General features: G+C 70.4%; 768 protein-coding genes, 5 tRNA genes, 30 pseudogenes and 1 CRISPR repeat array (1 of these 804 cut by a window edge). Of the genes and pseudogenes, 434 read left to right on the top strand and 369 right to left on the bottom strand.

Annotation, left to right across the window (positions count from 1 at the left end):
- Positions 1-60: the final stretch of an FHA domain-containing protein gene (locus tag ACFVXC_RS04300; RefSeq protein WP_389901256.1), read on the top strand. The gene continues 492 nt to the left of window position 1, outside the view; the window shows 60 of its 552 coding nt (coding positions 493-552); its start codon lies off the left edge, out of view; it ends in the stop codon at positions 58-60.
- A gap of 9 nt (positions 61-69) precedes the next feature.
- Here the strand turns inward: ACFVXC_RS04300 and ACFVXC_RS04295 are convergent, their stop codons facing one another.
- Positions 70-1320, bottom strand: a complete 1251-nt coding sequence (locus ACFVXC_RS04295; RefSeq protein WP_389901255.1) for a M14 family zinc carboxypeptidase — start codon at positions 1318-1320, stop codon at positions 70-72.
- A 202-nt stretch (positions 1321-1522) separates the two neighbouring features.
- Between ACFVXC_RS04295 and ACFVXC_RS04290 the strand changes: the two genes are divergently transcribed.
- Positions 1523-2653, top strand: coding sequence for a cytochrome P450 (locus ACFVXC_RS04290; protein WP_389901253.1), 1131 nt, complete (start codon positions 1523-1525; stop codon positions 2651-2653).
- On the opposite strand, the gene treY is transcribed toward ACFVXC_RS04290, so the two are convergent.
- A complete protein-coding gene (gene treY / locus ACFVXC_RS04285; protein ID WP_389901251.1) occupies positions 2633-5074 on the bottom strand; it encodes a malto-oligosyltrehalose synthase in 2442 nt (813 codons plus the stop codon). The genes ACFVXC_RS04290 and treY overlap by 21 nt on opposite strands.
- Positions 5075-5155: 81 nt before the next feature.
- Here treY and ACFVXC_RS04280 point away from each other — a divergent pair, with 81 nt between their 5' ends.
- Entirely contained in the window at positions 5156-6442 is a 1287-nt protein-coding gene (locus ACFVXC_RS04280; protein ID WP_389901250.1) for an MFS transporter, read from the top strand.
- Here the strand turns inward: ACFVXC_RS04280 and glgX are convergent.
- Positions 6417-8525 carry a glycogen debranching protein GlgX gene (glgX, locus tag ACFVXC_RS04275; protein WP_389901248.1) on the bottom strand — a complete coding sequence of 703 codons (2109 nt, stop codon included), beginning with the start codon at positions 8523-8525 and terminating at the stop codon, positions 6417-6419. The genes ACFVXC_RS04280 and glgX overlap by 26 nt on opposite strands.
- A 160-nt stretch (positions 8526-8685) precedes the next feature.
- On the opposite strand from glgX, the gene ACFVXC_RS04270 reads away from it, so the two are divergent.
- From ACFVXC_RS04270 to ACFVXC_RS04255, 4 genes are all read left to right on the top strand, one after another.
- Positions 8686-9471, top strand: a complete 786-nt coding sequence (locus tag ACFVXC_RS04270) for a Tat pathway signal sequence domain protein (RefSeq protein ID WP_389901246.1) — start codon at positions 8686-8688, stop codon at positions 9469-9471.
- A 64-nt stretch (positions 9472-9535) separates the two neighbouring features.
- Positions 9536-10855: a copper amine oxidase gene (locus ACFVXC_RS04265; RefSeq protein WP_389901244.1), complete on the top strand. Its 1320-nt coding sequence runs from the start codon at positions 9536-9538 to the stop codon at positions 10853-10855.
- Between the two features lie 103 nt (positions 10856-10958).
- Positions 10959-12200, top strand: a complete 1242-nt coding sequence (locus tag ACFVXC_RS04260; RefSeq protein ID WP_389901242.1) for an SAV2148 family HEPN domain-containing protein — start codon at positions 10959-10961, stop codon at positions 12198-12200.
- A gap of 172 nt (positions 12201-12372) precedes the next feature.
- Positions 12373-13128 (top strand): 3'-5' exonuclease, encoded by a 756-nt coding sequence (locus ACFVXC_RS04255; RefSeq protein WP_389901578.1) that lies wholly within the window; start codon positions 12373-12375, stop codon positions 13126-13128.
- 53 nt (positions 13129-13181) lie between these two features.
- Here the strand turns inward: ACFVXC_RS04255 and ACFVXC_RS04250 are convergent, their stop codons facing one another.
- Positions 13182-14036: a phosphotransferase enzyme family protein gene (locus ACFVXC_RS04250; protein ID WP_389901241.1), complete on the bottom strand. Its 855-nt coding sequence runs from the start codon at positions 14034-14036 to the stop codon at positions 13182-13184.
- Between the two features lie 180 nt (positions 14037-14216).
- Here ACFVXC_RS04250 and ACFVXC_RS04245 point away from each other — a divergent pair, with 180 nt between their 5' ends.
- The 3 genes from ACFVXC_RS04245 to ACFVXC_RS04235 are packed head-to-tail and all read left to right on the top strand — an operon-like array spanning position 14217 to position 17268.
- Entirely contained in the window at positions 14217-15140 is a 924-nt protein-coding gene (locus ACFVXC_RS04245; protein ID WP_389901239.1) for a carbohydrate ABC transporter permease, read from the top strand.
- A complete protein-coding gene (locus ACFVXC_RS04240; RefSeq protein WP_389901237.1) occupies positions 15137-15973 on the top strand; it encodes a carbohydrate ABC transporter permease in 837 nt (278 codons plus the stop codon). The genes ACFVXC_RS04245 and ACFVXC_RS04240 overlap by 4 nt, the downstream gene beginning before the upstream one ends.
- The gene (locus tag ACFVXC_RS04235) at positions 15973-17268 is read left to right on the top strand and encodes an ABC transporter substrate-binding protein (RefSeq protein ID WP_389901235.1); all 1296 of its coding nucleotides are present in this window, start codon (positions 15973-15975) and stop codon (positions 17266-17268) included. Before ACFVXC_RS04240 ends, ACFVXC_RS04235 begins: the two co-directional genes overlap by 1 nt.
- Before the next feature lie 124 nt (positions 17269-17392).
- On the opposite strand, the gene ACFVXC_RS04230 is transcribed toward ACFVXC_RS04235, so the two are convergent.
- Positions 17393-18487, bottom strand: a complete 1095-nt coding sequence (locus tag ACFVXC_RS04230) for a hypothetical protein (protein ID WP_389901234.1) — start codon at positions 18485-18487, stop codon at positions 17393-17395.
- A 197-nt stretch (positions 18488-18684) separates the two neighbouring features.
- Between ACFVXC_RS04230 and ACFVXC_RS04225 the strand changes: the two genes are divergently transcribed.
- The 3 genes from ACFVXC_RS04225 to ACFVXC_RS04215 all read left to right on the top strand — a co-directional run bounded on the left by ACFVXC_RS04225 (position 18685) and on the right by ACFVXC_RS04215 (position 21749).
- A complete protein-coding gene (locus ACFVXC_RS04225; protein WP_389901576.1) occupies positions 18685-19092 on the top strand; it encodes a MarR family winged helix-turn-helix transcriptional regulator in 408 nt (135 codons plus the stop codon).
- A 38-nt stretch (positions 19093-19130) separates the two neighbouring features.
- Positions 19131-20351, top strand: a complete 1221-nt coding sequence (gene mgt, locus ACFVXC_RS04220; protein WP_389901233.1) for a macrolide-inactivating glycosyltransferase — start codon at positions 19131-19133, stop codon at positions 20349-20351.
- 345 nt (positions 20352-20696) lie between these two features.
- Positions 20697-21749, top strand: a complete 1053-nt coding sequence (locus ACFVXC_RS04215; protein WP_389901231.1) for a CDP-alcohol phosphatidyltransferase family protein — start codon at positions 20697-20699, stop codon at positions 21747-21749.
- Between the two features lie 120 nt (positions 21750-21869).
- On the opposite strand, the pseudogene ACFVXC_RS04210 reads toward ACFVXC_RS04215, so the two are convergent.
- Positions 21870-22055 (bottom strand): annotated as a pseudogene (locus ACFVXC_RS04210) (hypothetical protein); the annotation flags it as partial.
- Positions 22056-22380: 325 nt separating this feature from the next.
- Between ACFVXC_RS04210 and ACFVXC_RS04205 the strand changes: the two are divergent.
- From ACFVXC_RS04205 to ACFVXC_RS04190, 4 genes are all read left to right on the top strand, one after another.
- Positions 22381-23589 (top strand): S8 family serine peptidase, encoded by a 1209-nt coding sequence (locus ACFVXC_RS04205; protein ID WP_389901229.1) that lies wholly within the window; start codon positions 22381-22383, stop codon positions 23587-23589.
- A gap of 129 nt (positions 23590-23718) precedes the next feature.
- Complete coding sequence (locus tag ACFVXC_RS04200; RefSeq protein ID WP_389901227.1) at positions 23719-24282, top strand: DUF1697 domain-containing protein; 564 nt, start codon at positions 23719-23721, stop codon at positions 24280-24282.
- Complete coding sequence (locus ACFVXC_RS04195) at positions 24275-24658, top strand: DUF4440 domain-containing protein (protein WP_389901226.1); 384 nt, start codon at positions 24275-24277, stop codon at positions 24656-24658. The genes ACFVXC_RS04200 and ACFVXC_RS04195 overlap by 8 nt, the downstream gene beginning before the upstream one ends.
- Positions 24659-24691: 33 nt before the next feature.
- A complete protein-coding gene (locus tag ACFVXC_RS04190; protein WP_389901225.1) occupies positions 24692-25708 on the top strand; it encodes a ketopantoate reductase family protein in 1017 nt (338 codons plus the stop codon).
- A 148-nt stretch (positions 25709-25856) separates the two neighbouring features.
- On the opposite strand, the gene ACFVXC_RS04185 is transcribed toward ACFVXC_RS04190, so the two are convergent.
- The 17 genes from ACFVXC_RS04185 to ACFVXC_RS04105 form a co-directional block, all read right to left on the bottom strand.
- Positions 25857-26369 (bottom strand): GNAT family N-acetyltransferase, encoded by a 513-nt coding sequence (locus tag ACFVXC_RS04185; RefSeq protein ID WP_389901224.1) that lies wholly within the window; start codon positions 26367-26369, stop codon positions 25857-25859.
- Positions 26370-26461: 92 nt separating this feature from the next.
- The gene (locus tag ACFVXC_RS04180; protein WP_389901222.1) at positions 26462-27319 is read right to left on the bottom strand and encodes a hypothetical protein; all 858 of its coding nucleotides are present in this window, start codon (positions 27317-27319) and stop codon (positions 26462-26464) included.
- Positions 27320-27330: 11 nt separating this feature from the next.
- Positions 27331-28110, bottom strand: coding sequence for a sirohydrochlorin chelatase (locus ACFVXC_RS04175; protein WP_389901220.1), 780 nt, complete (start codon positions 28108-28110; stop codon positions 27331-27333).
- Positions 28111-28116: 6 nt separating this feature from the next.
- Positions 28117-29034: an ABC transporter permease gene (locus ACFVXC_RS04170; RefSeq protein ID WP_389901219.1), complete on the bottom strand. Its 918-nt coding sequence runs from the start codon at positions 29032-29034 to the stop codon at positions 28117-28119.
- Positions 29021-29809, bottom strand: a complete 789-nt coding sequence (locus tag ACFVXC_RS04165) for an ABC transporter ATP-binding protein (protein ID WP_389901217.1) — start codon at positions 29807-29809, stop codon at positions 29021-29023. The genes ACFVXC_RS04170 and ACFVXC_RS04165 overlap by 14 nt, the downstream gene beginning before the upstream one ends.
- Before the next feature lie 36 nt (positions 29810-29845).
- Positions 29846-30976 carry an ABC transporter substrate-binding protein gene (locus ACFVXC_RS04160; RefSeq protein ID WP_389901215.1) on the bottom strand — a complete coding sequence of 377 codons (1131 nt, stop codon included), beginning with the start codon at positions 30974-30976 and terminating at the stop codon, positions 29846-29848.
- Between the two features lie 248 nt (positions 30977-31224).
- Positions 31225-32589 carry a sulfate adenylyltransferase subunit 1 gene (locus tag ACFVXC_RS04155; RefSeq protein ID WP_389901213.1) on the bottom strand — a complete coding sequence of 455 codons (1365 nt, stop codon included), beginning with the start codon at positions 32587-32589 and terminating at the stop codon, positions 31225-31227.
- Between the two features lie 2 nt (positions 32590-32591).
- Positions 32592-33530, bottom strand: a complete 939-nt coding sequence (gene cysD, locus ACFVXC_RS04150) for a sulfate adenylyltransferase subunit CysD (protein ID WP_389901211.1) — start codon at positions 33528-33530, stop codon at positions 32592-32594.
- Positions 33527-34129 (bottom strand): adenylyl-sulfate kinase, encoded by a 603-nt coding sequence (gene cysC, locus ACFVXC_RS04145; protein ID WP_389901209.1) that lies wholly within the window; start codon positions 34127-34129, stop codon positions 33527-33529. The genes cysD and cysC overlap by 4 nt, the downstream gene beginning before the upstream one ends.
- Positions 34129-34842 carry a phosphoadenylyl-sulfate reductase gene (locus ACFVXC_RS04140; RefSeq protein WP_389901208.1) on the bottom strand — a complete coding sequence of 238 codons (714 nt, stop codon included), beginning with the start codon at positions 34840-34842 and terminating at the stop codon, positions 34129-34131. The genes cysC and ACFVXC_RS04140 overlap by 1 nt, the downstream gene beginning before the upstream one ends.
- Positions 34839-35018 (bottom strand): hypothetical protein, encoded by a 180-nt coding sequence (locus tag ACFVXC_RS04135; RefSeq protein WP_344518628.1) that lies wholly within the window; start codon positions 35016-35018, stop codon positions 34839-34841. Before ACFVXC_RS04135 ends, ACFVXC_RS04140 begins: the two co-directional genes overlap by 4 nt.
- Positions 35015-36712, bottom strand: coding sequence for a nitrite/sulfite reductase (locus ACFVXC_RS04130; protein ID WP_389901206.1), 1698 nt, complete (start codon positions 36710-36712; stop codon positions 35015-35017). Before ACFVXC_RS04130 ends, ACFVXC_RS04135 begins: the two co-directional genes overlap by 4 nt.
- Before the next feature lie 116 nt (positions 36713-36828).
- Positions 36829-36912: a putative leader peptide gene (locus ACFVXC_RS04125; RefSeq protein WP_323178717.1), complete on the bottom strand. Its 84-nt coding sequence runs from the start codon at positions 36910-36912 to the stop codon at positions 36829-36831.
- Positions 36913-37114: 202 nt separating this feature from the next.
- A complete protein-coding gene (locus tag ACFVXC_RS04120) occupies positions 37115-37675 on the bottom strand; it encodes a GNAT family N-acetyltransferase (RefSeq protein ID WP_389901204.1) in 561 nt (186 codons plus the stop codon).
- 5 nt (positions 37676-37680) lie between these two features.
- Positions 37681-37923 (bottom strand): 4-hydroxythreonine-4-phosphate dehydrogenase PdxA, encoded by a 243-nt coding sequence (locus ACFVXC_RS04115; protein WP_389901202.1) that lies wholly within the window; start codon positions 37921-37923, stop codon positions 37681-37683.
- A 93-nt stretch (positions 37924-38016) separates the two neighbouring features.
- Complete coding sequence (locus ACFVXC_RS04110; RefSeq protein ID WP_389901201.1) at positions 38017-39309, bottom strand: GAF domain-containing protein; 1293 nt, start codon at positions 39307-39309, stop codon at positions 38017-38019.
- Positions 39310-39616: 307 nt separating this feature from the next.
- Entirely contained in the window at positions 39617-41260 is a 1644-nt protein-coding gene (locus ACFVXC_RS04105) for an acyl-CoA dehydrogenase family protein (RefSeq protein WP_389901199.1), read from the bottom strand.
- A gap of 17 nt (positions 41261-41277) precedes the next feature.
- Between ACFVXC_RS04105 and ACFVXC_RS04100 the strand changes: the two genes are divergently transcribed.
- The gene (locus tag ACFVXC_RS04100; RefSeq protein WP_389901197.1) at positions 41278-42420 is read left to right on the top strand and encodes a YihY/virulence factor BrkB family protein; all 1143 of its coding nucleotides are present in this window, start codon (positions 41278-41280) and stop codon (positions 42418-42420) included.
- Here the strand turns inward: ACFVXC_RS04100 and ACFVXC_RS04095 are convergent.
- Complete coding sequence (locus tag ACFVXC_RS04095; RefSeq protein WP_389901195.1) at positions 42380-42991, bottom strand: SDR family oxidoreductase; 612 nt, start codon at positions 42989-42991, stop codon at positions 42380-42382. The two genes, ACFVXC_RS04100 and ACFVXC_RS04095, sit on opposite strands and share 41 nt — an antisense overlap.
- A gap of 205 nt (positions 42992-43196) precedes the next feature.
- Between ACFVXC_RS04095 and ACFVXC_RS04090 the strand changes: the two genes are divergently transcribed.
- Together ACFVXC_RS04090 and ACFVXC_RS04085 are read left to right on the top strand one after the other, a co-directional pair.
- Positions 43197-44132, top strand: coding sequence for an AraC family transcriptional regulator (locus tag ACFVXC_RS04090; RefSeq protein ID WP_389901194.1), 936 nt, complete (start codon positions 43197-43199; stop codon positions 44130-44132).
- Positions 44133-44197: 65 nt separating this feature from the next.
- On the top strand, positions 44198-44926 hold the full coding sequence (locus ACFVXC_RS04085; protein ID WP_389901192.1) for a DUF6597 domain-containing transcriptional factor: 729 nt from the start codon (positions 44198-44200) through the stop codon (positions 44924-44926).
- Here the strand turns inward: ACFVXC_RS04085 and ACFVXC_RS04080 are convergent.
- The gene (locus tag ACFVXC_RS04080) at positions 44898-45314 is read right to left on the bottom strand and encodes a VOC family protein (RefSeq protein WP_389901575.1); all 417 of its coding nucleotides are present in this window, start codon (positions 45312-45314) and stop codon (positions 44898-44900) included. The genes ACFVXC_RS04085 and ACFVXC_RS04080 overlap by 29 nt on opposite strands.
- Before the next feature lie 143 nt (positions 45315-45457).
- Here ACFVXC_RS04080 and ACFVXC_RS04075 point away from each other — a divergent pair, with 143 nt between their 5' ends.
- Positions 45458-45580 (top strand): hypothetical protein, encoded by a 123-nt coding sequence (locus ACFVXC_RS04075; RefSeq protein ID WP_389901190.1) that lies wholly within the window; start codon positions 45458-45460, stop codon positions 45578-45580.
- A gap of 37 nt (positions 45581-45617) precedes the next feature.
- A complete protein-coding gene (locus ACFVXC_RS04070; protein WP_389901188.1) occupies positions 45618-46040 on the top strand; it encodes an NUDIX hydrolase in 423 nt (140 codons plus the stop codon).
- Here the strand turns inward: ACFVXC_RS04070 and ACFVXC_RS04065 are convergent.
- The 6 genes from ACFVXC_RS04065 to ACFVXC_RS04040 form a co-directional block, all read right to left on the bottom strand.
- Positions 46030-46806: a hypothetical protein gene (locus ACFVXC_RS04065; RefSeq protein WP_389901186.1), complete on the bottom strand. Its 777-nt coding sequence runs from the start codon at positions 46804-46806 to the stop codon at positions 46030-46032. The genes ACFVXC_RS04070 and ACFVXC_RS04065 overlap by 11 nt on opposite strands.
- A 41-nt stretch (positions 46807-46847) precedes the next feature.
- Positions 46848-48227, bottom strand: a complete 1380-nt coding sequence (locus ACFVXC_RS04060) for a hypothetical protein (protein WP_389901184.1) — start codon at positions 48225-48227, stop codon at positions 46848-46850.
- Between the two features lie 91 nt (positions 48228-48318).
- Positions 48319-51249 (bottom strand): glycoside hydrolase family 2 TIM barrel-domain containing protein, encoded by a 2931-nt coding sequence (locus ACFVXC_RS04055; protein WP_389901182.1) that lies wholly within the window; start codon positions 51247-51249, stop codon positions 48319-48321.
- 172 nt (positions 51250-51421) lie between these two features.
- Positions 51422-52285 carry an ANTAR domain-containing protein gene (locus ACFVXC_RS04050; RefSeq protein ID WP_389901180.1) on the bottom strand — a complete coding sequence of 288 codons (864 nt, stop codon included), beginning with the start codon at positions 52283-52285 and terminating at the stop codon, positions 51422-51424.
- Between the two features lie 25 nt (positions 52286-52310).
- On the bottom strand, positions 52311-54344 hold the full coding sequence (locus tag ACFVXC_RS04045) for a CheR family methyltransferase (RefSeq protein WP_389901178.1): 2034 nt from the start codon (positions 54342-54344) through the stop codon (positions 52311-52313).
- Complete coding sequence (locus ACFVXC_RS04040; protein WP_389901176.1) at positions 54344-54943, bottom strand: chemotaxis protein CheB; 600 nt, start codon at positions 54941-54943, stop codon at positions 54344-54346. Before ACFVXC_RS04040 ends, ACFVXC_RS04045 begins: the two co-directional genes overlap by 1 nt.
- 173 nt (positions 54944-55116) lie before the next feature.
- Here ACFVXC_RS04040 and ACFVXC_RS04035 point away from each other — a divergent pair, with 173 nt between their 5' ends.
- Positions 55117-57669 (top strand): polysaccharide lyase family 8 super-sandwich domain-containing protein, encoded by a 2553-nt coding sequence (locus tag ACFVXC_RS04035; protein ID WP_389901175.1) that lies wholly within the window; start codon positions 55117-55119, stop codon positions 57667-57669.
- A 16-nt stretch (positions 57670-57685) separates the two neighbouring features.
- On the opposite strand, the gene ACFVXC_RS04030 is transcribed toward ACFVXC_RS04035, so the two are convergent.
- The 3 genes from ACFVXC_RS04030 to ACFVXC_RS04020 form a co-directional block, all read right to left on the bottom strand.
- Entirely contained in the window at positions 57686-57880 is a 195-nt protein-coding gene (locus tag ACFVXC_RS04030) for a ferredoxin (RefSeq protein ID WP_389901173.1), read from the bottom strand.
- Between the two features lie 18 nt (positions 57881-57898).
- On the bottom strand, positions 57899-59125 hold the full coding sequence (locus tag ACFVXC_RS04025) for a cytochrome P450 (RefSeq protein WP_389901171.1): 1227 nt from the start codon (positions 59123-59125) through the stop codon (positions 57899-57901).
- A 135-nt stretch (positions 59126-59260) separates the two neighbouring features.
- A complete protein-coding gene (locus ACFVXC_RS04020; RefSeq protein ID WP_389901169.1) occupies positions 59261-60274 on the bottom strand; it encodes an AraC family transcriptional regulator in 1014 nt (337 codons plus the stop codon).
- A gap of 70 nt (positions 60275-60344) precedes the next feature.
- Between ACFVXC_RS04020 and ACFVXC_RS04015 the strand changes: the two genes are divergently transcribed.
- The 7 genes from ACFVXC_RS04015 to ACFVXC_RS03985 all read left to right on the top strand — a co-directional run bounded on the left by ACFVXC_RS04015 (position 60345) and on the right by ACFVXC_RS03985 (position 70350).
- On the top strand, positions 60345-61919 hold the full coding sequence (locus ACFVXC_RS04015) for a flavin-containing monooxygenase (RefSeq protein WP_389901167.1): 1575 nt from the start codon (positions 60345-60347) through the stop codon (positions 61917-61919).
- A gap of 108 nt (positions 61920-62027) precedes the next feature.
- Positions 62028-62375 carry a CATRA system-associated protein gene (locus ACFVXC_RS04010; protein ID WP_389901165.1) on the top strand — a complete coding sequence of 116 codons (348 nt, stop codon included), beginning with the start codon at positions 62028-62030 and terminating at the stop codon, positions 62373-62375.
- A 43-nt stretch (positions 62376-62418) separates the two neighbouring features.
- On the top strand, positions 62419-63948 hold the full coding sequence (locus tag ACFVXC_RS04005) for a CATRA conflict system CASPASE/TPR repeat-associated protein (RefSeq protein ID WP_389901163.1): 1530 nt from the start codon (positions 62419-62421) through the stop codon (positions 63946-63948).
- Positions 63949-63971: 23 nt separating this feature from the next.
- A complete protein-coding gene (locus tag ACFVXC_RS04000) occupies positions 63972-66698 on the top strand; it encodes a CHAT domain-containing protein (protein ID WP_389901162.1) in 2727 nt (908 codons plus the stop codon).
- A gap of 61 nt (positions 66699-66759) precedes the next feature.
- Entirely contained in the window at positions 66760-67515 is a 756-nt protein-coding gene (locus ACFVXC_RS03995) for an NUDIX hydrolase (RefSeq protein WP_389901160.1), read from the top strand.
- 240 nt (positions 67516-67755) lie between these two features.
- Positions 67756-68898: a ribosome small subunit-dependent GTPase A gene (rsgA, locus tag ACFVXC_RS03990; RefSeq protein ID WP_389901158.1), complete on the top strand. Its 1143-nt coding sequence runs from the start codon at positions 67756-67758 to the stop codon at positions 68896-68898.
- Positions 68899-68997: 99 nt separating this feature from the next.
- Entirely contained in the window at positions 68998-70350 is a 1353-nt protein-coding gene (locus ACFVXC_RS03985; protein ID WP_389901574.1) for a DNA-3-methyladenine glycosylase 2 family protein, read from the top strand.
- 76 nt (positions 70351-70426) lie between these two features.
- On the opposite strand, the gene ACFVXC_RS03980 is transcribed toward ACFVXC_RS03985, so the two are convergent.
- The 3 genes from ACFVXC_RS03980 to ACFVXC_RS03970 all read right to left on the bottom strand — a co-directional run bounded on the left by ACFVXC_RS03980 (position 70427) and on the right by ACFVXC_RS03970 (position 72559).
- Entirely contained in the window at positions 70427-70792 is a 366-nt protein-coding gene (locus ACFVXC_RS03980) for a PPOX class F420-dependent oxidoreductase (RefSeq protein ID WP_389901156.1), read from the bottom strand.
- Positions 70793-71013: 221 nt separating this feature from the next.
- Complete coding sequence (locus tag ACFVXC_RS03975; RefSeq protein WP_389901154.1) at positions 71014-71496, bottom strand: DUF456 domain-containing protein; 483 nt, start codon at positions 71494-71496, stop codon at positions 71014-71016.
- A gap of 79 nt (positions 71497-71575) precedes the next feature.
- Positions 71576-72559 carry a helix-turn-helix transcriptional regulator gene (locus tag ACFVXC_RS03970; protein WP_389901153.1) on the bottom strand — a complete coding sequence of 328 codons (984 nt, stop codon included), beginning with the start codon at positions 72557-72559 and terminating at the stop codon, positions 71576-71578.
- 205 nt (positions 72560-72764) lie between these two features.
- Between ACFVXC_RS03970 and ACFVXC_RS03965 the strand changes: the two genes are divergently transcribed.
- From ACFVXC_RS03965 to ACFVXC_RS03955, 3 genes are all read left to right on the top strand, one after another.
- On the top strand, positions 72765-76529 hold the full coding sequence (locus ACFVXC_RS03965; protein WP_389901151.1) for a S8 family serine peptidase: 3765 nt from the start codon (positions 72765-72767) through the stop codon (positions 76527-76529).
- A 130-nt stretch (positions 76530-76659) separates the two neighbouring features.
- The gene (locus ACFVXC_RS03960) at positions 76660-78111 is read left to right on the top strand and encodes a protein phosphatase 2C domain-containing protein (protein ID WP_389901150.1); all 1452 of its coding nucleotides are present in this window, start codon (positions 76660-76662) and stop codon (positions 78109-78111) included.
- Between the two features lie 73 nt (positions 78112-78184).
- Positions 78185-79927, top strand: a complete 1743-nt coding sequence (locus tag ACFVXC_RS03955; protein WP_389901148.1) for a pyruvate dehydrogenase — start codon at positions 78185-78187, stop codon at positions 79925-79927.
- Between the two features lie 7 nt (positions 79928-79934).
- Here the strand turns inward: ACFVXC_RS03955 and ACFVXC_RS03950 are convergent, their stop codons facing one another.
- Positions 79935-83000 carry an alpha-mannosidase gene (locus ACFVXC_RS03950; protein ID WP_389901147.1) on the bottom strand — a complete coding sequence of 1022 codons (3066 nt, stop codon included), beginning with the start codon at positions 82998-83000 and terminating at the stop codon, positions 79935-79937.
- Positions 83001-83216: 216 nt separating this feature from the next.
- On the opposite strand from ACFVXC_RS03950, the gene ACFVXC_RS03945 reads away from it, so the two are divergent.
- On the top strand, positions 83217-83699 hold the full coding sequence (locus ACFVXC_RS03945) for an ATP-binding protein (protein WP_389901145.1): 483 nt from the start codon (positions 83217-83219) through the stop codon (positions 83697-83699).
- Positions 83700-83738: 39 nt separating this feature from the next.
- On the opposite strand, the gene ACFVXC_RS03940 is transcribed toward ACFVXC_RS03945, so the two are convergent.
- Entirely contained in the window at positions 83739-84797 is a 1059-nt protein-coding gene (locus tag ACFVXC_RS03940; protein ID WP_389901143.1) for a DUF2637 domain-containing protein, read from the bottom strand.
- Between the two features lie 232 nt (positions 84798-85029).
- Positions 85030-85881, bottom strand: a complete 852-nt coding sequence (locus ACFVXC_RS03935; RefSeq protein ID WP_389901141.1) for a (2Fe-2S)-binding protein — start codon at positions 85879-85881, stop codon at positions 85030-85032.
- A 134-nt stretch (positions 85882-86015) separates the two neighbouring features.
- Between ACFVXC_RS03935 and ACFVXC_RS03930 the strand changes: the two genes are divergently transcribed.
- On the top strand, positions 86016-86777 hold the full coding sequence (locus ACFVXC_RS03930) for a GntR family transcriptional regulator (RefSeq protein WP_389901139.1): 762 nt from the start codon (positions 86016-86018) through the stop codon (positions 86775-86777).
- Positions 86778-86912: 135 nt separating this feature from the next.
- Here ACFVXC_RS03930 and ACFVXC_RS03925 read toward each other — a convergent pair whose 3' ends face one another.
- Positions 86913-87674 (bottom strand): hypothetical protein, encoded by a 762-nt coding sequence (locus ACFVXC_RS03925; RefSeq protein ID WP_389901137.1) that lies wholly within the window; start codon positions 87672-87674, stop codon positions 86913-86915.
- A 154-nt stretch (positions 87675-87828) separates the two neighbouring features.
- Positions 87829-89529, bottom strand: a complete 1701-nt coding sequence (locus ACFVXC_RS03920; RefSeq protein WP_389901135.1) for a PucR family transcriptional regulator — start codon at positions 89527-89529, stop codon at positions 87829-87831.
- A 348-nt stretch (positions 89530-89877) separates the two neighbouring features.
- Here ACFVXC_RS03920 and ACFVXC_RS03915 point away from each other — a divergent pair, with 348 nt between their 5' ends.
- From ACFVXC_RS03915 to ACFVXC_RS03890, 6 genes are all read left to right on the top strand, one after another.
- The gene (locus ACFVXC_RS03915) at positions 89878-90768 is read left to right on the top strand and encodes an FAD binding domain-containing protein (RefSeq protein ID WP_389901134.1); all 891 of its coding nucleotides are present in this window, start codon (positions 89878-89880) and stop codon (positions 90766-90768) included.
- Positions 90768-91361: a (2Fe-2S)-binding protein gene (locus ACFVXC_RS03910; RefSeq protein WP_389901132.1), complete on the top strand. Its 594-nt coding sequence runs from the start codon at positions 90768-90770 to the stop codon at positions 91359-91361. The genes ACFVXC_RS03915 and ACFVXC_RS03910 overlap by 1 nt, the downstream gene beginning before the upstream one ends.
- Before the next feature lie 2 nt (positions 91362-91363).
- Positions 91364-93820: a xanthine dehydrogenase family protein molybdopterin-binding subunit gene (locus ACFVXC_RS03905; RefSeq protein WP_389901130.1), complete on the top strand. Its 2457-nt coding sequence runs from the start codon at positions 91364-91366 to the stop codon at positions 93818-93820.
- 278 nt (positions 93821-94098) lie between these two features.
- Complete coding sequence (locus ACFVXC_RS03900; protein ID WP_389901129.1) at positions 94099-95577, top strand: NCS2 family permease; 1479 nt, start codon at positions 94099-94101, stop codon at positions 95575-95577.
- Between the two features lie 36 nt (positions 95578-95613).
- Positions 95614-96771: an XdhC family protein gene (locus ACFVXC_RS03895; RefSeq protein ID WP_389901127.1), complete on the top strand. Its 1158-nt coding sequence runs from the start codon at positions 95614-95616 to the stop codon at positions 96769-96771.
- A gap of 61 nt (positions 96772-96832) precedes the next feature.
- Complete coding sequence (locus ACFVXC_RS03890) at positions 96833-98059, top strand: FAD-dependent monooxygenase (protein WP_389901573.1); 1227 nt, start codon at positions 96833-96835, stop codon at positions 98057-98059.
- 140 nt (positions 98060-98199) lie between these two features.
- On the opposite strand, the gene ACFVXC_RS03885 is transcribed toward ACFVXC_RS03890, so the two are convergent.
- The 3 genes from ACFVXC_RS03885 to ACFVXC_RS03875 all read right to left on the bottom strand — a co-directional run bounded on the left by ACFVXC_RS03885 (position 98200) and on the right by ACFVXC_RS03875 (position 101114).
- Positions 98200-98673 carry an SRPBCC family protein gene (locus tag ACFVXC_RS03885; RefSeq protein WP_389901125.1) on the bottom strand — a complete coding sequence of 158 codons (474 nt, stop codon included), beginning with the start codon at positions 98671-98673 and terminating at the stop codon, positions 98200-98202.
- A gap of 39 nt (positions 98674-98712) precedes the next feature.
- Positions 98713-99516, bottom strand: a complete 804-nt coding sequence (locus ACFVXC_RS03880) for a polysaccharide deacetylase family protein (protein WP_389901124.1) — start codon at positions 99514-99516, stop codon at positions 98713-98715.
- 143 nt (positions 99517-99659) lie between these two features.
- Complete coding sequence (locus tag ACFVXC_RS03875) at positions 99660-101114, bottom strand: aminopeptidase P family protein (RefSeq protein WP_389901123.1); 1455 nt, start codon at positions 101112-101114, stop codon at positions 99660-99662.
- 110 nt (positions 101115-101224) lie between these two features.
- Between ACFVXC_RS03875 and ACFVXC_RS03870 the strand changes: the two genes are divergently transcribed.
- The 6 genes from ACFVXC_RS03870 (at position 101225) to ACFVXC_RS03845 (ending at position 107067) form a co-directional block, all read left to right on the top strand.
- Entirely contained in the window at positions 101225-102403 is a 1179-nt protein-coding gene (locus ACFVXC_RS03870) for an NAD(P)/FAD-dependent oxidoreductase (RefSeq protein WP_389901121.1), read from the top strand.
- Positions 102400-102729 (top strand): (2Fe-2S)-binding protein, encoded by a 330-nt coding sequence (locus ACFVXC_RS03865; protein ID WP_389901119.1) that lies wholly within the window; start codon positions 102400-102402, stop codon positions 102727-102729. The genes ACFVXC_RS03870 and ACFVXC_RS03865 overlap by 4 nt, the downstream gene beginning before the upstream one ends.
- Before the next feature lie 151 nt (positions 102730-102880).
- Positions 102881-104302 carry an NAD(P)/FAD-dependent oxidoreductase gene (locus ACFVXC_RS03860; protein ID WP_389901117.1) on the top strand — a complete coding sequence of 474 codons (1422 nt, stop codon included), beginning with the start codon at positions 102881-102883 and terminating at the stop codon, positions 104300-104302.
- Between the two features lie 42 nt (positions 104303-104344).
- Complete coding sequence (locus ACFVXC_RS03855) at positions 104345-105247, top strand: dihydrodipicolinate synthase family protein (RefSeq protein ID WP_389901115.1); 903 nt, start codon at positions 104345-104347, stop codon at positions 105245-105247.
- A gap of 53 nt (positions 105248-105300) precedes the next feature.
- The gene (locus ACFVXC_RS03850) at positions 105301-106302 is read left to right on the top strand and encodes a proline racemase family protein (RefSeq protein WP_389901113.1); all 1002 of its coding nucleotides are present in this window, start codon (positions 105301-105303) and stop codon (positions 106300-106302) included.
- A gap of 63 nt (positions 106303-106365) precedes the next feature.
- Positions 106366-107067, top strand: coding sequence for a GntR family transcriptional regulator (locus tag ACFVXC_RS03845; RefSeq protein WP_389901111.1), 702 nt, complete (start codon positions 106366-106368; stop codon positions 107065-107067).
- Positions 107068-107086: 19 nt separating this feature from the next.
- Here the strand turns inward: ACFVXC_RS03845 and ACFVXC_RS03840 are convergent, their stop codons facing one another.
- The 9 genes from ACFVXC_RS03840 to ACFVXC_RS03800 all read right to left on the bottom strand — a co-directional run bounded on the left by ACFVXC_RS03840 (position 107087) and on the right by ACFVXC_RS03800 (position 117696).
- Complete coding sequence (locus tag ACFVXC_RS03840; RefSeq protein ID WP_389901109.1) at positions 107087-108109, bottom strand: hypothetical protein; 1023 nt, start codon at positions 108107-108109, stop codon at positions 107087-107089.
- Positions 108106-109857, bottom strand: a complete 1752-nt coding sequence (locus ACFVXC_RS03835; RefSeq protein WP_389901108.1) for a CotH kinase family protein — start codon at positions 109855-109857, stop codon at positions 108106-108108. Before ACFVXC_RS03835 ends, ACFVXC_RS03840 begins: the two co-directional genes overlap by 4 nt.
- Positions 109858-109953: 96 nt before the next feature.
- Positions 109954-110520 (bottom strand): hypothetical protein, encoded by a 567-nt coding sequence (locus ACFVXC_RS03830; RefSeq protein ID WP_389901107.1) that lies wholly within the window; start codon positions 110518-110520, stop codon positions 109954-109956.
- A gap of 34 nt (positions 110521-110554) precedes the next feature.
- Positions 110555-110986, bottom strand: a complete 432-nt coding sequence (locus tag ACFVXC_RS03825; protein ID WP_389901105.1) for a hypothetical protein — start codon at positions 110984-110986, stop codon at positions 110555-110557.
- A gap of 33 nt (positions 110987-111019) precedes the next feature.
- The gene (locus ACFVXC_RS03820; protein WP_389901103.1) at positions 111020-111835 is read right to left on the bottom strand and encodes a hypothetical protein; all 816 of its coding nucleotides are present in this window, start codon (positions 111833-111835) and stop codon (positions 111020-111022) included.
- A 57-nt stretch (positions 111836-111892) separates the two neighbouring features.
- Positions 111893-112492: a hypothetical protein gene (locus ACFVXC_RS03815; protein WP_389901102.1), complete on the bottom strand. Its 600-nt coding sequence runs from the start codon at positions 112490-112492 to the stop codon at positions 111893-111895.
- A gap of 20 nt (positions 112493-112512) precedes the next feature.
- Complete coding sequence (locus ACFVXC_RS03810; RefSeq protein WP_389901100.1) at positions 112513-113913, bottom strand: hypothetical protein; 1401 nt, start codon at positions 113911-113913, stop codon at positions 112513-112515.
- A gap of 186 nt (positions 113914-114099) precedes the next feature.
- Positions 114100-115626, bottom strand: a complete 1527-nt coding sequence (locus ACFVXC_RS03805; protein WP_389901098.1) for a pyridoxal phosphate-dependent decarboxylase family protein — start codon at positions 115624-115626, stop codon at positions 114100-114102.
- Between the two features lie 756 nt (positions 115627-116382).
- Positions 116383-117696: a phytase gene (locus ACFVXC_RS03800; protein WP_389901572.1), complete on the bottom strand. Its 1314-nt coding sequence runs from the start codon at positions 117694-117696 to the stop codon at positions 116383-116385.
- 650 nt (positions 117697-118346) lie between these two features.
- Between ACFVXC_RS03800 and ACFVXC_RS03795 the strand changes: the two genes are divergently transcribed.
- From ACFVXC_RS03795 to ACFVXC_RS03785, 3 genes are read left to right on the top strand one after another with little or no spacing between them, the layout of a single operon-like run.
- On the top strand, positions 118347-118934 hold the full coding sequence (locus ACFVXC_RS03795; RefSeq protein WP_389901096.1) for a hypothetical protein: 588 nt from the start codon (positions 118347-118349) through the stop codon (positions 118932-118934).
- Complete coding sequence (locus ACFVXC_RS03790; RefSeq protein WP_389901094.1) at positions 118931-121120, top strand: bifunctional polysaccharide deacetylase/glycosyltransferase family 2 protein; 2190 nt, start codon at positions 118931-118933, stop codon at positions 121118-121120. The genes ACFVXC_RS03795 and ACFVXC_RS03790 overlap by 4 nt, the downstream gene beginning before the upstream one ends.
- A gap of 2 nt (positions 121121-121122) precedes the next feature.
- Positions 121123-122238 carry an LCP family protein gene (locus tag ACFVXC_RS03785; RefSeq protein WP_389901092.1) on the top strand — a complete coding sequence of 372 codons (1116 nt, stop codon included), beginning with the start codon at positions 121123-121125 and terminating at the stop codon, positions 122236-122238.
- 24 nt (positions 122239-122262) lie between these two features.
- On the opposite strand, the gene ACFVXC_RS03780 is transcribed toward ACFVXC_RS03785, so the two are convergent.
- The 3 genes from ACFVXC_RS03780 to ACFVXC_RS03770 form a co-directional block, all read right to left on the bottom strand.
- On the bottom strand, positions 122263-122397 hold the full coding sequence (locus ACFVXC_RS03780; protein ID WP_389901091.1) for a hypothetical protein: 135 nt from the start codon (positions 122395-122397) through the stop codon (positions 122263-122265).
- A 208-nt stretch (positions 122398-122605) separates the two neighbouring features.
- On the bottom strand, positions 122606-123682 hold the full coding sequence (locus tag ACFVXC_RS03775) for an endonuclease/exonuclease/phosphatase family protein (protein ID WP_389901571.1): 1077 nt from the start codon (positions 123680-123682) through the stop codon (positions 122606-122608).
- Positions 123683-123750: 68 nt separating this feature from the next.
- Positions 123751-124248: a M15 family metallopeptidase gene (locus ACFVXC_RS03770; RefSeq protein WP_389901090.1), complete on the bottom strand. Its 498-nt coding sequence runs from the start codon at positions 124246-124248 to the stop codon at positions 123751-123753.
- 261 nt (positions 124249-124509) lie between these two features.
- Between ACFVXC_RS03770 and ACFVXC_RS03765 the strand changes: the two genes are divergently transcribed.
- From ACFVXC_RS03765 to ACFVXC_RS03750, 4 genes are all read left to right on the top strand, one after another.
- Positions 124510-125193 (top strand): response regulator transcription factor, encoded by a 684-nt coding sequence (locus tag ACFVXC_RS03765; protein WP_389901089.1) that lies wholly within the window; start codon positions 124510-124512, stop codon positions 125191-125193.
- Positions 125186-126304 (top strand): sensor histidine kinase, encoded by a 1119-nt coding sequence (locus ACFVXC_RS03760; protein ID WP_389901087.1) that lies wholly within the window; start codon positions 125186-125188, stop codon positions 126302-126304. The genes ACFVXC_RS03765 and ACFVXC_RS03760 overlap by 8 nt, the downstream gene beginning before the upstream one ends.
- 135 nt (positions 126305-126439) lie before the next feature.
- Positions 126440-127174, top strand: coding sequence for a S1 family peptidase (locus tag ACFVXC_RS03755; RefSeq protein ID WP_389901085.1), 735 nt, complete (start codon positions 126440-126442; stop codon positions 127172-127174).
- Between the two features lie 116 nt (positions 127175-127290).
- Positions 127291-128940 carry a class I adenylate-forming enzyme family protein gene (locus ACFVXC_RS03750; protein WP_389901083.1) on the top strand — a complete coding sequence of 550 codons (1650 nt, stop codon included), beginning with the start codon at positions 127291-127293 and terminating at the stop codon, positions 128938-128940.
- Positions 128941-128986: 46 nt separating this feature from the next.
- On the opposite strand, the pseudogene ACFVXC_RS03745 reads toward ACFVXC_RS03750, so the two are convergent.
- Positions 128987-129157, bottom strand: a pseudogene (locus ACFVXC_RS03745) (CorA family divalent cation transporter); the annotation flags it as partial.
- 226 nt (positions 129158-129383) lie between these two features.
- Here ACFVXC_RS03745 and ACFVXC_RS03740 point away from each other — a divergent pair.
- Positions 129384-129824, top strand: a complete 441-nt coding sequence (locus tag ACFVXC_RS03740) for a hypothetical protein (protein ID WP_135331090.1) — start codon at positions 129384-129386, stop codon at positions 129822-129824.
- Positions 129825-130288: 464 nt separating this feature from the next.
- Positions 130289-131194, top strand: coding sequence for a MerR family transcriptional regulator (locus ACFVXC_RS03735; protein ID WP_389901081.1), 906 nt, complete (start codon positions 130289-130291; stop codon positions 131192-131194).
- A gap of 136 nt (positions 131195-131330) precedes the next feature.
- On the opposite strand, the pseudogene ACFVXC_RS03730 reads toward ACFVXC_RS03735, so the two are convergent.
- Together ACFVXC_RS03730 and ACFVXC_RS03725 are read right to left on the bottom strand one after the other, a co-directional pair.
- Positions 131331-131525, bottom strand: a pseudogene (locus tag ACFVXC_RS03730) (Loki-CTERM sorting domain-containing protein); the annotation flags it as partial.
- 206 nt (positions 131526-131731) lie between these two features.
- Positions 131732-131875: pseudogene (locus tag ACFVXC_RS03725) on the bottom strand (MerR family transcriptional regulator); the annotation flags it as partial.
- Between the two features lie 87 nt (positions 131876-131962).
- Here ACFVXC_RS03725 and ACFVXC_RS03720 point away from each other — a divergent pair.
- From ACFVXC_RS03720 to ACFVXC_RS03695, 6 genes are all read left to right on the top strand, one after another.
- Complete coding sequence (locus ACFVXC_RS03720) at positions 131963-136414, top strand: hypothetical protein (protein WP_389901079.1); 4452 nt, start codon at positions 131963-131965, stop codon at positions 136412-136414.
- A 39-nt stretch (positions 136415-136453) separates the two neighbouring features.
- On the top strand, positions 136454-137293 hold the full coding sequence (locus ACFVXC_RS03715) for a Crp/Fnr family transcriptional regulator (RefSeq protein WP_389901077.1): 840 nt from the start codon (positions 136454-136456) through the stop codon (positions 137291-137293).
- Between the two features lie 85 nt (positions 137294-137378).
- On the top strand, positions 137379-138170 hold the full coding sequence (locus tag ACFVXC_RS03710; RefSeq protein WP_389901075.1) for a hypothetical protein: 792 nt from the start codon (positions 137379-137381) through the stop codon (positions 138168-138170).
- Between the two features lie 268 nt (positions 138171-138438).
- Positions 138439-139182, top strand: coding sequence for a hypothetical protein (locus tag ACFVXC_RS03705; protein WP_389901074.1), 744 nt, complete (start codon positions 138439-138441; stop codon positions 139180-139182).
- A complete protein-coding gene (locus ACFVXC_RS03700; protein ID WP_389901072.1) occupies positions 139179-139487 on the top strand; it encodes a helix-turn-helix domain-containing protein in 309 nt (102 codons plus the stop codon). Before ACFVXC_RS03705 ends, ACFVXC_RS03700 begins: the two co-directional genes overlap by 4 nt.
- Complete coding sequence (locus ACFVXC_RS03695; protein WP_389901070.1) at positions 139484-140620, top strand: hypothetical protein; 1137 nt, start codon at positions 139484-139486, stop codon at positions 140618-140620. The genes ACFVXC_RS03700 and ACFVXC_RS03695 overlap by 4 nt, the downstream gene beginning before the upstream one ends.
- Positions 140621-141032: 412 nt before the next feature.
- Here ACFVXC_RS03695 and ACFVXC_RS03690 read toward each other — a convergent pair whose 3' ends face one another.
- On the bottom strand, positions 141033-142199 hold the full coding sequence (locus ACFVXC_RS03690; RefSeq protein ID WP_389901068.1) for a magnesium and cobalt transport protein CorA: 1167 nt from the start codon (positions 142197-142199) through the stop codon (positions 141033-141035).
- A 138-nt stretch (positions 142200-142337) separates the two neighbouring features.
- On the opposite strand from ACFVXC_RS03690, the gene ACFVXC_RS03685 reads away from it, so the two are divergent.
- Positions 142338-143546, top strand: coding sequence for a winged helix DNA-binding domain-containing protein (locus ACFVXC_RS03685; RefSeq protein ID WP_389901066.1), 1209 nt, complete (start codon positions 142338-142340; stop codon positions 143544-143546).
- Positions 143547-143560: 14 nt separating this feature from the next.
- On the opposite strand, the gene ACFVXC_RS03680 is transcribed toward ACFVXC_RS03685, so the two are convergent.
- Positions 143561-144367 carry a response regulator transcription factor gene (locus ACFVXC_RS03680; protein WP_389901569.1) on the bottom strand — a complete coding sequence of 269 codons (807 nt, stop codon included), beginning with the start codon at positions 144365-144367 and terminating at the stop codon, positions 143561-143563.
- A 193-nt stretch (positions 144368-144560) separates the two neighbouring features.
- On the opposite strand from ACFVXC_RS03680, the gene ACFVXC_RS03675 reads away from it, so the two are divergent.
- Positions 144561-146246, top strand: a complete 1686-nt coding sequence (locus ACFVXC_RS03675) for an AMP-binding protein (protein WP_389901064.1) — start codon at positions 144561-144563, stop codon at positions 146244-146246.
- A gap of 317 nt (positions 146247-146563) precedes the next feature.
- Here ACFVXC_RS03675 and ACFVXC_RS03670 read toward each other — a convergent pair whose 3' ends face one another.
- Entirely contained in the window at positions 146564-147166 is a 603-nt protein-coding gene (locus tag ACFVXC_RS03670) for a hypothetical protein (protein ID WP_389901062.1), read from the bottom strand.
- A 401-nt stretch (positions 147167-147567) separates the two neighbouring features.
- Between ACFVXC_RS03670 and ACFVXC_RS03665 the strand changes: the two genes are divergently transcribed.
- Positions 147568-149193: an AMP-binding protein gene (locus tag ACFVXC_RS03665; RefSeq protein WP_389901061.1), complete on the top strand. Its 1626-nt coding sequence runs from the start codon at positions 147568-147570 to the stop codon at positions 149191-149193.
- On the opposite strand, the gene ACFVXC_RS03660 is transcribed toward ACFVXC_RS03665, so the two are convergent.
- From ACFVXC_RS03660 to ACFVXC_RS03650, 3 genes are all read right to left on the bottom strand, one after another.
- Positions 149171-149725, bottom strand: a complete 555-nt coding sequence (locus ACFVXC_RS03660) for a GNAT family N-acetyltransferase (protein ID WP_389901059.1) — start codon at positions 149723-149725, stop codon at positions 149171-149173. The two genes, ACFVXC_RS03665 and ACFVXC_RS03660, sit on opposite strands and share 23 nt — an antisense overlap.
- Before the next feature lie 104 nt (positions 149726-149829).
- On the bottom strand, positions 149830-150564 hold the full coding sequence (locus ACFVXC_RS03655) for a hypothetical protein (protein WP_389901057.1): 735 nt from the start codon (positions 150562-150564) through the stop codon (positions 149830-149832).
- Between the two features lie 49 nt (positions 150565-150613).
- On the bottom strand, positions 150614-151513 hold the full coding sequence (locus tag ACFVXC_RS03650; RefSeq protein WP_389901056.1) for a serine/threonine-protein kinase: 900 nt from the start codon (positions 151511-151513) through the stop codon (positions 150614-150616).
- Between the two features lie 299 nt (positions 151514-151812).
- Between ACFVXC_RS03650 and gcl the strand changes: the two genes are divergently transcribed.
- Together gcl and ACFVXC_RS03640 are read left to right on the top strand one after the other, a co-directional pair.
- Positions 151813-153609, top strand: a complete 1797-nt coding sequence (gcl, locus tag ACFVXC_RS03645; RefSeq protein ID WP_389901054.1) for a glyoxylate carboligase — start codon at positions 151813-151815, stop codon at positions 153607-153609.
- 72 nt (positions 153610-153681) lie between these two features.
- A complete protein-coding gene (locus tag ACFVXC_RS03640; RefSeq protein WP_389901052.1) occupies positions 153682-154260 on the top strand; it encodes a YdeI family protein in 579 nt (192 codons plus the stop codon).
- A gap of 421 nt (positions 154261-154681) precedes the next feature.
- Here ACFVXC_RS03640 and ACFVXC_RS03635 read toward each other — a convergent pair whose 3' ends face one another.
- The 3 genes from ACFVXC_RS03635 to ACFVXC_RS03625 all read right to left on the bottom strand — a co-directional run bounded on the left by ACFVXC_RS03635 (position 154682) and on the right by ACFVXC_RS03625 (position 158206).
- A complete protein-coding gene (locus ACFVXC_RS03635; protein ID WP_389901050.1) occupies positions 154682-156139 on the bottom strand; it encodes a catalase in 1458 nt (485 codons plus the stop codon).
- Between the two features lie 256 nt (positions 156140-156395).
- A complete protein-coding gene (locus tag ACFVXC_RS03630) occupies positions 156396-157286 on the bottom strand; it encodes a 2-hydroxy-3-oxopropionate reductase (RefSeq protein WP_389901048.1) in 891 nt (296 codons plus the stop codon).
- Between the two features lie 92 nt (positions 157287-157378).
- Positions 157379-158206 carry a TIM barrel protein gene (locus ACFVXC_RS03625; RefSeq protein ID WP_389901046.1) on the bottom strand — a complete coding sequence of 276 codons (828 nt, stop codon included), beginning with the start codon at positions 158204-158206 and terminating at the stop codon, positions 157379-157381.
- A gap of 181 nt (positions 158207-158387) precedes the next feature.
- Between ACFVXC_RS03625 and ACFVXC_RS03620 the strand changes: the two genes are divergently transcribed.
- The 9 genes from ACFVXC_RS03620 (at position 158388) to ACFVXC_RS03580 (ending at position 167215) form a co-directional block, all read left to right on the top strand.
- Entirely contained in the window at positions 158388-158648 is a 261-nt protein-coding gene (locus ACFVXC_RS03620) for a hypothetical protein (protein WP_389901044.1), read from the top strand.
- The gene (locus tag ACFVXC_RS03615; protein WP_389901042.1) at positions 158645-159013 is read left to right on the top strand and encodes a helix-turn-helix domain-containing protein; all 369 of its coding nucleotides are present in this window, start codon (positions 158645-158647) and stop codon (positions 159011-159013) included. Before ACFVXC_RS03620 ends, ACFVXC_RS03615 begins: the two co-directional genes overlap by 4 nt.
- Before the next feature lie 168 nt (positions 159014-159181).
- Complete coding sequence (gene uraD / locus ACFVXC_RS03610) at positions 159182-159700, top strand: 2-oxo-4-hydroxy-4-carboxy-5-ureidoimidazoline decarboxylase (protein ID WP_389901041.1); 519 nt, start codon at positions 159182-159184, stop codon at positions 159698-159700.
- Positions 159700-160107, top strand: a complete 408-nt coding sequence (gene uraH, locus ACFVXC_RS03605; protein ID WP_389901039.1) for a hydroxyisourate hydrolase — start codon at positions 159700-159702, stop codon at positions 160105-160107. The genes uraD and uraH overlap by 1 nt, the downstream gene beginning before the upstream one ends.
- Positions 160108-160112: 5 nt before the next feature.
- Positions 160113-161036 (top strand): factor-independent urate hydroxylase, encoded by a 924-nt coding sequence (gene pucL, locus ACFVXC_RS03600; protein ID WP_389901037.1) that lies wholly within the window; start codon positions 160113-160115, stop codon positions 161034-161036.
- 67 nt (positions 161037-161103) lie between these two features.
- Positions 161104-162516: a nucleobase:cation symporter-2 family protein gene (locus ACFVXC_RS03595; protein ID WP_389901035.1), complete on the top strand. Its 1413-nt coding sequence runs from the start codon at positions 161104-161106 to the stop codon at positions 162514-162516.
- Between the two features lie 48 nt (positions 162517-162564).
- Entirely contained in the window at positions 162565-163953 is a 1389-nt protein-coding gene (locus ACFVXC_RS03590) for an 8-oxoguanine deaminase (RefSeq protein ID WP_389901033.1), read from the top strand.
- A 371-nt stretch (positions 163954-164324) separates the two neighbouring features.
- Positions 164325-165683 carry a nucleobase:cation symporter-2 family protein gene (locus tag ACFVXC_RS03585; RefSeq protein WP_389901568.1) on the top strand — a complete coding sequence of 453 codons (1359 nt, stop codon included), beginning with the start codon at positions 164325-164327 and terminating at the stop codon, positions 165681-165683.
- A 137-nt stretch (positions 165684-165820) separates the two neighbouring features.
- A complete protein-coding gene (locus ACFVXC_RS03580) occupies positions 165821-167215 on the top strand; it encodes a nucleobase:cation symporter-2 family protein (RefSeq protein ID WP_389901032.1) in 1395 nt (464 codons plus the stop codon).
- A gap of 124 nt (positions 167216-167339) precedes the next feature.
- Here ACFVXC_RS03580 and ACFVXC_RS03575 read toward each other — a convergent pair whose 3' ends face one another.
- The 3 genes from ACFVXC_RS03575 to ACFVXC_RS03565 form a co-directional block, all read right to left on the bottom strand.
- Positions 167340-167984, bottom strand: coding sequence for a LysE family translocator (locus tag ACFVXC_RS03575; protein WP_389901030.1), 645 nt, complete (start codon positions 167982-167984; stop codon positions 167340-167342).
- Between the two features lie 129 nt (positions 167985-168113).
- On the bottom strand, positions 168114-168959 hold the full coding sequence (locus ACFVXC_RS03570; RefSeq protein WP_389901028.1) for a chitosanase: 846 nt from the start codon (positions 168957-168959) through the stop codon (positions 168114-168116).
- Between the two features lie 149 nt (positions 168960-169108).
- On the bottom strand, positions 169109-171328 hold the full coding sequence (locus ACFVXC_RS03565; protein ID WP_389901026.1) for an alpha-N-acetylglucosaminidase: 2220 nt from the start codon (positions 171326-171328) through the stop codon (positions 169109-169111).
- Between the two features lie 258 nt (positions 171329-171586).
- On the opposite strand from ACFVXC_RS03565, the pseudogene ACFVXC_RS03560 reads away from it, so the two are divergent.
- Positions 171587-171856: pseudogene (locus ACFVXC_RS03560) on the top strand (winged helix-turn-helix transcriptional regulator); the annotation flags it as partial.
- 79 nt (positions 171857-171935) lie between these two features.
- Here ACFVXC_RS03560 and ACFVXC_RS03555 read toward each other — a convergent pair.
- Complete coding sequence (locus ACFVXC_RS03555; RefSeq protein WP_389901025.1) at positions 171936-172358, bottom strand: hypothetical protein; 423 nt, start codon at positions 172356-172358, stop codon at positions 171936-171938.
- Positions 172359-172925: 567 nt separating this feature from the next.
- Here ACFVXC_RS03555 and ACFVXC_RS03550 point away from each other — a divergent pair.
- Together ACFVXC_RS03550 and proP (ACFVXC_RS03545) are read left to right on the top strand one after the other, a co-directional pair.
- On the top strand, positions 172926-174830 hold the full coding sequence (locus ACFVXC_RS03550; protein ID WP_389901023.1) for an alpha-L-fucosidase: 1905 nt from the start codon (positions 172926-172928) through the stop codon (positions 174828-174830).
- Positions 174831-175030: 200 nt separating this feature from the next.
- Positions 175031-176500 (top strand): glycine betaine/L-proline transporter ProP, encoded by a 1470-nt coding sequence (gene proP / locus ACFVXC_RS03545; protein WP_389901021.1) that lies wholly within the window; start codon positions 175031-175033, stop codon positions 176498-176500.
- Positions 176501-176543: 43 nt separating this feature from the next.
- Here proP (ACFVXC_RS03545) and ACFVXC_RS03540 read toward each other — a convergent pair whose 3' ends face one another.
- From ACFVXC_RS03540 to ACFVXC_RS03530, 3 genes are all read right to left on the bottom strand, one after another.
- Positions 176544-177266 (bottom strand): dienelactone hydrolase family protein, encoded by a 723-nt coding sequence (locus ACFVXC_RS03540; RefSeq protein WP_389901019.1) that lies wholly within the window; start codon positions 177264-177266, stop codon positions 176544-176546.
- A gap of 312 nt (positions 177267-177578) precedes the next feature.
- Positions 177579-178460, bottom strand: a complete 882-nt coding sequence (locus ACFVXC_RS03535) for a hypothetical protein (RefSeq protein ID WP_389901017.1) — start codon at positions 178458-178460, stop codon at positions 177579-177581.
- Between the two features lie 166 nt (positions 178461-178626).
- Complete coding sequence (locus ACFVXC_RS03530; protein WP_389901015.1) at positions 178627-180087, bottom strand: MFS transporter; 1461 nt, start codon at positions 180085-180087, stop codon at positions 178627-178629.
- Positions 180088-180178: 91 nt separating this feature from the next.
- Here ACFVXC_RS03530 and ACFVXC_RS03525 point away from each other — a divergent pair, with 91 nt between their 5' ends.
- A complete protein-coding gene (locus ACFVXC_RS03525; RefSeq protein ID WP_389901014.1) occupies positions 180179-180568 on the top strand; it encodes a winged helix-turn-helix transcriptional regulator in 390 nt (129 codons plus the stop codon).
- Positions 180569-180627: 59 nt separating this feature from the next.
- On the opposite strand, the gene ACFVXC_RS03520 is transcribed toward ACFVXC_RS03525, so the two are convergent.
- The 11 genes from ACFVXC_RS03520 to ACFVXC_RS03470 form a co-directional block, all read right to left on the bottom strand.
- Positions 180628-181440 carry an SAM-dependent methyltransferase gene (locus ACFVXC_RS03520; RefSeq protein ID WP_389901013.1) on the bottom strand — a complete coding sequence of 271 codons (813 nt, stop codon included), beginning with the start codon at positions 181438-181440 and terminating at the stop codon, positions 180628-180630.
- Positions 181441-181555: 115 nt separating this feature from the next.
- Positions 181556-181978 carry an acyl-CoA thioesterase gene (locus tag ACFVXC_RS03515; RefSeq protein ID WP_389901011.1) on the bottom strand — a complete coding sequence of 141 codons (423 nt, stop codon included), beginning with the start codon at positions 181976-181978 and terminating at the stop codon, positions 181556-181558.
- A gap of 74 nt (positions 181979-182052) precedes the next feature.
- Positions 182053-182694 carry a hypothetical protein gene (locus tag ACFVXC_RS03510; RefSeq protein ID WP_389901009.1) on the bottom strand — a complete coding sequence of 214 codons (642 nt, stop codon included), beginning with the start codon at positions 182692-182694 and terminating at the stop codon, positions 182053-182055.
- A 105-nt stretch (positions 182695-182799) separates the two neighbouring features.
- Positions 182800-183705 carry a TIGR03619 family F420-dependent LLM class oxidoreductase gene (locus tag ACFVXC_RS03505; protein WP_389901007.1) on the bottom strand — a complete coding sequence of 302 codons (906 nt, stop codon included), beginning with the start codon at positions 183703-183705 and terminating at the stop codon, positions 182800-182802.
- Positions 183706-183826: 121 nt separating this feature from the next.
- A complete protein-coding gene (locus ACFVXC_RS03500; RefSeq protein WP_389901006.1) occupies positions 183827-184411 on the bottom strand; it encodes a TerD family protein in 585 nt (194 codons plus the stop codon).
- Positions 184412-184465: 54 nt separating this feature from the next.
- The gene (locus tag ACFVXC_RS03495; RefSeq protein ID WP_389901004.1) at positions 184466-185059 is read right to left on the bottom strand and encodes a histidine phosphatase family protein; all 594 of its coding nucleotides are present in this window, start codon (positions 185057-185059) and stop codon (positions 184466-184468) included.
- A gap of 65 nt (positions 185060-185124) precedes the next feature.
- Positions 185125-185910, bottom strand: coding sequence for a hypothetical protein (locus tag ACFVXC_RS03490; RefSeq protein ID WP_389901003.1), 786 nt, complete (start codon positions 185908-185910; stop codon positions 185125-185127).
- Complete coding sequence (locus ACFVXC_RS03485) at positions 185910-187211, bottom strand: VWA domain-containing protein (RefSeq protein WP_389901001.1); 1302 nt, start codon at positions 187209-187211, stop codon at positions 185910-185912. The genes ACFVXC_RS03490 and ACFVXC_RS03485 overlap by 1 nt, the downstream gene beginning before the upstream one ends.
- Positions 187212-187322: 111 nt before the next feature.
- Positions 187323-188549, bottom strand: coding sequence for an FAD-dependent monooxygenase (locus ACFVXC_RS03480; protein WP_389901000.1), 1227 nt, complete (start codon positions 188547-188549; stop codon positions 187323-187325).
- Positions 188550-188584: 35 nt separating this feature from the next.
- Positions 188585-189193 (bottom strand): C39 family peptidase, encoded by a 609-nt coding sequence (locus ACFVXC_RS03475; protein WP_389900998.1) that lies wholly within the window; start codon positions 189191-189193, stop codon positions 188585-188587.
- Between the two features lie 23 nt (positions 189194-189216).
- Positions 189217-190428, bottom strand: a complete 1212-nt coding sequence (locus ACFVXC_RS03470) for a pyridoxal phosphate-dependent aminotransferase (protein ID WP_389900997.1) — start codon at positions 190426-190428, stop codon at positions 189217-189219.
- An 84-nt stretch (positions 190429-190512) separates the two neighbouring features.
- On the opposite strand from ACFVXC_RS03470, the gene ACFVXC_RS03465 reads away from it, so the two are divergent.
- Together ACFVXC_RS03465 and ACFVXC_RS03460 are read left to right on the top strand one after the other, a co-directional pair.
- Positions 190513-191157 (top strand): winged helix-turn-helix transcriptional regulator, encoded by a 645-nt coding sequence (locus tag ACFVXC_RS03465; RefSeq protein ID WP_389900995.1) that lies wholly within the window; start codon positions 190513-190515, stop codon positions 191155-191157.
- A gap of 321 nt (positions 191158-191478) precedes the next feature.
- Complete coding sequence (locus ACFVXC_RS03460) at positions 191479-192384, top strand: HipA family kinase (RefSeq protein ID WP_389901566.1); 906 nt, start codon at positions 191479-191481, stop codon at positions 192382-192384.
- A gap of 107 nt (positions 192385-192491) precedes the next feature.
- Here ACFVXC_RS03460 and aceB read toward each other — a convergent pair whose 3' ends face one another.
- Both aceB and ACFVXC_RS03450 read right to left on the bottom strand, forming a co-directional pair.
- Complete coding sequence (gene aceB, locus ACFVXC_RS03455) at positions 192492-194111, bottom strand: malate synthase A (RefSeq protein WP_389900993.1); 1620 nt, start codon at positions 194109-194111, stop codon at positions 192492-192494.
- A gap of 226 nt (positions 194112-194337) precedes the next feature.
- Positions 194338-194943 (bottom strand): NTP transferase domain-containing protein, encoded by a 606-nt coding sequence (locus ACFVXC_RS03450; RefSeq protein ID WP_389900991.1) that lies wholly within the window; start codon positions 194941-194943, stop codon positions 194338-194340.
- A 212-nt stretch (positions 194944-195155) separates the two neighbouring features.
- Here ACFVXC_RS03450 and ACFVXC_RS03445 point away from each other — a divergent pair, with 212 nt between their 5' ends.
- On the top strand, positions 195156-195494 hold the full coding sequence (locus ACFVXC_RS03445) for a DUF5955 family protein (protein WP_389900990.1): 339 nt from the start codon (positions 195156-195158) through the stop codon (positions 195492-195494).
- A gap of 439 nt (positions 195495-195933) precedes the next feature.
- Here ACFVXC_RS03445 and ACFVXC_RS03440 read toward each other — a convergent pair whose 3' ends face one another.
- A complete protein-coding gene (locus tag ACFVXC_RS03440; protein WP_389900988.1) occupies positions 195934-196644 on the bottom strand; it encodes an ABC transporter ATP-binding protein in 711 nt (236 codons plus the stop codon).
- Entirely contained in the window at positions 196641-197726 is a 1086-nt protein-coding gene (locus tag ACFVXC_RS03435) for an ABC transporter permease (RefSeq protein ID WP_389900986.1), read from the bottom strand. The genes ACFVXC_RS03440 and ACFVXC_RS03435 overlap by 4 nt, the downstream gene beginning before the upstream one ends.
- Positions 197727-198032: 306 nt before the next feature.
- Here ACFVXC_RS03435 and ACFVXC_RS03430 point away from each other — a divergent pair, with 306 nt between their 5' ends.
- The 3 genes from ACFVXC_RS03430 (at position 198033) to ACFVXC_RS03420 (ending at position 200366) form a co-directional block, all read left to right on the top strand.
- A complete protein-coding gene (locus ACFVXC_RS03430; protein WP_389900984.1) occupies positions 198033-199310 on the top strand; it encodes a sensor histidine kinase in 1278 nt (425 codons plus the stop codon).
- Positions 199311-199318: 8 nt separating this feature from the next.
- Positions 199319-199960 (top strand): response regulator, encoded by a 642-nt coding sequence (locus ACFVXC_RS03425; RefSeq protein ID WP_389900983.1) that lies wholly within the window; start codon positions 199319-199321, stop codon positions 199958-199960.
- A gap of 85 nt (positions 199961-200045) precedes the next feature.
- Complete coding sequence (locus tag ACFVXC_RS03420) at positions 200046-200366, top strand: SRPBCC family protein (protein ID WP_389900981.1); 321 nt, start codon at positions 200046-200048, stop codon at positions 200364-200366.
- 158 nt (positions 200367-200524) lie between these two features.
- Here the strand turns inward: ACFVXC_RS03420 and ACFVXC_RS03415 are convergent, their stop codons facing one another.
- Positions 200525-201340 (bottom strand): IclR family transcriptional regulator, encoded by an 816-nt coding sequence (locus ACFVXC_RS03415; protein WP_344525617.1) that lies wholly within the window; start codon positions 201338-201340, stop codon positions 200525-200527.
- Between the two features lie 415 nt (positions 201341-201755).
- Between ACFVXC_RS03415 and allB the strand changes: the two genes are divergently transcribed.
- Positions 201756-203090, top strand: coding sequence for an allantoinase AllB (gene allB, locus ACFVXC_RS03410; protein ID WP_389900980.1), 1335 nt, complete (start codon positions 201756-201758; stop codon positions 203088-203090).
- Between the two features lie 5 nt (positions 203091-203095).
- Positions 203096-204226, top strand: a complete 1131-nt coding sequence (alc, locus tag ACFVXC_RS03405) for an allantoicase (RefSeq protein ID WP_389900978.1) — start codon at positions 203096-203098, stop codon at positions 204224-204226.
- 109 nt (positions 204227-204335) lie between these two features.
- On the opposite strand, the gene ACFVXC_RS03400 is transcribed toward alc, so the two are convergent.
- A complete protein-coding gene (locus ACFVXC_RS03400; protein ID WP_389900976.1) occupies positions 204336-205076 on the bottom strand; it encodes an SDR family NAD(P)-dependent oxidoreductase in 741 nt (246 codons plus the stop codon).
- A 256-nt stretch (positions 205077-205332) separates the two neighbouring features.
- On the opposite strand from ACFVXC_RS03400, the gene ACFVXC_RS03395 reads away from it, so the two are divergent.
- Together ACFVXC_RS03395 and ACFVXC_RS03390 are read left to right on the top strand one after the other, a co-directional pair.
- Positions 205333-205815, top strand: a complete 483-nt coding sequence (locus tag ACFVXC_RS03395) for a hypothetical protein (RefSeq protein ID WP_389900974.1) — start codon at positions 205333-205335, stop codon at positions 205813-205815.
- 92 nt (positions 205816-205907) lie between these two features.
- The gene (locus tag ACFVXC_RS03390) at positions 205908-206327 is read left to right on the top strand and encodes a ribonuclease domain-containing protein (RefSeq protein ID WP_389900973.1); all 420 of its coding nucleotides are present in this window, start codon (positions 205908-205910) and stop codon (positions 206325-206327) included.
- Between the two features lie 54 nt (positions 206328-206381).
- On the opposite strand, the gene ACFVXC_RS03385 is transcribed toward ACFVXC_RS03390, so the two are convergent.
- Complete coding sequence (locus ACFVXC_RS03385) at positions 206382-206588, bottom strand: hypothetical protein (protein WP_389900971.1); 207 nt, start codon at positions 206586-206588, stop codon at positions 206382-206384.
- Positions 206589-206747: 159 nt separating this feature from the next.
- On the opposite strand from ACFVXC_RS03385, the gene ACFVXC_RS03380 reads away from it, so the two are divergent.
- From ACFVXC_RS03380 to ACFVXC_RS03370, 3 genes and pseudogenes are all read left to right on the top strand, one after another.
- Positions 206748-208052: a sensor histidine kinase gene (locus tag ACFVXC_RS03380; protein WP_389900969.1), complete on the top strand. Its 1305-nt coding sequence runs from the start codon at positions 206748-206750 to the stop codon at positions 208050-208052.
- Between the two features lie 10 nt (positions 208053-208062).
- Complete coding sequence (locus ACFVXC_RS03375) at positions 208063-208734, top strand: response regulator (RefSeq protein ID WP_389900967.1); 672 nt, start codon at positions 208063-208065, stop codon at positions 208732-208734.
- A 27-nt stretch (positions 208735-208761) separates the two neighbouring features.
- Positions 208762-208941 (top strand): annotated as a pseudogene (locus tag ACFVXC_RS03370) (NAD-dependent malic enzyme); the annotation flags it as partial.
- A 21-nt stretch (positions 208942-208962) separates the two neighbouring features.
- Here the strand turns inward: ACFVXC_RS03370 and ACFVXC_RS03365 are convergent.
- Positions 208963-209982, bottom strand: a complete 1020-nt coding sequence (locus ACFVXC_RS03365; protein ID WP_389900965.1) for a Gfo/Idh/MocA family oxidoreductase — start codon at positions 209980-209982, stop codon at positions 208963-208965.
- 127 nt (positions 209983-210109) lie between these two features.
- Between ACFVXC_RS03365 and ACFVXC_RS03360 the strand changes: the two genes are divergently transcribed.
- Positions 210110-210859: a GntR family transcriptional regulator gene (locus ACFVXC_RS03360; RefSeq protein ID WP_389901564.1), complete on the top strand. Its 750-nt coding sequence runs from the start codon at positions 210110-210112 to the stop codon at positions 210857-210859.
- 240 nt (positions 210860-211099) lie between these two features.
- Here the strand turns inward: ACFVXC_RS03360 and ACFVXC_RS03355 are convergent, their stop codons facing one another.
- Positions 211100-211270, bottom strand: a complete 171-nt coding sequence (locus ACFVXC_RS03355) for a hydrophobic protein (protein WP_389901562.1) — start codon at positions 211268-211270, stop codon at positions 211100-211102.
- A gap of 213 nt (positions 211271-211483) precedes the next feature.
- On the opposite strand from ACFVXC_RS03355, the gene ACFVXC_RS03350 reads away from it, so the two are divergent.
- The 8 genes from ACFVXC_RS03350 to ACFVXC_RS03315 all read left to right on the top strand — a co-directional run bounded on the left by ACFVXC_RS03350 (position 211484) and on the right by ACFVXC_RS03315 (position 219220).
- Complete coding sequence (locus ACFVXC_RS03350) at positions 211484-211657, top strand: CsbD family protein (RefSeq protein ID WP_389900964.1); 174 nt, start codon at positions 211484-211486, stop codon at positions 211655-211657.
- Between the two features lie 228 nt (positions 211658-211885).
- Positions 211886-212890 carry a sugar ABC transporter substrate-binding protein gene (locus tag ACFVXC_RS03345; RefSeq protein ID WP_389900962.1) on the top strand — a complete coding sequence of 335 codons (1005 nt, stop codon included), beginning with the start codon at positions 211886-211888 and terminating at the stop codon, positions 212888-212890.
- 95 nt (positions 212891-212985) lie between these two features.
- Positions 212986-213999, top strand: coding sequence for a sugar ABC transporter substrate-binding protein (locus ACFVXC_RS03340; RefSeq protein ID WP_389900960.1), 1014 nt, complete (start codon positions 212986-212988; stop codon positions 213997-213999).
- Positions 213996-215066, top strand: coding sequence for an ABC transporter permease (locus ACFVXC_RS03335; RefSeq protein ID WP_389900958.1), 1071 nt, complete (start codon positions 213996-213998; stop codon positions 215064-215066). The genes ACFVXC_RS03340 and ACFVXC_RS03335 overlap by 4 nt, the downstream gene beginning before the upstream one ends.
- Complete coding sequence (locus ACFVXC_RS03330) at positions 215063-215896, top strand: ATP-binding cassette domain-containing protein (protein WP_389900956.1); 834 nt, start codon at positions 215063-215065, stop codon at positions 215894-215896. Before ACFVXC_RS03335 ends, ACFVXC_RS03330 begins: the two co-directional genes overlap by 4 nt.
- A gap of 184 nt (positions 215897-216080) precedes the next feature.
- Positions 216081-217238, top strand: coding sequence for an ROK family glucokinase (locus ACFVXC_RS03325; protein WP_389900954.1), 1158 nt, complete (start codon positions 216081-216083; stop codon positions 217236-217238).
- A 3-nt stretch (positions 217239-217241) separates the two neighbouring features.
- Positions 217242-217853: a sugar kinase gene (locus ACFVXC_RS03320; RefSeq protein WP_389900952.1), complete on the top strand. Its 612-nt coding sequence runs from the start codon at positions 217242-217244 to the stop codon at positions 217851-217853.
- Positions 217854-217906: 53 nt separating this feature from the next.
- Positions 217907-219220, top strand: a complete 1314-nt coding sequence (locus ACFVXC_RS03315) for a molybdopterin-dependent oxidoreductase (RefSeq protein ID WP_389900950.1) — start codon at positions 217907-217909, stop codon at positions 219218-219220.
- A 37-nt stretch (positions 219221-219257) separates the two neighbouring features.
- Here the strand turns inward: ACFVXC_RS03315 and ACFVXC_RS03310 are convergent, their stop codons facing one another.
- The gene (locus tag ACFVXC_RS03310; protein WP_389900948.1) at positions 219258-220196 is read right to left on the bottom strand and encodes an ornithine cyclodeaminase family protein; all 939 of its coding nucleotides are present in this window, start codon (positions 220194-220196) and stop codon (positions 219258-219260) included.
- Between the two features lie 129 nt (positions 220197-220325).
- Between ACFVXC_RS03310 and ACFVXC_RS03305 the strand changes: the two are divergent.
- Positions 220326-220568: pseudogene (locus ACFVXC_RS03305) on the top strand (MarR family transcriptional regulator); the annotation flags it as partial.
- A 34-nt stretch (positions 220569-220602) separates the two neighbouring features.
- Here ACFVXC_RS03305 and ACFVXC_RS03300 read toward each other — a convergent pair.
- Positions 220603-220878, bottom strand: coding sequence for a hypothetical protein (locus ACFVXC_RS03300; RefSeq protein ID WP_389901561.1), 276 nt, complete (start codon positions 220876-220878; stop codon positions 220603-220605).
- A 5-nt stretch (positions 220879-220883) separates the two neighbouring features.
- Positions 220884-221435, bottom strand: a complete 552-nt coding sequence (locus tag ACFVXC_RS03295) for a DUF5994 family protein (RefSeq protein WP_389900946.1) — start codon at positions 221433-221435, stop codon at positions 220884-220886.
- Between the two features lie 534 nt (positions 221436-221969).
- Between ACFVXC_RS03295 and ACFVXC_RS03290 the strand changes: the two genes are divergently transcribed.
- Both ACFVXC_RS03290 and ACFVXC_RS03285 read left to right on the top strand, forming a co-directional pair.
- Positions 221970-222956, top strand: a complete 987-nt coding sequence (locus ACFVXC_RS03290; RefSeq protein WP_389900945.1) for an acyl-CoA desaturase — start codon at positions 221970-221972, stop codon at positions 222954-222956.
- A gap of 74 nt (positions 222957-223030) precedes the next feature.
- The gene (locus tag ACFVXC_RS03285) at positions 223031-223444 is read left to right on the top strand and encodes a DUF5994 family protein (RefSeq protein WP_389900943.1); all 414 of its coding nucleotides are present in this window, start codon (positions 223031-223033) and stop codon (positions 223442-223444) included.
- A 347-nt stretch (positions 223445-223791) separates the two neighbouring features.
- On the opposite strand, the gene ACFVXC_RS03280 is transcribed toward ACFVXC_RS03285, so the two are convergent.
- Together ACFVXC_RS03280 and ACFVXC_RS03275 are read right to left on the bottom strand one after the other, a co-directional pair.
- A complete protein-coding gene (locus ACFVXC_RS03280) occupies positions 223792-224415 on the bottom strand; it encodes an NADPH-dependent F420 reductase (protein WP_389900942.1) in 624 nt (207 codons plus the stop codon).
- 33 nt (positions 224416-224448) lie between these two features.
- The gene (locus ACFVXC_RS03275) at positions 224449-225183 is read right to left on the bottom strand and encodes an SDR family NAD(P)-dependent oxidoreductase (protein WP_389900940.1); all 735 of its coding nucleotides are present in this window, start codon (positions 225181-225183) and stop codon (positions 224449-224451) included.
- 144 nt (positions 225184-225327) lie between these two features.
- Between ACFVXC_RS03275 and ACFVXC_RS03270 the strand changes: the two genes are divergently transcribed.
- The 5 genes and pseudogenes from ACFVXC_RS03270 to ACFVXC_RS03250 all read left to right on the top strand — a co-directional run bounded on the left by ACFVXC_RS03270 (position 225328) and on the right by ACFVXC_RS03250 (position 229524).
- Positions 225328-225939 (top strand): TetR/AcrR family transcriptional regulator, encoded by a 612-nt coding sequence (locus ACFVXC_RS03270; RefSeq protein ID WP_389900938.1) that lies wholly within the window; start codon positions 225328-225330, stop codon positions 225937-225939.
- Between the two features lie 568 nt (positions 225940-226507).
- Positions 226508-226711, top strand: a pseudogene (locus tag ACFVXC_RS03265) (transporter); the annotation flags it as partial.
- A 23-nt stretch (positions 226712-226734) separates the two neighbouring features.
- A complete protein-coding gene (gene pcaC / locus ACFVXC_RS03260) occupies positions 226735-228033 on the top strand; it encodes a 4-carboxymuconolactone decarboxylase (protein WP_389900936.1) in 1299 nt (432 codons plus the stop codon).
- A gap of 33 nt (positions 228034-228066) precedes the next feature.
- Positions 228067-228699, top strand: coding sequence for an MBL fold metallo-hydrolase (locus ACFVXC_RS03255; RefSeq protein ID WP_389901559.1), 633 nt, complete (start codon positions 228067-228069; stop codon positions 228697-228699).
- A 45-nt stretch (positions 228700-228744) separates the two neighbouring features.
- Positions 228745-229524 (top strand): exodeoxyribonuclease III, encoded by a 780-nt coding sequence (locus ACFVXC_RS03250; RefSeq protein WP_389900934.1) that lies wholly within the window; start codon positions 228745-228747, stop codon positions 229522-229524.
- A 69-nt stretch (positions 229525-229593) separates the two neighbouring features.
- Here ACFVXC_RS03250 and ACFVXC_RS03245 read toward each other — a convergent pair whose 3' ends face one another.
- Positions 229594-231378 (bottom strand): SGNH/GDSL hydrolase family protein, encoded by a 1785-nt coding sequence (locus ACFVXC_RS03245; protein ID WP_389900932.1) that lies wholly within the window; start codon positions 231376-231378, stop codon positions 229594-229596.
- A 411-nt stretch (positions 231379-231789) separates the two neighbouring features.
- Here ACFVXC_RS03245 and ACFVXC_RS03240 point away from each other — a divergent pair, with 411 nt between their 5' ends.
- The 5 genes from ACFVXC_RS03240 (at position 231790) to ACFVXC_RS03220 (ending at position 235548) form a co-directional block, all read left to right on the top strand.
- Positions 231790-232230 carry a DUF6278 family protein gene (locus ACFVXC_RS03240; RefSeq protein ID WP_389900930.1) on the top strand — a complete coding sequence of 147 codons (441 nt, stop codon included), beginning with the start codon at positions 231790-231792 and terminating at the stop codon, positions 232228-232230.
- Between the two features lie 132 nt (positions 232231-232362).
- Positions 232363-233106 (top strand): amino acid ABC transporter ATP-binding protein, encoded by a 744-nt coding sequence (locus ACFVXC_RS03235; protein WP_389900928.1) that lies wholly within the window; start codon positions 232363-232365, stop codon positions 233104-233106.
- A 16-nt stretch (positions 233107-233122) separates the two neighbouring features.
- On the top strand, positions 233123-234028 hold the full coding sequence (locus tag ACFVXC_RS03230) for a glutamate ABC transporter substrate-binding protein (protein WP_389901558.1): 906 nt from the start codon (positions 233123-233125) through the stop codon (positions 234026-234028).
- 9 nt (positions 234029-234037) lie between these two features.
- Positions 234038-234682: an amino acid ABC transporter permease gene (locus ACFVXC_RS03225; protein WP_389900926.1), complete on the top strand. Its 645-nt coding sequence runs from the start codon at positions 234038-234040 to the stop codon at positions 234680-234682.
- Complete coding sequence (locus ACFVXC_RS03220; RefSeq protein ID WP_389900925.1) at positions 234679-235548, top strand: amino acid ABC transporter permease; 870 nt, start codon at positions 234679-234681, stop codon at positions 235546-235548. Before ACFVXC_RS03225 ends, ACFVXC_RS03220 begins: the two co-directional genes overlap by 4 nt.
- A 37-nt stretch (positions 235549-235585) precedes the next feature.
- Here ACFVXC_RS03220 and ACFVXC_RS03215 read toward each other — a convergent pair whose 3' ends face one another.
- The 3 genes from ACFVXC_RS03215 to ACFVXC_RS03205 form a co-directional block, all read right to left on the bottom strand.
- A complete protein-coding gene (locus ACFVXC_RS03215; protein WP_389900923.1) occupies positions 235586-237205 on the bottom strand; it encodes an alpha/beta fold hydrolase in 1620 nt (539 codons plus the stop codon).
- A 112-nt stretch (positions 237206-237317) separates the two neighbouring features.
- Complete coding sequence (locus ACFVXC_RS03210) at positions 237318-238526, bottom strand: Ig-like domain-containing protein (RefSeq protein WP_389900921.1); 1209 nt, start codon at positions 238524-238526, stop codon at positions 237318-237320.
- Positions 238527-238671: 145 nt separating this feature from the next.
- Positions 238672-239430 (bottom strand): hypothetical protein, encoded by a 759-nt coding sequence (locus tag ACFVXC_RS03205; RefSeq protein WP_389900919.1) that lies wholly within the window; start codon positions 239428-239430, stop codon positions 238672-238674.
- Between the two features lie 104 nt (positions 239431-239534).
- Here ACFVXC_RS03205 and ggt point away from each other — a divergent pair, with 104 nt between their 5' ends.
- Both ggt and ACFVXC_RS03195 read left to right on the top strand, forming a co-directional pair.
- Positions 239535-241346 (top strand): gamma-glutamyltransferase, encoded by a 1812-nt coding sequence (gene ggt, locus ACFVXC_RS03200; protein WP_389900917.1) that lies wholly within the window; start codon positions 239535-239537, stop codon positions 241344-241346.
- A gap of 106 nt (positions 241347-241452) precedes the next feature.
- Entirely contained in the window at positions 241453-241713 is a 261-nt protein-coding gene (locus ACFVXC_RS03195) for a helix-turn-helix domain-containing protein (RefSeq protein WP_389900916.1), read from the top strand.
- Between the two features lie 42 nt (positions 241714-241755).
- On the opposite strand, the gene ACFVXC_RS03190 is transcribed toward ACFVXC_RS03195, so the two are convergent.
- On the bottom strand, positions 241756-242607 hold the full coding sequence (locus ACFVXC_RS03190) for an NAD(P)H-binding protein (protein ID WP_389900914.1): 852 nt from the start codon (positions 242605-242607) through the stop codon (positions 241756-241758).
- Complete coding sequence (locus ACFVXC_RS03185; protein WP_389900912.1) at positions 242604-243074, bottom strand: nuclear transport factor 2 family protein; 471 nt, start codon at positions 243072-243074, stop codon at positions 242604-242606. The genes ACFVXC_RS03190 and ACFVXC_RS03185 overlap by 4 nt, the downstream gene beginning before the upstream one ends.
- A gap of 142 nt (positions 243075-243216) precedes the next feature.
- Between ACFVXC_RS03185 and ACFVXC_RS03180 the strand changes: the two genes are divergently transcribed.
- From ACFVXC_RS03180 to ACFVXC_RS03155, 6 genes are all read left to right on the top strand, one after another.
- Positions 243217-243828 carry a TetR/AcrR family transcriptional regulator gene (locus ACFVXC_RS03180; protein WP_389901556.1) on the top strand — a complete coding sequence of 204 codons (612 nt, stop codon included), beginning with the start codon at positions 243217-243219 and terminating at the stop codon, positions 243826-243828.
- Between the two features lie 156 nt (positions 243829-243984).
- Complete coding sequence (locus ACFVXC_RS03175) at positions 243985-245739, top strand: hypothetical protein (RefSeq protein WP_389900910.1); 1755 nt, start codon at positions 243985-243987, stop codon at positions 245737-245739.
- 182 nt (positions 245740-245921) lie between these two features.
- Positions 245922-246764, top strand: coding sequence for a nitrilase-related carbon-nitrogen hydrolase (locus ACFVXC_RS03170; protein ID WP_389900908.1), 843 nt, complete (start codon positions 245922-245924; stop codon positions 246762-246764).
- Entirely contained in the window at positions 246761-248044 is a 1284-nt protein-coding gene (locus ACFVXC_RS03165) for an aspartate aminotransferase family protein (protein ID WP_389900906.1), read from the top strand. The genes ACFVXC_RS03170 and ACFVXC_RS03165 overlap by 4 nt, the downstream gene beginning before the upstream one ends.
- Positions 248045-248095: 51 nt before the next feature.
- The gene (hydA, locus tag ACFVXC_RS03160; RefSeq protein ID WP_389900904.1) at positions 248096-249499 is read left to right on the top strand and encodes a dihydropyrimidinase; all 1404 of its coding nucleotides are present in this window, start codon (positions 248096-248098) and stop codon (positions 249497-249499) included.
- Between the two features lie 15 nt (positions 249500-249514).
- The gene (locus ACFVXC_RS03155; protein ID WP_389900902.1) at positions 249515-250531 is read left to right on the top strand and encodes a TIGR03842 family LLM class F420-dependent oxidoreductase; all 1017 of its coding nucleotides are present in this window, start codon (positions 249515-249517) and stop codon (positions 250529-250531) included.
- On the opposite strand, the gene ACFVXC_RS03150 is transcribed toward ACFVXC_RS03155, so the two are convergent.
- From ACFVXC_RS03150 to ACFVXC_RS03140, 3 genes are all read right to left on the bottom strand, one after another.
- Entirely contained in the window at positions 250512-251357 is an 846-nt protein-coding gene (locus tag ACFVXC_RS03150; protein WP_389900900.1) for an endonuclease/exonuclease/phosphatase family protein, read from the bottom strand. The genes ACFVXC_RS03155 and ACFVXC_RS03150 overlap by 20 nt on opposite strands.
- A gap of 49 nt (positions 251358-251406) precedes the next feature.
- On the bottom strand, positions 251407-251952 hold the full coding sequence (locus ACFVXC_RS03145) for a YceI family protein (RefSeq protein ID WP_389900898.1): 546 nt from the start codon (positions 251950-251952) through the stop codon (positions 251407-251409).
- Between the two features lie 254 nt (positions 251953-252206).
- A complete protein-coding gene (locus ACFVXC_RS03140) occupies positions 252207-252677 on the bottom strand; it encodes a carboxymuconolactone decarboxylase family protein (protein WP_389900896.1) in 471 nt (156 codons plus the stop codon).
- A 189-nt stretch (positions 252678-252866) separates the two neighbouring features.
- On the opposite strand from ACFVXC_RS03140, the gene sigJ reads away from it, so the two are divergent.
- The 3 genes from sigJ (at position 252867) to ACFVXC_RS03125 (ending at position 255377) form a co-directional block, all read left to right on the top strand.
- On the top strand, positions 252867-253802 hold the full coding sequence (gene sigJ, locus ACFVXC_RS03135) for an RNA polymerase sigma factor SigJ (RefSeq protein ID WP_389900895.1): 936 nt from the start codon (positions 252867-252869) through the stop codon (positions 253800-253802).
- A 185-nt stretch (positions 253803-253987) separates the two neighbouring features.
- Positions 253988-254143 (top strand): hypothetical protein, encoded by a 156-nt coding sequence (locus ACFVXC_RS03130; RefSeq protein ID WP_389900893.1) that lies wholly within the window; start codon positions 253988-253990, stop codon positions 254141-254143.
- Between the two features lie 178 nt (positions 254144-254321).
- Positions 254322-255377 (top strand): PucR family transcriptional regulator, encoded by a 1056-nt coding sequence (locus ACFVXC_RS03125; RefSeq protein ID WP_389900891.1) that lies wholly within the window; start codon positions 254322-254324, stop codon positions 255375-255377.
- A 16-nt stretch (positions 255378-255393) separates the two neighbouring features.
- Here ACFVXC_RS03125 and ACFVXC_RS03120 read toward each other — a convergent pair whose 3' ends face one another.
- The 3 genes from ACFVXC_RS03120 to ACFVXC_RS03110 form a co-directional block, all read right to left on the bottom strand.
- Positions 255394-256824, bottom strand: coding sequence for a flotillin family protein (locus ACFVXC_RS03120; RefSeq protein WP_389900889.1), 1431 nt, complete (start codon positions 256822-256824; stop codon positions 255394-255396).
- Between the two features lie 85 nt (positions 256825-256909).
- Complete coding sequence (locus tag ACFVXC_RS03115) at positions 256910-257425, bottom strand: hypothetical protein (protein WP_389900887.1); 516 nt, start codon at positions 257423-257425, stop codon at positions 256910-256912.
- 148 nt (positions 257426-257573) lie between these two features.
- Positions 257574-259490 (bottom strand): NAD-binding protein, encoded by a 1917-nt coding sequence (locus ACFVXC_RS03110; protein ID WP_389901554.1) that lies wholly within the window; start codon positions 259488-259490, stop codon positions 257574-257576.
- Positions 259491-259775: 285 nt separating this feature from the next.
- Here ACFVXC_RS03110 and ACFVXC_RS03105 point away from each other — a divergent pair.
- The 3 genes and pseudogenes from ACFVXC_RS03105 to mgtA all read left to right on the top strand — a co-directional run.
- Positions 259776-260231: pseudogene (locus ACFVXC_RS03105) on the top strand (cytosine permease); the annotation flags it as partial.
- A gap of 61 nt (positions 260232-260292) precedes the next feature.
- Positions 260293-260703, top strand: a complete 411-nt coding sequence (locus ACFVXC_RS03100) for an ArsR/SmtB family transcription factor (RefSeq protein WP_389900885.1) — start codon at positions 260293-260295, stop codon at positions 260701-260703.
- On the top strand, positions 260657-263257 hold the full coding sequence (gene mgtA / locus ACFVXC_RS03095) for a magnesium-translocating P-type ATPase (protein WP_389900883.1): 2601 nt from the start codon (positions 260657-260659) through the stop codon (positions 263255-263257). Before ACFVXC_RS03100 ends, mgtA begins: the two co-directional genes overlap by 47 nt.
- 42 nt (positions 263258-263299) lie before the next feature.
- Here mgtA and ACFVXC_RS03090 read toward each other — a convergent pair whose 3' ends face one another.
- Positions 263300-264808: an LCP family protein gene (locus ACFVXC_RS03090; RefSeq protein WP_389900881.1), complete on the bottom strand. Its 1509-nt coding sequence runs from the start codon at positions 264806-264808 to the stop codon at positions 263300-263302.
- A 154-nt stretch (positions 264809-264962) separates the two neighbouring features.
- Between ACFVXC_RS03090 and tatA the strand changes: the two genes are divergently transcribed.
- Complete coding sequence (tatA, locus tag ACFVXC_RS03085) at positions 264963-265205, top strand: Sec-independent protein translocase subunit TatA (RefSeq protein WP_389900880.1); 243 nt, start codon at positions 264963-264965, stop codon at positions 265203-265205.
- A 96-nt stretch (positions 265206-265301) separates the two neighbouring features.
- On the opposite strand, the gene ACFVXC_RS03080 is transcribed toward tatA, so the two are convergent.
- Positions 265302-266345, bottom strand: coding sequence for a carboxymuconolactone decarboxylase family protein (locus ACFVXC_RS03080; RefSeq protein ID WP_389900878.1), 1044 nt, complete (start codon positions 266343-266345; stop codon positions 265302-265304).
- A 257-nt stretch (positions 266346-266602) separates the two neighbouring features.
- On the opposite strand from ACFVXC_RS03080, the gene ACFVXC_RS03075 reads away from it, so the two are divergent.
- From ACFVXC_RS03075 to ACFVXC_RS03065, 3 genes are all read left to right on the top strand, one after another.
- Positions 266603-267790 carry a sensor histidine kinase gene (locus ACFVXC_RS03075; RefSeq protein ID WP_389900876.1) on the top strand — a complete coding sequence of 396 codons (1188 nt, stop codon included), beginning with the start codon at positions 266603-266605 and terminating at the stop codon, positions 267788-267790.
- Positions 267787-268455, top strand: coding sequence for a response regulator (locus tag ACFVXC_RS03070; RefSeq protein WP_389900875.1), 669 nt, complete (start codon positions 267787-267789; stop codon positions 268453-268455). Before ACFVXC_RS03075 ends, ACFVXC_RS03070 begins: the two co-directional genes overlap by 4 nt.
- Positions 268456-268530: 75 nt before the next feature.
- On the top strand, positions 268531-269280 hold the full coding sequence (locus tag ACFVXC_RS03065) for a DUF4232 domain-containing protein (RefSeq protein ID WP_389900874.1): 750 nt from the start codon (positions 268531-268533) through the stop codon (positions 269278-269280).
- Here the strand turns inward: ACFVXC_RS03065 and ACFVXC_RS03060 are convergent.
- Positions 269246-270301 carry a lipoate--protein ligase family protein gene (locus ACFVXC_RS03060; RefSeq protein WP_389900872.1) on the bottom strand — a complete coding sequence of 352 codons (1056 nt, stop codon included), beginning with the start codon at positions 270299-270301 and terminating at the stop codon, positions 269246-269248. The genes ACFVXC_RS03065 and ACFVXC_RS03060 overlap by 35 nt on opposite strands.
- Positions 270302-270508: 207 nt before the next feature.
- On the opposite strand from ACFVXC_RS03060, the gene ACFVXC_RS03055 reads away from it, so the two are divergent.
- Positions 270509-270976: a hypothetical protein gene (locus tag ACFVXC_RS03055; protein WP_389900870.1), complete on the top strand. Its 468-nt coding sequence runs from the start codon at positions 270509-270511 to the stop codon at positions 270974-270976.
- Positions 270973-272235: an arginine deiminase gene (locus ACFVXC_RS03050; RefSeq protein ID WP_389900868.1), complete on the top strand. Its 1263-nt coding sequence runs from the start codon at positions 270973-270975 to the stop codon at positions 272233-272235. The genes ACFVXC_RS03055 and ACFVXC_RS03050 overlap by 4 nt, the downstream gene beginning before the upstream one ends.
- Positions 272236-272517: 282 nt before the next feature.
- Here the strand turns inward: ACFVXC_RS03050 and ACFVXC_RS03045 are convergent, their stop codons facing one another.
- Positions 272518-273612, bottom strand: a complete 1095-nt coding sequence (locus tag ACFVXC_RS03045; RefSeq protein ID WP_389900867.1) for a chemotaxis protein — start codon at positions 273610-273612, stop codon at positions 272518-272520.
- Between the two features lie 264 nt (positions 273613-273876).
- Here ACFVXC_RS03045 and ACFVXC_RS03040 point away from each other — a divergent pair, with 264 nt between their 5' ends.
- Complete coding sequence (locus ACFVXC_RS03040; protein ID WP_389900865.1) at positions 273877-274707, top strand: inositol monophosphatase family protein; 831 nt, start codon at positions 273877-273879, stop codon at positions 274705-274707.
- On the opposite strand, the gene ACFVXC_RS03035 is transcribed toward ACFVXC_RS03040, so the two are convergent.
- Entirely contained in the window at positions 274643-275242 is a 600-nt protein-coding gene (locus tag ACFVXC_RS03035; protein ID WP_389900864.1) for a hypothetical protein, read from the bottom strand. The two genes, ACFVXC_RS03040 and ACFVXC_RS03035, sit on opposite strands and share 65 nt — an antisense overlap.
- Positions 275243-275340: 98 nt before the next feature.
- On the opposite strand from ACFVXC_RS03035, the gene ACFVXC_RS03030 reads away from it, so the two are divergent.
- From ACFVXC_RS03030 to ACFVXC_RS03020, 3 genes are all read left to right on the top strand, one after another.
- Positions 275341-276750 carry a phytoene desaturase family protein gene (locus ACFVXC_RS03030; RefSeq protein WP_389900862.1) on the top strand — a complete coding sequence of 470 codons (1410 nt, stop codon included), beginning with the start codon at positions 275341-275343 and terminating at the stop codon, positions 276748-276750.
- A 202-nt stretch (positions 276751-276952) separates the two neighbouring features.
- Entirely contained in the window at positions 276953-278452 is a 1500-nt protein-coding gene (locus tag ACFVXC_RS03025) for an AlkA N-terminal domain-containing protein (RefSeq protein ID WP_389901553.1), read from the top strand.
- 31 nt (positions 278453-278483) lie between these two features.
- Positions 278484-278984, top strand: coding sequence for a methylated-DNA--[protein]-cysteine S-methyltransferase (locus tag ACFVXC_RS03020; RefSeq protein WP_389900860.1), 501 nt, complete (start codon positions 278484-278486; stop codon positions 278982-278984).
- A 60-nt stretch (positions 278985-279044) separates the two neighbouring features.
- Here the strand turns inward: ACFVXC_RS03020 and ACFVXC_RS03015 are convergent, their stop codons facing one another.
- Positions 279045-279536 (bottom strand): NUDIX domain-containing protein, encoded by a 492-nt coding sequence (locus ACFVXC_RS03015; RefSeq protein ID WP_389900859.1) that lies wholly within the window; start codon positions 279534-279536, stop codon positions 279045-279047.
- Between the two features lie 91 nt (positions 279537-279627).
- Complete coding sequence (locus tag ACFVXC_RS03010) at positions 279628-280689, bottom strand: ADP-ribosylglycohydrolase family protein (RefSeq protein ID WP_389900858.1); 1062 nt, start codon at positions 280687-280689, stop codon at positions 279628-279630.
- Positions 280690-280820: 131 nt separating this feature from the next.
- On the opposite strand from ACFVXC_RS03010, the gene ACFVXC_RS03005 reads away from it, so the two are divergent.
- Both ACFVXC_RS03005 and ACFVXC_RS03000 read left to right on the top strand, forming a co-directional pair.
- Positions 280821-281033, top strand: a complete 213-nt coding sequence (locus ACFVXC_RS03005; RefSeq protein WP_389900857.1) for a hypothetical protein — start codon at positions 280821-280823, stop codon at positions 281031-281033.
- Between the two features lie 189 nt (positions 281034-281222).
- A complete protein-coding gene (locus ACFVXC_RS03000; protein ID WP_389900856.1) occupies positions 281223-282374 on the top strand; it encodes a glycerate kinase in 1152 nt (383 codons plus the stop codon).
- A 123-nt stretch (positions 282375-282497) separates the two neighbouring features.
- Here ACFVXC_RS03000 and ACFVXC_RS02995 read toward each other — a convergent pair whose 3' ends face one another.
- Complete coding sequence (locus ACFVXC_RS02995; protein WP_389900855.1) at positions 282498-283697, bottom strand: PucR family transcriptional regulator; 1200 nt, start codon at positions 283695-283697, stop codon at positions 282498-282500.
- A 259-nt stretch (positions 283698-283956) separates the two neighbouring features.
- On the opposite strand from ACFVXC_RS02995, the gene ACFVXC_RS02990 reads away from it, so the two are divergent.
- From ACFVXC_RS02990 to ACFVXC_RS02970, 5 genes are all read left to right on the top strand, one after another.
- Positions 283957-284769, top strand: coding sequence for an ABC transporter ATP-binding protein (locus ACFVXC_RS02990; protein ID WP_389900853.1), 813 nt, complete (start codon positions 283957-283959; stop codon positions 284767-284769).
- Between the two features lie 53 nt (positions 284770-284822).
- A complete protein-coding gene (locus ACFVXC_RS02985; RefSeq protein WP_389901551.1) occupies positions 284823-285599 on the top strand; it encodes an ABC transporter ATP-binding protein in 777 nt (258 codons plus the stop codon).
- A complete protein-coding gene (locus ACFVXC_RS02980) occupies positions 285596-286486 on the top strand; it encodes a branched-chain amino acid ABC transporter permease (RefSeq protein ID WP_389900851.1) in 891 nt (296 codons plus the stop codon). Before ACFVXC_RS02985 ends, ACFVXC_RS02980 begins: the two co-directional genes overlap by 4 nt.
- Positions 286487-286547: 61 nt before the next feature.
- Positions 286548-287594 carry a branched-chain amino acid ABC transporter permease gene (locus ACFVXC_RS02975; protein WP_389901549.1) on the top strand — a complete coding sequence of 349 codons (1047 nt, stop codon included), beginning with the start codon at positions 286548-286550 and terminating at the stop codon, positions 287592-287594.
- Positions 287591-288883: an ABC transporter substrate-binding protein gene (locus ACFVXC_RS02970; protein ID WP_389900849.1), complete on the top strand. Its 1293-nt coding sequence runs from the start codon at positions 287591-287593 to the stop codon at positions 288881-288883. The genes ACFVXC_RS02975 and ACFVXC_RS02970 overlap by 4 nt, the downstream gene beginning before the upstream one ends.
- 86 nt (positions 288884-288969) lie before the next feature.
- Here ACFVXC_RS02970 and pssA read toward each other — a convergent pair whose 3' ends face one another.
- The 9 genes from pssA to ACFVXC_RS02925 form a co-directional block, all read right to left on the bottom strand.
- Entirely contained in the window at positions 288970-289824 is an 855-nt protein-coding gene (pssA, locus tag ACFVXC_RS02965) for a CDP-diacylglycerol--serine O-phosphatidyltransferase (protein WP_190080876.1), read from the bottom strand.
- On the bottom strand, positions 289811-290467 hold the full coding sequence (locus ACFVXC_RS02960; protein WP_160508247.1) for a phosphatidylserine decarboxylase: 657 nt from the start codon (positions 290465-290467) through the stop codon (positions 289811-289813). Before ACFVXC_RS02960 ends, pssA begins: the two co-directional genes overlap by 14 nt.
- Positions 290468-290636: 169 nt before the next feature.
- A complete protein-coding gene (locus ACFVXC_RS02955; protein ID WP_389900848.1) occupies positions 290637-291842 on the bottom strand; it encodes an acyl-CoA dehydrogenase family protein in 1206 nt (401 codons plus the stop codon).
- Between the two features lie 2 nt (positions 291843-291844).
- A complete protein-coding gene (locus ACFVXC_RS02950; RefSeq protein ID WP_389900846.1) occupies positions 291845-292372 on the bottom strand; it encodes a MaoC family dehydratase in 528 nt (175 codons plus the stop codon).
- A gap of 1 nt (position 292373) precedes the next feature.
- Positions 292374-293339, bottom strand: coding sequence for an HpcH/HpaI aldolase/citrate lyase family protein (locus tag ACFVXC_RS02945; protein WP_389900844.1), 966 nt, complete (start codon positions 293337-293339; stop codon positions 292374-292376).
- Complete coding sequence (locus tag ACFVXC_RS02940) at positions 293336-295363, bottom strand: methylmalonyl-CoA mutase family protein (RefSeq protein WP_389900843.1); 2028 nt, start codon at positions 295361-295363, stop codon at positions 293336-293338. Before ACFVXC_RS02940 ends, ACFVXC_RS02945 begins: the two co-directional genes overlap by 4 nt.
- 17 nt (positions 295364-295380) lie before the next feature.
- Entirely contained in the window at positions 295381-296718 is a 1338-nt protein-coding gene (gene ccrA, locus ACFVXC_RS02935; RefSeq protein WP_389900841.1) for a crotonyl-CoA carboxylase/reductase, read from the bottom strand.
- A gap of 419 nt (positions 296719-297137) precedes the next feature.
- On the bottom strand, positions 297138-297947 hold the full coding sequence (locus ACFVXC_RS02930) for a TetR family transcriptional regulator (RefSeq protein WP_389900839.1): 810 nt from the start codon (positions 297945-297947) through the stop codon (positions 297138-297140).
- Positions 297948-298071: 124 nt separating this feature from the next.
- Positions 298072-299853 carry a 3-hydroxyacyl-CoA dehydrogenase family protein gene (locus ACFVXC_RS02925; RefSeq protein WP_389900838.1) on the bottom strand — a complete coding sequence of 594 codons (1782 nt, stop codon included), beginning with the start codon at positions 299851-299853 and terminating at the stop codon, positions 298072-298074.
- A 349-nt stretch (positions 299854-300202) separates the two neighbouring features.
- Between ACFVXC_RS02925 and ACFVXC_RS02920 the strand changes: the two genes are divergently transcribed.
- Positions 300203-300772 carry an adenylosuccinate lyase gene (locus ACFVXC_RS02920; RefSeq protein WP_389900836.1) on the top strand — a complete coding sequence of 190 codons (570 nt, stop codon included), beginning with the start codon at positions 300203-300205 and terminating at the stop codon, positions 300770-300772.
- A gap of 16 nt (positions 300773-300788) precedes the next feature.
- Here ACFVXC_RS02920 and ACFVXC_RS02915 read toward each other — a convergent pair whose 3' ends face one another.
- Together ACFVXC_RS02915 and ACFVXC_RS02910 are read right to left on the bottom strand one after the other, a co-directional pair.
- Entirely contained in the window at positions 300789-301181 is a 393-nt protein-coding gene (locus ACFVXC_RS02915; RefSeq protein ID WP_389900835.1) for a RidA family protein, read from the bottom strand.
- Positions 301182-301272: 91 nt separating this feature from the next.
- Positions 301273-302316, bottom strand: coding sequence for an Rv2578c family radical SAM protein (locus ACFVXC_RS02910; protein WP_389900833.1), 1044 nt, complete (start codon positions 302314-302316; stop codon positions 301273-301275).
- Between the two features lie 188 nt (positions 302317-302504).
- On the opposite strand from ACFVXC_RS02910, the gene ACFVXC_RS02905 reads away from it, so the two are divergent.
- From ACFVXC_RS02905 to ACFVXC_RS02890, 4 genes are all read left to right on the top strand, one after another.
- Positions 302505-302948: an SRPBCC family protein gene (locus ACFVXC_RS02905; RefSeq protein ID WP_389900831.1), complete on the top strand. Its 444-nt coding sequence runs from the start codon at positions 302505-302507 to the stop codon at positions 302946-302948.
- 231 nt (positions 302949-303179) lie between these two features.
- Positions 303180-305597 (top strand): MFS transporter, encoded by a 2418-nt coding sequence (locus tag ACFVXC_RS02900; RefSeq protein ID WP_389900829.1) that lies wholly within the window; start codon positions 303180-303182, stop codon positions 305595-305597.
- Positions 305598-305760: 163 nt separating this feature from the next.
- Positions 305761-308232, top strand: coding sequence for a SpoIIE family protein phosphatase (locus tag ACFVXC_RS02895; protein WP_389900827.1), 2472 nt, complete (start codon positions 305761-305763; stop codon positions 308230-308232).
- A 145-nt stretch (positions 308233-308377) separates the two neighbouring features.
- The gene (locus ACFVXC_RS02890; protein WP_389900825.1) at positions 308378-309103 is read left to right on the top strand and encodes a class I SAM-dependent methyltransferase; all 726 of its coding nucleotides are present in this window, start codon (positions 308378-308380) and stop codon (positions 309101-309103) included.
- Between the two features lie 260 nt (positions 309104-309363).
- On the opposite strand, the gene ACFVXC_RS02885 is transcribed toward ACFVXC_RS02890, so the two are convergent.
- The gene (locus tag ACFVXC_RS02885; RefSeq protein ID WP_389900823.1) at positions 309364-310308 is read right to left on the bottom strand and encodes a LysR family transcriptional regulator; all 945 of its coding nucleotides are present in this window, start codon (positions 310306-310308) and stop codon (positions 309364-309366) included.
- A 189-nt stretch (positions 310309-310497) separates the two neighbouring features.
- On the opposite strand from ACFVXC_RS02885, the gene ACFVXC_RS02880 reads away from it, so the two are divergent.
- From ACFVXC_RS02880 to ACFVXC_RS02840, 9 genes are all read left to right on the top strand, one after another.
- The gene (locus ACFVXC_RS02880; RefSeq protein ID WP_389901547.1) at positions 310498-311880 is read left to right on the top strand and encodes an MFS transporter; all 1383 of its coding nucleotides are present in this window, start codon (positions 310498-310500) and stop codon (positions 311878-311880) included.
- A gap of 350 nt (positions 311881-312230) precedes the next feature.
- A complete protein-coding gene (locus ACFVXC_RS02875; protein WP_389900821.1) occupies positions 312231-313064 on the top strand; it encodes a M55 family metallopeptidase in 834 nt (277 codons plus the stop codon).
- Positions 313057-314409, top strand: a complete 1353-nt coding sequence (locus ACFVXC_RS02870) for a M20/M25/M40 family metallo-hydrolase (RefSeq protein ID WP_389900819.1) — start codon at positions 313057-313059, stop codon at positions 314407-314409. Before ACFVXC_RS02875 ends, ACFVXC_RS02870 begins: the two co-directional genes overlap by 8 nt.
- 36 nt (positions 314410-314445) lie before the next feature.
- The gene (locus ACFVXC_RS02865; RefSeq protein WP_389901546.1) at positions 314446-316431 is read left to right on the top strand and encodes an LpqB family beta-propeller domain-containing protein; all 1986 of its coding nucleotides are present in this window, start codon (positions 314446-314448) and stop codon (positions 316429-316431) included.
- Positions 316428-317351 carry an LD-carboxypeptidase gene (locus tag ACFVXC_RS02860; protein WP_389900817.1) on the top strand — a complete coding sequence of 308 codons (924 nt, stop codon included), beginning with the start codon at positions 316428-316430 and terminating at the stop codon, positions 317349-317351. Before ACFVXC_RS02865 ends, ACFVXC_RS02860 begins: the two co-directional genes overlap by 4 nt.
- A 337-nt stretch (positions 317352-317688) precedes the next feature.
- A complete protein-coding gene (locus ACFVXC_RS02855) occupies positions 317689-319422 on the top strand; it encodes a CocE/NonD family hydrolase (RefSeq protein WP_389901545.1) in 1734 nt (577 codons plus the stop codon).
- Between the two features lie 142 nt (positions 319423-319564).
- A complete protein-coding gene (locus tag ACFVXC_RS02850) occupies positions 319565-319810 on the top strand; it encodes a hypothetical protein (RefSeq protein ID WP_389900815.1) in 246 nt (81 codons plus the stop codon).
- A 38-nt stretch (positions 319811-319848) separates the two neighbouring features.
- Positions 319849-320406 carry a GNAT family N-acetyltransferase gene (locus tag ACFVXC_RS02845; protein WP_389900813.1) on the top strand — a complete coding sequence of 186 codons (558 nt, stop codon included), beginning with the start codon at positions 319849-319851 and terminating at the stop codon, positions 320404-320406.
- Positions 320407-320488: 82 nt separating this feature from the next.
- The gene (locus ACFVXC_RS02840) at positions 320489-322468 is read left to right on the top strand and encodes a DUF5107 domain-containing protein (protein ID WP_389900811.1); all 1980 of its coding nucleotides are present in this window, start codon (positions 320489-320491) and stop codon (positions 322466-322468) included.
- A 56-nt stretch (positions 322469-322524) separates the two neighbouring features.
- Here ACFVXC_RS02840 and ACFVXC_RS02835 read toward each other — a convergent pair whose 3' ends face one another.
- From ACFVXC_RS02835 to ACFVXC_RS02810, 6 genes are all read right to left on the bottom strand, one after another.
- Positions 322525-323820 carry an amidohydrolase family protein gene (locus ACFVXC_RS02835; RefSeq protein WP_389900809.1) on the bottom strand — a complete coding sequence of 432 codons (1296 nt, stop codon included), beginning with the start codon at positions 323818-323820 and terminating at the stop codon, positions 322525-322527.
- Positions 323821-323864: 44 nt separating this feature from the next.
- Positions 323865-325148, bottom strand: coding sequence for an amidohydrolase family protein (locus ACFVXC_RS02830; protein WP_389900807.1), 1284 nt, complete (start codon positions 325146-325148; stop codon positions 323865-323867).
- Between the two features lie 219 nt (positions 325149-325367).
- Positions 325368-326063 (bottom strand): GntR family transcriptional regulator, encoded by a 696-nt coding sequence (locus ACFVXC_RS02825; RefSeq protein WP_389900805.1) that lies wholly within the window; start codon positions 326061-326063, stop codon positions 325368-325370.
- 63 nt (positions 326064-326126) lie between these two features.
- Entirely contained in the window at positions 326127-326480 is a 354-nt protein-coding gene (locus ACFVXC_RS02820; protein ID WP_389900804.1) for a VOC family protein, read from the bottom strand.
- Between the two features lie 10 nt (positions 326481-326490).
- Positions 326491-327063, bottom strand: coding sequence for a hypothetical protein (locus tag ACFVXC_RS02815; RefSeq protein ID WP_389900803.1), 573 nt, complete (start codon positions 327061-327063; stop codon positions 326491-326493).
- Positions 327064-327090: 27 nt separating this feature from the next.
- Positions 327091-328191 carry an enolase C-terminal domain-like protein gene (locus ACFVXC_RS02810; protein WP_389900801.1) on the bottom strand — a complete coding sequence of 367 codons (1101 nt, stop codon included), beginning with the start codon at positions 328189-328191 and terminating at the stop codon, positions 327091-327093.
- Positions 328192-328515: 324 nt separating this feature from the next.
- On the opposite strand from ACFVXC_RS02810, the gene ACFVXC_RS02805 reads away from it, so the two are divergent.
- Complete coding sequence (locus tag ACFVXC_RS02805; RefSeq protein WP_389900800.1) at positions 328516-330363, top strand: transketolase; 1848 nt, start codon at positions 328516-328518, stop codon at positions 330361-330363.
- A gap of 6 nt (positions 330364-330369) precedes the next feature.
- On the opposite strand, the gene ACFVXC_RS02800 is transcribed toward ACFVXC_RS02805, so the two are convergent.
- The gene (locus ACFVXC_RS02800) at positions 330370-330981 is read right to left on the bottom strand and encodes a hypothetical protein (protein ID WP_389900798.1); all 612 of its coding nucleotides are present in this window, start codon (positions 330979-330981) and stop codon (positions 330370-330372) included.
- 135 nt (positions 330982-331116) lie between these two features.
- Between ACFVXC_RS02800 and ligD (ACFVXC_RS02795) the strand changes: the two genes are divergently transcribed.
- Positions 331117-332079: a non-homologous end-joining DNA ligase gene (gene ligD, locus ACFVXC_RS02795; protein WP_389900796.1), complete on the top strand. Its 963-nt coding sequence runs from the start codon at positions 331117-331119 to the stop codon at positions 332077-332079.
- A 23-nt stretch (positions 332080-332102) separates the two neighbouring features.
- On the opposite strand, the gene ACFVXC_RS02790 is transcribed toward ligD (ACFVXC_RS02795), so the two are convergent.
- The 3 genes from ACFVXC_RS02790 to ACFVXC_RS02780 form a co-directional block, all read right to left on the bottom strand.
- Positions 332103-332273: a hydrophobic protein gene (locus ACFVXC_RS02790; RefSeq protein WP_363312340.1), complete on the bottom strand. Its 171-nt coding sequence runs from the start codon at positions 332271-332273 to the stop codon at positions 332103-332105.
- Positions 332274-332407: 134 nt separating this feature from the next.
- Positions 332408-333217 (bottom strand): class I SAM-dependent methyltransferase, encoded by an 810-nt coding sequence (locus ACFVXC_RS02785; protein WP_389900793.1) that lies wholly within the window; start codon positions 333215-333217, stop codon positions 332408-332410.
- Between the two features lie 86 nt (positions 333218-333303).
- Positions 333304-333444: a hypothetical protein gene (locus tag ACFVXC_RS02780; RefSeq protein ID WP_389900792.1), complete on the bottom strand. Its 141-nt coding sequence runs from the start codon at positions 333442-333444 to the stop codon at positions 333304-333306.
- Between the two features lie 340 nt (positions 333445-333784).
- Between ACFVXC_RS02780 and ACFVXC_RS02775 the strand changes: the two genes are divergently transcribed.
- From ACFVXC_RS02775 to ACFVXC_RS02765, 3 genes are all read left to right on the top strand, one after another.
- Positions 333785-335404, top strand: coding sequence for an ABC-F family ATP-binding cassette domain-containing protein (locus ACFVXC_RS02775; protein ID WP_389900790.1), 1620 nt, complete (start codon positions 333785-333787; stop codon positions 335402-335404).
- Between the two features lie 121 nt (positions 335405-335525).
- On the top strand, positions 335526-336137 hold the full coding sequence (locus tag ACFVXC_RS02770) for a TIGR03086 family metal-binding protein (protein ID WP_389900788.1): 612 nt from the start codon (positions 335526-335528) through the stop codon (positions 336135-336137).
- An 86-nt stretch (positions 336138-336223) separates the two neighbouring features.
- Positions 336224-337174 (top strand): AraC family transcriptional regulator, encoded by a 951-nt coding sequence (locus tag ACFVXC_RS02765; RefSeq protein ID WP_389900787.1) that lies wholly within the window; start codon positions 336224-336226, stop codon positions 337172-337174.
- Between the two features lie 383 nt (positions 337175-337557).
- Here the strand turns inward: ACFVXC_RS02765 and ACFVXC_RS02760 are convergent, their stop codons facing one another.
- Positions 337558-337929, bottom strand: a complete 372-nt coding sequence (locus ACFVXC_RS02760; RefSeq protein WP_389900785.1) for a CBS domain-containing protein — start codon at positions 337927-337929, stop codon at positions 337558-337560.
- Between the two features lie 283 nt (positions 337930-338212).
- Here ACFVXC_RS02760 and ACFVXC_RS02755 point away from each other — a divergent pair, with 283 nt between their 5' ends.
- Positions 338213-339013, top strand: coding sequence for an RNA polymerase sigma factor SigF (locus ACFVXC_RS02755; RefSeq protein WP_389900784.1), 801 nt, complete (start codon positions 338213-338215; stop codon positions 339011-339013).
- Here ACFVXC_RS02755 and ACFVXC_RS02750 read toward each other — a convergent pair.
- Positions 339010-340176, bottom strand: a complete 1167-nt coding sequence (locus ACFVXC_RS02750; RefSeq protein ID WP_389900783.1) for a PAS domain-containing protein — start codon at positions 340174-340176, stop codon at positions 339010-339012. The genes ACFVXC_RS02755 and ACFVXC_RS02750 overlap by 4 nt on opposite strands.
- 100 nt (positions 340177-340276) lie before the next feature.
- Here ACFVXC_RS02750 and ACFVXC_RS02745 point away from each other — a divergent pair, with 100 nt between their 5' ends.
- The 3 genes from ACFVXC_RS02745 (at position 340277) to ACFVXC_RS02735 (ending at position 343766) form a co-directional block, all read left to right on the top strand.
- Positions 340277-341023 carry an ANTAR domain-containing response regulator gene (locus ACFVXC_RS02745; RefSeq protein ID WP_389900782.1) on the top strand — a complete coding sequence of 249 codons (747 nt, stop codon included), beginning with the start codon at positions 340277-340279 and terminating at the stop codon, positions 341021-341023.
- A gap of 26 nt (positions 341024-341049) precedes the next feature.
- Entirely contained in the window at positions 341050-342297 is a 1248-nt protein-coding gene (locus ACFVXC_RS02740; protein ID WP_389900780.1) for an aminotransferase class I/II-fold pyridoxal phosphate-dependent enzyme, read from the top strand.
- 398 nt (positions 342298-342695) lie between these two features.
- Positions 342696-343766: an MBL fold metallo-hydrolase gene (locus tag ACFVXC_RS02735; RefSeq protein WP_389901543.1), complete on the top strand. Its 1071-nt coding sequence runs from the start codon at positions 342696-342698 to the stop codon at positions 343764-343766.
- Positions 343767-343786: 20 nt separating this feature from the next.
- Here the strand turns inward: ACFVXC_RS02735 and ACFVXC_RS02730 are convergent, their stop codons facing one another.
- Both ACFVXC_RS02730 and ACFVXC_RS02725 read right to left on the bottom strand, forming a co-directional pair.
- Complete coding sequence (locus ACFVXC_RS02730; protein ID WP_389900779.1) at positions 343787-344404, bottom strand: DedA family protein; 618 nt, start codon at positions 344402-344404, stop codon at positions 343787-343789.
- Positions 344401-345189: an MBL fold metallo-hydrolase gene (locus ACFVXC_RS02725; RefSeq protein ID WP_389900777.1), complete on the bottom strand. Its 789-nt coding sequence runs from the start codon at positions 345187-345189 to the stop codon at positions 344401-344403. Before ACFVXC_RS02725 ends, ACFVXC_RS02730 begins: the two co-directional genes overlap by 4 nt.
- A gap of 117 nt (positions 345190-345306) precedes the next feature.
- Here ACFVXC_RS02725 and ACFVXC_RS02720 point away from each other — a divergent pair, with 117 nt between their 5' ends.
- Positions 345307-345711, top strand: coding sequence for a hypothetical protein (locus ACFVXC_RS02720; RefSeq protein WP_389901542.1), 405 nt, complete (start codon positions 345307-345309; stop codon positions 345709-345711).
- 78 nt (positions 345712-345789) lie between these two features.
- Positions 345790-347901 (top strand): phage holin family protein, encoded by a 2112-nt coding sequence (locus ACFVXC_RS02715; RefSeq protein WP_389900775.1) that lies wholly within the window; start codon positions 345790-345792, stop codon positions 347899-347901.
- A gap of 97 nt (positions 347902-347998) precedes the next feature.
- Here ACFVXC_RS02715 and ACFVXC_RS02710 read toward each other — a convergent pair whose 3' ends face one another.
- A complete protein-coding gene (locus ACFVXC_RS02710) occupies positions 347999-349630 on the bottom strand; it encodes a DUF6345 domain-containing protein (protein WP_389900774.1) in 1632 nt (543 codons plus the stop codon).
- Positions 349631-349876: 246 nt separating this feature from the next.
- On the opposite strand from ACFVXC_RS02710, the gene ACFVXC_RS02705 reads away from it, so the two are divergent.
- Both ACFVXC_RS02705 and dnaK read left to right on the top strand, forming a co-directional pair.
- Positions 349877-350302 (top strand): OsmC family peroxiredoxin, encoded by a 426-nt coding sequence (locus tag ACFVXC_RS02705; RefSeq protein WP_389900772.1) that lies wholly within the window; start codon positions 349877-349879, stop codon positions 350300-350302.
- Positions 350303-350437: 135 nt separating this feature from the next.
- On the top strand, positions 350438-352309 hold the full coding sequence (dnaK, locus tag ACFVXC_RS02700; protein ID WP_389900771.1) for a molecular chaperone DnaK: 1872 nt from the start codon (positions 350438-350440) through the stop codon (positions 352307-352309).
- A 103-nt stretch (positions 352310-352412) separates the two neighbouring features.
- Here the strand turns inward: dnaK and narI are convergent, their stop codons facing one another.
- From narI to ACFVXC_RS02680, 4 genes are read right to left on the bottom strand one after another with little or no spacing between them, the layout of a single operon-like run.
- Complete coding sequence (gene narI, locus ACFVXC_RS02695) at positions 352413-353135, bottom strand: respiratory nitrate reductase subunit gamma (RefSeq protein ID WP_389900770.1); 723 nt, start codon at positions 353133-353135, stop codon at positions 352413-352415.
- Positions 353135-353704 (bottom strand): nitrate reductase molybdenum cofactor assembly chaperone, encoded by a 570-nt coding sequence (gene narJ, locus ACFVXC_RS02690; protein WP_389900769.1) that lies wholly within the window; start codon positions 353702-353704, stop codon positions 353135-353137. Before narJ ends, narI begins: the two co-directional genes overlap by 1 nt.
- A complete protein-coding gene (narH, locus tag ACFVXC_RS02685; protein WP_389900766.1) occupies positions 353701-355314 on the bottom strand; it encodes a nitrate reductase subunit beta in 1614 nt (537 codons plus the stop codon). The genes narJ and narH overlap by 4 nt, the downstream gene beginning before the upstream one ends.
- Positions 355314-359006, bottom strand: a complete 3693-nt coding sequence (locus ACFVXC_RS02680; RefSeq protein ID WP_389900764.1) for a nitrate reductase subunit alpha — start codon at positions 359004-359006, stop codon at positions 355314-355316. Before ACFVXC_RS02680 ends, narH begins: the two co-directional genes overlap by 1 nt.
- A 256-nt stretch (positions 359007-359262) precedes the next feature.
- On the opposite strand from ACFVXC_RS02680, the gene ACFVXC_RS02675 reads away from it, so the two are divergent.
- Positions 359263-359688: a hypothetical protein gene (locus ACFVXC_RS02675; protein WP_389900762.1), complete on the top strand. Its 426-nt coding sequence runs from the start codon at positions 359263-359265 to the stop codon at positions 359686-359688.
- 3 nt (positions 359689-359691) lie between these two features.
- On the opposite strand, the gene ACFVXC_RS02670 is transcribed toward ACFVXC_RS02675, so the two are convergent.
- Both ACFVXC_RS02670 and ACFVXC_RS02665 read right to left on the bottom strand, forming a co-directional pair.
- Positions 359692-360102, bottom strand: a complete 411-nt coding sequence (locus ACFVXC_RS02670; RefSeq protein ID WP_389900760.1) for a winged helix-turn-helix transcriptional regulator — start codon at positions 360100-360102, stop codon at positions 359692-359694.
- A gap of 20 nt (positions 360103-360122) precedes the next feature.
- Complete coding sequence (locus tag ACFVXC_RS02665) at positions 360123-360944, bottom strand: helix-turn-helix domain-containing protein (RefSeq protein WP_389900758.1); 822 nt, start codon at positions 360942-360944, stop codon at positions 360123-360125.
- Between the two features lie 145 nt (positions 360945-361089).
- Here ACFVXC_RS02665 and ACFVXC_RS02660 point away from each other — a divergent pair, with 145 nt between their 5' ends.
- The 3 genes from ACFVXC_RS02660 to ACFVXC_RS02650 all read left to right on the top strand — a co-directional run bounded on the left by ACFVXC_RS02660 (position 361090) and on the right by ACFVXC_RS02650 (position 363127).
- Complete coding sequence (locus tag ACFVXC_RS02660; protein WP_389900757.1) at positions 361090-361395, top strand: 4a-hydroxytetrahydrobiopterin dehydratase; 306 nt, start codon at positions 361090-361092, stop codon at positions 361393-361395.
- Between the two features lie 6 nt (positions 361396-361401).
- Positions 361402-362175 carry a class I SAM-dependent methyltransferase gene (locus ACFVXC_RS02655; protein WP_389900755.1) on the top strand — a complete coding sequence of 258 codons (774 nt, stop codon included), beginning with the start codon at positions 361402-361404 and terminating at the stop codon, positions 362173-362175.
- 82 nt (positions 362176-362257) lie between these two features.
- Positions 362258-363127, top strand: coding sequence for a class I SAM-dependent methyltransferase (locus ACFVXC_RS02650; RefSeq protein ID WP_389900753.1), 870 nt, complete (start codon positions 362258-362260; stop codon positions 363125-363127).
- A 224-nt stretch (positions 363128-363351) separates the two neighbouring features.
- On the opposite strand, the gene ACFVXC_RS02645 is transcribed toward ACFVXC_RS02650, so the two are convergent.
- Complete coding sequence (locus ACFVXC_RS02645) at positions 363352-364185, bottom strand: aldo/keto reductase (protein ID WP_389900752.1); 834 nt, start codon at positions 364183-364185, stop codon at positions 363352-363354.
- A 287-nt stretch (positions 364186-364472) separates the two neighbouring features.
- Here ACFVXC_RS02645 and ACFVXC_RS02640 point away from each other — a divergent pair, with 287 nt between their 5' ends.
- Entirely contained in the window at positions 364473-365501 is a 1029-nt protein-coding gene (locus tag ACFVXC_RS02640) for a chitinase (RefSeq protein ID WP_389900750.1), read from the top strand.
- A gap of 63 nt (positions 365502-365564) precedes the next feature.
- Here ACFVXC_RS02640 and ACFVXC_RS02635 read toward each other — a convergent pair.
- Positions 365565-365669: pseudogene (locus ACFVXC_RS02635) on the bottom strand (ABC transporter ATP-binding protein); the annotation flags it as partial.
- A gap of 15 nt (positions 365670-365684) precedes the next feature.
- On the opposite strand from ACFVXC_RS02635, the gene ACFVXC_RS02630 reads away from it, so the two are divergent.
- Positions 365685-365918, top strand: coding sequence for a hypothetical protein (locus ACFVXC_RS02630; protein WP_389900748.1), 234 nt, complete (start codon positions 365685-365687; stop codon positions 365916-365918).
- Between the two features lie 728 nt (positions 365919-366646).
- On the opposite strand, the gene ACFVXC_RS02625 is transcribed toward ACFVXC_RS02630, so the two are convergent.
- A complete protein-coding gene (locus ACFVXC_RS02625; RefSeq protein WP_389900746.1) occupies positions 366647-368470 on the bottom strand; it encodes an AMP-dependent synthetase/ligase in 1824 nt (607 codons plus the stop codon).
- A 204-nt stretch (positions 368471-368674) separates the two neighbouring features.
- A complete protein-coding gene (locus ACFVXC_RS02620) occupies positions 368675-370213 on the bottom strand; it encodes an MFS transporter (protein WP_389901540.1) in 1539 nt (512 codons plus the stop codon).
- Positions 370214-370324: 111 nt separating this feature from the next.
- On the opposite strand from ACFVXC_RS02620, the gene ACFVXC_RS02615 reads away from it, so the two are divergent.
- Entirely contained in the window at positions 370325-371335 is a 1011-nt protein-coding gene (locus tag ACFVXC_RS02615) for an Lrp/AsnC family transcriptional regulator (protein WP_389900744.1), read from the top strand.
- Between the two features lie 6 nt (positions 371336-371341).
- On the opposite strand, the gene ACFVXC_RS02610 is transcribed toward ACFVXC_RS02615, so the two are convergent.
- Complete coding sequence (locus ACFVXC_RS02610; RefSeq protein WP_389900743.1) at positions 371342-372217, bottom strand: LysR substrate-binding domain-containing protein; 876 nt, start codon at positions 372215-372217, stop codon at positions 371342-371344.
- A gap of 126 nt (positions 372218-372343) precedes the next feature.
- On the opposite strand from ACFVXC_RS02610, the gene ACFVXC_RS02605 reads away from it, so the two are divergent.
- A complete protein-coding gene (locus ACFVXC_RS02605; protein ID WP_389900741.1) occupies positions 372344-373429 on the top strand; it encodes a bile acid:sodium symporter family protein in 1086 nt (361 codons plus the stop codon).
- Here the strand turns inward: ACFVXC_RS02605 and ACFVXC_RS02600 are convergent.
- The 3 genes from ACFVXC_RS02600 to ACFVXC_RS02590 all read right to left on the bottom strand — a co-directional run bounded on the left by ACFVXC_RS02600 (position 373365) and on the right by ACFVXC_RS02590 (position 377633).
- Entirely contained in the window at positions 373365-374621 is a 1257-nt protein-coding gene (locus ACFVXC_RS02600) for a DUF4185 domain-containing protein (protein WP_389900739.1), read from the bottom strand. The genes ACFVXC_RS02605 and ACFVXC_RS02600 overlap by 65 nt on opposite strands.
- 10 nt (positions 374622-374631) lie before the next feature.
- Positions 374632-376533, bottom strand: coding sequence for an exo-alpha-sialidase (locus ACFVXC_RS02595; protein WP_389900737.1), 1902 nt, complete (start codon positions 376531-376533; stop codon positions 374632-374634).
- A gap of 134 nt (positions 376534-376667) precedes the next feature.
- Complete coding sequence (locus ACFVXC_RS02590; protein ID WP_389900736.1) at positions 376668-377633, bottom strand: zinc-binding alcohol dehydrogenase family protein; 966 nt, start codon at positions 377631-377633, stop codon at positions 376668-376670.
- Between the two features lie 107 nt (positions 377634-377740).
- Between ACFVXC_RS02590 and ACFVXC_RS02585 the strand changes: the two genes are divergently transcribed.
- Positions 377741-378184 carry a MarR family winged helix-turn-helix transcriptional regulator gene (locus ACFVXC_RS02585; protein ID WP_389900735.1) on the top strand — a complete coding sequence of 148 codons (444 nt, stop codon included), beginning with the start codon at positions 377741-377743 and terminating at the stop codon, positions 378182-378184.
- Positions 378185-378296: 112 nt separating this feature from the next.
- On the opposite strand, the gene fdhD is transcribed toward ACFVXC_RS02585, so the two are convergent.
- Genes fdhD through ACFVXC_RS02560 form a run of 5 tightly spaced genes read right to left on the bottom strand, consistent with a single transcriptional unit; the run spans position 378297 to position 384929 of the window.
- Positions 378297-379160, bottom strand: coding sequence for a formate dehydrogenase accessory sulfurtransferase FdhD (gene fdhD / locus ACFVXC_RS02580; protein ID WP_389900733.1), 864 nt, complete (start codon positions 379158-379160; stop codon positions 378297-378299).
- A 5-nt stretch (positions 379161-379165) separates the two neighbouring features.
- A complete protein-coding gene (locus ACFVXC_RS02575; RefSeq protein ID WP_389900732.1) occupies positions 379166-380026 on the bottom strand; it encodes a 2Fe-2S iron-sulfur cluster-binding protein in 861 nt (286 codons plus the stop codon).
- Entirely contained in the window at positions 380023-381993 is a 1971-nt protein-coding gene (locus ACFVXC_RS02570; RefSeq protein ID WP_389900730.1) for an NADH-ubiquinone oxidoreductase-F iron-sulfur binding region domain-containing protein, read from the bottom strand. Before ACFVXC_RS02570 ends, ACFVXC_RS02575 begins: the two co-directional genes overlap by 4 nt.
- Before the next feature lie 13 nt (positions 381994-382006).
- Positions 382007-383929 carry a molybdopterin oxidoreductase family protein gene (locus ACFVXC_RS02565; protein ID WP_389900729.1) on the bottom strand — a complete coding sequence of 641 codons (1923 nt, stop codon included), beginning with the start codon at positions 383927-383929 and terminating at the stop codon, positions 382007-382009.
- 22 nt (positions 383930-383951) lie between these two features.
- Positions 383952-384929: a 2-dehydropantoate 2-reductase gene (locus ACFVXC_RS02560; RefSeq protein WP_389900727.1), complete on the bottom strand. Its 978-nt coding sequence runs from the start codon at positions 384927-384929 to the stop codon at positions 383952-383954.
- Positions 384930-385150: 221 nt separating this feature from the next.
- On the opposite strand from ACFVXC_RS02560, the gene ACFVXC_RS02555 reads away from it, so the two are divergent.
- The 3 genes from ACFVXC_RS02555 to ACFVXC_RS02545 all read left to right on the top strand — a co-directional run bounded on the left by ACFVXC_RS02555 (position 385151) and on the right by ACFVXC_RS02545 (position 388460).
- The gene (locus tag ACFVXC_RS02555; protein ID WP_389900725.1) at positions 385151-386488 is read left to right on the top strand and encodes an OFA family MFS transporter; all 1338 of its coding nucleotides are present in this window, start codon (positions 385151-385153) and stop codon (positions 386486-386488) included.
- A 234-nt stretch (positions 386489-386722) separates the two neighbouring features.
- Complete coding sequence (locus tag ACFVXC_RS02550) at positions 386723-387670, top strand: beta-ketoacyl-ACP synthase III (RefSeq protein WP_389900724.1); 948 nt, start codon at positions 386723-386725, stop codon at positions 387668-387670.
- Positions 387671-387779: 109 nt separating this feature from the next.
- Complete coding sequence (locus ACFVXC_RS02545) at positions 387780-388460, top strand: GntR family transcriptional regulator (protein WP_389900722.1); 681 nt, start codon at positions 387780-387782, stop codon at positions 388458-388460.
- A gap of 4 nt (positions 388461-388464) precedes the next feature.
- Here ACFVXC_RS02545 and ACFVXC_RS02540 read toward each other — a convergent pair whose 3' ends face one another.
- Positions 388465-388881, bottom strand: coding sequence for a PaaI family thioesterase (locus ACFVXC_RS02540; protein WP_389900720.1), 417 nt, complete (start codon positions 388879-388881; stop codon positions 388465-388467).
- A gap of 267 nt (positions 388882-389148) precedes the next feature.
- Between ACFVXC_RS02540 and ACFVXC_RS02535 the strand changes: the two genes are divergently transcribed.
- The 16 genes from ACFVXC_RS02535 (at position 389149) to ACFVXC_RS02460 (ending at position 409393) form a co-directional block, all read left to right on the top strand.
- Positions 389149-390330: an ROK family protein gene (locus ACFVXC_RS02535; protein ID WP_389900718.1), complete on the top strand. Its 1182-nt coding sequence runs from the start codon at positions 389149-389151 to the stop codon at positions 390328-390330.
- Positions 390331-390520: 190 nt separating this feature from the next.
- Complete coding sequence (locus ACFVXC_RS02530) at positions 390521-392038, top strand: sugar ABC transporter ATP-binding protein (RefSeq protein ID WP_389900716.1); 1518 nt, start codon at positions 390521-390523, stop codon at positions 392036-392038.
- Positions 392035-393054 carry an ABC transporter permease gene (locus tag ACFVXC_RS02525; RefSeq protein ID WP_389900715.1) on the top strand — a complete coding sequence of 340 codons (1020 nt, stop codon included), beginning with the start codon at positions 392035-392037 and terminating at the stop codon, positions 393052-393054. The genes ACFVXC_RS02530 and ACFVXC_RS02525 overlap by 4 nt, the downstream gene beginning before the upstream one ends.
- A 26-nt stretch (positions 393055-393080) precedes the next feature.
- The gene (locus tag ACFVXC_RS02520) at positions 393081-394130 is read left to right on the top strand and encodes a substrate-binding domain-containing protein (protein ID WP_389900713.1); all 1050 of its coding nucleotides are present in this window, start codon (positions 393081-393083) and stop codon (positions 394128-394130) included.
- 48 nt (positions 394131-394178) lie between these two features.
- Entirely contained in the window at positions 394179-395396 is a 1218-nt protein-coding gene (locus ACFVXC_RS02515) for a Gfo/Idh/MocA family protein (protein ID WP_389900711.1), read from the top strand.
- 12 nt (positions 395397-395408) lie between these two features.
- Complete coding sequence (locus ACFVXC_RS02510; protein WP_389900709.1) at positions 395409-396410, top strand: sugar phosphate isomerase/epimerase family protein; 1002 nt, start codon at positions 395409-395411, stop codon at positions 396408-396410.
- 376 nt (positions 396411-396786) lie between these two features.
- A complete protein-coding gene (locus tag ACFVXC_RS02505) occupies positions 396787-399279 on the top strand; it encodes a PQQ-dependent sugar dehydrogenase (protein WP_389900707.1) in 2493 nt (830 codons plus the stop codon).
- Positions 399280-399297: 18 nt separating this feature from the next.
- Positions 399298-400668 carry a ThuA domain-containing protein gene (locus ACFVXC_RS02500; protein WP_389900705.1) on the top strand — a complete coding sequence of 457 codons (1371 nt, stop codon included), beginning with the start codon at positions 399298-399300 and terminating at the stop codon, positions 400666-400668.
- Positions 400669-400801: 133 nt separating this feature from the next.
- A complete protein-coding gene (locus ACFVXC_RS02495; protein WP_389900704.1) occupies positions 400802-401971 on the top strand; it encodes an inositol-3-phosphate synthase in 1170 nt (389 codons plus the stop codon).
- A gap of 59 nt (positions 401972-402030) precedes the next feature.
- The gene (locus tag ACFVXC_RS02490) at positions 402031-403086 is read left to right on the top strand and encodes an SCO3242 family prenyltransferase (protein WP_389901539.1); all 1056 of its coding nucleotides are present in this window, start codon (positions 402031-402033) and stop codon (positions 403084-403086) included.
- Positions 403083-404027: a sugar phosphate isomerase/epimerase family protein gene (locus tag ACFVXC_RS02485; RefSeq protein WP_389900702.1), complete on the top strand. Its 945-nt coding sequence runs from the start codon at positions 403083-403085 to the stop codon at positions 404025-404027. Before ACFVXC_RS02490 ends, ACFVXC_RS02485 begins: the two co-directional genes overlap by 4 nt.
- On the top strand, positions 404024-404707 hold the full coding sequence (locus ACFVXC_RS02480) for an EboA domain-containing protein (protein WP_389900700.1): 684 nt from the start codon (positions 404024-404026) through the stop codon (positions 404705-404707). The genes ACFVXC_RS02485 and ACFVXC_RS02480 overlap by 4 nt, the downstream gene beginning before the upstream one ends.
- The gene (locus ACFVXC_RS02475; protein ID WP_389900698.1) at positions 404707-405555 is read left to right on the top strand and encodes a TatD family hydrolase; all 849 of its coding nucleotides are present in this window, start codon (positions 404707-404709) and stop codon (positions 405553-405555) included. The genes ACFVXC_RS02480 and ACFVXC_RS02475 overlap by 1 nt, the downstream gene beginning before the upstream one ends.
- Before the next feature lie 3 nt (positions 405556-405558).
- Positions 405559-406728 (top strand): metabolite traffic protein EboE, encoded by a 1170-nt coding sequence (gene eboE / locus ACFVXC_RS02470; protein ID WP_389900697.1) that lies wholly within the window; start codon positions 405559-405561, stop codon positions 406726-406728.
- Positions 406725-408101 (top strand): alkaline phosphatase family protein, encoded by a 1377-nt coding sequence (locus tag ACFVXC_RS02465; RefSeq protein ID WP_389900695.1) that lies wholly within the window; start codon positions 406725-406727, stop codon positions 408099-408101. The genes eboE and ACFVXC_RS02465 overlap by 4 nt, the downstream gene beginning before the upstream one ends.
- Positions 408102-408235: 134 nt before the next feature.
- A complete protein-coding gene (locus ACFVXC_RS02460; protein ID WP_389900694.1) occupies positions 408236-409393 on the top strand; it encodes a sugar phosphate isomerase/epimerase family protein in 1158 nt (385 codons plus the stop codon).
- A gap of 82 nt (positions 409394-409475) precedes the next feature.
- On the opposite strand, the gene ACFVXC_RS02455 is transcribed toward ACFVXC_RS02460, so the two are convergent.
- The 5 genes from ACFVXC_RS02455 to ACFVXC_RS02435 form a co-directional block, all read right to left on the bottom strand.
- Complete coding sequence (locus tag ACFVXC_RS02455) at positions 409476-410852, bottom strand: OFA family MFS transporter (protein WP_389900693.1); 1377 nt, start codon at positions 410850-410852, stop codon at positions 409476-409478.
- 1 nt (position 410853) lies between these two features.
- The gene (locus tag ACFVXC_RS02450) at positions 410854-412242 is read right to left on the bottom strand and encodes an OFA family MFS transporter (RefSeq protein WP_389900692.1); all 1389 of its coding nucleotides are present in this window, start codon (positions 412240-412242) and stop codon (positions 410854-410856) included.
- A 116-nt stretch (positions 412243-412358) separates the two neighbouring features.
- Positions 412359-414503 (bottom strand): acetate--CoA ligase family protein, encoded by a 2145-nt coding sequence (locus tag ACFVXC_RS02445; protein WP_389900690.1) that lies wholly within the window; start codon positions 414501-414503, stop codon positions 412359-412361.
- Between the two features lie 3 nt (positions 414504-414506).
- Positions 414507-415739: a formyl-CoA transferase gene (frc, locus tag ACFVXC_RS02440; protein WP_389900688.1), complete on the bottom strand. Its 1233-nt coding sequence runs from the start codon at positions 415737-415739 to the stop codon at positions 414507-414509.
- A gap of 12 nt (positions 415740-415751) precedes the next feature.
- The gene (locus ACFVXC_RS02435; protein WP_389900687.1) at positions 415752-417446 is read right to left on the bottom strand and encodes a thiamine pyrophosphate-binding protein; all 1695 of its coding nucleotides are present in this window, start codon (positions 417444-417446) and stop codon (positions 415752-415754) included.
- Positions 417447-417646: 200 nt separating this feature from the next.
- On the opposite strand from ACFVXC_RS02435, the gene sucC reads away from it, so the two are divergent.
- The 4 genes from sucC to ACFVXC_RS02415 all read left to right on the top strand — a co-directional run bounded on the left by sucC (position 417647) and on the right by ACFVXC_RS02415 (position 421768).
- Positions 417647-418786 carry an ADP-forming succinate--CoA ligase subunit beta gene (gene sucC / locus ACFVXC_RS02430; RefSeq protein WP_389900686.1) on the top strand — a complete coding sequence of 380 codons (1140 nt, stop codon included), beginning with the start codon at positions 417647-417649 and terminating at the stop codon, positions 418784-418786.
- Between the two features lie 11 nt (positions 418787-418797).
- Entirely contained in the window at positions 418798-419676 is an 879-nt protein-coding gene (gene sucD / locus ACFVXC_RS02425; protein WP_389900685.1) for a succinate--CoA ligase subunit alpha, read from the top strand.
- A gap of 134 nt (positions 419677-419810) precedes the next feature.
- Positions 419811-421364, top strand: coding sequence for an aldehyde dehydrogenase family protein (locus tag ACFVXC_RS02420; protein WP_389900684.1), 1554 nt, complete (start codon positions 419811-419813; stop codon positions 421362-421364).
- Positions 421365-421683: 319 nt separating this feature from the next.
- A tRNA-Leu gene (locus ACFVXC_RS02415) sits at positions 421684-421768 on the top strand.
- Between the two features lie 93 nt (positions 421769-421861).
- Here ACFVXC_RS02415 and ACFVXC_RS02410 read toward each other — a convergent pair.
- The gene (locus ACFVXC_RS02410) at positions 421862-422629 is read right to left on the bottom strand and encodes an SDR family NAD(P)-dependent oxidoreductase (protein ID WP_389900682.1); all 768 of its coding nucleotides are present in this window, start codon (positions 422627-422629) and stop codon (positions 421862-421864) included.
- A gap of 137 nt (positions 422630-422766) precedes the next feature.
- Here ACFVXC_RS02410 and ACFVXC_RS02405 point away from each other — a divergent pair, with 137 nt between their 5' ends.
- Both ACFVXC_RS02405 and ACFVXC_RS02400 read left to right on the top strand, forming a co-directional pair.
- Positions 422767-423243, top strand: coding sequence for a MarR family winged helix-turn-helix transcriptional regulator (locus ACFVXC_RS02405; RefSeq protein WP_389900680.1), 477 nt, complete (start codon positions 422767-422769; stop codon positions 423241-423243).
- 65 nt (positions 423244-423308) lie between these two features.
- Positions 423309-423440, top strand: a pseudogene (locus ACFVXC_RS02400) (LuxR C-terminal-related transcriptional regulator); the annotation flags it as partial.
- A gap of 21 nt (positions 423441-423461) precedes the next feature.
- Here the strand turns inward: ACFVXC_RS02400 and ACFVXC_RS02395 are convergent.
- Positions 423462-424322 (bottom strand): hypothetical protein, encoded by an 861-nt coding sequence (locus tag ACFVXC_RS02395; RefSeq protein WP_389900678.1) that lies wholly within the window; start codon positions 424320-424322, stop codon positions 423462-423464.
- 155 nt (positions 424323-424477) lie between these two features.
- Here ACFVXC_RS02395 and fes point away from each other — a divergent pair, with 155 nt between their 5' ends.
- Positions 424478-425782 carry an enterochelin esterase gene (fes, locus tag ACFVXC_RS02390; protein WP_389900676.1) on the top strand — a complete coding sequence of 435 codons (1305 nt, stop codon included), beginning with the start codon at positions 424478-424480 and terminating at the stop codon, positions 425780-425782.
- A gap of 133 nt (positions 425783-425915) precedes the next feature.
- Here fes and ACFVXC_RS02385 read toward each other — a convergent pair whose 3' ends face one another.
- From ACFVXC_RS02385 to ACFVXC_RS02350, 8 genes are all read right to left on the bottom strand, one after another.
- Complete coding sequence (locus tag ACFVXC_RS02385; protein WP_389900674.1) at positions 425916-426131, bottom strand: MbtH family NRPS accessory protein; 216 nt, start codon at positions 426129-426131, stop codon at positions 425916-425918.
- Positions 426128-430033, bottom strand: coding sequence for an amino acid adenylation domain-containing protein (locus tag ACFVXC_RS02380; protein WP_389900672.1), 3906 nt, complete (start codon positions 430031-430033; stop codon positions 426128-426130). The genes ACFVXC_RS02385 and ACFVXC_RS02380 overlap by 4 nt, the downstream gene beginning before the upstream one ends.
- The gene (locus ACFVXC_RS02375) at positions 430030-430260 is read right to left on the bottom strand and encodes a phosphopantetheine-binding protein (RefSeq protein ID WP_383271642.1); all 231 of its coding nucleotides are present in this window, start codon (positions 430258-430260) and stop codon (positions 430030-430032) included. The genes ACFVXC_RS02380 and ACFVXC_RS02375 overlap by 4 nt, the downstream gene beginning before the upstream one ends.
- 1 nt (position 430261) lies before the next feature.
- Complete coding sequence (locus tag ACFVXC_RS02370) at positions 430262-430894, bottom strand: isochorismatase family protein (protein WP_389900670.1); 633 nt, start codon at positions 430892-430894, stop codon at positions 430262-430264.
- A gap of 97 nt (positions 430895-430991) precedes the next feature.
- Entirely contained in the window at positions 430992-432647 is a 1656-nt protein-coding gene (locus ACFVXC_RS02365) for a (2,3-dihydroxybenzoyl)adenylate synthase (protein WP_389900668.1), read from the bottom strand.
- Positions 432644-433864: an isochorismate synthase DhbC gene (dhbC, locus tag ACFVXC_RS02360; protein ID WP_389900666.1), complete on the bottom strand. Its 1221-nt coding sequence runs from the start codon at positions 433862-433864 to the stop codon at positions 432644-432646. Before dhbC ends, ACFVXC_RS02365 begins: the two co-directional genes overlap by 4 nt.
- A gap of 39 nt (positions 433865-433903) precedes the next feature.
- Positions 433904-434686, bottom strand: coding sequence for a 2,3-dihydro-2,3-dihydroxybenzoate dehydrogenase (locus ACFVXC_RS02355; RefSeq protein ID WP_389900664.1), 783 nt, complete (start codon positions 434684-434686; stop codon positions 433904-433906).
- Positions 434683-435666 (bottom strand): ABC transporter substrate-binding protein, encoded by a 984-nt coding sequence (locus ACFVXC_RS02350; RefSeq protein WP_389901538.1) that lies wholly within the window; start codon positions 435664-435666, stop codon positions 434683-434685. The genes ACFVXC_RS02355 and ACFVXC_RS02350 overlap by 4 nt, the downstream gene beginning before the upstream one ends.
- 156 nt (positions 435667-435822) lie before the next feature.
- Between ACFVXC_RS02350 and ACFVXC_RS02345 the strand changes: the two genes are divergently transcribed.
- From ACFVXC_RS02345 to ACFVXC_RS02335, 3 genes are all read left to right on the top strand, one after another.
- Positions 435823-436911, top strand: a complete 1089-nt coding sequence (locus ACFVXC_RS02345) for a FecCD family ABC transporter permease (protein WP_389900662.1) — start codon at positions 435823-435825, stop codon at positions 436909-436911.
- Positions 436912-436979: 68 nt separating this feature from the next.
- Positions 436980-438050 carry a FecCD family ABC transporter permease gene (locus ACFVXC_RS02340; protein ID WP_389900660.1) on the top strand — a complete coding sequence of 357 codons (1071 nt, stop codon included), beginning with the start codon at positions 436980-436982 and terminating at the stop codon, positions 438048-438050.
- Between the two features lie 5 nt (positions 438051-438055).
- Positions 438056-438919 carry an ABC transporter ATP-binding protein gene (locus ACFVXC_RS02335; RefSeq protein WP_389900659.1) on the top strand — a complete coding sequence of 288 codons (864 nt, stop codon included), beginning with the start codon at positions 438056-438058 and terminating at the stop codon, positions 438917-438919.
- On the opposite strand, the gene ACFVXC_RS02330 is transcribed toward ACFVXC_RS02335, so the two are convergent.
- The 3 genes from ACFVXC_RS02330 to ACFVXC_RS02320 all read right to left on the bottom strand — a co-directional run bounded on the left by ACFVXC_RS02330 (position 438897) and on the right by ACFVXC_RS02320 (position 442443).
- Entirely contained in the window at positions 438897-440033 is a 1137-nt protein-coding gene (locus tag ACFVXC_RS02330; protein WP_389900657.1) for a M20 family metallopeptidase, read from the bottom strand. The genes ACFVXC_RS02335 and ACFVXC_RS02330 overlap by 23 nt on opposite strands.
- Positions 440034-440095: 62 nt before the next feature.
- Positions 440096-441541 (bottom strand): VWA domain-containing protein, encoded by a 1446-nt coding sequence (locus tag ACFVXC_RS02325; RefSeq protein ID WP_389900655.1) that lies wholly within the window; start codon positions 441539-441541, stop codon positions 440096-440098.
- The gene (locus ACFVXC_RS02320) at positions 441538-442443 is read right to left on the bottom strand and encodes an AAA family ATPase (protein ID WP_389900654.1); all 906 of its coding nucleotides are present in this window, start codon (positions 442441-442443) and stop codon (positions 441538-441540) included. Before ACFVXC_RS02320 ends, ACFVXC_RS02325 begins: the two co-directional genes overlap by 4 nt.
- Before the next feature lie 168 nt (positions 442444-442611).
- Here ACFVXC_RS02320 and ACFVXC_RS02315 point away from each other — a divergent pair, with 168 nt between their 5' ends.
- The 3 genes from ACFVXC_RS02315 to ACFVXC_RS02305 all read left to right on the top strand — a co-directional run bounded on the left by ACFVXC_RS02315 (position 442612) and on the right by ACFVXC_RS02305 (position 444853).
- Positions 442612-443109 (top strand): winged helix-turn-helix transcriptional regulator, encoded by a 498-nt coding sequence (locus tag ACFVXC_RS02315; protein WP_389900652.1) that lies wholly within the window; start codon positions 442612-442614, stop codon positions 443107-443109.
- Between the two features lie 116 nt (positions 443110-443225).
- Positions 443226-443759, top strand: a complete 534-nt coding sequence (locus tag ACFVXC_RS02310) for an SRPBCC family protein (protein WP_389900650.1) — start codon at positions 443226-443228, stop codon at positions 443757-443759.
- Positions 443759-444853 carry an LLM class flavin-dependent oxidoreductase gene (locus ACFVXC_RS02305; RefSeq protein WP_389900648.1) on the top strand — a complete coding sequence of 365 codons (1095 nt, stop codon included), beginning with the start codon at positions 443759-443761 and terminating at the stop codon, positions 444851-444853. Before ACFVXC_RS02310 ends, ACFVXC_RS02305 begins: the two co-directional genes overlap by 1 nt.
- Here the strand turns inward: ACFVXC_RS02305 and ACFVXC_RS02300 are convergent.
- Both ACFVXC_RS02300 and ACFVXC_RS02295 read right to left on the bottom strand, forming a co-directional pair.
- On the bottom strand, positions 444810-445970 hold the full coding sequence (locus tag ACFVXC_RS02300) for a methyltransferase (protein WP_389900646.1): 1161 nt from the start codon (positions 445968-445970) through the stop codon (positions 444810-444812). The two genes, ACFVXC_RS02305 and ACFVXC_RS02300, sit on opposite strands and share 44 nt — an antisense overlap.
- Before the next feature lie 133 nt (positions 445971-446103).
- Positions 446104-446247 carry a hypothetical protein gene (locus tag ACFVXC_RS02295; RefSeq protein ID WP_389900644.1) on the bottom strand — a complete coding sequence of 48 codons (144 nt, stop codon included), beginning with the start codon at positions 446245-446247 and terminating at the stop codon, positions 446104-446106.
- Positions 446248-446406: 159 nt separating this feature from the next.
- On the opposite strand from ACFVXC_RS02295, the gene ACFVXC_RS02290 reads away from it, so the two are divergent.
- Both ACFVXC_RS02290 and ACFVXC_RS02285 read left to right on the top strand, forming a co-directional pair.
- A complete protein-coding gene (locus ACFVXC_RS02290; protein ID WP_389900642.1) occupies positions 446407-448056 on the top strand; it encodes a cytochrome bc complex cytochrome b subunit in 1650 nt (549 codons plus the stop codon).
- Between the two features lie 162 nt (positions 448057-448218).
- Positions 448219-449079, top strand: coding sequence for a metallophosphoesterase family protein (locus tag ACFVXC_RS02285; RefSeq protein WP_389900640.1), 861 nt, complete (start codon positions 448219-448221; stop codon positions 449077-449079).
- Positions 449080-449118: 39 nt separating this feature from the next.
- On the opposite strand, the gene ACFVXC_RS02280 is transcribed toward ACFVXC_RS02285, so the two are convergent.
- The 5 genes from ACFVXC_RS02280 to ACFVXC_RS02260 all read right to left on the bottom strand — a co-directional run bounded on the left by ACFVXC_RS02280 (position 449119) and on the right by ACFVXC_RS02260 (position 455676).
- Entirely contained in the window at positions 449119-451341 is a 2223-nt protein-coding gene (locus ACFVXC_RS02280; RefSeq protein ID WP_389900638.1) for a germacradienol/geosmin synthase, read from the bottom strand.
- A 101-nt stretch (positions 451342-451442) separates the two neighbouring features.
- Positions 451443-453014 carry an AbgT family transporter gene (locus tag ACFVXC_RS02275; protein ID WP_389900636.1) on the bottom strand — a complete coding sequence of 524 codons (1572 nt, stop codon included), beginning with the start codon at positions 453012-453014 and terminating at the stop codon, positions 451443-451445.
- A gap of 66 nt (positions 453015-453080) precedes the next feature.
- Positions 453081-454031, bottom strand: coding sequence for an alpha/beta hydrolase family esterase (locus ACFVXC_RS02270; protein WP_389900635.1), 951 nt, complete (start codon positions 454029-454031; stop codon positions 453081-453083).
- Positions 454032-454132: 101 nt separating this feature from the next.
- Entirely contained in the window at positions 454133-454879 is a 747-nt protein-coding gene (locus tag ACFVXC_RS02265) for a creatininase family protein (RefSeq protein ID WP_389900633.1), read from the bottom strand.
- Between the two features lie 101 nt (positions 454880-454980).
- Complete coding sequence (locus ACFVXC_RS02260; protein ID WP_389900631.1) at positions 454981-455676, bottom strand: FadR/GntR family transcriptional regulator; 696 nt, start codon at positions 455674-455676, stop codon at positions 454981-454983.
- A 218-nt stretch (positions 455677-455894) separates the two neighbouring features.
- On the opposite strand from ACFVXC_RS02260, the gene ACFVXC_RS02255 reads away from it, so the two are divergent.
- From ACFVXC_RS02255 to ACFVXC_RS02230, 6 genes are all read left to right on the top strand, one after another.
- Positions 455895-457154, top strand: coding sequence for an alpha-L-fucosidase (locus ACFVXC_RS02255; protein WP_389901536.1), 1260 nt, complete (start codon positions 455895-455897; stop codon positions 457152-457154).
- 55 nt (positions 457155-457209) lie between these two features.
- Positions 457210-459147, top strand: coding sequence for a beta-N-acetylglucosaminidase domain-containing protein (locus tag ACFVXC_RS02250; RefSeq protein WP_389900629.1), 1938 nt, complete (start codon positions 457210-457212; stop codon positions 459145-459147).
- A 256-nt stretch (positions 459148-459403) separates the two neighbouring features.
- Positions 459404-460297, top strand: coding sequence for a TetR family transcriptional regulator C-terminal domain-containing protein (locus tag ACFVXC_RS02245; RefSeq protein WP_389900627.1), 894 nt, complete (start codon positions 459404-459406; stop codon positions 460295-460297).
- Positions 460298-460345: 48 nt separating this feature from the next.
- Positions 460346-461242: a 3-keto-5-aminohexanoate cleavage protein gene (locus ACFVXC_RS02240; RefSeq protein ID WP_389900625.1), complete on the top strand. Its 897-nt coding sequence runs from the start codon at positions 460346-460348 to the stop codon at positions 461240-461242.
- 33 nt (positions 461243-461275) lie between these two features.
- A complete protein-coding gene (locus tag ACFVXC_RS02235; RefSeq protein ID WP_389900623.1) occupies positions 461276-462268 on the top strand; it encodes a 3-hydroxyacyl-CoA dehydrogenase NAD-binding domain-containing protein in 993 nt (330 codons plus the stop codon).
- A complete protein-coding gene (locus tag ACFVXC_RS02230) occupies positions 462265-462801 on the top strand; it encodes a thioesterase family protein (RefSeq protein WP_389900621.1) in 537 nt (178 codons plus the stop codon). Before ACFVXC_RS02235 ends, ACFVXC_RS02230 begins: the two co-directional genes overlap by 4 nt.
- A gap of 12 nt (positions 462802-462813) precedes the next feature.
- On the opposite strand, the gene ACFVXC_RS02225 is transcribed toward ACFVXC_RS02230, so the two are convergent.
- Complete coding sequence (locus ACFVXC_RS02225; RefSeq protein ID WP_389900620.1) at positions 462814-464097, bottom strand: MFS transporter; 1284 nt, start codon at positions 464095-464097, stop codon at positions 462814-462816.
- A 231-nt stretch (positions 464098-464328) separates the two neighbouring features.
- On the opposite strand from ACFVXC_RS02225, the gene ACFVXC_RS02220 reads away from it, so the two are divergent.
- The 6 genes from ACFVXC_RS02220 to ACFVXC_RS02195 all read left to right on the top strand — a co-directional run bounded on the left by ACFVXC_RS02220 (position 464329) and on the right by ACFVXC_RS02195 (position 470342).
- Entirely contained in the window at positions 464329-465615 is a 1287-nt protein-coding gene (locus tag ACFVXC_RS02220; RefSeq protein WP_389900618.1) for a flavin-containing monooxygenase, read from the top strand.
- A 10-nt stretch (positions 465616-465625) separates the two neighbouring features.
- Positions 465626-466120, top strand: coding sequence for a RidA family protein (locus ACFVXC_RS02215; protein ID WP_389900616.1), 495 nt, complete (start codon positions 465626-465628; stop codon positions 466118-466120).
- On the top strand, positions 466117-466791 hold the full coding sequence (locus ACFVXC_RS02210; RefSeq protein ID WP_389900614.1) for a DUF1028 domain-containing protein: 675 nt from the start codon (positions 466117-466119) through the stop codon (positions 466789-466791). The genes ACFVXC_RS02215 and ACFVXC_RS02210 overlap by 4 nt, the downstream gene beginning before the upstream one ends.
- Positions 466791-467939, top strand: coding sequence for a M20 family metallopeptidase (locus ACFVXC_RS02205; RefSeq protein WP_389900612.1), 1149 nt, complete (start codon positions 466791-466793; stop codon positions 467937-467939). Before ACFVXC_RS02210 ends, ACFVXC_RS02205 begins: the two co-directional genes overlap by 1 nt.
- A 66-nt stretch (positions 467940-468005) precedes the next feature.
- Complete coding sequence (locus tag ACFVXC_RS02200; RefSeq protein WP_389900610.1) at positions 468006-469358, top strand: MFS transporter; 1353 nt, start codon at positions 468006-468008, stop codon at positions 469356-469358.
- A 57-nt stretch (positions 469359-469415) separates the two neighbouring features.
- Complete coding sequence (locus ACFVXC_RS02195) at positions 469416-470342, top strand: LysR substrate-binding domain-containing protein (protein WP_389900609.1); 927 nt, start codon at positions 469416-469418, stop codon at positions 470340-470342.
- A 98-nt stretch (positions 470343-470440) separates the two neighbouring features.
- On the opposite strand, the gene ACFVXC_RS02190 is transcribed toward ACFVXC_RS02195, so the two are convergent.
- Entirely contained in the window at positions 470441-471319 is an 879-nt protein-coding gene (locus ACFVXC_RS02190; RefSeq protein WP_389900607.1) for a hypothetical protein, read from the bottom strand.
- A 139-nt stretch (positions 471320-471458) separates the two neighbouring features.
- Between ACFVXC_RS02190 and ACFVXC_RS02185 the strand changes: the two genes are divergently transcribed.
- Together ACFVXC_RS02185 and ACFVXC_RS02180 are read left to right on the top strand one after the other, a co-directional pair.
- The gene (locus tag ACFVXC_RS02185) at positions 471459-472814 is read left to right on the top strand and encodes a 6-phospho-beta-glucosidase (protein ID WP_389900605.1); all 1356 of its coding nucleotides are present in this window, start codon (positions 471459-471461) and stop codon (positions 472812-472814) included.
- Between the two features lie 178 nt (positions 472815-472992).
- The gene (locus ACFVXC_RS02180; RefSeq protein WP_389900604.1) at positions 472993-473508 is read left to right on the top strand and encodes an FBP domain-containing protein; all 516 of its coding nucleotides are present in this window, start codon (positions 472993-472995) and stop codon (positions 473506-473508) included.
- A gap of 3 nt (positions 473509-473511) precedes the next feature.
- Here ACFVXC_RS02180 and ACFVXC_RS02175 read toward each other — a convergent pair whose 3' ends face one another.
- Positions 473512-473901 carry a (2Fe-2S) ferredoxin domain-containing protein gene (locus ACFVXC_RS02175; protein WP_389900602.1) on the bottom strand — a complete coding sequence of 130 codons (390 nt, stop codon included), beginning with the start codon at positions 473899-473901 and terminating at the stop codon, positions 473512-473514.
- 82 nt (positions 473902-473983) lie between these two features.
- Between ACFVXC_RS02175 and ACFVXC_RS02170 the strand changes: the two genes are divergently transcribed.
- Positions 473984-474421, top strand: coding sequence for a VOC family protein (locus ACFVXC_RS02170; protein WP_389900601.1), 438 nt, complete (start codon positions 473984-473986; stop codon positions 474419-474421).
- Between the two features lie 356 nt (positions 474422-474777).
- Here ACFVXC_RS02170 and ACFVXC_RS02165 read toward each other — a convergent pair whose 3' ends face one another.
- Both ACFVXC_RS02165 and ACFVXC_RS02160 read right to left on the bottom strand, forming a co-directional pair.
- Positions 474778-475521 (bottom strand): GNAT family N-acetyltransferase, encoded by a 744-nt coding sequence (locus ACFVXC_RS02165; protein WP_389900599.1) that lies wholly within the window; start codon positions 475519-475521, stop codon positions 474778-474780.
- A complete protein-coding gene (locus tag ACFVXC_RS02160) occupies positions 475518-476453 on the bottom strand; it encodes an NADP-dependent oxidoreductase (protein WP_389900597.1) in 936 nt (311 codons plus the stop codon). The genes ACFVXC_RS02165 and ACFVXC_RS02160 overlap by 4 nt, the downstream gene beginning before the upstream one ends.
- A 375-nt stretch (positions 476454-476828) precedes the next feature.
- On the opposite strand from ACFVXC_RS02160, the gene ACFVXC_RS02155 reads away from it, so the two are divergent.
- A complete protein-coding gene (locus ACFVXC_RS02155; RefSeq protein ID WP_389900595.1) occupies positions 476829-479444 on the top strand; it encodes a glycoside hydrolase family 3 protein in 2616 nt (871 codons plus the stop codon).
- 95 nt (positions 479445-479539) lie between these two features.
- A complete protein-coding gene (locus ACFVXC_RS02150) occupies positions 479540-480013 on the top strand; it encodes a carboxymuconolactone decarboxylase family protein (protein WP_389900593.1) in 474 nt (157 codons plus the stop codon).
- A 15-nt stretch (positions 480014-480028) separates the two neighbouring features.
- Here ACFVXC_RS02150 and ACFVXC_RS02145 read toward each other — a convergent pair whose 3' ends face one another.
- Positions 480029-480715 (bottom strand): TetR/AcrR family transcriptional regulator, encoded by a 687-nt coding sequence (locus ACFVXC_RS02145; RefSeq protein ID WP_389900591.1) that lies wholly within the window; start codon positions 480713-480715, stop codon positions 480029-480031.
- 9 nt (positions 480716-480724) lie between these two features.
- A complete protein-coding gene (locus tag ACFVXC_RS02140) occupies positions 480725-481975 on the bottom strand; it encodes a serine hydrolase domain-containing protein (protein ID WP_389900589.1) in 1251 nt (416 codons plus the stop codon).
- Positions 481976-482256: 281 nt separating this feature from the next.
- Here ACFVXC_RS02140 and helR point away from each other — a divergent pair, with 281 nt between their 5' ends.
- Together helR and ACFVXC_RS02130 are read left to right on the top strand one after the other, a co-directional pair.
- Positions 482257-484422 (top strand): RNA polymerase recycling motor ATPase HelR, encoded by a 2166-nt coding sequence (gene helR / locus ACFVXC_RS02135; RefSeq protein ID WP_389900587.1) that lies wholly within the window; start codon positions 482257-482259, stop codon positions 484420-484422.
- Positions 484423-484694: 272 nt separating this feature from the next.
- Positions 484695-486752, top strand: coding sequence for a phosphocholine-specific phospholipase C (locus tag ACFVXC_RS02130; protein WP_389900585.1), 2058 nt, complete (start codon positions 484695-484697; stop codon positions 486750-486752).
- A 36-nt stretch (positions 486753-486788) separates the two neighbouring features.
- Here the strand turns inward: ACFVXC_RS02130 and ACFVXC_RS02125 are convergent, their stop codons facing one another.
- The gene (locus tag ACFVXC_RS02125) at positions 486789-488783 is read right to left on the bottom strand and encodes a hypothetical protein (RefSeq protein WP_389900583.1); all 1995 of its coding nucleotides are present in this window, start codon (positions 488781-488783) and stop codon (positions 486789-486791) included.
- 248 nt (positions 488784-489031) lie between these two features.
- Here ACFVXC_RS02125 and ACFVXC_RS02120 point away from each other — a divergent pair, with 248 nt between their 5' ends.
- Positions 489032-489994: a phospholipid scramblase-related protein gene (locus ACFVXC_RS02120; RefSeq protein ID WP_389900581.1), complete on the top strand. Its 963-nt coding sequence runs from the start codon at positions 489032-489034 to the stop codon at positions 489992-489994.
- 100 nt (positions 489995-490094) lie between these two features.
- Here the strand turns inward: ACFVXC_RS02120 and ACFVXC_RS02115 are convergent, their stop codons facing one another.
- Together ACFVXC_RS02115 and ACFVXC_RS02110 are read right to left on the bottom strand one after the other, a co-directional pair.
- The gene (locus tag ACFVXC_RS02115; protein ID WP_389900580.1) at positions 490095-491036 is read right to left on the bottom strand and encodes a hypothetical protein; all 942 of its coding nucleotides are present in this window, start codon (positions 491034-491036) and stop codon (positions 490095-490097) included.
- On the bottom strand, positions 491033-491845 hold the full coding sequence (locus ACFVXC_RS02110; RefSeq protein WP_389900578.1) for a phosphatase PAP2 family protein: 813 nt from the start codon (positions 491843-491845) through the stop codon (positions 491033-491035). Before ACFVXC_RS02110 ends, ACFVXC_RS02115 begins: the two co-directional genes overlap by 4 nt.
- A gap of 190 nt (positions 491846-492035) precedes the next feature.
- Between ACFVXC_RS02110 and ACFVXC_RS02105 the strand changes: the two genes are divergently transcribed.
- The gene (locus ACFVXC_RS02105; protein WP_389900577.1) at positions 492036-492671 is read left to right on the top strand and encodes a TetR/AcrR family transcriptional regulator C-terminal ligand-binding domain-containing protein; all 636 of its coding nucleotides are present in this window, start codon (positions 492036-492038) and stop codon (positions 492669-492671) included.
- Between the two features lie 187 nt (positions 492672-492858).
- On the opposite strand, the gene ACFVXC_RS02100 is transcribed toward ACFVXC_RS02105, so the two are convergent.
- From ACFVXC_RS02100 to ACFVXC_RS02085, 4 genes are all read right to left on the bottom strand, one after another.
- The gene (locus ACFVXC_RS02100) at positions 492859-493881 is read right to left on the bottom strand and encodes a DUF2510 domain-containing protein (protein ID WP_389900575.1); all 1023 of its coding nucleotides are present in this window, start codon (positions 493879-493881) and stop codon (positions 492859-492861) included.
- A gap of 147 nt (positions 493882-494028) precedes the next feature.
- Positions 494029-495207: an anhydro-N-acetylmuramic acid kinase gene (locus tag ACFVXC_RS02095; protein WP_389900573.1), complete on the bottom strand. Its 1179-nt coding sequence runs from the start codon at positions 495205-495207 to the stop codon at positions 494029-494031.
- Between the two features lie 257 nt (positions 495208-495464).
- A complete protein-coding gene (locus ACFVXC_RS02090; RefSeq protein WP_389900571.1) occupies positions 495465-496457 on the bottom strand; it encodes an acyl-CoA dehydrogenase family protein in 993 nt (330 codons plus the stop codon).
- Entirely contained in the window at positions 496457-497611 is a 1155-nt protein-coding gene (locus tag ACFVXC_RS02085) for an acyl-CoA dehydrogenase family protein (protein WP_389900569.1), read from the bottom strand. The genes ACFVXC_RS02090 and ACFVXC_RS02085 overlap by 1 nt, the downstream gene beginning before the upstream one ends.
- 134 nt (positions 497612-497745) lie before the next feature.
- On the opposite strand from ACFVXC_RS02085, the gene ACFVXC_RS02080 reads away from it, so the two are divergent.
- The 4 genes and pseudogenes from ACFVXC_RS02080 (at position 497746) to ACFVXC_RS02065 (ending at position 503274) form a co-directional block, all read left to right on the top strand.
- Positions 497746-498528, top strand: a complete 783-nt coding sequence (locus tag ACFVXC_RS02080) for an SDR family oxidoreductase (protein ID WP_389900568.1) — start codon at positions 497746-497748, stop codon at positions 498526-498528.
- A 153-nt stretch (positions 498529-498681) separates the two neighbouring features.
- Complete coding sequence (locus ACFVXC_RS02075) at positions 498682-499269, top strand: TetR/AcrR family transcriptional regulator (protein WP_389901534.1); 588 nt, start codon at positions 498682-498684, stop codon at positions 499267-499269.
- Positions 499270-499329: 60 nt separating this feature from the next.
- On the top strand, positions 499330-500487 hold the full coding sequence (locus tag ACFVXC_RS02070; protein WP_389900567.1) for an acetyl-CoA C-acetyltransferase: 1158 nt from the start codon (positions 499330-499332) through the stop codon (positions 500485-500487).
- Positions 500488-500626: 139 nt separating this feature from the next.
- Positions 500627-503274: pseudogene (locus ACFVXC_RS02065) on the top strand (ATP-binding protein).
- A gap of 233 nt (positions 503275-503507) precedes the next feature.
- Here the strand turns inward: ACFVXC_RS02065 and ACFVXC_RS02060 are convergent.
- The 4 genes from ACFVXC_RS02060 to ACFVXC_RS02045 are packed head-to-tail and all read right to left on the bottom strand — an operon-like array spanning position 503508 to position 507095.
- A complete protein-coding gene (locus ACFVXC_RS02060) occupies positions 503508-504596 on the bottom strand; it encodes an NAD(P)H-dependent flavin oxidoreductase (RefSeq protein WP_389901532.1) in 1089 nt (362 codons plus the stop codon).
- A gap of 47 nt (positions 504597-504643) precedes the next feature.
- Complete coding sequence (locus ACFVXC_RS02055) at positions 504644-505471, bottom strand: CoA-transferase subunit beta (protein ID WP_389900566.1); 828 nt, start codon at positions 505469-505471, stop codon at positions 504644-504646.
- Positions 505468-506331, bottom strand: a complete 864-nt coding sequence (locus ACFVXC_RS02050) for a CoA transferase subunit A (RefSeq protein WP_389900565.1) — start codon at positions 506329-506331, stop codon at positions 505468-505470. Before ACFVXC_RS02050 ends, ACFVXC_RS02055 begins: the two co-directional genes overlap by 4 nt.
- Positions 506328-507095 carry an enoyl-CoA hydratase family protein gene (locus tag ACFVXC_RS02045; protein WP_389900564.1) on the bottom strand — a complete coding sequence of 256 codons (768 nt, stop codon included), beginning with the start codon at positions 507093-507095 and terminating at the stop codon, positions 506328-506330. The genes ACFVXC_RS02050 and ACFVXC_RS02045 overlap by 4 nt, the downstream gene beginning before the upstream one ends.
- Positions 507096-507162: 67 nt before the next feature.
- Here ACFVXC_RS02045 and ACFVXC_RS02040 point away from each other — a divergent pair, with 67 nt between their 5' ends.
- Together ACFVXC_RS02040 and ACFVXC_RS02035 are read left to right on the top strand one after the other, a co-directional pair.
- Entirely contained in the window at positions 507163-507936 is a 774-nt protein-coding gene (locus ACFVXC_RS02040; protein WP_389900563.1) for an SDR family oxidoreductase, read from the top strand.
- 20 nt (positions 507937-507956) lie between these two features.
- On the top strand, positions 507957-508925 hold the full coding sequence (locus ACFVXC_RS02035) for an SDR family oxidoreductase (protein ID WP_389900561.1): 969 nt from the start codon (positions 507957-507959) through the stop codon (positions 508923-508925).
- Positions 508926-508997: 72 nt separating this feature from the next.
- Here the strand turns inward: ACFVXC_RS02035 and ACFVXC_RS02030 are convergent, their stop codons facing one another.
- Positions 508998-510500, bottom strand: coding sequence for a SulP family inorganic anion transporter (locus ACFVXC_RS02030; RefSeq protein ID WP_389900559.1), 1503 nt, complete (start codon positions 510498-510500; stop codon positions 508998-509000).
- 123 nt (positions 510501-510623) lie between these two features.
- The gene (locus tag ACFVXC_RS02025) at positions 510624-511010 is read right to left on the bottom strand and encodes a hypothetical protein (RefSeq protein WP_389900558.1); all 387 of its coding nucleotides are present in this window, start codon (positions 511008-511010) and stop codon (positions 510624-510626) included.
- Positions 511011-511352: 342 nt separating this feature from the next.
- On the opposite strand from ACFVXC_RS02025, the gene ACFVXC_RS02020 reads away from it, so the two are divergent.
- Positions 511353-512369: an alpha/beta fold hydrolase gene (locus ACFVXC_RS02020; RefSeq protein WP_389900556.1), complete on the top strand. Its 1017-nt coding sequence runs from the start codon at positions 511353-511355 to the stop codon at positions 512367-512369.
- A 93-nt stretch (positions 512370-512462) separates the two neighbouring features.
- On the opposite strand, the gene ACFVXC_RS02015 is transcribed toward ACFVXC_RS02020, so the two are convergent.
- The 7 genes and pseudogenes from ACFVXC_RS02015 to ACFVXC_RS01985 form a co-directional block, all read right to left on the bottom strand.
- Positions 512463-514163, bottom strand: a complete 1701-nt coding sequence (locus ACFVXC_RS02015; RefSeq protein WP_389900554.1) for a serine/threonine-protein kinase — start codon at positions 514161-514163, stop codon at positions 512463-512465.
- An 85-nt stretch (positions 514164-514248) separates the two neighbouring features.
- On the bottom strand, positions 514249-515361 hold the full coding sequence (gene pcaD / locus ACFVXC_RS02010) for a 3-oxoadipate enol-lactonase (RefSeq protein ID WP_389900552.1): 1113 nt from the start codon (positions 515359-515361) through the stop codon (positions 514249-514251).
- Positions 515358-516734, bottom strand: a complete 1377-nt coding sequence (gene pcaB, locus ACFVXC_RS02005) for a 3-carboxy-cis,cis-muconate cycloisomerase (protein WP_389900550.1) — start codon at positions 516732-516734, stop codon at positions 515358-515360. The genes pcaD and pcaB overlap by 4 nt, the downstream gene beginning before the upstream one ends.
- Positions 516731-517285 (bottom strand): protocatechuate 3,4-dioxygenase subunit alpha, encoded by a 555-nt coding sequence (gene pcaG / locus ACFVXC_RS02000; RefSeq protein WP_389900549.1) that lies wholly within the window; start codon positions 517283-517285, stop codon positions 516731-516733. Before pcaG ends, pcaB begins: the two co-directional genes overlap by 4 nt.
- The gene (gene pcaH / locus ACFVXC_RS01995; protein WP_389901530.1) at positions 517285-518055 is read right to left on the bottom strand and encodes a protocatechuate 3,4-dioxygenase subunit beta; all 771 of its coding nucleotides are present in this window, start codon (positions 518053-518055) and stop codon (positions 517285-517287) included. Before pcaH ends, pcaG begins: the two co-directional genes overlap by 1 nt.
- Before the next feature lie 152 nt (positions 518056-518207).
- A pseudogene (locus tag ACFVXC_RS01990) lies at positions 518208-518843 on the bottom strand (CoA transferase subunit B); the annotation flags it as partial.
- Complete coding sequence (locus ACFVXC_RS01985; RefSeq protein ID WP_389900548.1) at positions 518843-519646, bottom strand: CoA transferase subunit A; 804 nt, start codon at positions 519644-519646, stop codon at positions 518843-518845. The pseudogene ACFVXC_RS01990 and the gene ACFVXC_RS01985, both read right to left, overlap by 1 nt.
- Positions 519647-519858: 212 nt before the next feature.
- Here ACFVXC_RS01985 and ACFVXC_RS01980 point away from each other — a divergent pair, with 212 nt between their 5' ends.
- On the top strand, positions 519859-520326 hold the full coding sequence (locus ACFVXC_RS01980; RefSeq protein WP_389900547.1) for a MarR family winged helix-turn-helix transcriptional regulator: 468 nt from the start codon (positions 519859-519861) through the stop codon (positions 520324-520326).
- Between the two features lie 19 nt (positions 520327-520345).
- On the opposite strand, the gene ACFVXC_RS01975 is transcribed toward ACFVXC_RS01980, so the two are convergent.
- Together ACFVXC_RS01975 and ACFVXC_RS01970 are read right to left on the bottom strand one after the other, a co-directional pair.
- Positions 520346-521296, bottom strand: a complete 951-nt coding sequence (locus ACFVXC_RS01975) for a DUF3048 domain-containing protein (RefSeq protein ID WP_389900546.1) — start codon at positions 521294-521296, stop codon at positions 520346-520348.
- Positions 521297-521357: 61 nt separating this feature from the next.
- Entirely contained in the window at positions 521358-523151 is a 1794-nt protein-coding gene (locus ACFVXC_RS01970; protein ID WP_389900544.1) for an FAD-dependent oxidoreductase, read from the bottom strand.
- 429 nt (positions 523152-523580) lie between these two features.
- Between ACFVXC_RS01970 and ACFVXC_RS01965 the strand changes: the two genes are divergently transcribed.
- The 3 genes from ACFVXC_RS01965 to ACFVXC_RS01955 are packed head-to-tail and all read left to right on the top strand — an operon-like array spanning position 523581 to position 526257.
- A complete protein-coding gene (locus ACFVXC_RS01965) occupies positions 523581-524651 on the top strand; it encodes an ABC transporter substrate-binding protein (protein WP_389900543.1) in 1071 nt (356 codons plus the stop codon).
- A complete protein-coding gene (locus tag ACFVXC_RS01960; RefSeq protein WP_389900542.1) occupies positions 524648-525502 on the top strand; it encodes an ABC transporter permease in 855 nt (284 codons plus the stop codon). Before ACFVXC_RS01965 ends, ACFVXC_RS01960 begins: the two co-directional genes overlap by 4 nt.
- Positions 525478-526257: an ABC transporter ATP-binding protein gene (locus ACFVXC_RS01955; protein ID WP_389900540.1), complete on the top strand. Its 780-nt coding sequence runs from the start codon at positions 525478-525480 to the stop codon at positions 526255-526257. Before ACFVXC_RS01960 ends, ACFVXC_RS01955 begins: the two co-directional genes overlap by 25 nt.
- On the opposite strand, the gene ACFVXC_RS01950 is transcribed toward ACFVXC_RS01955, so the two are convergent.
- Positions 526254-527351: an ATP-dependent DNA ligase gene (locus ACFVXC_RS01950; protein WP_389900539.1), complete on the bottom strand. Its 1098-nt coding sequence runs from the start codon at positions 527349-527351 to the stop codon at positions 526254-526256. The two genes, ACFVXC_RS01955 and ACFVXC_RS01950, sit on opposite strands and share 4 nt — an antisense overlap.
- Positions 527352-527424: 73 nt before the next feature.
- Here ACFVXC_RS01950 and ligD (ACFVXC_RS01945) point away from each other — a divergent pair, with 73 nt between their 5' ends.
- The gene (gene ligD / locus ACFVXC_RS01945; protein WP_389900537.1) at positions 527425-528441 is read left to right on the top strand and encodes a non-homologous end-joining DNA ligase; all 1017 of its coding nucleotides are present in this window, start codon (positions 527425-527427) and stop codon (positions 528439-528441) included.
- A gap of 72 nt (positions 528442-528513) precedes the next feature.
- Here the strand turns inward: ligD (ACFVXC_RS01945) and ACFVXC_RS01940 are convergent, their stop codons facing one another.
- On the bottom strand, positions 528514-530718 hold the full coding sequence (locus ACFVXC_RS01940) for an OmpL47-type beta-barrel domain-containing protein (RefSeq protein ID WP_389900535.1): 2205 nt from the start codon (positions 530716-530718) through the stop codon (positions 528514-528516).
- Positions 530715-533129 (bottom strand): ThuA domain-containing protein, encoded by a 2415-nt coding sequence (locus tag ACFVXC_RS01935; protein ID WP_389901528.1) that lies wholly within the window; start codon positions 533127-533129, stop codon positions 530715-530717. Before ACFVXC_RS01935 ends, ACFVXC_RS01940 begins: the two co-directional genes overlap by 4 nt.
- A 416-nt stretch (positions 533130-533545) precedes the next feature.
- Here ACFVXC_RS01935 and ACFVXC_RS01930 point away from each other — a divergent pair, with 416 nt between their 5' ends.
- Positions 533546-534652, top strand: coding sequence for a multicopper oxidase domain-containing protein (locus tag ACFVXC_RS01930; protein ID WP_389900533.1), 1107 nt, complete (start codon positions 533546-533548; stop codon positions 534650-534652).
- 180 nt (positions 534653-534832) lie between these two features.
- On the opposite strand, the gene ACFVXC_RS01925 is transcribed toward ACFVXC_RS01930, so the two are convergent.
- The gene (locus tag ACFVXC_RS01925) at positions 534833-535126 is read right to left on the bottom strand and encodes a hypothetical protein (RefSeq protein ID WP_389900531.1); all 294 of its coding nucleotides are present in this window, start codon (positions 535124-535126) and stop codon (positions 534833-534835) included.
- 738 nt (positions 535127-535864) lie between these two features.
- Between ACFVXC_RS01925 and ACFVXC_RS01920 the strand changes: the two genes are divergently transcribed.
- The 3 genes from ACFVXC_RS01920 (at position 535865) to ACFVXC_RS01910 (ending at position 539297) form a co-directional block, all read left to right on the top strand.
- Positions 535865-537499, top strand: a complete 1635-nt coding sequence (locus tag ACFVXC_RS01920; RefSeq protein ID WP_389900529.1) for a GMC family oxidoreductase — start codon at positions 535865-535867, stop codon at positions 537497-537499.
- 86 nt (positions 537500-537585) lie between these two features.
- On the top strand, positions 537586-538605 hold the full coding sequence (locus ACFVXC_RS01915) for a LacI family DNA-binding transcriptional regulator (RefSeq protein ID WP_389900527.1): 1020 nt from the start codon (positions 537586-537588) through the stop codon (positions 538603-538605).
- A 443-nt stretch (positions 538606-539048) separates the two neighbouring features.
- A complete protein-coding gene (locus ACFVXC_RS01910) occupies positions 539049-539297 on the top strand; it encodes a chaplin (protein ID WP_389900526.1) in 249 nt (82 codons plus the stop codon).
- A 101-nt stretch (positions 539298-539398) separates the two neighbouring features.
- Here the strand turns inward: ACFVXC_RS01910 and ACFVXC_RS01905 are convergent, their stop codons facing one another.
- Positions 539399-540625: a glycoside hydrolase family 64 protein gene (locus ACFVXC_RS01905; RefSeq protein WP_389900525.1), complete on the bottom strand. Its 1227-nt coding sequence runs from the start codon at positions 540623-540625 to the stop codon at positions 539399-539401.
- Positions 540626-540859: 234 nt separating this feature from the next.
- Here ACFVXC_RS01905 and ACFVXC_RS01900 point away from each other — a divergent pair, with 234 nt between their 5' ends.
- Together ACFVXC_RS01900 and ACFVXC_RS01895 are read left to right on the top strand one after the other, a co-directional pair.
- Complete coding sequence (locus tag ACFVXC_RS01900; protein ID WP_389900523.1) at positions 540860-541654, top strand: VOC family protein; 795 nt, start codon at positions 540860-540862, stop codon at positions 541652-541654.
- A gap of 260 nt (positions 541655-541914) precedes the next feature.
- Entirely contained in the window at positions 541915-542154 is a 240-nt protein-coding gene (locus ACFVXC_RS01895; RefSeq protein ID WP_389901526.1) for a WhiB family transcriptional regulator, read from the top strand.
- A gap of 42 nt (positions 542155-542196) precedes the next feature.
- On the opposite strand, the gene ACFVXC_RS01890 is transcribed toward ACFVXC_RS01895, so the two are convergent.
- Positions 542197-544668 carry a hypothetical protein gene (locus ACFVXC_RS01890; RefSeq protein WP_389900522.1) on the bottom strand — a complete coding sequence of 824 codons (2472 nt, stop codon included), beginning with the start codon at positions 544666-544668 and terminating at the stop codon, positions 542197-542199.
- 110 nt (positions 544669-544778) lie between these two features.
- Here ACFVXC_RS01890 and ACFVXC_RS01885 point away from each other — a divergent pair.
- Positions 544779-545515 (top strand): annotated as a pseudogene (locus tag ACFVXC_RS01885) (short-chain dehydrogenase); the annotation flags it as partial.
- Between the two features lie 58 nt (positions 545516-545573).
- On the opposite strand, the gene ACFVXC_RS01880 reads toward ACFVXC_RS01885, so the two are convergent.
- From ACFVXC_RS01880 to ACFVXC_RS01865, 4 genes are all read right to left on the bottom strand, one after another.
- The gene (locus tag ACFVXC_RS01880; RefSeq protein ID WP_389900521.1) at positions 545574-546545 is read right to left on the bottom strand and encodes an acyl-ACP desaturase; all 972 of its coding nucleotides are present in this window, start codon (positions 546543-546545) and stop codon (positions 545574-545576) included.
- Between the two features lie 183 nt (positions 546546-546728).
- Positions 546729-547505: a dimethylargininase gene (gene ddaH / locus ACFVXC_RS01875; RefSeq protein WP_389900519.1), complete on the bottom strand. Its 777-nt coding sequence runs from the start codon at positions 547503-547505 to the stop codon at positions 546729-546731.
- A gap of 76 nt (positions 547506-547581) precedes the next feature.
- Complete coding sequence (locus tag ACFVXC_RS01870; protein ID WP_389900517.1) at positions 547582-549873, bottom strand: ATP-binding cassette domain-containing protein; 2292 nt, start codon at positions 549871-549873, stop codon at positions 547582-547584.
- A 10-nt stretch (positions 549874-549883) separates the two neighbouring features.
- Positions 549884-551515, bottom strand: coding sequence for an ABC-F family ATP-binding cassette domain-containing protein (locus ACFVXC_RS01865; protein ID WP_389900515.1), 1632 nt, complete (start codon positions 551513-551515; stop codon positions 549884-549886).
- Between the two features lie 309 nt (positions 551516-551824).
- On the opposite strand from ACFVXC_RS01865, the gene ACFVXC_RS01860 reads away from it, so the two are divergent.
- Positions 551825-552505, top strand: coding sequence for a GPP34 family phosphoprotein (locus tag ACFVXC_RS01860; RefSeq protein ID WP_389900514.1), 681 nt, complete (start codon positions 551825-551827; stop codon positions 552503-552505).
- 177 nt (positions 552506-552682) lie between these two features.
- On the top strand, positions 552683-552817 hold the full coding sequence (locus ACFVXC_RS01855) for a hypothetical protein (RefSeq protein WP_389900513.1): 135 nt from the start codon (positions 552683-552685) through the stop codon (positions 552815-552817).
- Positions 552818-552835: 18 nt separating this feature from the next.
- On the opposite strand, the gene ACFVXC_RS01850 is transcribed toward ACFVXC_RS01855, so the two are convergent.
- Positions 552836-553252: an SsgA family sporulation/cell division regulator gene (locus ACFVXC_RS01850; protein ID WP_389900511.1), complete on the bottom strand. Its 417-nt coding sequence runs from the start codon at positions 553250-553252 to the stop codon at positions 552836-552838.
- A 186-nt stretch (positions 553253-553438) separates the two neighbouring features.
- On the opposite strand from ACFVXC_RS01850, the gene ACFVXC_RS01845 reads away from it, so the two are divergent.
- Positions 553439-554593 carry a WD40/YVTN/BNR-like repeat-containing protein gene (locus tag ACFVXC_RS01845; RefSeq protein ID WP_389900510.1) on the top strand — a complete coding sequence of 385 codons (1155 nt, stop codon included), beginning with the start codon at positions 553439-553441 and terminating at the stop codon, positions 554591-554593.
- On the opposite strand, the gene ACFVXC_RS01840 is transcribed toward ACFVXC_RS01845, so the two are convergent.
- The gene (locus ACFVXC_RS01840) at positions 554590-554886 is read right to left on the bottom strand and encodes a YciI family protein (RefSeq protein ID WP_389900508.1); all 297 of its coding nucleotides are present in this window, start codon (positions 554884-554886) and stop codon (positions 554590-554592) included. The two genes, ACFVXC_RS01845 and ACFVXC_RS01840, sit on opposite strands and share 4 nt — an antisense overlap.
- 136 nt (positions 554887-555022) lie before the next feature.
- On the opposite strand from ACFVXC_RS01840, the gene ACFVXC_RS01835 reads away from it, so the two are divergent.
- Both ACFVXC_RS01835 and nfi read left to right on the top strand, forming a co-directional pair.
- Positions 555023-555598 (top strand): hypothetical protein, encoded by a 576-nt coding sequence (locus ACFVXC_RS01835; protein WP_389900507.1) that lies wholly within the window; start codon positions 555023-555025, stop codon positions 555596-555598.
- Positions 555595-556293: a deoxyribonuclease V gene (nfi, locus tag ACFVXC_RS01830; protein WP_389900506.1), complete on the top strand. Its 699-nt coding sequence runs from the start codon at positions 555595-555597 to the stop codon at positions 556291-556293. Before ACFVXC_RS01835 ends, nfi begins: the two co-directional genes overlap by 4 nt.
- 31 nt (positions 556294-556324) lie before the next feature.
- Here nfi and ACFVXC_RS01825 read toward each other — a convergent pair whose 3' ends face one another.
- The gene (locus ACFVXC_RS01825; RefSeq protein WP_389900504.1) at positions 556325-557566 is read right to left on the bottom strand and encodes a saccharopine dehydrogenase family protein; all 1242 of its coding nucleotides are present in this window, start codon (positions 557564-557566) and stop codon (positions 556325-556327) included.
- A gap of 185 nt (positions 557567-557751) precedes the next feature.
- Between ACFVXC_RS01825 and ACFVXC_RS01820 the strand changes: the two genes are divergently transcribed.
- The 5 genes from ACFVXC_RS01820 (at position 557752) to ACFVXC_RS01800 (ending at position 564780) form a co-directional block, all read left to right on the top strand.
- Positions 557752-558900: a CaiB/BaiF CoA transferase family protein gene (locus ACFVXC_RS01820; RefSeq protein WP_389900503.1), complete on the top strand. Its 1149-nt coding sequence runs from the start codon at positions 557752-557754 to the stop codon at positions 558898-558900.
- A complete protein-coding gene (locus ACFVXC_RS01815; protein ID WP_389900501.1) occupies positions 558900-559925 on the top strand; it encodes an LLM class F420-dependent oxidoreductase in 1026 nt (341 codons plus the stop codon). The genes ACFVXC_RS01820 and ACFVXC_RS01815 overlap by 1 nt, the downstream gene beginning before the upstream one ends.
- Before the next feature lie 17 nt (positions 559926-559942).
- Positions 559943-561085: an acyl-CoA dehydrogenase family protein gene (locus tag ACFVXC_RS01810; RefSeq protein WP_389900499.1), complete on the top strand. Its 1143-nt coding sequence runs from the start codon at positions 559943-559945 to the stop codon at positions 561083-561085.
- Between the two features lie 47 nt (positions 561086-561132).
- Positions 561133-562353: an acetyl-CoA C-acetyltransferase gene (locus ACFVXC_RS01805; RefSeq protein ID WP_389900498.1), complete on the top strand. Its 1221-nt coding sequence runs from the start codon at positions 561133-561135 to the stop codon at positions 562351-562353.
- A gap of 255 nt (positions 562354-562608) precedes the next feature.
- A complete protein-coding gene (locus ACFVXC_RS01800; protein WP_389900496.1) occupies positions 562609-564780 on the top strand; it encodes a 3-hydroxyacyl-CoA dehydrogenase NAD-binding domain-containing protein in 2172 nt (723 codons plus the stop codon).
- 43 nt (positions 564781-564823) lie between these two features.
- Here the strand turns inward: ACFVXC_RS01800 and ACFVXC_RS01795 are convergent, their stop codons facing one another.
- Positions 564824-565558: a MerR family transcriptional regulator gene (locus ACFVXC_RS01795; RefSeq protein WP_389901525.1), complete on the bottom strand. Its 735-nt coding sequence runs from the start codon at positions 565556-565558 to the stop codon at positions 564824-564826.
- A gap of 167 nt (positions 565559-565725) precedes the next feature.
- Here ACFVXC_RS01795 and ACFVXC_RS01790 point away from each other — a divergent pair, with 167 nt between their 5' ends.
- The 5 genes from ACFVXC_RS01790 to ACFVXC_RS01770 all read left to right on the top strand — a co-directional run bounded on the left by ACFVXC_RS01790 (position 565726) and on the right by ACFVXC_RS01770 (position 571401).
- Entirely contained in the window at positions 565726-567537 is a 1812-nt protein-coding gene (locus tag ACFVXC_RS01790) for an AMP-dependent synthetase/ligase (RefSeq protein ID WP_389900495.1), read from the top strand.
- Positions 567538-567785: 248 nt separating this feature from the next.
- Positions 567786-569243 carry an amino acid permease gene (locus ACFVXC_RS01785; protein WP_389900493.1) on the top strand — a complete coding sequence of 486 codons (1458 nt, stop codon included), beginning with the start codon at positions 567786-567788 and terminating at the stop codon, positions 569241-569243.
- Positions 569244-569311: 68 nt separating this feature from the next.
- Complete coding sequence (locus tag ACFVXC_RS01780) at positions 569312-569791, top strand: Appr-1-p processing protein (RefSeq protein WP_389900492.1); 480 nt, start codon at positions 569312-569314, stop codon at positions 569789-569791.
- Positions 569792-569900: 109 nt separating this feature from the next.
- Positions 569901-570380 (top strand): hypothetical protein, encoded by a 480-nt coding sequence (locus tag ACFVXC_RS01775; RefSeq protein WP_389900490.1) that lies wholly within the window; start codon positions 569901-569903, stop codon positions 570378-570380.
- Positions 570381-570579: 199 nt separating this feature from the next.
- Positions 570580-571401: an alpha/beta fold hydrolase gene (locus tag ACFVXC_RS01770; RefSeq protein WP_389900488.1), complete on the top strand. Its 822-nt coding sequence runs from the start codon at positions 570580-570582 to the stop codon at positions 571399-571401.
- Positions 571402-571470: 69 nt separating this feature from the next.
- On the opposite strand, the gene ACFVXC_RS01765 is transcribed toward ACFVXC_RS01770, so the two are convergent.
- The gene (locus ACFVXC_RS01765; RefSeq protein WP_389900486.1) at positions 571471-572967 is read right to left on the bottom strand and encodes a M1 family metallopeptidase; all 1497 of its coding nucleotides are present in this window, start codon (positions 572965-572967) and stop codon (positions 571471-571473) included.
- Between the two features lie 207 nt (positions 572968-573174).
- Here ACFVXC_RS01765 and ACFVXC_RS01760 point away from each other — a divergent pair, with 207 nt between their 5' ends.
- The 5 genes from ACFVXC_RS01760 (at position 573175) to ACFVXC_RS01740 (ending at position 581672) form a co-directional block, all read left to right on the top strand.
- Positions 573175-575136, top strand: coding sequence for a Xaa-Pro dipeptidyl-peptidase (locus ACFVXC_RS01760; protein ID WP_389900485.1), 1962 nt, complete (start codon positions 573175-573177; stop codon positions 575134-575136).
- Positions 575133-576431, top strand: a complete 1299-nt coding sequence (locus tag ACFVXC_RS01755) for a M14 family metallocarboxypeptidase (RefSeq protein ID WP_389900483.1) — start codon at positions 575133-575135, stop codon at positions 576429-576431. Before ACFVXC_RS01760 ends, ACFVXC_RS01755 begins: the two co-directional genes overlap by 4 nt.
- A 136-nt stretch (positions 576432-576567) precedes the next feature.
- Positions 576568-578232: a BCCT family transporter gene (locus ACFVXC_RS01750; RefSeq protein ID WP_389900481.1), complete on the top strand. Its 1665-nt coding sequence runs from the start codon at positions 576568-576570 to the stop codon at positions 578230-578232.
- A gap of 280 nt (positions 578233-578512) precedes the next feature.
- Positions 578513-579544, top strand: coding sequence for an oxidoreductase (locus tag ACFVXC_RS01745; protein WP_389900480.1), 1032 nt, complete (start codon positions 578513-578515; stop codon positions 579542-579544).
- Between the two features lie 484 nt (positions 579545-580028).
- Entirely contained in the window at positions 580029-581672 is a 1644-nt protein-coding gene (locus tag ACFVXC_RS01740; protein ID WP_389900478.1) for an ABC-F family ATP-binding cassette domain-containing protein, read from the top strand.
- Between the two features lie 30 nt (positions 581673-581702).
- Here ACFVXC_RS01740 and ACFVXC_RS01735 read toward each other — a convergent pair whose 3' ends face one another.
- A complete protein-coding gene (locus ACFVXC_RS01735; RefSeq protein ID WP_389900476.1) occupies positions 581703-584102 on the bottom strand; it encodes a Tex family protein in 2400 nt (799 codons plus the stop codon).
- A 111-nt stretch (positions 584103-584213) separates the two neighbouring features.
- The gene (locus ACFVXC_RS01730; RefSeq protein WP_389900474.1) at positions 584214-585104 is read right to left on the bottom strand and encodes a hypothetical protein; all 891 of its coding nucleotides are present in this window, start codon (positions 585102-585104) and stop codon (positions 584214-584216) included.
- A gap of 201 nt (positions 585105-585305) precedes the next feature.
- On the opposite strand from ACFVXC_RS01730, the gene ACFVXC_RS01725 reads away from it, so the two are divergent.
- Positions 585306-586373, top strand: a complete 1068-nt coding sequence (locus ACFVXC_RS01725) for a GlxA family transcriptional regulator (protein ID WP_389900472.1) — start codon at positions 585306-585308, stop codon at positions 586371-586373.
- 110 nt (positions 586374-586483) lie between these two features.
- Here the strand turns inward: ACFVXC_RS01725 and ACFVXC_RS01720 are convergent, their stop codons facing one another.
- Complete coding sequence (locus ACFVXC_RS01720) at positions 586484-587269, bottom strand: enoyl-CoA hydratase/isomerase family protein (protein WP_389900470.1); 786 nt, start codon at positions 587267-587269, stop codon at positions 586484-586486.
- 103 nt (positions 587270-587372) lie between these two features.
- On the opposite strand from ACFVXC_RS01720, the gene ACFVXC_RS01715 reads away from it, so the two are divergent.
- Positions 587373-588056: an HdeD family acid-resistance protein gene (locus tag ACFVXC_RS01715; protein WP_389900468.1), complete on the top strand. Its 684-nt coding sequence runs from the start codon at positions 587373-587375 to the stop codon at positions 588054-588056.
- Positions 588057-588185: 129 nt separating this feature from the next.
- The gene (locus tag ACFVXC_RS01710) at positions 588186-588677 is read left to right on the top strand and encodes an ATP-binding protein (RefSeq protein WP_389901524.1); all 492 of its coding nucleotides are present in this window, start codon (positions 588186-588188) and stop codon (positions 588675-588677) included.
- 1 nt (position 588678) lies between these two features.
- Here the strand turns inward: ACFVXC_RS01710 and idi are convergent, their stop codons facing one another.
- The 4 genes from idi to ACFVXC_RS01690 all read right to left on the bottom strand — a co-directional run bounded on the left by idi (position 588679) and on the right by ACFVXC_RS01690 (position 591873).
- A complete protein-coding gene (idi, locus tag ACFVXC_RS01705; RefSeq protein ID WP_389900467.1) occupies positions 588679-589272 on the bottom strand; it encodes an isopentenyl-diphosphate Delta-isomerase in 594 nt (197 codons plus the stop codon).
- 91 nt (positions 589273-589363) lie between these two features.
- Positions 589364-590290 carry a cation diffusion facilitator family transporter gene (locus ACFVXC_RS01700; protein WP_389900465.1) on the bottom strand — a complete coding sequence of 309 codons (927 nt, stop codon included), beginning with the start codon at positions 590288-590290 and terminating at the stop codon, positions 589364-589366.
- A 165-nt stretch (positions 590291-590455) separates the two neighbouring features.
- Positions 590456-591439, bottom strand: coding sequence for a UDP-glucose 4-epimerase GalE (galE, locus tag ACFVXC_RS01695; protein WP_389900463.1), 984 nt, complete (start codon positions 591437-591439; stop codon positions 590456-590458).
- Between the two features lie 206 nt (positions 591440-591645).
- Positions 591646-591873, bottom strand: a complete 228-nt coding sequence (locus tag ACFVXC_RS01690; protein WP_389900461.1) for a hypothetical protein — start codon at positions 591871-591873, stop codon at positions 591646-591648.
- Here ACFVXC_RS01690 and ACFVXC_RS01685 point away from each other — a divergent pair.
- From ACFVXC_RS01685 to ACFVXC_RS01595, 19 genes are all read left to right on the top strand, one after another.
- A complete protein-coding gene (locus ACFVXC_RS01685) occupies positions 591763-593511 on the top strand; it encodes a DUF5941 domain-containing protein (protein WP_389901522.1) in 1749 nt (582 codons plus the stop codon). The genes ACFVXC_RS01690 and ACFVXC_RS01685 overlap by 111 nt on opposite strands.
- A complete protein-coding gene (locus ACFVXC_RS01680) occupies positions 593508-594245 on the top strand; it encodes a sugar phosphate nucleotidyltransferase (protein WP_389900459.1) in 738 nt (245 codons plus the stop codon). The genes ACFVXC_RS01685 and ACFVXC_RS01680 overlap by 4 nt, the downstream gene beginning before the upstream one ends.
- Positions 594233-595297 (top strand): iron-containing alcohol dehydrogenase family protein, encoded by a 1065-nt coding sequence (locus ACFVXC_RS01675; protein ID WP_389900457.1) that lies wholly within the window; start codon positions 594233-594235, stop codon positions 595295-595297. Before ACFVXC_RS01680 ends, ACFVXC_RS01675 begins: the two co-directional genes overlap by 13 nt.
- The gene (locus ACFVXC_RS01670; RefSeq protein WP_383264288.1) at positions 595275-596054 is read left to right on the top strand and encodes a CDP-alcohol phosphatidyltransferase family protein; all 780 of its coding nucleotides are present in this window, start codon (positions 595275-595277) and stop codon (positions 596052-596054) included. Before ACFVXC_RS01675 ends, ACFVXC_RS01670 begins: the two co-directional genes overlap by 23 nt.
- 20 nt (positions 596055-596074) lie before the next feature.
- On the top strand, positions 596075-596947 hold the full coding sequence (locus tag ACFVXC_RS01665) for a glycosyltransferase family 2 protein (RefSeq protein WP_389901521.1): 873 nt from the start codon (positions 596075-596077) through the stop codon (positions 596945-596947).
- Positions 596948-597042: 95 nt separating this feature from the next.
- Positions 597043-597990, top strand: coding sequence for an ABC transporter permease (locus ACFVXC_RS01660; protein ID WP_389900455.1), 948 nt, complete (start codon positions 597043-597045; stop codon positions 597988-597990).
- Positions 597983-598777, top strand: coding sequence for an ABC transporter ATP-binding protein (locus tag ACFVXC_RS01655; protein ID WP_389900454.1), 795 nt, complete (start codon positions 597983-597985; stop codon positions 598775-598777). The genes ACFVXC_RS01660 and ACFVXC_RS01655 overlap by 8 nt, the downstream gene beginning before the upstream one ends.
- 332 nt (positions 598778-599109) lie before the next feature.
- On the top strand, positions 599110-600009 hold the full coding sequence (hpnC, locus tag ACFVXC_RS01650; RefSeq protein ID WP_389900452.1) for a squalene synthase HpnC: 900 nt from the start codon (positions 599110-599112) through the stop codon (positions 600007-600009).
- Positions 600006-600956: a presqualene diphosphate synthase HpnD gene (gene hpnD, locus ACFVXC_RS01645; protein WP_389900450.1), complete on the top strand. Its 951-nt coding sequence runs from the start codon at positions 600006-600008 to the stop codon at positions 600954-600956. The genes hpnC and hpnD overlap by 4 nt, the downstream gene beginning before the upstream one ends.
- Positions 600957-601065: 109 nt before the next feature.
- Positions 601066-602478, top strand: a complete 1413-nt coding sequence (gene hpnE / locus ACFVXC_RS01640; RefSeq protein WP_389900449.1) for a hydroxysqualene dehydroxylase HpnE — start codon at positions 601066-601068, stop codon at positions 602476-602478.
- Positions 602475-603605 carry a polyprenyl synthetase family protein gene (locus ACFVXC_RS01635; protein WP_389900448.1) on the top strand — a complete coding sequence of 377 codons (1131 nt, stop codon included), beginning with the start codon at positions 602475-602477 and terminating at the stop codon, positions 603603-603605. The genes hpnE and ACFVXC_RS01635 overlap by 4 nt, the downstream gene beginning before the upstream one ends.
- 101 nt (positions 603606-603706) lie before the next feature.
- On the top strand, positions 603707-605701 hold the full coding sequence (gene shc, locus ACFVXC_RS01630) for a squalene--hopene cyclase (protein WP_389900446.1): 1995 nt from the start codon (positions 603707-603709) through the stop codon (positions 605699-605701).
- Positions 605701-606354 (top strand): 1-hydroxy-2-methyl-2-butenyl 4-diphosphate reductase, encoded by a 654-nt coding sequence (locus ACFVXC_RS01625; protein WP_389900444.1) that lies wholly within the window; start codon positions 605701-605703, stop codon positions 606352-606354. Before shc ends, ACFVXC_RS01625 begins: the two co-directional genes overlap by 1 nt.
- A 5-nt stretch (positions 606355-606359) precedes the next feature.
- Positions 606360-607382 (top strand): adenosyl-hopene transferase HpnH, encoded by a 1023-nt coding sequence (gene hpnH / locus ACFVXC_RS01620; RefSeq protein WP_389900442.1) that lies wholly within the window; start codon positions 606360-606362, stop codon positions 607380-607382.
- Between the two features lie 4 nt (positions 607383-607386).
- Positions 607387-608553 carry a flavodoxin-dependent (E)-4-hydroxy-3-methylbut-2-enyl-diphosphate synthase gene (gene ispG, locus ACFVXC_RS01615; RefSeq protein ID WP_389900440.1) on the top strand — a complete coding sequence of 389 codons (1167 nt, stop codon included), beginning with the start codon at positions 607387-607389 and terminating at the stop codon, positions 608551-608553.
- Positions 608554-608578: 25 nt separating this feature from the next.
- Positions 608579-610459: a 1-deoxy-D-xylulose-5-phosphate synthase gene (dxs, locus tag ACFVXC_RS01610; protein ID WP_389900438.1), complete on the top strand. Its 1881-nt coding sequence runs from the start codon at positions 608579-608581 to the stop codon at positions 610457-610459.
- Positions 610456-611841 carry an aspartate aminotransferase family protein gene (locus ACFVXC_RS01605; RefSeq protein ID WP_389900436.1) on the top strand — a complete coding sequence of 462 codons (1386 nt, stop codon included), beginning with the start codon at positions 610456-610458 and terminating at the stop codon, positions 611839-611841. Before dxs ends, ACFVXC_RS01605 begins: the two co-directional genes overlap by 4 nt.
- A gap of 76 nt (positions 611842-611917) precedes the next feature.
- Positions 611918-612559, top strand: coding sequence for a helix-turn-helix domain-containing protein (locus tag ACFVXC_RS01600; protein WP_389900434.1), 642 nt, complete (start codon positions 611918-611920; stop codon positions 612557-612559).
- A 68-nt stretch (positions 612560-612627) separates the two neighbouring features.
- The gene (locus tag ACFVXC_RS01595) at positions 612628-612744 is read left to right on the top strand and encodes a DUF6126 family protein (protein ID WP_389901519.1); all 117 of its coding nucleotides are present in this window, start codon (positions 612628-612630) and stop codon (positions 612742-612744) included.
- Between the two features lie 22 nt (positions 612745-612766).
- Here ACFVXC_RS01595 and ACFVXC_RS01590 read toward each other — a convergent pair whose 3' ends face one another.
- On the bottom strand, positions 612767-613573 hold the full coding sequence (locus ACFVXC_RS01590) for a tyrosine-protein phosphatase (RefSeq protein ID WP_389900433.1): 807 nt from the start codon (positions 613571-613573) through the stop codon (positions 612767-612769).
- Positions 613574-613868: 295 nt separating this feature from the next.
- On the opposite strand from ACFVXC_RS01590, the gene ACFVXC_RS01585 reads away from it, so the two are divergent.
- Positions 613869-614687 (top strand): SGNH/GDSL hydrolase family protein, encoded by an 819-nt coding sequence (locus ACFVXC_RS01585; RefSeq protein ID WP_389900431.1) that lies wholly within the window; start codon positions 613869-613871, stop codon positions 614685-614687.
- 32 nt (positions 614688-614719) lie between these two features.
- Here the strand turns inward: ACFVXC_RS01585 and ACFVXC_RS01580 are convergent, their stop codons facing one another.
- Positions 614720-615334, bottom strand: coding sequence for a TetR family transcriptional regulator C-terminal domain-containing protein (locus ACFVXC_RS01580; RefSeq protein ID WP_389900429.1), 615 nt, complete (start codon positions 615332-615334; stop codon positions 614720-614722).
- 55 nt (positions 615335-615389) lie between these two features.
- Entirely contained in the window at positions 615390-616583 is a 1194-nt protein-coding gene (locus tag ACFVXC_RS01575) for a Glu/Leu/Phe/Val dehydrogenase dimerization domain-containing protein (RefSeq protein WP_389900428.1), read from the bottom strand.
- Between the two features lie 154 nt (positions 616584-616737).
- Here ACFVXC_RS01575 and ACFVXC_RS01570 point away from each other — a divergent pair, with 154 nt between their 5' ends.
- Positions 616738-617958, top strand: coding sequence for an MBL fold metallo-hydrolase (locus ACFVXC_RS01570; protein ID WP_389900426.1), 1221 nt, complete (start codon positions 616738-616740; stop codon positions 617956-617958).
- 67 nt (positions 617959-618025) lie between these two features.
- Here the strand turns inward: ACFVXC_RS01570 and ACFVXC_RS01565 are convergent, their stop codons facing one another.
- On the bottom strand, positions 618026-619579 hold the full coding sequence (locus ACFVXC_RS01565) for a SpoIIE family protein phosphatase (protein ID WP_389900424.1): 1554 nt from the start codon (positions 619577-619579) through the stop codon (positions 618026-618028).
- A gap of 253 nt (positions 619580-619832) precedes the next feature.
- Complete coding sequence (locus ACFVXC_RS01560) at positions 619833-620381, bottom strand: YciI family protein (protein WP_389900422.1); 549 nt, start codon at positions 620379-620381, stop codon at positions 619833-619835.
- Between the two features lie 299 nt (positions 620382-620680).
- Here ACFVXC_RS01560 and ACFVXC_RS01555 point away from each other — a divergent pair, with 299 nt between their 5' ends.
- The 5 genes from ACFVXC_RS01555 (at position 620681) to ACFVXC_RS01535 (ending at position 624469) form a co-directional block, all read left to right on the top strand.
- Complete coding sequence (locus ACFVXC_RS01555; protein ID WP_389900420.1) at positions 620681-622495, top strand: ATP-binding protein; 1815 nt, start codon at positions 620681-620683, stop codon at positions 622493-622495.
- Between the two features lie 67 nt (positions 622496-622562).
- Positions 622563-622997: a roadblock/LC7 domain-containing protein gene (locus ACFVXC_RS01550; protein ID WP_365855210.1), complete on the top strand. Its 435-nt coding sequence runs from the start codon at positions 622563-622565 to the stop codon at positions 622995-622997.
- A 2-nt stretch (positions 622998-622999) separates the two neighbouring features.
- Positions 623000-623371 carry a DUF742 domain-containing protein gene (locus ACFVXC_RS01545; RefSeq protein WP_389900419.1) on the top strand — a complete coding sequence of 124 codons (372 nt, stop codon included), beginning with the start codon at positions 623000-623002 and terminating at the stop codon, positions 623369-623371.
- Positions 623349-623945 carry an ATP/GTP-binding protein gene (locus ACFVXC_RS01540; RefSeq protein ID WP_389900417.1) on the top strand — a complete coding sequence of 199 codons (597 nt, stop codon included), beginning with the start codon at positions 623349-623351 and terminating at the stop codon, positions 623943-623945. Before ACFVXC_RS01545 ends, ACFVXC_RS01540 begins: the two co-directional genes overlap by 23 nt.
- The gene (locus ACFVXC_RS01535; protein ID WP_389901517.1) at positions 623942-624469 is read left to right on the top strand and encodes a GAF domain-containing protein; all 528 of its coding nucleotides are present in this window, start codon (positions 623942-623944) and stop codon (positions 624467-624469) included. Before ACFVXC_RS01540 ends, ACFVXC_RS01535 begins: the two co-directional genes overlap by 4 nt.
- A gap of 1 nt (position 624470) precedes the next feature.
- Here ACFVXC_RS01535 and ACFVXC_RS01530 read toward each other — a convergent pair whose 3' ends face one another.
- Positions 624471-626375, bottom strand: coding sequence for a DUF2264 domain-containing protein (locus ACFVXC_RS01530; protein WP_389900415.1), 1905 nt, complete (start codon positions 626373-626375; stop codon positions 624471-624473).
- 53 nt (positions 626376-626428) lie between these two features.
- Positions 626429-628855: a polysaccharide lyase 8 family protein gene (locus ACFVXC_RS01525; RefSeq protein WP_389900414.1), complete on the bottom strand. Its 2427-nt coding sequence runs from the start codon at positions 628853-628855 to the stop codon at positions 626429-626431.
- Positions 628856-629127: 272 nt separating this feature from the next.
- On the opposite strand from ACFVXC_RS01525, the gene ACFVXC_RS01520 reads away from it, so the two are divergent.
- The 6 genes from ACFVXC_RS01520 to ACFVXC_RS01495 all read left to right on the top strand — a co-directional run bounded on the left by ACFVXC_RS01520 (position 629128) and on the right by ACFVXC_RS01495 (position 637612).
- Positions 629128-630648 carry a M1 family metallopeptidase gene (locus ACFVXC_RS01520; protein WP_389900412.1) on the top strand — a complete coding sequence of 507 codons (1521 nt, stop codon included), beginning with the start codon at positions 629128-629130 and terminating at the stop codon, positions 630646-630648.
- 26 nt (positions 630649-630674) lie between these two features.
- Entirely contained in the window at positions 630675-632912 is a 2238-nt protein-coding gene (locus ACFVXC_RS01515; protein ID WP_389900410.1) for a right-handed parallel beta-helix repeat-containing protein, read from the top strand.
- 43 nt (positions 632913-632955) lie between these two features.
- Positions 632956-634140 carry a Gfo/Idh/MocA family protein gene (locus ACFVXC_RS01510; RefSeq protein ID WP_389900408.1) on the top strand — a complete coding sequence of 395 codons (1185 nt, stop codon included), beginning with the start codon at positions 632956-632958 and terminating at the stop codon, positions 634138-634140.
- Between the two features lie 147 nt (positions 634141-634287).
- Positions 634288-635316, top strand: coding sequence for an L-threonine 3-dehydrogenase (gene tdh / locus ACFVXC_RS01505; protein WP_389900406.1), 1029 nt, complete (start codon positions 634288-634290; stop codon positions 635314-635316).
- Positions 635317-635371: 55 nt separating this feature from the next.
- A complete protein-coding gene (locus ACFVXC_RS01500; RefSeq protein WP_389900404.1) occupies positions 635372-636580 on the top strand; it encodes a glycine C-acetyltransferase in 1209 nt (402 codons plus the stop codon).
- A 132-nt stretch (positions 636581-636712) separates the two neighbouring features.
- Positions 636713-637612: a LysR family transcriptional regulator gene (locus ACFVXC_RS01495; protein WP_389900402.1), complete on the top strand. Its 900-nt coding sequence runs from the start codon at positions 636713-636715 to the stop codon at positions 637610-637612.
- 87 nt (positions 637613-637699) lie between these two features.
- On the opposite strand, the gene ACFVXC_RS01490 is transcribed toward ACFVXC_RS01495, so the two are convergent.
- The 3 genes from ACFVXC_RS01490 to ACFVXC_RS01480 all read right to left on the bottom strand — a co-directional run bounded on the left by ACFVXC_RS01490 (position 637700) and on the right by ACFVXC_RS01480 (position 640542).
- The gene (locus ACFVXC_RS01490) at positions 637700-638941 is read right to left on the bottom strand and encodes an RICIN domain-containing protein (RefSeq protein WP_389900400.1); all 1242 of its coding nucleotides are present in this window, start codon (positions 638939-638941) and stop codon (positions 637700-637702) included.
- 280 nt (positions 638942-639221) lie between these two features.
- Positions 639222-639770, bottom strand: a complete 549-nt coding sequence (locus tag ACFVXC_RS01485; RefSeq protein ID WP_389900398.1) for a hypothetical protein — start codon at positions 639768-639770, stop codon at positions 639222-639224.
- Between the two features lie 10 nt (positions 639771-639780).
- A complete protein-coding gene (locus ACFVXC_RS01480; protein WP_389900396.1) occupies positions 639781-640542 on the bottom strand; it encodes a sulfite exporter TauE/SafE family protein in 762 nt (253 codons plus the stop codon).
- A gap of 83 nt (positions 640543-640625) precedes the next feature.
- On the opposite strand from ACFVXC_RS01480, the gene ACFVXC_RS01475 reads away from it, so the two are divergent.
- Positions 640626-641555: a LysR family transcriptional regulator gene (locus ACFVXC_RS01475; RefSeq protein ID WP_389900395.1), complete on the top strand. Its 930-nt coding sequence runs from the start codon at positions 640626-640628 to the stop codon at positions 641553-641555.
- A 56-nt stretch (positions 641556-641611) separates the two neighbouring features.
- Here the strand turns inward: ACFVXC_RS01475 and ACFVXC_RS01470 are convergent, their stop codons facing one another.
- Positions 641612-642610, bottom strand: coding sequence for a LacI family DNA-binding transcriptional regulator (locus tag ACFVXC_RS01470; RefSeq protein WP_389900393.1), 999 nt, complete (start codon positions 642608-642610; stop codon positions 641612-641614).
- Positions 642611-642969: 359 nt separating this feature from the next.
- On the opposite strand from ACFVXC_RS01470, the gene ACFVXC_RS01465 reads away from it, so the two are divergent.
- From ACFVXC_RS01465 to ACFVXC_RS01445, 5 genes are all read left to right on the top strand, one after another.
- Positions 642970-643833, top strand: coding sequence for an ABC transporter permease (locus ACFVXC_RS01465; RefSeq protein WP_389900391.1), 864 nt, complete (start codon positions 642970-642972; stop codon positions 643831-643833).
- A gap of 128 nt (positions 643834-643961) precedes the next feature.
- Positions 643962-644990, top strand: a complete 1029-nt coding sequence (locus ACFVXC_RS01460) for an ABC transporter substrate-binding protein (RefSeq protein WP_389900389.1) — start codon at positions 643962-643964, stop codon at positions 644988-644990.
- A 38-nt stretch (positions 644991-645028) separates the two neighbouring features.
- Positions 645029-645856 (top strand): ABC transporter ATP-binding protein, encoded by an 828-nt coding sequence (locus ACFVXC_RS01455; RefSeq protein ID WP_389901516.1) that lies wholly within the window; start codon positions 645029-645031, stop codon positions 645854-645856.
- A gap of 84 nt (positions 645857-645940) precedes the next feature.
- The gene (locus ACFVXC_RS01450) at positions 645941-646504 is read left to right on the top strand and encodes a helix-turn-helix domain-containing protein (RefSeq protein ID WP_389900388.1); all 564 of its coding nucleotides are present in this window, start codon (positions 645941-645943) and stop codon (positions 646502-646504) included.
- Complete coding sequence (locus tag ACFVXC_RS01445) at positions 646501-647040, top strand: GNAT family N-acetyltransferase (protein WP_389900387.1); 540 nt, start codon at positions 646501-646503, stop codon at positions 647038-647040. The genes ACFVXC_RS01450 and ACFVXC_RS01445 overlap by 4 nt, the downstream gene beginning before the upstream one ends.
- A gap of 62 nt (positions 647041-647102) precedes the next feature.
- Here the strand turns inward: ACFVXC_RS01445 and ACFVXC_RS01440 are convergent, their stop codons facing one another.
- Positions 647103-647921, bottom strand: a complete 819-nt coding sequence (locus tag ACFVXC_RS01440) for a sugar phosphate isomerase/epimerase family protein (RefSeq protein ID WP_389900386.1) — start codon at positions 647919-647921, stop codon at positions 647103-647105.
- 82 nt (positions 647922-648003) lie between these two features.
- Complete coding sequence (locus ACFVXC_RS01435; RefSeq protein WP_389900385.1) at positions 648004-651540, bottom strand: ThuA domain-containing protein; 3537 nt, start codon at positions 651538-651540, stop codon at positions 648004-648006.
- A 464-nt stretch (positions 651541-652004) separates the two neighbouring features.
- Here ACFVXC_RS01435 and ACFVXC_RS01430 point away from each other — a divergent pair, with 464 nt between their 5' ends.
- From ACFVXC_RS01430 to ACFVXC_RS01420, 3 genes are all read left to right on the top strand, one after another.
- Positions 652005-652991, top strand: coding sequence for an alpha/beta fold hydrolase (locus ACFVXC_RS01430; RefSeq protein WP_389900384.1), 987 nt, complete (start codon positions 652005-652007; stop codon positions 652989-652991).
- 144 nt (positions 652992-653135) lie between these two features.
- A complete protein-coding gene (locus tag ACFVXC_RS01425) occupies positions 653136-653516 on the top strand; it encodes an MmcQ/YjbR family DNA-binding protein (protein ID WP_389900383.1) in 381 nt (126 codons plus the stop codon).
- A gap of 387 nt (positions 653517-653903) precedes the next feature.
- Entirely contained in the window at positions 653904-655289 is a 1386-nt protein-coding gene (locus ACFVXC_RS01420; protein ID WP_389900382.1) for an MFS transporter, read from the top strand.
- Here ACFVXC_RS01420 and ACFVXC_RS01415 read toward each other — a convergent pair.
- Both ACFVXC_RS01415 and ACFVXC_RS01410 read right to left on the bottom strand, forming a co-directional pair.
- Positions 655240-656169 (bottom strand): transketolase family protein, encoded by a 930-nt coding sequence (locus ACFVXC_RS01415; protein ID WP_389900381.1) that lies wholly within the window; start codon positions 656167-656169, stop codon positions 655240-655242. The two genes, ACFVXC_RS01420 and ACFVXC_RS01415, sit on opposite strands and share 50 nt — an antisense overlap.
- Positions 656170-656290: 121 nt before the next feature.
- A complete protein-coding gene (locus ACFVXC_RS01410; protein ID WP_389900380.1) occupies positions 656291-657019 on the bottom strand; it encodes a transketolase in 729 nt (242 codons plus the stop codon).
- 131 nt (positions 657020-657150) lie between these two features.
- Between ACFVXC_RS01410 and ACFVXC_RS01405 the strand changes: the two genes are divergently transcribed.
- From ACFVXC_RS01405 to ACFVXC_RS01395, 3 genes are all read left to right on the top strand, one after another.
- Positions 657151-657224 (top strand) — tRNA-Pro (locus ACFVXC_RS01405).
- Between the two features lie 1373 nt (positions 657225-658597).
- Positions 658598-660694: a site-specific DNA-methyltransferase gene (locus ACFVXC_RS01400; RefSeq protein ID WP_389900379.1), complete on the top strand. Its 2097-nt coding sequence runs from the start codon at positions 658598-658600 to the stop codon at positions 660692-660694.
- Positions 660694-663252, top strand: coding sequence for a DEAD/DEAH box helicase family protein (locus tag ACFVXC_RS01395; RefSeq protein WP_389900378.1), 2559 nt, complete (start codon positions 660694-660696; stop codon positions 663250-663252). The genes ACFVXC_RS01400 and ACFVXC_RS01395 overlap by 1 nt, the downstream gene beginning before the upstream one ends.
- 300 nt (positions 663253-663552) lie before the next feature.
- Here the strand turns inward: ACFVXC_RS01395 and ACFVXC_RS01390 are convergent, their stop codons facing one another.
- On the bottom strand, positions 663553-664617 hold the full coding sequence (locus ACFVXC_RS01390) for an integrase core domain-containing protein (protein WP_389900377.1): 1065 nt from the start codon (positions 664615-664617) through the stop codon (positions 663553-663555).
- On the opposite strand from ACFVXC_RS01390, the gene ACFVXC_RS01385 reads away from it, so the two are divergent.
- Complete coding sequence (locus tag ACFVXC_RS01385) at positions 664616-666793, top strand: RHS repeat-associated core domain-containing protein (protein ID WP_389900376.1); 2178 nt, start codon at positions 664616-664618, stop codon at positions 666791-666793. The two genes, ACFVXC_RS01390 and ACFVXC_RS01385, sit on opposite strands and share 2 nt — an antisense overlap.
- Entirely contained in the window at positions 666766-667203 is a 438-nt protein-coding gene (locus ACFVXC_RS01380; RefSeq protein ID WP_389900375.1) for a hypothetical protein, read from the top strand. Before ACFVXC_RS01385 ends, ACFVXC_RS01380 begins: the two co-directional genes overlap by 28 nt.
- Positions 667204-667383: 180 nt before the next feature.
- Here ACFVXC_RS01380 and ACFVXC_RS01375 read toward each other — a convergent pair whose 3' ends face one another.
- The 3 genes and pseudogenes from ACFVXC_RS01375 to ACFVXC_RS01365 all read right to left on the bottom strand — a co-directional run.
- Positions 667384-668478 carry an integrase core domain-containing protein gene (locus ACFVXC_RS01375; RefSeq protein ID WP_389900374.1) on the bottom strand — a complete coding sequence of 365 codons (1095 nt, stop codon included), beginning with the start codon at positions 668476-668478 and terminating at the stop codon, positions 667384-667386.
- 104 nt (positions 668479-668582) lie between these two features.
- A pseudogene (locus ACFVXC_RS01370) lies at positions 668583-668645 on the bottom strand (SHOCT domain-containing protein); the annotation flags it as partial.
- Positions 668646-668978: 333 nt separating this feature from the next.
- Positions 668979-669554 (bottom strand): annotated as a pseudogene (locus ACFVXC_RS01365) (transposase family protein); the annotation flags it as partial.
- Positions 669555-669676: 122 nt separating this feature from the next.
- Here ACFVXC_RS01365 and ACFVXC_RS01360 point away from each other — a divergent pair.
- A complete protein-coding gene (locus ACFVXC_RS01360) occupies positions 669677-669985 on the top strand; it encodes a hypothetical protein (RefSeq protein ID WP_389900373.1) in 309 nt (102 codons plus the stop codon).
- 86 nt (positions 669986-670071) lie between these two features.
- On the top strand, positions 670072-670659 hold the full coding sequence (locus ACFVXC_RS01355) for a hypothetical protein (RefSeq protein ID WP_389900372.1): 588 nt from the start codon (positions 670072-670074) through the stop codon (positions 670657-670659).
- Positions 670660-670677: 18 nt separating this feature from the next.
- On the opposite strand, the pseudogene ACFVXC_RS01350 reads toward ACFVXC_RS01355, so the two are convergent.
- Both ACFVXC_RS01350 and ACFVXC_RS01345 read right to left on the bottom strand, forming a co-directional pair.
- Positions 670678-670922 (bottom strand): annotated as a pseudogene (locus ACFVXC_RS01350) (IS5/IS1182 family transposase); the annotation flags it as partial.
- Between the two features lie 261 nt (positions 670923-671183).
- Positions 671184-672221, bottom strand: coding sequence for an aldo/keto reductase (locus tag ACFVXC_RS01345; RefSeq protein ID WP_389900371.1), 1038 nt, complete (start codon positions 672219-672221; stop codon positions 671184-671186).
- Between the two features lie 129 nt (positions 672222-672350).
- Between ACFVXC_RS01345 and ACFVXC_RS01340 the strand changes: the two genes are divergently transcribed.
- Positions 672351-673235 (top strand): sulfurtransferase, encoded by an 885-nt coding sequence (locus tag ACFVXC_RS01340; RefSeq protein ID WP_389900370.1) that lies wholly within the window; start codon positions 672351-672353, stop codon positions 673233-673235.
- Between the two features lie 31 nt (positions 673236-673266).
- Here the strand turns inward: ACFVXC_RS01340 and ACFVXC_RS01335 are convergent, their stop codons facing one another.
- From ACFVXC_RS01335 to ACFVXC_RS01305, 7 genes are all read right to left on the bottom strand, one after another.
- Entirely contained in the window at positions 673267-674280 is a 1014-nt protein-coding gene (locus tag ACFVXC_RS01335; protein WP_389900369.1) for an aldo/keto reductase, read from the bottom strand.
- Positions 674281-674360: 80 nt separating this feature from the next.
- Positions 674361-675728: an NtaA/DmoA family FMN-dependent monooxygenase gene (locus tag ACFVXC_RS01330; RefSeq protein ID WP_389900368.1), complete on the bottom strand. Its 1368-nt coding sequence runs from the start codon at positions 675726-675728 to the stop codon at positions 674361-674363.
- 5 nt (positions 675729-675733) lie between these two features.
- Entirely contained in the window at positions 675734-677182 is a 1449-nt protein-coding gene (locus ACFVXC_RS01325) for an LLM class flavin-dependent oxidoreductase (RefSeq protein ID WP_389900367.1), read from the bottom strand.
- Entirely contained in the window at positions 677182-678897 is a 1716-nt protein-coding gene (locus ACFVXC_RS01320; protein ID WP_389900366.1) for a dipeptide ABC transporter ATP-binding protein, read from the bottom strand. Before ACFVXC_RS01320 ends, ACFVXC_RS01325 begins: the two co-directional genes overlap by 1 nt.
- Positions 678884-679765: an ABC transporter permease gene (locus tag ACFVXC_RS01315; protein WP_389900365.1), complete on the bottom strand. Its 882-nt coding sequence runs from the start codon at positions 679763-679765 to the stop codon at positions 678884-678886. The genes ACFVXC_RS01320 and ACFVXC_RS01315 overlap by 14 nt, the downstream gene beginning before the upstream one ends.
- Position 679766: 1 nt before the next feature.
- Positions 679767-680696, bottom strand: a complete 930-nt coding sequence (locus ACFVXC_RS01310) for an ABC transporter permease (protein ID WP_389900364.1) — start codon at positions 680694-680696, stop codon at positions 679767-679769.
- A 4-nt stretch (positions 680697-680700) separates the two neighbouring features.
- Positions 680701-682323, bottom strand: coding sequence for an ABC transporter substrate-binding protein (locus ACFVXC_RS01305; RefSeq protein WP_389900363.1), 1623 nt, complete (start codon positions 682321-682323; stop codon positions 680701-680703).
- Positions 682324-682720: 397 nt separating this feature from the next.
- On the opposite strand from ACFVXC_RS01305, the gene ACFVXC_RS01300 reads away from it, so the two are divergent.
- The 3 genes from ACFVXC_RS01300 to ACFVXC_RS01290 are packed head-to-tail and all read left to right on the top strand — an operon-like array spanning position 682721 to position 684514.
- Positions 682721-683179 carry a transposase gene (locus ACFVXC_RS01300; RefSeq protein ID WP_389900362.1) on the top strand — a complete coding sequence of 153 codons (459 nt, stop codon included), beginning with the start codon at positions 682721-682723 and terminating at the stop codon, positions 683177-683179.
- 10 nt (positions 683180-683189) lie between these two features.
- Entirely contained in the window at positions 683190-683624 is a 435-nt protein-coding gene (locus ACFVXC_RS01295; RefSeq protein ID WP_389900361.1) for an OsmC family protein, read from the top strand.
- Positions 683621-684514 (top strand): sulfurtransferase, encoded by an 894-nt coding sequence (locus tag ACFVXC_RS01290; RefSeq protein WP_389900360.1) that lies wholly within the window; start codon positions 683621-683623, stop codon positions 684512-684514. Before ACFVXC_RS01295 ends, ACFVXC_RS01290 begins: the two co-directional genes overlap by 4 nt.
- A 523-nt stretch (positions 684515-685037) precedes the next feature.
- Here the strand turns inward: ACFVXC_RS01290 and ACFVXC_RS01285 are convergent.
- Entirely contained in the window at positions 685038-685952 is a 915-nt protein-coding gene (locus tag ACFVXC_RS01285; RefSeq protein ID WP_389900359.1) for an NmrA/HSCARG family protein, read from the bottom strand.
- A gap of 102 nt (positions 685953-686054) precedes the next feature.
- Here ACFVXC_RS01285 and ACFVXC_RS01280 point away from each other — a divergent pair, with 102 nt between their 5' ends.
- A complete protein-coding gene (locus ACFVXC_RS01280; RefSeq protein ID WP_389900358.1) occupies positions 686055-686633 on the top strand; it encodes a TetR/AcrR family transcriptional regulator in 579 nt (192 codons plus the stop codon).
- A gap of 79 nt (positions 686634-686712) precedes the next feature.
- Positions 686713-686898, top strand: coding sequence for a DUF1737 domain-containing protein (locus ACFVXC_RS01275; protein ID WP_389900357.1), 186 nt, complete (start codon positions 686713-686715; stop codon positions 686896-686898).
- Here ACFVXC_RS01275 and ACFVXC_RS01270 read toward each other — a convergent pair.
- The 4 genes from ACFVXC_RS01270 to ACFVXC_RS01255 all read right to left on the bottom strand — a co-directional run bounded on the left by ACFVXC_RS01270 (position 686858) and on the right by ACFVXC_RS01255 (position 690094).
- A complete protein-coding gene (locus tag ACFVXC_RS01270) occupies positions 686858-687358 on the bottom strand; it encodes an FAD-dependent oxidoreductase (RefSeq protein ID WP_389900356.1) in 501 nt (166 codons plus the stop codon). The two genes, ACFVXC_RS01275 and ACFVXC_RS01270, sit on opposite strands and share 41 nt — an antisense overlap.
- Positions 687359-687744: 386 nt before the next feature.
- On the bottom strand, positions 687745-688602 hold the full coding sequence (locus ACFVXC_RS01265) for a biotin-dependent carboxyltransferase family protein (RefSeq protein ID WP_389900355.1): 858 nt from the start codon (positions 688600-688602) through the stop codon (positions 687745-687747).
- Positions 688599-689333: an allophanate hydrolase subunit 1 gene (locus tag ACFVXC_RS01260; RefSeq protein WP_389900354.1), complete on the bottom strand. Its 735-nt coding sequence runs from the start codon at positions 689331-689333 to the stop codon at positions 688599-688601. The genes ACFVXC_RS01265 and ACFVXC_RS01260 overlap by 4 nt, the downstream gene beginning before the upstream one ends.
- Positions 689330-690094, bottom strand: a complete 765-nt coding sequence (locus tag ACFVXC_RS01255; protein WP_389900353.1) for a LamB/YcsF family protein — start codon at positions 690092-690094, stop codon at positions 689330-689332. The genes ACFVXC_RS01260 and ACFVXC_RS01255 overlap by 4 nt, the downstream gene beginning before the upstream one ends.
- A 162-nt stretch (positions 690095-690256) precedes the next feature.
- On the opposite strand from ACFVXC_RS01255, the gene ACFVXC_RS01250 reads away from it, so the two are divergent.
- The 5 genes and pseudogenes from ACFVXC_RS01250 to ACFVXC_RS01230 form a co-directional block, all read left to right on the top strand.
- Positions 690257-690976, top strand: coding sequence for a DUF969 domain-containing protein (locus ACFVXC_RS01250; RefSeq protein WP_389900352.1), 720 nt, complete (start codon positions 690257-690259; stop codon positions 690974-690976).
- Positions 690973-691932, top strand: a complete 960-nt coding sequence (locus ACFVXC_RS01245) for a DUF979 domain-containing protein (protein WP_389900351.1) — start codon at positions 690973-690975, stop codon at positions 691930-691932. Before ACFVXC_RS01250 ends, ACFVXC_RS01245 begins: the two co-directional genes overlap by 4 nt.
- A gap of 22 nt (positions 691933-691954) precedes the next feature.
- Positions 691955-692611, top strand: coding sequence for a pyroglutamyl-peptidase I (gene pcp / locus ACFVXC_RS01240; RefSeq protein ID WP_389900350.1), 657 nt, complete (start codon positions 691955-691957; stop codon positions 692609-692611).
- Between the two features lie 161 nt (positions 692612-692772).
- On the top strand, positions 692773-693756 hold the full coding sequence (locus ACFVXC_RS01235; RefSeq protein WP_389900349.1) for a DUF2891 domain-containing protein: 984 nt from the start codon (positions 692773-692775) through the stop codon (positions 693754-693756).
- A 55-nt stretch (positions 693757-693811) separates the two neighbouring features.
- A pseudogene (locus ACFVXC_RS01230) lies at positions 693812-693946 on the top strand (alpha-ketoglutarate transporter); the annotation flags it as partial.
- Positions 693947-694203: 257 nt separating this feature from the next.
- On the opposite strand, the pseudogene ACFVXC_RS01225 reads toward ACFVXC_RS01230, so the two are convergent.
- Positions 694204-694608 (bottom strand): annotated as a pseudogene (locus tag ACFVXC_RS01225) (hypothetical protein); the annotation flags it as partial.
- A gap of 130 nt (positions 694609-694738) precedes the next feature.
- Between ACFVXC_RS01225 and ACFVXC_RS01220 the strand changes: the two are divergent.
- The 4 genes from ACFVXC_RS01220 (at position 694739) to ACFVXC_RS01205 (ending at position 699939) form a co-directional block, all read left to right on the top strand.
- On the top strand, positions 694739-696070 hold the full coding sequence (locus ACFVXC_RS01220; protein ID WP_389900348.1) for a uracil-xanthine permease family protein: 1332 nt from the start codon (positions 694739-694741) through the stop codon (positions 696068-696070).
- Positions 696067-697392 carry an amidohydrolase family protein gene (locus ACFVXC_RS01215; RefSeq protein ID WP_389900347.1) on the top strand — a complete coding sequence of 442 codons (1326 nt, stop codon included), beginning with the start codon at positions 696067-696069 and terminating at the stop codon, positions 697390-697392. The genes ACFVXC_RS01220 and ACFVXC_RS01215 overlap by 4 nt, the downstream gene beginning before the upstream one ends.
- 215 nt (positions 697393-697607) lie before the next feature.
- Complete coding sequence (locus tag ACFVXC_RS01210; RefSeq protein ID WP_389900346.1) at positions 697608-698594, top strand: isopenicillin N synthase family dioxygenase; 987 nt, start codon at positions 697608-697610, stop codon at positions 698592-698594.
- Positions 698595-698619: 25 nt separating this feature from the next.
- The gene (locus ACFVXC_RS01205; protein ID WP_389900345.1) at positions 698620-699939 is read left to right on the top strand and encodes a nucleobase:cation symporter-2 family protein; all 1320 of its coding nucleotides are present in this window, start codon (positions 698620-698622) and stop codon (positions 699937-699939) included.
- 746 nt (positions 699940-700685) lie between these two features.
- Here ACFVXC_RS01205 and ACFVXC_RS01200 read toward each other — a convergent pair.
- The 3 genes from ACFVXC_RS01200 to ACFVXC_RS01190 all read right to left on the bottom strand — a co-directional run bounded on the left by ACFVXC_RS01200 (position 700686) and on the right by ACFVXC_RS01190 (position 703349).
- Positions 700686-701873, bottom strand: coding sequence for a glycoside hydrolase family 64 protein (locus ACFVXC_RS01200; protein ID WP_389900344.1), 1188 nt, complete (start codon positions 701871-701873; stop codon positions 700686-700688).
- 782 nt (positions 701874-702655) lie between these two features.
- Complete coding sequence (locus ACFVXC_RS01195) at positions 702656-702949, bottom strand: hypothetical protein (RefSeq protein ID WP_389900343.1); 294 nt, start codon at positions 702947-702949, stop codon at positions 702656-702658.
- Positions 702942-703349, bottom strand: coding sequence for a hypothetical protein (locus ACFVXC_RS01190; RefSeq protein WP_389900342.1), 408 nt, complete (start codon positions 703347-703349; stop codon positions 702942-702944). The genes ACFVXC_RS01195 and ACFVXC_RS01190 overlap by 8 nt, the downstream gene beginning before the upstream one ends.
- 134 nt (positions 703350-703483) lie before the next feature.
- Here ACFVXC_RS01190 and ACFVXC_RS01185 point away from each other — a divergent pair, with 134 nt between their 5' ends.
- Complete coding sequence (locus ACFVXC_RS01185; protein ID WP_389900341.1) at positions 703484-704086, top strand: ArsR/SmtB family transcription factor; 603 nt, start codon at positions 703484-703486, stop codon at positions 704084-704086.
- A 90-nt stretch (positions 704087-704176) separates the two neighbouring features.
- Here the strand turns inward: ACFVXC_RS01185 and ACFVXC_RS01180 are convergent, their stop codons facing one another.
- The 12 genes from ACFVXC_RS01180 to ACFVXC_RS01125 all read right to left on the bottom strand — a co-directional run bounded on the left by ACFVXC_RS01180 (position 704177) and on the right by ACFVXC_RS01125 (position 715001).
- Positions 704177-704647, bottom strand: a complete 471-nt coding sequence (locus tag ACFVXC_RS01180; protein WP_389900340.1) for a MarR family winged helix-turn-helix transcriptional regulator — start codon at positions 704645-704647, stop codon at positions 704177-704179.
- A gap of 57 nt (positions 704648-704704) precedes the next feature.
- Positions 704705-705259, bottom strand: a complete 555-nt coding sequence (locus ACFVXC_RS01175) for a hypothetical protein (protein WP_389900339.1) — start codon at positions 705257-705259, stop codon at positions 704705-704707.
- A 98-nt stretch (positions 705260-705357) separates the two neighbouring features.
- Positions 705358-706878 (bottom strand): MFS transporter, encoded by a 1521-nt coding sequence (locus tag ACFVXC_RS01170; protein ID WP_389900338.1) that lies wholly within the window; start codon positions 706876-706878, stop codon positions 705358-705360.
- 245 nt (positions 706879-707123) lie between these two features.
- Positions 707124-708338, bottom strand: coding sequence for a cytochrome P450 (locus tag ACFVXC_RS01165; RefSeq protein ID WP_389900337.1), 1215 nt, complete (start codon positions 708336-708338; stop codon positions 707124-707126).
- Positions 708335-709594 carry an NAD(P)-binding domain-containing protein gene (locus tag ACFVXC_RS01160; protein WP_389900336.1) on the bottom strand — a complete coding sequence of 420 codons (1260 nt, stop codon included), beginning with the start codon at positions 709592-709594 and terminating at the stop codon, positions 708335-708337. Before ACFVXC_RS01160 ends, ACFVXC_RS01165 begins: the two co-directional genes overlap by 4 nt.
- On the bottom strand, positions 709591-710796 hold the full coding sequence (locus ACFVXC_RS01155) for an NAD(P)/FAD-dependent oxidoreductase (RefSeq protein WP_389900335.1): 1206 nt from the start codon (positions 710794-710796) through the stop codon (positions 709591-709593). The genes ACFVXC_RS01160 and ACFVXC_RS01155 overlap by 4 nt, the downstream gene beginning before the upstream one ends.
- On the bottom strand, positions 710793-710987 hold the full coding sequence (locus tag ACFVXC_RS01150) for a ferredoxin (RefSeq protein WP_389900334.1): 195 nt from the start codon (positions 710985-710987) through the stop codon (positions 710793-710795). Before ACFVXC_RS01150 ends, ACFVXC_RS01155 begins: the two co-directional genes overlap by 4 nt.
- Before the next feature lie 140 nt (positions 710988-711127).
- Positions 711128-711898, bottom strand: coding sequence for a TetR/AcrR family transcriptional regulator (locus tag ACFVXC_RS01145; RefSeq protein WP_389900333.1), 771 nt, complete (start codon positions 711896-711898; stop codon positions 711128-711130).
- A gap of 451 nt (positions 711899-712349) precedes the next feature.
- Positions 712350-712793 carry a lasso peptide biosynthesis B2 protein gene (locus ACFVXC_RS01140; protein WP_389900332.1) on the bottom strand — a complete coding sequence of 148 codons (444 nt, stop codon included), beginning with the start codon at positions 712791-712793 and terminating at the stop codon, positions 712350-712352.
- Positions 712790-713053, bottom strand: a complete 264-nt coding sequence (locus tag ACFVXC_RS01135; RefSeq protein ID WP_389900331.1) for a lasso peptide biosynthesis PqqD family chaperone — start codon at positions 713051-713053, stop codon at positions 712790-712792. Before ACFVXC_RS01135 ends, ACFVXC_RS01140 begins: the two co-directional genes overlap by 4 nt.
- The gene (locus ACFVXC_RS01130) at positions 713044-714849 is read right to left on the bottom strand and encodes a lasso peptide isopeptide bond-forming cyclase (RefSeq protein ID WP_389900330.1); all 1806 of its coding nucleotides are present in this window, start codon (positions 714847-714849) and stop codon (positions 713044-713046) included. Before ACFVXC_RS01130 ends, ACFVXC_RS01135 begins: the two co-directional genes overlap by 10 nt.
- 5 nt (positions 714850-714854) lie before the next feature.
- Positions 714855-715001, bottom strand: coding sequence for a lasso RiPP family leader peptide-containing protein (locus tag ACFVXC_RS01125; RefSeq protein ID WP_389900329.1), 147 nt, complete (start codon positions 714999-715001; stop codon positions 714855-714857).
- Positions 715002-715490: 489 nt separating this feature from the next.
- On the opposite strand from ACFVXC_RS01125, the gene ACFVXC_RS01120 reads away from it, so the two are divergent.
- Complete coding sequence (locus tag ACFVXC_RS01120; protein ID WP_389900328.1) at positions 715491-715892, top strand: TM2 domain-containing protein; 402 nt, start codon at positions 715491-715493, stop codon at positions 715890-715892.
- 12 nt (positions 715893-715904) lie between these two features.
- Here ACFVXC_RS01120 and ACFVXC_RS01115 read toward each other — a convergent pair whose 3' ends face one another.
- Positions 715905-716447, bottom strand: a complete 543-nt coding sequence (locus ACFVXC_RS01115) for a DUF1707 domain-containing protein (protein ID WP_389900327.1) — start codon at positions 716445-716447, stop codon at positions 715905-715907.
- A gap of 496 nt (positions 716448-716943) precedes the next feature.
- Between ACFVXC_RS01115 and ACFVXC_RS01110 the strand changes: the two genes are divergently transcribed.
- The 5 genes from ACFVXC_RS01110 (at position 716944) to ACFVXC_RS01090 (ending at position 724089) form a co-directional block, all read left to right on the top strand.
- Positions 716944-718707: a fatty acyl-AMP ligase gene (locus ACFVXC_RS01110; protein WP_389900326.1), complete on the top strand. Its 1764-nt coding sequence runs from the start codon at positions 716944-716946 to the stop codon at positions 718705-718707.
- Complete coding sequence (locus tag ACFVXC_RS01105; protein ID WP_389900325.1) at positions 718704-720389, top strand: acyl-CoA dehydrogenase family protein; 1686 nt, start codon at positions 718704-718706, stop codon at positions 720387-720389. Before ACFVXC_RS01110 ends, ACFVXC_RS01105 begins: the two co-directional genes overlap by 4 nt.
- Complete coding sequence (locus ACFVXC_RS01100) at positions 720386-722071, top strand: acyl-CoA dehydrogenase (protein ID WP_389900324.1); 1686 nt, start codon at positions 720386-720388, stop codon at positions 722069-722071. Before ACFVXC_RS01105 ends, ACFVXC_RS01100 begins: the two co-directional genes overlap by 4 nt.
- Before the next feature lie 92 nt (positions 722072-722163).
- Positions 722164-722445 carry an acyl carrier protein gene (locus tag ACFVXC_RS01095; RefSeq protein WP_389900323.1) on the top strand — a complete coding sequence of 94 codons (282 nt, stop codon included), beginning with the start codon at positions 722164-722166 and terminating at the stop codon, positions 722443-722445.
- Between the two features lie 114 nt (positions 722446-722559).
- Complete coding sequence (locus ACFVXC_RS01090) at positions 722560-724089, top strand: aldehyde dehydrogenase family protein (protein ID WP_389900322.1); 1530 nt, start codon at positions 722560-722562, stop codon at positions 724087-724089.
- Between the two features lie 97 nt (positions 724090-724186).
- On the opposite strand, the gene ACFVXC_RS01085 is transcribed toward ACFVXC_RS01090, so the two are convergent.
- The 3 genes from ACFVXC_RS01085 to ACFVXC_RS01075 are packed head-to-tail and all read right to left on the bottom strand — an operon-like array spanning position 724187 to position 726991.
- A complete protein-coding gene (locus tag ACFVXC_RS01085) occupies positions 724187-725011 on the bottom strand; it encodes a DUF4097 family beta strand repeat-containing protein (RefSeq protein WP_389900321.1) in 825 nt (274 codons plus the stop codon).
- Positions 725012-725033: 22 nt separating this feature from the next.
- A complete protein-coding gene (locus ACFVXC_RS01080; protein ID WP_389900320.1) occupies positions 725034-725711 on the bottom strand; it encodes a response regulator in 678 nt (225 codons plus the stop codon).
- Positions 725712-725716: 5 nt separating this feature from the next.
- On the bottom strand, positions 725717-726991 hold the full coding sequence (locus ACFVXC_RS01075) for a sensor histidine kinase (RefSeq protein ID WP_389900319.1): 1275 nt from the start codon (positions 726989-726991) through the stop codon (positions 725717-725719).
- 183 nt (positions 726992-727174) lie between these two features.
- Here ACFVXC_RS01075 and ACFVXC_RS01070 point away from each other — a divergent pair, with 183 nt between their 5' ends.
- Both ACFVXC_RS01070 and ACFVXC_RS01065 read left to right on the top strand, forming a co-directional pair.
- Positions 727175-729400: an MMPL family transporter gene (locus tag ACFVXC_RS01070; protein ID WP_389900318.1), complete on the top strand. Its 2226-nt coding sequence runs from the start codon at positions 727175-727177 to the stop codon at positions 729398-729400.
- A gap of 88 nt (positions 729401-729488) precedes the next feature.
- Positions 729489-730229 carry a 4'-phosphopantetheinyl transferase family protein gene (locus ACFVXC_RS01065; protein WP_389900317.1) on the top strand — a complete coding sequence of 247 codons (741 nt, stop codon included), beginning with the start codon at positions 729489-729491 and terminating at the stop codon, positions 730227-730229.
- Positions 730230-730336: 107 nt separating this feature from the next.
- On the opposite strand, the gene ACFVXC_RS01060 is transcribed toward ACFVXC_RS01065, so the two are convergent.
- Positions 730337-731602 (bottom strand): helix-turn-helix domain-containing protein, encoded by a 1266-nt coding sequence (locus ACFVXC_RS01060; RefSeq protein ID WP_389900316.1) that lies wholly within the window; start codon positions 731600-731602, stop codon positions 730337-730339.
- A gap of 334 nt (positions 731603-731936) precedes the next feature.
- Here ACFVXC_RS01060 and ACFVXC_RS01055 point away from each other — a divergent pair, with 334 nt between their 5' ends.
- The 12 genes from ACFVXC_RS01055 (at position 731937) to ACFVXC_RS01000 (ending at position 759665) form a co-directional block, all read left to right on the top strand.
- Positions 731937-741236, top strand: coding sequence for an amino acid adenylation domain-containing protein (locus ACFVXC_RS01055; RefSeq protein WP_389900315.1), 9300 nt, complete (start codon positions 731937-731939; stop codon positions 741234-741236).
- A gap of 198 nt (positions 741237-741434) precedes the next feature.
- The gene (locus tag ACFVXC_RS01050; protein ID WP_389900314.1) at positions 741435-742562 is read left to right on the top strand and encodes a TauD/TfdA family dioxygenase; all 1128 of its coding nucleotides are present in this window, start codon (positions 741435-741437) and stop codon (positions 742560-742562) included.
- On the top strand, positions 742559-745735 hold the full coding sequence (locus ACFVXC_RS01045; protein ID WP_389900313.1) for an amino acid adenylation domain-containing protein: 3177 nt from the start codon (positions 742559-742561) through the stop codon (positions 745733-745735). Before ACFVXC_RS01050 ends, ACFVXC_RS01045 begins: the two co-directional genes overlap by 4 nt.
- On the top strand, positions 745732-752262 hold the full coding sequence (locus ACFVXC_RS01040) for an amino acid adenylation domain-containing protein (RefSeq protein WP_389900312.1): 6531 nt from the start codon (positions 745732-745734) through the stop codon (positions 752260-752262). The genes ACFVXC_RS01045 and ACFVXC_RS01040 overlap by 4 nt, the downstream gene beginning before the upstream one ends.
- Positions 752259-753887 (top strand): cyclic peptide export ABC transporter, encoded by a 1629-nt coding sequence (locus ACFVXC_RS01035; protein WP_389900311.1) that lies wholly within the window; start codon positions 752259-752261, stop codon positions 753885-753887. The genes ACFVXC_RS01040 and ACFVXC_RS01035 overlap by 4 nt, the downstream gene beginning before the upstream one ends.
- A gap of 68 nt (positions 753888-753955) precedes the next feature.
- Positions 753956-754156 carry an MbtH family protein gene (locus ACFVXC_RS01030; RefSeq protein WP_389900310.1) on the top strand — a complete coding sequence of 67 codons (201 nt, stop codon included), beginning with the start codon at positions 753956-753958 and terminating at the stop codon, positions 754154-754156.
- A 41-nt stretch (positions 754157-754197) separates the two neighbouring features.
- Entirely contained in the window at positions 754198-755526 is a 1329-nt protein-coding gene (gene lat, locus ACFVXC_RS01025) for an L-lysine 6-transaminase (protein ID WP_389900309.1), read from the top strand.
- A complete protein-coding gene (locus ACFVXC_RS01020) occupies positions 755523-756272 on the top strand; it encodes a thioesterase II family protein (RefSeq protein WP_389900308.1) in 750 nt (249 codons plus the stop codon). Before lat ends, ACFVXC_RS01020 begins: the two co-directional genes overlap by 4 nt.
- Positions 756272-757450 carry an NAD(P)/FAD-dependent oxidoreductase gene (locus tag ACFVXC_RS01015; RefSeq protein ID WP_389900307.1) on the top strand — a complete coding sequence of 393 codons (1179 nt, stop codon included), beginning with the start codon at positions 756272-756274 and terminating at the stop codon, positions 757448-757450. The genes ACFVXC_RS01020 and ACFVXC_RS01015 overlap by 1 nt, the downstream gene beginning before the upstream one ends.
- Entirely contained in the window at positions 757443-758450 is a 1008-nt protein-coding gene (locus ACFVXC_RS01010) for a trypsin-like serine peptidase (protein WP_389900306.1), read from the top strand. Before ACFVXC_RS01015 ends, ACFVXC_RS01010 begins: the two co-directional genes overlap by 8 nt.
- Before the next feature lie 28 nt (positions 758451-758478).
- Entirely contained in the window at positions 758479-759090 is a 612-nt protein-coding gene (locus tag ACFVXC_RS01005; RefSeq protein WP_389900305.1) for a hypothetical protein, read from the top strand.
- 89 nt (positions 759091-759179) lie between these two features.
- Positions 759180-759665, top strand: a complete 486-nt coding sequence (locus ACFVXC_RS01000; protein WP_389900304.1) for a phospholipase — start codon at positions 759180-759182, stop codon at positions 759663-759665.
- A 288-nt stretch (positions 759666-759953) separates the two neighbouring features.
- Here the strand turns inward: ACFVXC_RS01000 and ACFVXC_RS00995 are convergent, their stop codons facing one another.
- The 6 genes from ACFVXC_RS00995 to ACFVXC_RS00970 form a co-directional block, all read right to left on the bottom strand.
- Complete coding sequence (locus ACFVXC_RS00995) at positions 759954-760319, bottom strand: hypothetical protein (protein ID WP_389900303.1); 366 nt, start codon at positions 760317-760319, stop codon at positions 759954-759956.
- Positions 760320-760512: 193 nt separating this feature from the next.
- Complete coding sequence (locus ACFVXC_RS00990) at positions 760513-761238, bottom strand: DUF4097 domain-containing protein (protein WP_389900302.1); 726 nt, start codon at positions 761236-761238, stop codon at positions 760513-760515.
- Between the two features lie 295 nt (positions 761239-761533).
- Positions 761534-761938 carry a nuclear transport factor 2 family protein gene (locus tag ACFVXC_RS00985; protein ID WP_389900301.1) on the bottom strand — a complete coding sequence of 135 codons (405 nt, stop codon included), beginning with the start codon at positions 761936-761938 and terminating at the stop codon, positions 761534-761536.
- Between the two features lie 37 nt (positions 761939-761975).
- Complete coding sequence (locus ACFVXC_RS00980; protein WP_389900300.1) at positions 761976-762833, bottom strand: DUF1684 domain-containing protein; 858 nt, start codon at positions 762831-762833, stop codon at positions 761976-761978.
- A 1060-nt stretch (positions 762834-763893) separates the two neighbouring features.
- Positions 763894-764724, bottom strand: a complete 831-nt coding sequence (locus tag ACFVXC_RS00975) for a PIG-L family deacetylase (protein ID WP_389900299.1) — start codon at positions 764722-764724, stop codon at positions 763894-763896.
- A gap of 363 nt (positions 764725-765087) precedes the next feature.
- Positions 765088-767106 carry a hypothetical protein gene (locus ACFVXC_RS00970; protein WP_389900298.1) on the bottom strand — a complete coding sequence of 673 codons (2019 nt, stop codon included), beginning with the start codon at positions 767104-767106 and terminating at the stop codon, positions 765088-765090.
- Between the two features lie 173 nt (positions 767107-767279).
- On the opposite strand from ACFVXC_RS00970, the gene ACFVXC_RS00965 reads away from it, so the two are divergent.
- Positions 767280-768242 (top strand): phosphotransferase family protein, encoded by a 963-nt coding sequence (locus tag ACFVXC_RS00965; RefSeq protein WP_389900297.1) that lies wholly within the window; start codon positions 767280-767282, stop codon positions 768240-768242.
- A gap of 150 nt (positions 768243-768392) precedes the next feature.
- Here ACFVXC_RS00965 and ACFVXC_RS00960 read toward each other — a convergent pair whose 3' ends face one another.
- Positions 768393-769673: a YeeE/YedE family protein gene (locus ACFVXC_RS00960; RefSeq protein WP_389900296.1), complete on the bottom strand. Its 1281-nt coding sequence runs from the start codon at positions 769671-769673 to the stop codon at positions 768393-768395.
- A 713-nt stretch (positions 769674-770386) separates the two neighbouring features.
- Between ACFVXC_RS00960 and ACFVXC_RS00955 the strand changes: the two genes are divergently transcribed.
- The 5 genes from ACFVXC_RS00955 to ACFVXC_RS00935 all read left to right on the top strand — a co-directional run bounded on the left by ACFVXC_RS00955 (position 770387) and on the right by ACFVXC_RS00935 (position 775552).
- Complete coding sequence (locus ACFVXC_RS00955; RefSeq protein WP_202120919.1) at positions 770387-770539, top strand: hypothetical protein; 153 nt, start codon at positions 770387-770389, stop codon at positions 770537-770539.
- 154 nt (positions 770540-770693) lie between these two features.
- Positions 770694-771920: a hypothetical protein gene (locus ACFVXC_RS00950; RefSeq protein ID WP_389900295.1), complete on the top strand. Its 1227-nt coding sequence runs from the start codon at positions 770694-770696 to the stop codon at positions 771918-771920.
- A 112-nt stretch (positions 771921-772032) separates the two neighbouring features.
- Positions 772033-772581 carry a hypothetical protein gene (locus tag ACFVXC_RS00945; RefSeq protein WP_389900294.1) on the top strand — a complete coding sequence of 183 codons (549 nt, stop codon included), beginning with the start codon at positions 772033-772035 and terminating at the stop codon, positions 772579-772581.
- A complete protein-coding gene (locus ACFVXC_RS00940; protein ID WP_389900293.1) occupies positions 772578-773852 on the top strand; it encodes an MFS transporter in 1275 nt (424 codons plus the stop codon). The genes ACFVXC_RS00945 and ACFVXC_RS00940 overlap by 4 nt, the downstream gene beginning before the upstream one ends.
- A gap of 32 nt (positions 773853-773884) precedes the next feature.
- The gene (locus ACFVXC_RS00935) at positions 773885-775552 is read left to right on the top strand and encodes a flavin-containing monooxygenase (RefSeq protein ID WP_389900292.1); all 1668 of its coding nucleotides are present in this window, start codon (positions 773885-773887) and stop codon (positions 775550-775552) included.
- Positions 775553-775663: 111 nt separating this feature from the next.
- Here the strand turns inward: ACFVXC_RS00935 and ACFVXC_RS00930 are convergent, their stop codons facing one another.
- The 4 genes from ACFVXC_RS00930 to ACFVXC_RS00915 form a co-directional block, all read right to left on the bottom strand.
- Positions 775664-776596 carry a hypothetical protein gene (locus ACFVXC_RS00930; RefSeq protein WP_389900291.1) on the bottom strand — a complete coding sequence of 311 codons (933 nt, stop codon included), beginning with the start codon at positions 776594-776596 and terminating at the stop codon, positions 775664-775666.
- Between the two features lie 35 nt (positions 776597-776631).
- Entirely contained in the window at positions 776632-777999 is a 1368-nt protein-coding gene (locus ACFVXC_RS00925) for a phosphatase PAP2 family protein (protein WP_389900290.1), read from the bottom strand.
- A 282-nt stretch (positions 778000-778281) separates the two neighbouring features.
- Complete coding sequence (locus tag ACFVXC_RS00920) at positions 778282-778941, bottom strand: fasciclin domain-containing protein (protein ID WP_389901514.1); 660 nt, start codon at positions 778939-778941, stop codon at positions 778282-778284.
- Between the two features lie 109 nt (positions 778942-779050).
- On the bottom strand, positions 779051-780739 hold the full coding sequence (locus ACFVXC_RS00915) for a molybdopterin-dependent oxidoreductase (protein ID WP_389900289.1): 1689 nt from the start codon (positions 780737-780739) through the stop codon (positions 779051-779053).
- A gap of 426 nt (positions 780740-781165) precedes the next feature.
- Between ACFVXC_RS00915 and ACFVXC_RS00910 the strand changes: the two genes are divergently transcribed.
- From ACFVXC_RS00910 to proP (ACFVXC_RS00900), 3 genes are all read left to right on the top strand, one after another.
- Entirely contained in the window at positions 781166-782290 is a 1125-nt protein-coding gene (locus ACFVXC_RS00910; protein WP_389900288.1) for an ABC transporter substrate-binding protein, read from the top strand.
- Between the two features lie 104 nt (positions 782291-782394).
- Complete coding sequence (locus ACFVXC_RS00905) at positions 782395-783348, top strand: LysR family transcriptional regulator (RefSeq protein ID WP_389900287.1); 954 nt, start codon at positions 782395-782397, stop codon at positions 783346-783348.
- 221 nt (positions 783349-783569) lie between these two features.
- A complete protein-coding gene (proP, locus tag ACFVXC_RS00900) occupies positions 783570-785114 on the top strand; it encodes a glycine betaine/L-proline transporter ProP (protein ID WP_389900286.1) in 1545 nt (514 codons plus the stop codon).
- Between the two features lie 38 nt (positions 785115-785152).
- Here the strand turns inward: proP (ACFVXC_RS00900) and ACFVXC_RS00895 are convergent, their stop codons facing one another.
- Complete coding sequence (locus ACFVXC_RS00895) at positions 785153-785683, bottom strand: carboxymuconolactone decarboxylase family protein (RefSeq protein ID WP_389900285.1); 531 nt, start codon at positions 785681-785683, stop codon at positions 785153-785155.
- Between the two features lie 274 nt (positions 785684-785957).
- Between ACFVXC_RS00895 and ACFVXC_RS00890 the strand changes: the two genes are divergently transcribed.
- Positions 785958-786728, top strand: coding sequence for a cyclase family protein (locus ACFVXC_RS00890; RefSeq protein ID WP_389901513.1), 771 nt, complete (start codon positions 785958-785960; stop codon positions 786726-786728).
- Entirely contained in the window at positions 786725-788380 is a 1656-nt protein-coding gene (locus tag ACFVXC_RS00885) for a thiamine pyrophosphate-binding protein (RefSeq protein ID WP_389900284.1), read from the top strand. Before ACFVXC_RS00890 ends, ACFVXC_RS00885 begins: the two co-directional genes overlap by 4 nt.
- 233 nt (positions 788381-788613) lie before the next feature.
- Here the strand turns inward: ACFVXC_RS00885 and ACFVXC_RS00880 are convergent, their stop codons facing one another.
- Positions 788614-789066 (bottom strand): winged helix-turn-helix transcriptional regulator, encoded by a 453-nt coding sequence (locus ACFVXC_RS00880; protein ID WP_389900283.1) that lies wholly within the window; start codon positions 789064-789066, stop codon positions 788614-788616.
- A 173-nt stretch (positions 789067-789239) separates the two neighbouring features.
- Here ACFVXC_RS00880 and ACFVXC_RS00875 point away from each other — a divergent pair, with 173 nt between their 5' ends.
- On the top strand, positions 789240-790457 hold the full coding sequence (locus ACFVXC_RS00875; RefSeq protein WP_389900282.1) for an MFS transporter: 1218 nt from the start codon (positions 789240-789242) through the stop codon (positions 790455-790457).
- Here ACFVXC_RS00875 and ACFVXC_RS00870 read toward each other — a convergent pair.
- The 3 genes from ACFVXC_RS00870 to ACFVXC_RS00860 all read right to left on the bottom strand — a co-directional run bounded on the left by ACFVXC_RS00870 (position 790441) and on the right by ACFVXC_RS00860 (position 794155).
- On the bottom strand, positions 790441-791625 hold the full coding sequence (locus ACFVXC_RS00870; protein ID WP_389900281.1) for a hypothetical protein: 1185 nt from the start codon (positions 791623-791625) through the stop codon (positions 790441-790443). The two genes, ACFVXC_RS00875 and ACFVXC_RS00870, sit on opposite strands and share 17 nt — an antisense overlap.
- Positions 791625-792707: a hypothetical protein gene (locus ACFVXC_RS00865; RefSeq protein ID WP_389900280.1), complete on the bottom strand. Its 1083-nt coding sequence runs from the start codon at positions 792705-792707 to the stop codon at positions 791625-791627. The genes ACFVXC_RS00870 and ACFVXC_RS00865 overlap by 1 nt, the downstream gene beginning before the upstream one ends.
- A gap of 272 nt (positions 792708-792979) precedes the next feature.
- Positions 792980-794155 (bottom strand): FAD-dependent oxidoreductase, encoded by a 1176-nt coding sequence (locus tag ACFVXC_RS00860; protein WP_389900279.1) that lies wholly within the window; start codon positions 794153-794155, stop codon positions 792980-792982.
- Positions 794156-794283: 128 nt separating this feature from the next.
- On the opposite strand from ACFVXC_RS00860, the pseudogene ACFVXC_RS00855 reads away from it, so the two are divergent.
- Positions 794284-794487 (top strand): annotated as a pseudogene (locus ACFVXC_RS00855) (FAD-dependent monooxygenase); the annotation flags it as partial.
- Between the two features lie 92 nt (positions 794488-794579).
- Here the strand turns inward: ACFVXC_RS00855 and ACFVXC_RS00850 are convergent.
- Both ACFVXC_RS00850 and ACFVXC_RS00845 read right to left on the bottom strand, forming a co-directional pair.
- Positions 794580-795515 (bottom strand): M56 family metallopeptidase, encoded by a 936-nt coding sequence (locus ACFVXC_RS00850; protein ID WP_389900278.1) that lies wholly within the window; start codon positions 795513-795515, stop codon positions 794580-794582.
- Positions 795512-795883: a BlaI/MecI/CopY family transcriptional regulator gene (locus ACFVXC_RS00845; RefSeq protein ID WP_389900277.1), complete on the bottom strand. Its 372-nt coding sequence runs from the start codon at positions 795881-795883 to the stop codon at positions 795512-795514. Before ACFVXC_RS00845 ends, ACFVXC_RS00850 begins: the two co-directional genes overlap by 4 nt.
- A gap of 99 nt (positions 795884-795982) precedes the next feature.
- Here ACFVXC_RS00845 and ACFVXC_RS00840 point away from each other — a divergent pair, with 99 nt between their 5' ends.
- From ACFVXC_RS00840 to ACFVXC_RS00825, 4 genes are read left to right on the top strand one after another with little or no spacing between them, the layout of a single operon-like run.
- Positions 795983-796588 carry a phosphatase PAP2 family protein gene (locus ACFVXC_RS00840; protein ID WP_389900276.1) on the top strand — a complete coding sequence of 202 codons (606 nt, stop codon included), beginning with the start codon at positions 795983-795985 and terminating at the stop codon, positions 796586-796588.
- Complete coding sequence (locus tag ACFVXC_RS00835; RefSeq protein WP_389900275.1) at positions 796585-797295, top strand: phosphatase PAP2 family protein; 711 nt, start codon at positions 796585-796587, stop codon at positions 797293-797295. Before ACFVXC_RS00840 ends, ACFVXC_RS00835 begins: the two co-directional genes overlap by 4 nt.
- Complete coding sequence (locus ACFVXC_RS00830; RefSeq protein WP_389900274.1) at positions 797270-797932, top strand: response regulator transcription factor; 663 nt, start codon at positions 797270-797272, stop codon at positions 797930-797932. The genes ACFVXC_RS00835 and ACFVXC_RS00830 overlap by 26 nt, the downstream gene beginning before the upstream one ends.
- Positions 797929-799290: a sensor histidine kinase gene (locus tag ACFVXC_RS00825; RefSeq protein WP_389900273.1), complete on the top strand. Its 1362-nt coding sequence runs from the start codon at positions 797929-797931 to the stop codon at positions 799288-799290. Before ACFVXC_RS00830 ends, ACFVXC_RS00825 begins: the two co-directional genes overlap by 4 nt.
- A gap of 16 nt (positions 799291-799306) precedes the next feature.
- On the opposite strand, the gene ACFVXC_RS00820 is transcribed toward ACFVXC_RS00825, so the two are convergent.
- Entirely contained in the window at positions 799307-800134 is an 828-nt protein-coding gene (locus ACFVXC_RS00820) for a hypothetical protein (RefSeq protein WP_389900272.1), read from the bottom strand.
- 92 nt (positions 800135-800226) lie between these two features.
- On the opposite strand from ACFVXC_RS00820, the gene ACFVXC_RS00815 reads away from it, so the two are divergent.
- On the top strand, positions 800227-801282 hold the full coding sequence (locus ACFVXC_RS00815; protein ID WP_389900271.1) for a sodium-dependent transporter: 1056 nt from the start codon (positions 800227-800229) through the stop codon (positions 801280-801282).
- Here ACFVXC_RS00815 and ACFVXC_RS00810 read toward each other — a convergent pair whose 3' ends face one another.
- Entirely contained in the window at positions 801283-802689 is a 1407-nt protein-coding gene (locus ACFVXC_RS00810) for an ATP-binding protein (protein WP_389900270.1), read from the bottom strand.
- A gap of 1 nt (position 802690) precedes the next feature.
- Positions 802691-803385: pseudogene (locus ACFVXC_RS00805) on the bottom strand (response regulator transcription factor).
- 160 nt (positions 803386-803545) lie between these two features.
- Between ACFVXC_RS00805 and ACFVXC_RS00800 the strand changes: the two are divergent.
- Both ACFVXC_RS00800 and ACFVXC_RS00795 read left to right on the top strand, forming a co-directional pair.
- On the top strand, positions 803546-804799 hold the full coding sequence (locus ACFVXC_RS00800; RefSeq protein WP_389900269.1) for a glycosyltransferase family 4 protein: 1254 nt from the start codon (positions 803546-803548) through the stop codon (positions 804797-804799).
- 47 nt (positions 804800-804846) lie between these two features.
- Positions 804847-806325 carry a hypothetical protein gene (locus ACFVXC_RS00795; RefSeq protein ID WP_389900268.1) on the top strand — a complete coding sequence of 493 codons (1479 nt, stop codon included), beginning with the start codon at positions 804847-804849 and terminating at the stop codon, positions 806323-806325.
- Positions 806326-806328: 3 nt separating this feature from the next.
- On the opposite strand, the gene ACFVXC_RS00790 is transcribed toward ACFVXC_RS00795, so the two are convergent.
- A complete protein-coding gene (locus tag ACFVXC_RS00790) occupies positions 806329-807705 on the bottom strand; it encodes a hypothetical protein (RefSeq protein ID WP_389900267.1) in 1377 nt (458 codons plus the stop codon).
- Between the two features lie 113 nt (positions 807706-807818).
- Here ACFVXC_RS00790 and ACFVXC_RS00785 point away from each other — a divergent pair, with 113 nt between their 5' ends.
- Positions 807819-809099: a molybdopterin-dependent oxidoreductase gene (locus ACFVXC_RS00785; RefSeq protein ID WP_389900266.1), complete on the top strand. Its 1281-nt coding sequence runs from the start codon at positions 807819-807821 to the stop codon at positions 809097-809099.
- On the top strand, positions 809099-809578 hold the full coding sequence (locus ACFVXC_RS00780) for a hypothetical protein (protein ID WP_389900265.1): 480 nt from the start codon (positions 809099-809101) through the stop codon (positions 809576-809578). Before ACFVXC_RS00785 ends, ACFVXC_RS00780 begins: the two co-directional genes overlap by 1 nt.
- On the opposite strand, the gene ACFVXC_RS00775 is transcribed toward ACFVXC_RS00780, so the two are convergent.
- From ACFVXC_RS00775 to ACFVXC_RS00765, 3 genes and pseudogenes are all read right to left on the bottom strand, one after another.
- On the bottom strand, positions 809530-810213 hold the full coding sequence (locus ACFVXC_RS00775) for a class I SAM-dependent methyltransferase (protein WP_389900264.1): 684 nt from the start codon (positions 810211-810213) through the stop codon (positions 809530-809532). The two genes, ACFVXC_RS00780 and ACFVXC_RS00775, sit on opposite strands and share 49 nt — an antisense overlap.
- Complete coding sequence (locus tag ACFVXC_RS00770; RefSeq protein WP_389900263.1) at positions 810210-810878, bottom strand: DUF2064 domain-containing protein; 669 nt, start codon at positions 810876-810878, stop codon at positions 810210-810212. Before ACFVXC_RS00770 ends, ACFVXC_RS00775 begins: the two co-directional genes overlap by 4 nt.
- Positions 810879-811258: 380 nt before the next feature.
- Positions 811259-811996 (bottom strand): annotated as a pseudogene (locus tag ACFVXC_RS00765) (glycosyltransferase family 2 protein); the annotation flags it as partial.
- Positions 811997-812120: 124 nt separating this feature from the next.
- Between ACFVXC_RS00765 and ACFVXC_RS00760 the strand changes: the two are divergent.
- Both ACFVXC_RS00760 and ACFVXC_RS00755 read left to right on the top strand, forming a co-directional pair.
- Entirely contained in the window at positions 812121-812921 is an 801-nt protein-coding gene (locus ACFVXC_RS00760) for a response regulator transcription factor (protein ID WP_389900262.1), read from the top strand.
- 5 nt (positions 812922-812926) lie between these two features.
- Positions 812927-814039 (top strand): sensor histidine kinase, encoded by a 1113-nt coding sequence (locus ACFVXC_RS00755; protein ID WP_389900261.1) that lies wholly within the window; start codon positions 812927-812929, stop codon positions 814037-814039.
- A 32-nt stretch (positions 814040-814071) separates the two neighbouring features.
- Here the strand turns inward: ACFVXC_RS00755 and ACFVXC_RS00750 are convergent, their stop codons facing one another.
- The 4 genes from ACFVXC_RS00750 to ACFVXC_RS00735 form a co-directional block, all read right to left on the bottom strand.
- Entirely contained in the window at positions 814072-815121 is a 1050-nt protein-coding gene (locus tag ACFVXC_RS00750; protein ID WP_389900260.1) for an NAD-dependent epimerase/dehydratase family protein, read from the bottom strand.
- A 118-nt stretch (positions 815122-815239) separates the two neighbouring features.
- A complete protein-coding gene (locus ACFVXC_RS00745; RefSeq protein ID WP_389900259.1) occupies positions 815240-816634 on the bottom strand; it encodes a carboxyl transferase domain-containing protein in 1395 nt (464 codons plus the stop codon).
- Entirely contained in the window at positions 816627-818078 is a 1452-nt protein-coding gene (locus ACFVXC_RS00740) for an acyl-CoA synthetase (protein ID WP_389900258.1), read from the bottom strand. Before ACFVXC_RS00740 ends, ACFVXC_RS00745 begins: the two co-directional genes overlap by 8 nt.
- Positions 818079-818134: 56 nt before the next feature.
- On the bottom strand, positions 818135-819388 hold the full coding sequence (locus ACFVXC_RS00735; protein ID WP_389900257.1) for an SLC13 family permease: 1254 nt from the start codon (positions 819386-819388) through the stop codon (positions 818135-818137).
- 223 nt (positions 819389-819611) lie between these two features.
- Between ACFVXC_RS00735 and ACFVXC_RS00730 the strand changes: the two genes are divergently transcribed.
- From ACFVXC_RS00730 to ACFVXC_RS00720, 3 genes are all read left to right on the top strand, one after another.
- Positions 819612-820328, top strand: a complete 717-nt coding sequence (locus tag ACFVXC_RS00730; protein WP_389900256.1) for a FadR/GntR family transcriptional regulator — start codon at positions 819612-819614, stop codon at positions 820326-820328.
- A 93-nt stretch (positions 820329-820421) separates the two neighbouring features.
- A complete protein-coding gene (locus tag ACFVXC_RS00725) occupies positions 820422-821111 on the top strand; it encodes an esterase/lipase family protein (protein WP_389900255.1) in 690 nt (229 codons plus the stop codon).
- Positions 821112-821227: 116 nt separating this feature from the next.
- Complete coding sequence (locus tag ACFVXC_RS00720) at positions 821228-822556, top strand: YhgE/Pip domain-containing protein (protein WP_389900254.1); 1329 nt, start codon at positions 821228-821230, stop codon at positions 822554-822556.
- Positions 822557-822563: 7 nt separating this feature from the next.
- Here the strand turns inward: ACFVXC_RS00720 and ACFVXC_RS00715 are convergent, their stop codons facing one another.
- From ACFVXC_RS00715 to ACFVXC_RS00700, 4 genes and pseudogenes are all read right to left on the bottom strand, one after another.
- Positions 822564-823628: a YncE family protein gene (locus ACFVXC_RS00715; RefSeq protein ID WP_389900253.1), complete on the bottom strand. Its 1065-nt coding sequence runs from the start codon at positions 823626-823628 to the stop codon at positions 822564-822566.
- Between the two features lie 120 nt (positions 823629-823748).
- Positions 823749-824285: an NUDIX hydrolase family protein gene (locus ACFVXC_RS00710; RefSeq protein WP_389900252.1), complete on the bottom strand. Its 537-nt coding sequence runs from the start codon at positions 824283-824285 to the stop codon at positions 823749-823751.
- 15 nt (positions 824286-824300) lie between these two features.
- A pseudogene (locus tag ACFVXC_RS00705) lies at positions 824301-824692 on the bottom strand (iron-siderophore ABC transporter substrate-binding protein); the annotation flags it as partial.
- Between the two features lie 227 nt (positions 824693-824919).
- Positions 824920-825348 (bottom strand): annotated as a pseudogene (locus ACFVXC_RS00700) (ATP-binding cassette domain-containing protein); the annotation flags it as partial.
- Positions 825349-825539: 191 nt separating this feature from the next.
- On the opposite strand from ACFVXC_RS00700, the gene ACFVXC_RS00695 reads away from it, so the two are divergent.
- From ACFVXC_RS00695 to ACFVXC_RS00680, 4 genes are all read left to right on the top strand, one after another.
- The gene (locus tag ACFVXC_RS00695) at positions 825540-826082 is read left to right on the top strand and encodes an FABP family protein (RefSeq protein WP_389900251.1); all 543 of its coding nucleotides are present in this window, start codon (positions 825540-825542) and stop codon (positions 826080-826082) included.
- Between the two features lie 181 nt (positions 826083-826263).
- Positions 826264-826779: a lytic polysaccharide monooxygenase auxiliary activity family 9 protein gene (locus tag ACFVXC_RS00690; protein ID WP_389900250.1), complete on the top strand. Its 516-nt coding sequence runs from the start codon at positions 826264-826266 to the stop codon at positions 826777-826779.
- Positions 826780-826869: 90 nt separating this feature from the next.
- The gene (locus ACFVXC_RS00685) at positions 826870-827949 is read left to right on the top strand and encodes a dihydrodipicolinate reductase (protein WP_389900249.1); all 1080 of its coding nucleotides are present in this window, start codon (positions 826870-826872) and stop codon (positions 827947-827949) included.
- A gap of 14 nt (positions 827950-827963) precedes the next feature.
- A complete protein-coding gene (locus ACFVXC_RS00680; protein ID WP_389901511.1) occupies positions 827964-828443 on the top strand; it encodes a carboxymuconolactone decarboxylase family protein in 480 nt (159 codons plus the stop codon).
- 24 nt (positions 828444-828467) lie between these two features.
- Here ACFVXC_RS00680 and ACFVXC_RS00675 read toward each other — a convergent pair whose 3' ends face one another.
- Positions 828468-830123, bottom strand: a complete 1656-nt coding sequence (locus tag ACFVXC_RS00675) for a GMC oxidoreductase (protein WP_389900248.1) — start codon at positions 830121-830123, stop codon at positions 828468-828470.
- 283 nt (positions 830124-830406) lie between these two features.
- On the opposite strand from ACFVXC_RS00675, the gene ACFVXC_RS00670 reads away from it, so the two are divergent.
- Positions 830407-831069, top strand: a complete 663-nt coding sequence (locus ACFVXC_RS00670) for a winged helix-turn-helix domain-containing protein (RefSeq protein WP_389900247.1) — start codon at positions 830407-830409, stop codon at positions 831067-831069.
- Positions 831066-832328: an MFS transporter gene (locus tag ACFVXC_RS00665; protein WP_389900246.1), complete on the top strand. Its 1263-nt coding sequence runs from the start codon at positions 831066-831068 to the stop codon at positions 832326-832328. Before ACFVXC_RS00670 ends, ACFVXC_RS00665 begins: the two co-directional genes overlap by 4 nt.
- A gap of 162 nt (positions 832329-832490) precedes the next feature.
- Here the strand turns inward: ACFVXC_RS00665 and ACFVXC_RS00660 are convergent, their stop codons facing one another.
- Together ACFVXC_RS00660 and ACFVXC_RS00655 are read right to left on the bottom strand one after the other, a co-directional pair.
- A complete protein-coding gene (locus tag ACFVXC_RS00660; protein WP_389900245.1) occupies positions 832491-833120 on the bottom strand; it encodes a CGNR zinc finger domain-containing protein in 630 nt (209 codons plus the stop codon).
- Positions 833121-833198: 78 nt separating this feature from the next.
- Positions 833199-834323 (bottom strand): NADH:flavin oxidoreductase, encoded by a 1125-nt coding sequence (locus tag ACFVXC_RS00655; RefSeq protein ID WP_389900244.1) that lies wholly within the window; start codon positions 834321-834323, stop codon positions 833199-833201.
- A gap of 246 nt (positions 834324-834569) precedes the next feature.
- Here ACFVXC_RS00655 and ACFVXC_RS00650 point away from each other — a divergent pair, with 246 nt between their 5' ends.
- The 4 genes from ACFVXC_RS00650 to ACFVXC_RS00635 all read left to right on the top strand — a co-directional run bounded on the left by ACFVXC_RS00650 (position 834570) and on the right by ACFVXC_RS00635 (position 840663).
- The gene (locus ACFVXC_RS00650; RefSeq protein WP_389900243.1) at positions 834570-835733 is read left to right on the top strand and encodes a diaminopropionate ammonia-lyase; all 1164 of its coding nucleotides are present in this window, start codon (positions 834570-834572) and stop codon (positions 835731-835733) included.
- Positions 835734-835828: 95 nt separating this feature from the next.
- Positions 835829-838432 (top strand): AAA family ATPase, encoded by a 2604-nt coding sequence (locus ACFVXC_RS00645; RefSeq protein WP_389900242.1) that lies wholly within the window; start codon positions 835829-835831, stop codon positions 838430-838432.
- A gap of 111 nt (positions 838433-838543) precedes the next feature.
- Positions 838544-839947, top strand: a complete 1404-nt coding sequence (locus ACFVXC_RS00640; protein ID WP_389900241.1) for an FAD-binding oxidoreductase — start codon at positions 838544-838546, stop codon at positions 839945-839947.
- Between the two features lie 56 nt (positions 839948-840003).
- On the top strand, positions 840004-840663 hold the full coding sequence (locus tag ACFVXC_RS00635) for a DUF6629 family protein (protein ID WP_389900240.1): 660 nt from the start codon (positions 840004-840006) through the stop codon (positions 840661-840663).
- Here ACFVXC_RS00635 and ACFVXC_RS00630 read toward each other — a convergent pair.
- Together ACFVXC_RS00630 and ACFVXC_RS00625 are read right to left on the bottom strand one after the other, a co-directional pair.
- The gene (locus ACFVXC_RS00630; protein ID WP_389900239.1) at positions 840605-842401 is read right to left on the bottom strand and encodes an acyl-CoA dehydrogenase; all 1797 of its coding nucleotides are present in this window, start codon (positions 842399-842401) and stop codon (positions 840605-840607) included. The two genes, ACFVXC_RS00635 and ACFVXC_RS00630, sit on opposite strands and share 59 nt — an antisense overlap.
- A gap of 75 nt (positions 842402-842476) precedes the next feature.
- Positions 842477-842638 (bottom strand): annotated as a pseudogene (locus ACFVXC_RS00625) (FCD domain-containing protein); the annotation flags it as partial.
- Here ACFVXC_RS00625 and ACFVXC_RS00620 point away from each other — a divergent pair.
- A pseudogene (locus ACFVXC_RS00620) lies at positions 842634-842762 on the top strand (triosephosphate isomerase); the annotation flags it as partial. The pseudogenes ACFVXC_RS00625 and ACFVXC_RS00620 sit on opposite strands and share 5 nt — an antisense overlap.
- A gap of 24 nt (positions 842763-842786) precedes the next feature.
- On the opposite strand, the gene ACFVXC_RS00615 reads toward ACFVXC_RS00620, so the two are convergent.
- From ACFVXC_RS00615 to ACFVXC_RS00555, 13 genes are all read right to left on the bottom strand, one after another.
- A complete protein-coding gene (locus ACFVXC_RS00615; protein WP_389901509.1) occupies positions 842787-843878 on the bottom strand; it encodes a mechanosensitive ion channel family protein in 1092 nt (363 codons plus the stop codon).
- Positions 843879-844040: 162 nt separating this feature from the next.
- Positions 844041-844853 (bottom strand): SAM-dependent methyltransferase, encoded by an 813-nt coding sequence (locus ACFVXC_RS00610; protein ID WP_389900238.1) that lies wholly within the window; start codon positions 844851-844853, stop codon positions 844041-844043.
- An 81-nt stretch (positions 844854-844934) separates the two neighbouring features.
- Positions 844935-845672, bottom strand: coding sequence for an Asp/Glu racemase (locus ACFVXC_RS00605; RefSeq protein ID WP_389901508.1), 738 nt, complete (start codon positions 845670-845672; stop codon positions 844935-844937).
- Between the two features lie 80 nt (positions 845673-845752).
- A complete protein-coding gene (locus ACFVXC_RS00600; RefSeq protein WP_389900237.1) occupies positions 845753-846244 on the bottom strand; it encodes a MarR family winged helix-turn-helix transcriptional regulator in 492 nt (163 codons plus the stop codon).
- A 39-nt stretch (positions 846245-846283) separates the two neighbouring features.
- Positions 846284-847132 carry an alpha/beta fold hydrolase gene (locus ACFVXC_RS00595; RefSeq protein ID WP_389900236.1) on the bottom strand — a complete coding sequence of 283 codons (849 nt, stop codon included), beginning with the start codon at positions 847130-847132 and terminating at the stop codon, positions 846284-846286.
- Entirely contained in the window at positions 847129-847788 is a 660-nt protein-coding gene (locus ACFVXC_RS00590; protein ID WP_389900235.1) for an isochorismatase family protein, read from the bottom strand. The genes ACFVXC_RS00595 and ACFVXC_RS00590 overlap by 4 nt, the downstream gene beginning before the upstream one ends.
- Positions 847785-848495 (bottom strand): SRPBCC family protein, encoded by a 711-nt coding sequence (locus ACFVXC_RS00585; protein WP_389900234.1) that lies wholly within the window; start codon positions 848493-848495, stop codon positions 847785-847787. The genes ACFVXC_RS00590 and ACFVXC_RS00585 overlap by 4 nt, the downstream gene beginning before the upstream one ends.
- Entirely contained in the window at positions 848495-849019 is a 525-nt protein-coding gene (locus ACFVXC_RS00580) for a (2Fe-2S)-binding protein (RefSeq protein WP_389900233.1), read from the bottom strand. Before ACFVXC_RS00580 ends, ACFVXC_RS00585 begins: the two co-directional genes overlap by 1 nt.
- Positions 849016-851376, bottom strand: a complete 2361-nt coding sequence (locus tag ACFVXC_RS00575) for a xanthine dehydrogenase family protein molybdopterin-binding subunit (protein ID WP_389900232.1) — start codon at positions 851374-851376, stop codon at positions 849016-849018. Before ACFVXC_RS00575 ends, ACFVXC_RS00580 begins: the two co-directional genes overlap by 4 nt.
- Positions 851373-852221: an FAD binding domain-containing protein gene (locus ACFVXC_RS00570; protein WP_389900231.1), complete on the bottom strand. Its 849-nt coding sequence runs from the start codon at positions 852219-852221 to the stop codon at positions 851373-851375. The genes ACFVXC_RS00575 and ACFVXC_RS00570 overlap by 4 nt, the downstream gene beginning before the upstream one ends.
- A 76-nt stretch (positions 852222-852297) precedes the next feature.
- Positions 852298-853695 carry an MFS transporter gene (locus ACFVXC_RS00565; protein WP_389900230.1) on the bottom strand — a complete coding sequence of 466 codons (1398 nt, stop codon included), beginning with the start codon at positions 853693-853695 and terminating at the stop codon, positions 852298-852300.
- A gap of 76 nt (positions 853696-853771) precedes the next feature.
- Entirely contained in the window at positions 853772-855043 is a 1272-nt protein-coding gene (locus tag ACFVXC_RS00560; RefSeq protein ID WP_389900229.1) for an FAD-dependent monooxygenase, read from the bottom strand.
- Between the two features lie 49 nt (positions 855044-855092).
- A complete protein-coding gene (locus ACFVXC_RS00555) occupies positions 855093-856124 on the bottom strand; it encodes a hypothetical protein (protein ID WP_389900228.1) in 1032 nt (343 codons plus the stop codon).
- A 508-nt stretch (positions 856125-856632) separates the two neighbouring features.
- Here ACFVXC_RS00555 and ACFVXC_RS00550 point away from each other — a divergent pair.
- From ACFVXC_RS00550 to ACFVXC_RS00525, 6 genes are all read left to right on the top strand, one after another.
- Positions 856633-857769 carry an ROK family protein gene (locus ACFVXC_RS00550; protein ID WP_389900227.1) on the top strand — a complete coding sequence of 379 codons (1137 nt, stop codon included), beginning with the start codon at positions 856633-856635 and terminating at the stop codon, positions 857767-857769.
- Between the two features lie 22 nt (positions 857770-857791).
- On the top strand, positions 857792-859048 hold the full coding sequence (locus ACFVXC_RS00545; protein WP_389900226.1) for an ABC transporter substrate-binding protein: 1257 nt from the start codon (positions 857792-857794) through the stop codon (positions 859046-859048).
- A complete protein-coding gene (locus ACFVXC_RS00540) occupies positions 859045-860013 on the top strand; it encodes a carbohydrate ABC transporter permease (RefSeq protein WP_389900225.1) in 969 nt (322 codons plus the stop codon). The genes ACFVXC_RS00545 and ACFVXC_RS00540 overlap by 4 nt, the downstream gene beginning before the upstream one ends.
- Positions 860006-860872: a carbohydrate ABC transporter permease gene (locus tag ACFVXC_RS00535; protein WP_389900224.1), complete on the top strand. Its 867-nt coding sequence runs from the start codon at positions 860006-860008 to the stop codon at positions 860870-860872. The genes ACFVXC_RS00540 and ACFVXC_RS00535 overlap by 8 nt, the downstream gene beginning before the upstream one ends.
- Positions 860873-860934: 62 nt before the next feature.
- Positions 860935-862023 (top strand): Gfo/Idh/MocA family protein, encoded by a 1089-nt coding sequence (locus ACFVXC_RS00530; RefSeq protein ID WP_389900223.1) that lies wholly within the window; start codon positions 860935-860937, stop codon positions 862021-862023.
- Complete coding sequence (locus ACFVXC_RS00525) at positions 862020-863030, top strand: Gfo/Idh/MocA family protein (RefSeq protein ID WP_389900222.1); 1011 nt, start codon at positions 862020-862022, stop codon at positions 863028-863030. Before ACFVXC_RS00530 ends, ACFVXC_RS00525 begins: the two co-directional genes overlap by 4 nt.
- 21 nt (positions 863031-863051) lie before the next feature.
- Here ACFVXC_RS00525 and ACFVXC_RS00520 read toward each other — a convergent pair whose 3' ends face one another.
- On the bottom strand, positions 863052-864422 hold the full coding sequence (locus tag ACFVXC_RS00520; protein WP_389900221.1) for a CAP domain-containing protein: 1371 nt from the start codon (positions 864420-864422) through the stop codon (positions 863052-863054).
- A gap of 168 nt (positions 864423-864590) precedes the next feature.
- Between ACFVXC_RS00520 and ACFVXC_RS00515 the strand changes: the two genes are divergently transcribed.
- Positions 864591-865958 carry a radical SAM protein gene (locus tag ACFVXC_RS00515; RefSeq protein WP_389900220.1) on the top strand — a complete coding sequence of 456 codons (1368 nt, stop codon included), beginning with the start codon at positions 864591-864593 and terminating at the stop codon, positions 865956-865958.
- Positions 865959-865971: 13 nt separating this feature from the next.
- On the opposite strand, the gene ACFVXC_RS00510 is transcribed toward ACFVXC_RS00515, so the two are convergent.
- Positions 865972-867303 (bottom strand): AMP-binding protein, encoded by a 1332-nt coding sequence (locus ACFVXC_RS00510; RefSeq protein ID WP_389900219.1) that lies wholly within the window; start codon positions 867301-867303, stop codon positions 865972-865974.
- A 214-nt stretch (positions 867304-867517) separates the two neighbouring features.
- Between ACFVXC_RS00510 and ACFVXC_RS00505 the strand changes: the two genes are divergently transcribed.
- On the top strand, positions 867518-868327 hold the full coding sequence (locus ACFVXC_RS00505; protein ID WP_389900218.1) for an SDR family oxidoreductase: 810 nt from the start codon (positions 867518-867520) through the stop codon (positions 868325-868327).
- Positions 868328-868370: 43 nt separating this feature from the next.
- Positions 868371-868925, top strand: a complete 555-nt coding sequence (locus ACFVXC_RS00500; RefSeq protein ID WP_389900217.1) for a GNAT family N-acetyltransferase — start codon at positions 868371-868373, stop codon at positions 868923-868925.
- 29 nt (positions 868926-868954) lie between these two features.
- Here ACFVXC_RS00500 and ACFVXC_RS00495 read toward each other — a convergent pair whose 3' ends face one another.
- Positions 868955-870484 (bottom strand): amino acid permease, encoded by a 1530-nt coding sequence (locus ACFVXC_RS00495; RefSeq protein ID WP_389900216.1) that lies wholly within the window; start codon positions 870482-870484, stop codon positions 868955-868957.
- A gap of 85 nt (positions 870485-870569) precedes the next feature.
- Complete coding sequence (locus ACFVXC_RS00490; protein WP_389900215.1) at positions 870570-871562, bottom strand: hypothetical protein; 993 nt, start codon at positions 871560-871562, stop codon at positions 870570-870572.
- Positions 871563-871804: 242 nt separating this feature from the next.
- Between ACFVXC_RS00490 and ACFVXC_RS00485 the strand changes: the two genes are divergently transcribed.
- The 6 genes from ACFVXC_RS00485 to ACFVXC_RS00460 all read left to right on the top strand — a co-directional run bounded on the left by ACFVXC_RS00485 (position 871805) and on the right by ACFVXC_RS00460 (position 879947).
- Positions 871805-873277, top strand: a complete 1473-nt coding sequence (locus ACFVXC_RS00485; RefSeq protein WP_389900214.1) for an FGGY family carbohydrate kinase — start codon at positions 871805-871807, stop codon at positions 873275-873277.
- The gene (locus tag ACFVXC_RS00480) at positions 873274-874719 is read left to right on the top strand and encodes an FAD-dependent oxidoreductase (protein WP_389900213.1); all 1446 of its coding nucleotides are present in this window, start codon (positions 873274-873276) and stop codon (positions 874717-874719) included. The genes ACFVXC_RS00485 and ACFVXC_RS00480 overlap by 4 nt, the downstream gene beginning before the upstream one ends.
- Positions 874716-875954: an NAD(P)/FAD-dependent oxidoreductase gene (locus ACFVXC_RS00475; protein WP_389900212.1), complete on the top strand. Its 1239-nt coding sequence runs from the start codon at positions 874716-874718 to the stop codon at positions 875952-875954. Before ACFVXC_RS00480 ends, ACFVXC_RS00475 begins: the two co-directional genes overlap by 4 nt.
- A 322-nt stretch (positions 875955-876276) precedes the next feature.
- Positions 876277-877464, top strand: coding sequence for a thiolase family protein (locus ACFVXC_RS00470; protein ID WP_389900211.1), 1188 nt, complete (start codon positions 876277-876279; stop codon positions 877462-877464).
- Positions 877465-877581: 117 nt separating this feature from the next.
- Positions 877582-879141: a long-chain fatty acid--CoA ligase gene (locus ACFVXC_RS00465; RefSeq protein WP_389900210.1), complete on the top strand. Its 1560-nt coding sequence runs from the start codon at positions 877582-877584 to the stop codon at positions 879139-879141.
- A 38-nt stretch (positions 879142-879179) separates the two neighbouring features.
- Complete coding sequence (locus tag ACFVXC_RS00460; RefSeq protein ID WP_389900209.1) at positions 879180-879947, top strand: sulfite exporter TauE/SafE family protein; 768 nt, start codon at positions 879180-879182, stop codon at positions 879945-879947.
- A gap of 25 nt (positions 879948-879972) precedes the next feature.
- Here the strand turns inward: ACFVXC_RS00460 and ACFVXC_RS00455 are convergent, their stop codons facing one another.
- From ACFVXC_RS00455 to ACFVXC_RS00445, 3 genes are all read right to left on the bottom strand, one after another.
- Positions 879973-882075: an MDR family MFS transporter gene (locus ACFVXC_RS00455; RefSeq protein ID WP_389900208.1), complete on the bottom strand. Its 2103-nt coding sequence runs from the start codon at positions 882073-882075 to the stop codon at positions 879973-879975.
- Positions 882076-882240: 165 nt separating this feature from the next.
- Positions 882241-883095 carry a precorrin-6A synthase (deacetylating) gene (gene cobF / locus ACFVXC_RS00450; protein WP_389900207.1) on the bottom strand — a complete coding sequence of 285 codons (855 nt, stop codon included), beginning with the start codon at positions 883093-883095 and terminating at the stop codon, positions 882241-882243.
- 179 nt (positions 883096-883274) lie between these two features.
- The gene (locus tag ACFVXC_RS00445) at positions 883275-883796 is read right to left on the bottom strand and encodes a DUF309 domain-containing protein (protein ID WP_389900206.1); all 522 of its coding nucleotides are present in this window, start codon (positions 883794-883796) and stop codon (positions 883275-883277) included.
- 108 nt (positions 883797-883904) lie between these two features.
- On the opposite strand from ACFVXC_RS00445, the gene ACFVXC_RS00440 reads away from it, so the two are divergent.
- From ACFVXC_RS00440 to ACFVXC_RS00395, 10 genes and pseudogenes are all read left to right on the top strand, one after another.
- Positions 883905-883978 (top strand) — tRNA-Pro (locus ACFVXC_RS00440).
- 676 nt (positions 883979-884654) lie between these two features.
- Positions 884655-884867: direct repeats of the CRISPR family, unit length 29 nt; unit sequence GGGACCATCCCCGCGGGTGCGGGGAGCAC.
- 248 nt (positions 884868-885115) lie between these two features.
- Positions 885116-888031, top strand: a complete 2916-nt coding sequence (gene cas3 / locus ACFVXC_RS00435) for a CRISPR-associated helicase Cas3' (protein ID WP_389900205.1) — start codon at positions 885116-885118, stop codon at positions 888029-888031.
- A gap of 28 nt (positions 888032-888059) precedes the next feature.
- Positions 888060-889724 (top strand): type I-E CRISPR-associated protein Cse1/CasA, encoded by a 1665-nt coding sequence (casA, locus tag ACFVXC_RS00430; RefSeq protein WP_389900204.1) that lies wholly within the window; start codon positions 888060-888062, stop codon positions 889722-889724.
- On the top strand, positions 889721-890416 hold the full coding sequence (casB, locus tag ACFVXC_RS00425; RefSeq protein WP_389900203.1) for a type I-E CRISPR-associated protein Cse2/CasB: 696 nt from the start codon (positions 889721-889723) through the stop codon (positions 890414-890416). Before casA ends, casB begins: the two co-directional genes overlap by 4 nt.
- Positions 890413-891621, top strand: coding sequence for a type I-E CRISPR-associated protein Cas7/Cse4/CasC (gene cas7e / locus ACFVXC_RS00420; protein ID WP_389900202.1), 1209 nt, complete (start codon positions 890413-890415; stop codon positions 891619-891621). Before casB ends, cas7e begins: the two co-directional genes overlap by 4 nt.
- Positions 891618-892358 (top strand): type I-E CRISPR-associated protein Cas5/CasD, encoded by a 741-nt coding sequence (cas5e, locus tag ACFVXC_RS00415; RefSeq protein WP_389900201.1) that lies wholly within the window; start codon positions 891618-891620, stop codon positions 892356-892358. The genes cas7e and cas5e overlap by 4 nt, the downstream gene beginning before the upstream one ends.
- Positions 892358-893149: a type I-E CRISPR-associated protein Cas6/Cse3/CasE gene (gene cas6e, locus ACFVXC_RS00410; RefSeq protein WP_389900200.1), complete on the top strand. Its 792-nt coding sequence runs from the start codon at positions 892358-892360 to the stop codon at positions 893147-893149. The genes cas5e and cas6e overlap by 1 nt, the downstream gene beginning before the upstream one ends.
- 4 nt (positions 893150-893153) lie before the next feature.
- Positions 893154-894137, top strand: a complete 984-nt coding sequence (cas1e, locus tag ACFVXC_RS00405) for a type I-E CRISPR-associated endonuclease Cas1e (protein ID WP_389900199.1) — start codon at positions 893154-893156, stop codon at positions 894135-894137.
- The gene (gene cas2e, locus ACFVXC_RS00400; RefSeq protein WP_389900198.1) at positions 894134-894484 is read left to right on the top strand and encodes a type I-E CRISPR-associated endoribonuclease Cas2e; all 351 of its coding nucleotides are present in this window, start codon (positions 894134-894136) and stop codon (positions 894482-894484) included. Before cas1e ends, cas2e begins: the two co-directional genes overlap by 4 nt.
- Before the next feature lie 1051 nt (positions 894485-895535).
- Positions 895536-896056: pseudogene (locus ACFVXC_RS00395) on the top strand (transposase family protein).
- Between the two features lie 33 nt (positions 896057-896089).
- Here ACFVXC_RS00395 and pip read toward each other — a convergent pair.
- On the bottom strand, positions 896090-897052 hold the full coding sequence (gene pip / locus ACFVXC_RS00390; RefSeq protein WP_389901506.1) for a prolyl aminopeptidase: 963 nt from the start codon (positions 897050-897052) through the stop codon (positions 896090-896092).
- A gap of 609 nt (positions 897053-897661) precedes the next feature.
- Here pip and cutA point away from each other — a divergent pair.
- Positions 897662-897988, top strand: coding sequence for a divalent-cation tolerance protein CutA (gene cutA / locus ACFVXC_RS00385; RefSeq protein WP_389900196.1), 327 nt, complete (start codon positions 897662-897664; stop codon positions 897986-897988).
- A 68-nt stretch (positions 897989-898056) separates the two neighbouring features.
- Here cutA and ACFVXC_RS00380 read toward each other — a convergent pair.
- The 3 pseudogenes from ACFVXC_RS00380 to ACFVXC_RS00370 form a co-directional block, all read right to left on the bottom strand.
- A pseudogene (locus ACFVXC_RS00380) lies at positions 898057-898551 on the bottom strand (transcriptional regulator); the annotation flags it as partial.
- 26 nt (positions 898552-898577) lie between these two features.
- Positions 898578-899673 (bottom strand): annotated as a pseudogene (locus tag ACFVXC_RS00375) (integrase core domain-containing protein).
- Positions 899674-899777: 104 nt separating this feature from the next.
- Positions 899778-900981: pseudogene (locus ACFVXC_RS00370) on the bottom strand (IS110 family transposase).
- A gap of 234 nt (positions 900982-901215) precedes the next feature.
- Here ACFVXC_RS00370 and ACFVXC_RS00365 point away from each other — a divergent pair.
- The 4 genes from ACFVXC_RS00365 to ACFVXC_RS00350 all read left to right on the top strand — a co-directional run bounded on the left by ACFVXC_RS00365 (position 901216) and on the right by ACFVXC_RS00350 (position 905615).
- Positions 901216-902379 (top strand): IS4 family transposase, encoded by a 1164-nt coding sequence (locus ACFVXC_RS00365; protein ID WP_389900194.1) that lies wholly within the window; start codon positions 901216-901218, stop codon positions 902377-902379.
- A gap of 649 nt (positions 902380-903028) precedes the next feature.
- Positions 903029-903100 (top strand) — tRNA-Arg (locus ACFVXC_RS00360).
- Between the two features lie 3 nt (positions 903101-903103).
- Complete coding sequence (locus ACFVXC_RS00355) at positions 903104-905449, top strand: hypothetical protein (RefSeq protein ID WP_389900192.1); 2346 nt, start codon at positions 903104-903106, stop codon at positions 905447-905449.
- Positions 905450-905535: 86 nt separating this feature from the next.
- Positions 905536-905615, top strand: a tRNA-Pro gene (locus tag ACFVXC_RS00350).
- Between the two features lie 788 nt (positions 905616-906403).
- On the opposite strand, the gene ACFVXC_RS00345 is transcribed toward ACFVXC_RS00350, so the two are convergent.
- Entirely contained in the window at positions 906404-908074 is a 1671-nt protein-coding gene (locus ACFVXC_RS00345; protein WP_389900190.1) for a TIGR04141 family sporadically distributed protein, read from the bottom strand.
- Between the two features lie 148 nt (positions 908075-908222).
- On the opposite strand from ACFVXC_RS00345, the gene ACFVXC_RS00340 reads away from it, so the two are divergent.
- Positions 908223-909887, top strand: coding sequence for an N-6 DNA methylase (locus ACFVXC_RS00340; protein ID WP_389900188.1), 1665 nt, complete (start codon positions 908223-908225; stop codon positions 909885-909887).
- Between the two features lie 41 nt (positions 909888-909928).
- Here ACFVXC_RS00340 and ACFVXC_RS00335 read toward each other — a convergent pair whose 3' ends face one another.
- The 8 genes from ACFVXC_RS00335 to ACFVXC_RS00300 form a co-directional block, all read right to left on the bottom strand.
- Positions 909929-912064 (bottom strand): UvrD-helicase domain-containing protein, encoded by a 2136-nt coding sequence (locus tag ACFVXC_RS00335; RefSeq protein ID WP_389900186.1) that lies wholly within the window; start codon positions 912062-912064, stop codon positions 909929-909931.
- A 27-nt stretch (positions 912065-912091) separates the two neighbouring features.
- Positions 912092-913357: an McrC family protein gene (locus tag ACFVXC_RS00330; RefSeq protein ID WP_389900184.1), complete on the bottom strand. Its 1266-nt coding sequence runs from the start codon at positions 913355-913357 to the stop codon at positions 912092-912094.
- On the bottom strand, positions 913354-915159 hold the full coding sequence (locus tag ACFVXC_RS00325) for an AAA family ATPase (protein WP_389900183.1): 1806 nt from the start codon (positions 915157-915159) through the stop codon (positions 913354-913356). The genes ACFVXC_RS00330 and ACFVXC_RS00325 overlap by 4 nt, the downstream gene beginning before the upstream one ends.
- 112 nt (positions 915160-915271) lie before the next feature.
- A complete protein-coding gene (locus ACFVXC_RS00320; protein ID WP_389900181.1) occupies positions 915272-917785 on the bottom strand; it encodes an Hsp70 family protein in 2514 nt (837 codons plus the stop codon).
- 49 nt (positions 917786-917834) lie between these two features.
- A complete protein-coding gene (gene grpE / locus ACFVXC_RS00315) occupies positions 917835-918422 on the bottom strand; it encodes a nucleotide exchange factor GrpE (protein ID WP_389900179.1) in 588 nt (195 codons plus the stop codon).
- Complete coding sequence (locus ACFVXC_RS00310) at positions 918419-918691, bottom strand: hypothetical protein (protein WP_389900177.1); 273 nt, start codon at positions 918689-918691, stop codon at positions 918419-918421. The genes grpE and ACFVXC_RS00310 overlap by 4 nt, the downstream gene beginning before the upstream one ends.
- A complete protein-coding gene (locus ACFVXC_RS00305) occupies positions 918688-920922 on the bottom strand; it encodes a hypothetical protein (RefSeq protein ID WP_389900175.1) in 2235 nt (744 codons plus the stop codon). The genes ACFVXC_RS00310 and ACFVXC_RS00305 overlap by 4 nt, the downstream gene beginning before the upstream one ends.
- 70 nt (positions 920923-920992) lie before the next feature.
- Positions 920993-921439 carry an ATP-binding protein gene (locus tag ACFVXC_RS00300; protein ID WP_389900173.1) on the bottom strand — a complete coding sequence of 149 codons (447 nt, stop codon included), beginning with the start codon at positions 921437-921439 and terminating at the stop codon, positions 920993-920995.
- Positions 921440-921584: 145 nt separating this feature from the next.
- Between ACFVXC_RS00300 and ACFVXC_RS00295 the strand changes: the two genes are divergently transcribed.
- A complete protein-coding gene (locus tag ACFVXC_RS00295) occupies positions 921585-922442 on the top strand; it encodes a Scr1 family TA system antitoxin-like transcriptional regulator (protein ID WP_389900172.1) in 858 nt (285 codons plus the stop codon).
- On the top strand, positions 922439-922630 hold the full coding sequence (locus tag ACFVXC_RS00290) for a DUF397 domain-containing protein (RefSeq protein ID WP_389900170.1): 192 nt from the start codon (positions 922439-922441) through the stop codon (positions 922628-922630). The genes ACFVXC_RS00295 and ACFVXC_RS00290 overlap by 4 nt, the downstream gene beginning before the upstream one ends.
- The last annotated feature ends 116 nt before the right edge of the window (positions 922631-922746 follow it).

Genomic DNA, 922746 nt, shown 5'->3' with positions numbered 1-922746 from the left:
GTCCAGGACGGCGATCAGGTCAGCTTCGGGAAGATGATCTTCCGGCTCTCCGGTTCGTGAAGCGTGCGGTCAATCGCCCCGCACGCGCGCGTGGCGCGCGGCAGCGACCGTCGTCCGTGACTGGTGCTCGACCTGGTGCTCCACCGGCACCCAGCGCGCCTTGAACCGCTCGGCGAACGTGTCGCTCCAGTGCCGCACGAGCCGTTCGAGGCGCGGCGCGGCGCGGTCGCCCGCCGTGTCCAGGACCCGCAGCAGCATGGCGGCGGCCCGCAGCGGAAGGCGGCGCCCGAAGGCGTCGACGCTCCCGATGTACGCCATCGACGTCCCCGCGGGCGGCATCCTGGCCCAGTCGTCGGCGAGCCCCGGCACCAGGTCGAGCGCCCAGCGCGCCGCGCGCAGCAGCGGCCCCTGTGCCTCCGGGAGCCGTGGCAGCGCCTCGCTGAGGATGTCCTCGACCAGGCGCGCGTCGTGCAGCAGCCGCCGCGCGAAGCCGCGCAGTGCAAGCTCGGGGGCGGGGTGGACGGCCGGATCGTCCACGAGGTCGCTCGCCCACATCGGGACCTCGACGATGGCGGTCAGACCGCCGTACCGATGGGCGTGGTGCCAGGTGGTGTGCCGGGCGTCCTCGGGCAGGCTCGGATAGGCGGCCGCCGAACCAGGGCCGGGCAGCACATGCACCCCGGGCCCCGAGACCGGCCAGCCCGCGGCGTCGGACGCCCCCGTCTCCACCGGTATGTGCAGCTCCGCCGCCGACTTGGCGAACGGCTCCGCGAGCCCCGGTATGTCCCGCGTCAACTGCACCCAGCTGCCGCCGAGATCGGTTCCGTGCAGCGACACCTGCAAGTAGGGCCGCAGCTCGTCGATGACGCCGGTCAGGGCGCGGGTCTCGGGCGGCAGCCGGTCGGGCGGAAGGACGGAGGGTGACCACTCCGGCTGCTCGGGTCCCGCGGGGCGGAAGAAGTGACGGTGGTAGTCGAACAGGGTGCGCGGCGAGGGCGTGCGGTGCAGGTTCGCGCCGTCCGGGTCGGCGCACAGGAGGAAGTGCCAGGAGGTGTCGGCACGCAGGTGTTCGTCCCGCAGGGCCCACTCCGCGAGGTGCAGCAGCGTCGAACCACCGGTCGGTTCGTTCGCGTGCGCGCCCGCGACGACCAGGACGGCGCGGCGCGAGTGGCCCACGGACAGCAGGTGCAAGGGTCTTCCGGCGCGCGAGGTGCCCACCTGGCGCAGGGAGCACAGCTCGGGGCGGTGTACCGCCAACCTCCGTGCCGACAGTACGAGTTCGGCCACATTGAGATAGCGCTGCTCCGCCAGTTGACTCACCCCCGTCTTGTCCGCTGAAGCAATCCGCAGTACGCCACGCGGTCGGGCACGTGTCAAGCGTGCGACCCGAGGGATGTCACCCCAGGGCGCCTCCGCCCCGCAGTGTCACCCGAATGGGTGTACGGGAACTGCGCGAGGCGCTGCGCGGTGGTCCCCTGAAACCCCACCTGGTCGCCGGTGCCGAGCCTGAACGGGGTTTGCTGTGTCTCTGAGCCCGGCCCCTCGTGGGCACCGTCTCTCACCCGCTCCGCCGAGCCCGTCCTCGAACGCCGGACGGGCCGGGACCACCCCCAGCCTCCTGGCTCCCGGCGTCGAGCATGACCCCTATCCGCTCTATCGCAGCCTCCGCGAGAGCTTCCCCCTCGTCCGTGACGAGCTCCTCGGGGCCTGGCTGCTCAGCCGGTACTCGGATGTGCGGGCCGCGCTCGGTGACGCCCGGCTCGGCCCGCCGGTGACCGGCCGGCCGGGTCCGGGCCACCGGGGGCTCCTGGAGCCCGTCCTGCGGGCCGCGGCCGAGCGCACCGCCTACGTTCTCGCCCGGCGCGTATCCGGGCGGCGCGAGGTCGACCTCGTCGCCGAGTTCAGCGCGTGGCTGCCCGCGGCTGCCGCCGTCGCGGCGCTCGGGCTGCCCTGGGAGGACGCCGCACGGGTGCGGGAGTGGTGCCGTACGGGGTCCGCGCGTGCCGACGGCGTCCACCCGGATCTCGGCGCGCTGCTGCGCCCCCATGTCGCGCGGCGGCGCGCACGTCCCGGCGCGGACCTGCTCTCCGCGCTGTGCGGCGCCCGGACGGACGGGCAGGCGCTCTCGGACGACACCGTCACCGCTCTCGCCGGGACACTCCTCACCGGCGGCGGCGAGGCCACCGCCCTCGCCCTGGCCTCCTTCCTCGCCAACCTCCTCGACCACCCCGCCCAGTTGGACCTCGTGCGCGCCCGTCCGGGGCTGATACCCGGCGCCTGGGCGGAGTCCCTGCGCCGTGACCCGCCCACCCCCGTCGTACTGCGCCGCGCGAGTGCGCCGATCGCCCTGGGCGGCACCACGTTGCCCACGGGGTCCGTCGTGGCCTGCCTCATCGGCTCGGCGGGGCGCGACCCGTTCCGCTTCGCCGACCCCGACCGCTACGACATCTTCCGCGCGGACCCGGCACACCTCGCGTTCGGCGCGGGAGCGCACTTCTGCCCGGCCGCCACCCTGGCGGGGCTCGCCGCCGAGTGCGGCCTGCGGGCCCTGCTCGACGCCATGCCGGGCCTGCGCCTCGCGCCCGGCTTCAGGCCCGCGCCGCGGGGAATCATTGCGCGGGCGCCACGCCTGCTACTCGTCCGCCCCTGCTGAGTCCTGCGCTGTCCTGACCCGCTCCAGAAGCACCACCGGCATCTCCCCGAAAAGCTCCTCCACGCGCGCGTGCCCCGTGAACTCCCGCCCCCGAGTGAGCAGATCCACCCACCGGCCCTCCGGAAGGGCCAGTTCCGTCGCACGCCAGCCGCCCGCCTCGGCAAGGCGCAAGGAGAGCCGGGTCACCGCCGCGATCACCTCTCCGGAGCGCGCGAAGGCCACGCAGTGCTCCGCGCCGGGGCCAAGCGCCGCAAGGGGCTCGTACGTCGCCGCGTCGCCGAAGAGATCCGGACGGCGCCTGCGCAGCCGCAGCGCGGTCGCCGTGAGGGCCAGCTTCTCCTCGGAGAGGTCCCAGCGCTCTCGGTGCTGCTCCAGGTACTCAAGGACATGCGACTGGAACCGCACGGGCCGCCGGTTGTCCGGGTCCACGAGGGCCCGGTACTCGCTCTCCGTGCCCTGGTAGACGTCGGGCACCCCCGGCATCGTCAGCTGGAGCAGCGTGGCCCCCAGGACGTTCGCCCGCACATGGGGCCGAAGCCCGCCCGCGAACTCCGCGACCGTGTAGAGCGGCGGCCCGCAGGGACCCGCCTCCACGAACGCCGTCACGGCCTTCTCGTACGCCTCGTTCTGTTCGGTCCAGCTCGTGTGCAGGCCAGCCTCGCGCACGTGCTTGAGCAGGGCCTTCTGCAGCCGTTCGTCGTAGGGGAAGCCGAAGCCGACGGCCGTCTGCCAGGCCGCCCAGGCCAGTTGCGGGTCCGGTGCGCTGGTGCCGCCCGCGCGCGCGGTCTGCTCGGTCACCTCGACCAGGAGGTCGGCCCACCGCTGCGGGCACTGCGTGAGGACGGCGATGCCCGCCCGCACATCGGCGCTGCGCTTCGTGTCGTGCGTGGTGAGCACCGTGCCCGCGTACGGCCAGTCGCGCTGCACGCGCGCGCAGTAGGTGTGAAAGGCCTCCGGAGCCACCGCGGGGTGCGCGGGGGAGCCGCCCACCTCGGCCGCCGACAGGAGTGGCGCGTGCCGGTAGAACGCCGTGTCCTCGACCGCCTTGGCCCGCAGCGCCGACGAGGTCTGCGCGAACCGTGCGCGAAAGCCGTCGAGCGCGGGCCCGGAGCCAAGGCGTCCCAGCACCAGATCCCGTACGACATCGACCGCCTCGGCCTCCTCCCGCACCGCGAAGGCCGCCTTCGCCTCGGCGGCGGCCCCCACCGTCAGCACCGAAGCCGGTTCGACGCCCCCGGAGACGTACGGCCGGTAGACGGGAAGCCGTACGAGCAGCTCCAGGAGCGCGGTGCGCAGCGCCCACGGCGCGTGGTCGCGCAGCGCCGGGTCCGGGGCGCAGAGCGCGGTCGCCTCGCGCGTGAGGCGGTCGGTCTCGGCGGCGAGCTCGTGGGTGAGCACCTTGTACGCGGCGCGTCGCACCGTCGCCCCCCAGTCGCCGCCCCGGTCCACCGCGGGGGCGGTGAACCTGCGGTACTGGCCGAGGAGTTCACCCGCCCCCGCCGGGTCCGTGAAGAGGCCGTCGAGGTGACGAAGGGCGTCGTACCCGGTGGTGCCCGCGACGGGCCACGCGGCGGGCAGCTGCTCCCCGTCGCTGAGAATCTTCTCGACGACCGTCCAGCGCCCGTGCGTGGCCTCCTGGAGCCGCTGGAGGTACGCCCCCGGGTCCGCGAGCCCGTCGGGGTGGTCGATCCGCAGCCCCTCCACGACGTCTTCCCGCAGCAGTTCGAGGATCTTCGCGTGGGTCGCGTCGAACACCTCGGGGTCCTCGACGCGTACCCCGATGAGGTCGGAGATGGTGAAGAAGCGCCGGTAGTTGAGCTCTGTGCGGGCAAGGCGCCACCACGCCAGGCGGTACCACTGCGCGTCGAGGAGCCGCGGCAACGGCAGCTCCCCGGTGCCTTCGCGGAGGGGGAACGCGTGCTCGTGGTAGCGCAGCACGTCCCCGTCGACCCGCAGGCGCTCCAGCTCGTCCCCGACCCCGCGCCCGAGCACCGGAAGCAGCACCTGCCCGCCGCCCGCCTCCCAGTCGATGTCGAACCACCGCGCGTAGGGAGAGCCGGGTCCCTCCCTCAGCACCTCCCAGAGGGCGTGGTTGTGGCGCGGCACCGCCGCCATGTGGTTCGGCACGATGTCCACGACAAGGCCGAGACCGTACGTCCGCGCGGTGCGCGAAAGGGCCCGCAGCCCCTCCTCGCCGCCCAGCTCGTCCCGTACGCGCGCGTGGTCCACGACGTCGTAGCCGTGCGTCGAGCCGGGGACGGCATCGAGCACCGGCGACAGATGCAGGTGCGAGACTCCCAGCGAGGCCAGATACGGGACGGCCGCCTCGGCGGCCGCGAACGGAAACTCCGGCTGGAGCTGCAGCCGGTAGGTGGCGGTGGGCGGTGGTGGCACCGCGGGCTCCGAGCGCTCAGGTGTCATGCGAACCTACGTACCCGCCTGACGGGCTTTCGTGCCATCGACTCATGCGTGTGGCCGTGTGGGCGTGGTTAGCGTCGGACGATGGCTGCAAAGGAACAGGCAGGACGGGACGAGCCCGGCGCACGACGGCTTCTGGACACCTACCGCGAAGTGATCGGGCACACCGGAGCGCTCCTTCCGGTGATCTCGTTCCTCGGCAGGCTCCCCGTGGCCATGATCCAGTTCGGCAGCGTCCTGCTCGTCACCGAGACCAGCGGATCGCTCGCCACGGGCGGGGTGGTCGCCTGCGCGCTCGCGCTCGGCCAGGTGACCATGGGCCCCGTCGTCGGCCGCCTCGCCGACCGTCGCGGCCAGCGCACCGTCGTCCTCGGCTTCTCGCTCCTCAACGCCGTGGCGATCGCGGTGTACACGCTCGGAGCCCTCTTCGAGCTGCCCACACCCGTGCTCGTCGCCCTCGCCGTGCTCGCCGGCGCGAGCATCCCGGGGATCGGCCCGCTGGCCCGCGCACGCGCCGTCCCACTGGTCCGCGGCGCGGGCGGTGACGACCGTCTGGTCAACACCGTGCTGTCACTGGAGAGCACCATGGACGAGCTGTCCTTCGTGCTCGGGCCCGCGCTCGTGGGCCTCGCGGCCGTGGCGGGCCACCCGGCGTACGCCTTCGGGGTGGCCGCGCTCCTGGTCGCCGTCTGCGGCTCCGGCTTCGCGCTGCACCCCACGGGGCGGACGGTGCGGGCCACCCGCACGACGACGCGCGCGCGTGGGGGCCGACAACGCCTCCCACGGGAGGTCTTCGTCGTACGCGTCGGGCTCGTCTTCGTCGGCGTCCTGCTCGGCGCCTGTGGAGCGGGCATCACGGCCCTCACCCAGGAGCTGGGCGCTCCGGGCCAGGCGGGCCTCGTCTACGCCGCCATGGGCGTCATGAGCGCCGTCGTGGGGCTCTCCATGGCCGCGCTGCCCGAGCGCTTCGGGCTTCACACGCGCTGGCGCGTGGCGACGGCCGCAGCGGCGCTGCTCTCGCTGCCGCTGGTGTGGACGCACAGCATGACGGGCCTGTACGTCGTGGTGACCGTGTTCGGCGCCGTCTACGCCCCGAATCTGATCACCGGCTTCGCGCTCACCGAGCGCTCCTGCCCGCCGCGGCGGCTCGCCGAGGGGATGACGTTCGCCGCGAGCGCCTTCGTCGGCGGCCAGGCGGTCACGCTCGCCGTGGCGGGACGCCTCGCCGAGTCACACGGCCCCGGCGCGGCGTTCGCACTCGGCAGCGCGGCCGCGGCGGTCGCGTTCCTGGTCGCGCTGATCGCCCGCCCCGCGACGGACGACAGCGCGAACGACGTCTCCTTGGTCACCCAGGGCGCCGCAGGACGGTGAGGCTCCGGTCGGCCAGTGTCAGACGCTCGCCCGCCCCCGCCTTCGGCCCCGAGTCCGGTGGCACGCCCTCCGGCAGCGCGGTGTCCACGATCACCTGCCACTGGCGGCCGTGATTGACCGGAATCACGAACTCCAGCGGCTGCGCCGACGCGTTGAACATCATCAGGAACGAGTCGTCGGAGATCCGCTCGCCGCGCGTACCCGGCTCGGAGATCGCGTTGCCGTTCAGGAACACCGTCAGCGCCCGTGCCTGCGAAGCGTCCCAGTCCTCCCGCGCCATCTCCTCGCCCTCCGGCGTGAACCAGGCGATGTCCGACAGCTCGTCGTGCGTGCCCTCGACCGGGCGGCCGTGGAAGAACCGCCTCCTGCGGAAGACCGGGTGATCGCGCCGCAGCCACGCCATCGCCCGCGTGAACTCCAGCTGGGTGCTCTCGCCCTGTGGCCAGCGCACCCAGGCGATCTCGTTGTCCTGGCAGTAGGCGTTGTTGTTGCCCTGCTGGGTCCGGGCGAACTCGTCGCCGTGGCTGAGCATCGGGACGCCCTGGGAGAGCATCAGCGTCGCGATGAAGTTGCGCATCTGCCGCTCGCGCAGCTCCAGGACGTCCGGGTCGTCGGTCTCGCCCTCGGCTCCGCAGTTCCAGGAGCGGTTGTGGCTCTCGCCGTCCTGGTTGTCCTCGCCGTTGGCCTCGTTGCGCTTCTCGTTGTACGAGACGAGGTCGTGCAGCGTGAAACCGTCGTGGCAGGTGGTGAAGTTGATCGACGCCAAGGGGCGCCGGCCGTCGTCCTGGTAGAGGTCGGACGAGCCGGTCAGCCGGGACGCGAACTCCGCGAGGGTGCGCGGTTCGCCCCGCCACATGTCACGCACCGTGTCGCGGTACATGCCGTTCCACTCGGTCCACAGCGGCGGGAAATTGCCGACCTGATAGCCGCCCTCACCGACGTCCCACGGCTCGGCGATCAGCTTCACCTGGCTCACCACGGGGTCCTGCTGCACGAGGTCGAAGAACGACGAGAGACGGTCCACTTCGTGGAACTGCCGGGCGAGCGTCGCCGCCAGATCGAAGCGGAAGCCGTCCACGTGCATGTCGGTGACCCAGTGCCGCAGCGAGTCCATGATCATTTGAAGCACGTGCGGTGACCGCATCAGGAGGGAGTTGCCGGTCCCCGTGGTGTCCATGTAGTAGCGGGAATCGTCCATGAGGCGGTAGTACGAGCCGTTGTCCAGGCCCTTGTAGGAGAGCGTCGGGCCCAGGTGGTTGCCCTCGGCCGTGTGGTTGTAGACGACGTCGAGGATCACCTCGATGTCCGCCTCGTGCAACGCCTTCACGGCCTGCTTGAACTCCAGGACCTGCTCACCGCGGTCGCCCCAGGAGGCGTACGCGTTGTGGGGCGCGAAGAAGCCGATCGTGTTGTAGCCCCAGTAGTTGTTCAGGCCCATGTCGACCAGGCGGTGGTCGTTCACGAACTGGTGTACCGGCATCAGTTCGAGGGCCGTCACGCCCAGCTGCGTGAGGTGATCGATGACGGCCGGATGCGCGAGCGCCGCGTACGAACCGCGCAACTCCTCGGGAAGATCCGGATGTCGCATGGTCAGGCCCTTCACATGGGCCTCGTAGAGCACGGTTTCGTTGTACGGGGTGCGCGGCGGCCGGTCGTCGCCCCAGTCGAAGTACGGATTGACCACCACGGAGGTCATCATGTGGGGCGCCGAGTCCATGTCGTTGCGCTTGTCGGGGGCGCCGAACCGGTAGCCGTACACCTCCTCGCCCCAGTCGATCCGGCCGCTGACCGCCCTGGCGTACGGATCGAGCAGCAGCTTCGCCGAGTTGCAGCGGTGCCCCCGCGCGGGTTCGTACGGACCGTGCACACGGAAGCCGTACCGCTGGCCCGGCATCACGCCGGGCAGGTACGCGTGCAGCACGAACGCGTCGGACTCACGCAGCTCGACGGCTGTCTCCGAGCCGTCGTCGTGCAACAAACAGAGCTCTACGCGGTCGGCGGCCTCGGAGAAGACCGCGAAGTTCGTACCGGCGCCGTCGTACGTGGCACCGAGTGGATACGCCTGCCCTGGCCACACCTGCATGCATATGACTCTTCCACTACCGCCCCCTCGGCTCGGGGTCACATTGGTCAGAGTCTCCCCGAAAGCGGGGCAACCACGCGGGAGTTGCAGCCGTCTAACCGTCCGACCACACACTCGGTATGCCTTTATATGGGGCTCGTGGGGGAAAAAAGGGGAGCAAGTGGGAGAGATAGTCAGACGTAACCTGGGCAAGGTGGTGGCGGGCACGGCAGTCGCGCTGGCCGCTGCCGCGGTGCTTGTGGGCGTCACACTGCCGGGGGCGGGCGAGTCGGGGGGCCGCCAGGCCAACGCGGCGGCCGCGAAGCAGGACGCGATCGCGAAGGACGGCGTCGTCGAGGCCGCACCCGATGAGGGCGAGAAGGGCATAGGCAGCGACCCGCTGACCGATGCGGAGATCGAGCGCGCCGAGAAGGCCTCGGTGACGGGCGCCCTGCGCTCCAGCGCCAGGGACGTCGAGGGAGACCGCGGCCCGCAGCTCCTTTCGACGAACCTCAGTGAGCAGGAGCCCACCGACGCGGGCGCCGCCGCCCAGCGCAGCGCGGAGGTCGTCTACTACGACTACAAGAAGGACGCGGTCATCACCAAGACGGTCAATGTGGAGACCGGCAAGGTGGAGAACACGACCACCACACAGAACGTGCAGCCGCCGCCCAGCCAGGAGGAGCTCGCCAAGGGCGCCGAGCTGCTGATCGCCGACCCGCTCGGCAAGGGCCTGAAGCAGGACTTCAAGCACGCCACGGGCAAGGCGCTGACCGGCCCCGGACAGCTGCAGCTGAGCGGCATGGTCTTCCGCAAGGAGACCGTCGAGCGCGTGCCGTCCGACCTCACCGCGTGCGGCAAGCACCGGTGCCTCCAGGTCGTCACCAAGGTCAAGAACGGACCGTGGATCGACACCCGGTCCCTCGTCGTCGACCTGAGCACCCGTTCCGTGGGCCGCCTCGGCTGATTCCGGCCGCCCGCGCACGACACCACACTTCTGTTTCTCCTCGGACGAGGGAGTCCACACCGCAATGCACGTCAACAGACTTTCGCGCGCCCGCAGACGGGCCACCACGGCCCTCGCGGCCCTCGCGCTGATCGGCGGCGCCGCCACCGTCGCCTCGCCCGCATCGGCCGCCCCTATGGCGCCCGCCGCCCCCGCGGCGGCAGCGGGCGACTGCAGTGACGCCTACAAGATCGAGCAGACCGTCGACGGCGGTACGACCTGGCGCATGTGCTGGCACTACAACAGCCTCTCCGGCCTGGTCCTCGACAAGATCAGCTACCAGCCCAAGGGGGAGACCAAGCCGATACCCGTCCTGACCAGCGCCCGGCTCGCGCAGGTCCACGTCCCCTACGACGACGGCGAGGCCGAGTACGACGACGTCACCGGCACCGACTTCGGCCAGGCCCTGCAGAACCTGAACCCCGGTGAGTGTCCCGGCGGCACCATCAAGACCGTGAAGGTCCCGCAGCGGGGCAACGTGAAGGGCCTGTGCACCACCACGCGCGCGCGTGGGCACGCGTACCGCCTCAACGACGACCAGAGCACCGGCGGCACCGGCAAGGTCTACACCGGTCAGGGCAAGGACCTGCTCGTCTACACGGTGAACAAGGCCTCCTGGTACGAGTACATCACCGAGTGGCGGTTCTCATCGGACGGCACCATCACCTCCCAGGTCGGCGCGACCGGCAGCCTCTCGCCGTACGACTACGACGGCGGCGACAACCGCGGCTGGCCCATCGGCAAGGGCGACCAGGCCAAGGCCGAGAGCCACGCCCACAACGTCTTCTGGCGGCTCAACTTCGGCCTGGACGGCTCCCCGAAGAGCAAGGTCGAGCAGTACGACTCCAAGGTCACCCCGCCCACCGGCCAGGGCAGCCCCACCACCAAGACCACCCGCACCAAGGTCACCAAGGAGCTCGCCGGTGACCGCAAGGACATGCGCTGGTGGCGCGTGGTCAGCGGGGCGGGCAAGAACAAGGACGGCCACCCGCGCTCGTACGAGATCGTGCCGGGCCCCAGCAACAAGCACGCCGGGCGCCCCTTCACCAAGCACGACGTGTACTTCACCGAGTACAAGAAGTGCGAGCAGTACGCGAGCGACAACCCCGGGTGCCCCAACGGCACACCGACCAGCGTCGACAAGTGGGTGAACGGTCAGTCCCTCACACACCCGGTCACCTGGGTCCACATCGGCTTCCACCACATCGCCCGTGACGAGGACCAGCAGCCGATGCCGGTCCACTGGCAGGGCTTCTCGCTGGCCGCGCGCGACGTGACCGCTATGAGTCCGCTCACTCCGCAGGACCTCGCCGACCAGAACGGCCAGCCCGCGCAGGGTCGTTGAGAATCCACCCTTGCCATCCGGCTGCACCGCCCGCCGCTCCCGGAGTACCCTTCCTTGATCGTTGAACCGGGGGGTGCTCGGGGGAGCGGAAGGGGTGCGCTGGGTGAGCTCGGGAGGGCGGGAACTGCCCCCTGGTGACGAGGGTCACGAGGGGAGTTCCGTGGACGGCCCGCCTGGAGCGGTGTCCCTGGCACGGCCGATGGAGATGGGATCTCAGATCGGACCCGAACTGGACTGGGGCGCCGACGACTGGCGCGAGGTGCGTACGCGCGCCCAGCGCGCCGGGCGGGCCTACATCTGGCTCAATCTCGTGGAGCAGCGGCTGCGCGCGGTCGTGGCGGCTGTTCTGCGTCCCATCTACGAACCCGTGCACGCCGACGACTGGGTGGTCGCCGCCGCCGGACCCGCCGGACAGGAGTGGGTGCAGCGGGCCGTCGCCGTACGCGAAGTGAGCCGCCGCAAGGGGTACTTGCTCGACCCGGCCGACGACAACGTCCTCAGCTTCCTCACGCTGCCCCAGCTCCGCGAGCTGATGGTGCAGCACTGGCCGTGCTTCGAGCCGTACTTCGACGACCGCAGGGACGTCGAACTGGCCCTGGACGAGCTGGAGGTCACCCGGAACGTCGTCTCCCGCAACCGCGCCCTGTCCACCGCCGTGCTCGCCCAGGCGGAGCGCGCGTCGGCGAAGCTCCTGGACATACTCGGCGCGGGCACCGACACGCCGTCCGCGCGCCGGTTGCCGGTCGACGCCGTCGAGTCCCTGGTCGGCGACCGGTACGCCGACGTGGTGGGCGTCCACTCGGACCGGGTGCGCCTGCTGCGGCAGTTCCCGGCCGAGGACATCTTCGGCGGGGCGCGTCGCCTCGACGCGATCGGGATCGGCCTGAACCTCCTGGTCCAGAACTTCTCAGGGCGCCGCCTCGTCCGCCTCGCGGAGTCCGGCTGCCGGGTACGGCTGCTCTTCCTCAACCCGGCGAGCAGCGCGGTCAAGCGCCGGGAGCGCGAACTGGGCCTGAAGCGGGGTGAGCTGAGCCGCAGCGTCGAGATGAACATCCTGCACATGCGCCGGGTGCGGGCCCGTCTCCGCGATCCTGGCGCCTTCGAGATCCAGGTCTTCGACGAGACGCCGCGCTTCACCGCGTATCTGGTCGACGGGGACGGCGCGGACGGCATCGCGGTCGTCCAGTCGTATCTGCGCAGGACGCGGGGGATGGAGGCGCCGGTGCTCGTGCTGCGCGGCGGCCGCCGGGTGGTCAAGACGGACGAGACGGACGAGAGCGGACTCTTCGAGACGTACCGGGAGGAGTTCGAACTGGCCTGGGCGGACTCGCGGCCGGTGTCCTGAGCCGCCGGAGGGCCCTGCCGAGGAGCCGCCCGAGGAGCCGTCCGCGAAGCCGTCCGAGGAGCCGCCCGCGAAGCCGCCCCGGGCGGTAAGCGGAACGCGGGCCCGGGATTGTCAGTGGCGCGTGGGATCGTGGTGGTCAATGGGGGAAAGCACCACAGAGAAGGGGGCGGCCATGGGCTGGCACCGGGAGCTGCTGATCGGGTTCGACCTGGAGACGACCGGGACGGATCCGCACGAGGCACGCATCGTCACGGGCGCGGTGATCGAGGTCAGGGCGGGCGGGACACTGGGCCGCAGGGAATGGCTCGCCGACCCGGGGGTCGAGATCCCGGCGGAGGCCGTGGCGGTGCACGGCATCTCCAACGAACGGGCGGCGGCGGACGGCAGACCGGCCGCTGAGGTCGCCGACGCAATAGCGGCCGTCCTCGTGTCGTACTGGCAGTCGGGCGTCCCGGTCGTCGCCTACAACGCCACCTTCGACCTGACCCTGCTCTCCGCCGAGTTGCGCAGGCACGGCCTGCCGTCGCTGCGCGAGCGCCTGGGCGGCGCGGAACCGGCCCCGGTCATCGACCCGTACACGATCGACCGCTCCGTCGAGCGCTACCGCAAGGGCAAGCGGAACCTCGAAGCGGTCTGCACGGAGTACGGCGTGGTCCTGGAGTCCGCCCACGACGCCACGTCGGACGCCCTGGCCGCGGCCCGCCTGGCCACCGCCATAGCCGACCGCCACCCCAAGCTGGCCGCCTTCGGTCCCGCGGAGCTGCATCGCCGCCAGATCGGCTGGTATGCCGAGTGGGCGGCGGACTTCCAGACGTTCCTCCGGAAGAAGGGGGAGACGGACGCGGTGGTGGACGGCACGTGGCCACTCCGGGACGCGGCCGGCAGCGCAAGGCCCTCCGGCATCAGTTCAAGCCCGTCCGGCGTCTGAGGGGCGGGTCCGGCAGAGCCCTGGTCACGGGAAGGGGCGCGGTGGGGGACTCTTCAGAACGGAAACCACCGCACACCCGGGTCCCCGTCACGCAGTGAGGCCACACGACGGCGGAACTCGTTCAGGGCCTTGGGATTGCTGGGGGAATGCTGCGCGACCCACGCACAGCTGGCCGTCTCCCGGGCCCCCCGGAGCACCGCGCACCCCTCCCACTCCCGCACGTCCCAGCCGTACCGCGCGACGAACCCGTCGTAGGCCTCGGCCGGCAGTCCGTACCGATCCCGTGAAAGCGCCATCACCACGAGATCGTGCTCCCGCAGATCGGCGGAGAAGGTCTCCAGATCCACCAGGACCGGACCGTCCGCGCCCACCAGGACGTTCCGGGGGAGGGCGTCGCCGTGGATGGGGCCAGGGTCCAGCCGGGGGGCGAGCGCGGACGCCGCCGCCTCGAACCCGTCCCTGCGCTCCCGCAGATAGTCCGCGTCCTCGACGTCGATCGCGTCACCGGCAAGCCGCAGCCACCGCTCGACTCCACCGAGGAGCTCACGCCGGGGCAGCTCGAACCCGGGCGCGGGAAGCGCGTGCACCAGGCGGAGGAGGGAGGCGAGGTCACTCGGCTCAGCCGGCCGCACAGCCGCGGGCAGCCGGTGCCACACCGTCACCGGATGCCCGTCCACAAGACGGGGTTCGTCCTCGGCCGCCCGCACCGCGGGCACGCCTGACTCCTCCAGCCATCGCGCGACGCGCAACTCCCGCCGCGCACGGTCGAGAAGCTCCGGCGCCGCACGCCCGACCTTGACCACCGACTCACCGTCGCCGAACACCGCGTTCTCGCCGAGCGCGAGCAGCGCCGCGTCCCGATCGAGACCCACAGCGCTCAGTACGTCCCGTGCCCGCGCCTCGTCCATCCATTGCCTCCCGCACCGCTCGCGCCGTTCGCCACGTTTGCTGGCACAGTCTCCCATTCGCACTGGCCAAGAGGCTGCGAGGCCTGCGTAGCTGCTTGACGTATCCAGATCCCATCAGCACGATGACGGGGGCCGCGTGGGCGGCCAAACCCCGATGAGCCGCCCAAAGGAGCCGATTCCGTGACATTGGCGACCGCAATGAAGCGGTCAACGAGAGGCGCGTCCGCCCGCGGAGGAGCGGACCACGGCGCCTGGTTCCTGGTCCTCCCCGCGCTGATCCCGATCCTGGTCCTCAGCGTGGGTCCGCTCCTCTACGGCATCATGCTCGCGTTCACCGACTCCCAGTCGGGCCGCACCGAACCGACCCAGTGGGTCGGCGCCCTCAACTTCTCGGACCTGCTGCACGACACGCTGTTCTGGGACTCGTTCCGGATCGGCCTGCTGTGGGCGTTCGGCGTCACCGTGCCGCAGTTCTTCCTCGCGATGGGCCTTGCTCTCCTGCTCAACCAGCCGTTGCGGATGCGCTGGCTGGCGCGGGCGCTGGCGATCATCCCCTGGGCGATGCCCGAGGTGGTCGTCGGCATCATGTGGCGGCTCGTCTACCACCCGGACGCGGGCGTACTGAACCAGACGCTCGCCAACCTCGGCCTGGGGGAGGGCAAGGACTGGCTGACCGGGACGGCCACCGCGCTCTTCGCCGTCATCGTCGTCGGCATCTGGGCCGGTATGCCGCAGACCACCGTCGCGCTGCTCGCCGGGTTGCAGAACACCCCGCGCGAGCTGCACGAAGCCGCCGCGATGGACGGCGCGGGCGCCTGGCGCCGCTTCCGCACCGTCACCTGGCCCGCGATCAAGCCGATCGCGCTGGCCATCACGGCGCTCAACTTCATCTGGAACTTCAATTCCTTCGCCCTGGTCTACGTCCTCACCCAGGGCGGACCCGGCGGCCGCACCCGCCTCCCCATGCTCTTCGCCTACGAAGAAGCCTTCCGCTACGGCCAGTTCGGCTATGCCGCGGCCATGGGCTGCGTGATGGTCGCGGTGATCTCCGTGATCCTCGCCTGCTACCTCGTCGGCCGCCTGAAGGGAGGCGACGAGTCATGACACGTACGAAGAAGTCGACGCGCGCCGCGCAGTACGTGGCTCTCGCCGCCTATCTCGTCTTCCTCGCCTTCCCGTTCCTCTGGCTGATCTCCACGGCCTTCAAGCCCGCGCGGGAACTGGGCAGTCTGCACCCCACCTGGATCCCCAAGGACCCGACCCTGGAGAACTTCCGGCAGGCCTTCGACGAGCAGCCGCTGCTCCAGGCCGCCGGCAACTCCCTGGTCGCGGCGCTCAGCGCGTCCCTGATCGCGGTCGTCATCGCGACCCCCATGGCGTACGTCATGGCGCGGCACCGCAATCGCGTCTCGAAGGCGGCGACGGGCTGGGTGGTGATCAGTCAGGCTTTCCCCTTCGTCCTGATCATCATTCCGCTGTTCCTGATCCTGAAGAATCTGCACCTGATCAACTCACTGCTCGGCCTGATCATGGTGTACGTGGTGTGGTCGCTGCCCTTCGCGCTGTGGATGCTCGTCGGGTACGTCCGCGCGGTGCCCACCGAGCTGGAGGAGGCGGCGGCGGTCGACGGCGCGAGCAAGGCGCGCGCGTTCGTCTCGGTCGTCGCGCCACTGCTCGCCCCCGGCATCGTCGCCACGGCGATGTTCGCCTTCATCACCGCATGGAACGAGTTCTTCTTCGCACTCGTCCTGCTCAAGACCCCGGAGAAGCAGACCTTGCCGGTCATCCTCAACCGCTTCATCGGTACGGAGGGCGTCGCGGACCTCGGGCCGCTCGCCGCGGCGGCGTTCCTCGCGACCCTCCCCTCGCTCGTCATCTTCGCGATCATCCAGAAGCGGATCACGGGCGGCATGCTGGCAGGGGCGGTGAAGGCCTGATGCGCGCGGCACCACGTATCGCGACCGCCGCCACCGTGGCCCTCACGCTGCTGCTCACCGGCTGCAGCGGTGACTCGGGTGACGACGACGGGAAGATCACCCTTCAGTTCCAGTCCCTGGCCTGGCAGAAGGAGTCAGTCGACGCCAACAAGGCGCTCGTCAAGGAGTGGAACGCCACTCACCCCGACGTCAAGGTCGAGTACGGCCAGGGAAGCTGGGACAGCGTCCACGACCAGCTGCTCACCTCCTTCGAGGGCGGCGAGGCTCCGGACATCATCCATGACGCGTCGGACGACCTCGCCGACTTCGCGTACGGCGGGTATCTCGCGGACATCGGGGACCTGCTCCCCGACCGGCTCAAGTCCGACATCCCGCGGCGCAGTTGGGAGACCACGACCTTTGACGGCAAGGTCTATGGAGTGCCTTTCCTGCAGGAACCCCGCGTCCTGATCGCCAACGCGAAGTGGCTGAAGAAGTCGGGCGTGCGGATTCCCACGCCCGAGAAGCCGTGGAGCTGGCAGGAGTTCCGGTCGGTCACCAAGGAACTCGGCGACGGCAAGGACGGGAAGTACGGGGTGGCCTGGCCGCTCAAGGAGCCGGTCTCCGCGACGCTCAACCTCTCGCTCTCCACCGGCGGCCGCATGTTCCACCGGGGCGAGGACGGCAAGGTCGGCGTCCGCTTCGACAAGGCCGACGAGGTCATGCCGCGTACGGTCCACGACCAGGTCAACGACGACAAGAGCGCGTCGAGCACGACCCTGGGCATGGGCGGATCCGACACTCTGCCGGGCTTCTTCGGCGGGAAGTACGCGATGGTCCCGCTCGGCTTCTCCTACCGTCAGCAGATCGTCCAGCAGGCGCCCAAGGGCTTCGACTGGCAGGTGCTTCCCGCTCCGGCCGGATCGGAGGGGCTCGCGCAGGGCGTCAGTCCGCAGACGCTGTCCGTCTCCGAGGACAGCCCGCACAAGAAGGAGGCGGCCGAGTTCATCGACTTCTTCCTGCAGCCGGACAACATGGTGAAACTCGCGCGCGGCGACTGGATGCTGCCGACGGGCGAGCAGGCGCTGAAGGATCCGGCCCTGCACACCCAGAAGAACGACTGGGCCGCGGGCACCGCCCTCGCGAAGGACCTCCGTTCGGCACCCGCGCAGTCGGTGCGCGGCTATGCGGAGTGGAAGGACAAGGTGGCGACACCGGCGCTCCAGGAGTACTACAGCGGGGCGATCGGCCTGGCCGAGCTGCGCAAACGGCTGGTGAAGGACGGGAACCTGGTGCTCGCGCGCTACCAGCGCTAGAACCTCCTGCCCGGCCCCCGCGTACGGACCCGTACGCGGGGGGGCGCAGTGTCACACCGTACGGACCCGTACGTGGGGGGCCGCGGTGTCACACCGTACGGACCCGTACGCGGGGGCCGCGGTGTCACACCGCGACCGACTCCTCCATCTCCTCCTCCTGTTCCACCTGCTCCTCCCGCGCCCGCCCGGCATCGGACGACGGAGCCGCCGCCGCCCGCTGCCGCCGTTCCCACAGCGCCGCGATCCCCGTGACCGCGAGGCCCACGAGCAGCCAGGCCGCCAGCGTCCAGACGTGCCCGCCGACACCCTGCCCGCCGAAGTAGAGATGGCCGCGGATGCCCTCGACGAACCCGGCGCCGTTCCAGAAGGCGTGCAGCGAGCCGAAGAAGCCGTTCTGGAGTTCCGGCCTGAAGAGACCGCCGGACGACGTGAAGTTGAGCATGACGAAGAGGACCATCATGGTCAGCGTCGTCCAGCGCTTCAGGAACGTATGCAGTCCGATGCCGATGAAGAGGATGCCGGCCGAGTACAGCCACGCCATGGCCCAGACGCCCCACAGCCCCTGGTGCGCCAGATGGAAGACGGGCCCGGCGAGCGCCGCGCCGATCAGGCTCACGGCGAACGAGACACCGGCGGCGAGCCCCGCACGGGCCCGCATCCGCATCCCGGCCCCGGCGGCGCCGAGCGCCGCCACCGACGCGTACGAGCCGATGCTCACCGCGACGAGCAGGAAGAACAGGCCCTGACCCGTGGGGTCGTCGTCGACGGTCGGCGCGACATCGCTGACCTTCAGCGGGACGCCCTGCTCGGCCGCGACCGGAGTGAAGATCTTCTCGACCGCCATGGCGCTCATGTCGGAGCCCGCGGTGGCCACGATGACCTCGGGGGTCTTGGCGTCGGGGAGGTAGGCCCCCGAGATGTCCATCGACTTGAGCTCGTCGACCGCCTGGGCACGGGAGCCGACGGTCCGTACGTCCAGGGCGTCGCCCGCCTTGTCCTTGACGGTCTGCGCGAGGGCCTGGGTCTGCTCGCCCGAGCCGACGACGGCGATCGGCAGGTCGTGCGGCTCGGGCGTGACGAACGCGCCCATGTAGGCGAGACCCATGCCGAGGCACATCAGCAGGGGTGTCAGCAGGTGGAGCAGGACGTGACGGAGCGGTCCGGAGGCGGGTGCCGGGCCGGCGTGTGCCTTGTGGGCGGGCGCCGAGGTGGCGGTCATCGGGTGACCTCTCGCGATAGATCGGTAGCGGGTAGCGGGTAGCGGGTAGCGGGTAGCGGGTAGCGGGTAGCGGGTGGTGGGCAGTCGTGGATGGTTGGTATATACACACAATCTCAGTGTTGTACTGTACAACCATTCGTGGAGAGGGAGAAATCGTGGCCGACCGAGACGGGTCCATCGAGATCATTCAGCGGGAGATGACGGCATTCGCGCGGCGGGCCCGCGCCACCGCCGCGCGGATGCACCCCGAGCTTTCGCTCGTGTCGTACACGCTCCTGAGTCACCTCGAGTTCGAGGGCGGTTGCCGGGCCACTGATCTGGCGGCGCACTACACGCTGGACAAGTCGACGATCAGCAGGCAGGTGGGTGGGCTGGAGAAGAGCGGACTCGTGGAGCGCCGCCTCGATCCGACCGATCACCGCGTGCATGTGCTGCACCTCACCGACCGGGGCAATGAAGTCCTCTCGCAGGTCACCGACGCGCGCAGGATCGCCTTCCACGAGCGGCTCACGGAGTGGAGCGGGCCGGATCTGGAGAAGTTCGCCGAGTGTCTGCTGCGCTACAACGACGCGGCGTCCCGGAGTGACGCCGGGGATCCCGAATAAGGTTGCACGAGACGTCTCGTCTCGCTTAGGGTCCGGTCATGACCACTCGCCAGCGTGCCCACATCGCCATGTTCTCGATCGCCGCGCACGGGCACGTCAACCCGAGCCTCGAAGTGATCCGTGAACTCGTCGCCCGCGGTCACCGCGTCACGTACGCGATCCCGCGGCTCTTCGCCGAGAAGGTCGCCGAGACCGGCGCCGAGCCCGTCCTCTACGAGACGACCCTGCCGGGCCCGGACGACGACCCCGAGGCCTGGGGGACCGAACTGATCGACAACATCGAGCCCTTCCTCACCGAGGGCATCGAGACGCTGCCCCAGCTGGCGGCGGCGTACGAAGGCGATGAGCCGGACCTCGTCCTGCACGACATCACCTCTTATCCCGCGCGCGTCCTCGCCCGCCGCTGGGGCGTGCCCGAGATCTCGCTCTCCCCGAACCTCGTGGCCTGGGACGGGTACGAGGAAGAGGTCTCGGAGCCGATGTACGCCGAGCTGAAGGAGACCGGGCGCGGACAGGCCTACTACGCGCGCTTCCACGCCTGGCTGGAGGAGAACGGAGTGACCCAGCACCCCGATCCCTTCGTCGGCCGCCCGCCGCGCTCGCTCGTCCTGATACCCAAGGCGCTCCAGCCCAACGCCGACCGGGTCGATGAGACGGTGCACACGTTCGTCGGCGCCTGCCAGGGGGACTGCTCGGCGCAGGGGGACTGGCAGCGTCCGGCCGGGGCGGAGAAGGTGCTGCTCGTCTCGCTCGGCTCGTCCTTCACCAAGCGGCCCGGCTTCTACCGCGAGTGCGCCAAGGCGTTCGGGGATCTGCCCGGGTGGCATGTGGTGCTCCAGATCGGCAAGCACGTCGAGACGAGTGAACTGGGGGATGTCCCCGCGAACGTGGAGGTCCATCGGTGGGTGCCGCAGCTCGCGGTCCTCAAGCAGGCCGATGCCTTCATCACGCACGCCGGTGCGGGCGGCAGCCAGGAGGGGCTCGCCACCGGGACGCCGATGGTCGCGGTGCCGCAGGCCGTCGATCAGTTCGGCAACGCGGACATGCTCCAGGCGCTCGGGGTGGCCCGGCACGTACCGATGGAGGAGGCCACGGCGCGGACCTTGCGGGCGGCGGTGCTCGGACTGGCCGGCGACCCGGAGGTGGCGCGCCGCCTCGCCGAGGTGCGGGCCGGGATGGCGGGGGAGGGTGGCACGAGAATGGCGGCGGACCTGATCGAGGAGGAGCTCGCCAAGGCGCCCGGGCGGATCGGGGCGTGACGCCGGTGGGGGCCTGATGGCGATGGAGGCATGACGGCGAAGGGGGCATGACGGCGAAGGGGGCCTGACGGCGATCGAGGCCTGATGGTGGGTCCGACTGGCCGGGGTGTGACGCGGCGTGACGCTCCGTGAAGTCTTTCTGTTACATCCCGGTCATTTTTGTTACGACCCCGTCATTCGATAACGCTCAGGTAACGCAGGGTGGTTCTGGCATAGGTATTGACTCGTCTTGCCTGTTTGACCATTACCCCCGCCAAAAGGTTGCACGCCCGGGTCCTTGTTACTTGAACCAATATCTTCTTAGCGTTAGATGAACGTTCCGCGAACGCCAGGAAGTTGACCCCCATGCGACGAGACATACCGCCCCTCGACGAGGTGCGCCGTATCACCCAGAAGAAGCGCGACGCTTGGTGGACGGTGGTCCTCGTCGATCCGGTCGCCACGCCGCTCGTACGGTGGACGGCGATGCGGACCCGGATCACGCCCAACCAGATCACCTGGGGCGCGTTCCTGTTGGGGCTCGTCTCCGCGGCGTTCTTCGCGCTGGGTGACTGGCAGTGGCTGGTCGTCGGCGCCGTCGTTTACCACTTCAGCTTCATCCTGGACTGCATGGACGGAAAGGTCGCCCGCCTCACCGGTACCGGTTCGGTGTTCGGCGCATGGCTCGACTTCGTCTTCGACCGCATCCGAGTCATGGCGTGTGCGGTTGCCCTCATGGGCGGGCAGTTCCACCGCACCGGGGATGCCTTCTATATCTGGGCCGCGGTCGCCGTGGTCGCCCTCGACACGCTGCGTTACATCAACGGGCTCGAGATCTTCAAGATCAGGCACACCATGCGCAAGCAGATCAAGGTGCGCATGAGGGCGGCCCGCCGGGCCGAGAACGAAGCCGAGCTGGCCTTCATGGAGGACCTCCTCCGGGAGAACCCCGAGGCCGACATCGAGCAGGACATGCAGAAGACGCGGTCGGAGATGGGTGTTCCGGAAACCCCGGAGGCCCCGGAGACCGAGGGGGCCGAGGGGGCCGCGCCCGCGCCCAAGCGACAGATCATCGACCTGCACCAGGAGTTCCGGGGCAAGTTCCCCGCGTATCTGCGTGCGCGCTCCTTCCTGCTGCGGCACCGGATCCGTACGCACCTGGTGAGCGGCATCGAGTTCCAGATGGGCGTCTTCATGATCGGCCCGCTGTTCGACGTGGTGCTTCCGGCGACCATCGTCTCCGGCGCGCTGCTCCTGGTCTTCGAGCTGGCCATCATCTACAAGCTGCTGCTCTCGACGCGGGACTTCACGCGGACGATCGACTCCTTCGAGGAGCGCAAGGCCCTGGCCGCGACCACCGCCGCGACCGCGACCACGACCGCGACCACGAATTCGACCACGGCTTCGGCGGCGGTGTAGGGGTCACCGGCTTCGCCAAGTGCACCCTCAGACGCCGGACGGGCTGAAGCTCTTCAGCCCGTCCGGCGTCTGAGGGCTTTTGTTCAGTCAGTCGCACACGCTCACGCTCACCGCCCGCACCCGCTCCCCGAGCGGCGCCATCACCGCCGGGAGCAGTGCCCCGCGCATCACCGCAGCGCCGATCAGGGTCGCCGCGCTGATCAGGACCGCCGCCGCGACCCCGACGCCCATCTGCTGCATGAACCGCATGAACCGCATGGGCAGCGTCCCGAAGATCGCGAAGACGGCGGCCGTGATCACGGCCGCCCATCGGTGCCTGACGCTCCATCCGTCGGCGCGAGCGGCTGACCCCTCCTCGTAAGGAAGGGGCCCGACCGTCACAAGCCCCTTACATCTATGACGACTTACGGGATTCAGCCCTGCGGTGTCCGATCTGCCGACGGGGGCCCGATTTGTTATTACAGAAGCTTGTTGAACAAGTCACAGGTGTATGTAGGTATTGATCTGCGCGCGTCAATCAGACATGGTTTCGTCCCAACGCCCGGAGATCTTCCGGATCTCAGGGGGCGTCGCAGTGAAGTTTTGAAACCCCCCACATCCCCCCACAAGCACCACGAGGAGACCCCTCTTCATGGCAAATCACAAGCGTGCCCGCTCGGTGAAGCTCGTCGCGGCGATAGCCACCACGGCCACCGCGGTCGGCGTCACCGTATTCGCCACCTCGTTCGCCGGCGCGGCAACCCCCGCCGAGGGCAAGGTCTACGGAGCCGACGCCAAGGGCGCCGTCTCCGGCAGCTACATCGTCATGCTCGACGAGAAGGCCGACAAGGGCGTCAAGTCCGACCTGGCCAAGGAGTACGGCGGCGAGCTGAAGCGGAACTACTCGTCCGCGATCAACGGCTTCTCGGCCCAGGGCCTCAGCGAGACCGACGCCAAGCGCCTGGCCGCCGACCCGGCCGTCGGCAAGGTCGTCCAGTCCAAGAAGTTCAGCACCAAGGCCACCCAGGAAGACCCGCCGTCGTGGGGCCTCGACCGCATCGACCAGGACGACACCAAGGGCGACGGCAAGTACACGTACCCCGACGCGGCGGGTGAGGGTGCCACGGCGTACGTCATCGACACCGGTGTCCGTGTCAGCCACAAGGACTTCGGCGGTCGCGCCACGTCCGGCTTCGACGCCGTCGACAACGACGACGACGCGGACGACGGCAACGGCCACGGCACGCACGTCGCGGGCACCATCGCCGGTGAGGCGCACGGTGTCGCCAAGAAGGCGAAGATCGTCGCGGTCCGCGTCCTCGACGACCAGGGCTCCGGCACCACCGAGCAGGTCGTCGCGGGTATCGACTGGGTCACCAAGAACCACAAGGGCCCCTCGGTCGCCAACATGAGCCTGGGCGGCGGCGCCGACGAGGCGCTCGACGCGGCGGTCCAGAAGGCGATCGCCTCCGGCGTCACCTTCGCGGTCGCGGCCGGCAACGAGTCCTCGGACGCCGGTCAGGGCTCCCCGTCCCGCGTGAAGGAGGCCATCACGGTCGCCTCCTCCACCAAGGACGACGAGCAGTCGGACTTCTCCAACTTCGGCAAGGTCGTCGACATCTACGCCCCGGGCTCGGACATCACGTCCGACTGGAACACGGGTGACGACGCCACCAACACCATCTCCGGTACGTCGATGGCGACCCCGCACGTCGTGGGTGCCGCCGCCGTCTACCTCGGCGCCCACCCGGACGCCAAGCCGGACGCCGTCTCCAAGGCGCTCACCGACGGAGCGACCGCGGACAAGATCTCCAACCCGAGCCAGGGCACGCCCAACAAGCTGCTCAAGGTCGTCGAGTAGGACCTGTGGGACCCGTAGGACCTGTAGGACCCGTAACACCCGGCTGAGCAACACCCACCGGACCGGCGGCCGCCGCGCCCACCCCCACGGGGCGCGGCGGCCGTCTCGCGGTCGTCCTATGGTGTGCGGATGACGGTCAAGGCATACGCGGTGCTGCTGCGCGGCATCAACGTGGGCGGCAAGAGAAAGCTCCCGATGGGGGAGTTGCGAACTCTCCTCTCCGGTCTCGGATTCGATGACGTACGCACCCATCTGCAGAGCGGCAACGCGGTCTTCACCAGTGCGGCCGCCGACGAGGACGCCCTGGCCGCGCGGGTGAGCGAGGCCATCGAGCGGCATTTCGGCTTCGACGTGGACGTCCTGGTGCGCGACGGCGCGTATTTGAAGGCGGTCGCCGACGCCTGCCCCTTCCCCGCGGCATCGCTCGAAGGCAAGCAGCTGCACGTCACGTACTTCTCCGAGCCGGTCGACGCGTCCCGGCTGGACAAAATCGACCCGGCGGCGTTCCTGCCCGAGGAGTTCCGGCTCGGCGACCGCGCTCTCTATCTCTACGCGCCTGACGGGCTCGGCCGCTCGAAACTGGGCGAGGTCCTCTCGCGCCCCGCCCTGTTCGAGGGCGTCATCGCCACATCCCGCAACTGGAACACCGTCGCCAAGCTGGTGGAGCTGACGCGGGAGCCGCCCCGTGGCTGACCGCACGCCCGCCGTCGAAGCGGCCGTCGAGGCCGAACTGCGGCTGCTCGCCCCCGAAGTGCGTGCGTCGCCCGAGCTGCTCGGGGAGCTGCTGCACCCGGAGTTCACCGAGTTCGGTGTCTCGGGCACCCACTGGGACCGGCCGTCGATCATCACGGCCCTGTCCGCGGACCCGGGCGGGACCGGCCTCTCGATCACGACCTCCCGGATGCGGGGCGTCCAGCTCGCCGACGACATGGTGCACCTGACCTTCGACACCGAGAGCAACGGCCGAAGTGCCCACCGGAGTTCGCTGTGGCGGCTGTGCGACGGCGTCTGGCTGCTCTGGTTCCACCAGGGAACGCCCTTCGGCGAAGTCGCCCCGCCCGAAGTCTGATCTTCCTCGGTGCCGTGTGCGAGGCTCGGCTCCATGCGCTACATCATCGTGGGAGCAGGGGCGATCGGCGGCACCGTGGGCGGACGCCTCGCCGAGAGCGGACATGACGTGGTCCTCGTCGCGCGGGGCGCGCACTACGAGGCGGTACGGGAGAGCGGACTGCGGGTCAGAACGCCCGAAGGGACGGCGACCCACCGGCTCTCCGTCGTCCGGAACCCCGATGAACTCGGCGAGTTGAGGGCGGACGACGTGCTCTTCCTCGCCGTGAAGACACAGGACTGCGAAGCCGCCCTCGACGCCTGGAGCGGGCGTCCGGTGGTGGGCGGCGGGACCGCCGGCGAGGTCCTTCCGCTGGTCTGCGCGCAGAACGGCGTGGAGAGCGAGCGTATGGCGCTGCGCCGCTTCCGTCGGGTGTACGGGATGTGCGTCTGGCTGCCCGCGACCCATGTCGAGCCGGGTTCGGTCTCCGCGGCGGGCGCCCCCTACACGGGCATCCTGCACCTCGGCCGCTATCCGAGGGGCACGGACGACACCGCCCGTCTCATCTCCGCGGACCTGGAGAAGTCGAAGCTGCTCTCGCCCGTAGTGGCGGACGTGATGCGCTGGAAGTACGGGAAGCTGCTCGCCAATCTGGCCAACTCCATCGAGGCGGTCACGGGGCCGCTCGTCGGCAACGAGGCCATCGCGCTCTATCGGCGGGCGCGCGCGGAGGGCGAGGCGGTGCTTGCCGCCGCGGGCATCGAGGCGGTGGGCGAGCAGGAACAGAAGGAGACCCGCGGCGACCGCGTCCGCTTGGAACCCTTCGAGGGCTCGGAACGCGGCGGCGGCTCGTCCTGGCAGAGCCTGAGCCGGGGAACGGGCAGCATCGAGGCGGACTATCTCAACGGCGAGATCGTGCTGCTCGGCCGTCTGCACGGAGTGCCGACGCCGGTGAACGACGTCTTGCGGGCTGTGGCGAACGCGTTCGCGCGGGAGCGCCGCGACGCGGGGTCGATGCCGGTGCCGGAACTCCTCGGTCTGGTGGCGGAGGCGGAGGAGAGGGCGGGCTGACGGGCCAGGCAGATGGCCCGCCAGGAGGGAGGGCGAATGGCCCCGGAAGCTGTCGAAGAGCCGCACCGCGTCGTCGCCGCGCGGAATCGCCCGCAGCACGGGGCCGAACCGGACGGTGCCGAGCGCACCCGCACCACGGGCCTCGACTTCAGCTGAGCTGCACCGAGGTCATCAGAAGCGTGGTGCGGCCGTTGTCCTCCGCGACTGTGCGGCCCTGGGTGAAGCCGAGGCGCTTGAGGACGGTGATGGGCGCGATGTTCTCCGAGTCCACGGTCGCGTGCACCTCGGACAGGGCCAGAGTCTCATGGCCGTACGAGGTGAGCAGTTGACCGAGCTCTGTGCCCAGACCCATCCCCCAGCTGCCACGGAAGAGGCCGCAGACGATCTCGTGCCCGTCGAGCCAGCTCTCGGGGGACGGCTTTATCTCCGCGTGGCCTATATAGCGTCCCTCGTGCCGCACAGCCCAGATCGGGAACTGGCTCTCGGCGTACACGAGGCCGAAGATCCGGCGGAACAGCGCATGGGTCTGCTCCACGCTCTGCGTCCCGTCCCCGAACCAGCGGCCCCTGGCCTCGTCCTGGAGGAGCGAGACGAACTGCTCCTCGTCGGTGGCGGCATAAGGGGACAGGTTCAGGCGCTCGGAACGGAGTACGGGGGTCATCGGCGTGACGGTAGGGCCACGCGCGGTGATTCGGCAACCGGATTGGCGCAGCCCGCCCAATCCGCTCGAAACACTCAACCCTCTCAACCCGCTCAGCCCGTGGGGCGCGGCAGCCCGATGGGGTTGGGGAAGGGAATGAGGTCCGCCGCGAGGATCTCCCGCACCGGACGTTCGAGGGCGGCCAGGAGCGTGTCCGCGTCCCGCGCGGCGAGCGGGCGCAGCAAACGGGCCGACAGACGGTCCGTCGCGTCCTCGACCGACTCCCGCTCCGTGCGGCCGTGTTCGGTGATGTGACCGTCCCCGTCGAGGAGGCCGCGCCCGCGCAGCCGGTCCATCGCGTGCGCCCACTCCTGTTCGCCCCACCCCCGGTCATGCCGGATGGTGTCCGGGTCCACACGGCCCGTGGCGGCGGCGAGCACCACCGCCTCGCAGGCGTCGAGGCCGTGGTCGGCGAGTACGGAGACATGGGCGTCCCCCCTGAATTCGCGTACGCAGGTGACCAGTTGCCACAGCCGCTGCACCGGATCGGCCCGCTCGCTCACGTCACGGTTCGCCGCGAACAGCGGGCGGGACAGCGACGGCGCGTCCTCGACCATGGCCGCGAGGGGCGGACAGAGGGCGATGGCCTGGTCCTCGATGTCCGGCACGAGGGCGCGCAGGGCCCGTGCGGTGCAGGCCGCGCGCTCCTCCACTATCCGCCCGGGCGACGCGTACTGCCAGGCGGAGGGCAGGGCCCGCTCCACCATGGTGGGGGCGAAGACGCCGAGCGAGGCCGTGGCGGGACCCGCCTCGATCGGGCCCATGGGAGCCGTACGGGCCGCGAAGTAGCCCATCCAGAAGCCTTTGAGGCCAAGGGACCTGCCCAGATCGCGGCAGCGCTCCTCGAAGTAGATCACTGCGTGCAGGGGCTCGGTCCGCAGCCAGAGAGTGCGGGATCTGGTGAGGGTCATGACCCCACAAACTAAGCCAGCACGGGAACCCGCGCCATACGCCCGACCACACCGGACTCGGAACATGCCTCGTCGTAGCGCCGCACGAGCAGCCGCGCCAACCCGGCGGAGGGGCCGAGGACTTCGGCCGAGACGTCCGCTTCGGCGGCGCCCCGCGCGATGCGGTCCGGCAGAAAACCGGGCGCGATGACATAGGGCGCCACCGCCACCCTGCCCACACCCAGTTCGCGCAGCTCTCGCACGGCGTCCTCCGTGCGGGGCAGAGATGCGGAGGCGAACGCAGGCCGCACGGCGCACCAACCGGTGTGCCGCCACTCCCGCGCGATTTCAGCGATCACTGCGATCGCCTCCGGGTCCGATGACCCCGCCGAGGCAAGAACGACCCCGGTCGAGGACTTGTCGGCGGGGGTGAGCCCCGCCTCGTAAAGGCGTTGGTCCAGCGCGGTCAGGAGCAGCGGCGAGGGGCCGAGCACCCCCGCCTGCCGGATGCGGAGCCGGGACGGCGCCTGGCTCAGGGCCGCCGGGATGTCCGACTTCGCGTGGAACGCCCGGGTGAGGAGCAGCGGCAGCGCGATCACGTCGCGTATGCCCTCGGCGTCCAGGGACTGAAGGACCTCGGGGACCGAGGGCGAGTTGAAGTCGAGGAAGCCCGTCTCCACCCGCAGCCCCGGCCGCTGCTCCCGCACCCGTCGCACCAGGGCGCGCACCGTCTCGGCATGCCGCGGATCGCGGCTGCCGTGGGCGATGACGAACAGGACGGGACGGACGGTGTGGACGGGGCGGCCGAACATGGTGGGTCAGCTCCTCACGAGGAGTCCGCGGCTGCGCAGGACGCGCCGCTCAAGGGGGCTGAATATCAGCAGGTCGATGGCGATGCCGACGATGAGGATGAGAAGGATCGCGAAGAACACCTGCGCCATGCTGCTGTTCGTGCGGCCCGCCTCAAGGAGCTGGCCGAGCCCCATGCCCAGGTCGGGTGACTGCGCGATGATCTCCGCGGCCATGAGCGAGCGCCACGAGAACGCCCAGCCCTGCTTCAGGCCCGCCAGATAGCCGGGCAGCGCCGCCGGCATCACGATGTGCCAGGTGTGGCGCAGCCCCGTCGCCCCCAGGGTGCGGCCCGCCCGCAGGAAGAGCGGCGGCACCTGGTCGACGCCCGCGACCAGGCCGTTGGCGATCGAGGGGACCGCGCCGAGCAGGATCACCGCGTACATCATCTGGTCGTTGAGCCCGAGCCAGATCACGGCCGGCGGCACCCACGCCACCGACGGCAGCGACTGCAGACCGGACAGGATGGGACCGATCGCGGCCCTGATGAACCGCACCCGGGCCACGATCAGACCCAGCGGCGTACCGATCACGAGCGCCATCAGGAAGCCGAGGAGACCACGCGAGACGGACGTCCAGATGTACTCCAGGAGCGTGCCCTGCAACCAGGCGTCCTGCACCTCGTGCCAGACGTCGGCGGGCGGCGGCAGCTTGTAGGTGTCGGTGGTCTTCGTCCACACCAGGATCTGCCAGACGACCAGGACGAGCAGGACTGCGGTTATCGGCGGCAGGACCTTCTGGACGAAGGTCTGACGGAAGGGCGTGCGCCGGGTCTGGACCGCGTCCAGGGCGTCGAGGCCCGCCTCCAGACCGGCCAGGTCCTGGCCGCTGTCGCTCTTGGCCTTGTCGACATCGGCCTTGTCGACCGGGGTGTCAGTGCTGGCCATGTCGGCGGATCTCCCCACGCAGTTGTTCGGTGATCTCGACGGACAGTTCCGCGACCGCGGAGTCCTCGATACGGCGCGGGTGGGGGATGTCGACCCGCCACTCGTGCGCCACCCGGCCCGGACGCGACGAGAGGAGCACGACGCGCTCGGCGAGGCGGACGGCCTCGCGCACGTTGTGCGTGACGAAGAGGACGGAGACGTCCGTCTCGCGCCAGATACGGGTCAGCTCGTCGTGCAGGACGTCACGTGTGATCGCGTCGAGCGCCGCGAACGGCTCGTCCATCAAGAGGATCTTGCTGTCCTGCGCGAGCGCGCGGGCAAGGGCCACACGCTGGCGCATGCCGCCGGACAGCTCGTGCACCCGCTTGCCGTACGCCCCCTGGAGCCGTACGAGGCCGAGGAGTTCCTCGGCCCGCTCGCGCCGCTCCGTCTTCGCGACGCCGCGCAGCTTCAGGGCGAGCTCGATGTTCTTGCCCGCGGTCAGCCACGGGAACAGCGCGTGCTCCTGGAACATCAGGGCGGGGCGGCCGTCGGTGACGATGTCGCCCGCCGACGGCTTGTCGAGCCCGGCCACCAGATTGAGCAGCGTCGACTTGCCGCAGCCCGAGGCCCCCAGGAGCGTGACGAATTCGCCTTGAGCGACATCGAGCGTGATGTCGTCCAGGACGAGCTGCTGCCCGGCGGGTGTGGCGAAGGACTTCGAGACATGCTCGATCCGGGCCGCGTGCTCGGCCACCGCGGTGTCGTCGGCCGCCTTGGCGAGGGTCGTCGCCATGGTCGTCACCTCCTGGGAACTGGTCGGATGCCGGGGTTACTTGACGCCGAGACCGGCGTCGTCGACGGCGGACTTGCCCTCGGCCTTGAGGACCTTGTTCAGGGGCTTCAGGTCGTAGATGCCCTTGAGGTTCGGCTTGTCCAGGAGGCCGGCCTTGACCGCGTGCTCCGCCTCGGTGTCGAGCGTGGCGGCCAGCGGGTCGTCCGTGGTCTGGATGGACTTCCACGCCGGGTCGATGACCTCGGGCGGCAGCTCCTTGCCGGACGCCTCCTTGAGGGACGCGTTGGCGGAGGCCTTCGCCTTCTCGGGGTTGTCCTTGATCCACTGGTTGGTCTTCACCGAACCGCGCAGGACGGCCTCGACGACCTTCGGGTGCTCCTTGAGGAACGACTGCGACACGATGATGTTCGTGATCACGAACTTCTTGTCCGGCCACAGGTCGGACTCGTCGAGGATGGTCTTGCCGCCCTCGGCGACCAGCTTCGACGCGGTCGGCTCGGGCACCCAGGCACCGTCGATGGAGCCGGACTTGTAGGCGTCAGGGGTGATCTTGTTGTCGGTGCGGACCACCGAGACATCGCCCTTGCCGCTCTCCGCGTCGACCTTCCAGCCCTTTTCCTTGACCCAGTTGAGGAAGGCCACGTCCTGGGTGTTGCCGAGCTGAGGCGTCGCGATCTTCTTGCCCTTGACGTCGTCCAGGGACTTGATCTTCTTGGGGTTGACCACCAGCTTCACGCCACCGGAAGCCGAGCCGCCGATGATGCGCAGGTTCTTGCCCTGGGACTTGGTGTAGCCGTTGATCGAGGGCGACGGGCCGATCCAGCCGATGTCGATGGACTTCGAGTTCAGTGCCTCGATCTCCGAAGGGCCCGCGTTGAACTGCGTGTACTTGGCCTTCGTCGCGCCCAGTTCCTTCTGGAACAGGCCCTCCTGGTCGCCGACCAGGGCGGTGGCGTGCGTGAGGTTCGGGAAGTACCCGATCTTCACCTCGTCGAGGCCCTCGATCTTCTTGGCGCCGGAAGCCACCTCCGCCTTGTCGTTCTCGTCCTTCGAGTCGGATCCGTAGCCGCAGGAGGTGAGCACTACGGCAAGCAGTGGCAGGGCGGTGACGGCGGCAAGGGCACGGCGGCCGCCGGTGGTACGTGGTGCGCGGAAGCTGGCAGGCACGGGAGGTGGTCCCCTCGTTGGCCCGGCTCTCACGCCGTCAGGGCGTGGCCGGGAGATCGGCAGGTTTTCGTCTTCGCAGGTCGAACTCGCTGGGGGCGTGGGCGCGCAAGCGGTGCGCGTGCTTCCGCCCCGTTGGAAGCGTCACGTCGGGACATCGCCCGACCCCGCCCTGTCCGCTGCCGAGGGCACCGCTGCCGACACGGCCGCCCTCCTTCGCGAAGGTCGAGAAATAGTCGATCGAGATCATGTCAGAAGTCCCAACCCTCGTCGTCCGCGACCTTCTTGGCTTCTTCGGCCGTCTCGGCGAACGCGTCGCCCGCCATGCCCGCCGCGAGCGTCGTGCCGTCGGCCGGGTCGATGAGGAGGAAGGAGCCGGTGCGGCGCGAGGCGGCGTACGAGTCGACCGCGATCGGCTCGGCGGTGCGGATGACGACGCGGCCGATGTCGTTGGCGACCAGCTCTCCGGGTGCCGGGTGCTGGGAGAGGTCGTCCAGGGTGAGCCGCGAGGGGATGTCCTTGACGATCGCCTTGACCGTGCGGGTGGTGTGCTTGAGCAGCACCCGCTGACCGACGGCAAGGGCGGTGTCCGCGACATGACAGACCGTCGCCGTGAGGTCCTGCGAGATCGGCGGCTGGTCGCCGCTCGGCACGATCAGATCGCCGCGCGCGATGTCGATGTCGCTCTCCAGGAGCAGCGTCACGGACTGCGGCGTCCAGGCGACGTCCACCGGCTCGCCGAGCAGGTCGATGCCGGCGATCTTCGACGTCTTGCCCGAGGGCAGCACGGTCACGGACTCGCCGACGCGGAAGGTGCCCGCCGCGATCTGTCCCGCGTAGCCCCGGTAGTCGGGGTGCTCGGCGGTCTGCGGACGGATCACGTACTGGACGGGCAGGCGCGCGTGGCAGGAGGTCAGGTCGTGGCTGACCGGGACCGTCTCCAGGTGTTCCAGGACGGTGGGGCCGCCGTACCAGTCCATGTTGGAGGACGGCTCGACGACATTGTCGCCGGCCAGCGCCGAGATCGGGATCGCGGTGATCTCCGGTACGCCCAACTCGCTCGCGTACGCGGTGAATTGCTCGGCGATCTTCGCGAAGACCGTCTCCTCGTACTCCACGAGGTCCATCTTGTTCACGGCGAGCACGACGTGCGGGACGCGCAGCAGCGCAGCGACGGCGGCGTGCCGGCGGGTCTGCTCGATGACGCCGTTGCGGGCGTCCACGAGGACCACGGCGAGGTCCGCCGTCGATGCGCCGGTGACCATGTTCCGGGTGTACTGCACGTGGCCCGGGGTGTCGGCGAGGATGAACCGGCGCCGGGGCGTCGCGAAGTACCGGTACGCCACGTCGATGGTGATGCCCTGCTCGCGCTCGGCCCGCAGGCCGTCGGTGAGCAGCGCCAGGTCGGGGGCCTCGGCGCCGCGGCTTGCGGAGGCGCGCTCCACGGCTTCGAGCTGGTCGGTGAGGACGGACTTGGAGTCGTGCAGGAGCCGTCCCACGAGGGTGGACTTGCCGTCGTCGACGGACCCGGCGGTGGCGAACCGCAGCAGGGTGGTGGCCGACAGCTGCTCGTTGGAGAGCGGCTGCGCCTTGTCGGGTTCGGTGGTGCTGGTCATGTTTAGAAGTACCCCTCGCGCTTGCGGTCTTCCATCGCTGCCTCGGACATCTTGTCGTCGGCGCGGGTGGCGCCGCGCTCGGTCAGTCGCGAAGCGGCGATCTCGGTGATGACGGCGTCCAGCGTGGTGGCGTCGGAGTCGACGGCGCCGGTGCAGGACATGTCGCCGACCGTGCGGTAGCGGACGAGCCGCTTCTGAGTCGTCTCGCTGTCCTTGGGGCCGCCCCATTCACCGGCGGTCAGCCACATGCCCGAGCGCTGGAAGACGTCCCGCTCGTGCGCGAAGTAGATCTCGGGGAGCTCGATGCCCTCGCGGGCGATGTACTGCCACACGTCCAGCTCGGTCCAGTTGGAGATCGGGAAGACGCGGACGTGCTCGCCGGGGGCGTGGCGGCCGTTGTAGAGCTGCCACAGCTCGGGGCGCTGGCGGCGCGGGTCCCACTGCGAGAACTCGTCCCGCAGGGAGAACACCCGCTCCTTGGCGCGCGCCTTCTCCTCGTCCCGTCGCCCGCCGCCGAACACCGCGTCGAACTTCTCGTTCTGGATCTTCTCGGTGAGCGGGACGGTCTGCAGCGGATTGCGGGTGCCGTCGGGGCGCTCGCGCAGCTTGCCCGCGTCGATGTAGTCCTGCACGGAGGCGACGTGCAGACGAAGCCCGTGCTCGGCGACCACACGGTCGCGGTACGCCAGGACCTCGGGGAAGTTGTGCCCGGTGTCGACGTGCAGGAGCGAGAAGGGAATCGCCGCGGGGGCGAAGGCCTTGAGCGCCAGGTGCAGCATGAGGATCGAGTCCTTGCCGCCGGAGAACAGGATCACCGGCCGCTCGAACTCCCCCGCCACCTCGCGGAAGATGTGCACCGCCTCGGACTCCAGGGAGTCCAGGTGGCTGAGGGCGTACGGGCTGTCGGTGCCCTCGCTCACGGTGGCCACGGTGGTCGTCATGCCAGACCCCTTTCGATGAGCAGCGCGCGCAAGGCCGCCGCGGACTCCTGCACGGTCTGGTCCTGGGACTCGATGCGCAGATCGGGTGACTCGGGCGCCTCGTAGGGGTCGTCGACCCCGGTGAGACCGGAGATCTCGCCGGCCGCCTGCTTGGCGTACAGGCCCTTCACGTCGCGTACGGAGCAGACCTCGACCGGCGTGGCCACGTGGACCTCCAGGTAGGGCGTGCCGCCCTTCTGGTGGCGTCCCCGCACCGCCTCACGGCTGTCCGCGAACGGCGCGATCACCGGCACCAGGACCTTCACGCCGTTACGGGCGAGCAGTTCGGCGACGAAGCCGATGCGCTGCACGTTGGTGTGCCGGTCCGCGCGGCTGAAGCCGAGGCCCGCCGAGAGGAACTCGCGGATCTCGTCGCCGTCGAGCACCTCCACCTGGTGGCCCTCACCGCGCAGCTTGTCCGCGAGTTCGTACGCGATGGTGGTCTTGCCCGCGCTGGGCAGCCCTGTGAGCCAGATGGTGGCTCCGGTGCTCACGTGCTTCTCCGATGCGTTCCGGGGACCGGTGGCCTGCTGAGGCCCGGTCCGCTGAGGCTCTGTCATCAATGGATCCCGCACTCGGTCTTGGCGTTGCCCGACCAGCGCCCGGCGCGGGCGTCCTCGCCCTCCAGGAGGCGGCGGGTGCAGGGCGCGCAGCCCACGGAGCCGTAGCCGTCCATGAGGAGGGGGTTGGTGAGGACACCGTGCTCGTCGACGTAGGCGTCCACGTCGTCCTGCGTCCAGCGGGCGATCGGCGAGACCTTGACCTTCTGGCGCTTCTCGTCCCAGCCGACGACCGGGGTATCGGCCCGGGTCGGGGACTCGTCGCGACGCAGGCCCGTCGCCCACGCGGCATACGAAGTCAGGCCCTCCTCAAGGGGCTTGACCTTCCGCATGGCGCAGCACAGGTCCGGGTCGCGGTCGTGCAGCTTCGCGCCGAACTCGGCGTCCTGCTCGGCGACCGACTGCTTCGGCGTGAGCGTGATGACGTTGACGTCCATCACGGCGGCGACCGCGTCGCGGGTGCCGATGGTCTCGGGGAAGTGGTAGCCGGTGTCGAGGAACACGACGTCCACACCGGGGCGGGCCCGCGAGGCGAGATGGGCGACGACGGCGTCCTCCATGGAGGAGGTCACGCAGAAGCGCTCACCGAAGGTGTCGAGCGCCCACCGGAGGATCTCAAGGGCGGACGCGTCTTCCAGATCCCGCCCGGCCTGCTCGGCGAGAGCCTTCAACTCGTCGCCCGTACGCTGCTCCTGAGCCTGAACGGCCGTCATATCTCTTCCCCTCCACCGCTGTTGCGCTGAACTCCCTGGGCGAGCAGCCCGAGGAACTTCAACTGGAAGGCTCGATTGCACGCGGCGCATTCCCACGCGCCGTGACCGGTCTCGTTGGGGCGCAGGTCCTCGTCACCGCAGTAGGGGCAGTGGAAGGGCGCGGCACGCTCGCTCACTTCAGTGCCTCCTCGCTGGCGCGGGCGACCCAGGTGGCGAAGCGCTCGTCGTCCGCGCGCTCCTCCTGGAACCGGGTCAGGACCCGCTCGACGTAGTCGGGCAGCTCGGCCGAAGTGACCTTCAGGCCGCGGACCTTGCGGCCGAACCCGGCCTCCAGGCCCAGCGCGCCACCCAGGTGCACCTGGAAGCCCTCGACCTGGTTGCCCTCGCCGTCCAGGACGAGCTGGCCCTTGAGGCCGATGTCGGCGACCTGGATACGGGCGCAGGCGTTCGGGCAGCCGTTGACGTTGATGGTGATCGGCTGGTCGAACTCCGGGATGCGGCGCTCCAGTTCGTCGATGAGCGAGGCGCCGCGCGCCTTGGTCTCGACGATCGCGAGCTTGCAGAACTCGATGCCGGTGCAGGCCATGGTGCCGCGGCGGAAGGGAGAGGGGGTCACCCGCAGATCAAGGGCTTCGAGCCCCGCCACTAGCGACTCGACCTGCGACTCCTCGACGTCGAGCACGATCATCTTCTGCTCGGCGGTGGTCCGCAGACGGCCCGAGCCGTGGGCTGCGGCGACCTCGGCGATCTTCGTCAGCGTCGTGCCGTCCACACGGCCGACGCGGGGGGCGAAGCCGACGTAGAAGCGGCCGTCCTTCTGCTTGTGCACGCCGAGGTGGTCGCGCCAGGTTCCGGCGGGCTGCTCGGGCGCGGGTCCGTCGACGAGCTCGCGCTTGAGGTACTCGTCCTGAAGGATCTGCCGGAACTTCTCCGGGCCCCAGTCGGCGACGAGGAACTTCAACCGGGCGCGGGTGCGAAGGCGGCGGTAGCCGTAGTCACGGAAGATGCCGATGACGCCGGTCCACACCTCGGGCACCTCGTCCAGCGGTACCCACGCACCGAGCCGCACGCCCAGCTTCGGGTTGGTGGAGAGCCCGCCGCCGACCCAGAGGTCGAAGCCGGGGCCGTGCTCGGGGTGGTCGACCCCGACGAACGCGATGTCGTTGATCTCGTGCGCGACGTCCAGCTGCGGCGATCCGGAGATCGCCGTCTTGAACTTGCGCGGCAGGTTCGAGAACTCCGGGTTGCCGATGAAGCGACGCTGGATCTCGTCGATGGCGGGGGAGCCGTCGATGATCTCGTTCTCGGCGACACCGGCGACGGGCGAACCGAGGATGACGCGGGGCGTGTCACCGCAGGCCTCGGTCGTGGAGAGCCCCACGGCTTCGAGCCGCTCCCAGATCTCGGGTACGTCCTCGATGCGGATCCAGTGGTACTGCACGTTCTGCCGGTCGGTGAGGTCGGCGGTCCCGCGTGCGAACTCCTGCGAGATCTCGCCGATGACGCGCAGCTGCTCGGTGGTGAGCCGCCCGCCGTCGATCCGCACCCGCAGCATGAAGTACTCGTCGTCCAGCTCTTCCGGCTCCAGGATCGCGGTCTTGCCGCCGTCGATGCCCTGCCGACGCTGGGTGTACAGCCCCCACCAGCGCATACGCCCGCGAAGATCGTTCGGGTCGATGGAATCGAACCCGCGCTTGGAGTAGATCGTCTCAATGCGTGTCCGCACATTGAGACCGTCGTCATCCTTCTTGAACTGTTCGTTGCCGTTCAGTGGCGTGAAGTGGCCAACGGCCCACTGGCCCTCACCACGGTGACGGCTCGCCTTGCGCCGGGGCGCGGCAGTCGTGGGTTTTTCAGGGGTGGCAGCCATGGCTATACGTCCTTCAAGGCGGGCTGAGGGCTGGGCTGACCTGCACACTTCGCGCAGGAGGCGCGGCGGTGCGCAATAGGGTGGTCAGGAAAGGGAAGTCGTCGGCGCTGGTGCTGTCAGCTCGCCGGACACATGGCGCTGGACATGCGGCAGAGATCGACGTGGCGTCGACTCACCAAGGCAATTCCAGTGCGATCCATGACGGAAGCGTGTCACGGGACTTTCGGCCCAGTCCACCATTATCCAGAATGTGGACGTGTCGGTCTCGCGATGCGAGATAGTGTGGCTTCGATCACTCATCCCTGGACCAGTGAGGGCGCCCTGAAGGGGCGCGGGGAACTGCGCGCCCAGCCACAACCGGACCCGCAGTCAAATATCGCACCCCCCGCGCGGAGCGCTGCGCTACGCCCCGGGCCAGGGTCCAGGCGTAGGTACGTCCCGCTCCTGCGAGACCTCCGTGTCGAACAGCTTGAAACCGCGCCGCAGGTAATTGTCCATCGCGTGCTCCCCGTCCTTGGAGCAGGTGTGCACCCACACCCGCTTGGTCGAGGGCAGCTCCGGCCACCGCTCGGCCAGGTCCCAGGACCGCCGCACCCCGTACGAGAGCAGGTGCCCGCCGATCCGCCGCCCCCGGAAGGCGGGGATGAGCCCGAAGTACACGACCTCGACGTCACCGTCATCCCGCGCCGCCAGCTCCACATACCCGGCGGGCGTCCCCTTGTCGTACGCGACCCAGGTCTCGACGCCGGGCTTCGTCAGATGCTCCTGCCACTGCGCGTAAGTGAGGGAGAGCCGGTCGATCCAGCGGATGTCGCCGCCGACGGAGGCGTAAAGGAAGCGGCTGAACTCGGGGGAGGGGATCTCGGCCCGGACGATCGTGACGTCGCCGTCGGGAGCGGCGGCCGGCCGCAGATCGCCGGGAGCGGTCTGCTCCAGGGACCAAGTGGTGACAGTGAGGCTCATGCCGGTCAGAGAATCACGGGGCGGGGGTACCGGCCAAGGCGGGTACCCCGAGCCCCTGGGCCTCGGCGTCGCGTCGGCCGCGCCGCCAGACCGAAGGCGGTTCCGTGGGCCGGGGCGCCGACCGGGATCGGGGAGCCGCCCGCGAAGCTGACGCCGCCGTGGAAGCCCATGGGCTTCATCGCGATCTGGCCCTGGTCGTGGTGCATCGTCAGGATTCCGTGTGCATCTTCAGGATCCGTCGAATTCACTCGCCCGCGCCCGCGGGGAGATCGCGCCCCCGGGGAGATCGTGTCCGAGGGGAGTAGCGGCACGCGAAGCCTTCGATGCTCTCGCGACGGCACTCAAGGCTCCGCCGCTCTCCGTGCCTCCCGCACCGCGGGCGCCGTCGAATGCGGCAGCAGGTTCGCCGGGTGCTCGGGCAGGATCACCCGCACGTCCACGTCCTCGGGGAAGCGGTAGGGGCGGTGGGCCAGGAGGTCGCCCAAGTAGCGCCGTACGCGGGAGAGTTCGGCGCGGACCGTCACCGTGCGTGCCGGGTCGCCGAACATGTCATCGGCGAGGCCCGAAGCGCTGCGGCCCTTGCGGTGGGCGCTCAGGAGATAGAGCAGTTCCGCGTGGCGCGGGCTCAGTTCATGTGTCCAGCCGCCCGCGCCACCGCCCTCGACGGTCACCGACCAGCGGCGCGGCCCGCTCACGTCCAGGATGACGCGGGTCGCGGCCAGGGGCTGCGGATCCTCGTCCACCCGCAGCAGCCAGCCGCCGGGCAGTGGCTCCACCGCGCAGGTGCCGAGTGAGGGCAGCCACGTACGGCCCGCCGCCATGGATCTGGGCAGGGCGAGCCGGTCCGTGTGGGGCATTCCCGTGACCGCCGCCGTCCACCCGCGGGTGTCCACCGCGACGGCGCGCCCCTGCAGGCGGGCGAGGACCGGCGCCGCCACCGAACGCAGCCGGTCGAGCGCCGTCACATGGCTCTCCCGCAGCCGGGCCTCGGCGAGCTTCGCCACCGCGTCGACCAGGGCGAGCGTCGCCGGATGCATCGTGTTCAGCGGGCCGCTGATGTCGACCACACCGAGGAGGCGGCCGTCACGGGGATCGATGATGGGCGAGCCCATGCACGTCCACGCGTGATGCGTCTCCACGAAGTGCTCGGCGGAGAACACATGTACGGGTCGGCGTACGACGAGCGGTGTCCCTATCCCGTTCGTGCCGACGACGCCCTCGCTCCAGTCCGCGCCCAGTTCGAAACCGAGCGAGTCCGCCTTGCGCAGCACCGTGGAGTGGCCCTCGCGCCACAGGACCCGGCCATCGGCGTCGCAGACGACCATGATGTGGTGCGCCGCGTCCGCCACCGAGACGAGGGCATCGCGCAGCATCGGCATGATCTCGACCAGCGGCGACGTACGGCGGCGTTCCTCCAGTTCCTCGACGCCGAGCAGCCGGGAGCGGAAGTCGCGGTCCGGATCGACCCCGCCGAGCAGCATGCGCTCCCAGGACTCCTCGATCACCGGACGGGGCGACACGCGCGGCTGCTGCCCGGCGAGCGCCGCGTGACGGACGCTCGCGAGCAGTCGCGCGGCCTGCGTGCGGTCCATGGTCGAGATCCTCGCGAGGTCGAGCGTCGAAGTCGCTTCCATCACTGGGTCCTTCCCGAGCAGATCCAGTGCGTCGGGGGCATCCACCCATCGTGCCCCTTCGGTGCCCGCGAGGGTGCTGATTCAGTGATGAACCGACGTAGTCCGGTGAGAGTGATCAGCCCCAGCCGCAGCCGCAGCCGCCGACTTGCAACCGTCTGCAACCCTCGCGAACAGGCATGCGGCGGCCGAAGCTGAGGTCAACGCCGTTCACGCGGCGTTGACGCTCCTCATCGGGGCTTGAGGGCGGGGGTGACGCCGTGTCGGCGCGGCATCACCCCCGCTACTCCTCCCGCCCACGCCCTCCCGCCTACTGCGTCCCGCCGCCGGGCGCCGCCCGCTCCACCACGGCGGCAAGGTCGAGCGTGTGCGGCAGCGTGCCGAACGCCGAGCCCCAGTCCCCGCCGAGCCGCGAGGCACAGAACGCGTCGGCGACCTCCGCGGGCGCGTACCGAACGAGCAGCGAACCCTGGAGCACCAGCGCCATCCGCTCCACGAGCCGACGGGCCCGCGCCTCGATGCCGTCCAGGTCGGCCAGTTCGGTGAGCAGCGCCTTGATCGCGCCGTCCAGGCGGTGATCGGCGCCGCGCGCGACGCCGACCTCCTGGAGGAAGGCGTTCAGCGCCTGCGGCTCCCGCTGCAACGCACGCAGCACATCAAGGGCCTGTACGTTCCCCGAGCCCTCCCAGATCGAGTTGAGCGGCGACTCGCGAAGCAGCCGCGGCATCCCCGACTCCTCGACGTATCCATTGCCGCCGAGGACTTCGAGGGCCTCCACCACGAGCGGCGTGCAGCGCTTGGTCACCCAGTACTTCGCGGCCGGCACGGCGATCCGCAGGAACGCCCGCTCCTGCTCGCTCCCGTCGTCGTACGCGGCCGCGAGCCGCAGCGCGAGCGTCGTGGCCGCCTCCGACTCCAGGGCCAGGTCCGCCAGTACGTTGCGCATGAGGGGCTTGTCGATGAGCTTGCCGCCGAACGCCTCGCGGTACGTGGCGTGGTGCACCGCCTGTGCCACGGCCTGCCGCATGAGCGCCGCCGAGCCCACGACGCAGTCGAGCCGCGTGGCCGCCACCATGTCGATGATGGTGCGCACCCCGCGCCCCTCGTCGCCGACCCGGCGCGCCCATGTCCCGTCGAACTCGACTTCACTGGACGCATTCGACTTATTTCCCAGTTTGTCCTTCAGGCGCTGAATGGCGAAGGCATTACGGGTGCCGTCGTCGAGTACGCGCGGCACAAGAAAGCACGTAAGTCCCGCATCGGTCTGCCCGAGCACGAGAAAGCCGTCGGACATGGGTGCGGAACAGAACCACTTGTGCCCCGTGAGTTCATAGGCGCCCTCTTCCGCGAGAGCACGCGCACGTGTCGTATTCGCGCGCACATCGCTTCCGCCCTGTTTCTCCGTCATACCCATCCCGAAGAGCACTCCGGCCTTCTGGGACGCGGGCCTGAGCCCTTCGTCGTAGACCACGGAAGTGAGCCGTGGCTCCCACTCGGCGGCGAGCGCGGGATCGGCCCGCAGTGCGGGCACCGCCGCGTGCGTCATCGACACCGGACAGCCGTGCCCCGCCTCGACCTGCGACCACACCAGGAACCCGGCCGCGCGCCGCAGATGGCCCCCGGGTCGCGACCAGGCGGTGGTCAGCCCCGACGACACCGCCTTGCCGAGCAGTCGGTGCCACGCCGGATGGAAGGCGACTTCGTCCACGCGATTCCCATAGCGGTCATGGGTGTGCAGAACGGGCGGATTCTCATTGGCCAGAAACCCCCATTCCCGTGCCTGGGCCGAACCCGCGGTGCGCCCGAGTTCCGAGAGTTGCTCGCGCGCGGTACTGAGAAGAGCGGGATCCAGATGCCGCTCGACTCCCTCGGTGAGGGCGCGGTCCGACGTAAAGACGTCATATCCCACCAGGGGTGGAGCCTGGTTGGTCACTGTGTGGGTGCTGGCTGCCATGCCGCTACGGTAAGGAGGTGCACCAGGCAAAAGAAACACCCGGGAGGCCGAAGGGCCGCTGGAACCGGGCCCGCGCTCTCTACAGCAACGTCTCCAAGCGCAGGACTGCCTGGCTGCTGCTCAAGGACACGGTCAACTCGTGCGTGGAATACCGGATCCTGGGTCTCGCGGCCGAGGCGGCGTTCTTCACTCTGCTCTCCGTGCCGCCGCTGCTCCTCAGCCTGATCGGCCTGCTCGCGTACGTGGACCGGTGGACCGGCGCGAACACCATCGCCAGCGTCGAGAACAACATCCTCGAAGCGTCCCGCACCGTCCTCTCCGACAAGGGCGTCAGCCAGATCGCGCAGCCGATACTGGAGGACGTCATGCGCGTCGGCAGGCCCGACGTCATCTCGATCGGTTTCCTGTTCGCCCTCTGGTCGGGCTCGCGCGCCGTGAACGTCTTCATCGACACGATCACGGTCATGTACGGCCTGGACGGCGCGCGCGGCATCGTGAAGACCCGGCTGCTCGCGTTCGGCCTGTTCATCGTGGCGCTGCTGATCGGTTCGGTGGCGCTGCCGCTGATGGTGGCGGGGCCTGACGCGGTGGTGAAGCTGGTGCCCGGCTCCACGACGGTGGTGCAGGTCCTGTACTGGCCGGTGGTGACGCTGCTTTCGGTGGTGTTCCTGACGACGCTCTACCACGTGTCCGTGCCGGTGAGGTCGCCCTGGGTGGAGGACATGCCCGGTGCGCTCGTCGCCCTCGGGATGTGGGTCCTGGGGAGTTTCCTGCTGCGGATCTACCTGACGAGCACGGTCGAAGGTCCGACGATCTACGGCTCGTTGGCGGCGCCGGTCGCGGTGCTGCTGTGGATCGGCGTATCGGCGTTCGCGGTCCTTGTGGGGGCCGCGGTGAACGCCGCGATCGACCGGGTGTGGCCGTCCGTCGCCACGGCTGCCGCGCGAGCGGCCAATGACCGCATACGGGAGGCGCGGGCGGTGGAGGTGGTGGCCCGCGCTGCCGCCGCGCGGGAGGCTTCCACGGACCCCGACGACCAGGACATGCCGTCCGAGTTCCCCGAGCGGTGGTCGCGGTTCCTGCCCCCGGACGACGTCTCCTCGCGGTTGCGTACGCACGTCAAGAAGCCTGGGGGGAGCGGGGAGACGCCGCCGGAGTAGGGGCCCGGACGGGCTGGAATTCCGGCCCGTCCCGCGTGCGAACGTACCGAATCTCCCGTCCCGTAGCCGCCGAGACCTCGGCCACCGCATCGCGGAACGAGAGCGGCCGCGGCCCCGAGACCTGCACGCCCCGTCCCGCGTAGCCCGAGCCGGGGCGCGGCACCGCCACCACCACATCCGCGATGTCCCGCGAGTCGATGAACGGTTCGAGCACTTCCCTGGCGGGGAACACCAGTTCCCCGGCCCGCATGCCCTCAAGCAGCGGTCCCTCGCTCAGGTTCTGGGCGAACCAACTCGCCCGTACGACAGTCCACTGGGCCCCGGACTCCCGCACCGCCCGCTCGGCGGGCTCCGCCTGGTCCTCGCCCCGCGCGGACAGCAGTACAAGGTGCCGCACCCCCGGTTCCACCGCCCGCCGGGCCGGCGCCCCCACCGCCTCGCCCGCACCGGGCGCGCCGACGTCCGGCAGGTACGCGAGGTACGCCGCGTCCGCGCCCCGCAGCGCGTCGTCCCAGGTCGAGGGGTCGTACCAGTCGAACTTCACCGCCCCCGACCGCGAAGCGGCCCGCACCGTGCGTCCCGCCGCCCGTGCGTCCCGCCGCCCGCGCGGCCTGCGCGACCCGGCGTCCGGTCTTGCCGGAAGCGCCCGTGACCAGGAGTGTCATCTTCTGCGTCGGTGACGCGTTCTTCGTCGTGCGTCCCAGTCAACTGCCGCCCGCCGCAAGGAGCCATCCGCCAGGGGCTCACCCCCCTGCGCGTGCGTCTACGCTTCCGGCATGGACGTACTCGCAGGCTTGCTGGAGGGCCCGCGCGCGCGGGGAGCCTTCATGATCCGCGCGTGTTTCGACCCGCCCTGGTCCGTCCGCATCGCGGACGAGGCGCCCCTCTCGGTCATGATCATGGTGCGTGGCACCGCCTGGATCGTGCCCGACGGCGCCGAACCCCAGCTGATCCGTCCCGGCGACGTCGCCGTCGCGCGCGGCCCCGACCACTACACCGTCGCCGACGAGAAGGACACGCCGCCCAGGGCCGGGATCCAGCCCGGCCAGCGCTGCGTACCCCTCGGCGGCACACCGGTCGGGCAGTACCAGGACCTCGGCCTGCGCACCTGGGGCGAATCGCTCGACGGCGGCGCCGAGATGCTGATCGGCACCTATCCGGCGCGCGGCGAGATCACCGGACGGCTCCTGGACGCGCTGCCCGCGCTCCTGGTGCTGCCCACGGACGTGTGGGACTGCCCGCTCACCCCGCTGCTCGCCGACGAGCTGGCCAAGGACGAGCCGGGGCAGGACGTCGTGCTCGACCGGCTGCTCGACCTGCTGATGATCGCCGCGCTGCGCGCCTGGTTCTCCAGGCCGGAGGCGGAGGCGCCCGCCTGGTACCGGGCGATGGGGGACCCGATCGTCGGACAGGCGATCCGGCTGCTCCAGGACGACCCGGCGCACCCCTGGACGATCGCCGCGCTCGCCGCGAAGGCCGGGGTCTCGCGGGCCGCGCTCGCCCGGCGGTTCACCGAGCTCGTGGGGGAGCCGCCGATGGCGTACCTGACGGGCTGGCGGCTCGCGCTCGCCGCCGACCTGTTGCGGGACGGCGAGCAGACGATCGGCGCGATCGCACGGCGCGTCGGGTACGGCAGCGCGTTCGCCCTGTCCAGCGCCTTCAAGCGCGTGTACGGGGTCAGCCCGCAGGAGCACCGCTCACGGGCCGTGTAGTTCCTGAGCGGTGACTCTTGGCGGTGTCTCTTGGCGGTGTCACCGAGCGGCGTAACCTTGAAGGCGTGTCGTCCGAGACCGTCGAGTACGCGGAGCGGCCGTCCCGTGTCGCGGGAGCGGTCCTGTGGACCCGCACCAGCGGTGGTGAGGCCGACGGCGCCCGCCCCGTCCTCCCCGACGGCTGCATGGATCTGCTGTGGGCCGACGGCACGCTCCTGGTGGCCGGGCCCGACACCCGCGCGCACCGGCCCGAAGCGAAAGCGTCCGCCCGGTACGTGGGCATCCGTTTCTACCCCGGCACCGCCCCCGCCTTCCTCGGCGTGCCCGCGCACGAACTCCGCGACCGGCGTGTCGACCTCGCCGATCTGTGGCCGTCCGCCGCCGCCCGTCGCCTGACCGAGCGCATGGACGCGGCGCGCGATCCGGCCGCCGTCCTGGAGTCCGTCGCCCTTGAGCGCGCGGTCGGGACGGAGCCGCCCGACCCGTTGCTCGCTCATGTCGTGAAGGCGCTGGACGCGGGGCGGTCCGTCGCGGCGACCGCCGAGGAGGTCGGCGTCAACGCCCGCCTCCTGCACCGGCGTTCACTCGCGGCGTTCGGCTACGGACCCAAGACGCTCGCCCGTGTCCTGCGGCTCCAGCGTGCGCTCGCCCTGGCCGGCGGGGGTCTGACGTACGCGGAGACGGCTGCCGTGGCCGGTTTCGCCGACCAGGCCCATCTGGCGCGCGACGTGAAGGAGTTGGCCGGCATGCCGCTGGGGGAACTGCTCAGCCCGCGGCCGGTCCGGACGGCGTAGAGAGCGGCGCGAACAGGTCGACGCCGTTCCCGTCCGGGTCGAGGACGGAGGCGTACCGCTGGCCCCAGAAGGCGTCCCACGGCTTGAGCTCACCGTGATGTCCGGCGTCGACCAGCTCGTCGTACGCCGTGTCGACGCCCGCCGGAGTCTCGCAGTGGAACGCGAGCCCGATGCGGCCCGCGCTCCGCGGGGGCTCCCAGTTCTCGGTGAAGGAGCGGACCGTCTCCTCCGTGTCGAACGCGATGCGCAGACCGCCGGGGAGCGCCGCCTCGACATGCGGCTGATCCTGGGAACCCTCGGGGAACTCCAGGCCGAGGCGGCGGTAGAAGGCGAGCGTCGCGGCCATGTCGGAGACGACGATGCCGATCAGATCGAAGCGGGGTGTGATCTTCGTGTTCATGCCTCGCAGCCTAGGCAGCCGCCCCACGCCCGTCTTGAAGAAAACGGACGCCGCGCCAAACGGACGCCGCGCCACTCCTTGCCGCCGACTCCGGCGTGTCGCTGCTCTGCACCGGCCGCTACCCCCGTGGGATGTACGACCTCAACATCGGTCCGCACCGCTGGGTGGCGCGCGTCCTGGCCTATGGCCTGCTGCTCACGGACGTATATCCGCCCTACCGCCTCGATCAGGGAGAGCTGGAGCCCCTCGGGTGACTGTCCCGGTCCGCGAATCCTCGCTACGGTGGATGCCATGGACTTGCCGAGCGTGCCGAGCGAAAACCGACTCGCGGCTGCTGTAGTGGCGCACCAGGGGCGTGTGCTGCTGGTGCGGCGCAGCGAGACCGAGCGGTTCCTGCCGCGCGTGTGGGGCGTCCCCTGCGGAAAGCTGGAGCCGGGCGAGAGTCCGCTGGACGGCGTGCTGCGGGAGCTGAAAGAGGAGACCGGACTGCTCGGCGAGGTGCTCCGCAAAGTCGGTGAATCGTCCTTCGTCAGCCAGTACCGCGGGCACGAGGTCAAGAACTGGCAGGACAACTTCCTGGTCAGACCGCTGAGTTTCGAGGTGTCTCTGCCGCTGCCCGACCAGGAGCACCGGTGGCTCGCCCCGGCCGACCTCGGCACGGTCGAGATCGACGACTACAACATGGACATCGTGCGGCAGGCGTTCACCGGCTGATCAGTTCCGCCAGCGACTCCAGCTCCGCCAGATACTCGTCCATCTCCATCGGCCGCTTGGCGACCGCCTCCGCGCGGCTGCCGACCTCCGCGCCCGCGTCCGCGAACACGTCCGCGAACACGTCCGTGTAGCGCCGCCGCCCCGCCCCCGTCTCCAGGAACAGGGTCACCGCCGTCCCCTCCGACGCGCACCACGCACGGTGCAGGGCGTGCGACGGCAGACCGTAACCGCTGCCCGTCCCGTACTCCGCCGTCTGCGTGAGCCGCAGCCGCGCAGGTCCGGCGGGCTCAAGGAGCCAGTGGCCCTCAACGTCCGACAGGGACTCCCGGTACCAGGACGCCGCGAGACCGCTCTCACTCTCACCGGAGTCGGACCCCACCGGCTCGCGCAAGGGCTCGTACAGCTCCATGCCGAGTGTCCCCCGCACCACGTAAGAGGCGAGCGCCGAACGGTGGTTGTGGATGTCCTCGCGGCCTGCCGAGCGCGGGCCCGGGTGCCAGACGTGGGCGCGCAGCTTGTGCCGCGGACCCCCGTCGATCAGGAGCAGCTTGTCGAAACCGAGGACGTGGCGGTACGAGAGGAGCGCGCACTCCGAAGGGGCGCCGCCGCTCGCCGCCAGTTCGCGCACCAGGCCGCAGAGGCGCCCGGGGGAGCCGAGTTCGGCGACGACCGCACGCGCCGCCCGCACCAGTCGCTCCTCCGGCAGCGCCGTGTCCAGGGCCCCTTCGAGCAGACGCCGGGCCCTTTCGACGTGCCGACCACCCATGCGGTCACTCTTCCCCTCGGTCGCGAGCGCGCCGCCGGGGATCATCCACCCGGCTGATACATCCATACGGCATGGGCCCGCAGCGCCGAAAGCCCTTGATAGGTCATCCACATCGGGCGGCCGAGATCGTACCCGTCCCAGTTCCAGATCCCGGCGTCCTGCTGGCGCCACACCGCGCCGACCGCCCCCGCCACCAGCGCGTGCCACGCGTCCTCGCGGCCCTCCTCCGAAGCGATCTCCCAGGCGCTCGTCGTGAGCAGCGCGCGCATCATCCAGGCGGCGGTGAAGTGCCGTACGGAGAGCACCTCCTGGCGCCAGGAGTCGACGGGGTGCGGGCGGCGCACCTCCTCCTGGGTGTTGCGCAGATCGGCGCACTCCTCGTGCTCGGGCGCCGGGCAGGCGAGCAGCCAGCGGATGCCGTCCTCGCGGGCCGCGCGGGTGTTGCTGTCCTCGCCGAGTACGCGGGCGGCGCGGTCCAGGGCGACGACCGCCTGCGCGGTGTGCACCGCGGACGGCCGCGTGATCCGGGCGCGCAGGGCGGGGCCCCAGCAGCGCCGGTGCTCTCGCAGGGGATCCGTCACCGTCCGGTCGACCAGCTCGGCCCGCAGGCGTGCGAGGTCGGGGGAGCCCGGCGCCGCGCGCAGCAGGCCGCGCAGCATGGTCGTCACGACGTGGGTCCTGCCGAGCCCGGACGGCTCGATCTCCTCGGTGAAACGCGCCGCGCACTGCGCCGCCTCCTCCGCGAGCCTTTCCGGGTCCGCGCCCGCCCGTGCGAGCGCCCCGAGCACCAGGGCTGTCACCTCGGGGCGCGGCGTCGAGCCCTGGGAGCGCGCGGCCCAGCCGCCGTCGGCCAGGCGCAGCCGCCACAGGGTCTCCACCAGTTCCGATGCGCGCAACCTGCCGTCGGACACGCCGAGTTCGAGCGCGATGTGCAGTCCGTACGCCGTGCCGGTCGCAGTGGGCCGCACCGGTTGCGTCTGCTCGTCGAGTGCGTGCGCCCAGCCGGTGAGGCGGCCGCTCTCCGGGGTGTCGACGGTGGCGAGTTCGGCGATGAGTGTGGCATAGGTGGCGGCGGCGAGCAGCGGGAACGGGCCGGGGGCGGGAGCCGCCCGCGGCGACCTCGGAGCCGGCTGCCGGGTGAGGTCGTCCGCGTCCGCCCTGGCCCGGATCAGCGCGGCGGCGAGCCAGGCGGCGACACCCGTGCCGATGCCGCTGACCGCCGCGATGCCGTAGCGGGCGGTGTCGCCGGAGATCGAGTCCGGCAACACGCCCACCAGGGACTGGAACACCGCGTAGGCCGCCGCCACGCAGCCGAAGCCCCCGATCCACCCCACGAACCTGCCGGGGCGCGCGTCACCCGGCGAGGGAGGAGGAGTGGCCGACGGCCTCAACGGGCTGCGGCCGAGCCGCGGTTGTGACACGGGGTGCTCCCTCCCCCCAGGGTGGCACGTGGTTCGACGGTGACCTCCAGTCTAGTGCTGAGTCACCGGAAAACCCCGGTCAGGGCGAGGTTCACCCGGCCGGCGGCGGCATCGGCGGCACGGGTGGCTCATCCTCGGGCGTGGCATCGCGGTGCGCGAAAGTAAAAGTGAACTGTGCGGGTGCGGCGTGGAGTTCGTACTGCGGCAGGACCCCGGGCCCGCAGGACTGCGAGCCGATGCCGTGCTGGCCGTGATCGAGATGGACCCACACCGTCTCGCCGGGGGCCAGGTCCGTGCGGTGGGTGGCCGCGTCCAGCTGCTCGGTGGTCCAGCGGCGCGCGGTGAACCAGAAGGCGGGCTCGCCGATCACGCGCACGCCCTCACCGCTGAAGCCCGCCCGCAGCTCGGCCCGGCGGACGTCGGCACGGGCGCCGTTCTCCTGGGGGCGCACGTACGGGGTCTGCATCCGGTCGACCGGCATGAAGTGGTGGCCGATGTCGGACGCCGCCGCCGTGTCCGGGTACGCCTCGCCGTTGCCGCCGCCGAACCAGTGCGCGTAGCCGTACGCGGCGGGCAGCCCGAGCCGGATGCCGAGCCGGGGCAGCGGAACCTTCCACTCGCCCTCGGGCACCACGGAGACCGTGAGGCGCAGCCGGGTGCCGTCGGACGTCCAGTGGTAGGTGGTGCGCAGGCCGATGTCGCGCGACGCGGGCGCCACGCGGGTGCGGACGGTGAGCGCTTCGTCGGTCGACTCGACTGCGTCGAGCCGGTGTCGCATCCGATGCAGGCCGAGCTCGCGCCACACCAGGCCGTTGCGCTGTCCGCCCTGCCAGGACGCCCCGTTGTCGTTGTCGGTGGGGGCCCGCCAGATGTCCAGGCGCGGGGCGCTGGACAGGACGATGGTGCTCAGGGTGCGCAGTTCGCCGGTGCGGGCGTCGAAGGTGCCGGGGCCGAGGGTGATGAAGCGGCCGTCACTCAGGGGCCGTTCGCCGACGGCGGCGCGGACGGCGGGGCGCGGCGTCACCGCGAACTCGGCCCGCGCGACTACGTGATCCAGCTTCGTCCAGTTCGTGTCGACGACGCCCACCGCCGCCGTGAGACGCAGGAAGGTCTCGGCGGCGCGGCTCGCGGGCGGCGCGTCCGGCAGCTTCAGTTCGACGGATTCGCCGGGCCCGAGTTCCGGTGGCACGGCAAGCTCTCCGGCATCGGACGCCGCGCCGTCATCGCTGGTGTACGACCACTCGAAGGACAGGTGCGACAGGTCCGCGAAGTCGTGCAGGTTGGTGACCCCGACCGTCCCCGCGTCCGCGTCGTACGCGAAGCCCACCGGCTGGATGACGCGCTTGTACGTCTCGAGCCCCGGTGACGGCATCCGGTCGGGGAAGACCAGGCCGTCGCAGACGAAGTTGCCGTCGTGCAGCTCCTCGCCGAAGTCGCCTCCGTAGGCGTAGCCGAGCTCCGGGTGCGTGAAGCCGTGGTCGATCCACTCCCAGATGAAGCCGCCCTGATTGCGTTCATGGGCGTCGAACAGCGCCTGGTACTCGCTCAGACCGCCGGGGCCGTTGCCCATCGCGTGCCCGTACTCGCAGAGGATGAAGGGGAGCTGGAGCCGTGATGCCGGTCCTTCCGTGTCCTCGCGGCGGCCGATGCGATCGACCTCGGCATGGTCGGCGTACATGCGCGAGTACATGTCGGTGTACGCGCAGGACCGGTCGCCCTCGTAGTGGATGAGGCGCCCGGTGTCCCGTGCGCGGATCCAGCGGGCCATCGCGCTCAGGCCGCGGCCCGCCCCGCACTCGTTGCCGAGGGACCAGATGATCACCGAGGCGTGGTTCTTGTCGCGCTCGACCATGCGGGCCGCTCGGTCCAGGAGGGCGGGCGTCCAGCGGTCGTCGTCGACGGGGTTGTCGCGCCAGCCCTGCTCGGTGAAGCCGTGGGTCTCCAGGTCGCACTCGTCGACGACCCACAGGCCCAGCTCGTCGCAGAGGCCGAGGAAGGCGGGGTGCGGCGGATAGTGGCTGGTGCGGACCGCGTTGATGTTGTGCTGCTTCATCAGCAGGACGTCGGTGCGCATGGTGGCGAGGTCGAGCGCGCGCCCCGTCTCCGGGTGGAACTCGTGCCGGTTCACGCCGCGGAACAGGATCCGGCGGCCGTTGACCTTGATGACCCCGTCCTCGACGGCCACCGTACGAAAGCCGATCCGCAGCGGGACGCGCTCGCCCGCGGTGGCCAGGATCCCGTCGTAGAGGCGGGGCGTCTCGGCCGTCCACGGCTCGACGGCCACCGTCACCGACTCGCCCGTCGCGACATCGACCCCCAGCTCGGGCACGGTGATCCGGCCGTCCACGTCCGAGTCGACCCGCAGTGTCCCGGTCCCCGCGCGATGGTCGTACGAGGCGTGCGTGAAGAAGTCGAGCGCGCAGCTCTCGGGGCGGTGCAGCAGGGTCACGTCCCGGAAGATGCCCGGCAGCCACCACTGGTCCTGGTCCTCCAGGTACGAACCGGACGACCACTGGTGGACGCGGACCGCCAGGACGTTGCCCGAGGGCTTCAGGAGGTGGCCGACCGCGAACTCGTGCGGAAGCCGTGAGCCCTTGAACTCGCCGAGCTCCGTGCCGTTCAGCCAGACGCGGGCACAGGACTCGACGCCGTCGAAGCGCAGGGCGCCGCCCCCGGTCGCGGGCCAGCCGTCCGGCAGGTCGAAGGTGCGCAGGTGGTCGCCGGTCGGGTTCTCCGTGGGTACGCGGGGCGGGTCGACCGGGAACGGATAGACCATGTTGGTGTAGATGGGCGCGCCGTGCCCCTGCAGCACCCAGTGGCCCGGCACCGCCACGGTGTCCCAGGCCCCGGCGTCGAAGCCGTCCGAGGCGAAGGAGTCGTCGGCGGCGTCGGCGGTCGGGGAGAGCCGGAAGCGCCAACTGCCGTTCAGGGAGAGGGAGACGGCATCCGAGCCTGCGTACCACGCGCGGGGCGGGAGGCTGCCGGTGCCGGGGGATACGTCCTCAAGGTAGGGGAGCTCCATGACCTCCATCAGACAGCCCGGAGGCGGGACGTCACAACACGCACGCGGCGGGGGTTGTTGGATTCTCGGCGGGGGAGTTGGACGGATGACGCGGGTACTACGGATTTCGTCGCACATTGCCGATTATCCGGATGCAATCCCGACTGCCGTGAACGGGCCGGTGAGGCGTGGGTTATCGCAGCTTCAGTTCCCCGGAGATGACACGCTGCGCCACCGACTCCAGGGGCACACCCGAGGCGAAGGCCCGTGCCTTGATGAGCGCCAGGGCGTCATTGACCGAACCGCCCGTCTGCTCGGACAGCACGCCCGCGGCCTGGTGCACCGGGGCCCGCAGATCCGAGCCGCCGTAGAGTCCGGGATCCGCGTCCGGCCCTATCAGCACGCCGTCCGCCAGCGCGGCGGCGACCTCGCTGAACTTCCCCGACCTGGCGAGCGCCGACGGGGGATCGAAGACCGTGAGCACCCCTATGCAGCCCGACGACACCTTCAGCGGGAGCGCCGCGACCGAGGTCAGGCCGAGGGCGGCGATGCCGGAGCCGTAACCGGGCCAGCGGGTTTCGAGCACCGGGCCCGACGCGTACACCGCCAGTCGGGCGTGGACCGCGTCGCGTCCGGGGCCCGCCGTCAGGACGTACTCCAGATCCTGGGCGCCGCGTGAGGGCTGGTCCGAAGCGGCGACCGAGAGTTGGCTCAGATCGGGCCCGACGAGCGTGAGCGCGGCGCTGAGCGTTCCGCAGGCCTCCGCCACCCCCGCCATGAACAGGGGGGAGAGGAGGTCGTCTGTGCCTTCCGCCTCCACCAGTCGGCGGGCGTACGCCTGCTGGAGACGGGCCGTGGTGCGATGGCGTTCCGCGATCGCGTGGTGCCGCGTCGCCATCGTCGAGTGGAGCACGCGGCCGGTCTCCACGAAGAGCCGCTCATGGCGCTCGGCGGTCGCCGTCTCCTGCGTGGCGCGCTCGTCCGCTCGGACGGCACGCCGCCGGGCGGTGTCGGCCCGGCCGCCTGGCTCCGGTGAACTGCCCTCCATGGCGCTCATGTCCACCAGCGTACGACCTGCGGGGTCAGCTGCCCCCTGTGTCGGCGACATCTTCCATGAGGAGGACGACGCCGCCGTTGTGTCCGTCGAACGGAGAGCAGATGACCGAACAGTCGATGTTCCGTCCGATGCGGTTCACCGCGGGGATGACCACAGGGCCCGAACGCTTGCCCGACGCGACGCACTGCTGGATGACATCGCGCAGGCGGTCGGTGGGCAGCCCGAAGTCGAGGGCGAAGAAATGCTCGTCGATCACCTCGTCCGGGCGCAGCCCCCACAGGTCGACCGCGCCACGGTTCCAGTTCTTGGTGCGCATGTCGGCGGAGAGCACCACCACCCCGGCCGCGATACTGCTCACCACGCCCTCCAGGAAGGCATGCGCCTCGTCCAGATCAGTGGTGCGCAGCCGCATCTCGTCGTTCATCGTCTCGAGCTCTTCATTGCCCGACTGGAGCTCTTCGTTGGTGGTCTCCAGCTCCTCGTTCGTCGACTGGAGCTCTTCGTTGGTGGTCTCCAGCTCCTCGATGCTCGACTGGAGCTCTTCGTTGGTGGTCTCCAGCTCCTCGTTCGTCGACTGGAGTTCCTCGTACGCCGTCTCCAGGTCCTCACGCACGCGCTTGACCTCGGCCTTGAGGCGGGTGGACTGCGTGACGTCCAGGAACGTGACGTTGATGGCGACCGGCAGACCCGGACCGCCCGGCCCGCTCAGGATCGGCTGGATGTCGATGTCGAAGTACTGCAGATCGTTGCCGAGGCGGCGCTCCGCGCCGCGGACGTGCATCGGACGGCGTTCGTAGATGGCCTGGTCGATCAGGGAACGGAGCTCGGCCGGCCGGTAGGAGATCTCCAGATCCTGGAAGGGCCGCCCCACGTCGTTGGGCGTGAGGCCGAACTGGGCCCGCGCTCCGTGGTTGACCATGATGACGATTCCGTTGCTGTCCAGGGCGATGCTCGCCCCCGGCGACGAGTCCAGGACCAGGTCACGCAGCTGTACCGTCTGTGTGGCCTGCTGCCTCTCCATAGCCATGCCGACCCTGGCCTTCAGCGGGGGTGTCGCGGGGTACGGCGGCCCGTTGCCGCCGGGGCGGCGGCGGAAGACGCGCTGACGGATACTGACCGCCTCGAAGCGATCGGTGTCGTTCAGGAGCATCTCGGCCTTGCCGAGGAAGAGGTGCCCCCCTTCGCGCAGGGCGAAGTGGAAACGGTCGAGGATCTGGGTCTGCGCCTCCACGTTGAAGTACATCAGCGTGTTGCGGCAGACGAGCAGGTCGAGGCGGGAGATCGGGGCGTCACGGGTGATGTCGTGACGGCCGAAGATGACGCGGCGGCGCAGATCCGTCCGGAAGGCGTACTGAGTGCCGTTGCGCTCGAAGTACTTGTCGCGCAGTTCCTTGGACAGCGGCTCCAGAGCCTTCGCGGGGTACTGCCCCGAGCGGGCGTCACGCAGCGCTTCCTCGTCGACGTCCGTGGCGTAGATCTTGACGCGTTTCGTGCACTCCTCGACGCCGATTTCCTCCGCGAGCATTATGGCCAGGGAGTACGCCTCCTCACCGCTGGAACAGCCCGCGCTCCAGATCCGGATCTCCGCCTGCGGGCTGACGGTCTCGAGCAGCCGGGGGAGCACGTCGCGCCGGAGGAGGGCCCAGGCGTCCGGGTCGCGGAACACGGAGGTGACGTTGATCAGGATCGTGTTGAACAGGGCACGGAATTCGTCCGCGTCGGTCTCCAGGAGGTCGCGGTAGTCCGCGAAGCCCTGCACACCGACGTCTCCCATGCGCTTGCGGATGCGGCGGCCGAGGGTGGACCGCTTGTAGCCGGTGAAGTCGAATCCACGTGCGTCACGGATGAACCCGAGCAGACTCTCCAGGCCCGGGTCGACGAGCTGGGCGGGCTGTGCCTCGCGCGCCTGTCCCGTCCCCTGATCCGGCTGACGCTTCTGCTCCGCGTCACCCGTCCGCTCCGCCTCACGCGGCTTTTCCGTCCCGCTGTCCGGTTCCGGACGGCCCTGCGCCCCCGGCTCCGCGTTCTGCCCTGCCTCGGCGCCGGACGACTCACCCATCACTGCCTCTTGTCCTCTACCAGTCCGCGGATGGCCGCGGCGATTTCCTCGATACGGAGTACGAAGTCCACGGCTCCGGTCTCGACCGCGGCCTTGGGCATCCCCGCGAACTGTGCGCTCTGCGGATCCTCGGCGATCACGGTGCCGCCGCGCGACTTGACCGCCTCCACGCCCATGGCGCCGTCCATGCCGGTGCCGGTGATCACACAGGCGATGGCCTGCGGGCCGTACGCTCCGGCCACCGACTCGAAGAGCAGGTCGGCCGAGGGACGTACGAAGTGCACAAGCTTACTGTTCGACAGCGTCAGTATCCCCTCCGGCCCCACCAGGAGGTGCCGGTCGGGCGGCGCCAGATACACGGTCCCCGGCTCGATGCTCTCCTGGTTCTCGGCCAGCTTCACGATGAGTTCCGTGCGCCGGCTGAGGACCTCCGCGAGGAGCGTGCGGTGACGGGGATCGAGGTGCTGGACCACGAGGACGGGCACGGGCAGCTCGGAGCCGAGTGCGCCCAGGATCGTCACGAGACCCTGAATACCCCCGGCGGACGAAGCGATGGCCACGATGGCGAACGGCCCTGGTGTGTGCTCTTCCGACCTCACGCTGTCAAGGGTAGTCGCTGCCGGTCCGATCGGTACCGGGGCGCGGGACGGCGTTGCGCTCAGCCTTGTCGCCGTTCGGGGCGTCTGCTTGACTCCGCCCGCCAGAACGCCAGAACGCCAGAACGCCAGAACGCCAGAACGCCAGAACGCCAACCCAACCGGCGGAGGTCGCCATGGAGATCACCCGCAGACGTCTGCTGTCCGCTCTCTCGGCCGCCGGTCTCCTGTCGGTGCTCCCCGCGCTGCCCGTGAGCGCCGCGGAGGCCACGGCGGACAGCACCCGTCTCCTGGCCAACACCGTGGGGATCTTCGCGGGGACCACCGAGTCCAACGCGCGCCCCGAGACGGCCGCCAAGCTCCTCGCGATCGACAAGACGGCGCGGACGAACCTGAGGTCGATGGACGACGCGGGCGAGGGCGAGCTGTTCGCGGGCCTCGTGCTCGGCACGGACGAGACCAACCTCAACACGGCCTTCAAGCGGCTGTACGAGATCGCCCTCGCCACCCGCGCCCCGGGCACCCTCTCCGGCCTCTACGGCGACACCGCCGTGCAGCACCGGGTGATCGACGGCCTCGGATGGCTGCACGAGCGCTACTACGGCGATCAGTCCAAGGGCTACTACGGCAACTGGTTCCACTGGGAGATCGGCATCTCCCAGCACGTCAGCAAGACCCTCGCGCTCCTCGTCGACGAGGTGCGGAGCTACAAGCCCGACCTCGTCGCCACCTACGTCGCCTCGATGGACGCCTATCTGCGCAACGGCACCGGCGGCGACGTGAACCTCGACTCGCGCTTCCACACCGGCGCCAACCTCGCCGACATCACCACCAACCGCATCCTGCAGGGCGCGCTCATCGGCTCGGCGGCGGGCGAGGCCCGCATCCGCAAGGCGCTCACCGACCAGCTGACGGTCTTCGTCACCATCGACCCCTACGACCTCCGGCACGGGGTGACGGACGGCCATTACGCCGACGGCTCCTTCATCCAGCACGCCTCCGTCGCGTACACGGGATCGTACGGAAAAGGCCTGCTCACCCGCGTCGTGCAGACCCTCAAGATCCTCGACGGCACCGGCTTCGCGCACGGCGAGGAGCTGGTGCCGACGGTCGGACGGTGGGTGCGTGACGGGTTCGCGCCGCTCATCTTCGAGGGCTGGATGATGGAGATCGTCAAGGGGCGCGCGGTGTCGCGCCCCGACAGCGGCTACACGGACGTGGCGGTCGTCGTCGAGGCCGTCGTGGACCTCTCGTCCCTCTCCACCGGCGCCGACGCCACCGCCCTGAAGAGCTATGTGAAGCACATCAGGTCGACCTCGCGCGCCGCGCTCGACCCGACAGGATTCGTCTCGCCGGTCAGCGTCGTGCGCTACGCCGACATCATCGGCGACACCTCCGTGCCGCCCGCCGACCTGAACCCCGCGTCGCGCAGCGTCGCCTTCAACGCCATGGACAAGCACGTCCATCGCCGACCGGGCTACGCCTTCGCGCTCGCGCGCAGTTCCGACAGGATCAGCAAGTACGAGTACATGAGCGGCGAGAACCTCATGCCGTGGTTCCAGGGCGACGGCGCGTACTACCTCTATCTCTCCGGGCATGACCAGACCCAGGCGTACGGCGTCGACTACTTCACCACGGTCTCGCCGTACGGCCTCGCGGGCGTCACCGCCCCGGTCGAGCAGCGCCGGACGATCCCCGAGCTGTACGGGAAGCCGTTCTACGACAACCCCGGCCACCCCCTGAACTTCACCTCCTCCTCCGAGTCGCAGAACACGTACGTCTACTTCCCGCGCGGCACCAACCGGCACTCGGGGGGCGCGGTCCTCGGGGCGTACGGCGCGGTCGGGGCGGTGCAGTCAAGTGACGTCGCCTTCCGCGACCGGGAGCTGCTGCCGGACGACTTCGTGGTCTACCGGGGTGCGACGGCGACGAAGTCGTGGTTCCTGCTCGACGAGGAGATCGTGGTGCTCGCGGCGGGGGTGGGCGACGGCGCGGGGCGTGCCGTGACGACGACGGTCGACGCGCGCGTCGCGGCTCCGGACGACCAGATCTCCGTCACGGGCGAGCTGCGTGACGGCCGCCCGTGGAGCGGCGCGGGCACCGGTGACCTCCGGTGGCTGCGCTACGCCAACGCCACGCGCAGCACCTGCGTCGGCTACGTCTTCCTGGACACCCCCAAGGTGCGGGTCGCCCTGGGCGAGGTCACGCGCAGCCGCCGGATCGTCCGTACCGCGAACCCGGACACGGCGGTGACGCGTACGGTCCTCGGCGTGAGCGTGGACCGGGCCGCCGGGGCCCGGCCGCTCTCCCTGGCCTACGCGCTGGTGCCGAACGCGGGCGAGGCCGGACTGAGGTCGTACCGGGGCGGACAGCCGCTGAAGGTGCTCGCCAACACGGTCCGGCTGCAGGCCGTCAGCCACGCGGGCCTCGGCCTGACCGCCGCGAACACCTTCACGGCAGGCGGTCACGAGGTCGCCGGGCCCGCCGGGCTGCGGATCGAGGGCCCCGCCTCGGTGCTCGTACGGAGCGAGAAGCGGGGCCGGACCACCGTGGCCGTGTCCGATCCGACGATGGACCGCGACAGGGTCGGCGTGCTGCTGCGCGGCCGTTCCCCGCGCCGGGTCGAGGCCGACGAGGGGGTGCGCGTCAGCCGGGTCCACGGCGGGACCCGGATCGACGTCGACACCCACCACGCCTACGGACGCAGCTTCACGGTGACGCTGAGCTAGAGCCTGGACGGCTCGGTCAGGACTCGTCGACGGTGACGGCCTGCACCGGGCAGGCCCGTACGGCCTCACGCACCAGGGGGTCGCCGCCCCCGTCCTCGCGGCCGGGGAGCACCTCGCTGAAGCCGTCGTCGTCCTGGGTGAAGACGCTCGGGGCGGTGAGCGCGCACATCCCCGCACCCACGCACCGCTCCTGTTCGACATGAACCCGCACGCTCGTCTCCTTTCTCGCCTACCAGGTGACGGGGAGTTCGAGCATCCCCTGGATCGTGTCGCCCGGTTTGAACGGGATCTCCCGCGCGGGCACCGCGAGGCGAAGCTCCGGCATGCGCTCGAAGAGCGTCCGCAGGGCGATGTCGATCTCGGCGCGGGCGAGGTTCTGGCCCAGACACTGGTGAATGCCGAACCCGAAGGCCAGGTGGTGGCGGTCGGCTCGGTGGAAGTCCAGTTCCTCCGGTGTCTCGTACGCCGCGTTGTCGCGGTTGATGAGGGAGGTGGAGAAGATGACGCCGTCGTCCGCGCGGATGGTGCTGCCCGCGACATCGATGTCTTCCTTCGCCACGCGTAGCATTCCGTCCGCGATGGACAGGAAGCGCAGCAGCTCCTCGACGGCGGCGGGCATCAGCGTCTGCTCGGAGCGCAGTTCGGCGAGCTGCTCCGGGTGCTGGAGGAGCGTGAACGTGCCAAGGGAGATCATGTTCGCCGTGGTCTCGTGCCCCGCGACCAGCAGGATCGTCGCCAGGCTGACCAGTTCCTCGGGGTCGAGCGCCCCCACCGAGAGCTGCCGGTGGATGAGCTCGTCGAGGAGCCCGTCCCCCGGCTCCCGGCGCTTCTTGTCGATCAACGCGTAGAAATAGGCGTCGAGTTCGTCCCTCGCCCGCTCGGTGTCCTCTGCGAGGGGGCCGCGCAGCAGCCGGCGCGACTGCTCCTCGAAGAATTCGTGGTCGTCGTACGGCACGCCGAGCAGGGCGCAGATCACCATGGAAGGAACCGGCAGCGCGAACGCGCTGACCAGCTCGGCCGGTGACCCCTGTGCCTCCATGGCGTCGATGAGCCGGTCGACCGTCTCCTGGATCCGTGGGCGCAGAGCGGCGATCCGCTTCACCGAGAAGCTGGGGATCAGCATCCGGCGCTGGGTGTTGTGCACGGGGTCGTCGACGCCGAGCAGGGCGACACGGCGGTTGCGTATCTTCGCGAAGCGCTCCGTCGGCGCGGGGAACGCCTCGTTCTCGCGGTCGGTGGAGAGGCGCGGATCGATGAGCAGGTCACGGGCCGTCCCCTGCCCGGTGACCACCCAGACGGAACGTCCGTCGAACAGCCGGACCCGGGAGAGCGGACGGGCCTCGCGGAGTGGTTCGTACGCCTGCGGCGGGTGATAGGGGCACGTGCGGTCCTGTGGGAAGGCGACTGCTTCGGACGCGATTGCTGAGGTGGGTTCGGACGTGACTGATTCCGTCATGGACTTACCTCACAAGCGGAGGGGCTCCCTTTACCTGTCCCATTGGATGCCTGGGGCATCTACTTGGTCCACTCCACAATGAGCCAGATGGCGGCCTGTTCCGGGGGCGAATCTGGCCGGAATCAGACCCTCCGCTCAGCCCGCGGCTGCGTTGTTCCCGCTCCGTACCGCGCGCGGTGTCGCACCCCACCAGCGCCGACAGCAGCGGTTGAGAGCCGACTGCTCGGAGAGGCCGATGAGCAGGGCGATCTGGCCGAGCGGGAGGTCCGTGTCGATGAGATAGCGGCGGGCGGCGCCGCGCCGCTCCTCGTCGACGACCTCGGCGAACGTCGTGCCCGCCGCGCGCAGCCGTCGCTGGAGGGTGCGCGGATGGACGTTCAGGAGGCGGGCGACCGTCCCGATCCCGGGCGGCGACGTGCCGAGCGAACGCGCGACGACGGCGCGGACACCGCTGACGGCGTCCGTCTGCTCCCTGGGCAGTTGCTCGTCCAGGTACGCGAGCGCGAGGCGGCGCAGATGGGCGTTGCCCCCGCCGAGCGGCCGGTCGGCCAGGCTGAGCGGGACGCGCAGCAGGGCTGCCGGACGGTCCGCCTTCACGGGGACGCCGAAGAAGTCCTCGTACACCGAGAGCGGGGCGAGCAGGGGATGCGGCAGCTCGACCGAGCCGAGGCCGTACGGGCCGACCAGGTAGACGATGGCCCGGTGCATGAACCCCAGGGAGAGATCGATGCCCTGGGGCGGCGCCTCGACCCCCTCGCGCACTCCGTAGCGCAGGGCGGCCACCCCCGGGGTGCCGTACGGGTCCGGCTCAAGGCTGAGGCTCAGCGAGCGCGCGTGGACGAACAGATAGCGCGTGGTGCACTCCAGGGCGTCCCCGAGGGTGGCGGAGTTCTGGATGGCGAGCGCGAGGGCGCCGAGCATGCCGAGATCCTGCCGGGTCGCTATGCGCAGGCCGAGATCCGGACAGCCGAGATCCTCGGCGGCGAGCTCAAGTACCGTGGCCATCGCCTCCTCGGGCACCAGGAGGTCGTCCCCGTCGAGGGCGGCCGTGGGGCAGCCCGCCTGCCGGGCATAGGCTTCGGCGTCGCCGCCGAGCTCCGCCACCGTCGCGCGGAAACCGCGAAGACCCGCCGATCTGATCACGGACATGTCGTCCAGGGTCAAAGATCTGTCGTCCCGGGTCAATTCCTGCCGGGTGTGCTTCCGGACACTGAGGAGCATGACGCACACCGCAGACTCCAGCGCCGAAGGTACCGACGGCACCGCCGGTCTCGCTGCGCCGCCCGAGCACATCGACGTCGTGATCGTGGGCGCGGGCCTCTCCGGCGTCGGCGCCGCGTACCGGCTGCAGACCGAGTGCCCCGAGCGCTCGTACGCGATCATCGAGGCCCGGCAGTCCATGGGCGGAACGTGGGACCTGTTCCGCTACCCGGGTGTGCGCTCGGACTCCGACATGTTCACGCTCGGCTACGCCTTCAAGCCCTGGCGAGGCTCGAAGGTGCTCGCCGACGGCCACTCCATCCTGAGCTACATCAAGGACACGGCAGCGGAGTTCGGCATCGACCGCCACATCCGCTACGGGACCAAGGTCGTCGGCGCCGACTGGTCCACCGCGACGGCGCGCTGGACGGTGACGCTGGAGCGCGCCGATGAAGCCGGTGACCGCACCCTGACCACGGTCACCTGCGACTTCCTGTACTCCTGCGCGGGCTACTACAACTACGACCAGGGCCACGCCCCCGAGTTCCCGGGCGCCGAATCCTTCACCGGCACGGTCGTGCACCCGCAGTTCTGGCCCGAGGACCTCGACCACTCGGGCAAGCGCGTGATCGTCATCGGCAGCGGCGCCACCGCCGTCACGCTGGTGCCCGCGATGGCGGAGGGCGCCGCGCACGTCACCATGTTGCAGCGCAGCCCGACCTGGATCGGCTCGCTGCCCTCGCGGGACAGGCTGGCCGACGGCATCCGGGCCGTCCTGCCCGCGAACGCGGCCCACCGGGTGGTGCGGACGAAGAACATCCTCTTCGCCATCGGCCTCTACCAGTTCTGCCGCCGCAGCCCGAAGGCCGCACGGCGACTGCTCACCGGCCTCAACAAGCGCATCGTCAAGGACGACAAGCTGGTCGCCGACCACCTCACGCCGTCCTACGACCCGTGGGACCAGCGACTGTGCGCGGTGCCCGACGCCGACCTGTTCGAGGCCCTGAAGACGGGCGACGCCGAGATCGTCACCGACCACATCGACCGCTTCGTCCCCGAGGGCATCCGGCTGAAGTCCGGCCGCGTCCTGGCGGCCGATGTGGTCGTGACCGCCACCGGACTCCAACTCCTCGCGTTCGGCGGCATCGCCCCGCGCGTCGACGGACGACAGGTGGAACTGAACCGGCAGTTCGTGTGGCGCGGCGCGATGATGACGGGCGTCCCGAACTTCGCCGTCTGCATCGGCTACACCAACGCGTCCTGGACCCTGCGCGCCGACCTCACGTCCCGCCTCGTGTGCAAGGTGCTCAACCACATGCGCGAGCACGACTACGCGGCGGTGGAACCGAGGCCGACGAGCACTCTGAACGAACGCCCGCTGCTCGACCTGGCCTCCGGATACGTCCAGCGCTCCATCGACGCGTTCCCCCGACAGGGCGACCGCAGCCCCTGGAAGGTCCGGCAGAACTACGTGCTTGACGCGGCGTCGACGATGCGCACCAACTTGCGCAGGACACTGGCGCCCACGCCGGTGTCCGCTGTGCGGGGGGCCCGGGTGGCGGCGGCCGAGCAGCCCATCACTTCTCGCCGATAAGTGAGTTGACGCTCTGTCAGGCGATCTGTCAGGCGCTAATATTCATGTCTGAGGTGGGTGCCGGTAGGTTCCCGCGAGCGGGTGCGCGGCTAGTCGGGGGAGAGCTTCGTGAATCCACAGAAGATCATCGAGCGGCTCAGAGAGATCGAGGGCTGGCAGCAGCTCAGCGCGGAAGAGTGGCGCACCGTCGGTGACGTACTGGATCGGCTCGGCGCCGCGCTCCCCGAAGGGGACGACACCGAGATCAGGAGCGCACTCGCTCCGCTTGAGCCCTTGGAGCGAAAAGAGGCGCGCCGCGCGCGGGCCGAGTTGGGTGCGAAGGGTATAGCCATCCCGCCGCAGCAGCGGGAGAGGCGCAATCACCTGATCGAACGGCTCACCGCGGATCTACGCAGTCCGGAAGACCGTGGCCCAGGTGTCCCAGGTGGCCGCGAGGCCCGGGGCACGTCGGAGTGACCGGCTGTGTCCGAGCCGCAGGTCTGCCGGGCGGGCCCGCGGCATGAGCGGAATCACCAAGCCCGCTCTGCTGATCATGGCGTTCGCACCGGCTGATTCAGAAATCGGCAATCACTCGCGTAGTTATCTCGAGTCCCTGTGGCGAGCGTGTCGTTCGCTGGGCATGACCGATTCGATTCCGGGGATCCCGGCACCTGCGGATCACATCGATTTCGGCGCGGCGCACTCGACCACCGCCGAGTTCAAGGTGCTGGCGGCCGCGCGGCGGACGGCAGGCGCCTCCCTCTATTCCGCCTTCGCCTTCGCCGAACATGACGTCGTCGGCGTCGTCGCGCTGCTCGCGCCCAATGACTCGACGGCGGACCTCGCCCAGTGGAGTGACCTCGACGCCGAGTGGAGCGCAGCGGTGGCGGCCGTGGGCCTGCCGCCCCGGCCCTGGGGGATGATCGGCGAATTCCGTGTGTTCGAGGCTCTCTACGGACGCGGGTTCGGGCGGAGAGAGCGGGCGATGTGCGATCTCGTACGTCGGTATGCGCCCCGGACGGGGAGCGAGTCCTGGTGGACCGGCTTCGACCGCACGGAGCAGGGATTCGACGTATGGCGGTCAGCCGACACCGCCGGACAGGAAGGAGCCACCGACCTCTACGTCCTCGCACCCGCCCGCCAGGAGGTCGCCCTCGACGAGTGGGCCTGGGCAGTCGAGGGCGGGCACGGGCTGATGCCGCTCGCACGCTATCTGCTCCAGCTCTCGAAGATCCGCCACCAAGGACGGTTGTACGAGGCCTCGGGCGTGTCACACGCACAGATCGACGAGAGCGACAAGTGGACCGCAGCGCTCCTGCGGGAGCTCAAGTCCGCGACGCGGCGTCCTGTGCGCCTGGAGCGCGTCCTGAAGGCGTCGACGCTGGTCGACGAGGCGCAATTCGGCCCGCAGGGACTGCTGTGGACGATCACACGGCAGCGCCAGCTGAGCGGCAGCCTCTCGACCGCCGTCGCCAACATGCGCCTGCACACTCCGCGAGTCCGCAGACGCGGCACGGGGGCCTCCTGGACCGTGACCGACCTCGCCGAAGCCGAATGGCTCATCAAGCAGGTCGAGGAGGACCGGCTGCATCTGGAAGCCGTGCGTGAGCGGGCGGAGAGCGTGCGTACCGCCGTGTCGGGGCTTGTCGAGCGCGAACTCGCAGTACATCGAGGGTGGTTGACACTCGCCCAGACATCCGTTTTGGGGTCGATCCTCACCGCATTCACAGCGGTGCAGGCGATGGAGTACGAGTTGCCGATACGCGCGGTCCTCCAGTCCCCGGTCATCGCCGCAGTGGCGGCTCTTGCGCTCGCACTCCCCCTGGCCATGTTGCGCTTGGCGGGCGTCGCGCCCACCACCCCCCGATACAGACGGCTCGACTCGGGCGCCACGGGGTTGCTCGGCGCTGCCCTGGGATGGCTGGCCGTCACCGGTTGGGCAACGCGAGGAGGCGGGGAGCCGCCTGCCGCCGCGTGGACGCTCTCCGGAGCCTTCGTGGCCGGTCTGATCACCTTCCTCACGACACACCTCCTGACTCGACCGCGCTAGCTCTCCTGCGAGGAGTTCACCCCATGCCACAGGCCGATGGACATCGCCCGCAGGACCCCAGCTCCATGATCAGGACCTTCGTCGAGGCCCTGGACGTCGAGGACCTGATCATGAGGTTCGAGATCGACTTCGACGCCCCGATGCGCCAGGCGGATGCCACCGGAATGCTGCGCCTGGCCCGGGCGCACACCAAAGACCCGGCGGGCGGCGCCCGAGGCATCGCCCGTCGGGTCGGCGCCCACTGGTGCGAAATAATCCAGGCGGACGTCGGCTACGAGTTACTCTCGGCCCTGCGGCTGATCGAGGCGTCGCAGCCGGACGCCGAACGGCTGTTGGCGTTGCTGGCCGATGGCCCCGCCGACCCTGATGACGCCTTCCCCGCCTACGCCCTCGCCCGCTGGTACGACGGAGCCGGCCGGATCCGTTACCGCCTGGGCAGTTACACCGCCTCCCGCCGTGCCTTCGAAACCGCGGTGCAGGTGGCCCAGAGGTCCCGGCTGTGGTGGGCACTGCCCGACTTGCTCAGCAACTACACACGTGCCGAGTTCGAGGAGCGCGGTCAGGCGGCGCGGGCGAAGGACACGGAAGAGGGCGCACGCAGGGACGTCGACGCGTTCGTCTCGCTGCAGCAGATGCACGACAAGATCGTCGAGCAGGCGAGCGAGCAGGGTGTCGACGTCGAGGCTGTTCCGGACGAGGCGACTCCCCTGAGGCACCGGGAGTTTCTGCGCGGCTACTCCAACAGTCTGCACAACCTCGCCATCGCCCTGAGGCAGGCCGGAGAAAACGAGCGGTCGCTGCGTTTGACCGCGCGCTCCAAGGCCATCTCCGAGGGATTGAACGACATGTACCGCACGGCACAGTCGCTGTTGAACGAGGCCTTCTGCCGCGACCGTCCCGAAGAGCGTTTCGAGGCCCTGCGTGAGTTGGTGCAGGGCCGGACGGAGTTCGAGGGGCCGGGGTGGGAGCGAGGCCGGCGGATCGCCCGTCAGAACCTTGCCCGGCTCGGCGGAGGCCGCGACGGTCTGGCCGACCTGGGGCAGCTTCTGGACGAACTGGAGGACGACGCGGCCGGTGCGGGCCGCCGAGCCGGTCTCGACGTCGACTTCTACGCCTACACCGTGCGCTACTACCGGGAGACGGCTGCCGCCCTCCCCGCGGCCGATCGTCCGCGGGACGTCCTGGACCGCCGTCTGAAGATGGCGGAGTCGGTGCGGGAAGCGATCGCTCTCCCCGTGTACAAACGCGCCTATGCCAACCACGTGCGCCCTGCGTACCTGCGGGCCATCGGTGCGCAGATGGCCCGGGGCAGCCATCGACAGGAGGACCTGGAGAAGATCGTGTCCTTGGTGGAGGAGTCCTCGGGCCGGGAACTCCTGGACCTGCTCGCATCCTCCCGCCCGCCGGTCCTCGGCCGCCCCGCCCACCCGCTGCCCATGGCATCGGACGGATCGCAGGCAGCGGGAGGCCTTCTTGACGGTCGTCGCATGCCTCTGCGGGCACAGCCCCCTGCCGAGGCGGCAAAGGCGAGGGAACGTCGTGAACTGCTCGTAGAGCGGGAGCAGCAGTACGAGGACCACTTCCTCCACCACCCGCTGACATCGGCGACACATGACGAGGACATCGCACATCAGTTGGTGCAGTACACCCTCAACCATCAGGGCTCCTGTGTCGTGCGGTACTTCCGCTTCGGCACGTCGGAAGCGCCCCTGGACGGCGAGGAGACACCCGAGCCCGACTCGCTCGGCATGATGGTCTGCCGCGATGGAGTGCTGACGCTGTTGCCCTCCATCCCCTACGCCGACGTCGCCGGTCTCGCACGCAAGGTCTTCGAGGATCTGGACGACCAGGAATTTCCGGTACCGAGGGAAGACACCTGCCGGGGCATCTGGAACCTGCTGATCAGGCCGGTATGGGAGAGCGCCAACCGGGGCGGCTCACCGGCCCATCTCACTCTGATACCGACCGACGTCATATTCGCGATCCCGCTGCACGTCGCCACCGCACCGGAGGACGACCGGCCGCTCGCCGCACGGGTTCCGCTGTCGCACTCGGTGAGCGTGGCCGCCTTCGTCACCCGTGGCCGCCATCTGCTCAAGAAACAGTTGATGGAGCACGACGACGACCTCGCGGCGCTGATGTCCACCGATGCGCGGGCGACGGGCCGCGAGATCGTCGACGCCGGCTGGTCCGCAAGGCATGTACATGTGGCGGGCGAAGTCCCCGACGCCCTTCTGGGCGAGGTCGAGAACACCTTCGCCGCCGACTGGGACGGACTCGAGCAACTGGTCGCGGTGAAGCCGGAGTTCTTCTTGTACGCCGGGCACGGGGTGTACGTGAACGAGCCCGAGGTCTCCGGCCCGCTGATCCACCTGGGCGAGACGGACATGCTGTCGCAGTTCGACCTCGCCCTGCGCGTCAGCCTGCCGAGGAACAAGCTCACCGTGCTCGGAGCCTGTCTGGCCGGGCAGGGCATGGGGTCCGACGGCGGTGACGTCCTCGGGTTCATGCGTTCGTTGATCATCAGCGGCGCCGGTGCCATCGGCGTGCCGCTGTGGTCCGTGCGCGACACGGCGTTGGCGGCGACGGTGAGTGCCTTGCTCCGCGAGAGCAGAGCGGTGTTGGGATCGTCGTCCACCGGCGTCTTCGACGTGGTGCAGGCATTGCACGACCATTACCGGGAGAGCATGGAGACGTACACGTCGGTGGAGGCCCGGGTCGACCGTCTCCCCATCGCTCTGTACCTGTGACCGACGTGCGTTCGTCCCCCGCCACGGCGGCCCGGACGGGGCGCGCAGACAAGGGGGAGCCATGAGCGCGCACGACCGAGCCGCCAGGAAGAAGGTCGCACTCAGGGACTACGACGCACTGCGTGAGCAGCGCCCGGAGCTCTTCGAGAACCCGCCCGGCGCGGCATGCGAAATCCTGCTCGACCGTGCCGACCAGGAACGGGCATCGGACGAAGCGTCTCGGGCAGCCGTCGCGGCCGGGCTGCCCGAGAGCACCGGAGATATCGGCGTCGTCTATCGCGACCCCTACTTCCGCCTGGTGCGTGACGCCGTACGGTTCGCGCACGACAAGGATCGCAGGCTGGGAACGTACATCCGCATCGTGCCCGTGTCCGTGTCGGGGGGAGCCGCGGTGCTTCCGGTCCTCACCGACGGGCGCGTCGTTCTGCTGCACCACTTCCGTCACGCCGACCGGGCCTGGCACTGGGAGATCCCCCGGGGATTCGGCGCCCCCGGGGAGGACGGTGCCGGTACGGCCGCTCGGGAGGTCCAGGAAGAGCTGGGTGTCCATGTCGCGGACTTCACGTATCTCGGAGCCGTCTCTCCGGACACAGGCCTACGCGCCGGCGTGGACCATCTCTACCTCGCCCGTATCGGGGCGGCGCAGTTGGCGGACAGGCCTGCCCGGGGTGCCAGGGTGGAGGGGATCGACGCGTACCAGGCCGTACCGCAGGGGGAATTCCGGGCCATGGTCGCGGACCGGCGAATCTCCGACGCGTTCACCCTGTCCGCATATGCGCTGGCCATGGCGCAGGGACTGCTGGAAGGCGGCCGGTAATTGGATGGCGTCACGGACGGTGGGTCTCTAAGGTTGGTGTCGTTCGTACGGCGGCCCCAGGGGCGGCCGTGGGTGATTCGATCTGGCTCGGTCCAGGAGGTGTGAACGATGGCTGTCGTCGAGATGGGCACTGCCCGCATCCGGAAGTTCATCAAGTCCACCTCCGTGGCCTCCGGCTGACCTCTCTTTCCCCTCACGCTGACGCGTGGGCGCCGGGGCCACCCCTGTGAAGGGTCCCCCTTGTCCTCCTCCGCATCTCCGCAGGCTTCTTCTCCGTCTGCTTCTCTGTCTTCTTCTTTTCCGTCTTCGCGCCCCCTGACGGCCTATGGCTGGGACGCGGACCGCGAAGCCGAATTCACCCCGTACGCGGCGCAGGGTCTGCTGCCCGGCCGGGTGCTGCGCGTCGACCGTGGTCAGTGCGATGTCGTCACCCCGGTCGGCACGGTGCGTGCCGACACCGAGTTCGTCGTTCCCCGTGACCCGATGAAGGTCGTGTGCACGGGGGACTGGGTCGCCGTCGACCCCGACGGCGGCGATCCCCGGTACGTCCGGACGCTGTTGTCGCGCCGTACCGCCTTCGTGCGCTCCACCTCCTCCAAGCGGTCCGAGGGGCAGATCCTCGCGGCCAACGTCGATCACGCGATCATCGCGATCTCGCTCGCCGTCGAGCTCGACCTCGGCCGGATCGAACGGTTCCTGGCGCTGGCCTGGGAGTCCGGGGCCCAGCCGCTGGTCGTCCTCACCAAGGCCGACCTGGTTCCGGACGCCACCGGCCTGTCCTACCTGGTCGAGGACGTGGAGACGTCGGCCCCCGGCGTCCAGGTGCTCCCGGTCAGCGCCACCACCGGGGAAGGCGTCGACGTCCTGTGCGCCGTCGTCTCCGGCGGTACGTCCGTCCTGCTCGGGCAGTCCGGAGCGGGCAAGTCGACACTGGCCAACGCGCTGGTCGGCGAGGACGTCATGCACGTCAACGCGGCCCGTGACGTGGACGGCAAAGGCCGCCACACCACGACGACCCGCAACCTCCTCGTGCTCCCCGCCGGTGGCGTCCTCATCGATACGCCGGGGCTGCGCGGCGTCGGTCTGTTCGACGCCGAGGCAGGCGTCGGCCAGGTCTTCTCCGAGATCGAGGAGCTTGCGGCCGACTGCCGTTTCCACGACTGCGCCCACACCGCCGAGCCCGGCTGCGCGGTACTCGCGGCCGTCGAGGACGGCACGCTCCCGAGCCGCCGCCTCGACAGCTACCGCAAGCTGATCCGGGAGAACCAGCGCATCGTCGCCAAGACGGACGCGAAGGTCCGGGCGGACATGCGCCGCGAGTGGAAGCTGCGGGGCGCGGAGGGCAAGGCGGCCATGGAGGCCAAGCGGGGCCGCTTCCGCTAGCGGCGCGGCACCACGTCGCGGGGCGTCCGGGCGCCCCGCAACGTGGTGTCCGAATTCCGCCAGCCGAACGTTCCGCGAGGCCGCACACTGGGACATGTGATCGATGAAGAGACCAGGTACGAGGCGGTGCGCAGCCGCGACGCGCGCTTCGACGGAGAGTTCTTCTTCGCCGTCGAGACCACCGGCATCTACTGTCGGCCCAGCTGCCCCGCCGTCACCCCGAAGCGCCAGAACGTCCGCTACTACACCACGGCGGCCGCGGCCCAGGGTTCCGGATTCCGGGCCTGCCGACGCTGCCGTCCGGACGCCGTGCCGGGGTCCGCGGAGTGGAACGTACGCGCGGACGTCGTGGGCCGCGCCATGCGCATGATCGGTGACGGTGTCGTCGACCGGGAGGGTGTCCCCGGTCTCGCCGTGCGGCTCGGCTACAGCTCCCGGCAGGTGCAGCGGCAGCTCACCGCCGAGCTCGGGGCGGGCCCTGTCGCCCTCGCGCGGGCCCAACGGGCGCACACCGCGCGGGTGCTGCTCCAGACCACGGGGCTGCCGATCACGGAGATCGCGTTCGCGGCGGGGTTCGCCAGCGTGCGGCAGTTCAACGACACGATCCGGGCGGTGTACGCGCTGACGCCCACCGCCCTGCGGGACGCCGCGCCGCGCGGCAGGGGCGCGGGGCGGGCCACCCCGGCCGCCGGAGTGCCGCTGCGGCTCGCCTACCGGGGGGCCTACCTGACCGGTGCCGTCTTCGACCTGCTCTCCGACGAGGCCGTCGACGGGGTCGAGCAGGTCAGCGGCGATGTGGGTGCGCGGACCTACCGGCGTACGTTGCGGCTGCCGTACGGCACGGGGATCGTGGCCGTCGAGGAGAGTGATCACGGGGTCGGCGGGTGGCTGGACGCGCGGCTCCATCTGACCGATCTGCGGGACCTCACGACCGCCGTACAGCGCTTGCGGCGCCTCTTCGACCTCGACGCGGATCCGTACGCCGTCGACGAGCGGCTCGGCGCCGATCCACGGCTCGCTCCGCTGGTCGCCGCGCGGCCCGGACTGCGGTCGCCGGGGGCCGCCGATCCCGAGGAGTTCGCGGTGCGGGCGCTGGTGGGGCGTGCGGAGGCTTCCTCGCTGGTGGAGCGGTACGGGAAGGCGCTGGACGCGCCGTGCGGGGCCCTCACCCATGTGTTCCCCGAGCCGGGGGCGCTTGCCGGGGAGCCGGGCCCGTTGGGGGAGTTGGCCGGTGCGCTCGCTGATGGGCGGGTGCGGTTGGACGCGGGGGCGGATCGGGAGGACGCGGAGGCGGGGCTCGCGGGTGTGGCGGGTGTGGGGGAGGGGGTTGTGGCTCTGATTCGGATGCGGGCGTTGGGGGATCCCGATGTGGGATTGCCCGGTGAGCCGGTGCCTGATGGGTGGCGGCCGTGGCGGTCGTACGGGGTGCGGCATTTGCTGACGGCGGGGTAGAAGCGTTTCCCTTCCCCGACCTCGCCCTTCCCCGGCTGTGACATTCGGGGGCTGGGGCGGGTTCGGGGAAGATTCGCTACTCCAAGCCCCAGCTATGGATCCGCCGAGGATGAATCCGGATCAGCTCCTCGCTGAAGTGAGGCCCCAACTGATGCGGCCCCGTGAGGAGTTCCGCATCACCCCGGATATCGACGCCCCGCACCTTCCACGGGCTCTCGCTCACGATGTCGTCGACGACCAGTGACACCTTCGGGTTCCCCTGGAGATTGCGCCACTTCTTGGTGGTGCCCAGCGCATACCCGCCGATCAGGATCGTCCCGTCGTCCTGCGGAAAGAACCCGACAGGATTCGCCTGCGGCTGACCCGTCGCGTCGACGCTGGCCATCCGGCCCAGACGCTGGGACTTGAGGTACGCCCGCTCGGCCTCGCTGAATTCGGTCATGGCGCGAGCCTCGCACGCGGACCCCGTCCCCGCTGCATCGGACCTTGGCCCTAGGGTCGGCAGGCGGCCGGTCCGGGCGGTCGGTCCATGCGGCCGGTCCAGGTGGTCGGTCCAGGCCGCCGGAAGGCCCCAGCGCGGACCGATGGCGGTACGTCTACGTGAACGCGCACTGAGCGGGTGCAGCCGACGCCGCGCCAGGGCCGCGCAGACGCAGTAGGTACTCAACCCCAGATCACGGCCCCCAGCCACGCCCCCGCGATCAACAGGCACGCGAACAACTCGGTCAGCACGCTCCAGCCGCCCGCCCGCATGGCCGTCCGCGTCGCCGTGGCCGCCTCCCCGCGCCCACCCAGCCGCAGCCGCTCCGAGAGGTAGATCCCTCCGACGAATCCCGGGAGCGACCCGATCACCGGCAGCACGCAGAACCCCACCAACGCCCCGGCGCCCGCGTACACGGCTGTCCGGCGCGTGGCGCCGCTCTCCCGGAGCCGCCGCGGCGGCAGCAGCCATCGGACCCCCTGTGCCACGAGGAGCACGACGGAGGCGCCGACCAGGATCCCCCAGGCGACCGGCTCCGGATCCTGCAGCGCCCACCACAGAATCGCGGCCCACACCAGCCACGGTCCCGGCACTCCGGGGACAAGCACTCCGCCGATTCCGAGCAGCAGCACCACTGAGACCAGCAGGAGTTCCCACGCTCCCATCTGTCAAGCGTGCAGGAAACGGGGCAAAACCGCAGGTCGCGCGTCAGTCCTGGCCGCCCCCCCGCCGCATCGACACGGGCTAGCGCGCCACCCAGCCCCGTTCGTACGCGTGCCAGCCCAGCTGGAGGCGCGTCGTCACGCCGGCCAGTTCCATCAGGCGTTTGACCCGGCGCTGCACCGTCCGAAGGCCCAGGTCGAGCTGTTTGGCGACGCTCGCGTCCGTCAGGCCCGCGAGCAGCAGCGACAGGATCTCCAGGTCCGCGCCGTCGGGTCCTTCGGCGGCGTCCTCGGTGACCGAGCGGCCGTCCTCGCCGAGCCGCAGCGGCAGCGCGTCCCGCCACACCGCCTCGAAGAGCCCGCTCAGGGATTCGAGCAGGCCGCTCGCGTGCACCACGAGCGCGGCGGGCTCGGCCCTGCGCGAGGTCAGCGGCACCATCGCGAGCGAGCCGTCGGCGATCACCAGCTTCGTCGGGACACGGTCCACGACGCGCACCTGTTCGTCGCGGCCGATCGCCGTCGACAGTTCGATGAGCCCGGTGGGGAGGGCGAGGACGGAGCGTTCGACCACCACGCGGTAGGTGACGCCGCGGCCCGCGGCCTGCTCCTCCGCGTTGTTCTCCATGCCGGTGACGGCCACGGGGTTGCCGGTCACCAGGGCGCACACCTCGCTGCTCGCGCCCAGCTGGAGCTGGAGGAAGCGCTGCGAGACCGCGCCCGCGCCGGTGACGACCTCGACGAGGTCGTGCACCGCGGGCTCGGCGGCCTGCGCGCGGTACTCCTCGGCGAGCAGCTTCGCCGCGAGTTCGGCCTTGTCCAGTTCGTGCCGCTGCTGGGTCAGGAGCGCGCCGAGCGCGACCCCCGGCGGGGCCGCCACCCACCGGCCCGCCCTGCCCGACGCCTGGGCCGCGAGGCCGTGCAGCTCAAGGCGGCGCAGCGCGCGCACCGTGTCGGGCTCGCCCAGCGAGAGCCGCCGCGCGAGATCGGGCACATCCGCGGCGCCCACCGCCACAAGGGCGCGGTACGCCGATTCGTGTGTCTCGTCCAGACCTATCGCGGCCAGCATGCGGCGACGTCCCTCCCCAAAGATCCGTTCCGACGGCTCCATGGCGGAAAAGAGCCACGGCGTAAACCCGCCCCAGGACATCATCCCCGCACCCCCCGCCTCTCTGCCAAGGTGACGCCACCGCTGCACCAACGGCAGCCGCGAATACGGCCTTTGATCCGATATCGGCTGTGGTTCCGCATGCCCGACAACCTTGGGGAGAGCGATGCGCCCGATATCGCGTACGGCCTTGGGGGCGGCGTCCGCCGCCGTCCTCGCCGTCACCGCGGCCGTCCCGTCCGTGGCCGAGCCACGCACGGCCGCGACGGACACGAGTCCGCTGGTGGGGGGTGCGCCACGGAGTGCGGGGAGCTCCGTCGTCACCCTCGTCACCGGTGACCGCATCCTCGTCACGTCCGACGGCAAGGACCGCGCGGGCGCCAGCGCGCTGCCCGGCGCCGACGGCACGGTGCCGCTGATCCAGACCAGGCAGTCCGGCAAGGACCTGTACGTCTACCCCGAGGGCGCCGTCCACGCGATCGCCGACGGCAAGGTCGACGAGGAGCTGTTCAACGTCACCGGACTGGTCCGCCAGGGCTACGACGACGCGCACGCCGAGAAGCTGCCGCTCATCGCCGTGTACGGCAAGTCCGTCGACGTCACGCGCTCGGTGCCAGCGACCCCGCGCGGCGCGGAGCGCGGGCTCGTCCTCGAACCCGTCGACGGCGTCGCGCTGAAGGCCGACAAGAAGAAGGCCGCGGACTTCTGGGCCGACGTCACGTCGGCCAAGTCCCGTTCGGGGTACGGCATGTCGGGCCTCAAGAAGCTCTGGCTCGACGCCAAGGTCGAGGCCACCCTCGACTGGTCGACGAAGCAGGTGCACGCCCCCGAGGCCTGGGCCGCCGGCTACGACGGCAAGGGCACCAAGGTCGCCGTCCTCGACACCGGCGCCGACGCCGAACACCCCGACCTCAAGGGCCGGATCGGCGCGACCAGGAACTTCACCGACTCCCCGGACAACGAGGACCGCCAGGGCCACGGTACCCACACCACCTCGACCGTCGGCGGCACCGGTGCCGCGAGCGGCGGCAAGAAGAAGGGCGTCGCGCCCGGCACCGAGCTGCTGCACGGCAAGGTCCTCAACGACAGTGGCTCGGGCGCCACGTCGTGGATCATCGCGGGCATGCAGTGGGCCGTCGATGAGAAGGCCGACGTCGTCTCCATGAGCCTCGGCAACCCGGCGCGGACCGACTGCACGGACCCGATGAGCACGGCCACCGAGGAACTCGCGCAGTCCGCCGAGAACACCCTCTTCGTTCTCGCCGCGGGCAACACCGGGCCGAGTCTCAACTCCGTCTCCTCGCCCGGCTGCGCGCCGAGCGTCCTGACGGTCGGCGCCGTCGACCGCGACGACTCGACGGCCTCCTTCTCCAGCAGGGGGCCCGCGTACGGCTCGCACACCCTCAAGCCGGAGATCGCCGCACCCGGAGTCGGCATCTCCGCCGCCGCGGCGGGCGGCAGGGGCGTCTACGCCTACCAGTCCATGAGCGGTACGTCGATGGCCACCCCGCACGTCGCGGGCGCCGCCGCCGTGGTCAAGCAGCGCCACCCGGAGTGGAACGCGCAGCAGATCAAGTCGGCCCTCGTGTCGTCGGCGGACAGCGGCATCCCGGGTGATGTGACCGAGACGGGCGGCGGTCGCCTCGACGTGAAGGCGGCCGTCGACCAGAAGGTGTTCGGCTCGCCCGCCGTGCAGGGCGGCAGTTTCGGCTGGCCCCAGGACAACTCGGACCGTACGACGGTCGACGTCCCGTACACCAACACCACGGGCAAGGCCGTGGAGTTGAAGCTGTCCGTGCAGGGCGTCACCGGCAACGACGGCTCCGCCGTCCGGTCGGACATCGCCAAGCTCGGCGAGCGCTCCGTGAAGGTCGCCGCCGGGGCCACGGTCGAGGTCCCGCTGAAGCTGGACCCCGACGCGAGCCTCAAGCGGGCCCAGTACGGCGACGTGACCGGCCGCGTCCTGGCGAAGGCGAGCGGGGGCGTCGCGGTCTCCACGCCCTTCGCTCTCTACGTACAGCCGGAGACCGTCAGCCTCCGGGTGAAGCTCGTCGACCGCGCGGGAAAGCCCGCCGACGGCGCTTCGTCCGTCGACGTCATCGGCACCGACGACGCCGCCGGTGAGCGGCGCTTCAACGAGGGCGCCAACGACCAGACCTACCAAGTCCGCCCCGGCGCCTACTTCCTGACCGGCTTCATCGCCACACCCGACGCGGACGGCGGCACACTGACCGACTCGCTCACGCACCTGGCCCGGCCGCAGGTCGAGGTCAAGAAGGACACGACCGTCACCCTCGACGCCCGCAAGGCGCACCGCCTGACCGTCAAGACGGACAAGGAGTCCGAAGTGCGGGGCGCCACCCTCGGGTTCGCCCGCAGCTGGGGCACCGACCACTGGCTGCACGCCGGTACCGCCGCGGGGCCGCGCTCCATCCGAGGCTTCTACCAGTCCGTCGAGGGCAAGGCGACCGACGGCACCTTCGAGTCCGGCAGCTACTGGCGCGCGGCGGCACCTCTGCTCTCCGAACTCGCCGTGAAGGGCGGCAAGCCGCTGCACCCCGTCACCGCGTCCACCGGCTCGGCCAACCTCGACGGCACGGGCAGGGCCGCTCTCGTGGACGCCAGGTCCGGTACGCCCGAGGAGCTCGACGCCGCCGGGGTCAAGGGCAAGATCGCCCTGGTCAAGGTCGCGGACGACGGCGCCGCGAGCGCCGTCGCGAGGAACGCCAAGACGGCCGGAGCGGTCGCCGTCATCGCTCACCGCACGGCGCCGGGCCGCTGGTACCCCGCGGTCGGCCTCAGCGGCTCGCCGCTGCCGGTCCTCGGCATCCAGACGGACGAGGCGGCTTCCCTGCTCGGCCAACTGGGCGACGGACCCGTCGAATTGAAGTGGAAGGGAACGGCGAAGAGCCCCTACGTCTACAACCTCGCCTTCCCCGAGACCGGCCAGATCCGCGACGACCGCACCTACCGGGTGCGCGACAAGGACCTCGCCGCGAACGAGGCGACGTACCGCGCGATGGGCACGGCCACGGACTACGTGGATCTGCCGTCCGCCGTCCGTCCCTCGGGGCTGGAGGTGTACTTCGGCGACTTCGAATCGGTCCCGGCCCCCGGCAGGCGCACCGAGTACTACTCGGCGGGCACGACCGGCTGGGGCCACCAGGTGTCGAGCAGCTTCCCGTTCGGGGAGTTCATGATCGACCCGGTGCGGACGTACGAGAAGGGGGAGCGGCGCGGCGAGAAGTGGTACGACGGAGTGCTGACCCCCGCCGCGCCGCGTGACGAGCGGGGCGGGCTCGCTCTCGCGGGGGAGCGGCAGGGCAATCTGATCGGGGTCGCTCCCGGATTCTGGGGCGACGGCGAACACGCGGGGATCCAGGGCGGTTTCGGCGACATCGGCAGTGTCCAGCTGAAGCGGGACGGCGAGATCGTGGGAGAGTCCGGCTGGCCTTCCGGCGTGTTCGAGGTCCCGGCGGCCGAATCGGCGTACGAACTGACCCTCAGCACCCAGAAGATCGGCTCGAAGGTCTGGCAGCGGTCCACGGGCACGCAGACCACGTGGGCGTTCCGCTCGCACCTCGACGAGGAGGCCTACTCGCAGGGCATCCCGATGCTGTTCCCGCGCTATCAGCTGCCGGAGGACGGTATGAAGACCCTTGCCGCCGATGACGGCCTGCGGATCGGGATCACGGCCACGGGACACGCCGGCTACAAGCCCGGCGCGCTCAAGTCGGCGGCGCTGTCCTACTCGTACGACGAGGGCGAGACCTGGACCGAGGCCAAGATGTCCGCCGCCGGGGGGCAGTGGACCGCCACCGTGAACCACGCGGGCGCCTCGGGCAAGCACGTCCGGCTCAGGACCGAACTGACGGATGCGCACGGAAGTTCGGTCACTCAGACGGTGGCTCGCGCCTACGACGTGCGATAAACACACAGACACCGCCGGGCGGTCCTCCCGTGGGGGGTGGGCCCGCCCGGCGGTCCTTCATCACTCTTCCGGCGGCCGGAATTTCCGGATGAACCGTTTTCGTGCGGCCTCCGCGGTGGACAATAGGGGCATGAGCCAGCAGGGGGAGAGGCACGACGGAGCCTCCGGCCAGGAGGACGACTGGTGGGGTCAGCTGTACGACGACTCCGCTCATGACACGGGTCCGGCCGAGGCGGCCGACACCCTCGACGACAGGTTCGCGTCGGCGGTCAGCGCGTCCGCCGGCGAAGGCGGTCCCGTGCCACCGGACGCGGCGCCGCCCCCAGGGGCCAGGAGCGCGCAAGGAGCGCTTCCGCAAGCGCCTGAGCCGCCACCCCCGCCCCGCACCCGCACCCGCCCCGCCACCGCCCCCTGGGAGCCCCCCGCGGCGCCCACGGGCCCCGTGACCTTCCCCGACGCACCCGGGCCACCCGGCGCCGGTGCGCCGCAATCACTCCCCAGCCGCACCACCGCGGTCCCCGAGCCCCGCCTGCCCGACGCGTCCGCAGGGCCGTCCGGCACAGTGCACGAACCTCGGGAAGACGTCGCGTCGCCGCCCGCCGTGAACGCCGTCTCGTACGTGGGCGACGGCCCGCCCACCTACGACGCCGAGCCCACCGTCCTGCCCGCCGCCGACCCCGACGACCTCGGCGATCTGGTCGCCGACACCGTGCTCGACGGCGCCCGGTTCGGCACCTCCACGCTGCGTGCCGTCTCCGTGCGCGGGGACTCCGCGCGGTACCGGGGCGAGCCACGGCGCGACTCGCTGCTCACCGCGCGGTTCGGGACCGGGGAGAGCGCTCTCGTCCTGGTCGCCATGGCCACAGGGGCGCGGGCCACTCCCGGCGCCCATCGCGCCGCCGCCGAGGCCTGCGCCTGGATCGGGCGTGCCGTGGGCCGCAGCCACCAGCGGCTGTCCGAGGACATCAGGGCCGCCCGGCGCGGCGACCTCAAGAGCGGCCTGCACCGGCTCACCGACCGCAGCCTCGGCAAGCTCCGGGCGCACGCAACCGATCTCGGCATCGAGCCCGACGAGTACGCGGCGTCCCTGCGCTGCCTGCTCCTGCCCGCCGACCCCGAGTGCCGCACCCGTGTCTTCTTCGGCGTCGGGAGCGGCGGCCTCTTCCGGCTCAGGGACGGCGCCTGGCAGGACATCGAACCCCGCGTCAGCGACTCCGCCGGTGACACAGGACTCCCCGTCGTCGGGTTCGGTTCCGTGCCGCCCCAGACCCCGGACGGCGACCGGCTGACCATGGACATGGGGATCATCACGCCCCCCAGCCCGTACGAACCAGCCCCCGAGCCCCCGCCCCGCGAGCCCTTCCGCTTCCGCGCCTCCGTAGCCCGCCCGGGTGATGCCCTGCTGCTCTGCAGCGGCGGCCTCGCCGAGCCCCTGAGCGGAGAGTCCGAGCTCGCCGCGCACCTCACGCAGCGGTGGGCCAAGAGCGGTCCGCCGGGCCTCGCGACCTTCCTCGCGGACATCCAGGTCAGGGTCAAGGGGTACGCGGACGACCGAACGGCGGCCGCTGTTTGGGAGGCGTGAGCGCCCGCACTGTGAATTCATGGACCCCAAGGAGTCACAAGAGAGTCAAGGGGACTGAAGGGTTCGGGTAGCCATGGCCAAGCAGAACGTCGCCGAACAGTTCGTCGACATCCTCCACCGCGCCGGTGTGCGCCGCATGTACGGAGTCGTGGGCGACAGCCTCAACCCGGTCGTGGACGCGATCAGGCGCACCAAGGGCATCGAGTGGGTGCAGGTCAGGCACGAGGAGACCGCGGCCTTCGCCGCCGGTGCCGAGGCCCAGATCACCGGGAGCCTCTCCGTCTGCGCCGGATCCTGCGGCCCCGGCAACCTCCACCTGATCAACGGCCTCTACGACGCCCACCGCTCCATGGCACCCGTCCTCGCCCTGGCATCGCACATCCCGTCGAGCGAGATCGGCCTCGGGTTCTTCCAGGAGACCCACCCCGATCGGCTCTTCAAGGACTGCAGCCACTACAGCGAGATGATCTCAAGCCCGAAGCAGATGCCGAGGCTGCTCCACACCGCCATCCAGCACGCGGTCGGGCAGTCCGGCGTCAGTGTCGTGACCCTGCCGGGAGACATCGCCGACGAGCCCGCCCCGGACAAGTCCGCGGAGAGCGCCCTGGTCACCTCGCGCCCCTCCGTACGCCCCGGCGACACCGAGATCGACAAGCTCGCCGCGATGATCGACGAGGCCGACAAGGTCACCCTCTTCTGCGGCAGCGGAACGGCAGGGGCGCACGCCGAGGTCATGGAGTTCGCCGAGAAGATCAAATCCCCGGTGGGCCACGCCCTGCGCGGCAAGGAATGGATCCAGTACGACAATCCCTACGACGTGGGGATGAGCGGCCTGCTCGGCTACGGCGCCGCGTACGAGGCCACCCACGAGTGCGACCTCCTCATCCTGCTCGGCACCGACTTCCCGTACAACGCCTTCTTGCCCGACGACGTCAAGATCGCACAGGTCGACGTGCGGCCCGAACGCCTCGGCCGCCGCTCCAAGCTGGACCTCGCCGTCTGGGGCGACGTACGCGAGACCCTGCGCTGTCTCACCCCGCGCGTCACGCCCAAGAGCAACCGCAAGTTCCTCGACAAGATGCTGAAGAAGCACGCGGACGCGCTCGAAGGCGTCGTCAAGGCCTACACGCGCAAGGTCGAGAAGCACATCCCGATCCACCCCGAGTACGTGGCCTCCGTGGTCGACGATCTCGCCGCGGACGACGCGGTGTTCACCGTCGACACGGGCATGTGCAACGTCTGGGCGGCCCGCTATCTCTCCCCGAACGGCAAGCGCCGCATCATCGGCTCCTTCAGCCACGGCTCGATGGCCAACGCCCTGCCGCAGGCGATCGGCGCCCAGTTCACCGACCGCAAGCGCCAGGTCGTCTCGATGTCGGGCGACGGCGGGTTCTCCATGCTGATGGGCGACTTCCTCACCCTCGTCCAGTACGACCTGCCCGTGAAGGTCGTGCTGTTCAACAACTCCGCCCTGGGAATGGTCGAGTTGGAGATGCTGGTGGCCGGGCTCCCTTCGTTCGGCACGGCCAACCACAACCCCGACTTCGCCGCCGTGGCCCGCGCCGCCGGTGCCTACGGAGTGCGGGTGGAGAAGCCCAAGCAGCTCGCGGGCGCACTGAAGGACGCCTTCGCGCACAAGGGCCCCGCCCTCGTCGACATCGTCACGGACCCGAACGCCCTCTCCATCCCGCCCAAGATCAGCTCCGACATGGTGACCGGCTTCGCGCTCTCCGCCAGCAAGATCGTCCTGGACGGCGGGGTCGGCCGCATGGTCCAGATGGCACGCTCCAACCTGCGGAACGTGCCACGCCCCTGACGGGCGATCAGCCCGATCGGGCCGGTCGCATCCGCAGCGTCAGGATCTGGAACGGACGCAGCGCGAGCACGATCCCCGAGTCGTCGGTATGGGCTGGTTCGAGCGGGCGCTCCAGGAGGTCGGTCACCTCGGCCGCGCTCACCGCGAACGACGTGGTGAGCGAGGCCGCCGCCCGCCCGCCCCGCGACTCGTAGAGCCGCACCACCACATCGCCGCTGCCGTCGTCCGCGAGCTTCACCGACTCCACGGTCACCGCCGGATTGTCGACGCTCACCAGGGACGGCAGGACGGGCGCGGCGGCGACCCGCAGCGGCAGGTTGAGCGCGAGCCCCTCCGCGACCGCGTCACCCGTCGTCGCACCGGGCAGCAGCGCGTACGTGAACCGGTGCGTGCCCAGGTCCGTCTCCGGGTCCGGGCTGTGCGGGGCGCGAAGGAGGGTGAGCCGCACGGTGGTGCCGAGCCCGTCCTCGTGCGGCGCGCGCGTCACGTCATGGCCGTACGTCGAGTCGTTGAGCACCGCCACGCCGTACGCCTCCTCGGCGACCCGCAGCCACCGGTGCGCGCAGATCTCGAAACGTGCCGCGTCCCAGCCGGTGTTGGCGTGCGTGGAGCGGTTCACATGTCCGAACTGGATCTCGGCGCAGGACCGTTCGGCGTGCACGTCCAGCGGGAAAGCGGCCTTGAGCACCTTCTCCGATTCCCGCCAGTCGACCTCCGTGACGACGTCGACACGGCGGCTGCCCGCCGCGAGCCGGATCTCCTGGGTGATCCGCGACTTCCCGAAGGCCCGCACCACACGGACGGCGACCCGCAGCGGCCCGTCCTCGACCAGCTCCACGGACTCGGCGTCCGTCAGATCGGTGTGGGTGTTGCGGTAGTGCTTGTCGAGGTCCCACGCGTCGTAGTGCGTGGGGTGGTCGGGGTGCAGCTGGAGGAGGTTGCCGCGCGAGCCGGGGGACAGGACCTCGCGGTGCGCGTCGATGTCGTGCACGGAGGTCAGCAGCCCGTCCGTGTCGATGGCGACGCGCAGATGCTCGTTCAGCAACTGGATCTCGCCGTCGGCGAGGAGGGCGGTCGCCCCGGTCTCGCGCGTGTACGAGGCGGTCTCTTCGAGTCCCTTGCTCCCCAGGGCCGGGACATCGACGTGCACCAGGGTGCCGTCGTCGGCCGTGACGACCTCGCTGCGCGCGTACGGCGAGGAGTTGAGCGCGGCCGGACCTCCCGGGCCGAGCGAACGGACCGCCGCCGCGGTGAGCTCGTCGAGCTCGGCGAGCACGCGCTCGTACGTGTCGCGGGCCTCGCGGTGCACCCAGGCGATCGACGAGCCCGGCAGGATGTCGTGGAACTGGTGCAGGAGAACGGTCTTCCAGAGCCGGTCGAGGGTGGAGTAGGGGTAGGAGTAGGCGGGGTCGCGCACGGCGGCGGCGGTGCACCACAACTCGGCCTCGCGCAGAGCGTGTTCGGTGCGCCGGTTGCCGCGCTTGGTGGCGGCCTGCGAGGTGTACGTGGCGCGGTGCAGCTCCAGATAGAGCTCGCCGGACCAGACCGGCGCCTGTGCCCCGTACTCCTCCTCGGCCGCGGTGAAGAACGCGGACGGCTTCACGATCTCGACGCGCGGCGAACCCTCCAGGGAGCGCACCCGCCGTGCCTTCTCCAGCATCTCGCGGGTCGGACCGCCGCCGCCGTCGCCCCAGCCGAACGGGACGAGGGAGTGCGACGCACGGCCCTTCTCGGTGAAGTTCCGCTCCGCGTGAGCGAGTTCGGCGCCGTGGATCTGTGAGTTGTAGGTGTCCACCGGTGGGAAGTGGGTGAAGACGCGTGTGCCGTCGATGCCCTCCCACCAGAAGGTGTGGTGCGGCATCTTGTTCGTCTGGTTCCAGCTCAGCTTCTGGGTGAGGAACCAGCGGACGCCCGCGAGCTTCGCCAGCTGCGGGAAGGCCGCCGTATAACCGAAGGAGTCCGGCAGCCAGATCTCCTGCGTCTGCACTCCCAGCTCCTCGCGGAAGAACCGCATCCCGTGTGTGATCTGCCGGGCAAGCGCCTCGCCGCCCGGCATGTTGGCGTCCGACTCCACCCACATGGAACCCACCGGAGACCAGTTGCCGTCCGCGACGGCCTTCTTGATGCGCTCCCAGATGTGCGGCTGGTGCTCCTTGACCCAGGCGTACTGCTGGGCCTGTGAGCAGGCGAACACCAGCTCGGGATAGTCCTTCGCGAGAGCCGTCACATTGGCAAAGGTGCGGGACGCCTTGCGCACCGTCTCGCGCAGTGGCCACAACCAGGCCGAGTCGATATGGGCGTGCCCGGTGGCCGAAACCCGGTGCGCGCTGGCATGCGCGGGACTGGAGAGGACATCCGTCAGCTCGGCACGGGCCGCTGCCGCCGTGCCCGACACGTCGTGCAGATCCAGAGCGTCGAGCGCTCGCTCCAGGGCGCGCAGAATCTCGTGGCGCCGCGGACGGGCGACGTCCAGTTCGTACATCAGCTCGGAAAGGACCTCGATGTCCAGCGTCAACTGCCAAACGTCCTCGTCCAGTACGGCGACGTCGGCAGACGCGAATCGGTAGATGGGACCATCACCCGCGGTCAGGATGTCGCCCAGGGGTGTCGGTTCGAAGTCATGCAGAACGGTCGGATTGGCGGCCGCCTCCAGGAGGAGGTGCACCTGCTCACCTCCCCGCGCGGCAGCTGCCACGGGGATGTGCCGATTGCGGGGGTGAATGCCCTTGAGCGGTACGCCCGAGGCGTCGTACACAAGGCCCTCCGCCTGGAATCCGGGCCCCTCGCCGGTGAAGCCGGGGTCGATGACTACCTCGACATGCCGCCCGCGCCAGGCGTCGGGCACCTGACCGCGCAACCGGAACCAACTGGTTGACCAGGGTTTTCCCCACGCGGTGCCCGTCTCGAAGTCCTCGTACGAGGCGTCGAGGGCTTCGGCGACGGGGACGGGTTCGCCCGGCGCGTGCCAGACGGAGAGGGTGAGCGGCACGCGGTCCGCGTACTGGGCGGGGCGGATGAACTGCCTCAGGGCGCGCTCCAGGCGTCCCTCCACCAGCAGTCGGTCGTCGTGCACGGCGGCTCCTCGGAATGCTCGGACGGGCCCTGCCCGGTGCGGTCGGGCCCGGTCGGGATCATGCGGAAACGGTCCACCGCTTCACTTCCCCACCGGGCCGGGGCGCACCCACTTCAATCGTTGAGGAATGGACATGAGTGCCGCCAACCGGGAGGGGCATGCATTCCGTGTGCGTGTTCGATCAGGGAGGAATTATCTCGTTTGTGGGCGGGGATCATGAAAAGGCAAGTAAGAGGGGGCGGCCCCATTCATCTGGGGGCCTCTTCGCCGAAAGCAGGGGATGAGCCGATCGACAGCAAGCCGGCAGAGCCCCACCGGGCCCAGCTCCGGCGCAGACTGGGGCGGTCCGACCTGCGGGCGGTACCCGAAGTGAGGGGCGCGCTGCGCGAACTGCTCCGGTCCTGGGGGAGGCCCGGAGAATCCGACATAGCCGAATTGCTGACCAGTGAACTGGTCACCAACGCACTGGTGCACACCGACCGGGACGCCATCCTGACGGCGACCGTCCGCCCGGGCAAGCTGCGCGTCGAGGTCAGGGACTTCGTCGGGCGTCGCCCGAAGCTCTGCGTGCCGAACGCCGACGACGACACGCACGGCCGGGGCCTGATGCTCGTACAGAATCTCGCGGACGCGTGGGGCGTAAGGGCACACGGGGTCGGAAAGGTGGTGTGGTTCGAACTGGACGGCGGCCCGGTATGAACCGGACCGCCGGCCAACTCCCGTCCTGCGCCGCTGACATCAGCCGAACTGCTGCTCCAGATCCTTGAGCTTGCGCTCAAGGGAGTCGAGCCGCGGCAGCGCCTGGGTGTCGTCCTCGGCGGTGAGGTCGACGGTGACGGGTTCAGTGCCGTTCCTCACGGCTTGGAGGGAGGGACGGGAACGCAGGGGCAATTGGTCCTGCGCCGATATGGAAGGGTCCGCGGTGACCTGCGTGGCCCCCGCGGCCGGCGCGACGGCCGGCAGGTCGACCTGACGCCCGCCGCCGCGACCCGGGAGACCGCGCTGGCCCCTGCTGATCGCCTTGAGCTGCGCACGCTCCAGCTTCTCCCGGTCCCGCCTGGTGATCCGGGTGCGCTGCTTCTCGCGCCGGTCCTCACGGACCTCCTCGACCGCCTCGTCCAGGGTGCGTACGCCTTCGAGGAGCATCAGCGACCAGGCGCCGAAGGTCTCGCGGGGCGCGCGCAGCCACCGCACGATCCGGATCTGCGGCAACGGCCTCGGTACCAGGCCCTGTTCACGCAGGGCCGCACGGCGCGTCTGCTTCAGCGCGCGGTCGAAGAGCACCGCGGCCGACAGTGACATCCCGGAGAAGAACTGCGGGGCGCCCGCGTGGTCGATGCCCCGGGGCGCGTGCACCCAGTTGAACCAGGCGGCAGCGCCCGCGAACGTCCACACCAGGAGCCGCGAACCGAGCGCCGCGTCACCGTGGCTGGCCTCGCGCACGGCGAGCACGGAGCAGAACATCGCCGCGCCGTCGAGCCCGAACGGGACGAGGTACTCCCAGCCGTCGGTGAGGTTGAGGTTCTGCCTGCCGAAGCCGACCAGGCCGTGGAAGGAGAGTGCGGCGGCGACCGCCGCACAGCAGAACAGCAGAACGTACGAGGCCGTTCCGTAGATGGCTTCCTTGCGCCTGCGGCGCTCCTCGCTGCGTTCCCAGGTCTCGTCGCCGGAGGCATTGGCGGCCGCCTTCTGTCCGGCGCGCTTGCCGCGTGCGAGTACCGCCACCGCCACCAGCATGCCCAGGAGCAGGACGCCGCCCGGAAGCAGCCAGTCCAGCGGTATGTCGGTCAGTCTCATCTGGGGTCCCTTGCGTCGCGGTAGGGCGTTCGGGCGCCATAGTGACCCAATCCCGATGGCCCCCAGTGGGGTTTCCGGGCAAGAGAACGCCAAGGGGGGTGCAAAGGGGTGCGGCGCGCGCCGTTTGCTCGAACGCAGCGCTTTGCAAGGGGATTTGAGTTCGATTAAACGAACGCGAAAGGGTGGTTCAGCGGGGAGGGGCGGGCGGTTTGGGCCCGCCGCGAGGCTCCGGTCAGGCCGCGGCGGCGGCGCTCAGCCGTGCGACGCGGTCCGCGTCGCAGGTGCGCGGGCAGGTCACGCAGGTGTCCTCGGGGCGCAGCGTGTAGAACATGCAGCAGCTCGCGCGATCCCGCGTCGGCAGCGACTCGCCGTTCGGTCCCGTCAGCTCACGGAACCCCGCCGTGCCCACGTACGGCTTGGTGGCACCCGGAAGCAGCCGCTCCAGCTCGACCGTGGCGCGCTCCTCGTCGCCGAGCAGGTGGGCGATGTACCAGAGGCCCTCGACGATCTCGTCCGTGGCCAGGCTCCACAGGGCGCGCGAGCGGCGTCGCATCCGGGGCCCGAAGGCGTCCAGGAGCGGACCGAGGTGCTCGGCGACGGCGTCGCGCACCTCGGCGCGCAGCGCGTCCTCGTCCGGCACGACGCGGGCGCCGGGCAGCGCGGCGGCCGGATCGCCGGGCAGACAGGCGAAGCCGGCGCTGCGGACGGCGAGGCGGCCGAGGGCGCGCTGGTAGGCGACGTTCTGTACGGGGTAGCGGGGCACCCGGCGGTGCAGGAACCACGGCACGGTGATGAGGAGAGTGGCCGGCCAGGCATAGCGGTGCAGGGCGAAGCCGGCGATGACGTCAGGACGCCCCTCCTGCCCGTAGTCCTCGCGCACCTGCGCCTCGTCCCACGCGAGAAACGCGTCGAGGTCGGCCCCGCCCTCCGCGAGCCGGGAGGCGGTGACCCAGCCGCCGCCCTGTGGGGCCTGCTCCTCGTCGCCGAACTCGGTCACGCCCAGTCCGGGGAACACCTCGGTGAGGCGGGCGTAGGCGTCCGCGAGGGCGCTCGGGGCGCGCTCGGCCAAGGTGGGAACGGGCATGGGTGGACCACCGAATCACGATCGATTACAGGTAAGCCTAACCTTACCCACGATGATCGAGGTTTCAACTGCGGGGCTGTCCGCCTATGGTGCCTCTCGTACCTTTCGGACCGAGCGGACTTCGGGGTGGACTCGTGGAGCAGGCCAGAGCGCATGACGCGTACCGCCTCGCCGTCCGTGTGCCGGAGCAGGTGCGGGCCTCATCGGCCCCGCAGGCCCGGGGCGAGCACACGCACGGGGAGCCGGTGGAGCTGCCCGCGCCCCGCAGGACGGTGCGGCGGAACTCGGTCCGCGGACAGATCCTGGACGCCCTGCGGGCCGCACTCGTCGGCGGCGACCTCGCGCCCGGCGAGGTGTACTCCGCGCCCGTGCTCGGCGAGCGGTTCGGGGTCTCGGCGACCCCCGTGCGCGAGGCGATGCAGCAGCTGGCGACCGAGGGGGCCGTGGAGGTCGTACCCAACCGCGGTTTCCGGGTCACCGAGCGCAGCGCGCGCGAGCTGGGGGAGCTGGCGGAGGTGCGGGCGCTCATCGAGGTGCCGGTGATGCTGAGGCTCGCCCGTACGGTGCCCGCGGCGCGGTGGTGCGAGTTGCGGCCGCTCGCGGAGGCGAGCGCGGTGGCGGCGGCGGGCGGCGACCTCGCCCGCTACGCGGAGGCGGACCGGGCCTTTCACGGGGCGGTCCTCGCCCTTTCGGGGAATCAGCAGTTGGTGCAGGTGGCGGATGATCTGCACCGGCGGTCGCAGTGGCCCTTGGTGAGTGGCCCCGTCCATGGCCGCCGGGCGGACCTTGTCGCCGACGCGGCGGAGCACATGGCTCTGCTGGAGGCGCTGGTCGCGAAGGATCTGGCGGTCGTCCAGACCTTGGTACGGGAGCACTTCGCGGGGGCGGGGGGCTGAGGTTCGGGCGTGCCCCCGCGGGGCTCTCCCCGATCCCGCCCCTTCCCGAAACCAGGGGGGCGGCTGTGCCCCCCTGGCCCCCCCCGACAAGATGGCCTCAAACGCCGACCGGGCTGAAATCCGAGGGCCGGAGGCCTACGCCGCCGGAGCCGGTGGCGTCAGATGCTGCGCCAGCCACGACGGCACCCCGCCCATCAGCCGGAACAGGCGAGCGGCCTCAGCCCGAAGCCGCCCGGCCTCCGGCTCGGGCTCCGCATCGGCGAGAGCCGCGAGCGCGGGCGCCGTACCCACCAAGTACCCCAGCTCCTCCCGAATCCGCAGCGACTCCGCGAACCCGTGCCGCGCCTCCGCCAACTCCCCCTCCCGCAGGGCGAGTCCGGCCAGATGCCGCCAGGTGAAGGAGAGGAGCAGGGTGTCACCGTGCGCCGTCGCCCCCGCATGCGCCCGCCGATAGGCGGCCCGCGCCGCCTGGGGCGAGTCCGCGATGTGCTCGGCGATCAGACCCCGGCGGAAGTCGAGAAGAGGGCGCCCCGGAGCGTTCGGGGCAAGCAGCGCCGCCGCCCGCCCGAGCGCCGTACGCGCCTCGTCCGCCCTGTCCCGCACGGCGAGCACCGTGGAGGCGTACGCCAGCTGCCCGCGCTCGCACGCCGCGGCCCCGCGGTCGTCGTCCTGAACCGCCAGCGCCTCCGCCGTACGCAGCCCGTCCTCCGCCTCGGCCCAGCCCTCACCCGTGAACAGGCACCGCTCGACGAGCAGCGAGGTTCTCTGGAGGGCGGGACCCGGCCCCTCTCGCGAGGCGAGCAGCGCGGCCGCGTCGGTCCAGCAGCCGCGCGAGCGCAGCCGCCATACCGCGGTCTGGAGTGGATCGTCCCCTGCAGTCGTTCCGGTACCAGACATGGCGGGATGCGCCACGTTGCCCTCCCCGAGCACGCCATTGAGCTGTTGAGTCGTGGGCGCATCTCAGCATGGATCGGTACATCGGGCCAAGGGGCTGGGTGAAAGAATTCACAAAGGGCGGGCCATGAAAGCGGATCGTCCGAGGTCGTTCGCGTCAGCTCATCCGCAGTGCCAGGAAGAAATCGAGCTTGTCCTCCAGGCGCGAGAGGTCACGACCCGTCAACTGCTCTATACGGCCGACCCGGTAGCGCAACGTGTTGACGTGCAGGTGCAGGCGCGCCGCGCATCGCGTCCAGGAACCGTCGCAGTCGAGGAACGCCTCAAGGGTCGGGATGAGCTCCGCCCGGTGGCGCCGGTCGTAGTCCCGCAGCGGGTCGAGCAGGCGGGCCGTGAACGCCCGGCGCACGTCGTCGGGGACGAAGGGCAGCAGCAGGACGTGCGAGGCCAGCTCCTGGTGGCCCGCCGCGCAGACCCGCCCCGGACGCGCCGCCGCGACCCGGCGGGCGTGCCGTGCCTCCTCCAGCGCGCCGCGCAGGCCCTCCGCCGAGTGCACGGACGCGCTGACGCCCAGCGTGAGACGGCCGTCGCCGTCGAGGCCTGCCGAGAGCGGGTCGCGGACGGACTCCAGGAGGGAGTCGGCGAGCAGGCCCGTCTCCGAGCCGTCGTGCTCCGAGGAGACCGCGGGCAGCGGCACGAGCGCGATCGCCTCGTCACCCGTATGGGCTACCGCGATGCGGTCGGAAGGCTCGGGACCCGCCGACAGGGGGTCGACGAGGATCTCCTCCAGGAGGGACTGGGCCACCGGGCCGCCCTCGATCCCGCCGCCGTCCCACTCGACGCGGGCCACCACGACCTGCCAGTGCGGTGCCGCGCCCAGGCCGGGAAGGAGTACGGGCGCCGCGACCCGCAGACGCGCCGCGATCTCCGCGGGGGCCGCGCCCGTCTGGACCAGTTCGAGGACTTCCTGCGCGAGCCTGCGCCGCACCGTGCGGGCCGCGTCGCGCCGGTCGCGCTCCACCGCGATCAGTTGGGTGACGCCCTGTAGCAGGTCGAGGCGCTCCTCGGGCCAGTCGCCCGCGTCGGCCTCGACCGCGAGGAGCCAGTCCGAGAGGACCGTCTCGCGCACGTCACGCAGGGCCGCCGTGCTCGCCGCGGCCGCCGCGGAAGCCGGACCGCGCCCACTGCTCCGGACGGGGAACAGGGAGTACGTCGTGCCGTCCACCTGGACCCGGTGCGGGCCTCGCCGTCCCGTGCGGGCCGCGGCCAGGTGCTCGGCCGCCAGGCGTGCGCACACCGACCGGGAAAGGGCGGGGCCGCCCGCGCTCGACCCCGCGATGGCGCGGCCGGCGGGGGACAGGACCCAGGCCCGCAGGTCCAGGTCGGAGCCGAGCAGGTCGAGTACGACGTCGGGGCCGCCGCCCGTGGGGCCCGATGTCATCAGGCGGCGGTGCCGGTCCACGACGGCGGCCAGGTCTCCGGCCCGCTCGCCGGAGACCTGGCGGACGACGTGCTCGGTGATCGTCGCGAAGGCCACCGTCTCGTTCACGGCGAACAGCGGAAGGCGGTGCCGCGCGCAGGCCTCGACGATGTCGTCCGGGATGTCGCCGAGCTCGGCCTCGCCCGCGGCGAGCGCCGCGACGCCCGCGCTCGCGAGGATGCGTACGAAGGGTTCGGTGTCGGAGGCGTCGCGGCGCCAGGCCAGGCCCGTCAGGACCAGTTCGCCGCCCGCGAGGTACCGGCTGGGGTCGCGCAGGTCCGTGGTCATCACACCGCGCACGGTGCGGTCGAGCTCTTCCTCACCGCCCAGCAGCCGCAGGCCCAGCGCGTCGGTGTCAAGGAGTGCGCGCAGCCGCATGGTGGTCGCCGCCGATCTTGTCTCGAATGGGATGTACAGACAGTCCAGGTCTGTCGACTCTGTGTCGCTGGACCTCGCCCCGGGCCCTCGTGTCCAGGGATGCCTCCGGTTTCCAGGGGGAATCCGCGAGGTTACTGAGGCCCGTTCTTCATACGAATCTACAAGACGCGCGGCTTGGCCAGCCAACTCCTTCATGGTTTCGGTGACTGACCCCATGGGACGACGGGGCGGTGTACTTGGCCCACTCCGCGTTAACAGCACATGAACGAGCAGTCGAGAGGCCTCCGGTCCGACTTGGCTGGATCTTCTCGAACGTACGACCCTCGATATGAAGAAGAAGAGAGCCTCATGGACTTCCTTCGCCCCGCCAGCTGGGAGGAGGCGCTCGCCGCCAAGGCCGAGCACCCCACCGCTGTGCCGATTGCGGGTGGCACCGATGTGATGGTCGAGATCAACTTCGACCACCGTCGTCCCGAGTACCTGCTTGACCTCAACCGCGTCGCCGAACTGCGCGAGTGGTCGGTGGGCGAGGAGACGGTCCGGCTTGGCGCCTCGGTTCCCTACACCACGATCATGGAGGAGCTGCGCACCGAGCTCCCCGGTCTCGCGCTCGCCTCGCACACGGTCGCATCGCCGCAGATCCGCAACCGCGGCGGCGTCGGCGGCAACCTCGGCACGGCGTCCCCGGCCGGCGACGCCCACCCGGCGCTGCTCGCCGCCGACTGCGAGGTCGAGGTGGAGTCCGTACGCGGCTCGCGCCTCATCCCGATCGACGAGTTCTACACCGGCGTGAAGCGCAACGCGCTCGCCAAGGACGAGCTGATCAAGTCCGTGCACATCAAGAAGGCGGACGGTCCGCAGCAGTACTCGAAGGTCGGCACCCGCAACGCCATGGTCATCGCGGTGTGCGCCTTCGGCATCGCCCTGCACCCCGAGACCCGGACCGTACGGACCGGCATCGGCTCCGCGGCCCCGACCCCGATCCGGGCCAAGGCCGCCGAGGAGTTCCTGAACGCGGCGCTCGACGAGGGCGGCTTCTGGGACAGCAAGAAGATCATCACCCCCTCGATCGCCAAGCAGTTCGCGGAGCTCGCCTCCGGTGCCGCCAACCCGATCGACGACGTCCGCGGCACGGCGAACTACCGCCGCCACGCCGTCGGCATCATGGCCCGCCGCACGCTCGGCTGGACCTGGGAGTCGTACCGCGGCGAGGGCCGCAGCACTGAGGGAGTCGCATAATGCGCGTGAACTTCACGGTCAACGGCCGTCAGCAGGAAGCCGACGACGTCTGGGAGGGCGAGTCCCTTCTCTACGTCCTGCGCGAGCGCATGGGGCTTCCCGGTTCGAAGAACGCCTGCGAGCAGGGCGAGTGCGGTTCCTGCACCGTCCGCCTCGACGGCGTACCGGTGTGTTCGTGTCTGGTCGCCGCCGGACAGGTCCAGGACCGGGAGGTCGTGACCGTCGAGGGCCTGGCGGACTACGCCAAGCACCGCGAGGACGCCCACCCGGGCGGCGCCTGCGGTTCCGTCTGCGGCGGCACCAGCCTTCAGGAGGCCCGCCAGTGGCAGGCCAAGGGCACCGACGGCCAGACCGGCGAGGGCGGTGAACTCTCCACGATCCAGCAGGCGTTCATCGACGCCGGCGCCGTCCAGTGCGGCTTCTGCACCCCGGGTCTGCTCGTCGCGGCCGACGAGCTCCTGGAGCGCAACGTATCGCCGTCGGACGCCGACATCCGCGAGGCGCTCTCCGGCAACCTCTGCCGCTGCACGGGTTACGAGAAGATCCTCGACGCGGTACGCCTGGCGGCCGCCCGTCAGGAAGAGACGGTCTGATCATGGCTGGAACCACCACGGGCACCCCCTCCAAGACCACCGCGGGCGCGCCCTCCAAGACCACCACGGGAACGCCTTCCAAGACCACCACGGGCGCGCCCACCGAAGTCACCCAGAAGCACAACAAGGGCGGTATCGGCGAGTCCACGCTCCGTCCGGACGGCACCCTGAAGGTCACCGGCGAGTTCGCCTACTCCTCGGACATGTGGCACGAGGACATGCTCTGGGGCCAGACGCTGCGCAGCACCGTCGCGCACGCCGAGATCGTGTCGATCGACACCGTCGAGGCGCTCAAGACGCCGGGTGTCTACGCCGTCCTGACGTACGACGACCTGCCGGCCGAGATGAAGAACTACGGCCTGGAGATCCAGGACACCCCGGTCCTCGCCCACGGCAAGGTCCGCCACCACGGTGAGCCGGTCGCCATCGTGGCCGCCGACCACCCGGAGACCGCACGCCGTGCCGCCGCGAAGATCGTGGTCGAGTACAAGGAACTGCCCCTCATCACCGATGAGGCATCGGCCACCGCTCCCGACGCCGTGCTCGTGCACGAGGGCCGCGACGACCACCACATCGGGCACGTCCCGCACCCCAACATCGTGCACCGCCAGCCGATCGTCCGCGGCGACGCCGAAGAGGCCGCCAAGAAGGCCGACTTCGTCGTCAAGGGCGAGTACACCTTCGGCATGCAGGACCAGGCCTTCCTCGGCCCGGAGTCCGGCCTCGCCATCCCGGCCGAGGACGGCGGCGTCGATCTGTACGTCGCCACCCAGTGGCTGCACTCGGACCTCGGTCAGATCGCCCCCGTACTCGGCCTGCCCGAGGACAAGGTGCGCATGACGCTCTCCGGCGTCGGCGGCGCGTTCGGTGGCCGCGAGGACATCTCGATGCAGATCCACGCCTGCCTCCTGGCGCTGCGCACCGGCAAGCCGGTCAAGATCGTCTACAACCGCTTCGAGTCCTTCTTCGGCCATGTGCACCGCCACCCGGCGAAGCTCTACTACGAGCACGGCGCCACCAAGGACGGCAAGCTCACACACATGAAGTGCAAGATCGTCCTGGACGGCGGCGCCTACGCGTCGGCGTCCCCGGCGGTCGTGGGCAACGCCTCGTCCCTCTCGGTCGGTCCGTACGTGATCGAGGACGTCGACATCGAGGCGATCGCCCTCTACTCCAACAACCCGCCGTGCGGCGCGATGCGCGGCTTCGGCGCCGTCCAGGCCTGCTTCGCCTACGAGGCCCAGATGGACAAGCTCGCCGACAAGGTGGGCATGGACCGGGTCGAGTTCCGCCAGCTCAACGCCATGTCGCAGGGCACGCTGCTGCCGACGGGCCAGCCGGTCGACTCGCCGGCCCCGGTCGCCGAGATCCTGCGCCGCGTCAAGGCCCGCCCGATGCCGCCCGAGCGCCAGTGGGAGTCAAGCGAGGGCGCGGACGTCCGCGCGCTGCCCGGCGGTCTCTCCAACACCACGCACGGCGAGGGCGTCGTCCGTGGCGTCGGCTACGCGGTCGGCATCAAGAACGTCGGCTTCTCCGAGGGCTTCGACGACTACTCCACCGCCAAGGTGCGCATGGAGGTCATCAACGGTGAGCCGGTCGCGACCGTGCACACCGCGATGGCGGAGGTCGGCCAGGGCGGCATCACCGTCCACGCGCAGATCGCCCGCACCGAGCTCGGCGTCCAGCAGGTCACCATCCACCCCGCCGACACCCAGGTGGGCAGCGCCGGTTCGACGTCCGCGTCCCGTCAGACGTACGTCACCGGTGGCGCGGTCAAGAACTCCTGTGAGCTCGTCCGCGAGAAGGTCCTGGAGATCGGCCGCCGCAAGTTCGGCTCCTACCACCCCGCGTGGGCCACCGCCGAACTGGTGCTCGAAGGCGGCAAGGTCCTCACCGACGGCGGCGAGGCACTCGCGGACCTCGGCGAACTGCTCGAGGGCGAGACCGTCGAGGTCGAGGCAGAGTGGCGCCACCGGCCCACCGTGGCCTTCGACCTGGAGACCGGCCAGGGCAACGGCCACGTCCAGTACTCGTTCGCCGCGCACCGCGCGGTCGTCGAGGTGGACACCGAGCTCGGCCTGGTCAAGGTGGTCGAGCTGGCCACCGCCCAGGACGTCGGCAAGGCGCTCAACCCGCTCTCCGTGGTCGGCCAGATCCAGGGTGGTACCACCCAGGGCCTCGGCGTCGCGGTGATGGAGGAGATCATCGTCGACCCGAAGACCGCGAAGGTGCGCAACCCCTCCTTCACGGACTACCTCATCCCGACCATCCTCGACACCCCGACCATCCCGGTCGACGTGCTCGAACTGGCCGACCCGAACGCGCCCTACGGCCTTCGCGGCATGGGCGAGGCCCCGACCCTCTCGTCGACCCCGGCCGTCCTCGCGGCGATCCGGAACGCGACGGGTCTGGAGCTGAACAGGACACCGGTACGTCCGGAGCACCTGACCGGTACCTGACCGGCACCTGGTCCCACGATCTCTCCGGGCGGCGCGCGCCTCCCATGGAACGTCACACTTCCCGACGCCCGTGCCGCCCGGAGAACCCCAGTACCGCCCCGCTCGCGGTCTCGCAGCACCCACGCAGCACCCACGCTCTTCGGAGCCCCAGTTCGTCTCGGGCCGTCCCCCGGGTCGTGCGCCCAACGCAGCATCCCAAATCCCGCAGTCTCCACAGGCCCAACCTTGATCGACCAGCCTGTTGCGGGTGCCCCTTTGAACCTTGGGAGTTAGGCACCATGACCCAGCAGTCAACGGAGCCGAAGACCACGGCAGAGGACGCGGGCAACGGCTCACGCGTCCCGGCCGGCAGGTCTTGGCTGGACCGGTATTTCCACATAACCCAGCGAGGATCGACGGTCGGCCGGGAGGTGCGTGGCGGCGTCACCACCTTCATGGCGATGGCCTACATCATCCTTCTCAACCCCGTGATCCTCTCGGTGCCCGACGCCACTGGACACCGCCTCGACGCCGATCAGCTCACCACCGCCACCGTCTTCGCGGCGGCCGCCACCACCATCGTCATGGGGATCATCGGCAATGTGCCGCTGGCCCTCGCGGCGGGGCTCGGTGTCTCCGCCGTCATGGCCTTCCAGGTCGCCCCGGAGATGACCTGGGGCAACGCGATGGCGATGTGCATCATCTACGGCGTCATCATCATCCTGCTGGTCCTCACAGGGCTGCGGACCCTGATCATGGACGCGATTCCCCTGGCGCTGAAGCACGCCATCACCATGGGCATCGGCATGTTCGTCACGCTGATCGGTCTGGTCCAGGCGGGCTTCGTCACCTCCATGCCGTCCAAGTACGGCGACATGGGCTCGAAGCCGATCCAGATGGGCATCGACGACAAGCTCATCGGCTGGCCCGTCCTCTGCTTCGCCGTCACCCTCCTGCTGATCTTCCTGCTCCAGGTCCGCAAGGTCCCGGGCGCGATCCTCATCGGCATCGTCGGCGGCACCGTGTTCGCCGCGATCGTCAACCAGGTCGCGGGCATGAGCCAGAAGGACTGGGGTCTGAACGCCCCCGAACTGAACGGTTCCGTCGTCTCGTCGCCCGACTTCGGACTCTTCGGCGAGGTGTCGTTCAGCGGTATCGGCGACATCGGTGGAATCACCGTGGGTGTCATCGTCTTCACCCTGGTCCTCGCCGGCTTCTTCGACGCCATGGGCACCATCATCGGCATCGGCCAGCAGGCCAACCTCGCCGACAAGGACGGCAAGATGCCGGGCCTGAACAAGGCACTGGCGATCGACGGTGCCGGTGGCGTCGTCGGCGGTCTCGCCGGAGCCTCCGGCCAGACCGTCTTCGTCGAGTCCACCGCGGGTGTCGGCGACGGCGCGCGCACCGGCTTCGCGAGCGTCATCACCGGTCTGGCCTTCACGCTGTGCCTCTTCTTCACCCCGGTGGCCCAGCTCATCCCGACCCAGGTCGCCGCCGCCGCGCTCGTCGTCATCGGCGCGATGATGCTGAGCAACGCCAGGCACATCGACTGGACCGACCAGGCCACCGCCATTCCGGTGTTCCTGACCATGGTCCTGATGCCGTTCACGTACTCCATCACGGTGGGTATCGCGGCCGGTGTCGTCGCCCACGTCCTGATCAAGGCCGTCCAGGGCAGGGTCCGCGAGATCGGCTGGCTGATGTGGGTGCTCGCGCTCGTGTTCCTCGCCTTCTTCGCGCTCCATCCGATCGAGAACTGGATGGGCGTCAAGTAGCCCATCCTGTACACACACACCCGTTAGGAGACGGACATGCTGGACATCGCCGAAGAGCTGGACCGGTGGGTCGAGCAGGGACGCGACTTCGCCGTCGCCACCGTGGTGGCGGTCGGCGGCAGCGCGCCCCGGCAGCCGGGCGCGGCCCTGGCCGTCGACTCCGACGGCACGGCGATCGGCTCCGTCTCCGGCGGGTGTGTGGAAGGTGCCGTCTACGACCTGTGCCAGCAGGCCCTCGAAGACGGCGAAAGCGTCCTGGAACGCTTCGGATACAGCGATGAGGACGCCTTCGCCGTGGGTCTGACCTGCGGCGGCGTCATCGACATCCTCGTCACCCCGGTCCGCGCGGACTCCTGCGTGCGGCCGGTCTTCGCCGCCGCGCTCGCGGCGGCCGCTTCGGGCGAGCCCGCCGCGATCGCCCGGATCACCTCCGGTCCCGCCGAGCTCGTGGGCCGGGCCCTTCTCGTACGTTCCGACGCCGACGCCCCTCATGAGGGCGGGCTCGGCGGACATCCCGAGCTGGATCGCACCGCTGCGGGCGAGGCCCGCGCGATGCTGGACGCGGGGCGCACGGGCACGGTGGAGATCGGCGAGGACGGCTCGCGCTGCGGGCAGCCGCTCACACTCCTCGTCGAGTCGAGCGTCCCGCCGCCCCGCATGATCGTGTTCGGCGCCATCGACTTCGCCTCGGCGCTCGTCAAGATCGGCAAGTTCCTCGGCTACCGCGTCACCGTGTGCGACGCGCGGCCCGTCTTCGCCACGGCGGCGCGCTTCCCCGACGCCGACGAGGTCATCGTCGAGTGGCCGCACAAATACCTGAAGCGGACGGAGGTCGACGGCCGCACCGTCCTGTGCGTCCTGACGCACGACGCCAAGTTCGACGTGCCGCTGCTCGAACTGGCCCTGCGCCTGCCGGTCGCCTACGTGGGCGCGATGGGATCGCGCCGCACGCACGAGGCACGCAACGACCGGCTGCGTGAAGTCGGCGTGAGCGAACTGGAGTTGACCCGCCTGCGCTCACCCATCGGCCTCGATCTCGGCGCCCGTACCCCGGAGGAGACGGCGCTCTCCATCGCCGCGGAGATCGTCGCGAACCGGCGGGGCGGCAGCGGCATCTCGCTGACGGGAGCGCACACGCCGATCCACCATGACGGCTCGCGGCGCCCGGCGGGACGTATCGGATCCGTGGCCTGACGTATCGAGTCTGCTACGTTGCGTTACAAAATGACCACTTTGTGACGCAATGGGAGCATCTGTGAAGGTCGCCTGCGTCGGCGGCGGTCCCGCCGCCCTGTACCTCTCGATCCTGCTCAAGCGGCAGGACCCGTCCCACGACATCACCGTCCATGAACGGAACCCGGCCGGGTCGACCTACGGCTGGGGGGTCACCTACTGGGGCGGCCTCCTTGAGAAGCTCCGCGCCGAAGACCCCGAGTCCGCGCGCGCCATCAGCGAGCACTCGGTGCGCTGGAGCGACGGCATCGCGTACGTGGGCGACCGCACGACGGTCCACCACGGCGACGAGGGCCACGGCATCGGGCGCCACCGGCTGCTCGACATCCTTGCCGGGCGGGCCCGATCCCTGGGCGTGCGCGTGGAGTTCGAGAGTGAGATCACGGACGCGGACCAGCTGCCCGACGCCGATCTCGTCGTCGCGGGCGACGGTGTCAGGAGCGTGCTGCGCGAGCGCCACGCGGGCCACTTCGGCACGGAGGTCGCGGTCGGGCGGAACAAGTACGTCTGGCTCGGCACCACCAAGGTCTTCGACTCCTTCACCTTCGCCTTCGTGGAGACCCCGCACGGCTGGATCTGGTGTTACGGCTACCGCTTCAGCGACGAGCGGAGCACCTGCGTCATCGAGTGCTCCCCGCAGGTCTGGACGGGCCTCGGCCTGCACGAGGCGAGCGAGGCCGACGGACTCGCCCTCCTGGAGCGGCTCTTCGCGGGGCCGTTGGACGGTCACCGCCTGATCGGCCGCGCGCAGGCCGACGGCAGCGCGCAGTGGCTCAACTTCCGTACGCTGACCAACCGGACGTGGCACCGCGGCAACGTGGTCCTGCTCGGCGACGCCGCGCACACCACGCACTACTCGATCGGCGCGGGCACGACGCTCGCCCTGGAGGACTCGATCGCCCTGGCGGGCGCCCTGCGGAGGAGCCCGGCCGGGAGCTCTGGACTCGGCCCCGCCCTCGCGAGCTACGAACGGGAGCGCAGGTCCGCCCTCCTCTCCGTCCAGAGCGCGGCCCGCTACAGCGCCCAGTGGTACGAGAACCTGCCGCGCTACATCGGCCTCGACCCGGCCCAGATGTTCGCGCTCCTCGGCCAGCGACACTCGCCGCTCCTGCCGCACATCCCGCCGCAGTTGTACTACCGGATCGACCGGGCGGCCGAGCAGTTGGAGCCGCTGCGCAGGATGAAGCGGTGGCTGGGGCCGAAAGTGGCGCGGACGCTGCACGGGCGGGCGCGGGCGTCACGGGACTGAGCCGAGGGCTTCGCCGGACCAGCTCCCGGCCGCACGGGACCGGGCCGTCGGCTTCGCGCGTGGTTCGCCTCGATTCCCGTGCGCCTGAACGTGAGTCCGGCCGTGCCGCGTCGATCGCCGCCTTCGGCATCGACCGGCCGTCACGCGCGGGTGCGGGGCAAGGGAGCGGAGAGCAACTCGTCCACCGCCCGCCCGAACATCCACCGTCCGGCCGCCACGAGTACCCCGTCGAAGATCCGTGGCAACCACCGCACGCGCAGATCCTCCCGCCAGGCCACCGTCGAACCGGCCCCCGCCCGCGGGGACACCTCGATCTCCGCCCACCCCGTCACGAACGACCCGCGCTTCTCAAGACGGCACAGGCCCCCGCCTCCGTTCCCGTGCTCGTCCCCGGAGACCGGGCGCCAGGTCACGACCTCCATCACGTCGTCGAACCCGAGACGACCGATCCCGCTGCGGGCGACGAACACCGTCCCCTCTCCACTGGGCGGTGGCGTCCGGACGCGGATCCGCGTCAGCGGGACCACGTCGGCATGCCGCTCCCACGCGGTGAGCCGGCGCCAGACCTCGTCGGTGGGCAGGGATGATTCCCGGTCGATACGGAAGAGAGCCACACGCCGATCCTGCCAGGCCCCGGAGGCGAACAGCGCCTGCTACGGGCGGTAGATCTTCCCCGGCTCCGCCTTGCCCGGCGCGAGCAGCTGGGGCACCGTCACGAAGACGTAGCCGCGCTTCTTCAGCTCGTCGATGATGCCCGGCACCGCGGGCACCGTCCCCTTGTAGATGTCGTGCAGCAGGATGATGCCGTCACGCTGGGTCTGATCGACGACGCGCTTCTGGATCAGGGCGGAGTCGTCGGTCGTGTAGTCCTTGGCGGTCACGCTCCACAGGACCTCCGCGAGGCCCTCCTCGCGCGAGATGTCGTTGACGTCGGGGTTCGTACGTCCCTGCGGCGGGCGCATCAGCGACGGCTTGTGGCCGATCAGCTTCTCTATCGCCTCGTTGGTCCTGCGCAGTTCCCGGTGTGCCTCGTCAGGCGTGATGTCGGTGAGGATCTTGTGCGACCAGGTGTGGCTCGCCACCTCGTGGCCCTCGTCCTCCATGCGCTTCACGAGCTCGGGGTGCTTGGCTATGTGGTTCTTGCCGAGCAGGAAGAAGGTGGCGGGCACCTTCTCCTCCTTGAGGATGTCGAGAAGGCGCGGCGAGTTCTCGCTCGGTCCCGCGTCGAAGGTCAGGGCCACGCACTTGGCCTTGCGGCAGTCGACCGTCCCGAACTTTCCCCGGTCCTCGGCGCTCAGGGGCGCCCCGTCCTTGCGGACGGAACTGGGCGCGGAGGTGTCCACCTTGGTGCATCCCGTCAGGGCGACGGCCATGGCCGCGGTGGCGGCGGCCGTCAAAGACGCGGCTCGACGGAACCCTTTGGCGGAACTTCTCATCTTGTTTTTCGCAGCGGACATGCGTGCACTATACACGGCATGTATATACGGAGTGTATAGAGGGGTGGCCGTGGCCGTGGCCGTGGTCGGGGCGGTGGCGGAGCGCGGACCCGTGCGCCGAGCCCGTGCCCCGGTGTCGCCGCCCGGCCTGGCGGCCGTCCGTCCTAGCGGCCGTCCGTCAGGCCGCTCATCCACTCCTCGACCGCAGCGGCGCCGCGCGGCAGACCCGCCGACAGGTTCTCGTTGCCGTCGGCCGTGACGAGGATGTCGTCCTCGATGCGGACCCCGATGCCCCGGTACTCGGCGGGCACGGTGAGGTCGTCCGGCTGGAAGTACAGGCCGGGTTCGACGGTGAGCACCATGCCCTCTTCGAGTACGCCGCCGACGTACTCCTCGGTGCGCGCCCGGGCGCAGTCGTGGACGTCGAGGCCGAGCATGTGGCCCGTGCCCGCCATGGTGAAGCGGCGTTGCAGGGCGAGCTCGAAGACCCGCTCGGGGTCGCCTTCGAGGAGGCCCCACTCGACGAGCTTGTGCGCGAGGTGCCGCTGCGCGGCGTCGTGGAAGTCGCGGTACGCGGCGCCCGGCTTCACGGCGGCGATGCCCGCCTCCTGGGCCTCGTGCACCGCGTCGTAGATCGCCCGCTGGAGCGGGGTGAAGGTGCCGTTGATGGGGAGCGTGCGCGTGACGTCGGCGGTGTAAAGGGTGTGGGTCTCCACGCCCGCGTCCAGGAGCAGGAGTTCGCCGGGGCGCACGGGGCCGTCGTTCTGCTGCCAGTGCATGATCGTGGCGTGCTCGCCCGCCGCGCAGATCGAGCCGTATCCGATGTGGTTGCCCTCCAGGCGGGCGCGGCGGAAGAAGGTGCCCTCGATCCAGCGCTCCGACGTGGCGACGGCGGTGGCCAACTCCCTTACGACATCGGTGAATCCGCGGACCGTCGCGTCGACTGCCTTGCGCAGCTCGCCGATCTCCCAGTCGTCCTTGACCAGGCGAAGGCCCGAGAGCGCCTCCTCCAGTTCCGCGTCGCGCTCCTCGTCGGTCGTCACGGCCGCATCGAGCGCGGGGTCGTGGCCGCGCACGATGCGGGTCGGCACGCCGGGTGAGGCGGCGAGCTCGGCCGGGGCGTCGCGGACGTCGCGGCAGGGCAGACCGAGGAGCAGCTCGGACTCGGCGAGGCTGCGCCTGCGGCCCATCCAGAGTTCGGCCGTCATGCCGGTCCAGAACTCGTCGCTGTCCCTGCTGTCGCGGGGGAGTTGGTAGAGGTGCGCGTCATGGCCATCGCCGTCGGCGTGCGGTTCGAGGACCAGTGCGCAGTCCCTCGCCTGGTCGCCGGTCATGTGGACGTAGGCGGAGTAGGGGCGGAAGGGGTAATGGTCGTCGTTCGAGCGGGTCTTGAGCTTCCCGGAGGGGATCACCAGGCGCTCGCCCGGGAACAGCGCGGACAGGGCGGCGCGGCGGCGCGCCGCGTGCGGGGCCTGCTCGGCCGGGCGCAGGTCGCGCTGCTCGGTGTCGGCCCAGCCCGTCCGCATCAGGGCGGAGAGCTCGTCGGAGACCTCGGGGTACAGGGCGTTCTTGCGGGCCTCGGACTTGGCGGCCTTCGCGGGCTTGGCGGACTCGGTCATGGGAGTCACCTTCTCTTCCCCGTTCCGGGGCTCGTGGCGGAGTGCTCAGGGGCGGTCCCGTCAGCCTAGGGACCCTTGGCCCATAAGGAAACATGTGACATAGTACTGGCGTGACAAAGCGGCTGACCTGCGATGTTGTGGTAGTCGGCGCCGGGATGGTGGGCGCCGCGTGTGCCCTGTACGCGGCGCGGGCCGGGCTGTCCGTCGTCCTGGTGGACCGCGGGCCCGTGTCCGGCGGCACGACCGGATCCGGCGAGGGGAATCTCCTCGTCTCCGACAAGGAACCAGGACCCGAGCTCGACCTGGCCCTCCTGTCCAACCGGTTGTGGACGGAGCTCACCGCCGAGCCGGGAGTGGGCGCGGGCATCGAGTTCGAGGCCAAGGGCGGCGTCGTCGTGGCGTCGTCCGGGGAAGGGGCCGCGGCGCTGGGGGAGTTCGCCGCCGGGCAGCGCGAAGCCGGGGTCGACGCGCGGGCCGTCGCGGCCGATGAGCTGTACGAACTGGAGCCGCACCTCGCTCCCGGCACGGCGGGCGGCGTCCACTATCCACAGGACTGCCAGGTGATGCCGTCCCTGGCCGCAGCCCAACTGGCGCGGATGGCACGGGTGTTGGGGGCGCGGTCACTCACCGGCCGGACCGTGAGCGCCGTACTGCGGACCGCGAGCGGTGAGGTGCGCGGGGTCCGCACCGACCAGGGCGAGATCCACGCCCCGTACGTCGTGAACGCGGCGGGCACCTGGGGCGGCGACATCGCCGCCCTCGCCGGAGTGCGCCTGCCCGTGCTGCCCCGGCGCGGCTTCGTCCTGGTCACGGAGCCGCTGCCGCGCATGGTCCGGCACAAGGTGTATGCCGCCGACTACGTGGCCGACGTGGCCAGCGGATCCGCCGCCCTCCAGACGTCGCCGGTGGTCGAGGGCACGGCCGCCGGGCCGATCCTGATCGGCGCGAGCCGCGAACGGGTCGGCTTCGACCGGAGCTTCTCGCTGCCGGTCATGCGGGCCCTCGCGGCGGGGGCGACCCGGCTCTTCCCGTTCCTGGAGAGCGTCCACGCGATGCGCGCGTACGTGGGCTTCCGCCCCTACATGCCGGACCACCTCCCCGCCATCGGCCCCGACGCCCGGGTGCCGGGGCTCATCCACGCCTGCGGACACGAGGGCGCGGGGATCGGCCTCGCCGCGGGGACGGGCCACTTGATCGCCCAAGTGCTGAGCGGGGCGGACCCGGATCTCGACCTCGCTCCGTTCCGCCCCGACCGGTTCGCCGACACCGTGCCCGAGGAGTCGCCATGAGCAGACGCACCCCCTTGAACCTGGTCCGCGCCCACCCGGCCCCGCCGCACACCGTCACGTTCGACGGCCGCGAGATCCCGGCCCTGCCGGGACAGACGGTGGCCGCCGCGCTCTGGTCGGCGGGCATCACCGCCTGGCGCACCACGCGCCGGGACGGCGAGCCGAGGGGAGTCTTCTGCGGGATCGGCGTCTGCTTCGACTGCCTGGTGGAGGTCAACGGCCGTGCCAACCAACGGGCTTGCCTGCTGCCGGCGGCACCCGGAGACGAGATCAGGACGCAGAGCGGCAGCGGTCATGGCGACGGGGAGACGGGGGAGCGGCGATGAGTACGTCGCGACTTCGGGCGGGGTCGAACAGCGTGCCCGCAGGAACGGCACACCGGCACGTCCCCTCAGGAGTGCGGGTCGAGCGGGTCGAGCGGATGGACGGGCGGGAAGGCTCATTCGTCCAGGGGCGGATGCGCGGTGATCGGCGGTGATGGCGGGTGCGGAGGCGCCGCGGACGCTCGTTGTGGTCGGTGCTGGGCCCGCCGGGCTCGCTGCTGCGCTTGCCGCGGCTCAGCGGGGTGTGCGGGTCGCGGTGCTGGACTCGGCCGCGCGGGCGGGCGGCCAGTTCTACCGCCGGCCCGCGGGGGCGCTGGGCGCCCGCCGACCACAGGCGCTGCATCACCAGTGGCGGACGTGGGAGCGACTGCGGGACGGGCTCGCGGAACAGATCACGGCGGGCCGCATCACCCATTTGACGGAGCATCATGTCTGGTTCGTGGAGCGGCGGTACGACCCTGCCGCGGGCTTTACCGTGCACGCGCTCCTCGGTCCCGGGCAGCAGGAGTCCGTGGCCGTGCACGCCGACGCCGTGCTCCTCGCGACCGGGGGGTACGAGAAGGTCCTGCCGTTCCCCGGCTGGACCCTGCCCGGTGTGGTCACCGCCGGGGGAGCGCAGGCCATGCTCAAGGGAGGCCTCGTACTTCCGGGGCGTACCGCCGTCGTCGCCGGAACCGGGCCGCTGCTCATGCCCGTCGCCGTCGGGCTCGCCGCGGCCGGCGCCGAGGTGGCCGCCCTGGTCGAGTCCGCCGACCCGAAAGCCTTCGCGCGGCACGCGGCCACCCTCGCCGCCCACCCGGGCAAGCTCGCCGAGGGAGCTGGCTACGCCGCCCGACTGCTGCGCCACCGCGTCCCCCTGGCCGCACGGCACACCGTCGTCGAGGCGCACGGCAAGGACGCGGTCGAGGCGGTGACCATCGTCGCGCTCGACACGGCGGGGCGCGTCAGACCTGGTACCGAGCGGCGCATCCCCTGCGACACCCTCGCCGTCGGCCACGGCATGCTGCCGCACACCGATCTCGCCGAAGGGCTCGGCTGCCGCGTCGACGGCCTGAACGTCGCCGTCGACGCCGAGCAGCGCACCGACGTCCCCGGCGTCTGGGCCGCGGGCGAGACCACCGGCATCGGCGGCGCCGCCCTCTCGCTCGCCGAGGGGCACATCGCCGGACGCTCGGCCGCCGCGCGGCTCCGGGGGAGCGCCCCCGACCCCCGCGCATGGGCATCCGCCGCCAAGTCCCGTACGAGAATGCGGGAGTTCGCCGAGGTGCTCGGTGCCGTGTACGTGCCGCCCGCGCACTGGGCCGAGCAACTCCATGACGACACCCTGGTCTGCCGTTGCGAGGAGGTCCCGGCGTCGGCGGTCCGCGAGGCCGTCGAGGAACTCGGGGCCACCGACACGCGGACCGTGAAACTCCAGACCCGGGCCGGTATGGGCTGGTGCCAGGGCCGGATGTGCTCGGCGGCCGTCGCCGGGCTCGCGGGCTGCGAGGAGCGGTCCGCACGGCGGCCGTTCGCCCGGCCGGTGCCGCTCGGGGTGCTCGCACGCGGCGCCGACGAGGAACAGCCCCCCTCCTGACCTGACCCCACATCCCCGCACCGCAACGAAGGGACCACGCCCATGAACGCGCCCGCCGAACGCTCCCGCCCCTGGCACGGCGTCCTCGTCGCCACCGCGCTCCCGCTGAACGACGACCTCTCCGTCGACTACGGCCGGTTCGCCGAGCACTGCGCCTGGCTCGTCGAGAACGGCTGCGACGGAGTCGTACCCAACGGATCGCTGGGCGAGTACCAGGTGCTCACCCCCGAGGAGCGCGCCAAGGTCGTGGAGAGCGCCGTCACGGCGGTCGGCGGGCAGCGCGTGATGCCCGGCGTCGCCGCCTACGGCTCCGCCGAGGCCCGCCGCTGGGCCGAGCAGGCCAAGGACGCGGGCTGCGCGTCCGTCATGCTCCTTCCGCCCAACGCCTACCGCGCCGACGAGCGCTCGGTGCTCGCGCACTACGCGGAGGTGGCCGAGGCGGGCCTCCCGGTCGTGGCGTACAACAACCCCGTCGACACCAAGGTCGACCTGGTGCCGGAGCTCCTCGCGAAACTACACGCCGAGGGGTACATACACGCCGTCAAGGAGTTCTCCGGAGACGTGCGCCGCGCCTACCGCATCGCTGAACTCGCCCCAGAACTCGACCTGTTGGTGGGAGCCGACGACGTACTGCTCGAACTCGCCGTCGCGGGAGCCAAGGGGTGGATCGCCGGGTACCCGAACATGCTGCCCGCCGCGTGCGTCGAGCTCTACCGCGCCGCCGTGACGGGCGACCTGGGCACGGCGGGCAAGCTCTACCGCCGGCTGCACCCGCTGCTCCGCTGGGACTCCAAGCCCGAGTTCGTCCAGGCCATCAAGTTGTCCATGGACATCGCGGGACGCCACGGCGGCCCCTGCCGCCCCCCACGGGTGCCACTGCTGCCCGAGCAGGAGGAGGCGGTGCGCACCGCCTCCGAACACGCCATCGCCGCCGGACTCGCCTAGCTCCCCCGACACACCCCGCCCCCGCATCCGTACCTGTACGAAAGGCACCGCACATGCGCAGCAAACTGGTCCTGCACGCGGTCGACTCGCACACCGAGGGCATGCCGACGCGGGTGATCACCGGCGGCATCGGCACCGTCCCGGGCGCGACGATGAACGAGCGCAGGCTCCACTTCCGCGAGCACCGCGACGACATCAAGCAGCTCCTGATGAACGAACCACGCGGCCACGCGGCGATGAGCGGCGCGATCCTCCAGCCGCCCACCCGGCCCGACTGCGACTACGGCGTGATCTACATCGAGGTCTCCGGCTATCTGCCGATGTGCGGGCACGGCACCATCGGCGTCGCCACCGTGCTCGTGGAGAGCGGCATGGTCGAGGTCGTCGAGCCGGTCACCACGATCCGCCTTGACACCCCGGCAGGCCTCGTGGTCGCCGAAGTCGCCGTCGAGGGCGGCGCGGCGAAGGCGGTGACGCTGCGGAACGTGCCGTCCTTCTCCGTCGGCATCGACCGCAAGATCACCCTGCCCGACGGCCGTTCGGTGACGTACGACCTGGCCTACGGCGGCAACTTCTACGCGATCCTGCCCCTGGACCAGTTCGGCCTCCCCTTCGAGCGCGACCGCAAGGACGAGATCCTCGCGGCGGGCCTCTCGCTGATGGAGGCGATCAACGCCGAGGACGAGCCGGTCCACCCGCAGGACCCCTCCATCCGCGGCTGCCACCACGTCCACCTCTACGCACCCGGCGCCACCGCCCGCTACTCCCGGCACGCGATGGCCATCCACCCCGGCTGGTTCGACCGCTCGCCGTGCGGCACGGGAACGAGCGCGCGCATGGCCCAGCTGCACGCGCGCGGAGAGCTGCCGCTCGACACGGAGTTCGTCAACGAGTCCTTCATCGGTACGAAGTTCAGCGGGCGGCTGCTCGGCACCACCGATGTCGCGGGCATCCCCGCCGTGCTGCCCAGCTTCACCGGGCGCGCCTGGGTGACCGGCACCGCGCAGTACCTCCTGGACCCGGACGACCCCTTCCCCGCGGGGTTCGTCCTCTAGGGCTCTCGCTGGGATACTCGCGGCACGTGACATTGCACATTGCACCTTGGAGGACCGACCCTCATGGCCGCCCAGCGCAACCGCGCTCCGTCCGCCGCGTCCGCCGCACCTGCCGCCCTGCCGAGCCTGGGCGGGACGCGCAGCAGCTACCGAGAGCGGGTAGCGGACGCGCTCCGTGCCGCGCTCATCGCGGGCGAACTGCGCGCGGGCGAGGTCTACTCGGCCCCCACCCTCGCCGTGCGCTTCGGCGTCTCCGCCACACCCGTGCGCGAGGCCATGCTCGACCTCGCCAAGGAGGGGCTCGTCGACACGGTGCCGAACAAAGGCTTCCGGGTCACCGCGGTCTCCGAGAAGCAGCTCGACGAGTACAAGCACATCCGCGCGCTGATCGAGATCCCCACCACGGCGGAGCTCGCCACATCGGCGGACCCCGCCGCGCTGGAGGCTCTGCGCCCCGTCGCGCAGGAGATCGTCACCGCGGCGGCGGACGGCGACCTCATCGCGTACGTGGAGGCCGACGTCCGCTTCCACCTCGGTCTGCTCAGGCTCTGCGGCAACGACCACCTGGTCGATGTGGTCGGCGACCTGCGCAAGCGCTCACGCCTGTACGGACTCCAGGCACTGGTCGACGCGGGCCGTCTGGAGGCCTCGGCCGAGGAGCACCTGGAGATCCTCGACGCGCTGCTCGCCCGTGACGAGGACGCCGTACGCGCGGTGATGACCCGCCACCTCGGTCACGTGAGGGGCCTGTGGGCGGCCGAGTGACCCAGCTGTGCGGCTCGGCTCAGTGGTTGTTGTCGCCCGGGATCAGGAACAGGTGGATCGACTGGTCCTTGGCGCGGTACCGCGTGCTGCCCGGGCCCTTCTTCGCCCGGTCGGACACGATCACCACGTGGTCGGAGGAGACCCAGGACACGCCCTCCGGGTTGCCGTAGACCCTGCGGCCCTTGCTGTCGGTGGGCAGTCGGTGCACCGTGCCCTCGTCGACCACCTGCCACTTCCTGGGGGAGAGGCGGCCCACCCACAGCGCGGACGACGCCTGCGACAGGACGGCGATCCGCCCGTCGTCGCGCACGGACACACTGCTGTAGTCCTCGAAGGGCAGCGACTCGGGCAGCCGGATCGTGCCCGTGTTGATCCAGCGCTTGCCGCCGTGCCGGAAGACCTGGATGCGGCCGCCGCCCGGCGTCCTGCCCTTCTTGCCGCCCTCGCAGCGGTTTCCCTCGCACAGGGCGAGGAGATAGCCCGTGCCCGAGCGGTCGACCCACTCCAGGCCCTCCATGCCCTTGTTGGCGTCCGCCAGATCGAAGTCGAGGTCCGCGGAGCCGACGGGGCGCAGCTTCGCGTCGTACTCCTGGACGCGGGCGCGATAGCCCTTGGGCTTGACCCGTTCGGCCTCGCTCAGCGTGAAGTAGCGGTCGTGCACCTCGTCGTGGGCGAGATCCTCGTACCCTTTGTTCGCGGCCGAACTGCCCTTGGCCTTCCCCTTGTCGCCGGCCTTGTCACCGGCCTTCTTGCGGCTGAGGACGCCGTTCTCCGGGGCCTTGGGCGACAGCTCGCTGCTGACCCGGATGAGGGAGGGCAGGTTGTCGCAGACGATCAGGAAGGCGCCGTCGCGGTAGAGGACACCGCTCGCCTCCAGGCGCTTGCCCGCGCCGTCGCCGATCAGCTCCTGGATCTTGGCTTCCTTGACCAGCCGCAGCTCGCGCGCCTTCTCGACCTTGGCGTCGGACTTGGTCTTGGGCTTGCTCTTGGCCTTGCTGTTGACCAGGGCCTTGGCCTTCGCCGACTTCTTGGGTGCGGTCATGAGGGCAGTACCTCCATCGCGGCCGGGAACGCCGCCCCGCTGGCGCCGTTCGGATAGGTCTTGCGCAGCTCGGCAAGCTGCTGACGTGCGTGGTCGTAGCGCATGCGCGTGTAGTGCGAGATCCCGAGCGTGAACTGCGAGCCCCGGCTCAGCTCCCACTGGCGGTACGCGGCGCGGTACACCTCGTCGTTGGTGAACTGCCGCCCGGTGAAGGGCTGTCCGTGCTGGCTCGTGGACTCGCCGTACGCGGCGGACGAGACGAGCTGCCACAGGCCGTCGGTCTTCCCGGAGCCCTCCGCGCCGAGCAGTGCGGCGACCCGCTCGGGGCCGAAATCCGTGTCCAGGAGGTATTCGAGGTGGTCGAGGTAGTACTGGCAGAAGTCGTGGTGCCGCAGCAGGTTGGTGAACAGCGGCAGGTGCGACACCTCGTGCGGCGCGTGCGTGATCCGGCAGTAGTTTCGGCTCATCGCGGGCCAGTCGAGCAGGTCCGTGTACTGCCACTGCGTCGAGAAGAAGTCGATGCCCGAGCTGTTGTCGTAGTCCCAAGGGATGAACGTGAAGTACGGGCGGGCCATGAACCCCTTCGGGTCGCTCAGACGCCCCGAGTTGTAGAGGTAGTAGTTCGACGGTGTGGCGAAGTAGTTGTCCCAGCTGCCGAGGAGGACGTTGGCGCCCGCCCAGCGCAGGAACGCGGGCACGTTGAGGACCTGCTCCACCGCGTCGCGGAACGCGTCCGACGCGAAACGGCCCTCACCGCCCGCGAGTTGGACACCGTTGACCGTCCGGACGAGGGCGGCGAGGTCGTCGTACGTACTGGATGAAGGATCGTCCTCGTTCGTCTTCAGGCGGTACGTACGGTCGTCCTCCAGGCTGCCCGCGGTGAAGTACTGCCGGCCGCTGTCGACGCCGTCCGTGCCGGAGCGGTGCTCCAGGGTCGCGCAGCCGACGTCGCCGCAGTAGGCCTTGTAGAGGTTGCCCTCGGAGTTCTTGCCGAAGTGGTCCTTCAGGAACTTCTTGTCGACCTGCTCGATGACCGAGAAGAGCCCCATGTAGCGGTCGTTGATCGAGAACGTCGCGTACGTGTGCTGCGCCGCCGGGATGCCCGCGCGCTCCAGGAGCCGCCAGGCGACGGCCTCGCGCATCTGCGACGGGTCGTTGTACATCGCCTTGAGGTTGACCCGCTCCATGCCGAAGAGCCGGTCCTCGCTCTCGCCGATCTCGAAGTCGATCTTCCAGGACCGCTTGGGTGCGTGGGCCGTCAGGTTGCCGCTGTTGACCATCGAGAACGACGGAGTCGCGAGCAGCGTGTCGTCGGAGGTTCCGCTCTTGGCCAGGGTCAGCCGGGCGCCCTGCGGTGCCTGCGTCACCTCGTCGGCCGTCAGAACGCCGGGCGGCCAGCCGGTGACCTTGACCTGATACATGTCCTGGGCGAAGAACTCCGCCTTGTTCAGGGCCGAGTTGAGCAACTCGTCGACGATCCGCCCGATCGCGGTGAGCTGCCCGTCCGCGCCGAGGAGCACGAGGCTGCCGTCCGCCGAGGGGCCGGACGCGGCCGACTGCTCGGCGAGCAGGAGGTCGTACAGGGCGCTGAACTCGGCCTTCGTCCGCAGTGCGGCATCGGACGGCCCCGCTGTCGCGTTGGCGGCCTCCGCGAGCCGCCGCCCCGTGCCCTTCGGCAGCGCGGAGACGGCGATGACCTGATTCTTGAACGCGTCCCGAAATGTGCCCTTGCCGATGATCCTGTCCACGGCGGCCCTCCTTGGGGTCCCTGGGGTGAACCTTCCTCTCTACGCCCGGTACCGCATGACCGCCAGACCGATATCCGGCCTGGCGGTCGCGGCCCGTCAGACCCCGAGGATCCGGATCGACGGGTGGATGGCCGTGTTCAGGTACAGCTTCTCCTTCTTGCGGTCCTGCTCCAGCTCCATCACGAGCCGGTACCTGTGCACGCCCGGCCTGGCGGTGCTCAGGACCGTGCCGGCCCAGTAGTAGTAGACCGGCGTGTACGGGGACCGCATGCGGTCCGGCATCCCGTAGATCTTCAGCTCGGTGAAGATCTTCCGCTCGGCCACGTCCTCCTCGTCACCCAGTTCGGTGTCGAGGAACGTGATGTTGTTGATCTTCGGCATGGGGGGCCAGGTGCCGTCCGGGCGCTTCTCCATGTCGAGCGGCCGCACGATCCAGTTCAGGACCTGGCCCTGCTTGCAGACCGTTTCCAGGGACGACGTGCCCTGCCCCTTGCCGCCGATGCTGTTGTCCATCATGTACATCGAGTCGCTCAGTGAGCCCGACTCCGCCGCCCGCTCCATGTTGATGAGCGTCACGATGTTCAGCTGGACCGAGTTCAGCTGTCCTGGGTTCTGCTTCTGATGCACGCCGCCGGTCGACTTCTCCTGCACGCTGCTTGTCAACACTCCTCCTTCGCGTACGCCGTCATGCCCGGTCCTAGCCGATGAGGGACGACGACAGGGTGGTGGCGATCGATTCGTCCCTCGTGCCCAGCTTGAACGAGATCTGGTACGTGACGTGGGGCGCGTCCCTCCTCACCGTGCCGGTCCAGTAGGCGACGTCGGTGCCGGGGTAGACCTTCCGCTCCGGGATACAGACGGAGCTGTCGATCTCGATGCCGTCGATGGCGACATACGCCTCGCACTCCAGCGCGAGCGCGTTCCACAGGAGCGTGTCGCCCTTCTTCGCGCGCGTCTGCAGTTCCTCGGTGCCGAAGCCGGTGGATCCCGTGGACTTGGCGGTGTCGTACATGTACAGGTGGCCCTGCATGTTGCCTGCTGCCAGGGCACCCACACAGTCCACAACGGCGGTGATGGAGATGGGCCGCTTCGCGGCGCCTGCCTCCCGCCGCCTGGGCGTGGTGGTCATCTGTTCCTCCTTCTGGCTGAAGTCCGTGCGGGATCAGGAAGTGCCGGGGCGCGTACCCGCCCCCGGAGGGATGGGCAGCATGCCCATGCCCGCCTTGGTGAAGGCGTTCCGCCGGGGCTCTGAAGTGATCTTGAGGGTCGATGGGCAGACCAGGTCGACGGCCTCCCAGCGCAGTTCGCCGTTGAGGCCCACGAGCTTGTGCAGCTGGATCCGCATCACGTACGAGTAGGTGCCGGGCCGTGAGGTGTCGACCGTCGCGGACCAGTACCAGCCGTCGGTGACCAGGTCGGGGGAGCCGTACTCCGCCGGATACATGATCTTCGAGTCGACGGCCTCGCCGTAGATGTCGGTGATCACCGGAGCGGGGTAGGTGTACGCGGCCGTGTTCTCCTCGGTGAGGACCTTGCCGGTGACGTCAAGGATCTTCTGCCCGGACAGCCGGCCGCGCGTGCGCCGCGAGGTCTTGACACGGGCACCGACGGTCTTGCGCACCTGGCTCAGCTGCTCCTGCTGGTCGTTGCCCACGACCGACGACTTGCTCGCGAGGTCCTGCAGATCGGCCAGGGCCTGCTCGTCGGTCTGCCGCGCCCGGTCGGACTCGTAGCCGCGGGGCACGGTCGGCGGGATGGAACCCAGGCTGTACGGAAGCCAGTTGAGCACCTGCTCACTGGCCTGCGATCCGTCCCTCCAGTAGGAACCGTTGATCGCGGTGACGAGCTCGCCGGTCCCCTGGTTGGTGGAGCCCTGCAGCTTCATGTTGTCGAACAGATAGGTGTTGCCTTCGAGTGACTCGGACTCCAGCGCATTGCCGACGTCCACGAGCACGATGATCGCCAATTGTTGGGGCATGTTTCCGCCTTCGTCGCCGCTACTTGATTCCCGGCCCTTGCCGTCGCGCTCCGGCTGCTACTGCTGGCACATCAACGCGGGTGTGTCGACGTACATGACGCTGTTCTCGCCCTCGTACATCTGGAGTTCCAGGCGGTACTGATAGGCCACTCCTGGCGTCAGCCAGTTGGGCACCACGCCTGTCCAGACGTCGAGGTCGAGCTTGTCGCCCTCGACGTGGTTGCCGCCCTGAGTGCCCTGCGCCCGGCCGTGGGTCTGGCTGTGGCGCTGGCTCTGGGACTGACTCTGAGGCCGGCTTTGGGACTGGCCCTGGTACTGGCCCTGCGTCTGGCCCTGCGTCTGACTCGCACCCTGGCCCGAAGCTTGGCTCGCACCCTGGTCCGAAGCCTGGCCCGAGGCCTGGCTCCGGCCGTTGTTCTGGTCCGCGGGCACGAACGAGATGTTCTTGATCTCGACCGGGGTCTGCAGGTCCACGGCCAGGGCGGACCACGAGACGACCTGTCCCGGCCTGACCACGGTGCACAGGTCCGGCGTCCCCTGATGGGCGCTGTCGTGCCCGCCGTCGTCCATCATGCAGAGGTTGCCGTTGAGCAGCGTGCTGCCCGAGAGCGCTCCGATGACGTCGACGACCGCGATGATGTTGACTTGCGGCTTCATCCTCACTCCTCCTGTAGGCGCTAGCCCCGGTCCCGCACCAGCGGGACCTTGCCGACGGCCGTCCGCTCGATCTCGGCCGAGAGGCGGGGCACGAACTTGAGCTGGAAGCTGTATCCGGTCTTCTCGATCGACGCCGGGTTCGCCTCCCCGTGGTTGAAAAGCGAGAGGGCGCGCGGCAGGGCGTTCACGAACGTCTGCTGGACGCCGTAGGGGCCGAGGACCGTGTCCGTCCGGTACGACGCGGCGAGTACGTCGTCGACCGAGGCGAGCAGCGTGATGGTCCTGCTCTCGCGGTGATTCACGAACTGCACCTCGTGCGCCACCGCGTCCAGGTCCACCGCCTCGGCGGCCTTGAGTTCGTCGCGCAGAGCCTCGTAGGCACGGGCGGCGGAGTACTGGCTGTCGTTGATGTGGAGCACGTCACCGGTGCGGCCCGCGAACTCGAACCGCTGGGTCTTCAGGCCGGGGCCCTCGGTCCTGGGCCGCCGGATCATCCGGTCGCCGAGCTTGAGCCGCAGGAGCGGCGCCTCGTGCGCGTGCAGGCGTGTGACGACGAGCTCGCCCTCCTGGCCCTCGGGGACCCAGTGCCCGTTCTCGTCGACGATCTCGATGAAGTGCAGGCCGGGCACCGCGGACAAGTAGGGCGACGCGGCATCCAGCTGCAGGCCGATGGTCTCCGCCTGGGTGGCGGCGAAGTAGCTGAGGATCGCCAGGTTCGGGTAGAGCGCCTGAAGCTCGACCCGCTTGCGCTGCGACAGCACCCCGCTGCCGTACAGGGCGACGCGGAAGCTCTCCCTGGACTCCTTGCGCATGCCCACGCCGAGCTCGCTCAGGATCCCGATGCCCGCGGAGATCCCCATCAGGGCCTTGGGGCCCTTGTAGGAGAACATGTGCTCGAGGACGGGGGCCGTGACGGGCCCCGCGCCGACGTAGTTCACGCCGGGCACGTGCTGCAGCACACCGCCCACCATCGTGCCGCTGCTCCACATCTGGTAGTCGGCCAGCGTGGTGAAGAGCCACTTGGGGTCGGTGCCCATGAGGTGTCCGGCGAGCTGGTACATGCCCATGAAGCGGCCGGCGATCTCGTACGTGTCCTTCAACTCCCGCAGGGAGTAGACGACTTCGAGCGGACGGCCGCCGCTGGTGCCGCCACTGGCCACGATCTCGAACTCGCCGTGGGTCAGGGGCACCACCATGCCGGGGCGTGACTCCATGAAGAAGTCGCGCTGGATGTCCTTGTCCGACAGCGGAATCTGCTGCCACGCCTCGTACGTCTCGGGGGCGCTTACGGTGCCCGCGTTGCGCAGCCGGTCGTGCCAGAGCGGGTTGAGCATCGCCGTGTTCACCATTTGCTGTAGGCGACGCAGTACGACGGCTTCCTGCACCTCGTACGACACCTCGCTGTACGGTGTCTGGCACACCCGTTCGCATTCACGTAATTTCGCGGCGAAGGAAGGCAGTGCCGTTACGGCTTCAATTGATTCCGGAAGTAACTCCCATTCCGGGATGAGCCAGTTGGCCAGTTCGCGGGCGCCGCCTGGCGCCGGTGGGATCGGCGGAACGTGCGTGGCCTGTGGAACTTGCGATGTACTCAACATCCGTCCCCTCTAAGCTGTTTCTGCTCCCGCTTCGCTGCTGAGCAGGTCGTGGCCTGTCCCTCTGATTTCCGAGATCAGCATCCGGAAGTGTTCGCCGGTGATTTCATGGTTCATCATGACCACGCGCAGTGCGGCCACCCCGTCGACGTTCACCTTGGAGATGAAGAAGTTTCCCTGGAGTTTCACGCGGTTGCGTATGGCGATCTGGAGGTGATGGACGTCCTCTTTCCTGACCCCGGCCGGGTGATATCGGAAGCACAGGATGTTCGCTTCCGGACGGTGCACCGCCTCGAAGTCGGGGTCGGCCTTGACGATCCCGTATGCTTCCTCCGTCAATTGGCAGAGATACTCGATCTTCTCCGCGAACAAGGCCGGCCCGTACATGGCCCAGAGCGACCACAGAGTCATGATCATCGGTCGCTTCGTGCACTCGAAGTTCTTGCCGCCGCTGTCGTAGGCGGTGTATATGTCCGGCTCCTCGTCGAACACGTAACTGGCCTGCTGCCGGAACGCGGTGAGGCTCGCCTCCTTGTCCCGGTAGAAGAGCATCGTGCAGGGCGCGGGAACGAACATCATTTTGTGCGCGTCCCAGGTCAGGGAATCCGCCTTGTCGATTCCCCGCAGCTTTTCGCGAAGAGTGTCAGAGACCAGGAGACTCGCTCCGTGGGCGCCGTCGACGTGTAACCAGAGATCCCTCTCCGCGGCCAGCTCCGCGAGTTCGTCGATGGGGTCGAAGGCGCCCACCGACGTGCTGCCTGCCGACGCGACGAGGCAGAACACCTTCAGGTTCTGCCGCTCGGCCGCCTCCAGGGCGGGCCGTGCGTCCGCCATGCAGATCTGGCCCCGGCTGTTCAGCGGCAGCCGCACGAGCTGCGCCTCGCCGATGCCCATCACACCGGCCGCCCGCGCGACGCTGTAGTGCACGTCGGCGCCCACCGCGATGGCGGGTCGCGGCTGGCCCCGCAAGGAGGACCCGCCCTCCGACCAGTAGCCGGGCAGCTTCTGGTTGCGGGCCGCCAGGAGCGCGGTGAGGTTGGCCAGGGAGCCGCCCGACGTGGTCACCATGGTGAACCGGGCGGGATCCCAGCCGATGAACCGGTTGAGTTCATCGGCCATGATCCGCTCCACCGCGTTGGGCAACTGGGCCGCCTCGTAGAACGAGGCCGGCTGGTTGACCACCGAGCTGACGAAGTCGATGACGCCGGCGAGCGGTACGACGCCCGAGAACTGACGGCCCATGTATCCGGGCGAGTGCACCTGGATTCCGGTCCTGATGTACAGGTCGATGATCCCTGCCAGCTTCTCCTCGTCGAACGTCGCGATCTTCTCGCGTTCCGTCGTCATCAGGGCTTTCGCCGCCGCCGACAACGTCGCGGGGTCGATCAGTTCGAGGCCCCTGATGGAGAGATCGGAAAGGTGTTTCTCCAGCTTCGAAAGTGCGGTTTCGGAAGTTTCCCGGAACAGTTGGGCGTCAAACGCTTCTAGCAGTAGCCCGCTCCCTGCGGAAGCGGGGTCGTTCGGCCGAGATTCCGTCACGGGGGTCTCCTTCGTGAAGTCCCTGTGTTGCCCAACGTGAATGTGTGGGGCGGACGCAACCTGCGCAGAATCCTGAGTCTTTGAACCTGCCTGAGGCAGCAGTAAGGACTTCATTTCCGATGGAACGGATCCGGCTGGTCGAACCGGACAGCACCATCTGCGCCGGCGGCGGGCGTTCGGCCGTCACCGCACGGATTCCCTCGAAAGAACAGCCGCTGGTTTACGGCACGGCGCGTACTCCCCGGTATTCGCGCAGCGCCGTCTTGATCGGCGAATCCCCCCTCGTGCCCATCGTGATGCCCCTCGTGGTTCCCCCCACGTGGAGAACCGTAGAGCCAAAAGTTTCTAGTGGGTGACTCTTCCAATGGTCTGTCCAAAAATGGTGACGCAGACCTGATGGGCCGTCAACTGTGCGTGACCTCAACAGGTTTCACACGTACCTCAGATGTCAGGTGGCGTCTTCCTTTTTGGACAGGGGGCAGGTGTGCCGATTCCGGGCCGGGTCAGCGGTGCAAGGGGGAAGAGGCGATGGGAACGAGTCAAAGACGGATGATGGGTGCCATTGTCATGTGCCGGACGAGTGCGCCACATGGCGGCGGAGGGAGCGTCTCATTCCGTGTGGTGGGAATTCAGGCCATGGTCGAATCAGCTTTAATTGGTAGCTATTTCAACTTGAAGAAAGCGTTGTCTGTATCGAGACAAGGAGGGTGGCGACCCCCGTGGGGTCGCCACCCTCCTCGCTCGCCTGCCCGTATGTCAGTCGTCGACGGCGTCGAGCACGTCACCCAGATCCACGAACTTGAAGTCCGTGGAAGGCCTTTCGGGGTCACCGGGCGCGTCGTGACCGTCCTGTACGACGAGCAGTCCGTGCGGGTACGCCGAGCCGAGCGGCTCGTTGAGCACCGCGGCGCCGTCGCATTCCTCGGAGCCGTCGAGCGCGGAGGAGGCGGCGGTGACGCGGAAGCCGCCCTCGTACTCGTTGCGCTCCGAGAGCTCGCGGTCGTAGGCGGCGAACGTGTTGTCGCCCTGGCTGGAGGCCAGCAGGTAGCCGTCGCCGCCGTCCTGGTTCAGCAGCGTCAGGCCCTCGACATCGGCCGTGAGGTGCTTGCCGCCGTAGCCGGGGTCGGCGCCCGCGACGCACTCCTCGGTCGATTCGTCGTACGTGCCCGGCACGCCGAACTCACGGACTTTGTCGACGAGTTGCGGCTTGCCGGTCAGATCCGCCCGCAGCCGCCAGATTCCGACGTCCTCCTGGCCCGCGTACAGCGTGCCGTTGGCCGGATCCACGACCATCCCCTCCACCTGCGGCTGCTCGTCCGGCTCACCGCACGGCGACCACGAAGTGCCGTCCGGCAGACGGAAGTCGGCGGGCAGGTCGAGCGTGCGGACCTTGCGGTAGCCGACCGTGCCGCCGTTCTTCGGCGTCAGTTCGAGAAGTGCGACGCGGGTCCGCTCCCGCTGGCTGACCAGGGCGTAGGACCGGCCCGTCGACCGATCCGTCCACATCGCGAGACCGTACGCGGTGCGCTGTTCGTTGATCTCGTCCTGCGAGGACGAGAAGACGGGTGCCGCGGACGGGTCGGTGACGTCGGTGAGCGGGCCGCCCGCGCGGTCCCGGTCGATGCGGTAGACGCGCAGCCGGTCGCTGCCGCGGTCACTGGTCACCGCCAGGTCCGCGCGGCCCGACGACAGGCGCAGACCGTGCACCAGGTCGACGTTGTTGAAACGGCCGGGCGCGTCATCGGGCTCCGGTGCGGCGGGCGCCGGAACGGACTGCACCTCGCGCGCGTGGAGGTCGTATACGCGAAGGCCACCCTGCTTGGCGGTCGCGACGACCAGACTGCGGTCCGGGTCGGCGGGGTTGCGCCAGATCGCCGGGTCGTCGGCGTCGGCGTCGCCGCCCGCTTCGTCGTCGTGCAGGGAGGGGGTCTCGGCGCGCGGCTCCACGGCGGGAAGTGCCGTGGCCGCGAGGGCGCCGGAGCTCAGGGGGATGGTCGCGGCAAGCGCCGTGACGGCGGCGACGAGGGCGAGTCGGCCGTAAGAAGGCGGATTTCTGCGGGACTTGGCCATGGAGGGGATCCTCTCTGTCATGGATCTGTCATGGACTGCCATGGGCGGTGTTACGGGCGAGTAATGACAGAGAGCACTCTGTGATCTTGCCGTGAAGGGTTCCTGGCAGGTATGGCGTCGCCCAGCGGGCCGTGAGGTGAACGGGCGGTGTCGCCTCCTTCCGGCTCCACGGCTGAAGGCGGCTGGATTGTTGCCCCGTAAACGGCCTGTTGCCGCGCCTTCCGGGTGACCGGCGCCACGGCCCGTTCGGGGGTGCCCGACTCCGTCCGCCCGAGTAGGGTCGGGGGCTGCGTGATGGCTGACGGCCGCACCCTGGCCTCCCGGCCCTTGTGAGGGCCCATGCGTACATGGCCTTCCCGGCCCCACCCGGGAAGGGCGCACCGCATGCGCGCGTACGGGAGATCTCCGTACGCGCAGGGCACCGGGATGCGGCTCCGACGTCTCTCGCGGGCAGTACGTCTCACCAGCAGTGCAGCGGACCTCCGGGCCCGTACCCCCCACACAAAGAGTCGCGCGTGCGCGGCCGCAGATCAGGAGCACCAGTGCAGGGCATCCCCCACATAGCCAGCACACCGCACGACGGGCGATTGTCGTCCATACCCCCGTGCCCGCCGAGCGCGCCCGGACGGGCGCAGCACCCGAGTCGGGACATGACGCAGCGGCAGTATCCGAGCCGGGACGTGCCGCAGCGGGAGCACCCGAGCCGGGACGTGCCGCAGCGGCAGTATCCGAGCCGGGACATGCCGCAGCGGGAGCACCCGAGTCGGGACATGACGCAGCGGCAGTATCCGAGCCGGGACATGACGCAGCGGGAGCACCCGAGTCGGGACATGACGCAGCGGCAGTATCCGAGCCGGGACATGACGCAGCGGGAACACGCGAGCCGGGACGTGCCGCAGCGGGAGCACCCGAGCCGGGACATGACGCAGCGCGTGCCGCACCAGGCGGCGGCGCCTCGGATGCCCCCGGTGGCGCGGCGTCCACAGCCCGCCGCCCCTCAGATCCCCGTATTCATCGACCATTCGGGCTGGCGCAGGCGGACGCTTCAGGGCATGGCGCTGGTCGTCGGTGTCGCCTGCCTCGGGTATCTGCTGTTCGTCGGAGCGCTGATCAGCGGACTCCGGCAGCCGGTCGGCACGCAGCCGCCGAGCATGAACGGAACGGCGACTTCCGGCCCGGACGCCGGACGGCCTCCGGCTGACAGATCCGACCCGCCGGCCGGAGGCCCGAAGCAGTGAGCAGGCGCGCCGAGGGCGTCCGTCGCCCGCCGCGCGGACACTGGCTCGTGCTCCTGCTCGTCCTCCTGGTAGTCGCCGTCACCCTCCTCTTCGAGGGCTGGACGACCCACCAGGTCGACGCCGCGCGCACCAAACCGCTGTGCACCCGGCCGATCCCGCGTCAGGCGGACGACGGTAAGCCGCTGCTGCGCTTCGGCCCCACGGGGGCGGCCGCCACCGCGGCCATGCCCCCGCGGACGGTCGCGCTCACCTTCGACGGCGGGCCCGACCCCGAGTGGACGCCGCGCCTGCTCGACCTGCTGCGCAGGCACCACGCGCACGCGACCTTCTTCGTCTACGGGAAGGACGTGGCCCGGCACCCGAAGCTGATGCGGCGGATCGTTCGCGAGGGCCACGAAGTCGGCTCGTACACCTACAGCGGCGGAGACCTGGGCGTGGCGTCGCCGCTGCGCGCACGCCTCGAACTGTCGCTCACCCAGTCCGCTCTCGCGGGTGCGGCAGGCATCAACACCACCCTGCTGCGGCTGCCGCACACCACGGCCGCCGACACGCTCTGCGGTGCCGAGTGGACGGCCGCGCAGGACGCGGCGGGGCAGGGGTACCTGGTGGTCGCATCGGATCACAAGGACCGCAAGCCGTGGCGAGGCCTTGTGACTCAGCACAGCCAGACCGACCTCGGCTACCGCGAGGCCGAGGACCTGCTGGGGGACCGCGGCGTGAAACGGTTCACCACGGTCAGCGGCGGTCTCGACCGTCCCTCCTTCCTCACCCAGGCCCCGGTCGGCCAGGAGGTCAAGGGTGTGGGCCTGCTCTGGTCGCAGCGGCTCGGGCAGGCGTTCCTCACCGTGATGGTGTGGACGCTGACACTCACGGGCGTGCTCGGCGTCCTGCGGATGCTCCTGTTCATGTTGTTCGCCCGGCTGCATGTGCGCAGGCTCCACCGGTACCGGCCGGGCGCACCACGCCTTCGCGAGGTGCGGGACCCGGTGACGGTCCTGGTGCCCGCGTACAACGAGGAGGCCGGTATCGCCTCCACCGTGTACTCGCTGCTCGCCTCCACGCATCCGCACTTCCAGATCATCGTGATCGACGACGGCTCGACCGACGCCACCGCCGACATCGCCGAGGGCATCGACGATCCGCGGGTGACGGTGATCCGCCAGCCCAACGGCGGCAAGCCGAGTGCCCTCAACACCGGTCTGGGGTACGCCCGGCACGACATCGTCGTCATGGTCGACGCGGACACCATCTTCGAGCCCGAGGCGCTGGCCCGCCTCGTCCAGCCGCTCGCCCACCCGGCGGTCGGCGCGGTCAGCGGCAACACCAAGGTCGGCAACCGGCGCCGACTGCTCGGCAAGTGGCAGCACCTGGAGTATGTGCTCGGCTTCAACCTCGACCGCCGGATGTTCGAAGTCCTGGAGTGCATGCCGACGGTTCCGGGGGCGATCGGCGCCTTCCGCAGGGACGCGCTGATGGGCGTCGGTGGCGTCAGCGACGAGACCCTGGCCGAGGACACCGACCTCACGATGGCGCTCTGGCGGGCCGGATGGCGCGTCGTCTACGCGGAGTCCGCGGTTGCCTGGACCGAAGTGCCCAGTACGCTGCGGCAGTTGTGGCGCCAGCGCTACCGCTGGTGCTACGGCACCCTCCAGTCGATGTGGAAGCACCGCCACGCGGTGACGGAGGTCGGCCCCGGCGGACGCTTCGCCCGCCGCGTGCTGCTCTACGTCACGCTGTTCCAGATCGTGCTTCCGCTGTGCGCTCCGGTCGTGGACATGTTCGCCCTGTACGGGGCGCTGTTCCGGGACCCCGTGGAGGCCGGACTCGTCTGGTTCGCCTTCCTCTCCGTCCAGTTGGTCACCGCCGCGTACGCGCTGCGGCTCGACCGCGAACGGCTGCGCGTGCTGTGGGTGCTGCCGCTCCAGCAGTTCGTCTACCGGCAGTTGATGTACCTCGTGGTCATCCACTCCGTGACCACGGCGCTGCTCGGCACGCGCCTGAAGTGGCACAGCATGCTCCGCACCGGAACCGCGGACCCGTATCTGCTCGATGCGCCGCTGGATGCGCCGCCCGGACGTCTCTCCGAAGAGATGTCCGCAGAGGCGCCCGGCGATCCGGTCGACGAGGGAGCGGGGAACCGGCGAGGGACCGTGCGAGTCGGACCCGGTAATGACCAAGGGAGTTGACCATGGCAGACGCGCTTGACCAACGGGCCGAAGAGGACCCGTACGCGGCCCCGAACAGCTCCTCCACCGCGCGTGAGCGGTTCGCCGACCGCCCGAGCTCCCACTATGGCCCCCGGCGCGCCCACGCCCGGCAGCCGAAGAAGCGAAAGCGGCTGCGGCGGGTGGTACTCCTCCTGCTGGCCTCCGTGATCGTCGCGGCGGGCGGCACCTACGGCTGGGCCGAGACCCGGCTCGACCGTGACGTCGACCTCGGCGCGTACGGGGACCGTCCGCCGCCCGGCGAGGGCACCAACTACCTGGTCGTGGGCTCGGACAGCCGCGACGGGCTCTCCGAGGGCGACGTGCGGGACCTGCACGCCGGAGGAGGCGGCGGACGGCGCACCGACTCGATGATGCTGCTGCACACCGGCGCCAACGGAAGCAGCATGGTCAGCCTGCCGCGCGACTCCTGGGTCACTCTGCCCGGCCGCCTCGACACGACGACGGGCAAGACGAAGAGACCCGAGGGGGACAAACTGAACGCCGCGTTCTCCTACGGCGGCCCCGAACTCCTCGTGCACACCGTCGAGCAGAACACCGGCCTGCGCATCGACCACTACGCGGAGATCGGCTTCGCCGGGTTCGTGAACATCGTCGACGCCATCGGCGGCGTCCGGATGTGCCTGGACAGGGACATCAAGGACAAGAAGTCGGGCGCCGACCTGCGCAAGGGGTGTCACACCCTGAGCGGCAAGCAGGCGCTCGCCTTCGTCCGTCAGCGGCACCAGGAGAGGGAGGGCGATCTGGGCCGGTCGAGGAACCAGCAGAAGTTCCTGTCGACCCTCGCCCACCAGGCCGCCCGCCCCGGCACCCTCTTCGACCCGACGGAGATCGGCCCGGCCATGGAGGCGGGGCTCGACACGCTCATCGTCGACAAGGACATGAGCCTGCGCGACCTCAGCGAGATGTTCCGCGCCGTGCAGAGCGTCTCGGGCGGACACGGCAAGCGGATCAACGTGCCCGTGTCCGGCTTCGGCGTCCCCACGTCCAAGGGCAACGTACTGAAGTGGGACGCGAAGAGGTCGACCCGGCTCTTCGACGACTTGCGGCACGACCGCGTGGTGACGGAGGACGGGTGAGTCGCGCCGGAACGGCACGGCCGCCTACGGCACCCGCTCAACTGCCTTGGTCTCGACCTCGATGAGCGGCGCGTCCCGGGTGAGCTCCCGCAACCCGACGCTGTAGTACGGGCCGCGTGCCTGGGGGCGCCCCGGCGCCCCCAGGCAGCCGACCGTCATGTGAACGGATCAGGCCGCCCGCGCCAAGCGTCCAGACCACCCCGACCATGCCGCGCGCTGGTCGACGCGGTCATCGAGCCGCGGTCCGGTCTCACCTGATACGCCAGATAGGCGTCGGTGACGTCGTTCACGGCCCCGCCGCCACGGCTCCGTCGCCACGGCGCACCTGATGCGGAAGACGGAAGACCGCGCGGCACGGGCGTGCCCCTCACCACCTGATGCCGGCCGCCACCGGCCGGTGATCGCTGCCCGTGGCCGGAAGGACCCACGAGCTGTCCGGCTCCACACCCCGGACCAGGATCTGGTCGATCCGCGCCACCGGGAACCTCGCCGGCCAGCTGAAGCCGAAGCCGTCCCCGGCCGACTCCTGGGCCGAGCGCAGGTGAGAGGTGAGGCCGGTGAACGCGCGGTCGTCCATGGTGCCGTTCAGGTCGCCGAGCAGCACCATCCGCTCGTTGCGCTCGGCGGCGACGGCCTTGGCGAGCGCCTGCACGCCGCGGTTCCGGTCGTCCGTCCCGAAGCCGCTCTTGGGAAGCACCCGCACGGACCCCAGATGGGCCACGTACACCGCCAGCGGACCCCGGTCCGTGGCCACCGTGGTGCGCAGCGCCCGGTTGTCGGCCATCTTGTCCTCGGTCGGCTTGGTGTCCCCCAGCGGCCCGACGTCCTGCCCGGTGTCGACCGGCCGGGTGTCCGACAGCGGCAGCTTGCTCCACAGTCCGACCGTGCCCTGCACCGTGTGGTGCGGATACGCCTTCGCCAGTTCCTTCTCGTACAGCGGCTTCGCCTGTGGGGTGATCTCCTCCAGGGCCAGCAAGTCCGCGCCGGACGCGGCGAGTTCGCGGGCGGTGCCGACCGGGTCGGGGTTGTCGGCGTCGACGTTGTGACTGGCCACGGTGAGATCGCTGCCCGAGGGGTGGGACTTGTCGACGAGCAGCCCGCCGAAGAGGCCCAGCCACACCACGGCCGGTATCAGCAGCGCGAGAACCGCGGAGGCCGAGCGGCGCCACAGTGCCCCGGCGAGGAGCACCGGAACGAACAGACCGAACCACGGCAGGAAGGTCTCCAGCAGGCTGCCGAGGCCCCCGCGGTCCGTGAACTGTGCGTGCAGCAGCATGAGCAGGCCGAGCAGCAGCGCAAGCGCCGCGAGCACCAGGCCGCGCTTCCAGGGCTCCGGTCGGGAGCAGGCGCGGATCGCCCGGCGGATGCCCGTCTGCTCCACGGCGTCGGTCTCCACGGCGTCGGCCTCCACGGCGTCGGCCTCCGCCGTGTGGGCCTTCGCCATGTGGGCCTTCGCCGTGTCGGCCTGCACGATCGTCTGGCCTGGCTCATTGCGCTCACTATCGGTACCGGTCACTTCTGCATCCTCGGGTCCTGGGTGGGGTCGGTGTACATCTGCGGGCAGCCGTCATCGATCGCTTCGGAGCGCAGCTCGTAGTGCCAGGGTTCGTTCCGGTAGATCTGGCAGAGCCCGTAATCGGGGCCGTGTTCGGACAGCCACGCCGTCGCGTTGGAGCGTCCGATGTCGACCGCCTCCCCCGACACGTGAGGGGACGTCTTGGCGGTGGCCACCCACCGGGCTGCCTCGGCTTCGGACCCGTACTTGGTTACCGCCTCGCGAAGAAGCTGGTCCTGGTACTCCGGGGAACGCCAGCCGCTGTTGACTGAGAAGCGGACTCCGTCACCCTCGGCATTCTTCGCGGCCTGGCGGAGGGCCTCCAGTAATTCCGGATCGAGCTTGGCCACGGCCGGAACACCGTCGTCGAAGACCGTCGTGCCGTCGGGAACGGCGCCGTCGGCCTCGCCCAGCGCACCGCCGTCCTCACCCGGAGGGCCTTTCGAAGGCGACACGGCGGGGGAATCCGAGGAAGACGAGGCAGGAGAGGCAGACGAGGAGGACGAGGAATTCTGTGCCTGATAGCCGAGGGTCGCGGCGATCGCCGCTGTGGCGGCTATGAGGCCGGCGACAAGACGCCGTTGAATCCGGGAATTCATTGTCCGTGCTGCTGGCAGGGTGTGATTCATGCCGCCAGTCAAGGCAGAGCGGTGTTGCCGGCTCGTATGGGCTTTTCGATACGCCGACGATATGTACCGGCTCGTAGCATTGAGAGCATGCGTGTGTTGATCGTCGAAGACGAGCCCTTTCTGGCGGAAGCCATTCGCGACGGCCTGCGTCTGGAGGCGATCGCGGCCGACATCGCAGGTGACGGCGGCACAGCCTGGGAACTCCTGAGCGTCAACGCCTACGACATCGCTGTCCTCGACCGCGACATCCCGGGGCCGTCCGGTGACGAGATCGCCCGCCGCATCGTCGACTCGGGCAGCGGCATGCCGATCCTCATGCTCACCGCGGCCGACCGTATCGACGACAAGGCATCCGGGTTCGAGCTCGGTGCCGACGACTACCTCACGAAACCGTTCGAACTCCAAGAACTGGCGCTCCGGATCAGAGCACTCGACCGCAGACGCGCCCACCACAGACCCCCCGTGCGAGAGATCGCGGGTCTGCGGCTCGACCCGTTCCGCCGCGAGGTCTACCGCGACGGCCGCTATGTCGCGCTGACCAGGAAGCAGTTCGCCGTACTCGAAGTCCTCATCGCCGCCGAAGGCGGTGTCGTCAGCGCCGAGGAACTCCTGGAACGCGCGTGGGACACGAACGCCGACCCGTTCACCAACGCCGTGCGCATCACCGTCTCGGCACTGCGCAAACGGCTCGGCGAACCCTGGATCATCGCCACCGTGCCGGGCGTCGGCTACCGCATCGACTCCGGATGTGAGGGAGAGGAGCGTGGATAGGCGGCCTGGTGTGAGCGTCCGCGTCAAACTCACCCTCAGCTACGCCGGGTTCCTCATGCTGGCTGGCGCGCTGCTGATGGCGGCGGTGTGGGTCTTCCTCCTGCGGTACGTCCCCGACCGGGCCATGCTCATCAACCCCGACGACACCCCCGGAGGAGTCTTTCCCGTCAGGTCCCAACTCCTGCGCGTTTTCGCCCCGAGGGCGGCTGCGGTAATGGCGATCCTGCTGGTCCTCGGCCTCGGGGGAGGGTGGCTCCTCGCCGGCCGCATGCTCGCCCCGCTGACCCGCATCACGCGCGCCACCCGCATGGCCACCGCCGGATCACTCTCCCACCGAGTCCGGCTGGCGGACAGGAACGACGAGTTCCGGGAACTCGCCGACGCCTTCGACGCGATGCTCGCCCGGCTCGAATCGCACGTCGCCGGACAGCAGCGATTCGCGGCCAACGCCTCACACGAGTTGCGCACCCCGCTGGCGATCTCGAAGGCACTGCTCGACGTGGCCCGCACCGACCCGGACCACGACACCGGCGAACTCGTCGACCGTCTCCACGCCGTCAACACCCGGGCCATCGACCTCACCGAGGCACTGCTCCTGCTCAGCCGCGCCGACCAGCGGTCCTTCACGCGTGAACACGTCGACCTGTCCCTCATGGCGGAAGAGGCCACCGAGACACTCCTGCCCCTCGCGGAACAACGCGGCGTAACCCTGGACACCAGCGGCGACATCGCCCCCGCGACCGGATCGCAGGCGCTCCTGCTGCAGCTGACCACGAACCTCGTGCACAACGCGATCATCCACAACCTGCCCGAACAGGGCAGCGTGTGGGTCCGTACAGGCGTCAGGACCGGCGGCGTCCGCCCCAGGACCGTGGTGCTCACTGTCGAGAACACCGGTGAGCGGCTCACCCCGGAGATGGCCTCGACACTCACCGAACCGTTCCAGCGCGGCACCGAACGCGTACACGCCGACCACACGGGAGTCGGCCTCGGCCTGGCGATCGTCAACACCATCACCCGCGCACACGACGGAACGCTCACCCTCGCCCCGCGCCCTGCCGGCGGACTCCGTATCACCGTGGAACTACCCGCGACGCCCCCGCACAGTTGAGATCATTCGGAGCCATTCAAACCACCCGGAACCATCTGGGATCACCTAGGACCACCTGGAACCATCTGGTCCTATCGGGTATCTATCCACCAGTACGTAGTACGGCCGGTATCCCGAAGAGAGGAACTGCTCCGGATGGTGCGTCGTCGACTCCGAGTCCTGCTGAGCGCCCTGCTGCTGGTGACAGGCGTGGTGATGTCGTCCGCACCGGCCTCCGCCGTCATCGGCGGGTCGAAGGCCACGTATGCCCCCTGGGCGGTGCGCATGCTTGTCGACGGCAAACCGGCGTGCACAGGGACGGCGGTCACCCGCCGGTGGATCCTCAGCGCATCGCACTGCTTCTTCGAGCAGGGGCAGCCGGTCGCCGCCAAGCGGATCTCGTTCCGCGTCGGCGACCTCGACATGCGCAAGGGCGCCACGGTCCATCCGCTGCCCGGTAAGCGCGCGGGGAGCGCGAAGGCCGACATGCTGCTCATCAAGGTTCCGAAGATGAAGATCCGCCCGGCGCGGCTGTCCACGGCCGCTGTCCACCCCGGCCGGGACGTGCGCCAGTACGGATGGGGCGCCACCTGCACCAGCGATGAGAACACCTGTCAGTCTCCGGTGCTCAAGCAGTCGCACCTGCGGGTCGTACGGCCCGACGACCCCCGATGCGAGGGTCACACGGCACCGGGCGGCTCGGACTTCTGCATGAAGAAGGTGTCAGGGATCCCTGCAGGCGGCGACTCCGGAGGCCCGGTGATGAGCATCGCCCCACGCGGGAAGGAGACCCTCCTCGGTGTCTTCGACGGCTCCGACCGGGAGAAGGTCGCCGAGGCCGGGGAGATCTCCCAGCAACTCGCCTGGATCCGTTCCGTCGTCCGGCGGTAGTACGGGCGCGAGAGCCGACCGCCCGTCCCGAAGCGGGGCATGGTACTCCGGCGGCCGGTGGCCGAAGTTGCCCCCTGTGCGGCCACGGTCTCTGAGCGGCATGTTTGCATATGCCCATGATCATTAACGCGCGGCAAACAAACGCGCAGCAGACATCCGAGCCGCGGACGTACGTGGACCGCGTCCTGGAGCACTGGCACAAGGACGAGGACGTCGAGGCGCTCGTCCAGGGTGCGCAGCGGCTGACTCGGGGAGAGGCTCGGCGGCGGCTCTTCCGGCTGGGGCACGCGCTGCGCGGCCAGGGGCTCGAACCCGGCGATGGAGTGGGGCTGTTCCTGGCCAACCGTGTGGACTCCGTCCTCGTGCAGCTCGCGGTCCATCTCATCGGCTGCCGCGTCGTGTTCCTGCCGCCCGAGCCGGGGCCCGGGGAGCTCGCCGCGCTGGTCGAGCAGTCCCGGGCGCGCGCCGTGGTCACCGACCCGCTCTTCGCCCAGCGGGCCGCCGACGCGGCCAACCGAAGTGTCCATGCGCCTGTGCTGCTCAGCCTCGGGCCCTGTGAGCAGCCGTGCACGGACCTGCTGGCCCTGGAGGCCGAGTGCCCGGCGGTGCGCCCCGAGGGCGTGCCCGCCCCGGGAGCGGACGAGGCCGTCACTGTTCTCTACACCGGCGGCACCCTGGGCCGCCCCAAGCTCGCCGCGCACAGCCACCGCCTCTACGACGCGCTGGTGGGCCTGGTGAAGGACGCCCCGCAGGACTCCCGCCCCGCGGTCTTCCCGGCCATGAACGCGGGCACGGACAGGGTTCTCGCCTCCACCCTGCTCACGCACGGCAGCGGCCACCTCACCGCGGTGCAGGCTCTGGTGACAGGGTCAGTCCTCGTCGTACTGCCCGAGTTCGAGGCGAGTGCGGCGCTGACGGTGCTGCGCGAGGAGCGGATCACCGCCACCATGTTCGTGCCGCCGATGCTGTACGCGCTTCTCGACCACCCGGAGTGCGTGCCGGGCGCTCTCCCCGCACTGCGGCGGATCGCCGTCGGCGGCGCGGCCTCGTCACCGAGCCGGCTGCAGCAGGCGGTCGAGGTCTTCGGTCCGGTGCTCAGCCAGGGCTATGGGCAGTCGGAGGCGCTCGGTATCGCCGTGTTCGGTGCGGACGAACTCGCCTCGAAGGGAGCCGAGCGGCCCGAGCTCTGGCGCAGCTGCGGTCGTGCGATATCCGACACCCGGATCGAGATCCGTGGTGAGGAAGGTGAGGACAGCGCGGCGGCGCTCCCCGTCAGGCAGGTCGGCGAGGTGTGTGTCAGTGGCGAGACGGTGATGCTCGGCTACTTCGAGGATCCGGAGCGCACCGCGCAGGCGCTGCACGACGGCTGGTTGCGCACCGGGGACATGGGCTATCTCGACGCCGAGGGGTACCTCTATCTCGTCGACAGGGCCAAGGACATCATCGTCACCGGCAGCACCAGCGACAACGTCTACTCCAGGGTCCTGGAGGACTTCCTGCTCACGCTGCCCGGCGTACGCAACGCGGCGGCCCTCGGCGTGCCGGACGAGGAGTTCGGGGAGGCCGTACAGATCTTCCTGGCCACGGCCGAGGACACTGACGTGGACCCGGAGGCGGTCGGCGCGGCGGTGACCGCCGAGTTGGGAGAGTTGTACACGCCCCGCAAGACGGTGCTCCTCGACCAGTTGCCGACGACCAAGGTCGGCAAGGTGGACAAGAAGGCGCTGCGCGCGGAGTGGACGAGCGGGGCGATGGCTACGCCGTAGACGCCGCTGTACCAGGCGGCCCGTCCCTTCCCTACAGCCAGTCCCGCTACTTGAAGATGAAGTACAAGCTCACGCACACCACCGCCATCAGCCCGATCGCGAACGGATAGCCGAACGTCCAGTGCGACTCGGGCATCGTCTCGAAGTTCATCCCGTAGACCGTTCCCACCAGCGTGGGCGCGAAGAGAATGGCGGCCCACGAAGAGATCTTCTTGAAGACGTCACTCTCACGCCGCTGACCTGCGGAAATCGGCCAGGGATGTGCTCTGGCCTGCGGCGATCCATCTTCCGGCCCTTGCGCCGTGCTGCCTGTTGCCGCGGCCGATGCTCCCCAGCCGCTCCCCATGGGCTTGTCGTCGATAAAGCCGGCCTGGTGTCGCAGCGCTGTTGGCCGACCGGGGCCCTGGTGCGTGGGTGGCGGCCGGGCAGGCTAGTTTGCCTGGATGAGTCTTCTTGATGATGTGGCTGAGCGCGACGGCTGGCGGTGCTGGGTGTGTGACGAACCGGTCGACCCCGACGAGTCGGTGAACGACCCGCGGGGGCCCAGTGTCGACAGCCGGACCGCCGATCGGAAGGCCAAGGTCGCCGAGCGGCTCGCGCACCGCGGGTGCAATAGCCGCAAGGGTGCGGTCAAGGTGGTCATCGCCTGGCCGGAGCGCCTGTACGTAGTCGAACCCGCGCCGCTGATCGCCGTTGGCGACAGGCTGGAGCGCAAGGGGGGCCGCGAGATGGTGGGCCGTTGTCCGACCCGGAAGGACGCCCAAGAGGCGGCGGATTGGCTGGTGGACCGGTTCTCCCGACTGCTGCCGGGGGTGCCGGTGACCGCCGGCATCGAGGCGGGCGGCGGCCAGTTCCTCGTCATCCTGGCCACCGGCCGCCGCTGACCGGAGGTCACCCCTCAGCCCAAGACGGCCGACGCCGGGGCGCGGTGGCCGGAGCAGGTGAACGGGCCTGCGACGCCCCGCTAACAGCAGTAGCGCAGCAGCAGCGCAGCAGTGCGGGCCGCCACCCGGCGAGGCGGCGGCCCGCACTGCTGGGTTCACGCCTCGGAGGGACCGGGGTTCCAGACGCGAGGACGGGGTGGCGGCCTCGGGCTGTGTTCGCGGCCAGGGGCGAGGGACTGGGGTGCGGTGTTTTCGGCCGGAGTCGTTGCTGCCCGCGGTGGCTGTGAACGCGCCTGCCCTCCTGCGGGTGTCCTGGCAGAGGGCGGACCATCGCTACCCATCGCTACGGAGAAGGGGGTACTTCCCCTTGCACGGATGCCGGGCGGAGTGGCTCGGGTTGCACCTTCCGTAGCGGCATGTGGTCCGGTGGATCACGTCCCGCCCACTGAGGAAGGCCCCTGCTCATGTATTCGTCCTTCATCCCGCAGCGCCAGGTCAAGATCGGTGACGCGGCCGCCTTCGTCGGCACCACACCGCGGGCGATCCGTCACTACCACGAGATCGGCCTGCTCCCCGAGCCCGAGCGGGGCAGCGACGACCGCCGCCGCTACGGCCACGAAGACATGATCCGGCTGCTGTGGATCCGCAAGATGGCCGACGCCGGGATCGCGCTGGACGACATCCGTGACGCCTTCGCCGACACGGCTTCCGCCGGTGCCGACAGCGACGATGGCATCGCGAGCATCCTGGAACGGCTGGAGGAAACCCTCGTCGCCCAGGAAGCGGAACTGCGGCGGCAGCGGACTGCCGTGCAGCGCATGCGTACCGAGGGCAGCAGGATGGGTCTGCTCTCCGACTTCGTCACCAGCCGCCTCAAGAGCCTGCCCAAGGGCTCCCTGCGCCGGGCGGACCTGGACAGCCTGCTGGTCACCGAGCGGATCTTCGGCCCGCTCGGTGCGGCCGTCCAGGCCACCCGTTTTATCGCCCTGGCCACTCACCCGGGTCTGCGGGAGGACTCCGACCGTGTTGATGCCGCCGAGGAGGCACTCGATGACACGATCGCTGTCGATGACCCCCGCGTGGCCCGGGTGGCTGCCGAACGGCACGCCTTCGAGAAAGCGATACAAGCCGTCATCGAGGATTCCGGCCTGGCGGAGAGCGACGACGCGCTCTTCGACTCCTGGGACGCTTTGCACCCCGTTACCGCTGACGAGGGTGAGGACGAGATCGGCCAAAGCTCTGGCGGGCGGCAAGAGTCCATGAGCGCATTCGAAGCCACAGGCAAGATGCCCTACGACTTCTCCCCGGCCCGCCTGCGCTGCATGGAATTGGCCGGAGAACTCGCCGCTCACGAGTCACCCGCTTCCTAGGAGAATCACCCGCTTCCTAAGACATGGCCTGGGCGGCAAGGCGCTCCCTGGTGCCGCGCCTTCTCCCCAGAGGGTCAGAACGGGCTCTCCGGGTCGGCCGCGTACGCGAAGCGGATTGAGAGCCTCGTGCCCGGCGCTAAAGCCAATCCCGCCGCTTGAAGATGAAGTACAGACTCACGCACACCGCCGCCATCAGCAAAATCGCGAACGGATACCCGGCCGCCCACTTCAGCTCGGGCATCGTCTCGAAGTTCATCCCGTAGATCGTCCCCACCAACGTGGGTGCAAACAAGATGGCCGCCCACAACGAGATCTTCTTGAAGCTGTCGTCTGTGCGGGGCTGACCTGCGGAATCTGCCTGGTGACCCGAATTGGCCTGCGGTGATCAGTGTTTCCGGCTCTTTCGCCGTGCTGCCCGTTTGTACGGTCGCTTCTCCCCAGGCGCTCCCCAACGGGGCTTCGTTCTCCCCGAATTCTCCCCAGCGGCGGGCTCCTGCGGGGCGTAGAGCGGGGCGAGACAAGCGTTGGCACAGGGATGGCCGCTAAGTCCTCGGCCCGCGCCAGCTGTGTACGGAGCTTCTCCACCTGCTCGGCCGCATCCTGCTCAGATCTGTGCACGCGCTCCAGCAGGGCCTCTCGCTCGTCCGTCGTGAGCTCTTCGCCGGCGTCGAGGCGGTCGGTGGGTTTGCTCGGCGGTCTTCGCATACGCGCGGTAGTGTCCGCGCACGCGCGCGGCCTATCTGGCCGGGCCGCAGGGGGCAGGGGGGCATGGTGGCACCGCGGCTGGGTGGCGAGACGGACAAGTTCGGCAACCGCTACGAGGGAGCCTGGACGATCAGGCACGCCCTGTACGTACTGCTGGGTTCGGGCACGTCGCTCTGCGTCGAACCGGGCGGGTCGCTGGGTGACGGCGTCGAGTTCGTCTACCGGCACGACCACGGGACGGAGGTGCACCAGGTCAAGCGGCAGAACCGCAACGCGAACAGCTGGAACGTGGCCTCCCTGCACGCCAAAGGAGTGTGGGAGAGCCTGCGTTCGCATGTCGAGGCGGGCCGGACGTTCCACTTTGTCTCCGTACTCCCCGCCCGTGCGCTCGATGAACTCGCCGACCGCGCCCGCCGTTCCGACGATCTCGCCTCCTTCGAGGCCGAGTGGCTGACGGACGCGCTCCGGGGCCCCTTCGACTCCCTCGCCTCGGGAGGCATCTACGGCTCGACCACGACGGCCTGGAAGATGTTGAGAGGGCTCCAGGTGGAGTGGCATGACGAGCGGGACCTCGTGCGTACCAACGCTGTCCTGGCCGAACAGGTCCTCGCCGGAGCACCGGGCCGACTGGCGGCGCTCGCCCTCGGCCAAGTCCTGCTCGACAACTTGGGAACCACCCTCGACGCGGCGGCCCTCGCCGCCCGGCTGGCGCCGTACGGACTGGGGGGTGTCAGGCGGGCCGACAGCGTCGCGGTGGCCGACGCCGTGAGAACTGCGACGCGCCGGTGGACGGCGAGCGTCGAACGTTCGCTGCTTCGGCCCGCAATTCCCCGGCAGGAGGCCGCCTTTCTTGCGGCGGAGGCCAGGGAGGGCACCCGGCGGCTCGTCCTGCTGACCGGCACCGCGGGCGGTGGGAAGAGCGCCGTGCTGCACCAAGCCCTCAAGGCTCTCGATGAGGCAGCCACTCCGGTGCTCGCCTTCCGTCTTGACCGTCTGGAACCCTTCGGCTCCACCCGGGAACTGGGACAGCGTGTCGGGCTGCCCATGTCCCCCGTCGGAGCTCTTGGTGCCGTAGCGGGCGGGCGGCCATGCGTCCTCGTCGTGGACCAGCTCGACGCCGTCAGCATGGCGTCGGGACGCATCCCGGAAGCCTTCGACGCAGTGGCCGACCTGGTGGACGAGGCTGCGGTGCACCCCGGCATGCGGGTGGTCCTGGCCTGCCGTGCGTTCGACGCCGAGGCCGACGCCCGCATCCGCAGGCTCGCCGAGCCGGACCACTGCACACGCGTCACGGTCGGGTCGCTTTCCGACGACCAGGTGGACGCCGCCGTCACCGGAATGGGGCTGGACGTCTCGCGACTGTCTCTGCCGCAACGGGCGTTGCTGTGCTCACCGCTGCATCTTGTCCTCCTGGCGCAGGTCGCGGACAAGGAGGAGGCACTCCTCTTCCGCACCACCCGGCAACTCTTCGACGCCTTCTGGGACACCAAACAGGAGGAGTGTGCCCGGCGTCCGTCCGTGCGTTTCCACGACGCGGTCTCGGCGGTCGCTGCCGCCATGAGCGCGCGTCAGCGGCTATCCGTGCCGCACAGCGTGCTCGACACGGACGACCTCGTCGCCAGTCGGAAGGTGCTGGAGTCGGAGCACGTCTTTGTGCGCGACGGCCATCAACTGGCCTTCTTCCACGAGAGCTTCTTCGACTACGCGTTCGCCCGCGACTGGCTCCGACGAGAAGAGGGCCTGGTCGTCTTCCTTCTCGGTGGGGAGCAGGAATTGTTCCGCCGCGGACAGCTCCGGCAGGTGCTCGATCACCTGCGGGATCTCGACCCTGAACGGTTCGCTGAGGAGGTTGAGGCCCTGCTGACCAACCAGGACATTCGATACCACCTCAAGCACCTGATCCTGGCCGTGCTGCGTGGCCTGGACGCTCCCACCGCCATCGAGTGGGGCGCCGTCGCCCGGGTGCTGGATACGCGCCCGCCCTTCCGCGACCGCCTGGTCGACATGCTCGGCATGCCCGCCTGGTTCTGTCGCGGGGACGACGAGGGTGTCTTCGAGGGCTGGCTCGACAGCGCCGACATGAGAGAACAGGACTGGGCGGCACGGCTGTTGGTCTCGGTTGCCCATGCCCTGCCCGACCGGGTGGCCCGCCTGCTTGAACCGCGCGTCGCTGACCCTGAGTACGGTGCATGGCTGATCCGGATCGTGCCCCACGCCCGCCTCGCCGGCAGCCGGCCCCTCTTCGACCTCTTGCTCGACGGCGTACGAGCGGGCCTCTTCACTGGCGTCGAACAAGCGCTTTGGGGCCCGGCGGGCGACCTGGTGGTCGAAGAGCCTACGTGGGCGGTCGAGCTACTGGGCGCACTGCTGGCGGAACGCCCGGACCCCCTCCGGCTCGACGAGCAGGGCAGAGTGGCGGTACTGCTGCACGGGGACTACGCGGCACTCCAGACGGTGACCGCAGCCGCTGCTGGCGCACCGGAGGCGTTCTGCGCCCGGGTACTGCCGGTCCTGCTGGCCGTCATGCGCCTGACCGCCTACCCGGAACGTGTGGGGTGGCCCGTCCACGACCGCCACTTCTCCTTCCGCTACCCCGGCGACGACCCCGACGACCTGGGCGACGCCCTGCTGCAAGGCACAGCCGAAGCGCTGCGGAGTACGGCAGGCCGGGACGCCGGGCGAGCGCGTCAGCTCGTGGAACCGCTGGTGAAAGAGCCGTACGACGCGGCGCAGTGGCTGCTCTACCAGGCACTGGCTGCAGCTGGGCCAGACCTAGCCCAGTGGTCCGCCGAAATTCTTCTCCAGGGCGGGCGCCGTCTGCTGTCCGGATACGCGGCCAATGTCGCGTGGGGCGCCCGTGAGGTCCTCCGCGCCGTCGGAGGAGCCCTGTCCGACAGTACTTTCGGGCGGCTGGAGCAGTCCCTGCTCCACCTGCGCCTTCCTCCCGACGAAGAGCTCTCGCCCTGGCACGAGTTCACCTTGTTGACATCGCTTCCCGAAGCGAGGCTCTCCGCGCGGGCGACGCGCCGGCTCGGGGAACTTCGCAGGTTGCACGGCGACCGGCGGGAGCCGGACGAACCGGAGGGCGTGACGGGTGGGTTCGTCGGTCCGCCCATCCCGGCGGAAGCGGCCCAGCACATGAATGACGACCAGTGGCTGAGGGCCATGAGGAAGCACAACCGGGACCGAACAGACTGGGCGACCCAAACCGGCGGGCCGCGCGAACTGTCCCACGTGCTGCGGAGCATGACGGCGGCGGACCCCGGTCGGTTCGCGCGGCTCGCCGTGCGTATCGACGCGGGGGTGCACCCGGCCTACGGCGCCTCACTGCTCCTCGGCCTCGGAGAGGCCGAGCCGTACGACGATCCGGAGACCGTCTTCGCGGCCGTGCGCCACTTCGCGGTCACGGGCGGGCCCGAGCAGGACCGGTGGCTGGGGCACGCCCTGCGGAAGTACCTCGACCACGTGCCGTTGGACCTGGTGGAGGCGCTGCTGAGCCGCGCTCTCGACTCGGGAGAGCCGAGCGACGTCGCCCGTCCTTCCGGCGCGGACGAGGACAACGTGACGCGTGACCTGCTCACCGCTGGGATCAACACCGTACGGGGCTGCGCGGCCGCGAGCATGGGCGATCTGCTCGCCCATGACGCGGACGGGTCCCGCGCCGGCCTGATCGTCCCTCACCTGGGCCGACTGGCGGCCGATCCGTCCCTCGACGTCCGGGCGTGCGTGGCCCACGCGTTGGGTGCCGCGATCCGCCGCGACCGCCGGGCGGTTGCCGACGCCTTCGCGGTGCTCGTCCAGGCCCCTGACCATCTGCTGGCGTCGCCGTACGTTGCCCGACTGGCCGTTGCCCTGATGCATGGAGACCCGGCGTCGGCCGGACCGCTGACGGAACGCATGTTGCACTCCTCGGTGGAGCCGGTGCGCCGGGTCGGCGGCCAGATCGCGGCGCTGGCCGCGATGGAGTGGGAGACGCCTGACCTGCTGGCCGAGGTGGTCGGCGGGAGCGACACGGCGCAGCGGCAGGGAGCCGCCGGCGTGTGCGCTCAACGCCTCCTGAACACCGGTGACGAGGCACTTGCCCATCACGCACTCGTGAGGTTCTTCCACGACTCCGATCAGGAAGTGCGGGAGGCCGCCGCCGCGGTGGCCGCCGCGTTGCGCGGCCGACGCCTGAGGCCCCACCGGCGGACACTGGTCGCACTGATCGACTCCCGCGCCTTCGGGGCCGCCCTGCCTCAGCTGATGATCACACTGGAGCAGGCCCCGGACCGGGTCGACGAACTGGTTCTGGCATGCGTGCGGCGCTTCGTCGCGGTGTTCGGCGCCGCTTCGGCCGACATCACCCGCGGGGCGGCGGCCGACGCACGTCATGTCGGCCGCCTGCTGGTCCGTGCGTACGTCCAGGCATCTTCGCCAGCGCGTCGGTCCGAGATCCTCGATTTGCTGGACCGACTGCTGCTCCTCGGGTCCTACGGCTTGGCCGAGGCGATCGACGACTCCGACCGGGGCTGAACGGGACCAGGCCTGCCCGGCCCGTGGGAGGCGTCGGGCGTGCGCCGCCGTGCGCCCCAGCGTGCGTCCGGCGCACCGGCGGACCGGGCGGAAAGGCTCACCGCCGCGGTGAGCGAGTGCTGTGCTGTGCAGATGATGCACGGCTCGAATCCCAACGTCCGCGCGGCCTTCCTCGACACGTTGTCCTCCGAAGCACGCGCGGCCTTCACCCGGCTCGGCACGCGACATCGCTACGCCGTGGGAGACGTACTCATCCACGAGGGCGACCATGCCCAGGAGTTGATGGTCCTCCACGAGGGCTTGGTGAAGGTGACCGCCCGGCTGGACCGTGACCGGGTCCTGCTCAGGGACATCAGGATCGGCGGGGACGTCGTGGGCGAGGTGGCGGCGATGGGCGACGGGCCGCGCTCGGCCACGGTCACTGCCTGCGGCGATGTGATCGCCGCCGTCGTCCCGAAACATGAGCTGGAGACCTTCCTCCTTGCCCGCCCCGAGATGTCGCTGTCGCTCATCCAGATGGTCTGCGGCCGACTGCGTCGATCCGACCGGCTGCGGCTCGAACTCGGCGGATACCCGGTTCCGGTTCGGCTGGCGCGGGTCCTCGTCGAACTTGCGGAGTCGTACGGGCAGCCTGCAGAGACGTTCAGAGGACCCAACTGGAACAAGGTGCGAATCGAGGTGAGTTTGTCCCAGCCGGAGTTCGCCGCTCTCACCGCGTCCACCACGGACACCATTCACAAGGCTCTGGCTCGCCTGCGGCAGCGCAAGATCATCACTACTGGCGACCGGAAGACCTCAGTTGAGGACATGACCTGTCTGCGCAAGCTAGCCCGGATGAGCGGGCCGTCACCGAGGAGCGTGGCAAGTAAGCCGCACTAATGCGGCTCAGGTATTTGCTCCTGCCCCTTCCTCCCATAGTTGGCGTGCACCGCACCCAACCCCCTTTGGAAGGTGGCGAGTTGTCATGAACGAGATCTCACCTCCCTGGCCGCCGGCCGGCCTGCCGCTCCGTCGGCTGTGCCTGGCCGTGGACGTGGAGCAGTACAGCCGTCTCGACACCCTGACGCAGTCGGTCGTCCAGTCCGAGCTGGTCCTGTTGCTGGACGAGGCGGCGGAGCTGACCGGCCTGGACCGGGCAGCCTGGACGCGCCAGCCGCAGGGCGACCTGGAGTTCGCCGTTCTCCCCGAGGCCACGCTGGAGGATGCCGTGCTGGGCCCCTTCGTCCACCATCTCGCGGTCCGCCTCGGGGACCGCAACGCCCGCCCGGCCGCCCAGCGGGTCAGGCTGCGGATGGCCGTGGACACCGGCGTGGTCGCGGATGCCGCCCTCGGCCACGCCGGCCCGGCCCCGGTCGCGGTGGCGCGCTACGTCAACGCGCCCCAGCTCAAAACCGTACTCGCCACCCTTACCGCAGCGGATCTCGCCGTTATCGTGTCGGACCGTTTGTACCAGGACGTCGTGCGGTCCGGGCGTCCGGAGCTCGACCGCGCGCAGTACGTGCGGGTCCATGTGTGGGTGAAGGAGTTCGGTGGTTACGGCTGGATCCGCGTGCCGGGCCAGGCGCCGGACGAGGTGCGGTCGGCCCTGGCGGAGATGCCGGAGCCGAAGTCCTCGCCGGACACCGGTGCTCCGAGTGGGACGCCCCTGTCCCAGTACGTACACCAGGGCGCCGCCGTCGGCCGGGATGTCGTCGGTGGTCTCACTGTCGGCCTGCCCGTGTCTCTTCCGCCGTCCGGCTCCGGGCACACCCGGTGATGGCCCCCTACAAGGCCCCGCCATGGCGCGAGCGGGGGGACAACCAGTGGGCGGACTACGGGGTGAACGTCGGTCACGCCGTGTACGGCGGAGTTCACTTCTACCCGCCCGCCTCGCCGTCCCCGCGCCGGAACGGGACGGCGCACCGAGCTCGAACGACGTGGCACGCGGCTGTGGGGGCGGCCCTGACCGATCTCGCACGGGCCTGCGGCCGAGTCACTGTCGCCCTGGCGTACCTCCGGCCCGACGAGGCCGGAAAGGAGGAGGAATGACATCGACCGGAGCCGGGAGCGTCTTCGCCCGGATCGACCTGACCGTCCTCGGACCGCCCGGTGCCACGCGGCCGTCCCTCATGGTGCACGTCGGCTCCCGTGCGGTCCTGCTCACCCCGGAGGAAAGCAGGAAAGCGCTCTACGGACCGCGAAGGGACGCGACTCTGGGCGCGGCGGTCTGGCGCCAGGCTGTCACCGAGGCCCGCCGCGAGCCGCGGGACGGCGACGACATCGGCCGCCTCCTCGTCGTCTGGCTGGTTCTCCCCGGGCTGTACCGGAACCTGTACCGGATTCTGCGCCTCTGGCGGCAGGTCGACCAGGCTGACCTGGAGGCGGAGGCCGTCCTGGCCGTGCTCGCCGCACTCGACGCGGTAGACCCGGACGATCCGGACACGGGCGGTCGCCTGATCAAAGAGGCGGTGAACCGGATGTGGGCTTACGCGAAGCGCGTCACACGGGAGATCCCCGTCGTCGACATCGGAGCCTTCGCCGAGGCCCGCAACTCCACCGCACCGACGGAGGAACGGCCCCGCCCGCCCGAGGGGTGGGAAGTGCACATCACGCCCCCGCCCCGCCGAGAGGGCCTGTACGCCACCATCCGCTTCGCCGAGCCGCACCCTCGGCGAGGCGGCCGACGGACCGGTACGCGTCTGCCCGACATGGTGTTCCGGGCCCGCCGCCACGAGGAGGCCGACCTCATCGGCACGCTGGTCCTGCGCCCCGCGGGAGCACGGCGGTGAGCGGGCGGTCCGGCCCGCCGCTCGGCTTCGCGGAGGCCCTCGACCTGCCCCTGAGCGTCGACCTGCGCACAGCCGCCCGTGCCTTCGGTATCTGCCCCGCGACGGCGTACAAGCTGATCCGCCTCGGAGCTTTCCCGTGCCCCGTGCTGCGGGTCGGCGGACGTTACCGCATCCCCACCGCATACCTGCTGCGCACGCTCGGCATCGAGGAACGGCCGGTGTACGCCGTCCCTCTAGAGGACGACGCGGCGTCCGCCGCCCGATCCCAAGACAGCCACGCCCACGTATCGGAGGTTCCCGCATGACCACGTCACAGACGTTCCGACAGGAGTCCGAACAGCCCCGGATGTGCTTCGTGGTCGGTCCCATCGGCGACCCGCACGCCGCGCACGACAGCCCCGAGGGCGAGGCGTACGAGCACCACCTCGGCATCTTCGAGCAGGTGATCGCCCCCGCTTGCGAGAAGTTCGGCATCAGCGCCGTGCGTGCGGACGGCATCGCGCACGCCGGTGACATCAACGAGCAGATCTGCCGGCACGTTGTCGAGTCCTACCTGGTCGTCGCGGATGTCAGTGGCGGCAACCCCAACGTGATGTACGAGCTGGGGCTGCGGCACATCACCGGCAAGCCGACGATCCACATCGGGGAGGCCGGGCAACTGCCCTTCGATATCGCGTCGATCAGGACCATCCGCTACCAGCGCACGCGCAGTCACCTGGCAGGAGCGCGCAAGGAGATCGAGGGCGCCCTGGAGGCCGGGCTCCGGGACGGCTTCGAACTCCTCACACCGGCACGGGTGCTGCGCGGACTCCAGTCTGGTGATGGACCGGGCTCCGCCTCGGGGGTTGCTGACGGAGAGAAGGAGGATGACGAGGACTCGTCCGGTCTGCTCGACGACTTCGCCGTGATCGAGGACGGGCTGGACGAGATGACCGCCGATATGGAGGTGATCACGAAGACGATCGAGACGATTGGAGCGCTGACCGAGCAGTCAGGCACCGAGATGCTCGATCTGACCCAGGCGAACGCACCCATGAGCGCACGGCTCGCCGCCGTCGCCCGGTACGCGGAGACGATCAGCGCACCGGCAGGTGAACTGAACACCGCCGCCACTGCGTTCGCGGAGCGGATGGCGACCCTGGACAGCGGGGTGCGGGCCGCGCTTGGGCTCATCGAGATGACCCCGTCCGATGAGCGAGGCGAGGGAGCGGAGGAGTTCCTGGAGCAACTGATGTCCCTGGACGAGGCCGCACAGGACGGCCTGGCGCAGATCGGCTCCTTTGGCACCTCGGCGGGCGCCATGGTCCGGGTGAGCCGGCACCTCCGCAAGCCCGTGAAGGAGATCTCCTCTGGGGTGGAGCAGATGACTTCCGCCATCACGAGGATGGGAGAGTGGGCGGCTAAGGCCCGTGCGCTGACGCATAATGCCACCGGATGACACTGCCTCGCAGGGACCCGGACCTCTTCTGAGGGCCGGGCCCGTGCTGTGGACAGGTACGCTGCCCACTACGAAATCCTCTTGAATTCATCGCTGCACCCATGGGGCTCGTGGTGCTTGGTCGCCCAAGTTCGCGATGTGCTTACGGATTTGACCGCTATTGTGCGGCTGCAGTGTACCTGCGCCTGCCCCTCCGCGCAGTGGCGCGGCCCGCCTCCCCAGATCTCGATACGACGATGACGTCAGTGTCGTTTCCTCGCGGCAGGGGGAAGGAATAGGTCACACAGGGTTCTGAACGATGCGCGGCGGGCAAGGACTGGCGCTGAGTGCCGCACATTCTCCCCAGCGGGCCGAAAGCGATGCCCGGCAACGTTCTCGGCCCCGGAGTTGGCTGAACGTAGTGTGCGCACAGCTACAGCCAATCCCGCCGCTTGAAGATGAAGTACAGACTCACGCACACCGCCGCCATCAGCAAAATCGCGAACGGATACCCGGCCGCCCACTTCAGCTCGGGCATCGTCTCGAAGTTCATCCCATAGATCGTCCCCACCAACGTGGGTGCAAACAGAATCGCCGCCCAAGAAGAGATCTTCTTGATCTCCTCATTCTGCTCGAACCCCGCCTCCGCCAGCGCCCGCATCTCCGCGTTCTGCTGCTGCGTGACGAGTGTGGAGTTGACCGTGAGGATGTCGGCGAGGGCCTGGCGGAAGCCGTCTACGCGTTCGCTGGTGTGCGTGACGTGGTCGGCGACGTCTCGTAGGTAACGCTGGAGTTCCTCGTCGGTGCGGTACTTCGCGAAGCCCGCCATCAGGGAGTGCAGCATGGCCACGAGGGGGCGGGTCGCGCGTTGGAACTCGACCATCTCGCGGGAGAGTTCGTAGATGCGGCGCGATACCGCCGGGTCGCCGCCGAAGACCTCGGTCTCGATCTCGTCGATGTCGTTCTGGACGCCGGCCACGACAGGGGCGTACCCGTCGACCACTGCGTCCAGGATCGCGTAGAGGACCGCCTCCGGGCCGAGCATGAGCAGCTCCGGACTCTCCTCCATGCGGCGGCGTACGGCGGTCAGGTCCGGGGCGGCGCCGTGGCGCACCGTGATGACGAAGTCGGGTCCCACGAACACGTGCAGTTCGCCGAAGTCGACCTCCTCCGGGGCGTCCAGGTAGCGGGCCGCGCGCAGGACGACGAAGAGGGTCTCCCCGTACCGCTCCAGCTTCGGCCGCTGATGGGCCTCCATCGCGTCCTCGACGGCGAGCTCGTGCAGGTCGAACTCGGCAGCCAGGGAGAGCAGTTCGGCCTCTGTGGGGCGGGCCAGGCCGATCCATGCCATGCCGTCCTGCTGATCGCGCAGCTCCCGGAAGGTGTCGGCCAGGGAGGAAGGCGTCGCGACGCGGACCCCGTCCCGGTAGAGCGCGGCCTGTACGACGCTCATGGCGTCCGCCGGGGAGGGGGACGCGGGCGTGGCATCGGGGTTTCGGGAGGCCCCGTTCCCCGAGGCCGAAGCGGTGCTGGCCGGGTCCGTGCGTCGCCAGCCGTGCCTCTTCGCGCCCGGTACGGGCCGGATCCGGCGCTCCGCCATGCTGGCTGCCTCCGAGGTCGAACGTGTGTCTTGGGTAGCTCCGAAGCAGGATATACGTCCCAAAAGTCGCGAGCGTGTCGACATCCTCGGTGCACTTGCGGACCGAGGATGTCCGCAAGCCCCGCTAACGTGCGGAGCATGACGAAGACGACGCGGACGACGGGCATGCGGACGAGTACGCCGGGCACGCCGACGGCGACGGGTGCCCACAAGCGCACCGCCCCCGTACTGGGCACCCGCGCCCTCAATCGCGCCACCCTCGACCGTCAACTCCTCCTCCGCCGCTCGGCCGACCTCTCCGTCGAGGCCGCCGTCGCCCACCTCGTCGGCCTCCAGGCGCAGAACGTGAAGCCGCCCTACTTCGCCCTCGCCGCCCGGCTCGAAGGGTTCGACCCGGAGGATCTGTCCGGGCTCCTTGCCGCGCGCGACCTCGTACGCATCGTCACCATGCGCTCCACCATCCACCTGCACACCGCCGACGACGCCCTCACCCTGCGCCCGCTGGTGCAGGGCGCGCGCGACCGTGAGCTGTACGCCTTCCGCAAGGGTCTTGTCGGCGTGGACCTGGGGGAACTCGCCTCGCTCGCCCGCGCCGCCGTCGACGAGGAGCCCAGGACCATGAAGCAGCTGCGGGAGGTCCTGCTGTCCCGCTGGCCCGACGCCGACCCCCCATCACTCGCCGTCGCCGCACGCTGCTCGCTGCCGCTGGTCCAGGTCACCCCGCGTGGTCTGTGGCGCCGCAGCGGGCAGGTCGCGCTCACCACCGCCGAGCACTGGCTCGGCCGCCCGAGCGAGCCGGTGCCCGCGCCCGACGGCACCGTTCTGCGCTACCTCGCCGCCTTCGGGCCCGCGTCCGTCAAGGACATGCAGACCTGGGCGGGCCTGACGCGGCTGCGGGAGGTCTTCGAGCGGCTGCGGCCCCAACTGCGTACGTTCCGTGACGACAACGGCGTCGAACTCTTCGACCTCCCCGACGCGCCCCGCCCCGACGCGGACACTCCGGCTCCGGTGCGCCTCCTTCCGGAGTACGACAACCTCCTGCTTTCGCACGCCGACCGCGGCCGGGTCGTGCCGCCCGAGTACAAGGGCCGTGCCTGGAAAGGGAACTTCGCCTACAGCGTCTTCCTGGCCGACGGCTTCCTCGCGGGCGTATGGCGCGTCGAGGAGGGCGGGGGAGGAGCCAAGGGTGACAAGGACTCCGCCGTCCTCACCATCGAGCCGTTCGGCACCCTGACCAAGGCGCGGCGCGGCGAACTGACCGACGAGGCCGAGCGGTTGTTGCGCGGCCCGATGAGCCCGGCCACCACCACGTACGACATCCGGTTCGGCACGGTCATCGAGCGCTGAACGGCGTGGGGGCGCTACGGCAGCAGCCCCGCCCTCCGCGCCGCCACCACCGCCTCCAGCCTCGTATGCGCCCCCAGTTTCCGCATGGCCGCCCGCAGATACCCCTTCACCGTCTCCGGGCGCAGCCCGAGCCGCTCCGCGGCCACCGCGTTCGTCACGCCCCCGGCCACGCACGTGAGTACGTCCACCTCGCGCGGTGCCAGGGACACCGAACGCTCACGCCCAGGCGGCAGGGTGGCCGCCGAGGCCAACCGGCCGCACACCGCCAGGATCTCCGCCCGCAGCGCCGGGTCGACGATCCGCGGTGCCAGCTCCCGCAGCACGCCGTGCGCCTCGCGGACCTGCTCCCACGCGGGCCCGGCCCCCGCCTGCGGCTCCCGCGCCGCCACCAGGAGCGCCCGCACCTCGTCACGTACGGCAAGGGCCTGCTCCACGTCCCGGGCCGCCGCCACCGCGGCCGACAGCGCCCGGTCACCCAGCGGCTGGGCCGAGCGCAGGGCCCCGTACAGCACACCTCGCACCCGCCGCCGTACCACCACCGGCACCGCGAGCACCGAGCGCAGGCCCTCCGCGGCCACGGCGCTGTCGTACTCATGGCTGATGTGGCGCGAGTCGTGGTAATCCGTGACCGCGCAGGGGCGCGAGAGCGCGACCGCCTTGCCGCCCAGACCGTTCCCGGACGACACCGCGAGTCCGGACAGCGCACGCGTGCCGGTGCCCGTCAGCTCGCCGATCCTCACGTGCCGCTGCCCTTCGACGAGCCCTCCGAAGGCCACCGGCAGCCCTGTGCCGCGACGCAGCCGCAGCAGCGCGGCCCGCATCTCGACCGCCTCGCTTCCGTCCGCCGTCACGCGTCAGCCCTTCCACTTCGGGATTTTCACTTCGGGACACCCCCGTACGGGGGTGGTGATACCCGCATCACGAATTACACGATGTTACGTAGCGTCCGGCAATGACCCCGGCGAAGAGCCCGGCAGAGGCGCCGGGCACCGGACCGGCGACGAGGAGAGCGCAATGACGACGACGGGCACCAGCGGCACGCACCAGTTCCGGACGGCTCGGGACTTCCTGCTGCGGCATCGTGAGGACTACGCGGCTGCCTACGAGGGGTTCGCCTGGCCGCGGCCCGAGCGGTTCAACTGGGCGCTCGACTGGTTCGACGTCATCGCTCGCGGCAACGACAGGACCGCGCTGCACATCGTCGAGGAGGACGGGCCCACCTCCCTCTTCTCCTTCGCGCATCTGTCCGCCCGCTCCAACCAGGTCGCCAACTGGCTCCGCGCCCAGGGGGTGCGCGCCGGTGACCGTGTCGTCGTGATGCTCGGCAACCAGGTCGAACTGTGGGAGATCGCCCTCGCCGCGATGAAGCTGCGCGCGGTCGTCATCCCGTCGACCCCGCTGCTCGGCCCCGTCGACCTGGGCGACCGGATCCGGCGCGGGCGCGCCCGCCATGTGGTCGTACGCCCCGAGGACACGGCGAAGTTCGATGCCGTGCCCGGCGACTACACGCGCATCGTGGTGGGCGGGAACCAGTCCGGCTGGATCTCCTACGATGCTGTCGCCGACGCCTCTGACGCCTTCGAGCCCGACGGCGTCACCCGCGCGGACGACGCGCTGATGCTCTACTTCACCTCGGGCACCACGGCCCGCCCGAAGCTGGTCGAGCACACCCATGTGTCGTATCCCGTAGGCCACTTGGCGACGATGTACTGGATCGGCCTCAAGCCCGGCGACGTCCATCTCAACATCTCCTCCCCGGGCTGGGCCAAGCACGCCTGGTCCAACCTCTTCGCCCCCTGGAACGCGGAGGCGACCGTCTTCATCCACAACTACACACGCTTCGACGCGAGTCGGCTGATGGCCGAGATGGACCGGGCCGGGGTGACGTCGTTCTGCGCGCCGCCCACGGTGTGGCGCATGCTCATCCAGGCCGACCTGACCCAGCTGCGGACACCGCCGCGCGAGGTCGTGGCGGCCGGTGAGCCGCTGAACCCCGAGGTCATCGACCAGGTGCGGCGCGACTGGGGCGTCACCATCAGGGACGGCTTCGGCCAGACCGAGACCGCCGTGCAGGTCGCCAACTCACCTGGCCAGAAGGTGAAGTCGGGCTCGATGGGGCGGCCCACACCGGGCTTCGCCGTCGAACTCCTCGACCCGGTGACCGGAGAGCCGGGAGCGCTGGAGGGTGAGATCTCCCTCGACCTCGCGGCGAACCCGGTCGGTCTGATGGTCGGCTACCACGGCGACCCCGAGCGCACCGCCGAGGCGATGGCAGGCGGCTACTACCGCACCGGCGACATCGGCTCCCGCGACGCCGACGGGTACCTCACCTATGTGGGGCGGAGCGACGACGTCTTCAAGGCCTCCGACTACAAGATCTCGCCCTTCGAGCTGGAGAGCGTGCTGCTTGAGCACGAGGCGGTGGTGGAGGCCGCGGTCGTGCCCGCGCCGGACGCCCTGCGGCTGGCCGTGCCCAAGGCGTACGTCGTGCTGGCGAAGGGCTGGGAGCCAGGCGCGGAGACGTCGGAGGCGATCTTCGAGTACACCCGGTCGGTACTGGCCCCTTACAAGCGCATCCGGCGCATCGAGTTCACGGAGGAGCTCCCCAAGACCATCTCCGGCAAGATCCGGCGGGTCGATCTGCGGGAGCGGACGGCGGAGGGGACGGGGAGCGAGTGGGTGGAGCGCGCCAAGCGCTGAGGTCCTGCTGAAGCTGAGCGCGGCAAGCGCTGAGGTCCTGCTGGAGCGGAACGCCTGAACTCCGACGTCGTCTTCGCGGCGAGACCCAGCTGACGCGTGGGCGTGTGGCTGGCCCCTCGTGCGCGCTGGAACCGAGCGGTGGTGCCGCGCGCTGGAACCGAGCGGTCGTACCGCTGGCACACGGCTGGACCGGGGGCGTACGAGGCCTGGCCTCCTCTGTTCCCGGCTGTCCTGTGTGTTCGGGGGCTACTGGCCTCAGCCGCGCCGTGGAGGCCGGCTGAGCCGGGCGGGCCGGGAGCGGCCCGCCCGGCGGCGCGTCACTTGGTCGCCGCGAACTTCCAGACGAACGGCTCGCCGTCCTCCTCGGACCAGTGGACCTCCAGGTCCTTCGCGCCCTTGGGGACCAGATAGGTCTCGCACAGGACGTGGGACTCGCCCTGCTTCCAGCCCTCGATGGACGAGGAGTCATCGCAGCCGGGCGCGTCTTCGGCGGCGCCGATGATCAGGGTTCCGCGCCGGCCGTCCGCCCAGACGGTGGTGGAGTCATTCGCGTCCGGGCTCTCCGTGAGGGCCGCGCCGGACTTGTGCGTGTACTTCACGTAGGCGATGGCCGGGACCAGGCCCTTGGCCTCCTTGGGGTCCGACACCATCTTCTTGGTGTCGGCCTCCGTGCCCAGTTCGACCTTCTGCGCGGTGAGCTCGTAGGTGACGGAGGCGTCTCCCTCCTTCACCTTGCCGGTGGCGCTCTCGCCGGTGCCGCGCGCGCCGCCGGACTTGGGCGACGATTCCGCGCTCGCCTTGGCCTTCGGCTTCTCGTCCGTGGAACCCGACGCCTTGTCGTCGCCGCCGCATCCCGTCAGCGCGAGGGCGAGCACGGCCACGGGCGCGGCAGCGCGCAAAGCGGTCTTCCTGTACAGCAAAGTGAACTCCTGGCAGAAATGAGTCAGCCGCGCACCACAAAGTCACCCCGTGGAGCGGCCGTTGAGCGGACAGCATATGAGTCGATCACCCAAGGGGGCGAGGCGGTTCCGCACCGTACACACGAGGTTTGTTCACACTTGCGACGGATACGGGATAAAGCACACGCCACTGGCCGCACGCTGTCGAACCCCGTAGGAGCACGCTGGTTCGGCGTCGCGGTACGCACCTTGACCCCGGCCAACGCCACCGTGCTGGGCGTCGAGACATAGGCGGGTGTCACTGCATGCCGGGACGACCAGGTCGCGCCGCTCTTTCGGACGCGCAAGGCTCGACGCGGCGCTGATCCGCGGGTGACACTTGACGCCGCCCAGTACCGCGAAGGGGAGTTCCAGTGAGTCCGGTGAGTACGAGTCTCCGTGCGGGTGAACTGTCGTATGCCCACGGTGTCAGCAAGACGCCTTTGCTCGGTGACACCATCGGGCGCAATCTCGACCGGGCGATCGAGGCCTGGCCGGAGCGGGACGCGCTGGTGGACGTGGCCGCGGGGAAGCGGTGGACGTACAACGAATTCGGTGCGGCCGTGGAGCGGCTGGCGCGGGGGTTCATGGGGGTCGGGGTCGGCAAGGGCGACCGGGTCGGCATCTGGGCGGTGAACTGTGCCGAGTGGGTGCTCGTGCAGTACGCCACCGCGCGGATCGGCGCGATCATGGTGAACATCAATCCGGCCTACCGCGCGCATGAGTTGGAGTACGTGCTCAAGCAGGCCGGGGTGACGGTTCTGGTCGCCACGCTGTCGCACAAGTCGAGCGACTACCGGGCGCTGGTGGACCAGGTGCGGCCCGGCTGCCCCGAGCTGAGGTCCGTCCACTACATCGAGGACGGCTCGTGGGACGAGTTGCTCGGTGCGGCGGGGGCGGTGGACGCCGGTCAACTGCACGCGCGTGAAGCCGAATTGAGCTGCGACGAGCCGGTCAACATCCAGTACACGTCGGGCACGACCGGATTCCCCAAGGGGGCGACCCTCTCCCACCACAACATCCTCAACAACGGCTACTGGGTGGGCCGTACGGTCGGTTACACGGAGCAGGACCGGGTGTGCCTGCCCGTGCCCTTCTATCACTGCTTCGGGATGGTCATGGGTAACTTGGGTGCTACGTCCCACGGCGCCTGCATCGTCATCCCGGCGCCGTCCTTCGATCCTGTCGCCACGTTGCACGCGGTGGAGCGCGAGCGTTGTACGTCGTTGTACGGGGTGCCGACGATGTTCATCGCGGAGCTGAACCTCTCCGACTTCGCCACGTACGACCTGAGTTCGCTGCGCACCGGCATCATGGCGGGCTCGCCCTGCCCGGTCGAGGTGATGAAGCGGGTGGTCGCCGAGATGCACATGGAGGAGGTCTCCATCTGCTACGGCATGACGGAGACCTCTCCGGTCTCGACGCAGACCCGCCGCACGGACGACCTGGAGCGGCGGACGGGGACGGTGGGCCGGGTGCTGCCGCACATCGAGGTGAAGGTGGTCGATCCCGTCAGCGGCGTGACGCTGCCGCGGGGCGCGTCGGGCGAGCTGTGTACGCGGGGCTACAGCGTGATGCTCGGCTACTGGAACGAGCCTTCGCGTACGACGGAGGTGATCGATGCGGGGCGCTGGATGCACACGGGTGACCTGGCGGTCATGCGGGAGGACGGTTACGTCCAGATCGTCGGGCGCATCAAGGACATGATCATTCGGGGTGGCGAGAACATCTACCCGCGTGAGATCGAGGAGTTTCTGTACGGCCACCCGAAGATCGCGGATGTCCAGGTGGTGGGGGTTCCCGACGAGCGCTACGGGGAGGTGCCGCTGGCGTGCGTGATCCTGCGGGACGCGGATGATCCTCTGACGTCGGAGGAGCTGCGGGCCTTCTGCGAGGGACAGTTGGCGCGCTACAAGATCCCGGCCGGGCTGCGGATCCTGGAGAGCTTTCCCATGACGGTGTCGGGGAAGGTGCGGAAGATCGAACTCAGGGAGCGGTACGGGGTGTAGTTCCGTCGCGGGTGAGCTCGCGGCGCATGGTGACGCGGGGCCAGCGGTCGAGACCCAGTTCGGCCTCGTGAGCGCGGATCTTCCGTAGCCCCGGAGTGAGTTCGGCCTCGTCCAGTACGCGGAAGCCGATGCGGGCGTAGTACGGGGCGTTCCAGGGGACGTTTGCGAAGGTGGTCAGGGTGAGGGCAGCTCGCCCGGCTTCGCGGGCGCGCTCCGCGGTGTGCTCGATCAGGGCCTGACCGATGCGGTGGCGCGCGGCCCGGGGGTGCACGGTGACTTGCTCGATGTGTTCTGCCGCGTCTACGGGTTCGCTGATGAGGTAGGCGACGGGGGCGCCGCCGCTGTCGCCCGTGCCCGGCCCGGTGGCCACCCAGGCTCGGCCCGCGCGCCGGAATTCCTCCAGGAGGTCCGTGCCGGGGGGTGCGTCGTCGGCGATGGCTGCCATGCCCAGGGCGCGGAAGGGTTCGCCCGCGGCGCGCTCGATCTCCTGGAGCGTGGGGAGTTCTGCTCTTGTGGCTGGGCGGATGCGCATGGGGGGAGTATGCCGGTCCGTCCGTCGGCGGCCGATGGCTTTTCTGTCCCGCCGCTCCGTGGCGGTACGCCTCCCACCACGCGTCGGGACCCCGCGGGGCCGCGTCACCCCGCCGACATCAGCTCGTCCGCCGCGCCGTTCACCGGCTGTGGTGTGCCTGTCAGGTCGATGACGAACAGTGGGATGGACAAGGCGTCCGCGCGTGTGCGGGCGGCTTCCTCGTAGCCCGCGAGGCTGAAGCAGACGCAGCTGACGGACTCGGCCATCGCGCTGAGCCATACGCACTCCACGTCACGGAGCGAGGTCGGTTTCACGGACGGCTCGATCAGGGCGATCACGCCTCGCGCCGCCACCCGCACCCCCGATGGCGCCCGCTTGACCGCTCCCCGGATGTCCGCGTACCCGAGCCACCGCAGGTAAAGAGCCGCCACCGTCACCGCGTCCTGCGCCGTACGCACCGGCACGGGCTGGAAGGCGGGCCGCGGCGTCGGAGCCGTCGGGGGTGGGGGTATGTGCGCGGGGGGAGTGGGGGTACTCGGCGCGGCCGGAGGCGGGGGAGCAGCTGACGGCGCCTGCACCGCCCGTACCGGAATCCGCAGCACCGCCCCGCACTCGCACTCCAGCTCAGGCTGTGGCCACTGGTCCCGGCGCCCGCACATCCGGCACCGCACGATCACCCACTCGTCCGCCCACGTCCGGTCCGTCACCGGAGTCACGGTCGCTCCGCGTGCCACCGGCGGTACCACCGGGGCGCCGCACGCGCAGGGGTAGGACGGTGGGGCGTACGCGTGTTGGCGCCGACAGGCCGGGCACCGTACCGGGACGTCGCTGTCCGTCATCACCCTCACCCGTCACCGTTACCGCTCACCGTCACCGCTCACCGGTTCGTCATGTCCATCGTCCATCAAGTGAGCTTGCCGCGGCAGCTAGTTGAGCCAAGAACAGTGCCTTTGCCAGGGTCAAATCCCGGCGGCGGCTGCCCGGCAGGGGGAGGCCCGCCATACGGGCGACGGTGCGCGGCGCGGGCCTCGCCGCGGGGTGCGTGGCGAGGCAGGCGGTGACCAGGGGCAGCAGCTCCTTCGGCAGGTCCGTCAGGTCCGGGTCCGCGCCTGCGGTGGGGAAGGGGTCGCGCCCCGTCGCCGCGAAGGCGACGACCGCTCCGAGCGAGAAGACATCCGAGGGAGGTCTGGCCACTACTCCCTGTGTGGCCAGGAGCTCGGGCGCCGTGTACCCCGCCCTTCCCTCCCCTCCCACGAATCCGACGGCCGTGCCGAAGTCGACGACGCGGGGGCCAGCGGCGGCCATGAGCACGTTCGACGGCCGCAGGCCTCCGTGCGTCAGTCCTGCCCGGTGAATGTCGTCCAGCGCCTCGGCGAGTGCGCTCACCAGGGCGAACAGTTCCGCCGGCCCCGTCCGGGTCGTGGCGAGTGCCGGCCCGTCGGCGGTCCGTACCCGCTCGGCGAGCGTCGGGCCGGGGACGTACTCCGTGGCCAGCCAGGGCGCCGCACCCTGCGGATCCGCGTCGACGAGCGCGGCGGTGCGCCGCCCCCGCACCGCGCCGATCGCGGGGAGCTCGCGGGCGAAGCGCGTACGGAACTCCTGGTCACGGGCCAGGCCGGGGTGCACCACCTTCAGGGCGGCGGCACGCCCCGTTGCGTCGTGCGCGAGGAAGACCCGTCCGAGGCTCCCCTGCCCCAGCAGCCGCCCGACCGCCCAGCGGCCGTACCTTTGCCGGTCCTGTCGGGCGGGCGAGGTGTCCGGTGACGACGTGTCCGGTGAAGTGGCCACGCGCGACCCCCCGATGGTGTGGCCCGAATCCAACGCCGAATCCAACGCCGAGTTCCATGCCGAGTTCCATGCCGAATTCAACGACTGGGACGCGCCCTTCGGGCGGCCCGGTTCCCGGACATCTCTTGACTGTCTCCACCGCCCCCCCCTACATTGCTTCCATATAGCAGAACATACTTTCCACAATGCGGAAACAGAAGCTCACCGCGGGGCGCGACGGGAGCCGGATCCGCCAGCCGTATCCGTCAGCCGAATAGCTGATGAAGCTGTCGAAGCTGTTGTCGAAGCAGGAGAACCCCATGGCCCGTATGACCGCTGTCCGCGCGGCAGTCGAGATCCTCAAGCGCGAGGGCGTCACCAACGCGTTCGGTGTGCCCGGCGCGGCGATCAACCCGTTCTACAAGGCGCTCCAGGAGGGCGGTGGCATCGACCACACGCTCGCCCGGCACGTCGAGGGCGCCTCGCACATGGCCGAGGGATACACCCGGGCCAACCCCGGCAACATCGGTGTCTGCATCGGTACGTCGGGCCCCGCCGGCACCGACATGATCACCGGTCTGTACTCCGCGACCGGTGACTCGATCCCGATCCTCTGCATCACGGGCCAGGCGCCGACGCACCTGCTCCACAAGGAGGACTTCCAGGCCGTCGACATCGCGTCGATCGCCACGCCGGTCACGAAGATGGCCGTCACGGTCCTGGAGGCCGCGCAGGTCCCCGGCGTCTTCCAGCAGGCGTTCCACCTGATGCGCTCGGGCCGCCCCGGCCCGGTCCTCATCGACCTGCCGATCGACGTCCAGCAGACCGAGATCGAGTTCGACCCGGAGACGTACGAGCCGCTGCCGGTCTACAAGCCGTCCGCGACCCGCGCCCAGATCGAGAAGGCGATCACCTTCCTGGTCGAGTCCGAGCGTCCGCTGATCGTCGCGGGCGGCGGCATCATCAACGCCGACGCCTGCGACCTCCTCGTCGAGTTCGCCGAGATCACCAACACCCCGGTCGTCCCGACCCTGATGGGCTGGGGCACCATCCCCGACGACCACGACCTGAACGCGGGCATGGTCGGCCAGCAGACCGGCCACCGCTACGGCAACGCGACGTTCCTTGAGTCGGACTTCGTCCTCGGCATCGGCAACCGCTGGGCCAACCGTCACACCGGCTACAAGCTGGACGTGTACACCCAGGGCCGCAAGTTCGTGCACGTCGACATCGAGCCGACCCAGATCGGCAAGATCTTCGCGCCGGACTACGGAATCGCCTCCGACGCCAAGGCCGCCCTCGAACTCTTCGTCGAGGTGGCCAAGGAGCTCAGGGCCGCGGGCAAGCTGCCCGACCGCTCCCAGTGGGTCGCCTCCCACCTGGAGCGCAAGGAGACGCTCCAGCGCCGCACGCACTTCGACAACATCCCCATGAAGCCGCAGCGCGTCTACGAGGAGATGAACAAGGCCTTCGGCCCGGACACGCGCTACGTCACCACCATCGGCCTCTCGCAGATCGCGGGCGCCCAGATGCTGCACGTCTACAAGCCGCGCCACTGGATCAACTGCGGCCAGGCGGGCCCGCTCGGCTGGACGATCCCGGCCGCCCTCGGTGTCGCCACCGCGGACCGCGACACCCCCGTCGTCGCCCTCTCCGGCGACTACGACTTCCAGTTCATGATCGAGGAACTGGCGGTCGGCGCGCAGCACCGCATCCCGTACGTCCACGTCCTGGTGAACAACGCCTACCTGGGCCTGATCCGCCAGGCCCAGATCGGCCTGGACATCAACTTCCAGGTCAACCTGGAGTTCGAGAACCAGAACAGCCCGGAGCTTGGCGTCTACGGCGTCGACCACGTCAAGGTCGCCGAGGGCCTGGGCTGCAAGGCCATCCGCGTCACCGACCCGAACGACCTTGCCGCCGCCTTCGAGCAGGCCAAGAAGCTGGCGCAGGAGCACCAGGTCCCGGTCGTCGTCGAGGCCATCCTGGAGCGCATCACCAATATCTCCATGAGCCCGACGGCCGACATCAGCGCGGTCAAGGAGTTCGAGGAGATCGCCACGGAGCCGGGCCACGCGCCCACCGCTATCCGGCCGTTGAAGGTCCAAAGCGCCTGACGTAGCCCTGGAGGGGCGGTCCACCCGGTGGGGTGGGCCGCCCCTTTGGCGCGTGCGGATTAGTGTGTGCGGATGGAATCGCTGGAGGGGCTGCGGGTCATGACCTGCGCGGACGTCGCGGAGCTCGACGCCTGGCTGGACGAACACCACGGCAGTGAGCCGGGTGCGTGGCTGCTGATCGCCAAGAAGGCGACGGGCGTGGCATCGGTGACATGGGGCGAAGTCGTCGACGTCGTCCTCTGCCACGGCTGGATCGACGGCCAGCGCAGGTCGCACGACGACGTGTACTTCCTTCAGAAGATCACCCGGCGCCGGCCGCGCGGCCTCTGGTCGAAGGTGAACGTCCAGAAGGCGGAGGCCCTGATCGCCGCCGGCCGCATGCGCGCCGCGGGCCTCGCGGAGGTGACGGCGGCCAAGGCCGACGGGCGCTGGGAGGCGGCCTACGAGTCGCAGCGCAACGCCACGGTGCCGGACGACCTGGCGGCGGCCCTGGCGGCCAGCACGGTGGCCCGTGAGACCTTCGAGGGCCTCACCAAGTCGGACCGATACGTGGTGCTGCACCGTCTGATGACGGCGAAGACGCCAGCCACCCGCGCCGCCAGGCTCGAACGGATGCTGGCCAAGCTGGCGTCGGGCGAGAAGGTGCGCTGAGCGGCGGGGCCGCTCCACGCAACACCGCGCCCGCGCACACAGAAGAGCGCCGAGTACGGGACCGTCCGTACTCGGCGCTCTGGCTCTCTCGGCTCAATGTCCTTGCGGCCATGGAGAGTTGTTGCCGTCCGACCGCGCGCGACTGGCGGAACATGCATACGCGCTGCCGGACGGAGTCGGTGGGGACTCCGAGGGATTCGGCTGGGACCGCGGCGGCTGCGAATGGCTCCGGGGTTCCTCTTCCCTCATGTCGAGAAGAGGGCCGTAGGGCCTTTACCACCGCACTGGCTCGCAGAGCCGCCACGGTCCTCGTCCGGCGCCCGGTTCACCACGGGACCACCCCTCATCCGGGTCCGTGATGGTGCGGGCACAGCACCGATGAGCTGACCTCCCGTCAATTCATCGGTGCGGCTCGGGAGTTCTAGTCCTCGCGCAGGGCGCGGACCGCCTCTTCCACACGCTTGCCGTACTCGGCGTCGGCGGCGTGGAAGTGGGCCAGGTTCTTCTCGATGACGTCGTCACGGCTGACCTGTGAGAGGCCGCCCGCGATGTTCGCCACCAGGCGGGACTGCTCCTCGGCCGACATCAGGCGGTACAGCTCGCCGGCCTGGAAGAAGTGGTCGTCCTTGGTGTGCAGCGGTGCCTCGTGCGTGCCGGTGTGGCCGTTGACGGCGAGCGGCGCGGAGAGGGCCTGGCCGGTCTCGACGGGGCCGTCGTACGAGTTGGGCTCGTAGTTCTTGCGGTCGCGGCCGTACGCGTTGGACGCCATCAGGCCGTCACGGCCGTAGTTGTCCGCGGACGTAGCCTTCGGCGCGTTCACCGCGAGCAGCGTGTGGTTGACGCCCAGGCGGTAGCGGTGCGCGTCCGCGTAGGCGAACAGGCGGCCCTGCAGCATCTTGTCGGGGGAGGGGCCGATGCCCGGAACGAAGTTGTTCGGGGAGAAGGCGGCCTGCTCGACCTCGGCGAAGACGTTGTCGGGGTTGCGGTCAAGGACCAGGCGGCCCACGCGCTGGAGCGGGTAGTCGCTGTGCGGCCACACCTTCGTCAGGTCGAAGGGGTTGAAGCGGTAGTCCGCCGCGTCCGCCGCGGGCATGATCTGCACGTGCAGCGTCCAGGACGGGTTCACGCCGCGCTCGATGGCCTGGAGCAGGTCCGTCTGGTGCGAGTTCGCGTCCTTGCCCGCGAGCTCGGCGCCCTGCTCGGCCGACAGGCTGCGTACGCCCTGGTTCGTCTTGAAGTGGTACTTCACGAAGAAGGCCTCGCCCGCCTCGTTCGTCCACTGGTAGGTGTGCGAGCCGTAGCCGTTCATGTGGCGGTACGACGCGGGGATGCCGCGGTCACCCATCAGCCACGTCACCTGGTGCGTCGCCTCGGGGGCGTGTGCCCAGAAGTCCCAGACGTTGTCCGGCTCCTGCTTGCCCGTGAAGGGGTCGCGCTTCTGGGAGTGGATGAAGTCGGGGAACTTGATCGGGTCCTTGATGAAGAAGACCGGGGTGTTGTTGCCGACGAGGTCGTAGTTGCCGTCCTCGGTGTAGAACTTCAGCGCGAAGCCGCGCGGGTCACGGACCGCGTCCGCGCCGCCGAGGCTGTCGGCCACCGTGGAGAAGCGCAGGAACGTCTCGGTGCGCTTGCCGACGGTGTTCAGGAAGTCGGCCGAGGTGTACGCGGTGACGTCGTCGGTCACCTCGAAGTAGCCGTAGGCACCGGAACCGCGGGCGTGGACGACACGCTCCGGGATGCGCTCGCGGTTGAAGCGCGCGAGCTTCTCGAGGAGGTGCTGGTCCTGGAGGAGAAGCGGGCCACCGACGCCGGCGGTGGCGGAGTTCTGATTGTCGGCGACGGGGGCGCCGGACTCGGTCGTGAGCACACGCTTCGACATGGTGGCGGGGTTGACCTTCCGTACGGACTACTGAAACTGCTGAGGTGACGCGAGCGTAAGTACGCCTGAACAGCCACGTCAACAGTTTGTTGAAGTTTTTGGGTGGGGCTTGTTCGGTTGTTTTTCACTTGTTCGTGCTGAGGCTTGGGTTCCGGACCGCGGCGACGCCTGGGCGCGACAGGACAGGTGTCAGCGCCGCCGCGGCCCGGAAGTTGAGGGAGCTCCCGGAGCCTCGTAAGGCTTCCTGGGGCTCGGCTTAGAGCTCGGCGCCCGAGAGGCGCTCGACGCCGCGAAGCAGCGCGGAGTGGTCGAGGCCGCCGTCGCCCTGCGTGCGCAGCGAGGCGACGAGCTGGGCGACCACGGCGCCGACCGGGAGCGAGGCACCGACATTGCGGGCGGCGTCGGTGACGATGCCCATGTCCTTGTGGTGCAGGTCGATCCGGAATCCGGGCTTGAAGTCGCGCTTGAGGAAGTTGTCCTTCTTGCGGGTCAGGACGGTCGAGCCCGCAAGCCCCCCGTTCAGGACGTCGAGGGCGGCGGTCAGGTCCACCCCGGACTTCTCCAGGAAGACGACTGCCTCGGCGCACGCCTGGATGTTCACGGCGACGATCAGCTGGTTGGCGGCCTTCACGGTCTGCCCCGAGCCGTGCGGACCGCACAGCACGATGGTCTTGCCGAGGGCGTCCAGGAGGGGCTTGGCCTCGTCGAAGTCGGCCTTCTCGCCGCCCACCATGATGGAGAGCACGGCCTCGATGGCGCCGGCCTCGCCACCCGAGACAGGGGCGTCGAGGACGCGGATGCCCTTGTCCTTGGCGGCCTTGGCCAGGTCCACGGAGGTCTGCGGGGTGATCGACGACATGTCGACGATCAACGCGCCGGACCTCGCGTTCTCCAGGATGCCGTTCTCGCCATACGCGATCGCCTCGACCTGCGGGGACGCGGGAACCATCGTCACGATGACGTCGGCGTCCTTGACGGCCTCGGCGATCGACTTCGCGACGGTGCCGCCGGCGGCGGCGAGACGGTCCAGCTTGTCCTGCTCAAGGGTGAAGCCGGTGACGGAGTAACCAGCCTTGATCAGGTTCTCGGACATGGGGGACCCCATGATGCCGAGTCCGATCCACGCGATCTTGGGAAGGTTGCTCATGAGGGAGCCTCTCTTGGAACTCTGCTGCTTCAACGAATCGGGTGCTGGGTGCCGGGTGGAGGGGCGGGAGGATTCCGCCGTGAAGCGGTGGGCTAGTCCGCGCTCGGCAGCCAGCCGAAGGCCTCGGCGCTAGGCCGGTCGCCGGGCTTGTACTCCAGCCCGACGTAGCCCTCGTAACCGGCCTTCCGGAGCTGATCGAGCAGCTCCTCCAGCGGAAGCGCCCCCGTACCCGGGGCCCCGCGGCCGGGGTTGTCGGCGATCTGCACGTGCGCGGTCTGGGCCACGTACCGATCGATGACGGCCGGCAGGTCCTCACCGTTCATGGACAGGTGGTACAGGTCCATGAGGAACTTCGCGTTACCGAGTCCGGTGGCGGAGTTCACCTTGTCCACCACGGCGATCGCCGCGTCCGCGCTGACGATCGGGCAGCGCGGCGACTCGGGCTTGTTCAGGGCCTCGATCAGCAGCACCGCACCCACGCGGTCGGCCTCGCGGGCCGCCAACACCAGGTTCTCCAGGGCGAGTTCGTCCTGGACCGCGGGGGTCACGCCCTCCACCCGGTTGCCGTACAGCGCGTTGAGCGCCTTGCAGCCGAGGGACTTGGCGAAGTCCGCGGCCACCGGGAGGTTCGCGCGGAACTTCTCGCTCTCCTCGCCCGGGATCGACAGGGCGCCGCGGTCCGGTCCCGGCAGCTGGCCCGCGTAGAAGTTCAGACCCACCAGCTCTACGCCGGCGTCCGTGATCGCGGCCCGCAGGGCGTCGAGCTCGGACTGCTCGGGGGTGGGGGCGTCGACCCAGGGCCACCACAGCTCGACCGCCGTGAAGCCCGCCGCGGCGGCAGCCGCGGGGCGCTCCAGGAGCGGGAGTTCCGTGAAGAGGATCGACAGGTTCACATTGAAGCGCTGGTCGGAGTATCCCATGGGGCTTCCGCGCTCCTTCCGTATAGCGGAAGTTAATTTCTGTCTGATGGAAGATTGCCGTCGAGGATCCGCCCTTGTCAAGAGGGGGCTGCCGGAAAATCGCCACGCCCGCCCGTCACCCGGCCACCACCCCTCATCGAGGCGCTGTCGCGCCGCACCTGTTGGTCGATAGGTTGAGCGCGTGCGATTGAGAGTGGAGTTCACGACCGAACCCTTCGACCTGGACGAGGCGCCCGCCCACGCGGTGGTGGCCCGCGACGTCATCCAGGGGGCCGACCTCGACGCCGTGGACGTCGGCCCCTTCGGCAACACCGCGGAAGGAGGCGCCGACGAGGTCCTGACCGCCGTCGACGCGCTGCTGCGCCAGGCCCTGGAGGCGGGCGCGACCCGTGTCTCGCTCCAGGTGAACGTGCTCGGAGAGTCGGGGGAGGTCATCGAATGACCGGACCCGGAGACGACCGCGACCCCTTCGTGGCGGCCGTCAAGCCGCTCGTGGACGCCATGGGCGGCGAAATGGTGCCCCCCGACCAGGCGGGCACCGACGACGTCGTCCTGGCCTGGGAGGGACAGGACGTGATCGCCGTACGCCTGCCGCAGCTCGCCGACTCCCTCGACCACATCCTGCTCGCCCTGGAGCGCAAGCGCGGGATGCCGCTGTCGGACCTTGACCGCAAGGCCAAGCAGGAAGTCGTGCGGATACTCGAGGCGCGCGGCGCCTTCGCCGTGCGTCACGGAGTGGAGACAGTCGCCGGCGCGCTCGGCGTCTCACGCTTCACTGTGTACAACTACCTCAACCGCTCCACCTGACCTGCCAGGTAACCCCCAGGTCAGAGCGCCGCCAAAGGCCACCGTCCGTTAACCGGACGGTGGCCTTTGTTACTCGAAGTTTTCAACAAAGTGTTGACGTGGTGTTTCGGCTGGCGTTAGCTATCCGCAGCCCGTCCAGCACAAGGCCGTATGGCCACGGAGGCACCCGTGACTTCGAGCTCGACGCCGGGCCCAGCCCGGTTCAACGCCTTGCCGGAGAGCGCGGCCACCGCCGCCCTCCACGAGGCCTGCGCCTCATCGGCCTGGGGAAGCAAACTGCTCTCCCAGCGCCCTTTCCCCACCGTCGAAGCCCTCTTCGCCGCAAGTGACGCCGCCATGGCGGAGCTGACCGCCGAGGATCTGGCCGAGGCGATGGCCGGGCATCCGCCGATCGGCCGCCCGAAGCCCGGGGACCCCACGTCGTCCCGCGAACAACGCGGCATGGCGGGGGCCTCCGAGGAACTCAAGGCCGAGATGCTCGAACTGAACCTGGCCTACCAGGACCGGTTCGGACATGTCTTTCTGATCTGCGCCACCGGGGCCACCGGTGAGCAGATGCGCGACGCGATGAAGGCACGGATCGGCAACACGGCCGAGGCGGAGCGCGAAATCGTGCGCACCGAACTCGGGAAGATCAACCGCATCCGGCTGGCCCGTCTCGTAGAAGCAGAAGAGGACAACGACTGATGAGCACTGACACCACCGCCTCGGTGTCCACGCACATCCTGGACACCAGCGTCGGACGCCCCGCCGAGGGCGTCGCCATCTCGCTCACCGCCCGCAGCGGCCGTGACGCCCAGTGGGTGGCGCTCGGCGGCTCCGCGACCGACGCGGACGGGCGCTGCAAAGACCTCCCGGCCCTGCCGGAGGGCACCACACACGTACGACTCGACTTCGAGGTCGAGGCGTACTTCTCCAAAAACCAGCACAGCGACAAGAAGCAAGCCGAGGCGCAGCAGGACGCCCCCCGCGTAAGGGACAGCGGTGCGTTCTTCCCGGAGGTGGCGATCACGTTCGCCGTCAACCCGGGCGAGCACTATCACGTACCGCTGCTGCTCAACCCGTTCGGCTACTCCGTTTACCGAGGGAGCTAGCAGACATGCCCACGATTCTCGGCCAGAACCAGTACGGCAAAGCAGAGAACCGCGTCGTCAAGATCACGCGGGACGGCGACACCCACCACATCAAGGACCTGAACGTCTCGGTCGCGCTCTCCGGCGACATGGAGGACGTCCACTACTCCGGCTCGAACGCCAACGTCCTGCCGACGGACACCACCAAGAACACGGTGTACGCGTTCGCCAAGGAGTACGGCATAGAGTCCGCCGAGCAGTTCGGCATCCACCTGGCCCGGCACTTCGTGACGTCCCAGGAGCCGATCAAGGTCGCGCGGATCCGCATCGAGGAGTACTCCTGGGAGCGCATCGCGACCTCGGACAACAACTCCAAGTTCATCGGCTCGGACGAGGTCAACCACTCCTTCGCCCGCAAGGGCCAGGAGCTGCGCACCACGCAGATCACCTTCGACGGTGAGAACTGGGAGATCATCTCCGGGCTCAAGGACCTCACGGTCATGAACTCCACCAACTCGGAGTTCTGGGGCTACGTCAAGGACAAGTACACGACGCTGAAGGAGGCGTACGACCGCATCCTGTGCACCGACGTCTCCGCCGCCTGGCGTTACAACTGGACCAGCGACGCGGACCGGATGCCCAACTGGGAGAAGTCGTACGCGCAGGCCAAGAAGCACATCCTGCAGGCCTTCGCCGAGACCTACTCCCTCTCGCTGCAGCAGACCCTCTACCAAATGGGTTCGCGTGTCATCAACAGCCGGAGCGAGATAGACGAGATCCGCTTCTCGCTGCCGAACAACCACCACTTCCTGGTGGACCTCGAGCCCTTCGGTCTCAAGAACGACAACGAGGTCTACTTCGCGGCGGACCGCCCCTACGGCCTGATCGAGGCCACGGTTCTCAGGGACGGGATCCAGCCGAAGATCCCGGTCGACATGACCAACCTCTGACGCGGGACGCGCGCCCCCGCCCGTCCGCAGCGGACGGGGGCGCGCCACACCGGAGGGAACAGCAGCAATGGCACAGCCTGCAAAAGGGTCTGAGAAGGGCCCGTGTTCCACCCCATCGGGCATAGCCGACGGCGAGTCAACTCCCGTCTGCCACCCGGTGGATGAGAAGCTCACCCCCTCGCGGCTCGTCCCCGCCGCGCTCCAGCACATCGCCGCCATGTACGCGGGTGTCGTCACTCCGCCGCTGATCATCGGCCAGGCCTGTGGCCTGGACACGGTCGCGCAGACGCGCCTCATCGCCGCGAGCCTGCTGATCGCCGGACTCGCCACGATCCTGCAGACGCTCGGCGTCAAGGGTTTCGTCGGCAACCGGCTCCCCTTCGTGAACGCCGCTTCGTCCGCGGGCATCGCGCCCATCCTCGCCATCGCCGAGAACAGCGCCAAAGGCCACCAACTCACCTCCATCTACGGCGCGGTGATGGTCGCGGGCGTCTTCTGCCTCGCGGTGGGCCCGTTCTTCGGGCGCCTCCTGCGCTTCTTCCCGCCGCTCGTCACCGGCGTCGTCATCACGCTCATCGGCGTGACGCTGATGCCCGTGCCCGTCGCCTGGGCGCAGGGCGGCGACAAGACCGCCGCCGACTTCGGCGCCATGAAGTACCTCGCGCTCGCCGCCTTCACGCTCGCCGTGATCCTCGTCTTCCAGCGCTTCGGACGCGGCTTCCTCAAGCAAGTCGCCCTGCTGCTCGGCCTGTTCATCGGAACGCTCGCCGCGATCCCGTTCGGGATGGCCGACTTCGGCGCCATCAAGTCGGCACCGGTGGCGGCGCTCCCGACGCCCTTCGCCTTCGGGGTCCCGGAGTTCCAGCCCGCCGCGATCCTCTCGCTCTGCATCGTGATGCTGGTCCTGATGACCGAGTCGTCGGCCGGCATGCTCGCCCTCGGCGAGATCTGCGACCGCAGGAGCGACGGCAGGACCATCACCCGCGGCCTGCGCACGGACGGCATCGCGACACTCATCGGCCCGGTCTTCGGCGGTTTCCCCACCTCGGCCTTCGCGCAGAACGTCGGCGTCGTCTCCCTGACACGTGTCCGCAGCCGCTATGTCGTGGCCGTCGCGGGCGGCGCGCTCATCGTGCTCGGTGCCTTCCCGATGCTGGGCGCGGTCGTCAGTCTCGTACCGATGCCGGTCCTCGGCGGCGCGGGCATCGTCCTCTTCGGCTCCATCGCGGTGAGCGGGATCCGTACGCTCTCCGAGGCGGGCCTCGACGACAGCTCCAACATCATCCTGGTGGCCGTCGCGCTCGGAGCGGGCATCATCCCGCTCGCCGCGCCCACCTTCTACGCCGGATTCCCGGCCTGGGCGCAGACCGTCCTCGGCTCCGGAATCAGTGCGGGAGCGCTGACCGCGGTCCTGCTCAACCTGTTCTTCAACCATCTCGGCACCCGCAGCCCCGCGGCCGCGGCACTCAAATCTTCCTAGGGTCATGCCGTGCCCACATCGCCACTCACCGAAGAAGGAAGAAGCACCATGGCAGCACCGGCAGACCTTCAGCGCATCGTCATCGAGAACTGTGCCATCGCGACCGTCGACGCCGACGACACCGAGTACGCATCGGGGTACGTCGTCGTCGCGGGCAACAAGATCGAGTCCATCGGCGCCGGAAAGGCCCCCGAGGGCCTTCAGAACGTCGTACGCCGCGTGGACGGGACCGGTCACCTCGTGACCCCCGGCCTGGTCAACACGCACCACCACTTCTACCAGTGGATCACCCGTGGCCTGGCCACCGACCACAACCTCTTCAACTGGCTCGTCGCGCTCTACCCGACGTGGGCGCGCATCGACGAGCAGATGGTGAAGGCGGCGGCACAGGGTTCGCTCGGCATGATGGCCCGCGGCGGTGTCACCACCGCGATGGACCACCACTACGTCTTCCCGAAGGACTCCGGCGACCTCTCCGGTGCCATCATCGGCGCGGCGAGCGACATGGGGGTGCGCTTCACCCTCGCCCGCGGCTCCATGGACCGCAGCGTCAAGGACGGCGGCCTGCCGCCGGACTTCGCCGTCGAGACCCTCGAAGGCGCGCTCGCCGCGACGGCCGCCACGGTCGACAAGCACCACGACGCCTCCTTCGACGCGATGACCCAGGTCGCCGTCGCCCCTTGCTCGCCGTTCTCGGTATCCACCGAACTCATGAAGCAGGGCGCGGAGTTGGCGCGCGCCAAGGGTGTACGTCTGCACACCCACGGCAGTGAGACCGTCGAGGAGGAGCAGTTCTGCAAGGAACTGTTCGGCATGGGCCCCACCGACTACTTCGAGTCGACGGGCTGGCTCGGTGACGACGTGTGGATGGCGCACTGCGTCCACATGAACGACTCCGACATCGCCGCATTCGCCCGCACGGGTACCGGAGTCGCGCACTGCCCCTCCTCCAACGCCCGCCTGGCGGCCGGCATCGCCCGTGTCCCCGACATGCTCAAGGCGGGTGTCCCGGTCGGCCTCGGTGTCGACGGCACCGCGTCCAACGAGTCCGGCGAACTGCACACCGAGCTGCGTAACGCACTCCTCATCAACCGCCTCGGCGCACACCGCGAAGCGGCCCTGAACGCCCGTCAGGCCCTGCGCCTGGGTACCTTCGGCGGCGCCCAAGTCCTCGGCCGCTCCACGCAGATCGGGTCACTCGAGCCGGGCAAGCTCGCCGACCTGGTCCTCTGGAAGATCGACGGCATCGGGCACTCCTCGATCGCCGACCCGGTGACCGCCATCGTCTTCGGCGCGGCGGCCCCGGTCACGCTCTCCCTCGTCAACGGCCGGCCGATCGTCGAGGACAGCCGCCTGCTGCACGTCGACGAGGACGCCATCGCCCGCTCCGCACGGGACGAGGCACAGCGCCTCGCGCGGATCTCCGCCGAGGCCTGACCCAAGAACTCCGGTCAGGGGGGACGGCCCTTGACCGGACTTGAGCAGCCGAGCGGGTTGCTCAAGTGCCGCCCCGGAACGTGGCCCAAAGCTTCACGTTCCCGGGGCGGTCAGTAATACCTGGGCGCGACCACAACTTCACACCGAGCAAGCCCTTGCACCACGCACCACCTCCCAGAAGCGAAAAGTGCCGGCAATGCCGCCCGTACTGGAAAACAACCGGAGGAGCCACAGTGGCCACTCAGCCCAGGTTCACCAAGCAAGGCACCACCCCAGGCACCACCCCAGACCCATCCGAATCCGACGGCGAAAGCGCCATAGGACAGGTGGACGAAGTCCACCCCGTCGACCAGAAGCTCCCCCCGCTCAAGATGGCGACGACCGGCCTCCAGCACGTGGCGGCCATGTACGCGGGTGTCGTCGCCCCGCCGCTCATCGTGGGCGCGGCGATCGGCCTCTCGCCGAAGGAACTCACTTTCCTGACCGGCGCCTGTCTGTTCACCGCGGGCCTGGCCACCTTCCTCCAGACGCTCGGCATCTGGAAGATCGGCGCCCGTCTGCCCTTCGTCAACGGCGTCACCTTCGCGGGCGTCGCCCCCATGCTCGCGGTCGTCGACTCGACCGACAACAAGGACGACGCGCTACCGATCATCTTCGGCGCGGTCATCGTCGCGGGCGTACTCGGCTTCATCGCGGCGCCGTTCTTCTCGAAGCTGGTCCGCTTCTTCCCGCCGGTGGTGACCGGCACGGTCATCACGCTCATCGGCATCTCGCTCATGCCGGTGGCCTTCGGCTGGGCACAGGGACCAGTACCCACCGCTGACGACTACGGCTCGATGCAGAACCTGGGCCTGGCGGGCATCACGCTCGTGATCGTCCTGCTCCTGCGCCGCTTCACCACGGGCTTCGTCAAGCAGATCGCCGTGCTCCTGGGCCTCGTCGTCGGCACGCTCATCGCGATCCCGTTCGGAGTGACGGACTTCAGCCCGGTCGGCGACGCCGACATCGTCGGCTTCCCGACGCCGTTCCACTTCGGCGCCCCGCAGTTCGCGGCGGCGGCGATCGTCTCCCTCTGTGTCGTCATGGTGGTCTCGATGACCGAGTCCACCGCGGACATGCTGGCGCTCGGCGAGATCGTCGGCCGACCCGCCGACGAGAAGACCATCGCGGCCGGTCTGCGCGCCGACACCCTCGGCTCCGCGCTCAGCCCGCTCTTCAACGGCTTCATGTGCAGCGCGTTCGCGCAGAACATCGGCCTGGTCGCGATGACGAAGATCCGCAGCCGGTACGTCGTCGCCGTGGGCGGCGGTTTCCTGGTCCTGATGGGCCTGTGCCCGATGGCCGCCTCGCTCATCGCCGTCGTACCGCGTCCGGTGCTCGGCGGCGCGGGTGTCGTCCTCTTCGGCTCGGTCGCGGCGAGCGGCATCCAGACCCTGGTCAAGGCCAACCTGGAGCGCGACAACAACGTCCTGATCGTGGCCGTGTCCCTCGCAGTGGGCCTCATCCCGATCGCGGCGCCGGAGTTCTACCACGCGTTCCCGGAGACCGCGAAGATCATCCTCGACTCGGGCATCTCCACGGGCTGTGTCGCGGCCGTGCTGCTCAACCTCGTCTTCAACCACATCGGCAAACGAGGTGAGGACGACGACGTGACCAACCCGATGGAGCCCGGGGGAGAAATCGCTGAACAGAGGGTGCACGAAGAGTCTTCCCCGGCGGGGGCCCACTGACGTAACGTGCGTGGCGCCGCCCGCATCGCGGAAGTTACTTTCCAGTCGGATTAATGGTCGGTCCCGCCGCGCGCCTCGTGAACTCCCGCGCGACGGGCCCGACTTCCGGCGCCACGCACACGGAAGAAGCGCCACCCATGAGTTCTCAGCCCCGCCCCGCCGACGAGGCCGCACCGGCCACCCCGGCCCCTGAGGTTCATCCGGTCGACGAGATCCTGCCGCCGGGCCGGATGCTCGTCGCAAGCCTCCAGCACGTCGCCTCCATGTACGCGGGCGCCGTCTCGGTCCCGCTGGTCGTGGCCGTCGCCGCCAAGATGTCGCCGGGGGACACGGCCGTACTCATGGGCGGAAGCCTCCTGATGGCGGGCGTGGCGACGCTGCTCCAGACCCTCGGCATCGGCAACTTCATCGGCTCCCGCCTGCCCTTCGTCAACGGCGTATCGTTCGCGGGCGTCGGCGTGATGCTCACGATCATCACGACACAGGGTGGTGTCGAGGCGGGGATGCCCGTCGTCTTCGGGGCGATCATCGTCTCAAGTCTCTTCGGTTTCCTGGTCAGTTCGTACTTCTCACGCCTGGTCCGCTTCTTCCCGCCGGTGGTGACGGGCTCGGTCATCACCCTGATCGGCGTCTCGCTCATCCCCGTCGCGTACGACTGGATAGTGGACGACTCGTCGACGGGCACCCCGGAGCCCGGCAGCATCGGCCTTGCCGGGGCGACCGTCCTGGTCATGCTCCTGCTCCAGCGCTTCACGCACGGCTTCCTCAAACAGATCAGCATGCTCTTCGCCATGATCTTCGGAACGCTGCTCGCCATCCCGATGGGCCTGGCCGACTTCTCCAAACTGGACGACGCGGCCCTGGTGGGCATCCCCTCGCCCCTCCACTTCGGCGCACCGCAGTTCAACATCCCGGCCATCATCTCGATGTGCGTCGTGATGCTGGTGATCCTCACCGAGTCGACCGCCGACATGATCGCCCTTGGCAAGATCGTCGACAAGGAGGTCGACGAGAAGACCATCGCCCGCGGCCTGCGAGCCGACGCACTCGGCTCGGCCCTGAGCCCTCTGTTCAACGCCTTCCACGCGAGCGCGTTCGCGCAGAACATCGGCCTGGTCGTCATCTCCAAGGTGCGCAGCCGCTTCGTGGTGGCGCTCAGCGGCGCCATCCTGGTCCTGATCGGCCTCAGCCCCGCGGCGGCGGCGCTGATCTCGGTCGTCCCCATGCCGGTCCTGGCAGCCGTCAGCCTCTTCCTCTTCGGCTCCATCGCGGTCAGCGGCATCCAGACACTGCTCCAGGCGGACCTGCACAGGGGCGACAACGCCCTGATCGTCGTGGTCACCCTCGGCGCGGGCCTGGCCCCCGCACTCTCGGAGGGCTTCTACGACGCGTTCCCGGCCTGGGCGCAGATCGTCCTGGGCTCCGGCATCTCAACGGGCTGCCTGCTCGCGGTGACCCTGAACCTGGTCTTCAACCACCTGGGCACAAGGCCGAGTTCGGCCCCCGCCCCGGAGCCCGCGATCACACCCTGACCCACGTGTCCGGCGTGAGCAAACTGAGGGCCAGGTCGGATCGCAGGAAAGTCCCTCCGCAGGCCCTCCCCAGGGCACTTCCGGTGGGACTCTCCTGCAATTCCCCTACCACCACAGTCCCGTTTCAGCTGGCCGCGGCCGGGGCGCGGGTCGTCGCCAGTTTGACCGCGAGCGCGCCGAGCACCGTTCCCATCACGTACCGCTGGACCCGCAGCCACGACGGGCGGCGGGCCAGGAACACCGCGATGGTGCCCGCCGCCATGACGATGGCCAGGTTCACGCCCAGGCTGACGGAGATCTGTACGCCGCCGAGCACGAAGCCCTGCGTCAGTGTGTGACCGGCCGTCGGGTCGATGAACTGCGGTATCAGCGAGACGTACATGATGGCGACCTTCGGGTTCAGGAGGTTCGTGAGAGCTCCCATGGAGAAGAGCCGCCAAGGCGAGTCGGGCGCCGGCTCCTGGTGGGTGAAGACCGAGGTGCCGCCCGGCTTCAGGGCCTTCCAGGCCAGCCACGCCAGGTACCCGGCGCCCGCCAGCTTCACGGCCAGGTACAGCTGGGGTACCGCCAGGAACACCACCGACAGGCCGAGGTTGGCGGCGCTCAGATAGACGACGAACCCGACGGCGACCCCGGCCAGGGAGATCGCTCCGGCCCGCCTGCCCTGGGTGATGCTCCGTGAGACGAGGTACATCATGTTGGGCCCCGGCGTGAGCACCATGCCGAGAGAGACCACTGTGACGCCGAGGACCGCGTTCATTCCGATCATGGACCAAGGATCGGACGGCGGCACCGTCCAGCACCAGCGAAGAGTTCTTCACGCAACACGTAAGCGCTGCTACATCGGCGCGGGGTACCGGTGCCGGCTCCGGATCCCCACGCCGATGCGGCGGCCGGCTCACCCGATCCGATAAGGATCCCCATAGACCTTCCACTCCAGCGGAGTGTTCAGGCTCAGGTTGCCGTTCCGCAGGAACACCCGCTGTGCCGTGTCGACGCGGCTGGTGTCGCTGTGGGCCTCCTCCTGCTTCATGGCCCAGACCCGCGCGTCGAGGAACGCGTTCAGGTAGTTCCTCTCGTCGCCGCCCTGCGAGGGCGGCTTGGCCTCGTTGAGCGCGCGCTTGCGGATGCTGCCGAAGCTGGTGCTGTCGCCGCCGTCGCCGTGCATGACGATCGCGTCGTAGTACGCGAACTGCCCGAGGACGCCGATGCCGTCGGCCTTGCCCTGCTTGACGGCCGGGTTGAAGTAGACGCGGTCACGCTCGTCGTTCTGCGCCTTCTGGAACTCGGGGTCCTCGGCGGCCTTCTCCCAGTCGCGCTTGTAGCCGGGGTCGAGACCGTCGTGGGAGTCGGTGCCGTCCACCTCGCGCAGCGCGGGCAGGTACTTGGCGAGGACGTTGTTCGGCTTGCGCCGGGTGTAGAGCTCGACGAGGTCGAGCATGTCACCGGTGCCGGAACAGAAGCCGATGATCCCGGCGGTGTAGCCGCGGCCGTCGCCAATGTCCTCGCAGTAGCGGTAGTAGTCCTTCCACTTGAGGTCGGAGTTCTCGGCGCTGCAGACGATCTTCATGGCGATCTCCTTCTTCGCCGGATCGTCGAGTCCGCCCGCCTTGGCGGCCGGAGAGGCGCCTGCCGTCTGGGAGGCGATGACCGGGCCCGCGACGAGCGAGGCGCCGATGAAGGCGAGCAGGGTGCGGCGTGACGTGTGGATGCGGGGCGTGGGGGCGCGATGGGGGGTGGGCACGGGGCCTCCAAGGTGGGGGAGTTCGTCGTTCCGATGACGCTTGGGCTCTTCCGCGTACTGTTAGGAAGGTTTCCTACCAGAGATTGCGGATGACGTATACCCGTCAAGGGAGCGCGAGTTGACGATCGTGGAGATCCCGGCCCGTCCGGTTACCCGACCCCGATCAGCCGTTCGCGCACCTGAACAGCGACTTTGTACGTGTCCCCGATCGGCCGGACGGCGAGACGCCCCGGGTCACGAATCCAGCCGTCTTCGAGGGTGAACCAGTCGATGGCCTTCGGGGCGCGCCCTTCCCCGAGTGCCGCCCGCGACTCCTTGAAGTAGGTGTCCCAGCGCAGCCGGTAGAGCCCGCCGACGAGTCCGGCCCACTCGCGGTTGGCGTAGTCGCGCAGCCCGGCGTCCGCCCCGGACCGTGTACCCCACACGGTGAGCAGCGACAGCTGGTCGTACGCGAGCCGGTCACGCTCCTTCGCGTCGGCGCCCCACGAGCGGGCGTCCGCGACCCAACGACCCAGCAAATGGCGGGAGTCGGTGGCCAGCAGCTTGTCGAGCAGGTCCATGAGGCCGAGCCAGGTCCGGGTCAGCCGGTCGAAGCGGGCGGTGTCCCCGTCGTCGTACGCCCGCTTGATCCGAGGGAGGAGCACCCGGCTGCGATTGGAGAGGGCTTGGCGCGCGACGTCCAGTACGTCGCGCCGGTAGGCGGAGGACCCGCGCAACCCGGCCCGCACATCCAGGAGTTCGGCGAGCGCGGGCTCGAAGTCGGTCGGCTCGTACCGCATCGCCTTCGGCGACCAGGCCGCCGCCGACTTCGCCGACAGGTCGGGCCGTGCGCCGAAGAGGCCGTCCGCGCCCTCGGCCCACTCGTCGGCGCGGGTCGTGCCGTACGCGGTGCGGCGCAGGATGTCCCAGGCGGCGGCAGCGTGCGGATCGGCCGCTCCGTACCGCGATACGGACCAGTCGGCGAACCAGGCGTCCAGATCCAGGTCGCCGGTACGCCAGGCCAGTTCGGAGAACAGCTCGAAGGCGGCCGGGTTGTTGTCGGCCGCCTCCGGCATCAGGGAGATACCGCGCTGCGTGCTGCCTTCCTTGGTGCGCCACTTCTCGTAGAGCGCCGCCCAGTCGGGGGTGTTGGCGCCGAGAGTCGTGTGTCCGCCGAAGTTCCAGATCGAGCCGAACGTGTACGGGGTCCGGTTCCAGTCGGACTCGCGGTCGGTGACCTTCGGGAAGCGGTCGGAGAGGCCGTCGACCACCAGCATCCTGGACTTGTCGACGGCGTCGACGATGGCCTTGGGCGGATTGCTCTGCCAGCCGAGGATCACCCAGGTGGCGCCGGGGTGCGCGGCCCGGAGGGCCTTCTCGACGGCTTTGGCCGCATCCGGGACCGGTACGTCGCCCGGCTTCCCGCCCTCGTGGAGGAGGTCCATCTTGTACATGGTCGAGGTGCCGAACAGCTCGTCCTGGGAGCGGTAGAAGGCGGCGGCCACCTGCCTGAAGGCCTCGGTGCGCGGGTCCAGCCAGTCGGGCCGCGGGAAGCCGACCCAGTCGCCCTGCGGCACGGTCCTCGCGCCGGGGTTCCTCGCCGCGAAGCCGGGCGGCACCGTGCCGAAGTAGCCGGGCAGTACCGGCGTCATGCCGAGGTCGCGCAGCCGGTCCGCGATGCGGCGGCCCAACGCGGCCCGCCGGTCGAGCAGTTGACGCGAAACGGGGTACGGGAAGGCGGACATGTTCTGGAGCAGCCACCACGGCTGGTGTGCCGGGGCCGGGATCCACTCGCGCAACTCGCTCTCGGAGTAGCCGAACTCCTGGAACACGCGGTGGTAGAGGGCGTCCGCACCGACGTACACGAGCACTTCGTTGTAGCCGTGCAGCGCGAGCACGTCGATCTCGCGCTCCCAGTACGACCAGTCGTGGTACGCACCCGTGTAGCCGTCGTTCGTGTCGTTGAGGACGAAGCGGTGCGGGGCGTTGGCGCGTCCGGTCACCGGCTCGGCGAGGCCGGGGAGCCGGTCGGGCAGGTCCAGCTGGTCGCCCGCCCAGGTGATGTTCGCGTGGGCGTTGTGCTTCAAGTAGTGGCGCAGGCCGGTCAGTTGGGCTGCTGCGGTTGGTCCGGTGATGGTGATGTGCCCGCGCCGCCCGGATACCCGGAAAGTGTCGGCGGGGCCCGCGGTTTTGAACGTCAGCTGCTTGAAGTGTCCGGGCAGCAGACGCCGGGCGGCCTTGACCACGGGTGTGTCGAAGGACGCGGGCGACCCGGAGACCGATGGCGCACCGGAGGTCGGGGCGCCATCGGCGGTGGAGCCGGAACAGGCGACGGCGGCGCCGGTCGTTCCGGCGATGGCGGTGAGGAAGGTGCGGCGGGCCAGGGGCATGACGTGGGGATACCCTCCCGGTTCGGCGATGCCCGGGCGGGCGCCCGGGCAGTGCTGGACGGCGCACCACGATGAACCGCCCACGAACCATGGTCAAGATGCCGTGCCGAGGTGAACCACGGTCGTCCGGCACCGCTCCTCCGCCCGAAGCCCCGATGTTCGAACGCCCGATGTTCGAACACCCGGTGTTAGCGTCGGCGGATGACCGCACCCCTGCCCGGCAGACCGACCCGCGCCTCCACCACGGGTCGCCCCCTGATGGCCGCCCTCGACCTGTTCGGGCGGCGCTGGAGCCTGCGGATCGTCTGGGAGCTGCGGGCCGAGCCGCTGGGATTCCGCGCGTTGCAGGAGCGGTGCGACGCGATGTCGTCCAGCGTGCTGCGCCAGCGCCTGACCGAGCTGCTCGAAGCCCGCCTGGTGCGGCAGCTGCCCGACAGCTCCTACGCCCTGACCGAGCTCGGCCGCGAGGCCCACGAGGCCCTGCGCCCCCTGGACGCCTGGGCCGGACGCTGGGCGAAGGAGGTCAGCGCCGAGACCGCCCCTGGAGCCGCCCCTGAGGTCGCCCCTGAGGTCGCCCCTGGAGTCGCCCCTGAGGTCAACCTCGACGTCAGCCCCGACTCGGCAGGGGATCGGCGATGAGCGCGTCGCGCATCTGCTGGACGGTGTTCGTCAGCGCACTGAGCGGCCGGATCAGCAAGGTCGCCTCCGTCAACTGACCCTCGGCGTCGATCTGTTGCACGAACGCGCCGTACGCGGACTCCTCACCCACCTTTCCGGTGAACGTCGTCACGCACTGCTGCCCCTGCCCCTGTCCCCGCCTCCGCCCTTGCCCATCCCTCCCCGGATCGGTGAACTCGCCCAGCGGTTCGATCCCCGTCAAGCACTGCCCGATCTTCGGGAACAGGTGCGCCACGTCGTCCTGCCCGCTGTAGTCGGCGACCGGGCTGTGGAAGACGATGTCCCTCGCGAGCAGGAGCCGGGTTCGGTCGGGCACGCCGGGTGCCAGTAAGTCACGTATGTCGAGGCTCATCGGTGCCACTCCTCCTGACTGTCACGGCTGCTTCAGGCGCGCTGCTTCGATTTCCGAAGCAACACCCTTCGGAGCCTAGCCCAGACTCCGGGACTCTGTCCCACTCCCGTAGGCCCCCGTCCCGGGCAAGTCCGGCTCCCTGTCCCGATGTCAGCGGCGGTCTATGCCCATAGATGAGCCCACGGTCACTGACCTACGTTCGAATTCGGCGCCATTGAAAGCGCCCCCATCCGGAGGGAATCCCGAGCAAGGCAGTAGATGAAGCGCGTACAGAGGGCCGCGGTCAAGGCTGAAGTAGTCCGCGAACCGGGAGCGAAAGAGACCAGCCAGCGGAACTCATCGACACGCCGGACGGCGCCGACCGCTTGAAATCGGCAGGGAGATGCGGCGCGGGGGTGGCGGTCGGGGTGCCTCCGGAGCGACGCGCCTTGGCCGCTCTCCAGTCATCGGAGCGATGTCACGTGTTCGAGCCAACATCGGCCCCATCGGGCTCAGTTGGACGCATTGACATCCGATGTATTCAACCCTACGTTCCCGAGCGACCCGTCAACCTCAGGGAGCGCCCCCATGCGCACACAGTTCAGCCGCACCCGGCGAAGAGTCGCCGGGATCGCCCTGCTCCTCGCCTCGGCCCTCGCCGCCACCGCCGTCCCCGCAGCGGTGGCGGCCCCGACGGAACCCCCCACAGCCGCGACCACGACCGCGACCGAGACCGCAGCCGCCGCCCCGGCGCCCGAGCGGTCCGCGCCCACCGGCCCGGGAACCGACCACGCGGCAGACGACCCCTTCACCGCCGACCGCACCAACTGGTTCCGGCAGGACCGCTTCGGCATGTTCATCCACTTCGGCGCGTACTCCAACCTGGAGGGCGAGTACAAGAAGGCGGACGGTTCCGTGTGCCGTGACGCCGAGTGGATCCAGCGCCAGTGCGACATCCCGAAGGCCGAGTACGAGAAGCAGGCCGCGACGTTCAACCCGGCCGGCTTCGACGCGAAGGCCGTGGTCAAGGCGGCCAAGGACGCCGGAATGCGTTACATCGTCATCACCTCGAAGCACCACGAGGGATACGCGATGTGGCCCACGAAGGTCAACGACTGGAACCTGCGCGACCACTCCTCCTTCGACAAGAAGCGCGACATCCTCGCCGAGCTGAAGAAGGCATCGGACGACGCGGGCATCAAGCTCGGCTTCTACTACTCGATCTGGGACTGGCACGACCCGGACTTCCCGGACCCCGCCACCTTCCCCAAGTACGAGAAGCGGATGCGCGCCCAGCTCAAGGAGCTGGTCGACAACTACGACCCGGCGCTCCTGTGGTTCGACGGCGAGTGGGACACGGACAAGCCCAACAATCCCTGGACGGCGAAGGACGGCGAGAACCTCGAGGCCTACCTCCGCGGACTCGACCCGGACCTGATCATCAACAACCGCGTCGGCAAGCGCCGCGTGGTGGACGGCGACTACGGCACCCCCGAGCAGGAAATTCCCGGCGCCCCGGTCGACGGCCAGCTCTGGGAGTCCTGCATGACCCTCAACGGCCACTGGGGCTTCGCCCGCTACGACACAAACTGGAAATCGTCGTCCACCCTGGTCAGGAACCTCCTCTCCACCACGTCCCGCAGCGGCAACTACCTCCTGAACGTCGGCCCCGACGCCCGCGGCCGCGTCCCGCAGCCCTCCGTCGACCGCCTGAAGCAGATGGGCGACTGGCTGCGTACGTCGGGCCAGGGCGATGCGGTGTTCGGCGCGCGCTACGGCGGACTCGTCGAGGAGCCGAAATGGGGCTCCGTCAGCCGCAAGGGCGACAAGCTGTACGCGGCGGTCACCCAGTGGCCCGCGTCCGGTGCCGCCCTGCATCTGAAGGCGCGTACGGACTTCCAGGTCACGGCGGCACGCGTGCTCGGCAGCGGCCAGCAGGTGACGGTCACCGAGTCCGGCGACGGCATCGACGTCAAGCCGTCCGGCGGGGCGGCCAACGACACCGCCACGGTCATCGAGCTGAAGGTGGACCCGGGTCCGACAGCCCGCCCCGGCAAGGGCAAGGGCCTCACGCAGGAGATCTTCGACAACACCGACCTGACCGGCGCCCCGAAGATCACCCGCATCGATCGCACCCTCAACCACGCCTGGAAGTACGAGGGTTCACCGGCCGCGAGCATCCCCTCCGACAAGTTCAGCATCCGCTGGAGCGGCAGCCTGGAGCCGCGCCGCTCGGAGACGTACACCCTGACGACCGTCTCGGACGACATGGCGCGGGTGTGGATCGACGGCAAGCTGGTCATCGACTCCTGGACGCCGCACGAGCCGAAGATCGACAAGGCCCAGGTCGCCCTCACCGCGGGCGAGCGCCACTCGATCAAGGTCGAGTACGCGGAACAGACCGGCGAGGCCCACATGAAGCTGCTCTGGTCGAGCCCCGGCCAGGAACAGCAGATCGTGCCCGCGACGCAGCTGTACGCGCACGCGCGCTGACCTCAAGTGATCGGGCCCCAAGTCCTGAGGATTCAGGACTTGGGGCCCTCGCTGTGAGGACCAATGGCGGGCACTTTCCGTTCTCCGGAATTGGGAGTGTTGATCTCGCCCAGCAGGGCAGACGACGGATTGTCGTTGTCCGGCCCCCCAGGTCAGGGCATCGATGAACGCCTATTGCCGACCGAGAGAGTGACTACCCCGTGAGCGCGCCCGAAGCACCTGAGACACCGGCACCCGCTCCGGAGGCCCTAGCGCGCCACCGCGCGCTCTTCCGCGCGATCCACCGCCGCAAGAACCCGCGCCTGCGCCAGTCGGACATCACCGTCACCGAAGAGATACAGGTCAGGCGGGCGGTCAAGGCGACCGCGCTCGGCAACGCCATGGAGTGGTACGACTTCGGCGTCTACGCCTACCTCGCGGTGATCATCGGCAAGGAGTTCTTCCCCTCCGGCAACGACACCGCGCAGACGCTCTCCTCCCTCGCCACCTTCGCTGCGGCCTTCCTCGTGCGCCCCATCGGCGGCATGGTCTTCGGACCCCTCGGTGACCGCGTCGGCCGCAAGAAGATCCTCGCGCTGACCATGATCATGATGGCGTCGGCGACCCTGGCGATCGGCCTGATCCCCAGCTACACCACCATCGGCGTCTGGGCCCCGGTCCTCCTCGTGCTCTGCCGCATGGTGCAGGGCTTCTCCACGGGCGGTGAGTACGGTGGCGCCGCGACGTTCATCGCCGAGTACGCGCCCGACAAGCGCCGCGGGTTCTGGGGCTCCTTCCTGGAGTTCGGCACCCTGATCGGCTACACCGTCGCCGCCGTTCTCGTCACCGCCCTGACCATGGGGCTGAGCGACGACGCCATGCAGTCCTGGGGCTGGCGCATCCCGTTCCTGGTGGCGGCACCGCTCGGCCTCATCGGCCTCTACCTGCGGCTGAAGCTCGACGAGTCGCCCGCCTTCCAGAAGATGGCGGAAGCGGAGAGCGGACCTGCCGCCGAACGCCAGAAGAAGTCCTTCAAGGACTCCTTCTTCGGCCAGTGGCGGGCGATGCTGCTCTGCATCGCGCTTGTCGCCGCGTTCAACGTCACCGACTACATGCTGCTCTCCTACATGCCGACGTATCTGACGCAGCTCGGCTTCGGCGAGACCGGTGGCCTGATGTCCATCGTGCTCGTCATGCTGATCCTGATGGCGCTCATCAACTCGGTCGGCCGCCTCTCCGACCGCATCGGCCGCAAGCCGGTCCTGATGGCGGGCTCGGTGGGCTTCTTCGTCCTGGCGATCCCGGCCTTCCTCCTCATCAAGCAGGGCGGCACGGTGGCGGTCTTCACCGGCCTGCTCATCCTCGGCCTGTCCCTGGTCTGCTACCTGGGCGTGATGTCCTCCTCGCTCCCCGCCCTGTTCCCCACGGACGTCCGCTACGGCTCGCTCTCCATCGGCTTCAACATCTCGGTCTCGCTCTTCGGCGGTACGACCCCGCTGGTGGTGGCGGCTCTGATCGGCGCGACCGGCAACGACCTGATGCCCGCGTTCTACACGATGCTCGCGGGCCTGGTCGGCATCATCGCGGTGGCCGCGATGAAGGAGACGGCCCGCAAGCCCCTGGAGGGCTCCCCGCCGTCGGTCGCGACGGACGAGGAGGCGCGGGAACTGGTGGCGGCGCAGCGTCCCTGACACCGGTGTGGGCGCGGCCCGCCGCCCCCACGACAGCCTCACCTCACCTCAGGTGCCGGTCGTAGAACCGGCCCCCGTCCTCCACCTCGAACCACGGGGTGCCGGTGTGCCCGCCCGGATTGGCGTGCAGCGTCTTCTCCTTGCTGCCGAAGGCGTCGAACAGGTCGAGGGCCCGCTGCCGGGGGTTCCCCTCGTCGTCCCACTGCAGCAGGAACAGCAGCGGAACGGTGACCTGCCGGGCCTCCTCGCGCTGGGCGCGGGGCACGTAACCCCCGGCGAAGAGACCGGCGGCCGCGATGCGCGGCTCGACGGCCGCGAGGTGGATGCCGACGGCGGCCCATCCCGAGTACCCCACCGGGCCGCCGATCTCGGGCAGTGCGAGGAGGGCGTCCAGGGTGGTCCGCCATTCCGGGACGGCCTTCTCGACCAGCGGGCCGATGAAGGACTCGAAGATCTCGTCGGCAGGCTCGCCGGCCTGCATCGCCCGGCGGATGTCGGCGCGCGCCTGTTCGTCGGCGGCGGAACGGGGCCGGTCACCGCACCCGGGGGCGTCGATGGAGGCGACCGCGTAGCCGTGCGCCGCGGTGTGCCGGGCCCGTGCCACCAGCCGGGACGCCCCCTTGGGCAGGCCGTTGTTGTGGGCCATCAGGATCAGCGGAACCGGTGCGGAGGAATCAGGCGTCCACAGGGTGCCGGGGATCTCGCCGAGGGTGAATTCGCGTTCGAGGACGTCGTCGTCGAGGCGCTGCTCGGAAGCGAAGTGCATGGTCGTGCCTTTCGGGAGGGCTCTTCTGCGGCGCTCCCGGACGACCTATCGCCCGACCGTGACCCCGGAGGGGAGCACCCATGTCGACACTGCGTTCACGGGTACCACCTCCTCGTTGTTCTCTCGCACGGCCTCCGGGAAAGTAGCAGGGCCCGCCGGGGCCCGGCAACGGGTTTTCGCGGAGGCTCACCGAGCGAGCCGACCGCCCCCGAGGCCGGTCACGGACTGCGTCCAGGTGCGGGGTTCCAGGGCGAGTCGGGGGCCTTGGGGGTTCTTGGGGTCGCGGACGTGACCGGCTCGCTGAAGGCGGGGTCAGTCGCAGAGGCGGCGCGTGGTGAGGGCGCCGCCCGTGTTCTCGTTGTCCGTGCCCAGGGCCGCGAGGTGGGAGCCGGGGGCGCAGTGCAGCGCTTCGATCTTGTGGCCGTCGAACTTCTCCAGGACCTCGGGCGACTTGGCTACGGACAGCCGTACGGTCCCATCGGAGGCGACGGACAGCTTGCCCGCGTCGCTCACGGCGGAGTCGAAAGGACCGTCGTCTCCGGCATCGGACGCCGAACTGACCAGCAGACGGCCCGACTTGGTCACTTCGATGTCCGAGGCGTGACGCACGTCCCCCTCTGGGTACGGCGCACGGAACGTCGCCTTGTCCACCGGCCCGAACTGCGCCTCACCGTAGGAATTGAGCTCGAACGGTGCCGCGTACAGCGTCGCCGGGCGGTCCTCGCCCTCACCCCGGTCCGCCCAGACCGCCGCCGTCTCCCCGTGCCGCGAGGTCAGCGAGAAGCTCTCGAAGTTGTCGTCAGTGCCGATCGCGGGCAGCGGGGCGACGTCCAGGACCTGCACGGACTCCCCGGCGTCGGTCAGCTTGAGGTGATAGGCGAGCCCGCGGCTGGCCAGGGCCACGTACTCGTCGGAGGTCCCCGGCACCGCGTCGAGCGCCTCCAGGTCGATCGGCTCGGCGCCGCCGTGCCAGGAGATCGGCGAGACCTCGGTCGGCCGGCCGGGGCGGTAGGTGACCTCGGCGATGCGGTTCTCGCCGGGCTCCTTGTTGTCGCGCACGACGAGGGTGCGCAGACTGTCACCCGAACGCGAGGTGACGGTGAGGCCGCTGATGCCCGACTTGATGTCGTCCCCGACCTGCTGCCACGAGGCGGCCTTCGGCTGAGCCGTGGAAAGCCCGGTGCTGAGCGCCACGGCAACTCCCGTGCCGATAACGGTACATGCGGTCAGGACGGTCTTACGCATGGTCAGGGACCTCTCGCTCGGTGTGCGACGCGCGTAGATTCACGGCTGGCCGGACCGTAATGGCCCGGCCGCCGTGAGGGCAAGGGGGCTACCTGAACTGGTCTAACGGGCGGGTTCACGTCGCCGGGGCGGGTTCGCGGTGCTGCTGCTCGGGCTGCGCCTGCTCGGCTGCCCCGCGCTCGGGCCGCAGCAGCGCCGCCGCCAGGGCGATGCCCGCCGCCGCGATGCCCGTGGCCACCCAGAAGGCGAGGCGGTAGCCGTCGGCCGTGGCCGCCACGGTCCGGTCGCCGTCCGCGAGCAGGCTCTCGGTGCGGCTCGCCGCCAGCGTGGTCAGAACGGCGAGACCCAGGGAACCGCCCACCACCTGCGTGGTGTTGAAGAGGCCGGAGGCAAGACCCGCGTCCTGCTCGCGCGCCCCGGACATCGCGAGCCCCGTCACCGCGGGCATCGCCGCCGCGAACCCGGCGCCGAGCAGCAGCATGGAGGGGAGTACGTCGACGACGTACGAACCGTCGGCGGGCAGGCGGCCCAGGAGAGCCAGGCCGCCCGTGATGAGGACGAGGCCGGCGAGCAGGGCACGGTAGGGGCCGAAGCGGCCTATCACCCTGGCGGACAGGCCCAGCATCAGGACGCCGATGGCGACAGGGGCGGGCAGGAACGCGAAGCCGGTCTTCAACTCGCCGTACCCGAGCACGCGTTGGAAGTAGAGCGCGCCGATGTACTGAAAGCCGAACATGCCCGCGATCATCAGGATCTGCACGGCGTTGGCGCCGGTCAGCGTGCGGGAGCGGAAGACGCGCAGGCGCAGCAGGGGACGGGCCGTACGGGCCTGGCGTGCGGCGAAGGCGGTGTACAGGGCGAGGGAGAGCGCGGCGAGCGCGAGGGTGGCCGGTGTGCCGTGCCCGGCGGAACCGACGATCGTGTACACGGTGAGCATCAGCGCGCCGGTGATGAGCGCGGCGCCCGGGTAGTCCGCGCCCCCGGCGAGGCCCGTGCCGGGGTCGTTCGCCAGGACGCGTACCGCCGCCACGAGCGCGACGGCCCCGATCGGCAGGTTGATCAGGAAGATCCAGTGCCAGCTGAGGGTCTCGGTGAGCGCGCCGCCCAGGAACGTGCCGAGCGCGCCGCCCGCCGCGCCGACCGCGCTGAACACGGCGATGGCCTTGGCCTGTTCGCGCGGCTCGGGGAAGAGCGCCACCAGCATGCCGAGCACGACCGCCGATGTCATCGCCCCGCCGACACCCTGCACGGCGCGTGCCGCGATCAGCAGGCCCTGGTCGGTGGCGACCCCGCACAGCACGGACGCCGCGGTGAACACGGCGAGGCCCGAGACGAACATCCGCTTGCGGCCGATGAGATCGCCGAGCCGCCCCGCCAGGAGGAGCAGTCCGCCGAAGGCGATGAGGTAGGCGTTCACGACCCAGGCGAGGCCCGGCGCCGAGAAGCCGAGGTCGCTCTGGATGGCGGGCATCGCGACGGTCACGATGTTGCCGTCGATGATCGTCATCAGGAGGCCCGAGGACAGGACGGCGAGCGACGCCCTGCGGGAGCGTGCGGAAATGATGGCATCGGACACGGTGAAAAACCTCCATGAACTGCATAGGTGCACGACTTGTAACGGGGCTCATCGTGCGTGACCATGGAGGCTGGGAGAAGGAGGAACTTCAATGTCCCAAGGGAACACCGGTGTTACGGCGCAGGTGGTGAACGCGCAGGCGTGCCCGCTGCGGGAAGTTCTTGACAGGGTGGTGGGGAAATGGAGCATCCCGATCCTGGTCGCGGCGGCCCACGGCCCCATCCGCTTCACCGAGTTGGAGCGCAGCATCGAGGGCATCAGCCGCCGCATGCTGACCCTGACCCTGCGGAACCTGGAGCGCGACGGCCTGCTCACGCGCACGGTGTACCCGACGGTTCCACCGAAGGTCGAGTACGAACTGACACCGGTCGCAAGGGAATTGCACGGCACGCTGCTGACTCTGACGGGGTGGGCCGAGCGGAACCGGGTGACGATCGCGCAGTCGCGCGCCGACTATGACGAGAAGCGAGGGCTGGTGTAGACCGGGGACCTGCCCCCCGGCCCGCACCGGCCCTCGCCGCTGCGTGCGCGCACGGGCGGCTACGGCTTGCGCGCCACCGCGCCGTACGCGTCGACCGGCGTCGCGTCCTCGGTCTCCGGGCGCCACCGCGTGACCTGGGAGACGCCGGGCTCCACAAGGTCCAGGCCGTCGAAGAAGCCGCCGATCTCCTCGACGCTGCGTACGTGGTAGGGGATCGCGCCGCTCTTGTTGTACGCGTTCGACGCCGCGATCATGCCATCGCTGGTGGCGGTGCTGTCGCTGATCACGAGGTAACTGCCGGACGGCAGGCCCGCCATGAGCCGCGACACCAGATCACGCGCCTGCTGGTAATCGGCCACGTGGCCCAGGGTGTTGAGGATCATCAGCGCGACCGGCTTGGAGAGATCCAGGGTCGCGCTCGCGGACTCCAGGATCGCCTTGGGGTCGTAGAGGTCGGCGTCGATGTACGCGGTGACGCCCTCGGGCGTACTGGTGAGCAGCGCGCGGGCGTGCGCCAGGACGAGCGGGTCGTTGTCCACGTAGACGATCCGGGAGTCCGGGGCCACGCGCTGGGCGACCTCGTGCGTGTTGTCGGCGGTCGGCAGGCCCGTGCCGATGTCCAGGAACTGGCGGACACCCCGCTCCGTCGCGAGATGACGGACGGCGCGGCCGAGGAACTGCCGGCTCAGGCGCGCCACGTCGACGAGGCCGGGGTGGATGCCCTTGATGTGGTCGCCGAGTTCGCGGTCCTTCTCGTAGTTGTCCTTGCCGCCCACGAAGTAGTTCCAAAAGCGCGCGGAGTGCGGCGTGCTGGTGTCGATGCGCGCGCGTATGTCCGCTGCGGCGTCGGCTTGGGGGTCGCGATCCGACACGAGGGTCCTCCTGTGGGTGAACGGGCCTGCTTGTTAATTGAAAGAACGATCACCTGCCAATCTAGTTCCCGCGGTCCGGACCAGCACTCCCAACTCGCCTTTCGCCGCGGGCCGCTCAGAGGCCGATCACCGTCGGGTCGTCGGCCAGCGCCCTGAAGTACTCGCGCGGATCCCGCACCATCTGCCGTTCATCGAGGTCCAGGAGGCCGCCGACGGAGCGCAACTCAGCGGCTTCCGTGCCGTCCGCCTTGCGGATCGACTGCTCGATGCGGAACGTCTTGCGCTCGCCCCACACGAACACGCAGGTCACCTCCACCTCGTCGCCCGCGCGCAGCTCGCTGAAGTAGCGGATGGTGTTCTCCAGGGCGACCGGACCCACCCCTTTGGCCAGCAGATCGGCCTGTTCTATGCCCGCCGCGCGCAGCACCGACCAGCGGGCGTGCTCGGCGTACTGGAGGTAGACGGCCTGGTTGACGTGCCCCTGTGCGTCCGTCTCGTACCCACGGACACTGATGCTCACGGAAAACGGCTCCGCCACGACATTCCCTTCGACGGTTCAACACGGATATCTACGGATACCTACTGTTCACTGCCCCTCCGGTCGGCCCTGCGCTATCCCCTCCGCGGCGACGCGAGGAGATAGCGGGCGCCGCGGGTCCGCTCGGTGTGTTCGCTGACCTGCCACCCCGCGGCCTCCAGCGCGCTCGCGCACGCCCGAAGGCCGTCGGGCGCCGCATCACGCACGGCGACGGCCTCGGGCTGCGGAGTCTCGCCCACCCGATACCCCTGGGGCCCGGGCGAACAGCCCGCCGCCTCCAGGGCCAGCGCCGCGGCCTGCACCAGATGCGTCCGCTCCCAGGCACAGGGGCGTTCCCGCGCGCCATCCGGATTGGTCATGCGGCGCATCTCAAGGAGACCTTCCCAGGCGCTGCGTACGTCGCGGGCGCGGGCCGGGCTCCCGGAGTCCTGCGGGGCCATGGGCTCGGCGCCGGTGCGGGCGGCGAAGAGGCCGGAGGCGGCTGGGGCGGCCGGGGGAGGGGCAGGGGCCTCGGCGGTGGGACCGGGCCAGGTTTCTTCCCGTACGCGATGGCCGGCGGGTGTCAGGAAGCAGGCGTGCGGCGGCCGGGGGTGCCGGAAGGCGAGGCGGTGCCGCACGAGTGTCGCCAGCTGCGCCTCGCTCCCGGTGAGACGGCCCGTCGCCGGGTCCGCGGCCTCGATGACGCGCCGCTGAGCCGCCGTCGGAGGCTTCGTCATGAGCCCACCTCTTCCCCAGGTCGTCCTCGCCTGGTTCCGATAGTGCCTCGTGCCACTGACAACGGCCGCGGGACCTCAGCCGCCGGGGGATGACGGGCCGCCGGTTCAGCGAACCGTTCCCGTGGCGAGGTCGACCACCCTCTCGGCGACGAGGTCGAGCGTGCGCCGGTCGTCGTCGGCGGTGCCGCGCTCGGCGGGCGTACCGGGGTAGGTGTCGAGCAGGACGTCCGTGGCGCCGAGCTCGGCCAGTGTCTCCAGGTCGGCACGGAGCTGGTCGACGCCGCCGTGCCCGAGCGGGCGCTCCGCCGTGTCCGGCTGCGGGGCGAGCCTCAGCTGGAGGCGGGGCACGAGGTCCGGCGCGGGGCGCCCCGCGGCCTCGGCCTCCGCCGCGATCCGGGGCAGAGCCGTCCGCAGAACGTCGAGCGTCGGCATGAACGGGTGCCAGCCCTCACCGAGGCGGGCCGCGCGGCGCTGGGCCGCGGGGGAGTTGCCGCCGACCCAGACGGGCAGCCGAGCCGCGGGGAGGGGAGCGTTGTGGATGCCTTCGTAGGCGACGTATCGCCCCTGGAACGAGGTCGTCTCCTCGGACCATGACGCGCGGATCGCGGCGAGGTACTCGTCCGTGATGGCGCCGCGCTCGTCGAAGGGGACGCCAAGGGCCTCGTACTCGGCGCGGGACCATCCGACACCGGCGCCCAGGATGAACCCGGCGTCGTTCAGCTGGTCGATGTTGGCGGCGAGGCGGGCGGTCTGGAGCGGGTGGCGGTAAGGGATCACCGTGATCGTCGTGCCGAGCCGCAGTCCCGGTACGCGGCCCGCGAGGTGCGCGGCGAGTACGAACTGGTCGTAGAACGGCGCCGGATAGACCGAGTGCACATCAGGTGTGACCGTGATGTGGTCGGAGATCATCGCGAAGCCGAACCCGGTGTCGCGGGCGTCCGTGGCCTGCCGGACGAGGGAGTCCGGGGTGGTGCCGGAGCCGAAATTGAGGAGGTTGACGCCGTATCGCATGGCGGCAAGTCTCGATGACCTTCGGGGTGTGTGTCGAACCGGGGTGCGAGTCGAACCCGAGGCGGGTCCTCGACCGGGTCGGCCGTTCTCCCCGGCCGACCCGGACTTCCCACAGTTCCCGCTACTTGCTCATGGCGAAACGCATCAGGGCCTGCTCGTCGCCCTGCTTGATCTTCCCGGTCTCGTTGATGACCTGGAGCTTCCAGCTCCCACCGTCCCGCATCGCCTTGGCCACGGCGCAGCCGTTGTCGTTGGTGAGCAGGCTCGGCCAGATGTCGGCGACCTGCTGGGTGCTGCCGCCCGTGGCGTCGTACACCTTGAAGCTGATGTTGCGCGCGTTCTGGAAGGCGCTGCGCTTCTTGTACGCGGCGGCGACGAACACGATGGACGTGATGTTGTCCGGCACGCGCTGGAACTCGACGGTCACCGTCTCGTCGTCGCCGTCGCCCTTGCCGGTCTGGTTGTCCCCGCTGTGCAGCAGCGAGCCGTTGCCCAGCGGGTCGAGCGAGTCGAGACCGGCGAGGCGCACCGGGTCCGCGCCCGCCATCGCGATGGCGATGAGGTCGAGGTCGGTGCCCGTCTTCTGGCGGAGCTTGCCCATCAGGCCGCCGCTGCTGCCTACGGTCGGATCCCAGGACACCCCTATGGTCAGGTGGGTCACTCCGCCGAGATCAGCCGGGCCGTCTTCCTTCTTGAGCGTGATCATTCGTGATCCATTCTTAATGGTGAGAGTGCTATATGAGACAGAGTCTGCCTGGTTTCACGGGCGGATGTTCCAGCTCGCCACCACCGGGCGGCCGTGCTCCGTGCTGAGGCGGCACACCGTCCCCGTCGCCAGCTGGAACAACGCCCCACCGGACGCCGGGAGTCCGAGGCGCCGAGCCGTCAGGACCCGCAGGAAGTGGGAGTGGGCGAAGAGCACCACACTGCCCTCGTTGTTGCCGAGAGCCGCGTCGACCTTGGCCAGCATCCGGTCGGCCCGCTCACCGACCTGCTCCGGAGTCTCACCGGGGTGCTCGGCGGGGCCCGCGGCCACTCCGTCGGTGAACAGATACCAGTCGGGGCGGGTGCGGTGGATCTCCACCGTCGTGACACCCTCGTACGCCCCGTAGTCCCACTCGCTCAGGTCGGCGTCGACGAAGGCGTTCGGGAACCCGGCCAGCTCCGCCGTGTCCCTGGCCCGCTCCCGGGGGCTCACGAACGCCGCCCCGATCCGGAACCTCCCCACCAGCGGCGCGAGCCCCCGCGCCTGCTCCCTGCCGTTCTCGGTGAGCGGGATGTCCGTCCAGCTGGTGTGCTGTCCGGACAGCGACCACTGGGTCTCGCCGTGCCGGACGAGGAGCAGATCACCCATGGTGCGCAACTTCCTGTCTGTCGGTGGTGACCGGTCCAAAAGGCCCGGTCCGGCCACCACCGAGGTTAGATCCCCGCAGGTACGCGCGCCGGGCGGCCCGAGCCGCGCGTCAGGCAGTACCCCCCGATGCCCGCGAGGGCACCGAGCACGCCACCGGCCGCGGTCCACAGCCAGCGGGACGACCACAGGCCCGACGACCAGCCGTCGTCCGGCTCACTGGACGCCGCCTCCATCTTCGTGCCGATCCCCGGCACCAGCGGCTTCGCCAGCGAGCCGTCCACCGCCATCGCGCCGCCCGCGTCGCTCGACGTGACCTTCGTCGCGGCCCGCATCGGCAGACCCAGGTCGTCCGCCTTGAGGCCGGTGACCGTCAGGCGCGCGTAGTACGTGCCGGGCAGCGGGTCGTTCGCCCACGGCTCCGCCCAGCCCCGCACCGTGCGCAGGGTGCAGGACAGCTCGACCGTGGCGGCGTCCTGCGCCGCTGCTCTGGTCTGCGCGCCGAACCGGCACGCCTGATGGCGCCGCAGCCCGTCGTAGACGTCCACCTGCCAGGTGGAGCCGCCGTGCCGGGCGGTGCCCTCGGGCAGCTTCACCGTGGCGTGCACGGTGGGGCGCTGTCCGACGTCCGCCGGGAACGACCAGTACAGGTAGTCGCCGGTGGACGCCTCCGCGGTGGCCTCCTGGTCCGGCTGGATCGCCGTCGCCGTACGGAAGGACGTACCGGCCTCGGTCGGCTCGGTGGACTCGTCGTCACCGGAGTCGGCCGCGGCGGTCCCCGCCGTCCCGCACAGGGCGAGCAGCGCGGCTCCCGCAAGCAGCCCGGCCCGGCTCAACACACGTGTCGTACGCATCAGTTGGTCCTCCAGACCGCGAAGCGCCAGCGCGAGACCCAGCCCCAGACCAGACCGGCGACGAAGCCGGTGAGGATCAGTGCGCCGAGCAGCCACCAGCCGTTGCCCAGGCCGAAGGACGCCACGTCCGACGCCTCGTCGGGCGCGTCCACCAGGTCGACGGCCAGTTCGACGGGCAGACCCGGGGTCGTCTTGACGGAGGCAGGAGCCGAGAAGGAGTTGCTCACCTGGAGGCACACGGTCTCCGCGGCGGCCTCGCCCCCGTCCGTGTCCTCTTCGTCGTCCCCCTCGGGCTTCGGATAGCGCAGGCCGGTAGAGATCACGTCGGTACGTCCGTCACCCGCCTCGGAGCCACGTACGATCTCGCGTCCGTGCACGGTCGAGGCCCGCAGCAGTACGCCGTAGTCCTGGTTGACCGCGCGGTCGGCGCCGACGCTGACGGAGGCGCGCAGCTCCTGGCCGGGCTCGACGTCGACGCGGTACCAGCGGTGCTCGCCGAACCTCTCGCGGTCGGTGTAGACGCCCGCCTTGAGCTGCGGGGCGTCGGTGCACTGGGCGGCGCCCTTCGCCGCCACCGGGGTGGCGACAGGGTCCGCCGCGCGGTCCACCAACTGCTTGACGCGGCCGGAGAGCTCATCGGTGTGCCGCACCGACGTGTACGTACCGCCGGTGGCCTCCGCGATGCAGCTCAGCTGGTCGCGGGTCTTGGCGTCCGGCACGAGGCCGAGCGTGTCGACCGTGAGGTGGATGCCCTCGGCGGCGATCTTGCGGGCCACCTCGCAGGGGTCGAGCGGCTGGCAGGTGTCCTCGCCGTCGGAGATGAGGACGATGCGGCGGCTGCGCTCGGTGTTGTCGTCCTTGAGGTCGTCGGCGGCCTTCAGGAGCGTGGGGCCGATCGGCGTCCAGCCGGTGGGCGCGAGCGTGGCCACCGCGGTCTTCGCCTCGGTGCGCTTGTCGCGGTCGAGTTCGGCGACGGGGTAGAGGAGCTCGGTGTCCTTGCAGCCCGTCTTGCGGTCGTCGCCGTGGTAGTTGGCGCCCAACGTCCTTATGCCGAGCTGGACTTCGTCCGGCGTGGCGTCGAGAACCTCGTTGAACGCCTGCTTCGCCGCCGCCATCCGGGACTTGCCGTCGATGTCGCGGGCCCGCATGGAACCGCTGACGTCGAGCACCAGCTCGACCTTGGGTGAGGGCTGCGCCGGTTCATCGGGGTCGGCGGCCGCGGGGCCCGCCGTGCCGAGCCCGGCGGTCATGGCGGCGAGCAGGGCGAGGGCCCCGGCCGCCAGCCGTTGTCTTGTGATCATCGCGGAATCTTATTGATCTTGGCGTGCATACCCAAACCCGCAGGTGGGTATCAGCCGACGCCACGTCAGCCGACGCCACGTCAGCTCACCACGTCAGCTCACCGCGTCAGATCACCGCATCAGTCCGCGTCCCCCGAACGCTCCGCCACCGTCGGCCTGTTTCCACCACGTCTCAAGGGCCGTCTGGTCCATGGACCGCCAGGGCGGGGTCTCCTCGACGAGCGCGCGGCCGAGGCGGCGCCCGAGATCGACCATCGCACCGCCGGCGACGGTGCGGTCGGTGTCGTACGTGTCGAGCGCGTCGGGCCAGGTCGTGGCCGTGGCGAAGGCGGACTCCAGGACCGTCGCGTCCTGCAGCGCCTTGACCGCGCCCGCCCCGGTGTGCGGCCGGGCGACAGTGGCGGCGTCGCCCATCAGGAGCACCCGGCCCGTGGTGTAGCGGGGCGCGGTGAAGTCGTACATCGGCTGGAGGAAGAGCTCGTCGGGGGCCGTCGAGCGGACGAGGTCGCCCCAGTAGGGCGGCAGCAACTCGTCGCACACGTACGTGAGATGCGTGGCGAGCGCCTCCGTGAGGCCGCCCGGCGGCAGGCTCGTGGGGCCGGTGAGCCGCAGATCGAGGCCGAGCCCCAGATCGAGGCCCGGCGGCGGCGACGTGTACAGGACCCAGTTGACGCGGTGACCGCCGACGCCGTCCGGGATGCGGTAGATGATGACGTGGCCGCCGGGGAAGACGACGTACGCGCAGTCCTCCTGCGCCCACAGCCGCGGGTCCGCGAGCCGGTCGGCGGGGAAGGCACCGCGCCAGGCGAGGTACCCGGCGTACGCGGGACGCACGGAGGCGAACGCCGCCGAACGGACCACGGAGCGGTAGCCGTCGGCGCCGATCACGAGGTCGACGCGCTCGGTGCCCTCGGCGGTGACCACGTCGGCGTCCTCACGCCCCGGACGCACCTCCTCGACCGTCACGCCCGACCGGAAGACGACGGAACCGGGCACCCGGCCGCGCAACTCACGCCACAGCGGGCCCCAGTTGTACGTACGGAAAGGGAACGGCATCGCCCCGATCTCGTGACCGAGCGGCCCCGCGGCCGATCCGTCCCGCACGTACCAGCGGCGCCGCTCCAGCTGCACCCACGGCATGTCCGCGTCCAGATACCCGGCGGAGTCCAGCTCCACGTAACGGGAGTTGTGCACCGCGAGCCCGACACCGCGGTCCGCGAGGTGCCCCGCGGCCCGCTCGTACACCGTGATCTCGTCGGCGCCCCCGCGGTACGCGGCGAGTGCGGCGGCGCACCCGGCGATGCTCCCGCCCACAACAGCGACTCTGCCTCCACGCATCATCGCGCCATCCTGGCAGGAAGGATGACCCTCTGTCAGCGAAGTGACACCCCGCGTCCGGCGAAGAACGGCTCGAAGTCCGAGAGCGCCATGTCCGCCATCCGCGTCCCCGCGTCGATCCCGGACGGGTTGTGCAGGTGCAGACCCCCGTCCGCGGAACGCCCGGTGACAAGAACCAGGTGGCCGCCCCGGCCGGGCGACGGCCGGTGCGGGCGGCGGATCTCGAAGTGGACGGAGACCATGACCGAGCGGCCCTCGTCGAGCAGCCCGACGATCTCTTCCACCGTGAGGTGCCGGTGCACCGTGGCGTCGACGCCGTGCACCTCGCGCACGTACTGCGCGAACGGGGCGTAGATGAGCCCGTGGATCGCGCCGTCGGTGTCCTGCGTGTACGCGCCGTACTTCAGCGCACCGTCCCGCAGCTCGAAGAGTGAGGGCGCGGACGGGCCGAGCGCCATCCGCAGGCACGTCAGACCGCACAGGTGGCCGCACCAGCGCGCGTAGTCCTCCAGGGTGACGGCGCCCGACTCCGCCCAGGCCGGGTCGGCGGCGCGGTCGAGTCCGCCGTACACGATGCGCTCGACCAGGCCGGGCGAGGCGAACTGGGTGAGCGAAGGGACCTGGCAGGCGGAACAGAGAGACACACGACCCCCGTCGTACGGTGACGTCACTGGCGGTATCCGCTGAGGAAGCGGCCGATGCGGCTGATCGCCGCGTCGAGGTCGTCAGCGTAAGGGAGGGTCAGGATGCGGAAGTGGTCGGGGCGCGGCCAGTTGAAGCCGGTGCCCTGGACGACCTGGATCTTCTCCTGGAGGAGCAGGTCGAGGACGAACTTCTCGTCGTCGTGGATGGGGTGGACCTTGGGGTCGAGGCGCGCGAAGGCGTAGAGGGCGCCCTTCGGCTTCACGCAGGAGACACCGGGGATCTCGTTCAGTTTCCGCCACGCCATGTCGCGCTGCTCGTACAGCCTGCCGCCCGGAACGGTGAGCTCACGGATGGACTGCCTGCCGCCGAGCGCGGCCTGGATGGCGTACTGGGCGGGGGCGTTGGGGCACAGACGCATGGAGGCGAGCATGGTCAGCCCCTCCAGGTAGCTCTTCGCGTGCTGCTGCGGGCCCGTGACGACCAGCCAGCCCGAGCGGAAGCCCGCCACGCGGTAGGTCTTCGAGAGCCCGCAGAAGGTCAGGACGACGAGGTCGGGGGCGAGGGCCGCGACGCTGTGGTGCACGGCGTCGTCGTACAGGATCTGGTCGTAGATCTCGTCGGCGAAGACCATCAGGCCGTGGCGGCGCGCGAGGTCGAGGATGCCTTCCAGGATCTCCTTGGGATACACGGCGCCGGTGGGGTTGTTCGGGTTGATGATCACGACGGCCTTCGTCCGGTCGGTGATCTTCGACGCCATGTCGTCCAGGTCCGGGTACCAGTCGGCGGACTCGTCGCACATGTAGTGGACGGCCTTGCCTCCGGAGAGGGTCGTCACGGCCGTCCACAGGGGGAAGTCCGGGGCGGGGATCAGGACTTCGTCGCCGTCCTCAAGGAGGGCCTGCACAGCCATGGTGACCAACTCGGAGACGCCGTTGCCGAGGAAGACGTCGTCCACGCGGACGCCGTCGAGGCCGAGCGCCTGGTAGCGCTGGGCGACGGCGCGGCGGGCCGAGAGGATGCCGCGCGAGTCCGTGTAGCCGTGCGCCCGGGGGAGCATCCGGATCATGTCCTGGACGATCTCCTCGGGCGCCTCGAACCCGAAGAGCGCGGGGTTGCCGGTGTTCAGGCGCAGGACGCTGTGGCCCGCCTCCTCCAGGGCGTCGGCGTGCTCGATGACCGGCCCCCGGATCTCGTAACAGACCTCGCTGAGCTTGCTGGACTGCCGGAACTCCATGCGCTGTGCCTCCCGTGACGTGAGTTACTTGGTTTTACCAAGCTTGGGCTTGGAAAGTCCAACAACTTGCATAGACTGAGTCGCATGCCACCTGCACCCAGGCCTCGCCGAAGCTATGACCAGTACTGCGCTGCCGCCCGTGCCCTCGACACCGTGGGTGACCGCTGGACCCTGCTGATCGTCCGGGAGCTCCTGGTCGGCCCCCGCCGCTACACCGACCTGCACGCCGACCTCCCGGGCGTGAGCACGGACGTCCTGGCGTCCAGGCTCAAGGACATGGAGCGCGAGGCCCTGGCCACACGCCGCCGCCTCCCCCCGCCGTCGGCGGCGTACGTCTATGAACTGACCGAGCGGGGCCGTGAGTTGCTGCCGGTCTTGCAGGCACTCGCCGCCTGGGGCGCGCCCGCTCTCCAGGAGCGGGCGCCGACGGACGCGGTCCGCGCCCACTGGTTCGCGCTGCCGTTGCTGCGCGGCCTGGCGGGGCTAGGGGCGGAGGGCGTGGTGGAAGTGCGGCTCGACGAGGGGGAGTTCCATGTACGGCTCGGGGGCGCGGTGGAGTCCTACGGCGACGGCCCGGCGCCCGTGGAACCGGACGCCCGCATGGTCATGGACGCCGAGACGTGCGTGGCGCTGGGCGGGGGAGTCCTCACGGTGGGCGACGGCGTGCGGGCGGGCCGCATCGATCTCACCGGCGAGGGAGTCCTCGCGAAGGCGCTGCGCGCGTCCTGAGCCCGCCGTGACGGGTTTCCCGCCGTAGCCGGGGTCCCGCCGCGATCCGGGCCACTCCCTGCGGTACGGCTCACCGGTGATCTCGCTGCGCCCTTCGCGGGACGTCATGGTGCGCCTGACGGCACGCGAAGGCGGGGGAGCGGGGACCGGCACCGCACCCCCGCGCCCGCACCCCCGGCCCCGGCCCCGGCCCCGGCCCCGGCCCCGGTCGGGCACGGCACCGCCGAGGTCGCGCGGAAGTGCCCGGTCACCGGCAGTTCGGGCGGCCGATGGCGAGGTGACGGCGACATATAGCCTGGGGAAGTGCTCAGACCTGGGGAAGTGCTCAGAGAAGTCACTGCGATCCGGTATGTGAACCCGTTGCGGACCGGGGGCTCCGTGCCCGGCGTCGTCGAGGCCGACGACCTGGGGACGTATGTCGTCAAGTTCACCGGCTCCGCGCAGGGCCGCAAGGCGCTGGTGGCCGAGATCATCGTCGGCGAACTGGCCCGCCACCTCGGCCTGCGCTTCCCCGAGCTGGTCCTGGTCCACTTCGACCCGGCGGTCGCGGCGGACGAGCCCCATCAGGAGGTGCAGGACCTGCTGCACGCCAGCGCGGGGCTCAACCTGGGCATGGACCTCTTGCCGGGCGCCGCGGACTTCACCCCGGAGGCGCTGGACGTGGACCCGCTCGAAGCGGGCAAGGTGGTGTGGCTCGACGCCCTCACCGCGAACGTCGACCGCACGGTGCACAGTTCGAACCTGATGGTCTGGCCCACGTTCGGACTCCAGCGGCCGAGGCTGTGGCTCATCGACCACGGGGCGGCCCTGGTCTTCCACCACCGCTGGGGAGCGACGGCGCCCGACAAGGCGTACGACTTCCGCCATCACGCCCTCGGGGGGTACGCCCCCGACACGGCCGCCGCCGACGCGGAGCTGGCTCCGCTCGTCACGGAGGGGGTGCTTCGCCAGATCGTCGGTCTCGTGCCGGACGCGTGGCTCGCCGACGAGCCGGGGTTCTCGTCACCCGACGAGGTGCGGGAGGCGTACGTCACCTTCTTGCTGGCCCGCGCGCGTGCCTCCGCGGCCTGGCTGCCGGTGGACTTTCCCAGCCGGGGTGAGCTGGCCGCCGCGGACGCGCGGCGTGCTGCCGCTACCGAGAAGGGACGCCCGGCCTGGTTGAAGCGGGTGCCCGATCTGCACGGGGAGCCCGCGGCTGAACAGGATTGGTCGCGGCACATCGGGTAGCGCGGGTCGTTCGTGGCTGGGCGCGCGGTTCCCCGCGCCCCTGACGGCGCACGACTGGGCCCCCGGCGCTGTGCGGTGCCGGGGGCCTGGTCATTTCCGGGTACGGATCAGCGCAGCTGCTCGTACGCGGGCAGTGTCAGGAAGTCCGCGTAGTCCGCGTCCAGGGAGACCTGGAGGAGGAGGTCGTGGGCCTGCTGCCACTTGCCGGCCGCGAACGCCTCGTCGCCGATCTCGGCGCGGATATTCGTGAGCTCGGTGGCGGCGACCTCGCGGGCCAGGTCGGCGGTGGCCGTCCGGCCGTCCTCGAAGACGACGCCCGCGTTGATCCACTGCCAGATCTGCGAGCGCGAGATCTCGGCGGTGGCCGCGTCCTCCATGAGGTTGAAGATGGCGACGGCGCCGAGGCCGCGCAGCCAGGCCTCGATGTAACGGATGCCGACCTGGACGGCGTTGACCAGACCGTCGTACGTCGGCTTCGCGTCGAGGGAGTCGATGGCGATCAGGTCACCGGGGGCGACCTGCACGTCCTCGCGCAGCCGCTCCTTCTGGTTGGGCTTGTCGCCCAGGACCGCGTCGAACGACTCCATCGCGATCGGGACCAGGTCCGGGTGCGCCACCCAGGAGCCGTCGAAGCCGTCGCCCGCCTCGCGGTCCTTGTCGTTCTTGACCTTCTCGAAGGCGACCTTGTTGACCTCCGCGTCCCTGCGGGACGGGATGAAGGCGGCCATGCCGCCGATCGCGTGCGCGCCGCGCTTGTGGCAGGTGCGGACGAGGAGTTCGGTGTACGCCCGCATGAAGGGGGCCGTCATCGTCACGAGGTTGCGGTCCGGCAGGACGAACTTCGAGCCGCCGTCGCGGAAGTTCTTGACGATGGAGAAGAGGTAGTCCCAGCGGCCCGCGTTCAGGCCCGACGCGTGGTCGCGGAGCTCGTAGAGGATCTCCTCCATCTCGTACGCGGCCGTGATCGTCTCGATGAGGACCGTGGCGCGGACGGTGCCCTGCGGGACGCCGACGTAGTCCTGCGCGAAGACGAAGATGTCGTTCCAGAGGCGGGCCTCCAGGTAGGACTCCGTCTTCGGGAGGTAGAAGTACGGGCCCTTGCCGAGCTCGATGAGGCGCTTGGCGTTGTGGAAGAAGTACAGGCCGAAGTCGACGAGCGCGCCGGGGATCGGGGTGCCCTCGAACTGCAGGTGACGCTCGTCCAGGTGCCAGCCGCGCGGGCGCATGACGACGGTGGCGAGCTCGTCGGCGTCCTTGAGGGCGTACGACTTGCCGCTGCGCTCGTCCGTGAAGTCGATGTCGCGCTCGTAGGCGTCGGTCAGGTTGAGCTGGCCGAGGACCACGTTCTCCCAGGTGGGCGCCGATGCGTCCTCGAAGTCCGCGAGCCAGACCTTGGCGCCCGAGTTCAGGGCGTTGATGGTCATCTTGCGGTCGGTCGGCCCGGTGATCTCGACGCGGCGGTCGTTCAGGGCGGCCGGGGCGGGCGCCACCTTCCAGGAGTCGTCGGCGCGGATGGCCGCGGTCTCGGGAAGGAAGTCGAGCGTGGACGTGCTTGCGATCTGGGCGCGGCGCTCGGAGCGGCGGCTGAGGAGCTCGTCACGGCGGGGCGTGAAGAGCCGGTGCAGCTCGGCCACAAAGGCGAGGGCCGCGTCGGTGAGGACCTCCTCCTGCCGCGGCAGAGGCTCCGCGTCGACGATGGCCAGCGGGGACTGCGCTGGTGCGGACATGAGCTGTCACTTCCTTCAGCGAGCTTCACGAGTGGTGCCTTGGCGGCCGCCGGGCGTTCGCAGTGACACTCAGTGCCACAGGAGCCGAGATACGGCCGTGGGCCCCACTTGAGGGAACGGGTGCTTCTGAACAGTGGATACTAGTTTCCTCATAGTGGAAGTTCAATCGTCTGTTGACGTCGAGATTCTCTTCGTCGACAGAACGTGTCGCTGAGTGCCATGCCGGTCACTCAAGGTGGATCAGGTCGGCGGGTGTGTCGATGTCGTACGCCCGGGCCACGTCCCCGCACTCGACGAGGGCGATGTCCCCGGCGTGTTCCTTGAGATAGGCGCGCGCCCCGCGATCACCCACCGCGCTCGCCGCGATGCCCGCCCAGTGATCCGCGCCGAAGAGCACGGGGTGCCCGCGTTCGCCGTCGTACGCGGCGGCAGCGAGGGTGGCGGGCGAGCGGTAGGCGGCGTACACGCGGGCCATGGCGGTGGGGCCGATGCCGGGCTGATCGACGAGCGAGACGAGTGCGGCATCGGCCTCGGTGCCTGCCCCGGACTCGCGCAGGGAGGCGAGCCCGGCCCGCAGCGACGAACCCATGCCCTGAGCCCACTCGGGATTGTCGATCAGTACGCAGCCGGGGAGCGAGGCCTTCTCCCGTACGACATCGGCGTCCGCGCCGAGCACCACGTGCACGCGCGCGCACCCGCCCTCGCGCAGTACGCGGACCGCGTGCTCCACCAGGGGCCGCCCCTGGTGATCAAGGAGCGCCTTCGGTCGCCCGCCGAGGCGTCGCCCGCCGCCCGCGGCGAGGAGGAGCCCGGCGATCATCGGATTCGTCATGGCTCCTGCATACCGCACCCCGCCCGCCCGGTGACGACTGCCGAAGGGGCCGTCGGCGACTGAGGCAGCGTGTTCCGGCCAGAAAGTGGCGCGTCCCGCTTCCTGTGGCGTTTACTTGCCCGCGTCCCCCTGGTGTCTGACCAGCGCCGTGCGGGGGCGGCAAGATCTGCACGAGAGAACGTGCGCACGTCGTCGTGCGAGGGGGGAGAGCTGTGTTGCAGAGCGTAGGGCAGAGACAAGTGACCGGCAGTGACACCGGCAGTGATGCCGGCAGTGATGAGGATCCGCGCGTCGCGGAGTTGGGCACCGCGGTGTCCCGGCTGCGCCGTGAGCTCGCAGCGCATCCGGTCGAGTTCCCCGACCGGGGCATCGCCGAGGACGAGCTGGCGGCGCTGGCCGCGATGGCGCTGAGCGGCGCGCCCGAGGTACCGCGGCTGCGGCGGTCGCTGCTGCTCGTCGCGGGAGCGATCGGCTCCGTCAGCGCGCTGGGCGCGGGGCTTGCGGCGGTCCGGGGCGCGGTGGAGATTTTCGGGGAGCCGGGACCGAAGTAGGCGGGGCGCCTGGCCCTGAGCGGCGTCGATCACCGGCTTCGCCGAGTTCGTCCTCAAGCGCCGGACGGGCTGGAACCCCCCGCAAGCGCCGGACGGATGGGGACTCGCTTCAGACGCCGGACGGGCCGGACTCCCCTTCAGGCGTTTGACGGGCTGGAACCCCCTTCAGGCGCCGGGCGGGCTGGAACCCCCTTCAGGCGGCGGACGGGCTGGGAGCCCCTTCAAGCGCCGGACGGATCGGGACTTCCTCCAGGCGCCGGACGGGCTGGCCCCCCGCAAGCGTCGGACGGATGGGGTCTCCCTCAGGTGCCGGGCGGGCCGGACTCCCCTTCAGGTGCCGGGCGGGCTGGGACCCCCTTCAGGCGCCGGGCGGACCGGAACCCCCTTCAGGCGCCGGACGGGCTTGGCCCCCCCCAAGCGCCGGACAGGCTGGCCCCCCTCAAGCGCCGGACGGGCTGGAGCCCTCCAGTCTCTCCGACGGGGCCTCCGCCCTCCCGTCCACCAGCTCCACCACCTGATCGGCGAAAGCCAGCCTCGCCCGGTCGTGCGTGACCAGGACCGTCGCCGTGCCCCACTCCCGCGTCAGCCGCCCGAGGAGCTCAAGGACCGCCGCTCCCCGCTCGTGGTCCAGCGCGCTGGTCGGCTCGTCCACCAGCAGCACCGCCGGTGAGTTCATCAACGCCCTTGCGATACCGATCCGTTGGCGCTGTCCGCCCGACAGCTGGTGCGGACGCCGGTGCGCGAGGTCCGCCAGGCCCACGGTGTCGAGGAGCCCCCGTGCCCGCTCCCTCACCTCGACGGAACGTCCGCGTCCGTCGAGGCGTGCCATCAGTTCCACCTGTTCGAGCGCGGTCAGCGACGCGAGGAGATTCGGCTGCTGGAAGACGATCCCCATCCTGCGCCGCCGCAGCTCCGCCCGTTCGGCGGCCGACAGCGTCCCCGTCTCCGTGCCCCCGACCACCACCCGCCCCCGATCGGGAGTCACCAGCGTCGCCGCCACGGCGAGCAGACTGGACTTACCGGAGCCGGACGGGCCGACGATCGCCGTCAGCGTCCCGGCGGGGACATCGAGCCCGACCCCGTCGAGTGCCGTGAGACGCCCTTCCCCGTCCGGGTAGGTCAGCGTGATGTCGTCGAGGGACAGACTCATCGGGCACTCCCCAGCGCGGTCAGCGGATCGACGGCGGTGATCCGCCGGACGGACAGGCCCGCGCCCAACGCCCCGAGGGCGATCATCACGGCGGCGGGCCACAGTACGGTCGGCGGATCGAGTACGAAGGGCACGTCGCCGCCGCTGATCGCGGAACCGACCAGCGCCGCGATCCCCGTCCCCAGGGCCGTCCCGGCGGCCAGCATCAGCACGGCCTGCCCGAGAGCGTCCCTGAGCAGATACGGAGTGGACGCGCCGAGCGCCTTCAACACCGCGATGTCACCGGCGCGCTGGATGGTCCACACAGTGAAGAACGCCCCTATGACGAGGGCGGAGATGACGAAGAGGAAGCCGCGCATGAGCTGCAGCGAGCCGTTCTCCGCCTGGTAGGAGCCGATGGCCGTGAGCGCGCCGTCGAGGGACTTCGTCTCCGTGCCCGCCGCCTTGTCCCCGGCGGCGAGATCGGCCCCGCCCCCGGTCCGCAGCGCGATGACCGTGGCCTGATCGCCCATCGACGTACCCCGGTGGCCGAGCCCCTGCCAGTCGTCGAGCGTGGTCCATACGACAGGGGTGTGGCTGTACGAGGCGTCCGACGCGACCCGCGCGACCCGCTCCTCGACTCCGCCCCCGCCGAGCCGCACGGTGTCCCCGGGGCCGACGCCGAGGTCCGCCGCGGCCTTCTCGGAGAGCACGGCCTCGCCCCGTGCGACGCCGTCCGGCGCGATCCCGGAGTCCGGTTCCACGCCGAAGGCGGACACGGCGGCCGAGCGCTCGCCCGCGGTGGCGTCGAGGGTGCTGATGCCGACGGGCTCGGCGGACCGTACGCCCGGCTGGGCCGCCCAGGTCTCCCAGGCGCGCTGCTCCACCTGGGAGCTGGTGAAGGAGACGGTCTGTCCTGACGGTGGCGCGGCGAAAGCGAGGTGGTCGGCGGGCAGGCCGGTGATCGCGGAGGTGTTCTCCCTCGCGAGCCCGGCGGTGAGCCCGGAAAGCAGCCCCACGAGCAGAGTGATGAGTACGACGACGGCTCCCATCAGGGCGAACCGCCCCTTGGCGAACCGAAGGTCTCTCCATGCGACGAACATGCCCCCACTCTCTGTCCGCGCACGTCCCGCGGGCATCGCGCCACAGCACGCCTCACCCGAATCGAAGGGGGTAGCCGTCGGTCAACCTTTCGGTTGACGGAGGCGGGGGTGGCTGCGCCTACGCTGGAAGGTCCGATGAACACCTCCACCGAGCCTCCACCCCAGGACCGGGCCGGGCCTCTCCCCGGGCCGGCACCGCGATCCAGGGCCCAGCACCGGCCGGAATGGTGGGGCGCGCCCCGGCCCGTGGGGAGCGTGGGGCCCCGACACCCACCCACCCCACCCCCACCCCCGACCGAGGCCCCGATGCTGCCCGTCGACTCCCTGTCCCCCTCCCGGACCACTCCCGTCGCCCTGGCCCTGCGGCTGTGCCTGCACGCGCTGCTCGCGGGGCTCCTCGCGCTTGCCGCCGTGCGGGCCGTGGCCGACGGCGGGGCGCGCGGTGGTGCCGTCGTGGCGGTCGTGGTCGCCATCGGTGGTGTCTACGCCGCGGGCACCCTCAGCCCGGTGGTCGCCCGCTCGCAGCGTGGGGCGGCGGTGTGGCTCGCGGCGCTCGGTGCGTGCTGGGTGGTGCTGCTCGTCCTCTCGCCGGACGGGCTGTGGACGGCCTTCCCCCTGTACTTCCTGCAACTGCACCTGCTGCCGTTGCGCTGGGCCCTGCCCGCCGTCGCGCTCACCGCCGCTGCCGCCATCGCCAGCTTCCTGCTGCACGGCTCGCCCATATCGCCGGGCAGTTTCATCGGGCCGCTGCTCGGCGCGGCCATGGCGATCGCCACCGTCCTCGGATACGAGGCGCTGTACCGGGAGAGCGAGCGGCGCCGTCAGCTGATCGACGAACTCATCGCCACCCGCGCCGAGCTCGCCGCCGCCGAGCGGACCGCGGGCACCCTCGCCGAGCGCGAGCGTCTCGCCCGCGAGATCCACGACACGCTCGCGCAGGGGCTGTCCTCCATCCAGCTCCTGCTGCGCGCCGCGCAACGCGCGCTGCCCCCGGGTTCGCCCGCCGCGCCGCACATCGAGCAGGCCCGTGCCGCCGCGCAGGACAACCTCGCGGAGGCACGGCGCTTCGTACGGGCCCTCAGCCCGCCCGACCTGGAGCGCGGCTCGCTGGCCGCGGCGCTGGAGCGGCTCTCCGTGTCCGCGTCGCCCGGCTCGGACGTCCACATCCAGTTCACGGTGAGCGGCACACCGACCGAGCTGCCCACGCCGTACGAAGTCGCGCTGCTGCGCACCGCTCAGTCCGCCCTCGCCAACACCGTCCGGCACGCGGGCGCCGGCCGTGCCGAGATCACGCTCAGCTTCATGGACACGTCGGTGTCCCTGGACGTGGTCGACGACGGGCGCGGCTTCGATCCGGCGTCCGCGCCACGCGCGAGCGGGGAGAGCGGGGAGAGCGGGGAGAGCAGGGAGGGCGGGGACGACGGGGGCTTCGGGCTGCCCGCCATGCGGGCGCGGGCCCGGTCGCTCGGCGGGACGCTGAGCGTGGAGTCGGCGCCGGGCCAGGGCACCGCCGTCGCGGTCACACTGCCGCTCCCGACCGGGGACGTGGCGACGGGAGCCGTTTCGGCGGGGGCCGCCCGGTGAGCGCCGACGTGCCGGAGCCCATCCGGCTGCTCCTCGCCGACGATCACCCGGTCGTGCGCGCGGGGCTGCGTGCGGTGCTCGACACCGAGCCCGGCTTGGCCGTGGTGGGGGAGGCGGCGACGGCCGAGGCAGCGGTGTCGCTCGCCGCCACCGGCGGGTTCGACGTCGTCCTGATGGATCTCCAGTTCGGGGCGGGGATGCACGGGGCGCGGGCCACGGCCGCGATCGCCGCCGTGGCGGGTGCGCCACGGGTGCTCATCCTGACTACGTACGACACGGACGCCGACATCCTCGCCGCGGTCGAGGCGGGCGCGGCGGGATATCTCCTGAAGGACGCGCCGCCGGAGGAGCTGGCCGCGGCGGTGCGGACCGCGGCGGCGGGGCAGTCCGCGCTCGCCCCGGCGATCGCGCATCGGCTGATGGACCGGATGCGGGCGCCCGGTCAGGCGTTGACCGGGCGGGAGTTGGAGGTGCTGCGGCTGGTGCGGGAGGGGTTGTCCAACCTGCAGATCAGCAAGCGGCTCTTCTTGAGCCAGGCCACGGTGAAGTCTCATCTGGTGCACATCTACGCGAAGTTGGGCGTGGACTCGCGTACGGCCGCGGTCGCGGTGGCGACGGGGCGGGGGCTGATCCGGGGCGGCGCCGGGTAGGGCCCGTCCGGTGGATCAAGCAAGTCCGATTCGTTCAAGAGGACGGCCAAGAGGACGGCGCCGTCGGCTCACTATCCTCACGACCATGAACAGCGCCGACAGAGAATCGCGCCATCTCAGCGTCCACGTCGACCGTACGGCCGATGAGGTCTACGCCTATGCGTCGGATCCGGTGAACCTGCCCGCGTGGGCCCATGGCCTTGGCGGCTCCATCGAGAAGATCGACGGTCGATGGGTCGCGGGATCCTCCCCCATGGGACGGGTCGTGGTGACCTTCGTGCCGCGCAACGACCTGGGTGTACTCGACCACGACGTCACGCTGCCCTCCGGGGAGACCGTCGACCGCGACGCCGACACGGTCGCCGGTGACCTGAACCGGCTCCGGGAGCTGATGGAGCCCGCGTAGATCCCGCGTAGATCCCGCGTAGATCCCGCGTAGATCCCGCGTGGATCCGGTCCGACGGCTCACGGGCGGGGCTCAGCCCCCCTGCTCTTCAAGAGCGTGGGGAGACCGAGGGCGAACCCGGCGAACCCGGTGATTTCCGGCGCGGCCCGTGAGGGCGGCTACGCGGCCGGACCCGAACTGGCCAGCGCGGCCGACAGCTCCACCGCCACCTCCTGCAGCACCGGCACGATCTTCTCCACCGCGGCCTCCGTGACCCGGCCCGCCGGGCCTGAGATCGAAATGGCCGCCGCGGTGGGGGAGTTGGGGACCGAAACCGCCAGGCAGCGCACCCCGATCTCCTGCTCGTTGTCGTCGACGGCGAAGCCCGCGCTTCGGACCTCTTCGAGCGCGTCGAGGAAACCCTCCGGCGTGGTGATCGTCTTCTCCGTGGCCGCGGGCATCCCGGTGCGGGCGAGGAGCGCGCGCACCTCCTCCGGCGGGGTGTGCGCCAGGAGTGCCTTGCCGACGCCCGTGGAGTGCGGGAGGACCCGGCGGCCCACCTCGGTGAACATCCGCATGGAGTGCTTGGACGGCACCTGTGCGACGTACACGATCTCGTCCCCGTCGAGCAGTGCCATGTTCGCGGTCTCGCCGGTCTCCTCGACCAGGCGCGCGAGGTAGGGGCGGGCCCAGGTGCCCAGGAGGCGCGAGGCCGATTCGCCGAGGCGGATCAGGCGCGGGCCCAGGGAGTAGCGGCGGTTGGGCTGCTGGCGTACGTAGCCGCAGGCGACCAGCGTGCGCATCAGGCGGTGGATCGTGGGCAGCGGAAGGCCGCTGCTGGCGGAGAGCTCACTCAGGCCGACTTCGCCTCCGGCGTCCGCCATGCGTTCGAGGAGGTCGAAGGCGCGCTCAAGGGACTGGACACCACCGCTGGCAGCGGGCGGCTTGGAGGCGGCGACTTCGGTGGAGGCGTCGCTGGCGCTTGACGTCGGCACGGCGCAGTCCTTTCGGGGCTGACGGGCAAGGCAGCAGCCTATCGGGCGGTTCCTCGCGGGGGCCCTCGGCGGCCCTGGCGTATCTGCCGGTCAGGACCGGTCGGGGACCGGTGGTGGGGCCTTTGTCCGCTTCTTCGCCGTCACGCCCAGTGATCGCTTGTCGGTCCGGTTGTGCGTAACTACGTTCTGTCCTGTGGAATTCTAATTCCACTTTGTGGAAACGTCCAGGAGGGTTCAAGTGGCCTCTTGACGGCTCGGGGTCGGACGTGAAGACTCATTCAACAGAACGTTGAATTCCGTTTAGCGGAATCGAATGGTCTGTGTAGCGGAAAAGAACGAACAGTCGAGCAGCGACGAACAGACAAGCGACAGACAAGCAACAGGCAAGCAACAGCGAAGAGAGGGCGTTGAGGACGTGGACGTAGAACTGGTGCTGCGCTCGACCCGCGTGATCACCCCGCAGGGAACCCGCGCCGCGTCGGTCACGGTCTCCGGGGGGAAGATCGCGGCCGTACTGGCGTACGACGCCGACGTGCCGGCGGGGGCCCGCGTCGAGGACCTCGGCGACGATGTCCTGCTGCCGGGGCTCGTCGACACGCACGTCCACGTGAACGACCCGGGCCGCACGGAGTGGGAAGGCTTCTGGACCGCCACCCGTGCCGCCGCCGCCGGCGGCATCACCACCCTCGTCGACATGCCGCTCAACTCCCTGCCGCCGACCACGACGGTCGGCAATCTGCGTACGAAGCAGGAAGTCGCACGCACCAAGGCGCACATCGACGTCGGCTTCTGGGGCGGCGCCCTGCCCGACAACGTCGGCGACCTCAAGCCCCTTCACGACGCGGGTGTCTACGGCTTCAAGTGCTTCCTCTCGCCGTCGGGCGTGGACGAGTTCCCGCACCTGGACCAGGACCGCCTGGCCACCTCCATGGCTCAGATCGCCGGGTTCGGCGGACTGCTCATCGTGCACGCGGAGGACCCGCACGAGCTGGACGCCGCCCCGCACAAGAGCGGCCCCAAGTACACGGACTACCTGGACACCCGGCCGCGCGTCTCCGAGGACGCCGCGATCGAGGGCCTCATCGCACTCGCCAAGCGGCTCGGCGCCCGTGTCCACGTACTGCACCTGTCGTCGTCGGACGCGCTGCCCCTGATCGCCGCCGCCAAGCGCGAGGGCGTCAAGCTCACCGTCGAGACCTGCCCGCACTACCTCACGCTCACCGCGGAGGAAGTCCCGGACGGCGCGAGCGAGTTCAAGTGCTGCCCGCCCATCCGTGAGGCCGCCAACCAGGACCTGCTCTGGGACGCGCTCGCCGACGGCACCATCGACTGCGTCGTCACGGACCACTCGCCGTCCACCGCGGAGCTCAAGACCGACGACTTCGCGACCGCGTGGGGCGGCATCTCCGGGCTCCAGCTCAGCCTCCCCGCGATCTGGACCGAGGCCCGGGGGCGCGGCCACAGCCTTGAGGACGTGGTGCGCTGGATGTCGACACGCACCGCCGAACTGGTCGGACTCGACCAGAAGGGCGCCATCGAGGCCGGCCGCGACGCCGACTTCGCGGTCCTCGCGCCCGACGAGACCTTCACCGTGGACCCCGCGGAGCTGCAGCACCGGAACCGGGTCACGGCGTACGCGGGCAAGACCCTCAGCGGCGTCGTGAAGTCCACCTGGCTGCGCGGCGAACGCATTCTGCACGGCGGCGAGTTCAGCGAACCCGCAGGCCGACTTCTGGAAAGGAAGAACTGATCACTGTGACGGCGCAGCACATATCCCCTTTGGCCACCTTCACCGGCGACGCGAGCCCCTACGGCGGCGGCGACCCGTACGCGGACTACCGCACCGCCGACTTCCCCTTCACCCAGTACGCGAACCTCGCGGACCGGCAGCTCGGCGCCGGCGTGATCGCCGCCAACGACGAGTTCTTCGCGATGCGCGAGAACCTGCTCCTCGCGCACCCCGCCGTCTTCGACCCGGAGCACTTCGGGCACAAGGGCAAGGTCATGGACGGCTGGGAGACGCGCCGCCGCCGTGGTGTCTCCGGCGAGCACCCGTGGCCCACCGCCGACGACCACGACTGGGCGCTCGTACGCCTGGGTGCCCCGGGCGTCGTGCGCGGCATCGTCATCGACACCGCCCACTTCCGGGGCAACTACCCGCAGGCCGTGTCCGTCGAGGGCACGAGCGTCGACGGTTCGCCGACCCCCGAGGAGCTCCTCTCGGACGACGTGAAGTGGACGACCCTCGTGCCGCGCACGGCAGTCGGCGGTCACGCGGCCAACGGCTTCGCCGTCGACCTGGAGCAGCGCTTCACGCACCTGCGCGTCAACCAGCACCCGGACGGCGGCGTCGCGCGCCTGCGCGTCCACGGCGAGGTCGTCGCCGACCCCAAGTGGCTTACCGCGCTCGGCACGTTCGACGTCGTGGCCCTGGAGAACGGCGGCCAGGTCGAGGACGCCTCCGACCGCTTCTACTCCCCGGCCACCAACACCATCCAGCCGGGCCGCTCCCGCAAGATGGACGACGGCTGGGAGACGCGGCGGCGCCGCGACACCGGCAACGACTGGATCCGCTACCAGCTGGTGGGCCAGTCCGAGATCCGCTCCGTCGAGATCGACACGGCCTACCTCAAGGGCAACTCGGCGGGCTGGGCGGCTCTTTCGGTCCGTGACGGTGAGAGCGGCGAGTGGGTCGAGGCGCTGCCCCGCACCCGTCTGCAGCCCGACACCAACCACCGTTTCGTCCTGGACGCCCCGGTCGTCGGCACGCACGTGCGCATCGACATCTTCCCGGACGGCGGCATCTCGCGCCTGCACCTCTTCGGTTCGCTGACCGAGGCCGGCGCGAGCCGTCTGGCCGCGCGTCACCAGGAGCTGGGCGGCTGACGAGGGCTCGCTGAAGCCCGCTGAAGAACGTGGGGCGCGCCGGGTGGAGATCCCCGGTGCGCCCCATCACCATGCCCGTGTGACGAGGCCCCGCACGATGCCCGAGTGACTACGCCCCGTACCCGCCGTCCACCACCAGCTCCGTGCCCGTGATGAACGCCGCGTCGTCCCCGGCCAGGTAGGCGACGAGCGAGGCGACCTCGTCCGCGGAGCCGAAGCGGGCGAGCGCCGTGGCCGCCTTCTGCGGCTCGGCGAACGGGCCGTCGGCCGGGTTCATGTCCGTGTCGACCGAGCCCGGGTGCACGACGTTCACGGTGATCCTCCGCCCGGCGAGTTCCCGGGCCAGCGGCTTGGTCATGCCGACCAGTGCCGCCTTGCTCATCGCGTACAGCGTCGCGCCGGGACCACCCGCGAACCGTGCGAGTCCGGACCCGGTGGAGATGATCCGGCCTCCGTCGGCCAGCCGCCCGGCGGCGGCCTGCGAGGCCAGGAAGGCCGAACGTACGTTGACGGCGAGCACCCGGTCGACGTCGAAGAGCGCCAAGTCACCGATGGGGCCGAGTACTCCGATGCCCGCGTTGTTCACCAGGATGTCCAGGCGGCCCAGATCGTCCGCCGCCCGCTCCACCGCGCCCGCCGCGTCCCCGGGGTCGGCCGCGTCGGCCCTGATGGCGAAGGCGCGCCGCCCGGCCGCCTCGACCTTGGCGACGACCTCCTGAGCGGCGGCCTCCCCGTTGACGTACGTGATCGCCACATCGGCACCCTCCTGCGCGAGCCGCAACGCGATCGCCGCGCCTATGCCGCGGCTGCCGCCGGTGACCAGGGCCGTCTTGCCGGTCAGAGAAGACATTCTTCGAACCTCATTCGCGTGGTTATGTTCAGTAATGCGTGAGAAGTGCTTGCGGGTTCAATGAAAGCGGCCTGTGTGCGCTGTGGCTGGCGGGAAATGGACAGCGACATTCGCCGGGAGCGCGATGGCTTCGGGGGGTGCGATGGCTTTCGGGAGTGCGATGGCTTCCGGGCGGGCGCGGGGGCCAGGGCGTCGTGATCAGTTGGGGGCGCGGGGCGCGGTGATACGTTCCGTGATCGATCAAGGAGGAACGTCCATGGGGGACTTCGAGCAGAAATTCGCCAGAAGCGCTGAAAACCGCCGCAATTGGGGCGCTGTGCTTCTCGCCGCGGCCGCCGTGATCTGGCTCGTGCTCGCCTGGCAGCTGATGATGCCGTTCAGCGACGGGGACGACGAGTACGCAAGCAGCCGTAAGTGCGAGTCGATGCTGTTCTACGAGGGTGACGATCCGACGTGGCAGGACGACACGTGGGACGACTGCCGCGCACAGCGCAGGTGGCCCGAAATGCTGGGCTGGCTGGGGCTTTCGGTGCCGCTCTCGGTGGCGGGCGCGGCGCTCTGGACCAGCGGGGCCACCAGTCGGCAGCTGCGTGAGTACATGGCGGAGCACCGCATAGCCGCGGTCAAGGATGCCGCGGCCAAGGATGCCGCGGCCAAGGATGCCGCGGTCAAGGACGCCGCGGTCAAGGACGCCGCGGTGAAGGAGGCCGCCGAGAAGGGCGCCGACGAGAAGGACTGACGGCGGCGAACCGGTGGCGCTCGGTTAACTCCCGGAAAATTCACCGAACTTGACGTTGACACAACAACCTCTACGCGCGTCACACTGGTCGCATGCGAATCCCCCCACGAATCGTGAGCGTCACCGCCCTCGCCGCCGCCCTGCTCATCGGCGGCCCCGTCGCCGCCTCCGCGAGCACGGCCCCCGACCACCACGCCCCCACCTCGGCGGCGTACTCCATCACCGCCGTCGGTGACATCTGCTACTCCAAGCTGCCCGACCAGGCCCACGACACCCTGGACCTGATCGAGGCGGGCGGCCCCTACCCGTATCCGCAGGACAACACCGTCTTCTCGAACAGGGAAGGCATCCTGCCCTCCCAGAGCTCGGGCTACTACCACGAGTACACCGTGGTGACGCCGGGCTCACCGGACCGCGGCGCGCGCCGCATCGTGACCGGTGAGAAGAACCAGGAGGACTACTACACGGCCGACCACTACGAGTCCTTCGACCTGGTCGACCACTCCTGCTGAGACCTTCCTCCGCAGGACGGTGCTGACGCCGCACGGTCCTGACGCCGCACGGCGCTAGCGGGACTTCCGGCTCTCCGCGAGGGCGAACAGCGCGAGCGCGAGCACGACGAGAGTGACGCCCGCGTAGATCTCGTAGCCGTCGAGGAACCCGATCCGCCGCACGATGCCCCAGCCGCTCAGCCGGCCGGTCAGCTCGTGCACCAGGGCGGCCACGCCCTGGATCAGGAGAAGGACGCTGAAGGCCTCAAGTACCTGCTTCATACCGAAGAGCCTCGCCCCGTGGACTCCCCACGCACATCGGCCACGGGGCGAGGCCTCTTCCCCCTTGCACCCTCCGAAAGTCTGCGCGTGCGTGACTTTGGTCGATGATCATGTGTGGACGGCGCCTGATGCCTCCGACAGTGCGTAGATTTATCGACCATGAGCGGCAATGAGCTCCCGTCGGCACCCTCGGCAGTCCCGGCTCCCCTGGCCAGGCGCCCATGGGCGCTGCCTTCGGCCCTCGCCGCCGAGTTCGAGCCGGACCGCGCGCCGGGCAGGAACAAGCGCCGGGCCAGGCGGACCGTGCGCGACTGGCTTGTCGACTTCGCCTGCTTCTTCGTGGCCGTCGCCATCGGCCTGGTGGGCGCGGACGCGGTCAGCGGCAACCCGCACGTCACCCCGGGCTTCGCGGAGGCCGACCAGGTCATCGGCGCGCTCGCCTGCGCCGCCGTCTGGCTGCGCAGGCGCTGGCCGGTCGGCCTCGCCATCGCCATGGTGCCGATCAGCGTGCTCTCGGACACCGCGGGCGGCGCTGCCGTGGTCGCCCTGTTCACCCTCGCGGTGCACCGCCCCTTCCGGTACGTCGGCTGGATCGGCGGGGTCTCGATCGCCGCGCTGCCGCTCACCTACTGGCTGCGGCCCGACGCCGACGTGCCGTTCCTGGTCGCCGTCGTCCTGGGGACGCTGCTCAGTGCCGGAGTCATCGGCTGGGGCATGTTCGTACGCTCGCGCCGCCAGCTCCTGCTGAGCCTGCGTGACCGCGCGATCCGCGCCGAGAACGAGGCGGCGCTCCGTGCGGAACAGGCCCAGCGCCTTGCCCGCGAGTCCATCGCCCGCGAGATGCACGACGTGCTCGCCCACCGCCTCACCCTGCTCAGCGTGCACGCCGGAGCCCTGGAGTTCCGGCCGGACGCGCCCCGTCAGGAGATCGTCCGAGCGGCCGGTGTCATCCGGGAGAGCGCGCACGAAGCGCTGCAGGATCTGCGCGAGGTGATCGGCGTGCTGCGCGGTGGCGGCGTCGACGGTGAGGCGTCCGGCCGCCCGCAGCCGACGCTCGCCGCTCTGGAGTCGCTGGTCGCCGAGTCCCGCGACGCGGGCATGAAGGTCGTGCTCGACCACCGCGTCGCCGGCTCGGCCGCCGTGCCCGCCGCCGTCGGCCGCACCGCCTACCGCATCGCCCAGGAGGGCCTGACCAACGCCCGCAAGCACGCGCCGGGCGCCGAGGTGACCGTCCTGGTGTCCGGCGCCCCCGGCGAAGGCCTCACCCTTTCGGTACGCAACCCGTCGCCGCCCGGCGAGGTGCCGGCCGTCCCCGGTTCCGGCCAGGGGCTGATCGGCCTCACGGAGCGGGCCATGCTCGCGGGCGGCCGTATCGAGCACGGGTCCGCGGGGGACGGGGGGTTCCGCGTCGACGCCTGGCTGCCGTGGGACGCACCCTCCGGCAGCGGCGACGAGGCTCGTTAGTGTGGGCTCCATGAACTCGATCCGCGTGCTCCTCGTCGACGACGACCCGCTGGTACGCGCCGGTCTGTCCTTCATGATGGGCGGCGCGGACGACATCGAGATCGTCGGCGAGGCGGCGGACGGAACCCACGTGGCCCCGCTGGTCGCCGAGCTGCGCCCCGACGTGGTCCTGATGGACATCCGCATGCCCACGATGGACGGCCTCGCGGCGACGGAGGCCCTGCGGGGGCGCCCCGACGCCCCCGAGGTCATCGTCCTCACCACGTTCCACGCCGACGAACAGGTCCTGCGGGCGCTGCGGGCCGGGGCGGCCGGGTTCGTCCTCAAGGACACCCCGCCCGCCGAGATCGTCGCGGCGGTACGGGCGGTCGCGGCGGGGGAGCCGGTGCTCTCGCCCACGGTGACGCAGCAGCTGATCACGCAGGTGACGGGGGTGGACCCTCAACAGGGCCGCCGGGAGCGGGCGTTGGAGCGGCTCGCGCTCCTGGGGGAGCGGGAGAGGGAGGTGGCGGTCGCGGTGGGCCGAGGCGCGTCGAACGCGGACATCGCGGCAGAGCTCTACCTCAGCGTGGCCACCGTCAAGGCCCACGTCTCCCGAGTCCTGACGAAGCTGGACCTCAACAACCGTGTGCAGATCGCGCTGTTGGCGCATGACGCGGGGTTGCTCGACGGGGTGGAGTAGGCCCTGGCAGACCCAGAGCGCGAGGGCGCCCGCGGCACCCTCAAGGAAAAGGAACGCGGCACCCTCAAGGAAAAGGAAGCGGTCGTCGGAGCCGACGTCTTCATCGGCGTGCCGGCTCCGGACGTCCTGGGCGCGGATGGTGTCGCGGCCATGGCCGACGGCGCCATCGTGCTCGCGCTCGCGAACCCGGCCCCGGCCCCGGCCCCCCTGACTCTCCTCCCCGGGCTCTCACCCCCCGGCGATCTCCTCCACCCGCACCAACCGCCGCTCCCGCCGCGACAGTTCACACGCCTCGGCGATCCGCAGCGCCTCCAGTGCCTCCCGCCCGTCGCAGGGGTTGGGGCGTTCACCGCGTACGACGTCGACGAACGCCGCGAGCTCCGCCTCGTACGCCGGAGCGAACCGTTCCAGGAAGCCGGGCCACGGCTTCTCGGGCGGTGGCGGGCCCGAGGGCTCCACGGACGACAGGGGTGTGCGGTCGTCGAAGCCGGCCGCGATCTGGTCGTGATCCCCGGCCAGCTCCATCCGTACGTCATAGCCCGCGCCGTTGCACCGCGTAGCCGTCGCCGTGGCGAGGGTGCCGTCGTCGAGGGTGAGGAGCGCCGCCGCCGTGTCGACGTCGTCCGCCTCGCGGAACATCGCAGGTCCGGCGTCCGACCCGGTCGCGTACACCTCCGTCACCTCACGACCCGTCACCCACCGCACCATGTCGAAGTCGTGGACCAGGCAGTCGCGGTAGAGGCCGCCGGAGAGCGGGAGGTACGCGGCAGGCGGCGGCGCCGGGTCTGAGGTCATCGCCCGGACCGTGTGCAGCCGCCCGAGCCGCCCCGACCGCACGGCCTCGCGCGCCGCCACGTACCCCGCGTCGAACCTCCGCTGGAAGCCCAGCTGAAGCACCGTGCCCGCGGATTCGACCTCCTGGAGCGCGGTGAGCGTGCCGGGCAGATCGAGGGCGATGGGCTTCTCGCAGAAGACCGGAAGCCCCGCACGCGCCGCCTTGCCGATCAGCTCGGCGTGCGCGGAGGTCGCCGCCGTGATCACCACCGCGTCTATGGCCCCGGACCGGCCGCTCCCCGTGAAGATGTCGTCCACCGAAGCCGCCGAGGCGGCGCCGATCCGTGCCGCGAGCCCTGCCGCGCGTCCGACGTCGGCGTCGGCGACGACCAGTGCTTCCACCTCAGGATGCCGATGAAGAGCCGCAGAGTGAAATGTGCCGATACGGCCCGTTCCGATCAGTCCGATGCGCATGGCTCCACCCTCGCCACGCCCCGCGATCCTGTCAATCCTTTGTCCGGACAACAGAACTTCAGAACTTCCCGTCATCATTCCCTGCGACTACGCTCCCCATGTGCCCAAATCAGCCGCCAAACCAGCCGTGGACCCGACCGTCTCCCTCCAGCTCGGCGTCGACCGCAGCAGCCCGGTCCCGCTGTACTTCCAGCTGTCCCAGCAGCTGGAGGCGGCGATCGAGCGCGGCGCCCTGACACCGGGCACCCTGCTCGGCAACGAGATCGAGCTGGCGGGGCGGCTCGGTCTCTCCAGGCCGACCGTCCGTCAGGCCATCCAGTCGCTCGTCGACAAAGGGCTGCTCGTGCGCCGCAGGGGAGTCGGCACCCAGGTCGTGCACAGCCAGGTCAAGCGCCCCCTCGAACTCAGCAGCCTCTACGACGACCTGGAGGCGGCGGGCCAGCGCCCCGAGACCCGCGTCCTGCGCAACACCGTCGAGCCCGCGTCCGCCGAGGTGGCCGCGGCACTCGGCGTCGCCGAGGGCGAGGAAGTGCACCTGGTCGAGCGGCTCCGCCTGGCCCACGGGGAGCCCATGGCCTTCCTGCGCAACCGTCTCCCGTCCGGCCTGATCGCCCTCGACACCGCACGTCTCGAAGCCACCGGTCTCTACCGCCTGATGCGTGCCGCGAGCATCACCCTGCACAGTGCGCGCCAGTCCGTGGGCGCCCGCGCCGCCACCGCCGACGAGGGCGAACGCCTCGGCGAGCCCGAAGGCGCTCCGCTGCTCACGATGCAGCGCACGACCTTCGACGACACGGGCCGCGCGGTCGAGTTCGGCTCGCACATCTACCGGGCCTCGCGCTACTCCTTCGAGTTCCAGCTCCTCGTACGGCCGTAGATCGTAGGCCCGTGGAGGCCGTATCGCTGGGGGCCGTATGGCCGATTCGGCGGCAAAGAGGGGCGGGGGGGGGGCGGCCCCCCCGCCCCCCCCCCCCCCCCGCCGCCCCGCCCCGCCCGCCCCCGCGCCCCCGCCCACCCCCGCCCGCCCCCGGCCGGGCCCGCCCCTCGCGTTTCATGAGCGCTTCATGAGCGCTTCATGAGCACTGCATACGTGCGCTATGGGCACCTCATGAGCGCATCACCATCGGTACCAGCGGCCCTTTCTGCCGCCGCTCGCAGCCGGGCGGATCACAAAGCCCAGCAGCCACACCACGAGCAGGATCACCGCGACCCACCACAGGGCCTTGAGCGCGAAACCCGCACCGAAGAGGATCAGAGCCAGAAGAAGAACCAGAATCAGGGGAACCATTGTTATCAACCTCCTGGCCACCGCGTGCTCCTGGGCCTGACCTACAAACACACAAAAGGTGTGTTTCTTTCCGGTGTTGAAGGGCACGCGCGGCCGCTCGGGAAGGCACACGTGGCCTCTTGATCCGATCGCGTTGATGATGTTTGCCGGGCAGTTGAGCGGCTACCCGAACCGGCAGCACATGAAGTCGATGCCAAGGGAGCGTGAGCGGACATGACCGCCAACGAGAAGGCCAAGGCGAAGACCGAGCAGGTCACCGGTGCTGCCAAGGAAGCCGCCGGACGGGCCGTGGGCAACGAACGCCTCACCGCCGAAGGCCGCGCCCAGCAGGCGAAGGGCGACGCGCGCCAGGCCAAGGAGAAGACCAAGGACATCGGCAAACACTGAAGACCGCGCGACCGCGCAACTGACGACCGCGCAACTGACGACCGCGCGACCGCGCGACCGCGCGACAGTGTCGGGGCCGCCCCAGGATTCGGGGCGGCCCCGACCCGTGTATACCAACTCGCCAACAGTCGTCAGAATGTTCTGACAAACCCATTGACGCTGCCGCGCGCCCGCCGCTAGAACTCCCCCAGCCGCACCAGGGCGGCCGGGAGAAGAGGTGGTCCCACCATGCGAACCCCCAGGCGCAGAGCCCGCACGGCAGCGGCTCTCATAGCGGTGATCGCGCTCGCGGCCGGGTGCAGCGGCTCCGGCGGCAAGGACGGCGAGGGCAAGTCGGGCGACGGCGGCGGAAGCGGCGAAGGCGTGGACACGCCACGCCTCAAGATCGCCATGGTCACGCACTCCGGCGAGGGCGACACCTTCTGGGACATCGTCCAGAGCGGCGCCAAGCAGGCGGCCCGCAAGGACAACGTCGACTTCCTCTACTCCAACGACAAAGAGGCCAAGGGGCAGGCCGAGCTCGTCCAGTCGGCGATCGACAAGAAGGTCGACGGCATCGTCGTCACGCTGGCCAAGCCCCAGGCGATGAAGGCGGTACTGGGTAAAGCCGAGGCCGCCGGGATACCGGTCGTCACGATCAACTCCGGCGGCGAGTTCTCCGCCGGCTTCGGCGCGCTGAGCCACATCGGGCAGGACGAGTCGGTGGCGGGCGAGGCCGTGGGTGACGAGCTCAACAGACGCGGCAAGAAGAAGGCCCTCTGCGTCATCCACGAACAGGGCAACGTCTCACTCGAGCAGCGCTGCGCGGGCGTGAAGAAGACCTTCAAGGGCTCGGTGGCGAACCTCAACGTCCAAGGCACCGACGCGCCCGGCTCCCAGTCCTCCATCAGCGCGAAGCTCCAGGCCACCAAGGACATCGACGCCGTCGTCACGCTCGGCGCGCCGATCGCCGCCTACTCGGTGAAGGCCAAGGAAGACGCGAAGAGCAAGGCGGAGGTCGACACCTTCGACCTGAACGCCGAGGTCGTCAGGCGCCTCAAGGCCAAGGAGGTCGCCTTCGCCGTCGATCAGCAGCCCTACCTCCAGGGCTATCTCGCCATCGACGAACTGTGGCTCTACAAGACCAACGCGAACGTCCTCGGAGGCGGCAAGCCCGTCCTCACCGGGCCCGCGATCGTCACTGAGAAGGACGTGCCGAAGCTGGAGAAGTACACGGCCCGCGGTACCCGATGAACACACGCGTGATCCGCGTGGTCGATACTTGGGCGGCTGGGGCCGGGGATCCGGACCGGCCTCATCGAAGAGCAGAGCTAGAAGGGCACGGCGTCGTGGCAAGGGTTCAGACAGGGGTACGTGCGGTGGGCGCCGTGCTGGTCGCGGTGCTCGGGGTATCCCTCGCGGGGTGCAGCAGCACCGGCGGCAAGCGCGCCGAGGACGCACGCAAGGCGGCAACGGCACAGGGCAAGGCAGCGGTGAACACGCCGAACTGGACGTTCGGGATGGTGACCCACTCGGGTGACGGCGACACGTTCTGGGACATCGTCCAGAGCGGTGCCGAGCAGGCCGCGGTCAAGGACAACATCAAGTTCCTCTACGCCCACAACGCCGAGGCCCAGCAGCAGGCCCAGCTCGTGGACTCGTACATCGACAAGAAGGTCGACGGCATCATCGTCAGCCTCGCCAAGCCCGCCGCGATGAAGGGCGCCCTGGCCCGCGCCAAGAAGGCCGGCATCCCGGTGATCACCGTGAACTCCGGCTCCGCGGAGTCCAAGGAGTTCGGCGCGCTCACCCACATCGGCCAGGACGAGACGATCGCGGGCGAGGCCGTCGGCGACGAGCTCAACAAGCGCGGCAAGAAGAAGGCGCTCTGCATCCTGCACGAGCAGGGCAACGTCGGGCACGAGCAGCGCTGCGAGGGCGCCAAGAAGACCTTCGACGGCAAGATGCAGAACCTGTACGTGACCGGCACGAACATGCCCGACGTGCAGTCCTCCATCGAGGCCAGGCTCCAGTCCGACAAGTCCGTCGACTCGGTCGTCACGCTCGGCGCGCCCTTCGCGGACGCCGCGGTGAAGGCCAAGGACAGCGCGGGCAGCAAGGCGGAGGTCGACACCTTCGACCTGAACGAGAAGGTCGCGGCGGGCCTGAAGTCCGGCACCCTCGGCTTCGCCGTCGATCAGCAGCCCTACCTCCAGGGCTACGAGGCCGTGGACCTGCTCTGGCTCTACAAGTACAACGCCGATGTGCTCGGCGGCGGCAAGCCGGTCCTGACCGGACCGCAGATCATCACCAAGGATCAGGCCGCCGAGCTGGAGGAATACGCGAAGCGAGGGACCCGATGACAGCGACAGCTCCGGCGCCCGCGCCTTCCCCGGGCCCTGCGGACACCAAGACGGACGAGCGCCTCCTGAAGTCCTCGCCGCTGAAGAAGCTGATGGGCCGCCCCGAGCTCGGCTCCGTCGTCGGCGCCATCGCCGTCTTCATCTTCTTCGCGGTCGCCGCGGACAGCTTCCTTCAGGCCACCAGCCTGGCCACGGTGCTCTACGCGGCATCGACGCTGGGCATCATGGCGGTGCCGGTGGCGCTCCTGATGATCGGCGGCGAGTTCGACCTGTCGGCGGGCGTCATGGTGACGACCTCCGCGCTGGTCTCGTCGATGTTCAGCTACCAGATGACGGCCAACGTCTGGGTCGGCGTGCTCGTCTCGCTGGTCGTCACCCTCGCGATCGGCGTCTTCAACGGCGTGATGCTGACACGCACCGACCCGCCGAGCTTCATCATCACGCTCGGTACGTTCCTGATGCTGACCGGCATGAACCTCGGCTTCACCAAGCTGATCAGCGGCACGGTCTCCACGAAGTCGATCGCCGACATGGAGGGCTTCTCCTCCGCGAAGAACGTCTTCGCCTCGACGCTCACCATCGGCGGCGTCGACTTCAAGATCACGATCCTCTGGTGGCTCGGCCTGATCGCGGTCGCCACCTGGGTCCTGCTCCGCACCCGCGTCGGCAACTGGATCTTCGCGGTCGGCGGCGGCGAGGAGGCGGCCCGCGCGGTCGGCGTGCCGGTCGCCATCACCAAGATCGGCCTGTACATGGGCGTCGCCTTCGGCGCCTGGGTCTCGGGCCAGCACCTGCTCTTCTCGTACGACGTCGTCCAGTCCGGAGAGGGCGTCGGCAACGAGCTGATCTACATCATCGCGGCCGTTATCGGCGGCTGTCTGATCACCGGAGGCTACGGCTCCGCGGTCGGTGCGGCCGTCGGCGCCCTGATCTTCGGCATGGTCAGCAAGGGCATCGTGTTCGCCGAGTGGAACCCGGACTGGTTCAAGTTCTTCCTCGGAGTGATGCTGCTCCTGGCGACCCTGCTCAACCACTGGGTCCGCAAGCGCGCGGAGGCGACGAAGTGACCACCGACACGACCGACGTCACTGACAAGGTGCCGGAGCCCGAGCCGGACCGCACCCCGCTCGTCGAGCTCGACGACGTCAGTAAGTACTACGGCAACATCCGCGCCCTCGAAGGCGTCTCCCTGGAGGTCCACGCGGGTGAGATCTCCTGCGTCCTCGGCGACAACGGCGCGGGCAAGTCGACCCTCATCAAGATCATCGCGGGCCTGCACCGGCACGACGCCGGAGATTTCCGCATCGACGGCGAGGACGCGAGGCTCGGCTCGCCGCGCGAGGCCCTGGACCGCGGGATCGCCACGGTCTACCAGGACCTCGCCGTGGTCCCGCTGATGCCGGTATGGCGCAACTTCTTCCTCGGCTCCGAGCCGACGAAGGGCGCGGGCCCCTTCAAGCGCCTGGACGTCGACCTCATGCGCAGGACGACCCGCGCGGAGCTGCTCCGCATGGGCATCGACCTGCGCGACGTCGACCAGCCCATCGGCACCCTGTCGGGCGGTGAGCGCCAGTGCGTGGCGATCGCGCGCGCCGTCTACTTCGGCGCCAAGGTCCTGGTCCTCGACGAGCCGACGGCGGCGCTCGGCGTCAAGCAGTCGGGCGTCGTCCTGAAGTACGTGGCGGCCGCCAGGGACGCGGGCCTCGGAGTGGTTTTGATCACCCACAACCCGCACCACGCGTACCTGGTCGGCAACCGCTTCGTCCTCCTCAAGCGCGGCACGATGTTCGGCAGCTACGCGCGCGACGAGGTCACCCTGGATGAACTGACCCGCCAGATGGCGGGCGGCAGCGAGCTGGATGACTTGCGTCATGAGCTGGCGGACAAGGCTCCGTAGCCCCCGTCGGGGGCGCGGGGAACCGCGCGCTCAGCCCTGAAAGTGCCGCAGTCGCCTCTGCCCGCCGACCCGGCGGACGCGACTGCGGCTCCGGCGTGGTCGCTCGCGCGGTTCCCCGCGCCCCTGACGGGGCGCAGCGTGCCCGTTGTGCGCGCCCCCGCGAGCGTGAGGCAGAATCGCCGCAATGAGCACCTACCGCGACCTCGCGCACCGCGGCTCCGCCCGAGCCACCGTTCTGCGGACCGTGGGCACGCGTGAGCGCCGATCCCATCTGACGGCGCCCCGCGTCCCCACCGTCGGCATCGACATCGGCGGCACGAAGGTGATGGCGGGCGTCGTCGACGCCGACGGCAACATCCTGGAGACGCTCCGTACGGAGACCCCGGACAAGTCCAAGAGCCCCAAGGTCGTCGAGGACACCATCGTCGAGCTGGTCCTCGACCTCTCCGACCGGCACGACGTGCACGCGGTGGGCATCGGCGCGGCGGGCTGGGTCGACGCGGACCGCAACCGCGTCCTGTTCGCCCCGCACCTGTCCTGGCGCAACGAACCCCTGCGCGACCGCATCTCGGGCCGCCTCGCGGTCCCCGTGCTCGTGGACAACGACGCGAACACGGCCGCGTGGGCGGAGTGGCGCTTCGGCGCGGCCCGCGGCGAGGACCACCTGGTCATGATCACCCTCGGCACGGGCATCGGCGGCGCGATCCTGGAGGACGGCCAGGTCAAGCGCGGCAAGTTCGGCGTGGCCGGGGAGTTCGGCCATATGCAGGTGGTCCCCGGCGGCCACCGCTGCCCGTGCGGAAACCGTGGCTGCTGGGAGCAGTACAGCTCGGGAAACGCGCTGGTCAGGGAGGCCCGCGAGCTGGCGGCGGCCGATTCCCCGGTCGCGTACGGGATCATCGAGCGGGTCAAGGGCAACATCCCCGACATCACGGGCCCCCTGATCACCGAGCTGGCCCGCGACGGTGACGCGATGTGCGTGGAACTGCTCCAGGACATCGGCCAGTGGCTGGGCGTCGGCATCGCGAACCTCGCGGCGGCCCTCGACCCCTCCTGCTTCGTGATCGGCGGCGGCGTCTCGGCCGCCGACGACCTTCTGATCGGCCCGGCGCGGGACGCGTTCCGCCGCCAGCTGACGGGGCGCGGCTACCGCCCCGAGGCCCGTATCGCCCGCGCGCAACTGGGCCCCGAGGCGGGCATGGTGGGCGCGGCCGACCTGGCCCGCCTGGTGGCCCGCCGCTTCCGCCGGGCGAACCGCCGCCGGGTGGAGCGCCACGAACGTTACGAGCGCTACGTGGAAGCGATCCGCACCAACGACAGCACCTCACAGGGGACTCAGTAAGCGATGACCGTGCCCCGCCAGCCCTCGTCCCCGGAATCCCCGGACTCTCCGAGCTCCCCGGATCCCGCCGGCGAGGGCGGTGGCCCCCGTGAGGGCCGCCGCCACATGATCCGCCGCCGCTGGCTGACGGCCACGATCATCGTGCTCCTGATCGGCGTACCGGCCGGTTATCTGGTGATCTCCGCGAACCAGAGCCGCAACAGCGGACGCGACAAGGAGGCCAAGTACTCCGCGACCGGCCTCACCGCGGGCTGGCCCTCCAAGGTGCAGCGCCGCCTCTACGACGTGCCGATCGCCCCGTACTCCAGGGAAGTCGCCTACTACGAGACGAACAACTGGCGCACCAGCCGCCTGTACGCCCAGTTCCTGACGAGCAACAAGGGCCTGGACACGTTCCTCAAGCAGATCGGCACGAACACCACGGAGCTGAAGAGGAACGACATCACGATCAGCAAGCGCGATCGCAAGGTGGTCGGCTGGGAGTTCACGGACCCGGGCCCCTGGCTGGGTCTCACCCACAAGAAGAAGGACCCGGCGCCGACCCTCGACGTGGTGGTGAACCGCGTCAACCGCGACCACCCGATGGTGTATGTAGTGTCTACGACAACCCCGTAACTGGCGTGTTTCATCCGCGAGTTGCCAAGGGGGTGGCTCGTACGATGACGCCCATGATCTCCATAGAGAAGTCCGACGGGGCATCCGAAGAGGAGTACGACAGACGCCGACGTGCCCAGTGGCTGTCGGGGGAGGCGCGGGCGGACGGGGTCGCGCGCAGGGACATGCTGCGGCTGCTCGCCGCGGCGGGCGCCGTGAGCGGGATTGCGGGCGGTGCCTCGGCCCTCGGCGCACCCCGGGCACAGGCGGCGACCGGCACGGCCGCAACCGCGACCGCGGCGGCCGCCGGAATCGTGAAACCCCTCCCCGCGGACCGCTTCACGATCCGGGGCACGAACGCGGAGACCAAGTTCGAGGCGCTCGCCGGGACGCCCTTCCACACCCCCGCATCCCACTTCTTCGTACGCAACCACACGGCGACGCCGAGCCTGGACGCGACGACGTGGAGGCTCAGGGTCTGGGGCGACGGCCTGAAGGACGGCAAGGCGCACGAGTTCACGCTCGCGGACCTCAAACGCCTCCCGTCGACGTCGCGCACCGCCTTCGTCGAATGCGCGGGCAACGGCAGAAGCTTCTTCACGAGCCAACAGGGCCAGTCGGCGTCGGGCACGGCCTGGACCCTGGGTGCGATCGGCAACGCCCGCTGGCGCGGCGTGCGCCTCTCCGAGGTCCTGCGCCGGGCAGGCGTGTCGCGCCACGCGGTGGACGTGATGCCGAGGGGGCTCGACGCGGAGTACGTCACGGACGACGGCACGAACCTGGGAAAGGTCCGCCGCCCGCTCCCGCTCGCCAAGGCGCTGGACGACGTGATCCTCGCGTACGAGATGAACGGCGCCCCACTCCCTCCGGATCACGGTTACCCGGTGAGGGTCCTGGTCCCGGCGTGGGTGGGCATCGCGTCGATCAAATGGGTGGGCGACATCGAGGTCTCGTCGAAGCCGCTCTACTCCCCGTGGAACACGCTCTTCTACCGCCTGTTCGGCGAGCACTATCCCCCGGAGGGCAGCGCCCCCCTGACCCACCAGACCGTGAAGTCGGCCTTCGAACTCCCCTGGAACGCGGGCATAGAGGCGGCGGCCACCCACCACCTCACCGGCCGCTCATGGTCGGCGACGGGCGCGATCGCGCGGGTGGACATCAGCACGGACGGGGGCACGACATGGCACCGGGCCCGTCTCAAGGACACGCCCCACCGCGCCACGTGGACCCGCTGGACCACCCCGTGGCACCCCAGGACTCCGGGCCCGACCACACTTCTGGCCCGCGCCACGGACACCACGGGGCGCACCCAGCCGGAGGCGACGGCGCACAACGCGCAGGGTTATCTGTTCGACGCGGTGGTGCGGCACGCGGTGACGGTGGTGTGAGAGCCGTGCGAGCCCGCAGGGCCCGCACGGCCCGCTCCTACCCGGCCGCACTCCACCCCTCATAGACGGCCGCACCCACCGCCAGGTCCTCCCAGGCCATCCCCGCCGACTTGAACAACCGGGGCCGGCCCTCGGCCACTTCCACCTCGCCCCGCACCAACTCACCCAGAGTCCGCAGCCGCCCCACGTCGAAGGCCCCGGCGTCCACCGCGAGCACGATGTCTCCGCACTCCCGCAGCGCGACGCCGTGCGACTCCGCCACCACGAGACCGCGCCCCAGGAGCCCCTCGTCCACTTCGCGCGCGTCCGGTTCGTGCGAGCCCACCGCCGCGACCGTCGCGTGGGCGGGGAGCAGCGCGCTGTCGAAGAGTGGTTCGCGGGCCGTGGTGCAGCAGCAGACCACGTCGGCGGTCGCGACGTCCGCCGGGGTCGCGGGCGCCGCCGAGAGCCCCGCCTCGCGGCACCGCTCCACGAAGGCCGCCACCCGCTCGGGGCTGCGCGCCACCACGTCCACGTGGGCCAGCGTCGGCCGCACCGCGCGGACCGCCTCCACATGGCCCCAGGCCTGGGGGCCGGTACCGAAGACCAGCAGGCGTCCGGCGTCCGGGACCGCCAGGTGGTTGATCGCCGCCCCCGAGACCGCGGGGGTGCGCAGGGACGTCAGCGCGATGCCGTCGAGGAGGGCCAGGGGCTTGTGGGTCGCGCCGTCCAGGAGGAGGTACACGCCCTGGATGCGGGGGAGGTCACGGGCCGGGTTCCCCGGCGTGACCGTGGCGATCTTCACGCCCGTGTACGACGTCGTCGACGACGGCATCAGCAGAAGCTGACCGCCCGGCACGCCCACGACTCCCCGCGGAGGTTCCGCCTCCGGATCCAGGCCCGCCTTGAGGACGGCTTCCACCGCCTCGATCGCCGTGGACATCGTGACGATCCGGGCCATCGCACCGGCGTCGATGTAGGGCGGGGCCTCGCTCATGACTGGTTCCTTTCGGGGCCGGATGCTCAGGGCTGTCGCCCGGAGCCGTCCGCCCGCATCGCGTCGCGTCACTTCACACTCATGATCACTCCCTGATGGAACACCTCCACCGCCGGGTCGACACCGCGGATGAATCGGCCTTCCGCCGAGCGGGCGCTGGACCGGATCGGCCCGGCACTGTCAGGTCTGCGACGACGCGCACCGGCATCGGGCAAGGACCTCTTCCGCAATCTCGTACTCAATGTGATCGCCGATGCGCCGGGCGAGATGACCGTCGGGGGCCTCGCCGCCGAAATGGGCGTCGCTCAGCCCGTGGTCGGCCGGACCGTCACCGCCTGCACGGAAGACGGACCGCTGCGCCGGGCGGCGTCGGCCCCGGCCCCGCGCGGGGCGAGGCCGGACCGGCTCAGCAGGCCTGCTTGTGCGTGGTGCGGTCACGGCGGCGGCGCGCCCCGAAGCGTCCCCGGCCCCCGTCGCGGTGATCGTGCCGGTCGGCCGGCGGAGCGGGTAGGCGAGGCGCCCCGCCGCTGCTCGGACTGGCGGGGGCCCTGCCACTGGGCAGGGCGCGGCTGTAGGTGTGCAGGGCGATGCTTTCGGCGTGGTGGGTGTTGAGAGAGCGGATCACGTACGCGGCGACGGTGATCAGGAGCAGGAAGGCGGCTGCGGTGAGAGCGGCGTCCATCGTGGTCACCGCCTGGTGTCCGTGCGGACGGCGTGGGTGGAGACGGCGCCGCCCTCGTACTCCCAGGACTCCTGCGCGCTCTGCGGCTTGTCGCCCGCGGCCAGGTCGCGCGCGGTCTCGGCGGCGATGAGATCGGTGGCGCTCAGCGGGGGCCCGTCCTGGACGCAGGCGGCGCTCATGAGCCGGGCGGCGCTCGCGTCATCCGTCTCGGGCGGGATCACCAGCAGGTCCCACCGGCCGGTCCCGTAGGACAGCAACAGCAGCTTGTGCGGGTCGAGTTCAGGGGTGAACCAGCCGACCTTCAGCACGCGGTTGTGGACGGTCACCTTGTGCGGGACGGTGGGCCAGAGCATCGGATTCACGGCGACGCGGGTGATGCGGCCCCACAGTGGATCGAGTTCGTCCGCCAGGGCGGGGAGTTCGGCGGTCAGGTCGCGCGAGCGGGGCCACCAGGCGCCGTCGAGGAGGCCGTTGCCCGTCGGGGACTTCAGTGCCACGCGGGCGGTGGGTGCCGGAAGAGGCATGGTGGTGCGGGAGGGCGTGAAGGTCGCGATCATGGTGCGAACCCGTCTTCGGAGCGACATGACGGCCGCTCTCGATGCCAGATGGTCACCGAGGACGAGACCCGCGTGGATGCCGGAGTGCGAAGTGCCCTTGGTGCCTCCACGGTACTCCTGCGGACCGGCTCGGTGACGAGTCCGTCGCCGCCCGTTGTCGGCCTCCCTGCCGGCAGGGAGGCCGGGCGCGGGGCGAGCCGATCGGGCGGGTACGCGTCGGACCGGCCGGTGACGGCCGAACTCGACGGTGGGTGCGTTCATGGCGCACGCTCTTCCGCGGGGCCGCGTGATGACAGGGGCCCGGGGCCGTGGTGCGCCGGAAGTGACGTCGAACGGAATCGGCGTACGAGGAGCACCTGAAGAGCTCCGGCGTACGTCCGGTCCGTTCCCGGAGGAGTACCGTGAAGGTGGCGAGGGCGTGCGTATGCCGGTGCCCGATCACCCCGGAGCGCCCGCCCTTTCCCCTCGCCACCCGTTCAGGGGCAGCCCCCGACCCCGGCCGCGCCATCCGCATCCAGGCCGAGGAGCCCGTATATGTCCTTGAACTCCGTCACACACACCGCCGCCCTCCCGCCGGACCGGAACTACGACGGCAACTCCCCGTTCCCTGAGGGGAGTTCGATGCCCCCGCGGGAGGGCGGGGAGCGCCTGTCCGTGGCGGTTACGGCGTTGATCGTCACGCTGCCGTTCGTGGCGCTCGGCGCCACCGGCTGGCTGCTGTGGGGGCGTCTGATCCATCCCGGGGACATCGTGCTCGGGGTCGCCCTGTACGTGCTCACAGGACTCGGTGTCACGGTCGGCTTCCACCGCGGTCTCACGCACGGCAGCTACCGGGCCGTCCGCCCCGTGCGCGTCGCTCTCGCGGTGGCCGGGTCGATGAGCTTCCAGGGCGATGTCGTCGGCTGGGTCGCCACGCACCGCCGCCACCACGCGTTCACCGACCGCCCGGGCGACCCGCACTCCCCGTACCGCTACGGCACGCATCTGCGGGGCCAGTTGCGTGGTCTGCTGCACGCGCACATCGGCTGGCTGTTCCGCAACGACCCTACGTCGGCCGAGCGTTACGCCCCGGACCTGCTGGCCGACCGTGACATCCGTGCGGTCTCCCGCGCCTTTCCGGCGCTGTGCCTTCTCACCCTCGCCTTGCCGCTCGGCATGGGCTGGGCAATCGGCGGCAGCTGGCTCCACGGAGTGACCGGACTGCTGTGGGCGGGACTTGTCCGTATCGCGTTGCTGCATCACGTCACCTGGAGCGTGAACTCGCTGTGCCACATGATCGGTGAGCGCCCGTTCCGCACCCGGCGCCACGACCGGGCCACCAACCTGTGGCCGCTCGCCCTGATCTCCTTCGGCGAGAGCTGGCACAACCTCCACCACGCCGACCCGACCAGCGCCCGGCACGGAGTGGGACGAGGTCAGCTCGACCCGTCGGCCGCTGCCATCCGCCTCCTCGAACGCCTCGGCCTCGTGCACGACGTGTGCTGGCCGACGCCCGCCCGCGTCGCCGCCCGCCGCGTCTGACGGCTTCCTCCGAACCACCCTCAAGCACCCGCAACCACACCTCCACGCACAGCAGTCGGCAGGAGCAGCACCTCATGACACTCGCACCGATCTCCCCGCTTCCCTCCCAGCCACTGCTCCGCCTGCGCCTGGCGCCCCCCGTCGGTGGGCCCCGCGCTATCGACGGGGCATGGTGGCCGCGCTCGTACGACCTGCTCACCGAACTCCCCGCGCTGCTCGCCGGGTTGCCCCGCGCCTGGGGTCAGATCGCCAGCGTCGTACTCAACGGCGCGGCGTGGCCGCCGACGCCGGGACGGATGATCGTCGCCGGTCGGGTCGTGCGCCTGCGAAGGCGCCGGACCGCCACCGCCGCGCACACCGTCGTCCTTATCGCCCCCGGCCACGGGCGCTGGGACCTGATTGTCGTCCCTCCGGATGCGACCGGGGAGGCCGCGGAGCCGATCATGGCGCGAGCGGCGCGGGAGAGAGGAAACCGTCACTACGCGTGACGGACGGACCGTGCGCCTCGGTCGCCCCCAACTGTCCGATCCGGCCCCAACTGCCCGATCCGGAAGGAAAGCAGCCGCACCCGCGACGCCGACACGCGTGGTTCCCGGCGCCGCGTCCCGCCGGACAGTCAGCACCGACGGCGTCCGGAGCCGCCCGGCGGCCTGCGTCGAGGGCCCGCTGGAAGCGCATGACGAGCGTGTCCCCATGACGAGGGCCGGATCAAGAGGGCAGGACCCCGCGGCAGAACGTGCTCAGGCCGGCCGCGCTACTGATAGCGGGCCCGATTATGGGAAGTGTGAGGCCAAGCTTCATGGCGAGCCCTTTCGGTGTTCCGTCAACCGCTTGGTCAGACGGGAAGCTCGGTGATGCTGAGGGCGAAGTTCAAGTTGCCCACCCCGTGGTTGGCGAGGCCCACCGTGACCACGCCCGCTCCTTCCAGCCAGTGCGCCATCTTCAGGCCGCCGACGTCCAGCGGGCGCATCCCGAGGCTCTCGATGAACGCCTCCACACTCGCCTTGGCCTGCGCATCATCGCCGGCGATGAAGATGTCGGGCCGACTCTTCTCCAGGACATGGCGGAAGACGGTGTTGAACGCCTTCACCACGCTGGTGCCGGCCGGGGCCGCCTTGGCGACTTCCTGCGCGATGGAGGTCTCCTCGCGGTGGGCCAGCCCGTCGAACGTGGAGTTGAAGGGGTTGCTGATGTCGACGATGACCTTGCCCGCGAGAGCCTCTCCGTACTGGACGATGACTGGTACGACGCCGTCGTACAGCAGGGCCACGATGACGATGTCCCCGGCCGGGGCGGTGCCCCATTCTCCCGTCGTGGTGCCGCCGCCGAGGGCCTTGGCCAGGTCGGTGGCCTTGGATTGATCGCGGCCCATGACCTCGACGGTGTTGCCGCCCGCTATGGCCCGCGCGCCGATGGTGCGGGCCATGTTCCCGGTGCCGATGATGCTGATGTTGCTCATGAGGTGTCCTGTCCTGGTTGTGGGTTGTTCGGTTCAGATGGCGGTGGTGCCGCCATCGGCGACGAGTTCCATGCCGTTGACGTAGCTGGAGTCGTCGGAGGCGAGGAAGAGGGCGGCGGTGGCGATCTCGTCGGGGTGGCCCATCTGGCCGCGGGGGATGAGGGACTCGAACTGGCGCTTGGTGGCCTCGTCGAAGAGCTCTGCCTGCTTGGCAGTGGCGACCTGGCCGGGGGTCAGGACGTTGACGCGGATGCGGCGGTCCTTGAGCTCGTTGAGCCAGACGCGGGCCCAGGCTTGCTGGACGGCCTTGCTGCCGGCGTAGACGCTCCAGCCGGGGAAGGCGCCGAGGGAGGCGTTGGAGCCGGTCATGAGGATGGAGCCGCCGTCGTTGAGGAGCGGGAGTGCCTTCTGGACGGTGAACAGGGTGCCGCGGGCGTTGAGCCCGAACCAGGTGTCGAACTGGGCCTCGGTGATCTCGCCGAGCGGAGCGGGCTCGCCCCCGCCGGCGCTGGCCCACAGCACGTCGAGGCTTCCCTTCTCCCGCTTGACGGTGTCGTACAGGCGGTCCAGGTCGTCCATGTCGGCGGCGTCGCCCTGGACGCCGGTGACGTTGCGGCCGATCTGCTTCACGGCCTCGTCCAGGGCGTCCTGGCGGCGGCCGGTGATGAAGACGTGCGCTCCCTCGTCGACGAACAGCTTCGCGCCGGCCAGCGCCATGCCGGTGGTGCCGCCGGTGATGACCGCAACCTTGCCGTCGAGCTTTCCCATAGTCGTTCCCTTGGGTCGGTGGTGCCGTATGTACCTGGGGCGACGATGTTAAGTACACCGTCCTGTGTGCTTAACGTAGGGGGCGGGCAGCCGGGACGCAAGCTATGTACACCGGTCGTTATCCAACTGGGGTAGGGTGGGCTCATGACGGAGCTGGAGAAGGGCCCCACGGGCAGCCGCCGGGGCCGGGGCGCCCGCGAGCGCATCCTCGGCGCATCCCGGCAGTTGTTCCGCGAGCAGGGCATCAGCCGCACCGGGATGGACCAGTTGTGCGCGGCGGCCGAGGTGTCCAAGCGCACGGCCTACCAGCACTTCGGAGGCAAGGACGAACTCGTCGCCGAGTACCTGCGCCGGTTCGACCCCTCCGTTCTGTCCGGCGTGTTCGACCGCACCGACCTCACGCCCCGCGAACGGCTCCTCGCCGCCTTCGACATCCCCCCCACCACCCCCCTGTGCCCCTACATCGCCGCTGCCGTCGAACTCCACGACCCCCAGCACCCCGCGTCCAAGTACGCGCGCGACTACAAGAAGGCCGTCGCCGTGCGGCTCGCCGACACCGCCCGCGAAGCCGGCGCCGCCGACCCCGAACGGCTCGGCGAGCAGCTCGCGCTGCTCATCGACGGCGCCGCGGCCCGCACCCGGGTCCTCGACGCCGACGCCTTCCCCACCGCCGCCGCCATCGCCGCCGTCCTCATCGACAACGCCATCCCCGCCACTGCCGGCGATGACCGGCGACGGGAGGAAGCGTCGAGTTGACGTGGCACTCCGCGGCCGGGCCGGACGCGCGGGACGAGAAGTCGGGTGCCGGCTTTTGGGCCCCGCCGGGGCAGCCGTATGCCCGCAGATCTGGGCGCAGGACTGGGTCGAGCGGCGAGCTGTCGGCGACACGACTCGTCGCGACTACGAGGGTTTCTTTCGCAACCACCTCGTGCCGCGCCTGAGGCAGCGGCCCCTGGCCGGTCTGGCGCGGCACGACTTCGAACAGTTCGCCAAGAATCATCCGCTGCCGAGCGCCTGGGGTCGCCGTCGTACGGTCCTGCGCAACGCAATGCGGCCGGCACCCCTCATCGCGGCGGGACGGTGCAGGTCAAAAGGGGGCTGACTCTTCGGAGTTGGGCCCCTCGACTTTTACCGTGCTGGATTCGTGCTGGGTGCTGACGGACCCTGCGGGGGCCAGGGGTGTGCGAGTTGTCAGGCGAGGGCTACTAACCTCCTAGATCCCGTCTGCAACACTCGTTCCCCACACGGATAACGCCCGTTGCGGAAACAAATCTCTGCCTCCCCGACGTTGTCGATCTCCTGGGCGGCAAGGGGGGTGGTCTGCATGAAGCTGTTCCGTACGGACACAGCGAGACGCGGCGTGACCTCGGTCACGCCGCGTCTCGCTGAGGTCGAGGCAGATGTGCGGGGTCTCGTCGAGGCGCACATGGAGACGCTGCTGGGGGTGCGGTTCCTGGCAAGCGAATACGGCACGGGACCGGTCCACGGGGGCCGGATCGATGCGCTGGGGTTGGACGAGAACGGGTCGTGAGATATGAGAGGGTCAAGCGAGTGAGTGAGACACCGATGAACAGCCTTCAATACCGCTTTGACGGGCCGGAAGACGCTCCTGTCCTGATCTTGGGTCCCTCACTGGGCACCACATGGCACATGTGGGACCGGCAGGTGCCCGAGCTGGTCAAGCAGTGGCGGGTGTTCCGATTCGACATGCCCGGACACGGTGGTGCCCCCGCACGCCCCTGCGGGTCCGTCGGCGAGATCGCCCAGCGGCTGCTCGCCACCCTCGACGAGGTCGGCGTGCAGCACTTCGGCTACGCGGGCTGCGCGTTCGGTGGCGCGATCGGCGCCGAGCTCGCCCTGCGGCACCCCCAGCGCGTCGCCTCCCTGGCGCTGATATCCGCCTCTCCGCGCTTCGGTAGCGCCGACGAGTTCCGCCAGCGCGGGGTCATAGTGCGGAGCAACGGGCTCGATCCCATCGCGCGTACGTCCCCCGATCGCTGGTTCACGCCCGGCTTCGCCGCCGCGCAGCCCGCGATCACCGACTGGGCCGTACAGATGGTGCGCACGACCGACCCGGGCTGCTACATCGCCGCCTGCGAGGCGCTCGCCGCCTTCGACGTGCGTGCCGAACTGGGGCGGATCGGGGCCCCCACCCTCGTTCTGGTGGGGTCGGAGGACCAGGTCACCGGGCAGGGCGAGGCCCGTACCCTCGTCGCCGGCATCCCGGACGCCCGCCTCGCCGTCGTGCCGGGTGCCTCCCATCTGGCTCCCGTCGAGCAGCCCGCGGCCGTCACCGACCTGCTCGTACGGCACTTCTCCACCGCCTGGCAGCTCGCCACCGACGGCACCGGGACGCACGCGGCGATCAGCGCACCGCCCGTCAAGCCGGTGCTCGCCCCGCCGCTGCCCGTCTTCCCGGTCGCCGAGATCGGCCCCACGGAGCAGCCCGAAGCCGTCGGCGGCGGTCGCCCCGACCCGTACGAGGCGGGGATCAAGGTCCGCCGCGAGGTGCTCGGCGACGCGCACGTCGACCGCGCGCTCGCCGCGGCGGAAGACTTCTCCACGGACTTCCAGGAGCTCATCACGCGCTACGCCTGGGGCGAGGTCTGGAACCGGCCCGGCCTCGACCGGCGCTCCCGCAGCTGCGTCACGCTCACCGCGCTAGTCGCGGGCGGTCACCTGGACGAGCTGGCCTTCCACACCCGCGCCGCCCTGCGCAACGGCCTCACCCCGCAGGAGATCAAGGAAGTCCTTCTCCAGGCGGCCGTCTACTGCGGCGTTCCCGCGGCGAACTCCGCCTTCAAGGTCGCCCAGGCAGTGATCCGAGAGGAAACCACGCCCCAGGAGTAGCAGGATGGGGGCATGACGACTGCCGCGAAGCGCATCAAGCTGACGAAGAAGACACACGCCTGTGTCCGCCTGGAGCGGGACGGCCGGAGTCTCGTCATCGACCCGGGCACCTTCAGCGAACAGGACGCGGCGCTCGGCGCCGACGCGATCCTCGTCACGCACGAGCACATCGACCACTTCAACGAGGACCGGCTGCGCGCCGGAATGGAGGCCAATCCGGCCGCCGAGATCTGGACCCTGCGCTCCGTCGCGGAGAAGATCTCGGCCGCCTTCCCCGGCCGGGTGCACACCGTCGGGCACGGCGACACCTTCACGGCCGCCGGATTCGACGTGCAGGTGCACGGCGAACTGCACGCCGTGATCCACCCGGACATCCCGCGGATCACCAACGTCGGCTATCTGGTCGACGGTTCCGTCTTCCACCCGGGCGACGCGCTGACCGTTCCCGATCAGCCGGTGGAGACGCTGATGCTGCCGGTGATGGCGCCCTGGAGCAAGATCTCCGAGGTCATCGACTACGTGCGCGAGGTCAAGCCGCAGCGCGCCTACGACGTCCACGACGCGCTGCTCACCGACCTGGCCCGGCCGATCTACGACTCGCAGATCGGGTCCCTCGGCGGCGCTGAGCACCTGCGGCTCACTCCGGGGGAGTCCGCCGAACTCTGACCGGCCGGACTGAGAGTGTCAGTGGCGGCCGGTAGGTTGTGAAGCATGCGCATCGCCACCTGGAACGTGAACTCGATCACCGCTCGACTGCCGAGGCTGCTCGCCTGGCTGGAGAGCAGCGGTACGGATGTGCTGTGCATCCAGGAGACCAAGACCACCGCCGAGGGCTTCCCCACCGAGGCGCTGCGCGAGCTCGGGTACGAGTCGGCGGTGAACGCCACAGGACGGTGGAACGGCGTCGCGCTGGTCTCCCGGGTGGGCCTCGACGACGTGACGGTCGGCCTGCCCGGCGGCCCGGAGTACGACGGGGTGCGGGAGCCGCGCGCGATCTCCGCGACCTGCGGCCCCGCACGGGTCTGGTCGGTGTACGTGCCGAACGGCCGCGAGGTGGAGCACGCCCACTACGCGTACAAGCTCCAGTGGTTCGAGGCCCTGAAGGCCGCGGTGGCCGACGACTCCGCGGGCGCGCGGCCGTTCGCGGTGCTCGGGGACTTCAATGTGGCCCCGACCGACGAGGACGTGTGGGACCCCGCCCTGTTCGAGGGCGCCACCCATGTGACCCCCGCCGAGCGCGCGGCCCTCGCGGCACTGCGGGACGCGGGGCTCTCCGACGTCATGCCGCGGCCTCTCAAGTACGCGCATCCCTTCACCTTCTGGGACTACCGCGAGCTCGGATTCCCCAAGAACAAGGGCATGCGCATCGACCTGGTGTACGGGAACGAGCCGTTCACCAAGGCGGTGACGGATTCGTACGTCGACCGCGAGGAGCGCAAGGGCAAGGGCGCGTCCGACCACGCCCCGGTCGTGGTGGACCTGGAGCTCTAGGCGGGGGCAGGGGCGGAGGAGGGGGGCCAGTGAGCCTCCCCCCGGGCCCCGCCCCGCCCGGCAGGGCGGCTACTCCGGAACCAGCGCCCCCAGATCCACCGACTCCGCCATCGCCGCGAGCCCCGCGTCCCCGGGATGCAGATGGTCCCCGCTGTCGTACGCGGCACGGATCCGCGCCGGATTCCCCGGATCCCGCAGCACCGCGTCGAAGTCCAGGACGGCGTCGAAGTCGGCGCCGCCCCGCAGATAGCTGTTGATCTTCATCCGCTCCGCGTCCGCCGCCGCCGTGCACAGGGACTCGCCCTGGCACGGCGCGATCGTCGCCGCGACCACCCGCAGGCCCCGCGCGTGTGCCCGCTCGGCGAGCTCCCGCATCCCGGCCGTCACCTGATCCGCCGACGCGCCCCACCGAACGTCGTTGACGCCCTCGAAGACGACCACCGTACGGACCGACGTCTGGGCGAACACATCACGGTCAAGGCGGTGCAGCGCGCTCACGCCGCCCGTGTCGGTGGAGGCGCCGTCGCCGGGATAGCGGTCCGCGATCACGCGATTCGCCGAGATCCCCTGGTTGAGCACCCCGAAGCGCGGGACCTCGTCCTGTCGAAGGAGCCGGGTCGCGAGCACGTTGGGCCAGCGGTGATTCGCGTCCTGCGTCGACCTCACACCGTCCGTGATGGAGTCGCCGAGCAGCACCACGGAGCCGGGTCCGCCCGCCACGTCGACTCCCGTGAGCAGCGGCCAGGTCGAGATCGTGGACGTGTACGCCGCCGGGGAGCCCTCCGCGGCGTGATCGCCGGGGCCGCTCACGTACGAGGTCTGGATGGCCTGGCTGTGGACGGGCGCGGTCATCACCGCCTCCGGGAGGTGGAAGCTCACCAGGAGGTTCGTGTCCTCGGGCACGTCGAAGTCGAGCGGGTCACTGAAAGCCTGTGCGCCTGCTGGGAGTCGGGTGCCGGTCCGGCCGTTGAAGGACAGCGGCTGCGGCTCGCCCCGCGCCCCCGCGCCGGACTCCTGCACCGCCACCGTCGCACTCCCGATCCGTACCGGCGCCGAGGCGAACGTGTTGTCGAGCCGGATCCGCACCCGCGGCCCGCCCGTGCTCGTGTGGACGACGAGGCGCACGGTCCGGTCGGCCCACGGACCCACCGCCGTGTACCCGGCCGTCGACGCCGACCAGCTGCCGGTCCACCCCTTCGCCGCCTGCCGCACGGAGAGCGAGAAGACATGCAGATCAGGGGCGCCGGGGTCCTTCGGCAGGGTCACCGCGGCGACCTCGCGCCCGCGCGCCACCGGTACGGTCACGACGTACAGCCGTGCCTTCTCGGCGAGTTGGCCGCCCGGGGTGTTCACATGCGGCAGCGCGACCGCCTTCGTGGCGAGCGGGCCCGCGCGCCAGTCGGGCGCCGTCAGGCGGTACGTCCCCTTCGATCCGTCCCGGTAGCGCACCGTCCCCGTGCCGCTCGCCTCGCCGCCCGTGCCCGCGACCAGGAACGCCAGAGCGTCCCCGCGCCCGCGCACCCGCACGGACTGCCCGTCGGCACGGACGTTGTCCGCCCTGCCCGCGCCCGTGCGGGGCCAGGTCAGGCGTGCCCCGTCCACGGCGAGCGAACGCCCCGGAGTCCAGCCCGCCGCCGCCAGATCCCGCGCGGAGAGCGAGCCGCCCGAACCGTCGAAGTCCGCGTCACCGGGACGTGCGTCGTCACTGATCGCCCTGTTGTCGAAGAGCCGCTCCAGAGGGAGCGGCCCGGGTCTGTGCGGGGCGGCCTGCGCCGCCGCCACGGGTACGACAGTGGCGAGCACCGCGAGTACGGCTGCCGCTCCCCATGAACGCCGGCCTGGACGGTGGAGCATGAAGACCCCCATGGCTGTAGCTGACGTGACGACAGGTGCGCATGAAGCTAAGGAGACCGGAGAGAAGCGTCAATGAGGTGCGCGTGAACATGACCCGAACTCGCCGGGATTCCAGGGTGATCGCGATGGGTGCGGTGGGGCCGTCCGGGTCCGGGCCCTCGCGGCATATGCCCATGCGCACATCGCGCCGTGCGTGGCGCGATTCACCTGATTCCGTGATCAACTGATGCAGGATAGATTCCTGGAGATACGGACATCCGCGGCCCGGGAACGGGGAGGCGGGTGGCAGATGATCTTGTGCGGCCGCGTGTCGACGAGGGTCCGGCGGGGCGAGCCCGGCCGATCCGTCGAAGGCCACAACCGCCCCACCAGCCGCGCTTCCGGCGCAGACAATCATTGGAGAGGCCGATCATGAACATCTCCTTCTTCGGCAGGTGGCGCCGCCAGGAGTCCGCGGACCCGGCCTCAGGGCTCGCCTCGGCGTTCGACGCGGACCCGGCAGGTGTTGCCGAACTCCTCGCCGAATGCGAGCTGCTGCGTTCCCAGGCCGCGACCGCCGGTCTCGAACTCGACGACTCGCCCGCCTCGTTGAGCGCCCTCGACCAGCTCCTGCCGCGCTGGCGCGACGACCCCGAGATGCTGCCCTGGCTCGGCAACGACGCGGGCCTGTACCTGGGTTCGGTCATCGTCCGTACGGTGCCTGGCACCACCTGGCACGTCTGGCCCGGCGGCAGTGCCGTCGTGCGGCTCGCGTCGGGGCGGGAGATCCCGGTGGTGGAGGCGGGCCTCGACTGGGCGGTGCAGGGCGCGCCCGAGCTGTCCCAGGTCTACGCGGAGGCCTCGGAAGCGTAGCCGGACCCCGGGCGCGGGATGACGTAACTACAAGTACGGTTAATGCCTATACGTGCGTGTCGTCCAGTAAGTCCCGTTTTCGCGTGGATAGTTTGCGCGGACCGACACCGCCAAGAGTGGGCAGGGCAGGGCATGGCCGTCGATCCGCTGATCGAGCTGCGTGATGTGAACAAGTACTACGGGGAGTTGCATGTCCTCCAGGACATCAACCTCACCGTCGGCAAGGGGGAGGTGGTCGTGGTCATCGGCCCGTCAGGGTCGGGGAAATCAACGCTCTGCAGGACGATCAACAGGCTTGAGACGATCCAGTCGGGAGCCATCGCACTGGACGGGCAGCCACTTCCGAGCGAGGGCAAGGCGCTCGCCACGCTCCGCGCCGACGTCGGCATGGTGTTCCAGTCCTTCAACCTCTTCGCGCACAAGACGGTGCTGCAGAACGTCTCCCTCGCGCCGGTCAAGGTGCGCAGCCGCAAGAAGGACGAGGCCGAGCGCCGCTCCCGTGAGCTCCTGGAGCGGGTGGGCCTCGCGAATCAGGCCGACAAGTACCCCGCGCAGCTCTCGGGCGGCCAGCAGCAGCGTGTGGCCATCGCACGCGCGCTCGCCATGGAGCCCAAGGTGATGCTCTTCGACGAGCCGACGTCGGCCCTGGACCCCGAGATGATCAATGAAGTGCTCGAGGTCATGCAGGGTCTCGCCCGCGACGGCATGACCATGGTCGTCGTCACCCACGAGATGGGCTTCGCCCGCTCGGCCGCCAACCGCGTCGTCTTCATGGCCGACGGCCGCATCGTCGAGGACCGGGCCCCCGAGGAGTTCTTCAACAACCCGGAGAGCGACCGTGCCAAGGACTTCCTCTCCAAGATCCTCAAGCACTGACGGGGGGCCAGGCATGATGCGTACGACACGTCTGCTCGCGGCGCTCGTCATCGCCGCCTGCGCCGCGACCGCCTGCGGCAAGGAGGGCAGCCCCCCGGTGAAGGGGCCGCAGCCCGACGAACTGCCCAAGTACCAGGTCGCGACGGGATTCACGCTGCCGGACTCCGGCACCTGGAGGAAGGCCAAGAGGCGCGGCCACCTCGTCGTCGGGGCCAAGGAGGACCAGCCGTTCCTCGGCGAGAAGAACCCCGCCACAGGGGCGTACTCCGGCTTCGACATCGAGATCGCCAAGATGGTCTCGGCCTCGCTCGGCCTCGACCCGAAGTCGATCACGTTCAAGACGATCGCGTCGGCGAACCGCGAGACCGCCCTGCAGAACGGGCAGATCGACTACTACGTCGGCACCTACACCGTCAACGACCTCCGCAAGAAGCTCGTCGGCTTCGGCGGTCCCTACTACATGGCGGGGCAGGGACTGCTCGTGCGCTCCGACGAGGACGACATCGACGGGCCGCGTGACCTGGACGGCAAGCGGGTCTGCTCGGCGGCGGGATCGACTCCCTACCAGCGCATCCAGAAGGACTACCCCAAGGCCACGCTCATCGCGTACGACACGTACTCGGTCTGCGTCGACAACCTGCTGACCTATCAGGTCGACGCCGTCACCACCGACGACGCGATCCTCATCGGGTACGCGGCCAAGGTGCCCGACGAGCTCAAGGTGGTCGGCAAGCCGTTCTCCGAGGAGCCCTACGGCATCGGCGTCCCCAAGGGCGACACCGCCCTGCGGTTCGCCGTCGACGACGCGCTCGCCGCCCGGGAGAAGAACGGCGACTGGAAGAAGGCCTACGACGCCACGCTCGGCCTCTCCGGGGTCCCGGCCCCGAAGCCACCCGCCATCGACCGCTACCCGGCCAGCTGAGGAGGCGTCGTGGACGTACTGACAGACAACTTCTCCACCTTCGGCAAAGGGTTCGTCGGGACCGTCGAACTCACCGTGTACGCCTCCATCCTGGCCCTTGTGCTCGGCTTCGTGATGGCGTCGTTCCGGGTGGCGCCGGTCGGCTCCTTCCGGGCGATCGGCACGGCCTGGGTGACGATCCTGCGCAACACCCCGCTCACGCTGCTCTTCTTCGCGGTGCTGCTCGGGCTCCCGCGCTTCGGACTCGTCCTGCCCTTCAAGGTGTTCGCCGTCCTCGCGCTCGGCTGCTACACCTCCGCCTTCATCTGCGAGGCACTGCGCTCGGGCATCAACACCGTCCCCAGGGGCCAGGGCGAGGCGGCCCGCAGCCTGGGGATGACCTTCGGTCAGACGCTGTCCATGGTGGTGCTCCCGCAGGCCTTCCGGTCCGTCATCCCGCCGGTCGGCTCCACCCTCATCGCACTCGCCAAGAACTCGGCCATCGCGGGCGCCTTCAGCGTCACCGAGCTGCTCGGCACGTACAAGACGCTCAGTGAGCTCGGCTACAACATCATCTGGACGTTCGTCTGGATCGCCGTCGGATACCTGATCATCACCCTCGCCATCAGCGCCGTCTTCAATGTCCTCGAGAAGCGCTGGGGAGTCGCCCGATGAACGCCCTCTCCCACGAATCCACCGCCCTCTACGACGTACCGGGACCGAAGACCGAGCGCCGGCACAAGCTCTACGGCCTTCTCTCCACCGTGATCCTGCTCGCCCTGGTCGGCTGGCTGATCTATCTGCTCTTCGACACCGGCCAGTTCACCGCGACCAAGTGGACGCCCTTCGAGTACAAGGGCATCCAGGAACTCCTCCTGAAGGGCCTGGGGAACACCCTCAAGGCCTTCGCCATCTCCGCGGTACTCGCGCTCGCGCTCGGCGGACTGCTCGCCATGGGGCGGCTCTCCGATCACCGTCCCGTGCGCTGGCTCGCCACGCTCCTCGTGGAGTTCTTCCGCGCGATGCCGGTCCTGGTGATGATCTTCTTCGTCTTCGTGGCGCTGAAGGTCCAGCCGCTGCCGGCCCTGGTCACCGGGCTCACGCTCTACAACGGCTCGGTGCTCGCCGAGGTCTTCCGCTCGGGCGTGAACTCCGTGGAGCGCGGGCAGCGTGAGGCGGCGTACGCACTCGGGATGCGCAAGACGCAGGTGATGACGCACGTCCTCGTACCGCAGGCCGTGCGCGCCATGCTGCCCGCCATCATCAGCCAGTTGGTGGTAGCCCTCAAGGACACCTCACTCGGCTATCTGATCACCTATGAGGAGTTCCTCCACGCCGGGAAGCTGATCGCGTCGAACCTCGACTACGATCTACCTTTCATCCCCGTGGTTCTGGTGATCTCGCCGATCTACATCGGGATGTGCATGCTGCTCTCGTGGTTCGCCCAGTGGGTGTCCAAACGACAGCGGCGCAATCCCAAGACCGAGGCCGCGGACGTGGCATCGGCCGAACCAGGGACGCTGCTGCCGGGTCCGCAGTAGCTAAAGGGGCCAGGGCCCACCCGGCAGCAGCCGGTGATCACTGTTCGCGCAACGGGACCGACACGTATGACGGGTCGGACGCGGGCGAGGAGAAGGTCAGCTGTGCGCCGGACGGGTTGTGCTCGATGTAGAGCGGGTCGACCGTGTCGACCACCAGGGCGAGCTTGTGTCCTGCCGGAACGTCGTAGGCCGTGGAGAACAACTCCAGGTCCACGCCGAACGGCCGGCCGGGAGTCTTGCCGTGGAAGGTGTACGGCGCGTTGCTGACCAGCTTGCCGAGGCCGAGCGGGCCCACGTCGTAGAGGTACGCGACGAGGGTGCCGCTCTCCTTGGTGCTGGTGAGCGTGGTGTGCAGTTTCGCCGTCCCGCGCACCTGCTGGGCCTTGTCGTACTTCTCGGACTGCCAGACGCCCGCGTAGCGGCGCGGGAGCAGCGGTACCGAGGCCACCGGTGGGATCTTGAGGAACTGGTCGAGGGTGTTCGAGAGCAGTACGGTGCCGCCGTTGGCGCCCGAGTCGACGTTCGCGCGGATCGTGGTGGAACCCGCCAGGTCGATCTTCCTCTTCGCCGCGCCGACGGACTTCCAGTCGGGATAGCCCTCGTAGCCGCCCGTGGAACGGGACTTGAGCTGGACGGGCTGCTCGTCCTCGACGCCGTTCCGCTCGCCCTTGAGGTAGTGGTCGAACCAGCGCCGGGTGGAGGTCCAGGTGTCGTTGGGCAGCCCGAACAGGCCGGTCAACTCGGAGGTCGCGTGGTCGCCGGGGCGGAACTCCAGGCGCTTGGGGCCCGTCAACCGCTCGTAGAACTCGGCATATTGGTTGGGCGGGAAGATGGTGTCGCCCCAGGCGTTGCCCAGCATGACGGCCGCGCCGTTCTTGTTGATCCGGTCGATGTAGGTCGCGGGGGAGCGCTTCCTGCCCCACGCGATCATCTCGTCCTCCTTGTTCAGATTGGACCCGAGGAAGTCCTTGAGGGTCTGCTGGAGTTCGGGTCCTGGACGGCCCGTGAGGACACCGGCGCCGCCGAGCAGGCCGGCGGCCTGCTGGTGCTGGGTGCGGCCGCTGTAGATCGAGTCGATCAGGTCGCCCCAGCCGCTGAGCGCGGCCACGGCCTTGATCCGCTTGTCGTGCCCGGCGGCGAGCAGGCTGATGCCCGCGCCGTACGAGACGCCGCCCATGCCGATCTTCTCCGGGTCGGCTGGGGTGTTCTCCAGCGTCCAGTCGATGACCTTGGAGGCGTCCGCGACGTCCTTGGGGCCGCCGGTCTCGATCTCTCCGCCGGACTGCCAGAAGCCGCGCGAGTTGTAACTGACCACGACGTAGCCGGAGTTCGCGAGCTGCTGGGCCTGGGCGACGTACTCGATCTGCGGCATGGCCCAGCTGGTGGGCAGCACGATCGCCGGGAACTCGCTGTCCGCCTTCGCGCCCTTGGGGGTGAAGACGTTGGCCTTGAGGATCGTGCCGCCGTCACCGGGGATGTCGACGAAGCGCACGTCCGCGGAGTTCACCGCCACTGGAGCGGTCACTGGAGCGGTCACCGGAGCGGCCGCCGGAGCCGCCTGTGCGGCCGGGGCGAGGCCGAAGGCGGCGCCGGCGACGAGAGTCGCCGACGCGGCGCCCACGGTGGTCGTACGCAGAGCCTTGCGCGGTTGTCCCACGGGTCACTCCTTACTCGTGCAAGCAAAGTGACCCGACGGTAACCTCGGGTGCTTACCGGGGGTAACCCGTCGGTAAGTTACGCGCCGGTAACGATTGTTGGGCGCTTGGCCGTCAGTTGAGCGCGCTCTTCGTCTGCCAGTCCGCCCACGAGAGGTTCCACTCGCCGTAGCCGTTGCCCGGGTCGGGGGCGCCCTTCGAGCCGCTGCCGGAGACCTCGAAGGGGTCGCCGACCTGGACCTGCCCGTAGAGCCAGGACGCGTCGCCGTCGCTCATGCCGATGCAGCCCGAGCTGTGGTTGGTGTTGCCGAAGTACGAGGCGTTCCAGGGTGCCGCGTGCGCGTACATGCCCGACCAGGTCAGACGCATCGAGTTGTCGACCATCTTGTCGTAGGCGTCGCCGAGGCCGACCGTCTCGGAGCGCATGTTGATCGTGCCCTCCTTGGCCATCAGGACGGACGTGCCGCCCCAGGACGCCTTGTCGCCGCCGGGGGTGCCCGCCGACATCGGCACGGTCTTGACGCTCTGCCCCTCGCGCACGAGCGTCGCCCGCTTGCTGTCCAGGTCGACCTTGACCTTCTGGCTCTTGCCGACCGTGAAGCCGGTGGAGTAGTCACGGACGAACCAGCCGCCGTCCGTGCCCGTGTCGACGCCGTTGAGCCGGGCGTCGAGCCTCACCTTGGTGCCGGACTTCCAGTAGTCCTTCGGGCGCCAGTCGACGCGGTCCTTGCCGTCGTAGTTCTTGATCCAGCCCCAGGATCCGGTGGTGTCGTTCGAGGTCGTCACCTTCAGGTGCTTCTCGACCTCGGCCTTGTTCTTCACCGGGTGATCGAAGACGACCGAAAGGGGCTGCGCGACGCCGACCGTGGTGTCCTTGCCGGGAGTCAGGGACAGCTTGTTCACCTGCTCCGGGGCGGCCGTCCTGAAGGAGGTCCGCGCGCTGCCGCCCTCGTCGGTCGTCGCCTTCACCTTGTACGAGGTGCCGGGCGCCGCCTTGCGGTCAGAGGTCCAGGTGGTGCCGTTCGCGGCGACCTTCCCGGTGAGCTTCGCGCCCTTCGCGTCGGCGACCGTGACCTGCTTCAGCCTGCCGTCGGCCAGCGTCACCTTGACCGGGGAGCCCGCCTTGGCCTGCTTGCCGTGCGGGGTCACGGAGATCTCGGGCTTGTCCGCGGCCATGTCGGCGGAGGTGGAGGCGGACGAGGTGCCGCCCGAGCAGGCGGTCAGGGCGGCGGCGAGCGCCGCCAGGCCCGCGGCCGTCGTCGCGGCCCCGGTGCGGCGGGGGCGTATGGAGTGGCGGCGACTGGACGAGCTCTGGGACCTCAAGGGAACGTACCTCCGTGCGAATGTGGAACTGCACGGTGAGAGGGCCAAAGGTCCCGTTGGGTTGTCTCTTGCCCCGAATTTCCCGACTAGGTCACAGAAGCGGGTTATGGGTCGGCGTGCGCGTCGGCGCTCGGTGATCGCCCGGTTACTTGGCGCGATGGGCCGCGCGCGGCGGTGTGATCGCGGGGGCCGGGGCCTGAGCGGCACGGGTGACGTCTCCGACGAGCTCGACGACGTCGGGACCGTACGCCTGGGAATTGACGACCTTCAGGAGCAGGACGAACGTGTTGGCGCCGTGCTTGCGGGCGAGGCGCTCGTGGTGGCGGGCGAGATAGCGGGTGGCCGCCTGGTTGGTGATCGCGCGCTGGCCGCAGAAGACGAACACGGGTCTCGCCTGCTGGTCCTGCCCGGCGGTGAGCCGCGCGAGGATCACGTACTCCGTGAGGCCGCCCTCCATGCGGTACCGCTCGCTGCCGATCTGGAACGCGCCGCGGTCCGGGCCGGGCTCCGGCTCGGTGTTGACGCGGACGCCGGGCAGCAGGGAGTGCATGTGCGCGGCCATGCGGCGGTTGACCGCCGGGGATCCGACGCAGAACTCGGTGCGTTCGCCGAAGCTCTGCTGGGCGGCGTCGTGCGCGACGAGCTGGGCGTGCGCCCCGCAGTCCTTGATCAGCGCCGCCAGCTCGATGAGCGCGGACACGTCGTGGCGTACGACGGTGAGCTCGGGCCCGCCGGACTCGCGGTTCACCACGAGCAGCGACTCGGAGTTGTCGGGCAGCCCGAAGAAGGCCTGCTTGCGGCGGAGCCCCCGCCGCCAGAGGTGGGTTCGGGCGAGCCAGCCCAGCACGGCCCCGAGGCCGGCCGCGATCAGGCCGAGGACGATATTGCGCACGTCTTCAGTCATGGGGGCGCATGCTAGCGGTCTTTAGGACCGGTGTTCGAGGCGGTCCTGACGTGGTGGGGGTCTCGAAGTTACGCTGCGCGGACGGTTGTTGACTGGAGGTACGAATGCGTCGTGCTGTCGTACGGAATCTGACGCTATTGGCGGTCGGAGGGGTGTTGGTGTCGGTCGGAGCGGCGGTGCCCGCTTCGTCTCCGCGTTCGGCTGAACCGGCCTCGCCGTCCACGGAGAAGGAGCCAGTGGCCGTCGGCTACGGCGGTGCCGTCTCCAGCGTCGACGCGGACGCGTCGGCCGCGGGCATCGAGGTCCTCAAGAAGGGCGGCAACGCGGTGGACGCCGCGGTCGCCACGGCGGCGGCCCTCGGCGTGACAGAGCCCTACTCCTCGGGTGTCGGGGGCGGTGGGTACTTCGTCCACTACGACGCCAAGACCCACAAGGTGAGCACGGTCGACGGCCGCGAGACGGCCCCGCGCACCGCCGACTCCGGCCTCTTCCTGGAGAACGGCAAACCGATCCCTTTCGCGGACGCCGTCACGAGCGGCCTGGGCGTGGGCACCCCGGGCACCCCCGCGACCTGGCAGTCCGCGCTCGACGCGTGGGGCAGCAAGCGGCTCGGTACGCTCCTGAAGCCCGCCGAGCGGCTCGCGCGCGACGGGTTCACGGTGGACGAGACCTTCCGCTCGCAGACCGAGTCGAACCAGAAGCGGTTCGCCGACTTCCCGGACACGGCCGAGCTGTTCCTGCCCGGCGGCGCGCTGCCCGTGGTCGGCTCGACGTTCAAGAACCCCGATCTCGCGCGTACGTACGCGGAGCTGGGGAGCAAGGGCGTCGGGGCGATGTACCGGGGCGGCATCGGCAAGGACGTGGTGCGGACCGTGAACAAGCCGCCCGTCGACCCGGCGTCGGGGCGCGTGGTGCGGCGCGGCGATCTGTCCACGAAGGACCTGAAGGCCTACGGGGCGAAGAGGCAGGCGCCGACGAAGACCTCGTACCGCGGGCTCGACGTCTACTCGATGGCTCCCTCGTCCTCCGGCGGCACGAGCGTCGGTGAGGCGCTCAACATCCTTGAGCGGACCGACCTCTCGAAGGCCTCCAAGAAGAAGTACCTGCACCGCTACATCGAGGCGAGCCGCGTCGCCTTCGCCGACCGCGGGCGCTGGGTGGGGGACCCCGCCTTCGAGGACGTACCGGCGAAGGAACTGCTCTCGCAGAAGTTCGCCGACTCGCGGGAGTGCCTGATCCGCGACGACGCGGTCCTGAAGAGCCCGCTCGCGCCGGGGGATCCGCGCGATCCGGCCGCCTGCGAGTCCGGTGACAAGGCCGCCCCGACCACGTACGAGGGGGAGAACACGACGCATCTCACGGCCGCCGACAAGTGGGGCAACGTCGTCGCCTACACCCTGACCATCGAGTCGACGGGCGGCAGCGGGATCACCGTGCCCGGACGCGGCTTCCTGCTCAACAACGAACTGACCGACTTCTCCTTCGCGCCGGCCGACCCGGCCGTGCACGACCCGAACCTGCCGGGTCCGGGGAAGCGGCCCCGGTCCTCGATCGCGCCGACGATCGTCCTGGAGAAGGGGAAGCCGGTGGTCGCGCTCGGGTCGCCGGGCGGCGCCACGATCATCACGACGGTCCTGCAGACCCTCACGGGGTTCGTCGACCGGGGCCTTCCGCTCGTCGATGCGATCGCCGCGCCGCGCGCGAGTCAGCGCAACGCGGCACAGACCGAGTTGGAGCCCGGCCTGTGGGACAGCCCGGTGCGGGCCGACCTCGAGGCGATCGGGCACTCCTTCAAGCAGAACCCCGAGATCGGGGCGGCCACCGGCGTGCAGCGGCTGCCGGGCGGCAAGTGGCTCGCCGCGGCGGAGAAGGTACGCCGGGGTGGCGGGTCGGCGATGGTGGTGCGGCCCGGCTGACGCGGGCGGGGGCCGGGTGGGCCGGTCTGGTCCGAGTTCCATCGCGCCAATTACTGTACCGGTATGAGAATAGTTTTCCGGCCGGGGTTCGGACTAGACTGACGCCATGGTGCGCACCCCCTTGACCCCAGAAGAGCACGAACGCGGCGAGCGTCTCGGCCGGCTGCTGCGCGCGGCGCGCGGTGAGCGGAGCATGGTGGAGGTGGCCGCGAGCGCCGGGCTCTCCGCGGAGACGCTCCGGAAGATCGAGACGGGGCGGGCTCCGACGCCCGCGTTCTTCACCGTTTCGGCGCTGGCGGTGACGCTGGGTCTCTCGCTGGACGAGGTGGCTCAGGCGTGCGTGCTGATGCCGCTCGCCCCCGTGTGAGGGCTGCCGATCGCCCCCGTGTGAGGGTGCCGACGTCATGCGTCATGGCGTCGGGGACCACTCGGCGGCGTGCTCGGCGGCGAAGTCCGCGAAGCCGCGGGCCGGTCGTCCTGTGACCCGCTCGACGGTGGGGTCCACCCGGTCCTCGCAGCCGTGCGCGATGTCGTCGTCCATGGCGGCGAGCATGCGGGCGAACGCCTCCGGTATCCCGGTGGCGATGAGCCGCTCGCGGAGGTCCGCCACCGGGACGTGGCGATGGCGGATCTCGCGCCCCGAGACCTTGGAGACCGCCTCCGCGATGTCCGCGTAACTGAGTGCTCGCGGGCCGGTGATCAGGTGCGCCGAGTTATGTGGGCGCTCGTCCGTCAGGGCTCTTACGGCGACGGCGGCGATGTCGTCCGCGTCGACGAACGCCACCCGCCCCTGCTCGGTGGCCGTCACGATCTCGTCCGCGGCGCGGATGTTCTGGATGTGGGGATGGCCGGGAGTGACGAAGTTCTGCATGAACCACGAAGGGCGCAACACCGTCCACTCCGGGGCCAGTTGACGCAGTGCGCTGTGGACCTCCCCGGCGCCGGGCGCACCCTCGGCGATGGCGGAGGAACTCAGGAGCACGAAGCGGCGCACGCCCGCGTCCAGTGCGCGCTCCAGGAACGGCACCATGAGGCGGGCGGGCTCGGCGTCCCCGATGGGCGGTACCAGGTAGACGCCGTCCGTGTCCGTGAGGGCCGGGCCGTGGGTGGTGGGGTCGGCCCAGTCGAAGCGGACCTGGCGGGTGCCCCGGGCGGGGGTGCGGCTGCCGACGCTGACGGACATGCCGTCCTCGCCCAGTGCGGTCGCCACGCGGCGGCCGGTGGTGCCGGTGCCGCCGGTGATGAGGAAGCGCATGGTCATCGGGTCTCTCCGGGGCGGGTGGCGCCGACGGGGATCTCGCCGTCGAAGGCGTCGGCGGCGAGGGCGCCGTTCCAGTAGTCGCGAAAGCGTGTGATCCGCCCGTCGTGGACGGTGACGACCTGGATGTACGGCATGTCGAAGGGGCGGCCCGTGGCGACCGCGCGGCCTGTGCCGCGCAGCTCGACGACGATGGTCTCGGGGTCGTCGGTGCGGTGGACGGTCAGGTCCTCGAAGCTCCTCAGGTCGATGTGGTCGGGGTAGTCGGCCATGTAGTCGCGCACGGCGTCGCGGCCGGTCAGTCGGTGTGGGGCGCCGGGGAGCGCGAAGGGGAACTCGAAGACTCCGTCCTGCGCCCAGAGCGCGACCCAGCCGTCGATGTCCTTGGCGAGGAGGAGGTCGAGGGAGTGGGTGAACACGTCGGTCGCCGAAGGGTGGGTGGTGGGAGGTGCTGCGGGGTGAGGTGTCATGCCGACGACGTTAACCTGACCCCGGGTCCGTTTGCAAGTACCGGACCCTGGGTCGACTTATGCTGGGACTGCTCGCACCGCTGGAACTGCTCGTCCCGCCGGTCCCGCTCGTGCCGCTCGTCCCGCTCACCAAGGAGGAACCATCACCGCCCGCAAGGAGAGAGCCGACTCCGTCCGCAACAGAGCCGCGCTGCTGGCCGCCGCCACCCGGCTCTTCCGGGAGGCCGAGGACCCCGACAGCGTCAAGATGGCCGACATCGCCCAGGCCGCCGGTGCCGGGAAAGGAACGGTCTTCCGGCACTTCTCCGACCGCCTCGGCCTGGTCAGGGCCCTGGTCGTCGAGGAGACGCAGGAGTTGCGCGAGCAAGTCGTCGACGGACCGCCGCCGCTGGGTCCCGGCGCGCCGGTGGCCGAGCGGCTGCCCGCGCTCATGGCCGCACTCCTCGACCTCAAGTTGAGCCAGCGAGCGCTGATGCTCGCCCTCGACCGGGCGGGAACCGGCAGCCCTTACCTCAATCCGGCCTACGACCTGTGGCACTCGGAAGTGGCCGGGATGCTGGTCGGCGTGCAGGGGCGTGAGGGCGCCGACTACCTCGCCCACGTCCTGCTCGCCGCCGTCCGCAGCGACCTGGTCGAGCATCTGACCAGCCAGGGCGCGAGTCCCGGACAGTTGCACGCGGGGCTGCGGCGGCTGTGTGCCACGGTTCTCGCCCGCGGTGCGGATGGTGCGGATGGGGCGAACGGCGAGGCGTGAGGCGCCGCGGAGTGGCCGGGAAAACTCCGTGTAGCCGTCCCGTAACACGACTGGTGTTATCTTCCGGACCGGAAGTCTCCCTGTCTTCATGGGGCGGTGCTGGCTCGGATGGCGGTAGGACAACTCCCCGATCACGTTCGGGAGTTCGCGAGGTACTTGAGGAACCTCCAGGCGCAGCTGGATCCGGGCGCCGGATGGTGCGGCGTGTTCTGGTCCCGCGACCCCGCCGGGATGCAGGCCTGTCTGGACGGCGCGGAAGTGCCTCCCTGGGACGTGATGGAGGCGCTGCTGCGCGATCTGGCCGTGGGGTGCGGAGCGCAGGCCGCCGAACGCGAGGCGGGCCTCGCGTGGGGCCTGCACAGTGCCTCGCTGGCCGCGTACGACGCGCGGCCAGGTGGGCGCGGGCAGCTCGCTGAGCGCCTCGACATGATGCTCACCGAGCAGCGGTTCGCCGTGGAGCGCCAAGCCGAACTGGGCCGCTCGCTCGCGGCCGCGGTCGCGCCGGACGAGGTGGAGCGGCTCAGCCGTGATCTGGCCTGGTCCCGGGACGACCACGAGCGGGCGACCGCGCGGTGCGCGGAACTCCGTGAGCGCATCGAGCGGTTGGACCGGGCGGGTCGCCCGCAGTGGGTCGACTTCGGCACTCCGCTGTCGGACGACTTCGCGGGGGAGGAGGTGGACGACTTCGAGGCCCGCGCGTCCGGCGGCTTCGACGCCCTCGCGTCGGGCGGCCTCAGGGGCCGGTCGGTGGGGGACTTCAGAGCCGAGGAGTTCGACGACTCCGGTGAGCGTGCGGCGACCCGGTTCGGGGCGTCGCCCTCCTTCAGGGCGCGGGGTGCGGACGGCTTCGGAGCCACAGCCGCGGGGGCCGCGGGGGGTGACCCCGACGCCGGCGCGTCGGAACGTGAGCCCCGGACACGGGAGTTCGGGATGTCCCCGGCCGATCAGAGCGCCTCAGTTCCCGACTCCCGCACGCTCAGCGTCGACTCCGGTCCAGGCCCGGACTCCGGCTCGGCCGACTCCGGCTCCGCCCTGGGACCCGAATCCGCCTCGGACCCCGACATCACGCCGACGCCCCGGGAGACCCCCCGCGGCCCGAGGCCGGGCCGCAAGTCACGCGACGCGTTCCGCCGCCCCCGCCTTCCCCGAGGCGCCCGTTTCGCGGGGTTCACCGGGCCGGACGCGGACAGGGACAGGGACAGGGGCGGGGACGGAGGCACGGACGAGGACGGGCACGCGACCGGGACCGGCGCCGTCCCCGTGCCGGACACGGCTGTGCGGCCGCGTGCCGCGAGCAGACCGCGCGGCGCGCGGTTCGCGCACGCCGCCGGGCCGGACGGCGCCGATGAAGCCGTGAGGCGTGAAGTCGTCGCACCGGACCGCGAGGCCGAGCAGGCCACCGCCGAAACCGTCGCCGCCCTGGTGCGGCTCCGCGGCGAGGGCCGCAGCGGCGAGGCGCACGGCGTACTCGTCGAGGCGGCGGGCTGGCCGGCGTCCCGCCTCCCCGCGCTCGCCGGTGAGCTGCATCGCGCGGGGCTCGGCGCCGACTGGTCGACGCTGCTCTGGGAGGCCGCCTCGCTGCCGCCCGAACCGCTCGTCTCGCTGGCCGACGCACTCGCTTCGGCAGGCCGCGCCGACGACTGCCGCAAGCTGCTGCGGCAGGGTGTCGCACGGCCCGCCCCGGAGATCGCGGAGGCGGTGCTCGCGCTGATGGACGAGGGACGCGAGCGCGACGCCCGCGCCCTGCTCGACGCCTATCTCCGCGTCCGCGCCCCCGAGGACGTGGCCACCTGCGCGCACACCGATCCGTACCGCCTCATCCCGCTGCTCCTCCAGGCTGCTCAGGGAGTGTCGGAGGAGCGCCACTGGGATCTCGTGCACGCGCTGCGCGTTGCCGGATTCAGTGCCTGACGGGCTCGTTCCGTCTGTGCTTTCCCGATCGGTTCTCGCCCGCTCGGGTGCGAAACATGATCGACTGCGCTGGTTAACGGCGATGGTCTTGCCCCGCCCGGCGACGAGGCTTACGTTTTCTGCTCTACGCATCAAGTCTACGGGCGTAGAAGCTCTCTGACGTCCCGTCGAAGGAGCAGCTCATGGCCAACGTCGTACGCGCCGCACTGGTCCAGGCAACCTGGACAGGCGACACCGAATCCATGATTGCCAAGCACGAGGAGCACGCCCGCGAGGCGGCCCGCCAGGGTGCGAAGATCATCGGTTTCCAGGAAGTGTTCAACGCCCCCTACTTCTGCCAGGTGCAGGAGGCAGAGCACTACCGGTGGGCCGAATCCGTGCCGGAAGGACCCACGGTCACGCGGATGCGGGAACTCGCACGCGAGACCGGCATGGTCATCGTCGTCCCGGTCTTCGAGGTGGAGCAGTCCGGGTTCTACTTCAACACCGCCGCGGTGATCGACTCCGACGGCTCGTATCTCGGGAAGTACCGCAAGCACCACATCCCCCAGGTCAAGGGCTTCTGGGAGAAGTACTACTTCAAGCCGGGCAACGCGGGCTGGCCCGTCTTCGACACGGCGGTCGGCAAGGTCGGCGTCTACATCTGCTACGACCGCCACTTCCCCGAGGGCTGGCGGCAGCTCGGCCTGAACGGCGCCCAGATCGTCTACAACCCCTCGGCCACCTCCCGCGGCCTCTCCGCCTACCTCTGGCAGTTGGAACAGCCCGCTGCGGCCGTGGCCAACGAGTACTTCATCGCCGCGATCAACCGCGTGGGCGTCGAGGAGTACGGCGACAACGACTTCTACGGAACGTCGTACTTCGTCGACCCGCGCGGACAGTTCGTCGGCGAGAGGGCGAGCGACAAGGCCGAGGAACTCGTGGTCAGGGACCTGGACCTGGGGCTGATCGAGGAAGTGCGCCAGCAGTGGGCGTTCTACCGGGACCGCCGACCCGACGCGTACGAAGGGCTGGTGCAGCCGTGAGGGACCTCCACACCCGCCACCGGGCCGTCCTGCCCGAGTGGCTCGCGCTCTACTACGCCGACCCGCTGGAGATCACCCACGGCGAGGGCCGCCGCGTCTGGGACGCGGACGGCAAGCAGTACCTCGACTTCTTCGGCGGCATCCTCACCACCATGACCGCCCACGCCCTGCCCGAGGTCACCAAGGCGGTCAGTGAGCAGGCCGGGCGCATCATCCACTCGTCCACGCTCTATCTCAACCGGCCGATGATCGACCTCGCGGAGCGGGTCGCGGGCCTCTCCGGCATCCCCGACGCCCGCGTCTTCTTCACCACGTCGGGCACCGAGGCCAACGACACGGCCCTGCTCCTGGCCACCGCGCACCGCCGCTCGAACCAGATCCTGGCGATGCGCAACAGCTACCACGGCCGCTCCTTCACGGCCGTCGGCATCACCGGCAACAACGCCTGGTCGCCGACCAGCCTCTCGCCGCTCCAGACGCTGTACGTCCACGGGGGCGTGCGCAGCCGAGGGCCGTACGCGGCACTGGGCGACGCCGAGTTCATCGAGGCCTGCGTCGCCGACCTGAAGGACATGCTCGGCCAGGCGCGCGGGGGAGCGGCGGCGCTGATCGCCGAACCCGTCCAGGGGGTCGGCGGCTTCACCTCGCCTCCGGACGGTCTGTACGCCGCCTTCCGCGAGGTCCTGCGGGAGCACGGCGTCCTGTGGATCTCGGACGAGGTGCAGACCGGCTGGGGACGCACCGGCGACCACTTCTGGGGCTGGCAGGCGCATGCCGCCGAAGGACCGCCGGACATCCTCACCTTCGCCAAGGGCATCGGCAACGGCATGTCCATCGGCGGCGTCGTGGCGAGCGCCGAGGTCATGAACTCCCTGGACTCCAACTCCATCTCGACCTTCGGCGGCTCGCCGGTCACCATGGCGGCAGGCCTCGCCAACCTCACGTATCTCCTGGAACACGACCTCCAGGGCAACGCGCGGCGCGTCGGCGGTCTGCTCATCGAGCGGGTGCGCGCCATCTGCGCCCAACTCCCCGTCGTACGCGAAGTGCGCGGCCGTGGCCTGATGATCGGTGTCGAGCTGGTCGATCCCGAGACGGGCGAGGCCAATCCGAGGGCCGCCGCCGCCGTGCTCGAAGCGGCCCGCGAAGGCGGACTCCTGATCGGCAAGGGCGGCGGCCACGACACCAGTGTCCTGCGCATCGCCCCGCCCCTCTCGCTGACCGTCACGGAGGCGGAAGAAGGGGCGTCCATCCTCGAACAGGCCCTGCGGAGCGCCTAGTTCACGAGTCTGTCAACAGGAACGTACGAGCATGAAAGGGAGCGCCCCATCATGAGTACCCGCACCCTGATCCGTGGCGGACTCGTCATCACCGCCGCCGAAGAGACCCATGCCGATGTGCTGATCGAGGACGGCCGGATCGCCGCGCTCGCCGCACACGGCTCGGGCGCCGCGGAGGCGTGGACCGCTGACCGCGTCTTCGAGGCCTCCCACAAGTATGTGATCCCGGGGGGAGTCGACGCGCACACGCACATGGACTTCCCGTTCGGCGGCACGTTCTCCTCCGACGACTTCGAGACGGGCACCCGGGCCGCGGCCTGGGGCGGCACCACCACGATCGTGGACTTCGCGGTGCAGAGCCGGGGGCAGGCGCTGCGCGCGGGCCTTGACACCTGGTACGCCAAGGCGGACGGCAAGTGCGCGATCGACTACGGCTTCCACATGATCCTCTCGGACGTCAACGAGAAGTCCCTGAAGGAGATGGACCTTCTCATCGAGGAAGGGGTCAGCTCGTTCAAGCTCTTCACCGCGTATCCGGGCGTCTTCTTCAGTGACGACGGCCAGATCCTGCGGGCGATGCAGAAGGCCGCCGGCAACGGCGGGCTGATCATGACGCACGCGGAGAACGGCCTTGCCATCGATGTACTGGTGGAGCAGGCCCTCGCCCGGGGCGAGACGGACCCGCGCTACCACGGAGAGGTGCGCAAGGCGCTCCTGGAGGCGGAGGCGACGCACCGGGTGATCAAGCTCGCCCAGGTGGCCGGTGCGCCGGTGTACGTGGTGCATGTGTCGGCACAGGAGGCCGTGGCCGAGCTCGCCAGGGCCCGCGACGAGGGTCTGCCGGTGTTCGGGGAGACCTGTCCGCAGTACCTTTTCCTGTCCACGGACAACCTCGCGGAGCCCGACTTCGAGGGTTCCAAGTACGTCTGCTCGACGCCGCTGCGACCGCGCGAGCACCAGGCCGCGCTCTGGCGCGGATTGCGCACGAACGACCTCCAGGTGGTGTCGACCGACCACTGCCCGTTCTGTTTCGTGGGGCAGAAGGAGCTGGGCCGCGGCGACTTCTCCAAGATTCCCAACGGCCTCCCCGGCGTGGAGAATCGCATGGACCTCCTGCACCAAGCCGTGGTCGACGGGCACATCAGCCGTCGGCGCTGGATCGAGATCGCCTGCGCGAGCCCGGCCCGGATGTTCGGTCTGTACGGCAAGAAGGGCACGATCGCCCCGGGCGCGGACGCCGACGTCGTCATCTACGATCCGGCCGCCGAGCAGGTCATGTCGGCGGACACGCACCACATGAACGTGGACTACTCCGCGTACGAGGGCAAGCACGTGACCGGCCAGGTGGAGACGGTCCTGTCGCGGGGCGAAGTGGTCATCGACGAGCGGAGGTTCACCGGCCGGGCCGGGCACGGCGCCTATGTCCCGCGCGGCACCACTCAGTACCTCGGCTAGGAGAGGCGACGCACCATGGACTTCGGACTCGTCCTGCAGACCGATCCGCCGGCATCGCAGGTCATCAGCCTGATGAAGCGGGCCGAGCGCAATGGATTCGGCTACGGCTGGACCTTCGACTCGGCGGTGCTCTGGCAGGAGCCCTTCGTCATCTACAGCCAGATCCTGGCGAACACCGACCGGCTGATCGTCGGCCCGATGGTCACCAATCCGGGCACCCGTACCTGGGAGGTGACGGCCTCCACGTTCGCCACGCTCAACGACATGTACGGCAACCGCACCGTGTGCGGCATCGGCCGCGGCGACAGCGCGATGCGGGTGGCGGGCCGTACGCCGAACACCCTCGCCCGGATCAGCGAGTCGATGAAGGTCATCCGCTCGCTGGCCTCGGGCGGGGAGGCGGACCTGGGCGGCACCACGATCCGCTTCCCGTGGATCGGTCCTGACGCCCGGCTCCCGGTCTGGATGGCCGCGTACGGACCCAAGGCGCTGAAGATGGCGGGCGAGGAGGCCGACGGCTTCATCCTCCAGCTGGCCGACCCGTATCTGACGGAGTCGATGGTGAAGGCGGTCAGGGCCGCGGCCACGGCGGCGGGCCGCGACCCGGCGTCGGTGAAGATCTGCGTCGCGGCCCCCGCGTACCTCACGCAGGACGACTCACCCGCCGCGCTCGCCCACGCCCGCGAGCAGTGCCGTTGGTTCGGCGGGATGGTCGGCAACCACGTGGCCGACCTGGTGGCGAAGTACGGCGAACACTCGGACCTGGTCCCCGAGGCCCTGACCGAGTACATCAAGGCCCGCGAGGGCTACGACTACTCCCACCACGGCCGTGCCGACAACCCCGACACGGCCTTCGTCCCCGACGACATCGTGGACCGCTTCTGTGTGATCGGCACCGCGGAGCAACACATCGCGAAACTAGGGGAGTTGAAGCGTCTGGGAGTGGATCAGTTCGCGCTGTACGCGATGCACGACGCCCGTGAAACCGTCATCGACGGGTACGGCGCCAAGGTCATCCCCGCCCTGTCGTGAGCAGCCCCACCTCCAGGTCGGCGACGACCCCGTAATGGTCACTGGCCCACACGCCGTCGGCAGGCTTGTCGAAGGCGAGGTCGGCACTGCGCACGCGGGCGAAGGCGTTCGGGTGCGCGTGCGGTGAGCCGACGAAGACGTAGTCGAGCCGGCGGCGGTGACCGGGCTGACGCACCAGGAGCTCGATGTCCTCGGCCGCGTTCGGGTTGTCGGCGCTCCAGGTGTGCCCCGGGCCGCAGCCCGCGATCTCCCACACGTCGTGGAAGTGGGTACCGCGCCCCGAGAGTGACTGCCGACCGGTCAGATAGCGGACGCAGGCGGAGTCGGGGTCCGCGTTGAAATCACCGGCCATGATCGTGGGCAGGGCCGTGCGGTGCCGGGCGTCCAGATCGCTCAGGGCCAGCACCTGTCGCTCCCGTTGCGCCTGCGCCTCAAGCCGGAACGACGTCGTCGTCGCGATGAACAGGATGTCACCGAGGCCGGGCAGCGGCACGAGGGCGGCCGGCGTGAGCCACGGGACGTCGGGCGCGTCCGTGCCGCGCTGATCGAGGACTTCGACGACGCGGTGCGGCCACCGCGTCGCGATCGCCGTGCCGCCGTACCGGTCCGCGTAGGGCGGAGCCGTCGCGGTGGTCTGCGACTGGTGGGTGCCGTGCAGCCCCGTCCCCTCGATCAGGGCGGGCAACTGGTCCGGCAGGACCTCCTGGAAGGCGACGAGATCCGGCGCGAGCCGCGCCAGCTCGGCGTTGATCAGCGCCTGCCGGGCGGCGGCGTCGCCGCGGGTGTTCCACACGTTCAACGTCACGACGCGCAGTCTCGTCGTCATCGGATTCCTCTCCACGGGTGATCCAGGGGCGCGATTGGCATGGCTGCTGTCATGGCTGCCGGACCGCGATGACGTCGAACTCCAGCGTCACCTTCGGACTCACGAGAACCGAGGTCGCGGCGTTCCAGTTCACGCCCCAGTCCTTGCGGTTGATCGTGACGCTGCCCAGGAAACCGACCCGGAAGTCGCCCTGCGAGTCCCTCTCGGCGGCGGTCAACTCGACGTCCATGGTGATCGGTTGGGTCACACCTCGAATCGTCAGGTCGCCGGTGACCTTGTAGGTGGTCGCGCCGGCCGGCTCCACCTCGGTCGAGACGAAGGTGATGACCGGGTGGCTTTCCGTGTCCAGGAAACTGCTGCGCAGCTGGTCGTCGCGCTGCTGATGGTGGGTCTTCAGGCTCGTCGCCCGGACCGTGAGGCGTGCGCTGGACTTCGACGGCTCATCGCCGTACAGGTACGCGCTGCCCTCGTACTCCTCGAACTCCCCGCGCACCCTGGTGGACATGGAGTGCCGGGCGACGAACCCGATCCGGGTGTGGGCGGTGTCGAGGACGTAGGCGCCGGTCAGCTCGCGGAGACTGATCGTGGTGGGCATGGTGGTCACTCCTGGAGATGGGTAGAAGTGGAGGCGGTCAAGGTCCGAGGTCCGGCGGGCTGTGATGTGCGCGGATGCCGGAGTGGGCGCCGCCCCCGTCAGGGGGCCGGATCCCTTTCCGGGTCGGCCGGTGCGAGTGCCCGCCCCTTCGAGGCGCGTACGGACGGCGGCCGGAGTCCCGGACCCCGGCACCGGGACTCCAGCCGCCGTGCCCCGCGTCCGCTCCGCCGGGTCGTCTCACCCCGGCCGACGGGTCATCCGAACTGACCGGGCTTGTAGTCGCCCGCGGGCTGCTGGGTGAGGACATTGAGACGGTTGAAGGCGTTGAGGACGGCGATGATCGACACCAGGGCGGCGAGCTGGTCCTCGTCGTAGTGCTCGGCGGCGTTCTGCCAGGCCTCGTCGCTGACACCGCCCGCAGCGTCGGCTATGCGCGTGCCCTGCTCCGCCAGTTCCAGGGCGGCCCGTTCGGCGTCGGTGAACACCGTCGCCTCCCGCCAGGCCGCCACGAGGTTCAGACGCTGCGCGCTCTCACCGGCATGCGTGGCGTCCTTGGTGTGCATGTCGACGCAGTATCCGCAGCCGTTGATCTGGCTGACGCGGAGCGCGACCAGTTCCGGCGTCGCGGGCGGCAGGGGCGCGTCCATGCCCTGCCCCGCCGCGGCGAGGTGCTTGACGACCTCGGCGGAGACGGGGTTGGTGTGGAAGTTGATGCGGGCTTGCACAATGATCTCCCTTTTGATGACCGGCCGCTCCACCGGAGAGGCGGAACGCCTGTTCGCGGGATCGTGTTCGTTCCCACCATGACGACGAGGCGGCCACCGGAAATGTGAGGCGGCGTCCCGACGTCACATTCCGGGCGGCTGTCTCGTCGTAGTGGTGAAGACACCTGCGGCCAAGGGAGCGGCGACACCATGAGGACCCAGTGCGAGCCCGGAGACGGACGGCTCGACCCGAGCCTGAGCGCGATCATGAGTGAGCGGCGGCAGCTGATCAATCTCGCGTACCGGCTCCTCGGCTCGCTGACCGATGCCGAGGACGTCGTGCAGGAGGCCTACACGCGCTGGTACGCCATGTCCCCGCGGCAGCGGGAGTCCATCGCGTCCCCCGGTGGCTGGCTGACGAAGGTCGCCACTCACATCTGCCTCGACCAGCTCCGCTCGGCACGGGCCAGGCGCGAGAGCTATGTGGGCGAATGGATCCCGGAGCCGCTGCCCGATCGCGCTGAGTGGGTCGCGGGGCGGCGGGGCGGTGCGACCGCCGACCCGGCCGACCGGGTCACCCTCGACGAGTCGGTCGACATGGCGTTCCTCGTCGTCCTGGAATCGATGACCCCGGCCGAGCGCGTCGCGTTCATCCTGCACGACGTCTTTCGCTACTCCTTCGCCGAAGTGGCCGAGATCGTCGGCCGGAGCCCGGCGGCATGCCGTCAGCTCGCCTCATCGGCGCGCCGCCGCATTCGTGCCGCGGATGCTCCCGCGCGTCCGGCGGCCCGCCGCGCCGCCGTCGTCAGGGACTTCAAGCACGCGTGGGAGGCCAAGGACATCGAGGCGCTCATCGGCCTCCTCGACCCCGACGCCACGGCGCTCGCCGATGGCGGAGGCCTGGTCAACGCCGCGCCCCACCCCGTCGTGGGCGCCGAGGAGATCGCGCGCTACCTGGTGGCCGTCACCGGCATGGTGCCCGCCCAGACGATCCTGGAGCGCACGGTCAACGGCCGGCCCGGCCTGGTGGTCCAGCACGGCGGCGTCACCACATCGGTGATGGCCTTCGAGATCGCAGGCGACAGGATCAAGCGCTGCTGGGCGGTACGGAACCCCGAGAAGCTGCGGCCCTGGACGACATGCTGACGACTGGCGCACACGGCTCCGCTTCGCCGCCGGTTTCGCTGCTTGTGCGGCGCGAAGTATATTTTGCGATCTTTGTCGTGCGGTAAACTAACGAAAGTGAGCCAAGGTGCTCTCTTGGGTACATAGTTGCCCAATATTCAAGCGGGCGACGGTGATCGCCGACGGTCGGATGGGGTGGGCAGGAGATGGGTCGCAGTGTTCGCGCCGCCTGGATCCCCGTGACCGGTACCTCCCGCGACGGCGCCGAGGTGCGTGCCGCCATGGTCGTACGCGTCGACAACACGCCCCGCGACAGCGTGCCTGATACCGACGGCACCGCGACGAGCAGCCCGCGCCGCTGACGCATCCGGAGTCTCAACTCCGTACGTGCCGCGCCCAGTTGTTGTCATCCCACCTGCCCGACGGCATGAGTGTCGCGCGCCCGTGTCGCGCTGCCGTGTCCGCCTCCTGTCGGCGAGCCGCCGCGCTTTCGGCGACCCGCGCCGGGCCGCAGGCCATCGACCCGACGAGGGAGAGCAGATGACCACCCAGGAGATTCCCGAGCGACTCCTCCACGGCTACGCCGACATCCTCACCGGGGCGGCCGCGACCGGCCGCCGTCTGACCCGCGAGGAGCTGACGTCGCGCCGGGCGCTCGGCGCGCAGGCCGCCAACGCCGGATACGCGTGGCGCGTCCTCATACGCGAACACCTCAACGCCACCCGGCTCCACCGTCCCGCGACCGGCGACCCCGACCATCTGCTCGCCACCGCCGAGCAGGCCATCGACGCCTTCGCCGAGGGCTACGAACACGCACAGCGCCAGGTCGTACGCCAGGAGGAGGCCGCCCGGCGCGAGTTGATCGACGATCTGCTGTACGGACGCGGGGACTTGGGCCGCCACGCCGCACGTGCCGAGCGATTCGGTCTCAGGCTGTCCCACGCGCACGCCGTGGCCGTGGCGGAGGGCCTTTCCCCCTACGACGAGACCGATCCCGTGGCGCGGGACGTGGAGAGCGAACTGGTCGGCCGCTTCGGCGACCGCGACATCCTGCTCACCACCAAGGACGGCCGCCTCGTGTGTATCGCACCCGCCAGCCAGGACGAGGTGCTCGCCTATTTCGCCAAGCGCGCGCACGCCGCCACCGACGGCGGCCGCATCGCCATCGGGCGGCCGCAGCCCGGGGCGGCGGGCATCGCCCACAGCTACGAGGAAGCCGTGAGCACCCTGGAACTCGCGACGCGCATGGGCTTCGACGAGCCCGTGCTGCGCGCCGCCGACCTCCTTGTCTTCCCCGTCCTCGCCCGTGACCGGCAGGCACTGGTGGACCTGGTGCTCAACACGCTCGGCCCGCTGGAAGAGGCGCGGGGCGGAGCGGTTCCCCTCCTTGAGACCCTGTTCGCCTACTTCGACACAGGGTGCGTGGCGGCCCAGGCGGCGCGGCAACTGTCGCTGAGCGTGCGAGCTCTGACGTACCGCCTGGAGCGCATCCGCATCCTCACAGGGTCCGACCCCGCCGACCCGCTGGACCGCTACACCCTGCAGACGGCGGTCATCGGCGCGCGGCTCCTCGGCTGGCCGGCCACCTCGCTGTGAGGGGCCGGCGTGCGGGTCAGTCGGTGACGTCGATCTTTCCGTTGAGCTTGGTGGGGGCCGTGCTCGCGGGTTCGGGCGACTTGCCGCCGGTGATGTTCTTGAGGAGTTCGGCGACGTCGACGCCCGTGGTGGAGCTGAGGAGTTCGACGCCCTGGGCGACGTTGTCGGCGACCGTACGGGAGAGCTGGCCCGCGCCGTCCGTGGAGATCACGGTCATCTTGTCGATGGCGCTGAGCGGTTCGGACGCCTTGGCCACCACGCTGGGCAGGACCTCGACGAGCATCTGCAGCACCGCCGCGTCGCCGTACTGGGCGAACGCGTCGGCCTTCTTGCGCATCGCCTCCGCCTCGGCGCCGCCCTTCGCACCGATCGCGGCGGCATCGGCCTCACCCTCCAGGCGTACGGCGTCGGCGAGCGCGGCACGCTGGGCCTTCTCGCCCTCACCGGTCAGACGCGCCCGGTCGGCGTCGGCCTCCGCCTGCTTGACCAGGGAGACGCGGCGGGCCTCCGCCTCCTGCTCCGCCTGGTAACGGGCGGCGTCGGCGGGCTTACGGATCTTGGTGTCGAGCTCGCGGTCGGTCAGCGCGGCCTGCCGCTGGGCGACCTTCTCCTGCTCGGTGAGGACCTCCTGCTGGCGGGCGGCCTCGGCGAGCGGTCCCGCGGCCCCGGCACGCGCGGCCGCCTCGTCGGTCTCGGCCTTGATCTCGGCCTGCTTGAGGTAGAACGTCCGCTGGGCGACGGCGATCTCCTCCTCGGCCTTCAGCCGGGCCTGCTCGGCGGCGCGGCGGGCGACGGCCTCGGCGATGTCCGCCTCCTGCCGGGCACGGGCCGCCTCGGGGCGGCCCAGGTCCTCCAGGTAGGAGCCCTCGGTGGTGATGTCCTGGATCTGGAAGGCGTCGAGCACCAGGCCCTGGCCGGACAGGCTCGCCTCGGCCTCCTCGGCGACCTGACCGGCGAAGGCGGCCCGGTCGCGGATGATGTCCTCCACCGACATCCGGCCCACGATGGAGCGCAGCGCGCCGGAGAGCACTTCCTGGGTGAAGCCGACGATCCCGCCCTGCTGGGCGAGGAAGCGCTGGGCCGCCGCGCGTATGGAGTCCTCGGTGCCGCCGACCTTGACGATCGCGACGCCCTCCAGGTTGGCCTTCACCCCGCGCAGAGTGACAGCGCCGCGCACCGCGATGGGGATGTGCCGGGAGGAGAGTTCGAGTGTGAACTTCTGCTGGACGAACGGCACGACGAAGACGCCACCGCCGACCACGACCTTCTGGCCGCTGTTGTCGGTGATGACGCGGCCGGTGTCGGGATCGGTGGACTTCTTGCCGCGCCGCCCCGTCACGATGAAGGCCTCGCTGGGCCCGGCGACCTTGTAGCGGGTCACGACGACGAGTGCGAGCAGTACGAGGAGTACGACGACTCCGATGACGGCGATCAGAACTGGACTCATGGTGAATTCCCCCCTGCCTCCCGGAGGGCGGCAGATCGGTGATGTTGTACGTGGGGCCGGGTGTGGGCGTGGGCGCGAGCGGTGCTCAGCGCTGCACGGGGCGTACCGCGACCGATGTCGGCGAAAGCGCCGACTCCACCCAGATCTCCGTGCCGCGGGTGACGGCCACGGCGCTCCTTGCGGAGAACTTCACGGGCTGGCCGCCCAGTTGGAGCAGCACCTCGCCGTATCCATCGACGGGGATCGAGGTGACCACGGCCCCCGCGGTGCCCACGAGGTCGTCGCCCCGTGGCGTGGCCGCGGTCTGATCCCGCATCAGGGCGCGGCTGAACTTCCAGGTCAGTAAGGCCGCTGCCACGCCGACGACGGCTCCGATCGCGGTGGCGCCGCCCGCGCCGAGCCCGGTGGTGCCGAGCACGATCGCGCCGCCGAAGCCGAGCATGGACACGAACCCCGCGATGACGGGAAGGGACAGCAGCCCCTCGAAGAGCCCGTCGAGGACTCCGATGCCGTCGAAGAGTCCTTCAAGAACCCCGCCGAAGACGAGGGAGAGGACCAGCAGTGCGATTCCCGCGATGCCAAGGCCCAGGAAGACAGTCACCGGAGCACCTCCCCAACTTGCCGGATGTCTCGGTGTGGTCGGGATCGTCGCATGCGGGGGAGATCGCGCACATTGCCACGATCCGGCAATGATCAGCCTTCTTTCATGCCGGTCCGTGTTCCGGCCCGGGGCCGGTCCGTGTTCCGCCTCAGCCGGTCCGGCTCCGGGCACGTCGACCGAGGAGTTCCGCCAGGCCCTGGCGCGTCGCGGCCAGGACGACGCGGTCCTGGGAGCGCAGTACGTATCCGGGGTGGAGGTCCCAGACGAGGCCCGCCGGGCGGTCGGTGTCCTCGTCGGTCCGGGCGGCCGTCAGGTCAGGGAGCCGCTCGTCCGGTGCGGTGGAATCCAGGGCGATGACCCGCCATACGCCGGGCCTGAACGATTCGGCGATGGTCCGTCCCTCCAGCTGACGGTGGCCCGCGACGTCGAGGGCTGCGAACAGGAGCACCCGCCGCTCGACGGGTATCGCGCCCAGGATCTGCCGCCCCATCATGGCTCCCGCGAAGGCGGGGGCGGCGAGGGTGGAGACGCTGCGGCTGCGCGTGAGGGCCTGCGGGTGGGCGGTGCGCAGGGTGCGGTAGACGGCGGTGGCGAACGTGTCGTCGTACAGCCGAAGGGCCACGCGCACATTGGGCTTGATCGAGCGGGCGTACAGGGCGGCTTCGAGATTCGTGGTGTCGACGCTGGTGAGGGCGAGCAGCGCGTGTGCGCGGTGGATCTTGGCGGCTTCCAGGACACCTTCGTCCGTGACGTCGCCGACGACCGTGGGCACGCGCAGGCGGCGGGCGAGCGGGATGCCGCGCGCCTCGGGGTCCTCCTCCACGCACACGACGGGGATGCCGAGTTCGCGCAGGCGGGCCAGGACGCGGGTGCCGATCTTGCCGAGGCCGAGCAGGACCACATGGCCGGAGAGGCCGCGCGGTGGACGGCGCAGGGAAGAGGCCGTGCGGAAGGTGCCGAGGGCCTCCAGGACGGCGGCGAACAGCACCGGAAGGAGGAGCAACCCGGCGAGTCCGGAAAGGAGTTGAAGCACCTGGCGGGCGGTGGACTGGCCGATCGCGGGGTCGTCGATGGCGAACAGGTCGAGCAGGGTCAGATAGGCGGCGGCCAGCGGGTGGGCGTTGCTGGTCAGCCAGTTCGCCACCGCGAGGCCGAGCACACAGGCCATGAGCCCGGCCACCGACCAGCGCAGGCGGGGCGAGAAGAGCGAACCGAACGGAAGTCCGCGCGCGGCCAGGCGGCCGGTCGCCCGGTCGGGCCCGGCGTACGAGACGGCCTTGAGGACCACTGTCCCCCTGCCCGTGGAGGAGCTGACGGTGCTGTCGTCGGGCAGCAGCACGGGCCCGTCCTGGCCGCCGTCGTCCGAACCCTCCGAGCCCGCGGGGTCGTTGGTGGTCGACGAGAGCACGGCGAGCGTGCACAGGCCGGGGTCGGCCGTCGCATCGCGGCCCTGCGGGTCGCGTTCCACGGCGCGCAGGAGCAGCCCGTCGGCCTGGACGACCTTGCTGGTGCCCGCGACGGCGGTGGCGGCCAGGGCGGGGGCCGCGGTGTCGGCGTCGGAGAGGACGGTGGTGGAGGCGTTCACCTCGGCCGGGTCCAGGCCGGGGAAGGCGACCGAGGCGGCCTGGTCGAGGAGGTCCTCCAAGTGCTGGCCCAGCTTGCGGTTGTAGAGCCGGATCACGATCCGCAGGCGGGGGTTGAGACGGCGGGAGACGAGCGCGGCGTGGATGTTGGTCTCATCGTCGTCGTACACAAGGGCGAGGGCGGCGGCGTCGTGGACGCCCGCTTCCACGAGGGCCGCCTCGTCGGGCTCCGGCGCCTCCAGGACGCGGGGGACCTCGGGCCGCGTCGCCCCGTCCGCGCCGCCGGGCGTACCGGCCGCGCGCGCCATGACGGCCTGCATCCGGCCCAGGAGGGCGGTGGCCCGGGCCCGTCCGGCCGATCCCGACCGTGGGCCGTCGGCCGGAAGGGCGGAGGGGACGACGACCGTCACCCGCTCGCGGTACACCGCGCGCAGTTCGGCGGCGAGGCGCTCGGCGAGGGCGTCGTCACCGCACACGATCATGTGGCCGCTCTGCGGTGGCTGCCGCGCCTGACCGGGAAGCGGCGGGCCGTCGTCCGGATCCGGATGGCGGCGATCCGGATGGCGGCGAACGGGCTGCGGGTTCCCGTGGCTCACGACGCGTCCTCTCCTGTGCCGACGCCCACGCCGACCCTTGCGCCGACGCCCGATGGCAGCGGCGAACCACGATTGATCATGAGGGCCAAGGTAGTTGGCGTACGGCGCTGTCGCGATCAGGCCGACCGGGAGCATGGTCGTCGGCGCGACAACTCGGGGAACAAGCCGGTGAACCTCGCCCCGAAGTTCATCGACTTCCGCATGGGCGCACTGATCACTGGTGTCGTGGGCGTGCTCATCCTCCGTGGAAGCTGATCGAGACGCCAGAGCTCTACATCTTCGTCCGGCTGGGCGTCGTGGGCGGGCTGTTCGGCACGGTCGCCGGAATCCTGATCGCCGACTGCCGACTGCCGACTGCCGACTGCCGACTGCCGACTGCCGACTGCCGGGTGGAACCTGCGGGCCGTCGCGGCCTTCACGGTCGGGGGTCTGCCCGCCGTGGGCGGATCGCATTCGACGCCGGGGAAGGGACCGTTCCGCGAGGACGGGCACATTCCGGTCCTCAAGCCGCTCTTGGACAGCCCTTGGGGGTGGGCCATCGGACTCGCCTCGGCGCTGGTCGTTCATGTGGGGCTCATGGCGGTGGGCGGGCGCGAAGGCTCCGGGGCAGGCCGGTCGGCGGCCTAGACTGGTCCCGCGCGTACGAGACCTCCGTACGCGCGAGTCCAGGTGTGGAGGGAGGACGACCGTGGAAGCGGACGGAGCAGCCGGAGTGGACGGCACCGGCTTCAATGATCCATCGGCCGATGTCCTCGCCGAGGCGGCCGCGGCATTCGGTCTGCTCGCCTCCTCCGCGCGGCTGCACATCGTGTGGGCGCTCGCGCAGGGCGAGAGCGACGTGACCGGTCTCGCGGACCGGGTCGGCGGCGCGCTGCCCGCGGTCAGCCAGCATCTGACCAAACTGAAGCTCGCCGGTCTCGTCCGCTCCAGGCGCGAGGGCCGACGCCAGGTCTACTTCGTCGACGACGCGGACGTGGTGACCGTGGTGCGCCTGATGGTCGGCCAGCTGACCGACCGGGCCGACGGCGTCGGACAGGCCGACGTCGCCGATCATGCCGCGCAGTCTCCCGGACGCCGGCTCCGCGGCCTTGGCGCCTGAGGCCGCTGCCGGTGGGCTCACCTCCCTGGAGGTGCTGCGCCAGGTGGACAGCGGCCCGCGCGGCCTGACCGACGCGGAAGCCGAGCGGCGCGGTGCCCGGTTCGGCGAGAACACCCTTCCCGACCGGCGTGCGGTGTCATGGCCGCGGCTCTTCGGCCGCAGCCTGCGCGATCCGTTCACCGCGGTGCTGCTCTGCCTCGGCCTGGTCTCGGCCACCGTCGCCTCCTGGGGCACCGCCTGCGTGATCCTGTGCCTGGTCGTCGTCAGCGGAGTGCTGCGGACGTCCGGTGAGCACCGCGCCGACCGGTCCATGACCGCGCTGCGCGCACTGGTGGCCACCACCGCGACCGTGCTGCGCCGCGCGGAGCGGGACGAGAGCCCCGAGGAGCGGGAGATCCGGGTCGAGGACCTCGTGCCAGGAGACGTGGTGCGGCTCGGCCCCGGCGACCTCGTCCCCGCCGACGTACGACTGCTGCGCGCGAGCGGGCTGAGCGTGCGCCAGGCGGCGCTGACCGGGGAGTCGGCGCCGGTGCCCAAAGCCGCCGCCGACGTACCGGGCCCGCTGCGCCCCGACGGAGCCTTCGAGCAGCCTCATCTCTGCTTCCAGGGCAGCAGTGTCGCCTCGGGCAGCGGCACCGCGGTGGTCCTCGCGACCGGGGCGCGCACCCGGTTCGCCGCCGCGCACGGCATGCACGGGCGGCGACGCGGGCCGAGCGCCTTCGACCGCACCGTGCACGGCATCTCCTGGGTCCTCATCCGGTTCATGCTGCTGACCCCGCCGCTCGTCCTGATGGCCAACGCCGCCCTGCGCGGGCGCGGCCTGGAGACCCTGCCGTTCGCGGTCGCCGTGGCGGTCGGCCTGACGCCGGAGATGCTGCCGGTCATCGTCACCATCTGCCTGGCGCGCGGGGCCTCCCTGCTGGCCCGTACACACGGGGTGATCGTCAAAAGGCTGCCCGCGCTGCACGACCTCGGCGCCGTCGACGTCCTGTGCCTGGACAAGACCGGCACGCTCACCGAGGACCGCCCCGTCCTCGACCGCACCCTGGGCGCCGACGGCCGGGCCGCCCCCGACGCGCTGCACTGGGCCGCGGTCAACTCCTGGTGGACACTCCAGCTCGCCGAGCTGCCCGCCGCCGACCCGCTCGACGACGCGGTCCTCGACGCCGCGGACGACGGCGGTGACGCGGCGATGCGGTACGACGGCGTCGCGGCGCTCCCCTTCGATCCCGTACGCCGCCTCGCCACCGCCGTCGTACGCGGCCCCGGCAGCCTCGGCACCCACACGCTCGTCGTCAAAGGCGCGGTCGAGGCCGTACTGGAACGCTGCGTGCTCGACGACTCCGAGCGCGAGCGGCTCCTGTCCCTCGCCGCCCAGGAGGCACAGGGCGGCCTGCGCCTCCTCGCGGTCGCCACCGCGCAGCGGCCCGCCCGCACCCGCGCCTACACCCCGGCCGACGAGCGCGGCCTGACCTTCCACGGCTTCCTCACCCTGCGGGACGCACTCGCCCCGACCGCCGCCACCGCCCTGCGGGACCTCGCGGAGAGCGGCATCACCGTCAAGATCCTCACCGGCGACCATCCGGGGACGGCGGAGCGGGCCTGCCGCGAACTGGGGATCGGCGTCGGCGGCGTCCTCACCGCCGACCGTGTCGACGGCCTCACCGACGCGGAACTCGCCGACACCGCCGGGCGCACCACCGTCTTCGCCCGCTGCACCCCCGAGCACAAGGCCCGCATCACCGAGGCACTGCGGTCCCGCGGGCACACCACCGGGTTTCTCGGCGACGGGGTCAACGACATGCCCGCGCTGCGGGCCGCCGACGTCGGCATCGCTCCGCGGGCCGCCGTGGACGTCGTACGCGAGAGCGCCGACGTGGTGCTCGCCGACAAGGACCTCACCGCGATCGGCCACGCGGTCCTCGCGGGACGCCACAGCAGCGGAAACATCGCCACGTATCTGCGCGTCACGCTCTCCTCGAACCTCGGCAACGTCATCGGGATGCTCTGCGCGGGACTCCTGCTGCCGTTCCTGCCGATGCTCCCCGCGCAGGTCCTCGTGCAGAACCTGTGCTTCGACGCCGCGCAGCTCTCCTTCGCCTACGAGCGTCCGCACCCGGCGGTCCTGCGCCGCCCCACCGTGCTGCGGCCCCGAGCCTTTCTGCGCTTCATCACCGGTTTCGGCGCTCTCAACGCCCTCGCCGACCTCGCCACCTTCGTCCTCCTCGCGCTCGCCCTGCACGGCCCCGGTGCTGTGGACGACCAGGCGATGTTCCACTCCGGGTGGTTCACCGAGAACCTGCTGACCCAGGGCCTCGTGATGCTGCTCCTGCGCACCGGCCGCCGCCGGGCCGAGGGCAGGACGCCCGGCCCGGTCGTCCTGTCGGTGGCCGCGCTTGCCGCCGTCGGCCTGCTCCTGCCGCTGTCGCCACTGGGCCCACTCCTGGGCATGACGGCTCTGCCGGGCCCGTACTACCTGCTGCTCGCGGTGGTGCTCGGTCTTTACGCGGCCGCGCTCGCGGCAGCGCGGCGACGGTGGGACGTCAAGGCGTAGTCAGCCCCTGGTCGCCTGTAGTCAGATCCTGGGCACCCGTCGTCAGCCGTAGGAGAGGTCGGAGCACGGGTTGTCGTCGGCGGAACGGGCGTCGTCGGCGACCTTGGAGGGGACGGACTCCGGCTCACCGGAGGCGGAGGCGGAGGGCGAGGTCGAGGGGGCGTCGGCGTACGACTGGCCGAGAGTGACGGTGAGGCCGGACGCCGTCGCGGACTCCAGTTCCGCGCCCGGGAACAGGCGGGCGACGGACTTGGCCCTGGCCTGCTCGCCGGGGCCGTACGCGATCACGGTGGTGGCATGGTCCTGGTTGCCGGCCGTCGCGGTGCCGGTGACCTCGAAATCGTGTTCGGTGAGGGTCTCGGCGGCGCGGGCGGCGAGGCCGGTGACCGTGGTGCCGTTCTGCACGGCCACGGTGGCGCCGTCGCCGGAGACCGGTGCGGTGGTCGTCGCGTCTGCGGAGGGCGTCTTCTTCTTGCCGGTCTTGCCGTTCTTGCCGCTGGCGTCCGTTCCGTCCAGTGTGCGGTCGTTCTTGAGCGACGCCCACAGCGCGTTGGCGTCCGGCTGGACGATGGCGACCCGCGAACCCTTGTACCGCCAGGGGATGGTGACGAACTTGGTGTTGCTCAGGTCGACGTCCTTCAGGGACATCGCGAACGAGATGAGCTTGTCCGCGGAGCCGAGGCCGGGGTCGACGGTCATTGAATTCGTTGCGGCGTCCGCGAGCGGAAGCAGCTTGGTGGGAGTGAGGCCGTCGCTCTTGACCTTCTTCAACAGGCTGGCGACGAATGCCTGTTGGCGCTTGATCCGGCCTATGTCGGAGCCGTCGCCGATGCCGTGCCGGATGCGTACGTAATCAAGGGCCTTCTGGCCCGACACCTCCTGCTCACCCTCGGCGAAGAGGCGCTTTCCTCTGGTGGCACGGCTTGGATTGAGGTCGCGTTGATAGATGTCCTGCGGCAGGCACACCTTCACCCCGCCCACCACGTCCGTCAGCTCCGAGAACCCCTTGAAGTCGACGACGACTGTGTGGTCGACGCGCAGTCCGGTGAGGTGTTCGACGGTGTTCTGGGTGCAGGCGGGGTTGCCCTTGGCGGTCTCGCCGACGGAGTACGCGGCGTTGAACATGGCGTTGGACTGTTCCTTGGTCCAGCTTCCGTCCGGCAGCTTGCAGGGTGGGACGTCCACGAGGGTGTCGCGGGGGATCGATACGGCGACGGCGTGCCGGTGGTCGGCGTAGACGTGCAGCAGGAAGGCGGTGTCGGAGCGCCCTATGTCGCTCTTGTCGCCGCCGCCGAGCGCGCTGTTCCCGTCGGTGCGGGCATCCGAGCCGATGACCAGGACGTTCTCGCCCTTGGAGGCGTCCGCGTCGGGCCGGTCGCCGGAGACGCCGTCCGCCGCGAAGGTGTCGATGTTGCCGTTCAGCCTGAAGTACACCCACCCGGCGCCGGCCGTCGCGAGGACAAGGAGCGACAGGCCGATGCAGAGCATGAGCCGCGCACGGCTGCGCTTGCGCCGACGGCCGCGTCCAGCTGCACGGTGGCTGGTTGTCATGGGTGCGCCCTATCCGTCCGAGTCGTTCCGCCTTCATGGAGAGGGACCTCCGGGCCCGCCCCATGGTTGTACAGTTGCGCAATGTAGCAAGCTTTTCTGAGGCTACCGACAGCCGATCGGCGGCTGAGACATCTACGGAGAAGGGCGGACGACGATGATTCGTAACGGACTGGAACCCTGGCATCTGCTCATCGTGGGGATCGTGGTCATCGTGCTGTTCGGCTCGAAGAAGCTGCCGGACACCGCCCGCGCGGTGGGCAAGTCCCTGCGGATCCTCAAGAGCGAGACCAAGGCGATGAAGGACGACGGGGAGCGGGGAAGGGTTGAGCGGGCCGGGGAGCGTGCCGAGCAGCCTGAGGAGAAGAGCGAGCGGCTGGGAGAGCGCAGAGCGGACTGAGCGGCGGGGAGGGCGCAGAGCGGACTGAGCGGCGGGAGAAGGGCTCAGGCCTGGCGCACCGCCGTCACGGTGTCGGCGGTGTCACCGGTGTCGTCGCTACGGTCGTGAGGCCTCCTTGGCGTGGTGGCCGGAGGGGCGTGCCGCGAGTGTGCTCTCGATGCGGTCGACTGCCGTGAACGCGCCGTACGCGATCAGGTGCACGAGGCAGTGGTCGCTGAACGGCGGCTTCTTCCAGGCCGCCACGTCCTCGTCGGTGATGCGGTACGGAGCGAGCGCGGCGAGGAGTGCGAGCCGCGCCCCCGGGCGGGACGCGCGGTCGGGCAGGGCGTCCCAGGGCAGCGGCGGATGCGCGCCGTCCCATGCCGCCACCGTCGCCTGTACGAGGGCTTGGTCGGCCTTGTCGAGCAGGCCCGCGCCCATCGCCGCCGCGGCACGGAGTGCGGCGTACGCGGAGCCGATGGGCGTGCCTGCGGCCCAGGCGGGACCGGGCTGAGGATCGTCGAGCAGGGACAGCGCGTCGCCGGGGTCGACGGTGCGGCGGACCGCCTTCTGGAGGGTGCGACCTCCGAGCGAGCGCACCGCCCGGAAGCGCTGTGCGTTGCCCGGCAGCATGTCCTCGGTGATCAGCGACGAGGCGACGCGGTTGATGAAGTGGAAGGAGAGCGCGGTGCCGATGTGGGCCGGGGCGTGCGCGCGGGGGAACGGCGGCCGGACGAGCTCGGGCGCCCGCGGGGTCCGGGTGGCCCGGGCCCAGGCGAGCAGCCGCGCCTGGTCCGGGTCCTCGGGCCGCTCGCCGCGCAGCACCCGCTCGGCGACGCGGTGGTCGCCGGTGGCGTGCAGCATCACCGTGTGCGCGCTCACGCAGAACGGGCAGCGGTTGGCGAGCGAGACGCCCAGGGCCACCAGCTCCCGGTCGGTGCGGGTGGTGCCCCCACTGCCGAAGGTGTCGTCGCCGCCGACCAGCAGTGACTCGCGGAGCAACGCCCAGGTGGCGGTGAAGAGTTCGGGCGCCGGGGAGAGGGCGACCAGTGGCGCGGGCTCCGCGATGCCGAAGTCGCCGGCCATCTGCGCATAGGCCTCGGCGGTCCTGCCGGTCGCGGATTTCGGGAGTACGGGATCGGTGTATCGGAAGGTTGCCATGACCCGATGGTCCGGGCGCCGGGTGCCTCGGGTCGTCGTCCGGCGGGAGGCAGTTGGAGGTACGTCGCCGGGGTGGTGCGGGTCTGTTCCTACTACGTGGGGAGTAGTGCGGGAGCAGTCTGCTGGGGTGACGCGGTTGTCAGTGGCGCCCTCTATGGTTCTGAACACGGCGGGGGATGCGCCGATGTGGGGGATGCGAGGACACGGGGGCGGAGATGGCGGGGGATGGGGCGGGGAGAGCTGCGGGGCAGGTGAACATGCGCGACCGGGTGCGGAATCGGGTGCGGCAGGCGTGGGTCGGTGACGCGGTCCTCGCGGTCGTGGTGGGCGTGATCGCCGGGGTCGCTGCGGGCCTGGGAGACGGCGGCGCGGGGTTCTTCGACTACGTCCTGATCGGGGCCGGTTCGCTGGCTCTCGCCGCCCATCGGAAGGCGCCGCGCGCCGTGCTCGCGGTCAGCACGGCGTTCCTGCTCGGCGAGGTGTTGTACGGGGGCGCGAGCAGTGTCGCGGCGATTCCGGTGGTGGCCGCCGCGCACACGGCGGCACGCGCGGGCCACCGGGGCGTCGCCGCCGCTGCCGCCGGGGTGTTCCTCGTGGGCTTCGCGGTCGTGGGGGAGGCCGGGGAGGCGTCGGGCGACGTCGTGCAGCGGACGCTGCTGCTGGCGGGCTGGTTCCTGTGCGCCCTCGTCACGGGCCTCGCGGACAGGAACTGGCAGGCGTATCTGCGCCAGACCGAGCAGCGGGCCCTGGAGGCCGAGCGGACCCGCGAGGAGGCGGCGCTGCGCAGGGCGGGCGAGGAGCGGCTGCGGATCGCACGCGAACTGCACGACTCGCTGACGCACAGCATCTCGATCGTCAAGCTCCAGGCGGGCGTCGCCGTGCACCTCGCACGCAAGCGTGGCGAGGACATACCGCCCGCGCTGCTCGCCATTCAGGAGGCGAGCGGTGAGGCCATGCGGGAACTGCGGTCCACACTGACCGTGTTGCGCACGGACGAGCCGACGGGGAGCCCCGCGCTGCTCGTCGAGCGTGCGCGGGCGGCGGGGCTCGTCGTGGAGCTCGCGGTGCGGGGCCGGGAGCGGACTCTGACCGGTGACTTGGAGCGGGCGGTGTACCGGATCGTGCAGGAAGGCCTCACCAACGCGGCACGCCATGCGGGTGGATCCGCCGAGGTGACGGTCGGTCTCGACTACGGGGAGCGGGTGTTGGGGGTGTGGGTGGAGGACGACGGGGCCGCCATCGCGGGGCGCCCATCGGTGGAGGGGATCGGGCTCACGGGGATGCGGGAGCGCGTCAGTTCCCTGGGTGGGACGCTGCGGGCGGGGCCGCGGGTCGAGGGAGGGTTTCTGATGCGTGCCGAACTGCCCCTGGAGGGCGGCGGGTTGATGTCCGGGGCGCCCGTGGGGGAAACGCGTCAGCCTGCCGCGCAGGGGGAGGGCCGGTGATCCGGGTGGTGCTCATCGACGATCAGGCGTTGATGCGGGCCGGGTTCCGTGCGCTGCTGGAGGCCGAGGACGGTATCGAGGTGGTGGGGGAGGCCGCCGACGGGGAGCGCGGGGTCGCTCTCGTGCGGGAGTGTGTGCCGGACGTGGTGCTCATAGACGTACAGATGCCGGTGATGACCGGGATCGAGGCGACGCGGCGGATCGCCGCCGACCCCCGCCTCGACGGCGTACGCGTCGTGATCCTCACCAACTACGGCCTCGATGAGTACGTCTTCGACGCCCTGCGTGCCGGTGCCAGCGGCTTTCTGCTCAAGGACACGGAGCCCGCCGACCTGCTGCACGGCATCGAGATCGTCGCGCGCGGCGACTCTCTGCTCTCGCCCTCGGTGACCAGCAGACTGATCGGCGAGTTCGTGTCGCGGCCTCCGGACCGGGCCACCGCGCCGGGCCTGGAGAGCCTCACCCGCCGCGAGTGCGAGGTCACCGCGCTGGCCGCGCGCGGGCTGACGAACGAGGAGATCGCCACACACATGGTGATCAGCCCGTTCACGGCGAAGACGCATGTGAGCCGGGCGATGACGAAGCTGGGCGCGCGTGACCGGGCCCAACTGGTCGTCTTCGCCTACGAGTCGGGACTCGTCGCGGCCCGTAACGCGGCTCCGTGAGGGAAGGGGCGAGTTTCGTGAAGTCAGGAACGTGAGGCCGGAAGGGGGAAATTCTGGCCATGGCATGATCTCCGCGTGACCGCCATACCGTTCAGACACGTCGCCCGGGTGAGACGCCTCGCCGCCCTCGCGGCCGTGGCCCTGCTCGCCTCCGGATGCGGGCTCTCGGAGGAGTTGGAGCGGGAGCGGGATCCCGGACGGACGGCGCCTGCGGAGAGCGACCGGTCCGGCGCGGGGGACGGTCGGGCCGCCCCGACGGCGGCTCTTCCGGACACTTCGACCGGCAAACCCGTCGAGACGGGACCGTCGGAGGTGCCCGTCGCGCCCTCGGCCTCCTGCCCCGCCTCCGGCGTCCGCATCGAGTCGGGCATCGTCAGCTCTGCCATGGGTCTGCGCGCGATGAGCGTGACCCTCACCAACTGCGGCAAGGGCGTCTACCGCCTGAAGGGCTACCCCGAGCTGCGGGTACTCGACGAGCACCGCGAGCCCCTCGACGTACAGATCCTCGAAGGCACCGCACCCATCATGACCAGAGACGACGACCCCGGCCCGAACCACCCCGTCTCGCTCAAGAAGGGCGAGGCGGCCTACACCGTGCTCGTCTGGCGCAACACCGTCACCGACACGACCACGACCGCCGTCAGCGGCACCTATGTGAAGGTCACCCCGGTGCCGGGGGCCCGCTCCGGGACCGTGACCCCGGAGGGCCGCATCGACCTCGGCAACACCGGCCGCATCGGCACGACCGCCTGGCAGCGGGAGCCTGCGGACGACACGGACGCGTCCAGGCCTACGGCACCCGCGCCGTCCACTCCGGCGAGCTGAACTTCGTCCGGGCCAGCTCCCGCGCCCTCGCCATCTCCTCGTCCGTGGCCTTGCCCGCCGTCAGGCCGTACCGCGCGCGGAAGGAGTCGAGCATCCGCTCGATCACGGCCTCGCGGGGGAGCCCCGTCTGGCGGCGCAGCGGATCCACGCGCTTCTTCGCGCTCCTCGTGCCCTTGTCCGAGAGCTTTTCGCGGCCGATGCGGAGCACCTCGACCATCTTCTGAGCATCGATGTCGTACGACATCGTCACGTGGTGCAGCACCGCGCCGTGCCCGCCCGCGACCCGCTTCTGGGCGGCACCCGCGACCTTCCCGGCGTCGGTGGCGATGTCGTTGAGCGGTTGGTACCAGGCGTTGATGCCCATATCGCCCAGGGCTTCGAGGACCCAGTCGTCCAGATAGGCGTAACTGTCGGCGAAGGACAGGCCCTGTACGAGGGAGTCCGGGACCGAGAGCGAGTACGTGATGGCGTTGCCCGGCTCGCAGAACATGGCGCCGCCGCCGCTGATCCGGCGCACCACCTGCACGCCGTGCCGCTCGGTGCCCTCCTGGTCCACTTCGTTGCGCAGGGACTGGAAGCTGCCGATGACGACGGCCGGGGACTCCCACTCCCATACGCGCAACGTGGGCGGGCGGCGTCCGGCGGCGACCTCCTCGGTGAGCACCTCGTCCAGGGCCATGAGCAGGGCGGGGGACTGCGGGGCCTCGTGGATCAGCTGCCAGTCGTAGTCGGTCCAGTCGGTGGCGTGCGCGAGGGCGCGGCGCACCGCGACACCCACACCCTCCGATGTGAGTCCGTAGAGCACGGAGCCCGCCGGAAGCGCCGCGTCGATGCGCGCGGCGAGGCCCGCCGCGTCGGTGTCGGCGGGGGCGCCTTCCAGCGCGTGACTCAGGGCGTCGAACGCCTCGTCAGGTTCGAGGAAGAAGTCCCCCGCCACCCGCACATGCCGCAGCACGCCGTCCTCGACCTCCAGATCCACGACGACGAGCTTGCCGCCGGGGACCTTGTACTCACCGTGCACTGTGTTTCCTCCGGGCCTTGCCGAATCGCGAGCGTGCCGGTCATGACATGCCGATCACGAACGTGCCGATCACGAACGTGCCGAATCGCGAACACCATCAGTCTGCGATTTCATATCAGGACAACTCGACCCACTAGGGATAGATTCCCGCACAGGGTGGTCAGTCGTTCCTCGGCACCGGCCCTGACGGGAGCTGACGGGCAATCCATGAGCCACGCTGAGACGGGTGACCCCGGCGCGAGTGACGAGGCCGCCACCGTCGGCGCGTCACCGGCCGTCAAACTGACGCTGACGACGCTGACGACGACGGTCGTTGGCTCGATGGCCGGCGCGGTCGTCCTGATCGTCACGATGTTCTCCGACGACGCGTTCAACTTCGCGCTCGACCCGACCAGCGCGCTGAGCCACACCCCGTTCCTGCTCGCGGCCGGTTTCGCCGTCAAGATCGCCATCGGGTCCGGCCGTCAGGGCCAGGACGTGGCGGTCGCCGGGAAGAGCACCCGCGGTGAACTCAGTTCGTCCTGGTCTCCTTCATCCGTCCTCAACGCCCCCGCGACCCTCCTGTTCGTCAAGGCCCGGCGGGAACAGGACCGGCGTCTGTTCTCCCCGCGCGAGGCCGTCACCTGCTGGGTCTCGATCGCCTGTTGCCACCGACCGACGAAAGGCGCACCGTGACAAGCCTCGACACCCCCGCCACACCGCCGTTCGGTGTCCACTCCGAGGTCGGCAGGCTGCGCAAGGTGCTGGTCTGCGCGCCGGGACTCGCGCACCGCAGGCTGACCCCCACCAACGCCGACGACCTGCTCTTCGACGACGTCATGTGGGTGGAGAACGCCCAGCGCGACCACGCGGACTTCGTCATCAAGCTGCGGCAGCGCGGCGTGGAGGTCGTCGAGCTGCACGACCTGCTCGCCCAGACCATGGCGATCCCCGGGGCGAAGGACTGGCTCCTCGACCGGAAGATCACCGCGAACGAGGTCGGCCTCGGGCTCATCGACAACACCCGCGCCTTCCTGGAGACGCTGGAGCCCCGGCAGCTCGCCGAGTACCTCATCGGGGGCCTGTCCGCCGCGGATCTGCCGGACGAGTTCCGCTCCGGCTATGTCGCGCTCGTACGCGAATCCACCGGCGTACGCGAGTACCTGATGCCGCCGCTGCCGAACACGCTCTACACCCGCGACACGACGTGCTGGCTGTACGGGGGTGTCACGCTCAACCCGCTGTACTGGCCGGCCCGGCACGACGAGACGCTCCTGATGAAGGCCGTCTACCGGTTCCACCCCGAATTCACCGGTGCCACGGTGTGGTGGGGCGACCCCGAACTCGACTGGGGTCAGGCGACGTTCGAGGGCGGCGACATCATGCCCGTCGGCAACGGCGTCGTCCTGATGGGCATGAGCGAGCGCACCTCGCGCCAGGCCGTCACCCAGGTCGCCTCCGCGCTGTTCGAGAACGGCGCGGCCGAGCGGGTCGTCGTCGCCGGTATGCCCAAGCTGCGGGCCGCGATGCACCTCGACACCGTCTTCACCTTCGCCGACCGTGACATCGTCACGCTCTACCCGAAGATCATGGACGCCGTGCACTCCTTCACGCTGCGCCCCAGCGACAAGGCGGTGGGTATCGAGATCACGGACGAGGGCTCGCGTGCGTTCGTCGACGTGGTCGCGAGGTCACTCGGTCTTCCCGGGCTGCGCGTGATCGAGACGGGCGGAGACGTCTACGCCTCCGAGCGGCAGCAGTGGGACAGCGGCAACAACGCCGTCGCCCTGGAACCCGGCGTGGTCTTCACCTACGACCGCAACACCCAGACCAACACCCTGCTGCGCAAGGCGGGTGTCGAGGTCATCACCATCGTCGGCGCCGAACTCGGCCGCGGTCGCGGCGGCGGGCACTGCATGACGTGCCCGCTCATCCGTGACGCCGTCGACTTCTGAGGTGCCGCGGGCGCGTGATGTCGCTCGTTCTCGCAGAAGACCGCCTCCCCGATGGAATCGAAGGCCTCCGAGGCCGCCGAGTCGGCCCGCGCCTCGGCCTCCGAGGCACAGGCCCGGTACTGCACGAGACAAGGGCGGCGGCCGTCACCGCGGCGGTGAGCGTGAGGGCGGTGGACACCACGGGCCCGCGGCGCCGCTTCCCGCTGGGCGGCATGGGGTTCATTCGGCGCGGTCCTTTCCCTGCTGCCGATGGCTGCTGATGCTTGTCGCGAGGGGGCGGCGTCAGTACCTCAGGGCGCAGGCGATCCGGCCCCGGTCGGCGAGCGTGCCTTCGGGTACGAAACGGACCTGGGCGCCGGTGTCCAGGGCCCGCTCGACGATGTCGTCGACCACGTCGTCCACCGCGTCGAGATCGTCGGACTCGGCGGGCACCAGATGCCCGCCGTCGTCGCGCACGGTCGCCTGGTAGGTCTCCTCCACGGCGAGGAGGCGGACCCGGTCCGCCGTGACGTTCTGCCAGACCTCGTCGAGTCCGGCGGCGTACTGGTGTCGGCCCTGTGCCGCGTCCAGCTCATGCAGCGTGGAGGCGAGTTCGGCCTTGTTCCGGGCCGCGAGGAAGGGGCGCACCGTCTGCCACACCGCTTGCGCCGGGCCGTGGGCCAGGCCGCCGTGCGGCACCCTCGTGGCTCCCTTGGTGATCGACCCGGCGTCATCGATGAGGGAGAGCGCCGCGGCCTCCCCGGCCACGAACAGGGGGCGCGGATGGGCGCGGAGCACTCCGGCCGCCGCCGAGTCCGCCTCGCGCAGGAACTTGCGGGTCTGCTCGTCGCGGAAGGTGCTCGGCAGGTCGCCGATCCGCTCCTTGCGCTCGGCGTCCGGGTCGTCGAGGCTCCGGGTCAGCGGGAATCCGTCCGTCTTGTGCTGGGTGACCCGCTCGGGGGCGCCGCTCCACAGCGTGACGCGGTCGGCCGAGACGGCGAGGACCCAGTAGGGGCGCTCGGCGGCCTGGGCCGCGACGACGTTGCGCGTCAGGAAGGTGTCCGAGAGCACCACCCTCGACGGCACCGTCCTGGCAAGGGACCACACCTGGTGCTCCCCGGGAGCGGCGAAGACGGCGAGCCCCTCCTCGGCGTGCACGAGATCGATCTCCGCCACCGCCCGGTCGAGCTGCGCGGCCACCTCGGCCCGCTGCTCCCTGGCCACGGCGGGGTCGGACTTCAGCCGCTCCTTGGCCTCGGCGACGAGGTTGCGGAGCCGCACGGGGTCCTGGGCGTTGTCCGGCTCCCTGCGGTGGGTCGGCAGCAGGACCGTGACGGCGGGGTAGGGGCGCGGCAGACGCAGCCCGGCCAGCGTGGCCGGGTCGAGGGAGGGGTGCATGGACGTCACCCTTTCGGGGCGGGGCGGCGGATGAGGGACCTCCGGAGAGGTCGTTACGCCATGAGATGCACCCTATGCCGGTTCCATGATCAGGGCATATCGCCCGGAGGTGGTCACTTCAGCGGGGCGGTAGCCGCCCCGCAGAGCGAGGGCCCCGGGGCGCGGACCGGGGCCCGGGGCCGGTTCACGGGGGATTCATCTCGTATCCAGCCCCCGTACAGCCGAGCCGCACGGATTGTCAGTCCGGCGTGCTCTCATGGAGACATGATCGAAGCGATCGAAGACTTTCTTGTACGTGGCGTTCCCGATGTCGAAGAAGCACTCCGCAAGGCCGCCGCAGCCGAGGTCATGCCGCGGTTCCGGCAGCTCGCCGACGACGACGTCGTCCAGAAGGGCGGACCGCACGACCTGGTGACCGTCGCCGACCGGCTCGCCGAGGAGCACCTGACGGCAGCCCTCATCACCCTGCTCCCCGGCTCCGTCGTCGTGGGAGAAGAAGCGGTGCACGCGGACCCCTCGATCTACGAGGCGATAGGCACCGACGCGCCGGTGTGGATCGTCGACCCGGTCGACGGCACACGGCAGTTCGTGCGCGGCGACCCCGGGTTCTGCATGCTGATCGCGCTGGCGTGGCGCGGAGAGGTGCTCGCTTCCTGGACGTACGCCCCCGCGCTCGACGAGATGGCCGTCGCGGTGCGCGGCAAGGGCGCCTGGCTGGACGGGGAGCGCCTTGTGGCCGGTTCGCCGGGGGAGGTCATCGAAGTGGCGACCTCGCACCCGGACTTCACCACGCCGGAGCAGAAGCACGCGCTGCTCGGCCTGCGCGTGCAGGGCGTCGCGCCGCGGCCCTGCGGTTCGGCGGGTCTTGAGTATCTGGCCATCGCCCGGGGGGAGTTGGACGCCGTCGCGTTCTCCTGGGAGCTCGCCTGGGACCACGCGGCGGGGCTGCTCCTCGTCTCCGAGGCCGGGGGCCGCAATCTGACCGCCGCCGGGGAGCCCTTCCGTATCGAGGGCGGGAACGCGCTGCCGTTCACGGCCGGCCGGGACGCGGCCACCGTCGACCGGGTGGTGGGGTTGCTGTCGGCCGCAGCCTGATCTGCGGGGCACTGCGCGGCGGCTCGAGGTGGAAAGCCACGGTGGCGACCTCGAACTCGGCGACGGTGCCGGCGTCCGGCCAGTCCTCGGGGTCGAACGGCAGCTGCAGCATGTCCACGAAACCGGCGATCGGCAGCCCCAGGTCGACGAAGAGCCCGACCGTCCCCGGGCCCCACGGCAGGACGCTGACCGTGCCGGTCAGACGGGTGCCATGAGGCAGCGGGCCACCCGTTTCCGGTGCCGAGACGTTCCGGCTGTGGCGGGCACGCTGCCACGCCGCCTCGAAATCCGCCTCGGAGACCGGTTCCCCGATGCTGACGGGGCCGTTCGCGAGCTCGCCGTACTTCGCCTCGTACAGCTGCGCCCCCAGCATCTCGAACTTGTCGAGGACCCAGGCCAGTTCGGGGCGCGAGGACGCCACGGAAGCAGGACCGTGCGGACCGCGGAAGGACGCCTGACGTACGGCGATCGCCTCGCCCTGGGTCTCGAACCAGTCGTCGGAGCCCGCGTCAGCCTGGTGAAACCAGTACGTCACCCGTCAGAGGCTACCCGCGCCCACGGCGCTGTCGGTGGTCCCGCCTATCCTGGGCGGCAGAGGCCATCGGCTGACAAAGGAGTCCGAAGGTGCCGTCGATGCTTGATGCCGTCATCGTGGGGGCGGGACCGAACGGTCTGACCGCTGCCGTCGAGCTGGCCCGCCGCGGCTTCTCGGTGGCCGTGTTCGAGGCCAAGGACACCGTCGGCGGCGGTGCGCGGACCGAGGAGCTGACGCTTCCCGGGTTCCGGCACGACCCCTGTTCCGCCGCACACCCCCTTGGCATCAACTCGCCCGTTTTCCGCACCATGCCCCTCGACCGGTACGGCCTTGAGTGGCTCCAGCCGCAGCTGCCCATGGCGCACCCCTTCCTGGACGCAAGCGCCGCCGTGCTCTCCCGGTCCGTCGCCGAGACCGCCGCCTCGTTCGGGCCGCGGGACGCGGGGGCGTACCGACGCCTCATCGAGCCCTTCGTCGACAAGTGGGACACCCTCCTCCAGGACTTCATGGCGCTCCCGTCGACCGCCCTGCCGCGCGATCCCGTGACCCTCGCGCGCTTCGGCATCGCGGGTCTGCCACCCTCCACCTGGCTGATGCGGCGCTTCCGCGACGACCGGGCCCGCGCCCTGTTCGCGGGCCTCGTCGCCCATGTCATCGCCCCGCTCGGCGGAGTCGCCACCGGCGCGGTCGGCATGGTCTTCGCGCTGGCCGCGCACGCCCGCGGCTGGCCGGTCGCCCGGGGCGGCTCACAGTCGATCTCGGACGCGCTCACCGCGTACCTGAAGGACCTCGGGGGCGCGGTCCACACGGACTACGAGGTCAAGCGGCTCGACGATCTGCCGCCTGCGCGCGCGTACATCTTCGACACGTCACCCACCGCCCTCGCCCGGATCGCGGGTCTGGGACGGAGCTATGAGAACTATCGGTACGGCGCGAGCGTCTTCAAGGTCGATTACGCCTTGGACGGGCCCGTCCCCTGGACGGCGAAGGAGGCCCGGGTCGCGGGGACCGTGCAGATCGGGGCCGGCAGCGCGGAGATCGGCGCCGCGCTGCGCGCCGCTTCGCGCGAGAACCGCGCGCCCGATCCGCCGTTCCTGATCACCGTGCAGCCCAGCGTGGTCGACCCCTCCCGCGCGCCCGAGGGCAAGCAGGTCTTCTGGGCGTACGGGCATGTGCCGAACGGCTGGGACGGGGATCTCACCGACGCGATCGAGCGGCAGCTGGAGCGTTTCGCTCCCGGGTTCCGTGACCGCGTCCTCGCCCGCGCCACCGCGGGGCCCGCCGCACTGGCCACGCGCAACGCGAATTACGTCGGCGGTGACATCGCCTGCGGTGCCGCGAGCGGTATCCAACTGCTGCTCCGCCCCAAGCTCTCCCTCTTTCCGTACGGCACCGCGCACCCGGCCGTGTTCATCTGCTCGTCCGCGACGCCGCCGGGGCCCGGTGTGCACGGAATGTCGGGGCATAACGCGGCGAAGGCGGTCTGGCGCAGGTTCCGCGCGTCTTGACGGGTGCGTCTTGCCGGTCTGCGTCACTGTTGCCCGCGTTCTGTTCCGGACGAACGGGCCTTTCCCACTCGCCCACCCGCCTGATCGCCCCGCGGCAACGCCCATGTCGGATTCTCGCCAGCCATCCCCACCCGGTGTGGACGATCCTTGAGGCATGTCCACCGACCCGCACGCCGCGGCCGCCACCACGCCGCCCCTCTCGATGCATACCGACGCCGAGCGCTGCGTACGTGCCGTGCAGTCGAAAGATGCCCGGTTCGACGGGTGGTTCTACACCGCGGTCCTGACCACCCGCATCTACTGCCGCCCCAGCTGCCCCGTCGTCCCCCCGAAGCCCGAGAACATGCGCTTCTACCCGAGCGCGGCTGCCTGCCAGCAGGAAGGGTTCCGGGCCTGCAAACGATGCCGTCCGGACAGCAGCCCGGGCTCGCCCGAGTGGAATCAGCGCGCTGACCTCGTGGCCCGCGCGATGCGCCTCATCGCGGACGGCGTGGTGGACCGCGACGGAGTCCCCGGCCTCGCCACCCGCCTCGGCTACAGCACCCGCCAGGTGGAACGGCAGCTCCTCGCGGAACTCGGCGCGGGACCCCTCGCCCTGGCCAGGGCCCAGCGCGCCCAGACCGCCCGTCTGCTCATCGAGACGACCACGCTGCCCATGGCGGAGATCGCCTTCGCCGCGGGTTTCTCCTCGATCCGCACCTTCAACGACACCGTCCGCGAGGTCTTCGCCCTGGCCCCCGGCGAGCTGCGGGAGCGCGCCCCGCGGAGCAGGAGGAACGCGGCGGCTTCCGCCACGCCCGGCGTCCTCTCGCTCCGCCTCCCCTTCCGCGCCCCGCTCAACCCCGACAACCTCTTCGGCCACCTCATCGCCACCGCCGTACCGGGAGTCGAGGAGTGGCGCGACGGCGCCTACCGCCGCACGCTCCGGCTCCCTTACGGCCACGGAGTCGTCGCCCTCGCCCCCGCCCCGGACCACATCGCCTGCCGCCTCAGCCTCACCGACATGCGCGACCTCACGATCGCCATCAGCCGGTGCCGCAGGATGCTCGATCTGGACGCGGACCCGGTCGCGGTGGACGGTCAGCTGAGCGCCGACCCGCTGCTCGCACCCCTCGTGGCCAAGGCGCCAGGCCGTCGCGTGCCGCGCACCGTCGACGAGGCGGAGTTCGCCGTACGCGCGGTGCTCGGCCAGCAGGTCTCCACGGCTGCGGCCCGCACCCATGCCGCACGCCTGGTCGCCGCGCACGGTGAGCCGATCGACGACCCCGATGGCGATCTCACCCACCTCTTCCCGGCACCGCAAGCCCTCGCCGCGCTCGACCCGGAGGCACTCGCCCTGCCGCGCAGCCGCCGCGCCACCCTGACCACGCTCGTACGCCACCTCGCCGACGGATCACTCCGCCTCGGTGTGGAGAGCGGTTGGGAGGAGGCCCGCGCGCGGCTCACCGAACTGCCCGGTTTCGGCCCCTGGACGGTGGACGTCATCGCGATGCGGGCACTCGGCGACCCCGACGCCTTCCTCCCCACCGACCTCGGGATCCGCCGCGCGGCACAGGAACTCGGGCTCCCGCACACCCCGGCGGCGCTGACCGCGCGGGCCGCGGCCTGGCGCCCCTGGCGGGCGTACGCGGTCCAGTACCTGTGGGCGACCGACGGCCATCCCATCAACAGCATCCCGGCAAACAACAGCATCCCGGCATAAGAGAGCCACAGAGACAGAGGACAGAGGACCCATGCACCGCCAACACACCCTCATCGACAGCCCGTACGGCCCCCTGACCCTCGTGGCCACCGACGGCACCCTCAGCGGCCTCTACATGACGGAGCAGCGTCACCGGCCACCCGAGGAGACGTTCGGCGACCGCGACGCCGGGCCGTTCGGGGAGACGACCAGCCAGCTGGAGGCCTACTTCACGGGCGGGTTGACGGAGTTCGACCTGCCGATGCGCCTCGACGGCACACCGTTCCAGCGCACCGTCTGGCGGCAGCTCCAGCTGATCCCGTACGGCGAGACCCGTACGTACGGCGAGCTCGCGGCCGCCCTCGGCAAGCCCAACGCCTCGCGCGCCGTCGGCCTGGCCAACGGCAAGAATCCGATCGGGGTCATCGTGCCCTGCCACCGGGTGATCGGCGCGGGCGGCTCCCTGACCGGCTACGGCGGCGGGCTCGACCGCAAGCAGCGGCTGCTGGCCTTCGAGGGAGCGACCGGGGGGAGCGAGGACGCCCTCTTCTGACGCGCTCCTTTGACCTTGTGACGCCTTCTTCTGAGGCGCTCCTCCGAAGGCTCGGCACGGTCAGCCGACGCGTACCCCGTTCTCCAGCTCCGCCGCCCCCGTCCCCGCGTCAAGAGCCGCGAGCCCGGCCCGCACCCGCAGCCCCAGCTCACCCGGCAGGAACTCCGCGAGGTCCTCGCGGGCCACGAGGCGCCAGGAGAGCAGTTCGTCCTCCTGGAGCCGGATCGACTTCAGCTGGTCGTCGCGGAGCACCCCGCCGTCGTACAGGTAGGCGACCAGCGGAGGCCGCTCCGTACCCGGCACCCAGTCCACCGCGAGCAGGGCGCCAAGCTCGACGTCCAGGCCGATCTCCTCGGCGGTCTCGCGGCGTGCCCCCTGCCGCGGTGTCTCGCCTTCGTCGGACTCGATGGTGCCGCCGGGCAGGGCCCACCCCTCGCGGTAGTTCGGCTCGACGAGCAGCACACGCCCCTGGGAGTCCCGGAAGAGCGCGGCGGCCCCGGCGATGATGCGCGGGAGGCCCGCGATGTACGTGGCGTAATCCTGAGTGGTCACCTGGAAAGGGTAGACGTGAGCGGAGAGGGTGCGAGGGAGCAAAGGGGCGAGGGAGAGGGGGAGGGGGAGGAGGGAGGGGAGAGGGGCCGTGCTAGGCCTCGGCCAACTCGACCGTTCTTGCCGCGAGTTCGCTGATCCTCGCGCCGTCGAAACCGAACACCGCACTGCGCACCCGGTCTTCGAGAGGATCCCGCCACTGCGCGGGGATCGCCTTGGCCCCGCAAAGGACCCCCGCGACGGACCCGGCGGTCGCGCCGTTCGAGTCGGTGTCGAGGCCGCCGCGCACCGTCAGGGTGATGGTGCGGGTGAAGTCGCCGTCACCGTAGAGGAGCCCTGCGGTCAGGACGGCCGAGTTCGGCACCGCGTGGATCCAGCCGAGTCCGGAGGTCTCCTCCTCGGTGGTGGCAAGCGTCTCCTCCCAGCTGAGCCCGGCCTCGTGCAGCGTGACGACCCGGCGCACCGTACGCGCGAGCCGGCAGCTCGACGGGATCACCCCGAACGCCGCTTCGAGCGCGCCGCGCGGCGTGGCCACCGTGAACGCGGCAGCGACGAGCGCCGCCGCCCACATCGACCCGTACACGCCGTTGCCGGTGTGCGAGAGCACGGCGTCGCGGCGGGCGAGGGAGGCGGCGCGGCGCGGGGCACCGGGGTTCGTCCAGCCGAAGATGTCGGCACGGATGAGGGCGCCTATCCACTCCTGGCAGGAGTTCTCGTACGTTGCGGTGAGAGGCGGCTTGAGACCGTTCGCCAGATTCCGGTACGCGGCGCGCTCCGCGGTGAACGTCTGCAGATAGGGAAGGCGGAGCAGCCACAGCTCGCCGACCTGTTCGGTGCTGAACGCGAACCCGTGCGTCTCCAGGAGGTGCAGTCCGAGGATCGCGTAGTCGACGTCGTCGTCACGGCAACTGCCGTGCACTCCGCCGCGCACACACTGTTTCCACTCGGGTCGCAGCTGGAACTCCTCCACCCAGGAGGGCGGTTCGGGCAGATAGTCGGTGAGCGGCAGCGCGTCGGCCTGCCGCAGATAGCGCTCGATGCGCTCACGCGTCCAGTAGTCGCCCCGCTCGATGGGTTTGCCGAGCATGTTGCCCGCGATCCGCCCGATCCAGCCGCCGAGCACGCGGTCGGCGAGTTCCATATGCACTGGGGTCATGCGTCCGGTCTACCGAATTCGGTGCGCCTTGCGCGGTCAACGCCACCGGTTCGGCGCGGATCATGAGACGTTTGTCTGGATTTCGATCGGACGCGCACATTCTTGCCGGATATACATTCTCGGGAGTGCTCATGAAGCGTCGTACGACCGTGCTGGCCGCCGCGGTCCTGGGGGTGCTGGCCGGTGCAGGCCCCGCCCAGGCGGCGGCGTCCGAGCCGCTGATCCGCACCGGGGACATCGACGTGCTTGAGGACGTTCTGGAGCACATCAGCGTGTCCATCGGCGGCGAAGGGCGCACGGTGCACCAGCTGTACGACTCGCGTGGGGCGGGCGGCTCGGACTGAACCTGCCATTGATCGATCATTTCTGGGATCTCAGTGCACCCTTATCCCTCCCTTTAGTGCGATTTAAGGGAGAGATCTGAGGCTCCGAAATGCGGGCGCCCATGGGCAGGTGCCCCTTCCTGCGGTTATGGTCGCAGCGGCGCGACTGCCTTGACGCGAGCAAGGCCCGGAAAGCAAGGGGAATGCAAGGTGGCGGACGCTGCTGGGACGGCGGGGCATGTGCTCATCGCCGCGGACAAGTTCAAGGGATCACTCACGGCCGTGCAGGTCGCGGAGCGGGTGACGGCCGGGCTCCGCCGCGTCGCCCCGCAGGTGGAGGTCGAGGCCCTGCCGGTGGCCGACGGTGGTGACGGCACGGTGGCCGCGGCGGTCGCGGCCGGTTTCGAACGCCGTGAGGTGCGGGTCACGGGACCGCTCGGTGACGAGGTCACCGCCGCGTACGCGCTGCGGGAGGGGACCGCCGTGGTGGAGATGGCGGAGGCGTCGGGCCTCCAGCTGCTGCCCGAGGGCGTCTTCGCCCCGCTCACGTCCACGACGTACGGCTCCGGGGAACTGCTGCGCGCCGCGCTCGACGCGGGTGCGCGCACGATCGTCTTCGGTGTCGGGGGCAGTGCGACGACGGACGGCGGGGCCGGGATGCTGGCCGCGCTCGGTGCGGTGTTCCTTGACGCGGAAGGGGCGCCGGTGGCGCCGGGCGGCGGCCCGCTCGCCTCGCTGGCCACGGCGGACCTGTCCGGGCTCGACGAGCGGTTCGCCTCGGTCGACCTGGTCCTGGCCAGCGACGTGGACAACCCGCTGACCGGACCGAAGGGCGCCCCGGCGGTGTACGGGCCGCAGAAGGGGGCGACCCCGCAGGACGTGGCCGAGCTCGACGCGGCCCTCGCCCACTTCGCGCAGGTGCTCTCCGAGTCGGTGGGCTCCTCCGCCCTGGAGTACGCCGAGTCCCCGGGAGCCGGCGCGGCGGGTGGCATCGGCTATGGCGCTCTCGTCGGGCTCGGCGCGAGTTTCCGCCCCGGGATCGAGGTCATGCTGGACGTCCTCGGCTTCGCACCCGCGCTCGCGCGGGCGTCCCTTGTGATCACGGGGGAGGGCTCGCTCGACGAGCAGACTCTCCACGGCAAGGCTCCCGCGGGGGTTGCGGCGGCGGCGCGGGAGGCGGGCGTCGAGGTCGTCGCGGTCTGCGGACGTCTGGCCCTTCCGGCGGAGGTCCTGGGCAAGGCGGGCATCCGGCGCGCGTACGCACTCACTGACGTGGAGCCGGATGTCGCCCGGTGCATCGCTGAGGCGGGGCCCATCCTGGAGACGGTGGCGGAGGGTATCGCCCGCGACTTTCTGAGCTAGGAACTCTGCTGCGGGTGCGGTGACGCACCTGGGGCCGGTGGGGGTTGGTCGCGCAGTTCCCCGCGCCCCTTACGGGGTCCGGACACCGGCCGGGCTGGATTTTCAGCCCGGCCGTAGTCCGCCTCAGCCCGGCGCGAGCCGATACGCATCGAGGGCCAACGTCATCTCCATCAGATCCCGGGGCCGGGCAAGGGACCGTGAGGTCAGCTGCTCCAGCCGCCGCAGGCGGTTGAAGACCGTGTTCCGGTGGCAGTAGAGCCGCCCCGCCGCCCGCCCCGCGGACCCCTCGCACAGCAGCCACGCGTCCAGCGTCTCGAGCAGCACCGCCCGATCCCCCGGCTCAAGGGCGAGGACCTCCCCGAAGACGTCCGACACAAGGCGCCCCGACAGCTCCGGCTGGCTCACCACCAGAGCTGTCGGCATCCGCTCGTCGAGCCGTACGATCCCGGTCGCGTCCGGGGGACACGTGCGCAGGGCCAGTTCGGCGAGACGCCGCGCGTGGCCCAGTTCGGAGAGTCCCGCCACCACAGGGCTGATGCCGCCGGGGCCGGGGCACCGCCCGTCAAGCGCGGCGGCCAGCTCGGCCAGGCCGTCCTCCGCCCCGAGCGCCACCACCCCCACCTCCCGGTCCGTCCGCATCCGCCAGACGAAGCGGAACCCGGCCCGCTGGATCTGCCGGTGGAACGCGGCTCGTCCGTCCCGCCGCTCGGCGCGCAGCACCACCACCGCGTACGGGCCGCGCTCCGGCAGATCGAGCCCCGCGGCCACCTGCGCGGCGAGCCCGGGTCCTGACTGGCCCTCAAGGAGCGCGTCGAGCAGCGCCTGCAACTGCTCGTCGGTGCGCCGCCGCAGCTCCATCTCCGTCGCCCGGTACGCGTCGGACGCGGACTGGGCCTGCGCGTCGACCGCCGACCACACCATCGTCGCCGACCGCATCAGGACCGCCAGCTTCTCCGGCGCCTGCCCCTCGGTGCCTTCGAGCAGTGAGTCCCAGACCAGATAGCCCGCGTTGCGGTACGAGTGCACCACCAGGTCGAGCGGCAGGCCCTGCTGCGCCCGGCGCCGACCGGCCTCCTCCGCGTACTCCAGATCGCGACGCGGTGACGCGCGCGGCGCCGAGATGGTCTCGATGCCGATCCGCATCGCTTCTTCCGCCTCCCGCCACTGCTGGTCGTGCGGAAGGACCCGCGCGTACACCGGCGAGTGCTCGAAGAGCTGCCGCAGATGTTCGTCCACCAGCTCGGGGACGCGGGGGAGCAGTGCCACGCACGCCTCCTCGAGCACCTTCCAGTCCTGGCCCGTCCGAGGTCTGCGTCCGCTCATGGAACCTCCATCGCCGCCGCCCGCCATGACTCCGTGCTGCGGAGGATGCCATCGCTCGACCGCCCTGGCAGGCCCCTGACACGCGGTGTTGTGCCCGTGCACAACAGGCGGCCGGTCCCGCTGGTCACCCGCAGCGATTCGGACACAGGCCGTGGACGGGGCGGGCGCGGCGGTGCTGGGGTGAGCGCCACGTGCAGGGCCGTGCGGCACGAGCGGCCGGGCGTCATGAGCAGGGCAAGCGGAGGACAAGGGGGTCCAGGTGGGTGGTTCCGGACTGGTCGTACAGGACGCGTCGGTCGGATACGGGCCGGTGCGCGCACTGCGCCAGGTGTCGCTGGAAGTGCCGGACGGCGCCGTCGTCGCCGTGCTCGGCGGCAACGGCGCGGGCAAGTCGACGCTCCTGCGCGCCATTTCACGCACCCTCGGCTTTCACCGGGGGGCGCTCACCACCGGCTCCATCCACTTCGGCGGGCGGCGCATCGACGGACTGCACGCCGACCGGGTGGTCGCCGCCGGAGTCTCCCAAGTACCGGAAGGAAGAAGGGTGTTCGCCCGGATGACCGTCGCCGACAACCTGCGGGCGGGCGCGCTCGGCTCAGCGGGAAGCCGGGGCGCGAAGGCCCGAGCCCTGGACCGCGTCCATGAACTGTTCCCCGTGCTCGCCGAGCGCGCGGGCCAGCGGGCCGGGCTCCTCTCGGGCGGCGAGCAGCAGATGCTCGCGGTGGCCAGGGCGCTGATGGCCTCGCCGAAGCTGCTGCTCCTCGACGAACCGTCGCTGGGACTCGCCCCGTTGATGGCGGCACGCATCGCCGACACCATCGAGGAGATCAACACCCAGGGCACCGCGGTCCTCCTCGTCGAGCAGAACGCCGCACTCGCGCTGCGCCTCGCCTCACGGGCGTACGTCCTCGACGTGGGCGAAGTGGCTCTCGCCGGACCGGCGGACGAGCTGTCCGCCTCCGACGAAGTGCGCCGCCGCTACCTCGGTGTGGTCGACGAGACCGCCGCCGCCGACGCCTCGCGCGGCGTCGGCGCGCTGCCGGTGCTGCGGCGCTGGGCGGGCCGACGATGACGACGAACGAGGACCAAGGAGCGCAGGAGGCGGGCGTACCCGATCCGGAGGCAATGGACGTACCCGCCCTGGAGGTGCGGGACTTGACCGTCCGTTTCGCGGGCCTCACCGCGCTCGACGCCGTCAGCTTCACCGTCAGGCCCGGCACCGTGCACGCCGTCATCGGACCCAACGGCGCGGGCAAGTCCACCTGCTTCAACGTCCTGTCCGGCGTGTACCGCGCCACCAGCGGCAGCGTCCGCCTCGGCGAGCACGAGCTGACGACGATGCCCGCGCACCGCATCGCCGGCCTGGGCGTCGCGCGCATCTTCCAGAACCTCGCCCTGCCGCCGCGCGTGACGGTCGCCGACAGCCTGATGCTCGGACGCCACCGGCTGACCCGCACGGGATTCGTCGCCGCGGGGCTCCGCCTCCCGTCGGCCGCGCGCGAGGAGCGACGGCACCGCGAACGGGTGTGTGAGATAGCGGAGTTCGTCGGCATCGAACATCAACTCCACACCCCGGCGGGTGCCTTGCCGTACGGGCAGCAGAAGCTCGCCGAGCTGGCCCGCGCCCTGTGCATGGAGCCCCGGCTGCTCCTGCTCGACGAACCCGTCGCGGGCATGACCGCGGACGAGCGGCAGCGCACGGCGGCCGTCATCGCGGGTGTGCGCGACAGCCTCGGAATCTCGATCGTCCTGGTGGAACACGACATGGGGGTGGTGATGCGGCTCGCGGACGCGGTGACCGTACTGGACTTCGGCCGGCGCATAGCGGACGGCGCACCGGCGGCCGTACAGAACGACCCGGCGGTCGTGCGGGCCTACCTGGGAGAGGAGGCCACCTCATGAACACCTTCGTCGAGCTGCTGCTCAACGGTCTCTCGATGGGCTCCGTCTACGCCCTCATCGCCCTCGGTTTCGTCGTCATCTTCCGGGCCACCGAAGTCGTGAACTTCGCGCACGCCTCGCTGCTCCTGGCGGGCGGCTACATCACCGCGTCCCTGCACGACGACATCGGCTTCTGGGCGGCGCTGCTCGTCGGCATCGCGGGGGCCGCAGTCGTCGGCGCCGCCATCGAGTTCCTGGTCATGCGGCGCTATCGGGGCTCCGACCACAGCGTCCTGGCCATCGTCACCATCGGCGTCGACATCCTGCTCACCACCGAACTCACCCGCCGTCTCGGCACCGATGTGCTCTCCCTCGGCGACCCCTGGGGCGACTCGGTACTCACCGTCGGCTCTGTCTCCATCGCGTACACGCGGATCGCCGCGTTCGTAGCCGCCGCGCTCCTCATCTCCGTCTTCCTGCTCGCCTTCCGCTACACCTCCTGGGGCGTGGCGATGCGGGCCGCCGCGGAGAGCCCGGAGACCGCCGCCCTGATGGGCGTGCGCCTGGGCCGGGTCTCCCTCGGCGCCTGGGCGGTCGCGGGGGGACTCGCCGCCGTGGCCGCCCTCTTCCTTACGGTCTTCCCGACCCCGGGGCTCGAACGGGCCACCTCCCTGGCCGCACTGAAGGCGTTCCCCGCAGCCATTCTCGGCGGCCTCGACTCCACCACGGGCGCGCTCGTCGGGGGACTCGTCGTCGGGGTCACCGAGTCCCTCGCCACCGGCTACCAGAGTGAACTCACTTTCCTGGGGCGCGGGTTGGGCGACCTCGCGCCCTACCTCGTGATGACCGCCATCCTCCTTGCCCGGCCCGCCGGACTCTTCGGCACGAAGGAGCTCACCCGTGTCTGAAGTCCTGGCCCGTGGAAGGGAGTTGCGCTCCCGAAGCCGTACGAGGCTGACGCGCCCGCGGATGTACGTATGGATCGCGGGAGCCGTGCTCCTGCTCGCCCTGCCCTTCTACCTCGACCGGTTCTGGCTCCAGGCGGGCCTGTTCGCCATGGCGGCCGCGATCGGCGCGATCGGCCTCAACCTCCTCACCGGCGCGACAGGGCAGCTCTCCATGGGGCACGCCTTCTTCCTCGCGATCGGCGCGTACGGATACTGCGTCTTCGCGGGGGACGGTGATGGCGGCCTGACCGGGCTCGGGCTTCCCACCTGGCTCGCCGGCGCCCTGGCCGTCGGCGTCGCGGGGGTCGCGGGCGGGCTCTTCAGCCCCATCGCGGGACGCCTGCAGGGCGCGTATCTCGGCATCGCGACGCTCGCCCTCATCTTCATCGGGCAGCACGTGCTCTTCAACGCCCATGACCTGACCGGCGGATCCAACGGACGCGACGTACCGCCCCTGAGTGTCTTCGGCATCACCTTCGACGACAGTGAACTCGTCGTCGCCGCCGTGCCGTTCGGGGCGTCGGAGAAGCTCTGGTACGCGGGGCTCGTCCTGCTCGCCGGCTGCGGCCTCTTCGCCCGTGGCGTGCTGCGCGGGCGGCCGGGGCGCGCGATGAACGCCATCCGCGACCACCGCGTCGCCGCGGGCGTCATCGGGGTGCCCGTCGCCCGCTACCGTGCGGGCGTCTTCGTCCTGTCGTCGATGTACGCGGGCCTGGCAGGGGTCCTCCTTGCCCTCGTCTTCCAGCGCACCGTGCCGGACTACTTCGGCATCACGCTGTCCCTCGAATACCTCGCCATGATCGTCATCGGCGGCCTCGGCTCGGTGGCGGGCGCGGTGGCCGGTGCGGCCGTCGTGTCCCTGTTGCCGCAGCTCCTGACCCGGTACAGCGACGCGCTGCCCCTGGTCTCGGCCCCCGGGACCGGCGGGATCACACCGGGTGAGGCATCCCGGTATCTGTACGGCGCCGCCGTCGTAGCGGTGGTGCTGTTCCTGCCCGGCGGCCTGGCCAGCATCGCCGCCCGGCGCTCCAGGCCGGCGTCCGGCCCAACCCCAGGGGAGGAACAATGAGTTCACGCACATTGAGAAGGACCACGAGACGGACCACGAGAAGGACCACCGCGACGGCAACGGCGCTCGCGGCACTGCTCGCGGTGGCGGGCTGCAGCTCCAAGGCGAACGACGACAAGGGCGACAAGGAGGGCGCGGGCGGGGTCAAGACCGGCGTCGGCGTCTCCGCCGACACGATCACACTCGGCGTGCTCACCGACATGACCGGTGTCTACGCGACCCTGGGCAAGAGCGTCACCCAGGCACAGCAGCTGTACGTCAAGCAGACCAACGCCGACGGCGGCATCTGCGGCCGCAAGCTGAAGCTGACCGTCCGCGACCACGGCTACGACCCCCAGAAGGCGATCGCCGCGTACACGGAGCTGGAGCCCGACGTCCTCGGCTTCGCCCAGTTCATCGGCTCCCCGTTCGTCGCCGCGGTCGAGCAGCGGGTCGAGTCCAACAAGGGACTCGTCCTGCCGCAGGCCTGGTCGGCGAACCTGCTCGGCAGCTCGTACGTCCGGGTCGTCGGCTCGACGTACGACCTGGAGACGATCAACGCGATCGACTTCCTGATGAAGGAGAAGGGCCTCAAGAAGGGCGACAAGCTCGGCCATGTCTACTTCGAGGGCGACTACGGCGAGAACGCGCTGAAGGGCTCGAAGTACATGGCGGAGAAGTCGGGGCTCACCGTCGTGGAACAGAAGATCAAGGCGACCGACAACGACATGACGGCGCAGGTAGCGGCCCTCAAGAAGGCCGGGGTGAAGGCCGTGGTGATCAGTGCGGGCCCGCGGCAGGCGGCCTCGCTCGTGGGTGTCGCGGCGGCGGGCAGGTTCGACGTCCCGGTCATCGGCAACAACTCGGCGTTCGCCCCCCAGCTCCTGGGGACGCAGGCGGGACCTGCCCTCGCGAAGAACTACTACGTGGCCTCGCCGACCCTTCCGATCGGCGCGGACACCCCCGTCGCCAAGAAGCTGGTCGCCGACTACGAGAAGGCGTACCCCAAGGACTCCCTGGACAACGGCGTGACGGCGGGATGGACCGCGGCGTCCGTCTTCGGCGAGGCCCTGAAGAAGGCGTGCGAGAGCAAGGACCTCACCCGTCAGGGCGTCGACAAGGCGCTCCTGACCATCGACTCCTACGACACGGGCTTCGGCGTCTCCCAGGACTTCACCGACCCCAAGGCGCCCTCCTCGAAGGAGAGCGTGATCCTGCGCCCCGACAAGGGCGTGACGGGCGGCATGAAGGTGGTCGAGGAGCCGTTCACGGCGTCGGCGGCCGAGGGGTTTAGCCCGTCCGGCGTTTGAGGACGAGCCCGAAGGGCGACAGACGGCACGCAAAAGGGGGCCCGAACCATCTTGGTTCGGGCCCCCTTAAAACCGTTCAAGCGCCGCTACGGCAGCTGTGCCGCCCGCGCCTCGCGCCGGTTGCCCCGGAAGTTGTTCACCCGTCGGGCCGTGGCGAACAGCGGGATCACCGCGCCGAGCACCAGCTGCAGCGCGCAGCCCGTCTGCAGCAGCAGCTGTCCGCCCGGAGCCTCGAAGGCCCAGGCCGCGAGCAGACCCATCGCCGCGACGATCCACGCGAGCATCGCCACCGCGAGCGGACCCCTCGGCTTGGGGTACTCGACCCGGCTCACCATGAGCCACGCCGTACCGATGATCGCGAGGAGCGTCGCCACGAAGGGCAGCTCAAGGAGAACGATCGAGACGACCGTGAGAGCACCGAAGGGCGAGGGCATGCCCTGGAAGGTGCCGTCCTTCACGGTCACGCAACTGAACCGCGCAAGCCTCAGCACCACCGCCAGAAGCACCACGATCGCTCCCACCGCGGCGACTCTCTGGTGCGCGTCGTCGGCGACCATGCCGTAGACGAGCACGAAGTACGCGGGGGCCAGACCGAAGCTGATCAGGTCCGACAGGTTGTCGAGTTCCGCGCCCATCGGCGAGGAGCGCAGCTTGCGCGCCACGAGTCCGTCGAAGAGGTCGAAGACGGCCGCGCAGAGCATCAGGATCACGGCGGTCGCGGCGGAGTGCCGCGCCATGCCGCTTTCGTTGCTGCCTTGCAGGTGCGGGATGAGGATGCCGGTGGTGGTGAAGTACACCGCCATGAACCCGCACGTGGCGTTACCGAGCGTGAGGGTGTCCGCTATCGAGAGGCGGAGTGAGAGAGGCATCTCCTCGTCGGCCTCGTCCTCGGCCGCCTCGGGCACCCAGCCCGCTTGTGTCTCAGGATCAACCACGGTCAATTCGAGTCACCCCAGCCACGGTCTTCTGACCGACCTCGACATCCACGTCGACACCCTCGGGGAGGTAGATGTCCACGCGGGAGCCGAAGCGGATCAGGCCGATCCGTTCGCCTTGCTCCACCTTCGTGCCCTGCGGCACGTAAGGAACGATGCGTCGCGCCACCGCGCCCGCGATCTGGATCATCTCGATGTCACCGAGCTCGGTGTCGAAGTGCCAGACAACGCGCTCGTTGTTCTCGCTCTCCTTGTTGAACGCCGGGACGAACCCGCCGGGGATGTGCTCCACGGACGTCACCGTGCCCGCCAGGGGCGCGCGGTTGACGTGGACGTTCAGCGGGCTCATGAAGATCGCGACGCGTGTGCGTCCGTCCTTCCACGGCATGATGCTCTGCACCACACCGTCGGCCGGCGAGATGACCCGGCCCTGGGCGATGTCGCGCTCGGGGTCGCGGAAGAACCACAGCATGCCCGCCGCCAGAGCGGTGGCAGGCACGGCCACGGCCGCGGCGCCCTTGGAACGGCGCGCACGGACGAGGCTGAGCGCCGCGGTGGCGACAGTCGGCAGGAGCCACGGCGATGCTCCGCGCGCAAGGCGTACGCCAGCGAGGCTGTCGCGTGGTGCAGAGGTTTGGCTGTGGGGCATGGATGACCTTCGTAGCGGATGATGCCGCGCACTAACGGGGGACGGCGGCTTTTTCCGGATGGTATCGGTTGCGAGCCACAACTGGGCAAGCCAGGAAGTGGAGTCGACGGCCGAAGAGTGCTGACAGGGTGTGACGTTCTTCTCGGTTAAATCACCCCAAATCGGGCATCTAGCCCTGGAGTCGATACTCTTCGAGCAGTCGGCGCCCAATGATCATCTTCTGGATCTCGGCGGTACCTTCGCCGATCAACAGCATCGGAGCTTCACGGTACAGGCGCTCGATCTCGTACTCCTTCGAGAAGCCGTAACCGCCATGAATCCGGAACGCGTCCTCTACGACTTCTTTGCAGTATTCAGACGCCAGGTACTTCGCCATCCCCGCTTCGAGGTCGTTTCGTTCCCCGGAGTCCTTTTTGCGTGCGGCATTCACCATCATCGCATGGGCGGCCTCGACCTTGGTAGCCATCTCGGCGAGCTTGAACTGAATCGCCTGATGCTGGGCGATCGCCTTGCCGAAAGTGTGCCGTTGCTGGGCATATGAGACACCGAGCTCAAATGCACGCTGCGCGACTCCGCAGCCACGCGCCGCGACATTTACACGACCGACCTCGACGCCGTCCATCATTTGGTAAAAACCGCGTCCGGTTTCCCCGCCGAGCACGCGATTGGCCGGAATTCGTAGCCCGTCCATGATGAGTTCGGTCGTGTCGACGCCCTTGTAACCCATCTTGTCGATCTTGCCGGGGATGGTGAGCCCGGGGCGGACCTCTCCGAAACCGGGCTCCTTCTCCACGAGGAAGGTCGTCATCGACTTGTGGCGCGCCGTGCCCTCGGGGTGTCCTTCATCACTCCGGCAGAGAACGGCCACCAGCGTGGACGTGCCGCCGTTGGTGAGCCACATCTTCTGACCGTTGAGGACGTACTCGTCGCCGTCCCTGACGCCCTTGGACGTGATCGCCGACACGTCCGAGCCGAGCGCGGGCTCCGACATGGAGAACGCGCCGCGCACCTCGCCGGCCGCCATGCGCGGCAGGAAGGTGTCCTTCTGCTCCTGCGTCCCGTGCTGCTTGAGCATGTAGGCGACGATGAAGTGGGTGTTGATGATGCCGGAGACCGACATCCAGCCACGCGCTATCTCCTCGACGCACAGCGCGTACGTGAGCAGCGACTCGCCCAGACCGCCGTACTCCTCCGGGATCATGAGCCCGAAGAGGCCCAACTCCTTGAGGCCGTCGACGATCTGCTGGGGGTACTCGTCACGGTGTTCGAGCTCCGTCGCGACCGGAATGATCTCCTTGTCGACGAACTCCCGGACGGTGGACAGGATCTCTCGCTGGACGTCCGTCAATCCCGCGGTCTGGGCGAGTCGGCTCATGGCTACTTCTCCTGCGTCTTCTTGGGAGTGTCCAGGAGCTCCGGGCGGCCGGGCTGCTCGCCGCCGCGCTCCTTGATGTACGTCTCGGTGGGGACCATCACCTTGCGGCGGAACACGCAGACCAGCGTGCCGTCCTGCTTGTAGCCCTTGGTCTCCACGTAGACGATCCCGCGGTCCGACTTGGACTTCGACGGAGTCTTGTCCAGGACCGTGGTCTCGCCGTAGACCGTGTCGCCGTGGAAGGTCGGCGCCACGTGCTTGAGCGACTCCACCTCCAGGTTGGCGATCGCCTTGCCCGAGACATCCGGCACGGACATGCCCAGAAGCAGCGAGTAGATGTAGTTGCCCACGACGACGTTCTTCCCGAAGTCCGTCGTCTTCTCCGCATAGTTGCTGTCCATGTGGAGGGGGTGGTGGTTCATCGTCAGGAGGCAGAAGAGATGGTCGTCGTACTCGGTGACCGTCTTTCCGGGCCAGTGCTTGTAGACGTCCCCGACGGTGAACTCTTCGTAGGTGCGGCCGAACTGCATGTCAGGCCTCCGGGATCTCGAACTTGGAGGTGCGGGTCATGCCCGCGGCGCGCCCCTTGCCCGAGATGACGAGGGCCATCTTGCGGCTCGCCTCGTCGATCATCTCGTCGCCGAGCATCGCGGAGCCCTTCTTGCCGCCCGCCTCGGAGGTGCAGTAGTCGTACGCGTCCAGGATCAGCTCGGCGTGGTCGTAGTCCTCCTGGGAGGGCGAGAAGACCTCGTTGGCGGCCTCGACCTGGCCGGGGTGCAGGACCCACTTGCCGTCGAAGCCGAGCGCGGCGGCGCGGTTCGCGACCTCGCGGTAGCCGTCGACGTTCTTGATCTGGAGGTAGGGGCCGTCGATCGCCTGGAGGTTGTTGGCGCGCGCCGCCATCAGGATCTTCATCAGGATGAAGTGGTAGGCGTCCGCCGGGTAGCCGGGCGGCTGCTCGCCGACGACCAGGGACTTCATGTTGATGGAGGCCATGAAGTCGGCCGGGCCGAAGATGATCGTCTCGACGCGCGGGGAAGCCTGCGCGATCGCGTTGACGTTGTTGAGGCCCTGCGCGTTCTCGATCTGCGCCTCGATGCCGATCTTGCCGACCTCGAAGCCCATCGTCTTCTCGATCTGGGTGAGCAGGAAGTCGAGCGCGACGACCTGGTCCGCGCTCTGCACCTTCGGCAGCATGATGCAGTCGAGGTTCTGGCCCGCGCCCTCGACGACCGTGACGACGTCGCGGTACGTCCACTCGGTCGTCCAGTCGTTGACACGCACCACCCGCGTCTTGCCCGTCCAGTCGCCCTCGTTGAGGAACGTGACGATGGTGTGCCGGGCCTCCGGCTTGGCGAGCGGTGCGCAGGCGTCCTCCAGGTCGAGGAAGACCTGGTCGGCGGGGAGGCCCTGGGCCTTCTCCAGGAAGCGCGGGTTCGAACCCGGGACCGCCAGACACGAACGGCGGGGGCGAAGGCGGTTGATGGGCGCGGTCATGCGGGGACCTCCAGAGGGTCGAGCTTGTTCGCTTTCCGGATCTCGTCGACGATACGGCCGATGATCTCCGTGATGCCGAAGTCCTTGGGCGTGAACACGGCGGCCACGCCCGCCGCCTTCAGGTCCTCGGCGTCGCTGTTGGGGATGATGCCGCCCGCGATGACGGGGATGTCGGGCGCACCCGCCTCGCGCAGGCGCACGAGCACGTCCGGCACGAGCTGCGCGTGGGAGCCGGAGAGGATCGAGAGGCCCACGGCGTGGACGTCCTCGGCGAGCGCGGCGTCCACGATCTGCTCGGGCGTGAGCCTGATGCCCTGGTAGACCACCTCGAAACCGGCGTCGCGGGCGCGCACCGCGATCTGCTCGGCCCCGTTGGAGTGCCCGTCGAGGCCCGGCTTGCCGACCAAGAAGCGGAGCTTGCCCGTGCCGAGGTCGGCGGCGGTCTTGGCCACCTTGTCGCGGACGAGGGCGAGTGGGGTGCCCGCCTCCGCGGTGACGGTCACCGGGGCGCTGGAGACGCCTGTGGGCGCCCGGAACTCCCCGAAGACCTCCCGCAGGGCCCCGGACCACTCTCCGGTCGTCACACCGGCGCGTGCGCACTCCAGGGTGGCTTCCATGAGGTTGCCCGTGCCCGCGGCGACCTCCTTCAGCTTCGCCAGGGCCTTGCAGGGGCGCGGGTGGTTGAACGGCGGCTGGTAGCGGGTGTCGCGCCAGCGCCCCAGGGCGGTCACGACGCGGTTCTCGACCGCCGGGTCGACCGTCATGATCGCGGTGTCCAGGTCGGCGGTGAGCGGGTTCGGCTCGGTCGACTCGTAGGCGTTGACGCCGACGATCTTCTCCTCGCCCGACTCGATGCGGGCCCTGCGCTCGGCGTGCGAGGAGACCAGCTGCGACTTCAGGTAGCCGGACTCGACGGCGGCCATCGCGCCGCCCATCTGCTCGATGCGGTCGATCTCCGCGAGCGACTCCTCGACGAGGGAGTCCACCTTGGCCTCGATGACGTGCGAGCCGTCGAAGATGTCCTCGTACTCCAGGAGATCGCTCTCCAGGGCGAGCACCTGCTGGATGCGCAGCGACCACTGCTGGTCCCACGGCCTGGGCAGGCCGAGCGCCTCGTTCCAGGCGGGCAGCTGCACGGCACGCGCGCGTGCGTCCTTGGAGAGCGTGACGGCCAGCATCTCCAGGACGATGCGCTGGACGTTGTTCTCGGGCTGCGCCTCGGTCAGACCCAGGGAGTTGACCTGCACGCCGTAGCGGAACCGACGCTGCTTCGGGTCGGTGATGCCGTACCGCTCGCGCGTGATCCGGTCCCAGATGCGGCCGAACGCCCGCATCTTGCACATCTCCTCGACGAAGCGGACGCCGGCGTTCACGAAGAAGGAGATACGGGCGACGACGTCACCGAACTTCTCCTGGGGCACCTGCCCGGAGTCGCGCACGGCGTCGAGGACGGCGACGGCGGTGGACATCGCGTACGCGATCTCCTGCACCGGAGTGGCCCCGGCCTCCTGCAGGTGGTAGCTGCAGATGTTGATGGGGTTCCACTTGGGGATGTTCGCCACCGTGTACGTGATCATGTCGGTGGTGAGGCGGAGGGAGGGCACCGGCGGGAAGACGTGCGTCCCGCGCGAGAGGTACTCCTTGACGATGTCGTTCTGCGTCGTCCCCTGGAGCTGCGTGATGTCCACGCCCTGCTCCTCCGCGACCACCTGATAGAGCGCCAGGAGCCACATGGCCGTGGCGTTGATCGTCATCGAGGTGTTCATCTGCTCCAGGGGGATGTCCTGGAACAGGCGCCGCATGTCGCCGACGTGCGAGACGGGGACGCCGACCCGGCCGACCTCGCCGCGGGCGAGGATGTGGTCCGGGTCGTAGCCGGTCTGCGTGGGCAGGTCGAACGCGACCGAGAGGCCCGTCTGCCCCTTGGCGAGGTTGCGCCGGTACAGCTCGTTGGACGCCTCGGCCGTGGAGTGTCCTGCGTACGTCCGCATGAGCCACGGCCGGTCCTTCTGACGCTCTGTCATGTGCGAACCCTCGACCCTCAGACGTTACGGAAGCGGTTGATCGCGTCGACGTGCTCGGCCCGCTTCTGCGGGTCGCGCACGCCAAGGCCTTCGCGCGGCGCGAGCGCGAGGACGCCGACCTTGCCCTGGTGGAGGTTGCGGTGCACGTCGTAGGCGGCCTGGCCGGTGTCTTCGAGGGAGTAGACGCGGGACAGGGTGGGGTGGATCTTGCCCTTGGCGATGAGGCGGTTGGCCTCCCACGCCTCGCGGTAGTTGGCGAAGTGCGAGCCCACGATCTTCTTCAGGGACATCCACAGGTAGCGGTTGTCGTACTCGTGGTTGTAGCCCGATGTCGATGCGCAGGTGACGATCGTGCCACCCTTGCGCGTGACGTACACCGAGGCGCCGAAGGTCTCGCGGCCCGGGTGCTCGAAGACGATGTCCACGTCCTCGCCCCCGGTCAGCTCACGGATGCGCTTGCCGAAGCGCTTCCACTCCTTGGGGTCCTGGGTGTGCTCGTCCTTCCAGAACTTGTAGCCCTCGGCGTTGCGGTCGATGATCGCGTCGGCGCCCATCGCACGGCAGATGTCCGCCTTCTGCTCGTTGGAGACGACACAGATGGGGTTGGCTCCGCCGGCCAGGGCGAACTGGGTGGCGTACGAGCCGAGGCCGCCGCTCGCGCCCCAGATCAGGACGTTGTCGCCCTGCTTCATCCCGGCGCCGTTGCGCGACACCAGCTGGCGGTACGCGGTGGAGTTCACCAGGCCGGGCGATGCGGCCTCCTCCCAGCTCAGGTGGTCCGGCTTGGGCATGAGCTGGTTGGACTTGACCAGGGCGATCTCGGCGAGGCCGCCGAAGTTCGTCTCGAAGCCCCAGATGCGCTGCTCGGGGTCGAGCATCGTGTCGTTGTGGCCGTCCGAGGACTCAAGCTCGACGCTCAGACAGTGCGCGACGACCTCGTCGCCCGGGTGCCAGGCGTTCACGCCGGGGCCTGTGCGCAGCACGACCCCCGCCAGGTCGGAGCCGATGACGTGGTAGGGCAGGTCGTGGCGCTTGGTGAGCTCGCTCAGGCGGCCGTAGCGCTCCAGGAAGCTGAAGGTGGAGACCGGCTCGAAGATCGAGGTCCACACGGAGTTGTAGTTCACCGAGGAGGCCATGACGGCCACCAGGGCCTCGCCAGGGCCGAGTTCGGGAACCGGCACGTCGTCCAGGTGCAGCGACTTGCGGGGGTCCTTGTCGCGGGTCTCGAGCCCGGCGAACATCTCCGCCTCGTCCTTGTGCACGGTGATCGCGCGGTACGAGTCGGGGAGGGGAAGAGCGGCGAAGTCGGCGGGTGTGGATTCCGGCGACTGGATCGCGTCCAGGATTTCCTTCACGGTGATGCCTCCGGCGAAGTTCGTGCCCCCTTTGAGGGGACCACGCTCTTGAGGGTTACGTCGGGTGCTGCTGGTGCTTGTGAGGGGATGCCGTCGGTTCGGCGAAGGGTGTGGCTCGGCAGCGCTTGGTGTGGCGCGGGAGGTTGCCTGTGACGCAGGCGTCCGGGCACACGAGCCGTGGCTTGTGGGGACAGCCGGCGTACGGAAGTTCTCTGCACGCCGGCCGCCCGGACAACATCAACGTATGACACCGCGTGCCAGCGGGCAAGACACTGAGTGCCATCAATTTTTGACCGATGATCGATCAGTGCAGGTCAGAGGGTATGACGGCATGACAGAGGGGGCGCTACCGGTTGGTAGCGCCCCCTCTAATGTCAAGGATAAAAGGGCCGAAAATGGGACCTTTCGAAGGTCTGGATCTATGAATCCCGCTCCCGCAGCGCCTTCTCGATCATCCGCATGATCTCGTCGAGCGGTGCGTCCGTCCGTGCCACGGTGACCAGCACATCGCCCCCGGTGCTCACCGACGCCGCCGGAGTGGTGGTGGTGTCACGCCCCGCCCCGATGCCCGAACCGAACGTCCTGCGGACGATGGCGAAGGCATGGTCCAGTTGGGTCTCCACGTCGCCCTGGCCGCCCGCCCGCAGCCACCGCCGAAGCACGTGGTTGTGCGCCGTCACCACCGCCGACGCCGCCACCTCCGCGAGGAGCGGGTCGTCGTTGCCGTCGTGGTGGGCCTGCTCGTCGAAGTGGCCGAGGAGATAGCGCGTGAAGAGCCGCTCGTAACGGGCCACCGAGGCGATCTCGCGCTCACGCAGCGTCGGCACCTCGCGCGTCAGGCGGTACCGCTCCACGGACACCGCGGGCGACGCCGCGTACATCTTCATGACTTCCTTGATGCCCCGGCACACCGTATCGAGCGGGTGCTCGTGCGGCGGTGCCGCGTTGAGCACCGACTCGGCCCGGGTCAAGGTGTCGTCGTGGTCCGGGAAGATCGCCTCTTCCTTGGAGCGGAAGTGCCGGAAGAAGGTCCGGCGGGCGACCCCTGCCTGTGCGGCGATCTCGTCGACCGTCGTCGCCTCGTACCCCTTGGACGCGAAGAGCTCCATCGCCGCCGCCGCCAGCTCCCGGCGCATCTTGAGCCGTTGGGCGGCGGCGCGGCTGCCGGCCGCGCTCTCGGGGGCGTCGGGCGTAGCGGGCGTACGTGAGGACTTGGCGGCCTTGGGCATGACCCGAACGTACTGCATGTGCGCAGCCGATTGCTCCTGCGGGACGGGGCCGCCCGGCGGTCCGAGCAGCCCGCCCCAGTCCGTGCGCGGTCCTGTCCCAGGCGCGCCCCCGTCCGGTTCCGGCCTAGCGCCGGGCATATTCGCGGAAGCCGCGGCCGGTCTTGCGGCCGAGGCAGCCCGCGGCCACCAGGTGTTCGAGCAGGGGAGCGGGGGCCAGGCCCGGGTCGCGGAACTCGCGGTGCAGGACCTTCTCGATGGCGAGCGAGACATCCAGGCCGACGACGTCCAGGAGCTCGAAGGGGCCCATGGGGTAGCCGCCGCCGAGCTTCATCGCGGCGTCGATGTCGTCGAGCGTCGCGTAGTGCTCCTGGACCATCTTGATCGCGTTGTTGAGGTAGGGGAACAGGAGCGCGTTCACGATGAAGCCCGCGCGGTCGCCGCAGTCCACCGGGTGCTTCTTGACGGTCGCGCAGACCTGGCGGACCGTCGCGTGCACGTCGTCGTCCGTGAGGACCGTGCGGACCACCTCGACCAGCTTCATCGCCGGTGCCGGGTTGAAGAAGTGCATGCCGATCACGTCGCCGGGGCGCGAGGTGGCGCGGGCACAGGCGACGACCGGCAGCGACGAGGTGGTGGTCGCCAGGATCGCGCCCGGCTTGCACACCTTGTCGAACGCCGCGAACAGCTGCCGCTTGATCTCCAGGTCCTCGGCGACCGCCTCAAGCGCCAGATCGACGTCGGCGAACGCGTCGTACGTACCCGCCGGAGTGATCCGGTCCAGGGTCTTGGCCGCGGTCTCCGCCGTCATCCGCCCCTTGTCGACAGAGCGCGAAAGCGACTTGCCGATACGGGACTTGGCCTTCTGCGCCTTCTCCTCGCCGCGCGCGGCGAGCACCACGTCGTAACCGGCCTTGGCGAAGACCTCGGCGATGCCGGACGCCATGGTCCCGGATCCTGCGACACCGACCGAGCGGATGGTGCGCCCGCCGGTGCGCCCCCCGTCCTGCGACGGGGTCAGCGCGTCGGGCACGACGACCGGACTGCCCGGCTCCGCGTACGAGTAGAACCCGCGCCCCGCCTTGCGGCCGGTCAGGCCCGCCTCGCTGAGCTGCTTGAGGATCGGGGCGGGCGCGTGCAGACGGTCGTGCGACTCGGAGTACATCGCGTCAAGGACGGTGCGGGCGGTGTCGACGCCGATCAGATCGAGCAGGGTGAGGGGGCCCATCGGCAGGCCGCAGCCCAGCTTCATCGCGGCGTCGATGTCCTCGCGGGACGCGTACTTCGCCTCGTACATCGCCGCGGCCTGGTTGAGGTAGCCGAAGAGCAGGCCGTCGGCGACGAACCCGGGCCGGTCGCCGACCGCGACGGGCTCCTTGCCGAGCGCGTACGCGAGGTCGGTGACGGAGGCGACGGCCGCGGGCGCGGTCAGCACGGACGAGACCACCTCGACCAGCTTCATCGCCGGTGCCGGGTTGAAGAAGTGCAGGCCAAGGACCCGCTCGGGGCGCGCCGACTCGGCGGCGAGACGGGTCACGGACAGCGCGTTCGTGCCGGTCGCGATGATCGTCTCGGGGCGCACGACGCCGTCGAGCTCGCGGATGAGCTGCTGCTTGATCTCGTACGACTCCGGGGCGACCTCGATCACCAGATCGGCGTCGGCCGCGGCCTGAAGGCCGGTGAAGGTGCGGATGCGGGCGAGCGCGTCACGCCGCTCGTCCTCGGTGAGCTGCTCCCGGCGCACGGCACGCGCGGTCGACGACTCGATGGCGGCCACCGCCTGGGCGCCCGCGGCCTCGCTGATGTCGATGCCGACGACCTCGCGTCCGGCGCGGGCCAGGACCTCGGCGATGCCGATGCCCATCGTGCCGAGACCTATCACGGCGACGGTGTTCAAGGGAGTGTCCATGCGTGGACTCCAGGAAGTGAGTGACGACTGAGGGGCGCACGCGGAGCGCGACAACGGCGGCGCGGCGTACGGAAGATGAGCTGCTGCGTGTCGTGACCGGGCGGCGAAGCGCGCACGCCCGTGAGGAGTCGACCGGCTCTGTCCCGAAGCCGCGTCGTACTGGATGGAGCTAGGTACTCGGAGTACCGAACCGACAGACACATGCACTCACGACGGCTGCGTCACCAGGCCGCCATGAGGAGGAAACTGCTTAACGGGGAGTGTGCCCCGCTCACATGAGACTAACCGGCGGGTAACGAGCGCGCCAGTCCTCAGGGTTTGTGATCTGCATCGCGGATAGGCTCCCGTCATGGACGTGGAGTTGCGCACGGTGACGGAACGCTTACGCCGCGAGGCGGGGGTCTCGGAGAGTTACGAGAGGCTGGTCGCGACCGGCGATGTGGAGGAACTCGCGGAGGCGCTCGTCGGGGCGGGCCAGCCGTTGTGGGCGCGGGAACTGGCGGCGGTCCGGCTCGGGGCCGCCGGTGACCGCAGGGCCTTCGAGTCCTTGGTGCTGCTCCTCAATCACCGGGATCCCTCTCGGTGCGCGGCCGCCGCGTACGCCCTGGCCAGGCTGGGTGACCCGCGTACGGCCAGGGCGGCAGCGGCCCTGGCCACCAATGAGCTGCGCATCGCCTACGCCTTGTACCCGGTGCGTCTGCTGACCGAGCTGCGTGCGCCCGAGTCGGCGCCCGCCCTCATCACCACGCTGGGGCGCAGGCTCGCCCCGGCCGATCCGTACGGGAAGATCGCGCTGGCGTGCGTCGAGGGTCTGGGGGCGCTCGGGGACCCGCGGGCCCGGCCCGTCCTGACGCAGGCGTGCGGCTTTCCGCGGCTCGCGGCGGCGGCGTCCGCGGCTCTGGCGCGTCTGCCGGGCTAGCGGGGCCGGGCGGGGGTCACAGGACGGCGTACGCCTCGATCTCCATCATGAACTGCGGCGAGACGAGCCCGGCGACCTGTACGGCGGAGGCCGCCGGGAGCCGCGCCGGGTCCATGTGGACGTCCCGTGCGGCCCGGATCGCCGGCATGTGCGCCATGTCCGTGACGTAGTACGTCAGTTTCACGATGTCGCCGAAGCCGCCGCCCGCGGCCAGCAGGCAGCGCCGCAGATTGTCGAAGACCTGCCGCGCCTGGGCGGCCGGATCGCCTTCTCCGACCAACTCCCCGTCCTGGTCGAGGGGGAGCTGCCCGGATATCGCGACGAAACGTCCGGTGCCCATGACGACGTGCGTGTACGCGGTGGCGGGGAAGACGCCGTCGGGGGCGTTGATGTGGGTGAGTCGGCTCATGGGGCCATCCTGAATCATGGTCGGGGGAAGTCGGGGAAAGGGGGCGTGCCGCGGTCGGCGCGGTCCGTCGGAGCATGAGGGGAGCATCTCGTCAGAGCAGGGTGAGCTGGGTGCCGCCGGTTGAGGCGGGTGCGGTCTCGGGTTCCTGAGGTGCGCGGATGCGGCGAGCGGCGTCCGCGCGGGTGGGTCCGATGCCGAACTCCTCGGCCAGCTCGTGCACTTGGCGGGTGATCCGGCGCTGATACCACTTGGGTGCGTAGGCCCCTTCCGCGTACAGCCGCTCGTAGCGCCGTACGAGATACGGGTGGTGCTGCTCCAGCCACGTCATGAACCACTCGCGCGCTCCGGGCCGCAGGTGCAGCACGAGCGGCGTCACGGAGGTGGCCCCGGAGGCGGCGATGGCCCGCACGGTCGCCCGCAGCTGTTCGGGCCTGTCCCCGAGGAACGGGATCACGGGCGCCATGAGCACTCCGCACCCGATCCCGTGATCGGTCAGCGTCCGTACGACGTCCAGGCGCCGCTCCGGAGCGGGCGTGCCCGGCTCGACGGTGCGCCACAGTTCCTGGTCGACGAAGCCGACGGACACGGAGATCCCGACGTCGGTGACGGCGGCGGCCTGGCGCAGCAGATCGAGGTCGCGCAGGATCAGCGTGCCCTTCGTGAGGATGGAGAAGGGGTTCGCGTGATCGCGCAGGGCGGCGATGATTCCCGGCATGAGGCCGTACCGCCCCTCGGCCCGCTGGTAGCAGTCGACGTTCGTGCCCATCGCGATGTGCTCGCCGTGCCAGCGGGGTGAGGCGAGCTGGCGGCGCAGCAGCTCGGGGGCGTTGACCTTGACCACGATCTGGCTGTCGAAGCCGAGCCCCGTGTCGAGGTCCAGATAGCTGTGCGTCTTGCGCGCGAAGCAGTAGACGCACGCGTGTGAGCAGCCTCGATACGGGTTGACCGTCCACTCGAAGGGCATCCGGGACGCCCCCGGCACCCGGTTCACGATCGTTCTGGCCCGGATCTCGTGGAATGTGATTCCAGCGAACTCGGGCGTGTTGAAGGTCCTCGTGGTGACCGCGTCCGCGCCGAACAGCGCGGCATCCGCGGCACCCCGTGACGGGCCGTCGGTGAGGTTCTCCCAGCGCATGACGCCTCCTCGGTAGCACTGACCACAGAATAGAACATACGTTCCCTTGATCGTGCGACCCGATACCTCGATCACCCCGGCGCGACCCCGATGCGATCTAGAGGCGACCCCGATTTGAGGGGCCGGTACGCAGGGTGGTTGGCTTTCCGCGAACCACCCCCGAGTAACCGAGTGCTGGAGGAAGAGCCATGGCGCAGGTCGAGGCGACCACGGAGCGGATCATCGCGGCGCGGCCGGAGGACGTCTTCGACGCACTCGCCGACTACGCGGACACGCGCCCGAAGATCCTGTCGGAGCACTTCAGCGAGTTCGAGGTGCGCGAGGGCGGCGACGGCGACGGGACGCTCGTCCACTGGAAGCTCCAGGCGACCAGCAAGCGGATCCGGGACTGCCTCCTGGAGGTCTCCGAGCCGACCGACGGTCAGCTCGTCGAGAAGGACCGCAACTCCTCCATGGTCACGACCTGGACCGTGACCCCGGCGGGCGAGGGCAAGGCGCGCGTGGTCGTCTCCACCGTGTGGAACGGCGCGGGCGGCATCGGCGGCTTCTTCGAGAAGACCTTCGCCCCCAAGGGGCTCGGCCGGATCTACGACGAGGTGCTCGGCAAGCTCGCCGGTGAGGTCGAGAAGTAGTCCGATGCCCGACCGGTCCGCCTGACCGGTTCTCAACTCCGGTAACCCGTCGGGGTTGTTGTCACGCTCACCGTTTCGAGTGGTTTTCTGTTCGGGCCACTTGTACGCCGTAGGGCTCCCACCGGCACTTACGTCCGCCGGACCCCATATAAGGGCGACTCGTCGCGCTTGCTCGTAGTTATCGCGTAATGCGAGAAATGTGCGGCGCAGGCGCGACGAGGGGAGCAGGACGTGGGTGGCACGACGCTGGTGAAGGGCGCCGAACGGGAGGTCCCGGCCGCGGCCGTGGCGCCCGAGGACCCTCAGGAGGCGCCACCGCCCCAGGAGTACGTGTCGGCGGCCGAGGGACTCAGCCCGGCACGCGTCCGCATGGTCTTCGTCGGGCTCATGCTCGCTCTGCTGCTCGCCGCCCTCGAGCAGATGATCGTCGCCACCGCGCTCCCGAAGATCGTCGGTGAGCTGCACGGCCTGGACAGGATGTCCTGGGCGATCACCGCCTATCTCCTCACGTCCACGATCGGGCTGCCCATCTACGGCAAGCTCGGCGACCTCTTCGGGCGCAAGGGCGTCTTCCAGTTCGCGATCGTCGTCTTCATCATCGGCTCCGCGCTCGCCGGCTGGTCCCGGACGATGGACCAGCTCATCGCCTTCCGCGCCATCCAGGGCATCGGCGCGGGCGGCCTCATGATCGGCGTACAGGCGATCATCGCGGACATCGTGCCGCCCCGGGAACGCGGCCGCTACATGGGCCTCATCGGCGCCGCGTTCGGCCTCGCGTCGGTCGCGGGGCCGCTGCTCGGCGGCTTCTTCACCGACCACGTGACCTGGCGCTGGTGCTTCTACTTCAACGTACCCTTCGGGCTCGTGACCCTCGCCGTCGTCAGCTTCGTACTGAAGCTTCCCAAGCGCACGAGGAAAGCCCGACTCGACGTGATCGGCGCGCTGTTGCTCGCCTCGGCCTCCACCTGCCTCGTGCTTCTGACCAGTTGGGGCGGCACCGAGTACGAGTGGGGCTCGCGCGTCATCCTGGGTCTCGCGGCAGGGTCCTTCACCTCCGTCGTGCTCTTCACCGTCGCCGAACGCTTCGCCGCAGAACCGATCATCCCGCTGCGCCTGTTCCGCGATTCGGTCTTCAACATCACGGGCCTGGTGGGCATGGTCGTCGGCGTGGCCCTCTTCGGAGCGGCCAGTTACCTGCCGACGTTCCTGCAGATGGTCGACGGTGCGAGCGCCACCGAGTCCGGACTGCTCATGCTGCCGATGATGGGCGGTGTCGTCGGCGCCTCGATCCTCTCCGGACAGCTCATCAGCCACACCGGGCGCTACAAGATCTATCCGGTCGTCGGCGGCATCCTGTCCGTCATCGGCATGTGGCTCCTCTCGCGGCTCGAAGTCGACACGCCCCGGCTGCACTACAGCATCTGGATGGCCGTGCTGGGCGCGGGAGTCGGCCTCGTCATGCCGGTGCTGATCCTCGCCGTGCAGAACGCGGTACGCCCCGCCGACCTCGGCACCGCCACCAGCGCCAACAACTACTTCCGGCAGATCGGCGGCAGCGTCGGCGCCGCGATCTTCGGCACGCTCTTCGCCGACCGTCTCGCGGACTCGCTCGCCGACCGCGTCCCGGCCGGCGCGGGCATCGCGGACCCCGAGGCCATCACCCCGCAGCTCGTCCACGCGATGCCCGCCCCGCTGCGCGACGGCTACATCCAGGCGTACGCCGACGCGATGCCGCGGATCTTCCTCTATCTGGTGCCGGTGCTCGTCCTCGGCATGCTGATCACCTTCTTCCTCAAGGAGACTCCCCTGTTGTCCAGCGCAGCAGCGTCCCCGGACGCCCCCACGACAGAAACCACGCCCCTTCCCCAGGCCCGCGCCTCGTCGTACGCCGCAGGAGTGCCCGTCTGCGGCACCGTGCAGCACCCGGACGGCACCGTGGTGCCCCGCGCCGCGCTGACCCTCATCGACGTCGGCGGCCAGCAGATCGGCCGTGGCGCGAGCGGCGACGACGGGCGGTACGCGCTCTCCACGCCGGGCTCGGGCTCGTTCGTCCTGATCGCGGCAGCGGGCGGCCACCAGCCGCAGGCGGTCACCGTCACCGTCGGAGAGCGCCCCGTGGAGCTCGACGTGGTGCTCGGCGGCGCGGGACGCCTGGCCGGCAGCGTGGTCACCGCCGACGGGACCCCGGTCAGGGACGCCGCGGTGACCCTCACCGACGTGCGCGGAGAGGTCGTCTCCAGTACGCGAAGCGGGCGCGAGGGCGGCTACGTCATCACGGAGCTGGTGGCGGGCGAGTACACCCTCGCCGCCAGCGCCCCGGCCTTCCGGCCCGCGGCCATGCCCGTCACCGTGCAGGCCTCTCGCGAGACCCGCCAGGACGTCGAGCTCGCGGGCGGCGCCGTGCTGCGCGGGACCGTGCGGGCCAGCGGGGGGCGGCCCGTGGAGGACGCGCGCGTGACGCTGCTCGACGCGGCGGGCAACGTCGTGGACACCCTCACGACCAGACAGGACGGCACGTTCCGGTTCATCGATCTGTCGTCCGGCGAGTACACGGTCATCGCCGCGGGCTACCCGCCGGTGGCCACCGTGCTCCAGGTCGCGGGCGGCGGGCGTACGGAGCGGGATCTCCAGCTGGGACACGAGGACTAGCGAGGACCGGAGGGGCCGACTCTGGCGGGGCGGCGCAAAGTACCCGCCGGCGGCGCCCCCGTGCCGCCCAATTCCCCCATTGCACCGCACGGCAACCTGCACCGGTCGTACGGTGGTCGGGGCGGCGCAGGTCTTCGCGGTGCCGCCGGAAGGAGCGTTGGCCATGGAATCTGGCACCCCGGGCGGGCCGGTGGCGCAGCCTGCCACGGCCGGCCGGATCCCCCTCGCCGTGGTCGTCATCGACGGGGCGGGCGCCGTCTCGCACTGGAGCACCGGCGCGCGCAAGCTGTTCGGGTACTCCAGGGAGGAGGCCGTCGGCAGCCCGGCGGGCGACCTGCTTCCGGTGTCCGGCGCGATACCGGAGGGGCACGCGGACTTCGGTGTCTACGACGGCCTGGGGCCGGACCTGGAGACCTCCCTCGACGGACGCATCTCGTACCCCTCGGCCGGGCGCGCCCGGCTCTCCGTGCCCGGCGGGCTCTCCGCGTCGGACGGGCTCTTCGCGCCGGGCGCTGAACTCCACCGCGTGGACGTCCTGTGGTGGGCGTACCCGCTCGTCGGCCCCGGACCCGAGCGGCTGCTCGTGCTCGCGGCCGACGCCGACCGCCTCGCCGGCGAGGAGGGTCGCGAGCCGGGCCAAGTGGAGCGCATAGCACCCGGGTTCGCCCTGCACACGGACTTCCCCGGAGCGGACGACCTGGCGCGCCGCCTTCCCGAGATCCTGCCCAGCATGAGCGTGGGCGAGAGCTCCCGCATCGTGGCGCAGATCCTCGAACTGGGCTATCCCGTCCTGGAGTTCAGTAAGCAGGACCGCGTGCCCGTCACCCCGGACTGGGGAGTGCCCCGGCGCGCCGAACGGGGGGCGCGCAGGCTGCGCGATCGGCGGGCGACCGCCGACGGCATCTCCCCGGAGCTCGAAACGCCCGACGAGAGCGAGGACCTCGAGTACGCGGCGGTGCGCGAGCGCCTGGAGTTCCTGAACGAGGTCAGCGGGCGCATCGGCTCCTCGCTCGACCTCTCGCGGACGATCATCGAGGTCAGCCGGGCCGTCGTGCCACGGTTCACGGACGTGGCGGGCACGTACCTGCGCGAACAGGTCGTGGCGGGGGAGGGCTTCCCCGAGGGGCCGCCGGACGAGACGACGATGTGGCACCGGGTGGCCGTGGAGCACACGGACGAGCCGGGACGCTGGGACGATGTCGTGCCCGTCGGCGAATCCATGCCCTTCCCCTCGCACACGCCGTTCTTCCAGTGCATGACCTCCGGCGATCCGGTCCTCGTACCGCGCATCACGGAGGAGATGGGCAACGCGATCGCCTCGCAGTTCGAGAAGCGTGACATCCGCCCGCTCATCAACCACCGCTCGATGCTCGTCGTACCGCTGAAGGCCCGCAACGTGGTGCTCGGATTCATGATCCTGCTGCGCCACCGCGAGCGGCCCGTCTTCAACGACATGGACCGCGTCACCGGCGCCGAACTGGCCGCCCGCGCGGGCCTCGTGCTCGACAACGCCCGCATGTACACCTACCAGGAGAGCGTCGCCGACACCCTCCAGGACAGCATGCTGCCGCACATCGAACCGCGGATGACCGGCTGCGACATCGCCACGCGCTATCTGCCGGGCACACTCCTGGGCCGGGTCGGCGGCGACTGGTTCGACTCCGTGAAGCTGCCCGGGTCGCGCACGGCGCTCGTCGTCGGCGACGTGATGGGCCACGGGCTCAACTCGGCGGCGATGATGGGCCAGTTGCGCACGGCCGTGCAGACCATGGCCGCCCTCGACCTGCCGCCCGCACAGCTCCTGCGCAACCTCGACGACCTGGCACAGCGGCTCGGTGAGCACTACCTCGCGACATGTCTGTACGCGATCTACGACCCCATCGCGAGCGAGTTGCACCTCGCCAACGCGGGGCACATCCCGCCCGTCCTCGTCCGTGCCGAGGACGGCCGCAGCGAACTCCTCGAGCTGCCGACCGGGGCGCCCATCGGCGTCGGAGGCGTGCCCTTCGAGGCGGTCACCGTCCCTGTGGCGCCCGGCGACCGCCTCCTGATGTGCACCGACGGCCTCGTCGAGGTGCGCGGCGAGGACATCGGCGTCGGCCTGGCCACCCTCACCGAGTCCGCGGCCCACCCGGCGGCCTCCATGGACGACGCCTGCGACACCATCATCCGGGCGCTCAACACGCGCGGCGGACGCAAGGACGACGTGGCCCTCCTGATGGCGCGGCTGAACGGCGTCGCGGACGAGGACGTCGCGAGCTGGCGTCTTGCGGTCGACCCGAGCGAGGTGAGCAGGGCCCGCGATCTGGTGCGCGGCCAGCTGATCACCTGGTCCCGCGAGGCCCTGTCAGAGACCGCGGAGCTCCTGGTCAGCGAGCTCGTCACCAATGCCGTACGGCACTCGCGCGGCCGCCGTGTCGAACTCCGCATCGTCCGCTCCGGGGCCACGCTGATCTGCGAGGTCGAGGACGACGATCACACCCTGCCCACGCTCCTGAGCGCGGGCCCCGGCGACGAGTTCGGGCGCGGGCTGCGGATCGTCAGCGTGCTCGCCAAGGAGTGGGGGACCAGCCGTACCACCGCCGGCAAGACCGTGTGGTTCGAGCTGGGGCCGCCACGTAAGGGGAGGGCCTGAGGGGCTCTCGGGGCGCGCGCTCGGCGGGAACACGTCGAAGGCGCGGTGAATGCGTGCGCCGGTGACTTGCCCGTGCACCCTGGGCGCGGTAGACCGATCTTGCCGTCGGCTTCGGCGGCCGTCGTCGCATCCTGGGGAGCTGGGCATGAGCGTCACGAGTCGGTACAAGGAGGCCTGGGAAGGGTTCTGGCGGGAAGCCCCCGACGAAGAGGGGGCCGTCCTCTGGGACGCCGAACCCGTGCTCACCGTCGGCATCCATCTCGCCCTCTTCGAACCGCACATGAGGGCCGCGGGACTCCCCGTAGTGGACGTCGGCTGCGGCAACGGCACCCAGACCCGCTTCCTGGCCCACCGCTACCCGCGTGTCCTGGGCATCGACCTGTCCGCCGCCGCCCTGGAACACGCACGGCGGGCCGACCCGGCGGAACAGGTCGAGTTCCGGCAGGTGGACGCCGCGGAGCGGACCGAGGCCGAGCAACTGCACGCGGAACTCGGTGACGTGAACGTCTATCTGCGCGGGGTGCTCCACCAGTGCGATCCCGCCGATCGTCAGCCGCTCGTCGACGGCATCGCGGCACTGACCGGCGAGCGCGGCAGAGCATTCGTCGTCGAACTCGCAGAGGCCGCGGGGACGGTACTGAGAGGCCTAGCCGAGAGCCCCGATGGCCCGCCACCGAAGCTGGCGCCGATCTTCGCGCACGGCATCGCTCCGGGAGAGGTCGCGGACGCGGCGGTGCCGGAGTACGTGGCAGCGGCGGGGCTCACGGTGCTGGCCGAGGGCGAACTGCCGCTGATCACAACCGAGTTCACCCCTGACGGCACGCGGATCGAACTGCCGTCGCGGTGGCTGGTGGTCGGGCGGGCGAGGTGAGCCCCGGGGGCCGGGCGGCCGTTGGAAGCCGGGAGTCGGGAGTGCTCGGTCTCGGCGGACCGGATACTCAAGAGCCGGATGCCCGCCGAGACGAAGGCCCCCTTGCGGGACGCGGCTCTGGGTGCGGGGCCCGGCGTTGAGTCGCGCAGGGGGCCTGACCGGGCTCTGGTTTCGGCGTGACTCCGGCCCCGGACCGCGGTCGCGACGGCGGTCCTCGGAACCCGCCCACGCCGTGCCCCCCCTCCGGGCCTCCGCGGGCCTCAGTCCACCGTGACGGTGACGGCCCCCGGCACCGCACTCCCGGGAGCTGCCCGCACCACGTCACGGACCACCTCGCGGGCGGTCCTCTCGAAAGTCCTGATCGCCCCCGTGCCGTGGCCGGCCCGCCAGACAAGGCCGTACCCGATCGGCTCGGCGCCTGCGAAGGGGACGTACGCGACACCTGGCCGGGTGAAGTACGTCCCGGTGTGCGCGGGAGCGAGGAACGCGCCCCTGCCTCCCGCGACCAGCATCAGCGCCTCCTGCATGTTGGTCACGCCCGGACCGCGGCTGATCGGCCTGCCGGAGGGGGTGCGCGAAGGGACGTGGTGTTCGAGCCAGTAGTCGGGTACCTCGCCGTCGATCGTCAGGAGCGGCACGTCGGCCAGGTCCTCGAGCGACACCGAGTCCCGCGCCGACAGCGGATGCGCCGACGCGATCGCGAGGACCCGTTCCTCCGCGAGCAGCGCCGGACCCCCGCCCAGGTCCTCCTCGCGCACCGGGAACTCCGTGAGCTGCACGTCGAACTCGCCCTTGCGCAGCGGCCCGTACGGATCACCGAGCGGCACCTCGCACACCTCCACCGCGAGCCCCGGGTGGCTCACGCGCAGCACCTCCGTCGCCCGCATCACGATCTCGCCGGCCAGCGGATTGGCGAAGCCGACGTGCAGCACGCTGTCGATGCCGCGCGCGGTGGCCGCGGCCCGCTCGACGGCGGCGTCGATGGCCCGGTGGTGCGGTTCCAGGTCGGCGCGGAGCTGGCGGCCGAGCGCGGTGAGGCCGACGCGGCGGCTCGTGCGGATGAACAGCGGGGCGCCGACACGGCGTTCGGTGCGCTGGATCAGCTGGCTCACCCGGGCGCGGGAGAGCCGCATGCGCTCGGCCGTCCTGCCGAAGTGCAACTCCTCGGCGAGCAGCAGAAAGCACTCCAGTTCATCGCGTTCCATCGACGTCCCCCCGGCAGTTCGGATCGGTAAGCCTGGTTGAACGAACGTTGCGATCTTCGCCGTTGTTCCGCCCCCGCGTCGGATCGATGGTGATCGAGCCGGGAAATCCCCCGCATCAGCGGTCAATGGGCGGAAACTGACGTGAGTACGCAGACACCATCATCAGCCGGGGCGCCGAGCGCCTCACCGGTGGGATTCGAGCCCGGAGAGTGGGGCGTCCTGCTCGTCCTGTGCGGCGCGATCTTCCTCGAAGGCATCGATGTGGCCATGCTCAACGTGGCCCTGCCCTCCATCCGCGCCGACCTGGGCCTGTCCACCGGGTCCCTGCAGTGGGTCATGAGCGCCTACGTCCTCGGCTACGGCGGCTTCATGCTGCTCGGCGGCCGAGCGGCCGACCTCTTCGGGCGCCGCCAGATGTTCATCCTCTGGCTCTCCGTCTTCCTGGCCTTCTCCGGGCTCGGCGGCTTCGCCACCGATGGCTGGACGCTGATCGTCGCCCGCTTCGTGACCGGCGTCGCCGCCGCCTTCATGACTCCGGCGGGCCTCTCCATCATCACCACGGGCTTCGCAGAGGGACCGCGCCGCAACAAGGCACTGCTCTTCTACTCCGGCACCGCCGCGGGCGGCTTCTCGATCGGACTGGTGGTCGGGGGGCTGCTGACCGCGCTCGGGTGGCGCTGGGTCTTCTTCGTGCCCGTGGTGCTCTCGGCCCTGATCCTCGTCGCCGCGCTCGCCTTCGTCCCCAAGTCGCCGCGCCCCGACCGCGCCGGCCAGAGCGTCGACCTCGTGGGTGCCCTCACGGTCACCGCCGCGATCGTGCTGCTCGTCCTCGGGGTGGAGCGCGCGTCGCACGCGAGCGCCGCCGCCACGACCGGCGTCCTCGCCGCGGGCCTCGCCCTCATCGCCGTCTTCGTCGCCGTCGAGCGCCGCTCGGCCGCGCCGCTCGTCCGCCTGGGGATCTTCCGCAGCGGCGCCCTGGTCCGCGCCAACCTCTCGGGGCTCTTCTTCGCGGGCGGCTTCTTCGGATTCCAGTTCCTGGTCGTTCTCTACCTCCAGGAGCTGCGGGCCTGGTCCACGCTCCAGACCAGCTTCGCGATGCTCGTGATGGGCGTCGACGCGGTCCTCTCGCCCACCCTCACCCCCAAGCTGGTCGAGCGCTTCGGCAACGCGCGGGTGATCTTCGGCGGGCTGCTGCTCGCCGCGCTCTCGTACGCTCTGTTCCTGCCGGTGGGCGCCGACTGGACGTACCTGGCGATGTTCCCGAGCCTGATCATCCTGGGCCTCGGCTTCGCCCTCGCCTACGGACCGCTCACCATCGTCGCCACCGAGGGCGTCAAGGAGGAGGAGCAGGGCCTGGCAGGCGGGCTGCTCTACACCGCCTTCCAGTTCGGCGCCGCGCTCGGCCTCTCCACGGTCACCGCCGTCAACGTCTGGGCCACCACGTCCAGTTCACCCTCCGCCCTCCTCGACGGCTACCGCGCGGCCCTGTGGATCCCGCTCGCCGCGGCCCTGCTCGCCGCGTTGATCAGCGCCTCCGGGCTCCGCTCGCGGCCGGGCGCCGCGCCGGCGTGAGGAACTCCGCCGCGACCCCGTGCCGATCCGTGGCACGGGGTCGTCCTTTTGTGCTGCCGGCACTCCGGACGTTCTCAAATGCCACGAGCAGAGGACTGCCCGACACCAAGCCTGCCATGGCGGTCCATCGTTCCTACGATCATCGGATTCCGCGGAAAGGGCTGGTCGCAGGCCGTGCGAGGTGGGTTCGGTGGTCTGGACCACCGATAGATATCCACAGGCCTGGCCGAGGCGGCGGCGCAGCGCGTACGGTTTCGAGACATGAAGATCCCCGTCACGACTGCACGGTGTCGCAAACTGCTGTCAGCGGCCCGACAGCACGCCGCTGACCTGCGAGGAGACGGACCGTCATGAAAATTCTGATCAGCGCCGACATGGAGGGCGCCACGGGCGTGACCTGGCCGGCCGATGTGCTGCCCGGCACCCCGCAGTGGGAGAGGTGCCGCTCGATGTTCACCTCGGACGTGAACGCCGCCGTGCTCGGCTTCTTCGACGGCGGCGCCGACGAGGTGCTCATCAACGAGGCGCACTGGACCATGCGCAATCTGCTCCTCGAGGAACTCGACGAGCGGGCCGAGATGCTCACCGGGCGGCACAAGGCCCTCTCCATGGTCGAGGGCGTCCAGCACGACGACGTGGACGGCATCGCGTTCATCGGCTATCACGCGGGTGCCGGCATGGAGGGTGTGCTCGCGCACACCTATCTCGCCAACTCGATCACCGGCGTGTGGATCAACGGCGACCGGGCGAGCGAAGGACTGCTCAACTCCCATGTCGTCGCCGAGTACGGGGTGCCGGTCGTTCTCGTCACCGGCGACGACCTGGCCTGCGAGGACGCGCTCGGCTATGCGCCCGGCGCGCTGAAGGTCGCCGTCAAGGACCACGTGTCGCGGTACGCGGCTGTGTGCCGCACCCCGCGGCGGACCGCATCCGACATCCGGGCCGCGGCGAAGGAGGCAGCGCCCCTCGCCGTGCGACACGATCCGGTCCAGGGCGGCCCGTTCACCGTGGAGCTCGAATTCGACGCCGAGCATCTGTCCATGGCGTCCACCGTCGTGCCGGGCGTGCGGCGCACCGGCGAGCGGAAGATCGCGTACACCAGCGAAACCATGTACGAGGGTATTCGTACGTTCAAGGCGGTCACGACGATCGCATCGGCGGCTGTGGAGGAGCAATATGGCTGAGGAGCAGCCGGGGCATCAGGCCACCGGAGACGTCGACGGGCAGGCGCTCGACGAGGTCGTCCGGTTCACCTCCGATCTCATCCGCATCGACACCACCAACCGGGGTGGCGGCGACTGCCGTGAGCGGCCCGCCGCCGAGTACGCCGCGGAGTGCCTTTCCGGAGCCGGGCTCGAACCACGACTCCTGGAGCGCACGCCGGGGCGTACGAACGTCGTCGCGCGCATCGAGGGCACCGACCCTTCGGCCGACGCGCTGCTCGTGCACGGCCACCTGGACGTCGTGCCCGCCGAGGCCGCCGACTGGAGCGTGGACCCGTTCTCCGGGGAGGTCCGCGACGGTGTCGTATGGGGCCGTGGCGCCATCGACATGAAGAACATGGACGCGATGATCCTCTCCGTGGTGCGCGGCTGGGCGCGCGCGGGCGTGCGGCCCCGGCGGGACATCGTGATCGCGTTCACCGCCGACGAGGAGGCGAGCGCCGAGGACGGGTCCGGGTTCCTCGCCGATCAGCACGCGTCCCTCTTCGAGGGATGTACGGAAGGCATCAGCGAGTCCGGTGCCTTCACCTTCCACGACGGGCGCGGCAATCAGATCTACGCCATCGCCGCGGGGGAGCGCGGCACCGGCTGGCTCAAGCTGACCGCGCGCGGCAAGGCGGGCCACGGCTCGAAGGTGAACCCGGACAACGCCGTGAGCAAGCTGGCGGCCGCGATCGCCCGTATCGGGGACCACCGCTGGCCGGTGCGGCTCACGCCGACGGTCCGGGCCGCCCTGACCGAACTGGCCGCGCTGTACGGGCAGCAGGCGGACCTCGACGCGCCCGGATTCGACGTGGACGCGCTCCTGGAGAAGCTCGGCCCGGCCGCGGGCCTCGTCGCGCCCACCGTGCGGGGCAGCGCCAACCCGACGATGCTGCAGGCCGGTTACAAGGTCAACGTGATCCCCGGGGAGGCCGCCGCCTACGTGGACGGCCGCTTTCTGCCCGGCGGCGAGGAAGAGTTCGCCGCCACCCTTGACCGGCTCACCGGACCGGACGTCGACTGGGAGTTCCACCACCGTGAGGTGGCCCTGCAGGCACCGGTCAACTCCTCGACGTACGCGAAGATGCGAGCGGCCGTCGAGGAGTTCGCGCCCGAGGGACATGTCGTGCCGTACTGCATGTCCGGCGGTACGGACGCCAAGCAGTTCTCGCGACTCGGCATCACCGGCTACGGCTTCTCGCCGCTGAGGACACCGGAGGGCTTCGACTACCAAGCGCTCTTCCACGGAGTCGACGAACGTGTGCCGGTCGACGCGCTGCACTTCGGCGTCCGCGTCCTCGACCGCTATCTGAGAACGGCCTAGGGAACACAAGTGATCATGGGGGAAGAGAAGGACATGATGGAGACCCAGGCTTACGGATCATGGCCGTCACCCATCGACGCGGCGCTCGCCGCGGCCCACGACGGGTCCCCGGCCCATGTGGGCTTCGTTGGGGGCGAGACGTGGTGGACCGAGCCGAGGCCCGCCGAGGGCGGCAGGCGCGCCCTGGTGCGGCGGCGTCCGGACGGCGTCGAGGAGTCCGTGCTGCCCGAGCCGTGGAACGTACGCAGCCGGGTCATGGAGTACGGGGGGCGTTCGTGGGCCGGAGCCGACGCACCGGACGGGCCGCTGCTCGTGTTCGCGAACTTCTCGGACCAGCGCCTGTACGCGTACGAGCCCGACGCGCCCGGGGCCGCGCCGCGCCCGCTGACCCCGCTCTCCGACGTGGGCGGCGGCCTGCGGTTCATCGATCTGTGCGTGCACCTGGACCGGCGCGAGGTCTGGTGCGTCCTGGAGGAGTTCACCGGTGAGGGGCCCACCGATGTGCGGCGGGTCGCCGTCGCCGTGCCGCTCGACGGCTCGGCGGCCGACGACCGCGCGGCGGTGCGTGAACTCTCCGACCACCGGCACAGGTTCATCACAGGGCCCCGCCTCTCGCCCGACGGCACTCGCGTGGCGTGGATCGCCTGGGACCACCCCCGGATGCCATGGGACGGCACGGAACTCCTTGTCGCCGGCGTCCGCGAGGACGGCACGTTCGGTGCGCCGCGGGTGTTCGCGGGCGGCCCGGAGGAGTCCGTCGCGCAGGTGGAGTGGGCGAGCGACGGTCGGCTGCTGTTCGCGAGCGACCGGACCGGGTGGTGGAACCTCTACCGCGCGGACCCGGTGAACGGCGGGCACGAAGCCCCGATCTGTCCGCGCCAGGAGGAGTTCGCAGGGCCCCTGTGGCAGGTCGGCTCCGGCTGGTTCGCGCCCCTGGACAGCGGACTGATCGCCGTCGTGCACGGCAAAGGCGCCACCGCGCTCGGCGTGCTCGACCCGGAGACCGGCGAAGTCGTCGACGCGGCGGGCCCCTGGACGGAGTGGTCGGCGACCGTCGCGGTGAACGGCACACGCGCCGTCGGCGTCGCGGCCAGCCCCCGCAGCGCGTACGAGGTCGTGGAGCTGGACACGAGCACCGGCCGCGCCCGGGTGATCGGAGCCGCGCACGACGACCCGGTGGACACCGCGTACTACCCCGAGCCGCGCATACGCACCTTCAGCGGACCCGCGGGCCGCGAGATCCACGCGCACGTCTACCCCCCGCACCACCCCACCCGCGTCGCCCCCGACGAGGAACTCCCGCCGTACGTGGTGTGGGTGCACGGCGGTCCCACCAGCCGCTCCCCGCTCGTACTCGACCTGGAGATCGCCTACTTCACCTCGCGCGGCATCGGCGTCGCCGAGGTCAACTACGGCGGATCGACGGGCTACGGCCGCGCGTACCGCAACCGCCTGCGCGAGCAGTGGGGCATCGTCGACGTGGAGGACTGCGCGGCCGTCGCCCTCGCCCTGGCCGACGAGGGAACCGCCGACCGCGACCGCCTCGCGATCCGCGGCGGCAGCGCGGGCGGCTGGACCACGGCGGCCTCACTGACCACGACGGACGTGTACGCCTGCGGCACGATCATCTACCCGGTCCTCGACCTCACGGAATGGGCCGCGGGCGGAACCCACGATTTCGAGTCCCGGTACCTCGACTCGATGATCGGGCCGTTCGACGAGGTGCCGACGCGGTACGTGGAGCGCTCGCCCGCGGAGCACGCCGACCGGGTCAGCGCGCCCTTCCTGCTTCTGCAAGGCCTTGACGACGTGATCTGTCCGCCCGAGCAGGCGGAGAGGTTCGTCTCCGAGCTCGAAGGGCGGGACGTGCCGTACGCCTACATCGCCTTCGAGGGCGAGGGGCACGGATTCCGCCGCGCGGACACCTTGATCCGGGCCCTGGAGTCCGAACTCTCCCTGTACGCGCAGGTGTTCGGTCTTGAGCTGTGTGGTGGAACCCCCACCCTGGAGCTCTCCAAGTGACCCCTCTCATACGGCCCGCTCGGCTGACCCCCGGCGCGCGGGTCGCCGTCGTCGCCCCCAGCGGCCCGGTTCCGGAGGGCCAGCTCCAGGCGGGCCTGGACATCCTGCGCGGCTGGGACCTGGAACCGGTCGTCGCCCCTCACGCCCTGGAGCGGCACCCGCGGTTCGGCTACCTCGCGGGCACGGACGCCGACCGCGCCCGTGACCTCCAGGAGGCGTGGTGCGACCCTTCCGTCTCCGCGGTGATCTGCGCGCGCGGCGGCTACGGCGCACTGCGGATGGTGGAGTCGCTCGACTGGGCGGCGATGCGGGCGGCGGGCCCCAAGGCCTTCGTCGGCTACAGCGACATCACCACACTGCACGAGGCGTTCGCGGCGCGGCTGGGCCTGGCGACACTGCACGGCCCGATGGTCGCGGCCCTCGACTTCCTCAAGAACACCCGTGCGCAGGAGCACTTGAGGGCCACGCTCTTCGAACCGGAGCAGGTCCAGGTGATCGCCTCGGGCGGGACCGCGCTCGTGCCGGGCCGTGCGCGGGGCGTCACGCTCGGCGGCTGCCTCTCCCTGCTCGCCTCGGACATCGGCGCTCCCGGGGTACGCGCGTCGGCGCGGGGCGGCCTGCTCTTCCTTGAGGACATAGGCGAGGAGGCCTACCGCCTCGACGGCTACCTCACCCAACTCGCACGCGCGGGGTGGCTGGAGGGGGTGAACGGGGTCGCGCTCGGCTCATGGGTGAACTGCGATCCGTACGACACGGTGCGGGCGCTGCTCCTTGACCGGCTCGGCGGGCTCGGGGTGCCGATGGTCGAGGAGTTCGGGTTCGGGCACTGCGACGGGGCGTTGACTATTCCCTTCGGCGTGGCGGGTGAACTGGACGCAGAGGCGGCGACGTTGACGCTGGATGTGCCCGCGCTGGTCTGAGGAGCACGCCCGGACGCGTCCTCCTTGCTGAAACGCGGTCTGTTGCCGCCCATCGCCGCCCGTCGCCGTCAACTGCCGTCAACTGCCTTCAACCGCCGACGAGAAACTCCTGTCCTGGGCGTTGACCAGCACCTGACACGTGTCACAACATGACCTCGGGCCGGTTACTTACCGGTCGGTAGTCGGTTGTCCTCAGCGTGGAGGTCTCGTGCCCCGTCGTACCGCGTCCCGTCGTACCGAGCCCCGTCGTACCGAGCCCCGTCGTACCGAGCCCCGTCGTGGTGCCGTCTCCCGTACTCGCACTCGCGCACCGCTCGCTCTCGCCGTCGGTGCCGCACTGGCCGCGCCCCTCGCGCTCGCGGCACCCGCACCCGCGAGCGCCACCGGACAGTTCACCGTCACCCCGTTGAAGTTCACGGTGGAAGCGGGCGGCAGGAGCTGCACCGTCGACGCCGACCTCTACCGCCCGGCCGGAGTGGACGCCGCGCACCCCGCGCCCGCCGTCCTGACCACCAACGGCTTCGGCGGCAGCAAGTCGGACGGTGGGACGGCGGCCACCGGGAAGGCCTTCGCCGAGCGCGGCTACGTCGGGCTCGTCTACTCCGGACTCGGCTTCGGCAAGTCCGGCTGCCTCATCTCCCTCGACGACCCGAAGATCGACGGCAAGGCGGCCTCCGGGCTCGTCGACTTCCTCGCGGGCAAGCGCGCGGCCGACGACGGCACGACGATCGGCTACGTGACCAAGGACGCCGAGGCCGATCCCCGCGTCGGCATGATCGGTGGTTCGTACGGAGGGGCGATCCAGATGGCGACGGCCGCCGTGGACCACCGGATCGACGCCCTCGTACCGATGATCACCTGGAACGACCTGAGCTACTCGCTCGACCCGAACAACGCGTCCGACCGCAGCGTCCCCGGCGCCTCCAAGTGGCAGTGGATGAACGGCTTCTACCTCATCGGCGAGGGCCAGCCGCTCCTCGAACCGAGCCTTGACCCCTCCCGCATCAACTCTCTCACCTGCCTGCATTTCGTCACGAAGGCCTGCGAGACGATCCGTACGCTCAACTCGGGCCGCTATCCCGCGGACAAGACCGAGGCCCTCCAGGAGTACGCGCGCGGCGTCTCGCCCGTCTCGTACCTGCCGCGGGTCAAGACGCCGACGCTGCTGATCCAGGGGCAGGTCGACAGCCTGTTCAACCTGAGCGAGGCGCAGGCGACGTACGAGACACTCAAGGCGCAGGGCACCACGACGAAGATGATCTGGCAGTCCGCGGGCCACAGCGGCGGCCTCACCGACGCGGCGTCCGGTGAACTCAACATGTCCGAGGGCAACCTGGAGACGAGCTACGTCGGCAAGCGCGTCCTGTCGTGGTTCGACCGCTACCTCCGGAAGAACAAGGGCGCCGACACCGGGCCCGCCTTCGCCTACCACCAGGACTGGGTCCCCGCCGACAGCGGACCGAACGGCTCCTACGCCACCGCCGCGAAGGTGCCGTCCCTGAGCCAGAAGCTGTACCTGTCCGGCGACGGCAAGCTCGTCGACAACCGCGAAAAGGTCGCGCGCGGCAGCCGTGAGTACCGGAACTGGCTGATCCCCACAAGTCACTCCGAGAGCTCCCTCGCCGGCATCATCGGCCTGCCCGACCCCGCGCCGCACGACACCAAGGGCACCTACCTCGACTGGACGAGCGAGCCGCTGGCCGCCCCGGTGGATGTGGTCGGCTCCGCGAAGGCCACCCTCAAGGTCGTCTCGCCCAGGACCGAGAAGGTGCAGAACTCCGGCGACGCGGCCGACAAGCTGGTCCTCTTCGCCAAGCTGTACGACGTCGCGCCCGACGGCAGGAAGACGCTGGTGCACCGGCTCGTGTCGCCCGTGCGGGTGCCGGACGTGACGAAGCCGTTCACCGTGTCGCTGCCGGGGATCGTGCACCGGTACGAGGCGGGGCACACGTTGCAGTTCGTGGTGGCGGCGAGCGACGACGCGTACGCGGGAAACCGGGGCGTGAAGCCGGTGACCGTCACCAGCGCGCCCGATGACACCGGGGTGCTCCAGCTGCCTGTCGTGCGCTGATCCGCCCGGAGGTCTCTCCCGGGACTCACCCGTACGGCCCACACCCCCACCCCGGAGGGGCGTCCACCGCGCGCGAACCCCGTCCAGCTGCCCATGCTGGACGGGCGAGGCCGGTCGAAGCTCCGACGGAAGGGTGTCCACTATGAGTCCCAACACCTCCACGGGCGGCTCCAAGAGCAGCTCGGGCGGCGGGGGCGTCATGACGCCCGGCAGGATCGTCGTCGCCGTGATCGCCGTCCTCACTCTGGTCTTCATCTTCGAGAACACCCGCCACACCAAGATCAGGCTGCTGATCCCCGAGGTGACCATGCCTCTGTGGGTGGCGCTGCTCGGCACCGGCCTGATCGGCGCGCTGTGCGGGGCGTACTTCATCCGGCGGCGCAGGTGAGGGTGCTGACCTGCGCGGGGAGCGGCTAGCGTGTCGGGATGCCGGACAGCACCGACAGCAGCACCGACAGCACCGTTCACCTCGCCGAGGGACCTCGCGTAGGCATACGTCCCTACACCTACGCCGACGGCCCCGAGTTCACCACGCGTGCGCGCGAGAGCCGGGAGCTGCACAGTCCCTGGCTCTTCCCGCCCACCACGGACGAGGCGTACGCCGCGTACGCGGGCGCGCTCATCGAGGGCCGGGGAAGGGCCGGGTTCCTGGTCTGTGAGCGGGAGGGTGGTGACATCGCCGGGTTCATCAACATCAACAACATCGTCGAGGGCGCCTTCCTGTGCGGTGCGCTGGGATACGGCGCCTTCGCGCACGCGGCGGGCCGGGGCCTGATGAGCGAGGGAATCGGCCTCGTCACGCGGTACGCGTTCGACGTACTGAAGCTGCACCGCCTGGAGATCAACGTCCAGCCCGGCAACACCGCGTCGATCGCGCTCGCCCGCCGCTGCGGCTACCGCCTTGAGGGCTTCTCGCCGGACTTCCTCCACATCGACGGGGCCTGGCGCGACCACGAACGATGGGCGCTGACCGCCGCGGAATAGCTGTGCCGCTCGGACGGACAGCGTGGCTTTGCGCAATCCTGACCGGGATAGCCCCTGGTCGGGACGGCGTCGACCGTGTTCCATGGTGATCGTGACGACCACCGTGCGACGTGACGTACTGACGCTGCCCGCCGCCCCGTTGGGCCCCGAGAACCCCCTGCCGCCCCTGCGGCCGCTGCGCGAAGTGCACACACTGGACGAGCGCGGCAGAGAGGGGCTGCCACGCGACATGGCGCGGCAGCTCGGTTACGAGCCGCTGCGCGGCATCCTGCCCACACGCGTGCTCGACGGGTACGGACGCGAGCGGACCGACACGACGCTCGACACCCTGGTCATCGAGAACGACCGGCTGCGCGCCACCGTCCTGCCGGGCTTCGGCGGCCGGGTCCACTCCCTCTTCCACAAGCCGACCGGCCGCGAACTCCTCTACCGCAACCCGGTGTTGCAGCCCGCGGCCTTCGCGCTCAACGGCGCCTGGTTCTCCGGCGGCATCGAGTGGAACATAGGCGCGACCGGCCATACGACACTGTCCTGCGCCCCGCTGCACGCCGCACGCGTGACGGCGCCCGACGGCGGCGAGATGCTGCGGCTCTGGGAGTGGGAGCGGCTGCGGGACGTGCCGTTCCAGGTGGACCTGTGGCTCCCCGAGGACTCCGACTTCCTGCACGTCGGAGTGCGGATCCGCAACCCGCACGAGAAGGCGGTTCCGGTCTACTGGTGGTCCAACATCGCCGTGCCCCAGGAGCGCAGGGTCATCGCCCCGGCCGACGAGGCCTGGCACTTCGGGTACGCGGGCGGTCTGCGCAAGGTGCCGGTGCCCGAGACCGACGGGGTGGACCGGACGTATCCGCCCCGCAGCGAGTACGCCGCCGACTACTTCTACGACGTACCGGACCGGGCGCGCCGCTGGATCGCCGCGCTCGACGGCGAAGGGCACGGCCTCGTCCAGACGTCGACCGACCTGCTGCGCGGCCGCAAGCTCTTCGTGTGGGGCTCCGGCGCGGGCGGGCAGCGCTGGCAGGAGTGGCTGACGGAGTCCGGCACGGGCGGGTACGCGGAGATCCAGGCGGGCCTCGCGCGCACGCAGCTGGAGCACGTACGCCTGGACGCCGAGAGCGAGTTCGCGTGGCTGGAGTCGTACGGGCCGCTGTCGGCGGAGCCCGGCCCGGTGCACGGCGACGACTGGCGGGCGGCGCGCGAGGAGGTTCAGGCGCGGCTCACGGACGCGCTGCCGCGGGCCGCGGTGGAGAGGGCGTTCGACGCGTGGCGGCCGTGCGCCGACGCCGAGCCGGGTGAGGTGCTGGCCACCGGGTCCGGGTGGGGCGCGCTCGAAGTCCTGCGCGCGAACCACAAGCTGCCGGGCACGCCGTTCGCCGAGTCCACGCTGGGCCCCGAACAGACGCCGTGGCTGGAGCTGTTGCACTCCGGGGCCGTTCCCGAGCCGCGCCGGGTGGGGCCGCCTGGCCCGACCCTGGTCGCCCCGCACTGGCGGGACATGCTGGAGACGGCGCCCGCGCGGCCGGTCGCCGAGTACCACCTGGGCGTGGCCCAGTGGCATGCGGGAGACCGTGCGCAGGCGGTGCGCAGTTGGGAGCGCGGGCTCGAACTGGCCCCCTCACGCTGGCCGTTGCTGCGGTGCCTGGCGGTCGCCGATCAGGACTCCGACCACATCGAGCGCGCCGCCGACCGGTACGCGGAAGCCTTCGACGACCTGTGCCAGGAGCGGCGCGACGACGGCGTCCTGTGGACGTCCGTGAGTGCCTCCCTCGGCAGGGAGGCCATAGGCGTCCTGCTCGCGGCCGGACGCCAGGCGGTGGCACGCGGAGTGTGGGAACGCCTGCATCCGGCCACGCGCGCGGAGGGCCGCTTCCGCCTCGTCGAGGTCCAACTGCTCCTGGCGGAGGGGCAGAAGGCCGCGGCGCGGGCGGTGTTCGACGAGGGCTTCGAGGTGGCCGATCTGCGCGAGGGCGCCGAAATCCTCGGCGAACTGTGGCGCGCGGTGACCGACGAGGAGGTGCCCGCCCGGTACGACTACCGGATGCGGGCCGCTCCGGAGGAGTGAAGGTACCTGAGGGGGCGGGGCAGCCGCCCCCTCAGGAGCCGGTTACCAGGAGCCGGTTACGCCAACTCGCCGTTCCTGGCCACGACACGACCACCGTGCACGACCATGTCCCGCTGCGGCATGTCCACCAGGACCTGCGGCAGGCACTCCCCGCGTACGAGGATGAAGTCGGCGGGGGCGCCGGGCTTCAGGTCCGCGTGGTCGAGGCCCATCACATCGGCGCCGCCGTGCGCGCCCACGTTGTAGCAGTCGGTCAGTTCGTCGTCCAGGCGGACGTCGGTGACCCAGCCGAGAATGTGCGCGCGGTGCAGCATGTCCGCGTTGCCGAACGGGCTCCACGCGTCGCGCACCCCGTCCGAGCCGAGCCCGACCCGCACGCCGTGCTCGCGCAGCTTCGCGATCGGCAGGACGAGGGATTCGTTCGGCGCGACCGTCGTCAGGGAGATGTCCTGCTCTCCCAGGTCGGCCGCCATCTTGCCCAGGTCGGTGGCGGAGAGGTTCGGCAGGCAGAAGACGTGGCTGACCGTGACCTTGCCGCGCAGGGAGAGCGCCTTGGTGCGGTCGATGATCGCCCGCAGGACCTCCGTGCCCTTCTCGTCGCGGTCGTGCAGGTGGATGTCCACGCCGACACCGTGCCGGTCCGCGAGGCCGAAGACGAGGTCGAGCTGCTCGTCCATCGCGTGGTCGAAGCTGATCGGGTCGATGCCGCCGACCAGGTCGATCGAGCCGGAACGAGCCGCTTCCTCCAGGAGTTCCGCCGTTCCGGGGGTCCGGATCACGCCGTGCTGCGGGAAGGCCACGATCTGCACGTCGAGGGCGTCGCGCAACCGCTCGCGGGCCGTGTTCACGCCCTCGACCCCCGCCAGGTCGTAGGCGGGCGCCACGTCCACGTGGGCGCGCATCGCACGGGTGCCCCGGGTCACGGCGTGGGACATCAGGCCGTACGCGCGCTCGCCGACGGGCCGCTTCTGGCTCTTGAAGATCTCCACGTCCTGGGCGCAGTAGTCGGCGATGCCGCTCGCCGGCTTACGCGAGACCCAGGAACTGCCCCATGTCGTCTTGTCCGGATGTATGTGGGCGTCCACGAGCGAGGGCAGGGCGACGCGCCCGCCGCCGTCGATCACCTTGGCGCCCCTGGGCGCCCGGTCGTCCGTGATTCGGCCGTCGACCACCGTCAGGTCCACGGGGTTCTTCGCGCCGAAGGGACGGACGTCGCGGAACACGACGGCCTTGGGGTGCTTGCCGCCGCCGTGGGGAGCGGCGGCGGCCGGGGTGGCGGCCGAAAGAGCGGCGCCGGTACCCGCGAGGGCTGCGGCACCGGCGAGTACGCCGCGACGGGAGAGGGGCGTCATGGAGGTCTCCTTCAGAGGTGGGGGACTCGGTGGCTCGGTGGGGTTCAGAGCGCGATGCCGGAACGGACCACGCGTACGGGCTTCTTGAGGACCGTCACGTCGGACAGCGGGTCGCCGTCCACAAGGAGCACGTCGCCGGCGAAGCCGCGTGCGAGGCGGCCCGCCGTGCGGTCGAGGCCGAGCAGCTTCGCGGCGCCCGTGGTGGCCGTGCGGATCGCGTCGAGCGCGGAGAGCCCCGCCGTGTGCATCAGCTCCACCTCGCGGCCGATGGGCGTGATCTTCCCGCCGGACGAGTCCGTACCGGCCGCGAGCGGCACGCCGAGCTCGTGCGCGGCGAGCACGGCCCGCTTCAGGACCGGCAGGTACTGGCGCCCGCGCTCCGCGAGCACCGGGTCCGACGACTCGGCGAGACCGGCGATCGCGGTGAGGGTCGGCGTGAAGTACGTTCCCCTGCGCCGCATCTCGTGCAGCGTGCGCTCGCCGACGAAGGCGCCGTGCTCCAGCGAGCGGATGCCCGCCATGACGGCGTCGTGGCAGCCCTTCTCGCTGTAGCTGTGGCAGAGCACGCCCTTGCCGCCGCGCCGGGCCGCCGCGACCACGGCGGACAGCTGCTCGCGGTCGTACACCTGGGCCAGCGGATCCTGCTCCGGCAGGCCCGCCCGCTCGTTGACGCGGGTCTTGATGACATCGGCGCCACGGGCGAGGTTGACCTCGACGACGCGGCGCAGCGCCTCCGGCGAGCGCACGCCGTCACGCAGCCTGGCCAGCGGGGTCAGCTCCGGGTCGGCGAGGATCGTGTCGCCCAGGTCGGGCGTGACGAAGATTCCGGCGGCGCGAAGGCGGGGCGCCTGCTTCGGTGCCTCACGGGCCAACTGCCGTACGGCGATGTCCTGGTAGAAGTTGGTCGAGCCGCTGCGGGCGCTGGTCGCGCCGAGCCGCACCGCGTCGCGCGCCTCGGCTGCGGTGTTGAGGTGGATGTGCGCCTCGACGAGTCCGGGCAGGATCCAGTGCCCGCGCGCGTCGAGCACCTCGGCGCCTTCGGGCACATCGGCCCGGCCGCGCCTGCCCGCCGAGCGGACGACGCCGTCCACGATGACGACCACCGCGTCCTCGGTCACCTCGCCGGTCGCGGGGTCGAGGAGCGTGCCGCCCTCGATGACCAGGTCACCACCGGCCTGCCCCCGCGCCCGCCCCTCGCGTGGGGCGGCGTCCGCCTGAGGCGCGGCGGCGGTCAGCACGGCCGTGGTCCCGGCGAGCGCGGCCGCACCCGCGAGGACACCACGCCGGGTGAGCCGGGAGGAGGGCGGAGGGATGGACTCGACGCACATGGGGCTGCTCCAGGACGGGTTACGGAGGGAACGCGTCCGCAGTTTGTATACCAAGCTGGAGTGGCCCGCAAGGAGGGGCGGGAGAATGCGTGGGTTTGTTCGGGGCGGAGCTCGGGGTGATGGTGAGGTTCGGGATTTTTGGTATACAGCGGGTCGCTGTGAGGAGGGGCTCTCCGCTGTTAGGAGACGCTCGCCGCTGTCAAGAGGTGCTCGCCGCTGTTAAGAGGTGCTCTCCTCGAAGAGCGACCGCAGAGCCACCGCCTGGCTGTCCCTTACGTGCAGCAGCGTGCTCGCCGCCGCCGTCTCCTCGTCGCCCGACGCGATCTGCCGGTAGATGAGGTCGTGCTGCGCCCGCATGTGGTCCGGCTCGACCCGCATGCCGAACAGGAGCTGGAGCTGCCAGCTCAGCTGCTCCATCGTGCGGGCGAGGAGGGGATTGCCGGAGAGGGTCACGATGCCCTCGTGGAACGCCGTGTGCGCGGCGACCTCGCGCGGCCCGTCGTCCACGTCCGACGCCTGTTCGGCCTGGCCGAGCGTGGCCCGCAGCGCGGCGAGCCCCGATGGCTCGTCCGGCGCGCTCGCCGCCACCCGGCGCGCGGAGAGCCGCGAGGCCTGGACCGCGAGCGGCTCCCACACCTCGTACAAGTGCCGCACATCGGCGGGCTCCAGGCGACGGACCCGCACCCCGCTGTGCGGAAGGAGTTCGAGGAGGCCCTCGGCGACCAGCGCGCGCATCGCCTCCCGCACCGGGACCCGCGACATCCGCAGCTCCTCGGCCACCTCGCGCTCCACCAGGCGCGCGCCCAGCGGATAGCGGCGGTCCACGATGCGCTGCCGGACGGCCTCGCGCGCCTGGGCGCTCAACGACACCCGTTCCGCACCGCCCGCCGTACCGCCCTCCCTGCTGCCCGCCACGTGCACCGTCCTCCGTTCGGCCTGCCTGCCGTGGAGGATACGGGGCGGGCGGGGCGGAGTGGTTCAGCTCTCGGTGCGCCGGTCCACGTACTCGAAGACCGTGCCGTCCGGGTGCATCGCGATGAGGTTGCGACCCGCCGGGGTCGCGATGGGGCCCGCGACGACCTTGGCGCCGGACGCGTTCAGAACGGCGTACGCCTCGTCGACGTTCTCCACGGCGATCGTCGCGGAGACCTTCCGGAGGATCTCGATCTCCTTCTCGGGACCGCTCATCAGCAGAAAGCAGCCGATCGCCGCGACGGACACGCCCCCACGCTCGAAACGCTGCGCGGTAGCGCCCGCGAGACGTTCGTAGAAGGCGACCGAGGACTCCAGGTCCTCGACGCAGATGCGCAGCGTGGTTCCCAGGATTTCCATACCGGCGAGCCTAGTTGGCCGGGCCCCCGTCCGTGATCGTTTCCGGGGACTTCCGGGACTTCCACCCCGTGGCGGCCACCACATCGGCCGCGATGTCCCCGATCCGGCGCCCGTCCGTCGCGACGCGGTGTGTGCCGTCGGCCGCGTGCTCCTCCAGGTGCCGGGCCATGAACGCGCTCCTGCGCAGCTGCTGTTCGAGCTCCGAGCCCGGTTCGCGGGCGGTCAGACGCTCCTCGACGGTGGCGTCGGACGCCGTGAGGAGCACCCGGATGAGGCGCGGGCCGCGCAAGGCTCCGGTGAACAGCCACTCCTCGCTCGCCAGGACGCTCGCCGTGTTCGTGTAGACGAGGCGGTGGCAGCCGAGGTCCGTGTAGTTCGCCCAGAGCGCCGCGAGGTTGCGCTCGGTGATCCGGGAGCGGTCGGGGTCGCCGTCCGGCGCCGGGTGGACCGCGTCCAGGGTGTCGCCCTCGATGTACGCGTGCCCCACGTCCGCCTCCCGCAGCAGCGCCGCGACCTCCAGACCCACCGACGACTTGCCGGCCCCGGAGCGGCCCCCGATGAGCAGTGCTTCCGTCTCCCGCATCGGCCGAGCGTGGCAGGCCCGCGTCTCTCACGCGACCCGGTATTCCTCGACCTCCTCCGTGCGCCGCAGCTCCAGACCGTGACCGATGCCGCCGTCGGGCCGGACGACGCCGCCCGTCGGGTCGAGGGCGCCGTCGAAGAACATCGACTCGACCCGCACATGGTCGTGCAGCCACTCGATGTGCCGAAGATTCGGTACGCACGCGGCGACCGCGGCATGCGCGTGCGGGGCGCAGCGGGCCGAGACCTCGATCCCGTGCGCCTGCGCGAGTGCCGCCGCGCGCAGCCACTCGGTCAGGCCGCCGCAGCGCGTCGCGTCCAGCTGGAGGCAGTCCACGGAGGGGATCATCCGCGCGAAGTACGAGAGGTCGTAGCCGTACCCGCCGGCCGCCACGTCGCAGACCAGCGCGTCCCGCGCGAGGGCGAGCCCCCGCAGGTCGTCCGAGGGCACCGGCTCCTCGAACCAGCCCACACCGTGTTCGGCGAGCACCCGGCCCACCCGGATCGCCTGTTTGCGGGTGTAGCCGCCGCTCGCGTCGACGTACAACTCGGCCTGCGCGCCGATGACGTCACGCGCGGTGCGCACCCGCAGCACGTCGCGGGCGGCCGCCCGGCCCCAGGCCTCACCGACCTTGATCTTCACGCGGGGGATGCCCTGGCCGTGCACCCAGCCGTTGAGCTGGGCCGCCAGATGCGTGTCGTGGTACGTCGTGAAGCCCCCGCTCCCGTAGACGGGGACCTCGTCGCGGGCCGCGCCCAGGAGACGTACGAGCGGGATCTCCAGGAGGCGTGCCTTCAGGTCCCACAGGGCGATGTCGATCGCCGATATGGCGCACGAGGCGGCACCGGGGCGACCGGTGTTGCGGATCGCCTTCGTCATCGCCGTGTGCGTGGCGGGGATGTCGAGCGCGTCGAGGCCCGTCACGGCCGGGACGAGCTGCTCGGCCATCAGGGGCACGGTGGCCGCGGGGGCGTACGTCCAGCCCGTGCCCGTCGCGTCTCCCGCGCTCACCTCGACGATCACGATGGTCGTGCTCTCCCAGGCGAGGGTGCCGTCCGCCTCGGGGGCGTCCGCGGGCACCAGGTAGGCGGACATGGCCGGGGTTTCGATGGGCACTGCGTCCTTCATCGGGACCGTCCTGGATCACGTGCGAGGGGTGGGAGATGAGGGTGGGGCCGTGGGGGAGAAGCGGCGTCGGATCGTGCCCCGTTCACCTGCGGCCGCGCCTCGTACGGGTATCCCCGGGCCCGGCGGTCAAACGGCGTCCGCGTCGGTCCGGGCCGCCGGATTCCAGGGGAGTTCGGTGGGGTTCGGCTGCGTTTGACGGCGGTTCGCCGGGGCAATCGGGAGGTCCCGCGTGCCAGGGTCGTCGGGAGGACGCGCGGAAGGAACCGACGGCCGACGCGGCCGGCGGACCGTCGGCCGCGAGCCCGCACCCAAGGAGGAGCCGCCATGACAAGCAAGGAAATCGCCCCGCTCGCCAGGCAGCTGCGGGTCGACTCCGTCCGGGCCGCGGATGCCGCGGGATCCGGGCACCCCACCTCCTCGATGTCCGCGGCCGACCTGATGGCGGTGCTCCTGGCGCGCCACCTGCACTACGACTTCGACCGGCCCGACCACCCCGGCAACGACCGTTTCATCCTCTCCAAGGGACACGCCTCGCCCCTCCTGTACGCGGCGTACAAGGCGGCGGGCGTGGTCACCGACAGCGAGCTGCTGACCTTCCGCGAGCAGGGCAGCCGCCTGGAAGGGCATCCGACGCCCCGCCGCCTTCCGTGGGTCGAGGTCGCCACCGGCTCCCTCGGGCAGGGGCTCCCCGTCGGCGTCGGCATGGCCCTTTCGGGCAAGCGGCTCGACCGGGTCCCCTACCGGGTCTGGGTGCTGTGCGGCGACAGCGAACTGGCGGAGGGCTCGGTGTGGGAGGCCGTCGAGCACGCGGGGTACGAGCACCTGGACAATCTGACGGCCATCGTCGACGTCAACCGCCTGGGGCAGCGCGGCCCCACCCGCCACGCGTGGGATCTCGACGCCTACGCCCGCCGTCTGACCGCCTTCGGCTGGCATGTCGTCGAGATCGACGGCCACGATCTGGACGAGGTCGAGCGCGCCTTCGGGGAGGCGCGCTCCACCGCCGGGCAGCCCACCGCCGTCCTCGCCCGCACCGTCAAGGGCAAGGGCGTCGCCTCCGTCGAGGACCGCGAGGGCATGCACGGCAAGCCGCTGCCGGACGCGCGAGCGGCGATCGAGGAGCTGGGCGGCGTACACGACGTACGTGTCGAGGTGCGCAAGCCCGCCGCCGCGCGGACACCGCAGGCGCCGCGCACCGGCCATCCGGAGCTGCCGCGCCACGAGGTGGGCGACTCCGTCGCCACCCGCACCGCCTACGGCCAGGCGCTCGCCGCGCTCGGCACCGCGCGCGGCGACGTCGTGGCCCTCGACGGCGAGGTCGGCGACTCGACGCGGACCGAGTACTTCGGCAAGGAGCACCCCGAGCGCTACTTCGAGTGCTACATCGCCGAGCAGCAACTCGTCGCCGCCGCCGTGGGGTTGGCGGCCCGCGGCTGGGTCCCGTACGCGTCGACGTTCGCCGCCTTCCTCACCCGCGCCCATGACTTCGTCCGCATGGCGGCGATCAGCGGCGCGGGCATCAACCTCGTCGGCTCCCACGCGGGCGTCGCCATCGGCCAGGACGGTCCTTCCCAGATGGGCCTCGAAGACCTGGCGATGTTCCGCGCGGTGCACGGCTCGACGGTCCTCTACCCGTGCGACGCCCACCAGACGGGGCAGCTCGTCGCGCAGATGGCGGGCCTCGACGGCGTGCGGTACCTGCGTACGTCGCGTGGGGACACGCCCGTCATCTACGGGCCGGGCGAGGAGTTCCCCGTCGGCGGCTCCAAGGTCCTGCGTTCCTCCGACGCCGACCGGCTCACGCTCGTCGCGGCGGGCGTGACCGTGCACGAGGCGCTGACCGCCGCCGAGTTCCTGGACCGCGAGGGGATCCAGGTGCGCGTCATCGACCTGTACTCGGTCAAGCCCGTCGACCGCGCGACCCTGCGCGAGGCCGCCGCCCGCACCGGCTGCCTGCTCACCGTCGAGGACCACCGCCCCGAGGGCGGCATCGGCGACGCCGTGTTCGAGGCCTTCGGCGACGGGGGCCCGGTGCCGCGCCTGGTGCGGCTCGCGGTGAACACGATGCCGGGCTCGGCGTCCCCCGACGAGCAACTGCACGCGGCCGGTATCGACGCCGAGTCCATCGCGGCGGCGGCCCGGCTGCTCGTGGAGCAGGCGGTCGTGCGCTGAGGCCGGTCAGTGCCGCTCGGGATCCGTGGACTGCTCCTTGAGCGTGGGCCGCGCCCTGAGCGTGGGCCGCGCCCTGAGCGTGGGCCGCGCCCTGAACGTGGGCCGCGCCCTGAACGTGGGCCGCGCCCTGAACCAGGCGTTGGCCGTGGGCCGGAACATCAGGACCATCGCTCCGAGCACCGCGCTCAGATGGAGCACGCGGCTCACGCCGAACAGCACGTCCACCACTCCCAGATCCCCGAAGGCGTCCCCCAGGGTGTGCCCGTCGGCCATCCACCGCACGGGCTCGATCACCAGGGACAGCGTGCCGAGGACTCCGAGCCCCACGGCGAGCGTCAGGCGGGCCCAGTTCCTGCCGCGGCGCAGCTGGACGGCGAGCAGGACGGCCGCCGAGAACACGGTCATCCGCAGCAGCAGGCCGCCCGCGATCTCCCCGGCGGAGGTGTCGCCTTCGGCGACGAGACGACCGACCATGAGCACCGTCTCGAAGAAGCCCGCCACGACCGCGGTGATCCAGAGCGCGAACGCGGCGTGGACGGGCGGGGGAGCGGCGGGTCCGCCGCCGCACGACGGCTCCCGTACCGGGTGCCCGGGGAATCTTCGCGTTCCGTTCGCCATGGCGTGCCTCGCTCACTACGGTCCGACCTGAACCGTCTTTCTGAATCCTTCCGGCGTACGCCGCCCGGGGCACGCCTGTCGGCCCCCGTCCTCAGGTGTTGTCAGCACCCCTGTGCAGCATGAAAGGAACCCCACATGACCAGCGCACGAACGCTGCGGGCGGGACGCCGCACCGTACAGCTGCACCGCCCCGACAAGGTCCTCTTCCCCGCCGGGGGTGAGGGTGTTGAGGGTGCGGGCGGAGGCGGGGGCGGCTCGGCGGGCTATACGAAAGGGGACCTCGCCGACTACTACCGGGCCGTCGCCCCGTTCATGCTGCCCCACCTGCGCGGCCGGCCCCTGATGCTGGAGCGGCACCCGGACGGCGTCGACGGGCCCCGCTTCATGCAGAAGGACACCCCCGACCACTACCCGGACTGGATCACCCGCGCCGAGGTCACCAAGGAGGGCGGCACCGTCACCCACACCGTGTGCGACGACACCGCCACGCTCCTCTACCTCGCCGACCAGGCGTGCCTCACTCTGCACCGCTGGACGTCCAGGGTCGGCGGCGCCGGCGGTGTCACCCACCCCGACCGGCTCGTGTTCGACCTCGATCCGGCCAAGGACGACTTCGGCCAGGTGCGCGAGGCGGCGCGGCTCGTGGGCGAGCTGCTCGACCACATCGGCCTTCCGTCCGCCCTGATGACCACGGGCTCACGCGGCCTGCACGTCATCGTGCCCCTCAACGGCCGCCACGACTTCGACGACGTACGCGCCTTCGCCAAGGACGTCGCCGAGACTCTCGCCCGGGCCCACCCCGAGCAGCTCACCACGGCCGCCCGCAAGAAGGACCGCGGCGACCGCCTCTACCTCGACGTGCAGCGCAACGCGTACGCGCAGACCGCCGTCGCCCCCTTCTCCGTCCGTGCCAGGCCCGGCGCCCCGGTTGCCGTGCCCGTCGCCTGGGAGGACCTCGACGACCCCGCGCTCGGGGCCCGGCGCTGGACCATCGCGGACGCGGTCGAGCAGGCCCGCACCAATCCCTGGGCGGGCCTGCTGCGATCGGGGCGTGCCCTGGGACCGGCCCGCCGCAAGCTGCGTGCGTTGAGCGGATGAGTACGGCTAACACCGCGCGAGGGCTACCACCGGTACCAGCGTGACCTCGTCCCGGTCGCCGTCGTGCTGCGCATCAGGAACCCGACCAGCCAGATGACCAGCACGGCGATGGCGACCCACCAGAGAATCTTCACGGCGAACCCCGCCCCGAAGAGCAGCAGGGCCAGCAGAAGGACGAGCAGAATAGGAACCATAGTGTCTTACCTCCTGCTGCCCCGGGTATCCCCAACCGGCCGCTCTAAGCAGGGAATTGAGAACCTGTGAGTGGCGCCACGCGTTGTTCGAGGCAGGCGTCACCCGCTTCCCGCCGGACGTCACACGTGACACGTCACTTCCGGCAGAGGATCTCTCCGTGCAGCACGGCGAACCAGCCGTCATCGCGCTCTCCCCACGCCCGCCACGCGTCGGCGATCGCCCGCAGCTCGCCGGCGTCGGCATGCCCGCCGTCGACCACGCGTCCGGCGTACGCGGAGGCGACCGTGCGGTCCGCCCAGAGCCCGCTCCACCAGGCGCGCTCCTGCGCCGTGCTGTAGCACCAGGTGCTCGCGCTCGCGGTGACGTCGTCGAAACCGGCTTCCAGCGCCCAGGACTTGAGGCGGGGGCCCGCGTCCGGTTCGCCGCCGTTGGCGCGGGCCACCCGCCGGTACAGGTCGAGCCAGCCGTCCATGTCGGGGGAGTTCGGGTACCAGCTCATCGCCGAGTAGTCCGCGTCGCGTGCGGCGACGATGCCGCCCGGCGCGCAGACGCGCCGCATCTCGCTCAGGGCGCGCACCGGGTCGCCGACGTGCTGGAGCACCTGATGTGCGTGGACGACGCAGAAGGAGTCGTCCGGGTAGTCCAGGGCGTGTACGTCGGCGACGGCGAACTCCACGTTCTCCAGGCCCCGTTCGGTCGCCGTCGCGCGGGCGCGGTCCAGGATGCCGGGCGCGTGGTCGACGCCCGTGACCTGGCCGTCGGGGACGAGCGCGGCCAGGTCGGCGGTGATGGTGCCCGGGCCGCAGCCGATGTCCAGGATTCGCATGTGCGGCTTGAGCGAATCAACGAGGTAGGCGGCCGAGTTGGCGGCGGTCCGCCAGGTGTGGGAGCGCAGGACGGACTCGTGGTGTCCGTGCGTGTAGACGGCGGTCTCCTCCGGCATGACGGGAACTCCTTCACATTCGCTGCCGCTCGCTGCGGTGGATCGAACGGTACGCCGCCATGTCGAATAATGAGACCCGCGTATCACTATGTGGTCAACGGTCGAGTGGGAACGGCCGGATGCACGGTCAGCGCCTCGGGCAGCTTGCCGATGAGCGGTCCGTCGGCCGGACCGAGCCTGCGGCCGGGGGCGAACCCGAGCCGGTGGTAGGTGATCCCGGCGGCCACGCCGAACCACCGAAGGCCGTGGTTCGCGCTGCGGCTGCGGCTGCGGCTGCGGCTGAGGCTGCGGCTGAGGCGGGGCAGGAGGCGGTCGGCCCCCGGCCAGTGCCCGGTGGCGACCGCGTCGAAGGTGCGGTGGTCCAGGGCTATGAGGCGGGTTCACGGAGGCATTGGGCGTGGGTACTCCGCGGGGCGATCCACTCTCCTTCGTCGCCGAAAGCGTCGGGAAACCGTCGGAGAACCGACCCTGAATCGCGGGCCGGGGCGGTGCGCCCGGACAGTGGCCCGGGGCGGGGGCGATGAAACGCATTTGCGGCAGCGCGCACCCCCCACAGAGAATCTCCGCATGGGACATCTGGAAGCCGCGCACATCGAGTACTACCTGCCGGACGGCCGAGCCCTGCTCGGTGATGTCTCCTTCCGTGTCGGCGAGGGCTCGATCGTCGCCCTCGTCGGGGCGAACGGCGCGGGCAAGACCACCCTGCTCCGCCTCATCTCGGGCGAGATCCAGCCGCACGGCGGCTCCGTCACCGTCAGCGGCGGCCTCGGCGTCATGCCGCAGTTCGTGGGCTCCGTACGCGATGAGACGACCGTGCGCGACCTGCTGGTCTCCGTGTCGAACCCCCGCATCCGCGAGACCGCGAAGGCCGTGGACGTCGCCGAACACCTGATCATGACCGTCGACGACGAGGCCGCCCAGCTCCAGTACGCCCAGGCGCTCTCCGACTGGGCCGAGGCACACGGCTACGAGGCCGAGACGCTCTGGGACATGTGCACCACCGCCGCGCTCGGCATCCCGTACGACAAGGCGCAGTTCCGCGAGGTCCGCACGCTCTCCGGCGGTGAGCAGAAGCGTCTGGTGCTCGAAGCCCTGCTGCGCGGCGGCGACGAGGTGCTGCTCCTCGACGAGCCGGACAACTATCTCGACGTACCCGGAAAGCGCTGGCTCGAAGAGCGCCTCGGCGAGACGCGCAAGACCGTCCTCTTCGTGTCGCACGACCGCGAGCTCCTCGCCCGCGCCGCCGAGAAGATCGTCAGCGTCGAGCCGGGGCCCGCGGGCGCCGACGCCTGGGTGCACGGCGGCGGCTTCTCCACCTTCCACGAGGCGCGGCGCGAGCGGTTCGCGCGCTTCGAGGAGCTGCGCAGGCGCTGGGACGAGAAGCACGCCCAGCTGAAGAAGCTCGTGCTCAGCCTGCGGCAGGCCGCCTCGATCAGCCATGAGCTGGCCTCGCGGTACGCCGCGGCACAGACCCGCCTTCGCAAGTTCGAGGAGGCGGGGCCGCCGCCCGAGCCGCCGCGCGAGCAGGACATCACCATGCGGCTGCACGGCGGGCGCACCGGCATCCGGGCCATCACCTGCAAGGGCCTTGAGCTGACCGGTCTCATGAACCCCTTCGACCTGGAGGTCTTCTACGGCGAGCGCGTCGCCGTCCTCGGCTCGAACGGCTCCGGCAAGTCGCACTTCCTGCGCCTCCTGGCCGGCGGCGACGTCTCGCACACCGGCGACTGGAAGCTCGGCGCGCGTGTCGTGGCAGGACACTTCGCGCAGACCCACGCCCACCCGGAGCTCTTCGGCCGCACGCTCCTGGACATCCTGTGGCGCGAGCACGCCCAGGCCAAGGGGCCCGCCATGTCACGCCTTCGCCGCTACGAGCTCACCGGCCAGGCCGAGCAGCGCTTCGAGCGGCTCTCGGGCGGCCAGCAGGCGCGCTTCCAGATCCTGCTCCTGGAGCTGGAGGGCTCCACCGCCCTGCTGCTCGACGAGCCCACCGACAACCTCGACCTGGAGTCGGCCGAGGCGCTCCAGGAAGGCCTTGAGGCGTACGAGGGGACCGTGCTGGCCGTGACGCACGACCGCTGGTTCGCCCGCTCCTTCGACCGCTACCTCGTCTTCGGCAGCGACGGTCTCGTGCGCGAGACGCAGGAGCCGGTGTGGGACGAGCGGCGGGTGGAGCGCAAGCGGTGACGCCTTCCGGCTTCCGGCAGAACCGCGAGCGGCAGCGGCCCTGTCGGCTCCTGCCGCCTTCCGTCTTCCGGAAGAACCACAACCGGTAGCGCCTCCCGGCTCCAGGAGGACAATGGTGGCCATGGCAGACACGACTGGTACAGCGGGCCCGTCCGACCCGGCGGGCCACCCGCTCCTCGCCCGGCACTCGGCCGCCATCGAACTGTTCACCGACCGCGTGCACGCGGTCGGGGCCGACCAGTGGGACGCGTCGACGCCGTGCACCGACTGGTCCGTGCACGACCTCGTGAACCACCTCACCACCGAGCAGCTCTGGGTGCCCTCGCTCGTCCGCGACGGCGCCACCATGGAATCCGTCGGCGACGCCTTCGACGGCGACATGCTCGGTCCCGACCCGGTCGCCTCCTGGGACACGGCGGCCGCCGCATCGCGCGAGGCGTTCCGTGAGCCGGGCGCCATCGACCGCACGGTCCATCTCTCCTTCGGCGACAGCGCAGCGGAGTTCTACCTCGGACAGATGATCACCGACCTCGTCGTGCATGCCTGGGACCTCTCCCGGGCGATCGGTGCGGACGAGAAGCTTCCGGATGATCTCGTCACCTTCGCCCTGCGGGAAACCAAGCCGTACGCTGCGGACTTGGCGAAGAGCGGTGTCTTCGCCCCCGCGGTGGAACCACCTCAGGGCGCCGACGCGCAGACGGAGTTGCTGAATCTGCTGGGGCGCCGGGTGTAGCCACGGGGGAAATGAACGAGGTCGGGGGAGCGGGTGAGTCACGCGTGAGCGGCGAGGCATGGGGAACGTCCTTCAGAAGCGCGGACGTGGGCGAGGCACGGAAGATGATCGGTGCCGCGTTCTACCACAACTTCATGGATGTCATCGACCGGCCGCGCGACTTCCGGGCCGAGTTCGACATCGGGCGGCTCGGCGCGCTCACCGTCGGCGAGCTGAGCTGCGGCGCCGACGTGCGGATGCGGCTCGGCGAACTGGGCGCCTACCACGTGAACATCCTGCTCGGCGGGCAGATGAGCTTCCGGCAGGGCGGCGGCGCGTGCATGGTCGCGACGGCGGAACGGGCCGGGGTGTTCCAGCCCGTCGGCGACACGGTGGTGGAGCGGTGGTCCGGCGACTGCCGGATCCTCGCGGTGAAGATGGACCGCGAGACGCTCGACAAGCGCCTGGAACGGCTCATCGGGCGGCCCGTCCGCGCCCCGCTGATGCTCGCCCCCGAACTCGACACCACCCGAGGCCCGGGCCGCGCGTGGGCCCGGCTCGTCACGACGGTCTTCGAGGAACTGCGCGAGGAGCCCGGCGATGCGCCGGCCCAGCCGTCGCTCTGTACGTCGCCGCTGGTCGCCGAGCCCCTCCAGGAGGCGATCCTGAACGGGCTGCTGCTCGCCGTCGAACATCCCTTCCGCGGCGAACTGATGGCTCCGGCGCAGAATTTGCGCCCCGCGCCCGTGAAGCGCGCGATGGACGCCGTCGAGGAGCGGCCGGAACACCCGTTCACACCCGCCGGACTCGCCGCCGAGGCGCGGGTCGGGGTGCGCTGGCTCCAGGAGGCGTTCCGCCGCTACGTGGGAATGTCGCCGATGGCGTACGTACGGGACGTACGGCTGACCCGCGTGCGCGACGAACTGCGGGCGGCGGAGCCCGGCGCGCTCAGCGTGAGCGAGGTGGCGCACCGGTGGGGCTTCAGTCATCTGGGGAGATTCGCCGAGCAGTACCACGCCCGGTTCGGGGAGTTGCCGTCCCAGACGCTGCGGAGGTGAACCGTGCGCTATGCGGACACTGGCCGCGCTGAGCGGATCGTCGCTGTGGCGTAACTGACTTATCGTTTCACCTGTCACCGGCTGGGCCGGTCGCTGCCCACGGGCCCTCAACCCGCCCCAGGTGCACGGCCGTGACGGACCACCGGCGATGTTCCGGCCCGGCCTCAGACCGGGCCGGGCCCCGACGCGGGTCCGGTCGCTCCCCTCGCACAACCCGTGCAACCGGACCCGCTCCCTCGGCCGGGCCGGGACCCCGCCCGGCCGGGGGCCGGGTCGGCGGATTGAACTGGAGTGCGAACAGCTGTGGAGGCCGCACCCCGGCTCAGGCCGACGGCGCAGGGCTCGGAGACCTGAGCTCGGAACTCAGGCCGACAGCTCGGAACTCAGGCCGACGCGGCGAGATCCCCGAGGGTCACCATCCCCACCGGATGTCCGTTCTCGACGACCGGCAGCCTGCGCACGGCGTATTCGAGCATCAGGCTGACGGCCGACGCCACGGCGTCATCCGGAGCGACCATCACCGGGTTCGGGGTACAGATGGCCTGCGCGCTGACGGTGAGGGGATCGGCGCCGTCGGCGACGGCGCGCAGCGTGATGTCCCGGTCGGTGAGCACGCCGACCACCCGGCCCGCCGTGGCCACCAGAACATGGCCGATGTCCTGCGCGCGCATCAGCTGAGCCGCTTCGACCAGCGAGGCATCGGGGCCTACCGCCACGACGCCCGGTGTCATGACGTCCCTTACGACAACAGCCATGATGGGGCCTTTCCCTGCGGGGTCACTGGTCTCGCCGCAGTACCCGTGTGAGACCGGTCCATGCGGGTTCGCCGGGAGGGATGTGAGGAGACCGACACGGGGGCCGGTCGCGGCCCGTGTTTGTCCCCGGGGCCTCGGGGCAGGCGAAGTGGACAGTGCTTCGGAACGGAGGCACGTCCGTGGGTGCGGCTCGAGCACGCCCCGGGTGTGCCCCGTCGCGATCTCGCGCGCATCCCACGGTGACTCTTCAACCCAAGGCACCCACAGGGAGTTGCGACCCATCATGCGATCCGAAGCGCGACAACAGCCGAAGCGCCGTCCGCACGACGACGCCCCCGACACCGCAGCCGCCTTCCGCAGGCTCACCGAGATGCCGCACGGCCCCGAGCGTGACGCACTGCGACAGGAGTTGGTCAAGGCCTGGCTGCCGATGGCCGAGCGGCTCGCGGGCCGGTTCCGCAACCGCGGTGAAGCGCTTGACGACCTGCGTCAGGTCGCGGCCCTCGGCCTGGTCAAGGCCGTCGACCGGTACGACCCCGAGCGCGGCAGCGCCTTCGAGAGCTACGCCGTGCCGACCGTCACCGGCGAGATCAAGCGTCACTTCCGCGATCACATGTGGAGCCTCCACGTGCCGCGCCGCGTACAGGACTTGCGCAACCGGGTCCGCTTCGCCCGCCAGGAGCTGACGCAGACCGTCCCCGGACGTGCGCCGACCCTCGCCGAGATCGCCGAGAAGGCACAGCTGTCCCCGGAGGACGCGGCCGCCGGGCTCGAGGCGCTGGAAAGCTTCACCGCGCTCTCCCTGGACGCCGAACTCCCGGGCAGCGAGGACGGATACGCGCTGCGGGACGCGCTCGGCGCGCCCGACCCCGCGCTCGACGTCGTCATCGACCGCGAGGCCGTCAAGCCGCGCATCGCCGCACTGCCCGAGCGGGAACGCGACATCCTCTACATGCGGTTCTTCGGCGACATGACACAGAGCCGCATCGCCGAGCAGCTCGGCATCTCCCAGATGCACGTCTCCCGCCTGATCAGCCGCTGCTGCGACCGGCTGCGCGACCAGGTCATGCAGGACGCGGCCTAGTTGCTGCCCGGGGCCTGGGGGCTCGTCCGCCGGGCCATGGCCAGCGCGATGTGGCGCGACATCACGTCGACGGTCTGCGCCTCCGCCATCGAGAAGGCGAGCCGTGCCCCGCTCCTGAACAGCGTGAGGACACCCTCCACCGGACCGTCCGAGCGCCCTCTCAGCGGCACGCAGAGCAGGGACGTCACCTGCGCGCGTACGAGGACGGGGGCGCCGGACGAGTCGAGGCCGAAGGCCTCCGGGTCCTCCGGACGGACCTGGAGCATAGGGGCCCCGCCGCGTGCCGCCTCGGCGACGAGGGGGCACGCGGCGGGTGCCTGCGCCAGGACCGCGTCGACCGGGGCGTCCGCAGGTCCCAGGACGGTCGTACGCCGCTGTCGTGCGGCGCCCTCGTCGACTATCACCCAGTCCGCGAACCGCGGGTGCAGGACATCGGCCGCCCGTTCCAGGACTGCCGCGCGATCCCCGGCGGGAGCGGTGAGCAGGGCGGTGGTCATGGCGTCCGCCAGGTCGAGGCGGGCCGCGTGCCGGGTCGTCTCGACGAGGTCGGGGGCGGGAGCCGGGGCCTCGTGCGGCGCTGTCCGGGAGCCTGTGGGCTTCGCGTCGGGCCGCGCGCCGGGCTGCAGCACCACCAGGACCGCCGTGCGCGGCTCCGTCGCGGGTCGCAGCGCGGTGAGCGTCGCGCGGACCGGGAGGCGCGGATCGCGCTGGAGGTGGACGGTGAGGCTGCGGTCGCCGTCGCCGCGGGCGACCGCGGCGGTCTGCGAGCGGAACGCGACCCGGTCCGCGTGCAGCAGGAATCCGGTCAGGGGTCTGCCGGTCGCGTATCCGGCGCGTACGCCCGTGAAGCCGGTCGCCGCGAAGTTCATCCGCCGGACCACCGATTCCCGGTCGATCAGGGCGACGGGCAGGGGGAGGCGCTGGAAGAGGGCCCGCAGCAGCCGCTCCTCGTCCCGGTCGGGCACGCCGCCGCCAAGACGGCCGTCCGCGGCGAGCTGTTCGTAGAGCGGCATCAACCGGTCGGCGACATGGTCGAGTTCGAAAATCGCCGCGTCAAGGACCGTGCCGAGATCGTCCGTCGGTACGGAGCGGGCTGACTTCAACTCGGTGACGCGGCGCATGAAATCCGCGATGTCTTCACCGAACTCCTCCGTTTTGGCCATGTGTCGAACGTATCTGCAACGACCGTTTTCCGGGTGGCCTCGCGGGAAGGCGGAGGGGAGACTCGCGGGAAGAAGAGGGAAGAAGGAGGAGGAAACCACGATGCCCCTCTTACCGGAACCGAACCTGGCAGGACCGGAGTCGGCGATGCCGGGACGCAGGCTCTCGGAACTGGCCGAACAGGCCGTGCGCTGCACCACCGCGTGCTGCGGCGCGGGCACGACCGTGTCGGAGGGCGGCAGCGAGCACCCCGCGTCGGTGACCCACCCGGACCTGGCCGGTCTCGTCTCCGTCCAGTTGAGTTCGGGCTACGGACCCATCCCGGTGGCGCACGAGCGGGGCGGGCCGGTGGAGACCGGTGACCTGCTGCGGGTCGAACGGTGGCCCGAGTACCGCGCCATGGCGCTCGACTCCGGCGTACGCTCCAGCGTCACGCTCCCCTTCCAGTGCGCGGGGCTCACGGTGACCCTGACCCTGTTCAGCTTCCGCCCCGACACCCTGGACGACGTCCGGCACGGTCCCGCCCAGGCGCTCGGCGACCTCGCCACGACCGGCCTGGTCCGCGACCGCCGCTACCACGCGGCCCTCACCGAACTGGACCACCTCGGCACGGCCCTGCGCACCCGCCCCGTGGTCGACCAGGCCTGCGGCATCATCATGCATGTCCTGACCTGCGACGCGGACAAGGCCTTCACGATGCTGCGCCGCATCTCCCAGGCCACGAACCGCAAGCTGGCCGATGTCGCGGCGGCGGTGGTGGAGAAGCGGGGCAAGGGTCTTGAGCGCGAGCTTGCGGGGCTCGCCGCCGAGGAGGGAAACCACTCGGCCGGAGGCTCCCGCGCGCGCTGAGCGGCCCGTCGCGTTTCGATGGGTCCATGCGGACGGAATCCGAAGGCCGTGGCCCCGTCCGGTACGGGCCTCCCCTGCCGGAGCCGGGCCTGCCTGTGCTGCCCGAGCTGTCCGCCGCGCTCGCCGGTGCCGCGGGCCGTGCCCACGCCGAACCGCCCGGCGGCAGCCCCGCCCTCCTGGACGCCGCGAGCGGCTACTGGGCCCGGCGCGGCCTGACGGTGGAGCGCGGCCAGGTCGTCGCCGCGCCCGGAGCCGGGCCCCTGCTGCTCGCGCTGACCGCCGCGCTCGGTGGCGGTGACGTCCTGCTCCCGCGGCCCTGCCCGGCCTGGTGGGCGCCGCAGGTACGACTCCTTGGCCGGTCGGTGTACCACGTTCCTACGCCCGCCGAATGCGGCGGCGTCCCCGATCCGTACGCCCTCCTGGAGACCGTCCGCCGTATCCGCGCCGAAGGAGGCACCCCGCGCCTCCTCGTGCTCTCCGTCGCCGACGACCCGACCGCCACCGTGCCGCCGCCGGAGGTGCTGCACGAAGCCGTGGAGGCGGCGGCGGACGAGGGGCTGCACATCGTCAGCGACGAGACCTGGCGCGACACCCTGCACCGGCCGCACGAAACCTTGCTCATCGGCCCCGCCGAGATGGCCCCCGAACGGGTGACGGTGCTGGCCGACCTCTCCGGAGCGTTCCTGCCGCCGGGCTGGCCCGCGGCGGTCGCCCGGTTCCCTTCCGACGCGCGGGGCGCCGCTCTGCGGGCCCGCACCCTGGACGTCCTCACCGCGCTCGGCGCGTGCGTGGCGGCGCCGGTCGGGGCGGTGGCGTCGTACGCCCTGGGCGAGCCGGACGAGGTGACCGGCCGCCTCGCCCGCGCGATCGCCCTGCACGCACGCGTGGCCGCCGCCGCGCACCGGGCGGTTCTCGCCGCGGGCGCGCTGGCCCGGCCCCCACGGGCGGGCCGCCATTTCTACGTGGACCTCGGGCCGCTCCGCCCGGCCCTCGCCGCGCGCGGCGTCGGCGACTCGCAGGACCTGGAGGACTTCCTCGGCGAACGCCTCGCCATGCCCGCACCCGGCGGCCACCGCTTCGGCGACGAACTGGGGGCGCTGCGCGTACGCCTGTCCACCGGACCGCTCCTCGGCTCAACCCGCGAGGAGCGCCTGACGTCTCTCACCGCACCGGACGCGCTTGAACTGCCGTACGTGGAACGGGCGTTGAGCCTCCTTGGATCGGCCTTCGGCGATCTCCGCACAGCGGCACAGCGAAGGGAGCCTCCTCGGTGACGCAGCAGACGGAGACGCAGCGGGACGGCCGGACGGACCTGGACGGGCAGGGCGAGCGGGCGGACCAGGGCGAGCGGGACGCCGGGTCGGCGGAGGCGAGATCCGCGGACGCCGGGTCCGCGGGCGCCGGGTCCACCGGCGCCGGTTCTGCGGGTGTCAGATCTGCATACGCCGGGTCTGCATACGCCGGGTCTGCGGACGCTGGAACCACGGGCGCCGGGTTCACCGGCGTCAGATCCACGGGCGCCGGGTCGACGGGCGCCGGGTCGACGGGCGCCGGGTCGACGGGCGCCGGGTCGACGGGCGCCGGGTCGACGGGCGTCAGATCCACCGGCGCCGGATCCGCAGGCGTCAGATCCACCGGCGCCGGTTCCACGGACGCCAGATCCACGCACGCCGTGCCCAGCCTCCCGACCCCCGACGCACCAGCCCCGCTAGACCGGGACCGGGACCGGGCCCGACCGACCCCGAGCCCCCTCGCCCCGACCTCCCTCGCCCCGACCTCCCTCGCCCCGCCCCGCGTCCCCGGCATCCCCCGGCTCTGGCCGAAGTCGTTCGCCGATCGGCTCACCGCGCCGTTGCCCGGGCTGCGTGCCTTCGCGCGGTTCGCGCGGGAGGGGGCCCTGCGGCCCACTCCCGAGGGCCTCGCCGACATCCAGCGGCTGCCGTTCGAGCCGGGGCCGCTGCCGCGCGTGGACTCCCGCACCGTGGCCGTCACCTGGGTCGGGCACGCGAGCTGGGTCGTACGGATCGGTGGGCTCACCGTTCTCACCGATCCCGTCTGGTCCCGCAAGATCCTCGGCACCCCGGCCCGTGTCACGCCTCCCGGCGTGGCCTGGAGCGCGCTGCCGCGCGTCGACGCCGTCGTCATCAGCCACAACCACTACGACCACCTGGACGCCCCGACCCTCGCCCGCCTCCCCAGGAACACCCCCGTGTTCGTGCCCGCGGGGCTCGGCCGGTGGTTCGCGCGCCGCCGGTTCAGCCGCGTCATCGAGCTCGACTGGTGGGAGGCCGCCGAACTCGCGGGCGTGCGCTTCGACTTCGTGCCCGCTCATCACTGGTCCAAGCGGAGTCTCGTCGACACCTGCCGGACGCTGTGGGGCGGGTGGATCATCACCGACGGCGAGGGGCGGCGCGTCTATTTCGCGGGCGACACCGGTTACGGCCACTGGTTCGAGCGCATCGGCGCCCGCTACCCCGGCATCGACCTCGCGCTCCTGCCGATCGGCGCCTACCACCCGAGATGGTGGCTCAGCGACGTCCACTGCGACCCCGAGGAGGCGGTGCGGGCGGCGGGCGACGTCGGGGCGCGCCGCCTCGCCCCGATGCACTGGGGGACGTTCCTGCTGTCGGGCGAGCCGGTCCTCGAACCGCTGACCCGGGTGCGCGCGGCATGGGAGCAGGCGGGACTGCCCCGCGAGGACCTGTGGGACCTGCCGGTGGGCGCGTCCCGGGTGCTCGGCTAGGGGCCTCAATCCCTCTGCCCCTAGGACGCGACCCGCCGCACCTTGCGCCACACCGTCGGCGCCGTGCTGATCAGCACCGTCAGACCGACCGCCACCACCACGCCCTCCCACGGCTCGTCGAAGAGCGAGCCGCCGAGAATGCCGATCAGCTGGTACGTCAGGGCCCAGGCCAGGCACGCGGGCACGTCCCCGCGGGCGAACTCGCGCAGCGGCATCTTCGCCATCAGACAGGCCAGCATCACCGGAATGCGCCCGGCGGGGACGAGCCGGGAGAGGACGAGGACAAGGACGCCGTGTTCCGCGAGCTTCCTCTGCGCCTGCGCGAGACGCTCCTCGGGCGCCCGGTCACGGATCGCCGCGAGCCACCGCGAGCCGTTCTTCGAGTGCATGCCGCGCCGGCCGAGCCAGTAGAGCGCGATGTCCCCGAGAAACGCGGCGAGTGCGGACACCCCGAACACCACGAGCAGCGTGAGGGGCGCCGTCTGGTGCAGGGCCACCACCGCGGCCGAGCTGACCAGCGCACCCGTGGGCACCACGGGCACCAGCGCGCCCACCAGGATGAGCAGGAACAACGACGGATAGCCGACCGCCTGCTGCGTCGACTCCGGCGTCACCTGCGCCGTCAGGGAGAGGATCACTGAGGCCCACCTCTGGTGATCTCGGGCCGCACACTCTCGCCGTGCCCAAGGCGGTGCACCGTCACCCCGGGCGCGAACCGCGCCGCCTGGCGCACGAACTCCTCGCCCGGAGCATGGAATTCATGGGGCCGTACGGCGTCCATACCGATCGGCCAGTACGTCCCGTAATGCACCGGTACGGCGCTGCGCGGCGCGATCCTCGCCAGGGCGAGCGCCGCTCGCCCCGCGTCGAGATGACCATGGCCGAGATACGGCCCCCAGCCACCGACCGGAAGGAGCGCCACGTCGACATCCCCTACCTCCTCGGCCATCGAGTCGAAGAGTCCGGTGTCCCCGGCGAAGTACGTCCGCGCCTCACCGCGCACCACGAAGCCGAGCGCGGGTGTGCCGTGCGGTCCGACGGGCAGCCGCCGCCCGTCGTGCCGCGCCGTCACCACGCGTACGACGAGGTCGCCCACCCGCACCTCGTCCCCCGGCACGACTTCGACGAGGTGCAGATGGGAGAGCTTGCGCGCGAGCCCCGGCACATGCCGACGCGAGCCGCGCGGGAGCAGCACACGGGTACCGGGGGCGATCCGCGCCAGGGAGGGCAGATGCAGATGATCGGCGTGCAGATGGGAGAGGAGCACGGCGTCGGCGACGGCGGCCTCGGGAGGGGGGAGCGCGCCTCTGCGCCGGCGCAGATGGGCGAGGCGGGGGGCGAAAAGCGGGTCGGTGAGCACCCTCAGCCCCGAATCCTCGACCGTGCAGGTGGCATGACCCCACCAGGTGATCTCCACCGGCACTCCGGTTCCTCCTTCGCGCGACTGTTTACGAGCCTACGGCCAGGAGTAGGGTCTTCGGCTGACGCCAGTGGTGAGGACACCAGAGGTGAGGGGGACGCGATGGGAGATGCCACGAGCGTGCGAGTCGTGCGGGTCGCGGCGATCGCCAGCCTGACCCCCCTTGAGGAGCTGGAAGCCGACCCCTTCCTGGTGGACTCCCGCAGCCAGCACGCGATGTGCGCGCGCTGGGCCGCCGCCCGGGGGTACGTCGTCGTCCGTGAGCTAGTCGTCCGCGGGCTGCCCGCCGATCACGCCGTGCTCTGGGCCGACGTGGACGAGGGGCTCGTGGACCTCTTCGTCGTACCGAGCCGCCGGGTCCTGGACCGCGCGCTGCGTTCGCCGGACGAGTTCACCGCGGAGTGCGGGCGGCGTGGCGTGCGGATCGAGACCGCGGGCCTCGCGGAACCGTCGTACGACGCGGTGATGAAGGCCCATGTCCACCGGCGGCTCTCCATGCCGACAGCCGGGTACGACGGCCGCTGACCCGCCGCCGCCCACCGGCCCCTTCACCCTGTGACACGCTGGTGTCCGGATCTGTCATGAAACGTGAGGCGGCGCGGCGTGGGGCGAGGGCGATGGCGTGCGGTCGGCAGTGCTCTGTGGCGCTCCGTCGCCGTGTGGTTGGTCAGTACGCTCACCATGCTCGCGCTCGCCGGGATCCTGCCCGACTTCAAGCTGCAGTCCGACGACGGTGACAGCGCCACCCGCATCGCCATCACGGCCGCCCTGGGCGCCGGCGCCTTCGGGCTGCTCTCCTCGCTGGTCTGGCCCCTGCTCGTCCGGGCCCTGCTGCTCGTGCCCGCGCTCGTCCTCGGTCTTCTCGCCTTCTTCCTCAACGGCTCGCTGCTGCTGCTCGCCCTAAGACTCATCCCCGACGGCCGCGGTGACGCCAACCCCGAGACCGCCGTCGTCGTGGCCGCCGTCATGTCCGCCGTGGCCTCCGCCACCGGCGGTGCCCTCGCCGTTCGTGACGACGACGCCTACCGCCGCCGCCTCTACCGTCTCGCCGACCGCCGCCGGCGCCGCCGCCGTGCCGAAGGGCGGACCGGTCCCGTCCCGCCCGGCACGGTCTTCATCCAGCTCGACGGCGTGGGCCACGACGTCCTGCGCGCCGCGGCTCAGCAGGGCCTGATGCCGACCGTCGCGGGCTGGCTCGGCCAGGAGGGCGAGCCGAGCCATCGCCTCACCCCCTGGCGCACCGACTGGTCGAGCCAGACCGGGGCGAGTCAGCTCGGCATCCTGCACGGCTCCAACCACGACGTCCCCGCCTTCCGCTGGTACGAGAAGGACACCGGGGAGGTCATGGTCTCCAACCGGCCCGCGTCCGCCGCCGAACTCCAGCGCCGCGCCATCGAGCAGACCGGCGACGGCGGACTCCTCACCTTCGACGGCGCGAGCCGCGGCAACCTCTTCAGCGGCGGTGCCGAGCAGATCGCCCTCGTACTCTCCATGGCCGCACGGCGCGGCAAGGAGAACCGCTCGCGCGCCGGGTACTTCGCCTACTTCTCCGATCCCGCCAACGCCGTCCGCACCGCCCTGTCCTTCGTCGCCGAGGTCGGCCGCGAGATCGGTGAGTCGACCCGCGCCCGGATCAGGAAGCAGCGCCCGCGCATCGGCCGCGGCGGGCTCTACCCCTTCATCCGCGCCTTCGCGACCGTCGTCGAGCGCGATGTCGTCGTCACCGCGGTCATCGGGGACATGCTCGCCGGTCGCAGCGCGGTCTACGCCGACCTCGTCGCGTACGACGAAGTGGCCCACCACTCGGGGCCCAGCGGCAGCGACGTCGACAAGGTCCTCCAGCGCCTCGACCGGTCCCTGGCACTGATCGCGAAGGTCGCCGAACACGCCCCCCGCGCCTACCGCATCGTGGTCCTCTCCGACCACGGCCAGAGCCCGGGCGAGACCTTCCGCGCCCGCTACGGCCTCACCCTCGGCGACCTCGTCAAGGCGGGCTGCGGCCTGCCCGTGCCGCGCAAGGCGCGGCGCACGCACAGCGGCGCGGAGGCCCGCTCGGCGGTGCGCGCCGCGCTGCGCCGCCCTGTCGAGGAGGGTGCGGGGCAGCACCGCCCGGCCCGCGAGGCGGAGCCCATCGTGCTCGCCTCCGGCAACCTCGGCCTCGTCTCCTTCCCCGACGTCCGACGCCGCATGACCCGCGAGGAGATCGACCTGCGCCACCCGGCGCTCCTGCCCACCCTCGCCAACCACCCGGGCATCGGCTTCCTTCTCGTACGCAGTCAGGAGCGCGGCCCGGTCGTCCTCGGCGCACGCGGCAGCGAGGTGTACCTCGATGAGGAACCCGTCGATCCGGGGCCGCTCGCGGACTTCGGGCCCGGCGCCGCCGACGCCGTGCGCCGCACCGACGGCTTCCCGCACGTCGCCGACATCATGGTCAACTCCTGGTACGACCCCGAGTACGGCGAAGTCCTCGCCTTCGAGGAGCAGATCGGCTCGCACGGCGGGCTCGGCGGAGCCCAGGCCCAGCCCTTCCTCCTCTCGCCCCTCGTGCTCTCGGCGCCGGTCGGCGAAGGGCACGAACTGGTCGGCGCCGAGCGCGTCCACGGAGTGCTCAGGCGCTGGCTCGGCGAGTATCAGGGCCCCGAGGTTCCGGTGGTGGGAGGGGACACTCCGGCTCTTGCGGCCACCGACCCCGCCGTAGAGGACAGGACACACTGAACGCGTGGCTGGCGGCCCGCGAGGAGCGGACCGCCACCCACTGATTCCCCGGCCTCCACCGGGGAGGGAACTCCCCCCCCTCGGACCCGACTCCCCGCTACCTGGCGAGCGGTGCGATCACCCAGCGGCGAGTGGTGAACATGCCGTCGGGCGGGCCGATCTCGATCAGCTTGCGGGCGGCCGGGTAGGCCTCGTTGCCCTCGATCTCATAGCCGACGTCGAACGTGCCGGGCACGTCCCTGACCTGCGGCTCCTGCGGTGCCTTCGCACCCTTGCCGCCCGAATCGCCCGCTGTGACGGCGGCGAGCTCGGCGAGCAGCCTCTGCTGTGCCGCGGCGAGGGCCTGGCGCGGGTCGCGTACCCGCGGCGCCGCAGCCGCCTTGCCGCTCTGGGGCGGCGGTGAGATGTCGGTGCTCGGCTCACGCGTCGTTCCGGTGGCCTCGCGCGTGGAGATCTGCGCCTGTACGACGGTCGCGTCGTTGTCCAGGACCACGCGGATGATGCCGCGGTCGGGCGTGATGACCGGTACGCCGTCGAAGACCTGCCGGAACGTCACATGCGTTTCGAGAGACACCGGCTTCCCGAGCTCCGAGCCGTCCTTCGCCCCGGAGTTCTGCATCAGGTCGTGCACGCTGTCCACGACGAGCTCGGCGCCGTCGGCGTGCTGCTCCGCGAACGCGCGTGCCGCCTCGACCGCCCGCTCCGTGGGCAGCTGGCGCAGGTTGCGGTGGTTGGCCTCGGCGAGCTTGACCCACCGGACGGCGTGCGGCGCCGTGGAGATGATCCGGTCACCGGAGGTCGCGTTCAGCACGCCCTGCCGCTCGACCTGCACCTCTTGCAGCGCCGCCGACGGGAAGTCGGCGATGCGGCCGAGCTTGGTGAGCTCCTCGGCCGGGTCGCGCGGCGCGAGCTGGACGATCTGCGGGCTGCTGGGCGCGAGGGTCAGTGGCTCCCTGAGGCTGTCGCGGGCGTAGTACCAGCGCCACGCGTACCAGTTGTCCGGCACGTGGTCGCGGTAGAGGGTGCGCTCGCCGTTGAGCCGGGCGGTGGCCTCGGCCTGGGTGGAGCCGACCGCGGCGACCGAGGGCGCCTGGCCCTTGTAGATGTCCCAGCTCGCGTTCAGCCACGCGTCGGTGAACGTCTGCCCGGCCCGCCACTTCTCCCAGAACTTCGTGCCGTAGTCCGGGCTGTCGATGCTCACGCTCTCGAACCCGAAGATCATGCGGAAGCCGATGTTGGGCCCCGCCCACGTGCGGATCGGGGAGTGCCCGCCGAGCACCCTGAGCGAGTTGCACGTGGACCAGAAGACGTAGTTCGCCTTCTCGTTGCCCAGCGCCATCCGGTTGGACACCGCGTCACTGCGGCCGTCCCAGACCGCGCCCAGTGGCGCGAAGAAGACGCCGTTGCCGTCCATACCGCCGTGACCCGAGTGGTACACGGCGACCACCGCGTCCATTCCGTAGCGGTCCTGCCAGTTGTCGTACGTCTCCTCGTACGCCCAGACCTGCGCCCCCGCGTCCGCGAACCAGAAGTTGCGGTCGTAGAACTGCTGGAGGTACGACAGCCAACCGCTGGCATCGGCGTGCGTGTGGAAGAGAGTGTTCTGGTTGACGAACGTCTGGATGCTGAAGGCTCCCCACCAGCCGAAAGTCGAGTCGCGTGGAGTGGCGGCCCCTGGCTTCGCCCCTTCCAGCGGAGACGGACCGTGGTCCGAGTAGTTCATGCGCATGGCCAAACCCCCTGAGTGATCTCCTCGTCGGTGCGAGGGGGCCTCAAAGTGTCACCGCCCGACTGCCTTGCCCAGTTGCCATTCAGGCCATAGCTACTGCGCACCGGGGCTCTCGTCGCGCCCCTGACGCATCAGTAACCGTCCCCCGTGGGCCGGTCTTCGACGTGCTCCGAGTCGGGGTGTGATCGGATGGGCGCACGGATGTTCCGGAACGCATCACGGAACCGCACTGAAGGGATCTACATCGTGGCTACCACGCGCTCCGCGCACACGGTCTGGGAAGGCAACCTGCTGGAGGGCTCCGGCACCGTCACCTTCGACTCCTCCGGGATCGGGGAGCAGGCCGTGTCCTGGCCGTCCCGCGCCGAGCAGGCCAACGGCAAGACCAGCCCGGAGGAGCTGATCGCCGCGGCACACTCCAGCTGCTTCTCGATGGCCTTCTCCAACGGCCTCGCCCAGGCCGGCACCCCGCCGACCCGTCTGGTCACGTCCGCCGACGTGACGTTCCAGCCGGGCACCGGCATCACCGGTATCCACCTCACCGTCGAGGGCACGGTGCCGGGCATCGACGAGGCCGCGTTCACCGCCGCCGCCGAGGACGCCAAGAAGAACTGCCCCGTGAGCCAGGCGCTGACGGGCACGACCATCACGCTGACGGCGAAGCTCGCCTGACGCGGTCCGAACCGTGCCGCCGTCCCTCGTGGGCGGCGGCACAGTCGTATGCGGCATTGACAATAAGCCGCTCAAGTTTTGTGATGGAGGTCGAAGTACGCCGGTCAACGGGCTCGCGGTGGAAGGGGACTGGACATGGCACGTGCAGTCGGGATCGACCTCGGTACGACGAACTCGGTGGTGGCCGTCCTGGAGGGCGGTGATCCCACGGTCGTGGCCAACGCGGAGGGCGCGCGCACCACACCCTCGGTCATCGCCTTCGCGAAGAACGGCGACGTCCTGGTCGGAGAGGTCGCCAAGCGGCAGGCGGTCACCAATGTGGAGCGCACCGCACGCTCCGTCAAACGCTATATGGGCGACGTCAGTTGGCGCTTCCCGGAGGACGGGTCGGTGGACGGTACCCGGTACACCGCCCAGGAACTCTCCGCCCGCGTCCTGCAGAAGCTCAAGCGTGACGCCGAGTCCTATCTGGGCGAGGACGTCACGGACGCGGTCGTCACCGTCCCCGCGTACTTCGACGACACGCAGCGCCAGGCCACCAAGGAGGCCGGCGAGATCGCGGGCCTGAAGGTGCTCCGCATCATCAACGAACCGACGGCCGCGGCCCTCGCGTACGGCCTCGACAAGGGCGACGATCAGACGGTCCTCGTCTTCGACCTGGGCGGCGGCACCTTCGACGTCTCGCTCCTGGAGATGGGCGAGGGCGTCATCGAGGTGAAGGCCACCAACGGCGACACGCAGCTGGGCGGCGACGACTGGGACCAGCGCGTCGTCGAGCATCTGGTGCGGCAGTTCAAGAACGGCCACGGGGTGGATCTCGGCAAGGACAAGATGGCGCTCCAGCGGCTGCGGGAGGCCGCGGAGAAGGCGAAGATCGAGCTGTCGTCGTCGAGCGAGACGGACATCAACCTGCCGTACGTCACCGCGTCGGCGGAGGGCCCGCTGCACCTGGCCGAGAAGCTGACCCGCGCTCAGTTCCAGGAACTGACGGCGGACTTGCTCGAGCGCTGTCGCGGCCCCTTCCACCAGGCGGTCAAGGACGCGGGCGTGCAGCTCTCGGCCGTCGACCACGTCATTCTGGTGGGCGGCTCGACGCGGATGCCCGCGGTGACCGAACTGGTCAAGGAACTCACCGGGAGCGAGCCGCACAAGGGGGTCAACCCGGACGAGGTGGTGGCGCTCGGCGCGGCGCTCCAGGCGGGTGTGATCAGGGGTGACGTGAAGGACGTACTGCTCCTGGACGTGACGCCGCTGTCCCTCGGGATCGAGACCAAGGGCGGCATCATGACCAAGCTCATCGAACGCAACACCACGATTCCCACCCGGCGTTCGGAGACCTTCTCGACCGCCGAGGACAACCAGCCCTCGGTCGGCATCCAGGTCTTCCAGGGCGAGCGGGAGATAGCCGCGTACAACAAGAAGCTGGGCGTCTTCGACCTCACCGGGCTGCCCCCAGCTCCCCGAGGCGTCCCCAAGATCGAGGTCACCTTCGACATCGACGCCAACGGAATCATGCACGTCTCCGCGAAGGACGAGGCGACGGGGCGCGAGCAGCGCATGACGGTGACGGGCGGTTCCGCGCTGCCCAAGGACGACATCAACCGCATGGTGCGGGAGGCGGAGGAGCACGCGGAGGAGGACCGTAAGCGGCGCGAGGCCGCGGAGACCCGCAACCAGGCGGAGCAGCTCGTCTACCAGACGGAGCGGTTCCTCCAGGAGAACGAGGAGCGGATCCCCGCGGAGACCAGGACCGAAGTGGAGGAGGCAGCCGCGGAGTTGAAGGGCATCCTGAAGGACAGGGCCGACGACACGGCGGCACTGCGCGTGGGCGCGGAGAAGCTGGCCACCGTGAGCCAGCGGATGGGGCAGGCCATGTACGCGGCTTCCGGCGAGGGCGCCCAGCAGGAACAGGGGGCTCCGGGAGCCCCTGCCGAGGAGGGCGTGGTCGACGCGGAGATCGTTGACGACGAGAAGCCGGGGGAGCGGGAGAAGCGGGCCGGGGAGTAGCGCACCGTCGATCACCGGCTTCGCCGAGTTCGTCCTCAAACGCCGGACGGGCTGGATCCGGACGGGCTGGATCCGGACGGGCTGGATTCAGCCCGTCCGGAGATCACGACCCCGTCTTCTCCCAGCCCCGCCGCTCCGGACGAGGCCCGACCCTGCTCGGGTCCTTGCTCCGGTACACCACGTACGGCCGGAACAGATACTGCACGGGCGCGCTGAACATGTGCACGAGCCGGGTGAACGGAATCAGCGCGAACAGCGCCATCCCGACCACCGCGTGGATCTGGTACAGGACCGGAACCCCCGCCATCATTCCCGTGTCCGGCTGGAGGGTGAACAGGCTGCGCGCCCAAGGGGCGATGGACTCGCGGTAGTTGTAGCCGTCGCCCGAAGCGTGCGAGAGCTTGGCCACCATGCCGAGCACGATCGCCGCGAACAGCACCAGGTACATGAGCTTGTCGTTGGCGGTCGTCGCCCGGAAGACCGGCGCGTTCGTGCGCCGCCGGTAGAGCAGCAGCAGGATGCCGAGCACCAGCATGATTCCCGCCGCCGTACCGCCGTACAGCGAGAACAGGTGGTAGGTGTGCTCGCTCACACCCGCCTTCTGCGTCCACGACTCCGGAACGAAGAGACCGACCAGATGTCCGACGAGCACGAAGAGGATGCCGTAGTGGAACATCGGCGACGCGATGTTCAGGAGCTTCGACTCGTACACCTGCGAGGAACGCGTCGTCCAGCCGAACTTGTCGTAGCGATAGCGCCAGGCCAGGCCCGCCGCCAGGAGGACGACGACCACGTACGGGATGACGCCCCACAGCAGCGTTCTCATCAGTGCTCCCCGATCATTGCGAAGGGTTCGAGGCCGACGTCCTCCCGCGGGGGCCCCGACCGGGCAAGGGCCTGCGCCTCGGCCCGGTCCTTCGGTGAGGGGCCCGGCAGCGTCCCGCACACCGCCTGGAGCACGGACGCGTACGGCGTGCCGAAGTCGGTGAGGGCGAGCCGCAGCAGTTCGAGGCCCGGCCGGTGCTCCTCGAGGAGCACCGGACCGGCGTGCGCGGAGAACTCCAGGACCGCGGGCAGGAAGTCGGGCAGCTCCTCGCCGGTGAACTCCATCCCGTGCTCCCGGTAGACCTCCTTGAAGCGGACCAGGGCCATTCCGCGCCGCCGTGTGTCACCGTCGCGCCACCAGCTCAGGTAGAGGCTGTGGCGGTTCTTGAAGTCGAAGACCTGTACGTAGTGCGCGGCGAGTTCGGAGGGGCCGGTCGCCTCGGCGTGCGTCAGGAAGCTCTCCAACTGGGGTGCGGCAGCACGCAGTTGAGGCAGCAGGGCGCGGAACTCGTCGTCCGGGTAGGACAGGCAGTGCGCGGCTGCCTGGTAGAGCACGGCGTTCTCGCTCACAGGGTGTCCTTCTCGGCGGCGGACGGCTGCTCGTCGGCGGTCTGCCGGTCCCGCAGCGCGTGGAAGTTCTCGATGGTCACCAGAGGGAGCTGCTTGCGGCCCGAGTCCTGGCCGAACGGCCCGTCCCCGCCCATGCCGGGACCGCCCTCGTGGTCGAGGCTGCACGAGTCCGGAAGCGCCGATTCCTCCAGGCGCTGCGCGTCACCGACCGCGGCGGTCGGGATGACGTAGCGGTCCTCGTACTTGGCGATGGCGAGCAGCCGGTACATCTCCTCGATCTCCTGGCCCGACATGCCCACGGAGTCGGCGACCGAACTGTCGGGCGAATCCCCGAGGTTGATCGCCCGCATGTGCGCCCGCATCGCCGCCAGCTTCTCCAGCGAGGCCCGCACCGGGCCCATGTCTCCGGCTGTGAAGATCTCCGCCAGGTATTCGAGGGGGATGCGCAGGGTGTCGATGGCGCCGAACAGGTTGTCTAGGTCCTCGCCGTCGTGCCCGGTCTCGCTCAGCGCGTCCACGACCGGGGAGAGCGGCGGGATGTACCAGACCATCGGCATCGTCCGGTACTCCGGATGCAGCGGGAGCGCCACCTTGTACTTGCTGATCAGCGCGTGCACGGGGGAGCGGCGTGCCGCCTCGATCCAGTCGTGGCCGATCCCGGCCCGCTCGGCCTCGCGCCGCACGTCGGGGTCCTCCGGATCGAGGAAGACCCCCAGCTGGGACTCGTACAGCGCCGTGTCGTCCGGTACCGACGCCGCCTCCGTCACCTTGTCGGCGTCGTAGAGGATCACACCGAGGTAGCGCAGACGCCCCACGCACGTCTCCGAGCAGACCGTGGGCAGGCCCACCTCCAGGCGCGGGTAGCACATCGTGCACTTCTCGGCCTTGCCGGTGCGATGGTTGAAGTACACCTTCTTGTACGGGCATCCCGTCACGCACTTGCGCCAGCCCCGGCAGCTGTCCTGGTCGACCAGGACGATGCCGTCCTCCTCGCGCTTGTACATCGCGCCGGAGGGGCATGAGGCCACGCACGCGGGGTTCAGGCAGTGCTCGCAGATCCGCGGCAGATAGAACATGAAGGTCTGCTCGAAGGCGAACTTCACCTTCTCCGCGGCCTTCTCGCGGGTCTTGGCCACCATCGGGTCGAGGTCGCCGTACTCCGTCGCGCCGCCCAGGTTGTCGTCCCAGTTCGACGACCACTCGATCTTCATGGGCTTGCCGCTGATCAGCGAGCGCGGCTCGGCGACCGGGTAGTCGTCGCCGAGAGGGGCGTCGGTGAGGTTCTTGTACTCGTACGTCCAGGGCTCGTAGTAGTCCTTGATCTCCGGCAGCTTGGGGTTGGAGAAGATCTCCAGAAGGGCCTTGAACCGGCCGCCGTTCTTGAGCTTCAGGGCGCCGCGCTTGTTCAGCTCCCAGCCGCCGCGCCACTTCTCCTGGTCCTCGTAGCGGCGCGGATAGCCCTGGCCCGGACGGGTCTCGACGTTGTTGAACCAGACGTACTCCATGCCGTCGCGGTTGGTCCACGCCTGCTTGCAGGTGACGGAGCAGGTGTGGCAGCCGATGCACTTGTCGAGGTTCATCACCATCGCGATCTGTGCCATGACGCGCATCAGTACTGAACCTCCTGGCTGCGGCGGCGGATGACCGTCACTTCGTCGCGCTGATTGCCTGTCGGACCCAGATAGTTGAACGCCCACGACAACTGGGCGTAGCCGCCGATGAGATGGGACGGCTTGAGGATGAGGCGGGTCAGGGAGTTGTGGATGCCGCCGCGTCTGCCGGTGGTCTCCGTCTTGGGGACGTTGACCGTGCGTTCCTGCGCGTGGTGCATGTAGACCGTGCCGGCCGGCATCCGGTGCGAGACGACGGCTCGCGCGACCACCACGCCGTTGCGGTTGACCGCCTCGATCCAGTCGTTGTCCTTCACGCCGATCGCGTCCGCGTCCTGCGGCGCCATCCAGATGCACTGGCCGCCCCGGGAGAGCGACAGCATGAAGAGGTTGTCCTGGTACTCGGAGTGGATGGACCACTTGTTGTGCGGGGTGAGGTAGCGGACCGTCACCTCCTTCTCGCCGTCCGGACCGAGCTGTGGCTCTCCGAAGAGGCGGTTCATGTCCAGGGGCGGCCGGTAGACGGGCATCGCCTCGCCCAGCTCGTGGATCCAGTCGTGGTCGAGGAAGAAGTGCTGGCGCCCGGTGAGCGTGTGCCAGGGCTTCAGATGCTCGGTGTTGAGCGTGAACGCCGTGTAGCGGCGCCCACCGGCCTCGCTGCCCGACCACTCGGGCGAGGTGATCACGGGGACGGGGGCCGCCTGCGTGTCGGCGTACGTGATGCGCTTGCCCTCGTGCTCGGCGGCCAGGTGCGCCATCTCCTGGCCCGTGCGCGCCTCCAGGGTGTGGAAGCCCTGGGTGGCGAGGCGCCCGTTGGTCGTGCCGGACAGGGCGAGGATGGTGTTCGCCGCCTTGATCGCCGTGTCCAGGGCGGGGCGCCCGTCGGCGGGGCCGCCGCGTACGACGCCGTTGCGCTCGCGCAGCTCGTCGACCTCCTGGTCGGGACGGAACGCGATGCCCTTCGCGGGCAGGCCCAGCTTCTCCGCGAGGGGGCCGAGCGCGGCGAACTTGGCGCCGATCGCGGTGTAGTCCCGCTCGACCACGGTCAGGCCCGGCATCGTCTTGCCCGGGATCGCCTCGCACTCGCCCTTGCGCCAGTCGAGGACGACACCGCCGGGCTGCGCGGTCTCGCCCGGGGTGTCGTGCTGGAGCGCGGTGGCCACGACGTCCTTGCGTACGCCGAGATGGTCCACGGAGAGCTCGCTGAGCCGTTCCGCGATCGCCTTGAACGTGTCGAAGTCGGTGCGCGCCTGCCAGGGCGGGTCGACGGCCGGGGTGAAGGAGTGGACGTAGGGATGCATGTCCGTGGACGAGAGGTCGTGCTTCTCGTACCAGGTCGCCGCGGGCAGGACCACGTCCGAGAGCAGCGTCGACGACGTCTGCCGGAAGTCGAGCGAGACGAGCAGGTCGAGCTTGCCCTCGGGGGCCTCGTCGTGCCACTTCACGGTCGAAGGACGCTCGTCGGGCTCCGCCTCCTGCGCCCGCAGCGAGGAGTGCGTGCCGAGCAGATGCTTGGTGAAGTACTCCGCGCCCTTGGCCGAGGAGCCGAGCAGGTTGGCGCGCCACAGGGTCAGGACACGCGGCCAGTTCTCCGGTGCGTCCGGGTCCTCGCAGGCGAAATTGAGGGTGCCCGCCTTGAGCTCCTCGACGACATTGGCCACCGGGTCGCCCGACGGACCCGAAGTCTCGCCCAGTTCGAGGGAGTTGCGGTCGAAGGTCGGGTAGGAGGGCATCCAGCCGGTGCGTGCCGAGAGCGCGAGACAGTCGGCGCCCGTCATCCCCGCGAACCGGCCTTCGCCGAGGGGCGAGGCGAGCACGTCCGCCGCGAACTTGTCGTAGCGCCACTGATCGGTGTTCAGGAACCAGTACGCGGCGCCGATCATCTGCCGCGGCGGCCTGCTCCAGTCGTTGGCGCTGGCGAGCGTCGCCCAGCCGGTCGCCGGGCGGCACTTCTCCTGACCCACGTAGTGCGCCCAGCCACCGCCGTTGCGGCCCTGGCAGCCGGTCAGCTGGAGCAGCGCGAGGAAGGCGCGGTAGATCGTCTCGGAGTGGAACCAGTGGTTGGTCCCCGCCCCCATCAGGATCATGCAGCGGCCCTGCGACTTCTCGGCGGTCCGCGCGAACTCCCGCGCGATCTTCACGGCCTTCGCGGCAGGGACCGAGGTGTGCGCCTCCTGCCAGGCCGGGGTGCCGGGTGCGTCGGCATCCTCGTACGAAGAAGGCCACTCGCCCGGAAGCCCCTCGCGGCCGACGCCGTACTGTGCGAGCAGCAGGTCGAAGACCGTCGTGACCAGCGGACCGTCCTGGCCGCCGAGCCGGGTGGCGGGCACCCCGCGGCGCACGATCTCGCCGCGGCCCTGGCCGTGCGTGCCGCCCTCGGTGTCGAAGCGGGGGAGCAGCACCTCGACGCCCGTCGCGACCTCGGAGTCGTGCAGGGAGAGCTGCGGCTTGATGTTTCCGAGCTCCAGGTTCCACTTTCCCTTGCCGGACTCGGTCCAGCGGAAGCCGAGCGAGCCGTTCGGGACGGCGGGCTGCCCGGTGTTCTCGTCCAGGACGGCCGTCTTCCAGTCGCCGCCCTCGCCGCTCTGGCCGAGGTCGGTGGCGCGCAGGAACTTCGAGGGGACGTACGCGCCGTCGCGCTCGGTCAGCGTCACCAGGAAGGGCAGGTCGGTGAACTTGCGGACGTAGTCGGTGAAGAAGTCCGTCCGCCGGTCGACGAAGAACTCCTTGAGGATGACGTGGCCCATCGCGATGGCGAGGGCCCCGTCCGTGCCGGGATGCGGGTGCAGCCACTCGTCGGCGAACTTCGTGTTGTCCGCGTAGTCCGGTGACACGGCGACGACCTTCTGGCCGCGGTAGCGCGCCTCGGCCATCCAGTGGGCGTCCGGGGTACGCGTCACCGGGACGTTCGAGCCCCACATCATCAGATACGCGGCGTCCCACCAGTCACCCGACTCCGGCACGTCGGTCTGGTCGCCGAACACCTGTGGTGAAGCCACCGGCAGGTCCGCGTACCAGTCGTAGAAGGAGAGCATGGGCGCGCCGATCAGCGACATGAAACGGGCGCCCGCCGCGTGCGACACCATCGACATCGCGGGGATGGGGGAGAAGCCCGCGACCCGGTCGGGGCCGTGCGTCTTGATCGTGTGGACGTGCGCGGCCGCGATGATCTCGACGGCCTCGTCCCAGGTCGCCCGCACCAACCCGCCCTTGCCGCGCGCCTGTTGGTACGTCCTGCGCCGCTCCGGGTCGCCCTGGATGTCCGCCCAGGCGAGCACCGGGTCCCGCAGCCGGGACTTCGCCTCGCGGTACATCTCCAGGAGCACGCCGCGCAGGTAGGGGTAGCGCACGCGGGTCGGCGAGTACGTGTACCAGGAGAACGCGGCGCCGCGCGGGCAGCCGCGCGGCTCGTACTCGGGCCGGTCGGGGCCGACGGAGGGGTAGTCGGTCTGCTGGGTCTCCCAGGTGATGATGCCGTCCTTGACGTACACCTTCCAGCGGCAGGATCCCGTGCAGTTCACGCCGTGCGTCGAGTTCACGACCTTGTCGTGGCTCCAGCGGTCCCGGTAGAAGGCGTCCGCGTCCCGGCCGCCGACGAGTCCGATGCTGTGCAGGTCGGGGGCGGCGGTGCCCCGGCGGAAGAACTTTCCCGCCCGCAGCAGTGCGGCGCCGGGCTCGGTCGTCTCTGTCACCCTTGAGCTCCCTAGGTCTGCCTTTCAACGAACCTAGGTGCGGGGTGGCGGGGGCACACGGCGGCGGCGGCCGTACGGGTTGCGGGGGCGCCTCTCGTGGGCGCTCATCGCGCTCAGGGGCGCCGTCCTTACCTCTGGGGTAATCGACCCTCGCTCGCGGCCCCGGCAGGGTGGTCGTACCGGATCCGGTCCGGCGCACTCCGGCCCGGATCCGGCTTCCCTCTCTCTCCCTTCCGCTGTCGGAGGCCGGTTTCTCATGTCGACGTACTCTGCGCACCCGCTCACCGCACTGGCCCGCACGAACGACCCGAAGACGATGCTGCGCCGCTTCCTCGCCCTCGACGCGGTCGTGACGGCCGGGAACGGCATCGCGTACGCCGCTGCCTCGGGACCGCTCGGGCGCTTTCTCGGCGTCGACGCGGGGCTCCTGCTGGGCCTCGGTGTCCTCCTCACGCTGTACGGGGCCGGTGTCGGCTGCCTCGCGTCACGCAAGAGCCCGCCCACGCTGCCCGTCCGCGCAGTGATCGAGGCGAACGCGGCCTGGGCGGTGCTCAGTGTCGTCGCCCTGGCCGCCTGGCTCTCGCCCAGTACGGCGGGCGCGGTGTGGATCCCGCTCCAGGCCGTGACCGTCGGCGGCTTCGCCGCGCTGCAGTACGCGGCGCTGCGGGCCCCGCGGAGCTAGGGCCTAGGCCCGCGGGGGCGCCCCTGCCACGCGTGCGTCGAAGCGGGTGCGGGCGGCCTCGATCTCGGCGAGGTACTGGTGCGTCCAGGCGCACATTCCGTCGACCGTGGCGAGCAGCCCCGCGCCCGCCTCGGTCAGGCGGTACTCGACGCGCGGCGGCACGGTGGCGTACACCGTCCGGTGCACGACGCCGTCGCGCTCCAGGCCGCGCAGGGTCTGGGTGAGCATCTTGTGGCTGATGCCGTCCACGGCGGTGCGCAGCTCGGTGAAGCGCAGTGTCCGGTCGGCCAGGGCGTTGATGATCAGCAGCGCCCACTTGTTGGCCACGCCGGCGAAGATCTCGCGGGCCAGTGAGTCGGCGCGCGTCAGATCCGCGTCGTCGGGATGGCCGCTGCTTCTCTGCTTGGTCCCCATGCTCTTCCTTTCAGGAGCTGCTAGGACCCCGGCGACTGGAGATATTTGACCGTCGCCGGGTCGGCCGGGAGCAGCGTCTCGATGGCCAGTTCGGCGACCGTCACGTCCATGGGCGTGTTGAACGTCGAGATCGACGAGATGAACGAGAGCAGGTGACCGTCGTGCTCGATGCGCAGGGGCAGCGCGAAGTAGGGCACTCCGCTCTGCGACCCGTCGGCCTCGAAGACGTCGACACCGGGATCCTCCACCGGATACGCCGCCACCTCCTCGTACACCGCACGCAGCGCGTCGGAGCGCTGCAACGCGATCTGCCGCTCCATCTGGTGCAGGAGATGCCCCCGCCACTCGCGCAGATTGCGGATCTTGGGGGCCAGGCCCTCGGGGTGGAGCGTGAGCCGCATGGCGTTCAGCGGCGGACGCAGGAGGTGCTCGGGGACGCCTTCGAGGATCATCGCGATGCCACGGTTGGCCGCGATGACGTCGTACGTCGCGTCGACGACCAGGGCGGGATAGGGCTCGTAGCCGCGCAGGAGCTGCTCCAGGCCTTCCCGCAGGGCCCCCATCGAGGGGTCGTCCAGCGGGGTCTCGCGGAAGCGGGGCGCGTAACCGGCCGCCAGGAGAAGGGAGTTGCGCTCCCGCACCGGCACGTCGAGGTGTTCGGCGAGGCGAAGGACGATCTCCTCGCTCGGACGTGACCTGCCGGTCTCGATGAAGCTGATGTGCCGCGACGAGGAGTCGGCGCGCAGGGCCAGTTCCAGCTGGCTCACCTTGCGCCGCTCGCGCCAGCCGCGCAGGAGCGGGCCGACGCCGTTGCTTTCCCTGGTGGTCACGGCAGTTGTCATACCCAGACAGTAATCGAAGGGGTTCGCGACCCGCGGGGCACGTGGTCCGCGTCCGTGGCCCGATCAGGGCCGTGCGGGAGGCGCTGTGGCAGGCTGAGGGCTATACGTACATACGTACTCCCTACGCACGTGAAGGAGCGCGGCCATGTCACCCGAACCGCTGTCGCAGAAGGATGTCGAGGAGCGGCTCGCCGAGCTGCCCGGCTGGTCGTTCGAGGGCGGCAGGATCACCCGCTCCTTCCGGCTGGGCTCGCACTTCGCGGCGACCGCGATGGTCGTCCACATCGCGCAGATCCAGGAGGAGCTCGGCCACCACTCCGAGCTGACGCTCGGGTACGACACCGTCTCCCTGTCGGTGCACACCCACAGCGCGGGCGGCGCGCTCACCACGCTCGACTTCGATCTGGCCCACAGGGTCGAGGGGGCGGCGGTCGGCCACGGAGCGGTCTGAGCGCCGATGCTGGACTACAGCAGGGAAGCAGACCGCTATGACGCGTCACGCGGCGGCGAGCCCCGCGCCGACGCGGCCGCCAGCGCTGTCCGCGAGCTGCTGGCGCCCCATGCCCGCACGCTCCTCGACGTAGCCTGCGGCACGGGCCTGGTCACCCGGCGCCTCGCCGGGGCGGGCCTGCGGGTGACCGGAGTGGACTCGGCGCACAACATGGCGCGCATGGCGTCGGGGCGACTGCCGGGCACCATCGTCCTCGGCGACAGCCGTCGACTCCCCTTCTGCAACGCCTCGTTCGACGCGGTGTCCGCGGTGTGGCTGCTGCATCTGCTGTCCGGCCCCGAGGAGGCGGCGGAAGTCGTCGCCGAGTGCGCACGAGTGCTGCGACCCGGCGGTGTGTTCGTCACGACCGTCGACAAGGCCGCCGCGCACGACGTGGGCAGCGACATCGACGCCGCGCTCGCCCCGCGCCCGGTACGCGCCGCGGTCGACCACGGGCAGGCGGTCGAGGTGTACGCGGCGGCGCGAGGCCTGACACCGGTCGGCGAGGCCTGGTTCCGCGGCCACGGGCAGGGCCGCTCGCCCCGCTCCACGATCGACGACATCGGCCGGGGATGGTTCACGCAGGTTCCGCCCGACGGCCCGCTGGCCGCACGGCTCGCGAAGGAGCTCGCGGCACTTCCCGACCAGGAAGTACCGCGCCCCGACCCACGGTTCACCCTCCGGTCGTTCCGGAGGCCGCCCGCACGACGGACCACCGCGTTTGCCGAAACCGCAAGGTGACTGGCCAGGACGCAGGCGGCGACGCAGTCTTGGAGACGGCTTCGACCCCACTCCCGAACACACGAAGGCGGCGGCAGAGACGATGGCCCACGACCACAAGCACAGCCACCACCACGAGGACATCGACTGGGCCACCATGGGCCCGATGCTGGAGCGGAACGCGCGGCTCGCCGCCCCGCAGAACCGCGAGATCGCCACGTGGCTGCGCACCTGGCAGCCGGAGCCCGCCCTGGTCGCGGACGTGGGCAGCGGTTCGGGCTCCGTCTCCTTCCTCCTCGCCGAGATCTTCCCCAAGGCCGAGGTGATCGCGGTGGACCCGGCGGAGCCGCTCCTGGAGCGGGCGAGGGCGCGGGCGGACCGAGAGGGCCTGAAGGACAGGGTCAGTACGTTCCGGGCGGAACTCCCCGAGGGAATCGGCGAGTTGCCGCTCGCGGACCTCCTCTGGATCGGCCGGGCCCTGCATCACGTCGGCGACCAGGAGGGGGCACTGGCCGCTCTCGCGGGCCGCCTGGCGCCGGGCGGCGCGATCGCACTCCTGGAGGGCGGCCTGAACCAGCGCAGCCTGCCCCGGGACATCGGCTTCGGCCGCCCGGGTCTCCAGACCCGCTTCGACCTGGCGGACGAGAACTGGTTCACGCGGATGCGCGCGGAGCTGCCGGGCGCGAAGGCGGTCACGGAGGACTGGCCGACGCTCCTCACCCGGGCCGGCCTGCGCCACGCGGGCACCCGCTCGTTCCTCCTGGACCTGCCGGCCCCCGTCTCGGACGACGCCCGCGCCCAGATCGTCGCCGAACTCGCCCGCCGCCGCGAGATGCACGAGGAAACGCTCGACGCGGACGACCTGACCACGGTCGACCGCCTCCTGGACGCGAACGACGAGCAGAGCCTGCACCACCGGCCTGATGTGTTTCTGCTGTCGGTGCAGACGGTGCATGTGGGGGTCAAGGGCTGAGCCGCGTCGCGGAGAAGGGAGAAGGGGGGCAGCGGATCGGCGAGCGGGCCGGTCCGCTGACGTATGTGCGGCCGAGGGCTTCGCCGCCCTCGCGACACTGGCCCGGTGGTCAGGAGCGCCGCTCCTGACCACCGGGCCAGAATTTCGCACGAGAGCACGAGGGAAAGCCTGAGACCCCAGACCTGAGAACCTGAGACCTCAGACTCAAGCCTCAGACTCAGGCCTTAGACCAAGTCGAACTCGGCCGGATCCGCTCCCAGCCGTCGGTCCTCGTTCAGCGCGCTGATCGCCGCCATGTCCTCGGGGTCGAGCTCGAAGCCGAAGACGTCGATGTTCTCCTTGATCCGCGACGGCGTCACGGACTTGGGGATCACCACGTTGCCCAGCTGGATGTGCCAGCGCAGGACGACCTGCGCGGGAGTGCGCCCGTGCTTCCGGGCGATCGCGACGATCGCCGGGACGTCCAGGAGGCCCTTGCCCTGGCCGAGCGGGGACCAGGCCTCCGTGGCGATGCCCTGTTCCGCGTGGAACTCGCGGGATACGCGCTGCTGGAGGTGCGGGTGGAGTTCGATCTGGTTGACCGCCGGGACGACCGACGTCTCGGCGAGCAGCTGCTCCAAGTGCTCGGGCAGGAAGTTCGAAACGCCGATGGACTTCGCGCGGCCGTCGGCCTGGATCTTCTCGAACGCCTTGTACGTGTCGACGGCGAGGCCCTTGGAGGGCAGCGGCCAGTGGATCAGGTACAGGTCCACATGGTCGAGGCCGAGCTTCTCCAGGGACGCGTCGAAGGCGCGGAGCGTCGAGTCGTAGCCCTGCTCGGCGTTCCAGAGCTTCGTCGTGACGAAGAGCTCTTCGCGGGCGATGCCGGAAGCGGCGATGGCCTTGCCGGTGCCCTCTTCGTTGCCGTAGATGGCCGCGGTGTCGATGCTGCGGTACCCGGCCTCCAGCGCCGTCGCGACGGCTGTCTCGGCCTCGGCGTCCGGCACCTGCCAGACGCCGAAACCGAGCTGCGGCATCTCGACGCCATTGTTCAGGATGATCGGGGGGACCTTGCTCACGAGCTCTCGATCCTTAAGTCGTCGGTTGGTGCTCCCATGGTCAACGATCAGATGCGGTGCTGCATTCCTTGACCACTCCCGGGTGAAGCCCGGGTGTTTTTTGGTCCGCACCATTGACCGCGTTCCGTCATACCGCGACTCTATTGCAGGTCACTGAACGCAGAACACTCATGTGAACGCCTGGTGAACTCGTCACCGCACCCCCGCTCCATCCCCTTCACCGGGGCCTCCCGCGTTTTCAGATCGTTAGGAACCCTTCCTAACAACGCAAAGGAGAACACACCCGCATGTCACCCACCCCCCGCAAGGCGGCCACCGCGTTGGCCGTGGCCGGAGTCCTCGCGACGACGGCGTCCCTCGCCCTGGCCGCGCAGTCGTCGGCCGCACCCCCTCGCGCGGCAGCCGACGCGCCGACCGTCAAGGCGTCCGGCACCATCCACGCGGCCCCGTACGAGTACCTCGGCTGGGGCAGCCCCCAGAAGCCCACCGATGTGATGGCCGCGACCGGCGTCAAGTGGTTCACGCTCGCCTTCATCCTGTCCGACGGCGGCTGCAACCCGGCCTGGGACGGCAGCCGCCCGTTGAAGGGCGGCTCCGACGAGTCCGCCATCAAGTCCATACGCGGCGCCGGCGGCGACATCGTCGTCTCCGTCGGCGGCTGGAGCGGTGCCAAGCTCGGCGAGAAGTGCGGCAGCGCCTCCGCCCTGGCCGGGGCGTACCAGAAGGTCATCGACGCCTACAAGCTCAAGGCGTTCGACATCGACATCGAGGACACCGAGTTCAGCAACGCGACCGTGCGCCAGCGCGTGGTCGACGCTCTCAAGATCGTGAAGCAGAAGAACCCCGGAATCGTCACCTACGTGACCATGGGGACGACCCCGAGCGGCCCTGACGCCACCGGCAAGGATCTGATCAAGCGCGGCGCCGCGGCCGGTCTCGACAACAACGCCTGGGTGGTCATGCCGTTCGACTTCGGCAGTCACAGCGGTTCCATGGGCGACGCCTCGGTCAGCGCCCTTGAAGGCCTGAAGGGCGCGGTCAAGAGTGCCTACGGCTACAGCGACGCCGACGCGTACAAGCGCATCGGCGTCTCCTCGATGAACGGCAAGACCGACGTGGCGGGCGAGACCGTCACGACGGGCGACTTCAAGAAGATCCTCGCCTACGCGCAGCAGCACCACATCGCGCGGTTCTCCTTCTGGGCCGTCAACCGCGACCGCGACTGCTCGTCCGGCGGAAGCGCCGGGGACTCGTGCAGCGGCGTGTCGCAGGCTCCGTACGACTTCACCAAAATCGTTGCTCAGTACGGAGGCTGAGGTGGATGAGCGGCGGCGGGAAGAGATGCTCCGCGTGACCGTCGGCCAGGCCGTGGTGGTGCCGAGGTAGGCGTCCCGCACTCTCGGGTCCGCTCGCACCTCGGCCGCCGTGCCCTGGGCCAGGACCGTGCCCAGGTCGAGGACGACCACGCGGGCGCAGAGCTCCATCAGGAAGGCGACGTTGTGCTCGACGAGGAGCACGGCGCAGTCTTCCTCGTCCGCGAGATGCCGGATGACGGCCGGCAGGTGGCCTCGCTCGTCGGCCGTCATCCCGGAGGCGGGCTCGTCCAGGAGCAGTACCCTGGGCGGGTCCGCCACCGCGCGCGCCAGTTCCACCATGCGGGCCCGGCCGACGGGGAGAGCCCCCGCGCAGTCCTCGGAGAGGTCCTCAAGTCCGCAGTCACGCGGCACGGTTGACGCGCGGGCCCGCCTCTGACTCTCGTGGGCGCGCCGGGTGGGCGCCGCGAGCAGATCGGCGGTGAACCCGCCACCACCGCCCCGCCACTCCTGCGCGACGAGCGGATTGTCGACTCCCCGGGCCCGCCCCTTCCCGATACCGGCTCCGCCGCCACCGGCGGCCGTAGATCACCGGCTTCGCCGAGTCCGTCCTCAGACGCCGGACGGGCTGAAACCCGTCTCCGGTGCAACCGCACCGAGACCGCCGCACAGTACCCATCAGGATCATTGGCCAGCGCCAACCCCGTCAAGCCGAACAGAATCACCGGCAACTGCACGGACTCCGTCACATAGTCGGCGACCAGATGCGGCACGATCGCGAAGACAAGCTCCGCCACCACCGCGAACTGCGGCCCGCGCACCCCCGCCACCGCCAACCAGACGAGCCCCGTCATCGCGGTGAAGTCCGTCGCTGTGATCCGCGTGTTGAACGACGGGTACATCACGCCGCCGAACCCCGCGAGCGGACCGCACCGCAAGGGCCGCCCGACCCGTCGCGGAACCCCGCAGCGCGCTCAACGCGGCCACGGCCACCGTCACCAGGACGACCATCGCCATGGTGCGGAACGATCGCGACACGGGCGAGCCCCCTCCGACGAAGGGAGGGTGATTCCGTGCGCGACCTGATGAACCGTCAATAAGTGGTGCGACGGTAATTGATGAACCGTCAGAAACCTTCTCGGGTCACCTCAGGCGCGGTACAGGGCCTCGACCTCGGCTGAGTAGGCCGTCTCGATCGCCTTGCGCTTGAGCTTCAGCGAAGGCGTGAGCAGCCCGTGCTCCTCGGAGAACTGGTGAGCCAGTATCCGGAACGTACGGATCGACTCGGCCTGCGAGACAAGGGTGTTGGCGGCCACCACGGCCCGCCGCACCTCGGTCTCCAGATCCGGGTCGCGTACCAGGTCGTTCGGGGACATCGACGGCTTGCGGCGCATGGTCAGCCAGTGTTCGACGGCCTCGCCGTCAAGCGTGACGAGCGCCGCGATGTAGGGCCGGTCGTTGCCCACGACGATGCACTGCGCGACCAGTGGATGGTCGCGCACCCGCTCCTCGAGCTGCCCCGGCGAGACACTCTTGCCGCCGGACGTCACCAGGATCTCCTTCTTGCGCCCGGTGATCGTGAGGTAGCCGTCCTCGTCGAGGGCGCCCAGGTCACCGGTGGCGAGCCAGCCCTCGTACAGGGTGGTGTCGGTGGCCTTGGGGTCGTTGAGGTAGCCCTGGAAGACGTTGCCGCCGTTCAGCCAGATCTCGCCGTCGTCCGCGATGTGCACGGTGGTGCCGGGGATCGCCTGGCCCACCGTGCCGTAGCGGGTGCGCTCGGGCGGATTGGCGGTCGCGGCTGCCGTGGACTCCGTCAGGCCGTAGCCCTCGTAGATCTCGACGCCCGCGCCCGCGAAGAACAGGCCCAGGCGCCGGTCCATCCCGGAGCCGCCCGACATCGCGTGGCGCACACGGCCGCCCATGGCGTCGCGCACCTTGGCGTAGACGAGCTTCTCGAAGAGCGAGTGCTGCATGCGCAGGGCCGCCGAAGGTCCGGGCCCCGTGCCGAAGGCCTTGGCCTCCATCGCGTCCGCGTACCGCACGGCGCACTCCACGGCCCTGTCGAAGGGAGCCGACTTGCCGTCCTTCTCGGCCTTGCGCCGTGCCGCGTTGAAGACCTTCTCGAAGATGTACGGCACGGCCAGGATGAAGGACGGGCGGAACGCCGCCAGGTCCGGGATGAGCGCCGCCGCGTTCAGGCTCGGCTGGTGGCCCAGCTTGACCCGGCCGCAGACCGCGGCGACCTGCACCATCCGCCCGAAGACGTGGGCCAGCGGCAGGAAGAGCAGCGTCGTCGCCTCGTCGCCGCGCCGGGAGTGGAAGACCGGCTCCCAGCGGTGGATGACCGTCTGCGCCTCGAACATGAAGTTCGCGTGGGAGATGAGGCAGCCCTTGGGGCGGCCCGTGGTGCCCGACGTGTAGATGATCGTGGCGATCGAGTCGGGGGTGACGGCGCGGCGGTGGCGGTTGACCACCTCGTCGTCGACCTCCATGCCCGCGCGGTTCAGTTCGTCCACGGCGTCGGCGTCCAGCTGCCACAGCCTGCGCAGCTGCGGCAGCCGGTCGATCACCGAGCCGATCGTCATCGCGTGGTCCTCGTGCTCGACCATGGCGGCCGACACTTGCGCGTCGTGCAGCATCCAGAAGACCTGCTCGGCGGAGGACGTGGGGTAGACCGGCACCACCTGGGCGCCGACCGTCCAGAGCGCGTAGTCGAACAGTGTCCACTCGTAGCGGGTGCGGCACATGATGGCGACGCGGTCGCCGAAGCGCACGCCCTGGGCGAGCAGCCCCTTGGCGAGCGACATCACCTGGTCGCGGAACTCCGCCGAAGTGACGTCGCGCCACACGCCGTCGGTCTTGTGGCCGAAGGCGATGTGGAGCGGATCCTCAAGGGCATGGTCGAACACGACGTCGGCAAGGCCGCCCACCAGCGGCGCCGACGCCATCGGAGGGTTCGTGAACTCGCGCAATGATGCTCCTTGTGGCGCTCCGCACAGCGCCGGTGACGGTACCCCACCGCGGAGCCGGGCGGGAGAGGGGTGAACTACCCCTCGGTACGTACCATTCACGCTGGTCAGCCGGTGAAATCCGGCCACAAGGGGAGAGGCGGGACAGATTACTTACGGTTGAGTAAGTTTCGGTGGCGTAATCTCCACCGAATCTGTACGCGGCGGTTACGGCTGTGACGCCCCTTCGGAAACCCGCTCGACGGGCGCCGGAATCTTCGCTTCCGGTGTCTCCGTACCTGTACCCGTACCCGTACCCGTACCTGTACCCGAACCCGAGCGCGCGGACCGCACCATGACGAGTACCGCCGCCCCCGCCACCAGACCCACCACACCCGCGACGACCGCCGCCGAGTTCAGACCGGAGGCGAACGCCGTCCGCACCGCATGATCGGAAAGCGTGCCACGCATTGCCGACGCACCACCTCCCGCGACGGTGTGAGCCGCGTCATGGCCGAGTGTGTCCTGCATGCGCGAGGTCATGACCGTGCCGAAGACGGCGACGCCGAGCGCGTACCCGAGCTGGCGGAACGTGTTGACCGCGCCGCCCGCCATCCCCGAGTTCGCGGGCGGCACCGCCGCGAGGGCCGCGCCCCCGAGCGCGGGCGAGACCAGGCCGGTGCCGACGCCCGCGAGCGTGAGTCCGGGGACGAGCGCGCCCCAGGACGACCCGGCGTCGAGCACCGCGAGTGCGACCCCGCCCGCGCCGATCAGGAGCAGCCCCACGCCGATGGTCAGCCGCGCGGGGACCCCGTGAAGCAGCCGTCCGCCCAGCGCGGCGACGACGAACGAGGTCGCGGCCAGCGGCAGCATGACGAGGCTGCCGTGCACCGGGCTCATGCCGAGCACGGTCTGGAGCCAGATCGAGAGGTAGGGCATCAGGCCGAACGCGGCCGCGTTGTAGCCGATCGCGCCGACCAGTACCCCGGTGAAGGCGGGCATGCGCAGCAGCTTCAGGTCCAGGAGCGGGTGCGCGACGCGGCGTTCGACGGCCACGAAGGCGGCGAGCGCGAGCACTGCGACCGTCAGGGTCAGCACGGTGGGCGTCGACGTCCAGCCCTCCGAACCGGCCCGCACCACTCCATACGTCAGCCCGCCCGCGAAGAGCGCGAACGTCACCGTGCCCGCCCAGTCGACCCGGCGGCCCGCCTGGCCCTTCGACTCCGGCACCACGCGCAGTGTCAGCCACATCGACGCGACGCTCACCGGCAGGTTCACGAAGAAGATCCACCGCCAGCCCGGCCCTTCGGTGAGCAGCCCGCCGACGATCGGCCCCATCGCCGCCGCGGCCCCGCTGACCGCGCCCCAGACGCCGAGCGCGACCGACCGGTCGCGTCCCTGATAGGCGGCGCCGAGCAGCGGCAGGGTCGTCGCGAACATCGCTGCGGCGCCGAGCCCCTGAAGCGCACGGGCGGCCACCAGGACCTCCGCGTTCGTGGCGAGCCCGCAGCCGAGCGAGGCGAGCGCGAAGAGCGCGGTGCCCGCCACGTTCAGCCGCCGCCGGCCGAGCACGTCCGCCGCGGCCCCGACCCCGAGCAGCAGCGCGGCGAGCGCGAGGGCGTAGCCGTCGATCACCCATTGCAGATCGCTCAGCGAGGCGTTCAGCGCCCTCGCCATGTCCGGCAGTGCCACGACCACGATGGTCACGTCCAGCAGCAGCATGAACGTCCCCAGGCATACCGCTGTGAGCGGCCCCCATGTACGCATCTTCATCTCTCCTCGTGCGACTTGTACGACGCGTGTGCGTTCCTCGTACGATGGAGGGAGACCGGACGATCAAAGTCATCAGTCACGTGAGATCGAAGGAATCCGACACCGATGGGCAGTGCAGCTACGGAATCTCCCACGTCGGCCATGCAGGACTCGCTCGACGTCAGACTGCTCCAGGCGCTGGAGATCGACGGCCGCGCGCCCTTCAGCAAGATCGCCGCCGTCCTCGGCGTCTCGGACCAGACCGTCGCCCGCCGCTACCGCAGGCTGGTCTCCGACGGCAGTCTGCGGATCGTCGCCGTCCGGGACCACGAGAAGCTCGGCCAGGACCAGTGGATGCTGCGGCTGCGCTGCGCTCCCGAAGGCGCCGACGCCATCGCCACCGCCCTGGCGCGGCGCCCCGACACCTCATGGATCGGCCTCACCTCCGGCGGCACCGAGGTCGTCTGCTGCACCCGGCCCCGCACCCGCACCGACCAGGACGAGCTGCTGCTCGCCAAGCTCCCGCGCACCCCGCACATCGTCGACATCCGCGCCCAGCAGATGCTGCACCGCTTCTTCGGCGGCCCGGACGGCTGGCTGATGAAGCACGGTCCGCTCGACGAGGAGCAGATCGCGGCCCTGCGCCCGGCGCAGCCCGCGTCCGCCGTCCGCACCGACGTGCCCCAGTGGATCGAGCCGGAGGACGAGTCGCTGGTCGCCGCGCTCGAACAGGACGGCCGCGCGACCTACCCGGAGCTTCAGCAGGCCACCGGGCGTTCGGAGTCGGCCGTCAAGCGCCGCCTCGGCGCGCTGCTCGCCTCGGGTGCGCTCTACATCGACATCGAGTACGCCAACGCCCTCATCGGCCTGCACGTCGGGGCGATGCTCTGGATCACCACCGCTCCCTGGGCCATGGAGTCGGTGGGCAACGCCCTCGCGTCACATGCCGAGATCGCCCACGCCACAGCGGTGGCGGGCCCCTCCAACATCATGGCGACGGCCGTGACCCGCGACATTCCCGCGCTCTACACCTATCTGAGCGGAAAGCTCGGCCAACTCGACGGCGTGCAGCACGTCGAGAGCGCGCCGTTCATGCGCCGCGTCAAGCAGCTCACCTACCGGCCCCATCTCCGCTGACGGTCCCTACCTCCGCTGACGCCGCCGGTGCAGCCGGTCGCCGCCCGCCAGGATCGAGGCGGCGAGCGCGTCCGCAGCTCCCTGCGCCGGAGCCCGCCGCTCGCCGTGCAGGAGGACGAAGTCGACCGCGCCGAGCTCCGGAAGGCCCGCCCGCTCAGGGACGCGGACCAGGCCCGGCGGGATCAGGCCGTGCGAGTGCGCCATCACGCCGAGTCCCGCGCGGGCGGCGGCGACCAGACCGTTCAGACTGCCGCTCGTACAGGCGATCCGCCACGCACGGCCGCGCCGCTCCAGGGCCTCCAGGGCGAGGGCGCGGCTGATGCCCGGCGGCGGGAACACGATGAGCGGCACCGGCTCGTCGGGGTCCAGGCGCAGCCGCTCGGCGCCGATCCAGACGAGTTCGTCGTGCCAGACCAGCTCGCCGCGCGGGTCCTCCGGGCGCCGCTTGGCGAGGACCAGATCGAGCTTGCCCGCGTCCAGCTTCTCGTGCAGCGTGCCGGACAGCTCGACCGTCAGCTCCAGATCGACGTCCGGGTGGTCGTGCCGGAAGGACTCGAGGATGTCGGTGAGCCGGGTCAGGACGAAGTCCTCCGACGCCCCGAACCGCAGCCGCCCGCCAAGACGCGTCCCGGTGAAGAACGCCGACGCCTGCTCGTGCACCTCAAGGATCCGCCGCGCGAAGCCGAGCATCGCCTCGCCGTCCTCGGTCAGCTCCACGGAGTGCGTGTCGCGCGCGAAGAGCAGGCGCCCGGTGGCGTCCTCCAGGCGGCGCACGTGCTGGCTCACCGTGGACTGGCGCAGACCCAGGCGCCGGGCGGCCTGCGTGAAGCTCAACGTCTGGGCGACGGCGAGAAACGTGCGGAGCTGGGCGGGGTCGTACATGCTCACGACGTTATCGCAGGTTATCGCGGAACGTGATGACAGTCAGTGCGGTATCCGGGATTCCCGATTGCGGTGATCAGGAGGATCATCGAGAGGGCACGACATGAACCGAACCGATGGAGCGAAGTGAAACGCCCGAGCTGGCCCACCTGGATGCCGATCGACCCCTACATCCTGGCGTTGCTCGGCACAGTGGGCGTCGCCGCGCTGCTGCCCGCGCGCGGCGCCGGGGCCGACATCGCGGGCGGGGCCTCCACCGCGGCCGTCGCGTTCCTCTTCTTCCTCTACGGGATGCGGCTCTCCACCCGCGAGGCCCTCGACGGGCTCAAGCACTGGCGGCTCCATGTCACCGTCCTGGCCTGTACGTTCATCGCCTTTCCGCTGCTCGGTCTCGCGGCCAAGGGCCTCGTTCCGTACGTCCTGACGCCCGCCCTCTACAGCGGGTTCCTCTTCCTGACGCTCGTGCCCTCCACGATCCAGTCGTCGATCGCCTTCACCTCCATGGCGCGCGGCAACGTACCCGCGGCGATCTGCGCGGGCTCCTTCTCCTCGCTGGCCGGCATCGTCATCACGCCGCTGCTCGCGGCCGCCCTGCTCGGCAACAGCGGGGGCGGGTTCTCCGCGGATTCGCTCGTGAAGATCGTGGCTCAACTCCTCGTGCCGTTCCTGGCCGGTCAGCTTCTGCGCCGCTGGCTCGGCGGCTTCGTCGCACGTCACAAGAAGGTGCTCGGCTACGTCGACCGGGGCTCGATCCTGCTCGTCGTCTACACCGCGTTCAGCGAGGGCATGGTGGAAGGCATCTGGCACCAGGTGACGCCGCTGCGGCTCGGCGCGCTGATCGGCGTGGAGGCGGTGCTGCTCGCCGCGATGCTGGCCCTCACCTGGTACGGGGCCAAGCGGATGGGCTTCGACCGGGGGGACCGTGTCGCCATCCAGTTCGCCGGGTCCAAGAAGTCGCTGGCGGCCGGACTTCCCATGGCGAGCGTCCTGTTCGGGGCCCAGGCCTCACTGGCCGTGCTGCCCCTGATGCTCTTCCACCAGATGCAGCTGATGGTCTGCGCGGTGATCGCCAAGCGGCGCTCGCGCGATCCCGAGGACGCCGCAGACGCCACAGACGCCACAGACGCCGAGGACGCCGACGACTTCGTCACCCAGCCGTCGCGAGCCGAAGAGACACGAACCGCGGTCGGTACAGGGACACGTTCCGGCTGACGTTCGCCTGCGCGCTCGCGGGTGCCGCGTCCAGCCAGTTGACGTCGTAGCTGAGCAGCAGCCGCCCGTTCCCGCTGAGCGCCGGATGGGCCTGGGGGTTGTAGGCGGCCATGTCCTGCTCGGCCGAGCCGTCCTTCGGCAGCGGCGGCGAGAAGCCCTTCGCGGGGCCGTGCCAGGGGCCGGTGGGCGAACACGCCCAATAGGAGGTCACATCGGTCAGGCCCTGGGTGCCCGCGGCCATGGTGAACAGGACGTACGTCCCCTTCACGCGCACCACCGTGAACGCGCTGCCCACACCCTTGCGTTCACCGTCACCCAGGACGTGGCGCGGCTTCCCGGACTCCGTCCAGCCCTCGCCGTCCCAGTACCGCCACGCGCCCGGCTCCGCGAGCCTGCCCTTGGGGACGCGCGCCACATAGGCGTGCGAGGCGGGGCGCGCCGCGGCCTTGCCGTCGTTGCCGCCGAAGACGTACGTCCAGTCCCCGTCGTCGACCGTCGTCGTGCCGTACAGGACGCGCTTGTCCGGGTCCGGCACCGCTTGCTGGTCGGAGACCTTGACGATGCCCTCGACGCGCAGATCGGGCAGGGAGAGCGTGGCGACCTCGGTGGCGAGCGGGACGCCGTAGATCCAGGGGCCCGTCCCGGTGGCGCGGGTCCACAGCAGGACGCGTACGACGTTCTCGGACGAGCCGGGGGAGCGGGGCTCCACCTTCGCGGCGACCGGCCAGCGCCACTGCTGCGGTGCCGGGTCGGGGAAGAGCGGGGCGGGCAGGGTGTTCTGCAGGGTGCCCGAACGTGACATCACCACACCCGAGTTGCGGACCATGGGTGTGGTCGCGTCCCGCCAGGTGTGGGGCTGGCCCGCCGGGTTGGGCGGCGCGTGCACCTGGCCGAGGAAGGTGTCGGAGAACAGCCAGAGCAGCCGGCCGTCCGGCAGGCGCACCGAATGCGTGCCGTCCCCGCCGGTCCAGTCGTCGGCCCGTGCGGTGTCGTCGCCGTAGCGGGCGAACGCCTCGGTGACCTTGTCGTCGGCCGCCCAGGACGAGACGGTGCGCGCCTCGCATGCCACGCCGCCCTCCCGGTCGTCCGGGAGGGCGGTGAGCAGCACGGCCGCGCAGGCCAGCACGAGCAGCAGGGCGATCCAGACCCCGCGCGCGCTCGGGCCGCCGCGTGGACCTTGGTCGACGGGCACGTGCGGGACGTTAGTTGCTCGCGCGCACGTGGTCCATGGGGAGCCACGCCACGGTGTCCCGCGTCACAGGAGTCCTGGACCCGCCGTCCCCGCCGAGCCGTGTCAGCTCGGCGTCACTCAACGCCCGGTCGTATACGCGCACTTCATCGATGGGGCCCGTGAAGTGAGCCCGGCTGTCGACCCGTTGACCGACGTGGAAGCCGTATCCGGAGTTGCGGGAGACCGAGCCGGGGACGTCGGCTGTGGTGATCCGTGTGCCGTCGACGGACAGGGTGAGCTGCCCCGCGCCGCGGCGCAGCGCGATGTGGTGCCACTGGCCGTCGTTGTACGCGCCCGTGGTGCGCACGGACGCGGACTTCGGGGCGGTGGCGCCGTCGCGCGTGGTGATCAGGCCCGTGACCCGGTTGCTCGCGGGCTCGCCGCGCAGCCACACCTGGGGCTGGTTGGTGCCGATGCCGCCCATCCACAACAGTGGCTGTTCCCCGCTCGTCGCGGAGTAGCGGAACCACAGGGAGGCGGTGAAGTCCTTCGTCCCGAGCGGGAGTCGGTCACGGTAGGGCAGGCGTACGGCGTCGTTCGTCCCGTCGAAGGAGATGGCCTTGCCGAACCGGCCTTCGGTCGTGGACGCCCCGCCGAGCACGGCCGCGGGCTTCGCGCGCGGCGCGCGGTCGGTGGTCGTCGGGTCGGGGCCCCTGCGTGGCTGCAGCCAGTCCTCGGTGAAGCGGGCGAAGCGGATCTCGTCGCGGGCGTCGACCGCCCCGCCCTCGTACATCAGGCCCACGTGTTCGCCGTCGGCCCGCACCATGTCCGAGTAGCCGGACCAGTCCGTGGTCACCGTCGTGCCGCGGTCCACGCTGTCCCAGGTGCGGCCGCCGTCGTAGGAGGAGCGGATCTGCATCGTGCGGCGGCGGTCGGGGTCGCCGGGGCAGGCGAGCAGCATGCGCTTGCCGAACTGGAGTGTGGATCCCTGCACTTGCGGTGTGTAGAGATCGGGGATGGCCTTGAACGGCGCGACGAAACTCTCGCCGCCGTCGCGGCTGACCGTGTGGGTGCGGTGCCCGAGATCGGTGCCGTCCTGCTCGCGCCCGCTGACGTAGAGGGCCCCGTCCGGGCGCTCCGTGATGGTCATCTCCGACGGCTTCTGCCGGAAGGTGCCGTCGGCCGGTATCGGATACGAGTCCGTCGCGCCGATCCTCCAGTTGTCGCCGCCGTCGTCGCTGACGATCAGCCCCGCGTGGTTCGCGGTGACCCGACTGCCGGCCCAGGTCTCGGTGTTGACGGTGAAGACGAGCCGCCCCGCGTGCCGGCCGCGGGTCAGCTGGAGTCCGTGCACGGGGCCTGTCGCGTACCAGGAGTTCCAGTCCTTCGGCAGGATCTGATCGCTGAGGTCACGCGGCGCCGACCAGCTGCGGCCGTCGTCGTCGCTGTACTGGAGGTGCGGGGTGCGGTCGCAGGGTATGGCGCAGTTCTGCCCGTCCGTGCGGCCCGTGTTGTACGTCTGGGCCAGGAGGATGCGGCCGGTCCGGCGGTCCACGATCGGGGCGGGGTTGCCGTGCGTGTCGCCCGCGCCCTCGTTGACGACCTGGAGCGGACTCCAGGTGCGGCCGCCGTCCTGCGACCGCTTGACCACGATGTCTATGTCGCCCGCGTCGCTGCAGTCGTTCGTCCGCCCCTCGGCGAAGGCGAGGAGCGTGCCCTTGACCGTCTTCACGACGGCGGGGATGCGGTAGCAGGCGTACCCGGGGTCCTGCGAGGCCTTGAAGAGCACCTGCTGCTCGAAGCCCGTGGCGCGGGTGTCCGGCGCCGCCTGCGCCGCGGGCCCGGGGAGCAGAACCCCGAAGGCGACGACGGTCAACGCGGCGGCGGTGGCGGTGCGGAGGGATCTGAGGCGTACACGGAGAGCTGATGGCATGGCGCGGTCCACCCTTCGAGGTGACTGGACATCCTGACATCCCACGTCCAACGTTCGCGCTTCAGACGCTACTGGGACGGCTCGACACCTCACAAGAAGCGTGCGTGGCACGAATGGGTGCGGCCTGGTCGGCCTCAGGGAATCAGTACGACTTTTCCGAGGTTGCCGCGCGCCTCGATCACCGCGTGCGCCTTCGCCGCGTCCTCCAGCGCGAACTCCGCGTGCACGGCGGGGCGCAGCGCGCCTGTCGTGAAGAGCCGCCATAGCTCGCGCCGCCACCTCTCGTACACCTCGGGCCTGCCGCTCGCGATGAGCGCCATCTGGAAGCCGGTGACCGACTTGGCGCCCACGAGCAGGTCGTACGCCTGGACGGTGCCGCCGCCCGAGCTGTACGCGACGAGCCGTCCGTGCGGCGCGAGGGCCCGTACGGCGGGGGTGAGGAGCTCGCCGCCGACCGCGTCGAGGACGTAGTCGACGGGCTCGCCCCACGTCTCTTCGTCGTACGTGATGACCTCGTCCGCGCCGAGCGAGCGCAGGAAGTCCACCTTGCCGGACCCTGTTGTGTCTCCCGGCACGGCTCCCACCGGCACGGCTCCCACCGACACGGCTCCCACGACCCGCGAAGCGCCGCGCGACTTGGCCAGTTGCAGGGCCAGATGGCCGACTCCACTGGCCGCCGCCGTGATCAGTGCGGCCTCGCCCCGCGCGGGGCGGGCGGCGTCGAGTGCGCCGTACGCGACGAGTCCGCTGCGGACCAGGGCGACCGCGTCGACGGCACTCGCCCCGTCCGGGACGGGAGAGGCCATCTCGGAGCGCAGGAGCGCGAACTCGGCGTAGCCGTGGCCGAAGCAGAGGCCCGTGACACGGTCACCCGGCGCGTACCCGCTCACGCCGTCCCCGGTGGACACCACCTCTCCGGCGATCTCCCCGCCGAGCGGGATCGGATCGCGGGGTTCGCGGACCTTGCGCACGACGGGGAGCGTGACCCCTGCCGCCTCGACGCGCACGAGGAGCTCGCCGGGTTCTGGCACGGGGACGGGCACGTCCTCGGTGAAGAGGACGTCGGGGCCACCGCTGTGTTCGTACCGAACGCGACGCATGCGCACTCCAGACAGAGGGATCGCCGGGATCGGCGAAATCGTTGGGTGCCCCAACGGTACGCGCACTTTCATTGGGAAGTCCAACGATTCTTCGATAGTCTCGCCCCATGCCCACGACCCCGCCCGCGCCCAGCGGCATCCGCACCCTCCCCAGCTGGCTCCTCGGCCGCGCGGCGGCCCGTGGCCGCGCGCTCGTCGCCGAGGCCCTGGCGCAGGAGGGCATGAAGATGTGGCACCACGTGGTGCTCTGTGCCGTGGCCGATCAGGGACCCGTCGCGCAGGCGGCGCTCGGCCGCAGCATCTCGCTCGACCCCAAGGACCTGGTCGGCGTCATCAACGACCTGCAGGACGCCGGACTCGTCCTGCGCGCGCCCGACCCCGCCGACCGTCGCAAGAACGCGGTCACGATCACGGAGGACGGCGAGCGGACCCTCGACCGCTGTGCCGAGGCGGCACGGCGCGCCAACGATGAACTCCTGGAGTCACTTTCGGCCGCCGAGCGCGAGCAGTTCCTCTCACTGCTCACCCGGATCTCGGGCACCGAGACGTAAAGGGTCAGAGATGTTCAGAGGCATGGAGACGGAGCGGGACCGGGACCCCGCCGGCGCAGGGGGCGCTCCCCGCCGGTCGGGGTCCCGCCGCCGTGCAGCGGGGAGCGGCCGGTCAGCCCTTTGAGGCCGTGGCCCGCACGGTGATCCGGTGCTCGCCCGCGTACACGTTCATGGAGGAGCCGCGCAGGAAGCCGACCAGCGTCAGGCCCGTCTCGGCGGCCAGATCGACGGCCAGGGAGGAGGGCGCGGAGACGGCGGCGAGCACCGGAATGCCCGCCATCACCGCCTTCTGCGCCAGCTCGAACGAGGCGCGCCCCGACACGAGGAGCACGGCACGCGACAGCGGCAGACGGCTGTCCTGGAGGGCCCGCCCGACGAGCTTGTCGACCGCGTTGTGCCGGCCCACGTCCTCCCGTATGTCGAGGAGTTCACCGTCCTGGGAGAAGAGCGCCGCCCCGTGCAGGCCCCCGGTCCGGTCGAAGACCCGCTGCGCCGCGCGCAGCCGGTCGGGGAGGCACGCGAGCAGTTCGGTCCCGAGCCGGACCGGGGGAGCGCTGCCGCCGTCCGTGTCGTCGATCGCCCAGCGGGCCGTCGTACGGACCGCGTCCAGGCTCGCCTTGCCGCACAGACCGCAGGACGAGGTGGTGTAGACGTTGCGTTCGAGGGTGATGTCGGGCAGGACGAGTCCCGGGGCGGTCTTCACGTCGACCACGTTGTACGTGTTGGAACCGTCCGCCGTCGCCCCTGCGCAGTAGACGATGGACTGGAGCTCGTCCGCCGAGCCGAGCACCCCCTCGCTCACCAGGAAGCCCGCCGCGAGCGCGAAGTCGTCACCCGGCGTGCGCATGGTGATGGCAAGGGGTTTCCCGTTCAGCCGGATCTCCAGCGGTTCCTCCGCGACGAGGGTGTCGGGCCGCTCGGTGACGGCCCCGTCCCTGATGCGGATGACGCGGCGGCGCTCCGTGACTCGTCCCATGTCGATCAGTCCCGGTTCTGTACGTGCTGGTAGCCGAAACGGCCCTTGATGCAGAGGTTGCCGTGGGTCACCGGATTGTCGTGCGGTGAGGTGACCTTCACGATGTCATTGTCCTGCACGTGCAGCGTCAGGTTGCAGCCGACTCCGCAGTACGCGCACACCGTCGTCGTCTCGGTCTGCTGCTCCTCGTCCCAGGTCCCCGCGGCCCGCATGTCGAACTCGGACTTGAAACTGAGCGCGCCGGTGGGGCAGACCTCGATGCAGTTCCCGCAGTACACGCACGCGGATTCGGTCAGCGGTCCTTCGTGCTCGACGGCTATCCGGGCGTCGAAGCCGCGGCCCGTCACGGAGATGGCGAACGTGTTCTGCCACTGGTCGCCGCAGGCGTCGACACACTTGTAGCAGAGGATGCACTTGTCGTAGTCGCGGACGTAGAGGTCGTTGTCGACCCTGGGCTCCTCATTGAGGCGTGCGGCCTCGGGGCCGAAGCGGTCGGGCTTGGCGTCGTACTCCTTGAGCCAGCCCGCGACCTTCGGGGTCGTCGACATGTCGACGGACGAGGCCAGGAGTTCAAGGACCACTTTCCGGCTGTGCCGCGTGCGCTCGGTGTCGGTGAGAACGGTCATGCCCGGTTCGGCCCGGCGCGAGCAGGCGGGAGCCAGAGTGCGGGCGCCCTCCACCTCGACGACACACACCCGGCAGGCGTTCTTCGGGGTGAGGGTGTCGCCCTCGCAGAGGGTCGGGACGTCCTTGCCCGCGGCTCGGCAGGCGTCCAGGACGGTCGACCCCTCGGGCACTCTGGCGTTCTGCCCGTCCAGCGTGAACTCGATGAGTCGGCGTGGGATTCCCAGCGGTACGGCGGTCACTTGTACGCCCCCAGGCGGTCGATGGCGGATTCCACGGCGTTCCACGCGGTCTGGCCCAGCCCGCAGATGGAGGCGTCCCGCATGGTCCGCCCCACCTCGCGCAGGAGAGCGATGTCACCGGCGGCCTCGGCCCCGGTCCGGTCGACGATGCGGTGCAGGGCCTCCTCCTGCCGGACGGTGCCGACCCGGCAGGGCACGCACTGTCCGCAGGACTCGTCGCGGAAGAACTCGGCGATGCGCAGGAGGACGCGGGGGAGCGGCACGGTGTCGTCCAGGGCGAGGACGACGCCGGAGCCCAGGGTGGTGCCGGCCTCCCTCGTCCCCTCGAAGGTGAGCGGGATGTCCAGCTCGTCGGGGCGTACGAAGCCTCCGGCCGCGCCGCCCAGGAGGACCGCGCGGAGGTTGTCCGGCATCCCGGCGATGCTGAGGAGCTCGCCGAGGGTGGCCCCGAAGGGGAGCTCGTAGATGCCGGGGCGTTCGACGCTTCCGCAGACGCAGAAGAGCTTGGGTCCGGTGGACTTCTCGGTGCCGATGGCGGCGTACGCCTGCGCGCCCATGGTGAGGACGGGGAGCACATTGACGAGGGTCTCGACGTTGTTCTCGGCGGTGGGTTTGCCGAAGAGCCCTTTCTCCACGGGGAAGGGCGGCTTGGACCGCGGCTCTCCTCGGTACCCCTCGATGGAATTGAAGAGGGCGGTCTCCTCACCGCAGATGTAGGCGCCCGCACCCCGCCGGATCTCGATGTCGAAGGCGTACCCCTGCCCCAGGACGTCGTCCCCGAGCAGTCCACGCGCGCGTGCCTGCGTGATGGCGTGGCGCAGCCGCTCCAGGGCGCGCGGGTACTCGCCGCGGAGATAGAGATAGCCGAGGTGGGCGCCGGTCGCGTACCCCGCGATGGTCATCGACTCGATGAGCGAGTACGGGTCGCCCTCCATGATCACCCGGTCCTTGAAGGTGCCGGGCTCGGATTCGTCGGCGTTGCAGACGAGGTAGTGGGGGTGGTCGGGCTGTGAGGCGGTGGCCTGCCACTTCCTTCCCGTGGGGAAGGCGGCGCCGCCTCGGCCGAGGAGGCCGGAGTCGGTCACTTCGCGGATGACGGCGGCGGGGCCCATGGCGAAGGCGTTCCGCAGGGCGGTGTAGCCGCCGTGCGCGCGGTAGTCGTCCAGGGACGAGGGGTCCACCTTGCCGATCCTGCTGAGGAGCAGGAGGCCGTCTTGACCAGCTTGAGGGACGGCGAGGGCCGCGGAGGGCTCCGCGGGGGCGGTCTCCGGGGCGAGGGCGGCTCGGGTGAGGTTGTCGGGTGTGGCGGGGGCGAGAGTTGCGGTGACGTAGGTTTTCTCCCCGCTCCTCGAACGCCGGAGGGGCTGAGAATCAGCCCGTCCGGCGTTCGAGGACGAGCCGTCAAGGCGATGGTCGGTAACACCAGGCCCCCGCGCCAGCGGGTTTTCGGTAAGGGGCGGGGTGGGGGACAGAAGCGCCGCAGGCTCACCCGCCCGCACCACCAGCGCAGCCGGAGCCCGCTCGCACAAGCCCAGGCAAGGGCTCTGCTCGACAGTGACCCCGGGCTCCGGGGCGAGCCGGGCCTCCACCTCCCCGCACAGCTCCGCACCGCCCCCACAAGCAAGATCCGTACACACCCGCACCACCGTCGCGGGACGCGGCCGCACCGAGAACATCGAGTAGAACGTGGCCACCCCGTACCCCTCCGCCGGCGGCACCATCAGCCGTCGGCAGAGGTAGTCCAGACCTCCCGCGCTCACCCACCCCACGCGGTCGTTGAGCGCGTGCAACCCCGGCAACAGCTCATCCCGCCGCTCCCGCGCCGCACGGCCTCCCCGCGCCCACCGCAGGTCCGCGTCGCTGCGGTCGTCGGCGCCCTCCCACGCCGACTCGGGCGGGCCGAGCACCGCGTCGACGGCCTCCCGCTCCTCGTCCGTCGGCTTGCTGTCACCGAAGTGCAGATCCATACGTCACGTCACCTCACGTCGCGGGCACGGTCAGCTTGTCGATACGTATCGCCGACGCCTTGAACTCCGCCGTGCCCGCGATCGGGCAATTGGCCTCGATCGTGAGCTGGTTGGTGTCGACCTCGTCGGGAAAGTGCATGGTCATGAAGGCCAGGCCGGGGCGCAGCCCGGTGTCCACCCACACGGGCGCCGTCACCGCACCGCGCCGCGAGGACACCCGGACCTGTTCGCCGACCACGACCCCGTACCGTTCCGCGTCCTCCGGGCACAGCTCGACGAACTCGCCTCGCCGCAGCGGAGAGGCGAAACTCCCGCTCTGCACCCCGGTGTTGTAGGAGTCGAGCCGCCGCCCCGTCGTGAGCCGGATCGGATACGCCTCGTCCGTGAGGTCGACCGGCGGGTCGTGCGCGACGAGCCCGAAGGGCGCGAGTACGCCCCGCCGCGCCGGGTCCGCGTCCCACAGCCGCCCGTGCAGGTAGGTCGGTTCGACCCGGTCCTCCGACGGGCACGGCCACTGGATGCCCTGCAGAGATTCGAGCCGGTCGTACGTCATGCCCCAGTGGTCCGGCGACACCGACCGCAGCTCGTCCCAGACGGCCTGCGCGTCCGCGTACTTCCAGTCGTGGCCGAGCCGCTCGGCGAGATCGCAGAGGATGTCGATGTCCTCACGCGCCTCACCGGGCGGCCGTACGGCCTTGCGCACCCGCTGCACGCGCCGCTCACTGTTGGTCGTCGTGCCGTCGGTCTCCGCCCAGGCGGCGGTCGCCGGGAGGACGACATCGGCCAACTCGGCCGTCTTCGTAAGGAAGATGTCCTGTACGACGAAGAAGTCCAGGGCCCGCATCCGCCGCATCGCCTGCTCGCTGTCCGCCTCCGACTGCGCGGGGTTCTCGCCGATGCAGTAGACAGCCTTGAGCGCGCCCTCTTCCATCGCCTCGAACATCTCCGTCAGGTTCAGTCCGTAGCGCGGCTCGATCACCGTGTCCCAGGCCGTCTCGAACTTCAGCCGTGAATCCGGGTCGAGGATGTCCTGGAAGCCGGGCAGGCGGTTGGGGATCGCGCCCATGTCGCCGCCGCCCTGCACGTTGTTCTGGCCGCGCAGGGGTTGCAGGCCCGAGCCGTAGCGCCCCACGTGGCCGGTCAGGAGCGAGAGGTTGATCAGCGCGCGGACGTTGTCCGTGCCGTTGTGGTGCTCCGTGATGCCGAGCGTCCAGCACAGCTGCGCCCGCTCGGCACGCGCGTAGGCGTGCGCCAACTCCTCGATGGCGGCGGCAGGTACGCCCGTCACCTTCTCGGCGAGAGAGAGCGTCCACGGCTCGACCAGGGCCGCGTACTCCTCGAACCCGGACGTCGCCCGCTCGACGAACGCCCGGTTGGCAAGGCCCGCGTGGATGATCTCGCGGCCGATCGCGTGCGCCATCGGGATGTCCGTGCCGACGTTCAGGCCGAGCCAGCTCTCCGCCCACTCGGCGGTCTTGGTGCGGCGCGGGTCGACGGCGTACATGCGGGCGCCGTTCCTGATCCCCTTCAGGACGTGCTGGAAGAAGATGGGGTGCGCGAAGCGGGCGTTGGAGCCCCACATCACGACCAGGTCGGTGTGTTCGACCTCTTCATAAGAAGACGTGCCGCCGCCCGATCCGAACGCGGCGGAGAGGCCCGCGACGCTCGGGGCGTGGCAGGTGCGGTTGCAGGAGTCGACGTTGTTCGTGCCCATCACCACGCGGGCGAACTTCTGCGCCACGTAGTTCATCTCGTTGGTCGCGCGGGCGCAGGAGAACATCCCGAACGCGCCGCGCGCGGCCCGCAGCCCCGCCGCCGTCCTGGTCAGCGCCTCGTCCCAGGTGGCCCGGCGCAGCGGCTCGTCGCGGGAGTCGCGGACGAGGGGGTGGGTGAGCCGGGTGTACGTCTTGGGCACCCGGTCCCGTTTCCTGCTCATGCCGCGCTCCTCATGTTCTCGCTCATGCCGCGCTCCTCATACGGTCGGCCAGCAGATCCGAGATGGCGTGGACGGTGCGGAGCGTCGGCACCGGTACCCCGGTGATCTCCGCGAGCTCCACGACGGCCGCGAGCAGCACGTCGAGTTCCAGCGGTTTGCCGCGCTCCAGGTCCTGGAGCGTCGAGGTGCGGTGGTCGCCCACGCGCTCGGCGCCCGCGAGGCGCCGCTCGACGGAGATGTCCGGGCGGCAGCCGAGGGCCGCCGCGACGGTGAGCGTCTCGGTCATCATGATCTCGATGACGCGGCGCGTGCCGCCGTGCAGGCACATCTCGCGCATCGTGGCGCGGGCGAGCGCGCTGATCGGGTTGAAGGAGATGTTGCCGAGCAGCTTGATCCAGATGTCGCCGCGCAGTTCGGGTTCGACGGGGCACTTCAGGCCGCCCGCCCGCATGGCGTCACTGAAGGCGAGACAGCGGGCCGAGCGGGAGCGGTCGGGCTCCCCGATGGAGAACCGGGTTCCTTCCAAGTGCCGGACGACTCCGGGCCCTTCCAGTTCGGTTGCCGCGTACACCACACATCCGATGGCCCGCTCGGGCGCGATCACCGCACTGACCGCGCCGTCGGGGTCCACGCTCGCGACGCGGTGGCCGTCGTGCGGGCCGCCGTGCCGGTGGAAGTACCACCAGGGGATGCCGTTCTGGGCGGCGATCACCGCCGTCCCCTCATGCAGGAGAGGCCCGATCAGCGGCCCGCACGCCGCGTACGAGTTGGCCTTCAGGCCCAGGAAGACGAAGTCGACGGGGCCGATGTCGGCCGGGTCGTCGGTGGCGTGGGCCCGTGCGGTGAAGTCGCCGCGCGGGCTGTGGACACGTACTCCGTGCTGCCTCATGGCCGCGAGATGCGGTCCACGGGCGACGAGATGGACGTCGGCTCCGGCGCGGTGCAGCGCGGCTCCGACGTAGGCGCCGATCGCACCGGCGCCGAGGACTGCGACTTTCACGGTGGCGCGCTCCGTTCGGTTGAGGGATCCGAAGAAGGCTCAAGAGAGATTCGGAGGGATAAGGCTCGGAATCGACATCGCACGTCATGAAGTGTCGACGGAATATTGTCTACAGTATGGAAGTTGACCCAGCAAGAGGTCGCGCGGCACATTGCATACCGTCGACGGAATCGGCTCGGCCCCCTTCACAACCGCCCACTTGATTCCTACTGTTCGGGATCATGAAGCCTCCCGTCGCACCTCCGGGATGGAGTCGCTGGCTCGTACCGCCCGCCGCCCTGTCCGTACACCTCTCCATCGGCCAGGCCTACGCGTGGAGCGTCTTCAAACCCCCGCTGGAATCAGCGCTCCACCTCAGCGGCACGCAGAGCGCGCTCCCCTTCCAGCTCGGCATCGTGATGCTCGGCCTCTCGGCGGCCTTCGGCGGCACGCTCGTCGAGCGCAACGGGCCGCGCTGGGCCATGACGGTCGCCCTCGTCTGCTTCTCGTCCGGCTTCCTGATCGCGGCACTCGGCGCGGCGACCAGCCAGTTCTGGCTGATCGTCTTCGGCTACGGCTTCGTCGGCGGCATCGGCCTCGGCATCGGCTACATCTCGCCCGTGTCGACACTGATCAAGTGGTTCCCCGACCGCCCCGGCATGGCGACCGGCATCGCGATCATGGGCTTCGGCGGCGGCGCGCTCATCGCGTCACCGTGGTCGGCGCAGATGCTGGACTCCTTCGGCAGCGACAACGACGGCATCGCGCTCGCCTTCCTCGTGCACGGCCTCACGTACGCCCTCTTCATGGCGCTCGGTGTGTTCCTGGTGCGGGTCCCGCGTACGGAGGGGGCACGGACGCCCGGTGCTCCCGGTGTGCTCGACGGGCCGCAGGTGTCCGCGCGGGCCGCCGTGCGGACACCCCAGTTCTGGTGCCTGTGGGTCGTGCTCTGTATGAACGTGACCGCGGGCATCGGCATCCTGGAGAAGGCGGCGCCGATGATCACCGACTTCTTCTCCGACACCTCGACGCCGGTCTCGGCAGCCGCGGCGGCAGGATTCGTCGCCCTGCTCTCCGCCGCCAACATGGCCGGACGCATCGGCTGGTCGTCGGCGTCCGACCTGATCGGCCGCAAGAACGTCTACCGCCTCTACCTGGGCGTCGGCGCGCTGATGTATCTGCTGATCGCCCTCTTCGGGGACGCGTCGAAACCGCTCTTCGTCGTCTGCGCGCTGGTGATCCTCTCCTTCTACGGAGGCGGCTTCGCGACGATCCCGGCATACCTGAAGGACCTCTTCGGGACGTACCAGGTCGGCGCGATCCATGGGCGTCTGCTCACCGCCTGGTCCACGGCGGGCGTCCTCGGACCGCTGATCGTCAACTGGGTCGCCGACCGCCAGGAAGAGGCGGGCAAGCACGGGGCGGGGCTCTACGGACTCTCGCTCACGATCATGATCGGGCTGCTGGCCGTCGGCTTCGTCGCGAACGAGTTCGTCCGTCCCGTCCACGCCCGCCATCACATCGCCGCTCCGAAGGAGGCCGCCACCCATGACGACACCGACGAGCCCGCCGCGAAGTAGTCCGCCTCGCCGCCGTGCGCTGATCGTCGGCGCCTGGCTCTGGGTGGGGGTTCCGCTCGCATATGGGGTGTATGAGCTCGTACACAAGGCCACTCAGCTCTTCACCGGGTGACGTGATGATGAGAAGTGTCCAAACCCCGCGCCCGTTTCCTGTTGCTTTACTTGTCTCGTTACTGGTGAGTCGCTGACCAGACTGGACGGTCCCGCATCTCCGGCACCAAGGGGGACCCGCTCATGCACGGCTCACGCATCGCCGCCGTCGGCCACTACCAGCCCACCAAGATCCTCACCAACGAGGATCTGGCGGGCATGGTCGACACCAGCGACGAGTGGATCCGCTCCCGCGTGGGCATCCTCACCCGTCACATCGCGGGACCCGAGGAGCCGGTCGACGAGCTCGCCGCACACGCGGGGGCCAAGGCCGTCGCCGCCGCGGGCCTCGCGCCCGACGACATCGACCTCGTCCTCGTCGCCACCTCCACCGCCATCGACCGCTCGCCGAACATGGCGGCACGGGTGGCGGCCCGCCTCGGTATCCCCTCACCGGCCGCCATGGACATCAACGTCGTGTGCGCGGGCTTCACGCACGCGCTCGCCACGGCCGACCACGCCGTGCGGGCCGGGGGCGCCACCCGTGCCCTGGTGGTCGGCGCGGACAAGATGTCCGAGGTGGCCGACTGGACGGACCGCACCACGTGCGTCCTGGTCGGGGACGGTGCCGGTGCGGCCGTCGTCGAGGCGTGCGAACCGAGCGAGGTCCCCGCCATCGGCCCCGTGCTCTGGGGCTCGGTGCCCGAGATGGGCAACGCCGTCCGTATCGAGGGCACGCCCCCGCGGTTCGCGCAGGAGGGGCAGAGCGTCTACCGCTGGGCGACGACGCAGCTGCCGCCGCTCGCCCGCAAGGCCTGTGAGCGGGCCGGTCTCACACCGGCGGACCTGGCGGCTGTCGTGCTGCACCAGGCCAACCTGCGCATCATCGAGCCGCTCGCCGAGCGGATCGGCGCGGTCAACGCGGTCGTCGCGCGCGATGTCGTGAACTCGGGCAACACCTCGGCGGGCAGCATCCCGCTCGCCCTGTCCAAACTGGTCGAGCGCGGCGAGATCGTCCACGGGGACCCGGTGCTGCTCTTCGGCTTCGGCGGGAACCTGTCGTACGCGGGCCAGGTCATCCGCTGCCCGTAGCGGGTGAGTCACCGCTGCCGGGCTGTGTGACGGGCCCAACTCCCCCTGGTGCTGGCCATTGTGCTCAGTAGACTGTAGACAAAAGGCAATCGTCGACGAGGGGACCGCGATGTTGTCCACAGGACTGCCGCAGGGGGCGGTGCCCAAGCTCGAACGGCCAGGTCCGCTCCGCGAGCGGGTCTACGAGGCGTTGCTCGAGCTCATCACGACCCGCGCGCTGCAGCCGGGCCAGCACCTCGTGGAGAGCGAACTGGCCGGGCACCTGGGGGTGTCACGGCAGCCGGTGCGCGAGGCGCTGCAGCGGCTGAACACCGAGGGCTGGGTCGATCTGCGCCCCGCGCAGGGCGCGTTCGTGCACGAGCCCACCGAGGAGGAGGCGGACCAGCTGCTCACGGTCCGTACGCTCCTGGAGGCGGAGGCCGCCCGGCTCGCCGCGGCCAACACGGGGACCGCCGGGATCACCGCCCTGGAAGAGCTGTGCGCCAAGGGTGAACAGGCCGTCGCGGACGGCGAGGTGGACCTGGTGGTGACGACCAACGCGGCCTTCCACGCCAAGGTGATGGAGCTAGCGGGCAACGTCGTCCTCGCCGAACTCGCCGGGCAGGTGGACCGCCGGGTGCGCTGGTACTACACACCGGTGGCCCGTCGGCGCGGCAAGCAGTCCTGGATCGAGCACCGTGCGCTGATCGCGGCGATCGCCGAGCGCGACGAGCGCCGGGCCACGGAGATCATGCGCGCGCACACGGAGCACACCCGGCAGACGTACCACCGGCGCGAACGCGAAGCCTGACGCGTCAGCCCGTCCGGGCCGCGAGGACGGCCTGGGTCTGCGTCGTCTGCCCGACCGGGCGCCCCTCGTCGTCATGGACGTCGGTCTGTACGACGACGAAGGAGCGGCCCACGTGCAGCGGGCGGGCCACGGCGCGGGCGCCGCCCGAGCGCACGGCGCGGAAGAAGTTCGTCTTGGACTCCACCGTGGACGTGGCCGCCCCCGCCGGCAGGTTGAGAAAGGCGCAGACCGCGCCCACGGTGTCGGCGAGCGTCATGAGCGCCCCACCGTGCAGAACACCTCCCGCCGTGCACAGCTCCGCCGACCAGGCCAGGGTGCCGGCGGCGCTCTCGGCCGTGGCTTCGTCGAGGGTGATGCCCAGGTGCCCGGCGAAGGGCAGGGCGGCCAGGAGATCGGCCGTGCTCGCGTTGTCGGAAGGCATGCGGTCACCGTGCCCGCGATGCCGCGGAGCGGCAATTACCTCGGAGGTAACGGGGCGTGCGCCCGTCCCTCGTGGCAGAGTTTTGCCCGCTTCTTTGTCCTGCGACTGGAGAAAGTCATGGGTAATTCCTGCGCAACTTCTTCCCACTCCCGGCAGGCGCTGCTACGTTCCCCTCGAAAGCCCGACGCGACGGCGAGAATCCGCCGCTGCGGGACGAGTGGGACGACATGAGTCGCCCAAAGAGGCGGGGAGGGGCGCGTGAGACGTATGACGGCTCGACCCGCCAACGCGCACCAGGCGCGACTGCTGCGGCTGCTGCGTGACGGAGGGCCCAACTCCCGTGCCCAGCTGGGCGATCAGGTCGACCTCTCGCGGTCGAAACTGGCCGTCGAGGTGGACCGGCTCCTGGAGACCGGACTCGTGGTCGCCGACGGACTCGCCGCCTCGCGCGGCGGCCGCCGCTCCCACAACATCCGCCTGGCCCCCGGCCTCCGTTTCCTCGGCGTGGACATCGGCGCGACCTCGGTCGACGTAGCGGTGACCAACGCCGAGCTGGAGGTCCTTGGCCACATCAACCAGCCCATGGACGTGCGCGAAGGCCCCGTTGCCGTCTTCGAGCAAGTCCTCGCCATGGCGGCCAAGTTGAAGGCCTCCGGGCTCGCGGAAGGGTTCGACGGCGCCGGTATCGGCGTCCCGGGCCCCGTCCGCTTCCCCGAGGGCGTCCCGGTCGCCCCGCCCATCATGCCGGGGTGGGACGGCTTTCCCGTACGGGAGGCCATCAGCCAGGACCTGGGCTGTCCCGTCATGGTCGACAACGACGTGAACCTGATGGCGATGGGGGAACAGCACGCGGGCGTCGCACGCTCCGTGGGCGACTTCCTCTGCGTCAAGATCGGCACCGGCATCGGCTGCGGAATCGTCGTCGGCGGTGAGGTCTACCGAGGGGTGACCGGCAGCGCGGGCGACATCGGCCACATCCAGGTCGAACCGGACGGGCGGCCCTGCGCCTGCGGCAACAAGGGCTGCCTCGAAGCGTACTTCAGCGGCGCGGCACTCGCCCGCGACGCGGAGGACGCCGTCGGCCAAGGGCTCCTCCAGGAGCTCGCGACCCGGCTTGAGACCGCCGGCAGGCTCAGCGCGGTCGACGTCGCCGCGGCGGCCGCCGCCGGGGACGCCACCGCGCTCGACCTCATCCGCGCGGGCGGCAACCGCACCGGCCAGGTCATCGCGGGCCTCGTCAGCTTCTTCAACCCGGGCCTCGTGGTGATCGGCGGCGGCGTGACCGGCCTCGGCCACACGCTGCTCGCCGCCATCCGTACGCAGGTCTACCGCCAGTCGCTGCCTCTGGCGACCGGCAACCTCCCCATCGTCCTGGGCGAGTTGGGGCCCACCGCCGGTGTCATCGGCGGCGCACGGCTCATCAGCGACCACCTGTTCTCACCGGCCTGACCGGTACGTTCTCGCCCGGCCCGACCGGTACGTACGACCCGTAGCACCGCCCGTACGACGCCACGCACCACATCCCACCCAGTACAGCGCGCTGCCTCGCCCTGCTCCGAAACAGGCTCCGCCCCTCATGGGCCGTCGCCCTGCCCCGCCCTGCCCTGTAACCGGCCGCACCCGCCTTAGGGAACCTGTCATGGCACCAGAACCACCGCTGCTCACCATGTCCGGCATCACCAAGTCGTTCCCCGGCGTCCGCGCCCTGGACGGCGTCGACCTCCAGGTCCAGGCCGGTGAAGTGCACTGCCTCCTCGGCCAGAACGGCGCCGGGAAGTCCACGCTCATCAAGGTCCTCGCAGGGGCCCACCAGCCCGACGACGGCGAGATCACCTGGCGCGGCGAGCGCACCACGCTCAAGTCTCCCATCGCCGCCATGCGCCTGGGCATCGCCACCATCTACCAGGAGCTCGACCTGGTGGAGGGCCTGTCCGTCGCCGAGAACGTCCACCTCGGGCATGAGCCGACAGCGGCCGGTTTCGTCGTCAAGGGGCGAGAGGCGAAGGCCTCGACCGCCGCCCTGCTCAAGCGACTCGGGCACGCCGAGATCGACCCGGCGACGCTCGTCGGTGAGCTCTCCGCCGCCCATCAGCAGATCGTGTCCATGGCCCGTGCGCTCTCCCACGAAGTACGTCTCATCGTCATGGACGAGCCGTCGGCCGCCCTCGACCCGGACGAGGTCGACAACCTCTTCCGTATCGTCGTCGCTCTCACGGCCGACGGCGTCGCCGTCGTCTACATCTCCCACCGCCTCGAAGAGATCCGCCGCATCGGCGACCGCGTCACCGTCCTGAAGGACGGCCGGGCGGTCGCGGGCGGACTTCCCGCGAAGGAGACCCCGACCAGCGAGGTCGTCGCCCTCATGACCGGCCGCAACGTCGAGTACGTCTTCCCGGACCGGCCCGCCGAACCACCCACGGCCGAGCCGGTGTTGAAGGCCTCGGGACTCACCCGCGAGGGCGAGTTCGAACCCATCGACCTCGAACTGCGCCCCGGCGAGATCGTCGGCCTGGCCGGACTCGTCGGCTCGGGGCGATCCGAGATCCTGGAGACGATCTACGGGGCTCGCAAGCCATCCGCAGGTCAAGTGACCGTAGACGGACAGGTGTTGAGGCCCGGCAGCGTACGCGCCGCCGTACGCGCGGGGCTCGGCCTCGCCCCCGAGGAGCGCAAGGCGCAGGCCCTGCTGATGCTGGAGTCCGTCACCAACAATGTGTCGGTCTCCACCATGTCCCGCTTCTCGCACGGCGGTTGGCTCGACCGGGGCGCCGAGAAGAAGGCCGCGCAGGCCGCGACCCGCGAGCTCTCCCTGCGCCCCGACAACCCCTCCGCGCCGGTACGCACGCTCTCCGGCGGCAACCAGCAAAAAGCCGTCCTGGCCCGCTGGCTGCTCCGCGGCTGCCGCGTCCTGCTGCTCGACGAGCCGACCCGCGGCGTGGACGTCGGCGCACGTGCCGAGCTGTACGCCGTGATCCGCCGCCTCGCCGACGACGGCCTCGCCGTCCTGCTCGTCTCCAGCGAAGTGCCCGAAGTCCTGGGCCTCGCCGACCGTGTCCTGGTCCTCCGCGAGGGCCGCGTCGTCCATACGGCGCCCGCCCGGGACCTCGACGAACACCGCGTACTCGACCTCGTACTCGAAGGGAGCCCGGCGTCATGACGCAGCCCGCATCGCCGCCACGGCCCGCCGCACCGAAGGCTCAACCGGCGGACGGTCCAAGCCCGTTGCGGACGCTCGTCGCACGTGCCGACCTGCGGACGCTGTCCCTGCTCGGTGTGCTCGCCGTCCTCGTCCTGATTGGCGGCATCACCCAGCCCGACTCGTTCCTCGACACCGACAACGTCCAGCTGATCCTCACCCAGGCGTCCGTCATCGGCGTCGTGACGGTCGGCATGACCTTCGTGATCATCTCCGGCGGCATCGACCTGTCGGTCGGCGCGATCGTCGCGCTCGCCTCTGTGTGGGCGACGACGGTGGCGACCCAGGAGTACGGCTTCGCGGGCATCCTCTTCACCGCGGTGATCGTCGGCATGGCCTGCGGTCTCGTCAACGGAGTGCTCATCGCCTACGGCAGGATGGTGCCCTTCATCGCGACGCTGGCGATGCTGGCCTCGGGCCGGGGTCTTGCCCTGCAGATCACGGACGGCAAGACCCAGATGGTCACCGTGGACGGGGTGTTGAAGCTCGGCGAGCGCGACTCCTACGTCCTGGGCATCCCGCCGCTCGTGCTCGTCTTCGCGGCCGTCACCGTCGTCGGCTGGCTGCTCCTGAACCGCACCACTTTCGGGCGCCGCTCGGTCGCCGTCGGCGGCAACGCGGAGGCGGCGCGGCTCGCAGGCATCGACGTACGAAGGCAGCGGCTCTATCTCTACCTGCTCTCCGGCCTCTGCTGCGGGATCGCGGCCTTCTTGCTGATCATCCTTTCCGGGTCGGGCCAGAACACCAACGGCAACCTCTACGAGCTCGACGCCATCGCTGCCGCGATCATCGGCGGAACCCTGCTCAGCGGCGGCCGTGGCACCATCACCGGCTCCGTGCTCGGCGTACTGATCTTCATGACGATCCAGAACATCTTCGCGCTGAACAATCTGGAGACCGCGACCCAGCAGATCGCCAAGGGGGCGATCATCGTCGCCGCGGTGCTCGTGCAGCGACGTACGGCCTCAACTCCCTGACCCGCAGACCCGAAGGGTTCACCGCCATGCCAGAGACATCACCATTCGCGAGCCGCAGAGGACTGCTCTTCGGAGCCGCCGCTCTGTCCACCGGCGCCCTCATCACGGGGTGCACCAGCAATGACTCCAAGGACGAGGGCTCGGACGACAAGTCCCAGCAGGTCGCCGACGACAAGCCAGGCAAGAAGGTCACCATCGGCTTCGCCGGTCCGCAGGCCGACCACGGCTGGCTGAACGCGATCAACGAGAACGCCCAGGAGCGCGCGAAGAAGTACTCGGACGTCACGCTGGAGGCCACCGAGGGCTCGAACGACACCGCCGCCCAGATCGGCCAGGTCGAGACGCTGATCAACAAGAAGGTCGATGTCCTGGTGATCCTGCCGGCCGACGGCAAGGCGCTCACCCAGGTCGGCCTGAAGGCCATGAAGGCGGGCATCCCCGTCGTCAACCTCGACCGGGTCTTCGCGTCGCCGCAGGCCTACCGCTGCTGGGTCGGCGGCGACAACTACGGCATGGGCCTCAGCGCGGGGCACTACATCGGCGAGAAGCTCAAGGACAAGAAGAGCGCCAAGGTCGTCGAACTCGCGGGCCTCGACAACCTCGAGCTCACCAAGCAGCGCTCGAAGGGCTTCGACGACGCCCTGAAGAACTACTCGAACATCGAGAAGGTCGCGCGGCAGGCCGCCGACTTCACCGTCGAGTCGGGGCAGTCGAAGATGTCTCAACTCCTGCAGGCCCAGAAGAACTTCGACGCCCTGTGGAACCACGACGACGACCAGGGAGTGGGCGCCCTGCGCGCCATCAAGCAGGCAGGACGCGACGACTTCCTGATGGTCGGCGGCGCGGGAGCGCTCTCCGCGATGCAGGCCATCGAGTCCGACGACAGCGTGCTCAAGGCCACCGTCCTCTACCCGCCGACGATGGCCGCCTCCGCGATCGACCTGGCGCGCGCCCTCGGGCAGGGCAAGGGCGTCAGCGGCATGGCCGAGTTCGAGATCCCGGCCTTCATCACGCTCTACTCGGCCGTCGTCGACAAGGAGAACGTCGGCAAGTACATGTCCACCGGCTTCAAGTGATGCGCGCGTCCGCACCCCCCACCGAGCTCTTACGAGGAGGAGTACCGCATGCCTGAGACGGAACACGAGGCTGAGACCGGTAAGCGGCCATTGGGGGTGGGCATGGTCGGATACGCCTTCATGGGCGCCGCCCACTCCCAGGGCTGGCGCACCGTCGGACGCGTCTTCGATCTGCCCCTGCGGCCGGTCCTCTCGGCGGTCTGCGGACGCGACGGCTCCGCCGTGCGCGCCGCGGCGGACCGTCTTGGGTGGGCGGCCGCGGAGACCGACTGGCGCGCACTCGTGGCCCGTGACGACGTCGACATCATCGACATATGCACCCCCGGCGACAGCCACGCGGAGATCGCGATCGCCGCGCTGGAGGCCGGCAAGCACGTGCTGTGCGAGAAGCCGCTCGCCAACACCGTCGAGGAGGCCGAGGCGATGGTGGAGGCCGCCGAACGGGCCCGCGCACGGGGGCAGGTGGCCATGGTCGGCTTCAACTACCGGCGCGTTCCCGCTCTCGCGCTCGCCCGGCAGATGATCGCCGACGGGCGGCTCGGCACGCTGCGGCACGTGCGGCTCACCTACCTCCAGGACTGGCTGGTCGACCCCGGCTTCCCGCTGACGTGGCGGCTGCGCAAGGACCGCGCGGGCTCGGGTGCGCTCGGTGATCTGGGCGCGCACATCGTGGATCTCGCACAGTTCCTGGTGGGGGAGCCGGTGGCGGGGGTCTCGGCGCTGACCGAGACGTTCGTACGGGAGCGGCCGCTGCTCGAAGGGGCGTCGAGCGGTCTCACGGCGGCGGGGGGCGCCGCCGTCGGCCAGGTCACGGTGGACGACGCGGCGGTCTTCACGGGGCGCTTCCCGTCGGGCGCCCTCGCGTCCTTCGAGGCGACCCGGTTCGCCGCGGGCCGCAAGAACGCCCTGAAGCTCGAACTCAACGGCTCCGATGGCTCGTTGGCCTTCGACCTGGAGCGCCTGAACGAGCTCTCCTTCCACGATCACACGGAGCCCGCCACCTCATCCGGCTTCCGCCGCATCCTGGTCACCGAGCCGGGCCACCCGTACCTGGAAGCCTGGTGGCCGCCGGGTCACGGACTCGGCTACGAGCACACGTTCGTGCACCAGGCCCGCGACCTGCTGCACGCCATCGCCACGGGTGAGCAGCCCGAACCGTCCTTCGCCGCCGGGCTCTCGGTGCAGCGGGTGCTCGCCGCGGTGGAGGAGAGCGCGGCGAAGAACTCGGTCTACACCTCCATAGCTGCCACCCCCGTCACGGTCTGAGGAGGCCTGTTCATGCCCCGCGACTTCACGCTCTTCACCGGCCAGTGGGCCGACCTGCCCCTTGAGGAGGTCTGCCGCCTCGCCCGCGACTTCGGCTACGACGGCCTCGAACTCGCCTGCTGGGGAGACCACTTCGAGGTCGACAAGGCGCTGAGTGACCGTTCCTATCTGGACTCTCGCCGCCAGTTGCTCGACAAGTACGGCCTCAAGTGCTGGGCCATCTCCAACCACCTGGTCGGGCAGGCCGTCTGTGACGCGATCATCGACGAGCGGCATCAGGCGATCCTGCCCGCCCGCATCTGGGGCGACGGCGAGGCGGAGGGGGTCCGCCAGCGTGCCGCCCGCGAGATCGAGGACACGGCACGCGCGGCGGCCGCCTTCGGCGTCGACACGGTCGTCGGATTCACCGGCTCGGCGATCTGGCATCTGGTGGCGATGTTCCCACCGGTGCCGGAGACGATGATCGAGCGTGGCTACGACGACTTCGCCGAGCGCTGGAACCCGATCCTCGACGTCTTCGACGTACAGGGCGTGCGCTTCGCCCATGAGGTGCATCCCTCGGAGATCGCGTACGACTACTGGACGACGCGGCGCGCTCTGGAGGCGGTCGACCACCGCGCGGCCTTCGGCCTGAACTTCGACCCCTCGCACTTCGTCTGGCAGGACCTGGACCCGGTCGGTTTCCTCTACGACTTCCGGGACCGGATCTACCACGTCGACTGCAAGGAGGCCAGGCGCCGCCTGGACGGCCGCAACGGCCGCCTCGGCTCGCACCTCCCGTGGGGCGACCCGCGCCGTGGCTGGGACTTCGTGTCGGCGGGCCACGGGGACGTCCCCTGGGAGGACGTGTTCCGGATGCTGCGCTCGATCGCGTACGAGGGCCCGGTCTCGGTGGAGTGGGAGGACGCGGGGATGGACCGCCTTCAGGGGGCGCCGGAGGCGCTGAAGCGTCTGAAGGCTTTTGACTTCGAGCCGCCGACGGCGTCGTTCGACGCGGCGTTCGGTGGTAATTAGCCCGCTCGTCGATTGAGGACGAACTCGGCGAAGCCGGTGATCGGCCGGCGCCCGAGGCTTTCGGGGTCCAGGGAGCGGCCCCCGGCTACAGCAAGGGGCGGGGCGAGGTGGTTCGCCCTGCCCGCATCCCCCCCCGCATCCCCGCGCATCCCCCCGCATCTCCCCGCTCTCACCCACCAACCCACTCATCCACTTTGTCCCGCACAAGGCAAAAGCCGAACTCTGATGCGGTGCAAGGGCTTTCCGCCAGGGACAAACGTGGCTACCGTCCCTGAGGTGTACAGGACATGAATCTTTCCGGGGTGACGGCGCACCCCGGCGCCCGGCGTCACCGCACCACACCCGCGTACGACCGTCCCCCTTCCGGAGGAACCCCGTGCACAGGAAACGCCTGAGACTCCGCAAGACCCTCGCGCTCTTCACCGGCACCCTGCTGGCCGGCGCGAGCCTCACCCTCGCCGCCCCTCTCGCGAACGCCGCCGACCCGGAGGCCGTCCGCGCCGCCCAGGCGCAGGCGGACAAGGCGGCCGACGGCAAGGCCGCCGCCGAGGACTTCCAGCAAGTGACCCTCGCCAAGGGCGGGGAGGAGACGGGCGAGCCGATGACCCTCGCCGTCATGCCCGACCGTTCGGTCCTGCACACCTCCCGTGACGGCACGCTCCGCCTCACGGACGCCGCGGGCAACACCAAGATCGCCGGAAAGATACCGGTCTATTCGCACGACGAAGAGGGCCTCCAGGGCGTGGGCCTGGACCCGAATTTCAACGAGAACCGCGCGATCTTCCTCTACTACGCGCCTCCCCTTGACACCCCGGCGGGCGACGCCCCGGAGAACGGCACGGCCGAGGACTTCAAGAAGTTCGACGGCGTCAACCGCCTCTCCCGCTTCGTCCTGAAGGCCGACGGCACCCTCGACAACGCCAGCGAGAAGAAGGTCCTCGACGTCCCCGCGAGCCGCGGCACCTGCTGCCACGTGGGCGGCGACATCGACTTCGACAAGGACGGCAACCTCTACCTCTCGACCGGCGACGACTCCAACCCCTTCGCCTCCGACGGCTTCACCCCCATCGACGAGCGCGCGAGCCGCAACCCCGCCTTCGACGCGCGGCGCAGCGCGGGCAACACCAACGACCTGCGCGGCAAGATCATCCGAGTCAAGGTCGCCGACGACGGCTCGTACACGGTCCCGGACGGCAACCTCTTCGCGCCGGGCACCGAGAAGACCCGCCCCGAGATCTACGCGATGGGCTTCCGCAACCCCTTCCGCATGAGCGTCGACAAGCCGACCGGCATTGTGTACGTCGGTGACTACGGACCCGACGCGGGCGCCGCCGACCCCAAGCGCGGCCCCGCGGGGCAGGTCGAGTTCGCCCGCGTGACCAAGCCGGGCAACTTCGGCTGGCCGTTCTGCACCGGCAAGAACGACGCGTACGTCGACTACGACTTCGAGACCAAGACGTCCGGCGCCGCCTTCGACTGCGCCGCGCCGAAGAACGAGTCGCCGCACAACACCGGCCTGACCGACCTGCCGCCCGCGCAGGAGGCCTGGATCCCCTACGACGGCGGCTCCGTGCCCGAGTTCGGCTCCGGCTCCGAGTCCCCGATGGGCGGACCCGTCTACCGCTACGACGCGGACAGCACCTCCCCGGTGAAGTTCCCGGAGGCGTACGACGGCGACTTCTTCGCCGGAGAGTTCGGACGGCGCTGGATCAAGCGCATCGAGCAGAGCGCGGACGGCACGGTCCAGTCCATCAACCCGTTCCCGTGGACGGGCACGCAGGTGATGGACATGGAGTTCGGTCCCGACGGCGCGCTGTACGTCCTCGACTACGGAACGGCCTGGTTCGGCGGCGACGAGAACACCGGTCTCTACCGCATCGAGAACGCCACCGACGGACACTCCCCGGTCGCCGAGGCGAGCGCCTCTGTGACCAGCGGCCAGGCCCCGCTCAAGACCAAGTTCACCGCCAAGGCCACCGACGCCGACGGCGGGACACTGACCTATGCGTGGGACTTCGGCGACGGCGGCAAGTCGACTCAGCAGAACCCCTCGTACACGTACAAGAAGAACGGCGTCTACACCGCGACCGTGACCGTCAAGGACTCCACCGGGCGCACCGGTTCGGCCAGCGCGCACCTCACCGTCGGCAACACCGCGCCCAAGGTGACCCTGGAACTCCCCGGTGACGGGCAGCTGTTCACCTTCGGCGACAAGGTGCCCTTCAAGGTGAAGGTGACCGACAAGGAAGACGGCCCGATCGACTGCACGAAGGTCAAGGTCACCCACATCCTCGGCCATGACAGCCACGGCCACCCGGTCACATCGGCCAACGGCTGCGAAGGCACCATCCAGACGTCGGCGGACGGCGAGCACGACCCGAACGCCAACATCTTCGGAGTCTTCGACGCCGAGTACACCGACAAGGGGGCAGGCGGCCAGCCCGCGCTGACCACCCACGACCAGAACGTCGTCCAGCCCAAGCACCGCCAGGGCGAGCACTACGACGACTCCAAGGGCGTGACCATCACCAACCACACCCCGGCGCACGGCGGAAAGACGGTCGGCGACATCAACGACGGCGACTGGATCTCCTTCAAGCCCTACGTCCTCGGCAACGCCACCAAGCTGACCGCGCGCGTCGCGTCGGCCGGCGCCGGAGGCACGCTAGAGGTCCGCAGCGGATCGGCCACCGGCAGGCTCCTGGGCAAGGCGAAGGTCGCGCCGACCGGTTCGTGGGAGACGTACGCGGACGTGAGCACCGCCATCAGCAAGGCACCCGCGACGACCACCACGCTGTTCCTGGTCTTCAAGGGCAAGGGCACCGGAGCCCTGTACGACCTCGACGACTTCACCTTCACCACGAGCTGAGAGAGGGGCCACCCCACCATGCGGGCATCCGCACGCATCACCATCGCCACCGCCACGGCCGCCCTGCTCATCGGCTGTGTGTCGGGTCCGGCCGCCTCCAAGCCGGAAGGGCCAAAGGGCAAGGCCGACGGCGAGAAGGTCCTGGTCTTCTCCAAGACCGCCGGATTCCGGCACGACTCCATCCCCGAGGGCATCGCGGCCGTCAAGGAGCTCGGCGCGGCGAACGGCTTCGCCGTCGACGCCACCGAGGACGCCAAAGCCTTCACGGCCAAGAATCTCGCGCGGTACGACGCCGTGGTCTGGCTCTCCACGACCGGCGACGTCCTCGACGCCAAACAGCAGAGCGCGTTCGAGGGCTACATCAAGCGGGGCGGCGGGTACGTGGGCGTGCACGCCGCCGCCGACACCGAGTACGACTGGCCCTTCTACGGCGAGCTCGCGGGCGCGTACTTCCAGTCGCACCCCGCGATCCAGCCCGCGAAGGTCCAGGTCGAGGACCACGGGCACCCGTCCACCGCGCATCTGCCGGGGGTCTGGGACCGGACCGACGAGTGGTACAACTACCGCTCCAACCCCCGGGACCGCGCCCACGTCCTCGCCTCGCTGGACGAGTCGTCGTACACCGGCGGCTCGATGTCCGGCGACCATCCCATCGCCTGGTGCCAGGATTTCCAGGGTGGTCGCTCCTTCTACACGGGCAGCGGTCACACCAAGGAGTCCTTCGCCGATCCCGCCTACCGGACGCATCTGCTCGGCGGGATCCGCTGGGCGACGGGTGCGGTACAGGCCGACTGCCGCCAGGAGAAGGGCTACACGCCGATCTTCGACGGCACGGCCAAGTCGCTGGACGCCTGGAAGCAGGCGGGCCCCGGCTCCTTCGAGCTGAACGAGAAGGACGGGACCCTGACGACCGTCGGTGGCATGGGCATGCTCTGGTACGAGGGGAAGGAGCTCGGCTCCTACTCCCTCAAACTTGACTGGCGCATGGACGGCGACGACAACTCGGGGATCTTCGTGGGCTTCCCGCCGTCCGACGACCCCTGGTCGGCCGTGAACAACGGCTACGAGATCCAGATCGACGCCACCGACGTACCGGAGAAGACCACCGGCTCCGTCTACGGCTTCAAGTCCGCCGACCTGAAGAAGCGCGACAAGGCGCTGAATCCGGCGGGGGAGTGGAACACCTACGAGCTCCGCGTCGAGGGCGAGCGCCTTCGGATCTATCTCAACGGAGTGAAGATCAACGACTTCACCAACAAGGATCCGGCCAGGAGCCTGAAAGACGGTCACATCGGCATCCAGAACCACGGTGCCGATGACCAGGTCTCCTTCCGCGACATCCGGGTGAAGGACCTGCCGGCCCGCGACGCCACCGGCGTGGGCCGCTAGACGACGGCGGGCGGAGGACGCCGGACCTCCGCCCGCCGTCTTATCCCTGTCCGCTCATCCCTGTCCGCCGTCCCATCTTCGTCCGCCGTCTTATCTCCCCGCGCGATCGCCGCGTGTACGACAGGAGGCAGCCGTGCCCCGTTCCCCTTCTTCCTCTTCTACTGGTTCTTCTGATACTCCGGGTGGCGGTCTTACGGGGGTGTGGCTGATCGGGGCACGCGGTTCGGTCGCCACGACGGCTGTCGCGGGGTGCGCGGCGGTGACGGCCGGTCTGCACCCGCCGACCGGCATGGTCACGGAGACCCCGCCGTTCGCGGACTGCGGTCTGCCAACGTTGTCGTCGCTCGTCTTCGGCGGCCACGACACGGTGGAGTGCCCGCTGCCCAAACGGGCGGAGCAACTGGCCGCCGGGGGAGTGCTCCCGCACGGTGTCCCGTCGGCGGTGGGCGCGGAACTGGCGGCGGCGGACGCGGAGATCCGCACCGGCGGACCGCGCCGCGGGGACTCCGACAGCGGAACGGACGAGGAACTGATCGAGACCTTCGCCGCCGACCTCCGCGATTTCATGCGTCGGCGGGGGCTCGCCCGTGCGGTGGTGGTGAACGTGGCCTCGACGGAACCGCTGCCGGAGGAGGGCGAAGGGCGGCTGCCCGCCAGCTCTCTCTACGCGGCGGCGGCGCTGCGGGCGGGCTGCCCGTACGTGAACTTCACCCCGTCGACGGGGTTGCACCACCCGGCGCTCGCTCCTGAGGCCGCCGCGTCGGGGCTCCCCTACGCGGGCCGGGACGGCAAGACGGGGCAGACGCTCCTGCGCTCGGTGCTCGGGCCGATGTTCGCCCAGCGCGCCCTCGCGGTCCGCGCCTGGTCCGGCACCAACCTCCTGGGCGGCGGCGACGGCGCGGCCCTCGCTGACCCGGCCGCCGCGGCGGCGAAGAACGCGGGCAAGGAACGGGTCCTCGCCGACACGCTGGGCTCCGCCCCCGAGGGCGAGGTCCACATCGACGACGTCCCGTCCCTCGGTGACTGGAAGACCGCCTGGGACCACATCGCGTTCGACGGATTCCTCGGCGCGCGGATGGTCCTGCAGACGACCTGGCAGGGCTGCGACTCGGCACTGGCGGCACCTCTGATCCTGGACCTGGCCCGCTTGGTGGCCCGCGCCCACGAGAAGGGCCTGTCGGGTCCCTTGGGCGAACTGGGCTTCTACTTCAAGGACCCGGACGACGGTTCCTCGTCGGCCCTCGCCGAGCAGTACGAGGCGCTTGTGGGCCTGGCGTCGCGGCTGCGCGGGGTGGTTGCGTGAGCGGCGGGGGAGTGAGGGACGGTGCGGGTGCTGAGGGGCGGGGCGCGGATGGCGCACGGCTGGGCGGCGTCGGCCGTGACTGGGCCGAACTGCTGCGTGTCTCGGCCCTGTTCACCGTCCCCGGCGACGCCCTCGCCGGCGCGGCGGCCACGGGGCTTCGCCCCAACCACCGCACGCTCCTCGCCATCGGCGCCTCCCTCTGCCTCTACGAGGCGGGCATGGCCCTCAACGACTGGGCGGACCGGGAGGAGGACGCGATCGAACGCCCTCACCGACCGCTGCCGTCCGGCCGTATCGCGCCGTCCGCCGCACTGGGCGCGGCAGCGGCTCTGACGGCGGGGGGCCTGGCTCTGGCCGCAGGCGCGGGCCGCCCCGCCCTGACGGTGGCGAGCGCCTTGGCGGCCACGGTGTGGGCGTACGACCTGGGCCTGAAACACACGCCGGCAGGACCGGTGGCCATGGCGGCGGCCCGCACCCTCGACCTGCTCCTGGGAGCGGCGGCGACGTCGGCGACACCGACCGGTGCGAACCCCACGGGGCAGCTCACCACCACTCGGCCCGGCGCGATACCCGCGCTCCGCGCGGCGGTGCCCACCGCCCTCGTCCTGGGCGCCCACACCCTCGCGGTGACCGCGGTCTCGCGCCGCGAGGCGCAGGGCGGCTCCACGGCGGCCCCGCTGTGCGCGCTCGCCGCGACAGCGGCGCTGACGCGGCTGCTCGCCCGGGGCGGTGGCACCGGCAGCGTCACGGGTAGGGGCGCCGGCGCCGCTACTCCCTCCGAACTCCCGGTAGGCCGTCGGGCAACAGCCAGCCGCGGCCTGCCGGTGTCCATCCCGGGGCGCCCCGGCGGCCGTGCCTGGCGGACCGGCGCCCGGGGTGCCGTCCAGGCCGCGCTCGCCGCCACCTACGCCGCCACCGCGGCCCGCCCCCTCTTGCACGCCGCGCTCAACCCGTCCCCCCAGCTCACCCAGCGTGCGGTGGGCGGCGGCATCCGAGCCATGATCCCGCTCCAGGCCGCACTGTCCGCCCGCACGGGCGCCCTGGGTCCCGCACTGCTGACCGCCGCTCTGGCCCCGGCAGCCCGCAAGTTCGGCCGGAAGGTGAGCGTCACATGACGGGCACGAGCAACCGGGCAAGCGGCCCCTTCCGCTTCGGATACGGCACCAATGGGCTGACCGACCTGCGGCTCGACGACGCCCTCGGCCTCCTGGCCGACCTCGGCTACGCGGGCGTCGGTCTCACCCTCGACCACATGCACCTCGACCCGCTCGCCCCCGACCTCGCCGCCCGCACCCGCCACGTGGGCCGCACCCTGGAACGGCTCGGTCTGACGGTGACCATCGAGACCGGCGCCCGCTACGTCCTCGACCCACGGCGCAAGCACGGCCCCTCGCTCCTGGACCCCGACCCGGACGCGCGCGCCGCCCGGGTCCGCCTGCTGATCCGAGCCGTCCAGGTCGCCGCGGACCTGGGCGCCCACGCCGTGCACTGCTTCAGCGGCATCGCTCCCGAAGACACTCCGGAGGACACCGCCTGGCAGCGGCTCGCGGAGTCTCTCGGCCCCGTCCTGGACGCCGCATCCGGCGGCGGCGTACCCCTGGCCATCGAACCCGAACCCGGCCACCTCCTCTCCACACTCGCCGACTTCCACCGGCTCCGTCACGAGCTGGGCGACCCGCGACTCCTGGGCCTCACCCTCGACATCGGGCACTGCCAGTGCCTCGAACCGCGGTCCCCCGCCGACTGCGTACGCGCCGCCGCCCCCTGGCTGCGGCACGTCCAGATCGAGGACATGCGCCGCGGCGTCCACGAACACCTCCCGTTCGGGGACGGAGAGATCGACTTCCCGCCCGTCCTGGAAGCACTCGCCTCCACCGGCTACCAGGGCCTCACCGTCGTCGAACTGCCGCGTCACTCCCACGCGGGCCCCCAACTCGCCTCCCACTCCATCGAGTTCCTGAACCGGGCAGCGACCGAAGCGGTCCCCGCCCCCGCCGGTACCGGCCCGGCCCGCACCGCCCCGGTCCCCACCCCGGCCAGAGGAGGAACCCCGTGACCGACGCCCCCGTCATCGACGACCTCCGCACCCGTCTCGACGCGGCCCTCGCCGGAGCCGCCCGCGCCTGGCTCGACCAGGCCACCGCGGAGGCCGCCGCCCACCGTGGGCGGCGGGACCAAAGGCCCACCCCCGTATGGGAGTTGCGCTTCGCCGAAGCCGGGCGACGCTGCGGCCAGGACCACGCCGACGACGCCCGTGTGCTGCTCCTGCACGCGGCCGACGCGGACCCGGCCACCCTCACCCGCGTCTACGAACAAGGCACCGCGGCCGAGCGCCGCGCCGTCCTGCACGCCCTGCCCCACCTGGTCCGGGGCTCGGATGCGCTGCCCCTGGTCGAGGACGCCCTGCGCACCAACGACACCCGGCTCGTCGCCGCCGCCGTCGGTCCGTACGCCGCCCGGCACCTCGCCCCGCACGACTGGCGCCACGCGGTTCTCAAGTGCCTGTTCACCGGCGTCCCCCTGGACGCCGTCGCCGACCTCGACCGCCGCGCCCGCGCCGACGCCGAGCTCGCCCGCATGCTCGACGACTACGCCGGCGAACGCACCGCCGCCGGTCGCACCGTCCCCAGCGATCTGCACCGCGTCCTGGCCCTGACCGCCCCTACGGCCCCCTCGGCCGCACCGGCGCCCTCGGCCCCCACGACCCCTTCCACCGGCGAGGAACAGGAGTCCTGATGCGCATCTTCGACCCCCACATCCACATGACGTCCCGCACCACCGACGACTACCAGGCCATGTACGCCGCAGGCGTCCGTGCCGTCGTCGAGCCCGCGTTCTGGCTGGGCCAGCCCCGCACCTCTCCCGCCTCCTTCTTCGACTACTTCGACTCACTCCTGGGCTGGGAGCCCTTCCGCGCGGCCCAGTACGGCATAGCCCACCACTGCACCATCGCCCTCAACCCCAAAGAGGCGAACGACCCTCGCTGTACTCCGGTCCTCGACGAACTGCCCCGCTATCTCGTCAAGGACAACGTCGTCGCCGTCGGTGAGATCGGCTATGACTCCATGACCCCCGCCGAGGACGCCGCATTCACCGCCCAGCTCCAGCTGGCCGCCGACCACGAGCTGCCCGCGCTCGTCCACACCCCGCACCGCGACAAACTCGCCGGCCTGCGCCGCACCATCGACGTCGTACGGGAATCCGCGCTGCCTCTGGACCGCGTCCTCATCGACCATCTCAACGAGACCACGGTCAAGGAGGCCAAGGACAGCGGCTGCTGGCTCGGCTTCTCCGTCTATCCCGACACCAAGATGGACGAGGACCGGATGGTCGCCATCCTGCGCGACCACGGGCCGCAGCGGGTCCTGGTGAACTCGGCCGCCGACTGGGGCAGGAGCGACCCGCTCAAGACCCGTAAGGTCGCCGACGCCATGCTCCGATCCGGGTTCAGCGAGGACGACGTCGACCTCGTGCTGTGGCGCAACCCGGTCGCCTTCTACGGACTCAGCGGCCGCCTCGCGCTCGATGTCACGGACACCGAAGCCACCCACGAGGGAAATTCCATCCTCCGCGGCGGGGCGTGAGCCATGCGCTTCCGGCACCCGGACGGCAGCGTCGTCCACCTCGCGTACTGCACCAACGTCCACCCGGCCGAGACCCTCGACGGCGTCCTCGCGCAACTGCGCGACCACTGCGAACCCGTACGCAAGAGGCTCGGCAGGGACCGCCTCGGCATCGGCCTGTGGCTCGCCAAGGACGCCGCGCACGCCCTGGTCACCGACCCGGCCGCACTGCGCGGACTGCGCACCGAACTCGACCGGCGCGGCCTCGAGGTCGTCACCCTCAACGGCTTCCCGTACGAGGGCTTCGGCGCGGAGGAGGTCAAGTACCGCGTCTACAAGCCGGACTGGACCGACCCCGAGCGCCTCTCCCACACGACCGATCTGGCCCGTCTCCTTGCCGCGCTCCTGCCGGACGACGTCGTCGAAGGCACCATCTCCACTCTCCCTCTCGCCTGGCGCACCCCCTTCGACACCACCCACGCAGAGTCCGCCCGAGCAGCCCTCACCGCACTGGCCCAACGGCTTGACGCGCTGGCGGAGTTGACCGGCAAATCGATCCGCATCGGCCTCGAACCGGAGCCGGGCTGCACCGTGGAGACCACGGGGGACGCCATCGCCCCCCTCACCGCGGTCGGCCACGAACGCATCGGTGTCTGCGTCGACACCTGTCACCTCGCCACCTCCTTCGAGGACCCGCGGACCGCGCTCGACGCACTCGCCGCCGCGGGCATCCCCGTCGTCAAATCCCAGCTCTCCGCCGCCCTGCACGCCGAACACCCCCATCTCCCCGGAGTCCGCGAGGCCCTCGCCGCCTTCGACGAACCCCGCTTCCTGCACCAGACCCGCACCCGCACCGCCGCCGGACTGCACGGCACCGACGACCTCGGCGAATCCCTCGCCGGCGACGTCCTGCCCGAGACGGCACCCTGGCGCGCCCACTTCCACGTCCCCCTGCACGCGGCTCCCGCGCCGCCCCTCACCTCCACGCTTCCCGTACTCAAGGACACCCTCGCCCACCTGGTCGGCGGGCCCGACCCCCGCACCCATCACCTGGAGGTCGAGACCTACACCTGGCAGGCGCTGCCGCCCGAGCTGCGCCCCCGCTCCCGCCCCCAGCTGGCAGACGGCATCGCCGCCGAGCTCACCCTCGCCCGCGACCTCCTGACGGACCTCGGCCTCAAGGAACTCCCATGAGCCCCACACCCCTCCTCGTCCTGGACGTCGTCGGCCTCACCCCTCGTCTCCTCGACCACATGCCGCACCTCAAGTCCCTGGGCCAGTCGGGCTCCCAGGCGCCACTGGGCACGGTGCTGCCCGCCGTCACCTGTGCCGCCCAGTCCACCTTCCTCACCGGCACCACCCCCGCCGAGCACGGCATCGTCGGCAACGGCTGGTACTTCCGTGAGCTCGGCGACGTACTCCTGTGGCGCCAGCACAACGGTCTCGTCTCCGGCGACAAGCTGTGGGACGCGGCCCGTCGCGCGCACCCCGGTTACACCGTCGCCAATATCTGCTGGTGGTACGCCATGGGCGCCGACACCGACATCACCATCACCCCCCGCCCCGTCTACTACGCCGACGGCCGCAAAGAACCCGACTGCTACACCCGGCCCCCGGCCCTGCACGACGAACTCACCGAGAAGCTCGGCACGTTCCCCCTGTTCCACTTCTGGGGCCCCGGCGCCGACATCGTGTCGAGCCGCTGGATCGCGGACGCCACACGCCACATCATCAGCACCCGCCACCCCGACCTGGCCCTGTGCTACCTCCCTCACCTCGACTACGACCTGCAGCGCTTCGGCCCCGACGACCCGCGCTCCCACCAGGCCGCCGCCGAACTCGACAAGACGATCGCCCCCCTTCTCGACGAGGCGAAGGCCGAGGGCCGTACCGTCGTCGCCCTTTCCGAGTACGGCATCACACGCGTGGACCGCCCCGTCGACATCAACCGCGCGCTGCGCCGTGCGGGGCTGCTCGAAGTGCACACCCAGGACGGCATGGAGTACCTCGACCCGATGGCATCCCGCGCCTTCGCTGTCGTGGACCACCAGATCGCCCACATCTACGTGCGCAGGCCCGAGGATCTGGAGGTCACCCGTCAGGCACTCGCCGACCTGCCCGGCATCGAGCAACTCCTCGACGACGAGGGCAAGAAGGCCAACCACCTGGACCACCCGCGCTCCGGCGAACTCGTCGCCGTCGCGGAGCCTGACGCCTGGTTCACGTACTACTACTGGCTCGACGACGCCCACGCGCCCGACTTCGCGCAGCTCGTCGAGATCCACCGCAAACCCGGCTACGACCCCGTCGAGCTCTTCATGGACCCACTCGACCCGTACGTGAAGGTCAAGGCGGCGAAGGCGCTGGCCCGCAAGAAGCTGGGCATGCGCTATCGCATGGCGGTCGTGCCCCTTGACCCGTCACCTATTCGCGGCAGCCACGGCCGCCTCCCGTTGAGCGACGACGACGGTCCGCTCATCATCAGCTCCACCCCCCATGCGTTTGACGACCGGATCGCGGCCACCGCCGTGAAATCCCTCCTCCTCGACCTGGCCGGCCTGGGCTGAGGCACACCTCGCCCCACCAGCCGCCCGGTCAGGAGCAGTTACAGAGAGTGAATCACGCGTCACTGACAACGCGCCAGTGGCGTCCGCCCGCACGTCGAAAAGCCCAAGAGTCCAAGAGCCCAAGAGAGGCACCCGTGACCGACTTCCACGACACTCCCGCCGCCGACGAGGCGCTCAGACAGCGTCTTGGCATCAACCGCCGCCGCTTCCTCAGCACGTGCACCGCCGTCGGCGCGGGCGCGATCGCCGCGCCCGTGTTCGGCGCGGCACCGTCCTTCGCCCAGCCGCAGACGGGCCATGGCCACGGTCACGGCCGCGAGCTGGTGCCGGCGAAGAAGCGCGGCATCATTCTCTACACGGTGCGTGACGCCACCGGCCGGGACCCGCTCGCCAGCACCCTGCCCTCCGGTTTCCGCGAGGTGTTCAAGGAGCTGGCCCGCTACGGGTACAAGCAGGTCGAGTTCGCGGGCTACGGCCAGCACGCCAACGCTCCCGGCGGCGCCAGCCTGGAGTCCGTCGCGGGCGCCAGGCTGCTGCGCTCATGGCTCGACGAGTACGGCCTGCGAGCCCAGGGAAACCACGGATTCATACCGGGGTCATGGCCGCTCTCGCAGCCCGACCTGGACACGTTCAAGAAGCACCTGGAGATCGCCAACATTCTCGGCATGGACCACATGGGCACCGGCGGTGACCCCACCAACAGCTCGTACAAGGCCGACTGGGACGTCGCCGCGGACAAGTGGAACGCGCTGGGCGACATCGCGCGCAAGGCCGGGATCAAGCTCTACACCCACAACCACGACGCGGCGTACGGCTTCCTGCTCGACGGCGGTCCGCTCGACGCGCAGGGCCGCCCGACCCGCAGCTCCGGCATCCGCAGGCTGGAGTACTTCCTCAAGGCGACCGACCCGAGGACGGTCTGGCTGGAGATGGACATCTACTGGGCGCATGTCGCGCAGTACAAGTTCCACACGTACACCGCGCACGACGGAGCCCAGCGGAAGAAGGTCTTCGACCCGGCAGGGCTCGTCAGCCGCAACAACAAGCGCTACCCGCTGTTCCACGCCAAGGACGGCACCCGCAACGACACCAGTGGTGAGGGCTACGACATGGTGGCCTTCGGCGAGGGCGTCATCGACTACCGCACCTTCTTCAGCCGTGTCGGCGAGAAGAACTACCACAACCCCATGGTCGAGCAGGACAACGCGCCCAGCGGCACCGACCTCGGACAGTCCCTGAAGCTCGCGAAGACCGGTTACGACAACCTGGCGGCTCTCCGTAAGAAGCACTGACAAGAAGCGCTGAAGCTCCCGCACATACAGCTCTCGCCGCGCACGAGGTGCGCGGCGAGAGCTGTATGTGACGTCACGGCGATCACGCGTGCGCGGGCGCCCTCTCGCGGCCGGGCTGGCGGAGCAGCAGCGCGACGGCCGCGGCCAGCATGGAGATGCCACCGGCGAGTGCGTACGCGCCGTTGTAGCCCCACGCGGCCACCACCATCGAGCCGAGCCCGCCGCCGAACAGGCCGCTGATCAGCTTGCCGCTGTAGACGAGCCCGTAGTTGGTGGCGTTGTAGTTCTCCCCGAAGTAGTCCGGGGTCAGCGCCGCGAACATCGGGTAGAACGCGCCGCCACCGAATCCCGAGAGGAACGCGAAGACCAGGAACAGCCACTCGCTGTGGATGTCGCCCGCCCAGATCACGCCGAACTGTGAGAGCCCGAGGACCAGGATCACGAACACCAGGGTCGCCTTGCGGCCCCAGATGTCGGAGAGCCAGCCGACCACGCCGCGCCCGATGCCGTTGATGACGGCCATGAGCCCCATCGACGTCGCGGCGACCAGGGGGCCGAAGCCCACCTCCTTGGCGAAGTCCACCTGGAAGGAGATCCCGAAGATGGACACACCCGCGGTCATGACGAGCGTGAACCACATCAGGGGCAGCATGCCCGTTCTGATGGCCTCCTTCGGTGTGAACTGACGCACCGCGGGCGGGTTCTTGGCGAGGCTCACCGCGTCCTTGGAAGCGCCCGTCTTCTCCAGCGGGTCGATGTCGGAGGGCCACCAGTTCTTCGGCGGGTCCTTGAAGAAGAAGGCGCAGGCCAGAACGACGACCAGGATGTACGCGCCGATCAGGTCGAGGACGCGGTGGTAATTGCCCGTGTCGAAGGCGTAGTTGAAGATGAAGATGAACGGCAGTGAGCCGTAGGCGAATCCGCCGTTGACGAACCCTGTCTTCGCGCCGCGGCGCTCGGGGAACCACTTGGCGACCATGTTGATGCAGGTCGCGTAGACGAAGCCGGAACCCACACCGCCGATGACACCGAACCCGATGATCGCGAGCCAGACGTTGTTCAGGTGCGACAGGGCGAGGAATCCGATCAGGCACATGACCGACCCGATGTACATGGCGCTCCGCGCAGTCAGGATGCCCCGCTCACGCATCCATCCGGCCGGGAACGCTATGCCCGCCTGGAAGAAGACCCAGACACTCAGAATCCAGAAGGTGTTTGACTGCGTCCAGCCGTGGGCGTGGGACAGGGTGTCCTCCGCCGAGCCGAACGCGTACTCGAAGACGCTGATGGCCATCATCGCTGTCCATGGCAGGTACACCATGATCTTGCGTGAGTGGCCGAGGATGTCCCGGTCCGTCTCGCCCACGCGGTAGACGCGGCCGTGCTCGTCGGTGATCTCGTGATACGGGGTGCCGGTCTGAGGCGCCGTGCTGTCTGTGGCGATGGGCTCCGCCGTCATATCAGGCCATCTCCTCACCGATCGGGTGCGGGTTGGGAGCGATGTGCCGGGCGTGTGGCCTGCCCGGTGACTTCAGGAACAGTGCGAGTACGGCCGAGGCGAGGCCGATGCTGCCCGCGATGATGAACGCGCCCTCGTAGTCCCATGCGCTGACCACGACGCCGCCCACCCCGGAGCCGACCAGGCCCGAGATCAACTTCGAGCTGTAGACCATGCCGTAGTTGGAGGCGTTGTTGTTCTCTCCGAAGTAGTCGGCCGTCATCGCCGCGAAGAGCGGGAAGATCGCGCCGCCGCCGAAGCCGGAGACCATCGAGCAGAACAGGAAGAACGGCATGGACCCCATGGAGCCCGATATCAGGACGCCGAACTGTGCGGAGCCCAGGACGAGGCAGACGATGACGAGGGTGTTGCGGCGGCCGTAGCGGTCGGAGATCCAGCCGATCACTCCGCGGCCCGTGCCGTTCACGATCGCCTTCAGGGACATCGCCGTGGCCACGATCCCGCCCGCGAACCCCATGTCCTTGCCGAACGGCACCTGGAAGGCGATGCCGAAGATATTGATTCCGGCCGTGCAGAGCAGACAGAACCACATCATCCAGAGAACAGGAGTACGCGAGGCCTCCCTCGGGGTGTACTGCTTCACGGCGGGCGGATTCTTCTCAAGGGCACGGCGGACCCTGGGGTCGTCCGACACCTTCAGCGGGTCGACGTTCGCGGGCCACCAGCCCTTGGGCGGGTCCTTGAAGAACCACCCGGCGAACGCCACGATCAGCGCGCAGATGACACCTACGGAGACCAGGACTCCCTGGTAGTTGCTCAGATCCATGTACGAGGTGAAGAGGAAGACGAAGGGCACCGAGCCATAGGCGAACCCGCCGTTGACCATGCCGGTCTTGCCGCCCTTGCGCTCCGGATACCACTTGCCGACCATGTTCACGCAGGTCGCGTAGACCAGGCCGGCACCTATGCCGCTGAACATGCCGAATCCGATGTACGCGACGATCACATGCGGCGCGTAGGCGAGCGAGATGTAGCCGAGGATCGTGCCGGTGGCGCCGAGGAACATCGCGTACCGGGCGGGCAGTCTGCCGCTCTCCCGTAACTGCCCCGCGGGGAAGGCGACGGCGGCCTGGAAGAAGATCCAGACACCCATCAGCCAGAAGATGTGGCCGCTGTTCCACAGATGCGCGTCGTGCAGGGTGTCCTCGGCGGAGGTGAACGCGTACTCCGATGAGCTGATGCCCATCATGCCCATCCACGGGAAGAGGACCATGGTCCATCGTGGTCGTCCCATGATGTCCCGGTCGCTCTCGCCTATCCGGTACAGGCGGCCGTTGCGGTCCGTCACCTCCCTGTAGGGGAAGGGCTTCGATAGGTCGGTGGTTGTCATGTGTGTCGCACCCCTTGCGTCGAAAGCTGGCCAGCGCCCCCTGTCCGTCCTTCGTGCGCGCACGGGTCCCGGGCCCGGCCGACGCGCACCGCCGGCCGGCCCCAACACCGGTCACCTCATCGACCGCCCCCCAACAGACCGGCCGCCCGGGCCCACCGGTACTTCGCGCCGAGCGCGGCCACCGGCTTCTCCGTGGTGTACGGGTAGGCCACGACCCCCCGCTCGAAGAGGTACTGGCAGGCCTCCTCCACCTCGACATCGCCCGCCAGGGATGCCACGACGGGCTTCTCGATGCCGCGCTCACGGAACTCCGCGACCACACGGGCGGTCAGCTCGGCGAAGACCATGGGAGGGGTGACGATGGTGTGCCAGTAGCCCAGGACGAGCGCGTGAATGCGCGGGTCCTCCAGGCCGAGCCTGATCGTCGCCTCGTACGTCGACGGGGGCTCGCCCCCGGTGATGTCGATGGGGTTTCCCGCTGCCCCGAAGGGCGGGATGAACGCCCGGAAGGACGCGTCCAGGTCGTCCGGGATCTCCATGAGGCGCAGGCCGTTGTCGGTCACCGCGTCGGAGAGCAGCACGCCGGAGCCGCCCGCACCCGTGATGATCACGATGTTGTCGCCCTGCGGGGCGGGCAGTACGGGCAACGCGCGCGCGTACTCCAGCATCTCGTTGAGCCCCGGGGCCCTGATGACGCCCGCCTGCCTGAGGATGTCGTCGTACACGGCGTCGTCGCCCGCGAGGGCGCCCGTGTGCGATCCGGCGGCCTTCGCCCCGGCGGCCGTACGTCCGGCCTTCAGGACCACGACAGGCTTCTTCGGAACGGTCGCCCGCGCGGCCTCCACGAAGGCCCGGCCGTCCTTGAGGTCCTCCAGGTGCATCGCGATGCACTTGGTGTGGGGGTCCTCGCCGAACCACGTGAGGAGGTCGTCCTCGTCCAGGTCGGACTTGTTGCCGAGCCCGACGATCGCCGAAACGCCTGTCTTCGTAGTGCGCGCGAAACCGAGGATGGCCATCCCGATGCCACCGGACTGACTCGTCAGCGCGACCCCGCCCTTGACGTCGTACGGAGTGCAGAACGTGGCGCACAGGTCCTGCCACGTCGAGTAGTAGCCGTAGATGTTCGGGCCGAGCAGCCGCACTCCAAGGCGCTCGCCGATCTCCACGATCTCGTCCTGGAGAGCCTGTTCACCGGTCTCGGCGAACCCGGAGGGGATCAGGACCGCGTTGGGGATGCCCTTGCGACCCACCTCCTCCAAGGCCGACGCCACGAACTTTGCGGGGATCGCGAAGACCGCCACATCCACCTCACCGGGAACGTCCGTGACACTCTTGTACGCCTTGCGGCCCAAGATGTCATCGGCCTTGGGGTTCACCGGATGGATCTCACCGGAGAAGCCGCCGTCGATGAGATTGCGCATCACCGAATTGCCGATCTTTCCCTGCTCGTTGGAGGCACCGATCACGGCGACCGAGCGGGGCTCCATCAGGCGCCGCATCGACGTGAGTATCTCCTCACGCGTGTATGTACGGCGCTGCTTGGTGACTCCTTCGGAGAGGATGACGCGGATGTCCGCGGCGATCGCGCCCTCCGGAGTGGCGATCACCGGGTTGAGGTCCACCTCGGCGATCTCCGGGAAGTCGGTGACAAGTCGCGACACCCGGCGTATCTGCTCGGCTATGGCCCAGCGGTCCACCGCCGGCGCGCCGCGCACACCCCGCAGGATCTCGGCGGCGCGGATCGAGTCCAGCATCGACGCGGCCTCGTCGGCGTCGACCGGCGCGAGACGGAACGTGACGTCCTTGAGGACCTCGACGAGTACACCGCCGAGCCCGAAGGCGACGACCTTCCCGAACGTCGGATCGGTCACCGCCCCGACGATCACTTCCTGGCCGGAGGGCAGCAGCTCCTGCACCTGCACGCCCTCGATGCGTGCTTCTGGCGCGTACGCGCGCGCGTTGTCGACGATTTCGCAGAAGGCGGCCCGTACGTCGGTGGCGCCCTCCACTCCTACGATGACGCCGCCCGCATCGGTCTTGTGCAGGATGTCGGGGGAGACGATCTTCATGACGACGGGCCCTTCGAAGCGGGCCGCGTGCGCCACCGCCTCGTCCACGTCCGCCGCGAGCTCCTCGCCGGGCACGGCGATCCCGTACGCGTCCGCGAGGATCTTGCCCTCCGGCGCCGTCAGTGACGTCCGCCCCTCGGCCCGCACGGTGTCGAGGAGCGCCCGCACCGTCAGTGCGCGGTCTTCGGCCATCAATCAGATCACTCCGTTCGACTTGAGCAGGCGCAGTTCCTCGTCGCCGAGGCCGAGCTCACCGATGAAGACCTCCGCGTTGTGCTCGCCCAGGAGCGGCGAACTGACCACGTTCACTGGCGAGTCCGACAGCTTCAGGGGGGAGCCGACCGTGGTGAAGGAGCCGCGCTGCGGATGCGCGACCTCGACGACCATCTCGTTCGCGGCGAGGGAGGCGTCCTCGATGATCTCCTTGGTGGAGAGGATCGGGCCGCACGGGATGTTGTGGGCGTTGAGCCGCTCAAGGACCTCCCACTTGGGGAGCGTGGAGGACCACTCCTCGATCAGCTGGAACATCTTGCCGAGCTTGGGAAGCCGCGACTCCGGAGAGGCCCACTCCGGGTCCTGAGCGAGCTCCGGGCGCCCGATGAGGTCGGTGAGCGGCTGCCAGCCCACGGGCTGCACGATGACGTACACGTAGTCGTTCGGGCCGCCGGGCGCGCACTTGACCGCCCAGCCGGGCTGTCCGCCGCCGCTCGCGTTGCCGGAGCGCGGCACGTCGTCCCCGAAGTCCTCGTTCGGGTACTCGGCGAGCGGTCCGTGCGCCAGGCGCTGCTGGTCGCGCAGCTTGACCCGGCACAGGTTGAGCACCGCGTGCTGCATGGCGACGTTCACGCGCTGACCGCGACCGGTGTTCTCCCTCTGGAAGAGGGCGGCGAGAATCCCGGCGACGGCGTGGATGCCGGTCCCGGAGTCACCGATCTGGGCGCCCGTGGCGAGCGGTGGACCGTCCTCGAAGCCCGTGGTCGACATGGAGCCGCCCATGGCCTGTGCCACCACTTCGTAGGCCTTGAAGTTGGTGTAGGGGCCGTCTCCGAAGCCCTTGATCGAGGCGTAGACGATCCGCGGGTTGATCTCCTGGATGCGCTCCCAGGTGAAGCCCATCCGGTCCACGGCGCCCGGGCCGAAGTTCTCGACCATCACGTCGGAGCGCCGGATCAGCTCCGTGAGGAGCTCCTTGCCGCGCTCGGTCTTGGTGTTGAGGGTGATGCTCCGCTTGTTGCAGTTGAGCATCGTGAAGTAGAGCGAGTCGACGTCCGGCAGGTCACGCAGCTGCTTGCGCGTGATGTCCCCGGAGGGCGCCTCCAGCTTCACCACGTCCGCACCGAGCCAGGCGAGCAACTGGGTGGCGGAGGGGCCGGACTGGACGTGTGTCATGTCGAGGACGCGTACGCCCTCAAGAGCCTTGGTCGTCATCGCACGGGCTCCTCACTTGTACATGGTCTGGTTCATGGTTCCGGGGGCGTACGCGTCCGGATCGACCCACACATTGATCAGCGAGGGTTTGCCCGACTCACGCGCTCGCTGCAGCGCGGGGCCGATGTCCGCGGGGTCGCGTACCTCTTCGCCGTAGCCGCCGAGCATCTGGGCGAACTTGTCGTAGTGGACGTCTCCGAGGGTGTTGCCGACGCGCTCGCGCTCCTCGCCGTACTTGGCCTTCTGGCCGTAACGGATCTGGTTCATCGAGGAGTTGTTGCCGACGATCCCGACGAAGGGCAGGTTGTAGCGCACCAGCGTCTCGAAGTCCCACCCGGTCAGCGAGAAGGCGCCGTCTCCGAAGAGGGCCACCACCTCCTTGTCGGGCCGCGCCTGCTTGGCGGCGAGCACGAAGGGGATGCCGACGCCGAGCGTGCCGAGCGGCCCGGGGTCCATCCAGTGGCCCGGCGACTTGGGCTGCACGACCTGCCCGGAGAAGGTGACGATGTCGCCGCCGTCACCGATGTAGATCGAGTCTTCGGTAAGGAAGTCGTTGATTTCGCTGACGAGACGGTACGGATGGATCGGCGAGGCGTCGGACTTCAGGTTCGGCAGCCGCTTCTCGATCGCCGTCTGCTCGGCGGCGCGCAGTTCGTCGATCCACTCCTTGCGCTTGGACGCGCCTCCGTTGAGGCGGCCGGAGGCGGCCTCGGTGACCGACTTCAGGATCAGCCCCGCGTCGCCGACGATGCCCAGGTCCACGTCCCTGTTCTTGCCGACGGTGCGGTAGTCGAGGTCGATCTGTACGACGGTGGCGTCGGGGGAGAGCCGCTTCCCGTAGCCCATACGGAAGTCGAAGGGCGTGCCCACGATGACGATGAGGTCGGCATTGGAGAAGGCGTACCGCCGCGAGAGCTGGAAGTGGTGCGGGTCCCCGGGCGGCAGGGTGCCGCGGCCCGCGCCGTTCATGTAGGCGGGCACATTCAGGGTCCGCACGAGCTCGATGGCGGACGCGGTGCCCCGCGTCGTCCACACCTGGCTGCCGAGGAGGATCGCGGGCTTCTCGGCGTGCACGAGCAGGTCGGCGAGCTTCTCGACGGCCTCGGGGTCGCCGGCCGAGCGGGTGGAGGCGCGATACCGCCCGGCCTGCGGCACCCGGGCCTTGTCCACCGGCACCTTGGCGTCGAGCACATCGCGCGGGATCTCCAGGAAGGACGGTCCCGGAGCGCCGTGATAGCACTCGCGGAAGGCCATCGACACCATGTCCGCGGCGCGCGCCGTGTCCGGCACGGTCGCGGCGAACTTGGTGATGGGCGTCATCATGTCGACGTGCGGAAGGTCCTGGAGCGACCCCATCTTGTGCTGGGTGTGCGCTCCCTGGCCGCCGATCAGCAGCATGGGGGACTCCGCGCGGAAGGCGTTGGCGACGCCCGTGACGGCGTCCGTGGTTCCCGGTCCCGCCGTCACCACGGCGCATCCCGGCTTACCGGTCAGGCGCGCATAGCCGTCGGCCGCGTGGGCGGCCACCTGCTCGTGGCGTACGTCGACGACATCGATCCCCTCGTCGACGCAGCCGTCGTAGATGTCGATGATGTGGCCGCCGCACAAGGTGTAGATGACCTCCACACCCTCTGCTTTGAGTGCCTTGGCAACCAGATGCCCACCGGAGATGTGGGTCTGGTTCGTGTCGCTGCTGCCGTCGGGCATGGCGAAGTCCTGTCCCTTCGTAGGGGAGTTGGAGCGCTCACACGCTGCTCGTAGGTGCTCTCACGGTAGATTGCATACAGTCGACGAATACTGTATGAAGCTTGTTATCCCGCATCCGGTCAGTGGTGTCCAGGGGGCGTGCGGCACTTTTCGGAGGCGGGGGGTTCGCTCCCCGCAACGACACGGCGTCAGGAGCCGGAATGGACCTGTTCGAGCACCAGGCAAGGGAACTCTTCGAGGAATACGGCATCTTGGTGCCGCGAGCGGAGGTCGCCGACACGGCGAAGGAGGCACGCGCGGGAGCCGAACGCCTGGGCGGGCGCGTCGTCGTCAAGGCCCAGGTGAAGACCGGCGGACGCGGCAAGGCGGGCGGCGTGAAGGTCGCGGCGGACCCGGCGGCGGCCGAGATCACGGCACGCCAGATCCTCGGCATGGACATCAAGGGCCACACCGTGCACAAGGTGATGGTGGCCCAACCCGTCGAGATCGACAGCGAGTTCTACGTCTCGTACGTACTGGACCGGGCGGCAGGACGCTTCCTCGCGATCGCGTCCGCCGAGGGCGGCATGGAGATCGAGGAGGTGGCGGCCGGCCGCCCTGAGGCCGTCGCGCGCGTGGAGATCGACCCGGCCGCGGGAGTGAGCGAGGCGAAGGCGGCCGAGATCGCCGCGGCGGCGGGACTTCCCGAAGCCGCCGCCGACGTCCTGGTCAAGCTGTGGCAGGTACTGATCCGCGAGGACGCGCTCCTCGTCGAGGTGAACCCGCTCGTCCGTACCGCCCAGGGGGAGATCCTCGCCCTCGACGGCAAGGTCACCCTGGACGACAACGCCCGCTTCCGTCAGGCACGCTGGGGCGCCGACGACTCCGCGCACGACGACCCGCTGGAGTCCGAGGCCGCGTCCAAGGGACTCAACTACGTCAAGCTCGACGGCGAGGTCGGCATCATCGGCAACGGCGCGGGCCTCGTCATGTCCACCCTCGACGTGGTCGCGGGCTGCGGTGCGCGCCCCGCGAACTTCCTCGACATCGGAGGAGGCGCCTCCGCCCAGATCATGGCCGACGGCCTCTCCGTCATCCTCTCCGACCCCGCCGTCAAGTCCGTCTTCGTCAACGTCTTCGGCGGCATCACCGCGTGCGACGCCGTCGCCGACGGCATCGTCCAGGCCCTGGAATCCGTCCAGTTGACCAAGCCACTCGTCGTCCGCCTCGACGGCAACAACGCCGTACGCGGCCGCGCCATCCTCGACGAACGTTCCCATCCCCTCGTCCAGCAGGCCACCACCATGGACGGCGCCGCGCGCCGAGCCGCCGAACTCGCAGGCCACACCAACGCAGCCTAAGGAGCGGGAACATGGCGATCTACCTCACCAAGGAGAGCAAGATCCTAGTCCAGGGCATGACCGGCGCCGAGGGCATGAAACACACCCGCCGCATGCTCGCGGCGGGCACGGACGTCGTCGGCGGCGTCAATCCCCGCAAGGCAGGGCGCACCGTCGACTTCGACGACCGCGCCGTCCCCGTCTTCGGCTCCGTCCGCGACGGCATCGAGGCCACGGACGCGGACGTCACCGTGGTCTTCGTGCCACCCGCGTTCGCCAAGGCGGCGGTCACCGAGGCCGCCGACGCCGGGATCGGCCTGGCCGTGGTCATCACCGAGGGCATCCCCGTGCACGACTCCGTCGCCTTCCACGCGTACGCCAAGGAGCGCGGCACCCGCGTCATCGGCCCCAACTGCCCCGGGCTCATCACACCTGGGCAGGCCAACGCGGGCATCATCCCCGCCGACATCACCAAGCCCGGACGCGTCGGCCTGGTGTCGAAGTCCGGCACACTCACCTATCAACTCATGTACGAGCTGCGCGACATCGGCTTCTCCACCTGCGTGGGCATCGGCGGCGACCCCGTCGTCGGCACCACACACATCGACTGTCTCGCCGCCTTCGAGGACGACCCCGACACCGAACTGATCGTCCTCATCGGTGAGATCGGCGGCGACGCGGAGGAACGCGCGGCCGCCTACATCCAACGGGCCGTCACCAAGCCCGTCGTCGCCTACATCGCCGGATTCACCGCACCCGAAGGCAAGACCATGGGACACGCGGGAGCCATCGTCTCGGGCTCGTCCGGCACCGCACGTGCGAAACAGGAGGCGCTGGAGTCCGCCGGAGTGCGGGTCGGCGCCACACCGACGGAAACGGCCCGCCTCGTTCTTAACCAACTCGGGGCGTGATGTCACTCATAGGTGGCAGACCCCGGCTGTACTAGCGTCCCCCAGCACACACGCGCGGACCGCGAACCGAGCGGCGCCGACGCGAGCCATGCATCCCCCGCCCCGACTTGTGCACCGTGAGCGGAGACATTCGAATGGCACCCACCCTCACCAACCCCCTCGTCCTCAAAGCCGATACGGCCTGGACCGACGCCTGGCGGCGCTGCCTCGCCGTCGCGCCCGAGGCATTCCGTGACGACCGCGTCCTGAACCTCTGGAACGGGACCTGGCACGCGGACGGCCGGACCCTGCCCGCCACATCTCCCGTCGACGGCAGTCCCATCGCGGGCCCGCCGCGCCTCGACGCAGCCACCGCCCACCAGGCCGTACGCGCCTCACTCGACCAGCACCGGGCCTGGCGCCACGTCCCCTTGGCGGAACGGCGCGCCCGCGTCGCCGCCACCCTCGACGCCCTCACCGAACACCGCGAGCTGCTCGCCCTCCTCCTGGTCTGGGAGATCGGCAAGCCCTGGCGGCTCGCCCAGGCCGATGTCGACCGGGCCATCGACGGCGTGCGCTGGTACGTCGACGGCATCGAGCCGATGATGGCCGACCGGACCCCGCTGGACGGTCCGGTGTCCAACATCGCGAGCTGGAACTACCCGATGAGCGTGCTCGTTCACGCAGTGTTGGTACAGGCACTCACAGGAAACGCGGTCATCGCCAAGACCCCGACCGACGGCGGCGTCGCCTGCCTGACCCTGGCATGCGCCCTCGCCGCACGTGAAGGGATCCCCGTCACCCTCGTGAGCGGCAGCGGGGGAGAGCTGTCCGAAGCGCTGGTCCGCGCACCGGAGATCGGCTGCGTCTCCTTCGTCGGCGGACGGGACACGGGCGCCGCCGTCGCCACCGCCGTCGCCGACCTCGGCAAGCGGCACATCCTCGAACAGGAAGGACTCAACACCTGGGGCATCTGGAACTACAGCGACTGGGACGCGCTCAGCGCCGTCATCCCCAAGCTCTTCGACTACGGCAAACAGCGCTGCACCGCGTATCCGCGCTTCGTCGTCCAACGTGGCCTCTTCGACGAGTTCCTCGCCGCCTACCTCCCGGCCGTGCGCACCCTTCGCGTCGGCCACCCCCTGGCGGTCGAGCGCCCCGAAGACCCGTTCCCGCAACTGGACTTCGGCCCGCTGATCAACGCGGCCAAGGCGAAGGAGCTGGGCGACCAGGTGACGGAGGCGATCGACCGCGGAGCCGTGCCGCTGTACCGCGGCGCCCCGGCGGCGGACCGCTTCCTGCCGGGTCAGGACACGGACGCGTACCTCCATCCCGTCACGCTCCTCAACCCGCCCCCGTCCTCTCCGCTGCACCACGCGGAGCCGTTCGGCCCGGTCGACACCATCGTCCTGGTCGACACGGAGGCGGAGCTGCTCGCTGCCATGAACGCGTCGAACGGGGCGCTGGTCGCCACGCTGTCGACCGACGACACCGCGACGTACGAACGTCTCGCGCCGCAGATCCGTGCCTTCAAGACGGGCCGCGGTAAGCCCCGCTCGCGCGGCGACAGGGACGAGCTGTTCGGCGGATTCGGCGCGTCCTGGCGCGGCGCGTTCGTCGGCGGAGAGCTGCTGGTCCGGGCGGTCACACATGGCCCGGCGATGGAACGACCGCCGGGGAACTTCCCCAGCTATCACTTGATGGCGTGAGGTTCCCTGTCCTTACGGGGAGCCATCTGACCGGTAGGTGACCGGCAGGTGACCGGCAAGGCGTCGGCGGCCCATCGGCGGCCTGACCGATGCCCTGCCGGTCGGGCCGCACCGCGAACGCACGGTCAGCGCCGCGCTCTCCCGTCAGCGGGCGCTCCCGTAATCAACCGGTCACTTGTGGTGATGGCCCGGGTGGGCTGCCGCGAGCCGCCGGGCAGCCGCTCGTCGACGTACGGATATGCAGGTGAAAGGCACTCCGAAAGCTTGGTATTGTTGTCCATGTCGCCGCGGGGAACACCCCGCGAACGGCAGACACCTAGTCCGGGTGGCGGAATGGCAGACGCGCTAGCTTGAGGTGCTAGTGCCCTTTAACGGGCGTGGGGGTTCAAGTCCCCCCTCGGACACTTTCAAGTGAGCTTGTACGAGTGAGGGCCGTGACCGGAAGGTCACGGCCCTCACTCGTGTTCCACCTCGGAGCCGGTCAGGCGTGAAGCCCGTCAGACCGCTGACCAGCCCCCGTCCACCGGCAGGATCGCCCCGTTGATGTTGCCCGCCGCCTCCGACGCGAGGAACACGATGGCCGCCGCCTGCGTCTCGGCTCCGGCGGGGCAGCCGACGTTCCCCATGTACGGGGCCAGTGCCTGCGGGCCGAGTGCGTCCTTGTCGACGTCGAGCCGGATGTTGGTGATCGTGCCGCCGGGGGCGATGGCGTTGGTGCGGATTCCCCTGTCCCGGTAGGTCACGGCCAGCGACTTGGTCAGGCCCGCGATGCCGTGCTTGGAGGCGGTGTAGGCGGCTCCGGCGGCGCTGCCCCGCAGTGAGGCCTCGGACGCCGTGAAGACGAGGGAGCCCCGGCCGGCCTCGAGCATGTGCGGCAGGACGGCCCGGGCAAGCAGGAACGGGGCGGTGAGGTTGATGCGGATCACCCGCTCCCACTCCGTGTCCGTGACGTCCGCCGCGGCCGACATGCTGTCCATGATCCCGGCGTTGTTGACCAGGACGTCGATGCCGCCGAAGGTCTTCAGCGCGGTCGCTACGGCCTCGTCGACCACCGCCTGTTCGCTGAGGTCGCCCACGACGGCGACGGCCCTGCCGCCGTCCGACTCGATGGCGGCGGTCACCTCGGCGGCGCCCTGGGCGTTCAGATCGGCGACGACCACCTTGGCCCCGCGCTCGGCGAAGGTGAGGGCCGCGGCCCTTCCGATGCCCGAACCGGCCCCGGTCACGATCACGCTGCGGTCGGTGAAGTCCATGAAGCTGCTCATGGTTCCTCTTTTCTGGAGCTTGTCCCGGGCTGGAGATGACCGATCCTGACGCCGGCCCTCGCGATATGCACTATACATATGAAGTGCATGATGCACGTTATGGGTAGAATGCGTGTATGGAAAAGCCCGGTCGTCGCATGGACACACCCGTTGACCGAACGGACAAGCCCGTTCGACAGGTCGAATTCGAGACGATGCTGCTCGGACGGCACTCACACCTGTACAACCCCCGCACGCGCTCCTCCGGCGGGCGCCTGGACCGCAGCGCGTACGTCCTGCTCAGCCGCATCCAGATGGACGGCCCGATGTCCATCGGCCAGCTCACCGAAGCCTTCGGCCTCGACGCGTCCACCCTCAACCGGCAGACCGCGGCCATGCTGCGGACCGGACTCGTCGAGCGCATCCCGGACCCCGAGGGCGGCATGGCTCGCAAGTTCCGCATCTCCGCCGAGGGCGAGAGCCAGCTCGACGCCGACCGCGCCGAGTACACCCAGGGCCTTGAGAAGGTCCTGGACGGCTGGTCGGCGCAGGACGTGGCGACGTTCGCCGGCTTCCTCCAGCGTTTCAACAGCGACATCGAGAGCCTGGAGGGGCATCCCTGGCCGCGCCCCTGAACCGCACCGATCCCCCGCGTGCCGGCGCGAGCGGCTTCCCCGGCAAGGACGCGGGCGTCGACGAACTCCTCGTCAGCCCGCTGACCGTGCGCACCCACGTCCAGCGCGCCATGGCCAAGCTCGACGCGCGTGACCGCGCCCAACTGGTCGTCATCGCCCACCAGTCGGGCCTGGTCCGCCCGGCGCCGCCCTCGTAGTGAGTTCAGCACTTCAGCACTTCAGGACTTCTTGAGCCCGTCCATCTCCGCGCGCGTGTCGGACATGAGCATCTCCTCGACCTCCGACGCGGTCGGCGGCTCGACCTTGTCGTCCGGGCCGCCGCCGTAGAAGCTCCAGCGCATTTCGATGGTGAACCAGCCCTCGCGCACAGCGAGCGTCATGCCGTTGAGGGAGTCCTTGTCCGTGCCGCTCGTCTCGGTCACCAGGTATGCCTCGTCGCCGATGCCGCTCACGGCCTTGGTCTTGTATCCGTACGTCTTCTGCGACTGGTCCTCGTACGCCTTCTGCTCCGACGCGAACTCGCCCGCGGGGTCGGTCGCCTTGTGCCAGCGGGCCGTGGAGTAGACGTAGATGCTCGAATAGGTGTCCTTGGCCGCTTCCGGGTCCTTGAGGTTGCGGCTGCAGTAGCTCTGGTCGAACCCCTTCTGCCGCGACCCGTAGTGGGTGGTCGCGGTGGAGTCCGTGTCGAGCTCGTACTTCTTCTTGAAGGCGTCCAGCGGGGAGACGTCGCAGAGGTTCTTCTTGTACTGGTATCCGGCGAGGTCCGCCTTCGCGTCGTCGCCGCTGTCGGAGCCGAGGTCGCCGGTGGCGAAGAGAGCCCCCGCCCACAGCGCCGACGCGACCACTACGCCGCCGATTCCCCACACCCAGCCCGGGGTGGGCTTGCGCGGGCCTGCCGGGGGCGCGGGCGGCGCGGGCGGCTGGCCGTAGGGGCCCGGCTGTTGTCCGTACGGGCCCGGCGGCTGTCCGTACGGCTGAGGCGAGCCCTGAGGCGGGACCGCGCCCGGGGGCTGCTGATACGGATTCGGGGTCTGCTGGTACGGATTGGGCTGGTTGGGCTGGGGATTCGGTATCGACATAGGCGGCAATGTACCGGTGGCCTGGGCGGGGAGGAGGCCGTCCTGCCCTGGTCGCCCCAGGGGTGACCGGCTCAAGTAAGGTAACCCTTAGCTATACGCGGATGAAGTGCGCCCCTGTACGTCCCTGTACGCAGTGAACTCCTGGAGGCTTCCCCATGCCCGTCACCGCACCTCCCGACGGGGCGACCCGTCGGCCGCCCCGCACCCCGCGGCCGGAGCCCGTCGAACTGGCGGACAGTGCGTGGGTGGCCCGGGCCGTGGAGCGGGGCGTGGAGCGCGGCGACTTCTGGGGCGCCGTACGGGCGGCCGGCGGAGCGCCGCTCGTCGAGCCCGATCCGCAGGGCGACGGTGCGTACCGGGTCGTCACCTTCCTTTGGCGGGGCACAGAGGCGACCCGCGCCGTCCTCGTGATGCCGAACAAGATCGTCGACCCGCGTGACATGGCCTCCAACCTGATGGAACGGGTGCCGGGGACGGACATCTGGCACTGGTCGGTCCGCATGCGCGAGGACTGGCGTGCGACCTACAGCCTGTGTGTGGACGAGGGGGACGGCCCGCGGGTGAAGGACGGCGCGTACTGGCCCTGGCTGCGGCAGCAGCAGCGGACGGATCCGCTCAACTCGCGCACGCTCAACCGACGTTGGGGCGGAGATCCGGTCTCGTACGTCGAGCTGCCGCAGGCACCCACCGGCGACGACTGGCGGCGCCGCGACGGCGTGGCGCGCGGCACGGTCAGCACGCACGCCGTCCGCAGCGAACTGCTCGGCAACGAACGGCAGGTGCACCTGTACGAGCCGCCGGGCGGCGGGCGCGACCTGCCCGTCCTGGTGCTCATGGACGGCGAGATGTGGCAGCCGGGGCTCGGCATCGCGGCCCTCCTCGACAACCTCATCGCCGATGGCGGCATCCCGCCCCTGGCCGCCGTCCTTCCCGAATCCCTGAGCGCCGACCAGCGCTGGGCGGAACTCGCCTGCAACGAGCGGTTCGTCCGGTTCCTGGAGACCGAGCTGCTGCCCTGGGCTGGTGAGCGTCTTTCCCTGACCGGCGATCCCGCGCGGACCGTCGTCGCGGGCCAGAGTCTCGGCGGTCTCACCGCCGCGTACGCCGCCGTGATCGCGCCGGGGCGGTTCGGCCGCGTCCTTGCGCAGTCTGGTTCCTTCTGGTGGCCCGACGGACCCGACCTGGAACGCTCCGAGTGGCTGACCGGACGCATCGCCGCGAGCGAGAAGCTGCCCGTGCGGTTCTGGCTCTCGGCCGGTGAGCAGGAGTGGGTCGCGCTGCCCGCCATGCGCAGGCTGCGCGCCACGTTGCGGGAGAAGGGGTACGACGACACCGTGTACCGCGAGTTCAACGGCGGGCACGACTACTTGTGCTGGCGCACCGAGCTCGCGGACGGGCTCGTCGGGCTGCTCGGCGATCAGTCCGAGGGGGAGTCCGAGGGGGCGACCGCCGCCGCGTAGCCCGCGGGGACGGCCGTGTCCCGCACGCTCCGGGGGCGGCCGCGTCCCGCACACTCCAGTCCTGGACGGCGAGCGGCGCGGGACCCGTCCCGCCTGGTCCGCCGGGCGCCGCCACGCCCCCGGTGGACCTCCGTCACGCGGGCGGATCCTGGAGGCGGGCCACACAACGGCCGTACGTCTCCGGGCCGTACGCGGTGCTCCAGCCCTCGGGCGCGCGGCGAAAGATCGGCCACAGGGAGTACTCCCCGAGCGCGTTCTCCAGGACCAGATGGGTCGGCTCGGTGCCGGTGCCGGTGTCGGTGTCGGTGTCGGTGTCGACCGGGTCGAACGGGCCGGGCGTGGTCGTCATGCGTGGTCCAGCTCCTTGAGGCGGGTGGCGAGGACGGCGCAGACCTCGTCGAGGTGGCGCGGCTGGGTCAGCTCCGGGTGCAGGCAGTCCACGTCGTGGTTGCCGATCGACCCACTGACGTACGGTGCCCAGGCCTCCCTCGTCAGCCAGTCCTCGGCGCGTGGCGCGGACGCCGTGAAGAACAGGGCGTCGCCGTCGAAGGGGCGGTGCTCGTGCTCGCGCATCAGACGGGCGTTGTTGATCACGATGTCGAGGACCGCCGACAGTGTCCGGTCGGGCAGTCCCGCCAAGGCGCTGCCCTCGCGTTGCAGGGTGGCGAGGACGTCCTCGCGGGTCAGCTCGTCCGTCAGGTCGTAACCGGCCATCCGCAGAAGCGCCTTCAGGGCGTCCGCCTCCGCCGGGACCGCGGCATCACGCCACTGGTCGGACGGATAGGCGTCGAGCAGCGCGAGCAACTCGACCTCCTCGCCCGCCTCTTGGAGGAGGACGGCCACCGTGTGGGCGAGAACGCCGCCCACCGACCAGCCGAGCAGCCGGTAGGGCCCGTGCGGCCGCACCGCGCGCAGCGCCTCGACGTACTCGTTCGCCATCTCCTCCATGGTGGCCGGGAGTTCACGATCGCCGCGCGAGTCGTGCGAGCCGTGCAGTCCGCGCGCCTGGAGCCCGTACACCGGCTGACCCGGGTCGAGCCGCGAGAGCAGCCCCGAGTAGCACCAGCTGATGCCGCCCGCCGGATGGAAGGTGAACAGCGGGGTGCGGTCGCCGCCCGCACGCAGGGCGAGCAGTACGTCCAGGGAGCGGTCGGCCTCGCTGTGGTCCGCGTCCAGGTGGGCGGCGAGCGCCGCCGGGGTCTGCGCCTGGAAGAGTGTGCCGATGGTGAGCGCGGCACCCAGGGTGTCGCGGACCCTGGAGACCAGACGGGCCGCCAGGAGCGAGGTGCCGCCGAGGTCGAAGAAGGCGTCGTCCACACCGAGTCGCGGCACTCCGAGGATCTCGGCGAAGAGCCGGGTGAGTGTCTCCTCGCGGTGGCCGCTCGGCACCCGGCCACCGTCGGCGGAGCCCTCGAAGGCGGGGGCGGGCAGAGCGCGCCGGTCCAGCTTGCCGTTCGGGCTGAGCGGGAAGTCGTCGAGGACGAGGATCGCGCCCGGCACCATGTAGTCGGGCAGTGTGCGGGCGAGGCGGGCGCGCAGCTCCTCGGGGTCGGCGACGGCTCCGGTGTCGGAGGGCGTCACGTATCCGACGAGCCGCTGGTCGCCCGGCCGGTCCTCGCGGACCAGCACACTGGCCGCGCCCACCGTCGGGTCGGCTGCCAACCCGGACTCGATCTCGCCCAGTTCGATGCGCAGACCGCGCAGCTTCACCTGGTGGTCGGTGCGGCCCAGGTACTCGATCTCGCCGTGCTCGGTCCAGCGCGCCAGGTCGCCCGTGCGGTACATGCGCGTTCCGGGCGGACCGTAGGGATCGGCGACGAAACGGGCCGCGGTCAGTTCGGGCCGCCCCAGGTACTCGGCCGCCAGCTGGCTGCCCGCCAGGTACAGCTCGCCCTGGATGCCGGGCGGGCACGGCTGGAGCGCGGCGTCCAGGACGTACAGGCGGGTGTTCCAGACGGGCTTGCCGATCGGTACCGGGCCGGTGCCGCCGGTGGCGCACGGGTGGTACGTCACGTCGACGGCGGCCTCGGTCGGACCGTACAGATTGTGCAGCGGTACGCCGTCGAGCACGCGCCCGAACTCCCGTACCGTCTCGCGAGGCAGCGCCTCGCCGCTGCAGAAGACGTGCCGCAGCCCCGCGCAGTCGGCCGCGGCCGGTTCCGACAGGAAGACCTGGAGCATCGACGGGACGAAGTGGCAGACGGTGACGCCTTGTTCGCGGATGACGCGCGCGAGGTACGCCGGGTCCTTGTGGCCGCCGGGCTCGGCGACCACGAGCGTCGCGCCCACCCGCAGCGCCCAGAAGAACTCCCACACCGACACGTCGAACCCGGACGGTGTCTTCTGCAACACCCGGTCACCGGGGGCGAGTTCGTACTGGTCCTGCATCCAGCGGAGCCGGTTGTCGATCGCCGAGTGCGGCACGACGACGCCCTTGGGACGGCCGGTCGAACCGGACGTGTAGATGACGTAGGCGGGGTGGTGCGGGGTGAGCGCGCGCGGCGGGTCGTACGTGCCGTACGGCGTCGTGTCCAGGCGGTCGAGGGCGACGAGCGGGACACCCGACGCGGGCACCCGGTCGGCACGGTCGGCGATCACGCAGGCCGGGCCCGCGTCCTGAAGCATGTACGCGAGACGGTCCGCCGGATAGTCCGGGTCCAGGGGGAGGTAGGCGCCGCCCGCTTTGAGCACGGCGAGCAACGTGATCACCAGGTCCAGGGAGCGGGGCACGGCGACCGCCGCGAGCGCGCCCGGACGCACGCCGACCTCGATGAGGCGGTGGGCCAGCCGGTTCGCGCGGGCGTTCAGCTCGGCGTACGTCAGCTCCTGGTCGCCGAAGACCAGGGCGGTGGCGTCCGGGGTGCGGACCACCTGGCCCTCGATCGGGCCGATCAGGGTGGTGGGTGGCACCGGGCGCGCGGTGGCGTTGAACTCGTTTACCACGAGGGTCAGTTCGGCGCGGCGGGCGATCGTGTGCTCGGCCAGCGGGGTGTGCGGTCCCGCATCCGCGATGCGTTCCAGGAGTTCCATGAACCGCGCCTGGTGGGCGCCGAGTTCGTCCGGCTCGTACAGGGCCGGATTTCCGTCGTAGTCGATGCGCAGACCGCTGCCGTCGGCGCGGTCGTAGATGTTGACGGTGAGGTCGTCGACCGGGCCCGCCGAGAGGTTGTGTGCGTCCGTGCGGGCGCCCGCGAAGGTCAGGCCGTAGTCGAACGGCATGACGTTGATCAGCGGCCCGACCAGGGACCGGCCACCGCCGAGGAGGCCCAGGTCGCGGCGGATGTCCTCGTAGCGGTAGCGCTGGTGGCGGCGGGCGGCACGGATGCCGAGCACCACCTGTCGGGTCAGCTCCGCGAACGTCGCCTGCGGGGTCACGGTGAGCCGCAGCGGCAGCACGTTCATCACCATGCCGGGCACGCGGAGCGCCACCGAACCCATGCGGCCCATCATCGGCAGACCGAGTACCACCTCGGCGCAGCCGGTGGCCCGGGAGACGTAGAGCGCCTGCGCGGCGATCAGCACCTCCGGCCAGGTCGCCCGCATCGACGACGCGGACTCCCGCAGCCGGGACGTCGCCTCGGGGGAGAGCCGGGCGCTGCGGCGGTGGAAGGTGCGGGACGGCAGCGCGGTGCGCCCGGCCAGGTTGGGGGCGTCGGGCCGGTCGGCGAAGGCGCCGTCCCAGTGGCGGCGGTCCGTCTCGTACGTCTGCGAGGCGCGGTACGCGGTGTCCTCGGCGACCAGGTCCGCAAGGCGTCCGAAGGGGCTTGTCCCCGGCGCCTCGCCCGCTGCGAGCGCGGTGTAGACCTCGGCGGTGCGGCGGGCGAGCAGTGAGTAACCGAAGCCGTCCATCACGATGTGGTGCACCCGCTGGTACCACAGCCAGCGCTCGTCGCCGACGCGGAACAGCGCGTGCGCGAACAGCGGCCCGGCCGCCAGGTCGAAGGGCGCGGCCAGGTCCTCGCGCATCCACGCCCGCGCGTCGGCGTCCGGGTCGGCCGCGGCCCGCAGATCACGCACCTTCAGCGGCAGCGTCGGGTCGCAGACCTCCAACTGGCTCGGCCCGTCGGCCCCTTCGATGATCCGTACGCGCAGGGCATCGGCCTCGGAGACCACCTGACGCAGCGTCCGCGCGAACAGGGACGGGTCGATGGGGCCGTGGATCTCCAGGCACTCGGCCGTGTTCTGGGCCGGGCTGCCGGGGTCGAGTGCCTGCGCGAACCACATGCCCGACTGGGCAGCGGTGAGCCTCATGCCGAGGCTCCCAGAATCGGTGCCCAGGCCTCGATGGCGGGCTGCTCGGCCAGGTCCACGAAGGTGGCCGTGATGTCGTGCTCGCGGCGCCAGCGCTCGATGAGCGACATGATGCGCACCGAGTCGAGGCCGTAGTCGACGAGGTTCTCGTCGAGGGGGATGTCGGCCGGGTCCTCGCCCAGGACATCGGCCACGTCGGCCCGTATGAGTTCCACGCTGAGCGCCATGTCAGATGCCCTTCAGGACCGAGTCGGTGGTGGTGACGAACGCGCACCGTCCTGCCGCGTAGCGCAGCGCCATGTCGTGGTCCGCGCGGGAGAAGTCGGCCACCGCGTCCGCGACGACGAACGCCTGCACGTCACGCATCCACGCGTCGCAGGCCGTCATCAGGACGCCGATGTGCGCGTACACACCGACGATGACGATCTGGTTCCGGCCCGCCCCGCGCATGCGCTCCTCCAGGTCGGTTCGGACGTACGCGCTGTACTTCCACTTCGTGAGCACGGTGTCGCCGGGCTCCGGCGCGACCGGGCCCGCGATCGCCTTCGCGTGTTCGTCGTCGGGAAGCCCGGGACCCCAGAAGTCCTGCTGAAGTCCGCGCTCGGCCGGCGACTGGCCGCCCGGCTGCGCGGAGTACAGGACGGGGATGCCGGACGCGCGGGCCGCCTTCGCCAACTCGCCGACATTGGAAAGGAGTTCCGTGGTCGGCGATGTGTCGGGGGTGTAGGCGGTCAGGAAGTGGTTCTGCAGGTCGTGGACGAGCAGCACCGCCCGCTGAGGGTCGATGGTCCACGCGACCCGGTTGTCGGGCAGCTCGTCGGACGAGGGCATCGCGTACGGCGTGACGGCGGGGAGCGCCATGGTGGGGCCTTTCGGGGAATTCAGGAAAGCTGGGTGGATCGGGGCTGTCTGCCGGGCGAGGGCGGGCTGCCCGGAGGTCAGCCGCGCGGATGCCCGGTCAGTTGCCCGGAGCGGCGGCGGTCGACCGCTGGTCCTTCTTGCTGATCTTGCCGATGCCGGTCTGCGGGAAGACGGTCACGAACTCGACCCGGTCGGGGACCTTGTACGCGGCGAGACCGCGTTCCCGTACGAACTTCTTGATGACGACGGGCTTCAGCGGCTCGGCGTCCGCACGCAGGATCACGTACGCGAGGGTCCGCTCGCCGAGGTACTCGTCGGGCACGGCGACGACCGACACGTCATGGACGTGGGGGTGGGCGAGAATGATGTTCTCGACCTCCTCCGGTGCGATCTTCTCGCCGCCGCGGTTGATCTGGTCCTTCGCCCTGCCCTCCACCACCAGATGCCCGGTGGGGGTGCGGCTCACGATGTCGCCGGTGCGGTAGAAGCCGTCGGCGGTGAACGAGCGGGCGTTGTGATCGGGGGCGCGCCAGTAGCCTCGGATGGTGTACGGGCCGCGGGTCAGCAGATGGCCCGCCTCGCCTTCCGGCACTTCCTGGTCGAGGTCGTCGACAATGCGGATCTCGTCGTCCGGGGAGATCGGACGGCCCTGCGTGGTGACGATGAGCTCGGCCGGGTCGTCCAGACGCGTGTAGTTGACCAGGCCCTCGGCCATGCCGAAGACCTGCTGAAGGGTGCAGCCGAGCGCCGGTGTGACCCGGCGCGCCGCCGACTCGCTGAACTTGGCGCCGCCCACCAGGAGCACCTCCAGGCTGGAGATGTCGTACGGCGTCGAACGCCCCGCGTCCGTCCACACCAGGGCGAGGGGCGGGACGAGACCCGTGATCGTCACCCGCTCCCGCTCGATGAGAGGGAACGCGGTGTCCGGATCGGGCTGCGGGCACATCACGACGCGGCCGCCCGCGTAGAGCACGCCCAGCGAACCGGGCGACGACAGCGGGAAGTTGTGTGCCGCGGGCAGCGCCACCAGAAAGACGGAGTCCTCCGTCACCCCGCAGATCTCGTTCGAGCCCCACAGCGAGTACATGTAGTCGTCGTGGGTGCGGGGGATCAGCTTCGGTACGCCCGTACTGCCGCCCGACAGCTGAAGGAACGCGAGGTCGGACGGCATCGGGGCGTCGATCGGGGTCGGCTCGCACGGCACGTCGGACAGCGCCGTGTGCTCTCCGGGGTCGCCCACGACGAACACGTCGCGCAGCGTGGGTACTTCGGCGCGGACCTTCGAGGCGAGGTCGCGGTGGTCGAAGCCGCCGAGGCGGTCAGGGATGACGTAGGCGACGGCCTCGGTGAACTCGCAGAAGTAGTGGATCTCCGTCTCGCGGTGCGCGGGCAGCGCGAAGACCGGCAGGGCGCCGATCCGGAAGAGCGCGAAGATCACTTCGAAGAACTCGGCGACGTTCGGCAGCTGGACGACGACCCGGTCACCCTTGGTGATGCCGCGGGCGGCGAATCCGGCAGCCAACTGATCGGCACGTACGTCCAGTTCGCCGTACGTCCAGGACCGGCCCCCATCGGTGATCGCGACCCGGGCGGGGTGCGCGTCGGCGCGCTCGCGGAGCATGCCGCCGAACGTCTCGCCGCGCCAGTACCCGGCGGCTCGATACCGCTCGGCGAAGGCCTCGGGGATGCGTGGTGCGTCGCCGCGGCCGTCTGCCCTCAGGCTGTCGGCCCTGTAGCTGTCTGTCGTCGTCATCGGTCGACCCCCACCGCATCGAGGAACGTACGGAACTTGGCGCCCGTCTCGGCGCGTTCGGCCTCCGGCGAGGAGTCGGCCACGATGCCCGCGCCCGCGAAGAGGCGCAGCCGTCCGCTGCCGCTCTCCGTCTCCTCGGCCTCCGCGCAGCGGATCGTGACGACCCACTCGCCGTCGCCGCGCCCGTCGCTCCATCCGACCATGCCGGTGTAGTGCCCGCGGCCGAACGGCTCCAGCTGGCCGATGACGTCACGGGCGTGCCCGGTCGGGGTGCCGCACACGGCCGGGGTCGGGTGCAGGGCGGTGGCCAACTCCAGTGCGGACGTGGCCGGTTCGGCGAGCTCGCCGGTGACGGTCGTCGACAGGTGCCACATGGTGGCGGTGCGGATCAGGGTGGGCCGCTCCGGCACATCGAGGTCGGTGCAGAACGGCGCGAGGGCCTTGTGCACGGCGTCCACGACCACGGCGTGCTCGTGCAGGTCCTTCGCCGATTCGAGCAGCGCGGCGGCCCGGCGCACGTCCTCGGCGAGGTCCGCGGAGCGTGGCGTCGAACCTGCCAGGGGGTTGGCGGTCAGGCGGGTTCCGTGCCGGGAGACGAGCAGCTCCGGGCTCGCGCCCAGGAGAGTGCGGCCCGCTCCCGTGGGCACGGCGAACGAGTAGCCGCGCGGATCGCGGCGGGCCAGGCGCTGAAGCATGGCGGGCAGGTCGAGCGGGCTGTCGGTGGACAGCTCCAGGGTGCGGGCGAGGACGACCTTGTCGAACTCGCCCCTCCTCATGCGTGCCACCGCGGCCTCGACCGAAGCGGCGTACTCCTGGCCCGACGGCACTTCACGCACCTGCCAGCCACCGGCCGTGGCGGGCGGCTCGGTGGGCAGCGCGACGAGCGGGTCGGTGCGCAGCGCGGGCGCCCAGCGTGCCGCTTCGGGCACGGCGAGCACGGCGGGCGCGGTGGGGTCGAAGGGGATGGAACCCACCACGACGGGGGCCTGATTGCCCGCGCGCCGCTGTGCGTCGAGCGTTGCGGCCACCCGCTCCGTCAACGTCCGCTCGTCGTGCGGGACTTCGGCAGCCGTGCCGTGGGCGAGGAGAGTGCGGGTGGGCGACGCGAAGAACCGGGTGTCGCCGGGTCGGTAGGCGTCGAGCAGCGCGGTTGCCGCGCCGACGGCCCCGGGGGTGGTGGGGGCGGCGAGCGCGACCACGTCGTTGGGGGGTGTCACGGGTGACTCCTCGTCAAGTAGGGGAGGGCGGCGCGGCTTTCAGGCGCGCAGGGTGGCGCCGCCGTCCACGTACAGGTCGTGCAGGGTGATGTGCCGGGCCCGGTCGGAGACCAGGAAGGCGACCGCTTCGGCGATGTCGGAGGGGTCGGCGATCCGGCCGAGCGGAATACCGACCCGGTACGAGGCCGAGTCACCCTCGACGACACGGGCGGCGGCCTGCTCGTGGTCGTCCGTCCACAGCTGCCGCTGCATGTCGGTGTGGGTGGAGCCCGGCGACACGACGTTGCAGCGCACGCCGTCGCGGGCGACCTCAAGGCCCAGACATTTGGTGAACATCGTGGCTGCGGCTTTCGACGCGGCGTACGCGGCCATCCGGGTACGGGGCACCCCTGCGGCGTTCGAGCCGACCGTCACGATGGATCCCTTGCCCCGCGCGGCCATGCGGCGGGCCGCGGCGCGCGACGTGTGGAAGACGCCGTTCGTGTTGACGGCGAAGGTCTCCGCCCAGTCGGTGTCGGTGAGTTCGACGACCGGGGCGGGCCGCAGGACGCCCGCCACGTTGACGAGAATGTCCAACGGCCCAGCGGTGCGCTCGACTTCCTCGAACGCCGCGTCCACGGCTGCCGCGTCGGTGACGTCGAGGACCATGCCGGTGATGCGGCCGTCAGTCTGTTCCTCCACGTCGGGCGACCGGTCGGCGGCCACGACCCGCGCGCCGCGTTCGGCGAGCGCGCGGGCCACCGCCTGTCCGATGCCCCGGCCCGCGCCGGTGACCAGGGCGATGCGCCCCGCGAGCTCCAGGTCGGCTATGCCGGAGGTCACTTGCCCATCGCCTTCTCCACGTCCTGAAGGACGGAGACGGCGGCCTGCGCGCCGCCGAGGCTGGTCCACTTCGAGCCGTCGATCTCGGTGGTGTGATCCTTCTTGACCGCGTCGAGCTGCTTGTAGGCGGCCTTGCCCTTCAGCTCCTTGAAGAGGTCGGCGTCCGGACCCGCGGAGCCGAGCGTGCCGATGAACAGCCAGTCGGCGTCGATCTGCTTCAGATCCTCGTCGCTGAGCGGCGTCGAGTGGCCCTCACCCTTCTTGTTCTGGATGCCGGGCCGCTTGAAGCCCAGGTCCTTCAGGACGTCGGAGATGAACACGCCCTGCTGCATCACGGCGGTGCCCTTGGCGGAGTAGCGCGCCACGGAGACGCTCGCGCCCGAGTTGTCGCCCAGGTTCTTCTTCACCGCGGCGGCCTTGGTGTCGTAGTCATCGAGGAACGCGCTCGCCTCGTCGGACTTGCCGAGCACCTCGCCGGTGAGCTCCAGGGACTTCTTCCAGTCCTTGGTCCTGTCGATCGTGACGACCGTCGGTGCTATCGCCTTGAGCTGCCCAAGGACCTGCTGGTCGGCGAGCTGTCCCGCGAGGATGACGTCCGGCTTGGCCTGCAGGACCTTCTCGATGTCAGGTCCGGTGACAGCGCCCACGACCGGGATGTCCTTGGCCTGGCCGGTCAGGTACTCGGGGGCGCCCTTCTGGCCTCTGCCCGCGGAGAGGCCGACGGGCTCGACCTTCAGGGCGAGGGCGGAGTCAAGGTCCATCTCGCTGAGCGCGATGACCTTCTCGGGATTGGCCGGAACCTTCACCTCCGCGCCGGAGGCGTCGGTGACGGTGACGTCCTTCGCGGCGTTTTTCGCCTTGGCGCTGGAGCCGGAGTCGTCGGACGAGTCGGAACCGCAGGCGGAGAGGGCGAGCGCGGAGGCCAGAGTGAGGGCCGCAACCGCGGTCAGCCGGGTACGCGGGGTGTGGTTCGAGGACATGTCCGTGATCTCCATGCTTCTGAGTCCGGGGGTCAGTCCGGACATAAGGGTCATCCCTGGCCGTGTCGAGGCATGGCGAATTACCCCTGCGGAGGCAGGGAGTTCGCCGACGCCTCGACTCGGGGCTCCAGGTCAAGGTTAGGTTAGGCTAACTTCATGTTGGTTGCGCAAGAGGGCAGGGATCCAACGTCCGGATCCAGACGTCCGATACCGGGCTTGGCGAACACCCATCGCCCCACGCTGTGGGCGGCTGCCGCCCTCGTGGTCCTGTTCCTGCTGCTCGGCCTCCTTTCCCTCCTGGTCGGGTCCGGGTCGACGCCGATGGGCCGCGCCTGGGACTTCCTCACCGGGGACCCGTCCGCGCGGGACGACGCCCAGATCCGGCTGGCCGTCATGGACGTACGCCTTCCGCGTACGCTCGCCGGCGCCCTGGTCGGCGTCGCCCTCGGCGCCGCGGGCTGTCTCCTGCAGGCCGTGACGCGCAACCCGCTCGCCGAGACGGGCCTCCTCGGGGTCAACTCGGGGGCGGCGCTCGGTGTCGTGATCGGCCTCACCTACTTCGAAGTGACCTCGGCCTACGGCGTGTTGGTATGGGCCCTGGTCGGCGGCATGGCCGCGAGCGCGGTGGTCCTGCTGCTCGCCGCGTCCGGGCGCGCCGCGGGCTCGCCGCTGCGGCTCGTCCTGGCCGGATCGGCGCTCGGAGCGACGTTCCACGGCATGACGTCGTACGTCCTCCTTGGTGAGCAGGCCACCTTCGACACCTACCGCTACTGGACCATCGGTTCGCTGGCGGGGATCAAGACGTCGGAGACCTACCCCTTGATCCCGCTGATCGCGGTCGGCCTCCTGATCGCCTTCTGCTGCGTACGCCCGCTCTCCGCCCTCGCGCTCGGCGACGACAGCGCACGCTCACTTGGCCACCACCCGGGGCGGATCCGCCTGGTCGTCGCGGCGGCGGTGACCCTGCTCGCGGGGTCGGCGGTCGCCCTCGCGGGGCCCATCGCCTTCCTCGGCCTGCTCGCCCCGTACGCGGCGCGCGCCGTCACCGGCCCGCGTATGGCAGGCCAGTTGGTGCTCTCCGCGCTGGTCGCCGCGAACGTGATGATCGCCGCCGACCTCCTCGCCAGGATCGTGATCCGCCCCTGGGAGACCCCGGTGAGCGTGCTTCTCGCCTTCATCGGAGGCCCCTTGCTCATCTGGATCGCACGGTCTCGGCGGATGTCCACGGCGGGGGTCGCCGCGTGAGTACCCAGGAGATACCGGAGGCGGGCGTTGCGCAGGCAGGGGACACGGAGCCGGGGACTGAGGAGGTGGTGAGAGCCGCGCAGGACCGGGCCGACGTCACCCCGCCCGACTCCATCGCCGTCCGCGTCGGAACCTTCTCCTGGCTCTTCCCGTACCGCAGCGCCCTCGCCGCCGTCGGACTCACGCTGGTGATCGGGGTCGTCGTCTCCCTCGCCACCTTCGCGAGCTCCACCGGAATGAGCCTCTCCGACAGCCTCTCCGGGCTGCTCGGAACCGGCGACTCCGCCACCGTCATGCTGGTGCGGGACTTCCGGCTCCCGCGGATCGCCGTGGGGCTCATGGTCGGCGCGGCGCTCGGAATCGCCGGGTGCCTGACCCAGACGCTCGCGGGCAACCGGCTCGCCACCCCCGACATCATCGGCGTCAACGAAGGAGCCACCGCGGCCGTCGTCGCCTCCGTCGTCGGCTCGTCCACCGGCATGATCGGCGACTGGTGGCTCGGGCCCCTCGGCGCCGCCGCCGCGGCCATGGTCGTCGTCGCCTGCGCGGGCGGCGCGGGCAGCGGGGGATACCGGATCCTCGTCGTGGGCATCGGCGTCTCCACCGTCATCGGCGCCGTCACCGACCTCGTCATGTCCCGCGAGAACGACAACACCGCGGGCGGCGTCTTCCTCTGGACCGTCGGCTCGCTCAGCGGCCGCGACTGGAGTGTCGGCACGCCACTCTCACTCATCCTGCTCGTCCTCGTACCGCTCTCCCTCGTCGCGGGAAGCCGCCTGCGACTCCTTCGGTTCGACGACGACATGGCGGCCACCCTCGGCGTCAACGTCCGCCGCGTCCGCGCCGTGACGCTCGCACTCGCCGTCGCCCTGTCCGGCGCGGCCGTCGGCATCGGAGGACCGATCGCGTTCGTCGCGCTCGCCGCGCCCGTCGTCGCCACCCGGCTCAGCGGCCCGACCCGTGTCCCGATCATCGGCTCGGCCCTGGTCGGCGCGGCTCTCGTGGGCGCCGCCGACGCACTGGGCCGCGTCGTCGCCCCCGTGGAGATTCCGGTGGGCGTCATCACCAGTGTCCTCGGCGGACCCTTCCTCCTCTGGGTCCTCTTCGGCAAAAACTCCGAGCAGACCGGAAAGGCCTGACCCCCGTGCAACTGACCGTCGAGGCGCTCACCTCCGGCTACCCCGGCCACACGGCCGCCGTGGACGGCGTAGACCTGACCATCGCCGGCGGACAGGTCGCCGCCATCGTCGGCCCCAACGGCTGCGGCAAGTCGACGATGCTCCGCTCCATCTCCCGGCTGCACAAGCCGAGTTCGGGAACGGTACGTGCGGGGGACCAGGACGTGTGGCAGCTCACCCAGCGCCGCGCGGCCCACCGCATCGCGCTGCTCGCGCAGTCGCCGCAGGCCCCCGAGGCGGTCACGGTCGCCGGACTCGTCCGCTACGGCCGCCACCCGCACCAGGGTCTGTTCCGCCAGTGGTCGCGCGAGGACGAGGACGCCGTGCGCGAGGCCCTGGAAGCCACCGGCACCGCGGACCTCGCCACGCGCCGCCTCGACCACCTCTCCGGCGGCCAGCGCCAGCGGTGCTGGCTCGCGATGGTCCTCGCGCAGCGGACGCCGATCGTGCTCCTGGACGAGCCGACCAGCGCCCTGGACCTCGGCCACGCCGTCGAAGTCCTCTCCCTGGTGCGGGAGGTGGCCGCCGCGGGCCGCACCGTCGTCATGGTCCTGCACGACCTGGCGAGCGCCGCCCGTTACGCCGACACCGTCATCGCCATGAACGCGGGCAAGATAGTCGCGAACGGCCCGGCCCGGGACGTGGTGACCGCCGAGCTGGTCAAGGAGCTGTACGGGATCGACGCGGACATCCTTCGGGCGCCGGGCGACGGCTCCCCGGTGGTCGTACCGACGATGACCGCGAGGCCGACTGCGAAGACGACCACCCAGCCGCCGACCGCGAAGACACCGGCTGCGAAGCCGCCGACTACGAAGACGCCGACCGGCTGACGGCGAAGTCCGCGGCAGTCCACGCGAGCCCCACCGCCCCGTCCACCATGGCCTGTTCGGCGATCGGTGTGGCGGCCGCCGCGGCGAACTCCGGCTGGTGCGGGCCACAGCCACCCCCGCTGATGTCGAGCACGGGGTGGATGGACGGCACGACGTGCGAGACGTTGCCCATGTCCGTGGACGCGAAGGGCCCGCGCCGCTGCGGCCGGGGCCGCCCCAGGGCGCGCGCGTTCGCCTCCCACAGCGCCACGAGACCGGCGTCGGACCGGAAGTCGAGGTAATCGGGCGCGGGCTGGTCGAGCTCCACCGCGCACCCGGCCGCGAGCGCCCCCGCCCGGAAGCAGTCCGCGACCCGCTCCCGCAGCTCGCGCAGTTCCTCCACGGACGGCGTCCGCAGCGCGTACGCGGCGGTCGCCCGCTCCGGAATCGCGTTGAGCGCCGTCCCGGCCTCGGTGGTGATCCCCTGCACCTTCCACTCCCCGGGCAACTGCTGCCGGAGCAGTCCGACGGCCACCTGCGCCACGGTCAGCGCGTCGGCCGCGTTGCGTCCGTCCTGCGGGTTGAGCGCGGCGTGCGCGGACTTGCCCGTGTACGTCACCGACAGCGCCCCCATCGCGTACGAGTGGAAGTCGGCCACCTCGAACGGGCACGGATGCACCATCATCGCCGCGTCGACCCCGTCGAACGCCCCGGCGTCGAGAAGGAGCGCCTTCCCGGCACCACTCTCCTCGGCAGGGGTCCCCAACACGCTTACGGTGAGCCCGAGTTCATCGACGACCGGGGCAAGGCCGAGGGCGGCCCCCACGCCCGCAGCCGCGATCAGATTGTGGCCGCAGGCATGCCCCATGCCGGGCAGCGCGTCGTACTCGCAGGCCAGCGCCACGGTCACGGGTCCCGAGCCCAGCGTCGCCTCGAAGGCGGTGTCGAGCCCGTACGCGGGCGCGGTCACCGCGAACCCGTGCCCGCGCAGCACCTGCGCGCACCACGCGGCGGCCTGCCGCTCCTCGAAGGCGATCTCCGGATGGGCGTGGATCCGCCGACTGAGCCCGACGAGCTCGTCCCGCACCTCGCCGATCCGCGCCCGGATCTCCTCCTTGAGCCCGTCGCCCGCCACGCGTCCTCCTCGCCACTGCCGCCGACACCGTCCGGACAGCTTACGGTCGGCCGCACACCAGGTCAGACCGGCAGCAACCGCCCGATCAGAGCACTGAGCTGCCGTGCGTCGCGGCACTCGTACATCTCGACGAGCTCGGCATAGGTGCCGGCCGCCGAGTCGCCCGTCTGCCACTGGGCGTGGCGCTCCGGGTTGAGCCAGTACACGCGCCGGGCGCGGGACGCGATGGCGCGCAGGGCGGGGACGTTCGGGTCGCTCATGTTCGTGCGGGCGTCGCCGAGGACGAAGACCGTGGAGCGCGCGGTGACCGCTTCGATGTAGCGCTCGGCGAACTCGCCCAGGGCGGAGCCGTAGTCGCTGCTGCCGTGGTACCCGGTGACCGCCGCTCCCGAGACGATGCGCCCGTTCAGGCCCTCGGGGTCCGCCGTGCCCCGCGCGATGAGGTCGGTCACCTCGTCGACGCGGTTGACGAAGGCGAAGACCCGCACCTTGCTGAACTGGTCGTGCAGCGCCTGGACGAGCAGCATCGTGAAGTTGGCGAAGCCCGCGACCGAGCCGGACACATCGCACAGGAGGACCAGTTCGGGCCGTGCGGGGCGTCGCCGCCGCAGGACGGGGCGCATCGGGATGCCGCCCGTGGAGAGCGAGCCGCGCAGCGTCCTGCGCAGATCGATCCGGCCGCGTGCGGCGCGGCGGCGGCGCGCGGCGAGACGTGTCGCCAGCTTGCGGGCCAGCGGCTGGACCGTCCGGCGCAGATCGTCGAGCTGGGCGCGGCCCGCGATGAGGAAGTCGACCCGATCGGCGGTCGGGGCGATGGCGCGCCGGGCGATCTCGTCCGCGCCGCGCCGCTCGGCGACCCGGCGGCGCGCTTCGGCGCGTACCGCGTCGCGGAAGCTCTCGATGCGGCGGCGGATCTCGTCGGCGGTGAGGCGGTCGGTGAACTCGTCCTCGCCGGTTCCCTGGCGGATACCGGCCAGGACACGGGCAAGCAGGGTCTCCGGGCGGAGCCGGGAGAGTGTCTGGTGCGACGACCACCCGTCCGAACCGCTTGAGCCGCTTGAACCGCCCGACTCGCCTGCCCCGCCCGCCCCTGCGGACCCCGGACGCGTTCCGTATCCGCCCATGCCGTCGACCGCCTCGGCCGCCAACTGGGCGATCAGCGCCCGGTCGTTGGCGGCGAGCGCGGCGGCCAGGCGATCGCGCAGGTCGTCCCTGCCGAACTCCCGTCCCGAGCCGGAGATGCCGTCCGGCGCGTCCGGCGCGCCTACCGCCCGGGGAAAGTACAGATCGAAGACGGGATCGAACACCGGGCGCTGCCCCTGGCTGTGCAGCAGAGCGGCGGCGAGCCCCTCCCGTACCCGCTCCCGGTCGGCCAGACCGAGCGCCTCCAGGGCGAGGCCGGCGTCCACCGTCTCGCCCGTGCCGATCCGGATGCCGTGCGAGCGCAGCGCCTGCACGAGCGCGGTGAGACGCTCCGGGAGCCCAGCACCGGTCGCCGTCGCGCTCACACGGCGTCCAGGTCCAGCTTGGCCGACGCCTTCAGTACGTCGTCCTGATGCTTGAGGACGACGCCGAGACTGCTCCGTACGACAGCTTCGTCCAGGGAGTCGGCGCCCAGGGCGAGCAGCGTACGGGCCCAGTCGATGGTCTCGGCGACCGAGGGCACCTTGCGCAGGTCCATCGCGCGCAGCGCGCCGACCACGCGGACGACGGACCGGGCGAGCGCCTCGTCGAGTCCGGGCACCTTCAGACGCACGATGCGGCGCTCCAACTCCTCTTCGGGGAAACCGATGTGGAGGAAGAGGCAGCGGCGGCGCAGCGCCTCGGAGAGCTCGCGGCTCGCGTTCGAGGTGAGGACGGTGAAGGGGCGGCGCGTCGCGGTGATGGTGCCCAGTTCCGGGACCGTGACCTGGAAGTCGCTCAGGACTTCGAGGAGCAGGCCCTCGACCTCGACGTCCGCCTTGTCGGTCTCGTCGATCAGGAGCACCTTCGGCTCGTCGCCTCGGATGGCGGTGAGCAGCGGACGCGGGAGCAGGAACTCCTCGCTGAAGATGTCCGTGCGCGTCTCGTCCCACGACTCGTCGCGGCCCGCGGTGATGCGCAGGAGCTGCTTGGCGTGGTTCCACTCGTAGAGCGCGCGGGACTCGTCCACGCCCTCGTAGCACTGGAGCCGGACCAGGCGCGCGTCCGCGACTTCGGCGACGGCCTTGGCGAGTTCGGTCTTGCCGACTCCCGCCGGGCCCTCCACGAGGAGCGGTTTGCCCAGGCGGTCGGCCAGGAAGACGGTGGTGGCGACGGCCGTCGAGGCCAGATAGCCCGTCCCGGCGAGCCGCGTGGCGACATCGTCCACTGATGAGAAGAGCAACGGGGCCTCCGGCTTGGCGGGGTGCGGCGTGCGCGCGTGGGGCATATCGGCTTCCGCCACTTGATCAGCCCCGCGGGCCGCTCCACAACGGTGTCGCCGCGTTTGCGTCGAACGTCACGTGGGCACGCGTCGGTACCCGCTCACCCGCCGCGGTCTGCTGAGTCCAGTTCCGAGACCCACCGAGCTCGTGGTCCCTTCTCGTATCCTTGCGGCATGAGGCGGACCTCCTTTGCCGACTGGCCCTGCTCCATCGCCCGCACCATGGACCTGCTGGGCGACTGGTGGACCCCGCTCGTGCTGCGCGAGGCGTTCTACGGGATCAAGCGCTTCGATGTCTTCCAGCAGGAGCTGGGCATCGCGCGCAACACCCTGACCGACCGGCTGCGCCGCCTCGTCGACGAGGGCCTCATGGAGAAGCGCGCCTACCAGAGCGAGCCGGTCCGCTACGACTACGTGCTCACCGAGAAGGGCCGCGACTTCTTCGGCGTGCTCGCCGTGATGAACAGCTGGGGCAACCGCTGGCTGAGCGGCGACGACGGGGCGCCGGTCGTCTTCGAGCACGAACGCTGTGGGCACGAGGGCGCGGCCGAGGTGGTCTGCGGTCACTGCAAGGAGCCGATGTCGGCCGCGGACACGCATCCGCGCATCGGCCCCGGCTACCCGGCGCGCCTCGCCGAACGGCCGGACATCCGGGACCGCTTCAGCCGCTGAACCCACTGCCCGCCTAGCGCGGGTTCACCCTTGACGACTGAGTCTATCTACGCAACTCTCATGGTCAGCGACCATACAAAGCGACCATGCAAGCGGCTGGAGAGAGGCGACCCACGATGGAGTGGACAGGCGCGCGCTACGCGGACAGGCCGACGGTCGAGGTGCGCACACGGATCGACGCGTCACCGGGGCGCGTGTGGGAGCTCGTCTGCGACATCGGCCTGATGCCCGCCCTGAGCACGGAACTCAAGTCGGTCGAGTGGCTGGACGGGGCGGCCCGGCCCGCGCTCGGCTCCCGGTTCGTCGGCCACAGCGAGCACGCGTCGTTCGGAGCGTGGCGGACCACGTCGTACGTCGTCGAGTGCGAGGCCCCGCGCGTGTTCGCCTGGGCGGTCGAGGATCCCGAACAGCCCAGCGCCGTCTGGCGGTTCAGCCTCACCTCGGCGGACGACGGAGGCACCGAGCTGAGCCAGTGGATGCGGATAGGGCCTGGCCGCTCGGGTCTCTCGTACGCGATCGACCGGATGCCGGAGAAGGAGCAGAAGATCGTGTACGTGCGGATGCGGGAGTTCGAGCGGAACATGACCGCGACGCTGGACGCGATCAAGAAGCTGGCCGAGGGCGCGGGCCACGGGGAGGTGGGCGCCTGATGCGCACGTCGACGACCATCGAGGCGTCCGGCGCGAACTGGCGGGAGACCGTCGACTTCGTCACCGAGGCCGAGAAGCTGGGGATGGACATCTGCTGGGTGGCCGAGGCCTGGGGCTCCGAAGCGCCGTCCCCGCTCGGCTACTTGGCCGCGCGCACGGAACGCATGCTGCTCGGCTCCGGCATCATCCAGCTCGCGACCCGGACCCCGGCGGCCATCGCCCGCGCGGCGATCACCCTCTCGAACATCTCCGACGGCCGCTTCATCCTCGGGCTCGGCCCGTCGGGACCGCAGGTGATCGAGGGCCTGCACGGAGTGCCGTTCGCTCGGCCGCTCACCCGGATGCGGGAGACCGTGGAGATCGTCCGCCGGGCGGCCACCGGGGAGAAGATCTCCTACGAGGGACGGGAGTTCACGCTCCCGTTGCCCGGCGGCGAGGCGAAACCCATGCGCCTTTCCATGCGCGCCGAGCACGAACTCCCCGTCTACCTGGCCACCCTCTCGCCCAAGATGCTGCGCCTGACCGGCGAGGTCGCCGACGGCTGGCTGGGTACGAGCTTCGTCCCCGAGGGCGCGAAGGAGGCCTACTTCGACCATCTCGACGCGGGTCTCGCCGCCTCCGGCCGCACCCGCGGCGACCTGAACATCTGCCAGGGCGCCGAAGTGGCCTTCGCCGAGGACGAGGACGCGCTGCGCACGATGGTCGCGGCCCGCAAGAAGGAGCTCGCCTTCAGCCTGGGGGGCATGGGCTCCGCCACCACCAACTACTACAACAACGCCTACAGCAGGCAGGGCTGGGCCGATATCGCAGCGGAGGTCCACACCCGCTGGCAGTCGGGCGACCGCGACGGCGCCGCGTCCCTGATCACCGACGACATGGTCCTCGCCACCACCCTCATCGGCACCGAGGACATGGTCCGCGAGCGGCTGAGGGTGTGGCGTGAGGCGGGCGTGGACACGGTCCGCTTCTACCCGGCGGGCGAGAGCCTGGAGGCGCGGCTCACGACTCTGGGACGGGCGATCGGCCTTGTGCGCGATGTGGAGGGGCAGGTCAGCGCTCCGGCCTCTCGGGCGTCAGGCGCCACAGTGACGTGACCTCGGCGGCGCGGGCCGCGTGCAGGGGGTCCGTCGGGTCGGAGGCCCGGAGGTGGTCGGGCCGCGTGCCGATGCGGTCCGCGACCCGCAGGCCCGCCGCCGTGATGGCCGCGCGGAGTTCACCGGGAGCACGCAGACCCAGGTGCTCGGCGAGGTCCGACATGATCAGCCAGCCTTCGCCGCCGGGCAGCAGATGGTCGGCCAGGCCCGTCAGGAAGGCGTGGAGCATGGTGCCCTTGGGGTCGTACACACCCTGCTCAAGCGCCGAGTTGGGCTTCGCGGGGAGCCAGGGGGGATTGCATACGACAAGGGCCGCTCGGCCCGGTGGGAAGAGTGCGCCGCCGCCTGCGATCTCCACCTGCCGGGTCAGGCCGAGTCGGCTCATGTTGGCGAGCGCGCAGGCCACCGCGCGGGGGTTGTTGTCGGTGGCCACGACGCGGCTCACACCCCGGTGGGCCAGGACCGCGGCGAGGACGCCGGTGCCGGTGCCCAGGTCGAAGGCGGGGCCGCCGTGCGACGCGGGGTGGGGCAGGGGTGCCCGCGCCACCAGGTCGACGTACTCGCCCCTGGTCGGTGAGAAGACCCCGTAGTGCGGATGGATCCGGGCGCCGATCGCGGAGACGTCCAGGCCCTTCGTGCGCCACTGGTGAGCGCCGAGCACGCCGAGCAGCTCCCGCAGTGACACCACCGAGGGCGTCGGACGTGGCGGGCCGTACGCCTCCTCGCAGGCGGCCCGGACATCCGGCGCCCTGCGCAGGGCGAGCGCGTGGTCCGCGCCCAGCGGCACGAGGAGTCTGCCGAGCACGCGGGCCCGGTGGCCACTGGCGCGGCGCTGGAGGTGGAAGGCCGCGTTCGCGGACGAGGTCTCCGATGGAACCGGGGGCGCCTTGCGGTCGATCCGGCGGCCTAGCGCCCCCAGCAGCTGGCGCGCCTGGTGGTAGTCGCCCTGCCACAGCAGGGCGGTGCCTTCGCAGGTCAGGCGGTGGGCGGTGGACGCGTTCACGCGGTCGTCGGCGGGGACGACCTGGCGGGGTGCCGGCATTCCGGTCTCGGAGTGCCAGCGGGCGGTGTGTTCGGCGTCGCCGTCGATCCAGTGGATCCAGCGGGTCTCGGACACAAGTACTCCTCAGGGAGTGAACGTGCGGGGGCACGGTCAGCGCTTCGACGAGGAGCGGGGGTGGTCCGGCTCAGGGCCAGGCCTGTCAGATGACGGGCCGGTCAGACCACAGGGCTATCAGATCACAGGCCGGTCAGGTCAGGTGATGCGGCTCCCGCGTCGAAGCGCGGGAGAGGTCGCCGAGCACCAGGCCGGGCACCGTGCCGAGTGTCATGACGGACTCCTTGAGGAGGCGGGCGTCGAACAGACGCGCCGCGCGGAACAGTGAATCTCTCATGGGGAAACGCAGCCGGGCAATCGATTTCTCCGCCCTTGAAGCAGTCACTCGAATCGGGCCGGCCAGCGCACCCGATGATCGTCAACCACCAGTCCAGAAAGGCCTGTTGGCTCCGGGAGCCCCTCGATCTAACCTGATAGCCGCCTGAGGGGGAGACGAATGAGTGAAAGCGTCGAGCACACCCGGGACAGCGAACGGCGGGCTCCGGCCGGCAAGGGAGAGCGGCTCGCCGACTGGGCGGACGGCCGCCTGGGCATCCACACCCTGGCCAAGAGCCAGATGCGCAAGATCTTTCCGGATCACTGGTCCTTCATGTTCGGCGAGATCTGCCTCTACAGCTTTCTGATCCTGATCCTCACCGGGGTCTATCTGACGTTGTTCTTCGAGCCGAGCGGCTCCGAAGTCATCTACGACGGCGTCTACACGCCGCTCAAGGGCATCCAGATGACCCGGGCGTACGAGTCGACGGTCGACATCAGCATGGAGGTGCGCGGCGGTCTGCTGATCCGGCAGATCCACCACTGGGCCGCGCTCGTCTTCGTCGCCGCGATGCTCGTGCACATGATGCGGGTGTTCTTCACCGGCGCGTTCCGCAAGCCGCGTGAGCTCAACTGGGTCTTCGGCTGGACACTGCTGTTCCTCGGCCTCATCACCGGGCTCACCGGGTACTCGCTCCCCGACGACCTGCTCTCGGGCACCGGCATCCGCTTCGCGCAGGGCGCGATCCTGGCCATCCCGGTGGTGGGGACGTACATCTCCCTCTTCCTCTTCGGCGGAGAGTTCCCCGGCGACGCCATCATTCCGCGGCTCTTCAGCGTGCATGTGCTGCTGTTGCCGGGGATCATGCTGGGGCTCGTCGTCGCCCATCTGATCCTGGTCTTCTACCACAAGCACACGCAGTTCGCCGGGCCCGGGAAGACCGAGAAGAACGTGGTGGGCGCGCCCTTCATGCCCATCTACATAGCCAAGGCGGGCGGCTTCTTCTTCCTCGTCTTCGGCGTCCTTGCGACCATGGGCGCGGTCGCCACCATCAACCCCGTGTGGCTGATGGGACCCTTCCGCCCCGATCTGGTCTCCACCGGCGCCCAACCCGACTGGTATCTGGGCTTCTCGGAGGGGCTCATCCGGGTGATGCCCAGCTGGGAGATCAACGCCTGGGGGCACACGTTCCAACTCGGCGTCTTCATCCCGTTCTCACTCTTCCCGCTGATCATGGCGGCGATCGGGGTCTATCCGTTCATCGAGGCCTGGGTCACCGGCGACAAACGCGAGCACCACATCGCGGACCGGCCGCGCAACGCGCCCGTGCGCACCGGCCTCGGCGTGGCGTGGCTGACGCTGTTCGGCGTGCTGATGGTCGGCGGCGGCAACGACCTGTGGGCCACGCACTTCCATCTCTCCATCAACGCGATCACGTGGTTCGTGCGGATCGCCTTCTTCGTCGCACCGGTGCTCGCCTTCTTCGTCGCGCACCGATGGTGCATGGGGCTGCAGCACCGCGACCGCGAGAAGGCGCTGCACGGCAGGGAGAGCGGCACGGTCAAGCGGCTGCCGCACGGTGAGTACGTGGAAGTCCATGTGCCGCTCTCGCAGGGCGAGCTGTACACCCTGACCGCGCACGAGCAGCCCAAGCCGTACGAGATCGGTCCGCTGGTCGACACGCACGGCGTGGCGCGCAAGGTCACCCGGGGAGAGAAGCTGCGGGCACGCCTCGGCCGTGCCATGTACGGCCCTTCGGCGCAGGTGCCCAAGGCGACTCCCGTGGAGTATCTGGAGATCCAGCAGAGCGGCGGGGACGGGCACCACTGAGCGCGATCCGCTACCACCCGCTGATCACCGGTGAACCCTGCGGCGGCGACTACGCCTCCCGCCTCGTCGGTCAGGTCCCTGCCGGGGCCCGTACCCCGTCCCCGCAGACCGAAGGAAGCTGATCACGCCACGCGGCTCAAGCGCTGCGGTTAGCCTCACGGAGTGACACAAGCACGCGAGAAGACACCGAAGTTGTACGCCATCAGTGATCTGCACGTCGCATACGACGACAACCGCACGTTCCTCGAGTCCCTGCGCCCGGAGACCGACGAGGACTGGCTGATCGTCGCGGGGGACACCGCCGAGCGCATGGCCGACATCGAATGGGCGATGCGCACCCTCACCGAACGCTTCGCCAAGGTGGTGTGGACGCCGGGCAACCACGAACTGTGGACGCCCCGCGACGATCCCAACCAGCTGCGCGGCGAGGCCCGCTACCGCCATCTCGTCGACCTGTGCCGCTCCTTGGGCGCCGCGACCCCCGAGGACCCCTACCCGGTGTGGCGCGGCGAGGGCGGCCCGGTCACCGTGGCGCCGCTGTTCCTGCTGTACGACTACACGTTCCGCCCCGCGGGCACGTACGCCAAGCGGGACGCGCTGGAGGCGGCTCACGAGGCGGGTGTCGTCTGCACCGACGAGATACTCCTGCACCCCGACCCCTACCTCGGCCGCGACGACTGGTGCCGCGCCCGCGTCGCCTTGACCGAGGAGATGCTCGCCCGGCGGACGCCCGGCATCCCCACGGTCCTGATCAACCACTGGCCGCTGGTGCGCGACCCCACCCGGATCCTGCACTACCCGGAGTTCGCCCTGTGGTGCGGCACCGAGCTGACCGCCGACTGGCACGTGAAGTACGACGCGGCAGCCGTTGTCTACGGCCATCTGCACATCCCCCGCACCACCTGGCACGACGGAGTCCGCTTCCAGGAGGTCTCGGTCGGCTACCCGCGCGAGTGGCGCCGCGACCGGCACCCCGACCCGCGGCTCCGCCAGATCCTGCCGGAGCCGCGGGACGCCGGATAGTCCGGCACCGGTCTCGCCGCCGGCCCCGGGCGGACTCCCTCAGCCCCGCCCGGGACCGGCGGCGAGATTGAACTCCCTGAGCCAGTCGGGACGTACGGCCGCCATACCCAGACCCGACGGGGCCGGCAGCGGGCCGTGCGACAGGTCCTCCTCGCGGTAGCGGCGGCAGTCGCGGTGCCAGGTGTAGATGCCCGCCATCCAGTTCTCCAGCTCGCGCACATAGCCGTCGAGGATGTCCCGCGTCTCCCGCGGCAGATCGAAGTCGTCGAACAGAACCGGCAGTTCGTGTGCCACGACGTGCTGGAACTGGCTCAGCCGCGACCTCATCAGGTCGTCGATGATGCCGAGCGCCGTCGGATAGTCGCAGCCGAAGAAGTTCTGGACGACGAGGATGCCGTTGTGGACCTCGCCCTCGTACTCGATCTCCTTCTGGTACGAGAAGACGTCGTTCATCAGGGCCGAGTAGTCGCCGGCCGCGTTCTCCAGGCTCCGCATGGGGCCCGTGCGGTAGATCTCCTGCGGGACCCGCGGGCCGTTGCCCAGGCGGCACAGGCTCATCGTCAGCGGGGCGCCGAAGGTGAGTCGGCGCATCTCGATGTAGTCGACGGGGTCGGGGATACGGTTCTGCGCCTGGTTGTCCAGCTCCCAGAGCCAGGCGGCCGTCATGACCTCGATGTCGGTGCGCAGCGTGCGACGCGCCTCCTGGTCCATCGGCCCCGCCGTGCGCTCCCACAGATCGGCGAGGCCCCGCTCCAACGCGCTCGTCGGCACCGGCATGTCGGCGAGGTCCAGCGGCATGAAGAGCGAGAGCCGGTCGTTGCAGAGCTTCGCCCCCGCGAGGTCGCGAGTCCGGCCGAAGACCACGGGGAAGTAGTCGTCCCCGTACGTCCCCCAGGTCAGCCAGGCCGAGCTCAGTTCGAGGGCTTCGAGGTCCGCGTCAGGGTGGATGCCCGCGGAGCAGAGCGGGAAGTCGTAGCCGTACAGCTTGCGCGTGTTCCAGATGTCCGAACCGGGCACTCCGGCCTGAGGTTCGAGCATGCCCATCCGGTCGGCCCACTCCACGGTGCGGGGGCGGCACACCGCCAGGTGGGGCGAGAGACTCGTCTCGAACGGCAGGTTGAAGTCGGGCAGCCGGGAAGGACCCACCCGCTGGAAGGGGACGTGGGTGTAGCCGCGCAGCCGCTCGGCGCCCGTGGCGGCGATCAGCGCCTTGATCCCGGCGGCCGACGTGCCGGGTCCGGTGGGTCCCGCGAGCGGCGAAGGGGCGGCGCCGCCCTTGTTCATGTAGCGGCTGGACACCATGTGCCACTCGTGCCCGCCGGACTGCCAGTCCTGGAGGCCCTTGGTGTACGCGAGGACGTCCGCGCACTCCTTCGGGGGCAGCCCGGCCTCGGCGAAGAGCGGGGCCAGTTCGGTCAGGGCCGTGTTCTCGAACTGCTGCATCCGCGAGGTCAGGAGGTCGTTCACGGCGTCCGCCGCCTCCTGCGTGGTGCAGTGGAGGAACTTCTCCAGGACGAGCACGCCGTTGGAGAGTTCACCCTCCTCCTCGATCTCCCGCTGGTACGAGAAGAGGTCGTTGCGCAGGTGGACGGCGTCGGAGAACGACTCCTTGAGGACGCGCAGCGGCCTGGAACCGGCCACGGCCGCAGGGACCTGCGCACCCGTCGCGTACTCGACGAGCCCCGCCGACCAGGGCGCGCCGCCCACCTTGCGGCGCATCTCGATGTACTCGACGGGGTTGGCGACCCGGCCCTCGTTGATGTTCGAGAGCTCCCACAGGGATTCGTTGAGCAGGTTCTCCGTGCTCTCGGCGAACCGTGCCCGCCAGTCCCTCGACATGTGCGGCACCGTCCGCGCCCACAGGTCGGCCAGACCCGCCTCGACCGGATTCGTCGGCTCCGGCACGGGCGCCGACAGATCCATCGGCATGAAGGCGGGCAGCCGGTCGAGATAGGCCTTGCCGCCCGCACGGTCCTGGGTCCGCTTGAACAGTTCGAGGAAGTGGTCGTCGAAGAAGAACACCCACACGTACCAGTCGGTGATCAGGGACAGCGCGGGGCCGTCACAGTCGGGGTGGGTGTACGCGCACAGCAGCGCGTAGTCGTGGGCGTCCAGGTCGCGCTGCTCCCAGACGCCCGACCCCTCCAGCATCCCCATGCCGCGCGCCCACTGCCTGGAGTGCTCCCTCGCCTCTTCCACATGGGGGTTGAGGCTCGCGGGATGCGCCATGTAGAAGCTGGGCAGTTCGAAGGGCTGCGGCATGCGGCGTTCTCCTCGCGCGATGGCTTTACGGGCAGCGGAGCACTACCCACGCGGGAGAGACCGATGCGATCATCGCGTCAGCGTCACACCATCGCGTGACGTCAGCGCACAGGTGCGCCGGGGCCGAGCGGGATGCCGAGCGCCCACCAGGCGAGGAACAGCAGCGTCCAGGCCGCGGTCATCGCGACGGCGAGCGGCAGCGTGTACGAGGCCAGGGTGCCGAGCCCCGCCGACTTGCGGTACCGCTGAAGGAAGCCGAGCGCCATCACGAAGTAGGGGCTCATGGGCGTGATGGCCGTCGAACCGGAGTCGGCGATGCGGAAGAGCGCCTGCGTGGTCTCGGCGGGGACGTCCACGAGCATCAGCATCGGTACGAGTACGGGCGCGGCCAGGGCCCACATCGCGGACCCGCTGGTGACCATGACGTTCACGACGGTCAGGAGCAGCAGGACGAGCAGGAAGACGAACACGATCGGCAGCTGGCTGTGTTCGAGCGCCTCGGCAGCCTTGACGGCCAGGACGTCGCCGATGTGCGTCCAGTCGAAGTAGGCGAGGAACTGGGCGATCGCGAAGAACAGGACGAGCACCGGAGCCATCTGCTTGACGCCTTCGACCATCAGCTTCGGTACGTCACCGGGCTTGCTGATCGACCCGGAGCGGGCCCCGTAGACGATGCCGACGAGCGCGAAGAGGAAGGCGACGACCGCCGCGATGCCGTCCAGGAGCGGTGACTCGACGATGCTTCCGCCGTCGCCGCGCAGGGGAGAGGCGGCCGGTACGACGGCGGCGGTGAGGGCCGCGACGGCCACCAGGAAGGTGACGCCCGCCCGGCGCAGGGCGGAGCGCTCGCGGTCGCTGAGGCTGAGCGTGCCGAGGTCGTCGAGGTCGGCGTCCGGGTCCGCGTCGAGGTCGGGGCGCCTGCTCAGGACGAAGCGGGTCACGAGAGTGATCACGGCGGCGAGCAGGAGGGAGGAGGCGATGTTGAAGAACCAGTTGCTGAGCGGCGAGACGTACGCGTCGTCGCCGCCCGCGATCTTCGCTGCCGCCGTGGTGATCCCGGCGAAGATGGCGTCGTTCGGCGTCGGTACCGGGCTCGCGTCGTAACCCGAGGCGATGGAGGTGTAGGCGACGACGATGCCAAGGACGGGGGAGCGGCCCACGGCGCGGAAGGCGAGCCCGCCGAGCGGTACGAGGATGACGTAGGCGGCGGCCGACGCGACATGGGCCACCGTGCCCGCGAAGGCGACGGCGAAGACCACCCAGGACGCGGGCACGCGGGAGACGCCGACCCTCATCAACGCGGCCAGGAATCCGCTGCGTTCGGCGACCGCGACGCCCATGATGACCACGACGATGGTCGCCATCGGCGGGAACGCGGCGAAGTTCTCGATCATCGTCGACACGGCCATCGCGAGCCCGTCACCGCTGAGCAGGCTCTGTACGGCGACGTGCTTGCCGTCGCCGGGCGCGATGACGGAGACGTCGAACCCGGCGAGGACCGCGCTGATCACGGCGAGGATGCCGGAGAGGATCCAGAACAGCCAGAAGGGGTGCGGCAGTGCGTTGCCCGCACGCTCGACGACGGCCATCGCGCGGACGATGCGGGGCAGCGGCGGATCGGTGGAGGGCGGTGGGGGTGGCGCGTCCGGCAGGGCAGGGGGCGGGGAGGACATGGCGGCTCCGCGGGGATGGGCGTTGATGGGTGGCGGGGAGGAGAGAGAGGGGACGGGCGGCGCGGGTCAGCGCAGGTGGTGGCGGCGCAGGAAGCTCCACAGGACCTCGTGGGCCTCGATGCTCTGCGTGGTGTAGCCGCCGCCGCTGTAGCTGTCGGCGCCGGGCCAGGTGTGACCGCCGTCCGTGACGGCCACATGCCGGACGTCGGCGCCGCTCGCGCAGCCGGTCCAGCGGGACTCGGTGATGTCGGGGGCGGTGACCCGGTCCGGGGTGCGGGTGCGGCAGCCGTTCCGGTCGGCCCAGGTGGTGAGCCAGTCGTGGAGCGCGGGGAGGCCGCGGTCGGGGTCTCCGCCGTAGGGGATGGTGGCGTCCCCCGTGCCGTGGAAATCGATGACCGGGACCGGGCGCGCGGGACGGCAGTTCTCGCCCGTACCGGGATAGAAGGCGCCGGCGACGGGGGCGATCGCGGCGATGCGGTCGGACATCCGGCAGGCGAGGAGCGCGGTGAACCCGGCTCCGTTGGACTTCCCGGTGGCGTACACGCGCCGGTCGTCCACGCAGAGGCGGGCCTGGAGGGAGTCGAGCAGATCACCGGTGAACGCCACGTCGTCCACGCCGGGCGCGGCGTACGGAGCGCCCTGCCACGCCTGCCGCTGCCCGTCTCCGGTGCCGACGACACCTTCCGGGTACGCGACGATCGCGGGCAGCGACGACAGCTTGCTGAACTCCTCCGTGCCGCCACCGGTGTTGCCCCGCCCGTGGAAGGCCAGGACGACGGGCCAGTCGCGGTCGCCGGTGTACTCCTCGGGCAGGTGGAGCTGGTAGGTCCGGGTCAGGCCTCCGCTGGTCAGGGTGTGCGGGGCGGTGGTGCCCGGAGGCTGCGGGGAGTCCTGGCGGCAGCCAAAGGAACCTGGGGCGCCGTCGTGGGCGTACGAGGGTGAGGACAGGCCCACCCCCGCGAACAGGGTGAGACCGGCGATGACAGAGGCGGCCGTGCGGGGCAGTGCGCGTTTCAAGGCAGGCTCCTTCCGCCGACGGCGCGGGGCGCGGCCGGCTGATGGGGGAGGGCGGGAGGGACGTACTGGGGGAGGCGCTGGGAGAGATGGGTGACGGGGTGTCAGCCGGTGGCGTCCAGCCACTCCTTGGCGAACGTGACGATGCGGTGGACGGCGGCGTCGACGATCGCGCGGCCGTCCTCGGGTGTGGCGCGGCGCGGATCGCCGAGTACGCCGTTGGGGCTGAGCCGGTCGTAGGGCAGAGTCAGGGCGGGGTGGCCGCCGCGGCGTGCGACTCGGGAGAGCGGATCGAGGTCGTCCTGGGTGACGGACCCCGGGGTGAGGCGGTCGCGGTGGACCAACTCCGGTGCGAGGTAAAGCATTTGAGCGGTCTCCGCCTCCCCGCTGTGCCCATGGACCTCGCTGGGCCGCATGGCCGCGACGGCGTCCGGGGCCAGTGAGGTCAGCGGCGTCCAGGCGAACCGCAGGTCGGGATGGGTGACGAGCAGGTCCTGCGCGACGGTGGTGAGCGTGGCGTTGTTGCCGCCGTGCCCGGTGATCACGAGCACGTTCCGCCAGCCGTGCCGGTGCAGGCTGTCGACGTAGTCACGGACGAGCGCGGCCAGCGTCCCCGTCGACAGGCTCACCGTGCCCGCGAAGGCCAGGTGGTGCGGCGAGACCCCGATGCCGAGCGTGGGCCCCACCACGGCACGTCCGGCCAGCTGCGAGGCGACCAGGTCGGCGACATGATCGGCCCGGATGGTGTCGGTGGCGAGCGGCATCCCGGGCCCGTGCTGCTCGACGGCGCCCGCGGGGATGATGACGAGGGGGCTTGCGCGGACCGCCTCCGCGGCTTCGAGCGTGGTCATCTCGCCAAGGCGATGAGGGTGTCGGGGGAGCTGGGGGCTTGGAGATCCCGTGTCGCCGGAGGCCTGCGGACGCGGCGCACCGGCGTGGATGGGGGTGTCGTTCATCGGGAGCCCTCCCCGGGGAAGTCCGCCGCCAGTACAGCGTCGCGGATCGCCGTCAGATGTTCGCGGGTGAGGCGCTCCGCGGCCGTCGCGTCGCCGGACCTCACCGCCTCATAGATCTCCACGTGCTCGGCGTGGTCGCGCTCGCGGTCGTTGTAGCGGTGCCGGATCTCCACCTGCTCGCGTGCCCTCACGTACAGCAGGGCTTCGACGGCTTCCCGGAGCAGCGTGTTGCCGCTGGCCGCCGCGAGCGCCACGTGGAAGTGCACGGACTGTCGCAGGGACTCCTCGGGCGGGAGCAGGGCGTTGCCCGCGGCGGAAGCCAACTGCTGGACCCCGTCCTTGGCCCGGGAGCGCGCGGCGGCCGCCGCGATCGCCGGTTCCAGGACGAGGCGGGCGCCGACCAGTTCGAGGACCGAGGCGCGGTCGCTGCGCGGCTGATGCGGGTTGGCGAGGAGTCTGCGGTCCACGCCAGGACCCACGTACGTCCCTGAACCGTGCCGGAACTCCACGACCCCGGTCGCCTCCAGCCTGCGCAGCGCCTCGCGCACGGTCGGCGTGGTGACCTCGAAGCGGCGGGCCAGCTCGCGGGACGAGGCCAGCGCGTCGCCAGGGGTGAGGTGCTCGGTGCGGATGATCTCGACTATGTCGTCCGCCAGGCGCTCGGACAGGGAGGGTTGACTGCCGTAACTCATGAAGTGAATAAATCACTTGGTCTCTCGACCGGTCAATGGTCGCGACGGGATCAGTTCACACGGGCGTCTCCACGCCCTCTTGTACATGACATCTTTCTCGATCTAGCCTGCTCGCGATCAAGCGCTTCTGCCCGGACAACGTTGTCAAACGGACGCGCGTACGTGGACACGCACCTCGACACGCGTGCCGACGTGCGTGTCGAGGGGAACTGCCTGTGATTCAGCCGTGGTTCACGGACGCCAAGCTCGGGATCTTTCTCCACTGGGGCATCTACAGCGTCGACGGAGTCGCCGAGTCCTGGTCCTTCTTCGACGGCCGGGTGCCCTACGACCGCTACATGGCGCAGCTCGACGGCTTCACCGCGTCGGCGTACGACCCCGAGGCCTGGGCCGACCTCTTCGTCCGCGCGGGCGCGCGCTACGCCGTCCTGACCGCCAAGCACCATGACGGGGTCGCCCTCTGGGACACGGCGGCGAACGACCTGTCCGTCGTCAAGCGCACCCCCGCCGGCCGAGACCTCATCACCCCGTACGTCGCCGCCCTGCGCGCCCGGGACATCAAAGTCGGCCTGTACTACTCGCACCTGGACTGGTCGCACCCCGACTACGCCACCGTGCGCCCCGAAGGACAGGACCCCGCCGAGCGCGGCAACCCCTACTCGATGCCCGCCGTCGGCGAGGAATCAGAGGAGAGATGGGCGGACTTCCTCGCCTTCCACCGTCTACAGGTGCGGGAACTCATCGAGCGCTTCGAGCCGGACCTGCTGTGGTTCGACGGGGAGTGGGAGCGCGGCGCGGAGCAGTGGCGGATGGCGGAACTCGCCGAGGAGATCCGCGCGCTCCGTCCGCACACCGTCGTCAACGGCCGCCTCACCGGGTACGGCGACTACGCCACCCCCGAACAGGGAGTACCGATCGAACCCCCCGCACAGCCCTGGGAGTTGTGCCTCACCGTCAACGACTCCTGGGGTCACCAGCCACAGGACACCCACCACAAGTCACCGCGCCAGCTCGTCCGCATCTTCGCCGAGTCCATCGGAGGCGGCGGCAATCTGCTCCTCGACGTCGGCCCGAAGGAGGACGGCACGCTGCTCCCCGCACAGATCGAGCGCCTCGAAGCGCTGGGGGAGTGGACGTCTCGGCACGCCGACGCGGTCTACGGAACGGGACGCGGCCTTCCGCACGGCCACTTCTACGGCCCCTCGACGCTCTCCGCCGACCGCCGCACCCTGTATCTGTTCCTCTTCGACCGGCCCAACGAGTACGTGGTGCTGCGGGGCGTGCGCAACGCGGTGACGTCCGCCCGCGTGCTCGGCACGGACACCGCCGTCCGCCGCGAGCGGGTCGGCGGCCTCGGTGACGTACCCGGCTGGGAGTACGTCCATCTCGCCGACGACCAGCTCGATCCGCTCTGCACGGTCATCGCCCTGGAACTCGACGGCGATCTCGACCTGTACGGCGCGCACACACGGGACTGACGCCCCTTCCCCTCCTGCCCCCCCCCGCACCCCCATCCCGAAGTTCGGAGGCCCCATGCCCCGCACCACACGCGCCCTCAGGCCCGGTACGGCGCTCCTCGCGCTGGCCGTCCTCGCCATCCCCCTGGCGCCGTCGGCGGCCGCCGCGCCTCCGTCGGCGCGAAAGGACGCAGCGGCTCGCCGACTTCCCGTCGTATCGCCGACCCCGCAGCACATGGCCCGTGCGGGCGACGACGTACCGCTCGCCCGGCGGGCCGAACTCGTCGTCGGGGGCGACACGGACGAGGCTGCCCGGCGTCGTGTCACCGAGACGCTGCGCGCCCACGGGGTGCGCGACATCGACGTACGCGCGAAGGCGTCGGGCCGTGCCCCGCTGACCGTTCTGCTCGGCCCGGCGGCCCGGCCCGACATCGCGAAGGCGCTCGGCGGGACGAAGGTGCCCGAGCGGGCGGAGGGGTACGCGCTACGGGCGAAGCACCGCACCGTCGCGCTCGGCGGCAAGGACGCGACCGGGCAGTTCTACGCGGCGCAGACCCTCGGGCAGCTCGTCTCGCACGGCCGCATAGCGGGGGCGGCGGTCTCCGACTTCCCGTCCATGCCGCTGCGCGGCAGCATCGAAGGGTTCTACGGTCCGCCCTGGACCGAGGCCGAACGCCTCGACCAGCTGGACTTCCTGGGCGACACCAAGGCCAACACGTACGTCTACGCGCCCAAGGACGATCCCTACCACCGCGAGAAGTGGCGTGACCCCTACCCGGCGGAGAAGCTCACCGAGCTCGGCAAGCTGATCGAGCGCGCGGGCGCCAACCATGTGCGCTTCACGTTCGCGCTCTCGCCGGGCGGCTCCATCTGTTACTCGGACCCGGCGGACGTCAAGGCGCTGACGGCGAAGCTCCAGGCGATGTACGACCTGGGGGTGCGGTCCTTCTCGGTCCCGCTCGACGACATCAGCTACACCAAGTGGAACTGCGAGGGCGACAAGGCGAAGTTCGGCGAGCCCGGCCGCGGCCCCGCGGCGAAGGCGCAGGTGGGCCTGCTCAACGCCATCCAGCGGGACTTCATCGCGAAGCACGAGGGGGCCAACCCGCTGCAGATGGTGCCCACGGAGTACGGGGACCTCACCGACACCGCGTACAAGCAGACGATGCGGGCCGAACTCGACGGCGCCGTGGAGGTGATGTGGACGGGCACGGACGTGGTCCCGCCGGAGATCACCAACTCCCAGGCGGAGAAGGCGGCCGAGCTCTTCGGGCGGAAGGTGTTCGTCTGGGACAACTACCCCGTCAACGACTTCGCGCGTACGGCGGGTCGGCTGCTTCTCGCGCCCTACGACAAGCGTGAGCCGGGTCTGTCAGGGCACCTGAGCGGGATCGTGTCCAACCCGATGAACCAGGAAGGGGCCAGCAAGCTCGCCGTCTTCACCATGAACGACTTCTCCTGGAACGACCGGGGCTACGAGCGGGCGCGGTCTGGCCGGCAGGCGGCGCTGTATCTCGCCGGGGGCGATCAGCGGGTCGCCGACGCGGTGCGGACGTTCGTGGACCTCAACCACGCGGCGCCGACCTTCGGTGAGTCGAACTGGCAGCCGCAGTCGCCCGTGCTCGGGCCGGAGCTGGACGCCTTCTGGAAGCGGTACGGGAGTGATCCCTCGGGGGCGGTGAGGGCACTGCGGCCCACCGCCCGGGAAATCGAGAAGGTCCCGGCGGTGCTGCGTGCCGGGGTGCCGGACCCGCAGTTCCTCCACGACGCGAAGCAGTGGCTCGACGCCACGGAGCTGTGGGGTTCCGCGCTGGGGCACGGGCTCGCGGCGCTGTCCGCCGCCCAGGAGGGGGACGACGCGGAGGCGACGCGGGAGCGCGCGGCGATGGAGTCCCTCGCGGGACGGGCGCGCGCGATCTCCGTCGACCCGGCGGAGCACCATCAGCTGGGACCGGTGAAGATCGCCGACCCGTACCTGGACGAGTTCGTGAAGGGGGTCCAGGACAGGACCTAGCCGCTCGGCTCCGGACGGAACCTTCTCCCGCCCGCCCGCCCACCCACCCGTTTGCCCCGCGTTACAGGGGGGGGAGCGGGTGGGTGGGTTCGTGCTGTCCCTGCTGTCCGGCCGTCCTCGTTGTCCGTCCGTCCCCGTTGTGAGCAGGTGTTGCAGTGACTGATACGTCAGTCAGGATCGCAATACCCGGTCCCAACAGCGTAAAGGTCGCTCCGGAGATTGCGATCAGCGCAACGTCCGGGTAGCGTGACCGCCCATGCAGCAAGACCCCGAGGTCGCGGACCGAGTCCGTCAAGTCATCGCCGATGCCGGTGCCACTCAGCGTGAATTCGCGCGCCGCATCGTGATGGACCCCTCCAAGCTCTCCCGCTCCCTGGGCGGCACCCGTCGCTTCACCGCGGCGGAGCTCGCCCGCATCGCGGACACCGGCGGCGTGGACGCGGGCTGGCTCCTGGGCGCTCAGGCCCAGCTCCAGGGCCAGGCTCAGCTCCAGGGCCAGGCCCAGAACGTGACACCCCCGGCCCGCCGGGAGCGCACGGCCGCCGCCCCGGACGGCGGTCGCCCTCTGCAGATCGTCCGCGAGACCGTGCGGCTCGTGGCCGAGCGCGGCTTCCACGCCGTACGCGTCGCGGACATCGCGGAAGCCTGTGCCACCAGTACCGCCGCCATCCATTACCACTTCCCCGGCCGCGACGACCTCCTGGAGGCCGCCGTCCGCTGGTGCATGGACGAGGACACCGCCCGCCGCGCGGCCCGTATCGCCGACGCGGACGACGCGGCCGACGAACTGCGCCAGCTGATCGAGCTCCAGACCCCCCGCACCCCGCAGCAGCGCTGGCAGTGGAGCGTCTGGCTCGACCTGTGGGCGGAGGCCGCCCGCTCCACCGCGGTCGGGCGGCTGCACGCCGACTACTACCGGCAGTGGCGCGCGACCGTCGCCGACGTCGTACGGCGCGGTGTCGATCAGGGCGTGTTCCGCCTCGTCGATCCGCAGTCCGCCGCGCTCCGGCTCACCGCGCTGATCGACGGCCTCGCCACCCAGGTCCTCGCCTCCACTCCCGGCACGGACGGCACCACCCCCGACGACATGCACGAGGCACTGCTCGTGTACGTCGACGCGACGCTCGCCGCGCCGCGCGGCGACGCGTAGGCACTTTTAGAAGAACCCCAACACCCCACCCCTGAGGGAGAGTTCACCATGCCCGTGAATCAAGACGTCATCATCACCGCCGCCCTCACCGGCGCGGGCGACACCGTGCGCAAGAGTCCCCACGTCCCCGTCACCCCCGAGCAGATAGCCACCTCCGCGGTGGAGGCCGCCGAGGCCGGTGCCGCCGTCGTGCACATCCACGTGCGCGACCCCGAGACCGGCGACCCCTCGCGTGACCCCCGTCTGTACCGCGAGGTCGTCGAGCGCATCAAGGAGACCGGCACCGACGTCGTCATCAACCTCACCGCGGGCATGGGCGGCGACCTCGTCATCGACCCGGCCGAGCCGCTGAAGGAGCTCGGCGAGCTGCCCGGTACCGACCTCGTCGGCGGCCTGGACCGCCTTCCGCACGTCGAGGACCTGCTCCCCGACATCTGCACCCTGGACTGCGGCTCCCTCAACTTCGGGGACAACCTCTACATCTCCACGCCCGACATGCTCCGTCAGGGCGCCAAGCGCATCCAGGAGCTCGGCGTACGGCCCGAGTTGGAGATATTCGACACCGGCCAGCTCTGGTTCGCCAAGCAGCTGCTCGCTGAAGGGCTGCTGGACAACCCCACCGTCTTCCAGCTCTGCATGGGCATCCCGTGGGGCGCCCCCGCCGACCCCGGCGTCCTGCAGTCCATGGTCAACATGCTTCCCGAAGGCGCCCAGTGGGCCAGCTTCGCCCTCGGCCGCATGCAGATGCCGTGGGTCGCGCAGTCCATCCTGCTCGGCGGTCAGGTCCGCGTCGGCCTGGAGGACAACCTCTACCTCGGCAAGGGCAACAAGGTCTCCAACGCCCAACTGGTCGAGCGCGCCGTGCAGATCACCGAGAACCTCGGCTCGCGCGTCGCCACGCCGGACGAGGCCCGCCAGAAGCTCGGCCTCAAGCCCCGCGTCTGAACTTCCCCCCACGACGAGTAGGACCCCCCCTCCATGAGCGACATCAACACACCCCCCGCTCCCTGCGCCCCCGAGGACGTACGCCGTATCGCCTGCGTCGGCGCCGGAGTCATCGGCGGCGGCTGGGTGGCCCACTACCTCGCCCGCGGCTACGACGTCACCGCCTGGGACCCGGCCCCCGACGCCGAGCAGAAGCTCCGCCGCCTGGTCGAGGCCGCCTGGCCCGCGCTGACGCAGCTCGGCCTCGCCGAAGGCGCGTCGCCGGATCGCCTCACCGTCACGCCCACCCTCCAAGAGGCGGTCGCCGACGCTCAGTTCGTACAGGAGAGCGCGCCCGAGAAGCTGGAGCTGAAGCGCGATCTGCTGGCCCAGCTCGACGCCGCCGCTCCCGCCGGAGTCGTCATCGCCTCCTCCACCTCCGGCTATCCGATGACCGACATGCAGACCGAGGCCACCGACCCGGGCCGCCTCGTCGTCGGGCATCCCTTCAACCCGCCGTACCTGATCCCGCTCGTCGAGGTGGTCGGCGGCGACAAGACGGCCCCGCACGCGGTCACTTGGGCGTCGCGCTTCTATGAGGTCGCGGGCAAGTCCGTGATCACCATGGCGAGCGAGGTTCCCGGCTTCATAGCCAACCGACTCCAGGAGGCCCTCTGGCGCGAGGCCCTGCACATGGTCGCCAACGGCGAGGCCACGGTGAAGGAGATCGACGACTCGATCACCGAAGGCCCCGGCCTGCGCTGGGCGTTCATGGGCCCCATGCTCACCTTCGCGCTCGCGGGCGGCGAGGGCGGCATGGCCCACATGCTCGACCACTTCGGCCCGTCCCTGAAGTCGCCGTGGACGCGCCTGGAAGCACCCGAGCTCGACAAGGAGCTGTACGACGCCGTCGTCGCCGGATGCGACGACGCGGCGGACGGACGGACCATCGCCGACCTGGTGGCCGAGCGCGATCAGGGGGTCATCGACGTACTGCGGGCGACGGGTCGCCTGCCGCAGCAGCGCACACAGGAGGAAACCAAGTGAGCGAGTCCACGCCTGCCCAGCCCCTGCCTGCCGGGCCCCTGTCCACCGGGCCCCTGCCGCTCCTGCACCGGACCGTCCGTCCCGAGTGGATCGACTACAACGGCCACATGAGCGAGGCGTTCTACGTCCTCGTCTTCGGCTACGCCACCGACGCCATGATGATCGAGACCGGCCTGCACGCGGGATACCGCGAGTCCACCGGCTGCTCGCTCTACACGGTCGAGGCGCACATCCGCTACCTCGACGACGTCGCGGAGGGCTCCCACCTCGCCGTCCGCACCCGCATCCTGGGCGCGGACGCCAAGAAGGCCCGCTTCACCCACGAGCTGTACGTGGTCGAGGAGCCCGACGCGGAGATCGCGCCGGACGCCACCCCCGTGGCGACCACCGAACTCCTCGCCATCCACGTCGACCAGAACGCGGGCCGCTCGGCCCCCTTCCCGGACGCGATCCGCGAACACCTGACGACCCTCGCGGAAACAGCCCCGGAGTGGGCGGGCCGCTCGATCGCCGAGGTGCCGAAGGGGAGTTAGCGAGTCGGCGAGTCAGCGCTCCAGTTCCTTGTGGGCGGTTTCCGGGAGCCTGAGATACACCGCTGAGGACGCCAGGCAGAGCACGGCCACGTACCAGGGGAAGAGGCCCGGGTTGCCGATTTCCTTGAACAAGGTGCCCATGTACGGGGCCGTGCCGCCGAACAGCGCGACGGTGAGGGAGTACGGGAAACCGATTCCCGCGGCCCGTACGCGTGCGGGGAACACCTCCGCGTTCACGGCCGCCGAGATCGACGTGAAGCCCGTGAGCAGCACCATGCCCGCGCACTGCACCAGCAGGAGCGAGCCGAACGAGCCGTCCAGTGAGCGAAGCAGCGGCACGCTCAAAACGGCGAAGCCGATTCCGAAGAAGAGCAGGAGCGGCCTGCGGCCGAAACGGTCGGAGAGCAGTCCGCCGACCGGCTGGAGCAGGGCGAAGAACGCGAGCGAGAGGGTGCCGGACAGCAGGGCCTGGCTCTTGCTGATGTCCGTGTTGAGCTCGGCGTACGTCGGAAGGTACGACGTCCACGTGTAGTACGCGATCGTGCCGCCGGCCGTGATGCCGCAGATCAGCAGGGACTGGCGCGGATACTTGCGCAGGGCGTCGAAGAGACCGGGGCGTTCGGACGCGTCCTGGGGTGCCTGATGGGTCTCGTACGCGCCCTGCCTGATCCAGAAGCCGACCAGGCTGAGCGCGGCGCCGATGAAGAAGGGCAGCCGCCAGCCCCAGCCGTCCATCTGCCCGTCGGAGAGCGTGCCGACGAGCAGGGCCGCGACTCCGGATGCCGCGAGCTGGCCCGCGCTCGTCGACACGTACTGGAAGCTGGAGAAGAGGCCGCGCCGTCCCGGCCCCGCGGACTCGACTAGGAAAGTCGTCGACGCCGCGAACTCACCGCCCACGGAGAGCCCTTGGAGCAGCCGCGCCAGGACCAGCACGACCGGCGCGAGCACCCCCACGGACGCGTACGTCGGCGTCAGTCCGACCAGCAGGCTGCTGCCGCCCATCAGCAGGATGGTGACCGTGAGCGCGGCACGCCGCCCGCGCCGGTCGGCGACCGTGCCCATGAGCAGTCCGCCGACCGGACGCATGAAGAAGCCGACGGCGAAGACGGCGAACGTGGAGAGCAGCGGTACGAGGGAGTTGTCCGCGCTCTTGGGGAAGACCTGGTCGGCGATGTACGTCGCGAGGAACGTGTACGCGTACCAGTCGTACCACTCCACGGCGTTGCCGATGGAGGCGGCGAGGAGCTGGCGGACCCGTTGAGCAGGGCGGGGGGCGGTCCTGGTGGTCTCTGTCATGATCCTGTCCCGTTCCCAGGAACGCCCCTGTTCACGCACGGGCCGGGACCTCTTCATCGCGGCGAGCGCGAACCCCTACAGGCACGTCCGTCCTGCCCGGTACATCTGAAAAACAGATCGCCTACAACGGAAACATCTGTTGGACAGAATTCATGCCGCGTTCAAGGATGGCTCGCACGGCAGCACAGTCAACGCGACACGGGATGAACTGCCGCCTGAGTGGAGGATGAAGTGCCGAGCGAAGAAACCGAAGTAGTCGTCGTCGGAGCCGGCCAGGCGGGCGTGGCGGCCAGTGAGCACCTCGGTGCTCATGGAGTGCCGCACGTCGTGCTCGAGCGGCACCGCATAGCCGAGCGGTGGCGCTCGGAGCGGTGGGACTCCCTGGTCGCGAACGGGCCAGCGTGGCACGACCGTTTCCCCGGCCTGGAGTTCACCGACGTCGACCCCGACGGCTTCGCCTCGAAGGAGCAGGTCGCGGAGTACTTCGCCGCGTACGCCGAGAAGATCGGTGCCCCGGTCCGCTGCGGCGTCGAGGTGACCGATGTGCGCCGGCACACCGGCCGACCGGGATTCCGGGTGGAGACGTCGCAGGGCTCGATCGACGCGCGGTTCGTCGTGGTGGCGACCGGGGCGTTCCAGCGGCCGGTGTTCCCGCCCATCGTCCCGGACGGCGCTGTCCGGGCGCAGATCCACTCCAGCGATTACCGCAATCCGGAGCAGCTGCCCGAAGGGTCGGTCCTGGTGGTCGGGGCCGGTTCCTCGGGGGTGCAGATAGCCGACGAGCTGCGCCGGTCCGGTCGCCGGGTCTTCCTCTCCGTCGGCCCGCACGACCGCCCTCCGCGCGAGTACCGCGGGCGTGACTTCTGCTGGTGGCTCGGTGTGCTCGGACTCTGGGACGCACAGACGCCTCCCAAGGGTGCCGAGCACGTCACCATCGCGGTCAGCGGCGCACGCGGCGGCCACACCGTGGACTTCCGTGCCCTGGCCGCCGACGGCATCGAGCTGCTCGGGATGACCGCGTCCTTCGAAGACGGCGTCCTGAGCTTCGCGCCCGACCTCGCCACGAACATCGCGCTCGGCGACGAGAAGTACCTCGGGCTGCTCCGGGCCGCCGACGAGTACGTCGAGCGCAACGGTCTCGACCTCCCCGAGGAGCCCGATGCCCATGTCCTGGGGCCGGATCCGGAGTGCGTGACGGACCCCCGGCAGGCCCTGGACCTGGCCGAGGCCGGCGTCACCTCGATCGTCTGGGCGACGGGCTTCGCCACCGACTACAGCTGGCTCGACGTCGACGCCTTCGACGAGAAGGGCCGCCCGCAGCAGCGACGCGGAATCTCCTCCGAGCCCGGCGTCTACTTCCTGGGCCTGCCCTGGCTGTCCCGCCGCGGATCCAGCTTCATCTGGGGTGTCTGGCACGACGCCCGGTACGTCGCCGACCACATCGAGACCCGGCGGGGCTACCTCGCGTACGGCACCACCGACCGGCCCGGCAGCGCGTCGGCCGCCCCCACCACCTGAGGAGCAGACCATGACCTCCACGAACCAGGGCCAGGGTCCCCGGGCCAAGGCCCCGGTCGTCGCCGGCGGGCACACCCGGATCCGTCCGTTCAACACCCGCGACACCTATCCCGAGCAGAACCTCGACAACGACCTCTGCCAGGCCGTCGTCGCCGGCGACACGGTGTACGTCCGGGGCCAGATCGGCCAGGACCTCGACACCAGTGAGTCCGTGGGCATCGGCGACGTCGAGGCGCAGGCCGAACAGGCCATGGCGAACATCAAGATGCTGCTCGAAGAGGCGGGCGGCCGGATGGAGCACCTGGTCAAACTGACCATCTACCTGGTCGACCCGCGCTACCGCGAGGCGGTCTACCGCACGGTGGGCCGCTGGACCAAGGGCGTCCACCCGATCTCCACCGGCATCGTGGTGTCCGCCCTGGCCCGGCCGGAGTGGCTGTGCGAGATCGACGCGATCGCCGTACTTCCGCAGATCGCCGCACTTCCCGAGGGGGAGCGGGCATGACGTTCTCTCTGGTGGTCCGGGACGGCGAGCGGTTCGGCATCGCGGCCAGCTCGTCGAGTCCGGCCGTCGCCGCCCGGGTCGTGCATCTGCGGCCCGGCGTCGGCGCGGCGACGTCGCAGAACATCACCGACCCCATGCTCGGCACCAGCCTGCTGGAAAGCCTGGCGGACCACGGCGACGCCGAGCGCGCCCTGGCCGACGTCACCGGCGCCGCGGCGAACAAGGAGACCGTCGACTACCGGCAGTTGACCGTCCTTGGCCGGTCAGGGCCGGGGGTCGCCTTCAGCGGCCCGCACACCCTGGGTACGTTCGCCTCCGCCACCGCGGACGGCGCGGTCGCGGCCGGCAACATGCTGTCCGGCGAGCACATCCCCGGCGTGCTCCTCGACGCGTACGCCGCCGCCACGGGGGATCTTGAGGAGCGGCTGCTGACCGCGATGAAGGCCGCCGTCGCGGCCGGCGGCGAGGAAGGGCCGGTGTACTCCGCCGGGATGGCGGTCGTCGCGGACGTCGGCTGGCGGGTCACCGACCTGCGGGTCGACTGGGCCGAGGACCCGCTGGACCGACTCGGTGACCTGCTCGACATCTGGCTGCCGCAACGCGACGACTACGTGCGGCGCGGACTCGACCCCGCCACCTCTCCCTCGTACGGCGTTCCGGGAGACCTGTGATGGGGACGATGAAGGAGGCGGCACGGCACGCGGTCGACCGGCACGCGGAGGAACTGATCGGCCTCTCCGAGCGGCTGCACGCCGACCCGGAGACCGCCTGGCAGGAACACCGGGCCGCCGCCGCCGTACCGGAACTCCTCGACCGCGCCGGATTCGACGTCACCTCCTCCTACCTGGGCCTGGACACCGCGTTCCACGCCCGGTTCGGCAGCGGGCCCGTGCGGATCGCGCTGTGCGCCGAGTACGACGCGCTGCCCGGCCTCGGTCACGCGTGCGGGCACAACCTCATCGCGGCGAGCTCCGTCGGCGCGGCCCTCGGCCTCGCCGCTGTCGCCGACGACGCCGGACTCACGGTGGAGGTCTACGGCACCCCGGCCGAGGAGGGCGGCGGCGGCAAGATCGAGATGCTCGACCGGGGCGCCTTCACCGGCGTGGATCTCGCGATGATGGTGCACCCGGCGCCGGTCGACGTCGCCGAGGCCCGCCCGTTCGCGGTCAGCCACTCCAAGGTCTCCTACACCGGGAAGTCCGCGCACGCCGCCGCCTACCCGGAGGCCGGGATCAACGCGGCCGACGCCTTCACCGTGGCCCAGGTCGCCATCGGGCTGCTGCGCCAGCAGTTGCCGGGCTCGGCGCGTGTGCACGGTGTGGTGACGCACGCCGGGGACGCCCCGAACGCCATCCCGGAACGGGCGAGCGGACGTTGGTACGTCCGTGCCGAGACACTCGCCGAACTGGCCGAGCTCGAACCGCGCGTCATGCGGGCCTTCGAGGCGGGCGCCCTCGCCACCGGCTGCGACCTGGAGATCGAGCCGGAGAGCAGGCCCTACGCGGAGTTCCGCACGGACGAGACCGCCCTCGGGCACTACCGGGCCAACGCCATCGCCCTGGGCCGGGAGTTCGCCCCACCCGGCCAGGCGGCGCGCATGAACCGCGCCTCCACCGACATGGGCAACGTCTCGCAGGTCGTATCGGCGATCCACCCGTACATCGGCGTCGGCTCCCTGCCCGCCACCAACCACCAGCACGAGTTCGCCGCCCACTGCGTGGGCGGCACCGCCGAGCGGGCCCTGCTCGACGGCGCGGTCGCGCTGGCCTGGACGGGTGTGGACCGGAGCGCGCCCCCGACCGACCTGCCCGCACCCTGACGAGACGACATCGGCGGCACCCGCACAGCTCCGGCTTCGGAACCCCTTTCCCCCTAGGAGGCGCGTATGCCCACGCGTGAAAGCAGTGCCACGACCACCGAGGCCGAGCCGGCCACCGACGTGGTCGCACTGCGCAGGAGTGTCGCCGCGGGAGCCGTAGGCGTGTTCGTGCACTGGTTCGACTGGGCTGCCTACGCCTATCTCGCCGGCACCGTCGCGACCGTATTCTTCCCCGCCGGCGACAAGACGACCGGACTGCTGGCCGTGTTCGGCGTGTTCGCCGTCTCGTTCGGGATCCGGCCCATCGGCGCCCTGGTCTTCGGACCGCTCGGCGACCGGATCGGCCGCAAGCGCACCCTGTCACTGGTCATCTTCATGATGTCGGGCGCGACCCTGACCATAGGTCTGCTTCCCGGCTACGACTCGATAGGCATCGCCGCCCCGGTACTCCTGGTGGTGCTGCGCCTGATCCAGGGCTTCGCAGCGGGCGGCGAGTTCGGCAGCGCGGCCAGCTTCCTCGCCGAGAGCGCGCCGCGGCGCCGACGCGGATTCGGCGTGAGCTGGCTGGAGGTCGGCTCCCTGCTCGGCTTCCTCGCGGGCTCGTTCGTCTTCCTCCTCCTGTCCTCCGCACTCGACGAGAGCCAGCTCATCGCCTGGGGCTGGCGCGTCCCCTTCCTGATCGCCGCGCCCCTCGGCGTCATCGGCTTCATCATCCGCAGCAAGATCGAGGACACCCCGGAGTACCGGGCACTCGAAGCCAACGACACCGTTCCGACCAGCCCCGCCCGGGAACTCCTCCGCTCCCACAAGAGGGAACTGCTCCAGGCGGCGGGCCTGATGGCGGCCATGCACGTGCCCTTCTACGCCGTGCTGACCTACCTCGTCACCTACGAGACCGACCACCTGGGCCACTCGGCCGACAACGCGGCCCTGCTGTCCACCGCCATCTCGCTGATGGGTCTCGCGCTCGTGCCGCTGTTCGGCGCGCTCTCCGACCGGGTGGGACGCAAGCCGGTGTTCATCGGGGCGACGGCGGCCCTGTTCATCCTGTCCACCCCGGCCTTCCTCCTGATGCGGACCGGGCTCGTGGGCACCTGGGTCGCGGGCCTGACGCTCGGCGTGATCCTGGCGGCGATCCTCGGCACCTACGCGGTCTGGTCGGCGGAGATCTTCCCCACCCGCACCCGCCAGAGCGGTCTTTCCGTCGCGTACAACATCACCGCGGCGCTGTTCGCCGGGACCGTGCCCTACCTGATGACCGTGCTCATCTCCGCGACGGGCAGCACGTTGGTGCCGGGCCCGTACCTGATGGTGTTCGCCGTGGGCGGCCTGGTCGCCGCCCTGACGCTCAAGGAGACCGTCGGTACGACGCTGTTGCGCCCCGAGGACGTCTCCGACGCGCCCGCCGAGCGGGTGTAGGCGGCGGCGCCGCATAGGGTCGGCGCAGACACGGTTCACCGGGCGCAAGGGTCTCGCATGACGTCACCGCTGGGTTTCACCCTCGTTCAGCTGCGCTACTTCCTCGTGGCCGCCGAGCGCGGCTCCATGACAGAGGCGTCGGCCGAGCTGCACATCGCCCAGTCGGCCGTCTCCGCCGCCGTCTACAACCTGGAGCAGGACCTACAGGTGCAGCTCTTCATCCGGCGACGGGGCCGGGGCCTGACCCTGACACCCGCCGGGGAGCGGCTCCAGCAGCAGGCGCGGGACCTGTTGGCGCGTGCCCGCGAGGTCGAGCAAGAGGCCCGAGGCGACGGAGAGACCCTCTCCGGGCCGGTTGCCGTCGGCTGCTTCGTGACGCTGGCCCCGTACTATCTGCCGCCCCTGTTCACCGAGTTCACCCGGCGCCATCCCGGCATAGAGATCGACGTGGTGGAGGCGGAGACGGACCAGCTCGTCCAGGCCCTCGCGGCGGGACGCATCGACTTCGCCCTCACCTACGGCCTCGGTCTGTCGTCCGAGCCGGAACTGCACAGCGAGACGATCGCCCGCGCTCCGGCCTACGTCATCGTCTCGGCCGACCACCCGCTGGCCGGGCAGGGCAGTGTGGAACTGGCCGAGCTGTCCGCCGAGCCCCTGGTCCTCCTTGACCTCCCGCACAGCCGCGACTACTTCCACGCGCTGGTGGCCGCGACCGGCACCGCACCCGACGTCCGGTACCGCACCCGCAGCTACGAGACCGTGCGCTCGCTCGTGGCACGAGGACTCGGGTACTCCGTGCTCAACCAGCGGCCGGCGACCAGTCAGACCTACGGCGGCGGCGAGGTCGCGGAACTACTGCTGCGGGACGGTGGACCGCCACTGGAAGTCAAGATCGTATCCATGGGCGGTGTCGCGCAGAGCGCCCGGGCCCGAGCGGTGATGACCCTGCTGCGTGAGATCGCCGCCCGGCCCGGTGAGGCCTGAGCCGCGCCACCGCTCGCCGAGGGAGACCCGAGCGGTGGCCGTCGAACTCTGTTGGACCGGCGCGGCCCGTCAACGCCCGGGCGTGGGCCGGGATCGGGTCAGCCTGTCGTCGGCCGGTACGAGTAGACCGATGTCGTCACCAGGCACGGCACCGGCGGTACGACCTCCACGCGCAGCGTGCGCCGCGCCGAGTCGTAGTCGACGCCCTCCGTCTCGAACGTGCCCGAGCAGATGCTCCGTTGCGGGGCGGCGAACAGGCTCGTGACCTTGCCCGTGACCTGCTTCCCGTCGAGCGCGTGCTCAAGGTCCACCTGGAGCACGGGGCGGTCCTGGGGCCACAGCTCCTTCGACGCGTCGTTGGACGCACACACGAGACGGGTCGCGGAGACGAAGTCGCAGCCCTGGATGTCACGCACCGGCTTGTCCAGCGAGATCTGACCGGCCTGGGGGAGCGCGCCGCCGGTGGGCGGGGTCGAGGAGTTGAGGAGCGGAGCGGGGAAGACCTGGAGGCGGTTCTGGTCGCCCCATTCGCCCGACACCAGCCACTGCTTGTCCGGCGAGACGGCCGCGAAGGAGTTGTTGAGCTTCTCGCCCGCGTCGAGCTTGTGCTCGTAGAGGTAGCGCTTGTCGCCGGGCGTCGTCACGGCGAACATCTTCGACTTCGCGTCGTCGCCGCCCTGGTAGGCGTCGACGGTGTGGCCGTCGGCTATGTCCGGGTCGCCGACATGGGTCCAGCCCTTGATCCGCAGGTCGAGCGGGACCGAGGCGAGACCCCGGTAGAGGAGGCTGCCGTCGGCGCGGCTCGCCAGTCCCTGGCTGCCGGTGAGGGAGTCGACGGTCGAGACGCCGGACTCCTGCCAGCCGCCCGGGGATCTCGGGGCGGTGTCGGCCTGGGCACCGACGCCGGTCGCCATCGTCAGCGCGAGGGCGCCGAGCAGGGCGGCGGATGCCTTCGCGGATGTCTTGAGGGGTGTCATCTGTGCGCTACCTCCGTGGGGGGTCGATCGCTGCCGGGCCATCGTACGTAACGTGACCTCTGTCGACGGGTGAGTTCTGACAGGTCGACAGGTGTGCGTGAGCCGGACGCCAGGTGTTCCGACAGAAGGTGGTTGAGACGTGAAGCTGGTCATTCTCGGTGGCGGCGGATTCCGCGTTCCGCTCGTGTACGGCGCGCTGCTCGGCGACTATGCCGAAGGCCGGGTCACCCAGGTCGTGCTGCACGACCTGGACGCGGGCCGGCTCGGCGCGATCGCCCGCGTCCTCGCCGACCAGGCGGCCGGGGTGCCGGACGCGCCCGCCGTCACGGCCACCACCGACCTCGACGAGGCCTTGCGGGGCGCGGACTTCGTCTTCTCCGCGATCCGGGTGGGGGGCCTGGAGGGGCGCGCGGCCGACGAGCGGGTCGCCCTCGCGGAGGGTGTCCTGGGGCAGGAGACCGTCGGCGCGGGCGGCATCGCGTACGGCCTGCGGACCGTGCCCGTCGCCGTCGACATCGCGCGCCGGGTGCGGCAGCACGCCCCGGACGCCTGGGTCATCAACTTCACCAACCCCGCGGGCCTGGTCACCGAAGCGATGTCCCGGCACATCGGCGACCGTGTCATCGGCATCTGCGACTCGCCGGTGGGCCTGGGACGCCGCGTGGCGCGCATGCTGGGCGGCAACCCCGACGAGGCGTTCATCGACTACGTGGGGCTCAACCACCTGGGCTGGCTGCGGGGCCTGCGGATCGCGGGACGCGACGAGTTGCCGCGGCTGCTCGGCGACAGGGAAATGCTGGGCTCGTTCGAGGAGGGGCGGCTGTTCGGCGCGCAGTGGCTCCAGTCGCTGGGCTCCGTCCCGAACGAGTACTTGCACTACTACTACTTCAACCGCGAGGCGGTCCGCGCCTATCAGGAGGCCGAGCAGACACGGGGGGCGTTCTTGCGCGACCAGCAGGCGCGGTTCTACGAGGAGTTGGGGCGGGGGGAGGCGTCACCGCCTCCGGCCTCGGCGCTGCAGGCCTGGGACGCGACGCGTGCGGAGCGTGAGGCCACGTACATGGCCGAGAACCGGGAGGCCGCGGGTGTCGGGGAGCGCGCGGCCGAGGACCTCGAGTCCGGCGGGTACGAGAAGGTCGCCCTCGCCCTGATGCGGGCGATCGCCCGGGACGAGCGGACGACGCTGATCCTCAACGTCCGCAACCGGACGACCCTTTCGGCCCTCGACGCGGACGCGGTGATCGAGGTGCCGTGCTCCGTCGATGCCAACGGCGCGCATCCCATGGCCGTCGATCCGCTTCCCGGGCATGCGACGGGGCTCGTGTGCGCGGTGAAGGCGGTGGAGCGGGAGGTGCTCTCCGCTGCGGAGAGCGGCTCCCGCGCCACCGCGGTGAAGGCGTTCGCGCTGCATCCGCTGGTGGATTCCGTGGCGGTGGCGCGGCGGTTGGTGGAGGGGTATCGGGGGGTGCATCCGGGGTTGGGGTACCTGGGGTGATGCGGGCCGGGTGCGGTGCGGGTTCGTCTTGGGGGCGGGCCGCGCCGGTATGCCCGTCCTCGCCGTCCGCCGGTGGGTGCCTCGCTGCTCCGGTTCCGGAGCGAAGCGAACCGCTGTCCGCTCTCCCGCCGGAAAAAGGGGAGGACGACGGGGCGCTCGCGTTGGTAAATTCCGGATCATGGAACCTATCGGCGAGAAAGAGATTCGCGCGGCCTTCGTCAACTGCTCCAAGGGCGAAGCCCGCAGGCTCACTCTCCCTGCGGGCTTCCCGGAGACCCCCTGGCCGGACCTGGACTTCCTCGGCTGGCGCGACCCCAAGGCCCCGGACCGCGGCTACATCGTGACGGAGCGGGACGGCGAGTACGTGGGCATCGCGCTGCGTGCGTCGACCGGCGCGCGCAAGAGCCTGCTCAAGTCCAGCATCTGCTCGGTCTGCGTGACTCCGCAGTCCGGCTCGGGCATCACGCTGCTCGTGGCGCCCCTCGCGGGCCCGGCGGGCCGCCAGGGCAACTCGGTCGGCATCTACATCTGCGCGGACCTCGCCTGCTCCCTCTACGTACGAGGAAAGAAGACGACGGCGCTGGCCCGCCGCTTCGAGGAGAGCCTCACGCTGGACGAGCAGAACGCACGCACCCTGGCGAACCTGCACGGCTTCCTCGCCAAGGTCGTCGAGGGCTCGAAGACGGCGGCCTGAGGCTCAGACCTTCCGCGGATCGACCACCTGAAGCGTGAGCGCCGCCGACGGCGCCGCGAGCCCCGGCCCACCCGCCTCGGCCCACGCGATTATCTCGTCGATGGACTCGTCGTCCATGGCGAAGCCGACCCAGACGGCTCGGCCACCGCGCCGGCGCCCTTCCCGCGAGGGCTGTACGACGATGATGTTCGCCTGCCCGCAGGGCCCGAGGCACTCACTCGTACGCACCGCGAACCGCCCTGCGGACTCCGCGGCGGCGGCCCGCATCCGCGCCAGCTGCCAGTCGTGGTCGGTGCCGGGGTGTTTGCGCGCGTCGCCGCAGCAGCAGCCTCGGCACACGACCAGTGTGCAGGGGCGGACGGCGGCGGATCCGATGGAGATGACGGGACTCATCCGTTGATCATCGCAGCCCCGTTGTCAGTCCCTCATGGCACGCTCGGTCCATAGCGTCCTGCGGGGGAGAGGGAGAGCATCCATGGCGACCAGGTGGACCGTGACCGTCGACTGCGCGAGGCCGGCCGAGCTGGCCAAGTTCTGGGCGCTCGCCCTGGGTTACGTGGAGAAGCCGCCACCGGCCGGCTTCGCCAGCTGGAAAGAGTGGTTCGCGCACCATGAGGTTCCGCAGGGGGAGTGGGACGACGGCGCCTATCTGTCGGACCCGGACGGTTCGGGCCCCAGTCTCTCCTTCCTGAAGGTCCCGGAGTCGAAGGTGGCCAAGAACCGGCTCCACCTGGATGTGCAGGTGGGCGGCGGCCGGGAGACTCCCTGGGAGGTCCGGTGGCCACGGGTCGTCGCGGCGGTGGAGAGACTGACCGCCGCGGGGGCGAGGGTGCTGCGCGAGCATGAGGTGCGGGGGAAGCCGGATCATGTGGAGATGGCTGACCCGGAGGGCAACGAGTTCTGCCTTGTGTGAACCCGAGAGGCCTCCCACGCCCGCCCGTTCCCCCGCGGCCTCACCTGACCGAACAGGCTCTTCCCGCTCACGATTGTCCCGAGTCATCGGGCGGGCGAACCAGGGAGGGGCAGGGCACCGTGCACCCGCAGTCGGCGACGCGCGCGAGGGGACGTGCCGGTATGTCCGCCCGGAGCACGGTTCGCGTCACTCCGGAGCCGAAGCAGCCAGGCGCCCACAGGCGGATGGCGAGGACGGACATACCGGCGCGGCCCCGCCCCACAAACAGAGCCGCACCGCACCCACCACCGCCCCTCATCCCACCGCCCCTCAGCCCACCCGCCCCTCACCCACCCGTCCCTCATTCCACCCGTCCCTCAGCCCACCACCGCCCCTCCCACCGGCACCCGAGCCGCCAGAAACCTCGTCCTGCGCCGCAGCCGGAACCCCAGCGACTCGTACAACCGGATGGCATCCGTGTTCCGCGCCGACGTATGCAGGAACGGTGTCTCCCCGCGGGCGCGGATCCCGTCGGCCACCGCCAGGATCAGCCGCGTCGCAAGCCCCTCCCCCCGGTGGGCCGGATCAGTGCAGACCGCGCTGATCTCCGTCCACCCCGGCGGACGCAACCTCTCCCCGGCCATCGCGACCAGCGCGCCCCCGCGACGTATGCCGAGGTACGTGCCGAGCTCGACGGTGCGCGGCAGGAACGGACCGGGCTGTGTGCGCGCGACCAGATCTAGCATCTCCGGCACGTCGTCCGCCCCGAGCAGCACGGCCTGCGGATCCGGCGCCGCCGCGACGCCGTCATCCACCAACTGCACGCCCTTCATATCGAACGTCACCTCCCACCCCTCCGGCACGGCCACCCGCACACCCGGCAGCGGCACTTCGACACCGGGCCCCGCGAGCGCGGCGAGATCCGCCCAGTCACCCGCCTCCGGGGCATCGGGCAGACCCAGCCACGGCGACACGTCCGACTGGTAGCGCACCACGCGCCCCCGCCGCTCGGCGAACCGGGCATGGGGCCCGTTCAACGCGGCGTAGGCGGGGTTGTCCAGGGGGTGCCGGTCCTCCTGGGGCTCCGCACTGCTCCGGGTCTCAACGCCGGCCGTCCTCATGCCGCCCCCACCTCAATGACGACCTTGCCCCGCACGTGCCCGCCCTCCACCGCACGCAGCGCCTCGGCGGCCCGCTCCAGCGGATACGTCGCCGTCACTTGGGGACGCAGCACTCCGTCGGCGGCGAGCTCCGCCACCGCGTCCAGAACCTCACTGGTCCGCGCCCGCGCGACCGCCACCCCGCCGAGCTCCGCAACCGTCTCCTTGGCCGCAGCCGTGATCAGCTTCCCCTCGCGGTCGGGAAGTGGCAGGAGAGACGCCACCGCCACCAGATCCTCGCCGCCCACCAGGTCGAAGACCGCGTCGAGGTGACCGCCCGGCGCGGCCGCCCGCACCCGGTCCGCCAGATCGGGCCCCGGCGGCACATGCACCGCACCCAGGGACTCGACGAAGTCCTTCTTGCCCACGCTCGCCGTGCCCACGACACGAATCCCGAGGTGCCGCGCCAACCGCGCCGCGGCCACCCCCACACCGCCGCCGACCCCGGTGATCAGCAGCGTCGCCCCGGCGGGCAGAGCCAGCTGATGTACACCGTCGTACGCCGTCGCCGCCGCGACCGGCAGCGCGGCGGCCTCCGTGAAGGTCAGGCCCTCCGGCTTGTGCGCGGTGAGGGAAGCGGGCAGGAGGGTGTGCTCGGCGTAGGCGCCGGTGTCCGGGTTGCCGAACACCGCGTCGCCGACCGCGAAGCCTTCGACCCCCGTGCCGACCGCTTCGACCACGCCGGCCACCTCGCTGCCGAGCACCTCGGGGAACTCGGCGGGCGGCGCCCCCGGCCTCCGCTTGCCCGCCCGCAGCTTCCAGTCGACCGGGTTGACCCCTGCCGCCCGCACCGCGACCAAGAGCTGGCCAGGACCCGGCTCCGGCGGGTCCTGGTCGACGAAGGCTTCCACTTCGGGGCCGCCGAACCGGGTGAATACGTACGCCTTGGACATGTGCTCCCTCGCTTCGAACCGTGAACCATGAATCGACGTGGGTGTCACCTTGTGGGTGACACCTTGGACGACGGCCATGATCGCCCTTCTATTCCCTGCTCGACGCGGCGTTCACGAGGTCGCAATGACAGACGCGGACAACGACCCCTCCCGGCTGCCGACACGAGCCTCCCAGCCGTCGACACGGCCGCTCCCAGCCGTCACCACAAAACTGAACACCCGGAAAAGTTTTGCTGACGCGAGCCTTGACCTTAAGTGTTCAACCAATCAAGACTCAGGCCCCGTAAACCGCACTGGCGCGGATGACGCATTCAGCTCTTGGCGTCGCCGACCCGGTTCGGCACGCCCAGAGCCGCGTTCGGAGGCCATTTCGCCATGCCTGCCACCACACGTCGTGAACTCATGAAGCAACTGAGCGGCACCGCAGCCGCCTTCGCCTTCGTGGCCACCGCCGGCCCGATCGCTGCCGCCACCCCCGCCTCGGCCACCGGGGCCGCCGCCCCGGGCACCGGCACCGCCTCCCCGGGCGTGGCCGCCGCCACGCGCCGCGTCCGGGGGCTCATCGCCCGCCTCACCCTCGACGAGAAGATCAGCCTCGTCCACGGCGCCACCGACCCGCGAAGACTGGGCCAGGCCGGATACCTGCCCGGCATCGAGCGCCTCGGCATACCGGAACTGCGCCTGACCGACGGCCCCGCGGGCGTGAACGTCACCAAGTCCGCGACCGGCCTCCCGCCGGTCGCGACGCTCGGCGCCTCATTCAACCTCGACCTCGCCCGCCAGTACGGCGAGGTCATGGGCCGCGAGGGCCGCACCCTGGACATGGACGTACTGCTCGCCCCGCAGATCGAGCTCTCCCGCACGCCCTTCTTCAGCCGCAACAAGGATCAGTCGGGCGAGGACCCCTACCTCAACGGCCTGATCGGAGCAGCCCAGGTCGAGGGCGTCCAGGCGCAGGGCATGCTCGCCCAGGCGAAGCACTTCCTCGCCAACAACCAGCGCCTGCACGAGTTCGACCGCGAGAAGCCGGAGAACTCCTACGACTTCGTCGTCGACGACCGCACCCTGCACGAGCTGTACCTGCCCGCCTTCGAGGCCGTGGTCCGCGCCGGAGTGGCCTCGGTGATGTCGGCGTACAACCACCTGAACGGCGAGTGGAACTCCGAGCAGGGCACCACCCTCACCGACATCCTCCGCGGCGAACTCGGCTTCCGGGGCTTCGTCACCTCCGACTGGGGTGCCACCCACTCCACGGCCGCGCTCGAAGCGGGGCAGGACATGCAGATGTGGGACGGCTCGTTCTACGGGGAGCCCCTGAAGAAGGCCATCGAGGACGGCTCCATCCCCCAGAGCGCTCTCGACACCGCGGTCTCCCGCATCCTGGGCCGGTACGACGCCTTCGGCATGCTCGACGGCAGCCGCGTCCCCGCGCGCAAGAAGATCGACGTCAGGGCAGGCGCCCGCGTCGCCCGCGAAGTCGCCACGCAGGGCGCGGTGTTGCTCGCCAACGACGGCGGCCTTCCGCTGTCGCACGCCGCGCTGTGCGACCTCGCGCTCATCGGCCCGACCGCGGGCCAGGTCGCCACCTCGGTCTCGGGCGAGCGCGCGTACGGCTTCGAGGAGCGCCTGATCAGCCCGCTCGACGCACTGCGCCGCAGTACCAAGCGGAAGATCGGGTACGAGGTCGGCGTGGACCTCACCGGCACGGCAGTGCCCGCGTCCGCGTTCCCCGAGGGCCTGACGCGCAAGGGCGGCGGCACGAGTACGACGGTCGGCACCGACAGGACGGTCGACTTCGTCGGTGACAAGGCGCTCCCCGTCGGCACGACGGCCGAGTGGACCGGCACCTTCGTGCCGCCCACCAGCGGTGAGTACGCGCTCAAGATCCAGGGCTGGGGCGCGGCGGTCTCGCTGAGCCTCGACGGCAAGGAGCTGACGGCCGCGGCGGGCGCCCGCGACAGCTTCGCCCGCAAGTGGTCCTCGATCGTCCCGACCACCGACGGCCTAGACAACGGACAGGCCGAGCCCGTCGAGCTGACCGGCGGCAGGTCCTACCGGGTCGTCGTGAAGGCCACCGGCTGGGCCGCGACCATCGCCGAACGCGGCCCGGTCCAGGTGCGGTTCGCCTGGGTGACGCCCGCTCGGCGCGCCGCGTCCGTCGCCGCCGCGGCGAGGCTGGCCCGGCGCGTCCACACCCCGGTCGTCTTCGCCTTCAACGGCTCGGGCGGCTCGGTCGGCGGTGGCGGCGACTTCACCACGCTCACGCTCCCCGCCCACCAGGACGAGCTGATCACCGCGGTCGCCGAGGCCAACCCGCGTACGGTCGTCGTCCTCACCACCGGCTGCCCGGCGACGATGCCGTGGCGCCGCGAGGTCGGCACGATCCTGCACACCGGTTACGTCGGCCAGGAGGGCGGCTGGTCCACCGCCGACCTCCTCACGGGCCGGGCGAACCCGGGCGGCAAGGCCACGGTGACCTGGCCGAAGAAGGACACGGACCACCCCACCCTGGACCCCGCCCACCCCGAGCGCTACTACGGCGTCGACGGAGTGGTCACGTACAGCGAGGGCATCTTCACCGGATACCGCGGCTTCGACAAGGCGGGCATCGAGCCGCTCTTCCCCTTCGGACACGGCCTGTCCTACACGGAGTTCGGCTACCGCGACCTGTCCGTGCGCCGGGCGGGCGCGGGCTACGAGGTGTCGTTCACGGTGACCAACCGGGGGCGGCGCACGGGTGCGGAGGTCCCGCAGGTGTACGTGGGCGCGCCGCGCGGTGCCGGTGTCGAGATGGCCGTGAAGACGCTGGCGGGCTTCGACCGCGTCGAACTGCGCGCGGGGCAGTCGCGCCGGGTCACGGTGCGGGTCGCCGAGCGGCGGCTGTCGTACTGGGACACGGACCGGGCCCGCTGGGTGCGCCCCGAGGGGCGGCGCGCGGTGTACGTCGGGTCGTCGTCGCGCGACATCCGGCTGACCGGGGCGGGGCACTAGCGGCAGGTGGCGTACGTCACCTTCGGTCGTGTCACAGCCGGTGGGGCTGATTCGTCCTAGGTGTGTAACCAGCACCGACGACACAGGAGCGCACCATGGAAGCTCGGTTGAACCTCATGTCGAAGCCGGTCGCGGCCAAGGCCATGAAGCACATCATCGCCGCGGGCATGGAGCTCAGGGAGTCGACTCTGCCGGCCGCGACGCGCGAACTGGTGATGCTCCGTGCCAGCCAGATCAACGGCTGTGCCGGATGCGTCGACATGCACACCAAGGACGCCGCGCACGCCGGGGAGACCTCGGTGCGCCTCAACCTCGTCGCCGTCTGGCGTGAGGCCACGGTGTTCACCGAGGCCGAGCGCGCCGCCCTTGAACTGGTGGAGGAGGGCACGCGCATCGCGGACGCGGCGGGCGGTGTCAGCGACGCGGTGTGGGCGAACGCCGCCAAGCACTACGACGAGGACCAACTCGCCGCCCTGGTGACCCAGATCGCCGTCATCAACGCCTTCAACCGCCTCAACGTCATCAACCAGCAGCCCGCGGGCGACTACAAGGTCGGCCAGTTCGGATGATGGCGTGACGGCCTACTAGAGGAGCCGCTCCGCCTCGGTCGGCTCAGCCAGGCCCTTGCCGTCCACGGTGAGGGCCTGGGCGAGCCGGTCCAGATGGGCGCGGTACAACCCGACGAAGTCCAGGCGCCCTTCGGCGACGGCCCACTGGACCTGGAGTCCGTCGGAGACGGCGAGGATCTCGCGGGCGATGCTCTCGGGGTCGATGCCCGTCCTCAACTGCCCCTTGTCGAGCGACCGTCGCAGCGCGGAGGCGAGGAAACCCGCGACGCGCTCGTACCGCTCGGCGAAGTAGGCGTGCGCCGGGTGCGCGGGATCACCGGCCTCCGCCGACAGCCTGGTGTAGAGCTCGATGAGCCCCGGCTGGGTGAGGTTGTACGCGGCGAGGGCGAGGACCTCCCGGAACAGCGCGCGCACGTCGTCGCCGGAACCCGGACCGGAGCCGGGGGCGAGCCGTCCGAACGTACGGACCGTGCGGTCCTCACGGGCTTCGAGGACCGCCATCAGGAGGCGCCGCTTCGAGCCGAAGTGGTGGGTGATGACGGTGGCGGAGGTGCCCGCTTCCGCGGCGATCTTCGCCAGGGACGAGTTCAGGTATCCCGCCTTGGCGAAGAGCACGAGAGCGGCGTCGATGATGGCCGCTCTGCGCGGGTCGGCGGCGGCGTACTGCCCTGACGGGCGGTGGCGGGGGGTGGGCTGCTCCATGGGGGCAGATTACGTTCCCCGGGTCCCTGCTCCGGGCCTCGCCGGAACCTCCTGACCCCGCCCTCGCCGACCCTCCTGCTTCAGCCCCCGGTACAGCGCCCCCACCAGATGCACGCTCCGCAGATCCTCCCCCGACGTCCCGCCGCCCATCTGATTCATCACGTACGCGAAGGAGACCCGGTTCTCCGGATCGGCGAACGCGTAGGACCCGCCGGCGCCCCCGTGCCCGAAGGCCCGCGGATTGGGTCCGGCCTGCCCGTACAGGTTCAGCATGTAGCCGAGCCCCCATTCCCACTTCTCACCCCACGCCGTCCCCGCCGCGAGCACCAGGTCCGGCTCGTCGGGCTGCCCCTGGCGAGTCCTGAGCCGCTCGAGCGCCGAGGCGCTCAGCAGCCGCCCGCCTCCCAGTGCCGCGTACACCGTCGCGAGACCCCGCGCTGACGCGTGCCCATTGGCCGCGGGGATCTCGGCGGACCGATAGGCCGCGGTGTTCACGTTGCCGACGGGCAGATACCGCAGGGCCAGCGTGGCGGCGGCCATCGGATGGTCGTCGATCGACTTCACCGGCGGCGCGGGCGGAGGAGCGGAGCCGAGCGCGCTGCGCGGACCGTCCGCAGTGAGCGGCTTCGCCATGTTCGCGCACCGGGCGTGCTCGCTCTCAGGGGTGCCTACGTAGACATCGGCTCCCAGCGGCTCCGTGACCTCGCTCCGCAGGAACGTACCGAGCGAGACGCCCGTGATCCGCCGGACGACCTCACCGACCAGATAGCCGAAGCTCAGCGCGTGGTACCCCTGCGCCGAACCCGGCCTCCACCACGGCGGTGTCGCGGCCAGCGCCCCGCACACCTTCTCCCAGTCGTAGAGGTCCTGGGACGTCATGGGGTCGTGCGGTGCGATCACCCCGGAACGGTGGCTCAGCAGCCAGCGCACGGGGATGTCCGCCTTGCCGGCCTGGGCGAACTCCGGCCAGTAGCGGGCGACCGGCGCGTCCAGATCGAGTTCGCCCCGGTCGGCAAGGAGGTGTGCGCACAGCGCGGTCATGCCCTTGGTCGTGGAGTACACGTTCACCAGCGAATCGCGCTCCCACGGGCGTGTGCCCGTCTTGTCCGCGTCACCGCCCCACAGGTCGACGACGAACTCCCCGTCGACCGTGGCCGCGACGGACGCCCCGAGGTCGCCGCGCTCGGTGAAGTTCCGCTCGAACTCCTCGCGTACGCCCTCGAAGCCGGGGGCACAGGTGCCATGGATGCGTGCGGTCATGACTCGTGACTCTCCTCGTTCGCTGGAAGCGCCGACCCGCCACATCCTCGCGCATGGTTGCCCACGGCACCTAGAGCGCAGCAGCAGACAGGGGGAGGGGGGAGGGGAGGGGAAGGGAGGAGAGGAGGGGGGAATGAGGGAGAAAAAAGAAAGGCAAGGAGGTGTTCCCACTCCTTGCCACTCTTAACTTATAGCGCACCGGGGGGCTTGCGGCAAGGCCCCCGTGGTGCCGCACAATCGCAGGCCGAAGCCGCCACCTGCCGAAACGGGAGATCCACTCAGTGCCTGCGCTGCTGTCCGCGTTCGACCTTCCCGCCCACCTCGCCCCCAAGGCCGACCCGACGCTGATCGCCCACGACGAGCAGCACTTCGCGGCCATCGAACTGAGCCTGGAGCAGGCGATCGCCGAGGTGTCCGACCGCCTCGACGCGCAGCGCAAGGCACCCGGCGGCATGGGCCGGGAGGCCATGGACCGGGATCTGGAGATCCACCGTCTCACCGGGCGCCTGCGCGCCCTGAGCCGCTTCGGTCTCGACCTGTGCCTCGGGCACATCGTCGGCGCGGACGACCCCGAGCCCGTGTACATCGGACGGCTCGGCCTCACCGACAGCGAGGGACGGCGGCTGCTGCTCGACTGGCGCGCCCCCGCCGCCGAGCCCTTCTTCGCCGCGACCCACGCCGACCCGATGGGCCTGGCGAGCCGCCGAAGATACCGCTGGACCCGCGGCCGGATCAGCGACTACTGGGACGAGGTGTTCACCGCCGACGGTCTCGAGGGGCACGCCGCGCTCGACGACCAGTCCGCCTTCATCGCCAGCCTGGGCGGCAACCGGTCGTCCCGGATGCGCGACGTGCTCTCCACCATCCAGGCCGACCAGGACGCCATCATCCGCGCGGGGTCCCGCGGTGCCCTCGTCGTCGACGGCGGTCCCGGCACGGGCAAGACCGTGGTCGCCCTGCACCGTTCCGCCTACCTTCTCTACTCCGACCCCCGCCTCGGTCACAGCCGCGGCGGCGTGCTGTTCGTCGGCCCGCACCGGCCCTACCTGTCGTACGTCGCCGACGTCCTGCCCAGCCTCGGGGAGGAGGGCGTGCGGACCTGCGTCCTGCAGGACCTCGTGACCGAGGGAGCGGACGCGGGGGCCGAGGCCGACCCGGAGGTCGCCCTTCTGAAGTCGTCCGCGGACATGGTGAAGGCGATCGAGAAGGCTGTCAGGTTCTATGAGGAGCCGCCCACCAAGGGGATGACGGTCTCGACCGACTGGGCCGACGTCTGGCTGAGCGCCGACGACTGGGCCGAGGCGTTCGACGCGGCGGGACGCGGCACCGCGCACAATGAAGCGCGCGAGCAGGTCTGGGAGGAACTCGTCGCGATCCTCCTCGAGAAGCTCGACGGCGATGTCCCCGGCGAGCTCTTCGAGCGGTCGCTGCGGCACGACGAGGAGCTGGTCACCACCCTGCACCACGCGTGGCCGCTGCTCGAAGCGGCGGACCTCGTCGGTGACCTCTGGTCGAACTCCGCCTACCTGCGGATGTGTGCCCCCTGGCTCAGCCAGGACGAGGCGCGCAAGCTGCGGCGCAAGGACGCGCCCCAGGCCTGGACGGTGTCGGACCTGCCGCTCCTGGACGCGGCGCGACAGCGGCTCGGCGACCCGGAGGCGGCCCGGCGGAAGCGTCGCCGGGAGGCCGTCCTCGCCGCCCAGCGCGAGCAAATGGCGCAGGTCGTCGACAACCTGATCGACGCCGCGGCCGCTTCTGGGGCGGACGGTGACGACGGTGAAGGTCTGGTGACGATGTTGCGCGGTCAGGACGCCCAGGTCAGCCTGGTCGACGAGTCCGAACTGCCGCCCGCCGACCCGGACCGGCTCGCGGGGCCCTTCGCGCACGTCGTCGTGGACGAGGCGCAGGAGCTGACCGACGCGGAGTGGCAGATGCTGCTCCTTCGCTGCCCGTCCCGGAGCTTCACCATCGTCGGTGACCGCGCGCAGGCCAGGCACGGGTTCACGGAGTCGTGGCAGGAGCGCCTCGGGCGGATCGGGCTCGACCGCGTCAAGGTGGAGTCCCTGAGCGTCAACTACCGGACGCCGGAAGAGGTCATGACGGAGGCCGAGCCGGTCATCCGGGCCGCGCTCCCGGACGCCAACGTGCCGACCTCCGTCCGCGGCAACGGCATCCCCGTAATCCATGGATCCGTCGCGGAGTTGGACCAGGTCCTTGACAACTGGCTCGCCGCCAACGCCGACGGGACCGCGTGTGTCATCGGCGACCCGGCCTTCCGGGCGACGACCCGCGTCCGTTCGCTGACTCCGCAGCTCGCGAAGGGGCTGGAGTTCGACCTGGTTGTCCTCGTCGACCCCGACGCCTTCGGTGAAGGCATCGAAGGAGCGGTCGACCGCTATGTCGCGATGACCCGCGCGACCCGGCAGCTGGTCGTCCTCACCAGCTGACGAGGGCGGCTGAAGAGGTGCGCCCGCGCTCGGCCGCCGGGACGGGGCCGAGCGTGCCATCGAGTGGTGCGGGGGCAAGGCGGGCATGTCGGGAACATATGTGCCCAATGCGTGGTGGATGACCTCATAAGGTCGGGGCTTGTGTCCTTCCCACCAAGGGTTGGACTTCTCTTCACATCAAGGTCACAGCCCCTTCCCTGATCCTTGCTCCCCTTGAAACACTTCACGCGCTCACGTCCCCCACACCACACATGACGAGGTCGAATCCACTCATGCCAGAACTCAATCGGCGCCGGTTCATGCAACTCGCCGGCGGCACCGCGGCCTTCGCGTCGCTCTCGCAGAGCATCTCCCGCGCCGCCGCCCTGCCCGCCCAGCGCCGCTCCGGCTCCATCGAGGATGTCGAGCACGTCGTCGTCCTGATGCAGGAGAACCGGTCCTTCGACCACTATTTCGGCACGATGAAGGGCGTACGCGGCTTCGGCGACCCGCGCCCGGTGACCCTGCCCAGCGGAAAACCCGTCTGGAACCAATCCGGCGGCGGTAAAGAAGTGCTGCCCTTCCATCCGGACGCCGAGGACCTCGGCATGCAGTTCATCGCGGGTCTCGACCACGACTGGGCCGGCGGCCACAGCGCCTTCAGCAACGGAAAGTACGACAACTGGATCCCCGCCAAGTCCGAGCGGACGATGGCGTACCTCACGCGCGACGACATTCCGTTCCACTACGCGCTCGCCGACGCGTTCACCGTCTGCGACGACTACCACTGTTCGTTCATGGGGGCCACGGACCCCAACCGCTATTACATGCTGTCCGGTCACGTCGGCAACGACGGCAAGGGCGGCGGTCCGGTCCTCGGCAACCAGGAGGCGGGCTACGACTGGACGACGTACGCCGAGCGTCTTGAGCAGGCCGGGGTCTCCTGGAAGGTGTACCAGGACATCGGCGACGGCCTGGACGCGGCCGGACACTGGGGCTGGATAGACGATGCCTACCGCGGGAACTACGGCGACAACTCGCTGCTCTACTTCAACAAGTACCGCAACGCCAAGCCCGGCGACCCCCTCTACGACAAGGCGCGCACCGGCACCAACGTGAAGGCGGGCGACGGCTACTTCGACCTCCTGAAGGCCGACGTGAAGGCCGACAAGCTCCCGCAGGTCTCCTACATCGCCGCGCCCGAGGCGTTCTGCGAGCACCCCAACTGGCCGGTGAACTACGGAGCCTGGTACATCGCGCAGGTCCTGGACGCGCTCACCTCCAACCCCGAGGTGTGGAGCAAGACCGCGCTGTTCATCACGTACGACGAGAACGACGGCTACTTCGACCACGTCGTCCCGCCGTACGTGCCGTCCTCCGCCGACCAGGGTCTGTCCACCGTCGACACGAAGCTCGACTACTTCCCGGGCGACGCCAAGTACGCCGCCGGACACTACGGCCTCGGCCAGCGCGTCCCGATGGTCGTCGTCTCGCCCTGGAGCACCGGCGGGTTCGTGAACTCCGAGGTCTTCGACCACACGTCGATCATCCGGTTCATGGAGAAGCGATTCGGCGTCCGGGAGCCCAACATCTCGCCGTGGCGCCGCGCCATCTGCGGTGACCTGACCTCCGCCTTCGACTTCGGCGGCAAGGACATGAACCCGGACGAGATGCCGGACACCGACGCCTACGAGCCCCCGGACAACAAGCGCCACCCCGACTACGTGCCCAAGGCGCCCGCGAAGGCGTCCCTGCCCAAGCAGGAGTCGGGCTCGCGGCCCTCGCGCCCGCTGCCGTACGTCCCGCTGGTGGACGGGACGGCAGTGCCCGCCGACGGCAAGTTCACGCTCACGTTCAGCGGCGGTGAAGCGGCCGGCGCCTGCTTCCACGTCCGCTCGAACAACCGCACGGACGGCCCCTGGACGTACACCACGGAGGCCGGAAAGAAGATCTCCGACACCTGGAACACGGCGTACTCGAAGGACGCGTACGACCTGTCGGTGTTCGGCCCGAACGGCTTCCTGCGCGTCTTCAAGGGACCCGGCAAGACCGCGGGACCCGAGGTCACCGCCCGCCACGACAAGGCCACCGGCAACCTCGTGCTCACCCTGAAGAACGCGGGCAGCGCCGACGTCAACCTCAGCGTGTCCAACTCCTACGGCGGCGCCGCCCAGACGTTCAAGGTGAAGGCGGGCGGCACCGTCAAGCACACCGTCGATCTGCGCAAGAGCAAGCGCTGGTACGACGTGACGGTGAAGTCCGACGCGGACAAAACCTTCCTGCGACGCTTCGCCGGGCACGTGGAGAACGGCCGGACCGGGGTCAGCGACCCCGCGATCGTCTCCGCCTGACACGTCGATCCCTGGTGAGGGAGGGCCGCCGTCGGACTACAGCTCCGGCGGCGGTCCCCACGCCCCCAGGTCCGGCCGCCCCCACGGCAGTCCGGTCCGCTCGCACGCGATCCGCAGCTCCTCGGGGTCGGGCACGTTCAGGCTCTCCTTGCGGATGACCTGGCCCGTCGGCGACCAGACGAGAAGCGTCTCGACGCTGTCGTCGTGGTCGTCGACGCCCACACCGCCGATCGACGGCCGCGCGTGCTGCCACTCGGCCTTCCCCCGGCCGCCCTCGGCGGCCATGCGGATGCCGTGCCCGCCCAGGACGAGTGCGGGGCGGCGCCGGTCGTACACGAAGGCGCAGAGCGCGCCCACCGCCGCGCCCGCGGGAACGCCCCAGGCCGCCCAGCTCAGGCCGCTGTCGAAGAGATAGCGCAGCTTGAAGGCGAGCACGCCCATGACGACGACACCGGCGGCCACACCGGCGATGTAGTACCACTTGCGGGTGGCGCCGGGCATGCCCACGGTCACTTCGGCGGCGGGAGCGGCAGCCGCGGCCGCCGTTGCCGGGCCGGCGGCCGGCGCGTACGCGGGATGGGCCGAAGGCGGTTGGACCGAGGCCGCCGAGAGGCCCGCGAACGCCGCCGACTCGTACGCGTCGCGCTCCGGATCGCTCACGGGATAGCCCAACGCCCTAGCCTGGTCCCGCAGTTCACTGCGCGAGACCCGCAGCGCGCCGAGCGGCGCGTGCAGCAGTTCCTCGCCCTCCGTGCCACGCAGCCGCAGCCATGGATGCCCGGAGCGGGTGTGCAGTTCGAGGCCGCCGATCTCCGTGCGCGGGATGCGCAGCGCGCCGTGCTCGCCCTCCCAGCCCACGTGGTCGATGCCGAGCGTGAACCGCGCCTCGGGCAGCACCTGGTGCGGCAGGAAGTTCGGGTCCACGTCGTAGGCGTTGTTGCGCCGCTGGTCCTGGATCACGCGGTAGCCGCGCGAGCGGAGCACGGCAAGCAGCTCGTCCGGCGGAACGGCGCCCGAGTGCGAGGTGCCGATCAGGGCCAGGTCGTGTCCGTAGAACTGCATGATGAGCGAGACGCTGGCCTTGCCGTCGCCGCTCTCGCGGGTGAGCTCCGTGGGCACGATCCCGGCGATCGCGGACGCGGGCAGCTCCGTCGTGCCGAACCACGGGTCGCGCGCGGTGACACCCTGCGGGCTCACCGTCCAGTGTGCGGGCGGGGTGCGCAGGACACGGTAGAAGGAACCGGCGGCCCACACCAGGACCACCGTGGCGAGCGAGGCGATCAGGGCCACGCGCCCCTCGATGCTGTCGTCCGAGGGCGCGATGACCGCGCCGAGACCGACGAGCCCCACGACGCAGAAGCCGATCCGGCGCCCCAACTTCCGCGAGCGGACCTCCGGTTCGGGCCGGGAGAGTTCGACGGGGCCGACGGCCTGGGCGGGCAGCGGCCCCTCGGCCGACGCCGCGAGCAGCGCCGCCTCGCGCCGTGAGAAACCCGCCTCACGGGCTACCGCGTTGCCCTCCGGCTCGCCAGGACCGTCGAAGAGCCGCAGCGGGGCGCCCAGTCGCCGGGTGGTGACCCAGAAGGGGAACATGGCGATGGCCATGTCCTCCAGGCCCATCGCGCAGAGGTTGCCGACCTTCGTCGAGCCGTAGTCGGTGGGGGCGCGCACTTCGAGCGCCATCGCGCTGAGCAGCAGGGGGTGTTCCCGCGAGAAGGGGTACGTCGTCGTGGCCCGGCCCCCGCCCAGCCGCTGGAGGCCCGCGCCGCTCAACCGCCAGACCGTACGCGCCCTCAGGCGGGGCCAGGCGGCGCCGAGCAGCCAGCCGAGCAGGGCCGCGCCGAGCGGAACCAGCGTACGGACGAGGGTGTCGTCGGCGCTCACGTACGCGAGCAGGCCCGCGACGACGCCTGTCAGCGGCGGCATCCACCAGGGTGCGAAGACGGTTCGCGGGCGGTTCGACTCGATGAACGGCCCCGCGACCTGAGCGACCACGACCTGCCGGTCTCTCGCGGCACGTGCTGATTCCATTGTGGTGTCCTCCCCGTGAGTCGACCGAGCCTGCCGCCGAGAACAGGAGAGCGTCAAATCCCGCCCGCGAGCCGGGGGTGTGCACCTGTGATCGCTTCGAGGTTCGCTTCCGGGCTCGGCCCGCCCGGCGTTTTGCGGACGAACTCGGTGAAGTCGGTGATGGCTGGAACAAGACCCCGGTGAGTCCGTCGTCACAGGTCCCGCCAGACCCTGGCGAAGCGCCCGACCCATCGGGGTAGTGTGCCCGGGTGACAACGCATTCGAACACTCCTGCAGGCTGGTATCCGGACCCCCAGGGCGCGCTCCGGCTGCTGCGCTGGTGGGACGGCGCTCAGTGGACCCAGCACACAAACCCGGACCAGCAGCAGGCCGGCGGTCAGCCCGCGCAGGCCGCTCAGCAGGCCCAGCAGGTTCCGCAGCAGGGCCAGCAGGTTCCGCAGCAGGCCCATCCCGCGCAGCCGCAGCAGGCCCAATATGCCCAGCCGCAGGGGCAGTTCGGTCAGCAGCAGGCCTACGGTCACCCCCAGCAGGCGGCCCCGCAGGCCGACCCCGCCAAGGTGCAGCGCCAGGTCCAGCAGCAGGCGGGCGTCGCGCCCTCCTCGCAGGGCGGTGGCACGCTCTTCACCGAGCCGGTCCTCGTGGTGAACCAGAAGGCCAAGCTCATCGAGCTGACGAACGAGTACACCGTCATGGACCAGTCGGGCAACTCGCTCGGCTCGGTCGTCCAGGTAGGTCAGAGCACGCTGAAGAAGGTCGCGCGCTTCGTCTCCAGCGTCGACCAGTTCATGACGCACAAGCTCGAAATTCGCGACGCGTACGGGCAGCCGGTGCTCCACCTGACCCGCCCCCGCAAGTTCATGAAGTCGCGGGTCATCGTCGAGCGCGCCGACGGCCGGCCGATCGGTGAGATCGTCCAGCAGAACATGATCGGCAAGATCAACTTCGCGATCATGGTCAACGGCCAGCAGGCCGGTGCGATCAAGGCCGAGAACTGGCGCGCCTGGAACTTCTCGATCGTCGACCACGCGGACAACGAGGTCGCCCGGATCACGAAGACCTGGGAAGGCCTCGCGAAGACGATGTTCACGACCGCGGACAACTACGTCCTGCAGATCCACTACCAGCTGCCCGAGCCGCTCCTGAGCCTCGTCGTGGCGACGGCCCTGACGGTCGACACGGCGCTGAAGCAGGACTCCCGCGGCTTGGGGTGACGGTCCTTCGGGCGACGGGCCCGCATCTCGTACGGCATCGGCCGCGCTCCTGAACCCAGGAGCGCGGCCGATGCCGTTTCGTGTGTCGTGCCCGGCAGTCCTAGTGGCGCGACAAGTGGAGCGAGGCGGCGGGCTCGGTCTGTGCGGGGACGGACGGCGGATAGCCGGGCGCGGAGTCGGGTGTGGCGGCGGACGCGGAGACCCGCACGGGCGCGGCGTCCCGCGGTGACCGTGTCAGTACGACCACGCCGTACGCCGCCACCGCCGCACCCCCTGCCGCCAGGAAGAGACCGGCCACGCCGCCCTGCAGCCGCTCCCCGAGCAGCGCGAGACCGATGGCGGCCGCGGCCACCGGATTGGCCAGGGTGACGACGGCCAGCGGTGCCCCGAGGCCCCCGCGGTACGCGGTCTGGGACAGGAAGAGGCCTCCCACGGCGAACGCGGCGACGAGCAGCGCCACGACGATCACCTGCGGGCTGAGCGGCGGACCCGAGCGGTCCGTCGCCGCGACCGTCACGGTCTGGGTGAGGGCCGACGCGACGCCCGAAGCGAAACCGGAAGCCGTCGCGTGACGGAGCCCCGGCCGCGTACCCGGACGGGAGAGGACGCCGATGACGGTCACCGTGAGGCCCGCGACGGCCAGCGCCTCGGGCAGGGTCAGTGTGTCGTCGGGTGCGGGCCCGGTGGCGGTGAGCAGCAGGGCGCCGAGGCCGATGAGCGTGAGCCCGGTGCCGCGCCACTCCAGCGCCGTGACCCGCCGCCCCGCGAGACGCGCGCCGAGCGGCACGGCGGCGACCAGGGTGAGCGCGCCGAGCGGCTGGACCAGGGTGAGCGGGCCGTACTTCAGGGCGACCACGTGCAGCAGCGCCGCGGCCGCGTTGAGCCCGACGGAGGACCACCAGGCCCCGCTGCCGAGCAGCCGCAGGAAGCCGTTGCCGGTGCCCGGGATGCCGGCGGCGAGGCGCTCCTGGGCGACGGCCGCGGAGGCGTACGCGGCGGCCGACACGAGCGAGAGCGCGACGGCGAGAAGTGTGGCGTTCACCGTCGGACTCCCGGGGCGGCCAGTTCACGCGCGGGCGCGCGGCGCCGCACGACGAGCGAGCGCGCGGGGTCGGGGAGCTTGATCACGGCGAGCGCGATGCCGAGCAGAGCGGAGACCGCGATGGCGTCGAGCCAGTAGTGGTTGGCGGTGCCGACGACCACGAGCAGGGTGATCAGCGGGTGCAGCAGCCACAGCCACCGCCACCGTGAGGAGGTCGCGGCGATGAGTCCGACGGCGAGCATCAGCGCCCACCCGAAGTGCAGGGACGGCATCGCGGCGAACTGGTTGGCCATCGAATCGGCCTGCGGGGCGGCACCGTAGACGGTCGGCCCGTACACCTGCCCGGTGTCCACGAGCCCGGTCGCCTCCAGCATCCGCGGCGGCGCGAGCGGGAAGGTCAGGTGCAGTACGAGGGCCGCCGCGGTCAGCGCGGCGAGCACCCGCCTGCTCCACAGGTAGTGCCGGGGCCGGCGCAGGTAGAGCCAGATCAGGAACAGGATCGTGGCCGGGAAGTGCACGGTCGCGTAGTAGGTGTTCGCGACGTGCACCAGGGTGTCGCTGCTGAGCAGCACGTCCTGGACGGCGCCCTCGCCCGGCAGACGCAGGGTGCGTTCGGCGTCCCATACGCGGTGTGCGTTGCGGAAGGCCTCACCGGTGTGGCCGTTGGCCAGCAGCCTGCCGAATTTGTAGACGAGAAAGAGTCCTACGACGAGGAGGAGCTCGCGGACGAGGGGCGGTCGGGCAGATGTGTCCGGCTCCCGGACGGCTATGTCCGGTTCCCTTTCGGCAGGCTCGGTTCGGGATTTCATCCCCCGGCCCCTTTACGTGATGACTGGGTGGTGCGGGTAGTGGGTGAGGAGGCCCCCCGTTCCGTCGGGGCAGCGTCCTGCGCATCGATACGACAGTGTACCGATACGCCAGTGTACCGATACGGAAGCGTACCGGTACACTGGTGTATCGATAGCGTCGGTCGAAGCCGCCGCACCGAGGAGAAGAGTCATGACGTCGCCGGACCGGGCAGCAGACGCAGCGACAGCGGACCCCGTGGGTTCCTCGCGCCGCTCCAAGATCACGCCCGAGCGTGAGCAGGAGTTCTACGACGCCGTCCTCGGCCAGCTCCGCGAGTGCGGGTACGACGCCGTGACCATGGAGGGCGTGGCCGCGACCACCCGGTGCAGCAAGTCCACGCTCTACCGCCAGTGGAAGACGAAGCCCCAGTTCGTGGCCGCCGCGCTGCGCGCCAACCGCTGCGTACGTTTCGCGGGCATCGACACCGGCACGCTCGCCGGTGATCTGCGCGAGGCGGCGCGGGCCGCGGGGGAGTGGTCGACCCAGGACAGTCTGCTGGTGCAGGCGCTCAGCCACGCGATCCTTCAGGACGAGGATCTGCGCAGCGCGCTGCGTGAGGCGCTGGTGGAGCCGGAGACCCGGGCGCTGGACGACCTGGTCGAGCGCGGGGTGGCCCGGGGCGAGATCGCCGCCGACCATCCGGCCACGCGGTTCATCACGGCCCAGCTCATGGGCGTGGTCCGGGCCCGCCCGGTCCTCGAGGGCAAGCACGCGGACGAGGAGTACCTCTCCGCCTTCGTGGAGGCATGTGTGCTGCCCGCACTGGGTCTGACCGGACCCACCTGATCGTGGACCGGGGTCCCATGGATGACGGGCCCCGATCTGCCTGCGCCGCGCCGCACCGTGGGGACGGGGGTGGCGTGGCCGCCTTTGGCCGGGCGGGCCGGAACCCTCGTGGTTCCGGCCCGCCCGGCTCAGACGTTCATGGACCCGGGCAGGCGTTCATGGACCCCGTCGGACTTTCACGGCCCCGTCAGACCTCCTTGCCGTTGCCGCCTCCGCCGCCCGACGCGGCCTTGATCCCCTTGGTGATCTCGTCCATGACGGACACCTTCGGGGACTTGTCGTTGACGTCGATGCCGAAACGGACGATGACGAGCTCGGACTTCACGGTGGGCGAGGGGAAGGCGAGCGACTGGACGTACCCGTCGTCGCTCTTCTCGGTGACGGCCTTCCAGCGCACGAGGTAGCCCTTCTGCCCCGCGACGGTGACTGCCTTGGACTCCAGCTCCTTGTGCGAGGTGACCTTGCCGTAGGTCTTGCCGCCGTAGGACTCCTTGGCGTTGACGGAGATGTCGGCCTTGGCCGCTTTCTCGGCTGTCTTGGCGTCGACCTTGAAGCCCTTGGCGGGTCCGGAGTACGCGCCGCCGCGCGTGCAGGTCTTGTCGGTCTCCCTGGGACACGGATAGGGGTCCGTGGTCACCGAGGCGCCGCCCTCCTGGCCGCTCGCGCCGGTCCAGCCGTCCGGCACCGGGAGGCTGATGCCGCTGAGGAGGTCGGTGGCGTACCCCTCCTCCGACGGTGGCGCGGAGCCGCCGCCGGGAGGCTGGGACTGCTCGGGGTCCTGCGGGTTCTGCGGGTCCTGGGGCGCGCCCGGCTTCGACGGGGCGGAGGACGAGGGGGCCTTGGCGGCGTTGTCGCCGTCCCCGCCGTCGTCGGAGGTCAGGAAGTAGACGCCGCCGCCTATCCCGGCCAGGACCACGAGGGCCACACCCACGGCTATGCCTATGCGGAGGCCGCGCTTGGGGGCGGTGGGCTGTCCCGGATAGGAGGGGTAGGCAGGGTATGCGCCCGGGGCTCCGGTCGGGGTGCCGGTCGGGGCGGTGGGCGGATAGGCCGGGGGCGCCGCCGGAGCGGAACCGCCCCGCTCGGCGGCGGAACCCACCGCGCGCACCTGATCCGTCCATACGTTCCCGTCCCACCAGCGCTCGGTACGGGGGCCGTCAGTTGTCTGGCCGGGGTCGGGGTACCAGCCGGGAGGGGTTACCTGGGTCATGGGCGCCAGGGTATGAGCATTCGGTGAAAGCGGCATGAGAGGGGGACGGGAGGGCTTGTACGGGGGTCGCCATCGGGCCGCTCCACTCGGCCGGGAGGGAGGCGAGTTGCCTGAAGAGGAGGCGAGTCACCCCAGGGGGAGGTGAGTTCACCGCCCGTGCCCGTCCACGACAAGGCGCACGGGACCGCCGCCCACGGGTGCGGGCACCCGCACCCCGGTCCGCCCCGGAGTGATCGACCCCAGCACGCTCGCATGCCGGGCTCCCGTGCTCTGCGGCACCGTCCCCGGCAGCCCGTGCGCCGTCAGGAACCCCAGTACCGCGAAGGCGTACGCCTCCTTCGCGGCGGACGGAAGGCCGAGCTCGTCGGAGGTGCGCACCGGGATCCCGCCCCCCGGCCTCCCCAACTCGGCCCGCAGGAAGGCCATCAGCGTCGGATTGCGGGTGCCGCCTCCGGAGGCGACGACCTCGGATGCGTCGACCGCCCTGACGGCGTCGGCGACCGTACGGGCGGTCAGCCGGGTGAGCGTGGCGACGACGTCCTGCGGGGCGAGGGCCTCGTACCCGCTGAGCGCCGCGCGCAGGTAGGGCAGATGGAAGAGCTCCTTGCCGGTGGTCTTCGGGGCGGGCCGCGCGTAGTACGGCTCGTCCAGCAGGACAGCGAGCAGCCCCTCGTCGACCGTGCCGCGCGCGGCCATCTCGCCGTCGAGGTCGTACGTGAGCCGCTCCCGCGTCAGGTCGCGTACGGCGGCGTCGATGAGGGCGTTGGCCGGGCCCGTGTCGAAGGCGGTGCCGTCAGGGGCGGTGATGTTGGCGATGCCGCCGAGGTTCAGCGCGGCGGGGGCGCCGGGCCTGCCGCGCAGCCACATCCGGTCGACGATGCTGACCAGGGGAGCGCCCTGGCCGCCCGCTGCGATGTCGCGGGGGCGGAAGTCGGCGACCACCGGGAGCCCCGTCCTCTCGGCGATCCACGCGGGCTGCCCGATCTGCAGTGTGCCGTGGACCTGGCCGTCCTGCACCCAGTGGTAGACCGTCTGCCCGTGTGACGCCACCAACTCCGCGCGTCCGTCGCACAGTTCACGGTCGGCCTCGGCCGCCGCCGCGGCGAAGGCCTGGCCGATGCGGGTGTCGAGGCGGCAGATGTCCGCAAGCGTGGTGGTGGCGGGCGGCAGGGCGGCGCCGAGCGCCGTGCGCAGCGCCTCGTCGTACCCGCGGGTGATGAGACCCAGTGGAGAGAGCAGCAGACGGTCGCCGTCGATCGTCAGGTCGGCCGCCGCGACGTCGATGGCGTCGTACGAAGTCCCCGACATCAGCCCGATCACGCGCAAGAACTGCTCCTCTCGCTCTCCTCACCGATGTGTTTGATCATCGCAGCGATGACGGGGCAAGCGCACTCGCACGTACGATCCAGTTCAGGCGGCGGAGTGATCAGAGACAGGGAGGAGAGTGCGACTTGTCCATGTCCGCCACGGGATCATCCGGCCCGGCCACAGGAACGCGCCGCACGAACCTCACCCGAACCGACGGCGCCTGGAACGGCCTCCTCGGAGACTCCGGGGTCGACGCCCCGCACCCGGACCACCCGTCAGCCGTCCCCGAGGCCCGCGGACAGCGCCAGTCGTCGGCACTCCCCGGGGCCGCCCCAAGCGGTGCGCAGCGCTCGCGCCTTCGTCAGCCACAGCGACAGGTCGTACTCCGCCGTGTAGCCGATCGCCCCGTGGAGTTGCAGGGCCGCTCGCGCGGCGCCGTAAGCCGCCTCGCCCGTCGCTGCCTTCGCCGCCGCCACATCTGCCGTCCGCAGGGTCAACGCAGCCCCGTACAGCAGGGGTCGGGCGAACTCCAGGCCTATCAGGACGTCCGCGAGGCGGTGCTTGACCGCCTGGAAGCCGCCGATCGGTGTGCCGAACTGGGTGCGCTGTTTCACGTACGCGACCGTCTTGTCGAGGAGCGCGAGACCGACCCCCAACGCCTGTGCGGCCGTCGCGAGCGAAGCCCAGTGCGCCGCGCACCGGGAAGCCCGCGTCACCGACGGGCCCGAGGCGAGGAGTTCGCCAGGGCCGAGCCGGGCGAGGCGGCGCGCCGGGTCCAACGACCGCTCCACGCGCGCGTGCCCGGAAGCCAGGCGTAGTTCGCCGTCCGTCGCGGTCAGCCGCAGTGTCGCCGCGTCCGCGTCCAGTGCGAACGGCCCCCCTTCGGGCAGAGCGAGTGTCGTGACGGCCTCCCCGGTGGCCAAGGAGGGAAGGAACCTCTTGGCCGGGGCCGCTTCGCCCAGCTCGGCGAGGCGGGCGAGCAGCGCGCCCGCCGCGACCGTCTCGACCAGGGGGCCTGGTGCCGCGTGCCTCCCCAGCTCGATGAAGGCGAGGCAGACTTCGACAGGGTGCGGTCCCACTCCCTCGTACTCCTCGGGAACGGCCAAGGCGAACACGCCCGCGTCCGCGAGCCGTCCCCACACGGCACGCCCCGGCGCGTGGTCCCCGGCGGCCCACGCCCTCGCGGCCGCCGGAGTGTCGGCAGCCGTCAGCATCGCGTCGAGCGAGCGCGCGAACTCGCGCTGCTCGTCGTCGAGGAGGAACCTCATCAGCGGCGTCCCTTCGGCAGTCCGAGCAGCCGCTCGGCGATGATGTCGCGCTGGATCTCGTTCGTGCCCGCGTAGATCGGACCGGCGAGCGAGAAGACGTACCCCTCCGCCCACTCGCCGCCGTCCGCCAGCTCGCCCTTCGCACCCAGAAGGTCCAGCGCGGTCTCGTGCAGCGCGATGTCGTACTCGGACCAGAAGACCTTGTTCAGGCTCGACTCCGCGCCGATCGCCTCGCCCGCCGCGAAGCGTGACGCGTTGGCCCACGTGAACAGCTGATAGGCGCGGGCCCCGATCACCGCGTCGGCCACCCGGTCGCGCAGCGCCGTGTCCGAGGGGTCGCCGTCCGCGCGCCACTGGCGCACCAGACGGTCGGCCGCGGCGACGAAGCGGCCGGGGGAGCGCAGCGTCAGACCCCGTTCGTTGCCCGTCGTCGACATCGCGATCCGCCAGCCCTGGCCCGGCTCACCGATCACGTCCTGGTCCGGTACGAAGACGTCGTCGAGGAAGAGCTCGGCGAACGCGGGCTTGCCGTCCAGGCGCCCGATGGGGCGGACGGTCACGCCGTCCGCGTCGAGCGGGAACATGAGGTACGTAAGGCCCCGGTGCGGTTTGGCGGGGTCGACGGCGGGGTCGCTGCGGAACAGGCCGAACGCGCGATCCGCGAACGCCGCCCGCGACGACCAGGTCTTCTGTCCGCCGATCAGCCAACCGCCGTCCACACGGCGCGCGGTGGACCGCAGCGACGCCAGGTCCGAGCCCGACTCCGGCTCGGACCAGGCCTGAGCCCAGATCGTCTCGCCGCTCGCCATCGGCGGAAGGACCCGCGCGCGCTGCTCGTCGGTACCGAAGTCGAAGAGGGTCGGCGCGAGGAGGTTGATGCCGTTCTGCGAGACGCGGCCGGGGCCGCCCGCCGCGAAGTACTCCTCCTCGAAGACCAGCCACGTGACGATGTCGGCGCCCTGCCCGCCGTACTCCTCGGGCCAGGAGACCACCGACCAGCGGTCGGCCGCGAGCTCGCCCTCCCACGCGCGGTGGGCCGCGAATCCCTCCCGGGTCTCCAGCGAGGGCAACGGCTCCGCAGGCACATGGCCGCGGAGCCAGTCGCGCGCCCGCTGCCTGAATTCCCCTTCCCCGGCGGTGAAGTCGAGGTCCATCAGTTGCCCACCTCTTCGGTCGGTGCTCGCTTCGGCTGGTTCTTCCCCGGCGCTCTTCCCTAACAAGTGTTTGGTAGATTACCCTGGCATTGAGCCAGTCGTCGAGAGCGAGTCGAGAGCTAAGGGGGCCGAGCATGGACGCACCCGCGTACGTGCCGGGGCACGGTCTGCTCACGGGCCGCACCGCCGTCATCACCGCCGCGGCCGGAGCGGGCATCGGCGGCGCCACCGCCCGACGCTTCCTGGAGGAAGGCGCGCGCATAGTCATCGGCGACGCCCACCCGCGCCGCACGAAGGAGACGGTCGAGGCGCTCGCCGGGGAGTTCGGCGCCGACCGGGTCGACGGGACGCCGTGCGACGTCACGGACGAAGCCCAGGTGCAGGCTCTGTACGACCTGGCCGAGCAGCGCCACGGCGGCCTTGACGTCGTCGTGAACAACGCGGGCCTCGGTGGCACCGTCGAGCTCACCGAGATGACCGATGAACAGTGGGACAGAGTCATCGACGTCACGCTGAACGGCACGTTCCGCTCCACCAGAGCGGCCCTGCGCCGCATGCGGGCCGTCGGCCGGGGCGGCGTGATCGTGAACAACGCCTCGGTGCTCGGCTGGCGCGCCCAGGCGGGCCAGGCACACTACGCCGCGGCGAAGGCCGGCGTCATGGCCCTCACCCGCTGCGCCGCCGTCGAGGCCGCACCCCACGGGATACGGATCAACGCGGTGTCGCCCAGCCTCGCCATGCACCCGCACCTCGCGAAGGTCACATCGCCGGAGCTGCTCGAAGAGCTCACCGCGCGCGAGGCGTTCGGACGGTATGCCGAACCCTGGGAGGTAGCCAACGTCATCGTCTTCCTGGCCAGTGAGTACTCCTCGTACATGACGGGGGAGACGGTCTCGGTCAGCAACCAGCACGCCTAGGCGGAGAATGACCGTGTGTCGAAACCGAAGCAGAGCAGTACGAGCACCAGCCCCACCACCAGCACGAAGAAGGCACCCGTCAAGAAGGCGCCCGCCAAGAACGCTCCGGGCAAGAACGCTCCGGCCAAGAACGCTCCGGCCAAGAAGGCCGCGGTGAGTCCCTCACCCGAGCGCCGCGGCGAACTTCTCGCCATCGCCGCCGACGTCTTCGCCGAGCAGGGGTACAACGCGACCACGGTCCGCAAGATCGCGGACGCCGCCGGCATGCTCGCCGGCAGCCTCTACTACCACTTCGACTCCAAGGAGTCGATGCTCGAAGAGATCCTCTCCACCTTCCTCACCGAGCTGTGGGACGGGTACGACACCGTGCTCCAGTCGCACCTCGGCCCCCGCGAGACCCTTGAGGCGCTCGTCACCGAGTCCTTCCGGGAGATCGACCGGCACCGCTCCGCCGTCGCCATCTACCAGAAGGAGTCCAGGCACCTGGTCGCGCAGGCGCGCTTCCAGTACCTGACCGACTCGCAGCAGCGCTTCGAGAAGACATGGCTGACGACGCTGGAGCGCGGCGTCGCGGAGCACGTCTTCCGCGACGACCTGGACACCCGGCTCGCCTACCGCTTCGTGCGCGACACCGTCTGGGTCGCCGCGTCCTGGTACCGCCCCGGGGGCGGCCACAGCCCCGAGGAGATCGCCCGCCAGTACCTGTCGATGGTCCTGGACGGCATCGCCGTACGCACATAGAGGGAGCGCGTCGTCGTCCCGGCGACCGCACCGACCGAGGAGCACGAGGAGTACGCAGCCATGGCCGAGGCCTACATCGTCGAAGCGGTCCGCACCCCCGTCGGCAGGCGCAAGGGCGGCCTCTCGGCCGTCCACCCCGCCGACCTGGGAGCCCACGTCCTCACCGCACTCGTAGAGCGCACCGGAATCGACCCCGCGGCCGTCGAGGACGTCGTCTTCGGCTGTCTGGACACGGTCGGCCCGCAGGCCGGTGACATCGCCCGCACCTCCTGGCTGGCGGCAGGGCTGCCCGAAGAGGTGCCCGGCGTGACGATCGACCGGCAGTGCGGATCCTCGCAGCAGGCCGTGCACTTCGCGGCGCAGGGCGTCCTGTCCGGCACACAGGACCTCGTCGTCGCGGGCGGCACACAGAACATGTCGATGATCCCCATCGCCTTCGCCTCCCGGCAAGCAGCCGAACCGCTGGGCCTCACCGAAGGCCCGTACGCGGGCAGCGAGGGCTGGCGCGCCCGCTACGGGGACCGACCCGTCAACCAGTTCCACGGCGCCCAGCTCATCGCCGAGAAGTGGGGCATAACCCGCCGTGACATGGAGGAGTTCGCGCTCCGCTCGCATCAGCGGGCCGTCCGCGCGATCGACGAAGGCCGCTTCGACCGCGAACTCACCGCCTATGGAGACGTGAGCGCCGACGAGGGCCCGCGCCGTGACACGACCCTGGAGAAGATGGCGGGCCTCAAGCCCGTCCTGGACGAGGGCACCATCACCGCCGCCTGCTCCTCGCAGGTCTCGGACGGCGCCGCCGCGATGCTCGTCGCGAGCGAACGGGCCGTGCGGGAACACGGGTTGACGCCCCGCGCCCGCATCCACCACCTCTCGGTGCGCGGCGAGGACCCGATCAGGATGCTGTCCGCGCCGATCCCCGCCACCGCGTACGCCCTCAAGAAGACCGGCATGAGCATCGGAGACATCGACCTCGTCGAGATCAACGAAGCCTTCGCACCGGTCGTTCTCGCCTGGCTGAAGGAGACCGGGGCCGATCCGGAGAAGGTCAACGTCAACGGCGGCGCGATAGCCCTCGGTCATCCCCTCGGGGCGACCGGCGTCAAACTGATGACGACGCTCCTTCACGAACTGGAGCGCACAGGAGGCCGGTTCGGACTCCAGACCATGTGCGAAGGCGGTGGCCAGGCGAACGTGACCATCATCGAGCGCCTCTGAGAGCGTCCCCGGCCGCGTCCGGATCCGGGCTCGCCCCCACCCTTGCGGGAGTTGCTGCCCGGACACCGCACCGTGAGGCCCTCTCCCCAGCTAGTCTCGATGGTTGTACGTCGATTGAGCGACCTCGGGAGGTAGCGCGATGACACAGGGACGGCCCGGAGGTGGCACCTGGGCCCCGCTGTGGGAGCGCGATGCGGAACTGACCGCGGTCGCGGGGGCCGTCGACGAGCTGTGCTCCGACGTGACCACGGCGGGCGGTCTGCTCGTCTTCCAGGGCGAGGCCGGCATCGGCAAGACAGCGCTCCTCTCCGAGGTGCGGCGCATCGCGGAGGGGCGGGCCACGGTGTGGTCCGCGCGGGGCGGCGAGACCGTCACCTCCGTTCCCTTCAACGTCGTACGACAGCTGTTGCAGTCGGCTCTCGTCGACCTCTCGCCCGAAGAGGCCCGGGAGTATCTCGGCGACTGGTATCCGATCGCAGGACCCGCGCTCGGCATAGCCGAGCCGGGTGGCAGGCAGGCCGACCCGCAGGGCGTGTGCGACGGCCTGGTCGAGGCGGTCGTGCGCCTCTCGGGGTGCACTGGCCGCTCGTCCTGCTCATCGACGACGCGCACTGGGCCGACCAGGAGACCCTGCACTGGCTGGCCGCGTTCGCCCAGCGCCTCCACGAACTGCCGGTCCTCGTCGTGGTCGCCCACCGCCCCGACGAAGTCGCGGGCGACAGCGCGCGCCACCTCGCGGCGGTCGGCGCCGCGGCCCGCCCCTCGCCCCCGCTGCGCGCGCTCACCCCGGATGCGGCGGCCGGGCTCACCCGCGCCACCCTCGGCGAACACGCGGACGCCCCGTTCTGCCGCGAGGTGTGGGCGGTCACCGGCGGCAATCCGTACGAGTCCGTGGAGCTGCTCGCCAAGGTCCAGGACAGCGAGCTCGAGCCGGTGGAGAGCTCCGCCGCCGAACTGCGCGCCCTGAACCGCTCGGCGCGCGGCCGTGGCCTGGTCGCCCGCCTCGAAGGGCTCGGCACGGACGTCACACGGTTCGCGTGGGCCGCGGGGATCCTCGGCACAGCCATCTCGCTCGACCTCGCCGCCTCGCTCGCCGGGATGCAGCGCGCGCAGGCCGAGCGGTGCGCGGAGCGGCTGCGCGCCGCGCGCATCCTGCTCGGCGGCGAAGAGGGCCTGGAGTTCGTCCATCCGCTGATCGCCAGCACCGTCTACCGCTCGATCCCGCCCGCCACCCGCACCGCGATGCACGGCCAGGCCGCCTGGGCCGTCACGCTGTCCGGGCGAGGCCCGGCAGCCGCCTCCCGGCACCTCCTTGAGGTCCACCCGGACGACGACCCCGAGCTGGTCGAGCAACTTCGGGAAGCGGCGGCCGAGCACCTCGCCGTCGGCGCGCCGGACGCGGCCCGCCGCTGCCTCGAACGCGCCCTGCGGGAACCACCGCGGCCCGAGGCCCTCGGGCGCGTGCTCTATGAACTGGGCTGCGCCACGCTCCTGACCTCGCCCGTCACGACCATCGGCCATCTGCGCGAGGCCATCCACGCGGCGGGGCTCGACCGCGATCTGAGAGTGGACGCCGTCTGCCGCCTCTCCCAGGCCCTCGTGCACAACGACCAACTGGAGGAAGCCCTGCGTGTCGTGGACGCCGAGGCCGCCCGGCTCGAGCCCGGACCCGACCGGATGCGTCTGCAAGGTGTCCACTACATGTGGGAGGGCATCCACTCGCGCGAGGAGGACGCCACGGGCCGTTCGCGACGCCTTGCCGTACTCGCCGGGCCGCTGCAGGGACGCGACAACTCCGAGCGTGCGCTGTTGATCCTGCGTGCCTTCGACGCCATGACCCGTGGGGAGAACGCGGAGGAGATCGTCGAGCTCTGCGACCGCGTCCTCGTCAACGGCCGCCTCGCGCCCGGGCTCGGCTGGACCGACACGGAGTGGGGCTTCGAGCTCCTGACGATGCTGGGCGGCTCGTACATCTTCACCGACCGCCTCGACCGTGCCGAGAGCGTTTTCGCCGAAGGGGTCCGCGCCTATGAGGCCGCGGGCTGGAGCGGCGGCCATCTCGCCGTCGCCAAGGCCTGGCTGGGTCTTGTGTACCGCAGGCGCGGACGTCTGGGCGAGGCGGAGGCCGAACTGCGGGAGAGCCTGCGCCTGTCCGACCGGGTGGGCACCGGGCTTCCGATGCACTGGGACGCCGCGTGCAAGCTCATCGAAACGCTGCTCGCCCGCGGCAAGGTCGCCGAGGCCCAGGAGATCGCCGACCGCTACGGCATCGCGCCGCCCTTCCCCTCCACGATCTTCCTGCCCGACATCCACTCCGTGCTAGGCCGTCTCCTCATCGCCACGGGGCGACGGTCGGAGGGCTTGGGAGAGCTGGAGGTGGCGGCCAAGACGTCGCACGAACGCGGTCGCTACAACACGATCGTCGCCCCCTGGGCGAACGACCTCGCCCGCGCACTCGCCGAGAAGGACCCGCGACGGGCCGCCGGACTGGTCAAGGACGTACGGATCCAGGCGGAGCTCTTCGGCACGGAGACGGCGATCGGCGAGGCGCTGCGGTGCGCGGCGTCCCTGGAGACCGGCCAGCGTGCGGTCGCGCTGTACGCACGGGCCGTCGCCTGCCTAGAGGCGTCGCCGTGCGCCTATGAACACGCCGTCGCCCGGGTCGAGTACGGCATCGCGGCGGGGGCCGCGAACGAGCTGGCGCGGGGCCTCGCCCTGGCCGAGTCCTGCGGAGCGGACGGACTCGCCGCCCGGGCACGGCAGTCCTTGGCGGTGGCCAGGGTGTGAGACGGGGGTGGAGCGGCTCAGCCCGCCCGGCGATCAAGGCGCGGGCCAGGGGCGGAGCCCCGGTTCGGGGCAGGGGCAGGGGCAGCGGAGGAGAGCCGCTCCACCACCTCAGCCGCTTCCGCCATCACTCCTGAGATCGGCTCCTCGCGCGATGGCGGATCTTCGTTTGTCGGGGAGGGTAGGGGAGGAGAGCTGCTCCGTTGCGTCAGCTGTCTCCGCCAGCGTTGCTGAGGTCAGTTGCTGGGGCGATGGCAGGTCTTCGTTTGTCGGGCAGGGGCAGGGGAGGAGAGCCGCTCCACCACCTCAGCCGCCTGCGCCATCACTCCTGAGATCAGCTCCTCGCACGACGGCAGATCCTCGATGACCCCCGCGACCTGCCCGGAAGCCATCACCCCCGCCTCCGGCATCCCGTCCACCATCGCCGACTTCAGCATCATCGGCGTGTTCGCGGCAAGGAGGACCTGACTCCACGTCATCCCCTTCCCGTGGCGCATCGCGAGCCCGTCCCTGACCATCTCGCCCCAGCCCATCCCGGACATCTTCCGGAACGCGGCGGCGTGCCGGACGGCCCGCGCGAGGGACGCCGCCCGCCCCGACTTCTCCAGCGAAGCGACAAGATCCGTGCGCAGCATCCGATGCGGGAGACCGTCCACCCGCGTGGTCACCGTGACGTCCTTGACCGACGCGGCCAGATAGCGCGCCTTGACCGCGTCCGGCACCGTCGAGTCCGACGTCAGCAGGAAGCGCGTGCCCATCGCGACCCCGGCGGCGCCATAGGCGAGCGCGGCGACGAGACCCCGCCCGTCGAAGAAGCCGCCCGCCGCGATCACCGGAATGTCCACCGCGTCCACGACCTGCGGCAACAGCACGGTCGTCGCCACCTCACCCGTGTGCCCGCCCCCCTCACCGCCCTGGACGACGACAGCGTCCGCGCCCCATGCCGCGACCTTCTCGGCGTGCCTGCGCGCGCCGATGGACGGGATGACGACCACCCCGGCGTCCTTCAGCTCCGCGATCAGCTCCTTAGAGGGGGCGAGCGCGAAGGAGGCGACGCGCACCCCTTCGTCGACGATGACCCGGACCCGGTCCCGCGCGTCGCCCGCGTCGGCGCGGAGGTTGACCCCGAAGGGCGCGTCCGTACGGGACGTGACCTCGCGCACGGCGGAACGCAGCTGGTCGACGGTCATCGTCGCGGAGGCCAGGATGCCCAGGGCACCCGCGTTCGCCGTCGCGGAGACCAGTCGGGGGCCCGCCACCCAGCCCATGCCGGTCTGCACGATGGGATACCGGACACCGACCAGCCTGGTCAGCGCCGTCTCCATGCCCGTGGGGGCCGATCCCGTGGGGGCCGAGCCCGCCGGGGCCGCTGTCACGAGCGCACCTCGCGTTCGCGCAGACCGCGCGGGTCCACCACCTCCCGGATCAGCCGCAGTTCCTCGGCGGTCGGCTCGCGGGTGCACGGCACTTCGCCCGCCGTGGCCAGCGTGAAGCCCGTCGCCTCGCGCACCTGATCGACGGTGACACCCGGATGCAGGGACACCAGACGCATCGCGTGGTCCGCCGCCCCGAAGTCGAAGACACCGAGGTCCGACACGACCCGCCGCAGGTCGTGGAAGCGGGTGGCGGAAGGGCCGGCCGCAGCCGCGCTGTCGTAGCCGACGCCGCTGATCATGTCGACCTTCTCGACGAAGACGCGCGTCGAGTGCCGGGGGATCCAGTAACTCACGGGATTGTTCAGGGTGTTGACCGGTGCCCCGCGCACGCCGAGCAGCTGGCGCTTCGGCCGCTCCCAGTCGCCGATGCAGGAGATGTTCTGGTTGCCGAAGCGGTCGATCTGGCTCGCGCCCATCATCACGTGACGCCTGCCGCCCATGGCCATCGTCAGGTGCCGGCGGTACGGCAGCCAGCCCTCCGTCACCGCTGACGGCGCCCCCACGGCGGGCACATCGCCGATCAACAGCGCCTCCCCGTCCGTGAGCAGCAGGTCGGGCGAGAACGTCAGCTTGGCAAGGCGGGCGGCGATCACCGGGACCGTGCCCATCGGGGACGCGAGGATCTCACCGGCGTCCCGCCAGGCCTCGGCACAGGCGATCACGCAGTACTCGCTGCGGGTGGCGGCGCTCGGGGCGGTCGCCTCCTCAGACGCGGCGCTCGCCCCGGGCGCGGCGGTCGTCGCCGTCGGGTCGGTCTGCTTCATCGTTGCTCCTCGTGCCAGGTCCGGACGGCCGATTGGTAGTCCTGCTCGGTGCCGGTCAGGAAGCGGTCCTCGAACTTCTTCCAGGCGTCCGGGTCGCTCGCGGCGGTGACGTATGCCTTCTGGAAGGGCTCGTCGCGGTCGTAGTCCGGCACGCACGAGGTGAAGTGCGCGCCCTTGGGCGTCTCGGTCACGCCCGTCACCGCGTGCCGGGAGATCAGCATCGTCTGCGGCGCGGTCCGCTCGGTGAGTTCGCTCGAATCGATGATCCGCTCGCACGACACGTACGCCGTGTCGGCCGCCTCGCAGAACAAGTCGTCGAAGTACGGATCCGGGCCCAGATACTGGCCGTTGCCCAGGCGGTCGGCGCGGTTCAGATGGACCAGTGCCGCGTCCATCCGCAGGGCGGGGACGGCCACGAGCTCCTCCCTGTCCTCGTACGGCGAAGTGACCTTACGCAGCTGGGGGTTGACCCGTAGGACGTCCGAACCGAGGCCCGCGCGGATCGGCAGGAACGGCAGCCGCTGGGCGCCGGCCGTCAGGCCTTGCATGAACATCGCCTCGTCCAGCTCGACGAGTTCGAAGGCGCCGCGCTCGCGCGCCGCGCGGAAGTGCGGCTCCAGGGGGATCGAGTCGAGTGTCGTGAACGCGGTGACCAGCTTGCGGATCTTCCCGGCCGCGGCGAGCAGACCGATGTCCGGGCCGCCGTATGAGAGGACGGTGAGGTCCGTGATGCCGGACCGCAGCAGGGCCCGCACCAGGGCCATGGGCTTGCGGCGCGAGCCCCAGCCGCCGATGCCGAGCGTCATCCCGCTCCGCAGCCGCCCCACGATCTCGTCGGGCGTCATGGTCTTGTCCGTCATGCCCTGCCCTTCTCTTCCTTGCCGGATTCCTGCCCGAAGTCCTCGCGGACGCGGTCGGCCAGACCGCTCAGATTCGCCTCGAAGGTGAAGCCCTGCTCGAAGCGGTAGCTGCGGTGCACGTCGACGGGGTCGATGCCGTTGATCGCCGACTTGGCGAACCGAAGGAGCGTGCCGTCCTTCTGGGCTATCTCGCGCGCCAACTCCAATGCCGCAGCGCGCAGTTCCGCTCGTGGTACGACCCGCCACACGGAGCCGTGCGCGTGCAGTTCGGCCGCGGTGGCCGTGCGCGAGGTGTAGTACAGAGCGCGCATCAGGTGCTGCGGCACCAGGCGGGCTAGATGTGTCGCCGCGCCGAGGGCGCCGCGGTCCAGCTCGGGAAGGCCGAACGTCGCGTCCTCGCTGGCCACGATCGCGTCCGCGTTCCCCACGAGGCCGATGCCGCCGCCCAGACAGAAGCCGTGCACCGCGGCCACCACCGGCACCTCGCATTCATACACCGCCGAAAACGCTTCGTAGCACCCGCGGTTCGCGCCTATCAGCGCGCTGTGGCCGCTGTCGCGCCGCATCTCCTTGATGTCCACGCCCGCGTTGAACCCGCGGCCCTCGGCGGCCAGGACGACGCAGCGCGTCCCGGGGTCGTGGCCCGCCGCGCGCACCGCGGCCGCCAGGTCGAACCACCCCTGCACGGGCAGGGCGTTGACGGGCGGGAAGTCGACGGTGACGACAGCCACGCCTTTGTCCGGTGTGGAGGTGGAGACAGACATCAGAGGATCCGCTACCTTTCAACCAGGCCCTTCAACCAAACATTTGTTAGTTAGAAAGGTAGCAGCGATGACTGACACCCGACAGGTGGTCGTCGTCACCGGCGGCACCCGAGGCGTCGGCGCCGGTATCGCCCGCGGTTTCCTCGCCGCCGGTGCGCGGGTCGTCGTCTGCGCCCGCAGACCGCCGGAGCACCCGGTCGAAGCGGCGGGCGCCGCCGCCGAGTTCCGGCCTCTCGACCTGCGCGACGCGGAGGCCGCGCACAGGTTCTTCGCCGAAGTCGCCGCCGATCACGGGCGGGTGGACGCGCTGGTGAACAACGCGGGCGGCACGCCCTTCGGACTGCTCGCCGAGTCCGCCCCCGCCCGCCAGGCCAAGATCGTCGAACTCAACCTGCTGGCCCCGCTGTACGCGTCCCTGGCGGCGTACGAGGTGATGCGAGGCCGTGAACCCGGTGACGGTGCGGCCAGTATCACCATGATCGGGAGCGTCAGCGGCTCCCGGCCCTCGCCCGGCACCGGTGCGTACGGCGCGGCCAAGGCGGGCCTGGAGAACCTCGCTCGCACGATGGCCGTCGAATGGGCCCCGAAGGTGCGCGTGAACACCGTCGTGCTCGGCCTCGCCCGCACCGAGAGCGCCCATCTTCACTACGGCGACGAGGGCGGCATCGCGGAGGTCGCCCGCACCGTCCCGCTGGGCCGCCTCGCCGATCCTTCGGACGTCGGGGACGCGTGCGTCTTCCTCGCCTCCGACAGCGCCCGCTACATCAGCGGTGCCGCGCTGCACCTGCACGGGGGCGGCGAACGCCCCGCGTTCCTCGACGCCGCGTCCGTCAATCACTGAACGTATCGGAGGAGTTCCGTATGACCGAGGAGTCCCGCACGACCTCAGCCGAAAAGCCGGGCACGGGCAGCACGGGCAGCACGGGCATCTGCGCGGGCCGCGTCGTGATCGTCACGGGCGCGGGCCGCGGCCTCGGCCGTGCGCACGCGCGCGCGTACGCCGCCGAGGGCGCCAAGGTCGTCGTCAACGACCTCGGTGTGGGGCCCGACGGTTCCGGATCCTCCGGTGGGCCCGCGCACGACGTCGTCGATGAGATCCGCGCGGCGGGCGGCGAGGCCGTCGCGCACAGCGGCGACATCGCCACGTCCGAGGGCGCCGCGTCCCTGGTGCGGACCGCGCTCGACACCTACGGAGGTCTCGACACCCTGGTCAACAACGCGGGGTTCCTGCGGGACCGGATGCTGGTCAACCTCGACGAGGACGACTGGGACGCGGTGATGCGCGTACATCTGAAGGGGCACTTCCTGCCGCTGAAGCACGCGGCGGCGTACTGGCGCGGCGAGGCGAAAGCAGGGCGCGCGCGGCACGCGTGCGTGGTCAACACCAGCTCCGGTGCGGGCCTTCTGGGAAGCGTCGGGCAGGGGAACTACAGCGCCGCCAAGGCCGGGATCCTCGGGCTCACCATGGTCGCATCCGCCGAATTCGCCTCCTACGGAGTGCGCGTCAACGCGATCGCGCCCGCCGCGCGGACGCGGATGACGGAGCAGACCTTCGAGCGGACCATGGCCGCGCCCGAGGACGGCGGCTTCGACGCGATGGCTCCGGAGAACGTGTCACCGGTCGTGGTGTGGCTCGGCTCCGAGGCGTCCGCCGGTGTCACGGGCCGTGTCTTCGAGGCCGAAGCGGGGCGCGTCACCGTCATGGAGGGCTGGCGGCCGGGGCCGACGGCCGACAAGGGCGCCCGCTGGACCCCGGCGGAGGCAGGCGACGCGGCGCTGAAACTGCTCGCTGAAGCGGAGGTGCCACAGTCGGTGTACGGGGCGAGGTAGGCGGCGGAGCACCGCCGGACGGGCTTCACCTGAGCCGGTCCGGCGGTACGGACGGTGGACCGCGGACGAAGGTCAGGCCCCGGACGCCACCCGCACCGGAGCCGTGCCCTGTGCGCTGTGCCGCTCCGCCCAGCTCTCGAGGGACGTATGGCACGCGTGGTCCAGGTGCCGCAGCTCCGTGAGATCGAGCTCGATCGGGCGGTCCTGGGGCAGTGCCTCGAGTGCGTCGAGGAGCTTGGGGAGACACAGGAACGTGGCGTGCCCCGACAGGTGGACGCGGACGGGGCCCGCGCGCTTGTCGACGACCTCCACGTCCACGTGCGGCGTCTCCCAGGCGATCTTTATGACGGCGAGGGCAAGGCCGATCAGAACCCCCTCGAACATGTTCACCGAAACGATCGCCACGGCCGTCACGACCAGGACGACGGCCTCGCCGCGGTTCTCGCGCCAGAACTCCGCCAACTGCCGTACGGGGATGAGTTTGCAGCCCGCGTGCACGAGGACGCCCGCGAGGGCCGCGACCGGGATGAGGGCGAGCGTGGCGGGCAGCAGTGCCGAGAAGAGGAGCAGCCAGAAGCCGTGCAGGACGCGGGACGCCTTCGTCCGGGCGCCCGCCTGCACGTTGGCCGAGCTGCGGACGATGACGGCGGTCATCGGCAGGGCGCCGAGCAGCCCGCACACGGTGTTGCCCGCGCCCTGCGCCATCAGTTCCTTGTCGTACGACGTGCGCGGACCGTCGTGCAGACGGTCCACAGCGGCCGCGCTGAACAGGCTCTCCGCCGAGGCGATCAGGGCGAACGCGAGGACGGTACCGATGGCGCCGACACTCAGCAGACCCCCGAACGCGGCGGCGTCGGGCATCTGCACCGCGTCGAGGAGCCCCCGCACCTCGACGGTGGCCACCGGCAGCGAGAGGAGCAGCGAGGCACCCGTGGCGAGCGCCACGGCGGCGAGCGGGGCGGGCATCACACGGAGCTTCGCGGGGAGCCTGCGCCAGAACACGAGCACGGCGATGGTGCCCGCGCCGAGCGCGCAGGCGGTCAGCGCGCGTTCGGAGCCGAACACCCCGGTGAGCAGGCCCGGCAGCCCGGTGATCTTGCCGAGGCCGCTCGCGGGGGCTTCGCGGTCCGCCATGGAGTACAACTGCCCGGCGATCAGGACGAGTCCGATCCCGGCGAGCATGCCCTCGACGACGGACACGGAGATGGCTCGGAAGAAGCGGCCGAGCCGGAGGGCGCCCATGGCCAGCTGGAGGATCCCGGCGGCGAGCACGAGGGCGCCGAGCGCCGCGAGGCCGTACTCCCGGACGGCCTCGTGGACGAGGACGGTGAGACCCGCGGCGGGACCACTGACCTGGAGGCTGCTGCCGGGCAGCAGACCGGTGACGAGGCCGCCGACGATGCCGGTGATCAGACCGAGTTCGGCGGGCACTCCGGAGGCGACGGCCACGCCCAGGCACAGGGGCAGGGCGACGAGGAAGACGACTACGGAGGCGGCGACGTCGTGCCGCGCGCCGTTCGACGCTCTGAACAGGGAACGGGCGCGGTCGAGTACGGGGGCAGGGGAAAGCTGCATGTCGGTTGACTCCTGAGCGCCGTGGGGGTGGCGCATCGGCGTGAAGTGGACCGGTGTTCGGGTCCGGCCGACGGGCGCGTCAGACAGGAGGGCCTGGCGGCATGGTCGTACCGGAGGGGCCGATCAGCAGCGGAAGACCTGGAGAAGAGCTGTCGGTTCGCGGCCCGGGGGTCTCGTCCCCTGGTGGGCGACGGCGGCGGGACAGCACACGGGCGTGCTGTCGTCCGCGGTCGTGACGGTGCGGGCGTGCAGTCGCGGAGCCGTATCGGAGACGAGGCCGCGGCAGTGCGGCCGGCCGCGGGCACGGAAGCGCTCGGAGGTCTGGTCCGGGTGGGTGTCGTCGCCGCACTGCGCGTACGGAGCCGTGGCCGGTTGCGTACGGAATTCCGCGCTGGAAGCGGGTTCGTTGATCCCGTGTGCGAAGAACTGGACGATCACCAGGAGTACGGCGACCAGCACGGCGGGCGGCGCCGCGGGCAGCACCCGCCTGCGTGCTCCGGATCCCGTCACGGTGGCAAAGTCCTCACGTGGCCGCGTAACTCGCATGGTCACCAAGCAACTTAACCCGCCGGATATGTCATTTGGGTGACCAAGTAGTGACTTGGCGCGATAGCCACCCTTCGGTCGGACGTGCGTGGCGTGTTTGCGCGGGCGGAGTGTGTGGCCCCGCCCGGTGCGGGTCGGCGGGTCGGCGGGTTGGCGGGTCGGTGAGTCGCGGAGTCGCGGAGTCGGTGGGTCAGTGCACGGGCCGACCGTACGCAGACAACGGGGCAGTCGTGGGCGCGCCCGTATTGAGCCACCCGAAACCCACCCGAAACCACCCCGCCGCGCCGCCCACCTACACTCCGGCCCATGGCGCGGATCCTGCCCTTCCAGCCCAGGCGGCTTCCCACCGGCGAAGAGAGAGAGGTCGCCCTGCGATTCCGTACCGTGCACGGATACCGGCGCGCGTACCGCGTCGCGGGGGAAGGGCCGGCGATCCTGCTGGTCCACGGCATCGGCGACTCATCGGCGACGTGGAACCCGCTCATCCCCCAACTGGCCCGCAATCACACGGTCATCGCGCCCGACCTGCTCGGTCACGGCGCGTCCGAGAAGCCGAGAGCCGACTACTCGGTGGCCGCGTACGCCAACGGAGTCCGGGATCTGCTCGGCGTGCTCGGCGTCGAGCGGGTCACCCTGGTCGGGCACTCGTTCGGCGGCGGTGTCGCCATGCAGTTCGCCTACCAGTTCCCCGAACGCGTCGAGCGGCTCGTCCTCGTCAGCACGGGCGGTGTCGGTCCGCAGGTCGCTCCCGTGCTGCGGGGCGTCTCGCTGCCGGGCGCCGCGCTGTTCCTCTCCCTGCTCGGACTGCCGGGCGCCGACCTGCCGGTACGGGCGGTCGTCGCCCTGCTCCGGCTGCTCGACACCGGTCTGGGGCAGGACGCGCCCGAGCTGATGGGCCTGGTCGACGCGCTCCCGGACGTGTGGGCGCGGGCCGCGTTCATCCGCACGCTGCGGTCCGTCGTCGACTGGCGCGGCCAGGTGGTCACCATGCTGGACCGTTGCTACCTCGCCCAGGGCATGCCCACGCTCCTCGTCTGGGGCGACCGGGACGGCGTCGTGCCGGTCGACCACGCGTTCACCGCGCACGAGGCGATGCCCGACAGCCGCCTCGAAATCTTCCAGGGAGCCGGGCACTTCCCCTTCCACGCCGATCCCGCGCGCTTCCTCGCGCTCGTCGAGGAGTTCATCGGGTCGACGGAACCGGCCAATTGGAGCATCGAGCAGTGGTGGCGCCTGCTGCGGGCGGGGCGGCCGGGCGACGAGGCCCACGTCGACGAGATGGAAAGGCGGTATCGCGAGGCGAGCGAGCGGAGCGCCACCTGAGGCTTCCTCGGGAAGCCTCAGGCTTCAAGATGCCCCACGCGCTCGCCAGACTGCTGACGTGCCCGCCAGGCGGCTGACGTGCTCGCCAGGCGGCTAACGCGCCTGCCAGACCGTCATGTCCGCGCTCAAGAAGCTGAACCCGCCCTTCGGTAGTGCGGTCGACTTCACCAGGACCACGAGCAGGGCGATGTCTCCGGAGGGGTTCTGCACGCAGATCTCGCTGCCGGCCGCCACGGCGGCCAGCGGGAGGTCGTGGCTGTCGGCGCCCTTGAGGGCGATACGGCACGAACCGAGGGTGGCTCCCGGCTTGCCGTACAGCGGGATGATCAGGCTCTTGTCGCTCTCCAGCGAGCAGCTGTTCCCCTCGCAGACGAAGCGGATGTCCCCCTTGCGGTCCTTGCGGTCGATCGGCTTCCTCAGGCTCACGGAGTTCTTCTCGTCGAACCACTCCTGTGGGTACGCGACGGCTCGCTGCCGCGTGGACCCGGTCGGGGAGGAGCCGGAGGAGTCGGAGGAGTCGGAGGAGGGGAGCGATCCGTCCGCCGCCCGGTCATTCCTGTCGCCGGAACCCGAGTTCTCACCGGCCGCCGAGTTCTCACCCTCGCGCGCGGATCCCCCGGACGCCGCTCCGGACGCCGGTGACCGGTCGGGCGTCTGGGAACCGGACTCCGAGGACGTGCCTTTGCCGCGGAGCATGTCCGTCGCGTCCATCACCGTCCACGTCAACCCCGTGAGCAGCAGCGCGCCTGCCACCGCGGCGGCCGTGATGAACGCGTTGCGTCTTCGGCGGGCCCGCGGTCTTTCCGGCTCCGAGGGCACCGTCCGCTGCGGCGGCGCGAACAACGGCCGCGTGTACACGGGGGCGGGGTGCACCCGGGTCGGGTGGGGAACCGGGGCCGGAACCCTCACCTCCGGCCCGGTGATCTCCCGCCACACAGCAGGCCCCGCATCCACGGCGGCCTCCCCGCCGAGGCGCTGCCTGCACCAGTCGACGATCTCCGCCAGGGTCGCCCGCTCCGCCGGATCGGCGGCCAGGCAACGGGCGAACAGCGGACGCAACTGCGCGGGCAGCAGGGAGAGATCGGGCTCCGAGTGCACGATCCGGTACAGCACGCTGACCGAGGGCCCGTCCCCGTACAGCGGCTCGCCCAGCGCCGCGAACGCCGCTGTCTGGCCGAGCGCGAAGACGTCGGTGGCCGCGGTGACGTCGCCCGTGGACGCCTGCTCGGGAGCCATGAACTGGGGCGTGCCCGCGACGGAACCCGTGACGGTGTGCGCAGAAGTGGCGCTGGAGCTCAGCGATATGCCGAAGTCGATGACGCGCGGCCCGTCGGCGGCAAGGAGCACGTTCGACGGCTTCAGGTCCCGGTGCACGATTCCCGCACTGTGGATGGCCTGCAGCGCCTCGGCGACCCCCGCCATCAGCCACAGCACCGCCGGTACCGGCAGCGGCCCGCTCCGGGCGACTGCCTCCGACAGGGAGGGCCCGGCCACGTACAGCGTGGCCAGCCAAGGCGGTACGCCGTCCGCGTCGGCGTCGATCAGTTCGGCCGTGTAGGCGCCCTTGACCCGCTGGGCCGCCTTTATCTCCCTGCTGAACCGCCGCCGGAAGGCCGGATCGTCGGCCAGCTCGGGCCGTACCACCTTGATCGCGACCGGTCGGCCGCCCTGCGTGTGCGCCAGATAGACCCGGCCCATGCCGCCCGCGCCGATCCGGGCGGCGAGGCGGTAACCGGCCACGGTGGGCGGGTCGTCCGCCTGCAACGGCTGGAACACCTCAGTCGCGTCGTTCATCGGCCCTCGTCCCCCTGCTCCCCTGATCCCCTGCCCCCTGATCAGCAGCAGCCTAAAGGGTGCCTGGTGGGCCTCCGCTCCTCCGTCACTCCTCCGCGAGGACCCGCTGTGCCACAGCGAAGGCCGAATTGGCCGCGGGGACACCGCAGTAGACGGCCGTCTGGAGGAGCACCGCGCCGATCTCCTCCGGTGTGAGCCCATTGCGGCGGGCCGCCCGGATGTGCATGGCGAGCTCGTCGTAGTGCCCGTGCGCGACCAGAGCGGTCATGGTGATCATGCTGCGTTCGCGGTGCGCGAGGGTCGGGTCGGTCCAGATCTGGCCCCAGGCGTAGCGGGAGATGAAATCCTGGAAGCGGGCCGTGAAGGGCGTGGTGTTCCCCTGAGCGCGGTCCACGTGCGCGTCCCCCAGGACCGCTCGGCGCACAGCCATCCCGGTCGCGTCCGCGCCCGTCAAGTGCGTGCGCAGCGCGGCGACCACGGCCTCCGGTCGCTCCGCCGGCGCCAGATGCGAGGCGCCCGCCAGCTCCGTGAGGCAGGCGCCCGGCACCGCGTCGGCGATCTCGCGCGCGTGGGCGGGTGGCGTCGCCGGATCCTCGCGTCCCGCGACGACGAGCGTGGGTGCGGTGATCGTCGCGAGCGACTGCCTGATGTCGTACGCCGCCAGCGCGTCGCAGCACGCGGCGTACGCGTCGGGATCGGTGTTCCGGTGGTCGTCCACCAGGCGGGGGACGGTGAACCCGGGCGTGAACCAGCGTTCCGGCGCGCTCTGCGCGAGTGCCGCGAGGCCTTCGCGGCGCACGAGCGCGGCGCGCTCCTCCCAGCGTGCGCTGCCGCCGAAGTGCGCGGAGGAGCAGATCACGGCGAGGCTCGCCACCCGCTCCGGGTGGTGCGCGGCCAGGTGCAGGCCGACGGCGCCACCGAGGGAGACGCCCGCGTACGCGAAACGGTCGACGCCGAGAGAGTCGGCGAGCGCGAGGACGAGTGCGGCCAGGTCGGCGACGCTCGCTCCCGGGCCGATCAGATCGGCGGGGGACTTGCCGTGACCGGGCAGATCCCAGCGTACGACCCGGTGGGTGGTGGAGAGTTCGGGTGCCACGGCGTCCCACAGGGCGGTGGAGGTGCCGACCGAGGAGCCGAGGAGGAGAGGGGGCGCGGTCGGGGCGCCCTCGGTGGTGTGGTGCGGCAGCTTGCCGGTCATCGTCGCTCCAGGGCTCGGTCCGTGAGGGTTCCGGCTGAGCCGGTGTAACGGGTGGGGTCGGTGAGTTCGGTGAGGTCGACGGCCGACATCCCGGCGAGACCGGGCTCGTCGGCAAGCACCTGCGCGAGGGACCTGCCCTCGTCCCGGGTGCGCCGGGCCGCCGACGTGAGCACCTCCTTCGCACGGGCCCGGCCCAGGAGGGGTGTCAGCTCCGCCGTGAGGCGTTCGGAGACGATCAACCCGTCGGTGAGACCCAGGTGTTCACGCATCGCCTCCGGGTGGACCCGGAGGTTCTCGGTGAGCTCCGCCGCGTGCAGGCTCGCGCCGCCGACCGTGCGCAGGAGGTCGCGCAGGGCCTCCCACTCCGCGTGCCAGGCGCCCGCGGGGCGTTCGTCCTCGGCCGCCATCGACGCGTGGAGCGTCGCCGCGAGGGCGGGGGCGCGGCGGGCCGCGGCGGCGACGAGGGTGGAGCGGACGGGGTTCGCCTTGTGGGGCATGGCGGAGGAACCGCCCCCCGCTCCCTCGGAGAGTTCGGCCAGCTCCGTGCGGGAGAGGGTGAGGATGTCCGTGGCCGCCTTGCCGAGGGCCCCGGCAGTGAAGGCGAGCACCGAGGCGATGTCGGCGACCGGGGTGCGCAGGGTGTGCCAGGGAAGGGCGGGTTCGACAAGACCCAGGTGGTCGGCGTAGGCCGAGACGAGGCCCGCCCCGAGTGCGGCGTCCGCCGCGAACGCCCCCGGCGGGCGCGCCCCGCGCGCGTACGCCCCGAACGCGGCCAACGTGCCTGCCGCGCCCCCCAGTTGAGCGGGAAGCGCGTCGCGTACCGGCCGCACTCTGTCCCGCGCGTCGAGCACCAGCGAGCGCCAGCCCGCCGCCTTCAGGCCGAACGTCGTCGGGACCGCGTGCTGCGTCAGGGTGCGGCCCGGCATCACCGTGTCCCGGTGCTGTCTCGCGAGGCGGGCGAGTGCCGTCTGCGTGCGGGTCAGGTCCGCCAGGATCAGGTCCAGCGTGCGCCGCGCGACCAGCATCATCGCCGTGTCCATGATGTCCTGGCTCGTGGCGCCCCGGTGGACGTACGGCGCCGCGTCCGCGGGCACCGCCGCCGTCAGGTCCGCGACCAGCGGGATCACCGGATTGCCGCCGGACCGCGCGCGGAGCGCGAGATCGCGTACGTCGAAGCGACCGGCGTCGGCCGCGGCGGAGACGGCCGTTGCCGCCCCCGAGGGGGCCAGACCCACTGTCGCCTGAGCCCGCGTCAGCGCCGCCTCCGCGTCGAGCATCGCCCGCAGGAAGGCGGTGTCGCCCGTCGCGGCTTCGGCAGGGGAGCCCGCTCGCCCGGGGGAGAGCAGGCCGACGTCCGTACCTTCAAGACTCACTGGAACTCCAGGAACACCGTTTCGCCCTCGCCCTGAAGGCGGATGTCGAAACGGTACGTGCGGTACGCCTCGGGGCGGGTGACCAGTGTCGCGCGTCGCGCCGGGTCGAGGGAGCCCAGGAGCGCGTCGCCCGGCTCCTCGACCAGGTAGGCGCGCGTGTACAGGTGGTGGAGCAGACCTCGCGCGAACACGGCCACCGCGATGTACGAGACGCCGCCCGGCGGGAGCGTACGGATCGCCCAGTGGCCGTCCGCGTCGGTCGGGACACGGCCGAACCCGGTGAACGCGACTCCGTCACGCCCGATGACCTCGCCCGTGACCGGGTCGTGCCGCAGCGAGCCCGGCGCCCCCGTGCGGGAGCCGTCGGGTGCGGGCTGCCAGGTCTCGATGAGGGCGTCGGGTACCGGGTCTCCCGCGCCGTCGTACACGTACCCGTGCAGTGTGATCGTGTCCGGGTGGCCTGCCGGTGCGACCTCGCCGCCGCGCGGGAAGGGCAGCGCGTAGCCGTAGAACGGGCCGACGGTCTGGGAAGGAGTGGGAGCGTACGACATCAGTGCTTGTCGCCTTCCTCGAAGAGCGTCGCGGAAGGGCCGTCCAGGACGATGTCCCAGCGGTAGCCGAGCGACCACTCGGGGACGGAGAGATCGTGGTCGTAGGCGCAGACCAGGCGCGCCCGCGCCGAATCGTCGGTGACCGAGCGCAGGACCGGGTCGTAGGCGAACAGCGGGTCGCCGGGGAAGTACATCTGCGTCACCAGGCGCTGTGTGAACGCCGTGCCGAAGAGCGAGAAGTGGATGTGCGCCGGGCGCCACGCGTTGACGTGGTTGCGCCACGGGTACGCGCCCGGCTTGACGGTCGTGAAGGAGTACGTTCCCTCGTCGTCGGTCAGACAGCGGCCGAACCCCGTGAAGTTCGGGTCGAGCGGCGCCGGGTGCTGATCGAGCTGATGGGCGTACCGGCCGGACGCGTTGGCCTGCCACAGCTCGACCAACTGGCCGCGCACCGGGCGCCCTTCGCGATCCAGGACACGGCCGGACACGGCGATCCGCTCACCGAGCGGCTCGCCCGGGTGCTGCCGTGTCAGGTCGCGGTCGAGCGCCGTGATGTCGGTGACGCCGAACGCGGGTCCGCTCAGCTCCACCGCCTCCGGGTCGCGAAGAGGGATCAGCTGTTGCCTGGGGTATCGGAAGTGGCTGCTGCGGTACGGGGGATAGTCGCGCGGCGGGTGGTCGGTGGGCGCGGCCGATGCCTGCGCCTTGGCGACCTCCGTGTCCATCTCCCGCTGGCTCAGCCCGTCGGGCAGGGGATCGGTGAGGGGCATGTGGCTATCAGCTCCGTAGACGTCACGCGGACTCATGACGGGATTCCTCCGGACACGGCTTCGCAGGCGGCATCGGAGGCAGCGCCAGGGATGGCCTCAGCGATGGCATCAGGGATGGCTTCAGCGATGGCTTCAGGGATGGCTTCAGCGATGGCTTCGGGAATGTGGACCTCGGCCGCCGTCTTGGCGACGATCTCGTCCACTGTGATGCCCGGGGCCAACTCGACTAGTGCCAGGCCGTGTTCGGTGACGTCCAGGACGCCGAGGTCGGTGATGATCCGATTCACGCAGGCCCGGCCGGTCAGCGGAAGCGCGCACTCCTCAAGGATCTTGGGGGAGCCGTCCTTGGCGGTGTGCGTCATCGCCACGACCACCGTTCGCGCCCCGTGCACCAGGTCCATCGCCCCGCCGATCCCCGTGATCATCTTGCCCGGGATCGCCCAGTTGGCCAGGTCGCCGCGCGCGGAGACCTGCATCGCGCCGAGCACCGCCACATCGATGTGGCCGCCGCGGATCATCCCGAAGGAGAGCGCGGAGTCGAAGTAGGAGGCACCGGGGCGGACGGTGACCGTCTCCTTGCCCGCGTTGATCAGATCCGGGTCCACTTCGGCGTCCGTGGGGTACGGCCCCACGCCGAGGATGCCGTTCTCGGACTCCAGGACCACCTCGACGCCCTCGGGGAGGTAGTTGGGGATCAGTGTGGGCAGTCCGATGCCCAGGTTCACGTACTGGCCGTCGCGCAACTCGCGTGCGGCGCGGGCGGCCATCTGTTCACGGGTCCAGGCCATCAGCCGCTCACCGTCCCTCGTGCCGGGGAGGCGGCGGGAGGGGAAGCGGGCGCGGAGACCGTACGCCGTTCGATGCCCTTGTCCGCCGCCTGCTCCGGGGTCAGCTCCAGGACCCGCTGGACATAGATCCCCGGCAGGTGTACCGCGTCGGGGTCGATCTCGCCCGGCTCCACAAGCTCCTCCACCTCGGCGATCGTGACCCGTCCTGCCATCGCGGCCAGGGGGTTGAAATTCCGGGTGGACTTGTTGAAGACGAGGTTCCCGTGCCGGTCGCCCTTGGCCGCCCGCACGAGCGCGAAGTCGGTACGGATGCCGCGCTCCAGGACGTACTCCTCGCCCTCGAACTCGCGCACCTCCTTGGCCGGTGAGGCGAGCGCGATCCCGCCCGAGCCGTCGTAGCGCCACGGCAGCCCGCCGTCGGCGACCTGCGTGCCCACCCCGGCCGGTGTGTAGAACGCGGGAATCCCGCACCCTCCGGCCCGCAGCCGCTCGGCGAGCGTGCCCTGCGGGATCATCTCCACCTCCAGCTCACCGCCCAGGTACTGGCGGGCGAACTCCTTGTTGGCCCCGATGTACGACCCGGTCACCCGAGCGATCCGGCCCGCCGAGAGCAGCACCGCGAGCCCCGACTCCATCGCCCCGCAGTTGTTGGACACCACCCGCAGGCCCGAAACGCCGGCCTCGTACAGCCCCTCGATCAGCACGCCGGGCACACCGCTCAGCCCGAACCCGCCGACCGCGAGGGAGGCACCGTCGCCCACATCGGCCACCGCGTCGGCAGCCGAGGCCACCACCTTGTCCATCCGTCGATCCCCATCTCTTCCAGGCCTTCGATGCCCTACGAATTAATCAGGGCACTGACTATCTTTACGAGGTCCGGCTCACGCTGCCACTCGTTCCGTAGGCCGTCAAGGGCGAGTACTGTTCAGTGCACCTACGAAAAACCCGGTGCAAGGCAGCCGGTACAAGGCAGCCGGTACAGGGCAGCAGCCGGTACGAGGCAGTGGAGGAACTCATGGCCGCGGTGGACCTGACCACCCACCCCGGGCACCTGGCCCGGCGTCTGCAGCAGGCGCACTATCTGCTGTGGAACACGATGGTCTCCGAGGAGATCACCTCGCCGCAGTTCGCCGTCCTGAACGCGCTCGTCGCCGAGCCGGGCCTCGATCAGCGCACCGTCGGCGAGCGGGTCGGCCTCGACCGGTCCACCATCGCGGAGGTCATCAGCCGTCTCATCCGCCGTGAGCTGCTCGACAAGGTGCGCGATCCGCAGGACGGCCGCCGGTATCTGCTGCACCTGACGGACCAGGGCAAGCGCACGCACCGCAAGCTGACGGTGCGGACGGCCCGGATGAACCAGGTCTTCCTCGGGCCGCTCTCCGCGGACGAGCAGACCCTCTTCTTCGACCTGATCCAGCGGGTCTCGGACGCGGCGGAGGGCCTGCGCAATCCCGCGGAACCCTTCGCCGCGACCAACGGCTGACTCCCCGGCAGGGCCCGCGTCACGCCTTCGCGAACACCACCCACACCTGCCCCTTCGCGAACGGCAGCCGCTCGCCGTCGTCCGCCGTGGTGAACTCCGTGCCGTCCTGCGCAGACGTCCGCTCCCAGCGCGCCTCGTAGGCCCGGCCGTCCCGCAGGACCCGCGCCTTCCCCGAGCCGACGGTCTCGGTGAACGGCGTGTTGCTGCCCGAGCGGTCGTGGAAGCGGGACTCGCGCACCTTCACGTACTGCACGACGACCGTCGACGCGCCCAGCGTCCCGCCGTCAATCGTGCGGGCCTGCGCCCCGTCCATGGAGACGAGCCAGCGCTTCCGCTCGGCCGACCAGTCGAAGGTGAACCGCGCCGCGGGGAAGCGGACCGTGGCCGCACGTTCCGGAGTACCGCCCTTCGGGCGCGCGCCGAAGGTGAAGCCCGTGCTCTGAAGACCCCCCGTGCCCGCGTCGGCGTCCAGTGCTCTCGGGCGTACGAAGAGGTTGTGCGGGGCCACCTTTCCGCCGCCCCGGAAGTAGGCGTCGCCCGGCGCCTTGCCGGGTGACAGCGGGCGCAGGGGAGCGGCCGAGACCAGCGGGAGGAGCTTCGACTGCGCCCCGGAGAACGCGAGAGCCGGATCGTCGAACTGCCTCAGCAGCTCAAGATCCGTCTCCCGCGCGCTGCGCACCGGACCGACGACGGGCGGCGGCTTGCTCGCGTACACCGCCATCAGACGGCTCAGCCCCGCCTCGACCTGCTCCGCGTACACGACGTCCGCCGCGTCCAGACCCGTCTGCGGGCGTGCGGGGCCCACGTTGTCGATCTTCACGGCGAGTACGTGCCCGTCGCCGTCGGAAGCCGCCTTCCCGTCGCCGCCGCCGGTGTCGCTGAGGGTGCAGCCCGGCGCGAGGCAGCCCAGAGCGGCGACGGCCGCCACCGCGGCCACCGTCGTGCGTCGTGTCCATCTCCGCGTTCGCATACGGGCTTCCTACCCCGTCCGCCCCGGCCCTCCCACCCCACGGGGCCAGGATCGGACGAGGTCAGCCCAGATCAAGGGCGTTGCGCAGGCCGAGCCGGTAGCGGACGCGGTCATGGCGCTTGAGGATTTCGACCGCGGGGGCGCGGAACAAGGAGGCCACCGAGCACGGTGCGGCATCCGAACCGACCCTCTCCAGCAGGGCGTTCACCGCCTGGCGCGCCGAAGTGTTCGCCCCTTCCATCGTCGCGAGGTCGATCGGCACGGACACGTAGTCGCCCGCCAGATAGAGGTTGGGGATCCTCGTGGCGGCCGACGGGCGGTTGTGGAAGGTGCCGACCGGGTGGATGAGCAGCTCGTCCTCGTTGGTCGGGTTGGGCGTCCCGATGCCGTCGACGCCCGGGTCCAGGAACCACGAGTGCAGCTTGCCGTCGCTCAGGACGACCTTGCCGGTGTCGTTGAGCGCGGCCTTGAGCTGCGCCCACACCTCCTTGGCGACCTCGTCGCGCGTGCACTGCTTGGCCGTCTTGCCGTAGAGGATCCCCGGCTTGTCCCACTCGGAGATGTCCACGGAGAGACACTCGACCGCGACGCCGTCTCCGTAGTCCGCGGGAAAGTCGCGCTCCGGCCAGTGGCCGGCCTGCGCGATGCCGGTGAGCGACCAGGGCGAGTCGATACAGTTGAAGTGGCCCTTCACCACGGGTGGACGCTCCGTCAGATAGAACTGGATGCCTGTCATCCAGTCGGTCTCCAGCTTGTCGCAGCGCGCCAACTGCGGGTCGGCGCTCTTCAGTTCCGCGCTCCACGTCCTGCGCGCGTGCTCCACCGGCATGGCCTGGATGTAGTGATCGGCGGTGACGTCACGGCGTACGCCGTCGGGATCCTCGATGACGGCCTTGGTGACGCTGCCGCCCGAGAAGCCCAGCTGCCGTACGGTCCAGCCGACGCGGAACTCCACGCCGAGGGACTTCAGATGGGTCACCCAGGGGTCGATCCATGCCTCGTTCGTGGGCGCGTTGAGCAGCCGGTCGGGCGGGCCGTCCGCGCCCTGGCCGAGCAGGTTGAAGACGAAGGCCTCGCCGAGCGTGCCGACGGTGCGGGTGCTCGCCACCTCGGCCTTGGTGGCGACGATGTTGCGGGTGACGCCGATCGCGAGGATGCGCTGGTAGTCCTGCGACATCTTCGCGGCGCGCACGAACTCCCACCAGGGCGTCGACTCCCAGGTGTCGTCGCGGCGTTCGTCGCAGCTGGTGAGGAAGACAAGGGCGCGGTTCACGAAGTACGCGACCTCGTGCGCGGGCAGGTTGAAGGCCGTGTCGAGGAGCGCGGTGAGCGCGCGTGCGATGTCGTCCGGAGTGAGTCTCTCCGGATCGCTGCCCGGCCAGGGGATCGGCATCCGGATGTCCTCGCGCCCGGTGCGCGCGAACGACATCTCGCGTGGCGCGGCGAGGTTGTCCCAGACTCCGTTCGCGTTGCCCGGGAAGGGGATGCGGCGCATCGTGTCGGGGAGGTTGTGGTAGATCCCCGGGATGAAGCGGAACCCGTGCTCACCGGGCAGCGGCCTGCGGTTGCCCTTCGCACTGTTCGGTACGTCCATGCTGCGGGCCTTGCCGCCCAGGGCCCTGCGCTCGTAGACCGTGACGGCGAAGCCGCGCTCGGCCAGCTCGTGGGCGGCGGTGAGACCGGCGACGCCGCCGCCGAGCACGGCCACGGAATGCTTGGCCGGGTCCGCCCGCGAGGCACGGTCGCCGGCCGCCGCGGGCAGTGCCCCCGCCCCGAGCGCCGCCACGCCGCCCGCCGCGGCCGCCCCCGCGACGAACGTCCGTCTCGTGCTGCCCGTAACTCCCGAGTACCCCATGACCCGTCCCCCTTACCGTAAGTAACTCCCGTATCCGGCGCCGGAGCCTACGGTCGCCGCCGGTCACGTGGAAGCGGCGTGCGAGCGCGGGCCGGAACATTGGCGCGAATGTGTTCCCGGCGGGGAGCCGTGGGGTGGTGTGACGCGCGTATGGCCGGAGTGCGAAGGCTGCGTTTCCGGAAAGCCGGGGCGGGTGAGACGGCTTGACCCCTCTTGGTGCCGTGGTTAGTTTCATCGCCATGCGAATATCCCGGCGGTTCAAGCAGCGGCGCGCTGTTGATCTGATGCGCGTCGCCACCGCAATGTGTAGCTGACCTTCAAGACGCACACGTCTTTTCGTGAGAAACCGCAGGGCCGCAGGTAATCGCCCTGCCGGTCTTCCCCCTCCGTGAAGGTCCGCACTCCGGGAAAGAACTCATGCCCACACATATGCGCACGCCCACACATGTACGGGCGGCGCTCGGCGCTGCCCTCCTCGCGCCGCTGCTCCTGGCCGGATGCGCGGACAACGCCACGTCGACCGAGACCGTCGACGCCAAGCAGGTCTCCGCCAAGATCCCGAAGAAGGTGGACCCGAACACCACGATCACCGTCGGAGCCCCGGACGCCCAGGTCGCCCTGAAACTCTCCGGACAGATCGGCAAGCTCCCCTTCAAGGTGAAATGGGCCAACATCAGCGGCGGTCCCCAGTGCTCCGAGGCATTCAGGGCGCATTCCCTCGACGTGTGCTCCGCGGCGGAAATACCGTCCATTCACGCCCATTGGACGGGACTCGACACGAAATTGGTGGCGTCCAAATTCCGCAAGGACCCGCTGAAGCACCCCACGTACGAAATCGGCGTCGCGCCCGGCGCGGACATCGACACGCTGAAGGACCTGCGCGGCAAGAAGATCGCCTACAGTCCGGGGCAGGCACAGGGCGCTCTCGTCCTGCGCATCCTCGCCAAGGCCGGGCTCACCAAGGACGACGTGGAGCTGGTCGAACTGCCCAGCACCGGCGACGTCTACCCGTCCGCGCTCGGCAGCGGCCAGGTCGACGCGGCGCCGCTCGGCGGGGTCAACATCAAGCGCTATCCCGCGAAGTACGGCAAGGACGGCGCGAAGACCATCCAGCACGGCCTGCGGGACGACCCGGGGCATCTGTGGGTGCCGACCGAGTCGGTGGAGGATCCTCAGAAGGCCGCGGCCATCAGGGAGTTCGTGAAGTACTGGGCGCGCGCCGGCGAATGGGCCGACAAGCATCCCGACGAGTGGATCGCCGGTTACTACGTCAAGGATCAGGGCCTGTCCCGCGCGGACGGCGAGTACCTCGTCAAGGGAAACGGCCACCCCGACTTCCCGGCCGACTGGACCTCCGCCATCGCGCGGCAGCAGAAGACCGTCGATCTGCTGGCGAAGGAGACCGGGAAGAAGCCCTTCGACGCCGAGGTCCTCTTCGACCGGCGGTACGAGTCGGTGGCCGCCGACGCCGTCAAGTCCCGTGCGGGGGAGGGCACATGAGCGCCGAGGCCCCCTCCCTGACCAAGGCCGCAGCCCGTACCGAACCCGTGCAGGTACGCCGTCGGCCGCCGCGGCGCCGCAGGCTTGGACCGGGCCGCCCCATACCGTACGGATGGGCCATCGGCCCCCTGCTCCTGCTCGCGTTCTGGTCGGCGGGGTCGGCCGCCGGGTTCATCGACGCCCGCAACCTCTCCGCGCCCTGGACCGTGGTGAGGACCGCCGGTGACCTGATCTCCGAGGGGCGCCTCCAGTCGAACCTCGCCACCTCCGCCGAACGCGCCCTCCTCGGGCTGCTCTTCGGTACCGCGGCCGGGCTCGCCCTCGCGATCGCCGCCGGACTCAGCAGGATCGGCGAGGGAATCATCGACGGACCCGTGCAGATCAAGCGGGCCATCCCGTCACTCGCGCTGATCCCGCTGCTCATCCTCTGGTTCGGCATCGGCGAGTCGATGAAGGTCATCACCATCGCGCTCGGCGTCTTCGTGCCGGTCTACATCCACACCCACAACGGGCTGCGGACGATCGACGGACGCTACGCCGAACTCGCCGAGACCGTAGGGCTTTCGCGGGCCGGATTCGTGCGGCACGTCGTCCTGCCGGGGGCGCTGCCGGGCTTCCTCCTCGGCATGCGGTTCGCGGTCACCGCGGCGTGGCTCTCGCTCGTCGTGGTCGAGCAGGTCAACGCCACGAGTGGCATCGGCTACATGATGGAGCTCGCCCGCACCTACGGGCAGACCGACATCATCATCGTCGGCCTCGTCGTGTACGGCCTTCTCGGTCTCATCTCGGACGCACTGGTCCGGCTCGTGGAGAGGAAGGCGCTGTCATGGCGACGCACACTGGCGGGCTGACGGACGAGGGACCGGCCGTCAGCATCAAAGGGCTCGTCCGCTCCTTCGGCGACCGCACGATTCTCGACGGGCTCGAACTGACCATCACACCAGGTGAGTTCGTGGCACTCATCGGACGCAGCGGCTCGGGCAAGTCGACGCTCCTGCGGGCCCTGGCGGAACTCGACCACGAGGTCGAGGGCAGCGGAGAGCTCACGGCGCCGGACGACGTCTCGGTGGTCTTCCAGGACGCACGCCTGCTGCCCTGGAAGCGGGTCCTGGACAACGTCGTACTGGGCCTGACGGGCCCCGGAGCACGGAACCAAGGCCGCGCGGCGCTCGACGAAGTGGGCCTCGGTGGCCGGGAGGACGCCTGGCCGGCGGACCTCTCCGGCGGCGAACAGCAGCGGGTCTCGCTCGCCCGCTCCCTGGTGCGCGAACCGCGACTCCTGCTGGCCGACGAGCCCTTCGGCGCACTGGACGCGCTCACCCGCATCCGGATGCACGCCCTGCTGCGACGCCTCTGCGAGGCACACCGGCCCGCCGTGCTCCTGGTCACCCATGACGTGGACGAGGCGATCGCCCTCGCCGACCGGGTGGTCGTCCTGGACGCGGGGCGCATCGCGGCCGACGTACGGGTGGAGCTTCCCGCGCCGCGGGGGCAGGGGAGCGCGGAGTACGCGGAGCTGCGCGGGAGGCTGCTGCGACAGCTGGGGGTCGACCCGGCAGGCGGCGACCCGGCGCTCGCACGCCCCGAGAACCGGCCTGCCGCCTAGCGGCCGGCACGCCGCCCAGCCGTCGGCGGCTGGCGCAGCACATCCGCCAGGTCGTACCGGACCGGCTCCTCCAGCTGGGCGAACGTACAGCTGTCAGGGGTACGGTCCGGTCGCCAGGTGCGGAACCGTGCCGTGTGCCGGAAGCGCTGCCCGCCCTCCATGTGGTCGTACGCCACCTCGCAGACGCGCTCGGGACGCAGCGGCACCCAGGACAGGTCCTTCTTGCCCGACCAGCGGCTCGGCGCGCCCGGCATCCGGGACGTCTCGTGCGCGGCCTCGTCCGCCCAGGCCGCCCAGGGGTGCCCCTCGGCCGCGTCGTCCATCCGCAGCGGCTCCAGCTCGTCGACCAGCTCCGCCCGCCGCCGCATGGAGAACGCGGCGCAGACCCCGACGTGCTGCAGGGCGCCCCCGTCGTCGTACAGGCCAAGGAGGAGCGAGCCGACGATGGGGCCGCTCTTGTGGAGGCGGTAGCCCGCGACCACGCAGTCCGCCGTGCGCTCGTGCTTGATCTTGAACATGAGCCGTTCGTTCTGCCGGTAGCGCAGGTCGAGCGGCTTGGCGATGACGCCGTCGAGCCCCGCGCCCTCGTACTGCTCGAACCACTCCCGGGCCAGCTCGGGGTCCATGGTGGCGGGCGCGAGGTGGACGGGGGCGCTCACGCCCTCCAGGGCCTCGGTGAGGCGCGTGCGGCGGTCGGCGAGAGGAGTGTCGAGCAGGGCCCCGTCGTCCAGGGCGAGCAGGTCGAAGGCCACGAAGGACGCCGGGGTCCGCTCGGCGAGCGTCCGCACCCGCGACGCGGCGGGGTGGATGCGCTCCGTGAGGGCGTCGAAGTCGAGACGGCCGTCGCGGGCGATCACGATCTCGCCGTCCAGGACGCAGCGGGCGGGCAGGCGGTCGAGCAGGGCCTCGGCCAGCTCCGGGAAGTACCGGGTCAGGGGTTTGCCCGTACGGCTGCCGATCTCCAGGTCCGCGCCGTCACGGAAGACGATCGCACGGAAGCCGTCCCACTTGGCCTCGTACTGCATGCCCGGCGGGATCCTCGCCACGGGTTTGGCGAGCATGGGCTTGACGGGGGGCATCACCGGCAGATCCATATCTCGATTCTGTGCCCATGTGGCAGCTTTCGCCCGGTATGCGACTCTCGTGCGTTGCGCCTAGCGTGGCGGCATGGGTGGTAAAGCGGTCGAGCTCGACGCGGGCGGGCGGGTGGTGCGGCTCTCCAGCCCGGACAAGGTCGTCTTTCCGGAGCGGGGCTTCACCAAGCTGGACGTCGCCCGCTACTTCCTCGCGGTCGGCGACGGGATCGTACGCGCCCTGCGGGACCGCCCCACGACGCTCCAGCGCTTCCCCGACGGGGTCACCGGCGAGTTCTTCTACCAGAAGCGCGCCCCCAAGAACCTCCCCGACTGGATCCCCACCGGCACCATCGCCTTCCCCAGCGGCCGCACCGCCGAGGAGATCTGCCCCACCGAAGTGGCCGCCGTCGTCTGGGCCGCCCAGTTCAACACGCTGACCTTCCACCCCTGGCCGGTACGGCGCGACGACCCCGACCACCCCGACGAACTCCGCGTCGACCTGGACCCGCAGCCCGGCACGGACTACGCGGACGCGGTGCGCGCCGCACACGAACTCCGCACCGTCCTGGACGAGTTCGGCCTCCAGGGCTGGCCCAAGACGTCCGGCGGACGCGGCCTGCATGTCTTCGTGCCGATCGAACCGAGGTGGGACTTCACCGGCGTACGAAGGGCGGTGATCGCCTGCGGCCGCGAACTGGAGCGCCGCATGCCGGACGCCGTCACGACCGCGTGGTGGAAGGAGGAGCGCGGCGAGCGGATCTTCGTCGACTACAACCAGACCGCCCGCGACCGGACCATCGCCTCCGCCTACTCGGTACGCCCCGGACCGAACGCCCCCGTGTCGGCGCCGCTGCGCTGGGACGAGATCGACGACGCGGTGCCGGAGGACTTCGACATCGGCACGATGCCGGAGCGGTTCGCCCAAGTCGGCGATGTGCACGCGGACATGGAGAAGCACGCCTTCTCGCTGGACGCACTCCTCGAACTCGCCGACCGCGACGACCGCGACCGCGACCTGGGCGACATGCCCTATCCGCCCGAGTACCCCAAGATGCCGGGCGAGCCGAAGCGGGTACAGCCGAGCCGGGCCAGGCACGAGGAGCAATGACAACGGCGCCCGCACCCCCCTGCGGGGTACGGGCGCCGAAGCGGAATCGATCAGTCGAGGAGTGGCGCCGGGCTACAGCTCCTTGATCCTGATGTCCCGGTACGAGATCACATCAGTGACCCCGTGCACCTGCACCCCGACATAGCCGGAGGAGTACCGCCGCCCGTCCGTGCCCGGGTCGTCGCCGCGCGGCGGTGTGAAGTCCTGGCCGCCGGTGTTGTCGAACTCGTTGATCAGGACGCCGTTGCGGTAGATCGAGTAGTGCTGGTCCACCACCTTGATCTCGTAGTCGTTCCACGTGCCCTTCGGGGTGACGCCGGCACCGGCGAGACCCACCCGGTCGAAGCCGTAGACCGACCCCGTCTTGTACATGTCGCCGTCAGGCTTGTCGAGCGCCTGGATCTCGTGCCCGTACTTGATGGCGACCCACTCCGGACGTGACTCCTCCGGGTGGTCGTGGACCTGCGGGAAGCGCACGAAGACGCCGCCGTTGGCGTTGCCGTTGCCCGGCGCGTCGTCCCGCCACTGGAGCTTCAGCGAGAAGTCGCCGTACTTGCGCTCCGGGAACCACAGCATGCCCATGCCCTCGACGGTGGTGCTGCTGGTGATCGAACCGTCGGCGTTGAGCCCGAACTTGCCGCCGCCGACCTGCTCCCACTTGTTCAGGGAGCCCTGGGTGCCGTCGAAGATCTTGCGGTAGCCGTCCGTCTGGCCGGGCTTGCCGATGCCGGACTGCTTGGCGGCCTTGTTGATCTTGTTGTACTCGCGCTGGTCGATCTCACCGGCCTTCAGGAGCTTGTCCGTGACGCTCTTGACGTGCTTGAGGAAGAGCGCGTGGGAGGTCCACTCCTTCTCGTCCTCGATCAGCTCGTTGATGCGGCAGCGGGTGTTGGTGACCCGGTTCGGGATGCCCGTGTCGACCGTGCCGACGATGACCGTCAACCGCTCGTCGAACTCCGCGCAGTTGGGGGCCGGGACCCCGCCACTCTCCTTGACCGTGAACGAGACGTCCTTGGCCGCCGACGTGTTGCCCGCCTTGTCGCTCGCCCGGTAGGCCACCGTGTGGCGGCCCACGCGGTCGACGACGACCGGAGCGGTGTAGGCGAGATACGGACCGCCGTCGAGCGAGTACTCGACCTTGTCGACACCGGAGTCGGCGTCGGTCGCGGTGAGGGTCACCTTCGCCTTGCCGACGTACGCGCCGTCCGAGTTCCTGGTGCCGTCCACCCTCGCGGCGGTCTCCGGTGGCGTCTTGTCCTGGACCGGCGGCGTGACCACGGCGAACTCGACGGCCTTCTCCGCCGCCTGGTTCCCCGCCTTGTCGGACGCGCGGTAGCGGATCTTGTACGGGCCCGCCGCGTGGACCATGACCGGCGCGGTGTACGCCGTCCACGCGCCGCCGTCACCGATCGCGTACTCGATCTTGTTGACACCGGAGCCGGTGTCGGACGCCGTCACGGTGACGGTCGCCATGCCGAGGTACTCGCCCTTGTCGTTCTTCTCGCCGGTCACCGTGGCCGAGGTCTCCGGGGGCGTCTTGTCGTCGGTGGGCGGCGCGACCACCGTGAAGTCGACGGCCTTCTCCGCCGCCACGTTGCCCGCCTTGTCGCTCGCGCGATAGCGGATCTTGTGGGTGCCGACCTGGTCGACGACCACGGGAGCCGTGTACGGCTGCCAGGCGCCGTCGGCGCCGAGGGCGTACTCGGTCCTGTCGACGCCCGAACCCGCGTCCGTCGCCGTCACCGAGACGGTCGCCGAACCGACGTACGCGCCGTCGGCGTTGGTCTGGCCCTCGACCTTGGCCGCCGTCTCGGGAGCGGTGGTGTCCTCGCCGCCGCCCTCGGTCACCACGAGGATGCCCTGCATCGAACCGTGGCCCGGGATCGTGCAGTGGTAGCGGTAACGGCCGGGCGTGAGGGTGACCTCCGCCGTGTGCTTGCCGCCCTGGTCGTCGTTCGGGTTGGCCAGGATGTTCAGCGGTACGTCGTTGTTGTACTCGGGATCCGAGACGTCGAACGTCAGCGTGTGCGGCATGCCGGTGTCGTTGCCGGTCGCCTCGCTGTTCTCGAAGACGATCGTCGTCGCGCCCGCGACCGCCGTGGCGGGCGCCGACGCGTACTTGTCGATCCCGTTGTTGGCGGTCCAGGTCAGGGTCTGGGCGGCCGCGGCGCCGGGATTATCGGGCTGGCTCGCCGCCGTCGACGTCAGGCCGAGCACCATCAGGAGCGACGCGAGAAGCGCCGTCCAGAGTCTTCGCTGTCTCAGCGCGGGCATCATCCGGCCTTCCTTGCCAGGTCCTTGGCGGCAGGCGTGGCCTCGCCGCCCGAGTAGGTCACGCGCCACAGCGCCGACTTGGAGTCCGAGGTGAAGAACCCGCGGCCGTAGTCGAGGACGTACAGCGATCCGTCGGGGGCGAACTTCCAGTCCATGAGGTTCTTGATGCCGTCGTTGCCGATCGGGATGATCTTCTTGAGGGATTCGGCGTGCGTGGGCAGGCCGCCGCTGCCGACCGTCTTCGGGTCGGTGAGCACCGCGTGCCGGGGCTGGTCGGCGTCGTAGAAGTCACCGACGAACCACTTGCCGTCCCAGTACGAAGGCCACTTGTCGGCGCTCGTGCTCGCCGCGTCATAACGGTAGACCGGGCCGTTCATCGTGGCCTGACCGCCGCCCTTGAGCCACGGCAGGAGAATCTTCTGCTCCTCCGTCTTGTAGCTTGGGACGCCCTTCGCGTCGCGCGGGTAGTCGACGCCGCCGCCCTGCGGCGAGTACCAGATGTTGTTCGGCTCGGCCGGCGGGATGTTCACCAGGCCGTCGTTGTTGGGCGATTCGTTCTTGAGGTTCTTGCAGTCGTACCAGCCGAGCGGCTTCGTCGGGTCCGGCAGATTGCGGTCGCGGTAGGGCTGGTTGTTGCCCATGCAGTACGGCCAGCCGCGGTTGGAGGCGTGGGTGATCGCGGCGAACGTGTCGTACTTCGCCGGGCCCCACGTCGTCGAAGGCGCACCGGCGTCGGGGCCGACCCAGCCCGCGTAGAGGGTGTCGGTCTTCTTGTCGACGGAGATGCGCGCCGGGTTCCTGACGCCCATCACGTAGATCTCGCCGCGCGTCTTGCCGCCGCCCTCGTCAGGCTCCTTGCCGGTGAAGAGGTTGCCCGAGGGGAGTGTGTACGTCCCGTCGGCCTCCGGGTGGATGCGCAGGATCTTGCCGTTGAGGTTGTTCGTGTTGCCCGCGGTGCGGCGTGCGTCGGCGAAGGAGACGCCCTTGAAGTTGGGCTGCGGGTTGTTGCCCGAGTAACCATCGCTGAACTGCGAGGAGTTGTTGTCACCTGTCGCGATGTAGAGATTGCCCTTGGAGTCCCAGGCCATCCCGCCGCCCGCGTGGCAGCAACTGTGGATCTGTACCGGCCACTTGAGCAGGACCTTCTCGCTGTCCATGTCGAGCTTGTCGGTGGCCCGGTCCAGCGTGAAGCGGGAGACGTAGCGCTCGGCCATGTGCGTCTCGCGGTTGATCTTCGAGTGGGGTGTGTAGTGCAGGTACACCCAGCCGTTCTGCTCGAACTTCGGGTCGAGCTCGATGCCGAGCAGACCCTCCTCGACCTTGGTCAGCTCATCGCCGCCGCCCTTGTTGCCGAAGACGGTGAGCGCCCCGGCGAGCGTCGACTTCTTGGTCTTGGGGTCGTAGACGTGGATCTCGCCCTTGCCCTTGCCGACGTCCGGGTTGTTCCAGTCGGTGATGACGGGCCGCGAGGAGTCGGCGCCGCCCCGGCCGATGTAGATGACCTTCCCGTCGGGCGCCGTGACCAGGCCGTGCGGCTCGCCGATCTGGTCGTTCTGGCCCGGTTGGTTGGCCTGGGTCAGGCGCTGGGCCTTGTAGTTGGCGGTGATGGTCGACTTGCAGTCGGCGCGCGAGATGCGGGTCGTCCAGTTCAGGGCGCCGCGCAGGTGCCGGCGGAAGTCCGTCTCGTCGTACGAGGCCGCCGTGCCGCCCATGCCGGTGTAGAAGGAGCGTCCGCCGTCGTAGTCACGGCACCAGGAGACCGGGTGGTCGGCGCCGTTCTTGCTCGCGCCCGGCTGGTATGTCGACTCGCGCACGCGGGCCACGGTGTGGACGTCGCCGGTCGGGTTCTTGGTCCAGTTCAGCCACTGGTCGGGGCGCTTCCACTGGAGGGGCAGATCCTTGGTGGCCGGGTGCTCCCGGTCGCCCACCTCGACGGTGGCTCGCTGTACGTTCGTCGGGCTGGAGTCGGCGGGGCGAGCGCCGATCAGGCCGGTGAACCAGGTCGAGTACGGCTCGGCGCGGGCCGCGTCATGGATACCGAGGAAGCCGCCGCCCGCCTCCATGTAGGCCTCCAGGCCCGCCTCCTGCTCGGGGTCCAGGACATCGCCGCCACCGGTCAGGAAGGCGACGGCGTTGAACTTGCCGAGCTTGGCCTCGTTCGTGAAGACCGCCGGGTCATCGGTCGCCACGATCTTGAACCGCTCGGCGGCGGGTCCCGACTGGCCGATCTTCTCGATGGCCTCGATGCCGGCGTTCACGACCGGTGACTCGTCGCCGCCCGCCGCCGATCCGTGGAAGACGAGTACGCGCACGTTCGCCTGGCCGGGCGGCGACGGCAGGGACATCGTTGTCAACGGCGGTTCGGGATAGGGCCGCGCGGTGGCGGCCTGTGTGGAGAGCACGCCGGTGACCATGGCTCCGGAGAGCAGGGCGGCGGCCCAGGCGCGGCGGGAGCCGACCCGGTTCCGGTGCTTGCTCGGGCTCTGATTCCGGCCTTGATTCCGGCCTTGATTCCGGCCCTGAATCTGGTTCTGGATCTGGTTCCCGCCCTGGTTCTGGCGGTTCGATCTGCGTCTGACTCTGCTCAACCCTCGTACGTTCAAGGGCTCTTGATGCGGTGTGAGCCGCATGAGTACACCCACCCCTCGTCGGTCACAGCAACAGGCGCGGATGAAGCTAGACCTCTTTTGGCCAGGCGCCAATAGGTAACACCGGAACTCCGCGAACTTTGTCCTGCGTGTGGATAAACGGGAGTCGCCCCGATACCGTGTGGCCGTCCCGGGGGCCATCCGTGCCCCGTCAGCCTCCGTACCGCAGTAGGGAGTTCGGCATGGACCGACGGAGCTTCAACCGACGGATGCTTGTGGGCGGGGTAGCCGCGACGGCGGGGGTGACATCGTTGTCACTAGCTTCGGCGCCCGAGGCGAGCACGGCCGAGAGCGCGCCGAGGACCGCACCCGCGGGCGGCGAGGTGCGCCGCATCAAGATGTACGCGGAGAAGCTGCCGGACGGACAGATGGGCTACGGCCTGGAGAAGGGCAAGGCGTCCGTCCCCGGCCCGCTCATCGAGCTGAACGAGGGCGACACCCTGCACATCGAGTTCGAGAACACGATGGATGTGAACGCCAGCCTGCACGTCCACGGCATGGACTACGACATCTCCAACGACGGCACCAAACACACCAAGAGCGACGTCGAGCCGGGCGGCAGGCGCACGTACACCTGGCGCACGCACTCGCCGGGCCGCCGCAAGGACGGCACCTGGCGGCCGGGGACGGCGGGATACTGGCACTACCACGACCACGTCGTCGGCACGGACCACGGGACGGGCGGCGTGCGCAAGGGGCTCTACGGCGCGCTGATCGTGCGCCGCAAGGGCGATCTGCTGCCGGACAGGACCTTCACCGTCGTCTTCAACGACATGACGATCAACAACAAGGCCGGTCACGACAGCCCCAACTTCGAGGCCACGGTGGGTGATCGGGTCGAGTTCGTCTCGATCACGCATGGCGAGTACTACCACACGTTCCACATCCACGGTCACCGCTGGGCGGACAACCGCACGGGCCTGCTCACCGGCCCCGACGACCCGAGCCAGATCCTCGACGACAAGATCACCGGGCCGGGGGACTCCTTCGGCTTCCAGGTCATCGCGGGGGAGGGGGTGGGTGCGGGCGCCTGGATGTACCACTGCCATGTGCAGAGCCACTCCGACATGGGGATGGTGGGGCTCTTCCTGGTGAAGAAGGCGGACGGGACGATTCCGGACTATGAGCCGCACCATGCTTCCGGGGCGGCGGAGAAGTCTTCCGGGGCGGATAAGGGGTCCTCTGTAGCGGAGGAGGAGACGTCCGGGGCGAAGAAGTCCACAGGCGCCGGAGGGGCCGGGGTGTCCGGGGTGTCCGGGGTGTCCGGCCACGATCACCATCACGGCTGAGGGGCGTTCAAGGCCTCCAGGAGGTCGGTGAGCAGCTCCGACCGGCCCTCCGCGTCCGGGGAGCCCGTGGTCGCGCCCCGCTCGGCCCGGCCCGTGGCGCGCGGAGCTTCGAGGCGCTTGATGAGCGCCGTGCGTACGGAGCGCGACGGCGGGACGAATCCGAGCCGCTGGGCGCGTTCATCAGACCGGACAGCAACTGACAGTGCGCGCCGGGGGTTCGGGCCCGGTCGGCAGCCGCTCGTACGCGTCGGGGGCGCCCCTCCGCGGGGCATCTGCGACGCCGTGCGCGCGGATCTCCGGGTCGGGCGATTGTGCCTGGCAGGCGAGGGCGTCGGTGGCGGTGCCGGCGTGCTGTCGCTCGCCGTACTCGATCCACCTCAGCGCGGTGGCGGTATGTCGGCGCGGTGGCGGTACGTCGGCGTACGCCGATCTCCGGATCGTGCTCCGGGAGCCCGATGAGGCCTTCGACGGCACGGCCCTCCACCGGGGAGCCTGTCGCGATCGGGTCGAGGCCGTCGGCTGCGGAGGCGCCTACGACGGGGTGGTCGGGATGGCGCAGTCCGTCCAGGAACAGGTCGAGGGGCGGATCGTCCAGGGGTGTCGGGACGAGCGGGTGGCCGTAGTGGCCGTAGCAGGCCAGGATCTGGCTGAGCAGGAAGGGCCTCGGGGTGTCTTGTGCCTCGGGCGCCTCCCGACCAGCTGCCTGCGCTGCCCGTGCTGCCGGTGCCTCCCGACCAGCTGTCTACGCTGCCCGTGCTGCCGGTGCTGCCCGTGCTGCCCGTGCCGCGAGGCTGTCGAGCGTCTCGCGCACCAGGTCACGCCTGGCCACCTCGCGGCCGTCGGACCTCCGCGTCCGGACCCCGCAGCGGGGCCGCCGGCTCCTCGTGCGGCTCGGCCTGCTTGCGCGCTCTTCGCTTCGTGAACATCCCGACAGCCCAAGTGCCCTTTCCCGGGGGCTCGATGTGGGTCTGGCCACCAGCGAGCAGGCCCGTCCGAAGGCGTTGACAGTGCCGCGCTCGGTGCGGGCGGTACCGCGCTCGGCGGTCGGCGTTTCTGGTCGTTATGTGGAGATCGTGTAGGAGCCGCCGATACGCGCTCCATCCCTTTACCCAGAGGTCCACGTTGGGTGTACTCCTTGTACGCCTCACGCACGCGCCCGCCCGTACGCCCCCTGTGAGCATCCTGCGCGAACTACCCATCAAGGGAGTCGAGTTGAGCAAGGATAGCGTGTACGACTACGTCATCGTCGGTGCCGGTTCCGCGGGATGCGTCCTCGCCGCCCGGCTCTCCGAGGATCCGGCGGTGCGGGTGGCGCTCGTCGAGTCGGGGCCACGTGACCGGAAACCCGAGATCCGCATCCCGGCGGCCTTCCCGAAGCTGTTCAAGACGCCCTACGACTGGAACTACTCGACCGCCAAGCAGTCCGCGCTCGACGGCCGCGAACTGTACTGGCCGCGCGGCCACGTCCTGGGCGGCTCGTCCTCGATGAACGCCATGATGTGGGTGCGCGGCCACCGCGAGGACTACGACGCGTGGGGCGAGGCCGCGGGGCCGGAGTGGTCCTACGAGGCGTTCGAACCCTACTTCCGGCGGGCGGAGCGGTGGTCGGGCGGGGCGGGCGCGGCAGGCGAGTCGGGCGCAGTGGGGAGGGCGGTCGGGGCGGGCGCCGACCGCGGCTACGGAACCGGCGGGCCGCTCTGGATATCCCCGCCCCGCGCCCTCAACCCGACCACCACCGCTTTCCTGGACGCCTGCCGTGAGGCGGGGCTGCGCGAGCTGGCCGAACTGAACGAGCCCGACCACAGCGGCTTCGCGCTGACCCCGCTCAACCAGCGCCGTGGTCGCCGCTGGAGCGCTGCCGACGGCTATCTGAGGTCTGCCAGGCGCCGCCGCAACCTGCACGTCCTCGCCGAAGCGCGGGTCCGCAGGCTGGAGTTCGACGGGACGCGCGTGGCGGGTGTCATCGCCGACGGTGTGCCGGGGAAGCTGATCGCACGCCGCGAGGTGATCCTCAGCGCGGGCACCATCGGATCCCCGCAGCTCCTCCAGGCCTCCGGTGTCGGCGACCCGGACGACCTGTCGAGGGTGGGCATCGAGACGCGCGTCGCGTCCCCGGGCGTGGGCCGCCACCTCCAGGACCACCTCTCCTACGTGGTCACCATGGGCTGCCCGCAGCCCATCACGCTGACCGGCGCGGACTCCCTCGTCAACGTCGGCCGCTTCCTGCTCGGCGGCCGAGGCCCACTCACGTCGAACATCGGCGAAGCCGTCGCCTTCATCAGGACGCGGCCCGAACTGACGGCTCCCGACATCGAGTTGATCTACGCCCCCGTCCCCTTCATCAACCACGGCCTGACCCCGCCGACCGAACACGGCATCACCATCGGCGTGGTGCTTCTCCAGCCGGAGAGCGAGGGCCGGATCACCCCCAAGGGTCCGGGCGTCGGCTCCGCGCCCTTCATCGACCCCGGCTATCTGACGGCGGAGGCCGACATCCGCACGCTCATCGCCGGGGTGCGCCGCGCGGAGGAGCTTCTCGCGGGCCGCGCCCTCGCCCCGTACACATCGGGACCGATGGCACCGCATCCGGGCACGGTCGACGACGCGACCCTGGCCCGGGCGATCCGCAGGGCGTCCGAGACGCTCTACCACCCGGTCGGCACCTGCCGGATGGGCAGCGACGAGGAGTCGGTCACCGACCCGGCGCTGCGGGTGCGGGGAGTGACGGCGCTGCGGGTCGTGGACGCCTCGGTCATGCCGCGGATCACGCGCGGCCACACGCACGCTCCCACGGTGGCGCTCGCGGAGAAGGCGGCCGAGCTGATCAGGCAGGACGCGCGGAGGTGACGCGGGTGGGGTCTCTCTCCCCGCCCCGCCCGCCGGTCGTATCCTGACCGGCGCACACCAGCGAGCCGCCCCCCGAGGAGCCCCACGTGACCGAGTCGCCGAGCGCCGCCCCGCGCCCCACCCTGGAGGCCGTGGCCGCACGGGCCGGAGTCTCCCGGGCCACGGTGTCCCGCGTCGTCAACGGCGACGCGGGCGTACGCGAGGTGCTCGCCGAGAAGGTCAGGCTCGCGGTCGACGAACTCGGTTACGTGCCGAACCGCGCCGCCCGCAGTCTGGTGACCCGCCGCCACGACGCGGTCGCCGTGGTGATCGCCGAGCCGGAGACGCGGGTGTTCGCCGACCCGTTCTTCGCGCTGCAACTGCGGGGAATCAGCAAGGAGCTGACATCGCGTGACGTGCAGCTGGTGCTGCTCCTGACGGAGGGGCGGGACGATCATGAGCGGGTCGGCCGCTATCTGGCGGGTGGCCATGTGGACGGGGCCCTCGTCTTCTCCCTGCACCTGGACGATCCGTTGCCCGGCATCATCCAGGGCGCGGGGGTGCCGACGGTGTTCGGCGGCCGTCCGGGATGGCAGGACGGGACGGTGACGTCTCCGTACGTCGACTGCGACAACCGGGGCGGGGCGCGGGACGCGGTGCGCCACCTGGTCTCCCTCGGCCGCACCCGCATCGCGCACATCACCGGCGCGCTGGACCAGACATCGGCGGTGGACCGGCTGGACGGCTTCCGTGACGTCCTGCCGGACGCGGGAGAGAGGTTCGTCGCGCAGGGCGACTTCACCCCGGCGGGCGGCGAGCGCGCGATGCGCGAACTCCTCGACCGCGTCCCTGACCTCGACGCGGTCTTCGCCGCCAATGACCTGACGGCGTCCGGGGCGCTCCGGGTGCTCCGCGAGCGGGGGATGCGGGTTCCTCAGGACGTCGCGATGGTGGGCTTCGACGACATGCTCGTGGTGGCCGAACAGGTGGAACCGCCGCTGACGACGGTGCGCCAGGACATCGAGGAGATGGGCCGCCTGATGGCACGCATGCTGCTCGCAAGGGGCGAGCTGCCGACGGAGAGCGTGGTCCTGCCGACGAAGCTGGTGCGTAGGGGGTCGGCGTAGGGGGGCGGCGCCTTCCTCCCGGCCCGCCGTACCCGGACTGGCCCACCGCGCCCGGCCCGGTCCGTCGTACCAGGCAGGCCCGGCCCGCCGTACCCGGCCCGGCCCGTCGTACCCGGACCGCCCCCCTCGCGCCCGGACGGCTTCGGGGGCGGGGCCTTGCGCCGTCCTGCTGGGGTCGCCGGCTTCGCGCCCGGGACTCCGGTCGGGGCGGGGCATGCCGCCGTCCCGTGGCTGTCTGGACACGGAGCGGGGAACTCTCGCGGCGCCACGGGCGTCCGGGGCCCGCCCCGGTCCGCCCTCTTCCGCGGCACCCTGGGCCTGAGAACCGCCCGCAGTCATACGAACGGGTGCCCTCGTTACCCCGCACGGTCCACCTGCGTTTTTGTCGGGCGCTGACCGGGTGAGGCTCGGATTAGTACTTTCCCTCATCCGGAGGTAACACCATGCGCAAGCGCGCGATCCTGGCAGCAGCGGCCTTCGCCGCGGTCACCGTCATCGGCGGGGCCGGTTCCGCCGTAGCCGCCGCCGACCCCGGCCCCGGCGCCTACGCCGAGGGCACGGCGCAGAACTCGCCCGGCGTACTGAGCGGCAACGTCCTGCAGATTCCCGTAGACGTCCCCGTCAACGTGTGCGGCAACTCCCTGGACGTCATCGGCCTCCTCAACCCGGCCACGGGCAACAACTGCAAGTAAGCCTGCCGCACGGCACACCGCCGCCCCGTCGCGACCAGCGCGCGACGGGGCGGCGTGAGTGTGTCGGGGGTGCAGGAGTTCCGGGCTGCGCCCCTACGCCCCTACGCCCCTACGGTCACCGTGAACCGTCGCGGGTTGCCGTCGTGCGCCGCGCCGGACACATCGGGTTCCCCGTCAGGACGGACGTCGTCGTACGGGAACGCGTATCCGATGGGCGAGTTCGCGTGCACCACCCGGGACCAGTGGTTGGTCACGTCGCCCTTGTAGTAGTCCCCGGAACCGGCCCCGTTCGGCTGCTCCGCGTGCGTCAGCATGATGCTGCGGTTGAACCCCGCCGCGAGCCGCGAGAGCAGGCCCTTCTTGTCGTCGTTGTCCCCGGGGTCGTTGGTGAAGGGCCCGTGGTTGCAGGTGAAGATGTCCTTCGACGTCGGCTTCGAGAACGTGTGCCCACCGTTGAACGTCAGCGTGTCGCCACTCACCCGCCCGGTGAACACGCCACGGCCGCCCTGGAGGTCGATCTTCAGGTCGGTGCTCCGGTACTTCTCCCACACCTCGTCGATGTAGCTGCTCCACACGTCCCGGAACGGCATCTCGTCGGGGCGGTCGAAGTACGGGGCCATGAGGTTCTGCGGAGAGATGACCCGCAGTACGTCGCCGCCCTCGCCGCGGATCACCAGGTCGCCCCAGGGCTGCCCGTCCTTCTCGCCCTGGGCGACGAGGTCGGAGGCGATCTTGTCGACGGCTCCGTCCGGCAGGGGAGCCACCTCGTGGGTGTCGTCCCCCTCCAGGGTCAGGCCGATGGGGAGGGCCGTGACGAGGTCGACGTAGCTGATGTTGGAGTACAACTGGTCGTTGTTGAAGGTGAATTCGCAGAACGACCAGGTGCGCCCGTAGTTGGCGTCCTCCTTGGTCGCGAAGGCGGGCTCGACGAGCGAAGGACCCGGGTTGAGGAAGAAGTCCAGCTTGTCGTCCCGCACGAAGTAGACGCGGGCGCCGTACATGTGAGGAAGCGTCAGGATCTTCGGCGCGGATCCGGCCGCGCCCAGCGGAATCGCGCAGTCGACGGGCAGCGGGGTCTCCGGGGCCGACGGCGAGTCGGGCCGGTACACGCCGCCGTCCGGCTTGAGCAGGACCCAGCGGTCGGTGCCCTCCTCGTGTCCGGTGACGTAGGCGCTCACCTTGCCCGGCAACGACTTGTTCTGGAGGGCGAGTTCACAGGTCGCGGGGGCTGCCTTGGCGTGGGGGCTGAGGGCACTTCCCCAGACGGGGTAGGTGAGGGCTCCGGCGGCACCGGCGGCAGTGGACAGGAACACTCGACGCGATATCACGGAAGGTCTCCCGGGATGTGTGGGGGGATGTGTGGGGGATGTCGTGCGGCCGTGGGGGGTGGTGGGCCGCGTGAGTGCGACCACTGTTGCGTCGGTGAATCCGGGCGTCAAGAGTTGTGGCTGAGAGCGCTCTCACAATCTTGTTTCCTTCACAAGGTGGCAGCATGCGCGCACTGTCAGTGCCGGGTGCCAGACTCGGGAGTACGGAAGAGAGATACGACAAAGGAGTCGATCATGCTCAATACCCGTTATGCCGTGGGCGCCCCCACATGGGTGGACCTCGGTACCCCGGATCTGGAAGGTGCCCACGCCTTCTACCGCGCGCTCTTCGGGTGGGAGTTCCGCTCGGGCGGCGCAGAATTCGGTGGATATGGCATGTATCAGGCGGACGGGAAGACCGTGGCCGGCGCCATGACCGTCACCGCCGATCAGGCCCCTCCGGCCTGGACGATCTACTTCAAGACGACGGATGCCGACGCGACGGCCAAGGCGGTCGAGCAGGCCGGCGGCAGCACGGTGTACGAGGCCATGGACGTCGGCGACCTCGGCCGTATGGCGGTCTTCACCGACGCCCAAGGGGTCGGTTTCGCCGTGTGGCAGCCGGGCACGAACAAGGGCCTCGACCTGGTGGACGCCCCGAACAGCATGTGCTGGACCGAGCTCTACACACCGGACATCGACGCGGCCCAGGAGTTCTACGGCTCCGTGTTCGGCTGGGGCACCTCCACCCAGGCCTTCGAGGGCGGTTCGTACACGATGGTGCATCCCGCGGGCGGCACCGAGAACGACATGTTCGGTGGCCTGTGGCCGCTGTCCGACGCCCCGGACGAAGCCGAGGCGGGGGCGTACTGGACTCCGTACTTCCAGGTGACCGACATGGACGCGGTGCTCGCAAAGGTCGAGCCGTCCGGAGGCACGGTGCGGGTGGCACGCATGGACCTCGCGGGCGTCGGCAGCTTCGCCAAGCTCGCGGACCCGTCCGGGGCGCGGTTCGCGCTGATGCAGCCGGAGGCGCCGAGCGCGGGCTGAGAGGAGAAGCCGGAGGGCGGCGGCGACTGAGGGCCACGGCTGTCCGGGTTCGGTACCGCCCGGCCGTGCCGTGCGGTACCGAACCCCCATGGAGGCGGGACAGGAGGAGATAAACGGAGTCACCCCGTCCAGCACACGAACAACCCCGCACGTTTCGCCTCGTCCCCCGTGGGCAACAAGGAGGTGCCCGAAACAGCGCACGTCGCGGCGTTGATCGTTCGTTGATCCGTTGTTTCGTGCCCGCTGCCAGCATCGACGGCATGCAGATCCACACGACAGCCGAGCCGGAACTCGACTGGCAGAAGCAGGCCCTGTGCGCCCAGACGGGATCCGAGTTCTTCTTCCCCGAACCGGGCAGCTCCGTGCGCGAGGCGAAGTACATCTGCCAGCTCTGCGAGATGCGTACCGCGTGCCTTGAGTACGCCCTGGCCAACGACGAGCGGTTCGGCGTCTGGGGCGGCCTCTCGGAGAAGGAGCGGCTCGGCCTCAGACGCGGCTGACCAGGCGTCCGCGATCAGGCGTCCGCGATCAGGCGTCCGCGATCAGGTGTACGTGACCGTGAACCTCCTCGTCCCCGCCGGAACGCGCACGTCGTCCCCTGTCACCGTCAGGTCGCGGCCGTCCGCCGTCGCCGCCCGCACCGGGCCGAACCGGCACGGATAGACGTACCGCACGCGTTCCGGCGCCCGCGTGATGTCCACGGTGACCTTCCGGCCGCCCGCGTCATGGGTGAGCCGGTAGCCGAAGGGCGCGCCGAAGAGGTTCGGGGCGTCGTCGACGGCCACCGAAGTACCGTCGGGCACCCAGTGGGGACGTACGCCCGGAGCGATGTACAGATGCGGGTCGCGGTCCTCGTCGGCCTCGAAGAAGAGGATGTCGCGGATCAGGAGCAGATACTCGGCCGCCGCCCAGCCGTGCGGGATGTCCCCCATGTACCAGTGACGGGTGGGAACTTCGCGGTGGTCGGAGGCGATGGGGAAGGCGTGCTGCTCGTTCCACGCGCCGAGCGCCACCGCTCGCTCCTCGGCCCGCGGCAGCGAGGCGCCCACGATCCAGCCGAGCAGCGCGTCCATCCGGGCGGCGTCGCCGGACAGCAGGTAGGCGTGCGCCAACTGCGTCGTGAGGTAGGGGCCGTAGGCGTTCCAGGCCGCCTCGTGCCGGTAGCCGCCGGTCACGAAGTGCGCGTACATCGTGTCGAGTGTCGAGCGGGCCGCCCGGTCGATGTCCTCGCCCAGCTTGCTGCCCATGTGCAGCCGCAGCGGGTGGAAGAACGCCGCCGTACCGATCATCGTCGAGTCGAGCCGGCCGACGTCACCAGGACCGGTCGGGATGTAGGTCTCCCAGGCGCCGCGCCTGCGCTGTTCCTCCAGAACCCAGCGGATCGAGGCCGCCGTCGCCTCCTTCAAGTCGTCGAAGGCGCCCCAGAGCTCGGGTCCGTCGGGGGCGCCGATCCGCTCCGCGAGCCGCGCCGCCTCGTAAAGACCCGCCAGGCCCCACAAGTCGTCCCAGTAGTGCGGCTTGTCGCGCTCGCCGAGGTGCTCGGCGCTCCAGCCGCTGTGCAGCAGTCCGTACTGGTCGCGGTTGTCGCGCAGCCACCGGGCGCCGTCGACGACGTACGGCGTGTAGAGCTTCGCCCCGAAGGCTGTGGAGTGGCCGTGCGTCCGGTCGAAGCGGCCGATGGCCCACAGCGCCTGGCCGTTGCTGTCCCACTCGCGGTCGTCCTTCTCGTGCGGGCCGCCGTAGAAGCCGTACTCGGCGCACGGCCCGATCCGTCCCGAACCGCGGTTGAACTTGAGCGGATAGTGCGTGCCCAACTGGCGCTCGGCCAGGGCCGTGTCGCCGACCAGCGAGCACGCTGTGGCCTCGACGGAGGAGTCACGGATCCAGAAGGAGTCGTACACGGTGGGGCCCGGATGGATCTCGCCGTGGTCGGAGAGGATCAGGAGCTGTGAGCGGCACTGGCGGAACTGGTCCGCCAAGTGTGCGACGGGGCGGGGGAGTTCGGGCCGCACGCCCTGCGCGATCAGCTTCCCCGTCCAGAAGACCCGGTTGGCCTCCTCAAGGGCGACGGCGGGAGCGGCCCTGATCTCCGCCAGGTCGGCGGCCCCGCTGTAGAGATCGACGGGAAGCCGTACGTCGAGCTCGAACAGTCCGTCGTCCACGACCCGGTAGGGCCAGGCGAACGCCGCGCTGCACAGCCCCGCGATCTGGTCCTGCGCCTGAAGCGCGCCGTTCAGCTTGCCGCCCATGACGAGGTCGTGGAACGGGCTGCGGGTCAGATAGGAGTCCGGGTCGTACGTGAAGTCCGGGTTGCCGTACATCCCGTACTGCTCGGGAGGCGTGTCGAACACCGGACCCCAGCCGCTGTTGGTCTCCACCCTCCCCTCACCGGGCAGATGGCGCAGGAACGTCAGCCGCCGGTCCGTGATCTGGCGGCCGTTGCGGTCGTGCCGCTGGAAGCCGCTCGGCCCCGCGGGCATGAGGGCCGCGCACAGCCAGCCCTCGCGCGGCTGCCCGGTCGCGCTGCCCACCGTCAGACGGGTCACGACGAGATCCCGCTGCCGGGCGCCGATGGCCGTCCCGAAGGTCCGCTGCACGAACTCGGTGCCGTCGGCGGTGCGGAACGTCGTCAGGACCACCGGCAGATGGGGCGCCTCCATGCGCTGGCACACCACCCCGGCGTCCGTCAGCTGCGGCAGACGCACGGCGCCGGTCGACGGTGAGTAGAGGGAGAAGGAGAGGCAGTACTTGTCGTAGACCGGCTCGATCTCGCCCGCCTGCCCGATGAGGGACTCCTGGCGGTGGTCCTTGACGCCCACCATGTGCCAGTAGCGGTACAGGGCGTTGGAGGCGAAGGCGGCCTCCTTGGAGTCGTACGTTCCCGAGTCGAAGTCGTCGCTCCAGTGCCGGAAGGCCGCTTGCGCCCACCACGGGACGGGGTAGGGCACCTGCGCCCGCCGGGCCCAACCGCGCCACATGACCTCGTAGAACATCCACTCATGGGTCTGTGCCATGGGTTCCACCCCCGCTGCCCACCGTTGCACCGGGGTGGGCGGTCGTAAATCGGTTCGGCACGGCGGCCCTGCCGCGGTTACGATCCCGGAGCGCGGGCGGGGCGTGAGGGATGAGTGGGAGCGGCGGGATCAGCGGGATCAGCGAGGCGGACCTCGCGGTCTTCGACGACGTGATCGGCAGGCTCCGCGAACTGCCGGTCGACGACCCGGTGCGGCTGCACACCGAGCAGGTCGCCGCCTCCTTCGCCCGTGACGGACGGCTGCGCGGCGCCGAACTCTCCGCCGCCGACGCCGCCGGGGTCTTCAGACGTCCGCGGCCCTGCTATGTCTGCAAGGTGTCGTATCGACAGGTCGACTCCTTCTACCACCGGCTCTGTCCGGACTGCGCCGCCGACAACCGCTCCCGGCGCGGCCTGAGCACCGATCTGAGCGGGCGTCGCGCGCTGCTCACCGGGGGCCGGGATGAGTTGCGCGCGGAGGGCGAGCCGCTCGACGTTCTGGTCAACAACGCGGCGCAGACGATCCGGCGGCCACCCGAGTCGTACGCGGCCCTCGCCGCGGGGGAGTCGGCGCAACTGCCCGCCGGTGCGCGGGGCGCGCCGGGATTCCGGCCGATGGGGACGCTGGAGGGCGCCACATCATCAACGTCACGGCGGTCGAGGGCCGCTTCGCGGTGCGCGACAAGATGCCAGGGCACCCGCACACGAACATGGCCAAGGCCGCCCTGAACATGCTCACCCGCACGAGCGCGGCCGGACTCGCCGAGCGCGGCGTGCACATGTGCGCCGTCGACACCGGCTGGATCACCGACGAGAACCCCGCCCCGCGGGGCGATCTGGTGGGTGGGCGGGAGAGAAGCGCCGCGAAGCGGCGTTCAGGTCAGGCCCCACCCACCCGCAGGGTGACTACTTCCCCCGCGCGGCCATCCGCACCTTCCGCGCGGCAAGCTTCTCGTCGAACTTGGAGGCCTCGGTGTCGAGCCCGTTCATGTAGAGGCCGAGCTCCTCCTGCGCCTTGAGACCCTCGGGGCCGAGCCCGCCGATCTCCATGACCTTCAGGTAGCGCAGGACGGGCTGGATCACGTCGTCGTGGTGGATGCGCATGTTGTAGATCTCGCCGATCGCCATCTGCGCGGCGGCCCGCTCGAAGCCGGGCATGCCGTGTCCGGGCATCCGGAAGTTGACGACGACGTCGCGCACGGACTGCATGGTGAGGTCGGGGGCGAGCTCGAAGGCCGCGCCCAGGAGGTTGCGGTAGAAGACCATGTGCAGGTTCTCGTCGGTGGCGATCCGCGCCAGCATCCGGTCGCAGACCGGGTCGCCCGACTGGTGGCCCGTGTTGCGGTGCGAGACGCGGGTCGCGAGCTCCTGGAAGGCCACGTACGCCACCGAGTGCAGCATCGAGTGACGGTTGTCGGACTCGAAGCCCTCGGCCATGTGCGCCATGCGGAACTGTTCGAGCTTGTCCGGGTCCACGGCACGCGAGGCGAGGAGGTAGTCGCGCATCACGATGCCGTGGCGGCCCTCCTCGGCGGTCCAGCGGTGCACCCAGGTGCCCCAGGCGCCGTCGCGGCCGAAGAGCGACGCGATCTCGTGGTGGTAGCTGGGGAGGTTGTCCTCGGTCAGGAGGTTGACGACGAGAGCGATCTTGCCGATGTCCGTGACCTTGGACTGCTCGGGCTCCCAGGCCTGGCCGTCCTCGAAGTAGCCGGGGAAGTTCCGGGCGTCGGAGAACGGCACGTACTCGTGCGGCATCCAGTCCTTGGCCACCTTCAGGTGGCGGTTGAGCTCCTTCTCGACCACTTCTTCCAGGGCGAACAGCAACCGGGCATCGGTCCAGTCGTCCGTGCTGCCGAGATGAGGAGAGGTGATCGTCACGGGGGCTCCAGGGGGACGGGAGTTTTTTTTACGGATTACGTGCGTAGGGGTTACGCGGTAGTACGAGCGGGTGCTACCTACCTACGGTGTCGTAGGTTACGTTGCCGTAGGTTAAGCCCTCCGTAAAGTGGCTGAGAATTCGGGGCCCAGCGCCCCCTCCCGCCCCAGTCGTCCCAGGAGTGGTCACGCGTACAGCTCGCGTAGCCGCACTGAGAGGCATGTCACACAGCCCTCGAGCTTCTCGAATTCGCTGATGTCCACCATCACCGGATCGAAACCGAGGTCGCCGAGCAGCTCCGCACTCTTCGGCGCACTCGCCGCAAGTAGCAGTTTTGAGCCACCGAGCAGCACCACGTGCGCCCCCGACTCCTCGGGAACCGGCAGGTAGCGCGGGAAGAGCGAGGGAGCGTCCACGAGCGGCGGGTGGCCGATGACAGTGCCGTCGGGCAGCGCCGTCACCGCCGACTTCAGATGCAGGACCTTGGTCACGGGGACGGCCACGACCCGCGCCCCCAGCGGCTCGAAGACGGCCCGCAGCTGCCGGAGACCGGCGGCGTTCGTGCGCCCTCCACGCCCCACGTAGATCGTCTCGCCGACCTTGAGGACGTCGCCGCCGTCCAGCGTGCCCGGCTCCCACACCCAGTTCACGGAGGCGCCGAGCCGGGCCACCGCCTCCTCCACCGCCGCTGTCTCCGCGCGCCGCGACTCGGCGCCTGGACGGGCGATCAGCGCCACGTTGCGGAAGACGACGACGGCGTCCTCGATGAAGACCGCGTCCGGGCAGTCGTCGGCGGGTTCCACCTCGACCGTCTCCCAGCCGTGCGCCCGCAGCGCCTCGGCGTACGCCACCCACTGTTCGAACGCGAGGCCCGCGTCGACCGGGGTCCGCTCGACATGCGTGACCAGACCCTCGGCGATGCGCGGTCCTGGCCGGCGGATCAGCGCTTTCCTGCTGGGCACGGGATGTTCTCCGTAGGGGTTCAGCGGCGGGGGGTACCCCGCCCGGCTGCGCGCCGGGCCGGGGTGCTGCCGCACATCATGCAGTGTGCAAGGGGTCCAGGCCCAGGCCTCGCCGCAGATGCGTGGCCGTGAAGGACCCCTCCGCGTCGACCAGCTGCCCCGGCGTGCCCTCGAAGACGACCCGGCCGCCGTGCTTGCCGCCGTCGGGGCCGAGGTCGATCACCCAGTCCGCGTGCTTGACGACCTCCAGGTTGTGCTCGACGACGATCACGGTGTTCCCCGCGTCGACGAGCCGGTCGAGGAGGGCGAGCAGGCCGTCCACGTCGGCCATGTGCAGACCGGTCGTCGGCTCGTCGAGGACGTACGTCGTGCCGGTGCGGTGCAGCTGCGTGGCGAGCTTGATGCGCTGGCGCTCGCCGCCCGACAGGGTGCTCAGCGGCTGCCCGAGCGTCAGGTAGGTGAGCCCGACGTCGCGCAGGGCCCGCAGGCGCCGGCGTACCGCCGTGTCGTCGACGGCGGCCAGGAAGTCCAGGGCGCGCTCGGCTGTCATGCCGAGCACATCGGCGATGGAACTGCCGTCGACGGTCAGCCGGAGCACCTCCTCCTTGAAGCGGCGCCCCTCGCACGCCTCGCAGGTCGTCGTGACCGGATCCATGAACGCGAGGTCGCTGTGGATGACCCCGCGCCCCTCGCAGCTCTCGCACGCGCCACGGGAGTTGAAGCTGAAGAGCCCCGCCTCCTCGCCGGTCTCCCGCGCGAAGAGCTTGCGCAGCGAGTCCATGATCCCGAGGTACGTCGCCGGGGTCGACCGGCCCGAGATGCCGATGCCCGACTGGTCGACGACCACGGCGTCCGGATGTTCGGCGACGAACGCCCGCGACACCAGCGTGCTCTTGCCCGAGCCCGCGACACCCGTCACCGCCGTGAGCACCCCCGTCGGCACGCGCACACTGACGTCCTTGAGGTTGTGCAGGTCGGCGCCCTTGACCCACCGGCCGCCGACGGCCTCCCGCGGGCTCTCCTTGACGCCCGTGGAGCGCCGCAGGTGCCGGCCCGTGAGGGTGTCCGCGCGCCGCAGCTCGTCGGGTGTCCCCTCGAAGACGACCAGACCGCCGCCCGTGCCCGCAGCGGGGCCCATGTCGACGACGTGGTCGGCGACGGCGATCACGTCCGGGTCGTGCTCGACGACCAGGACGGTGTTCCCCTTGTCGCGCAGGCGCAGCAACAGGTCGTTGAGGCGGCCCACGTCGCGCGGGTGCAGCCCGACGCTGGGCTCGTCGAAGATGTACGTCATGCCGGTCAGGCTGGAGCCGAGGTGCCGCACCGTCTTCAGGCGCTGGCCCTCGCCGCCGGAGAGCGTGGACGTCTCGCGGCCGAGGCTGAGGTAGCCGAGGCCGATCGCCTCGATCCGTTCGAGCGCCGCCACGGCCGCCGCCGCGATCGGTCCGGCCACCGGGTCGTCGATCCGCTCCAGGGCGCCGATGAGGTCGGTGACCTCCATGCGCGAGCAGTCGGCGATGTTCCTTCCGTCGATGCGGGTGGCGAGGGCCGCCGCGTTGAGCCGTGCCCCGTCGCAGCCGTCGCACCTGCCCTCGACGAGGAAGCGCTGCACCAGGTCGTGGGTCTTCTGGGCGAGCGTCGACAGATCGCGGTTGAGGTAGAGCCGCTCGAAGCGGTCGGCGAGCCCTTCGTAGTCGATGTCCCGCGCGCCGCCGGTGTTGTCGACATTGACCTTGCCGCTGTCCCGGGCGCCGCGCATCAGGAACCGCCGCTCCGCCGCGCTGAATCGGCCCACCGGCTTGTGCGTGTCCAGGTCGGGGGTGTTGGTGTACGTCTGGCCCTGCCAGGTCCCCGCGGCGAACGGCGGGAAGAGGACCGCGCCGTCCGCGAGCGACTTGGCGGGGTCCAGGATGCGGTCGTAGTCGGGCCGTACGGTCCTGCCGAGGCCGTGGCACTGGGGGCACATGCCCGACGGGTCGTTGAACGAGTACGCGCTCGCGGCACCGGCACTCGGTGTGCCGTGCCGCGAGAACAGCACGCGCATCACCGAGTAGATGTCCGTCATCGTGCCCACCGTGGACCGGGAGTGGCCGCCGATCGGCCGCTGGTCGACGACGATCGCGGGCGAGAGCTCCTCGATGGCGTCCGCGTGCGGCCGCTCGTACTTCGGCAGCCGGTTGCGGACGAACCACGTGAAGGTCTCGTTCAGCTGGCGCTGCGACTCGACCGCGATCGTGTCGAACACGACCGACGACTTCCCCGACCCCGAGACGCCGGTGAAGACCGTGAGCCGGTCCTTCGGAATGCGCAGGTCCACCTCCTTGAGGTTGTTCTCACGGGCTCCGGTGATCGTGATGTATTGGTGCATACACACGAAGCTAGGCCAAATACCCGACACCTTCTGGCGTGATTTCCTTCATTTCGCCGTCGAGGAGCAGCCAGCGCGTGATGCCGATCGACTCCAGGAACGGCACATCGTGACTGGCCACGATCAAGGCTCCCTCGTACGACTCCAGGGCCGTGGCCAGCTGCTTCACGCTCGCCATGTCGAGGTTGTTCGTCGGCTCGTCGAGCATCAGGAGCTGCGGAGCGGGCTCCGCGAGCAGCAGCGCGGCGAGCGTCGCCCTGAACCGTTCGCCGCCCGACAGGGTCGCCGCGAGCTGATCGGCCCGCGCCCCCTTGAACAGGAAGCGGGCGAGACGGGCCCGGATCCGGTTGTTGGTGGCGTCGGGCGCGAAGCGCGCCACGTTCTCGGCGACGGAGAGATCCTCGTCGAGCACGTCGAGGCGCTGCGGCAGAAAACGCAGCGGGACATGTGCGAGGGCCTCTCCTTCCACGGTGTCCAGCTCTCCGGCGATGGTGCGCAGGAGCGTGGTCTTGCCCGCGCCGTTGCGGCCGACCAGTGCGATCCGTTCGGGACCGCGCAGCTCGAACTCGCCCCGCACGCGCGCCCCGTAGCGCAGGGACAGCTTGGACAGGGTGAGCACGGTGCGGCCGGGCGGGACCGCGGTGAACGGCAGGTCGACGCGGATCTCGTCGTCGTCCCGCACCGCCTCGACGGCGTCGTCGAGGCGCTCCTTCGCCTCGCTGAGTTTCTCCTCGTGCATGATGCGGTGCTTGCCCGCGGAGACCTGGGCCTGGCGCTTGCGCTCGCCCATGATGACCTTGGGCTCGCGCTTGGTGTCCCACATCTTCTGGCCGTACCTCTTACGCCGGGCCAACTTGACCTGTGCGTCGGCGAGTTCTCGCTTCTGCTTCTTCAGGTCGGACTCGGCGACGCGCACCATGCGCTCCGCGGCCTCCTGTTCGGCGGCCAGTGCCTCCTCGTACGCGGTGAAGTTGCCTCCGTACCATTTGACCTCTCCGTCCCGCAGGTCGGCGATCTGGTCGACCAGGTCGAGGAGTTCACGGTCGTGGCTGACCACGACCAGAACGCCGGACCAGGCGTCGACGGCCGCGTAGAGGCGCCGACGGGCGTACAGGTCAAGGTTGTTGGTGGGTTCGTCAAGGAGGAGTACGTCGGGCCGGCGCAGCAGCAGCGCGGCCAGGCGCAGCAGCACGGACTCGCCGCCCGACACCTCCCCGATGGTGCGGCCGAGGCCGATGTGGCCCAGGCCGAGCTGATCGAGGGTCGCGGCGGCGCGCTCCTCCACGTCCCAGTCGTCGCCGACCGCCGTGAAGTGCTCATCGGTCACATCGCCCGCCTCGATGGCGTGCAGCGCGGCACGAGCCGCGGCGATACCGAGCACCTCGTCGACGCGCAGACCGGTGTCGAGGGCGACGTTCTGCGGCAGGTACCCGATGTCACCCGCGACGCGGACGGCGCCCTCACTCGGGCTGAGCTCACCGGCGATCAGCTTCAACAGGGTTGATTTTCCGGAGCCGTTGACGCCGATGAGGCCGGTCCTGCCAGGGCCGAAGGCCGCCTGGAGTCCGTCGAAGACGCCGGTGCCGTCCGGCCAGGTGAAGTCGAGCGACGTACACGTGATGGAAGTGGGGACAGTAGACATGTGGTCCTCGCGGTTGCGTGAGATGAAGCGCGGTCAGGGGCAACGCGTTTGGGAACACCGCGAGGTGCGACAGCAGGACGGAAGCAGCGTCGTCAGGAGGCGAGGGCGGGAAGAAGGGCCCTGTGCCGAGGGACGGCTCGAACGCCGAGGTCGCACGCTACGCACACGGCCGAGCCGTGTGACGCGGTGAATCCAGACCTCAGACGAGCAACGTCCTACTCCTATCGGCGACAACAGAATCGATATACACCGTACGGTGCGACCCCGCCGCCGTCAACGACTTATCGTGACCGCGAACAAGGAGGCCCCATGCCTTATGGCTCGCTCTCACTGCCGACCAGGATCTTCCTGCTGGCCTGGGACACCGGCCGCAACAAGATCACCGGCGCCCCCGACCTGCCCCTCGCGGTGCGTGCCTGCGCGCTCGCCGAGCTGGCCCAGCGCGGGCTCGTCTCGGATGTCGACGGCATCGTCACTCCGGTCTTCGGCGCGCGCACCGGCGACGCGGTGCTCGACGGTCTCCTGGAACTCATCGAGGAGTCACGGCCCCGCACATGGCGCGGCTGGATCACGTACAAGGCCCGCGACACACGGGACGGGGTGCGCGACCAACTGGCGTCCAAGGGCTATCTGCGGACGGAGCGCACCCGGGTCTTCGGGATCTTCCCCTCCCGGCGGTACGAGCTCGAACGCGCCGGATACGTCGAGGTCCTGCAAGCCGAGGTGCTCGCGGTCCTGCGCGGTCCGGTGCCGGTGTCCGAGGTTCCCGCGGGCGACGCGGCCCTGGTCGTGTGCGCGGCGACGGGGAAGCTGCGCGGCGTCATCTCGGGCAAGGACCGCAGGCGGTACAGGGACCGGCTCGACGCGCTCACCGACCGCAGCGGGTCCCCGGCTCCACAACTGCCCGAGCTGATGCGGGGGTTGCGCAAGGCGCTGGCGTCGGCGGTGTCGGCGGCGGAGGACGCGAGGGCCGGTGGCGGGGGCGGCTGAGGGGCCCGCGGTAGGAACGCGTACGGACGTACGTGGTGGATCTTCGCCAGCCCCTGCTCACGCGGCGCTGGTCGGGTGTCCGTATGACGACGACGAGCCTTCGCGATCATGCTCTGAGGTTGCGACGCTCTGAGGTTCCGCGCGTCGCGGAGTTCGCCGCTCCGGGCGCGGATCAGCGTGGGCGCGGGCCCGCCGCGGACAGCGCACGCCGTCGTGCGCGAGGCCGCGCGTGAACTGCTCGCCGAGGGGACGTACAGGTCCCTGGCGCGAGGGCTCGACCATGGGGAGCTGAGCTCGCTGTTCGCGCAGTGATACCGCGCGGGCTGCGGCTCAGCAGGCGTCCCGCATCAGATCGGCGAGGTCCTGGTCGAGGTCGACGTGCAGATGCTCGTCGCCGGTGGGCACCAGGTCCGTGGTGCGCTGCAGGAAGCGGCGCATCTCGCCGGTGCGGATGTGGACGATCGCGGTGCCCTCGGGGGCGTGGAACTCCACGACCGTGCGGTCGAAGCCGTACGGCCGCACGCGTACGTCGCCGTCGCCCACCGCCCGCTCCATGCCCTGGGCGAGCAGTTCGCGGGCGAAGGTCCAGTAGACCTCGACGCCCTCCAGGGTCGCCGGGGCGGGGAAGCTCATCCGGACGGCGAACGGATCGCCCCGGTCGTAGTGCAGCGTCGCGGGAATGGTCGACATCCGCGGTGCGGCGGCGACGAGGCGGGCCTCTACGGCTTGCTCGATGTTGGTGGACAACGCCTGCTCCCTCACTGACAGCTGGATGACTCGGATCTGGATGACTCGCGTCGGTACTTGCATAGACGTCGGAATGACGGAATCCGTGCACGCGAACACGGAGTGACCTCGGTCACCGCGTGCTCTTCACCGTCTTCACAGAAATCCCCGAAGGAATCATGCGTTCCGGTGGTAACTTCGCCCGCCATGAGGTCTCTGGGGAAGACGAGATGGTCGCGGTCGGTGGGTCGCACGGTGTCGGTGGGGCTGTGCGGGGCGGCTCTCGCCGTGACGGCGCTGGTCGCGCCAGGGCTCGCACAGGCGGCCCCCAAGGCCCCGGAGAGCGGTTCGCAGAGGGGCGGCGGCTGGGAGCTCAAGGACAGCGGCACCGAAGCGCGCTTCCGCGGTCTCGCCGCGGTCGGTCACGACACCGCGTGGGTCGCCGGCACGAAAGGCACCGTGCTGCGCACCTCGGACGGCGGCGGAAGCTGGCGGAACGTCTCCCCGCCCGGAGCGGCGGAACTTGAGTTCCGCGACATCGAGGCGTTCGACGGCCGCCGCGCGGTGGTCCTAGCCATCGGTGAGGGCGAGGCTTCACGGGTCTTTCGCACGACGGACGGCGGAGCGACCTGGACGGAGTCCTTCCGCAACACCGACCCCAAGGCCTTCTACGACTGCATGACGTTCTTCGACCGGCGCCACGGCCTGGCCATGAGCGACCCGGTGGACGGCAAGTACCGCATCCTGTCCACCGCCGACGGCGGCCGCTCCTGGACGGTTCTGCCCGGCGAAGGCATGCCCGCGGCCCAGGAGGGCGAGTCGGGCTTCGCCGCGAGCGGCCAGTGCCTGGTGAGCTCAGGCTCACGCGACGTGTGGCTGGCCACCGGCGGAGCGGCGCGGGCGCGGATCCTGCACTCCGCCGACCGCGGCCGCACCTGGACGGCCACCGACGCGCCGATCCCGGCGGGCGATCCGGCGCGCGGCGTCTTCGGCCTCGCCTTCCGCGACCGTACGCACGGCATCGCGGTCGGCGGCGACTACCGCGCCGATCAGCCCTCTTCGAAGGCCGCGGCCACCACCGGCGACGGCGGCCGCACCTGGACCACGGCCACCGAGCCCCCGCCCGCCTACCGGTCGGGGGTGGCCTGGCTGCCGGGCAGCCGCCGTGGCGCGCTCGCGGTCGGGCCGACCGGCACGGACGTCACGTCGGACGGCGGGCGCAGCTGGCGGACGGTCGACGCGGGGTCGTACGACACCGTGGACTGCACGCGGGGCCGGACCTGCTGGGCATCCGGCGAGAAGGGCCGCGTCGCGCGCTGGGAGCGGGACCAGCGCCCGTCCGGGGCCCATCGGAGGGCCTAGGGCAGTTCCTGGCGGTAGGGGGCGAGTCCCGGGGCCGTCTTCGTGGCGATGAACTCGGTGATGCGGTACTCGCAGACCTCCGCGAGTACGAAGGGGTCGCTCGCCGCGATCTCCTCGATCGCCGCACGGTCCTGCGCCACGGCCAGGATCACGCCGCCGTCACGCGGATTCTTGCGCCCCGACGCGATGAAGACGCCCTGCGCGTAGAGCTGGTCCAGCCAGGCGACGTGGGCCTCAAGCTCCTTGTCGACGGCGGACAGGGGAGCGGTGTAGGTCAATTCGAGAACGAACATGATCGCGAGGCTACCGCCGCGGCACGCAGGGCGTGGCCGCGGTCCGGGGTGCGCGCTTTATCCTGATCGTTCAACCGGTCGCTCCGTGGGGCGACTTCTTGGTGCGTGGCCGCCCCATTTCTGCCGGGAGTTCGCTTTGCTGTACAGGAAGACCGCTCTGCGCGTCGCCGCGCCCGTGGCCGTGCTCGCCCTCGCGCTGACCGCCTGCGGGGGCGGCGGCGACAAGGACTCCGCGGGCACGTCGAAGGGCGGGGTGCGCGCCACCGGCGAGAGCGCCACCGGCGAGGCGAACGAGGGTCTCGTCTCCGTCGTCTACGACGTCACCGCGCAGAAGGTCGAACTGGGCACGGAGGCCGAGACCGCGAAGATGGTGTCGGAGCCCAAGCTGGCCAAGGGCCTGATCCCGGCCGTCGCCCACGTGAAGTACACCCACGAATCAGGACCGACCCTCACCCAGAACCCGCGCGCCAGCCAGCCCGCCAGGATCTGGGCGGACGGCAGACGCGGAACCCTGATCGTCGGAGCGGCCGATCACACGCCGGGCTGCGAGGCCCCCTCGTCCATCAAGGACTGGAAGCAGGGCGAGACCCACGTCCTGTGCGAGACCTACCTGGTCCCCAAGGACACGAAGAACCTGGAGGTCCACTGGTCCCAGGAGAACGGCGAGCCGTTCATCTGGAAGTTCGCGGCGACCGATCGGGCGACCAGGTGACCACCTCCCACGCGCCCGCCGACTGGCCCGCCGACGAGCCGGCCGCCCGCGCCGTCCAGGACGGACTGCGCGCGCGGGTCGTGCTCGACGAAGAGGGCCCGCGGCCGGGCACCGGACATGTCACGGGGGTGGACGTCGCCTACGACGACGAGCGCGACATCGTCGCCGCGGCGCTCGTCGTCCTGGACGCCGCGACACTCGACGTCGTCGAGGAGGCGACCGCGGTGGGCCGCGTCGCCTTCCCGTACGTGCCGGGCCTGCTCGCCTTCCGTGAGATCCCCACCGTCCTGGCCGCCCTGGAGAAGCTCGAAGCCGATCCGGGCCTCGTCGTCTGCGACGGCTACGGCATCGCGCATCCCCGCAGGTTCGGCCTCGCGAGCCACTTCGGCGTCCTCACGGGACTGCCCACGATCGGCGTGGCCAAGAACCCCTTCACGTTCACCTACGAGGCCCCGGGCGCCCCGCGGGCGAGCACGGCCCCGCTCCTCGACGGAGCGGAGGAGATCGGCCGCGCCCTGCGCACCCGCGAGGACGTCAAACCGGTCTTCGTCTCCGTCGGCCACCGCGTGAGCCTGGACAACGCCTGTGCCCACACGCTCCGCCTGACGCCGCGCTACCGCCTCCCGGAGTCGACGCGCCGCGCGGACGCCCTGTGCCGCGCGGCCCTGCGCGAGGCGACCGACAGGGCCTTGTGACGCCTTGTGACGGATCTCCGTCAGCAGGGCCCTACCGCGACGCCGCCACCCGGAACCTGAGTCCCGCCGACGTCAGCCGCTCCGTCAGCGCGTCGCCCATCGCCACGGCGGTGGTCACCTGCCCGGCCACCGGCGGCAGGTCGTCGAGCGCCAGACACAGCGCCGCCTCGCCCAGCATCTTCGCCGTCTCGTCGTACCCCGGATCCCCGCCCGAGACCTCGGTGAACACGCGCTTGCCGCCACCCTCGCCGACGAAGCGCACGGAGAACCAGCTCTTGGCCCGCCGCTGCTCGCCCGGTCCGTCGCCCGGCTTCATCCGCGACGACAACCACCGCCGCGCGGGCGGCAGTTGCGCCGCCGCCACCAGACCGCCGACGGCCGCCGCGCCCCCCACGGCGAACGGCAGGGACTTCACGGCCGCGTAGTGGCGGTAGCGGAAATCGGGCCCGTAGCGTTCGAGCGCCCGCGCCGAGCGCTGCACCACCTGCGGGTCGATCGTGGGCAGGGGGAGGGCCCAGGCGCCGACCTCGCCCGCGTACCGGGGTGCGCTCGGCGGCGCGTACGCCTTGCGGCCCGCCAGGCGCGGTTCGTGCCGTCGCCGGTCCCGCGCGGCGGCCAGCATCTGCGGCCCCCGGGAGAGCTGGGTGAGCGTGGAGGCGAAGGTGCCCCCGGAGAACGTCGCGTTGCTGCGCACGAATCCGTCGACGCGCAGTGGCACACCCTCCGGAAGCTGCCGCACCGTGAAGTACGCGCCCAGGTCGTGCGGGACCGAGTCGAAGCCGCAGGAGTGCACGAGCCGTGCGCCCGTCTCCCGGGCACGGGCGTCGTGCCGCACGTACATGAGGTCGACGAACTCCGGCTCACCGGTGAGGTCCACGTAGTCCGTGCCCGCCTCCGCGCACGCGGCGACGAGCTCCTGGCCGTACGTGAGATAGGGGCCGACGGTCGTGGCCACCACGCGCGCGTGGCCTGCCATGTCCCGCAGGGACGCCGGGTCCGCCACGTCGGCGCGGACGAGGTCGAGCTTCGCGCACGCCGGATGGGCGTCGGCGAGCCGCTCCCGCAGCCGCTCCAGCTTCCCGGTGTCACGTCCCGCGATCGCCCAGCGCAGCCCCTCGGGCGCGTGCGCGGCGAGGTACTCCGCGGTGAGCACGCCGACGAAACCGGTCGCTCCGAAGAGGACGATGTCGTACGTGCGGTCCGCCGCGTGGTCCTTGCCGCTGCCGCTGCCGCTGCCGCCGTTGTCGTTGCGGTTGCCGTTCTGACTGGTCATGGCACCTCTCTGCCGTGCGCCGCGCGCCGATGTCGGGGGCCGAGGCTAGCGTGCGAAGCCGGTGTCGCCGCACGGCCCGTCCCCCGTTTTGTCTAAGCGCTTGCTTGCTAGGGTCTTGTGCGGAGTGGAACACGTTCTTAGCATCACTGGTGTTACATCAGTTGTGTCATAGCGCTGGGGGCTCAATGGCAGTGCCGGGCAAGAACGTTCACGGACCGCTCGCAGGGGTGCGCGTCGTCGAGCTGGCGGGCATCGGCCCCGGCCCGTTCGCGGCCATGCTCCTGGCCGACCTCGGGGCCGATGTCGTACGGGTCGACCGGCCGGGCGGCGGCACTCTCGCCGTCAATCCCGAGTACGACGTCACCAACCGCAACAAGCGCTCCGTGATCGTCGACCTCAAGGCGGCCGACGGCGCGGACCGCGTCCTCGACCTCGTCGACCGCGCCGACGTCCTCATCGAGGGCTACCGCCCCGGCGTCGCCGAGCGCCTGGGCATCGGGCCTCTCACCTGTCACGCCCGCAACCCGAAGCTCGTCTACGGACGGATGACCGGCTGGGGACAGGAGGGGCCGCTCGCCGCGCGCGCCGGGCACGACATCGCGTACATCGCGATCACCGGCACCCTCGGCATGATCGGCAACCCCGGCGAGCCGCCCACCGTCCCCGCGAACCTCGTCGGCGACTACGCGGGCGGCTCGCTCTACCTCGTCGTCGGCATCCTCGCGGCCCTGCACCACGCGCGCGAGCACGGCACAGGGCAGGTCGTGGACGCCGCGATCGTCGACGGCACCGCACACCTCACGTCGATGATCCACGGCATGCTCGCGGCCGGCGGCTGGCAGGACAGGCGCGGCGCCAACCTCCTCGACGGCGGCTGCCCGTTCTACGGCACCTACGAGACCGCCGACGGCGGTCACATGGCCGTCGGCGCCCTTGAGCAGCAGTTCTACGACGAGTTCATCGAGCTCCTCGGTCTGGCGGGCCAGGCGCCGGCGCGCAAGGACCTCGCGCGCTGGGACGAGCTGCGCGAGGCGGTCGCCACCCGCTTCAAGGAGCGGACGCGCGAGGAGTGGACGGCCGTCTTCGAGGGCTCCGACGCGTGCGTCGCACCCGTGCTCTCGCTGTCCGAGGCCCCCGGCCACCCCCATCTCGCCGCCCGCGGCACCTTCGTCGACCACGGCGGCATCACCCAGCCCGCCCCCGCGCCGCGCTTCTCCGCGACCCCGACGGACGTCCGCAGCGGCCCCGCCCAGCCGGGCGCGGACACCGAGGACGTGGCCCGCGACTGGGACGTACCGGCCCTCAGGGGCACCACCACGAAGGAAGACAGCTGATGGAGATCTCCGCACCTCTCGCCTACGCGGGCGATCCGCGGCAGGCCGCCGACGACGTGGCCGCCCTGGAGGCCGCCGGTCTGGACGCCGTCTGGGTCGCGGAGGCCTACGGCTTCGACTCGCCCACCATCATGGGCTACCTGGCCGCGCGCACCGAGCGTATGAAGATCGGCGCCGGGATCCTCAACGTCTACTCGCGCACCCCCGCCCTCATCGCCCAGACGGCCGCCGGACTCGACGCGATCTCCGGCGGGCGGGCGATCATCGGGCTCGGCGCGTCGGGGCCGCAGGTCGTCGAGGGCTGGCACGGGAAGCCGTACGACAAGCCCCTCGCCCGCACCCGTGAGGCCGTCGAACTGACCCGCCGCATCCTGCGCCGCGAGGTCATCGACCACCACGGCGTCACGGACATGCCGCTGCCCGAGGAGAAGGGCGGCAAGCTGGGCAAGCCGCTGAAGATCCTCACCAAGCCGGTCCGTTCCGAAGTGCCCCTCTACATAGCATCGCTCGGCCCCGCCAACGTCCGCATGACCGCCGAGATCGCCGACGGCTGGCTTCCCACCCTGTTCATCCCGGAGAAGGCGCACCAGGTGTGGGGCGCTTCGCTCGCCGAGGGCGAGGCGAAGCGCGATCCGGCGCTCGGACCGTTGCAGACGGTCGCGGGAGGCCTGCTCGCCATCGGTGACGACGCGGCCGCCGCACGGGATCTGGCCCGGCCTCAAATCGCCCTCTACGTAGGCGGCATGGGTGCTCCGGGGAAGAACTTCTACAACGACCTCGCGGTCGCGTACGGATACGAGGAGGAAGCCGGGCGCATCCAGGAGCTGTATCTCTCGGGCAGGAAGAAGGAAGCGGAGGCCGCCGTCCCGGACGAGTTCTGCGAGCTCATGTCGCTGTGCGGGCCCGAGAGCTATGTCCGTGAGCGCGTCGAGGCCTTCCGTGAGGCGGGCGTCACCATGCTCAACGTCATTCCCGTCGGCCCCGAGCCGGCCAAGTCGATCGAGACCGTCAAGGGCTGGCTCTAGGCTCCAGGAGGCCGTACGTGAAGCGACAGATCTTCTCCGCCGAACACGAGGCGTTCCGCGAGACCGTCCGTACCTTCCTGACGAAGGAGGTACTGCCCCACTACGAGGAGTGGGAGAAGGACGGGATCGTCAGCCGGGACGCCTGGCTCGCGGCGGGCAAGCAGGGACTGCTCGGGCTCGCCGTGCCCGAGGAGTACGGAGGCGGCGGGAACGCCGACTTCCGCTACAGCGCCGTACTCGCCGAGGAGTTCACCCGCGCGGGCGCGGCCGGGCTCGCGCTCGGCCTGCACAACGACATCATCGGCCCGTATCTGACATCCCTTGCCACCGAGGACCAGAAGCGGCGCTGGCTGCCCGGCTTCTGCTCCGGCGAGATCATCACGGCCATCGCGATGACCGAGCCGGGCGCGGGCTCCGACCTCCAGGGCATCCGCACCACCGCCGTCGACCAGGGCGATCACTGGCTGCTCAACGGCTCCAAGACGTTCATCTCGAACGGCATCCTCGCCGACCTCGTCATCGTCGTCGCCAAGACCTCGCAGGAGGGCGGCGCGAAGGGGCTGTCCCTCCTGGTCGTCGAGCGCGGCACGGACGGCTTCGAGCGGGGCCGCAACCTCGACAAGATCGGCCAGAAGTCCCAGGACACCGCCGAGCTGTTCTTCAACGACGTACGCGTGCCCAAGGAGAACCTCCTGGGCGAGCTCGACGGCGCCTTCATCCACCTGATGACGAACCTCGCGCAGGAGCGCATGGGCATCGCCGTCGCCGGGATCGCCGCCGCCGAGCACCTCCTGGAGATCACCACGACGTACGTCAAGGAGCGCGAGGCCTTCGGGCGACCGCTCTCCAAGCTCCAGCACATCCGCTTCGAGATCGCCGAGATGGCGACCGAGTGCGCGGTCACCCGGACCTTCCTCGACCGCTGCATCGTCGATCACTCGAACGGCGAACTCGACGCCGTGCACGCCTCGATGGCCAAGTGGTGGGCCACCGAACTGCAGAAGCGCGTCGCCGACCGCTGCCTGCAACTGCACGGCGGATACGGCTACATGACCGAGTACCGCGTCGCCAAGGCCTTCACCGACGGCCGCATCCAGACGATCTACGGAGGCACGACCGAGATCATGAAGGAGATCATCGGCCGCTCCCTGCTCGCCTGAGCCTGCCAGACCCTCACCTGCAAAGTTCTTTGCGAAAGGCTGCTGTCTTGACCACCGAAGCGTACGTATACGACGCGATCCGCACCCCGCGCGGACGCGGCAAGGCCAATGGCGCCCTGCACGGCACCAAGCCGATCGACCTCGTCGTCGGCCTGATCCACGAGATCCGGGCGCGGTTCCCCGACCTGGACCCGGCGGCCGTCGACGACATCGTCCTCGGCGTCGTCGGCCCCGTCGGCGACCAGGGCTCGGACATCGCGCGGATCGCGGCCATCGCCGCCGGACTGCCGGACACGGTCGCCGGCGTCCAGGAGAACCGCTTCTGCGCCTCCGGTCTCGAAGCCGTCAACATGGCCGCGATGAAGGTGCGTTCGGGCTGGGAGGACCTCGTCCTGGCGGGCGGCGTCGAGTCGATGTCACGCGTCCCGATGGCCTCGGACGGCGGCGCCTGGTTCGCCGACCCGATGACCAACTACGAGACGGGCTTCGTGCCGCAGGGCATCGGCGCCGACCTGATCGCCACGGTGGAGGGCTACTCCCGGCGTGACGTCGACGAGTACGCGGCCCTGTCCCAGGAGCGCGCGGCGGCGGCCTGGAAGGACAGCCGCTTCGAGAGGTCCGTCGTGCCGGTGAAGGACCGCAGCGGCCTGGTCGTCCTGGACCACGACGAGTACATGCGCCCCGGCACCACCGCCGACTCGCTCGGCAAGCTGAAGCCCTCCTTCAAGGACATCGGCGACCTTGGCGGGTTCGACGCCGTCGCGCTGCAGAAGTACCACTGGATCGAGAAGATCGACCACGTCCACCACGCGGGCAACTCCTCCGGCATCGTGGACGGTGCCGCCCTGGTGGCCGTCGGCACCAAGGAGGTCGGCGAGCGCTACGGCCTCACCCCGCGCGCCCGCATCGTCTCCGCGGCCGTCTCGGGCTCCGAGCCGACCATCATGCTCACCGGGCCCGCCCCGGCCGCCCGCAAGGCGCTCGCCAAGGCGGGTCTGACGATCGACGACATCGACCTCGTCGAGATCAACGAGGCCTTCGCGGCCGTCGTCCTGCGCTTCGTCAAGGACATGGGCCTGTCCCTCGACAAGGTCAACGTCAATGGCGGCGCGATCGCTCTGGGCCACCCGCTCGGCGCCACCGGGGCGATGATCCTGGGCACGCTCGTCGACGAGCTGGAGCGTCAGGACAAGCGGTACGGCCTTGCCACGCTGTGCGTCGGCGGAGGCATGGGGATCGCCACGATCGTGGAACGGGTTTCCGGCTGAGCGCCGCGGGGCTGTTGTCCGTTGCCGACTGCGAGTGCTTCGCGGCTGGTCGCGCAGTTCCCCGCGCCCCTGAAGGCATGCGGCTTCGCCGCTGCCTTCCCCGGTGCGCGCCCCTGAGACGGCGCACGCAGTGCGCATCTCAGGGGCGCGGGGAACTGCGCGACCAGCCCCCACCAGCGGTCAGCCGGTCACGTCCCCTCAGCCACCCTCCCCGGATCCCGCCCGGGCCCACTCACACTTCACGGAGACAAGACCATGACCGAAAGCACCACTATCCGCTGGGAAATGGACGCCACCGGCATCCTCACCCTCGTCCTCGACGACCCCAACCAGTCCGCGAACACCATGAACCAGGCGTTCAAGGACTCCATCGCGGCGATCGCCGAACGCGCGGAGGCCGAGCAGGACTCCATCCGCGGCATCATCTACACCTCCGCTAAGAAGACCTTCTTCGCGGGCGGTGACCTCAAGGACATGATGCGGGCAGGGCCCGAGAACGCGCAGGGCGCGTTCGAGGCGGGCGTCGCCATCAAGTCCTCCCTGCGCCGCATCGAGACCCTGGGCAAGCCGGTCGTCGCCGCCATCAACGGCGCGGCTCTCGGCGGCGGCTACGAGATCGCCCTCGCCAGCCACCACCGCGTCGCGCTCGACGCGCCGGGGTCCAAGATCGGCCTGCCCGAGGTCACCCTGGGCCTGCTCCCGGCGGGCGGCGGCGTGACCCGCACCGTACGCCTCATGGGCATCGCGGACGCACTTCTGAAGGTGCTGCTCCAGGGCACCCAGTACTCCCCGAAGCGCGCCCTGGAGAACGGCCTCGTCCACGAAGTGGCGGCCACCGGGGAAGAGATGATCGAGAAGGCCCGCGCCTTCATCGACGCCAACCCCGAGTCGCAGCAGCCCTGGGACAAGCCGGGCTACCGCATCCCCGGCGGCACCCCCGCCAACCCGAAGTTCGCGGCGAACCTGCCCGCCTTCCCCGCCAACCTCAAGAAGCAGACGAACGGCGCCCCCTACCCGGCCCCGCGCAACATCCTCGCGGCCGCCGTCGAGGGCTCCCAGGTCGACTTCGAGACCGCGCTGACCATCGAGGCCCGGTACTTCACCGAGCTGGTCACGGGACAGACCGCGAAGAACATGATCCAGGCGTTCTTCTTCGACCTCCAGGCCGTCAACTCCGGTGCCAACCGGCCCAAGGGCATCGAGGCACGCCAGGTCCGCAAGGCCGCCGTCCTGGGGGCCGGAATGATGGGCGCGGGCATCGCCTACTCGTGCGCCCGCGCGGGCATCGAGGTCGTCCTCAAGGACGTCTCCGCCGAAGCCGCCGCCAAGGGCAAGGCCTACTCCGAGAAGCTGTGCGCCAAGGCGGTGCAGCGAGGACGTACGACCCAGGAGAAGGCCGACGCGCTGCTCGCCCGCATCACGCCGACCGCCGACCCGCAGGACCTCGCGGGCTGCGACGCGGTGATCGAGGCCGTCTTCGAGGACACCACTCTCAAGCACAAGGTGTTCCAGGAGATCCAGGACGTCATCGAGCCGGACGCGCTGCTGTGCTCCAACACCTCGACGCTGCCGATCACCCAGCTCGCCGAGGGCGTCACGCGGCCCGTCGACTTCATCGGCCTGCACTTCTTCTCACCCGTCGACAAGATGCCGCTCGTCGAGATCATCAAGGGCGAGCGGACCGGGGACGCGGCTCTCGCCCGAGCGTTCGACCTCGTACGCCAGATCAGCAAGACGCCGATCGTCGTCAACGACTCGCGTGGCTTCTTCACCTCGCGCGTGATCGGGCACTTCATCAACGAAGGCGTCGCGATGGTCGGCGAGGGCATCGAGCCCGCGTCCATCGAGCAGGCGGCGGCCCAGGCGGGTTACCCGGCGAAGGTCCTCTCCCTGATGGACGAGCTGACCCTCACCCTGCCGCGCAAGATCCGCAACGAGACGAAGCGCGCCGTCGAGGAGGCCGGCGGCACCTGGGCCGGGCATCCGTCGGACTCCGTCATCGACCGCATGGTCGACGAGTTCGAGCGTCCCGGCAGGAGCGGGGGAGCGGGCTTCTACGAGTACGTGGACGGCAAGCGCGCCGGTCTCTGGCCGGGCCTGCGCGAGCACTTCACCAAGCCGGGCACCCAGATCCCGTTCGAGGACATGCAGGAGCGCATGCTGTTCTCCGAGGCGCTCGACACCGTGCGGCTGGTGGAGGAGGGCGTCCTGACGTCCGTCGCGGACGCCAACATCGGCTCCATCTTCGGCATCGGCTTCCCCGGCTGGACCGGTGGCGTGCTCCAGTACATCAACGGCTACGAAGGCGGTCTTCCCGGGTTCGTGGCACGCGCCGTCGAGCTGGCCGACCGCTACGGCGAGCGGTTCACGCCGCCCGCGCTGCTTGTCGAGAAGGCGCAGAACGGCGAGAAGTTCAGCGACAACTGACAGGCACGACAGGTACGACAGGCACGACCGGCACGGGAGTGGCTCAGCTGTCCTTGAGCCACTCCCGCAGCTCCTCCTTGAGGGAGCGCTGGAACGCCGTCACCAGGGCCTGCACCACCATCGGCTGCATATGGGCCGACAGGGACCGCATCGCCGCCACGTGCTCGGGGTCCGACTCCCGCTCGCGGTAAGGGCCCCACACCTCGTCACGGAAGAGCCGGGACAGCTCGACGGCCGCCGAGCGGGTGTGCTCCATCAGGACCGTGCGCGCCGCCAGGATCGTCTCGTGCGCGATGGGTACGTCGAGCAGCTCCACGCCCAGGCGCAACAGCCCCGGATCGACGCGATACGCCCCCGGGAACTCCGTCGGTGTGACGACGCCCATCGCCGAGAGCCGCTCCAGGTCCGCGTCGGAGAGCGGGCGGCCCGCCCTGCGCTCCAGCTCCGCGCGGTCGGTGTCCTCGGCCGAGTCGGGGGCCCAGGAGGCCACCACCGCGCGGTGGATGGCGAGATCGTGGGTGCTCAGGTCGTCCGGCAGCTGTTCCAGATACCGCTCGATCGCGGCCAGCGTCATGCCCTGGTGCTGCAACTCCTCGATGAGACCGAGCCGGGACAGATGCTCCTCGCCGTAGTGGCCGACCCGGCGCGGGCCGATCACGGGCGGCGGAAGCAGGCCCTTGGTGCTGTAGAAGCGGATGGTGCGGACGGTGACGCCCGCGCGCGCGGCCAGTTCGTCGACCGTGAGCGTCGGCTCGTCGGTGTCCGACGTCCTCGTCATCGTCATGGCAGCGCATCGCCTCCCCAGTTGTGCACCGATGGTTGTGCACCGATGGTCGTACACCGGTGGTTGTGCACCGATCAGGTGCAACAGTATTGCTGTCTCACCACTGTTGTGAAAGCGTCCCGGCCAGTCACTTGCTTCGTCGATGACGCCAGGAGGCGGTCGTGACCACGATCCTGCGACTCCCCGGGGACCCCGCCGACATCACGCTCCCCGCCCTGCTGCTGCGCAACGCCGAGGACCACGGCGACCGCCCCGCACTCTCCTGGCGCACCACCCCCGAAGGGGAGTGGACGACCCTGACCTGGCGCGAAGCACGGCGCAAGGTTTCCGTTCTGGCCGCCGGGTTCACGGCGCTCGGTGTGCGGCGCGGCGAACACGTCCTCATGATGATGGGCAACCGCCCCGAACACTGGCTGAGCGATCTCGCCCTCGTGCATCTGGGTGCCGTCCCCGTCACCGTGTACGGCACATCGGCCCCCGAGCAGATCGCGCACATCGCCCGGCACAGCCGCGCCCGCTTCGCGATCGTCGAGGGCGCCCGCGAACTCGCCCGCTGGGAACCCCTCCTCACCAACGAGGAGGTCCCGTTGGAGCGCCTGGTGGTCGTCGAAGCGGCCGCTGCGGGCCCGCACCGCACGTACGGCTCCCTGCACGCCACAGGCAGCCGCCTCTTCGCCCCGGACGCCTTCGAGAAGGCCTGGTGCGAGTCCCGGGCCGACGATCCGCTCACCGTCGTCTACACGTCGGGCACCACCGGCGACCCCAAGGGCGTGCGCATCACCCACCGCAACGTCGTCCTCAACGGCGTGGCCCTGGACGCCGTCGTCGAGCTCCCCGACTTCGTGGACCACATCAGCTACCTCCCCTTCGCCCACGTCGCGGAGCGCATGCTCGGCATCTACCTGCCGGTGTTCCGCGCCTCGCACGTGTACCTGTGCGCGGATCCGACCGCCGTCGCCGCGACCGCGCGCGAGCTGCGGCCCGCGCAGTTCTTCGGGGTCCCGCGCGTGTGGGAGAAGCTCGCCGCGTCCGTACGGGCCGTGCTCGCCGGACTGCCGGAGCAGCAGCGGGAGGCGATCGAAGCCGCGAACGGGACGACACGCGCGCGCGTGGAGTACGTCGAGCGCGGCGAGGACCCGCCGGCCGAACTGGAGAGGGCGTATCGCGAGGCCAAGGAGAAGACCCTCGACCCGCTGCTCTCCCTGGCCGGATTCGACCGACTGGTGTGGACCGCGAGCGCGGCGGCGTCGATGCCGCTGGACGTCGTGCGCTTCTGGTCGGGGTTCGGCATCGTGATCATGGACGCGTGGGGTCTGACGGAGACGACCGGGGTCGTCACCATCAACACCCCGGGCGCCTTCCGGCTCGGCTCGGTGGGCAGGCCCCTGGACGGCCTGGAGGTCCGCACCGCCGACGACGGCGAGATCCTCGTGCGCGGCGCGATGGTCTTCGACGGCTATCTCCTGCCCGACGGCTCCGTCGAGTCGGCCCGCGACGCGGACGGCTGGTTCGCCACCGGCGACGTCGGGCGGATCGACGAGGACGGCTACCTCTGGCTCACCGACCGCAAGAAGGAACTGATCGTGACGTCGACGGGCAAGAACGTCTCGCCCGTACTCGTCGAGAACACCCTCAAGGAGCACCCCCTCATAGGACAGGCCCTCGTCCACGGCGACGGCCGCTCCTACCTGGTGGCGCTGCTCGTCCTGGACGCGGAGATGGCCCCTGTGTGGGCCGCCGCCCGGGGGATCACCGGTGACCTGGTGGCGAGCGATGCCGTACGGGAGGAGGTCGCGCGGGCCGTCGACGCGGCCAACGCACGCCTCAACCGCACCGAGCAGATCAAGCGCTACCGGCTCCTGGGGGAGGAGTGGGGCCCCGAGACCGGGGAGCTGACACCGTCCCTGAAGCTGCGCCGCAGGGTCATCCGGGAGAAGTACGCGGACGCCATCAACGGGCTGTACACCCCGTGACGCACTCGGTGACGCACCCGTGATCCTCGGTGACGCACCCCGTGATCCATCGGCTCTACACCTTGTGATCATCGTGTGTACACCCCCCGCCCACCATGTGAGAAGTGCCGCTATGTGACGTGCGCCACCGCATGTCCGGCGATCTCTGGGGGAAGGTGTCGCGTCGGTCCACGCACGTCAGGGGTGTCGTGGACCGGAGTACATCCGGACACCGGAGTTTTCCGGGCACCAGAGAGTAGACCCCCCACGTGAGCAAGGAAGCCGTAGACACGGCCGCTGCGGACGCATCCCGCACAGATGCGTCCCAGGCCCCCGCGGACGCGGGCGACGCCGGTTACAGCAAGGACCTCAAGGCCCGTCACGTCAACATGATCGCGATTGGTGGCGCGATCGGAACTGGACTCTTTCTCGGTGCGGGCGGACGCCTGCACTCCGCGGGCCCCGCGCTCGCCGTCGCGTACCTCGTGTGCGGCATCTTCGCCTTCTTCGTCGTACGCGCCCTCGGCGAGATGGTCATCTACCGGCCGTCGTCGGGTTCGTTCGTCTCGTACGCGCGTGAGTTCCTCGGCGAGAAGGGCGCCTACGTCGCCGGTTGGATGTACTTCCTCAACTGGTCGACCACCGGCATCGCCGACATCACCGCGATCGCGCTCTACACGCACTACTGGAGCTTCTTCACCGACATCCCCCAGTGGGCGCTCGCACTGATCGCCCTCGCCGTCGTCCTCGCGATCAACCTGATCTCGGTGAAGTACTTCGGCGAGATGGAGTTCTGGTTCGCGATCGTCAAGGTCGCGGCCCTGATCGCCTTCATGCTGATCGGCATATTCCTCCTCGTCACCCAGCACAAGGTCGGCGGCGAGACGCCCGGCATCAGCGTGATCACCGACAACGGCGGCTTCCTGCCGCACGGTCTGATGCCGGTCGTGATCGTCATGCAGGGTGTCGTCTTCGCGTACGCCTCGCTCGAACTGGTCGGCGTCGCGGCGGGCGAGACCGCCGAGCCGCAGAAGGTCGTCCCGCGCGCCGTGAACTCGATCATGTGGCGCGTGGGCCTCTTCTACGTCGGCTCCGTCGTCCTGCTCGCGCTGCTCCTGCCCGGATCGGTGTACTCCGCCGACCAGAGCCCGTTCGTGACGGTCCTCTCCAAGATCGGCGTTCCCGCGGCCGGCGACGTGATGAACCTCGTCGTCCTCACGGCGGCGATGTCGTCGCTGAACTCGGGCCTGTACTCCACGGGCCGCATCCTGCGCTCGATGGCGATGGCGGGTTCGGCGCCGAAGTTCACCGCGAAGATGAACAAGAGCCAGGTTCCCTACGGCGGCATCCTGCTCACCTCCGCGGTGTGCGTGCTCGGCGTCGGCCTGAACTTCCTCATGCCGAGCCAGGCCTTCGAGATCGTCCTGAACGTGGCGTCCCTGGGCATCATCAGTACCTGGGTGATCATCATGGTCTGTCACCTGGCGTTCGTACGCCGCGCCAAGGAGGGTGTGATCACCCGGCCCGGCTTCCGGCTCCCCGGCAGCCCGGTCACGGAGATCGTCACGATCCTCTTCCTGCTCTCCGTGCTCGTCCTGATGTGGAAGGACCCCGAGATCGGGCGCAAGACGCTCTACCTCATCCCGCTCATCGGGGCGGCGCTCGTCGCGGGCTGGTACGGCATCCGCCGCAGGGTGGACCGCGAGACGACGGCCCTCACGAAGTAGGGGCCCAAGCCGCGGCCTGAAGCAGCAGGTCAATGGCCACTGTCAGTGGCAGCGCCTACGGTGGCGTCATGTCGGAGATCACTTATGTCCGAGGTGACGCCACCGCGCCATGTGGCAAGGGCGTCAAGCTGATCGCCCATGTCTGCAACGACCTCGGGGGCTGGGGCAAGGGCTTCGTCGTCGCGGTGTCGCGCCGCTGGCCCGAGCCGGAGGCGGCGTACCGCCGGTGGCACCGCGAGCGCGCCGAGAACGACTTCGGCCTCGGCGCCGTCCAGTTCGTCGAGGTCTCTCGCTGCACATGGGTGGCCAACATGATCGGCCAGCACGGCATGCGCACGGGCAGCAAGGGCGCCCCCGTGCGGTACGAGGCGATCGACACCGCCCTGGCCGCGCTCGCCGACAAGGCGGCCGAACTCGACGCCTCCGTGCACATGCCGCGCATCGGCTGCGGGCTCGCGGGCGGCACGTGGTCCCGCGTCGAGCCGCTGATAGCCCGGCGCCTGGTGGAGCGTGGGATCGCGGTGACGGTGTACGACTTCGGAGACTGAGCCGCCCGCTCGTACGGCCGCCCGCCTCTCTGGCCCAATGTGGCAGGAATCACGCAACTGCCGTACAGGCGTGCGTTGTTATGCACGGATGAGCGGGTAGATCGGCTGCATGCAGCTCATTCCCATGCAGCTAGGGCCGATCAACCCGGATGTCGAGCATCTCGTAGTCGGAGCCGTGCTGTTCGGCCCCCTCTACTTCCTCGTCAGGCGCATGATCCTGCGCCTCAACCGCGTACTCGAAGAGCGTGCCACGCTCCTCGAAGGGGTGACCGGCGGACCGGGGGCACAACTGCGGCGCGAGGCCGAGCGGATACGCGCCGAGCACGAGGCGACGCTGGCCGAGGCCCGCCGCGAGGCCGCGCAGGTGCGCCAGCAGGCCCGGGAGGAAGGCGCCGCCCTGATCGCCGCCGCCCGTGAGGACGGCGGGCACGAACGCGACGAGGTCCTCGCGGGCGGCAAGGACAGGATCGAGGCAGAGCGCGCGTCGGCGGAGATCGAACTGCGGCTCCAGGTATCGGAGTTGGCCTCGGCACTGGCGAGCAGGATCGTGGGGGAGCCCCTGGGGGCCGCGTCGGGTTCCGGCCGCTAGGGACCTGCCGTCGAACTCCCGCCGCCCGCCCGGAGGAGGGGCCTCGCGGTCTGTGCCCGGTGTGGCGAGAGCGCGCGCACGGCACCGCGGGGCTTGCGGGAGGACGACGGCACGCCGCAGGGGGCGCTTTCGCGTCCCGCGGGCGGCCGTGCGGCCCGGTGGTCTGGCGCTCGGGCCGGGGTCACGTCACGCTCGCACCATGGAACTCATGGTGCCGGTCAAAGACGGCGAGGTCTGGGCGCAGGACTCGGGAGAACCGGGAGGGCCGGGAGGTCCGGCAGGGCCGGTAGGTTCCGGCGCTGACGCCCTGCCGCTGGTCCTGCTGCACCCCGGCGTCGCGGACTCCCGCGTCTGGGACAGGATCCTGCCGCGTCTCACGCAGGAGCGCCGGGTCATCCGCTACGACGCGCGGGGGTACGGCGAGTCGCCCGCCCCCACCGCGTCGTTCTCACTCGTCGAGGACCTGATCGCGGTCCTCGACCACTTCGACGTCCCCCGGGCGTTCATCGCGGGATCCAGCATGGGCGGCACCACGGCCATCGGCCTCGCGCTCAGCGACCCGGCCCGGGTGGCGGGGCTCACCCTGCTGGTCCCCGGCATCACCGGCAACCCGGACTTCCTCATGGCGGAGTTCACGGCCGAGGTGGTCAGGCTCGCGCAGGCGGGCGACATGGACGGCATCGTGGCCCTGGTGAAGCGCACGTCGGCCGCCGCGGGGACCGGGGACGACTGCGAGGCGGAGGCGCTCATCAGGGCGGTGATCCCGGCCTGGTTCGCCGTTCAGCCCCACCACGTGCCCGACCCGCCCGCCTTCGACCGGCTCGGCGAGCTCACCGTGCCGTGTGTGCTCGCGCTGGGCGAGCACGACGACCCCGAGGTGGTCCGCTGCAACGAGGAGATGGCGGCACGCATCCCGGGCTGCCGGCTCGTGCGGCTGCGGGACAGCGACCACTTCCCGACCCTGCGGGAGCCGGATGCGGTCGCGGACATCCTCCTTGAGGCATACGGGGCCGCGAGGTAGCTCCCGCCCGCCCCGAACGGCGGGCGGGCGGGAGACATCCGGCGCGAAGCGGCGGCCCGGTGTCAGTTGTCAGTGATCGTGCACACCGTTCGTCGCGGCGATCGACTTCCACGACTTCGGCTCGGCAGTCGACCCCGCAGCGGCGGACCGGGCGATCCCCGCCGCCTTCGCGGCAGGCGCGTCCGGCCGCGACGGCTGGAAGAGCCAGGCGTCGAAGAGCGAAGCGAGAGGCTTCTTGGAGACCTTCTCCGCGTACTTCACGAAGTCACTGACCTTCGCGTTCCCGTACGCGTGCTCCTTGGGCCACCCCTTGAGGATCGCGGAGAAGGACTTCTCGCCGACCTCGTTGCGCAGCGCCTGCAGGGCCAGCGCCCCACGGTCGTACACGGCGATGTCGAACTGGTTCTCCGGGCCCGGGTCGCCCGGCTTGACCTTCCAGAACGGGTCGTCGGCGGGGTGCTGGGCGTACACGTAGTCCGCCAGCTCCTGCGCCGTACCCTCGCCCTCCTTCTCCGACCACAGCCACTGGCTGTAGCGCGCGAAGCCCTCGTTGACCCAGATGTCCTTCCAGCCGTCGACCGACACGCTGTCGCCGTACCACTGGTGGGCCAGCTCATGGACCACGACGGACACGTTCGCCCCGTTGGCGAACTGCTTCGGGCTGTAGAACGGCCGCGTCTGCGTCTCCAGGGCGAAGCCGCTCGTCACGTTCGGGACGTAACCGCCCAGGGCGTTGAACGGGTACTTGCCGAAGACCGTCTCCAGCCACTCCGTGACCTCGACCGACCGCTCGATGCTCGCCCGCGCGGCCCCCGCGTTGTCACCGAGGTCCTTGCTGTAGGCGTTCAGGACGGGCAGACCGTCCGCGGTCTTGTCCGTCGTGATGTCGAACTTGCCGACGGCGAGCGTCGTCAGATAGCTGGCCTGCGGCTTGTTCGAGCGCCAGTTGAAGCGCGTCCAGCCGAGCTTGGAACTCTGCGACTGCAGTACGCCGTTGGAGATGGCCTGCGAGCCGTCCGGCACGGAGACCGAGACGTCGTACGTCGCCTTGTCGAGCGGGTGGTCGTTGGACGGGAACCACCAGGCGGCCGAGTCGGGTTCCTGGGCCGCCACGCCGCCGTCCGGCGTCCGCGCCCACGCCGTGAAGCCGTTGATCTTCACCTCGGAGGGCTTGCCCGCGTACCGCACGACGACGGTGATCGGCGTGCCCTTGGGCAGACCGGCCGCCGGGGTGATCTCCAGCTCCTGCTCGCCGGACTTCTTGAAGGCGGCCTTCTTGCCGTTGACGCGCACCTCGCTGACCTTGAGGCCGAGATCGAGGTTGAAGCGGGAGAGATCCTGCGTCGTGGTGGCGTTGAGGGTCGCCGTGCCCTCGAGCAGGTCGGTCTTCGGCTGGTACTTCAGGCGCAGGTCGTAGTGCGACACGTCGTAGCCGCCGTTGCCGCTCGCCGGGTAATAGGGATCGCCGATACCCGGCGCCCCGGGGGAGAAGTCGGCGGCCGATGCCGGGATCGCCAGCAGCAGAGAGGCCGCGAGCGCGCCCGGGGCGATGAGTCTGCGGTGCACAAGAGCTCCAAGTCGTAGGGGCACATCGGTAGATGAGTCCGAAGATGAATCCGACCCTATTGAGCCCGGTGGCCACGCGTCATGTCCATGGTCGCTCCTGTCACACGATCGCCATTCGGCCGACATGTGCCAAAACGCCCCATGAGCCTGTCGTCGCCTCGTATCGCCCTCTGTCGCGCGGGAGTTGACCCGTGTACCTTCCGCGCCATGCCGATACGTGCGCGCCGCACGCGCTTCATCTGGAGATCACTGCTCACGGCGGCCCTTGCCGCCCTGTTGGCCACGCTCGTGGCCCCGGGAGCCGCCCAAGGGGCACCGAGCGCCCCACGCGAGAGCGAGCCCGTCTACTCGTACGAGAGCGCGATCCGCGAATCCGTCTGGGTCGACGCGAAGATCGACGGCGACGGCGACGGGAAGTCCGACCGCGTCGCCGTCGACATCGTCAGGCCCCGCGAACCCGCACAGCGGGGGCGGAAGATCCCCGTGATCATGGACGCCAGCCCGTACTACTCCTGCTGCGGGCGCGGCAACGAGAGTCAGAAGAAGACGTACGACGCGGACGGCAACCCCGTCCAGTTCCCGCTCTACTACGACAACTACTTCGTGCCCCGCGGCTATGGATTCGTCGCCGTCGACCTCGCCGGGACGAACCGCTCCGACGGCTGCGTGGACGTCGGGGGCCGCTCCGACATCCAGTCCGCCAAGGCCGTCGTCGACTGGCTGAACGGCCGGGCCCACGGCTACACCACCCGCACCGGCGGCAAGAGCGCCAAGGCGTCCTGGACGACCGGCGCCACCGGCATGATCGGCAAGAGCTACGACGGCACGATCGCGCAGGGCGTGGCCGCCACTGGAGTGCGAGGTCTCAAGACCATCGTGCCGATCGGTGCGATCTCCTCCTGGTACGACTACTACTTCGCCAAGGGGGCCCCGCTCTACGACAGCGGCCCCGAACGGCTTTCGGGCGGAGTGGAGAGCCCCGAGGCGCAGGCCCGCTGCGGCGCCGTACAGAAACGACTTGTCGACGAAGCGCCCCGCACCGGCGACTGGACCCGGCTGTGGAGCGAGCGCGACTACACCCCGGACGCGGGCAAGGTGAAGGCCAGCGTCTTCGCCGTGCACGGCATGCAGGACCTGAACGTCCGCATGAAGCACTTCGGTCAGTGGTGGGACGCCCTCGCCGACGCGGGCGTCGACCGCAAGGTGTGGCTCAGCCAGACCGGCCACGTCGACCCCTTCGACTCCCGCCGCACTGAATGGGTGCGCACCCTGCACCGCTGGTTCGACCACGAGCTCCTCGGCTACGACAACGGCATCGACCGCGAGCCGATGGCCGACATCGAGCGCGCCCCCGGGCAGTGGACCACCGACCGCGTCTGGCCCCCGCGCGCCACGGACACGGTCAAGCTCCGCCCCGGCAAGGGAACTTCACCCGGCGTCGGCACCCTCACCACGCGCCCCGGCACCGGCAGCGAGACCTTCACCGACGACCCGAAGCTGAGCGAGACCGACTGGGCCGCGCGGATCGACACCTCGACCCCGTCGAAGGCCGGGTTCGTCAGCAAGCCCCTGGGACGCGACCTGCGCCTTTCCGGCTCCTCCGAGGTGACCGTCACCGCGACCCCGACGACCCGCACCGCCCACCTCTCCGCCGTCCTCGTCGACATCGGCCCCGCCACCATCCGCGACTACGCGAGCGCCGGTGAGGGCATCACCACGCTCCCCGAACGCACCTGCTGGGGCCCGAGCACCGCCGGTGACAGCTCCTGCTTCAAGGAGACGCAGCCGAAGACCGCCGACGTCGACTACACGGTCTTCAGCCGCGGCTGGGCCGACCTCGGCAACTGGGCCGACGACCACAAGGGCCACCCCCTGACGCCGGGCAAGAAGCACACCATCACCCTCGACCTGGCCGCGAGCGACCACGTCGTACCGAAGGGCCACCGGCTCGCGCTGATCGTCGCGGGCACGGACAAGAACCTCATCGATCCCCCTGCCGACACCCCGACGCTCGCCATCGACCTGTCCCGTACGTCGGCGAAGGTCCCGCTGGTCGGCGGCGCCGACGCGTTGCGCACCACCAAGGCCGTCACCCCCCGCACGTCCCGTCTCGACGGCGTGGCCCCGCCGCGTCCGATCCGCCCCGTCCCCGGAGGCAGTACTTCATGAGACCCCGCACCGGCCTCACACCCCGCGTCCGCACCCTGGCGCTCGCCTGCGCCACGGCCGCGCTCGCCGCCCCGCTCCTGACCGTGCCCGCGCAGGCCACGTCGACCCCGCCGCGCACCGGATTCGAGGAGACCGACGGCGCACGCTGGACCAGCCAGCCCGAGGAGCAGAAGTTCCTCGCGGCCATCGACAAGGCGACCGACCGGGTCTCCGTCTCCCGCATCGGCACCACCAAGCAGAACCGGCCGGTCCAACTGGTCCGCATCGGCGAACGCCCCACGAAGAACACGGTGTTGCTGATCTGCAGCCAGCACGGCGACGAGCCGTCGGGCCGTGACGCGTGTCTGTCGACCATCCGCGACCTGGCGTACGCGAAGGACAAGAAGACCCGGAAGTTCCTCTCCCGCACCACGCTCCTCGTCGTTCCCACCGCCAACCCGGACGGCCGCGCCGCCGACACCCGCGGCAACTCCGACGGCGTCGACATCAACCGCGACCACATCTCCCTGAAGACCGCGGAGGCCCGCGCCATGGCCGCCGTCATCCGTGACCGGCAGCCGGACTCCATCTACGACCTGCACGAGTACGGAGCGACCCCGAAGTACTACGACAAAGACCTGTTCGACCTGTGGCCGCGCAACCTCAACACCGACGAGGCGGTGCACGACGAGGCGCGGACCCTCTCCCAGGCCTACGTCAGGCCCGCCGCCAACGGCGCGGGCCACACGACGGGAACGTACGGAATCTGGACGGACCCCGTCACCGGTGACCCGATCAAGCAGACCGCGGGCGACGGCCAGGAGCGCATCCTGCGCAATGTCTCCGGCATCAAACACGCGGCGGGCCTGCTCATCGAGAGCCGCGTCGACCCGCTCACCGACGCGGAGAAGAAGGACGACGCGCTGAACAACCGGCGCCGTGTGAAATCCCAACTCTCGGCGCTGGGCGGCCTGTTCACGTACACCGATGAGCGGCGCGGTCAGCTGGAGGCAGCCACCACGGCGTCCCGCCTCGAAGGCTTCCGCGACCGAGGGCCCGTCTATGTCGGTGGCGCGGACAACGACCCCGCCGAACCGGCCGAAGTGATCCAGGACCCGCCCTGCGGCTACCGGCTCGACGCCGCCCAGTACGGCGACATCAAGGACGAACTCGCTCTGCACGGAGTCAAGGTCAGGCGGGACGGCGCGGGCGCCTACATACCGATGCGGCAGTCCGCACGCGCTCTCGTGCCGCTGCTCCTCGACGAGCGGGCGACGTACCACCTCGTCGCGGGTTCACCCGACACCCGGTGTTGAGTAGTTGATAGGTGCGTCACATGTGGTACTGGGTAGCGGAGCACAGAGACAGTACGAATGAGAGACCGTGAGAGGTGCACTTGTGACGCAAGACCAACATAAAGCGGACGACGGCGGGGGAGGGGACGGGCACCTCATGCACGCCGCTCACGGCGGCAGCCATCCCCAGACCGACCGCATCGTCTTCGGTGTGACCGCCGTGCTCACCCTGGCCTTCGTGGTCTGGGGCGCCGTCGCCACGGACTCGCTCGAGAGCGCCTCAACGAAGATGCTCAACGGCCTGATCCACAACGGCGGCTGGGCCTTCATGCTGGCGGCCAGCGGGTTCGTGGTCTTCGCGCTCTGGCTCGCCGTCAGCCGGTACGGGAAGATCACCCTCGGTGAAGAGGGCGAGGAGCCGGAGTTCCGCACCGTCTCCTGGGTCGCCATGATGTTCAGCGCCGGTATGGGCATCGGCCTGATGTTCTACGGCGTGAGTGAACCGCTCGCCCACTTCACCACGCCCCCGCCGGGCACCGATCCCGCCGACTCCGCGGCGAAGATGGAAACGGCGATGTCCACCACCCTCTTCCACTGGACGCTCCACCCATGGGCGATCTACGCGGTCGTGGGCCTCGCCATCGCGTACAGCACCTTCCGGCGCAAGCGCAGGCAGACCATCAGCGCCGTCTTCACGCCGCTCATCGGCGAGAAGCGCGCGAACGGCGCCTGGGGCAGGGTCATCGACATCATCGCCATCTTCGCGACGCTGTTCGGCTCCGCCGCGTCGCTCGGCCTGGGCGCCCTGCAGATCGGCAGCGGTTTCGAGGTCCTCGACTGGATGGACAACGCGAGCACAGGTCTTCTCGTCTCCATCATCGCCGTCCTGACGGTCGCCTTCGTGGCCTCCGCCATCTCCGGTGTGGAGAAGGGCGTGCAGTGGCTTTCGAACATCAACATGGTGCTCGCGCTGCTGCTCGTCGTGTTCGTCTTCATCGCCGGCCCGACCGTCATCGTCCTCGACCTGGTGCCGACCTCGATCGGCGCCTACCTCGGCGATCTGCCCCAGTTGATCGGGCGCACCGAGGCGTCGAGCGGCAAGGGCGTGTCGGACTGGCTGGGCAGCTGGACGGTCTTCTACTGGGCCTGGTGGATCTCCTGGACGCCCTTCGTGGGCATGTTCATCGCCAGGATCAGCCGGGGCCGTACGATCCGTCAGTTCGTGGGCGGCGTCATCCTGGTGCCCAGCACCGTCAGCCTCATCTGGTTCGCCGTCTTCGGCGGAACGGCGATGAAGGCGAAGGAGGGCGGTGGTCTCGCTGACGCCTCGACCCCCGAGGGCCAGCTCTTCGGTCTGCTGCACGAGTATCCGATCGCCACGGGGACGAGCCTGCTCGTGATGATCCTCGTGGGTATCTTCTTCGTCTCGGGTGCCGACGCCGCGTCGATCGTGATGGGCACGCTCTCCCAGAAGGGAGCGCTCGAACCCGGCAAACTCGTGGTCGTGTTCTGGGGCGTCGTGACCGGAGCCGTGGCAGCGATCATGCTGCTCATCGGTGACGGATCGGGCAACGCCCTGACGGGCCTGCAGAATCTGACGATTCTCGTCGCCGCGCCGTTCGTGATCGTGATGATCGGGATGTGTGTGGCGCTGATGCGGGACCTGCGCCACGACCCGCTGATCGTCCGGGGCGAGCACGGCACGGAGGCCGTCGAGAAGGCCGTGATCGCGGGCCACGAGCAGTACGACGGTGACTTCGAGATCCGCATCGGCCCGGCCGAGAACGGGGACGAGGAGGACAGCGGGGCCACGAAGGTCTGACCTCGCTCCGCTCTGCTCCACTTCGCTCCACTTTCAGGAGGCGGCCGCTTCGTTCGCGAAGCGGCCGCCTCCTGCGTGTGCCCCCGGCGTCCAGCCGCGTCTCGTGCTGTACGCCATCGACCACGCGTACGCCCTTCTCCGCCGCCGGTGCCATCAACTCCGCTGCCAGGACAGGTGATTGGAGCGACCACTCACCGGCCGGCGCCCCCGGTTCGACGTGAACACAGCGGAATGAGGCATGCCGTGCTCACATCACCTCGCAGATGGGGATACTCACACCATGTCTGCCGAATACGCGACTTTCGGTCTGGCGCCGGCCATGCGCGCCGGTGGAGTTCACGCCAACGGTGACTACCAAGTCCACCGGGATTTCGTCGACTTCATCGTGAACGGGCGCCCGCTGCTGTTCCAGCTCTCCGACCTCGACGCCGTCTCCCCACTCGCCTCCGACGTACCACCAGCGATCTTCACCCACCATGTACGCGGACTCCTCCTGGAGACGGAAGCACCCCTGATCGACGACCGGCACGTCATCTACGGCTGTCCCGAGTGCGAAGGCCTGGAGTGCGGGGCGGTCACGGCGGTCATCGAGCGGGCACCGGACGGCACCGACACCTACGTATGGCGGGACTTCGCCTGGCAGACGGCCGAGCGGGCCGACCTGGAACTCAACGGCTACCACGGCATAGGGCCCTTCCGCTTCGAAGGCGCCGGATACCGCGAGGCGCTGCTCCAACTCCTGACACGAGGCGAAATCGCGGCGCGCCGCAGGGTGCTCCTGATCGGCGCCCGCGTCGCCGTCCTGGCCAAGCTCGCGGCGGCGCTGCGCACGATCGGTGTCGGCGCCGATATCGCGGCGGACGCGGCGGGCGTACCGCCGGACGAGCTGCGGACGTACGGGGCCGTCGCTTTCGGGCAGGCCGTCCCGGCGGCCACGCGCGAGGGGGTGCGCGCGGCGTTCGACACGGCGGGTATCCAGGTCGCGTACGTCGACGGTCTGGCCCCGATCGTTCCGCTCCTGGTCGCGCAGATAGAACACGCCCTGGACCGGAGTCCGTCGGAGCAGCGTCGCCTGACGCGGCTCGGGGCGGTGGACGGCACGGCGGACGTCGAGACCACATCGACCTGCCGGGTGAAGATCATCGCCTACCGCCTCGACCGGCTCTGGCGCACCCAGATCCACGAGGTGTTCGACGGTGTCCTGGAGCCGGGGGAGCATCGCATCACGCTGGACGCGAAGGCGACGAAGGGGGAGTCGTTCGTGGTCGCACGGACGACGGGCAGTGTCCTGGTGGCGCCGATAGTGCGGTAGCCCGTGCGGCGCCGGGGCTGCCGCCGGTGAGGTGCCTGTGCGGCCCGAGGCCGCACCAGTGCGTAAGGCTGTGCGGCCCGGGGTCGCCGCCCGTGCGTAAGCCTGTGCCGCGCGGGGCGCCGCCCGTGCGTAAGCCTGTGCTTCCGGGGGTCGCCACCCGTGCGTAAGGCTGTGCGGCCCGGGGCCGCCGCCAGTGCGTAAGCCTGTGCCGCGTGGGGCGCCGCCAGTGCGTAAGCCTGTGCCGCGTGGGGCGCCGCCCGTGCGTAAGCCTGTGCTTCCCGGGGCCGTCACCCGTGCGTAAGGCCGTGCGGCCCGGGGCCGCCGCCAGTGCGTAAGCCTGTGCCGCGCGGGGCGCCGCCCGTGCGTCAGCCTGTGCCGCCCGAGGCCGACACCAGTGTGCAAGCCCGTGCTGGCCCGTGGTCGTCGGACCCGGGCCATGCTGCCGGACGAGCAGCCCCGGACCTCGCCTAAACTCGACCCCCTGATGACCGCAACCCTCGTCGCCAAGAACCTCGCCGCCGGCCACGGCGACCGCTCCCTCTTCTCCGCCCTGGAGCTTGTCGTCGCCCCCGGCGACGTCATCGGCCTGGTCGGCGCCAACGGCGCCGGCAAGTCGACCCTGCTCCGCCTCCTCGCGGGCCTGGACACCCCGGAGACCGGCGAGCTGCGCCTCTCCCCGCCCGGCGCGTCCGTGGGCCACCTCCCCCAGGAGCCCGAGCGCCGCCCCGGCGAGTCCGTCCGCGGCTTCCTGGCCCGCCGCACCGGCGTCGACGAGGCCCAGCGGACCATGGACGAGGCCACCCAGGGCCTGGTCGACGGCACCCCGGGCGCGGACGACGCGTACGCGCTGAGCCTGGAGCGCTGGCTGGCGCTCGGCGGCGCCGACCTGGACGAGCGGTCCGAGGAGGTCGCGGCGTCCCTTGGCCTGGACATCGGCCTCGACCAGCCCATGACCTCCCTCTCCGGCGGCCAGGCCGCCCGCGCGGGCCTGGCATCCCTCCTCCTCTCCCGCTACGACGTGTTCCTCCTGGACGAGCCGACCAACGACCTCGACCTGGCGGGCCTCGAACGCCTGGAGAGCTTCGTGCGCGGACTGCGCGCGGGCACGGTCGTCGTCAGCCACGACCGCGAGTTCCTCACCCGCACCGTCACCAAGGTCCTCGAACTCGACCTCGCCCAGCAGCAGATCAACCTCTTCGGCGGCGGCTACGAGGCGTATCTGGAGGAGCGGGACGTCGCGCGCCGCCACGCACGCGACGAGTTCGAGGAGTACGCCGACAAGAAGTCCGCCCTGGAGGGCCGCGCCCAGATGCAGCGGGGCTGGATGGACAAGGGCGTCAAGAACGCCCGGCGCAAGGCGGGCGACAACGACAAGATCGGCCGGAACTTCCGCAGCGAGTCCAGCGAGAAGCAGGCGGCAAAGGCACGTCAGACGCAGCGCATGATCGAGCGGCTCGACGTCGTCGATGAGCCCCGCAAGGAGTGGGAGCTGCACATGGAGATCGCGTCGGCGCCGCGCTCCGGCAGCGTCGTGGCCACACTCCGCGACGCCGAGGTGCACCGAGGCGACTTCACGCTCGGGCCCGTGTCGCTGCAGATCGACTGGGCGGACCGGGTGGCGATCACCGGCGCGAACGGCTCGGGCAAGTCGACCCTGCTCGCAACCCTGCTGACCCGCGTCCCCACCGACGCGGGCCACGCCGCCCTCGGCTCAGGGGTGCTCGTCGGCGAGGTGGACCAGGCCCGCGCGCTGTTCCACGGCCCGGAGTCGCTCCTTGACGCGTTCTGCGCGGCCGTACCCGACACCGAACCCGCCGAAGTGCGCACGCTGCTCGCCAAGTTCGGCCTGAAGGCCGCGCACGTCCTGCGACCGGCCGCCACGCTCTCCCCGGGGGAACGCACCCGCGCGGGCCTCGCGCTGCTCCAGGGCCGGGGCGTCAATCTCCTGGTACTCGACGAGCCCACGAACCACCTCGATCTGCCCGCGATCGAACAGCTGGAGTCGGCCCTCGACGCGTACGAGGGCACACTGCTCCTGGTGACGCACGACCGCAGAATGCTGGACGCCGTACGCGTCACGCGCCGTCTGGAGGTGACGGAGGGCAAGGTGACCGAGCTGTCACCCTGACCTCCGCCGACTCTCCCCGGATCAGCGCTGCTAGGGCTTCAGCAACCCGGCCCGGCGCAGCGCGTCCGCCATCGCGTCATTGGCCGGCGGCGGCCCCTGCCGCTCCTTCCGCTGGCCCTGGCCGCCGCCCTGCCCCTGCCCCTGGCCTTGTCGCTGAGGGCGCTGGGGGCGCTGACCGCCCTGCTGCCGCTGCTGCGGAGGACGCCCGCCCCGCTTGGGCTGCTCGCCGTCTGCCGGGCTCGCCTCGTCGTCCAGGCGCAGCGTCAGCGAGATCCGCTTGCGCGGAATGTCGACGTCCATCACCTTCACCTTGACGATGTCGCCCGGCTTCACCACGTCCCGCGGGTCCTTGACGAACGTCTTGGACATCGCGGAGACATGCACGAGCCCGTCCTGGTGGACGCCGATGTCCACGAAGGCGCCGAACGCCGCCACGTTCGTGACGACGCCTTCCAGGACCATCCCGGACGCCAGGTCGGAGAGCTTCTCGACGCCGTCCTTGAAGGTCGCCGTCTTGAACGCGGGTCGCGGGTCGCGTCCGGGCTTCTCCAGCTCCTTGAGGATGTCGCTCACGGTGGGCAGACCGAAGGACTCGTCCACGAACTCGTCGGCCCGCAGCGAGCGCAGCGTCGCCGTGTCGCCGATGAGCGAGGCGACCTGGCCGCCCGTCTTCTTCGCCATCTTGCGGACCACGGGATACGCCTCGGGGTGCACGCTGGACGCGTCGAGCGGATCGTCGCCGCCCCGGATGCGCAGGAAGCCCGCGCACTGTTCGTACGCCTTGGGGCCGAGGCGTGCCACGTCCTTGAGGCCCTTGCGGGAGGAGAAGGGGCCGTTCGTGTCGCGGTGCGACACGATGTTCTCGGCGAGGCCCGCGCCGATGCCGGAGACCCGGGAGAGCAGCGGGGCGGACGCGGTGTTCACGTCGACGCCGACGCCGTTCACACAGTCCTCGACGACCGCGTCGAGCGAGCGCGACAGCTTCATCTCGGAGAGGTCGTGCTGGTACTGGCCGACGCCGATGGACTTCGGGTCGATCTTCACCAGCTCGGCGAGCGGGTCCTGGAGGCGGCGTGCGATGGACACGGCGCCGCGCAGCGACACGTCCATGTCGGGCAGCTCCTGCGAGGCGAAGGCCGACGCGGAGTACACCGAGGCGCCCGCTTCGGAGACCATCACCTTGGTGAGGTTCAACTCCGGGTGCTTCGTGATGAGTTCACCGGCGAGCTTGTCCGTCTCGCGGGACGCCGTGCCGTTCCCGATCGCGATCAGGTCGACCGCGTGCTCCTTGGCGAGCTTCGCGAGGGTGGCCAGGGACTGGTCCCACTTGTTCGCGGGGACATGCGGGTTGATGACGTCCGTCGCCACGACCTTGCCGGTCGCGTCGACCACGGCGACCTTCACACCCGAACGGAAACCGGGGTCGAGCCCCAGCGTCGCGCGCGTGCCCGCCGGTGCGGCGAGCAGCAGGTCGCGCAGGTTCGACGCGAAGACGCGCACGGCCTCGTCCTCCGCGGTCGTGCGCAGCCGAAGGCGAAGGTCGATCCCCAGGTGCACCAGGATGCGGGTGCGCCAGGACCAACGCACGGTGTCCTGAAGCCACTTGTCCCCGGGGCGGCCTCGGTCGACCACCCCGAAGCGGTGGGCGACCATCCCCTCGTACGAGGACGGTCCCTCCGTGGCCTCCTCCGGCTCCAGGACGAGGTCGAGGACGTCCTCCTTCTCGCCGCGCAGCATCGCGAGGACGCGGTGCGACGGCAGCTCCTTGAAGGGCTCGGCGAAGTCGAAGTAGTCGGCGAACTTGGCGCCCGCCTCCTCCTTGCCGTCGCGGACCTTCGCGGCGAGGCGGCCGCGCACCCACATGCGCTCGCGCAGCTCGCCGATCAGGTCGGCGTCCTCGGAGAACCGCTCGGCGAGGATCGCGCGGGCACCGTCCAGAGCGGCCTGCGGCTCGGCGACGCCCTTGTCGGCGTCCACGAAGGCCGCCGCCGCGGCGAGCGGCTCCACCGACGGGTCGCCGAGCAGGCCGTCGGCCAGCGGTTCGAGGCCTGCCTCGCGGGCGATCTGCGCCTTCGTGCGGCGCTTCGGCTTGAAGGGCAGGTAAATGTCCTCGAGCCGCGCCTTGGTGTCGGCGGCGCGGATCTGCGCCTCAAGATCGTCGGTGAGCTTGCCCTGCTCCCGCACCGATTCGAGGATCGCCGCGCGCCGCTCCTCGAGCTCCCGCAGATAACGCAGGCGCTCCTCGAGCGTGCGCAGTTGCGCGTCGTCGAGCATCTCGGTCGCTTCCTTGCGGTAGCGAGCGATGAAGGGCACCGTCGAGCCGCCGTCGAGCAGGTCGACGGCGGCCTTCACCTGCCGCTCCCGTACGCCGAGTTCTTCGGCGATCCTGCCTTCGATCGATGCTGGAGTGGACGTCTGCAGAGGTGCCACGTTTCCCGCCTTCTCACTGGGGTTGCCGGGCAATTGTGGCAGGTGGCACCGACAGCGGGGGGATCACACCCGGCGTGCCCGCCCCGACGGGCGCCCCGACGGGCGCTCCGTCTACGCCTTGCCGAGCAGGTCCGCGGGGAACGCCCCCGCCTGCAGCGCCGCGCCCGCGAACACCGTGCCGAGCTCGGTGAGGCGCTCGACGCCCGCCTCGCCCAGGTGTTCGTACGGCGCCCGGTCGAGGCGGTCCGTGGCCTCTTCGATCTCCTGGCGCAGCTCGACTCCGGCCTCCGTCAGCTCGGACTCCCCGTCGTGCAGTCCGCGGGCGTGGAGCCGCCGCACGGCCGCGTCCCATTCCTCCTGGTTCCAGCCGCGGGTGGCGAAGGTCCACTTCGGCGTCATGCCCTTGCCGGTCGCCGTGTGGCTCACCAGCGCCTCCAGACCGTCGAGTTCGGCGTTCTGGAGGACCGCGAGGTGCCCGTCGCCCCGGTGCTCGCGCAGCAGCGTCGCGGCGTGCCAGAGCGCGAGGTGCGGCTGCTCGGGGACGGGCAGGTCCGCGTGGGCGGAGTACAGCGGCCGTGCGGAACGGGAGCAGGCCTCGGTGGCGCGCAGCGCCAGCTCGGCTGCCTCCGCCATCTCCGGGGACGTGAGGGCTTCCTCGCCGAGGAGGCGGCGCAGGGTCGCGTCGACAGTGCGCGCGCGTGCCGCGAGGACGTCCTCGGGGGACGCGGTGCGCCAGATGTCCGGCACGTGCCGGGCGACGAGTTCGTGCTTGTAGTTGTAGAACGCCGCGGTGACCACTCCGGCGCCGACCGGTCCCATCGCCGCCGTGCGCACGGCGAAATTGACGGCCTTGGGGTGGGTGATCCCGATGCCTGCGAGCTCGCGTGCCGCATCGGGCGAGAAGTAGTGCGTCGAGTGCAGCGAATTGAGCACGTTGTGACATCGACGTCCCGCGCGGGGGTGCAGTGTGGGAGCCGGGGAGGAGGGCGTGAGTGAAGTCATGGATGCACGTTACCGACTGGTTGGTATGAGGTGAAGCCCGGGGCGTACGCGCGGCCGGGCCCTGCGGAGTCCCCTGCGGAGTCCCCTGCGGAGTCCCCTGCGGCGCCGCCTGCGCGGACGGCGCGGCAGTGAAGCCGCATGGCTGGAAGAGTGGGCTATTTGTCATTGCGGCCATCGCACGCGAGGCCAAGAATCAGGGGCATGGAGCAGAGAACCGTCCTGGTCGTCCTCTTCGACGGGGTGCAGAGCCTCGATGTCACGGGACCGGTGGAGGTCTTCGCGGGCGCGGCCGTCTGCCGCGGGGGCGACGTGCCGGCGTACCGCATCCGCACCGCGTCCCTGGACGGCGCTCCCGTACGTACCTCCAGCGGGCTCACGCTCGTACCGGACTCCTCCCTCGCCGACGCCCCCGCACCGCACACCCTGCTCGCCCCGGGCGGCCTCGGCGGCGGCCAGGCCGATCCCCGCCTGATCGACTGGCTGCGTACGAACGCCCCGCGCGCCCGGCGCCTGGTCTCGGTCTGCACCGGCGCCGTCCTGCTCGCCGAAGCGGGCCTCCTGGACGGCCGCCGGGTGACGACCCACTGGGCGTTCTGCGCCAAACTCGCCCGTGACCACCCCGCCGTCGAGGTCGACCCCGACCCGATCTTCGTCCGCGACGGCCACGTGGCGACGTCCGCGGGCGTGACCGCCGGCATCGACCTGGCCCTGGCTCTCGTCGAGGAGGACCTGGGCCGGGACGAGGCGCTGACGGTCGCACGGCATCTCGTCGTCTTCCTGCGGCGCCCGGGGAACCAGGCGCAGTTCAGTGCCCAGCTCTCCGCGCAGACCGCCCGGCGCGAACCCCTGCGCGAGGTCCAGCAGTGGATCACCGAACACCCGGACGAGGACCTCTGCGTCGAGTCGCTCGCCGCCCGCGCCCGGCTCTCTCCCCGGCACTTCGCCCGCGCGTTCCAGACGGAGACGGGGATGACGCCGGGCAAGTACGTCGAGCGCGTACGTGTCGAGCACGCGCGCCGCCTCCTGGAGGAGACCTCCGACGGGGTCGAGGAGGTCTCGCGCGCCTGTGGCTTCGGCACACCGGAGACGATGCGCAGGGCCTTCATCAAGATCCTCGGAGCGGCCCCCGCCGAGTACCGGCGACGCTTCCACGCCCCTGCCGGAGTCCTGGCCACAACCCCTGTCGGGGCTCTTGCCGGCGCTCCTGCCGGAGAACGGAGCCCGGCTGCGGCAGCAACGAGGAGACCATGGGCGCGGTCGGGGCCATGATGCGGTCGAGGCCATGACCCCCTGATCCTGGCGAGGGCGAGGGCGAGGGCGAGGGCGAGGGGCCGATCGCCGAGATCGCCTCCATCGCGCCCGGGGGACCGTGAGCCGCCTCAGCCAACAGCGGTGTCGTCGCCGGGAGTCCAGGTGAAACGCGGCTCACGGCGCTCCAGGAAGGCGCTGACCCCCTCGGCGGTGTCCCCACCCGCCTCCCCGCCCGCGCGCGCCTGTTCGCCCCAGTAGGCATCCCGGGCTGCCTGGTCAGGGCGGCCCCCGGCGAACTCCTTGGCGGCCGCCTGCGTCAGCTGCGAGCGCGCGGCGAGGACCTTGGTGAACTCCGCGACCCGCTTGTCGAGCTCGCCCGAGGGCAGCACCTCGTCCACAAGACCGGTGCGCAGCGCACGCCCCGCGTCGATCAACTCGCCTGAGAACAGCAGGTACTTGGCGGTGGCGGGTCCCACGAGCGACACCAGGCGCCGCGTGGACGACGACGGGTAGACGACCCCCAGCTTCGCCGGGGTGATACCGAACAGAGCGCCCTCGTCCGCGAACCGCAGATCGCAGGCCGCGGCCAGCTGGCTCCCGCCGCCCACGCAGTAGCCGCGCACCGCGGCGAGCGCCGGCTTCGGGAAGGCCGCGAGCGCCTCCTCGGCCCGTACCGCCAGCTCCTGCGCCTCGCCGGGCGACTCCCTCAGCGAGGAGATGTCGGCGCCCGCGCAGAAGGTCCCGCCCCCGCCGGTCAGCACGAGCGCCCGGACGGCCGGGTCGGCGGCGAGCCCGGCGAGCAGTGGCGGCATCCGACGCCACATGTCCGCCGTCATGGCGTTGCGCTTGGCCGGATGGTCGATGACGACGGTGGCGACGCCGTGGGTGACGGTCTGCCTCAGCTGCGGCTCCATGCGCCGGATGCTATCCGCACTCCTCGAACGTACGATCAAGAAGGGGTGGCCCTGAGAACGGTCGAGAACTGTGCGCAGCGGGGGCGGCAGGACGGAGACACTGATGGCCCGGACCAAGAGCGCCAAGACCACCACACCGGAGGCCCAGGGCGCCAAGCAGCTCAACCGCAGCCTCGGCCTGCTGGCCCTCCTCGGCGCGGTCCTGGCCGTCGCGGGGCTCGTGGGTCTGGTCTACACGGGTTTCGCCACCCTCACCTCGATGCTCCTCTTCGGCTGGCTGCTCCTGATCGGCGGCCTCGTCGGACTGCTGCACGCGGTGCAGTCGCGCGGCACGAACTTCTTCTGGCTCGGCGTGGTCGTCGCCGCGCTGAACCTCGCGGCCGGTGTAGTGATCATCCGCAGGCCGGATGTGGCGGCGGAGGCGCTGACGATGTTCGCGGCGCTGCTGTTCCTGACCGGCGGTGTCTTCCGCCTTGTCGGCAGTCTGGTGGTGCGCGGTCCGCAGTTCGGCTGGACGCTCGTGCAGGGCGCCTTCGGTCTTCTGCTCGGCATCCTGGTGCTCGCCAACTGGCCGAGCAGCAGCCAGTACGTGATCGGCTGCTTCTTCTCGCTCGCGCTGCTCTTCGACGGCCTCGGCCTGCTCGCCACGGGGCTCGGCGGGCGCCGGATCGTGAGCATGGTCGCCGAGGCACCGGATTCCGGACGGAACCCGGAACACGTACAACCCGTACAACCCGAAGAAAGCTTGAAAGCGAAACCGGGAGAACAGGAACAGCCACACAACTGACTCAGTTGGCCGTCAGTGATCAAATACCGTCGATAGTCGCTGACTTCTGGTCAGTTATCCGGCCCCGGCCTGTGCATTCCCAACACTCGATGCGTGGTGACAATCGAGCGCAAGGGCGGCGACCGGACGATGGACGACGACGGGAGGGGGCCCGGCCCACTCCCTCCGGAGACCGGAAAGGTGCCGTACGAAGGCGTGTGGCGGTTCACGGCCGCCGCCGTCGACGCCTCCGTGCCCCAGGCGCGGCACGCGGTACGTGACCTGCTCGCCCGGCAGGGTGTGCCCGCGTCGGACGACCTCGTGCAGGGACTGCTCCTGATCGTCTCCGAACTGGTCACCAACGCGGTGCGGCACGCGGCCGTGCTCTCGCCGATGCTCGCGGTGGAGGTGGCGGTGGGCGCCGAGTGGGTGCGGGTCTCCGTGGAGGACGACCACCCCTACCGCCCGACCGCCCTGGTGGCCGACCACGGCCAGACCGGTGGCCGCGGTCTCCTCCTCGTCCGCGAGATCACGCAGGAGGCGGGCGGAACCTGCGACGTCGATCACACCGCGAGCGGGGGCAAGGTCATCTGGGCCGCCCTGCCCCTGAAACCCAACGGCTCCGCGCCGAACGCGAGTTGACTCACCACCCGACGGAAGGCCCCGTCAGCTCCCGGATCGCGGGCCGCGCCGCGTCGAGGACGGTCATGAACCACGCGGAGAACGGCCCCTGCGCATGCCGCAGCGCCAACTCGTCGGCCGTCACGAACGCGGTCTCGCCGACCTCGGACGGGTCGGGCCGCAGCGGCGACTGGACCATGCCCACGAAGAGATGGTTGAACTCCTGCTCCACCAGACCGGAGTCGGGGTCCGGGTGGTTGTAGCGCACGGTGCCCGCCTCCGCGAGCAGCGAGGGCGAGACACCCAACTCCTCGTACGTCCGGCGGGCGGCGGCCGCGAACGGCGCCTCGCCGGGGTACGGGTGGCCGCAGCAGGTGTTCGACCAGACGCCGGGGGAGTGGTACTTGCCCAGGGCGCGCTGCTGCAGCAAGAGCCGCCCCTGTTCGTCGAAGAGGAAAACAGAGAACGCCCGGTGCAATTGCCCGGGCGCCTGATGCGCGGAGAGTTTCTCCGCTGTGCCGATCGTCCTGCCGTCCTCGTCCACGAGTTCCAGCAAGATCGCTTCTCCGGTGCCGTTCGACGAGTTGTTCGCCGCGGTGGCAGGTGTGGTCGGCATACGCATCCTTCGCTTCGGTCTTCGAACCTCAAGTCTGCCGTACGCGACCGGCCCTCCCGGCAAGGAACCACCGGAGACCACCCTCAAGGGGTCAGTGGCAGAGCTTCGCCTCGTGCTCCGCGTGGCCGACCGGTTCCAGCTGGAAGGTGCAGTGCTCGACGTCGAAGTGGTCGCCCAGGCACCCCTGCAACTCGTGCAGCATCTTCTCGTTGCCGATCGCGTTCAACGTCTCGGAGCTGACGACCACGTGTGCGGAAAGGACCGGCATCCCCGAAGTGATGGTCCAGGCGTGCAGGTCGTGGACGTCCTCGACGCCCGGCAGATCCAGTATGTGCGAGCGGACCTCGGCCATGTCGACGCCCTTGGGCGCGGCCTCAAGGAGCACGTTCAGGGTCTCCCGCAGCAGCTTCACCGTACGCGGGACGATCATGAGGCCGATGACGAGCGAGGCGATCGGGTCCGCCGCCTGCCAGCCGGTCGTCAGGATCAGGACCGCGGCGACGATCACCGCCAAGGAACCGAGCGCGTCGGCCATGACCTCCAGGAAGGCGCCGCGCACGTTCAGGCTGTCCTTCTGGCCGCGCATCAGGAGCGAGAGCGAGATCATGTTCGCCACCAGGCCGACGACGCCGAAGACGATGGTCAGTCCGCCCTCGGTCTCGGCGGGCGTGATGAACCGCTGGACCGCCTCGTACAGGACGTAGCCGCCGACGCCGAGCAGCAGCAGACAGTTGGCGAGCGCGGCGAGGATCTCGGCGCGGGCGTAGCCGAAGGTGCGGTTCTCAGTCGCCGGGCGGTTCGCGAACTGGATCGCGAGCAGCGCCATGCCGAGGCCGAGCGCGTCCGTCGCCATGTGCGTCGCGTCCGCGATGAGCGCGAGCGAATCCGCCATGACGCCGCCGACGATCTCGACCACCATGACGGTGATCGTGATCGAGAGCGCGATGCGAAGCCGCCCTCGGTACGCCGCTGTAGCGGTCCCCCCGTGCGTGTGTCCGTGGTCGTGCCCAGCCCCCATGGCGGCCGCCTCCGTGTGCTCGGTGTCGGTCTGCTGTTCCCCGGTCGCGCGTCTGTCGCGATCACAGTGAACTACGGGTGGGGGGTACCCGGCAACACGGCACTGAACACCGTTGTCATATGCTCTGACCTGCGGAAATGACCGCAGGTCAGAGCGCTGACACGGCTAGCCCCGGCGCGCCTGCGGGTGGTGGAGGCACCAGCCCGCCCACGCGGATTCGACCATCTCGCGTACACCGCGCCGCGCCGTGAAGCCCAGTTCCTCGGCGGCCAGGCTCGCGTCGGCGACGGCGCGCGGCGCGTCGCCCTCGCGGCCCGGCTCGACGAGCGCCGGGCGCCTGTCGCCGGAGATCTCACCGATGAGAGTGACGAGTTCGCGTACGGAAACACCCTCGCCTCTGCCGATGTTCACCGTCAGGTCTCCCTCGGGGTGCGCCTCGACGCGGCGGGCCGCCGCGAGGTGGGCGTCGGCGAGGTCCGCGACGTGGATGTAGTCGCGCACGCACGTGCCGTCCGGCGTCGGATGGCCGTCGCCGAAGATCCGCGGCGCCTCGTCCCGGGTGAGCCGGTCGAAGACCATCGGGATCACGTTGTAGACCCCGGTGTCCGCGAGCTCGGGGATCGCGGCGCCCGCCACGTTGAAGTAGCGCAAGCACACGGTCGCCATGCCGTGCGCCCGCCCGGCGGCCCGTACCAGCCACTCCCCGGCGAGCTTCGTCTCGCCGTAGGGGTTGATCGGGACGCAGGGGGTGGACTCCGACACCAGGTCCACGTCGGGCGGGTTGCCGTACACCGCGGCCGACGAGGAGAAGACGAACCGCTTGATCCCGGCCTCGGCCACCGCTTCGAGGAGCGTCACCAGGCCGCCCAGGTTCTCCCGGTAGTAGCGCAGCGGCTGCTCCACGGACTCGCCGACCTGCTTGCGGGCCGCGAGATGCACCACACCCGTCACACCGTGCTCGGCGAAGACCCGCCGCAGCAGCTCACCGTCGAGCGAAGAGCCCCTAATGAGAGGGATGTCCGCGGGCAGCCGCTCGGGCACCCCCGCCGAGACGTCGTCGAGAACGATGACCCGCTCCCCGGCTCCCGCCATCGCCCGCGCCACATGCGCCCCGATATATCCCGCTCCACCTGTGATCATCCATGTCATGGGCGTCGACTTTATGTCGTTTGTGCCGGTCGCATGAAGCGCGGTTTGTGGGTGCCGCCTCCGATCGACCATGATGATCGAGTTGGTGGCGGCCCTCGCAGGCCGCGCTTATCGGGCCGTGAACGGGCGGTGAACGCCCGCTTCCCATCATCCGATAGCCTCTGCCGACGTGCCGCCCGGCCGCTGCAGGCCAGGGGCGCCCCCCATCACGCACGTGCCCGGCGCGAGCCGCGCCGGGAATCAAGGAGTGAGTTCGTCTGTCGACCGCCATCCTGACCGGTCAGCCGGTCCCCGGGTCGCCGCTCGAAGGCGATCTGCGGTCCCTGGGGTTTGACGTCCGGGTCGCATCCGACGCGGCGGACACCGAGACGCTGCTCGGCGCCGTCCCGGCCGCGGAGCGGGTCGCGGTCGTGGACGCGCGCTTCGTCGGCCACGTCCACGCGCTCCGCCTGGGCCTGACCGACCCGCGCTTCGCCGCGTCCGCCGTCCCCGGCGCCGTCTGTGCGCGGCCCGAGGCGCGGGCCGACCTCCACCACGCGCTGCGCGCCACCACCGGCTCCGGCAACGGCGGCGGCTCCGCCCGCACGGTCGAGGCGATCGCCGACCACGTCGCCGAGGCGATCGAGGCCTCAGGCCGCGCACTTAACCGCCCCGACCTCGGCACCCTCGTCGCCACCGTGCCCAGCGACCCGCAGGCCCGCAATGAGGCACGCCAGGCAGTCGCCGCCGTGGACGACGAAGCCGTACGCCTGCGCACCGCCGTCAAGTCGCGGGACGGCTTCTTCACGACGTACTGCATCTCCCCTTACTCCCGCTACATCGCCCGCTGGTGCGCGCGCCGCGGCCTCACCCCGAACCAGGTCACCACCGCCTCGCTGCTCGTCGCCCTGATCGCGGCGGGCTCCGCGGCCACCGGCACCCGCGCCGGTTTCGTCGCGGCGGGCCTCCTTCTGCTCTTCTCCTTCGTCCTGGACTGCACGGACGGGCAGCTCGCCCGCTACTCCCTGCAGTACTCGACCCTCGGCGCCTGGCTCGACGCGACCTTCGACCGCGCCAAGGAGTACGCCTACTACGCGGGCCTCGCCCTCGGCGCGGCCAACGCCACGGGCGACGACGTATGGGCCCTGGCGCTCGGCGCGATGGTCCTGCAGACCTGCCGGCACGTCGTGGACTTCTCCTTCAACGAGGCGAACCACGACGCCACCGCCAACACCAGCCCCACCGCGGCCCTCTCCGACAAGCTCGACAGCGTCGGCTGGACCGTCTGGCTGCGCCGGATGATCGTCCTCCCGATCGGTGAGCGCTGGGCGCTGATCGCCGTGCTCACCGCGGTCACCACGCCCCGCATCACCCTGATCGTGCTGCTCATCGGCTGCGGTCTCGCCGCCTGCTACACCACGGCGGGGCGCGTCCTGCGCTCGCTGACCCGCAGGGCGACCCGCACCGACCGCGCCGCACAGGCACTCGCGGACCTCTCCGACAGCGGGCCGCTCGCGTCCGCCTTCGCGGCGCTCGGGCGCGGCCGTCTACCCCTGCCCGCCCCGGTCATCGCCTTCGTCGGCGGCGCCGTGGTCGTCTGCGTGGCGGGTCTCACCTCGTACGGCAGCCCCTGGGTGGTCGTCGCCGCGGTCGTCCACGTCGTCACTTCGGGTCTGGCTGTCGCCCGCCCCCTCAAGGGCACCCTCGACTGGCTGGTCCCGCCGTTCTTCCGCGCGGCCGAGTACGGCACGATCCTGCTGCTCGCCGCCAAGGCGGATGTGAACGGTGCCTTGCCCGCGGCTTTCGGACTGGTGTCCGCCGTCGCCTACCATCACTACGACACGGTGTACCGCATCCGCGGCGACGCCGGCGCGCCTCCGCACTGGCTGGTGCGGGCGATCGTCGGACACGAAGGCAGGACCCTCGTGGTCGCTGTCGCCGCCGCTCTGCTCACCGGCACAGATTTCACCGTCGCGCTCACGGCACTCGCCGTGGCCGTGGCACTCGTGGTGCTCGTCGAGAGCATCCGCTACTGGGTGACCGCTCACAAACGTGGAGCACCCGCCGTACACGATGAAGGAGAACCCGCATGATCGGCCTTGTGCTGGCGGCCGGCGCCGGACGGCGTCTTCGCCCCTACACCGACACGCTTCCCAAGGCCCTGGTGCCGGTCGACGGTGACACCACCATCCTCGATCTGACCCTCGGCAACTTCGCGGAGATCGGTCTCACCGAGGTAGCGATCATCGTCGGCTACCGCAAGGAAGCCGTCTACGACCGCAAGGCGGCGCTCGAGGCGAAGTACGGCCTCAAGCTCACGCTGATCGACAACGACAAGGCCGAGGAGTGGAACAACGCGTACTCCCTCTGGTGCGGTCGTGACGCGATCAAGCACACCGTGATCCTCGCCAACGGCGACACCGTGCACCCGGTCTCCGTCGAGAAGACGCTGCTCGCCGCCCGCGGCGAGGGCAAGAAGATCATCCTCGCCCTCGACACGGTGAAGAACCTCGCCGACGAGGAGATGAAGGTCATCGTGGACCCCGAGAAGGGCGTCCAGAAGATCACCAAGCTGATGGACCCCGCGTCCGCCACCGGTGAGTACATCGGTGTCACGCTCATCGAGGGCGACGCCGCCGAGCAGCTGGCCGACGCCCTGAAGACCACCTTCGAGCGCGACCCCGACCTCTACTACGAGGACGGCTACCAGGAGCTCGTCAACCGCGGCTTCAAGATCGACGTGGAGCCGATCGGCGACGTCAAGTGGGTCGAGATCGACAACCACGACGACCTCGCCAAGGGCCGGGAGATCGCGTGCCAGTACTGACGAGGCTCATCCCCTCGCCGGTCGTCGTCGACATCCGGGCAGGGGCGCTCAACGACCTGGCCGGTGTCCTCGCGGACCAGCGGATCTGCTCGTCAACCGGCAAGCTCGCCATCGCCATCAGCGGCGGCTCCGGCGCGGTCCTGCGTCGGCGGCTCGAAGCGTCGCTGCCCACCGCCGAGTGGTTCGAGGTGGGTGGCGGCACGCTCGACGACGCCATCAAGCTCGCCGACGCCATCAAGAAGGGCCGCTACGACGCCGTCGTCGGCCTCGGCGGCGGCAAGATCATCGACTGCGCCAAGTTCGCCGCCGCGCGGGTCGGCGCGCCGCTGGTCGCCGTCGCGACGAACCTGTCGCACGACGGCCTCTGCTCGCCGGTCGCCACGCTCGACAACGACGCGGGCCGCGGCTCGTACGGAGTCCCGAACCCCATCGCGGTCGTCATCGACCTCGATGTGATCCGCGAGGCTCCCGTACGTTTCGTGCGCTCCGGCATCGGCGACGCCCTGTCCAACATCTCCGCGATCGCGGACTGGGAGCTCGCCGCACGTGAGCGCGGCGAGGACATCGACGGCCTCGCGGCCGCGATGGCGCGCCAGGCGGGCGAGGCCGTCCTGCGTCACCCCGGTGGCGTCGGCGACGACGCCTTCCTGCAGGTCCTCGCCGAGGGGCTGGTCCTCACCGGCATCGCGATGTCCGTGTCGGGCGACTCCCGCCCGGCGTCCGGCGCCTGCCACGAGATCAACCACGCCTTCGACCTCCTCTTCCCCAAGCGCGCGGCGAGCCACGGCGAGCAGTGCGGCCTGGGTGCGGCCTTCGCGATGTTCCTGCGCGGGGCGAAGGAGGAGTCCGCGTACATGGTGGAGGTGCTGCGCAGGCACGGCCTCCCCGTGACGCCTCAGGAGATCGGCTTCACCGTGGACGAGTTCGTCCAGGTCGTGGAGTACGCCCCGCAGACGCGCCCCGGGCGCTACACGATCCTCGAGCACCTCAATCTGAATTCCGACCAGATCAAGGACGCATACGCCGACTATGCCAAGGCCATCGGTAGCTGAACTCCGCCCCGTCGTTCACCCCGCAGGGGTGAAGGACCGGCGCAGCGGTGAGCACTGGGCGGGACGCCTGTACATGCGAGAGATCTCGCTGCGCTGCGACCGCTACCTGGTGAACACCAGGATCACGCCCAACCAGCTCACGTATCTGATGACCGTGGCCGGCGCCCTCGCCGCCCCGGCCCTCCTGGTACCGGGGATCACGGGCGCCGTGCTCGGCGTGCTCATGGTCCAGCTGTATCTCCTGCTCGACTGCGTCGACGGCGAGATCGCCCGCTGGCGCAAGCAGTACTCGATGGCCGGGGTCTACCTCGACCGGGTCGCCGCCTACCTGTGCGACGCCGCGGTCCTGGTCGGCTTCGGGCTTCGCGCCGCCGACCTCTGGGGCTCGGGCCGGATCGACTGGCTGTGGGCCTTCCTCGGCACGCTCGCCGCGCTCGGCGCCATCCTGATCAAGGCGGAGACCGACCTCGTCGGTGTCGCCCGGCACCAGCAGGGCCTCGCGCCGGTCAAGGAGTCGGCCTCCGAGCCGCGCTCGTCCGGCATGGCCCTGGCCCGCAAGGCGGCGGGTGCCCTGAAGTTCCACCGGCTCGTGCTCGGCATCGAGGCGTCCCTGCTCATCCTGGTCCTCGCGATCGTGGACTCGGTCCGCGGCGATCTGCTCTTCTCGCGGATCGGTGTCGCCGTCCTCGCGGGCATCGCGCTGCTGCAGACGCTCCTGCACCTCGTGTCCATCCTCGCCTCCAGCAGGCTCAAGTGAGTGCGGCGGGGGACCGGCCCCTGAAGGTCGGCGCGGTCATCATCACCATGGGCAACAGGCCGCAGGAGCTGCGCGCCCTGCTCGACTCGGTCGCCAAGCAGGACGGCGACCCGGTCGAGGTGGTGGTCGTCGGCAACGGCGCCCCCGTGCCCGACGTCCCCGAAGGCGTACGCACCGTCGAGCTGCCCGAGAACCTCGGCATCCCCGGCGGCCGCAACGTCGGTATCGAGGCGTTCGGCCCGGGCGGCACCGACGTCGACATCCTCCTCTTCCTCGACGACGACGGCCTCCTGGCGAACACGGACACGGCCCAGCTGTGCCGCGAGGCCTTCACCGCCGACCCGAAGCTCGGCATCATCAGCTTCCGCATCGCCGACCCGGAGACCGGGGAGACCCAGCGCCGTCACGTCCCGCGGCTGCGCGCGGCCGACCCGATGCGCTCATCGCGCGTCACGACCTTCCTCGGCGGTGCCAACGCCGTCCGTACGCAGGTCATGGCCGAGGTCGGCGGTCTGCCCGACGAGTTCTTCTACGCCCATGAGGAGACCGACCTCGCCTGGCGTGCGCTGAACGCGGGCTGGATGATCGACTACCGCGCCGACATGGTGCTCTTCCACCCGACGACCGCCCCGTCCCGGCACGCGGTCTACCACCGGATGGTCGCCCGCAACCGCGTCTGGCTCGCCCGCCGCAATCTGCCCGCGCTCCTCGTCCCGGTCTACCTCGGTGTGTGGATGCTCCTGACCCTGGCCAGGCGGCCTTCGGGCCCCGCGCTCAAGGCGTGGTTCGGCGGGTTCAAGGAGGGCTGGACCACGCCCTGTGGACCTCGCAGGCCGATGAGGTGGCGTACGGTGTGGCGCCTGACCCGACTGGGCCGACCTCCTGTCATCTGAGAAGCTCGGGTCTGAGAACATCTGGGCCATACTCCGGTCCCTGGCCCATGCCTACGCCCGACCGGCTGCGCATCTGAAGACGAAAGTTTCCACTCGTGAGTGAGACAACGCATGACGGCGGAGTCGCGGTGACAGCATCCCCGTCGACACCGCCGCCCGATGACGGGCTCTCCCGGGCCGATCTCGCCGCCAAGTACGGTCTGACCGTCAGCGGCGCACGGCCCGGACTTTTCGAGTACGTCCACCAGCTCTGGGGACGGCGCCACTTCATCCTCGCCTTCTCCCAGGCGAAGCTGACCGCCCAGTACAGCCAGGCCAAGCTCGGCCAGCTGTGGCAGGTGGCGACGCCGCTCCTGAACGCCGCGGTCTACTTCTTCATCTTCGGACTGCTGCTCGGCGCGAGGAAGGGCATCGACCACGACATCTACGTGCCGTTCCTGGTCACGGGTGTCTTCGTCTTCACCTTCACGCAGAGCTCCGTGATGGCGGGCGTGCGGGCGATCTCCGGAAACCTCGGCCTGGTCAGGGCGCTGCACTTCCCGCGCGCCTCGTTGCCGATCTCCTTCTCGCTGCAGCAGCTCCAGCAGCTGCTGTTCTCGATGATCGTGCTGGTGCTGATCATGCTGGGCTTCGGGATCTTCCCGACCTGGTCCTGGCTCCTGGTGTTCCCGGCGCTCGCCCTGCAGTTCGTCTTCAACACCGGGCTCGCCCTGATCTTCGCGAGAATGGGCAGCAAGACGCCCGACCTCGCCCAGCTCATGCCGTTCGTGATGCGTACGTGGATGTACGCGTCGGGCGTCATGTTCAGCATCCCCGCGATGCTCGCCGACAAGGAAAGCGTGCCGAGCTGGGTCGGGGAGGTTCTCCAGTGGAACCCCGCAGCCGTCTACATGGACCTGATCCGCTTCGCCATGATCGACGACTACGGCAGCTCGTACCTGCCCGACCACGTGTGGTTCATCGCCGTCGGCTGGGCCATCGTGTTCGGCGCGGTCGGCTTCGTGTACTTCTGGAAGGCTGAGGAGCGGTACGGCCGTGGCTGATGAGAACACCGTCGACAAGGTCGACAGGACGCACATCCCCACCGTCATCGCCGACGAGCTGCACATCGTCTACCGCGTGAACGGCGCGAAGACGGGCAAGGGCAGCGCCACCTCCGCGCTGAGCCGCATGTTCAAGCGCGGCGAGGAGCGCGGTGTACGCAAGGTGCACGCCGTGCGCGGCGTCAGCTTCACCTCCTACCGCGGCGAGGCCATCGGCCTGATCGGCTCGAACGGCTCCGGCAAGTCGACCCTGCTCCGCGCCATCGCGGGCCTGCTCCCCGCCGAGCAGGGCAAGGTCTACACCGACGGCCAGCCCTCGCTGCTCGGCGTCAACGCGGCCCTGATGAACGACCTGACCGGCGAGCGCAACGTCATACTCGGCGGGCTCGCCATGGGCATGACACGTGAGCAGATCAGGGAGCGTTACCAGGACATCGTCGACTTCTCGGGCATCAACGAGAAGGGCGACTTCATCACCCTGCCGATGCGCACCTACTCGTCCGGCATGGCGGCCCGCCTGCGCTTCTCCATCGCGGCCGCCAAGGACCACGACGTACTGATGATCGACGAGGCGCTCGCCACCGGCGACCGGAAGTTCCAGAAGCGCTCCGAGGCCCGTATCCGCGAGCTCCGCAAGGAGGCCGGCACGGTCTTCCTCGTCAGTCACAACAACAAGTCCATCCGTGACACCTGTGACCGCGTGCTCTGGCTCGAACGCGGTGAGCTGCGCATGGACGGGCCGACCGACGAGGTCATCAAGGAGTACGAGAAGTTCACGGGCAAGTAGCCCCGTACGCCCGAACGCGTGAGGGCCCCACCGGAGTCAACCCGGTGGGGCCCTCACGCGTCCTGAGTCTTCGACCGCCCCGGGCGTTCCCTCAAGTCCCGTGGGTCCAGGGAAGATTGATGCCAATCGGTGTGTTGTTGTGATGCGCGGAACACCCCGACGACGCAGGCCGCGTTGTACAACGTAAGCTGTAGCGGTGCTGATTCGCGGCAAGTGGGGCGATATCGCGCGGCGCACCGGCTCATGGCACGGACCGCCTCATGGCGGTTCGGGCGGCGTGTCCGAAATGGGATGTATTGGGTCGGCAGTGTAGAACGGGAGATGTGACGGCAATGGCTATGGATGATCTCCAGCTGCGCGACGCATCCGCCGTCCTCGCGAAGGCCGCGGACGAGAACTTCCCGGTGGCGCCCTTCTTCCTGCCCCGCGCCTGGCGCGACGACCTCATGGCGGTGTACGGCTACGCCCGTCTCGTCGACGACATCGGCGACGGCGACCTGGCCCCCGGCGGCGCCGACGCGCGCCACCTCGGTGTGGACCCCGATGCCGCCGACGACCGGCTCGCCCTCCTGGACGCCTTCGAGGCCGACCTGCACCGGGTCTTCGGGCCCGGCGAGCCCCGCCACCCCCTGATGCGCGCGCTCAAGCCGACCGTGCGCCGCTGCGGCCTCACCCCCGAACCCTTCCTCGGCCTGATCGCGGCCAACCGCCAGGACCAGCTCGTCGCGCGCTACGAGACGTACGACGACCTCCTTGCCTACTGCGAGCTGTCCGCGAACCCCGTGGGCCGTCTCGTCCTCGGCATCACCGGCACCGCGACCCCGGAGCGGATCCGCCGCTCGGACGCGGTGTGCACCGCCCTCCAGATCGTCGAGCACCTGCAGGACGTCGCCGAGGATCTGGGGCGCGACCGTATTTACCTGCCCGCCGATGACATGAAGCGATTTCATGTGCGGGAGCGGGATCTGGCCGCACCGACAGCAGGCGCATCGGTGCGCGCACTGGTTGCATATGAATCAGAACGCGCCCGCTGCCTCCTGAATGAAGGAACCCCCTTGGTGGGTAGCGTCCACGGCAGGCTGAAGGTGCTGCTTGCGGGCTTCGTGGCTGGGGGGAGGGCGGCGGTCCATTCGATCGCCGCCGCCGGATACGACGTACTTCCTGGACCGCCGAAGCCCACCAAGCCGCGTTTGCTGCGTGAGGTGGGAGCGGTTCTGCGAGGAGAGGGGTGAGCCGGACCGTGGAGTCAGGCCCGAACGTGTCCGCGCCGGTGCTCGCCGCATACAGCTACTGCGAGGCCGTGACCGGACAGCAAGCACGCAATTTCGCGTATGGCATCAGGCTGCTCCCGATGCCCGAGCGCCGCGCGATGTCGGCGCTCTACGCCCTCTCGCGGCGTGTGGACGACATCGGTGACGGCGCGCTCGACCCGGAGGTCAAGGCCGACCGTCTGGAGGAGACCCGGGGGCTGCTGGTCCGGATCCGCGAGGGCGAGGTGGACGAGGACGACACGGACCCCGTGGCGGTCGCGCTCGCGCATGCCGCGGCGCGCTTTCCCATCCCGCTCGGCGGTCTCGACGAGCTGATCGACGGCGTCCTGATGGACGTCCGCGGTGAGACGTACGAGACGTGGGAGGACCTCAAGGTCTACTGCCGGTGCGTGGCCGGGGCCATCGGGCGGCTCTCCCTGGGCGTGTTCGGCACGGAGCGGGGGGCGCTCAATGTCGAGCGCGCGCCGGAGTATGCCGACACGCTCGGTCTCGCGCTCCAACTCACCAACATCCTTCGCGACGTTCGCGAGGACGCGGAGAACGGCCGCACCTATCTCCCCGCCGACGACCTCGCCAAATTCGGCTGTTCCGCCGGGTTCTCGGGCTCACAGCCGCCCGCCGGTTCCGACTTCGCCGGTCTTGTGCACTTCGAGGTGCGCAGGGCGCGTGCCCTCTTCGCCGAGGGATACCGACTGCTTCCCATGCTCGACCGGCGCAGCGGGGCCTGTGTCGCTGCCATGGCGGGCATCTACCGACGGCTCCTCGACCGTATCGAGCGGGAGCCGGAGGCGGTCCTGCGTGGCCGTGTCTCGCTGCCGGGGCACGAAAAGGCGTATGTCGCCGTGCGCGGTCTCTCCGGGCTCGACGCGCGCACCATCTCCCGACAGACCGTCCGGAGGCGTACGTGATGGGCATCTACGGCGAATGCGGTGAACGTAGGGCAAGACCCTGCAGCCGTCTGGCAACCCTCCGCTCGGCCCTGGCGTCCCAGACTGCAACAGCCGAGGGGGAGAGTGCATGAGGGACGACGACACGCGTCCGGCTGCGCGGGCCGACGGCAGTGCCGGGCGGGGGGCCGCCGTGGTGGTCGGCGGGGGTCTCGCCGGTATCACCGCGGCGCTCTCCCTTGCCGACGCGGGGCTGCGTGTGACGCTGCTCGAAGGGCGGCCGCGCCTTGGCGGGCTCGCCTTCTCCTTCAAGCGCGGCGAGCTGACCGTCGACAACGGCCAGCACGTCTATCTGCGCTGCTGCACCGCCTACCGCTGGTTCCTCGACCGCGTCGACGGCGCGGCTCTCGCGCCCCTGCAGGAACGTCTCGACGTGCCGGTGCTCGACGCCGACCGCAATCGCCTCGGACGCCTTCGGCGCACCGAACTGCCCGTGCCGCTGCATCTGGCGGCGAGCCTCGCCACGTATCCGCATCTGTCGCTCGCCGAGCGCGCCAACGTGGGGCGCGCCGCGCTCGCCCTGAAGGGACTCGACCCGGCCGATCCCAAGCTCGACGGCCAGGACTTCGGCAGCTGGCTCGCCGCGCACGGTCAGTCCGCGCGCGCCGTCGAGGCCCTGTGGGACCTGGTCGGTGTGGCCACGCTGAACGCCGTCGCGGGGGACTCCTCGCTCGGTCTCGCCGCGATGGTGTTCAAGACCGGGCTGCTCTCGCATCCGGGCGCCGCCGACATCGGCTGGGCACACGTGCCCCTCGGTGACATCCATGACACGCTCGCCCGCAAGGCGCTCGACTCCGCGGGCGTGCGAACCGAACTGAAGACACGAGTCACCTCCATCTCCCGTACGGAGAACGGGGGTTGGAAGGTCGAAGTTCCCGGCGATGAGATCGAGGCGGAGACGGTCGTCCTCGCCGTGCCGCAGCACGAGACGCACGATCTGCTCCCGGACGGTGTCCTCGACGAGCCCGACCGGCTGCTCGACATCGACACCGCCCCGATCCTCAACATCCACGTCGTCTACGACCGCAAGGTGCTCAGGCGCCCCTTCTTCGCGGCCATCGGATCACCGGTGCAGTGGGTCTTCGACCGGACCGAGGCCTCCGGGCTCACCGAGGGCCAGTACCTCGCGCTGTCCCAGTCCGCCGCCCAGGACGAGATCGACGCTCCCGTCGCCGCGCTGCGCGAGCGCTATCTGCCGGAGCTGGAGCGAATGCTGCCCGCCGCGCACGGCGCCGGAGTACGGGACTTCTTCGTGACCCGGGAGCGCACGGCGACGTTCGCCCCGACTCCCGGCGTGGGCCGGCTGCGGCCCGGTGCTCGCACCAAGGCTCCCGGCCTGTACCTCGCCGGGGCGTGGACCGCCACCGGGTGGCCCGCGACCATGGAGAGCGCCGTGCGCAGTGGCATCAGTGCCGCCGGGGCAGCTCTCCTCGCACTCGACCGCCCCCGCGATCACCTCTTCGACGTCGAGGAGGCCGCGTGAAGCCAGCCCTTCTGGGGTCAGGTCCCCAGAAATCCAGCACCGGAACAAGAGGAGAGACTGTGCCGACTGTGCCCTCGGCCGAAACGGCTGCCGACACGGTGGACGTGACCTCACTGCTCGAGCGCGGAAGGACGCTGGCCACCCCGGTGCTGCGGTCCGCCGTGGACCGCCTCGCGCCGCCCATGGACACCGTCGCCGCCTACCACTTCGGCTGGATCGACGCCGAGGGCAACCCTTCGGACGGCGACGGCGGCAAGGCCGTGCGCCCGGCGCTCGCCCTGCTCTCCGCGGAGGCCGCGGGCGCCGCGCCGGAAGTCGGCGTACCCGGAGCTGTCGCCGTCGAGCTGGTGCACAACTTCTCGTTGCTGCACGACGATCTGATGGACGGCGACGAGCAGCGCCGCCACCGCGACACGGTGTGGAAGGTGCACGGCCCGGCCCAGGCCATCCTCGTCGGCGACGCCCTCTTCGCGCTCGCCAACGAGATCCTCCTGGAGATCGGCACCGTCGAGGCGGGCCGCGCCACGCGCCGCCTGACCTCCGCGACCCGCGCCCTGATCGACGGTCAGGCACAGGACATCTCCTACGAGCACCGCGAGCGGGTCACCGTCGAGGAGTGCCTGGAGATGGAGGGCAACAAGACCGGCGCCCTCCTCGCCTGCGCCGTATCCATCGGCGCCGTACTCGGCGGCGCCGACGACCGCACCGCCGACACCCTGGAGAAGTACGGCTACCACCTCGGCCTCGCCTTCCAGGCCGTGGACGATCTGCTCGGCATCTGGGGCGACCCGGAGTCCACAGGGAAGCAGACCTGGAGCGACCTTCGCCAGCGCAAGAAGTCACTGCCGGTCGTCGCCGCGCTCGCCGCGGGCGGGCCCGCTTCCGAGCAGCTCGGCGAGCTGCTCGCGGCCGACGCGAAGAGCAACGACTTCGACAGCTTCTCCGAGGAGGAGTTCGCCGCGCGCGCGGCCCTGATCGAGCAGGCGGGCGGCCGCGAGTGGACCGCCGAAGAGGCCCGGCGCCAGCACACCATCGCCATCGAGGCCCTGGACACCATCGAGATGCCGGAGCGGGTACGGGCACAGCTCGTGGCGCTCGCCGACTTCGTCGTCGTACGGAAGAGATGATCACTATCGAGCGCATATGACTCGCAGTCGCCGGCCGGCGCCCAGCGCGTCGGCCGACGGCGGACCCACAGCAGAGAAGACGACTGCACGAAGGGGAAGCCATGACAGCGACGACCGACGGAAGCACCGGAGCGGTGACGCCCCGCGCACCTTCGGCCAGCCAGCCACTCGACACGACCGCCGCGCCGCCAGGGCCACTTGACGCCGCCGCGCGCGCCATACGGCGCTCCACCGATTTCCTGCTCGCGCAGCAGGACGCCGAAGGCTGGTGGAAGGGCGACCTCGACACGAACGTGACGATGGACGCCGAAGACCTGCTGCTCCGTCAGTTCCTGGGGATCCGGGATGAGGAGACCACCCGCGCCGCCGCGCTCTTCATCCGCGGCGAGCAGCGCGAGGACGGGACCTGGGCCACCTTCTACGGCGGTCCCGGCGAACTCTCCACCACCATCGAGGCGTACGTCGCGCTGCGGCTGGCCGGCGACGCCCCGGGCGATCCGCACATGGCGAGGGCCTCCGCCTGGATCCGCGCCCAGGGCGGCATCGCCGAGAGCCGCGTCTTCACCCGTATCTGGCTCGCCCTGTTCGGCTGGTGGAAGTGGGACGATCTGCCCGAACTCCCGCCGGAGCTCATCTACTTCCCCAAGTGGCTGCCCCTCAACATCTACGACTTCGGATGCTGGGCCCGGCAGACGATCGTGCCGCTCACGGTCGTCTCCGCCCTGCGTCCGGTCCGGCCCGCGCCCTTCCCGCTGGAAGAGCTGCACAGCGATGCGCGCGTACCGAATCCCAGCAAGCCCCTTGCCCGCGTGGGGAGTTGGGACGGCGTCTTCCAGCGGCTCGACAAGGCGTTGCACGTCTACCACAAGGTCGCCCCGCGCAAAGTGCGCAGGGCCGCGATGAACAGCGCCGCTCGCTGGATCATCGAACGGCAGGAGAACGACGGCTGCTGGGGTGGCATCCAGCCGCCCGCCGTCTACTCCGTGATCGCTCTTCACCTGCTCGGCTACGACCTGGAACACCCGGTCCTCAAGGCGGGCCTCGCCTCGCTCGACCGGTTCGCGATCTGGCGCGAGGACGGGTCCCGGATGATCGAGGCGTGCCAGTCGCCGGTCTGGGACACCTGCCTGGCGACCATCGCGCTCGCCGACGCGGGCGTGCCCGCCGACCATCCGCAGCTCGTCAAGGCGGCCGACTGGATGCTCGGCGAGGAGATCGCGCGGCCCGGCGACTGGTCCGTACGCAGACCGGGGCTCGCCCCGGGCGGCTGGGCGTTCGAGTTCCACAACGACAACTACCCCGACATCGACGACACCGCCGAGGTCATCCTGGCCCTGCGCCGCGTCGACCACCCGGACCGCCCGCGCATGGAGAACGCGATCTCCCGCGGGGTGCGCTGGAACCTGGGCATGCAGTCCAAGAACGGCGCCTGGGCCGCCTTCGACGCCGACAACACGAGCCCGTTCCCCAACCGGCTGCCGTTCTGCGACTTCGGAGAGGTCATCGACCCGCCGTCGGCCGACGTCACCGGGCACGTCGTCGAGATGCTCGCCATCGAGGGCAAGGCGCACGACCCGCGCACCCGGCGCGGCATCGAGTGGCTGCTCGCCGAACAGGAGGCGGACGGTTCGTGGTTCGGCCGCTGGGGCGTCAACTACGTATACGGGACAGGGTCCGTGGTGCCCGCGCTCACCGCGGCGGGCCTGCCGGGCTCGCACCCCGCGCTGCGCCGCGCCGTCGACTGGCTGGAGTCGGTACAGAACGACGACGGGGGCTGGGGCGAGGACCTGCGCTCCTACCGGTACGAGGAGTGGCGGGGCCACGGGGTCTCCACCGCGTCGCAGACCGCCTGGGCGCTGCTCGCGCTGCTCGCGGCGGGCGAGGAGGAGTCCAAGGCCGTGGAGCGGGGCATCACCTGGCTCGCCGAGGCACAGCGGGACGACGGCTCCTGGGACGAGCCGTACTTCACCGGCACCGGCTTCCCCTGGGACTTCTCCATCAACTACCACCTCTACCGGCAGGTGTTCCCGCTCACCGCGCTCGGCCGGTACGTGAACGGGGAGCCGTTCGCGGGCCTCACCGTCAAGGGGGGTTGATGGACCGGACCCCGGCCGCTCAGAGCCCCGCACCGCTCCTGATCGCCTGCGCCCTCGGCATCGAGCACCTCGCCCTGCGCACGGGCGACCGCGGGGGCGCGCGGCGCGGGCGGGTCACCGTGCTCCGTACGGGCATGGGCCCCAAGAACGCCGAGCGCGCCGTCACCGGGGCCCTCGGCAGGGAACAGCTGCGCCACGCCGCCGTCGTGGCCACCGGTTTCTGCGCCGGACTCGCCCCCGGCATGCACCCCGGCGATCTGGTCGTCGCCGACCAGACTCGCGACGCACACGGCCACACGCCCTGCGTCGGTACGGAACTGCTGGTCAAGGAGCTGGTGCGGGCCGTGCCCGGGCGCACCGTGCACACCGGCCCGCTGACCGGCTCCGACCACGTCGTCCGCGGACACGAACGCGCCGCCCTGCTCGCCACGGGCGCGATCGCGGTGGACATGGAGTCCGCCGCGACGCTGCACAGCGCGCTGCGGGCGGGAGCCCGGCCGGTTGCCGCCGTCCGGGTGGTCGTGGACGCCCCACAGCACGAACTCGTCCGCATCGGCACGGTACGCGGTGGAATATCGGCTTTCCGCGTCCTTCGTGCCGTGCTTCCCGCATTTTTCGAATGGCACCGTTCTTCTTTGCTCCCCCGGAGGTGAGCCAGATGGCCATGCCGCTGCGCCAGACCGTCAAGGTCGCGACGTATCTCTTTGAACAGAAGCTCCGCAAGCGTGAGAAGTTTCCGCTGATCGTCGAGTTGGAACCGCTCTTCGCGTGCAACCTCGCGTGCGAGGGATGCGGAAAGATCCAGCACCCGGCCGGAGTGCTCAAACAGCGTATGCCGGTGGCCCAGGCCGTGGGCGCCGTGCTCGAATCCGGTGCGCCGATGGTGTCCATCGCCGGTGGCGAACCACTGATGCACCCTCACATGGACGAGATCGTCCGGCAGTTGGTGGCGAAGAGGAAGTACGTCTTCCTCTGCACCAATGCCATGCTGCTGCGCAAGAAGCTGGAGAAGTTCACCCCTTCCCCGTACTTCGCGTTCGCCGTGCACATCGACGGCATGCGGGAGCGGCACGACGAATCCGTCGCGAAGGAGGGCGTGTTCGACGAGGCGGTGGAGGCCATCAAGGCAGCCAAGAAGGCCGGTTTCCGGGTGACCACCAACTCCACCTTCTTCAGCAACGACACACCGCAGAACATCATCGAGGTCCTCAACTTCCTCAACGACGAGCTGGAAGTCGACGAGATGATGCTGTCGCCCGCCTATGCCTACGAGAAGGCGCCGGACCAGGAGCACTTCCTGGGCGTCGACCAGACCCGCGAGCTCTTCAAGAAGGCCTTCGCGGGCGGCAACAGGCGGCGCTGGCGCCTGAATCACTCGCCGCTGTTCCTCGACTTCCTGGAGGGCAAGGCGGACTTCCCGTGCACCGCGTGGGCGATCCCGAACTACTCGCTCTTCGGCTGGCAGCGTCCCTGCTATCTGATGAGCGACGGGTACGTCCCCACGTACAAGGAACTCATCGAGGAGACCGACTGGAGCAAGTACGGCCGCGGCAAGGACCCGCGGTGCGCCAACTGCATGGCGCACTGCGGCTACGAGCCGACCGCCGTCCTCGCCACCATGGGCTCCCTCAAGGAGTCCATCCGCGCCGCCCGTGAGACGGTCTCCGGAAACCGCGGGTGACGTCATGACCCCTGGAACGCCCGTCGCACTGGGCCTTCCTGAGCTGCCGGCCCGGCCGATCGCCGAGCGTCGCCTCACGCGGCGCATCGAGGTCGGGCCGGTGGCCGTGGGGGGCGGCGCACCGGTGTCGGTGCAGTCGATGACCACGACGCGTACGTCCGATATCGGGGCGACGCTGCAGCAGATCGCGGAGTTGACCGCGTCCGGCTGCCAGATCGTGCGGGTCGCCTGTCCTACGCAGGATGACGCGGACGCGCTTGCCACGATCGCGCGGAAGTCGCAGATCCCGGTGATCGCGGACATTCACTTCCAGCCGAAGTACGTCTTCGCGGCGATCGACGCCGGTTGTGCCGCGGTGCGGGTGAACCCGGGCAACATCAAGCAGTTCGACGACAAGGTCAAGGAGATCGCGCGGGCCGCGAACGACGCGGGCACCCCGATCCGGATCGGGGTCAACGCGGGTTCCCTGGACGCGCGTCTTCTTCAGAAGTACGGCAAGGCCACCCCGGAGGCGCTGGTCGAGTCGGCGCTCTGGGAGGCGTCGCTCTTCGAGGAGCACGGTTTCCGTGACATCAAGATCTCGGTCAAGCACAACGACCCGGTGGTCATGGTCAACGCCTACCGCCAGCTCGCCGCGGCCAGTGACTATCCGCTGCACCTCGGTGTGACGGAGGCGGGTCCGGCCTTCCAGGGCACGATCAAGTCGGCGGTGGCCTTCGGTGCGCTGCTCTCCGAGGGCATCGGCGACACGATCCGGGTCTCGCTCTCGGCTCCGCCGGTCGAGGAGATCAAGGTCGGCCTCCAGATCCTGGAGTCCCTCAACCTCAAGCCGCGCCGTTTGGAGATCGTCTCGTGCCCGTCCTGCGGGCGGGCCCAGGTGGACGTCTACAAGCTGGCCGAAGAGGTGACCGCGGGCCTGGACGGCATGGAGGTGCCGCTGCGTGTCGCGGTCATGGGGTGTGTCGTGAACGGGCCCGGTGAGGCCCGTGAGGCCGACCTGGGTGTCGCGTCCGGCAACGGCAAGGGGCAGATCTTCGTCAAGGGCGAGGTCATCAAGACCGTCCCCGAGTCGAAGATCGTTCAGACCCTCATCGAAGAGGCGATGAAGATCGCCGCACAGATGGAGGACGACGGCGTCACCTCAGGAGTGCCCGACGTCACCGTGAGCTGAGTTCAACCAGAGAGGGGGCCCGAGCATGACCGTTCTGGAAACCATCAAGGGACCGCGGGATCTGAAGGCGCTGACGGAGGCCGAGCTCGACGAACTGGCGGAGGAGGTGCGGGAGTTCCTGGTGCACGCGGTGGCCAGAACCGGGGGCCACCTCGGCCCCAATCTGGGGGTGGTGGAACTCTCCATCGCCCTCCACCGGGTCTTCGAGTCTCCGGTCGACCGCATCGTGTGGGACACCGGCCATCAGAGCTATGTACACAAACTCCTGACCGGCCGTCAGGACTTCTCCAAGCTGCGCGGCAAGGGCGGCCTCTCCGGCTATCCCTCGCGCGCGGAGTCCGAGCACGACATCGTCGAGAACAGTCACGCGTCGACCGCGCTCGGCTGGGCCGACGGCCTGGCCAAGGCGCGCGAGGTCCTGGGGGAGCGTGGGCACGTCGTCGCCGTCATCGGTGACGGCGCACTGACCGGCGGCATGGCGTGGGAGGCGCTCAACAACATCGCCGCCGCGAGGAACCGCCCACTGATCATCGTCGTCAACGACAACGAACGTTCGTACGCGCCCACCATCGGCGGCCTCGCCAACCACCTCGCCACGCTGCGCACCACCGACAGCTACGAGCAGGTGCTTGCCTGGGGCAAGGACATACTCCAGCGCACACCCGTCGTCGGGCACACGCTGTACGAGTCCCTGCACGGCGCCAAGAAGGGGTTCAAGGACGCCTTCGCGCCGCAGGGCATGTTCGAGGACCTCGGGCTCAAATACGTCGGGCCGATCGACGGGCACGACACCGGAGCCGTCGAGTCGGCACTGCGACGCGCGAAACGCTTCCACGGCCCCGTCATCGTCCACTGCCTCACCGAGAAGGGACGCGGCTACGAGCCCGCGCTCGCCGACGAGGCCGACCGTTTCCACACGGTCGGCGTGATGGACCCGCTGACCTGCGAGCCCCTCGCACCGTCCAACGGGCCTTCCTGGACCTCGGTGTTCGGCGACGAGATCGTACGTATCGGGGCCGAGCGGCAGGACGTGGTCGCGATCACCGCGGCCATGCCGGGTCCGGTCGGCCTGACCAAGTTCGCCGAGGCCTACCCCGACCGCGTGTGGGACGTCGGGATCGCGGAACAGCACGCCACGGTCTCGGCGGCCGGGCTCGCGACAGGCGGACTGCACCCCGTCTTCGCCGTCTACGCCACTTTCCTCAACCGGGCCTTCGACCAGCTCCTGATGGACGTCGCGCTGCACGAGTGCGGAGTCACCTTCGTCCTCGACCGGGCCGGGATCACCGGCGTCGACGGAGCCTCGCACAACGGCATGTGGGACATGTCCATCCTCCAGGTCGTACCGGGGCTGCGGATCGCCGCGCCGCGCGACGCCGACCAACTGCGCACGCAGCTGCGGGAGGCCGTCGCCGTGGACGACGCGCCGACGCTCCTTCGCTTCCCCAAGGAGTCGGTGGGACCCGCGATACCCGCGGTGGACCGGATCGGCGGTATGGACGTACTGAGCCAGGACCCCGACGCGGACGTGCTGCTTGTGGCGGTCGGTGTGATGGCGCCCGTCTGCCTGCAGGCCGCCGATCTGCTGCGGGAGCGGGGGCTCGGCGTCACCGTGGTGGACCCGCGCTGGGTCAAGCCGGTCGACGCCGAACTGCCCGCCCTCGCCGCAGGGCACCGTGTCGTGGGGGTCGTCGAGGACAACAGCAGGGCGGCCGGGGTCGGCGCGGCGGTCGCCCTCGCGCTCGGCGATGCCGAAGTCGACGTACCCATAAGGCGGTTCGGCATCCCCGAGCAGTTCCTCGCGCACGCCAAGCGGGGCGAGGTGCTCGCGGACCTCGGGCTCACCCCGGTCGAGATCGCGGGGCGGATCAGCGCCACTCTGGCAGCCAAGGAGCACGGAGCATGACCAAGGAGTTCGACCTCGGCAGACTCCTCGCCGAGCGTGGCGCCGAGCGCTACGAACTGCACGCGCGGCATCTGAACCACCAGCTGCCGCGCATGCTGCAGACCATCGGCTTCGACAAGGTCTACGAGCGGGCCGAGGGCGCGTACTTCTGGGACGCGGACGGCAACGACTACCTCGACATGCTCGCGGGCTTCGGGGTGATGGGCCTCGGCCGCCACCACCCCGTCGTACGCAAGGCGCTGCACGACGTCCTTGACGCCTCGCTCGCCGACCTGACGCGCTTCGACTGCCAGCCCCTGCCCGGTCTGCTCGCCGAGAAGCTGCTGACCAAAAGCCCGCACCTGGACCGGGTGTTCTTCGGCAACAGCGGCACGGAGGCCGTCGAGACCGCGCTGAAGTTCGCCCGGTACGCGACGGGCAGACCGAGGGTGCTGTACTGCACGCACGCCTTCCACGGTCTGACGACCGGTTCGCTCTCGGTCAACGGCGAGTCGGGATTCCGGGACGGGTTCGCGCCGCTGCTCCCCGACACGGCCCTCCCGCTCGGCGATCTGGACGCCCTGCGGGGGGAGTTGAAGAAGGGCGACGTGGCCGGGCTCATCCTGGAGCCCATCCAGGGCAAGGGTGTGCACGAGACGCCGCCCGGCTATCTGCGCGCCGCCCAGGAGCTGCTCCATCAGCACAAGGCGCTGCTCATCGCCGACGAGGTGCAGACCGGGCTCGGCAGGACCGGCGAGTTCTACGCCTATCAGCACGAGGAGGGCGTCGAGCCGGACCTGGTGTGCGTCGCGAAGGCGCTGTCGGGCGGCTATGTACCGGTGGGCGCGACCCTCGGCAAGGACTGGATCTTCAAGAAGGTCTTCTCGTCCATGGACCGGGTCCTCGTGCACTCGGCGAGTTTCGGGTCCAACGCGCAGGCCATGGCCGCCGGGCTCGCGGTCCTGTCCGTGATGGACGACGAGAAGACAGTCGAGAACGCGCGCGTGACCGGGGAGCTCCTGAAGTCCCGGCTCGGCGCGCTCGTCGACCGCTATGAGCTGCTGAGCGAGGTGCGCGGCCGGGGCCTGATGGTCGGCATCGAGTTCGGGCGCCCCAAGTCGCTGAAGCTGCGCAGCCGTTGGACGATGCTTCAGGCGGCGCGCAAGGGACTCTTCGCGCAGATGGTGGTCGTGCCGCTGCTGCAGAAGCACCGCATCCTCACCCAGGTATCCGGCGACCATCTGGAGGTCATCAAGCTGATCCCGCCGCTGACCGTCGGGGAGAAGGAGGTCGACCGGTTCGTGGAGGCCTTCACCGCGGTGATGGACGAGGCGCACAGCGGGGGCGGCCTTATGTGGGACTTCGGGAAGACGCTGGTGAAGCAGGCGGTCGCCAACCGCTGAGACGCGAGGGACGTACGGCCTTTGCCTCTGAGGCAAGAAATTTGCCTCGGGGGCAAGATGCTGGCTCAATCAGGGTATGAGCACCGCCGAGCCCCAACCGGTCGACCCACAGGACGCGGAGGCCCTGCCGGCCGTCGCCCCGCAACTGCGTGAGCTGCGGCGCCGTGCCGCGCTGACGCTGGAGGCCGCGGCCCGCGCCGCCGGACTCTCGCCCGCCCACCTCTCCCGACTGGAGACCGGGCGGCGCCAGCCGTCCCTGCCCCTGCTGCTCGCACTCGCCCGCACCTACGGTACGACGGTGTCGGAGCTGCTCGGCGAGCTGCCCGCCGACCGGGACGCGATCGTCCGCGCCGTGGACATGGAGCCGACACGGGCGGGTGGCTGGACCTACTGGCAGGCGGGCGCGCAAGGCCGGGGCATGCAGGCGCTGCGGGTGCACGTGCCGCACGGGGCGCAGGGCGACATCGTGCGCGTCCACCCCGGAGAGGAGTGGCTGTACGTCCTGACGGGGCGCCTGCGACTGCGGCTCGGCGACACCACGTACACGCTCGAACCCGGCGACAGCGCGCACTTCGACTCGCTGACCCCGCACCGGATCGCCGCCGCCGACCACCTCGGCGCCGACCTTCTCTTCGTCCACACCCTGCTGCAGAGTCCCGCCACCGCGCTGTGCCTCGGCGGGACCTCGCACAGCCCCACCACGGGAGACCCGCGATGACGGAACCTGAAGCGCAGCAGCCCGACCGGACGGACCGCGCGGCCGTGCCCGCCAAGAAGAAGATGTCCATGGAGGAGAAGTTCCCCCGCGGGCTCTGGGTCCGGCTGATCGTCTACGTGGCCGTCGGCCACCTCTTCGCTGCCTTCGTCTACCTGCTGTTCACGCTGGGCGCGCAGAACCAGTAGGGGCGGGCGGTGGTGGAGAGGATCAGTCCAGAAGGTGCTCGCGGAGCCGCTCGCGCGTCTGAGGCGTCAGCCCGAGGCCGTCGGCGAGATAGGTCTGAGTGTCGCCCCAGGTCTGCTCGATCGTCTCGAAGGCGGCGGCCAGGTACTCGGCGCGGGCTTCGAAGAGCGGGCTGAGGAGCCGCATGACCTCGGGGGACATGGCACTCGGGGAGTTGTCGCCGCGGCGCACCTTGTAGCGGCGGTGGGTGGCGTTCGACTCCAGGTAGTCCGCCTCGATGGCGTCCCGCTCGACGCCGACGGCGAGGAGGGTGACGGCGATGGAGAGGCCCGCCCGGTCCTTGCCCGCGGCGCAGTGCATCAGGGCGGGGACGCTGTCGGCGGCCATCTCGTTCAGGATGCGGCTGTGCTCGGCGGTGCGGTCCTTGATGATCTCGCGGTACGTCTCGGACATGCGCCCCGCGGCCTGTCCGTCGGAGAGGGCCGCGCGCAGCTGGTCTATGTCCCCGTCGCGGACCATCGTCCAGAATTCGGCGCCGTGGGCCGGGTCGGTCAGCGGCAGGTTCACGTTGCGTACGCCGGGCAGCTCGACGTCCGGGCCTTCGAGCCGCTGGTCGGCCGCGTTGCGGAAGTCGTAGACCGTGTGCAGGTTCAGGGTGGCGAGGAACGCGGCGTCGGCCGCCGTGGCGTGCGCGAGGTGACCGCTGCGGAAGAGCCTGCCGTGGCGGACCCGGCGGCCGTCCGTGGTCGGAAGTCCGCCCACATCACGGAAGTTGCGGACTCCGGTCAGCTCGGGCTCCGACAGCTCTGACGGCGGGACTTGCTGCGTCACGGGGGGCTCCTCCCATCCGGCCGCCGGCGCGGCTCGCCGGTGGGGGTTGCGGATTTCGACCATACGACATGGGTTCCTGAGGCAATCACTGTTGGTCCACTGCTGGTCCACTGCTGGTCCACCGCTGGTGCCGCGGCGTTGGCGCACCGGTGATGCCGCTCGGCTTCGACCGCTGTCGCAGGGCCCGCTGTGTATTCCGGGCTTGAACGAAACTTGACCGGTGGCTTATCTCACCCCCCGTCAACCCCTCCCTACGGTGGCGTAGGTCACTTAGCAAGGTGAAAGATATGACGACGTGAGAGCAGAGTCGACATCCTTCATCCCAGACACATTCACCTCCTACGCAGCGGTCGGCGACAGCTTCACCGAAGGCGTGGGGGACCCCGGCCCTGACGGAACGTTCGTCGGCTGGGCCGACCGCCTGGCCGTCCTGCTCGACGACCGGATGCCGGAGCACACCTTCCGGTACGCCAACCTCGCCGTGCGCGGCAAGCTGCTGGACCAGGTCGTCGCGGACCAGATACCCCTGGCCAAGAAGATGGGCCCCGACTTCCTGACGTTCACCGCGGGAGGCAACGACATCATCCGTCCCGGCACCGACCCGGACGAGGTCGCCGAGCGGTTCGAGCGGGCGGTCGCCGACCTCACGTCGGCGGTCGGCACGGTCATGGTGACCACGGGATTCGACACCCGCGGGGTGCCGGTCCTCAAGCACCTGCGCGGCAAGATCGCCACGTACAACGGCCATGTCCGCGCGATCGCCGACCGCTACGACTGCCCCGTCCTCGACCTGTGGTCCCTCAAGACCATCCAGGACCGTCGCGCCTGGGACGGCGACCGCCTGCACCTCTCGGCCGAGGGCCACACCCGGGTGGCGCTCCGCGCGGCCCAGGTCCTTGGTCTCCAGGTCCCCGCAGACCCGGACCAGCCGTGGCCCCCGGAGCCGCCGCGCGGGACGCTGGAAGTGCGGCGCGACGACATCAACTGGGCGCGCGAGTACCTGGTGCCGTGGTTCGGGCGCCGGCTGCGGGGAGAGTCGTCGGGCGACCACGTGGAGGCCAAGGGCAGCGTGGACCCGTACACCGTCAGGATGCACATCGAGTCGGCACCCTGAGGGGCCTCGGGCGGGGCCCCGGGCGGGGGCCGTCAGCTCGCCGGAGTGGCGGCGGGGAGCAGGCCGAGCTCTCGTGTGAGGGCCTCGTCCACCCACGCCAGCATGCGGGCGCGGGGGAGCGTGCCCTCGTACGCCGTCGCCTGGACCGCGAGGCCGTCGAGCAGGGCCGTGAGGCGAAGGGCCGCACTCCGGGGGTCGGGGCAGGTGAACTCGCCTGCCGCGACACCCTCCCCGATGACCTCCGCGAGGGCCGCTTTCCACTGCTGGTCCAGTTCCCGCGTCACCGTACGCAGCGCGGGCTCGCGCAGTGCCGCGGACCAGCCTTCGATCCAGAGGCGCCAGCCCTTGGCCTGACCGGTGGGGGCGTACCACCGGACGGCGGCGCGCAGCCGGCGCAGGGCCGTGGTGCGGCGGCTGAGGAGGGCGCGCAGGTGGACGAGGTCGGCCTCGGCGGCGTGCGCGAAAGCCGCCGCCACCAGCTTCTCCTTCGTGGCGAAGTGGTACAGGACCAGCGCGTTGCTCACCCCGAGCGCCGCGGCCACGTCCGCGATGCGCACGGCCGCCACGCCGCGCACCTGGATCTGTTCGACGGTGGCGGCAAGCAGCTCCGCACGCCGTTCCGTCACGCTCAACCGCACTCTCGCCACGCCGGGCAGCCTATCCGCCGCTGGCCCACACGTGTCCATGTCCGGCTGTGCCCCCTCATGGGTTCGCCCACCAGCCGAATCGCTCCCCGATCACCGGCAGCCGGTCGGCGACCAGCGCGTGGGCGGCCGCGCGCGGCGTCGTGCCGTCCGCCTCCGCGCGGCACAGGACCACATCGACCAAGGCCCGCATCGAGCGGCGCGTGTGCGCGAAGGCCTCGTCCGCGTCGGCCCCGATGTCACCGAACAGCGTCCACCACCACCAGGCGTTGGTACCGGAGTTGACCACGACGTCCGGCAGGACGGTGACACCGCGCTCCGTGAGGAGCCGCTCCGCCTCCGGCAGGACCGGCATGTTGGCCGCCTCGGCCACCCAACGGGCCGTTATCCGCGCCTGGTTGAACTCGTCGATCGTGTACGACACCGCTGCGGGGACCAGGACCTCGGCCTCCGTGGAGAGCCAGGCCTCGCCCGGCAGCTCACGGTCGCCGGGCCGCAGCGCCGAGCGGTCCACCGTGCCGTGGGTGTCACGGGCGGCGAGCAGCGCCTCCACGTCGAGCCCGGCCGGGTTGGCGATCGTGCCCTTGACGTCGGCGACGGCCACCGTGGTCAGCCCCGCGCGCGTGAGGAAACGGGCGGTCGCGCCGCCCATGGTGCCAAAGCCCTGCACGGCCACGCGCGCGCCCGCGTGCGCGTGGCCGTCCCGGTCGAGCGCCGCGAGAACCGCCTCGGCGACCCCATGCCCGCCGACCAGCTCGCCGAGGCCGATCCCCTCGACCTCCACGGAGAAGGCGTCCGCCAGGCGCGCGCGGGCCGCCCCCTCGTCGTCCAGGAGCGGATAGACGGCCTGAATGGAAGAGATCAAGCCTGCTTCCGCCGCCGCCTGGTCGACCAGGTCCTGGGTCAGGCCCAGGTCCTCGCCCGTGGTCCAGGAGCTCTCGATGTACGGCCGCACCGCCCTCAGGTAACGCACCAGGACGTCGTACGCCTGTGGCGCGCGCGGATCGCAGTCGATGCCGCCCTTGGCGCCGCCGAGCGGTATGTAGCGGGCGCTCGGGTCGTAGTGGAGGGCCTCCTTCATGGTCATCCCACGGGCGAGCCCCGCGACCTCGTCCAGGGTGCAGCCGGGGCGCATCCGCAGACCGCCGCTGCAGACACCCCGTACGAGGCGGTCGATGACCAGGAAACCCTTGTGGCCAGTGATGTGGTCGGTCCAGGTGAGAGACAGGAGAGGCGTGGGAAGTGGGGGCATGGAGCGTACTCCTACTGAATCGGGAATCAGTAGGAGTACACCACGCACCGGAAGCGGGGCCCCGCGTACGTGGCCGGTGCGGGCCCCTCCGGACGGCCGTTGTCCGGGGCGGTGCACATAATGGAGATCTGACCTACCCATTTCAGGAGGCGCTGTGTCCCGTTCGCTGAGCTCCGGGCTCCGCTCGCTCAGGACCGCCCCCTTCGGCGCGGATCCGGCCGGTGAGAGGCTCGCGAGGATCCACAGATCGCCGAATTTCGCCGACGGGACCTTCCAGAACCCCGAGGGGGCGCGGACCCGGCCCACCGGTTCCTCGCTCGAATTCGCGAAGATCTACTTCCGTAAGGAGGAGCGGATCCGGCGCGGCCCATCGGGCACCGTCCCCGTGCATGCCACGACCCTCGCCGACCTCGCCAAGCCGCCGGCCGGCGGCTTGCGGATCACCTGGATGGGGCACTCCAGCGTGCTCGCCGAGATCGACGGGAAGCGGGTGCTCTTCGACCCGGTCTGGGGTGAGCGGTGCTCTCCGTTCTCCTGGGTCGGACCCAAGCGGCTGCACCCCGTGCCGGTGCCGCTCGCGGCACTCGGCCCGGTGGACGTCGTGGTGATCTCGCACGATCACTACGACCACCTGGACATGCCCACCATCCGGGCCCTGGCAGGCACCGACACGGTGTTCGCGGTCCCGCTGGGTGTCGGAGCCCATCTGGAGCGCTGGGGAGTCCCCGCCGACCGGCTGCGCGAGCTCGACTGGAACGAGGCCACGAAGGTGGGGGGCCTGACCCTGACGGCGACGCCGGCGCGCCACTTCTGCGGACGCGGCCTGCGCAACCAGCAGCACACGCTCTGGGCGTCCTGGGTCGTCACGGGATCCGAGCACCGCATCTACCACAGCGGGGACACCGGCTACTTCAGCGGCTTCAAGGACATCGGCGCGGAGCACGGACCTTTCGACGTCACCATGATCCAGATCGGGGCTTACAGCGAGTTCTGGCCCGACATCCACATGACGCCCGATGAGGGGGTGCGCGCGCACCTGGATCTCCAGGGCGGGCGGCCCGACGGTGTCATGCTGCCGATCCACTGGGGCACGTTCAACCTCGCGCCGCACCCGTGGTCCGCACCGGGCGAGGGCACACTCGCCGCGGCGGGCCGGGTGGGGGCGCGGGTCGCGCTGCCCGTCCCGGGGGAGCCGTTCGAGCCCGCGTCGGACTCCGTTCCGGCACAGCCGTGGTGGCGCGGTGTCGCGATCGAGCCGGAGGGCGGGTGGACCCCCGCGGAGGACATCGCCGCGGGCACGGAGCGAGCCGAGCCCGTCGACCGCACCGAGCGTACGGAGGGCACCGGAGAGCCCGAGGCGGCGCGCGTCGGCTGACCGTACCTCCCGGCCCGGCCCCGGCCCGGCCCCGGCCCCGGCCCCGGCCCCGGCCCCGGGAGCCCGGTCAGCCGGGCGCGGGCGCCAGGGCCGGTCGGTCGGCCCCCTTGTCGGCCGGTGCGACGAGCATGGTGAACCAGACGGTCTTGCCGCTGGTGGTGGGGCGGGTGCCCCAGGCGTCGGCGAGGGCTTCGACCAGGTACAGGCCGCGGCCGTCCTCCTCGGTGCTCTCGGCGAGCCGGGCCCGGGGCCGCGGCGTGCTGTGGTCGGTGATCTCCACGCCCAGTTCGCGGACGCTGTGCCACACCCGCAGATTGAGTGGCCCCCGCGCGTGGCGGAACGCGTTGGTCAGGAGTTCCGAGGCCAGCAGGAGTGCCGTGTCGGCCTGTGCCGTGAGTCCCCATTCCTGGAGCTTCGCCCCCAGGAACCGTCGTCCGGCCGGGATCGAGACCGCCTCGCACTCCAGCCCCGTGTCCGCGGTGGCCAGCGGAGCCGTGGGGAAACTGACGAGCAGCAGGGTCACGTCGTCGGCGTACGTGTTCGTGTCCGGAAGCAGCGTGTGCAGGACGCGGTCGGCGGCGCTCTCCAGGCCGCCGGCGCTGGCGACGGCGTCCTCCAGCATGCTGGTCACCAGCTTCAGGCGGAGGTCGATGTCGCTGCTCGACGTCTCCACCAGACCGTCGGTGTAGAGGGTCAGGACCGTCCCGGCCCGCAGCGGAAGGCGGACCTGCTGGTGCGGCACACCGCCCACCCCGAGGGGAATGCCGGTCGGTACCGGCAGCTCGCGGACGTTCGCGTCCGGTTCGATCAGGAGAACCGGCAGGTGACCGGCCGAACACACGGTCATCTCGCCCTGGGCCGGGTCGGCCTCCAGATAGACGCAGGTGACGAACGGCTCGGGCAGGTCACGGGTGAAGGCGTCGAGCGTCTGCATCACCTCGCACGGCGGGAGCCCGGCCAGGGCCAGGGCGCGGGCCGCCGAGCGCAACTGCCCCATGACCACGGCCGCGTCGAGACCGCGCCCCATCACGTCCCCGACGAAGACCCCGACCCGCCCGGCCCCCAGGTCGATCAGGTCGAACCAGTCCCCGCCGACCCCCTGCCCCTGGGTCGACGGCAGATAGCGGCTGGCCGCCTGCGCACCGGGAATCTGCCGGGCGTTGCCCATCAGATTGAGGGCGAGGGCGATCTGCCGCTGCTGCGCGTGCAGCTCGGTGAGCTCCGCCTCGGCCGCCTTGCGGTCCGTGATGTCGCGCATGAGCGAGCAGACGGCGGTGATGGACCCGTCGCGCGCGCGGATCGGCCACAGGGTCACGTCGACGTCCAGGACGCGGCCGCAGCTGGCCGTCCGGCGGGTCTCGTAGTGGTCGACCCGTTCGCCGCGGGCGATCTGTTCGAGCAGGCAGGCTTCCTCGTCCTTGAGCTCCTGGGGTACGAGCATGGCGACGTGGCTGCCGACGGCCTCTTCGGGTGCGTATCCGTACAGCCGTCGCGCTGCCGCGTTCCAGAAGGTGATCTCCCCGTCGAGGGTCTTCATGAGGATCGCGTCCTGTGAGGATTCGACCAGCTCCCGGAAGAATCCCGGCTGGCTTCCGGCGCCCCGCAGCTTTTCCACTGACATCGCTGATGCCTCGCTTCACCTGACGCGTCCGCACCCGGGCGGAGAACCACGTCCTCCGACATCGCCGCACGTCCACGTCATCCATCACCTGTTGTGATGACGGATATTGCAGCACATCAGAGATCGCCTTCAGGCTTCTTCCGGTATTTCACTGATACGGATTCGCAGTTGTCCTCTCTGCGCAATTTCCCGGTGGGCCTGGTGTCATATTGAGAATTTCGGTCACGCCGGAAGCGCCGGGCGTCCTGTCGGCTCACCGGCGTCCGCCGAACTCCCAGTCGTGGACCTCGATGCCGGCGTACCGGGCCGGGGTCAGGACGGCGCGTGCCGCCTCCGGGTCCGGGGCCCGGACCAGTGCTGCCGTGCCCAGCCAGAGGGTGCCGTCGTCGGACAGGAGCGGCCCGTAAGCGATCAGTTCGCCCCGGCCGTGCGGCACGTCGAGGTCGGCCGGCTGTCCCGAGCCGAGGCCGATGACCAGATACCGGTCGCCACCCGTGTCGCCGCCGGGGAAGTCCCACATGGTGCGTCCGAGCCGGTTGCGCCACCGGCGCAGCAGTACGTCCCGGTACGCGCCCGCCTGATAGTTGGGCTCGTCGAAGGCGAACGCGCGGGCGGCGGCGGGGTCCGGCAGATCGACGATGTGCACGCTGCCGGTGGGCGTCTCGCCGTCGGCGGCGAACGTCGGGCCGCGCGCGATCAGTTCCCGCGCGTACCGGTCCATGTAGGACCAGTGGTCCTCGACGAGTTCTTCGCGCAACGTGAGGGAGCCGGGCCGGTCGCGGTGGTAACAGAAGAATTCCATGCCACAGACTCTCGCCCAACGGACACCGGACTCTCAACGGAATTCGACGATGACCTGAACTGGTGTCCGAAGGCGTATTCGGACGACCGTGCGACGTGTCATACCAGAGCGGGACGATGGGTGCCGGACTTTGGCAACTGCCCCCCGCACTTCAAGCGTTGGTGACTACCGTGAGTGTCTGCCGGTCGACGCAGGGATCAAGGTGGCGATCACATCTGTGCCCTCCCGACCGGTACGGCGATGCCGCGAAGCCACGCGTCGCGCGCCCGTCGGAGCCCGCACCCTGACCGAGGACGCTGATGTCTCACCTTCGTGCACCGGCCGCCCGCGCAGACCGCCGTGAGGGCGGGCGGCACGGCAGGCCCGGGAGCCGGGCCGCGCCGTTGCCCGAGGCCCGGATACGGCCCCAGCTCCTGCGCATCGCCGTGCTGCCCGCCGTCGCGGTGGTGCTCTGCGCCGGTGCCGCCGTCCTTTTCATCGTCCGCTCGGCCCCCGGCCCGCTCGACCCCGCGCTCCTTGTCATCCTCGCCGCCGCCGGGGCCATCAGCCTGGCCAGCGTCGTGATCGCCGCCGTCGCCGCCGACCGCACCGCCACCTCCGTACGCGACCGCGTCGGCACCCTGCGACGCACCACCGCGCGCGGACAGGCCGAGCTGCGCGAAGTCGTCGAGAAGCTGCGCCGCGGCGACGGTCCGCCCGCGCCCAGGGCGCCGGCCAGATCCGCGCCGGACGGCGACGAGTTCGGGCTGCTCGCCGATGAGCTGAACCGGGCCCAGGACGTCGCCGTCACCGCCGTCGTGCAGGCCTCGCAGCTCTCCAGCCACGCGGGCAGCGAACAGAAGGTCGAGGTCTTCGTCAATCTGGCCCGGCGGCTGCAGTCCCTCGTGCACCGAGAGATCTCCATCCTCGACGACCTGGAGAACGAGGTCGAGGACCCGGAGCTCCTCAAGGGCCTCTTCCACGTCGACCATCTGGCCACCCGCATCCGCAGGCACGCCGAGAACCTCGCCGTGCTCGGCGGCGCCATCTCGCGCCGCCAGTGGAGCAATCCCGTCCCCATGACCGAGGTGCTCCGCTCGGCCATCGCCGAGGTCGAGCAGTACTCACGGGTCAAGCTGGTGCCGCCGATCGCCGGCACGCTGCGCGGTCACGCCGTCGCCGACGTCATCCACCTCCTCGCCGAACTCGTCGAGAACGCCACGGTCTTCTCCGCCCCGCACACCCAGGTCCTGCTGCGCGCCAACCTGGTGACGGCCGGGCTCGCCGTCGAGGTCGAGGACCGGGGGCTCGGCATGCCCCTGACCGAGCAGAACAAGATGAACCACCTGCTCACCGACCCCGACCAGGTCAACGTCGCGAGCCTCCTCCAGGACGGGAGGATCGGCCTCTACGTGGTCTCCGCGCTCGCCCGCAGGCACGGCATCGCGGTCCGCCTCCAGACCAACATCTACGGAGGCGTGCAGGCCGTACTGATCCTGCCGCAGGACCTGTTGGGCACCGAACCGCAGGACGAGCCCGCCGCCGCGGGGCGCCCGCAGCAGGCGCCGCGGGCCGCACCGCCGATGGCCCCCGTCGGCGTACGGGAAGCGGCACAGCAGCCCGCGGCGGCTCCCCAGGCGGCACCGGTCCCCGTGGCGCGGCAGCCGCAGCGGGACGCGCCGCAGGGCGCGCCGCACGCTCCCGCGGTGAACGGCTCCGCTCCCTCGGTGGACGGTTCCGCTCCCGCGGTGAACGGCTCCGCTCCCGTCCCGCTGCCCGTGCGGAGCAGGGAGGGCAGGCCGACCCCGGCCGAGGCCGTGCCGGGGATCCGGCCTCAGGACAGGCAGGCCGCGGCCGAGCACGCAGGGAACGTGCCGACCCCCCTCAACGGCGCCGCGCACGGCCGGGTGGCAAAACCCCTGCTGCCCAAGCGACGCGCCCAGGAACACCTCGCGCCCCAACTGCGGGACGGTCCTTCGCCCCGCCCGGAGAGCGAACACCACATCGGTCACGACCCGGGCCTGATGGCCGCCTTCCAGCGCGGCATCGGACTCGCCGCCGCACAGGAGCCGCGTGACCCGGCGCCCGGACCCGACCTGGGCGCCTCCCGTGACGGAGGCGACCAGGGTGGCTGAACCGCACCACCCCGCAAGCCCCGCGTCTGCCGAGGCAGACCCTCGTACCCCTAGGAGTCGATCCACCATGGCCAGCGATGCGCCGACCGGGCAGGTATCCGACCTCGACTGGCTGATGAGCGGACTCGTGCAGCGCGTGCCGCACACCCACAGCGCGGTCCTGCTCTCCTCCGACGGACTCGTGAAGTCGGTCCATGGCCTCGACCCGGACAGCGCCGACCACATGGCGGCCCTCGCGTCCGGGCTCTACTCACTGGGGCGCAGCGCCGGCATCCGGTTCGGCGACGGCGGGGACGTGCGCCAGGTCGTCGTGGAACTCGACTCCACCCTCCTGTTCGTCTCCACGGCGGGCTCGGGCACCTGTCTGGCGGTGCTCGCCGGGCGCGACGCGGACGCGGCGGTGCTCGGCTACGAGATGGCGATGCTGGTCAAGAGCGTGCGCCCCTACCTGATGACGGCACCCCGGCAGCTCGCCGGCGAACCCGCCCCGATGAGGCATTGACCGTGGCGGCCCCGCACGACGGGCCATGGCTCGACGAATCCGCCGGACGGCTCGTCCGTCCATACACGGTCAGCGACGGACGGACCCGGCCGACCGCCCAACTGGACCTCCTGACCCAGGTGATGGCCACCGGAGGTCCGGTCGTCGGCTACCCGGGCCCTGAGCACTCGGCGGCGCTCGGGCTCTGCGCGGCACCCACATCGGTCGCGGAGATCGCGGCGCAGCTGAAGCTGCCCGCGGTCGTGACCAAGGTGCTGCTCTCCGATCTCGTCGACTGCGGGGCGCTCACCCTGAGAGCCCCGGACTTCTACCACAACCCCACTGACCGGTCCCTGTTGGAGGCAGTGCTCGATGGACTACGACGACAGCTCTGACCCCTTCCCCACCGCGCTGAAGATCCTGGTCGCGGGAGGGTTCGGGGTCGGCAAGACGACCTTCGTGGGCGCGGTGAGCGAGATCTCGCCGCTGAGCACGGAGGAACTCCTCACCACGGTCAGCGAGGGCACCGACGATCTGTCGGGCGTCGAGAACAAGACCACCACGACCGTGGCCATGGACTTCGGGCGCATCACCCTCGATCCGGAGCACGTGCTCTATCTCTTCGGTACGCCCGGCCAGGAACGCTTCTGGTTCATGTGGGACGAACTCTCCGAAGGCGCGCTCGGCGCGGTGGTCCTCGCCGACACCCGCCGCCTGGAGGACTGCTTCGCGGCCGTGGACTTCTTCGAGCAGCGCGGCATGGGATTCATCGTCGCCATCAACGAATTCGACGGGGGGCACCGCTATGAACCCGAAGAGGTGCGTTCCGCCATCGATCTGGATCCGCAGGTGCCCGTCGTGCGGTGTGACGCGCGGATCTCCAGTTCGGGCATCGCGACCCTCCTCACCCTCGTCAAGCACCTCCTCGCCCACGCCCCGGCCGCCCCGAGCTACGGAGCCCACACCTGATGTACGACTCCACCGCGCACCTGCTGCTCACTCCCGTCGACAAGGAGGCGCCGAATCGGGTGCGGCGGTTGCACAGGCTCGGCATAGGACTCCGTCCGGACCTCGCCTTCGACGCCTTCGCCGACAGGCTCGCCGAGGTCACGGGCGCGCCGTACTCCATGGTCAACTTCATTGACGAGAACCGGCAGTTCTTCGCGGGCCTGCACACCCCGGACGGCACGGCGTGCCGCTACATGGAGCGCGACCACGGCTACTGCCCACATGTGGTCGTGCGGCGCAAGGCCCTCGTCCTGGAGGACGTCCGTGACTATCCGCGGTTCGCGGGGAACCCGGTGGTGGACGAGATCGGGATCCGCTCCTATCTGGGCGCCCCGCTCATCGACCGCACGGGCATCGCGCTCGGCACGGTCTGCGTCGTGGACGTCGAGCCCCGGCCCTGGGGCAGGGCGGGTCTGGAGACGATCAAGGCGATGGCGGCGGAGCTGATCGAGCAGATTCACCGCCGGGAGGACGGCGGGATCTGACTCACACCTCATGTTCGGTGCCGTCGGGGAAGCGGAGGACGACGGTGCCTTCCTCCACCGCGCACGTGATGGAATCCCGCAGCGCCGACGGCCGGACGGTGTCCTGGGACAGGACGACGAGCGTGACGTGGACGCTTGCCCCGCCGTCGTGAGCGGCGAGCGTGAGATACGGCGTCGCCGAGTGCGGACCGTAGGCGTTGGCCGCCACCTCGCGGGCGATGTCCGCCTCCTCGTCCCACCCGTGGAGCGCGACGACGGCGCTGGTCAGCCCGGCCTCCGTACGGGTGAGGGCCCAGCCGGGGCCCCGCTCGGCCGAAGGCGGTGTCTCATCGGCCACCGCATAGCCGCCCTCGCGGACCGTCACACCGGGCGGGGCCTGGACGCGGTGGACGCGCACCTCCCACGGGCCGTGCAGCACGCTGGTCGTCTCGACGGGGAACGCGTCCTGCGTGCCCGGCAGGAGCGCGTCGTGGCGCGATGCGGCCACACGTCCCTCGCACCTCACCGGATGGATCCGACGGCGGCGGGAGGGCGTGCCGTCCGGCGCGAGCAGGGCGAGGTGGTTGTCCACGGTGCGCGCCCACGCGCTGGGGGCGGTCTCGGGCGCGGTCGCCGTGGAGTAGCCGAACTTGGCGTAGTGCGGGTCGTCCGCCGCGGGGCCCTGAAGGGGGTTGTGGTCGCTGCCGTGGTTGATCAGGCGGACGATGCCGTCATGGCGTGTGCCGTGCAGGAGCCAGCCGGGCTCGGGGAGCGCCGTGTACTGGTCGGACTCCTCGACGGGGAGCGGGAGTTCGGCCTCCGTCCACACTGGGTGGTCGGCGGGCAGGAGCAGGCCGAGGAAGCCCTTGCTCGCCCAGTACGGGGACGCCGGACCCGAGTAGGACTGCGTGGACGGCAGGAACGTTCCGTACCAGCCGAGCGGCAGCAGTCCCCGTTCGTCGGGGACGCCGCGCTCCACGAAGTGCCGTGCGGTGCCGGACGCGAGGCGCCGGGTGAGGCCGGGTGCCAGGGGCGTGCAGTCGGCCAGGGCGCCCATCCAGACCGGGGCGGTCGCCGCGAAGCGGTACGTCAGGGAGCGGCCCTGGTGGACGGGGGCGCCGTCGGCGCCGAAGAAGTGCGGGTAGGCGGTGAGGAAGCGGGCAAGGCGTTCGCGGTAGACCTCGGCGCGCCCCTCGCCGTCCGGGCCCGCCATGCGCGCCCACAGCAGCGGGTACAGATGCATCGCCCAGCCGATGTAGTAGTCGAAGTTGCGCCCATCGCCGTCGCTGTACCAGCCGTCGCCCCGGTACCAGTCCTCGATGCGGTCCAGGCCGCCGTCGATGTCCGCCTTGCTGTACGGCGCGCCGACGGAGGCAAGGAACTGCTCGGACACCACCTGGAACAGACGCCAGTTGTTGTCCCACGTCGTGGCGCCGACGAAGCCGGAGAACCAGTCGACGACCCGCTCCTGGACCCGGGGATCGAGCTTGTCCCAGATCCAGGGGCGGGTCTCGTGCAGAGCGACCGCGATCGACGCTGCCTCCACCATCTGCTGTGAGCAGTCGCTGAGTGAGGGCCAGGCCTCGCCGCCCGCGCCGTCGCGGTCCGTGCCCGTTGTCAGACCCTGCGCGTAGCGTTCGATGAGGTGAGGGTCCACCTCGCCGCCCGCTCCCGCGATCCGGAAGGAGGCGAGGAGAAATGACCGTGCGTACCCCTCCAGACCGTCCGACACGACCCCGGACCAACTGCCCCGCCCCGGCAGTCTGTACTGCGCGAAGTTCGGCGTCGCGTACGGGACGAGCGCCTCAAGCTGCCGGTCGGCGAGCGCCTCCCAGTGGGACCGGGTCCAGCCCGTGAGCGGGGACAGGACACGGTCGGTGGGCGGCAGGGCCAGGTGCGGTGCGGGCCTGGGCGGGGGTGCGGGCATGGCGGGTCTGTGCTCCTTGTCGCTGTCGATGGGCCCCGTGACGGGCGGCGCCGTCACCTCAGGCGCGCGGTGTGCGTATGACCGCGCGAGCCCGCCACACGGACGGTGACGACCGCGCGGCGGCCCAGGGTGACGGTGACCGTGTCATCGGCACGCACCACCTTGCGTACGGGGAAGGGCAGTTCCAGGGTGACCGTCGTGCCCGTGCGGCCCGGGTCGGCCACGGCAAGGGAGATGCCGTCGCCGCCGCGTCGCGCGATCACGGTGCACGGGCCCGATGCCGTGATCCCGGCCGCGCTGCCCGGCTGCCAGAAGTGCGCGGCGACGAGGCCGTGGCGGCGCGCCTCGACGGCCTGTGCGGTGGCGTTGTTGGCGACGACGCGGACCGGTCGTGAGAGCGACCAGGCGGCGGTCGCGGCGGTGCTCGCGCCGGGGAGGAGGACGTAGGCGTACGAGGACGCGACGGGGGAGACACCGTGGTCGAGCCACAGGGTCAGATAGCGGCGGGTGACCGGAGTCGTGCTGCCGCCGGTGTCGGCGCCGGTGTTGACCGCCCGCCAGGTGCCTGTGCGCTCCTCGCGCAGGGCACGCAGCGCCTGTGCGGGGTGGTCGGGGAAGACATAGCCGCCGGTGCCGTCCAGATGGGCCCAGCGGGCGCCGGGCAGGGGCGCCGACCAGCCCGTGTGCGAGGGCTGACGCCGGCCGTCGACCGTGAGCCGCGGCGCCCCGTCCGCGTGCAGGTTCCGGTTCTCGACGACCGTCTCGATGGTCCGGCCGTCGCTCGCGGTGATGTCCGCTCCCAGGGCGATGACCGCGTTGTCGAGGAAGAACCACGCCTTCCTCGCCCGCAGCGTGCTGCCGTCGGCGAGGAGTTCCATCGCCGCGGCGCCGTACGCGCGCTCGAGCACCGCGCCCCCCGCGACGGCGTTCCTCGGAAGGTGGGTCCCCGTGCCACCGCCCGAGCCGATGTCGGCGCGTGTACGGGTGTCCACGGTGGTGCCCGGCAGGCGGTACGGATCGACCGTCGCCCAGAAGCCGTCCCCGAACTGCCCCAGGTCGTCGCCGTCGTAGAGATAGGACATGCCGTCGCCTGTGTACCAGCCGTGCAGGTTCTCGCCGTTGCCCGCCTCGTACGCGGCGATGCGCTTCGAGGAGAGCGAGAGCGTGAGCGCCCAGCCGGGGCGCCGGTGCACCACCCGGTCCATGTCCGCGAAGGCGAAGTGCCCGGTGAGCCGGTCGGTGGCCGGGACCGCGGTGTCGTCGAGCACGGCCTTGGCGCGGGCGATGGCGGGAACGCCGACCAGACCCAGGTAGGGATGGGACTTGTTGCGGCGGATCCACCCCTTGGCCAGTGCGCGCCAGCGTTCGGCGTACGCGGCCGGGGCTCCGTCCGCCAACTGGAGGATGTTGGTGACGGCCGCCGCGCCGTCCTTGTGGTCCGGTGCCTTCTCGCGGGACGTCGCGCGCCCCCGCAGCGCGTCCATCATCAGGCCGTCGAAGACCACCGGCGAGAACGTCCGGTCCACCGCCTCGTAAAGGACGGACGTCTTCGGGTCGGTGACGGCCCACTCGGAGTCCGCGAGCAGCGCGATCAGCGCTCCCGCGCTGCCGAGCAGGACACTGCCGTACGTCCCCGTGTACGCGACGGAGCCGTGCTGCACGAACGACCCGTCCTCGTAGAACCCGTCGCCCGAAGTGACGTACGTGAACAGGCTGTTCTTGCCCTTGTCCCGGACATCGGACAGGCCGTCGCGTGCCAGGGCCAGCGTGGCCCCGTCCTTCGCCACCAGGCCGCGCAGCGCCACGATGACGGCCTTGTCGGCGCGGTTGGCGCCCGTCTCGGCCAGGGTCGGGGCGTTGGTGCGGCGGTCCGGGTCCGGGCAGAACTTCGCCACCGTGGAGACGTACGTCGCGAGGTCGGCCGCGGGGACCTTCTCCCGCAGCAGCACGCAGGTGTCCATCAGGGCGCGGGGCGCGCCGATCTCCCAGAACCACCAGTTGCCGGATTCGGGGCGGTCGGTGTTGTAGGCATCGGCGTGCAGGAAGCGCAGGGCGTCGAGCAGGGCGTCCGCCGCTTCGGCGCTCTCGCTGAGGGAGGTGCCGGGCGTGGCCCAGGCCGTCGCTATCGTGCGCAGGCGGGTGTAGCTCTGGCCGAAGTTGCCCGGGTCCTTGGCGGGGGAGAGGTCGGCCCACAGGGCGCTCCGGCCCGCGGACCGGTCCAAGTCGCGCCACCAGGCGGACGCCTGGGTGTCCAGGACCTTCAGCGCCGCCGCGAAGTCCGGGTCGCCGGCGTCGAACGCGCCACCGGTGAGCTGGGCCGCCGCGCGGGCCAGCAGTGTGTCGTACGGGTCCGTGTCCGCGGCGCCCCAGGCCCTGCCGCCGCCCGCCGCCAGCGGCACGAAGGCGGACGCGGCGCTCGCGGCGAGGATCGTGCGGCGTCGTGGTCCTGGTCCGGTGGAGCCGGAGTGGGGCGTGCGCATGGGGAACTCCCGTGAGGCATCGGGGCGTCGGGGTGTCGAGGTGCCAGGGCATCGGGGTGTCAGGGCATCGGGTGGGGGAGCGGGTGCGTGAACTGTGATGCGTGAGTGATCCCGCGACAGCATGTAAGCGGTTGCTATGGCGCGCAAGAGGGCCGGGAATCTTTCTACGTTCTTTCTGCGCGTCCTTGGCCTCTGCGGTGGGCGTCAGAGGGCCAACCGGTCGCGGCTGGGGTGTTGACGCTGACAGTAAGCGATTACTACGTTGCGGCCCCATGGCTGAGAACAGGATCCGAACCGTACGTGCTCGAAGCACCCGGACCGTCCGCGCCGCGACAGCGACAGCGGTCGCGGCCGCCACCCTCGCGCTCGCCCTCCCCGCCCACGCGGCGCCCTTCACCCCGACCCCGGGTGCGGACGGCGTCGGCGACCCGCTGTTCCCGACGCTCGGCAACGGCGGCTACGACGTCCGCCACTACGACCTCTCCTTCGACTTCACGCCGGTGACGTACGACTTCACCGGCACCATGAAGATCAGGGCGAGAGCCACCCAGGACCTGTCGTCCTTCAACCTCGACGTCGACTCGCTGGCCATCGACGCCATCAAGGTCAACGGCAAGAAGGCCACGTGGTCGATCGGGCCGGGTCAGAGTGGTCAGGAGCTCACCGTCACCCCGGCGGGCGGCCTGCGCGACCGACGTGCCTTCGACGTCGAACTGACCTACCACGGCAACGGCAGGACCAAGCCGACCGGACAGCCGGGCTGGCGCTACATGTCCGACGGCGGCTTCGCCTCCGCCGCCCAGGCCTCCCGCGCGGACACCTTCGCGCCGGTCAACGACCACCCCTCCGACAAGGCGACCTGGTCCTTCCACCTCACCGCCCCCGACGGCTGGACGCCCGCCGCCAACGGCAACCTCACCGGCACACGCGAGGCCGCCGGATCCGCGGGATCCGCGGGATCCGCGGGAACCGGCGGATCCACCGAACCCAGGAAGACCTGGGACTTCGCCCTCAAGTCACCCATGGCGCCCGAGCTGTTGGGGATCTCCGTCGACAAGCAGACCTACCTCCATGGCCGCGGCCCGCACGGAGTGAAGCTGCGCCACCTCGTCCCCGAGGACCAGCAGGCCAAGTACGAGCCCATAGCCGAGGAGACCGGCGGGCAGCTGGCGTGGCTGGAGAAGACCCTCGGGGTGCGCTACCCGTTCGACACCTACGGGGTGCAGATCGTGCGGGACGGCTACAGCGACGCGCTGGAGAACCAGACCCTCTCGCTCTTCGGCCCCTCCTGGTTCGACCGGCCCACCTACTCGACCACCATGGTCCATGAGCTGACCCACCAGTGGTTCGGCGACTCCGTCACGCCCGCCACCTGGCAGGACGCCTGGCTGAACGAAGGTCCCGCCGTCTACTACGCGGCCGTGTGGGCGGACCAGAAGGGCTTTCAGCCCATCGAGGAGAAGATGAAGACCGCGTATGCCGAGCTGGACGCGGTCCGCAAGACCGACGGCCCGCCCGGAAAGCCCACCGGGCTCGGCGGCTTCAACATCTACGACGGCGCCGCGGTCTCCCTCTACGCCCTCGACCAGCAGATCGGGCAGGAGAAGTTCGAGGCCGTCATGAAGGCGTGGCTGACCGGGCACCGGCACGGCAACGCCTCCACCCAGGACTTCATCGACAACGCCGTCGAGGTCACCGGCGACGACTCGGTCGGTACGTTCCTGCACCACTGGCTGTACGACCTCGACAACCCGCCCATGCCGGGCCACCCGGACTGGGGTGTGGCCAAGTGAGGCGGCCACGCGTCATCACCGCGGTAATGGCCGTCGTCGCTGCCGTCGGAGCCGTCATCGCGCCGCAGGGCGCAGCCCAGGCCGCCCCCGGCCCCAGGATCCTCCACGTCGCCCCGAACGGCGTCGGCCCGAACGGCGTCGCCCCGAACGACTCCGGACCGTCCTGCACCGCCACCCGCCCCTGCTCCCCACGAGCAGCCCGTGACGCAGCCCGCGCCGTCAGCGGAAGGGACGTACGCGTCGAACTCGCCGACGGCACCTACGAGATGAATGAGCCGCTGAAGCTCGGCGCGGCCGACTCCGGGCGCGACGGGCACACCGTCACCTGGACCGCCGCGCGAGGCGCCCGCCCCGTCCTGTCCGGCGGACGTGCGCTGACCGGCTGGCACAAGGGCGCCGACGGAACCTGGACGGCGGAGGTCCCCGAGGGGGTCACTCCGCGCCAGCTGTTCGTGGACGGTGAACGGGCCGTGCGCGCCCGGGGCGCGGCCTGCGCGGCGAGCACCTGTGACGCGACGAGGACGGGCATGACGGGTGCCACGGCCACCGGCATCGCCAACTGGCAGCGGCCCACCGGCGCGGAAGCCGTCATCAAGGTCCGCTGGCGCGACTACCACTGCCGGATCACAGGCGTAGAAGGCGACAACCTCACCTTCGCGCAGCCGTGTTGGACCAACTCCGCGAGCGGCACGAACCGTACGGGCCCCGCCTGGGACTCCACCACAGTCGACTCCTCGCGCTACTCCGGAGTCGCCTTCTTCGAGAACGCCCGTGAACTCCTCGACGAGCCTGGTGAGTTCGTCTGGGACGCGGCGGACCGCACCGTCGCCTACCTCCCGCGCGAGGGCGAGGACATGCGCCACGCGCGCGTGCTCACCCCGGCGGCCGAGCGGCTCATGGTCATCGACGGCGCCCACGACCTGCGCGTGCGGGGCATCGGCTTCGCGTACGCCGCGTACGGCCTGCCCTCCACGGATGAGGGCTACGCGGGCACCCAGGCCGGTCTCACCCTCACCGGAGCCACCGGCCCCGTCGATCACGCCGGGCGGCACTACACCAAGCCGAGCGCGGCGCTCACCGTGCGCGGCGGTCGCCATGTGGACGTCACCGGAGCGGAGTTCACGCATCTGGGCGGCGCCGGGGTCGTCCTCGAAGCCGGTACCAAGGACACCTCCGTCACCCGCTCCCGCTTCACGGACCTGTCGTCCGGCGCCGTGTACGTCGGTGACACCGAGCCGAAGCCGGAGGCCGAGCTCGCGGGTGAGCGCAACACCGTCGCGTACAACACGATCCGCCGCACCGGCGTCGAGTACACCGACTCGGTGGGTGTCTGGGCCGGATACGAGGCCGGGCTCACCGTCGACCACAACACCCTCGTCGACCTGCCCTACTCGGGGATCTCCGTCGGCTGGGGCTGGAACCAGCCCGAGGCCCGGAAATCCGTTCTCCGGGACAACCGAGTCACCAACAACCGGATCACGCATGTGATGCGCGTGGAGCACGCCCAGCACGACGGCGGCGCCATCTACACCCAGGGCGCGCAGCCGGGCACGGTCGTCTCCGGCAACTACATCAACCGCTCCGCCTACGGGAACACCGAGCGTGACGGCAACGGCATCTACCTCGACGAGCAGTCCTCGTACATCCGTGTCGAAGGCAACGTCATCACCCGCGTCGGCTACAAGTGGGTGTCCAACTGGGCCGATTACGGCATCCAGAACCACGCCACCGGCAACTGGACCGACACCGAAACGCCGGCCCTCACCGGCACCGGTTCGACGATGAAGGACAACCACACCAAGCTCGACCGGCTCCCCGCCGAGGCGCTCGCCGTGGCGGCCCGCTCGGGCGCGCACCGAGCGGCTGCCGAGCAACTGCGCCCCGACCTCGCCCGTACCGGCGTCGCCTCCCAGTCCTCGACGGACGGCGCGGCCCCGGCGGCGTACGCGATCGATGGTGACACCTCCACCGACACCCGCACGCTGTCCGAGCCGGGCGCCTGGTGGCAGGCCGATCTCGGCGGTGTCCGGCGCGTGGGACAGATCGAGGTCTGGAACAACGCCTCCATGACGACGGCCGGCTTCGACGTCCAGACCGCGAGGACCTCGGACTTCGCCGACGCCACGACCGTGCACGTCACCGGACGATCACTTCGGCCCACACTCCTCGACACGGACGCGGAAGCCAGATACATAAGGATCAAGCTCACCGGGACGGGACGCGTGGCGCTCGCCCAGGTGCTCGTCCATCCGTCACGTACGTAGGCAACACCCGAACTCCACAGATATTTGTACGGAAAGGCACACCATGACCGACCTCCGTCTCGGCGTCCTCGGCTACGGCCTGCGCGGTTCGCTGGCCCGCACCGCACACCGGCCCGGCGAGGGCCACCGCGTCACCGCGCTCGCCGACCACGACGTCACCGCGCGGACGGAGGCGGCCGTGGCCTTCCCCGGTGCCCTGATATCGACCGACCACCGCAAGGTCATCGAGGATCCGGACATCGACGCCGTCGTGATCCTCACCCCCGACCACACCCACGCGCAGCTCGCCTGCGAGGCGCTGCGCGCGAAGAAGCCCGTCTTCGTGGAGAAGCCCCTCGACATCGGCATCGAGGCCTGCGACGAGATCCTGCGGACCGCGTTCGAGACGGGAACCCGCCTCTACGTAGGCCACAACATGCGCCACATGCCCGTGGTCAGGCTGATGCGCGACATCATCAGGCGCGGTGACATCGGCGAGGTCAAGACGGTCTGGGTACGTCACTTCGTCGCCTACGGAGGCGACTGGTACTTCAAGGACTGGCACGCCGAACGGCAGAACACCACCGGCCTGTTGCTCCAGAAGGCGGCCCACGACATCGATGTCCTGCACTGGCTCGCGGGCGGCTACACCCGCCAGGTGCAGGCGCTGGGCGACCTCATGGTCTACGGGGACAGTCCGCACCGCCGCGAGCCGGGCGAACCGAAGACGGACGACTGGTACACCGAGGACGGCCACTGGCCGCCGCACACCCAGCGCGACCTCAACCCGGTCATCGACGTGGAGGACGTCTCCCTGGTCAACATGCGCCTCGACAACGGGGTCCTCGCCTCCTACCAGCAGTGCCACTTCACGCCCGACTACTGGCGCAACTACACCGTCATCGGGGACGCGGGCCGCCTGGAGAACTTCGGCGACGGCCCCGGGGGAGTGGTGAAGGTCTGGAACACGCGGCGCTCGACCTACCGCCCCGACGCCGACGCCCAGTACCCGGTGCCGGACGCCGAGGACGAGGGCGGGCACGGCGGGTCCGACCCGCTGCTCATCGAGGAGTTCGTCCGTTTCGCCCGCGAGGGAGGGCGCACCGACACCTCGCCGGTGGCGGCCCGGATGGCGGTGGCGGCGGGCGTGCGCGCGACGCAGTCGTTGCGGGACGGGGGCACGCCGCGTGAGGTGCCGGTCCTCGACCCGGAGCTCATCGCGTACTTCGAGCGAGGTCAGACCCGCTAGTGGGCGGGGCCTGGATCCCGGGTCTGGGCCGGGCCTGAAGGAAAGCTGCGGCGGCGCTTAAGAAATCCTCGATGGACCAGGGCGCCGCCGTAGGGAAGATTCCTGTGTCGTCGGTGGAACAAGCGACGTACGACAGGAGCCGCTGCGTTGAAGGCGCTGGTCAAGGAGAAAGCAGAGCCGGGTCTCCGGCTGATGGACGTGCCGGAGCCGGTGATCGGCAACGGAGACGTCCTGATCAAGGTGCTCCGCACCGGGATCTGCGGCACCGATCTGCACATCCGGGCCTGGGACGGCTGGGCGCAGCAGGCGATAGAGGCGCCGCTGGTCGTCGGGCACGAGTTCGTCGGCGAGGTCGTCTCGACCGGGCGGGACGTCGCGGACATCAAGATCGGCGACCGGGTCAGCGGCGAGGGCCACCTGGTCTGCGGCAAGTGCCGCAACTGCCAGGCGGGCCGCCGTCACCTGTGCCGCGCGACGGTGGGGCTCGGCGTCGGCAGGGACGGGGCGTTCGCGGAGTTCGTCGCGCTGCCCGCCGCCAATGTGTGGGTGCACCGCGTCGCCGTGGACCTCGACGTGGCCGCGATCTTCGACCCGTTCGGCAACGCGGTGCACACTGCCCTTTCCTTCCCGATGGTCGGCGAGGACGTGCTGATCACCGGGGCGGGGCCGATCGGCCTGATGGCGGCGGCCGTGGCCCGGCACGCGGGTGCCCGCAACGTCGTCGTCACGGACGTCAGCGAGGAGCGCCTGGAGCTGGCCCGCAAGGTCGGCGCGAGCCTGGCGCTGAACGTCGCCGAGACCTCGATCTGCGAGGGGCAGCGCGAACTGGGCCTGCGCGAGGGCTTCGACGTCGGTCTGGAGATGTCGGGCAACCCCGTCGCGATGCGCGACATGCTCGCCAACATGACGCACGGCGGCAAGATCGCCATGCTCGGTCTGCCGGCCGAGGAGTTCGCCGTCGACTGGTCACGGATCGTCACCTCCATGATCACGATCAAGGGCATCTACGGCCGCGAGATGTTCGAGACCTGGTACTCCATGTCCGTGCTGCTCGAAGGCGGCCTCGACCTCGCCCCCGTGATCACAGGACGCTACGGCCACCGTGACTTCGAGGCGGCCTTCGACGACGCGGCGAGCGGCCGTGGCGGCAAGGTCATCCTCGACTGGACCTCCTGACCTCCCAAACCGCGGCTGCACGCTCTCCACGGCTTAACTCCCAAAGGAATCAAGCATGTTCGACTCCGTACGCGACGACCTGCGCACCACCCTCGACGAGATCCGCGCCGCGGGCCTGCACAAGCCCGAGCGCGTCATCGGCACCCCGCAGTCCGCCACGGTCGGCGTCACCGCGGGGGGCCGCCCCGGCGACGTACTGAACTTCTGCGCGAACAACTACCTCGGCCTCGCCGACCACCCCGAGGTGATCGCCGCCGCGCACGAGGCCCTGGACCGCTGGGGCTACGGCATGGCGTCCGTGCGCTTCATCTGCGGTACGCAGGAGGTGCACAAGGAGCTCGAAGGGCGCCTGTCCGGGTTCCTCGGCCAGGAGGACACCATCCTCTACTCGTCCTGCTTCGACGCCAACGGCGGAGTCTTCGAGACGCTGCTCGGCGCCGAGGACGCGGTCGTCTCCGACGCGCTCAACCACGCGTCGATCATCGACGGCATCCGGCTCTCCAAGGCCCGCCGCTTCCGCTACGCCAACCGCGACATGGCGGACCTGGAGCAGCAGTTGAAGGAGGCTTCCGAGGGCGGGGCGCGCCGCAAGCTGATCGTCACCGACGGCGTCTTCTCCATGGACGGGTACGTCGCCCCGCTGCGGGAGATCTGCGACCTCGCCGAGCGCTACGACGCCATGGTGATGGTCGACGACTCGCACGCCGTCGGCTTCGTCGGCCCCGGCGGACGCGGTACGCCCGAGCTGCACGGCGTCATGGACCGCGTCGACATCATCACCGGCACCCTCGGCAAGGCGCTCGGCGGCGCCTCCGGCGGCTACGTGGCGGCGCGCGCGGAGATCGTCGCGCTCCTTCGCCAGCGCTCGCGCCCTTACCTCTTCTCGAACACCCTCGCCCCGGTGATCGCGGCGGCCTCGCTGAAGGTCATCGACCTCCTGGAATCGGCGGGCGATCTGCGGGAACGGCTCGCCGCGAACACGGCGCTCTTCCGCTCGCGGATGACGCAGGAGGGTTTCGACATCCTGCCCGGCTACCACGCGATCGCCCCGGTGATGATCGGCGACGCCTCGGTAGCGGGACGGATGGCCGAGCTGCTCCTGGAGCGTGGCGTGTACGTGATCGGCTTCTCGTACCCCGTGGTGCCGCAGGGCGCGGCCCGTATCCGCGTCCAGCTGTCGGCCGCGCACTCCACGGACGACGTGAACCGTGCGGTGGACGCCTTCGTGGCGGCGCGGGCGGAGCTGGACGCTTCGGGCGCCTGAGCGTCTCCACGGATGCCGGAGCGCCTCCACGGGTGCCTGGGCACTCACGGGCCTGAGTGCCCACGGGCGCCCGAGGAGGCTTGGCCGGACCGCCGGTGTCGGTGAGGTCCACGGTTTGGGACAATCGACCCCATGATCGAAGCGCGGCGGCTGCACATCCTCCGTGCGGTGGCCGACCACCGCACGGTGACGGCCGCCGCCGCCGCGCTCTACCTCACGCCGTCCGCGGTCTCCCAGCAGCTGACCGCCCTGGAGCAGGAGACCGGCCACCGCTTGGTCGAGCGGGGTGCACGCGGGGTCCGTCTCACCCCGGCGGGCGAGATCCTGCTCTCCCACACGAACACGGTCCTCGCCCAGCTGGAACGGGCCGAGGCGGAGCTCGCCGCGTACAGCTCGGGTGAGGCGGGGACGGTGACGGTGGCCTCCTTCGCCACGGGGATCGCCCTGGTGGTCGGCCCCGCTCTCGCCCGTCTTTCGTCCGGTGCGCCCGGGATACGCGTGCGGGTGCGGGACGCGGAGGGCGACGCGAGCCTGCCGATGGTGCTCGACCGGCAGGTGGACGTCGCCGTGGCGGTGGAGTACCGGGGCGCGCCGGGTGCGGACGATCCGCGCCTGACGCGGGTCCCGCTGTACGTCGAGCCGTTCGACGCGGTGCTCCCCGAGACGCATCGCCTCGCCGGGTCGGAGCGCGTGCCGCTCGCGGAGCTGGCCAAGGACGCGTGGATCGGGCCCTTCGCGGGCAACCCCTGTCATGACGTGGTGATACTCGCCTGCGAGGCCGCTGGCTTCCAGCCCCTGCTCGAACACTGGTCGGACGATTTCCGGGCAGTGGTCGCGCTTGCCTCGGCGGGCATGGGCGTGGCCCTGGTGCCGCGGTCGGCGCTGCGCGGCATGGACGTCTCGGGGGTGGTGATCCGCCCGGTGGAGGGCGTCGCTCCCACCCGCCGGGTGTTCGCGGCGGTGCGGTGCGGAGCGGAGGAGCATCCGCTGATCCGCCCGGTGCTCGACGCCCTGGGGGAAGCGGCGGGGTAGCGGTGGCGACCGGCCAACGGCCCGGCCCCCGTCGGCGGTGCGCCCCGACGGGACAGGGCCGGGTGCGCGATGCCGGCGGGACGGTGGCTACATCCAGAGGCCGTCCAAGAACGGGTAGACGTCGATGAGCCTGGCCGGGCCCTGGATGAGCCTGTCCTCGGAGACGACGACGAACTCGTCGCCCTTGGTGAGGAAGTAGTGGGCGGTGGAGCCGGCGACGGCCGTGCTCGCCGCGTCCGGGCCGCACCCGAAGGCCTCGGGAGCGGCCGTCAGCAGGAACTGCTGGTGGCGGGAGCCACGCCTCAGGTGCACCTCCGCGGGGTCCACGGTGCAGCTGTCCTTCTGGCCGAAGACCAGAAGCCGCCCGCCGTCGTTGCCGAAGCCGGTGACATCGCACAGTTCGCCGACCGCCTGCAGGAGTTCGGGGTGCAGGATGTTCTCCGCGTCGTGGACGGGGCCATGGCTCTTGTCGGAGAACTCGACGGCCTGGTCCCGCATGAAGCCCAGGTAGGTGTGGCCGCTGTGCCTGGAGGCCGGGCCGACGGCTTCGAAGCCCTCGCTGAACGGCTTGGGCAGGTGCGGGAACTGATCGGCGATCCTCCTCGGACCTGCTTCGATGCCGCGCCGCTTGGAGAAGCGGATGAACTCGTCCCCGCGGAAGCCGTCGAAGCGCACGTAGGGCGTGTCGCTGTCCGGGATGGCCTTGGCCGCCGACTCGAAGACGCCGCCGCCCGCGTCGAGCGCCTGCTTGGTAGCGCCGCTCAGGGAGCCGAGTACGGCGCCCAGGACACCGCCGCTTGAGGAGACGACGGTGGCCGTCAGCGCGTCGAACCCCTTGGCCTCGCCCCGACCGGGCACCCGTTCGAGGATCCACTGCTGGGCGGTGCGGGGGCCCAAGGCGGGCTTGGCCGCCTGCTCCAGGGCCGCGTCCGGCGCACTGCTGTCGTCGCGGACGGAGAGTAAATGACCGCTGTCCACGTTGACCAGCGTGTACCGGTCGCCGCCGATCTCCACGGGCCGCCACAGCTGGGACACGAGGAGATCCTGCCGGGTCTCCGCCGGACACTGCTGCACCGGCGAGCCCGCGCGCCCGCGGCCGGTCATGATGTCCATGCGCAAGGTGCTGTGCACGCTCGCCAGCGTCCAGGCGCCCTCCCGTGCCGCATTGGGCCGCAGATGCCACAACTGGCTGTAACGGGCGGGTCCTTGCGGGTGCAACTCCTGCTGTACGACCGGCACGCTCTGTGCGGTCTTGGCTCCCCGCACTCCCGCGTACAGCCCGCTCTCCTCGTTCTTGAGCAGGTAGATCCCCTCGGACAACGCAGACATTTGTCGACCTCCGTGAAAGACGGACAGTGATCCCCCGCGCGTGCGCCTCACAGAGTAGGAGGTGAGGCCGATTACCGATACGGGCTGATTTCGGCTGCTATTCACCCCTCAATTACCGGTACGTGCGGCGGTCGTTCACCCGGACGTCGACCCAGGTGGCGACAACTCTCCCCGCCGGCACATCCGTTGAGGGACGCGCGGCGGGGCGGGACACGCCGGGAGCGCGGGGGCCGGTTCTCACCTGTGACGCCGACTCAGCTGCCGCCCGGCGCTCTATTTGCTACTGGGATTCCTGCTTCTTGCCATCGGGGTCTCTCCGCATCAGCCCGCCGGAGACCGGCGCGGTGCCGAGATCGCCGTCCCCGTCCTTGTGCCGCAGGACCCAGTCGTCGAGGTCGTGTGCCGCTTCCAGCGGGTTGCCCGCCGTATAGGCCCGCCACCAGCCCGCATCACCGGGATCCGCGACGGCGGTGCCGCCCCCTTCGAGTTCCTCCCGGAAACAGGACTCCGCGGCGGCGAAGCGCGCTCGTGCGCTCTCTGGCTCCACGCCCAGAACGTCGCCGATGAGCTGCCAACCCGCGCCGCCCAGCCGCTCGCACACGGCGGCGGCCTCGAAGAACCGGTGTGCCGCCCTGAGCACACCGGCCGCGTCGGCCAGCACCGAGCCGGGGGAGCGGGCGGTGCCGTCGGGGCGCAGTTCGTGTTCGCCGATCGGTACGGCGGCGCGCGCGAGGCCGGCCAGTTCGCACGCCTCCTGGGCCATCGCCAACCGGGCTCGCGCGGCGTCCGCGCAGGGCGACTCGGCGCCATCGGAGTCCTCGTCCGCCATGCCGCCGGCCTCAGCCGCGTACGAAGTAGAGGACGGTCATCGTCACGGCCGTGGTGAGGATGACGCTCCGCAGCAGCCGGGCGGAGAGACGGCGTGCGAAGTGGGCGCCGACGAAGCCGCCCGCCAGCGCGCCGACGAACATCGGGGCGAGGACGCGCGGAGCGCTCAGTGCGTCCGATGCGACGAGGAGCAGCGCGGTCGCGCTGAGATTGATGGCCGCGATCTGGGTGATCCGCATCGGATTGCTGACGGCGGCGTCGAGGCCGAGGCCGATGCCCCACAGGGCGAACATCATGATGCCTACGGCACCGCCGAAGTATCCGCCGTACAGCGCGAGCAGGAACTGGCTGACCAGAACGGCCCGCGGACTCATGCCGATCTGGCGGCCGAGCGCGCCGCTTATCGTGCGGGAGAGGAGGCGGCCGAAGGCGAGAACCACCGTGGCGAACGCGAGCAGCCATGGCACAGCGGCGTCGAACGAGGCCGCGGGGAGGGTGAGGAGCAGAGTGGCGCCGAGCCCGCCCCCGATCACGCTGACCGTTGTCAGGGCTGTCGTCGACGTCGCTCCGAGCGGGGCGAGTTCGCGTCGGTAGACCCATCCGCTGGCCACGGCCCCCGGCACCAGGGCGATGGTCGAGGACGCGTTCGCCGTCACCGGGGACAGGCCGACGGCGACCAGGGCGGGCAGCGCCACGAACGTGCCTCCGCCGCCGACGGAGTTCAGCGCTCCGGCGGCCAGGCCTGCGATCAGGACCAGCAGAATCTCGGACACCCGCCGAGCATCGCCCCGTGACGGGTGGGACCACAATGCGTAATCGATGTACCAAGCCTTAGGCTGTGCCATAGGCTCATGAGGTGCGCTACGACCTCGACGATCTGCGGCTCTTCCTCGACACCGTGACGGAGGGGTCGATCACCGCAGGCGCCCGCCGGAGGCATCTGAGCCTGCCTTCGGCCAGCGCCAGGGTCCGCTCCCTTGAGCAGCAGGCCGGTGTGGCACTCCTGATCCGCGGCAGGAGGGGGGTACGCCCCACCCCGGCGGGGACCACACTGGCCCGGCACGCGCGCGAGGTACTCGCCCAGACCGTCCGGCTCGAAAGCGCCGTCGCGAGCTATACGAGATCCCCGACCGCGCCCCTGACGCTCCTGGGCGGCGGTTCCGCGGTGCACAGGCTCGTACCGCAGGCGCTCGTCTCGTTCCTCCGGGCGCACCCGGACGTCGACGTCCGGGTCTCCGAGAGGCGCACCCCGCAGATCGTGCGGTTGCTCGTCGACGGCGAGGCGGACCTGGGCATCGTCCTCGACGACGAGGCGCGCGACTGCGGTCTCGCCATGGAGCCCCTCGGCGACGACTCCCTCGTGGTGGTCGGCCAGGCCGGAGGGATCCTCGCGGGCCGTACGTCGCTGACCTACAGCGAGGCCGCCGAACACCCGCTCGTCGGGCTCGACGCCGATGCCTCGCTGCGTCGCTGGATCGAGCGACACGTGGGCCCGCACGCACCCGTGGTCCGCTACCGCACCACGGTCGCCGATCTCAATGTCCTGGTCGCCCTGGCGGCGGCGGGCGTCGGCCTCGCGATCGTCCCGCGCCGCGTGATCGACCCCAGCCGGCCCCTGGACGTATGCGATCTCCAGGCTCCCTGGGCCCGGCGCCACCATCTGCTTGCCTGGGGCGCCAAGAACGGCCCCGCGTCCCCGGCGGCAGAGGCGCTGGCCGACCATCTGCGCAAGGCGTCCACCTCGGAGCCCATGCTGCCGGGGCATCGGGTGGCCGGGTGGGGGTGAACGGGCGGGTGCCGGGTGGCGGGGCCGTGGCGGCGACTGCTGGTTGCCGAGGGGGCTCAGGACGACGGGCGCCCCGTGCTGGCCCGCAGCACCACCTCGCCCCGTACCCGCTCCACCCGTGACCTCGCACCCCGCTCGCGGAGCGCCAGGGCGAGTACGTCCCGCCCCATCCGCGTCAGCGGCAGCGCCACCGTGGTCAGCGGCGGAGTCAGTTCTCCGACCAGGGGGATGTCGTCGAAGCCCGCGAGCGACACGTCGTCCGGCACGCGCAGCCCCCGCTCCCGCAGCGCGCCGAGGGCCCCCACGGCCATCACGTCCGTCACCGCGAAGACGCACGTCGGCCGCTGGCCCCGGCGCAGCAGTTCGGCCGCCGCCGCATGACCCCCGTCGCGGGTGAAGGCGCCCTCCACGATCCGCTCCGGCGGCAGGGGCACCCCCGCGTCGGCCAGCGCCGCGCGGAACCCGGCCAGGCGGTCCGCGACCGTGGTGAGCCGTTCGGGGCCCGTGAGGACGGCGAACTCCCGGTGGCCCAGGGCGAGCAGCGCCCGCGCCAGGGCCCCCGCCCCCGCCCGGTTCTCGGGCTGCACCGTGTCCACGCGCAGACCGCGGTGCCTGCTGATCACAGCGACGCGGCCCCCGTCCCGAATGTAGGGAGCGAGCTCCGACTCCAACGCCCGTTCCCACGCGGGGTCCTGGAAGCCCGACCCGATGAGCAGGATCGCGCGGGCCCGCTGTGCCCGCAGCATCGAGACGTACGCGATCTCCCGTGCCGGGGCGCGGAAGGTGCTGCCCAGCATGACCAGTACATCCTGCTCGGCCGCCGCCGCCATCACCCCGCTCGCGATCGCCGCGAAGTAGGGGTCGCCGACGTCGTGGCAGATGACGCCGACGGTGTTGTTCGAGGAGCTGGCGAGCGCCTGCGCATGGGCGTTGGGGATGTACCCCAGCTGCTCCGCCGCTTCGAGCACCCGGCGCCGCAGGTCCTCGCGGACGCGGGTCGTGCCGTTCAGGGCCCGTGACGCGGTGGCCGGGGAGACCCCGGCGGTTCGGGCCACCGCGTGCAGAGTGACATGCGGCCCGTGCTCACGGCCGCGCCCTGGTGCGGGCAACTGCTCACGGGGCTGCCCCGAGCCGGCTCTCCCCGCTCCGGCGGCCTGCTCCCCGTACCCGCGCCCGGCTCCGGCTTTCTTCGCGCGGGACCGCCCCGCTCCGGGTTCCTGCTCGCGCCCCAGTGCCCGCACCGCGCCCCCTTCGTCTCGCGCCGCGAAACTTCGAGCCGACCTATTGACCCTGCGGTCAGCCAGTCATTAGCGTGGCGGACACCTTATCAGAAAGCGCTTTCTGAAAGCGGTTTCCGCACCACCGAAGCTCCGCGACTACCTCCGAAGTTCGCTGCATGCCAGGGGAGTTCACCGTGAGCCAGAGTGCACTACAGGCAACTCCCGTGAAGGCGGCGGGCGTTGCCGACCGCAGCAGCCCGACTCTGCGGCAACGTACCGCCGACGCCGCCGAGAAGAGCTGGCGTCCGCTCGTCCTGCTGCTCGTCTGCTTCGGGGCCTGGTGGCTGATCGCCGCCACCGAGATGGTCGAGGCGTACCTCGTACCCTCGCCCGGCGCGACCCTCGACGTGATCCTCGACAAGCCCGACTACCTTTGGCAGCACACCTGGGTCACCACGTACGAGACCCTGCTCGGCTTCATCATCGCCGTGGGCGTCGGCATTCTCTGTGCGGTCCTCATGGTCTACTCGACGACCGTCGAGAAGACGCTCTACCCGATCCTCCTCTTCGCCCAGGTCGTGCCCAAGATCGCGATCGCCCCGCTGTTCGTCGTCTGGCTCGGCTTCGGCATCGCTCCGAAGATCCTCATCGCCGTTCTGATCGCCTTCTTCCCCGTCGTCATCTCGATGGTGACCGGGCTCAAGGCCGTCGACCCGGAGATGCTCCAGCTCTCCGCCACCATGGGCGCGCGCCCCTGGCAGACCTTCCTCAAGATCCGCTTCCCGGCGTCCCTCCCACACCTGTTCTCCGGCCTGAAGGTGGCCGTCACCCTCGCCGTCACCGGCGCCGTCGTGGGCGAGTTCGTCGGCGCGAACGAAGGTCTCGGCTATGTGATCCTCCAGGCCAACGGAAACCTCGACACCCCGATGCTCTTCGCGGGGCTGCTCGTCATGTCGCTGATCGGCGTCGTCCTCTTCGTGCTCGTCGAGATCGCCGAGAAGCTGCTTCTGCCGTGGCACGCGAGCCGCAGGGACGTGGCCGCCACGACGGCGTACTGACAACACTCGGCAAAGCACGCCCTACTGACAACACTCGGCAAAGCACGCCCTACTGACACCCACCACGCGGTGCCGGCGCACCCACCCCGCCATGTCCGATGCTCGACGTACGCGAGAAGGGCTGTTCCATGCACCCGCGCAGACTGCTCACCGGCCTCGTCCCCCTGGCCCTCGTCGCGGTGACCGCGACGGCCTGCGGCGGCGATGACGACAGGACGAGCACCAGCGACTCCGGCAAGAAGCTCGACAAGGTGACGCTGACGCTCAACTGGTATCCGTACGGCGAACACGCGCCGTTCTACTACGGCAAGAAGCAGAAGATCTTCGAGAAGCACGGCATCGACCTGGACATCAGGGCGGGCCAGGGCTCGCAGAAGACAGTGCAGGCCACCGCCGCAGGGCAGACCGACTTCGGCTGGGCGGACACCCCGGCGGTGCTCGCGGGCGTCGACCAGGGCGTCAAGGTGAAGAGCCTCGGGGTCTTCCTGCAGACGACGCCCGCCTCCGTGCAGTTCTTCGACGCGCAGGGCATCGAGGCGCCCGCCGACCTCAAGGGCAAGATGATCGCGGGTACGGCGGGCGACGCGCTCACCAAGACCTTCCCGATCTTCCTGGAGAAGAACGGCATGGAGATCTCCGACGTCAAGGTCCAGAACACCGACCCGGCGGGCAAGATCGCCGCGGTGATCTCCGGCAAGACGGACGCGCTGCTCGGGTACGCGAGCGACCAGGGACCCACCATGCAGAACAAGGCCAAGAAGGACGTCTCGTATCTGCGCTTCTCCGAGAACGGTCTCAACTTCTACTCCAACGGCCTCATCGCCGGACCCAAGACCCTTCAGGGCGACGGCGATCTGGCCAAGCGCATGACCGCCGCCGTGAGCGAGTCCTGGGCAGCCGCCGAGAAGAGCCCGCAGCCCGCGGTCGCCGCGATGGAGGGCGCGTCCGAGCAACTGCCGCCCAAGGACGTGCTGTCCGAGCAGTTCAGGACGACGCTGACGCTCCTGCACACCGACGCCACGAAGGGGAGGGCGCCGGGCGTCAACACGGAGGCGGACTGGCAGCAGACCATCGACGTCTTCTCGAAGGCGGGCATGGTCAAGGAGGCCAAGCCCGTCGCGGAGTACTGGGACGCGGCCAAGGGGATCAAGGGCTGAGGGGCGGCAGGGGAATGACGAAGGACGCGACTCTCAAGATGAGTGACGGCCCACGGACGACAGGCGATCCGCGTACGAGGGCGGGGAAGGCGAGGCCGTCCGCGGTGCGCCTGGACGACGTCGCCGTCCGCTTCCGTACGAAGAAGAAGGACGTCACGGCGTTGCGGGACGTTTCGCTTGACGTCGGCGCGGGCGAGTTCGTGGCGATCGTCGGGCCTTCGGGGTGCGGCAAGTCCACCCTCCTGAAGCTGGTCGCCGGGCTGCTCGCGCCCTCGTCGGGCGACGTGCTCCTCGGCGGCGAGCCGGTGCGCGGGCCGCGCCGCGACATCGGCTACGTATTCCAGCGTGCCGCGCTCCTGGACTGGCGCACGGCACGCCGCAACATCCTGCTCCAGGCGGAGATGCGCAGGATACCCGGCGCCGAAGCACGCGCGCGCAGCGACGAGTTGATCCGCATGACCGGACTCGAAGGCTTCGAGGACGCCTATCCGCACGAACTGTCCGGCGGCATGCAGCAGCGCGTCGCGCTCTGCCGCGCGCTCCTCCACGAGCCACCGGTGCTGCTCATGGACGAACCCTTCGGGGCGCTGGACGCCCTCACGCGCGAGCAGATGAACGTCGAGCTGAACCGCATCTGGCGCGAGACCGGAACCACGGTCCTCCTGGTGACCCACTCGATCCCTGAGGCCGTCTATCTCGCGGACCGCGTCGTCGTGATGAGCCCGCGCCCCGGCACGGTGGAGGAGATCATCGACGTCGGGCTCCCCGCCGAGCGTTCGTACGCGACGACGCTGGCGACAGCCGAGTTCGGCGAGGCCACCGGACGTATCCGCGAGCTTCTGGGGGCGGTGTCGGCGCACGAGTGAGGCCTGAGAGCCGTAGCTTCCGAAAGATCGCCGGAAGCTGCTGATGTTTGCCGCGCGTTTCATATTCGGGATGGCGTGCCGAATATGAAACGTGATGATGTCGATGAGCGGCTCGCCGCCCGCCTCGCCGAGCTGCGGGCTGAACGCGGCTTGTCGCTGGGCGACCTGGCGGACCGCAGCGGCGTGAGCCGCTCCACCCTGTCGCGCGCCGAACGCGCGGAGATCAGCCCCACCGCGTCGCTCCTGAACCGGCTCTGCGCCGTCTACGGGCGCACGATGTCGCAGCTCCTGAGCGAGGTGGAGGCCGAACCCGCGCAACTGGTGCGCGCGGCCGGGCAGAGCGTGTGGACGGACGGCGCATCCGGCTTCGTACGGAGGTCGGTGTCGCCGCCGCACGCGGGGCTGCGCGGCGAACTCGTCGAGGGCCGCCTGGAACCGGGCGCGGACGTCGCGTACGACCGGCCTCCCGTACCCGGCCTCGAACAGCACATCTGGGTGCTCGACGGAACGCTGGAGATCACCGTGCGGGGTGAGACGCACACCCTGGACGTCGGAGACTGCCTGCGCTTCCGGCTCTGGGGGGCGACACGGTTCCGGTGCCCGGGGGAGCGGGCCGCGCGGTACGTCCTTGTGGTGGTCGCGCGATGAGGGCGGAACAGGCGACTGCGACGCTCACGCGCCTCACCTCGGATGAACTGGACCAGTACGCGGACGGATTGGGGGCTCTGCTCGCCGACGTCGTGGACGGCGGCTCCTCCCTCGGCTTCCTCGCGCCCCTCGACCGGGCCGCCGCCGCCGACTGGTGGCGGGGCCTGGCACCGGCGGTGGCGGACGGGCGGCTCGCCGTCTGGGCCGCGAGCGACGCGGGGCGGGTCACCGGGACGGTCAGCGTCGGCTTCGTGGACAAGCCCAACGGCAGGCACCGCGCCGAGATCCTCAAGCTGATGGTCCACACGTCCGCGCGCGGTCAGGGCCTCGCCCGCACCCTCCTGGCCACGGCGGAGCAGGCGGCGGCCGACGCGGGCGTGACCCTCTTGATCCTGGACACGGAGACAGGAAGCCCCGCCGAGACCCTCTACCGGAACGGGGGTTGGACGGCGGCCGGGGTCATCCCCGACTACGCGGCCGATCCGGCCGGGGTGCTCCACCCGACGACACTCTTCTTTAAGAAGACAGGTCTTTGAGAAGACGGGTCTCCAGGAAGACGAGCGGTCAGAGCGAGCGCGCCCCGGCCGGACCCGGCACATCAGTACCGCAGCGCCGCCAGATACCGGTAGCTGTTACGGGCCGTGGCGAACGGATCGGTGGGGGTGTCGTGCTCCACCAGCCACTGCTTGACGCCACCCACGCGCGCGTGGTCGAACATCGCGGCGAAGTCCAGCGTCCCCGAGCCGACATCGGCGAAGCCGCCGTCCGGCGCCATGTCCTTCACATGGAGCGCGGGGAACCGCCGACGATGCCGTACGAAGTACGACGCCGGATCCCCGCCGCCCTTCGCCGCCCAGTACACATCCAGTTCGAAGCCGACCAGATGCGGGTCGGTCTCGGTCAGGAGGATGTCGTACAGGCTCCCGCCGTCCACCACCACATGGTCCGTACCGTGGTTGTGGAACAGGACCGGGCCGAGGCCCGCGTCGCGCGAGGCCTGACCGATGCGGTTGAACTGCCGTGCGGCTTCGCGGAATCCTTCCGGCGTGTGCAGCGCCCCTGGCAGGCTCGGCACCACCGGCCACTTCGCGCCGAGGGTGTGCAGATCCTCCAGGGCCTGGGGCAGACCGCTGCCCTTGAGCGTGTCGTACGCGACGTGCTCAAGGACCGCCTTCAGGTCCACCGCGTCGAGCATCCCGCGGATGTCGGCCGCGCCGTACCCGTGCCGGCCGCTCACGCCCACGGTGGCGTAACCGATGTCGGAGAGCCGCTCCAGTGTGCCCGCGAAGTCCCGGGCGAGGACGTCGCGCATCGTGTAGAGGTGCATGCCGATGCCGCCGCGCGGGATGCGCCGGCACCGTGATGCCTCACCCGCGTGCGCGGGCAGTGCGGTCCCGACCGCTGCCGCGAGCCCCATCGACGCACCTAGAAAGGCTCGTCTGGTCCCGTTCAGGCCGGTTGTCTTTCCGCTCGGACCGTTGCTCTTCATGGCCACCCCCTCACTTCGCCGTGATCCGGACCGCGCCGGTCGTCGTGTCGCCCTTGTCGTCCGTGACGGTCAGATGCGCCGTGTACGAGCCCGCGCGCGCGTACGTGTGCTCGGCGCTGCCGCTCTCCGTGCCGGAGGGCTTGGCGTTGTCGCCGAAGTCCCAGTGGTACGAGGCCGCGGTGCGGCCCGTGGGGAGCTTCACCGTGCTCGTGAGCTTGACGGCGAGCGGCGCTGTGCCACTGCCCGGGGCCGCCTTGACCGTCACCTTCGCGCCGGCCTTCTTCTCGACGCCGGGGCCGTTGAAGTGCAGCCAGTCGAGGGTGAGGAGATCGGCCTTGTCGGACGACCACTCGGGGTTGGTGAAGACGGCGTACAGCTTCGTCGTCCCGTCGTGGTCGGCCAGTTCGGCGGTCGGCGAGATGAAGTTGCCCCAGCCGCCCGTGTTCGGCACGGTCACCTTGCCGAGCAGCTTGCCCGTGGGAGACCCCGCGCGGAACTCGATGTCACCGCCGAGACCGCCCGAAGCCGTGCCCACGGTCACGGAGTCGACGCCCTTGAGGTTCACGGGGTCGAAGGAGACCCAGTCGCCGTCCTCGATCTCGATGAGCCGCTTGCCGCCGGACGCGTCCGCGCGGTCACCGGTGTCCACACCTCCGTGCGCCCCTCCGGTGGCGGTGCGGTGCTCGGCCTCGCGGAAGGAGGTCCGCAGCGTCAGGGATGCGGAACCCGTCAGGGCGGGCACCCCGGACGCGCCCTTGTCCTCGTACTGGGCGGTGATCCCGTAGTAGAGATTCTGGCCAGGTCCGTGGCTGTCCCCGGCGTCCGTCACGATCTCGCCCGCGCAGCCGGTGTAGTTGTCCAGCGGGTGCAGATGGGCGTCGTGCCCGAGCTGGGACTGGACGACGACCCGCTTGCAGTCGATCTTCCCGTCCTCCTTGTCCGTCACCTTGATCCTGAACGGGATCGTGTCCCCGAAACTGAACGTCCCGCCGTTGGGCGGCTGTTGGATCGTCACCACGGGACGGGTGTTCCCGACGGTCACCTCCTGCACGGCCAGACCGCTCAGACCGTCCGGCCCTGTGACCTTCAGCCGCGCGCTGAACTGCCCCTTCTTGGTGTAGGTGTAGGTCGGATTGGCCTCGGTCGAGTCGGTCGTGCCGTTGCCGTCGAAGTCCCACGCGTACGTGACGGGCTTGTCGCCCGGCAGCCCCGAACCCTCACTGGAGAACGTGACCTTGAGCGGGGTGCCGCCGTTGTCCGGAGTGGCCGTGACGCGGGCGTCCGGCAGCCGCCCGTCCGCCACGTAGTCGATGCGGTAGATGCCCGCGCCCTCGTTGCTGCCGCCGCGGCCCGTGCCGCTGCCGAGCCCGAAGTCGATGACGTACATCGCGCCGTCGGGCCCGAAGTCGGCGTCGAAAGGCTGGTTCCACTTCATGTCCGGGAAAATGGAGTTGATCGAATTCAGGTCGCCCGCCTTCGCGGGGTCGAAGCGCGGATCGTTGAACGTCTGGTCCTTCTCCTGCATCGAGAAGACCTTGAACCACTGCCGCGTCAGCTCGTAGTTGAACCACTTCCCCTCGAAGTACTCGGGGAACTTCGTCTTGTACGTGTTGTCCGCGTCGTAGTCGTAGACGGGGCCGCTCATCGGGGCGCCGCCGCCCGTGCCGAGTTCGGGGAACTCCGCGGAGGCGGAGTAGGCGTACCAGACATCCGCCGGCTGCGCCGGCGGCAGCTCGCGCAGACCCGTGTTGTTCGGGGAATCGTTCACGATCTTCGCGCAGTCGAACTTCGCGCCCGACTTCTTCGTCGCGAAGTCGTAGTCGTTGAAGGGGGTGTTGTTGCCGACGCAGTAGGGCCAGCCGTAATTGCCCGCCTTGGTGATGCGGTTGAACTCGACGGTCCCCTCGGGGCCGCGGTCGGCGACGGCCGCCCTCGCGTCGGGCCCGTAGTCGGCCATCAACAGGGCGCCGCTCAACGGGTCCGTGGTGATGCGGAAGGGGTTGCGCATGCCCATCGCGTAGATCTCGGACCGGGTCTTGTCGGTCCCCGGCGCGAAGAGGTTCCCCTCCGGCACGGAATACGTACCGTTGTCCTTCGGCGTGACGCGCAGGACCTTGCCGCGCAGGTCGTTCGTATTGCCCGAGGTGCCTTGCGCGTCCCAGGCGCGGCGGCCTTCGCGCTCGTCGATCGGGCTGAATCCGTCCGACGCGAACGGATCGGTGTTGTCACCCGTCGCGATATACAGATCGCCCTTCTTGTCGAAGGCGATCGAGCCCGCCATGTGCGAGTTCGCCCGGCCCTCACCACGCAACGTGGGAATGGCAAGGAGCCGCTTCTCCGTCGCCGGATCGACCTTTCCGTTCGCTTCGGTGAAGCGGGAGAGATTGATGTGTTTCTCGGTCTTGTCGGAGTTCAGGAGATAGATCCAGTGGTTGTCCTGGAACTTGGGGTCGAGCGCGAGGCCGAGCAGCCCGTCCGACTGACTCGTCATCTCGGGCGTGTAGTCGAAGTCGAGCGCCGTGGAGACCTTCAGCGTCTCCTGGTCGATGATCTTCAGCTTGCCGGTGCGCTGGATGAAGAACACCCGGCGGTCGGGGGCGACGGCCAGCTCGAAGGGGTCGGCCAGGTCGTTGGTGGCGAGCGGCGTGCGCTGGAAGGCGCCGGTCCTGGTGGCGGTGCAGTCGCCGGGCTTGTTGCCTGCGGCCCACTCGATGCCGCCGAGAATGTGCTTGAGGAAGCCCGCTTCCTGGAAGGCCGACTTGTCGTGCCCGCCCGCCGTGTACCAGGAGCGGCCGCCGTCATAGTTCTGGCACCAGGACCACGGCTGGTCGACGCCCTCGTCGAGACCGGTGACGCCGTCACGCACCTTGACCTGCGCGAGCGTGTGCACCTTCCCCGTCGGATTGGTGCGCCAGTTGTACCACTCCTCCGTGCGCTCCCAGAGCTCCGGAAGCCCCTTGGTGGAGGGGTGCGCGTGGTCGAGTACCTTGATCCGCCCGGTCTGCACCTCGGGGTGCTTGTCGAAGATCGCGCCGACCAGACCCTCGTACCAGGTCCAGTCCCGCTCGCTGGCCGATGCCGAGTGCAGGCCGACCCAGCCGCCGCCCGCTCGGACGTACTTCTGGAAGGCCGCGCGCTGCTCGGCGTCGAGCAGATCGCCCGTCTGCGGGGTGGAGTTGGTGTTGTTGAAGACGATGGCCTGGAAGCGGGCGAGATTGGCGTCGGTGAAGGCGGCCGCGTCGTCCGTGTCCTCCACCTCGAAGCCGTTCTCGCTGCCGAGCTTCTTGATGGCCTCGATGCCCGCCGGGATCGATTCGTGGTGGGAGTTCGTGGTCTTGGAGAAGATCAGAACGCGGAACGGGGCGGCCGCTGCTGCGGCTTTCGGCTGCGGATCCGCTTGTGCCGCGGCGCGGGGCGGAGCGGTGAGGCCGAGGCCGATCACGAGAGCCAGCAGGGCGATGAACGCGAGCCAGGGGCTCGGCGTGGTGGGGCCGGGTCTCGGCCGGACGGGTCCGCGTCTGGGCGCGGTGGGACTCGTGGTACTCATGGCGCTCCCTGGGCTGGGCGGGTGGACGGCTGCCGGTAGCCGGGTGTGCGGTGAGTGCGAGTTGCGCTGTGCGGGTTGCGCGGTGAGAGCTGCGCGGTGCGAGCTGCGCGGGTGCTTGACCTCTGGGTCTCGGTGTGCGGAGACTAGAAAGCGCTTTCTCCCTGCGCGTTGCTCAGCGTAGGTTCCGCTCTGACGGAGGGTCAATGGGTCGGAAGGGCCTGGCGTGAGAAGGGAGTCACCGAGAGGTACCGGTAGTGGTGCTGGTATGAGGTCGCGTGTGCGGGGGAGGGTTCCAGGACCAGGAATCAGAGCCGTACGGAAGCCGGACAGGCGCCGTGCGGAAGCCGTACCGAAACGAAACCGCCCAGCCGCACGGAAGTGCCGTACCGAAGCCGCAGAGCTGCACAGCAGTGCTGCACGGCGGTACGGAAGCCGTACCGAGCCGCACAGGGGAGTCTCCCGCCATGTCTGACCACGCCTCGACACCCGCCCCCGCCGCGTACACCGCCGGACTGGTGAACGCGGCGGACGGCGTCCCCGTCGCCACGTACACCTGGCTGCCCGAAGGCGGTCGACCGCGCGCCTTCGTGCAGATCGCGCACGGCGCCGGTGAACACGGACTGCGCTACGACCGGTTCGCGCGCCACCTGATGGCGCACGGCTATGGGGTGATCGCCTCCGACCACCGGGGCCACGGCGCGACGGCACAGGCGACGGGTGGGTACGGGGTGACGGGTTCGTCGGCCGACGCGTCTGCCGCGGGGCCCTCCTTCGACAGCTGGCGCGCCATCGTCGACGACCTCAAGGCGATCGGCGACCAGGTGCGCACCCTGAATCCCGGAACGCCGCTCTTCCTGCTCGGCCACAGCATGGGCTCGCACCTGGCCAGGGACTATGCCCAGGAGTTCCCGGACGGCCTCGCGGGCCTGATCCTCTCCGGGACGTTCCGCTCCCTGCCCGGGGTCGGCATCGAGGAGTCGATCGTCCGCCTGGAGCGTGAGATCGCCGAGGACGACCGCGAGTCGCTCTCCTCCTACCTCCCCGAACTCTTCGCCGCCTTCAACGACCGGTACCCGCACCGCACCGGTTTCGAGTGGCTCTCCCGCGACGAGGCCGAGGTCGACGCGTACGTCGCCGACGAGCGCTGCGGATTCCCGTTCTCCGCCGGGCTCTGCCTGGACTGGGTGCGTGCCGTACGCAAGATGAACGACCCGCGGAACCTGGCCCGGGTCCCGGTGGACCTGCCCGTCCACATCGCCGTCGGTACCGAGGACCCCTGCAACCAGGGCATGACGCTGGTCCATGAACTCCTGGAGGACTTCCGGTACGTGGGCCTGGACGACCTCACCTGGCGGGGGTACGAGGGGGCACGTCACGAGATCCTCAACGAGACCAACAGGGACGAGGTCCAGGAGGACCTGAGGGACTGGCTGGACAAGCGGGTGCTGTGAAGGGGGGGGGCCGGGGGAGGGGGGCCGCTGTCTCCGGGGCGCCGCTGCATCCGGGGTGCCATCGTCATCCGGGACGCCGCTGCATCCAGGGTGCCGTCGTCATCCGGGGCGCCACTGTCAGTGGCGTTGGCTACGGTTCACGGCATGTCTCGAGCTCATGCCAAGGCCCAGGTCACGGGTGACGATGTACGCCGTATCGCACTGTCTCTGCCGGACACGACGGAGAAGATCGCCTGGAGCATGCCCACCTTCCGGGTGGCCGGAAAGATGTTCGCCACGCTTCCCGAGGACGAGACGTCCATCGCCGTGCGGTGCCCGAAGGAGGAGCGCGACGAGTTGGTCCTCGCGGAGCCGGACAAGTTCTGGATCGCCGACCACGAGGCGATGTTCGCCTGGGTGCGCGCACGGCTCTCGGCCCTGGACGCGGCCGAGCTGAAGGACGTCCTCGCCGACTCCTGGCGCCAGGCCGCCCCCACCCGACTCCTTGACGCCTACCCCGAGTTGGGTCTGCCCCCGGCGAGCTGAGGCGATCGGCCGCTGTCAGTGCGCCATGGCATGATCCAGGCACATGATCCGGGCAGGGGTGGAGGGCGAGGGGCCGCGGGACGGCGGGCCCGCCGCTGCCGCCAGGGGGAGGAGACAGGGGTGCCGTCAGGGGGCGGGGTGGACGAGGGCGGGCGTGCGCGGATCCCGGTGGAGCGGCGGGGCGGGGACGAGCACGCGGATATGAGCAAGCGCAGGGACGCAGGCGAGGGCAATGACGCGGGTAAAGACAACGACGCGAGTAAGGGCAACGCAGCGAGTAAGGGCGAGCCACCCGTTCGCGCGCCCGATCGCCCACCTGGTCACACTCCGCGTCGCACCCGGGAGCGCACCCGGGAGCGCACCCCAGGTCGCAGGGCCACCACGCCGGTGATCGCTGAGCACGAGAGCATCTGGTCGCGGGACTTCGGGTTCTTCTTCGGCGCGCGCACCGTGGCCAAGCTCGGCGACACCATGCTGCCCGTCGCGCTTGCCGCGGGGCTGCTCCAGCACGGGCACGGTGCGGGAGCCGTCGGGCTGGCGATGGCCGCCACGACGGTCTGCTTCGCGGGCTTGGTGATCTTCGGAGGGGTTTTCGCCGACCGCTTCAGCACCCGCCTGCTGATGATCGGCGCGGACGTGGTCCGGCTCGGCACGCAGTCGGTCGCGGCGGTCCTCTTCTTCTCCGGCCACGTCGTCCTCTGGCAGATCTGCGTGATCGGCGCGGTCAACGGCGCGGCGGGCGCCCTTTTCCAGCCCGGCGTCGCCAGCACGGTCCCGCGTCTGGCCACCGACGTCCAGAAGGCCAACGGCGCGATACGGGTCGCCGAGTCGACCGCGGCTCTGGCAGGACCGGCCGTCGCGGGCGTCCTGGTGGCCTTCGCCTCACCCGGCGCCGTCTTCGCCGCGCACGCGGGAACGTACGGACTGAGCGCTCTGTGTCTGGTGCTGCTCCGGCTGCCGCCCGCACGCCCCGGCTCGCTCCCGCACAGCGACGGCTTCCGGGCCGATCTGGTGCAGGGATGGCGGGAGTTCAGGTCGCGCACCTGGCTCTGGGGCGTCATAGCCATCTTCAGTGTCCTGATGATCACGACCACGGGCCCCCTGACTCCGCTCGTCGCCACGCTGGTCGTCCAGGAGCACGGCTCGGGCGCGTACGGCCTGGTGAACTCCGCCCTGGGCGCCGGCACCGTGCTCGGCGGACTGGTCGCCCTGCGCCTGCGCCCCCGCCGTATGCTCCGCGCCGGTTCCATGGCCCTGATCGGCTACTGCGCGTTCCCGGCGGCCGTCGGCGCGCAGGCCGGCGTCCCACTCATGGCGACCGGTGCCGCGGTCGCGGGCGCCGGGCTCTCCTTCTGGGGCGTCATGTGGGCGACGAGCGTCCAGACCCAGGTGCCGCCCGACGTCCTCAACCGCATCCACGCGTACGACGTCGCGGGATCGATCGCCCTGCTGCCGGTCGGCCAGGCGCTCGCGGGCCCCGCCGCGAGCGCCTTCGGCGCGGAGCAGGTCCTCATCACGGGCGCCGTGACGACGGTCGTCGTCTGCCTGGCCCTGCTCTCCGTGCCCGCGATACGTGGATTGGTGCGCGTGGACGGGAGGGTGCCCGTCTCGGGCGGAGGACCAGGGCCAGGACCAGGGCCAGGATCAGGGCCAGGGTCAGCGGGCGAATCGTTGACCGGACACCGACCGGCGGGCCACCCCGCGACGGGGCGACCCGACGGGGCTATACGGGGAGATGCGAGAGCCCGTGCCGCGCGCCCAGAAAACCGGTGATCCGCTCCCGCAGCGAGCCGACGTCGAGCCCGTGCGCGGCCATGTGCTCGTCGATCTGCCCATAGCGGCGCAGCTCAGCACGGCCGACCCCAAGGCCGAGCACCCGGTGCGGGACATCGGCGAGCGCGTCGTTGGCGGCGGCGGTCGAGGTACCGGCCAGATAGGGCTCGACCACCACGACATCGGCCACCGTCCCCGCCCCGGTCGCGCGGCGCAGTGCCTCCCGGTCGAAGGGCCGCACTGTAGTCGCGTACAGGACGGTCAGATCGAGGCCTTCACTCGCGGCGAGCACGTTGTCCAGCATCGGCCCGACGGCGATCACGACGCCGCCGCGGCCTTCGCGCACGGTGCGAAAGCGGGCCCCGTCGACCGGCAGTCCCCGGGTGTTCGACTGCACGGAGAGCCGGACGTAGACCTTGTCGTCGCCCGCGGCGACCGCGTGCCGCAGCAGGGTCTCGGCCTCGTCCGGGTGCCCTGGCACATGCACGGTCCAGCCCTCCAGGGTGTCGAGGAGCGCGACGTCGCCCGGCGACATGTGCGTGAAGCCACCGGCGGGCCAGTCGAAGGAAGCGGCGGCGCTGACCAGCACCCCGCCCACGCCCTGATGCCCGAAATCCAGCTTCACCTGCTCGAACGGCCGCTCCACGAGAAAGCTCGCGAAGGTGTGCACGACGGGCCGCAGCCCGGCAAGGGCGAGTCCGGCACCGGTCCCCACGAGCAGCTGCTCGCGGATACCGACATTGATCACCCGGTCGGGGTGCTTGCGCTGCGCCTCCGTGAACGCGTCCGCGCCGATCTCGGCAAGGACGACGGCGACGCGCGGATCCTCGTCGAGCAGCCGCGAGACGACGGGGCCGAAGCGATCACGCATGGTGTCCATGACAGAAAACCTCCGAAAGAACTAAAGAGCAAAGAGATGGAGCAGAAGACGGCCGAAGGCCCGCCGCATCACCGCGGACCCCCGCACGGACGCCGCCCGCGCCTGCGCCCGCGGCGGACGCTCAGGTCAACTTGGGTCCGCCCACGGCCCCCTTCGGCTCGACCCGAGCCACGACCACCCGAGGCCGCCCCGGATGCGGGGCGGTGAACGCCGCGTACAAGGCGTCGTGATCACGCCCGTCGACGGTCTCGGCGGACCACCCCGCGGCCTCGAAGCGCGCGGCGATACCACCGGGCCTGGCGTGCCGGGCGGAGGTGTTGTCGATCACGACGGTGTGCAGCCGCTCGAGCCCGGAGGGCCCGGCGAAGGCGATGGCCTCGTGATTGCTTCCCTCGTCCAGCTCAGCGTCCCCGACGAGCACCCACACCCGGGCGTCGGCGATCTTTCGCGCGCCGAGCCCCAGCGCCGTCCCGACCGCGAGCGGCAGCCCATGCCCGAGGGACCCGCTCCCGATCTCGACCCCCGGCACGAGCAGCCGGTCCGGGTGGTGCCCCAGCGGGGAGTCGTACGCCCCGAACCCCTCAAGCCAGTCGACGGGAAGGAAGCCCTTGGCAGCGAGGACGGCGTAGTACGCCATGGGCCCGTGCCCCTTGGAGAGCAGGAACCGGTCGCGCCCCGGATCGTCCACGCGCTCGGGTGTGACCCTGAGCACCCGGTCGTAGAGAACCCAGAGCGCGTCGAGAGTGGATGTCGCGGCGGGCCCGTGCTTCTCGTCGCCCGTCATGAGCCCCATGAGGCGGGACAGGTCTGCGTACCCGTACGCGTTGCCGCGTTCCGTTGTCGTCGTCATGACACAGAGCGTGCAACCTCAAGTTCTCTTGAGGTCAACAGGGCACGAAAGGCGTGAGCGATCACGGCTCGGAGTGCGGTATTGTTTCGGTGCACGTTCAGCCAGGGGAAAACCCCAGGTCACACGGGCATCGGGACGTGGCGCAGCTTGGTAGCGCACTTGACTGGGGGTCAAGGGGTCGCAGGTTCAAATCCTGTCGTCCCGACGGAAACGTCGCAGGTAGGGGCCATCTTCGGATGGCCCCTACTTCGTGTTTGGGAGCAATTCTGGGAGCGGGGAGCGGCTCCCAGTGCTCCCTGGGAGCGGGAGTCTGGGAGTGACGTCAACCGGGGGTCGACGGCTGGTCACCCGATCCGGTCGCTCCCAGGGAGCGTCTCCGCTGCCCGGTCTGACGTTCGAGACAAGGGGTCGCGCTGTTCGCCCCCTTGTCCGAATACTCGTCAGGGGGTCGCGCTCCCACTCGACCCCTTGACGGCTTTCACCGACCCCATGTCTGCGGGGGCTCCCTGTCTCGGTGCACACGTCATCCAGAGGTTGAACGCGGTAGCGAGATGCGGTGCAGCTCGGAGGGGGTGTCGGGCTGGGGGTGATTGCTCTCATGGGTCCCCTTGTCGCGTGCAAGTGGCCGCTGGCGCGTCTGTAGGGCGCCATACGGAGATGCTCCGAGTGCGTGTGGTGTCGCCCGGCATGGCTGGGGTCGTGCGTCGGAGCGCTCGGTGACTACAGGTATTTCGTCAAATCCGGCGGCGGAGGCCAATGCCGTGTCCATTGGCGACCGCTCGATCAGGATCTCGAGCTCAGAGGGCGGTCCCTTGTCAGTCCAGGCCCGCCACCATCGGTTGGGGATGAGTCCGGGGGTCGCCCGTAGGGCCTGGTACACAGCAGGGCTGTTTATGCTGGTGAGACGGAGCTGGCCTCCTCTCTGACCCCTCACCGGGACGCGGGCTTGGCGCGGCGGCAGCCGATCACCCCTGACTTGCTCGTAGCTCTGCTCGGTCCATGGTCGGAGGCCGTAGAGGCGGGCGAGGTCGGCCGGCGGGTGCGGGCTAGTGGCGGCGCAAGCTGCGTTGGGGTGGGGCGGGTTGGTAGCCAAATGCCAGGTGGCCTTCTCCGGCAGGGTGCCTGGATCGGTGTTGGTCACGACCAGCGGCCAGGGTGAGTTAGGGCCATAACCGCCCAGTCGTGTCAGGTCGCCTGGCTCGATGAAGTCGCAGGCCAGGATGGCGTCGGCCTGGGGAGTGTTCTTCCTGCCGCACCACGCCCGACCAGGCTCCCGAGCTGCGTGGACGACATTTTCGGCAGGTCTTCGCCCCTCCGTAACTGCTGTCCCGGCTGTCTGTCAGACCTGCTCTTGAGCTCGTCTTGAAGGCGCGGGAGCTGACGGGCCGACTCCGTTTGTCGAGTCGGTCTCGTCGGGTCAACAGTCTTATCGGACAGGGGAGTTGACATCCAGCCAGCTGGAGAGGGCGATCCGGTCAGTGTGGCGAAGGGTGCCGAGGATTCGTGACGGTTGCTGTATCCATGGCGCGATTTCTGCCTCAAAATCGGGTCACGTCATCGATCCCCGAAGGGCGGCTCATGGCAACTGAACTGACGCCACGTCATCAAGGTCGCCTGGAACTGACGTGGGCCGACAAGGACAAGGCCTTGCTGTCCACGGGGGACGGTAAGTACGACTACAGTTTCGTCGCCCCGTGGGACCGCCGCGTCTCCGAGGTCCGGCTGCTCCACGAGGTCCACCGGGTCTCGGCCCTCGCGCCGGAGGAGCGGCCGATGGAGCTGCCGAAGCCGACCGAGGACAATCTCCTCGTCACCGGCGACGCCATGCACGTCCTTGACGCCCTGGCGAAGATCCCGGCCTACGCCGACCGGTATCTCGGCAAGGTGAAGTTGGTCTACATCGATCCGCCGTTCAATACCGGCCAAGCGTTCTCGCAGTTCGAGGACAACATCACGCACTCGATCTGGCTCGCCCTCCTTCGGGACCGCATCCGCCAGATCCGGCCCTTGCTGGCCGAGGACGGATCCGTGTGGGTCCACCTCGATCACACGGAGTCGCACCGGTGTCGGGTGGTTCTCGACGAGGAACTGGGGGAGGGGAACTTCGTTGCGGAAGTCGCCTGGCAGAAGGCGGACTCTCCGCGGAATGACACCAAGCTGCTCTCTACGTCGCAGGACACGATCCTCGTGTACCGCAAGAGCGAGTCGTGGTTGCCCAACCGGATGCCGAGGCTCGCAGCTTCGAACACTTCCCGCTTCAAGTCGCGGGATAAGGATCCGATCCCCTGGGGCGATAGTGATGCAACGGCGGGCGGTGCCGCGACGCACCAGTCGATGGTCTACGCGATCGAGCATCCGGTCACAGGGAAGCTGATGTACCCGCCATCGGGGCGATGCTGGGGGAAGGCGCAGTCATGGATGCTAGAACAGATGTCAGAGTATGCGCCGTATGAGCTGCGAGATATCCATGACGATACGGAGCGGGCCCGCATCTGCGGGGTTACAACAGGCCGGGTGAGATCTGAAGTTCCCGCGATCATGCTGTCGGTGCCGCTCGATGAGGCCGCCGCGAAAGCCAAGGCGCGGTACGAAGTTGGTCACTGGCCGGACCTCGTCATGCTCGGCCTTCGTGAGTGGCTCCGGCGCAAGAAGCACCTGGAGGATGACGGTCGCGTCCCGGAGACCTTGTGGCTGGGCAGTGAAGTCGGTGGAAATCTGCGCGGCAAGGTCGAGATCAGGGCGCTCTTCCCTGACGAGCACCCCTTCGCCACTCCAAAGCCGGAGCACCTGATCGCCCGCATTGTTCACATCGGGTCCCTGCCGGGAGACATCGTGCTGGACTGCTTCGGTGGATCCGGTACCACGGCGGCAGTCGCCCACAAGATGGGACGCCGGTGGGTGACCAGCGAACTGCTCTCCTCCACCGTGAATCGATTCCTCCTCCCTCGCTTGACGAAGGTGATTAACGGCGAGGACCCCGGCGGCGTCACCTGCAGTACCGATCGCATAGCGGCGGTCGCGGGCGACGGCGATGAGGAGACGCTGCCTGAGGGGATGTCTCCTGAAGCCGCACAGGAGTTCAACCGGCTTCTCAACAAGGTGACCAAAACGGGTGGGCTCGGGCTCGATGAGGTCACGATCAAGGCGTTGAAGGCCGCTACGCGGACGAGGAACGTCACGACCGTGAATTGGCATGGCGGTGGCGGCTTCACGCACCTTCGTGTCGGCGAGTCCATGTTCGTGGAGGCGGACGGGCTTGTGCTACTTGCGGACTGGGCGACCCAGGGGGCGCTCGCGGAGGCCATGTGTGCTCAACTGTCCGTCCGCTACCAGCCGGACGGCATCTTCGCCGGACGGCACGGCCGCACTCGCTATCTTGTGATCGACGGAATGGTCGGGCAGGAAACCATTGCATTCGTCCTCGACCAGTTACCTGTGGGCGAGGTGGTGGAGATCTGGGCAACCCAGGTTTGGGACGGTGCGGGCGAGGCGTTGAAGGTCCAACGGCCAGGATCGCAGCTTCAATTGATTCCCGGGCAGGTCCTCGACAGGTATCGCCGCGAGTCCGCCCGGAAGCGGCCGTTCGGCGCCGGCCGTGCCATGCCGTCACCTCGCACTGTTGGGGAAGCGAGTGCCCCTGGGAGCGCCGTGGGGACCGAAAGGGAGAGTGTCTGATGGGGGAGCTCCAGTTTCAGGCCGATCTCCTCAACGAGGTGGCGCACCGTCTCGATCTGCGTGAGCCCAATCGCAAGGCCGTAGAGTCGGTGATCCTTCGTGCCTCCGACCATTACGACGTTCAGGAGCGGACACAGCCCTTCGAGTGCATCGTTGACTCAGCGACCGGTGTCGGGAAGACCTACGTGATGGCCGGACTCTTGGAGTACCTGGCTGATGCGGAGAATCCGGCCCGAAACTTCCTGCTCCTGGCGCCCGGTCGCACCATCCGTGACAAGTCAGCTCTGAACTTCACGCCGGGCAACCTGAAGTCATTGCGGCCTCTGATGCGCTCGGATCCGTACGTCATCACCGCAGAGAACTTCGACCTGCAGGCAGCACGGGCTGCGATGGACGACGTGCGTGTCACGAAGCTGTACGTCTTCACCGTTCAGGCGCTGACGTCGGCCACGGGTGAGGGGCGGGCCACTCATGTGCCCACCGAGAATCTTGGTGCCTCGTTCTACGAGCGCCTCGCCCGGCTCGACGACCTGGTGGTCCTCGCTGACGAGCACCACTGTTACCGCGGGCCCGCGTTCTCGCGAACCATCAGGGAACTCAAGCCGGAGCTTGTGGTCGGCTTGACAGCCACACCCGTAAACGCTGACGAGGGCCTGGTGGCGTTCCGGTACCCGCTGGCTGCCGCTATCGCGGATCAACTGGTCAAGACCCCGGTTATGGTCGCGCGTCGTGACGATCGCATCGACACCGAGACGAAGCTCCTCGACGGGGTCAATCTGCTGCGATATAAGGCCGCAGCGGCCGACGCGTACTGCGTCGAGCATGCGCTACCGCGCGTGAACCCGGTCATGCTGGTCATTGCCGGGTCCATCGAGGAAGCCCAGGAGTACCAGAATGTTCTCGACTCCACGACCTTCGACTTGGGCTCTTGGGCCGGCAAGACGTTGCTCGTGCACTCGAAGCTGACCGGCGACGCGAAGGAGGAAGCTCTTGCTGACCTGCAGGCGGTGGAAGATCCCGACTCGCCGGTGCGAATCATCATCAGCATAGGAATGCTCAAAGAAGGCTGGGACGTCAAGAACGTCTACGTCATCGCTTCCATGCGTGCCTCGGTATCCGCAGTGCTCACCGAACAGACCCTGGGTCGAGGCATGCGACTGCCCTTCGGGCGCTACACCAACGTCGAGTTCCTCGACACCCTCGAAGTCCTGGCCCACGAGAAGTACGGTGACCTGCTCAAGAAGCGCAGCGTGCTCAATGAGGCGTTCATCGACTTCGGCACCTACGCCCAGTTGCGGAAATTGGCGGATGGCAGTGTGGAGGTCCGCCAGGAGACCATCACCGCGCCGAGCCCGGTTTTCCCGGTTCTTCGGCCGCCCGGACCGGTCGTCACCGGGGATCGTGAAGCAAGCGGATCTTACTCGCTGTCCCGGGGAACGGTGTCGGTCGCGGCTGAGTCAGCCCGTGCCGGAGCGGTTGTCCGCTCAAGCGTCGGGATGGTGGAACAGGAGACGCGCACATGCCAGGCGGCGAAGCACGGGGCGTCCACAGGGATCGTCGCATACCCTCCTTTGCCGGAGCGAGAGTCGCTCGTGGTCCCTCGGCTTATCTCCGTGGCCCAGCCGACAACGGTCAGTCTGAATGACATCGATCCCGAGGACTACGGCCCGTTTCAGCGTCTGGGACGGGCTCTGGCCAGCGAGCATTCCGATGAACTGCGCCGCACCAAGTTGTCCGCGTGCCACAACTGGCAGACGGTCAAGGTCCGCCCCGAGACCGCCCAGGACTCGATAAGGGCCGCTCTGCCGGTGGACACTCCGCTTGCTGAGTCTCGGAAGGCGCTTGTTCGGCGTGCCATGTCGGCCAAGGATGTACCGAGCCGTGCGAACGAGCGTGGGGCCGCAGAGAGGATTGTCGACTGCGTGATCAAGGCCATGGGCGACGAAGCCCAGGGGTGCCTGTCAGCTTTCGGGGAAGTGTGTGGGCAGCGGCTGGTCGCCCAGATCAGTAAGACGCTGCGGGACTTCAACCCCACCCAGATCACGTACACCGATGACGTGGAATGGCTCAAGATCGACAAGATCCGCAAGGCGCAACGGAAGCAGGAAGCGGGTCACGCAGACGGGACGTTCGACAAGACCGTTGCGTTCAACGGGTGGCAGAAGAATCTCTACAGTCACGCCTGGTTCGACAGCTCCCCCGAGTTCCAAGCGGCCAGCTTGATCGACAGCAGCGGTTCCGTGGTGATCTGGGCACGACTTCATGTCAACGACGTGCCGATCCAGTGGACCACGGACGGTCGGAACTACAACCCGGACTTCGTTGTCATCGAAGAGCTCGGTGCGGAACGCTTCGGCTGGCTCGTAGAGACCAAGAGCGACAAAGACATGCCCACTGCGGAAGTGCAGGCGAAGCGGCGCGCAGCCAGGAAGTGGGCCAACACCGCAAACTCCTCCCCACAGGTCCGAGGAGTCACATGGAAATACCTGCTCGCGGGCGAGCAGGACGTCGCGGACGCAGTCGGGTCGTGGGAAAGGCTGAAGCAGTTCTGCGGATAGCAGAGATCGTCGACGGGGGCATACCGCAGGGCTCGAATACGTACCGGTTACCAGCTCGCCGTGAGGACCGGCAACCCATCGACGTTGCGCCTGCCGAGAACCCCGTCCGTCGAGGTCAGGCGGCTTGTCAGTACTCGTGGAGTACGCCTGCGAGGCGGTCGTGTCGGCGTATGTTCAGGTGGGCGATTCGGTTGGCGGCGGTGATTGTTTCGGGTGCTGCCCGCAGCGGGGCTGCCTGATTCGTCGCCTGGTAGGGGCGCTGCTCGTTGTGATGGTGTGGGTGCCCGAAACTCGGCCACCCTATGCGACCTGGGTGTATTCGTGGATCACGCCACCGAGTAGATCGTGACGGATGATTCTGCCGTCGGGGTCTTCTGGGTGGGGGAGTGGTCGCAGGGGTGCTGCTTGGTGGAGGGCACGGTGTGGGCGGTGGGTGTTGAAGTGTGTTTCGTATGTGGCGAGGACGTTGCGCAGGTGCCGTTCGTTGACGATCAGCGTGCGGTCGAGGAGTTCTCTGCGGCATCCGCCGATCCAGCGCTCGATATACGCGTTCGCCCGAGGCGCGCGGACTGGAGTGAGCAGCACCTGGATGGCCTCGGATGCGAAGACGGCGTCGAAGGCGTCGGTGAACTTCGCGTCTCTGTCCCGGATCAGGAAGTGCACTTGGTCAACGCGGTCATCCAGCGCCATGAGGAGGCCACGGGCTTGTTGGACTGCCCAGCTGCTGGTCGGGTGGGCGGTGAGGCCAAGGATGTGTACTTGTCGGGTGGAGAGTTCCATGGCCACCATGCAGTACAGGCGTCGCAGTAGCACGGTGTCGACGTGGAAGAAGTCCACCGCGAGGATCCCGGAAGCCTGACTGTGCAGGAATTGGGCCCAGGTCGGGCCCGAGCGTCGCGGTGCCGGATCGATTCCGGCCTTCTTCAGGATTGTCCAGACCGTCGAGGCGCCGACTGGGCGGCCCAGGCCGGCCAGTTCACCGGCGATCCTGCGGTATCCCCAGTGAGGGTTCTCCGCCGCCATTCTCAATACCAGCTTCCGTACGCTGGGTCGGGTCGGTGGACGGCCTGGGCCTCGGCGTTTGTAGGTCCAGTGGCGCTTGACCAGGTCGGTGTGCCAGCGCAGCAGGGTGCCCGGAGTGACGAACAGGTGCCCTCGCAGGGTCTTGGGCAGTAGCCGGGCCAGTGCCGCGATCACTGCCCGATCCGCCCATGAGGGTCGCGGCCGGGCGACCTGACGGCGCAGGACGGCGAGTTGATGTCGGAGTACGAGAATCTCCGCGTTCTTGGCGGCCTCTGATCGTGCCAGCAGCGCAACCCATCCCAGGACCTTCAAGAAGGCCAGGTACAGCAGTCGTAGAGCCATGTCTCAGGATCTCGCCCTGCCTGTCCTCGACCGCAAGACCCAGGTCAGCAGGGGCAGCCGAGTTTCGGGCACCCACAAGCTGCCCACCAAGGTCACCTACTCCGACGGCACCCCCAGCCAGAGCTACGCCTACGACGCGGCCGGCCGCATCCACGAAGCCACCGACGCCACCGGCAAGCGCAGCCTGACCTACGACGACGACGACAAGATCCAGACGATCACGTCGCCGGGCGCCGTCAAGCCGTTCACCTACGCCTGGAACACCAACGACACGCTCAAGTCCCGCACTTATCCGGACGGGAGGGCCACCAGCTACGGCTACGACAGCGTCGGCCGGATCACTTCCCAGACCACCGACAGCAAGGCCACCGGCTACGGCTACGACAAGGCGGGCAACCTCACCTCGGTCACCCTGCCCACCACCACGGCGCGCACCGAGACCCGCACCTACGACGAGGCCGGCCGCCTGGCCACGCTGACCACACCTTCGGGCAGCAACACCTACGGCTACGACCCCAACAGCCGCCTGAGCACAGACACGCCCAAGGGCGCCAAGCCCACCCGCTACGGCTTTGACGACGTCGGCCGCATGACGCGGGCCTGCACGGACACCACCACCGAGTCCTGCCTGTCTGGCAAGACCGGCGGCACCTACACCTACGACAAGGTCGGCAACCTCAAGACCTCCCAGACCTCCAGCACCACCACCAACTACAACTACGACGAAGCCGACCAGCTCAAGTCCACCACCGCCGGGACGGCGACCACCAGCTACGGCTACGACGCGGACGGCAACCAGACCAAGGACGGCGCCGACACCTACGCCTACGACCCGCTGGGCCGGGTCAAATCCGCCACCATCGGCGCCGACGCCTACACCTTCGGCTACGACGCCGACGGCAACCGCACCACCGCGAACAAGAACAACGCACTGATCCGCACTTCGCGCTGGGACATCAACAACGCGCTCCCGCAGATCGCCACCGACACCAACGGTTCCGGCGCCCTGCTCGGCGACTACCACTTCGACCCCGACGGCACCGCACGGTCGATGGACCGCACAGGCGGCAGCTTCTACTTCACCCAGGACCGCCAGAACTCCGTCAGCACCGTCTTCGACGCCAAGGGCACCGACAACTACCGCTACACCTACAGCGCCTGGGGCGCCCCTACCGGCAAGGCCACCATCAGCGGCGGCCAGTCCAGCATCTACGGCTACACCGGCCAGTACAAAGACCAGTACCTGACCGACCGCCTCCTGCTGCGCGACCGCTCCTACGACCCCGACCAGCGCCGCTTCACCATCCAAGACCCCATGCCCGCGGCCTTGGACAACCCCAACAAGTCGCCCTACACCTACGCCGATAACGACCCGGCCAACCTCTCCGACCCCTCGGGCAACTGCCCCATGTGCATCGGGGCGGGCATCGGCGGCGTCCTCGGCGGCGGGATCTACGCCCTCACCCACCGCGACGACTTCGACTGGGGAGACTTCGCAGGCGCCACCGCCAAGGGCGCCGTCATCGGAGCGGGCGCCGGCTACCTCGCCCCCGCAGGCGCTGGCGTCGCCAGCAGCCTCGGCCTCTCCGGCGGCCGCGCCCTGGCCACCGCAGCCGTCACCGACGCCGCCATCGGCGCGGGCTACACCTACGCCGTGAATACCGTCCAATGCCAGCCGACTTCACCCACCGACCTACTTTTCGGAGCAGCGGGCGGAGCGTTCGGTAGTCTGGTCAGTCCAGCACTTCGTTGGTCGAAGAGCCTTCCCGGAATTAGGGGAGCGGGCTCGGATGTGGCGTACCAGGGCGATGAGGCTGGGAATGTCTGGACGAGTGACATAAGCCATGTCACAGGGAAAACAGCGAAATCCAGGAATCGTGCAATCGATACAATGATCAGACGCGATTTCCCGGATCTCAAGCTCACACACAAACCGCAGTACAGTCCGTGGGTAAACACTGGAATTGCTAAGGATGGACTCGGAACGCATATTGGATATAAGCGGTTCTCGAGCAGTATTGATTTGCGTAACTCCATCGTTCATGAAGAGCTTCGTCACCGATGGTTTGCACGCGGAATTCCCGCTGGGACGCACCATCCGCGGGATAGGTCGGGGCTTTACGAGCAATTTTATGCAACGGTGAATAGGTGCCTGAGTATGCGGGGCTGGCAATGATTGAGCAGGCGGTTAAGTTCGATGCAGGCTGCTCCAACTGTGAGCGGGCCTGTGAGGGCTGGGTAGTTCAGATTGCAGAGAAGGGTAAGTTGCGCTGGGAGACTGAACTGGCATGCAACGAATGTGGAATTGAGCACGATGGGGATTGGGGTCCCGCGCCGGAAAGCATTCGTCAACGTCTTATCGCCGCCCATGGAGCCTCTAGAGTCTGTGTTTCAGACGTCGTTCCTGGAGGGAAAATTCTTAAGACTTTTCGTGACATCTTCGCGCTTTCAATACAGGAAGCGAAGAGGGCGGCAGGAGATCTCACGACCGGAGGATGGCAAGGCACAAAGGTAGAGACTTCTCTGATCACGGAAATTCTGGGTTCATACGATATCGAAGCCCGAGAGTGCCCGCTGAGGTTTTAGGGGCTGTCTCACGTGGTGCTTCAGCTACTCGACCATGCTCGTGAGAAGTATGTGGAACTCGGCGGCGAGGTTTCGCATCTCCTCGCCGGGCCGCGTGCACGGTGGTGGTCTCGAAGTGCCACTCCTCGCACGGAGGCCGATCGTGGACACTGCGCCTGGCGGAAACGCCATCCGCTCAGTTCAGGCGGCGTGTTGGTATTCGTGGAGGGCTCCGCCGAGGCGGTCTCTCCGGCGCACTTTCAGTTGGGTGATCTGTGTGTGGGGGAGTGGTTCGGGGACGGCGCGTAGGGGTGCTGCCTGGTCTATTGCTTGGTGGGGTCGGTGAAGGTTGTAGTGCAGTTCGAACTGGCGAAGTGCGTGGCGTAGGTGTTGCTCGTTCCAGATGAGGGTGCGGTCCAGGAGTTCGTGGCGGCAGGTTTGCACCCAGCGTTCCATGATCGAGTTCATGCGCGGTATCCGGACGCCGGTGAGCACGACTTGGATGCCGGCGTTGCGCAGGATGTCGTCGAAGAGGGCCGGGTATTTCGCGTCCCGGTCCCGGATCAGGTACGCGTGGGTGGCCTGTGCGTCAGCGAGGTCCATGGCCAGGTTCCGGGCGGCCTGGGCCACCCAGGCCGCGGTGGGGTGTGTGGTGGTGCCGAGGATTCGGATGCGGCGGGTGGCGTGTTCGATGACCGCGAGGATGTACTGGCGCTGGCTGGTCAAAGTCACTGTCTCGATGAAGTCGCAGGCCATCAGGGCGTCTGCCTGCGAGCGCAGGAAGTCGGCCCAAGTTGTGGCGGCCCGGTCGGGCGTTGGGTCTATGCCCTCGGCCGTGAGGACCTCCCAGACGGTGGAGGCGGCGACCTTGATGCCGAGTGTGGTGAGTTCGCCGTGCACCCGGCGGTAGCCCCATGATGGATTCTCTCGTACCAGGCGCAGGACCAGTCTGCGGATGGAGGGGAGCGTGGGTGGTCGTCCGGGCTTCTTCGGCTGGCACCGGCGGGAATGGCGCCGTTTGATCAGGTCGCGGTGCCAGCGCAGCACGGTGTCAGGCCGGACCAGTAAACGGAGTCGACGCAGGGCCTGACGTGGCAGGGGGATCAGTAGAGCGGCGAGGAACGCCCGGTCCGCGGGAGTGAACTTGAAGCGGTCCGTGCCGAGTTGTCGCTCCAGGACGGTGAGCTGGTGGCGCAGGGCGAGTATCTCCGTGACCTTGTCGCGGTCGCTCGTCGGCAGCAACCGCAGCGCGGCGAACAGGCTGGTGACGGTCAGGTAGGCGAGACGAAGCAGCACGAGTGCTCATCCTGCCGCACCACCCCGACCAGGCGCCTGAGCTGCATGGACGACATTCTCGGCAGGCGCGCACTGCTCGGGCGCAATTGTCGGCTCACACAGCCCTAGAGTCCGAGCAACCGCTTCTTCTGTTGATCGAACTCGTCCTGTGTGAGAACTCCTTTTGCCGAGTTCGTCGGCCACTGACTGGGGTCGCGGTTGAACTACCTCGGGTGGCGGGACAGAGGCTTCTTCGCTGGCCAACTGCGTAGCGAGCATGTTGAACGCATTCACGTACTGGTTGGCCGCTCGCAGGTTTGTGGAGTCGGGCGTCACGCTGTACGTCTGCGCAGCCCCGTTGCCGAAGGTCAGGTTAATGACCGCCGCGCCCTTGTTCTTGCGTCCCGCCAAGGCGGACAGACCACCTGTTGCGACGCCGCCGGCGAGCCTTGTGGCCGTCCACGCCTTATGAGCGCCAGCATCCACGAACTCGGCTTGACCGCCGAGCACTGGAGACGGTGCCCCTTGAACGGAACGCGGACGTTGCGGGCCGCGCCCTGATATGCCTTATCGGCCCAGCACTTGAGGCCGGCGTCGGTCAGGGCGTCGATGATGCCGTGGTCGCGTGCCGCTGTCAGGTCATGTGTCGCACCGGGCAGTGTGGGCGAAGCCCACAGCAGTCGGCCGGACGGATCGGTCAGCACCTGGACGTTCATGCCGTGGTGCCGCTTCTTGCCGGAGTAGTAGGGCCGATCGGCGGCGATCCGGTCGATCGGCAGCACGGTGCCGTCGAGGATCACGTATGCCTTCGAACGGGACGTCACCATGGCGTCGTTGAGCGTGGGCGTGAGCGCGGCCAGGACGTCGATCGCTTCGCGTATGTAGCGGTACACGGTGGCGATCCCGATGCCGAATCCGGCCGCGAGCTGCGCATACGTATCGCCACACCGCAGATGGGCCAGGGAGAGCAGGGCCTGGCTCCGGGGAGTCAGCCGCCGCCACCGACTGCCGATCTCCCGGCGCCGCGTGGCCAGCACCCGGCTCAGATGGCGCAGGTGCGCGGTGGACAGGTCGATGGCCGACCGGTAGACAAGCACGCGGAGCTCCTGGAACAACGGTTGATCTTGGTCGACAACTCGTCTACCAGGAGCTTCGCCGTTCCGCAGGCCCATACAACTCCCCGTCACCCTGGGCAGGTTGGAAAGGGCTCAGTGGTGGCATGCCGAAGGACATGGAGGGCATCAACCCGGTGGCTTCTGGCGACCAGTGTGTGCAGACCTGGTCGCGGAAGCTGACCTCCAGCGGTAACTGGCTCCTGTTCGACGATGACCGTCAGGCTCCTCCGAACTGGAAGGAAGTCTGTGGACGTTCGGCGATGTCGGGGTGGATCAACTCGACGTCGATGAGCCGGTTCCAGTCGTTCGCGAAGGAGTTCCGTCTCACGGACGAGGACCTCTACTTCGTGACGACTCCGGGATTCGAGACGTGCGACGCCTCCAAGGCAGTCGCCAAGTGCGACATCCGGTAGCCCTTGAGGACTGACCGTTCAACGGGGCCCTGGGAGCGGTGTGCGGTGTGTACCGTTCTCGGGCCCCCTTCGGCATGGGAGAGAGTGTGAGTGACGGACTGACGTGGCTGGCCGACAGCGACGTGACGTGGGCAGGGTATTGCGTGACGCTGGCCCGTGGGCTGGAGCCGGATGAGCTGGTGCGGCGCCTGGCCCGGGAGGAGCCGGGTCCGCTGGGTCAGTACACGGGCGGGACGCTGGAGGATTTCCTGGAGCGCCGGGATGCGCCCGCGCGAACGGCGGTGCGGTACGGCTCCGGTGAGGGGCTGTCCTTCGCGGTGGCGTACGGGGACTGGCCGGGGTATACGGGGCCGGGGTTCACCGACGGTCTCTCCAGGGAGGCGCACATCTTCCAGCTCTACTACGAGAGTGAGAATCCAAAGGTGCCGCCACCCTCATTCTCCTATTTTCACCAGGAGACGTACATGTGCGGCTTCGACCTGTGTTCGTTCCCGGATGTGGGCGGTACGGCACTGGAGCTGATCCTCCGTGATGTTCAGACTGCCGGTATCGAGAGGGAGGAGGACCGTGACGCCGCCCATGCCAGGTCTCTGTCGGTGCTGGAAGACCGGTTCGGTCTGAGTCTTCCCCGAGGACAGATACTGGAAGGGCTGCTGCCCGCCGCGACGATCTGACACGAAAGCCCTGCCGGTGTCCGCCGGTCGTTCCCAGCGGATGCGGATGCGGAGGCGTTTGAAGTCGCGGAGCCAGGCGAAACTGCGCTCGACGACCCAGCGGTAGGTGCCCAGCCCGGTGCCGTGAAGGGTGCCGCGGCGGGCGATGGCGGCACGATGCGGCGCTCTCGGACCTGGTCGCGGTAGATGTCGTGGCCGTGCCCACGGTCGGCGATGAGTGAGTCCGCCTTGCGTCGCGGGTGGCGCCGAGGCCGTCGGCGACGGCGGCCCGCGCGCTGGCCGCGAAGCCCTGCGGGGTCCGGTCGGCGGTCGCGCGGTTGACATTCGGGTACGCCGAATGCGGCCCCTCAACGTGCTGCCGGGGGCGACGAGTTCGGACACGGGGGTGTCCAGATCCTTTCCGTTGGATTACCGTCCGATGCGATCACACGGCCGGCGCGCGGGGCCGATGACTGACGGGTCCTGCAACACGATCGACACGATGGCGTGCAGGTCACCGGCGGTGCGGGCGGTGACCTGCACGCTCAGGTCTGGAGTGCGGTCCCGTGAACTCCGTGCTTGTCGATCAGCGTGAGCTCCTCCTCCGTGAGCGGCGGGAAGTCCAACGCCCTCACATTGTGGTCCAGTTGCCAGGTCGAGCTCGCTCCGATCAGCGCGCTGGTGATCTGCGGCAGTCGCAGGACCCACTGCAGGGCGAGCTGGGCCAGTGACTGGCCCCGGTCGCGGGCCAGTTCGTTGAGGGCCGTCGCCCGCTCGCGGTACGTGTCGTCGATGACGTCCGGCGACAGGAAGGCGCTGTTCCGGGCCCGCGCGCTCTCGGGAACCGTGTCGGTGAGGTACTTGTCGGTGAGCAGGCCCTGGGCGAGTGGGCTGTAGACGACGAGTCCGAAGCCGTCGCGGGCGGCCAGATCGATCAACCCGTCGCGTTCCGGGCCTCGATCGAAGAGGGAGTAGCGCGGTTGGTGCACGAGCAAGGGCGCGCCCGCGTCGCGCAGCAGCTCGGCGGTTTCGTGGGCGCGTTCCACGGGATAGTTGGAGATACCGACGTACAGCGCTTTCCCCGAGGTGACGGCGCTCGCCAGCGCGCCGGCCGTCTCCTCCAGGGGGGTGGTGGGGTCGTACCTGTGGCTGTAGAAGATGTCGACGTAGTCGGTGCCGAGGTCGCGCAGGCTCTGCTCCAGCGAAGTCAGCAGCGACTTGCGGGAGGCGCCCCGCTGGTAGGGGCTGGGACCGATCGGGTTGCCCGCCTTGGTCGACAGGACCAACTCGTCCCGGTACGGGGCGAGATCCCTGCGCAGGACCTGGCCGAGGAACTTCTCGGCGGCGCGCGGCGGCGGACCGTAGCGGTTGGCGTTGTCGAAGTGGGTGATCCCCAGGTCGAACGCGCGCAGCACGATGTCGCGCTGCGTCTCATAGGGGTAGTCGGTGCCGAACTTCTGCCATAGGCCGAAGGAGAAGGCGGGCAGGTCGAGGCCGGAGTTCCCGGCGCGGCGGTAGGTCGTATGGGTGTCGTACCGGTCGGCTGCTGCCCGGTGGGATCCGTCGGGGGTGGTGGCTGACATATGCCGAACTCCTTTTCATGGGTGAGTCGTTGGGGGTGGATTGAATTCATTGGAGTGCAACAAGGATTGTGTGGAACAAAACCTCTCGCCATGTATCTTCATGGGAAAGGCCAGCGAAGGGGATAAGTGATGTGCCCGCATTTCGTTAAGGACGTCGTTATTTCGGCGAGTGAGCTCGATACCGTGCTCCGCGAAGGTATCGAAGGTATCGAAGGTGCTTCTGCTTCGGTCATTGTCCTCGAGGTGGGAAGAGCAGAGGCGGGCAATCCTGACCCCCTGGTTTCTTACGCGGCGGGACACATCCCCGGAGCCCGTTACGTGCCGTTTGAAGCGGGCTTTGTCGGACAGTCCACCGCATCCAGCGGCCACGGTCCGCTTCCTGAGGCGAGCGATCTGCAGCAACGGCTGCGTACTTGGGGCGTGGACGACAACAGCACCGTCGTCGTCTGCACCCGGCAGAGTCCCGCCGTGGCTGCTCGCGCCTGGTGGATCCTGCGCTGGGCCGGCGTGCGGGACGTGCGCTGCCTGAACGGTGGGTGTGCCGCCTGGCAGGCGTTCGGTGGGCCGATCGATGTCCACGTTCCGCCGCCGGGCGCCGGGACGGCCGTCGTCCGTCCCGGGTCGCTCCCCGTCCTGAGCGCCGAGGACGCCGGACGGCTGGCCGCCTCGGGGCACCTCATCGATGCCCGCGCCCCGGAGGCGTACGCCGGGAATCCGCGACAGACAGGAACCGGGCACATTCCCGGCGCGCACAGCATTCCCGGGTCTGACAACTTCACCGCCGGGGAGCTGCGCGACGCCGCGGAGCTGAGAGCTCTGTACGCCCGCCACCTGGGCGGAGGCGTGGTCGGGGCGTACTGCGGCGGCGGGGTGTCGGCGACGACGACCGTGCTGGCACTCGCTTCCCTGGGGATCGAGGTGGCCCTGTACCCCGGTTCGTGGTCCGCGTGGATCACGAACCCCGCCCGGCCGACGGCGACCGGGCCCGGCGTGCGCCCGGCGGCTGGACGGTGACCCCGGGCCCGGGGCGATGCGCACCCGGCCCTCACCCTCGGTCGACCACGCCGGGACCGCCCGAAAGGTCCCCGGCGAACAGGCCCCGCAGCTCGGCTTCCTCTTCCGGTGACGGGGTCCACCGGGAGGCCTGAATGTTCTCGTCGAGCTGCGCCGGGACGGTCACCCCCGCGATCACACTGGAGACCGTCGGCTGGGCGAGCAGCCAGCCGAGCGCGGCGGCGCTCGGCGTGATGTCCCGGTCCCGGGCGAACTGCTCGAACTTCGCCAGTGCCTCCCAGGGCGCCGAGCGCAGCAAATAGCGTTTCAGGTTGGATATTTTCGCGTTCTCCGGAGCCCGCTCCGTCGAATACTTTCCCGTCAGTAGTCCGTTCTGCAGTGGGAAGTACGGAATGAAGCCCGCTCCGTGATGATCGAGTGCCGGAATCAGTTCCTCCTCCGGCTTGCGCCACAGGAGGCTGTATTCGTCGGTCGTCGACGCGAATGGTGTGAGTCCGTGCGCGCGGGCCGTGTGCTGCGCGTCGACGAACTGCCAGGCCTTGAAATTGGATGCGCCGATGTACCGTACCTTCCCCGATCTCACCAGCGCGTCAAGTGCCGAAAGGGTTTCCTCGATGGGGGTGAGGTGGTCCGGGAAGTGGATCTGGTAGAGGTCGATGTAGTCGGTGCGCAGTCGGCGCAGCGATTCCTCCACCGCGGCCACGATGTACTTGCGGGATCCGGGCCGACTGTAGGCGGGCCCGCGCTCGCGGCTGAGGTTCAGGCCGAACTTGCTGCCGATGACGACCTGTTCACGGCGCGCGCCAATTGCTGCGGCGAACAGTTCCTCGCTCTGTCCTGGCCGGTCGCCGTAGCCCTCGGCGAGGTCGAAGTACGTGACACCGTGGTCGATCGCACGGTCGACGATCGCGGTGACCGCTTCCTGGCCGGTCGCGCGCATGCCCGACCGGCCGAAGGTGCTGGCGCCGATCCCGATCTCGGACAGGACCAGACCGGAGGTGCCGAGGCGGCGGTGTCCGTCGGGGAGTTGTGTTGCAGGGGGCACGGTTGTCCTCAGTGGGCGTGGTGAACAGGCCGTCAGTGGGTCTGGTGAACAGGCCGTCAGTGGGTCTGGTGAACAGTTCGTCAGTGGGTGTCGTCCGTGCCCAGCAGCCCTTGGAGCGTCGAGGACTCGTACTCGGTGCGGAAGATGCCGCGGCGCTGGAGTTCGGGGACGACCGAGTCGACGAAGAGGTCGGCCGGTCCGCGGTGGTACGGCGGGAACAGCTGGACGCCGTCGAGCACCTCTTCCTCCAGGTTCTCCTCCAGCCAGTCTGCGATGGCCTTCGCGTCACCGACGACGGCCGGCTGCTGTGCGTGCCGGGCACGGTGCACGTAGTGGTACAGCTCGCGCAGGGTGGCGTCCTCGCCGATCTGGGTGCTGAGGATGTGCCGCAGCAGTTCCCGGTCGTCCTTGGTGTCGCGCGCACGGTCGCTGAGCAACGGCGCGAGCGCGTCGTCGGCGAGCTGGTCGATGTCGACCACGTCGAGAACGCGTTCGCTGTCGCGGACCCTTGACAGGTCGATGCCCAGGCCTTGGGAGAACGCGGCCGGCAGGGCCTCGGTCAGCTGCAGGGCGTTGATCTCGTTGAACTTCGCGCGGGCTTCGCGGGCGGTGCCGCCCAGGTAGAAGGTGATCCCCGGGATGATCTTGAACTTCTCGGGGTCGCGTCCGTTCGCCGCGACGCGCTCCTTGAGCCTGCGGTACTCCTCCTTGCCACGGCTGATGCCGAAGTACGGCGAGAACCGCACCTGCGCGAAGTCGGCGCCGTAGCGAAGGGACTCCTCGGACAGACCCACCTGGATGACCGGGATGTGGGACTGCACCGGCGGCGGCACGTTGAGCGGTCCGCGGACGTCGAAGTGCTCGCCGTGATGGTCGATCTGGTGCCAGGAACCCGGCCGCACCAGCGTGCCGCCAGCCTTGTCGTCGAGCAGGAAGTCGGGCTCCCAGCTCTCGTACAGCAGCCGGTTGACGACGTCGGTGAACTCCCGGGCCCGCGCGTACTTCGTCTCCTCGGTCGGCACCGGGTTCTTGCCGTAGTTGCCGACCGGGTCACCGTCGCGGTCGATGCCGAAGACGACGTTCAGCGCGGTGCGGCCCTGGTTGAAGTTGTCGAGCGTCGCCAACTGCCGGGCGATGCCGTAGGGGTGCTCGAAGGAGGAGTTGACCGACATCACGAACCCCAGGTTCTTCGTGAGGGCCGCGGCATGCCCGGCGTACACGAAGTTGTCCCAGCGGTAGATCCGGTTGAGACGGTCGGGCTCGCTGCCGAGCGCGCTCCCGGCGAAGACGTAGTCCAGCTTGCCGCGCTCGGCGGTCCTGGCGATGTCGAGGATGACGCTGGGGTCGCGCAGCCCGGCGTTGGTGGCCTCCGGCAGCCGCCAGGCGTCGAGGTCCCAGCCGGTCCCGTACGCGGCCAGGCCCAGGCGGAGTTGGCGTCGCGTGCTCATATGGTTCATGCCTCCGGGGCGTTCGCGGTGAAGCTGTTGAGGGGTGTGTCCAGGCCGAAGTGGCCGCGGAAGGTGTCCGTCGTGTAGTCGGCGCGGTACACGCCGCGTTCCTGAAGGATGGGGACGACCTCGTTCGCGAAGCGCTCCAGTGGCTCCCACAGGTAGGGCACGCTCACGTTGAACCCCTCGGCGGCGCCGCGCTCGAACCAGTCGATCAGGGTGTCCGCGACATGTTCGGCCGTCCCGATCACCAGCGGGAAGTTGCCGGCGATCGCGGCGCCCAGTACGTCCCTGACTCGCACGCTGCCGCCCTCCACGGTCCTGCCGGTGCGTCGCGTCAGAGCCGTCAGCAGGGTGCGCCCGTACTCGTTGAACCGGTCGGCGGCGTCCGGCTTGACGGCGCCGTCGATGCCCAGCGGCCGCAGATCGACCCCGACGCGCTCGGACAGCGAGCGGACGCTGCGCACGCCCTTGGGAAGCGCGGTCCGGGCGGCCCGGACGCGGTCCCCTTCAGGTCCCGTCCAGTACGACTCGTCCTGGTCGCCCTCGACGACGTCCTCGTCGAACGGCAGCAGGGCGTTCAATTCCTCGTACTGTTCCACCGCTCGCGCGCGAGTGTCGGCTACGAGCGGTGTGATGCCCGGCAGGAAGAAGATCGGGTCCATCCGTCCGCGCAGCCGCTCGGCCCGCCGGCGCACGTCGGTGTTGAAGACGATGGAGTCCTCCGGCGTGGCGGGACCGGTGAAGTTCACGTCGGCCCACTTGGCGCTCAGCTCACGAGAGAGCTCGGAGGCACCGGCGTACAGCAGCGGCACGTGACCCTGCGGCGGCCGCTCAAGCGGCAGTGTGCCGCCGACTTGGAAGTGCTTTCCCCGCCAGTCGAGCCGGTGCACCTTGGTGTCGTCGATGTAGCGCCCGGCCTGCTTGTCCTGGAGGTACGCGCCGTGCTCGATGCTGTCCCACAGCCGCCGCACGACGTGGATGAACTCGTCGGCCCGCTCGTAGCGGTCCGCGCCGCCCAGGTCGGGGAGGCTGAAGTTGCGGGCGGCGAGATCGGAGGCGCCCAGCACCACGTTCCACGCAAGCCGTCCGCCGCTGAGATGGTCGAGGGAGGCCGTCAGCCGCGCGAGGATGTACGGCTCGTAGAACGTGGGGTGGGCCGTGACGACGAGCCCGATCTTCGAGGAGTTCAGCGCGAGTTGGGAGCCCAGGGTGAACGGCTCCAGGCGCCCGGTGTTGTGCGTGGTGACCCACTGTTCGCCCACGATGTCGCCGGGGAGGGTGTCGCCGAGGAAGAAGAAGTCGAACTTCGCGTCCTCGACGATCCGCAGCGCCCGGGTCGCGTACTCCAGCTCGAAGGCTTCGGCGGTGGGTGCATCCGGATGTCGCCAGCCGCCCCAGTGCGTGCCGTTGAGCCAGTGCATGTATCCCAGGTGGAGCTGTCGCTCGGCCATCAGGCGTTGTTCCCTTCTTCTTCAGTGGGCCCGGCGGGCCCACCGGGTGCCACGAGGACCACCGGATCGGTGGCGGGCGCACCGGGGATCGAGGCCAGCAGCTCCTTGACGTAGTCGGTGCGCGGCTCGGTGAGCACGTCCAGGGCGCGGCCGCGCTCGACGATGTGCCCGTGGCGCAGGACGACGATCTCGTCGGACACCTCGGCGATGACGCCCAGGTCGTGCGAGATGAAGACGTAGGTCAGGCCCAGCTCGCGCTGGAGCGAGGCGAGCAGGTTGAGGATCTGGCGCTGCACGGTCACGTCGAGGGCGGAGACCGGCTCGTCCAGGACGACGACGTCCGGCCGCGGGGCCAGCGCGCGGGCGATCGCCACCCGCTGCCGCTGGCCGCCGGACAGCTCGGCGGTGTACCGGTCGGCGAGAGTGGCGTCGAGGCCGGTGAGCTCCAGCAGCTCGGCGATCCTGCGCCTACGCTCCTGCGCCGATCCCTGACCGTGGCCGCGGAGCGGTTCGTCGAGGATCGCGCGGACCGTGGAGCGCGGGTTCAGTGAGGCGAAGGGGTCCTGATAGACCATCTGCACCTTGCGGTACAGGCCCGCCTGCCCGGCGCCCCGGCGGTGGTGGACGACCGGTTCGCCGTCGACGGCGACCGATCCCGCGTCCGCCGGGGTCAGCCCGGCGAGGACCCGTACGAGCGTGGTCTTGCCCGAACCGGACTCGCCGACGATGCCCAGCGTGCTCCCCCTGCGGACCCGGAACGAGGCGTCGGCCACCGCGGTGACCGGGGCCGCGCCGCGGCGGGAGGCGAAGGTCTTGACGACATCGCGGGCCTCGACGACCACCGGGGAGCCGGCGGACACGGTGTCGAAGTACTCCCGGCGGGCGCTCGCCGCCTGCCGGACCGAGGAGCCGAGCGAGGAGGAGCGCAGCAGTTCCTTCGTGTACGTGTTCCCCGGATCGGCGACCACATCGGCGGTCCGCCCGCTGCGCACGATCCGACCGTCCTTCACCACGGCGATGTCGTCGGCCCGTTCCGCGGCGACCCCCAGGTCGTGGGTGATGAGCAGGATGCCGAGGTGCTCGCTGTCCACGAGACCGGACAGGAGGTCGAGGATCGTCTTCTGCACGGTGACGTCGAGCGCGGTCGTCGGCTCGTCGGCGATCAGGAGACGAGGACGCGTGCTCATCGCGGCGGCGATCAGCACCCGCTGGCACATTCCGCCGGACAGCTCATGCGGATAACGACCGTACAGGCGCGTGGGATCACGCAGCCCGACCTTCGCGAACAGGTCGAGGACCCGCTCGCGACGCTCGGCGCGGGAGCCCACACCGTGGGCGCGCAGCGGCTCCGCGGCCTGCACGCCCACGGGCAGCAGGGGGTTGAGGCCAAGGAGCGCGTCCTGGGGGATGTACCCGATCTCCTTGCCGCGCACGGTCCGGTACTGCCGCTCGGACAGGCCCGTGAGTACCCGGCCGCCGAGGACGACCTCGCCCGCGGTGACGCGCCCGTTCTCCGGGAGCGTCCCGGTGACGACGCGGCCGAGGGTGGACTTGCCGGACCCGGACTCGCCGACGACGGCCCGGATCGAGCCGGGCGCGACCTCCAGGCCCACCTTGTCGAGCACGGGCAGCGGGCCGCGCCCCGGGACGGTGAACTGGGCGCTCACGTCCCGCAGTTGGAGCAGCGGGGTGCTCAGCGGGTCAGGCGACGACACGGGTCCTCCCTCGGTTGAACGACCTGCCGATGCGGTAGACCGCGAGCACGGTCAGCACGATGACCAGGCCGGGCAGCAGACTCAGCCACCACTGCACGCCGATGAACGTGCGTCCCTCGGCCACGAGGAGTCCCCACTCGGGCGTCGGCGGCGGTGCGCCCAGGCCAAGGAAGCTCAGGGCGGCGACGGTCAGGATCGCCGTGCCGATGTCCATGGTCGCCGCGGCGAGCACCGACCGGGACGCGTTGGGCACGACGTGCTTGAACAGGCGGTGGACATAGCCGTGCCCGGCGAAGACCGAGGCCTCCACGTACTTCGCGTTGCTCACCTTCAGCACCTCGGAGCGCATCAGCCGGGCGAAGCCGGCCGTGCTGTTGATGCCGATGGCGACGGCGATGTTCAGCGTGCCGCGCCCCAGCGCGGAAATGATCGCGAGGGAGACGATGAGGCTCGGCACCGCCAGCATGATGTCGACGATCCGCATCAGGACACTGTCGACGCGGCCGCGCAGCGCGCCCGCGACGAGCCCGAGCAGCGAGCCGCTCACCAGGCCGATGGCGACCGCGGTCACCGCCGCCTGGAGGGAGAGCCGGGTGCCCCACACGGCGCGGGTGAACTGGTCGCGCCCGAAGTCGTCGGTGCCGAAGAGGCGGCCGTCGCCCGGCGCGAGCAGCATCCGCGAAGCGTCCTGGCGCAGCGGGTCCCCGGAGGCGAACAGGGAGGGGTGAATCGCGGCCGCGATGACCACCGCCATCCACAGATACGCCACGAGGAGTCCGGGCGAGCGCAGCAGCACGGCCAATCGGCATCCCCGCGCGCGCAGTTGACCGGGCGGCGGTGTGGACGCCGCCGCTTGAAGAGCAGTCATGTCATCCGTCCCATTGGATCCGCTTGTCGAGCAGCGGGTAGACGGCGTCGACGACGAGGTTCACCACGACGAAGATCACCGCGCTGATGGTGACCGCGACCAGGACGACCGGCATGTCCCGGCCGTTCACGGCGTCGACCACGAGACGCCCCACACCGAGCCTCGAGAACACGGTCTCGGTGAGGACCGTCCCGCCGACCATCACGCCGACGGTCGTGCCCAGCGAGGTGACGACCGGCAGCGCCGCGTTCTTCAGGGCGTGCCGGACGACGATGTCGAACCGGCTGAGCCCCCAGTTGCGGGCCGTCTCCACGTACGGCGACGTCAGGGCGCCGCGCAGGTTGGCCGTCAGGAGCTGCGAGATGCTGCCGCAGCCGGCGACCGCGAGGGCGACCGAGGCGACGAGCAGCCCTCCGGTGCCCCGGTCGCTGACCGCCTTGATCCAGTGCAGTTGGAAGGCGAACACCTGCAACAGGACCAGACCCACAAGGAACGGGGGCAGCGACACCGCGATCGGCGGCAGCGAGATGAGTGCCTCCCGCGCCCACTTCCAGTTGGTCAGCTCGATGGCCACCGACAGCGTCACCCCCAGCACCACCGCGAGGAGCAGCCCGGTGAACGCCAGCTTGAGGGTCTCGGGGAAGGACTCGAAGTACACCTCCACTGCCGGGCGTCGCTGGTAGACGCTCTGCCCGAAGTCGCCGTGGAGCGCTCCGGTCAGCGCGTCCCAGTACTGCACCCACACCGGGCGGTCCAGGCCGAGCAACTCGCGCTGTTCGGCGAGGAGTTGCTTGACGTCGGCGCCGTCGCCGCCGGCCGTGAGGCCGCCCGCCGCGTCACCGGGAACGACGTACAGCAGGAAGAACGCCCCGGTGAAGGCGCCCCAGACCACGATCAGGCCGTACAGGAGTCGAAGACCGTACCGTTTCATCGGGCTACTTCTTCGCCAGCCAGGCATTGATCAGGTACTGATCGAGCCCGACGGGTGTGGTGCCGTGCAGCCGCGGCGAGTGGGCCCAGATGTCGACGTCGTTGGACAGCGGCACCTCGTAGGCCTGCTCGATGAGGATGCGGGACGCCTGGTCCACCAGTTTCTGGCGCTTGTCCTTGTCGGTCGTCTGGTTCTGCGCCTGGAGGAGCCTGTCGAGCTTCTTGCCCGTCTTGTCGTCGTCCGCGATGAAGCTGCGGTCGGAGCCGTCCGTGGTGCCGTAGTTGGCGCGCAGCACGTCGGGATCGGGCGTGGAGGCGTACCAGTAGGCGACGTCGTACTCGCCGCTGAGCAGCTTCTCGTTCGCCTCGGCCTCCAGCGGTGGGTCGAGGACGAGTTCGACGCCGAGCTTCTTCCACTGGTCCTGCAGGGCCTGCCATGCGGCGTCGTCGCGCGGGGCACGCAGCGACAGCCGCTTGCCTTGGGCGTTGACGCGGATGCCGTCGGAGCCGACCTTGCCCCAACCGGCCTGCTTCAGCAGCGACTTGGCCTTCTTCGGGTCGTACTTGAGCAGCGCGCTCTGGTCCGAGTAGGCGGGGTTGTCCTTGCTCAGCGGACCGGTCGCGGGCTGGTCCACGCCACCCGAGGCGATCTTGACGAACTGCTCGCGGTCCACGCCGACCTGGAGCGCCTGGCGCACCCGCACGTCCTTGAGGAACTTGGAGGACGTGTTCAGGGGTATCTCGGTCCCGGTCGCGGGGTTGAGCGTCTTGGAGATCTTCAGGCCGGCGGCCTTCAGCTGCGGGACGTACTTGGCGTTCACCCAGTAGACGAACTGGAGCTCGTCGTCCCCGATGACCGCGCCGTTGCGCACCGAGTCCTCGGGAATGATCTTGTAGACGACCTGGTCGAGATAGGCCGACCCGCTGTGCTTGAAGTACTTCGGCGCCCAGTCGTAGTCCTTGCGCTTCTTCAGCACGATGCGCTGGTTCGGGACGTACTCCTTCAGGTAGAAGGGGCCGGATCCGTCGAGATACTTCTGCCGCTTCTCGACGGGGAGCTCTGCCGTCTTCTGCGAGACGATGCCGACATAGGCACGAGAGAGAGATGTCAGGAAGGCGGCGTTCGGCTCCGCGAACTCGACGGTCACCTTGTGCTCCGAGGGCGTTGCGATCTTGCTGATGCCCTGCACGATGGTCTTCGCGCTGGAGTGGATGCCGGGCCGGTTCAGGCTCTCCAGGTTGGCCTTGACCACCTTCGCGGTGAGCTTGGTGCCGTCGTGGAAGGTCACGTCGTCCCGCAGCTCGAACGAGTACGTCCGCGCGTCCTTGCTGACCGTCCAGCTCGTGGCGAGCCACGGCTCGACCTTCTTGGTCTTGGGGTTGTAGAAGACCAGGGAGTCGGTCAGGGAGCGGGCCGCCGTGCGCCAGACCTGGTTGACGACGGCGGCGTCGACGCCGCCGGGGTCGGCGCTGAGGCCGATGTTGAGCGTGCCTCCGTAGCGGTCCTTCTCCGCCACGGAGGCGGCTGTGTCGCTCTGCCCGCCGCTGCCCGAGCAGGCGGCGGTGGTGAGAAGCGCCGAAACGGCGCCCACTGCGGCGAGCCGCCGCCACGGACGTGAACTGAACACGGCTTGTCTTTCCTCTCGTTCGGCGCAGGGGCGAGCTGCAGCGGCCGTGCGGCCATCAACGACCGCGCAGCGCCACGCAGGTGCACTTGCCTCAGGCGAAGGTGTGGCAGTGACGCAGGAAGCGATACCAGAAGCGATACCAGAAGCGATACATAAAACTTCCTGCCTCAGGACCCGCGTCCCACATCTCGTGAAACGCGGACGGCGTACGCATCAACACCCCGCCACCTGCGCATCATTGCTGTTCAGGCCGCTATGGGGCCCCGCCGTCACACGGGGAGTGGAGATGCCGCGTGGTAGCAGCTGGTTACTGCTAACCCGTAGTTCGATATGTTTGCACGGCGCGCGGTAAGTAGCGTGACAGCAACATTGCAGTCTCACGAACGGGGAAGCCAGCGTGGTTTTTGACAAGAAATACACCGACGAGGTGCGCCGGCGTGCCGTCGAACGCGTACACCAGCGGCGCCTCGCGGAGCCCACCAACCGCGCGATCGTCCGCGAGGTCGCCGAGGAGTACGAGGTCGGCCCGCAGTCCCTGCGCAAGTGGCTCAACCGCTACGACGACGGCAGCTACGACTACGACTCCGTCGACGGACAGGGAGAGGGGCCGGGGCAGGGGCACGAGGACGGCTGGCAACCGCCGGCCGCGCCGACCGGTCGCCAGGAGCACGGAACGGGCCGACGCGAACTGCTCGCCAGGATCGCGGAACTGGAACACCACATCGCTGTCCTGCGGGAGGACAACCGGTCCCTGACACGCGTTGTCCTGGTGCTGGCCGACCAACTCCGCGAGGCCACCACCAGCGGTGGTGTCCAGATCCCGGCGCCCACGGCCCGCCACGCGCCGCGCGCCTAGAATCGCTCCGGTGAGCGACAGAACTACCGTGGTCAGCAACCTGCACGGGCGGACCACCGACATCCGTGGCCGGTACGCCATCGCCGGGCCCGGATTCGAGATGGTGTCGGACGGATCGGTGCGCAGCGGCGGCCCGGGTGAGGAAGCGAGCTCGCTCGACCTGCTCGTCGCCTCCCTCGTGTCGTGCGCGCTCAACGCGTTCCGCCATGACTTCCTCGAAGGCGGCCAGCCCGAGCGCCAAGTGGAAATCTTCGCCCGGATCGAGCGCAAGGCCGAGGGTGACTATCTCGGCACGCTCATCCTGGAGTGCTTCATCGACGGCGTCGACCATGTCACGGCCGACGAGCTCGTCGCCGAGTACAAGAAGCGGTGCCGCATCTACAACGCCCTCAAGGCGAGCTTGCCGGTGGTGTTCGTGCCACACACATCGGGATCCACAGGATGACGGCGGCCGCTGCCTCCGCCCTCGTGAAGGCGCGGACGGCGTACGTCGAAAGGGCACACTCGGTGTTCATCGAGGTCGCTCCGTGGCGGGTGATGGCACCAGGGCCGGACCCGATCCAGGGAAGCATCCCCGGCGCGATCCGCACCTCGGTCAAGTCCGACTTCGCCGGCCGCCCGACGGCCGGCAGCGGCCACCTGCCGCTGCCGGAGCGCACTGCCGTACACGCCACTCTGCTCGCGTACGGTGTCTCTCCCGTCGACGACCTCGTCCTCTACACCCGCCGCATCGAGGAACTGTCGTCCGCCGCACGCGCGTGGTTCGTCCTCACCTGGGCCGGTTTCCGCTCGGTACGCGTTCTGGACGGTGGCCTGCCGGCGTGGACCCGGGCGGGCGGGCCGACGGGCGACCCGCGCGAGACACGGCAGCCCGCTCCGGTCCGGGACGGCACGCCGCCCGCGGGCGGGAACGGTGGCCGACACGTTCTGACGACGGCGGCGGAGGTCCTGGAGGTCGCGGACTACGGCACACTCCTCGACTCGCGCCCCCTGAGCGCCTACAACGGAGCGCTGGACGACCCGAGGACCGGCCACGTCCCGCACGCGATCCACGCCCATTCGGCCGAACTGGTCGCTTCCGACGGCTTGTTGAGGTCACCGACCGAACTGCGGAAGTGGTTCCTGTCCCGCCGGGCGATCGGCGGCCACGGGGTGGGCGCCTACTGCGGCGGTGGTGTGTCCAGCGCGCTGCTGGTGTTCGCCGGAGCCTTGCTCGGGCAGCGGGTGGGCCTGTACGTGGATTCGTGGTCGGCCTGGGCACGCGACGGGTTGCTGCCGGTCGAGCGGGGGACGGCGGTGACCAGGTCGTCGGCCGTGGACACGGACTGCGTGTGAAGGTGTGTTCCGCTAGGGCCTGCCGTAGTGGACTGCCGTCCGCAGGCGGGCAGGGCCACCGGAGATGCATCCGGTCCGTGGCTCGCGGGTGTGAACGGTTCCACGGCGCGTCAGTGCACGCGCGATGTCGTCCAACCCATCCTCCCTAACGAGGTTCGTGCGGTGCTGGCCAGGGCGTTGGCGTCGTATGCGCGCATCCACGTTATGCAGACCTGCCGCCCGCGAACGGCCGGGCATTGCGTTCGGCCAGGCGGTAGTCGGACCTCTCATCAGCGTCTCCTACGGCGCCTCTCGGGCCCGGTGACACCACCCTCCCAGGCCATCCGTTCGACAAGGGGGAACAGTCATGCCGGGCCCGGAGGCCAGCGGCCCTCTTGCAGGACCGCAGGTACTGACAGCAACGCCCGGGTGGCTCGGTACAGCAAGGCAGGGATCACCAGTGCACCATCTCAGCCACCGCCGAGGTCCTTTCGCCAGACTTCCACCTGCAGCGATGACTTAACGAGCCCCACAGGCTCAAGGGCTAGTGGGACACGGGCGTCAGATGCTCGTGTGCCCAGTCGGCGAACGTGGTCGGAGGGATGCCCAGCGCCCGGGCGAACTCGGGCCGGGCTGGCGCGAGGACCTCGTTGGTCCACTCGTGTCCGGCTCCCCACATCGGCATGCCTGCCGCGAGGGCCTCTTCAAGGCTCATGGAGGGTGGGGTCACGGTTACGCCCCACGCGGCGGACAACCTCTGCGCGATCTGCGTCATCGTGAGCAGGTCGCCGGCCAGTTCCAGCTCCACTTCGTGGAACCGGTCGGGGTCGTCTATGGCGTGCGCGGCGGCCGTGCCGATGTCCTCCGTGGCCACCAGTGCCAGTTCGGTGTCCGGTTTCAGCACCGTCAGCAGGCCGCCTTGGGGCCCGTTGGGTGCCAGCTCGGGCAGGTTCTCCATGAAGAACGCGGGCTTGATCACCGTCCAGCGGGCGAAGCCCGCACTCCGCACAGCGTCCAGGATCGTCTGCTTGGTGTTGAAGTATTCCTCCACCGCCGCCCAGCGGCCTTCGGCCCAGCCGGGGGCCTGGGTGTGCGCACCGACTCCGCTGGTCGAGGACTGCACGAAGTGCCGTACTCCCGCCGCTTTCGCCGCGTCTATCAGGTTGGTGGCCTGCGCAAGCTCTCCCACGAAGTCGACGCTGGTCTCGGTCATGGGCGGCATCTGCACCGAGAACACCGCGCGGACCCCCTCGACGGCCGGGCCAAGGGAAGCCCGGTCGGAGAGATCCGCCTTCACCAGCTCGGCGCCCAATGCCTCGATGGCCTTGGCGGGCTCCGAGTGCGGGTCGCGTACGAGCACACGTACCGGCACGTCGGCGGCCAGGAGCGCGCGGGCCGTAGCGCCCCCTTGGCGGCCGGTGGCTCCGGTGACCAGGACAGTGTCGTTGTTGGTAGGCATGGTTCTTGCTCCTCGCAGACGGGAGAAAGGAAAGCGGCGGGGCCCGCCGTTTTCGTTCCGCTAAGATATGGCGGGGCCCGCCATTTAGCAAATGAGGAGATCATGAACGGTCAGCGATCGGACGCCCGTCGCAACTACCAGCGCATCCTCGCCGTCGCCGAAGCCGAAGTCGCCGCGCACGGCGCCGACGCGTCCCTGGAGCAGATCGCCCGCACCGTCGGCGTCGGATCGGCCACCGTGCGCCGTCACTTCCCCACCCGCCGGGCACTGCTCGAAGCCGTCTTCCAGGAGCGCATCGAGGGCCTGTGCGAGCGCGCGCGCCGGCTGAGCGGGGCCGACGACAGCCGCACCGCGCTCCTGGAGTGGCTTCATGGCCTCGTTGCCTACGCCGTTTCCGCCCGCGGATTCGCCAGCACCCTCACCTACGAGCCCCCCACCGACGAGCCCGCCCCGCACTCCTGCGGCAACACAATCGAAGCGGCCGGAACGCCCCTGCTCCAGCAAGCCATCCGCGACAAGGCGGTCAAGCCGGACGTCAACTTGCACGACCTGCTCACCCTCGCCGTCGGCATCGCGCTGGCCACCGAGCACCACAGCAACCCCGCAGCCCAGGCCGACCGCCTCTTCCACCTAGCCGTCGAAGGACTCAGCCCCGCCCGAGGGGTCACCGATCCCTCGTGAGGGCCGTCAAGCGACGAGAGCGGTGAAGCGTGTGCCAAGTGCGAACCCGTTGTCGGGTGAGTCTGAGAATCTTCTCCTCATGAGCACACCACCAGGCGGATTGCCTGCCTACCGAGTCATCACCGGACCGGACGATGCCGCGTTCTGTCAACGTGTGAGTGACGCGATCGGCCTTGGCTACGAACTGCACGAAGGCCCCGCGGTTACCTTCAACGGTGAGAACGTCATCGTCGCTCAGGCCCTGGTCTGGTCGGCACAGTCGTAGCAGCCGTGAGAGCGGCGGTGCTTGTGGTCGGCCCATGACGTGAGAAGGCGCCGCACGGGTCTGCGTCGCTCGGGGTGTGGATGGCGTGGTCGGGCGGGTGTCGGAGGTGGGGCTCCAGGGCTTGGATATCACGTCGGCCGATGCGGAATTGGCCTGGCCCCGGCCGTGAGTACTGCGTCGGTGTGTCGGCCCAGGACAGTGAACCGGTCCGGCGGACGGTGACGTGGGGCAGTTCGTTCTCCAGACGCTGGTAGTCCGCCCGGACGTGTTCGCGAAGATCTTGAGCTCCGCCGGGCCAGTGGCCTCCCGCACCTCTGATCCAGGCGAAGGAGTCCCCGGTGACCCCGGCGGCCGGTGCGGGTCCTTGCTCGAGCAGGGTGACCGGGATACCCCGACGTGCCAGGTGGTAGGCCACTGAGGAGCCGACGATCCCCGCACCGACCACAACAACGGCTGACATAAGGCCCCTTCCGATAGGTCAGTGACCGTTCAGGCTGTGACTGCGGCTGTAGAGACAAGTCGGGTCGCGGCTGGGACGGCACAACAGGATTTACCGCGACCTGTCTTCCCTTCCAACTGGTGAGCCGGGAGCGGAGAGACCATCCCCCTGCGTGGCTACGAAGAAGGTAATGGGGGGGCAGGCGCAGGCGAGTCATAAGACTCTCGCCTGCGGCCCCCCGAAGGGATGGGCTGACACTCCACTTAACGAATACGCCGCCTGCCGCGTCGGCCCCGAGGTCACACTCGGCCTCCGCAGCCGGCGGGCCTTCTGGATTCTTCATGTCCTGCACCATCAACTCGCCTGCTACGGCGCCGATATGAGTACAGCGTTTGAGGAATCCAGCACTAGAGGGTGAACCGGAGCGGGGTGCCGGGCGCCGCCTGGGCCGCCGCGCCGAGAGCCGCTTCCTCCGCGACGGCGATCACCGGGTAGCCGCCGGTCGTCGGGTGGTCGTGGAGGAACACCACGGGCCGCCCGTCCGGCGGCACCTGCACCGCGCCGAGCACTATGCCCTCGCTGGGCAGCTCACCCTCCAACTCCCGCTCCAGGGCGGGCCCTTCGGTACGCAGCCCGATCCGGTTGCTGTTGCCCGAGACGGTGTACGCGGCAGTGACGAAGGTCAGGCGCGCGGCCTCGGTGAACCAGTCCGCGCGGGGCCCGAACCGCACCGGCAGGACGAGCTCGGCCGGGGGAGCGGGCCAGGGCGCCGCCACCGGCAGCACGGGTTGCGCGCCCGGCGCCTCGCCGACGGGCAGCACGTCCCCCGCGCTCAACGGCGCGGGCCCGAGTCCCGAGAGCAGATCGGTGGCCCGACTGCCGAGCACGGGCTCGATGGCGATCCCTCCGGCGACGGCAACGTAGGACCGGACCCCCGTACTGGCCCTACCCACGTCGAGAACGGCTCCCGCGGGTACGTGCACGGGGACCCCCCAGGCCGCGGGCGCACCATCGACGGTGACCGGGCAGGGCGCCCCGCCCACGACAACGGTGACCCCTCGATCCGGCCGCAGCGCGCACCCGGTGAGGGTCGTCTCCAGTACGGCGGCGCCCTCCGCGTTCCCGACCAGCCGATTGGCCAGCCCCAACGCACCCGCATCAAGCGCCCCGGACCGCGGAACCCCCAGGTGGGCATGGCCGACCCGACCGAAATCCTGAATGGTGGTGAGGGCTCCGCCCCGGACGACGGTGATCTTCACGGTCATCGCTCAAGCCCCCGCGACTCGCGCGGGGCGGGCGCCGGTGCAGCGGGCATGCCAAGCCCCTGCGGCGATTGAGCAGCGGAGGCAGGGGCAGCGCCCCGAGGCGTCAACCCCGCCGGAGCGAAACGAACCCGGGTCCCGGGCGACAGCAACGCCGCGGACTCCCGCGCCACATCCCACAAAACCCCGGGATCGGGCATCGTCCCGATCAACTGCCACCCGCCCGGCGTAGCCCGCGGGTACACCGCCGAATACCCCCCGGCCAACGCGACCGCCCCCGCAGGGACCCGCGTCCGCGGCGTCGCCCGCCGCGGCACATGCAACTCCTCCGGCAACCCGGCCAGATATCCGAACCCCGGCGCGAACCCGCAGAACGCCACCCGATACGTGTACGAGGCGTGCATCGCGGCCACGTCCTCCTCGGTCACACCCCACAGTCCCGCCACCTCGGCCAGATCCGGCCCGTCGTACACCACGGGTATCGTCACGACGTCCCCGTCCGCCACGGCCCCCAACGGCACATCCCACTCGCCCAGTTGGCGCGCGAGCGCATCCCGCTCCGTCACTCCGTCCAGTAGCACCGTCCGCGCCCCCGGCACGATCTCCCGCACCGGCGGCAACACCCCCGCGCCCCGCCTGCGCAGCAGTTCCGCGTGGAACGCCCCCGCGTGCTCGGCGTCGGCGAACTCCACCAGCAGCGCATTTCGCCCGGCAGGCCGTACGCGAATGCTCACGTGAACGCCCCGACCTCGACCCCGGCGCCCTCCAGCGCCACCCGCACCCGCGCCGCGATCGCCGCCGCGCCCGGGGTGTCGCCGTGCACGCACAACGACCGCGCGGCGACGGCGACATGGGACCCGTCGACTGCCTCGACCCCGCCGTCCACCGCGAACGCGACGGACCTGCGCACCACGGCGTCCGCGTCCTCGATGACGGCATCACGCTCGCGGCGCGGCACGAGCGTGCCCTCGGGGGTGTAGGCGCGATCGGCAAAGGCCTCACGTACCGGACGCAGTCCCAACTCCTCAGTGACACGCAAGAGTTGAGACCCGGGAAGTCCCAGCACGGGCAGTTCCCCACCCGCGAGCCGCACACCCTCGACGACCGCCCGGGCCTGTTCTCCGTCGCGCACGGTCCGGTTGTAGAGCGCCCCGTGCGGCTTCACGTACGTCACCTCGGCGCCGGCCGCTTCGGCGAACACCCGCAACGCCCCTACCTGGTAAGCCACTTCGGCCGCCAGTTCGTCCGGTGGTACGTCCATCGCGCGCCGCCCGAACCCGGCGAGGTCCCGGTACGAGACCTGCGCCCCGATCCGTACGCCGCGCTCGGCGGCCAGGTCGCAGACCCGGCGCATCACGGAGGGGTCGCCGGCGTGGAAGCCGCAGGCGACGTTGGCGCTGGTCACCACGGAGAGTAGGGCCTCGTCGTCGGTGAGGGTCCACCGGCCGAAGCCTTCGCCGAGGTCGGCATTGAGGTCGATGACGTCGTGGATCACGGGATCAACCTAGAGGATCGTTCAACGATCCGACAAGAGTCACGGTTTTCCGCACCTTTTCGACGTCCGAATCCTGAAACATCTTGTCGGATTGTTGAACGATCCCCTAAGGTCCGTGCATCCCTCATCCATAAATGCGTCCCTCATCGAAAAGGCCGCCGCATGATCGTTCTGCTCGGCGTGCTCGTGGTGATCCTCGGATTCGTCACGCGCCGCAATCCCGTCCTCGTGGTCGGCGTCGCCGGCATCGTCACCGGGCTGCTCGGCAAGATGAACCCGCTGGAGATCCTCGCGGCCTTCGGCACCTCCTTCGCCGACAGCCGCTCCGTCACCGTCTTCGCCATCGTGCTGCCGGTGATCGGCCTCTTGGAGCGCTACGGCCTGCGTGAACAGGCCCGCACGCTTATCGGGAAACTCGGCAAGCTCAGCGCCGGCCGCTTCCTCACCGCGTACCTGTTGGTCCGCCAGGTCACTGCCGCCTTCGGTCTCAACAACCTCGGCGGCCCCGCCCAGGCGGTGCGCCCGCTCGTCGCGCCGATGGCCGAGGCCGCCGCCGAACGCAAGTCGGGGGCCGTGCTGCCGGACAAACTGCGCGAAAAGGTCCGCTCCTACTCGGCTTCCGCCGACACCGTCGGCGTCTTCTTCGGTGAGGACTGTTTCATCGCGATCGGCTCGATCCTGCTGATCACCGGATTCGTGAACTCGACGTACCACGAGCACCTCGAACCCACCCAGCTCGCGCTGTGGGCCATCCCGCTGGCCGTCTGTGCGTTCGTCATCCACGGCGCCCGGCTGCTGCTCCTCGACAGGCATCTGGAGCGCGAGATGGCGCTCGGCGTCGCCGAACACGAGATCCCGCTGCCGAAGGAGCCCTCGAAGTGATCAAGGTCGAATGGCTCTACTGGCTGATCGGTCTGGTCTTCGTCGTCATGGCCGTGCAGATGGCGACGGACCGGACCAACCCCAAGCGCTGGACATCGGCCGCCTTCTGGGGGCTGCTCGGACTGACCTTCCCTTACGGCACCGGGGTCGCGGGCGGCTCGAAAGCGCTGCCCGCCGAACCCCTCGGCGTCGCGGTCCTCGCGCTGATCGCACTCGCCGGGTTCAACTTCATAGGCAAGGGCGAACCGGTCACCACCACACAGGAGCAGCGCGAGCAGTCGGCGGCGCGGCTCGGCAACAAGCTCTTCATCCCGGCGCTCACCATCCCGCTGGTCGCCATCGTCTGCGCCTCCTTCCTCGACGAATCGGGCCTCTTCGAGACCGGCCAGGCCACCCTTCTCGGGCTCGGTATCGGCTGCGTCGTGGCGCTCGTCGTCGGGATGCTGGTCACCGGTGAGCGCAAGGTGTCGACGCCGATCCACTCCGGCCGCTCGATGCTGGAGGCGATGGGCTCGGCGCTGCTGCTTCCGCAGCTCCTGTCCGTCCTCGGCTCGATCTTCGCGGTCGCCGGCGTCGGCAGCCAGGTCGGCAGGATCACGAACGCCGTACTGCCGGACAACTCCAAGTACCTGGCCGTGATCGCGTACTGCGTGGGCATGTTCCTGTTCACCGTGATCATGGGCAACGCGTTCGCCGCGTTCCCCGTCATGACGGCGGCGATCGGCTGGCCGGTGCTCATCCAGCAGATGGGCGGCAACGAGCCGGCGGTCCTCGCGATGGGCATGCTCGCGGGCTTCAGCGGCACCCTCGTCACGCCCATGGCCGCCAACTTCAACATCGTTCCGGCGACACTCCTCGAACTGAAGGACCAGTACGGGCCGATCAAGGCCCAGCTGCCGACGGGCTTCGCGCTCCTCGGCTGCAACATCGTGATCATGTCGCTCTTCGCCTTCTAGCCCGCCTTCCAAGGAGGTCCGCATGTCCGGGTCCACGCCCCGCGTTCTGCTCACCGGATTCGAACCGTTCGACGGGGAGTCCGTGAACCCGTCGTGGCAGGCGGCGGAGGCGGTCGCCGCCGCGCCACCGGCCGGCCTGGACGTCACGGCGGTCCGGCTCCCGTGCGTCTTCGGCGAGTCGCTGACGGCGCTGCGGGCCGCGGTGGCCGAGACCCGGCCCGGCCTGGTGGTCTGCCTCGGCCAGGCGGGCGGGCGCCCCGGCGTCACCGTGGAACGCGTGGCGATCAACGTCGACGACGCGCGCATCCCCGACAACGCCGGGGCCCAGCCGATCGACGTACCGGTGGTGCCGGGCGGGCCCGCGGCGTACTTCTCGACGTTGCCGGTGAAGCGTTGCGTGGCGGCGATGCGGAAGGCGGGGGTTCCGACGGCGCTCTCCAACACGGCCGGAACGTTCGTCTGCAACCACGTGGCGTACGGCCTCGCGCACCTGCTGGCCACGGAGCTCCCGGACGCCCGGGGCGGTTTCGTCCACGTTCCGTGGGCCCCGGACCAGGTGCCGGACGGCTCGGCCCCGTCCCTCCCCGTCGAGACGGTCGCGCAGGGCGTCCGAGCGCTGCTGCTGGCCGCAGTGCCGGCCCGTGAGGACCTGCGGGTGACCGAGGGGGCGACGCATTAGCCGCGGCGGGGCCGGCGGCGTCGGCGCGTGACGCTGGTGTGCGCGGTTCCCCGCGCCCCTTCAGGGACGCGGGGAACCGCGCGAACGCAACCCACACACCAGCCGCACCCGGCGATGTAACCAGCCCCCACCCGCGACCCCGCCCCACCGAAAGGACCCCCATGCTCACCCCGGAGGAAACCGCCCAGCTGGCGGCAGCCAACGTCACCCGCGAATACCCCAACTTCACGGCTCACCTGACCACTTCCCCGGACGACGACCCACGCCCGAGCGACCTCCACCCCGCCTTCTACGGAGCCTATGACTGGCACTCGTCCGTCCACATGCACTGGCTGCTTGTGCGCACGCTCCCCGCGCTCGACGACCCCGCCCCGTACACCGACGTACTCGACCGGCACCTCACCCGCGCCCACCTCGCCACCGAGGCCGAGTACCTGCTCGCCCGCCCGAGCTTCGAGCGCCCCTACGGCTGGGCCTGGCTCGTCGCGCTCGCGGCACAGTGCCACGGCACACAGTGGGCGGAGGCCTTCGCCCCCGCCGTGGACGCGGTCGACCGCCTCCTGACGGGCTGGCTGCCGAAGGCCACGTATCCCGTGCGCCACGGCGCCCACCCCAACAGCGCCTTCGCGCTCGGCCTGATCCTCGACACGGGAGAGCGGGCCGGGCTGCCGGCCCGCACCCTCGACGCCGTACGCGACCGGCTGCGCGGCTGGTTCGCCGACGACCACGACGCGCCCGCACACTGGGAGCCGTCCGGCCAGGACTTCCTGTCGCCGTCCCTGACGGAGGCCGACGCGATGCGCCGCGTGCTGAACACCCAGGAGTTCGCCGCCTGGCTGGACCGCTTCCTCCCCGCCCTCGCCACCGGTGGGCCCTGCCCGCTGCTCGACGTACCCCTCGTCTCCGATCACAGTGACCCGCAGATCGGCCACCTCCTCGGCCTCGCGCTCTCCCGCGCCGCCGCCCTGCGCGCGATCGCGGACGCACTGCCTCAGGGAGTCGTGCGCGAACGGCTCGCCAAGGCCGCGCAGGAACACCTCGACGCCGGTCTCCCGGCCGTCGAGAGCGGTGACTTCACCACCGATCACTGGCTTGCGACGTTCGCCGAACTCGCGCGTGAACAGTATGAACGCAAGCAGGCGTGATCGTTGTCCCGTGCACCCTTGCGGGAGCTCATAGTGTTCCCGCAACGCGCCGATCATGGGACGAGAACAATGGAAGAAGGTCCTGGTCGGCTCGGCCGGGAACATGGTCGAGTGGTTCGACTGGTTCGTGTACACGAGCTTCGCGACGCACTTCGCGGGATCCTTCTTCCCCAGCGGCACCCCGACCGCGTGGATTCGCACCGCCGTACGCAGTGACTCCATCAGCCGGAGTTAGGTCGTGCTGGGACAAGGCCATCGCGTCACCTCTCAACAGGCGTCACTGCTCGTAGAGGTGCGCGATGGCTGCCCCATGACCAGGGACTACGCGGAGATCGCCGCTACACCACTCGGTGGGACACCATCCTTGTCCCCAGCGGATGCCGGTTGATCCGCGCGTGCCGCCGGCCGGCCAGGTCGGCACTCTCAAGTCCCTCCAGAGTGAGGGAATGCCGCCTCGCCCGGTCGGCCCGTGGTAGTTGTGTTGACTGTCCCGATCGCACGCAGGTTGGCGCCGTCGCGCCCCGAGTTCGAGCCCGATGGCGTCCCGGTGCCGTAGCCGACGGCGGCGCTCCGGTGGGAATCGGTCCGCGGTTCTGTGCGCAACACGTCGAGCGCCGCATGGCCGATGCTCCGCATCCGGTCGGGATCAGAGAGCAGTGGCACGCAACGGGCCAGCATCTCAGGTGGCCCGGAACGGAGCGCCGGGGCGAACCGTCGCCCAGAAGCCGGCCCACGCTCGCGCGTGAACTCGCGGAAGAGCTCCGTTCCTGCGGTGACGCCCAGCGGTCCAGCTGGGCCCGGATGGGCCGGTATCCGCAGACGCAGGGTCCCGCACCAGATCCCTGACGGCAACCTGTGGGAAACACGGCGTCCCTACGGTCTCCTCTACACCGGTCATGGCTGTAACGGCTGGTGTGCGCGGAGGCGTTCACCGGCCTCGGCGCTAACCAGCCGTCTTCCGCCGAGCTTTCAGGGAGGAACGATGGCTGTACCCACGCATGCCGTCGCACCCGGATCGGGACCGCACCCCGTTGATGTCCGGCCGCCGATGCGCCGCCTGGTGCCGCTGAGCCTGCAGCACCTGCTCGTCGCCTACGCGGGCATGGCGACGATGCCCTTGCTGGTGGGCACCGCGCTGAACCTGCCCGAGGACCGGATACGACTGCTCATCAGCGCCAATCTGCTGGTGAGCGGGCTCGCCACACTCTTGCAGTCGCTCGGCGTGAAGCGGGTCGGGGCCCGGCTGCCGATCGTGATGGGGTCGACGTTCACCGCGATCACGCCCGCCGTGCTGATCGGCAAGGAGCATGGGCTCACCGCCGTGTTCGGGGCGACGATCGTGTCAGGCCTTGTGACCGTGGCGGTCGCACCGTGGTTCGGGCGATGCCTGCATCTGTTTCCGCCGTTGGTGACGGGGACTGTCATCGCTGTGATCGGTTTCTCGCTGGTGCCATCGGCGGCCGGGCTCGTCAGCGGTGGCCACGGTGCCGGTGGCGGGCGCGGGCTGGCTCTGGCCGGGGGGACGGTGCTGCTCGTGGTGCTGGTGGAGCGGCTCGCTCCGCCCGCTCTGGCGCGGTTCTCGGTGCTCGTCGCGATGGCTGCGGGGACCGTGCTCGCCCTGCCGCTCGGCCTGTTCGACGGTTCGGGCATGACGGACACGCACGCGGTGACGGCGCCGGACCCCACCGCCTTCGGAGCGCCCACGTTCGTTGTCCCGGCGATCGCGGCGATGCTCGTCGTGCAGCTCGTGAACATGGTCGAGTCCATCGGGGACACGCTCGCCGTCGGGCAGATCGTCGAGCGCGGGGACGACGCGCCCACCGTCGTGCGGGCGCTGCGCGCGGACGGCGCGGCGACCGCCGCGTCGGGAGCTCTCGCCTCCTTCCCCATCGTGACGTTCGGGCAGTCGGTGGGTCTGGTCAGCGTGACGCGGGTGCGCAGCCGTCATGTCGTCGCGCTGTCCGGCCTGTTGATGGTGGTGCTCGCGTTCGTTCCGGTTCTCGGGGCGGCCGTCGCATCCGTGCCGGGGCCGGTCATCGGCGGAGTCTCGCTCGTCATGTTCGGCATGGTCGGCGCCGTCGGTCTGCGCATCCTGGCCCGTACCGACCTCACCGACTCCCGCAACCTCCTGACCGCGGCGCTCGCCTTCGGTCTCGGGATGATCCCGGTAGGCGCTCCGGACTTCTACGCGCCGCTTCCTCCGTACGTACGCACGGTTCTGGACAGCGGCATCGCGGTCACCGGCATCGTCGCCTTCGCCCTCAACCTGCTGTTCCACCACGCGCCCCGGCTCCGGAAGGACCACGCCCGATGACGACGCCCGACATCGACACGATCACCGACGTCACCGTCTTGAGCGAGGCCAGCTGGCACGCGGGGATGGACGTCCACCTGGCCGACGGCCGGATCAGCGCTGTCGTACCAGCTGGTCAACTCCCCCATGGGCCGCGGATCCTGGACGGTTCCGGCGGCCATCTCACACCCGGCTTGGTGAACACGCACACTCACCTCTTCCAGGCGGGACTGCGCGGCATCGGCGAGGGACTTCCGCTGCTCGCGTGGCTCAGTGCCGTCGGCGACGAGGCGGCGCTGCTCACCCCCGAGCGGGCATACGCGACCGCGGTCGCCGCCGCGGCGGAGGCGCTGCGCAGCGGCACCACCACGCTCGTCGAGCACATGTGGCCGCACCCGTCCTGCGAGGTGCATGACGCCGTGTTGCGGGCGCTACGTGACAGTGGAGTCCGGGCGTTGCTGTGCCGGGGAGTGGCCGACCGTGCAGACCGTGGCCGCAAGTGGGGCTTCGACCCGCGTCTCATGCAGCCCCTGAAGGAGGCGCTCGGGCACACCGACGAGCTGGTCGCGGCGGCGCGCGGCAGCAGGGTCGGGGTCGGGGTCGCCGTGCCCAATCCGCGGTGTCTGACCCCGGAGGGGATGGCCGCTGTGCGTGACTACGCAGACGAGCGCGGACTGTCCGTCTCGCTGCATCTCCTGGAGACGACGACGGACGAGGCAATGTGCCGCGCACACGCGGGAGTCGGCGCCGTGGACTATCTGGAGCGAGCCGGGTTCCTGTGGGAGCGGCTGCTCGCCGTGCACTGCGTGGAGCTCGACGCCGTGGGCCGCGCGACGCTCGCCCGGCACGGAGTCGGCATCTCGTACAACCCGCTCAGCAACATGCGGCTGGGCAGCGGGATCGCTCCTGTGCCGGAGATGTTGGCCGCCGGGCTGCGGGTCGGGCTCGGCGTCGACGGCGCGGCCAGCAACGACACCCAGGACATGCTGGAGGCGCTGCGCATCGGCGCGTACCTGCAGCGGGCCGCGCACCGCAAGGCCGATCTGCTCGGGTTCCCCGAGATGTTCGAGCTCGCCACGAACGGCGCGAACCAGGTTCTCGGCCTGGAGGAACGCCCGGACGGCATCCAGGTCGGCATGCAGGCGGACCTGGTCCTGCACCGCTTCGAGAAGGACTACGCCTGCCTTCCCGTACACGATCCGGGGGCCACGCTGTTGACGTGCGCGAGCAACCGGACCGTAGCCGTGGTCATGGTCGGCGGCGAGGTCCTGATACGGGAGGGGGAGCACGTCCGTCTGCCTTCCTCGGAGTTGGCGGCCGGGCTCGGATTTACTGCGGCGTAACACCATGATCGTCGGTGGAAACACACGCCGGGCAGGCTGAGCGCATCGCGTGCGGGCCCCGGGACACCGGGGTTCGCGCCAGCCCACGGCGCCGGACCCGCGAAGGGGTTCACCGCGACCGTGCCCGCGGACCTCTGGGTGGCCGCGGCGGGGGGTGCAGGGGCGGTGACTGCATCCCGAGAAACCCACGATCGCTTCGAAGGGCGACAGCCGCGATGACTGAACCGAGCTACAGCCTGGCCGAGTTGGCCAAGGAGACGCACATGGGCGGGGCCGGCACGGAGACCTCCGCCCGGGAGATCCGCCGGATAGACCTCAGCGACTTCGACGCCCGCAGGGCCGAGATCACCGAGGAGTTGTGGGCCGCCGCCACCGACATCGGCTTCTTCCAGCTCGTGCACCACGGCATCGAACAGAGCGTTGTGGACAGGGCGTTCGCCGACGCTGAGCGGTTCTTCGCCCTGCCGCGGAAGACCAAAGCGCGGCACGCCCTGAAGAAGGGGCTCAACTCAGGCTGGGAATCCATGACCCAGGTCCGTCCGTCGATCGGAACTCCCGATCAGAAGGAGTCGTACCAGCTGACCCGGCCGCACATGGACGGGCTGTGGCCGGACGACGCGCTGCCGGGCTTCCAGGAGCGCACGCTCGCGTTCGAGGCCCGCTGCCGGGAGCTGGCCATGCGTGTGCTGTCCTGCTTCGCCGACAAACTGGGGCTGCCCGGCGGGTTCTTCGCGCGCGCCCACGACCCGGCCAGCGAGCAGTACCAGTCGACGCTGAGGATGCTGCACTACTTCGCGGTACCCGAGGACGTCGAGACCCCGGCGGACGTCTGGCGGGCGGGCGCGCACACGGACTTCGACTGTCTGACGCTGCTCTTCCAGCGCGACGGACAGGGCGGGCTGCAGGTGTGCCCGGGCAAGGAGGCAGAGGCGCAGGAGTGGACATCGGTCGAGCCGGCCGACACCGTGATCACCTGCAACATCGGGGACATGCTGACGCGGTGGAGCGACGACCGGCTGCCGTCGAACTTCCACCGGGTCAAGTCGCCGGGCCCCGGCGACGACCGGTCGGCCCGCTACAGCATCGCGTTCTTCGCGCAGGCCGACCGTGATGTGGTGATCGAGGGGCCTGCCGGCCGCTACCCCCCGATCACCGCCGCGGACTATATCCAGCAGCGCATAGCCGCCAACTTCACACGCTAGCAAGGGGGTTGAGGTGTCGACGTCCATGAAGGGTCCCGGTCTCGGACGGCTCGCGGTGCTCGGTCTGCAGCACGTGATCGTGATGTACACGGGGTGTGTGACGGTGCCACTGGTGTTCGGCGCGGCGGCCGGTCTCGACGCCGCGACGGTCGCCGTGCTCATCAACGCCGATCTGCTCGTGGCGGGCATCGTCACGATCATCCAGGGAGCCGGGGTCGGCCGCATCCTGGGTGTGCGGATGCCGGTGATGGCGGGGGCGGCGTTCACCGCGGTGACGCCCATGATCCTGATCGCCGGGGAGTACGGACTTCAGGCGGTGTACGGGTCGATGCTGGCCGCAGGCGTCTTCGGCCTGCTGGTGGCTTACCCGTTCGCGAAGGCCGTGCGCTTCTTCCCGCCGCTGGTGAGCGGCGTGGTGATCACGGTGGTGGGGCTCGCGCTGATCGGGGTCGGGGTGAACCTGGTCGTCGGCAGCGACCCGGAGGCCGCCGACCACGCCGCGCCCTCACGGCTCGCCCTCGCCGCCTTCGTCGTTATCGTGATCCTCCTCGTTGCCCGCTTCGGCCGTGGCTTCCTCGCCCAAACCGGCGTTCTTCTGGGCGTTTTGGCGGGCACGGCGGTCGCGGTGCCCTTCGGTCTGGTCGATGTCTCGACCGCGCGGACCGCGGACTGGATCGGTGTCAGCGCTCCCTTCCACTTCGGGGCACCGCAGTTCCCCGCGGTAGCGGTCCTCTCGATGTGTGTGGTGATGCTGGTGCTGTTCGCCGAGTCGACGGCGGACCTCCTGGCGGTCGCGGAACTCACCGGGAGGAAGCTGACGACCGCGGACATGGCACGCGGCCTGGCCGCGGACGGCCTCTCCGGCGTCCTGGGCGGTGTCATGAACGCCTTCCTGGACACCGTGTTCGCGCAGAACGTCGGCCTGGTGACCATGACGAAGGTCCGCAGCCGGCACGTCGCGACCGTCGCGGGCGGCATGCTCCTGGTACTCGGCCTGATCCCCAAACTGGGCGCGCTGGTCGCCGGATTGCCGCAGCCGGTGGTCGGCGCGGCAGGCCTGGTGATGTTCGCGACGGTCGCCACCGTCGGCATCGGCACACTCCGTACCGTGGACTTCGACGGCACGCATAATCTGTTGATCGTGGCCGTTTCGATCGGTGCCGGCATGGCTCCTGAGGTAGCCCCCGATCTGTACAGCAAACTCCCCGAGGGGGTGGGGATCGTGCTGGGTTCGCCGGTCACGAGCGCGACGTTGGTGGCCTTCGGGTTGAATCTGGCGTTCAACGGGACGGGGTCGAAGAGCGCTCGGGACACTGAACCAGTCGACGTACCGGCCTACCGGTAGTTCGTTGATTCGGGCGACGGGTGCGGGTCGACGGCAGATCGGGTTGGTCGTAGGCCGGTGGGGGGGGGAGTCAACTGCCCTGCCGGAGGCCGAAGATGACTGCTCTCCTTCCGCGGGCAGCCGGTGATGGCTCCGCACGAGGGCGGGGTCATCGTGATCGATCCTCCGGAGAGAGTGAGCTGCGCCCGATCTGCTCAGAACGTCCGTGTGAGGACGGTGAGTTGGTGGCGCGAGGCGAGGATCTCGGCGCCCTTGTCACGTTCGCTCATCGCAGCAGTCGCAGCAGTCGCAGCAGTCGCAGCAGTCGCAGCAGTCGCAGGAATCGCAGCAATCGCAGTGCGGCGAACGAGTTGGTGACGGCCAGGTAGGCGAGACGAAGTAGCACGAGTTCTCATCCTGCCGCACCACCGAAGACGCTCCTGATCTGCATGGATGGCATTCGCCGGTGACGGTCTGCTCACCCCGGCTCAGTCGCATGTCCGGGCGCCACCTGCCAACCTCGGCAGCAGGGCCAGTGCCGTGCGGGGCGACGCCGATTGCCGTCTCCATCCCGGTCCCGTTCGCGCACTCGTACGTCATCGCGGGGTGGTGCGGGGGCGATTCAGGCAATCTCCGGTGTCTCGTGAATGGCATGATGCCGTCCGTCCCGTCCATCCCTGTCGTTGACCGGGAGGCCAGACTTTGGCCCCGGGCACGACAGGGACGGGCAGGCGGCGGAAGGAGGCGCTTTGGTCCTCGTCCGGCCCCTAGTTGAATGGTTCGAGCGTCATGAACGCCTCTTGTGGGTTGTCGTCGTGCACCAGCGATTCATGGGCGCCCACGTCGTCGAAGGCGAAGCCGTACGCCTTACCGTCGGCCATCTGTGAGTGGATGATGCGGGAGTAGTGGTTGGTGACGGCGTCCCGGTAGAAATTGGTGTTGTTGGCGTCGGGCTGGTTGGGGTTGGTCAGGAGCGTCGAGCGGTTGAAGCCCGCGCACAGGGTGCGGGAGATCGGGCCGCGGACAAGGTCGTTGGGTGCGTCCAGGAGCTTGTAGCAGCCGAAAATGCTGTCGGAGTCCGGCTTCTGGAAGCTGGTGACTACCGCCCCCGAACTGTTGGTGAAGTTCATGACGTTGCCCGAGACCCGACCGTAGTACTTGGTGTTCGGCTGGTTCGCGAACGGCGTCACGGTGAGTGTGGAGGAGCTGTACCTGCTCCAGACCCGGTTGATGTAGTCGTTCATGACGCCGGCCGGCAGCCCGCCGGCCTCGATGCCGTGACCGGGTGAGATCGCACGCAGCGGTGTGCCGTCGGGGCGGTTTTGGATCAGTCCGCCCCAACCCGCCGAACGCAGTTGGCTGAAGACGGCGTTGTAGCCGCCTGGCTTGAGCCGGCCGGTGTTCTTGACCGTGCCGTCGGCTGCCCTCACGCCCACCGCGTACGGGGCCGAGAACATGTCGACCTGAGTGCTGTTGATCCACAGGCCGGCGTCGTTGAGCGTGTACTCGGACCAGTTGAACAGGGTGTTGCGGTTGGGGTCGGACGGGTTCTGCACGGCGGGCTGAACGAGGCCGCCGGTGGTGAGCTTGAAGACGATCTTCTGGCCGATGGAGAAGTAGACGCGGCCTGAGAACTTGGGCATCCGGATGGTCTTGGTCTGCCCATTGGCCGGACCGGCGATCGAGGCGTCGGGTGCGGGGGTGGGGGGATTGCCTCCTGCGGGCCAGGGGTGGAATACGCCGTTGGCGTCGCCCCAGCCCTGCTGGCCTGTCGAGAGCAGGGTGCCCAGGTTGTAGATGTAGACCGGCTCGCTGCGTCCTGAGTTGTTCTTGATCGTGAGCGGGATGGTCGCCGGCACGGCCTCTGCGGACGTCGACGGGCCGAGGACCGTCAGGCCCGTGGCGACGACCAAGGCCGAGACGACGGAAGCCAGGACTTTCGATAAACGGCTCACACTCTTCCTCCTTGTGGGGTGGGTCCTGATGGCGGTGGATCCCGAAGGTCGGAGGCGCGGCGCCCGCACGGCCTGTGGGCGCATGAGGGATGGATGCATTGAATGCTGAGAGCGCTCTCAGAATCCGGCTGTGTTCATGTTCTGTCAATGAAGCTGACGCAGCTCGGAGAGTCGATCGACCGCGGCGCAGCTCAGTTCGCGGCGTTCATCAGGTCAGCCAAGTGTGCTGATCAGCGAAGTGTGCTGGCCAGTCCTGCGCCTGCCGAAAACCAAGCGGCATGTTGGTACTCGTGGAGGACTTCAGCGTTCCATGATCGCGTTCATGCGTGGTATCCGGACGCCGGTGAGCACGGCTTGGATGTCGGCGTTGCTCAGAAGCCGCAGGCCAGGAGTGCGTCGGCCTGGGAGCGCAAGAAGGCGGCCCAGGCGGGGGCGGCTCCGTCGGGTGCGGGGGCGATGACTTCGGGGTGAGGATGGCCCAGATGCTGGAGGCGGCGACCTTGATGCCGAGGATGACGAGTTCGCCGTGCACCCTGCGATAGCCCCGCGTCGAGTTCTCCCGCGCCAGGCGCAGGTTCAGCACACGGATCGAGCGGACCGTGAGCGGTCGGCCCGGCCTCTTCGGGCGGCACGTGCGGGCGTGGGGCCGTTTGATCAGGTTGCGGTGCCGGCGCAACACGGTGTCGGGCCGGATCAGTGTCCGGAGCCGACGCATACGGCATGGCATGCGGCGATGCCTTTTCGAGCGGCGCAAGGTTGTGGACCATGAGTGAACCGGCCCCTCACCGGCGGACCCGGTGGCGGTGGCCCTGCCGACGGGTCAGCAGCCAGGCGAGATCTATCACCGCGATCGCTCCCCAGATCCAGCAGACGGCGGCGCCTCCGTCCGGCGCCAGCGCCGTGGCAAGTGCGCCCAATCCGACTGTGCCCAGCACCAGCCTTGTGCTGCGCCTCAATGCCAGTGACGCGCGCAGTGGCCCCGGTTCGGCCAGCCTGTCGGTCAGGTAGGCGTCGAACGCCTCCGCGACCTGATCGTCGATCTCGTCCCGCATCTGGGCATCAAGTGATTCAGGCATGAACTGCCATCCGCTGCACCGCAGTTGCCTGAACGGAAGCCACCATCGTCGGCCGTAGCGCGACGACAGCGCACAGTGCCGCCAGGGAGAGTTCCAGCGTGCAGGCCGGGGGCAGCGGGATGACGACGTAGTGCCCGGCCGTCATGACGTCGGCCCAGGTGTCGACCAGCAACAACACGGCTGTCGCGATGGACGCCAGCGGCGCCCGGCGGTCACTACGCCGAACCAGCACCGCCGACGTCAGCAGACCGGCGATCTCCAACGCGTCGGAGCCGACCCAGGCGACCCGCCAGTGCTGCGCCTGACAGGGGCCCGGCGGTGTCGTCCGCAGCACCGCGAGCCATGGCATCAGCGTCGGCCCTGCGGCCGGTAACAGCCTGCCGACCAGGTTTTTTCGCATCTCGACCCCCGAGCGTACCGGCGCCTGCTGGCACCCCCTGAACCAAACTCCTGAACCAAAGTAGCTATTGCAGAGATATTCTGCAAATAACCTCTGCGATTACTGCAGAGAGTCTCTGCAGTACGCTGGTCGGCATGGTCGAGCGCCCCGAGAAGAGAGTGCTCACCGGCCCGGACCTCAAAGCCTTCTACAAGGCACTGTCCAACCCGGTGCGCCGCGACATCCTGAGCTACCTCGGCGAGCACGGTGAAGCGAACTCCACCAGCGTCGCCAAGGCCCTTGGCGAAAGCACCGGCACCACCAGCTACCACCTGCGCAAACTCGCCGACCTCAAGCTGATTGCTGAGATCGAGGAGCGGTCCACCGGCCGGGAACGCTGGTGGAAGTCACTCATGACGGACATCTTCACGCCGCCGGGCCTGGAGTTGACGGCCGATGAACGTGAGGCCGCGGTGAAGATCGGCGCTCTCAAGATGACCCATGATCTGAACCTGGTCGTGAGCGCGTACGCCGGGTACGACTCCTCCGCGGGCTGGAACCAGATCTACCGCGCAGGACTGCGGATGACGAAGGAGCAGGTCGCCACGTTCGTCGAGGAGTACCAGGCGCTTCTACGCAAATACCAGACGGAGCCCGGTGACCTCCCGTCAGACTCCCGGCACATGGCCGTACGCCTGGTAGTCGTGCCCGACGGGGGTCCCCGGCCCACCCTGCCGACTGAGCCGGCTGACGATTAGCGCCGCACCAGACGACAGGGCCCGCGGCGAAGTCGTCACCGACCTGATCGTCTGGCTCGACTCCGGCATCGGCTGATCAGGGTGTGCCGCCTACACCTTGGTCGCCCGGTCGTAGGCGGCCACCGCCCGCTCCAGGAACGCCACCACTGTGGCCTGTTCCTGGGCTGTCATGGAATCGGTGATCTCGCCGATACCCACGACGAGGGGCTCGACGTGCTCGAAGGCGGCCTCCTCCCAGTGCTCCGCCGGTGTGACGAGCACCTTGCGCCGGTCCCCGGGATGGGGCTGACGGCTCGCGTGCCCGCCGTCCGCCAGACGGTCGATCACCAGCGTCATCGCCGCCGTCGATGTGCTGAGCGCGCGAGCCAGCTCGCTCGGCGTCGCTGGTCCTTCGCTGACCAGATGGTCCATTACCGCGAGCCCGGCGGGATCAACGCGCAGCTGCCGGCCCAGATAGCGCTCGAACCGCTGCTGGCGGCGGGTCAGATTCCGCAGCTGGTCGCGGATGGAACCTTCCGCCGGGGGCGCGGGCTGGGGATCGGTGGGCTGATTGGCAGTCATGGCGTGGAAGCTGCTTCCTGGTCGCTAAGGGCGTTGGAAACCAATGATGCGTGAGATCTACAGACTGTAGGAGGGCAGGGCGAAGGTGTCGGCTGGCGGGACGAGGAAGCGGTTCAGTACCTCGGCCACGCGGGGCCGGGCGGCGGCCCGCAGGACCAGGTGGAGGGCGCGGATACCCGCCCGGGTTCGCGGCGCGGCGACGCGCGGTACGCCGGGCGGCAGGTCCTGAGCCCGCTCGGCGTAGGGGCGCAGGAGCTCCTCGTAGCGGGTGAACACCTGCTCATGGTGGGCATGGTGGGCATGGTGGGCGAGTTCGCCGGCCAGGATGTACGCGCCGGTGAGGGCGAGGCTGGTGTCCATCCCGCTCAGGGGTGAGGGGCAGTACCCCGCGTCGCCGAGCACGGTGACGCGGCCGTGGGGCCAGCGGGGCATGCGGACCTGGCTGACGCGGTCGAGGTAGCCGTGGCGGTGCAGCCAGTACGCCAGGGTCGGGCCCGCGATGCCCGCTCCCGCGATGCCCGCTCCCGCGATGCCCGCTCCCGCGATGCCCGCTCCCGCGATGCCCGCTCCCGCGATGCCCGCTCCCGCGATCAGGACATTCCGATGGGTCATGCCACGTCATGCCACGCCCCCTGTTCCTCCTCGCATGCGCTCCACGTGCGCCGGTCCGAGGCTGCTGCACGAGCGACGAGCGACCCCTGACCGGGGAATCACGCGGTGATGTCCTGCTTCGCACCGGAGTCGACAGAACCGCTCTCGGAGGAGTCGGGGGTGTCGGAGGCAGTGGGGGTGATGCCGTGCTGCTCTTCCTCGGGACGGCCCTTCTTCGGAAGCAGGAAGGTGATGGCAAGGAACGCCGCGAGCAGACCCGCCTGGACGATCAGCGCGTGGTGGAAGCCGGTCGTGAAGTCACCCGTCTTGGCCTGCGCGAAGAACACCGAGCCGAAGATCGCCACGCCGATGGAGCCGCCGATGGCCTGCACCGCGGACAGCACGCCGGAGGCGGAGCCGATCTCGTCGTCGTCGACCGCGGCGAGGATGAAGCTGAACAGGGCGGCGATCACCATGCCCGCTCCGATACCGGCCACCACCACACCCGCGGCGATGTCCCAGATCGAGAATGAATCAGTGCTCAGAGCGTCGAGCTGGAACCAGAGCAGCACCGCACCGGCGAACTGGATGACCGGCCCGATCTGGAGGACCTTGCGGCCGATCTTGTCGGCGAGGAACGCGCCGCTGACCGCACCGCCGATCGCCGTGCCCACCGCGAGCGGCAGGTTGCCCAGACCCGCGTCCCCGGCGCTGAAGTGCTGGCCGATCTGCAGGAACAGGGTCAGCACGAGCTGCGTGCCGATCAGCCCGCCGAAGAACAGGGCGATCCCGCCGAGCCCCACGGTGAAGGCGGGCTTGCGGAGCAGGCCAGGGGTCACCAACGGCTCGCGGCCTGCCGCGGCAGTGCGGCGCTGGTGCAGAGCGAACAGGCCGAATCCGATGACCGAGGCGGCCATGCACAGCCAGGTCCACAGTGGCCAGCCGTCCTCCTGCCCTTGGTTCAGCGGCAGCACCAGGAGCGCACATGAGGCCACCACCAGGCTCGCGCCGACCATGTCGACCCGCACGGTGCGGTCGCCCTGTTTCTTCGGCACGAACTTCGCCGCGATGGCCAGGGCCGCAAGCCCGATGGGCAGGTTGACCAGGAACACCGACCGCCAGCCGAGGCCGAAGAAGTCGCCCTCGATGAGGAAGCCGCCCAGGACCGGACCGATGATGCCGCCCAGGCCGAGCACAGGGCCGAAGATCGCGAAGACCTTGGTGAGCTCGGGACCGGAGAAGTTCTCGCGCAGCAGGCCCAGGCCCTGCGGGAGCAGCAGCGCCCCGGCGGTGCCCTGGAGCAGCCGGAAGGCGATCAGCAACTCGATGTTCGGCGACAGGGCGCAGAGCAGCGAGCTCAGCGTGAAGGCCGCCAGACCGATGAGGAACATACGGCGCCGCCCGTAGCGGTCACCGAGGCGGCCGCCGAGCACCAGACCGGCCCCAAGCGTGAGGGCGTAACCGCCGATCACCCACTGCAGACCGACGGAACTGGCTCCGAGGGACTCCTCCAGTGAGGGACCCGCGACGTTGACGATCGACGCGTCCAGAAGGTCCATGACCTCCGCGACGATCATCACCACCAGGATCAGCCATCGCCACCGGTATGGCTCTGGCTCTGCGGTCAGGTCGGCACCCATCTTACCTCAGTTCACTGATTACTAAGTTTATTAGCAATATTGAGGGTAGTTAGTGCCTCGCAGATGTCAACCGCGCCCCGAAACCACGACCCCGCAGCCGGTCGCGACCACAGGTTCGTCCTAGGTGTTCAGGTCGGGTGGCGATGGGAGCCGTACGCCGGGTGAGGGTGAGGGTGAGGGTGAGGTCTGGCGCCTGTTGCGGCAGGCGCCAGACCGTGGCCGACATGTCGATGCCGGGGGAGGGGTCAGCGGGTGACCATCAGTTTGCGTACGCCGTAGTTGGTGCCGGTGAAGTCCATCGGGACTTCTTCCAGTGGGGTGGCGAGGCGCAGGTCGGGGAAGCGGGCGAAGAGCTTGGGCAGGACGGTCCTGAGTTCGGCCCGGGCGACGTTCTGGCCGAGGCAGGCGTGGACGCCGTATCCGAAGCCGATGTGGCGGGTCATCTTGCGGTCGAGGTCGAGTGCGTCGGGATCCTGGAAGACGCGGGGGTCGCGGTTGGCGGCGTTCATGGCGACGACCACCAGTTCGCCCTTCTTGATCCGCGCGCCGCCGATCTCAAGGTCTTCCTTGGCCACGCGGCCCAGACCGAACTGGACGATCGTGAGGAAGCGCATGAGTTCCTCGATGGCGCCGCCGATCTTCTCCGGGGCCCCCATCAGGCTGTGGCGCTGCTCGTCGTGGGTGAGCAGGGTGAGGGTGGAAAGGCCCATCATGGCGGCGGTGGTGTCGTGTCCTGCGAAGAGCAACAGGACGCCCAGGCCGATGAGCTGGCGGTCGGTGAGGACCGCGTCCTCGCCCTCGGCCTTGTTGATGAGTTCGGCGAGGATGCCGTCGGTGTCGCCGGTTCGGCGCTTTTCGGCGACCAGTTGGGTGATGTAGTCGATCAGCCAGTGGGCTCCCCGGTCGCGCTCCTCGCGGCTGCGGCCCATGTCCATCATGGCTTCGGTGGCGTGGTGGAATCCGTCGCGGTCGGCATAGGGGACGCCGAGCAGTTCGCAGATGACCAGGCAGGGGATGGGCAGGGCCATGGCCTCGATGAAGTCGAAGGTCTCGGGTCCGGCGGCGATGGCGTCCAGGTGCTCGTCGACGATCCTGTCGAGGTAGGGCTGGAGCTTGTTCTGTACGGCCTTGGGGGTGAAGTGGCGGGTCAACAGCCTTCGGTAGACGCCGTGTTCGGGTTCGTCCATGAAGACGAAGCCCACGTCGAACGGTGAGTCCTCGCCGGCTTCGGCCACCTCGCCCTCGGGGGTGTCGTGGCGCCACCGCCTGGCGCTCATCCGGGGGTCGTTGAAGACCTGGCTCCCTTCCTCGAAGCGGGTGGCCAGCCAGCCGGTGGAGCCGTTGGGGAAGCGCACCTTCAGCAGGGGCTGCTCCTCGCGGAGCTGGGTGAACTCCACCGGCGGGGCGAGGGGGTTGGCGGGGTCCCGGGTGACGGGCTGGTCGACGAGGGGCTCGGTCATTTCTGCTCCTGGTGGGGGGAAGGGGCGCTGGAGCCGGGGGAGTGGGCGGCGATGGCGGCGGTGACGCCGGCGTGGGTGGCGGTGGCGTTGCACCAGCCGGTGTAGAGGGCCAGGTGGAGGACGGCTTCGTGGAGCTGATCGGTGGTGAGTTCGTTGTTGACCAGGCCGCCGCCCGCGATGATCTGGATCAGCTCGGCGCGGCCGGTGGCGGCGGCGACGCCGAGGGTGAGCAGACGGCGATCGCGCACGGACAGTCCGGCGCGGCCCCAGACCTGGGCGAAGAGGTAGTCGACGGTCTCGTTCAGGAAGGGATCCGGATCCCGATCCCGCAGCGCGGTGTTGAAGCCGGGGCCGTAGACCCGGTCCATCATCTCCAGGCCGAAGTCGTGCAGTTCGTCCTTGGCGGGCAGGGGCTCGTCGCCCAGTTCGAGGGTCCGCCGGGCCTGGAGCCGGGTGGCGTCCACCAGCGGTACCGGTACCCCGAGGGCCCCGGCGAGGTCGCGGGCGGCGTCGAGGTCCTTGGTCATCAGCGGCGCGATCTGCCGGCCCACGGCTCGTGGCAGGGCGCCGTCGGGGCCGTGCATCCGCAGGAGTTGGAGCAGCGTGCGGCCCTCGGGGTCGGCGGTGTCGACGACCTCGGCGAGCCGGGCCGGGCCCACCCCGGCGGCACCCGCCAGAGCGGCGGCCTCGAAGACGGTGCGCCAACTGCCGTACGTGATGACATTGCGGGCGATCTTGGTAGCCATGCCGGCGCCGACCGGCCCGCAGTGCACGACCTTCTTGGCCCAGTCGTCCAGGACGGGACGCGCCGCGTCGACGGTGTCCTGCTCTCCGCCGACGATGGCGACCATGCCGTGCTCGGCGGCCTTGTCGCCGGGTGTCACCCCGCAGTCGAGGAAGGCGACATCGCTCTGCGCGCACAGTTCGGCGAGTTCGCGGACGACGGGCAGTGCGACGGTGGCCAGCAGAACGATCGTCAGTCCCGGGCGGGCCGCCGACAGCAGTCCGTTCTCGCCGCCGATGACATCGCGGGCCTGGGCCGCGTCGACGACGGCGACCATCACGACATCGCTGCTCCGGGCGACGGCAGCGGGGGAGTCGAGGGGCTGCGGAACGCCCGCGAGGTCGTTCGCCGCATCGGGCCGGATGTCGTAGGTCACCGGCGCGCGGCCGCTGCGGGCAAGACTGACGGCGACTCCGCCGCCGATCATGCCGAGCCCCACGACACCGGCCCTCAGGTGCTGATCGCCCGTCATGTCATGCTCCTCGACTCGAATGCGGCCACATCCGCGATCTGGGGGCGGTAAGCCCGTACCGCGCGGGCCATGTTCACGCCGACGGCACCGCAGACCTTCCCGCCCAGGCCGTACAGGGCGACGAGCTTGCGGGCATCCAGGCTGCCTTCGACGACGCGCATCTCGTCCGCGCCGCGGGTCCGCCCGTAGATCTGGATCTTGAGGTCGTACTGGTCGGACCAGACGTACGGGACCGGAGCGAAGGGAGTGGCGCGCTCGGGCCCGGCCAGGATGTTGCGGGCCACGGCGAGGCCCTGCTCGGCGGCGTTGGTGCGGTGCTCGATACGGGTCGGCCGCCCGGTGTGCGGGTGGAGCCAGCAGGCGACGTCTCCGGCGGCCCACACCGCTGAACCCGCGTAGAGCGTGGCGTCGCACTCCACGCCGTTTCCAAGAGCGAGACCGCTGCCCTCCAGCCAGGCCGTGTTGGGCGTGGCACCGATGCCGACGAGTACGGCGTCGGCCTGAAGGGTCCTGCTGTCCGCCAGTCGTACTCCCGTAGCGCGGCCGTCCTCGACCACGATGCTGTCGACCAGGACTCCGGCTTCGATACGGACGCCGTTGTCGGTGTGGAGCCGCGCCAGCATGGTCCCCAGGCCGGGGCCGAGCGCCTCGGCCAGCGGCTGCGCGGCGTCGGTGACCATGGTGACCTCCACGCCCAGTCCGCGGGCCGTGGCCGCCGCCTCCGCGCCGATGAAGCCGGAGCCGACGACGATCAGACGCCGGCCCGGCTTCAAGTCCTGGCGCAGGGCGGTGGCGTCCTCCAGGGTGCGCAGGACGTGCACTCCCGCGACGCCTTCTGTGCCCGGCAGCCGCCGGGCGGCGACCCCGGTGGCGATCACGAGGGCGTCGTATCCGACGCGGTCGCCGTCCGCGAGGGTCACCTCACGACCGCGCGTGTCCAGGGTGACGGCCGGCAGGCCGAGCCTGAAGTCGAGGTCGAGTGCCGCGACCGCCTGAGTACTGCGCAGCGGCAGCCGCGTGGCGTCCCACGTGCCAAAGAGCAGTTGCTTGGAAAGGGGCGGCCGGTCGTAGGGCAGATGTGTCTCGTCGCCGACGAGGGTCAGCTGCCCGTCGAACCCCTCGCGCCGCAGCCCCTCGGCGGCACTCAGTCCTGCCGCCGACGCGCCCACGACGACGATCCGGGACGGGGCGCGCTCGTTCACGGACGGACCTCGATGGCGGCCGCCGGGCACACCGCGGCGGCCTGGCGCACGTTCTCGTGCTCCGCGACGGGCGGGTCGGGGTCCAGCAGGACCACGACGCCGTCCTCGTCGCGTTGATCGAAGACCTCGGGGGCGGCGAGCACGCACTGCCCTGCCGCGCAGCATTTGTCGAAGTCGATGGAGATTTCCACGCGAGTTTCCTCCCGTCCAGCCCTCGATGAGGGCGACGCGGACCGGGCGATTGGGGCGAGCATGTGGTTGCCCCAGTCACCTAACTAAGTTCAGTGACGGACGCTAGTCCTCCACATGGCAACCGTCAAACGATCTGCTCTTACTCGGAGTTGATGTCTTCCCGGGCATCCTGGTCGCCCAGGCCCGCGAGGATGGCCCTGATCCGACGGGAGGCAGCCGTCTCGGCGGCCGCGGGGCGGGTCGTGCCGTCGGTGGGCGGGTCCGGCACCAGCGAGTCGACGAGCCCGTCGGCCACCTGCAGGATGAGATCGCCCATCGGGGCGCTCTGGGGAAGGGCATGGTTCATGGCGATGTTGCCGTGCAGACCGGACCAGAGAGTGAGCGCCGCCTGCTCCACCGGCAGGCTGGGAGTGAACCCCTCGTCCAGACAGCGGGCCAACGCCGACCGCAGGCTCGCCGACACATGCCGCGAGGGATGCCGATTGATCCGCCCCTCGGCGACCGCGGGCTGCGGGACCTCGAACAGCAGCCGATAGTGCCCCGGATTGTCGAGCGCGAACCGGCAGTAGGCGTGCACCTGGGCCCGCAACCGCTCCCGGGCATCCTGCCCGTCCGTCGTGGTGTCAGCCGCGTTCATGCGAGCAGCCAGGTCGGCGTACTTGTTCTCCAGCGCCGCCCACACCAGCTCGGCCTTGTCCGAGAAATGCAGATAGATGCTCGGCGCCGCGACGCCGACCTCCCGGGCGACCGCCCGCATCGTGAGCTTTTCGATGCCACCCCAGTGGTCCAGCAACCGGTTGACCGCCGCGAGGATCTCCCGGCGCAGCTGCTCGCCCTCCCCACGAGCGCTGCGCGGGCGTGCGACACCGGCCGCGGACCCGCCCGTTGATCTCGCCGACTGCCTCGCCATGCGCCGCTCCTCCTGTGTTGCCGCGAGCCTAGTAGCTTCGCCGACTTCGCCAGGTACTTTGATCCGTGCTGGTCAGGAGCATTGTGGGGGAGGGCACCCACGATGACGGGACGGCTGCGGGACGAGTGCCGTCTGCGATCTATTGTCAGAACCCGAGGATCAGGATCGTGGCTTGATCCGCTGGTCCGGGCCCCGAAGGGTTCAGCGGCGGGTGGCGCGGGCCGGCGTGAAGGTGTCGGGCCAGGTGAAGCGGAGCTTGTCGGGAGTAGGTGCGTGGCGGTTCGGTTAAGGGCTGTCCCGTATGGGGTGGGCGATATCCCGATGAGGGCGCTCGACGTGGGCGACGCTGTCTGCCGTGATCTTCACGGTGCCTATGCCGTCAGGCTGCTGGCGGAAGGAACCCGAGGGTGGCACCCGCCCGGCGGTTCCATGGGCTGCTGGGGCGGGTGATTCAGGAGGGACACCGTTCACCGGTCTTGCGTGGCGTGGGTGGGACCGTCAGAAGCGGGTGATAGTGCCCGACTGGAAAGTGCTCACCGATGAGCTGACCGTCGGCTTCCACCCAGGCGTGGGCCATGAAGGGTCTGGTGCGTACGCCTGTGCACCAGGTCGGCCATGCTCCCCGTGCGCGACAGAGCAGAGCGGTGGCAATCGAACGCTGTAGGCATGCCTGTCCCGCGCAGCGCAGGCTCACCGACACCACGGCCTGTCGTGCGGCGATCGCCCCCTCGGCAGTGGCTGGGGCGGCGCCGCGGCGGGCGAACTCCAGTACCGCTCTGAGCCGGGCGGGCCGCAGCTTGGCGAGTACGCGGGCGACGGCAACGGCCACCAGCGGTACGAGCCGTCGGTGCATGACAAGTCGGTGTCGCTTGTCGAGTGCGACGGGGGCGCTCACGATGTGGTCCTCAACAGCTGGGCAGCGGTCAGCTCGTCGGTCACGCGTACGACGTCGCGGTGGGCATCGCCCGGATCGATGGCGTGACGCAGGGCCAGTCGGCCGGCCACCTCCTCGCTCCCGCAGCCGTCGAGCAACAGGCGCAGTACATCGGCGCCGGTGCGGTTGAGCTGCCAGTAGCGTCCGGTGAGCTGGTGAAGGAGGACGGCGCCGTCGTCGGTCTCGGCAACGGCGACATCGGGGTCCAGGGTCAGACGCATGGTTCTCCCGAAGGGGTGCGGGTGGCCCGTGCGGTGCGCAGCCAGTTCTCGCAGCCGAGCAGGTGCTCGACGGCGATGTCCCTGTGCAGGCCCGCCTGGGAGGAGAGGAGTTGGGTGCGCAGCAGGCCGGGATCGATGAGACCCAGGTCCGCGAGGGCCGAATCGGCGAACAGGTCCACCAGCGTGCCGAGGTTGCGCCGCCAGCCGACGCGGAGGTCTGCACTGAAGTCGCCCTTGGTGGACCGGCTCAAGATGGCGTCCGGCACGGTACCGCGCATCGATTCGGCGAGCAGTGGCTTGTAGCGCCACGGCGACGTGCGTTCGTGCAGTCGCACAGCCAACGCCGCTTCTACGACGCGGTCGTCGAGGAAGGGCTGGTGCAGCTGGATTCCGGCCGGTGTGAACAGGCGGGAGAACTGCCGGTACGCGGGGGCGGTGGTGCGCAGCGCCAGGAGGGTCTGGTGCTGTCCGCGGTCCGCTGCCAAGGGGGTCATCTCCTGGGCCGTCCGCCGAAGTGCCTCCCGGGCGGTGTCCGCGGCGTGGGACGTCACCCAGGCGGGCGCCCGCAGGGGTGCCACCCCCCAGCCGAGGGACGGGCGCCTGCCCTGTGGAGACGGCGCAGTGAGGTGGTCCGCCTGGTCTCGCCACCAGGTTGCGACGCTGTTGTCGCGTGCCAGTTCGGCCACGGTGGGCGCCAACGGCCAGCGGTGGAGAGCGCTATAGCCGCGCAGGTGCCTGAGGGCGGTGAGCGGGCGCCGGCGCAGCAGCCGGTGGAGGTATCCGGGGAACCCGTAGAACAGCTCGTCACCGCCGTGCCCGGCCAGATGGTGTCGTGATCCGTGTGCCGCCAGAGTGTCGGCCGTGAAGCGCATGCGGGCCAGGGTTCGGCCGAACGGATAGGGCTGCTCGGTGTCGACTGCCCCGTCCGGATCCGCGAAGACCGTGGGGAGTTCACGCTGCGGTACGACCACGTGCCTGGCCCGCCGCAGGGAGTGAGCGGCCAGGCGGGCGAAGACGGCGTCGTCATTGCCTGTCTCGGCCTCCTCCCAGCGGAAGGTGATCAGCTCGGGGTCGTCGCGTGCCGCCAGGAAGCAGAGCGTGGTCGAATCCATCCCTCCGGACAGATCCGCGCTGAGCCCGCCCTGCGTACCGTGTCGGTCGGCCGTCGCCGTATGCAGGGCATCGCGCACTTGGGCCGCGCCCGCCTCCAACGGGACGTCGGCGGGCGGCGGTTGCCACCAGCGGACCTCTCGCGTGGTGATCTCATCCATGATCAGGCAGTGGTCCGGCGGTACGGCGGACACTCCTGACCACATACTGCGTTCGTTCAGTGGGGGCGGCAGCAGGCCGCCGCAGGCGACGCGGGTGGCCAGCGCCTGTTCGTCGATGTCGGCACCGGTCAGCGCGGCAAGCGGGCCTGCCCGGTCCGCGGCGACCGGCAGGCCGTCGACGCATGTGTGGAAGATCTGCCGCAGACCCGTCACGCTGCCCTGGACCCGTATCCGGCCGTGCACCAGGGCCACCAGATGGAAGCTGCCGGGCAGAGCCCGAGCCAGGGCGTCCACGTCGGACAAGGTGCGTACACGTTCGGCCAGTTGTGCCAGCCGGGTGGGGGTGACCGGGCAGAACCCGATCACCGCCACCCGCACCGGGCCCGCGTCCGCCTGGACGAGCTCGCCGGACGGCCAACTGCCCGCCACCCAGGGCAGCCCCGAGCGGTGCGTCAGTACCCGGGGCGCCTGGAACGGGAGAGCGCTGCGCCGCACGTCCGGCAGGACGAAGAACCCGGTGGGCATCTACATCAGCCCCAGCCCTGCTCGCCGAGGACGTCGGTGTACTGGCTGCCGAACCCCAGCGTGTCCTCGGAGAACTCACCCACCGACGTCAGCATCGGCGGCTCGTAGACCTCGTTGACCTGCTGCTCGCCCTCAGTCGCTCTGTCGCTCATGGCACTTCCTCTCGGCTGTCGGATTGCATTTCGGTGTGCGCCGCCGCCCCTGCGATCCGGCTGAAGGGGGCGGCGTTCCCGGCCGCATGGAGCGCGGGAAGTCTTTTGGCCGTACGCCGCATCGCTGAGCGACTCCGGCATGGATCTGCTCGAATCCGGTGAAGTGGCAGTCAAAGGTGGGGAGTTGCGCTGGTCGTCGACGCGAGCAACCTTGCGGCAGCCTGACGGGTCCTTACTATGACAGAATCATGACGAGAAATGACAAGGAAGTGACTCATCGGTGGTATCGCCCTCGCTGCCTTCGGTCACAAACTCGTCCCGGCGCGTATGCCATGCCTGGGACGAACGTCTGGAACCGGACTGGACGCCGATGACTCCAATTGGCCAGTCCGGGACGGGCGCCGACACTGTGGCATGGAAGCTCTGAACGGTGATCCCCCTCGCGGTCGCCCCAGTTCCCGCACCACGTCCGTTCGGAGGACCTCGCTCGTGAGCCACCAGATCCCGAACAGCCCGCACGACCGGCCGTCACTGCCGGCCGGCCAGGCCGAGCCCCCATACGACCGCTCCGATGACGGCTACCTCGGTGAGACCCGGCCCGCCGCGACGCCGGGCCCCGGCGCCGCCGGTCACACGGCCGACGGCAAAGCCCCCTACGGCTACGACCCGTTCGGACGGCCGTACTCCGACAAGTCCAGGAACGTCGCGGGAGTGCTCTCCATCTTCCTGGGCCCCCTCGGCTTCGGCCGTTTCTACACCGGCCACAACGGCATGGCGCTCTGTCAGCTCTTCACCCTTGGCGGCCTCGGCGTCTGGACGCTGATCGACGGCATCGTCCTGCTCACCGTCAGGGGCAAGACCGACGCCGAGGGCCGTGTCCTGCGCGGTTGACGGCCGACACGATCAGCTGCGGCGGTGCCTGATCCGCAGCCGGCCGTACCCCATGTTCCCGGAGATCCGGATACGCGGCCCGCTCGATCCGCCGCGCAGCGGGGCTTTATAGGCCGGCTGCTTCCAGCTGGCGGTCAGGCCCTCGTGGTCGACCGTGGCATCACTGGGCACGACGATCCAGGCCCACCCGTAGTCCAGATGCAGCTCGATGTCGACCACCGGGTGCTTGATGACGGCTCGTGACAGGTCCAGGTACACCTTGCCCATCTTGGAGGTGACCCTGAAGACCTGCGGTACGTGCCATCCGCCGCGCCGCTGGATCAGCCCGCCGACGGAGTCGACGACGACGGTCGGACCCTCGTCGCTGGCAGGCAGCGAGGCCAGGGCGGACGTCAGCTCGCCGGGTGTCTGGGCGGTGAGCGCGACGTGCAGACGGGCGTCCATCTCCTCCTGGGGGATGTGCCCCTCGGCGAAGGCCTCTTGGAGACGTTCTACAGTCATGTCGCGGTCAACCTCGGAGATCCGCGACGGCAAGTTTTCTGGCACGGAGGACATGCCGCAACCATAACGTCGGTCGACTCGCGGTGGTCCAGCGCTTACTAGCATGAACACGCCTGTACTCCAACGGGCTTGTGGGACGGACTCGTGGCGCCGAGCTCGCCGTGGCGCGAATCCTCCACGTCGCCGCAGGTCACGTCTGGATAGCAAGGAACCTGCCATTATTTTCTTGAGGTTTGACGCATTCCCTGTCTAGAGTTGTGACTCGCGTGACGAAGTGAAGTCAAGTTCTGTGACGACTCAGGGGGGAGTCGGAATGGCTGTCGTGAACGGCGGAGCACGCCGCCGGACCAGCGAACTGTAGGCCTGCGTCAGCGCACGATCGGTATGCGCGTCCTTCCCGGCTTCTCCCCCTGGCTCAGGGGTGGTGAAGCCGTTCCCGCCGCATTCGTCCGGTGACTTCCCGGTGTCATCCGGCCACCCCGTCATCTCGCAGGACTCGTGAGCCCGCCGACAAAGTCCTCGATCCCTTCGATACCAGGAGCAGACGAGAATGATGGATCTCCTCGGCGCGAGAAGCGTGTCCGAGATCTTCGAACTGCACGCTCGCGAACGCGGCCACCAGCCGGCGGTCGCCATCGTCAGTGACCCTTCGGATCCGGCGTCGGCCCAGTTGCTCAGCTACGCCCAACTGGACCAGGCCGCACGCGTGTTCGCGCAGCAGTTACTTCAGGTGTGCCCAGTGGGCTCCCGCGTGCTGCTGCTCCAGCCGACGTCCGCCGAGTTCGTCGCGTCCGTGCTCGGCTGCCTCTATGCCGGCCTGGTCGCGGTGCCCTCCTCGATGCCCGGACGCTACAAGCAGGATCAGCGACGGGTGCTCGGCATCGCCCACGATGCCGATGTCGGCTGTGTGCTGACCGCGCCGGACGAGAGGGAAGAGGTGGTCGACTGGGCCGAGCGGCAGGGATTCACCGCGCCGGTGCTCTCTTTGCAGCTCGATCTCGCGCTCCGTGCCGATGACTTCCAGGTGCACGACTCCGACCACGAGACCACCGCCGTGCTGCAGTACACGTCCGGCTCCACGAACGACCCCAAGGGCAGCGTGGTCACCCACGGAAACCTGCTGGCGAACGCGGCGACGACAGCCGCGACGTTCCCGTTGGCGGAGGGTGAGCGGTTCGGCGGCTGGCTGCCGAACTACCACGACATGGGCCTCATGGGGCTGATCCTGTCGCCGCTCCTCGCCGGATACGGCACGGTTCTGATGAGCCCCGCCGCCTTCCTGCGCCGTCCTCGGACGTGGCTCCAGTTGATCGACCACTTCGACATCGCGCTCTCCGCCGCACCGAACTTCGCGTACGAACTCTGCGTCACGCGTGTGTCCCAGGACGATGCCCGTGGCCTCGACCTGTCGCGCTGGAAGTACGCCGTCAGTGGCTCGGAACCGGTCAAGGCGAGCGTGCTCGACGACTTCGCCGCGCGGTTCGCGTCGGCAGGTTTCAGGCCGGAGAACTTCGCTCCGTGCTTCGGCATGGCGGAGGCGACGCTGCTCGTCTCAAGTACCCCTCGCCGCAAGCCCGTTGTGTTGTCCTGTACCGCCGACGCGCTGGAGCGGGGCCAGGTGGAGCCGACTGCCGACGGCGCGGGCCGCACCCTCGTCAGCTGCGGTGAACTGCTCGACATGGACGCACGGATCGTCGACCCGCGGACACTCAAGGAACTCCCGCCCGGCCGGATCGGCGAGATCTGGCTGTGCGGCAACTCGGTCGTGCGCGGCTACTGGCGCAACGAGGAGGACACGAAGGCGACATTCGGCCGCAGACTCGGCGACGAGGGCGGATTCCTGCGCACCGGTGACCTCGGCGTGCTCGTCGACGGAGAGCTCTACGTGACCGGCCGCATCAAGGAAATGATGATCATCCGCGGCCGGAACGTCTACCCGCACGACATCGAGCACGAGCTGCGCCTGCACCACGAACCGCTGCGCGACACCGTGGGATCGGTCGTGTCGATACCCACTGACGACGGCGACGACGGACACCTCGTGGTGATTCATGAGGTGCGCCGCCGGTCCCCCGAGCAGGAACTGGCCGAACTGGCAGCACAGATGAGGAAGACCGTGTCCCGCGAGTTCGGCCTGCGCGCCCACTCCGTGCTGATCATGCGACGCGGCGGGGTGCGGCGCACCACGAGCGGGAAGGTCCAGCGGTCCTCCATGCGCTCGCTGTACGTCAGCGGAGAGCTGCAGCCTCTGTGGGCGGACGGCTACCGGCCGCAGGCCGAGCCGGTCACGGCGCGGACGGGAGAGGCGAGTTGAGAACGCACGAGTTCGCCAGGGAAGTCGACCGTTGGTCGCGGCCCGGTGGCCCCTTCGATCCGGCGCTGCTGAGCGCACACGACGAGGCCGAGACCTTCCCGGCCGAGGCGTGTGCGGCGCTCGATCAGTGGGGGCTGCCCGACTACTACGTGCCGAGCCGGTCCGGCGGGCGCCTCGCGCGCGTCGACGAGATGCATGCCCTGCTGCGCACGGTGGCGTCGCGGGACGTGACCGTCGCGGTCGCGCACGGCAAGACGTTCCTGGGCTCTGCTTCGGTGTGGGCCGCGGGCGACGGAGAAGCGGCCGCCTCCCTGGCCCGGCACGTCATGGCGGGTGAATCAGTGGCCTGGGGGCTCACCGAGCCGGGCGGCGGCAGCGACCTGCTCGCCGGTGGACTCACGGCGACCCGGGAGGGATCCGGCTGGCGTCTGTCCGGCCGCAAATGGCCGGTGAACAACGCGACGCGCGGGCGCTTCGTCTGTGTGCTCGCGCGCACCGACCCCGGCGGCGGGCCGCGCGGATTCAGCGTCTTCCTTGTGGACAAGCGGGCCACGTCGCCCGGTACCGTGCGGCACCTGCCGAAGATGCCGACGCACGGCATCCGGGGCGCCGATATCAGCGGAGTGGAATTCCTCGACGCCCGGGTGCCCGCTCATGCCCTCGTCGGCACGGTCGGCGGGGGCCTGGAACTGGTACTCAGATCGCTGCAACTGACCCGCGTCGCGTGTGTGGCGCTCTCGCTCGGCGCGGGCGACCACGCCCTGAGGATCGCCCGCCGATTCCTGGCCGAGCGACGACTGCACGGACGGCGCTTCTCCGAACTCCCGCACGCGCGCACCGTCGCCGGCCGGTCGGTGGCGCGTCTGCTGCTCGCCGAGGCCGTCGCGTACACGGCGGCGCGGTCGGCGCACGAGGTGCCGGAGGAGCTGAGCGCGGTGTCCGCGATCACCAAGGCGCTGGTACCGACACTCATCCAGGGGCAGCTCCGTCTCGTCGGTGAACTGCTCGGCGCGCGCGGCTTCCTGACCGGCGTGGAGGGCTACGGCGGCTTCGCGAAGATCGAGCGTGACCACCAGGTCGTCGGCATCTTCGACGGCAGCACCTGGGTCAACCGCAGCGCACTCGCATCGAGCCTCCCGGTGCTCCGGCCCGGCCGTCGCCCGGCCACGCCGGTCGGCGTGCCCGTACACGAGTGGCTGCGGGAGGACTACGAGCCCGCCGCCCTCGATCCGCTCCGGCTGGGGGTGATGGCGCGCGACAATACGGTGCTGAGGAGCCTGGGAGACCTCGTGGCCCGGCTCGCGGTGGATCCGCCGGGTGGCGCCGAGCGTCTGGCCGCCCGACTCCTCGATGCCCAGAGCGAGTTGAGCGTGCGCATTGCCGACCTTCGGCCGGTCGCGGGACCTCCGGCCACGGCGGCGATGCGTCTGGCGGAGCGCTACGAGTGGTGCCATGCCGGCGCCGCGGCCCTGGCGTTGTGGGTCGCGAACCCGAGGCACCACGACCGTGACTGGTGGCGCGACGGACTCTGGCTGCGCGGTTGTCTCGCCCTGGTACTGGAAGGCCTGGGCGCGCGACCCCCGGAAGCGACAGGCACGTTCGACGAACTCGGCAGCCTTCTGCTCGGTGACGCGGGTGACCGCGTCTCGCTGTTCGGCACACCGGCGGAGGTGACGGCATGAGCGACATCCATACGCGCATGGAAGCGCTGGAGGAGCGCCTCGGCGATCCCTTCGACCCGGACAACCCGGCGGGGTTCGCCGCCGTCGTGGCCGCGGACGAACGCGAGGAGGTTCCGCAGGGGGGTGCCGACGCGCTGGACGAGTTCGGGATCCTCGCCGAGTTCGTGCCCGGCTCGCTGGGTGGCCGCCTCGAACGCGTCGACCACCTGGTCGAGTTGATGCGCTCGGTCTACCGTCGTGATCCGAGCCTCGGCCTCGGTCATTGTTCCAGCTCGCTGCTCGGCGCGGTCAACATATGGACCTCGGGATCGCCCGGCCAGCGTCGCGACGCGGCCGAGCTGCTGCTCGCGGGCAAGAAGATCTCCTGTGCGTTCCATGAGCTCGCGCACGGCAACGACATCGGCTCCGTCGAGTTCTCGGCCACGTCCGCGGACGGCGGCCTGGCACTGAACGGCCGCAAGGAGTCGATCACCAATCTGGACCGGGCCCACGGCGTGGTCTTCCTTGTCCGCTCCGACCCCACCGGCGGCCCGCGCGCCTGCTCGCAGCTGTTCGTACCGGTGGCGGAGCTCGATCCCGAACGCTTCCGCTTCCTCCCGCGATTCCGCTCGGTCGGGATGCGCGGCGTGCGCCTGGGCGGTATCGAGACGCAGGACTGCCCGGTGGACGCGGACGCGGTGGTCGGCGCCCCGGGCACCGGGATCGAGACGGCGGCCCGTGCCTTCCAGCTGACCCGCATAGCCATGCCCGCCATGAGCACCGCGATGCTGGACACCTCGCTGCGCGTCACCCTGCACCACGTACGCAAGCGTCGGCTCTACGGCCGGGACGTCGCGGCCATTCCGATGGTGCGCACCACACTGGCCAACGCGTTCGCCGACCAACTGCTGTGCGAGGCGTTCGCGACGGTCGCCGCCAGGTCGCTGCACGTGCTGCCGGCGTCCGGCAGCGTATACGCGCCTGCTGTGAAGTTTCTCCTGGCCGGGGTGCTGCTCGACGCGCTGGAGCAGCTCTCGCTGGTGATGGGGGCCGAGTTCTACCGCCGCGACGGGGAACACGCGGTGTTCCAGAAGATGGCACGGGACATCAAGCCGGTGGGCTTTGGACACATCGCCCGCGCGGCCTGTCTGTCCGCGATACTTCCACAGCTTCCGGTGCTCGCACGGCGGGCGTGGTCCGACGCCGCACCCGCTCCGGCCGCGCTGTTCGTCCCGGACGCCGAGCTGCCGCCGCTCGACCTGGCCGGGCTGCAGGTGGTCACGGGCGGGCAGGACGGGCTTGCCCGGGCCCTCAACGCCGCGCTCGACCATGATGTCCCGGCGGTGTTGCGGCCGCTGATCGAGACCCATGTGCGGCGCCTTGAATCGCTCACGGAGTCGTGTGCCGGCCTCAGGCCCCGGGATCTGTCGATCGCCGCCGCGGTCGAGGTGCGGGATCTGGCGGCCCGGTACACCACCGTGCTGGCGGCCGCCGCGTGCATAGGTGTGTGGCGGCACGCGCCGACCGGCGATTTTCTGGCCCGGCCGGAGTGGCTGGTCGCCGCGCTGACCCGGCTCATCGGCATCGACTCCGGACGGCCCGACGACGTGCCGATCGAGGTGGAAGGCGCCCTCGTCGAGGAGCTGTTGGACCGCGACGACCGCACGGTGGGCTTCGGTCTCTCCGCGCGCCGGTACCGGTGACCGCCCGGGCAGAGCAGAGCAGTCAGTCCAGAGCAGCCAGCCCCGGAGCAGTCAGCCAGGCAAGCAGCATCCGACTCTTGAGGAGCAATCAGATGTCCACCCCCGGATCCGACCCGATCACCCTCGACGAACTGGAGAACTGGCTCGTCGCCCGTGTCGGTGAGTACGTGCCCGACCTGGAGGAGGCGGTCGACCCGTACCAGGATCTCGGCGAGTACGGCCTCGACTCCGTCGCGGTCGTGGCCTTCACCGCGGATGTGGAGGACTGGCTCGGGATCCGTGTGCAACCTACGGCCGTGTGGGACCACCCGACGATCGCCCAACTCGCCAAGTTCCTTTCGGCGGAACGCGAGGAGCGGGCGAGAACGGCCTGATGGCACAGCATCTGTGACAGCACATTCATAAGAAATGACAGCAGCTTTGACAAGCGGCCGAGCGTTCGAGCGGCCATGTGTTGTCTTTCACACCGAGGGGGAGGGCTTTCCAACGTGGCCGAGCTGAAGAACGTGGCCGACGAGCGGCTGACCGTGTCGCGTAACCCGGCCGATCTGAAGGATGTCGTGGCGGAGCGAACGCTGAGCGACGCGGACGGCCTGGTCGAGGCGGCACGCGCCGCCCACGCGGCACAGAGCGCGTGGGCGTCGTGGCCGGCACCGCTCCGGGGGCGGGTGGCGCAGAACGTGGGCCGACTCGTCGCGGAGAACAAGGAGGCGCTGGCCGCGCTGATCACCCGGGAGATCGGCAAGCCATACGGCGAGTCCCTGGGGGAAGTGCAGGAGGTCATCGACACCTGCGATTTCTTCCTGGGGGAGGGACGGCGGTTGTACGGCCAGACCGTGCCCAGCGAAATGCCGGACAAGCAGCTGTTCACCTACCGAAGACCGCTCGGCACCGCTGCGGTGATCACCGCGGCCAACTTCCCCGCCGCGGTACCCGCGTGGTACCTCGTACCGGCGCTGCTCTGCGGCAATACCGTGGTGTGGAAGCCGTCGGAGTCCGCGGTCGCCGTCGCGGAGGCGCTCGCCGCGCTGTTCCGGGCCGGCGGGGTTCCTGAGGATGCGCTGCGGCTGGTGCACGCCGACGGCGAGACCACGTACGCCGGTCTCGAACGGGCCCTGGCTGAGGGGACCGTACAGAAGATCGGCTTCACCGGGTCCACGGCGGCCGGGCGCCGGGTGAGCGAGCTGGCGGGGCGGCACCTGCAGTCCCCGTGCCTGGAGCTCGGCGGCAAGAACCCCCTCGTGGTGGCGGACGACGCCGACCTCGAGCTCGCCGTCCAGGGCGCCGTGTTCAGCGGCTTCGCCACCGCCGGACAGCGCTGCACCTCGCTGGGCTCCGTGATCGTCCACCACGATGTGCACGACGAGTTCCTCGCCCGTTTCAGCGCGGCCGTGGAGGATCTGGCTATCGGGGATCCCCGACGGGACGAGGTCTTCTACGGGCCGCTCATCGGCGAGCGGTACCTGGAGAACTTCCTCGGCTCCCTGGAGCTCGTACGACCGCACCACAAGCTCTCCGGCTCCGGAGCCACCGGCCGGATCACCTCCGACAGCCCACGCAAGGGCTTCGTGGGCGACCCGGACACCGGAGTGTTCGCGCACCCGACCATCGTGGCCGGGGTGCGGCCGGACGACGAGCTGTACCGCACCGAGACCTTCGGGCCGCTCGTGTCGGTCATGGCGTACGACACTTTCGACGAGGCCGTCGCGCTTGCCAACGGACACGGGTACGGGCTGTCGGCGGCGGTCTACACGGGATCGGCGCGGACAGCGTTCTCCTTCCGCGAGCGCTGCTCGGCCGGCATGGTCAGCGTGAACAACTCGACGGTGGGTGCGGAGGCGCATCTGCCGTTCGGCGGCAACGGTCTTTCCGGGAACGGCAGTCGGCAGTCGGGCATCTGGGTCATCGACCAGTTCACCTCGTGGCAGTCGATGAACTGGGACTACGCGGGCACCCTGCAGCGTGCGCAGATGGACGTCCGGGACATCGACGCGGACTTCGGTTTCCGGCTGTCCTGAACGCCCCACGCGGACGGCACTGAGGCACAGCACTGAGGCACAGCACTGAGGCACCGCCCGCAGAGCCCTGCGGGCGGTGCCTCAGTGCTGACCACGCTCAGTCGTTGCGTACCGTCACGTCGCCGATCTTCGTGCGCGCCTCCACCGCCGTACCGGAGGAGGAGTCCTGGTCCACCGCCACCTTCCGGTCGCCGATCTTCGTCACGGCGTGCACGGCGAACGGGCCCGCGCCCGAGGGGAGATGCAGCTCCACGTCGCCCATCTTGCTGACTGCCTTCAGCTTCTTGAACGGCTCTACCTCATCGACGCGGATGTCCCCCATCTTGGACGTGGCCTCGGCGACGTCGAAGTCGACGTCCTTGAGCGTGATGGCGCCGGTCTTGCTGGCGGCGACGACCCTCTCGCCGGTCACGTGCTCGACGTTGACGCTGCCGATCCGTGTGCGCCCCTCCACTGAGGCCCGCACGCCGGTCACGGACACGTCACCGAGCCGTGTATCGACCTTGACCCGGGTGCCGACCGGCACCGTCAGGGTGTAGTCCGACCCGCACCGGCCCATGCCGTCCCCGCAGGTGGTAGTGATGCGCAGGGTGTCCCCGTCCTGCTCGATCTTCTCGTCGGGAGAGCGCAGCGACTTCGTCAGCTTCTTGTGCAGCTCCGTCTTCTCGCCCTGCCCGGCCACGTCGACCCGGACGTCTCCGCTGTCGATCGCGACCTCCACGGTCCGCACCGACTTGTCGATCGCCGCGGAGCCGGTATCCGTCCGGGTGACCAGGAACAGCAGCAAGTACCACGCGCCCCCGCCGACGAGTGTGATGCCGGTCAGGATCGCGAGGAGGCGGATGACGCGCCGCAGGCCGGGGCGCCGGGAGGGGCCCGGCAGACGCGGTGTCGAACCGGTCGAGCTGATGGTCTGGTGCATGTCCTACTCCCGTGTCCGGTGGTCAGCGCGGTTCGGTGGGATGGTCGGTCGATGGGGAGCTGAGGTACTGCAGGACGGCACGGACGCGGCGGTTTCCCTGGTCGTCCGGGAGCAGGTCGAGCTTGGTGAAGATGGAGCGGATGTGCTTCTCGACGGAGCGTTCGGTGATGAACAGGCGCTCTGCGAGGCCACCGTTGCTGAGCCCCTCGGCCATCAGGGCGAGCACCTCCCGCTCGCGCGCGGTCAGCGGCGCAAGACCGTCCTGCTTCTGATTTCCCGCGAAGATCTGGCTGATCACCTCGGCGTCGAGGGCGGTGCCGCCCTCCGCGACGCGGTGCAGGGTGGCCACGAACTCGTCCACGTCGGCGACGCGGTCCTTGAGCAGGTAGCCGAGCCCCAGGCTGCCGTGCGCGAGGAGCTTGGAGGCGTAGCGGGCCTCCACGTACTGGGAAAGGACCAGGACGGGTTGGGCCGGGTCCGTGGCACGGATCGACAGCGCGGCGCGCAGCCCTTCGTCGGTGTGCGTGGGAGGCATTCGTACATCCACCAGGCAGAGGTCGGGGGCGAGGTCGGCGACCAGCGCGAGCAGTTCGTCGCCGTCTCCGGCCTGCCCCACGACGTCGATGTCCTCGTCCATGAGCAGCTTGGCGAGGCCGGTCCGCAGCAGGACGGAGTCTTCGGCGATCACGACGCGCAACATGTCTGCTAAGCCCTCCAGGGCAGTGTGACGTCGACGACGGTGGGTCCGCCGACGGGGCTGGAGAGCGTGAGATGTCCGTCGACCGCCCGGACCCGGTCCCGCAGCCCGCTGATGCCCGACCCCCGGGCAGGGTCGGCGCCGCCGATACCGTCATCGGTGACGGTGAGCCGCAACAGATGCTCATCGCGCAGGACGGTGACCGTGGCCCGGTCGGCCGCGGCATGCTTGGCGATGTTGGTGAGCAGCTCGGAGACAACGTAGTAGGCGACGGCTTCGGCCCGCGGGCTGGGGCGCTGCGGAAGCCGCACGGCCAGGTCGACGCGGATCGGGCAGCGGGCCGCGATCGTGGTCAGGGCCGGCTCGATGCCCTGCTCGGTGAGGATGGCCGGGTGCAGGCCGCGCGTGACGTCCCGCAGCTCCTGCATGGCGGCCTTGGCCTCCTCATGCGCGGCCATCACCAACGCCTGTGCCTTCTCCGGGTCCCGCGCGAAGCGGGACTTGGCGCGGCCCAGACTCATGGCGACCGAGAGCAGGCGCTGCTGTGCTCCGTCGTGCAGGTCGCGCTCGATGCGCTGTCGCTCCAGCTCCGCGGCGTCCACCATCCGCGAGCGGCTGTCCTCCAGGTCCATCATCCGGCGTACGAGGTGGTCGACGCGGTTGGCGCCGAGCATCCGGGCGACCAGGGTGGATTCGGTACGGGCCAGCGGGCCGCCGAGCCACAGGCCGCCGGAGAGCAGCGCCAGGCCGACGACGCCGCCGGCCACCGCGCCGGGCATGGACGTCACGTCCAGACCCAGCAGTGCGGAGCCGTCCGGCAGAAGGGGGCCGATGAAGGGCAACAGAGCGAGCAGCAGCCCCGCCGCGAGGACCATCATCACCAGTCCGCCCGCGCCGAGCCCCCACAGCGTCATGACCGCGGTGAAGCCGAGCTCGCGCCAGGCGCGTCGCCCGAAGAGCCGCTCCAGGCGGTCCTTCCAGCCCTTGCCGGGGGTGGCGACGGGCATGTCGATGGCGAACTCTCGTAACACGTAGAGCCGTTCGCGATCGAGCCGGGCTATCCAGGCCGCCAGCTTCATGGCCAGGGGCACCAGCGGCAGTCCCAGCAGGAGCAGCGGGGTCAGGGACACCCCGATCGTGAACAGCACGATGGGGATCACGTACAGCGGCGACATCGCCAGCGTGGTCAGCAGCTGCAACAGGTCGTTGCGTGCGTCCTTCGAGAGCAGGCCCCGTGCCAGGCGGTACAGGGCGACTCGAATCCGCGGTGGCCTCAGCCGCATGGCGCCCTCCGGTTCAGATTGACTACCAGGATCTTAGGCACGGGAGTTGGGCCCTTCCGAGCGTGCAGGCGCGCCCTTTTGAGGTAGTGGCAGCACTACCTGCCGACGGGTGGCTGCACGCCCGACGGCGCCGGGGGTCGCTGCGTAGCGTCACGGCGTACCCCTTGACGAGGAGCTTTGACGATGTCAGTCACCGAAGAGAAGGACACCGCGCACAAGCGCCCCGGAACGTCGGGGACACCGCCCCCACGCGGTTTCGTGGAGCGCACGGCCGCTTGGAGCATGGCGCACCGCAAGAGCACCATCCTGCTGTGGGTCGTGGCGGTGATCCTTGCGTACGCGGCGAGCATGGTCACAGGCGTCCACGACCAGGAGGACGCCGACAACCTGACCGGTCAGTCCGCGGTCGCCGAACGGATGCTGGACGGCGCCGACTTCGCCGACGACGGCGTCGAGAGAGTGCTGATCCAGGCCCGCAGCGGCAAGCTGTCGGCAGAGACGGCCGACACCGTGGTCGGCTCGCTGCGCGAGCGGTACGACACGGTGCAGGACGTGACCCGGGTCGGTGACCCCGTCGCCTCGAAGGACGGACGCAGCGTCCTGCTGCCGGTCACCCTCGAACTGGGCAGCGGCGACGACAAGAAGAAGCCCAAGAGCGTGGTCGGCCCCATGCTGAAGGCGACCGAGGCCGAGCAGAAGGCCCATGCCGACCTGCGCGTCGAACAGCTCGGAAAGGGCTCCGTCACCAAGGAGTTGAGCACGCGGCTGGGAGCCGACTTCCAGCGGGCGGAATTCATCAGTGTGCCGCTGACGCTGGTGATCCTCCTGGTGGCCTTCGGCGCACTGCTCGCGGCGGGGCTTCCGGTACTGCTCGGCATCACCTCGGTGGTCTTCGCGTTCGGCCTGGCCGGAGTCACCTCGCTGCTGGTCCCCGTGAACGAGAACCAGGCCAGTCTGATCCTGCTGATGGGTCTCGCGGTCGGCGTCGACTACTCACTCTTCTACATCCGGCGCCGGCGCGAGGAGCGGGCGCTCGGCAAATCCCCGGACGCGGCGCTGCGCGTCGCGGCGGCCACCTCGGGGCGGGCCGTCCTGGTCTCCGGTCTGACCGTGGCGATCGCCATGGCAGGCATGTTCTTCTCCGGCAGCATGCTCTTCTCCTCGCTGGCCCTGGGCACCGTACTGGTGGTCCTGGTTGCCGTGCTCGGCTCCCTGACGGTACTTCCGGCCGTACTCGCGGGTCTCGGCGACAAGATCGACCGGCCGAGGATCCCGCTGCTGTGGCGGCGCACCACCGCGGTGGGCAAGGAGAGCAAGCTGTGGGCCGCCGTGCTGCGTCCCGTCCTGAAGGCGCCGGGCGTGAGCCTGGTCATCGGCCTGGTGGCGATGCTGGCGCTGGCCGCGCCCGCGCTCGGTATGAAGCTGAAGATGCCCGGTGACGAGGATCTGCCCCGCTCCTACGCGATCATGAAGACGTACGACCGGGTGGTCGAGGCCTTCCCGAGCGAGGGCACGTCCCACGACGTGGCCGTCGAGGCCGACAAGGCCAGCTCCGGCGATGTGGCCCGGGTGCTGACCGGGCTGCACGAGAAGGCGATGGCGACCGGCAGGTTCGCCGACTCCGAGAAGCCGGACCTCGCCGTGTCCGAGGATGGGACGGTGTCCAGGCTCGAACTGCACGTGGGCGGCGACGCGGGTGGCTCCGAGGCCAAGGAGACGCTGACGCTGCTGCGCTCGCAGCTTGCGCCGGAGGCCTTGCAGGACGCCGATGTCGACAAGTGGGCCGTCGGCGGCGAAACGGCCTTCTCGGCGGACTTCTCCCAGACCCTGGAGGACCGGCTGCCCATGGTGATCGGGTTCGTGACCGTGCTCTGCCTGGGGATCATGCTGCTCGCGTTCCGCTCGGTGGCGCTCGCGATTCTGACCGGGCTGCTCAACGTCCTCTCCGTCGCGGCTGCTTACGGTGTTCTTGTGCTCGTTTTCCAGAACGAGTGGGCTGAAAACATCTTGGGCTTTGACTCAAATGGAGCGGTCGTTTCCTGGCTTCCGCTTATCCTGTTCGTTGTTCTGTACGGCCTGTCGATGGACTATCACGTCTTCGTTCTGAGCCGGATTCGCGAGGGTGTAAAGCTGGGGGGCTCCACACATGCGGCGGTTAGGCACGGAATTCTCACCTCCGCCGGCGTGGTCACCACAGCTGCCGTGATCATGGTCGCGGTGTTCGCGGTGTTCGCGACGCTGTCGACCCTCGAGATGAAGCAGCTGGGTGTGGGCCTGGCCGTCGCCATCCTCCTTGACGCCACCTTGATCCGCGGTGTGTTGCTGCCTGCCGCGCTGACACTGCTGGGCTCACGGGCATGGCACGAGCCGCGGTCGATGCGCAAGGTCCCTTCTGTCTCCCACGACTGATCGGATTTCCGAGGAGGGAAGGCCCGGGCCCCTGCCCGGGACCTCCCTTCCCCAACCCGGCGGCCAGCGAACTAAGGAGATCAGGGATATGGGTGGGTGGGCCGCGGTTCCTTCCGGTCTGGTGGTGAGGTCGGGCGAACTCCACGTGTTCAGAGCGCCTCTGGGTCCGTCGGGCCAAGACGTCGAGGAAGCGCTGGACCTGGTCACCGATGAGGAGCGCGACACGGCGGAGGTGCTGGGCCGTGTCGGCGACGGATCGGCCTTCTTACGCGCTCGAGCGCTTTCCCGCAAAGTGCTCGGCTGGGTTCTCGGGCGCAGACCGGTGGACATCGAGTTCTGCCGCTCGGAGCACGGACGGCTCGCTCTTGTGGACCGTGAGGTGTGTTTCAGCGCCGCCTACGGAGGTGGCCAGCAGTTGGTTGCCGTGTCGTTGGACAGCGAGGTCGGTGTCGACGTCCAGGACGGCGATGTGGCGTACGGCGAGAACCTTCATCTGGCCCTGACGGAGTGGGAACAGAGGCTGCTCCGGAGACTGTCGCCGTCTGCTCGGCAGATGTTCTTCCTCAGTCTGTGGACCCGCAAAGAGGCGGTGCTGCGCGCGGCGGGCTACGGGCTGCGGGTGCCGCCGGACGAGGTGGACGTGCTCGTCGAGGACGGCGCGGGCGCCGTGGCAGTGCCGCTGCCGGACGGCGCCGGGGTCGCCGAGGTGCAGGTGTGCGACCTGCCCGGCGGGCGCGGCGCGGTGGCCGCCGCCGCGGTCGCCGGGCCCGTGAGCGCCCTGCACACCTGGATATTCGATCCGTCCCTCCAGCAGGCGCACTGCCACTGAACTCCGTATGGCGGGTGCTCTGCCCACTGAACTCCGGCTGACCGGAACCGGCGCGACTTCCCCCGGCGCGCCCGTCCGGTCAGCCGGTTGGCTCCGACCGGCCCCGTTCAGGGGCCGGTCGCGAGCAGTTCGCTCAACTGCCGCCATGCTTCCGAGGACTTGCGGTAGGCGCCGGCGCGGTCCAGAGTCTCGGCCGCGTGCCGGTAGCAGTCCTTGGCCGCCTCGACGTCCCCGGCCAGCACGTGCGCCCGGGCCGCGAGCAGATGGCACTGCCCCTGTCCCGCCAGTGGGAGTTCGGCGCCGCCTTCGCGCACCTTGGCCGTCAGTTCCAGGATCCGCTCCGGCTGCTCCAGACGCAGCGCCAGCTGGGCCTCGGCCAGCATCAGGTCGGCCATGTCGTCATCGCGGCCGACGAGTTCGAGGGCCTGGCGGGCGCGTGCGAGCAGCCGCGCCGCTTCCTTCGCGGCGTCGTCCGAAGGGTCGTACTCCAGGCGGAGCGCCGCCGACGCGCGGCACAGCCGGGCCCAGGCCGCCAGGTTCGCGTCCGGATGCAGGCAGTTGAACGCCTGCTCGTGCAGCCACGTCGCGTCCCGCGGCCGTTCGCAGAGGAAGCGGGCACTGCCCACCGCCCAGTACACCTGTCCGCGCAGTTGCCGGGACGGGATGTCCTCGGCGATCTCCTGGAGAGTGTCGGCGAGGCTCGAAGCGTTCTCCAGCTCCCCGCTGTCGGCGTAGGAGTTGACCAGCGCCAGCATCGCGCCCACCCGTTCGTGTGCGGTGGGCGGCAGTGCGACGGTGACCGACACGGCGTGCTCGGCGGTGCGGATGGCTTCGCCCAGCCGCCCCTGACGACGCAGGTTCTTGGAGAGCGCGGTGGCGACGCGAGCGGCGAGACGGGGTGTCTCCTGCGACAGGGCGGCCTCGGCCAGGCCGGTGAGGACGGCGTGTTCCTCGGCGGCATTGCCCAGCTCCCGCAGAATGTCGGCGAGATCCCAGGCAGCCTCCCAGAGCACGTCCTCCTCGGCGTGCCCGCCGACCTCCGCGCCGATGCCGCGCAGCAGCTCCGCGGCATCGGCCAGTTCGCGGTCCTTGCGCAGGGCGCGTGCCTCGAGCAGCCTGCCGGCGATGTCGAGGCGTCGGCTGCGGAGTTCGCCCTCGTCCTGGGAACCGGGGTTCGCCAGGGACTCAAGGGGTACGTCGAGCCGGCGAGCGAAGAAGGCCGCGATCAAATCGTTGGGCGAACGCTGCCCGCTTTCCACGCGTGACACATAGCTGGCCGACACCTCATCGCCCGCTAGCTCGCTCTGGGAAAGGCCGCGCTGCACCCGCAGTTGTCTCAGTCTGCGTCCGAACGCGGGCTGTTCGATCATCATCGTCCTCCGGGATCGCCTCGGCTTGCCGGGGGGTGGCAAGCGACTGCCACAAGGCCCGGCCTCGTGGCCATCGCTCTTGGTCAAGTGCCGCATGGGATTTGCAGCACTGTCACCGGTTATTACGGCGGCAGCGTAGAGCTCGTTTGGTGGAGCTGTCGAACTGTGGCCAGGACTCGGTGCGGTGTGAGCAAAAAGCCGAAGGCATTGCAGGTCAAGAGCTTCCGTCAATTCGCGTGCAAAATTTGGCTTGAACTGTGACAGGTAGCTGTCTACAGTCGTGACACATGTGACGAGTGCTGTCACATATGTGACAGCTTACGGGGAGGGCGTCGCAATGGATGTCATGCGTGCTGGGGAGAACTCTGCTACCGAGCGGAGACCGCAGGGGTCAGAGGTACCACTTTCGGTGGGGCAGGCCTCCCTCTTCTTCCTCCAGGAACTTGCACCCGACTCACCCGCGTACCACGTTGCCGGATGCGTGACGGTCGACGATCGTCTCGACGCCGAGCGGCTGCGGCGCGCCTGGGTCACCGTCTGTGCGCGTCACCCGGTGCTCACCGGCGTCATCGCACCCGGGGCCGAAGGGTATGTGCAGCGTTGGCATGCGGCCGATGCCCCCTTCGCCGTCCGTCGGACGCCGGGGATCGGTGCCGAGGAGCTGCGAGTGCTCGCCGCCCGCGACTATGAGCGCCCGTTCGCTCTGGACCGCGAGGCGCCTGCCCGGCTCTTCGTCTATCAGGACACCGACGCCACCACCCTGAACCTTGTGCTGCATCACGTCGCCGGGGACATGAGCTCCCTCTTCATCACCTTGGAGGACCTGCTCACGGCTTACCGGTCCGAGAGGGGCGGCACACCGAGTCCGGCTGTCGAACCCGACACCTCCTACGCGCGTCACGTGGCCGCCGAGCGCGCGTTTCTGGACGGTCCCGGATCGGCGCGCTTACGCGACTACTGGGCGCGGCAGCTGGAGAATTGCCGGTTCGCCCTCGACCTGCCCGGCATGACCGCCCCTCGGCCGGTGGCCGATCCTGATGCTCCCGCCCATGTGCCGTTCCAGCTCGACATGGAACTCGCCGAGCGAATACGTGAGTTGGCTGAAACCAACCGCAGCACCACCGCCACCGTGCTGCTCGCCGCCTTCAACGTGCTGCTGCACAGGCTCACCGGCTGCGACGACATCGTCGTCGGCTTCCCCGTGGAGGGACGCAAGAAGGCCTTCAAGCGAACCGTCGGCCACTTCGCCAATTCCCTGCTGCTGCGCACCCCGGTCACCGCCGACGCCACCTTCGACTCCGTTCTGAACGCCACGCGCACCGCACACGTCGGTGCCGTACGACATCGGGCCCTGCCCACGCCGACGGTCCTGGGGCGCCTGGCGCCGGGGTCGGCGCTCTCCGGGCAGTCGCTCTACCAAGTGAGCTTCCAGTTCGAGTCGGACCGGCTCTCCTACGGCACCAGGTCGATTCTCGGTGGTCTGGGCACCGTCCACCTCGCCGGATACGACACCGAGCCTGTCCCGATGCGTCAACAGGTGGCGCAGTTCCCGCTGCGGATGCAGGCGGGCGAGATCGACGGCGAAGTGCGCGGTGTCCTCCACTATGACCCGGCCCGGCTCGACGCGGACACCGTCGCCGGCTATGCCCGGCTCTTCGAAGCCTTGGTGAAGGAGGCCGTCGCCGATCCGACCGTGACCGTCGCCGCTCTCGGTGTCGGTGTTTCCGGGGTGGTGTCGTCGTGGTCGGGTGCTGGGGTTGAGGCTGTGGGTGGTGGGCGGCCGGTGTTCGGGGCGGTGGTGGCGCGTGCGGGTTCGGCGCCTGGGGGTGTGGCTCTGGTGGATGGTGGGCGTGTCTGGAGTTATGGGGAGTTGGAGCGGGCGTCGGCTGTGGTGGCGGTGCGTTTGCGGGAGTTGGGGGTGGGGCCGGAGTCTGTGGTGGGTCTGTGTCTGCCGCGTGGTGCGCTGATGGTGGTGGCGATGTTGGGGGTGCAGCGGGCTGGTGGTGCTTGGCTCGCTCTTGATCCTTCGTATCCGGTTGAGCGGTTGCGGTTGATGGTGGGTGAGGCTGGTTGTGCTGTTGTGGTTCGTGGTGGTGCGCAGGGGGAGTTGCTTGATGGCGTGTTGCCTGGCGGTACTGCGGTTCTGGAGGCTGACGGTCTTGATCTGACGGTGCAGGTCGATCGCGGGGGTCTGGACGCGGCCCATGAGGACGACTTGGCCTACCTGGTCTTCACGTCGGGTTCCACCGGCCGGCCCAAGGGCGTCGCCGTGACACATCGCACGCTCTCCCGCTCCACCGCGGCACGCGCCACCTTCTACGGACCGCGGCCACCACGCTTCCTGCTGCTTTCGCCCTTCGCCTTCGACAGTTCCTACGCGGGCATCTTCTGGACCCTCACGTTCGGCGGAACCCTGGTCGTGCCCGACGCCGAGCAGGTCAAGGACGCCGATCAGCTGGCCGGTCTGGTGGAGCGGCACGCGCTGACCCACACCCTGACCGTGCCCTCGTTCTACCGCGCCCTCCTCAAGCGGCCGGGTGGCCCCGGCCGTTCCCTGCGCACAGTCGTGGTCGCTGGCGAGGCCTGCCCCGCCGACCTGGTCGCCGAACACCGGGCCGCGCTGCCGGACTGCGCGCTGGTCAACGAGTACGGCCCGAGCGAGGCCACCGTCTGGGCCACCGGCCACTTCTGCGTCGACGGCAGCCCCGGCAACGTCCCCATCGGCACCCCGATCGCCGGCACCACCGTGTTTGTGCTGGATGGGGGTTTGCGGCCGGTGGCTGCCGGTGGTGTGGGTGAGTTGTATGTGGGTGGGGCGGGTGTGGCGCGTGGGTATGCGGGTCGGGGTGGGCTGACTGCCGAGCGGTTTGTGCCGGATCCGTTCTCGCGGGTGTCGGGTGCGCGTCTGTATCGCACCGGTGATCTCGTACGTTTCGGCGCCGATGGTGTGCTGGAGTTCTGTGGGCGCGTGGACGAGCAGGTCAAAGTCCGTGGATTCCGCGTGGAGTTGGGCGAGATCGAAGCCGTTCTCCGGTCCGCCGCCGACATCACCGACGCCGTGGTGGCCGCCGTGGCTCCCCCGGGCGGCGGCGAACTGCGCCTCGCCGCGTATGTGGTGACCCCGAGCGGCGTACCCGTGGACGCGTCCGGCCTGCGTGCGTGGGCGGGGGAGCGGTTGCCCGCGCACATGGTGCCCGCCGCGATCATGGGCGTTGACGCGCTGCCGCTGTCCCCGAACGGCAAGGTGGACCGGCGCGCCCTGCCCGCCCCCCGCTGGGAGGTATCCGGCGAAGGATTCGTCGCACCCCGCGGTGAGGTCGAGCGAGGTCTGGCCGAGGTGTGGCGCCAGGTCCTGCGCCTTGAGCGGGTCGGCGTGCACGACGACTACCTGGCGCTCGGCGGGGACTCCATCCTCTCGATCCAGGTGGTCGCCAAAGCCCGCAGGGCCGGCATCCGCATCACCCCGCGCCAGATCTTCGAGCACCCCACGATCGCCGCCCTCGCCCAGCAGGCCGAGCTCCTGCTCCCAGAGGCCGGGAGCGAACGGGGCGAGGACGCCAGCGGTGCGTCGCCGGACGGCGTCACCGCCGGGCTGCTGCCCGCCGGTCTGCTCGCCTCCTGGGAACGCGCCCATGGCCCGCTGCACGCCGTGTGGCCCATGTCAGGGCTCCAGCAGGGAATGCTGTACCACGCCCTCGCCGAACCGGGGTCGGACGCCTACACCGAGCAATTGGTGTGCACCCTGAGCGGTGAAATCGACCCGCGGATCTTCCTCGATGCCTGGCGCCGCGCCATGACCCGGCACTCCGCGCTGCGCGCCCACTGCGCCTGGCAGGAGGCCGACACACCCTTGTTGGTCGTGCCGCGCGATGTCGACGTACCCACCGTGTACGAGGACTGGACGGCTGCTGCTGCTGACGGCGACGACGAAAGGACCACGGCGGAGCGCCTCGCGGAGTTCCTGGCGAGTGACCGGAGCACAGGCTTCGAGCTGAGCGGCAGCCCGCTGGTGCGTATCGCGCTCTTCCGCACCGCCGCGGACGCGTGGACCTTCGTATGGACCAGCCACCACATTCTGATGGACGGCTGGTCGCTGCCCGTCGTCGCCGGCGACGCCTTCGCGCTCTACACCTCCCTGCGCACCGGCGCCGACACCGATCTCGCACCCGCTCCCGACTACGGCGCCTTCGTGCGCTGGAACGCGAGCCGTGACCGTGCCGAGGAGGAGGCCTTCTGGCGCAAACAGCTCACCGGCTTCACCGCCCCGGCACTGCTCACCCCTGCCCGAGCGGCGACCACCGACCGCGACACCGGCCAACACAGGCCCGCCCTGCGGCTGTCCGACGAACGCTCCCGGCTCCTGCGCGGCATCGCCCGCGAACGGGGCATCACCGTTGCCGCGTTGGTCCACGCCGCGTGGACCCTGGTGGTCGCCCGGCGCACCGGCTCCCGGGACCTGGCGGTCGGCAGTGTGCTCTCCGGACGCCCCGCCGAGATCGACGGCATCGAGCGCACCGTCGGCCTGTTCATCAACACCCTGCCGCTGCGTGTGCGGATCTCCGACGAGGTGCGGGCCGACGACTGGCTCGCCTCCGTCCACCAGGGGCTCCAGGACCTCACCGACCACCAGCACGCCTCACTCGCCGACGTCACCTCCTGGGGCGGCGCCCCTGCGGGGGCCCAGCTCTTCGACTCCATCGTCGTCGTCGAGAACTACCCTTTCGAGGGATTCGCCACCGACGGCTTCACGGTGGACAGCGGTCGCCTCGTCGAGCGGACCAATTACCCGGTCAGCCTGCAGGTCATGCCCGGCGAGAACCTGGAGCTGCGGCTGTGCGTCGACACGACGGCCTTCGACGCGGCCGCCGCACAGCGGCTCCTCGACGACCTGGACGGCACTCTCGACGCGCTCACCGGCGACCCGGGCACCACTCTGGGCGAGTTGGGTGTCGGTGTTTCCGGGGTGGTGTCGTCGTGGTCGGGTGCTGGGGTTGAGGCTGTGGGTGGTGGGGGGCCGGTGTTCGGGGCGGTGGTGGCGCGTGCGGGTTCGGCGCCTGGGGGTGTGGCTCTGGTGGATGGTGGGCGTGTCTGGAGTTATGGGGAGTTGGAGCGGGCGTCGGCTGTGGTGGCGGTGCGTTTGCGGGAGTTGGGGGTGGGGCCGGAGTCTGTGGTGGGTCTGTGTCTGCCGCGTGGTGCGCTGATGGTGGTGGCGATGTTGGGGGTGCAGCGGGCTGGTGGTGCCTGGCTCGCTCTTGATCCTTCGTATCCGGTTGAGCGGTTGCGGTTGATGGTGGGTGAGGCTGGTTGTGCTGTTGTGGTTCGTGGTGGTGCGCAGGGGGAGTTGCTCGATGGCGTGTTGCCTGGCGGTACTGCGGTTCTGGAGGCCGATCGTCTTGATCTGACGGTGCAGGTCGATCGCGGGGGTCTGGACGCGGCCCATGAGGACGACCTGGCCTACCTGGTCTTCACGTCGGGTTCCACCGGCCGGCCCAAGGGCGTCGCCGTGACACACGGTCAACTGGCCGCTCACCTCGCACAGATCGGCGGGGCCTTCGGGCTCACCGCCCGTGACCGGGTCCTGGTCTTCGGCTCCTTCTCCTTCGACGTCAGCACCGAGCAGCTGTGGGCACCGCTGATCGGGGGCGGCGCGGCCGTGATCCGGCCCGACGGGCTCCTCGGCACCGAAGAGCTGCTCGCCTTCCTGGCGGACCATCAGGTCACCGTCTTCAACCCGCCGACCGGGTTGTGGCGGCAGATGGCCACAGCCCTTGCCGACGGTGCCGCTGTGCCCGCAGCACTGGACATCCGGCTCACCGTCGTCGGCGGTGACGCCATGCCGGCCTTCGAGACCGGCAGCTGGCAACGCACGGTCGGCGGCCGCGTCGTCAACGCCTACGGGCCCACCGAGACCGTCATCACCGCCACCGTCCACGAGGTCGCCGCCGACGATGCGGTGGGGACCGGTGCCGCCGGGACCGTTCCGCTCGGGCGGCCGCTTCCCGGCCGCACCGTGTTTGTGCTGGATGGGGGTCTGCGGCCGGTGGCTGCCGGTGGCGTGGGTGAGTTGTATGTGGGCGGGGCGGGTGTGGCGCGTGGGTATGCGGGCCGGGGTGGGCTGACTGCCGAGCGGTTCGTGCCGGATCCGTTCTCGCGGGTGTCGGGTGCGCGTCTGTATCGCACCGGTGATCTCGTACGTTTCGGCGCCGATGGTGTGCTGGAGTTCTGTGGGCGCGTGGACGAGCAGGTCAAAGTCCGCGGATTCCGCGTGGAGTTGGGCGAGATCGAGGCGGTTGTGCGCGGGGCGGCCGGGGTGGCCGACGCCGCTGTGGCCGCCGTGCCGCCACCCGGCGGTGGCGAGGCGCGATTGGTGGCGTACGTCGTCGCTCGTGCCGGTGTCGCCTGCGACCCGCAGGCGGTGCGGGCGTGGGCGGGGGAGCGGTTGCCCGCGCACATGGTGCCCGTCGCCATCGTGACCCTCGACGTGCTGCCGCTGTCGGCGAACGGCAAGGTGGACCGGCGCGCTCTGCCCGCCCCCGTCTGGGAAGCGGACGACGAGGGTTTCGTCGCGCCCCGCAGTGAGGTCGAGAGGCGTCTGGCCGAGGTGTGGTGCCAGGTCCTGGGCCTTGAGCGGGTCGGTGTGCACGACGACTACCTGGCGCTCGGCGGGGACTCCATCCTCTCGATCCAGGTGGTCGCCAAAGCCCGCAGGCTCGGAATCCACATCACTCCGCGCCAGATGTTCCAGCACCCGACCATCGCAGGCCTCGCCCCGCACACCATGACCGGCGTGGCGGCGGGCATCCGCACCCAGGGAGACAGCACCGACGCGCTCAGCCCGATCCAGCGGTGGTTCTACGACCTGGAGCTCACCGCACCGGAGCACTGGAACATGGATGTGCTCCTCGACGTCCGCACCCGGGTCGGGCACGACGAGCTGACCGCCGCGCTCGATGCCGTGATCGGCGCGCACGAGGCGCTGCGCACCCGCTTCGTGGACGGCCAGGATGACGGCCATGGCGTACGGGCCGTGGTCGACACCGCGGTCGACGTACCGGTGGAGCGCACCGACCTGTCCGCCGTCCCCGTCGCCGAGGCCGAGCAGCGGCTGCACGAGCTGGCCGACGAACTGCACACCCGGCTCGACCCCGCACACGGACCGCTCCTGCGGGCGCACCTGGCCGACTTCGGCCCGGGAGCCCCGCAGCGGCTGCTGCTCGCCGCCCACCACCTGGTCATGGACGCGGTCTCCTGGCGGATCGTCCTGGAGGACCTGGAGCTCGCGCTCGACGCCGTACGGAACGGCCGGGCCCCCGAGCTCCAGCCCGAAGGCACCACGCACCGGCAGTGGACCGCCGAGCTCCGCCGCAGGGCCCTCGACCCGCAGATACTCGGCCGGGTCCGCGCGGACCTCGCCGAGATCGCGGAACTCACCGGGCCCGCGGAGCCGGTGGCGACCGCGTCCGCACCCGGGACCGAGGGCGCCGCACGCCATGCCCGCCGGGAACTGACCGTCGAGCAGACCGTGGGGCTCCAGCGGGCCCTCGTGCACCGGTTCGGCGGCACCCTCGAAGAAGGGCTCATCACTGCGGCGGCCCGCGCCCAGGCCCGGGTCGCCGGGCTCGCCACGGTCGTCGTGGAGCTGGAGAGCCACGGTCGCCAGCACCTGCACCCGGACCTCGATCTGTCGCGCACGGTCGGCTGGTTCACCACCCTGGCCCCCTTGCCCGTGACCGTCGCGCAGGACAGCCCGCTCAGCACTCTGTGGGATGTCCGCGGCAGGCTGCGGGAGCTGGTGCACCGGGGCATCGACCACGGTGTGGTCCGGCACCTGGCCCACGACAAGGAGCTGGCACGCCGCTTGCAGGCGATGCCCGAACCCCACCTCAACTTCAATTACCTGGGCCGGGTCAGCACCAGCTCCGACCCGGACGCCCCGCTCGAACTCCGAGAGCCCGGCTTCGGGCAGGTCCGCGACCCGCGCGGGACACGTCCGTCAGCGATCGTGGTGGAGAGCCTCGTCACCGACGGGCGCCTCACCGTCGAGGTCGAACACACCGGGCAGGCCGCCGCCGACGCGCTCGTGGACGCCGTCCTGGACGAGCTGCGCTCGCTGACCGCCCAGCCTGACGCGCCCGCCCTCACCTCCGGACTGCGGTCCGGCGCCGCTCCGGTCGCCGCCGTACGCGACTGGGCCGCACGCTGGGGTGATCTGACGGCAGTGTGGCCGCTCACGCCGACGCAGGAGGGCATGCTCTTCAGTAGCCTGGCCGAGGACGCTTCGGCGGGCAGCGGGGTCTATGTGGAGCAGCTCGTCTGTGTACTCGAAGGCGACTTGGACCAACAGGCGTTCGCGCGGTCCTGGCAGGCCGCCGTCGACCGGCACGCCGTGCTGCGTGGCGTGTGCGTGTGGCAGGACGTGCCGCGCCCACTGCTCGTGGTGCCCGCGGCTCGTGAACTGCCCGTCGCCTTCCTGGACTTCACCGCCTACGGCACGGAGGCGGGAGGAGACGCGGTCGCCGGGGGGCCGCGCGGTTCAGCGGATCCGGAGGCACGCCTCGACGCTTTCGTGCGCGAGGACCGGCAGGCCGGTTTCGATCTGCGCGAAGGGCCACTCGCACGGCTCGCGGTGATCCGGCTCGCGGACAGCCGCTGGGCCTTCGTATGGACGAACCACCATGTCCTGTTCGACGGTTGGTCGCTGCCCATCCTCCTGGGCGAGGTGCTAGAGCACTACACCGCGAGCCAGGGAGGCGGGACTCCGGCACTCGCACCCGCGGCGGATTTCGGTTCCTTCGCCCGGTGGTCGGCCCGTCAGGACCCCGACGCCTCCCGGGAGTTCTGGACGCGTGGCCTGGCCGGCTTCACCCCCACGCCGCTCGCCCCACGGGCGGACGGTCCCGCGGTCCACCGGGACCACGTGGTGCGGCTGCCGGCCCAGGACACCGAACGGCTGCGGGAGACCACAGGGCGCTTCGGTGTCACCCTCGGCGGCGCGGTGCACGCGGCGTGGGCACTCACCCTCGCCGCCGAGACCGACACCGACGACGTGGTGTTCGGCAGTGTCGGCTCAGGGCGGCCCACGGACCTCGAGGACGTGGACCGCATGGTCGGGATGTTCATCAACACCGTTCCGCTGCGTACCCGGCTGCCCGCCGCCCTGCCGGTCGGCACCTGGGCCAGGGACGTGCAGCAGGTCCTGAACCAGGCCCAGGACCACATCCAGACGCCCCTCGCCAAGATCGCCGTGTGGAGTGGCAGGACCAGCTCCGCCGGGCTCTTCGACACATCCGTGATCGTGGCGAACTTTCCTTTCGCCGACCTGGGCAAGGGGCTTCCCGGCCTGTCCGTGACGCGCTCCGAGGCGCTGGAGCAGACCGAACTTCCCCTCACCGTCTCCGCCGCCCCCGAGGGGGACCGGCTCGTCATCGCGTTGAACCACGACACCGTTCGCGTACCCACCGACCGGGCGGCCGCCCTCGCCGACCGGCTCTGTCTCGCCCTGACAGCACTCGCGGACGGCACCGCCACCGTCGGCGAGGTCCGCGCCGATCTGCGGGAGCGGGCCAGGGGCGAGCGTGCCGTGAGCCGGGCCCGCCGGGCCGCGCGCCTGGGCCCGTCCGTCCGCTCGCGCGACTGAGCGCGCCCTCGACCCGTATCGATCCCTCGACCTGTATCGATCCCTCGACTCGTATCGATCCCTCGCGCCACCCCGGGGCGACCCGTCCCACCGCCACCGGATCGGTGGCAGTGCTTCCGTGCGGCTGGTCCGACTCCACCTGCCCGGATTCCGCGCAAGCCCTAGCGGGCCACCGACGACCTTCGGAGAAAAGAACACATGTCACTTCGTACGTCCCGCATGCCTCAAGAACCGCTGAGGCGACGGTCCCTGACGGACGCCTCGGTCGTCACCTTCGGCCCCCTGGAGCCCGCGGCCCTGCCCGCCCTCGCCACGCCGCAGCGTCCCGGCGTCCCGCTGACCATGTGGGTGCGGGCCAACGGGGACCTCGTGCGCGAGCAGCTGCATCGACACGGCGCGGTCCTCTTCAGAGGTTTCGACGAGGGCGCCGACGCACTGCGCCCGGTCGTGGAAGCCGTCGGAGGGGACGACGCCCTCGCCTACCAGGACGGTGCCACACCGCGCAGCGAGCTTGGCGACGGCATCTACTCCTCCACCGAATACCCCGCCGACCAGACCATCGAGATGCACAACGAGGCCTGCTACAGCTGGAGTTGGCCTCGCGTCCTCGGATTCGCCTGCGCGCTGCCCTCGCAGACCGGAGGGCAGACCCCGCTGGCCGACTCCCGAAAGGTGCTGCGGCGGCTGCCCGCCGACCTGGTCACCCGTCTGGAGAGGCACGGGGTGAGCTACGTGCGCAACTACACACCCGGCGTCGGCATCCCGTGGCGGGACGCGCTGGGCTGTGACGAGAGCGGCCTGGACGCGTACGCCGAGCGGACCAGGGTGCGGGTGGAGCGCGTCGCGGACGACCACCTGCGCACCGAGGCCGTGCGACCCGCCGTCGCGCGCCACCCGGACACCGGCGAGTGGGTCTGGTTCAACCAGGCCACCAGCTTCCACTTGAGCACCATCGGGGACGAGTTGGCCGCCGAAGTGCTCGGCCAGGTCGGGCCGCAGCGGGTGCCCAAGACCAGCAGGGCCGGAGACGGCAGCGAGTTCACCCGGGCGGAACTCGACGCGATCCGTGCCGCGATCGCCGCGGAGTCGACGGCCTTCGACTGGCAGCGCGGCGACGTACTGGTCGTCGACAACCTGCTGGCATCGCACGGCCGGGCGCCCTTCACCGGCGAGCGGGAGATCCGCGTGGCCATGTCGGCCGCGGCGAACTGGCAGGACGTGGAGGCCCGGCCCGCAGGGGCGGTCACCCACACGCAGGTGCCCGCAGGGGCGGTCACCCACACGCAGGACAGCACGATCACTCAGACGAACGGGGAGAGACGGTGAACACGGCTACCTCCACAGCGGCCGCCACGGCGTCCGCTCCCGCCGCGGAGACCTTCCGCGCGGGACCGCACCAGCACGACGCCGCACAGGACGACACGGTGACGACGCTCGTGCTCCAAGCCCCGGCCGCGGTGCCGGGATCAGCGCTGGCCGCCGCGGTCGAGACAGTGACGCGACGGTACGAGGTGCTCCGCACCGAGCTCGTGCCGTCCCCGGTGGGCGGAGCGCCCACCCAGCGCGTCCACGCCGGGCCGCGGACCGAGGGCCCTGAGGGCGCGGAGAAGCTCTGGACCGCGGCACCGGCCGACGGCGGACGCATCGAACTGACGGCATCAGCCCGGGTCCTGGACGCGGACGGCCTGATGCTGCTCGCGGGCGAGCTGGAGCGCGAGCTGGAGCACGGGCCGGCCGAAGCGGGCCCGGACGCCGGACCGGGCGGGGACGTACCCCTCCAGTACGCCGATGTCGCCGAGTGGCTGCACGATGTGCTCGCCGACCCCGACGCGGCCGGTGCCCGCGCGAGCCAGGAGAAGGCGCACAGCGGGTTCGACGACGCCGAGGACACGGTGGCGCGGGTATGCTCGCTGGCGCCCGCGCGGCGTGTGGTGGGCGCCGGTGGCACGGCGCGGGCGGTACGGAAGGTCACACTCCCGGGCCTGTACCCGGCCGCCGACACCGAGGCGGTGCTTCTCGCCGCCTGGCTGGTGGCCCTGCAGCGGTTCGGCGGCGCGCGGGCGCTTGCCGTCCGGGTCGGTACCGGACTGCGTGAGGTGCCCCAACTCGACTCTGTGCTGGGCCCGTTGACCGCCTGGCCCGTGATCAGGCAGGAATTCGACGCAGGACGGACCCTCGACGACGTGGTGGCCGGGGTGCGAGCGGCGCGAGCCGCGCAGCGCGAGGCCGCCGAGCTGATCAGCGACCTGTCCGCGGTGAACGCGCCCATCGGCTTCTCGTACCTTGAGGTGCCGCAGCGTGTGGGCGGCTGGTCCGTCGTGTCGCTCGCGGCGCGAGGCGCCGGGCCGGGGCTCCGCCTCACTGCTGTGCGCCGCGGCGAGCTGATCGAACTCCGCCTCGACGGCGCCCGGGCGCCCGGGCTCGGCACGGAAGTGACCGGCCGGATCCTGGACGCCCTCGCTGCGGTCCTCGAACAGGGCATGCGGAAGCCCACGACACGGGTCGGCCGGGTGGAGCTCGGCGACCCCGCCGCACCGCCGACCGCGCCCGCGACCCCCACGGCCGTCGGCTGGGGGGACGCCACCCTGGCAGGCCTGATCGCCCGCGCCGCCGGGCGTGCCCCCGAGGCCGTCGCGGTGCGCTGCGCGGAACTGGAGCTGACGTACAGTCAACTCCTCACCTCCGCCGACCGTTTGGCAACGCGCATCGGCGCCGCTCTTGAAGACGTCGTCGCGGTCGTCGTGCCGGACCCGGTCACCCGCCTGGTGGCCCAGCTGGCCGCGCTGCGCGCCGGAGCCGCGTATCTCGTGATCGACCCGGACGACCCGGCGGAACGGATCGCCGCCCTGCTGGCCGACGCGTCCGTCCGCCACTGTGTGGTCACTGCGGACACCGCGCCCCTGCTGGGCGACGGCGGCGGCACCACCCAGATCCTCGTCGAGGAGGCGGAGGAGGCGGAGGAGGCGGAGGAGGACGAGGGGAGCGCACAGGACAGCGGGGACGGCCCCGCCCTGGGCGAAGCCGGGCAGCGCCACGAGGGCGATACGGCATCCGGCCCGGATGACCTCGCCTACCTGCTCTTCACCTCAGGCTCCACCGGGCGGCCCAAGCCCGTCGCCGTCACCCACCGCAACGTGGTCAACTACCTCGGCTGGCTCGCCGACGCGGGCCTGATCGGGCCGGACATGGTGCTGCCCGCGACGGCCGCCCCGGTCTTCGACGCCTCCGTCAAGCAGGTGTGGGGGCCACTGGTGCTCGGCGGCACGGTCGTACTGCCGCCGGCCGGGGAGCGGCCCGCCGAAACCCTCGCCGCGGCGCTCACCGGCACGGGAGCGGGCGCCGCCGTCACCACCCTCAACACCGTCCCGCGGCTGTGGGACGAGACGCTGCGGGCCCTGGAGAGGGCCGACGACGCGACCGGTCCGCGCGAGCGAAGCCTGGACGTGCTGCTCGGTGGCGAGGCCCTCACCGCCGACCTGGTGGAGCGCACCCACCGGCTCCTGCCGGGAGCACGTCTGTGGAACCTGTACGGGCCCTCCGAGACCACCGCCAACGCCAGCGCGGGGATCGTCACCGGCGGCGACCGGGTCAGCCTCGGCGGCCCGGTCGGCGCCACCACGCTCCATGTACTGGACGAGGCGATGACACCCGTGCCGCACGGTGTGGTCGGCGAGCTGTACGTCGGCGGCGCCGGGGTCGCTCGTGGGTACGCGGGCCGGGGCGGGCTGACCGCCGAACGGTTCGTGCCCGACCCGTTCTCCGGCGCGACGGGCGCCCGGCTCTACCGCACAGGCGATCTCGTCCGTACCGGCGCCGACGGCCTGCCGGAGTTCTGCGGGCGCGCCGACGGCCAGCTGAAGGTGCGCGGCTACCGCGTCGAGCCCGGCGAGATCGAGGCCGTCCTGCTGCGGCACCCCGGCGTGAGTGCCGCCGTCGCCGACGCGCGCGACGACCGCCTGGTCGCCTGGGTGGTGCCGGGACCCGATGGCCCGCCCACCGTGGCGCAGCTGCGCGAACACTGCGCGGTCCTGCCCGCGTACCTGGTCCCGGCGGTTTTCGTCGCCCTGGAACGGATACCGCTGACGGCGCAGGGCAAGACCGACCGGCGCAGGCTGCCCGACCCGGCTGACGGACACCTGGAGCAGGGCGGCGAGTTCACCGCCCCGCGCACCCCGGTGGAGATGGTCGTCGCCGAGATCTGGCGCACCGTCCTCGGCGTCGGCCGCGTAGGAGCCCACGACAGCTTCTTCGCGCTCGGCGGCGACTCCATCAGGGCCATGCACACCGTCGCCCGCGTCCGCGAGCTGATGGGAGCCGAACTCCCCCTGCGAGAGCTGCTCGGCGCGCCCACTGTCGCCGACCAGGCGAACCTGCTGCTCGCACACGACCAGGACGGCTCGGTCCGCGACTTCGCCGAGGTGTTCGCCGCCCTCGACGACCCTGCCGACGCGACCGCCACCGCTGGCTCCACCGACGACGCCACCGAGGAACAGATATGACCGATTCCGAACGTCTCGAACGAGCTCGGCGTGCCTTGGCCGCCCGCCGCCCCCAGCAGCAGCCCGACACCTCGCGTGTGCCCCGGCGGCCGGACCCCGCGCAGGTCGTCCTCTCGGAGAGCCAGATCCAGCTGTGGACGGCACACGCCCTCGACCCGACCGGCAGCGCCTACACGGTGCCGGCCGCCCTCGACATCGAAGGCCCCCTGAACGCCGAGGCGCTGACCAGTGCCTTCGACTGGATGCTCGCCCGGCACGAAGGACTGCGCCTGGTCACCGATGACGTACGCGGCAAGGTGCACGCCCGGCTGCTTCCCGAAGCGCCCCCGCTGCGCCGCGCCGATCTGACAGACATCGACAGCGCCGACAGCGCCGACGGGGCCGCCGCCGAGCGGCGCCGGGACGAGCTGACCGAGTCCGAGACGCGCACGCCCTTCGACCTGGAGGGCGGCGGGCCGCTGGCGCGCGGTCTGCTGATCACTCTGGCGCCGGACCGCCACCGGCTCGTCGTCGCCTTCCACCACCTCGTCGTCGACGGCCTCTCGGTGAGCGTCCTCATCGAGGAACTCACCACCGCCTACGAGGCGTTCCGCACCGGCGGCACTCCGCCACCGGCGTCCGAAGGCCCCTCGTACACCGACTACGCCTGGTGGGAGCGGCACAGCGAGGACGCACCCGCCCGGGAGGCGTCGCTGGCCCACTGGCGAACTCAGCTCGAGGGCGCTCCGCGCGGCCTGAGCCTGCCCTTCGACCATCCGCGCCCGGACACCCCCGGTCATCTGGGTCGCCATCTGGTGCGCAACACCGGGCCCGTGCTGCGTGACAGTGCCGAGAAGTTCGCCGCGGGCTGCGGTGTGTCCGTCTTCGCCGTCCTGTACGGCGCCTGGCGTGCGGTGCTGCACCGCGCCGCCCTCACCGACGACCTGGTGATCGGTGTCCCGGTGGCCAACCGGGTGCGCCCCGAACTCCGCGGCACCGTCGGCCCGTTCATCAACACGCTGCCGCTGCGCAGCCGACTGCGGGACGGCGCGACGCTGCGCGCGCTGGCCCAGGAGTCGGCGAGCACGATCGCCGACTCCCTCGACCACCAGCACGTGCTCACCTCGGAGGTGACCGCGGCCGTCGGCGGCAGCACCGGATCCCCGCTGTTCGGCGCGATGTTCGCCTACCTCGGCGAGGACCGCTCCCGGCTGCGCCTGGGCGAGGCCGCCATGACGCCGGTGACCGCCGAGACCGCCACCTCCAAGACCGACGTCACGCTCAGCGTGGTCAGCCGCGGCGACGACTTCGAGCTGATGCTGGAGTACGACACCGAGGTGCTGCGCGAGTCCACCGCCGCCGCACTGCTCGGCTCCTACCTCCGGCTCCTTGCCGAGGGACTCACCGCCCCCGACCGCGGCGTGCGGCTGCTGCCCGTCGCCGAACCGGGCGCGCTGTCAGGGCCACTGGCCGATTCCGTGGTCGAGCACGCCCTCGACCAGGCGTTCCTGCGCTCGGCCGCCCGCCACCCCGAGCGCACCGCCCTGCACTGGCAGGGAGAGGTCATCTCCTACGCGTCACTGGCGGACCGCGCCGAGACCCTGGCACGGCACCTGGTGGCGCGCGGCGTCCGGCCGGGCGAGCGCGTGCCGCTCCACCTGGAGCGCGGGCCCGCCCAAGTGGTGGCGATCCTCGCGGTCCTGCGAGCGGGCGCGGCATACGTCCCGATCGACCTGAGCAACCCCGCGGACCGCATCCGTCACGTCCTGTCCGACAGTGGCGGCCGCATCGTGGTCTGCGGCGAGCAGGGCGTGGCCGGTCTCGGCGAAGGCCTGCGGCAGGTGTCCGTCGACGAGCACGGCCGCCCCCGCACCGACCTGGACACGACCGGGACCGAGCTGCCCGAGCGGCACCCGGGCGATGTCGCCTACGTGATCTACACCTCGGGCTCCACCGGCCGCCCCAAGGGCGTCGAGGTAGCCGACTCCCAGGTGGTGCGGCTGTTCTCGGCGACCGCGCGGCGCTTCGGCTTCGGTGCCGACGACGTGTGGAGCTACTTCCACTCGTACGCCTTCGACGTGTCCGTCTGGGAGCTGTGGGGCGCGCTGCTGCACGGCGGCGAGCTGGCCCTGGTGCCGGACGAGACCGCCAAGTCGCCGCAGGACCTGCTCGCCTTCGTCGAACGGCTCGGCGTCACCGTGTTCAGCCAGACGCCGTCGGCTTTCAAGGGCGTGGTGGCCGCCGACATCGCCGAGGGCTCCACCCGTGAACTCGCCCTGCGGCACGTCGTCTTCGGCGGCGAGCGGCTCGACGTGAACACGCTGCGGCCCTGGATCGAGGAACGCGGCGACCGCGCCCCCGTCCTGGTGAACATGTACGGCATCACCGAGACCACCGTGCACTCCACGTTCCGCGTCATCACCGCGGCAGATCTGGGCGACCGCACCGGCAGCCCCATCGGTGTGCCGATCGACGACCTGTCCTTGTACGTCCTCGACGAGGGCCTCAACCCGCTGCCCCCCGGCATGGTCGGCGAACTCCACGTCGGCGGGGCGGGTGTCACCCTCGGCTACTGCGGCCGCGGGGCGCGCACCGCCGAGCGTTTCGTGCCCGACCCGTTCTCCAGCACCCCGGGCGCCCGTCTGTACCGCAGCGGGGACCTGGCCAGGGCCACCGAGGAGGGCGAGTTCGAGTACTGGGGCCGCGCCGACGCACAGGTGAAGATCCGTGGCTTCCGGATCGAACTGGGCGAGGTGGAAGTCGCCCTCGCGACCCACCCGGGCATCACGGCCGCGGTCGCCGATGTACGCGGCGAACAGCTCGTGGTGTGGCTGGTGCCCGCCCCGGGCCAGGAGCTTCCCGCCGTGCCCGAGCTGCGCGAACACGCCGCCGGACTGCTGCCGACGTACATGGTGCCCGCGGTCTTCGCCGCCCTCGACAAGGTACCCCTGACCGTCAACGGCAAGGCGGACCGGCGCACGCTGCCCGACCCGGCGCAGGTCAGGCTCGACGCCGGCACCGAGTACACGGCGCCGCGCATCCCGCTCGAGGAGACCATCGCCGGTGTCTGGGCCGACGTCCTGGACGTCGGCCGGGTCGGCGTGCACGACAACTTCTTCGTACTGGGCGGCGACTCGATCCGCGCGGTGGAGGTCACCGGCGCACTGCGCGCCCTCGGCCACGAGACCCGCGTGCACGCCGTGTTCCGGCACCAGACCGTCGCCGAGTTCGCGGGCCACCTCTCCGAGGCCCGGGTCGAGTCCCTTGACCGCGCCGAGCCGTTCGAGATGATCGGCGCCGACGACCACGCCGCGCTCCCCGCGGACGCGGAGGACGCCTACCCGCTGACCGCCACCCAGTCGGGCATGCTGTACCACCTGCATCTGCACCCGGAAGCGGGCATCTACCACAACACGGTGAGCGTGCGGATGCGCGGCCGTCTCGACGCGCAGCTGCTGCGCCGGGCTCTCGCCGACACCATGGACCGCCACCCGGTACTGCGTACCAGCATCTCCATGGACGGATACTCCGAGCCGCTGCAGATCGTGCACCGTGACGTGGAGCCGCGCCTCTCCTGCTTCGACCTGTCCGGCCTCGACGCCCAAGCACAGCGTGCCGAGATCGACGCGTTCGTCGCCCGCGAGCGCGCCGAGCACCTCGAACTGGAGTCTGCCCCGCTGCAGCGGCTCGCCGTCCACGAGGTCGGCGACGGCGAGTTCCAGCTGACGGTCAGTGAGAACCACGCCATCCTCGACGGCTGGAGCTGGACCTCCACCCTGGCGGAGATCCTCAGCCGCCAGTCGGCGCTCTTTGACGATGCCCCCGACTACGACAGTCGCTGGCCCGAACTCCCTCTGACCTACGCCGACTTCGTGAAGACGGAGCGAGCGGCGGCCGGGGGAGCGGACACCGCCGCGGTGTGGCGCGAGCGCCTTGCCGACGCCGAGCCGCGAGCCATCGAGGACCTGCGCCCGGTCGGCACGCCCCAGGTGCGCCGCATCGAGGTCGACATCGACGCGGAGACCTCCCAGCGCCTGGCTCTGCTCGCCAAGGAGGAGGGCCTGCCCCTCAAGAGCCTTGCCGTGGGCGTCCACTTCAAGGTGCTCGCCGAGGCCCTCGCCGTGACCGATCCGGTCACCGGCATGGTGATGCACGGACGCCCCGACCTGCCCGGCGCCAAGGACCTGCGCGGCCTGTTCATCAACATGCTGCCGACCTCGGTCACGGTACCCGGCGGCAGCTGGCGCGACCTCGCGCGGCGCGCTTTCGACGAGGAGCGCTCCCTCCTCGAGCACCGGCACACCCCGCTGATCAGCGTGCAGCAGGCGCTCGGCAACGACCCGCTGTTCGACGTGGGAGTGAACTTCGTACGCTTCCACGCGCTCGGCGAGGTCCTCGACACCGGCGTCGTCGAACTCGTCGACCACCATCCGGCATCCGCCGAGGACACCAACTACGCCGTGATGGCGACCTACTCGGTGCACCCGCCCGCCCACGAGCTCGGCCTGATCCTCGCCTACGACAGCGACCGGGTCTCCGACGAGCGCGCCGCCGACCTCGCCGAGATGTACGCGCAGGCGCTGCGCCGTTTCGCCGCGGACGCCGACGCCTCGCACGACGCGGCGGGCCTGCTGCCGTACGACGCCGATGCCGCGGCCCGCAGAGCCGACGGCGGCACGCTCGACGTACCCGCCGGAACGCTGGACGAGGCCATCGCCGCCGTCGCCGGCGCGCGCCCCGGCGCGGTGGCGGTCACCGGCCCCGGCGGCGCCCTCACCTACCGAGAGCTGACCGAGCGGGCCACGGCTGCCGCCACCGGCCTCGCCGCCGCCGGAGTGCGCCGCGGCGACCTGGTCGCGGTGGTCGCCCGGCGCGGCGTCGACCTGGTCACCGGACTGCTCGCCGCGATGGCGGCGGGCGCCGCTTATGTGCCCGTCGACCCGGAGCTGCCCCTTGAGCGGATCGCTCACCTGATCCGCGACTCGGGCTGCCGGACGGCGCTGGCCGCGCACCTCACCGACGACGACGCCCCGGTGCTCGCGCTGCTGGCCGAGGAGAACGTCACCGTGCGCACCGTCGCCGACGCCGCCGCCACCACGGGCGCGGCCCCCCAGCGGGCCGACAGCGACGATCTCGCCTATCTGATCTACACCTCCGGGTCCACCGGCACCCCCAAGGGCGTGGGCGTCACCCACCACAACGTCCTCGCCTACCTGCGGGCCTCCGCCACCGTGGTCGAGCCCACCGGGCAGGACGTGGTCGCGGTCCGCTCCACGTTCACCTTCGACCTGTCGGTCTGGGAGCTGTTCGCCGGTCTGGTGGCCGGCGCCCGCATCGACCTCGTGCCGGGCGACGTGGCGGCCGACGCACAGCAGCTCCACGCCCACCTCCGCACCGAGGGCGTCACCATGCTGGCCACCACGCCGACCATCGCGCAGGAACTGGCCGCGGTGGACGGCACCCCCGACACGGGTGGCGCCCCGATCGGCCTGCGGGCGCTGCTCCTGGCCGGCGAGGAGGTGGTGCCTGCTCGGTTCGCCGACTGGTTCGCGGGACCCTCCGCACGCGACTGCCGGGTCCTGAACTGGTACGGGCCGACCGAGGCCACCGTCCTGATGACCGTCGCCGAACTCACCGTCGACGTCACCCGCAGGCAGCGCGCGCCCATCGGGGGGCCGGTGCCCGGCTCCACGATCTGGGTCCTTGACGAGCAGATGCGACCGGTGCCGCGCGGCGCCGCGGGCGAGCTGTTCATCGGCGGCGTCCAAGTGGCGTGGGGCTACTGGCGGCGCCCCGGTCTCACCGCCGAGAGTTTCGTGCCCGACCCGTTCTCCGGTCTGCCCGGTGCGCGTCTCTACAGGACGGGCGACCGCGCCCGCCACCGGGCCGACGGCCAGCTGGAGTTCCTCGGCCGATTCGACAACCAGATCAAACTCCGAGGCCACCGCATCGAACTCGGCGAGGTCGAGTCCGTACTGCTCGACCACCCCGGCGTGGCCGACTGCATCGTCGTGGTGCACGGGGCCGCGGGGGCCTCGCCCCGCCTGGTCGCCTACGTGGTGCCCGAAGGGCCGGACCTGGACCGCACGGAGCTGCGGACCCGAGCGGCCGGACGGCTGCCGCGGTACGCGCTGCCCGCGGCGATCAGACTGATCGAGCAGATCCCGCAGACCGCCAGCGGCAAACTGGACCGGCGCCGCCTGCCCGCGCCCACGGCCGACGACTTCCTGGGTACTTCGGGGAGCGCACAGTCGGCCAGGGACGACACCGAACGGGCGCTGCTCGGGCTCTGGCAGGAACTGCTCGGCCTGGAGGGGCTCGGAATCCGGGACCACTTCTACGAGGCCGGCGGCCATTCGCTGCTCGCCACCCGGCTGCTGCTGCGCATCCGGCGTCAGTTCGGGGTGGCGCTGCGGGTGCAGCAGGCCATGGCGGACTTCACCGTTGCGGGTCTCGCCGACCTGCTCAGGGAGGCGTCGCAGGAGACAGCCGCGGCGCCCGCCACCGCGGCCCCCGCCGCCACGGCGACGGAGGAGGGGCGGCGATGAAGTTCCTCTCCCTGCTGGTGAGCCGGTCGCGGACGACAGTGATCGCGGCGCTGGTCGCCGGACTGGTGTCCGGCGCCGCCACCGTGGGCCTGATCGCCGTGCTCCAACGGGTCCTGGAGCGGCTCGACGATCCGGGTGTCCGGCTGATCGCCGCTTTCGCCGCGGCGGCGGTCACGGTCCTGCTCGCCGGGGCGGTCTCCTCCGTCCTGCTGATCCGGCTCGCGCAACGCTCCATCCAGGAGCTGCGGATGGAGCTGTGCCGTCGGATCCTGGACAGCGGGATGCGGCGGATCGAGAGCATCGGCCCCGCCCGCCTCCAGTCCGCCCTCACCGACGATGTACAAGTGATCACGGGCGCGGTCAGCAGCGTGCCCCTGCTGTCCATGAACGGCGCGATCGTGATCGGCGCCTTCGTGTACATCGGGGTGCTCTCACTCAAGATGCTGCTCGGCATGGTCGCCGTGCTCGCCGTCGGCCTGGTGCTCTACCAACTCCCGGTGCGCCGGGCAGGCGCCCATCTGCGCCGGGCCCGCGAGCACCAGGACGTCATGCACGCCCACTTGGAGAGCGTCACCCGCGGCGCCAAGGAGCTGAAGCTCGACCGTGAGCGCCGCGCGGCGGTCCTCGACGGCGGGGTCGGTGCCACCGGCAGGCTCCTCGTGCGGGACACCACCCGGGGTGTCTCCCTGTACACCGTCGCCGGTTCCTGGGGGCAGTTGCTCTTTCTCGCCTGCATCGGCATCATGCTGTTCGCCGGGCCCCGCTTCGACATCCCCGCGGACGACCTGACCGGATTCACCCTCGCCGTCACCTACATCAACACGCCCCTGGTCACCGTGCTCAACCTGATCCCGGCGATCGGCCGGGCGGGAACGGCGCTGCGCTCGCTCAACGCCCTCGACCTGGGCGACGAGAGCGGCCTGCGGGTACCTGAACCGCGTGGTGGCGAGCGGGCCGCCGGTGCGCAGGTGCGGCTGCGCGGTGCGGTCTTCCACTACGACTCCGGCGCTGACGACACCGCCTTCGGGGTCGGCCCGATCGACGCCGACTTCGCACCGGGCACCATCACCTGCCTGGTCGGAGGCAACGGCAGCGGCAAGACCACGCTGGCCAAGATGATCTGCGGGCTCTACCCGCCCAGCGGCGGCGAGATCAGCCTCAACGGCTCGCCGGTGGAAGGGGACCGGATCGCGGAGCTGCGGCAGAGCGTCGCCGGGGTCTTCTCCGACGTCCACCTCTTCCGCACCCTGCCGGCCCACCCGCACGCCGACAGCGAGGCCAACCGTCTGCTCGCGCAGCTCGGAATGGACAGCAAAGTAACCGTGCGCGACGGGGAGTTCTCGACCATCGCGCTCTCCACCGGCCAACGCAAACGCCTCGCCCTGGTCTGCGCCCTGCTCTCCGAGCGGCCCGTGCTGCTCTTCGACGAGTGGGCCGCCGACCAGGACCCGGAATTCCGTGAGTTCTTCTACACCGAAGTCCTGCCCGCCCTGCGCAAACAGGGCAAGACAGTGATCGCCATCACCCACGACGACCGGTTCTTCGACGTCGCCGACCGGATTCTCAAACTCGACCGCGGCAAGGTCGTCGACCCCGCGGCCGTGGCGGCACCCGCCGCCTCCTGAACCCGCACAGCACCTCGCGCCACCAGCACCTGCCCGACCCATGTCCGTACACCTTGAGGAGCACAGCCATGTCCGAGGCCACCCTCTACGACGTCGTCCGCAACGACGAGGAGCAGTACTCCCTGTGGGACGCCGAGCGTGAACTCCCGGCCGGTTGGCACCGGGAGGGAACGCGAGGCACCCGCGAGGAGTGCCTCACCCACATCGACCGGGTCTGGACCGACATCCGCCCGCTCAGCGTCCGCGAGCGCCATGCCCGTCACGCATGACATCCAGGCCGCTACCCGACACTCCTAGGGAGGAACACCCCATGAGCAACACCACGCTCGACTATCTCCGCACCCATGTCACCGGTGACTTCGCCGATGTCCTCGTGGACGTCCGTGCCAGCAACGGCTGCTGGCTGGTGGACGAGCGGGACGGCTCCCGCTACCTCGACATGTCGATGTTCTACGCCTCCGCTCCGCTGGGCCACAACCACCCAGGACTGCACGGCGACTCGGCACTCGACGAGGCCCTGCTCGCCGCCTCCCGCATGAAGCCGGCCAACCCCGACTTCGGCACCGGCGAGCAGATCAGGTTCGCCACCGCCTTCATGAAGGCGCTCGCCGCGGACGACATGCCGTACGTCTTCTTCATCGACGGCGGCGCGCTCGCCGTCGAGAACGCCCTGAAGGTCGCCTTCGACTGGAAGACCCAGCACAACGCGGCACGCGGCATCGCGGTGCGCGGATCGCGTGCCCTGCACCTGGAACTCGCCTTCCACGGCCGCACCGGCTACACCATGTCGCTGACCAATACCGACCCGTCCAAGATCCGGGACTTCCCGGTCTTCGACTGGCCGCGCATCCCCAGCCCGGCCGTGAACGACATGGACCGCTGGGACGAGCCGGACCTCCTGGACGAGGAGTTGCAGGCCCTCGCCGCCGCCGGGGCCGCCTTCCGCCGCTTCCCCGACGAGATCGCCTGCTTCATCTTCGAGCCCATCCAGGGCGAGGGGGGCGACCGTCATCTGCGCCCGCAGTTCCTGACCGCCATGGCCGAGCTGTGCCGCACCCACGACGCCCTCTTCGTCGCGGACGAGGTGCAGTCCGGCTTCGGCCTCACCGGGGACCGCTGGGCCTGCGACACCCTCGGCCTGCGGCCCGACCTGATCGCCTTCGGCAAGAAGACCCAGGTGTGCGGTGTCCTCGGCGGCCGACGTGTCCTGGAGGTCGAGAACAACGCCTTCCGCGCGTCGAGCCGCCTCAGCTCCACCTGGGGCGGCAACCTGACCGACATGGTCAGGGCCACCCGGATCCTGGAAGTCGTCGAGCGGGAAGGGCTCTTCACCGCGGCCCGCACCACCGGCGCGTATCTGCTCAAGGGGTTGCGCGAACTCGCCGCAGACATTCCGGAACTCGTCAGCGCCCCGCGCGGTCGCGGCCTGATGTGCGCCATCACCCTGCCGGACCAGGAGGTGCGCAACCGGATCCTCGCGCGGGCCTTCGGCAAACACGGGGTGATCTTCCTCGGGTCCGGCGAGCGCGAACTGCGGCTGCGGCCGCCGCTTTCGGTGTCGGAGACCGAACTCGCCACCGCCCTCGAGGCGCTGCGCGACGTACTCAAGGAAGAGTCGGCAGCTGAGGAGCGATCATGAACCGAATATCCCGGCCGCACCCGCGCCCCTGGGCATCCCGTCGGCTGATCTGCCTCAGCTTCGCGGGTGGCGGCACCGTCGGATTCCGGCCCTGGGCCCGGAAGTTGCCGGTCGACATAGAGCTGCGCGCCTTGTGCTACCCGGGCCGTGAATCCCGCTTCGGCGACCAGATCATCGGCGGCTGGCAGGGCCTGGTCGACGACTGCGTGACGGCTCTCCAGAACGAAGTGCGTGCGCCCTACGTGCTCTACGGGCACAGCATGGGTGCGTTGGTCGCCTACGAGGCCGCCCGCGCGCTCCAGGCCCGGGGCGCCGAAGGGCCGGAGAGCCTGGTCCTTTCCGGGCACATCGCCCCGCGGAACTGGACCGGAACCGGCTCGGCCGCCCTGGCCGCCGCGCCGGACGAAGACCTGGCGTCCTGGCTCCAGGCCACGGGCGGCGCCCCGCGCGCCGTGCTCGCCGACCCCGATCTGCGGTCTCTCGCCGTAGATCTGCTGCGTATGGACATGGCCGCCTACGCCTCCTACCGGTACGAGCCCGGGGAGCGGCTGCGGGCCGGCATCCACTTCATGGTGGGCGAGGCCGAGCTGAGTCCGCTGCACGAGGGCTGGGCGGACCTGACGGACGGGCCGTTCTCGCAGGAGGTTCTGCCCGGCGGGCACTTCTTCACGCCGCGGGTATGGGGCGCGCTGCCACGCCATATGCCTGTCTTCGCCCCGGACGCCGCCGCAGGACTGGCCAGCTGATGGGAGGGGGAGAGCGTACGTCGGAACTCCCCTCCGCCGCGGAGGTGGTGATCGTCGGCGGTGGCGTGATGGGCACCAGCATCGCCTTCCACCTCGCGGAGGCCGGTGTCCGGGACGTGCTGCTCCTTGAGCGGGACGCGTTGGGATCGGGGTCCACCAGCAAGGCGGCGGGCGGTGTCCGCGCCCAGTTCTCGGATGCCGTCAACATCCGCCTGGGGGCCCGAAGCCTGGAGTTGTTCCAGGACTTCGGGCGTCGCCCGGGCCAGGAGATCGACCTGCACCGGGAGGGCTATCTCTTCCTGCTCACGCGAGCGGAGGACGTCGCCGTGTTCGAACGCACCGTAGCCGTGCAGAACGGACTCGGCGTGCCCAGCCGCATGCTGGACGCCGCCGAGGCCCGCGAGCTTTCCCCGTTGATCTCCGCGGACGGCGTGCTGGCCGCGGCGTACTCGCCCGACGACGGCTACTGCTCACCGGAGTCGGTGGTGCTCGGGTACGCGACGGCCGCCCGACGGCTCGGCGCCCGTCTGGTGACGGGTTGTCACGTCGGTGGCGTGGAGCGGGGAGTGACTGCTTCTGAAGCCACCCGGGTAGTGACCGACCGTGGCACGGTCATGGCGGACACCGTGATCTGCGCGGCCGGTGCCTGGTCGGCGGCGCTCGGAGCGATGGCCGGGGTCGACCTTCCCGTGGTGCCGTACCGGCGCCAGATCCTCGTCACCGCGCCATTGCCGGACGCGCCCTCGCGCATCCCCATGACGATCGACTTTTCGACCAGCTTCTACTTCCACGGAGAGGGGCCGGGCGTGCTGATCGGTATGTCCGACCCCGATCAGGCCCCGGGGTTCGACCTGTCCCGTTCGGACACCTGGTTTCCCCGGCTCTCCGAGGCCATGTCCGTCCGGGCTCCACAGCTCCTCGACGCGGACATCGCCACGGGGTGGGCCGGACTCTACGAAGTCACCCCCGACCACAACGCGCTCATCGGCGAGGCTCCCGGGCCGGGCCGGTTCCTGTACGCGGCCGGCTTCTCCGGCCACGGCTTCCTGCAGGGACCGGCGGTGGGCGAAGTGATGCGCGACCTCTACCTGGGGCGCGAGCCGTTCGTCGACGTCTCGGCGCTGTCCGCCGAGCGGTTCGTCCACGACACGCCACGAAAGGAACTCAACTGTGTCTGAGGATCACAGCAGTGCCAGGCCCCGGCCCGGCCCCCGCCGAAGAACCCGTCTGAGGGCCTTGCTGGCGGCGTTGGCCGTCGCCGTCTCCGGGCTCGTGGCCGGTTCGCCGGCCCAGGCGTCGGCGCCCGGCGACCCGGGCGTCGTCAGCCGTGCCGCCGTGATCGATGTACCCGGCGCGCGGGGCGGCTCCGCCGCACGGAAGCAACAGGCCCTCCTGGACTACTGGACGCCGGAGCGGGTCCGCCGCGCCACCGGCGAGAAGGACGGGCCGAAGGCGGCGTCCACCGGCGAGCGCGCCGATCCGCGCGTCACCGCCGCCGTGGACGGCCCGTACTCCACCGCCGTCGGCAAGCTCGTCTTCGAGCATGCCAACGGGAAACCGGACTACTGCACCGCGACTGCTGTGGACAGCGATTCCGAGCTCCTCGTCCTGACGGCCGCCCACTGCCTCCACGAAGGGCCGGGCGGCACATGGATGAAGAACGTCGTCTTCATTCCGGCGCGCCAAGACGGCAACGAGCCGTTCGGCAGATTCACGGCCTGGAACATCGCCACGTCGCCGCTGTGGAGCAGCGGCACCAAGCCGGACTGGGAGCACGACTACGGCATGGTCATCACCAACGACAACGCCAAGGGCCAGACGGTGGTCGAGGCGGCGGGCGGATACCAGATCGCGCCTGACGCCCGCACGGGCGAGGAAGTGTCGGTCATGGGCTACTCGGGTCCGCCCTACGACGGTGAACACCAGGAATTCTGCACGGACTTGATCGAACCCACCGCGCCACCGCTGAACCTGTGGCAGGTGGAGTGCGCCAACATGACGCCGGGCTCCAGCGGTTCGCCCTGGCTTCTGGACTACGACTACGACACCGGATCCGGCTACATCGGCGGTCTCAACAGCATTTCCGACACCCAGGGCTTCATGGCGTCCCCGCGCTTCGACGCGAGGACGGGTGGGTTCGTCGCGCTCATGGAGCAGATGGCCGCCGCCCGGCCCTGATTCCACGGCACAACTGGAGGTACGAGCCATGGACGAGAGCGGATTCCGGTTGCCGCCCACCAACCCCGACGGCGGCTGGGCACGTGCGCATGCCCTGCTGCCCGCGCCCGCGCTCGACCTCATGACCCCGCCACCTGCGGCGACCCGCCCTATCGCCTCCGTCGAGCTGCGCACCCAGCTGCTCGCCTCGCTCCCGCCGGACAGGGAGCGGGACAGCCGCGCCGGACTGCGGCTGCTGCTGTCCGGTGTGCTGGGGGCCGCCGGGCCGGAATGCGTCGTGATCGACGACGGGCCGTGCCCGTACTGCGGTGTCGTCCATGGCTGCACGGCAGCCGTGCGGCGTGGCGGCCAGGCGACTCCCGTCCACTTCGCGTCCGTCGCGCACGGGGATCTGGCAGTCCACGCGCTGGCGGAGACCCCGGTCGGCCTCGGCCTCGCGATTCCCGCCGGGCGTGGCCGTGAGGCGCTGCTGGCTGCCCACAAGCCGGCCCGGCTCGCGGCGGCTGCCGGGTCTCTCGCCCGCGGCCCGTGCGCCGAGCCGCGAACTGCCGGTGTGGCACGGGTTGTTCGGTACGCCGACACGCCCCGGCGGTCCAGGTGTGTCGTGTCTGTCGTCTGGCAAGAACACAACTGTCCTTGAGTCTCACGAACTCTCCCTGACCGCAGGTGAGTTGACTCATCGCTTCGCTGTCCGTATCACTACCGACCACTCCCACCGGAGGAAACCTCATGCGTCGTCGACTGTCCGCTCTCGCCGTGAGCGCCGCTTCCCTCACCCTCGCGATCGGAGCCGCTGCCGCACCGGCCGCCGCCGTACCGGCCGACAAAGCGAAGGTGCTCAGCAACTGGTCCCAGACCGACGCGGGCAGCTACAACGCCTGGGTCGCGGCCCGTGCCAACCAGGGTGCGTGGAGCGAGTACAAGTTCAACTGGTCCACGGACTACTGCTCATCGTCCCCCGACAACCCCTTCGGCTTCCCCTTCCAGACATCCTGTGCGCGGCATGACTTCGGCTACCGCAACTACAAGGAGGCGGGCACCTTCGACGCGAACAAGGCACGCATCGACAGCGCCTTCTACGCCGACCTGAAGAGAGTGTGCGCGGGCTACAGCGGCGCGAAGAAGACGTCGTGCGACGCGACCGCCTGGACGTACTACCAGGCGGTGGACAAGCTCGGCTTCTCCGCTGTCGTGGACAACGGGCTCGCTGCCTGATCTTCCGCGAGCGTAGCGGCCCACCCTGCGTATGGGCGGCGGGTGTCCCGGCTGGGGGTACCCGCCGTTCGCACGCGGGGACGGGACGCTTCAGCACCGTGCCGCAGCCGGGTGACGCGGCCTTCGCACGGCCACGAGCCGTCACACGGCCGCGAGTTGACTCCGCCTCACCGCTACGGGGTCGCGCGCAACCCCCTCATGTCCCGATACCACTTCAGGCGTCAGGGTGGAGAGGGGCCGAGCCCTCCATACCCTGACGCCTGAAGTGGTTGGTTCGCGCGGCAGAAGTCAGATACGACCATGCGTCAGCCGGGTCAGCGGTCCGCCCTGGACCTTCGCTGTCCGGCGCCCTGCGGTGAAGGAGACACCGGCCACACTCACCAGACCGGCGACGGCCCCCGCGGCGATGGCCTTGCGGTTCTTCAGCAGGGTCCAGCCGGCGACCGCCGTGGAAGCGACCTTGCCGCCGGCGGACACCACCGTCTTGCCGCCACTCTCGATACCCGCCGCTGCCGCCTCCTTCGCACGCTGTGCCGCGAGACCGAACGAGTGCGTACCAGAACCGGCGGCGTCGGCCGCCGCCCCGGCGGCCCCCTTCGCCTTCTCGGCGGCCGCAGCCGATTCCTGCTCCGCCTTCTGCGCAGTGGTGTTCACCTTGCGTGCTCCTGTAGTCGCGGTGGACCGCCCCTTGGCAGCTGTCGCCTTCGAGTTGCGCCGAGTGTTTCCGGCGCTGTCATCAGAGGTTCTTCTCTCTTCGGCCATGCGGACCGGGTCGCCACTCAACGCCTTGTGAAACCTGGCGCGTCCGACTGCTGTCGTTCGGGAGAGCCGGGCACCGCCCGGACGCTCACGCGGGATTGACGGAGATGTCTCCGTTGCCGCTGGTCAGTTCGATCCGGTGGTCGCCGGACGGATCGCTGCGGACGCCTATGTCCTTGTCACCGTTGCCGGTCTTCACCGAGATCCGGTAACTGCTGTCGGGCAGATTGAGCGTCAACTCTCCATTCGAGGTCTTGGCGCGGATGTCTTGCGCCTTTCCGGGGGTCAGGTCGATCTCGCCGTTGGAGGTCTCTGTGTCGATCCGGCTGCCCCGAAGGCCTTTCCCGTTGATGTTTCCGTTGGAGGTCCGGGCCTTCACCTCTCCCGCCGCTCCTTCCAACGTGATGTCGCCCGAGCCGGTCTTCAGGTCCACTGGTCCCACATCGGACAGATCGGCGTCGCCTCTCGACGTCTCTCCGTCGACCGCCACCTTGGCGGGGACGTCCACCGTGTAGTCCACCTTGCAGTCGTCGCCGCAGCCCTCAAGGGTCAACCGCCCCTCATCGACCCGATGGGTCGATCCATCGGGTTTGTCCCCGTGATACGTGATCTCGCGGTGTACGGAGATCTTGTCGAGGCCCTCCCGGCCGCGGAGCGTGACGCTGCCGGTGCCCGTGTCCAGCCGCACCGATGTGATCTGCTCCTTCAGCGACGCGTCGTCCTCGAAGGTCTCCCCGGGCCCGCAAGCGCTGAGCCCTGCCGCGGCCAAACCGCCTGCGAGGACTGCCCAGAGTGGACGTAGGCGCATCGTCATGTCGGTGACTCCAAGTCCTTGAACGGTGGCGGTCAGCCATGAAGCTAGCGGCGTCCGACAGCCCGCGGCGACAGTGCTACCCCCACCTTTCGACCACCGGCTACCCCGTGTACGGGCCGACATCCCGCGGCCTGCGGAACCGGGCATCCACCGCGAAAGACCGAGCGACAGCGCACAGCTCAACCGGGCCGCCCCGCCCGGCCGTAGGCCACCACCCCGTACGACAGCGTCGGCCTTCAAGACCACAATCAGGTCTTGAAGGCCGACGTCACGCACTGGCCCGGAGCAGCCGCGATCAGTGCCGGACGGGCGATCCGGACGACGGTATGGGTTCATTCAGCGGTACGACGTTGAAGTATTCGTCGATGCGGTCGATGAGGCCGCCGTCGAACCGGAAGTACATCGCCGCATGCACCTCACTGCGGGACCCGTCGGTCATGGTCAGGTGGAGTACTTGCTGCTGAAGCACTTCGTCGCCGTCCTGGAACTGCCGCACGATGTCGTACCGGAGGGTGTCGACGTCTGCGGCGAGTCGCCTGAGCAGTTCCATGTTCTCGTCGATCGGCTGGTCGCCGCTTCCGTCGTTGTGCCACACGGTGGCGGCGTCGGTGCACAGGGATCGCATCGTGGCGTAGTCCCGTGCCTCCCACTGCCGGAGGTAGTGCACCGCTGCCGCGCGAAGGTCCTGGTCGGGTGTCATCGTCTTTTCCTTTCGAGTGCGCCGGTTGCGGCGAATGTCAGACGGCGGAGTCGGTCGTGGTGCCGACGGCCGCTTCTTCTTCGAAGACGGGGGCGCGTTCCCCCGCTTCGACGCGCAGGGGGAGGCGGTTCTCGCTGGGAGGCAGGGGGCAGGGGAAGGCCGCCGAGAACATGTGGTGGGGAACAACGGCCCGGTTGAAGTCGATACGGGCCGTACCCGTGCCGTCCTCCGTGCCTTCGCTGGGCCGGGGCAGGATCAGCCACCGGCCCATGCCGGGCGTGTCCGTGCCGCTGGTGCCGTCGGTGAACGTGATCAGCAGGGTGTCGCCGCCCACACCGAACGCCCGGAGCGTGTGCCGCTCGCCTCGCAGATCGAAGACGAAGTCACCAGGGGCCGGGAGGGTGTCCCGCATACTCGGGCTGGTCAGCCGGGTCACTTCCAGGAGGCGCCCGGCCTCGGCCGGACGGTACTCCGCGTCGACGGTCCAGGCCGGATCCCACGGCCACGCCTCGATCCCGCGCAGGCCGACGAGAGTGGGTGCGGCCGGATCCCACACGACCAGGACATGGGCCCCGCGCAGTTCCTCGATCGTGCCGCGCCGCCCGTCGGGGAAGGACAGTCGGCTTGCGCTGGTCAGTTCCACCGAGCCGTCCACGGCCTGGCCATCGACGGACACACCCTCCGCGTGGGCCGCGGCCAGCGTCAGGGTCCCCGAGAAGCCGGTGGAGGTCCACCGCCCCGGAACTTCGGGGACTTCCTGACCTGGACGAGTGATCAACCGATAGGCGATGCGGCCCGCTTTCCCGTCCGGGCCTGCCATCTCCTCCCATCGGCTCCGACGCCACCTGTCGTACCCGGCCAAGGCGTCGTCGCCGCCGAAGTGATCGCTGGACACAATGTCTTCCTCTCCAATGTGGCGGTCACCCGCCACTGCCGTCAGAGCTCACCACCGGCCGGGAACCTCGACCAGTTCGACGGCCGGTCGACGGACGCCTCGAAACGGCCGAGCGTCGCGGACCGACCGGTGGGGTCGATGGGTGGATGGTGCGCTCGACGTGAGCAAGTCGGCAATTCTGCTTGCTATTACAGCAAATTGAGGAAGATGGAGGAAGAGCGTCGCGCTGATGTTCGGGCGCTTCTGGTCGACTGCTCGTGGCGAGAGCGGGCCTGTAGCGTCGAGGTCATTGCCGCCCGTGAGGCGAGCGGTTGGCCGACAGCCCGGTGTTCTCATCGAAGGGCTCTCAGCCCGACGGCAGGACAGAGTCGGGTCCGGCAGGCCTCAGGGCACACGCCCAGCGGTGGCGTTCCTGCTGGGGCCTTACGGCCGGTGAGGAACAGCGGGCCGCTGTACGCCGGTCCGTCCCCTCTTGAACCGGCGCACCGTGGCCTCGCCGTCCAGCACGAGGCCACGAGATCACCGCTCTCCAACGGGCGTTGGTACCGGGCGTTGGTACCGGGCGTTGGTACCGGGCGTGGCGCCACGCCACGCCACCACCAGGTTCCCGTCCAGCACACCCGCTGCCATCAGGCTGCTGCTGTTCGCGGTGACCGCGAACAACTCCCCGTCCACGACGGCCCTGTGCGCGCCGCAGCCCTGGTCCGCACCCTGGGACGCTGCCACTGGCCGGAAGCCTCGAACCTGGCCCAACTGCACGGCCCCCACCGCATCCTCGCCCGGGCCGCCGAATTCCCGCGCACCTGGAGACCGTGAGACAGCCGCTGTCTGCCCTTGACCGACGCAGCAAGCCGGGCTCGTGACCTGTGCTGTCGCGCGCCTTGCGAGTCAGCGGCCCGCAGGTCTCCCAGTGCGGGCACGCGTCGACGCCGTCGGCGAGGGCCGGGGCGCGGGCCGCCCGGCCGGAACTCGCGGGGACTGGCCTCCGGGCGTGCGTCCCGCTGGATCGCGCCCGTGCGGCCGGTGAGCGGACCCGGGCCCCGGCCTGACGGGCGGCGGCTCAGCGCAGTCCGGCGAAGAGATCGTCCTCAGACGCGGGCGCGCCGGTGGCGTCCTTGACCCGTACGAAGGTCTCCATGCCCATCAGCTCGCCGAACCGCTCCTTGCCCATCTTGAGGAAGAAGATGTTCTCGCCCTGGCTGGCGTGCGCGGCCAGCGCGTCGAACTTCTGACCGCTGAACGCGGTGGTGTCCACCCACGTGGTGATCTCGTCGTCGGGGAGGCCGATCTCGGCCATCGCGGCGGCCTCGGCAGGGTCCGGCTCCGGCATGTCCCCGAGCTCGCGCATGGTCTCCCCGAACTGCTGCATCGCCGAGCGGGGCATCGTGGTCCAGTACACCTTCGGTGTCAGCGCGGTCATCTCCAGCGCCGCCATCGTGATGCGGTGGGCCTGGATGTGGTCGGGGTGGCCGTAGAAGCCGTTCTCGTCGTAGGTGACGACCACGTCGGGCCGGTAGTGCCGCATGAGTTCGGCAAGTCGGGCGGCGCCTTCCTCCACGGGGGTCCGCCAGAAGGATCCGGGGGCGTCGTTGCTCGGCCAGCCGATCATCCCGGAGTCGGCGTAGTCCAGCATCTCCAGATCGCTGACCTTCAGGACCTCACAGCTCGCCTCGAGTTCCTGACGGCGCATCAAGGCGACGGCCGCCGGATCGTGCCCGGGCTCGCCCGGCTTGACACCCCCTGGTCCGTCACCGCAACCGCCGTCGGTACACGTCACGAGAACCGTGCGGATGCCTTCCGCGGCATACCGCGCGAGGACTCCTCCGGTTCCGGTGGCCTCGTCGTCGGGGTGGGCGTGTACTGCCATGAGCGTCAAGGGCCGGTCAGTCATAAAACAGTCCTCCTGTGGAAATACGTAGTGGAAATACGTTGTGGAAATACGTCTTCGTCCGAGTGCGCGACTGGTGCAGCGCGATTCCGAGAGCCCGGATCCTGGCGGGCGGACGACCTGGCGGTCTCCGTCCTCCCGCCCGTGTGGTGCCGGTGCCCCGGTCGATGCAACCGTGTGGGCCGGACCGGATGTTCCCGGCGTGGCCGCCCGGTTTCGCGCGGCCACCGCCCGCGCCGGGCAGGACGGGCCCCGGCCTGCCTCTCCTCCACCTAAGTGGCGACGTAGGTGGCGACCGCGACGCGGGCATCCCGCCCCGGGCGCCGATACGCGGGCCGAGGTGTACGGAGCGTCCCGCCGGGGTCGTCAGGGCAGGGCGAGGACGTCGTCGATCGCGGACCGTATCTCCTCGTCCTGCGTGAACGCGCGGTGGTCCCGGTGCGTCGACAGCCGCCGCTCGGATCCGCGCACCGTACGCAGAGCTGCCCGCGCGACCGGCGAGACCGAGCCGATCCTGGCGAGGGCGCGCAGCGCGTCGAGGAAGGAGCCGTAGGCGTCGCCGCCATCGGCGAGGGGAAGGAGGTACTCCTCGATGACGGATCGAGCCGGTTTCGGCTCGCCGGTGATCGACCACAGTGCCACCGCCGCACGCAGCCGCAGCCAGGTGTCACCGTGCTCCATCACATGCCGCACCCGGTCGGCATAGCGCGCGGCCGCCGGTCCGAAATCGCCGAGGAAGCCCACGGGACCGTACAGCGGACCCTGCGCGGTCAGCACCGCCTCACCGATGAGTTGAAGCGCCTCGTCGCGGTCGCCGCCCAGGCGCCAGGCCGCCCACGCCACCTTGTGGTGATTGCCGGGGTGGTCGAGGACCGTGCAGTGGCGCACCGCGGGCTCGGCCGACTCGGCAGCCGGTCCCATCGCCACCAGCGCGTCGACGGCGTGCAGCGAGTACCGGGTGTCGTCCAGCAGGGCCACCACTTCCGGCAGCGCGGGCGCCGCGGCCGGCCCCCACGCTGTGAGGACGGCCAGGAAGCAGCAGGTCAGCGAGCCGTCCACGCCGTCGTCCCGGAGCAGCTCGCGCACCGTGGGCAGCAGGGCCGGCGCGTGCGCCCGCAGCGGGGTCAGGACGTCCTCGACCTCTGGGAGGCGGGGTTCACCCATGACGTAGGCGCGTGAGTACTGGCCCCGGTAGGGCGCGTACAGCCGCTCGACAAGGCCGGGCAGGGCGCGCTCGTCGCCGATGCGGGTCAGCGCCCAGCGAGCGTGGTCGCCGACGGTCCCCTCAAGGAACTCGGCCTCGCCCGGGTCGTCGAGGAGCGCGGCCAACTCGTCCGCGTACGGAGTCGCCCGCGCACCCAGCACGGCCAGCAGATGGGCTGCCCGGTACCGTACGCCGTCGTCCGGCTCGGCGAGCAGCGCGCCCGCGAGCGGCAACAGCGCGGACGCCGCGGCCGGATGGACCACCAGCAGCCGCCACCCCTCGTCCAACGCGGCGCGGCACAGCAGGGTGTCGCCGTTGTGGCGCGCCGCGTCGAGGAGCCGCACGACGAAGGCGAGTGCCGTCCGCGGAACGCCCTCGAACAGGTGGGCCGTCCAGGAGACGACGTCCTCACGGGTGAAGACACCGTCGACGTCCGGCACGTACCAGATCGCCTCGAACTGTGGACGCGCGGCCGGGTCGGACAGGGCCTCCACCAGCAGGTCCAGTTCACGGACCGCCGCCTGGGGATCGAACGCCGCCCAGGCGTGCACGGCCGCGACCCGCATGGCGGGACCCTCCGTCCGCAGCGCCTCGGCCACCGCTTCCCGTACCCGGTCCACCTGCCCGGCGTGAGCGGAGTCGGCCGCGGCGGTACCCAGCGCGAGCAGCACGGGCAGCCGCACCGTCGGGTCCGTCTCGGTGTGCCACCGCTCCAGCAGCACGCCGGCATTCGCTGCGAGGGGCAGGGCTTCCCTGCGCACTTCGGGCAGAGGGTCCGCGAGCAGTGCACCGACTCGGGGGCGCTGGAGCCGCCATTGCTCGTGCCACCCCGCGTCCACCAGATCCGGATCGGCTTCGGCCGCCGTCTCGGACAAGCCCGCCAGCAGTTGGACGAGGGGGACCCGGGCTCCCATGTCCGGATCGGCGGCGAGTCCAACGACGAACGGCAGTACGGCGGTTGCGACGGAGGTCACGCGTCCGGTGCCCAGCGCGAAGCAGTCGTACAGGGGGTAGCAGTCTTCCTCGGTCGCCGCCGCGCCCTTGAGCGCCAGGCCACGCAGCGCTGCCCGCATCGCCTTGGGAGAGTGGTGCGCGAGCGCCGACTCCAGCCGCTCCCACGGCAGTTCGTCCAATGCTTCAAGCGCTGTTCCCGCCACTCGTGCCCCCATGACCTCGCGCATCGGATCCCCGACTCCCCGATTCCCCGACGGACATCCTGTCATCGCGAGGCGGCCTCGGTCGGATCGCTGGACCGGGCGGTCGGCTTCGCGGGCCTCCTCCGTCAGGACCTCGGCGCTGCCACCGCCTCCTAAATCACTTTCGCGCGCAGCTGTCCGGATGATGAGGTGGCACCGTGAGCAACCACGATGAGGCGGTGGCTGTCCGGCCGTTGACCCTGGCTTGGCTGAGCAGGCACCTGGAGGCCGGTGAACGGGTCGTCAGAACCGAGGCGCTGCACGGAGGCATCACGGCCGAGATGCGACGGCTGACCGTCGCCGCGCGGGACGGTGGCACCCGGGACCTGGTGTTGCGGAGCTTCGTCGACCCGTTCTACGTGAGACAGGCCGAGGACTGGCTGAACCGGGAGGCGGGCGCTCTGACCCTGCTCGCGGGGAGCGGTGTGTCGGCTCCCGGGCTGATCGCGGTTGACCTGACCGCCGCGCATTGCGAGTATCCGTCGCTCCTGATGACACACCTGGCGGGCCGTACTGTCCTCGATGATGAGGGAGTGGACAGACGCGTTCCTGCGCTGGCTCGTCAGCTCGTGGCGATCCACGCGCTGCGGCCCGCCACGCGGCCCCGTAAGTATGTGGCGTTGACCACCGCCGACACGGTCGTGGTGCCCAAGGACGCCGACGTGGCGGCATGGGCCTCGGCGATCGATGTGATCCGTAGGCCCACGCCGCCCTACGAAGGGCGATTCCTGCACCGGGACTTCCAGCCCGGCAATGTGCTGTTCGACGTGCCGCCTTCAGGGCCGGGTGGAGCCCGGATCGCCGGAGTCGTCGACTGGGCGGCGACCTCCTGGGGCCCTGCGGATCTCGATGTGGCGCACTGCTCCGCCAATCTGGCGCTGCTGCACGGCCCGGCGTGGGGTCTACGGTTCGCTGAGGCCTATGAGGAGGCCGGCGGGGTGCTGGCCACGTCCGCGAGCGAGCGGCTGTACTGGCAGGTGCGGGACGCGTTGGCGTTCTCGGAGGAAGTGCGGTGGGTGGCGCGGCCGTGGCGGGAGGCCGGCAGGACGGAGCTGACGACACGTGCCGTGGGGGAGCGGCTGGATGCCTATGTCACCGCTCTGATGGACGCGCTGGGCTGAGCCGAGGCAGGCGATGTCCGGGTCGCTCGATCCCGTGGCCCGGACTGCCACGTTCGTACGCAGCCTGGTCCATCATGTGCGCACTCAGCCCACTCCACACTCAGCCCGCTCCACCGCGTACGTACCCACGAGGCGGGGTGCGTCGAAGAGTCAGCAGACGCTGTCCGTCGGCTTCGGGTTGCCCAGGCCGAACAGCGGGCGCAGGCGCAGGCCGGCCCAGGTGCCGAGGATGGCCACGACGGCCCAGATCCAGCCGTGCAGGGAGCCGGAGGCGATGCCGGCGAGGTAGGCGCCGATGTTGCAGCCGCCCGCGAGACGGGCGCCGACGCCCATCAGAATGCCGCCGATGACCGCGGCGAGCGCGGTACGGGCGGGGATGCCGCGGTGCAGCTGCCACACGCCGCCGGAGGCCGCGGCGACGGCCGCGCCGACCATGATGCCGATGTCGGTGAGACTGTTCTTGTCGGCTAGGACCGGCCCCGACAGCTGGGCCGCGCTATCGGGCTTTTGCCAGAATGCCCAGGCCTCAGGCGTGCCACCGAGTACGCCCACGACCTTCGAGCCCCACAGGGCGAACGCGCTGGTGACGCCCCAGGCGCCGCCCGAGACGAGCAGCACGCCGGCGCCGAGCACCGCGAGGGCCACGGCGCCCGCGGCCAGCGGCCAGGAGCCCCGCACCGTACGGCGCAGGGCGCCGCGCGCCGACGGCGGGGTGCCGACCGGCGGGGGAGTGCGGCGGGCCTGCACGGCGCGGGCGATGAACCAGATCGCGGCGAGCGCCGCGACCGTCACCGCCCAGGAGCCGAACCAGCCGACGTGGTCGGAGAGCACATACGGGTCGAGCGCGGGCAGATTGTTCCAGAGGCCGAACTGCCAGGCGGCGAGCGTGGAGCCGGTGATGAAGCCGAGGAGGGTGAGCACGATGGTGCCCTGGCCGGAACCGACGGCGAAGAGGGTCCCGGAGGCACAGGCGCCGCCGAGCTGCATGCCGATGGCGAAGAGGAATGCGCCGATGAGCAGCGCCACTCCGATCGGCCCCGCACTGGGTGCGGGCACTGAACCGAACAAGCCGCTGCCGGTGCCGATGATCAGGGCGAAGAGCGTCGCGGTGGTGCCGAGCAGCAGGGTGTGGGCGCGCAGTCCGGTGCCGTTGCCGACGGCCACCAGCTGCCGCCAGGCGGAGGTGAAGCCGAACCGGGAGTGGAACAGGGCGAACCCGAGTCCGATGCCGAGCAGCAGCAGGACACCGGGCTTGGCCCCGTGCTCCGCGAAGACGTAGCCGGTGAGCGCGACACCGATGGCGCCCGCGACCGCCAGCGGTATCCGCCGGACCGGTGGCAAGGCCTCGGTCGGAGGGGCCGGGGCGGAGGTGGGGGCGGGGGCGAGCAGGGCGGACCGGGGCGGCGCCCCTGCGTCGGCAGCGGTGGTCAAGGGGGTCTCCGGGAACGGCAGAGGGGATCGGACGGGCTGTGCTCACGCGGGCTGTGCTCACGCAGGCTGTGCTCGCGTGGGCGCGGAGCGAGGCGTCAGCGGCGACAGAGCGCGTCGTCGACGCTCCACGGCGTGGCCGCGAAGAGCGCGAGAGCGAGCTGACGAGCGGGTCCGAACATGCGCATCACCTTAGGCATCGCGCAGAGATCCTGGAACGCCGTCTCACATAGAGAGCATGTGAACGAGACGGCGGGGTGGACCGGATGGAGGGGACCGACCTCCGGTCCGGGCCGGGCGGGAGCGTGGGCGCCGCGGCGCCGAGGGCCCTCGGCCCGGTCGGCGTGGCCAGGCGGCGCGGGCTCTGCCGACGTGAGTGCCGACGCGTGCTCGCGGCTGCCGATCCGGCGGCCGGACCCGGGCAGTCAAGCCACGTCGATCCGGCGGATCGACGTGGCGGAAGACGCGACCGATCTCAGGAGTGCCGCAATCCTGAGATCGAAGTCGCAGGTGAAAGGCCCACCGGGAGGTCGCTCGGGACGGATCGCTTCGCCGTTCCGCTATTCGTTCGAATGATGCGAGTAACCATTTCGCGCCACTCGGCTTGACCAACCCTTGACATCCGATTGACCATGTCTTTACCTTCGATCGGCGGTCGATGAAGATCCATTTCGTTGCCCGTTCCGCAATTTCCCAGGCACTCGAGGAGGTCCCTCATGGACAAGCTCATCAAGCAGATGACCCAGGACACCAACTGGTCGAAGTGGGTGGCCGCCAACTCGGCGCAGGGCGCCAAGGACGGCTGCATCAGCGCCACCCCGAAGGCCGGCTGCATCAGCGTCGCCGGCAAGAGCGGCTGTATCTCCTGACCCGCATCCCCCCATGCCGGGGTGGCCCCCGCCGCCGGGGGGGGGCGCCCGGCCCCCCCGCCCCCCCCCCCCCCCCCCCCCCCCCCCCCCCCCCCGGGGCCCCCCCGCCCCGCGGCGCCGGCCCCCCCGGCCCTCCCGCCCCCACGGAGACCACATGACCCCGCTGCCAAGCCCGCACGTCGTCGACCGGGTCCGGGACATCCCGATCTACCGCGCGTCCGTCGCGCGGCGGGATTTCCCGATCCTGGAGAAGCCCGAGATCGCCCGTGGCTTCCCGGACAACTGGATGACGCCCGGCCTCGCCGCGGCCCTGGAGTCGGGCGAGGCGGAGTTCGTCCTGTCGACCGGTACCAACCACGCCAGGATGCAGCTGATCCGGCCGCCGTACTTCCTGCTCCGCTCCTACTACCGGCTCTGGAGCGAACACCCCGACCTGCGCGCCACCTGGGAGGCGGGCGCCAAGCGCATCTCCCTGACCACCGTGCTCGCCACCGAGCACGTCGCCCGCGTCAACGCCAAGAATCCGGGCGCCACCCCGGGAGAGCGCTGGCTCGACGACCGCACGCTCTACCTCAACAACACCCTCGACCCGGCCGACTGGGACCGGGCGGAGGTCCGCCGCATGCTCGCCGAGATCCGCGGGATCAGCGACGCCCACCCCACCGGCACCTACCATCTGGACTGCTCGGGCTATCACCTCGCCCACCTCGTACAGAAGGTGGACGCCTGGGGACTCTGGGACGAGTTCCCGCAGCCGGGCAGCATCGTCCACGCCTACGAGTACACCCCGCTGAACGTACGGGCCCTGTTGCACCGGCACTTCGACTGCCCCGTCGTGGACCTCTTCGGCAGCACCGAACTGGGCTATCTCTACTCCAGCGACCCCGAGACCGGCCGCTACCGGCCGCACCTGGACGACATGAGCGTCGAGCTCATCCCCGTCGCCCCCGGCAGCGGCATCCACTGCCTCATCGTCACCAGCCTGCGCAACCCCTTCATGCCGCTCGTGCGCTACCGCTCCGGCGACTGTGTGCGCACCTTCGACGGCTCCACGGACCCCGAGCGCATCGCGGCCTTCTGCGGCCGGGAGAAGGAACTGCTCGACGCGCCGGGCGGACCGGTCGCCCAAGCCGACCTCGACGCCCGTGTCCACGACGCGTCCGACCGTGTCTTCCTCGCCCAACTGCGCCTGTCCGAGGCGTCCGACGACGTCGCCCTGCGCTACTCGACCTTCGACGGCACCCCGCTCGACGCGGCGCGGACCGAGCACCTCGAAGGGCTCGTCGGGGAACTCACCGGCCGCCCCTGCACCCTGGAGCACCGGACCGACCTGCCGATCGGCCGCTCCGGCAAATATGTCTGGCTGGCACGTCCCTCCTGACCGGCGGCGGTCAGGAGGGACGCGGTGCGGCCGCCCGCACCGGGCAGGCCGGCCCCTCCGATCCGCCCCCGCCGACCACCGTCCCCCTCACGCCCGAACAGGACCCCGCCTCGTGACCACCTCAGCCACGTCAGCAGTTCCCGCCCCCACCGCTGAAGACCTCCTGGGCAGCGCGCTGCACGGGGAGGTCGTCGCGTACTTCACCGCGAAGACGGAACACCACCGCACCCATGTCGAGCACCAGGTGCGCGAATGTCTGCGCTACCTGTACCTGGTCTCCCGCCACCCCGACCGGCTCGGCGGACTGTTCCTGCCGGTGGAGCAGGAGATCGACGAGATCTGGCACTTCCTCATCCTGCAGACCCGCGAGTACCGGGAGCTGTGCGAACAGCGCCTGCCCGGAGGGGACTTCATCCACCACCGCAGCATCGCCTACACCGACTACCAGGACGGTGACCAGGGCGGCGACCGGGCGGACGCGGGACGCCGGGTCGCGGCCGAGGAGGCCCTGCGCTGGATTCCGTTCTACGCCGCCGCGTTCGGCCCGTTCGACGAGGACGCGCTCCCGCACTGGACCATCGTCCGCTTCCTCCACCAGGAGATGGACATGAGCCTGGCCGAGATCTCCGCCCTGGACCCCTCCGACGGGCCCACCGCGTGACATCGGCGGCCCGCACCACGCAGTTCGCCGGACCCGAGGTGCAACGCCGCGTCCTGACCGTACTCGTCGCCTCGCAGGCGCTCGGCGGAGCCGGAATGGCCGCGGGCATCACCGTCGGCGCACTGCTCGCACAGGATCTCCTCGGCTCCACCGGCCTCGCCGGACTGCCCGTGGCCCTGTTCACCGCGGGAGGCGCGCTCGGTGCCCTGCTCATCGGCAGGATCTCCGAGCGGTGGGGCCGCCGCCCCGGGCTGGCCCTCGGGCACGCGGCCGCCGCCGTGGGCAGCATCGGCGTGATCGCCGCCGCCTGGTCCCGCACCGTGCCCCTGCTCCTGTTCGCCCTCTTCGTGTACGGCGCAGGCACGGTCACCGGCCTGCTCGCCCGGTACGCCGGAACCGACCTCGCACCGCCCGACAAACGCGGTCGCGCCACCGGCACCGTGCTCCTCGCCACCACGCTCGGCGCGGTGGCGGGCCCCGCCCTGGTCGGACCCACCGGAACCCTGGCCGACTCCCTCGGCCTGCCCCGCCTCACCGGCCCCTTCCTCCTCGCCGCCGTCGCCTACACGGCCGCCGCCCTCGTCATCGCCCTCTGGCTGCGCCCCGACCCGCTCCTGCTCGCCCGGAGCCGCCAACACCAGGACGCCGCAGGGCCGAAGACGGGCGCGCAGCGCGTACGCCGCATCGGACCCGGGGTCGTCACCGGCGCGGCCGTGATGATCAGCGGGCAGCTCGTGATGATCGCCATCATGACGATGACCCCGGTGCACCTCACCCACCACGGGCACAGCACACAGCTGGCCGGGGTCGTGATCGGCCTGCACGTGGGCGCCATGTTCCTGCCCTCTCCCCTGACCGGCCTCGTGGTGGACCGGATCGGGAGCCTGCCCGTGGCCGCGTCCTCCGCAGGAGTACTGCTCACCGCCGGACTCCTGGCCGCCCTCGCGCCACCCACCGGCGCCGTGGGAACCGCCCTGCTCGCCACCGCGATGGTGCTGCTCGGCATCGGCTGGAACATGGCGCTCGTCAGTGGCACCGCGATGGTCGCGGAGGCCGCACCCGCCGAAGCACGCGCCTCCACACAAGGTCTTGTCGATGTGGGGATGTCGCTCGCCGGAGCCACCGGCGGCATGGTCTCCGGCCTCGTCGTGGCAGGGGGCGGCTACCCGCTCCTCGCCGTCTGCGGGGGAGTGCTCGCGCTCACCGTCATCCCCCTCACGGCCCGCGCCGCCCGCCCCCGGCACACCGCCCCACGCCCGACCGCGAGTTGACGCAGCCCCGCAGCGACCGTCAGGAGAACGGCATGCCCAGCGTCCCCCCGTCCCTGCCCCCGTCCCTGCCCCCGTCCCCGTCCCCGCCCACCGTTCCGCAGCTCGACGCCGTCGTGGTCGGGGCGGGCTTCTCCGGCCTGTACCAGCTGTACCGCCTGCGCGAACTGGGCCTGTCGGTACGCCTCTTGGAGGCGTGCGACGACATCGGCGGTACGTGGCACCGCAACCGCTACCCCGGCGCGCGCTGCGACGTCGAGAGCACGTCGTACTCCTACTCCTTCTCGCCCGAACTGGACCAGGAGTGGGAGTGGAGCGAGCGGTACGCGACGCAGCCGGAGCTCCTGCGCTACCTCCACCACGTCGCGGACCGCTTCGGGCTGCGTGCGGACATCACGCTGCGCACCCGCGTGACGCGTGCGCGGTACGACGAGGACGACCACCTCTGGCAGGTCGCCACCGACACAGGGGAGAAGCTCACCACCCGGTTCGTCATCCTGGCCACCGGCTGCATGTCGGCCGTCAAGGAACCGGACATCCCCGGCGCCGCCGCGTTCGAGGGCCGGGCCCTGCACACCGCCGAGTGGCCGCACGAGGGCGTCGACCTCACCGGCAGGCGGGTCGCGGTGATCGGCACCGGCTGCTCCGGCGTCCAGGCCATCCCGCTCATCGCCGAGCAGGCCGCCGCCGTCACCGTCTTCCAGCGGACCCCGGTGTACGCGCACCCCGCCCGCAACCGTCCGCTGTCCGCCGAGGAGAACGCCGAACTGAAGGCACGCTACCCGCAGTTCCGGACCGCCCAGCGGCAGTCCAGGGGCGGCACCGTCTTCGAGCCGCCCACCCGGTCCGCCCTGGAGGCCGACGACGCCGAGCGCACCGCCACCTATGCGGCTGCCTGGGAGTCGGGCCTGCTCAGCGGCCTGCTGCGAACGTACAACGACATCCTCGTCGACGCGGCCGCCAACGAGACCGTCGCCGAGTTCGTCCGCTCCAAGATCCGCACGATCGTCAGCGACCCCGAGACGGCGGAGACGCTGTCACCACGCGGCCTGCCCTACGGCACCAAACGTCCCTGCCTGGACACCGGCTACTACGCCACGTACAACAAGCCGCACGTCGGCGTCGTGGACCTCGCCAAGACCCCGATCGTGGAGATCACACCGAGCGGCATCAGAACCTCGGAGCGGGACCACGCCGTCGACGTGATCGTCTTCGCCACCGGCTTCGACGCCATGACGGGCTCACAGGTCGCCATCGACATCGTCGGCAAGGGCGGCACCACACTCCAGGAGAAGTGGGCCCAAGGACCTCGCAACCATCTGGGCCTCCTGTCGTCCGGCTTCCCCAACCTGTTCACCGTGATCGGCCCGCTGAGTCCGTCCGTGCTGAGCAACGCGGTGGTGGCCATCGAGCAGCACGTGGAGTGGATCACCGACTGCATCGCACATCTGCGAGAGGGCGGCCTGACCGAGATCGACGCCACCGCGGACGCCGAGGAGGAGTGGTGCGCCCACGTCGCCGACCTCGCCGATCTGACGCTCTACCCGGCCGTCGCCTCCTGGTACACAGGAGCGAACGTGCCGGACAAACCCCGGGTGTTCCTCGCCTACACCGGAGGCCTGGACCGATACCGGGCGCGGTGCGACGCCGCCGCCCTGGACGGATACCGCGGGTTCGTCCTGACCGGCTCAGGGGTTCGGTAGCTCCGCGTGGGTCGCATGCGTGTCTCCGTCGTTGCATGCGTGTCCCCTTCGTTGTCGGAGCGCTTCACTAATAACAAGCCCTTCGGGCCGCTCGGATCCGGGCTGCTCGGATCAGGGCCGGGCCGCGGCCGCCGCGACGGTGGGCGGGGTTTCGGCGATGACCGCGCGGCGCAGCTGTTCCGGCTTCGGCGGGAGCAGGCGGGTGAGGTCGTAGTGGGTGCGGCCGCGGCGGTAGCTGGTGATCAGGCCGTTCTCTTCGAGGGGGAGTCCGGCCGGGCGGAGCGTGGCCCGGCCGTCGTCGTCGAGCAGTCCGGTGTGGTTGGGGCGCAGGCTGACCCAGAGTTTCGTGGTGCCGTGGGCGCGTTCGACCAGTTCCCGGCGTAGCGGAAGCCATCGGGAGAGTGCGGCGCGGCTCAGCGGTGACAGCGCGAACCAGTCGCGCTCCGTCGGTCGGCTGCTGCCGTGCTGGGGGTGCCGTTCGATGTACAGCGCGCGGTTGTCCGGGGTGAGGTGGGACAGGCGCAGTGCGACCAGTTCGCCGGAGCGCGGGGCCGTGTCGAGGATGAGGGCGAGCACCGCGGTGAGGCGGGCCCGGCCCGGTGACAGGTAGCCGGTGAGGTTCTGGTCGAGGTGGTTGCGCAGGGCTGCCAGGTCGCCGAACTCCGGTGTGGGCTGCAGCAGCACCGCGCCGCCGCCGAGGCGCAGTCCGGGCAGGCCGATCGCCTCGCGCAGCATGTCCACGCAGTGCTTTCGGGCTTCGTTGGTCGGCTGGGAGGTGGGTGGACGCCCGCCCTTGACCAGTCGCGCTCGCAGTGCGCCGGATTCCGCGATACGGAGGTAGGGGCCGAGGGCGTCCTGTTCGAGGAGGCGGCGCAGTGAACGACGGGCGCCGACGGGCAGTGCGTCACGCGACAGGGCCCGCAGCAGTTCGCCACGGACCATGCCGAGCTGACGGCGGCGGGCCTCGCCGACGGCCAGGTCGTCGATGAGCCTGTCCAACGCGGTGATCGAGCGGTACTCCGGCACTCCCCGATTCTCGCCCATGCCCTCTCCGGATCACCCCATCCGGGTGGGATGACTCAGACCAGTTCGGGTTGTGGTTTCGCCTGGATGGCTGGTGCGGCCTCGGGTTCCCACAGTCGGGTGGTCCGTACGTAGCCGTAGATCACTGAGGCCATCGCCAGCAGGAGAAGCGGTCCGAACACCTCGGGGTGCCTGGCCATGTCCATCGGCAGACAGCGGTACGCCACCAGGAGCGCGGCGAAGACCGTTGTGCCGTAGGCGACCAGCTGAATGCCCTGCCGGTCCCAGCCGCGGTCGAACGAGCGCAGGGCCGCCTCGACCGTGAGCGCGAACACCACGCCGACGATGAGGTCCACGCCGTAGTGGTAGCCGAAGCCCAGCGTCGCGCTGAGCGTGGCGACGAGCCAGAACGTCCCCGCGTGGCGCAGAAGGCGTGGGCCCTTGCGGGAGTGGATGAAGATCGCGGTGGCCCACGCGGTGTGCAGACTGGGCACGCAGTTGCGAGGGGTGATCCCGTCGTAGGGCACGGGGTGCGGGGCGCTGATCGGCGGCGGTGTGTTCGGCCAGAGGTCGGCCACCGCCCACTGCACGCCGCCGGTGCCGGAGGTGCCGGGGCCGTAGGCGAAGATCGGGCCGACCACCGGGAAGATCATGTAGATGGCGGGACCGAGCAGGCCGATGACCAGGAAGGTGCGCACCAGATGGTGGCGCGGGAAGCGGCGCTCGGCCGCCACGTTGCGCAGTTGGTAGAGGGCGACGACGATCGCGGCCACCGCGAGTTGGGCGTAGACCAGGTCGAGAACGTGGGTGGTGACCGGGCCGCTGGCCCTGAGTATCCGGCCCGCCAGCCATGACGGGTTGCCCAGCGCGTGGTCGGCGATGGCCACATACGGGTCGAGCACGGTCGGGCGGGTCTTCGACGTGATGAGCAGCCAGGTGTCGCCGGTCTTGCGGCCGGCCACGAGGAGCAGGCCCAGGCCGACGCCCTTCAGGAGCAGGACGCGTTCCTGGCCGGTGCGGCGTGTGATCGCGATGACCGCGCAGCCCAGCATCGCCCACAGCGCGCCGTTGCCGAAGAACTGGCCCTCGGGCACCTTGGTGCCCGCCGCCCACCGCACCAGTACGAAGATGATGTCGACGCCGATCGCGGTGCCGAGCGCGATGGCTCGCTGCCGCCAGGTGAGCACCACCATCATCAGCATCAGACCGCCGTACAGCGGGCCGGGTTTGGGTGCGAACAGCACCTCTCGCACCTGGTTGGTGATCGGTCCCGGTACGCCGCCGTAGTGGCGCGCGGCGATCTCAAGGGCGATGAGGAACCCGAGGGCGACCGCGACGGCCGTGGCCCACAGGATTGCCCGTGGTCGGTGCCACGCGGTGAAGTTGATCTTGCGGTCTATTCGTGAAAGCACCCGCGAAGCCATGGATATCAATTGTCTGACCGATTTGGTAGGTGATATTTAGATAGATGCCCCTTCGTGCCGCATGGCGTGTTTCCGCTGAAGGAAGGGTGACGGGGCCCTGGTTGCGAGGTCGATCATGCCATCGCAAGCGGTGCGGGTGGATTCACCGCAGGGGCGGGCCCGTCGCCCGTACCCGTGAGCGGCTGGCCGAGGCGCCGCCCGCGCTGGATCTTGACCTCACGGTGGGCGCCGGGTGCGAGGGACGGCGCGTGCACGCGGTCGGCCCCTCGCACCCGCCCGTCATCACTTCTTCGGCATCAGGACCGTGTCGATGATGTAGACGTTGGCGTTGGCGGTCTGCACGTTGCCGCAGCCCACCTTGGCGGAGTCGTCGACCTTGTAGGACTCACCCGAACCCGAGGTCGTCAGCTTGGACTTCTCCAGCGTCTCGAACGACCCCTTCTCCAGGTCCTCGGGCGCCAGCTTCTGGCCCACCACGTGGTAGGTGAGGACCTTGGTGAGCATGGCCTTGTCGTTCAGGACCTTGTCCAGGTCGGCCTTGGGGATCTTCGCGAAGGCGTCGTTGGTCGGCGCGAACACCGTGAGGTCCTTGGCGTTGTTCAGGGTGTCGACAAGTCCGGCCTTCTTGACCGCGGTGACCAGGGTCGACAGGTCCGGGTTGTTGGACGCGGCCGTGGCGACCGGGTCCTTGGCCATGCCGTCGAAGCTGCCCTTGCCGTCCTTGGGCACCGAGGAACAGGCCGGGCCGAACGGCTCGTCCATGCTGCTCGTGTCGCCCGCGCTGTCGTTGCCCTTGTCGGTCGCCTTGTCCGAGGCGGCGGACGACGTGGAGTCCGATGACGCCTTGTCCTTGCTGTCGTCACTGGAACAGGCGGTCAGGGCCAGCGGCAGCATCGCCGCCGCGGCGAGAACGAGGGCTCCACGACGGGTACGGCGGGTGATGGCGTTCATTTCTACTCCTTGATTGATTTCGCCTGGTGAGGGGAGGGGGCGGTTCCGGGAACATCCGGGAACCGGCCGGGAACATCGGGGAATATCGGGGGAGCATCGGTCAATCCACGGTGACCACCACCGAATGCCAGCCACTGGACCCGTCGGGGATCGTGCGGGTCCGCTTCTGGGTCTGTGTCTCACCCGTCCGGTCAGTGGCCCGGACCGTCAGGGTGTGGCCGCCGCCGGAGGCGGCTTTCCAGGGGAAGGACCACTGGCGCCAGGTGTCCCGGGTGTCCTCGGCGGCCAGCTCGGCCTGCTGCCAGGCGCCGTCGTCCACGCGCACCTCGACCTTGTCGATGCCTCGGTGCTGGGCCCAGGCCACTCCCGCGACCATCACGGTGTCGCCGGACTTGGGGCGGGCGAACGGCTTGGGCGTGTCGATCCGGGACTGGGTCTTGATCGGCGCCCTGCGCGCCCAGTCCCGCTTCACCCAGTACGGGTCGTAGTCGTCGAACGTGGTCAGCTCGATGTCCTGGATCCACTTGCAGGCGGATACGAAGCCGTACAGGCCCGGGACCACCATGCGCACCGGGAACCCGTGCGCGAAGGGCAGCGGCTCGCCGTTCATCCCGAGGGCGAGCATCGCGTCGCGGCCGTCCATGACGTCCTCGACCGGGCTGCCGATGGTCATCCCGTCCACGGACCGCGCGACCAACTGGTCCGCGGGACCGCCCTTCGACGGCGGCTCCACGCCGCACTGTGTCAGGAGGTCGGCCAGCCGCACGCCGATCCAGCGGGCGTTGCCCACGTACGGGCCGCCCACCTCGTTCGAGACACAGGCCAGCGTGATGTTCCGCTCGATCAGCGGCATGCGCAGCAGATCCGCGAAGGTCAGGGTCTTCTCGCGGGTGACGCCCTTGCCGTGGATCCGCAGCCTCCACGCGGTCGCGTCGACTTTGGGTACCACCAGGGCGGTGTCGACCCGGTAGAAGTCCTGATGGGGCGTCATGAACGTGCTGACGTCCTTGACCCGCAGCGCCGCGCCCTTGGGCGTCGGTGAGGCGGGCGAGGCCGGGGCGGGCAGCCTGACCTGATTGCGGGAGGCGATGGCGTTCTGGCCCTGAGCGCCGTTCAGGGAGCGGCCGAGGAGAGCGGCCCCCGCGGAGGCGGCTGCCGCGGCCGTCGCGGCGACGATGAACCCCCGCCGGTCCCAGCCCGTCTCCGCCTTGGACGCCTTGGACGCCTTGGACGCCTTGGACGCCTTGGACGTGTTGGACGCGTTGGATGTCTCGGAGGCCTGATCCGCGTCTGCGAGGGCCTTCGCCGGCCGCGGGCGCAGGCGTCCGACGAGGTAGTAGAGGAGTCCCGCTCCCACCACGGCACCGGCCACCGACGGCAGTGCGTCCGTGAGGCTCGTGGAGTCGGGTCGGTTCGTCGCGGCGAAGGCCCCGATGACGCCGAACAGGAGGACCCCGGCGGAGCCGATGCGCCAAAAGCGGGCCGCCAGCGCTCCGAGCACCAGCGCGAGGAGGGTCAGGACGGCGAGGATGCCCAGTTGCAGGACGAGCTTGTCGTCCGTCCCGAACTGCCGGATCGCCCAGTCCTTCACCGCGGGCGGCGTGCGGTCGATCGCCGCCCCGCCCACCGCGATCACCGGGCTGGACTCCGGGCGTACCGCGACTGACACGAGCTCGGCCGTGGCCAGGGCGGAGCAACCGGCCAGCAGACCGCTCAGGGAGCCGAGTCCGCCCAGCCGCCATCCGCCCCTGTGCCTCGATGTTCTCGCTTCTTCACTCACACCCGTCATCCGGAGCGCGGGCGGGGCACGGATTGGTCCGGCACTCCTTTTGAGGGAGGAATTCTTCTGGACCAATCCGGAAGGCCCACAGATCCGAATGCCTTGCCGGGCTTCCGCGGGGCGGCACTCCTGGCCGGAGACGGGCCGACTGGGCGAGCCGGAGGACGCCGAGTCGATCGCGATCGCCAACGTCATCGTGCCCGCCGCGATCAAGCGGGACTTCTCGCGCTCGCGAGCCGTGAACGCCACGCTCTCGGTGGTGGCCACGGCTGAGGGACGGCGAAGAGAAATCGGTTGCCCGACGGCGGCGGTGGTGGATCAATGTCCCGACACGATCAGCCAGGTGGGCCCGGCAGAGCAACGCCCAGCCGGGACCTTGCCGCGCCGCGATCCGGGCAACCGGCAACCGACTCGTCACACGGGAGACACCGACACATGAGTACGCCACCATCGTCACCTGAAGCGGAGCGGACTGACGGGTCGTCCGTCAGGATCGGCGCGCTCGTTCCGCTGACCCGGCCCGGCTGGGTCGGGGCTGGGCGGCATCTGCTCGCCGGGCTGGAGCTGGCCGTTCATGAGGTCAATGACGCGGGCGGGATCGGCGGAGCACCACTTGAGCTTGTGGTCCGCGACACCGCGGCCGACCCGGAGAAGGCCGTGGCGGCCGTGGACGAACTGGCTCGTCTGGGCGTGGCCGCCGTGGCGGGGGAGTATCACAGCGTCGTCGCTCGGGCCGCTGCCACCAGGGCCGACGCCCTTGGCGTGCCGTACCTCTGCTCGTCGGCGGTTCTCGACGCGCTCACCGAACAGCCCACCGAATGGGTCGCGCGCCTCTCTCCGCCGCAGTCCCGCGGCTGGCGGACGTACGCGGACTTCCTCCTCGACGCGGGCCACAGCCGCATCGCCGTGGCGACCCAGCCGAGCGTCTACTGGGCATCGGGGACCCGCATCCTGCGGGACCACCTCGCTCCGCGCGGCGGCACCGTCGTCGAACTCGACACGAGCGCGCTCGGCCCCACGGCCGTCTGCGACGAACTCGTCGCCAGTGGCGCGAGTGCCCTGCTTCTGCTGGTCGGCCTCCCGGATCCGGCAGTGCCGATCGTCAAGGCCGTCCGCGGCGACAAGCGCCTCGCCGAGACCATGATCGGTGCTCCGGCCGGGCAGCCGGAGCTCGCCGAATGGGCGATGTCGCTGGGTGGCGACGGCGCCGCGATCCCCTTCCTGCGCTACCTGCCCGAACGCCTCAGCCCACTGGGCGTACGGGTCGGATCGGCCCTCCGAGAACGATTGGCCCAAGCACCCTCCTTCGTCGCCTTCGAGGGGTACGACACGATCGCCGTCCTCGCCGATGTGCTGCGCTCGGTGCGTTCCGACGGGGGAGTGGACCGGGCGCGCGTCGCCGAATCCTGGCCGGGCGTCACCGTCGAAGGAACCCGCGGGCAGATCCGGTTCTCCCGTACGCCGGGCATCAGCGTGTGGCAGTGGGACCGGACACCGATCCAAGTCGTCGATCGAGACCCGGCGGACCTCGACCGCTTTCGGATCCTGCACACCGGCTGAGGGAGCACACCGGCTGAGCCGAAGGCCGCGCCGTCGCGGCGGGATCGAACAACCGGCTCCCCGGGCAGCCACAACGATCGGTTGGGCACGCCTAGGCTGGCTCCATGGACACCGAGGCGGTTCGATCGTTCGTCCGCGCGGCCGAGCTCGGTCAGCTGCGACACGCGGCTGACGAACTCGGCGTGACGCAACAGGCCGTGTCGAAGCGGATCGCGACGCTCGAGCGCGGACTCGACGTCCGGTTGTTCACCCGTACCGCCCGAGGGGTCGAGCTGACACTCGACGGCCAAGCCTTCCTCCCGCACGCCCGGAACATCATCGAGGGTGTCGATCGCGCCGTCACCGCGATCGGACCGGGCTCGCGGGCCCTTCGGATCGACGTGCTCGGCCTGCGGTCGGCGCAGGCCGTCATCCTGCACGACTACTGGCGATCGCATCCCGAGACCGACCTCGACGTGGTGACCCTCAGGGCCAATGACCCGCGCGTGGCGGTCGCCGCCGTCCAGGCGGGCGACATCGACGCCTCGTTCCGCACGATCACCGACCCGGCCGCGCTGCCGCGCGACGTGCGGATGATCCACGCGTTCGACTCCCCGCTGGAACTCCTCGTCGGCCCGAGACATCCGCTCGCCTCCGCGCGAACACTGACGCCGGCCCAACTGCGCCGCCACCGGATCTGGGTGCCGGGTATCGCGCCACGCAGCGAATGGTCGGAGTTCTACGACCAGCTCGCCACCGACTTCGACCTCCGCATCGACGCCGCGGGCCCGAACTTCGGCAACGAGGTGCTCCTCGACACCCTCGCCGACTCCACGGACGTCGCCACCCTCGTGGGCACACGCGACCGGTACATCTGGCCGACGAACCACGACATCCGCCGCATCCCGATCGTGGATCCGACGCTCGTCTACCCGATCTCGCTCATCTTCTCCAGGCCGGATCCGCACCCGGGTCTCCGGGCGGTCATCAAACACCTCGGAGGCCTGACGGCGGGCCCGGAGCCGGTTTGGCTCCCCTCCTGGGCAGTGCCGCGGTCCGGCACCGAAACCCTGGACTAGAACACCGGCACCCGGCGGTCTCACCGAAATGACGGCTCACCGAATGGCGGGCGGACAATTTGCCGGTCGCTCTTCGGCGGCCTAATTTTGCGGCGACACAGCTTTTTCTCAGGCAAGGGGAGAAAAGCTCCATGGTGAGAGGCCTTCCGCACAGAACGCCCCGACGGCCCCGTGAGCCGGACACGGAATCGACGCGCACCTCACGTGCGGCGACCGACCGTATGGCGCGTACGCTGCTGCGCCGCCGCAAGAAGGCACTCAGCGCCGATGACGTGATGGTCTCGGACCGCCCGAAGGTGCGGCGCGCGGTGACGGCTGCCGCGCTCGGGAACACCATGGAGTGGTTCGATTTCGGCGTCTACGCCTATTTGGCGGGCACGATCGGAAAGGTCTTCTTTCCGTCCAGTTCGCCCGGGGCCCAGGTCGTCGCCACCTTTGCCACATTCGCCGCGGCCTTTCTCGTCCGCCCGCTCGGCGGTCTCGTCTTCGGGCCGTTGGGCGACCGCATCGGCCGGCAGCGCGTGCTCGCGGTAACCATGATCATGATGGCTGCGAGCACCTTCGCCGTCGGCCTGCTGCCGTCGTACGCCTCGATCGGTTTCGCCGCCCCGCTGCTGCTGCTCGTGTGCCGCCTCGTCCAGGGCTTCTCCACGGGCGGCGAGTACGCCGGCGCCACCACCTATATCGCCGAGTACGCCCCCGACCAGCGGCGCGGCTTCCTCGGCAGCTGGCTCGACTTCGGCACCTTCGTGGGCTACTCCCTGGGCTCGGGCCTGGTGACGGTACTCACCCTGGCCCTGGGGTCGGACGGCCTTGAGAGCTGGGGCTGGCGTATCCCCTTCTTCATCGCCGGACCGCTCGGGCTCATCGGCCTGTACATGCGGCTGAAGCTGGAGGAGACGCCAGCCTTCCAGCAGGAGGCCGCCTCCGCGGCGGCGGAGCGCGGGGAGGGGGCCGAGGGCGGGGACGACGACCCCATCGAGCAAGCCCGCCAGTCGGGCAAGGGGCGGCTCAAGGAGATCTTCACCCGCCACTGGCAGGCGCTGCTGATCTGCATGGGCCTTGTGCTGCTCTACAACGTCACGAACTACATGGTGACGTCGTATCTGCCCACGTTCATGACGGCGACCTTGGGCGAGAGCGACACGACGGCTCAGTTGCTGGTGCTCGGCACCATGCTGCTGGTCGCTCTCTCCATCACCGTGGTCGGCCGCAGCTCCGACCGGTGGGGCAGACGCCCGATGTTCATGGGCGGCAGCATCGCGCTGATCGCGCTCGCCATTCCGGCGTTCCTGCTGATCAGGGAGGGCGGCATCCTCCTGCCCGCGTTCGGCTGCGCCATCCTCGGGCTGCTTCTGGTCTGCTTCGCGGGCACGGCCGCCGCAACTCTGCCGGCCCTGTTCCCCACCCGTCTGCGGTACGGCGCGCTGTCGATCGCCTATAACATCTCCGTCTCCCTCTTCGGCGGCACCACCCCGTTGCTTGCCTCCTTCCTGGTCGACAAGACCGGCAACACCCTGGTGCCGGCCTTCTACTTGATGGTGGCCGGAGTGATCGGCCTGGTCTCGACGTTCTTCCTGCACGAGACGGCAGGCCGACCGCTGCGCGGCTCAGGACCCATGGTGGAGACGGACGACGAGGCCCGCGAGATCGTGGCGCGCAGCCGTACGGAGGCAGGGCGCCATGCCCGAGACCTGTGGCTGCGGCTGTGGCATCCGCGCGGGGGCGGGAACGAATCCACGAAGGCCCGTAAGCGCAAGGACTGACGGGTGACGCCGCCGAGGCCCGCTGCGCCGAGTCCGCCTCAGACGGGCTCCTCGCCCAGGGGCGGCGGGGTCCGGTCCTCGACCTTCACCTCGAAGGTGTTGAGGAAATCGCAGATGAGCTGGTAGTAGCCCACGGTGATGACGAGGTCCGCGAGCTGGTTGACCGTCAGGAACGCCAGCAACTCCGCACGTGCGGCCTCGTCGAGGGTGTGCCGGGCGAGCAGCCGGTCCGTGGCGGCCAGGACGGCGGCTTCGGGGCCCGAGAGCTTCTCGGCCGACCCGGTCCCGATGGCGGCGAGCGCCTCCTCCCCGAGGCCGACGAGGCGAGCGGCCTTCTCGTGGTGGTGAACCTCGTAGGCCGCTCCGTAGACATGACCGACCCGCACGATGACCAGTTCGCGCAAGGCGTCCGGCAGCGAGTTGTGCCGCAGGACCGACTCCCCGAGCGTCAGCAGGCCCGGCGCCAGGGCCGGTGAGTGCATCATCATCCGGAAGACGTTGAGCGAGCCGTTGGCACGCACGGCCTCCTGCAGTTCCACGGGCAGGGTGGAGAGATCCGGATACTCCATGTCGGCTCCGTTCGGGAAGTTGGGGAAGTTCGGGAAGGAAGTTCGGGGAGTTCGGCCAGGGCAGCGGGCCGCGCGGGCCGAGAGCCCGCATGTGGTGCGGGCGAGCCTATGGGACCTACCGTCTCCGGGTCGCGCCCGGGCGCTTGTGCGGGATTGCCGGTGCCTTCAGGATGCAGGCATGCCTGAGCCAACGTCAGCGTCAGCATCAGCATCAGCATCAGCATCAGCATCAGCATCAGCGTCGGGGTCCTCGTCACCCTCCGTTCTCGCCGCCCTGGTGGCGGGGCTGCGTGGCGGCGCGATCGAAGTCGTCGACCTCACCGCTCCGCTGTCGTCCACCACGCCCGTCCTCGAACTGCCGCCCCAGTTCGGGCAGACCAAGGTGTTCGAGCTGGAGGAGATCAGCCGGTACGACGACCGCGGGCCCGCCTGGTACTGGAACAACTTCCGCACCGGCGAGCACACCGGCACGCACTTCGACGCCCCCAACCACTGGGTCACCGGCAAGGACCTCGCGGACGTCGCCTCGGTGCCCGCCCACCAACTCGTGGCGCCCGCTGTGGTGCTCGACGTCACCGACGAGGTCGCCAAGGATCCCGACTTCCTCATCGAGGTGGAGCACCTGCAGGCCTGGCAGAACCGGCATGGCGCGCTGCCCGACGGCGGGTGGCTCCTGGTGCGGACCGGGTGGGACAGCAGGTCGTACGCGCAGGAGCCGTTTCTCAACGCCGACGAGAACGGTCCGCGTACGCCGGGCCTGTCCGCCGCGTGCGCCCGCTGGGTGGCCGAGGAGTCGCCGGTGGCCGGGCTCGGCGTGGAGACGGTGGGCACCGACGCGGGCCGGGCGTCCACGTTCGAGCCTGCGTTTCCCTGTCACTCGTACCTCATGGGCAGTGGCAAGTACGGCCTGACGCAGCTCCAGAACCTGGCGGAGCTGCCGCCGACCGGCGCCGTCGTGATCGCCGGGCCGCTGCCCATCGTCTCGGGCTCCGGGGCTCCCGCGCGGGTCCTCGCCCTCGTCGAACGGGCGGGGCGGCAGTCGTGAAGGTCGCCGAAGCGGTCGGGCGGGCCCTGGTCGCGGCCGGGGTCGGGCAGGTCTTCGGCGTGGTGGGCTCCGGCAACTTCCACGTCACCAACGCGATGGTGGCGGCGGGAGCACGGTTCGTCGCGGCGCGCCACGAGGGCGGTGCCGCCACCATGGCCGACGCGTACGCCCGGGTGCGGGGCGCCGTGACGGTGGTCAGCGTGCACCAGGGGTGCGGGCTCACGAACGCCCTCACCGGGATCGGCGAGGCGGCCAAGAGCCGTACGCCTCTCGTCGTTCTCGCGGCGGAGGCCACGGAGCCGCGCTCCAACTTCCATGTGGATCAGGGTGCGTTGGCGGAGGCGGTCGGTGCTGGGAGCGCCCGCGTGACGTCGGCGGCCGAAGCCGTCGCGCAGGCGGCGGCCGCCGTGCACCGCGCCGCCCAGGAGCGCCGCACGGTCGTGCTCAACCTCCCGCTCGACGTACAGGCACTGGACGTCGCGGATCCCGACCGGGCCCTGGCCGCCGTCGTACCACCGCACCCGCGCCCCGCCGTCGAACCCGCCAGCGACGACGTCGCCGCCCTCGCCGAGATCCTCGCGCACGCCGAGCGCCCGGTCTTCGTCGCCGGACGCGGCGCGCGCGGCCCCGACTGCCGCCGGGCGGTGGAGGCGCTCGCCGAGCGCTGCGGTGCGCTGCTCGCGACGTCGGCGGTGGCCCGCGGCCAGTTTCAGGGCAACCCGTGGTCGCTCGACGTGGCGGGCGGGTTCTCGTCCCCGCTCGCCGCCGAGCTGATCCGGGGCGCCGACGTGATCGTGGCCCTGGGCTGCTCGCTGACCATGTGGACGACGCGGCACGGCCGCCTCATCGGCCCTGACACGACCCTGGTCCAGATCGACGACGACCCCACGGCGCTCGGCGCGCACCACCCCGTCCACCTCGGAATCACCGGCGACGTGCTCCTCACGGCGGAGAAGACGCACACGGCGCTGGAGAACAACGGCAGCGGCGGCCGTGGCTGTCGCACTTCCGACACCGCTGACGCTCTGGCCGCCCGACTGCACTGGCGCGACATCCCGTACGACGACACCGGCACCCGCGACCGCATCGACCCGCGCACGCTCAGCATCGCCCTCGACGACATCCTTCCCGCGCGGCGGGTGATCGGCGTCGACTCGGGCAACTTCATGGGCTACCCGACGATGTACCTCTCCGTCCCCGACGAACAGGGCTTGTGCTTCACCCAGGCCTTCCAGTCCATCGGCCTCGGCCTCGCCACCACGATCGGCGCGGCCCTGGCCCGCCCGGACCGGCTCGCGGTGGCCGCGCTCGGCGACGGCGGGGCGCTGATGAGCGCCGTCGAACTCGACACGGTGCGCAGGCTCGGACTGCCCATGGTGGTCGTCGTCTACAACGACGACGCGTACGGAGCGGAGGTGCATCACTTCGGCCCGCACGGATTTCCGCTCGGCACAGTCGAGTTCCCGCCCACCGACATCGCCGCCGTGGCCCGCGGCTACGGCTTCGAGGCGGTGACCGTACGCACGCCCGCCGACTTGAAGGCCGTACAGGACTGGGTCGCGGGCCCGCGGACCGCGCCGCTGCTCGTCGACGCCAAGGTGGTGCGGGAGCAAGGGGCTTGGTGGCTGGAGGAGGCGTTCCGCGGTCACTGAGCGGACTGTCGACACTGGGCTGAGCGGTCTGTCGACATTGGACAAGCGGTCTGTCGACGTTGAGAGGTCCCTGGCTCAGCCCCTCGGCCTGGTTCAGCCCTTCGGGTGCGTACCCGGCGTGTGGCCGAAGGCGCGGCGGAAGGCGTCGATGAACGCGCTGGGCGGGGTGAGCGGGCCCTACGCGCCGACCCTGGCACGCCACCGAGCACCGAGCCCGCCGCGCCACCGGACGATCACCGGGCGGAGATCTTGTGGACGGTGGTGTTGTCGGGGTTCAGCCGCCGCCCGTCCTCGGACAGCACTTCCAGTGTGCGGAGTTGTCGTCCCCGCCGGCGGTCGACCAGCTGTGAGTGCGGTTCGTCGGGGGCGAAGAAGTTCTCTTCGCCCCACTGCCGCAGTGCCACGATGACGGGGAAGAGCGCTTTGCCCTTCGGCGTCAGTACGTACTCGCGGTAGGCGCTGCCGTCCGACGCGGGGACGGATTCGAGGACACCGCCGGCGACGAGGGTGCGCAGACGCGCGGTGAGGATGTTCTTCGCCACGCCGAGACCGCGCTGGAACTCCCCGAAGCGCCGGCTTCCGTCGAAGGCGTCCCGCACGATCAGCAGGGACCACCAGTCGCCGATCGCGTCCACCGACCGGGCGACCGGACATTCGCTGTCGTCGAAGCGCGTCCTGGTCACCATGGCTTGCCTCACTCTCACATTGGCGCGACGGCCAACGGCCATCGGCGCGACGGCCATCAGTCTGACGGTTGCAACATGCTACCAAAAAAGGCTAGCGTCGCCGTCACTTATTGGTAGCAAGATGAAACCAGAAATGCGGGGGAGCGCCCATGCCCATGCCCACACCCATACCCATGCCCGAAAACGGTGCGGGCGGCGAGTTCGTCCTGTCCCGTGGCGTCGTCCTGCTGTTCGCCGTCGCCTGCGGGGCCGCGGTGGCCAACGTCTACTTCTCGCAGCCGCTCCTGGTGACCATGGGCCACGACCTCGCCATGAGCCCGGCACTCGTCGGCAGCGTGGTCACCCTCACCCACGTCGGATACGGCCTCGGCCTCTTCTTCCTCGTACCGCTGGGCGACGTGGTCGACCGCAGACGACTCATCGTCACCCAACTGCTGTTCCTGGTGGTGGCGTTGATCGTGGTGGCCGCCGCCCGCACGGCGGCGGCCCTGCTCGCGGGCATGGCCGCGACAGGGCTTCTCGCTGCCGTCACACAGACGTTGGTGGCCTTCGCGGCAGCACTGGCGCCCGCCGCCGGGCGCGGACGGGTCGTCGGCCTGGTGACCAGCGGTGTGGTCATCGGAATCCTGCTCGCCCGCACCGCATCCGGCCTCATGGCCGATCTCGCGGGCTGGCGCTCCGTCTACCTCGCCTCGGCGTCGCTCACCGCGCTGCTCGCCCTGGTCCTGCATCGGGTACTGCCCCGCCGAAGCGATGCACCGCCGACATCCGCCCTGCGCTACGGCCAGCTCTTGCGCTCCACGATCACCCTGTTCGCACGAGAGCCACTGCTGCGGCGCCGGGCTCTGTTCGGGCTGCTGATCTTCGCCGCCTTCAGCACCTTGTGGAGCAGCGTCGCGCTGCCGCTCAGCGAAGCCCCGTACTTCCTTCCCCACAGCGCGATCGGGGCGCTGGGCCTCATCGGTGTCGCCGGTGCCCTGGCCGCGACCGTGGCGGGCCGCCTGAACGATCGCGGCCTCTCCCGGCGGACCACCGGAATCGCCCTGACACTGCTCGCCGCGTCGTGGCTGCCCCTGGCCCTCACCCGCAGCTCGCTCTGGGCCCTGGTCGCCGGGGTGATCCTTCTCGACCTCGCCGTGCAGGCCGTCCATGTCACCAACCAGACCCTGATCTACGCGCTGCACCCGGACGCGGGCAGCCGGCTGATCGGCGGATACATGGTCTTCTACTCGATCGGCAGCGCGACCGGCGCCATCGCCGCGACCTCCCTGTACGCGGCGGCGGGCTGGGGCGCCGTCTGCGCGCTGGGTGCCGCGTTCAGCTGCCTCGGGCTCGTGCTGTGGGCGCTGACCCGGGCGGAGGCGGCAACCGATGTCATGCGGGCAGCTTGATCCGCAGGGGGCCGCAGCCGATGCGGTCCGCCTCCTCGGTCACATAGCGGGGCAGGAGCGTGCGGATGTCGGCGGCGCGTTCCGTGCCGTCGGCCCGGATGAGGAACGTGACGTCGCCGGTCTGGCACTCGGCTTGGAAGAGGCCGAAATCGTCCCGCAGGAAGCCCGTCCCCGCGACGCCGCCCACAGCCCTGACCTTGGGGCCGCCCTTGAACTTCAGGCCCGTGTAGAGCGCGGCGAGACGCGGGTCCTCGACCGTCATGAGCCGCAGCCGGGGGTGCCCGAAGAGCACGTCGCGGTCGCAGGTCCGTACGGGACCTTCGCCTGCCGTCACCACCGGCGGATTGAACTTGTCGGCCTCCCGCGTGCCCTCCAGGCGCAGCCCCTCGATACCGCAGTACGCGTCGGGCTTCTCGCCCTTGAAGCGGGTGGGCGCGGGCAGCTTGTCCGCGGGGTCCTTCACCTCGCCCTCGCACCCCTGCTCGGCCATGTAGCCGTTGACGAGCCGGACCACGGCGCTGGTGAGCTGCGCGCGTTCACCGGCGTCGACCTCGTCGTCATAGGTGGTCCAGCCCGCGTCCATGTCGACCACCAGGGGGCCGTCGCCGTCCGACTGCCTGCCGACGCAGCCCTCCGGAACCGCCAGCCACGCGCGCGTGTCCGACGACATGCCCAGGAGTCCGCCGCCCAGCGGGGTCATCCGTGCGGACAGGTACTCGTCGGCCCACTTGTCACTCGAACCGCCGAACCGGGTATCGAGCTGATGGACCTGGGCCGTGACCCGCCGACCGCGCGGCGACTTCAGGCGGCACACACCGGACGGCCCTTCGGAGAAGATGCTGTCCGAGGTGATGGGCACGTCCGACGCCTCGATGTCCCGCTTGCCGGCGAAGAGATCCGCCACGTCGTCGTCGCTCAACATGCCCCAGCACGCCGACTTCGCCTCGAAGGGACCGGCCTTTGCCTGCCAGGCCACTGAGGCCCCGCCGATCAGCGCCCCGGCGACAGCGGCGGCGACCGCCGGCCGCAGCCGCCCGCGCGTGAGACTCCGCCAGTGCCACCAGGGGCGGACCGGCTCCGGGGCCGCCGCAGCCGTGGTCTCGTCCGGCTCGTCCGTCTCGTCCGTCTCGTCCGTCTCGTCCGTCTTGGTCGTCTCCGCCTCGGTCATCAGCGCTCTCCCTCGGTTCCCGCTGACGCGGCGGGCGCGACAGCCGCGCACCCCAGTCGCTGTGCCACCGCGGTGGTGAATGCGGCGAAGTGTCGCTTGGCCGCGTGCGCCGGTGCGCCCAGCATCAGGAACGTCGTCGGGCGCCCCGCGCACCGGGCCCGCACGATCTGATGGCCCGACTTCAGGACACCCTTGCCCCGCCAGCCGGGCGCGGGCGCCTTGTCGCCCGTCACGTCCTTGAGGAGCGCGTCGAACCGGGGGTGCGCGACCATCAGGGCGTCGAGGTACTCCACGTCCGCGCGGCCGATCCGTACAGAGCAGGACTGCATGTCGTCGGTGACCGCGCCCACCTGATAGGCGGTCGACCGCTCCGACTCCCTGTCCAGGTCCAGGTCGAGGCCGCCCACGCGGCACGCCGGATCGGAGTAGAAGGTCTCGCTCTTCTCCGGCAGCGTGAGCACGGGCGATGTGGTGCGCAACGGCTCCGCCGAGGCACAACCCGCCTTCTCCATCCCCTTGTTGGCCGCCTTCACCAGGAGTTCGGTCACCGCGCGCGAGCCGCCGAGGTCGGGGGACCGCTTGACCACGGCGTCGGGCTCCTGCCGCGCCTGCGCGTCGAGGGTGACCGCGGTGGGGCGGCCGTCGCGGGTGTCGCACCGCTTCGGAAGGACCAGCAGCCCGCGCGTGCCGTCGACGGCGCCGGGCAGCCCGTCGGGCAGTGGCATCGCGCCGTCGCCGAGGTGGTTGTTGAGCCACGTCAGACGGGCGTCCGCGTCCTTCGGAGCCCTGCCGTACTTCACCGTGACGGAGGTGTTCTGGACGAGTTCGTCGCCGGAGTAGACGTGGCTCGAGCGCACGGTCAGGATGCACGAGCCCGTCGGCTTCCCCGATGCCGGCGGCGTCTCCTCTGACGTACGACTGCGTGAGTCGTCGCCCGAGAACGCCGCGTCACCCAGCATGTCGGGCCCGCTGTCCTGTTCCCAAGCGCCCCAGCAGTACTGGTCCTTGGTCGCCAAAGGGCCCTGGAACGCCCAGGTTCCGACCCCCGCCACCACAACGACCAGCACGGCGCCCGACGTCACGGCCCGGCGCCGTGTGCGTATGAGCCCGCGTCCCCACGCGCGTGCGCGGCCGAACCGACCCGCCCGGCTTTCCCCCGTCACCGCTGCTTCCTCTTCCCCGCCTCGCCCGATGTGGTCGTTGATCGTATCCAGTTGAACCACCGCCCCTGATCACAGGGGGACTCGGTGTTTCCTAAGGTGCGGACATGCACAGAACCACGCCCCGCCCCGCCGCTTCAGGGACCCGCCCCATCCGCCGCAGCCGCCTCTCGGTATCCGTCACGTCGCACCGGTCAGGAAGGCTGGACCTCGTCGAAGAGGGCGAGAGCCTGGGAGGGGTCCGGGCTCACGAGGCGTTCCAGACCGGCCGTCGTGATCTTCGTCCACCTGTCGGCCCGTGCCCACATCTTTTCCTCGAAAGCGCGGACGGCCTCGTCCAGCTCTCCCGGGTCGGCGGCGGCGATGGACTCGGCGAGTTCGGCGCCTTCCAGCAACGCGAGGTTCGCGCCGGCCCCCAGCGGGGGCATCAGGTGGGCGGCGTCGCCAAGGAGCGTCAGCCCATACACGTGGTCCCAGGTGTGGGAGACGGGAAGGGTGTAGAGGGGGCGTTGGACGAAAGTGGTGCCGTGGCGCAGGAGGTCCAGGACGGGAGCGGCCCAGCCGTCGAACAGGGTCAGCAGGCTTGATCGCACGGCCTCGGCATCGGCCGGATCCAGGTCCGCGCACCGGTCCTGGCCCGCGCGCTGGTTCAGGCCCGTCTGCCGGTCCGGCGTCGTGTGCCGGTCCAGCTCCACGCGGAACTGTGCGTACACCTTGACGTGGCCGCCGCTGTTGCGCTGGGCGACGAGCCCGCGGTTCACGCCGTACACGGCCACGGAACCGTCGCCGACCAGCCGGGCGAGGTCGGGGTGGCGGGTGTCGACGTCGTCCAGGGAGGTCTCGACCATGGTGACGCCGGTGTACTGCGGTGTCACGGACGAGAGGGCCGGGCGGACCCGGGACCAGGCGCCGTCCGCGCCGATCACGAGGTCGAACGTCTCCTGCCGCCCGTCCGCGAAATGGATCAGCACTCCATCGCGGCCGTCCGGCACCACCTCCGTCACGTCCCGCCCCCACTGAACGTCCAGAGGCCCGAGCAACAGATCGCGGAGTCGCCCGCGGTCGATCTCGGGATTGGCCCGCTCACCCGGACCGGGCCGCCAGTCGCGCAGGACGGTTCCGTCCGTGTCCAGAATCCGCATGGCCTGTCCCTCGGGACGGGACAGCGCCTGGAACTCGGCAAGTACCCCCGCCTTCGCCAACGCCAGCTGGCCAAGACCCTCGTGCAGGTCCAGCGTGCCGCCCGGGGGACGGGCGTCCCGGGCGGGATCGCGTTCCAGGACGGTGACGGGGTGACCGTGACGGTGCATGACGCGGGCGAAGGCAAGGCCGGCGGGGCCGCTGCCGATCACGGCTGTACGGGGTCTCATGTCGAGACAACGTACGGCCCCTCGGCGGGCCGGTTCCGCCCTGTCACTGAACCGGGACATCGGAGTGAGCCCACGGAAGGATGATCCGGGGTGCTCAGCTCCGGGGCCGAAGAGCGCGTGGTCGTACGGGCGCCGAACTCGGCAAGGCGATCGCCGAGCACCCCGATGATGCCGAGCACCCCGATGACGTCGAGAGCGCGCTCACCGCGTACGAGCAGGCGCTGTTCCCCCGCAGCGCCGCGGCCGCCCATGACGGCAACGAGCTTCACGATCTCCTCTTCGGCGACAGCACACCGCACGGCCTGGTCAACATGTTCACCGGAGGCGAGTAGCTCCGGCGCGGGGTGGGGCCCGAGCGGCAGCCGGTGAGTCGGCGGCGAGTGTCGGCGGCAGGCGGGGCCGCAGCAGGTGAGTGGATACTCCGTCAGCGGGGCACTTCGCCCTGTGCGACCTCGACCTCGTGGTGAAAGGCGATCGCCCCGGTCGCCCCGGCCGCGACGGAGACGGCCGCGCATACGGCGAGGAGGGCGGCGATCCAAGGCGCGGTGCGTGAGCGGGCCGGGGCGGGGGAGAGCAGGGCGGCGACGCGCTGCGGGACGGGGCCCGAGGTCGCCGCCGGGGCGAATCCTGGGCGGCCGGAGCGGGTGGCGTGGCTGACGAGGGCGGCGCGGGCGATGGCGCGTGCGGTCAGCCGCCGGTCGCCTGTCGCCCGCGCGGCGGATTCGTCGGCGGCTCGTTCGACGGCTAGGCGGATGGCGGTGCGCATCGGGCCCAGCGCGGGGTGGCAGTGGGCCGTCAGTTCGGCCGTGGCGAGGAAGCGGTGGTGATGGCCCCGGTTGTGGGCTCGTTCGTGGGCGAACAGTGCCTCGCGCTCGGCCGCGTCGAGGCTGCGCAGCATCGCTGTGGTGACGACGATGCGCTGCGTGCGGCCGGGCAGGGCGTAGGCGTCGGGGTGCGGCGAATCGACGACACACAGGTCGCCCGCGGTGGGGCGGCGGTCGGCCTCGCTGGTCGCCGAGCGGAAGTCGTGCAGTTGGCGCAGGGTGGAGCGTCCCAGTTTCCAGGCGCTGAGGGTGAGTATCCCGGTGGCGGCGGCGGCCACCGGGAGTACGAGGAGGGCCGAGGGTGCGCGCAGGGGGCGGATGAGTTCGCCGAGCGTGGCGAGGCCCGGGAGCATGAGCAGGCCGGTGAGGACGAGCGTGCCGAGTGCGATCACCGAGGCGCCCGCCAGGGCGAGCGAGCTGGTGGTGAGGACGCGCAGCGCGCTGGCGGGGGCCAGGCGTTGCACGGTGCGCCGTGCCAGGGGCGCCGCCGCGAACGGCACCGCCAGCGTGATCAGGAGCAGCGCCAGTGTGATCATGATGTGTCGCCCTCAAGGAGCTGGCGCAGCAACTGCTCGTCGTCGGGATCGAGTTGGTCGACGAACCGGGCGAGTGCCGACTCGCGGTCGCTCTCCCGGTCGAGTTCCGTGTGCATGCGCCGTGCCGTCAGCCCTGGGGCGTCCTGCACCGGGAAGTAGGCGAAGCCGCGGCCCTGACGCTCGCGGCCGACGACGCCCTTCTCGAACAGGCGGGTCAAGATCGTTGTCACCGTGGTCCGGGCCAGATCGCCCGCGAGTTCGCCCTGCACCTGTCCCGGGGTGCGCGGCCCGTCGGAGGCCCACAGGGCGGCCATGACCGCGGCTTCCAGCTCACCGGACGGGCGGCGCTCGTCGTCTGGGTGGCTCATGGGAACGTTCCTCACCCCGCTATCGTCTACAGTCGAGTAGACCGTCTACAGAATTGTAGTCGATCGCGACAGTCGTGACGCAGACGAAAGAGGCCAGGGATGACGACAGGCTTCGACGGGGCATCGATCGACGGACCCGCGTACACGGATGTGGTCCACATGGCGGCTCGCACGCCCGGTTGGCTCGACAGCGCGGTGTCGCTCTGGTCGTCGTACGGACTCGTCCTCTTCGCGCTCCTCATGGCCCTGTGCTGGTGGCGGGCGCGCCGCGTGAGCGCCGAGGCCGCGATGTCGGCGCTGGCCACCCCGATCGTGGCCGTCCTGGCTTTCGGCGTCTCCACCGTCGTGAAGTCGGTGGCGCGCGAGGACAGGCCCTGCACGAGTCTGCACCTGGCCACCATCGAGGCGTGCCCGGTGCGGGGGGACTGGTCCTTCCCGAGCAACCACGCGACGCTCGCGGTCGCGGTCGCGGTCGCGCTGTGGTTCGTCTCGCGCGAAATCGGCGCCATCGCGGCCGTCGCCGCCTGTGCCATGGCGGTGTCGCGGGTGTGGGTGGGGGCGCACTACCCGCACGATGTCCTGGCCGGGGCCCTCGTCGGTGCCTTGGTCGCCACCACCTGCATGCTCCTGCTGCGCCGACGGCCGTCGTCCCTCGCCCGGCGCCTGACCGCGTCTCCACTGCGCCCGCTGCTGATCGCGTCATGAAACGCAGGGAGACCGCCGAGTTGGCCGGCCTCCTCGGCCTGGGCGCATGGGTGGCCTTCGGCGTCCTGGCCATGGTCCTGATCGGCCGTGACGGCGACCCGTTCGCGATGGACGACGACGTGCTCGCATGGTCCGTCGGACACCGGCCGGACGCGCTCGTCGCCCTCGCCCGCGGTGTGACCCACACCGGTACAGGAGTCGTCCCGTACGTCCTCGTCGTGCTGGCGGGGCTGTTGGTGGGGCGCACGGCGCGCCGCAGAGCGTGGGGGGCCGTGCTCGGTCTCGTCTGTCTCGCGGCGGGACAGGCGCTGCGCTTCGGCACGATGAGCCTCATCCAGCGGCCCCGCCCGCCGCACGCGGACTGGGCGACGCACGCCTCCGGGTGGGCGTTCCCCTCCGGTCACACGACGACGGCCACCCTCACGGCAGGTCTCCTGATCATTGCCGTACAACTGCGCGCGCCGCGCGGCAGGACATTCCTGACGGTCGTGGTCGCATGCTGGGGGCTTCTCGTCGGACTGACCCGAGCCGACCTGGCGGTGCACTGGTTCACCGATGTGGTCGGCGGCTGGCTGTTCGCCGTCGGCTGGCTGGGGCTGTGCCTGTGCGCCGCGGCCTGGTGGCTGCCCGAGCGGCTCATCCCGTACGCGCCGCGAGCGGCACCGCACCCGATGGAGGGCCATGAAGCGCAAGATCCTGGTCGCTGAGGACGATCACGCGTTGCGGGACGTGCTGCTGCGCGGCCTGCGCGACGAGGACTTCGATCCGCTGCCCGCCCCGGACGGCGCCACCGCGCTGAGACTCGCGACCGGCGACATCGCCGCCGCCCTGCTCGACGTCGGCCTGCCCGACGCGGACGGCCGGGACGTGTGCCAGGCGATGCGCGCGAACGGACTGGCCTTCCCCATCATCTTCCTCACGGCCCGTCACCGGTTGACGGACCGGTTGGCCGGGTTCTCGGCGGGCGGTGACGACTATCTGCCCAAGCCGTTCCACCTCGCCGAACTGATGGCCAGGCTCCGGGCGGCCCTCAAGCGCGCGGCACCCGTACACCCCGTGACCAGCGGTGACCTGAGCCTGGACGCCGTACGCCATCGTTGCACTCTGGGAAAGGTCGAGATCGCCCTGACACCGACGGAGTTCCGACTCCTCGCCGCCCTGATGGCCGCGTCCGGGGCCGTCGTGACCCGCCGTGAACTGATCAGGGCGGGCTGGCCGGACGGCGCCCGGGTCAGTGACAACACCCTCGACCAGTACCTGACCCGCCTGCGCCGCAAACTGCGCGACGCGGGCAGCACACTGGCCATCGGCACGGCCCGCGGCGTCGGCCACCGCCTGTCATGACCGCTCTCCCGTCGCGCCTCCTGCCCCGCACCCTGCGCGGACGCCTGTCCCTGGTGGCCCTCACCGCGGCCACGCTCCTGATCGTGATCCTCACGGTCGCCTTCAACACGGTCGTCCGCCGGCACCTGATGCGCCAGGCGGACGACGAACTGCGCACGCGGGCCGCGGCCGTCGCCACCACCGTCGACACCAAAGGCCCTCGCGTGAGCGTCCACGAAGGCGCCCACGACGAACTCCTCGACAGCAACGTATGGATCTACGACGGCGCACGCCTGGCCGAACAGCCCCCCAACGTCACCGCGGCAAGCCCTACGACGCGTGCCGCCCGCGAACTCGCCACCGACGGCGGGCGCGGCTGCGCCACCACGGGAGGCGACGGTTCCATCCGCCTCTGCTCGCGGCGGCTGCCCGGCCCCGCCGCCGACGCCATGATCGTCACGGCCCTGGACCTGGCTCCCTACCGAAGCTCGGCGGACACCTTGCTCAGCGGATCACTCGTCCTGGACGCCGTGATGCTCGCCTGCACCTACACACTGACCCGGCTGGCCGTGGGCCGCGCGCTGCGCCCCGTGGGCACCATGACCGAACAGGCCACCCAGTGGAGTGCCGTCACTTCGGGGGAACGCTTCGGCTCCCCGGACCGCCCGGACGAACTCGCCCTGCTCGGAGCGTCGTTGGACGCCCTCCTGGACCGCATCCGGACCCTGCTCCGCCATGAGCGGCAACTCACCGCGGAGCTCTCGCACGAGCTGCGTACCCCGCTCAGCCGCATCATCGCCGAGCTGGACTGGTGGCAATCCCGCCCCCGCACCGCCGCCGACACCCTGACCGTCCATGACGTCATCGCCCGGTCCGCCGCAGCCATGAACACCATCTGCGACACCCTCCTGCGCGACGCCCGGGAGAACACGCCCGCCACACCCGGCACGGTACGAGTGCTGCCCGCTCTGCGCGGCCTGACCGAACAGCTCGGCCACGAAGGGCACTTGACGCTCACCGTCACCGAGGAGGTCCCGCTCGTGGATGCGGGAGTCACCACCGCCCTGCTCGAACGTGCCGTCAGCCCGCTGCTCGCCAACGCCGTTCGGTACGCCCGTACGCACGTGACGGTGCACGTCGGCCGCGCACCCGACGGCGTACGCGTCGCCGTCACCGACGACGGCCCCGGGGTGCCGCCGTCCTTCGTCGAGGAGCTCTTCGTGCCCGGCCGCCGTGCCGATCCCGGTGACGGACACGACGGAGCGGGCCTCGGCCTGCCGCTCGCACGGCGCCTGGCCCGCTCCGCGGGCGGGGAGGTGCACCACGACGCGGGGCACACCCCCGGGGCCCGGTTCGTCCTCGGGCTGCCGCCCGCATGACCGAGAAGAGCCCGTCTCAGACGTCGCCGCGCGGTTCCGGCTCGGCGACGTCCTTGCGTGTCGTCGCCAGAAAGACGACCAGGGCGAGGATCACCGCGAGGAACAGCACGCTCGTCACCACCGTGCCGAGGCCGAGCCCGCCGTCCCCCGTGGGCTGCGAGAGATAGTCCCCGGCGGAGGCGCCGAGCGGGCGGGTCAGGACGTAGGCGATCCAGAAGCTCCACACGGCGTTCAGACCGAGCGTGACGCGGGCGACGGCGACGGCGGCGATGGCCAGGGCGAACAGCACCGCGGACAGCCAGTAACCGAGGGCCAGCCGCTCGGCGACCAGATCTCCGGCGGCGGTGCCGAGGGCGAAGGTGAACAGGACCGCGAGCCAGTAGAAGGACTCACGGCGGACGGTGTCGACGCTGCGGATGGAGAGGCTGCGCTCGCTGCGGTACCAGAGCGCGAAGACGGCGGTGAGGCCGAGAGCGAACACCGTCGTGCTCGTCTCCAGGGGCACCCCCATGTTGTCGGTGAGGTTGTCGCTGATCAGGGTGCCGACGATGCTGATCAGGGCGACCGCCGTCCAGTAGACGCCCGCGCGGTAGGCGTTCGTACGGAACTGGGCGATGAGTACGACCGCCAGCAGGGCACTCATCAACAGCGAGACGCCGGTCAGGCCGAGTCCCAGCTTCTCGTTGAGGAGATCGGCGGCGGTCTCACCGACCGTGGTGCAGAGGATCTTGATGATCCAGAAGTAGACGGTGACTTCGGGAACCTTGTTCCAGCGCGGGCGCCGTGCGAAGGACGTCGCCTTCGTATCGATCGGGAACGGTTCCTGGGTGCTTTCGGATGTCATGCGGCCGACGCTGTCACCGGGATCCTGAACGGTTCCTGACTGCCGTGTGGCACATGCCCCACACCGTGACCGGAGTGCGGAACATGAGGGGCATGGACTCCCGATGCGACCGGGTCACCGGCATGCTGCGCCGACGCCTCGGCACGGCCGTGTGCCTCGCCTATCTCGCCGCGCTGCTTCTGCCGGGCCCGGGCGAATGGCTGCGCCACCCGCACGCCCTGCCGCTCGGCCACGGACACCGGCCGCACCTGCACACCACCGCGTCCCTGCTGGCGTTGGTGCTGTTCTCGGCGGGAATCCAGGTACCGGTCCGCTCGTTGGGGCGCCTGCTGCGCCGGCCGAGCATCCTGCTGGCCGGGATCACCCTGCACGTCGTGGCCCCACTGCTGATCATCCCGCCGCTCGTGTTCCTGCTGCGCGGCTCCCCGGACACCGACGGAGGCAGCGGTCTGGTCACCGCGATGATTCTCGTCGTGGCGATGCCGGTCGCCGCGGGCGCCACGGTCTGGGCCGGCAAGGGGCAGGGCGACCAACCCGTCATGGTGGGCCTGGTCCTGCTCTCCACCCTGGTCAGCCCCCTCACCATCCCGCTGGTCGTGAGGGCGCTGGCCCCGCTGCTCAAGGGCGGCTACGCGAGCACACTGGCGCAGGCCGGACGGAGCCTGGACAGCGGATTCACCCTCATGGCGGTGGTACTGCCGTGCGCGGCGGGCGTGTTGTGCCGCTGCTCGTTGCCGGTGCGGTGGGCCGAGCGGCTCTCGGCCACCGTCGTGCCCGTGGCGCTCGTGGGCTCGCTTCTTTTGACCTACGTCAATGCCAGTGGCGCGCTGGGCTCGTTCCTGGCCCGGCCGCGCCCGCTGCTCCTCGTGGCGGCCGTCGCGGTGGCCGCGCTGGTGTGCGCGTTCTCCTTCGCCCTGGGCCGTCTCACGGCCCGCGTTCTGCGCCTGGACGCTCCGGTGGCCTCCTCGCTCACCCTCGCCTGCGGAATGAACAACAGCAGTGCGAGCGCCGTCCTGCTGACCACCGCGCTGCCCGACAAGCCGCATCTGCTCCTGCCGGTCCTGGCGTACGGGCTGCTGCAGAAGACGGCCGCGAACCGGGTGATTCGCGTGCGCGTTCGGCGTGAGCCCTGTGCGGCCACGTCATGATCACTGCGCCCCTTCCCGTCCCTGGCCCTGACCACGGACGGTGGCAACGGTGAACCCGATGGCCGCGCCGCCGCCCGGGCGTTCCTCGGCGAAGACCGTCCCGCCGTGCGTGTCGGCGACTTCGCGCACGATGGACAGGCCGAGGCCGGACCCGGGCAGACCGCGCGCGGCCGGGGCCCGGTAGAAGCGGTCGAAGACGCGGCTGCGGTCCTCAAGCGTGAGGCCGAGGCCCCGGTCGAGGACCGTGACACGGCCGCGTACGACGGTGATCTCGATGGGGCCGGTGCCACCGGGGTCGAACTTGGCGGCGTTGTCGACCAGATTGGACACCGCCCGTTGCAGCGCGCCCGCGCGTCCCATGACGAGCGTACTGTCCGCATCGACGGTGACGGTGCGCGCGGTACGCCGCCGGGCGATCACGGCGACGTCCTCGGCGATCTCGGCGAGGACGATCTCGCGCGACGGCTCGTCGTCGTGCGCGCCTGCCGCGAGGTCCACCAGCTCGTTGACGAGTTCGGTGAGCTCGCGTGCCTCCCCGGACAAGTCGGCGATCAGCTCCTCGCGCGCGGTGGCGGGCAGTTCATCGATACGGGCGAGGAGCGCGATGTTCGTACGCAGCGAAGTGAGCGGGGTCCGCAGCTCGTGCCCGGCGTCCTGGACCAGGCGGCGCTGATCCTCCACCGACTGGGCGAGACGGTCGAGCATGCGGTCGAAGGAGTGGCCGAGACGGGCCACCTCGTCCCGCCCCGCGACGGGTACCCCGGCCTGGAGGTTGCCGGTCTCCGCCACGCGCTGTGCGGCGGCGGTCAACCGCACGAGGCGCCCGGTGATCCGCCGGGCCAGCCACCAGCCGGCGAGTGCTGACGCCCCGATCACCGCCGCGGCGAGGAGCGCGGTGCGCCGCTGCAGCTCCTCCAAGAGGTCTTCGGTGTCGCTGAACTCCCGCGCGACCTGCACGGCGCCGCGTCCGCCGCCGAGCGAGACGGTGGCGAGGCGGTACCGGCCGTCCCCGAGGTCGATGTTCCTTCGGGACACGGCCCCCGCCTCATGCGAGGAAGCGATCCGTCGGTCGGTACCCCGCACCGGCAGCGGCGGGGAGCCACGGTCGGTGATCTCGCCCGTGGGGCCCAGGACCTGTACGTCGGTGCGCGTGCTGCGGGTCAGGTCGTCGCGTGGGCCGTCGTGGTCCGGATCCACGGAGGCGTAGTCGAGCGCGGTCAGTTCCCGCTGGTGGACCTGGCCCCGCAGATCATGGACGACTTCGTCGAACACCTCCTGCTCCTCCACCCGCACCAGATGGGCCGCCGCGTCATAGCTGAGGAAGCCCACCGTCAGCGTCACGGCCACGGCCACGGTGGCGAACAGTACGGCGAACGTGGTGCGCAGACTGGAGGGGATGACGCGCACCTCACGCCTCTCTCAGGACGTAGCCGACGCCCCGCACCGTATGGATCAGGGCGGGCACGTCCGGGGTGTCGATCTTGCGGCGCAGATAGCCGACATAGACGGCGAGATTCTTGGATCCGGGGCCAAGTCGTAGCCCCAGATCCGGTCGTAGATCGTCGGGTGGTCGAGGACGATCCCGCTGTTGCGGGCGAGGAGTTCGATGAGGTCGAACTCGGTGCGGGTCAGCTCCAGTTCGCGATCGCCTCGCCAGGCCCGCCGCGCCTGTCCGTCGATCCGCAGATCCGCCACCGCGAGAGTGTCCCCGGGGGGTGTCCCGCCCGCCGGCCGGGGACCCGTCCGGCGCAGCAGGGCCCGCAGCCGGGCGAAGACCTCCTCGACGTCGAAGGGCTTGGCCACATAGTCGTCGGCGCCCGCGTCCAGGCCCGCGATCCGGTCCGCGGTCTCCACCCGGGCGGTGAGCATCAGGATCGGCGTACGGTCGCCCTCCGCGCGCAGCACCCGGCACACCTGCAGCCCGTCGATGCCCGGCATCATCACGTCGAGGACCAGCACGTCGGGGCACCGCAGATGCCCCTGGGCCAGCGCCTGGACGCCGTCGTCAACGGCCGTCACGTCGTAGCCCTCAAGGGTCAGTGCGCGCTTGAGGGCCTGGCGGATGGCTCGGTCGTCCTCGGCGAGCAGCAGGGTGTGGGCCACATCAAGGAGTGTGCCAACACCTGGGAGTGAACGCGGCCGACACCGGAGGGGATTCTTACCTCCCTCTCACCTGGGCCAGGATGCGCCCTTACCCCTTTCCGCCAGCGTGTCGCCATCGCCAGTGGCCCGCCGGGCGCCGCCGAAGGGGGAAGGTTCCCGCATGAAGATCGCGTTCCTGCTGCACAACGCCTATGCCATCGGCGGCACCATCCGCACCACGCTCAACCTCGCGTCGGCGCTCGCGGACGACCACGACGTCGAGATCGCCTCGCTGATGCGCCACCGGGAGACGCCGCGCTTCACCGTGGACCCGCGGGTGAGGCTCGTGCCGCTGGTGGACACCCGGATCGGCACAGCCGACGGACAGCACCCGGCATTCGCCGAACCGGCCCGCGACTTCCCTCCGGCCGACCGGCGCCACCACCAGTACACCCGGCTGCACGACCTGCGGGCGCGCGACTACCTGGCGGCCAGCGACGCCGATGTGATCATCGGTACGCGGCCCGGACTCAATGTCTACCTGGCTCTCTTCGCACCGCGCCGCGCCCTGCGCATCGCCCAGGAGCACCTGCGGCACGACGCGCACAGCAAGAAGCTGCGCCGGGTACTCGCCCGTCACTACCGCACGCTCGACGCGGTCGTCACCACCACCGAGGCCGATGCCGCGACCTACCGCGCACGATTGGCCCTGCCGGGCGTCCGCGTCCTGTCCATCCCCAACATCGTTCCCGACCAGGCCGTCGCCTCCGCCGACCACACGGCCAACGTCGTGGCCGCGGCCGGGCGGCTGGTCCGCGGCAAACGGTTCGACCTGCTCATCGAGGCATTCGCCGACGTCGCCCCCAAACGCCCCGACTGGCGCCTGCGCATCTACGGCGGCGGCACGGAGAAGGAAGCGCTGCAGCGGCTCATCCACAGCCACGCTCTTGGCGAGCATGTCGCGCTGATGGGGCCGATGGCCCCGATCGAGGCGGAATTCGCCCAGGCGTCGATCGTCGCCTCCGCCTCCGACGCCGAGTCCTTCGGCATGACCCTGGTCGAAGCGATGCGCTGCGGCGTGGCGGTGGTCAGCACCGACTGCCCCCTGGGCCCCGCCGAGATCATCCGCGACGGCGTCGACGGACGCCTCGTACCCACCGGCGACGCCAAGGCCCTGGCCGACGCCCTCCTGGAACTGATCGACGACAGGCCCCGCCGCCGCGCCCTGGGAGCGGCGGCCGTGGAGAGCGCCCACCGCTTCGACGCCGAACGCATCGTGCGCCGCTACGAACTCCTGCTCACCGAACTTGCGGCGACCCGCCACCGACGCGCCTGGCAGCGCACCCGGGCACGTCTGGCCGCCCACGCCCGGCGACTTGTGCGCCGCCTCAAGAAGAGCCGCCCTCGTCCCGTCCGTGTTCCGGCCATCGACTGAGCCCACCACCCGGCACCACCGGGGAACGTCACCAGCAGGGGGGGCGCATGACCGCAACCGTTGTCGTGGAGCGGCACCCGACTGAGCCCACCGGTGCCCGCCGCCGTCGGCGGGCACCCTGGCTCGGTCTTGTCGCCTGCGCCTACGCCGCCGTCCAACTCGTGCTCGTCGTACCGCACACCGGCCACGCGCTCGGCTGGGACGAGACCGTCTACGTATCCCAGCTCGATCCGCGCAACCCGGCCGCCTACTTCAGCGCCCCGCGCTCCCGGGGCATCAGCTTCCTTGCCGCACCCGTGGTGGCCGCCACCGGCTCGGTCCTCGCCCTGCGTCTCGTCCTCGTCGTGCTGACCACCGCGGCCCTCTACACCGCCTTCCGCACCTGGCGTCCTCTCCTTGGAGACGCCACCACGGCCCTGGCCGCGCTGCTCTTCGCGGGACTGTGGAGCGCCCAGCTCGCGGGCTCCGAGGCCATGCCCAACCTGTGGGTCGCCTTCGGCGCCGTCGCCGTCGTCGGCTGGTTCCTGCGCGCCTCCGACGGACCCCGCGCACGTCGGTGGCTCGCGGCCGTCCTTCTGGCCACCGCCCTGGTCCGGCTGCCCGACGCGGGCTGGCTGGCTCTGCCCCTGCTGATCACCGCACTGTGCTTCCGCGCCCGTCGGCGTGCGCTGCCGTTCCTCCTCGGCGGCCTGGCGCTCGGCGCCGCCCAGTGGGTCGCGGAGGCATACACGCGGTTCGGGGGGATCACCGGCCGCCTGCACCGCTCAAGTGCCACCGAGGGCGGCACGTCCTTCCACGTCAACACGGTCAATGCCTGGCACAGCCTCAACGGTCCACAACTGTGCCGCCCCTGCCATGTCCCGCTGACCCACCCCGAACTCACCCTGTGGTGGCTCGCGTTACCCCTCCTCGCGGCCCTCGCCCTCCTCGTCGCCGTGCACGACCGAAGGACCCGGCCTCTCACCCCCACCATCCTGCCGCTGCTCTGCGCCCTCGCGCTCGGCTTCCCGTACCTCTTCCTGCTCACCTACTCGGCCCCGCGGTTCCTGCTGCCCGCCTACGCCCTCCTGAGCCTCCCCGTCGCCGCACTCGCGACCCGCGTCGTATCCGCCGCCCGTCGCCCGGTGCCCGTCATCACCGCGATCACCCTTGCCGTGTGCCTGCAACTCGCCGGTCAGGCGGTGCTGTTGCCAAGCGTCACCGCCCAAGTCCACGCGGTCTCGCGGAAGTACCAGGTCACCGCGCACGCCCTGCACTCCCTCGGACTGCGTCCGCCGTGCCTGATCGCCGGTGGACATGCCCTGCCCGTGGCCTACGACGCGGGCTGCGCGTCGGCCGAACTGCACGGGAACAATCGCTCGATCACTCGCAGGGCGCTGCTCGACCGCGCCGCACGGGAGCCCTTCGCCGTACTCGTTCCCGGGGGACATCGGCGGCCCCGGTACGCGCGCGACTGGATCCCGCACCAGATGCCGGACACCCACTGGACCGCGTACACGCCGCGCCCCGCGCGGAGCACCTCGTAGGGATCACCAGCCCGTGAACAGCACGTGGTTGATCGCGAGGGCGAGTACGGCCTGTGCGGTGAGCCAGTAGCGCCGGCCCGCCGTCGGCAGGAGCGCCGTCGCCGCTGTCAGGAACGTGGCGAACGGCAGCCAGATGCGTTCCGTTTCCGCCTTGCTCATTCCGGAGAGGTCGGCGGCGAGGAGGGCGAGGAGGACGGTCAGGACGAGCACGGTCAACCGGTCGGCGGGCGTGGTCCGGCCGGTGCGCAGGCGGCGAAACGTGCCGGGAGCGGTGGCCGCCGTCCTGCGCAGGGCCGCCACCGTCGCGAGGCCGGTGACCAGCACCGTGCAGGCGAGATTGGCCCAGACGAAGTAGCCGTAGGGTCTGATGCCGCCCGCCCCCTGGTAGTAGCGCTCGACGAGCAGGTGGTACGCCTCCCACCAGCTGAAGCCCGCGAGGGTGAAGGCGATCGGGGTGACCGCCGCTCCGGCGAGGACGAGCGGGAGCGGGCGCGGGGTGCGCGTGATCAGCAGGACGGCGGCGCCGACGAGGGCGAACAGGACCAGGCCGTACGAGAGGTAGCAGACGAGGCCGAACAGCAGGCCCGAGCCGAGTGCCGCGGCGCCGGGGGAGCGGACCGCGCGCGTCGCCGCGAGGGCGAGCAGGGCGATCGTCCAGGCCGTGACGGCGGCGAAGTAGCCGTCCGCGGAGACTCCGACCCAGATGGCCGCCGGTGCCAGGACGAGGAAGGGCGCCGCCCGGCGTGCGGTCGCCTCGTCGGCCAGGGTGCGCACGGTGATCAGGACGGCCGCCACGGCGGTGCTGCCCACGGTGATGCAGAAGGCCCCGGCCCAGGCGCCGCCGCCCAGGCCGACGCGGTCGAGGAGGACGAACGTGAGAGTGGCGCCCGGCGGATGGCCCGCGGTATGGGCGGGCCAGTGGTCGGGGGAGTCGATGAGGATGTGCCGGGTGAAGTCCCGCAAGGTTGCCGGGATGTCCTTGAAGCGGTCGACGACCTGGAGGTATTCGTACTTGGTGGTGAGCCGCTCGGTCACGCCCCGGTGTGGTCCATCGATCAGCGCGAGCGACCAGATCCAGGCCATGGACGCGGCCCAGGCGGTGAGGAGGAGGGGCCGCCAGGAGAGCCGGGCGGCGAGCGCGGGGGCGTACGCGATCACCGCGGCGGCGACCACGAGCGCGGCGGGCGTGCCAGGACCGACGTGCGGGTCCCATCGGGCGTACAGGGGTGGCCAGTTGAGGTGCAGGGTGCCGTCCGCGTGCTCGATCGAGGTGCCGATGACGACGGCCGCGGCGACGAGCAGCGCCGCGATCCCCGCCGCGGCCAGGTCGCGGCGGCGGCCGGTGCGCTCGATGCGGTCGGTGCGCTCTGTGGTGCTCACGTCTGCACGGTAGGCGCAGGTGGAGCGGTTGACGGGGCTCCGAGGGGCGACGTCAGCGTTTCGTCATGAGTCATGAGCCCGCTGGGGGACAGGGTCCGGCATACGGTCGGTCCATGCCCCCCGCACCACGTGTGACCTCTCCTGCCGACCCCGGTTTCTGGCGCAGTCCGCTGCGTGGGCCCTGGCTCACCTCGGTGCTCGGCGTCGTTCTGCTGGTCGGTATCACTGTGCTGTTCGTGACCGGCCTGCTGTCGTACGCCGCGTACAACCCGAACCTGTCACCCGTCAACGACAAGACACCCGACAAGGGCCTCCTCGGCTTCTATCTCTTCGCCTGGCCGACCGACCCGCACTGGCTCTACCGCCTCAACCAGGGCCTGCACGTCACGGTCGGCGTCACGCTGATCCCGGTGCTGCTCGCGAAACTGTGGTCGGTGCTCCCGAAGCTCTTCACGCTGCCTCCCGCGCGGTCGATCGGGCACGCCCTGGAGCGGGTGTCGCTGCTCCTCCTTGTCGGCGGCGCTCTCTTCGAATTCGTCACCGGCGTCCTCAACGTCCAGCTGGAGTACCTCTTCCCCGGCTCGTTCTACCCGCTGCACTTCTACGGAGCCTGGGTGTTCTTCGCCGCGTTCGCGGCCCATGCCGTGCTGCGCCTGCCCCAGGCCGTACGCGTTCTGCGAGAGCCCGGGTGGCGCGCACGGCTGCGTGACCCGCGTCCCGAGCCGGTCGACGAAATCGACGAAGGGGGCTTGGTGGCGCCCCGGCCCGCGGAGCCGACCCTGTCGCGGCGGGGAGCGCTGGGCATGGTCGGTGCGGGTTCCGCCCTGCTGTTCGTGACGACGGTGGGGCAGACGGTGGACGGGCCTCTGCGCCGCACCGCGCTGTTCGCGCCGCACGGCGGCGGCGATCCGGGGAGCGGCGCGAACGGCTTTCAGATCAACAAGACGGCCGCGAAGGTGGGCGTCGAGCCGCGGGACACGGGTGACCTGTGGCGGCTGGTCGTCAGCGGACCACACCGCGAGGTCAGCCTGTCCCGCACCGATCTGCTCCAACTCCCTTTGCACAGTGCCACGTTGCCCATCGCCTGCGTCGAGGGCTGGTCGACGTCGGATCAGCGGTGGCGCGGGGTACGGCTGCGGGACCTCGCCGTCCTTGCCGGGTTCGAGGAAGACCCGCCGGGGGTCCTCGTGGAGTCCTTGCAGCGGCACGGGGCCTTCCGTAAGGCCGCGTTGCGCGACAACCAGGTGCGCGACCCGCGCTCTCTGCTCGCGCTGCGGGTGAACGGGCAGGACCTGTCGCCGGACCACGGATACCCGGCACGGATCATCGTTCCGGCCGCGCCCGGCGTGCTCAACACCAAGTGGGTGTCCCGTCTGACCTTCGGGGAGCTGTGATGAGCGGTCCGACACGCCGATTGAGCCGGTGGTACGGCGAGGGGCCGCTGCAGCTCATCGTGCTGCTGGCCTCGTTCACGCTCGCCGGATACGCGGGGGTGCGCCTGCTGAGCGGTGACTGGCTGATGATCGCGGTCTGGTTCGTCGGTGCCGCGCTGGTGCACGATCTGCTGTTCGTGCCCGCGTACGCACTCGCGGACCGGGTGCTGCGGGCCGCCGCCGAGAGGCGGCGGAACCGCGGGGAGCTGATCAACTTCGTGCGTGTTCCGGTCTTCCTGTCCGGGATGCTGTTGCTGGTCTGGTTCCCGCTCATCACCGGACAGGTGGAGCGCTATGAGTCCGCCACGGGGCTCCCGGCCGGTGACTTCCTCGTCCGCTGGCTGACCGTCACGGGCCTGTTGTTCGCGGGATCCGCCCTGTGCCGGATTCTTCAGACGCGGCGCAGGGCGAGGAAGGAACGGCCGCCGGCGGTCCACTGATCGGCCGGGTGCCAGCCGAGCGGACGGGCGTGGCGCAGCAGGGCGGGGCTGCCGAGGCGGGCCCAGGGGAACAGCTCGCCCAGGGCGCCGTGCCCGTCGTCCACGTGCACCTGAACCCGCTCGTCGACGTCCATCGGCGCGGTCTCGACGATCAACAGACCGTCAGGTGTGAGGAGTTGGGCGATGCGCGCGAGCAGTGCGGCCGGGTCGCCGCCGATCCCCACGTTGCCGTCGATGAGCAGGGCGGTCCCCCAGCGGCCCTCGCCCGGCAGCGCGTCGAAGACGGAGCGGAGCAGCGCGGTGCCGCCGAGCCGGAGCGTGTGGTCGACGGCCGCCTGGCTGACATCGACCCCCAGGACGCGGTGGCCTCGCTCGGCGGCACCCGCCACCAGGCGGCCGGGCCCGCAGCCGATGTCGAGGACACTGCCCTCGCAGCGGCGCAACGCGGACAGATCCGCCGCGTCGGCACGCGCACACCAGCGTTCTACGTCCAGAGGCAGCAGCCAGCCGTCGCTGCGGCGCAGGAACAGAGGGCCGTGGCCGTTGCGCAGGGCGTTGGTGTACGGATCCGCACGCCAAGGGGCGGCCGCTCGGCCGGTCCTTGGCAGGGCCGTGTCCGGCGGCGCGGTGCTCATCGGCCGCCGCCCGCGCCCGTGCGCCCGGCCGGCGTCGCGAGGCGGGCGAGCGCGGCGGCGAACCGGCTGTCCGGCGCGGCGACGGCGACCCTCCCCGCGTCGTCGGCCGTGTCGACGTCACGCAGCCGGGGCAGCTCCCGGACCCTCAGCCCGGCGCCGGTGAGCCGGGCCCGTTGCAGGGCGCCGGTGTCGGGCCTCGACATGGGAACGCCGCGCAGCAGCCGCGGATCGGGCTCGGCGAGGCCCAGTGCCCAGAAGCCGCCGTCGACGGCGGGGCCGAACCAGGCGTCGCAGTCCTGCCAGGCGTCGGGGCCGAGTGCGGGGGCGAGCAGGCCGGGGGTGATCTGGGGGGTGTCCATGCCGACCAGGAGGGTCGGCCCCGAGCAGCCTGCGAACGCCGCGGCGAGCCGTTCGTCCAGGCCGCCCGCGCACTGGGGCACCACCTCGATGCCGGAAGGCAGCCAGGGGCCCGGCCGCCCGTCCAGGACCAGGACGCGTCGGTGGGCGGGCGCCGCCAGGACGGTGCCGAGGGTGTCGGCGAGCGAGGCCGCGGCGAGACCGGCGGCCTCCTGGGGGGAGTAGGGCGGGGTGAGGCGGGTCTTCACCCGTCCCGGCAGCGGCTCCTTGGCGATGACGAGCAAGGTCGTCGTCCCGTACGCGGTCACGCGGCACCGCCCGGCGCTCGCCCCGCGGGGTCGACGGGGGCGACGGGATCGACGGGATCGACCGGGCCGACGGAACCGGCGGAGTTGCCGGGGCTGTCAGGGTCGCCGGGACCGGCAGGGTCGACGGGATCGACGGGATCTACCGGGCCGACGGGACCGGCGGAGTCGCCGGGACCGACAGGGTCGCCGGGACCGACAGGGTCGCCGGGACCGACAGGGTCGCCGGGACCGACAGGGTCGCCGGGACCGACAGGGTCGCCGGGACCGACAGGTTCGACGGCACCGTCAGGGGCGACGGGATCGACGGGATCGATCGGGCCGACGGAACCGGCGGAGTCTCCGAGACTGACAGGTTCGACGGGACCGTCAGGGGCGACGCGGCTGTCAGGAACCGCCCATGGTGGTTCCGCGAGCACGGCCCGCATGTCGCGCACCGCGTGCCACGTCCCGAGCCACGTCCCCGTGACCTTCGACTTCCCGGCGCGCGGCAGATACGGCACGTCCCGCTCCTCGATCCGCCAGCCGGCGTCGGCCGCCCGCACGACCATCTGCAGCGGGTAGCCGCTGCGCCGGTCGGTCAGGCCCAGCCCGAGCAGCCCCTCGCGCCGCGCCGCCCGCATCGGGCCCAGATCGTGCAGGCGTACGCCGGTACGCCGCCGCAGCATCCGGGTGAGCGCCAGGTTGCCCGCGCGGGCGTGCGGCGGCCAGGCGCCGCGTCCCTGGGGGCGGCGCCGTCCGACGACCAGATCCGCCTCGCCGTCCATCACCCTGCGTACGAACGTCCGCAGCAGCCCCGGATCGAGGGAGGCGTCGCAGTCGCAGAAGCACACGATGTCCGCGTCGGACGCGGTGAGGCCCGCGTGGCAGGCGGCCCCGAAGCCGCGCCGCCGCTCGTGCACGACGGTGGCGCCCAGGGCGCGGGCGATGTCCGGCGAACCATCGGTGGAGCCGTTGTCGACGACGACGGCCCGCCACTCGTCGGGGACGCGTTCCAGGACCCAGGGCAGTGCGGCGGCCTCGTCGAGACAGGGCAGGACGACATCGACCCGCACGGCACGCGGGTCATGCGCGCCGGGCACGTCGTGCGCCCCGGGTTCTGCGGAGGAGAAGGGGGTCATGTGACTCACCCTATGAATCCGAACCGGACATAGTGGACTTGAGGTTCTTACGAAACAGGGACGTCGGCAACCGGGAGCACGCCTGACCGGCCGGTCTTGGCGCGGCAGGTGCGACGCTGGCGGTATGCAGCCACCACCGCAGGACCGCGCTCCCACCGGGGCCGCCGCACCCGGCGCACCCACGCCCCGGGTGCTCGTCGTCGACGACGATCCGACCGTCGCCGAGGTCGTCGCGGGCTACCTGGAGCGCGGCGGCTACCGGGTCGACCGGGCCGGGGACGGCCCCGGCGCCCTGGAGCGCGCCGGGGCGTTCCGGCCCGATCTGGTCGTCCTCGATCTGATGCTGCCCGGCATGGACGGTCTTGAGGTGTGCCGCCGTCTGCGCGCCACGGGCCCGGTGCCCGTCATCATGCTCACCGCCCGCGGCGACGAGGACGACCGGATCCTGGGACTGGAGATAGGGGCCGACGACTACGTCACCAAGCCGTTCAGCCCGCGCGAACTGGTCCTGCGGGTGGAATCGGTGCTGCGCCGCAGCCGCGCGGCCCGCGCTCCCGAGGCCGTCGCCACGCTGCGGGCCGCGGGCCTGTGGGTGGACCCGGCGGCGCGCCGCGCGACGAAGGAGGGAGTCGAACTGGCCCTCACTCTGCGCGAGTTCGACCTCCTCGCCTTCCTCCTTCGCCACCCGGGGCAGGCGTTCGGGCGGGAGGAGCTGATGCGGGAAGTGTGGGGCTGGGAGTTCGGCGACCTGTCCACGGTCACCGTCCATATCCGCAGGCTCCGCGGCAAGGTCGAGGATGACCCGGCGAGGCCGCGGCTGATCCAGACGGTGTGGGGTCTGGGGTACCGCCTCGACGTGCCACCCCGCGACGTGCCACCCCGCGACGTATCACCCCTCGACGTGTCCCCCCGAGCGGAAGGCTGACCCTCATGCGGGACATCCTGGTCATCGCCCTCTTCGCCTTTCTGGGCGCCGCGAGCGCGGGGCTGCTCGGCGCCCTGACGCTGCGCCTCCTTCGGCACCGCTCCCTCGTGGTGTCCATGACCGTCGTGGCCGCCGTCGCGGTGCTCGCCATGCTGGCGGGGACGCTCGCGGTGGCCTGGGAGATGTTCCTGTCGCCGCACGACCTGACCGTGGTCACCATCGTCGTGGCGATGGCCGCCGTGGTCTCGCTCGCCACCGCGCTGCTGCTCGGCCGCTGGGTGGTCGCCCGCAGCAACGCCCTGACCCTGGCGGCCCGTTCCTTCGGTGACGGCGGCAGCTTCGCCGCGCCGCCCGAGCCCGTGAGCGCCGAACTGGCCGCACTGACGAGGGAGTTGCAGTCGACCAGCGCCAAGCTCGCCGAGTCGCGAGAGCGCGAGCGGGCCCTTGAGCGCTCACGGCGCGAACTGGTCGCCTGGATCTCGCACGACCTGCGCACCCCGCTCGCCGGGCTGCGGGCCATGTCCGAGGCGCTCGAGGACGGCGTGGCGGCCGACCCGGACCGCTATCTGCGCCAGATCCGCACCGAGGTCGAACGCCTGAACTCCATGGTCGGAGACCTCTTCGAACTCTCCCGCATCCACGCGGGCGCGCTGGCTCTGTCGACGTCACGCATCTCCGTCTACGACCTGGTGGGCGACGCGCTCGCGGGCGTCGATCCCCTCGCCCGCGAGCACCGGGTGCGTCTCGTCGGCGACAGCGTCGAGGCCGTCCCTGTCGAGGTCGACAGCAAGGAGATGAGCCGCGTCCTCGGCAATCTCCTGATCAACGCGATCCGCCGTACACCGGCCGACGGAACCGTCGCGGTGGCCGCGGAGCGCTCCCCGGACGGCGTCGTCCTGTCCGTGACCGACGGCTGCGGCGGCATCCCCGAGGAGGATCTGTCCCGCGTCTTCGACACCGGCTGGCGCGGCAGTCAGTCCCGCACACCCCCGGCGGGCGCGGGCCTGGGCCTCGCGATCGTGCGCGGCATCGTCGAGGCCCACCAAGGCCGGGCGGCCGTGCGCAATGTGGCGGGCGGCTGCTGTTTCGAGGTGACGCTGCCGACGGCACGGGGGTAGCCCCGGCATCCCTCGCGAAGCCTTCGACGGGGCTACCCCCGCAGCGGCGCCTTCGCGAAGGAAGCCATCCCCTCGGCGAAGCCCACCTCGGCCCGCCACCCGAGCTCCGCCCGCAGCCGCCCCGAGTCCGCCGTGACATGCCGTACGTCCCCGAGCCGGTACTCACCCGTCACCGCCGGGTCCGGACCGCCGAACGCCCGCGCGAGCTCACCGGCCATCTCCCCGATGGTGCGCGGCTCACCGCTGCCGGTGTTGTACGCCGTGAACGCCCCCGCCTCCCGCTCGCGCACCGCCTCAAGCGCCATCGCGTTGGCCGCCGCCACATCGCGCACGTGCACGAAGTCCCGCCGCTGGCGGCCGTCCTCGAAGACCTGGGGTGCCTCGCCGCGCTCGAGCGAGGAACGGAAGAACGAGGCCACACCGGCGTAGGGGGTGTCTCGGGGCATGCCGAGGCCGTACACGTTGTGGTAGCGCAACGACACCGCACGGCCACCGCTCGCCCGCGCCCACGCGGCGGCCAGATGCTCCTGCGCCAGCTTGGTCGACGCGTACACATTGCGCGGGTCGGCGGGCGCGTCCTCGCCCACCAGACCAGGGGTCAACTCGGCACCGCAGTCCGGGCAGAGCGGCTCGAAGTGCCCGGCGTCCAGATCGGCCGCCGCGCGCGGACCCGGGCGGACGACGCCGTGCCGGGCGCACTCGTACCGCCCCTCCCCATAGACCACCATCGACCCGGCGAGCACCAGATCCCGCACCCCGCCCGCGGCCATCTCGGCGAGCAGGACGGCCGTACCCAGGTCGTTGCAGCCGACGTACTCCGGGGCGTCCGCGAAGTCCTTGCCGAGCCCCACCATCGCCGCCTGATGACAGACCGCGTCGACCCCGCGCAGCGCGTCCCGCACCGCGTCCCGGTCCCGGACATCGGCGACGGTCCACCGCTGCCCTTCGTGCGGCCGAGGGGGTTCGCGATGGGCGGAGGGCAGCAGTGCGTCGAACACCGCCACCTCGTGTCCGCGCTCCGAGAGGGCTTCGACCACGTGCGATCCGATGAACCCGGCGCCGCCGGTGACAAGTACGCGCATGCCGCCCACGCTAGGCGCGCGGAGCCGGGCTGACGATCACCGACGGGGCTCCGTCACCGGTCCGTAAGACATTAAGCGCCCCCGAACTCCCCGAGAGGTGTCCGCGTCGCACGGCCGCTCAGGTCGTCGAGGATGAGGGCGCCGGGCCTTGAACGCCTCTGGCCAGGCCGAGTCCGACCAGGTCCTGTGGGCGCAGGCGCAGTTGCTCCGCCGTCGACCGGATCTCCTCGTCCGCCCGTTTGAGGATCGCGGCGGCAGGCTCCGGGGCGATCACCGAGAAGTAACTGTCCGGCGTCGCCCAGAGGTTGTCCGGCGCCGAGAGGGCGAGTGCGCCGCCGGAGCCGCCCTCGCCGATGACCAGTGAGGTGACCGGTACCGACGCGGTGGCGATGGCGGCGAACAGATCGGCGATCGCCGCGCCCGCGCCCGCCCGTTCGGCCTCCGCCCCGTTCGCGGCCCCCGGGGTGTCGACGAGCGTGAGCACAGGAATGCCGAGCCGCCCCGCGAGCCGGACGAGCCGGGCGGCGGTGCGGTACCCGGCGGGTGTCGTCGCCGTCCCGCACTGTGCCGCGTAGGCGACGGTCCGCCCCTCGCGCGACCCGAAGCCGCAGAGCATGCCAGGGTCCGTGCCCCCGCACCGGTCGCCGCGCAGGGGCGCGCGGTCGGTGAAGTAGGCGTCCAAGTAGGCGGCGGCGCGCCGGCGTTCGGGGGCGCGGGCGCGGCTCACCGCCTCCCAGCCGGTAGCGGGCGGATCGGTGCGGCCGAGTGCGTCGGGGGGTTCGGCCCTGTCCGGAGTCGGAGCGCACAGCAGCCTGAGGCGCAGGGACAGCGCTTCGCGCAGTTCTTCAGGGCGTACGACCTCGTCGATCGCGCCGGCCGCCACTTGGGACTCGGCGGTGTACGCCGTGGGATCCGTGTCCGCCGGGCGCACCCGGGACCCGGCGAAGCCGACCTGGCTGCCGGGCAGGGCCAGGATCAGGTCGGCACCCGCCCCCAGGGTGGCCCAACCGCCGCCGGTGGTCGGATCGCGCAGGACCGCGATCCGTGGAAGGCCCGCCGCGCCGGTGAGCGCGGACTGCCGGGCCACGCGCTGCAGTTGGACCAGGGCGCGCATGCCCTCCTGCATACGGCTGCCCCCCGTCGCGATCAGCGAGACGACGGGCAGCCGGTGGGCCCGGGCGTGACGGTGTGCGGCCTCAAGGCGGTCGCCCGTGCGCTCACCGAGGGAGCCGCCCAGAAAGCCGAACTCGAAGGAGATGATCACCGCACGGGTGCCGCCCACGGTAGCGGCGCCGCAGACCACCGACTCGCGTTCGCCGGTACGTTCCTCGGCGCGGGCGAGGGAGTCGGCGTACCCCTCCCAGCCGATCGGGCCGTCCAGCCCCGGCGTCTCGGTGAACTCGTGTGCAGGTACGGGTAGTTCACGGAAACTGTCCTGGTCGGTCACTGCGGCGATCGCCGCGCGGGCGGTCAGGCGAACGGCCGCCTGACCGCCGGGCGTGGACTCAGCCATGGAGGGACCGTTTCATGATCTTCCCCATGTCGTTGCGGGGCAGCTCCGGTAGATAGCGCACGGTCCGAGGACGCTTGTGCGGGGCGAGCTGGGCGGCCACGTGGTCCGCCAAGTCCTTCTCCGCGGGCGGCTGCTCCGGGTCCGTCGGCACGATCCAGGCGACGATGCGCTCGCCGAGGTCGTCGTCCGGTTCGCCGGTCACGGCGGCCTCGCGCACGCCCGGGTACTCCAGGAGGGCGTTCTCGATCTCGCCCGCGCCGATCTTGTAACCGCCGCTCTTGATGAGGTCGGTGGCCTTGCGGCCGACGATGCGTACGTAGCCGTCGTCGTCGCGCAGCGCCATGTCGCCGGTGCGGAACCAGCCGTCGGCGGTGAAGGCCGCGGCTGTGGCGTCGGGCCGGTTCAGATACTCGGTGAACAGGTTCGGGCCGCGCACCTCGATCTCGCCGACCTCCAGCGGGTCCGAGGTCTCGGCGCCCGACTCGTCCACGAGCCGCAACTCCACACCGCCCAACGGCACTCCGACGGTTCCGGCGCGCGGTTCGCCGTCGGCCCGCACGCTCGTGTTCATCAGGGTCTCCGTCATGCCGTACCGCTCGACCACCCGGCGTCCTGTCGCCGCCGCGATCCGCTCGTGGTCGTGCACGGGCAGCGCGGCGGAGCCGGAGACCAGGAGCCGAGCGCCGGACAGTGCCTTGGCCAGGCCCGGATCGCCGGGCAGCGCCTCCGCGATGCGGTGATACATGGTGGGTACGCCGAACATCATCGTGGCCCCGTCGGTCAGTTCGCGCCGCACCCCCTCGATGGAGAACCGGCCCAGGTGCCGTACCGAACCGCCCCTGCGCAGCGGCCCGAGGATGCCGAGGATCAGACCGTGCACGTGGAACAGCGGAAGTCCGTGCACCAGCACGTCGTCGGACGTCCACTGCCAGGCGTCCTCAAGAGCGTCCAGAGTGGCGGTGAGGGCCCGGCGGGGCAGTACCGCACCCTTGGGCGGCCCCGTGGTGCCCGAGGTGTAGACGACCAGGGCGGGGGATTCGGGGCCGGGCTCGGCGGGCAGTTCCGACGCCGTCGGGCTGCTGGTGAGCGTGATGTCCTCGCGCTCCAACGCCCGTAGCGGCACGGGAAGTTCGTCGCCGGGCGCCGCGAGCACCACCGTCGGGGCGCTGTCCGCCACGATGTGCCCCAGCTCGCGCTCGCCGGTCTTCGGGTTCAGCGGCACCACGGGTACACCGGCGAGCAGCGCGGCCACCACACCGACGGCGGTTTCGAGCGTCGGTGTCGCCCACAGCGCGACCCGGCGCGCCGAGCCGATGGAGGCGGCGAGCGAACCGGCCGTCGCGGCGAGTTCGGCGTACGTCAGCGAGCGCTCGCCGAAACGCAGGGCGGGCAGGTCGGGGCCCGCGACGAGGGTCGGGAAGAGGGGCGGATGGGCAGAACTCACGCTGCGTATCTCCTTGGTTGTCGTCGATGGTCCTTCGAGGGCCATGGAGGTTCGTCCTACCCGAATCCTGGCACCACCAGGGCGAGCCACACCGCGGCGGGTACGACGGCCACCACGATCCCGCCGTACACCATCAGCTGCCGGAAGAAGCGTTCCCGGTCGACGTCCGGGGCGGCGGCGAGCACCAGCGCGCCGTTGGTCGAGAAGGGGCTGACGTCCACGACGGTGGCGGAGACGGCGAGCGCCGCGATCATGCCGACCGCGCCGATCTCGCCCTGGGCCAGGAACGGCACGGCGAGCGGGATCAGCGCGCCCATGATCCCGACGGATGAGGCGAACGCGGAGACGATCGCGCCGATGTAGCAGAGCAGCAGGGCGGCCAGGAGCGGGACGCCGATGTCGGAGACGCCCTCGCCGGCCCAGTCGATGGTGCCCATCTCCTCCAGTACGCCGACGTAGGTCAGGACACCGCAGATCAGGAGCACGCTCGACCAGGCGATCTCGCCGACGGCCTTGCGGCTGGACTCGGGCCAGAACGCGCTCAGGATCACGGCCAGGGTGATGGCGCTCAGACCGGCGTCGAGGTCGAAGCCGAGTACGGCGACGACGAGGGCGACCAGTGCGGCGAGGGTGGCGATCTTGGCCGGATCGAGCCCTGAACCGGCCTCCCGCGCGGCCGGCTTGGACTCCTCGCCCGTGTCGCGGCCGCCCAGTTTCAGCCCGCCGAAGAGGACGAAGACGACCCCGGCGATGAGGAGATTGACGACGAGTGAGGCGAGGAAGAGCGCGATCTCGTTGCCCGGCAGGTTCTCGCGCTCCACGATGCCGTTGACGATGGAGCCGTAGATGCTGATGGGCGAGAAGCCGCCGCCCTGGGCCCCGTGCACCACCATGGCGCCCATCAGGAGAGGACTGATGCCGTACTGGGCGGCGAAGCTCAGGGCGATCGGCGCGACGATCGCCACGGCCGCCGGACTGACGGCGCCGATCGCTGTGAGCGCGCCGGTGATCACGAACATCACCCAGGGGATCAGCGCGATCCGCCCCCGCACCAGGCGGATGGACGCGTGCACCAGCCAGTCCGTGGTGCCGTTGGCGCGGGCGATCGCGAACAGATAGGTCACGCCGACCAGGACGACGAAGAGATCGCCGGGGAAACCGGCGAAGATGCCGTCCGCGTCGAGATCGGCGGCCAGCTCGCCGACCGCGAAGGCGGCGGCGAAGGCGAGCGCGCCCATGTTGATGGAGCGGGTGGTGGCGATCACGAAGACCACCACGAGTACGAGGATGGAGATGAGTTCGGCGGACATCGTGGGCTCCCGTCCCTGGGGCCTTCCCTCAGTGGCCAAGTGGCTGAGCCAATTCGGCCGTTGGCGGAACTCAGCGTCGGGGTATCGGTTTCGGCCGTCAAGAGATCGGACACAAATTGGCTCAGCCAATTGGCCACTCGTCCACTGGGTCGGCCCCTGTTAGGCTGCGAATCCATCGGCAGGGGACCGAAATTCGGCATGGGGGCCGAAATGGGGGGTTGGGATGTCTGACGCGCTGCGCCCCATGGGCAGGACGAGGCTGTATGAGCAGGTGCTCGACCGGCTCCGTGCCTACGTCGGCGAAGGCGGCCTGCGCTCCGGCGACCGGCTGCCTCCCGAGCGCGAACTGGCCCAGCGCCTCGGTGTCTCCCGCGCCTCCGTCAAGCAGGCCATCGTCGTACTCGAAGTGCAGGGTCTGGTCGAGGTGCGGCACGGCGGCGGCACCTATCTGGTCAAGGACAGCCTGGACGCCGAGCCCGTCGAGCGGCTCGTGGAGCGCAAGCGGCGGCTGCCCGACGTTCTCGAGGCACGCGAGGCCCTGGAGACCAAGCTCGCCGAACTGGCAGCCGAGCGGCGTACGGACGAGGACCTGCGGGCGATGCGGGGCGCCCTCGACACGATGGCGCGGGAGATCGAGGCGGGCGAGCGCGGAGTCGAAGGCGACCGGCTCTTTCACGCCGCGGTGACCGGGGCCGCGCACAGCGCGCTGCTCGCCGAGTTCATGAACTCCATCGCCGAGCAGATCGCCGAGAGCCGTAACGAGTCGCTGCGCCAGGTGCGGCGGCCCGCCCGTTCCCTCGCCCAGCACCACGTGATCCTCGACGCCATCGAGGCCGGCCGGGGCCGGGCGGCGGCGGCCGCGATGCGCAGGCATGTCCGGACGGTCGCGAAGGTGCGGCTCCTCGACTGGAACCCGGACGCCGAGGCGGGCGAGGCGTAATACCCGCGGTAACTTCCCTACCGCACAGGGATGTTCATTCGTCGTCGCAGACCCCACCATTCTCGGCACGTCCGCCTGACCGAGGGGAAACCTGTGCTGCGCCGATCTTCCGTACCGTTGACCATCGCGGCCGTCGCCGCCCTGCTGACGCCACTGACCACGGCCCGCGCGGACGAGGCCCCGACGGCCGCCCGCACTCCGGTGATCTTCGTCCATGGCTACAACGCCGACCCGGGTGTGTGGGGCTCCCTGCGCGAGGACTTCAAGGCGTCCGGGTACACGGACGCCGAGTTGTTCTCCTGGGGGTACGACACCAGCCAGTCGGTGAACGAGGTGCTCTCCGGCCGGTTCGCCGCGTACGTCGAGCAGGTGCGCGCGCAGTCCGGCGCCGCCAAGGTGGACATCGTCGCCCACTCCTTCGGCAGCCTTGTCACCCGCTGGTACGTCAAGCACGGCGGCGGCACCGGGACGGTCGCCCACTGGGCCTCCCTCGCGGGACCCAACCACGGCACCGCCACGGCCTGGGCCTGCGCCGCCTGGTCGCAGGCCTGTCGTGACATGACACCGGGTTCGTACGTACAGGACGGGCTCGCGGAGGGCGACGAGACACCGGGAGACGTCGCCTACGCGACCTGGTGGTCCCGCTGTGACGAGGTCATCAACCCGGACGACAGCGTGCTCCTCGATGGGGCGACGAACAACGCGGCGGGGTGCCTGAAGCACAACGATCTGCTGGGGGACGACGGGGTGTCACAGGGGGTGCGGGACTTCGTCAGCGACTAGCGGGAAGGGAGCCGGAATCGGCGGAGGAGACGGAAACAGGCCGCATTTGCCTGTTCCTCCGCTCCTGAACGTGTTGTTCGCGCCGGGCGTCGCACGCGGCCCCGAAGCTGGGCACCATGGATGACGACAACGCTCCCCGTCACGACGCTCCCCGTCACACCGGCACCGGGGCCCGCGCCTCCGTGCTCCTGCGCCGCCCCAAGCTGTGGCTGGTGCCCACCGTGCTGACCGGGCTGCTCGCCCTGCTGCTCTCCCTGCTCTACATGGGCGGCATCATCAGTCCGAACCGTGACCTGCGCGACCTGCCCCTCGCCATCGTCAACGCGGACCAGGGAGAGCCCCCGCCCGGCCAGAAGCAGAACCTGGGAACGCAGGTCGCCAGGACCGTCCTCTCCGGCACATCGACCGGCACGTCGAGCGGCACATCGAGCGACAAGGCCGACTGGCGTGAGCTGACGCGGGCCGAGGCCCGGGACGAGCTGGATTCCGGCAAGATCTACGGCGCCCTGCTCATCCCCGCGAACTTCAGCGACTCGGTCGCCGCGCTCACCACCACGGGCGCGAAGGAGCGGCCGACGATGACGGTCCTCACCAACCCCGGGATGGGCAGCCTCGGTTCCTCACTGGCGAGCAAGATCACCACGGCGGCCGCTCAGCAGTCGTCGCAGGCCATCGGCAAGCAGCTGACGGCAGCGGGCGCGGACAAGAAGGCCGGTGCCACCGCGGGCCTGCTCCTGTCCGATCCCGTCGCCGTCACCACTCAGGTCGGCCACCCCATCGGCGAGAACAGCGGCCTGGGCCTCAGCGCGTTCTACTACACCCTGCTGCTCGTCCTGGCCGGGTTCCTCGGCGCCAACCTCATCGGCATGGGCGTCGACACCGCCCTCGGCTACGCCGACAGCGAGATCGGCCCCTGGCACACCCGTCGCCCGACCGTGCCGATCAGCCGCACCCAGACGCTGCTCCTGAAGATGGCCATGACCGCGGGGATCACGGTGCTGACCACCACCTTGGTCATGCTGGCCACCATCACGATCCTGGGCATGGACGCCACCCATCTGCCGCTGCTGTGGATCTTCTCCTACTGTGCGAGCCTCGCCGTCGGCCTGGGAGTCCAGGCCATCAACGCGGCCTTCGGCGGGATCGGCCAGCTCGTCTCCATGTTCGTGTTCATCGTCCTTGGCCTGCCCTCGTCCGGAGCCACCATCCCGCTGGAGGCGGTCCCCGGCTTCTACCGCTTCCTCGGCATCTTCGAGCCCATGCGCCAGCTCAGCGGCGGCGTCCGCGCCATCCTCTTCTTCGACGCCCGCGCCGACGCCGGACTCGGACGCGCCTGGATCATGATCGCGGTCGGGAGCGTCGTCGCCGTGGCCTTCGGGTTCGCGATGACCCGCTACTACGACCGCAAGGGGCTGCACCGGATGACTCCGCAGCCCTCGCCCTGAACTCGCGTCAGCGGCCGAGACGTACGCGGGTGAGCAGGTCTTCGCCCGCGGGCCCGGATGCCGACTTGTCGACCACGTACGCGTGGCCGTCGGTCACCTGTACGTGGTTGGGGTTCGCGCCGGTGGCCACGGACCTCACGACGGCTCCCTTGCGCGGGTCGACGACCGTGACGGTGGCGGTCGTGCGGTTGACGGCGAGGACGTGGCCCGAACGACGGTCGACGGCGACGGACTTGGTGCCGCCGCCGGTGGCCACGGACCGGGTGACCGCACCCTTGCGCAGGTCGACGACCGTGACGGTGCCCGAGGTCTGGTCGGCGGTGTAGGCGGTACGGCCGTTCTCGGAGAGGGCGATCGAGAGCGGCCCCGCACCGGCCGGGATGAGACGCGGGCTCCCGGCGCGGGGGGAGACCTCGATGATCTGGGCGCCGTGGTAGTCGGCGGCGTACACCGTGCCGGTCCGCTTGTTGAGGGTGAGGCCCGTCGGTCCGGTTCCGGGGACGGTGACGCGCTTCTTCTCCTTGAAGGTGGCGGAGTCGAAAGCGACGAGGGCGCCGTCGGCGAAGGCGCTCGCCCACACCGTGTCGCGCCGCTCGTCGACGACTATCTCGCGGGAGTGGTTCACACCGGGCAGCGTGGCGAGACGCTTGCCGGTGCGTTGGCTGTACACGGCGACGGAGTTGTCGCGGGTGTTCGTCGTCCAGACGGTGTTGTGCTCGTCGTCGACGGCGACTCCGTAGACCGACTCGACGGCGCCGCTGACCGAGTCCGTCAGGGGCGTCCTGTAGGCCTTCTCCACCTTCAGCGTGTCCGGGTCGACTCTCAGCAGCCGGGAGTCGGTGACCGTGGCGGGCGGCTGGCCGACGGAGGACGTGACCCAGAGTGCGTCGTTCCGCTCGGAGTACGCGGACTGGTACAGGCCCTGCCTGACCGGCGCCGTGACGGTGGGCGAGCCGGTCGTCGCCGTGTCGGCGCCCGCGGTGCCGGTCGAGACCAGGACGCTTCCCGCGGCGAGCGACACGGCGATCGCGAGGGAACGGGAACGGCGGGCGCGGCGGGTGGTTGAGCTCATGCTGCGTCGATCTCCTTGGCAGAGGTGCCTCCGGAGAGAGGCACTCGCCGATCAACTTAGCTGAGCCTTACCTAATCCGTCATGCCCTTGATCCCGTCCGGTCAGGGAAGCGGCCGGTGATCAGAAATGGCAACCGGCATGCGCGAGGGCCTGCTTGAGGAGGAGGCCGTGACCGCCCGGCATCTCGTTCTGGACCCCCTCCGACGAGGCCTCCTGCGGACTCAGCCAGACCAGGTCGAGAGCGTCCTGCCGGGGACGGCAGTCACCGGCCACCGGGACGATGTAGGCGAGGGACACCGCGTGCTGACGGGGATCGTGGAACGGAGTGATGCCGTGCGTCGGGAAGTACTCGGCGACGGTGAAGGGCTGGAGGGAGGCCGGGACGCGGGGGAGCGCCACCGGGCCGAGGTCCTTCTCCAGGTGGCGCAGAAGGGCGTCCCGGACCCGCTCGTGGTGCAGGACCCGGCCGGAGACGAGGGAGCGGCTGACCGCTCCGTCCCGCCCCATTCCCAACAGCAGTCCGATGCTGGTGACTTCGCCGCTGTCGTCGACGCGCACCGGCACCGCCTCGACGTACAGGATCGGCATGCGCGCACGGGCGTCCTCGAGCTCGTCGGAGGTCAGCCAGCCGGGCGTGGTTTCGGTCGTGTCAGACATCGGCTGATCATACGTTCACTGGCTCCCGGCGTGCTGCTTCACCTTCGTCGCGGTGTCGCCGTCGACCGCCGACGCCAGTTGCGGAACCAGACGTTCCAGCAGCTACGGCAGGCTCAGCACCGTCACGAAGGAGACGGAGCCGCCGTAGTCGCCGGCCTCCGCGACATAGACCTCGCGGTCCTCCTCGGCCACGTCAAGGCCGGCGTAGAGGGCGTTCTTGTCGAGCTCGGCCCCTCGTCCTTCGCCGGGTCGGAGGCGATCCGCACGATCGCGTCGGTGCCGAGCAGATCGGTGCGCTCCTCGCTGATGTCGGCGCCGAACTCGTCACCGATGACCTCGTCCAGATCGCTCGGCAGAGTGAAGCCGAGACCGGTGAGGACCCGGGAACGGGGGTCCTGGCCGCCGAACCTGTGGCGAGGCGAGCGGGCCTGACGGCGGGTCGACCAGGGGGTCCGGGAGCAGGTCCGGGAGCGGGTCCGGGAGCAGGTCCGGGAGCAGGTCCGGGAGAGCCGGGCATCAGTCGCCGTCGTTCACGGTGGTGGTGTCGGGTCCTGCCTGGCGCGTGGGGGGGCGCGTCGGTCGGGGTACGGGTGCCGGACCACGCCTCCCAGAGAGAGGCGTAGGGCCCGGATCCTTCGCGCAGCTCGTCGTCGGTGGCCTCGGCACGGGCCAGGCGCAGATCGTCCGCGAGCGGCCCGGCGAACACGTGCGTCTCCTGGGTGACCAGAGCCACCGGCAGGCCCTCGCCCCGGTCCCGGGTGCCGCTCAGGTGCACCGAGCCCGAGGGGGGCCGGTGCACCCCCGCGATGAGCTTGGCGAGGGTGGTCTTGCCCGCGCCGCTCGGGCCGGCGAGGGCCACCCGTTCCCCGGCCCGCAGCGTGAGGCCCACGTTCTGCAGGACGGTCCTGCCGGGTATGTAGGCGTGGTCGATGCCGGTCACCGACTGCGCGTCGTCCAGGAGTACGAGTGCGGAGTTGACCGGCGCGAACAGGCTGTGGAAGTAGAGCGCGGCGGCGGTCGCGGTGCCGATGGACACGGAGTCCGCGCGGACGAGGAGCTCCCCTGCCCGAGCCGGGACTTGGGCTCGGTCGAGGGTACGAAATCCGCCAAAGCCGGGTCGGGTGATTAGGTTACCCTGACTTCCCGGCCGTCGTCGGTGAGCGCTCCCGTCGTTGCCGTTTCCCTCCAGGCCAGGCCCCTGCGGGCCCCTAGGCTGCTTCCCGGCACCCACACCTACCCCCTGGAGCGCACACCGTGTTCGACCCCGCACCCGAGTACCCGTACCCCGACGCTCACCGAGCGGACGAGGCGCCGGCGCCGCACGCGCTGCTCGCGCCCGTGCTCGGTCTCCTGGGCACCTGGCGCGGCCGGGGCCGGGGCGAGTACCCCACCATCGAGGCGGACTTCACGTACGCCCAGGAGGTCACCTTCACCCACGACGGCCGCCCCTTTCTGCACTACGAGGCGCGGGCCTGGCTCCTCGACGCGGACGGCGCACCACTGCGGCCGTCCGCCCGGGAAAGCGGCTGGTGGCGGCTGCAGCCCGAAGGCCGCGTGGAGGCGCTGATCACCCAGCCCACCGGCATCGCGGAGATCGCGGTGGGCAGTGCGACCGGCGACACGATCGACCTCTCCACCAGTGAGGTGGCCCGCACGCCCACCGCCAAGGAGGTGCAGGCCACCCGCCGCCGCTACGAACTGACGGACGCGGACACCCTCACCTTCCTCCACGACCTCGCGGCGGTCGGACAGCCGCTGCAGCACCACCTCTCGGCGCGGCTCCACCGCACGGCGTAGACGTACGCGGGGCCACGTACGACAACGCACCGTCTGCCATCCGCTCGCTTGCGCACATGGCCCGAAAGCGGTCTTGACCGAGGCTCGCCAAAGTCTATGGTCTGGACTAATCGGCCATCGTGAACATCTGGCCCCAGCACTTCACGCACACCCCCACCCCAGCGTCGTGAAGGAGTTACGCATGCACAGGAAGCGGAAGTTGGCCGCCGTGATCGGTGCGGGCCTTGCGCCCGTCCTCGCCCTCACCCTGCCGACCGGTTCGGCCAGCGCGCACGGATACGTCAACGCACCGGCCAGTCGGCAGGCGCAGTGCGCGTCGGGCACGGTCTCGTGCGGCGAGATCAAGTGGGAACCCCAGAGCGTCGAGGGCCCCAAGGGCCTGCGCAGCTGCAGCGGCGGCAACTCCAGGTTCGCCGAGCTCAACGACGACAGCAAGGGGTGGAAGGTCAGCGACGTCAGCAGGACGCAGACCTTCACCTGGACGTTCACCGCACGGCACCGCACCGCGAACTACGAGTACTTCGTCGACGGCACGAAGGTCGCGACGATCGACGGCGGCAACCAGCAGCCGCCGGCCACCGTCCAGCACCAGGTCAACCTCGGCAGCGCCACGGGCAGGCACAAGGTGCTTGCGGTCTGGAACATCGGCGACACGTCGAACGCCTTCTACGCGTGCATCGACGTGAACATACGGTAGGAAGCGCGTACTTGACGGAAAACTCCGCGACGGAAATCTCTGCGGTCATGGCCCTATGAAGTGATACGTCCTCTGGTTACCCTCCGCCGCATGATTTCCACGGTTGTCTGGGGTACCGGAAATGTCGGCCGAGCGGCCATCCGTGCCGTCGAGGCCCACCCGGCGCTGAGGCTCACGGCTGTGCTCGTCCACCATCCCGACAAGGTCGGCCGTGACGCGGCCGGCCTTGCCGGGCTCGACGGGCGGTTGGGCGTCGCGGCGACCGACGACATCGACGCGGTCCTTGCCGCGGCACCCCAGGCCGTGGTGTACGCGGCCTCCGGCGACCTGCGCCCCGACGAGGCCCTCGCCGACATCGGCAGGGCGATCCGGGCCGGAGCCGTCGTCGTCACCCCCGCCCTCTACGCGCTCTACGACCAGCGCGGCGCCCCGCCCGAGCTGCGGGACCCGATCCTCGCCGCCATCGCGGACGGCGGCGGATCCCTCTTCGTGTCCGGCGTGGACCCCGGCTGGGGCAACGACGTACTGCCGCTCCTGATCAGCGGGCTCGGCAGCACCGTCGACGCGATCCGCTGCCAGGAGATCTTCGACTACTCCACGTACGAGCAGGAGGATTCCGTACGCCACCTGATCGGCATGGGGCATCCGATGGACTACGAGCCCCTGATGCTCGCCGAGACCATTCCGACCATGGTGTGGGGCGGCCAGATCCGGCTGATGGCCAGGGCGCTCGGTGCCGAACTCGACGACATCCGCGAGACGTTGGAGCGGCGCGCGCTGGACACCTCGGTGAGTACCCGCACGATGGGCGACTTCGAGGCGGGCACCCAGGGCGCGGTGCGGTTCGAGGTGCAGGGCATCGTCGGGGGCGTACCCCGCATCGTCATCGAGCACGTCACCCGCATCCACCCGTCCTGCGCACCGGACTGGCCGACGCCGCCCGACGGAGCCGGAGCGCACCGGGTCATCATCGAGGGCCGCCCGCGCATCGAGGTGACGGTCGAGTCCACCGACGAGGGCGAGAGCCGGTCGGCGGGCGGCAACGCCACCGCGGTCGGCCGTCTGGTCGGCGCCATCGACTGGCTCGTGGACATGGAACCCGGACTCTACGACGCGCTCGACGTCCCGCTGCGCCCCGCGACAGGCAAGCTCGGAAGGAGCAAACAATGAGCTCGATGAACCCGATGCACATAGACATCCCCGAGGGGCAGGAGCCGATCGGGTACGTGTGGGGCGACATGGTCCCCGGTATCGGCATGGCCGCCGCGAACTTCTCGCTCTCGGTGTACGAGCACACGACCCTGGGGCTGCGGGAGTTCGAGGCCGCGCGGCTGCGCATCGCGCAGATCAACGGATGTCTGTTCTGCCTCGACTGGCGCACCGAGCGTGAGGGCCGGAAGGTCGAGGAGGAGTTCGCCGAAGCGGTGACCCAGTGGCGCACCACCGACGCGTTCGACGACCGGACACGTCTTGCCGCCGAGTACGCCGAGCGGTACGCCCTGGATCACCATGGCCTGGACGAGGAGTTCTGGACGCGGATGACCGCGCGCTACAGCCAGCACGAGATCGTGGAACTGAGCATGAGCATCGGTTCCTGGCTGGCGTTCGGCCGGCTCAACCACGTGCTCGGCCTCGATGCGGTGTGTGTACTACCCGGGCACTGACTCCCCGGGTGCCGAGGGGTGCTGTCAGACATCCGTGGCGATGATCTTCTCGATGTTCCGTTCGGCGAGCGCCGTGATGGTGACGAACGGGTTGACGCTCGTGTTGCCGGGGATCAGCGAGCCGTCGATGACGTACAGGCCCGAATAGCCGTGCAGGCGGCCGTAGTTGTCGGTTGCCTTGTTCAGGACCGCGCCGCCGAGCGGATGGTACGTGAGGTGGTCGCCCCAGATCTTGTACGTGCCGAACAGGTCGGTGCGGTAGATCGTCCCCTCCTTCGAGTTGATCTTGTCGAAGATGGTCTTGGCGGCGTCGATGGACGGCTGCTTCCAGGCCGTCTGCCAGTTCAGCTCCGCCTTGCCCGCCGCGGCGTTCCAGGAGAAGGAGGCGCGGTGGGGGTTCTTGGTGATCGACAGGTAGAACGAGGCGTAGGTCTCGATGCCGGTGGGCAGTGGCGCGACCTCGGCGAACGCGCCACCGGCCGCCCAGTTGTCGATGCCGCCCGTGGGGATGGACGACTGGACCTTGCCGGTCGGGTCCCACAGGTGGTTGGCGCGGCCGCACATGACGTTGCCGTTGTCGCCCCAGCCCTTGCCGATCTCCCCGTTCAGCTGGGGGAGCGCGCCGGTGGCTTTCAGTTTGACCAGTAGTTTGCTGGTGCCGACACTGCCGGCCGCGAAGAACACCTTGTCCGCGGTCACGGTCTTGGTGGCGGTGGTGGCGCCACTGGTGTTGAGCTGCTCGATGACGACGGTGTAGCCGCCGCCGGAGGCGGGGGAGACCGTGGTGACCCTGTGCAGCGGGGAGATGGTGACCTTGCCGGTCGCGGTGGCCTTCGCGATGTAGGTCTTCTGGAGCGACTTCTTGCCGTAGTTGTTGCCGTAGAGGATCTCGCCGGCGACCGCCGACTTGGGGACCGTTCCCGCCGCCTCCTGCTTCATGTAGTCCCAGTCGTAGACGCCCGGCACGAAGACGAACGGGAAGCCGGAACGCTGGGCGTGCTTACGGCCGACCCGGGAGTACTGGTAGCAGTCGACGCTGTCGAACCAGGCCGGGTCGATGAGGCTGACGCCGAGACCGGCGTTGGCGCGTGGGTAGTAGGTGGAGTACATCTCGTCGGCGTTGACCGACGGCAGGATGGCGCCGAAGTTCTCGCGCTTGGGCGTGACCGCCATGCCGCCGTTGACCAGGGAGCCGCCCCCGACACCCCGGCCCTGGTAGACGATGATCCCGCCCATCTCCTCGGCGTCGAGGATCCCGGTGTAGCGGGGGATGTCCTTGTCGATCGGGAAGCCGAGGAAGTTGCTCAGGGGCTGTTTGGTCCTGGTGCGCAGCCAGTACGAGCGGCCGTCGGGCGAGGTCGTGTGGGCGAAGATCTTGCCGTCGGAGCCAGGGGTGTCCCAGGCCATGCCCATCTCGACCATCTGGACGTCGACGCCCGCCTGGGCGAGGCGCAGGGCGGCGACGGAGCCGCCGTACCCGGTGCCGATCACCAGGACGGGGACGCGGGCCCCGTCGCCGATGGGTCCGGCAGCGGCGGCGGTCGCGGACTGCGTTCGGGCGGCGGCGGGGATGGCCTGAGCGGAGAGGGTGACGGCGCCCAGAATAGAACCCGTTCCAGTGATGAATCTTCGACGCGTCACGCCCTCTGAGGCGGTAATGCGCGTGGTAGTGCCACTCATGTGACGTTCCTCACTCTCGTAGGAATGGGAACGAGTTCTACTGCTATTGGCTCATTAAGTCACTGCATACCTAGAGGTAACTTCTGTCCGATCTTGTACCACTTCTGATCTTGCGCCCATTGTGTGCCGTCGCCCCTCGGCCGCTGCCGCGCCAGGTCCACATCGAAGTCCGGCTTCGGGTGCCGCGGATCCAGCGTGCTCAGGTGCCGTCCGGGGTCCGTCACTCGGTCCGGGCCTGAGGGGAGACCTTGTAAAGGAGTCTTTCTAAAGATATCTTTACATCATGCCGGAGACCCCTGAGATTTCTGAGACTCCTGAAGCCGTATCCCCGGACGGCACGCCGCCCCGCAGCATCCGCCTCACCGACCCCCGTGCCCTGCGCGCCTATGCCCACCCCACGCGCATGGCCCTGGTCGGCCTGCTGCGGCGGAGCGGCCCGTTCACGGCCACCCGTGCCGCCGAGCTGACCGGAGAGTCCGTGGCCAGTTGCTCGTACCACCTGCGGATGCTCGCGAAGTACGGGCTCGTCGAGGTGGCGCCGGGCGGCCAGGGGCGCGAGAAGCCGTGGCGGGCGACCGCCCGGTACACCGACTGGCCCGGATACAGCGAGGACCCCTCCGTCGCCGAGGCGTCTCACGCGCTGAACACCGCGGTCGCCGAGCGGTACTTCGAGCGCGTCATCCGGGCCAAGGAGCAACGTCACCTCCTGCCGCGCGCCTGGCAGGAGGCGGAGCAGTTCGGCGACACGTTCCTCTACCTCACCCCGGAGGAGCTGACCGGCCTCGGCGAGCGGATGAACGACCTGCTGCGTACGTACGAGGACCGCAACGCCGACCCGTCCCTGCGCCCCGAAGAAGCACGGCGTGTCAGCGTGCTGCGGATCGCCTTCCTGGACCAGGAGATCGCCGAGGGCGTCCTCGACGGCGACGCGGAGGCCGACCGGTGACGGTGGCGGAGCGCATACCCGGCCTTCTGCGTGAGCGGACCTTCCGGCGCTACTGGACCGGGCAGACCATCTCCCTCATCGGTGGCGAGATATCGCTGATCGCCATCCCGCTCGCCGCCGTGCTCGTCCTCGGCGCCGACGCGGCCGAGATGGGCTGGCTCAAGGCGGCCGAACTGCTGCCCGCGCTCCTCCTCAATCTCCCGCTGGGTGCGTGGGCCGACCGGCGGTCCCGGCGGCGGCGCGCCATGATCGCCGCCGACCTGGCCCGCGCGGCGCTGCTCATGACGCTGCCGATCGCGTATCTGCTCGATGCCCTCACGCTCGGGCAGCTCTACGCGACGGCGTTCGCCATCGGCGCGCTGACTGTGCTCTTCGACGCCTGCAACAACACCCTGTTCGTGGCGCTGGTGTCCGCCGAGCGCTATGTGCAGGCCAACTCACTCGTCAGCGGGAGTCGTTCGATGTCCTGGCTGGCGGGACCAGGAGCCGGTGGACTTCTCGTACAGTTCCTCACGGCCCCGTTCGCCCTGCTCGCCGACGCCTTCACCTACCTGGTCTCGGCCCGCTTCCTTTCGCGCATCGAACCGGTCGAGCCCGTGCCGGAGCCCGTCGGCAAGGGACACTTCACGGCGGGGCTCCGATGGGTGGTCAAGGAGCCGTCGATGCGGGCACTGTTCGCCTGGTCCGGGACCATCCAGTTCTTCAACTACATGTTCCACACGCTCTTCGTGCTGTACGTGACGGTCGAACTCGGCCTGGGCGCTGGTGTTCTCGGCGCGATACTGAGTGCCGGTGCCGTCGGCGGCCTTATCGGCGCGGCGTGCAGCGGCAGGATCGTCCGCCGTTTCGGCATCGGGCCCTCGATCCTCTGCGGCTCTGTGGTGTTCACCCTGCCTCTCCTGCTCGTGCCGCTCGCCGACGGCCCGTTGCCGCTGGTCGTCGGCACGCTCTTCGCCGCCGAATTCCTCAGCTGTGCCGGTGTGATGGTCATCGACATCGCCGCCGCTTCACTCCAGATGGTGCTGATCCCCCAGACCATCCGCTCACGGGTCATGGGTGCCTTCCGCACCCTGAACCACGGTTTCCGTCCGCTGGGAGCCCTGCTCGGAGGTTTCCTCGGCGGGGCGATCGGACTGCGCCCGACGCTCTGGATCGGCACGGCCGGAGCGGTCCTCGCGGTGCTGTGGCTCCTGCCGTCGCCGCTGCCGGGCATCCGGGAGCTGCCGGAGACCGCCGAACAGGATGCGGTGCCTGCCTAGTCGGGCCGCCGCGCCACCGCCGCGGCGATCGGCTACCGGCTCAACGAAGCGGCCCGCAGCCTCCGTCTCCGTCTCCGCCTCCGTCTCGGACGAGGCACAGGCCTGGTCGAACTCGATACCCACCAGCCTGGTGGAGTACGGCAGTTGACGGCCGCGGTGGCCCTACGCCCGACCGCTGACGTCCGGCGTCGGCTCCGCTTCGGCGTCCGCGCGGCGGCGTTGGCGCGAGGCCCGCAGGTTCGCGGCGTTTCCGCAGTCCCGGGTGGAGTGCCAGACGCCGCTGTTGTTGCGGGAGCGGTCGTAGAACGCCGTGGCGCAGCGTTCGTTGCGGCAGATCTTCAGGCGCCGCCACTCGCCGGTGGTCTGGGCGAGCAGTGCCTCGCACAGCACGGCGGACGTCAGCCAGCGCCAGCCCTCACCCTCGGGCTCGGTGGTCAGGGCCGCGTCGCCGTGCAGGTTGACCTGAAGGGCGCATGAGGTGGAGCGGGCGCTCTCGCTCTCGCCGCTGGTGCTGCCGCACCGCGAGTGCAGGGCACGGCGCAGTTGTTCGCGCAACTGTCGCAGCTTGGGCAGGTCCTCTTCGGTGAGCGTGAGCCGCACCGCCGTGCGCCCCGTCTTCTCGGCCCAGGTGGGCAGGGCCACGGAGATCCAGTCCTGCGCGGCCGCCACGTCCCCGAGAAGGTCGGCCTCGGCCGCGCCGCCGGAGGGCGCGGTGTTCAGGATGTCCTGCACGAGGCCAAGGCCGCCGGGGACGGCGGTGGGGAAGTAGCGCTCGGTCGCAGGCCAGGTCATGGGCATATCCTACTCGACCGCGGACGACAGCAGCGTTCTACCTTAGCTGCTGTCGCCCGCGATCAAGTCGACTGTCGCTCAGACCAGGCTCTTCAGCTGCGACTTGTCGAAGGGCAGCGCGTCACCGAGCCGGTCCTCCAGGGCCTTGGCCGCCCACTCCGGGTCGGCGATGAGGGCGCGGCCCACCGCCACCAGGTCGAACTCGTCCCGCTCCAGGCGGTCGATGAGCGGCTCGATGCCCGTGGACGCGGACGGTACCGCCCAGCCCTGTGGCCCGATGAACACCTGGTCGAGGCCGACCGAGCCGACGGTGATCACCGGCTTCCCGGAAATCTTCTTGACCCAGCCCGCGAGGTTGAGGTCGCTGCCCTCGAACTCCGGCTCCCAGTAGCGGCGGGTGGAGGCGTGCAGTACGTCGACGCCCGCGTTCACCAGCGGCGTCAGTACGCGCCCCAGTTCCTCGGGGGACTCGGCGAGCCGCGCGTCGTAGACGCCGCCCTTCCACTGCGAGAGCCGGAAGACGACGGGGAAGTCGGGCGAGACGGCGGCCCGCACCGCTGCGACGATCTCCGCGGCGAAGCGGGTGCGGGAATCGATGTCGCCGCCGTAGCCGTCCGTACGCTGGTTGGTGCGCTCCCAGAAGAACTGGTCGAGCAAGTAGCCGTGAGCTCCGTGCAGTTCGACACCGTCGAAGCCGATGCGCTCGGCGGCCGCCGCGGCGTCCGCGAACGCCCGGATCACGTCGTCGAGGTCGGAGGCCGTAAGGGCGCTGCCCTTGGGCTGTCCGTCGAGGCCGATCCCGGAGGGGCTCGCCGAGGGGGCGGAGGGCACCGGGCCACTGCCCTCGTCGCGCGCGACACCGACGTGCCACAGCTGCGGAATGATCTTGCCGCCCGCGGCGTGCACGGCTTCGGCCACCTTGCGCCAGCCTTCGAGGGCGTCGTCGCCGTAGAAGCGCGGGACGCGGTCGCTCGTACCGGCCGAAGCGTGGCCGACGTACGTGCCCTCGGTGATGATCAGGCCGACACCGGCGGCGGCCCGGCGGGCGTAGTACTCGGCCACGCCCGCGTCCGGCACGCCGTTCGGTGAGAACTCCCTGGTCATGGGTGCCATCACGATGCGGTTGGGCAGAGTGAGGCTGCCGACGCTGAAGGGGCGGTCGAGGGTCTGGGGGGTGCGGGCGGTCTGCGACGCCGGGGTCATGCGTCCTCCTGGCAGGGAACGGGGGTGCGATCACCGTGAGATCGATGACGTAAGCGTACCTGGTTCACTCATGTCGTTTTGTCGAAGCTCGCACGGCGGCACGGCCGCGATCGGCGGGGCGGAGGCGAAGAGGGAGGCGAAGGGGGGAGGCGAAGGGGGAGGCCGGTGGTCCAGAACCTGCCATCGGGCTCGGAGGCCGGGATCATTCGCTGGACCGGGGAGCGGTCATGGCCGCAGGCTTGCCGCATGCCTGAGAACACCCGGAAGCCGACGGCCTGGTTCGCCCGGGCCGGCGCCCGCACCTGGACCTGCTCGCCCGCCCCGGTGGAGGCCCAGGCCTTCCACGCCTCACTCCCCGGTTACGAGATCACCCCGCTCCATGAGCTTCCCTCTCTGGCCGCGGAGCTGGGGGTCGGCCGGATCTTCGTCAAGGACGAGTCCGCGCGTCTGGGGCTGCCCGCGTTCAAGGCGCTCGGGGCGTCCTGGGCGGTGCACCGGGCCCTCGCCGAGCGGGCCGCGAGCACCGAGGCCTCGTCGGCGGATTCGGCGGATTCGGAGGACTCGGCGGATTCGCCGGAGCAGGTCACGCTGGTCACCGCCACCGACGGCAACCACGGCCGCGCGGTCGCCCGGACGGCCCGGCTGCTCGGCCGGTGCGCCCACGTCTTCGTCTCCCAGGGGGTGCATCCGGCCGCCTCGGCGGCGATCGCAGCCGAGGGCGCCGAGGTCACCCAGGTCGCGGGGTCCTACGACGACGCCGTGCGGGAGGCGGCCCGCGCCGCGGCGGAGGGGATCGCCACCGTGCTCGTCCAGGACTCCGCCTGGCCCGGCTACGAGCGCATCCCCCGGTGGATCGTCGAGGGGTACTCGACCCTGCTCGCCGAGATCGACGCTCAGCTCGCCGCGGCCGGTGCCGAGGCGCCCGACCTGGTGGCCGTGCCCGTCGGGGTGGGCTCGCTCGCGCAGGCCGTCGTCACCCACTACCGCAGCCGCCCCGCGGGGGAGAAGGCCCCCGCGCTGCTCTCCGTGGAGCCCGAGGCGGCGGCCTGCGTCATCGAGAGCCTCACCCGCGGGGAACTGTCCAGCGTCGTTACCGGCGACACGGCCATGGCGGGCCTGAACTGCGGCACCCCCTCCAGCCTCGCCTGGCCCTACCTGCGCGACGGCCTCGACGCCGCCATCGCCGTCACCGACGCGGACAGCGCACGGGCGGCCCGCGAGCTCGCCGCCCTCAAAGTCTCCTCAGGTCCTTGCGGAGCCGCGTCGCTCGCGGGCGTGCGCGCCGCACTGACCGGCGACGGCGCCGACGACCGCCGCGCGGCTCTTGCTCTCGGCCCCGCGTCGACCCTCGTGCTGCTCAGCACAGAGGGCGCGGAAGCCAACCCGTACCACCAGGACCTCGCCCCATGACACTCGCACCAGAGGCACGCGCGCGCTGACCGAACCCCAGTACGGGCGACCGCGCGGGCGACGGAAACGCGCGGTCGCATGGGAGAATCCGGCGCGTGGACGGGGGGATCCTCGAGCGGGATCTTGAGCTGGTTCGACTGACCGCCGCCGCTCTGGAAGCGGCCGACGGCGCGGGTTCGGTGGCGCTCGTCTTCGGTGAGGCGGGCATCGGCAAGTCGAGCCTCGTGAACGCGCTGCCGAGTGTGCTGTCCGCGCAGGCCAGGGTGCTTGTCGGGCAGTGCGACGACCTTGCCACGCGGCGCCCGCTCGGGCCGTTCCGCGACCTTGTCGGCAGCGTAGGGGCCGAGCTGGCGCAGGCGGTGACCGAGGGCGGCGACCGGCACCGGGTGTACGACGCGCTGCGGGCCGAGCTCGGCGAGACGCCGCATCCGACGGTCCTCGTCGTAGAGGACGTGCACTGGGCGGACGAGGCCTCTCTCGACGCGCTGCGGTTCCTCGTACGCCGCATGGATCGCATGCCCGCCGTCCTCGTACTGACCTACCGCGACGACGAGTTGAGCCGCGAACACCCCCTGCGCCACCTCCTGGGCCAGGTGTCGCGAGCGGCCCGCGTGCACCGCGTGCCCCTGTCCCGCCTGTCCCGGAACGCCGTGCGCACCCTGAGCGCGCCCAGCCGCCTCGATCCCGCGCAGGTGTACGCCGTGACGTCGGGCAACCCCTTCTACGTCGCCGAGGTCGTCGCGGCGGGCGGCACCGGAGACGTGCCCCCGACCGTGGTCGACGCCGTCCTGGCCCGCCTTCGCGGCCTCGACGACTCCGCACGCGACGCGCTCGAACAGCTCGCCGTGGTGCCGTCGGCGACCGAGCGCACCCTGGCCGACGCGCTACTGCCTTACGGAGTGGGTCAGTTGACCGCGGCTGAACGGCGCGGGCTCCTCGTCGTGGCGCCCGAGCGAGTGGTGTTCCGGCACGAGATCATCCGGCGCGCCATCGCCGACTCGCTGCCCGCGGCGCGGCGCATCGAGCTCAACCGGAAGGTGCTCGCCGTCCTGGTCGCGCAGCCCGGCGCCGACTACTCCCGCATCGTCCACCACGCCGCCCAGGCGGGCGACCAGGACGCCATCGCGCGCTACGGGCCCGACGCGGCCAGGGACGCCGCACGCACCGGCGCGCACCGGGAGGCCGCCGCCCAGCTGCGGCTCGTCCTGTCCCGGCGCGAGCGCTACGGCCGCGCCGAACTGGCCGGCCTCCTTGAGAGGTTCGCGGTGGAGAGCTACACCATCGCCGACTCCCCGGCCGCCGTCGGCGCCCAGCTGGAAGCCGTCGCTCTGCGCCGCTCCCTCGGGGACTTGAGGGCGCTCGGCGCCGATCTGCGCTGGCTCTCGCGGATCCACTGGTGGGCGGGCGACGCGGACGCCGCACAGGAAGCCGCCCGAGAAGCCATAGACGTACTCGAACAGGCCGGGGACGAGCGGCTGCTGGCGCTCGCGCTCAGCAACACCTCTCAGCTCCGCATGCTCTCCGACCGGTACGCCGAGGCCGTCGGGTACGGCGAACGCGCCATCACCCTGGCCCGGCGTACGGGCGACGCGGCGATCCTGTCGCACGCGCTGAACAACGTGGGCACCGCCCGCTGGCGCGGCGGCGACCCCCTTGGCCGGCCGCAGTTGGAGGAGAGCCTGGCGGTCGCGCTGAAGGCGGACGAGGCCGAGCACGCCTGCCGCGCCTACGCCAATGTCATCTGGACGCTCCTGGAGAACCTGCGGTTCACGGAGGCGGACCACTTCCTGGCCCCCGCCATGGAGTTCGCGGACCGCACGGAACACCTGGGGTTCCTGCGCTACCTCCAAGTGGAGCTAGCCCTGCGGCAGTTCGCCGCGGGCAACTGGGGCGAGGCGGAGAAGCTCGCCGAGTCCGGTGACGCGCAGGAGTTCCCGCCCGCGCGCTGCCCCGCCCTGACCGTACTCGCACGGGTGCGGATCCGGCGCGGCGCGGAGGGCGGCGACGAACTCCTCGGACAGGCCCGGGAGGTCGCCGCGCGGACCCGGGAGCTCCAGCGCACGGCCCCGGTCGCCGCGGCACGGGCGGAGGCCGCCTGGCTGCGCGGTGACCACGCGGCCGTGATCGACGCCGTCGGCCCCCTGTACGTACAGGCACGGGACCTGGCCGCGACGCCGTACCGGGCGGAGCTCGGTCACTGGCTCGCCAGGGCGGGCCGGCCCGTCCCCGCGGACGACTCCGGTCATCCGTACGCCTTGCAGGCCGCCGGGCAGTGGCGCCGGGCCGCCGAGGCCTGGCGGGCGGCGGGCTGCCCCTACGAGTACGCGGCCGCCCTCGCGGAGAGCCCGGACCCGGCGGACAAGCTCACCGCGCTCGCGGGCCTGGACGCCCTGGGCGCCGAACCCCTGGCCCGGATCGTCCGCAACGAACTGCGCACCCTGGGCGTGGCCCGGATCCCGCGCGGTCCGCACGCGGCGACCCGCCGCAACCCGGCGGGCCTCACCGGCCGCCAGCTCCAGGTCGGCAGGCTCCTGGCGGAGGGTCTGACCAACATCGAGATCGCGGGCCGGCTCGTCCTGTCCGTACGCACGGTCGACAACCACGTCCGCGCGGTCCTGGAGAAGCTCGGCGCCCGCACCCGGCGCGAGGTCGCCGCCCGCTCCACGCAGCTGGGCATCGAGATCGGCCGCGAGAAGTAGCCAAAAGTAGGCAACGGCCGGACGTGAGCTGGGTGGTGGGCACGGATATCGGAGCGCCGGGGGCGGCACTAGAACGGGCTCATCGGATGCACCGATCCAACGGGGGAGTACATGTCCATGACGTCCGCACAGGAAGCACGCCGGGAACTTGCGGGATTCAAAGGGGAGTTGAAGGGCCCGGAGGACGCCGGGTACGACGAGGCGCGCGCCGTCTACAACGCCATGGCCGACAAGCGCCCCGCGCTCGTCGCCCGCTGCACCGACGCCGACGACGTGTCCCGCGTCATCGGCTTCGCCCGCGCGCACGGCCTGCTGCTCGCTGTCCGCGGCGGCGGCCACCACGGAGCGGGCCTGGGCACCGTCGACGGCGGTGTGGTCGCCGACCTCTCACCGCTCAAGGCGATCGAGGTCGACGCACAGGCCCGCACGGTGCGGGTCGGCGGCGGCTGCGTCTGGGGCGAGGTGGACCGTGCCACGCACGAGCACGGCCTGGCCACGCCCAGCGGCATCATCTCCTCGACCGGTGTGGGCGGCCTGACCCTCGGTGGCGGCCTCGGTCACCTCACCCGCAGGTTCGGGCTCAGTGTCGACAACCTCCTGGGGGCCGACCTCGTCCTCGCCGACGGCCGTCAGGTGCGGGCGAGCGAGGAGGAGAACGCCGATCTCTTCTGGGCGATCCGCGGCGGCGGCGGCAACTTCGGCGTCGTCACCTCGTTCCTCTTCCGGCTCCACGAGCTGAGCACGGTCATCGCGGGCCCCACCTTCTGGCCCGTCGAGCAGGGGGCCGAAGTCCTCGCCGCCTACCGTGACTTCCTGCCGGGTGCGCCCCGCGAGACGACCGGCTTCTTCATGTTCGGCACCGTGCCCCCGGCCCCGCCCTTCCCCGAGAGCACCCACTTGCGCAAGGTCTGCGGCGTCGTGTGGTGCCACACCACCGAGGATGCCGACGCGGCGGCCCAGGCGATGGCGCCCCTGCTCGACGCGCTGCCAGAGCCGCTCCTGCACGCCGTGGGGGAGATGCCGCACCCGGTGCTCCAGTCCATGTTCGACGGGCTCTATCCGCCCGGCGACCAGTGGTACTGGCGCGCGGACTTCGTCGACGACATCCCGGACGACGCCGTCGACCTGCACGCCAAGTTCGGCGCCGAGCTGCCGACCATGAAGTCGACGATGCACCTCTACCCCATCGACGGCGCCGCCCACGACCACGGCCCCACGGACACCGCCTGGAGCTACCGCGGCGCCCGCTGGGCCAGCGTCTTCGCGGGAGTGGACGCGTCCTCGTCCAACGCCGACCTCATCAAGCGCTGGACGGTCGACTACTTCGACGCGCTGCACCCGTACTCGGCGGGCGGCGCCTACGTGAACATGATGATGGACGAGGGGCAGGACCGCGTACGGGCGAGCTACCGCGACAATTACGCGCGCCTGGCCCAGGTCAAGGCCGCGTACGACCCGGACAACGTGTTCCGCCTCAACCAGAACATCGAGCCCGACCCGCGCGGTCCCGCGTAACCCCTGCGGCCCGCCTCGCCGCGCCCCCCGGTGACGGGGGTCGTAGCGTGGGGTCCATGTGCTGGAGCGCGACGGCCGATGTCGTGGCGGGCGCGGGCATCGCAGCGGTCGGAGTCGCGTGTGTGACCCGGGCGGCCCGCGGGGCCCGCCCGGGCGATCTGCCGCTCGCCGCGCTCCCGCTGCTTCTCGGCGCCCACCAGATCATCGAGTCCCAGGTCTGGCGAGATGGTGGCGGCACCGGCCCCGCCACCACCGCCTGGGCCGTGATCGCCCTGCCGCTGCTCGCGCTGTGGCTGCCCGTGGCGGTGCTGTGCGCGGCGCCGCCGAACGCGCGCCGCCGCCTGCTGATCCCCCTCGCCGTGGGCATCGCGACGGCGGCGGCGCTCTCGTACTCCCTGGCGACCCGCACCGTGACGGCCGAGATCCACGGCCACACGGTCGGGTACGCGTTCGGCCTGCCGCAGCCCGGGCTGATCGTCGCCGGATACCTCCTGGCCACCATCGGCTCCCTGCTCCTCTCCGGCGACCGGGGCCTGGTCCTCTTCGGCGTCCTGGTCGCCGTCGGGGCGGCGGTGTGCGTGGTGCTGTGGCGGCGGGAGTACGTCTCCACCTGGTGCATGTTCGCGGCAGTGTGCTCAGTGGTTCTGTACTTCTGGGTCAGAAGGCGTTCTCGGGCAGCTCCAGGGCCGTCCGGTCCAGGCTTTCGAGGAGCGTGAACTGGGCCTCCGTCTTGGGCAGTTCATGGCGGAAGAAGTAGCGGCACGCGGCGCGCTTGCCCGCGTGGAAGTCCTCGGTGCCCGCTTCCGCCGCGAGCAGCTGCTCCAGCCACATCCACGCGACGACCACATGCCCGACCGCTTCCAGGTAGACGCTGGCGTTGGCGAGCGCCGTCTGCGGGTCGCCCGTCGACCAGAGCCGCCGGGTCACGTCCACCGCACGTGCCACGGACGCGTCGAGCGCGCGCCCGTACCCGGGTGCGACGCCGCCCGCAGCGGCGGCGCGGGCGGTCGTCCTCGCGATGCGCTCGCCGAGCAGCGCGAGACCCGCACCGCCGTTCATGACGACCTTGCGGCCGAGCAGATCCAGGCCGTGGATGCCGTGCGTGCCCTCGTGGATGGGGTTGAGGCGGTTGTCGCGGTAGAACTGCTCGACGTTGTACTCACGCGTGTAGCCGTAGCCGCCGTGCACCTGGATCGCCAGGTCGTTGGCCACCAGGCACCACTGCGATGGCCAGCTCTTGGCGATCGGCGTCAGCACGTCGAGCAGCAGCCGGGCCTCGTCGCGCTCCTCGGGCGAGGTGCCGGTGTTCTGCTCGTCGAGCAGCCGCCCGCAGTACAGATTGAGTGCGAGCGCGCCCTCCACGTACGCCTTCTGGGCGAGGAGCATCCTGCGTACGTCGGCGTGCTCGATGATCGGGATCTGTGGTGAGGCCGGGTCCTTGGCGGTGACGGGGCGGCCCTGCGGGCGGGTGCGCGCGTAGTCCAGGGCGTGCAGATAGCCGGTGTAGCCGAGCGCGGTGGCGCTCAGGCCCACGCCGATCCGGGCCTCGTTCATCATGTGGAACATGTACGCCAGGCCGCGGTTCGCCTCCCCGACGAGATGGCCGACCGCGCCGGGCTCGCCGCCGGGCCTGTGGACGCCCTCGCCGAAGTTCAGCAGGGTGTTCGTGGTCCCTCGGTAGCCCATCTTGTGGTTGAGGCCCGCGAGCACGACGTCATTGCGCTCGCCGAGCGCACCGTCCTCGCCGACCAGGACCTTGGGCACGATGAACAGCGAGAGCCCCTTCACGCCGGGCGGGCCGCCGGGGATGCGCGCGAGCACCAGATGCACGATGTTCTCCGAGAGCTCGTGCTCGCCGCCGGAGATCCACATCTTGTTCCCGAAGAGGCGGTAGGTCCCGTCCTGGCGCGCCTCGGCCCGCGTCCGCACATCGGCGAGCGACGAACCCGCCTGCGGCTCCGACAGGCACATCGTGCCCAGGAAACGGCCCTCCACCATGGGGCGTACGAAGGTGTCGATCTGCTCCTCCGAAGCGTGCGCGAGGAGCAGATTGGCGTTGCCCATGGTCAGGAAGGGGTACGCGGCCGTGCCGACGTTCGCCGCCTGGAACCACGCGAAACAGGCCTGCGCCACCACGGACGGCAGCTGGCCGCCGCCGATCTCGTGATCCATGGCGCCGGCCAGGAGCCCCGATTCCCCGAAGACCCGGAGCGCCTCCTTCACCTCGGGGATGACGTGCACCTTCTCCCCGTCGAAGGTGGGCTCCTGGGCGTCGTTCTTCTTGTTGTGCGGGGCGAAGTGGCGCGTGGCGATCTGTTCGCTCAGTTCGAGGGCGGCGTCGAAGGTCTCGCGGGAGTGGTCCGCGTACCGCTCCCTGCCGGTGAGCGCGGGCACGTCGAGCCACTCGTACAGCAGGAACTCGAGGTCGCGGCGGGAAAGGAGCAGGGATGCCATGCGGATTCTCCATGCGGTGACGGCGGTACCGATCCCGGGGCAGGAAGCCCCGCACTCCCGATACTAAGCGGTTGCTTATGGTATTTGTCGAGGGCGGCCCGGTCGCCGGTGTCCGTGGCCGCCAGGGTTCGCCGGAACCCGCATGTGCTCCGCCATCGCCCGGTCCGCGGCTTCGGGGTCGCCCGCGCGGATCGCGTCGAGGACCGCGCCGTGCTCGCACAGGGTGCCGCTGACGGTCATCTACGGCGGCAGCGCGGGCCCCGGCCTGCTCACCCGGCTCGGCCAGGACGTCGGCGGCCTCTTCCTGGGCCGTTTCGCCCACGACCCGGCCGCCGTCGAGTCCGTCCTCGACGAAGTCATCCCGTCGGTGCCGGGGCGCGGTCCGCTACGGCACCGACTTGGTCGGTACGACGGCCTCACGCTGATGCGGGATCAAGCCCGGCGGCAGCTCGCCCTGCTGCACGTTCACCGTCCTGACCGGGGCGGGCACCCTGATGCCCTCGGCGCGGTAGCGCTGGTGGAGCTGCTTGATGAACTCGTGCTTGATGCGGTATTGGTCGCTGAACTCGCCGACGCCCAGGATCACCGTGAAGCTGATCCTGGAATCGCCGAACGTGTGGAAGCGCACGGCCGGTTCGTGCTCGGGAAGGGCGCCGTCCACATCCCTCATGACGTTCTCCACGACCTCGGTCGTGACGCGCTCGACCTGCTCCAGGTCGCTGTCGTAGCTGACGCCGACCTGGACCATGATCGACAGGTCCTGCTCGGGGCGGCTGAAGTTGGTCATGTTCGTGCCCGCGAGCTGGGCGTTGGGGATGATGACGAGGTTGTTCGACAGCTGACGCACCACCGTGTTGCGCCAGTTGATGTCGACGACGTAGCCCTCCTCGCCGCTGCTGAGCTTGATGTAGTCGCCCGGCTGCACCGTCTTGGCCGCCAGGATGTGCACGCCCGCGAAGAGGTTGGCCAGGGTGTCCTGCAGGGCCAGGGCGACCGCGAGGCCGCCGACGCCGAGGGCCGTGAGCAGCGGGGCGATGGAGACGCCGAGGGTCTGCAGGACGACGAGGAAGCCCATCGCGAGGACGACCACGCGGGTGATGTTGACGAAGATCGTCGCCGACCCCGCGACGCCCGACCGGGACTGCGCGACGGACTTCACCAGGGTGGTGACCACGCGGGCCGCCGTCAGGGTCCCGGCAAGGACGAGCAGGGCGGTCAGCGTCATCGAGACGTTGCGGCCGGTCCTGGGGGTGAGCGGCAGAGCGGCCGCGGCGACGGCCGCGCCCGCGGTTATCGCCGCGCAGGGCACCAGGGTGCGCACGGCGTCGACGATGACGTCATCGCCGCTCCACCGGGTCCTGCTGGCCCGTTCGCCCAGCCACCGCAGGATCATGCGCAGCAGCAGACCCGCCGCGATGCCAACGGCCACCGCGATACCGGCGGTGATCAGGTCGTGCCATGTGAGGGCTCGCTCCATCAGTTCCTTCTCCAGGTCGTACGGGCGCACCGGACGTATGTTCGTGTCCGGCGCGAGCGTCATCCTGCCCCATGGGTGCGGCACCGTTGCCGGGGGCCCGAGCTCAGCCTGCCGTCAACTCGCCGGGCACAGGGCGATTTCCGGCATCCCGATCACCACCTGCTACGGCTTGCGCGCCACCCCCGCGTACATCGGCACCGATGTCCCGTCCCTGACCTCGTCGACGCCGAGCTCCTGACGCCAGTCCGGCGCCCACACGATGCCGGGGTCAAGGAGCTCAAGGCCCTCGAAGAACCGCTCCACCTCGGCCCGCGCGCGTGGCGCGAGCGTGACGCCCCCCGCCTTGTACATCTCCACCGCCTGCCGCGTCCGCTCCGGATCGAAGTCGGCGGAGATCTGGGACAGGACCAGGTGGCTGCCGGGAGCGAGGGCGGCCACGAGCTCCTCCACGACGTCGTACGCACCGTCGTCATCGCTGATGAAGTGCAGCAGCGCGATCAGCGAAAGGGCGATCGGCTGCGTGAAGTCCAGTACGCCCTCCGCCTGTTCGAGGATCTTGTCCGGCTCGCGCGCGTCCGCCTGGAGGAACTCCGTCGCCCCCTCGGCCGTCCCGCGCAGCAGCGTCTCCGCGTGTGCGAGCACCGTCGGATCGTTGTCCACGTAGACGACGCGTGCCTCGGGGGTGGCCGACTGGGCGATGCGATGGAGGTTCGGCTCGGTGGGGATCCCGGCGCCGATGTCCAGGAACTGGCGTATTCCGGCCTCTTTGGCCAAGTGGCGCGTGGCGCGCTGCATGAACCAACGGTTGTGCTGCGCACAGTACTTGGCCTGCGGTTCGAGCGACACGATCTGAAGCCCGAGCTCCTCGTCCACCGGGTAGTTGTCCTTACCGCCCAGGTACCAGTCGTAGACCCGGGCGGGGTGTGCCTTGCTGGTGTCGATCGGGTGGGTGGAGGGCGGCGGAATCGCGGTCATGCGTCAACTCCCAGGGGTGGCACTGGCGTTCAGACGGACTTCGCGTACGTCCGTTCATCGTGCCCGCTCGGCCCCCCGGGCTCAAGAACCACTCGGGTCCTGGAGCAGACTGCCCGCGCCCGGCACCTGCGGCGGAAGTCCCAGCTCGGTCAGGACGCGGTACGCCGTCGCGGTGGCCGCCGACAGGACGGGAAGGCCCGCCGCGTCCTCCACCGCCTGGATCGACGCGAGCGAAGGCATCTGCACACACGCCGAGAGGACGAGCGCGTCGGCGCGGCTCAGGTCCACCCGCCGCCAGTGGTCGCGCAGGTCGGCGGGGTCGAGCCGGGCGACCGCCAGATTGTCCGGCACCTCCAGGCTGAGCGCGTCCACGACCTCGATCCCGGCATCCTCGATGTAGTCGACGACCAACTGGGTGAGCGGCTTCATGTACGGGGTGATGATCGCGACCCGTGCCGCGCCGAGCGCCTTGATGCCGTCGAGCAGGGCGCCCGCGCTGGAGATCACCGGCGCCTGCGCGCCCTCGGAGCGCAGGGCGGCGGTGATCTCGTCCTCCGCCGTGCAGTGGTGTCCAGGACCCTGCGCCATGATCGCGACGAGGCAGGCGGTGGCGACCACGTCCGGCCTGGCGTCGGCGAGTTCGAGCGCGGCCCGCTCGGTCTGCGCGTTCATGGCCTTCAGCTGCTCGGGCGTCACGTGCTTCATCCGCATCCGGCTGCTGTGGAAGACGAACCGGTCCTGCGGGGCCACGGACTCGCGGTCGCGCAGCATGCGCGGCAGCTCCGTCTCCATCGTCAGATTGGAGCTGGGCACGATCATGCCGATGTGGTGGTCGGTCGCTGTCGTCGCGGTCACTGCCACGGGATCCTCCGGATGTTCTCGTACGGCGATGCGTACGGCTACGAGTCCTCGCTCAGCCCCTCCCAGTGATCGGCGAGGGACGTGAGGAGGTGCATGACTTCTTCGCGCTGCTCGCCGTCGAACGGCTCGAGGAGCCGCTCGTCGAGGTCACGGGCGCGACGGTTGGAATCGTGGAGGGTGCGCTCACCCTCCTCGGTCAGATAGAGCAGCTTGCGGCGGCCGTCGTCGGCCGCCGTCCTGCGCAGCAGCAGACCCCGGTTCTCCAGGCGGCGTGCCACGTCCGCCATCGTCGACGTGTCCAGGGCCACCGCCGACGCCATCGACCGCTGGTCGCGGCCGGGCGAGGCTTCCACGGCCTGCAGCACGGCGAACTGCGGTCCGGTGAGCGTCGGGTCCACCGCACGGATCCAGACCGCGAGATACGCCTGGTAGAGGCGCCGGACCTGGTATCCGGGAGCGGCGGTGAGGGCGGCGGGCGGCCCGGGCGGCCCTGACGTCGTAGCCGTGGTGGTGGAGGTTTCGTCAGCCATGGGGCCCACTTAAGCACGGGGATTGATCGGCTCGGACGGTCAGGTCAGCATCGGACGCAGCGCCTCGCGCAGGGCGGTGAGGGCAGCGCGTCCGCTGTCCCAGAACAGCATGTGACCCGCGTCCGGGATGCTGCCGAGAACGGCAGACGGGTGCAGCCGCGCGGCCTCGGCGGCGCCCGCCGCGGTGACGACGGGGCTGTCCGCGCCGTACAGGAGCGCCGTCGGTCCCGGCACCGAGGGCCACCAGTCGAAGAAGTCCTCCGTCTCGAAGCCGCGGTGCGTGGCGGCGATCGCCGACGCGTCGCAGCTGGCCAGCCAGCGGGCACGCAGCTCCTGCTCCCCGCGCGGCCAGCGCGGCCAGGACAGGGCCACCTCGTCCGCGTCGGTACCGCGCGTGGCCTGCGACAACTGGTCGAGGAAGGCATCCAGGGGCGTGGGGTAGGGCCCGCGTCCGGGGCCGCTCATCGGCGGGTCCCCGAGCACCGTGCCGCGCAGCGCCACCTTGCTCCGGACCGCCGTCACCGCCGCGATGCGCGCGCCCATGGAGTGCCCGAACAGGATCGGACGGTCGAGGCCGAGCCCCGTGACGACGGCTTCGACGTCCTCGGCGTACTCCTCCAGTGAGTAGGAGCCGCCGCCGTCGGAGAGCCCGCGCCCCCGGACGTCAAGGACCAACGGGCGTACGAGATCCGTCAGTTCGCGCGCAACGAAGTCCATCGTGACGGCGGGGCTCGTGATGCCGGGCAGGACGAGGAGCGGGGTGCCGGGGCCGCCGTAGTCGAGGAGGTGAAGCCGTGTGGCGCCCGAGCGGACCCAGCGGCTGGTGGCGGGGACATCGGCCAGGTCGGCCAGGGCGGACTGTGCCAGACAGCGGTCGGGCGGGGTCATGCGGTCCTCCTTGCGTGCGTGAGGCTGCCGAGGTAGTCGACTGCTTCTTCGAGTTCGATGACATCGCCGTACTTGGCCTGGATGTCGAAGAGGCTCGCCTCGTGCGGTCCCTCGGCGCGGTCGCCGACGCACGCGCGCGGCACGAGCACCGAGAACCCGCTCTGCACGGCGTCGACCGCGCTCGCCCGCACACAGCCGCTCGTCGTCGCCCCGCACACCAGGACCGTGTCGCAGCCAAGACCGGTGAGCAGGGCGGCCAGCGAGGTCCCGAAGAAGGCCGAAGCGCCCTTCTTCAGAACCAGCAAGTCCTTTGGTTCGCGGGAGAGTCGGGGGTCGAGCGCGACCTCCTCGCCGCCCTCGACGAGCGATCGCATGCCCTGTGCCTTCTGCAGCCAGGTGACGGCGTCGCCCGCCGCCTCGGCGGGTGTGTAGGAGATCGCGGTGAAGACGACGGGCACTCCGGCTGGGCGCCCGCTCCCGATCAACTCGCCCACCGCGCCCACCACATCGGTCAGATCCGCCCCCGAGGGGAACCCGTCCTCGGTGAAGCCGCGTGTCAGGTCGACGACGAGGATCGCGGGGCGGCTGCCTCTGCGCACGGGGGAGCCGAATCCGGCCCGTTCGTAGGTACGTTCCGTCTCCTGGCCGTAGTTCACGATGCCCTCCTCAGCGCGCGCAGCTCCCGTGCCTGGGAACCGAGCCGGCCGAGCAGCCAGCCCTCGAAGAGGCCGAAGGCGAAGGCGCCGGCGGCGACGCCGTACTTGGCGGCGGCCGGACCGAGCAGCATGGAGAGGCCGTCGAGTTCGGCCTCCGCCGGGGCGGGCGCGGGGCGGGTGGCCCGGGGAGCCGTGGAGGGAAGGCCGGAAGAGGTGGAAGAGCCGGAAGATCCGGAAGAGGAAGCGGGCGGTGTCGGTGTCCGGTCCTGATCGAGCAGGCTCCCCAGATTCTGCGCGAACTGCTGCAGGATCCGGTCGGACACTGTCGCGATGGCGCCCTTCCCGAACTGCGCGATCTTGCCGCGTATCACCAGATCCGTGGAGATCTGGAGCAGCGCGCCCTCCGGCGCCGCGAGCACTTCGAGCGCGACCTCGGCCTCCGCGTCACCGCTCCCGTGGGTGTCGGCCCCGCGCGCCTGGACCCGCAGCCGCCGCGCCCGCGGGTCGACCTCCAGGAAGCGGACCGTACCGGCGTACGCGGCGCTGATCGGACCGACCTTGATCTTCACGGAGCCCTGCCAGGCGTCCGATTCGCGCCCTTCCAACGCCGCGCCCGGCATGCACGAGGCGACCCGCTCGACGTCGTTCATCAGGGCGAAGACCTCGTCCGGCGAGGCCTTGACCGGGACCGAGTTGGTGAGTTGCATCAGGACTCCTTGGGGCAGCGCCGGGCGACGGCGCACCCGTCGATCGCCTCGACGATGGTCTGGTAGCCGGTACACCGGCAGAGGTTGGAGGCGACGACCTCGCGGATCTCGTCCTTGGTCGCCTCGGGCCGCTCGGCGAGGAAACCCTCGGCGAGCATCAGGAAACCGGGGGTGCAGAAGCCGCACTGCAAGCCATGGTGCTCGCTGAACGACCTTTGCAGATCGCTCAGTTCGGCCCCGTCCGAGAGTGACTCGACGGTACGGATCCGAGCGCCCTCGGCCTGCGCCGCGAACATCAGACACGCGCGCAGGGGCCGGTCGTCGACCAGGATCGTGCAGGCGCCGCAGATGCCGTGCTCGCAGCCGACGTGGGTGCCGGTCAGGCGCAGATCGTGCCGGAGCACGTCCACCAGGGTGCGGCGGGGCTCGGTGATCACTTCGTGCCGTTCCCCGTTGACGTCGAGCGTGAGCAGCACGACGTCGGTGGCGTCGCCGGTGGCGGCCAGGTTGCCGGTGTCGGTCATGAGGAGAGCTCCAGGTTCAGGGCGCGGTGCACGGTCTCCGGGGTGATGGGGGTGTGGTCGAGCTCGACGCCGGTGGGCAGCAGTGCGTCATTGACGGCGTTGAGCACGGCGGCCGGCGCCCCGATGGTGCCGCCCTCGCCCGCGCCCTTCGCGCCGGTCTCCGTGAACGCGCACGGCGTCTCCAGGTGATGGATGAGGACGTCGGGGATCTCGTGTGCGGTGGGCACCTTGTAGTCCATGAAGCTGGTCGCCGACGGTTCGCCCTGGGCGTCGTACGTCACCTGCTCGAAGAGCGCGCCCGCGATGCCCTGCGCTATGCCGCCCCGGCACTGCCCCTCCACGACCTGCGGGTTGATCGCCACCCCGCAGTCCTCGACGCAGATGTACCGAAGGATCTCCACCCGCCCCGTGCCTTCGTGGAGCTCGACGACCACGCCGTGGGTGGCGTTCGAGAAGGTTCCGTCGTTGAAGACGTCGAAGGTGGCGGTGGCGCTCAGGCCCGGCTCGATGTCCTTGGGCAGCAAGTGCGCCTGGAGGTAGGCGACATCGGCCAGTTCCTCGTAGGTGAGGCTCGTGCCGTCGCGGCGCCGTACCGCCCCCACCCCGAGCTCCACGTCGTCGGGGGCGACCTCCCAGCGCGCCGCGGCGATCCGGCACAGCTTCTCTCCGAGCTTCGCCGCCGCGAGCCGTACCGCGCTGCCGCCCACCGTGATGGAGCGGCTCGCGAAGGTGCCCCAGCCGTAGGTGACGCGCTCGGTGTCGCCCTGATGGAGCTTCACCTTGGAGATGTCCAGGCCGAGTTCGTCGGCGACGATCTGTGCCATCGTCGTCTCGTGGCTCTGCCCGTGGCTCATCGTGCCGGTGGTGACGGTCACCGCGCCGCTGGTGTCCATCCGGACCTCGGAGATGTCGAAGCCGGGGACGACCCGCATCTTGCGCTGGGCGAAGGCCTTGGAGCCGTAGCCGGTGCGCTCGCTGAAGCAGGAGTAGCCGATGCCGATGTGCCGCCCTCGCGCCGCCGCCTGTGAGCGCTTCTCGTACCAGCCCTCGTCCTTGACCAATCGCTCGCACAGGTTCAGTGACTCCAGATAGGAGCCCGGGTCGTACGTGATGCCGTTGACGCCCGTGTACGGGAACTCGGTGATGACGTTGCGGCGGCGGATCTCCACGGCGTCCAGGCCCAGTTCACGGGCGGCCCGCTCGAAGAGCCGCTCCACCACCATCACGTACTGCGGACGGCTCACCCCCCGATATGGGGCGGTGGGCGCCTTGTTGGTGGTGACCGCGCGGCCACGCACCCGGTAGGCGGGCACTCTGTAGACGCCGGGCATCTCGGCCGACGCCATCAGCGGCTCGATGCCCGCCGTGAACGGATAGCAGGAGTAGGCGCCCATGTCGCACACCACATCGGCGTCCAGGCCCAGGATCCTGCCCTGCTCGTCGAAGGCGGCGCGCACGTCGTAGCGCTGTTCGCGGGCGAGGAAGGACGCGGACAGGGCGTCCTTGCGGTCCTCGATCCACTTCACCGGCCTGCGAAGGCGCAGTGCGGCCGCCGCGGCGGCGATCTCCTCGCGCCCGACGACACACTTCTGGCCGAAGCCGCCGCCCATGTCGGGCACCACGACCCGCACCGCCCGTTCGTCGAGGCGCAGACAGCGGGACGCCACCGTCCTTACCTGGTGTGGGACTTGAGTGCAGGTCTGCAGGACGAGCTGTTCCTCGCGATCGTCGAAGTGGGCGACGACGCCGCGCGTCTCCAGGGGGAGTGCGTTCTGCCGACCGGTCCGTGACGTGACGTCGACGACGCAGGCGGCGGAGTCGAAGATCTCGTCGATGCCGTCGGTGGCGAAGAGCGAGACGTCCACGAGGGTGTTGTGCGCCGCCTCTTCGTGGACGAGAGGCGCGTCGGGTGCGAGGGCCGCCTCTTCCGAGGTGACCGGGGGCAGGGGCGCGTAGCTCACCTTGGCCGCTTCCAGACCGTCCTCCGCCGCGTACGCGTTCCGCGCCACGACGATCGCGACGGGCTCTCCGACATAGCGGACCCGGTCGCGGGCCAGGACGGGCATCGCGGTCGGCACGAACTCCGAGAGCGGGCGGCCGAGCTGGGCGGTGATGTCGGTCAGCTCCAGATCGTCGGCCGTGAAGGCCGCGACGACGCCCGGCACATCACGTACCGCCGTCAGGTCGATCGACGTGATCTCGCCGTGCGCGACCGTGCTGCGGACGAACTGGGCGTGCAGCATGCCCGGCAGCGCGATGTCGTCGACGAACCGGCCACGCCCGGTGAGGAGCCGGGGGTCCTCGCGCCGCGCCACGGACCTGCCGACCAACCGGCCTTCTTCTCCTGCTGTGTTCATCGGGCCTTCGCCTCCTCACAGGCACGCAGGACCAGCGTGCGGACGAGCTGCTTTCGGTAGTGCGTGCTGCCGGACGCGTCGGCCGGGGGATCGACCGCGTCCGCCGCCGCGGCCGCGCACTGGGCGAACGAGCCGCCGTCCGCGAGGACCGCCTCCGCCTCCGCCGCGCGGACCACGGCGGCGGCGACTCCGCCGAGCGCCACGCGCCCGCCGCGTACCGCACCGCCCGCGACGTCGAGGTCCACGACCGCGGAGACGAGCGCGAAGTCCCCCTGCCGCTCCGCGAATTCGGTGAGCGCGGCATGTGGTGCGGGGCGCGGGAAGACGACTTCGACGAGGATCTCGTCGAAGTCGATCGCGGTGGTGTAGTAGCCGAGGAAGAAGTCCCCGGCCGCGATCCGGCGCTCGCCGCGCGGCCCGCGGACCACGAACTCGGCGTCAAGGGCGAGGGCGAGCAGGCACCACTCGGCGGTGGCGTCGGCGTGCGCGATGCTGCCGCCGACCGTGCCACGGGTACGGATCGGCAGATGCCCGATCCACGGCATGGCATCACGCAGCACACCGAAGTCCGCCCCGATCCGCCCCGCCGAGTCCCTCTCCACCGTGTGGTGGGTGGTGAGCGCCCCTATGCGCAGCCCGCCCGCCGCGTCCATGCGCACCCCGTCGAGCTCCCGCAGAGCGGCTATGTCGACCAGGTGCCGGGGCCGGGCGAGCCGGAAGTTCATCATCGCGACCAGGCTCTGGCCGCCGGCGACGACCTTGGCGTCGTCACCGAGCTCGGCGAGCAGCCGCGTGGCGCCGTCGAGGTCGCGGGCCCGGTGATAGGCGAAGGGGGCGGGCTTCATGGTCCTCCTGTCGTATGTAGGGGTGCGCGCTGTCGTACGTAGGGGTGCGCGGGGGAGCAGGGCGTGCGGGCGCCGCTCAGAGCGCCGCCTGCTCGGGGACCGGCAGCGGCGGCGCGGGTTCCGGCGACTCCGCCTCGCCGTCCAGCTCCCGGCCCTTCGTCTCCGGCGCCGCCACCGCCATCCACACGACGGCCACCAGGACGGTCCCGCCGAGCACGGCGAACGTCAGCGGAAGTCCGAGCACCGGCCACATCACCGAGCCGAAGAGCAGCGGTGCGAACCCGGTGAGTGCCCTGCTGACCGAGGAGGCCCAGCCGAAGCCGCTGGCCCGCAGGGGAGTGGGGTAGAGCTCGGAGACGTACGCGTACAGGGCGGGGATGGCCAGCTGGGCCAGGAAGCCGAAGATGCCGATGGCCACGACCGAGCCGGTCGGCAGGTCCCGCACCAGCGCGAACACCACCAGGGCGAGCGAGGCGAGGGGGGCCGAGACGCCGATCAGCCACTTGCGGCCGACGAGGTCGACCAGGGCGGTGGAGACGAGGACGCCGACGATGCCGACGCCGCTCATCAGGGTGGTGCTCATGAATGCGGCCGTGTCGCCCTGGCCCTCCTCCTTGAGGATCGAGGGCATCCAGCTCAGCGCCGCGTAGTAGACGAGCATGATCGTGGCGAAGAGCAGCCAGGCCGCCGATGTGATGCGCGGGCTGAAGGCCCAGATGCGGCGCAGCTGGTCGACGGCGGCGCCCACGCCGCGCGGGCCTTCGTCCTCCACCGGCTCGGGGATGACATAGGGCTCCACGGGTGCGCCCGTCCGTGCCACCAGGTCGTCGATGACCTCCCGGGCCTCGGCCTCGCGGCCCTTCTTCGACAGATAGATCGGCGACTCGGGGATGCCGCGCCGGGCCCAGAAGAGCAGCAGCGCGGGCAGGACCATCGTCGCCAGCATCCACCGCCAGTTGCCGTCGAGGGTCAGCATCGCCGTCGAGACGAGCCCGCACAGCGTCACGCCCACCGGCCACCACGCGTCGAGCGCGGTCAGGATCCTGCCCCGGTACTTGCGCGGCGAGAACTCGCCCACCAGGGCGTAGTCCACGGGGATACAGCCGCCGAGCCCCACACCCGCGAGGAATCGCAGCGCGAGGAAGACCGGATACGTCGGCGCGAGGGCACCGAACACCGAGAACAGGGCGAAGATCAGCAGCGTGACGCTGAAGGCCTTCTTCCGGCCGATACGGTCGGCGACCGCGCCCCAGGCGACGGCGCCCACGGCCATCCCCACCAGGTTGGCGGTGGCGACGAGCCCGCGCTCGCTGAGCGAGAGGTCGAAGTGCTTGCCCAGGAGCGGCATGAGGAAGCCGTTCAAGGCGATGTCGTACGCGTCGAAGAGGTAGCCGAGGCCACCGATGATGAAGATCTTGCCCTGGACCGACCACCTCCAGGGAAGTTCCTGAACGATCTGATCGCCTGTTTTCACGTTCGCTCCACGGGGTCGTGTCGGGGACGTTCTGCGGCGCTCGCGGGTGCCGGGTCAGCGGATGCGCAGGGGCGGCTCAGCGCGTGAACTGGTACGAGAACGCGCCGAGATCGGGGTCGTCGAGCGGGCTGCCGCCCCAGAGCCAGTCGTAGGAAAGATCGGACTCGCCGTCGAAGTTGCGCCGGAGCTTCTCGTCCCTCGCCCGCTGCTCGGGGCCGTCGGGGAAGTGGTAGAAGGTCTTGTTCTGCAGCGAGGCGTCCTGGACCATCCCCGCGTGCTTGGCGCGCCGGTCGACATAGCGGCGCAGCGCCCCCTCGATGCCGTCCGCCGTGACCGCGCCCAGTTCCTCGGCGAGCACCGCGGCGTCCTCCATGGCCTGCGAAGCGCCCTGCGCCTGGTAGGGGAGCATCGCGTGGCAGGCGTCGCCCAGGAGGCCGACCCGGCCGTCCTGCCACACCGGGTCGCGGCGCCGGTGGTAGAGCGCGAAGCAGGAGACGTCCTCCTTCGCCTTGGAGAGCATCGCGGGGACGCGGTCGTCCCAGCCGGGGAAGGCGTCGACGAGGTCCTGCGCGGTGGCGGCGACGGACCACTTCTCGGCCACCTCGTCCGTGCAGGGCACGCAGGCCACGATGTTGAGGTACTCGCCGCCGCGGATCATGTAGTGCACCAGATGGCGGTCGGGTCCGTACCAGATCGTGGACTGGTAGCGGTCGACCAGCCAGCGCGTCGCCGGGTCGGCCGCGATCAAGTCGCCCGGTATGAGGGCCCGGTAGGCCATCTCGCCGGAGAACTGCAGGGTGTCCGGGGCGCCCATCAGGTCGCGCACCCGGGAGCGGATGCCGTCGGCGCCGATGACGATGTCGGACACGTACCGCCGCCCGTCGTCCGTGATCGCCACCGGGCGCGCGGGGTCCGTGCGGTCGAGCTCGGCGACCTTGCTCGCGGTGTGCAGCGCGACGACAGGGCCGGGACCCGCCGGGTCGACGCAGGCGTCCATGAGGACGCGGTGCAGATCGGCCCGGTGGTAGTGCCAGTACGGCGCGTTGAACTCCTCCTTGCAGCGCCGGCCAAGCGAGGTGAGGCCGACGACGCTGCCGTCCTTCCAGCGCCGCCGCACCTGGTCGAGCGGTTCGGTGTGGATGGCTTCCAGCTGCCGGCGCAGGCCGAGGCCGAGCAGGACGCGGCTGGCGTTGGGAGCCGTCTGGATACCCGCGCCCACCTCGCCGAGCTGCGGGGCCTGTTCGAGCACGGTGACCCGCAGGCCTCGGTGCCGCAGCGCGAGGGCGGCGGTCAGGCCACCGAGACCGCCTCCGACGACGGTGACTTCGTACGACTGGCTGGACGCCACGCTTCCTCCATCTTGCTCACACGATCGGGCAGTTGACGCGCGGATCGGGTCAGCGCTCGGTGAGACGGCCGCCCGTCACGACCTCGGTGTCGTCGACCCGGACCGTGCAGCCGCGCATGGCGATGTCGAGATGTGCGTACGACTCGCGCCCGAGAACGGGGTGCGGTCCCGTGGACCACAGGAAGTTCCCGGCGAAGGCGCGGGCGTCCATGCCCATCAGGTCGTCCTTGCCGTACATCGCGGTGGCGAACCAGTCGGCCGTACGCATCAGACCCCAGCCCATGTGGGAGAGGCTGCGCGCCCACTGGTCGTCCGCGTCCTCGAAGAACGTGTTCAGGAGCTCGGCCTCGGCGCCGCCCGACACCTTCTCGATCTGCCCGCCAGAGATCTGCAGGGTCACGGGCTGGCGCACGTACTCCTTGAAGGGCAGCAGGATGTCTCCCTCGGCGAGCACGATCTGCCCATCGGAGATCTCCGGCCAGGCCAGAACCATGGTGCTCGGCCAGTGGTCCCAGCGGCCCGGGTCGTCGGCGAAGCCGCACTGGAACTCGGGCTTGGATCCGGCGAGTTGCACGGTCAGATCCGTGCCCGCGTCCGAGGTGACCTGCATGACGGCCGACCGCTTGAGCAGCTGGACGCCTTCGAGCACCTCGTCCTTGTCGGACTCCTTGGGCAGATTGCGGATGAGTACGTCGGGTGCGTCGCAGACGAAGATGATGCGGGTATCGGCGCGCAGGATCTCCTGCTGGACCGGTGCGTGGATGAAGCCTTCGCGGGTGATGTCGACGACCAGATCCGCGGACTTGAGCAGGTCCTGCGCGGTGGTGTCGTTGAGCACGGAGACGAGGCCCGGGCCCGCGCCGGTGTGGGTGCTCGGCATCGGCGCGGGACTGCCGCCGGGGACGGTCGCGGCGATGACGTGGGCGCCGCACGCCTTCGCGGCGCCGAACGCCGCCGCCACGTATTCGCCGCGGCTGCCGGGCTCGGAGAGGACGACGACGTGCTCGCCCTCGGTGAGCTTGCACAGTCGCAGTTCGCGGGTGAACGCGTCGAGCAGATCGACGGACGAAAGATCGAACACGGGGGGTCCCTTCTTTCGGGCTCTATCGGGCTGCCGCAGGCAAACGGGCAGCACGGATCCGGACACTTCGTGCGAGGGGAAATGGGGGTTTGGGGCAGGAGGGCGGACAGGCTTCACCGGCCCGCCATACAGGGTCTGAACTGCGGATACGAGGCGGTGGGTGACCGCCCGACAGAGATAATCCGAACACGTACGATCTCCCTTGGCAAGGGGTCGCGCACGGAGTTAACACCGGTCTTTCCTGATGAACCGTCAGCGAAATGCGGCCCCGCACCGGCTGACCTCGGCTTCGTCACCGACGGCTGTCCGGCGGTCGCCCGAGGGTGCTCGGGGGGGGCGTTACGTCCCGGTAAACCGCCCCGCGGCCGGGCCCGCCCTCGCCAATTCCTTCCGCGTGAAGGGGGTTCCCCACCGGGCACAGATATGAAAGTGTCCTCCCAAATCTCCGGGAGAAGCGCTGGACCCACAGGTCAACAGGGCTGCCCTGACCTCGAAATGGGGTGAAGAAGTGTTGCGGAACGGGATACGGGGGCACGATCTCGCCTCGCTGCGCCGGTTGAACACCACCGTCGTGCTGCGCGCCCTGCACCGCCGAAGCCCGCAGACACTCGCGGAACTCGCCGCCGGTACCGGACTCTCCCGGCCGACCGTGGAATCAGCCGTCGAGGAGCTGACCGCGCACGGCTGGGCGGGGGAGGCCGAGCGCGAGGACGGGGAGCGCGCGCCGGGTCGCCCGGCCCGGCGGTTCCGGTTCCGCGTGGAGTCGGGCCACGTGGTGGGCGCCGACATAGGCCTGCACAAGATGGTGCTGATCCTCGCTGATCTCGGCGGGACGGTGCTCGCCGTGCGGCGCGAGGACATCGACCCGGAGCTGGGCGGAGCCGAGCGGCTCGACCTGCTGCGCAAGACACTCGAAGCCTTTCTCGACGCGCACTCCGTACGGCGCGACGACATCCTCGCCCGCTGCGTGGGCGTACCCGGCGTCGTCGACGCGGGCGGCACCATCACCTCGCACGTCATCCCGGAGTGGTCCGGCGTCGACCTCGGGCGGCTCCTCGCCGACGGCGAGCCGGGCCACACCCTCGTCGAGAACGATGTGAACCTCGCCGTGCTCGCCGAGCGCTGGCAGGGCGCGGCCACCCTCGCCGGAGACGTCGTCTGCGTCCTGACCGGACACCGCGTGGCGTGCAGCCTCACCATCGGCGGGCGCCTTCACCGGGGGCGGCGCGGCGGCGCGGGTGAGCTGGGTCTGCTCCCGCTGCTCGGCATGAACACCGCGCAGGAAGCTCTGAGCTGGAAGGGCCCGCGGCACCCCGGTGAATCCGAAGTGGACGCCCTCGCCCGCGCCGCGGACACCGCGGACCCGCGTGCGCTCGCCGCCGTGGCGGACTTCGCCGACCGCATCTCGCCGGGCATCGCCGCCCTGGCCCTCGCCGTCGACCCGGAGTTAGTGGTGCTCACCGGCGGCGCGACCCCGCTGGGCGGCCATCTCGTGCCGCTGATCGAGGACAGGCTGCGCCCGCTGACGCTGCACGTCCCGCGCATCGCACTGAGCACGCTCGGCGAACAGGGCGTCGCGATCGGCGCCGTACGCAAGGCACTTGACCAGGTCGAATCCGATCTCCTGACGGATGCGACGCCGTAGGACGACGAAGGCGGAGGCGCTCATGCGCAGGAGAACTCTGCTCCACGGAGCGATGGCGGCGCCCCTGCTCGCCGCCTGCTCCGGCGAGAGTGACGCCGACAAGGAGAGCGGTGGCAGGACCACCCTCACGTACGGGGTGTGGGACGTGGCCCATGTGCCGGGGCTGCAGAAGGTGATCGACGCCTTCGAGAAGGAGAACCCCGGCATATCCGTACGCATGGAACTCACGCCCTGGTCCAGCTACTGGACCACCCTGAAGACCGCGATGCGCGGCGGCACCGCCCCCGACGTGTTCTGGATGAACGCGGTCAACCTCCAGTTGTACGCCTCCAGCGGGGTCCTCGAACCCCTGAGCGGCCACATCAAGAGCGACGCGACCCCCGTGGACCGCCACCCCGAATCACTCGTGAAGATCTACGCCTACCAGGGCACCCAGTACGGCATCCCCAAGGACTTCGACACCATCGGCCTCTGGTACAACAAGGCGCTCTTCGACAAGGCGGGCATCAAGTACCCCGACAGGACATGGACGTGGGACGACGTGCGCGACGCCGCCGCCGAACTGACCAACCCGCGCGAGCGCGTGCACGGCATGGCCGCCGAGATGGACCGCCAGGCCCAGATCTACCCCGCCATCCACGGCGCGGGCGGCTACGTACTCAAGGACGGGAAGTCGGGCTTCGGCGACGAGCGCTCCATCGAGGGCCTGCGCTACTGGACCGACATGATCGACCGCGGCTGGTCACCGCCGCAGAGCGCGATGGTCGAGTCCAAGGCCCGCAACCGCTTCTGGTCGGAGAAGGCCGCCATGGTCTACGAGATATCCGCGTTCTCAGGGCAGTATCACGCCATCCCCGCGATCAAGGACCACGGCGGCGTCACCGTCCTGCCCAAGGGCCGCGAGCGCGCCACGATCATCCACGGCCTCGCCAACGTCATCTCCGCCAAGAGCCGCAAGAAGGCTGCCGCCTGGAAGTTCGTCCACTTCATGGCCGGTCGCAGGGCCGCCGAGATCCAGGCGTCCACGGGAGTCACCATCTCCTCGTACGAGGGGACGCAGGACGCCTGGTTCAAGTCGATGCCCGAGTTCGACCTGAAGTGCTTCGTCGAGATGCAGAAGTACGCCGTTCCGTACCCGAGCTCGAAGAACACCGCGGTCTGGGAGAACCTTCAATACCCCCTCCTGGGCGCCGCGTTCAGCGGCAAGGGAGGCATCGAGCGCGCCGCCCACACGCTGGGCGAGCAGATGGACCGGGCCCTGAAGGAGGAGCGCGCATGATGAGTGTCTTTCCCTCCACGGCGGCGGCGAAGGCGGCAGGCCGCGGCCGCGGCCGCGGCCTCGGTAGCAGGCCGGAGTCCGGATCCGCCCCCAGGTCCCGCAACCAGCGCGCCGCCTACCTCTTCATCGCGCCGCTCGGCATCGGCTTCGCCCTCTTCTACTTCTGGCCGCTGCTCCAGACCTTCTTCTACAGCTTCACCGAGTTCGGTGTGTTCGGCGGCAACACCTGGATCGGCACCGACAATTACGTACGCGTCCTCAAGGACGTCACCGTCTGGCAGGCCCTCGGCAACACGCTGATCTACTGCGTCATCGGACTGCTCGCCCTGCCGGTCGCCATCGGTGTCGCGGCGCTGCTCAACCGGCGCGGACTGCGCGGCGTCGCGGTCTACCGCGCCCTGTACTTCATCCCGTTCGTGACGCTGCCCGTCGCCGTCGGCCTCGTCTGGAACTGGCTCTACAACGGCGACTACGGACTGATCAACGAAGTCTTCGCGTGGTTCGGCGCGGACCGGCGCTACTGGGTCTCCGACCCCTCGACCGCCGTGTACGCGATCGGCACCGTCATGGTCTGGTCGACCACCGGCTACTACTTGATCATTTTCATGGCGGGCATCAAGGGCATCCCGCAGGACTACTACGAGGCCGCCGAGCTGGACGGCGCGGGGCCGCTGCGCCGCTTCTTCACGATCACGATGCCGCTGCTCAGTCCGACGATCTTCTTCTCGTCCATCATCTGCATGATCAACTCGTTGCAGACCTTCGACCTGATCTACATCATGATGGCCGAGAAGAACCCGGCGATCGGCGACACCCAGTCAGTGGTGAGCCTCTTCTACAAATGGGCCTTCATCGAGAACGCCCAGGGCCCCGCCGCCGCCCTCGCCTTCCTGCTCATGCTGATCATCGCGGCGCTGACGCTGGTGCAGTTCAAGCTGCAGAAGAGGTGGGTGCACTATGCGTGAATCCTCGCGTGCGTCCCGCGCACGGCCCGCGAACCGGCGGCGCGTCAGCGCCGGTTCGGTCGCCACCCACGCCGTGCTCTCGTTCGGCGCCCTGGTGATGGTTCTCCCCTTCCTGTGGCAGCTGCTCACCGCGGCCAAGTCCCTCGCCGAGACGGCTCAGGTGCCGCCGACCTTCCTGCCCCACACCTGGAACTGGTCGAGCTTCGAGGAGGTCTTCAGCGCGCTGCCGTTCCGGGAGATGCTCTTCAACAGCGTCTTCAACACCGTGGGGCGCACGGTCGGACAGCTGGTGTTCTGCTCGCTCGCCGCCTACGCCTTCGCACGCATGCGGTTCCGGGGCCGCGACGTCCTGTTCGGGCTCTTCCTGTCCGTCCTCATGGTGCCGAGCTCGCTGCTCGTCCTTCCGCAGTACGACATCATCCAGCGGCTCGGCCTGCTCAACTCCGCGCCCGCGTTGTTCCTGCCCGGCATGTTCAGCGCGTTCGGGACCTTCATGCTGCGGCAGTTCTTCCTCACACTCCCCAAGGAGCTGGAGGAGGCCGCGCGGATCGACGGCGCGGGTCCGTTCCGCATCTTCTGGTCGATCATGCTGCCCCTCGTGCGGCCCGCGCTCGCCGCGCTCGCCGTCATCACCGCGATGTGGTCGTGGAACGACCTCCTGTGGCCGCTGATCGTGAACACGGACCCGCAGAAGATGCCGATCAGCGCCGGGCTGACCTCGCTTGAAGGCCAGTTCGAGACCAACTACCCCGTGATGATGGCCGGTTCGCTCATCGCGAGCCTGCCGATGCTCATCGTCTACCTCTTCCTCCAGCGGCACTTCGTGCAGAGCGTCGCGCTCTCCGGCTCCAAGAGCTGACCCACTCCAGGAACCACGAAACAGGAACCACGAAACAGGAACCACGAAAGGTGACTCTGCCCATGCGAATAGGTCTGATCGGCGCGGGCGGCATAGCCCGCGCCCATCTCCCCGGGTGGCTGGAACTGGGAGCGCGCATCAGCGTGTACACCGTCGACGGCTCCGCGCAGAAGCTCGCCGCCGAGTACGCGGGGCGCGATGTCGCCGCCGTGTCGAGCCTCGGCGAACTGCTCGCCGACTGCACCGCCGTCGACATCTGCACGCCCACCCCCACGCACAGGGAACTCGCCCTGGCGGCCGTCGCCGCGGGCCGTCACGTCGTCTGTGAGAAGCCCCTCGCGCTCAACGCCGCCGACGCGCAGGAGATCGCGGCAGCCGCCGAAGCGGCGGGCGTAGGGCTGCACCCCGCACATGTCGTGCGGTACTTCCCGGCGTACGCGTCCATGCGACGGGCCGTCGAGACAGGCGAGTTGGGCGAGCTTGCCGTGCTGCGGTTCACTCGGGGCGGGGCGCGCCCGCAGTGGGCTCCCTGGTTCGCCGACCCTGCCAAGTCCGGCGGCGTGATCATGGATCTGATGGTGCACGACATCGACATCGCCCGCTGGATCGCAGGTGACGTGGTCCGGGTGTACGCGCAGACGCGGGGTGTCGAGCACGCCGAGGGAGGTACGGAAGCCGAGGTGGTCTCGGCGACCGCCGTCCTCACCCACGCCTCCGGCGCGATCAGCCACATCACCGGCCTCTGGGGCCTCCCGGACCAGCAGTTCCGTACGACCTTCCGGATCGCGGGCAGCGACGGCCTCCTGCGGCACGACTCCACGTCCGTGCCCGGCTACCGCGTCACCGCGCAAGGAGTGCGCGCGGCCAACGAGGGCATCCCTTCGAGCCCGATGACGGAGAGCCCCTACCTGTCCGAGCTGCGGGAGTTCGCGGCCTCATGGGAGGCGGGCGGCGGTGAGCCGCGGGTGAGCGCGCGGGACGGGGTCGAGGCGGTGCGGATCGCCGAAGCGGCGGTGGAGTCGAGTCGCACGGGCCAGGCGGTCGAGATCCGGACGGGTATCGAGTCGGGTACCGGGCCGGGTATCGGGTCGGGTACCGGGTCGGGTACCGGGTCGGGTATCGAGTCGGACATCAAGGAGGTCACGCGATGAAGGTCGCCGTTCTGTCGTTCGCCCATCTCCACGCGGCGGGGTACCTGCGGCTCCTCGCGCGCATGCCGGATGTCGAGGTCATCGCCAGTGACCCCGACACCGGGCCGTCGGCGCCCGGTGAGGTGCGGGGACGCGCGTTCGCCGAGGAGATGGGGGTCGCCTACGCGGAGTCGTACGACGAGGTCTTCGCCTGGGGCCCCGACGTGGTGATCGTCTGCTCCGAGAACGCGCGCCACCGGCCCCTCGTGGAGCTCGCCGCTTCCCACGGCGTGGACGTCCTGTGCGAGAAGCCGCTGGCCACGACGGTCGCGGACGGCGAGGCGATGCTCGCGGCCTGCCGCGCGGCAGGCGTACGGCTCGCGGTCGCTTTCCCCGTCCGCTTCAGCCCTGCGTACGCGGCCGTCAAGGCGGCCGTCGCGTCGGGCGAGACGGGCCGGGTCCTGACCGTGTCCGGCGCGAACAACGGCTCCATGCCCGCCTCCCGGCGCTGGTTCGCCGATCCCGAACTCGCGGGCGGCGGAGCCCTGATGGACCACACGGTTCACATCGCCGACCTCCTGGACGACCTCTTCGGTGCGGCCCGCCCCGTCGACGTGTACGCCCAGACGAACAACCGCATGTACGAGGGCGAGGTCGACGCCGAGACCAGCGGTCTGGTCACCGTGACGTACGACAACGGCTCGGTGGCCACGATCGACTGCAGCTGGTCGCACCCGCGCTCCCACCACTCCTGGGGCGGGCTCGAACTCACCGTGGTCGGCGAGCGGGCGACCCTGGAAATGGACGCCTTCGACCAGGCGGTCCACGGCTACAGCGAACGCCGGGGACAGGGGATCGAACTGCCCTTCGGGGCCGACCTGGACGAACGGATGCTGCGGGCGTTCCTGTACGGGCCGGAGGACGGAGGCATGAACGTGGCCGACGGCGAGGGCGGGCTGCGGACGCTGAAGATCGTGGCGGCAGGCTATGAGTCGGCTCGCCGCGGGGTCCCGGTGGCGGTGGGCTGACGGCCGGGAGGGGTGCGGTCCTCAGCCGCCGAAGAGCTGGGTCCAGTACGTCCCTGCCGAGCCGCCGCCCGCGAAGCCGACGCCGAGGTGGGTGAAGGAGGGCTTGAGGATGTTGGCCCGGTGGCCGGGGCTGTTCATCCAGCCGTCCACCACCTCGGCGGGCGTGCGCTGACCGCAGGCGATGTTCTCGCCGATCGCCCGGTGCGTGCTGCCCGCCGCCGACGCGCGGTGCCAGGGTTCGCCGCCGTCGGGCGAGGTGTGGGCGTAGAAGGCGCGGGCGACCATGTCCGCGCTGTGGCCCTGCGCCGCCACGGTCAGGAGCGGGTCGGGGGAGAGGGGGCGAAGACCGGCCGCCGTCCGCTCGGCGTTGGTCAGACGGAGCACCGCCGACGCCCACTCCGCGAGCCCCTGTGAGGTGAAAGGGGTGGCCCACAGCGCCGTCCAGTAGACGTCGCCGGAGCGCGCGTCGGTGGTGTGGGCCAGCCCGACCTGCGTGTACGCGCGGCTGTGCACCGTACGCCGTGACTGCTCGCCGGAGAGGCAGTACTCCAGGAAGTCGGCGGGCGTGCGGGGCCCGGAGACGAGATGCTCGCCGATGGCCAGGTAGGCGTACCCGCTCGCGAGCACGCGCTGGTAGAGGGACGTGCCGTCCGCGTGCTCCGAGCTCAGTGCGGACCGCGCCGCCATCCCGGCGGCGTGCGCGCTCGCGGCGGCGGTCAGCCGGGCGTCGACGGTGACCGCGGGCGCGCCCGCCGAAGCCCGTGCGGCGTTGACCAGCGGGAGGAATCCGTCGGGGTCGGGTGCGGCCGAAGGGCGGGGCATGGGCGCACCGGCGGGCGCGGGCGCGGGCGGACGGGCAGCGGTGGTCGTGCGTGGACCGGCGACGGAGGGGGAGGCCGGCTGCGGGCCCTCGTCCTGAGCCACGTCCACCCCGAAGTCCCTCGCCACCCCGGCGAGCCCGTCCGCGTACCCCTGCCCGATCGCCCGCAGCTTCCACCCCGTGCCCCTGCGGTAGATCTCCGCGAGCAGCAGCACCGTCTCGCGGTCCGGGCGCGGCGGTGTGAAACGGGCCACTTGATGCCCGCCGGGCCCGTGCACCTGGAGCGTGATGCCGGGAAGGCGGCCCAGGGGAGTGCCGGGATCGGTGGGGCTGACGGCCACGGTGACGCGGCTGGCACCGGCACGCAGGCGCCGCCCGTCGACCGTGACCGTGTCGCCCTGGAGCCGGGCGCCGGGCGCGGCGGGCTGGTTGTAGAAGACGAAGTCGCCGTCGCCCGCGACCTTCCCGCTGTCGCCCGTGACGATCACGGACAGGTCGAAGGGGCCGGACACCCGCAGGGTGACGGCACCGTCCGGCAGCGGCACGTTCCCTCCGGCGACCAGCTCATTCATGCCAGGACAACGCGAGAGCGGCACCACGAGGTTCCCGCCAGGACACGGGTGCGGGACAGGGCTGAGGTGGCCCGGAACCGGAGGCGGGTCCGCGCCGCGGCAGGAGGGTACTAGCGTGGGGGCCACGGGAAAGCACAATTCACCGACAGGATCCGAGGTGCCCGGCAGATGGCAAGCCGCAGCGAGAGCCGTACCCAGCTCGTAGAGGGACTCATGGAGCGGTTCCCGCAGGTGCCGCGAGAGGCGGTGATCAAAGAAGACCTGCTCAGGGGTGGCATGGCCTTCGACGAGTCCGCGCTGAGCGACAATGAGGGCGGTGAGGTCAAGCCGAAGTCGTACTTCATCTTCTCCTTCGACCACAGCACACTGCCCGAGCTCGGCGCCGCCGCCCTGCGCCGACCGCCCGAGGAGATCGTCCTCACCGGTGGCCCCTACGACCTGCGCCGCACGGTCGTCTCGGTCCGCGTGAACCCCTCATCGCCCTACCGCGTGGCCGCCGACGACGACGGCGTGCTCGGCCTGTACCTGGACGGCGCCCGGATCTCCGATGTGGGCCTGCCGCCGATGCCGGACTACTACCGGCACACGCTGGAGAACGGCAAGTCCGTCATGGAGGTGGCGCCCACCATCCAGTGGGGCTACCTGATCTACCTGACGGTCTTCCGGGTCTGCCAGTACTTCGGCGCCAAGGAGGAGTGCGGGTACTGCGACATCAACCACAACTGGCGCCAGCAGAAGGCGGCGGGCCGCCCCTACACGGGCGTGAAGCCGATGGACGAGGTCCTTGAGGCCCTCGCCATCATCGACAAGTACGACACGGCGAAGTCCTCCACCGCGTACACGCTCACCGGCGGCGCCATCACCACGCAGCTCCAGGGCAAGGACGAGGCCGACTTCTACGGCCAGTACGCGAAGGCCATCGAGGAGCGCTTCCCCGGCCGCTGGATCGGCAAGGTCGTCGCGCAGGCGCTGCCCAAGGCGGACGTCCAGCGCTTCCACGACTACGGCGTACGGATCTACCACCCCAACTACGAGGTGTGGGACCCGTACCTGTTCGAGCGCTACTGCCCCGGTAAGGAGCGCTACGTGGGCCGCGACGAGTGGCACCGCCGCATCCTGGACTCCGCGGACGTCTTCGGACCGCGCAACGTCATCCCGAACTTCGTGGCGGGCGTGGAGATGGCGGAGCCGTTCGGCTTCAAGACGGTCGGCGAGGCCATCGACTCCACCGTCGAGGGGCTGCAGTACTTCATGTCGCGCGGCATCACGCCCCGCTTCACGACGTGGTGCCCGGAGCCCACGACACCGCTGGGCAAGGCGAACCCGCAGGGCGCCCCGCTGGAGTACCACGTCCGTCTCCTGGAGGCGTACCGCGCGACGATGGAGTCCAACGGTCTGTCGTCGCCGCCCGGATACGGTCCCGCGGGCCCGGGGCGCGCGGTGTTCTCCGTCTCCTCCTTCATGGACAGCCTGGCTCCCGAGGAGGCCGCCCCCGAGGACCAGGTGGCCGGGACCGGGGTCCCCGAGAAGGCCTAGGCGACGAGAGGGCCTAGACGACCAGGTTGCCGTCCGGGGTGCGCCGCGCGAGGCGTCCGGTACGGAAGTAGCCGTCGGTCGTGAAGGAACGTATGTCGTCGTCGGGGGCCCGGTAGTAGCCGCGCGGGGTGTACGGGCCCCGGGCGAGCAGTTCGCCGGGCTCCCCGTCGGGCACGTCCTCGCCGTCGGCGTCGACCAGGCGGATCTCGTCGTCGGGCGAGAGCGGGCGACCCCGCGTGGTGAGCACGGTCCCGTCCGGATCGGCGGTCCGGGTGAGAGTGAGCGGACCCCCGGCCATGGCGAGGACCTGCTGCGGGCGGCAGCCCAACTCGGCTCCCACCCGCGCGGTGGTCGCCCGGTCCAAGGGCGCGCCGCCGAGCTGCACGAGACGCAGACTGCTCACGTCGGCCTCTACCGAGCCGAGCGCGTCGAGCCAGAGCCGGGCGACGGCGGGCACCAGCGACGTGACGGTGACCCGTTCCCGTTCGACGACCGAAAGGCTTGCGGCGGCTCCCATGTCCTCGACCAGGACGACGGTGCCGCCGACGGAGAGGGTCCCGACGATCCCGGGGCAGCCGAAGGTGAGGTTCGACCCGGCGGGCCGCGCGGCGAGATAGACGTCGTTCTCGGTGAGCGACACCAGCTCGGCGGCGGCCCGCGCCTGGTAGGCGTAGTCGTCGTGGGTGCGCGGAACGAGCTGGGGCGCGGCGACGGCGTCGCAGGAGGGCAAGAGGAACGCCACCTGGCCGGCACTTCGCGCGAGCGCGGGACCGGGCGGCGAGTCGACGGAGCCCAGCGGGAAGTAGTGGCACCCCGACGGGTCGGTCGTCATGCCGCCGTACGGGGATGAGGTGCCCGGTGCCTCAAAGGTGAACACCCGCCGCAGGAAGGGCCCTTGGGCGGCGATGTCGGCGGCCATCGCCGTGTGGTCGAAGCCCTGGTAGGTCGAGGGGCCGACGTAGCCGACGGCCTGGGCGATCCGCGCGACACGGGACACCTCGGGCGCGCGGTGCGAGACCGGGCAGATCACGGGGACGGCGCCGACGCGCATCAGCGCGAACACGGTGACGACGAACTCGGGAACGTTCGGCAGCTGGACGACGACCCGCTGTCCGGGCCTCAGGCCGCGCAGCCGGAATCCGGCGGCCATCCGGTCCACGCGCCGGTTCAGGTTCGCGTAGGTGATGCGGCTGCCGTCGTGCACGAGCGCGGTGCGCGGCCCGTACTGCAGGGCCCAGCCGCGCAGCAGGTCGTCCAGCGTGACGCCACGCCAGTGCCCGGCCGACCGGTATCGGTCGACGAACTCCGGGGGCCAGGGCGTACAGCCGTCGAGCATGGATGTCATGCGCTGGTCGCGTCCCCTCTCGACTCTCGGCTCCCGACGTCGGGGAGTGACCCCGCTGTCCTGACCCTGGCAATCCAAGTCCGTCGACACCCGCGCGCACCATGTGCTTTTCGAACCACGAACGCTGACGTCCCTCGGCGGAAGGTCCAATGAGGTCCACAGGGTGGCGACGCCCGCTTTACCCGAGTGAGCGGGTTGGTGAATGATCGATCAAATGACGATCCCGCCCCCGCCCCTCGGAGGAAACGTGCCGCAGAACCCCGTCACAGTCGTAACCGGCGGCAGCCGCGGCATCGGCGCAGCCATCTGCGTCCGTCTCGCCGAGGAGGGCCACCACATCGCCCTCGGCTATCACTCCGACGCCGACGCCGCCGAGAAGGTAGCCGCGGAAGTCCGGGCTGTGAGCACGGCAGGAGCAGGAGCAGGAGCAGGAGCGGATGCGAGCGCCCGCTGCGTCACCGTCCGGATGGACACCGCCGACGAGGCGGACGTCGACCGCCTCTTCGAGACCGCCGCCGCTGAGCTGGGCCCGGTCACGGGGCTTGTGAACAACGCCGGGATCGGCGCCCCGGTGGGGCCGCTCGCGCAGGCCGACGCCGCCGCCATGCGCCGCGCACTCGACGTGAACGTACTCGGCTACCTCCTCTGCGCCCGCCGCGCGATCCGCGACATGACCCGGACCGGCGCCGGCGGCGGCATCGTGAACATCTCCTCCGCGGCGGCGACCCTCGGCGCCCCGGGGGAGTACGTCCATTACGCCGCCGCCAAGGGGGCCGTCGACACGATGACCATCGGCCTGTCGAAGGAGGTCGCCGCGGACGGCATCCGCGTCAACGCCGTCGCGCCCGGCGTGATCTGGACCGAGTTCCACGCCGACCCCGAGCGCCCGGCGAAGCTCGCCGCGGGGATCCCCCTGGGGCGCTCCGGCCAACCCGACGAGATCGCGGCGGCCGTCTCCTGGCTCCTCTCGGACGAGGCGTCGTACACGTCCGGCACGATCCTGCGCGTGGCGGGCGGAAGGTGAGCCAACCGGCCCCCGCGCCCGCCGCGGTCCTTACTCTTGACGCATGATCACCGAATCCGCCCGCATCACCCCGGACGTCGTCATGCGCCCCGCCACGCCGGAGGACGCGGGCGGTCTCGCCCGCGCCCGCCTGCACAGCCGCGCGCACCTTGAGCCGTGGGAACCCACCCGGCCCGAGGACCACTTCACCTCGCAGGCGCAGGCCGCCCGGCTCCGTGTCCAGTTGGAGGAGTGCCGGGCCGGGCGCACGGCACCCTGGGTGCTCGACCGTGAGGGGGACATCGTCGGCTCGATCACCCTGTCCGGCATCGTTCTCGGGCCCTTGCGCAGCGGAAATCTCGGCTACTGGATCGACGTGGACCACATCGGCCGCGGCCTGGCCACCGCCGCCGTCGAGCGGGCCTGCGTCGCCGCCGACACCGAACTGGGCCTGCACCGCGTCGAGGCGGGCACCCTCCTCGACAACGTGCCCTCGCAGCGGGTCCTCGCCAAGTGCGGCTTCGAGGAGTTCGGTGTCGCGCCGGAGTTCCTGCACATCAACGGCGCCTGGCGCGACCACCGACTCTTCCAGCGGATCCTCAACGACCGTCTCCCATAAGGCGACGCGACGAAGGATCCACGCGTCGCCTAGACGATGTCCTCCGCGATCTCCGCCTGCTCCCGCTCCGTCCCGTACGCCGACGGCGTGCTGTAGGAGCCCTTCGCCACGAACCACCAGATGGTGGCGAGGGTCAGCACCACGACGAGCGCGATGGACGCGTAGTTCATCGAGTCGACCGTCACCGGCGAGACCTGGGGCAGGCAGAACAGGATCGTCACGAAGACCACCCAGAGCACGGCTGTCCAGCCGATGGGCTTGCTCCAGCGGCCCAGGTTCCACGGGCCCTTCTCGAAGCGGTCGCCCGCCCGAAGGCGCAGGTAGATCGGGATGGCGTACGCGGGCGTGATCCCGATGACGTTGATGGCGGTCACGGCCGTGTACGCGGTCGTCGAGTACAGGGACGGCAGGGCGATGACCGCGGCCAGACCGACCGAGAGCCAGACCCCGGGCACCGGCACCTGGGTCCGGGAGCTGACCTTGCGCCATATCTTCGATCCCGGCAGCGCGTTGTCGCGGCTGAAGGCGAACACCATGCGGCTGGCCGCGGCGGTCTCGGCGTTGCCGCAGAACAGCTGCGCCACGATCACGATGAGCAGCAGCGCCGTCGCCCCGGACTCGCCGATCGCGTCGATCATGATCTGCGCGGGCGGCACGTTGGTGGCGGTGTTCACGGTGCCCGCGTAGTCCTGGATCGCGAACGTCAGCCCGGCGAGCAGGATGAAACCGGCGATCCACGACGCCCAGATGGCACGCACGATGCCGCGCGCCGCGGAGACCGAGGCGTTGGAGGTCTCCTCCGACAGGTGCGCGGAAGCGTCGTATCCGCAGAAGGTGTACTGCGCGAGGAGCAGACCGATCGCCGTGACGTAGAGCGGGTTGTCCCAGCCGGTGTTGTTGACGAACTCACCGAAGACGAAACCCGGGGACTGGTGGTGGTCCGGCACGATCGCGAGGACGCCCACGATCACCGCGACACCGGCGACGTGCCACCACACGCTGATGGAGTTGAGCAGACTCACCAGGCGTACGTTGAACAGGTTGAGCACGGCGTGCAGGAGCAGGATGCCGAGGAAGATCAGGAAGGTCTTCTCCGGCGTCGGCGTGAAGCCGAACTTCAGGTTCAGGAACGCCCCGGAGAAGAGCGCGGCGCCGTAGTCGATGCCCGCTATCGCGCCGAGCAGACCGAGCAGGTTCAACCAGCCCGTGTACCAGCCCCAGCGCCGCCCACCGAGCCGGTCGGCCATGTAGTAGAGGGCCCCCGACGTCGGGTAGGCGCTGGTGACCTCGGCGAGCGCCATACCCACGCAGAGCACGAAGAGCCCGACGCCCGCCCAGCCCCAGAGCATCACGGCCGGGCCGCCCGTACCGAGGCCGAAGCCGTACAGGGTCATGCAGCCGGAGAGGATGGAGATGACGGAGAAGCTGATGGCGAAGTTGCCGAAGCCGCCCATCCGGCGCGCCAGGACCGGCTGGTAGCCGAGCTCCCTGAGCCTCTGTTCCTCGTCGGGCAGCGGGTCTGTGGCCGATGCGGGGCTCGACCAGGTGGTGCGGGACACGGATGTACCTCCGGTGGGGGAGCGGTCGTTCGGGGAGCGGGTGGTGCTGGGCGAAAGGCCGTTGCCTGGGGTGGCGGGGGGGGCCTCAGCCCGGATCGCGTAAGGCGGTCATACAGCGCGTACGCGCCTGCATGAACATCTCGGCAGCCGCGTCCGTGTCACCGGGTGAGCGCGTGCGGTACGTCCACGGCGCCACGGTGTAGAAGGGGTCCAGAACGTCGAACACTCTTGCCGCGTCCTGGAAGTGATGCGCGCCCCACAGCGCGTGGGCCAGGTGGCTGAGGTCGAGGAGCGAGGTCGACCCGGGCGGCGCGTGCTCGAACCAGAGGTGCAGCGCGCGCAGGGCGGAGCGGGTCGCGTCCTCCCCTATCCAGTGCAGGTCCAGGGCGTTCTCGCTGCCGCCGTCCTTGCGGTACCGCTCGACGCGCACATACAGGGGCAACAGGTGCAACGCCGAGCCCGCGGGCGCCGAACCGGATGCCCAGTGGGCGAAGTTGACCGCCTCGGTGAGCGGACCTCCGGGGCGGCGCGCGTAGGCGAACTGCAGCATCCGGTGGTAGGCCTCGCGGTTGCCCGGGTCGCGCTTGTCGGCCTCGGCGAGGAGATGCCAGGGTCCGGGGAAGAGCATCGGCTCGGGGGCCGGCACCCGGTGCTCGTCCCAGCGCTGCCCCTTGTCGAGCTGGGCGAGGGCGAGCAGGCAGACCCACGGCACGGGATCCTCGGGCGAGGTGTCCAACGCGGCGCCGCACGCCGCTGCCGCCTCGCGCCACAGCTCGTTGGTCTGGCGGTGTCCGGCGCGATGAGCGCGCAGGGTCCGCTCGACAAGGACCCTGCTGTGCAGAACGGATGCCGCGGCGCTGTGCGGCTCCTCGGTCAGCCAGGCCCTGACCACGTCGGAACCGGCGACGGCGGCCGCCAGGATCTGCGTCCGCTGCGTCCACAGGCCCCAGTCGGGCGTGGAGTCGAGAAGGCTGCGCGTCGACACCCAGCGACCCGTCTTGAGGTCCTGGAGCACGGCGCGCAACTGTTCGTCGTGGCCCGCCGGGTGATACACGGGGCGGCCTGACGGAGTGGGCATGAATCCTCTGTGGGGGAGGAGGGCGGAGGGCAGAGCGTGTGCGAACTGGCCTATGACGAAATGATGTTGTTCGGCGGTCAGTGTAGATCTGGAACTTCCGTTCTCACGGCGGTTCGTGGATCTTTTGAGTTTGAATTGAGGTCAACTCGGCGCGCCGGTTGGCATTTTCCGAAAAGTCGGGGATGAGGTCCCCCGGAAGGGGGCTCTTGACGCCTTCCCGGCGGCTGTAGCAGGCTTCCGCGGTGATCACGAATGGCAGCGGACCGCGCGGCGAGGCAGTCCTCGCCATCGACCAAGGCACGTCCGGCACGAAGGCTCTCGTCCTCTGCCCGGACCGCGGAGTGATCGGCTCCGGCGCCGCGCCCGTACGCCCGCGCCACCTCCCCGGCGGCCTGGTGGAGGTCGATCCGGCGGCTCTGTACGACTCGGTGGTCGACGCGGGACGCCGCGCCCTGGCCGACGCGGGGGAGCCGGTCGCCGCGGTCGGCCTCGCCAACCAGGGCGAGACGGTGCTCGCCTGGGACCCCGCTTCGGGCCGCCCGCTGACCGAGGCGATCGTGTGGCAGGACCGGCGCGCGGAGCCTCTCTGTACGGAACTCAGTCCATACGCCGCCGAGTTGCGGCACCTGACGGGGCTTCCGCTCGACCCCTATTTCGCCGCGCCCAAGATGGCGTGGATACGCCGCCACCTCACCCGCGAAGGCGTCGTCACCACCAGCGACGCATGGCTGGTCCACCGGCTCACCGGTGAGTTCGTCACCGACGCGGCGACCGCCGGACGCACCCAGCTCCTCGACCTGGACGACGTCACGTGGTCACCGCGCGCCCTTGACGTCTTCGGACTCGCCGACGAGCGGCTGCCGCGTGTCGTCGACGCGGCGGGCCCGGTCGGCACCACGAAGGCCTTCGGGCCCGAGCTGCCGCTGACCGGCCTCCTCGTCGACCAGCAGGCCGCGCTCCTCGCTCAGGACGTGACCGAGCCGGGCAGCGCCAAGTGCACGTACGGAACAGGCGCGTTCCTGCTCGCCCAGACCGGCTCCCGACCACGCCGGGGGGATTCCGGTCTGGTCAGCTGTGTCGCCTGGCGCCTTGCGGGGGAGAGCAGCTACTGCCTCGACGGGCAGGTCTACACGGCCGCCTCCGCCGTCCGCTGGCTCACGGACCTCGGCGTCATCGAAGGCGCGCCCGACCTCGACCTGGTGGGCTCGTCCGTGCCCGACGCGGGCGGCGTCACCTTCGTACCCGCGCTCGCCGGGCTCGCGGCGCCCTGGTGGCGCGGCGATCTGCGCGGCTCGATCACCGGCCTCGGTCTCGACACGTCCCCCGGCCATCTGGTCCGCGCCCTGTGCGAGGGCGTGGCGGCCCAGGTCGCGTCCCTGGCCGACGCCGTGGCCGCCGATCTGGGCGAGCCCCTGACGAGCCTGCGCGTCGACGGCGGTCTGACCCGCTCGGCCCTCCTGATGCAGACCCAGGCCGACCTGCTCCAAATACCCGTCGAAGTCTCGGCTCTGCCGGACGTCACCGCCCTCGGCGCGGGTGTCGTCGCACGCATGGGACTCGACCCGAAGCTCACGGTGCGGGACGTGGTCCCCCGGTGGCGGCCCACCACCGTCTACGAACCGAAGATCGACGCCGCACAGGCCGCCGAGCGCATCGGCGGCTTCCGCTCGGCCGTGGACGCCCTCCTCGACCGTGCGCCCGCACCGTCGTCATGACCGTCACCGCCAAGGGCCCGCTGCCCTCCGAGCCCTATGACGTGACCGTGGTGGGAGCCGGGGTCGTCGGCTCCGCCATCGCCCGCGAACTGGCAGGACACCACCACCTCCGGGTCGCCCTCGTCGAAGCCTCCGGCGACGTCGGTGACGGCACGTCGAAGGCCAACACCGCCATCCTGCACACCGGTTTCGATGCCGTGCCGGGCTCCCTCGAGGCCCGTCTCGTACGCGAGGGCCGACGCCTGCTCGCCGCGTACGCCCAGGAGTCCGGCATCCCGGTGGAGCCGGTCGGCGCCCTGCTCGTCGCCTGGGACGAGGAACAACTCGCGGCACTGCCCGCCCTGCTGGACAAGGCGGAACGCAACGAGTACGACGACGCCCGCATCATCGGCGCCGCGGAGGTAAGAGCCCGCGAACCACACCTGGGCGAGGGCGCGTTGGGCGCACTCGTCGTCCCGGGCGAGTCCATCATCTGCCCCTGGACGACGACACTCGCGTACGCCACCCAAGCCGTGCGCGAGGGAGTGGACCTGCACCTCAACTGCGCGGTCGGGGAGGTGGATTCCTCGCCGTCGCCGGATGGCTCCCACTGCCACGAACTGATCACGCCCCGAGGTGTCGTACGCACCCGCTACCTCATCAACGCCGCGGGTCTGCACGCCGACGCGCTCGACCGGCGGACGCTGGGGCGCGGCGAGTTCACGGTGACCCCGCGCCGGGGTCAGCTCATCGTCTTCGACAAACTCGCCCGCGACCTGGTCCGGCACATCCTCCTGCCGGTGCCGACGGCGCTGGGGAAGGGCGTGCTCGTGGCTCCGACCATCTACGGAAACGTACTTCTGGGCCCCACCGCGGAGGAGCTGGACGACAAGGGGGCGACGGACACGACGGAGGACGGCCTCGCCGGACTGCGAGCCAAGGGCCGGCGCATCCTGCCCTCGTTGCTCGACGAGGAGGTCACCGCGGTCTACGCCGGGCTGCGGGCGGCCACCGAGCACGACGACTACCAGATCCACAGCTCACCCGAGGAGCGGTACATCACCGTCGGCGGCATCCGGTCCACGGGCCTCACCGCGTCGATGGCGATCGCGGAGTACGTCGTCGGCCTGCTCGCCGATGCCGCGGGCCCCGACCTGGACCTGACGGTGGCCGGAAACCTGGACCCCGTGAGCATGCCCAACCTCGGAGAGGCCTTCCCCCGCCCCTACCAGCGCGCCGACCTCATCGCGACCGACTCCGCGTACGGCAGCATCGTCTGCCACTGCGAGCGCGTCACCCGTGGGGAGATCAGGGACGCCCTCATCAGTACGGTCCCACCCGGGTCGCTCGACGGACTGCGGCGACGGACACGGGCGCGGGGCGGGCGCTGTCAGGGGTTCTACTGCGGGGCCGCGGTACGCGAACTCTTCGACGGCTGGGGCGAGTCGGGGGCCGCGCGATGAGGCGGCAGCGGAGTGTGGACGTACTCGTCGTCGGCGCGGGTCCCGCGGGACTCGCCGCGGCCGCCCGCCTCGCCACTGCGGGCGCGGGCACGGTGGAGGTCCTCGAACGGGAGGCACAGGCAGGCGGAGTGCCGCGCCACTGCGACCACCGAGGATTCGGGCGCTGGGGCGTGAGGGGACCGCAGTACGCGGAACGCCTCGTCGAGGCCGCCCTCGGCGCCGGAGCGGCGGTACGGACCGGGGTGACCGCCACCGGGTGGGCCGGGTCGCTCGCGGTGGACACGACGGGACCGCACGGCCTGGAGCGGATCACCGCGCGCGCCGTGGTCCTGGCCACGGGCGCGCGGGAAAGGCCACGGACGGCACGGCTCGTGCCGGGGTCGCGTCCGGCGGGGGTGTTCACCACCGGGGAATTGCAGCAGTCGGTCCACATCCATGGGCAGGAGATCGGGACGCGGGCGGTCGTCGTGGGGGCGGAGGCGGTCAGCTACGAGGCGCTGTCCACGCTGCGGCGCGCGGGGGTGGAGGTCGCCGCGCTCGTCACGCGGGAGGCCCGGGCGCAGGTGGGCCGGGCGCGGGCCGTGGCGGCTCGGCTCGGGCCCGCGCGGGTGCCGCTGGTGACCGAGGCGGTCGTGGCCGAACTCCTGGGACGTGGGCGGCTGTCGGGGGTGCGGCTGCGGCGCCCGGACGGGCGGGAGAGAACGCTGGACTGCGACACGGTGGTGTTCACCGGAGACTTCGTCCCCGACCACGAGCTGGCTCGGCGCGGGGGCGTGCTCCTCGACCCCGGGACGCGGGGCCCCGCGGTGGACGGTTCGTTCCGCACGGGCTCACCGGGTGTCTTCGCCGTGGGCAGCGGTGTGCACGCGGTGGAGCCCGCGCGGGTGGCCGCGGAGGAGGGGGCGCGGGTCGCGGATTCGGTGCGGGGCTATCTGGAGGGTGCGCGGTGGCCTTCCGGCGGCGTACCCGTGGTGGCGGACGCCCCGCTGCGCTGGGTGGCGCCGAACCGGCTCGTGCCGGACGCTCCGGGCAGCCGCTTCGTCCTGCGGACGGCGGAGGCCCTGGTCTGCCCTCTCCTGGTGGTCACGCAGGACGATCGACGCCTGCACCGGCAACGAGTGCCGCGCAGGGTGCTGCCCAACCAGGGGCTGTACCTCTCCGGGGGCTGGGTGGGGAAGGTGGACGCGGAGGGTGGAGCGGTTCGGGTGGGGCTTTTCAGCCCGTCCGGCGTTTGAGGACGAACTCGGCGAAGCCGGTGATGACGGCGCGAGAGACTCCGGCAGCCGGGTTTTCGGAGCGTGACGGCCTTGGCGAGCTTCCCGCGCCCGCGTGGCCCCCGCGAAGCTGCACGACCGTGGCGTGGACGTGACCATTAGCTCCCCGCGCCCGCGAGGCCCCCGCGCCAGCGGGTTTCCGGGAAGGGGCGGGGTTGGGGAAAAAGACCACCCTTCCGCCCAGCGCAAGCGCCCCGTACACTCCAAAACTAGCAGTGCTAATTTACGCTAGGCCGTCAGCGAGACCCGCAGACAACGACCGCAAACGATCCGGAGCCGTATCGTGCGCCCAGTCCACTTCGCCGCAGCCCGCCGCACCCCCATCGGCAAACTCCGCGGGACCCTCTCCGCCGTCCGCCCGGACGACCTCGCCGCCACAGTCGTACGCGGCCTCCTCGCGGGCACCCCCGAGCTGGACCCCGCCCGCATCGACGACATCTACTGGGGCGCCGCCAACCAGGCGGGCGAGGACAACCGCAACGTGGCCCGCATGGCCGCCCTCCTCGCCGGACTCCCGGAATCCGTGCCGGGCGCGACCGTCAACCGGCTCTGCGCCTCCGGTATGGAGGCCGTCACCGCCGCCGCCCGCACCATCGCGTCCGGCGAAGCCGACATCGTCCTCGCGGGCGGCTCCGAGTCGATGAGCCGCGCCCCCTTCGTCCTGCCCCGCCCCGACGAGGCGCTGCCGCACAGGATGGAGACCGTCGACACCCGCCTCGGATGGCGCCTGGTGAACCCCGCGATGAAGGACCTGCACGGCGTCCTGGCCATGGGGGAGACCGCCGAAGAAGTGGCGCAGCGCTACGGCGTCTCCCGCGAGCGCCAGGACACCTTCGCCCTGCGCAGCCACCAACGCGCCACCGAGGCACGCAAGAACGGCCACTTCGACGACGAGATCCTCCCCGTCACGCGGCCCGACGGCACCCTCGTCGACCTCGACGAATGCGTCCGCGAGGACACCTCGTACGAGAAGCTGAGCAGCCTGCGCCCCGTCTTCCGCAAGGACGGCACCGTCACCGCGGGCAACGCGTCGCCGATGAACGACGGCGCGGCCGGACTCCTCCTCGTCAGCGAGGAAGCCCTGAACGAGCTGGGTCTCGAATCCCTCGGGCGCTACGTCGCCGGAGCCTCCGCCGGTGTGCACCCGGACGTCATGGGCATCGGGCCCGTCCCCGCCACCCAGAAGGCGCTCACCCGCGTCGGCTGGGCCGTCGGCGACCTCCAGGAGGCCGAGTTCAACGAGGCGTTCGCGGCCCAGGCCCTCGCCTGCGTCGACGCCCTCGGCATCGACCCCGAGCTGGTGAACCCGACCGGCGGCGCCATCGCACTGGGCCACCCCCTGGGCTGTTCGGGCGCCCGCATCCTCACCACGCTCCTGCACCGCATGCGCCGCACCGGCGCGGCGCGCGGGCTCGCCACGATGTGCGTGGGCGTCGGTCAGGGCAGCGCGCTGCTCGTCGAGCGCGGCTGACCGAGCCGGGCGCCAGGCACTGAGCCCCCACCCGGGTGCGCGCCACCGCACGACCGCACGACCGCACGACCGCACGACCGCACCACCGCACCACCGCAAGGAAACGGAGCACCACTCATGGCCACGCTGTCCCTCGCTGCGATCCTCGCCGAGCCCGCCCGTCGCCGACCGGACCGCACCGCCCTGGTCGAGGGTGAACTGCGGCTCACCTTCGCGGAGTTGTGGGAGCAGGCCCGTGCGCAGGCGGCGGCGCTCGTGGGGCTCGGGGTCGGGCCGGGGGACAGGGTGGCCCTGACGGCACCCAACACCGCGGAGTTCCCGCGCGCCTACTACGCGATCCTCGCCGCGGGCGGCGTCGTCGTCCCCGTACACCTCCTCCTCTCCGCCGGGGAGGTCGAGCACGTCCTGAGGGACAGCGGCGCCACCCTGCTGCTGTGCCACCCGGCGCAGGCCGAGACGGGCAAGGCCGCTGCCGCCGCCACCGGCGTACGGATGCTGACCCTCGGCGGGGGCGGCGAGCTCGACACCCTGGCGGGCAGGGTCGAGCCACTCCCCGGCTACGTCACGCGCGAGGCCGAAGACCCCGCCGTCGTCTTCTACACCAGCGGTACCACGGGCGTCCCCAAGGGCGCCGTGCTCAGCCACCTCAACCTGGTGATGAACGCGACGGTCTGCGCCTTCGACGCCCACGACGTGCGGGGCGACGACATCGCCCTCGGCGCTCTCCCGCTCTTCCACGCGTTCGGCCAGACCGTCTCCATGAACGCCACCTGGCGTGCTGGCGCGACGCTCGTACTGCTGCCGCGTTTCGACGCCGCGCGGGCCATCGAGCTGATGGCGGCGGAAGGCGTCAACACCTTCCACGGGGTGCCGACGATGTACGTGAACCTCGTGGCCGCCGCGGCCACGACCCCCGGGCTGCCCGCGCTGCGGCTCGCGGTCTCCGGGGGCGCCTCGCTGCCCGTCGCCGTGATGGAGCGTTTCGAGGAGGCCTTCGGCGTACCGGTCTACGAGGGGTACGGGCTCTCCGAGACCTCACCCACCGCCTCCGCCAACCAGCCCGTCTTCGGCACCAGGGCGGGCAGTATCGGTCACCCGCTGTGGGGCGTGGACGTGGAGATAGCCCGCGCCGAGGTGGAGGACCGCATCGAGCTGCTGCCCACGGGGGAGCTCGGCGAGGTCGTGGTCCGGGGCCACAACGTCTTCTCCGGCTACCTGGGACGCCCGGAGGCGACCGCCGAGGCCGTCGTCGACGGCTGGTTCCGCACCGGGGACCTCGGTACCAAGGACGCCGACGGGTTCCTGGCCATCGTCGACCGCAAGAAGGACGTCATCATCCGCGGCGGCTTCAACGTCTACCCGCGCGAGGTCGAGGAGGTCCTCATGCGCCACCCGGACGTCGCGCACGTCGCCGTGATCGGCCTGCCCGACGACGTGCACGGCGAGGAGATCTGCGCCGTCGTCGTCGCGGCGCCGGGCTCCGCGCCCGACGCCGCGCAGATCACCGAGTGGTCCAAGGAACACCTGGGCCGCCACAAGTACCCGCGCCGCGTGGAGTTCACCGGCGAGCTGCCGCTCGGCCCCAGCATGAAGATCCTCAAGCGGGAACTGCGCGTCACCTACAGCGGGGCTCAGTCCGGTGGTCGTCCCGGGCGTCCAGGATGTGGCCGCCCCTGACGGCCCGGAGATAGTTGGGCCTAGCATCTGTTCCTGGCATGGACATATCTCTCGATGTATCTCTCTGGGAATTCGCCGCGCTCGCCGCGGCCGCGGTGCTCGTCGGCTTCTCGAAGACCGCCGTCAGCGGGGCCAACACGGTCAGCCTCGCGGTGTTCGCCGCTGTCCTGCCGGCCCGTGAATCGACCGGAGTCCTGCTGCCCATCCTCATCGCGGGCGACGTACTGGCCGTCCTCACCTACCGCAGACACGCCCACTGGCCCACCTTGTGGCGCCTGTTCCCCGCCGTCGCGGGCGGCGTGGTGGTGGGCACGGTCTTCTTGATGTGGGCCGATGACGCCGCGGTCCGTACGTCGATAGGAGCGATCCTCCTGCTGATGGCGGCGGTGACGCTGTGGCGCCGCCGGACCCCCGCAGCCGACGAGGCGGAACCCTCACGCCCCTCCCGCGGCGCCCGCCTGAAGGCCCCTTCCTATGGCGTGCTCGGCGGCTTCACCACCATGGTTGCCAACGCGGGCGGCCCGGTGATGTCGATGTATCTACTCTCCGCGGGCTTCCGGAAGCTGAGCTTCCTGGGGACGTCGGCGTGGTTCTTCCTCATCGTCAACACCTCCAAGGTGCCGTTCAGCGTGGGCCTCGGCCTGATCGACGCGCACTCGCTGCTGCTCGACGCGGCGCTCGTGCTCTTCGTCGTCCCGGGCGCCCTCATCGGCAAGGCGGCCGTGCACCGCATCAATCAACGACTCTTCGAGCAGCTGGTGATCGGAGCCACGGTGCTCGGCGGACTCCAGCTGCTCCTGCGCTGACGCCGGGACGCGGCCGGCGGCAGCCCTAGGCCTTGCCCAACGGGACCGACTGCCCCGCCGGGACCGCCTGCATCGCCTCGGGAGCCAGACCGTGCTCCAGGTCCTCCACGAGAAGCCGCTTCGCGATCGCGTCGACCGCCTTGACGAGGTCCTGGTCCGCGGGACGGCCGCTGTCCTTCTCCACCTGCTCGCCCAGCCACCTCGCCCACGCCCTGCCGATCACGTCGGCCTCGCGTTCACCCGCAGGGGTGTGCGAGAAGAGCAGGCCGGAGCGGGTGAGGAAACCCTCCTCGACCATCCGGTTGAAGACCGGCACCAGAACTTCGGACGGCAGCTGGCGCCGGGCCGCGATGAGCCCCAGACTCGCGTGACCGACCATCCGGTCGAAGAGCGAGACCTGCATGACGGCCCACGCTCCTGCGATATCGAGCCGGGTGTCGGAATCGCGGATGACACGGCGCGCGGTGTCCATACCGGTACTGCGGATGATGTTGCCGACCGTCAGTTCGAGCACCCGGTCCGGGCTGCCGCCCGAAGTCGGTGACGCGAAGCCCTCGCCCATGTCCGATGAACTCATCCGCGCGCTGTCCCGCAGCCGCACCTGCTTGAGGAAGAGAGCCACCACGAACCCGAGCAGCGCCACGGGTACCGTCCACAGGAACACGGTGTGCAGCGTGTCGGCGTAAGCCTTGATAACGGGCGCGGCCGCTTCGGCGGGAAGACTGTGCAGCCCTTGCGGACTCTGCGCGGCCTTGGCCACGACAGCGGGATCCGTGCCCCCGGCCTTGGCCGCCGTGGCGACCCCGTCCGCCAGGTTCGGCTTCAGCGTATTGGCGTAGATGGTGCCGAAGGCGGCGGTGCCGAAGGAACTGCCGAGCGTACGGAAGAAGGTCACTCCGGAGGTCGCGGTCCCCAGGTCGGAATAGGCGACGGTGTTCTGCACGGCGATCGTCAGGACCTGCATGCAGAGCCCGATACCGGCACCAAGGACGAACATGTAGAGCGACTCGAGCCAAGTGCTGGTCTCACCGCCCATCAGGGAGAGCAGATAGAGCCCGAGCGCCATCACCAGAGCACCCACGATGGGAAAGATCCGATACTTCCCGGTCTTGCTCACCACGTTGCCGCTGAAGACGGACGCGATGAGCAGCCCGATCACCATGGGCAGCGTCCGCACGCCCGAGATGGTGGCCGAGTCCCCGTCCACGTACTGCAGATAGGTCGGCAGGAACGTCATGGCGCCGAGCATCGCGAAGCCCACGATGAAGCTGAGGATCGAGCAGACAGTGAAGACGGGATTGGCGAAGAGGCGCATCGGCAGCATCGGTTCGGCGGCCCGCGTCTCGACCACACAGAACAGCGCCAGCGCGATCGCACCGCCGACGAACAGCGCGATGATGGTGCCCGAACCCCACGCGTACTGGTTGCCGCCCCAACTCGTCGCCAGAATCAGCGCGCTCGCGCCGATCGCGACGAACGCGATGCCGAGATAGTCGATGACGGGACGCACCGCGGACTTCACGACGGGGATGTTCCGGGCCGCGGCGATCACCACGACGATCGCGATGGGTACGTTGACGTAGAAGGCCCAGCGCCAGGTCAGATGGTCCGTGAAGAGCCCGCCGAGCAGCGGCCCGATGACGGTGGCGACGCCGAACACGGCACCGATCGCCCCCTGGTACTTGCCGCGCTCGCGCAGCGGGATGACATCGGCGATCAACGCCATCGAGGTCACCATCAGACCACCCGCGCCGATGCCCTGAAGGGCGCGCCAGGCGATGAGCAGCATCATGTTCGTCGACAGGCCGCACAGAAATGAGCCGGTGATGAAGACGACGGCCGAGACCTGAAAAACGATCTTCCGCCCGAAGAGATCGCCGAACTTCCCCACAAGTACGGTGGCGACGGTCTCCGCGAGCAGATATGACGTCACGACCCACGACATGTGCTCGGCACCGCCCAGATCCGCCACGATCGTGGGCAGCGCGGTGCCCACGATGGTCTGGTCGAGGGCGGCGAGCAGCATCCCCAGCATGATCGTCACGAAGACGATGTTGCGGCGGCGCTTGTCCAGGACGGGCGGCCCCTGAGCTGGGGCCTCGGCGGCGGGCTCGGCGGTGATGGTCACACGGTCACCCTCACACCGCGCGGGGACCAGTGCATGCGGGGCCGGTCCGGTCCGGTGACGGGCGCCGCCGTCCGATCGCCCCGGCCCCTCAGCCCTCCGGATTCAGTCCTCAGTCCTCCGGCCTCAGTCCTCCGGCCTCAGTCCTCCGGCCTCAGTCCTCCGGCCTCAGTCCTCCGGATCGCGGCGCAACAGATAGGTATCCATGATCCACCCCTTGCGCTCGCGTGCCTCGGCCCGGAGGGCCTCGATACGGGGAGCGGCTTCGTCCAGCGGCCCGGATACGAGGATCTCGTCGGCGGTCCCGATATAGGCACCCCAGTAGATGTGCATGTCGCCGCCTTCCCCGCCCTGGTACTGCCGGAAGGCCTGCTGGGCATCGAGCATGACCACGACATCATCGACACCGTCGGGAAATCCGCGGTCGGCGAGACGGCGCCCGGTCGTGATCTGCACGGGACGCGCGACGCGGTTCAGGCCGATGCGGTGCTTGGCGGCGAGGGAGGAGACACTGCTGACACCGGGCACGACGACGTACGAGAAGGCCACGTGCCCCCGATCGAGGACCTCCCCCAAAACCCCGAGGGTGCTGTCGTACAGCGAGGGGTCGCCCCACACGAGAAACGCGCCGCACTCGTCAGCACCCAGCTCATCGCCGATCAGCCGCTCATAGATGTCCGCCCGGCGGCTGCGCCAGTCCCCGACGGCGGGGGAGTAGTCCGCACCGCTCGCCCCGCGATCGCGCGCGGGATCGCGAGCCTCGACTACGCGGTAAGCACCGTCGGCCCGGTCGGCCCGGTCGGTCCGGTCGGTCCGGTCGGTCCGGTCGGTCTGGTCGCCCCGGTCGGTCCGGTCGGCGCAGTGCGCGTCGAGGAGATCACGTCGCAGCTGGACGAGATCGTCCTTTTCCTCACCCTTGTCGAGGATGAAGAACACGTCGGTGCTCTTCAGAGCCTTGACGGCTTGCAGGGTCAATTGGTCGGGGTCGCCCGCGCCGATACCGATGACATAGATCTTTCGCACGCCGAGAGTCTGCCGTACGGGGGTGCTGGGGTGCGCTCGGCCCTGACCGGGCGAGGTACCGCATGCCGCCTTTGCCACCCACGCCGCCTATGCCACCCACGCTGCCCACGCCGCCTATGCCGCCCACGCTGCCGATGCCGCCCACGCTGCCCATGCCGCCGATGCCCCCGGCCCGTGGGTCAGTCGCTGCCGCCCCCGTCCCCACGCAGCCTGGGCGCGTGCTCGGCGGCATCCACAGTCGGCCCGTCCCCATCCAGCGACTCCGCCAACTGCCGCGCCCACACCACAAGTCCATCCAGATCGATCCCGTAGGGCAGCTCCCCCCACTTCCCCGCACCGATCGCACCCGCTCCCCTGAGCAGCAGCCGCGCCCCGCCGGTGAGGTTGCCGCGGGCCGAGTGGGTCAGCCCAACAGCCAACTGCGCGAGCCCTTTCCACAGATCACGCTCGTCCTCGGGCCCCGACTTCCAGGCATCTTCGAAGACCTCGTGCGCATGAAAGGGCCGCCCCGCGTCGAGCAGGGCCTGCGCCTGAGTGACCGTCTCGTCGGGCGTACGCGTAACCCCTTCGGGCTGCCGCTCCACCCCTTCAGTGCCGTACGCCAACGGCCGCCCGAGCCCATCACGAGGCCGCGCGTTACGGGCCCGCCCTTCGTCGTCACGGTCACGGCCACGGTCATCGGGTCGAGGTGCACTGCTCATAAGCCGATTGTCCCTCGCCGACCCCCCGGGAGGGGGCGCGGACCACTCCCGAACGTGGGGTAAAGTTCTGTTTGCGCGATCACGCAGAACACCGCGAGACACGCGCATCGGGACGTGGCGCAGCTTGGTAGCGCACTTGACTGGGGGTCAAGGGGTCGCAGGTTCAAATCCTGTCGTCCCGACGGAAACGTCGCAGGTAGGGGCCATCTTCGGATGGCCCCTACTTCGTGTTTGGGAGCGGGGAGCGGCTCCCGGTGCTCCCCGGGAGCGGGAGTCTGGGAGCGACGTCAACCGTTGGTCGACGGCGGGTCACCCGATCCGGTCGCTCCCACGGAAAATCTCTGCTGTGTGACGTGGCGTGGGTGTCAAGGGGTCTCACCCTTCGCCCCCTTGTCCGAATTCCGGTTAAGGGGCCGTGCTCCCACGCGACCCCTTGACGGCTTTTACCGACCCCTTGTCCGGGTGGACTCCACGTCTTGGTGCACACGGCATCCAGAGGTTGAACGCGGTGGCGGGATGCTGTGCAGGTCGCAGGGGGCAGCGGCTGGGGATGGCTGCTCCTGTGAGTCCCCTTGTCGGGGTGCGAGTGGACGTTGGCGTCTGTAGGGCGCCGTACGGAGACGCTCGCGGAGGGTGCTCGCTCGCGCGTTGGGTGACAAGGTCCGGCTCCTGTGGGACTTCGAACCACTCTCGCGCGGTGCCGACGTCGTCGCTGCCGGGGGATGGTTTGAGCGGATGGCCGATCCTTCATGGGGCGAACAGGCCGAGCAACGTGGACCAGCCATGCACCAGCACCCCCGTGCGGTTTCCCCGCGCGTGAGGGAGCATTGGGTGACACCGAGGTGGCGATCGTGTTGACGGGACCATCCCTGCGGGTGCGGGGAGCACCTCGTCTGTGCGGGTACGGCGCGGGCGACCCAGGGACCATCCCCGCGGGTGCGGGGAGCACGCGTACTGCGTCCACTCACTGTTGCGGGTGCCGGGACCATCCCCGCGGGTGCGGGGAGCACCTCCCGAACACCAACAGCAACAACGCGTATGCGGGACCATCCCCGCGGGTGCGGGGAGCACACTTCGCGACCTGCAAGTTTATCGCTGCCGGGAGCTGGTTTCGAGCAGTTTCGTCGATTCTGACAAAACGGGCATGGGGGTTGGTAGATCCCTCGGTGCTGGTGGGGAGTTGTGTGCCGAGTGTGTGCGACGCCGGATGGTACGACGTGCTGTGAGCTGTTGTCCGGATTCTCCGTGATCTGTTCGTACAGGGGTGCGTGTTTTCTGTATCGCTGCCGTGGCCTTGGGTTTGCGTGTATGCCTGTGGCATGACGGTTGAGGGGGAGTTACGTGCGGGGCTGGGGGGCCGGCTTGGGGGGCCGGTGCGTTCGGTGTGGGCGAAGCACGACCGGGATACCGAGGGGTGGCTGCCGCTGTGGCGGCACATGGACGACAGCGCGGCGGTGGCCGGGTTGTTGTGGGACGAGTGGCTGCCTGCGAGCGTGCGGGCGCTGACGGCTGAGGCGTTGCCGGGCGGGGCGGAGGACGGCCGGTCGCTGGTGGTGTGGCTGGCGGCGGTGCATGACATCGGCAAGGCCACGCCGGCCTTTGCCTGCCAGGTCGATCAGCTTGCCGACGAGATGCGTCGGCAGGGTCTGGCGATGAAGACCCGGGGGCAGTTCGGGGCCGATCGCAAGATGGCTCCGCACGGGCTGGCGGGGCAGGTGCTGCTGGCCGAGTGGCTGGAGGAGCGGCAGGGCTGGCCGGCCCGGCAGAGCGGGCAGTTCGCGGTCGTTGTGGGCGGCCATCACGGGGTGCCGCCGGAGCACGGGCAGCTCAATGATCTGTATGACCGGCCGTATCTGCTGCGGTCGCCGGGGGCCAGTGGAAAGCTGTGGCGGCGGGTGCAGGAGGAGTTGCTGGAGGCGTGTGCCGCAGAGTACGGCGTGCGGGAGCGGCTTCATGCCTGGCGGACGGTCAAGCTGGCGCAGCCCGTGCAGGTGCTGCTCACCGCCGTGGTGATCGTCGCCGACTGGATCGCCAGCAACCCGGACCTGTTCCCGTATTTCCCGCAGGAGACCCGTAGCGGTGAGGAGCGGGTCGCCGCGGCCTGGCGTGGGCTGCGGCTGCCTGCGCCGTGGCGGGCCGAGGAACCGGCCGGGGGCGCGCAGGAGGTGTTCGCGTCGCGTTTCGCTCTGCCGCCGGGGGCGGAGGTTCGGCCAGTGCAGGAGGCCGCGGTGCGGCTGGCGCGTGAGATACCCGCGCCTGGCCTGATGATCGTTGAGGCGCCGATGGGGGAGGGGAAGACGGAGGCCGCGCTCGTGGTCGCTGAGATCTTCGCGGCCCGTTCTGGCGCGGGCGGGGTGTTCTTCGCCCTGCCCACGATGGCGACCGGGAACGCGATGTTCCCGCGGCTGCTGGAGTGGCTGGACCGGCTGGCCGCGCGGGAGGGTGAGAGGCGGTCGGTGCTGCTGGCGCATTCCAAGGCCGCTCTCAACGACGAGTACGCCGAGTTGATGCGCAGTGGCCGGCAGGAGATCGCTGCCGTCGATGTGGACGGCGAGGCGGGACGGTGGCGGCCCTCGGACGGGACGCGGTCGGCTCCGGCGGAGTTGGTGGCCCATGCGTGGCTGCGGGGGCACAAGAAGGCGATGCTGGCGTCGTTTGTCGCCGGGACGGTGGACCAGGTGCTGTTCGCCGGGCTCAAGAGCCGCCATCTGGCGTTGCGTCATCTCGCTGTCGCGGGCAAGGTCGTGGTGATCGACGAGGCGCATGCCTATGACACGTATATGAGTGTCTATCTGGACCGGGTGCTGTCGTGGCTGGGCGCCTACCGGGTGCCGGTGGTGGTGCTGTCCGCGACGCTGCCCTCGGCCCGTCGCCGTCAGCTCGCCGAAGCCTATGCCGCAGCCGGTGGTGAGACCGATGGAGCGCCGGATGGTTTTGAGGAGGTGGCCCAGGCTGTCTCCTATCCGCTGCTGACCGCCGTGACGCCCGGTCAGGTTCCGGTCGTCGAAGGGGCGGCGGCCTCCTCGCGGGGCAGTGAGGTCCGTCTGGAGCGGATCGACGACGACCAGATGGTGCTGGCCGAGCGGCTGGCGGCCGAACTGGAGGGCGGTGGCTGCGTTCTGGTCGTACGCAACACGGTCCGGCGGGTTCTGGAGACGGCCCGGGTGCTGCGGGCGCGCTTCGGGGATCGGGCCGTGACCGTGGCCCATTCGTGTTTCGTCGATGTGGACCGGGCGGCGAAGGACGCTGATCTCCTGGCCCGGTTCGGGCCGCCGGAGAAAGCTGAGGGGCGGCGCCCGGCCGGGCCGCACATCGTGGTCGCCAGCCAGGTCGCCGAGCAGTCCCTGGACGTCGATTTCGACCTGCTCGTCACCGACTTGTGCCCGGTCGACCTGATGCTGCAGAGGATGGGACGCCTGCACCGTCACCGGCGCGGCACCGGACAGGCGGAGCGTCCCGCGCGGCTGCGTGAGGCGCGGTGTCTGGTCACCGGTGTCGACTGGAGCGGGCAGGTGCCGGTGCCGGTGCGCGGGTCGGTCGCCGTGTACGGGGCGTACGCGCTGCTGCGTTCCGCTGCTGTTCTGTTGCCCCACCTGGAGGGAGCGCGGCGGCCCGTGCGGCTGCCCGGGGATATCAGCCCCCTGGTCCAGGGCGCCTACGCCGACTGTCCCGTCGGCCCCGCAGTGTGGTCCGAGGCGATGGCCGCGGCGGGGGAGCGGCACGCGAAGCACCGGGTGGAGCAGGCCGGGCGGGCGGAGGTGTTCCGGCTGGATGCGGTGGGGCGGCCGGGCCGGCCGCTGATGGGGTGGATCGCGGCGGGCGTGGGCGATGCGGACGACACCCGGGCCGGACGGGCCCAGGTCCGCGACAGCAAGGAAAGCCTGGAGGTGGTGGTCGTACAGCGGCGTGCTGATGGGTCGCTGGCCACCCTGCCCTGGCTCGCGAAGGGCCAGGGCGGGCTGGAACTGCCCACCGACCGGCCTCCGAGGGCGGCTGCGGCGCGGGCCGCGGCCAGTTGCGATCTGCGCTTGCCCATCCAGTTCTCGCATGCCGCGGTCACGGACCGCGCGATCGCCGAACTGGAGGAACTCTATATACCGGCCTGGCAGGGCAAGGACAGCCACTGGCTGGCCGGCCAGCTGATTCTGGCGCTCGACGCCGATTGTCAGACCTCTCTGGCAGGCTTCGCACTTCGCTACAGCCCAAGCGACGGCCTCGAGGTGAGCAGTGACTGAATCCGGTGAACCAGCCGCGTTAGACGGCGTGTTGACGTTCGACCTGACCAGCCGGCCGTGGATCCCGGTGCTGTATGAGAACGGCGTACAGGACGAACTGTCACTGCGTGATGTTTTCGCCCGTGCGGGCCAACTCCGGGGCGTGGTGGGGGATCTGCCCACCCAGGAGTTCGCGTTGATGCGTCTCCTGCTCGCGCTGGCCCACGACGCGCTGGGCGGCCCGCGCGACACTGAGCACTGGGCACGCCTGTGGGCCGACGAGGACTGCTTCGCCCCGGTGGCCGCCTATCTGGACGAGCACCGTGAGCGGTTCGACCTGCTGCACCCCTCCACGCCGTTCTTCCAGGTCGCACAGTTGCGCACCGTGCGCGACGAGGTGTTCTCACTCAACCGGATCGTCGCGGATGTCCCCAACGGGGAGCCGTTCTTCACCTCCCGGATGCCGGCCGTCGATCGGCTCGGTTTCGCCGAGGCGGCCCGCTGGGTCGTGCACGCGCACGCCTATGACACCTCCGGCATCAAGACGGGCATCGAGGGCGATCACCGGGTCAAGGGTGGCAAGGTGTACCCGCTGGGGGTCGGCTGGGCGGGCGCGCTGGGCGGGGTCTTCGCCGAGGGCCAGACGCTGCGCGAGACCCTGCTGCTGAATCTGGTCGCCGCCGACATCAGTGGCGTGCGGTTTTCCGGCGACGACGCTCCGGTCTGGCGGCGCGAGCCGTGCGGCCCCGGTCCGTCGGGCCGCACGCGTCCATCCGGCGTGTGTGACCTGTACACCTGGCAGTCCCGCCGGCTGCGCCTGCGCTTCGACACGGACGGCGCCTACGGCGTCGTGCTGGGCTATGGCGATCCGCTCGCCGCGCACAACATGCAAGGCGAGGAGCCGATGACCGCCTGGCGCAGGAGCCCGGCGCAGGAGAAGAAGCGCGGCGAGCCGCTGGTGTATCTGCCGCGGGAGCATGACCCGGCCCGGTCGGCCTGGCGGGGTATCGAAGCCCTGGTGGCGGGGCGGGCCGAGGCCGGTCAGGGCGGTGAGGCCGCCAAGATGCTGCGGCCGGGCATCCTGGAGTGGGTCGCCCGGCTGGTGACGGAGGGCGAGTTGCCACGCGGCTATTTGATCCGGGCGCGCGTGGTGGGGGCGGTCTATGGGACGCAGCAGTCGGTGATTGACGAGGTCGTCGACGACCGGCTGGCCATGGCCGTGGTGCTGCTGCACCGGCAGGAGCGGGTGTATGCCCGCCAGGCCATCGACGCGGTCGGGGAGGCGGAGCGGGCGGTCACCGTTCTCGGTGATCTCGCCACGGATCTGGCCCGCGCGGCGGGCAGCGAGAACGAAGGCCCGCGCACGGCCGCCCGCAGCCTCGGCTTCGCGACCTTGGACGGTCCCTACCGCCTCTGGCTGCGCGACCTGGCCACCGGCGAGGACCCCGACGCCCACCGCACCCGCTGGCAGCAGGACGCCCACCAGCACCTGCGGCGCCTGGGCGAACAGCTCATGAACCAGGCAGGTGACGCCGCATGGGAAGGCCGGGTGGTGGCGACGAAGAAGGGCTCCGAGTGGCTCAACTCGGCGCTCGCCGACAAGTGGTTCCGCATCCGCCTGAGCAGAGCCCTCAGCGATCCCTACCCCTTTGACCGGCCGCTGGACGACGGCTCCGTACAAGAGCCCAACTCCTCACCGGAGGTGCCCGCATGACCACCACCACCGCACCCCCCACCCCTGCGCAGCGCGTCAGCACGCTCACCAGCTACATCATCGTCCCGCTACAACGGGGGTATCTGGGCGACCAGTCCCACGCGGTGGGGGCACTGGCCCGGCTGCGCCGGGGCGCGGGCAAGGAGTTCTCCCAGGTGCCCGATCTGTGGGGGCTGGCCGACACCGGAGTCCTCCACGACCGGCCCGCCGACGGCGGGCGGCCGCTGCGCGAGGACGAACTGCTCCGCGCCGAGGACGCGGTGCACGTGGCGCTGACCCTGTGGGCGCTGCACCAGCAGTCCCGCTCCACCCTCATGCACCGGCCCGGCTCGCGCACCGCGCCCCGGGGACTGGGTGCCGCGGTGCGCCAGTTGATGCCGCCGGGCGAGATCGCCGAGCCCATCCGCAAGCGTTTCGTCCGCGTCGGCACCGCACCCGGCTTGCCCGCTCTGGCCCAGCGTCTGCGCGAGATCGTCCTGCTGCTGCGAGGCGCAGACATCCCCCTGGACTACGCCCTGCTGGCCGGGCAGCTCTATGGCTGGCAGGACCCCACCGGCCGCGAGGCCGTACGCCGGGCCTGGGGACGGTCCTTCCACTCCTACTGCGATTCCCAGAAGAACCAGGCGAACGCCCCGGCTGCTCCTGACGGCACCGACGACATCACTGACCTCACGGACAAGGACGCCTCGTGAACCGCATCTTCCTCGACGTGCACGCGCTGCAGACGGTGCCGCCCAGCAACCTCAACCGGGACGACACCGGGCAGCCGAAGTCAGCCGTCTACGGCGGGGTACCCCGGGCCCGCGTCTCCAGCCAGGCCTGGAAGCGCGCCACCCGCACCTACTTCAGCCAGGAACACCTCCTGGACCCGAGCGAACTGGGGGTACGGACGAAGAAGGTCGCCGAAGTCCTCGCCGCCCGCATCACCGCCCTCGATCCCGCCCTCATGGGCGCCGAGGCCCTCCAGCTCGCCGCCGAAGTGATCCAGGGAGCCACCGGTTCCAAGATCGAGGCACCCAAACGCAAGACCGAGGCCGCCAAGACCGATGCCGCCAAGGACGGCGGCCAGGAGCCGGCGCCGGAGTCGAAGTACTTGATGTTCCTCAGCGCACGCCAGCTCGACGGTCTGGCCGCGCTGGCCGTCGAGGGCGCGGCCGACATCAAGACCTTCCTCAAGGACAAGGACGCCAAGGCGCGCGCCCGGGAGATCGCCGACACCCGGCACTCCGTCGACATCGCCCTGTTCGGCCGCATGGTCGCCGACTCCGCCGACTTCAACGTCGATGCCGCCGTCCAGGTCGCCCACGCGATCAGCGTGCACCGCGTCGAGTCCGAGTCCGACTACTACACGGCCGTGGACGATCAGAACACCGACGCTGAATCGGGCGCCGGAATGATCGGCACCGTCGACTTCAACTCCTCCACCCTCTACCGCTACGCGGCGCTCAGCGTCCACCAGCTCGCCAAGAACCTCGGGGAGGGACTGCGGGAGGAGGAACCGCGCACCGCACCCGTGCGGCGCGCGGTGGAGGCATTCGTCCAGAGCTTCCTCGAATCCTTGCCGACCGGAAAGATCAACACGTTCGGGAACCACACCCTCCCCGACGCGGTGATCGTCAAACTGCGCACCACCCGGCCCATCAGCTACGTCGCCGCATTCGAGGAACCCGTCACCGGGGAGAGCGGGCACCTGCGCCAAGCGGTGGCCCGCCTGGCCGAGTATGTCCCGGACGTGGAACGCGCCTACGGGGACGAGGAGACCACCCTCTCCTGGATCCTGCGGGTCGGACCTAACACCGAGCAGCTCTCCGGCCTCGGCACGCAGGCCCACCGGCTGAGCGAACTGGTCGAGGCGGTCGGCCAGGCCGTCGCCGAGCGCCTGGACAAGCCCGCATGAGTGTCCTGCTCCTGCGGCTGGCCGGCCCCCTGCAAGCCTGGGGGGCATCGGCCCGCTTCGTGCGCCGCACCACCGAATCCGCACCCACCAAGAGCGGCGTCATCGGCATGCTCGCCGCCGCCCAGGGCCTTGACCGCGGCGACGACGCCGGCCTGGCCCGCCTGGCCGCCCTGCGCTTCGGCGTCCGCATCGACCAACCCGGCACCCGGGTAAGGGACTTCCAGACCGCTCACCACGCCGTCACCGGCAAATCCATGCCGCTGTCCGAGCGTTTCTACCTCGCCGACGCCGTCTTCGTCGCCGCCCTCGAAGGCGAGGGCCCCTTCCTGGACGACCTCCACACCGCCCTGCGCACGCCCGCCCACCCCCTCTTCCTCGGCCGGCGTTCCTGCCCACCGGCCCTCCCGGTGGAACTCGGCACCCGCGACAGTTCCCTCTCCCCGGCCCTGCGCGATGAGCCCTGGCAGGCCGCCGGCTGGTACCAGCGCCTGCGCGGCCAGGAACCCACGGTGTCCCTGGTCGTGTCGCGGGAACCGGTCCCCGGCGAACAGCACGGGGACGTCCTGCGCGATCAGCCCCTCAGCTTCGCTGCCGCGCACCGGCGTCACGCCCTGCGCTCCGTGGTCAGCACCACCGTGGAGGTGCCCAACCCGCGCGCCGTGGCTTCCCGGAAGCCCGCCGCCCGCCCGGTGCCGCACCATGACCCGTTCGACGCCGTGGAGGAAGAGACCCTCTGATGTATCTGACCCGCTTCCGTGTGAACACCGCGCGGCCCGGCGCCCGCCGCCTGCTCTCCTCACCCCAGTCGCTGCACGCGGCCGTCATGGCCTCCTTCCCCGGCCTGCTGCCCACCACCAGCACGGCCGGCATTGAAGGGCCCCGAGTGCTGTGGCGCCTGGACCACAACGCCCGGGCCGAGGTCTTCCTGTACGTCGTCAGCCCCCACCGGCCCGACCTGACCCACCTCGTGGAGCAGGCCGGCTGGCCGGCCGCCGCCCTCGACCCGGACACCCCCGGCTGGCAAAGCCGCCCGTACACCCCCTTCCTCGACCGCCTCGCCACGGGGGGCGTCTGGGCCTTCCGGCTCACCGCCAACCCGGTGCACCAGATCCGGCGCAAGGACGGCGAACCCACCAAACGCACCGCGCACCTGACCCCCGTCCACCAGCAAGGCTGGCTCCTGGACCCCCAACGCCAGGAACGCTCGGGCTTCCGCGTCCTGGAAAAACCTGCGGACCAACGCCTGCTGCCCGTCGGCACCACCCACCACAACCACCCTCACCACGGCGACCGCTACGAACTGACCGTCCGCGACGAGCGCGCCCTGTCCTTCGCCAAATCCCGCGAAGACCGGTCACCGGCCCACCGGGTGAAGGTCGTGACGGTTACCTTCGACGGACGCCTCGAAGTCACCGACCCCGACGCCCTGCGCCGCACCCTTACCCAGGGGCTGGGCAAGGCCAAGGCGTACGGCTGCGGCCTCATGACCCTGGCCCCCATCCCGACGCCTTCTGCGCCCGGGGAGTGAGGAGGTGCCCACGGTCGGCAAGCGTGCCGCCCTCACCCCGCGCCACCTCACCCGCACCGGCGAGCGGGTCTCCTTCATCTACCTGGAGCGCTGCACCGTCCACCGGGACGCCAACGCCATCACCGTCGAGGACGCCGACGGCACCACCCACATCCCCTGCGCCACCATCGCCACCCTCCTGCTGGGGCCCGGCACCCGCATCACCCACCAGGCGATGAGCGTTCTCGGTGAGATCGGAGCGGCGGTCGCCTGGGTAGGGGAACACGGCGTGCGCTTCTACGCCAGCGGCAGAGCGCTGAGCCGCTCAGCTGCACTCGTCGAAGCCCAGGCCACCCAGTGGGCGAGCCAGCGCAGCCGCCTCACTGTCGCCCGCGCCATGTACCGGCTGCGCTTCCCGGACGAGGACCCGGACGGTCTGACCCGTCAACAGCTCCTGGGCCGCGAAGGCGACCGTGTCAAAGAGTGCTACCGCGCCCAGGCAGCCCGCACCGGCATCCGCTGGCAGGGCAGGAAATACACCCCCGGCGACTTCGCCAGCGGCGACCCGGTCAACCAGGGCATCACCGCCGCAGCCCAGTGCATGTACGGCATCGCCCACGCCGTCGTCGCTTCGCTGGGATGCAGCCCGGGCCTCGGGTTCGTCCACTCCGGACACGAACTGTCCTTCGTCCTGGATATCGCAGACCTCTACAAGACAGAGATCGGCATTCCCCTCGCCTTCGACACCGCGGCCGAGGGCCCCGAGGACGTCGGCCCCCGCACCCGCCGCGGCCTGCGCGACCGCATCAACGAGACCGGACTCCTGGACCGCTGCGTCAAGGACATCAAGCACCTGCTGCTGCCCGGCACCCCGACTGCGGCTGACGACCGGGCCGGTGAACAGGACCGCGTGACGCTCCAGAGCGACCGCGGCCACCAGGTGACAGCCGGAGTGAACTACGGCTCCGCAGAGGTGGCCACAGACGCGGACGAGGCAGTCATCTGGTGACCGTCATCGTCCTCACCACCTGCCCACCCGGACTCCGTGGATTCCTCACCCGCTGGCTACTCGAAATCTCCGCAGGCGTCTTCATCGGCAACCCCTCCGCCCGCGTCCGCGACATCCTGTGGAACGAGGTCCAGCAATACGCGGGCCAGGGCCGCGCCCTGCTCGCCCACACCACCAACAACGAACAGGGCTTCACCTTCCGCACCCACGACCACGCCTGGCACCCCGTCGACCACGAGGGCCTGACCCTCATCCGCCGCCCGAACACACAGACGCCACCGGCCTCCGCCACACCGAAACCCGGCTGGAGCAACGCCGCGAAGCGCCGCCGATTCGGCAAAGGCTGACCTGACACTGTGACCCTTTTGTCGCTTTTGACGGATTCGGAGAAACTGCTCCGAAACGGCTCTGCAGGCTGACAAAACAGCAGGTCGAGCAGTGTGCTCCCCGCACCCGCGGGGATGGTCCCGTGCAGGTGGCCGCGTCTGTGCGGGCGCCCTCGTGCTCCCCGCACCCGCGGGGATGGTCCCGAGCCACAGCGGATTCCCGTTCAAGGTGACGGGGTTGCTTTCGACGATCCGGTGTATGGATCCCGAGCTGCTGAACGGATCACCGCACGGCGGACGGAGCTGGACGAACTTGAAGAGCAACTGGCCGAGCAGTTGGTGGAGGTGCGGAGCGAACGTGATGAGCTCGCCGTCGCCGAACGGGTCCTGGAGCGGGTGAGCGAGCAGCTCGTCCAGGAGTGTGCCGGTGCCGGTGCCGGTGCTGGGGCAGGTGGGCAGGCAGGCGGTGATGCTGATCCCGCACCGAGCGGCGAGTGTGGAGGAGACCGCGCTGCCGCCGGATTACCAGCGATCTCGTGGCTGTGCGGCAAGCCGCCGGGCCTGTCATGGCCCGCCAGGTCGGCGAGATGGTGGGGGATGGACGCCAGCGTGCGGGCCAAGCTGGAGCCGCTGCGCGGGAGGCTCATCAGGATGGTCGACCGCGGTTGGCTGCGGAAGTCGGTTCACCACCCACCTGTGACGAGAGACGCCGTCCAGGATAGCGCTGCGCGGGCGTAACCGTGCTGTGCCCGACGGCCGTTGGGCGCAGTGTGAAGAGAACCGAGCACGCCGGACCTGCCCCATTGTCTACTAGTGCCGCTTGCCGCTGTCCACGCGCACCGTCAACCACTGGCCGTCCTGCTGCGACGTCACCTGAAGGCGATCCGGTCAAGGTGGCGGATCCTGCCGCCCGGGAAGGTCGCAGTGATCATCCTGGCCGTCCTTCGCCACGACCAGCGGCTGGCCGACATGGCCGGCGGCAACAACGTCTCTGAGTCCACCGTCCGCCGCTGGCGCGACGAACTGATCGTCCTGCTCGCTGCGCAGGCCCCCGCGCCTGGACCGAGCCTTGATGAAGGTCGCCGCGCGAGGCGGGGAGGTCGTCCTGATCGGCGGCACCTTCATCCCCACCCAACGCCGCACCGGAAAGGCCAACCGTCGGAACTTTTCTGGTAAACGCCGCCGTCACGGCCTGCGCTTCCTCGCCCTGACCGACGAAAACGGCCGCCTGATCTGGATATCCGCCGCCCGGCCCGGCCGCACGACATCGCTGCCGCCCGCCACGACCATGTCCTGGACCATCTGCGCAGCGCCGGTCTCGGGGCCCTGGCGGGCCTGGGCTTCCGCGGGCTGGACAACAACGTGCGCGACCCCGTGGTCATCACCGGCTACACCGTCACCCGCACCCACCAGCTCACCGCCGCGCAGCACGACGCCAACCGCGTTCTCGCTATCGGACGAGCACCCGTTGAGCAGGGCTACGCCCACCTCAAGAACTGGCGGTCCCTCCCCAAGCTCCGCACCGACCCCGTCCGCGCCACCCAGCTCCTGCGTGCCCTGCTCGTTTTGACCACCCTCGAAGTCGACCGCTGACGCCTGGATCTCCATGGTGACTGCGGTTCGGGCTCATCCCTGGTGAGCGAATCGGTCAAGGGCTTTGAGTACATGGGCACGTGTGGTGTCGCTTCCCAAATGGCCCGCGCTATCGACGACGATCAGCTCGGCGTCGGGCCATGCGCGGGCCAGCTCCCAGGCGGTGTCGAGCGGACTGCCCATATCCAGTCGGCCGTGGACCAGAACGCCAGGGATGCCGGCCAGGCGGTGGGCGTCACGCAGTAGTTGGCCTTCCTCCAGCCATGCACCGTGGGAGAAGTAGTGCGAACAGATGCGTACGAGGGCCAGCTGTGCGGATGGCGGGCGGTCACCGTACGGGTTGGAGGTGCCGTTTGTCTCCCCGGACAGGACCGCGTCCTCCCAGGCGCACCAGTCGGCCGTGGCCTTCTCCCGTACGGTGGCGTCCGGGTGTTCCACCAGGCGCGCGTAGGCCGCGACGATGTCGCCGTCTCGCGGTGTGCCAGGGGCGCCCGCCAGAAAGTGTCCCCACTGCACAGGGAAGAACCGGCCAACGCCGCGGTAGAGCCAGTCGACTTCGGAGCGCCGGGTGGTGGTGACAGCGGAAATGACGATCTCCGACACCCGCTCCGGGTACGTCTCGGCGTAGGCCAGGATCAGCGTGGATCCCCACGAGCCGCCGTACAGCAACCAGCGGTCGATTCCCAGGTGCTCGCGCAGCTGTTCCATGTCGGCGATCAGATGCTGAGTGGTGTTGTGCCGCAGGTCGGTGAGGGGATCGCTGGCGTGTGGACGGCTGCGCCCGCAACCGCGCTGGTCGAAGAGGACGACTCGATACCTGTCCGGATCGAAGTACTGGCGCACGCCGGCGCCGCATCCTGACCCCGGCCCACCGTGGACGACGGCTGCCGGCTTGCCGTCCGGATTGCCACAGACCTCCCAGTACACGAGGTTGCCGTCACCGACGTCGAGCATCCCCTGTTCGTATGGCTCGATCGGCGGGAGCAGTTCGTCCATTTCCAGACCTCCGCACGGCACAACGTGGACAGGTGCGTAGTAGACAGCATGACCGGCGCCGCCATCGACCAACGCTTCAACAGGTGATCGCTGGCCATGGCCAGCGATCACCCCAGCCGTCCTGACAGACGATCCACTCAGCAGACTGCTGCCCACGACCAGCACGAGAACGACGTCAGACGATCACACCAGTTCGTTGACCTGAGGCTTCACGTTGGCGGAAGACCTCTGTAGGTAAGTGCACCGGAGCCTGCCGTTTGTGACATCGCCCCCAGACCCGGGGAGGGCCCGCTGTGTCAGCTGTCTTGGGCGGGCCGGTGCTGCTCTTTACCAGCGCATCCCGGGCCGAAGGATGCACGGCCGAGGTGTAGGGGCTTGAGTGGAGGGGGAGCCTTGCCGCCCGCCGGTGCGAGCGGCTGGCGCGGCGGTAGCCGGTCCGGATCGACGCCCGGTGTCGCGGATGTGCACTCGCCGGTATTCAGCAGGGAGAGGGCTACGAGGATCACGATCCGGCGAACGGATTCTCACGTGGCGCGAGCTGAGACATGCGCTGAAGACATCCGGTCGGCTGGGTAGGGTCGTAGTACACCGAGCTGGAGAGGTAGTTGCATGGCCATCGAAGTTGTGATTGCGCAGACGACCGTCGATGACGAGGGCAAAGCGGAGGCGTTGGCGCGAGGTGCGGTTGAGGGGCGGCTGGCGGCGTGCGCTCACATCGACGCTCCGTTCACGGCCGTCTACCGGTGGAAGGATGCCATCGAGACTGCGCAAGAATGGCGGATCTCGTACAAGACGACTGTGGATCGGCTCCCGGAGCTTGGCGCGTGGGTGGCCCGGCAGCACCCGTACGATGTCCCAGAATGGATCACTCTTCCCGTGACCGGTGGGTCCGAGGCGTACCTGTCCTGGGTTGTCGAGGAGACGACCGCGTCCTGAAGCGGCGGCGGACGGCGTTGACGCTTATGCCTTCTGAACCTCGCGGTTAATCAGACGTCGGCGCAGGTTCAGGACGCGAACTGCCGCAGGTGGTAGGCGAGTTCCTGTTCACTATCGGGGAGCCAAGTGGCGACCGTCCGGGCCCGCTCCTTGCCCATCGTGTTGGGCTTGGCCTGAGTCGCGGAGGCGAACTGCTGTGCCACGTAGACTCCTTGGTCGATGTTGCCTCCACGTAGCAGCGCCGATGCAAGATCGCCGAGGACGACGACGCCACCATCTGATAGGCCAGTTCCGAGGCGTTTGACCGCGCTGTCTGCCGTGGTGGTCAGCTCTTGCCGCCGCAACTGTCCGTATACGGACAGTGCGAGCGAGTCCATTCGGTACGGGGTGACGAAGCGGACCCACGCCTGCTCGCTGGTGTGGTCCGCGAAGTCGTAGGCGAACCGTGCGCGATCTAGTGCACGCAGCGCGCCCATGTCGTCGCCGAACTGTGCAGCCTCCTCCGCATGCCGACCATGGACCCAGGCAGCAGCGGTGGCGTTGCCACGACCACGCACATTGCGCCTGCCGAAAACTCCATCCGCGCAGTTCAGGCGGCATGTTGGTATTCGTGGAGGACTCCGCCGAGGCGGTCTCTCCGGCGCACTTTCAGTTGGGTGATTTGTGCGTGGGGGAGTGGTGCGGGAACGGCGCGTAGGGGTGCTGCCTGGTCTATCGCCTGGTGGGGCCGGTGGTGGTTGTAGTGCAGTTCGAACTGGCGGAGTGCGTGGCGCAGGTGGTGCTCGTTGAAGATGAGGGTGCGGTCCAGTAGTTCGTGGCGGCAGGTCTGGGCCCAGCGTTCCATGATCGCGTTCATGCGCGGTATCCGGACGCCGGTGTGCACGATCTGGATTCCGGCGTTGGTCAGGATGTCGTCGAAGAGGGCGGGGTACTTCGCGTCCCGGTCCCGGATCAGGTACGTGTGTGTGGCCTGCGCGTCGGCGAGGTCCATGGCCAGGTTGCGGGCGGCCTGGGCCAACCCAGGCCGCGGTGGGGTGGGCTGTGGTGCCGAGGATCCGGATGCGGCGGGTGGCGTGCTCGATGACCGCGAGGATGTACTGGCGCTGGCCGGTCAAAGTCACGGTCTCGATGAAGTCGCAGGCCAGGAGAGTGTCGGCCTGCGAGCGCAGGAAATCGGCCCAGGTGGTGGCTGCCCGGTCGGGCGCCGGATCTATGCCCTTGGAGGTGAGGATCTCCCAGACGGTGGAGGCGGCAATCTTGATGCCGAGCATGGTGAGTTCGCCGTGCACCCTGCGGTATCCCCACGAGGGATTTTCCCGTACCAGGCGCAGGACCAGCACGCGGATGGAATGGACCGTGGGCGGTCGTCCGGGCTTCTTCGGTCGGCAGGTGCGGGCGTGGCGCCGCTTGATCAGATCGCGATGCCAGCGCAGCACCGTGTCTGGCCGGACCAGTAACCGGAGTCGGTGCAGGGCCTGGCGTGGCAGGGGGATCAGTAGAGCGGCGAGGAACGCCCGGTCCGCGGGAGTGAACTTGATGCGGTCCGTGCCGAGTTGTCGCTCAAGGACGGTGAGCTGGTGACGTAGGGCGAGTATCTCCGCGTCCTTGTCGCGGTCGCTCATCGGTAGCAATCGCAGGGCGGCGAACAGGTTGGTGACGGTCAGGTAGGCGAGACGAAGCAACACGAAATCATCCTGCCGCACCGTCGATGAAGCCCCTGATCTGCATGGATGACATTTTCGGCAGGCGCAGGGCCGGGCCGGTGCGGGGGGTGCCTCTATGTTTTTCGTCAAGCGAGGCGTGGGGTGCGGGGTTGGTAGAAGGTGCCGTCGCGGAGCATCGCGAACAGCACGTTGATTCGTTGCCGGGCGAGGCGGAGGAGGGCTTGCGTGTGGGTCTTTCCTCTGGCCCGGCATTTGTCGTAGTAGGTGCGGGAGGCGGGATCGTGCAGGGCGGCGAACGCGGACAGGAACATCGCCCGTTTGAGCTGCCGGTTGCCGCCTCGGGGGGGCGTGTTCGCCGTGGATAGATGTCCCGGATGACTTGGTTGTGGGGGCGAGGCCGGCGTAGGAGGCCAGGTGGGCGGCGGTGGGGAAGCTGGTGGCGTCGCCGACGGTGACCAGCAAGGTGGCGGCGGTCCTGACCGCGACCCCTGGAATCGAGGTCAGGACCGCGGAAAGAGGGCGAGCCTCCAGCAGCTGTCCGATCTGTGCTTCGAGAGCTCGTCGTTGCTCGTGGACAGCGGCGAGCGAACGGGCCAGGGACGGGATCACGACGTCGAGGGTGCCGGTGCCCGGGACCACGACGGTCTACTCGTCGAGCGCGTCGAAGACCTCGTCGATCAGTCGGGCAGCCATGCGCGGAGCCTTGGGCCGGATCACCTCAACGAGCTTGCGGCGGCTGGCCTTTCGCAAGCTGGCCGGGGATCCGTAGCGTTCCAGCAGCCAGGTCATGGCCTGGTGGTCCAGGCGCGGGCCAAGGACGCGCTCCAGGCTGGGGTGGAACTGGGTGAGCAGGCCGCGTATCCGGTTGGAGGTGTGGGTCGCCTCGGCCGCCAGGTCCTGGTCGAAGCCCACCAGCACGGTCAGCTCGGCGGTGATCTCGTCGGTCAGTTCCAACGAGCGCAGGGTGTGTGGCATGGTCCGTGCGGCGTCCGCGATCACCGCGGCGTCTTTGGCGTCATTCTTGGCCTCGCCCGGGTAGAGGTCGGCGATGCGTCGCATCGAGAGTCCGGGCAGGTAGGCGACCTTGTAGCCGGCGTCCCGGGCGACGGTCAGGGGCAGGGCGCCGATGGAGGCGGGCTGGTCCACGATCACCAGGACGGTGTCGAACTTGGCGGTCAGCTTGTCGAAGACGGCCCGCAGTTTCGGCTCGCTGTTGGGCAGCTGCTTGTCGAAGACCTTCTTCCCGGCCGGGGTGAGTCCGTGCCCGTGATGGGCGCTCTTGCTGACGTCCAGACCGAGGAAGACGCCCACATCGTCGATGTCGTCCAACCCATCCTCCCTAACGAGGTTCGTGCGGTGCTGGCCAGGGCGTTGGCGTCGTATGCGTGCATCCACGTTATGCAGACCTGCCGCCCGCGAACGGCCGGGCATTGCGTTCGGCCAGGCGGTAGTCGGACCTCTCATCAGCGTCTCCAACGGCGCCTCTCGGGCCCGGTGACACCACCCCCCAGGTCATCGGTTCCAATGCCGTTGCTTTTGAGGCTGTCGGCCGGTTGATCCGGTGTGCTGATATCCCGTCTGGAGCGGTTGGGGCTGGGCGTCCTGACTCGGACGTGCCCGCCTGAACTGGTGGACCGGGTGGTCGGCGAGGCTGGTCGCTCGGAGAAGCGTCGGCGTCTGCTGTCCGCCCGGTTCACGGTGTACTTCGTCCTGGCGATGTGCCTGTTCCCACAGGCCGACTACCTGGAAGTTCTGCGCTTGGTGAAGACCGGTGATCCGGGGCTGCGGTCTTGGAGCGGGGTGAACAAGTCCTCGCTGGCGAGAGCCCGGCAGAGACTCGGGTGGACGGTGATGCGGGATCTGTTCCGGACCGTGGCCCGGCCTCTGGGCAGTGACGGAGAGCTGTTCCGGGGACTTCGAGTGCTAGCCCTGGACGGGACACTCCTGGCGGTGCCCGACTCCGCGGCGAACAACAACGTGTTCGGCAAGTCGGGCTCACAGCGCAGCCCGATGGGCTATCCCCAAGCGCGAGTTGTCGCCGTGGCCGAGTGCTCGTCCCACGCGGTGCTCGACGCCGTGGTCGGCGGGTTCAAGGAGTCCGAGCGCATCGTCTCCGACGCGTTGGACGCTCACGTCGGGAAGGGCACACTGCTGCTCGCCGACCGTGGCTTGTGGGGCTTGGCTCGTTGGCACCGACTGCGGGAGCAAGGCACTCATCTGCTGTGGCGGATCGAACGGCGCAAGGCCCGCCGGGTCCAGGACGTCCTGCCCGACGGCAGCTACCTGGCCCGGATCGAGGCGAACAAGCACAGCAAAGCGACCGGAACCATCAAGGCCCCGCCGGCCCTGGTGCGGGTGATTGAGTACCGCGTCGACGGGCAGGTCGACATCGTCCGACTGATCACCAGCCTGACCGACCATGAGAAGTACCCCGCCGAAGAACTTGCCGTCCTCTACGCCCGGCGCTGGGAGATCGAGTTGGTCTTCGACGAGATCAAGACTCACCAATGCGGCAGACCAGTGCTCAGATCGCAGATACCCGACGGGGTGCACCAGGAGATCTACGCGCACCTGATCGTGCACCATGCCACCCGGGACCTGTTGGACGAGGCAGCCAGGATGCACCACAGCACCGCCGAGCGGACCTCGTTCATCCGGGCCCTGCATGTCATCCGCCGCACGGTGATCTCGCCGAGCGGCTTTTCTCCCCTCCGCCCGCAGACGTGACCGGCACCTCGGCCTTGCCGAGATTGGACGCAGTCTTCTGCCTCGCCGCCGGTCCCGTGACTGCCCGCGCAAGATCCGGTCATGTATCACCGGGTACGGCAGCAAAACCCCCGACGAGCCCTCCAGCTGTCGTCGCCTACCGGTCGTCGTCACGCTGAACCACCGGTGGCACGACCACTAATGCAACGGCATTGTCATCGGTTCGACAGGGGGGGAACAGTCATGCCGGGTCCGGAGGCCAGCGGCCCTCTTGCAGGACCGCAGAAAACATAACGGGGGACCGCTCCTGTGGGTCCCCTTGCCGGGGTGCGAGTGGACTTTGGCGTCTGTAGGACGCGGTATGGAGATCCTCGCGGTGAGGTCGGTGTCCTGCCTGGTAGGGCGGGAGTGATGTCCAGAAGTCCGAACGTGCCTTTGGACTCAGCGGGTTGTGGCGGGCGATGGCGGTTAGGGAAGCAGAGGAGAGGGTACGTCAGGGTGGCCGCCATGTCCCTGTCCCGCGGGGTGCGGACTCGGCAGACTCCTTCGGGGGCTCACGTCCCGGTCGCCAGGTGCCCGTGATCAAGGGGAAGCTTGATGCCGCAGGTAATCTGGGTTGCCGGAAATAGGGTTGAGGCCGCGAGGCGCGGATGCCTAGGCTCGCTCCCGACGGCGTGTAGCTCAGCAGTAGAGCACCGGGCTCCGGACCCGGAGGGCGCAGGGGCGGCACCTGCCACGTCGGCTTATGAATGACGACACCGAGCAGCAGCCCCACACCGCGAACCCCGGCTATGTAGTTGGTCAGCTGGCCAAGGCGTTCGCCACCGCACTGACCCATCGCGACCCCGACACCCGCCGCCGGGCCGAGGAGCGCGTAGAGCACTGGCGGGCGGTGCTTGCAGGGATGGCTTCGGGCCGGCTGACGATCGGTTCGCGCAAGCCGGTGGAGGACCTTCCGGCATGGGTGACCCCGCAGGTAGTGCGGGGAGGGTTCGCCACGGGCGCCGTGAGCGCCGGGGGGCCGCTGCAGCCGTACGAGACGGAGGCGGCCCGCCGTTTCGGAGTTCCGGCTGACCGGCGGGCACTGTTCGCGTGCTGCCTCTCCGAACCTGGACTGACCTGGCTGTTCAGCCTGCTGGACGACCGCCGCTACGAGGTGACCGTGCCCGAGGAGGCCGCGCTGCTCACCGTGGCATGGCTGGCCCGTTCCGGGGACGGGGCCGCCGCGCTGGACCTCGTGTCCGAGCTGGAGCCGTTCGCGGACAGGCTGCGCTTCCTTCCCCGCCCCGCCGACCGGGCCGTACCCGACGTGATCACTTCCGTGCACCGGCGCACCGTGGCCGACACAGCTGCCACCCTCGCCCGGCGACGCCCGAACACGGCCGTCGAGACGCAGCATGAAGCTCTCACCGTCTGGCAGCCGTTCGGCGACGAACTGCTCACCCTGTGGCTGGAGACCGCCGGACCCGGCCGCGTCCTCGACACCACTCCGGACGCCGACTGTCACCGGCGCGGAACCGCATTGCTGGCTCGCTACCACCAGCTGGCCGCGGAGCATCGCTTGTGCGGCAAGCACCGCAGCCCCAAGGAGAACCTCTCGATCCTGCGCACCGCACTCGAGGACACCCTCACCGGCCGCCCCCTCGACGCCCGTCGGCTCGGCCTGCTGCAGCACGCTGCCGAGTCGATGGTGCGGCGCCGCGGCACCCCCGGCTCCCCGCCGCACCACGCACTCCGCCACCGGCAGGCCCGGCAGACGGCACTCCCTTCCCACTATGCGCTCGCCCATCTGGTCATGCGGCGCTGCTCCGAACTGCCCCAGGGCGAAGGGGTATCCGATACCGGGCTGCTGATCGCCGAAGTGAGCGAGCAGGAGTACCGGGAGACCGGCCTGCCCGCCGGGACGGCGATCCCTGCATCGATCCGCTGGACGGTCGAGGCCGCGCTCAGCGCCCCGCTCAGCACGCTCGTGGAGCGCAGCGTCGTCCCCTCTGCCGAGGTCATGGCCGAGCTGGTGCCACAGTTCGTCGCCGTCACCACCGCCCACCAGTACAGCGACGCGTCGCTTCGGACACTGATGTCCGCGAACTACCGGGCATTCCGCAACCGCCGCTCCCTGCTGCTGCTCAACCTTGAGCGGCAGGTACGAACGGAGGAACTGCCGTGGGTGCGAGCCTTGTCCGGTCAGCGCGGTGACGCGACTGGGAGCGGCCGGTCAGCAGACGGCTCGTCGGAGACCGGAACCGGCCAGGGCCCCGCCCTCATCGCGCTCCGGCAGCTGGGCGAACTGGCCGTGCAGGGTTTCCCCGGCACGATCCTCCCCAACCCGCTTGTCCGCGAACTCGGTGTCCTCGCTCACCAGGCCGACCTGAAGGCCCCCTTCGTGGAGGAACTGGCCGCCGACATCTTCATGGGCTCCTTCACCCCGAAATTCCTCAAGTCGGCCCGCGTCGCCGCCGAGCTTTTGGGCGGCACCCTGTACGAGCGCTACTACGGAATCGACTACGCGGCGCTCCGTAACCTGGCGATCATCGAGACGTCCGACGCTCTCAACCGCTCGTACGGTGCCCGCACTTCCCCCGGCTTCGCCAAACTGTGCGTCGGCCGAGCCACCGGCACCCCACGGCCCGGAGCCTCGGCCGACTTTTGGTCCGTGGCGGCCAGCGGCATGGTGATCGAGCAGTCCCAGATCCTTACCACCCATAACCTGGCCGTCCTCGCCCGCCACGTCGGCATCTCTCCCGACTGGCCCGACCTCGCCCGCCGGGCCTTCGTCGCCGTGTGCCGCCTGACTGCCCGTGTGCACGACAACCCACGCCCCTTGCGCACCGTCAAGGACGCCGCGTACGCATGGCGGCAAATGCTCTTTCACATTTCCCGGTGCACTCCTGCCGAACAGGCGGCCTTCCTGGCCTCGCTGGACGAGGAGGTGGCCCGCCACCCTGCCCACGTGGCCCCACGCCTGGCCCCCGCACTGGTGGGCCTGCACCAGGTCGCTGCGGGTGGGGCAGCGGACACGGGGACTGGCCGCCGCTTCCTGGGCTGGAGCGCGGAGGGTCACTGGATGGTGGCGGGCGGGTCAGGGCCTTGAAACGAGGGGGCACTACATTAGCTCCGCGCCACCTAAGGGGTACTAGCGGCGCCGTACTGCCGCGTACGGCGTTGTACAGGCGCCAACGGGACTTCAGAACTCCGTGCCGTACTAGGTCACTTGACTGGGGGTCAAGGGGTCGCAGGTTCAAATCCTGTCGTCCCGACGGAAACGTCGCAGGTAGGGGCCATCTTCGGATGGCCCCTACTTCGTGTTTGGGAGCAATTCTGGGAGCGGGGAGCCGCTCCCTATGCTCCCAGGGAGCGGGAGTCTGGGAGCGACGTCAACCGGGGGTGGACGGATGGTCACCCGATCCGGTTGCTCCCAGGGAGCATCTCCGCTGCCTGGTCTGGTGTACGAGGCTAGGGGTCGCGCTGTTCCGCCCCTTGTCCGAATACTCGTCCAGGGGCCGTGCTCCCGCTCGACCCCTTGACGGCTTTCACCGACCCCATGTCTGCGGGGAGTCCATGTCTCGGTGCGCACGGCATCCAGAGGTTGAACGCTGGGGCGGGATGCGGTGCAGGTCGGAGGGGGTGGCGGTTGGGGGTGAGTGCTCCTGCGGGTCCGCTTGGCCCGAAGCGCATGGATGTTTGCGTCTGTAGGACGCGGTGTGGAGATGTTGCTAATGGCTGCGGTGTCCTGACTGGCGCGGACAGGGCCGCGCGTCTTCGACCTTTGTCTTGCAGAGGTCCCGCGATGCGGCAAGGGTGCTACCGGACTGGCATATAGCGGGAAATCTGCGCCGTCCGGATTGACGACGGCGAGCAACTGGCCGCCAGAATGCTGACACCTATTCGAAGCGCTGCCTGAGCCAGGACCCCGACGCGGCGACTGGGGCCGCATCCGGGCCGCAGTCTTCCCTGGTCGCACTGCGGTATGGATCGAAGCGACTGTCACGGAAGAGCCCTATTGCTGGAGCCGAACCGGCGGTAGCCGCTACCGGCGCAGGTGTCGTCACGCCGCGGTGGACGTCGCGGCGTCTGTTGTCGTCGGCACGGGGACGAGCTCCACGCTCATCCCGCGTGCGGTGAGGTCCCGTACCGTCTGGTGGAGCGTGATCTGAGAGAAGGCGAAGAGGGAGTCGGGGGTCACAGCTACCCCGGACTTGTGCCGGACGGCGAAGACCAGCCGGCGGGGTGTGAAATCGTCCGGCAACTTGATTCTCCCGCCGCTGTCCCGAGTCACCCGGCTGATGAACTGGGCTCTGGCCTCGAATGAGTTGAGCAGAAGTTCTACGGCTACCTGGGCCTGCCCGAGGAGATGGCTGAAGGAGCCCGAGGAGTTGGATTGTTTGACGAGGATCAGGGTGCCGTCCGGCGTCAGCAGGTCGCAGATCTCGACGCGGTCGGTGCGTCTCAGGGGGTTGTTGATGAACTCGCCATCCAGGAACAGCCAATCCGGCCGAATTTCGGCGACTGCCCGGTTGTAAGTCCGTTCGCTCGCAGCCCCGGGCCAGGGCGGCAGGCCGTACACGGCAGCGTCGGTGAAGATGCGCCGCAGGCCGTCGCGCACGGAGTCGATGTAGCCGGCGCCCAGCTCGTACCAGTCGCCGTCCAGAAGGCAGTACTTCCGTGAGCCGAGCGAGACGTCGGCCTGGACCCAGTCCAGCGCGTGGGTGGTTGCCAGCGGGACGGCGTATCTGGGCGACGGGTCGCGGTGGAGGGTCACTGTGCCGTCGCGCAGGGCGGCAAGACGGGTGCCGGGTCGGCAGATCCGGGCCCGGGTGAGGACGTAGCTCAGGTCGAAGGCGTCGGACAGGAAGGCGTCGATGCTGCCGATACGGGTCCGGTACGCGGTGGCCTCGGCGGACGTGTCGTGTAGGTCGAGGGGGACGGAGAATGAGATCCGTCCGTCGGGGGGAGCCCCGAGAAGACGGTCGAGGGCCGCATCGAGCCCGGCGCGGGTGACGGCGTCGGTGACCGGGACGATGTGGTCGACGAATTCCAGCTCCGGGTGCGGGTTGTCTCCCTGGCAGACCCGGGTGATCGTGCGCAGATCCTCGACCAAGTCCGCCGGCTCGATGCCGAGGGGGAGTCGCAGGCCGACACCACCCTGGGCGGTGCAGGCCCGGCCGTTCGCGTGGCGGCTGCGGGTGAGCGGGATGTCGTCGAGGTGACCGCCGAGGTGGCGGACCACGCGTGCCTGGTCACGGATACCGAGTGCCGGAACCGAGGTGCCGGCGGGTACCAGGGAGATATCGGTGCGAGGCCGGCCAAGCGCTTTGGTGACGGCGCCGCTGATGTGCCGGGGGTCGATCATGCGGATGGCGAAACGGAGGCCGAACCGTTTGTCCTTGAGGGCGTCGGGAATCAAGCGGTATCCGTTTCCACAGGTCACGGCGTATACCTGGCCGTCGACGGCGAGAAGCAGCAGAGAGCCGGTGCGCCGCACCGGCTCGAACACCGGGATTCCGGTGGTTCGGGCGTTGGGCGCACACCAGGTGTCGGCCTCCTCCTCCTTGCCGTAGGTGAGGTAGACCGCGGGCACACCGAGGACCTCCGGGTGGTGCAGTTCTGCTCCTAGCCGGTCGAGCTGTTCGTGGTCGAGGACCTCGAACATGGCCTCCGGTGTCGGCGAGACCGTGCCGAGGCGGTAGACGGTGCGGACTGCGGTGTGGGCGGTCATAAGGATGTCTCCGAGTGTTTGTGGGATGTGGTGCGAGAAGGCTGACGACAGCTCGGCTGTATACATCGAACGATGACAGGCACCTGTGTACGTTGTCAACGCAATGCGAGTGTTCCACTGTGCGCGGCTCTGCGTGTACGGTGGCCTCATGACGGACCAAGCCGTACCTGCCACCGGCCCCCTCGTCACCGGATCGGAGATCGCCAGGATCGCTGGGGTCACGCGTGCCGCGGTTTCCAACTGGCGGCGTCGCTATGACGACTTCCCCGCCCCCTCGGGCGGCGCGGCGAGCAGCCCATTGTTCGCGCTGGCCGAAGTCCAGGCATGGCTGGAGAAGCAGCGGAAGGGGCAGGACGTCTCGGTCGAGGTTCAGGTGTGGCAGGAGCTGCGGGCCGCCTATGGAGAGGACATGGTCGCGGGGCTCGCGGATGTGGCTGAACTGCTGTCAAAGCCGCACGGGCGGCGGCCGTCGGGCCTGCGCCTGCCGCGAGAGGCGGCGGCACGGGTCGGCGCGCTCGCCGAAACCGAGCAGCCCGTTGACGTCGTGAACGCACTGATCGAGCGTTTCGCCGACGCCGTCCGCCGCGCCGGATCGGACCAGGTGACGTCGACCCGCCTTGCCCGCGCCGTACGCCACTTCGCTCCGCCGCTGCCGCCCGGAGCGACAGTCTTCGACCCTGCCTGCGGCATCGGACTGCTGCTCTTCTCCGTCGCCGGGCAGACTGGAGTGCTCTGCCGTGGACAAGAGGCCGACGCCGACTGCGCGCGGCTTGCCAGGTTGCGAGCCGCCCTGTCCTCGCTGCTTGACGCCCGGGTCGAGACGGGTGACTCGCTCCGCGACGACCGGTGGCCCGACCTCCGGGCCGAACTGGTGGTCTGCGATCCCCCGGTGGGCGTCACCGGATGGGGCCGGGAGGAGCTCCTTCTTGATCCGCGCTGGGAACTCGGCACACCGTCCAAGGCAGAAGGCGAACTCGCCTGGCTGCAGCACGCTTACGCACACACTGCGCCGGGCGGTCACGTGGTGATCGCGCTGCCCGCCTCCGTCGCCTACCGCAAGGCCGGGCGAAGGATCAGGGCCGAACTGGTCCGCAGAGGCATTCTCACCCAAGTTGTCGCCCTGCCCCCGGGTACAGCGTCCTCGCATGCTCTCCCCATCCACCTGTGGACTCTGCGCCGCCCTGGGCCGACCGACAGCCCCCCGACCACGGTGCGCATGGTGGACCTCACTGCCAACGATCCCGACGCCGCTCTGGAACCGCGCCCTGAGCAGACCGTGGACGTCCCCTCGATCAGCCTCCTCGACGACGCGGTCGACCTGACCCCGGGCAGCCATCTCCAGGCCGGGCACCGCGACTATCCCGGCGAGTTCACAGCTCTTCGCGGTGACCTGAACGAACAGCTGCGTCAGCTGACCGCACTGCTGCCACAGCTCCGGCCCGGTGCCGGGGCGGGCTCGCTCGACGGCGCCACGGCAAGCGTCGCCGAACTCCTTCGGGCAGGCCTAGTGAGCTACGAAGGCCCGGAGCCCGTCTCGGCCAGCGACCAGCTCGACACCGATTACCTCCAGGGCTTCCTGCGCAGCCCGTCCAATACCCGCCGTGCCACCAGCGCCTCCGGCGCCTACCGGATGGAGGCCAAGGGCGCCAGGATTCCGCAGATGGCCGTTGAGGAACAGCGCCGCTACGGTGCAGCCTTCCGCGCCCTCACCGAATTCGAGGAGACGATGCGGACCGTGTCCGGGCTTAGCCGCCGACTCGCCGATCTGGCCCGTGACGGACTCTCCTCCGGCGCTCTGGCCCCGGAGGACTGAGAATATGCGGCGGGCGGCTCCGGAGCAGCGGAGCCGCCGGTTCACTCCTGGGCCGGCAGGAACTCGCTCGGCTTCCCACTCCAGCTCACGCTCAGCCCCTCGCGAGCCCTCGTACAGGCGACGAACAGCAGGCAGCGCTCGCGCAGCAGATCGGCTTCGTGCTGCGGCGCGTCCGCCTCCAGCGGAGTGATCTCCCGGGCGAAGGGCACTGTTCCCGTCGTGACCCCGAGCACGGAGACCGCCCTGAACTCCAGACCCTTCATGGCGTGCATGGTGGCCAGCCGGACCCCCGGCGTCCCTGCGGCGGTCTGCCCCTTCACCCGCACCACCGGGATCCCGGCGTCCTTCAGCCGGGCCTCGGCCGCGTCAAGCGCCAGGTTGAACCGGGCGCACACCCCGATCTCGTGCGGCGCGAGCCCTTCACCGAGCCATGTCCGCACCCGATCCACGAGCGCGGTGTACTCCTCCGCTTGCGTGGCGTGTCCGTCGGCCTCGGGGCGGCGGCCGCGCAGCAGCGAGCGGTAGCCGGCCAGGGAGTCGGTTCCATCGCCTTCCAGCGCGTCCACGCTGACCGGGGCGAGCAACCGCGCCGACCAGACCAGGATCTCCTCGGTAGAGCGGTAGTTGAGTCGCAGCCGGAAGCTGCGGCCGGCGGTGGCGATGCCCAGCGATCCGAGCGTCACCCGCGAGTCGTAGATCCGCTGGTGTGGGTCGCCGGTGAGGAACAGATCGTCGGGGCCGGGGGCGACAGCGGCCCGGAGCACCCGCCACTGTGCGGGGTGCAGGTCCTGTGCCTCGTCCACCACTACATGGTCGTAGGGGGCCGGGCCGGCGGCGAGCAGGTCGGCCGCGCGGGCACAGATCCGCAGGTGCGTGGTGGCGCCGCGCTCCTGCAGCAGCTTCTCGAACCGCTCGACACCGCTCCACACGAGCCCGCGTCGTGCCGCTCCGAGGCCGGTGCCGCGTCCACGCCGGCTGGCCGCGAGATATCCGTCCAGATCACGGATGTCCTGGCCGAGCACCACGTGACGGTACTCCTGTGCCAAGAAGCGAGCCTGGAACGGCAAATTCAGCAGCTTGACCGCCTTCTCCCACAGCTGCCGCTGATCGCTGTCGCCCACCGGATTCGGTGCGGAGCCGGCGTGTTGTCGCACCACGCCGTTGGCGTAGGCGTCGACCGTCGTGACATCGACCCGGGCGAGTAGGCGCTCGTCGTCCTCGAGGAGGAGACCGAGCATGTCGCCCAGCCCGGCGGCCAGCGCGTTGGTGTAAGTCGTCAGCAGGATCCGGCTGTCCGGTGACCGCCCGAGCAGGTGCTTCACACGGTGCAGCGCGGCCACCGTCTTCCCCGTCCCGGGGCCGCCGGTGACCTGTACCGGTCCTCCGTACGACGTGCGGTAGGCGACCCGCCGCTGGGACGGGTGCAGGAACACCCGCCAGGCCGCAAACGGCTTCGCCAGGACCTCCTCCAGCTCTTGCGGACCGGTGACGAGGCGGATCCGGGCAGTGGTGTTGCTGATGACGGTGGCGAGGTCCTCGACCGGCTCGGACGGTGCGTCCACCGGGCGGCGCATGGCCACCACATCCCGGTAGACCTCCTCCGGAGAGAAGCCCTCGGCAAGGTACTGCAGCACCTCCAGCTGGTCCTCGGGCAGCAGTGTCGCGAAGGCCTCCAGCTGTGCCTTGTCCGCCATCGAGCGCGCGGCACGCAGCACCTGTGCGTCGATCCCCAGGTCGCGCAGGACTCCGTCGGAGACGCCGGAGAAGAGCAGCTTCGGCACCTTGCGGGACGCCGTCTCGTACAGCGGCGTCAGTTCGTCGAGTGCGACCGTGTCGCGTACCTCCAGGCCGCGGGTGGCGGTATTCGCGCTGTACAGGCGCTTCGCCGCCCAGGTGTACGCGTCGTCGTGCGGCAGAACATGGACGAGGAGGAACAGGTCGGTGCCGTCGTCCGGCGCGAGGACCACACCGCGCCAGAAGTCGGTGACCCGTATGGTGCGCATCCGCCGATCGCGGGCGTTCTCCACGGATTCCAGGTGCAGGCCCTTGTCGGCGTTGAGTTCGGCCACGGTGAGGGTCTGGAACTTCGCCATGGCCTTGCGTACGCCGGCTCTGACCGGCTTCTCCAGGGTGTCGTATCCGTCCCAGAAGCTCTGGGCGAAGGCGAGGCGGGGCATGGGCCGAGGGCCTCCTTTCCGTTCGTGTCAGTCGGTGAGCCCAGCAAGGCGAGCAGCGAGTGTCCGGAACGTCCGCAGGAGCGCCGCGGGTTCCGAAGTGAGGTCGAGGCTGTGCTGGAGCAGCCGCAGGCCGCCGGTTCCGCGCACCTCGGTCGCCCGCTCGGGCAGGCGGCCCGCCGCGTACACCAGATGCGCCTCGCGCAGGCCGAGCACGGTGGCGTAGGCGAGCGCCTGGTACAGGTCGGCGTTCGGGTAGCCGTGGGACCGGTGGGACTTCTCGGTCTTGTACTTGGCGTCGACCACAGCGACGGGTGTACGGCCGTCCGCGCCGTACACCACCAGATCGGGCTTCATACGGACCTGGCCGCCGAGGTCGAGAGCGTGTGCGTCCTGCAGTCGCGCCGTCAGGCCGTGTTCCTCCAGGGCTTCACGCAGCGCGACCGTCACGAAGTCCTCGAAGAGCTGGTTCATGTCGAGCAGGAAGCCGTCCAGGGCGAGCGGGCCGGTCCGGTGCTCCGGCGAGGTGCCGCGCAGTACGGCCTCGGCGAGCCGCAGGGCAGGCTGGTAGCGGGAGTTGAGCCGGGACGGCTGCCAGAGAGGCAGTTTCTGGCCGCGGACCAGGGGAGCGGCGTCCGCGAGGCGGAACCTCTGGTGGGCGAGGCGGCGCCGCACCGGCCCTGGTACGGACGGCAGCCGCAGCAGCCGCTCCACCGCGGCGCGCAGGATGCGGTTCTCGGCGGTGTCGGCGGTGTACGCGTCGTAGACGATCTCGACGGGCGGGGTGCGGCCGAAGTGCCGCCGGATCTGCTCTGCCTCCCGCAGCCGGCCCCGTACGACGAGGGCGGACTCCGCCGTCTCCCGGTAGCCCTGGAGCACCCCCTGCCGCAGTGCACCGTCGATCTGCCGCTCCACCGCGTACGCCAGAGCGGGCACCACGTCATCGTGCGCACCGGTGTTGATCGTGCCCTCGCGGCTGTCGCGCCAGGCGCTGCCCGGATCGAGGCTGAAGCCGAGCAGGAAGAACAGCCGCCCCACCGGCGTCTTGGGCGCGATCCGCAGGACCGTCCCATCCGGCAGCCGTACCGCACCGACCCGGCTGCCCGCCCGCAACTTCCAGTGTCCGGGCCGCTCAGGATCCGGCGCGGCACTGTCGAGGAAACCCGTCGCGACGAGGGACCGCCCGACGGCTCCATCGAGCGGTACGGACAAGGCGTCGCCGTACTCCCGCAGCGTTATCTCGCCCGGGATGTTCCCATGTGCCGGGGCCGTGCTGTCCACCGCTTCGTCGCTCATACCCGCCGGGTCCGCTCGCGCAGCGCGTCCAGACCGTAGCGGGCGGCGATATCGGTGCCTTCGCCGTAATGGTGTTCCTCGAGCAGGGGAAGGATCTTGGTGCGCCAGGTCCGGTCGAGGCCGCCCTCGCGGTAGACACCGGGCTTCATCAGGTAAGACGGGCCGATGGCGAAGTCAGGGTCGTTGATTGCCGTGTTGAGGGCGTCGAGCAGGCGGGCCGGCTCGGGGTCCTTGCCCTCGCGCTCCAGCCAGCGGGTGAGCAAGCCGGCGGTGGGCTCCACCCGCGGGGAGAGTTCCACGAACGCGAAACGACGCCGCATCGCCGCGTCGACCAGCGCGATCGACCGGTCCGCGGTGTTCATGGTGCCGATCACGTACAGGTTCGGCGGCAGCCCGAAATCGTCCCCCGAGTAGGTCAGGCGCACCGAGCGCTCGCGGTACTCCAGGAGGAAATACAGCTCGCCGAAGACCTTCGCCAGGTTGGCCCGGTTGATCTCGTCGATGATCAGGAAGTGCGGTACGTGCCGGTTGCCCTTGAGCGAAGCGGTGTCGGCGAGCTCCCGCAGCGGTCCCGCAGTCAGCCGGAAGGCAACCTCCCGGCTCTCGGGATCCTCGACCGGCCGGAAGCCCTCGAAGAAGTCCTCGTAGGCGTACGACGGATGGAACTGGACGATCTTGACCTGCTCCGGGCCGCCGCCAAAGTACTCGGCCAGTTGCAGCGCCAGATACGTCTTCCCGGTGCCGGGCGGTCCGTAGAGGACCATCTGCCGCTCGTCGAGGAGGAGTTCACGCAGTTCGTCGAGGAAGGACCGGTCGTGGACGAGCAGCTTACGGGCGAACTCGTCTGTGACCTGGGGGAACGCCAGGACGCGCTGCTCTGAGGAGTCCAGGACTTGGACTTGCCCGGCCTCCTCCTGCACGGTCTTCGGGCCTCCGGTGAGCGCGGTGAGCTGTTCCAGGACGGAGGTCAGATCGACCACGTCGTGCTGGGCGGAGAGCTTCTGCTGCACCTCCTCCGGCAGTTCCTCGTACGGATGGGCCGTCTCCTTCCAGGCCACCGTGCGCCGCAGGTTGGAAAGCCCGCCGGGGGAGCCCGACTGCACCAGATCGCCGGTGATCAGCCCGAAGTGGAGCAGGCCTTCGCTGAGGGTGGCGACGGTGTCGCCGACCCGCATCTGGGTGAAGAAGGCGTGCAGTTCGTCGACGAGGCCGCGCTTCTGGTGGTACGTTGCCGAGCTCTCGTAGCCTTCCTCGACGAAGCGGCGCAGCACGCTCTTGGTCGGGTCCGGCTCGTCCACCTGCGGCAGGTGTGCCGCATCGAGCGAGACGACGCCCTCCTTCAGCCAGAGCTCACGGACCAGGTTGTGGCCGGAGACGTTGTTCCCGCGCACCAGCCACGCCTTCTGCGGGGCCCGCCAGCTCTGCGGCAGGTAGTCGCCGAGGCGGTGCCCGTCCTCGGCGCCGCGCCAGGTGCCGGGGCCGGTGGCTCCGTAGCCGAGCACCAGAGTGGCCGCGGCGGACGGCGAGTTGCACTCGATGTCACGGGACGCGGTCCAGGTGTCGGGGCGGGGCCCGTCGGCCAGGGTGCCGTTCGCCCGCAGTTCGGCACGGCGTCGGCGTGCGTAGTCGCTCAGACCCGGCCAGTCCTCCGCCGACACCGCCGACCCGGCGGTCACGAGAAACTTGTGCGATCCGTTGTCGCCGAGTTCGGCGAGCAGGAAGCCGCGGGCATCCCCGGCGCTCTTGGGTAGGGTGATCCGGAAGTCCGGGAAGCCCGGGAGGCGGTCGGGGAGCTGCGGCATGGGGACCTTCCGGGACGCGGGTGGTTCAGGTGACACGAAGTGCGTCCAGCCTACGAGTTGACGGTGTCAATCGGTACGTTCGGTGTGCTGGACGCTCACCGCGCTCGTTCGGCTACCGGCGCTCGGGGAACACCTGGGCGCTGTCCCTCTGCTTGCGCGCCGCCGGGACGGGCGCCTGCGAGTGACTGGCGAGCTCGTTCAGTTTCATGTGCAGCGCGTCCTGGGCGGCGTAGTCCCCGCGAGAGGACGCGGCGCGCAGGTCGTCCCAGGCGGTCAGGACGTTATGGCGTACGGCCTCCGGGAAGCGGTCGAGCTCGGCATTGTGGGCGGCGAGCATGGACCGCCAGGTGGTGGTGTCGAGCTGCCGCCACAGGCTGCGGGCGTGCTCCGTCGCTACCCGCATCGCGGGCAGATCCAGCCGCTCGCGTGCCGCGTCCAGGGCGCGCCGTGCGTCGGCAAGCTCTTCGGCCGGCGCGCCGAGGCCCAGCTCCCGGCCCCGGCGTGCGGCGATGGACGCGTTGGCCGACCAGCCGCGGGCGTCCCGGCACGTCTCCACCGTGTCGCGAGCTTCGTCGAGGAATCCGTCGAGGGACCGGCCGAGGGGTTCACCGCGCACGATCGTGGTGAGCTGTTCTTTCAGTTCGGCGAAGCGGCCGTGCTCCGCCTCCGTCAGCTCGCCGCCGAAATGGACGACATGGGTAAGGATCTCGTCGAGGAGTCGAGAGGCGTCGCGGCCGATGCCGTCGGCGACGGCGTTGCGGCGCAGCCGCGCGCCCAGCTCCTCGCCGTCGCCGATGCGGTAGGCGAGGTTCACGGTGCGGTTCTCGTCCAGCTGTACCCGGAGTGTGAGCCGCTCCACGCTGCTGGTGCCCCTGTCGAAGACATGCGTGTGCTCCCCGCAGAACTCGTTGCGGGCATGGGACTTCTCGTGCGGTCCTTCGACGATCCGGAAGGTCAGCGCGGCGGCGCCGTCCGGCCGGATCTGAAGGTCCTCGATGTTCCGCCAGTCGGTCGGGTACGTCGTTCCGGCGGTGAAGAGGACCGCGGCGGTGCCGTCGTCGAGTGCCAGTCCCAGGTTCTGGGCGGTGACCTGCTCCGGTCGGTCGGTCCGGAACAGTGTGCCGCAGGCCGAACACGCCGTCAGGCCGGTGGCGTTGACCATCTGGCACTCGGGGTCGGGGCACTTCAGTCCGCCCGCGTCCAGCGGCTCGTCACAGAGCCGGCACACGGTGGATGAGGTGGAGTTCTGCTCGCCGCAGTGTGGGCACGCGGTGCGGGACGCGACGGGGGCGGCCGCCCGCAGCCCGGAGAGGCTGACGGCGCAGACCGGACAGCTCGTGGTCCCCTCGGCGGCGGGCACATGGCAGCCGGGACAGTCGACCGTCGCCGTGCCGAGCAGAGAGGTGCCGCAGTGGGGGCAGACGCTCTCGGCGAGCGGGATCTCGGTGGTCAGGCACGGCTCGGAGGGGCAGGCGAGAGCGGACGCGAGACCGGCCTCGATGCCGGCGCCCAGCGCGACGGCGGACATGGGGTCGATTCCGCTGTGCACCTTCTCCTCGCCGAACAGTTCGGCCAGGCGGCGGCGGACCAGCGGGATACGGGTCGAGCCGCCGACGAGCAGGACCTTGTCGATGTCCTCGGTCGTCCTGGACGCGTCGCGCAACACGTCGCGGGTGAGCTCCAGGGTGCGGTCGATCTCGGCGCCGATCAGCTCCTCGAAGTCGTCGCGGGTGACCTTTCCCGTCCAGGAGCCGCCGTTCTCTCCGAGCGGCGCGAGGATGATCTCCGCTGCGGTGACATCCGAGAGTTCGATCTTGGTACGTTCGGCGGCGGCGCGGATCCGTGCCGCGTCGCCGGTCCCGGAGAGGTCACGGCCGCCGAGTCGCTTCTCGGTGAGCATCCGGCACAGCGCGGAGTCGAAGTCGGCCCCGCCGAGCGACTTGTCCCCGCCGAGCTTGTACACGTGGAAGTACCCCGACCCGATGATCAGCAGGGACACGTCGAAGGTACCGCCGCCGAGGTCGTACACGAGCACCGAACACATGTCGTCGTCATTCTCGACGGGGCGTTCCACCCCGAAGGCGTGGGCCGCCGCGGTCGGTTCGGGCAGGATCCGTACAACGGTGAAGCCCGCAAGCTCCCCGGCTCCCCGCACTGCCGCGAACTGCGGTTCCGTGAAGTACGCAGGGACGGTGATGACGGCTCGCGGGAAGGGTTCACCGGCGGTGTTCTCGGCGTCCGTGCGCAGCCGTCGCAGCAGGATCGCCGAGATCTGTACGGGCGTCAGCCAGTGGGCGCCGAGCCGGATCTCGACCCCGCCGTCCGTGGACTCCCGTACCGGCGGTGCGTCCGCGGGCCGCTCGTCGAGCAGCCGCTGTACGTCGGCGTCGGCGTGGCGGCGGCCGATCAGCCGCTTCACCTCGGTGATCACGGAGCCGGGCAGGTGGTCGCGCACGCCGAGCGCCTCGCTGCCCACGAGGAGGGATCCGTCGGTGCCGGTACCGACGGCGGACACCGTGGCCTGCTCGCCGTGGAGGTTGGGGAGGACCACCGGAACGCCGGCGTCCATCCAGACGGTGACGGAGTTGGTGGTGCCGAGATCGATTCCGAGTGTGCGGTACGGCATGACGTGGCCTTCGGGTGGCAGGGACGGGAGGGAGCGGTGTGGAGCGGGTTCAGCGGCGGCGCTTGGAAGGCTTGCGAGGCAGCGACTGCTGACGCCGGGCGCGGCTGGTGCGGCGCGGCTGGTTCCGGCGCCCCCGCGTGGCCTCGCCGTCGGAGGGACTGGCGGGTGCCGCCTGTTCGGTGGCGGGCGCGGGCCCGGGTACGGCCAGGACGACATCGGCACGGCGCAGGCAGTCGGTCCCGTGGCGGAAGCCGGTGACGGTCTCCCGCAGGACGGTTCCCTCGGGGGCGGTCGGATGCGGTTCGACGCCCGTTGCCCGTGCCTCCACCGGGTCGGGGATCTTCCCGACGAGGTCCATCGGATGTACGCCGTGGCGGGCGAGTTCGGCCCGGAGTATCCGGTGGGCGGCGTCCGTCTGCTGTTGCACGGCGGCTGCGAGCTGTCCGGTCCGGCCTGCTCCGGAGCGGCCGAACCGCTCGGACCGGTGTGCCGTGTCGGCGAGGAGATCGTCGAGTGGCAGCAACGCGGTGAGGAGGTCGGTCAGTTGGGCCACGGCCTCCTCGCGTTTGCGGGAGAGGGCCGCGACGCGGACGCGCAGCTTGCGCAGCTCGTCGGTGCCCGGCGGGGGAGTGGTCACTTGGATGCGGGACCTTTCGGAGCGGCGGACGCCGGGAGGGGAGGAGTGAGCAGTTCGCTGACCAGGGTGTCGCCCGGGGTGCGGGCCGCGTCGTGGGCGGCCTTCAGGGCGCGCTCGCGGTCCGTGTCCCGTGCGCGGCGGGCCCGGGAGACCGCCACGCCCACCGCCTTCGCGAGGTCTCCCTGGCCGATGCCGGGCCGGGCATGTGGAAGGAGCTCGAACACGGTGGGGCCGAAGGAGGGCATCGGTGTGCGGGAGTGCGCGGTCACAGGGTCTCCTGGATGTATGGCGGGTCGTCCGGGTCCGGTATGCCAGGTGAGTCGAAGAGGCTGGGGAACATCACCGGTCCGAGCGGGAGGGAGATCTGCCGGCCGGTCGCCAACCCCAGCGCGGACGCGGCGCGTTCGTCGCGTACGGCACCGGCGAGGTCGCCGTCGGCACGGCGGTCGCGAGCGCGCCGGTGGTATGCGACGGCGACGAGCTGGTCGTACTCCGCGGAACGGCCCGGGGTGATCAGCAGCCCGCCTTGGAGGGCGATCAGCTCGGAGGAGCGTCCGGTGTCGACCAGTTCGGCGGCGAACGGCAGGACGGTTTCCAGCGCCTGCTGCTCGGCTTTCGCCCCGGTGAGCTGTGTGCAGGACGCGGCGGCGGAGAGCAGCAGAGGGACCTGCCGGGTGTAGTCGCCGGAGCGTGCTCCGAGCTGCCGGACGGTTGTGTCGTGCAGGAGGCGGGCGATGTCACCGTTGTCGCCGCGTTCTCCCCACTCGCCCTCGGAGGGGCGGACCTCCTGCAGTTGCCGCAGGGCCCGACGGGCCTCGCTCTTATTCCCAGCAAGCGCCTTGCGCACGGTCCGTTCGATCATCTGGTCGTAGTACCAGGAGTACACCTCGTGCAGTTCCTCGGCCGGGCTCTCCGCAAGGAACCCGCGGTGCAGAAGTTCCCCGACCCGTTGCAGGCCGGGCTGTTTGCCCCGCCCGTTTTCCGTGACGACGGAAGCGATGTCGGCGAGATCCAGCGCGTCCAGCGCGTCCTGTGCCACCGGGTCGCCGGGGCGTACGCACAGCGCCCGCTGGAAGCGGGCCCGGCCCTGATTCCTGTCCTTTGTCCCCAGAGCTTCCGTGCCGCGCCGGACCAGGGCGGCTGCCAGCTCCTTGGCGAGGGTGCTGTCATCGGGAGCGAGCGCGTGCGCGGACTCCAGCCAGAGGATGCGCTGGACGAGCGTGGCCCGCTGGTAGCCGTTGCCGTTCCGGCCAGCGCTCAGTCCGGCTTTGCGGGCCATCTCGTGGTGGCGCCGGTCGAGTACGAAGCCGAGGCGGGCGGCCGAGGTGAGGTCGGCGAGGGTGTCCTGCCAGTCGCCCTTTGTGAACCGCTCGTGGGCCCTGGTGACCAGGGCTCTGGCGAGGTACGGCGCGCAGGCCCGGTGGGTGTCGGACTCCGGCTGCCAGGTGGCGGGGTCGCCGTGACGGCGGGTGTACGCGGTGAGTAGGGCGCGGTGTTCGCTGAATTCCTCCAGCTGGCGAGCTGCCTTGTCCACGGTGACGGGGGAGACGTCCCACGGCCGGCCGCCGTACAGCAGCCCCAGGCAGGGGGGAGTGGTGCAGGGTGTGGGCGGCTGCCAGGTGTCGACGTCGCACCCGCAGACGATGATGCCGTTCCATTCGTCATCCCAGGGGTCCTCCCCGTCGTCATCACACCGGCCGAAGCACTCCAGCATCCGCAGGTAGGCGCGCTCGCCGAGGACGACCTCGCCGCTGTACTCGTTCTGCTCGACGTTCCATACGGTTTCCCACGCGTCGAGGACGTCATGGCCGGTGCGTTCGTCGACCGAGCGGAGCGCCGTACTGATCCGGTTCTTCAGCGTGTCGCGTGCGGACTCCCAGTCCGCCGTGTCGTCGACGGGAGCGCCGCGCCGGACGGTCACCAGGTTCTCGAAGCCGAGCGGGTCGCGCTCGTCGAGCAGCAGGTGCCAGACGGCGACCGCGAAGACCGCGTGCGCCGGGTCGGTCTTCTCGTTCTCCGCGACCGACCTCAGCGTGCCGACCGCGAGCGCGTGCACCAGGGCGGTGCGGCGGTTTCCGGACGGGTCGGGGACGGCGTCGAGGACCTCGCCGATCGCGCCCTGGCGGGCCGCCTGCCACACCAGGCGCCACAGTGCGTGTGCCGGGCAGCAGAGGCAAGGCGTCTCGCCGGACGTGGCGTCAGGGGCGTCGAGTACGGTGCGGACGTCGCAGTCGCAGCCGCGGTCGCAGGGTTGGTCCTCGCCGCTCGCGGGCGGAGTGGTGCCGAACACCGCGAGCCAGCGGTGGACCGCCTCGGGCCAGTTGCCCGCGCGTTCGGCGAGCAGGGCGCGCAGTGCGTCGTAGGAGGCGCGGTCGTCCACGGGGAGGTCGGGACCGTCTGTGGAGATCCGGTCCAGCAGGTTGAGCGTGCGCGCGAAATTGCCCGTGCCGTAGGCGTCTTCGGCCCGACGGAGCATGCGGGTGGCGTCGGTGGTGTTCAAGCAGGTCCCCCATGTGCACGTGGTGCGCGGTTGACCTTATGCGGCGTCTGTTGGCTCGGTCAACGGACCGTCAGATATCGGACGATGTGGCCAGTTCCGCTCGTACGGTCTTGCCGTCCGGTGGGCGTGGCACGGTCTCCCAGCGGTCGGCGAGAAGGGCGACGAGGGTCAGGCCTCGGCCGCCGGTGGAGAGGTCGTGGTCCTCGCAGGCCGCTCGGGGGAGGCGGTCGCCGCGGGCGTCGGAGACCTCGATCAGGAGGCGGCCGGGGCGAGGCAACGGGGTGTAGTTCAGGTCGAGTTCGAAATCGCGGCCCGGGACGCGGCCGTGCAGGACGGCGTTGGCGGCGAGTTCGGCGACGACGAGTTCGGCCCGTTCCGTGATGTCCGGGGGGAGGTCCCAGGTGAGGAGTTCGGTGACGGTGAGGAGTCGGGCGAGGCGGGCGCCGCGGCGGGTGGAGGACAGCTGCTGCCTGAACGTCCGAATGGAGGACGTGAGTTGGGGTGCGGGGTGGTTCATGGGGTCAGCGTGGCCCGCGCGGGGATGGGGCGGCGAGAGGTGCGCCCCGTACGGGAGGTCACCGTACGGGCACGCAGGGTGGACGGTACGGGGTGTGCGCCGTCACTCTGAGTGCGTGTGATCGTGCGGGAGGAAGGGGCGGCGGATGACCAACGTCGGAGAAGGGGCGGGTGCGTTCTCGGAGGGGGAACGGGAACCGCATCCGTCGGACAGTCTGCGGACGTTCGGGGCGGTCGTGCAGGCGCTGCGCGAGCATGCGGGGCTGAGCAGGGTGGAGTTCGGCGAGCGGGTGCGGTTCTCGAAGCACACCGTGGAGTCGGTGGAGCTGGGGCGGCGGATGCCGGACGAGTTGTTCGTGGAGCGGGGGGAGGAGGCGACGGGGAACACGGGGGCGTTGCGGAGGTCGGCGCCGTATCTGTCGCGGGGGGAGGTGGGGCTGGCGGCTTGGTTCCGGGAGTGGGCGCGGCTGGAGCGGACGGCGGTGAGTCTGTGTACGTACGAGTGCAGGCTGGTGCCGGGGCTGTTGCAGTCGGAGGCGTATGCGCGGGCGGTGTTCGAGGGCACGATTCCGGTGGTGACGGACGAGCGGCTCGAAGCGCTGCTCGCGGCGCGGGCGGAACGGCAGCGGACTCTGGTGGAGCGGCCGACTACGTTGTTCAGCTTCATCGTCGAGGAGCATGTGTTCCGGCGGCGGTTCGGGGATGTGGAGGCGATGCGGGGGATGCTCGATCACGTGCTGGCAGCGACTGCGCCGCGCAACGTGATTCTTCAAGTGGTCCCACTGGAAGGTGTGTTGCATGCCTGCCTGGACGGTCCGGTACAGGTTCTGGAGACGCCGGATGGGCGGCGGCTCGGCTATGCGGAGGGGCAGGAGAGCGGGCGGCTGATCTCCGACCCGAAAGGTGTCAGTCTGCTCTGCCAGCGCTATGAAACACTGCGCTCCCAGGCCCTCAACCCTCAGGAGAGCAGGGCCCTTCTGGAGCGACTGCGAGGAGAGCAATGACGAGCGGAACGGCGGAACTGTTCTGGTTCAAGTCCAGCTACAGCGGTAGCCAGGGTGACAGCTGCGTGGAGGTGGCCATCGCCGAGGCGGTCGTCCACGTACGGGACTCCAAGGACGTGGCGCGTCCGGCCTTCGTCGTCGGTCGCGACGGGTGGGGACGATTCGTGCGGTTCGCGTCGGAGCGCTGATACGTCGAGGGGCGCCGGGCGCGGTTGAGCGGGCGGGGCCCCCAGCGGTGTGCGGGCGGCCCTGGGGCGGGGGGGGCGGGGGGGGCGGGGCCGGGCCCCGGGGGGGGGGGTGCGGG

The sequence above is a fragment of the Streptomyces sp. NPDC058257 genome (genome assembly GCF_042881845.1).
Lineage (GTDB): Bacteria > Actinomycetota > Actinomycetes > Streptomycetales > Streptomycetaceae > Streptomyces.
This window is presented reverse-complemented; position numbering and strand designations above follow the sequence as displayed.

Coding starts and splice junctions, on each gene's coding strand:
- treY (WP_389901251.1), bottom strand. CDS start 5,074: ATGACACCTGAGCGCTCGGAGCCCGCGGTGCCACCACCGCCCACCGCC.
- ACFVXC_RS04280 (WP_389901250.1), top strand. CDS start 5,156: ATGGCTGCAAAGGAACAGGCAGGACGGGACGAGCCCGGCGCACGACGG.
- glgX (WP_389901248.1), bottom strand. CDS start 8,525: ATGCAGGTGTGGCCAGGGCAGGCGTATCCACTCGGTGCCACGTACGAC.
- ACFVXC_RS04265 (WP_389901244.1), top strand. CDS start 9,536: ATGCACGTCAACAGACTTTCGCGCGCCCGCAGACGGGCCACCACGGCC.
- ACFVXC_RS04255 (WP_389901578.1), top strand. CDS start 12,373: ATGGGCTGGCACCGGGAGCTGCTGATCGGGTTCGACCTGGAGACGACC.
- ACFVXC_RS04250 (WP_389901241.1), bottom strand. CDS start 14,036: ATGGACGAGGCGCGGGCACGGGACGTACTGAGCGCTGTGGGTCTCGAT.
- ACFVXC_RS04240 (WP_389901237.1), top strand. CDS start 15,137: ATGACACGTACGAAGAAGTCGACGCGCGCCGCGCAGTACGTGGCTCTC.
- ACFVXC_RS04235 (WP_389901235.1), top strand. CDS start 15,973: ATGCGCGCGGCACCACGTATCGCGACCGCCGCCACCGTGGCCCTCACG.
- ACFVXC_RS04230 (WP_389901234.1), bottom strand. CDS start 18,487: ATGACCGCCACCTCGGCGCCCGCCCACAAGGCACACGCCGGCCCGGCA.
- ACFVXC_RS04225 (WP_389901576.1), top strand. CDS start 18,685: ATGACGGCATTCGCGCGGCGGGCCCGCGCCACCGCCGCGCGGATGCAC.
- mgt (WP_389901233.1), top strand. CDS start 19,131: ATGACCACTCGCCAGCGTGCCCACATCGCCATGTTCTCGATCGCCGCG.
- ACFVXC_RS04215 (WP_389901231.1), top strand. CDS start 20,697: ATGCGACGAGACATACCGCCCCTCGACGAGGTGCGCCGTATCACCCAG.
- ACFVXC_RS04205 (WP_389901229.1), top strand. CDS start 22,381: ATGGCAAATCACAAGCGTGCCCGCTCGGTGAAGCTCGTCGCGGCGATA.
- ACFVXC_RS04200 (WP_389901227.1), top strand. CDS start 23,719: ATGACGGTCAAGGCATACGCGGTGCTGCTGCGCGGCATCAACGTGGGC.
- ACFVXC_RS04190 (WP_389901225.1), top strand. CDS start 24,692: ATGCGCTACATCATCGTGGGAGCAGGGGCGATCGGCGGCACCGTGGGC.
- ACFVXC_RS04185 (WP_389901224.1), bottom strand. CDS start 26,369: ATGACCCCCGTACTCCGTTCCGAGCGCCTGAACCTGTCCCCTTATGCC.
- ACFVXC_RS04180 (WP_389901222.1), bottom strand. CDS start 27,319: ATGACCCTCACCAGATCCCGCACTCTCTGGCTGCGGACCGAGCCCCTG.
- ACFVXC_RS04175 (WP_389901220.1), bottom strand. CDS start 28,110: ATGTTCGGCCGCCCCGTCCACACCGTCCGTCCCGTCCTGTTCGTCATC.
- ACFVXC_RS04170 (WP_389901219.1), bottom strand. CDS start 29,034: ATGGCCAGCACTGACACCCCGGTCGACAAGGCCGATGTCGACAAGGCC.
- ACFVXC_RS04165 (WP_389901217.1), bottom strand. CDS start 29,809: ATGGCGACGACCCTCGCCAAGGCGGCCGACGACACCGCGGTGGCCGAG.
- ACFVXC_RS04155 (WP_389901213.1), bottom strand. CDS start 32,589: ATGACCAGCACCACCGAACCCGACAAGGCGCAGCCGCTCTCCAACGAG.
- cysD (WP_389901211.1), bottom strand. CDS start 33,530: ATGACGACCACCGTGGCCACCGTGAGCGAGGGCACCGACAGCCCGTAC.
- cysC (WP_389901209.1), bottom strand. CDS start 34,129: ATGACAGAGCCTCAGCGGACCGGGCCTCAGCAGGCCACCGGTCCCCGG.
- ACFVXC_RS04140 (WP_389901208.1), bottom strand. CDS start 34,842: ATGACGGCCGTTCAGGCTCAGGAGCAGCGTACGGGCGACGAGTTGAAG.
- ACFVXC_RS04130 (WP_389901206.1), bottom strand. CDS start 36,712: ATGGCTGCCACCCCTGAAAAACCCACGACTGCCGCGCCCCGGCGCAAG.
- ACFVXC_RS04125 (WP_323178717.1), bottom strand. CDS start 36,912: ATGGATCGCACTGGAATTGCCTTGGTGAGTCGACGCCACGTCGATCTC.
- ACFVXC_RS04120 (WP_389901204.1), bottom strand. CDS start 37,675: ATGAGCCTCACTGTCACCACTTGGTCCCTGGAGCAGACCGCTCCCGGC.
- ACFVXC_RS04110 (WP_389901201.1), bottom strand. CDS start 39,309: ATGGAAGCGACTTCGACGCTCGACCTCGCGAGGATCTCGACCATGGAC.
- ACFVXC_RS04105 (WP_389901199.1), bottom strand. CDS start 41,260: ATGGCAGCCAGCACCCACACAGTGACCAACCAGGCTCCACCCCTGGTG.
- ACFVXC_RS04090 (WP_389901194.1), top strand. CDS start 43,197: ATGGACGTACTCGCAGGCTTGCTGGAGGGCCCGCGCGCGCGGGGAGCC.
- ACFVXC_RS04075 (WP_389901190.1), top strand. CDS start 45,458: ATGTACGACCTCAACATCGGTCCGCACCGCTGGGTGGCGCGCGTCCTG.
- ACFVXC_RS04070 (WP_389901188.1), top strand. CDS start 45,618: ATGGACTTGCCGAGCGTGCCGAGCGAAAACCGACTCGCGGCTGCTGTA.
- ACFVXC_RS04065 (WP_389901186.1), bottom strand. CDS start 46,806: ATGGGTGGTCGGCACGTCGAAAGGGCCCGGCGTCTGCTCGAAGGGGCC.
- ACFVXC_RS04055 (WP_389901182.1), bottom strand. CDS start 51,249: ATGGAGCTCCCCTACCTTGAGGACGTATCCCCCGGCACCGGCAGCCTC.
- ACFVXC_RS04050 (WP_389901180.1), bottom strand. CDS start 52,285: ATGAGCGCCATGGAGGGCAGTTCACCGGAGCCAGGCGGCCGGGCCGAC.
- ACFVXC_RS04045 (WP_389901178.1), bottom strand. CDS start 54,344: ATGGGTGAGTCGTCCGGCGCCGAGGCAGGGCAGAACGCGGAGCCGGGG.
- ACFVXC_RS04035 (WP_389901175.1), top strand. CDS start 55,117: ATGGAGATCACCCGCAGACGTCTGCTGTCCGCTCTCTCGGCCGCCGGT.
- ACFVXC_RS04025 (WP_389901171.1), bottom strand. CDS start 59,125: ATGACGGAATCAGTCACGTCCGAACCCACCTCAGCAATCGCGTCCGAA.
- ACFVXC_RS04020 (WP_389901169.1), bottom strand. CDS start 60,274: ATGTCCGTGATCAGATCGGCGGGTCTTCGCGGTTTCCGCGCGACGGTG.
- ACFVXC_RS04015 (WP_389901167.1), top strand. CDS start 60,345: ATGACGCACACCGCAGACTCCAGCGCCGAAGGTACCGACGGCACCGCC.
- ACFVXC_RS04005 (WP_389901163.1), top strand. CDS start 62,419: ATGAGCGGAATCACCAAGCCCGCTCTGCTGATCATGGCGTTCGCACCG.
- ACFVXC_RS04000 (WP_389901162.1), top strand. CDS start 63,972: ATGCCACAGGCCGATGGACATCGCCCGCAGGACCCCAGCTCCATGATC.
- ACFVXC_RS03995 (WP_389901160.1), top strand. CDS start 66,760: ATGAGCGCGCACGACCGAGCCGCCAGGAAGAAGGTCGCACTCAGGGAC.
- ACFVXC_RS03980 (WP_389901156.1), bottom strand. CDS start 70,792: ATGACCGAATTCAGCGAGGCCGAGCGGGCGTACCTCAAGTCCCAGCGT.
- ACFVXC_RS03975 (WP_389901154.1), bottom strand. CDS start 71,496: ATGGGAGCGTGGGAACTCCTGCTGGTCTCAGTGGTGCTGCTGCTCGGA.
- ACFVXC_RS03970 (WP_389901153.1), bottom strand. CDS start 72,559: ATGCTGGCCGCGATAGGTCTGGACGAGACACACGAATCGGCGTACCGC.
- ACFVXC_RS03965 (WP_389901151.1), top strand. CDS start 72,765: ATGCGCCCGATATCGCGTACGGCCTTGGGGGCGGCGTCCGCCGCCGTC.
- ACFVXC_RS03960 (WP_389901150.1), top strand. CDS start 76,660: ATGAGCCAGCAGGGGGAGAGGCACGACGGAGCCTCCGGCCAGGAGGAC.
- ACFVXC_RS03955 (WP_389901148.1), top strand. CDS start 78,185: ATGGCCAAGCAGAACGTCGCCGAACAGTTCGTCGACATCCTCCACCGC.
- ACFVXC_RS03945 (WP_389901145.1), top strand. CDS start 83,217: ATGAAAAGGCAAGTAAGAGGGGGCGGCCCCATTCATCTGGGGGCCTCT.
- ACFVXC_RS03940 (WP_389901143.1), bottom strand. CDS start 84,797: ATGAGACTGACCGACATACCGCTGGACTGGCTGCTTCCGGGCGGCGTC.
- ACFVXC_RS03935 (WP_389901141.1), bottom strand. CDS start 85,881: ATGCCCGTTCCCACCTTGGCCGAGCGCGCCCCGAGCGCCCTCGCGGAC.
- ACFVXC_RS03925 (WP_389901137.1), bottom strand. CDS start 87,674: ATGTCTGGTACCGGAACGACTGCAGGGGACGATCCACTCCAGACCGCG.
- ACFVXC_RS03920 (WP_389901135.1), bottom strand. CDS start 89,529: ATGCGGCTGCGCGCACTCCTTGACACCGACGCGCTGGGCCTGCGGCTG.
- ACFVXC_RS03915 (WP_389901134.1), top strand. CDS start 89,878: ATGGACTTCCTTCGCCCCGCCAGCTGGGAGGAGGCGCTCGCCGCCAAG.
- ACFVXC_RS03910 (WP_389901132.1), top strand. CDS start 90,768: ATGCGCGTGAACTTCACGGTCAACGGCCGTCAGCAGGAAGCCGACGAC.
- ACFVXC_RS03905 (WP_389901130.1), top strand. CDS start 91,364: ATGGCTGGAACCACCACGGGCACCCCCTCCAAGACCACCGCGGGCGCG.
- ACFVXC_RS03900 (WP_389901129.1), top strand. CDS start 94,099: ATGACCCAGCAGTCAACGGAGCCGAAGACCACGGCAGAGGACGCGGGC.
- ACFVXC_RS03895 (WP_389901127.1), top strand. CDS start 95,614: ATGCTGGACATCGCCGAAGAGCTGGACCGGTGGGTCGAGCAGGGACGC.
- ACFVXC_RS03880 (WP_389901124.1), bottom strand. CDS start 99,516: ATGTCCGCTGCGAAAAACAAGATGAGAAGTTCCGCCAAAGGGTTCCGT.
- ACFVXC_RS03875 (WP_389901123.1), bottom strand. CDS start 101,114: ATGACCGAGTCCGCCAAGCCCGCGAAGGCCGCCAAGTCCGAGGCCCGC.
- ACFVXC_RS03865 (WP_389901119.1), top strand. CDS start 102,400: ATGAGCAGACGCACCCCCTTGAACCTGGTCCGCGCCCACCCGGCCCCG.
- ACFVXC_RS03860 (WP_389901117.1), top strand. CDS start 102,881: ATGGCGGGTGCGGAGGCGCCGCGGACGCTCGTTGTGGTCGGTGCTGGG.
- ACFVXC_RS03855 (WP_389901115.1), top strand. CDS start 104,345: ATGAACGCGCCCGCCGAACGCTCCCGCCCCTGGCACGGCGTCCTCGTC.
- ACFVXC_RS03850 (WP_389901113.1), top strand. CDS start 105,301: ATGCGCAGCAAACTGGTCCTGCACGCGGTCGACTCGCACACCGAGGGC.
- ACFVXC_RS03845 (WP_389901111.1), top strand. CDS start 106,366: ATGGCCGCCCAGCGCAACCGCGCTCCGTCCGCCGCGTCCGCCGCACCT.
- ACFVXC_RS03840 (WP_389901109.1), bottom strand. CDS start 108,109: ATGACCGCACCCAAGAAGTCGGCGAAGGCCAAGGCCCTGGTCAACAGC.
- ACFVXC_RS03825 (WP_389901105.1), bottom strand. CDS start 110,986: ATGACCACCACGCCCAGGCGGCGGGAGGCAGGCGCCGCGAAGCGGCCC.
- ACFVXC_RS03820 (WP_389901103.1), bottom strand. CDS start 111,835: ATGCCCCAACAATTGGCGATCATCGTGCTCGTGGACGTCGGCAATGCG.
- ACFVXC_RS03815 (WP_389901102.1), bottom strand. CDS start 112,492: ATGAAGCCGCAAGTCAACATCATCGCGGTCGTCGACGTCATCGGAGCG.
- ACFVXC_RS03800 (WP_389901572.1), bottom strand. CDS start 117,696: ATGGCCAAGTCCCGCAGAAATCCGCCTTCTTACGGCCGACTCGCCCTC.
- ACFVXC_RS03795 (WP_389901096.1), top strand. CDS start 118,347: ATGACGCAGCGGCAGTATCCGAGCCGGGACGTGCCGCAGCGGGAGCAC.
- ACFVXC_RS03785 (WP_389901092.1), top strand. CDS start 121,123: ATGGCAGACGCGCTTGACCAACGGGCCGAAGAGGACCCGTACGCGGCC.
- ACFVXC_RS03780 (WP_389901091.1), bottom strand. CDS start 122,397: ATGACGGTCGGCTGCCTGGGGGCGCCGGGGCGCCCCCAGGCACGCGGC.
- ACFVXC_RS03775 (WP_389901571.1), bottom strand. CDS start 123,682: ATGGCGAAGGCCCACACGGCGGAGGCCGACGCCGTGGAGGCCGACGCC.
- ACFVXC_RS03765 (WP_389901089.1), top strand. CDS start 124,510: ATGCGTGTGTTGATCGTCGAAGACGAGCCCTTTCTGGCGGAAGCCATT.
- ACFVXC_RS03755 (WP_389901085.1), top strand. CDS start 126,440: ATGGTGCGTCGTCGACTCCGAGTCCTGCTGAGCGCCCTGCTGCTGGTG.
- ACFVXC_RS03750 (WP_389901083.1), top strand. CDS start 127,291: ATGATCATTAACGCGCGGCAAACAAACGCGCAGCAGACATCCGAGCCG.
- ACFVXC_RS03740 (WP_135331090.1), top strand. CDS start 129,384: ATGAGTCTTCTTGATGATGTGGCTGAGCGCGACGGCTGGCGGTGCTGG.
- ACFVXC_RS03735 (WP_389901081.1), top strand. CDS start 130,289: ATGTATTCGTCCTTCATCCCGCAGCGCCAGGTCAAGATCGGTGACGCG.
- ACFVXC_RS03720 (WP_389901079.1), top strand. CDS start 131,963: ATGGTGGCACCGCGGCTGGGTGGCGAGACGGACAAGTTCGGCAACCGC.
- ACFVXC_RS03710 (WP_389901075.1), top strand. CDS start 137,379: ATGAACGAGATCTCACCTCCCTGGCCGCCGGCCGGCCTGCCGCTCCGT.
- ACFVXC_RS03705 (WP_389901074.1), top strand. CDS start 138,439: ATGACATCGACCGGAGCCGGGAGCGTCTTCGCCCGGATCGACCTGACC.
- ACFVXC_RS03695 (WP_389901070.1), top strand. CDS start 139,484: ATGACCACGTCACAGACGTTCCGACAGGAGTCCGAACAGCCCCGGATG.
- ACFVXC_RS03690 (WP_389901068.1), bottom strand. CDS start 142,199: ATGGCGGAGCGCCGGATCCGGCCCGTACCGGGCGCGAAGAGGCACGGC.
- ACFVXC_RS03685 (WP_389901066.1), top strand. CDS start 142,338: ATGACGAAGACGACGCGGACGACGGGCATGCGGACGAGTACGCCGGGC.
- ACFVXC_RS03680 (WP_389901569.1), bottom strand. CDS start 144,367: ATGCGGGCCGCGCTGCTGCGGCTGCGTCGCGGCACAGGGCTGCCGGTG.
- ACFVXC_RS03675 (WP_389901064.1), top strand. CDS start 144,561: ATGACGACGACGGGCACCAGCGGCACGCACCAGTTCCGGACGGCTCGG.
- ACFVXC_RS03660 (WP_389901059.1), bottom strand. CDS start 149,725: ATGCGCATCCGCCCAGCCACAAGAGCAGAACTCCCCACGCTCCAGGAG.
- ACFVXC_RS03655 (WP_389901057.1), bottom strand. CDS start 150,564: ATGACGGACAGCGACGTCCCGGTACGGTGCCCGGCCTGTCGGCGCCAA.
- gcl (WP_389901054.1), top strand. CDS start 151,813: ATGGCCCGTATGACCGCTGTCCGCGCGGCAGTCGAGATCCTCAAGCGC.
- ACFVXC_RS03640 (WP_389901052.1), top strand. CDS start 153,682: ATGGAATCGCTGGAGGGGCTGCGGGTCATGACCTGCGCGGACGTCGCG.
- ACFVXC_RS03635 (WP_389901050.1), bottom strand. CDS start 156,139: ATGTCGAAGCGTGTGCTCACGACCGAGTCCGGCGCCCCCGTCGCCGAC.
- ACFVXC_RS03630 (WP_389901048.1), bottom strand. CDS start 157,286: ATGAGCAACCTTCCCAAGATCGCGTGGATCGGACTCGGCATCATGGGG.
- ACFVXC_RS03625 (WP_389901046.1), bottom strand. CDS start 158,206: ATGGGATACTCCGACCAGCGCTTCAATGTGAACCTGTCGATCCTCTTC.
- ACFVXC_RS03615 (WP_389901042.1), top strand. CDS start 158,645: ATGACCGGACCCGGAGACGACCGCGACCCCTTCGTGGCGGCCGTCAAG.
- uraH (WP_389901039.1), top strand. CDS start 159,700: ATGAGCACTGACACCACCGCCTCGGTGTCCACGCACATCCTGGACACC.
- pucL (WP_389901037.1), top strand. CDS start 160,113: ATGCCCACGATTCTCGGCCAGAACCAGTACGGCAAAGCAGAGAACCGC.
- ACFVXC_RS03595 (WP_389901035.1), top strand. CDS start 161,104: ATGGCACAGCCTGCAAAAGGGTCTGAGAAGGGCCCGTGTTCCACCCCA.
- ACFVXC_RS03590 (WP_389901033.1), top strand. CDS start 162,565: ATGGCAGCACCGGCAGACCTTCAGCGCATCGTCATCGAGAACTGTGCC.
- ACFVXC_RS03585 (WP_389901568.1), top strand. CDS start 164,325: ATGGCGACGACCGGCCTCCAGCACGTGGCGGCCATGTACGCGGGTGTC.
- ACFVXC_RS03580 (WP_389901032.1), top strand. CDS start 165,821: ATGAGTTCTCAGCCCCGCCCCGCCGACGAGGCCGCACCGGCCACCCCG.
- ACFVXC_RS03575 (WP_389901030.1), bottom strand. CDS start 167,984: ATGATCGGAATGAACGCGGTCCTCGGCGTCACAGTGGTCTCTCTCGGC.
- ACFVXC_RS03565 (WP_389901026.1), bottom strand. CDS start 171,328: ATGCCCCTGGCCCGCCGCACCTTCCTCACCGCCATCGCCGGAACGACC.
- ACFVXC_RS03555 (WP_389901025.1), bottom strand. CDS start 172,358: ATGAGCCTCGACATACGTGACTTACTGGCACCCGGCGTGCCCGACCGA.
- ACFVXC_RS03550 (WP_389901023.1), top strand. CDS start 172,926: ATGCGCACACAGTTCAGCCGCACCCGGCGAAGAGTCGCCGGGATCGCC.
- ACFVXC_RS03540 (WP_389901019.1), bottom strand. CDS start 177,266: ATGCACTTCGCTTCCGAGCAGCGCCTCGACGACGACGTCCTCGAACGC.
- ACFVXC_RS03525 (WP_389901014.1), top strand. CDS start 180,179: ATGTCCCAAGGGAACACCGGTGTTACGGCGCAGGTGGTGAACGCGCAG.
- ACFVXC_RS03510 (WP_389901009.1), bottom strand. CDS start 182,694: ATGACGAAGCCTCCGACGGCGGCTCAGCGGCGCGTCATCGAGGCCGCG.
- ACFVXC_RS03505 (WP_389901007.1), bottom strand. CDS start 183,705: ATGCGATACGGCGTCAACCTCCTCAATTTCGGCTCCGGCACCACCCCG.
- ACFVXC_RS03500 (WP_389901006.1), bottom strand. CDS start 184,411: ATGATCACGCTCAAGAAGGAAGACGGCCCGGCTGATCTCGGCGGAGTG.
- ACFVXC_RS03495 (WP_389901004.1), bottom strand. CDS start 185,059: ATGGGTGATCTGCTCCTCGTCCGGCACGGCGAGACCCAGTGGTCGCTG.
- ACFVXC_RS03490 (WP_389901003.1), bottom strand. CDS start 185,910: ATGCGTACGACACGTGTGTTGAGCCGGGCCGGGCTGCTTGCGGGAGCC.
- ACFVXC_RS03485 (WP_389901001.1), bottom strand. CDS start 187,211: ATGATCACAAGACAACGGCTGGCGGCCGGGGCCCTCGCCCTGCTCGCC.
- ACFVXC_RS03480 (WP_389901000.1), bottom strand. CDS start 188,549: ATGCGTGGAGGCAGAGTCGCTGTTGTGGGCGGGAGCATCGCCGGGTGC.
- ACFVXC_RS03470 (WP_389900997.1), bottom strand. CDS start 190,428: ATGGAGTTCCGGCAGTCCAGCAAGCTCAGCGAGGTCTGTTACGAGATC.
- ACFVXC_RS03465 (WP_389900995.1), top strand. CDS start 190,513: ATGCCACCTGCACCCAGGCCTCGCCGAAGCTATGACCAGTACTGCGCT.
- aceB (WP_389900993.1), bottom strand. CDS start 194,111: ATGTCCGCACCAGCGCAGTCCCCGCTGGCCATCGTCGACGCGGAGCCT.
- ACFVXC_RS03450 (WP_389900991.1), bottom strand. CDS start 194,943: ATGACGAATCCGATGATCGCCGGGCTCCTCCTCGCCGCGGGCGGCGGG.
- ACFVXC_RS03440 (WP_389900988.1), bottom strand. CDS start 196,644: ATGAGTCTGTCCCTCGACGACATCACGCTGACCTACCCGGACGGGGAA.
- ACFVXC_RS03435 (WP_389900986.1), bottom strand. CDS start 197,726: ATGTTCGTCGCATGGAGAGACCTTCGGTTCGCCAAGGGGCGGTTCGCC.
- ACFVXC_RS03430 (WP_389900984.1), top strand. CDS start 198,033: ATGCTGCCCGTCGACTCCCTGTCCCCCTCCCGGACCACTCCCGTCGCC.
- ACFVXC_RS03420 (WP_389900981.1), top strand. CDS start 200,046: ATGAACAGCGCCGACAGAGAATCGCGCCATCTCAGCGTCCACGTCGAC.
- ACFVXC_RS03400 (WP_389900976.1), bottom strand. CDS start 205,076: ATGTCTTCTCTGACCGGCAAGACGGCCCTGGTCACCGGCGGCAGCCGC.
- ACFVXC_RS03395 (WP_389900974.1), top strand. CDS start 205,333: ATGGGGGACTTCGAGCAGAAATTCGCCAGAAGCGCTGAAAACCGCCGC.
- ACFVXC_RS03390 (WP_389900973.1), top strand. CDS start 205,908: ATGCGAATCCCCCCACGAATCGTGAGCGTCACCGCCCTCGCCGCCGCC.
- ACFVXC_RS03385 (WP_389900971.1), bottom strand. CDS start 206,588: ATGAAGCAGGTACTTGAGGCCTTCAGCGTCCTTCTCCTGATCCAGGGC.
- ACFVXC_RS03380 (WP_389900969.1), top strand. CDS start 206,748: ATGAGCGGCAATGAGCTCCCGTCGGCACCCTCGGCAGTCCCGGCTCCC.
- ACFVXC_RS03375 (WP_389900967.1), top strand. CDS start 208,063: ATGAACTCGATCCGCGTGCTCCTCGTCGACGACGACCCGCTGGTACGC.
- ACFVXC_RS03365 (WP_389900965.1), bottom strand. CDS start 209,982: ATGCGCATCGGACTGATCGGAACGGGCCGTATCGGCACATTTCACTCT.
- ACFVXC_RS03355 (WP_389901562.1), bottom strand. CDS start 211,270: ATGGTTCCCCTGATTCTGGTTCTTCTTCTGGCTCTGATCCTCTTCGGT.
- ACFVXC_RS03350 (WP_389900964.1), top strand. CDS start 211,484: ATGACCGCCAACGAGAAGGCCAAGGCGAAGACCGAGCAGGTCACCGGT.
- ACFVXC_RS03345 (WP_389900962.1), top strand. CDS start 211,886: ATGCGAACCCCCAGGCGCAGAGCCCGCACGGCAGCGGCTCTCATAGCG.
- ACFVXC_RS03335 (WP_389900958.1), top strand. CDS start 213,996: ATGACAGCGACAGCTCCGGCGCCCGCGCCTTCCCCGGGCCCTGCGGAC.
- ACFVXC_RS03325 (WP_389900954.1), top strand. CDS start 216,081: ATGAGCACCTACCGCGACCTCGCGCACCGCGGCTCCGCCCGAGCCACC.
- ACFVXC_RS03320 (WP_389900952.1), top strand. CDS start 217,242: ATGACCGTGCCCCGCCAGCCCTCGTCCCCGGAATCCCCGGACTCTCCG.
- ACFVXC_RS03315 (WP_389900950.1), top strand. CDS start 217,907: ATGATCTCCATAGAGAAGTCCGACGGGGCATCCGAAGAGGAGTACGAC.
- ACFVXC_RS03310 (WP_389900948.1), bottom strand. CDS start 220,196: ATGAGCGAGGCCCCGCCCTACATCGACGCCGGTGCGATGGCCCGGATC.
- ACFVXC_RS03300 (WP_389901561.1), bottom strand. CDS start 220,878: ATGGACGCCGCTCTCACCGCAGCCGCCTTCCTGCTCCTGATCACCGTC.
- ACFVXC_RS03295 (WP_389900946.1), bottom strand. CDS start 221,435: ATGATCGCGACCTTCACGCCCTCCCGCACCACCATGCCTCTTCCGGCA.
- ACFVXC_RS03290 (WP_389900945.1), top strand. CDS start 221,970: ATGTCCTTGAACTCCGTCACACACACCGCCGCCCTCCCGCCGGACCGG.
- ACFVXC_RS03285 (WP_389900943.1), top strand. CDS start 223,031: ATGACACTCGCACCGATCTCCCCGCTTCCCTCCCAGCCACTGCTCCGC.
- ACFVXC_RS03280 (WP_389900942.1), bottom strand. CDS start 224,415: ATGAGCAACATCAGCATCATCGGCACCGGGAACATGGCCCGCACCATC.
- ACFVXC_RS03275 (WP_389900940.1), bottom strand. CDS start 225,183: ATGGGAAAGCTCGACGGCAAGGTTGCGGTCATCACCGGCGGCACCACC.
- ACFVXC_RS03270 (WP_389900938.1), top strand. CDS start 225,328: ATGACGGAGCTGGAGAAGGGCCCCACGGGCAGCCGCCGGGGCCGGGGC.
- ACFVXC_RS03250 (WP_389900934.1), top strand. CDS start 228,745: ATGCGCATCGCCACCTGGAACGTGAACTCGATCACCGCTCGACTGCCG.
- ACFVXC_RS03245 (WP_389900932.1), bottom strand. CDS start 231,378: ATGCTCCACCGTCCAGGCCGGCGTTCATGGGGAGCGGCAGCCGTACTC.
- ACFVXC_RS03240 (WP_389900930.1), top strand. CDS start 231,790: ATGAACATCTCCTTCTTCGGCAGGTGGCGCCGCCAGGAGTCCGCGGAC.
- ACFVXC_RS03235 (WP_389900928.1), top strand. CDS start 232,363: ATGGCCGTCGATCCGCTGATCGAGCTGCGTGATGTGAACAAGTACTAC.
- ACFVXC_RS03230 (WP_389901558.1), top strand. CDS start 233,123: ATGCGTACGACACGTCTGCTCGCGGCGCTCGTCATCGCCGCCTGCGCC.
- ACFVXC_RS03220 (WP_389900925.1), top strand. CDS start 234,679: ATGAACGCCCTCTCCCACGAATCCACCGCCCTCTACGACGTACCGGGA.
- ACFVXC_RS03205 (WP_389900919.1), bottom strand. CDS start 239,430: ATGACTGAAGACGTGCGCAATATCGTCCTCGGCCTGATCGCGGCCGGC.
- ggt (WP_389900917.1), top strand. CDS start 239,535: ATGCGTCGTGCTGTCGTACGGAATCTGACGCTATTGGCGGTCGGAGGG.
- ACFVXC_RS03195 (WP_389900916.1), top strand. CDS start 241,453: ATGGTGCGCACCCCCTTGACCCCAGAAGAGCACGAACGCGGCGAGCGT.
- ACFVXC_RS03190 (WP_389900914.1), bottom strand. CDS start 242,607: ATGACCATGCGCTTCCTCATCACCGGCGGCACCGGCACCACCGGCCGC.
- ACFVXC_RS03185 (WP_389900912.1), bottom strand. CDS start 243,074: ATGACACCTCACCCCGCAGCACCTCCCACCACCCACCCTTCGGCGACC.
- ACFVXC_RS03170 (WP_389900908.1), top strand. CDS start 245,922: ATGGCCAACGTCGTACGCGCCGCACTGGTCCAGGCAACCTGGACAGGC.
- hydA (WP_389900904.1), top strand. CDS start 248,096: ATGAGTACCCGCACCCTGATCCGTGGCGGACTCGTCATCACCGCCGCC.
- ACFVXC_RS03155 (WP_389900902.1), top strand. CDS start 249,515: ATGGACTTCGGACTCGTCCTGCAGACCGATCCGCCGGCATCGCAGGTC.
- ACFVXC_RS03150 (WP_389900900.1), bottom strand. CDS start 251,357: ATGACGACGAGACTGCGCGTCGTGACGTTGAACGTGTGGAACACCCGC.
- ACFVXC_RS03145 (WP_389900898.1), bottom strand. CDS start 251,952: ATGCCCACCACGATCAGTCTCCGCGAGCTGACCGGCGCCTACGTCCTC.
- sigJ (WP_389900895.1), top strand. CDS start 252,867: ATGAGGACCCAGTGCGAGCCCGGAGACGGACGGCTCGACCCGAGCCTG.
- ACFVXC_RS03130 (WP_389900893.1), top strand. CDS start 253,988: ATGGGTCGCAGTGTTCGCGCCGCCTGGATCCCCGTGACCGGTACCTCC.
- ACFVXC_RS03125 (WP_389900891.1), top strand. CDS start 254,322: ATGACCACCCAGGAGATTCCCGAGCGACTCCTCCACGGCTACGCCGAC.
- ACFVXC_RS03120 (WP_389900889.1), bottom strand. CDS start 256,824: ATGAGTCCAGTTCTGATCGCCGTCATCGGAGTCGTCGTACTCCTCGTA.
- ACFVXC_RS03110 (WP_389901554.1), bottom strand. CDS start 259,490: ATGATCGTGTGCGGTGACGACGCCCTCGCCGAGCGCCTCGCCGCCGAA.
- mgtA (WP_389900883.1), top strand. CDS start 260,657: ATGCCGCGCAGTCTCCCGGACGCCGGCTCCGCGGCCTTGGCGCCTGAG.
- ACFVXC_RS03090 (WP_389900881.1), bottom strand. CDS start 264,808: ATGACAACCAGCCACCGTGCAGCTGGACGCGGCCGTCGGCGCAAGCGC.
- tatA (WP_389900880.1), top strand. CDS start 264,963: ATGATTCGTAACGGACTGGAACCCTGGCATCTGCTCATCGTGGGGATC.
- ACFVXC_RS03080 (WP_389900878.1), bottom strand. CDS start 266,345: ATGGCAACCTTCCGATACACCGATCCCGTACTCCCGAAATCCGCGACC.
- ACFVXC_RS03075 (WP_389900876.1), top strand. CDS start 266,603: ATGCGCGACCGGGTGCGGAATCGGGTGCGGCAGGCGTGGGTCGGTGAC.
- ACFVXC_RS03055 (WP_389900870.1), top strand. CDS start 270,509: ATGAGCCACGCTGAGACGGGTGACCCCGGCGCGAGTGACGAGGCCGCC.
- ACFVXC_RS03045 (WP_389900867.1), bottom strand. CDS start 273,612: ATGCACCCCTCCCTCGACCCGGCCACGCTGGCCGGGCTGCGTCTGCCG.
- ACFVXC_RS03040 (WP_389900865.1), top strand. CDS start 273,877: ATGATCGAAGCGATCGAAGACTTTCTTGTACGTGGCGTTCCCGATGTC.
- ACFVXC_RS03030 (WP_389900862.1), top strand. CDS start 275,341: ATGCTTGATGCCGTCATCGTGGGGGCGGGACCGAACGGTCTGACCGCT.
- ACFVXC_RS03025 (WP_389901553.1), top strand. CDS start 276,953: ATGCATACCGACGCCGAGCGCTGCGTACGTGCCGTGCAGTCGAAAGAT.
- ACFVXC_RS03020 (WP_389900860.1), top strand. CDS start 278,484: ATGCACCGCCAACACACCCTCATCGACAGCCCGTACGGCCCCCTGACC.
- ACFVXC_RS03010 (WP_389900858.1), bottom strand. CDS start 280,689: ATGACCCCAGTGCATATGGAACTCGCCGACCGCGTGCTCGGCGGCTGG.
- ACFVXC_RS03005 (WP_389900857.1), top strand. CDS start 280,821: ATGAAGCGTCGTACGACCGTGCTGGCCGCCGCGGTCCTGGGGGTGCTG.
- ACFVXC_RS02995 (WP_389900855.1), bottom strand. CDS start 283,697: ATGAGCGGACGCAGACCTCGGACGGGCCAGGACTGGAAGGTGCTCGAG.
- ACFVXC_RS02985 (WP_389901551.1), top strand. CDS start 284,823: ATGGACGTACCCGCCCTGGAGGTGCGGGACTTGACCGTCCGTTTCGCG.
- ACFVXC_RS02980 (WP_389900851.1), top strand. CDS start 285,596: ATGAACACCTTCGTCGAGCTGCTGCTCAACGGTCTCTCGATGGGCTCC.
- ACFVXC_RS02975 (WP_389901549.1), top strand. CDS start 286,548: ATGTACGTATGGATCGCGGGAGCCGTGCTCCTGCTCGCCCTGCCCTTC.
- ACFVXC_RS02970 (WP_389900849.1), top strand. CDS start 287,591: ATGAGTTCACGCACATTGAGAAGGACCACGAGACGGACCACGAGAAGG.
- ACFVXC_RS02960 (WP_160508247.1), bottom strand. CDS start 290,467: ATGCCCCACAGCCAAACCTCTGCACCACGCGACAGCCTCGCTGGCGTA.
- ACFVXC_RS02955 (WP_389900848.1), bottom strand. CDS start 291,842: ATGAGCCGACTCGCCCAGACCGCGGGATTGACGGACGTCCAGCGAGAG.
- ACFVXC_RS02950 (WP_389900846.1), bottom strand. CDS start 292,372: ATGCAGTTCGGCCGCACCTACGAAGAGTTCACCGTCGGGGACGTCTAC.
- ACFVXC_RS02945 (WP_389900844.1), bottom strand. CDS start 293,339: ATGACCGCGCCCATCAACCGCCTTCGCCCCCGCCGTTCGTGTCTGGCG.
- ACFVXC_RS02940 (WP_389900843.1), bottom strand. CDS start 295,363: ATGACAGAGCGTCAGAAGGACCGGCCGTGGCTCATGCGGACGTACGCA.
- ACFVXC_RS02930 (WP_389900839.1), bottom strand. CDS start 297,947: ATGCCCAAGGCCGCCAAGTCCTCACGTACGCCCGCTACGCCCGACGCC.
- ACFVXC_RS02925 (WP_389900838.1), bottom strand. CDS start 299,853: ATGGACACTCCCTTGAACACCGTCGCCGTGATAGGTCTCGGCACGATG.
- ACFVXC_RS02920 (WP_389900836.1), top strand. CDS start 300,203: ATGGACGTGGAGTTGCGCACGGTGACGGAACGCTTACGCCGCGAGGCG.
- ACFVXC_RS02915 (WP_389900835.1), bottom strand. CDS start 301,181: ATGAGCCGACTCACCCACATCAACGCCCCCGACGGCGTCTTCCCCGCC.
- ACFVXC_RS02910 (WP_389900833.1), bottom strand. CDS start 302,316: ATGCGCTGGGAGAACCTCACCGACGGCCCGTCACGGGGTGCCGCGGAT.
- ACFVXC_RS02905 (WP_389900831.1), top strand. CDS start 302,505: ATGGCGCAGGTCGAGGCGACCACGGAGCGGATCATCGCGGCGCGGCCG.
- ACFVXC_RS02895 (WP_389900827.1), top strand. CDS start 305,761: ATGGAATCTGGCACCCCGGGCGGGCCGGTGGCGCAGCCTGCCACGGCC.
- ACFVXC_RS02890 (WP_389900825.1), top strand. CDS start 308,378: ATGAGCGTCACGAGTCGGTACAAGGAGGCCTGGGAAGGGTTCTGGCGG.
- ACFVXC_RS02885 (WP_389900823.1), bottom strand. CDS start 310,308: ATGGAACGCGATGAACTGGAGTGCTTTCTGCTGCTCGCCGAGGAGTTG.
- ACFVXC_RS02875 (WP_389900821.1), top strand. CDS start 312,231: ATGAAAATTCTGATCAGCGCCGACATGGAGGGCGCCACGGGCGTGACC.
- ACFVXC_RS02870 (WP_389900819.1), top strand. CDS start 313,057: ATGGCTGAGGAGCAGCCGGGGCATCAGGCCACCGGAGACGTCGACGGG.
- ACFVXC_RS02865 (WP_389901546.1), top strand. CDS start 314,446: ATGGAGACCCAGGCTTACGGATCATGGCCGTCACCCATCGACGCGGCG.
- ACFVXC_RS02850 (WP_389900815.1), top strand. CDS start 319,565: ATGAGTCCCAACACCTCCACGGGCGGCTCCAAGAGCAGCTCGGGCGGC.
- ACFVXC_RS02845 (WP_389900813.1), top strand. CDS start 319,849: ATGCCGGACAGCACCGACAGCAGCACCGACAGCACCGTTCACCTCGCC.
- ACFVXC_RS02840 (WP_389900811.1), top strand. CDS start 320,489: ATGGTGATCGTGACGACCACCGTGCGACGTGACGTACTGACGCTGCCC.
- ACFVXC_RS02835 (WP_389900809.1), bottom strand. CDS start 323,820: ATGACGCCCCTCTCCCGTCGCGGCGTACTCGCCGGTGCCGCAGCCCTC.
- ACFVXC_RS02830 (WP_389900807.1), bottom strand. CDS start 325,148: ATGTGCGTCGAGTCCATCCCTCCGCCCTCCTCCCGGCTCACCCGGCGT.
- ACFVXC_RS02820 (WP_389900804.1), bottom strand. CDS start 326,480: ATGGAAATCCTGGGAACCACGCTGCGCATCTGCGTCGAGGACCTGGAG.
- ACFVXC_RS02815 (WP_389900803.1), bottom strand. CDS start 327,063: ATGCGGGAGACGGAAGCACTGCTCATCGGGGGCCGCTCCGGGGCCGGC.
- ACFVXC_RS02810 (WP_389900801.1), bottom strand. CDS start 328,191: ATGAAGGACGCAGTGCCCATCGAAACCCCGGCCATGTCCGCCTACCTG.
- ACFVXC_RS02805 (WP_389900800.1), top strand. CDS start 328,516: ATGACAAGCAAGGAAATCGCCCCGCTCGCCAGGCAGCTGCGGGTCGAC.
- ACFVXC_RS02800 (WP_389900798.1), bottom strand. CDS start 330,981: ATGGCGAACGGAACGCGAAGATTCCCCGGGCACCCGGTACGGGAGCCG.
- ligD (WP_389900796.1), top strand. CDS start 331,117: ATGACCAGCGCACGAACGCTGCGGGCGGGACGCCGCACCGTACAGCTG.
- ACFVXC_RS02790 (WP_363312340.1), bottom strand. CDS start 332,273: ATGGTTCCTATTCTGCTCGTCCTTCTGCTGGCCCTGCTGCTCTTCGGG.
- ACFVXC_RS02785 (WP_389900793.1), bottom strand. CDS start 333,217: ATGCCGGAGGAGACCGCCGTCTACACGCACGGACACCACGAGTCCGTC.
- ACFVXC_RS02775 (WP_389900790.1), top strand. CDS start 333,785: ATGGGACATCTGGAAGCCGCGCACATCGAGTACTACCTGCCGGACGGC.
- ACFVXC_RS02770 (WP_389900788.1), top strand. CDS start 335,526: ATGGCAGACACGACTGGTACAGCGGGCCCGTCCGACCCGGCGGGCCAC.
- ACFVXC_RS02760 (WP_389900785.1), bottom strand. CDS start 337,929: ATGGCTGTTGTCGTAAGGGACGTCATGACACCGGGCGTCGTGGCGGTA.
- ACFVXC_RS02755 (WP_389900784.1), top strand. CDS start 338,213: ATGCGATCCGAAGCGCGACAACAGCCGAAGCGCCGTCCGCACGACGAC.
- ACFVXC_RS02750 (WP_389900783.1), bottom strand. CDS start 340,176: ATGGCCAAAACGGAGGAGTTCGGTGAAGACATCGCGGATTTCATGCGC.
- ACFVXC_RS02745 (WP_389900782.1), top strand. CDS start 340,277: ATGCCCCTCTTACCGGAACCGAACCTGGCAGGACCGGAGTCGGCGATG.
- ACFVXC_RS02740 (WP_389900780.1), top strand. CDS start 341,050: ATGCGGACGGAATCCGAAGGCCGTGGCCCCGTCCGGTACGGGCCTCCC.
- ACFVXC_RS02710 (WP_389900774.1), bottom strand. CDS start 349,630: ATGCGCATGAACTACTCGGACCACGGTCCGTCTCCGCTGGAAGGGGCG.
- dnaK (WP_389900771.1), top strand. CDS start 350,438: ATGGCACGTGCAGTCGGGATCGACCTCGGTACGACGAACTCGGTGGTG.
- narI (WP_389900770.1), bottom strand. CDS start 353,135: ATGAGAACGCTGCTGTGGGGCGTCATCCCGTACGTGGTCGTCGTCCTC.
- narH (WP_389900766.1), bottom strand. CDS start 355,314: ATGCGCGTCATGGCACAGATCGCGATGGTGATGAACCTCGACAAGTGC.
- ACFVXC_RS02675 (WP_389900762.1), top strand. CDS start 359,263: ATGTCGACGTACTCTGCGCACCCGCTCACCGCACTGGCCCGCACGAAC.
- ACFVXC_RS02670 (WP_389900760.1), bottom strand. CDS start 360,102: ATGGGGACCAAGCAGAGAAGCAGCGGCCATCCCGACGACGCGGATCTG.
- ACFVXC_RS02665 (WP_389900758.1), bottom strand. CDS start 360,944: ATGACAACTGCCGTGACCACCAGGGAAAGCAACGGCGTCGGCCCGCTC.
- ACFVXC_RS02660 (WP_389900757.1), top strand. CDS start 361,090: ATGTCACCCGAACCGCTGTCGCAGAAGGATGTCGAGGAGCGGCTCGCC.
- ACFVXC_RS02655 (WP_389900755.1), top strand. CDS start 361,402: ATGCTGGACTACAGCAGGGAAGCAGACCGCTATGACGCGTCACGCGGC.
- ACFVXC_RS02650 (WP_389900753.1), top strand. CDS start 362,258: ATGGCCCACGACCACAAGCACAGCCACCACCACGAGGACATCGACTGG.
- ACFVXC_RS02640 (WP_389900750.1), top strand. CDS start 364,473: ATGTCACCCACCCCCCGCAAGGCGGCCACCGCGTTGGCCGTGGCCGGA.
- ACFVXC_RS02620 (WP_389901540.1), bottom strand. CDS start 370,213: ATGCGTACATGGGGGCCGCTCACAGCGGTATGCCTGGGGACGTTCATG.
- ACFVXC_RS02615 (WP_389900744.1), top strand. CDS start 370,325: ATGGGCAGTGCAGCTACGGAATCTCCCACGTCGGCCATGCAGGACTCG.
- ACFVXC_RS02610 (WP_389900743.1), bottom strand. CDS start 372,217: ATGTACGACCCCGCCCAGCTCCGCACGTTTCTCGCCGTCGCCCAGACG.
- ACFVXC_RS02595 (WP_389900737.1), bottom strand. CDS start 376,533: ATGCCATCAGCTCTCCGTGTACGCCTCAGATCCCTCCGCACCGCCACC.
- ACFVXC_RS02590 (WP_389900736.1), bottom strand. CDS start 377,633: ATGCGTCGCGTTCGGTACGAACACAGCGGTGGCCCCGACGTCCTCTTC.
- ACFVXC_RS02585 (WP_389900735.1), top strand. CDS start 377,741: ATGCCCACGACCCCGCCCGCGCCCAGCGGCATCCGCACCCTCCCCAGC.
- fdhD (WP_389900733.1), bottom strand. CDS start 379,160: ATGGGACGAGTCACGGAGCGCCGCCGCGTCATCCGCATCAGGGACGGG.
- ACFVXC_RS02570 (WP_389900730.1), bottom strand. CDS start 381,993: ATGGATCTGCACTTCGGTGACAGCAAGCCGACGGACGAGGAGCGGGAG.
- ACFVXC_RS02565 (WP_389900729.1), bottom strand. CDS start 383,929: ATGAGCAGGAAACGGGACCGGGTGCCCAAGACGTACACCCGGCTCACC.
- ACFVXC_RS02555 (WP_389900725.1), top strand. CDS start 385,151: ATGAAGCCTCCCGTCGCACCTCCGGGATGGAGTCGCTGGCTCGTACCG.
- ACFVXC_RS02550 (WP_389900724.1), top strand. CDS start 386,723: ATGCACGGCTCACGCATCGCCGCCGTCGGCCACTACCAGCCCACCAAG.
- ACFVXC_RS02545 (WP_389900722.1), top strand. CDS start 387,780: ATGTTGTCCACAGGACTGCCGCAGGGGGCGGTGCCCAAGCTCGAACGG.
- ACFVXC_RS02540 (WP_389900720.1), bottom strand. CDS start 388,881: ATGCCTTCCGACAACGCGAGCACGGCCGATCTCCTGGCCGCCCTGCCC.
- ACFVXC_RS02535 (WP_389900718.1), top strand. CDS start 389,149: ATGACGGCTCGACCCGCCAACGCGCACCAGGCGCGACTGCTGCGGCTG.
- ACFVXC_RS02530 (WP_389900716.1), top strand. CDS start 390,521: ATGGCACCAGAACCACCGCTGCTCACCATGTCCGGCATCACCAAGTCG.
- ACFVXC_RS02525 (WP_389900715.1), top strand. CDS start 392,035: ATGACGCAGCCCGCATCGCCGCCACGGCCCGCCGCACCGAAGGCTCAA.
- ACFVXC_RS02520 (WP_389900713.1), top strand. CDS start 393,081: ATGCCAGAGACATCACCATTCGCGAGCCGCAGAGGACTGCTCTTCGGA.
- ACFVXC_RS02515 (WP_389900711.1), top strand. CDS start 394,179: ATGCCTGAGACGGAACACGAGGCTGAGACCGGTAAGCGGCCATTGGGG.
- ACFVXC_RS02510 (WP_389900709.1), top strand. CDS start 395,409: ATGCCCCGCGACTTCACGCTCTTCACCGGCCAGTGGGCCGACCTGCCC.
- ACFVXC_RS02500 (WP_389900705.1), top strand. CDS start 399,298: ATGCGGGCATCCGCACGCATCACCATCGCCACCGCCACGGCCGCCCTG.
- ACFVXC_RS02485 (WP_389900702.1), top strand. CDS start 403,083: ATGACGGGCACGAGCAACCGGGCAAGCGGCCCCTTCCGCTTCGGATAC.
- ACFVXC_RS02475 (WP_389900698.1), top strand. CDS start 404,707: ATGCGCATCTTCGACCCCCACATCCACATGACGTCCCGCACCACCGAC.
- eboE (WP_389900697.1), top strand. CDS start 405,559: ATGCGCTTCCGGCACCCGGACGGCAGCGTCGTCCACCTCGCGTACTGC.
- ACFVXC_RS02465 (WP_389900695.1), top strand. CDS start 406,725: ATGAGCCCCACACCCCTCCTCGTCCTGGACGTCGTCGGCCTCACCCCT.
- ACFVXC_RS02455 (WP_389900693.1), bottom strand. CDS start 410,852: ATGACGGCGGAGCCCATCGCCACAGACAGCACGGCGCCTCAGACCGGC.
- ACFVXC_RS02450 (WP_389900692.1), bottom strand. CDS start 412,242: ATGACAACCACCGACCTATCGAAGCCCTTCCCCTACAGGGAGGTGACG.
- ACFVXC_RS02445 (WP_389900690.1), bottom strand. CDS start 414,503: ATGGCCGAAGACCGCGCACTGACGGTGCGGGCGCTCCTCGACACCGTG.
- frc (WP_389900688.1), bottom strand. CDS start 415,739: ATGACGACCAAGGCTCTTGAGGGCGTACGCGTCCTCGACATGACACAC.
- ACFVXC_RS02435 (WP_389900687.1), bottom strand. CDS start 417,446: ATGCCCGACGGCAGCAGCGACACGAACCAGACCCACATCTCCGGTGGG.
- sucC (WP_389900686.1), top strand. CDS start 417,647: ATGGACCTGTTCGAGCACCAGGCAAGGGAACTCTTCGAGGAATACGGC.
- sucD (WP_389900685.1), top strand. CDS start 418,798: ATGGCGATCTACCTCACCAAGGAGAGCAAGATCCTAGTCCAGGGCATG.
- ACFVXC_RS02420 (WP_389900684.1), top strand. CDS start 419,811: ATGGCACCCACCCTCACCAACCCCCTCGTCCTCAAAGCCGATACGGCC.
- ACFVXC_RS02410 (WP_389900682.1), bottom strand. CDS start 422,629: ATGAGCAGCTTCATGGACTTCACCGACCGCAGCGTGATCGTGACCGGG.
- ACFVXC_RS02405 (WP_389900680.1), top strand. CDS start 422,767: ATGGACACACCCGTTGACCGAACGGACAAGCCCGTTCGACAGGTCGAA.
- ACFVXC_RS02395 (WP_389900678.1), bottom strand. CDS start 424,322: ATGTCGATACCGAATCCCCAGCCCAACCAGCCCAATCCGTACCAGCAG.
- fes (WP_389900676.1), top strand. CDS start 424,478: ATGCCCGTCACCGCACCTCCCGACGGGGCGACCCGTCGGCCGCCCCGC.
- ACFVXC_RS02385 (WP_389900674.1), bottom strand. CDS start 426,131: ATGACGACCACGCCCGGCCCGTTCGACCCGGTCGACACCGACACCGAC.
- ACFVXC_RS02380 (WP_389900672.1), bottom strand. CDS start 430,033: ATGAGGCTCACCGCTGCCCAGTCGGGCATGTGGTTCGCGCAGGCACTC.
- ACFVXC_RS02375 (WP_383271642.1), bottom strand. CDS start 430,260: ATGGCGCTCAGCGTGGAACTCATACGGGCCGACGTGGCCGATGTCCTG.
- ACFVXC_RS02370 (WP_389900670.1), bottom strand. CDS start 430,894: ATGGCGCTCCCCGCCGTCACGCCGTACGCGATGCCCTCGTCCGACGAG.
- ACFVXC_RS02365 (WP_389900668.1), bottom strand. CDS start 432,647: ATGACGACGACAGACAGCTACAGGGCCGACAGCCTGAGGGCAGACGGC.
- ACFVXC_RS02350 (WP_389901538.1), bottom strand. CDS start 435,666: ATGTCCTCGAACCACACCCCGCGTACCCGGCTGACCGCGGTTGCGGCC.
- ACFVXC_RS02345 (WP_389900662.1), top strand. CDS start 435,823: ATGTTGGTTGCGCAAGAGGGCAGGGATCCAACGTCCGGATCCAGACGT.
- ACFVXC_RS02320 (WP_389900654.1), bottom strand. CDS start 442,443: ATGCCCCACGCGCGCACGCCGCACCCCGCCAAGCCGGAGGCCCCGTTG.
- ACFVXC_RS02315 (WP_389900652.1), top strand. CDS start 442,612: ATGAGGCGGACCTCCTTTGCCGACTGGCCCTGCTCCATCGCCCGCACC.
- ACFVXC_RS02310 (WP_389900650.1), top strand. CDS start 443,226: ATGGAGTGGACAGGCGCGCGCTACGCGGACAGGCCGACGGTCGAGGTG.
- ACFVXC_RS02305 (WP_389900648.1), top strand. CDS start 443,759: ATGCGCACGTCGACGACCATCGAGGCGTCCGGCGCGAACTGGCGGGAG.
- ACFVXC_RS02295 (WP_389900644.1), bottom strand. CDS start 446,247: ATGAGAGATTCACTGTTCCGCGCGGCGCGTCTGTTCGACGCCCGCCTC.
- ACFVXC_RS02290 (WP_389900642.1), top strand. CDS start 446,407: ATGAGTGAAAGCGTCGAGCACACCCGGGACAGCGAACGGCGGGCTCCG.
- ACFVXC_RS02280 (WP_389900638.1), bottom strand. CDS start 451,341: ATGCCGCAGCCCTTCGAACTGCCCAGCTTCTACATGGCGCATCCCGCG.
- ACFVXC_RS02275 (WP_389900636.1), bottom strand. CDS start 453,014: ATGTCCTCCCCGCCCCCTGCCCTGCCGGACGCGCCACCCCCACCGCCC.
- ACFVXC_RS02265 (WP_389900633.1), bottom strand. CDS start 454,879: ATGACCACGCTCGAAGCCGCGGAGGCGGTCCGCGCAAGCCCCCTCGTC.
- ACFVXC_RS02260 (WP_389900631.1), bottom strand. CDS start 455,676: ATGAGTTACGGCAGTCAACCCTCCCTGTCCGAGCGCCTGGCGGACGAC.
- ACFVXC_RS02250 (WP_389900629.1), top strand. CDS start 457,210: ATGCCCCGCACCACACGCGCCCTCAGGCCCGGTACGGCGCTCCTCGCG.
- ACFVXC_RS02245 (WP_389900627.1), top strand. CDS start 459,404: ATGCAGCAAGACCCCGAGGTCGCGGACCGAGTCCGTCAAGTCATCGCC.
- ACFVXC_RS02240 (WP_389900625.1), top strand. CDS start 460,346: ATGCCCGTGAATCAAGACGTCATCATCACCGCCGCCCTCACCGGCGCG.
- ACFVXC_RS02235 (WP_389900623.1), top strand. CDS start 461,276: ATGAGCGACATCAACACACCCCCCGCTCCCTGCGCCCCCGAGGACGTA.
- ACFVXC_RS02225 (WP_389900620.1), bottom strand. CDS start 464,097: ATGACAGAGACCACCAGGACCGCCCCCCGCCCTGCTCAACGGGTCCGC.
- ACFVXC_RS02215 (WP_389900616.1), top strand. CDS start 465,626: ATGACCTCCACGAACCAGGGCCAGGGTCCCCGGGCCAAGGCCCCGGTC.
- ACFVXC_RS02210 (WP_389900614.1), top strand. CDS start 466,117: ATGACGTTCTCTCTGGTGGTCCGGGACGGCGAGCGGTTCGGCATCGCG.
- ACFVXC_RS02205 (WP_389900612.1), top strand. CDS start 466,791: ATGGGGACGATGAAGGAGGCGGCACGGCACGCGGTCGACCGGCACGCG.
- ACFVXC_RS02200 (WP_389900610.1), top strand. CDS start 468,006: ATGCCCACGCGTGAAAGCAGTGCCACGACCACCGAGGCCGAGCCGGCC.
- ACFVXC_RS02195 (WP_389900609.1), top strand. CDS start 469,416: ATGACGTCACCGCTGGGTTTCACCCTCGTTCAGCTGCGCTACTTCCTC.
- ACFVXC_RS02190 (WP_389900607.1), bottom strand. CDS start 471,319: ATGACACCCCTCAAGACATCCGCGAAGGCATCCGCCGCCCTGCTCGGC.
- ACFVXC_RS02180 (WP_389900604.1), top strand. CDS start 472,993: ATGGAACCTATCGGCGAGAAAGAGATTCGCGCGGCCTTCGTCAACTGC.
- ACFVXC_RS02175 (WP_389900602.1), bottom strand. CDS start 473,901: ATGAGTCCCGTCATCTCCATCGGATCCGCCGCCGTCCGCCCCTGCACA.
- ACFVXC_RS02170 (WP_389900601.1), top strand. CDS start 473,984: ATGGCGACCAGGTGGACCGTGACCGTCGACTGCGCGAGGCCGGCCGAG.
- ACFVXC_RS02165 (WP_389900599.1), bottom strand. CDS start 475,521: ATGAGGACGGCCGGCGTTGAGACCCGGAGCAGTGCGGAGCCCCAGGAG.
- ACFVXC_RS02160 (WP_389900597.1), bottom strand. CDS start 476,453: ATGTCCAAGGCGTACGTATTCACCCGGTTCGGCGGCCCCGAAGTGGAA.
- ACFVXC_RS02155 (WP_389900595.1), top strand. CDS start 476,829: ATGCCTGCCACCACACGTCGTGAACTCATGAAGCAACTGAGCGGCACC.
- ACFVXC_RS02150 (WP_389900593.1), top strand. CDS start 479,540: ATGGAAGCTCGGTTGAACCTCATGTCGAAGCCGGTCGCGGCCAAGGCC.
- ACFVXC_RS02145 (WP_389900591.1), bottom strand. CDS start 480,715: ATGGAGCAGCCCACCCCCCGCCACCGCCCGTCAGGGCAGTACGCCGCC.
- ACFVXC_RS02140 (WP_389900589.1), bottom strand. CDS start 481,975: ATGACCGCACGCATCCATGGCACCTGTGCCCCCGGCTTCGAGGGCGTA.
- ACFVXC_RS02130 (WP_389900585.1), top strand. CDS start 484,695: ATGCCAGAACTCAATCGGCGCCGGTTCATGCAACTCGCCGGCGGCACC.
- ACFVXC_RS02125 (WP_389900583.1), bottom strand. CDS start 488,783: ATGGAATCAGCACGTGCCGCGAGAGACCGGCAGGTCGTGGTCGCTCAG.
- ACFVXC_RS02110 (WP_389900578.1), bottom strand. CDS start 491,845: ATGAAATCCCGAACCGAGCCTGCCGAAAGGGAACCGGACATAGCCGTC.
- ACFVXC_RS02105 (WP_389900577.1), top strand. CDS start 492,036: ATGACGTCGCCGGACCGGGCAGCAGACGCAGCGACAGCGGACCCCGTG.
- ACFVXC_RS02100 (WP_389900575.1), bottom strand. CDS start 493,881: ATGACCCAGGTAACCCCTCCCGGCTGGTACCCCGACCCCGGCCAGACA.
- ACFVXC_RS02090 (WP_389900571.1), bottom strand. CDS start 496,457: ATGAGGTTCCTCCTCGACGACGAGCAGCGCGAGTTCGCGCGCTCGCTC.
- ACFVXC_RS02085 (WP_389900569.1), bottom strand. CDS start 497,611: ATGGACCTCGACTTCACCGCCGGGGAAGGGGAATTCAGGCAGCGGGCG.
- ACFVXC_RS02080 (WP_389900568.1), top strand. CDS start 497,746: ATGGACGCACCCGCGTACGTGCCGGGGCACGGTCTGCTCACGGGCCGC.
- ACFVXC_RS02070 (WP_389900567.1), top strand. CDS start 499,330: ATGGCCGAGGCCTACATCGTCGAAGCGGTCCGCACCCCCGTCGGCAGG.
- ACFVXC_RS02060 (WP_389901532.1), bottom strand. CDS start 504,596: ATGGAGACGGCGCTGACCAGGCTGGTCGGTGTCCGGTATCCCATCGTG.
- ACFVXC_RS02055 (WP_389900566.1), bottom strand. CDS start 505,471: ATGAAGCAGACCGACCCGACGGCGACGACCGCCGCGCCCGGGGCGAGC.
- ACFVXC_RS02050 (WP_389900565.1), bottom strand. CDS start 506,331: ATGACGGACAAGACCATGACGCCCGACGAGATCGTGGGGCGGCTGCGG.
- ACFVXC_RS02045 (WP_389900564.1), bottom strand. CDS start 507,095: ATGTCTGTCTCCACCTCCACACCGGACAAAGGCGTGGCTGTCGTCACC.
- ACFVXC_RS02040 (WP_389900563.1), top strand. CDS start 507,163: ATGACTGACACCCGACAGGTGGTCGTCGTCACCGGCGGCACCCGAGGC.
- ACFVXC_RS02035 (WP_389900561.1), top strand. CDS start 507,957: ATGACCGAGGAGTCCCGCACGACCTCAGCCGAAAAGCCGGGCACGGGC.
- ACFVXC_RS02030 (WP_389900559.1), bottom strand. CDS start 510,500: ATGCAGCTTTCCCCTGCCCCCGTACTCGACCGCGCCCGTTCCCTGTTC.
- ACFVXC_RS02020 (WP_389900556.1), top strand. CDS start 511,353: ATGGCGCGGATCCTGCCCTTCCAGCCCAGGCGGCTTCCCACCGGCGAA.
- ACFVXC_RS02015 (WP_389900554.1), bottom strand. CDS start 514,163: ATGAACGACGCGACTGAGGTGTTCCAGCCGTTGCAGGCGGACGACCCG.
- pcaD (WP_389900552.1), bottom strand. CDS start 515,361: ATGACCGGCAAGCTGCCGCACCACACCACCGAGGGCGCCCCGACCGCG.
- pcaG (WP_389900549.1), bottom strand. CDS start 517,285: ATGTCGTACGCTCCCACTCCTTCCCAGACCGTCGGCCCGTTCTACGGC.
- pcaH (WP_389901530.1), bottom strand. CDS start 518,055: ATGCCCCTCACCGATCCCCTGCCCGACGGGCTGAGCCAGCGGGAGATG.
- ACFVXC_RS01985 (WP_389900548.1), bottom strand. CDS start 519,646: ATGGACAAGGTGGTGGCCTCGGCTGCCGACGCGGTGGCCGATGTGGGC.
- ACFVXC_RS01980 (WP_389900547.1), top strand. CDS start 519,859: ATGGCCGCGGTGGACCTGACCACCCACCCCGGGCACCTGGCCCGGCGT.
- ACFVXC_RS01975 (WP_389900546.1), bottom strand. CDS start 521,296: ATGCGAACGCGGAGATGGACACGACGCACGACGGTGGCCGCGGTGGCG.
- ACFVXC_RS01970 (WP_389900544.1), bottom strand. CDS start 523,151: ATGGGGTACTCGGGAGTTACGGGCAGCACGAGACGGACGTTCGTCGCG.
- ACFVXC_RS01965 (WP_389900543.1), top strand. CDS start 523,581: ATGCGCACGCCCACACATGTACGGGCGGCGCTCGGCGCTGCCCTCCTC.
- ACFVXC_RS01960 (WP_389900542.1), top strand. CDS start 524,648: ATGAGCGCCGAGGCCCCCTCCCTGACCAAGGCCGCAGCCCGTACCGAA.
- ACFVXC_RS01955 (WP_389900540.1), top strand. CDS start 525,478: ATGGCGACGCACACTGGCGGGCTGACGGACGAGGGACCGGCCGTCAGC.
- ACFVXC_RS01950 (WP_389900539.1), bottom strand. CDS start 527,351: ATGGATCTGCCGGTGATGCCCCCCGTCAAGCCCATGCTCGCCAAACCC.
- ligD (WP_389900537.1), top strand. CDS start 527,425: ATGGGTGGTAAAGCGGTCGAGCTCGACGCGGGCGGGCGGGTGGTGCGG.
- ACFVXC_RS01940 (WP_389900535.1), bottom strand. CDS start 530,718: ATGATGCCCGCGCTGAGACAGCGAAGACTCTGGACGGCGCTTCTCGCG.
- ACFVXC_RS01935 (WP_389901528.1), bottom strand. CDS start 533,129: ATGGTCACCGGCGTGCTCTCCACACAGGCCGCCACCGCGCGGCCCTAT.
- ACFVXC_RS01930 (WP_389900533.1), top strand. CDS start 533,546: ATGGACCGACGGAGCTTCAACCGACGGATGCTTGTGGGCGGGGTAGCC.
- ACFVXC_RS01910 (WP_389900526.1), top strand. CDS start 539,049: ATGCGCAAGCGCGCGATCCTGGCAGCAGCGGCCTTCGCCGCGGTCACC.
- ACFVXC_RS01900 (WP_389900523.1), top strand. CDS start 540,860: ATGCTCAATACCCGTTATGCCGTGGGCGCCCCCACATGGGTGGACCTC.
- ACFVXC_RS01895 (WP_389901526.1), top strand. CDS start 541,915: ATGCAGATCCACACGACAGCCGAGCCGGAACTCGACTGGCAGAAGCAG.
- ACFVXC_RS01890 (WP_389900522.1), bottom strand. CDS start 544,668: ATGGCACAGACCCATGAGTGGATGTTCTACGAGGTCATGTGGCGCGGT.
- ACFVXC_RS01870 (WP_389900517.1), bottom strand. CDS start 549,873: ATGCACCAATACATCACGATCACCGGAGCCCGTGAGAACAACCTCAAG.
- ACFVXC_RS01865 (WP_389900515.1), bottom strand. CDS start 551,515: ATGTCTACTGTCCCCACTTCCATCACGTGTACGTCGCTCGACTTCACC.
- ACFVXC_RS01860 (WP_389900514.1), top strand. CDS start 551,825: ATGCCTTATGGCTCGCTCTCACTGCCGACCAGGATCTTCCTGCTGGCC.
- ACFVXC_RS01845 (WP_389900510.1), top strand. CDS start 553,439: ATGAGGTCTCTGGGGAAGACGAGATGGTCGCGGTCGGTGGGTCGCACG.
- ACFVXC_RS01840 (WP_389900508.1), bottom strand. CDS start 554,886: ATGTTCGTTCTCGAATTGACCTACACCGCTCCCCTGTCCGCCGTCGAC.
- ACFVXC_RS01825 (WP_389900504.1), bottom strand. CDS start 557,566: ATGACCAGTCAGAACGGCAACCGCAACGACAACGGCGGCAGCGGCAGC.
- ACFVXC_RS01820 (WP_389900503.1), top strand. CDS start 557,752: ATGGCAGTGCCGGGCAAGAACGTTCACGGACCGCTCGCAGGGGTGCGC.
- ACFVXC_RS01815 (WP_389900501.1), top strand. CDS start 558,900: ATGGAGATCTCCGCACCTCTCGCCTACGCGGGCGATCCGCGGCAGGCC.
- ACFVXC_RS01800 (WP_389900496.1), top strand. CDS start 562,609: ATGACCGAAAGCACCACTATCCGCTGGGAAATGGACGCCACCGGCATC.
- ACFVXC_RS01795 (WP_389901525.1), bottom strand. CDS start 565,558: ATGACGAGGACGTCGGACACCGACGAGCCGACGCTCACGGTCGACGAA.
- ACFVXC_RS01780 (WP_389900492.1), top strand. CDS start 569,312: ATGTCGGAGATCACTTATGTCCGAGGTGACGCCACCGCGCCATGTGGC.
- ACFVXC_RS01775 (WP_389900490.1), top strand. CDS start 569,901: ATGCAGCTCATTCCCATGCAGCTAGGGCCGATCAACCCGGATGTCGAG.
- ACFVXC_RS01770 (WP_389900488.1), top strand. CDS start 570,580: ATGGAACTCATGGTGCCGGTCAAAGACGGCGAGGTCTGGGCGCAGGAC.
- ACFVXC_RS01760 (WP_389900485.1), top strand. CDS start 573,175: ATGCCGATACGTGCGCGCCGCACGCGCTTCATCTGGAGATCACTGCTC.
- ACFVXC_RS01755 (WP_389900483.1), top strand. CDS start 575,133: ATGAGACCCCGCACCGGCCTCACACCCCGCGTCCGCACCCTGGCGCTC.
- ACFVXC_RS01750 (WP_389900481.1), top strand. CDS start 576,568: ATGCACGCCGCTCACGGCGGCAGCCATCCCCAGACCGACCGCATCGTC.
- ACFVXC_RS01745 (WP_389900480.1), top strand. CDS start 578,513: ATGTCTGCCGAATACGCGACTTTCGGTCTGGCGCCGGCCATGCGCGCC.
- ACFVXC_RS01740 (WP_389900478.1), top strand. CDS start 580,029: ATGACCGCAACCCTCGTCGCCAAGAACCTCGCCGCCGGCCACGGCGAC.
- ACFVXC_RS01730 (WP_389900474.1), bottom strand. CDS start 585,104: ATGACTTCACTCACGCCCTCCTCCCCGGCTCCCACACTGCACCCCCGC.
- ACFVXC_RS01725 (WP_389900472.1), top strand. CDS start 585,306: ATGGAGCAGAGAACCGTCCTGGTCGTCCTCTTCGACGGGGTGCAGAGC.
- ACFVXC_RS01720 (WP_389900470.1), bottom strand. CDS start 587,269: ATGGAGCCGCAGCTGAGGCAGACCGTCACCCACGGCGTCGCCACCGTC.
- ACFVXC_RS01715 (WP_389900468.1), top strand. CDS start 587,373: ATGGCCCGGACCAAGAGCGCCAAGACCACCACACCGGAGGCCCAGGGC.
- ACFVXC_RS01710 (WP_389901524.1), top strand. CDS start 588,186: ATGGACGACGACGGGAGGGGGCCCGGCCCACTCCCTCCGGAGACCGGA.
- idi (WP_389900467.1), bottom strand. CDS start 589,272: ATGCCGACCACACCTGCCACCGCGGCGAACAACTCGTCGAACGGCACC.
- ACFVXC_RS01700 (WP_389900465.1), bottom strand. CDS start 590,290: ATGGGGGCTGGGCACGACCACGGACACACGCACGGGGGGACCGCTACA.
- galE (WP_389900463.1), bottom strand. CDS start 591,439: ATGACATGGATGATCACAGGTGGAGCGGGATATATCGGGGCGCATGTG.
- ACFVXC_RS01680 (WP_389900459.1), top strand. CDS start 593,508: ATGATCGGCCTTGTGCTGGCGGCCGGCGCCGGACGGCGTCTTCGCCCC.
- ACFVXC_RS01670 (WP_383264288.1), top strand. CDS start 595,275: ATGCCAAGGCCATCGGTAGCTGAACTCCGCCCCGTCGTTCACCCCGCA.
- hpnC (WP_389900452.1), top strand. CDS start 599,110: ATGGCTATGGATGATCTCCAGCTGCGCGACGCATCCGCCGTCCTCGCG.
- hpnE (WP_389900449.1), top strand. CDS start 601,066: ATGAGGGACGACGACACGCGTCCGGCTGCGCGGGCCGACGGCAGTGCC.
- shc (WP_389900446.1), top strand. CDS start 603,707: ATGACAGCGACGACCGACGGAAGCACCGGAGCGGTGACGCCCCGCGCA.
- ACFVXC_RS01625 (WP_389900444.1), top strand. CDS start 605,701: ATGGACCGGACCCCGGCCGCTCAGAGCCCCGCACCGCTCCTGATCGCC.
- hpnH (WP_389900442.1), top strand. CDS start 606,360: ATGGCCATGCCGCTGCGCCAGACCGTCAAGGTCGCGACGTATCTCTTT.
- ispG (WP_389900440.1), top strand. CDS start 607,387: ATGACCCCTGGAACGCCCGTCGCACTGGGCCTTCCTGAGCTGCCGGCC.
- dxs (WP_389900438.1), top strand. CDS start 608,579: ATGACCGTTCTGGAAACCATCAAGGGACCGCGGGATCTGAAGGCGCTG.
- ACFVXC_RS01605 (WP_389900436.1), top strand. CDS start 610,456: ATGACCAAGGAGTTCGACCTCGGCAGACTCCTCGCCGAGCGTGGCGCC.
- ACFVXC_RS01600 (WP_389900434.1), top strand. CDS start 611,918: ATGAGCACCGCCGAGCCCCAACCGGTCGACCCACAGGACGCGGAGGCC.
- ACFVXC_RS01595 (WP_389901519.1), top strand. CDS start 612,628: ATGGAGGAGAAGTTCCCCCGCGGGCTCTGGGTCCGGCTGATCGTCTAC.
- ACFVXC_RS01575 (WP_389900428.1), bottom strand. CDS start 616,583: ATGCCCCCACTTCCCACGCCTCTCCTGTCTCTCACCTGGACCGACCAC.
- ACFVXC_RS01565 (WP_389900424.1), bottom strand. CDS start 619,579: ATGTCAGTGGAAAAGCTGCGGGGCGCCGGAAGCCAGCCGGGATTCTTC.
- ACFVXC_RS01560 (WP_389900422.1), bottom strand. CDS start 620,381: ATGGAATTCTTCTGTTACCACCGCGACCGGCCCGGCTCCCTCACGTTG.
- ACFVXC_RS01555 (WP_389900420.1), top strand. CDS start 620,681: ATGTCTCACCTTCGTGCACCGGCCGCCCGCGCAGACCGCCGTGAGGGC.
- ACFVXC_RS01550 (WP_365855210.1), top strand. CDS start 622,563: ATGGCCAGCGATGCGCCGACCGGGCAGGTATCCGACCTCGACTGGCTG.
- ACFVXC_RS01540 (WP_389900417.1), top strand. CDS start 623,349: ATGGACTACGACGACAGCTCTGACCCCTTCCCCACCGCGCTGAAGATC.
- ACFVXC_RS01530 (WP_389900415.1), bottom strand. CDS start 626,375: ATGCCCGCACCCCCGCCCAGGCCCGCACCGCACCTGGCCCTGCCGCCC.
- ACFVXC_RS01525 (WP_389900414.1), bottom strand. CDS start 628,855: ATGCGCACGCCCCACTCCGGCTCCACCGGACCAGGACCACGACGCCGC.
- ACFVXC_RS01520 (WP_389900412.1), top strand. CDS start 629,128: ATGGCTGAGAACAGGATCCGAACCGTACGTGCTCGAAGCACCCGGACC.
- ACFVXC_RS01515 (WP_389900410.1), top strand. CDS start 630,675: ATGGCCGTCGTCGCTGCCGTCGGAGCCGTCATCGCGCCGCAGGGCGCA.
- ACFVXC_RS01510 (WP_389900408.1), top strand. CDS start 632,956: ATGACCGACCTCCGTCTCGGCGTCCTCGGCTACGGCCTGCGCGGTTCG.
- ACFVXC_RS01500 (WP_389900404.1), top strand. CDS start 635,372: ATGTTCGACTCCGTACGCGACGACCTGCGCACCACCCTCGACGAGATC.
- ACFVXC_RS01495 (WP_389900402.1), top strand. CDS start 636,713: ATGATCGAAGCGCGGCGGCTGCACATCCTCCGTGCGGTGGCCGACCAC.
- ACFVXC_RS01490 (WP_389900400.1), bottom strand. CDS start 638,941: ATGTCTGCGTTGTCCGAGGGGATCTACCTGCTCAAGAACGAGGAGAGC.
- ACFVXC_RS01485 (WP_389900398.1), bottom strand. CDS start 639,770: ATGGCGGACGAGGACTCCGATGGCGCCGAGTCGCCCTGCGCGGACGCC.
- ACFVXC_RS01460 (WP_389900389.1), top strand. CDS start 643,962: ATGCACCCGCGCAGACTGCTCACCGGCCTCGTCCCCCTGGCCCTCGTC.
- ACFVXC_RS01455 (WP_389901516.1), top strand. CDS start 645,029: ATGAGTGACGGCCCACGGACGACAGGCGATCCGCGTACGAGGGCGGGG.
- ACFVXC_RS01450 (WP_389900388.1), top strand. CDS start 645,941: ATGAAACGTGATGATGTCGATGAGCGGCTCGCCGCCCGCCTCGCCGAG.
- ACFVXC_RS01445 (WP_389900387.1), top strand. CDS start 646,501: ATGAGGGCGGAACAGGCGACTGCGACGCTCACGCGCCTCACCTCGGAT.
- ACFVXC_RS01440 (WP_389900386.1), bottom strand. CDS start 647,921: ATGGGGCTCGCGGCAGCGGTCGGGACCGCACTGCCCGCGCACGCGGGT.
- ACFVXC_RS01435 (WP_389900385.1), bottom strand. CDS start 651,540: ATGAGTACCACGAGTCCCACCGCGCCCAGACGCGGACCCGTCCGGCCG.
- ACFVXC_RS01430 (WP_389900384.1), top strand. CDS start 652,005: ATGTCTGACCACGCCTCGACACCCGCCCCCGCCGCGTACACCGCCGGA.
- ACFVXC_RS01425 (WP_389900383.1), top strand. CDS start 653,136: ATGTCTCGAGCTCATGCCAAGGCCCAGGTCACGGGTGACGATGTACGC.
- ACFVXC_RS01415 (WP_389900381.1), bottom strand. CDS start 656,169: ATGGACACCATGCGTGATCGCTTCGGCCCCGTCGTCTCGCGGCTGCTC.
- ACFVXC_RS01410 (WP_389900380.1), bottom strand. CDS start 657,019: ATGACGACGACAACGGAACGCGGCAACGCGTACGGGTACGCAGACCTG.
- ACFVXC_RS01400 (WP_389900379.1), top strand. CDS start 658,598: ATGGCAACTGAACTGACGCCACGTCATCAAGGTCGCCTGGAACTGACG.
- ACFVXC_RS01395 (WP_389900378.1), top strand. CDS start 660,694: ATGGGGGAGCTCCAGTTTCAGGCCGATCTCCTCAACGAGGTGGCGCAC.
- ACFVXC_RS01385 (WP_389900376.1), top strand. CDS start 664,616: ATGTCTCAGGATCTCGCCCTGCCTGTCCTCGACCGCAAGACCCAGGTC.
- ACFVXC_RS01390 (WP_389900377.1), bottom strand. CDS start 664,617: ATGGCTCTACGACTGCTGTACCTGGCCTTCTTGAAGGTCCTGGGATGG.
- ACFVXC_RS01360 (WP_389900373.1), top strand. CDS start 669,677: ATGCCGAAGGACATGGAGGGCATCAACCCGGTGGCTTCTGGCGACCAG.
- ACFVXC_RS01345 (WP_389900371.1), bottom strand. CDS start 672,221: ATGTCAGCCACCACCCCCGACGGATCCCACCGGGCAGCAGCCGACCGG.
- ACFVXC_RS01340 (WP_389900370.1), top strand. CDS start 672,351: ATGTGCCCGCATTTCGTTAAGGACGTCGTTATTTCGGCGAGTGAGCTC.
- ACFVXC_RS01330 (WP_389900368.1), bottom strand. CDS start 675,728: ATGAGCACGCGACGCCAACTCCGCCTGGGCCTGGCCGCGTACGGGACC.
- ACFVXC_RS01325 (WP_389900367.1), bottom strand. CDS start 677,182: ATGGCCGAGCGACAGCTCCACCTGGGATACATGCACTGGCTCAACGGC.
- ACFVXC_RS01315 (WP_389900365.1), bottom strand. CDS start 679,765: ATGACTGCTCTTCAAGCGGCGGCGTCCACACCGCCGCCCGGTCAACTG.
- ACFVXC_RS01310 (WP_389900364.1), bottom strand. CDS start 680,696: ATGAAACGGTACGGTCTTCGACTCCTGTACGGCCTGATCGTGGTCTGG.
- ACFVXC_RS01290 (WP_389900360.1), top strand. CDS start 683,621: ATGACGGCGGCCGCTGCCTCCGCCCTCGTGAAGGCGCGGACGGCGTAC.
- ACFVXC_RS01285 (WP_389900359.1), bottom strand. CDS start 685,952: ATGCCTACCAACAACGACACTGTCCTGGTCACCGGAGCCACCGGCCGC.
- ACFVXC_RS01280 (WP_389900358.1), top strand. CDS start 686,055: ATGAACGGTCAGCGATCGGACGCCCGTCGCAACTACCAGCGCATCCTC.
- ACFVXC_RS01275 (WP_389900357.1), top strand. CDS start 686,713: ATGAGCACACCACCAGGCGGATTGCCTGCCTACCGAGTCATCACCGGA.
- ACFVXC_RS01270 (WP_389900356.1), bottom strand. CDS start 687,358: ATGTCAGCCGTTGTTGTGGTCGGTGCGGGGATCGTCGGCTCCTCAGTG.
- ACFVXC_RS01265 (WP_389900355.1), bottom strand. CDS start 688,602: ATGACCGTGAAGATCACCGTCGTCCGGGGCGGAGCCCTCACCACCATT.
- ACFVXC_RS01250 (WP_389900352.1), top strand. CDS start 690,257: ATGATCGTTCTGCTCGGCGTGCTCGTGGTGATCCTCGGATTCGTCACG.
- pcp (WP_389900350.1), top strand. CDS start 691,955: ATGTCCGGGTCCACGCCCCGCGTTCTGCTCACCGGATTCGAACCGTTC.
- ACFVXC_RS01235 (WP_389900349.1), top strand. CDS start 692,773: ATGCTCACCCCGGAGGAAACCGCCCAGCTGGCGGCAGCCAACGTCACC.
- ACFVXC_RS01220 (WP_389900348.1), top strand. CDS start 694,739: ATGGCTGTACCCACGCATGCCGTCGCACCCGGATCGGGACCGCACCCC.
- ACFVXC_RS01215 (WP_389900347.1), top strand. CDS start 696,067: ATGACGACGCCCGACATCGACACGATCACCGACGTCACCGTCTTGAGC.
- ACFVXC_RS01210 (WP_389900346.1), top strand. CDS start 697,608: ATGACTGAACCGAGCTACAGCCTGGCCGAGTTGGCCAAGGAGACGCAC.
- ACFVXC_RS01205 (WP_389900345.1), top strand. CDS start 698,620: ATGAAGGGTCCCGGTCTCGGACGGCTCGCGGTGCTCGGTCTGCAGCAC.
- ACFVXC_RS01195 (WP_389900343.1), bottom strand. CDS start 702,949: ATGCCTGAATCACTTGATGCCCAGATGCGGGACGAGATCGACGATCAG.
- ACFVXC_RS01190 (WP_389900342.1), bottom strand. CDS start 703,349: ATGCGAAAAAACCTGGTCGGCAGGCTGTTACCGGCCGCAGGGCCGACG.
- ACFVXC_RS01185 (WP_389900341.1), top strand. CDS start 703,484: ATGGTCGAGCGCCCCGAGAAGAGAGTGCTCACCGGCCCGGACCTCAAA.
- ACFVXC_RS01180 (WP_389900340.1), bottom strand. CDS start 704,647: ATGACTGCCAATCAGCCCACCGATCCCCAGCCCGCGCCCCCGGCGGAA.
- ACFVXC_RS01175 (WP_389900339.1), bottom strand. CDS start 705,259: ATGACCCATCGGAATGTCCTGATCGCGGGAGCGGGCATCGCGGGAGCG.
- ACFVXC_RS01170 (WP_389900338.1), bottom strand. CDS start 706,878: ATGGGTGCCGACCTGACCGCAGAGCCAGAGCCATACCGGTGGCGATGG.
- ACFVXC_RS01165 (WP_389900337.1), bottom strand. CDS start 708,338: ATGACCGAGCCCCTCGTCGACCAGCCCGTCACCCGGGACCCCGCCAAC.
- ACFVXC_RS01160 (WP_389900336.1), bottom strand. CDS start 709,594: ATGACGGGCGATCAGCACCTGAGGGCCGGTGTCGTGGGGCTCGGCATG.
- ACFVXC_RS01145 (WP_389900333.1), bottom strand. CDS start 711,898: ATGGCGAGGCAGTCGGCGAGATCAACGGGCGGGTCCGCGGCCGGTGTC.
- ACFVXC_RS01135 (WP_389900331.1), bottom strand. CDS start 713,053: ATGCGTCTGACCCTGGACCCCGATGTCGCCGTTGCCGAGACCGACGAC.
- ACFVXC_RS01130 (WP_389900330.1), bottom strand. CDS start 714,849: ATGCCCACCGGGTTCTTCGTCCTGCCGGACGTGCGGCGCAGCGCTCTC.
- ACFVXC_RS01125 (WP_389900329.1), bottom strand. CDS start 715,001: ATGAGCGACAGAGCGACTGAGGGCGAGCAGCAGGTCAACGAGGTCTAC.
- ACFVXC_RS01115 (WP_389900327.1), bottom strand. CDS start 716,447: ATGTCCTCCGTGCCAGAAAACTTGCCGTCGCGGATCTCCGAGGTTGAC.
- ACFVXC_RS01110 (WP_389900326.1), top strand. CDS start 716,944: ATGATGGATCTCCTCGGCGCGAGAAGCGTGTCCGAGATCTTCGAACTG.
- ACFVXC_RS01100 (WP_389900324.1), top strand. CDS start 720,386: ATGAGCGACATCCATACGCGCATGGAAGCGCTGGAGGAGCGCCTCGGC.
- ACFVXC_RS01095 (WP_389900323.1), top strand. CDS start 722,164: ATGTCCACCCCCGGATCCGACCCGATCACCCTCGACGAACTGGAGAAC.
- ACFVXC_RS01085 (WP_389900321.1), bottom strand. CDS start 725,011: ATGCACCAGACCATCAGCTCGACCGGTTCGACACCGCGTCTGCCGGGC.
- ACFVXC_RS01080 (WP_389900320.1), bottom strand. CDS start 725,711: ATGTTGCGCGTCGTGATCGCCGAAGACTCCGTCCTGCTGCGGACCGGC.
- ACFVXC_RS01075 (WP_389900319.1), bottom strand. CDS start 726,991: ATGCGGCTGAGGCCACCGCGGATTCGAGTCGCCCTGTACCGCCTGGCA.
- ACFVXC_RS01070 (WP_389900318.1), top strand. CDS start 727,175: ATGTCAGTCACCGAAGAGAAGGACACCGCGCACAAGCGCCCCGGAACG.
- ACFVXC_RS01065 (WP_389900317.1), top strand. CDS start 729,489: ATGGGTGGGTGGGCCGCGGTTCCTTCCGGTCTGGTGGTGAGGTCGGGC.
- ACFVXC_RS01060 (WP_389900316.1), bottom strand. CDS start 731,602: ATGATGATCGAACAGCCCGCGTTCGGACGCAGACTGAGACAACTGCGG.
- ACFVXC_RS01055 (WP_389900315.1), top strand. CDS start 731,937: ATGGATGTCATGCGTGCTGGGGAGAACTCTGCTACCGAGCGGAGACCG.
- ACFVXC_RS01050 (WP_389900314.1), top strand. CDS start 741,435: ATGTCACTTCGTACGTCCCGCATGCCTCAAGAACCGCTGAGGCGACGG.
- ACFVXC_RS01040 (WP_389900312.1), top strand. CDS start 745,732: ATGACCGATTCCGAACGTCTCGAACGAGCTCGGCGTGCCTTGGCCGCC.
- ACFVXC_RS01035 (WP_389900311.1), top strand. CDS start 752,259: ATGAAGTTCCTCTCCCTGCTGGTGAGCCGGTCGCGGACGACAGTGATC.
- ACFVXC_RS01030 (WP_389900310.1), top strand. CDS start 753,956: ATGTCCGAGGCCACCCTCTACGACGTCGTCCGCAACGACGAGGAGCAG.
- lat (WP_389900309.1), top strand. CDS start 754,198: ATGAGCAACACCACGCTCGACTATCTCCGCACCCATGTCACCGGTGAC.
- ACFVXC_RS01020 (WP_389900308.1), top strand. CDS start 755,523: ATGAACCGAATATCCCGGCCGCACCCGCGCCCCTGGGCATCCCGTCGG.
- ACFVXC_RS01015 (WP_389900307.1), top strand. CDS start 756,272: ATGGGAGGGGGAGAGCGTACGTCGGAACTCCCCTCCGCCGCGGAGGTG.
- ACFVXC_RS01005 (WP_389900305.1), top strand. CDS start 758,479: ATGGACGAGAGCGGATTCCGGTTGCCGCCCACCAACCCCGACGGCGGC.
- ACFVXC_RS01000 (WP_389900304.1), top strand. CDS start 759,180: ATGCGTCGTCGACTGTCCGCTCTCGCCGTGAGCGCCGCTTCCCTCACC.
- ACFVXC_RS00990 (WP_389900302.1), bottom strand. CDS start 761,238: ATGACGATGCGCCTACGTCCACTCTGGGCAGTCCTCGCAGGCGGTTTG.
- ACFVXC_RS00985 (WP_389900301.1), bottom strand. CDS start 761,938: ATGACACCCGACCAGGACCTTCGCGCGGCAGCGGTGCACTACCTCCGG.
- ACFVXC_RS00975 (WP_389900299.1), bottom strand. CDS start 764,724: ATGACTGACCGGCCCTTGACGCTCATGGCAGTACACGCCCACCCCGAC.
- ACFVXC_RS00970 (WP_389900298.1), bottom strand. CDS start 767,106: ATGCGCGAGGTCATGGGGGCACGAGTGGCGGGAACAGCGCTTGAAGCA.
- ACFVXC_RS00955 (WP_202120919.1), top strand. CDS start 770,387: ATGGACAAGCTCATCAAGCAGATGACCCAGGACACCAACTGGTCGAAG.
- ACFVXC_RS00950 (WP_389900295.1), top strand. CDS start 770,694: ATGACCCCGCTGCCAAGCCCGCACGTCGTCGACCGGGTCCGGGACATC.
- ACFVXC_RS00935 (WP_389900292.1), top strand. CDS start 773,885: ATGCCCAGCGTCCCCCCGTCCCTGCCCCCGTCCCTGCCCCCGTCCCCG.
- ACFVXC_RS00930 (WP_389900291.1), bottom strand. CDS start 776,596: ATGGGCGAGAATCGGGGAGTGCCGGAGTACCGCTCGATCACCGCGTTG.
- ACFVXC_RS00925 (WP_389900290.1), bottom strand. CDS start 777,999: ATGGCTTCGCGGGTGCTTTCACGAATAGACCGCAAGATCAACTTCACC.
- ACFVXC_RS00915 (WP_389900289.1), bottom strand. CDS start 780,739: ATGACGGGTGTGAGTGAAGAAGCGAGAACATCGAGGCACAGGGGCGGA.
- ACFVXC_RS00910 (WP_389900288.1), top strand. CDS start 781,166: ATGAGTACGCCACCATCGTCACCTGAAGCGGAGCGGACTGACGGGTCG.
- ACFVXC_RS00905 (WP_389900287.1), top strand. CDS start 782,395: ATGGACACCGAGGCGGTTCGATCGTTCGTCCGCGCGGCCGAGCTCGGT.
- proP (WP_389900286.1), top strand. CDS start 783,570: ATGGCGCGTACGCTGCTGCGCCGCCGCAAGAAGGCACTCAGCGCCGAT.
- ACFVXC_RS00895 (WP_389900285.1), bottom strand. CDS start 785,683: ATGGAGTATCCGGATCTCTCCACCCTGCCCGTGGAACTGCAGGAGGCC.
- ACFVXC_RS00880 (WP_389900283.1), bottom strand. CDS start 789,066: ATGGTGACCAGGACGCGCTTCGACGACAGCGAATGTCCGGTCGCCCGG.
- ACFVXC_RS00875 (WP_389900282.1), top strand. CDS start 789,240: ATGCCCGAAAACGGTGCGGGCGGCGAGTTCGTCCTGTCCCGTGGCGTC.
- ACFVXC_RS00870 (WP_389900281.1), bottom strand. CDS start 791,625: ATGACCGAGGCGGAGACGACCAAGACGGACGAGACGGACGAGACGGAC.
- ACFVXC_RS00860 (WP_389900279.1), bottom strand. CDS start 794,155: ATGAGACCCCGTACAGCCGTGATCGGCAGCGGCCCCGCCGGCCTTGCC.
- ACFVXC_RS00850 (WP_389900278.1), bottom strand. CDS start 795,515: ATGATCACACTGGCGCTGCTCCTGATCACGCTGGCGGTGCCGTTCGCG.
- ACFVXC_RS00845 (WP_389900277.1), bottom strand. CDS start 795,883: ATGAGCCACCCAGACGACGAGCGCCGCCCGTCCGGTGAGCTGGAAGCC.
- ACFVXC_RS00840 (WP_389900276.1), top strand. CDS start 795,983: ATGACGACAGGCTTCGACGGGGCATCGATCGACGGACCCGCGTACACG.
- ACFVXC_RS00835 (WP_389900275.1), top strand. CDS start 796,585: ATGAAACGCAGGGAGACCGCCGAGTTGGCCGGCCTCCTCGGCCTGGGC.
- ACFVXC_RS00830 (WP_389900274.1), top strand. CDS start 797,270: ATGAAGCGCAAGATCCTGGTCGCTGAGGACGATCACGCGTTGCGGGAC.
- ACFVXC_RS00825 (WP_389900273.1), top strand. CDS start 797,929: ATGACCGCTCTCCCGTCGCGCCTCCTGCCCCGCACCCTGCGCGGACGC.
- ACFVXC_RS00820 (WP_389900272.1), bottom strand. CDS start 800,134: ATGACATCCGAAAGCACCCAGGAACCGTTCCCGATCGATACGAAGGCG.
- ACFVXC_RS00815 (WP_389900271.1), top strand. CDS start 800,227: ATGGACTCCCGATGCGACCGGGTCACCGGCATGCTGCGCCGACGCCTC.
- ACFVXC_RS00800 (WP_389900269.1), top strand. CDS start 803,546: ATGAAGATCGCGTTCCTGCTGCACAACGCCTATGCCATCGGCGGCACC.
- ACFVXC_RS00795 (WP_389900268.1), top strand. CDS start 804,847: ATGACCGCAACCGTTGTCGTGGAGCGGCACCCGACTGAGCCCACCGGT.
- ACFVXC_RS00785 (WP_389900266.1), top strand. CDS start 807,819: ATGCCCCCCGCACCACGTGTGACCTCTCCTGCCGACCCCGGTTTCTGG.
- ACFVXC_RS00780 (WP_389900265.1), top strand. CDS start 809,099: ATGAGCGGTCCGACACGCCGATTGAGCCGGTGGTACGGCGAGGGGCCG.
- ACFVXC_RS00775 (WP_389900264.1), bottom strand. CDS start 810,213: ATGAGCACCGCGCCGCCGGACACGGCCCTGCCAAGGACCGGCCGAGCG.
- ACFVXC_RS00760 (WP_389900262.1), top strand. CDS start 812,121: ATGCAGCCACCACCGCAGGACCGCGCTCCCACCGGGGCCGCCGCACCC.
- ACFVXC_RS00755 (WP_389900261.1), top strand. CDS start 812,927: ATGCGGGACATCCTGGTCATCGCCCTCTTCGCCTTTCTGGGCGCCGCG.
- ACFVXC_RS00750 (WP_389900260.1), bottom strand. CDS start 815,121: ATGCGCGTACTTGTCACCGGCGGCGCCGGGTTCATCGGATCGCACGTG.
- ACFVXC_RS00745 (WP_389900259.1), bottom strand. CDS start 816,634: ATGGCTGAGTCCACGCCCGGCGGTCAGGCGGCCGTTCGCCTGACCGCC.
- ACFVXC_RS00735 (WP_389900257.1), bottom strand. CDS start 819,388: ATGTCCGCCGAACTCATCTCCATCCTCGTACTCGTGGTGGTCTTCGTG.
- ACFVXC_RS00730 (WP_389900256.1), top strand. CDS start 819,612: ATGTCTGACGCGCTGCGCCCCATGGGCAGGACGAGGCTGTATGAGCAG.
- ACFVXC_RS00720 (WP_389900254.1), top strand. CDS start 821,228: ATGGATGACGACAACGCTCCCCGTCACGACGCTCCCCGTCACACCGGC.
- ACFVXC_RS00715 (WP_389900253.1), bottom strand. CDS start 823,628: ATGAGCTCAACCACCCGCCGCGCCCGCCGTTCCCGTTCCCTCGCGATC.
- ACFVXC_RS00710 (WP_389900252.1), bottom strand. CDS start 824,285: ATGTCTGACACGACCGAAACCACGCCCGGCTGGCTGACCTCCGACGAG.
- ACFVXC_RS00690 (WP_389900250.1), top strand. CDS start 826,264: ATGCACAGGAAGCGGAAGTTGGCCGCCGTGATCGGTGCGGGCCTTGCG.
- ACFVXC_RS00685 (WP_389900249.1), top strand. CDS start 826,870: ATGATTTCCACGGTTGTCTGGGGTACCGGAAATGTCGGCCGAGCGGCC.
- ACFVXC_RS00680 (WP_389901511.1), top strand. CDS start 827,964: ATGCACATAGACATCCCCGAGGGGCAGGAGCCGATCGGGTACGTGTGG.
- ACFVXC_RS00675 (WP_389900248.1), bottom strand. CDS start 830,123: ATGAGTGGCACTACCACGCGCATTACCGCCTCAGAGGGCGTGACGCGT.
- ACFVXC_RS00670 (WP_389900247.1), top strand. CDS start 830,407: ATGCCGGAGACCCCTGAGATTTCTGAGACTCCTGAAGCCGTATCCCCG.
- ACFVXC_RS00660 (WP_389900245.1), bottom strand. CDS start 833,120: ATGACCTGGCCTGCGACCGAGCGCTACTTCCCCACCGCCGTCCCCGGC.
- ACFVXC_RS00655 (WP_389900244.1), bottom strand. CDS start 834,323: ATGACCCCGGCGTCGCAGACCGCCCGCACCCCCCAGACCCTCGACCGC.
- ACFVXC_RS00650 (WP_389900243.1), top strand. CDS start 834,570: ATGCCTGAGAACACCCGGAAGCCGACGGCCTGGTTCGCCCGGGCCGGC.
- ACFVXC_RS00640 (WP_389900241.1), top strand. CDS start 838,544: ATGTCCATGACGTCCGCACAGGAAGCACGCCGGGAACTTGCGGGATTC.
- ACFVXC_RS00635 (WP_389900240.1), top strand. CDS start 840,004: ATGTGCTGGAGCGCGACGGCCGATGTCGTGGCGGGCGCGGGCATCGCA.
- ACFVXC_RS00630 (WP_389900239.1), bottom strand. CDS start 842,401: ATGGCATCCCTGCTCCTTTCCCGCCGCGACCTCGAGTTCCTGCTGTAC.
- ACFVXC_RS00615 (WP_389901509.1), bottom strand. CDS start 843,878: ATGGAGCGAGCCCTCACATGGCACGACCTGATCACCGCCGGTATCGCG.
- ACFVXC_RS00610 (WP_389900238.1), bottom strand. CDS start 844,853: ATGACCGCGATTCCGCCGCCCTCCACCCACCCGATCGACACCAGCAAG.
- ACFVXC_RS00605 (WP_389901508.1), bottom strand. CDS start 845,672: ATGATCGTGCCCAGCTCCAATCTGACGATGGAGACGGAGCTGCCGCGC.
- ACFVXC_RS00600 (WP_389900237.1), bottom strand. CDS start 846,244: ATGGCTGACGAAACCTCCACCACCACGGCTACGACGTCAGGGCCGCCC.
- ACFVXC_RS00595 (WP_389900236.1), bottom strand. CDS start 847,132: ATGACCCCGCCCGACCGCTGTCTGGCACAGTCCGCCCTGGCCGACCTG.
- ACFVXC_RS00585 (WP_389900234.1), bottom strand. CDS start 848,495: ATGCAACTCACCAACTCGGTCCCGGTCAAGGCCTCGCCGGACGAGGTC.
- ACFVXC_RS00580 (WP_389900233.1), bottom strand. CDS start 849,019: ATGACCGACACCGGCAACCTGGCCGCCACCGGCGACGCCACCGACGTC.
- ACFVXC_RS00575 (WP_389900232.1), bottom strand. CDS start 851,376: ATGAACACAGCAGGAGAAGAAGGCCGGTTGGTCGGCAGGTCCGTGGCG.
- ACFVXC_RS00570 (WP_389900231.1), bottom strand. CDS start 852,221: ATGAAGCCCGCCCCCTTCGCCTATCACCGGGCCCGCGACCTCGACGGC.
- ACFVXC_RS00545 (WP_389900226.1), top strand. CDS start 857,792: ATGCGCAGGAGAACTCTGCTCCACGGAGCGATGGCGGCGCCCCTGCTC.
- ACFVXC_RS00540 (WP_389900225.1), top strand. CDS start 859,045: ATGATGAGTGTCTTTCCCTCCACGGCGGCGGCGAAGGCGGCAGGCCGC.
- ACFVXC_RS00535 (WP_389900224.1), top strand. CDS start 860,006: ATGCGTGAATCCTCGCGTGCGTCCCGCGCACGGCCCGCGAACCGGCGG.
- ACFVXC_RS00530 (WP_389900223.1), top strand. CDS start 860,935: ATGCGAATAGGTCTGATCGGCGCGGGCGGCATAGCCCGCGCCCATCTC.
- ACFVXC_RS00525 (WP_389900222.1), top strand. CDS start 862,020: ATGAAGGTCGCCGTTCTGTCGTTCGCCCATCTCCACGCGGCGGGGTAC.
- ACFVXC_RS00520 (WP_389900221.1), bottom strand. CDS start 864,422: ATGAATGAGCTGGTCGCCGGAGGGAACGTGCCGCTGCCGGACGGTGCC.
- ACFVXC_RS00515 (WP_389900220.1), top strand. CDS start 864,591: ATGGCAAGCCGCAGCGAGAGCCGTACCCAGCTCGTAGAGGGACTCATG.
- ACFVXC_RS00510 (WP_389900219.1), bottom strand. CDS start 867,303: ATGACATCCATGCTCGACGGCTGTACGCCCTGGCCCCCGGAGTTCGTC.
- ACFVXC_RS00505 (WP_389900218.1), top strand. CDS start 867,518: ATGACGATCCCGCCCCCGCCCCTCGGAGGAAACGTGCCGCAGAACCCC.
- ACFVXC_RS00500 (WP_389900217.1), top strand. CDS start 868,371: ATGATCACCGAATCCGCCCGCATCACCCCGGACGTCGTCATGCGCCCC.
- ACFVXC_RS00490 (WP_389900215.1), bottom strand. CDS start 871,562: ATGCCCACTCCGTCAGGCCGCCCCGTGTATCACCCGGCGGGCCACGAC.
- ACFVXC_RS00480 (WP_389900213.1), top strand. CDS start 873,274: ATGACCGTCACCGCCAAGGGCCCGCTGCCCTCCGAGCCCTATGACGTG.
- ACFVXC_RS00475 (WP_389900212.1), top strand. CDS start 874,716: ATGAGGCGGCAGCGGAGTGTGGACGTACTCGTCGTCGGCGCGGGTCCC.
- ACFVXC_RS00465 (WP_389900210.1), top strand. CDS start 877,582: ATGGCCACGCTGTCCCTCGCTGCGATCCTCGCCGAGCCCGCCCGTCGC.
- ACFVXC_RS00460 (WP_389900209.1), top strand. CDS start 879,180: ATGGACATATCTCTCGATGTATCTCTCTGGGAATTCGCCGCGCTCGCC.
- ACFVXC_RS00445 (WP_389900206.1), bottom strand. CDS start 883,796: ATGAGCAGTGCACCTCGACCCGATGACCGTGGCCGTGACCGTGACGAC.
- cas3 (WP_389900205.1), top strand. CDS start 885,116: ATGACGGTTGAGGGGGAGTTACGTGCGGGGCTGGGGGGCCGGCTTGGG.
- casB (WP_389900203.1), top strand. CDS start 889,721: ATGACCACCACCACCGCACCCCCCACCCCTGCGCAGCGCGTCAGCACG.
- cas5e (WP_389900201.1), top strand. CDS start 891,618: ATGAGTGTCCTGCTCCTGCGGCTGGCCGGCCCCCTGCAAGCCTGGGGG.
- cas6e (WP_389900200.1), top strand. CDS start 892,358: ATGTATCTGACCCGCTTCCGTGTGAACACCGCGCGGCCCGGCGCCCGC.
- pip (WP_389901506.1), bottom strand. CDS start 897,052: ATGGACGAACTGCTCCCGCCGATCGAGCCATACGAACAGGGGATGCTC.
- cutA (WP_389900196.1), top strand. CDS start 897,662: ATGGCCATCGAAGTTGTGATTGCGCAGACGACCGTCGATGACGAGGGC.
- ACFVXC_RS00355 (WP_389900192.1), top strand. CDS start 903,104: ATGAATGACGACACCGAGCAGCAGCCCCACACCGCGAACCCCGGCTAT.
- ACFVXC_RS00345 (WP_389900190.1), bottom strand. CDS start 908,074: ATGACCGCCCACACCGCAGTCCGCACCGTCTACCGCCTCGGCACGGTC.
- ACFVXC_RS00340 (WP_389900188.1), top strand. CDS start 908,223: ATGACGGACCAAGCCGTACCTGCCACCGGCCCCCTCGTCACCGGATCG.
- ACFVXC_RS00335 (WP_389900186.1), bottom strand. CDS start 912,064: ATGCCCCGCCTCGCCTTCGCCCAGAGCTTCTGGGACGGATACGACACC.
- ACFVXC_RS00330 (WP_389900184.1), bottom strand. CDS start 913,357: ATGAGCGACGAAGCGGTGGACAGCACGGCCCCGGCACATGGGAACATC.
- ACFVXC_RS00325 (WP_389900183.1), bottom strand. CDS start 915,159: ATGCCGCAGCTCCCCGACCGCCTCCCGGGCTTCCCGGACTTCCGGATC.
- ACFVXC_RS00320 (WP_389900181.1), bottom strand. CDS start 917,785: ATGCCGTACCGCACACTCGGAATCGATCTCGGCACCACCAACTCCGTC.
- ACFVXC_RS00300 (WP_389900173.1), bottom strand. CDS start 921,439: ATGAACCACCCCGCACCCCAACTCACGTCCTCCATTCGGACGTTCAGG.
- ACFVXC_RS00295 (WP_389900172.1), top strand. CDS start 921,585: ATGACCAACGTCGGAGAAGGGGCGGGTGCGTTCTCGGAGGGGGAACGG.
- ACFVXC_RS00290 (WP_389900170.1), top strand. CDS start 922,439: ATGACGAGCGGAACGGCGGAACTGTTCTGGTTCAAGTCCAGCTACAGC.